The 922746-nt window shown below is 54.6% G+C and carries 860 protein-coding genes, 9 tRNA genes, 5 pseudogenes and 1 riboswitch (2 of these 875 only partly in view); of the genes and pseudogenes, 518 read left to right on the top strand and 356 right to left on the bottom strand.

Going from position 1 to position 922746, the window contains the following annotated elements; genetic code table 11:
- A protein-coding gene (locus ACR0L3_RS01125; protein WP_480742974.1) for an 8-oxoguanine deaminase crosses the window boundary here: on the top strand, positions 1–1208 show its 3' portion. It extends 127 nt beyond the left edge of the window; 1208 of the gene's 1335 nt are visible here — the last part of the coding sequence; its start codon lies off the left edge, out of view; its stop codon occupies positions 1206–1208.
- Here the strand turns inward: ACR0L3_RS01125 and guaD are convergent.
- Entirely contained in the window at positions 1205–2494 is a 1290-nt protein-coding gene (guaD, locus tag ACR0L3_RS01130; RefSeq protein ID WP_480742975.1) for a guanine deaminase, read from the bottom strand. The genes ACR0L3_RS01125 and guaD overlap by 4 nt on opposite strands.
- Before the next feature lie 139 nt (positions 2495–2633).
- Here guaD and mgtE point away from each other — a divergent pair, with 139 nt between their 5' ends.
- Both mgtE and ACR0L3_RS01140 read left to right on the top strand, forming a co-directional pair.
- Positions 2634–4028 carry a magnesium transporter gene (gene mgtE, locus ACR0L3_RS01135; protein ID WP_480742977.1) on the top strand — a complete coding sequence of 465 codons (1395 nt, stop codon included), beginning with the start codon at positions 2634–2636 and terminating at the stop codon, positions 4026–4028.
- Positions 4025–4588 carry a 5-formyltetrahydrofolate cyclo-ligase gene (locus ACR0L3_RS01140; protein ID WP_480742978.1) on the top strand — a complete coding sequence of 188 codons (564 nt, stop codon included), beginning with the start codon at positions 4025–4027 and terminating at the stop codon, positions 4586–4588. The genes mgtE and ACR0L3_RS01140 overlap by 4 nt, the downstream gene beginning before the upstream one ends.
- A gap of 5 nt (positions 4589–4593) precedes the next feature.
- Here the strand turns inward: ACR0L3_RS01140 and ACR0L3_RS01145 are convergent, their stop codons facing one another.
- Positions 4594–4827, bottom strand: coding sequence for a putative hemolysin (locus ACR0L3_RS01145; protein WP_480742980.1), 234 nt, complete (start codon positions 4825–4827; stop codon positions 4594–4596).
- An 89-nt stretch (positions 4828–4916) separates the two neighbouring features.
- Between ACR0L3_RS01145 and ACR0L3_RS01150 the strand changes: the two genes are divergently transcribed.
- The 3 genes from ACR0L3_RS01150 to ACR0L3_RS01160 all read left to right on the top strand — a co-directional run bounded on the left by ACR0L3_RS01150 (position 4917) and on the right by ACR0L3_RS01160 (position 8437).
- The gene (locus tag ACR0L3_RS01150) at positions 4917–5732 is read left to right on the top strand and encodes a TIGR00282 family metallophosphoesterase (RefSeq protein WP_480742981.1); all 816 of its coding nucleotides are present in this window, start codon (positions 4917–4919) and stop codon (positions 5730–5732) included.
- A gap of 90 nt (positions 5733–5822) precedes the next feature.
- The gene (locus ACR0L3_RS01155) at positions 5823–7601 is read left to right on the top strand and encodes an SLC13 family permease (protein WP_480742983.1); all 1779 of its coding nucleotides are present in this window, start codon (positions 5823–5825) and stop codon (positions 7599–7601) included.
- A gap of 95 nt (positions 7602–7696) precedes the next feature.
- A complete protein-coding gene (locus ACR0L3_RS01160) occupies positions 7697–8437 on the top strand; it encodes a YbaY family lipoprotein (RefSeq protein WP_480742984.1) in 741 nt (246 codons plus the stop codon).
- Between the two features lie 10 nt (positions 8438–8447).
- Here the strand turns inward: ACR0L3_RS01160 and ACR0L3_RS01165 are convergent, their stop codons facing one another.
- The 4 genes from ACR0L3_RS01165 to ACR0L3_RS01180 form a co-directional block, all read right to left on the bottom strand.
- Complete coding sequence (locus tag ACR0L3_RS01165; protein ID WP_480742986.1) at positions 8448–10109, bottom strand: FAD-binding dehydrogenase; 1662 nt, start codon at positions 10107–10109, stop codon at positions 8448–8450.
- An 11-nt stretch (positions 10110–10120) separates the two neighbouring features.
- Positions 10121–10978 carry a bile acid:sodium symporter family protein gene (locus ACR0L3_RS01170; RefSeq protein ID WP_480742988.1) on the bottom strand — a complete coding sequence of 286 codons (858 nt, stop codon included), beginning with the start codon at positions 10976–10978 and terminating at the stop codon, positions 10121–10123.
- Positions 10979–11050: 72 nt separating this feature from the next.
- Positions 11051–11785: a glutamine amidotransferase gene (locus ACR0L3_RS01175; RefSeq protein ID WP_480742990.1), complete on the bottom strand. Its 735-nt coding sequence runs from the start codon at positions 11783–11785 to the stop codon at positions 11051–11053.
- Between the two features lie 16 nt (positions 11786–11801).
- Positions 11802–13574, bottom strand: a complete 1773-nt coding sequence (locus ACR0L3_RS01180; RefSeq protein WP_480742991.1) for an SLC13 family permease — start codon at positions 13572–13574, stop codon at positions 11802–11804.
- 110 nt (positions 13575–13684) lie between these two features.
- Here ACR0L3_RS01180 and ACR0L3_RS01185 point away from each other — a divergent pair, with 110 nt between their 5' ends.
- Both ACR0L3_RS01185 and ACR0L3_RS01190 read left to right on the top strand, forming a co-directional pair.
- Positions 13685–14425 (top strand): YebC/PmpR family DNA-binding transcriptional regulator, encoded by a 741-nt coding sequence (locus ACR0L3_RS01185; protein WP_480742992.1) that lies wholly within the window; start codon positions 13685–13687, stop codon positions 14423–14425.
- 144 nt (positions 14426–14569) lie between these two features.
- On the top strand, positions 14570–15844 hold the full coding sequence (locus tag ACR0L3_RS01190; protein WP_480742994.1) for an MFS transporter: 1275 nt from the start codon (positions 14570–14572) through the stop codon (positions 15842–15844).
- A 10-nt stretch (positions 15845–15854) separates the two neighbouring features.
- Here the strand turns inward: ACR0L3_RS01190 and ACR0L3_RS01195 are convergent, their stop codons facing one another.
- Entirely contained in the window at positions 15855–16739 is an 885-nt protein-coding gene (locus ACR0L3_RS01195; protein WP_480742996.1) for a LysR family transcriptional regulator ArgP, read from the bottom strand.
- Positions 16740–16825: 86 nt separating this feature from the next.
- Here ACR0L3_RS01195 and lysE point away from each other — a divergent pair, with 86 nt between their 5' ends.
- The 6 genes from lysE (at position 16826) to ACR0L3_RS01225 (ending at position 22587) form a co-directional block, all read left to right on the top strand.
- On the top strand, positions 16826–17425 hold the full coding sequence (gene lysE, locus ACR0L3_RS01200) for an L-lysine exporter (protein WP_480742998.1): 600 nt from the start codon (positions 16826–16828) through the stop codon (positions 17423–17425).
- 40 nt (positions 17426–17465) lie between these two features.
- Positions 17466–18374, top strand: coding sequence for a DMT family transporter (locus ACR0L3_RS01205; RefSeq protein ID WP_480742999.1), 909 nt, complete (start codon positions 17466–17468; stop codon positions 18372–18374).
- Positions 18375–18463: 89 nt separating this feature from the next.
- Entirely contained in the window at positions 18464–19036 is a 573-nt protein-coding gene (gene betI / locus ACR0L3_RS01210) for a choline-binding transcriptional repressor BetI (protein ID WP_480743000.1), read from the top strand.
- Positions 19033–20541 carry a choline-sulfatase gene (gene betC / locus ACR0L3_RS01215; RefSeq protein ID WP_480743002.1) on the top strand — a complete coding sequence of 503 codons (1509 nt, stop codon included), beginning with the start codon at positions 19033–19035 and terminating at the stop codon, positions 20539–20541. Before betI ends, betC begins: the two co-directional genes overlap by 4 nt.
- Positions 20542–20611: 70 nt before the next feature.
- A complete protein-coding gene (betA, locus tag ACR0L3_RS01220; RefSeq protein WP_480743003.1) occupies positions 20612–22270 on the top strand; it encodes a choline dehydrogenase in 1659 nt (552 codons plus the stop codon).
- A 77-nt stretch (positions 22271–22347) separates the two neighbouring features.
- A complete protein-coding gene (locus ACR0L3_RS01225) occupies positions 22348–22587 on the top strand; it encodes an HP1242/YdcH family protein (RefSeq protein ID WP_480743005.1) in 240 nt (79 codons plus the stop codon).
- Positions 22588–22662: 75 nt separating this feature from the next.
- On the opposite strand, the gene ACR0L3_RS01230 is transcribed toward ACR0L3_RS01225, so the two are convergent.
- Both ACR0L3_RS01230 and ACR0L3_RS01235 read right to left on the bottom strand, forming a co-directional pair.
- A complete protein-coding gene (locus ACR0L3_RS01230; protein ID WP_480743006.1) occupies positions 22663–24063 on the bottom strand; it encodes a helix-turn-helix domain-containing protein in 1401 nt (466 codons plus the stop codon).
- Positions 24064–24128: 65 nt separating this feature from the next.
- Complete coding sequence (locus ACR0L3_RS01235; protein WP_480743007.1) at positions 24129–25334, bottom strand: multidrug effflux MFS transporter; 1206 nt, start codon at positions 25332–25334, stop codon at positions 24129–24131.
- 183 nt (positions 25335–25517) lie between these two features.
- Between ACR0L3_RS01235 and ACR0L3_RS01240 the strand changes: the two genes are divergently transcribed.
- The 5 genes from ACR0L3_RS01240 (at position 25518) to ACR0L3_RS01260 (ending at position 31077) form a co-directional block, all read left to right on the top strand.
- Complete coding sequence (locus ACR0L3_RS01240; protein WP_480743009.1) at positions 25518–27050, top strand: acyl-CoA carboxylase subunit beta; 1533 nt, start codon at positions 25518–25520, stop codon at positions 27048–27050.
- Positions 27051–27147: 97 nt separating this feature from the next.
- The gene (locus ACR0L3_RS01245) at positions 27148–27633 is read left to right on the top strand and encodes a DUF6497 family protein (RefSeq protein WP_480743010.1); all 486 of its coding nucleotides are present in this window, start codon (positions 27148–27150) and stop codon (positions 27631–27633) included.
- A 130-nt stretch (positions 27634–27763) separates the two neighbouring features.
- Entirely contained in the window at positions 27764–28117 is a 354-nt protein-coding gene (locus ACR0L3_RS01250) for a hypothetical protein (protein WP_480743012.1), read from the top strand.
- 596 nt (positions 28118–28713) lie between these two features.
- Complete coding sequence (locus ACR0L3_RS01255; RefSeq protein WP_480743013.1) at positions 28714–28917, top strand: hypothetical protein; 204 nt, start codon at positions 28714–28716, stop codon at positions 28915–28917.
- A gap of 114 nt (positions 28918–29031) precedes the next feature.
- Entirely contained in the window at positions 29032–31077 is a 2046-nt protein-coding gene (locus tag ACR0L3_RS01260) for an acetyl-CoA carboxylase biotin carboxylase subunit (protein WP_480743014.1), read from the top strand.
- A gap of 76 nt (positions 31078–31153) precedes the next feature.
- Here ACR0L3_RS01260 and ACR0L3_RS01265 read toward each other — a convergent pair whose 3' ends face one another.
- Positions 31154–31600: a DUF4174 domain-containing protein gene (locus ACR0L3_RS01265; RefSeq protein WP_480743016.1), complete on the bottom strand. Its 447-nt coding sequence runs from the start codon at positions 31598–31600 to the stop codon at positions 31154–31156.
- Positions 31601–31731: 131 nt separating this feature from the next.
- Between ACR0L3_RS01265 and ACR0L3_RS01270 the strand changes: the two genes are divergently transcribed.
- The 7 genes from ACR0L3_RS01270 (at position 31732) to ACR0L3_RS01300 (ending at position 37977) form a co-directional block, all read left to right on the top strand.
- Positions 31732–32547 (top strand): hypothetical protein, encoded by an 816-nt coding sequence (locus tag ACR0L3_RS01270; protein WP_480743017.1) that lies wholly within the window; start codon positions 31732–31734, stop codon positions 32545–32547.
- Complete coding sequence (gene scpA, locus ACR0L3_RS01275; protein WP_480743018.1) at positions 32544–34670, top strand: methylmalonyl-CoA mutase; 2127 nt, start codon at positions 32544–32546, stop codon at positions 34668–34670. Before ACR0L3_RS01270 ends, scpA begins: the two co-directional genes overlap by 4 nt.
- Before the next feature lie 102 nt (positions 34671–34772).
- Positions 34773–35375: a VOC family protein gene (locus tag ACR0L3_RS01280; protein WP_480744636.1), complete on the top strand. Its 603-nt coding sequence runs from the start codon at positions 34773–34775 to the stop codon at positions 35373–35375.
- Entirely contained in the window at positions 35372–35860 is a 489-nt protein-coding gene (locus ACR0L3_RS01285; protein WP_480743020.1) for an N-acetyltransferase family protein, read from the top strand. The genes ACR0L3_RS01280 and ACR0L3_RS01285 overlap by 4 nt, the downstream gene beginning before the upstream one ends.
- Positions 35861–35905: 45 nt before the next feature.
- Positions 35906–36586, top strand: coding sequence for a TerB family tellurite resistance protein (locus ACR0L3_RS01290; RefSeq protein WP_480743022.1), 681 nt, complete (start codon positions 35906–35908; stop codon positions 36584–36586).
- 4 nt (positions 36587–36590) lie between these two features.
- The gene (locus ACR0L3_RS01295; protein WP_480744638.1) at positions 36591–37565 is read left to right on the top strand and encodes an endonuclease/exonuclease/phosphatase family protein; all 975 of its coding nucleotides are present in this window, start codon (positions 36591–36593) and stop codon (positions 37563–37565) included.
- 37 nt (positions 37566–37602) lie between these two features.
- Complete coding sequence (locus ACR0L3_RS01300) at positions 37603–37977, top strand: hypothetical protein (protein ID WP_480743023.1); 375 nt, start codon at positions 37603–37605, stop codon at positions 37975–37977.
- A gap of 3 nt (positions 37978–37980) precedes the next feature.
- Here the strand turns inward: ACR0L3_RS01300 and ACR0L3_RS01305 are convergent, their stop codons facing one another.
- The 5 genes from ACR0L3_RS01305 to ACR0L3_RS01325 form a co-directional block, all read right to left on the bottom strand.
- The gene (locus ACR0L3_RS01305; RefSeq protein ID WP_480743025.1) at positions 37981–39525 is read right to left on the bottom strand and encodes a Ppx/GppA family phosphatase; all 1545 of its coding nucleotides are present in this window, start codon (positions 39523–39525) and stop codon (positions 37981–37983) included.
- Positions 39526–39574: 49 nt separating this feature from the next.
- Positions 39575–40264 (bottom strand): P-loop NTPase family protein, encoded by a 690-nt coding sequence (locus tag ACR0L3_RS01310; RefSeq protein WP_480743026.1) that lies wholly within the window; start codon positions 40262–40264, stop codon positions 39575–39577.
- A complete protein-coding gene (locus ACR0L3_RS01315) occupies positions 40265–41338 on the bottom strand; it encodes an AI-2E family transporter (RefSeq protein ID WP_480743027.1) in 1074 nt (357 codons plus the stop codon). It abuts the gene before it with no gap.
- A 91-nt stretch (positions 41339–41429) separates the two neighbouring features.
- Positions 41430–42404 carry an isopenicillin N synthase family dioxygenase gene (locus ACR0L3_RS01320; RefSeq protein WP_480743028.1) on the bottom strand — a complete coding sequence of 325 codons (975 nt, stop codon included), beginning with the start codon at positions 42402–42404 and terminating at the stop codon, positions 41430–41432.
- A complete protein-coding gene (locus ACR0L3_RS01325; RefSeq protein ID WP_480743030.1) occupies positions 42404–43768 on the bottom strand; it encodes an FAD-dependent oxidoreductase in 1365 nt (454 codons plus the stop codon). Before ACR0L3_RS01325 ends, ACR0L3_RS01320 begins: the two co-directional genes overlap by 1 nt.
- A gap of 167 nt (positions 43769–43935) precedes the next feature.
- On the opposite strand from ACR0L3_RS01325, the gene proS reads away from it, so the two are divergent.
- On the top strand, positions 43936–45276 hold the full coding sequence (gene proS, locus ACR0L3_RS01330; protein ID WP_480743031.1) for a proline--tRNA ligase: 1341 nt from the start codon (positions 43936–43938) through the stop codon (positions 45274–45276).
- 140 nt (positions 45277–45416) lie between these two features.
- On the opposite strand, the gene ACR0L3_RS01335 is transcribed toward proS, so the two are convergent.
- Complete coding sequence (locus ACR0L3_RS01335) at positions 45417–45767, bottom strand: hypothetical protein (protein WP_480743033.1); 351 nt, start codon at positions 45765–45767, stop codon at positions 45417–45419.
- A gap of 367 nt (positions 45768–46134) precedes the next feature.
- Here ACR0L3_RS01335 and ACR0L3_RS01340 point away from each other — a divergent pair, with 367 nt between their 5' ends.
- Both ACR0L3_RS01340 and ACR0L3_RS01345 read left to right on the top strand, forming a co-directional pair.
- Entirely contained in the window at positions 46135–47430 is a 1296-nt protein-coding gene (locus tag ACR0L3_RS01340) for a lipoprotein-releasing ABC transporter permease subunit (protein ID WP_480743035.1), read from the top strand.
- Positions 47423–48109: an ABC transporter ATP-binding protein gene (locus tag ACR0L3_RS01345; protein ID WP_480743037.1), complete on the top strand. Its 687-nt coding sequence runs from the start codon at positions 47423–47425 to the stop codon at positions 48107–48109. Before ACR0L3_RS01340 ends, ACR0L3_RS01345 begins: the two co-directional genes overlap by 8 nt.
- Here ACR0L3_RS01345 and ACR0L3_RS01350 read toward each other — a convergent pair.
- Entirely contained in the window at positions 48093–48530 is a 438-nt protein-coding gene (locus tag ACR0L3_RS01350) for a DMT family transporter (RefSeq protein WP_480743039.1), read from the bottom strand. The genes ACR0L3_RS01345 and ACR0L3_RS01350 overlap by 17 nt on opposite strands.
- Positions 48531–48624: 94 nt before the next feature.
- On the opposite strand from ACR0L3_RS01350, the gene ACR0L3_RS01355 reads away from it, so the two are divergent.
- Positions 48625–49029, top strand: a complete 405-nt coding sequence (locus ACR0L3_RS01355) for a c-type cytochrome (RefSeq protein ID WP_480743040.1) — start codon at positions 48625–48627, stop codon at positions 49027–49029.
- Between the two features lie 3 nt (positions 49030–49032).
- On the opposite strand, the gene ACR0L3_RS01360 is transcribed toward ACR0L3_RS01355, so the two are convergent.
- Complete coding sequence (locus ACR0L3_RS01360; RefSeq protein ID WP_480743042.1) at positions 49033–49719, bottom strand: hypothetical protein; 687 nt, start codon at positions 49717–49719, stop codon at positions 49033–49035.
- Positions 49720–49760: 41 nt separating this feature from the next.
- A complete protein-coding gene (locus tag ACR0L3_RS01365) occupies positions 49761–50423 on the bottom strand; it encodes a DNA-3-methyladenine glycosylase I (protein WP_480743043.1) in 663 nt (220 codons plus the stop codon).
- Positions 50424–50578: 155 nt separating this feature from the next.
- Between ACR0L3_RS01365 and ACR0L3_RS01370 the strand changes: the two genes are divergently transcribed.
- Together ACR0L3_RS01370 and ACR0L3_RS01375 are read left to right on the top strand one after the other, a co-directional pair.
- The gene (locus ACR0L3_RS01370; RefSeq protein WP_480743044.1) at positions 50579–51244 is read left to right on the top strand and encodes an NnrU family protein; all 666 of its coding nucleotides are present in this window, start codon (positions 50579–50581) and stop codon (positions 51242–51244) included.
- Positions 51245–51315: 71 nt separating this feature from the next.
- Entirely contained in the window at positions 51316–51837 is a 522-nt protein-coding gene (locus tag ACR0L3_RS01375) for a DUF2478 domain-containing protein (RefSeq protein ID WP_480743046.1), read from the top strand.
- A 309-nt stretch (positions 51838–52146) separates the two neighbouring features.
- Here the strand turns inward: ACR0L3_RS01375 and ACR0L3_RS01380 are convergent.
- Positions 52147–52230 (bottom strand) — tRNA-Tyr (locus tag ACR0L3_RS01380).
- Between the two features lie 116 nt (positions 52231–52346).
- Here ACR0L3_RS01380 and rlmB point away from each other — a divergent pair.
- From rlmB to ACR0L3_RS01400, 4 genes are all read left to right on the top strand, one after another.
- Complete coding sequence (rlmB, locus tag ACR0L3_RS01385; protein ID WP_480743047.1) at positions 52347–53120, top strand: 23S rRNA (guanosine(2251)-2'-O)-methyltransferase RlmB; 774 nt, start codon at positions 52347–52349, stop codon at positions 53118–53120.
- Positions 53101–53415 (top strand): hypothetical protein, encoded by a 315-nt coding sequence (locus ACR0L3_RS01390; protein ID WP_480744640.1) that lies wholly within the window; start codon positions 53101–53103, stop codon positions 53413–53415. The genes rlmB and ACR0L3_RS01390 overlap by 20 nt, the downstream gene beginning before the upstream one ends.
- Before the next feature lie 106 nt (positions 53416–53521).
- Entirely contained in the window at positions 53522–53974 is a 453-nt protein-coding gene (locus ACR0L3_RS01395; protein WP_480743049.1) for a YHS domain-containing (seleno)protein, read from the top strand.
- A 198-nt stretch (positions 53975–54172) separates the two neighbouring features.
- Positions 54173–54643, top strand: a complete 471-nt coding sequence (locus tag ACR0L3_RS01400) for a CoA-binding protein (RefSeq protein ID WP_480743050.1) — start codon at positions 54173–54175, stop codon at positions 54641–54643.
- 3 nt (positions 54644–54646) lie between these two features.
- Here ACR0L3_RS01400 and ACR0L3_RS01405 read toward each other — a convergent pair whose 3' ends face one another.
- The 3 genes from ACR0L3_RS01405 to hisF form a co-directional block, all read right to left on the bottom strand.
- Positions 54647–55213, bottom strand: a complete 567-nt coding sequence (locus ACR0L3_RS01405) for a hypothetical protein (protein ID WP_480743051.1) — start codon at positions 55211–55213, stop codon at positions 54647–54649.
- Between the two features lie 73 nt (positions 55214–55286).
- Entirely contained in the window at positions 55287–55604 is a 318-nt protein-coding gene (locus tag ACR0L3_RS01410; RefSeq protein WP_480743053.1) for a phosphoribosyl-ATP diphosphatase, read from the bottom strand.
- Complete coding sequence (gene hisF, locus ACR0L3_RS01415) at positions 55601–56362, bottom strand: imidazole glycerol phosphate synthase subunit HisF (protein WP_480743054.1); 762 nt, start codon at positions 56360–56362, stop codon at positions 55601–55603. Before hisF ends, ACR0L3_RS01410 begins: the two co-directional genes overlap by 4 nt.
- 117 nt (positions 56363–56479) lie before the next feature.
- On the opposite strand from hisF, the gene ACR0L3_RS01420 reads away from it, so the two are divergent.
- Positions 56480–56926, top strand: a complete 447-nt coding sequence (locus tag ACR0L3_RS01420) for a DUF302 domain-containing protein (protein WP_480743056.1) — start codon at positions 56480–56482, stop codon at positions 56924–56926.
- Position 56927: 1 nt separating this feature from the next.
- Here the strand turns inward: ACR0L3_RS01420 and hisA are convergent, their stop codons facing one another.
- Positions 56928–57647, bottom strand: coding sequence for a 1-(5-phosphoribosyl)-5-[(5-phosphoribosylamino)methylideneamino]imidazole-4-carboxamide isomerase (hisA, locus tag ACR0L3_RS01425; RefSeq protein ID WP_480743058.1), 720 nt, complete (start codon positions 57645–57647; stop codon positions 56928–56930).
- A 134-nt stretch (positions 57648–57781) separates the two neighbouring features.
- On the opposite strand from hisA, the gene ACR0L3_RS01430 reads away from it, so the two are divergent.
- Complete coding sequence (locus ACR0L3_RS01430; RefSeq protein ID WP_480743059.1) at positions 57782–58183, top strand: DUF2147 domain-containing protein; 402 nt, start codon at positions 57782–57784, stop codon at positions 58181–58183.
- A 3-nt stretch (positions 58184–58186) separates the two neighbouring features.
- Here ACR0L3_RS01430 and hisH read toward each other — a convergent pair whose 3' ends face one another.
- Entirely contained in the window at positions 58187–58825 is a 639-nt protein-coding gene (gene hisH, locus ACR0L3_RS01435; RefSeq protein WP_480743061.1) for an imidazole glycerol phosphate synthase subunit HisH, read from the bottom strand.
- Complete coding sequence (gene hisB, locus ACR0L3_RS01440; RefSeq protein WP_480743063.1) at positions 58826–59413, bottom strand: imidazoleglycerol-phosphate dehydratase HisB; 588 nt, start codon at positions 59411–59413, stop codon at positions 58826–58828.
- A gap of 154 nt (positions 59414–59567) precedes the next feature.
- Here hisB and ACR0L3_RS01445 point away from each other — a divergent pair, with 154 nt between their 5' ends.
- Positions 59568–59807, top strand: a complete 240-nt coding sequence (locus ACR0L3_RS01445) for an Lrp/AsnC family transcriptional regulator (RefSeq protein ID WP_170769191.1) — start codon at positions 59568–59570, stop codon at positions 59805–59807.
- On the opposite strand, the gene ACR0L3_RS01450 is transcribed toward ACR0L3_RS01445, so the two are convergent.
- The 3 genes from ACR0L3_RS01450 to ACR0L3_RS01460 form a co-directional block, all read right to left on the bottom strand.
- Complete coding sequence (locus ACR0L3_RS01450; protein WP_480743065.1) at positions 59804–60670, bottom strand: GNAT family N-acetyltransferase; 867 nt, start codon at positions 60668–60670, stop codon at positions 59804–59806. The two genes, ACR0L3_RS01445 and ACR0L3_RS01450, sit on opposite strands and share 4 nt — an antisense overlap.
- An 85-nt stretch (positions 60671–60755) precedes the next feature.
- Positions 60756–60830: transfer RNA gene (locus ACR0L3_RS01455), tRNA-Gly, on the bottom strand.
- 33 nt (positions 60831–60863) lie between these two features.
- Positions 60864–60938: transfer RNA gene (locus ACR0L3_RS01460), tRNA-Gly, on the bottom strand.
- A 148-nt stretch (positions 60939–61086) separates the two neighbouring features.
- On the opposite strand from ACR0L3_RS01460, the gene ACR0L3_RS01465 reads away from it, so the two are divergent.
- Entirely contained in the window at positions 61087–61239 is a 153-nt protein-coding gene (locus tag ACR0L3_RS01465) for a hypothetical protein (RefSeq protein ID WP_480743066.1), read from the top strand.
- 13 nt (positions 61240–61252) lie between these two features.
- On the opposite strand, the gene ACR0L3_RS01470 is transcribed toward ACR0L3_RS01465, so the two are convergent.
- The 4 genes from ACR0L3_RS01470 to ACR0L3_RS01485 all read right to left on the bottom strand — a co-directional run bounded on the left by ACR0L3_RS01470 (position 61253) and on the right by ACR0L3_RS01485 (position 68261).
- On the bottom strand, positions 61253–61636 hold the full coding sequence (locus ACR0L3_RS01470) for an MAPEG family protein (protein WP_480743068.1): 384 nt from the start codon (positions 61634–61636) through the stop codon (positions 61253–61255).
- A gap of 75 nt (positions 61637–61711) precedes the next feature.
- Positions 61712–65149, bottom strand: coding sequence for a pyruvate carboxylase (locus tag ACR0L3_RS01475; RefSeq protein WP_480743069.1), 3438 nt, complete (start codon positions 65147–65149; stop codon positions 61712–61714).
- Positions 65150–65273: 124 nt separating this feature from the next.
- Positions 65274–66431, bottom strand: coding sequence for an alpha-hydroxy acid oxidase (locus ACR0L3_RS01480; RefSeq protein ID WP_480743071.1), 1158 nt, complete (start codon positions 66429–66431; stop codon positions 65274–65276).
- 39 nt (positions 66432–66470) lie between these two features.
- Positions 66471–68261: a sensor domain-containing diguanylate cyclase gene (locus tag ACR0L3_RS01485; RefSeq protein WP_480743073.1), complete on the bottom strand. Its 1791-nt coding sequence runs from the start codon at positions 68259–68261 to the stop codon at positions 66471–66473.
- Between the two features lie 189 nt (positions 68262–68450).
- Here ACR0L3_RS01485 and ACR0L3_RS01490 point away from each other — a divergent pair, with 189 nt between their 5' ends.
- Both ACR0L3_RS01490 and ACR0L3_RS01495 read left to right on the top strand, forming a co-directional pair.
- The gene (locus tag ACR0L3_RS01490) at positions 68451–71069 is read left to right on the top strand and encodes an ATP-dependent helicase (RefSeq protein WP_480743074.1); all 2619 of its coding nucleotides are present in this window, start codon (positions 68451–68453) and stop codon (positions 71067–71069) included.
- A gap of 25 nt (positions 71070–71094) precedes the next feature.
- The gene (locus ACR0L3_RS01495; protein ID WP_480743075.1) at positions 71095–71532 is read left to right on the top strand and encodes a hypothetical protein; all 438 of its coding nucleotides are present in this window, start codon (positions 71095–71097) and stop codon (positions 71530–71532) included.
- A gap of 55 nt (positions 71533–71587) precedes the next feature.
- Here the strand turns inward: ACR0L3_RS01495 and ACR0L3_RS01500 are convergent, their stop codons facing one another.
- Positions 71588–71812: a DUF1127 domain-containing protein gene (locus ACR0L3_RS01500; RefSeq protein ID WP_480743076.1), complete on the bottom strand. Its 225-nt coding sequence runs from the start codon at positions 71810–71812 to the stop codon at positions 71588–71590.
- Positions 71813–72715: 903 nt separating this feature from the next.
- On the opposite strand from ACR0L3_RS01500, the gene mraZ reads away from it, so the two are divergent.
- The 9 genes from mraZ to ACR0L3_RS01545 all read left to right on the top strand — a co-directional run bounded on the left by mraZ (position 72716) and on the right by ACR0L3_RS01545 (position 82397).
- Positions 72716–73219 carry a division/cell wall cluster transcriptional repressor MraZ gene (gene mraZ, locus ACR0L3_RS01505; RefSeq protein ID WP_480743078.1) on the top strand — a complete coding sequence of 168 codons (504 nt, stop codon included), beginning with the start codon at positions 72716–72718 and terminating at the stop codon, positions 73217–73219.
- A gap of 4 nt (positions 73220–73223) precedes the next feature.
- On the top strand, positions 73224–74216 hold the full coding sequence (gene rsmH / locus ACR0L3_RS01510) for a 16S rRNA (cytosine(1402)-N(4))-methyltransferase RsmH (protein WP_480744642.1): 993 nt from the start codon (positions 73224–73226) through the stop codon (positions 74214–74216).
- Positions 74213–74581, top strand: a complete 369-nt coding sequence (ftsL, locus tag ACR0L3_RS01515) for a cell division protein FtsL (RefSeq protein ID WP_480743080.1) — start codon at positions 74213–74215, stop codon at positions 74579–74581. The genes rsmH and ftsL overlap by 4 nt, the downstream gene beginning before the upstream one ends.
- On the top strand, positions 74578–76365 hold the full coding sequence (locus ACR0L3_RS01520; protein WP_480743081.1) for a peptidoglycan D,D-transpeptidase FtsI family protein: 1788 nt from the start codon (positions 74578–74580) through the stop codon (positions 76363–76365). Before ftsL ends, ACR0L3_RS01520 begins: the two co-directional genes overlap by 4 nt.
- 21 nt (positions 76366–76386) lie before the next feature.
- Positions 76387–77868, top strand: a complete 1482-nt coding sequence (locus tag ACR0L3_RS01525; protein WP_480743083.1) for a UDP-N-acetylmuramoyl-L-alanyl-D-glutamate--2,6-diaminopimelate ligase — start codon at positions 76387–76389, stop codon at positions 77866–77868.
- Positions 77865–79259 carry a UDP-N-acetylmuramoyl-tripeptide--D-alanyl-D-alanine ligase gene (locus ACR0L3_RS01530; protein WP_480743084.1) on the top strand — a complete coding sequence of 465 codons (1395 nt, stop codon included), beginning with the start codon at positions 77865–77867 and terminating at the stop codon, positions 79257–79259. Before ACR0L3_RS01525 ends, ACR0L3_RS01530 begins: the two co-directional genes overlap by 4 nt.
- 24 nt (positions 79260–79283) lie before the next feature.
- A complete protein-coding gene (gene mraY / locus ACR0L3_RS01535) occupies positions 79284–80366 on the top strand; it encodes a phospho-N-acetylmuramoyl-pentapeptide-transferase (RefSeq protein ID WP_480743086.1) in 1083 nt (360 codons plus the stop codon).
- Between the two features lie 150 nt (positions 80367–80516).
- Positions 80517–81917 (top strand): UDP-N-acetylmuramoyl-L-alanine--D-glutamate ligase, encoded by a 1401-nt coding sequence (gene murD / locus ACR0L3_RS01540; protein WP_480743088.1) that lies wholly within the window; start codon positions 80517–80519, stop codon positions 81915–81917.
- A 105-nt stretch (positions 81918–82022) separates the two neighbouring features.
- Positions 82023–82397 carry a glycine zipper family protein gene (locus ACR0L3_RS01545; RefSeq protein ID WP_480743090.1) on the top strand — a complete coding sequence of 125 codons (375 nt, stop codon included), beginning with the start codon at positions 82023–82025 and terminating at the stop codon, positions 82395–82397.
- On the opposite strand, the gene ACR0L3_RS01550 is transcribed toward ACR0L3_RS01545, so the two are convergent.
- On the bottom strand, positions 82394–83572 hold the full coding sequence (locus ACR0L3_RS01550; RefSeq protein ID WP_480743092.1) for a BaiN/RdsA family NAD(P)/FAD-dependent oxidoreductase: 1179 nt from the start codon (positions 83570–83572) through the stop codon (positions 82394–82396). The genes ACR0L3_RS01545 and ACR0L3_RS01550 overlap by 4 nt on opposite strands.
- A gap of 146 nt (positions 83573–83718) precedes the next feature.
- On the opposite strand from ACR0L3_RS01550, the gene ACR0L3_RS01555 reads away from it, so the two are divergent.
- The 16 genes from ACR0L3_RS01555 (at position 83719) to ACR0L3_RS01630 (ending at position 100695) form a co-directional block, all read left to right on the top strand.
- Positions 83719–84012 carry a putative quinol monooxygenase gene (locus ACR0L3_RS01555; RefSeq protein ID WP_480743094.1) on the top strand — a complete coding sequence of 98 codons (294 nt, stop codon included), beginning with the start codon at positions 83719–83721 and terminating at the stop codon, positions 84010–84012.
- Between the two features lie 168 nt (positions 84013–84180).
- Positions 84181–85344 carry a putative lipid II flippase FtsW gene (gene ftsW, locus ACR0L3_RS01560; protein WP_480743096.1) on the top strand — a complete coding sequence of 388 codons (1164 nt, stop codon included), beginning with the start codon at positions 84181–84183 and terminating at the stop codon, positions 85342–85344.
- Positions 85344–86441: a UDP-N-acetylglucosamine--N-acetylmuramyl-(pentapeptide) pyrophosphoryl-undecaprenol N-acetylglucosamine transferase gene (locus ACR0L3_RS01565; protein WP_480743097.1), complete on the top strand. Its 1098-nt coding sequence runs from the start codon at positions 85344–85346 to the stop codon at positions 86439–86441. Before ftsW ends, ACR0L3_RS01565 begins: the two co-directional genes overlap by 1 nt.
- Complete coding sequence (gene murC / locus ACR0L3_RS01570) at positions 86438–87847, top strand: UDP-N-acetylmuramate--L-alanine ligase (protein WP_480743099.1); 1410 nt, start codon at positions 86438–86440, stop codon at positions 87845–87847. The genes ACR0L3_RS01565 and murC overlap by 4 nt, the downstream gene beginning before the upstream one ends.
- A gap of 78 nt (positions 87848–87925) precedes the next feature.
- Positions 87926–88171, top strand: a complete 246-nt coding sequence (locus ACR0L3_RS01575) for a DUF2484 family protein (protein ID WP_480743100.1) — start codon at positions 87926–87928, stop codon at positions 88169–88171.
- Positions 88168–88422, top strand: coding sequence for a DUF2484 family protein (locus ACR0L3_RS01580; RefSeq protein ID WP_480743101.1), 255 nt, complete (start codon positions 88168–88170; stop codon positions 88420–88422). Before ACR0L3_RS01575 ends, ACR0L3_RS01580 begins: the two co-directional genes overlap by 4 nt.
- 45 nt (positions 88423–88467) lie before the next feature.
- Positions 88468–89394 carry a UDP-N-acetylmuramate dehydrogenase gene (gene murB / locus ACR0L3_RS01585; RefSeq protein WP_480743103.1) on the top strand — a complete coding sequence of 309 codons (927 nt, stop codon included), beginning with the start codon at positions 88468–88470 and terminating at the stop codon, positions 89392–89394.
- Positions 89395–89501: 107 nt separating this feature from the next.
- A complete protein-coding gene (locus ACR0L3_RS01590) occupies positions 89502–90419 on the top strand; it encodes a D-alanine--D-alanine ligase (protein WP_480743104.1) in 918 nt (305 codons plus the stop codon).
- Positions 90407–91408: a cell division protein FtsQ/DivIB gene (locus ACR0L3_RS01595; protein WP_480743106.1), complete on the top strand. Its 1002-nt coding sequence runs from the start codon at positions 90407–90409 to the stop codon at positions 91406–91408. Before ACR0L3_RS01590 ends, ACR0L3_RS01595 begins: the two co-directional genes overlap by 13 nt.
- An 8-nt stretch (positions 91409–91416) precedes the next feature.
- On the top strand, positions 91417–92751 hold the full coding sequence (gene ftsA, locus ACR0L3_RS01600; RefSeq protein ID WP_480744643.1) for a cell division protein FtsA: 1335 nt from the start codon (positions 91417–91419) through the stop codon (positions 92749–92751).
- Positions 92738–93154 carry a hypothetical protein gene (locus tag ACR0L3_RS01605; RefSeq protein WP_480743108.1) on the top strand — a complete coding sequence of 139 codons (417 nt, stop codon included), beginning with the start codon at positions 92738–92740 and terminating at the stop codon, positions 93152–93154. Before ftsA ends, ACR0L3_RS01605 begins: the two co-directional genes overlap by 14 nt.
- Before the next feature lie 346 nt (positions 93155–93500).
- Positions 93501–95120, top strand: a complete 1620-nt coding sequence (ftsZ, locus tag ACR0L3_RS01610) for a cell division protein FtsZ (RefSeq protein ID WP_480743110.1) — start codon at positions 93501–93503, stop codon at positions 95118–95120.
- A 213-nt stretch (positions 95121–95333) separates the two neighbouring features.
- Entirely contained in the window at positions 95334–96254 is a 921-nt protein-coding gene (gene lpxC, locus ACR0L3_RS01615; RefSeq protein ID WP_480743112.1) for a UDP-3-O-acyl-N-acetylglucosamine deacetylase, read from the top strand.
- Positions 96255–96381: 127 nt separating this feature from the next.
- Positions 96382–97224: an outer membrane protein assembly factor BamD gene (locus ACR0L3_RS01620; RefSeq protein WP_480743114.1), complete on the top strand. Its 843-nt coding sequence runs from the start codon at positions 96382–96384 to the stop codon at positions 97222–97224.
- Positions 97225–97259: 35 nt separating this feature from the next.
- A complete protein-coding gene (gene recN / locus ACR0L3_RS01625) occupies positions 97260–98909 on the top strand; it encodes a DNA repair protein RecN (RefSeq protein WP_480743115.1) in 1650 nt (549 codons plus the stop codon).
- Positions 98910–99009: 100 nt separating this feature from the next.
- Positions 99010–100695, top strand: a complete 1686-nt coding sequence (locus ACR0L3_RS01630) for a chloride channel protein (protein ID WP_480743116.1) — start codon at positions 99010–99012, stop codon at positions 100693–100695.
- A 96-nt stretch (positions 100696–100791) separates the two neighbouring features.
- Here ACR0L3_RS01630 and ACR0L3_RS01635 read toward each other — a convergent pair whose 3' ends face one another.
- From ACR0L3_RS01635 to ACR0L3_RS01665, 7 genes are all read right to left on the bottom strand, one after another.
- On the bottom strand, positions 100792–101133 hold the full coding sequence (locus ACR0L3_RS01635) for a DUF427 domain-containing protein (RefSeq protein ID WP_480743118.1): 342 nt from the start codon (positions 101131–101133) through the stop codon (positions 100792–100794).
- Between the two features lie 59 nt (positions 101134–101192).
- Positions 101193–102974, bottom strand: a complete 1782-nt coding sequence (locus ACR0L3_RS01640; protein WP_480743120.1) for an aminopeptidase P family protein — start codon at positions 102972–102974, stop codon at positions 101193–101195.
- Positions 102975–103047: 73 nt separating this feature from the next.
- Positions 103048–104925 (bottom strand): cobaltochelatase subunit CobT, encoded by a 1878-nt coding sequence (gene cobT, locus ACR0L3_RS01645; protein ID WP_480743121.1) that lies wholly within the window; start codon positions 104923–104925, stop codon positions 103048–103050.
- 99 nt (positions 104926–105024) lie between these two features.
- A complete protein-coding gene (locus tag ACR0L3_RS01650; protein WP_480743123.1) occupies positions 105025–105429 on the bottom strand; it encodes a hypothetical protein in 405 nt (134 codons plus the stop codon).
- 211 nt (positions 105430–105640) lie between these two features.
- Complete coding sequence (locus ACR0L3_RS01655) at positions 105641–106342, bottom strand: aspartate/glutamate racemase family protein (protein WP_480743125.1); 702 nt, start codon at positions 106340–106342, stop codon at positions 105641–105643.
- A 15-nt stretch (positions 106343–106357) separates the two neighbouring features.
- Positions 106358–107344: a cobaltochelatase subunit CobS gene (gene cobS / locus ACR0L3_RS01660; protein WP_480743126.1), complete on the bottom strand. Its 987-nt coding sequence runs from the start codon at positions 107342–107344 to the stop codon at positions 106358–106360.
- A gap of 149 nt (positions 107345–107493) precedes the next feature.
- A complete protein-coding gene (locus ACR0L3_RS01665) occupies positions 107494–108099 on the bottom strand; it encodes a methyltransferase family protein (RefSeq protein ID WP_480743128.1) in 606 nt (201 codons plus the stop codon).
- Positions 108100–108455: 356 nt separating this feature from the next.
- Here ACR0L3_RS01665 and ACR0L3_RS01670 point away from each other — a divergent pair, with 356 nt between their 5' ends.
- Positions 108456–109343: a Hint domain-containing protein gene (locus ACR0L3_RS01670; protein ID WP_480743129.1), complete on the top strand. Its 888-nt coding sequence runs from the start codon at positions 108456–108458 to the stop codon at positions 109341–109343.
- 8 nt (positions 109344–109351) lie between these two features.
- On the opposite strand, the gene ACR0L3_RS01675 is transcribed toward ACR0L3_RS01670, so the two are convergent.
- Positions 109352–109978 (bottom strand): J domain-containing protein, encoded by a 627-nt coding sequence (locus ACR0L3_RS01675; RefSeq protein ID WP_480743131.1) that lies wholly within the window; start codon positions 109976–109978, stop codon positions 109352–109354.
- A gap of 107 nt (positions 109979–110085) precedes the next feature.
- Between ACR0L3_RS01675 and ACR0L3_RS01680 the strand changes: the two genes are divergently transcribed.
- Both ACR0L3_RS01680 and ACR0L3_RS01685 read left to right on the top strand, forming a co-directional pair.
- Positions 110086–110340 carry a BolA family protein gene (locus ACR0L3_RS01680; protein WP_480743133.1) on the top strand — a complete coding sequence of 85 codons (255 nt, stop codon included), beginning with the start codon at positions 110086–110088 and terminating at the stop codon, positions 110338–110340.
- A 68-nt stretch (positions 110341–110408) separates the two neighbouring features.
- The gene (locus ACR0L3_RS01685; protein WP_480743135.1) at positions 110409–110744 is read left to right on the top strand and encodes a hypothetical protein; all 336 of its coding nucleotides are present in this window, start codon (positions 110409–110411) and stop codon (positions 110742–110744) included.
- Positions 110745–110751: 7 nt separating this feature from the next.
- Here ACR0L3_RS01685 and ACR0L3_RS01690 read toward each other — a convergent pair whose 3' ends face one another.
- The 5 genes from ACR0L3_RS01690 to pepN all read right to left on the bottom strand — a co-directional run bounded on the left by ACR0L3_RS01690 (position 110752) and on the right by pepN (position 117234).
- The gene (locus ACR0L3_RS01690; RefSeq protein ID WP_480743136.1) at positions 110752–111162 is read right to left on the bottom strand and encodes a DUF4177 domain-containing protein; all 411 of its coding nucleotides are present in this window, start codon (positions 111160–111162) and stop codon (positions 110752–110754) included.
- A gap of 132 nt (positions 111163–111294) precedes the next feature.
- Entirely contained in the window at positions 111295–112806 is a 1512-nt protein-coding gene (gene gatB / locus ACR0L3_RS01695) for an Asp-tRNA(Asn)/Glu-tRNA(Gln) amidotransferase subunit GatB (RefSeq protein ID WP_480743137.1), read from the bottom strand.
- A 71-nt stretch (positions 112807–112877) separates the two neighbouring features.
- Complete coding sequence (locus ACR0L3_RS01700; protein ID WP_480743139.1) at positions 112878–114125, bottom strand: hypothetical protein; 1248 nt, start codon at positions 114123–114125, stop codon at positions 112878–112880.
- A gap of 131 nt (positions 114126–114256) precedes the next feature.
- On the bottom strand, positions 114257–114685 hold the full coding sequence (locus ACR0L3_RS01705) for a hypothetical protein (protein ID WP_480743141.1): 429 nt from the start codon (positions 114683–114685) through the stop codon (positions 114257–114259).
- Positions 114682–117234: an aminopeptidase N gene (gene pepN / locus ACR0L3_RS01710; RefSeq protein ID WP_480743142.1), complete on the bottom strand. Its 2553-nt coding sequence runs from the start codon at positions 117232–117234 to the stop codon at positions 114682–114684. The genes ACR0L3_RS01705 and pepN overlap by 4 nt, the downstream gene beginning before the upstream one ends.
- 224 nt (positions 117235–117458) lie before the next feature.
- Between pepN and ACR0L3_RS01715 the strand changes: the two genes are divergently transcribed.
- The 3 genes from ACR0L3_RS01715 (at position 117459) to ACR0L3_RS01725 (ending at position 121030) form a co-directional block, all read left to right on the top strand.
- Positions 117459–119591, top strand: a complete 2133-nt coding sequence (locus tag ACR0L3_RS01715; protein WP_480743144.1) for a malate synthase G — start codon at positions 117459–117461, stop codon at positions 119589–119591.
- Positions 119592–119615: 24 nt separating this feature from the next.
- Positions 119616–120041, top strand: coding sequence for a GlcG/HbpS family heme-binding protein (locus ACR0L3_RS01720; RefSeq protein ID WP_480743145.1), 426 nt, complete (start codon positions 119616–119618; stop codon positions 120039–120041).
- Between the two features lie 209 nt (positions 120042–120250).
- The gene (locus ACR0L3_RS01725; protein WP_480743146.1) at positions 120251–121030 is read left to right on the top strand and encodes a gamma-glutamyl-gamma-aminobutyrate hydrolase family protein; all 780 of its coding nucleotides are present in this window, start codon (positions 120251–120253) and stop codon (positions 121028–121030) included.
- 45 nt (positions 121031–121075) lie between these two features.
- On the opposite strand, the gene ACR0L3_RS01730 is transcribed toward ACR0L3_RS01725, so the two are convergent.
- Together ACR0L3_RS01730 and ACR0L3_RS01735 are read right to left on the bottom strand one after the other, a co-directional pair.
- Positions 121076–123316, bottom strand: coding sequence for a xanthine dehydrogenase family protein molybdopterin-binding subunit (locus tag ACR0L3_RS01730; protein WP_480743148.1), 2241 nt, complete (start codon positions 123314–123316; stop codon positions 121076–121078).
- Positions 123317–123319: 3 nt separating this feature from the next.
- Complete coding sequence (locus ACR0L3_RS01735; RefSeq protein WP_480743150.1) at positions 123320–123784, bottom strand: (2Fe-2S)-binding protein; 465 nt, start codon at positions 123782–123784, stop codon at positions 123320–123322.
- Positions 123785–123883: 99 nt separating this feature from the next.
- Here ACR0L3_RS01735 and ACR0L3_RS01740 point away from each other — a divergent pair, with 99 nt between their 5' ends.
- Complete coding sequence (locus ACR0L3_RS01740; protein ID WP_480743151.1) at positions 123884–124462, top strand: TetR/AcrR family transcriptional regulator; 579 nt, start codon at positions 123884–123886, stop codon at positions 124460–124462.
- Here ACR0L3_RS01740 and kynU read toward each other — a convergent pair.
- On the bottom strand, positions 124455–125648 hold the full coding sequence (kynU, locus tag ACR0L3_RS01745; RefSeq protein ID WP_480743153.1) for a kynureninase: 1194 nt from the start codon (positions 125646–125648) through the stop codon (positions 124455–124457). The genes ACR0L3_RS01740 and kynU overlap by 8 nt on opposite strands.
- A gap of 173 nt (positions 125649–125821) precedes the next feature.
- On the opposite strand from kynU, the gene ACR0L3_RS01750 reads away from it, so the two are divergent.
- The 7 genes from ACR0L3_RS01750 to ACR0L3_RS01780 all read left to right on the top strand — a co-directional run bounded on the left by ACR0L3_RS01750 (position 125822) and on the right by ACR0L3_RS01780 (position 133702).
- Entirely contained in the window at positions 125822–126271 is a 450-nt protein-coding gene (locus ACR0L3_RS01750) for a methyltransferase family protein (RefSeq protein WP_480743154.1), read from the top strand.
- Positions 126272–126399: 128 nt separating this feature from the next.
- Positions 126400–127971 (top strand): Re/Si-specific NAD(P)(+) transhydrogenase subunit alpha, encoded by a 1572-nt coding sequence (locus ACR0L3_RS01755; RefSeq protein WP_480743156.1) that lies wholly within the window; start codon positions 126400–126402, stop codon positions 127969–127971.
- 13 nt (positions 127972–127984) lie between these two features.
- Positions 127985–129439, top strand: coding sequence for an NAD(P)(+) transhydrogenase (Re/Si-specific) subunit beta (locus ACR0L3_RS01760; RefSeq protein ID WP_480743157.1), 1455 nt, complete (start codon positions 127985–127987; stop codon positions 129437–129439).
- A gap of 84 nt (positions 129440–129523) precedes the next feature.
- Entirely contained in the window at positions 129524–129880 is a 357-nt protein-coding gene (locus ACR0L3_RS01765) for a VOC family protein (RefSeq protein WP_480743159.1), read from the top strand.
- Positions 129881–129987: 107 nt separating this feature from the next.
- Positions 129988–131265 carry a DUF3422 family protein gene (locus ACR0L3_RS01770; RefSeq protein ID WP_480743161.1) on the top strand — a complete coding sequence of 426 codons (1278 nt, stop codon included), beginning with the start codon at positions 129988–129990 and terminating at the stop codon, positions 131263–131265.
- Between the two features lie 69 nt (positions 131266–131334).
- Positions 131335–132477 (top strand): MFS transporter, encoded by a 1143-nt coding sequence (locus tag ACR0L3_RS01775; RefSeq protein WP_480743163.1) that lies wholly within the window; start codon positions 131335–131337, stop codon positions 132475–132477.
- 61 nt (positions 132478–132538) lie between these two features.
- On the top strand, positions 132539–133702 hold the full coding sequence (locus ACR0L3_RS01780; RefSeq protein ID WP_480743165.1) for a M20 aminoacylase family protein: 1164 nt from the start codon (positions 132539–132541) through the stop codon (positions 133700–133702).
- A gap of 42 nt (positions 133703–133744) precedes the next feature.
- On the opposite strand, the gene ACR0L3_RS01785 is transcribed toward ACR0L3_RS01780, so the two are convergent.
- Complete coding sequence (locus ACR0L3_RS01785) at positions 133745–135067, bottom strand: 3-deoxy-D-manno-octulosonic acid transferase (RefSeq protein WP_480743166.1); 1323 nt, start codon at positions 135065–135067, stop codon at positions 133745–133747.
- A 1-nt stretch (position 135068) separates the two neighbouring features.
- Entirely contained in the window at positions 135069–136076 is a 1008-nt protein-coding gene (gene moaA, locus ACR0L3_RS01790; protein ID WP_480743167.1) for a GTP 3',8-cyclase MoaA, read from the bottom strand.
- Positions 136077–136166: 90 nt separating this feature from the next.
- Here moaA and ACR0L3_RS01795 point away from each other — a divergent pair, with 90 nt between their 5' ends.
- On the top strand, positions 136167–136583 hold the full coding sequence (locus ACR0L3_RS01795) for a hypothetical protein (RefSeq protein WP_480743169.1): 417 nt from the start codon (positions 136167–136169) through the stop codon (positions 136581–136583).
- Here ACR0L3_RS01795 and ACR0L3_RS01800 read toward each other — a convergent pair.
- From ACR0L3_RS01800 to glmU, 4 genes are read right to left on the bottom strand one after another with little or no spacing between them, the layout of a single operon-like run.
- The gene (locus ACR0L3_RS01800) at positions 136571–137257 is read right to left on the bottom strand and encodes a DNA alkylation repair protein (RefSeq protein ID WP_480743170.1); all 687 of its coding nucleotides are present in this window, start codon (positions 137255–137257) and stop codon (positions 136571–136573) included. The two genes, ACR0L3_RS01795 and ACR0L3_RS01800, sit on opposite strands and share 13 nt — an antisense overlap.
- 8 nt (positions 137258–137265) lie before the next feature.
- Positions 137266–137532 carry a hypothetical protein gene (locus ACR0L3_RS01805; RefSeq protein WP_480743171.1) on the bottom strand — a complete coding sequence of 89 codons (267 nt, stop codon included), beginning with the start codon at positions 137530–137532 and terminating at the stop codon, positions 137266–137268.
- A gap of 4 nt (positions 137533–137536) precedes the next feature.
- On the bottom strand, positions 137537–139357 hold the full coding sequence (gene glmS / locus ACR0L3_RS01810) for a glutamine--fructose-6-phosphate transaminase (isomerizing) (RefSeq protein ID WP_480743173.1): 1821 nt from the start codon (positions 139355–139357) through the stop codon (positions 137537–137539).
- 3 nt (positions 139358–139360) lie between these two features.
- Positions 139361–140713, bottom strand: coding sequence for a bifunctional UDP-N-acetylglucosamine diphosphorylase/glucosamine-1-phosphate N-acetyltransferase GlmU (gene glmU / locus ACR0L3_RS01815; RefSeq protein WP_480743174.1), 1353 nt, complete (start codon positions 140711–140713; stop codon positions 139361–139363).
- Positions 140714–140847: 134 nt separating this feature from the next.
- Between glmU and ACR0L3_RS01820 the strand changes: the two genes are divergently transcribed.
- The 3 genes from ACR0L3_RS01820 (at position 140848) to ACR0L3_RS01830 (ending at position 144072) form a co-directional block, all read left to right on the top strand.
- The gene (locus ACR0L3_RS01820) at positions 140848–141519 is read left to right on the top strand and encodes an HAD-IA family hydrolase (protein WP_480743176.1); all 672 of its coding nucleotides are present in this window, start codon (positions 140848–140850) and stop codon (positions 141517–141519) included.
- Between the two features lie 39 nt (positions 141520–141558).
- Positions 141559–142749 (top strand): DegT/DnrJ/EryC1/StrS family aminotransferase, encoded by a 1191-nt coding sequence (locus tag ACR0L3_RS01825; RefSeq protein ID WP_480743177.1) that lies wholly within the window; start codon positions 141559–141561, stop codon positions 142747–142749.
- Positions 142750–142908: 159 nt separating this feature from the next.
- Positions 142909–144072, top strand: coding sequence for an isovaleryl-CoA dehydrogenase (locus ACR0L3_RS01830; protein WP_480743178.1), 1164 nt, complete (start codon positions 142909–142911; stop codon positions 144070–144072).
- A 47-nt stretch (positions 144073–144119) separates the two neighbouring features.
- Here the strand turns inward: ACR0L3_RS01830 and ACR0L3_RS01835 are convergent, their stop codons facing one another.
- Positions 144120–144725, bottom strand: a complete 606-nt coding sequence (locus tag ACR0L3_RS01835) for an OmpW/AlkL family protein (protein WP_480744645.1) — start codon at positions 144723–144725, stop codon at positions 144120–144122.
- A 136-nt stretch (positions 144726–144861) separates the two neighbouring features.
- Here ACR0L3_RS01835 and ACR0L3_RS01840 point away from each other — a divergent pair, with 136 nt between their 5' ends.
- The 33 genes from ACR0L3_RS01840 to ACR0L3_RS02000 all read left to right on the top strand — a co-directional run bounded on the left by ACR0L3_RS01840 (position 144862) and on the right by ACR0L3_RS02000 (position 174038).
- Positions 144862–146388, top strand: a complete 1527-nt coding sequence (locus ACR0L3_RS01840; protein ID WP_480743179.1) for an AMP-binding protein — start codon at positions 144862–144864, stop codon at positions 146386–146388.
- Positions 146385–146963, top strand: coding sequence for a hypothetical protein (locus tag ACR0L3_RS01845; protein WP_480743181.1), 579 nt, complete (start codon positions 146385–146387; stop codon positions 146961–146963). Before ACR0L3_RS01840 ends, ACR0L3_RS01845 begins: the two co-directional genes overlap by 4 nt.
- Positions 146960–148564: a carboxyl transferase domain-containing protein gene (locus ACR0L3_RS01850; protein WP_480743182.1), complete on the top strand. Its 1605-nt coding sequence runs from the start codon at positions 146960–146962 to the stop codon at positions 148562–148564. Before ACR0L3_RS01845 ends, ACR0L3_RS01850 begins: the two co-directional genes overlap by 4 nt.
- Positions 148564–148989 carry an ASCH domain-containing protein gene (locus ACR0L3_RS01855; protein WP_480743183.1) on the top strand — a complete coding sequence of 142 codons (426 nt, stop codon included), beginning with the start codon at positions 148564–148566 and terminating at the stop codon, positions 148987–148989. Before ACR0L3_RS01850 ends, ACR0L3_RS01855 begins: the two co-directional genes overlap by 1 nt.
- Positions 148990–148992: 3 nt before the next feature.
- Entirely contained in the window at positions 148993–150921 is a 1929-nt protein-coding gene (locus tag ACR0L3_RS01860; RefSeq protein WP_480743185.1) for an acetyl/propionyl/methylcrotonyl-CoA carboxylase subunit alpha, read from the top strand.
- Positions 150922–150999: 78 nt separating this feature from the next.
- On the top strand, positions 151000–151854 hold the full coding sequence (locus ACR0L3_RS01865; protein ID WP_480743187.1) for a hydroxymethylglutaryl-CoA lyase: 855 nt from the start codon (positions 151000–151002) through the stop codon (positions 151852–151854).
- A 9-nt stretch (positions 151855–151863) separates the two neighbouring features.
- The gene (locus ACR0L3_RS01870) at positions 151864–152652 is read left to right on the top strand and encodes a crotonase/enoyl-CoA hydratase family protein (protein ID WP_480743189.1); all 789 of its coding nucleotides are present in this window, start codon (positions 151864–151866) and stop codon (positions 152650–152652) included.
- 187 nt (positions 152653–152839) lie between these two features.
- Entirely contained in the window at positions 152840–153205 is a 366-nt protein-coding gene (locus tag ACR0L3_RS01875; protein WP_050602775.1) for an NADH-quinone oxidoreductase subunit A, read from the top strand.
- Positions 153196–153729 carry a NuoB/complex I 20 kDa subunit family protein gene (locus tag ACR0L3_RS01880; protein WP_480743191.1) on the top strand — a complete coding sequence of 178 codons (534 nt, stop codon included), beginning with the start codon at positions 153196–153198 and terminating at the stop codon, positions 153727–153729. The genes ACR0L3_RS01875 and ACR0L3_RS01880 overlap by 10 nt, the downstream gene beginning before the upstream one ends.
- A gap of 11 nt (positions 153730–153740) precedes the next feature.
- Positions 153741–154340, top strand: coding sequence for an NADH-quinone oxidoreductase subunit C (locus tag ACR0L3_RS01885; RefSeq protein ID WP_480743192.1), 600 nt, complete (start codon positions 153741–153743; stop codon positions 154338–154340).
- Positions 154341–154345: 5 nt separating this feature from the next.
- Positions 154346–154522, top strand: a complete 177-nt coding sequence (locus tag ACR0L3_RS01890; RefSeq protein WP_050602773.1) for a hypothetical protein — start codon at positions 154346–154348, stop codon at positions 154520–154522.
- A gap of 1 nt (position 154523) precedes the next feature.
- The gene (locus tag ACR0L3_RS01895; protein ID WP_264187107.1) at positions 154524–154649 is read left to right on the top strand and encodes a hypothetical protein; all 126 of its coding nucleotides are present in this window, start codon (positions 154524–154526) and stop codon (positions 154647–154649) included.
- On the top strand, positions 154649–155872 hold the full coding sequence (locus ACR0L3_RS01900) for an NADH-quinone oxidoreductase subunit D (protein WP_480743193.1): 1224 nt from the start codon (positions 154649–154651) through the stop codon (positions 155870–155872). Before ACR0L3_RS01895 ends, ACR0L3_RS01900 begins: the two co-directional genes overlap by 1 nt.
- The gene (gene nuoE / locus ACR0L3_RS01905; RefSeq protein ID WP_480743195.1) at positions 155872–156981 is read left to right on the top strand and encodes an NADH-quinone oxidoreductase subunit NuoE; all 1110 of its coding nucleotides are present in this window, start codon (positions 155872–155874) and stop codon (positions 156979–156981) included. The genes ACR0L3_RS01900 and nuoE overlap by 1 nt, the downstream gene beginning before the upstream one ends.
- Before the next feature lie 33 nt (positions 156982–157014).
- On the top strand, positions 157015–157236 hold the full coding sequence (locus ACR0L3_RS01910) for a DUF5337 domain-containing protein (protein ID WP_480744647.1): 222 nt from the start codon (positions 157015–157017) through the stop codon (positions 157234–157236).
- A gap of 12 nt (positions 157237–157248) precedes the next feature.
- A complete protein-coding gene (nuoF, locus tag ACR0L3_RS01915) occupies positions 157249–158547 on the top strand; it encodes an NADH-quinone oxidoreductase subunit NuoF (protein WP_480743196.1) in 1299 nt (432 codons plus the stop codon).
- Positions 158544–159050, top strand: a complete 507-nt coding sequence (locus ACR0L3_RS01920) for a DUF3291 domain-containing protein (RefSeq protein WP_480743198.1) — start codon at positions 158544–158546, stop codon at positions 159048–159050. The genes nuoF and ACR0L3_RS01920 overlap by 4 nt, the downstream gene beginning before the upstream one ends.
- Positions 159051–159055: 5 nt before the next feature.
- Positions 159056–159478, top strand: a complete 423-nt coding sequence (locus tag ACR0L3_RS01925; protein WP_480743199.1) for a hypothetical protein — start codon at positions 159056–159058, stop codon at positions 159476–159478.
- 98 nt (positions 159479–159576) lie between these two features.
- Positions 159577–159981, top strand: a complete 405-nt coding sequence (locus tag ACR0L3_RS01930) for a DUF5333 domain-containing protein (RefSeq protein ID WP_480743200.1) — start codon at positions 159577–159579, stop codon at positions 159979–159981.
- A gap of 3 nt (positions 159982–159984) precedes the next feature.
- Complete coding sequence (gene nuoG, locus ACR0L3_RS01935) at positions 159985–162006, top strand: NADH-quinone oxidoreductase subunit NuoG (protein WP_480743201.1); 2022 nt, start codon at positions 159985–159987, stop codon at positions 162004–162006.
- Positions 162003–162218: a hypothetical protein gene (locus tag ACR0L3_RS01940; RefSeq protein ID WP_480743203.1), complete on the top strand. Its 216-nt coding sequence runs from the start codon at positions 162003–162005 to the stop codon at positions 162216–162218. Before nuoG ends, ACR0L3_RS01940 begins: the two co-directional genes overlap by 4 nt.
- The gene (nuoH, locus tag ACR0L3_RS01945; protein WP_480743205.1) at positions 162211–163248 is read left to right on the top strand and encodes an NADH-quinone oxidoreductase subunit NuoH; all 1038 of its coding nucleotides are present in this window, start codon (positions 162211–162213) and stop codon (positions 163246–163248) included. The genes ACR0L3_RS01940 and nuoH overlap by 8 nt, the downstream gene beginning before the upstream one ends.
- The gene (locus tag ACR0L3_RS01950; RefSeq protein ID WP_480743207.1) at positions 163241–163795 is read left to right on the top strand and encodes a hypothetical protein; all 555 of its coding nucleotides are present in this window, start codon (positions 163241–163243) and stop codon (positions 163793–163795) included. Before nuoH ends, ACR0L3_RS01950 begins: the two co-directional genes overlap by 8 nt.
- Positions 163792–164286 carry an NADH-quinone oxidoreductase subunit NuoI gene (nuoI, locus tag ACR0L3_RS01955; RefSeq protein WP_039524264.1) on the top strand — a complete coding sequence of 165 codons (495 nt, stop codon included), beginning with the start codon at positions 163792–163794 and terminating at the stop codon, positions 164284–164286. Before ACR0L3_RS01950 ends, nuoI begins: the two co-directional genes overlap by 4 nt.
- Positions 164283–164693: a carboxymuconolactone decarboxylase family protein gene (locus ACR0L3_RS01960; protein WP_480743209.1), complete on the top strand. Its 411-nt coding sequence runs from the start codon at positions 164283–164285 to the stop codon at positions 164691–164693. Before nuoI ends, ACR0L3_RS01960 begins: the two co-directional genes overlap by 4 nt.
- Positions 164690–165292 carry an NADH-quinone oxidoreductase subunit J gene (locus ACR0L3_RS01965; protein ID WP_480743211.1) on the top strand — a complete coding sequence of 201 codons (603 nt, stop codon included), beginning with the start codon at positions 164690–164692 and terminating at the stop codon, positions 165290–165292. The genes ACR0L3_RS01960 and ACR0L3_RS01965 overlap by 4 nt, the downstream gene beginning before the upstream one ends.
- Positions 165293–165296: 4 nt before the next feature.
- On the top strand, positions 165297–165602 hold the full coding sequence (gene nuoK / locus ACR0L3_RS01970; protein WP_005984024.1) for an NADH-quinone oxidoreductase subunit NuoK: 306 nt from the start codon (positions 165297–165299) through the stop codon (positions 165600–165602).
- A 6-nt stretch (positions 165603–165608) separates the two neighbouring features.
- On the top strand, positions 165609–167777 hold the full coding sequence (gene nuoL, locus ACR0L3_RS01975) for an NADH-quinone oxidoreductase subunit L (protein ID WP_480743213.1): 2169 nt from the start codon (positions 165609–165611) through the stop codon (positions 167775–167777).
- A complete protein-coding gene (locus ACR0L3_RS01980; protein ID WP_480743215.1) occupies positions 167777–169321 on the top strand; it encodes an NADH-quinone oxidoreductase subunit M in 1545 nt (514 codons plus the stop codon). Before nuoL ends, ACR0L3_RS01980 begins: the two co-directional genes overlap by 1 nt.
- A 15-nt stretch (positions 169322–169336) precedes the next feature.
- Entirely contained in the window at positions 169337–170779 is a 1443-nt protein-coding gene (gene nuoN, locus ACR0L3_RS01985; protein ID WP_480743216.1) for an NADH-quinone oxidoreductase subunit NuoN, read from the top strand.
- A 54-nt stretch (positions 170780–170833) separates the two neighbouring features.
- On the top strand, positions 170834–171583 hold the full coding sequence (locus ACR0L3_RS01990; RefSeq protein WP_480743218.1) for a biotin--[acetyl-CoA-carboxylase] ligase: 750 nt from the start codon (positions 170834–170836) through the stop codon (positions 171581–171583).
- Positions 171584–171594: 11 nt separating this feature from the next.
- A complete protein-coding gene (locus ACR0L3_RS01995) occupies positions 171595–172374 on the top strand; it encodes a type III pantothenate kinase (RefSeq protein WP_480743219.1) in 780 nt (259 codons plus the stop codon).
- Positions 172371–174038 carry a ribonuclease J gene (locus ACR0L3_RS02000; RefSeq protein WP_480743221.1) on the top strand — a complete coding sequence of 556 codons (1668 nt, stop codon included), beginning with the start codon at positions 172371–172373 and terminating at the stop codon, positions 174036–174038. The genes ACR0L3_RS01995 and ACR0L3_RS02000 overlap by 4 nt, the downstream gene beginning before the upstream one ends.
- A gap of 3 nt (positions 174039–174041) precedes the next feature.
- On the opposite strand, the gene ACR0L3_RS02005 is transcribed toward ACR0L3_RS02000, so the two are convergent.
- Positions 174042–174743, bottom strand: coding sequence for an NUDIX hydrolase (locus ACR0L3_RS02005; protein ID WP_480743222.1), 702 nt, complete (start codon positions 174741–174743; stop codon positions 174042–174044).
- Positions 174744–174768: 25 nt separating this feature from the next.
- The gene (locus tag ACR0L3_RS02010; RefSeq protein WP_480743224.1) at positions 174769–175167 is read right to left on the bottom strand and encodes a DUF983 domain-containing protein; all 399 of its coding nucleotides are present in this window, start codon (positions 175165–175167) and stop codon (positions 174769–174771) included.
- A gap of 198 nt (positions 175168–175365) precedes the next feature.
- Here ACR0L3_RS02010 and ACR0L3_RS02015 point away from each other — a divergent pair, with 198 nt between their 5' ends.
- The 4 genes from ACR0L3_RS02015 to ACR0L3_RS02030 are packed head-to-tail and all read left to right on the top strand — an operon-like array spanning position 175366 to position 177264.
- The gene (locus ACR0L3_RS02015) at positions 175366–175833 is read left to right on the top strand and encodes an EF-hand domain-containing protein (protein ID WP_480743226.1); all 468 of its coding nucleotides are present in this window, start codon (positions 175366–175368) and stop codon (positions 175831–175833) included.
- A 6-nt stretch (positions 175834–175839) separates the two neighbouring features.
- Positions 175840–176451 carry an RNA polymerase sigma factor gene (locus ACR0L3_RS02020; RefSeq protein WP_480743228.1) on the top strand — a complete coding sequence of 204 codons (612 nt, stop codon included), beginning with the start codon at positions 175840–175842 and terminating at the stop codon, positions 176449–176451.
- Positions 176444–176794 (top strand): hypothetical protein, encoded by a 351-nt coding sequence (locus ACR0L3_RS02025; protein ID WP_480743229.1) that lies wholly within the window; start codon positions 176444–176446, stop codon positions 176792–176794. Before ACR0L3_RS02020 ends, ACR0L3_RS02025 begins: the two co-directional genes overlap by 8 nt.
- On the top strand, positions 176791–177264 hold the full coding sequence (locus ACR0L3_RS02030; RefSeq protein ID WP_480743231.1) for a periplasmic heavy metal sensor: 474 nt from the start codon (positions 176791–176793) through the stop codon (positions 177262–177264). Before ACR0L3_RS02025 ends, ACR0L3_RS02030 begins: the two co-directional genes overlap by 4 nt.
- Positions 177265–177269: 5 nt before the next feature.
- Here ACR0L3_RS02030 and ACR0L3_RS02035 read toward each other — a convergent pair whose 3' ends face one another.
- On the bottom strand, positions 177270–178664 hold the full coding sequence (locus ACR0L3_RS02035; protein ID WP_480743232.1) for a diguanylate cyclase: 1395 nt from the start codon (positions 178662–178664) through the stop codon (positions 177270–177272).
- Between the two features lie 86 nt (positions 178665–178750).
- On the opposite strand from ACR0L3_RS02035, the gene ACR0L3_RS02040 reads away from it, so the two are divergent.
- The 5 genes from ACR0L3_RS02040 to ACR0L3_RS02060 all read left to right on the top strand — a co-directional run bounded on the left by ACR0L3_RS02040 (position 178751) and on the right by ACR0L3_RS02060 (position 183159).
- Entirely contained in the window at positions 178751–179035 is a 285-nt protein-coding gene (locus tag ACR0L3_RS02040) for a DUF3572 domain-containing protein (protein WP_480743234.1), read from the top strand.
- A gap of 25 nt (positions 179036–179060) precedes the next feature.
- Positions 179061–179786: an HAD family hydrolase gene (locus tag ACR0L3_RS02045; RefSeq protein ID WP_480743236.1), complete on the top strand. Its 726-nt coding sequence runs from the start codon at positions 179061–179063 to the stop codon at positions 179784–179786.
- Between the two features lie 86 nt (positions 179787–179872).
- The gene (locus ACR0L3_RS02050) at positions 179873–181432 is read left to right on the top strand and encodes a trimethylamine methyltransferase family protein (protein ID WP_480743237.1); all 1560 of its coding nucleotides are present in this window, start codon (positions 179873–179875) and stop codon (positions 181430–181432) included.
- Positions 181433–181552: 120 nt separating this feature from the next.
- Positions 181553–182140, top strand: coding sequence for a heme NO-binding domain-containing protein (locus tag ACR0L3_RS02055; protein ID WP_480743239.1), 588 nt, complete (start codon positions 181553–181555; stop codon positions 182138–182140).
- Positions 182137–183159, top strand: a complete 1023-nt coding sequence (locus ACR0L3_RS02060) for a GGDEF domain-containing protein (protein WP_480743241.1) — start codon at positions 182137–182139, stop codon at positions 183157–183159. Before ACR0L3_RS02055 ends, ACR0L3_RS02060 begins: the two co-directional genes overlap by 4 nt.
- Positions 183160–183185: 26 nt before the next feature.
- Here ACR0L3_RS02060 and ACR0L3_RS02065 read toward each other — a convergent pair whose 3' ends face one another.
- The 8 genes from ACR0L3_RS02065 to ACR0L3_RS02100 all read right to left on the bottom strand — a co-directional run bounded on the left by ACR0L3_RS02065 (position 183186) and on the right by ACR0L3_RS02100 (position 190837).
- Positions 183186–183884 carry a CbiX/SirB N-terminal domain-containing protein gene (locus ACR0L3_RS02065; RefSeq protein ID WP_480743243.1) on the bottom strand — a complete coding sequence of 233 codons (699 nt, stop codon included), beginning with the start codon at positions 183882–183884 and terminating at the stop codon, positions 183186–183188.
- Between the two features lie 71 nt (positions 183885–183955).
- Complete coding sequence (locus ACR0L3_RS02070) at positions 183956–184888, bottom strand: AEC family transporter (RefSeq protein ID WP_480743245.1); 933 nt, start codon at positions 184886–184888, stop codon at positions 183956–183958.
- A gap of 42 nt (positions 184889–184930) precedes the next feature.
- Positions 184931–185728, bottom strand: coding sequence for an MBL fold metallo-hydrolase (locus tag ACR0L3_RS02075; RefSeq protein WP_480743246.1), 798 nt, complete (start codon positions 185726–185728; stop codon positions 184931–184933).
- Positions 185725–186531, bottom strand: a complete 807-nt coding sequence (locus ACR0L3_RS02080) for a TatD family hydrolase (RefSeq protein ID WP_480743248.1) — start codon at positions 186529–186531, stop codon at positions 185725–185727. Before ACR0L3_RS02080 ends, ACR0L3_RS02075 begins: the two co-directional genes overlap by 4 nt.
- Positions 186528–187649, bottom strand: a complete 1122-nt coding sequence (locus ACR0L3_RS02085) for a DNA polymerase III subunit delta' (protein ID WP_480743249.1) — start codon at positions 187647–187649, stop codon at positions 186528–186530. Before ACR0L3_RS02085 ends, ACR0L3_RS02080 begins: the two co-directional genes overlap by 4 nt.
- Before the next feature lie 10 nt (positions 187650–187659).
- The gene (gene tmk, locus ACR0L3_RS02090) at positions 187660–188283 is read right to left on the bottom strand and encodes a dTMP kinase (RefSeq protein ID WP_480743251.1); all 624 of its coding nucleotides are present in this window, start codon (positions 188281–188283) and stop codon (positions 187660–187662) included.
- Positions 188280–189446 (bottom strand): D-alanyl-D-alanine carboxypeptidase family protein, encoded by a 1167-nt coding sequence (locus tag ACR0L3_RS02095; protein ID WP_480743253.1) that lies wholly within the window; start codon positions 189444–189446, stop codon positions 188280–188282. Before ACR0L3_RS02095 ends, tmk begins: the two co-directional genes overlap by 4 nt.
- 17 nt (positions 189447–189463) lie before the next feature.
- Complete coding sequence (locus ACR0L3_RS02100; protein WP_480743255.1) at positions 189464–190837, bottom strand: SPOR domain-containing protein; 1374 nt, start codon at positions 190835–190837, stop codon at positions 189464–189466.
- Positions 190838–191038: 201 nt separating this feature from the next.
- Here ACR0L3_RS02100 and ACR0L3_RS02105 point away from each other — a divergent pair.
- Positions 191039–191128, top strand: a tRNA-Ser gene (locus ACR0L3_RS02105).
- Positions 191129–191502: 374 nt separating this feature from the next.
- On the opposite strand, the gene ACR0L3_RS02110 is transcribed toward ACR0L3_RS02105, so the two are convergent.
- From ACR0L3_RS02110 to ACR0L3_RS02145, 8 genes are all read right to left on the bottom strand, one after another.
- On the bottom strand, positions 191503–191781 hold the full coding sequence (locus ACR0L3_RS02110) for a hypothetical protein (RefSeq protein ID WP_480743257.1): 279 nt from the start codon (positions 191779–191781) through the stop codon (positions 191503–191505).
- 421 nt (positions 191782–192202) lie between these two features.
- Positions 192203–192547, bottom strand: coding sequence for a RidA family protein (locus ACR0L3_RS02115; protein ID WP_480743258.1), 345 nt, complete (start codon positions 192545–192547; stop codon positions 192203–192205).
- Between the two features lie 48 nt (positions 192548–192595).
- Positions 192596–193612: a D-cysteine desulfhydrase family protein gene (locus tag ACR0L3_RS02120; RefSeq protein WP_480743259.1), complete on the bottom strand. Its 1017-nt coding sequence runs from the start codon at positions 193610–193612 to the stop codon at positions 192596–192598.
- A 16-nt stretch (positions 193613–193628) separates the two neighbouring features.
- A complete protein-coding gene (locus tag ACR0L3_RS02125; RefSeq protein WP_480743261.1) occupies positions 193629–194357 on the bottom strand; it encodes a TSUP family transporter in 729 nt (242 codons plus the stop codon).
- A 36-nt stretch (positions 194358–194393) separates the two neighbouring features.
- A complete protein-coding gene (locus tag ACR0L3_RS02130) occupies positions 194394–195134 on the bottom strand; it encodes an aspartate/glutamate racemase family protein (RefSeq protein ID WP_480743263.1) in 741 nt (246 codons plus the stop codon).
- 28 nt (positions 195135–195162) lie between these two features.
- Positions 195163–196401, bottom strand: coding sequence for an NAD(P)/FAD-dependent oxidoreductase (locus tag ACR0L3_RS02135; RefSeq protein ID WP_480743264.1), 1239 nt, complete (start codon positions 196399–196401; stop codon positions 195163–195165).
- A 4-nt stretch (positions 196402–196405) separates the two neighbouring features.
- A complete protein-coding gene (locus ACR0L3_RS02140) occupies positions 196406–198619 on the bottom strand; it encodes a TRAP transporter permease (RefSeq protein ID WP_480743265.1) in 2214 nt (737 codons plus the stop codon).
- Between the two features lie 80 nt (positions 198620–198699).
- Positions 198700–199707, bottom strand: coding sequence for a TAXI family TRAP transporter solute-binding subunit (locus ACR0L3_RS02145; RefSeq protein WP_480743267.1), 1008 nt, complete (start codon positions 199705–199707; stop codon positions 198700–198702).
- A 137-nt stretch (positions 199708–199844) separates the two neighbouring features.
- Here ACR0L3_RS02145 and ACR0L3_RS02150 point away from each other — a divergent pair, with 137 nt between their 5' ends.
- The 4 genes from ACR0L3_RS02150 (at position 199845) to ACR0L3_RS02165 (ending at position 204826) form a co-directional block, all read left to right on the top strand.
- Positions 199845–200804, top strand: coding sequence for a LysR family transcriptional regulator (locus ACR0L3_RS02150; protein WP_480743268.1), 960 nt, complete (start codon positions 199845–199847; stop codon positions 200802–200804).
- Positions 200805–201453: 649 nt separating this feature from the next.
- On the top strand, positions 201454–201729 hold the full coding sequence (locus ACR0L3_RS02155) for a hypothetical protein (RefSeq protein ID WP_480743269.1): 276 nt from the start codon (positions 201454–201456) through the stop codon (positions 201727–201729).
- A gap of 330 nt (positions 201730–202059) precedes the next feature.
- Complete coding sequence (locus ACR0L3_RS02160) at positions 202060–203355, top strand: hypothetical protein (RefSeq protein ID WP_480743270.1); 1296 nt, start codon at positions 202060–202062, stop codon at positions 203353–203355.
- Positions 203356–203806: 451 nt separating this feature from the next.
- Positions 203807–204826, top strand: coding sequence for a helix-turn-helix domain-containing protein (locus ACR0L3_RS02165; protein WP_480743271.1), 1020 nt, complete (start codon positions 203807–203809; stop codon positions 204824–204826).
- Between the two features lie 47 nt (positions 204827–204873).
- Here the strand turns inward: ACR0L3_RS02165 and ACR0L3_RS02170 are convergent, their stop codons facing one another.
- On the bottom strand, positions 204874–205389 hold the full coding sequence (locus ACR0L3_RS02170; RefSeq protein WP_480743272.1) for a hypothetical protein: 516 nt from the start codon (positions 205387–205389) through the stop codon (positions 204874–204876).
- Between the two features lie 233 nt (positions 205390–205622).
- On the bottom strand, positions 205623–206294 hold the full coding sequence (locus tag ACR0L3_RS02175; protein WP_480743273.1) for a hypothetical protein: 672 nt from the start codon (positions 206292–206294) through the stop codon (positions 205623–205625).
- Positions 206295–206367: 73 nt separating this feature from the next.
- Between ACR0L3_RS02175 and ACR0L3_RS02180 the strand changes: the two genes are divergently transcribed.
- A complete protein-coding gene (locus ACR0L3_RS02180; protein ID WP_480743274.1) occupies positions 206368–206850 on the top strand; it encodes a hypothetical protein in 483 nt (160 codons plus the stop codon).
- A gap of 705 nt (positions 206851–207555) precedes the next feature.
- Here the strand turns inward: ACR0L3_RS02180 and ACR0L3_RS02185 are convergent.
- Entirely contained in the window at positions 207556–208590 is a 1035-nt protein-coding gene (locus ACR0L3_RS02185; RefSeq protein ID WP_480743275.1) for a zinc-binding dehydrogenase, read from the bottom strand.
- A 54-nt stretch (positions 208591–208644) separates the two neighbouring features.
- Positions 208645–209493 carry a TauD/TfdA dioxygenase family protein gene (locus tag ACR0L3_RS02190; protein WP_480743276.1) on the bottom strand — a complete coding sequence of 283 codons (849 nt, stop codon included), beginning with the start codon at positions 209491–209493 and terminating at the stop codon, positions 208645–208647.
- Positions 209494–209636: 143 nt separating this feature from the next.
- Here ACR0L3_RS02190 and ACR0L3_RS02195 point away from each other — a divergent pair, with 143 nt between their 5' ends.
- On the top strand, positions 209637–210509 hold the full coding sequence (locus ACR0L3_RS02195) for a LysR family transcriptional regulator (protein WP_480743277.1): 873 nt from the start codon (positions 209637–209639) through the stop codon (positions 210507–210509).
- A gap of 438 nt (positions 210510–210947) precedes the next feature.
- Here the strand turns inward: ACR0L3_RS02195 and ACR0L3_RS02200 are convergent, their stop codons facing one another.
- Positions 210948–212282, bottom strand: coding sequence for a tetratricopeptide repeat protein (locus ACR0L3_RS02200; protein WP_480743278.1), 1335 nt, complete (start codon positions 212280–212282; stop codon positions 210948–210950).
- 78 nt (positions 212283–212360) lie between these two features.
- On the opposite strand from ACR0L3_RS02200, the gene ACR0L3_RS02205 reads away from it, so the two are divergent.
- The 4 genes from ACR0L3_RS02205 (at position 212361) to ACR0L3_RS02220 (ending at position 216106) form a co-directional block, all read left to right on the top strand.
- Positions 212361–212615 carry a hypothetical protein gene (locus tag ACR0L3_RS02205; protein WP_480743280.1) on the top strand — a complete coding sequence of 85 codons (255 nt, stop codon included), beginning with the start codon at positions 212361–212363 and terminating at the stop codon, positions 212613–212615.
- 10 nt (positions 212616–212625) lie between these two features.
- On the top strand, positions 212626–214098 hold the full coding sequence (gene gntH, locus ACR0L3_RS02210; protein WP_480743282.1) for a guanitoxin biosynthesis MBL fold metallo-hydrolase GntH: 1473 nt from the start codon (positions 212626–212628) through the stop codon (positions 214096–214098).
- A 4-nt stretch (positions 214099–214102) separates the two neighbouring features.
- Positions 214103–215083: a CobW family GTP-binding protein gene (locus ACR0L3_RS02215; protein ID WP_480743284.1), complete on the top strand. Its 981-nt coding sequence runs from the start codon at positions 214103–214105 to the stop codon at positions 215081–215083.
- A gap of 354 nt (positions 215084–215437) precedes the next feature.
- Positions 215438–216106: a hypothetical protein gene (locus ACR0L3_RS02220; protein WP_480743285.1), complete on the top strand. Its 669-nt coding sequence runs from the start codon at positions 215438–215440 to the stop codon at positions 216104–216106.
- Between the two features lie 470 nt (positions 216107–216576).
- On the opposite strand, the gene ACR0L3_RS02225 is transcribed toward ACR0L3_RS02220, so the two are convergent.
- Positions 216577–217881 carry a ferredoxin reductase family protein gene (locus ACR0L3_RS02225; RefSeq protein WP_480743286.1) on the bottom strand — a complete coding sequence of 435 codons (1305 nt, stop codon included), beginning with the start codon at positions 217879–217881 and terminating at the stop codon, positions 216577–216579.
- Positions 217882–218362: 481 nt separating this feature from the next.
- Between ACR0L3_RS02225 and ACR0L3_RS02230 the strand changes: the two genes are divergently transcribed.
- From ACR0L3_RS02230 to ACR0L3_RS02240, 3 genes are all read left to right on the top strand, one after another.
- Positions 218363–218635, top strand: coding sequence for an Hsp20/alpha crystallin family protein (locus tag ACR0L3_RS02230; protein ID WP_480743288.1), 273 nt, complete (start codon positions 218363–218365; stop codon positions 218633–218635).
- Between the two features lie 7 nt (positions 218636–218642).
- Positions 218643–219068 (top strand): serine protease family protein, encoded by a 426-nt coding sequence (locus tag ACR0L3_RS02235; RefSeq protein WP_480743289.1) that lies wholly within the window; start codon positions 218643–218645, stop codon positions 219066–219068.
- Positions 219069–219137: 69 nt separating this feature from the next.
- On the top strand, positions 219138–219545 hold the full coding sequence (locus ACR0L3_RS02240; protein ID WP_480743291.1) for a c-type cytochrome: 408 nt from the start codon (positions 219138–219140) through the stop codon (positions 219543–219545).
- Between the two features lie 15 nt (positions 219546–219560).
- Here ACR0L3_RS02240 and ACR0L3_RS02245 read toward each other — a convergent pair whose 3' ends face one another.
- The gene (locus ACR0L3_RS02245) at positions 219561–220748 is read right to left on the bottom strand and encodes a cation:proton antiporter (protein ID WP_480743293.1); all 1188 of its coding nucleotides are present in this window, start codon (positions 220746–220748) and stop codon (positions 219561–219563) included.
- A gap of 170 nt (positions 220749–220918) precedes the next feature.
- On the opposite strand from ACR0L3_RS02245, the gene ACR0L3_RS02250 reads away from it, so the two are divergent.
- From ACR0L3_RS02250 to ACR0L3_RS02260, 3 genes and pseudogenes are all read left to right on the top strand, one after another.
- On the top strand, positions 220919–221368 hold the full coding sequence (locus tag ACR0L3_RS02250) for a phasin family protein (protein ID WP_480743295.1): 450 nt from the start codon (positions 220919–220921) through the stop codon (positions 221366–221368).
- A gap of 56 nt (positions 221369–221424) precedes the next feature.
- Entirely contained in the window at positions 221425–221832 is a 408-nt protein-coding gene (locus ACR0L3_RS02255) for a universal stress protein (protein WP_480743297.1), read from the top strand.
- 87 nt (positions 221833–221919) lie between these two features.
- Positions 221920–222627: pseudogene (locus tag ACR0L3_RS02260) on the top strand (IS6 family transposase).
- Positions 222628–222837: 210 nt separating this feature from the next.
- On the opposite strand, the gene ACR0L3_RS02265 reads toward ACR0L3_RS02260, so the two are convergent.
- Positions 222838–223452, bottom strand: a complete 615-nt coding sequence (locus ACR0L3_RS02265) for a type VI secretion system-associated protein TagO (protein ID WP_480743298.1) — start codon at positions 223450–223452, stop codon at positions 222838–222840.
- Positions 223453–224103: 651 nt separating this feature from the next.
- Between ACR0L3_RS02265 and ACR0L3_RS02270 the strand changes: the two genes are divergently transcribed.
- The 4 genes and pseudogenes from ACR0L3_RS02270 to ACR0L3_RS02285 all read left to right on the top strand — a co-directional run.
- Entirely contained in the window at positions 224104–225030 is a 927-nt protein-coding gene (locus tag ACR0L3_RS02270) for a choline ABC transporter substrate-binding protein (protein ID WP_480743300.1), read from the top strand.
- Between the two features lie 95 nt (positions 225031–225125).
- Positions 225126–225956, top strand: a complete 831-nt coding sequence (gene choW / locus ACR0L3_RS02275; RefSeq protein WP_480743301.1) for a choline ABC transporter permease subunit — start codon at positions 225126–225128, stop codon at positions 225954–225956.
- A gap of 3 nt (positions 225957–225959) precedes the next feature.
- Positions 225960–226985, top strand: a complete 1026-nt coding sequence (gene choV, locus ACR0L3_RS02280; protein ID WP_480743303.1) for a choline ABC transporter ATP-binding protein — start codon at positions 225960–225962, stop codon at positions 226983–226985.
- A 127-nt stretch (positions 226986–227112) separates the two neighbouring features.
- Positions 227113–227238, top strand: a pseudogene (locus ACR0L3_RS02285) (IS6 family transposase); the annotation flags it as partial.
- 281 nt (positions 227239–227519) lie between these two features.
- Here ACR0L3_RS02285 and ACR0L3_RS02290 read toward each other — a convergent pair.
- A complete protein-coding gene (locus ACR0L3_RS02290) occupies positions 227520–229160 on the bottom strand; it encodes a GMC family oxidoreductase (RefSeq protein WP_480743304.1) in 1641 nt (546 codons plus the stop codon).
- 10 nt (positions 229161–229170) lie between these two features.
- Complete coding sequence (locus ACR0L3_RS02295; RefSeq protein ID WP_480743305.1) at positions 229171–230199, bottom strand: LacI family DNA-binding transcriptional regulator; 1029 nt, start codon at positions 230197–230199, stop codon at positions 229171–229173.
- Positions 230200–230437: 238 nt separating this feature from the next.
- Here ACR0L3_RS02295 and ACR0L3_RS02300 point away from each other — a divergent pair, with 238 nt between their 5' ends.
- The 8 genes from ACR0L3_RS02300 (at position 230438) to ACR0L3_RS02335 (ending at position 239401) form a co-directional block, all read left to right on the top strand.
- Positions 230438–231904, top strand: a complete 1467-nt coding sequence (locus tag ACR0L3_RS02300; RefSeq protein ID WP_480743307.1) for an aldehyde dehydrogenase family protein — start codon at positions 230438–230440, stop codon at positions 231902–231904.
- A gap of 54 nt (positions 231905–231958) precedes the next feature.
- Positions 231959–232933, top strand: a complete 975-nt coding sequence (locus tag ACR0L3_RS02305; protein ID WP_480743308.1) for an ABC transporter substrate-binding protein — start codon at positions 231959–231961, stop codon at positions 232931–232933.
- 67 nt (positions 232934–233000) lie between these two features.
- Complete coding sequence (locus tag ACR0L3_RS02310) at positions 233001–234536, top strand: sugar ABC transporter ATP-binding protein (RefSeq protein WP_480743309.1); 1536 nt, start codon at positions 233001–233003, stop codon at positions 234534–234536.
- On the top strand, positions 234521–235498 hold the full coding sequence (locus tag ACR0L3_RS02315) for an ABC transporter permease (protein WP_480743311.1): 978 nt from the start codon (positions 234521–234523) through the stop codon (positions 235496–235498). The genes ACR0L3_RS02310 and ACR0L3_RS02315 overlap by 16 nt, the downstream gene beginning before the upstream one ends.
- A 3-nt stretch (positions 235499–235501) precedes the next feature.
- Entirely contained in the window at positions 235502–236500 is a 999-nt protein-coding gene (locus tag ACR0L3_RS02320; protein WP_480743313.1) for an ABC transporter permease, read from the top strand.
- Positions 236497–237597, top strand: a complete 1101-nt coding sequence (locus ACR0L3_RS02325) for a mandelate racemase/muconate lactonizing enzyme family protein (RefSeq protein WP_480743314.1) — start codon at positions 236497–236499, stop codon at positions 237595–237597. Before ACR0L3_RS02320 ends, ACR0L3_RS02325 begins: the two co-directional genes overlap by 4 nt.
- Positions 237594–238634 (top strand): zinc-dependent alcohol dehydrogenase, encoded by a 1041-nt coding sequence (locus tag ACR0L3_RS02330; RefSeq protein WP_480743316.1) that lies wholly within the window; start codon positions 237594–237596, stop codon positions 238632–238634. Before ACR0L3_RS02325 ends, ACR0L3_RS02330 begins: the two co-directional genes overlap by 4 nt.
- Entirely contained in the window at positions 238631–239401 is a 771-nt protein-coding gene (locus tag ACR0L3_RS02335) for an SDR family oxidoreductase (RefSeq protein ID WP_480743318.1), read from the top strand. Before ACR0L3_RS02330 ends, ACR0L3_RS02335 begins: the two co-directional genes overlap by 4 nt.
- A 30-nt stretch (positions 239402–239431) precedes the next feature.
- On the opposite strand, the gene ACR0L3_RS02340 is transcribed toward ACR0L3_RS02335, so the two are convergent.
- From ACR0L3_RS02340 to ACR0L3_RS02370, 7 genes are all read right to left on the bottom strand, one after another.
- On the bottom strand, positions 239432–239851 hold the full coding sequence (locus tag ACR0L3_RS02340; RefSeq protein ID WP_480743320.1) for a secondary thiamine-phosphate synthase enzyme YjbQ: 420 nt from the start codon (positions 239849–239851) through the stop codon (positions 239432–239434).
- A gap of 112 nt (positions 239852–239963) precedes the next feature.
- Entirely contained in the window at positions 239964–240827 is an 864-nt protein-coding gene (locus tag ACR0L3_RS02345) for a sugar phosphate isomerase/epimerase family protein (protein ID WP_480743321.1), read from the bottom strand.
- Between the two features lie 11 nt (positions 240828–240838).
- Entirely contained in the window at positions 240839–241729 is an 891-nt protein-coding gene (locus tag ACR0L3_RS02350; protein ID WP_480743322.1) for an NAD(P)-dependent oxidoreductase, read from the bottom strand.
- 223 nt (positions 241730–241952) lie between these two features.
- On the bottom strand, positions 241953–243134 hold the full coding sequence (gene uxuA / locus ACR0L3_RS02355) for a mannonate dehydratase (RefSeq protein WP_480743323.1): 1182 nt from the start codon (positions 243132–243134) through the stop codon (positions 241953–241955).
- A complete protein-coding gene (locus tag ACR0L3_RS02360) occupies positions 243131–244183 on the bottom strand; it encodes a Gfo/Idh/MocA family protein (RefSeq protein WP_480743325.1) in 1053 nt (350 codons plus the stop codon). The genes uxuA and ACR0L3_RS02360 overlap by 4 nt, the downstream gene beginning before the upstream one ends.
- Positions 244180–245181: a Gfo/Idh/MocA family protein gene (locus ACR0L3_RS02365; RefSeq protein WP_480743326.1), complete on the bottom strand. Its 1002-nt coding sequence runs from the start codon at positions 245179–245181 to the stop codon at positions 244180–244182. Before ACR0L3_RS02365 ends, ACR0L3_RS02360 begins: the two co-directional genes overlap by 4 nt.
- The gene (locus tag ACR0L3_RS02370; protein ID WP_480743328.1) at positions 245178–246194 is read right to left on the bottom strand and encodes a Gfo/Idh/MocA family protein; all 1017 of its coding nucleotides are present in this window, start codon (positions 246192–246194) and stop codon (positions 245178–245180) included. Before ACR0L3_RS02370 ends, ACR0L3_RS02365 begins: the two co-directional genes overlap by 4 nt.
- Before the next feature lie 123 nt (positions 246195–246317).
- Between ACR0L3_RS02370 and uxaC the strand changes: the two genes are divergently transcribed.
- Both uxaC and ACR0L3_RS02380 read left to right on the top strand, forming a co-directional pair.
- Complete coding sequence (gene uxaC, locus ACR0L3_RS02375) at positions 246318–247661, top strand: glucuronate isomerase (RefSeq protein WP_480744648.1); 1344 nt, start codon at positions 246318–246320, stop codon at positions 247659–247661.
- Positions 247662–248858 carry a mannitol dehydrogenase family protein gene (locus ACR0L3_RS02380; protein WP_480743330.1) on the top strand — a complete coding sequence of 399 codons (1197 nt, stop codon included), beginning with the start codon at positions 247662–247664 and terminating at the stop codon, positions 248856–248858.
- Here the strand turns inward: ACR0L3_RS02380 and ACR0L3_RS02385 are convergent.
- The 10 genes from ACR0L3_RS02385 to ACR0L3_RS02430 form a co-directional block, all read right to left on the bottom strand.
- Positions 248845–249708 carry a sugar kinase gene (locus ACR0L3_RS02385; protein ID WP_480743331.1) on the bottom strand — a complete coding sequence of 288 codons (864 nt, stop codon included), beginning with the start codon at positions 249706–249708 and terminating at the stop codon, positions 248845–248847. The genes ACR0L3_RS02380 and ACR0L3_RS02385 overlap by 14 nt on opposite strands.
- On the bottom strand, positions 249705–250586 hold the full coding sequence (locus ACR0L3_RS02390; RefSeq protein ID WP_480743333.1) for a DMT family transporter: 882 nt from the start codon (positions 250584–250586) through the stop codon (positions 249705–249707). Before ACR0L3_RS02390 ends, ACR0L3_RS02385 begins: the two co-directional genes overlap by 4 nt.
- 3 nt (positions 250587–250589) lie before the next feature.
- On the bottom strand, positions 250590–251477 hold the full coding sequence (locus ACR0L3_RS02395; protein ID WP_480743334.1) for an NAD(P)-dependent oxidoreductase: 888 nt from the start codon (positions 251475–251477) through the stop codon (positions 250590–250592).
- A 124-nt stretch (positions 251478–251601) separates the two neighbouring features.
- A complete protein-coding gene (locus ACR0L3_RS02400; RefSeq protein ID WP_480743335.1) occupies positions 251602–252606 on the bottom strand; it encodes a Gfo/Idh/MocA family protein in 1005 nt (334 codons plus the stop codon).
- Positions 252603–254105: a UxaA family hydrolase gene (locus tag ACR0L3_RS02405; protein ID WP_480743337.1), complete on the bottom strand. Its 1503-nt coding sequence runs from the start codon at positions 254103–254105 to the stop codon at positions 252603–252605. Before ACR0L3_RS02405 ends, ACR0L3_RS02400 begins: the two co-directional genes overlap by 4 nt.
- Before the next feature lie 24 nt (positions 254106–254129).
- Positions 254130–255080 carry a phytanoyl-CoA dioxygenase family protein gene (locus ACR0L3_RS02410; RefSeq protein ID WP_480743338.1) on the bottom strand — a complete coding sequence of 317 codons (951 nt, stop codon included), beginning with the start codon at positions 255078–255080 and terminating at the stop codon, positions 254130–254132.
- 9 nt (positions 255081–255089) lie between these two features.
- Positions 255090–256712 (bottom strand): TRAP transporter large permease, encoded by a 1623-nt coding sequence (locus ACR0L3_RS02415; protein WP_480743339.1) that lies wholly within the window; start codon positions 256710–256712, stop codon positions 255090–255092.
- A complete protein-coding gene (locus tag ACR0L3_RS02420; RefSeq protein WP_480743340.1) occupies positions 256712–257554 on the bottom strand; it encodes a TRAP transporter small permease subunit in 843 nt (280 codons plus the stop codon). The genes ACR0L3_RS02415 and ACR0L3_RS02420 overlap by 1 nt, the downstream gene beginning before the upstream one ends.
- Positions 257555–257570: 16 nt before the next feature.
- On the bottom strand, positions 257571–258740 hold the full coding sequence (locus ACR0L3_RS02425) for a mandelate racemase/muconate lactonizing enzyme family protein (RefSeq protein ID WP_480743342.1): 1170 nt from the start codon (positions 258738–258740) through the stop codon (positions 257571–257573).
- A 79-nt stretch (positions 258741–258819) separates the two neighbouring features.
- Positions 258820–259833 (bottom strand): TRAP transporter substrate-binding protein, encoded by a 1014-nt coding sequence (locus tag ACR0L3_RS02430; RefSeq protein ID WP_480743343.1) that lies wholly within the window; start codon positions 259831–259833, stop codon positions 258820–258822.
- 198 nt (positions 259834–260031) lie between these two features.
- On the opposite strand from ACR0L3_RS02430, the gene ACR0L3_RS02435 reads away from it, so the two are divergent.
- Positions 260032–260682, top strand: a complete 651-nt coding sequence (locus ACR0L3_RS02435) for a GntR family transcriptional regulator (RefSeq protein WP_480743345.1) — start codon at positions 260032–260034, stop codon at positions 260680–260682.
- Here the strand turns inward: ACR0L3_RS02435 and denD are convergent.
- Together denD and ACR0L3_RS02445 are read right to left on the bottom strand one after the other, a co-directional pair.
- Positions 260679–261647 carry a D-erythronate dehydrogenase gene (gene denD / locus ACR0L3_RS02440; RefSeq protein ID WP_480743347.1) on the bottom strand — a complete coding sequence of 323 codons (969 nt, stop codon included), beginning with the start codon at positions 261645–261647 and terminating at the stop codon, positions 260679–260681. The genes ACR0L3_RS02435 and denD overlap by 4 nt on opposite strands.
- Complete coding sequence (locus tag ACR0L3_RS02445; RefSeq protein WP_480743349.1) at positions 261644–262528, bottom strand: NAD(P)-dependent oxidoreductase; 885 nt, start codon at positions 262526–262528, stop codon at positions 261644–261646. The genes denD and ACR0L3_RS02445 overlap by 4 nt, the downstream gene beginning before the upstream one ends.
- 189 nt (positions 262529–262717) lie before the next feature.
- Here ACR0L3_RS02445 and ACR0L3_RS02450 point away from each other — a divergent pair, with 189 nt between their 5' ends.
- The 5 genes from ACR0L3_RS02450 to ACR0L3_RS02470 are packed head-to-tail and all read left to right on the top strand — an operon-like array spanning position 262718 to position 267652.
- On the top strand, positions 262718–263476 hold the full coding sequence (locus ACR0L3_RS02450; RefSeq protein ID WP_480743351.1) for an SDR family oxidoreductase: 759 nt from the start codon (positions 262718–262720) through the stop codon (positions 263474–263476).
- A complete protein-coding gene (locus ACR0L3_RS02455; RefSeq protein ID WP_480743352.1) occupies positions 263473–265269 on the top strand; it encodes an IlvD/Edd family dehydratase in 1797 nt (598 codons plus the stop codon). The genes ACR0L3_RS02450 and ACR0L3_RS02455 overlap by 4 nt, the downstream gene beginning before the upstream one ends.
- An 11-nt stretch (positions 265270–265280) precedes the next feature.
- Positions 265281–266129 carry a fumarylacetoacetate hydrolase family protein gene (locus tag ACR0L3_RS02460; protein ID WP_480743354.1) on the top strand — a complete coding sequence of 283 codons (849 nt, stop codon included), beginning with the start codon at positions 265281–265283 and terminating at the stop codon, positions 266127–266129.
- On the top strand, positions 266122–267045 hold the full coding sequence (locus ACR0L3_RS02465) for a 2-hydroxyacid dehydrogenase (protein WP_480743356.1): 924 nt from the start codon (positions 266122–266124) through the stop codon (positions 267043–267045). The genes ACR0L3_RS02460 and ACR0L3_RS02465 overlap by 8 nt, the downstream gene beginning before the upstream one ends.
- Positions 267046–267061: 16 nt before the next feature.
- Complete coding sequence (locus tag ACR0L3_RS02470) at positions 267062–267652, top strand: LysE family translocator (RefSeq protein ID WP_480743358.1); 591 nt, start codon at positions 267062–267064, stop codon at positions 267650–267652.
- 48 nt (positions 267653–267700) lie between these two features.
- Here ACR0L3_RS02470 and ACR0L3_RS02475 read toward each other — a convergent pair whose 3' ends face one another.
- Positions 267701–268468: an SDR family oxidoreductase gene (locus ACR0L3_RS02475; protein WP_480743360.1), complete on the bottom strand. Its 768-nt coding sequence runs from the start codon at positions 268466–268468 to the stop codon at positions 267701–267703.
- 69 nt (positions 268469–268537) lie between these two features.
- Here ACR0L3_RS02475 and ACR0L3_RS02480 point away from each other — a divergent pair, with 69 nt between their 5' ends.
- Positions 268538–269596, top strand: a complete 1059-nt coding sequence (locus ACR0L3_RS02480; protein ID WP_480743361.1) for an L-idonate 5-dehydrogenase — start codon at positions 268538–268540, stop codon at positions 269594–269596.
- Between the two features lie 4 nt (positions 269597–269600).
- A complete protein-coding gene (locus ACR0L3_RS02485) occupies positions 269601–270407 on the top strand; it encodes a phytanoyl-CoA dioxygenase family protein (protein ID WP_480743363.1) in 807 nt (268 codons plus the stop codon).
- A 166-nt stretch (positions 270408–270573) separates the two neighbouring features.
- Here ACR0L3_RS02485 and ACR0L3_RS02490 read toward each other — a convergent pair whose 3' ends face one another.
- Positions 270574–273075, bottom strand: a complete 2502-nt coding sequence (locus tag ACR0L3_RS02490; RefSeq protein ID WP_480743364.1) for a cation:proton antiporter — start codon at positions 273073–273075, stop codon at positions 270574–270576.
- A 406-nt stretch (positions 273076–273481) separates the two neighbouring features.
- Between ACR0L3_RS02490 and ACR0L3_RS02495 the strand changes: the two genes are divergently transcribed.
- The gene (locus tag ACR0L3_RS02495) at positions 273482–274453 is read left to right on the top strand and encodes an adenylate/guanylate cyclase domain-containing protein (protein WP_480743366.1); all 972 of its coding nucleotides are present in this window, start codon (positions 273482–273484) and stop codon (positions 274451–274453) included.
- A 310-nt stretch (positions 274454–274763) separates the two neighbouring features.
- Here ACR0L3_RS02495 and ACR0L3_RS02500 read toward each other — a convergent pair whose 3' ends face one another.
- From ACR0L3_RS02500 to ACR0L3_RS02510, 3 genes are all read right to left on the bottom strand, one after another.
- A complete protein-coding gene (locus ACR0L3_RS02500; protein WP_480743367.1) occupies positions 274764–276701 on the bottom strand; it encodes a DUF3604 domain-containing protein in 1938 nt (645 codons plus the stop codon).
- Positions 276702–277344: 643 nt separating this feature from the next.
- Positions 277345–277809, bottom strand: coding sequence for a GNAT family N-acetyltransferase (locus ACR0L3_RS02505; RefSeq protein WP_480743369.1), 465 nt, complete (start codon positions 277807–277809; stop codon positions 277345–277347).
- 13 nt (positions 277810–277822) lie between these two features.
- On the bottom strand, positions 277823–278110 hold the full coding sequence (locus ACR0L3_RS02510) for a YjhX family toxin (protein ID WP_480743370.1): 288 nt from the start codon (positions 278108–278110) through the stop codon (positions 277823–277825).
- 542 nt (positions 278111–278652) lie between these two features.
- Between ACR0L3_RS02510 and ACR0L3_RS02515 the strand changes: the two genes are divergently transcribed.
- Positions 278653–279957, top strand: coding sequence for a CitMHS family transporter (locus tag ACR0L3_RS02515; protein WP_480743371.1), 1305 nt, complete (start codon positions 278653–278655; stop codon positions 279955–279957).
- 148 nt (positions 279958–280105) lie between these two features.
- Here ACR0L3_RS02515 and ACR0L3_RS02520 read toward each other — a convergent pair whose 3' ends face one another.
- On the bottom strand, positions 280106–280696 hold the full coding sequence (locus tag ACR0L3_RS02520) for an SH3 domain-containing protein (protein WP_480743373.1): 591 nt from the start codon (positions 280694–280696) through the stop codon (positions 280106–280108).
- A gap of 425 nt (positions 280697–281121) precedes the next feature.
- Here ACR0L3_RS02520 and ACR0L3_RS02525 point away from each other — a divergent pair, with 425 nt between their 5' ends.
- Positions 281122–282222: an adenylate/guanylate cyclase domain-containing protein gene (locus ACR0L3_RS02525; protein WP_480743374.1), complete on the top strand. Its 1101-nt coding sequence runs from the start codon at positions 281122–281124 to the stop codon at positions 282220–282222.
- Positions 282223–282544: 322 nt separating this feature from the next.
- On the opposite strand, the gene ACR0L3_RS02530 is transcribed toward ACR0L3_RS02525, so the two are convergent.
- The 3 genes from ACR0L3_RS02530 to ACR0L3_RS02540 all read right to left on the bottom strand — a co-directional run bounded on the left by ACR0L3_RS02530 (position 282545) and on the right by ACR0L3_RS02540 (position 286461).
- Complete coding sequence (locus ACR0L3_RS02530; protein WP_480743375.1) at positions 282545–283078, bottom strand: DUF3299 domain-containing protein; 534 nt, start codon at positions 283076–283078, stop codon at positions 282545–282547.
- Positions 283068–284336, bottom strand: coding sequence for an agmatinase family protein (locus ACR0L3_RS02535; RefSeq protein WP_480743376.1), 1269 nt, complete (start codon positions 284334–284336; stop codon positions 283068–283070). The genes ACR0L3_RS02530 and ACR0L3_RS02535 overlap by 11 nt, the downstream gene beginning before the upstream one ends.
- A 184-nt stretch (positions 284337–284520) precedes the next feature.
- Entirely contained in the window at positions 284521–286461 is a 1941-nt protein-coding gene (locus ACR0L3_RS02540) for a DUF3604 domain-containing protein (RefSeq protein ID WP_480743378.1), read from the bottom strand.
- Between the two features lie 253 nt (positions 286462–286714).
- On the opposite strand from ACR0L3_RS02540, the gene ACR0L3_RS02545 reads away from it, so the two are divergent.
- Both ACR0L3_RS02545 and ACR0L3_RS02550 read left to right on the top strand, forming a co-directional pair.
- Complete coding sequence (locus tag ACR0L3_RS02545; RefSeq protein ID WP_480743379.1) at positions 286715–288151, top strand: arylsulfatase; 1437 nt, start codon at positions 286715–286717, stop codon at positions 288149–288151.
- Positions 288152–288581: 430 nt separating this feature from the next.
- Positions 288582–289838: a glycosyltransferase family 4 protein gene (locus ACR0L3_RS02550; RefSeq protein ID WP_480743380.1), complete on the top strand. Its 1257-nt coding sequence runs from the start codon at positions 288582–288584 to the stop codon at positions 289836–289838.
- Between the two features lie 185 nt (positions 289839–290023).
- On the opposite strand, the gene ACR0L3_RS02555 is transcribed toward ACR0L3_RS02550, so the two are convergent.
- Entirely contained in the window at positions 290024–290896 is an 873-nt protein-coding gene (locus tag ACR0L3_RS02555) for an amidohydrolase family protein (protein WP_480743382.1), read from the bottom strand.
- A complete protein-coding gene (locus tag ACR0L3_RS02560; RefSeq protein WP_480743383.1) occupies positions 290893–291894 on the bottom strand; it encodes a nuclear transport factor 2 family protein in 1002 nt (333 codons plus the stop codon). The genes ACR0L3_RS02555 and ACR0L3_RS02560 overlap by 4 nt, the downstream gene beginning before the upstream one ends.
- A gap of 164 nt (positions 291895–292058) precedes the next feature.
- Here ACR0L3_RS02560 and ACR0L3_RS02565 point away from each other — a divergent pair, with 164 nt between their 5' ends.
- From ACR0L3_RS02565 to ACR0L3_RS02635, 15 genes are all read left to right on the top strand, one after another.
- Complete coding sequence (locus ACR0L3_RS02565) at positions 292059–293132, top strand: ABC transporter ATP-binding protein (RefSeq protein ID WP_480743385.1); 1074 nt, start codon at positions 292059–292061, stop codon at positions 293130–293132.
- Between the two features lie 48 nt (positions 293133–293180).
- Positions 293181–294392 (top strand): ABC transporter substrate-binding protein, encoded by a 1212-nt coding sequence (locus tag ACR0L3_RS02570; RefSeq protein ID WP_480743387.1) that lies wholly within the window; start codon positions 293181–293183, stop codon positions 294390–294392.
- A 64-nt stretch (positions 294393–294456) separates the two neighbouring features.
- Positions 294457–295479: a carbohydrate ABC transporter permease gene (locus ACR0L3_RS02575; protein WP_480743389.1), complete on the top strand. Its 1023-nt coding sequence runs from the start codon at positions 294457–294459 to the stop codon at positions 295477–295479.
- Between the two features lies 1 nt (position 295480).
- Positions 295481–296635, top strand: a complete 1155-nt coding sequence (locus ACR0L3_RS02580) for a carbohydrate ABC transporter permease (protein WP_480743390.1) — start codon at positions 295481–295483, stop codon at positions 296633–296635.
- Positions 296636–296762: 127 nt separating this feature from the next.
- Positions 296763–297293 carry an ester cyclase gene (locus ACR0L3_RS02585; protein WP_480743392.1) on the top strand — a complete coding sequence of 177 codons (531 nt, stop codon included), beginning with the start codon at positions 296763–296765 and terminating at the stop codon, positions 297291–297293.
- Between the two features lie 11 nt (positions 297294–297304).
- Positions 297305–298636, top strand: coding sequence for a histidinol dehydrogenase (hisD, locus tag ACR0L3_RS02590; RefSeq protein WP_480743394.1), 1332 nt, complete (start codon positions 297305–297307; stop codon positions 298634–298636).
- Entirely contained in the window at positions 298633–299688 is a 1056-nt protein-coding gene (locus ACR0L3_RS02595; RefSeq protein WP_480743396.1) for an ester cyclase, read from the top strand. Before hisD ends, ACR0L3_RS02595 begins: the two co-directional genes overlap by 4 nt.
- Complete coding sequence (locus ACR0L3_RS02600; RefSeq protein ID WP_480743397.1) at positions 299685–300449, top strand: SDR family NAD(P)-dependent oxidoreductase; 765 nt, start codon at positions 299685–299687, stop codon at positions 300447–300449. The genes ACR0L3_RS02595 and ACR0L3_RS02600 overlap by 4 nt, the downstream gene beginning before the upstream one ends.
- A complete protein-coding gene (locus tag ACR0L3_RS02605; protein ID WP_480743399.1) occupies positions 300449–301492 on the top strand; it encodes a LacI family DNA-binding transcriptional regulator in 1044 nt (347 codons plus the stop codon). Before ACR0L3_RS02600 ends, ACR0L3_RS02605 begins: the two co-directional genes overlap by 1 nt.
- On the top strand, positions 301489–302478 hold the full coding sequence (locus ACR0L3_RS02610; RefSeq protein WP_480743401.1) for a nuclear transport factor 2 family protein: 990 nt from the start codon (positions 301489–301491) through the stop codon (positions 302476–302478). The genes ACR0L3_RS02605 and ACR0L3_RS02610 overlap by 4 nt, the downstream gene beginning before the upstream one ends.
- Positions 302479–302633: 155 nt before the next feature.
- On the top strand, positions 302634–303593 hold the full coding sequence (locus tag ACR0L3_RS02615) for a cupin domain-containing protein (RefSeq protein WP_480743403.1): 960 nt from the start codon (positions 302634–302636) through the stop codon (positions 303591–303593).
- Positions 303590–304192, top strand: a complete 603-nt coding sequence (locus ACR0L3_RS02620; RefSeq protein WP_480743405.1) for a class I SAM-dependent methyltransferase — start codon at positions 303590–303592, stop codon at positions 304190–304192. The genes ACR0L3_RS02615 and ACR0L3_RS02620 overlap by 4 nt, the downstream gene beginning before the upstream one ends.
- 9 nt (positions 304193–304201) lie before the next feature.
- Positions 304202–305326 (top strand): cobalamin-independent methionine synthase II family protein, encoded by a 1125-nt coding sequence (locus ACR0L3_RS02625; RefSeq protein ID WP_480743406.1) that lies wholly within the window; start codon positions 304202–304204, stop codon positions 305324–305326.
- Entirely contained in the window at positions 305323–306018 is a 696-nt protein-coding gene (locus ACR0L3_RS02630; protein WP_480743407.1) for an alpha/beta fold hydrolase, read from the top strand. Before ACR0L3_RS02625 ends, ACR0L3_RS02630 begins: the two co-directional genes overlap by 4 nt.
- Positions 306015–306710, top strand: coding sequence for an RraA family protein (locus ACR0L3_RS02635; protein ID WP_480743408.1), 696 nt, complete (start codon positions 306015–306017; stop codon positions 306708–306710). Before ACR0L3_RS02630 ends, ACR0L3_RS02635 begins: the two co-directional genes overlap by 4 nt.
- Before the next feature lie 450 nt (positions 306711–307160).
- On the opposite strand, the gene ACR0L3_RS02640 is transcribed toward ACR0L3_RS02635, so the two are convergent.
- The 3 genes from ACR0L3_RS02640 to ACR0L3_RS02650 all read right to left on the bottom strand — a co-directional run bounded on the left by ACR0L3_RS02640 (position 307161) and on the right by ACR0L3_RS02650 (position 311132).
- Positions 307161–308747 carry an adenylate/guanylate cyclase domain-containing protein gene (locus ACR0L3_RS02640; RefSeq protein ID WP_480743409.1) on the bottom strand — a complete coding sequence of 529 codons (1587 nt, stop codon included), beginning with the start codon at positions 308745–308747 and terminating at the stop codon, positions 307161–307163.
- 591 nt (positions 308748–309338) lie between these two features.
- Entirely contained in the window at positions 309339–310178 is an 840-nt protein-coding gene (locus ACR0L3_RS02645; protein ID WP_480743411.1) for an SDR family NAD(P)-dependent oxidoreductase, read from the bottom strand.
- Positions 310179–310247: 69 nt separating this feature from the next.
- Positions 310248–311132: an SDR family oxidoreductase gene (locus ACR0L3_RS02650; RefSeq protein ID WP_480743412.1), complete on the bottom strand. Its 885-nt coding sequence runs from the start codon at positions 311130–311132 to the stop codon at positions 310248–310250.
- Between the two features lie 121 nt (positions 311133–311253).
- Between ACR0L3_RS02650 and ACR0L3_RS02655 the strand changes: the two genes are divergently transcribed.
- From ACR0L3_RS02655 to ACR0L3_RS02670, 4 genes are all read left to right on the top strand, one after another.
- Positions 311254–312147 carry a LysR family transcriptional regulator gene (locus tag ACR0L3_RS02655; RefSeq protein WP_480743414.1) on the top strand — a complete coding sequence of 298 codons (894 nt, stop codon included), beginning with the start codon at positions 311254–311256 and terminating at the stop codon, positions 312145–312147.
- Between the two features lie 260 nt (positions 312148–312407).
- Entirely contained in the window at positions 312408–313202 is a 795-nt protein-coding gene (locus ACR0L3_RS02660; RefSeq protein WP_480743415.1) for a thiamine pyrophosphate-binding protein, read from the top strand.
- A 183-nt stretch (positions 313203–313385) separates the two neighbouring features.
- Positions 313386–314099: a thiamine pyrophosphate-dependent enzyme gene (locus ACR0L3_RS02665; protein WP_480743417.1), complete on the top strand. Its 714-nt coding sequence runs from the start codon at positions 313386–313388 to the stop codon at positions 314097–314099.
- 82 nt (positions 314100–314181) lie between these two features.
- Positions 314182–315036 carry a DUF4396 domain-containing protein gene (locus ACR0L3_RS02670; RefSeq protein WP_480743418.1) on the top strand — a complete coding sequence of 285 codons (855 nt, stop codon included), beginning with the start codon at positions 314182–314184 and terminating at the stop codon, positions 315034–315036.
- 251 nt (positions 315037–315287) lie between these two features.
- On the opposite strand, the gene ACR0L3_RS02675 is transcribed toward ACR0L3_RS02670, so the two are convergent.
- Positions 315288–316034, bottom strand: a complete 747-nt coding sequence (locus tag ACR0L3_RS02675) for an IclR family transcriptional regulator (RefSeq protein ID WP_480743420.1) — start codon at positions 316032–316034, stop codon at positions 315288–315290.
- 215 nt (positions 316035–316249) lie between these two features.
- Between ACR0L3_RS02675 and ACR0L3_RS02680 the strand changes: the two genes are divergently transcribed.
- The 19 genes and pseudogenes from ACR0L3_RS02680 (at position 316250) to ACR0L3_RS02770 (ending at position 336026) form a co-directional block, all read left to right on the top strand.
- Positions 316250–317086 carry a cyclase family protein gene (locus ACR0L3_RS02680; protein ID WP_480743421.1) on the top strand — a complete coding sequence of 279 codons (837 nt, stop codon included), beginning with the start codon at positions 316250–316252 and terminating at the stop codon, positions 317084–317086.
- A 61-nt stretch (positions 317087–317147) separates the two neighbouring features.
- Positions 317148–317492 (top strand): cupin domain-containing protein, encoded by a 345-nt coding sequence (locus ACR0L3_RS02685; RefSeq protein ID WP_480743422.1) that lies wholly within the window; start codon positions 317148–317150, stop codon positions 317490–317492.
- Between the two features lie 11 nt (positions 317493–317503).
- On the top strand, positions 317504–318289 hold the full coding sequence (locus ACR0L3_RS02690) for an SDR family NAD(P)-dependent oxidoreductase (RefSeq protein ID WP_480743424.1): 786 nt from the start codon (positions 317504–317506) through the stop codon (positions 318287–318289).
- Positions 318290–318292: 3 nt separating this feature from the next.
- Positions 318293–319216 (top strand): 3-hydroxyacyl-CoA dehydrogenase family protein, encoded by a 924-nt coding sequence (locus tag ACR0L3_RS02695; RefSeq protein ID WP_480743425.1) that lies wholly within the window; start codon positions 318293–318295, stop codon positions 319214–319216.
- A gap of 43 nt (positions 319217–319259) precedes the next feature.
- Positions 319260–320540 carry an ABC transporter substrate-binding protein gene (locus tag ACR0L3_RS02700; RefSeq protein ID WP_480743426.1) on the top strand — a complete coding sequence of 427 codons (1281 nt, stop codon included), beginning with the start codon at positions 319260–319262 and terminating at the stop codon, positions 320538–320540.
- Between the two features lie 50 nt (positions 320541–320590).
- A complete protein-coding gene (locus tag ACR0L3_RS02705; protein WP_480743427.1) occupies positions 320591–321319 on the top strand; it encodes an ABC transporter ATP-binding protein in 729 nt (242 codons plus the stop codon).
- Positions 321312–322019, top strand: a complete 708-nt coding sequence (locus ACR0L3_RS02710; protein WP_480743428.1) for an ABC transporter ATP-binding protein — start codon at positions 321312–321314, stop codon at positions 322017–322019. The genes ACR0L3_RS02705 and ACR0L3_RS02710 overlap by 8 nt, the downstream gene beginning before the upstream one ends.
- A 1-nt stretch (position 322020) precedes the next feature.
- Positions 322021–322884 carry a branched-chain amino acid ABC transporter permease gene (locus ACR0L3_RS02715; RefSeq protein ID WP_480743430.1) on the top strand — a complete coding sequence of 288 codons (864 nt, stop codon included), beginning with the start codon at positions 322021–322023 and terminating at the stop codon, positions 322882–322884.
- On the top strand, positions 322881–323909 hold the full coding sequence (locus ACR0L3_RS02720) for a branched-chain amino acid ABC transporter permease (RefSeq protein ID WP_480743432.1): 1029 nt from the start codon (positions 322881–322883) through the stop codon (positions 323907–323909). Before ACR0L3_RS02715 ends, ACR0L3_RS02720 begins: the two co-directional genes overlap by 4 nt.
- A gap of 4 nt (positions 323910–323913) precedes the next feature.
- Positions 323914–324852, top strand: coding sequence for a 3,5-dioxohexanoate:acetyl-CoA acetone transferase (gene kce, locus ACR0L3_RS02725; protein WP_480743433.1), 939 nt, complete (start codon positions 323914–323916; stop codon positions 324850–324852).
- A 1067-nt stretch (positions 324853–325919) separates the two neighbouring features.
- Positions 325920–327101, top strand: a complete 1182-nt coding sequence (locus tag ACR0L3_RS02730) for a cytochrome c (RefSeq protein WP_480743435.1) — start codon at positions 325920–325922, stop codon at positions 327099–327101.
- A 37-nt stretch (positions 327102–327138) separates the two neighbouring features.
- Positions 327139–328470 carry a sulfite dehydrogenase gene (gene soxC / locus ACR0L3_RS02735; RefSeq protein ID WP_480743436.1) on the top strand — a complete coding sequence of 444 codons (1332 nt, stop codon included), beginning with the start codon at positions 327139–327141 and terminating at the stop codon, positions 328468–328470.
- Complete coding sequence (locus ACR0L3_RS02740) at positions 328457–329143, top strand: c-type cytochrome (protein ID WP_480743438.1); 687 nt, start codon at positions 328457–328459, stop codon at positions 329141–329143. Before soxC ends, ACR0L3_RS02740 begins: the two co-directional genes overlap by 14 nt.
- Before the next feature lie 807 nt (positions 329144–329950).
- The gene (locus ACR0L3_RS02745) at positions 329951–330742 is read left to right on the top strand and encodes a TIGR01458 family HAD-type hydrolase (RefSeq protein WP_480743440.1); all 792 of its coding nucleotides are present in this window, start codon (positions 329951–329953) and stop codon (positions 330740–330742) included.
- Between the two features lie 50 nt (positions 330743–330792).
- Positions 330793–331020: pseudogene (locus ACR0L3_RS02750) on the top strand (glutathione S-transferase N-terminal domain-containing protein); the annotation flags it as partial.
- Positions 331021–331065: 45 nt separating this feature from the next.
- The gene (locus ACR0L3_RS02755; protein ID WP_480744649.1) at positions 331066–331437 is read left to right on the top strand and encodes a glutathione S-transferase C-terminal domain-containing protein; all 372 of its coding nucleotides are present in this window, start codon (positions 331066–331068) and stop codon (positions 331435–331437) included.
- A gap of 355 nt (positions 331438–331792) precedes the next feature.
- Positions 331793–333352 carry a class I adenylate-forming enzyme family protein gene (locus ACR0L3_RS02760; RefSeq protein ID WP_480743442.1) on the top strand — a complete coding sequence of 520 codons (1560 nt, stop codon included), beginning with the start codon at positions 331793–331795 and terminating at the stop codon, positions 333350–333352.
- A gap of 358 nt (positions 333353–333710) precedes the next feature.
- Positions 333711–335024, top strand: coding sequence for an MFS transporter (locus ACR0L3_RS02765; protein WP_480743443.1), 1314 nt, complete (start codon positions 333711–333713; stop codon positions 335022–335024).
- A gap of 411 nt (positions 335025–335435) precedes the next feature.
- Positions 335436–336026 carry a DUF2165 family protein gene (locus ACR0L3_RS02770; RefSeq protein ID WP_480743444.1) on the top strand — a complete coding sequence of 197 codons (591 nt, stop codon included), beginning with the start codon at positions 335436–335438 and terminating at the stop codon, positions 336024–336026.
- A gap of 271 nt (positions 336027–336297) precedes the next feature.
- Here the strand turns inward: ACR0L3_RS02770 and ACR0L3_RS02775 are convergent, their stop codons facing one another.
- Complete coding sequence (locus ACR0L3_RS02775) at positions 336298–337389, bottom strand: aminomethyl transferase family protein (protein WP_480743445.1); 1092 nt, start codon at positions 337387–337389, stop codon at positions 336298–336300.
- Between the two features lie 11 nt (positions 337390–337400).
- Positions 337401–338924, bottom strand: a complete 1524-nt coding sequence (locus ACR0L3_RS02780) for a trimethylamine methyltransferase family protein (protein ID WP_480743447.1) — start codon at positions 338922–338924, stop codon at positions 337401–337403.
- A gap of 146 nt (positions 338925–339070) precedes the next feature.
- Between ACR0L3_RS02780 and ACR0L3_RS02785 the strand changes: the two genes are divergently transcribed.
- On the top strand, positions 339071–339943 hold the full coding sequence (locus tag ACR0L3_RS02785; RefSeq protein ID WP_480743449.1) for a LysR substrate-binding domain-containing protein: 873 nt from the start codon (positions 339071–339073) through the stop codon (positions 339941–339943).
- Positions 339944–340407: 464 nt separating this feature from the next.
- On the opposite strand, the gene ACR0L3_RS02790 is transcribed toward ACR0L3_RS02785, so the two are convergent.
- On the bottom strand, positions 340408–340674 hold the full coding sequence (locus tag ACR0L3_RS02790; protein ID WP_480743450.1) for a hypothetical protein: 267 nt from the start codon (positions 340672–340674) through the stop codon (positions 340408–340410).
- A gap of 354 nt (positions 340675–341028) precedes the next feature.
- Here ACR0L3_RS02790 and ACR0L3_RS02795 point away from each other — a divergent pair, with 354 nt between their 5' ends.
- Both ACR0L3_RS02795 and ACR0L3_RS02800 read left to right on the top strand, forming a co-directional pair.
- Positions 341029–341391, top strand: coding sequence for a hypothetical protein (locus tag ACR0L3_RS02795; protein ID WP_480743452.1), 363 nt, complete (start codon positions 341029–341031; stop codon positions 341389–341391).
- Between the two features lie 23 nt (positions 341392–341414).
- Complete coding sequence (locus ACR0L3_RS02800; RefSeq protein ID WP_480743454.1) at positions 341415–343742, top strand: caspase family protein; 2328 nt, start codon at positions 341415–341417, stop codon at positions 343740–343742.
- Positions 343743–343887: 145 nt separating this feature from the next.
- Here the strand turns inward: ACR0L3_RS02800 and ACR0L3_RS02805 are convergent, their stop codons facing one another.
- The 3 genes from ACR0L3_RS02805 to ACR0L3_RS02815 are packed head-to-tail and all read right to left on the bottom strand — an operon-like array spanning position 343888 to position 346678.
- The gene (locus tag ACR0L3_RS02805) at positions 343888–344565 is read right to left on the bottom strand and encodes a GntR family transcriptional regulator (RefSeq protein ID WP_480743456.1); all 678 of its coding nucleotides are present in this window, start codon (positions 344563–344565) and stop codon (positions 343888–343890) included.
- Positions 344562–345593, bottom strand: coding sequence for a Gfo/Idh/MocA family protein (locus ACR0L3_RS02810; protein WP_480743458.1), 1032 nt, complete (start codon positions 345591–345593; stop codon positions 344562–344564). Before ACR0L3_RS02810 ends, ACR0L3_RS02805 begins: the two co-directional genes overlap by 4 nt.
- Entirely contained in the window at positions 345590–346678 is a 1089-nt protein-coding gene (locus ACR0L3_RS02815) for an isocitrate/isopropylmalate dehydrogenase family protein (protein ID WP_480743460.1), read from the bottom strand. Before ACR0L3_RS02815 ends, ACR0L3_RS02810 begins: the two co-directional genes overlap by 4 nt.
- A 135-nt stretch (positions 346679–346813) precedes the next feature.
- Here ACR0L3_RS02815 and ACR0L3_RS02820 point away from each other — a divergent pair, with 135 nt between their 5' ends.
- Genes ACR0L3_RS02820 through otnC form a run of 7 tightly spaced genes read left to right on the top strand, consistent with a single transcriptional unit; the run spans position 346814 to position 353137 of the window.
- Positions 346814–347821, top strand: coding sequence for a Bug family tripartite tricarboxylate transporter substrate binding protein (locus tag ACR0L3_RS02820; RefSeq protein WP_480743461.1), 1008 nt, complete (start codon positions 346814–346816; stop codon positions 347819–347821).
- Between the two features lie 57 nt (positions 347822–347878).
- Positions 347879–348628 (top strand): hypothetical protein, encoded by a 750-nt coding sequence (locus tag ACR0L3_RS02825; RefSeq protein WP_480743463.1) that lies wholly within the window; start codon positions 347879–347881, stop codon positions 348626–348628.
- 4 nt (positions 348629–348632) lie between these two features.
- On the top strand, positions 348633–350144 hold the full coding sequence (locus ACR0L3_RS02830) for a tripartite tricarboxylate transporter permease (protein WP_480743465.1): 1512 nt from the start codon (positions 348633–348635) through the stop codon (positions 350142–350144).
- Positions 350144–350431: a putative quinol monooxygenase gene (locus ACR0L3_RS02835; RefSeq protein WP_480743467.1), complete on the top strand. Its 288-nt coding sequence runs from the start codon at positions 350144–350146 to the stop codon at positions 350429–350431. Before ACR0L3_RS02830 ends, ACR0L3_RS02835 begins: the two co-directional genes overlap by 1 nt.
- Positions 350428–351225: an N-acyl homoserine lactonase family protein gene (locus ACR0L3_RS02840; RefSeq protein ID WP_480743469.1), complete on the top strand. Its 798-nt coding sequence runs from the start codon at positions 350428–350430 to the stop codon at positions 351223–351225. Before ACR0L3_RS02835 ends, ACR0L3_RS02840 begins: the two co-directional genes overlap by 4 nt.
- Positions 351222–352499, top strand: a complete 1278-nt coding sequence (gene otnK / locus ACR0L3_RS02845) for a 3-oxo-tetronate kinase (RefSeq protein ID WP_480743471.1) — start codon at positions 351222–351224, stop codon at positions 352497–352499. The genes ACR0L3_RS02840 and otnK overlap by 4 nt, the downstream gene beginning before the upstream one ends.
- A complete protein-coding gene (gene otnC, locus ACR0L3_RS02850) occupies positions 352496–353137 on the top strand; it encodes a 3-oxo-tetronate 4-phosphate decarboxylase (RefSeq protein WP_480743472.1) in 642 nt (213 codons plus the stop codon). Before otnK ends, otnC begins: the two co-directional genes overlap by 4 nt.
- An 84-nt stretch (positions 353138–353221) precedes the next feature.
- On the opposite strand, the gene ACR0L3_RS02855 is transcribed toward otnC, so the two are convergent.
- Positions 353222–353551 carry a hypothetical protein gene (locus ACR0L3_RS02855; protein WP_480743474.1) on the bottom strand — a complete coding sequence of 110 codons (330 nt, stop codon included), beginning with the start codon at positions 353549–353551 and terminating at the stop codon, positions 353222–353224.
- Here ACR0L3_RS02855 and ACR0L3_RS02860 point away from each other — a divergent pair.
- The 6 genes and pseudogenes from ACR0L3_RS02860 to glnT form a co-directional block, all read left to right on the top strand.
- Positions 353498–353650 (top strand): annotated as a pseudogene (locus ACR0L3_RS02860) (DDE-type integrase/transposase/recombinase); the annotation flags it as partial. The gene ACR0L3_RS02855 and the pseudogene ACR0L3_RS02860 sit on opposite strands and share 54 nt — an antisense overlap.
- Before the next feature lie 102 nt (positions 353651–353752).
- Complete coding sequence (locus tag ACR0L3_RS02865) at positions 353753–354403, top strand: helix-turn-helix domain-containing protein (RefSeq protein ID WP_480743476.1); 651 nt, start codon at positions 353753–353755, stop codon at positions 354401–354403.
- 173 nt (positions 354404–354576) lie between these two features.
- Positions 354577–355473 (top strand): glutamine amidotransferase, encoded by an 897-nt coding sequence (locus ACR0L3_RS02870; protein ID WP_480743477.1) that lies wholly within the window; start codon positions 354577–354579, stop codon positions 355471–355473.
- Positions 355474–355476: 3 nt separating this feature from the next.
- Positions 355477–356160: a protein GlxC gene (locus ACR0L3_RS02875; RefSeq protein WP_480743479.1), complete on the top strand. Its 684-nt coding sequence runs from the start codon at positions 355477–355479 to the stop codon at positions 356158–356160.
- A 20-nt stretch (positions 356161–356180) separates the two neighbouring features.
- Positions 356181–357509 carry an FMN-binding glutamate synthase family protein gene (locus ACR0L3_RS02880; protein ID WP_480744651.1) on the top strand — a complete coding sequence of 443 codons (1329 nt, stop codon included), beginning with the start codon at positions 356181–356183 and terminating at the stop codon, positions 357507–357509.
- Positions 357510–357588: 79 nt separating this feature from the next.
- The gene (gene glnT, locus ACR0L3_RS02885) at positions 357589–358917 is read left to right on the top strand and encodes a type III glutamate--ammonia ligase (protein ID WP_480743481.1); all 1329 of its coding nucleotides are present in this window, start codon (positions 357589–357591) and stop codon (positions 358915–358917) included.
- Positions 358918–359056: 139 nt separating this feature from the next.
- On the opposite strand, the gene ACR0L3_RS02890 is transcribed toward glnT, so the two are convergent.
- From ACR0L3_RS02890 to ACR0L3_RS02905, 4 genes are all read right to left on the bottom strand, one after another.
- Positions 359057–360340, bottom strand: a complete 1284-nt coding sequence (locus ACR0L3_RS02890; RefSeq protein ID WP_480743482.1) for a TRAP transporter large permease — start codon at positions 360338–360340, stop codon at positions 359057–359059.
- Entirely contained in the window at positions 360340–360882 is a 543-nt protein-coding gene (locus ACR0L3_RS02895; protein WP_480743483.1) for a TRAP transporter small permease, read from the bottom strand. Before ACR0L3_RS02895 ends, ACR0L3_RS02890 begins: the two co-directional genes overlap by 1 nt.
- A 100-nt stretch (positions 360883–360982) precedes the next feature.
- Positions 360983–361963, bottom strand: coding sequence for a TRAP transporter substrate-binding protein (locus ACR0L3_RS02900; protein WP_480743485.1), 981 nt, complete (start codon positions 361961–361963; stop codon positions 360983–360985).
- A gap of 30 nt (positions 361964–361993) precedes the next feature.
- The gene (locus ACR0L3_RS02905; protein ID WP_480743486.1) at positions 361994–363181 is read right to left on the bottom strand and encodes a pyridoxal-phosphate-dependent aminotransferase family protein; all 1188 of its coding nucleotides are present in this window, start codon (positions 363179–363181) and stop codon (positions 361994–361996) included.
- A 140-nt stretch (positions 363182–363321) separates the two neighbouring features.
- Between ACR0L3_RS02905 and ACR0L3_RS02910 the strand changes: the two genes are divergently transcribed.
- Both ACR0L3_RS02910 and ACR0L3_RS02915 read left to right on the top strand, forming a co-directional pair.
- Positions 363322–366195, top strand: a complete 2874-nt coding sequence (locus ACR0L3_RS02910; RefSeq protein WP_480743487.1) for an FAD-binding and (Fe-S)-binding domain-containing protein — start codon at positions 363322–363324, stop codon at positions 366193–366195.
- A 13-nt stretch (positions 366196–366208) separates the two neighbouring features.
- Positions 366209–366889 carry a GntR family transcriptional regulator gene (locus ACR0L3_RS02915; RefSeq protein WP_480743489.1) on the top strand — a complete coding sequence of 227 codons (681 nt, stop codon included), beginning with the start codon at positions 366209–366211 and terminating at the stop codon, positions 366887–366889.
- Positions 366890–367212: 323 nt separating this feature from the next.
- Here the strand turns inward: ACR0L3_RS02915 and ACR0L3_RS02920 are convergent, their stop codons facing one another.
- From ACR0L3_RS02920 to ACR0L3_RS02930, 3 genes are read right to left on the bottom strand one after another with little or no spacing between them, the layout of a single operon-like run.
- On the bottom strand, positions 367213–367830 hold the full coding sequence (locus ACR0L3_RS02920) for a DUF1826 domain-containing protein (protein ID WP_480743490.1): 618 nt from the start codon (positions 367828–367830) through the stop codon (positions 367213–367215).
- Positions 367827–369041: a GTP-binding protein gene (locus ACR0L3_RS02925; protein ID WP_480743492.1), complete on the bottom strand. Its 1215-nt coding sequence runs from the start codon at positions 369039–369041 to the stop codon at positions 367827–367829. Before ACR0L3_RS02925 ends, ACR0L3_RS02920 begins: the two co-directional genes overlap by 4 nt.
- Entirely contained in the window at positions 369034–370110 is a 1077-nt protein-coding gene (locus ACR0L3_RS02930) for a CobW family GTP-binding protein (RefSeq protein WP_480743493.1), read from the bottom strand. Before ACR0L3_RS02930 ends, ACR0L3_RS02925 begins: the two co-directional genes overlap by 8 nt.
- Positions 370111–370568: 458 nt before the next feature.
- Here ACR0L3_RS02930 and ACR0L3_RS02935 point away from each other — a divergent pair, with 458 nt between their 5' ends.
- Together ACR0L3_RS02935 and ACR0L3_RS02940 are read left to right on the top strand one after the other, a co-directional pair.
- Complete coding sequence (locus ACR0L3_RS02935; RefSeq protein ID WP_480743495.1) at positions 370569–371219, top strand: sulfotransferase family 2 domain-containing protein; 651 nt, start codon at positions 370569–370571, stop codon at positions 371217–371219.
- Positions 371220–371744: 525 nt separating this feature from the next.
- A complete protein-coding gene (locus ACR0L3_RS02940; protein ID WP_480743496.1) occupies positions 371745–372476 on the top strand; it encodes an outer membrane protein in 732 nt (243 codons plus the stop codon).
- Between the two features lie 172 nt (positions 372477–372648).
- On the opposite strand, the gene ACR0L3_RS02945 is transcribed toward ACR0L3_RS02940, so the two are convergent.
- Positions 372649–373290: a TetR/AcrR family transcriptional regulator gene (locus ACR0L3_RS02945; RefSeq protein WP_480743498.1), complete on the bottom strand. Its 642-nt coding sequence runs from the start codon at positions 373288–373290 to the stop codon at positions 372649–372651.
- Between the two features lie 87 nt (positions 373291–373377).
- Here ACR0L3_RS02945 and ACR0L3_RS02950 point away from each other — a divergent pair, with 87 nt between their 5' ends.
- Together ACR0L3_RS02950 and ACR0L3_RS02955 are read left to right on the top strand one after the other, a co-directional pair.
- The gene (locus ACR0L3_RS02950) at positions 373378–374538 is read left to right on the top strand and encodes an efflux RND transporter periplasmic adaptor subunit (RefSeq protein WP_480743499.1); all 1161 of its coding nucleotides are present in this window, start codon (positions 373378–373380) and stop codon (positions 374536–374538) included.
- A 12-nt stretch (positions 374539–374550) separates the two neighbouring features.
- Positions 374551–377694: an efflux RND transporter permease subunit gene (locus ACR0L3_RS02955; RefSeq protein ID WP_480743500.1), complete on the top strand. Its 3144-nt coding sequence runs from the start codon at positions 374551–374553 to the stop codon at positions 377692–377694.
- 221 nt (positions 377695–377915) lie between these two features.
- Here ACR0L3_RS02955 and ACR0L3_RS02960 read toward each other — a convergent pair whose 3' ends face one another.
- Positions 377916–379238 carry a sensor histidine kinase gene (locus tag ACR0L3_RS02960; protein WP_480743502.1) on the bottom strand — a complete coding sequence of 441 codons (1323 nt, stop codon included), beginning with the start codon at positions 379236–379238 and terminating at the stop codon, positions 377916–377918.
- Between the two features lie 41 nt (positions 379239–379279).
- A complete protein-coding gene (locus tag ACR0L3_RS02965; RefSeq protein WP_480743503.1) occupies positions 379280–379948 on the bottom strand; it encodes a response regulator transcription factor in 669 nt (222 codons plus the stop codon).
- Positions 379949–380087: 139 nt separating this feature from the next.
- Here ACR0L3_RS02965 and ACR0L3_RS02970 point away from each other — a divergent pair, with 139 nt between their 5' ends.
- The 5 genes from ACR0L3_RS02970 to ACR0L3_RS02990 all read left to right on the top strand — a co-directional run bounded on the left by ACR0L3_RS02970 (position 380088) and on the right by ACR0L3_RS02990 (position 385726).
- A complete protein-coding gene (locus ACR0L3_RS02970; RefSeq protein WP_480743505.1) occupies positions 380088–381176 on the top strand; it encodes a tricarboxylate transporter in 1089 nt (362 codons plus the stop codon).
- A 77-nt stretch (positions 381177–381253) separates the two neighbouring features.
- The gene (locus ACR0L3_RS02975) at positions 381254–383284 is read left to right on the top strand and encodes a tripartite tricarboxylate transporter permease (protein WP_480743507.1); all 2031 of its coding nucleotides are present in this window, start codon (positions 381254–381256) and stop codon (positions 383282–383284) included.
- Positions 383285–383372: 88 nt separating this feature from the next.
- The gene (locus ACR0L3_RS02980) at positions 383373–384461 is read left to right on the top strand and encodes a 4-oxalomesaconate tautomerase (protein ID WP_480743508.1); all 1089 of its coding nucleotides are present in this window, start codon (positions 383373–383375) and stop codon (positions 384459–384461) included.
- Positions 384462–384512: 51 nt separating this feature from the next.
- Entirely contained in the window at positions 384513–384749 is a 237-nt protein-coding gene (locus ACR0L3_RS02985) for a hypothetical protein (RefSeq protein WP_480743510.1), read from the top strand.
- A complete protein-coding gene (locus ACR0L3_RS02990; protein WP_480743512.1) occupies positions 384746–385726 on the top strand; it encodes a D-2-hydroxyacid dehydrogenase family protein in 981 nt (326 codons plus the stop codon). Before ACR0L3_RS02985 ends, ACR0L3_RS02990 begins: the two co-directional genes overlap by 4 nt.
- A 68-nt stretch (positions 385727–385794) precedes the next feature.
- Here the strand turns inward: ACR0L3_RS02990 and ACR0L3_RS02995 are convergent, their stop codons facing one another.
- The 3 genes from ACR0L3_RS02995 to ACR0L3_RS03005 form a co-directional block, all read right to left on the bottom strand.
- Entirely contained in the window at positions 385795–387060 is a 1266-nt protein-coding gene (locus tag ACR0L3_RS02995; RefSeq protein ID WP_480743514.1) for a flavin monoamine oxidase family protein, read from the bottom strand.
- 123 nt (positions 387061–387183) lie between these two features.
- Positions 387184–387318 carry a hypothetical protein gene (locus tag ACR0L3_RS03000; protein ID WP_480743515.1) on the bottom strand — a complete coding sequence of 45 codons (135 nt, stop codon included), beginning with the start codon at positions 387316–387318 and terminating at the stop codon, positions 387184–387186.
- Positions 387319–387443: 125 nt separating this feature from the next.
- Positions 387444–388649 (bottom strand): aromatic ring-hydroxylating oxygenase subunit alpha, encoded by a 1206-nt coding sequence (locus tag ACR0L3_RS03005; RefSeq protein WP_480743516.1) that lies wholly within the window; start codon positions 388647–388649, stop codon positions 387444–387446.
- 472 nt (positions 388650–389121) lie between these two features.
- Between ACR0L3_RS03005 and ACR0L3_RS03010 the strand changes: the two genes are divergently transcribed.
- From ACR0L3_RS03010 to ACR0L3_RS03030, 5 genes are all read left to right on the top strand, one after another.
- Positions 389122–390231: an extracellular solute-binding protein gene (locus ACR0L3_RS03010; RefSeq protein ID WP_480743518.1), complete on the top strand. Its 1110-nt coding sequence runs from the start codon at positions 389122–389124 to the stop codon at positions 390229–390231.
- Positions 390232–390317: 86 nt separating this feature from the next.
- Positions 390318–391460: an ABC transporter ATP-binding protein gene (locus tag ACR0L3_RS03015; protein ID WP_480743520.1), complete on the top strand. Its 1143-nt coding sequence runs from the start codon at positions 390318–390320 to the stop codon at positions 391458–391460.
- Positions 391461–391510: 50 nt separating this feature from the next.
- Positions 391511–392419: an ABC transporter permease subunit gene (locus tag ACR0L3_RS03020; protein WP_480744653.1), complete on the top strand. Its 909-nt coding sequence runs from the start codon at positions 391511–391513 to the stop codon at positions 392417–392419.
- Positions 392420–393262 carry an ABC transporter permease subunit gene (locus tag ACR0L3_RS03025; RefSeq protein ID WP_480743522.1) on the top strand — a complete coding sequence of 281 codons (843 nt, stop codon included), beginning with the start codon at positions 392420–392422 and terminating at the stop codon, positions 393260–393262.
- Positions 393263–393332: 70 nt separating this feature from the next.
- Entirely contained in the window at positions 393333–393896 is a 564-nt protein-coding gene (locus tag ACR0L3_RS03030) for a TetR/AcrR family transcriptional regulator (RefSeq protein WP_480743524.1), read from the top strand.
- Between the two features lie 21 nt (positions 393897–393917).
- Here ACR0L3_RS03030 and ACR0L3_RS03035 read toward each other — a convergent pair whose 3' ends face one another.
- On the bottom strand, positions 393918–396377 hold the full coding sequence (locus ACR0L3_RS03035; protein ID WP_480743526.1) for a GcvT family protein: 2460 nt from the start codon (positions 396375–396377) through the stop codon (positions 393918–393920).
- Positions 396378–396563: 186 nt separating this feature from the next.
- Here ACR0L3_RS03035 and ACR0L3_RS03040 point away from each other — a divergent pair, with 186 nt between their 5' ends.
- Positions 396564–397343: a methyltransferase domain-containing protein gene (locus ACR0L3_RS03040; RefSeq protein WP_480743527.1), complete on the top strand. Its 780-nt coding sequence runs from the start codon at positions 396564–396566 to the stop codon at positions 397341–397343.
- A 31-nt stretch (positions 397344–397374) separates the two neighbouring features.
- Here ACR0L3_RS03040 and ACR0L3_RS03045 read toward each other — a convergent pair whose 3' ends face one another.
- Genes ACR0L3_RS03045 through ACR0L3_RS03060 form a run of 4 tightly spaced genes read right to left on the bottom strand, consistent with a single transcriptional unit; the run spans position 397375 to position 403109 of the window.
- A complete protein-coding gene (locus tag ACR0L3_RS03045) occupies positions 397375–398757 on the bottom strand; it encodes an aminotransferase (protein WP_480743529.1) in 1383 nt (460 codons plus the stop codon).
- A gap of 13 nt (positions 398758–398770) precedes the next feature.
- The gene (locus ACR0L3_RS03050) at positions 398771–399946 is read right to left on the bottom strand and encodes an aminomethyl transferase family protein (RefSeq protein WP_480743531.1); all 1176 of its coding nucleotides are present in this window, start codon (positions 399944–399946) and stop codon (positions 398771–398773) included.
- Positions 399943–401475 (bottom strand): phytoene desaturase family protein, encoded by a 1533-nt coding sequence (locus tag ACR0L3_RS03055; RefSeq protein ID WP_480743532.1) that lies wholly within the window; start codon positions 401473–401475, stop codon positions 399943–399945. The genes ACR0L3_RS03050 and ACR0L3_RS03055 overlap by 4 nt, the downstream gene beginning before the upstream one ends.
- On the bottom strand, positions 401472–403109 hold the full coding sequence (locus ACR0L3_RS03060; RefSeq protein ID WP_480743533.1) for a phytoene desaturase family protein: 1638 nt from the start codon (positions 403107–403109) through the stop codon (positions 401472–401474). The genes ACR0L3_RS03055 and ACR0L3_RS03060 overlap by 4 nt, the downstream gene beginning before the upstream one ends.
- Before the next feature lie 110 nt (positions 403110–403219).
- Here ACR0L3_RS03060 and ACR0L3_RS03065 point away from each other — a divergent pair, with 110 nt between their 5' ends.
- From ACR0L3_RS03065 to ACR0L3_RS03090, 6 genes are all read left to right on the top strand, one after another.
- On the top strand, positions 403220–403885 hold the full coding sequence (locus tag ACR0L3_RS03065) for a TetR family transcriptional regulator C-terminal domain-containing protein (RefSeq protein WP_480743535.1): 666 nt from the start codon (positions 403220–403222) through the stop codon (positions 403883–403885).
- Between the two features lie 42 nt (positions 403886–403927).
- On the top strand, positions 403928–405268 hold the full coding sequence (locus tag ACR0L3_RS03070) for an MATE family efflux transporter (protein WP_480743536.1): 1341 nt from the start codon (positions 403928–403930) through the stop codon (positions 405266–405268).
- 171 nt (positions 405269–405439) lie between these two features.
- Positions 405440–405769 (top strand): DUF6614 family protein, encoded by a 330-nt coding sequence (locus ACR0L3_RS03075; protein WP_480743538.1) that lies wholly within the window; start codon positions 405440–405442, stop codon positions 405767–405769.
- A 177-nt stretch (positions 405770–405946) separates the two neighbouring features.
- Complete coding sequence (locus tag ACR0L3_RS03080) at positions 405947–406615, top strand: TetR family transcriptional regulator C-terminal domain-containing protein (protein WP_480743540.1); 669 nt, start codon at positions 405947–405949, stop codon at positions 406613–406615.
- A gap of 73 nt (positions 406616–406688) precedes the next feature.
- Positions 406689–408755 (top strand): oxidoreductase, encoded by a 2067-nt coding sequence (locus ACR0L3_RS03085; protein WP_480743542.1) that lies wholly within the window; start codon positions 406689–406691, stop codon positions 408753–408755.
- 32 nt (positions 408756–408787) lie between these two features.
- Positions 408788–409240: an N-acetyltransferase family protein gene (locus ACR0L3_RS03090; protein ID WP_480743544.1), complete on the top strand. Its 453-nt coding sequence runs from the start codon at positions 408788–408790 to the stop codon at positions 409238–409240.
- Positions 409241–409666: 426 nt separating this feature from the next.
- Here ACR0L3_RS03090 and ACR0L3_RS03095 read toward each other — a convergent pair whose 3' ends face one another.
- Positions 409667–409903, bottom strand: a complete 237-nt coding sequence (locus tag ACR0L3_RS03095; protein ID WP_480743545.1) for a DUF1127 domain-containing protein — start codon at positions 409901–409903, stop codon at positions 409667–409669.
- Positions 409893–410117, bottom strand: a complete 225-nt coding sequence (locus tag ACR0L3_RS03100; protein WP_480743546.1) for a DUF1127 domain-containing protein — start codon at positions 410115–410117, stop codon at positions 409893–409895. The genes ACR0L3_RS03095 and ACR0L3_RS03100 overlap by 11 nt, the downstream gene beginning before the upstream one ends.
- A 130-nt stretch (positions 410118–410247) precedes the next feature.
- Here ACR0L3_RS03100 and ACR0L3_RS03105 point away from each other — a divergent pair, with 130 nt between their 5' ends.
- The 16 genes from ACR0L3_RS03105 (at position 410248) to ACR0L3_RS03180 (ending at position 432689) form a co-directional block, all read left to right on the top strand.
- Complete coding sequence (locus ACR0L3_RS03105; protein ID WP_480743548.1) at positions 410248–411177, top strand: LysR family transcriptional regulator; 930 nt, start codon at positions 410248–410250, stop codon at positions 411175–411177.
- Between the two features lie 534 nt (positions 411178–411711).
- Positions 411712–412740, top strand: a complete 1029-nt coding sequence (locus tag ACR0L3_RS03110; protein ID WP_480743550.1) for a LacI family DNA-binding transcriptional regulator — start codon at positions 411712–411714, stop codon at positions 412738–412740.
- A 114-nt stretch (positions 412741–412854) separates the two neighbouring features.
- Positions 412855–414162 carry an ABC transporter substrate-binding protein gene (locus ACR0L3_RS03115; protein WP_480743551.1) on the top strand — a complete coding sequence of 436 codons (1308 nt, stop codon included), beginning with the start codon at positions 412855–412857 and terminating at the stop codon, positions 414160–414162.
- Positions 414163–414282: 120 nt separating this feature from the next.
- Entirely contained in the window at positions 414283–415149 is an 867-nt protein-coding gene (locus ACR0L3_RS03120) for a carbohydrate ABC transporter permease (protein WP_480743553.1), read from the top strand.
- A gap of 10 nt (positions 415150–415159) precedes the next feature.
- Positions 415160–415990: a carbohydrate ABC transporter permease gene (locus tag ACR0L3_RS03125; RefSeq protein ID WP_480743555.1), complete on the top strand. Its 831-nt coding sequence runs from the start codon at positions 415160–415162 to the stop codon at positions 415988–415990.
- A 12-nt stretch (positions 415991–416002) separates the two neighbouring features.
- On the top strand, positions 416003–417007 hold the full coding sequence (locus ACR0L3_RS03130) for an ABC transporter ATP-binding protein (protein WP_480743556.1): 1005 nt from the start codon (positions 416003–416005) through the stop codon (positions 417005–417007).
- The gene (locus ACR0L3_RS03135) at positions 417004–417777 is read left to right on the top strand and encodes an L-iditol 2-dehydrogenase (RefSeq protein ID WP_480744654.1); all 774 of its coding nucleotides are present in this window, start codon (positions 417004–417006) and stop codon (positions 417775–417777) included. The genes ACR0L3_RS03130 and ACR0L3_RS03135 overlap by 4 nt, the downstream gene beginning before the upstream one ends.
- Positions 417765–419240, top strand: a complete 1476-nt coding sequence (locus ACR0L3_RS03140) for a mannitol dehydrogenase family protein (protein ID WP_480743558.1) — start codon at positions 417765–417767, stop codon at positions 419238–419240. Before ACR0L3_RS03135 ends, ACR0L3_RS03140 begins: the two co-directional genes overlap by 13 nt.
- A gap of 162 nt (positions 419241–419402) precedes the next feature.
- On the top strand, positions 419403–419666 hold the full coding sequence (locus tag ACR0L3_RS03145; RefSeq protein ID WP_480743560.1) for a helix-turn-helix domain-containing protein: 264 nt from the start codon (positions 419403–419405) through the stop codon (positions 419664–419666).
- Positions 419663–422041 (top strand): glycogen/starch/alpha-glucan phosphorylase, encoded by a 2379-nt coding sequence (locus ACR0L3_RS03150; protein WP_480743562.1) that lies wholly within the window; start codon positions 419663–419665, stop codon positions 422039–422041. The genes ACR0L3_RS03145 and ACR0L3_RS03150 overlap by 4 nt, the downstream gene beginning before the upstream one ends.
- Entirely contained in the window at positions 422038–424245 is a 2208-nt protein-coding gene (gene glgB, locus ACR0L3_RS03155; protein ID WP_480743563.1) for a 1,4-alpha-glucan branching protein GlgB, read from the top strand. The genes ACR0L3_RS03150 and glgB overlap by 4 nt, the downstream gene beginning before the upstream one ends.
- A 28-nt stretch (positions 424246–424273) precedes the next feature.
- Entirely contained in the window at positions 424274–425533 is a 1260-nt protein-coding gene (gene glgC, locus ACR0L3_RS03160; RefSeq protein ID WP_480743565.1) for a glucose-1-phosphate adenylyltransferase, read from the top strand.
- Between the two features lies 1 nt (position 425534).
- Entirely contained in the window at positions 425535–426971 is a 1437-nt protein-coding gene (glgA, locus tag ACR0L3_RS03165) for a glycogen synthase GlgA (RefSeq protein ID WP_480743567.1), read from the top strand.
- A complete protein-coding gene (glgX, locus tag ACR0L3_RS03170) occupies positions 426968–429073 on the top strand; it encodes a glycogen debranching protein GlgX (protein WP_480743568.1) in 2106 nt (701 codons plus the stop codon). The genes glgA and glgX overlap by 4 nt, the downstream gene beginning before the upstream one ends.
- The gene (gene malQ, locus ACR0L3_RS03175) at positions 429070–431070 is read left to right on the top strand and encodes a 4-alpha-glucanotransferase (RefSeq protein WP_480743569.1); all 2001 of its coding nucleotides are present in this window, start codon (positions 429070–429072) and stop codon (positions 431068–431070) included. The genes glgX and malQ overlap by 4 nt, the downstream gene beginning before the upstream one ends.
- A complete protein-coding gene (locus ACR0L3_RS03180) occupies positions 431058–432689 on the top strand; it encodes an alpha-D-glucose phosphate-specific phosphoglucomutase (protein ID WP_480743571.1) in 1632 nt (543 codons plus the stop codon). Before malQ ends, ACR0L3_RS03180 begins: the two co-directional genes overlap by 13 nt.
- A gap of 206 nt (positions 432690–432895) precedes the next feature.
- Here ACR0L3_RS03180 and ACR0L3_RS03185 read toward each other — a convergent pair whose 3' ends face one another.
- Entirely contained in the window at positions 432896–434164 is a 1269-nt protein-coding gene (locus ACR0L3_RS03185; protein WP_480743573.1) for a cytochrome-c peroxidase, read from the bottom strand.
- Between the two features lie 15 nt (positions 434165–434179).
- Here ACR0L3_RS03185 and ACR0L3_RS03190 point away from each other — a divergent pair, with 15 nt between their 5' ends.
- A complete protein-coding gene (locus tag ACR0L3_RS03190) occupies positions 434180–434650 on the top strand; it encodes a tetratricopeptide repeat protein (protein ID WP_480743575.1) in 471 nt (156 codons plus the stop codon).
- A 31-nt stretch (positions 434651–434681) separates the two neighbouring features.
- On the opposite strand, the gene ACR0L3_RS03195 is transcribed toward ACR0L3_RS03190, so the two are convergent.
- From ACR0L3_RS03195 to ACR0L3_RS03220, 6 genes are read right to left on the bottom strand one after another with little or no spacing between them, the layout of a single operon-like run.
- Positions 434682–435743, bottom strand: coding sequence for a TRAP transporter substrate-binding protein (locus ACR0L3_RS03195; RefSeq protein WP_480743577.1), 1062 nt, complete (start codon positions 435741–435743; stop codon positions 434682–434684).
- A 25-nt stretch (positions 435744–435768) separates the two neighbouring features.
- Positions 435769–437058: a TRAP transporter large permease gene (locus ACR0L3_RS03200; protein ID WP_480743579.1), complete on the bottom strand. Its 1290-nt coding sequence runs from the start codon at positions 437056–437058 to the stop codon at positions 435769–435771.
- Positions 437059–437646 carry a TRAP transporter small permease gene (locus ACR0L3_RS03205; RefSeq protein ID WP_480743581.1) on the bottom strand — a complete coding sequence of 196 codons (588 nt, stop codon included), beginning with the start codon at positions 437644–437646 and terminating at the stop codon, positions 437059–437061. It abuts the gene before it with no gap.
- A 53-nt stretch (positions 437647–437699) separates the two neighbouring features.
- Positions 437700–438215: a flavin reductase family protein gene (locus ACR0L3_RS03210; RefSeq protein WP_480744656.1), complete on the bottom strand. Its 516-nt coding sequence runs from the start codon at positions 438213–438215 to the stop codon at positions 437700–437702.
- Positions 438215–439105: an aldo/keto reductase gene (locus ACR0L3_RS03215; RefSeq protein WP_480743583.1), complete on the bottom strand. Its 891-nt coding sequence runs from the start codon at positions 439103–439105 to the stop codon at positions 438215–438217. Before ACR0L3_RS03215 ends, ACR0L3_RS03210 begins: the two co-directional genes overlap by 1 nt.
- A complete protein-coding gene (locus ACR0L3_RS03220) occupies positions 439105–440259 on the bottom strand; it encodes an LLM class flavin-dependent oxidoreductase (RefSeq protein WP_480743585.1) in 1155 nt (384 codons plus the stop codon). Before ACR0L3_RS03220 ends, ACR0L3_RS03215 begins: the two co-directional genes overlap by 1 nt.
- Positions 440260–440365: 106 nt before the next feature.
- On the opposite strand from ACR0L3_RS03220, the gene ACR0L3_RS03225 reads away from it, so the two are divergent.
- Positions 440366–441076: a GntR family transcriptional regulator gene (locus ACR0L3_RS03225; protein ID WP_480743587.1), complete on the top strand. Its 711-nt coding sequence runs from the start codon at positions 440366–440368 to the stop codon at positions 441074–441076.
- Positions 441077–441088: 12 nt separating this feature from the next.
- Positions 441089–442186, top strand: coding sequence for a Gfo/Idh/MocA family protein (locus ACR0L3_RS03230; protein WP_480743588.1), 1098 nt, complete (start codon positions 441089–441091; stop codon positions 442184–442186).
- Positions 442187–442326: 140 nt separating this feature from the next.
- Here ACR0L3_RS03230 and ACR0L3_RS03235 read toward each other — a convergent pair whose 3' ends face one another.
- The 6 genes from ACR0L3_RS03235 to ACR0L3_RS03260 all read right to left on the bottom strand — a co-directional run bounded on the left by ACR0L3_RS03235 (position 442327) and on the right by ACR0L3_RS03260 (position 447851).
- Entirely contained in the window at positions 442327–443193 is an 867-nt protein-coding gene (locus ACR0L3_RS03235; protein WP_480743590.1) for a dioxygenase family protein, read from the bottom strand.
- A gap of 10 nt (positions 443194–443203) precedes the next feature.
- Positions 443204–444508, bottom strand: a complete 1305-nt coding sequence (locus ACR0L3_RS03240) for a TRAP transporter large permease (protein ID WP_480743592.1) — start codon at positions 444506–444508, stop codon at positions 443204–443206.
- A complete protein-coding gene (locus tag ACR0L3_RS03245; RefSeq protein ID WP_480743594.1) occupies positions 444505–445056 on the bottom strand; it encodes a TRAP transporter small permease subunit in 552 nt (183 codons plus the stop codon). The genes ACR0L3_RS03240 and ACR0L3_RS03245 overlap by 4 nt, the downstream gene beginning before the upstream one ends.
- Positions 445057–445086: 30 nt before the next feature.
- The gene (locus ACR0L3_RS03250; protein ID WP_480743595.1) at positions 445087–446160 is read right to left on the bottom strand and encodes a C4-dicarboxylate TRAP transporter substrate-binding protein; all 1074 of its coding nucleotides are present in this window, start codon (positions 446158–446160) and stop codon (positions 445087–445089) included.
- A gap of 144 nt (positions 446161–446304) precedes the next feature.
- Complete coding sequence (locus ACR0L3_RS03255; protein WP_480743596.1) at positions 446305–446970, bottom strand: malonic semialdehyde reductase; 666 nt, start codon at positions 446968–446970, stop codon at positions 446305–446307.
- A complete protein-coding gene (locus tag ACR0L3_RS03260) occupies positions 446967–447851 on the bottom strand; it encodes a fumarylacetoacetate hydrolase family protein (RefSeq protein ID WP_480743597.1) in 885 nt (294 codons plus the stop codon). The genes ACR0L3_RS03255 and ACR0L3_RS03260 overlap by 4 nt, the downstream gene beginning before the upstream one ends.
- An 83-nt stretch (positions 447852–447934) precedes the next feature.
- Here ACR0L3_RS03260 and ACR0L3_RS03265 point away from each other — a divergent pair, with 83 nt between their 5' ends.
- From ACR0L3_RS03265 to ACR0L3_RS03295, 7 genes are all read left to right on the top strand, one after another.
- Positions 447935–448321, top strand: coding sequence for a YciI family protein (locus ACR0L3_RS03265; protein ID WP_480743599.1), 387 nt, complete (start codon positions 447935–447937; stop codon positions 448319–448321).
- Positions 448322–448362: 41 nt separating this feature from the next.
- Complete coding sequence (locus ACR0L3_RS03270) at positions 448363–449028, top strand: GntR family transcriptional regulator (RefSeq protein WP_480743601.1); 666 nt, start codon at positions 448363–448365, stop codon at positions 449026–449028.
- 2 nt (positions 449029–449030) lie between these two features.
- Positions 449031–450329 carry a malonyl-CoA decarboxylase domain-containing protein gene (locus tag ACR0L3_RS03275; protein WP_480743603.1) on the top strand — a complete coding sequence of 433 codons (1299 nt, stop codon included), beginning with the start codon at positions 449031–449033 and terminating at the stop codon, positions 450327–450329.
- Positions 450326–451834, top strand: coding sequence for a malonate--CoA ligase (locus ACR0L3_RS03280; protein WP_480743605.1), 1509 nt, complete (start codon positions 450326–450328; stop codon positions 451832–451834). The genes ACR0L3_RS03275 and ACR0L3_RS03280 overlap by 4 nt, the downstream gene beginning before the upstream one ends.
- A gap of 364 nt (positions 451835–452198) precedes the next feature.
- Positions 452199–453005 (top strand): amidohydrolase family protein, encoded by an 807-nt coding sequence (locus tag ACR0L3_RS03285; protein WP_480743607.1) that lies wholly within the window; start codon positions 452199–452201, stop codon positions 453003–453005.
- A 68-nt stretch (positions 453006–453073) separates the two neighbouring features.
- Positions 453074–453379, top strand: a complete 306-nt coding sequence (locus tag ACR0L3_RS03290; protein ID WP_480743608.1) for a hypothetical protein — start codon at positions 453074–453076, stop codon at positions 453377–453379.
- Positions 453376–454500 (top strand): cytochrome-c peroxidase, encoded by a 1125-nt coding sequence (locus ACR0L3_RS03295; RefSeq protein ID WP_480743610.1) that lies wholly within the window; start codon positions 453376–453378, stop codon positions 454498–454500. The genes ACR0L3_RS03290 and ACR0L3_RS03295 overlap by 4 nt, the downstream gene beginning before the upstream one ends.
- A gap of 263 nt (positions 454501–454763) precedes the next feature.
- Here the strand turns inward: ACR0L3_RS03295 and ACR0L3_RS03300 are convergent, their stop codons facing one another.
- The 5 genes from ACR0L3_RS03300 to ACR0L3_RS03320 are packed head-to-tail and all read right to left on the bottom strand — an operon-like array spanning position 454764 to position 459506.
- On the bottom strand, positions 454764–455840 hold the full coding sequence (locus ACR0L3_RS03300; protein ID WP_480743612.1) for an Ldh family oxidoreductase: 1077 nt from the start codon (positions 455838–455840) through the stop codon (positions 454764–454766).
- Entirely contained in the window at positions 455830–456702 is an 873-nt protein-coding gene (locus tag ACR0L3_RS03305; RefSeq protein WP_480743613.1) for an ABC transporter permease, read from the bottom strand. Before ACR0L3_RS03305 ends, ACR0L3_RS03300 begins: the two co-directional genes overlap by 11 nt.
- Positions 456699–457508 carry an ABC transporter ATP-binding protein gene (locus tag ACR0L3_RS03310; protein ID WP_480743615.1) on the bottom strand — a complete coding sequence of 270 codons (810 nt, stop codon included), beginning with the start codon at positions 457506–457508 and terminating at the stop codon, positions 456699–456701. Before ACR0L3_RS03310 ends, ACR0L3_RS03305 begins: the two co-directional genes overlap by 4 nt.
- Positions 457505–458533 carry an ABC transporter substrate-binding protein gene (locus ACR0L3_RS03315; protein WP_480743616.1) on the bottom strand — a complete coding sequence of 343 codons (1029 nt, stop codon included), beginning with the start codon at positions 458531–458533 and terminating at the stop codon, positions 457505–457507. Before ACR0L3_RS03315 ends, ACR0L3_RS03310 begins: the two co-directional genes overlap by 4 nt.
- A gap of 58 nt (positions 458534–458591) precedes the next feature.
- On the bottom strand, positions 458592–459506 hold the full coding sequence (locus ACR0L3_RS03320) for a fumarylacetoacetate hydrolase family protein (RefSeq protein WP_480743617.1): 915 nt from the start codon (positions 459504–459506) through the stop codon (positions 458592–458594).
- Positions 459507–459646: 140 nt separating this feature from the next.
- On the opposite strand from ACR0L3_RS03320, the gene ACR0L3_RS03325 reads away from it, so the two are divergent.
- The 8 genes from ACR0L3_RS03325 (at position 459647) to ACR0L3_RS03360 (ending at position 468061) form a co-directional block, all read left to right on the top strand.
- Entirely contained in the window at positions 459647–460327 is a 681-nt protein-coding gene (locus ACR0L3_RS03325) for a FadR/GntR family transcriptional regulator (protein WP_480743619.1), read from the top strand.
- Between the two features lie 193 nt (positions 460328–460520).
- The gene (locus ACR0L3_RS03330) at positions 460521–461204 is read left to right on the top strand and encodes a fumarylacetoacetate hydrolase family protein (protein ID WP_480743621.1); all 684 of its coding nucleotides are present in this window, start codon (positions 460521–460523) and stop codon (positions 461202–461204) included.
- 59 nt (positions 461205–461263) lie between these two features.
- Complete coding sequence (locus tag ACR0L3_RS03335) at positions 461264–462799, top strand: acyl--CoA ligase (protein WP_480743623.1); 1536 nt, start codon at positions 461264–461266, stop codon at positions 462797–462799.
- Positions 462800–462803: 4 nt separating this feature from the next.
- Entirely contained in the window at positions 462804–463781 is a 978-nt protein-coding gene (locus tag ACR0L3_RS03340; protein WP_480743625.1) for a 2-dehydropantoate 2-reductase, read from the top strand.
- A gap of 355 nt (positions 463782–464136) precedes the next feature.
- The gene (locus tag ACR0L3_RS03345) at positions 464137–465555 is read left to right on the top strand and encodes a circularly permuted type 2 ATP-grasp protein (protein WP_480743626.1); all 1419 of its coding nucleotides are present in this window, start codon (positions 464137–464139) and stop codon (positions 465553–465555) included.
- 2 nt (positions 465556–465557) lie between these two features.
- Positions 465558–466499 (top strand): alpha-E domain-containing protein, encoded by a 942-nt coding sequence (locus ACR0L3_RS03350; protein WP_480743628.1) that lies wholly within the window; start codon positions 465558–465560, stop codon positions 466497–466499.
- A gap of 3 nt (positions 466500–466502) precedes the next feature.
- The gene (locus tag ACR0L3_RS03355) at positions 466503–467300 is read left to right on the top strand and encodes a transglutaminase family protein (protein WP_480743630.1); all 798 of its coding nucleotides are present in this window, start codon (positions 466503–466505) and stop codon (positions 467298–467300) included.
- A gap of 11 nt (positions 467301–467311) precedes the next feature.
- Positions 467312–468061 carry a proteasome-type protease gene (locus tag ACR0L3_RS03360; RefSeq protein ID WP_480743632.1) on the top strand — a complete coding sequence of 250 codons (750 nt, stop codon included), beginning with the start codon at positions 467312–467314 and terminating at the stop codon, positions 468059–468061.
- 105 nt (positions 468062–468166) lie between these two features.
- On the opposite strand, the gene ACR0L3_RS03365 is transcribed toward ACR0L3_RS03360, so the two are convergent.
- Complete coding sequence (locus tag ACR0L3_RS03365) at positions 468167–468898, bottom strand: MOSC domain-containing protein (protein ID WP_480743634.1); 732 nt, start codon at positions 468896–468898, stop codon at positions 468167–468169.
- Between the two features lie 457 nt (positions 468899–469355).
- Here ACR0L3_RS03365 and ACR0L3_RS03370 point away from each other — a divergent pair, with 457 nt between their 5' ends.
- The 13 genes from ACR0L3_RS03370 (at position 469356) to ACR0L3_RS03430 (ending at position 483650) form a co-directional block, all read left to right on the top strand.
- Positions 469356–470675: an ABC transporter substrate-binding protein gene (locus ACR0L3_RS03370; RefSeq protein ID WP_480743636.1), complete on the top strand. Its 1320-nt coding sequence runs from the start codon at positions 469356–469358 to the stop codon at positions 470673–470675.
- 77 nt (positions 470676–470752) lie between these two features.
- Entirely contained in the window at positions 470753–471700 is a 948-nt protein-coding gene (locus ACR0L3_RS03375) for a carbohydrate ABC transporter permease (protein WP_480743637.1), read from the top strand.
- Entirely contained in the window at positions 471697–472635 is a 939-nt protein-coding gene (locus ACR0L3_RS03380; protein WP_480743638.1) for a carbohydrate ABC transporter permease, read from the top strand. The genes ACR0L3_RS03375 and ACR0L3_RS03380 overlap by 4 nt, the downstream gene beginning before the upstream one ends.
- Positions 472632–472820 (top strand): hypothetical protein, encoded by a 189-nt coding sequence (locus tag ACR0L3_RS03385; protein WP_039524935.1) that lies wholly within the window; start codon positions 472632–472634, stop codon positions 472818–472820. Before ACR0L3_RS03380 ends, ACR0L3_RS03385 begins: the two co-directional genes overlap by 4 nt.
- Positions 472821–472822: 2 nt before the next feature.
- On the top strand, positions 472823–473920 hold the full coding sequence (locus tag ACR0L3_RS03390) for an ABC transporter ATP-binding protein (protein ID WP_480743640.1): 1098 nt from the start codon (positions 472823–472825) through the stop codon (positions 473918–473920).
- Positions 473913–474905: an ABC transporter ATP-binding protein gene (locus ACR0L3_RS03395; RefSeq protein ID WP_480743642.1), complete on the top strand. Its 993-nt coding sequence runs from the start codon at positions 473913–473915 to the stop codon at positions 474903–474905. Before ACR0L3_RS03390 ends, ACR0L3_RS03395 begins: the two co-directional genes overlap by 8 nt.
- Positions 474906–474916: 11 nt before the next feature.
- Positions 474917–476539 carry a dihydroxyacetone kinase subunit DhaK gene (locus ACR0L3_RS03400; protein WP_480743643.1) on the top strand — a complete coding sequence of 541 codons (1623 nt, stop codon included), beginning with the start codon at positions 474917–474919 and terminating at the stop codon, positions 476537–476539.
- 7 nt (positions 476540–476546) lie between these two features.
- Positions 476547–477605 (top strand): LacI family DNA-binding transcriptional regulator, encoded by a 1059-nt coding sequence (locus ACR0L3_RS03405; RefSeq protein ID WP_480743645.1) that lies wholly within the window; start codon positions 476547–476549, stop codon positions 477603–477605.
- 27 nt (positions 477606–477632) lie between these two features.
- Positions 477633–478688: a sugar phosphate isomerase/epimerase family protein gene (locus tag ACR0L3_RS03410; protein WP_480743646.1), complete on the top strand. Its 1056-nt coding sequence runs from the start codon at positions 477633–477635 to the stop codon at positions 478686–478688.
- Positions 478688–479842, top strand: a complete 1155-nt coding sequence (locus tag ACR0L3_RS03415; protein ID WP_480743648.1) for a Gfo/Idh/MocA family protein — start codon at positions 478688–478690, stop codon at positions 479840–479842. Before ACR0L3_RS03410 ends, ACR0L3_RS03415 begins: the two co-directional genes overlap by 1 nt.
- Before the next feature lie 103 nt (positions 479843–479945).
- Positions 479946–481403 carry a xylulokinase gene (gene xylB / locus ACR0L3_RS03420; protein WP_480743650.1) on the top strand — a complete coding sequence of 486 codons (1458 nt, stop codon included), beginning with the start codon at positions 479946–479948 and terminating at the stop codon, positions 481401–481403.
- Positions 481400–482347, top strand: a complete 948-nt coding sequence (locus ACR0L3_RS03425) for an aldose epimerase family protein (RefSeq protein WP_480743652.1) — start codon at positions 481400–481402, stop codon at positions 482345–482347. The genes xylB and ACR0L3_RS03425 overlap by 4 nt, the downstream gene beginning before the upstream one ends.
- A 1-nt stretch (position 482348) precedes the next feature.
- The gene (locus ACR0L3_RS03430) at positions 482349–483650 is read left to right on the top strand and encodes a cytochrome-c peroxidase (RefSeq protein ID WP_480743654.1); all 1302 of its coding nucleotides are present in this window, start codon (positions 482349–482351) and stop codon (positions 483648–483650) included.
- Here the strand turns inward: ACR0L3_RS03430 and ACR0L3_RS03435 are convergent, their stop codons facing one another.
- Complete coding sequence (locus tag ACR0L3_RS03435; RefSeq protein ID WP_480743656.1) at positions 483651–485162, bottom strand: CRTAC1 family protein; 1512 nt, start codon at positions 485160–485162, stop codon at positions 483651–483653.
- Positions 485152–486369 (bottom strand): ROK family protein, encoded by a 1218-nt coding sequence (locus tag ACR0L3_RS03440; protein WP_480743658.1) that lies wholly within the window; start codon positions 486367–486369, stop codon positions 485152–485154. Before ACR0L3_RS03440 ends, ACR0L3_RS03435 begins: the two co-directional genes overlap by 11 nt.
- A 149-nt stretch (positions 486370–486518) precedes the next feature.
- On the opposite strand from ACR0L3_RS03440, the gene xylF reads away from it, so the two are divergent.
- The 4 genes from xylF to xylA all read left to right on the top strand — a co-directional run bounded on the left by xylF (position 486519) and on the right by xylA (position 491018).
- Positions 486519–487538 (top strand): D-xylose ABC transporter substrate-binding protein, encoded by a 1020-nt coding sequence (xylF, locus tag ACR0L3_RS03445; RefSeq protein ID WP_480743659.1) that lies wholly within the window; start codon positions 486519–486521, stop codon positions 487536–487538.
- A 61-nt stretch (positions 487539–487599) separates the two neighbouring features.
- On the top strand, positions 487600–488898 hold the full coding sequence (locus ACR0L3_RS03450) for a sugar ABC transporter permease (RefSeq protein ID WP_480743661.1): 1299 nt from the start codon (positions 487600–487602) through the stop codon (positions 488896–488898).
- Positions 488898–489701: an ATP-binding cassette domain-containing protein gene (locus tag ACR0L3_RS03455; RefSeq protein WP_480743662.1), complete on the top strand. Its 804-nt coding sequence runs from the start codon at positions 488898–488900 to the stop codon at positions 489699–489701. Before ACR0L3_RS03450 ends, ACR0L3_RS03455 begins: the two co-directional genes overlap by 1 nt.
- Positions 489702–489710: 9 nt before the next feature.
- Positions 489711–491018, top strand: coding sequence for a xylose isomerase (gene xylA, locus ACR0L3_RS03460; RefSeq protein WP_480743663.1), 1308 nt, complete (start codon positions 489711–489713; stop codon positions 491016–491018).
- A gap of 105 nt (positions 491019–491123) precedes the next feature.
- On the opposite strand, the gene ACR0L3_RS03465 is transcribed toward xylA, so the two are convergent.
- Positions 491124–491990 (bottom strand): LysR family transcriptional regulator, encoded by an 867-nt coding sequence (locus ACR0L3_RS03465; protein WP_480743665.1) that lies wholly within the window; start codon positions 491988–491990, stop codon positions 491124–491126.
- A gap of 45 nt (positions 491991–492035) precedes the next feature.
- On the opposite strand from ACR0L3_RS03465, the gene ACR0L3_RS03470 reads away from it, so the two are divergent.
- The 19 genes from ACR0L3_RS03470 (at position 492036) to ACR0L3_RS03560 (ending at position 513887) form a co-directional block, all read left to right on the top strand.
- Positions 492036–493535, top strand: coding sequence for an aldehyde dehydrogenase family protein (locus tag ACR0L3_RS03470; protein ID WP_480743667.1), 1500 nt, complete (start codon positions 492036–492038; stop codon positions 493533–493535).
- Positions 493535–494509: a membrane dipeptidase gene (locus tag ACR0L3_RS03475; RefSeq protein ID WP_480744658.1), complete on the top strand. Its 975-nt coding sequence runs from the start codon at positions 493535–493537 to the stop codon at positions 494507–494509. Before ACR0L3_RS03470 ends, ACR0L3_RS03475 begins: the two co-directional genes overlap by 1 nt.
- 4 nt (positions 494510–494513) lie before the next feature.
- Positions 494514–496202 carry a hypothetical protein gene (locus ACR0L3_RS03480; RefSeq protein ID WP_480743669.1) on the top strand — a complete coding sequence of 563 codons (1689 nt, stop codon included), beginning with the start codon at positions 494514–494516 and terminating at the stop codon, positions 496200–496202.
- Complete coding sequence (locus tag ACR0L3_RS03485; RefSeq protein ID WP_480743671.1) at positions 496199–496831, top strand: DUF3726 domain-containing protein; 633 nt, start codon at positions 496199–496201, stop codon at positions 496829–496831. The genes ACR0L3_RS03480 and ACR0L3_RS03485 overlap by 4 nt, the downstream gene beginning before the upstream one ends.
- A 12-nt stretch (positions 496832–496843) precedes the next feature.
- Complete coding sequence (locus tag ACR0L3_RS03490) at positions 496844–497851, top strand: Ldh family oxidoreductase (RefSeq protein WP_480743672.1); 1008 nt, start codon at positions 496844–496846, stop codon at positions 497849–497851.
- Positions 497852–498393: 542 nt separating this feature from the next.
- Positions 498394–499395: a Gfo/Idh/MocA family protein gene (locus ACR0L3_RS03495; protein ID WP_480743674.1), complete on the top strand. Its 1002-nt coding sequence runs from the start codon at positions 498394–498396 to the stop codon at positions 499393–499395.
- Complete coding sequence (locus tag ACR0L3_RS03500) at positions 499395–500966, top strand: acyl CoA:acetate/3-ketoacid CoA transferase (RefSeq protein WP_480743675.1); 1572 nt, start codon at positions 499395–499397, stop codon at positions 500964–500966. Before ACR0L3_RS03495 ends, ACR0L3_RS03500 begins: the two co-directional genes overlap by 1 nt.
- Positions 500963–501730 (top strand): enoyl-CoA hydratase/isomerase family protein, encoded by a 768-nt coding sequence (locus ACR0L3_RS03505; RefSeq protein ID WP_480743677.1) that lies wholly within the window; start codon positions 500963–500965, stop codon positions 501728–501730. Before ACR0L3_RS03500 ends, ACR0L3_RS03505 begins: the two co-directional genes overlap by 4 nt.
- A gap of 4 nt (positions 501731–501734) precedes the next feature.
- Positions 501735–503258 (top strand): aldehyde dehydrogenase family protein, encoded by a 1524-nt coding sequence (locus tag ACR0L3_RS03510; protein WP_480743679.1) that lies wholly within the window; start codon positions 501735–501737, stop codon positions 503256–503258.
- 56 nt (positions 503259–503314) lie between these two features.
- Positions 503315–504565 carry an ABC transporter substrate-binding protein gene (locus ACR0L3_RS03515; RefSeq protein ID WP_480743681.1) on the top strand — a complete coding sequence of 417 codons (1251 nt, stop codon included), beginning with the start codon at positions 503315–503317 and terminating at the stop codon, positions 504563–504565.
- A gap of 84 nt (positions 504566–504649) precedes the next feature.
- A complete protein-coding gene (locus ACR0L3_RS03520; protein ID WP_480743682.1) occupies positions 504650–505543 on the top strand; it encodes a carbohydrate ABC transporter permease in 894 nt (297 codons plus the stop codon).
- Positions 505543–506424 carry a carbohydrate ABC transporter permease gene (locus ACR0L3_RS03525; RefSeq protein WP_068340098.1) on the top strand — a complete coding sequence of 294 codons (882 nt, stop codon included), beginning with the start codon at positions 505543–505545 and terminating at the stop codon, positions 506422–506424. The genes ACR0L3_RS03520 and ACR0L3_RS03525 overlap by 1 nt, the downstream gene beginning before the upstream one ends.
- 6 nt (positions 506425–506430) lie before the next feature.
- Complete coding sequence (locus tag ACR0L3_RS03530; protein ID WP_480743684.1) at positions 506431–507543, top strand: ABC transporter ATP-binding protein; 1113 nt, start codon at positions 506431–506433, stop codon at positions 507541–507543.
- A complete protein-coding gene (locus ACR0L3_RS03535) occupies positions 507540–509030 on the top strand; it encodes a GMC oxidoreductase (protein WP_480743686.1) in 1491 nt (496 codons plus the stop codon). Before ACR0L3_RS03530 ends, ACR0L3_RS03535 begins: the two co-directional genes overlap by 4 nt.
- Positions 509027–509785: a 3-ketoacyl-ACP reductase gene (locus tag ACR0L3_RS03540; RefSeq protein ID WP_480743688.1), complete on the top strand. Its 759-nt coding sequence runs from the start codon at positions 509027–509029 to the stop codon at positions 509783–509785. Before ACR0L3_RS03535 ends, ACR0L3_RS03540 begins: the two co-directional genes overlap by 4 nt.
- A 16-nt stretch (positions 509786–509801) precedes the next feature.
- Positions 509802–511388: a GMC family oxidoreductase gene (locus ACR0L3_RS03545; protein ID WP_480743690.1), complete on the top strand. Its 1587-nt coding sequence runs from the start codon at positions 509802–509804 to the stop codon at positions 511386–511388.
- 3 nt (positions 511389–511391) lie between these two features.
- A complete protein-coding gene (locus ACR0L3_RS03550) occupies positions 511392–511700 on the top strand; it encodes a Dabb family protein (protein ID WP_480743692.1) in 309 nt (102 codons plus the stop codon).
- 1 nt (position 511701) lies between these two features.
- Complete coding sequence (locus ACR0L3_RS03555; protein ID WP_480743694.1) at positions 511702–512874, top strand: dihydrodipicolinate synthase family protein; 1173 nt, start codon at positions 511702–511704, stop codon at positions 512872–512874.
- Between the two features lie 5 nt (positions 512875–512879).
- Positions 512880–513887: a LacI family DNA-binding transcriptional regulator gene (locus ACR0L3_RS03560; protein ID WP_480743696.1), complete on the top strand. Its 1008-nt coding sequence runs from the start codon at positions 512880–512882 to the stop codon at positions 513885–513887.
- A 162-nt stretch (positions 513888–514049) separates the two neighbouring features.
- Here ACR0L3_RS03560 and ACR0L3_RS03565 read toward each other — a convergent pair whose 3' ends face one another.
- Both ACR0L3_RS03565 and ACR0L3_RS03570 read right to left on the bottom strand, forming a co-directional pair.
- Entirely contained in the window at positions 514050–515525 is a 1476-nt protein-coding gene (locus tag ACR0L3_RS03565; RefSeq protein ID WP_480743698.1) for a M81 family metallopeptidase, read from the bottom strand.
- 82 nt (positions 515526–515607) lie between these two features.
- Entirely contained in the window at positions 515608–517209 is a 1602-nt protein-coding gene (locus ACR0L3_RS03570; RefSeq protein ID WP_480743700.1) for an ABC transporter substrate-binding protein, read from the bottom strand.
- Between the two features lie 119 nt (positions 517210–517328).
- On the opposite strand from ACR0L3_RS03570, the gene ACR0L3_RS03575 reads away from it, so the two are divergent.
- Positions 517329–518096: a helix-turn-helix domain-containing protein gene (locus tag ACR0L3_RS03575; RefSeq protein ID WP_480743701.1), complete on the top strand. Its 768-nt coding sequence runs from the start codon at positions 517329–517331 to the stop codon at positions 518094–518096.
- A 59-nt stretch (positions 518097–518155) separates the two neighbouring features.
- Here ACR0L3_RS03575 and parA read toward each other — a convergent pair whose 3' ends face one another.
- Positions 518156–518794: a ParA family partition ATPase gene (gene parA / locus ACR0L3_RS03580; protein ID WP_480743703.1), complete on the bottom strand. Its 639-nt coding sequence runs from the start codon at positions 518792–518794 to the stop codon at positions 518156–518158.
- A gap of 275 nt (positions 518795–519069) precedes the next feature.
- On the opposite strand from parA, the gene ACR0L3_RS03585 reads away from it, so the two are divergent.
- From ACR0L3_RS03585 to ACR0L3_RS03600, 4 genes are all read left to right on the top strand, one after another.
- Entirely contained in the window at positions 519070–520860 is a 1791-nt protein-coding gene (locus ACR0L3_RS03585) for an adenylate/guanylate cyclase domain-containing protein (protein ID WP_480743705.1), read from the top strand.
- 387 nt (positions 520861–521247) lie between these two features.
- Positions 521248–522345, top strand: coding sequence for an efflux RND transporter periplasmic adaptor subunit (locus ACR0L3_RS03590; protein WP_480743707.1), 1098 nt, complete (start codon positions 521248–521250; stop codon positions 522343–522345).
- Positions 522345–525437: an efflux RND transporter permease subunit gene (locus tag ACR0L3_RS03595; RefSeq protein WP_480743708.1), complete on the top strand. Its 3093-nt coding sequence runs from the start codon at positions 522345–522347 to the stop codon at positions 525435–525437. The genes ACR0L3_RS03590 and ACR0L3_RS03595 overlap by 1 nt, the downstream gene beginning before the upstream one ends.
- A gap of 91 nt (positions 525438–525528) precedes the next feature.
- Entirely contained in the window at positions 525529–525699 is a 171-nt protein-coding gene (locus ACR0L3_RS03600) for a hypothetical protein (RefSeq protein WP_480743710.1), read from the top strand.
- A 181-nt stretch (positions 525700–525880) separates the two neighbouring features.
- On the opposite strand, the gene ACR0L3_RS03605 is transcribed toward ACR0L3_RS03600, so the two are convergent.
- Positions 525881–526126 (bottom strand): hypothetical protein, encoded by a 246-nt coding sequence (locus ACR0L3_RS03605; protein WP_480743712.1) that lies wholly within the window; start codon positions 526124–526126, stop codon positions 525881–525883.
- A 494-nt stretch (positions 526127–526620) separates the two neighbouring features.
- On the opposite strand from ACR0L3_RS03605, the gene rfbF reads away from it, so the two are divergent.
- The 5 genes from rfbF to ACR0L3_RS03630 are packed head-to-tail and all read left to right on the top strand — an operon-like array spanning position 526621 to position 531899.
- Positions 526621–527433: a glucose-1-phosphate cytidylyltransferase gene (gene rfbF / locus ACR0L3_RS03610; protein WP_480743713.1), complete on the top strand. Its 813-nt coding sequence runs from the start codon at positions 526621–526623 to the stop codon at positions 527431–527433.
- Positions 527397–528428, top strand: coding sequence for an NAD-dependent epimerase/dehydratase family protein (locus tag ACR0L3_RS03615; RefSeq protein WP_480743715.1), 1032 nt, complete (start codon positions 527397–527399; stop codon positions 528426–528428). Before rfbF ends, ACR0L3_RS03615 begins: the two co-directional genes overlap by 37 nt.
- Positions 528425–529693, top strand: a complete 1269-nt coding sequence (locus tag ACR0L3_RS03620; RefSeq protein ID WP_480743717.1) for a methyltransferase domain-containing protein — start codon at positions 528425–528427, stop codon at positions 529691–529693. The genes ACR0L3_RS03615 and ACR0L3_RS03620 overlap by 4 nt, the downstream gene beginning before the upstream one ends.
- Positions 529690–530922: a class I SAM-dependent methyltransferase gene (locus ACR0L3_RS03625; RefSeq protein ID WP_480743718.1), complete on the top strand. Its 1233-nt coding sequence runs from the start codon at positions 529690–529692 to the stop codon at positions 530920–530922. The genes ACR0L3_RS03620 and ACR0L3_RS03625 overlap by 4 nt, the downstream gene beginning before the upstream one ends.
- Positions 530923–530948: 26 nt before the next feature.
- Positions 530949–531899 (top strand): glycosyltransferase family 2 protein, encoded by a 951-nt coding sequence (locus ACR0L3_RS03630; RefSeq protein ID WP_480743720.1) that lies wholly within the window; start codon positions 530949–530951, stop codon positions 531897–531899.
- 91 nt (positions 531900–531990) lie between these two features.
- Here ACR0L3_RS03630 and ACR0L3_RS03635 read toward each other — a convergent pair whose 3' ends face one another.
- From ACR0L3_RS03635 to ACR0L3_RS03660, 6 genes are all read right to left on the bottom strand, one after another.
- The gene (locus ACR0L3_RS03635; RefSeq protein ID WP_480743722.1) at positions 531991–532770 is read right to left on the bottom strand and encodes a DUF2189 domain-containing protein; all 780 of its coding nucleotides are present in this window, start codon (positions 532768–532770) and stop codon (positions 531991–531993) included.
- Positions 532771–533137: 367 nt separating this feature from the next.
- Positions 533138–533824 (bottom strand): ABC transporter ATP-binding protein, encoded by a 687-nt coding sequence (locus tag ACR0L3_RS03640; protein WP_480743724.1) that lies wholly within the window; start codon positions 533822–533824, stop codon positions 533138–533140.
- On the bottom strand, positions 533821–534570 hold the full coding sequence (locus tag ACR0L3_RS03645; RefSeq protein ID WP_480743726.1) for an ABC transporter ATP-binding protein: 750 nt from the start codon (positions 534568–534570) through the stop codon (positions 533821–533823). Before ACR0L3_RS03645 ends, ACR0L3_RS03640 begins: the two co-directional genes overlap by 4 nt.
- Positions 534563–535549, bottom strand: a complete 987-nt coding sequence (locus tag ACR0L3_RS03650) for a branched-chain amino acid ABC transporter permease (RefSeq protein WP_480743727.1) — start codon at positions 535547–535549, stop codon at positions 534563–534565. The genes ACR0L3_RS03645 and ACR0L3_RS03650 overlap by 8 nt, the downstream gene beginning before the upstream one ends.
- Positions 535546–536466, bottom strand: coding sequence for a branched-chain amino acid ABC transporter permease (locus ACR0L3_RS03655; RefSeq protein WP_480743729.1), 921 nt, complete (start codon positions 536464–536466; stop codon positions 535546–535548). Before ACR0L3_RS03655 ends, ACR0L3_RS03650 begins: the two co-directional genes overlap by 4 nt.
- A gap of 51 nt (positions 536467–536517) precedes the next feature.
- On the bottom strand, positions 536518–537648 hold the full coding sequence (locus ACR0L3_RS03660; RefSeq protein ID WP_480743730.1) for an ABC transporter substrate-binding protein: 1131 nt from the start codon (positions 537646–537648) through the stop codon (positions 536518–536520).
- Between the two features lie 633 nt (positions 537649–538281).
- Here ACR0L3_RS03660 and ACR0L3_RS03665 point away from each other — a divergent pair.
- The 9 genes from ACR0L3_RS03665 to ACR0L3_RS03705 all read left to right on the top strand — a co-directional run bounded on the left by ACR0L3_RS03665 (position 538282) and on the right by ACR0L3_RS03705 (position 547344).
- Entirely contained in the window at positions 538282–539382 is a 1101-nt protein-coding gene (locus ACR0L3_RS03665) for an MHYT domain-containing protein (RefSeq protein ID WP_480743732.1), read from the top strand.
- A 139-nt stretch (positions 539383–539521) separates the two neighbouring features.
- Positions 539522–540355: an FAD binding domain-containing protein gene (locus ACR0L3_RS03670; protein ID WP_480743734.1), complete on the top strand. Its 834-nt coding sequence runs from the start codon at positions 539522–539524 to the stop codon at positions 540353–540355.
- A gap of 12 nt (positions 540356–540367) precedes the next feature.
- Positions 540368–540862 (top strand): (2Fe-2S)-binding protein, encoded by a 495-nt coding sequence (locus ACR0L3_RS03675; protein WP_480743736.1) that lies wholly within the window; start codon positions 540368–540370, stop codon positions 540860–540862.
- Entirely contained in the window at positions 540859–543276 is a 2418-nt protein-coding gene (locus tag ACR0L3_RS03680) for an aerobic carbon-monoxide dehydrogenase large subunit (RefSeq protein WP_480743737.1), read from the top strand. The genes ACR0L3_RS03675 and ACR0L3_RS03680 overlap by 4 nt, the downstream gene beginning before the upstream one ends.
- Before the next feature lie 53 nt (positions 543277–543329).
- Complete coding sequence (locus ACR0L3_RS03685; protein WP_480743739.1) at positions 543330–544196, top strand: AAA family ATPase; 867 nt, start codon at positions 543330–543332, stop codon at positions 544194–544196.
- Positions 544197–544198: 2 nt separating this feature from the next.
- Positions 544199–545386 (top strand): vWA domain-containing protein, encoded by a 1188-nt coding sequence (locus ACR0L3_RS03690; protein WP_480743741.1) that lies wholly within the window; start codon positions 544199–544201, stop codon positions 545384–545386.
- Between the two features lie 12 nt (positions 545387–545398).
- Entirely contained in the window at positions 545399–546211 is an 813-nt protein-coding gene (locus tag ACR0L3_RS03695; protein ID WP_480743742.1) for an XdhC family protein, read from the top strand.
- 106 nt (positions 546212–546317) lie between these two features.
- Positions 546318–546770 carry an SRPBCC family protein gene (locus ACR0L3_RS03700; protein ID WP_480743744.1) on the top strand — a complete coding sequence of 151 codons (453 nt, stop codon included), beginning with the start codon at positions 546318–546320 and terminating at the stop codon, positions 546768–546770.
- A gap of 196 nt (positions 546771–546966) precedes the next feature.
- Positions 546967–547344, top strand: a complete 378-nt coding sequence (locus ACR0L3_RS03705; RefSeq protein ID WP_480743745.1) for a SnoaL-like domain-containing protein — start codon at positions 546967–546969, stop codon at positions 547342–547344.
- Between the two features lie 208 nt (positions 547345–547552).
- Here ACR0L3_RS03705 and ACR0L3_RS03710 read toward each other — a convergent pair whose 3' ends face one another.
- Entirely contained in the window at positions 547553–548317 is a 765-nt protein-coding gene (locus tag ACR0L3_RS03710; RefSeq protein WP_480743746.1) for a hypothetical protein, read from the bottom strand.
- Positions 548314–549171 carry a hypothetical protein gene (locus ACR0L3_RS03715; protein WP_480743748.1) on the bottom strand — a complete coding sequence of 286 codons (858 nt, stop codon included), beginning with the start codon at positions 549169–549171 and terminating at the stop codon, positions 548314–548316. Before ACR0L3_RS03715 ends, ACR0L3_RS03710 begins: the two co-directional genes overlap by 4 nt.
- 390 nt (positions 549172–549561) lie before the next feature.
- Between ACR0L3_RS03715 and ACR0L3_RS03720 the strand changes: the two genes are divergently transcribed.
- From ACR0L3_RS03720 to ACR0L3_RS03730, 3 genes are all read left to right on the top strand, one after another.
- A complete protein-coding gene (locus ACR0L3_RS03720) occupies positions 549562–550602 on the top strand; it encodes an efflux RND transporter periplasmic adaptor subunit (RefSeq protein WP_480743750.1) in 1041 nt (346 codons plus the stop codon).
- Complete coding sequence (locus ACR0L3_RS03725) at positions 550603–553722, top strand: efflux RND transporter permease subunit (protein WP_480743752.1); 3120 nt, start codon at positions 550603–550605, stop codon at positions 553720–553722.
- A gap of 353 nt (positions 553723–554075) precedes the next feature.
- On the top strand, positions 554076–554318 hold the full coding sequence (locus ACR0L3_RS03730) for a glycine zipper 2TM domain-containing protein (protein ID WP_480743754.1): 243 nt from the start codon (positions 554076–554078) through the stop codon (positions 554316–554318).
- A 153-nt stretch (positions 554319–554471) separates the two neighbouring features.
- On the opposite strand, the gene ACR0L3_RS03735 is transcribed toward ACR0L3_RS03730, so the two are convergent.
- Positions 554472–555914, bottom strand: coding sequence for a sensor histidine kinase (locus ACR0L3_RS03735; RefSeq protein WP_480743755.1), 1443 nt, complete (start codon positions 555912–555914; stop codon positions 554472–554474).
- A 294-nt stretch (positions 555915–556208) separates the two neighbouring features.
- Here ACR0L3_RS03735 and ACR0L3_RS03740 point away from each other — a divergent pair, with 294 nt between their 5' ends.
- Positions 556209–557546, top strand: a complete 1338-nt coding sequence (locus ACR0L3_RS03740; protein WP_480743757.1) for a cytochrome P450 — start codon at positions 556209–556211, stop codon at positions 557544–557546.
- A 54-nt stretch (positions 557547–557600) separates the two neighbouring features.
- On the opposite strand, the gene ACR0L3_RS03745 is transcribed toward ACR0L3_RS03740, so the two are convergent.
- Together ACR0L3_RS03745 and ACR0L3_RS03750 are read right to left on the bottom strand one after the other, a co-directional pair.
- A complete protein-coding gene (locus ACR0L3_RS03745; RefSeq protein ID WP_480743759.1) occupies positions 557601–558734 on the bottom strand; it encodes a response regulator in 1134 nt (377 codons plus the stop codon).
- 414 nt (positions 558735–559148) lie between these two features.
- On the bottom strand, positions 559149–559889 hold the full coding sequence (locus tag ACR0L3_RS03750; protein ID WP_480743760.1) for an acyl-homoserine-lactone synthase: 741 nt from the start codon (positions 559887–559889) through the stop codon (positions 559149–559151).
- A gap of 552 nt (positions 559890–560441) precedes the next feature.
- Here ACR0L3_RS03750 and ACR0L3_RS03755 point away from each other — a divergent pair.
- Positions 560442–561371, top strand: a complete 930-nt coding sequence (locus ACR0L3_RS03755; RefSeq protein WP_480743762.1) for a response regulator — start codon at positions 560442–560444, stop codon at positions 561369–561371.
- Positions 561372–561692: 321 nt separating this feature from the next.
- On the opposite strand, the gene ACR0L3_RS03760 is transcribed toward ACR0L3_RS03755, so the two are convergent.
- The 9 genes from ACR0L3_RS03760 to ACR0L3_RS03800 form a co-directional block, all read right to left on the bottom strand.
- Positions 561693–562679 (bottom strand): type II secretion system F family protein, encoded by a 987-nt coding sequence (locus tag ACR0L3_RS03760; protein WP_480743764.1) that lies wholly within the window; start codon positions 562677–562679, stop codon positions 561693–561695.
- Positions 562680–562693: 14 nt separating this feature from the next.
- A complete protein-coding gene (locus ACR0L3_RS03765; RefSeq protein ID WP_480743766.1) occupies positions 562694–563662 on the bottom strand; it encodes a type II secretion system F family protein in 969 nt (322 codons plus the stop codon).
- Entirely contained in the window at positions 563659–565047 is a 1389-nt protein-coding gene (locus ACR0L3_RS03770; protein WP_480743767.1) for a TadA family conjugal transfer-associated ATPase, read from the bottom strand. The genes ACR0L3_RS03765 and ACR0L3_RS03770 overlap by 4 nt, the downstream gene beginning before the upstream one ends.
- Positions 565048–565059: 12 nt before the next feature.
- Positions 565060–566289 (bottom strand): CpaE/TadZ family protein, encoded by a 1230-nt coding sequence (locus tag ACR0L3_RS03775; protein WP_480743769.1) that lies wholly within the window; start codon positions 566287–566289, stop codon positions 565060–565062.
- A complete protein-coding gene (locus tag ACR0L3_RS03780) occupies positions 566286–566948 on the bottom strand; it encodes a TadE/TadG family type IV pilus assembly protein (RefSeq protein WP_480743770.1) in 663 nt (220 codons plus the stop codon). The genes ACR0L3_RS03775 and ACR0L3_RS03780 overlap by 4 nt, the downstream gene beginning before the upstream one ends.
- The gene (locus ACR0L3_RS03785) at positions 566945–567442 is read right to left on the bottom strand and encodes a TadE/TadG family type IV pilus assembly protein (protein WP_480743772.1); all 498 of its coding nucleotides are present in this window, start codon (positions 567440–567442) and stop codon (positions 566945–566947) included. The genes ACR0L3_RS03780 and ACR0L3_RS03785 overlap by 4 nt, the downstream gene beginning before the upstream one ends.
- A 15-nt stretch (positions 567443–567457) precedes the next feature.
- Entirely contained in the window at positions 567458–568987 is a 1530-nt protein-coding gene (locus ACR0L3_RS03790) for a pilus assembly protein TadG-related protein (RefSeq protein ID WP_480743773.1), read from the bottom strand.
- 9 nt (positions 568988–568996) lie between these two features.
- A complete protein-coding gene (gene cpaB, locus ACR0L3_RS03795) occupies positions 568997–569959 on the bottom strand; it encodes a Flp pilus assembly protein CpaB (protein ID WP_480743775.1) in 963 nt (320 codons plus the stop codon).
- A 139-nt stretch (positions 569960–570098) separates the two neighbouring features.
- Positions 570099–570293 (bottom strand): Flp family type IVb pilin, encoded by a 195-nt coding sequence (locus tag ACR0L3_RS03800; protein ID WP_480743777.1) that lies wholly within the window; start codon positions 570291–570293, stop codon positions 570099–570101.
- Between the two features lie 531 nt (positions 570294–570824).
- Here ACR0L3_RS03800 and ACR0L3_RS03805 point away from each other — a divergent pair.
- From ACR0L3_RS03805 to ACR0L3_RS03830, 6 genes are all read left to right on the top strand, one after another.
- Positions 570825–571664 (top strand): helix-turn-helix transcriptional regulator, encoded by an 840-nt coding sequence (locus ACR0L3_RS03805; RefSeq protein WP_480743778.1) that lies wholly within the window; start codon positions 570825–570827, stop codon positions 571662–571664.
- A gap of 568 nt (positions 571665–572232) precedes the next feature.
- Positions 572233–572883: a PepSY domain-containing protein gene (locus ACR0L3_RS03810; protein ID WP_480743779.1), complete on the top strand. Its 651-nt coding sequence runs from the start codon at positions 572233–572235 to the stop codon at positions 572881–572883.
- A gap of 38 nt (positions 572884–572921) precedes the next feature.
- Positions 572922–573581: a response regulator gene (locus tag ACR0L3_RS03815; RefSeq protein WP_480743781.1), complete on the top strand. Its 660-nt coding sequence runs from the start codon at positions 572922–572924 to the stop codon at positions 573579–573581.
- Positions 573581–574930 (top strand): ATP-binding protein, encoded by a 1350-nt coding sequence (locus tag ACR0L3_RS03820; RefSeq protein ID WP_480743782.1) that lies wholly within the window; start codon positions 573581–573583, stop codon positions 574928–574930. Before ACR0L3_RS03815 ends, ACR0L3_RS03820 begins: the two co-directional genes overlap by 1 nt.
- Before the next feature lie 297 nt (positions 574931–575227).
- A complete protein-coding gene (locus ACR0L3_RS03825; protein WP_480743784.1) occupies positions 575228–577702 on the top strand; it encodes a CoA transferase in 2475 nt (824 codons plus the stop codon).
- An 11-nt stretch (positions 577703–577713) separates the two neighbouring features.
- Positions 577714–579354, top strand: coding sequence for a N,N-dimethylformamidase beta subunit family domain-containing protein (locus ACR0L3_RS03830; protein WP_480743785.1), 1641 nt, complete (start codon positions 577714–577716; stop codon positions 579352–579354).
- Positions 579355–579557: 203 nt separating this feature from the next.
- Here ACR0L3_RS03830 and ACR0L3_RS03835 read toward each other — a convergent pair whose 3' ends face one another.
- Positions 579558–580022, bottom strand: a complete 465-nt coding sequence (locus ACR0L3_RS03835) for a putative molybdenum carrier protein (RefSeq protein WP_480743787.1) — start codon at positions 580020–580022, stop codon at positions 579558–579560.
- Positions 580023–580283: 261 nt separating this feature from the next.
- Between ACR0L3_RS03835 and ACR0L3_RS03840 the strand changes: the two genes are divergently transcribed.
- Positions 580284–581687 (top strand): MATE family efflux transporter, encoded by a 1404-nt coding sequence (locus ACR0L3_RS03840; RefSeq protein WP_480743789.1) that lies wholly within the window; start codon positions 580284–580286, stop codon positions 581685–581687.
- Here the strand turns inward: ACR0L3_RS03840 and ACR0L3_RS03845 are convergent, their stop codons facing one another.
- The 8 genes from ACR0L3_RS03845 to ACR0L3_RS03880 all read right to left on the bottom strand — a co-directional run bounded on the left by ACR0L3_RS03845 (position 581688) and on the right by ACR0L3_RS03880 (position 589246).
- Entirely contained in the window at positions 581688–582785 is a 1098-nt protein-coding gene (locus tag ACR0L3_RS03845) for a M56 family metallopeptidase (RefSeq protein ID WP_480743791.1), read from the bottom strand. It abuts the gene before it with no gap.
- On the bottom strand, positions 582772–583167 hold the full coding sequence (locus ACR0L3_RS03850) for a BlaI/MecI/CopY family transcriptional regulator (RefSeq protein ID WP_480426945.1): 396 nt from the start codon (positions 583165–583167) through the stop codon (positions 582772–582774). The genes ACR0L3_RS03845 and ACR0L3_RS03850 overlap by 14 nt, the downstream gene beginning before the upstream one ends.
- Positions 583168–583233: 66 nt before the next feature.
- Positions 583234–583635, bottom strand: a complete 402-nt coding sequence (locus ACR0L3_RS03855) for a DUF2160 domain-containing protein (protein WP_480743793.1) — start codon at positions 583633–583635, stop codon at positions 583234–583236.
- Between the two features lie 8 nt (positions 583636–583643).
- Complete coding sequence (locus ACR0L3_RS03860; protein ID WP_058280831.1) at positions 583644–584441, bottom strand: carbohydrate ABC transporter permease; 798 nt, start codon at positions 584439–584441, stop codon at positions 583644–583646.
- Positions 584438–585301, bottom strand: coding sequence for a carbohydrate ABC transporter permease (locus tag ACR0L3_RS03865; protein ID WP_480743794.1), 864 nt, complete (start codon positions 585299–585301; stop codon positions 584438–584440). The genes ACR0L3_RS03860 and ACR0L3_RS03865 overlap by 4 nt, the downstream gene beginning before the upstream one ends.
- Positions 585298–586374 (bottom strand): ABC transporter ATP-binding protein, encoded by a 1077-nt coding sequence (locus ACR0L3_RS03870; RefSeq protein ID WP_480743796.1) that lies wholly within the window; start codon positions 586372–586374, stop codon positions 585298–585300. The genes ACR0L3_RS03865 and ACR0L3_RS03870 overlap by 4 nt, the downstream gene beginning before the upstream one ends.
- Before the next feature lies 1 nt (position 586375).
- Complete coding sequence (locus ACR0L3_RS03875) at positions 586376–587425, bottom strand: ABC transporter ATP-binding protein (RefSeq protein ID WP_480743797.1); 1050 nt, start codon at positions 587423–587425, stop codon at positions 586376–586378.
- An 81-nt stretch (positions 587426–587506) separates the two neighbouring features.
- Positions 587507–589246 carry an ABC transporter substrate-binding protein gene (locus tag ACR0L3_RS03880; RefSeq protein WP_480743799.1) on the bottom strand — a complete coding sequence of 580 codons (1740 nt, stop codon included), beginning with the start codon at positions 589244–589246 and terminating at the stop codon, positions 587507–587509.
- A gap of 243 nt (positions 589247–589489) precedes the next feature.
- Between ACR0L3_RS03880 and ACR0L3_RS03885 the strand changes: the two genes are divergently transcribed.
- Genes ACR0L3_RS03885 through ACR0L3_RS03915 form a run of 7 tightly spaced genes read left to right on the top strand, consistent with a single transcriptional unit; the run spans position 589490 to position 596876 of the window.
- On the top strand, positions 589490–590851 hold the full coding sequence (locus tag ACR0L3_RS03885) for a V-type ATP synthase subunit B (protein WP_480743800.1): 1362 nt from the start codon (positions 589490–589492) through the stop codon (positions 590849–590851).
- Positions 590829–591434 carry a V-type ATP synthase subunit D gene (locus ACR0L3_RS03890; protein WP_480743801.1) on the top strand — a complete coding sequence of 202 codons (606 nt, stop codon included), beginning with the start codon at positions 590829–590831 and terminating at the stop codon, positions 591432–591434. Before ACR0L3_RS03885 ends, ACR0L3_RS03890 begins: the two co-directional genes overlap by 23 nt.
- Positions 591431–593227 (top strand): V-type ATP synthase subunit I, encoded by a 1797-nt coding sequence (locus ACR0L3_RS03895; protein ID WP_480743803.1) that lies wholly within the window; start codon positions 591431–591433, stop codon positions 593225–593227. The genes ACR0L3_RS03890 and ACR0L3_RS03895 overlap by 4 nt, the downstream gene beginning before the upstream one ends.
- Complete coding sequence (locus ACR0L3_RS03900) at positions 593224–593667, top strand: ATP synthase subunit C (RefSeq protein ID WP_170324458.1); 444 nt, start codon at positions 593224–593226, stop codon at positions 593665–593667. Before ACR0L3_RS03895 ends, ACR0L3_RS03900 begins: the two co-directional genes overlap by 4 nt.
- The gene (locus tag ACR0L3_RS03905; RefSeq protein WP_480743805.1) at positions 593667–594344 is read left to right on the top strand and encodes a hypothetical protein; all 678 of its coding nucleotides are present in this window, start codon (positions 593667–593669) and stop codon (positions 594342–594344) included. Before ACR0L3_RS03900 ends, ACR0L3_RS03905 begins: the two co-directional genes overlap by 1 nt.
- Before the next feature lies 1 nt (position 594345).
- Positions 594346–595038 (top strand): hypothetical protein, encoded by a 693-nt coding sequence (locus ACR0L3_RS03910; protein WP_480743806.1) that lies wholly within the window; start codon positions 594346–594348, stop codon positions 595036–595038.
- Entirely contained in the window at positions 595035–596876 is a 1842-nt protein-coding gene (locus ACR0L3_RS03915) for a V-type ATP synthase subunit A (protein WP_480743808.1), read from the top strand. Before ACR0L3_RS03910 ends, ACR0L3_RS03915 begins: the two co-directional genes overlap by 4 nt.
- A 121-nt stretch (positions 596877–596997) precedes the next feature.
- Here ACR0L3_RS03915 and ACR0L3_RS03920 read toward each other — a convergent pair.
- From ACR0L3_RS03920 to ACR0L3_RS03945, 6 genes are all read right to left on the bottom strand, one after another.
- Positions 596998–597072: transfer RNA gene (locus tag ACR0L3_RS03920), tRNA-Glu, on the bottom strand.
- Between the two features lie 22 nt (positions 597073–597094).
- Positions 597095–597169 (bottom strand) — tRNA-Glu (locus ACR0L3_RS03925).
- A gap of 98 nt (positions 597170–597267) precedes the next feature.
- A complete protein-coding gene (gene recJ, locus ACR0L3_RS03930; protein WP_480743809.1) occupies positions 597268–599010 on the bottom strand; it encodes a single-stranded-DNA-specific exonuclease RecJ in 1743 nt (580 codons plus the stop codon).
- A 96-nt stretch (positions 599011–599106) separates the two neighbouring features.
- Positions 599107–600090 carry a class II fructose-bisphosphatase gene (gene glpX / locus ACR0L3_RS03935; RefSeq protein ID WP_480743811.1) on the bottom strand — a complete coding sequence of 328 codons (984 nt, stop codon included), beginning with the start codon at positions 600088–600090 and terminating at the stop codon, positions 599107–599109.
- A gap of 70 nt (positions 600091–600160) precedes the next feature.
- Positions 600161–601447, bottom strand: coding sequence for a homoserine dehydrogenase (locus ACR0L3_RS03940; protein ID WP_480743813.1), 1287 nt, complete (start codon positions 601445–601447; stop codon positions 600161–600163).
- A 128-nt stretch (positions 601448–601575) separates the two neighbouring features.
- Positions 601576–601824, bottom strand: a complete 249-nt coding sequence (locus ACR0L3_RS03945) for a hypothetical protein (protein ID WP_480743815.1) — start codon at positions 601822–601824, stop codon at positions 601576–601578.
- A gap of 99 nt (positions 601825–601923) precedes the next feature.
- Between ACR0L3_RS03945 and ACR0L3_RS03950 the strand changes: the two genes are divergently transcribed.
- Positions 601924–602511: a TetR/AcrR family transcriptional regulator gene (locus tag ACR0L3_RS03950; protein ID WP_480743817.1), complete on the top strand. Its 588-nt coding sequence runs from the start codon at positions 601924–601926 to the stop codon at positions 602509–602511.
- A gap of 5 nt (positions 602512–602516) precedes the next feature.
- On the opposite strand, the gene ACR0L3_RS03955 is transcribed toward ACR0L3_RS03950, so the two are convergent.
- Positions 602517–603428 (bottom strand): pirin family protein, encoded by a 912-nt coding sequence (locus ACR0L3_RS03955; RefSeq protein WP_480743819.1) that lies wholly within the window; start codon positions 603426–603428, stop codon positions 602517–602519.
- Positions 603429–603575: 147 nt separating this feature from the next.
- Between ACR0L3_RS03955 and ACR0L3_RS03960 the strand changes: the two genes are divergently transcribed.
- Complete coding sequence (locus tag ACR0L3_RS03960; RefSeq protein WP_480743820.1) at positions 603576–604037, top strand: hypothetical protein; 462 nt, start codon at positions 603576–603578, stop codon at positions 604035–604037.
- A 1-nt stretch (position 604038) separates the two neighbouring features.
- Here the strand turns inward: ACR0L3_RS03960 and ACR0L3_RS03965 are convergent, their stop codons facing one another.
- Genes ACR0L3_RS03965 through ACR0L3_RS03975 form a run of 3 tightly spaced genes read right to left on the bottom strand, consistent with a single transcriptional unit; the run spans position 604039 to position 606924 of the window.
- Positions 604039–604638: a TadE/TadG family type IV pilus assembly protein gene (locus ACR0L3_RS03965; RefSeq protein ID WP_480743822.1), complete on the bottom strand. Its 600-nt coding sequence runs from the start codon at positions 604636–604638 to the stop codon at positions 604039–604041.
- Between the two features lies 1 nt (position 604639).
- Positions 604640–605116 carry a TadE/TadG family type IV pilus assembly protein gene (locus tag ACR0L3_RS03970; RefSeq protein WP_480743824.1) on the bottom strand — a complete coding sequence of 159 codons (477 nt, stop codon included), beginning with the start codon at positions 605114–605116 and terminating at the stop codon, positions 604640–604642.
- Between the two features lie 53 nt (positions 605117–605169).
- On the bottom strand, positions 605170–606924 hold the full coding sequence (locus ACR0L3_RS03975) for a TadE/TadG family type IV pilus assembly protein (RefSeq protein ID WP_480743825.1): 1755 nt from the start codon (positions 606922–606924) through the stop codon (positions 605170–605172).
- A gap of 324 nt (positions 606925–607248) precedes the next feature.
- Here ACR0L3_RS03975 and ACR0L3_RS03980 point away from each other — a divergent pair, with 324 nt between their 5' ends.
- The 4 genes from ACR0L3_RS03980 (at position 607249) to rpoD (ending at position 613254) form a co-directional block, all read left to right on the top strand.
- Entirely contained in the window at positions 607249–608679 is a 1431-nt protein-coding gene (locus ACR0L3_RS03980; RefSeq protein ID WP_480743827.1) for a Glu/Leu/Phe/Val family dehydrogenase, read from the top strand.
- Positions 608680–608821: 142 nt separating this feature from the next.
- Positions 608822–609121: a hypothetical protein gene (locus ACR0L3_RS03985; protein WP_480743829.1), complete on the top strand. Its 300-nt coding sequence runs from the start codon at positions 608822–608824 to the stop codon at positions 609119–609121.
- Positions 609122–609201: 80 nt separating this feature from the next.
- Positions 609202–611151, top strand: a complete 1950-nt coding sequence (dnaG, locus tag ACR0L3_RS03990; protein ID WP_480743831.1) for a DNA primase — start codon at positions 609202–609204, stop codon at positions 611149–611151.
- Positions 611152–611265: 114 nt separating this feature from the next.
- Positions 611266–613254, top strand: coding sequence for an RNA polymerase sigma factor RpoD (rpoD, locus tag ACR0L3_RS03995; RefSeq protein ID WP_480743832.1), 1989 nt, complete (start codon positions 611266–611268; stop codon positions 613252–613254).
- A gap of 192 nt (positions 613255–613446) precedes the next feature.
- Here the strand turns inward: rpoD and ACR0L3_RS04000 are convergent, their stop codons facing one another.
- Complete coding sequence (locus ACR0L3_RS04000; protein WP_480743834.1) at positions 613447–614460, bottom strand: helix-turn-helix domain-containing protein; 1014 nt, start codon at positions 614458–614460, stop codon at positions 613447–613449.
- Between the two features lie 300 nt (positions 614461–614760).
- On the opposite strand from ACR0L3_RS04000, the gene ACR0L3_RS04005 reads away from it, so the two are divergent.
- The 6 genes from ACR0L3_RS04005 to ribD all read left to right on the top strand — a co-directional run bounded on the left by ACR0L3_RS04005 (position 614761) and on the right by ribD (position 618367).
- Positions 614761–615222, top strand: coding sequence for a thiol-disulfide oxidoreductase DCC family protein (locus ACR0L3_RS04005; protein ID WP_480743835.1), 462 nt, complete (start codon positions 614761–614763; stop codon positions 615220–615222).
- Between the two features lie 57 nt (positions 615223–615279).
- Positions 615280–615771, top strand: coding sequence for a DUF4166 domain-containing protein (locus tag ACR0L3_RS04010; protein ID WP_480744659.1), 492 nt, complete (start codon positions 615280–615282; stop codon positions 615769–615771).
- A gap of 90 nt (positions 615772–615861) precedes the next feature.
- A complete protein-coding gene (locus tag ACR0L3_RS04015; protein WP_480743837.1) occupies positions 615862–616251 on the top strand; it encodes a hypothetical protein in 390 nt (129 codons plus the stop codon).
- A 14-nt stretch (positions 616252–616265) separates the two neighbouring features.
- A complete protein-coding gene (locus ACR0L3_RS04020) occupies positions 616266–616679 on the top strand; it encodes a secondary thiamine-phosphate synthase enzyme YjbQ (RefSeq protein ID WP_480743839.1) in 414 nt (137 codons plus the stop codon).
- Positions 616680–616799: 120 nt separating this feature from the next.
- Positions 616800–617270, top strand: coding sequence for a transcriptional regulator NrdR (gene nrdR / locus ACR0L3_RS04025; protein WP_005983889.1), 471 nt, complete (start codon positions 616800–616802; stop codon positions 617268–617270).
- Positions 617267–618367, top strand: a complete 1101-nt coding sequence (gene ribD / locus ACR0L3_RS04030; protein WP_480743840.1) for a bifunctional diaminohydroxyphosphoribosylaminopyrimidine deaminase/5-amino-6-(5-phosphoribosylamino)uracil reductase RibD — start codon at positions 617267–617269, stop codon at positions 618365–618367. The genes nrdR and ribD overlap by 4 nt, the downstream gene beginning before the upstream one ends.
- On the opposite strand, the gene ACR0L3_RS04035 is transcribed toward ribD, so the two are convergent.
- From ACR0L3_RS04035 to ACR0L3_RS04045, 3 genes are all read right to left on the bottom strand, one after another.
- The gene (locus ACR0L3_RS04035; RefSeq protein WP_480743842.1) at positions 618364–620361 is read right to left on the bottom strand and encodes a capsular polysaccharide biosynthesis protein; all 1998 of its coding nucleotides are present in this window, start codon (positions 620359–620361) and stop codon (positions 618364–618366) included. The two genes, ribD and ACR0L3_RS04035, sit on opposite strands and share 4 nt — an antisense overlap.
- Positions 620361–621491, bottom strand: a complete 1131-nt coding sequence (locus ACR0L3_RS04040; RefSeq protein WP_480743844.1) for a polysaccharide biosynthesis/export family protein — start codon at positions 621489–621491, stop codon at positions 620361–620363. Before ACR0L3_RS04040 ends, ACR0L3_RS04035 begins: the two co-directional genes overlap by 1 nt.
- Before the next feature lie 93 nt (positions 621492–621584).
- On the bottom strand, positions 621585–622883 hold the full coding sequence (locus ACR0L3_RS04045; RefSeq protein WP_480743846.1) for a capsule biosynthesis protein: 1299 nt from the start codon (positions 622881–622883) through the stop codon (positions 621585–621587).
- Between the two features lie 138 nt (positions 622884–623021).
- Between ACR0L3_RS04045 and ACR0L3_RS04050 the strand changes: the two genes are divergently transcribed.
- The gene (locus ACR0L3_RS04050) at positions 623022–623624 is read left to right on the top strand and encodes a riboflavin synthase (RefSeq protein WP_480743847.1); all 603 of its coding nucleotides are present in this window, start codon (positions 623022–623024) and stop codon (positions 623622–623624) included.
- Here ACR0L3_RS04050 and ACR0L3_RS04055 read toward each other — a convergent pair.
- Positions 623579–624691, bottom strand: coding sequence for a phosphatase PAP2 family protein (locus ACR0L3_RS04055; protein WP_480743849.1), 1113 nt, complete (start codon positions 624689–624691; stop codon positions 623579–623581). The two genes, ACR0L3_RS04050 and ACR0L3_RS04055, sit on opposite strands and share 46 nt — an antisense overlap.
- Before the next feature lie 265 nt (positions 624692–624956).
- On the opposite strand from ACR0L3_RS04055, the gene ribB reads away from it, so the two are divergent.
- From ribB to ACR0L3_RS04080, 5 genes are all read left to right on the top strand, one after another.
- The gene (gene ribB, locus ACR0L3_RS04060) at positions 624957–626078 is read left to right on the top strand and encodes a 3,4-dihydroxy-2-butanone-4-phosphate synthase (RefSeq protein ID WP_480743851.1); all 1122 of its coding nucleotides are present in this window, start codon (positions 624957–624959) and stop codon (positions 626076–626078) included.
- A gap of 2 nt (positions 626079–626080) precedes the next feature.
- Positions 626081–626632 (top strand): 6,7-dimethyl-8-ribityllumazine synthase, encoded by a 552-nt coding sequence (locus ACR0L3_RS04065; protein WP_480743852.1) that lies wholly within the window; start codon positions 626081–626083, stop codon positions 626630–626632.
- A complete protein-coding gene (gene nusB / locus ACR0L3_RS04070; protein ID WP_480743854.1) occupies positions 626629–627111 on the top strand; it encodes a transcription antitermination factor NusB in 483 nt (160 codons plus the stop codon). The genes ACR0L3_RS04065 and nusB overlap by 4 nt, the downstream gene beginning before the upstream one ends.
- A 59-nt stretch (positions 627112–627170) precedes the next feature.
- Positions 627171–627467, top strand: a complete 297-nt coding sequence (locus ACR0L3_RS04075) for a hypothetical protein (protein WP_480743855.1) — start codon at positions 627171–627173, stop codon at positions 627465–627467.
- Between the two features lie 144 nt (positions 627468–627611).
- Positions 627612–628997, top strand: coding sequence for a PIG-L deacetylase family protein (locus ACR0L3_RS04080; RefSeq protein ID WP_480743856.1), 1386 nt, complete (start codon positions 627612–627614; stop codon positions 628995–628997).
- A gap of 208 nt (positions 628998–629205) precedes the next feature.
- On the opposite strand, the gene ACR0L3_RS04085 is transcribed toward ACR0L3_RS04080, so the two are convergent.
- Together ACR0L3_RS04085 and ACR0L3_RS04090 are read right to left on the bottom strand one after the other, a co-directional pair.
- Complete coding sequence (locus ACR0L3_RS04085) at positions 629206–629631, bottom strand: SRPBCC family protein (protein WP_480743858.1); 426 nt, start codon at positions 629629–629631, stop codon at positions 629206–629208.
- Positions 629628–629948: an ArsR/SmtB family transcription factor gene (locus ACR0L3_RS04090; protein WP_480743860.1), complete on the bottom strand. Its 321-nt coding sequence runs from the start codon at positions 629946–629948 to the stop codon at positions 629628–629630. The genes ACR0L3_RS04085 and ACR0L3_RS04090 overlap by 4 nt, the downstream gene beginning before the upstream one ends.
- 114 nt (positions 629949–630062) lie before the next feature.
- Between ACR0L3_RS04090 and ACR0L3_RS04095 the strand changes: the two genes are divergently transcribed.
- Positions 630063–630494, top strand: coding sequence for an MmcB family DNA repair protein (locus ACR0L3_RS04095; RefSeq protein WP_480743862.1), 432 nt, complete (start codon positions 630063–630065; stop codon positions 630492–630494).
- A gap of 4 nt (positions 630495–630498) precedes the next feature.
- On the opposite strand, the gene ACR0L3_RS04100 is transcribed toward ACR0L3_RS04095, so the two are convergent.
- Entirely contained in the window at positions 630499–630687 is a 189-nt protein-coding gene (locus ACR0L3_RS04100) for a DUF6324 family protein (RefSeq protein ID WP_480743864.1), read from the bottom strand.
- Positions 630688–630764: 77 nt separating this feature from the next.
- On the opposite strand from ACR0L3_RS04100, the gene ACR0L3_RS04105 reads away from it, so the two are divergent.
- Positions 630765–631247, top strand: a complete 483-nt coding sequence (locus ACR0L3_RS04105) for a GNAT family N-acetyltransferase (RefSeq protein ID WP_480743866.1) — start codon at positions 630765–630767, stop codon at positions 631245–631247.
- 47 nt (positions 631248–631294) lie between these two features.
- Positions 631295–631371, top strand: a tRNA-His gene (locus tag ACR0L3_RS04110).
- Between the two features lie 92 nt (positions 631372–631463).
- On the opposite strand, the gene ACR0L3_RS04115 is transcribed toward ACR0L3_RS04110, so the two are convergent.
- From ACR0L3_RS04115 to secG, 10 genes are all read right to left on the bottom strand, one after another.
- Positions 631464–632270, bottom strand: a complete 807-nt coding sequence (locus tag ACR0L3_RS04115) for an ABC transporter permease (protein WP_480743868.1) — start codon at positions 632268–632270, stop codon at positions 631464–631466.
- A complete protein-coding gene (locus ACR0L3_RS04120; RefSeq protein WP_480744661.1) occupies positions 632267–633154 on the bottom strand; it encodes an ABC transporter permease in 888 nt (295 codons plus the stop codon). Before ACR0L3_RS04120 ends, ACR0L3_RS04115 begins: the two co-directional genes overlap by 4 nt.
- A 68-nt stretch (positions 633155–633222) precedes the next feature.
- On the bottom strand, positions 633223–633936 hold the full coding sequence (locus tag ACR0L3_RS04125) for a transporter substrate-binding domain-containing protein (RefSeq protein ID WP_480743869.1): 714 nt from the start codon (positions 633934–633936) through the stop codon (positions 633223–633225).
- 39 nt (positions 633937–633975) lie between these two features.
- On the bottom strand, positions 633976–634752 hold the full coding sequence (locus ACR0L3_RS04130) for an ABC transporter ATP-binding protein (protein WP_480743870.1): 777 nt from the start codon (positions 634750–634752) through the stop codon (positions 633976–633978).
- A gap of 145 nt (positions 634753–634897) precedes the next feature.
- Positions 634898–635602, bottom strand: coding sequence for a phosphate/phosphite/phosphonate ABC transporter substrate-binding protein (locus ACR0L3_RS04135; protein ID WP_480743872.1), 705 nt, complete (start codon positions 635600–635602; stop codon positions 634898–634900).
- Positions 635603–635625: 23 nt separating this feature from the next.
- Positions 635626–636063, bottom strand: a complete 438-nt coding sequence (locus ACR0L3_RS04140) for a tellurite resistance TerB family protein (protein WP_480743873.1) — start codon at positions 636061–636063, stop codon at positions 635626–635628.
- 20 nt (positions 636064–636083) lie between these two features.
- Entirely contained in the window at positions 636084–636533 is a 450-nt protein-coding gene (locus ACR0L3_RS04145) for a tellurite resistance TerB family protein (RefSeq protein ID WP_480743875.1), read from the bottom strand.
- 122 nt (positions 636534–636655) lie between these two features.
- Positions 636656–637429: an isocitrate lyase/PEP mutase family protein gene (locus ACR0L3_RS04150; RefSeq protein WP_480743876.1), complete on the bottom strand. Its 774-nt coding sequence runs from the start codon at positions 637427–637429 to the stop codon at positions 636656–636658.
- 101 nt (positions 637430–637530) lie between these two features.
- Positions 637531–639174, bottom strand: a complete 1644-nt coding sequence (locus tag ACR0L3_RS04155; protein ID WP_480743878.1) for a CTP synthase — start codon at positions 639172–639174, stop codon at positions 637531–637533.
- A 159-nt stretch (positions 639175–639333) separates the two neighbouring features.
- Positions 639334–639699: a preprotein translocase subunit SecG gene (secG, locus tag ACR0L3_RS04160; protein ID WP_480743880.1), complete on the bottom strand. Its 366-nt coding sequence runs from the start codon at positions 639697–639699 to the stop codon at positions 639334–639336.
- 151 nt (positions 639700–639850) lie between these two features.
- Between secG and nthA the strand changes: the two genes are divergently transcribed.
- The 6 genes from nthA (at position 639851) to ACR0L3_RS04190 (ending at position 644012) form a co-directional block, all read left to right on the top strand.
- Positions 639851–640465, top strand: a complete 615-nt coding sequence (gene nthA, locus ACR0L3_RS04165) for a nitrile hydratase subunit alpha (protein ID WP_480743882.1) — start codon at positions 639851–639853, stop codon at positions 640463–640465.
- Positions 640462–641139, top strand: coding sequence for a nitrile hydratase subunit beta (gene nthB / locus ACR0L3_RS04170; protein ID WP_480743884.1), 678 nt, complete (start codon positions 640462–640464; stop codon positions 641137–641139). The genes nthA and nthB overlap by 4 nt, the downstream gene beginning before the upstream one ends.
- On the top strand, positions 641136–641474 hold the full coding sequence (locus tag ACR0L3_RS04175) for a nitrile hydratase accessory protein (protein ID WP_480743886.1): 339 nt from the start codon (positions 641136–641138) through the stop codon (positions 641472–641474). The genes nthB and ACR0L3_RS04175 overlap by 4 nt, the downstream gene beginning before the upstream one ends.
- Positions 641475–641686: 212 nt before the next feature.
- Positions 641687–642982, top strand: coding sequence for an adenylosuccinate synthase (locus tag ACR0L3_RS04180; protein ID WP_480743888.1), 1296 nt, complete (start codon positions 641687–641689; stop codon positions 642980–642982).
- Entirely contained in the window at positions 642982–643221 is a 240-nt protein-coding gene (locus tag ACR0L3_RS04185; RefSeq protein WP_480743890.1) for a DUF2842 domain-containing protein, read from the top strand. The genes ACR0L3_RS04180 and ACR0L3_RS04185 overlap by 1 nt, the downstream gene beginning before the upstream one ends.
- 83 nt (positions 643222–643304) lie before the next feature.
- A complete protein-coding gene (locus ACR0L3_RS04190; protein ID WP_480743892.1) occupies positions 643305–644012 on the top strand; it encodes a porin family protein in 708 nt (235 codons plus the stop codon).
- Positions 644013–644014: 2 nt separating this feature from the next.
- On the opposite strand, the gene ACR0L3_RS04195 is transcribed toward ACR0L3_RS04190, so the two are convergent.
- On the bottom strand, positions 644015–644575 hold the full coding sequence (locus ACR0L3_RS04195; RefSeq protein ID WP_480743894.1) for an N-acetyltransferase family protein: 561 nt from the start codon (positions 644573–644575) through the stop codon (positions 644015–644017).
- A gap of 186 nt (positions 644576–644761) precedes the next feature.
- Positions 644762–646468, bottom strand: coding sequence for a hypothetical protein (locus ACR0L3_RS04200; RefSeq protein ID WP_480743896.1), 1707 nt, complete (start codon positions 646466–646468; stop codon positions 644762–644764).
- A gap of 123 nt (positions 646469–646591) precedes the next feature.
- Here ACR0L3_RS04200 and ACR0L3_RS04205 point away from each other — a divergent pair, with 123 nt between their 5' ends.
- Complete coding sequence (locus ACR0L3_RS04205; protein WP_480743897.1) at positions 646592–647293, top strand: thiamine diphosphokinase; 702 nt, start codon at positions 646592–646594, stop codon at positions 647291–647293.
- 45 nt (positions 647294–647338) lie between these two features.
- Here ACR0L3_RS04205 and ACR0L3_RS04210 read toward each other — a convergent pair whose 3' ends face one another.
- From ACR0L3_RS04210 to ACR0L3_RS04220, 3 genes are read right to left on the bottom strand one after another with little or no spacing between them, the layout of a single operon-like run.
- Positions 647339–647755, bottom strand: coding sequence for a GFA family protein (locus ACR0L3_RS04210; protein WP_480743898.1), 417 nt, complete (start codon positions 647753–647755; stop codon positions 647339–647341).
- A 20-nt stretch (positions 647756–647775) separates the two neighbouring features.
- The gene (locus tag ACR0L3_RS04215; protein ID WP_480743900.1) at positions 647776–649149 is read right to left on the bottom strand and encodes an L-serine ammonia-lyase; all 1374 of its coding nucleotides are present in this window, start codon (positions 649147–649149) and stop codon (positions 647776–647778) included.
- Between the two features lies 1 nt (position 649150).
- Complete coding sequence (locus ACR0L3_RS04220; RefSeq protein WP_480743902.1) at positions 649151–649852, bottom strand: glutathione S-transferase family protein; 702 nt, start codon at positions 649850–649852, stop codon at positions 649151–649153.
- A gap of 167 nt (positions 649853–650019) precedes the next feature.
- On the opposite strand from ACR0L3_RS04220, the gene rpiA reads away from it, so the two are divergent.
- From rpiA to ACR0L3_RS04250, 6 genes are all read left to right on the top strand, one after another.
- Entirely contained in the window at positions 650020–650805 is a 786-nt protein-coding gene (rpiA, locus tag ACR0L3_RS04225) for a ribose-5-phosphate isomerase RpiA (RefSeq protein WP_480743904.1), read from the top strand.
- Between the two features lie 178 nt (positions 650806–650983).
- Entirely contained in the window at positions 650984–652342 is a 1359-nt protein-coding gene (gor, locus tag ACR0L3_RS04230; RefSeq protein ID WP_480743905.1) for a glutathione-disulfide reductase, read from the top strand.
- 72 nt (positions 652343–652414) lie between these two features.
- Positions 652415–653560 carry an FtsH protease activity modulator HflK gene (hflK, locus tag ACR0L3_RS04235; protein WP_480743907.1) on the top strand — a complete coding sequence of 382 codons (1146 nt, stop codon included), beginning with the start codon at positions 652415–652417 and terminating at the stop codon, positions 653558–653560.
- The gene (gene hflC, locus ACR0L3_RS04240; protein WP_480743908.1) at positions 653560–654438 is read left to right on the top strand and encodes a protease modulator HflC; all 879 of its coding nucleotides are present in this window, start codon (positions 653560–653562) and stop codon (positions 654436–654438) included. Before hflK ends, hflC begins: the two co-directional genes overlap by 1 nt.
- Complete coding sequence (locus ACR0L3_RS04245) at positions 654438–654632, top strand: DUF2065 domain-containing protein (RefSeq protein ID WP_480743910.1); 195 nt, start codon at positions 654438–654440, stop codon at positions 654630–654632. The genes hflC and ACR0L3_RS04245 overlap by 1 nt, the downstream gene beginning before the upstream one ends.
- Before the next feature lie 184 nt (positions 654633–654816).
- Positions 654817–656253 (top strand): Do family serine endopeptidase, encoded by a 1437-nt coding sequence (locus ACR0L3_RS04250; protein WP_480744663.1) that lies wholly within the window; start codon positions 654817–654819, stop codon positions 656251–656253.
- A 211-nt stretch (positions 656254–656464) separates the two neighbouring features.
- Here ACR0L3_RS04250 and ACR0L3_RS04255 read toward each other — a convergent pair whose 3' ends face one another.
- The 5 genes from ACR0L3_RS04255 to ACR0L3_RS04275 form a co-directional block, all read right to left on the bottom strand.
- A complete protein-coding gene (locus tag ACR0L3_RS04255) occupies positions 656465–657133 on the bottom strand; it encodes a Crp/Fnr family transcriptional regulator (RefSeq protein ID WP_480743912.1) in 669 nt (222 codons plus the stop codon).
- Between the two features lie 158 nt (positions 657134–657291).
- The gene (locus ACR0L3_RS04260; protein WP_480743913.1) at positions 657292–657897 is read right to left on the bottom strand and encodes an inner membrane-spanning protein YciB; all 606 of its coding nucleotides are present in this window, start codon (positions 657895–657897) and stop codon (positions 657292–657294) included.
- Between the two features lie 16 nt (positions 657898–657913).
- Positions 657914–658816: an EamA family transporter gene (locus tag ACR0L3_RS04265; RefSeq protein WP_480743914.1), complete on the bottom strand. Its 903-nt coding sequence runs from the start codon at positions 658814–658816 to the stop codon at positions 657914–657916.
- 88 nt (positions 658817–658904) lie between these two features.
- Entirely contained in the window at positions 658905–660068 is a 1164-nt protein-coding gene (gene ftsY, locus ACR0L3_RS04270; RefSeq protein WP_480743915.1) for a signal recognition particle-docking protein FtsY, read from the bottom strand.
- 58 nt (positions 660069–660126) lie between these two features.
- Complete coding sequence (locus tag ACR0L3_RS04275) at positions 660127–660765, bottom strand: lysoplasmalogenase family protein (RefSeq protein ID WP_480743916.1); 639 nt, start codon at positions 660763–660765, stop codon at positions 660127–660129.
- A gap of 126 nt (positions 660766–660891) precedes the next feature.
- Between ACR0L3_RS04275 and ACR0L3_RS04280 the strand changes: the two genes are divergently transcribed.
- Positions 660892–661287 carry a hypothetical protein gene (locus tag ACR0L3_RS04280; protein ID WP_480743918.1) on the top strand — a complete coding sequence of 132 codons (396 nt, stop codon included), beginning with the start codon at positions 660892–660894 and terminating at the stop codon, positions 661285–661287.
- A 6-nt stretch (positions 661288–661293) separates the two neighbouring features.
- Here ACR0L3_RS04280 and xseA read toward each other — a convergent pair whose 3' ends face one another.
- Complete coding sequence (gene xseA, locus ACR0L3_RS04285) at positions 661294–662787, bottom strand: exodeoxyribonuclease VII large subunit (protein WP_480743919.1); 1494 nt, start codon at positions 662785–662787, stop codon at positions 661294–661296.
- 75 nt (positions 662788–662862) lie between these two features.
- Between xseA and purD the strand changes: the two genes are divergently transcribed.
- A complete protein-coding gene (gene purD, locus ACR0L3_RS04290) occupies positions 662863–664125 on the top strand; it encodes a phosphoribosylamine--glycine ligase (protein WP_480743920.1) in 1263 nt (420 codons plus the stop codon).
- Between the two features lie 89 nt (positions 664126–664214).
- On the opposite strand, the gene ACR0L3_RS04295 is transcribed toward purD, so the two are convergent.
- Positions 664215–664943, bottom strand: coding sequence for an FG-GAP repeat domain-containing protein (locus tag ACR0L3_RS04295; protein WP_480743922.1), 729 nt, complete (start codon positions 664941–664943; stop codon positions 664215–664217).
- Positions 664943–665266: a 2Fe-2S iron-sulfur cluster-binding protein gene (locus tag ACR0L3_RS04300; RefSeq protein WP_170412082.1), complete on the bottom strand. Its 324-nt coding sequence runs from the start codon at positions 665264–665266 to the stop codon at positions 664943–664945. Before ACR0L3_RS04300 ends, ACR0L3_RS04295 begins: the two co-directional genes overlap by 1 nt.
- A gap of 127 nt (positions 665267–665393) precedes the next feature.
- On the opposite strand from ACR0L3_RS04300, the gene ACR0L3_RS04305 reads away from it, so the two are divergent.
- Positions 665394–665768, top strand: a complete 375-nt coding sequence (locus ACR0L3_RS04305; protein WP_480743924.1) for an OB-fold nucleic acid binding domain-containing protein — start codon at positions 665394–665396, stop codon at positions 665766–665768.
- Between the two features lie 123 nt (positions 665769–665891).
- Positions 665892–666977, top strand: coding sequence for a Hint domain-containing protein (locus ACR0L3_RS04310; protein WP_480743926.1), 1086 nt, complete (start codon positions 665892–665894; stop codon positions 666975–666977).
- A 15-nt stretch (positions 666978–666992) separates the two neighbouring features.
- On the opposite strand, the gene ACR0L3_RS04315 is transcribed toward ACR0L3_RS04310, so the two are convergent.
- The 3 genes from ACR0L3_RS04315 to ACR0L3_RS04325 form a co-directional block, all read right to left on the bottom strand.
- A complete protein-coding gene (locus ACR0L3_RS04315) occupies positions 666993–667682 on the bottom strand; it encodes a glutathione S-transferase N-terminal domain-containing protein (RefSeq protein WP_480743927.1) in 690 nt (229 codons plus the stop codon).
- A 144-nt stretch (positions 667683–667826) separates the two neighbouring features.
- Positions 667827–668381, bottom strand: a complete 555-nt coding sequence (locus tag ACR0L3_RS04320) for a hypothetical protein (protein ID WP_480743930.1) — start codon at positions 668379–668381, stop codon at positions 667827–667829.
- Positions 668382–668574: 193 nt separating this feature from the next.
- Positions 668575–669510: an alpha/beta hydrolase gene (locus ACR0L3_RS04325; RefSeq protein ID WP_480743932.1), complete on the bottom strand. Its 936-nt coding sequence runs from the start codon at positions 669508–669510 to the stop codon at positions 668575–668577.
- Between the two features lie 133 nt (positions 669511–669643).
- A riboswitch (SAM riboswitch) is annotated at positions 669644–669721 on the top strand.
- A 65-nt stretch (positions 669722–669786) separates the two neighbouring features.
- Between ACR0L3_RS04325 and metZ the strand changes: the two genes are divergently transcribed.
- Both metZ and folE2 read left to right on the top strand, forming a co-directional pair.
- Positions 669787–670977, top strand: coding sequence for an O-succinylhomoserine sulfhydrylase (metZ, locus tag ACR0L3_RS04330; protein ID WP_480743934.1), 1191 nt, complete (start codon positions 669787–669789; stop codon positions 670975–670977).
- Between the two features lie 168 nt (positions 670978–671145).
- On the top strand, positions 671146–672249 hold the full coding sequence (gene folE2 / locus ACR0L3_RS04335) for a GTP cyclohydrolase FolE2 (protein WP_480743935.1): 1104 nt from the start codon (positions 671146–671148) through the stop codon (positions 672247–672249).
- A gap of 238 nt (positions 672250–672487) precedes the next feature.
- Here folE2 and ACR0L3_RS04340 read toward each other — a convergent pair whose 3' ends face one another.
- The gene (locus tag ACR0L3_RS04340) at positions 672488–672997 is read right to left on the bottom strand and encodes a hypothetical protein (protein ID WP_480743937.1); all 510 of its coding nucleotides are present in this window, start codon (positions 672995–672997) and stop codon (positions 672488–672490) included.
- A gap of 387 nt (positions 672998–673384) precedes the next feature.
- Between ACR0L3_RS04340 and ACR0L3_RS04345 the strand changes: the two genes are divergently transcribed.
- Both ACR0L3_RS04345 and ACR0L3_RS04350 read left to right on the top strand, forming a co-directional pair.
- Entirely contained in the window at positions 673385–674833 is a 1449-nt protein-coding gene (locus tag ACR0L3_RS04345) for a TrkH family potassium uptake protein (RefSeq protein ID WP_480743939.1), read from the top strand.
- On the top strand, positions 674833–676407 hold the full coding sequence (locus tag ACR0L3_RS04350) for a thiamine pyrophosphate-binding protein (RefSeq protein WP_480743940.1): 1575 nt from the start codon (positions 674833–674835) through the stop codon (positions 676405–676407). The genes ACR0L3_RS04345 and ACR0L3_RS04350 overlap by 1 nt, the downstream gene beginning before the upstream one ends.
- Before the next feature lie 49 nt (positions 676408–676456).
- Here the strand turns inward: ACR0L3_RS04350 and ACR0L3_RS04355 are convergent, their stop codons facing one another.
- Entirely contained in the window at positions 676457–678196 is a 1740-nt protein-coding gene (locus ACR0L3_RS04355; protein WP_480743942.1) for a serine protease, read from the bottom strand.
- A 205-nt stretch (positions 678197–678401) separates the two neighbouring features.
- Here ACR0L3_RS04355 and ACR0L3_RS04360 point away from each other — a divergent pair, with 205 nt between their 5' ends.
- Complete coding sequence (locus tag ACR0L3_RS04360) at positions 678402–679331, top strand: glycine--tRNA ligase subunit alpha (RefSeq protein ID WP_480743944.1); 930 nt, start codon at positions 678402–678404, stop codon at positions 679329–679331.
- Positions 679332–679339: 8 nt separating this feature from the next.
- Here ACR0L3_RS04360 and ACR0L3_RS04365 read toward each other — a convergent pair whose 3' ends face one another.
- Entirely contained in the window at positions 679340–679972 is a 633-nt protein-coding gene (locus tag ACR0L3_RS04365) for a MarC family protein (RefSeq protein ID WP_480743946.1), read from the bottom strand.
- 91 nt (positions 679973–680063) lie between these two features.
- Here ACR0L3_RS04365 and ACR0L3_RS04370 point away from each other — a divergent pair, with 91 nt between their 5' ends.
- From ACR0L3_RS04370 to glmM, 9 genes are all read left to right on the top strand, one after another.
- On the top strand, positions 680064–680585 hold the full coding sequence (locus ACR0L3_RS04370) for a DUF6446 family protein (RefSeq protein WP_480743947.1): 522 nt from the start codon (positions 680064–680066) through the stop codon (positions 680583–680585).
- 7 nt (positions 680586–680592) lie between these two features.
- Positions 680593–681807, top strand: a complete 1215-nt coding sequence (gene gltS / locus ACR0L3_RS04375; RefSeq protein WP_480743949.1) for a sodium/glutamate symporter — start codon at positions 680593–680595, stop codon at positions 681805–681807.
- Positions 681808–681816: 9 nt separating this feature from the next.
- Complete coding sequence (glyS, locus tag ACR0L3_RS04380) at positions 681817–684252, top strand: glycine--tRNA ligase subunit beta (protein ID WP_480743951.1); 2436 nt, start codon at positions 681817–681819, stop codon at positions 684250–684252.
- 64 nt (positions 684253–684316) lie between these two features.
- Positions 684317–686857: a putative PEP-binding protein gene (locus ACR0L3_RS04385; protein WP_480743952.1), complete on the top strand. Its 2541-nt coding sequence runs from the start codon at positions 684317–684319 to the stop codon at positions 686855–686857.
- 186 nt (positions 686858–687043) lie between these two features.
- Positions 687044–687685: a cell wall hydrolase gene (locus ACR0L3_RS04390; protein WP_480743953.1), complete on the top strand. Its 642-nt coding sequence runs from the start codon at positions 687044–687046 to the stop codon at positions 687683–687685.
- A 73-nt stretch (positions 687686–687758) separates the two neighbouring features.
- Positions 687759–689132, top strand: coding sequence for a multicopper oxidase family protein (locus ACR0L3_RS04395; protein ID WP_480743954.1), 1374 nt, complete (start codon positions 687759–687761; stop codon positions 689130–689132).
- A gap of 101 nt (positions 689133–689233) precedes the next feature.
- On the top strand, positions 689234–690154 hold the full coding sequence (locus tag ACR0L3_RS04400; RefSeq protein WP_480743956.1) for a dihydroneopterin aldolase: 921 nt from the start codon (positions 689234–689236) through the stop codon (positions 690152–690154).
- The gene (folP, locus tag ACR0L3_RS04405) at positions 690151–691149 is read left to right on the top strand and encodes a dihydropteroate synthase (RefSeq protein WP_480743958.1); all 999 of its coding nucleotides are present in this window, start codon (positions 690151–690153) and stop codon (positions 691147–691149) included. Before ACR0L3_RS04400 ends, folP begins: the two co-directional genes overlap by 4 nt.
- A 35-nt stretch (positions 691150–691184) precedes the next feature.
- Positions 691185–692528, top strand: coding sequence for a phosphoglucosamine mutase (glmM, locus tag ACR0L3_RS04410; RefSeq protein ID WP_480743959.1), 1344 nt, complete (start codon positions 691185–691187; stop codon positions 692526–692528).
- Here the strand turns inward: glmM and ACR0L3_RS04415 are convergent.
- Both ACR0L3_RS04415 and ilvC read right to left on the bottom strand, forming a co-directional pair.
- The gene (locus ACR0L3_RS04415) at positions 692525–693427 is read right to left on the bottom strand and encodes a DMT family transporter (RefSeq protein WP_480743960.1); all 903 of its coding nucleotides are present in this window, start codon (positions 693425–693427) and stop codon (positions 692525–692527) included. The genes glmM and ACR0L3_RS04415 overlap by 4 nt on opposite strands.
- Positions 693428–693557: 130 nt before the next feature.
- Positions 693558–694580, bottom strand: a complete 1023-nt coding sequence (ilvC, locus tag ACR0L3_RS04420) for a ketol-acid reductoisomerase (protein ID WP_480743961.1) — start codon at positions 694578–694580, stop codon at positions 693558–693560.
- A gap of 131 nt (positions 694581–694711) precedes the next feature.
- Between ilvC and ACR0L3_RS04425 the strand changes: the two genes are divergently transcribed.
- Together ACR0L3_RS04425 and ACR0L3_RS04430 are read left to right on the top strand one after the other, a co-directional pair.
- The gene (locus ACR0L3_RS04425; RefSeq protein ID WP_480743963.1) at positions 694712–695167 is read left to right on the top strand and encodes an Lrp/AsnC family transcriptional regulator; all 456 of its coding nucleotides are present in this window, start codon (positions 694712–694714) and stop codon (positions 695165–695167) included.
- A complete protein-coding gene (locus tag ACR0L3_RS04430) occupies positions 695164–695622 on the top strand; it encodes an Lrp/AsnC family transcriptional regulator (RefSeq protein WP_480743964.1) in 459 nt (152 codons plus the stop codon). Before ACR0L3_RS04425 ends, ACR0L3_RS04430 begins: the two co-directional genes overlap by 4 nt.
- 6 nt (positions 695623–695628) lie before the next feature.
- Here ACR0L3_RS04430 and ACR0L3_RS04435 read toward each other — a convergent pair whose 3' ends face one another.
- A complete protein-coding gene (locus tag ACR0L3_RS04435; RefSeq protein WP_480743966.1) occupies positions 695629–696330 on the bottom strand; it encodes a GntR family transcriptional regulator in 702 nt (233 codons plus the stop codon).
- Between the two features lie 232 nt (positions 696331–696562).
- Here ACR0L3_RS04435 and ACR0L3_RS04440 point away from each other — a divergent pair, with 232 nt between their 5' ends.
- Entirely contained in the window at positions 696563–697690 is a 1128-nt protein-coding gene (locus ACR0L3_RS04440; protein ID WP_480743968.1) for an aminotransferase class V-fold PLP-dependent enzyme, read from the top strand.
- A 10-nt stretch (positions 697691–697700) separates the two neighbouring features.
- Here ACR0L3_RS04440 and ACR0L3_RS04445 read toward each other — a convergent pair whose 3' ends face one another.
- The 3 genes from ACR0L3_RS04445 to ACR0L3_RS04455 form a co-directional block, all read right to left on the bottom strand.
- Entirely contained in the window at positions 697701–698897 is a 1197-nt protein-coding gene (locus tag ACR0L3_RS04445) for a UbiH/UbiF family hydroxylase (RefSeq protein ID WP_480743969.1), read from the bottom strand.
- A 77-nt stretch (positions 698898–698974) separates the two neighbouring features.
- Positions 698975–699223: a hypothetical protein gene (locus tag ACR0L3_RS04450; RefSeq protein WP_480743970.1), complete on the bottom strand. Its 249-nt coding sequence runs from the start codon at positions 699221–699223 to the stop codon at positions 698975–698977.
- Positions 699224–699309: 86 nt separating this feature from the next.
- A complete protein-coding gene (locus ACR0L3_RS04455; RefSeq protein WP_480743972.1) occupies positions 699310–699954 on the bottom strand; it encodes a pyrimidine 5'-nucleotidase in 645 nt (214 codons plus the stop codon).
- Positions 699955–700054: 100 nt separating this feature from the next.
- Here ACR0L3_RS04455 and ACR0L3_RS04460 point away from each other — a divergent pair, with 100 nt between their 5' ends.
- Positions 700055–700702 (top strand): GntR family transcriptional regulator, encoded by a 648-nt coding sequence (locus ACR0L3_RS04460; protein WP_480743974.1) that lies wholly within the window; start codon positions 700055–700057, stop codon positions 700700–700702.
- Here the strand turns inward: ACR0L3_RS04460 and ACR0L3_RS04465 are convergent, their stop codons facing one another.
- Both ACR0L3_RS04465 and carA read right to left on the bottom strand, forming a co-directional pair.
- The gene (locus ACR0L3_RS04465; RefSeq protein ID WP_480743975.1) at positions 700703–702580 is read right to left on the bottom strand and encodes a glycosyltransferase; all 1878 of its coding nucleotides are present in this window, start codon (positions 702578–702580) and stop codon (positions 700703–700705) included.
- A gap of 83 nt (positions 702581–702663) precedes the next feature.
- The gene (gene carA / locus ACR0L3_RS04470; protein WP_480743977.1) at positions 702664–703830 is read right to left on the bottom strand and encodes a glutamine-hydrolyzing carbamoyl-phosphate synthase small subunit; all 1167 of its coding nucleotides are present in this window, start codon (positions 703828–703830) and stop codon (positions 702664–702666) included.
- Between the two features lie 185 nt (positions 703831–704015).
- Between carA and ACR0L3_RS04475 the strand changes: the two genes are divergently transcribed.
- On the top strand, positions 704016–704495 hold the full coding sequence (locus ACR0L3_RS04475; protein WP_480743979.1) for a GatB/YqeY domain-containing protein: 480 nt from the start codon (positions 704016–704018) through the stop codon (positions 704493–704495).
- 25 nt (positions 704496–704520) lie between these two features.
- On the opposite strand, the gene ACR0L3_RS04480 is transcribed toward ACR0L3_RS04475, so the two are convergent.
- The 3 genes from ACR0L3_RS04480 to ctaD form a co-directional block, all read right to left on the bottom strand.
- Positions 704521–705012, bottom strand: coding sequence for a DUF2244 domain-containing protein (locus ACR0L3_RS04480; RefSeq protein ID WP_480743981.1), 492 nt, complete (start codon positions 705010–705012; stop codon positions 704521–704523).
- A 44-nt stretch (positions 705013–705056) separates the two neighbouring features.
- Complete coding sequence (locus tag ACR0L3_RS04485) at positions 705057–705656, bottom strand: DsbA family protein (RefSeq protein WP_480743982.1); 600 nt, start codon at positions 705654–705656, stop codon at positions 705057–705059.
- Positions 705657–705796: 140 nt separating this feature from the next.
- Positions 705797–707455 (bottom strand): cytochrome c oxidase subunit I, encoded by a 1659-nt coding sequence (gene ctaD / locus ACR0L3_RS04490; protein ID WP_480743984.1) that lies wholly within the window; start codon positions 707453–707455, stop codon positions 705797–705799.
- Positions 707456–707760: 305 nt separating this feature from the next.
- Between ctaD and ACR0L3_RS04495 the strand changes: the two genes are divergently transcribed.
- Entirely contained in the window at positions 707761–708180 is a 420-nt protein-coding gene (locus ACR0L3_RS04495) for an HIT family protein (protein ID WP_480743986.1), read from the top strand.
- Between the two features lie 578 nt (positions 708181–708758).
- Here the strand turns inward: ACR0L3_RS04495 and lipB are convergent.
- Positions 708759–709415: a lipoyl(octanoyl) transferase LipB gene (lipB, locus tag ACR0L3_RS04500; RefSeq protein ID WP_480743987.1), complete on the bottom strand. Its 657-nt coding sequence runs from the start codon at positions 709413–709415 to the stop codon at positions 708759–708761.
- A 39-nt stretch (positions 709416–709454) separates the two neighbouring features.
- On the bottom strand, positions 709455–710114 hold the full coding sequence (locus tag ACR0L3_RS04505) for a DsbA family oxidoreductase (protein ID WP_480743989.1): 660 nt from the start codon (positions 710112–710114) through the stop codon (positions 709455–709457).
- Positions 710115–710254: 140 nt separating this feature from the next.
- On the opposite strand from ACR0L3_RS04505, the gene ACR0L3_RS04510 reads away from it, so the two are divergent.
- The 6 genes from ACR0L3_RS04510 (at position 710255) to ACR0L3_RS04535 (ending at position 716552) form a co-directional block, all read left to right on the top strand.
- Positions 710255–710341: transfer RNA gene (locus tag ACR0L3_RS04510), tRNA-Leu, on the top strand.
- 144 nt (positions 710342–710485) lie between these two features.
- Positions 710486–711469 (top strand): glycosyltransferase family 2 protein, encoded by a 984-nt coding sequence (locus ACR0L3_RS04515; protein WP_480743990.1) that lies wholly within the window; start codon positions 710486–710488, stop codon positions 711467–711469.
- Positions 711470–711474: 5 nt separating this feature from the next.
- A complete protein-coding gene (locus tag ACR0L3_RS04520; protein WP_480743991.1) occupies positions 711475–712416 on the top strand; it encodes a hypothetical protein in 942 nt (313 codons plus the stop codon).
- On the top strand, positions 712413–714404 hold the full coding sequence (locus ACR0L3_RS04525; RefSeq protein WP_480743993.1) for a hypothetical protein: 1992 nt from the start codon (positions 712413–712415) through the stop codon (positions 714402–714404). The genes ACR0L3_RS04520 and ACR0L3_RS04525 overlap by 4 nt, the downstream gene beginning before the upstream one ends.
- Positions 714405–714577: 173 nt before the next feature.
- Positions 714578–715537: a glycosyltransferase family 2 protein gene (locus ACR0L3_RS04530; RefSeq protein ID WP_480743995.1), complete on the top strand. Its 960-nt coding sequence runs from the start codon at positions 714578–714580 to the stop codon at positions 715535–715537.
- A gap of 31 nt (positions 715538–715568) precedes the next feature.
- Positions 715569–716552, top strand: coding sequence for a hypothetical protein (locus tag ACR0L3_RS04535; protein WP_480743997.1), 984 nt, complete (start codon positions 715569–715571; stop codon positions 716550–716552).
- Between the two features lie 3 nt (positions 716553–716555).
- Here ACR0L3_RS04535 and ACR0L3_RS04540 read toward each other — a convergent pair whose 3' ends face one another.
- A complete protein-coding gene (locus ACR0L3_RS04540) occupies positions 716556–716861 on the bottom strand; it encodes a DUF6476 family protein (protein WP_480743998.1) in 306 nt (101 codons plus the stop codon).
- Here ACR0L3_RS04540 and ACR0L3_RS04545 point away from each other — a divergent pair.
- Together ACR0L3_RS04545 and rpoH are read left to right on the top strand one after the other, a co-directional pair.
- On the top strand, positions 716860–717894 hold the full coding sequence (locus ACR0L3_RS04545) for an RluA family pseudouridine synthase (protein ID WP_480744000.1): 1035 nt from the start codon (positions 716860–716862) through the stop codon (positions 717892–717894). The two genes, ACR0L3_RS04540 and ACR0L3_RS04545, sit on opposite strands and share 2 nt — an antisense overlap.
- A 145-nt stretch (positions 717895–718039) precedes the next feature.
- Positions 718040–718936, top strand: coding sequence for an RNA polymerase sigma factor RpoH (rpoH, locus tag ACR0L3_RS04550; protein ID WP_480744002.1), 897 nt, complete (start codon positions 718040–718042; stop codon positions 718934–718936).
- Between the two features lie 48 nt (positions 718937–718984).
- Here rpoH and ACR0L3_RS04555 read toward each other — a convergent pair whose 3' ends face one another.
- Positions 718985–720124, bottom strand: coding sequence for a fasciclin domain-containing protein (locus tag ACR0L3_RS04555; RefSeq protein WP_480744003.1), 1140 nt, complete (start codon positions 720122–720124; stop codon positions 718985–718987).
- A gap of 308 nt (positions 720125–720432) precedes the next feature.
- Here ACR0L3_RS04555 and ACR0L3_RS04560 point away from each other — a divergent pair, with 308 nt between their 5' ends.
- From ACR0L3_RS04560 to ACR0L3_RS04570, 3 genes are read left to right on the top strand one after another with little or no spacing between them, the layout of a single operon-like run.
- Positions 720433–721410: a Gfo/Idh/MocA family protein gene (locus ACR0L3_RS04560; protein ID WP_480744005.1), complete on the top strand. Its 978-nt coding sequence runs from the start codon at positions 720433–720435 to the stop codon at positions 721408–721410.
- A 58-nt stretch (positions 721411–721468) separates the two neighbouring features.
- Complete coding sequence (locus ACR0L3_RS04565; protein ID WP_480744007.1) at positions 721469–721738, top strand: DksA/TraR family C4-type zinc finger protein; 270 nt, start codon at positions 721469–721471, stop codon at positions 721736–721738.
- Between the two features lie 13 nt (positions 721739–721751).
- Positions 721752–722627 (top strand): DMT family transporter, encoded by an 876-nt coding sequence (locus tag ACR0L3_RS04570; RefSeq protein WP_480744009.1) that lies wholly within the window; start codon positions 721752–721754, stop codon positions 722625–722627.
- Here the strand turns inward: ACR0L3_RS04570 and ACR0L3_RS04575 are convergent, their stop codons facing one another.
- The 3 genes from ACR0L3_RS04575 to ACR0L3_RS04585 all read right to left on the bottom strand — a co-directional run bounded on the left by ACR0L3_RS04575 (position 722628) and on the right by ACR0L3_RS04585 (position 725798).
- Entirely contained in the window at positions 722628–724448 is a 1821-nt protein-coding gene (locus tag ACR0L3_RS04575) for a M3 family oligoendopeptidase (protein ID WP_480744011.1), read from the bottom strand.
- Between the two features lie 115 nt (positions 724449–724563).
- On the bottom strand, positions 724564–725508 hold the full coding sequence (locus ACR0L3_RS04580) for an alpha/beta fold hydrolase (protein WP_480744012.1): 945 nt from the start codon (positions 725506–725508) through the stop codon (positions 724564–724566).
- The gene (locus ACR0L3_RS04585; protein WP_480744014.1) at positions 725508–725798 is read right to left on the bottom strand and encodes an SCP2 sterol-binding domain-containing protein; all 291 of its coding nucleotides are present in this window, start codon (positions 725796–725798) and stop codon (positions 725508–725510) included. Before ACR0L3_RS04585 ends, ACR0L3_RS04580 begins: the two co-directional genes overlap by 1 nt.
- A gap of 30 nt (positions 725799–725828) precedes the next feature.
- Here ACR0L3_RS04585 and ACR0L3_RS04590 point away from each other — a divergent pair, with 30 nt between their 5' ends.
- The 6 genes from ACR0L3_RS04590 to ACR0L3_RS04615 all read left to right on the top strand — a co-directional run bounded on the left by ACR0L3_RS04590 (position 725829) and on the right by ACR0L3_RS04615 (position 731717).
- Entirely contained in the window at positions 725829–726437 is a 609-nt protein-coding gene (locus ACR0L3_RS04590; protein ID WP_480744016.1) for a tetratricopeptide repeat protein, read from the top strand.
- A gap of 21 nt (positions 726438–726458) precedes the next feature.
- Positions 726459–729266 carry a helicase-related protein gene (locus ACR0L3_RS04595; protein ID WP_480744018.1) on the top strand — a complete coding sequence of 936 codons (2808 nt, stop codon included), beginning with the start codon at positions 726459–726461 and terminating at the stop codon, positions 729264–729266.
- Positions 729267–729272: 6 nt separating this feature from the next.
- A complete protein-coding gene (locus tag ACR0L3_RS04600; RefSeq protein WP_480744019.1) occupies positions 729273–729638 on the top strand; it encodes an RNA-binding S4 domain-containing protein in 366 nt (121 codons plus the stop codon).
- A gap of 65 nt (positions 729639–729703) precedes the next feature.
- A complete protein-coding gene (gene fdxA / locus ACR0L3_RS04605; RefSeq protein WP_010439399.1) occupies positions 729704–730042 on the top strand; it encodes a ferredoxin FdxA in 339 nt (112 codons plus the stop codon).
- Between the two features lie 282 nt (positions 730043–730324).
- On the top strand, positions 730325–730834 hold the full coding sequence (locus ACR0L3_RS04610; protein WP_170381457.1) for a CarD family transcriptional regulator: 510 nt from the start codon (positions 730325–730327) through the stop codon (positions 730832–730834).
- Positions 730835–730946: 112 nt separating this feature from the next.
- Positions 730947–731717: a potassium channel family protein gene (locus ACR0L3_RS04615; RefSeq protein WP_480744021.1), complete on the top strand. Its 771-nt coding sequence runs from the start codon at positions 730947–730949 to the stop codon at positions 731715–731717.
- Here ACR0L3_RS04615 and cobS (ACR0L3_RS04620) read toward each other — a convergent pair.
- The gene (gene cobS / locus ACR0L3_RS04620) at positions 731714–732478 is read right to left on the bottom strand and encodes an adenosylcobinamide-GDP ribazoletransferase (protein ID WP_480744023.1); all 765 of its coding nucleotides are present in this window, start codon (positions 732476–732478) and stop codon (positions 731714–731716) included. The two genes, ACR0L3_RS04615 and cobS (ACR0L3_RS04620), sit on opposite strands and share 4 nt — an antisense overlap.
- Before the next feature lie 79 nt (positions 732479–732557).
- Between cobS (ACR0L3_RS04620) and cobT (ACR0L3_RS04625) the strand changes: the two genes are divergently transcribed.
- Entirely contained in the window at positions 732558–733571 is a 1014-nt protein-coding gene (gene cobT, locus ACR0L3_RS04625; RefSeq protein WP_480744025.1) for a nicotinate-nucleotide--dimethylbenzimidazole phosphoribosyltransferase, read from the top strand.
- Positions 733572–733598: 27 nt separating this feature from the next.
- On the opposite strand, the gene ACR0L3_RS04630 is transcribed toward cobT (ACR0L3_RS04625), so the two are convergent.
- Together ACR0L3_RS04630 and ACR0L3_RS04635 are read right to left on the bottom strand one after the other, a co-directional pair.
- Positions 733599–735479, bottom strand: coding sequence for a monovalent cation:proton antiporter-2 (CPA2) family protein (locus tag ACR0L3_RS04630; protein WP_480744027.1), 1881 nt, complete (start codon positions 735477–735479; stop codon positions 733599–733601).
- A gap of 19 nt (positions 735480–735498) precedes the next feature.
- A complete protein-coding gene (locus tag ACR0L3_RS04635; RefSeq protein WP_480744029.1) occupies positions 735499–735954 on the bottom strand; it encodes an Lrp/AsnC family transcriptional regulator in 456 nt (151 codons plus the stop codon).
- Between the two features lie 145 nt (positions 735955–736099).
- On the opposite strand from ACR0L3_RS04635, the gene hppD reads away from it, so the two are divergent.
- Positions 736100–737197 (top strand): 4-hydroxyphenylpyruvate dioxygenase, encoded by a 1098-nt coding sequence (gene hppD, locus ACR0L3_RS04640; protein WP_480744031.1) that lies wholly within the window; start codon positions 736100–736102, stop codon positions 737195–737197.
- A 44-nt stretch (positions 737198–737241) separates the two neighbouring features.
- On the opposite strand, the gene ACR0L3_RS04645 is transcribed toward hppD, so the two are convergent.
- Positions 737242–739095, bottom strand: a complete 1854-nt coding sequence (locus ACR0L3_RS04645) for a hypothetical protein (protein WP_480744032.1) — start codon at positions 739093–739095, stop codon at positions 737242–737244.
- Between the two features lie 209 nt (positions 739096–739304).
- Between ACR0L3_RS04645 and ACR0L3_RS04650 the strand changes: the two genes are divergently transcribed.
- Positions 739305–740000, top strand: a complete 696-nt coding sequence (locus tag ACR0L3_RS04650) for an SIMPL domain-containing protein (protein ID WP_480744033.1) — start codon at positions 739305–739307, stop codon at positions 739998–740000.
- On the opposite strand, the gene ACR0L3_RS04655 is transcribed toward ACR0L3_RS04650, so the two are convergent.
- The 3 genes from ACR0L3_RS04655 to ACR0L3_RS04665 all read right to left on the bottom strand — a co-directional run bounded on the left by ACR0L3_RS04655 (position 739997) and on the right by ACR0L3_RS04665 (position 743071).
- Entirely contained in the window at positions 739997–740707 is a 711-nt protein-coding gene (locus tag ACR0L3_RS04655; RefSeq protein WP_480744035.1) for a GNAT family N-acetyltransferase, read from the bottom strand. The two genes, ACR0L3_RS04650 and ACR0L3_RS04655, sit on opposite strands and share 4 nt — an antisense overlap.
- Positions 740708–740710: 3 nt before the next feature.
- Positions 740711–742003, bottom strand: coding sequence for an O-acetylhomoserine aminocarboxypropyltransferase/cysteine synthase family protein (locus ACR0L3_RS04660; RefSeq protein WP_480744037.1), 1293 nt, complete (start codon positions 742001–742003; stop codon positions 740711–740713).
- A 72-nt stretch (positions 742004–742075) separates the two neighbouring features.
- The gene (locus tag ACR0L3_RS04665; protein ID WP_480744039.1) at positions 742076–743071 is read right to left on the bottom strand and encodes a hypothetical protein; all 996 of its coding nucleotides are present in this window, start codon (positions 743069–743071) and stop codon (positions 742076–742078) included.
- A gap of 318 nt (positions 743072–743389) precedes the next feature.
- Between ACR0L3_RS04665 and ACR0L3_RS04670 the strand changes: the two genes are divergently transcribed.
- Complete coding sequence (locus tag ACR0L3_RS04670; protein WP_480744040.1) at positions 743390–744724, top strand: NAD(P)-dependent oxidoreductase; 1335 nt, start codon at positions 743390–743392, stop codon at positions 744722–744724.
- A 45-nt stretch (positions 744725–744769) separates the two neighbouring features.
- Positions 744770–746074, top strand: coding sequence for an NAD-dependent dihydropyrimidine dehydrogenase subunit PreA (gene preA, locus ACR0L3_RS04675; protein WP_480744041.1), 1305 nt, complete (start codon positions 744770–744772; stop codon positions 746072–746074).
- Between the two features lie 44 nt (positions 746075–746118).
- Here the strand turns inward: preA and ACR0L3_RS04680 are convergent, their stop codons facing one another.
- Both ACR0L3_RS04680 and ACR0L3_RS04685 read right to left on the bottom strand, forming a co-directional pair.
- Entirely contained in the window at positions 746119–746502 is a 384-nt protein-coding gene (locus ACR0L3_RS04680) for a TetR family transcriptional regulator C-terminal domain-containing protein (protein ID WP_480744665.1), read from the bottom strand.
- Positions 746503–746607: 105 nt separating this feature from the next.
- Positions 746608–746727: pseudogene (locus ACR0L3_RS04685) on the bottom strand (TetR family transcriptional regulator); the annotation flags it as partial.
- A gap of 171 nt (positions 746728–746898) precedes the next feature.
- On the opposite strand from ACR0L3_RS04685, the gene ACR0L3_RS04690 reads away from it, so the two are divergent.
- From ACR0L3_RS04690 to ACR0L3_RS04730, 9 genes are all read left to right on the top strand, one after another.
- Entirely contained in the window at positions 746899–748149 is a 1251-nt protein-coding gene (locus ACR0L3_RS04690) for a Zn-dependent hydrolase (protein WP_480744043.1), read from the top strand.
- A gap of 92 nt (positions 748150–748241) precedes the next feature.
- Positions 748242–749696 (top strand): dihydropyrimidinase, encoded by a 1455-nt coding sequence (gene hydA / locus ACR0L3_RS04695; RefSeq protein ID WP_480744045.1) that lies wholly within the window; start codon positions 748242–748244, stop codon positions 749694–749696.
- Positions 749697–749751: 55 nt separating this feature from the next.
- Entirely contained in the window at positions 749752–750546 is a 795-nt protein-coding gene (locus tag ACR0L3_RS04700) for an ABC transporter ATP-binding protein (RefSeq protein ID WP_480744047.1), read from the top strand.
- The gene (locus ACR0L3_RS04705) at positions 750539–751471 is read left to right on the top strand and encodes an ABC transporter permease (RefSeq protein WP_480744667.1); all 933 of its coding nucleotides are present in this window, start codon (positions 750539–750541) and stop codon (positions 751469–751471) included. The genes ACR0L3_RS04700 and ACR0L3_RS04705 overlap by 8 nt, the downstream gene beginning before the upstream one ends.
- On the top strand, positions 751468–752313 hold the full coding sequence (locus tag ACR0L3_RS04710) for an ABC transporter permease (protein WP_480744049.1): 846 nt from the start codon (positions 751468–751470) through the stop codon (positions 752311–752313). The genes ACR0L3_RS04705 and ACR0L3_RS04710 overlap by 4 nt, the downstream gene beginning before the upstream one ends.
- A gap of 59 nt (positions 752314–752372) precedes the next feature.
- Positions 752373–753368 carry an ABC transporter substrate-binding protein gene (locus ACR0L3_RS04715; protein WP_480744051.1) on the top strand — a complete coding sequence of 332 codons (996 nt, stop codon included), beginning with the start codon at positions 752373–752375 and terminating at the stop codon, positions 753366–753368.
- A 153-nt stretch (positions 753369–753521) separates the two neighbouring features.
- A complete protein-coding gene (locus tag ACR0L3_RS04720; protein WP_480744053.1) occupies positions 753522–754235 on the top strand; it encodes an ABC transporter permease in 714 nt (237 codons plus the stop codon).
- Positions 754228–754962, top strand: coding sequence for an ATP-binding cassette domain-containing protein (locus ACR0L3_RS04725; protein WP_480744055.1), 735 nt, complete (start codon positions 754228–754230; stop codon positions 754960–754962). The genes ACR0L3_RS04720 and ACR0L3_RS04725 overlap by 8 nt, the downstream gene beginning before the upstream one ends.
- A gap of 19 nt (positions 754963–754981) precedes the next feature.
- Positions 754982–755797, top strand: coding sequence for an ABC transporter substrate-binding protein (locus ACR0L3_RS04730; protein WP_480744056.1), 816 nt, complete (start codon positions 754982–754984; stop codon positions 755795–755797).
- A 4-nt stretch (positions 755798–755801) separates the two neighbouring features.
- Here the strand turns inward: ACR0L3_RS04730 and ACR0L3_RS04735 are convergent, their stop codons facing one another.
- The 10 genes from ACR0L3_RS04735 to ACR0L3_RS04780 all read right to left on the bottom strand — a co-directional run bounded on the left by ACR0L3_RS04735 (position 755802) and on the right by ACR0L3_RS04780 (position 764969).
- On the bottom strand, positions 755802–756674 hold the full coding sequence (locus ACR0L3_RS04735; RefSeq protein ID WP_480744057.1) for a substrate-binding domain-containing protein: 873 nt from the start codon (positions 756672–756674) through the stop codon (positions 755802–755804).
- On the bottom strand, positions 756675–756800 hold the full coding sequence (locus ACR0L3_RS04740) for a hypothetical protein (RefSeq protein WP_280636837.1): 126 nt from the start codon (positions 756798–756800) through the stop codon (positions 756675–756677).
- A complete protein-coding gene (locus ACR0L3_RS04745) occupies positions 756797–758074 on the bottom strand; it encodes a c-type cytochrome (RefSeq protein ID WP_480744059.1) in 1278 nt (425 codons plus the stop codon). The genes ACR0L3_RS04740 and ACR0L3_RS04745 overlap by 4 nt, the downstream gene beginning before the upstream one ends.
- Positions 758075–759283 carry a formate dehydrogenase subunit gamma gene (locus ACR0L3_RS04750; RefSeq protein ID WP_480744061.1) on the bottom strand — a complete coding sequence of 403 codons (1209 nt, stop codon included), beginning with the start codon at positions 759281–759283 and terminating at the stop codon, positions 758075–758077. It abuts the gene before it with no gap.
- Positions 759284–759356: 73 nt separating this feature from the next.
- A complete protein-coding gene (gene fdh3B / locus ACR0L3_RS04755; RefSeq protein WP_085821701.1) occupies positions 759357–759950 on the bottom strand; it encodes a formate dehydrogenase FDH3 subunit beta in 594 nt (197 codons plus the stop codon).
- An 11-nt stretch (positions 759951–759961) separates the two neighbouring features.
- Entirely contained in the window at positions 759962–762856 is a 2895-nt protein-coding gene (locus ACR0L3_RS04760) for a formate dehydrogenase subunit alpha (RefSeq protein WP_480744063.1), read from the bottom strand.
- Positions 762857–762988: 132 nt separating this feature from the next.
- Entirely contained in the window at positions 762989–763177 is a 189-nt protein-coding gene (locus ACR0L3_RS04765; RefSeq protein WP_480744065.1) for a ubiquinol-cytochrome c reductase iron-sulfur subunit N-terminal domain-containing protein, read from the bottom strand.
- Positions 763178–763235: 58 nt separating this feature from the next.
- Positions 763236–763847, bottom strand: a complete 612-nt coding sequence (locus ACR0L3_RS04770; RefSeq protein WP_480744067.1) for a TorD/DmsD family molecular chaperone — start codon at positions 763845–763847, stop codon at positions 763236–763238.
- 4 nt (positions 763848–763851) lie between these two features.
- A complete protein-coding gene (locus ACR0L3_RS04775; protein ID WP_480744069.1) occupies positions 763852–764418 on the bottom strand; it encodes a DUF3306 domain-containing protein in 567 nt (188 codons plus the stop codon).
- Positions 764415–764969 carry a DUF3305 domain-containing protein gene (locus ACR0L3_RS04780; RefSeq protein WP_480744070.1) on the bottom strand — a complete coding sequence of 185 codons (555 nt, stop codon included), beginning with the start codon at positions 764967–764969 and terminating at the stop codon, positions 764415–764417. The genes ACR0L3_RS04775 and ACR0L3_RS04780 overlap by 4 nt, the downstream gene beginning before the upstream one ends.
- 238 nt (positions 764970–765207) lie before the next feature.
- Here ACR0L3_RS04780 and ACR0L3_RS04785 point away from each other — a divergent pair, with 238 nt between their 5' ends.
- Entirely contained in the window at positions 765208–767163 is a 1956-nt protein-coding gene (locus ACR0L3_RS04785) for a 4Fe-4S binding protein (protein ID WP_480744071.1), read from the top strand.
- Here the strand turns inward: ACR0L3_RS04785 and ACR0L3_RS04790 are convergent.
- A complete protein-coding gene (locus tag ACR0L3_RS04790; protein WP_480744073.1) occupies positions 767157–767888 on the bottom strand; it encodes a c-type cytochrome in 732 nt (243 codons plus the stop codon). The genes ACR0L3_RS04785 and ACR0L3_RS04790 overlap by 7 nt on opposite strands.
- A 108-nt stretch (positions 767889–767996) precedes the next feature.
- On the opposite strand from ACR0L3_RS04790, the gene ACR0L3_RS04795 reads away from it, so the two are divergent.
- From ACR0L3_RS04795 to ACR0L3_RS04805, 3 genes are read left to right on the top strand one after another with little or no spacing between them, the layout of a single operon-like run.
- Positions 767997–769058: an Mrp/NBP35 family ATP-binding protein gene (locus tag ACR0L3_RS04795; RefSeq protein ID WP_480744075.1), complete on the top strand. Its 1062-nt coding sequence runs from the start codon at positions 767997–767999 to the stop codon at positions 769056–769058.
- Entirely contained in the window at positions 769055–769747 is a 693-nt protein-coding gene (locus tag ACR0L3_RS04800; RefSeq protein WP_480744076.1) for a biotin/lipoate--protein ligase family protein, read from the top strand. The genes ACR0L3_RS04795 and ACR0L3_RS04800 overlap by 4 nt, the downstream gene beginning before the upstream one ends.
- Positions 769747–770226, top strand: coding sequence for a DUF6505 family protein (locus tag ACR0L3_RS04805; RefSeq protein WP_480744078.1), 480 nt, complete (start codon positions 769747–769749; stop codon positions 770224–770226). The genes ACR0L3_RS04800 and ACR0L3_RS04805 overlap by 1 nt, the downstream gene beginning before the upstream one ends.
- On the opposite strand, the gene ACR0L3_RS04810 is transcribed toward ACR0L3_RS04805, so the two are convergent.
- The 8 genes from ACR0L3_RS04810 to acs form a co-directional block, all read right to left on the bottom strand.
- The gene (locus tag ACR0L3_RS04810; protein WP_480744080.1) at positions 770223–770723 is read right to left on the bottom strand and encodes a flavin reductase family protein; all 501 of its coding nucleotides are present in this window, start codon (positions 770721–770723) and stop codon (positions 770223–770225) included. The two genes, ACR0L3_RS04805 and ACR0L3_RS04810, sit on opposite strands and share 4 nt — an antisense overlap.
- 88 nt (positions 770724–770811) lie before the next feature.
- On the bottom strand, positions 770812–772224 hold the full coding sequence (locus ACR0L3_RS04815) for a 3'-5' exonuclease (protein WP_480744081.1): 1413 nt from the start codon (positions 772222–772224) through the stop codon (positions 770812–770814).
- A gap of 1 nt (position 772225) precedes the next feature.
- Entirely contained in the window at positions 772226–772744 is a 519-nt protein-coding gene (locus tag ACR0L3_RS04820; RefSeq protein ID WP_480744083.1) for a hypothetical protein, read from the bottom strand.
- Between the two features lie 44 nt (positions 772745–772788).
- Positions 772789–774612, bottom strand: coding sequence for a DUF294 nucleotidyltransferase-like domain-containing protein (locus ACR0L3_RS04825; RefSeq protein WP_480744085.1), 1824 nt, complete (start codon positions 774610–774612; stop codon positions 772789–772791).
- A gap of 109 nt (positions 774613–774721) precedes the next feature.
- Positions 774722–776506 carry a sodium:solute symporter family protein gene (locus ACR0L3_RS04830; protein WP_480744087.1) on the bottom strand — a complete coding sequence of 595 codons (1785 nt, stop codon included), beginning with the start codon at positions 776504–776506 and terminating at the stop codon, positions 774722–774724.
- A 5-nt stretch (positions 776507–776511) separates the two neighbouring features.
- Positions 776512–776796 carry a DUF4212 domain-containing protein gene (locus ACR0L3_RS04835; RefSeq protein ID WP_480532861.1) on the bottom strand — a complete coding sequence of 95 codons (285 nt, stop codon included), beginning with the start codon at positions 776794–776796 and terminating at the stop codon, positions 776512–776514.
- A 187-nt stretch (positions 776797–776983) separates the two neighbouring features.
- Entirely contained in the window at positions 776984–777667 is a 684-nt protein-coding gene (locus ACR0L3_RS04840) for an adenylate kinase (RefSeq protein WP_480744668.1), read from the bottom strand.
- A gap of 7 nt (positions 777668–777674) precedes the next feature.
- Positions 777675–779639 carry an acetate--CoA ligase gene (gene acs / locus ACR0L3_RS04845; protein ID WP_480744089.1) on the bottom strand — a complete coding sequence of 655 codons (1965 nt, stop codon included), beginning with the start codon at positions 779637–779639 and terminating at the stop codon, positions 777675–777677.
- Between the two features lie 407 nt (positions 779640–780046).
- On the opposite strand from acs, the gene dctP reads away from it, so the two are divergent.
- The 3 genes from dctP (at position 780047) to ACR0L3_RS04860 (ending at position 783165) form a co-directional block, all read left to right on the top strand.
- On the top strand, positions 780047–781063 hold the full coding sequence (gene dctP / locus ACR0L3_RS04850; RefSeq protein WP_480744091.1) for a TRAP transporter substrate-binding protein DctP: 1017 nt from the start codon (positions 780047–780049) through the stop codon (positions 781061–781063).
- A gap of 65 nt (positions 781064–781128) precedes the next feature.
- Positions 781129–781758: a TRAP transporter small permease subunit gene (locus ACR0L3_RS04855; RefSeq protein WP_480744093.1), complete on the top strand. Its 630-nt coding sequence runs from the start codon at positions 781129–781131 to the stop codon at positions 781756–781758.
- Positions 781759–781761: 3 nt separating this feature from the next.
- Positions 781762–783165: a TRAP transporter large permease gene (locus ACR0L3_RS04860; protein WP_480744094.1), complete on the top strand. Its 1404-nt coding sequence runs from the start codon at positions 781762–781764 to the stop codon at positions 783163–783165.
- A gap of 141 nt (positions 783166–783306) precedes the next feature.
- Here ACR0L3_RS04860 and ACR0L3_RS04865 read toward each other — a convergent pair whose 3' ends face one another.
- Genes ACR0L3_RS04865 through rocF form a run of 3 tightly spaced genes read right to left on the bottom strand, consistent with a single transcriptional unit; the run spans position 783307 to position 786197 of the window.
- On the bottom strand, positions 783307–784347 hold the full coding sequence (locus ACR0L3_RS04865; protein WP_480744096.1) for an ornithine cyclodeaminase: 1041 nt from the start codon (positions 784345–784347) through the stop codon (positions 783307–783309).
- A 9-nt stretch (positions 784348–784356) separates the two neighbouring features.
- Positions 784357–785277 (bottom strand): citrulline utilization hydrolase CtlX, encoded by a 921-nt coding sequence (gene ctlX, locus ACR0L3_RS04870; RefSeq protein ID WP_480744098.1) that lies wholly within the window; start codon positions 785275–785277, stop codon positions 784357–784359.
- Positions 785277–786197: an arginase gene (gene rocF, locus ACR0L3_RS04875; RefSeq protein ID WP_480744100.1), complete on the bottom strand. Its 921-nt coding sequence runs from the start codon at positions 786195–786197 to the stop codon at positions 785277–785279. The genes ctlX and rocF overlap by 1 nt, the downstream gene beginning before the upstream one ends.
- Positions 786198–786283: 86 nt before the next feature.
- Between rocF and ACR0L3_RS04880 the strand changes: the two genes are divergently transcribed.
- Both ACR0L3_RS04880 and mprF read left to right on the top strand, forming a co-directional pair.
- The gene (locus tag ACR0L3_RS04880) at positions 786284–786712 is read left to right on the top strand and encodes an Lrp/AsnC family transcriptional regulator (RefSeq protein WP_480744101.1); all 429 of its coding nucleotides are present in this window, start codon (positions 786284–786286) and stop codon (positions 786710–786712) included.
- Positions 786713–786813: 101 nt separating this feature from the next.
- Complete coding sequence (gene mprF, locus ACR0L3_RS04885; protein ID WP_480744103.1) at positions 786814–789423, top strand: bifunctional lysylphosphatidylglycerol flippase/synthetase MprF; 2610 nt, start codon at positions 786814–786816, stop codon at positions 789421–789423.
- A 3-nt stretch (positions 789424–789426) separates the two neighbouring features.
- Here mprF and ACR0L3_RS04890 read toward each other — a convergent pair whose 3' ends face one another.
- The 4 genes from ACR0L3_RS04890 to ACR0L3_RS04905 form a co-directional block, all read right to left on the bottom strand.
- Positions 789427–790989, bottom strand: coding sequence for an efflux transporter outer membrane subunit (locus ACR0L3_RS04890; protein ID WP_480744105.1), 1563 nt, complete (start codon positions 790987–790989; stop codon positions 789427–789429).
- A gap of 11 nt (positions 790990–791000) precedes the next feature.
- Positions 791001–792146 carry an HlyD family secretion protein gene (locus tag ACR0L3_RS04895; RefSeq protein WP_480744106.1) on the bottom strand — a complete coding sequence of 382 codons (1146 nt, stop codon included), beginning with the start codon at positions 792144–792146 and terminating at the stop codon, positions 791001–791003.
- Between the two features lie 21 nt (positions 792147–792167).
- Positions 792168–792530: a DUF3302 domain-containing protein gene (locus ACR0L3_RS04900; protein WP_480744107.1), complete on the bottom strand. Its 363-nt coding sequence runs from the start codon at positions 792528–792530 to the stop codon at positions 792168–792170.
- A gap of 311 nt (positions 792531–792841) precedes the next feature.
- Positions 792842–793603, bottom strand: a complete 762-nt coding sequence (locus tag ACR0L3_RS04905) for a DeoR/GlpR family DNA-binding transcription regulator (RefSeq protein ID WP_480744109.1) — start codon at positions 793601–793603, stop codon at positions 792842–792844.
- 186 nt (positions 793604–793789) lie between these two features.
- Here ACR0L3_RS04905 and glpD point away from each other — a divergent pair, with 186 nt between their 5' ends.
- A complete protein-coding gene (gene glpD, locus ACR0L3_RS04910) occupies positions 793790–795376 on the top strand; it encodes a glycerol-3-phosphate dehydrogenase (RefSeq protein WP_480744110.1) in 1587 nt (528 codons plus the stop codon).
- A gap of 38 nt (positions 795377–795414) precedes the next feature.
- On the opposite strand, the gene ACR0L3_RS04915 is transcribed toward glpD, so the two are convergent.
- The 3 genes from ACR0L3_RS04915 to metG all read right to left on the bottom strand — a co-directional run bounded on the left by ACR0L3_RS04915 (position 795415) and on the right by metG (position 801694).
- On the bottom strand, positions 795415–798552 hold the full coding sequence (locus tag ACR0L3_RS04915; RefSeq protein ID WP_480744112.1) for an efflux RND transporter permease subunit: 3138 nt from the start codon (positions 798550–798552) through the stop codon (positions 795415–795417).
- Positions 798553–798555: 3 nt separating this feature from the next.
- Positions 798556–799722, bottom strand: a complete 1167-nt coding sequence (locus ACR0L3_RS04920) for an efflux RND transporter periplasmic adaptor subunit (protein ID WP_480744113.1) — start codon at positions 799720–799722, stop codon at positions 798556–798558.
- Between the two features lie 253 nt (positions 799723–799975).
- Positions 799976–801694 (bottom strand): methionine--tRNA ligase, encoded by a 1719-nt coding sequence (gene metG / locus ACR0L3_RS04925; protein WP_480744115.1) that lies wholly within the window; start codon positions 801692–801694, stop codon positions 799976–799978.
- A 256-nt stretch (positions 801695–801950) separates the two neighbouring features.
- Between metG and ACR0L3_RS04930 the strand changes: the two genes are divergently transcribed.
- Together ACR0L3_RS04930 and ACR0L3_RS04935 are read left to right on the top strand one after the other, a co-directional pair.
- Positions 801951–802667 (top strand): OB-fold-containig protein, encoded by a 717-nt coding sequence (locus ACR0L3_RS04930; protein ID WP_480744116.1) that lies wholly within the window; start codon positions 801951–801953, stop codon positions 802665–802667.
- Between the two features lie 46 nt (positions 802668–802713).
- Entirely contained in the window at positions 802714–804387 is a 1674-nt protein-coding gene (locus tag ACR0L3_RS04935) for a flotillin family protein (RefSeq protein ID WP_480744118.1), read from the top strand.
- A 32-nt stretch (positions 804388–804419) separates the two neighbouring features.
- Here ACR0L3_RS04935 and ACR0L3_RS04940 read toward each other — a convergent pair whose 3' ends face one another.
- The 7 genes from ACR0L3_RS04940 to ACR0L3_RS04970 form a co-directional block, all read right to left on the bottom strand.
- Positions 804420–805640, bottom strand: coding sequence for an MFS transporter (locus ACR0L3_RS04940; protein ID WP_480744120.1), 1221 nt, complete (start codon positions 805638–805640; stop codon positions 804420–804422).
- 70 nt (positions 805641–805710) lie between these two features.
- Complete coding sequence (locus ACR0L3_RS04945; protein ID WP_480744121.1) at positions 805711–806307, bottom strand: YceI family protein; 597 nt, start codon at positions 806305–806307, stop codon at positions 805711–805713.
- 339 nt (positions 806308–806646) lie between these two features.
- Positions 806647–807267, bottom strand: a complete 621-nt coding sequence (locus ACR0L3_RS04950; RefSeq protein WP_480744123.1) for an ImuA family protein — start codon at positions 807265–807267, stop codon at positions 806647–806649.
- 57 nt (positions 807268–807324) lie between these two features.
- Positions 807325–807906, bottom strand: a complete 582-nt coding sequence (locus ACR0L3_RS04955; RefSeq protein WP_480744125.1) for a retropepsin-like aspartic protease family protein — start codon at positions 807904–807906, stop codon at positions 807325–807327.
- Between the two features lie 41 nt (positions 807907–807947).
- Entirely contained in the window at positions 807948–808568 is a 621-nt protein-coding gene (locus tag ACR0L3_RS04960) for a MarC family protein (RefSeq protein WP_480744127.1), read from the bottom strand.
- Entirely contained in the window at positions 808565–808957 is a 393-nt protein-coding gene (locus ACR0L3_RS04965; protein WP_480744128.1) for an ACT domain-containing protein, read from the bottom strand. The genes ACR0L3_RS04960 and ACR0L3_RS04965 overlap by 4 nt, the downstream gene beginning before the upstream one ends.
- On the bottom strand, positions 808954–810804 hold the full coding sequence (locus ACR0L3_RS04970) for an ABC-F family ATP-binding cassette domain-containing protein (protein ID WP_480744130.1): 1851 nt from the start codon (positions 810802–810804) through the stop codon (positions 808954–808956). The genes ACR0L3_RS04965 and ACR0L3_RS04970 overlap by 4 nt, the downstream gene beginning before the upstream one ends.
- 104 nt (positions 810805–810908) lie before the next feature.
- Here ACR0L3_RS04970 and ACR0L3_RS04975 point away from each other — a divergent pair, with 104 nt between their 5' ends.
- Positions 810909–812111, top strand: coding sequence for a multidrug effflux MFS transporter (locus ACR0L3_RS04975; RefSeq protein WP_480744132.1), 1203 nt, complete (start codon positions 810909–810911; stop codon positions 812109–812111).
- Between the two features lie 102 nt (positions 812112–812213).
- On the top strand, positions 812214–812636 hold the full coding sequence (gene ndk, locus ACR0L3_RS04980; RefSeq protein WP_008757405.1) for a nucleoside-diphosphate kinase: 423 nt from the start codon (positions 812214–812216) through the stop codon (positions 812634–812636).
- Positions 812637–812654: 18 nt separating this feature from the next.
- Here ndk and ACR0L3_RS04985 read toward each other — a convergent pair whose 3' ends face one another.
- Positions 812655–813035 carry a TfoX/Sxy family protein gene (locus ACR0L3_RS04985; protein WP_480744134.1) on the bottom strand — a complete coding sequence of 127 codons (381 nt, stop codon included), beginning with the start codon at positions 813033–813035 and terminating at the stop codon, positions 812655–812657.
- A gap of 304 nt (positions 813036–813339) precedes the next feature.
- On the opposite strand from ACR0L3_RS04985, the gene ACR0L3_RS04990 reads away from it, so the two are divergent.
- From ACR0L3_RS04990 to ACR0L3_RS05000, 3 genes are read left to right on the top strand one after another with little or no spacing between them, the layout of a single operon-like run.
- A complete protein-coding gene (locus ACR0L3_RS04990; RefSeq protein WP_480744135.1) occupies positions 813340–814857 on the top strand; it encodes a CHAD domain-containing protein in 1518 nt (505 codons plus the stop codon).
- A 3-nt stretch (positions 814858–814860) separates the two neighbouring features.
- Positions 814861–815616 carry a ParA family protein gene (locus tag ACR0L3_RS04995; RefSeq protein WP_480744137.1) on the top strand — a complete coding sequence of 252 codons (756 nt, stop codon included), beginning with the start codon at positions 814861–814863 and terminating at the stop codon, positions 815614–815616.
- Complete coding sequence (locus ACR0L3_RS05000) at positions 815613–816080, top strand: CYTH domain-containing protein (RefSeq protein ID WP_480744139.1); 468 nt, start codon at positions 815613–815615, stop codon at positions 816078–816080. Before ACR0L3_RS04995 ends, ACR0L3_RS05000 begins: the two co-directional genes overlap by 4 nt.
- Here ACR0L3_RS05000 and ACR0L3_RS05005 read toward each other — a convergent pair.
- From ACR0L3_RS05005 to ACR0L3_RS05040, 8 genes are all read right to left on the bottom strand, one after another.
- Positions 816077–817447, bottom strand: a complete 1371-nt coding sequence (locus ACR0L3_RS05005; protein ID WP_480744140.1) for a sensor histidine kinase — start codon at positions 817445–817447, stop codon at positions 816077–816079. The genes ACR0L3_RS05000 and ACR0L3_RS05005 overlap by 4 nt on opposite strands.
- Positions 817440–818120 (bottom strand): response regulator transcription factor, encoded by a 681-nt coding sequence (locus ACR0L3_RS05010; RefSeq protein ID WP_480744141.1) that lies wholly within the window; start codon positions 818118–818120, stop codon positions 817440–817442. The genes ACR0L3_RS05005 and ACR0L3_RS05010 overlap by 8 nt, the downstream gene beginning before the upstream one ends.
- Positions 818121–818301: 181 nt before the next feature.
- Positions 818302–819738, bottom strand: coding sequence for a Do family serine endopeptidase (locus tag ACR0L3_RS05015; RefSeq protein WP_480744142.1), 1437 nt, complete (start codon positions 819736–819738; stop codon positions 818302–818304).
- 752 nt (positions 819739–820490) lie between these two features.
- The gene (locus tag ACR0L3_RS05020) at positions 820491–821090 is read right to left on the bottom strand and encodes a nucleotidyltransferase family protein (RefSeq protein WP_480744144.1); all 600 of its coding nucleotides are present in this window, start codon (positions 821088–821090) and stop codon (positions 820491–820493) included.
- A gap of 31 nt (positions 821091–821121) precedes the next feature.
- Positions 821122–823539, bottom strand: coding sequence for a GcvT family protein (locus tag ACR0L3_RS05025; protein WP_480744145.1), 2418 nt, complete (start codon positions 823537–823539; stop codon positions 821122–821124).
- Between the two features lie 160 nt (positions 823540–823699).
- The gene (locus ACR0L3_RS05030) at positions 823700–825007 is read right to left on the bottom strand and encodes an HlyC/CorC family transporter (RefSeq protein ID WP_480744147.1); all 1308 of its coding nucleotides are present in this window, start codon (positions 825005–825007) and stop codon (positions 823700–823702) included.
- A 63-nt stretch (positions 825008–825070) separates the two neighbouring features.
- Positions 825071–826024 carry a site-specific tyrosine recombinase XerD gene (locus ACR0L3_RS05035; RefSeq protein ID WP_480744149.1) on the bottom strand — a complete coding sequence of 318 codons (954 nt, stop codon included), beginning with the start codon at positions 826022–826024 and terminating at the stop codon, positions 825071–825073.
- A gap of 2 nt (positions 826025–826026) precedes the next feature.
- A complete protein-coding gene (locus tag ACR0L3_RS05040; RefSeq protein ID WP_480744150.1) occupies positions 826027–827550 on the bottom strand; it encodes a hypothetical protein in 1524 nt (507 codons plus the stop codon).
- Positions 827551–827768: 218 nt separating this feature from the next.
- Here ACR0L3_RS05040 and ACR0L3_RS05045 point away from each other — a divergent pair, with 218 nt between their 5' ends.
- The gene (locus ACR0L3_RS05045) at positions 827769–828356 is read left to right on the top strand and encodes a shikimate kinase (protein ID WP_480744152.1); all 588 of its coding nucleotides are present in this window, start codon (positions 827769–827771) and stop codon (positions 828354–828356) included.
- Positions 828356–829468 (top strand): 3-dehydroquinate synthase, encoded by a 1113-nt coding sequence (gene aroB / locus ACR0L3_RS05050; protein ID WP_480744154.1) that lies wholly within the window; start codon positions 828356–828358, stop codon positions 829466–829468. The genes ACR0L3_RS05045 and aroB overlap by 1 nt, the downstream gene beginning before the upstream one ends.
- On the opposite strand, the gene ACR0L3_RS05055 is transcribed toward aroB, so the two are convergent.
- Both ACR0L3_RS05055 and ssb read right to left on the bottom strand, forming a co-directional pair.
- Positions 829469–830539 carry a site-2 protease family protein gene (locus ACR0L3_RS05055; RefSeq protein WP_480744156.1) on the bottom strand — a complete coding sequence of 357 codons (1071 nt, stop codon included), beginning with the start codon at positions 830537–830539 and terminating at the stop codon, positions 829469–829471.
- An 18-nt stretch (positions 830540–830557) separates the two neighbouring features.
- The gene (ssb, locus tag ACR0L3_RS05060) at positions 830558–831061 is read right to left on the bottom strand and encodes a single-stranded DNA-binding protein (protein ID WP_480744158.1); all 504 of its coding nucleotides are present in this window, start codon (positions 831059–831061) and stop codon (positions 830558–830560) included.
- A gap of 206 nt (positions 831062–831267) precedes the next feature.
- Here ssb and ACR0L3_RS05065 point away from each other — a divergent pair, with 206 nt between their 5' ends.
- A complete protein-coding gene (locus ACR0L3_RS05065) occupies positions 831268–831846 on the top strand; it encodes a lytic transglycosylase domain-containing protein (RefSeq protein ID WP_480744159.1) in 579 nt (192 codons plus the stop codon).
- A gap of 251 nt (positions 831847–832097) precedes the next feature.
- Here ACR0L3_RS05065 and ACR0L3_RS05070 read toward each other — a convergent pair whose 3' ends face one another.
- The 5 genes from ACR0L3_RS05070 to miaA form a co-directional block, all read right to left on the bottom strand.
- Positions 832098–834185: a dipeptide ABC transporter ATP-binding protein gene (locus ACR0L3_RS05070; RefSeq protein ID WP_480744161.1), complete on the bottom strand. Its 2088-nt coding sequence runs from the start codon at positions 834183–834185 to the stop codon at positions 832098–832100.
- A 128-nt stretch (positions 834186–834313) separates the two neighbouring features.
- Positions 834314–835777 carry an ABC transporter permease gene (locus tag ACR0L3_RS05075; RefSeq protein WP_480744163.1) on the bottom strand — a complete coding sequence of 488 codons (1464 nt, stop codon included), beginning with the start codon at positions 835775–835777 and terminating at the stop codon, positions 834314–834316.
- Positions 835778–835790: 13 nt separating this feature from the next.
- Positions 835791–836837 carry an ABC transporter permease gene (locus ACR0L3_RS05080; protein ID WP_480744164.1) on the bottom strand — a complete coding sequence of 349 codons (1047 nt, stop codon included), beginning with the start codon at positions 836835–836837 and terminating at the stop codon, positions 835791–835793.
- Between the two features lie 122 nt (positions 836838–836959).
- Entirely contained in the window at positions 836960–838630 is a 1671-nt protein-coding gene (locus ACR0L3_RS05085; RefSeq protein WP_480744166.1) for an ABC transporter substrate-binding protein, read from the bottom strand.
- 311 nt (positions 838631–838941) lie between these two features.
- Entirely contained in the window at positions 838942–839835 is an 894-nt protein-coding gene (gene miaA, locus ACR0L3_RS05090) for a tRNA (adenosine(37)-N6)-dimethylallyltransferase MiaA (RefSeq protein WP_480744167.1), read from the bottom strand.
- 96 nt (positions 839836–839931) lie between these two features.
- Between miaA and pyrH the strand changes: the two genes are divergently transcribed.
- The 11 genes from pyrH to ACR0L3_RS05145 all read left to right on the top strand — a co-directional run bounded on the left by pyrH (position 839932) and on the right by ACR0L3_RS05145 (position 853997).
- Positions 839932–840684, top strand: a complete 753-nt coding sequence (pyrH, locus tag ACR0L3_RS05095; RefSeq protein ID WP_480744168.1) for a UMP kinase — start codon at positions 839932–839934, stop codon at positions 840682–840684.
- 240 nt (positions 840685–840924) lie between these two features.
- Positions 840925–842151, top strand: coding sequence for an aminotransferase class V-fold PLP-dependent enzyme (locus ACR0L3_RS05100; protein WP_480744169.1), 1227 nt, complete (start codon positions 840925–840927; stop codon positions 842149–842151).
- Between the two features lie 48 nt (positions 842152–842199).
- Positions 842200–843624, top strand: a complete 1425-nt coding sequence (locus ACR0L3_RS05105) for a cryptochrome/photolyase family protein (protein ID WP_480744171.1) — start codon at positions 842200–842202, stop codon at positions 843622–843624.
- Between the two features lie 69 nt (positions 843625–843693).
- Positions 843694–844902 (top strand): class I SAM-dependent methyltransferase, encoded by a 1209-nt coding sequence (locus ACR0L3_RS05110; protein WP_480744172.1) that lies wholly within the window; start codon positions 843694–843696, stop codon positions 844900–844902.
- Positions 844903–844918: 16 nt separating this feature from the next.
- Positions 844919–845359 (top strand): TrgA family protein, encoded by a 441-nt coding sequence (locus ACR0L3_RS05115; RefSeq protein WP_480744174.1) that lies wholly within the window; start codon positions 844919–844921, stop codon positions 845357–845359.
- Positions 845360–845389: 30 nt separating this feature from the next.
- Positions 845390–846505 (top strand): NUDIX domain-containing protein, encoded by a 1116-nt coding sequence (locus tag ACR0L3_RS05120; protein WP_480744175.1) that lies wholly within the window; start codon positions 845390–845392, stop codon positions 846503–846505.
- A 69-nt stretch (positions 846506–846574) separates the two neighbouring features.
- The gene (locus tag ACR0L3_RS05125; protein WP_480744176.1) at positions 846575–847609 is read left to right on the top strand and encodes a cysteine synthase A; all 1035 of its coding nucleotides are present in this window, start codon (positions 846575–846577) and stop codon (positions 847607–847609) included.
- Positions 847609–850044 (top strand): DUF3772 domain-containing protein, encoded by a 2436-nt coding sequence (locus tag ACR0L3_RS05130; protein WP_480744177.1) that lies wholly within the window; start codon positions 847609–847611, stop codon positions 850042–850044. Before ACR0L3_RS05125 ends, ACR0L3_RS05130 begins: the two co-directional genes overlap by 1 nt.
- Positions 850045–850134: 90 nt before the next feature.
- Positions 850135–850224: transfer RNA gene (locus ACR0L3_RS05135), tRNA-Ser, on the top strand.
- Between the two features lie 438 nt (positions 850225–850662).
- On the top strand, positions 850663–852294 hold the full coding sequence (locus tag ACR0L3_RS05140) for a bifunctional aspartate transaminase/aspartate 4-decarboxylase (RefSeq protein ID WP_480744178.1): 1632 nt from the start codon (positions 850663–850665) through the stop codon (positions 852292–852294).
- Between the two features lie 29 nt (positions 852295–852323).
- The gene (locus tag ACR0L3_RS05145; protein WP_480744179.1) at positions 852324–853997 is read left to right on the top strand and encodes an aspartate:alanine exchanger family transporter; all 1674 of its coding nucleotides are present in this window, start codon (positions 852324–852326) and stop codon (positions 853995–853997) included.
- Positions 853998–854000: 3 nt separating this feature from the next.
- Here ACR0L3_RS05145 and aspT read toward each other — a convergent pair whose 3' ends face one another.
- Positions 854001–855701, bottom strand: a complete 1701-nt coding sequence (aspT, locus tag ACR0L3_RS05150; protein WP_480744181.1) for an aspartate-alanine antiporter — start codon at positions 855699–855701, stop codon at positions 854001–854003.
- Between the two features lie 295 nt (positions 855702–855996).
- Here aspT and ACR0L3_RS05155 point away from each other — a divergent pair, with 295 nt between their 5' ends.
- From ACR0L3_RS05155 to ACR0L3_RS05180, 6 genes are all read left to right on the top strand, one after another.
- On the top strand, positions 855997–856587 hold the full coding sequence (locus ACR0L3_RS05155) for a TetR/AcrR family transcriptional regulator (RefSeq protein ID WP_480744183.1): 591 nt from the start codon (positions 855997–855999) through the stop codon (positions 856585–856587).
- On the top strand, positions 856584–856847 hold the full coding sequence (locus tag ACR0L3_RS05160; protein ID WP_480744185.1) for a hypothetical protein: 264 nt from the start codon (positions 856584–856586) through the stop codon (positions 856845–856847). The genes ACR0L3_RS05155 and ACR0L3_RS05160 overlap by 4 nt, the downstream gene beginning before the upstream one ends.
- Positions 856848–856856: 9 nt before the next feature.
- On the top strand, positions 856857–858029 hold the full coding sequence (locus ACR0L3_RS05165) for an aromatic ring-hydroxylating oxygenase subunit alpha (protein WP_480744187.1): 1173 nt from the start codon (positions 856857–856859) through the stop codon (positions 858027–858029).
- Complete coding sequence (locus tag ACR0L3_RS05170; protein ID WP_480744188.1) at positions 858026–858499, top strand: hypothetical protein; 474 nt, start codon at positions 858026–858028, stop codon at positions 858497–858499. Before ACR0L3_RS05165 ends, ACR0L3_RS05170 begins: the two co-directional genes overlap by 4 nt.
- Positions 858500–858510: 11 nt before the next feature.
- Entirely contained in the window at positions 858511–859569 is a 1059-nt protein-coding gene (locus ACR0L3_RS05175) for a 2Fe-2S iron-sulfur cluster-binding protein (protein ID WP_480744190.1), read from the top strand.
- Positions 859570–859775: 206 nt separating this feature from the next.
- Positions 859776–860405 (top strand): YrbL family protein, encoded by a 630-nt coding sequence (locus ACR0L3_RS05180; protein WP_480744191.1) that lies wholly within the window; start codon positions 859776–859778, stop codon positions 860403–860405.
- A gap of 21 nt (positions 860406–860426) precedes the next feature.
- Here the strand turns inward: ACR0L3_RS05180 and ACR0L3_RS05185 are convergent, their stop codons facing one another.
- On the bottom strand, positions 860427–861338 hold the full coding sequence (locus tag ACR0L3_RS05185; protein WP_480744193.1) for a LysR family transcriptional regulator: 912 nt from the start codon (positions 861336–861338) through the stop codon (positions 860427–860429).
- 64 nt (positions 861339–861402) lie between these two features.
- Between ACR0L3_RS05185 and ACR0L3_RS05190 the strand changes: the two genes are divergently transcribed.
- From ACR0L3_RS05190 to ACR0L3_RS05200, 3 genes are read left to right on the top strand one after another with little or no spacing between them, the layout of a single operon-like run.
- A complete protein-coding gene (locus tag ACR0L3_RS05190; protein ID WP_480744194.1) occupies positions 861403–862245 on the top strand; it encodes an alpha/beta fold hydrolase in 843 nt (280 codons plus the stop codon).
- A gap of 3 nt (positions 862246–862248) precedes the next feature.
- Positions 862249–862497 carry a hypothetical protein gene (locus ACR0L3_RS05195; protein ID WP_480744196.1) on the top strand — a complete coding sequence of 83 codons (249 nt, stop codon included), beginning with the start codon at positions 862249–862251 and terminating at the stop codon, positions 862495–862497.
- 42 nt (positions 862498–862539) lie between these two features.
- Entirely contained in the window at positions 862540–863544 is a 1005-nt protein-coding gene (locus tag ACR0L3_RS05200; RefSeq protein WP_480744198.1) for a GlxA family transcriptional regulator, read from the top strand.
- An 8-nt stretch (positions 863545–863552) separates the two neighbouring features.
- Here the strand turns inward: ACR0L3_RS05200 and ACR0L3_RS05205 are convergent, their stop codons facing one another.
- The 5 genes from ACR0L3_RS05205 to ACR0L3_RS05225 form a co-directional block, all read right to left on the bottom strand.
- Positions 863553–864113 (bottom strand): sarcosine oxidase subunit gamma, encoded by a 561-nt coding sequence (locus ACR0L3_RS05205; protein ID WP_480744199.1) that lies wholly within the window; start codon positions 864111–864113, stop codon positions 863553–863555.
- Positions 864106–867051 carry a sarcosine oxidase subunit alpha family protein gene (locus ACR0L3_RS05210; RefSeq protein ID WP_480744200.1) on the bottom strand — a complete coding sequence of 982 codons (2946 nt, stop codon included), beginning with the start codon at positions 867049–867051 and terminating at the stop codon, positions 864106–864108. Before ACR0L3_RS05210 ends, ACR0L3_RS05205 begins: the two co-directional genes overlap by 8 nt.
- Positions 867048–867335, bottom strand: a complete 288-nt coding sequence (locus tag ACR0L3_RS05215) for a sarcosine oxidase subunit delta (protein WP_480744202.1) — start codon at positions 867333–867335, stop codon at positions 867048–867050. Before ACR0L3_RS05215 ends, ACR0L3_RS05210 begins: the two co-directional genes overlap by 4 nt.
- A gap of 12 nt (positions 867336–867347) precedes the next feature.
- On the bottom strand, positions 867348–868598 hold the full coding sequence (locus ACR0L3_RS05220; RefSeq protein WP_480744204.1) for a sarcosine oxidase subunit beta family protein: 1251 nt from the start codon (positions 868596–868598) through the stop codon (positions 867348–867350).
- Positions 868599–868682: 84 nt separating this feature from the next.
- A complete protein-coding gene (locus ACR0L3_RS05225) occupies positions 868683–869540 on the bottom strand; it encodes a LysR family transcriptional regulator (protein ID WP_480744206.1) in 858 nt (285 codons plus the stop codon).
- Between the two features lie 107 nt (positions 869541–869647).
- Between ACR0L3_RS05225 and ACR0L3_RS05230 the strand changes: the two genes are divergently transcribed.
- The 6 genes from ACR0L3_RS05230 to ACR0L3_RS05255 are packed head-to-tail and all read left to right on the top strand — an operon-like array spanning position 869648 to position 875332.
- Positions 869648–870247: an amino acid synthesis family protein gene (locus ACR0L3_RS05230; protein WP_480744207.1), complete on the top strand. Its 600-nt coding sequence runs from the start codon at positions 869648–869650 to the stop codon at positions 870245–870247.
- Positions 870219–870998, top strand: coding sequence for an alpha/beta fold hydrolase (locus tag ACR0L3_RS05235; RefSeq protein ID WP_480744208.1), 780 nt, complete (start codon positions 870219–870221; stop codon positions 870996–870998). The genes ACR0L3_RS05230 and ACR0L3_RS05235 overlap by 29 nt, the downstream gene beginning before the upstream one ends.
- Complete coding sequence (locus ACR0L3_RS05240; protein WP_480744210.1) at positions 870995–871903, top strand: flavin reductase family protein; 909 nt, start codon at positions 870995–870997, stop codon at positions 871901–871903. Before ACR0L3_RS05235 ends, ACR0L3_RS05240 begins: the two co-directional genes overlap by 4 nt.
- A gap of 12 nt (positions 871904–871915) precedes the next feature.
- Entirely contained in the window at positions 871916–872950 is a 1035-nt protein-coding gene (locus ACR0L3_RS05245) for an LLM class flavin-dependent oxidoreductase (protein ID WP_480744212.1), read from the top strand.
- An 8-nt stretch (positions 872951–872958) separates the two neighbouring features.
- Positions 872959–874437 carry an aldehyde dehydrogenase gene (locus tag ACR0L3_RS05250; RefSeq protein ID WP_480744213.1) on the top strand — a complete coding sequence of 493 codons (1479 nt, stop codon included), beginning with the start codon at positions 872959–872961 and terminating at the stop codon, positions 874435–874437.
- A gap of 28 nt (positions 874438–874465) precedes the next feature.
- A complete protein-coding gene (locus tag ACR0L3_RS05255; protein WP_480744215.1) occupies positions 874466–875332 on the top strand; it encodes an urea carboxylase-associated family protein in 867 nt (288 codons plus the stop codon).
- On the opposite strand, the gene argE is transcribed toward ACR0L3_RS05255, so the two are convergent.
- Complete coding sequence (gene argE, locus ACR0L3_RS05260) at positions 875329–876486, bottom strand: acetylornithine deacetylase (protein ID WP_480744216.1); 1158 nt, start codon at positions 876484–876486, stop codon at positions 875329–875331. The two genes, ACR0L3_RS05255 and argE, sit on opposite strands and share 4 nt — an antisense overlap.
- Complete coding sequence (gene doeA / locus ACR0L3_RS05265) at positions 876483–877667, bottom strand: ectoine hydrolase DoeA (protein WP_480744218.1); 1185 nt, start codon at positions 877665–877667, stop codon at positions 876483–876485. Before doeA ends, argE begins: the two co-directional genes overlap by 4 nt.
- Between doeA and ACR0L3_RS05270 the strand changes: the two genes are divergently transcribed.
- The 10 genes from ACR0L3_RS05270 to ACR0L3_RS05315 all read left to right on the top strand — a co-directional run bounded on the left by ACR0L3_RS05270 (position 877666) and on the right by ACR0L3_RS05315 (position 887670).
- Positions 877666–877863: a hypothetical protein gene (locus ACR0L3_RS05270; protein ID WP_480744220.1), complete on the top strand. Its 198-nt coding sequence runs from the start codon at positions 877666–877668 to the stop codon at positions 877861–877863. The two genes, doeA and ACR0L3_RS05270, sit on opposite strands and share 2 nt — an antisense overlap.
- Entirely contained in the window at positions 877860–879005 is a 1146-nt protein-coding gene (locus tag ACR0L3_RS05275; protein ID WP_480744222.1) for a M24 family metallopeptidase, read from the top strand. The genes ACR0L3_RS05270 and ACR0L3_RS05275 overlap by 4 nt, the downstream gene beginning before the upstream one ends.
- Complete coding sequence (locus tag ACR0L3_RS05280) at positions 879002–879709, top strand: maleate cis-trans isomerase family protein (RefSeq protein WP_480744223.1); 708 nt, start codon at positions 879002–879004, stop codon at positions 879707–879709. Before ACR0L3_RS05275 ends, ACR0L3_RS05280 begins: the two co-directional genes overlap by 4 nt.
- Positions 879710–879857: 148 nt before the next feature.
- Positions 879858–880949, top strand: a complete 1092-nt coding sequence (locus ACR0L3_RS05285; RefSeq protein ID WP_480744225.1) for an ABC transporter ATP-binding protein — start codon at positions 879858–879860, stop codon at positions 880947–880949.
- Positions 880950–881061: 112 nt separating this feature from the next.
- Complete coding sequence (locus tag ACR0L3_RS05290; RefSeq protein WP_480744227.1) at positions 881062–882153, top strand: extracellular solute-binding protein; 1092 nt, start codon at positions 881062–881064, stop codon at positions 882151–882153.
- 66 nt (positions 882154–882219) lie between these two features.
- A complete protein-coding gene (locus tag ACR0L3_RS05295; RefSeq protein WP_480744229.1) occupies positions 882220–883491 on the top strand; it encodes an ABC transporter permease in 1272 nt (423 codons plus the stop codon).
- 5 nt (positions 883492–883496) lie between these two features.
- Positions 883497–884708: an ABC transporter permease gene (locus tag ACR0L3_RS05300; protein WP_480744231.1), complete on the top strand. Its 1212-nt coding sequence runs from the start codon at positions 883497–883499 to the stop codon at positions 884706–884708.
- A gap of 160 nt (positions 884709–884868) precedes the next feature.
- Positions 884869–886089: an aminopeptidase P family protein gene (locus ACR0L3_RS05305; RefSeq protein ID WP_480744233.1), complete on the top strand. Its 1221-nt coding sequence runs from the start codon at positions 884869–884871 to the stop codon at positions 886087–886089.
- A 121-nt stretch (positions 886090–886210) separates the two neighbouring features.
- Complete coding sequence (locus tag ACR0L3_RS05310; protein ID WP_480744235.1) at positions 886211–886615, top strand: group I truncated hemoglobin; 405 nt, start codon at positions 886211–886213, stop codon at positions 886613–886615.
- A complete protein-coding gene (locus ACR0L3_RS05315) occupies positions 886612–887670 on the top strand; it encodes an adenylate/guanylate cyclase domain-containing protein (RefSeq protein WP_480744237.1) in 1059 nt (352 codons plus the stop codon). Before ACR0L3_RS05310 ends, ACR0L3_RS05315 begins: the two co-directional genes overlap by 4 nt.
- Before the next feature lie 3 nt (positions 887671–887673).
- Here the strand turns inward: ACR0L3_RS05315 and ACR0L3_RS05320 are convergent, their stop codons facing one another.
- From ACR0L3_RS05320 to guaA, 10 genes are all read right to left on the bottom strand, one after another.
- Positions 887674–888288 carry a TetR/AcrR family transcriptional regulator gene (locus tag ACR0L3_RS05320; RefSeq protein WP_480744239.1) on the bottom strand — a complete coding sequence of 205 codons (615 nt, stop codon included), beginning with the start codon at positions 888286–888288 and terminating at the stop codon, positions 887674–887676.
- Between the two features lie 79 nt (positions 888289–888367).
- Positions 888368–889237, bottom strand: a complete 870-nt coding sequence (ppk2, locus tag ACR0L3_RS05325; RefSeq protein WP_480744240.1) for a polyphosphate kinase 2 — start codon at positions 889235–889237, stop codon at positions 888368–888370.
- A 49-nt stretch (positions 889238–889286) separates the two neighbouring features.
- Positions 889287–890234: an alpha/beta fold hydrolase gene (locus ACR0L3_RS05330; protein ID WP_480744670.1), complete on the bottom strand. Its 948-nt coding sequence runs from the start codon at positions 890232–890234 to the stop codon at positions 889287–889289.
- 7 nt (positions 890235–890241) lie between these two features.
- On the bottom strand, positions 890242–891180 hold the full coding sequence (metA, locus tag ACR0L3_RS05335) for a homoserine O-acetyltransferase MetA (protein ID WP_480744241.1): 939 nt from the start codon (positions 891178–891180) through the stop codon (positions 890242–890244).
- Between the two features lie 39 nt (positions 891181–891219).
- Positions 891220–892092: an ATPase gene (locus ACR0L3_RS05340; RefSeq protein WP_480744243.1), complete on the bottom strand. Its 873-nt coding sequence runs from the start codon at positions 892090–892092 to the stop codon at positions 891220–891222.
- A 49-nt stretch (positions 892093–892141) separates the two neighbouring features.
- A complete protein-coding gene (locus tag ACR0L3_RS05345; protein WP_480744244.1) occupies positions 892142–893038 on the bottom strand; it encodes a DMT family transporter in 897 nt (298 codons plus the stop codon).
- Positions 893039–893144: 106 nt separating this feature from the next.
- Positions 893145–894065 (bottom strand): porin, encoded by a 921-nt coding sequence (locus tag ACR0L3_RS05350; RefSeq protein ID WP_480744246.1) that lies wholly within the window; start codon positions 894063–894065, stop codon positions 893145–893147.
- Positions 894066–894286: 221 nt separating this feature from the next.
- On the bottom strand, positions 894287–895504 hold the full coding sequence (locus tag ACR0L3_RS05355) for an OmpP1/FadL family transporter (RefSeq protein ID WP_480744247.1): 1218 nt from the start codon (positions 895502–895504) through the stop codon (positions 894287–894289).
- 123 nt (positions 895505–895627) lie between these two features.
- The gene (locus tag ACR0L3_RS05360) at positions 895628–896530 is read right to left on the bottom strand and encodes a DMT family transporter (RefSeq protein ID WP_480744248.1); all 903 of its coding nucleotides are present in this window, start codon (positions 896528–896530) and stop codon (positions 895628–895630) included.
- Positions 896531–896629: 99 nt separating this feature from the next.
- Entirely contained in the window at positions 896630–898189 is a 1560-nt protein-coding gene (gene guaA, locus ACR0L3_RS05365; RefSeq protein ID WP_480744249.1) for a glutamine-hydrolyzing GMP synthase, read from the bottom strand.
- An 80-nt stretch (positions 898190–898269) separates the two neighbouring features.
- Between guaA and ACR0L3_RS05370 the strand changes: the two genes are divergently transcribed.
- On the top strand, positions 898270–898707 hold the full coding sequence (locus ACR0L3_RS05370) for a GNAT family N-acetyltransferase (protein ID WP_480744251.1): 438 nt from the start codon (positions 898270–898272) through the stop codon (positions 898705–898707).
- An 8-nt stretch (positions 898708–898715) separates the two neighbouring features.
- On the opposite strand, the gene ACR0L3_RS05375 is transcribed toward ACR0L3_RS05370, so the two are convergent.
- Complete coding sequence (locus tag ACR0L3_RS05375; protein ID WP_480744252.1) at positions 898716–899417, bottom strand: DUF2270 domain-containing protein; 702 nt, start codon at positions 899415–899417, stop codon at positions 898716–898718.
- 155 nt (positions 899418–899572) lie between these two features.
- Between ACR0L3_RS05375 and ACR0L3_RS05380 the strand changes: the two genes are divergently transcribed.
- Positions 899573–901117 carry a trimethylamine methyltransferase family protein gene (locus tag ACR0L3_RS05380; RefSeq protein WP_480744253.1) on the top strand — a complete coding sequence of 515 codons (1545 nt, stop codon included), beginning with the start codon at positions 899573–899575 and terminating at the stop codon, positions 901115–901117.
- On the opposite strand, the gene ACR0L3_RS05385 is transcribed toward ACR0L3_RS05380, so the two are convergent.
- On the bottom strand, positions 901118–901417 hold the full coding sequence (locus ACR0L3_RS05385; RefSeq protein WP_480744255.1) for a DUF6477 family protein: 300 nt from the start codon (positions 901415–901417) through the stop codon (positions 901118–901120).
- Positions 901418–901656: 239 nt separating this feature from the next.
- Here ACR0L3_RS05385 and ACR0L3_RS05390 point away from each other — a divergent pair, with 239 nt between their 5' ends.
- Positions 901657–902766 (top strand): DUF6456 domain-containing protein, encoded by a 1110-nt coding sequence (locus ACR0L3_RS05390; protein WP_480744257.1) that lies wholly within the window; start codon positions 901657–901659, stop codon positions 902764–902766.
- A 44-nt stretch (positions 902767–902810) separates the two neighbouring features.
- Entirely contained in the window at positions 902811–903734 is a 924-nt protein-coding gene (locus ACR0L3_RS05395) for a LysR substrate-binding domain-containing protein (RefSeq protein WP_480744259.1), read from the top strand.
- A 47-nt stretch (positions 903735–903781) separates the two neighbouring features.
- Here ACR0L3_RS05395 and ACR0L3_RS05400 read toward each other — a convergent pair whose 3' ends face one another.
- Positions 903782–904330 (bottom strand): redoxin family protein, encoded by a 549-nt coding sequence (locus tag ACR0L3_RS05400; protein WP_480744261.1) that lies wholly within the window; start codon positions 904328–904330, stop codon positions 903782–903784.
- 262 nt (positions 904331–904592) lie between these two features.
- Here ACR0L3_RS05400 and lipA point away from each other — a divergent pair, with 262 nt between their 5' ends.
- Positions 904593–905543: a lipoyl synthase gene (lipA, locus tag ACR0L3_RS05405; protein WP_480744263.1), complete on the top strand. Its 951-nt coding sequence runs from the start codon at positions 904593–904595 to the stop codon at positions 905541–905543.
- Positions 905540–906697 carry an amidohydrolase gene (locus ACR0L3_RS05410; protein WP_480744265.1) on the top strand — a complete coding sequence of 386 codons (1158 nt, stop codon included), beginning with the start codon at positions 905540–905542 and terminating at the stop codon, positions 906695–906697. The genes lipA and ACR0L3_RS05410 overlap by 4 nt, the downstream gene beginning before the upstream one ends.
- On the opposite strand, the gene hpt is transcribed toward ACR0L3_RS05410, so the two are convergent.
- Complete coding sequence (gene hpt / locus ACR0L3_RS05415) at positions 906684–907226, bottom strand: hypoxanthine phosphoribosyltransferase (protein ID WP_480744266.1); 543 nt, start codon at positions 907224–907226, stop codon at positions 906684–906686. The genes ACR0L3_RS05410 and hpt overlap by 14 nt on opposite strands.
- A gap of 72 nt (positions 907227–907298) precedes the next feature.
- On the opposite strand from hpt, the gene ACR0L3_RS05420 reads away from it, so the two are divergent.
- Complete coding sequence (locus ACR0L3_RS05420; protein ID WP_480744671.1) at positions 907299–907745, top strand: type II toxin-antitoxin system RatA family toxin; 447 nt, start codon at positions 907299–907301, stop codon at positions 907743–907745.
- A 37-nt stretch (positions 907746–907782) separates the two neighbouring features.
- Positions 907783–909078, top strand: coding sequence for an MmgE/PrpD family protein (locus ACR0L3_RS05425; protein WP_480744267.1), 1296 nt, complete (start codon positions 907783–907785; stop codon positions 909076–909078).
- Here the strand turns inward: ACR0L3_RS05425 and pyrC are convergent.
- Positions 909075–910112: a dihydroorotase gene (gene pyrC / locus ACR0L3_RS05430; RefSeq protein WP_480744269.1), complete on the bottom strand. Its 1038-nt coding sequence runs from the start codon at positions 910110–910112 to the stop codon at positions 909075–909077. The genes ACR0L3_RS05425 and pyrC overlap by 4 nt on opposite strands.
- 136 nt (positions 910113–910248) lie before the next feature.
- Between pyrC and ACR0L3_RS05435 the strand changes: the two genes are divergently transcribed.
- Entirely contained in the window at positions 910249–911157 is a 909-nt protein-coding gene (locus tag ACR0L3_RS05435) for an AAA family ATPase (protein WP_480744270.1), read from the top strand.
- Positions 911157–912413, top strand: coding sequence for a vWA domain-containing protein (locus tag ACR0L3_RS05440; RefSeq protein WP_480744272.1), 1257 nt, complete (start codon positions 911157–911159; stop codon positions 912411–912413). Before ACR0L3_RS05435 ends, ACR0L3_RS05440 begins: the two co-directional genes overlap by 1 nt.
- Positions 912414–912416: 3 nt before the next feature.
- Here the strand turns inward: ACR0L3_RS05440 and ACR0L3_RS05445 are convergent, their stop codons facing one another.
- Positions 912417–912917: a hypothetical protein gene (locus ACR0L3_RS05445; protein ID WP_480744274.1), complete on the bottom strand. Its 501-nt coding sequence runs from the start codon at positions 912915–912917 to the stop codon at positions 912417–912419.
- Positions 912918–913150: 233 nt separating this feature from the next.
- On the opposite strand from ACR0L3_RS05445, the gene ACR0L3_RS05450 reads away from it, so the two are divergent.
- The 5 genes from ACR0L3_RS05450 to ACR0L3_RS05470 all read left to right on the top strand — a co-directional run bounded on the left by ACR0L3_RS05450 (position 913151) and on the right by ACR0L3_RS05470 (position 919066).
- Positions 913151–914119: an XdhC family protein gene (locus ACR0L3_RS05450; protein ID WP_480744275.1), complete on the top strand. Its 969-nt coding sequence runs from the start codon at positions 913151–913153 to the stop codon at positions 914117–914119.
- On the top strand, positions 914116–915114 hold the full coding sequence (locus ACR0L3_RS05455; RefSeq protein ID WP_480744276.1) for a molybdopterin-binding protein: 999 nt from the start codon (positions 914116–914118) through the stop codon (positions 915112–915114). Before ACR0L3_RS05450 ends, ACR0L3_RS05455 begins: the two co-directional genes overlap by 4 nt.
- A gap of 139 nt (positions 915115–915253) precedes the next feature.
- Complete coding sequence (locus tag ACR0L3_RS05460; protein WP_480744277.1) at positions 915254–915739, top strand: (2Fe-2S)-binding protein; 486 nt, start codon at positions 915254–915256, stop codon at positions 915737–915739.
- Between the two features lie 80 nt (positions 915740–915819).
- Positions 915820–918180 carry a xanthine dehydrogenase family protein molybdopterin-binding subunit gene (locus ACR0L3_RS05465; protein ID WP_480744279.1) on the top strand — a complete coding sequence of 787 codons (2361 nt, stop codon included), beginning with the start codon at positions 915820–915822 and terminating at the stop codon, positions 918178–918180.
- Between the two features lie 94 nt (positions 918181–918274).
- Entirely contained in the window at positions 918275–919066 is a 792-nt protein-coding gene (locus ACR0L3_RS05470) for an FAD binding domain-containing protein (protein ID WP_480744281.1), read from the top strand.
- A 52-nt stretch (positions 919067–919118) separates the two neighbouring features.
- On the opposite strand, the gene ACR0L3_RS05475 is transcribed toward ACR0L3_RS05470, so the two are convergent.
- The gene (locus ACR0L3_RS05475; RefSeq protein ID WP_480744283.1) at positions 919119–919964 is read right to left on the bottom strand and encodes a MurR/RpiR family transcriptional regulator; all 846 of its coding nucleotides are present in this window, start codon (positions 919962–919964) and stop codon (positions 919119–919121) included.
- A gap of 142 nt (positions 919965–920106) precedes the next feature.
- Here ACR0L3_RS05475 and ACR0L3_RS05480 point away from each other — a divergent pair, with 142 nt between their 5' ends.
- Both ACR0L3_RS05480 and ACR0L3_RS05485 read left to right on the top strand, forming a co-directional pair.
- Complete coding sequence (locus ACR0L3_RS05480) at positions 920107–920886, top strand: beta-keto acid cleavage family enzyme (RefSeq protein ID WP_480744284.1); 780 nt, start codon at positions 920107–920109, stop codon at positions 920884–920886.
- The gene (locus ACR0L3_RS05485; protein ID WP_480744285.1) at positions 920883–922199 is read left to right on the top strand and encodes an aspartate aminotransferase family protein; all 1317 of its coding nucleotides are present in this window, start codon (positions 920883–920885) and stop codon (positions 922197–922199) included. Before ACR0L3_RS05480 ends, ACR0L3_RS05485 begins: the two co-directional genes overlap by 4 nt.
- A gap of 53 nt (positions 922200–922252) precedes the next feature.
- Here ACR0L3_RS05485 and infC read toward each other — a convergent pair whose 3' ends face one another.
- Positions 922253–922746: the 3' portion of a translation initiation factor IF-3 gene (gene infC / locus ACR0L3_RS05490; RefSeq protein WP_480744672.1), read on the bottom strand. Its footprint extends 97 nt past the window's final position; the window shows 494 of its 591 coding nt (coding positions 98–591); the start codon falls outside the window, past its right edge — the gene reads right to left on this strand; its stop codon occupies positions 922253–922255.

Consider the following 922746-nt stretch of genomic DNA (forward strand, 5'->3'; position numbering starts at 1 on the left):
CAACCGGAGAGGTTCATGATGCATCCGGCTGTGTTGTAACGCCGGGCTTGGTGAACACTCATCATCACCTTTACCAAACTCTGACGCGCGCGGTGCCTGGCGGGCAGGATGCTTTGTTGTTCGGCTGGCTTAAGACACTCTATCCCATTTGGTCTCGGTTCGGGCCAGAGGAGATGTTTGTCTCGGCCCAGATCGGGTTGGCCGAATTGGCCTTGTCTGGTTGCACACTGAGTTCAGACCATCTGTATCTTTACCCTAACGGTGCCCGGTTGGACGACACGATCGCGGCCGCGGCAGAGATTGGTCTGCGATTTCACCCTACTCGGGGCGCAATGAGCATCGGGGAAAGCGACGGCGGTTTGCCGCCGGATGCTTTGGTAGAACGGGAAAGGGCGATTCTCGACGACATGATCCGTGTGGTCGATGCGTTCCATGATCCGTCCGAAGGGTCGATGTGCCGTGTCGGGTTGGCGCCCTGTTCGCCATTTTCGGTCAGCCGCGAATTGATGCGCGATACGGCTGTGCTGGCGCGGGACAAGGGCGTTATGTTGCACACCCATTTGGCGGAAAACGATGAGGATATCGCCTATTCACAGGCCCAGTTTGGCTGTCGCCCCGGTCAGTACGCCGAGGAATTGGGGTGGACGGGTTCAGACGTTTGGCACGCCCATTGCGTCAAGCTGGACGGGGCCGAGATTGACCTTTTTGCAAGAACCCAGACCGGGGTTGCGCATTGCCCCTGTTCCAATTGTCGCTTGGGGTCAGGCATTGCGCCCGTGCGGGCCATGCGGGATCAGGGCGTGCCAGTTGGGCTGGGTGCGGATGGGTCGGCTAGTAATGACAACGGCTCTTTGATCCTCGAAGCGCGTCAGGCGATGCTGCTGCAACGGGTGGTGAATGGGGCTGATGCAATGTCTTCTCGTGAAACACTAGAAATTGCGACCCGGGGCGGTGCCGATGTGCTTAACCGTCCTGATTGTGGTCGTCTTGAGCCCGGCAAACGCGCCGACATTGCCATCTGGGATACGCGTTGTATTGAAAGTGCGGGCAGTTGGGACCCAGCGGCGTTGCTGCTGGCCGGGCCGATGAAAGTTAAGCATTTGTTTGTGGAAGGCCGCCAGATCGTGCGGGACGGGCATGTCACTACGTTGGACATGCCCCGCGTGATCGAGCGGCAGAACCAATTGGCCCGCGCGTTGCAAGGCTAAGGATTGACGCGCTGACCGCCAATCCAAACTTCGGCAATCGCCCGGTCGTCGCCCATCATGATTGTCGGGAAGATGGCTTCCCAAAGGTCTTCGGCGCAGGCTTCGCGCTGGGCGATAGCCGGGGTTGAGGCGAGATCGAGCACGATCAGATCAGCCTCCATCCCCGGCGCGACATTGCCAATGCTGTCGTCCAAACGCAGCGAGCGTGCCGAGCCCACAGTTCCAAGCCACAACAATTGAGCGGCGTGCAAAGGTGATCCGCGCAGCTGCCCGACTTCATAAGCCGTGGCCATGGTGTGCAGCATCGAAAAGCTGGAGCCGCCGCCTGTGTCAGTAGCCAGCCCGACCCGATGACCGTTACGCATCAGCCCGTCCATGTCGAACAGGCCCGAGCCGATAAAGGTGTTGGAGGTCGGACAGTGAATAAGTGATGCGTCAACCTCTCGCAGGCGATCGCGCTCACGCGATTCCAGATGGATGACGTGGCCGTAAACGCCATTTGATCCCAGCAGGCCAAACTTCTCATAAGTATCTAGATAGTCCCGGGCGTCGGGGAAAAGCTCGCGGACCCAGGCGATCTCATCGGTTTGCTCGCTCAGGTGCGTTTGCATCAGGCAATGCGGATGCTCTGCCCATAGTGCGCCCATTGCTTCAAGCTGCTCAGGCGTAGAAGTGGGCGAAAACCTGGGGGTGATTGCATAGGACAGGCGATCGACGCCGTGCCATTTGTCCAACAGGGCCTCGGACTGATCATAGGCTGATTGCGCCGTATCGCGCAGCCCTTCCGGGGCATTGCGGTCCATACAGGTCTTTCCTGCGACCACACGTTGATTGCGCGTTTGCGCGGCGGTGAAGAACGCATCGACGCTTTCTGGGTGGATTGTACAGAAACTGCACATTGTCGTTGTGCCATGCGCCGTCGTCAGATCCAGATACCGGTTTGCAATCTCAGTGGCATAAGAAATGTCACCGAACTTCATCTCTTCGGGAAAGGTATAGGTGTTCAGCCAGTCGATCAGGCGCTTGCCCCAACTGGCGATCATTGCAGTCTGCGGATAGTGCACATGGGCATCTACGAACCCGGCCATAATGATGTGCTTACCGTGATCTACGACTCTTGCGTCCGGGTGGGTGGCGCGCAGGTTTTCGGCATCAGCCACGGCGGAAATACGACCGTCTTCGATAAGAACAGCCTCGCTGATTTTAACGGCTTCGGTCGGCTCACCCTCGAATGGCGAGCCTGTGAAACTCAGAACACGCCCTTTCAGCAGCGTTTTGTGCGCCATTTTCATTCATCTCCGCCTGTATGGGACTGTAAAACAGCATAGGCGGGTGAAACTTGTGGGTAAATCGGCGCATTGTCATTGTTTTCCGGTAGCTGCTTCTTCTAATTAGGGGTCAATGATCGAGCGACCGGGGGCAGACATGACGACAGGCTTTGATGAACCCGTAACCGACGCCACCAGTGACGAAGACGTCTATGCACTAGATCGCCGGACCGTGGCAGCGATCCTATATGCCGTTGATGTAGATGACCGCGACAAGCTGGTCGAGCTGATGGACCCGCTGCACCCGGCTGACATTGCAGACCTTCTGGAACAGATCAACCCGTACGACCGTGCGCGCCTGATCCGCCTTTTCGGTCAGGATTTCGACGGTGATATTCTGTCGGAACTGGATGAAGCCCTGCGCGAAGAGGTTATCCATGTTCTGCATCCGGATGTTCTGGCTGATGCCGTGCGCGACATGGAAAGCGACGACGTTGTTGACCTGCTGGAAGACCTTGAGGAACCGCAGCAGGAAGCCATCCTTGATGCGCTTGACGATTCCGAGCGGATCGCAGCCGAGCAGGCGTTGTCTTATCCGGAAAACTCTGCCGGTCGTCTTATGCAACGCGAGGTCGTCATGGCACCCGAGCATTGGACGGTGGGACAGGCCATCGACTTCATGCGCGCGAATGATGATCTGCCCGAGCAGTTCTATCATGTCGTTCTGGTTGACCCTCGGCTAAAGCCAGTGGCGCAAGTCACATTGGGTAAGCTCATGGCGACGCGGCGGGAAGTGCCGCTGCACGACATCATCGAAGAGGAGTTTCACACCATCCCCGTCGATCAGGACGAGGAAGACGTGGCCTACGCCTTTAATCAGTACCACCTTATTTCTGCTCCTGTCGTCGACGCAGATGGGCGGTTGGTCGGTGTGATCACTATCGATGACGCAATGGTGGTTCTGGATGAAGAGCACGAAGAAGATATCCTGCGCCTAGCAGGGGTTAGCGACGAAAGCTCGATTTCGGACAGCGTAGCCGCGACCAGCCGACGCCGTCTGCCTTGGCTGGCCGTGAACCTGTGTACGGCGATTTGTGCCTCGCTGGTAATCTCGCAGTTTGAGGCGGCGATTGATCAACTCGTGGCGCTGGCGATCCTGATGCCGATTGTGGCCTCGATGGGAGGTAACGCAGGGACGCAATCGTTGACGGTGGCAGTGCGAGCCCTGGCGACACGTGACCTGACCGGTGCGAACGTAATGCGCGTGATCCGACGGGAATTACTGGTTGGGATGTTAAACGGCCTGTGTTTTGCTATCGTTCTGGGCACGGTGGGGATGATGTGGTTCGACTCGGCGTTGCTGGGTGTCGTGATTGGCTGCGCCTTGGTCGTGAACATGATCATCGCAGGCTTCGTTGGTACAGTAGTACCGGTGGTGCTGGACCGTCTGGGCGCTGACCCGGCGCTTGCATCCGGTACCTTTGTGACGACCACAACGGATGTCATGGGGTTCTTCCTGTTCCTTGGCCTTGCCAGCGTGGTGCTACTGTGACCGACCTGACTGAAATCAAAGCCGCTGCGCGGAAGGCGGCGTTCGCGCGCCGCAAGGCCGCCTTTGATACCCGATTACCCGGATCTGCCGGGCGGTTGTCCGAAGTACTGGCTGGACACAGGGGCGTATCGCTGTCGGGCTACATGCCGATCCGAACTGAGATCGACCCGCTGGCGGCAATGGCTGAGGCGTCGGCCTATGGCCCGGTCGGGGTACCGGTGATTCAGGCTGCTGGCCAGCCGTTAAAGTTTTCGCTCTGGACGCCCGAAGGCAAACTGAAAGACGGACCTTTCGGGGCCAAAGTGCCCGAGGTTGATGACTACTTCGACCCAGAAATCTTGATCGTGCCGCTGGTTGCTTTCGATGCGAAAGGCGGGCGGCTTGGTTACGGGGGCGGGTTCTATGACCGCACGCTGGAAGGACTACGCGCCAAACGCGCCACACTAGCGATTGGCTTTGCCTTTGACGCGCAAGAGGCTGAAGGGCTGCCGTTGGAACCCACCGATCAACCGTTGGATATGGTGATTACCGAAAGCCGGGTGTTGACGTTTTCGAACTGACTGCCTCAGGTCGGACTGTTTTCGCGGAAGTACTCCCAGGCGTCCACTTCACGCCCGTCTGGCAAAATGCAGACGCCAGTCTGCCCGTTGTCGCCATCCCGGATTTCGTATTTTGCACCACTTTCAACGCAGAACGTGGCCGCCGGGTTTGCCAATTGAGTGGTTGAGTCAGCGGAGGGCGTTTCGTCACAAGCGGCGAGTGCAGTCAGACCGAAAGCGGCGATAAGGGTGCGAGTCATCAAGATTCTCCTGATTAAAGAGCTTTGGCGGTTTATGCAGGCAGCTTAACCGCTTGTACTCGGCCATTACCACACTTAGGACACAACGGATGAGGATACTTTTTCTGGGTGACGTCATGGGCCGCGCGGGACGCACGGCCATTCAGCAACATCTGCCGCGCCTGCGCGACGAATGGCGGCTGGATTTCGTGGTGGTCAATGGTGAGAACGGCTCGAATGGAATGGGGCTAACCGGAGATCACGCCAAGCTGTTGCTGGATGCCGGCGCGGATTGTTTGACGCTGGGTGATCATGCGTTCGACCAGAAGGATATGTTGCAATTCATCGAGAGCGAGCCGCGCATCGTGCGCCCGGTGAATTTCGCGAAGGGCGCGCCGGGGCGTGGTCATCGTCTGTATACTGCGCCGGGTGGACGCAAGGTGTTGGTCGTTCAGGTATTGGGGCAGGTCTTTATGAAACGGCCCTTCGATGATCCGTTCTCGGCCGTTGAGCCTATTTTGAAATCGCATCCGCGAGGCGGGCAGGCGCAGGCGATCATTGTCGACATGCACTGCGAAGCAACGTCCGAGAAAATGGCAATGGGCCACTATTGCGACAAGCGTGCCAGCCTTGTGGTTGGCACTCATACCCATGTTCCCACGGCGGACGCGCAAATCCTGCCGGGTGGTACCGCTTATCTGACTGATGCTGGTATGTGTGGGGATTATGACTCGGTGATCGGCATGGACAAGGTCGAGCCGATGCGCCGTTTCATCACTGGTATGCCCAAGGCCCGCTTTACTCCGGCCAACGGTGAGGCGACGTTAAGCGGGGTCTTCGTTGAGACTGACGATCGCGATGGGCAGGCGAAATCTGTGCAAATGGTACGCGTTGGTGGGCGATTGCAGCAGTCCGGACCGCAATAAGATCACGTCAGGCTTGCTCTGCAGCGCGCAATGCGTGAAACTGCCTGACGGGCGCGCAAGCCAGGACAGGGTTCGGACAGAATACCAAGAATGCAATTCCTTCAACTGACAGAGATGGGCAGCGCGATACTGGCGCTCTTGGTGGTCGCGGGCATGTTCATCATGTTCCTGCGCGAGGTGTACCCGACCGAAGTAGTCGCCATCGGCGGTGTCGCTATCATGCTCGTATCGGGCATTCTGCCGTATCAGAGCGCGCTTGCTGTGCTGTCCAACCCCGCTCCATGGACGATTGCGGCGATGTTCATCATCATGGGTGCCTTGGTAAGGACTGGGGCGCTGGATTCGTTTACGTCGACAGCGCAGAAACAAGCGCAAGTAAACCCGCGCTTTGCCATTGGGTTGCTGATGGCGTTTGTGGTTATCGCATCGGCCGTGGTGTCGAATACGCCTGTTGTGGTTGTGATGATCCCGGTTTTTGTTCAGATTGCCCGCACGTTGAACGTTCCAGCATCTAAGCTTCTGATCCCACTAAGTTACGCAGCCATTTTGGGCGGAACGCTTACTCTGATCGGGACTTCAACAAACCTGCTGGTGGATGGTGTGGCCCGGTCGCAGGGTATGGCCCCGTTCACGATTTTCGAGGTAACGCCTTTAGGCATAGCGCTGGTGATCTATGGCATGGTTTACCTGCGCTTTATCGCTCCGCGCCTTCTGCCCGAGCGCGACAGCATGGCATCCTTGCTGTCAGATCGGTCCAAGATGAAGTTCTTCACCGAGGCCGTCATTCCCCCAGAAAGCAACCTGATCGGGCGCGAGGTCACTGGGGTTCAACTGTTCAAGCGACCCGGAGTCCGTCTGATCGACGTGATCCGGGGTGATGAATCTCTGCGGCGGAACCTGAAGGGCGTCGAACTGAGGCTTGGCGACCGCGTGGTTCTACGGACTGAGATGACCGAGTTGCTGAGCCTGCAAAGCAACAAAGAATTGAAGCGCGTCGATCAGGTATCAGCAGTTGAGACTAAGACGGTTGAGGTTCTGATTACCCCTGGTTGCCGTATGGTTGGACGGACGCTGGGTACGCTACGGCTGCGTCGTCGGTATGGTGTTTATGTGCTGGCGGTGCATCGACGGAACCAGAATATTGGGCGCCAGTTGGACGATCTGGTGGTGCGGGTTGGGGATACGCTGCTGTTAGAAGGCGCTCCGGCGGATATTCAGAAGCTGGCGGCCGATATGGATATGGTTGATGTTTCGCAGCCTTCGGCGCGAGCGTTCCGGCGTAGTCATGCGCCAATTGCGATTGGTGCGCTTGTGGGCATCGTCGCGTTGGCTGCCCTGGGGGTGGCTCCTATCCTGCTGCTGTCGGTTCTTGCGGTGGCCGTGGTGCTGATCACGCGCTGCATCGACGCGGATGAGGCGTTTTCCTTTGTCGAAGGCCGCTTGCTGGCCCTTATCTTTTCCATGTTGGCCATCGGTGCGGCGTTGGATAAATCCGGGGCCGTTTCACTGATTGTAGAGGCGATTGCGCCGGGTCTAAGCGTTTTGCCGCCCTTCCTGATCATCTGGGCCGTGTATCTTTTGACCTCAGTGCTGACTGAGCTGGTGTCAAACAACGCGGTAGCTGTGGTGGTGACACCGATCGCCATAGGCTTGGCGCAGGCCGTGGGGATCGATCCGCGCCCACTGGTTGTGGCTGTGATGGTGGCGGCTTCGGCTTCGTTTGCGACGCCGATTGGGTATCAAACCAACATGATGGTGTATGGCCCGGGCGGTTACCGTTTCGTCGATTTCATGAAGGTCGGTATTCCTCTGAACTTAACTGTTGGCTTGCTGGCTTCGCTGCTGATCCCGCTGATTTGGCCCTTGTGAGTCCGGCGCGGAATCGCCGACACGAACTGGCAGGTCTTGTAAATACTGATCTGGACACGATCTTTTCACCAAAGCGGAAGTGAAAGGATTGCATCATGCCATTTCCAAAGCTGGGTCAAACCATTGTGGCCAGCGCTGTCGTGCTGGCTGTTCTGGGCGCGCAAAGCCATGCCGGAACCGTAACGGGAACCGCCACTTATCGTGAGCGGATCGCAGTGCCGCCCGAGGCAACGCTTTTTGTAGAGCTTCAAGACGTTTCACTTGCTGATGCGCCGGCAGTATCTCTTGCTGCAAAAAGATATGCAGTTGAGGGTGTCCCGGCACAGTTCGAGCTGACGTTTGATGATGCCTTGATCAAAGATGGGCACCGCTATGTTGTGCGCGCTTCAATCCAGCAAGGGCAGGACTTGCTTTTTACCACCGACACAGCCCACCCGGTTCTGACCGATGGGGCGGGAAATTCAGCAGACATAACGCTCGTACAGGTCCAGGGAGGAACGATGCTGGATAACACGGAATGGACGGCTGCTGTTCTGAACGGATCACCGATTGAAGCCGAGAGGCTTCCCTCACTCCAATTTGCTCAGGACGGCGCATTTTCCGGCAGCGGAGGCTGCAATCGTTTTTCGGGTCAGGCCGAGCTATCCGGTGCATCCATCTCATTTCCCGACAATATGGCTGCAACTTTGATGGCCTGCCCACCAGAATTGGAAGAGGTCGAACGGCAGTTCTTGGCGACGCTTCAAAACGTCACCACCTACGCAATGGAAGGCGACGCGCTCGCCTTTCTGGATGCGGCTGGGGAACCGGTGATGAAGTTTACCCGCGCCCAATAACGTTGGGCCGTCAAGCGACGGCCCTTGATCGCCCGGCATTGCGGCCCGAGAAGATGCAACCGCCAAGGAAAGACCCTTCAAGCGCGTTGTACCCGTGATAGCCGCCACCACCGAAACCGGCGACCTCTCCGGCTGCGAACAGTCCGGGAACGACTTGGCCGTCAGCTCCGATCATCTGACTATCCAGATTGGTCTGCAGTCCACCCAGTGTCTTGCGCGTTAGAACGTGCAGTTTAACCGCGATGAGTGGGCCATTCGCTGGATCCAGAAACTTGTGCGGCTTGGCCGTACGGATCAGCTTATCCCCACGGTAATTGCGCGCGGCCAGAATGGCAGCCATCTGCGCATCTTTGGTAAAGGGGTTATCGACCTGAGAGTCCCGCGCCTCAATTTGCGCGCGTAGGTGGGCCTCGTCGATCAGTCCTCCACCCAACTGGTTCATACCGCTAACCAGCTCGGTCAGGGTATTGGCAACGATGAAATCTTCACCGCGCTCCTTGAATGCTTCAACGGGCGCTGTCGCCTTTGATCCGGTCAGGATGCGCTGAAATAGCACCTCGCGCCAACCGCCGTCAGTCATATCCGGGTTTTGTTCAGAGCCTGACAGAGCAAATTCTTTTTTGATCACCTTCTGGGTCAGCACGAACCAGCTGTATTCGTGACCGGTTTTTAGAATTTCCTTCAGCGTGCCCAAGGTGTCGAAGCCCGGCAAACAAGGTGGCTTTAGCCGATTACCATTTGCGTCGAACCACATGGAACTGGGACCGGGCAGGATGCGTATACCGTGCGAGGGCCAGATAGGGTTCCAATTGCGCACGCCTTCGGTGTAATGCCACATCCGGTCGCCATTGATTACGTGACCTCCGGCCTTTTCGCTGATGCTGATCATGCGGCCATCGACATGGAAGGGCACGCCCGCCACCATGGTCTTTGGCGGCTCACCCAACCGATCGCGCGGCCAGCTTTTGCGCACCAATTCGAAATTGCCGCCGATGCCTCCTGAACTGACGATGACCGACGGGGCGTAGACCTCAAACTCGCCAACCTCATCGCGGTTGGTCTTTGCACCGTGGGGCGCAGTGTCATCGGCCAAAACTTCGCCTGATACACCCTTTGCGCAACCATTCTGCATTATGATATGACTGACTTGATGACGGTACTTCATTTCGATCAGACCAGCGCTGACATGTTCACGCACGCGGCGGACGAAGTTCTTCAACACTCCAGGTCCCGTACCCCAAGTTATGTGAAATCGTGGTACCGAGTTGCCGTGACCATCTGCGTATGATCCGCCACGTTCTGCCCAGCCGACGACTGGAAACCACCGTAGGCCCATTTCATATAGCCACGGGCGCATCTCACCTGCGGCGAATTCCACGTAGGCTTCGGCCCATTTGCGCGGCCAGGCGTCTTCGTCGCGGTCGAACTGTGCGCTGCCAATCCAATCACGCAGCGCTAGGTCTTGGCTGTCTTTGATCCCCATGCGTCGCTGTTCTGGGGTGTTGACCATGAATAGGCCGCCGAGGCTCCAGAACGCTTGCCCACCCAGAAAATGCTCGGGCTCCTGATCCAAAACGATTACCTTCTTGCCGCGATCCCCCAATTCGGCGGCAGCTGCCAGACCAGCCAGACCCGCGCCTACAACGATGGCGTCAGCAGTATTGTTGGTCATGTCTTGTCCTTTCAGCTGCTGCGAAGCCAGGCGATGTAGGGCAGGGCTACGACATACATCATGATGCCATACACGGCCGAGGGCAGGGCCAGCGGGCTGAACCCGCTCTCAGCGCCAGTGATTAGCGCCGCAAGGGTAATCCCAAGTGTTCCATTCTGGATGCCCGTTTCGATTGAGATCGTCTTACTTTCATCCCATGACAGTTTCGCGGCACGCGCGATCCCTAGCCCGATGGCCAATAGCGCGACGTTCAAAGTGACCAGCCCCACCCCCATTTTGCCCAAGTTTTCGACGAACACTTGCCAGTTCCCAGCCAAGGCGGCGAGGACGATCAGAACGAAAAGCGCCGTCGCAACTTTGGACAAGGGTGCGTCGATCCGGGCCGCAAAATCAGAGGCGAAATGGCGCACGCTTACGCCGATGGCGACTGGTAGGGTGGTGATCAGAAACATTGCGACAGCCAGCCCGGTGATCGAAACCTCGGGTGCAGCCTCACCCATGAAATGAGTGATTGACCAAGCAGCCAGAAACGGGACCGTAAGAATGGACAGCAAGCTGATAACAGCTGTCAGGCTGACCGACAACGCAACATCGCCGTTGGCCAGTTTGGACAGGATGTTGCTGGTCACACCACCGGGACAAAAGCTGAGCAGCATGAACCCCACTGCAATTTCGGGCGGCAATGCGAAAAGCTTAACGGTGATGAAGGCCACAATGGGTAGTATGATGACCTGACACAGCGCGCCTATGGCGAATGGATAGCCGCGGGTCAGAACACGGCGAAAATCAGCGACGTGCAGCCCTACACCCAGAGACAACATGATAATAGCCAGCGACAGCGGCAGGCCGACATTGATAAGCAGATCCAAGAACAACTCCTCCCAAAGCCATTCGGATCAGCGTAAGCGAGTGTTCAAGGTGCAGGCAACAGCGCCGTTGGGTCACATATAGCGCTGAGCGAAACGGCGCAGGATTTCGCCGGGCTTTGTAACCTCTGCCTCATGGCATATGTCTATAAGGCGCTGGGCGTCTTCGGGCGGGAAATATCCGAAATCCTTGTAGATATTGATGCGCTGTTCGAAGTCTTGCGCATCAGCCTCAGGGTGGAACTGAGTGGCATAAACATTCTGACCCCAGCGGATCATCTGGAATGGGCAGGGATCAGAGGCAAGCAGGTGCACGCAGCCGTCGGGCAGGGATTGAACGGCTTCCTTATGGCCGACGAAAGCGTCGAAACTTGTGCCTAGCCCGGCAGTCAGTGGATCGCGCGTGCCTTCATCGGTGACGTGACAAGTCGACGGACCAACCGGTTCCCCATAGTTCCTCTTGCTGACGTCGCCGCCAAGGTGTGCGGCCAGAATGCCAAGCCCATAGCAACAGCCCATGAAGGGGTGATCATTCGCGGTGATCTGCGGCATCAGGCCCATAATGGCAGTTTCTACCTTTGCGTCGATCTCGGATTTCGTTGCGGGATCATCGCTGACGCAGCCAGGGCCACCGCCGACGATTACGCCCGCGTATTCAGTCACGTCTAGTCTCTCGGGCAAATCCTCGCAGTCCAGCCGAATGCGATGGGTCTGGCTCGGGGACAAGCCGGTCTTGTCCAGAATTGAGGCGTATTCGGCGTCCGATGCTTCGGTTTCCGGGCGCAACTGTAGGATCAGAAATCGTTTCATGCGCCGCCCATACCCGTCAAAGTGGCCAGAAGACAAGGATGGCCGGAACGGAAACTGCAACGATGAGGATTTCCAGCGGCAGCCCCATTCGCCAGTAGTCGCCAAAGCGATAGCCGCCAGGGCCCAGCACCAGCGTGTTGTTCTTGTGCCCAATAGGAGTAAGGAAAGCGGCCGAGGCCGCCACGGCCACTGTCATCAGGAACGGGTCTGGCGAGACTTCGAGTGTACGCGCCATCTGGATGCCAACCGGGGCGGCGACGATAGCGGTGGCGGTGTTGTTCAGCACATCTGACAGTGTCATGGTGACCACCATAAGCACGGTCAGAATGGCCCAAGCGGGCATGCCATCGGTTAGTTGGACCAGCGCATTTGCGATCAGCTCGGTACCGCCCGACGTTTCCAACGCGCTGCCCAAAGGGATCATTGACCCCAGCAGCACAACCACCGGCCATTCGATGTGATTATATAAGTCGGCGATTGGCATGATCTTGGTCAGCACATAGGCCACTACGACCAACCCCAGAGCGATCGGCAAGTAGATCAATCCGACACTTGCGGCCAGCACTGCGGCGGCAAAAAGGCCTATGGCCAGCCACGCCTTGTCGTTTGCTGTAACGTTCAGGCCACGCTCGGCCAAAGGTAGACAACCGAGCCATTCGGTCACGTCGGCGCTTCGGTCGCGCGGACAAAGGAGCAGCAGGATATCGCCCGCCTCCACTTCAGTCTTGCGAACCTGTTCGGTAATGCGGCGGCCTTGGCGTGAGATGCCCATAAGCACGGTACTTTGCCGCCATGCCAAACCCAATCCCTGCGCCGTGCGCCCGGTGATACGAGCGCTTTCGGGGGCGACGACTTCGATCACCTCCAAGCCGTCGCCCTCGGCGGTAAGTAATTCCTGCCGCCGCGTGTCTGAAAAATCGAGGCTCAGCGCAGCGCGGAATTCGTCCAGCGCCTCGGGTCGGGCCTCTAAAACCAGCGCGTCACCCTCTTTCAAAGTTGCGTGGGCGGATCGGCCATAACGTCGCTTGCCATCGCGGATCAGGCCGATGATTGCGACGTCGGATTTCTCAGCGGCCTCGTAGAGCTCGCTGACCCGTTTGCCGATATGCGTGGATTCGGGCGGGATAGTGAGCTCGGCGATGTATTCGGCCAACGCCTCGGTGCTTTCCTCCTGCTGTCCTCGGTTTGGTATCAGTCGCCAGCCGATCAAAGAAACAAATGCTAAACCAGCAATTGCCGCCAACCCACCAACAGGGGCAAAGTCGAACATCTTGAACGGCTCGCCCAGTGTTTCCTGCCGGATCGACGCGATGATGATGTTGGGCGGAGTACCGATCAATGTCGCCATGCCACCCAGAATGGTGGCAAAGCTCAAGGGCATCAACGACAGCCCCACCGACCGCCCGGCCTTGCGCGCGGTTTGAATGTCGACCGGCATAAGCAAGGCCAACGCCGCTACATTGTTCATGAAGGCTGACAGGACGGCACCGATTCCACCCATCAACGCAATGTGCGCCCCCAAGCCGCGCGAGGCATCGACCAACGTGCGCGTGATCAGGAACACAGCTCCTGACCGGACCAACCCGGCGGAGACGACCAAAACGAGGGCCACAATTATGGTTGCTGGATGGCCGAACCCGGCAAAGGCATCATCCACGGGCACCACGCCTAAAATGACCCCAATCAGTAATGCGGAAAAAGCCACAAGATCATAGCGGAAGCGTCCCCACAGCAGCATTCCAAACACAGTGGCGAAAAGGGCAAAAAGAATAATTTGATCTGTCGTCATGGGGTCACCATACCCGCACGGGGTCTTCGGGCAAGCCGCTCTCTTGATCCTTAGCCCCGCAAACGTCTATATGAGCGCCGAATACGCAATCACTATCACGAGGACGCACCATGGCAGGCCACTCCAAATGGGCCAACATCCAGCACCGCAAGGGACGTCAGGACGCCGCGCGGTCCAAACTGTTTTCTAAACTGTCGAAAGAGATCACCGTGGCCGCCAAGATGGGCGACCCCGATCCCGACAAGAACCCGCGCCTGCGTCTGGCAGTGAAAGAGGCAAAGTCGAACTCGGTTCCTAAGGACGTGATCGACCGCGCAATCAAAAAGTCGGTTGCGGGGGAAGGCGATGAATACGAAGAAATCCGCTATGAGGGTTACGGCCCTAATGGTGTCGCCGTGATTGTTGAGACAATGACGGACAATCGCAACCGCACCGCCTCGACCGTGCGTTCAACGTTCTCAAAGAACGGTGGCAATTTGGGTGAAACCGGTTCGGTCGGGTTCATGTTCGACCGTAAGGGCGAGGTGGTCTATCAGGCGGACGCAGGCGACGCAGATACGATTTTCGAAGCGGCAATCGAGGCGGGTGCCGAAGATGTCGAAAGCTCGGAAGATGGCCACATCATCTGGTGCGCCGATACCGATTTGAACGAAGTATCAAACGCACTTGAAACCGCGCTGGGCGAGTCGGAATCAACTAAACTGATTTGGAAACCGACCACCACGACTGAGTTGGGTCTGGAAGACATGCAAAAGCTGATGAAGCTGGTTGATGCGCTGGAAGATGATGACGACGTGCAACGCGTCACTACTAACTTCGAAGCGACGGATGAGGTTATGGCGCAGCTCTGATTTGCGCCAAATTCAGCTATTGAAAACCCGGCCTCTGGTCGGGTTTTTCTATTGTAGTCAGAGAGTTCTTGGCCGGTTGGAAAGAAGTCGGTAAGTTTGAGAAGGCAACGCTGTACTAACTAGACCGAAAAACCCCTTGAGCAGATGACGGACAGTTCACCCAGCACCCCGAAACGAAATATCCCAGTCCTGACTGGCCAGAGCATCCTATCTCAAGTCGCATGGACGCTTGGCAGCCCTTCGATTGTTCTGCCGTTTCTGGCGGTATCGGTTGAACTGCCCATGTTCATTGCAGGAGCGTTGGTGTCCGTGAGAATGCTGGGTAGCATGATCTCAGATATCTTTCTGGCGCAGCCGATTTCGGCGCGGCAGCAAAAGAAACACGGTATCGCCTTGACCGAGGTTGGGATCGGTGCCTGCCTTGTGTTGGCGGTTCTCGTGGCTTCGACCGGCGTTGTGCCAGCAATTGCCGTGGCCTTTGTCGCAGCCTTTTTCATCATCGGATTGATCGAAGAGATTCAGTCGCTGATGTTTACCGATCTACTGGGTGATCACGTGCAATCCAAATCCCGAATGGTTATGCACTACCTTCAACTCGGCTTTGGTGGTCTAGGGGCCATTGGATTGGCGCTGTTGTTGCATGAGATTACTAAAGAAAATCCGCCTTTTTCCCGACACACCACAGTGATTGCAGCGTCTGTAACCTTCTTTGTGCTGTCAGCTCTGTCCATTTTGGCGCTTTCGGAAATTTCACGCGAAAATCAGGTCAAGGAAAAGCCGCACAAGGTACGGAAGCGGAAGCTTTCAGAGAATTTTACCGATATTGTCGACATGTTCGATGAAGCCTGGTTCCGTCGGTATTTGTTTATGCGGTTACCGTTAGTTGTGGTGTCCCTTTCGGTTCCGTTCTTTGCCCTGATCGCCGCCGAGGCGCATCACGCATCGGCCAAGGGGCTGACAGCAATGATCATCTCTTCTGCTTCGGGATATCTGGTGTCAGCGCCGCTATGGCAACTGATAAACATGAAATCACACCGCGCTGTGATGGTCACGGGTGATCTTATGGTCGCCGTAACCGGAGCTGTATTGGTGACAGTGCATTTTATGGGGATCGACCACGCGGTGCACTTGCACGCCATAGCCCTGTTCATCGTGACTGTGGCCGTAACAGGTGTAAGTGGAGCGCGACAGCTTTATTTTCTGGACGTTGCGCCAAAGGAGCAAAGGGTAAAGGGGGCGGCTGCGATAAAGAGTATCTGTCGCATCACAGCGGTGATCCTGTCAGCCGTGTTAGCTGGGGTAGCTCATTTGCATGAAGTTGCTTGGGCTATTGTGTTTATTGTTTTGGTTAGCTTTTTTGCGGCCATCATTTGTTACCGCGTGGTCTTACCAAGCGCACAAAAGGCGGAAAAGTCCTGATCTTGGGGTGTTACCTTGGGTGCAACGCTTCAACGGCGACGCGTTTGACCGCCTGAGTCAGCGGTGCCAAGGATGCACTCAGAATACGCCCAACCTGCCACGTTAGCGGCACGTCCAGTGGTGCGTTCGGCAACACTGGGCACAAGCGGCCATCTTTCAGAGCGTTTTGTGCCAGTCCAACAGGGTTCATTCCCCAGCCTATTCCCGCGATAGCTGCCTCAACAAAACCTTGCGAAGAAGGCAGAAAATGTAAGGGTGGAGATAATCGATGGCCTGTCTGTTCAAGTATCCAAGATTTCTGAAGTCCGTCCTTTCGATTGAATGTCAGGCAAGGCGCGCGCGACAGACTGTGCGTGTCCACGCCTTCGGCGAACCACTTGCCCATGAATGCCGGGCTGGCGGTGGCGATGTAGCGCAACACGCCCAAAGCCGTGCTGTCACAACCCACAACTGGCTGCCCGCCCACTGTTATTGCGGCGCTGACCTCTCCGCGCCGCAACCACTCAGCCGAATGGTCCTGATCGTCGACCACCAGATCGAACAACAACCCGTCCACCTGAGCCAAAGCGTCTATGAACCATGTTGCCAGAACGTCTGCGGGCACTGCTACACGCACACGCGCCGGGTTGTCGGTCTGATCCAGTGTCAGTTCGCGCGCCAATTTGGCTTCGAGCAGTCCAATGTCTTCGGCGTGTTGGGCGATACGTAGCCCCGCCGGAGTACCTGTGCAGGGTGTGCCACGACTGATCAACGCGACACCGACGCGATCCTCTAACGCTTTGATCCGCTGTGAAATAGCCGAGGGTGTAACCGCCAGCTCGGCAGCAGCAGCTTCGAAGCTGCCATGCCGCAGGATCAAGGACAGGGCCGAAAGGTGATTGGGATCAAGTAGCATTAGTTAAACTTAACTAAGGTCAACATCTTTTATTTGATAGAATGCCTCAATACCCGTAGTCAACGCCTCAGATTACAGGAGGCTCCATGTCCACATCCCTTGTCGCCGGTTTTGCTTTGGGCTTCAGCCTAATCCTTGCCATCGGGGCGCAGAACGCTTTCGTACTGCGTCAGGGACTGCGACGTGAGCATGTATTTCCGCTGTGCCTGACTTGCGCTGTGTCCGATGCCATCCTTATCGCAGCTGGTGTCGCGGGGTTCGGTGCTCTGGCCGAAGCGGCACCTTGGTTTGAAACGGTGATGCGCTACGGCGGAGCCATCTTTCTGACGTGGTATGGGTTGCGCAGCCTGCAATCGGCCTGGCGCGGCGGGGCTGCGATGGACGTGGAAAAAGGTCAGCGCGCCAGTCTGCGATCGGTTCTACTGACAGTTTTGGCCTTCACCTGGCTTAACCCGCATGTCTATCTGGATACCGTTGTTCTATTGGGTTCCATCTCTGCGCAGTATGATGACCGCATGGCTTTTGCCGCGGGCGCGATGATGTCCAGTTTCGTGTTTTTCTTTTCGCTTGGATACGGGTCAAGGGTACTGTCCCCCTTCTTTGCCCGGCCACGCGCCTGGCAAGTTCTGGACGTAGTGATCGGAGTGGTCATGCTGGGGATTGCTTCGAAACTTGTTGCACTGTGACGGGTTGCCCCAGCCGGGGTTTCGGTGTTCAACCGTTAACATGACAACTCATGCCCCGACTTACCGCCCATTGCTGGGTATGTTCTGGATGTTTGCTGCCGGGGTGTCATTTGTTGTCATGACGGCGCTGGTCAAGTCGCTAGGCTCGACCATGGACCCGATTCAAGCGGCTTTCTTTAGGTTTGTCTTTGGTTTGGTGTTTCTTTTGCCCGCCCTGAAATTGGTTCTGAAGACGCACCTGACCAGGCGACATCTGAAGCTGTTCGGAGTGCGGGGGATTGTGCATGCCGTAGCCGTAATGCTGTGGTTTTTCTCTATGACGCAGATCCCCTTGGCCGAAGTCACGGCGATGAACTATATGACGCCGGTTTACGTGACTTTGGGCGCGGCTTTGTTTCTGGGTGAAAAGCTTGCCTTTCGCCGAATTGCCGCGATCTTCGTTGCTGTGATCGGTGTCATCATTATTCTGCGGCCTGGATTTCGTGAAATCTCAGCAGGCCACTTGACGATGCTGGGTACATCCTTGGCACTTGGGGCGTCTTACTTGATCGCAAAGGCGCTTGTGAGAGACCTCCCACCTTCTGTTGTTGTGGCCCACATGTCGATCTGGGTGACGATTGCCCTGATTCCCTTTGCCGTGGCTGTTTGGACACCGCCCAGCCTTCGCGACTTGGGTATTCTGTTTCTGGTCGCTAGCTTTGCGACCGCTGGTCACTATTTCATGACGATTGCGCTAAAAGCCGCGCCCGTCGCAGTTACGCAACCGGTTACTTTCCTGCAATTGATCTGGGCCACGCTGTTGGGGGCATTGGTCTTCCACGAAAGAATTGACGTTTGGGTCGTTGCCGGAGGTACACTGATATTGACTGCCGTCAGTTTCATTGCCTGGCGCGAGGCCGTTCTGAACCGCAGCAGCCTGACCACACCAAGCATTGCGCCCAAGCTCTAGCGAATTCTAGCGCTCGGAATAGGTTGTTGATTGACGGGTCAATAAAAACCCCGTAGCGTTTTCCTGCCAACCGTTGGGAGGGGACAGCTATGCCGAAACTCGGAATGGAGCCAATCCGCCGTGACGCAATCGTTCGTGCGACGATTGCCGAGCTTGGGTCGAAAAAATCCCTTGATGTAACGGTCAGCCAGATCGCCAAACGGGCCGGGATGTCCAGCGCGTTGGCGCATCACTATTTCGGTGGCAAGGATCAGATATTTCTGGCCGCAATGCGCCGTATTCTTTCCGATTTCGGAAATGAAGCGCGGGGAGAGTTAAAGGCAGCCGCCCCGAATGAAAGGGCGCAGGCTATTATTAGGGCTTGCTTTGCTCCCTCGTGTTTTACGCCCGACGTAATTGCTGCTTGGATGACGTTTTACGTTTTGGCACAGACCAACGACGACGCACTACGTCTGTGGCAGATCTACCAAGCGCGTATCCGGTCCAACCTGATAGACGCGCTGCGCCCCTTGATGAATGACCCGGTCGAGGCGGCCGAAAACATGATCGCTCTGATTGACGGTCTTTACATCCGTGCGGCGCTTAGCGCTCCGGAAGAACCGCAACTGGCTGTTAACCACGCAATGCGTGTCCTCAATACACTTCTCGAGGCTGAAAAATGACAAAACCGAACATTCTGATCCTGATGGTGGATCAGCTTAACGGAACCCTCTTTCCCGACGGTCCCGCAGACTGGCTTCATGCTCCGAACCTGAAGAAGCTTGCTGAACGGTCGACCCGGTTTGCCAACGCCTATACGGCCTCGCCGCTTTGCGCGCCCGGTCGGGCAAGTTTTATGTCTGGTCAATTGCCTTCGCGGACCGGGGTCTATGACAATGCGGCTGAATTTCGAAGCGACATTCCGACATACGCTCATCACCTGCGCCGCGCGGGGTATTACACCTGCCTATCCGGCAAGATGCACTTTGTCGGTCCTGATCAGTTGCACGGGTTCGAGGATCGCCTGACCACAGATATCTACCCGGCTGATTTTGGTTGGACGCCGGATTATCGCAAGCCGGGCGAACGCATCGACTGGTGGTATCACAATATGGGTTCCGTTACCGGCGCGGGTGTGGCTGAGATTTCCAATCAGATGGAATATGATGACGAGGTCGCCTACAACGCTAAGACTAAGCTTTACGATTTGGCCCGAGGCAAGGATGACCGCCCTTGGTGCGTGACGGTCAGCTTCACTCATCCGCATGATCCTTACGTGGCGCGTCGGAAATACTGGGACCTTTATGAGGATTGCGAACATCTGCTACCCGAGGTCCCGGACCTCGGCTACGACAATCAGGACCCGCATTCGAAACGGATTTTCGATGCCAATGACTGGCGCAGCTTTGACATTACCGAGGAAGATATCCGCAATTCTCGCCGCGCTTACTTCGCCAACATCTCGTATCTGGACGATAAGATCGGTGAGATCTTAGAGGTGCTAGAATCCACGCGGCAAGAGGCCATTATCCTGTTTGTCTCAGACCACGGCGATATGCTTGGCGAGCGCGGTTTGTGGTTCAAGATGACATTCTTCGAAGGGTCGTCGCGTGTGCCGCTGATGATCTCGGCCCCGGATCTGCCTGCAGGCCGGATTGACACGCCCGTCTCGACCATCGACGTGACCCCAACATTAGGAGCGCTTGCAGGTGTAGACATGGCCGAAATCGCGCCATGGACCGACGGCGAAGATCTTATGCCTTTGGCAAAAGGCGGCGAACGCACTGCACCTGTGGCGATAGAATACGCGGCTGAGGCGTCTTACGCGCCGCTGGTTTCACTGCGCTACGGAAAGTGGAAATACAACAGATGCGCTCTGGACCCGGATCAGCTGTTCGATCTCGAGGCCGACCCGCATGAACAGGTCAACTTGGCCGACAACCCTGCGCATGCCGGAACGTTGGAAACGCTGCGCGCGAAATCCGAAGCTCGCTGGGACTTGGATCAGTTCGATGCAGATGTGCGTGCCAGCCAGGCCCGCCGGTGGGTCGTTTACGAAGCGTTGCGGCAGGGTGGGTACTACCCGTGGGACTACCAACCGCTTCAGAAGGCGTCTGAACGGTACATGCGCAATCACATGGATCTTAATGTCGTAGAGGAAAACGCCCGCTTCCCGCGCGGCGAGTAACCTTTTTACCAAATGAAAGTACTCCGCCGTAGACCACCTGAATTGGCGCGGCGGTTGCAGGAGTCATAAAATGGAAGCAGATTTCGTCATTGTGGGCGCCGGGTCCGCCGGTTGCGCGATGGCTTACCGCCTAAGTGAGGCCGGGGCCTCGGTTCTGGTGATCGAGCATGGTGGAACTGACGCCGGGCCGTTCATCCAGATGCCTGCGGCACTCAGCTATCCGATGAACATGCCTATGTATGACTGGGGCTACAAGTCCGAGCCTGAGCCGCATTTGAACAATCGTAAACTGGCCTGCCCACGCGGCAAGGTGATTGGTGGTTCTTCCTCGATCAACGGGATGGTTTACGTGCGTGGTCATGCGCGTGATTTTGATACCTGGGCCGATATGGGTGCCGATGGCTGGTCCTATGCGGACGTGTTGCCCTACTACAAGCGGATGGAGACCTGGCACGATGGCGGTCATGGTGGCGACGCAGAGTGGCGCGGCAAAAACGGCCCACTGCACGTGTCGCGCGGCCCGCGCGAGAACCCACTGTTTCAAGCCTTTGTCGATGCTGGTCAGCAGGCAGGTTATGAAGTAACCGGCGATTACAACGGCGAAAAGCAGGAAGGATTTGGCCCGATGGAGCAGACCGTCTGGAAAGGACGGCGCTGGTCGGCGGCCAACGCGTATTTGAAGCCTGCGCTAAAGCGCGACAACTGCGATATCGTGCGCGGTCTGGCATCACGTGTGGTCATGGAAAATGGCCGTGCGACCGGTGTTGAATTGTTTCGCGGCGGCAAAAAGGAAATTATTCGTGCCCGGCGCGAAGTGGTTCTGGCCGCGTCCTCGATTAACTCACCCAAACTGCTGATGCTGTCAGGGATCGGTCCGGCGGCTCATCTGGCCGAGCATGGCATTGAAGTTGTCGCAGATCGTCCCGGCGTGGGCGCAAACCTGCAGGATCATCTGGAGCTTTATATCCAGCAAGCTTCGCTGCAGCCAATCACACTGTACAAACACTGGAACCTTGTCAGCAAAGGCCTGATTGGGGCGCAATGGCTATTTACCAAAACTGGACTTGGAGCGTCGAACCAGTTCGAAAGCGCGGCCTTCATACGGTCAAATCCGGGTGTTGAGTATCCCGACATTCAGTATCACTTCCTGCCGATTGCCGTAAGGTATGATGGGCAGGCGGCTGCAGAGGGTCATGGATTCCAAGCGCATGTAGGACCCATGCGGTCTCCGTCGCGCGGTGCGGTGACGCTGCGCTCGGACAAGCCCGAGGACGCTCCGGTGATCCGGTTCAACTATATGAGCCACGAAAAAGACTGGGAGGATTTCCGCAAATGTATCCGCCTGACCCGCGAAATTTTTGGGCAGGATGCGTTCAAACCCTATGCGGGTAAGGAAATTCAACCTGGTGCGGACGTGCAGACTGATGAGGAACTAAATGAATTCATCGCTGAGCATGCCGAAAGCGCCTACCATCCCTGTGGCACCTGCCGCATGGGTCGAGCCGATGATAAAAACGCGGTTGTTGACCCGCAAGGACGGGTAATTGGCGTTGAGGGGCTGCGCGTAGCCGACAGTTCGATTTTCCCTCAGATCACCAATGGCAACCTGAACGCGCCTTCCATCATGGTGGGTGAGAAGGTTTCGGATCATCTTCTGGGCAGAGAGGCATTGCCAAAAGCCAATGATCGGCCATGGATACACCCAGCATGGGCAACAGCGCAGCGGTGATTTGATCCGCGTCAAAGCGGGGTGAAACGAAGACGCATAGGCCTAACTTACAACTGTACATTTAGGAGCGAACAGGAATGTCTCACACCCCGCACGAACTGGCCGAAGAGTTTCCAGACAAAGTCGAACTGATGAGCCAGCTCAAGCAATCGGACGCGCATTTTGCCCGGCTGGCAGATGAGTATCACGAGATCAACCGCACCGTTCACCGGGCCGAAACCAATGTCGAACCGATGGAAGAATTGGCGGAAGGTGAATTGCGTAAGAAACGAGCGGCTCTCAAGGATGAGATCTGGGCGATCTTATCTAAATCTTAAGGCCAAGAGGCGGGGGCGCTGCCCCCGTCGCAGCAAGCCGCGCGTCCTACGGAATAGTCTCAAGCCAAGTCAGGATCAGGTGACCTCATAGGGCAAGGTGCCACGGGTATGGGCGTCAATTGAAAGCCGCCGTTCCAATGGTGGGACCGATCTTTGGTGGCAGCTTTGCCGTTCGCAGATGCGGCACGAAATGCCGATTGGTTCGTATGCGCTGGCGTTGTTGATATCCAGGTTGTCGGCATAGACCAGAGCCTCGGCATGCCGAACCTCGCAACCCAGTGCAATGGCATAACGGCGCACAGGCGCACCGTACGAGCCGCCCGATTTCGACACATCCCGAGCTAACGAAATATAGCGCACACCATCCGGTGTTTCCGCCAGTTGTCTTAAGAAATGACCGGGGGTTTCGAAGGCGCGGTGAACGTTCCACAACGGGCAAGCACCGCCGAACCGCGCGAACTGCAGACGTGTGGCCGAGTGACGCTTGGTGATTGTGCCCGCCTGATCGACGCGGACAAAAAAGAACGGTATTCCCTTGGCTCCGGGTCGTTGCATTGTCGAGAGCCGGTGCGCGATTTGCTCAATCGACGCGCCGAACCGATTGCTAAGCAACTCCAGATCGTGGCGATAGTCCTGCGCCGCAGTCAGAAACGCATCGTAAGGCATCAAAGATGCCCCAGCAAAATAGTTGGCTAGCCCAATCTTGGCGATCGCGCGCGCCTCGTCGCTTTGAAACTTGGCGAAATCCAGTGTGGCCTCAAGCAGTTTGTCGTGGCTGATCAAGGCAACCTGAAGCAGCAGTTGGAACACTTGTGTTTGCGGCGCGATGCGGGACGAGAGTTGAAGCGTCTTGCTGTCAGTGTCGTATTTTCGGGTTTCAGGAATATCCACGAACTGCACCCGAATGCCCCTTTCTCCAAGGCTATTGATTGCGGCAGCGCGGATTCCACCGGAGTCTTCGGCGCGGGTCGAGAACCGTTCGGCTGCGCGGTCGACTGCATCGATATAGTTGTCGCAATAGTGGAAAAAATCCCGTACCTCTTCCCAAGGGCTGGCCTGTATCTGCGCGTCTTCGCGGCCAAGGGCTTCGTCCAGCGAGGCGAGCCGTTCATGCGTCTGGCGATAGGTCCGGTGCAGCGCGATGAACGCCCGAGCCAGCGCAGGCGCATTGGATGCTGTCAAGCGTAGGTCAGCCAGCGGTGGCATGGCGTCATCGAAGACTGGGTCTGCCAGTGCTTCGCGCATGTCTGAGACCAGACGCTCGCTGTCGCCGGTGCTCAACTCGGTCACGTCCATACCGAACTCTTGTGCCAGTGCCAGGACAACAGTGGTCGAGATCGGCCTGTTGTTGTTCTCCATCTGGTTCAGATAGGGCAGGGAGACACCCAGCTTGGTGGCGAATTCTTTTTGAGTCAGCGTTAGGCGCGTACGCATTTCGCGCAGCTTTGCACCGGCATAAAGCTTTTGGGTGGCCATGGCGTACCTTTGCAACTTAGCTTTCAGGGCAAGCTAACTTTGCAAACCCACTGTTGCAAGCCATGTCACAAGCCCAACTTTCGCTCGCGCCTGATTACGGACATTATGGCGCAGATCGCCAGCGCGGAGGTTGCCAGCATCAGCCACAGCAGCGGCATAGCGCCGGTTTCGTGGGTCAACAAGGCTCCGGCCAGCGCACTGAGACCCGCTCCGCCACCCAGCATGATCGCGCCGCTTAGGCCTGAGGCGGTGGCAGCCAGATGGGGGCGAACGGACAATGCGCCCGAGGTGGCGTTGGGAATTGTCATGCCGTTTCCGATCCCGACGAAGGTCATGAGCCCGAAAAAGCTGAGCGCCGTTCCAAAGCCTGCCAGAAACAGGGTTGCAGACAATGCGACACCTATCGCGTTCAACCAGCACCCCCAGTACACCATTCGGTTCACGCCAAACCTTACCGAGTATCTGCCGCTGAAGAAGTTTCCAAAGAAATACCCGACTGCGGGTGCGCCGAAATAGATACCGACCTGTGCAGCGCTAAGTCCGAATAGCTCGGTGCCAATAAAGGGCGCGCCGCCCAGATAGGCAAAGAAAGCCCCCGATGATAACGCAGACGATAGCGAATAGCCCCAGAAGCGGGGTGAGCGCAGCAATTCCGGATATTCGCGGAACTGTTGCACCAAAGTCTTGCCGCTTTTGGCCGAAGTTTCACCAAAGTCGAAGTAGATCAGTGCCAGTGTCATCGCGCCCAGTCCGAAAGGCAGCCAGAAATTTGCCTTCCAGCCATAGCTTTCTTCAAGCAGGCCGCCTATTGCCGGGCCGATCATCGGGACGACAGCCATGCCCATCGTGACATATCCGATCATAGATGCTGCCTGATCCTTGTCATACATATCCCGCACCGCCGCGCGGCTGAGTACCATGCCAACAACAACGATTGCCTGGCTCATGCGGAGGGCCAGGAATACTTCGACTGTGGGCGCATAGATGCAGCCCAACGTGGCGACAAGGAACAATGCCAGCCCCCATAGTAAGACGGGCCGACGTCCGGCTTTATCGGCAATCGGGCCGATCAATATCTGCAAGAACGCATTTACCAGCAAGTACAGCGCAATCGATAGCTGCATGATTTTGTAGTCGGCCTGAAAATGCAGGGCCATGTTCGGCAGGCTGGGCAGGAACAAATTCAGGCTGAGGGCCGAGAGACCTGAAAGTAAAACCAGCGTGTAAATTGTTGGGGGCGAACGATGCGCCCGAGAAGAACTGAACTGCATGGTTCACTGGTATACAGACCGTTTCGGCGAATACCATCCGTGACCGTGTTTCATTTTGAAACTTAGCAATTTTACAATTTACGCATCAAAAATTTTCAAAGGTTTGCAAATTTGCCGAAAGGTGCTTTGGCCCTGACGAGTCTGCGTATAGGGTCGCGCTAAATTTTACAGGGGACCAGCGCCATGAAAGACATCCTGACCGAGCTTGAAGATCGCCGCAACAACGCCCGGCTGGGTGGTGGGCAAAAGCGTATCGACGCGCAGCATGGGCGCGGCAAACTGACCGCACGCGAGCGGATCGAACTGTTGGTGGATGAGGGCAGTTTCGAAGAATTCGACATGTTCGTCAGCCACCGGTGCAGTGATTTCGGTATGCAGAATCAAAAGCCTGCGGGTGATGGCGTGGTCACTGGCTGGGGCACAATCAATGGCCGGATGGTCTATGTGTTTAGTCAGGATTTCACTGTGTTTGGCGGGTCCCTGTCGGAAACTCACGCGCAGAAGATATGCAAGGTCATGGATATGGCGATCCAAAACGGTGCGCCGGTGATTGGAATCAACGACTCGGGTGGGGCGCGAATCCAAGAAGGGGTCGCCTCGTTGGCGGGCTACGCCGAAGTGTTCCAACGCAACATCATGGCCTCAGGCGTTGTGCCGCAGATCAGCGTGATTATGGGGCCGTGCGCTGGTGGTGCTGTCTACAGTCCTGCGATGACCGACTTTATTTTTATGGTCAAAGACACCTCTTACATGTTCGTAACCGGCCCTGACGTCGTCAAAACTGTCACCAACGAAGTCGTCACTGCCGAAGAATTGGGGGGAGCGTCGACCCACACCAAAAAATCATCGGTTGCTGATGGGGCGTTCGAAAACGATGTCGAGGCTTTGGCGGAAGTGCGTCGCCTGGTTGATTTCCTGCCGTTGAATAACCGTGAGAAACCGCCGGTCCGTCCGTTCTTTGACAGCCCGGATAGGGTCGAATCCTCTCTGGATACGCTGATCCCAGACAATCCGAATACGCCCTATGACATGAAGGAACTCATCACCAAAGTGGCGGACGAGGGCGACTTCTACGAGATTCAAGAAGACTACGCCAAAAACATCATCATAGGCTTCATTCGCCTGGAAGGGCAGACCGTGGGTGTCGTTGCGAACCAACCGATGGTGCTGGCCGGATGTTTGGATATCGACAGCTCGCGCAAGGCGGCGCGGTTCGTGCGGTTCTGCGACTGTTTCGAGATTCCGATCCTGACACTGGTCGACGTGCCCGGGTTTCTACCGGGAACCTCTCAGGAATATGGCGGTGTTATTAAGCACGGGGCCAAATTGTTGTTTGCCTATGGCGAGGCGACAGTGCCGAAAGTCACCGTTATCACCCGCAAGGCTTACGGTGGTGCGTATGATGTTATGGCCTCCAAGCACCTGCGCGGAGATTTCAATTATGCGTGGCCCACCGCCGAGATTGCCGTGATGGGCGCGAAAGGTGCCACCGAGATCATCCACCGCGCTGATCTTGGGGATGCCGAAAAGATCGCGCAACATACTCAGGACTACGAAGATCGTTTCGCAAACCCCTTTGTCGCCGCCGAGCGTGGTTTCATTGATGAGGTGATCATGCCGCAGTCAACACGCCGCCGTGTATCACGTGCGTTCGCTAGCTTGCGCAACAAGCAGCTTAAGAACCCATGGAAAAAGCACGACAACATCCCTCTGTAAGAAAACGCGATACGCTTTTCCTGTTGGAATACTCACCGAGAGCGGGACATCGCCGGGTAATTTCCAGTGAGTTTGACTTTGAGACTAAAGCTGATAAATGACATGCCTTACGAGATATAGACAAGCGCGGGCCGAAAGCCATGCGCGCGCGACCTCAGAGAGAGGAGCCTGCGTCAAGCAGGTCTGGGGTCGCGCCTTTATCTTGGCCTTGCTGGCATTGTCATCCCCGGCCTTAGCTCAATCAGATAACCTGTTACCTGTGCCCTCGGGCCAACCCGTTCATCTGAGTGATGTACTGCTGGATGACAACCCAGGAGAGCTATGGGTTCGGTTCCGGTTTATAGCGCCCAAAATTGGCTACACCGCCGGGCGGATCGGGTACGATGTGGCTTCGGCAGATATGCAGCATCTGTGCCAAACCCTCGCTGTGGCCTATGTCGCGAAATACCAATTGGAACCGGCACGGGTGGTGATTTCGTTGTCTGACCGACCGGTTGAATTCGGGCGCTCGTCTCCCGATGCAACTCAGTTCTTTGAAGCCTACCGGCTGGAGCAATCCCAATGTATCTGGGAGGGGCTCTGACCATGAAAGACCTTCACAACCTCAGAGCATTTCTAAACACCAATGCGGCTTTGGAGGTGCGCTTTATGATCCCGAGTTTCTTTAAGGAGAAGTTTTCCTTTTGGCGCTCAACGAAGGAAGGGGTGCTGGGATGCTGAAGCACCGTGGATTTCCCGGACGTTTGCCCGGAACCGATTTTCAATTCACTATCCGTCGGGCCAATCCCAAGGGCGTAACGCCGATCACACGACGTGAGCGTTTCCGGGATCGCAAGCCAGCCGATCGCCGTGCGGATGCGGCCTTTATGGAGGCGCTGTGGCATCATTTTGGGGATCAACCTTTTGAGCGTGGCAATCTGGACGCTGGTAGACTGAGCTGGTTGTTCGAGCGTGAAGTCCTGCCTGCGGAAGATCCGTTTGATCCTTCCAGTTATGACGCGCTGCTTGTGATAGATCCGGATGCGGCGCGGCTATCATTTCCGGATATCTTCGACGGGGGACGCTGATCTGTGATGGTCGCTGACACACATTGTTATCCAAAGGAAACTTTGGAAAAACCCGTGCCCAAGGTGAGGCAGGGCAGGGATGGGTCGTCAGCAACTCAGTGCCGACTGTTTTGGAAGAACAAATTACAGACAGTCAGCGTTTCAGGTCGGGGTGTAGTATTCGCAGAATTCAGTGACACTCCAATTATTTGTAGTGGACCTGGGACACCCTTGGTGCCGAAGTCGGCCTTACTGACGGAGACTTTTTTAGGCACAAAATTGCGCGGGAATTTGCCAGATGGGCGGTTTCCAGCCGGAATTTTGGGGGAAAACAATACTTTGTTTGCGGCGTCGATTGCGCCGTGCAATCTGAATGGGCCGTGCGGCTCTACTTTGCCTGCGCCGCACAAGCACCTACTATTCCGTACCCCTTCCTTCCGCGGGCAGGTTTGTGAAACCCACAAAACCTTGCCCGCGTTTTTCTTTTTGCATTTACAGCACTTATTGCGGCAAAATTCTGCGCAATACGTAGATTTGCAGAGGCTGTTATTGAATAACAGTCGCTTGTTTCTACATGTGCGAGGCGACGCATCAAGAATCTATAAGGGGCAGAAAACATGCGAATCTCAAAATTCTTCCTGGTCGCAGCGACCTGTGCAGGGCTTACGGCCTGCGGTGACACGTTGGGTGAACAAGCGCTGCTTGGCGGCGGCGCAGGGGCCTTGGGCGCGGCGGTTCTCAGCGCGGACCCGTTCGTCGGTGCCGCAGTCGGTGCCGCGGGCAACGTTCTGTTCTGCAAGACACAGAGAAACTGTTACTAAAAAATACTCCGGGGCGTTCACCGCCTCGACCGTCATCATGCAAAAAGCCGCCGCTGGATTTAGGCCCAGCGGCGGCTTTTTGTGTTTCCAGAACACCAAGACAAAGGACGTTCCATGTTCAACAAGATCCTGATCGCCAACAGGGGCGAGATCGCCTGCCGGGTCATCAAGACCGCGCGCAAGATGGGTATCGGTACGGTCGCCATCTACTCGGATGCAGACAGACAGGCGTTGCATGTTTCGATGGCAGATGAAGCCGTGCATATCGGACCACCGCCCGCGAACCAGTCCTATATTGTGATCGACAAAGTGATGGACGCGATTCGTCAAAGCGGCGCGCAGGCGGTTCACCCCGGTTATGGCTTCCTGTCGGAAAACGCCAAGTTCGCCGAGGCGCTTGAGGCCGAAGGCGTTGCGTTTGTAGGTCCGCCGAAGGGTGCGATTGAGGCGATGGGCGACAAGATTACCTCGAAGAAAATCGCACAGGATGCGGGTGTTTCGACCGTTCCCGGTTACATGGGGTTGATCGAAGACGCCGACGAAGCCGTAAAGATTTCGAATGACATTGGCTATCCGGTCATGATCAAGGCCAGCGCCGGCGGCGGCGGTAAGGGTATGCGGATCGCCTGGAATGACGAAGAAGCACGCGAGGGTTTTCAATCTTCCAAGAACGAAGCAGCGAACTCTTTTGGCGACGATCGGATATTTATCGAAAAGTTCGTGACCCAGCCGCGCCATATTGAAATTCAGGTTCTGTGCGACAGCCATGGGCACGGGATTTATCTGGGTGAACGCGAATGCTCGATTCAGCGCCGAAACCAGAAAGTGGTGGAAGAAGCACCATCACCGTTCTTGGACCCCGAGACACGCAAGGCGATGGGCGAACAGGCTGTGGCTCTGGCCAAGGCCGTGGACTATGCCAGCGCCGGTACTGTGGAATTCATCGTCGATGGCGACAAGAATTTCTACTTCCTCGAAATGAACACCCGCCTGCAGGTGGAACACCCCGTCACCGAACTGATCACTGGCGTTGATCTGGTCGAACAGATGATCCGCGTAGCAGCAGGTGAAAAGCTGACGATCACTCAGGATGATGTGACATTGACCGGCTGGGCCATTGAAAACCGCCTGTATGCTGAGGACCCTTATCGCAACTTCCTGCCTTCGATTGGACGTCTGACCCGCTATCGCCCTCCGGAAGAAACGGCCGCTGGTCCGATGCTGGTGAATGGTAAATGGCAGGGTGACGCACCCGAGGATGATGCCGCCGTGCGCAATGATACGGGCGTGTACGAGGGCGGCGAAATCAGCATGTACTATGATCCGATGATCGCAAAGCTTTGTACTTGGGCCCCGACCCGTGATCAGGCGATTGAGGCGATGCGCGTCGCGCTGGACAGTTTCGAGGTTGAAGGGATCGGCCACAACCTGCCGTTCCTGTCTGCCGTAATGGACCATCCGAAATTCATCAGTGGCGACATGACCACCGCCTTTATTGCCGAGGAATACCCGGACGGTTTCGAAGGTGTTGAGTTGCCCGAGACCGACCTGCGCCGTATCGCAGCTTCTTGCGCTGCAATGTACCGGGTTGCCGAAATCCGCCGGACCCGAGTGTCTGGGCGGATGGACAACCATGAGCGCAAGGTCGGCAACCGTTGGGTCGTTTCCCTGCAAGGCAACGAATTTGCGGTGCGAGTGGGCGCCGACAAAGAGGGCGCAACAGTGCGCTTCGAAGACGGAACGACCCTGCGCGTTGCTTCTGAATGGACACCGGGTGATCAACTGGCTGTTCTGGACGTTGATGGAAGCCCGCTGGTCCTGAAGGTCGGCAAGATCTCGGGCGGGTTCCGCATCCGTAACCGCGGCGCGGATATGAAGGTGCATGTGCGCCGACCGCGTCAGGCAGAATTGGCCCGCCTGATGCCTGAAAAACTGCCGCCGGATACTTCGAAAATGCTGCTTTGCCCGATGCCGGGTCTGATCGTGAAGATCGACGTCGAAGTGGGACAGGAGGTGCAGGAAGGTCAGGCCCTGTGCACCGTCGAGGCGATGAAGATGGAAAACATCCTGCGCGCCGAGAAAAAAGGCGCGGTTGCCAAGATCAATGCAGGTCCTGGCGACAGCCTCGCCGTAGACGATGTGATCATCGAGTTCGAGTGATCATGAACGTGTTTTCGCCATACGCTCCCGAACTCCCGGCGTGCTGCGCCGGGCCTTCGAGGCGTGGTGAAAGCGTTCAGCTGCCTTCGCGCCGTTCGCGGATCTCGCGTTCGCGTAACGGCGTTTTGTCAATTGAGCGGCCGATTTCACGAACGCTCCAAGGGGACGGTTTACGCAGCTTAACCACTCCGTCCTTATCGACGAACACCATCTGGAAACCGCGTGGTCTTAACTGTGATCGAATCGGAGAACGCGCTGACGGGTCGGTGTCGGTCAGCACGATAACATCCCGGTCACGCATCGCTGCTTCACCCTCGACCAACATATCGATCTGCTGCTGGAACCGCGGATCTGCCGGCGTGTCGGCAAAGACGACAATGGGTCGATTAACCCAGAGAAACTCATTTAGGTCACTATCCCCAACGGGGCGGACAAATTCGTCTTCTGCAGGTGCAGACCCGTCAGCAGCCAAGGCAGCCAGCGGGAATAGTGCCGAGAAAACAAGGGCAAGCGTTCGTGTCATAGGGCCTCCTGTTGAATCGAATATAGCCTCTGAATCGGGTAATGCGACCATTGGAATGCAGCTAGCGGTCAAAAAAGTGTTCAAATCGGCTGTGCGTGGTCGAGCACCCGCACTTGTGATGGGCTAGGCGCATGGACATCATTATCCATTTCGGGGCGCATCGCTGTGCGACCACCAGTTTTCAGGAGTACTTGCACCACAACGCCCCGGCGCTTGCAAAGCATGGCATAGCGGTTTGGGGGCGCGAAAAAATGAAGGAAACGGGACTGCATGCGCTTCGGTCCATGACGCCAGAGTCCCATACCGCACTGCAGCAGGAATTAGACCGATGTCAGAAGCAGGGCGTTGAACATCTGCTTGTTACCGAAGAGAATTTTCTGGGAACGATGCGCGAGAACTTCAACAAGGGAGAGCTTTATCCCACTGTCGGATCACGCGCGCGACTGGTATCAGATGCCTTTGGCGGCCGTGTGACCAAGCTTGGTCTGAATATCCGAGCGCTGAATACCTATTGGACATCGGTCGCCAGCTACGCGGTTCGCAACAAAAGAAAGTTCGGCTGTGATATGCGCTGGCCAAAAGTCGCGCAGCACCCGCGCAGCTGGCAGGCGGTCATTACCGATTTAAAAGGCGCTTTCCCGAAAGTGCCACTGCTGGTGTTACCGTTCGAAGAATTCGCCGGTCGACCCGATCGGCAATTGGCCTGTTTGGTTGATATCCCTGTGCCGCCATTTGAGGCGTCGAACTTGTGGATCAACAAGGACGGAAATGAAGAAATCCAAGTACCGAAAAGTGCTCAGGAAATGAGCCTGATGATGAAGTTTGCAGATGATTTGTCCTGGCTGGAATCGGGTGCCGATGGGTTGGCCCGGTTGTGCCTTGGACAGGAATTAGAGCGCGGTTTGGAAATGCCCGCTGAAAAGGTTGACGAGAGGAATACGCAATGATGGACAAAAAGGACTGGCAGTCGCTGGCCGAGAAAGAGCTGCGCGGTCGCCCATTGGATGACCTGACCAAGGAAACGCTGGAAGGCATCGACGTCAAGCCGCTCTATACGCAGGACGACACTGCTGACCTTCCGCATATGGGGTCTTTGCCCGGGTTCGGTCCGTTTACCCGCGGGGTGAAGGCGACAATGTATGCCGGTCGACCATGGACAATCCGTCAATACGCGGGGTTTTCAACCGCCGAAGAATCCAACGCCTTTTACCGACGTAACCTAGCCGCCGGACAACAAGGTGTTTCGGTCGCCTTCGATCTGGCGACGCACCGCGGCTATGACAGCGATCATCCGCGTGTTGTCGGTGACGTAGGCAAGGCTGGTGTTGCCATCGACAGCGTTGAGGACATGAAAATCCTGTTCGACGGCATCCCGCTTGATAAAGTTTCGGTCTCGATGACCATGAACGGGGCGGTAGTCCCGATTTTGGCGAGTTTCATCGTAGCTGGCGAAGAGCAAGGCCACGATAAATCCGTCCTGTCCGGCACGATTCAGAATGACATTCTGAAAGAATTCATGGTGCGTAACACCTATATCTACCCGCCCGAACCGTCGATGAAGATCATCTCGGACATCATCGAATTCACTTCGAATGAAATGCCCAAGTTCAACTCGATCTCGATCTCGGGCTATCACATGCAAGAGGCCGGGGCGAACCTGGTGCAGGAACTGGCCTATACGCTGGCCGACGGGCGCGAATACGTGCGCGCCGCCACCGAGGCTGGGATGGACGTGGACAAGTTCGCAGGCCGTCTGTCGTTCTTCTTTGCTATCGGCATGAATTTCTTCATGGAGATTGCCAAACTGCGCGCTGCGCGAACCCTGTGGCATCGTGTGATGACCGACTTCGGGGCAACATCCGAACGGTCGAAAATGCTGCGCACTCACTGCCAGACCTCGGGCGTGTCCCTGCAAGAGCAGGACCCCTATAACAACGTGATCCGCACCGCTTATGAGGCGATGAGCGCGGTATTGGGCGGCACCCAGTCTCTGCATACCAACGCACTGGACGAGGCGATTGCGCTGCCGACCGATTTCTCGGCCCGCATTGCGCGAAACACGCAGTTGGTATTGCAGGAAGAGACAGGCGTGACCGACGTGGTCGATCCGCTGGCCGGATCCTACTACGTCGAGAGCTTGACCAATGAGCTGATCGAAAAAGCTTGGGCGCTTATGGAAGAAGTCGAGGAGATGGGCGGTATGACCAAGGCCGTCGCTTCGGGTATGCCCAAGCTGCGCATCGAGGAAAGCGCCGCGCGCCGTCAGGCCATGATCGACCGGGGTGACGAGGTGATCGTCGGCGTTAACAAGTACCGCAAGGAACAAGAAGACCCGATCGACATTCTGGATGTCGATAACGTAGCCGTACGCGAGGCTCAGGTTGCTCGGCTGGAACGCATCCGCGCAACCCGTGACGAGGCAGCCTGTCAGGCTGCGCTGGAAGCCCTAACCACTACCGCCAAAGAGGGTGGAAATCTGCTGGCTGCTGCGGTTGAGGCCGCCCGCGCCCGCGCATCCGTAGGAGAGATCAGCATGGCAATGGAGAAAGAGTTCGGTCGCCACCGCGCCGAGGTGAAAACGCTGGCCGGTGTCTACGGTGCCGCATACGAAGGGGACGAAGGGTTCGCCGCGATCCAGAAATCCATCGAGGAATTCGCCGAGGCCGAAGGTCGCCGCCCTCGCTTGCTGGTGGTTAAGATGGGACAAGACGGGCATGATCGTGGGGCAAAGGTAATTGCCACTGCTTTTGCTGACATTGGGTTTGACGTGGACGTGGGGCCTCTGTTCCAAACGCCAGCCGAAGCCGCGCAAGATGCAGTAGATAACGATGTGCACGTGGTCGGGATTTCCTCGCAAGCAGCAGGACACAAGACGCTGGCTCCGCAACTGGTTGAGGAGCTCAAGAAAGCCGGGGCCGAGGATATTATCGTCATTTGTGGTGGCGTGATTCCGCAGCAGGATTACCAGTTCCTCTACGACCATGGCGTCAAAGCAATTTTTGGTCCGGGTACTAACATCCCCGACGCGGCGCAGGACATTTTGCGCCTTATCCGTGAAGCAAAAAGCTAACCCCTGCGAGTATTTTTCTAAAAATTCTTGTGATCCCGAGCCTTTGGAGAAAACATGCGACCAGACCGATTGGGGTCTGGTCGTAAAGTTTGGAGGGAGCACGTGTTTCTGGATCACTTGGCTGTTGCTGGCGAGACATTGGAAGAAGCGTCTGCCCATATTGAGCAAGCGCTGGGGATGCCCTTGCAGGACGGTGGAAAACACGACGCTTTTGGCACGCACAACCGGCTCTTAGGGTTGCGAGATGGGCTGTACCTGGAAGCCATCGCTATAGACCCGCAAGCACCGAAAGTGGACCGCACGCGGTGGTTTGACCTCGACCAGTTCACAGGACAACCGCGCCTGACCAACTGGATTTGCCAGGTTTCAGACATTGAGGCCGCGCTGTCGATGTTCCCCGACGGTGCAGGGCAACCTCTCGAAATGGCCCGAGGCGCGCTGCGGTGGCAAATGGCAGTTCCTCCTGGTGGTAAGCTGCCTTTTGACAACCTATTCCCGGCGCTCATCCAATGGCACGGTGATCTGCACCCGGCAAGAATGTTGCAGGACAGCGGATGCCGCTTGCAACGTTTGGTGGTTTTTCACCCTGACGCGTTGGATTTGGCGCGGTTGCTTGGCGATCTTGAGCGCGTAGTTTTCGACACTGGGCCCGCCGCGTTGCGGGCTGAGTTTGAAACATCTCATGGCCCGCGCGTGCTTGAATGATCATCCGGCAGGCTGAATTGGGGGATGCATCAGAAATCGCTGCAATCACCAACAAGATCATTCGGGACACTCTGATCACGTTCACGACGAACGAGCGCAGTGTAGACAGCATCGCAACAGATATAGAAACCCGCGGCCCCAGTTTTCTTGTCGCTGAAAGAGACGGAAAGGTGCAGGGCTTTGCAACCTATGGCCCATTTCGTAATGGCCCGGGTTATGCGCACTGTCGCGAACACACAATTCAACTGACATCCACAGCGCGCGGGCAAGGCGCAGGGCGGGCTTTGATGGCCAGGCTCGAAGGTGCTGCGCGCGCAGATGGCGTCCACGTCTTGGTCGCCGGGATATCTTTGGCCAACCCTGACGCAATCGCCTTTCACGCGGCACTGGACTTTAAACAAGTGGGCCACATGCCCGAAGTCGGTTTCAAATGGGATAAATGGTTGGATCTTGTGCTGATGCAAAAAATTCTTTCTGCAGAGTGATCTGTCGCACCTGACAGTTGTGAATAACGGCGCTAGGGTGCCCTCATGTCGATCTGGACCCGTATATCCGATGCGCTTAGCGCGCTTACCCAGGGCGAAAGCCTGACGGCTGTATTTGAGAAGCTGCGCACGCCACCCGAACGCTCGGTCGCGTTTGCAATCGCGGTGATTGCGTTGGGTGCGAAGATGGCAAAGGCCGATGGTCAGGTGACGCGGGATGAGGTTACGGCCTTTCGCGACGTCTTCCAGATCGCGCGTGAAGACGAGGCAGGAGCAGCCCGTGTATTTGATATGGCCCGTACAGACGTCGCCGGCTATCAGGACTATGCGCGCAAGATCGCTCGGATGTTTGCCGACGACAGCACGACCCTCTGCGATTTGATGGAGGGGCTGTTTCACATTGCTATGGCGGACGGGTTCTATCACCCAAACGAGAATGAATTTCTCGAGGAAGTCAGCCGGATTTTCGGGCAGACCGAAGCGCAGTTCATGGCATTACGCGAACGTTTCGTTCCAGATGCGCCCAAGGATCCATACACGGTTCTGGGGGTGGCGCGCGACATGCCGTTGCCCGATATACGCAAGGTCTGGCGCCGGCTGGTGCGGGAAACCCACCCGGATGCAATGATGGCCCGTGGAGTGCCTGAAGAAGCCATTCGACTTGCTGAAAAGAAGATGATCGACATCAACCGCGCCTGGGATGAGATCAACGGCGCGCGGGCCTGATGGCATGCGGCTGGCGACCTATAATGTCGAATGGTTCGCCAATTTGTTTGACCGAAATGACAACCTGATCGTCGATGACAGCTGGTCAGGTCGCCACAACGTCACCAATGCCCAACAGGTTGAGGCCATTGCCAAGGTTTTGACTGCGATAGACGCGGATGCGATCCTGATAGTCGAGGCCCCTAATACCGGGAAATCCCAGAACACTATCCGCGCGTTGCAAACTTTTGCCGAGGTGTTCGATTTGCGCACCACGCACGCGGTGATGGGTTTCCCTAATGATACCCACCAGGAACTCGCCCTGCTTTACGACCCTGAGGCGTTGGTGGTGCGGCACGAGCCGGCCGAAGGTGATCAGGCGGCCCCACGGTTTGATGATGTGTTTCACCTTGATCTCGATATCGATGCGACAGAGGATCAAGTGCGCTTTTCCAAACCTCCGATGGAGCTGGTTGTACAGACCCAAGCAGGTAAGCAGTTCCGGCTTATAGGGGCGCATCTGAAATCCAAAGCGCCGCACGGGGCCGGATCGCGAGACGAAGCGATCCGCATTTCAATCGCCAACCGCCGTAAACAGCTGGCACAGGCGGTGTGGCTGTCGCGGCGGGTACGCGCGCATATCGATGCTGAAGAGGCGGTAATCTTACTGGGTGACCTGAACGACGGGCCGGGTTTGGACGAGTTCGAAAACCTGTTCGGGCGTTCCTCGGTTGAGATACTGCTGCAAGCGGGATTATTCGATCCGCATGCTGTCGAGGCCGACTTGACACACTCAACAGCCAGGTTTGCGCGCGAAGACGGATACCTCGAAGCTCTGTTGGATTACATCATGGTCAGTGACAATCTGCGTGCCCGACGGCCGGTCTGGCGTATCTGGCATCCCTTCAACGATTCCGGGTGCTTAAACGAACCAGACCTACACCGGGCTTTGCTAACGGCGTCAGACCATTTTCCAGTCACACTGGATATCGAGCTGTGACCTTTCATCGCCACGTTGCACGGGCTATATTCTATTCATGAAGCATCTTATTTCGATTTGCGTCCTGTCGGCCCTGTTGGCCGCTCCAGCCCATGCTGAAGAAGACACCGGAAAATCCCTGATGGAGCAGGGGGCCGAGTTGTTTTTTGAAGGCTTGCGGCAGGAAATGGAACCTGCGCTGGAGGATCTGCAGGGGTTGGTCAATCAGTTTGGCCCAGCCATGCAATCATTCTTTGAAGAGATGGGTCCTGCTTTGGCTGAACTTGCGGGTGAGATCGAGGATTGGAGCGCCTACGAAGCGCCCGAGATGCTGCCCAATGGCGACATCATCATCCGCAAAAAGCCGTCGCAGGAAGAACCTGAGACGCAGGAAGAAATTGAAGACAAAGACGACGGCGCGACGGAAATTTGACCGCTAATCCCTTACGATCACGCGGATTTCGGATTTCAGCGCGTTCGCCAGCGAGTTGAGACGGGACTCGGCGACTTCGTTAAACAAGGGACGACTGGCTGTAGGTAGCAGAAGTTCAAGCGCCCGCTTTTTGGGAAAGAAGCGCAGGGTGCCCATGTTTGCGTTGCTTTGCATCCTCAGCATGGCACCGAACCGCATAGCCTTACCCAAAATCTCGGCTTGTTGCTGGTCTTTTTCGTCCAGTAGTTCATATAGGGGCGCAAACCGATTGCCTTCGCGTTTGTTGCGGTATCGATGCTGAAGGGCGAGGCCGATAAATACCCGTTCGGAATGCTTCAATCCCCCCAAATTGGCGCGTGTGACGTAATCGAAACAGACCTCGGCTCTGTAGTCAGGATGGGCTCGCCAGCTGACATCGTGCAGAAGGCAGGCAGCTTTAATCAAGCGAATGCGCGATTCAGGGGCCGATTTGAAAATCGGCATAACAAAGTCATACAGGTGCTTACCAAAGCCGGGCAGGCGAGCGTCTTTTGCCTCAGAAAATCGGCTGCATTCGATCAGGGGATCGCGGTCGCGCAGGTTTTGCGGCATTTGTTCGTACAGCAAGCCCTCGCGAATGCCATAGCTTGAGATCGCGATATCCTTGGGTTTAAAGGTTCGGATCAGCCTTGCCAGAACATCCATTGCATAAGGGATCAGCGACATACGAGAGCTGGAAACACCAGCCAGACTGCGCAATTTGTCCGGGTCACCCTTTTCGATGAACTTGAGAGTTTCATGGACTTGTTTTCTAGTCATCCGATATTCATGCAGCACGTTCAGGGGGTAGCCCCGGCGCAACATGTCCAGACGTGCGAATGCGCGCCAGCTGCCGCCCACAAGGAAAAGTCTGTCGCGTTGTGGCCCCAACTGATCGCGCAATTCTTCCATCGTTGCCTTGATGTGCGCCTTGCGGGCGCGTCGTCCGCCTTTGATATCGCGCAGTTTCAGCGGTCCTAGTGCGGAAGTCAGGCGGTGCCCGACTTCTCCGTCGCCGATCTCGGCAAGTTCCATGGATGAACCGCCAATGTCGCATATCAGGCCGTAGGCACCGGGCCATCCCAACAGCACACCCTGTGCAGAAAGGCGGGCTTCTTCGCCGCCGTCGATGACCTGAACGGTAAGCCCGGTTTCCGCGTGAACCTCGTCGCAAAACTCAGGTCCGTCCGATGCTTCCCTCACGGCTGCTGTGGCAACGACATGCAGGCCCGGTAGGCCTAAATCGTCGGCAAGTTGGCGGAACCGGCGCAGGGCAGCCAGAGCCCGTTCGCGTCCGCGAGGGTTCAGCCGCCCCGTTTCCGAAAGGCCGGCACCCAGCTCACACATCACCTTTTCGTTGAAGAAATAGGCCGGTGACCGCGCCGCGCCGTCAAAGATCACCATCCGGACCGAGTTTGATCCTACATCAACCACACCCACGCGCGACAAGGCGCGCGCCTCGGGGTCGTCGAACAACGGTTTTCCGAAAGGCCCCCAGTCCGGGATGTCAGTTGATGTGGTCTGATCCATGTCTCTTCCAGATATTCCGGTGCCAGAATGCGAAATCGCCGGGTCTCGGTCAATTGTCGGATGCTATATCCGACATGTCCGAGTGTAGAACCCTGATGGCCAGCGCGCGGGTGATTTCGCGCTTTTCCAACAGGGCCAGGTTATCCAGGCGCTCGACCACTTCGGCCGCAGTCTCAAAGCGCCGATCCATGTGTTTGACCAAATACGCAATCACGTCAGGGCCGGGGTTTAGCTGGCGGTCAACGAAAAGCTTTGCCAGAACTGCGCCCAGTAGGGCGTCATCGGGCGGATCGAGCGCCACATGATGCGCGCCTTCGATCCGGCTTTGTAGGTCGGGTAGCGGCAGTTCCCACAGCTTCGGAGCAAGTCGCCCGGTCATCAACAACGCGTTGCCCTCGGCCAACACGAGGTTGTGGAGGTGAAACAGGGTTTTCTGCTGGTCAGGATCGTCCGCGATCATCGGGACGTCTTCAACCGCTATTGGAGAGCAAGCTAGTTGAGGCACGTCCTCGTAACGAACATCGCGGGCTTGAATAATGCGACCACCAGTTTCGGCCGCCCAGACATGGGCCAGGTGTGTTTTGCCCGACCCGGCTGGGCCACTTAGCACCAGTTTGTTGCCAGGCCATGAAGTGGCCGAAATCATGGCAACAGCCAACGCGTTGGCCGGAGAGACAAAGAAATCCTCACGTCCCAGCGCGGTTTTCGCTGGAAGATCAAAGCTTAGTTGTTGGGCCATTTACTCGTCTTCCTGCTTAAGCCCATCGAGGCCGGTATACAGGCGGCTGTCCAGATACATCGAGGTCAGGAATCGTGCGACAACACCCAGTGCAGCGGCAATGGGCACAGCAACCAGCATGCCGACAAAGCCGAACAGCGCACCGAATACAGAAAGCGCCAGCAGAAGCCAGACAGGATGCAGCCCCACCGAATGACCAACGAGCTTGGGCGTCAGGAAGTTGCCTTCGGTTACCTGACCCAAAGCAAAGATTCCGGCGACGAGACCGATATGCACCCAATCACCCCAAAATTGGAACAGCGCTAGGCCGATTGCCAGGGTGCCTCCTATGAGAGCGCCTAGATAAGGAATGAACGTCACCAGTCCAGCGATGAAGCCCACGATCAGTCCGAATTGAAGGCCAACAATCATCAGCGCCACAGCATAGTAGGTGCCCAGTATCAGACATACAGTTCCCATTCCGCGAACGAACGACGCCAATACATCGTCAATTTCGCCTGCTAGACGCTTGATCGTGGGGGCGTGGTCGCGGGGGAGAAGCTCGCCTATGCGGGCGATCATGCGATCCCAATCCAGCAGCAAATAAACTGCAACCACAGGTACGATCACCAGAAGCACCACAACGTTGATCGCTGAACCCAGTGAAGCCACGACCGATTGCAGGACATCCCCGGTTTTGGATTGCAAAGTTTCGCCCAGAGACACCAGGAACTGGTGCGAGCTGGATTCACTGTCCAATAGTGACGGGAACTGTTTTTCGATGAAGCCACGCAGTTCCTTGAAAAGGCTGGGCATCACCTCGATCAGATCAATCAACTGAGTGATCAGGGCGGGTACGACCATCAGGATGACCAGAACAAAGCTTAACACGCCGCCGATGGTTATGATCCCAGTTGCCGCCATACGCGACATACCCAGGTTTTCAAGCCGGTCGGCGATCGGATCGAGGAAATATGCAATGGCTCCGCCAATCACGAAGGGCAGAAGAACATCGCCAAGCGCCCACAGCAGCAGTACAAAGACCACTGCCGCAATCCCCCAGTATCTGAGTTGATCCTTCACCGGCAAAGCCATGGCTGTCCTCTTGGTTTCGGCCCTTGTTGGTGTTCTTGGCTTATGCGGCGTTGTGATGCAAGCGCTTCATGCTTGGGACGAAATCCCAAAGCTAGTCGCTGAGCGTGCCCAACTCAGGAGTGGTGTCGCCAGCTGTCTCATCTGGCCAATTCGTACGCCAGATTTCGGCTGACCAGTGCCCGCAGTGAACAGCAGGGCGATCAAAACCGGGCAGGGGAGGTAATAAAGGGGCGACTACTACGTCGTGGCGCGGCACAGCGAAGTAAGGAAACGAATAGCGTTCCTTACCCGAGCGGTTGACCACCCGATGCGGCGTGGATTTCAGGCGTCCGCCCGACCATAGTTCCAGCATGTCGCCAATATTGACTATGAACCCACCCGGCGGACAATCCGGTGTGATCCAGCCGCCGTCGCGTGTTTGCACCTCGAGCCCGCCAACCGGATCGGGAGAGATGATCGTAAGAGCATCGGTATCTTTGTGGGGGTGAATACCATAGCCGCCCTCGTCCGGTGCCTGAGGGGGATAGTGTAGCAGGGTCACATTGGTCATCGGGTCTTGGAATGCATGGCGCAATTGACCCTCGGGTAACTCTAGCCCGGATTCGAGCGCGCCCAAAATAGTGTCAGCCACGCGATCCAGTTGTGACCAATAATCAAGAATGGTGTCACGTGCGGTGGGCACCTGTGAAGGCCACACATTTGGGCCGTAAAGTGCGCAATCGCTGCGGATAGGCGCGTCTTCGGCCACTTCGTAATGCAGCTTATAACCTTCGTACTTGTCGGCATGGCCCGAGCCGTCATTCGGCGTAAAGAAACCCATCGGTATAAACCCGCGGTAGTTCTCACGAGTTATCGCTTGATCCCACTTGGCGTTTTCTTCAATGGCAAAAATATCCTGAACGCAGGATCGAACCTTTGCGACTGTTTCCTGAGAAATGCCAGTCCCAGTGATCGACAAAAATCCGATATCGGTACAGGCGTTCATTACGTCTTCGACAACCTGACCGTGTTCCGGGTGCGAGCGGTCGTATAGAGGAGTGATGTCAATCGTGGGAATGCGCTCCATCAGTGAATCCTCACGCCTTGACGACCGAGTTCTGCATGAACTGGGGTCAGATTCAGCTCATCCAACTCCTGATTGCTTTTCAGCGACAGGGTCGCCGCGATCCCGGCACCCTGACCCATGACGGCACAACAGGCCATGTTGCGGGTAGCGGCATGTGCAACCTTGTCGGCACCATGCGACCGTCCTGCAACCAGCAGGCCCTTGATCCCTTTGGGTAGCATCGAGCGATAAGGAACCTGCATGTAGCGCCCCGTGGTAGGCAGGATCAAAATACCGTACCCGTCTATGAATTCAGGGTAGATGCCGATCGTGTCTTCGAACCTGCCCTGATGGCGGGCGTCGTTTTCGGTCATGTTATAGACGGCGTCGATCTTGCGGGTGTCGCGGATGCCGATGGTCATGCCAAAATTCCGTAGGCGCGCATTCTCGCAACCGGGCATAAAGCGCCGCAGTGCCTCGATGGCGAGCATCGACTGACGGCGGCCTTCGATCTCGCCGCGGGTCAGACTGTCGGGATCGGTTCCATCGATCTCGGCCAGGTGGATGAGGTTCATGTAGGTCAGCTCACCCGTGTCGTGCATCGCGCCCCAGGTGCCCGCGATGGTGTTCAGATGCGGCGGGATCAGTCCCTCATCAATTGCCTGCTGGAATGGTTTGTGCACGAAGGGTGAGAACATGTCGTCTTCTTTACCGGAGGTCTCGATGTTCCATTCGCCACCGCCACCCCAGTCCTTGTAGGTTTGCGGATCGGCCTTGACGCCTTCCATAAAGGCGCGCTTGTCGACACCGGCAAGATGGAACATGACCGAGGCGGCCATCATGTCTTCACGCGCGGTTTTGTGCGTCGGTGCTCCGGCGCGATGGGCCACATCGGCGTCTCCGGTGGCGTCGATCACGACTTTTGCCAGAATGGCTTCGCGCCCGGCCTTGGATTCGGTGATGATGCCGGTGATCCGGTCGCCGTCCATGATGGGCGCAACGAACTGCCGGTGCAGCATCGGGTGGACACCTGCCTCTTCGACCAGTTTGTCGGCCACCAGCTTGAACCCTTCGCTGTCGAGCTCGTAGCTCAGCGATTGGCTTTCCGGTACAGCCGCGCCCATGTCCTTAGCGCGGGTTTCGAACTCCATGCCGATGCCACCAGCCTCGACCGTCTGTTCATGGCGATACCAGGCAAACCCTTCGACGCCTACTGCGGTGATGTTGCCGCCCATGCAGCCGAACCGGTCGACCAAGGACACCTCGGTCCCTGCGCGCGCCGCTGCGAGCGCAGCCGCAAGGCCGGCGGGGCCCGAGCCGACGACCAGAACATCTGTTTGATGAACGACTGGGATCTTGCGGGCGGGTTCCTGAATAGTCTGCATTGGGGCCTCGGCGATTTTACAATTTCGCTACATTTGAAATTCCTGATCGGCGGGTCAATCAAAAAACCGACTGACCTGAGGTCGTAAAATCGCCAATGGCCGATTGCTCCCAGCGGGGGTTTGGAATAATCACCTGAAAAGTGAAAACTCACCTTCAAGGTTAAATTATGCGCCTCAGCCGTTACTTTCTGCCCGTTCTCAAGGAAAACCCGTCCGAGGCTCAGATTGTCAGCCACCGGCTGATGCTGCGTGCCGGGATGATCAAACAGGCTGCCGCCGGGATCTATTCCTGGCTGCCGCTGGGCTTCAAAGTCCTGCGTAAGCTGGAAAACATTGTCCACGAGGAGCAGGCGCGGGCAGGTCACATCGCGATCCAGATGCCGATCCTGCAATCGGCGGATCTGTGGCGCGAGTCCGGCCGGTATGACGACTACGGTCAGGAAATGCTACGGATGCAGGACCGTCACGGCCGCGACATGCTGTATACCCCCACCGCCGAGGAACTGGTGACGGATATCTTCCGCGGTCACGTCAACAGCTATAAAGACCTGCCGCTGACGTTGTATCAGATTCAGTGGAAATTCCGCGACGAAATCCGCCCCCGTTTTGGCGTGATGCGAGGTCGCGAATTCTATATGAAAGACGGCTACAATTTCGATTTGACCAAAGAAGACGCGCTGCACGCCTATAACCGTCATTTGGTTAGCTATCTCCGCACCTACGAACGCATGGGCCTGCAAGCGATCCCGATGCGCGCCGATTCCGGCCCGATTGGCGGCGATGACACACATGAGTTTTTGGTTCTGGCCGATACAGGCGAGTCCGAGGTGTTCTATGACAGCGCCGTCACTGACCTGACCTTTGGTGATCGTCAGATCGACTACGACAACCGTGAACAATGTCAGGCGATCCTAGAGGAGTTCACTTCTAAGTACGCCCGTACTGACGAAACGCATGACGAAGCGCTGTTCAATCAGATTCCTGAAGAGCGTCGTCGCGTAGCACGTGGTATCGAAGTGGGGCAGATTTTCTACTTTGGTACAAAGTATTCCGAAGCTATGGGTGCCACGGTTCAAGGCCCTGACGGCAAGCCAGTTCCCGTCCATATGGGCAGCCACGGAATCGGTGTCAGCCGCCTGATCGGCGCAATCATCGAAGCCAGCCACGACGAAAAAGGCATTATTTGGCCCGAGGGTGTCACTCCGTTTCATTGCGGTATCGTGAACCTCAAGCAGGGCGACGCGGAAGCAGACGCCGCTTGTGACAAAATCTATGGCGCGCTGACTGCGCTGGGGCTTGAACCGCTCTACGATGATCGCAATGAACGGGCCGGTGGCAAGTTTGCGACCATGGACCTGATCGGTCTGCCGTGGCGCATCACTGTCGGCCCGCGCGGGCTAAAAAACGGTGTCGTTGAATTGACGTGTCGTCGTAATGGCGAAAGCGAAGAGTTGAGCCCCGAGGCCGCAGTTACAAAAGTTGCAGAAATCTATGAGCAAATTGCCTGAAAAGAAGGGCGACGCGGTTCTTGGTTCTCAGCCCAGTAACGAACTTAATATGAACGAGGCGCGGGGTTGAAACTCCGCGCAACAATGCCCGACGAAGTCTTAGCGACGCATGATCCGTCTCTGTCAGGGTTGAAACGTAATTATGGTCTTGGTCGTTCCGCCAGAATGTCGCCATCCGCGCTGTTGCCGCGTGCGACCACAATCGGGCGTCCCAAGCGTCTGACCAACTCCCTGAGTTCAAACCCTAGAAAACGTATCCCACAGACTCTTTCGTCTGTCGTGCGATCCGTGATGCACAAGCGCCCCTGACGGAACACCAGACGATATCCTTTGTCTTTTAGTATATCGGTTAAACTGGCCCAGCTTGCAGCTGTGTCGAACACGGGGCGAATTGTTGCACGCAAAAGCGCCGCAGTTTCACAATCCAGATCGGTTGATGCATTTCGGACCAAAATCGGGTCCAGCATTTCGGTATTACTCTTTACAAACATGAGCGTCTCCCGCTCTTAAAATGGTATCCCCCTAGCTTCAGGGTGACAAAGTTTCTCAAAATAATCAAAAGGCGAAACAAAGTTGCACGATGATTGTTGCATTTTGAATTCAGTTCTACACGCAACATGCCTATTAACTTCATAGTTGAAACAATAGCGGCTTGTCTGTGAAGCGCATCACAACTGCGGGTATAGTGAATGTAGATAGCTTCCCCAAAAGTAGAGGGAAGTAAGTGAATTTCAGGTGTGATTCGCGCACCGTTTGAAGCCAGGAGTTGCGCATTGCCGCGCAGGATGCCCATAACCAGCTTGACCATCCGGTGAAATGCCGAAAGGGTCGCGTCGAACTGAAAAAGCCGGAGCAGATATGGCCAAGACGCCCCCGCCCTTTGCCCCATTTGAATGGAAAATCGCTTGGCGATACCTGCGCGCGCGCCGGGCCGAAGGTGGCGTAAGCGTGATGACTTGGATCTCTCTGATTGGGATTACGCTGGCTGTTTTTGCCCTGATTGCAACCTTGGCTGTACGATCCGGCTTTCGGTCAGAGTTTGTGGGTACAATTCTGGGTGCCAATGCGCATGTTACGGTTTACTCGGCAGGCAACATTGATGCGCAGGGCCGGTTAGACCGGACGATCGAGGGCTACGACGACGTCGCTGATCGCATTGCTCAGGTTCCCGGCGTAGAACGGGCAGCGCCATTGGTAAAAGGACAGGTGCTGATCACCAATCGCGACCGCAGTAGCGGGGTCGAGGTATTCGGCATTCAGCCGGATGACCTGCTGGACCTGCCGGGCGTTGCCGAAAGCGAGCAGGTGGTTGGGGACTTATCGCTGTTTCAGAACGGCGAAGACGTCATCGCCATCGGTTCAGGCGTTGCGCGCAGTATCGGGGCGACTGTGGGGGATACGGTCAAATTGACTTCGCCCAATGGTGTAAAGACGGCCTTCGGTACTTCACCGCGCGTGAATGCGTATCGTGTGGTCTATGTATTCTCAGCCGGTCGCTATGATATCGACCGCACCCGGGTCTATATGCCGTTCGAGCAGGCGCAGAGCTTCTTCAACCGGGAAGGCGTTGCGGATGAGATCGAGGTGATGGTTGATCGCCCGGAAGAATTGACACCGATCCTGATCCCGATCCTTGAGGCGGCGGGCGAGCGCAGCCAGATATGGACGTGGCAGGATGCCTCGGGCGGGTTCCTGCGCGCGTTGGAAGTCGAAGACAACGTGATGTTCATCATCCTTTCGATCCTGGTCTTGATCGCAGCAATGAACATTGTCTCGGGTTTGATCATGTTGGTGAAGAACAAGGGGCGCGATATCGGTATTCTGCGTACCATTGGTCTGAGTGAAGGATCAGTCCTGCGTGTATTCTTTATCTGTGGCGCGTTTACGGGGATTATCGGCACGGCGATGGGCGTTGTATTGGGATGCCTGTTTGCAATCTATATAGACCCGATTTTCTCATTCGTGAACTTTGTCATGGGCGGCGGGGTTTGGGATCCGTCCATTCGTGGCATCTATGCCCTGCCGGCCGAGTTACACCTGTCGGATGTGCTGAAGGCGATTGGACTGTCGTTGGGTCTGTCCTTCTTTGTCACCTACTTCCCCGCTCGCCGCGCGGCGCGGCTGAACCCGGTTGAGGCGCTGCGCTATGAATGATGTGACGATGCGGCTGAATGGTCTGACAAAGACCTATCTGAAAGGCACTCCGGGTGAGGTTCAGGTGCTGCGCGGTGCTGATCTTGAACTGCGCGCTGGCGAGGCGGTGGCACTGGTTGCGCCTTCTGGGGCGGGCAAGTCGACCCTGCTGCATATTGCGGGATTGCTGGACACACCAGATGGCGGTTCGGTCGAGATTGCGGGGCACAGCGTTAAGGGTAAAGGGGATCGTACCCGTACGGCCCTGCGGCGGCAGGACGTAGGGTTCGTCTATCAGTTCCACCATTTGCTGCCCGAGTTCACGGCCTTGGAAAACATCACCCTGCCACAGCTGGCCAATGGTGTTTCCGAGAAAACCGCGCAAGAGAGGGCGATGTCTCTGCTGGATCGCGTGGGCGTTGCGCCACGTGCGGATCACCGCCCCGCGGCCTTGTCTGGCGGTGAACAGCAGCGTGTTGCTTTCTGTAGGGCCTTGGCGAACAAGCCCCGTATTCTGTTAGCCGATGAGCCGACAGGGAATCTGGACCCCGAAACCTCGGATCAGGTGTTCGATGCCCTGATGGCGCTGGTGCGGGACGAGGGGCTCTCGGCGCTGATTGCCACGCATAACATGGACCTAGCTGCGCGGATGGATCGCAAACTGCGTTTGGAAGGTGGAATGCTCAAGCCAGTTGAGTGATGGCGACCCCCGCTGCCATAACCGCAATACCGCCCGCACGGACCCAAGTTAAAGGTGTGATTTGGGCACCAAATAGCCCGAAGTGGTCAATGGCTGCGGTGCTGATAAGCTGACCCAGAAGCACGAAGAACACCGCGTTTCCAACACCGAAATGTGGCGCCACATGGGTGATGGATAGGACGTAGAAGGCAATCAACACGCCTGCCAGCAGCAGGTGTTTGGGTGCTTGTGCAACTTTAACCAGCGCCCCCAACCCTGGGAAAACCAACATCACCAGCGCGGAAGCTCCGAACGCGATGGCGAACAGGACAACGGCTGCCGTGGTCGGGGACCCAATAAGTTTCCCGAGAGCGGCGTTCAGCGCTGCAAGGATCGGAACGCCAATCCCCGCGGCCAGCATGATGGCTGCGTATTGTGTCATTGCCCATATCCTCCTGCTCTTCGTTGATCTGGATCATTGCGCCAAGACACCCGGCGGGCAAGCCTGCAAATGTCAAGCGTGACAGGAGGATGCAATGATCAGACCGCTTAAGACGGCAATTTCAGTTGGGGTGTTTGTGGTGGCCTCGCAGGTTGCAGCACAGGACGTGGATACCGGGGCTGAGCTGTACCGGCATTATTGCGCTACTTGCCACGGGATCGACGCAACTGGTCATGGCCCGATGGCGGGTGTGTTGGTTGTTCAGCCGGTCGACCTGACCAAATTGGTAGATGAGAACGGTGTTTTTCCGGTAGCCCGTGTTGTGGCGCGAATTGACGGTCGCGACCCGCTGGTGAGCCATGGTAGCCCGATGCCGGTCTATGGTCCGTATTTCGACGGGCAGGATACCTCGATGAAAACACCCGAGGGGCAGCCGATTTTGACCAGCCAGCCGATAGTGGATCTGGTTGCTTATCTCGAAACTCTTCAAGGGCAATAGACCCTAGCGACAAATGTCTTCAATTTCCGCACCGCCCCAAGGGATTACGATATCGCGTTCGCGTGGCTGGTCGGGCAGTTGGGACAAATCGAAATGCGCGCCAAGCATGTCATGTAGGCGCTGGGTGCGGGGGGCCTGCGGGTCTAACGCCCGACAACAGACATACTCTTCGACAATCGCGCCTTGCTGTTCAAAGCCGTAAGATAGAAAGTCAGGCGATGTTTCCAGATCGAATAAGTAGGGGTCTTTGCCGCCGCTGTGCTCTGCAGCGGCCCGTAACGGGTGATACCCGGTGACTTTTCGATTCTGCCATTGCCAGACATGGGTCAGTTCATGCGCCAGCAACATGGCCGCGATTAGATTCATCTGCTCGGGGAAGTCGGACATATAGTCTTCAAGATACCAGTCCTGCGTGAAATAGACTTTGTTGAACAACGCCACTGCCGCAGGTTTTCCAGTCACAACACCCTCTTCCGCAGGTGGTAGAATGCGTTCTCGGCAGGCAAGGCGGGGGCGGGATTGTCGATAATAGGTTATCGGCGCGACTGGTGCGCCTTCAACCAGGCGCACTCGGTCTAGGTCCAGCGTGTCACCCTGAACAGCACTCGCAAATTCGCGCTCCTGATCCGTAAGCGGACGACCGCAGGAGGCGAGCAGGAAAAATAACGTCATCAAAATGCGCCAAGCCATACTAAAAGCCTAATCTGATGCTTTCGCTCTGCAACTTGTTTTCAAAGACTCATAGCCAAAACGCGGCTTATTTCCGTCAGCGACCGCCCGGACTGATCCATCCATGTGTTGAAGGCGTCTTGCACGGCTGCCATCGCCTTTTTTGAGCTCGGAGCCTTGTCGACGACACCTTCGGCAATCAGGCGTGCAGTTACATCTTGCGATAGGATGAAACTGTCGCGCCCTGCAAACCGCATAGCGTATTGGGCCGAGGCCCCGCCAAGACGTGACCCGCGCTTGGCCAGCATTGCCAGCAGGCCAATGTAATCGGTCGAGGGCCAGCCTCCTAGAATTTTACCCACACCACCTTCCTGGCGCAGCTCCAACAAAAAGGCCGCATTGTCCCGAACAGTGGCGATCTTGGTGCCGTTACGCACGATGCGTTTGTCCTGCAATAGGGCGTCGAACTTCTCATCATCCATGAAGGCACAACGTCCAATATCGAACCCGTCAAAGGCGGTTTCGAACCCGTCCCACTTGTTTTCGATGACCTTCCAATTGAATCCGGCCTGAAAGATGCATTTTGTGATGATCGAAAGCCAACGATCGTCCGGCAGGGCGGCAAGTTCGACCGCGGTTTTGGGTTTGGTCAGTTTTGTCTCTAGGGCTTCAGGCCCACCGTGGCGATTGGCGGCCCAAGTGTAAATCTCGTCGAAATGGTGCATCGCTACCTCCGCAGTTAGGGTTGCCTGTTCCACGTTGGGTTGCAAGGTGCACTTGACGTTCCCGACAATTTTAAACGTGTCATCTCAGTTGATTTCGGACAAAGACCAAGCAGGCGGTGGGGCTTAAAGCGGGATCAGAACTGACGGAGGTTGCAATGCTGGGTTGGACCCTATTTCTTGCTGCATTGATCACTTTTCTTCTGACCCACGCCATCCCGGCGCAGCCCGCCGTGCGTGGCCGGCTGATCGAGATAATGGGGCGCAAGGGATATTTCGCAGCCTATTCCCTATTGTCCCTGCTGGTGCTGGGCTGGCTGATCGTAGCTGCAGCACAAGCGCCCTATGTCGAGGTCATTCCTCCGCTCACCGTCCTGCGCTGGGTTCCGCTGCTGGTCATGCCGGTGGTGTGCTGGCTCGCCGTGGCTGGACTGGCGACCCAGAACCCATTTTCTTTCGGTGGATTGGGGCATCGACCATTTGATCCGGATAAACCCGGTATCCTGAGGGTTACGCGCCACCCGCTTCTTGCGGCCTTGATGCTGTGGGCGCTCGCACATCTTTTGGGCAACGGAAGCTTATCGCATGTTCTTCTGTTCGGCCTGTTTGCTGGGTTCGCTGTTTGGGGTATGGCGTTGATCGACAAGCGAAAGGCGCGCGAAATGGGCATCGAGTGGACGCGCCTGTCACGAAACACGTCACGGTTTTCCTTGCGTATTCCATCTCCTTGGCCAAGTCTTTGGATCGGTATGGTTGCGCTTGCTGTCTTTGCCGTTCTGCTTCACCTGCACGCCTCTGTAATCGGCGTTTCGGCCTTGCCGTAACACGGGGAGTGGTCGGACCGGATTAAGCGTGCTATCTGCAATATCACACTTCAGACTATGAGGGTCTTTAAATGTATCTGGCCTATGTCACGACCACCGACCGCGGTGCGACCGATCGCTTGCTCAGCGCAGCTGCTGAACACCTTCTATCCAAGGGGGCCCGTCTGGCCGGGGTGGTGCAAACGAACACCGAATGCGTAGACAGCAGCAAGTGCGATATGGATGTTCGCGTTTTGCCTAACGTAGAAACCATTCGCATATCACAGTCGTTAGGTGAACATGCGCGGGGTTGTCGTCTGGATCCCGCAGCATTGGAGCAAGCTGTGGGCTTGGTTACCAAATCACTGGAAGATGCGCCGGAGCTTTTAATCATCAACAAGTTTGGCAAACATGAATCCGATGGTCGAGGTTTTCGCCCGGTAATTGCAGAGGCGCTTGCTCAGGACATCCCGGTACTGGTTGGTGTGAATGGCCTGAACGCCGAAAAGTTCCAGGCCTTCACTGATGGTGCAGCCGAGCAGATCGCGCCCGAACTAGAGGCTATTTCTGCATGGTTCGAGCGTGTCAATTCACAGCGCTCAGCCGCTGCGTGAAGAAACCTTCTGTCTCGTAAGTAACAGTAAGCCCCGGTCTTAGAAGAGTCGGGTGGGAGCAGCAAAAGCGGACTAGGTGTGCCAGGAAATCTCTCGTGCGCCCGAGTGTCAGGCGCCGCGTGATATATACCTGTCCATGTTCCTAAAAGGTTGCTCTAAGTGGTGCCTCATTGTTGCGCCTAAGTCAAAGTAACGCGGTTCTTACACTGCTCGTCGCGCCGCCGGTCTCGAGTCATTAGAAAATAGTTGATGAATCGGACATTTTACCGAATTAACTGCACATTGCGCATCGTAACCATCTTAGGAAGATGGTGGGCGACCCTGGAATCGAACCAGGCGTGCGTCTCCGCGAGGGAGTTACAGTCCCCTGCCACACCTTGCGGCCTGTCGCCCACTGTCAGGCGTTGCACCTGACGTGGAGGCGTGATTACTAGCGCCTTAAAGAAGCGTCAACAGGAAAATACTGCTTTGACGCAGGAAACCGAATTCCCGGCCCGGAGGCCCAAGAAATGAAGAAACCCAAGTGGGTCGTTGAAAAAGAACAGGCGCGTAAAGCAGCCGCTGCGGAAACCGTCTGGCTGTTCGGATTGCACGCTGTACGCGACGCGTTGATGAACCCGTACCGGCAAAAACTGCGCCTGATCGTGACGCGCAATGCGCGCGACAAACTGGTCGAAGCTATTGAATTTGCAGGGATTGAGGTCGAAATGGTTGATCCGCGTAAATTTACTGCGCCGATCGATCAGGGGTCAGTCCACCAAGGCGCGGCTCTTGAGGTTAAGCCGCTGGATTGGGGTGGTCTGGCTGAGAATTGCATTGGACGCGAACATCCCCGCGTGATTCTATTGGACCGCGTTACTGACCCACACAATGTCGGCGCGATTCTACGCTCGGCCGAGGTGCTGGGGGCCAGCGCCGTTATCGGTACACGGCATCACTCGGCGCCGGAGACGGGTGCGCTGGCTAAAACCGCGAGCGGCGCGTTGGAACGACAACCCTATCTGCGGGTTCGCAACTTGGCCGACGCAATCGTTGAAATGCAGGATATGGGATTCTTAGTTCTGGGGCTGGATGGCGAAGCTGATGAGACGATTGAAACAGCTCTGGACGGTAGACTGGATCGACCTGTGGCATTGGTGTTGGGGGCAGAGGGGCCGGGATTGCGGCAAAAAACCAAAGAAACAGTTGATCAGCTGGTGAAAATCGACGCAGCAGGCGGGTTTGGATCGCTTAACGTCTCAAATGCGGCTGCAATTGCCCTATATGCTTCCAGGCACAGATAGACAGGAGAGCGCCATTACCAGCCCGTCCAAAATCGCCACCTGCTGCTATTGCGGAACCCGCGCTGCGCTGGTTTTGAAAGGGCAGCAACGCCATGAGCTTAGCTGTTCCAGCTGCGGCGCACCGCTGCACGACCTTAAAATGGTTCCCAAGCGTAAATTGACTGAGAGCAAGTCCAAACGCGATTATTCAAAATCTCCGGCTGGTCATAAGAAAAAGAAGCAAAAAAAGAAAAAGAGTGTTTTCTCGCGCGTGATGGACGAGGCGTGGGATGTTATCGAAGACATCTTTGACTGACGTGGTATTCCCGCGACACAGGTGATCACAACCCCGTTAAATGGGGTTCAACTTGGGCTGAAAAATTGCATTTTGAGACCCTGATGTTTCTGAACCTGTATTCGCGATGCTGACTCGACGTTTTCTGCTGGGCCTATTGGCCGCCGCTCTGATCACTCCTGCTGTAAAAGCGCAGGAGAAAGCTATTTACTACGCGACCGACGGTGCCGCTATGGCCGGATTTGATGCGGTGTCCTACTTCAATGGTGGTGTACCGGTTCGAGGCCAAGCGGAATATGCTGTGGTTTGGAAAGGGGCGGAGTGGCACTTTGTAAATGCCGAAAATCGAGATGCCTTCGAACGCGATCCTCGTTCCTTTGCACCTCAATTCGGTGGTTATTGTGCGTATGCCATGGCGCAAGGTGTTCTTGTTAGTACTGATCCGATGGCCTGGCAGGTGATTGATGGCCGATTGTACCTGACCCATTCAGCCGAGGTTGAGCAGATGTGGCGCAAAGCGTCAGCCGAATACATTCGAATGGCCGAGGCACATTGGCCTGTTATCCTTTACGAAGAGTAGGCGATTTTCCGCTTTTTGTGACATGTCATCACAAAAGTGCGCGCGCCCTCTTTTTTTCTCTCAACTTATGCCTAAATGTCACAGTGACCGCGGAACGGAACTGCCGCGGGTCATTTCACTGTCCCTCGTTCCAACAACTGGCGCTCAGGTTCGACCTGGGCGCTTTTTTCTTTTGGGCGACCAGCATAGGGTGCAGGCATGACGAACTATTCTGATGCTTTCCTGAAAAACATTCTGCAGCGCACGAAAACTATCGCTGTGGTTGGCGTTTCAATGAATCCGGTCCGGCCCAGCTATTACGTGGCGCGTTATTTGTCGTTGAAAGGGTACACGGTTTTCCCAGTCAATCCAGGCCACACTGGGAAAAATCTATTTGGCCAAACAGTTCGGGCTTCTTTATCCGAAATATCCGAGCCAGTGGACATGGTCGACATCTTTCGCCGTTCCGAAGCCGTACCTCCGATTGTTGATGAAGCTCTGGCGGCCTTCCCGAATCTGCGCACGATCTGGATGCAGATCGGGGTCGAAAATGCGGATGCCGCCGCGACCGCGCAAGCAAAGGGGGTAGATGTCGTGATGAATCGGTGCCCCAAGATTGAATATCAGCGTCTGTTTGGGGAATTGCGTATGGGTGGGTTTGCTACGGGTGTTATATCGTCCAAGCTGTGAAAGCTAACCGCCAGCATATGGTAGCAATTCACCGTATTGTTCCACTCGGCGCTTTTCCAAGACAACCTCACGTGGCACCCATTCATATTTGGTGTCTTCCGTCAAAGGTGACCAGAACAGAACACCGCCGTAACGCCATGGGTCAAGCACCACTCCATCATACATCGTCTCGCCTCTGCGACTGATGATGGCGGTGCTGTGATCGATGCGAAACGGGTTATCTGCATTGGCGATAGCGCGGTGCAGTTCAAGCGTCTTGAAGTTCTCTTGTTGCAATCGACGTTCGATGTCTTCCGCCCAATGCCAGCAAAGTCCCCGTGGGCGTAGGCCCTTGTTGACCTTGGCATTGTGAATCAAGGGTGGGTCAGTGATCTCATACTCCTGCACCAGTTGCGCGGTATAGGAATAGGCAATACTGGCAGCGCGGTCGGCCTCTTCAGGGTCAATGTCAGGGCCCAGGCTGCGGATTTCAATGGCCAAGCGCTGTACTTCGTCCCCGGTTGATCGCGGTGCGGTTGCGCACGCTGACAGCGTGACAAGGGCCAGAACAATGGCCAAAGCTCTGATCATTCTTGCGCCCTTTGATCTGCGGACTGTGAAGCCTGATCATAGTGGCACACGCGAAAGGACGGAACCCCGTCGCTCACCCTTTGGGACGAGCGGCTTTTTCTGCGATACCGCTGATGCCTTGGCGGCGGACCAGTTCGGCCAGCACATCGTCCAGCGCCACGTCGCGCGCGGCAAGCATGACCAACAGGTGATACAATACATCTGCAGCCTCAGCCGTCAGACCTGCTTTGTCATCCTTGATGGCTTCGATAATGGCCTCTATGGCCTCTTCGCCAAATTTCTCGGCGCATTTTTCAGGACCTTTGGCAAGCAGCTTGGCGGTCCAGCTGGAGTCCGGGTCAGTTCCTTTGCGGGCCTCAATGGTTGCAGCCAAATCGTGGAGAATGCTCATGTCAACCTCATCGGGATGCCGGCAGCAGCCATGTGTTCCTTGGCCTCGCGGATACTGTATTCCCCGAAATGGAAGATCGAGGCGGCAAGGACCGCACTGGCCCCGCCTTCGGTGACGCCTTCGACAAGGTGGTCCAGATTTCCCACGCCACCCGAGGCGATCACCGGCACATCCACTGCGTCCGAAATTGCGCGCGTCAGAGGCAGGTTGAACCCCGCCTTGGTGCCGTCCCGATCCATCGATGTAAGCAGGATTTCCCCTGCGCCTTTGGCGACGACGGTTTTGGCAAACTCGACGGCATCGATGCCGGTCGGTTTGCGGCCACCGTGTGTGAAAATTTCCCACTTGCCAGGGCTCACGGTCTTGGCGTCAATGGCGCAGACGATGCATTGGCTGCCAAACTGATCGGCTGACTCAGCTATCACATCCGGATTTGCCACTGCGGCAGAGTTGAAGCTGACCTTGTCCGCGCCTGCCAGCAGCAGAGCGCGCACGTCATCCTTGGTGCGGACTCCGCCGCCGACGGTCAGCGGGACAAAGCACTGTTCTGCCGTGCGCTGCACCACATCGAACATTGTACCACGGTTTTCGTGAGTGGCGTGGATGTCCAAAAAACAAATCTCATCGGCACCAGCGGCATCATAGGCTTTGGCCGATTCCACCGGATCGCCTGCATCGCGCAAGCCGACAAAATTTACGCCCTTGACCACGCGGCCATCGGCGACGTCGAGACAGGGAATGATGCGGGTTTTCAGCATGGGTCATCCTTCGTTGCCGCACCTCTACCGGCAAACCCCCGCCGATGCCAGACTTGTGATTGTCACATCCCTCAATCACATGGAAACTGTCCCTAAATTCAACAGGAGATCAATAAGATGCGTAAACTCATTTTGACAACCGCTTTCGTAATTGGAGGAACTGTCGCAGCAATGGCCGACGATATCATTAAGGTGAACACCGACAAATCTGTGTCCGAGGCGCTTGATGCGCTGGAGACCGCAGTTGGCAATGCCGGTGCGACGGTTTTTGCCCGTATTGATCATGCGGCAGGGGCTGAAAAGGTTGGCCAGACCATCCCCGCCAATCAGGTGTTGATATTTGGCAACCCGGCGCTTGGCACGCCCGCCATGCAGATCGACCCACGCGCCGGGCTGTTCCTGCCGCTAAAGGTGCAGGCATACGAGGATGAGAACGGGCAGGTCTGGCTGGCCTATGAAGACCCAAAAGAGACCATGGACGAACTTGATGATGTTGAGAAATCGCCCGTCATCGAAAAGATGCGTGGCGCGCTGGCTAAGCTGACTTCGGTCGCGGCGCAGTAAGTTAACTCAGGGCGCGGATGGCCTCATTCAGGTCAATCGCGCCATCATAGAGCGCGCGGCCAGAGATTGCTCCGTTCAGTTCCACTCCGCAATCACGCAGGGCAATCAGGTCGTTCAGCGAGCTGACACCGCCAGAGGCAATCACCGGGATCGAAACTGCACGGGCCAAATCTGCAGTGGCCTCAATGTTTGGGCCCTGCATTGCTCCGTCACGATTGATATCTGTGTAAATGATCGCGGCGACGCCCGCGTCTTCAAAACTGCGGGCCAGGTCAGTGACCTGCACGTTGGTTTCCTCGGCCCAACCTTTCGTGGCGACCATGCCGTTACGCGCATCAATGCCGACAGCGACTTTGCCGGGGAAGGCTTTTGCGGCTTCGCGCACAAGATCGGGGTTCTCGACGGCCACGGTTCCGAGAATAACACGGGCAAGACCCTTTTCGATCCAAGTCTCAATCGTGGCCATATCGCGAATGCCACCGCCCAATTGGGCAGGTACGTCACAAGCCTCTAGTATCGCTTCGACCGGGGCAGCGTTGACCGGTTCGCCAGCGAAAGCGCCGTTCAAATCCACCAAGTGCAGCCATTCGCAACCAGCTTCGACAAAGGCACGGGCCTGCGCTGCCGGATCCTCGTTGAATACAGTGGCCTTGTCCATTTCACCACGCAGCAGGCGAACGGCGTTGCCGTCTTTGAGGTCGATGGCGGGGTAGAGGATCATCTTGGGCGGCCCTATATCAGTGTTACACGGGCGGCGTATCGCACAAGCGGGGCAGGGGATGCAACGCGACGCTAAGTCATTCTTGCCCGAAGCCGACCTCCGGGCCAAGGTGGGGGCAAAATAGGGAGAACATTATGAAGAAACTTCTACTTGCCGCAGGTTTCGCAAGTTTGGCGACAACGGCATTTGCGGATGACCCGGTTGATGGTCTGTGGAAGACACAACCCGGAGACACTGGGGGCTATCTGCACGTTTCCATTGCTGAATGCGGTAGCGCAATTTGCGGCACAATCGATAGTGCGTTTGACGGCAATGGCGACCAGCAGTTGGAATACGAAAATCTTGGGAAGCAGATCATCTGGGACATGGTGCCTGAGGGCGACGGCCAGTACGACAGCGGAAAGATTTGGGCACCGGATCGTGATAAAACCTACAATTCAAAAATGACGCTGGACAGCCAGAACCAATTGACCGTCAAGGGATGCGTTGCTGGTGGTCTGGTCTGCCGTGGGCAGACCTGGACACGCGTTCAGTAACGCTTAGGGCGTCCAGGTCAGGAAGTTCCCGATCATGCGCAGGCCCACATCCTGGCTTTTCTCGGGGTGGAACTGCATGCCAACCATCGTGTCACGGCCAATCACGGCCGTGACCTCTTGTCCATAATCCACGTACGCCAACCGCTGTGATGGGTCTTTTACCCGGAAATGGTAGGAATGGACGAAATACGTGTGATCGCCTGACTTAACACCTTCGAACACTGGGTGATCGCTTTCCAGCACCAGATCGTTCCAGCCCATATGCGGTACTTTCAGGGCGGACTCTGACGGCTCGATCCGAACCACGTCTCCAGCCACCCAATCCAAACCGTCAGTTTCGCTGTACTCATGGCCTTTTGAGGCCATCAGTTGCATGCCGACGCAGATACCCAGGAAGGGTCGCCCCTTTTGTTCCACCGCCTCGACCATTGCATCGTAGATTCCCTTGTGGCCGCGCAACTCGGTTGCACAAGCCGGAAATGCGCCATCACCGGGCAAAACCAGCCTGTCAGCCCGCGCGACAACGTCCGCATCCGAGGTCACGACGACTTGGCCTGCATCCATTTCACGCGCCATGCGTTGAAATGCCTTCTCGGCCGAATGCAGGTTGCCGCTCTCGTAGTCGATAATCGCGGTTAGCATTTACAGCGCGCCCTTGGTGGAAGGTATCGCGTCTGCCTTGCGAGGGTCAGTTTCCACCGCCAAACGCAAAGCACGGGCGACCGCCTTAAAAGCGGCCTCGGCAATGTGGTGGCTGTTGAAGCCGTGCAGCTGATCGATATGCAACGTGATGCCGCCATGGGTGCTGAGTGCCTGAAAGAACTCGCGCACCAATTCAGTATCAAAATTGCCGATCTTGGGTGTCGGCAGGTCCACGTTCCAGATCAGGAAGGAACGACCGGACAAGTCCAACGCGCAGCGCACCTGCGCGTCATCCATTGGCAGGTGGCACTCGCCATAGCGTCGAATGCCCTTCTTGTCGCCCAAGGCCTGCGTCAGCGCCTGACCCAGCGCGATACCGGTGTCTTCGACCGTGTGGTGATCGTCGATGTGGTAATCGCCCTTGGCGCGGATTGTCATATCGATCAGCGAATGACGTGCCAGTTGGTCAAGCATGTGGTCAAAGAACCCAACGCCGGTCTGGTTGTCATAAGTGCCGGAGCCATCCAGATTGACCTCGACCGAAATCTCGGTCTCGGCGGTCTGACGGCTGATCTTTGCGCTGCGCATGGGCGAATTCCTTTTGCTTCAGACGCGCTTATAGACGGGGTTGGGGCGGCTTATCCAGACCGCACATGGCATTCAGTGCAAACTGTTGCAGGGGATTGCACCCGAGCGCGGCCCATGCCAGCCTGCGGTCAATTCAACAATCAAGGCTCGGCCCATGTCCACCTGCGTATTCATTCAAATCCGCTGCAAACCCGGCACCACTTACAAGGTGGCCGAGGAGATCGCCCTACGTGAAATCCATTCCGAACTGTATTCGACCAGCGGGGAGTACGACCTGCTGCTAAAGCTCTACATTCCCGAAGCCGAGGATGTGGGACATTTCATCAATGAAAACCTGCTGGTGATCCCAGGTATTGAACGGTCGCTGACAACGATGACATTCAAGGCCTTCTAACCCAATTCAAACGTGGTCACGCCGAAGATGCGCTCTATGTCGATATCTGGTTGGTGATCCGAATACATCCGCGCCGTTTCAAACACTTTATCCAGCCCAAGTTCGCCGGCCAAAGCGAAGGCTGACGCGTTGGGCTGGGGCATATCCACGAAAATCTCGTGCTCGTTGTGGTCCTCTGGGATGGCGGTCAAAAGCGCCCCCAGCAAAGCCCGCGCAATTTCGGTTGTGTCCGCAAACAGGGGGCCAACCTTATACCCGGTGAGGCAGGGACGCAGTGTTGCGTAGCCTCTGATCCTGCCGTTTTCGGTATAAAGCTTCGACACATGGCTATAGGCGCTCAGCCAGCTTTCCAGAAACAGATCGCGTGGCGCGGGGAACAGCTCGCGGTCATAAGCTTTCAGTTCCTCCGACAGAATACTTAGATCAGTAATGTGTTCATTTGGTTTGCTGCTCAGCTTGTTCAGCATTCGAGTTTTCGTGCCGAAAAAGCGATAGTTGTTATAGGCAAATGTGAAGCCGGATTTGCGATAATTGTCCTGCTGCTCGACCACGCCATCCAGCCCCATGTTGCGTCCTTCGCAATGGGCCAGTGCATACTGCGAAATCTCGAGCCCATGACCGTGATGCCGGAACTCGGGTTTTACGATGTAGAAGCCGAGGAATGAGAACGCATCATCGTAGTTCACCGCCGAAACGGATGAGATCATCTCGCCATCCAGAAACCCGCCAAAAAAACCGTCAGGGTCTGTCGGGCGAAAGCATTTGGCGTCATGCACACCGGGGTTCCACCCCTCGCGACCCGCCCAATCCACGGCGTGTTCGACTTCGGCGGCGGTAAGGGGGCGAATGACACATTCCGACATGGGCGAATTCCGTGCATGATTGAAATCATGGCCAGAATGGCGCAACCGCCGCGAAAGAACCAGTGTGATTGGGAAGATCTGTATCTGGAGCGGGCGAGGCGATTCGAACGCCCGACCCTAACCTTGGCAAGGTTATGCTCTACCCCTGAGCTACGCCCGCATCAGATACATATGTGGTCCGAGGACCTCTCAATGGAGCGGGCGAGGCGATTCGAACGCCCGACCCTAACCTTGGCAAGGTTATGCTCTACCCCTGAGCTACGCCCGCGCCGTTGAGTGAGGAGGGATGTATAAATTCCCACGCGGCCCTGCAAGCGGAAAAGCACAAAAGGGTGCAAAAATATTTCGACGGAATTCGGCCCGCTGTGCGTTCAATACTCATAACGTCAGATAATAAGAGGGTTCGAGGAGGAGAAATGGCAAAATCTGCAGATATTAAGATGGCGGTGCTGGCCGTGCTAATTGTGCTGACTTCCGTGATCTGTGCACCCAAGGAAGAACGGCTGGGCGAAGTTGAACCCCAGCTGATGAAAGCTCCACTGATCGAGACGCGGGTCTTGGCGGGATAATCCCGCCAACTGCTTATAGCGCGAGGATGAGATTCGCGATCGCCGCCACCAGAATCGCTGCGAAGGTTAGCAACATCCCGACCTGGCGCAGAACAACAATCTGTGGGCTGCGGCCAAACCCATAGGCGTGCATCAGGCGCCCGACTAACAGGCACATTCCCAGCAGGTTCAGTAACAGCACGCCTGCGCCTTGCAATTCCACCATGGCGATCAGCAACAAAGCAAAGGGTGCATATTCGACAAAGTTGGAATGTGTCCGCATCACTTTGAGCATGTTTGAATTGCCGCCATCACCATAGGAAATCCTGTCGCTGCGGCGCTGGCTGATGACTTTGAAACTGAGCACAACATAAAGAATTGCCAGCAAAGCGGCGTAGATTGGGGTTACCGACAGCATCGTGTTCCTCCTTTGCGCAAAAAAGGCCGCTCGGTTCCCCGAGCGGCCCCCTTTAAGTCTTTAAGTTTATGCCGTTTATTCCAGTTCGACCAGCAGATCCTTTGCATCAATCTGACCGCCCGGCTGAACGTGGACGGCCTTAACCGTCGCGTCGCGCTCGGCGTGGATGCCGGTTTCCATTTTCATCGCTTCGATTGTCAGCAGCATGTCGCCTTCCTTGACCTGCTGTCCGGTGGTTACTGCAACAGTAGCCACCACGCCGGGCATTGGTGCGCCGACATGGTCTGGGTTACCCGCTTCGGCTTTTGGCCGCGCCTGAGTGGACGAGGTTACCATGCGGTTTGGTACCCGGATTACACGGGGCTGACCGTTAAGTTCGAAGAAGACTTTGACCTCGCCCTTCTCATCGGTCTCACCGATGGCCTGACAGCGGATTTCCAGCGTCTTGCCCGGGTCGATCTCGGCGGTGATTTCTTCCCCCGGCTCCATACCGTAAAAGAAGGTGCGTGTGGGCAGGGTGCGGACCGGACCGTAGACCCGGTGACGACCCATGTAGTCCAGGAATACCTTGGGGTACATGAGGTAGCCGTTCAGGTCTTCGTCATCGACCTCTTTGCCTTCCAACTGCAGCGAGAGCTCAGAGCGGGCGGCTTCCAGATCGACCGGAGCGACGTGTTTGCCGGGGCGCTCGGTATTTGGTACTTCGTCCTTCAGCACTTTTTTGATGAGTGTGTCGGGGAACCCGCCCGGAGGCTGTCCCAGATTCCCACGCATCATGTCTGCGACCGAGTCAGGGAAAGCCACATCGGTCGAAGGGCTCTCTACGTCCTCGCGCGTCAAGCCCTGGCTGACCATCATCAATGCCATGTCACCAACCACTTTGGACGACGGTGTCACTTTCACGATGTCACCGAACATCTGGTTCACGTCGGCATACATCTGAGCGACCTCGTGCCAACGTTCTTCAAGACCCAAACTCCGCGCCTGCGCCTTGAGGTTGGTGAACTGACCGCCGGGCATCTCATGCAGATAAACTTCTGACGCGGGGGCTTGAAGGCTGGATTCGAAGGCCGCGTATTGGCCGCGGACCGCTTCAAAATAGTCGCTGATTTCGCGGATCGCTTTGATGTCCAAACCGGTGTCGCGCTCAGTATGGCGCAGCGCCTCAACTACAGTGCCGAGGGTTGCTTGCGAGGTGTTGCCCGAGAAGCTGTCCATCGCGCAATCCACGGCGTCCACACCCGCCTCGGAGGCCGCCAGAATGGTCGCACTGGCGATGCCCGCGGTGTCGTGCGTATGGAAGTGGATCGGAAGTCCGACTTCTTCTTTCAGAGCGCGTATCAAGATCCTGGCAGAGGCCGGTTTCAGCAAACCTGCCATGTCTTTAAGGCCCAGAACGTGTGCACCGGCGTCGCGAAGCTCTTTCGCCATGCCCACATAGTATTTCAGGTCATACTTGGCACGGTCGGGGTCAAGGATGTCACCGGTATAACAAACGGTGCCTTCACAGATCTTGCCATTCTCAACGACTGCATCCATGGCAACGCGCATGTTCTCAACCCAGTTTAACGAGTCGAAAACGCGGAATACGTCGATTTTCTTGGACGCCTGTCGGACGAACTCCTGCACCACGTTGTCGGGGTAGTTGGTGTATCCGACCCCGTTTGCACCACGCAGCAGCATCTGGGTCATCAGGTTTGGCATCGCCTCGCGAAGATCGCGCAATCGCTGCCAAGGGCATTCCTGCAAAAAGCGATAGGCCACGTCGAATGTTGCACCGCCCCAGCACTCAACCGAGAACAACTGGGGGAGGTTCGCCGCGTAGCTGGGCGCCACCTTGATCATGTCGATTGACCGCATCCGGGTTGCCAGCAGCGACTGGTGGCCGTCGCGCATGGTGGTGTCGGTAATCAGCAACTGACGCTGCGCCTTCATCCAATCAGCAACCGCCTGCGGGCCTTTCTGCTCAAGCAGGTTTCTTGTGCCCATTTGCGGCTCGGCCTTAGACGCAGGGGGCTTGGCGTCTTTCAGGTCAGCACGAGGTTTCGGGCGGTCCTTGGTCTCGGGATGGCCGTTCACCGTGATGTCGGCAATGTAGGTCAGAACCTTGGTTCCTCGGTCGCGGCGACGTTTGAAGGCAAACAGGTCCGGCGTCGTGTCGATGAACTTGGTGGTGTATTCATTCGACAAGAAAGTCGGGTGTTTCAGCAGGTTGATGACAAAATCGATATTGGTGCTGACACCGCGAATTCGGAACTCGCGCAACGCCCGGTCCATTCGCGCGATTGCCATGTCCGGGGTCGGAGCCCATGCGGTGACCTTGGTCAGAAGCGAGTCGTAGTACCGAGTAATAACACCGCCGGAATAAGCCGTGCCGCCATCCAAGCGGATGCCCATACCCGTTGCTTCGCGATAGGCCGTGATGCGGCCGTAATCTGGAATAAAGTTGTTCTGCGGATCCTCGGTCGTGATCCGGGTCTGGAGGGCGTGGCCGTTCAGATGCACATCAGCTTGGCTTGCGGCACCAGTTGCCTCGGCCAGAGACTTGCCCTCGGCAATCAGGATCTGGGCCTGAACGATGTCAATGCCCGTGACTTCTTCGGTGACGGTGTGTTCCACTTGCACACGAGGGTTTACCTCGATGAAGTAGAAATTACCGGTTTCCATATCCATCAGGAACTCGACAGTTCCCGCGCATTCATAGTTCACATGGGCGCAGATTTTGCGGCCAAGTTCACAGATTTCAGCGCGCTGCTCATCCGACAAATACGGGGCAGGGGCGCGTTCGACAACTTTCTGGTTGCGGCGCTGGACCGAACAATCCCGTTCATAGAGGTGATAAATATCACCCTGTTTGTCGCCCAGAATCTGAACCTCTACGTGGCGGGCACGGGTGATCATCTTTTCCAGATAACCTTCGCCATTGCCAAAGGCGGCCTCGGCCTCGCGGCGGCCTTCCAGAACCTTTTCTTCCAGCTCACTTTCAGACTCGATCGGGCGCATCCCGCGCCCGCCGCCGCCCCAGCTGGCTTTCAACATCAGCGGATATCCGATTTCCGCGGCCTCTGCCCGGATGGCGTCCATGTCATCGCCAAGCACCTCGGTCGCCGGAATGACCGGCACTCCAGCTTCAATGGCAACACGCCGCGCGCTGGCCTTGTCGCCTAGGGCGCGCATGGTTTCAGCCCTGGGACCGATGAAGGTGATACCGTTCTGAACGCAGGCATCCACAAAGTCCGGGTTTTCGGACAGCAAGCCGTAACCGGGGTGGATGGCGTCCGCGCCGCTCTCTTTGGCGACGCGAATGATCTCGTCAATCGATAGGTAAGCGGCAACCGGGCCCATGCCTTCGCCGATGCGGTAAGCTTCGTCAGCCTTAAATCGGTGCAGGCCCAGCTTATCTTCCTCAGCGAAAACGGCGACGGTGCGTTTGCCCATCTCGTTTGCTGCGCGCATAACGCGAATGGCAATCTCGCCGCGATTGGCGATCAGGATCTTTTTGAAGTCGGTCATTTGCGGTCCCGGTCTTGGTGGTTTGGCCGTGTTCATCGGCGGACAATACGCGCTCGTATAACAGTCGTTCTGAGTAGAACCAGTATGTTAACGCTCGCAAACGCCGCCCTCTGACAGGATTTCTTTATACACGCTGCGTTGCAGCATCAATGTTTGAGATCGCAGATGGTATATTTTGTAGGTTTGAAATACCCAATTGCCCCATATTGGCGAGCATGTCTTGACGCAGGATGTCGATGACATGTGCCGGTCCTTTTTTCCCTAACGCCGCCAAACCATAGAGAAATCCGCGCCCCAGCATGACAAAATCCGCGCCAAGTGCCAGCGCTCGGATAATGTCAAGACCGCCTGCTACGCCGCTGTCGAAGATAAGAGGTAGGTCAGTGGCCGCGCGTATGGCTGGAAGCACGGAAATGCTGGATGGGGCACCATCAAACTGCCGTCCACCGTGATTCGAGACCCAAATCGCGTCAACACCGGCTTGTTGCAACTGCTCGGTGTCTTTAGCGCGCATCACACCTTTTACGATCAATGGTCCATCCCAAGCATCTCGCAACCATTTGACATAGTCCATGTCAGGCGAGGTGCGCAGCAAATAGCCAACATGAGCCGTTGGTGACAGGGCGCTGTGGTCGTCTATGTATTTGTCCAGAGTGCGCATTCGAGGCATCCCACTGCGTGCCATGGTCAAAGCCCAAGTGGGGCGCAGGGCGACCTGAGCCAAAAGGCGTGGGGTCAGTCTGGGAGGATTGGTTAGGCCAGACCGTACTTGCCGTTCGCGCCGCGAGGCTACTGGGACGTCAACGGTCAGGACAAGTGTCGAAAATCCTGCAGTTTTGGCACGGTTCAGAAGATCAGTGCGGATATCGGGATCTTTTGGCGGATACAGCTGGAACCAAGCGTTTTGCCCCAAATATGGCGCCAAATCCTCAGGGCTTTGACTGGCAACCGTCGAGAGCGTGTAAGGTAAACCCTCCTCCGCGGCGGCTTGGGCTAACAGCCTTTCAGCATTCGGCCAGATCAGCCCGGACATTCCAATCGGGGCAACGCCAAAGGGTAGGGGAAAGTCCTGACCCAAAAACTGAGTACGTAGGTTAAACTCTATCGGTCCGTGCAGGATCGATGGCAAGAACCCAACGTTGTCCAATCCGATCCGGTTGCGGTGCAGCGTATTTTCGGCACCTGTGCCGCTGTCTAGGTATTCCCAGACGAAATGCGGAACTCTGTGCCGCGCGCGGTGCTTGAGATCGGCCAAGCCGGGGTAAGAGCTGTGCAGGTCCATACGAATTGATCCGACCTGATGGATGATTCTGCAAGGTTTTCAGGCTGCTGAGATGGGTCGTGTACGTTTCCGGGGCTGTTCAATCCCATCTTTGTTTGCAGCAGTGGCCGAAGCCGTACCTTTGGCAACCTGCACTTGATTGCGCCCTTTGTCCTTGGCGATATACAGCGCGTCATCCGCCGCGCGCATCAAGTCCTGCGGCATGGTTCCGTGCATCGGATAGTGTGCAACACCCACGGAAATCGTGATACGGGGAAGAGATTTTTCGCCGTATCGCACAGTCACGGCTTCGACCGCCTGACGCAATTGTTCTGCGCGCCTCATTGCATCGTCTGGGGTGTTGTCTGGTAAGATCAGCATGAACTCCTCTCCACCGATCCGGCAGGCGACCTCATCTCGATCGCAACCTTGCTCAAGCGCGGAACCGACTGCGCGCAGAACCATATCTCCAGCATCATGACCGTGCGTGTCGTTGAACTTCTTGAAATGATCCACGTCTACCGCGATTAGACTGAGCGGGGTACCAGTCTGCTGGCTGCGGCTTATGGATTTGCGTAGCGTTTCCGTCATGTGGCGACGATTGAACAATCCGGTTAGCGGATCACGGACCGACTGGTCGTGCAGCTGGTCGCGCATGCGTACATTGGCAATCGCCATACTGATCTGTTCTGCGCAGAGCTGGGCCAGCTTCTTGCTGGTATGAAACGCTTCGTAACTACCCTCATGGGCCCGGAGATGCAGCAGACCAACCGTTTCCCCGTGCGCCAGAATCGGAAAACAGAAATAGGGTCGCCCATCGTGCGGTTCGGCATGTTCGCAAACAAAGTCGATCTCGGACGCACCGTATTCATAAGTCCGTCCTCGGCGCAGACCCCAACACCCCTCGGGGTGGATGTGCGCCTTATGGCTGCCGCCGTTCCAACTGGCACAGCCATCCAACACATCGCGCGAGTTGGAATAGACGTATACGCTACCTTCGGCCTCGGGCAGAATATAGGTCATAAAGCGTGAGACCATGTCGAACAGCTCATCCAAGGATCGGCTGGATTGAAGCCATTCGTTCAATTCGCCCAACAAGCGAACCTCACGCGCCAAACGCAGTTGGTCGTCCATCAACTCACGTTCCTTGGTTGCACGAGCGCGAAGGCTGCGCACCTGCCTTCGGTTGGTTCGGAAAATCACAAACGTAACCACGGTCAACGCCAGCAGAGCTACGCCGCTCAGCGCGGCCAAGGACAGCCGGACCCGATTGATGAACAGGTTTCGAACCATTGTGATGTCCGAGTAAAACTCGATCGCGCCCAGAAACTGACCCTCTTGAATGACTGGTGTAAAGATTTCAGCTACATGGCGGGTTTGTGGGCCAGTGACTTCAAGAAATTCCCCGTCGAAATCGCGTACCTCAGTCAGCGGTTTCTCTTCATGTTTGTAAAAGATATTGCCCCTGCCAAGGACGTCTTCGAAATATGCTTTGGTATTGACCGAACCAATTTCAGTGGGGCGCGTCGACCAAAGCACCCTGCCGTCAGCGTCAAAGAGTTTGAAGCGGTAAATGTCCGACGCGGCTGGCAGCAATTCCAGAAATTCCGTGTCATGTCCGCTCAGCCTGCCTGTGCGGAATGTGCTTTCAACGTTTTCGAGATGCGAAACCACCTGCCGATTCATTTGCGTTGAAGCGTGCCGCAGGTCGGATTCCAACATCTTGTCGACCACAGGTGCGGGAATCGCGTAAATGCCCCAGCCAGACAGGGCCGTTAGTGCCCCGATGGTAAGAATAGTAACCACCAGTTTCAGGCGGGACATCGTGCCCGTGCCGCTATTTCTTCTCATACTCCACGCTCCCACAGCTTTGGCTTCAGCATCAGAAGCAAGATTTGACAGGGGGTTAACAAAGGTAAATTACGGCCTGAGAATATCTGTCGAATTGATTAGATCGGGTGTGAGGCCCCTGAAAATTTTACGCGAACAAGCCGTGAACAAACTCTTTCCCTTGGCGCATATCCGGCGTAGTTTGGGGGTATGAGCAGTTTCGACGAAATGGACGCCTTTGAAGGCGCATCGCTGTCCGCGCGGGCTATGGCCACGCGCCCTACGCCTTATTTGGATGAGTTGAACCCAGCGCAACGCGAGGCGGTCGAACGATTGGACGGTCCAGTTCTGATGCTAGCCGGGGCTGGAACAGGGAAAACCAAGGCTCTGACCGCCCGGATCGCGCATCTGCTCAGCACTGGGCGCGCTCGCCCGAACGAGATTCTGTCCGTCACTTTTACGAATAAAGCGGCGCGCGAGATGAAAGAGCGGGTGGGTCGCTTGTTGGGGCAACCGGCCGAAGGGATGCCTTGGCTTGGAACTTTTCACTCGATTTGTGTCAAGCTGCTGCGTCGCCATGCGGAGCTCGTCGATCTGAAATCGAACTTCACGATTCTGGACACGGACGACCAGCTAAGGCTGCTGAAGCAATTGATTCAGGCCGCCAATATTGACGACAAACGCTGGCCCGCAAGAATGCTGGCCGGAATCATTGATGACTGGAAAAACCGAGCGCTTACGCCTGACAAGGTACCTGCGGCAGATGCCGGTGCCTATAACAACAAGGGCATTGAGCTTTATGCGCAGTACCAGACCCGTCTGCGCGAACTGAACGCAGTAGATTTCGGTGACCTGCTTCTGCATATGGTCACAATTTTCCAGACTCATCAGGACGTGCTGGAGCAGTACCAGCGGTGGTTCCGCTACATTTTGGTGGACGAATACCAAGATACCAACGTCGCCCAATACCTCTGGCTACGGTTGCTGGCCGGGGCACATAAGAACATCTGCTGTGTAGGGGATGATGACCAGTCGATCTATGGGTGGCGAGGGGCCGAGGTCGGCAACATCCTGCGGTTCGAAAAGGATTTCCCCGGAGCGTTCGTAGTTAGGCTAGAGCAGAACTACCGCTCCACGATGCATATTCTCGAAGCATCTTCAGGTGTTATTCGCGGGAACGCGGAACGGTTAGGAAAAGAACTTTGGACCAATGCGGAGAAGGACGGATGGAAGGTTCGCCTAATTGGCCATTGGGATGGTGACGAGGAAGCACGATGGGTAGGCGAGAAGATTGACGATCATATTTGCGGTAGATCGGTAGAGGCTAAGAACCGGTTTAATCCACGGTTGCAAAGCTTTGGGCAGGAACTGGACAGGCGTGCTAAGGCGGGCTTGGGGCCGATTGATCAGCACTCCTACATAAAAAATGCCTTTGAAACGGGTGAAGTCTACACGGACCTAAAGACCCAGAACCTAGTGCTGAATCTGCTTGAGGGGGATCCCGGAGCTGCCAATATGCTTCAATCGGTGGCGGCCAGCAGAGTGAACAAGTTCAGTCTCGATGAAATCGCGATTCTGGTCCGTGCCTCGCATCAAATGCGCGCGTTTGAGGATCGGTTCCTGACCATTGGCCTACCTTACAAAGTTATCGGTGGCCCGCGATTCTATGAGCGGATGGAGATCCGCGATGCCATGGCCTATTTCCGGCTGGTGGTCAGCCCTGGCGACGATCTGGCGTTCGAGCGGATCGTGAATACGCCCAAGCGCGGTCTTGGCGACAAGGCGCAGCAGACGATTCAGGTTACGGCACGCGAGAACGGTGTGTCGCTGGTGGATGGCGCGCGGATCGCGGTCGATAACGGGTTGATTAAAGGTAAAGGCGGCAAGGCACTGCGCGAGCTGATCGACGGGCTGGCGCGGTGGAACGCGATGACGCGTGGGCCTCGGATCGAGGTCGATGACGAGTCGGTGATTGATGACGGCGCCCCGATGCGGTTCGGTGAACCCGAAACGTCACATATAGAATTGGCGCAGATCATTCTGGACGAATCCGGCTATACCGCCCATTGGCAAAACGAAAAAACACCCGAGGCTCCGGGTCGGTTGGAAAACCTCAAGGAACTGGTCAACCAACTGGACAATTTTGAGAACCTTCAGGGGTTCTTGGAACACGTTAGTCTGGTCATGGATAATGAACAGGAGGGTGATGGGGCCAAGGTCTCAATCATGACTCTGCATGCGGCCAAAGGGCTGGAGTTTCCGGCCGTGTTTCTACCGGGGTGGGAGGATGGGCTGTTCCCCTCGCAGCGGTCTATGGACGAATCCGGGATCAAGGGCCTCGAAGAAGAGCGGCGTTTGGCCTATGTCGGTATTACGCGCGCGGAAGAGGTTTGCACGATTTCGTTTGCCGCCAACAGGCGCGTGTTCGGGCAGTGGCAGAACGCAATGCCGTCGCGGTTTATCGATGAATTGCCTGAGGATCATGTAGAGGTGCTGACGCCTCCCGGTCTTTACGGCGGCGGGCAGCCGACTGCGGGCATTGAAACCCGCGCGGCAGAGGCGAATGTCTACAATTCACCCGGCTGGAAACGGATGCAAGCGCGTCAGGGGCAATACGGAACGTCCCAGCCCCGCGAAAGCCGCAATACGGTGATCGATGCGACCGCCGTAGCCAGTTTCACGCTAGGTGAGCGGGTGTTTCACCAGAAATTCGGCTATGGCGCAGTGGTCGGCATAGAAGGTGACAAGATCGAAGTCGAATTTGACAAGGCGGGCACTAAAAAGGTGGTCTCGCGATTCCTGTCCGCAAAGGATGATGTCCCGTTTTAATCAAATAGAATGTGCCTAACGGCACATGTTCGATCTTTTGTTTGGCGCCCGGTTTCGACTGCGGCGCTTTTTTCTTGCGTTGGAAAACAAAAACGGCGGTTCCCAGGGAGGAGGAGGGAACCGCCGTTCTTTTCAACATCAGGGCAGGGAGGAGGAGAGCCCCGATGTATCCGAACCCGGGTTTGACCCCGGTATCTGTAAGTCGCGGCGACACCAGGGAGGAGGAGAGGTGTCGCCGCGCGCTTTCAACATCAAGGCAGGGAGGAGGAGAGCCCTGATGTATCTGTACCCGGGTTTGATCCCGGTATGGGTAAGACGCGGCGACGTCAGGGAGGAGGAGGACGTCGCCGCGCGCTTTCAACACCGGGAAAGGGAGGAGAAGTACCCGGTGTATCCGTGTCCGGCGTTCTGGGCCGGTATAATCTGCGGCGATATCAGGGAGGAGGAGAGATATCGCCGCTGAAATACAGGTCCTAAAGGGAGGAGGAAGGACCTGATCTCGGTATGTCGTTGCGCACTTACTGCGCTGTGTATTCTTCAGCCGCTTGCATCGCGAGGCGACGGATCATCGAGCGGTGCAGGCCCAGATCAGCCAGTTCGCGGTTCGAAAGCTCTGACAGTTCGTTCACCGTCTGGCGGTAGACGCGGTAGCGGACAAAGCGGGTCTTTACAGCCTCGATCAACGAAGCCAATCCAGTTGCCGGTGCACCTTTCAGCGCGATCTGATGTGTTACTGCAGCCATTTGCGTCTCTCGTCTTTTTCGTTGCTGCCGGTTTGTTGCGGCGTTTGCTTGAGAATGAAAATAGGCAAATGCTGCGTGTGCACAATGCCTGGAGACGTCAATGCCGCTATGCAGCAATTGCATAGATATCAACGCGTTGGGAATTTGCGCGCCTAAGCGCCTTAAAAACAAGGTATTTGGATGTATCTTTTCCGATTTGGCGGGCATTCGAAAAACTGAGGCTTGACGGTGATCGGTGTTTCTTTGTGCGATTGGTTCTGAAATTTGTGCGTTTTGAAAATATGGGATCGCATGACATTCAGGTTAGCTGTTCTGGTACGTGGGAAATCATGGGCCCAGAGTGGAAAGCGATCTGTGTGACTATCTGGAATCTTCCAGAAAGGGTGATTCGGAGCGTGGGTTAGCTGTTCTCGTCCTTTTTTTGCAAGATTTGATGGGCTATTTGAAATTTTTTGGGAAACTATGGGACAAAGCGGGCGATGATGTATGCATACTATATGTAGTGTGTGTATTTGCGTTATAGTCTAGTTAAGGTGCAAAGTAAGTGGTTTTGTCTTCTTTTGTCTTTGATTGTGCTACGAGTCTGCAGTCTATTGTGTGAAAATTTCTGTTGATTTCCATGATTTCCCATGGCATCCCTTATTCATCCGATGAGGACGAGGCACATGGGGCACCAAACGACCCCGAACCAATAAAATCAGGTTTCATACAGGCATCTCGCTTTCATCAATCAAGAGATCCGGCGCGCGGGCGAGCAGACATCCCCCCAGGTGGCGCGCGCAGCTGGACATCCCGCAAGGCGGGTCAATGCGGCGGGTTGATCAGTGGCAGCAGATCAACCCGCCGTTTTTCATCCGGGGGACGTGAAATTTAGGTGGGGCGCAAGCGAAAGGGACAGTCGTCTTGGCGCGCAGGTTTAGAGGTGAAAGCCACCACAAGGTGGATACGAAGGGCAGGGTGTCAATCCCGGCCTCATTTCGCCGTGTGCTTGAAGCATCTGACCCAAATTGGCAGCCCGGTGATACCCCGGAACTTGTAATCGTCTATGGCGATCACCGCCGCAAATTCCTGGAATGCTATACCATGCAGGCGATCGAAGAGGTCGATGACAAAATTGATGCGCTGCCGCGTGGCTCGATGCAGCGTAAAATGTTGCAGCGCATGTTCCATGGGCAGTCCTTCCCAACCACCGTTGACGAAACCGGTCGTTTGGTGCTGCCCGCCAAACTGCGCAACAAAATCGGGCTTGAGGGTGAGGCGTTCTTTATTGCTGCCGGCGACACGTTCCAGATCTGGAAACCCGAGACATATGATTCCGAAGAACTGGCTGCGGCCGAAGAATGGCTGGATGAGCAACCTGAGGATTTTGATCCTCTGGTGTTCTTAGATGGCGTCGGGGACGCGTGACGGCATGGCCGGCACCGACAGTCCTTCTGACAAACCTCATATCCCTGTACTACTACGTCCGCTGCTTGCCGCAGTCGCGCCAGTGTCGGGCGTTTGGCTCGATGGTACGTTTGGGGCAGGTGGGTACACCCGTGGTCTTTTGGAGGCCGGGGCCGACAAGGTCATCGGTGTGGATCGTGATCCATTGGCATTCGAAATGGCCTCAGAATGGGCCGGTGAATACGGTGACCGGCTGGTGATGCAGCCCGGCGTGTTCTCGCGCATGGACGAATACGCGCAGGAATTGGACGGTGTCGTTTTGGACCTTGGCGTGTCTTCGATGCAGCTGGATCAGGCCGAGAGAGGCTTTTCCTTCATGAAGGACGGTCCGCTGGATATGCGTATGAGCCAGGAAGGGGAAAGTGCTGCCGATCTGGTCAACACCGCGACCGAGGCGCAACTGGCCGATATCCTGTTTCACTATGGTGAGGAGCGGGCGAGCCGCCGTATTGCAAAAGCCATCGTGAAAGCGCGGGCAGAAGAGCCAATCACCACAACCCTGCGTTTGGTAAAAATCATCGAGTCCTGCCTGCCGCGCCCCAAGCCAGGGCAGTCGCATCCCGCGACGCGCAGTTTTCAGGGGCTGCGGATCGCGGTGAATGCGGAATATGAGGAACTGTTTCAGGGGCTTATGGCTGCCGAACGGGCGTTGAAGCCGGGCGGGCAACTGGCTGTGGTGACCTTTCATTCCATCGAAGACCGGATGGTCAAACGCTTCTTTCAGTCCCGCGCAGGCAAGACCGGGCGCGCAAACCGCTATGCGCCCGAGATGGAACAGGAACTGCCGCAATTCACGCTTAAAACTCGCAAGGCCGTGGGCCCTGACGAGCAAGAATTGCGGGAAAATCCACGTGCGCGATCGGCCAAACTGCGCGTGGCAATACGTACTGAGGCGCCGGCGGGGGAAATTGATGCCCGCGCTATCGGGATGCCGCAACTTGGGGGACGGGCAAAATGAAAAGTGTTTTGTATGTGTTGACCGCTCTGTCCGTGTTCGGGTTGGCGCTGTGGGCTTATCAAGAGAACTACCGCACCCAGCAGGTGGTGAAAGAAACTCAGAATCTGCAGCAAAAGATCGGCATGGCGCAAGTTCGGCTGGCTGTGCTGAACGCGGAATGGGCGTATCTGAACCGCCCGGATCGGTTGCGTGAATTGGCTGATCTGAACTTTGAGCGTCTGGGCCTGTTGCCGCTGCGCGCCGAACAGTTTGGACGCGCCGACCAAATCTCTTATGCCGAGGACCCGGATCTACCGATCGTCGATCCGATCGAGTTGCAATCCATCACCAACATTCAGGCTTTTGGTGAGGTGCAGATTCCATGACTCGCACGCCCCTGCGTCCGCTGGCCCGTGTCCTTGATGCCCGTGCGCGCGGCGAGAACCCAAAGGTGATCGAGCGGGAAAACATCCGTCAGCGCCACGAACACATGAAAGACCGGGCTCGTGCTCGTGCCGAAGGGCGCTTGCTGGTGCTGGGTTTGTTTTTCTTCTGTGCATTTACAGTGGTGGGCGTCCGTATGGGCATGCTGGCGACATCTGAGGCGCAAGAGCCGTTGGCCAGTGCCCCCGGTGCTGCGATTGCGATGCAGCGCGCCAACATAGTCGACCGCGAGGGTCGTATTCTGGCGACCAACCTGGATACTTATTCAGTCTATGCCCAACCGCCTTTGATGATCGACCCTGTGGCCGCTGCTGATCAGCTGGTGGCGATTTTTCCTGATTTGGAAAAAGAGCGTTTGGTCAAAGACTTTACCGGTAACCGCAAGTTCCTGTGGATCAAGAAACGCATCTCGCCTGAACAGAAGCAAGCGGTACACGACATCGGCGATCCCGGCATCCTGTTCGGCCCGCGCGAAATGCGACTGTACCCCAATGGCCGACTGGCTGCGCATATTCTGGGCGGGTCCGGCTTTGGTCGCGAAGGTGTCAGCGCCGCCGAAGTTATCGGAGTCGCGGGTGTTGAAAAGCAATTCGATGACTATCTGCGTGATCCAGCGAACGGCAACAAACCTCTGCAATTGTCGCTGGATTTGACTGTTCAAGCGGCGGTCGAGCAAGTGCTGTATGGTGGCATGAAGATCATGAACGCCAAGGGTGCGTCGGCCGTTCTGATGAACGCGCACACGGGTGAAATTGTCTCGGCTGCATCGCTGCCTTCCTTTGATCCGAATGACCGGCCGCGCCCGCCAACCTCGGGGTTTGATCCGTCAGACAGTCCTCTGTTCAACCGCTATGTGCAGGGCGTGTATGAGCTTGGCTCTGTGTTCAAAATATTTACTGCCGCTCAGGCGGTGCAGCTTGGGCTGGTGAATTCCGAGACGATCATCGACACCTCTGGCCCGATGAAAATCGGCCGCTTTCCGATTGGTGAATTCAACGGCAAGAACTACGGAAAGATCAGCGTAGCTGACGTGATAGTTCACAGCTCGAACCGGGGGACTGGGCGTTTGGCGCTTCAGATCGGTGCAAAGCGGCAGCAGGAATTCTTGAATGCGCTGGGTATGTTCGAACCAACTCCGTTCGAAATTGTCGAAGCTGCAGGCGGCGAACCGCTAAAGCCCAAGAAATGGGGCGAACTCAGCACTGTCACCATTTCCTACGGTCACGGGCTTTCGACCAGCCCCATGCATCTGGCCGCCGGTTATGCCGCGATTGCCAATGGCGGGCACTATGTCAGCCCAACCGTTTTGCGCAAAAATGGGCCACAATACGGTCCTCGGGTGATGTCAGACAATGCGGCGACCCAAGCACAGAAGATGCTGCGCAAAGTGGTAACGGATGGAACGGCCAGCTTCGGCGATGTGTCAGGCTATGACGTCGCCGGGAAAACGGGGACGGCGGACAAACCCAAACCACGCGGCGGCTACTACGATGACAAGGTCATCGCGACATTCGCAACGATCTTTCCGGCGTACGACCCGAAATACGTGTTGATCGTCACATTGGATGAACCGTCTATTGTCGCCTATGGCGAAAAGCGCCGAACGGCGGGCTGGACAGCTGTTCCGGTTACGGCTGAACTGATCGCTCGGATCGCACCGCTGCTGGGCTTGCGTCCACGGCTTGAGCCTGAGGCGGGCGCTGCTATAACCCTGACCGCGAATTAGGCTGTCCGAAAGAGGTGGGCCATGGGCACAAGGACGAAAACACTTAGCCAACTGGCCCTTACAGCGCGAGGTGGCGCGAATCCCAAGATCAACGGTCTGACTGTTGACAGCCGCGAGGTGCGAGACGGCTATCTCTTTGCGGCACTTCCCGGCACCCGCGTTCACGGCGGAGAGTTTATTCAATATGCCCTGCGCATGGGTGCAACGGCTATCTTGACAGACGCCGAAGGGGCCGAAATCGCCGCTACGGAATTGGCTGTATCGGACGCAGCGCTGGTCGTGGTCGAGGACCCGCGCCAAGCGCTCGCCGGTTGCGCCGCATTGTGGTTTGGCGCTCAGCCGCAGACCGTTGTAGCGGTTACCGGAACCAACGGTAAAACCTCTGTCGCGACATTCGTGCGTCAGATTTGGGTCGAGCTGGGCCATGCCGCTGTGAATCTAGGAACCACGGGCGTCGAAGGTGCTTGGACCGCGCCGCTGGCCCACACCACACCAGAACCGATCACCCTGCATCGTTGTCTGGTAGAAGCTGCCGAGAATGGCGTGACCCACGTGGCGATGGAAGCTTCTTCGCACGGGCTTGAACAACGCCGTCTGGACGGAGTGCATCTGACGGCCGCAGGGTTTTCGAATTTCACGCAAGACCATCTGGACTATCACGAAACCTTCGAGGCCTATTTCGCTGCCAAAGCCGGATTGTTCGATCGTGTTCTGCCACAGGACGGTACCGTCGTGGTTAATATGAGTGACCCCAAAGGTGCCGAGGTTCGTAAAATCGCGAAGTCGCGCGGGCAATCGGTTTTGACCGTCGGTTTGGGTGACGCCGACCTGTGCCTGATTAACCAGCGCTTTGATGCGACGGGTCAAGACTTGCGCTTTTCGTGGCAGGGTAAAGTATTCCAGACCCGCTTGAACCTGATCGGTGGGTTTCAGGCCGAGAATATCCTGCTCGCCTGCGGGTTGGTCATCGCTGCGGGCGAAGATCCTGAACGTGTATTCGAAACTCTCCCACATCTGACAACCGTCCGGGGCCGGATGCAGCTAGCCGCGACGCGTGAGAATGGCGCGGCGGTTTTTGTCGACTATGCTCATACGCCGGATGCAGTGGCGACCGCGCTAAAAGCGATGCGACCGCATGTGATGGGGCGCCTGATCGCGATTGTCGGAGCGGGTGGAGATCGGGACGCGACCAAACGTCCTTTGATGGGGAAAGCTGCGGCTGAAAATGCCGACGTTGTTTTTGTCACCGACGACAATCCCCGCAGCGAAGACCCGGCTGCTATACGTGCCGCCGTCCTGCTGGGTGCTCCGGAGGCAACTGAAGTGGGCGACCGGGCCGAAGCCATTCTTCGCGGAATTGATGCCTTGCAGCCAGGTGATGCATTGCTGATCGCAGGTAAAGGGCATGAAACTGGTCAGATTGTAGGTGATCAGGTCCTGCCATTTGACGACGTAGAGCAGGCCAGTATCAGCGTAGCCGCGCTGGATGGGAGGGTGGCATGACGCTCTGGACCGCGGCGGATGCCGCAGCAGCAACCGGTGGGCGTGCAACGACCGATTGGACGGCGAATGGCGTATCGATCGACACAAGAACTCTTCAACCCGGTGATCTGTTCGTTGCGCTAAAGGCCGCGCGGGACGGGCATGATTTTGTCGCGCAGGCGTTGGAAAAGGGTGCGGGCGCGGCTTTGGTGTCGCATATCCCCGAAGGGGTTGCGGAAGACGCACCTTTGTTGATTGTAGATTACGTTCAAACCGGGTTGGAAGCTTTGGGGAAAGCGGGCCGCGCACGCACTGAGGCGCGCGTGGTTGGCGTGACCGGCAGCGTTGGAAAGACGTCAACCAAGGAAATGTTGGCGACCATTCTGGAAAAGCAGGGAAAAACCCACGCCAGCGTGGCAAGCTACAACAATCATTGGGGCGTACCGCTGACATTGGCGCGGATGCCGCAAGACACCGAGTTTGCGGTGATCGAGATAGGTATGAACCACCCCGGAGAGATTGCTCCGCTGGCGCGGCTGGCGCGGCCGCATGTAGCGCTGGTGACGACAGTGGCAGCGGTGCACCTTGAGGCGTTCGACTCGGTCGCAGGTATTGCCCACGAAAAGGCCGCCATCTTCGAAGGGCTGGAAACCGGCGGAGCGGCCATCGTGAACGCCGATATCGAACACGCGGATATCTTACGCCAAACTGCCAAAGACCACGGGGCCGGGATCGTTGATTTCGGCAGCAAGGCTGTCGATTACAATTTGACCGAAGTGAAGCAGGGCGGCGACTCGGTCCAGGCAGGTGCCAGTGTTGGCGATACAACCTTCTCATACGACGTGCAGTCTGCGGGCACTCATTTTGCCATGAATGCACTGGGTGCTTTGGCGGCATGTGTCGAGATGGGTATTGATCTTGACGCGGCCATTGCTGGGTTACGCCAATGGTCGCCGGTCAAAGGGCGGGGCGTGCGAGAGTTGCTGCCGCTGGCGACAGGAGGGCAGATCGAATTACTGGACGACAGCTATAACGCCAATCCCACCTCGATGGAGGCGGCGCTGGATGTACTGGCTGCGTCGCAAGGAACACGTCGGATCGCCTTTCTGGGCGATATGAAAGAGCTGGGCGAACAAGAGATCCCAATGCACGCGGGTATGGCAGATGTCACCGCGATGGCGCAGGTCGATCAAGTCCACTGCATCGGCCCGCTGATGCAGGCATTGCACGAGGCGTTGCCTGAAGAAAAGCGTGGACTGTGGTCTGAGACTAGTGCCGAGATGGCCGAACACCTGCCTGACCTGGTCCGTTCGGGGGACACGGTGCTGGCCAAGGGGTCGCTGAGTATGGCGCTGGCACAGATTGTTGACGGTTTGCGGAAAATGGGGCAAGGGAGCGCGCTTGACCCATGATCGCCGCGTTAGAAAGGTTTTGACATGCTCTATTGGTTGACCGCCCTGTCGGACGGAGGGGATTTCTTTAACCTCTTCCGCTATATCACCTTTCGAGCGGGCGGAGCATTTCTGACGGCACTTATCTTCGGCTTTATCTTTGGGAAACCGCTGATCAACGTACTGCGCCGCAAGCAGGGCAAGGGTCAGCCGATCCGGGATGACGGTCCTGAGGGGCATTTTTCAAAAGCCGGAACGCCGACGATGGGCGGGTTACTGATTGTAGGTGCGCTCGTAACGTCAACCTTGATTTGGGCAAGGTGGGACAACCCTTATGTCTGGATGGTGCTGTTTGTGACGTTGGCCTATGCCGCGATCGGCTTTGCTGATGATTATGCCAAAGTGTCCAAGCAAAACACCAAGGGTGTTTCGGGTAGGATGCGGCTTGCATTGGGCGTCATTATTGCAGTGCTGGCATCGCTTTGGGCCACACTGCACCACCCGGAAGCTTTGCAAAACCAACTGGCTGTGCCGGTTTTCAAGGATACACTGGTCAATTTGGGTGTTTTCTATATTCCCTTTTCGATTGTCGTGATCGTTGGTGCTGCAAACGCGGTCAATTTGACAGACGGGTTGGATGGGTTGGCAATCATGCCGGCAATGATCGCGGCTACGACGCTTGGAATCATCGCTTATGCTGTGGGTCGGGTCGACTTTACCGAGTATTTGGACGTGCACTATGTGCCGGGAACCGGAGAAATCTTGATCTTTACTGCTGCGCTGTTCGGGGGTGGTTTAGGTTTCTTATGGTATAACGCGCCTCCGGCTGCGGTGTTTATGGGTGATACCGGGTCACTGGCATTGGGCGGAGCGTTGGGAGCAATTGCGGTGGCGACCAAGCACGAGCTTGTGTTGGCCGTTGTTGGTGGTTTGTTCGTGGTCGAGGCGCTGAGCGTGATCATTCAGGTTCTCTATTTCAAACGCACCGGGCGTCGCGTGTTTCTGATGGCGCCGATCCATCACCATTATGAGAAAAAAGGCTGGGCTGAACCTACTATCGTGATCCGGTTCTGGATCATATCGCTAATCCTGGCGATGATTGGTCTGGCCACTTTGAAAGTCCGGTAACTCTCCCGCCAGGTTCGGCGGACCTGTGGTCCGTCTGCCACCTGTTGGGCCCGGCTCGCGCTGAAGCGCGAGCCTTTTGTCGCCCTTGCGTTCGTGGATTTCTTCTGCGCAGTGTGGCGGCTAATTAGACGTCAGAAGAAGGTGGGTGGCATGATCCCGGTCAAAGGGTTTTCAGGACAGAAAGTAGCGGTTCTGGGCCTTGGTCGGTCGGGCTTGACGACGGCCCGTGCTTTGCGGGCGGGTAACGCCGAGCCGCTGTGCTGGGACGATAACCCTGCCGCGCGGGAAAAGGCCGAAGCCGAAGGATTCATCTGTACAGATTTGCGCCGTCACGGGGCGTTTGAGGAAGTCGCTTCGCTGATCGTGTCTCCGGGTATTCCGCATCTTTATCCCGAACCAAATCCGGTAGTGGCAGCAGCGTTGGACGCAGGTGTGCCAGTCGACAATGATATTGGACTGTTCTTCCGTTCCTTTGCTGGGCCAGAGTGGAGCAACTTCGACACTCCGCCGCGCGTGATTGCCGTGACTGGTTCGAACGGAAAATCGACTACGGCAGCTTTGATCCACCACATCCTTACTGAAGCCGGGCGAAAGGCTCAATTGGCCGGGAACATCGGGCGCGGTGTTTTGGATATAGACCCCGGCGAGGACGGTTCGGTTGTTGTGTTGGAGCTTTCAAGTTATCAGACAGAGCTGGCGCGATCCCTGACGCCGGATGTGGCAGTATTCACCAACCTCTCGCCTGATCATTTGGACCGGCATGGCGGTATGGGTGGGTATTTCGCTGCTAAACGCCGACTGTTTGCCGAAGGTGGGCCGGATCGTGCCGTGATTGGTGTGGATGAGAGCGAAGGTTTATTTCTAGCCGGGCAATTGGCCGAAGGACCTGCGGATGATCGGGTAATACGTGTTTCAGTAGCGCGCAAACTGACCGGGCCAGGCTGGCAGGTCTTTGCGCGCAAAGGTTTCCTGGCAGAGTATCGCAAGGGGCGTCAGGCCGGTTCCATTGACCTGCGCGAGATCAAGGGCCTGCCCGGCGCGCATAATCACCAGAATGCGTGCGCCGCCTATGCAGCTTGTCGGGCGTTAGGACTGGCGCCGCGTGTGATCGAAGATGCTTTGCAAAGTTATCCCGGCCTGCCGCACCGGAGCCAGATCATCGCAGAAGCGAATGGTGTTACCTACGTGAACGACTCGAAGGCTACCAATGTAGACAGCGCGGCAAAGGCGCTGAACGCGTTTAAAAAGATTAGGTGGATATGTGGTGGGCTTGAAAAAGAGGGCGGGTTGGCTGCGTTGAACGGCGCGACCGATCAGGTAATCAAAGCTTATGTCATCGGGCGCGAGGCGGCTGGCTTTGCGATGCAGCTTGAGGCAGAGGCCCAAGTTTGCACCACAATGGCAGAGGCCGTTTTGCATGCGGTTGGGGACGCACAGCCAGGTGAAACTGTGTTGCTTGCGCCAGCTGCCGCTAGTTTTGATCAATATGACAATTTCGAACAGCGTGGTGAGGATTTCATCAATCATGTTCGCGAACAGCTCGCGGAATAGGCATTTGCAATAGACCGCCGGTTGGGCCAAGCTGAAAAGCTATCAGCTTGACGCGCCATGATTATTGGTTTTGCCTGCCAGCAAATTCAACACGAGGTAATGAATATGCCATTTCGTAAGTTTTCTCTGATTCTGCCCGCCATTTTGGTAGCAGGTGCCTGCACAAACACCGGGGCCAATTACCAGCCGATCGTCGACGGCCCTGTTGGCCCCAACTACAATGTGGATTTGCAGCAGTGCCAGCAGTTGGCCGCATCGCAGGCCAGCGTTGATGGCACCACTGCCGGAAACGCGGCTATTGGTGCCGTTGGTGCCGCCGCCGTGACTGGTATTGTTCAAGACAGCAGTGATAATCTGGGTCGCGCTGCTGTGGCGGGTGCCCTCGTCGGTGCTGGTGCGGACGTGATCAACAAGAACCAGAACAAGGAAGTTCTGGTGCGTAACTGCATGCGCGGGCGTGGCTACAACGTCGTAGGCTAAGGGGCTGCGATTGCGATTCCGGCGGCGTAACCAGAGGACCACGCCCACTGGAAATTGTAGCCACCCAACCAGCCGGTGACATCCACCGCTTCACCAATTGCATAGAGGCCGGGGACATCCCTGGCCTCCATTGTTTTTGACGATAAACTGTCGGTATCGATCCCGCCAAGCGTAACTTCGGCTGTGCGATATCCTTCGGTGCCCGAAGGGGTCAGTCGCCATTCAGCCAAGGACGAAGTCAAAGCATTCAAAGCTGCGTCGGACTGGTCGGCCAAATTGCCCTGCATCGGGATGTATTGGCTGAGATATTCCACCAATCGCGTGGGAAGGTGGCGCGCCAACTCTGTTGTCAGCGCCTTGCGTCCCCCACTTTTTCTCTGATCACGTAGCAAATCGAACAGAGGTAAGTTCGGGATCAGATTGACCAGGATCGCTTCGCCCTCGCACCAGTACGACGACAGTTGCAGCACCGACGGTCCGCTGAGGCCGCGATGAGTGAACAGCAGCGCTTCGTCAAAGCTTATGCGGTCGTTAGACAGGCGTGCAGGCAAGGAAACACCAGACAGGTCCTTGAATTTCGCGTCCGAGAAGGTGAACGGTACCAACGCGGCGCGGGTTTCAGTTATGCGAAGCCCGTACTGCTGGGCTATTTCATAGGCTAATCCAGTCGCGCCCATCTTGGGAATCGACTTGCCGCCCGTTGCAAGAACCAGATTGGAGCATTTCAGGCTCAGGCGCTGGCCCTCTCGATCAACGTCCAACGCGAACCCAGCTTCGGTTTTGCGCAGGTCTTTAACCTCGGTTCTAACCCACAGCTCGGCCGCGACGCGCTCCATCTCAGCCAATAAAAGCTGAATGATTTGCTTCGAGGACCCGTCACAAAACAGCTGACCCAGAGTTTTCTCATGCCACGCGATGCCGTGGCGTCCGACCAGATCGATAAAATCCCATTGCGTATAGCGCGCTAACGCGGATTTACAGAAATGCGGGTTCTGCGACAGGAAATTGCCCGGTCCTGCATACATGTTGGTGAAATTGCAGCGCCCACCACCCGAGATGCGGATTTTCTCACCCGGAGCTTTCGCGTGGTCGAGCACCAAAACGCGTCCACCGCAATGGGCGGCGCACATCATGCCTGCCGCACCAGCTCCAAGAATGATTGTGTCAAATGTCATGAGGTGCGCATGGCGCGAATTTGCAAAGATAGCAAGAGGAGGTGAAATTCAGAACCCCGAGGTCAGTGCAATGTAAGAGCGTATAATGTGGTAATCTTGTGCTGCCAACGAACCTCAATTTAGCCCATGAAAGGGAGGGTGGTTCGATGATCATGCGAATTTTCCAAGTTACCGTGCGGCCCGGCAAAGAAGCGGAATTCTCGAAGTTCTTCCATGAAACTGCGATACCATTGATGCAAAACACGGATGGTATTGTTCAGGTTCTGCCGGGTGCTTCGCGTGCCGACACGCCGCGAGAGTTTAGTTTCGTAATGGTTTGGAGCAGCTTAGACGCACTGAAGGCCTTTGTAGGTGATGATTATAAAAGCCCTCATATTGACCCGGCCGAGGCTGAATTGGTCGAATCCAGAACCATCAAACACTACGATCTTGTCGATTAGTTGATCCGAAGGATTAGAAAGCAGGGTGCCAAATTCAGCCTGTTGTTCCAAAGGGCCAATTTCCGCGAACGCCCTGTCATTCTGCTAGCCGAAACACCAAAATCCCTGTAGACTCTCAATCAGATCCCGAAAACGGGACGTGAACGAGGCAGAGAGTGGCGGTATCTCATGACTGAGATGGTGTATGGCGCGGTCCAGGACCAGCGCGGAGAACCGATTCTACCGAAGTGGTGGCGCACGATTGATCGCTGGACCATGTCCTGTGTGCTGATCCTTTTTGTCATCGGGCTGTTGTTGGGGCTGGCCTCCTCCCCGCCACTGGCTGGACGCAACGGGTTTGATCCGTTCCATTACGTCGAGCGTCAGGCGCTGTTCGGCGGCTTGGCGCTGATTGCGATGCTGCTGACTTCGATGATGTCGCCGACATTGGTGCGCCGTCTGGCAGTATTGGGCTTTCTTGGTGCTTTCGTGGCATTGGCCTTTTTGCCGGTATTTGGCACCGACTTTGGAAAAGGCGCAGTACGCTGGTACTCGCTTGGGTTTGCGTCATTGCAACCATCCGAGTTTTTGAAACCGGGTTTCGTCGTCGTTGCGGCTTGGTTGCTGGCGGCTTCGCAAGAGATCAATGGCCCTCCGGGTCGGTTGTGGTCCTTTGCGCTGTGTATGGCCATTGTTGCTATGCTTGTGTTGCAACCTGATTTTGGTCAGGCCTGTCTGATCCTCTTTGGTTGGGGTGTCATGTATTTCGTTGCAGGTGCGCCGATGTTGTTGCTGGTTGGAATGGCCGGCGCGGTTGTGCTTGGGGGCATGCTGGCCTACTCAAACTCGGAACACTTTGCCCGCCGGATCGATGGCTTTCTAAATCAGGAAGTCGATCCGACCACTCAGATCGGCTATGCCACCAATGCAATCCGTGAGGGCGGGCTGTTCGGAGTTGGCGTCGGTGAGGGGCAGGTAAAGTGGTCGCTGCCCGATGCGCACACTGATTTCATAATCGCAGTTGCAGCCGAGGAATACGGCTTGATCTTGGTGCTGATTATCATCGCGCTCTATTCGATTATCGTCGTGCGTTCGCTGCTGCGCCTGATGCGAGAGCGTGACATGTTTATCCGCCTGGCGGGCACTGGTTTGGCCTGCATGTTCGGCGTTCAGGCGATGATCAACATGGGTGTTGCAGTGCGTCTGCTGCCCGCCAAGGGTATGACGTTGCCCTTTGTCAGCTATGGCGGCTCGTCCCTGATTGCGGGTGGCATTGCTGTTGGCATGTTGCTGGCCTTTACTCGAACCCGCCCACAGGGCGAGCTGGGCGATCTTCTGCGCGGACGAAGTTAATGAGCAAACCCTACCTTCTTATTGCGGCTGGCGGCACCGGGGGTCATATGTTTCCGGCGCAGGCGCTGGCCGAGGCTATGCTGCAAAAGGGCTGGCGTGTGCGCTTGTCCACGGATACGCGCGGTGCCCGCTACACTGGTGGCTTTCCGCATTCGACTGAGATTGTTGAGGCCTCCTCAGCCACATTCGCGCGCGGAGGTCTGGCGGCCAAAGTGATGGTCGGGCCTAAGATTGCAGGCGGTGTCACCAGCATGGTGATGCAGATGATGCGCGATCGTCCCGATGTGGTTGTGGGCTTTGGCGGCTACCCGTCGATCCCGGCGCTGGGCGCGGCGACAATGCTGAAAATCCCACGCATGATCCATGAACAGAACGGCATTCTGGGCCGGGTGAACCAACTGTTTGCGACCCGAGTGTCTCAGGTGGCCTGCGGTATCTGGCCTACGGACTTGCCCGAAGGGGCAAAGGGCATTCATACGGGTAATCCGGTTCGTGCCGCCGTTTTGGAGCGCGCTGCGGCTGGCTATATCCCTCCCGGCGATTATCCGATGTCGATCCTTGTAATGGGCGGCAGTCAGGGCGCGCGCATTCTCAGTGACATGGTGCCTGGCGCTATAGCGGCTTTGCCTGACACTCTGCGCACTCATATTCGCGTTGCCCATCAGGCACGCGATGAAGATGGCGAGCGTGTCACAGAGTTCTACGCTGATCACGGTATTCGGGCCGAGGTCAAACCGTTCTTTCAGGACGTGCCCCGCCGCATGTCCGACGCGCAATTGGTCATCTCGCGCTCGGGGGCGTCCAGTGTTGCCGATATCTCGGTTATAGGACGGCCTTCGATCCTGATCCCCTTTGCCGCCGCCGCCGGAGATCACCAGACCGCCAACGCACGCGGGTTGGTGCAGGCAGGTGGAGCGATCATGATTCCCGAACGCGCCCTTGACGTTTCTTCACTGACCGAGCAAGTCACCGCAGTTCTGACCAACCCCGAAGCCGCGCAAAAGATGGCCCATGCCGCCCTCTCGACCGGTGCCCCGGACGCTACCGAGCGTCTGGTCGCCCTTGTTGAGCAACTGGCGCAAAAGGAGACCGCATGAATCCTGCAACCAAACTCCCGCAAGACGTAGGGCCGATCCATTTTGTAGGGATTGGCGGTATCGGTATGTCTGGTATCGCCGAGGTTTTGTTGAACCTGGGCTACCGTGTGCAGGGGTCGGACCTGAAGGCATCCAAGATCACTGATCGCCTGGCAAGTTTGGGGGCTGAAATTTTTGTCGGCCAGCTCGCCGAAAACCTTGAAAACGCAGCCGTTGTTGTCGTGTCGACCGCGATCAAGCCGGGCAACCCCGAGTTGGACGAAGCCCGCGCACGCGGCCTGCCCGTTGTCCGCCGCGCCGATATGCTGGCGGAGCTGATGCGCCTCCGCTCTAACATCGCGATTGCCGGTACCCATGGTAAGACCACGACGACCACGATGATGGCCGAGCTGATGGTCGCGGGGGATTTTGACCCGACCGTCGTGAATGGTGGAATCATCCATGCCTATGGCTCAAATGCACGTATGGGGCAGGGCGAATGGATGGTGGTCGAAGCAGACGAATCCGACGGCTCGTTCAATCGCCTACCAGCTACTATTGCCATAGTTACCAATATCGACCCCGAACATATGGAGCACTGGGGCGATTTTGATACCTTGCGGGATGGTTTCTACGAGTTCGTCTCGAATCTGCCATTCTACGGCTTGGCTGTGTGCTGCACCGATCATGCCGAGGTGCAAACGCTGGTGGGTCGCATCACGGACCGCCGAGTGCGCACCTATGGTTTTAACGCGCAAGCGGACGTACGGGCGGTGAACCTGACATACAAAGGCGGCGTCGCGCATTTCGATATTCATTTGCAATACGAAGACACGGTCATTGAAGGCTGCACTCTGCCGATGCCGGGGGACCACAATGTGTCAAACGCCTTGTCTGCAGCTGCTGTGGCGCGCCATCTTGGAATGAAGGCTTCGGAAATCCGGGATGCGCTGGCGAATTTCGGGGGCGTCAACCGGCGTTTCACTAAGGTCGGAGAAGTAGATGGTGTTACTATCATTGACGATTACGGCCACCACCCGGTCGAAATCGCTGCCGTTCTGAAAGCCGCCCGGCAGGCGACCGAAGGTCGCGTGATTGCCGTACACCAGCCGCACCGGTACTCGCGCCTGTCCAACCTGTTCGATGATTTCTGCACCTGTTTCAACGATGCCGATGTTGTCGCCATCGCGGACATCTTCGCCGCCGGAGAAGACCCGATCGATGGTGCGTCCCGCGATGATCTGGTGCAGGGCCTGATCCGTCACGGTCACCGCCACGCCCGTGCTTTGCTGGACGAAAACGATCTGGAACGTCTGGTTCGGGAACAAGCCCGACCCGGTGACATGGTTGTTTGCCTTGGAGCGGGCACCATCAGCGCCTGGGCTAATGGTTTGCCCGAACGGCTGCAGCGCAAACAAGCCGTGTAACGCCATGGACTCCCAATTGATACAACTTTAGAGTGTCACGCTGCAGTCGCAGAAAAAATGGTCTCGGAGGAGCAGTTGGTGAATTCGGTAGTGTTCGCAGCCTTATGGGTCGTGGCCTCGACATTCGTGGCAATGCTGCCAATGCGTTTGCAGTTTCCGCCGGGCGTTGTTTTGTTCGTCTCTGCGCCGGCCTTGATCGTGTGGCTGGGCCATGATTTTGGTTGGTTCTTCTCAGTCCTGGCTTTTGCCGCCTTTGCGTCCATGTTCCGCAAACCCATCCGCTTTTATTGGCGTCGTTGGACCGGACAGGAGGTCGAGCAATGAACTGGTCGATCGCACTTGCCGCCCTGTGGGGTATTGCCGCGAATCTGTTGGCGATGATCCCCAGCAAAGACAATCACTGGACCCGCGCATATGTCCTGATTGCCGTGGGTATTCCAATACTTGGCTATGTGACCCTGCAGAATGGCCCATGGATCGGGTTGCTTGTTCTGGTAATGGGGATGTCGGTGCTGCGTTGGCCGGTGATATACTTGGGGCGGTGGGTGCGCAAATTAATCGGCACTACGTCCTGACCGTTACGGCTTGCCTTGCCAGTATAAATCCGCGATCTAGCCAGCATGACAAATCTTCCGATGCCACGAGGCAAACTTTCTGAAAATCGGTTTTTGAATGACCTCACTTGGCTGCGTGTTGGCGGCCCAGCAGACTATTTGTTCCAACCCGCCGATACCGAAGACCTACAGAATTTCCTGCGAAACCTGCCCACTGAAATTGCGGTCTTCCCTATGGGCGTGGGGTCGAACCTCATTGTTCGGGACGGAGGCTTGAGGGCCGTGGTGATCCGTTTGGGGCGTGGGTTCAATGAAATTTCGGTTGACGGCAATACTGTCACCGCAGGCGCGGCGGCGCTGGACGCTCATGTAGCACGCAAGGCCGCAGATGCAGGAGTCGACCTGACGTTCCTAAGAACGATCCCAGGATCAATTGGAGGCGCGGTGCGGATGAATGCAGGCTGCTATGGCAGTTATACGGCGGACGTTCTACGCAAGGCTACCATTGTCACTCGACAGGGTGAGGTGATCGAAGTGACGCCCCAAGACCTGAATTTCCGTTACCGTCAGTCCGATTTGCCCGAGGGTGCGGTGCTGGTTTCAGCGACATTCGAAGGCCCGTCTGGTGATCCAGAAGAACTGCACGCCCGTATGTCGGCGCAGCTGCAAAAGCGCGATGAAACTCAACCCACCAAAGACCGCAGCGCGGGCTCTACCTTTCGTAACCCGGCCGGATTTTCCTCGACTGGACGTGCTGATGATGTTCACGATCTGAAGGCTTGGAAGGTGATCGACAACGCGGGAATGCGTGGGGCGACACAGGGTGGTGCGCAGATGAGTCCCAAGCACTCGAACTTCCTGATCAACACCGGTGACGCGACCGCCGCAGACCTCGAAGGTCTGGGCGAAGAGGTGCGAAAAAAGGTTTACGAAACAAGCGGCATCACGCTAGAGTGGGAAATCATGCGGGTTGGTGACCCGCTGAAAGAATAAAGCCCTGACCGTCAAACCATAACAGGCAATTTAAGGCGACGGATCAAAGGCATAACGCAGTACGGACCACCACATAAGGTCCGGGGACATTGAGGCGCACATTGGGTATGTCGAGCAGGACAAACCCCAAAGTGGCGGTATTGATGGGCGGCCCCTCGGCGGAACGCGAGGTGTCTCTCAGCTCTGGGCGCGAATGCGCGGCCGCCCTTGTGGGAGAAGGCTTTGAAGTGGTCGAGCTGGACGCAGGTCCCGACCTCTATGCTCGCCTATTGGACATTAATCCCGACGTAGTTTTCAACGCCTTGCATGGCCGCTGGGGCGAAGATGGCTGTGTGCAAGGTCTGCTGGAATGGATGCGAATTCCCTACACGCATTCCGGAGTGCTGGCCTCGGCGCTGGCGATGGACAAGCAGCGCAGCAAAGAAGTTTATCAGGCCGAAGGCCTGCCCGTTGTACCCAGCGTAATCGTTCCAAAGATTGAGGTCGTTGAAGTCCATGTGATGGATCCCCCTTACGTGGCCAAGCCCAACAACGAAGGGTCCAGCGTCGGCATCTATATCGTGCATGAAGGGTCGAACGGACCTCCGCAATTGTCTGACGACATGCCTGAACACGTAATGGTCGAAAAATACGTAGCAGGTCGCGAGTTGACCACGACTGTGGTGGGCGATCGTGCGCTGACTGTAACAGAAATCATGACAGATGGGGGTTGGTACGACTATGACGCCAAGTACAAACCCGGCGGCTCTTGGCATGTGTTACCGGCCGATATCCCGCAAGATATCTTTGATCGCTGCATGGACTATTCGCTAACAGCCCATAATGCGCTGGGGTGCAAAGGGGTGTCTCGCACCGATTTTCGCTGGGATGACGGCATGGGTGCCGATGGCTTGTTCCTGCTTGAAACCAACACCCAGCCCGGTATGACCCCGACTTCGCTGGTGCCCGAACAAGCCGAACACTGTGGTATGAGCTTCGGTCAGCTCTGCGCGTGGATGGTGGAGGACGCCTCATGCGACCGCTAAGAGCCACCCGCGCGCCGGTGATACACCGGTCTAAGCCAATTGCCGGTCCGGACGCTGATTTCGCGTCGGGTGCTCGGCCAGACGCGGAACCCAAGCTTCGTCTGAGCGGGGTTAAGCTGTTCGGGCGCAAATCGCAGCGTTTCGACCCCGCGCCTTCGCGGTTGAGTTACCGAATGCAGCGTTGGATGCTAACGCCGGGTGTGCGCCGCGGGCTGAGAATCGGGTTGCCCGTGTTTGCTATCGTTGCCGCGACCGGCATCTATTTCGGATCAGAAGATCGGCGCGAGGCGGTGGTTGCTTACGTGGCAGACATCAAGACTTCGATCCAGCAGCGACCGGAATTCATGGTCAATCTTATGGCTATTGACGGCGCGGGCACCAACCTGTCCGAAGATATTCGTGAAGTAGTGCCATTGGATTTCCCGATCAGTTCCTGGGATCTGGACGTCGAAAACATTCGCGAAACGATCTCAAGCTTAAACCCGGTTAAATCCGCTACTGTGCGCGTGCGCCCAGGTGGCATTCTTCAAGTGGATGTGGTCGAACGTCAGCCGGTTGTCGTTTGGCGCACCCGCCGCGGGATCGAGTTGCTGGACGAAACTGGCGCACATGTTGAGCGGATTGCGTCTCGTAAGGATCATTCGAACTTACCTCTGATTGCGGGCAGAGGAGCGGATGCGCACGTGACGGAAGCGATTGCTTTGTTGTCTACCGCCCGCAGTTTGGGTTCACGGGTGCGCGGGTTGGTTCGCATTGGCGAACGCCGCTGGGATTTGGTTCTGGATCGCGGACAACGCATCATGCTGCCGACTGAACGTCCGGTTCGCGCGTTGGAGCGGGTGTTGGCGGTGAACGAAGTACAGGATCTTTTGGAGCGCGACGTAGCGGTGGTGGACATGCGCCTTGGTCAGCGACCAACCATTAGAATGACCAAAGCCGCCAGCGAAGACTGGTGGAATACAAAAGTGACAGTGGGCAGCGGGCAGTAGCGATTATGATGACCGATCTTTATCAGTCCCAACGGGCCATGCGGCAAATGCGCAGGCAGGCGATGCAACGTGGTGTTGTGGCCATTTTAGACGTGGGCAGTTCCAAAATTGCCTGCCTTGTGCTGCGGTTCGATGGAACAGGTCGGCTGAGCGAGGATAACAGCATCGGCTCGCTGGCTGGTCAAACCGGGTTTCGGGTCATCGGTGCGGCAACAACACGGTCACGCGGTGTGCAGTTTGGCGAAGTCACTGCCATGCAAGAAACCGAACGTGCCATTCGCACCGCTCTGCAAGCGGCACAGAAGATGGCTGATATCCGTGTGGACCACGTCATTGCCTGCTTTTCGGGGGCAAACCCTCGCTCTTACGGTTTGGATGCGCAGGTCGATCTCGATGGGCAGGAGGTTACAGAGGCCGAAGTCGGTCGCGTCCTTAATGCCTGTGATGTGCCTGACTATGGCGTTGGACGCGAAGTGTTGCACGCTCAGCCGGTGAACTTTGCCTTGGATAACCGCTCGGGCCTTATCGATCCACGCGGGCAGATGGGGCAGAGCCTGGCCGTGGACATGCATATGCTGACCGTTGATGCGGTGGCGATTCAGAACATCGTGCGCTGCATCAAGCGCTGCGATCTGGAATTGGCGGGTATTGCGAACTCGGCCTACGTTTCGGGCATTTCGGCTCTGGTTGAGGATGAGCAGGAATTGGGCGCCGCCTGTATCGACATGGGCGGCGGCACGACCAGCGTGTCAATCTTCATGAAGAAGCACATGATCTATGCCGATTGTGTTCGCATGGGCGGAGATCACGTGACCGCCGACATCTCGATGGGACTGGGCGTGCCAGCATCAGTGGCTGAACGGATCAAAACCTTCAACGGCGGTGTGCACGCTACAGGGGCCGATGACCGTGACCTGATCGACATTGGCGGTGATACTGGCGATTGGGAGCATGACCGCCGCACGGTTAGTCGTGCTGAGTTAATTGGAATCATGCGCCCTCGTGTCGAAGAGATTTTGGAAGAGGTTCGCGTTCGTCTTGACGCTGCCGGATTCGAACATATGCCCAGCCAGCAAATTGTGCTGACCGGCGGTGGCAGTCAGATCATGGGGCTGGATGGTCTTGCCACGCGAATTCTAGGTCAGCGTGTTCGTCTGGGTCGACCGTTGCGCGTCCATGGCCTGCCGCAATCCGCGACAGGGCCGAGTTTCTCTTCTTCGGTCGGGCTAAGCTTGTTTGCGGCGCATCCGCAGGATGAGTGGTGGGATTTCGAAATCCCGGTCGATACCTATGCCGCACGGCCTTTCAAACGCGCAATGCGTTGGTTCCGTGACAATTGGTAAGATGATTGGGGGCGCGGTATTGATCGCCGCGACTCCTCTTGCTGTGCACGCCCAAACGCGTATCACGCCCGAAGCCTTTCTGGCTGCTGTTCAGGGCAAGACAGTTACGTTTCATGACTATCCCAGCGGCATTCTTGTCGGGACCGAGGAGTTCTTGAGCCCCAATTTGTCCGTCTGGCGGATGGAAGGCCGGGGCTGTGTCTATGGGCAGATCACTACCCCCAACGGACAACTCTGCTTTTTGTATGATGATGATCCGGATGACGTGCCGGTGTGTTGGTGGACCTTCCAGCACGAAGGTCGACTTATGGTTCGGTTAGCCAATTTTAACCGAAGTGAAATTCAAGAAGTGCGCAGCATTACCGAAGACGGGCTGAATTGTCCAAGTGCCCCAATAAGCTAAAGAAACAGGTTGCAGACAAAGGCCAATTCCCGCAAGATATCCACAAGGCACGTCAGAGGCCCCGCGGCAGGACACGAGCAGTTTTCCGCGTAAGAACAGACCGGTTTACCCAAAGTGGCGAGCATGATGGCTGCGGCGCATGTGTTGTCTGTCTTGTGGTGGATTGAGTTCTTTCCGCAACATCTGGCAAAGAATGCGAAATACCGCTGATCGATGCCTTATTTCCTCCATATTTTGTGGGATTCGGCGATTTTTGGCGTGACCTTTGCGCTTTCGACCGGTAGGATTGTAATCGGATAGGTAAGAAAAACACCGCTTTGGCGGGTAAAAAACAGGCGGACAGAGCATGACATTGAATCTTTCGATGCCCGGGCACGACGAACTGAAGCCTCGGATTACAGTATTTGGCGTTGGCGGTGCGGGCGGTAACGCTGTCAACAACATGATTGAGAAAATGCTGGATGGCGTGGATTTTGTCGTCGCCAACACGGACGCGCAGGCGCTTCAGCAAAGCCAGTCCTCGGCTCGGGTGCAGCTTGGCGTTAAAGTGACAGAAGGTCTGGGGGCAGGTGCCCGACCAACCGTCGGCGCAGCGGCAGCCGAAGAAAGCATCGAACAAATTGTTGACCACCTTGCTGGTGCTCACATGTGTTTCATAACCGCCGGTATGGGCGGTGGCACCGGCACCGGGGCGGCTCCGATCATTGCTCAGGCCGCCCGCGAACTGGGTGTGCTGACCGTTGGTGTCGTCACCAAGCCCTTCCAATTCGAAGGTGCAAAGCGGATGCGTCAGGCCGAAGACGGTGTCGAGGCGCTGCAAAAGGTCGTTGATACACTGATCATCATTCCGAACCAAAATCTGTTCCGTCTGGCCAACGAAAAGACCACGTTTACCGAGGCATTTTCGATGGCGGATGACGTTCTGTATCAGGGTGTCAAAGGCGTAACTGACCTGATGGTCCGTCCTGGCTTGATCAACCTCGACTTTGCCGATGTCCGTGCAGTTATGGACGAGATGGGCAAGGCAATGATGGGCACCGGCGAGGCTACGGGCGAAGATCGCGCAGTTCAGGCTGCCGAGAAGGCCATTGCTAACCCGCTGCTGGACGAAATCAGCCTCAAAGGCGCGAAGGGTGTGCTGATCAACATCACTGGTTCGCATGACCTGACTCTGTTCGAACTGGATGAAGCCGCCAATCGCATTCGTGAAGAAGTGGACCCCGAAGCAAACATCATCGTCGGTTCGACCTTGGACACCGGTATGGAAGGCGGAATGCGTGTTTCGGTTGTGGCCACAGGCATCGACGCCAGCGAAAAGTCCGAGGATGTGCCAGTTGCACGCCGCACAATGTCGGCCCCGCTCACCCGCACCGTTACCGCAGAAGAGCCGCAGCAGGAAGAGACCCCCGCTGTTGCGGCTGAAGAGGTCGCACCGGCACCCCAAGCCGAGATAAACCGTGAACCCTCACTGTTTGAGACGACCGAAGAGCCATCACAGTTCCAGCCAAAAGTGGAACAGAGTGATGATGGTCTGCCGCCACCGGCCTATCAGCCACGCGTCGCGGAATTCGAGCCAACGCCTGAACCGGTCGATCCTGCCCCGGAAAGCTTTGTTGCGCCGCAGCCGCAACAAGCCTCTGCTGGCACGCCGTCGCCCGAGGCGCTGCAGCGTTTGCAGGCCGCTGTGCAGAATATCCCTGCGTCCGAACGCGCACATGCCGCACCGCGTGCCCAGGCTCCTCAACAAGACCCAGCACCGCAGCAGGATGCGCAGGATCGTCCTCGGTTTGGCTTTAACCGCCTGATCGATCGGATGACTGGCCACGCTGCAGACACGCCGTCTCAACCGGTGCGTCAACAGCCTCCAATGCGCCAAGCTGACGCTACGGCACCTGCCCATGAGGAGGCCGACCCCGAGCAGGATCGGATTGAAATTCCCGCCTTCCTGCGGCGTCAAGCCAACTAAACTTGGTAACAAAATCGAAAGTCGGGGCCGCCAGATGGTGGCCCTTTTCTTTTTTAATACATTGTATTAGCTCGTTCTAAGCAGGCTTTTGCCGATCTGTTACATTCATGTTTCAATCAGTTGCAAAGAGTGAGTTGAGCCTTGACGCTTGCTTCCTTAACTGAGTGTCCAACACGGACCTTACAGGCCGGACACCACTCAACGAGGGTCACCTTGCAACATACGCTCAAATCTCCGGTTACGTTTAAAGGCGTTGGGCTGCACAGCGGTAAGCCTGCGACCATGGTGCTGAAACCGGCGGCTGCCGGTCACGGCATCTGGTTTAAGCGGACGGATATTGAGCTGGGCAATGCGTTGATTCCTGCGATCTATGATGTGGTCGAGCGCACACCGCTGTGTACCCGTCTGGTGAACGATGCGCATGTATCGGTATCGACTGTCGAGCATATCATGGCTGCCCTTGCTGGGTGTGGCGTGCACAATGCGTTGATCGAGATCGACGGCCCCGAAGTTCCGATCATGGACGGATCTTCGATTGAATTTGTGCGTGGAATTATGGCCAAGGGTGTGCGTCGTCAGGCCAGCCCGGTGCTGGCGTTTGAGGTTCTCAAGCCCATCACGGCCTCACGCGAAGGTGCAAGCGCGACGATTGTACCGGCAGATGGTTTAATCATCGATTTCCACATTGACTTCGAAGATGGTGCGATCGGTAGCCAGACCAAAACACTGGACATGCGCAACGGTTCGTTTGCGCGTGAGCTTAGCGATTGCCGCACTTTCTGCCGTCGCACGGATGTCGAAGCGATGCGCGAAAGCGGCTTAGCATTGGGTGGCACGCTGGAAAACGCTGTCGTTGTTCAGGGTGACGAAGTGCTTACCCCAGGTGGCTTCCGCCATGCGGATGAAGCGGTACGCCATAAAATGCTGGATGCACTTGGCGACCTGTACTTGGCAGGGGGCCCGATTCTTGGCCACTTCACGGGTGACAAGTCAGGTCATGCTATGACCAATACTCTGCTGCGCAAGTTGTTCGAGACACCTGGCGCGGTGCGTCCGGTGCTTTGCACGCCGGAAATGGCAGCGCGCCTGCCGGGACAGGGTCTTGTCTGGGACGAAATCCCCGAAGTTGCTTGATTGGATCAAGCCTGCCGACAATTCCGTCAGCGAATGTACTAAGGCGTTTTGCCCCGGAATTTTATATGCTAGACCAAAGGCCAATCCGGGGGTTGCCCCACTAAGCAATACGACAAGGATAGGCGGAATGGTTGGCACCAAAGCGGCAGTCAGATTCGCAGGCGCGATTCTTCTGGCAGCAGTTTTGACGGCATGCGGCAACTCTGGCGCAGACCGCAATCAGAACCTGGAAGGGTTTACCCCAGAACAGATATTCACGCGCGGCGAATATGAGTTGTCGCAAAATCGCTCGGATGATGCGGCGTGGTACTTCTCGGAAGTTGAGCGACTTTACCCTTATTCCGACTGGGCGAAGCGCGCACTGATAATGCAGGCGTTCTCGTACCACTCGGACAAGAATTACGAAGAAAGCCGGGCTGCCGCGCAGCGCTATATAGATTTCTACCCAGCGGATGAAGATGCGGCCTATGCACAATATCTGTTGGCGCTTAGCTACTATGATCAGATTGATGAGGTTGGGCGCGATCAGGGCCTAACCTTTCAGGCGCTGCAATCGCTGCGCACAGTGATCGAGGTGTATCCCGATAGCGAGTATGCTACCTCGGCGGTCCTCAAATTCGATCTGGCCTTTGATCACCTTGCTGGCAAAGAGATGGAAATCGGCCGCTATTACCTTCGACAGGATCACTACACTGCGGCTATCAACCGTTTCCGAGTCGTGGTTGAGGATTTCCAGACCACTACTCACACTGCTGAAGCGCTTTATCGTTTGATTGAGGCTTATCTGTCGCTGGGGCTTGTGGATGAGGCGCAGTCGGCAGGTGCTATTCTTGGCTACAATTACCAATCGTCCGAGTGGTACGATGCGGGTTACAAGCTGCTGACCTCTCGTGGGTTGGACTTGAAGAGTCGTGGCAACAACTGGCTGAGCCAGATTTATCGTCAGACGATCAAAGGTGAGTGGTTGTAATCGCTATGGTTAAAGGCGTGGGACGCTAAGACCCGATGCTGCGCGCCCTTGATATCCGCGACATGCTGATCATTGACAGGTTGGAACTGACGTTCCAGCCTGGCCTGAATGCGTTGACCGGGGAAACCGGCGCGGGCAAGTCCATACTTCTGGATTCGCTGGGTTTCGTAATGGGCTGGCGCGGAAGGGCTGAACTCGTACGTCAGGGCGCTGCGCAGGGGGAAGTTGTGGCCGAGTTCGAATTGGGACCGGATCACCCTGCCCACGCAGTACTGGCCGAAGCCGGGTTGCCCGGTGGAGAAGAACTAATCCTTCGCCGCGTCAACACCACCGAGGGGCGGAAAACAGCATGGGTCAACGATCGCCGCTGTTCTGGTGAGGTCCTGCGCGCGTTGTCTGAGACGCTAATAGAATTACATGGTCAACACGATGACCGTGGGCTGTTGAACCCACGCGGACATCGAGCAATGTTGGACGATTTTGCCGGAGCGGCAGACCTCGTTACTGCCGTTCGTTCCGCGTGGGCTGAGATGTCTCGTGCTCGCAAGGCCTTTAATGAGATCGAGGCAACGCTTGCGGCAATGCGTGCCGAGGAAGAGTTCCTGCGCCACGCGGTAGCCGAACTAGACAAGTTGAACCCGCTGCCAGGTGAAGATGTGGATTTGGACGCCCGCCGTCGGATGATGCAGGGGGCTGAGCGTATCCGCGACGATGTAGCCCGCGCATTTGAGTTGCTTGGCGGGGAGGGGGCCGAAGGGGCCATGTCTGACGCTGTCCGCTGGTTGGAGGGCGTGTCCGAAAATGCAGGTGGGCAGCTTGAGGAGCCCATCGCGGCGCTTGGCCGTGCACTGATTGAGTTGGGCGAGGCACAGGATGGCGTCAACGCCTGCCTTCAGGCGTTGGACTTTAATCCGGCTGAGCTGGAGGCAGCAGAGGAACGCCTGTTTGCCATTCGTGCTCTGGCAAGAAAGCACGACATAGCGCCAGACGATCTTGGGGCGTTTGCCGAAACGTTGCGTGACCGACTGAACCGGCTTGATGCAGGGGACGCTGATCTGGCGGATCAACGTGCGGCGGTCGAGGCTGCGCAAGCCGAATATGACCAAGCAGCCGAAGCGCTTAGAGCCGCACGCCAGCAAGCTGTTGGACGGCTAGACGCGGCGGTAATGGCCGAACTCGCACCGTTGAAAATGGAGCGCGCGGTTTTTCAGACCGAAATCACCGACGCTGACCCCGGCCCAGAGGGCACAGACGCCGTGGCCTTCACGGTTGCCACTAACCCAGGTGCTCCGTCCGGGCCGCTGAACAAAATTGCTTCAGGCGGTGAACTCAGCCGTTTTCTTCTTGCGCTCAAGGTTTGCCTGACCGGCGATGATAGCGACCGAACCATGATCTTTGACGAAATTGACCGGGGCGTAGGGGGCGCAACTGCTGACGCGGTGGGTCGTCGTCTGGCATCTCTGGCTCAAGGCGGGCAAGTTCTGGTGGTCACGCACTCACCGCAAGTGGCAGCCCGTGCGGCGCATCACTGGCGGGTGCAGAAACAGGTGAGCGACGGGCAGACGTTGTCGACTGTTATTCATTTGGCTGATCCTGATCGGGTAGACGAAATCGCCCGCATGGTCGCAGGCGATACTATCACTGACGAGGCCCGTGCCGCCGCTCGTGCTTTGTTGGACGCTTAACGCCATTCTGCCGCTTTCCGGTTTTCAAACCGTCGCGATCCCACTTTTATCAGAGGGCTCCGTGGCTTACTAAGGGGGAATACATGATCCCCGAGGGCCAATGACCCAATCGACACGCACCGTTTTGCGCAACCAGCTTAATCAGGCTTTGGCCGCGATGAAGGATGCCTGGCGGGTGATGTTGAGGCGCGGGCCCAGCCAGATCCAATTCTGGTTCATCGCGCTGGCCATCGGGATTGCGGCAGGTTTCATGGCGCTGGGGTTCCGTAAAGCGATCCGCGCGCTACAGGCCTATGTCTACGATACGGACGACATCCTGCTGCTGCATTCACACGCCGAGAAACTTCCTTGGTTTCTGATCCTGATCACACCGATCATTGGTGGCCTGATCGTAGGGATAATTCTGCACAAGTTTACCGACGATGGGCGGGTACGCTCGGTCGCTGACGTGATCGAAGGCTCTGCGCTAACAGATGGCCGGGTCGAAGGCAAAGCGGGGGTTGCGTCCTTCTTTGCCTCGCTGATTACACTTAGTACCGGTGGCTCAACCGGACGAGAAGGGCCTGTAGTGCACATGGCCGGGGTGATCTCGACCTGGGTTAGCAATCGTATCCATGCCGATGGAATAACGGGGCGCGATTTGCTGGGATGCGCCGTGGCCGCGGCAGTGTCGGCCAGCTTCAACTCGCCCATCGCGGGCGCTTTATTCGCGCTTGAGGTCGTGTTGCGTCACTTTGCAGTCCACGCCTTCGCGCCCATCGTTATCGCTTCTGTCGCCGGTACTGTGATTAACCGCCTAGAATACGGTGACGTGACAGAGTTTGTTCTGGAAACCCCAGGTTCTTTGCAATTCTATGTAGAACTGCCCGCGTTTTTGATCCTTGGACTGATCTGCGGACTGGTATCCCTGCTGCTAATGCGCTCGATCTTTTTCGCCGAGGATATCGGCAACCACATCCAAAGCCGCCTTTCCCTTCCGCGTTGGCTACGGCCAGCCGTGTCCGGGGCGCTGTTAGGTTTGATGGCAATATGGTTCCCGCACATCATCGGTGTCGGGTATGAGACAACGATCCGCGCCTTAGCCGGGGATCTGACCCTGACCGTCGCGATCCTGTTTGCTGTAATCAAGACGGTTGCCTTGGCCGTTACCATGGGAGGGCGTATGGGCGGTGGGGTGTTCTCCCCCTCGCTGATGATCGGAGCGCTCACAGGGTTAGCCTTCGGCTTGATCGCCACGGGGCTACTTCCGGATGTATCCGGAACCCATACTCTATATGCCTTTGCAGGGATGGGGGCTGTGGCCGCTGCTGTGCTGGGAGCACCCATCTCGACCACTATGATTGTTTTCGAACTGACTGGAGACTGGCAGATCGGGATAGCCGTAATGGCCTCGGTTTCTATGTCTACCGCGTTAGCGTCGCGCCTTGTGGATCGGTCGTTCTTCCTGACCCAGTTGGAACGTCGCAACGTACATCTTGCAGCTGGCCCGCAGGCTTATCTACTGGCGATGCTGCGGGCCGGAGCGGTGATGCGCCCAATTGGTGATGCGCGTTCGATCACCAAGGAACAGGCGCAGGAGATGATCGAGCAAGGGCTGTGCGTGCAGGCCAATGCTACACTGGAAGCCGCGATGCCCTATTTCGAACATGATGAGATATCTTGCATTCCGGTCGTGGTGAGGGAAAGCGACGGCACAGAAGCTCCGGTTGGTGCCTTGTTTCACATCGATGCACTAAAGGCTTACAACCGCGCGCTGGCAGCAACGGCGGCTGAAGAGCACTCGTAGTTTTCACACCACCAGCCCTACGAAACGCTTTTTGCCAAAGATAAGAGTGTAGGCCAATCTACCGTCGCGCCCAATTCAATCCAGACGAAGCAGAGCTTATATTTGCTCAACTTTCACAGACTCCACCGGATAGAAGGCAACGTAGCCCTCTATCTCCGCCAGCTCTGCGTCCGGACTTTCATAGCTCCACGCGGCGTTTTCGGTCACAGAGGACTTATTGACGATCGAGAAATGTGTGGCGTTCCCTTTATGCGGGCAATGCGTAACCTTGTCGGTTGTGTCCAGAAATGCCATCGCGATGTCTGTGCGAGGAAAGTAGATCACCGGAGACAAATCCCCCTCTGACAATTCCAAGGCGTTTGTACTTTCACCCAGAATGGCTCCACCGGAACGGACGCTCCATTTGCCCGGAGCTTTGCGGATCGTGATTTCAACCATTTCTCTTCCCTCGTTGTCTTCGGGCCTCTCCTCTGCCCGGTATATGTAACAGTCCAGTGTCAGATTGGCGCGGTTGCGGCATCCAACCACAGTTGAGCGTCATCGCCCAGCCTCGGCCTGATCTTTTCCGCAACGTCGCGGTGGTACGTGTTCAACCAATTGCGTTCATCTGCAGTCAGCATCTCGAGAACGATTAACCGCCGATCAATAGGTACGTAGGTTAGTGTCCGCCAGTTCAGCATTGCGCGTTCGTCGTCACCACCGGGCAGGGCGGGAGCGTCTTGCACGACCACGAGGTTCTCAATGCGGATACCAAAGGCGCCTTCGCGGTAATAGCCCGGTTCGTTGGAAAGGATCATGCCCGGCTGCAATGGAACATGGCTTGCTTTGGACAAACGCTGAGGCCCTTCGTGGACGCTGAGATATGCACCAACGCCGTGCCCAACACCGTGGTTGAAGTCTTGCCCTGCAGCCCACAGCGGAGCCCGCGCAATGCCTTCGATATCGCGTCCGGCCAATCCCACGGGCCAGCGCAACATAGACAGGTTGATCATGCCTTTCAGCACGCGGGTAAAGCACATTTTTTCTTCTTCACCAACGTCACCGATGGCAATGGTGCGGGTGATATCAGTCGTGCCGTCCAGGTATTGCCCACCGCTGTCCAGGACAAGAATGTGCCCATTTTCCAAGGTGCTCTCGGTCTCTTCCGTCACGCGGTAATGCATGATTGCACCGTTCGGGCCGGTACCCGCGATGGTGTCGAATGATATATCTTGCAGTGCGTTGTCTTTGCGGCGATTTTCTTCAAGTTGAGTGACCACGTCAATCTCGGTCAAGGTGCCGGGGGTCTGTGCGTCCAACCAGCAGAGCGTTTCAACAACGGCCACGGCGTCACGCAAATGGGCATCGGCGCTGCCTGCGATTTCTGCCTGGTTTTTGCAAGCCTTGGGCAGTGCGCAAGGGTCCCCACCATCAACCATTCGGTCACCCAACACATCCGCTGCGGCCTGCGGTAGTGATCCCAGATCAACCTGCACTTTCCCTTCAATTTCTGATACCGCGTCCAGAAATCTTTCTGGTGGGTAAACAGAAACGTTATCCCCCAAAGCTACCGTCAGCTTTTCCTTAGCCATGAAAAGATCGACCTGACCATCGGCACGCAGGATGGCAAAGCCATGTGCCACAGGGTTGTACCCGATGTCCGAGCCTCGGATGTTCAGCAGCCACATGATCGAGTCTGGCAGGGTGATCACTGCTGCTGTGCAGCCAGCGTCTTGCAAGTTTTTGGCGAGACGTGCAATCTTGCTGTCTGCCGCCTCTCCGGCAAACTCAATCGGATGCCTCTTGACTGGGTTCGCCGGCGGCGCAGGTTGATCCTGCCATATCCGATCCACCAAATTGTCCACGCGAACCAATTCAACACCGCTGCCTGCCAATTCCTTTTGTGCACTGGCGATTTGGCCTGCAGAGTGCAGCCAAGGATCGAATCCGACCTTGCCGCCATTTGGCAACTGTTCCTTCAGCCATGCACTGAGGCTGACCTCGGGCCACGGTACCGGCGCAAATTCGGAAGCGACCTGTGCCTTGACCTGCGTCCGGTAACGACCATCGACGAACACCCCGACGGCATCTGCCAGAACAGCGCAAAAGCCCGCCGAGCCGGTAAACCCTGTCAACCAGGCCAACCGCTCATCCCGCGGTGCCACGTACTCACCCTGGTGTGCATCTGCGCGTGGGATAAGGAAACCATCCAACCCCTCGCTCGCAATTTCACTGCGCAAGGCAGTCAGCCTTGGTGGCCCCTGTTCCGGGCGTGCAGTTACCGCGAAAGACTGAAACATCACTTACCTCTCCCAATCAGGGTCCTACGCCTTCAATTTCTGGAAATTACTCTGGCCTGAGGCAAGACCAGCGTTAGCTGGCCCTTTTCATCCCCATTATCCGCGCTCGTGCACGCGGATCGCTATCGAACAACGCGGCAAGTTGTTCGGTCATCGCGCCTGCGAGTTGCTCAACATCGGTGATAGTTACCGCGCGATCATAATATCTGGTTACGTCATGGCCGATACCAATAGCCAGCAACTCAACCATCTTACGTTTTTCCACCATGGCAATCACGTCGCGCAGGTGTTTTTCCAAATAGTTCGCAGGGTTCACGCTGAGCGTTGAATCATCGACCGGAGCACCATCCGAGATCACCATCAGAATTTTACGCTGCTCACGCCGCGCCAGCATCCTGCGGTGTGCCCATTCCAGCGCCTCACCGTCGATGTTTTCTTTCAACAGGCCCTCTTTCATCATCAGACCCAGATTGGGTCGCGCACGGCGCCACGGTGCATCGGCGCCCTTGTAGATGATGTGGCGTAGGTCGTTCAGACGGCCGGGCTGCTGCGGGCGACCATCGTTCAGCCACGCCTCACGCGCCTGCCCACCTTTCCACGCGCGCGTGGTAAAGCCCAGAATCTCGACCTTCACATTGCAGCGTTCCAGCGTCCGCGCCAAAACATCCGCGCAGATGGCTGCAATGGAAATCGGACGTCCCCGCATCGAACCCGAGTTGTCCAGCAATAGAGTCACGACCGTATCACGGAATTCGGTATCCTTCTCGACTTTAAAGCTTAGCGGCGTGGTTGGGTTTGCCACTACACGCGCCAGTCGACCCGCGTCTAGAATGCCTTCTTCGCGGTCGAATTCCCAGCTGCGGTTTTGCTGGGCTTGCAGACGTCTCTGCAATTTGTTGGCCAGTCTGCTAACCGCACCTTTCAGAGGCTCCAGCTGCTGATCGAGATAGGCGCGCAGACGCTCCAATTCGGCAGGTTCGGCCAGATCCTCGGCGGCGATTTCTTCGTCATAGGTGTCTAGATAAACCTTGTAGTCCGGATCAGCTTCAGACGTCGGCTGCGGGGCAGGGGGTTCTAGCGGAGCTTCCCCTTCGGGCATTTCCGTCTCGTCGCCCATCTCATCTTCGGCCATCTCGTCCATCGAGACTTGGGCCTGTGACTGGTCCTGCTGCTCTTCCTGTGTCTGCTCGGGTGTCGCGTCGGCGTCCTGTTCGTCCTGATCGTCCTCACCCGTGCTATCGGGATCGGGCTGTTCCTCTGCGTCCTCTTCTGCCTGATCTTCCTGTTCATCGTCCAGCTCATCAGGGTCTTCGCCTAGCTGGTCGCCATAGCCCAGGTCCTTGATCATCTGGCGTGCAAATTTCGCAAATTCGGCTTGATCCGACAGAATTTCGTCGAGGTTCTCGAGCGTGCCGCCAGCTTGTTCCTCAATGAATCCGCGCCACAGATTCATGATGTTCTCAGCTGCAGGCGGTAGATCGCGTCCAGTTGCCAGATGGCGGATCAGGTAACCCGCGGCAACTGCTAAAGGTGCGTCAGCGGGTTGTTTGCACTGATCGTAACCACGCCGCAGCGCTTCGTGCCCAATCTTGACGTCGATATTCGATGCCGTGCCGGGCATATCCCGCGCGCCCATCGCTTCGCACCGGGCGGTCTCCATCGCTTCATACAAATCACGCGCCATATCTCCCGGAGGGGCATAACGGGCATGAGTCGCGTCATCGTGATACTTGCGCTGTAACGCCAAAGCATCTGCCGTGCCGCGCGCCAGCAATACCTCTTCGCGCGTCATCCGGCGGCTGACCTGGGGCAGGCGCATCGACTCGCCCGACATGCCCGACGGGTCGACCGTGTAGGTGACGTTCAGTTCAGGATCATCAGCCATGACCTTCGTGGCCTCGGCCAGAGCCTTCTTGAACGGATCGGCGGGGTTGTCGTTGGGTTTGCTCATCGGTGGCAGTCCGGTCTTGTTCTGTCTCGGCAACCTAGAACCATTCCGGGGTCTTGACCATAGGTCCAACCCTGTTTTCGCATGAAACCAGAGATGGGCTTACAGAAGAACCTCGCGGCATTCGGAAATCCGAAGGGCCAGTTGCTGCTTGGCGCCCGCCGCGATCCGGGCGTCAAAGCTGTAGTCCATATCGGCGAGTAGATAGGCGACCTCTACCCAGCCCCGCACACGCCATCGCTTGGGTTGATGTTCTTCGACGCCTTCGGACAGTGCCCACGGCATGATCGTTTCAAGTAGAACGTCGAATTCTTGTTGAAGATCCACAACTGACTGGGCCTCTTCGTGCAGACGGGCCCTTTGTCGAACTGCCAGCGCCTCAAAGCGTCCTGAACAGATGGCAAACAACTCGGCACGGTCTGAAGAGGCAACGGGCAAAGCATGCACGGACGAGCCAAGAAACAGCGCGAAGATGGGGACGAATAACAACTTTCGAAAATAAAACATGAATTGAATATATCATAGATATGCAAAGTATAAAGAATGCATATACATGTGTTGATGTGATCTGTGGCGCTAATACAACATTGGCAAGGGGGTTACCTAGAACACACAACATGTAGACAAAAGAGTAGGAGACGCTTTCTGTTTCCGGCGCGCACTAATACTGCGAGCGCTATTGAGGAACGCCAAGGTATTATATGTTTAGATCGGCCGCTCAAAAATCAGCGTTGGACGCATCCAGAGGGTGTTCATCGCTGGCAATCTGCGCCAGCACTTCGACATGCACGTCAAGTGCATCGACGACGGTGTAGCCTAGGTCCTGCCCGTCAAAGGCTAGGTTCAGGTCAGTTCCAGCTAGGACCACTGCGTCGGCACCGTGTTGCGCAACCATGCGCTGCCCCGCATCCAAAAACAGGGCGCGTTGCTGGTCTGCGCAGACTCCGGCAACTGCCATGTCCTGGTAGACTTGCCCCAAAGTATCGATCTCATCTTCCAAGGCTACGGCTTGTGTGCGCACAAGCTGTCCAAAAAGCTTGGTTCGCATCACGACGCGTGTCCCCAGCAGCCCAACGGTCCCAAAACCTTGTTGCGCAAAGTACGCGTCCAGTGGCTTGACCGCCGACACTAAAGGCAAGGATGAGATCGCCACGGTCTCATCGTAACAGTAATGACCACCGAGCGATGTTATGGCCGCACAATCTGCCCCTGCCGCTTTGAGGCGATCAATCAAACGGGCGTAAACCTCCGCCTGCGCGTCCCGTTCATCGGCAAGGTTGTTGCGGATCAATTCCTGCACATCAGCGTGCACAATCGTCAGTTCCAATCGTTTGCCACGCGCGGCCATCGCTGCGCTGAGACGCTGATAGTAAACAACCGTCGCTGCAACGCCGATCCCGCCAATCAGACCGATATGCATGATTGGACCTCTACACTATCCCAAGCTTGCGCTTGCGGCACTTTCCGGCAGTTCCTCGTCAAAACAACGCTGATAGAACTCGGCGACTGTCTGGCGTTCTAGCTCGTCACATTTGTTCAAGAAGGATAGGCGGAAAGCGTAGCCTACGTTGCGGAAGATCTCGGCGTTTTGGGCCCAGTTGATCACGGTCCGCGGGCTCATCACCGTGGAGAGATCACCGTTCATGAAGGCAGTCCGCGTCAAGTCGGCTACGGTGACCATCTGGCTGACGGTCTTGCGGCCTTTCTCGGTGTTGTAGTGCGGTGCTTTCGACAGGACAATCATCGTCTCGGCATCATGGCTGAGGTAGTTCAACGTCGAGACAAGCGACCAACGGTCCATCTGCGCTTGGTTGATCTGCTGAGTGCCGTGATACAGGCCAGTGGTATCACCCAAACCAACAGTGTTTGCAGTGGCAAACAGGCGGAAATTCGGGTTCGGCGTGATGATCTCGTTCTGGTCCAACAGGGTCAGCTTGCCGTCATGCTCCAACACGCGCTGGATCACGAACATTACGTCCGCGCGGCCTGCGTCGTATTCATCGAACACGATGGCGACGGGGTTGCGCAGGGCCCAGGGCAGGATGCCTTCGTGGAACTCTGTGACCTGTTTGCCGTCGCGCAGTTTGATCGCATCCTTACCAATCAGGTCGATCCGGCTGATATGGCTATCCAGGTTCACACGCACGGCAGGCCAGTTCAGCCGGGCCGCAACTTGCTCGATATGCGTTGATTTACCTGTGCCGTGATAACCCTGAATCATCACCCGGCGGTTGTGGGCAAAGCCCGCCAGAATGGCCAAGGTGGTTTCAGGATCGAACTTATAGGTCGGGTCGATGGATGGAACCCGGTCGCTGCGGTCAGCAAAGCCTTTGACAGCCATGTCGGTATCAATGCCGAACACGTCCCGGACCGAGATTTCTTCGGTTGGTTTTGCGTTGATATCAATCGATCCGTCAGCCATTTGCCTTGTCCTTATCTTTTGGCCCGCACTACCGGGTCTCAACCTGTGTGTGGTGCAACATATTGCGGACAAGGGCAAGGGAAAGCAGCGCGCGCCAGGAGGTCGGCAAACCTTTCTTTGAAACTGGCCTTATCAGTGCGCAGTTGGGATCAATCCAGAATGGCGTCACGCACCCGGATCAGGCTGCGTTCATCCACGAAACGCGGGGTGGATTTCATGTAGTCTTGAAACGCGCGGCCATAGCCTTGCAGCAGCCAACGTTCTTCGTTCAGAACAAACAAGAAATAGATCACGAACAGCGCGGCTGCCAAGCCCAGCGTCACCCAGGACCCGCTGGCAATACCCAATCCTACCGTTGCCAGCACAGAGGTGACATATTGTGGATTGCGCGAGTAGGCGTACATCCCGCTGGTCACCAGCCCATCGCTTTCGCAATAGGTGTTGTCGAGGCCAAGAAATCGATAGCCCCAAAGCGTGATCCCAAACGACAGCAACATCACAGGTACACCGATCAGATACCGTACCCAGTGACCCCAGCCGTTCACCCAGACCTCTGACAAGGCAAAAATCACCGTGGCACCACAAAACAAACGGAACAGGCCAAAAGCCGTGTGGTGACGCCAACCGTTGGCGCTGGGCCACAGGCCGAGCCGTGGCAGACGTAGGTTTAGTGCGAGATAGGCGCTAAGCAGCAGAGCTGTGCCAATCGCTGACAATAAAGCAACCGCATGCAGTAGGTATATGACATGTTCCACATCGGGTTCCATTCAGGACAGGTTACCTTCTGACATGGGGCGATGTCTCGGCCCATGTGTTTCGCCGTAAACGCTGATTGTAACGGTTTTTGAAAACCGCCAACGAAAGCGCCTGGATTGCGCATTCAAATTCAATAGTGGCGCGAACAGCACTTTGGGAGTTTTCAAGCTCGAAAAATGTGGGGTTAATTTTGGGTTAATCTGCTCTTTTGTAGGATGCAGCGATGGTTTCGGTGTGACAGTTTCGGTGCATGAGAGTTAAGTGAAAAGCAAAGCCAGCTTCAACAACATGTTTATCCCATGCCCGCAACGTGGTGCGCTGCCTATATATGCAGTTGTTGCACAGGGCGTAATCGATGGCGTTTGATGTTTTACTCCACACCGTAAACGTTACCGGCCCGGGTGACTTGGTCGTTCAAAACACGACTGAGCCTGCAATTATTGACGGGCTAATGATCTCGTTTGACGGAGGTCTAACGTTTCAGTCCTACGAATACCTTGGCCAAGGTAACAGGAATGGCACGGGCGAGTCGGGTGAGTTCATTCGGGTCAATGGACAAGTGTACGCTTGGGACACCAACAACCCAACTGGCCCGATGTCTACAGGCAATTGGAAGATTACCGAGGGCGACCTTAACCCGGATAATCCACCGTGTTTTGTAGCTGGTACGCTTATCGAAACTGAAACAGGCCCACGACCTGTCGAAGACTTGGTCGTTGGCGACCGGGTTCTCGTGTCCAACGGCGAAACTCTGCCTATTGTTTGGATCGGAAAACGAACACTCAGCGCGCAGACATTGCGCTTCCAGCCAAAGTTTCGGCCTGTCCTGATCAAGCGCAACGCGTTTGGCAATGGTTTTCCAGACAGCAACCTGTGCGTGTCGCCGCAGCATCGGATCGTCATCGAAGGATGGCGGGCAGAGCTACTTTTTGGAGAGCAGATGGTGTTCGCTGCCGCGATCCATCTCGTCAACGATGATACGATCCGTCAGATGCAGCCAGATGACTCCGTGACGTATTATCACATCGCGTGTGAGCGACACTCCATTCTGACGTCTCATGGGTTGCGCAGCGAAAGTCTTTATCTTGGGGACAGAGTATTAAACTCTTTTGGCCGGGAAGACGTGGAAGAACTCTGCGCGCTTTTCCCTGAACTGACCGAAAGCGCGGCTGCAGGGAAAACCAGATTGCGCTGCCTGAACCGCCCCGAAGCACAAGCGCTACGGGGCATGTTTTCGCATTAGTGCGGACGCTATTTGAAGTTCCGGCTGTCCTTAATCTGATCCCAGGCCCAAACGACTTCTTGCAACTGTTCTTCTTGGCTTCGATCCCCGCCGTTCATGTCGGGGTGCAGAACCTTGATCAGCTTTTTATACGCTTTGCGAACCTCTGCCTTGGTCCAGCTATCGTTGGCTTCCAGTATCTCGATCGCGCGACGCTCGGTGGGGGGTAGACGACGACCACCACCGCCCGAAGTGCGGCCTTTGTTTTGCGTACTGTTCGCTCCCAAAACCTGATGCGGGTCTTCGATGCCCAGACGTGCCCAAGCGCGCGCTTCAGGGTCGCCCATCGGCTTGGTCTCGCGCTCCCAAACTTTGTCTTTCGAGCGCTGGGCGTTCATCTCAGCCTCGGTCGTGCCGTCGAAGAAGTTCCATTTCTGGTTATACTCACGCACGTGTTGCTGGCAGAACCAGTAGAAATCATCCAGAACATCAGGTGCCTTGGGTGCACGGAATTTTCCCGGCTCTTCGCACCCAGGGTGATCGCAGATTCGCACTGAAGTTTCGGATGCGCCTGACATCCCCCGACGACCGCGCGGATTTTTCTTTTTGGCGCTGGAAACGGACATATCGAATCCGAAGGGGTCTGACTTCACCATGCTCTGATCCTCAAGAACGCATCTTTTCGACTCGGAGGCAGCAGTTTAATCTAAGCAGCCAAAAGTAGAAGAGGGGGGCGGTAAATTTTTTACTGCTGAGCGAAAAAATGACCGTGACAGACGAAATCCGAACACGCTTGCAGGCTGCCTTTGATCCGCGCGAGCTTGAGGTTGTTGATGACAGCGAAAGCCATCGTGGCCACGCCGGGTATCAGGAAGGTGGCGAAAGCCATTTCAACGTCCGAATCCGCGCAAGCGCGTTTGAGGGCCAGTCTCGCGTCGCCCGCCACCGCGCAGTGCACAAGGCACTAGGCGATATCGTCCCGCGCATCCATGCGCTGGCGCTGGATATTGGAACATAGGGACAAGTCGACCCGTCGCCGAAGTTGCGCTAAAAAAGGAATATTTTTAGCGATACCGGAGTTGGTTGATGGAGTCGAAAAACCTAAGCGTCCTTAGCGCGTTTCCCGTGATTTTCTGGGCCAAAAGTTTGGACGGGATTTATATTTATGGGAATGACACGATCAATGCCTTTGCCGGGTGCGATGTGGTTGGCAAAAAAGACAGCGACTTGCCGTGGGCTGATACGGCCGACGCACTAGTGACACATGACGCCAAGGTCTATGAGTCCGGAAAACCCGGTTACATGCATGAATTGGTGCATAAATCTGCCAAAGGCGAGGCGACGCTGAACGTCTGTAAATGGCCAGGCGAGTTGGACGGCGTCCCCTGCACTTTGGGCATTTCTTTTGTGATCGAAGAGTAGGGCCGGGCTAAGACTTTTCCGAATGACGAAAATCAACCTGAGGGTTTTTTAAGGTCAGCGGCGGTTCTTTAACCTTTTCAGCGATCGGCTCAGGCGCTTGCACCATCTCGGGTCCCGGAACCGGTTGGGCCACTGGTGCGGCCTCGGGCGTTTCCGTCGGAACGGGCTCTGGAGCGGCTGCTTCTTCAATCGCGCGACGAAACACCAGCACGTTGCGCCAATTCACAGTTGATCCGGTCAAGCCTGCGCGCTCCTCGCTGGGGAGTAGCTCAGCGCGTTGATACTCCCAACCGTCCTGGCCCATCTGATTCAACAGCTGCTCGACCGAGACCGCAAACCGGTCTTCGGCGTTTTTCGCCCCCTTGGCTTTGGTGCCTTTTTGCGGGGCGGGGACAACTTTGTATTCGTAGCGTTGCATCAGATCTTCCTGGTTGCCGATCCTTGGCAATCTAACATGTTGGGGATTTTGGAAAAGTCATCATCTGGCGAAAAGAAAAAAAGGCGGGATTTTGTGCCAATCCCGCCAACTGTATTCGGTATTAGGTTAGGGTTACGAACCCAGCTTTTTGCTGACGAGTTCGTTTACCGCTTTGGGGTTGGCCTTGCCACCGGTCGCCTTCATCACCTGACCAACAAACCAACCCGCCAGTTTCGGGTTAACTTTGGCCTTCTCGACCTGCGCCGGGTTTGCGGCGATGATCTCGTCCAAGGCGGTCTCGATAGCGCCGGTATCGGTGACCTGTTTCATGCCGCGCTCTTCGACAATCTGCGCCGGGTCACCGCCCTCAGTATAGACGATCTCGAACAGATCCTTGGCGATCTTACCCGAGATGGCGTCTGAGGCGATCAGATCGATAATACCGCCGAGCCGTGCCGGCGTAACCGGAGACTCGGTGATGTCGTGGTCTTCCTTCTTCAGACGGCCGAACAATTCATTGATCACCCAGTTCGCGGCCAGCTTACCGTTGCGGCCCTTGGCGACCTCTTCGAAATAAGCGGCGGATTCCACCTCGGCGGTCAGCACCGATGCGTCATAATCGGTCAGGCCGAATTCGCTGATGAAGCGCGCTTTCTTGTCATCCGGCAGTTCAGGCAGGCTGTTTGCGATGTCGTCGACCCAAGCCTGCTCAATCTCAAGCGGCAGGAGGTCCGGATCGGGGAAATAGCGATAGTCATGCGCTTCTTCCTTGGACCGCATCGAGCGGGTCTCACCCTTGTCTGGATCGTACAGACGGGTTTCTTGATCGACCGTGCCACCGCCTTCAACGATGGCGATCTGACGGCGGGCTTCGACCTCAATCGCCTGTTGGATAAAGCGCATCGAGTTCATGTTCTTGATTTCGCAGCGTGTGCCGAGATGTGAAAAGTCCTGCGTTTCCTGATACTTTTCATAAGCACCGGGCAAGCAAATCGAAACGTTCACGTCCGCCCGCAGGTTGCCGTTCTGCATGTTGCCGTCGCACGTACCCAAATAGCGCATGATCTGACGCAGTTTGGCGATATAGGCGGCGGCTTCTTCCGGGCCGCGGATGTCGGGGCGGCTGACGATCTCCATCAGGCAGACACCAGTTCGGTTCAGGTCGACGAAGGACATATGCGGGTCCATGTCGTGGATCGACTTGCCCGCGTCCTGTTCCATGTGAATGCGTTCGATGCGGACCATGCGCGCCGTGCCGTCACCCATTTCCACCAGCACTTCGCCTTCGCCCACGATGGGGTGGTACAGCTGAGAAATCTGATAACCCTGCGGCAGGTCAGGGTAGAAATAGTTCTTGCGGTCAAAAGCCGACTTCAGGTTGATATCTGCTTTCAGGCCCAGACCGGTGCGAACGGCCTGTTCCACGCAGAACTCGTTGATCACCGGAAGCATCCCAGGCATCGCCGCGTCCACGAAGGCCACATTCGAGTTCGGCTCGGCCCCGAATTGGGTCGATGCACCGGAAAAAAGCTTGGCATTGGACGAGACCTGAGCGTGCACCTCCATCCCGATCACCAATTCCCAATCGTGCTTGGCCCCGGCAATGGTTTTGGGTTTGGGCATTTCGTATGTCAGGTCGAGCATGGCGCGCCTCTATTTCCGCAGAAGTCTAAGCCTGCGTATTAGGCGTGCCGCGCCAAAGGGGCAAGGGGGAATCAGTGCTGGGACAGGCGCAGACCAGCTGGTGTAAATGTCACGTCGATGCCACTGCCCAATTCTTCGCGGAACAGATCGCCAATAGCACGCAGCGCGTCGCGGTGACCGCGGGCGGCAAATCGTTCGGCTGAGTTGATGCGGACGGAGTTGTTGAAGCCACTGGCAGCATGCGCCCAGATCATCGGGTGCAGTTCGGTCAGGTGATCGCGGATCAGCCAATTGGCGGCCTCGTGAATCTGGGTGCGCACCAGATCGGCCTCTTCGCTCAGGCCCATTCGGCTCTGGATTGTGGTCGCGCAATAGGCCGCCAACATGTTGACCGTCTGCTGGTCTGGGCGGCGTTTCAGAATGTCGTGCATGCCCTCCAGGAAATACTCGACATCCAGCCGCGCGCAGGCCTCGTCATCCAGCGCGATGGCATCAAACTGAACCCAAGTGTAACCACCAGCACCCCAGATATCATGGGTGCGGGCCGCGTTGCGCAGGGCCTGAACTTCTAGCTCTTCGTAGCTGCCAAACCAACGAGGCAAGAGATGCGTGCCCATTGCGCGCATGTGGCGTTGGTTGTGCGGGTCCAAAGTGATCAGACGTTCATATTCCTCAGCCACGCGCAGATTTGTTTTGCGCTGGCCAGCCAGAAGGGCGCAGCCTGCCGCAGCGACCAATGGGCTGTCAGGTGCGACTTCACGGCACTTCGGCAAAAGGGCTGAAGCTCTGTCGAAATGTGCCGCGCATCGTGAACGGTGTAGCGGCGGTAGTACCGCGTTGGTAGCTGTCCCCCGCCACGCCCAGGCCAGATCGATGTGCGCAAGAGTAACAACCAAAGTGATCATCGGGTCATCTGGATGTGCGCGCATTTCGTCTTCAAGCTCGGAAATGCCACTTAACAAATCATATTCGCGCAGAGCGTTGAAATCCGTCAGGGCGTGCTCGACCGCCAGCACAACATCAGAGCGAGCGCCAAAGGCCAGCAGGTCCGCTATCGGAGTACCATCAGGAGCCGTGGCGCGCGCCTCATCCGCTTCGCGCATTTGTCGGGACAGTTCTGACCAAAGATCCTGCCGGACCAGCCTGCGCCCTTTTTCGATAATTTCGTGCGCAGCCAGATCTTCGTCTCGGGAATCTGCAAGAGGAATGTTGAGCTGCCCGCTGTCTGGCAGTGCCGCTGCAACAGGGCAATCCAAGACACGCAATTCTTGCGCGGGTTGATGGGAGTGGGCGTGATGCGCCTTGAAAAACCGAAACATGGCAGAACTCGAAACCGTAACAAACTGATGGTCGTGACAAAAACTGTACTCGTACTCCCCTTAAACTCAAGCTTGGCATAGGGAATTGGGCGCGTGTTGGTGGTTAATGGGTCGTGGCAGGGTGGATTGTTTCAAAAGATGGTAAAATGGTGACGCTTTACCCGCAGCGCGGCTTGTTGGAAGGCGGCCTCTAACTCGCTGTGATGCGGTGTTGATTCATCTGGCAATCGTATCCTCTTGCCAGACTTCAACACCAATGAGGTACGCACTGAAAAATCCCAACGTGTGTCAAGCCGAACGTGGTCTATATCGGCCAAGGCAACCAAACCCTCGCGGTTGCCCGAGAACCAACGTATTCCATCGTGATCCAAGGTCATCCCGGCTTGGGTGCCCTTCGCGATATCCCAAAGCGCGGGAAGAGTGGTCAACCCCAGCAAACCCACCAACCACCAAGCAGCGTCAAACAAGATCAACAGCGCGATCAGAACCGCGTAGACAAATCCCAAAATCAGAATGGTGCGCGGCGTCCGATTGTGGCGTGTAAAACTGTATGGGGTCATGCGCCGAGAATGCGAGATACCATTTCCGTGGTGTCGCGCGACAAGTTCGCAGTGTCGGCGATCCTTTTCAGCTGATCACGGATAAGGCCTTGGCGGTTTGTGTCATATCGCTTCCATGTCTGGAATGCAGAACACATCCGCGCCGTGGTCTGCGGGTTCACCGGGTCAAGTTGGATCAGCCAATCAGCCAGCAATGAATAGCCAGCCCCGTCCGAGCGATGGAAGCCTGCATGGTTCATCGCAAGTGCCCCCATCACCGCACGGAACCGATTTGGATTTTTCCAATTGAAGTCAGCGTGTTCGGTAAGCGTTTGGGCGATGTCTGCCGTAGCTTCCGGGGCGGACATCGAAACTTGCAGAGCAAACCACTTGTCCATCACCAGACGATCATGCTGCCACTGATCATAGAAAGCGGACAGCTCAACCTGACCTTTCCCTGCGCGGAGCAGACAAGAAAGGGCGGTCAGTTGCAGGGTCATGTTGTCGGCGGCTAAGTACTCCTCGGCCGCTTTGGCACCGCCATCCAGGCGCGATGTCAGCGACAAGGCCGCGTTGCCAAGGGCGCGCTTACCAGCCTGTTCGGCGTCCGGATTGAAGGGTTCCTCGATCAGCGCTTCACTGTGTAGTCTTGGCAGCAAATCCTGGACGTGCTGTGCCGTGGCTTGACGCAGAGTTTCAACAGCGGCCCAGATAGCCATTGGATCGGGGGTGTCTCCTCCGTCAAACAAGGCCGCAGCAAGTTCGGATTGCGTGGGCAGGCCCAACATCAACGCACGGTATGCCGGGTCCAGTTGGTCATCTCGAAGAACCGACAGAACACCGTCCAGATAGTCAGCGCTGGGCGCTTTATCTTCGCGGATCATGCGCAACAGCGTATCTTGCGATAAAGACCGCCCCGCCTGCCATCGGTTGAAAGGATCGGTGTCGTGGGCCAACAGGAATGCACGTTCAGCGTCCGAGTGGTCGTGCTCTAATATGACCGGAGCGGAAAAATCGCGCAGGATAGAGGCAATGGGTTTCGCAGTCAGACCGGTGAATTGGAAACTTTGCTCAACCTCAGTCAATTCCAGCACCTCGGTCGCGCGCACCTCATCCCCGTTTGCCCCCAAAAGGCCGACCGCCACCGGGATCACCTGCGGCAGTTTCTTGGTCTGACAGGGTGTTGGCTCGGTGCGCTGCGAAAGCGTCAGTGTGTATGTACCGTCGTTCCAATCTTCTGTGACGGAAACACGTGGCGTCCCAGACTGGCTATACCAGCGTTTGAACTGTGTCAGATCGCGGCCCGTCGTATCCTCGAACACCTTGATCCAGTCTTCGATGGTGCAAGCTTGCCCGTCGTGGCGGTCGAAATATAAATTCAGTGCCTCTGCGTAAGCCTCATCACCGACCAGCCGCTTGAGCATGCCAATCACTTCGGCGCCTTTTTCATAGACAGTGGCGGTGTAGAAATTGTTGATTTCCTGAAAGCTTTCGGGTCGGACAGGGTGTGACAAAGGTCCGTTGTCTTCGGGGAACTGCCGTGCACGCAGGTCTATTGCATCGTGGATACGCTTTACCGGGGCCGAACGTATGTCCGACGTGAACTGCGCGTCGCGGAACACCGTCAAACCTTCTTTCAGACACAGCTGAAACCAGTCGCGACAGGTGATGCGATTGCCTGTCCAGTTGTGGAAATATTCGTGGGCAATGATCGCCTCGATACGCTCAAAATTGGCATCTGTAGAAGTTTCGGGGCTGGCCAGAACCGCTGAGGAGTTGAAAATGTTTAGCCCCTTGTTCTCCATTGCGCCCATATTGAAGTCATCAACGGCCACAATGTTGAACACATCCAGATCGTATTCGCGGCCATAGACGTCTTCGTCCCATTTCATCGATTTCTTCAAGGCTTCCATGCCAAAAGCACATTTGCCTTCGTCGCCCGGACGGACCCAAAGGTTCAACTCAACCTCACGCCCTGACTTGGTGGTGAATTCCCCTGGGTGAGCAATAAGATCACCAGCGACCAGCGCGAACAGATAGGCGGGTTTGGGCCACGGGTCGTTCCACTCGGCCCAGCCTTCGCCTTTGCCCGAAGGGTTGCCGTTGGACAGTAGGACAGGAAGGTCGCCGTTGATACGCACAGTGAAGGTAGACATCACGTCGGGGCGATCAGGGTAATAGGTGATTTTTCGAAAACCCTCAGCCTCGCATTGGGTGCAATACATGCCGTTCGACATATAAAGCCCTTCAAGGGCAGTGTTGTTACCGGGATCGATTTCGACGACCGCCTCCCAGACAAAAGGCGCGTCGGGCACGTTTGCGGTTAAGCCCTTGTCTGTAACGTCAGGGGTGATCTCGACCCCGTCGATAACGGCGCGGATCAGGGTCAAATCTTCTCCGTGCAGGAAAAAGGTGCGGTCTGTCGCATCAGGATTTGGGCGGAAGGCAATGCGCGAGGTGACGCGGGTTGCATGATCGGCCAGGTCAAAGGTCAGATGCACGCTGTCCACGAGGTAACCAAAGGGAGTGTAGTCTTTCAGGTAGATTGTGCTTGGGGCAGCGTCACGCATTGGGGGCCTCGTTCCGGTTCGTGTCTGGCGCGACGTTATGAGTTGCGGCGATGGGCTGCAAGTCAGGCAGTCGCACAAACCAATTCGGGCATTGGGTACATGAATTTTCCACATTGAAGCGCACTATTGCCAGATCAAATACCCAAGATGAGTTGCCTATCGGAAACAACCGCTCTAATTGGAGATTGCATACAGTGGCGTACAAAGCGCGGGGGAGGACCAGAATGAGCAGCAGAGAAACCCGGAACGGATTGCAGATCGCAGTTGAACTGGTGGATTTCATCGAAAACCGGGCGCTGCCGGGAACAGGCATTTCTTCAGTGGATTTTTGGTCGGGCATGTCGCGCATGGTCGAGGAGCTGGGGCCGAAGAACAAAGCATTGCTGGGTAAACGTACCGAGATCCAAGGTCGCCTCGATGGCTGGCATTTGGCCAACAAAGGGCAGGACCACGACGCCGCTGATTATCAGGCTTTCCTGCGCGAGATTGGCTATCTGGTCGGCGAGGGCGAGGCATTCCAAATCGAAACCGCAAATGTCGACCCTGAAATTGCGCTGATCCCCGGGCCACAATTGGTCGTACCAATCACCAACGCCCGTTTTGCCCTGAATGCAGCCAATGCGCGCTGGGGCAGCCTGTACGACGCGCTTTATGGCACAGACGCCATGGGCGATCTGCCCCCGGCCGGCGCATACGATACCCAGCGCGGTGAGCGTGTAATTGGGTGGGCTAAAGCTTTCCTTGATGATGCAGTGCCGCTGGCCCAAGGGTCTTGGGTGGACGTTACCGATCTGCACGTTGAAGGCGGTGCACTTGTTCCGGCCTTGGCCAACACTGATCAGTTCGTGGGTTTTGGTGGCGCTGCAGACAAGCCGGAGTTCGTGCTACTTAAAAATAACGGGCTTCACGTGCAAATTATGATCGATCCGAACAGCGATATCGGGTCCTCCGATCCGGCAGGTATTGCGGACGTCCGCTTGGAATCCGCGCTGTCTACGATCATGGATTGCGAGGATTCTGTTGCGTGCGTTGACGCAGAGGACAAGGTTGTCGCTTATGACAACTGGCTTGGCCTGATGAAAGGCGACCTGACCGAGGAAATCACCAAGGGCGGCAAAACCTTTACCCGCAAGCTGGCGGATGACGTAAAATACACCACCGCTGGCGGCGAAGAGGCTACCTTGAAAGGTCGCTCGCTGATGTTGGTGCGCAACGTGGGTCATCTGATGACCAACCCCGCTGTTTTGGATGGGGCCGGTAATGAGATCGGAGAGGGCTTGATGGACGCGCTCTGCACCACTCTGATCGCCATGCATGACCTTCAGCGCGAGGGCGGCAACTCGGTCGCAGGCTCGGTCTATGTGGTGAAACCCAAGATGCACGGTCCCGAGGAAGTTGCCTTTTCAGTCGAAATCTTTGACATGGTCGAAGACATCCTCGGCCTGCCACGCGACACCGTGAAGCTGGGCATCATGGATGAAGAGCGCCGTACGTCGGTTAACCTTAAGGAATGTATCCGCGCCGCGAAATCACGTGTTGCTTTCATCAATACTGGCTTTCTGGACCGCACTGGGGATGAGATTCATACCTCGATGGAAGCAGGCCCGATGCTGCCCAAGGGAGACATCAAGAACACGCCATGGATTGCGTCATACGAGGATCGCAATGTCGATATCGGTTTGGCTTGCGGCCTGAAGGGCAAGGCGCAGATCGGTAAAGGTATGTGGGCGATGCCGGATCGGATGGGCGAAATGCTAGAGGCCAAAATCGGCCACCCACAAGCGGGCGCAACCTGTGCTTGGGTGCCATCGCCGACCGCAGCGACCCTGCATGCCACGCACTATCACAAGGTCAATGTGCTGGATCGTCAGGACGAGATTGCCGCTGATGGCGCACGTGGCACGCTTGAAGACTTGCTAACCATTCCTTTGCTGGGTGGTCGCAATCTCAGCAGTAATGAGATCACGCGCGAGATCGAAAACAATGCCCAGGGAATCTTGGGTTATGTTGTGCGCTGGATCGATCAAGGTGTGGGGTGCTCGAAAGTACCGGACATCAACGATATTGGCCTGATGGAAGATCGGGCCACCTGTAGAATTTCCAGTCAAGCACTGGCCAACTGGCTGTACCACGATGTCGTCAGCGAAGAGCAGGTGATGTCGGCGATGCGCAAAATGGCCGGCGTGGTGGATCGCCAAAATGAAAACGATCCCGATTATAAGCCTATGGCGCCTGATTTCGACGGTATTGCGTTTCAAGCTGCTTGCGATCTAGTTTTCAAGGGCCGCATTCAACCCTCAGGCTATACCGAACCGGTTCTACACGCCCGCCGTTTGGAACTGAAAGCCAGCCTATAAACCCCAAAAACGAGAGTCTTCATCATGGCAGTTACGTTGCGCAAAGCCCGCACGATCATCCGTAAAACCCTTGAAAAAGCGCACGAGATGGAACTGAAACCCCTTTCGGTCGTTGTGCTGGACGCCGGGGGCCACGTCCTAGCGTTCGAGCGTGAAGACGGTGCCGCGCCGGGTCGGTTTTCGATTGCGCATGGCAAGGCCTATGGTTCGGTCATGCTGGGGCTGGCGGGGACTGCTCAGATGCAGCGGGCTGAAGCACAGGCCTATTTCATGGCCGCCGTGAATGGCGTCTATGGTGGTCAGGTCGTGCCGGTTCCGGGCGGTATTCTGTTGCGGGATCGCAAGGGCGCAGTGATCGGTGCAGTGGGTGTTACCGGGGATACATCAGATAATGACGCTGTTGCAGGAATGACCGGAATTGAGGCAGCGGGCCTGATTGGCGAAATCTGACGTTGATCAGCATTCCAGGGTGATTTTCGGAAGGTTTTCCCGTTTTTTGCCGGTGATCGTTACAGCGTTCTTCAATTTGGCCAAAATCCAGAACGATATGTGCATGATTGAACACGTCCTTGCGCTGTCACGCAGGGCGTGTTTTGTTGCACGTTCCTTTTGCTGCAGATACCTTTCTTGTTAAGCAAAGAAACCACAAGGAATATGGAATGTCTCGGCCTGTCGTCGGTATCATCGGCAACTCTTATCTTGTGAACGATGAATATCCGACTCATGCGGGTGGTACGATGAACTCTGAGGCCGTGGCGAACGTATCGCACTGCCTTCCATTGCTGATTCCCTCGGACCCTCGCTTCGTCGCGGTAGAGGAGTTGTTGAAAGTCTGTGACGGCTTTCTGCTGACAGGGGGGCGCCCGAACGTGCATCCCGAGGAATATGGCGAAGACGCCACTGAAGCCCATGGTGAGTTCGACCGGGCGCGGGATGCGATCACGCTGCCTTTGGTCCGTGCCTGTGTTGAGCGGGGCCAGCCATTCATGGGAATCTGTCGGGGATTTCAGGAAGTCAACGTGGCAATGGGTGGGACGCTCTATCCCGAGATCCGAGACCTGCCGGGCCGCATGAACCATCGCATGCCCCCAGACGGCACGCTGGAGGAAAAGTTCGCTCTGCGTCATGTAGTGACTTTGAACGAGGGCGGCGCTTTTCACCGACTGTTCGGCGCGCCTGAAGTGATGACCAACACACTGCACGGGCAGGGCATTAAGACGGTCGGTGATCGCGTAGTGATTGATGGGCATGCGCCTGACGGCACGCCCGAGGCTATTTACATAAAAGATACCCCCGGTTTCACTATGTCCGTGCAATGGCACCCTGAGTGGGACGCGATCAATGACCCGGTCTCACGTCCCTTGTTCGAGGCGTTTGGTGAAGCCGTTCGCGCTTGGGCGTCGGGGTCGAACGCAGGTCTGCTGCAACAAACCGCTTAAACTTCGCACCGGACCGCGAGAGGGGACGGGGCCGGTGCGGCACGATCATATCAGAAGATCGAACTGATTGATCAGCGGCAAATTGCGGGCGCGCTCTCCGGTCAGGTCGAACAGCGCATTGCCAAGTGCGGGCATCGATGGAGGCGTGCCGGGTTCCCCTGCGCCACCCATATGACGGTTGGTTTCCAACACACGAACCTCAACTTGCGGAGCAGTGTGCATGCGCAGCGCGTCGTAGTCGGGGAAGTTGTATTGTTCGACCTCGCCTTCGGAAAACGTGATCTCGCCGTAGCAGGCTGCGGAAAGGCCATACATCATGCCACCGAACATCTGTGCCTTGACGTTTTCAGGGTCCAATGCCAGCCCCATGTCGCAGGCAATCCATGCTTTATTGATGCGGATGGTGCCATCTTCGTCGACCACTTCGATTACCTGAGCGACAGGAGTGCCGAAGCTGTAGGTGAAGGCCACGCCGCGCCCGACACCATCGGGGGTCTGACCGGTCCAACCCGACATTTCTTTCACAGCCTCCAAGCACCCAGCCGAAGGGGCGTGTTCGGATTTCATCAGTTCCAGCCGGAATTCCAGAGGGTCCTGTCCAGCGGCGTGGGCCATTTCGTCCATGAACGTTTCATGGAAGAACCCGTTGTGGCTGTTGCCTACTGACCGCCAAAAGCCAACCGGGACGTCCAGTTTGGCAATATGGCCGCTCATCCTATAGTTCGGGATTGCATAAGGCTGGTTGAAAAAGCCTTCGACCAGCACCTTGTCTGGACCTGCGCCGGGCATTCCGGTGTACCGCGTCACTGCTTGTTGCGTGCAGGATTGCGCCGCCACCTTGCCGTCGATCAGTACCGCTTTGCCGTCTTTCACAGCGCCGCGCATCCGTGCGATTGCGCCGGGGCGATAGTAATCATGCCGCATGTCCTCTTCACGGCTCCACGTGGTTTGTACGGGGGTGCCTGGTACAGCCATCGCGACCTTGGTGGCGATCTCGCCGAAATCTAATTCTCCCCGACGCCCAAAGCCGCCGCCTAGGTAAGTCGTGTGGATCTGCACAGCTTCGGTGTCCAGGCCCGCCGTATTGGCGACACGGAACCGGATCAGGGTGGGGGCTTGATTGCCGCACCAGAGTTCCAACGCGTCCCCGGTATATAGAGCGGTGGCGTTCATCGGCTCCATTGTGGCGTGGGCCAGATAAGGTAGCTGATATTCAGCGGTGATTTCAGTAGCACCCTCAGGTGTCACGTCGACATCGCCGTCATCTCGCATGGTCGAGTTCGGAGCGTCGTCAAAGGCCTCGGCAATCTTTGCGAATATGCCATCCGTTTCAGGTGGGTAAGGCGCATCATCCCAATCCACCTCGATCGCTTCAACCGCCTGATTGGCGAGCCAAGTGTTATCGGCAATCACCGCAACGCCGGTGCCCAAATCGACGATCTTTTCGACCCCCGGCATGGATTTTGCCGCGCTGTCGTCAAAGCCGTTCATATCGCCGCCTAGCTTTGGGTTCATCCGAACGGCTGCGAACTTCATGCCGGGAAGGCGGACGTCGACGCCGAATTCGGCTGTGCCGGTTGCCTTTTCGACCATATCCAGGCGTGGTTGGGTCTGGCCAAGATAGCGCCACTCGGACGGATCGCGCAGGGGTACGTCGACCGGTTCAAGCGCTGCCGCATCCTCGGCAAGATCAGTGTAGGCGATTTTCTCTCCGTTCGGCGCGATGACATGGCCGGATGCGGTTTTCAGTTCGGTTGAATCAACGCCCAAACGGCTAGCTGCAGCACGTTTTAACGTCTCACGAGCCGAAGCTCCGGCCTGGCGCATCCGCTCGAACCCGTCTTTCATCGAGGTCGATCCACCGGTGACCTGAAGACTCAGCGCCTTGCCGAGAACCCCCAGCGCCTCACCTAGATTGTGCTGGAAATTCGAAATGTCATAGCCCTTGTTTGGCAACCCTTCACCCACCAGCGCCGAATTGTAGTAGGCCGCCGCGGCCGGACCATGCAGAACGGTTATCTGATCCAGATCCACGTCCAGTTCTTCGGCAATCAAAGCAGCCCACGTCGTGTGCACGCCCTGTCCCATCTCAGCCCTGGGGGCGAACAGGGTAACGCCATTCTGGTCGATCAAAACAAAGGGGTTTAGCGCTGCTTGGCCTTCGCCGGGTTTTAGAGGGTTCGCGGCTGGTCTGCTGACGTAGTAAGCGCCGAACGCCACGCCGCCAACAATTGCGGCAGAGCCGATCAAAAAAGTACGGCGGAGGATTTTCCCAACAGAAGCCATCGGTTACGCCTCCTTCAGTTTGCCAGCCGCGTCATGGATCGCGGCGCGGGTACGGGGGTAGGTGCCGCAACGACACAAGTTGCCTTGCATCGCGTCGTCAATGTCTTTGTCAGACGGCGCGGGGTTTTCCGCCAGCAGGGCCGCAGCTTGCATGATCTGACCCGACTGGCAGTAACCACACTGAGCAACTTGATGATCGACCCAAGCTTGCTGCAACGCGTTCATCGCATCCGGGGAACCAATCCCTTCAATCGTTGACACGTCGCCCCAGACATCCGACAACGCGACCTGACAGGACCGAACGGCCTCGCCATCAATGTGCACGGTGCAGGCCCCACAGGCGGCGACACCGCAGCCGAACTTGGTTCCAGTCAAGCCAACCTCATCCCGCAGTACCCAAAGCAGGGGCACGTCATCTGGCAGGTCAACCTTATGTTGCGTTCCGTTGATCTTAAGGGTGGTCGCCATGGCGCACCTCGTATAGCTGTGGCTAGTTTCTGACATAATTGTCGCAAAGTGTCAGCATGTCAATTGACAAAATAAACAAAAACTGTCACCAGTTCAGATATGACCGAAGCAATTGACGATTCACGGCAAAAGGCCATCCTGAACTCGGCTTTTCAGGCTTTTTCCGCTTATGGATACAAAAAGACCTCGATGGACGACATAGCGCGCGGGGCGGGCATGTCCCGACCAGCGGTTTATCTGCATTACAAGAATAAAGAGGCGATCGTCCGCAAACTGACCGAGATATACTACGCTGACAAAACCATCGCCGTGTCTCAGGCTTTGGTATCACAGGGGACGGTGCCCGAAGTTCTGGCCCGCGCGATTCAGGCGCAGACTGCGGGAATGGCGGCAATTCTGGCCTCTCCCCATGGGTTAGAAATGTTGGATAACACCAAGTCCATGGCGGCCGAGATCGTCGCGGACGGAGAGGCCAAGCTTGCCGGGTTGTATGCCGACTGGCTGTCACAGCAGGAACAGGTGGGACGGGTTCGTCTACCCGCTGAGGCTGCTGAAACTGGTCGGACAATCACGGCAACGCTGAAAGGGCTCAAGATGATCGGTGCCGGGGCTGAGGTCTACGAACATCAGGTCGCTCAGGTAGCTACTTTGATCGGTGCGGGGCTAGAGGTCAGGTAACCCGCTGCCGCACCTTGTATTCCGGTGTGTCCCACAGACGATTGCCTATGACATCGGCCAGAATATCAACTGCGCGTTCCACGTCCTGCTCGTCGATGTAAAGCGGAGTAAAGCCAAACCGCATAATATCGGGGGCACGAAAATCACCGATCACACCGCGAGCGATCAGGGCCTGCATGGCTGCGTACCCGTCGGCAAATCGGAAAGACACTTGGCTGCCGCGCTTGTTCGGGTCGCGTGGGCTGGCCAGCTCAAGCTCGGAACAGGTTGCTTCAACACGCGCAATGAAGAGCTCGGTCAGATCAATGGACTTGGCGCGAACATCGTTCATGTTGGTCATGTCCCAGATATCCATCGCCGCCGACAGCGCGGTCATTTGGATGATCGGAGGGGTTCCGACCCTCATTCTTTCGATCCCGTTGCCGGGGCGGTAATCCAAATCGAAGGCAAATGGCGCCTCGTGTCCCAGCCAGCCGGACAGCGCGGGCCGTGCACGATCTGCAAGATGCGGCGCTACGTAAATAAATGCAGGCGCGCCGGGGCCACCGTTTAGGTATTTGTAGGTGCAGCCCACGGCGAAATCAGCGTTGCAGCCTGATAGATCAACAGGAATGGCGCCTGCTGAGTGGGCCAGATCCCAAACAGTAACCACACCATTAGCATGAGCCAGCTCGGTCAATGCCCTCATGTCATGCATGCGGCCACTTCGATAGTCGACTTCTGTTAGCATTAATACGGCGACGTCCTCGGTGATGTTTTCAGCCACATCATCAGGCGCAACAACGCGGAGTTCGTATCCAGACCCTAACGAACGTAACAGGCCATCCACCATATAAAGGTCAGACGGGAAGTTGCCGCTGTCAGAAAGCACGACGTTGCGCTTTGGATTGATTTCCAAGGCCGATGCCACAGCCTGATATACTTTGATCGACAGGGTGTCGCCGGTCACGACTGTTCCGGGTTCCGCTCCTATCAGGCCTCCTATGCGGTCACCTAGTCCGGTTGGCAAACCCATCCACCCCGCCTTATTCCAGCCGGTGATCAGCATTTGCCCCCATTCTTTGACCATCATGTCATTCACCCGTTGCGCCGCTGCTTTAGGCAACGGGCCAAGCGAATTTCCATCTAGGTAAATCACGCCTTCAGGCAGGTCGAACATGGCTTTGGTCGCGGCAAAGTCTGTCATCTTGGGCTTAACACCTTGTCTTGTAAGTCATCGCCGTGGTTCGGCCTATCCCATCCATTTGTGCCTGTCCATCGATGCGACAACCTTAGCTTTTGCCAATCCGGTTTGAAAGCGGTAGGACAACGCATAGAAACGACACGTGCCTCACGTGACGTCAGTCTAAAGGACTATCTATGCGCTGGATCGATGTCCCGCCAGTTTGGCTTGCCGGTTTCGTGTTGCTGGCTTGGGTGCAGGGGCAATTCTTCGGGATGGGCTTGTCGCTTGAGAGTGGGTTTACCGATCTGCTGAGCGGTATTTTGATTGGGGGTGGAATTCTGATCGCGGTTCTGGCGATTTTCGAGTTTCGCCGTCACAAGACGACGGTTATTCCGCATGAAACCCCGTCGGCACTGGTGCAGTCGGGCATTTATTCTCGCAGCCGCAATCCGATCTATGTGGGCGACATTCTGATTCTTGCGGGTCTGATCCTGAGGTTCGACGCAGTGCTGTCACTGGTGTTGATTCCTGTCTTTGTCTGGGTTCTAGAACGCCGCTTTATCCTGCCCGAAGAAGATCGTATGCGCCGGACCTTTCGTGCAGATTTCGCCCGCTACGAACGCAAGACCCGTAGGTGGATTTAGCATGGAGCGATCAATGACACCACGTAATCCATGCTGCGCTTGCGAAATAAAGTTGCGCAAGATACATCTTTGCTTAACAAACATAACCGAACGGCGCTCGAAATGAGCGAGAACTAGGGGGACTTCCAGTGAAAATAGGCACACCGAAGGAGATATTGGACGGGGAGAACCGGGTCGCGATGACGCCCGAGTCCGCCGTGCAGTTGCAGAAACTGGGCTATGACTGCGCCATCGAAAAAGGAGCGGGAGTTGCCGCTGGTTTTTCGGATGCCGCGTACGAAGCAGTGGGCGTTGAGATCGTTAAGACCGCTGCATCGCTTTGGAAGAACTCGGATATCGTTGCCAAGGTTCGTATCCCGACCGAGACCGAGATGAAGCGTCTGACCAAGGGCAAGACGCTGATTTCCTTCTTCAACCCGGCGGGTAATGAAGAGGGGATGGATCTGGCCAAGTCCAAGGGTGCCAATGTCATCGCAATGGAGATGGTGCCGCGTATTTCGCGCGCGCAGAAGATGGACGCACTGTCGTCCATGGCCAACATCGCCGGTTACCGCGCAGTGATCGAGGCGGGCAATAACTTTGGCCGTTTCTTCACCGGTCAGGTGACCGCTGCAGGTAAGGTGCCACCCGCCAAGGTGCTGATCGTCGGTGCCGGAGTGGCTGGTCTGGCGGCGATCGGAACGTCGACCTCGTTGGGGGCAATCACGTACGCGTTTGACGTGCGCCCCGAGGTGGCTGAGCAGGTCGAATCCATGGGCGCTGAATTCGTCTATTTGGATTTTGAGGAAGAACAGCAGGACGGCGCGGCCACTGGCGGATATGCCTCGGTCCAGTCGGAAGAATTCCGCAATGCACAACTGGCCAAGTTCCGCGAGCTGGCACCCGAGATGGACATCGTGATCACCACTGCTCTGATCCCGAACCGCCCGGCGCCTAAGCTGTGGTTGGAAGATATGGTCAAGGCGATGAAGCCAGGCTCGGTCATTGTCGACCTGGCTGCTGAACGCGGTGGTAACGTCGAAGGTACGGTACCGGACGAAAAGGTCGTCACCGACAACGGCGTGACCATCATCGGCTATACCGACTTCCCCAGCCGAATGGCGGCGCAGTCTTCGTCGCTATATGCGACCAACATCCGCCACATGATGACCGACCTGACGCCTGAAAAGGACGGTCAGATCAATCATGACATGGAAGATGACGTGATCCGCGGCGCGACCGTGACCCATGAGGGTGAGATTACTTTCCCGCCACCGCCGCCCAAGGTGCAGGCGATCGCGGCGCAGAAAAAACCCGAGGTCAAGGAACTGACCCCAGAGGAGAAAAAGGCGCAGGAGATTGCGGCCTTCAAGGCGCAGACCAAGCAGCAGTTCACACTGCTGGGTGTCGGCGGCGCGCTGATGCTGCTGGTGGGGCTGATCGCTCCGGCCAGCTTTATGCAGCATTTCATCGTTTTCGTGCTGGCCATTTTTGTGGGTTTCCAGGTGATCTGGAACGTCTCGCACAGTTTGCACACTCCGCTCATGGCGATCACCAACGCGATCTCGTCGATTATCATCGTCGGTGCTTTGATGCAGATCGGATCGGGGTCATTCCTGGTCATTCTGCTGGCGGCGCTGTCGGTCTTCATGGCCGGGATCAACATTGTTGGCGGCTTCCTCGTAACCCGGCGCATGCTCGCCATGTTCCAGAAATCTTAAGGAGGCCGGGCACATGGAATTTGGCTTCACTACTGCCGCCTATGTCGTTGCGGCTGTCCTTTTCATTCTTTCGCTCGGCGGTCTGTCGAACCAGGAAAGCGCCAAGCGCGCGGTATGGTACGGTATCGTCGGTATGGCGCTGGCGGTCTTCGCGACGCTGGTTGGCCCCGGTTCGGGTCTGTGGCTTCTGTCGCTGCTGCTGATCGCTGGTGGCGGTTTCATCGGCCAGTACGTGGCGCAGCGCGTGCAGATGACCGAGATGCCGCAGCTTGTGGCCGCGATGCACTCGCTGGTGGGTTTGGCGGCTGTCTTCGTCGGTTTCAACGCGCATTTTGAGATTGGCAACGTGGCGCAAGTCATGGCTATTGCTGACAGTGCGGCGCAGGCGGACCTGTCCGATTTGGGCGCATTTGCCAAGCTGATCGCCAAGAAGACGGCGGCCGAGCTGGCGATCCTGCATGTCGAACTGTTCCTGGGCATCTTCATCGGTGCGATCACCTTTACCGGATCGGTCGTGGCCTATGGCAAGCTGGCAGGCAAAGTGACGTCTGCGGCAACCAAGTTACCGGGTGGTCATGCGCTGAACGCGGCTGCGGCAGGTCTCTCGCTGATTTGCCTGATCTGGTACACCAGCACTGGCGGTTTCTTCCCGCTGTTCCTGATGACGCTGGCCGCATTGTTTATCGGCTATCACTTGATCATGGGCATCGGCGGTGCCGACATGCCGGTGGTTGTGTCGATGCTGAACAGCTACTCGGGCTGGGCTGCAGCTGCGATTGGTTTCTCGCTGGGCAACGACCTGTTGATCGTGGTTGGTGCGCTGGTGGGTTCGTCAGGTGCGATCCTGTCCTACATCATGTGTAAGGCGATGAACCGTCACTTTGTCAGCGTGATCCTTGGCGGCTTTGGCGGCCCTCAGGGCGAGCAAATGGCGGTCGAAGGCGAGCAGGTGGCCATTGATGCCGACGGTGTGGCGGCTGCGTTGAATGACGCTGACAGCGTTATCATCATCCCCGGCTACGGCATGGCGGTGGCGCAGGCGCAGCAGTCTGTTTCCGAATTGGTTCGAAAGTTGCGCGCCAAGGGCAAAGAGGTGCGCTTTGCGATCCACCCAGTTGCGGGACGCTTGCCAGGCCACATGAACGTTCTGCTGGCCGAGGCGAAGGTGCCTTACGACATCGTTCTGGAAATGGACGAGATCAACGAGGACTTCCCGGATACGGATGTCGCCATCGTCATCGGCTCGAACGACATCGTAAACCCTGCGGCTCAGGAAGATCCCAACAGCCCCATCGCTGGAATGCCGGTGCTGGAATGCTGGAAGGCAAAGCAGGTTTTCGTGTCCAAGCGTGGTCAGGGCACAGGGTACTCGGGCATCGAAAACCCACTGTTCTTCAAAGAGAACACCCGCATGTTCTATGGCGACGCCAAACAGTCGCTTGATAAACTGCTGCCCATGATCGACTGAGAATTGTAAAACCCAACACAGAAGGCGCCCCAATCGGGCGCCTTTTTTCATTTTAAGGTACTCTGCCGGTATAGGAGGTGAACAATGGAAAAAGTAAACGGCATAGGCGGTATCTTCTTTCGGGCGCGTGATCCTGAGGCCCTAAGCGCGTGGTACGAGAAACATTTGGGTGTATCTCATTACGACCCTGTGCCCTGGAAGCAGCGCGAGGGATATACGGTCTTTGCACCCTTTGCCCAGGATACAGAGTACTTTGGGCGTGAGGACCAGCAGTGGATGATCAACTTCCGCGTCGATGATCTGGCAGCCATGATCGCACAGCTGGAAACGGCTGGGATTTCGGTTGAAACCCGCGCCGAATGGGACAGTGAGGTCGGAAAATTTGCCCGCATTCACGATCCCGAGGGTAATCCCATCGAGCTGTGGCAACCAAATCAATAAGATAGCAGGAATGTATACCGTTGTATCCTTGTAAGTATATGAAATAAAATGAGAATTGATGTATTTCTGACGTATCGTATAGTGCCTCTGGTGAAACGGAGCCTAGCATGACGCCCATCGATGACCACCCTTTGCGCTACGCACTGGCTAATGAATTGCACGCGCGTCCTTTCCCGGTGGCGGCAACGCCTTGCACTGTGGTCTTTCTGGCGATCAAAAAGCCTGTTGCCGCAGTGGCGCGGGATCGAGACGAGGATCTGGCGCATCTGATTGATCTGCTAGACCGCCATGGGGCACAGCATCCTCAGCCGAATGCAACTCATTACGCTGGTCAGATCGGGCGCCACTGGCTGAAATGGGAGCAGCATACCGAATTCGTCGCGTATACTGCGATCACGCAGAACGTCAGCGACCGTCCATTTAATCCTGCGGATTTTGAGGTTTTCCCACCCGATTGGTTGATGTCCAGTCCGGGGCAACGGATCACCTCGGCCATGATCCGTGTGGTCGAGCGCCAAGAGGATGATGCAATAAAAGCCTCTTTGCTAAACTGGTTCGAGCCTGAAAGCCTCGCGGTGGCCCGTGTGCTGGATGATTCTGCGGTTTGTGCCAGCGATTTCCGCATTGATCCGGCCGGACATATGCGGATTGCGCTGTTTGTCTCTGAGGGCACTGGTCGGCGCAGAACAGGGCGCATCATCCAACGTCTGTGCGAGATCGAGACATACAAGGCCATGTCGATGCTGGGCTTTGCCCGAGTCAAGCAACTGATGCCCAGAATTGGCGAATTGGACGGCAAACTGACCGAGCTGATGGGGCAGATGACTGATAATTCAGCCCACCCTGACGAGTTACTTCCCGATCTGCTGTCGACATCAACCGAGCTTGAGACACTTTCGGCCCAATGTTCTTTCCGCTTCGGAGCAACAGGGGCTTATGAGGCCATAGTAAACCAGCGGATCGAGGTCTTGCGCGAAGAACGGTTTCAAGGTGGTCAAAGCTTTGCCGATTTTATGATGCGCCGTTACGATCCGGCTATTCGTACCGTGAAATCGACCGAGCGTCGGCTGCAGGCGCTATCGGATCGGGCCATTCGCGCCGGGGAATTGCTGCGAACGCGCGTGGATGTGGAGCGCAGTGCCCAGAACCAAGCCTTGCTGGAAAGCATGGATCGACGTGCCGATCTGGCCCTGCGCTTGCAACATACGGTCGAGGGGCTTTCGGTGGTGGCAATCAGCTACTACGCCGTGTCTCTGGTCAGCTATCTTCTTTACCCGCTTACAAAGGCTGGGATTAGCAAAGGCATGTTGACCGCCGTTGTGACGATACCGGTTGTCCTGTCAGTTTGGTTCGCCATCCGACAAATCCGAAAACGGCTGGAATGATCAGCATTTGCCAATCCTTGCACAAGCGGTAGAACTGAGGCGTTTGACGCATTCTGCGAAGGATTCCCGGTGATTGGACTGTTGGCCGCTTGGCGGGCCGTTTCTGCCATGTTCATCCTGAATGGTGCGCTGTTCGGCATCTGGGCGTCGCGCATTCCAGCGGTGCGGGATAGACTGGATCTGTCGCACGAAGCTTTGGGCTACGGGCTGCTGTTCATGGCAGCGGGGGCAGTATGTTCTTTCCCGGTGACAGGGCGGCTGACTGACCATTTTGGAGCGGTGACAATTACGCGGGTCATCGCCGTGCTCTACACATTATCTCTGATCTTGTTGGCCATGGCGGACGGATTTTGGGTGCTTGCGGCCCTTTTGTTTGTCTTCGGTGCCTTTCACGGCTCGATGGACGTAGCAATGAACGCTTGGGCGGCTGAAGTCGAACAAGCTTATAATAAGCCGGTGATGTCATCGTTCCACGCAATGTGGAGCCTCGGGGCAGGGCTGGGGGCGCTCAGCGGGTACGGGGCGGTTCAGCTTGGGCTAACGGTAATGCAGCACTTTTTGCTGGCTGGCGGCTTCGTCGTGGTTTTGGCTCTGGTCTTGTCGTGGGTGCAATGGACCTCGCGCACGGCTGTTTCCAAAGGCGGTACCGTGTTTGCCTTGCCGTCCGGCGCGCTGGTCCTTGTCGGGTTTACAGCTTTGTGTGGCGCATTGGGGGAAGGCGCCGTGGCGGATTGGAGCGCGATTTTCCTGCGCGACGTGACCGGAGCCGCAGAAAGCATCGCCGCGCTGGGATATGCAGTGTTTTCAGTCACGATGGTGGGGTTTCGTCTGGCAGGTGGATTCGTCATCGTCCGGTTCGGCCCGGTCGCCACCGCGCGGTTTGGGGGCATCTGCGCTGCGTTGGGTGTTTTCACGGTCGTTTCGGCAGTACAAGCCGGATTGGCGCTTGTGGGTTTTGCCTTGATGGGCGTTGGGTATGCGGTGATCATGCCGCTTGCCTTCAGCCGGGCCGCGAATGATCCGAACGTGCCGCCGGGTCAGGCTATAGCCAGCGTGGCGACATTGGGGTACGGAGGGATGCTTATCGGTCCCCCGCTTATTGGGTTTCTAGCCGAGATGCTTACATTGCGATTGGCGTTCGCGGCTTTGTTGCCGTTGGCCGTCTTGATCGTCCTGCTGGCCGGCGCGCTGAGACCTGCGCCTTTGGACTGACAACTGAGATTTACGAACCGGGGATTGCGCCCCGGTAAATAGAATAAGATGGGAGCAAACTATGCCGATCAAAAACCGTTTTGCCGAATTGCAGGGTGAAATCACTGAATGGCGACGTGATATTCACGAAAATCCCGAAATTCTGTTTGAGACACACCGCACCAGTGCTCTGGTTGCTGAAAAACTGAAAGAATTCGGGTGTGATGAGGTTGTGACCGGAATTGGTCGCACTGGGGTTGTTGGGGTGATCAAGGGCAAAGTTGACACTGTTGGCAAAGTGATTGGTCTGCGGGCAGACATGGACGCTCTGCCGATCCACGAAGCGACTGGCTTGGACTATGCCTCGAAAACGGACGGCGCGATGCATGCCTGCGGACATGACGGTCACACGGCGATGCTGCTGGGGGCCGCGAAATACCTTTCGGAAACCCGGAATTTCGACGGTACGGCTATCGTGATCTTTCAGCCCGCAGAAGAAGGTGGCGGCGGCGGCCGCGAAATGTGTGAAGATGGTATGATGGACCGATGGGGCATCCAGGAGGTCTATGGCATGCACAACTGGCCCGGTCGTCCGGTGGGTAGCTTCGCCATCCGACCCGGCGCGTTCTTTGCGGCCACAGATCAGTTCGACATTACTTTTGAAGGTAAAGGGGGGCATGCGGCCAAACCGCATGAAACGGTCGACACCACTGTAATGGCAGCGCAGGCAGTCCTGGCGTTGCAAACAATCGCTGCGCGCAATGCTGATCCGGTGGACCAAGTTGTGGTATCGGTCACGTCATTTGAAACCTCGTCCACGGCTTTCAACGTCATTCCGCAATCGGTGCAACTCAAGGGTACCGTCCGTACCATGAGCGCCGAGATGCGGGACATGGCAGAAAAACGGATCAAGGAGATCTGTGAGGGCGTTGCAGCAACCTTTGGCGGCGCTGCCGAAGTAACCTATTATCGGGGTTACCCAGTTATGGTGAACAGCGACGAACAAACTGATTTCGCCGCGGATGTCGCGCGATCCGTATCGGGTAGCTGCGACGATGCTCCGCTGATCATGGGCGGTGAAGATTTTGCCTTTATGCTCGAAGAACGGCCCGGGGCATATATTTTGGTCGGCAATGGCGATACTGCGGCGGTGCATCATCCGGAATACAACTTCAACGATGAGGCAATTCCAGCCGGGTGCAGTTGGTGGGCCGAGATTGTCGAACAGCGGATGCCCGCGGCTTAGTGGACAGGGCGGGGGCTCTGCCCCCGCACCCCCGGGATATTTTTAGCCGGATGAAGATGGATCTTGGCGTGTCAGTCTGAGTTCGGTGCAAAGCGTTTCGACGATTATGTCCAGTGCAGATTTTTGTGTGTTCACACAGGATTTCGCCGCAGTGCGCGCGCGCTCTAACGTGGTTTGATCGGATAGCCAGGCTGCGACCGCTTCTGCCAGTTCGGGCGCAGTTTGGACTCGCAGTGCTCCTCCGGTTTCGATCAGCGGGGCGAAGGTTTCGGCGAAATTGAAATAGCCTGGGCCGGTTATGACAGCAGCACCGGCCTGGGCAGGCTCAAACGGGTTGTGGCCTCCGATTTCTTTCAGTGAACCCCCAAGGAATACGATCGGACAAAGGGCGTACCATGTGCCTGTTTCACCCAATGTGTCGGCCATGTAGACCTGCGTTTGATCAGTAATTTGATCATTGTTTGAACGGATTGCCGCATTTTGCCCAGCCTTTGCTATTAGCGCGGCGACGTCTTCACGTCTTTCTGGGTGCCGTGGGATCAATAGTAACAGCAAATCGGGCCAACGTTTGAGAAGTTCGGCGTGGGCTGCTAGAACAGTTTCCTCTTCTCCTGCATGGGTCGAACTGGCGATCCACATGGGACGGTTTCCGATTTGTGAACGGATGTTAGACAGCGCCGTCTGATCCGCCGGCAGAGGATCAGACATGGCTTTGAGGTTTGTGCCAGGCCGCACCCGGTCAGCGGGTGCGCCCATAGCTATCAGGTTTTTAGCTGTTTTTTCGTTTTGAGTTAGAAGCAGGCGAAACTGGTCGAAAATGAACTGCGCGGTCTTTGGGCGCTTCTTCCAGCCCTCGACGGATTTGTCTGACAGCCGGGCATTCAGCAGTGCTAAAGGCACCCCCCGCTTGGCGCTTTCAACGATTAGGCGCGGCCAGATCTCACTTTCGACAAAGATGCCAGCATCCGGTCTCCAGTGATCCAGAAACCGCCCGACAGGACCAGCAGTATCCAAGGGTGGGTATTGATGGCGAGCACGCGCCGGCATGCGTTTTTTGATCAACGCGGCTGAGGTCGGCGTGCCGGAGGTGATCAAAAATTCGGCATCGGGCAGGCGTTCACCAAGGCGTTTGATTAGGCTAATGACTGATAGGGTTTCACCTACACTGGCGGCGTGGAACCATACCAGTTGCCCGCTGGGACGGGGCAAGCTTGCATGACCCAGTCGCTCTTGTTGGCGTGGTTCCGAAACATCCGCAGCCTGTAGCTTGTTCCGCACCGTGCGCCAAACCAGGGGGGCGGCAACGGAGGTCAGGCCGCAATACAAATGGTAGAGCAGCGTCGGTCGGCCAGTTTGGTCCGGCATGTCAGCCGCCTGTATGGCTCATGTGACGGCTCATTTTGCCGTCGACCGCTTGGCGGGAATAGTCGAAGTCATGACCTTTGGGTTTGAGATTGATCGCCGCGCGGATCGCCTCTTCAAGAGGTTTTTCGGTGTCGGGATGATCGCGCAAGGGGGCACGCAAGTCGGCCATGTCCTCTTGACCCAGACACATATAAAGCTCGCCGGTGCAGGTCAGGCGCACGCGGTTGCAGCTTTCGCAGAAATTATGTGAAAGCGGTGTGATGAAACCGATTTTTTGCCCGGTTTCTTCTAGCCGCACGTACCGAGCAGGCCCGCCAGTGCGTTCGGCCAGATCGGTCACGGTATAGTGGTTTTCGTATTCTTTGCGGACGTCTTTCAGGGACCAATACTGATCCAGACGATCTTCGTTTCCGATATCTCCCATCGGCATAACTTCGATCCAAGTCAGGTCCATATCGCGCTCGGCGCACCATTTGGTGATAGTGGGCAGCTCTACCTCATTGAACCCTTTCAGGGCCACGGCGTTGATCTTGATCCGCAGCCCAGCTTTTTGCGCTGCATCGATACCGTTTAGCACCTGTTTCAGACGACCCCAGCGGGTGATCTGAGCAAACTTGTCTTCGTCCAGTGTATCCAGCGACACGTTCACCCGGCGCACGCCAGCGGCGTACAGATCGTCGGCAAAGCGATGCAGCTGCGATCCATTGGTTGTCAGCGTCAGCTCTTTCAGTGCACCGCTGTCCAGATGGCGGGTCATGCTGTTGAAAAACGTCATGATATTGCGGCGTACAAGTGGCTCGCCACCGGTAATACGAAGCTTTTCAACACCTAACTTCACGAAGGTCGAGCACATGCGGTCAAGCTCTTCCAACGTTAGCAGGTCTTTCTTAGGCAGAAACTTCATGTCTTCGGACATGCAATAGACACAGCGGAAATCGCAGCGGTCCGTTACGGAGACGCGGAGATATGTAATCGCACGCGCGAAAGGATCGATAAGTGGAGCGGTCATGCGACATAGGTAAAGCTGGGACATGCCGTCGGCAAGGGAGAACTTTCCTTTGCGCTGGTATAGCTGCGCACCGGTCGGTAAACTGCCCTTATGAGATACACGTTTATTGCTTTGTTCATTTTGGTTGCAGGGTGCGATTCTTTACGGTCGACGACCGATCGGGTTTTTGGGAATGACGACGTTGCCCCCGCGTCAGAAGAGGTTGTTACAGAAGAGGTGTTTGAGCCGGAACCTGTAGCAGCTACTGCTGCCAGCTGGGTCGGGGCAAAGACAACAATTGCCGCTTTGGGTGATCCAACTACACCCGGGCGCTGGCTGGAAACCCCGTTGGTTGAAACAGAATTCACCGGTCGTGTCGTGGTGCCAAGAACCGGGGCGCAGGCGTACATCACCTTGGTGCCCGCGCCCGGGCCGGAAAGTGGGGGCAGTCGTTTGTCGTTAGACGCGATGCGGGCGTTGTTGCTGCCTTTTGACGAACTGGTCGAACTTGAGGTCTATTCAAACTGACTTTTCAGGTATTTTCCGGCTTCTCGGCGGGCAAATGGTTTCATTGCGTCGCCATGCGCGTCCAGAAACACGATCACTCTGGGGGCGTCATGTTTTGACAATTCCCGCAGCCACCATGCAATCGCCTTCTGAATAAACCAGTCACGGTCGGGCACATAGCCCGCAGCCCAGCCGAGAATACGGTCTCGTCGTGCCAGGTCGTCGGGTTTGGGGTGGTTTTGTTTCGTCCAGGGAAGGGTCGCAACAAGCGCCGCGCGGCGGGTCCACATATGGTCTGAGGTTGTCCAACTTTCCACGTGATCCAGCCGCGTTGGATCGGCTGAGAGGCGCTTTTGCATCGCCATACAGGCATGGTCGGCCACGGCCCACGCATCAAAGTCGGGCAGCCAGCTTTGCAGTAACTCCCAAACCGCCTCATCGGGCCGAACACGTGCCTGAGTCAGCAGTTTCGCGGCGGCCACGCGGCCTTCGTGGATGTTGCTCTGCCACAAGGTGTCGGCCAGCGCTATCCGCGCGGGCACGTCCAGTTCCTGACGCCAAGCCTTGGTCAGGTCATTCAGGACAGGATTGGCGACGCCCAGATAAGTTCGGTCAACCTTGTGGTAAGCGGCCATTTGATCCGCGCGCTGGGCGTCTGCATGCGCCTTGATCTGGTCGATGTAGGTTGCTTGCATTGAACCGGTCAGCAGTACTGGTGGGCTTGCCGTGTGAAGGCACACCACATCAGCGTCATTCGATTGGTTTGCAGAAAAGGCCAAACTGCCTGATTGCTGCTGCCGCTCAGGTTCGTCCAACCAATCCGGTCAGTTTCCTGAACGCGTAGCGAAGCCATCCTGTTGGGCGAGATATTCTCGCGCCCATCAGGCCCTGCTGCGCCAACAAAGAGCATGCGCTGCTGCTCCATGGACCTTCGCACGATTTCAGCCCATTTCGGTAACAACTTGACCATTGGTTCACTCTACCGTGACAGACTTTGCCAAATTGCGTGGTTGGTCCACATCTGTACCCTTGGCAACTGCCGTATGGTACGCCAGCAGCTGCGCCGGTATCGAATATAGGATGGGTGCAAGGTTTGTATGGACATGCGGCATTCGAATAGTGTTCCAGACACCATCCTGCGCTTCCGCTATACCCGCGTCATCAGAGACCAGAATGACTTTACCTTTGCGCGCCATAACCTCTTGCATGTTTGAGATTGTCTTATCGAAGACCGCATCGCGCGGGGCCATTACAACAACCGGCATATGCTTGTCGATTAAGGCGATTGGACCGTGCTTCAGCTCTCCAGACGCATATCCTTCGGCGTGAATGTAGCTAATTTCCTTGAGCTTCAGGGCACCTTCCATGGCCAGCGGGTACATCAGACCCCGGCCAAGAAACAGAACGTCGCGTGCCTCGGACAGGCGCTGGGCAGATTTTTTGATAGCGCGGTTTTGGTCAAGCGCCGTATTCAGAATTGACGGCAACCCTCGCAATGCTGCGGCATGATCGGCCAGCTCTTCGTCTGACAGCGTTCCCCGGTCTGCAGCGGCCTTAAGCGCCAGCATCAGCAACACGCTTAGTTGGCAAGTGAAGGCCTTGGTCGAGGCTACGCCGATTTCGACACCCGCGTGGATTGGCAGGGCGATATCGCTCTCTCGTGCAATCGAGCTTTCGGGGACATTGATTACGGAAATGACCTTGTCCGCCTTACCTTCGCAGTATCGCAATGCTGCCAGAGTATCTGCCGTTTCACCCGACTGGCTGACAAACAGCGCCGCAGTGCGGCTTGGGATTGGAGGCTCGCGATAACGGAACTCGCTGGCGATATCGACTTCAACAGGCAATTTCGCCAGTTGTTCGAACCAGTATTTAGCGGTCAGGCAGGCATAAAAAGCAGTTCCACAAGCGACCATGGTCAGGCGGTCCAGCTTGGCGAAATCCAGCTCTTCGGGCAGGGCGACCCGATCGCTGCCTGTCGGCAGGTAAGACCGTATTGCTTCGGCAACGACCGTTGGCTGTTCAGCGATTTCCTTGGCCATGTAGTGTTTGTGGCCAGCTTTATCCGCGCGCGTTTGGTCCAGTTTGATGCGTCGAGTTTCGCGGTTGGCCAGCTCACCGGCCTCGTTGCGGATTTCCAGCGACGTGCGGGTTAGAACCGCCCGGTCGCCCTCTTCAAGATAAGTGATGCGGTCGGTCAAAGGAGCAAGCGCAATGGCGTCCGAGCCCACATACATCTCGCCGTCTCCATGACCAATCGCCAAAGGTGATCCCTTGCGAGCTGCCACGATCAAATCGTCCTGACCATCAAACAGAAAGGCCAGTGCAAATGCACCGTGCAATCTATCGATGGTTTTAAATGCCGCTTCAACAGGAGAAAGGCCGTCATTCAGATAGTGCTCGGCCAACAACGCGACGGTTTCGGTATCAGTTTCTGTTGAGAAATCGATACCGTACTGCGCCAGTTCAGTTCTTAACTCGCGATAGTTCTCGACGATGCCATTATGAACGACGGCCACAGGCCCAGCCTTGTGTGGGTGTGCATTGGTTACCGAGGGCGCGCCGTGGGTTGCCCAGCGCGTGTGGCCAATTCCGGACTTTCCGGGCAAAGGTTCGTGAACCAGCATATCACTAAGGTTCACCAGTTTTCCCACAGCCCGACGACGTCCCAACGTGCCGTTGTCTACTGTTGCGATACCGGCACTGTCATAGCCGCGGTATTCCAATCGCTTCAGGGCTTCGACCAAAATTGGCGCGGCCTCGTGCTGTCCCAATACACCGACAATACCACACATGATTTAACTTCCTTTATCGCGACGAGCCTTCTTCGCCTTCAACATATCAAACAATTTGCGCGCATAGCCCGGCTTATTATCTTGCTTCGCACGGGCCACGGCCAAGGCATCGGGCTCTACATCTCGCGTTACCACGGTCCCAGTTGCAGTCATTGCGCCATCGCCAATTGAAACGGGGGCCACCAGCATGGTGTTCGATCCAACAAAGACATTCTCACCTATCGTGGTGCGATGCTTCATCACGCCGTCGTAGTTACAGGTGATCGTGCCCGCACCTATATTAGTGGTGGCACCGACCGAAGCATCGCCGATATAGCTTAGGTGATTAACTTTGGCGCCTTCAGCAATCTCTGCGTTTTTGACCTCGACAAAGTTGCCAATGCGTGTGTTTTCGGCCAGTTCCGCGCCGGGACGAAGACGAGCATAGGGGCCGACAACTGCACCGCGGCTGACGTGGCAACCTTCCAGATGCGAAAATGCGCGGATCGTTGCGCCGCTTTCGACGGTTACCCCGGGGCCGAAGACGACATTGGGCTCAATCACAGTGTCCCGGCCAATGATCGTGTCAGCGGCCAGATAAACGGTTTCTGGGGCCATCAAAGTGACCCCAAGATCCAACAGTTCAGCGCGGGCGCGGGTTTGAAACACGGCATCGGCTGCGGCCAGATCGGCACGAGAGTTGACGCCTAGGGTCTGCGCCTCGTCACAGGAGACCGCAGTGACCTTCAGACCGCGATTGCGGGCAATCTCGACGACATCCGGCAGGTAGTATTCGCCCGCCGCATTGTCATTTGTGACCTTCTCAATCAGTGTAAACAAAGTTTGCGCATCACAGGCCAAAAGACCAGAATTACAAAGCGTTATTGCGCGCTCTTCAACTGAGGCATCCTTGAACTCGACGATTCGTTCCAGGCTGTCGCCCTTCATAACCAGTCGGCCATAGCGTGCGGGATCGGCTGCCTCGAAGCCCAGAATGACAAGATCGTTTTCAGCCCGTGCCGCGATCATGCGTTCCAGCGTGTCGGACTGCAAAAATGGCGTGTCGCCGTACAGAACCACTACGTCGCCCGAGAATCCGTCCAGCGCCTCGCGCGCCTGCGCGACGGCATGGGCTGTGCCGAGCTGCTCTTCCTGCACTGCGATCTGCGCGGCGTCATCTTCGGCTGTTGCGGCTTTTGCCACCGCTTCGGCACCGTGGCCAGTGACGATCACGGTGCGCTCGGGCGACAGCGCGGCACCGGCGCGCATGGCATGAACCAGCATCGGCACTTGGGCGATGGGATGCAGAACTTTGGGTATATCCGAATGCATCCTGGTGCCTTTTCCGGCGGCAAGGATGACAAGGGCAGTGCTCATGAAATCGATTTCTCTTTGTGTTTTGTTGCAGTCCGTTTTATCCGCTGAGGGCAAAGGCGCAAGCGGTTCGGGGATCAAACAAGATTGCCGTTTGCAACACGACACGGCAAAAACCCGCCGAAGCAGGAGGCGAAATGCGCACAGTTATCTTCGATCTGGACGGAACGCTGGCCGATACGTCGGGCGATCTTCTGGCCGCCGCCAACCATTGTTTTCGCCAGATGGGCCATGGGGATGTGTTGGTTCATGGGCAGGATGCCGCAGTCGCGCTACGTGGTGGGCGGATGATGCTCACTCATGGGTTAAAACGGGTTGGCGCTTATGATGAGGATACCGTGCATGCCTATTACCCGACGCTGCTTGAGGCATATTCACAAGCCATTGATACGCACACGCAGTTTTATCCTGGTGCTCTTGAAGCAGTCGAAGGGTTAAGGGCTGCGGGTTATGGCATTGGAATCTGTACCAACAAGCCAGAAGCACTGGCGCATCAACTGCTGACGCAGATGGGGGTGCGTGATCAGTTTGCTTCGTTGGTCGGGGCGGATACGCTGCCCGTACGCAAGCCAGACCCGGAACCGCTGCGCGAAGCCGCGCGCCGGGCGGGAGGACATCCCGAACTTTGCGTGTTGATCGGCGACTCTGATACCGACCGCAACACGGCGCGGGCGGCGGGTGTGCCTTCGGTGCTTGTAACCTTTGGCCCCTCGGGCAGCGATATGGCCGCGCTAGAGCCCGAAGCCTTGTTGCATCACTTCGATGATCTTCCTGAATTGGTCACCGGCCTTATTGGTGCGGCGGCGTGATCTCTTGACCTGAACACTATGCAGTACCAAAACGAGCTTATGACCGAGACATTTACTGGCAGCTTCACCCAGCAGGAACCAATTCCGGAAGAGGCAATTGACGCCGCCATGGCCGTTCTGCGCCATGGGCGCCTTCACCGCTACAATGTGGCACCCGGCGAATTGGGCGAAACCGCTTTGCTGGAACAGGAGTTTGCGGCGCAGATGGGTGCAAAATATTGTCTGGCTGTGTCTTCAGGCGGATATGCATTGGCGACTGCATTGCGGGCCGTGGGTGTGAAGCCCAGCAATCCGGTGCTGACAAATGCTTTCACATTGGCGCCCGTGCCGGGGTCGATTGCTTCGATTGGGGCGCGACCAGTTTTTGTGGGCGTAACCGAGAGCCTCACGATTGATCTGGATGACTTGGAAACCAAACTGGATCGTGCGCGTGTGCTCATGCTGAGCCATATGCGCGGGCATTTGTGCGACATGGATCGGTTGATGGCGATGTGCGATGCGGCGGGCGTTATTGTGATCGAAGACTGTGCGCACACGATGGGCGCAGCTTGGCGCGGTCAGTTGTCAGGGCGTCAAGGCGCGATCGGGTGTTACTCTTGCCAGACCTACAAACATGTAAATTCGGGTGAAGGTGGGTTGCTGATCACCGATGATGAGGAATTGGCGGCTAAAGCGACGATGCTGTCGGGTTCTTACATGCTTTACGAACGCCACCTCGCCGCACCAAGCCCAGAGGTTTTCGACAAGATCAAATATACAACACCCAATATTTCCGGACGAATGGACAACTTGCGCGCGGCTATCCTGCGCCCGCAGCTGCGTGACCTCGATCGGCAGGTACAGCGCTGGAATGAGCGCTATGATGAGATTGAGGCTGGCTTGAGAGATGCGCCCGGCTTGACCATCGTAGAGCGCCCAAAGGACGAAACCTACGTCGGTTCGTCGATCCAGTTTCTGCTGCTTGACTGGTCATCTGAACGCATCGCCGAGGTGATACGACGTTGTGCAGCGCGGGGTGTAGAGCTGAAGTGGTTCGGCGGCGCAGAGCCAACTGGGTTCACGTCGCGCTATGACAGCTGGCGCTATGCGGACAGTGAGCAATTGCCCTCTAGTGATCGCATTCTCGCGGGTGTGATGGATATGCGCGTACCCCTGACATTTTCTTTGGAGGATTGTCGTCTGATTGCGCGTATCATCCGGTCCGAGGTTGGGGCGGTTTTTCAATCGTGATTTAATTGAGTGCGCTTGGGCGCACGCTCTATCTTTGTGAAATGCCGCTCTGAACAGAGCGGCATTTTCTTTGTGCTTGCCTTCTCATTGACCAGCAAGGGATTCGCTGATACCTAGTTATTGAACAAGTGTTCATTAATTCGACGGGGAGGTCGCAATATGTTCACGGCTACCATGCAGTTCGATCTGGGTGAGGATGTGAATGCTCTGCGTGAGATGGTTCATCGCTGGGCGCAGGATCGGGTCAAACCAATGGCGGCCGAGGTCGACAAGTCCAACGCCTTTCCCAATGAATTGTGGAAAGAGATGGGAGATCTTGGGCTGCTTGGGATCACGGTGCCTGAGGAATATGGTGGGGCGGGGATGTCCTATCTGGCCCACACCGTCGCCGTGGAGGAAGTCGCCCGGGCTTCTGCTTCGGTCTCATTGTCCTATGGGGCGCATTCCAATCTGTGCGTCAACCAGATCAAGCTGAACGGTACGGATGAGCAGAAGGCCAAATACTTACCGCGCCTAGTCTCGGGTGAGCATGTGGGCGCATTGGCTATGTCCGAGGCTTCGGCGGGGTCAGATGTGGTGTCAATGAAGCTGCGCGCGGAAAAGCGTAACGATCACTACCGGTTGAACGGCAACAAGTATTGGATCACGAACGGGCCGGACGCGGACACTCTGGTCGTTTACGCCAAGACGGATCCAGAGGCGGGTTCGAAAGGGATCACTGCGTTTCTGATTGAGAAAGAGATGAAGGGGTTTTCCACCTCTCCGCATTTCGACAAGTTAGGCATGCGGGGATCGAATACCGCCGAGTTGATCTTCGAGGACGTTGAAGTGCCTTTCGACAACGTCTTGGGTGAAGAAGGCAGGGGTGTCGCTGTTCTGATGTCCGGTCTGGATTACGAACGCGTTGTGCTTGCTGGGATCGGCACTGGTATCATGGCCGCATGTCTGGATGAGATCATGCCTTATTTGGCCGAGCGCAAACAATTCGGCCAACCGATCGGCAACTTCCAACTAATGCAGGGGAAAATAGCGGACATGTACACCGCAATGAACTCCGCTCGGGCTTATGTCTACGAGGTTGCCAAAGCTTGCGACCGAGGCGACGTGACCCGTCAGGATGCGGCCGCATGCTGCCTCTACGCGTCCGAGCAGGCAATGACGCAGGCGCATCAGGCGGTGCAGGCGATGGGCGGAGCCGGGTTTCTATCGGATTCGGCGGTTAGCCGGATTTTCCGCGACGCCAAGCTGATGGAAATCGGCGCGGGCACCAGCGAAATACGCCGTATGCTCATTGGCCGGGAATTGATGAACGAAATGGTTTGAAAAGAAAACGCCCCGCCAATTCGTGGCGGGGCGTCGTCTACGAGGGATCAGAAGCGATGAACGTAGGATACACCGACCAGCCAAGGGTCGATTTCTGCGGTTCCGATATCGGCACCGTCCAATTTGACATCAGTGTCGATGTCGAACCAGCGCACGTTCAGACGTACTGCACCCTTTTCTGTGACCATGTAGTCCACGCCAGCCTGGAACGCGACGCCGACGGAATTGTCCAGTTCGAGATCGCCCAGATCGGACTGTTCGTCAAAGAAGATGGTATAGTTGATACCAGCGCCGACATAGGGCTTCCACGCGCTGTTGGTCGGGAAGTGATAGTTCAGCGACAGGGTGGGCGGCAGCTGCTTGACCGAGCCTGCATCGATGCTGCCACCCAAGGTGACATCGTGGCTGAACGGGGTCGCGGCCAACAATTCGATGCCCAGATTGTCGCGCACGAAATATTCGGCGGTAAAGATCGGGCGGGTGTCCGCGTCCACCTCGGCGTCGAGGCCGGCCAAGGTGCCGTTGTCGGACTTCGGATCAAGGTAGCCAATACCGATACCGAGGATCCAATCACCTTGGTTCTGGGCCATTGCAGGGGCGGCAAGCGCAACGAGCGCGGTGGAGAGCGTCAAAGCGGCGAGTTTTTTGGTCATTTTACGGCCTTTGGATTTGTTGATGATCCGGTTTTGCAACACCCGACCGTAGAGAACCCTGATCTGTATCAAGTTCCTGCCAGGGCTCGTGACATTTTGGCTGCGGCTAATAGCTTGAAAACAAGGGACTATCATCATGAATCCCGGTAGGCGCATACCCGGTATGCGGAAAGCCGGAGGCTGGGCGATCCCTGAAAGGCTCAACATGGCACGGCAGTGCCTTGAGCATTCCGACGACCGTGTAGCCATCATTGATCTGACCAATGAACAAAGCGAGGTTGTCACTTTTGGTCAGCTGGCACGCATGACGGATGGAATTGCGCGCGGGCTGAAGCCGCATGTGAAAACAGGCGACCGTGTGGGCGTATTGTTGAGCCAATCACCCTGGTGCGCGGCGGCGCATCTGGCCATCTGGAAGCTTGGGGCGATCTCGGTGCCTTTGTTCAAGCTGTTTAAGCGGGATGCTTTAGCCTCGCGCGTGGGGAATGCGGGCGCGCAGTTGGTGCTGACCGATGTTGAAGGGTCGGCGTTGCTGGGCGATCTGGCCAAGCCATTGCTAGTAGACCAGATTGCGCCGTCCAACGACCCGCTGCCTTTCGCGGACACCGGGCCAGAAGATCCCGCTGTTTTAATCTACACCTCGGGCACCACCGGTAGCCCGAAAGGCGCTTTGCACGGTCATAGGATTCTGACTGGACACCTGCCGGGCGTTTCGATCAGCCACAATCACTTGCGCGAGGGCGACTGCCTTTGGACGCCTGCCGATTGGGCATGGATTGGAGGGTTGTTCGATGTGCTAATGCCCGGCTTGGCGCTTGGCATACCGGTGGTTGCAGCGCGGTTAGAGAAATTCTCTCCAGAGGCATGCGCCAATGTGATCACGAGGGGCGGGGTGCGGAACGTGTTCTTCCCACCAACGGCTTTGCGCATGCTCAAGGCGGCAGATCAGACGATTTCCGGGCTTCGCTCAGTGGCGTCCGGTGGTGAACCGTTGGGGGCCGAGATGCTGGCATGGGGAGAACAAGCGTTTGGACTTACGATCAACGAATTCTACGGCCAGACCGAATGCAACATGGTCGTCTCTTCCTGCTCCAAGGATTTCCCGGTTCGGCCCGGATGTATTGGTAAACCAGTGCCGGGGCATGACGTGGCGGTGATCGACGAAGATGGCAACCCAACCGATGAGGAAGGCGACGTGGCCATCCGGCGCGGTTCGGCCTCCATGCTATTGGAATATTGGAACTGGCCCGAGGCGACAGCTGATAAGTTCCGGGGCGACTGGCTGATAACTGGCGACCGGGGCGTGTGGGAGGGTGATTATCTGCGCTTCGTAGGCCGCGATGATGATGTGATTACGTCCGCCGGATACCGCATCGGCCCGGCAGAGATCGAGGATTGCCTGCTGACCTACCCTGCAGTGGCGACGGTCGGCGTAGTCGGCAAGCCCGACCCACTGCGGACCGAGATTGTGAAAGCCTATGTGGTGCTGAAACCGGGGGCTGAGGCGTCGGGACAGGATTTACAGGATTGGGTCAAGGATCGTCTGGCGAACTATTCGTACCCGCGCGAAGTTGAATTTCTGGAGGCGCTGCCGATGACGGTGACGGGGAAGGTGATCCGCAAGGAATTGAAGGCGCGGGCGGCGAGAGAGGTTGCAAAATGACGTATTCCTTTGATTTTGCGCGCGATACGGCGAACTTCCCCAAGACCGTGATAATCGCATGCCCGAACTGCCAAAAACCTGCGCGGTTTGTACCAGCAGAGTTGGAGGTTATGACAAAGAAATCTTTTGGCGAAACGCTTGGTAAGGACGTCATGGTCGTGAGAGCTGATCGGCCCAATCGCAACTACGCGAACTGGCACCGCGAACACACCCTTACTTACATCGGCCTCGGCGGTTCGGACGTTCATTCGTCGAATTCTCTTTATCCGATAGGAATGTATCGGCATCTCCTCAATTCTCTGCTTGGAACGTCAATCTGCGACAGCTGCCATACGCCCAGAAAAACCAAGATCCGTTGGCCTCAGGACGCATATCATCAACTTAGTTATTCTGGTCGATTGCTGTGGTTTTATGACCGCGAACATGTCGCGGCGATGCTTGAGTTGCTGGGCGGAAAAACCCCAGCAACTCACCCTTGGCGCTATTGGTTCGACAGGAAGCTGCCAACGGTTTTTAAATCCGCCCGAGCACGTCGACAATTGCCCGCGAAATTGAAAAGGATTCTGCGCGCATGAAACTCGCATCCAAAGCTATACCCGCCTCCGAGGGCTTCAAAGCAAACCGCGCGGCCCATCTTGATGCGCTGGCGCAAATCTCCGCTGCAGCCGATGCCGCTCGCATGGGGGGCGGTGAGAAATCCCGCGCGCGGCATGAATCTCGGGGCAAGATGCTGCCCCGGCGCCGGGTGGCGAACCTGCTTGATCCGGGGTCTCCGTTTCTGGAAATTGGCGCAACGGCGGCGCATGGGATGTATGGTGACGCGGCACCCTGTGCCGGCGTGATCGCGGGCATTGGCCGGGTGCAAGGGCAAGAGGTCATGGTGGTCTGCAACGACGCCACCGTGAAGGGCGGCACCTATTATCCCATGACCGTTAAGAAACACCTCCGCGCGCAGGAGATTGCCGAGGAAAACCATCTGCCTTGCATCTATCTTGTCGATAGCGGCGGCGCGAACCTGCCCAATCAGGATGAGGTTTTTCCCGACCGCGACCACTTTGGCCGCATCTTCTATAATCAAGCGCGGATGAGCGCGAAGGGCATCCCTCAGATCGCCGTGGTGATGGGATCGTGTACGGCGGGCGGTGCCTATGTACCCGCGATGTCGGACGTGACGATTATCGTGAAAGAGCAGGGCACGATCTTTTTGGCCGGGCCACCTTTGGTCAAGGCTGCCACAGGTGAGGTCGTCAGCGCCGAAGACTTGGGCGGTGGCGACGTTCACACCCGTCTATCAGGCGTAGCCGATTACCTGGCCGAGGATGACGCCCACGCGCTGGCTCTGGCGCGCCGTGCTGTCGGGTCGCTGAACCTGCGCAAGCCGCAGACGGTGGACTGGGCCAGTCCGGAAGACCCTGCCTATGACCCGGAGGAAATTCTGGGCGTTGTCCCCGCCGACTTGCGCACGCCCTACGATATTCGCGAGGTGATCGTGCGGCTGGTCGATGGCTCGCGTTTCGATGAATTCAAGCCGCGCTTTGGTGAGACTCTGGTGACCGGCTTTGCCCACCTCAAGGGCTGTCCTATTGGGATCATCGCCAACAACGGTGTTTTGTTCTCTGAAGCTGCACAGAAGGGCGCGCACTTTGTGGAACTGTGTTCTCAGCGCAAAATCCCCTTGGTGTTTCTGCAAAACATCACGGGCTTCATGGTCGGTCGCAAATACGAAAACGAAGGTATTGCACGGCATGGGGCCAAGATGGTGACAGCTGTTGCTACGACTAACGTGCCGAAAGTTACCATGCTGGTTGGCGGTTCCTTCGGGGCCGGAAACTATGGCATGGCTGGGCGCGCTTACCAACCTCGTTTCCTGTGGACCTGGCCGAACTCTAGGATTTCGGTGATGGGTGGAGAACAGGCGGCAGGTGTGCTGGCTACCGTCAAACGCGACGGTATCGAACGGCAAGGTGGCACCTGGTCCGCCGAAGAAGAGGCCGATTTCAAACGCCCCACGCTTGAAATGTTTGAAGAACAGTCACACCCGCTCTATGCCGCGGCACGCCTGTGGGATGACGGCATTATAGACCCCCGCAAGAGCCGCGATGTGTTGGCCTTGTCGCTTAGCGCGGCGTTGAACGCCCCTATTGAGGAGACACGTTTCGGCGTGTTCAGGATGTAATGAGCATTACAGCGAACGACGTTTTGGCCCGCTACCCCGGAGCGCAAACATTAAAATTCGGTGACAGCGCCGAAATGAGTGCCGAACTGCTGGACCTAGTACGCACTGGTCGAAAAACGGCCACCTGTGGCGCTCGGAGGGATTATCCGGTCGGCAGCCCTGAAATGCCAATAGTTGGGCGTAGGGATATCGCTTTGAATTGGGATGATAGTCCGGCGCTAGTAATCGAAACGGTCGATGTTTCGATCCGCCGGTTTTGCGACATGACCGAAGAATTCGCTTTGGCGGAGGGTGAGAACGAAACGTTGGAAGGATGGCGAGAGGATCATCGCCGGTACTTCGAGCGAAACGGTGGGTTCGATCCCGAGATGGAATTAGTGTGCGAGCGATTCCGTCTTGTCGAGGATCTGGCGAGTGAGGATTAGAAAATGTTCGCTAAAATCCTGATTGCCAACCGGGGCGAAATAGCTTGTCGCGTCATCGAAACCGCTCAGCAGATGGGCGTTTCTTGTGTTGCTGTCCATTCTGATGTCGATGCAACATCTAAGCACGTGCAGATGGCGGACGAGGCGGTGCCTATCGGCGGCGCGGCACCGGGGGAAAGCTACCTGAAAGGCGACGTTATCATTCAGGCTGCTTTGGATACGGGCGCGCAAGCGATTCATCCGGGTTATGGGTTTCTTTCTGAAAACCCGGACTTTGTAGACGCGGTTGAGGCCGCCGGCCTGAGCTTTATCGGTCCTTCGGCGGATGCGATACGAAAGATGGGCCTCAAAGACGCCGCCAAGGTGCTGATGGAGCAAGCCGGAGTACCTGTTGTTCCCGGATACCACGGAGACAATCAAGACCCCGAACATCTGGCGGGTGCCGCAGACACAATCGGGTACCCGGTTTTGATCAAAGCGGTCGCTGGTGGTGGCGGAAAAGGCATGCGGTTGGTGGAGCGACCCGAGGATTTTGCTGCCGCGCTGGACAGTGCCCGTAGCGAGGCCCGTACGGCATTCGGCAACGACGCGGTTCTGGTCGAGAAATTCGTCGCCAAGCCCCGCCACATCGAAGTGCAGGTTTTCGGCGATGGCACCAATGCAGTGCATTTGTTCGAGCGCGATTGTTCTTTGCAAAGACGCCATCAAAAAGTGATTGAAGAAGCCCCAGCCCCTGACATGACACCCGAGATGCGCGAGGCGATGGGCCAAGCGGGTGTCCGCGCGGCTGAGGCTATCGGTTACAAGGGCGCAGGGACGGTAGAATTCATCGTTGATGCTTCGGACGGGCTGCGGCCGGACCGGTTCTGGTTTATGGAAATGAACACACGACTGCAGGTCGAGCACCCAGTGACCGAGGCGATCACCGGTGTTGACTTGGTGGAATGGCAATTGCGAGTGGCCTCGGGCGAAGCGCTGCCGAAGAAGCAGGGAGACTTGTCTATAAAAGGCCACGCGTTCGAGGCAAGACTGTACGCCGAAGATGTTCCCAAGGGGTTTTTGCCCGCGACTGGTACTCTGACGCACTTGCAATTTCCGCCCTTGTGTCGCGCGGACAGTGGTGTGCGTGCAGGCGATACGATCAGCCCTTGGTATGATCCAATGATCGCCAAAGTCATCGTTCACGGCGCCACCCGCTCGATTGCACTGGAACAGCTACACCGAGCACTCGAACAGACCGAGGTTGCGGGTACTGTTACCAACCTGGCTTTTCTTGGGGCGCTTACCCGGCACAAGGGCTTCGCCGCAGGAGACGTCGATACCGGGCTGATCGGGCGTGACATCGAAGATTTGACGCAGGTCGATACTGTGTCTTCTGAAACATGCGTTGCCGCTGCTATGACCGCGCTGAATATGGTCGATACTAATGACGAAACTGGGTTTTCCCTCTGGGCACCTTTGCACAGGGCAGTTCAGTTGATGGCTGGGGACGTGATTAACTTGGATGTGCAGGTCGAAGGGCTGGATCGCCAGATATGGCAGATCGGTGAAGATACGATCCTCGCCGAGCGAAAAGCAGGTGGATGGTCAATCGGCGGCTCTCCGATGCCGCGCGTTTGGATGAGCGGACCCCAGATTACCGTCTTCGAAGGTTACGGACAGGCGTTCGAAGTGATCGATCCGCTGGACCGCGCCGCAAGTGCTGCTGGAGATACCAACGTTATTGAGGCGCCAATGCCTGGCTTGGTCAAGGCTGTCTTTGCGCAAGTAGGCCAAGATGTGCGGGAAGGGGATAGGCTGGCGGTTCTTGAGGCTATGAAGATGGAACATTCTCTTTTAGCCGCTCGCGATGGCGTCGTCGCTGAGGTGTTGATCGAGGATGGGGAACAAGTCGAGGCTGGGGTCGCTCTGGTTCGGTTGGAGGAGGAGTGACCTATCCGTGCGGCGCATCGCGTGGCACAGTCGGGACATACATATAGAGAACGAGACAAGACCGGGAGGAACACTGGAATGGGTGATCGGGTTGAGATCTTCGAAGTGGGGCCGCGGGACGGTCTGCAGAATGAACAACGTGAAATTCCGGTAGCCGACAAAGTGGCTCTCGTTGATTGCCTCAGCCGCGCGGGGTTTAATCGTATCGAAGTTGCAAGTTTCGTTTCTCCCAAATGGGTACCGCAGATGGCGGGAAGCGCGGAGGTTCTTGCCAGCATCAAGCGAACCGACGGGGTACGCTATGCCGCACTGACACCGAATATGCGCGGATACGACGATGCTTTGGCAGCCAAGGCAGATGAGATTGCAGTGTTTGCTTCCGCGTCAGAAGGTTTTTCGAAAGCCAATATCAACGCTACGATTTCCGAGTCCATCGAACGTTTCACTCCGATCCTCGAGGCCGCGCGGCATATTGATCTGCCTGTGCGCGGCTACGTTTCTTGCGTGACCGATTGCCCGTATGACGGACCGACCCCGCCCGAGAAGGTTGCCGAAGTCGCAGACCGATTGTTTGCGCTGGGCTGTTATGAGGTGTCTCTGGGCGATACGATCGGACAGGGGACACCGGACACTATCGCACATATGCTTTTGGCAGTGCGCGAACGCGTTCCGGTAACCCGACTGGCAGGGCATTTCCACGACACGAATGGTCGAGCTATCGATAATATTGACGCTGCGCTGGCTCTGGGTGTTCGCAGCTTTGACACGTCAGTCGGAGGTCTTGGGGGGTGCCCTTATGCGCCAGAGGCGGCTGGGAATGTAGCGACCGAGGCTGTAGCAACCCATTTGGAACGACTAGGTTACGAAACCGGCTTGGATCAAGCAGTTTTGGAAGAGGCCTCGCAGTTGGCCCGGTCCATGCGGTCAGTGTGAGGGGCAGGTATGTTTGAAACGATTTCGGTCAGCGCCGATACACGCGGGGTGGCCAAGCTGACCTTGGATCGCGCTGAAAAGCACAACGCGATGTCGGCACAAATGATATTTGAACTGACACAAGCGGCCAAGCAGCTGGGTAGAGATAACTCAGTACGTGCGGTGGTGTTGACTGGCGCAGGCAAGAGTTTCTGCGCGGGCGGCGATTTGGGCTGGATGCAAGACCAGATGGCCGCTGACCCTGAGACCCGTTTCACCGAAGCGCGCAAACTGGCCGAGATGTTGCAAGCGCTGAACACGATGCCGAAACCCCTGATCGGCGCGATACAGGGTAATGCCTTCGGTGGAGGGGTCGGGTTGGCCGCAGTGTGTGATGTAGCCGTTGGTGTGGAAGGCGTGAAGATGGCCTTGACTGAAACCAAGCTAGGGCTGATCCCGGCAACAATTGGCCCCTATGTTGTCGCTCGCATGGGCGAAGCAAGGGCGCGGCGGGTTTTCATGTCTGCTAAAGTGTTTGAAGCTGCCGAAGCGGTCGCGCTTGGATTGTTGGCGAAAACCGTCCCTGCCGCGAGTTTCGACGATGCAATTGAGGCAGAAGTCTTACCTTATTTGTCCTGCGCGCCGGGTGCCGTGGCATCGGCGAAAGGTCTGGTGCAGGCGTTGGGGCCCACGATCGACGACTCGGTAATTGACCAAACGATCCGCGCGCTGGTCGAACGATGGGAAACCGAAGAAGCCAAGGAGGGAATCGGAGCGTTTTTTGACAAGCGAAAACCCGTCTGGAGCGGTCAAAGTTAGCGCATGACATTGTAGTTTTAGATTCGCGAAAACCCTTAGCCCTCCAATTGCCAAAGCAAGTGGAATATTAAGCCCCTGCGCGTTTGTGTTCGGTTGACCCTCTGACCCCGCACGGATAGAGAATGTCCAGTCGACACGCCAATTGACGGCGCCCTCCGATCAGGGGTGCGCAGGAAAGGAGCTTTTCGTGGAAGACCTGTTGCGGGAATATCTCCCGATCCTGGTGTTTCTGGCCGTTGCTGTAGGCCTTGGAATCGTCCTGATTCTGGCTGCTGTGGTTTTGGCAGTTCGCAACCCCGACCCCGAAAAAGTCAGCGCGTATGAATGTGGCTTCAACGCCTTTGACGATGCGCGCATGAAATTTGACGTCAGGTTTTATCTGGTCTCGATTCTTTTCATCATCTTCGATCTTGAGATTGCGTTTCTGTTCCCGTGGGCCGTTGGCTTTAAAGACATCAGCGACGTTGGGTTCTGGTCCATGATGGTGTTTCTGGGCGTTTTGACCATCGGCTTTGCCTACGAATGGAAGAAAGGGGCACTGGAATGGGAGTGATGACGGGTGCAAACACCGCCGGCGCCGACAAAGAAGTCGCCACCCAGGCCCTGAACGTCGAGTTGCAGGACAAAGGTTTCCTGCTGACCTCGTCTGAGGACATCATCAACTGGGCGCGAACTGGTTCATTGCACTGGATGACATTCGGTCTGGCCTGCTGCGCGGTCGAAATGATGCATACCTCGATGCCGCGGTATGACGCGGAACGGTTTGGCATTGCCCCACGTGCGTCCCCGCGTCAGTCCGACGTGATGATCGTAGCGGGAACACTTACCAATAAGATGGCCCCGGCACTGCGTAAGGTCTACGATCAGATGCCCGAGCCGCGCTATGTGATCTCTATGGGGTCCTGTGCGAATGGGGGTGGTTATTACCACTATTCTTATTCAGTTGTGCGCGGCTGTGACCGCATTGTTCCGGTGGATATCTACGTGCCGGGTTGCCCTCCAACCGCTGAGGCGCTGCTTTACGGTCTGATGCAGCTGCAACGCAAAATTCGCCGCACCGGCACTATAGTACGCTGAGGATAGGGTTGATGAGCGAAGCACTCAAAGAACTCGGCACACAGCTGGAACTGAAACGCGCAGATTGCGTTCTGTCTTGGGACGTGACCCATGGCGAGCTAAACGTCGATGTGGCTCCGTCGAGCATTGTGGAATTTGTAGAATTCCTGAAGTCCGACCAAAACTGCAAATTCTCGACACTCGTGGACATCACTGGCGTGGATTACCCCGAGCGGGCCAAACGGTTCGACGTGGTCTATCACTTCCTGTCGATGTACCAGAACCAGCGAATCCGTCTGCGGGTTTCGATCCGCGAGGAAGATATGGTGCCCTCGATCGTCGACGTTCACCCCTCGGCCAACTGGTTCGAGCGGGAAGTGTTCGACATGTTCGGCATTTTGTTCTCGGGTCACCCAGACTTACGGCGTATCCTGACAGACTATGGTTTCCGTGGTTATCCGCTGCGCAAGGATTTCCCGACGACTGGCTATACCGAAGTTCGGTATGACGAAGCGCAAAAGCGCGTCGTCTACGAACCGGTCAGCCTCGTGCAGGAATACCGCCAATTCGATTTCATGTCCCCTTGGGAAGGTGCGAATTACATTCTGCCAGGGGATGAAAAACAGGAGTAGCCATCATGTTTGAGTTCCTGATCTGGATTGTACTGGTGGTGGCAACGGTCGTACCGATGCTCAAGCTGCTGCCGCATTTCGGGATCAACAAGAACTGGGCGTTTGCATGCATCATCTCGCCGGTCGTGATTGTCCTTCTGTGGATGATGGCGATGAAGCTGCAAGAGATGGAGCGCCGCTGACATGATGGGTGAATTGATCATTTTGGGCGCATTGGGCGTCTTGCTTGCAGGGGCCGCTGCTAAAGCAGCCGAAGCTGAAAAGGTTCGGGTTCGGGCCGAAGCGAAGAAAAAGAAACGGGGGCGTTGATGGACGGCTCAAGATACGATGACGGCAGCACGGACGCGCTGAGCGGAGAACAGAAAATCCGCAACTTTAACATTAACTTCGGACCGCAACACCCTGCGGCACACGGTGTTTTGCGTCTTGTGCTTGAGCTGGACGGCGAGATCGTTGAACGCTGCGATCCGCATATTGGTCTGCTGCACCGCGGTACCGAAAAGCTGATGGAAAGCCGTACGTATCTGCAGAACCTGCCGTATTTCGACCGCCTTGATTATGTGGCGCCAATGAACCAGGAGCATGCCTGGTGCTTGGCCATCGAAAAGCTGACCGGTGTGGAAGTGCCGCGCCGTGGCTCGCTGATCCGGGTTCTGTATTCCGAGATCGGTCGCATCCTGAACCACTTGCTGAACGTGACAACGCAGGCGATGGATGTAGGTGCACTGACCCCGCCCTTATGGGGGTTCGAGGAACGCGAAAAGCTGATGGTGTTCTATGAGCGTGCATGTGGTGCGCGCCTGCACGCCGCCTATTTCCGCCCCGGTGGTGTGCATCAGGACCTGCCGCCGGAATTGCTGGATGATATTGAGGCGTGGAGCCACGAATTCCCCGCCATTCTGGATGACATCGACGGCCTGCTGACCGAGAACCGCATCTTCAAACAACGCAACGCCGATATTGGTGTCGTGACCGAGGATGACATTCAGAAATACGGCTTCTCGGGCGTGATGGTGCGCGGGTCGGGGCTGGCATGGGACCTGCGACGCGCGCAGCCCTACGAATGCTATGACGAGTTCGAGTTTCAGATTCCCGTCGGAAAAAACGGCGACTGCTACGACCGTTACCTTGTGCGCATGGAAGAAATGCGCCAGTCGTTGATGATCATCCGTCAGGCCATCGCCAAAATCCGTGACTGCCCCGGCGACGTTTTGGCACGGGGAAAGATCACCCCGCCGAAACGCTCGGACATGAAGACCTCGATGGAAAGCCTGATCCATCACTTCAAGCTTTATACCGAAGGCTTCCACGTGCCCGCCGGCGAGGTTTACGCGGCGGTCGAAGCCCCCAAGGGCGAATTCGGCGTCTATCTGGTCGCCGACGGCACCAACAAACCCTACCGCGCCAAACTCCGCGCGCCGGGATTCCTGCACCTGCAGGCGATGGATCATGTCGCGGGCGGGCACCAACTGGCTGACGTCGCCGCGATCATCGGGACGATGGACGTCGTATTTGGAGAGATTGACCGCTAATGCTCCGCCGTCTTCACCCCGAGCAACCCGAAAGCTTTGCCTTCACTGCTGCCAACCAGCAATGGGCCGAAGCGCAGATCACTAAATACCCCGAGGGCCGTCAGGCTAGCGCGGTCATTCCGCTGCTGTGGCGCGCGCAGGAACAAGAAGGCTGGCTTAGCCGTCCGGCGATTGAATCCGTCGCAGATATGCTGGGTATGGCCTATATTCGCGTTCTTGAAGTTGCCTCATTTTACTTCATGTTCCAGCTGCAGCCTGTTGGATCCGTGGCGCATATTCAGGTGTGCGGCACCACGTCCTGTATGATCTGCGGGGCTGAGGATTTGATCGCAGTCTGCAAGGAAAAGATTGCGGCCAAACCTCATGTCTTGTCCGCCGATGGCAAGTTGAGCTGGGAAGAGGTCGAGTGCCTCGGCTCCTGCACCAACGCCCCAATGGCGCAGATTGGCAAAGACTACTATGAGGATCTGACTGCCGAAAATTTTGGCAAGATCATTGACGATCTGGCCGCGGGCAAGGTGCCGACGCCGGGTCCGCAGAACGGGCGCTATGCCGCTGAACCGCTGAAAGGCTTGAGCAGCCTGACCGAATATGAAGCGGATAAGCCCGAGTACAATGCCAGTGTCGAATTGGCGACTGAGCTGAGCGATACGGTCAAGCGCATCGACGGAACCGAAGTTCCAATCCTGACCCCTTGGCTGGGCAAGGATGGCAAGGCGGCGGCGTCCAAATCGGCTCCGAAACCTCCGAAAGAACCGGCGCCTGCGAAGCCTGCTGTGAAGCAGGCAGAAGAGGCGAAGGAAACCAGTGGGGTTAAGGAAGACCAGCCGGAAACGCTGACTGCAGCGCGCGATGGCAAGGCGGATGACCTTAAGCTGCTTAAGGGCGTGGGACCCAAGTTAGAGCAGACGTTGAACGAGCTTGGTTTTTACCACTACGACCAAATCGCGAAATGGACACCAGAACAGGTAGCCTGGGTCGATGCGCGCTTGAAGTTCAAAGGCCGGATCGAACGGGACGGTTGGATCGAACAGGCCAGTAAATTGGCGGCTGGTGAAGAAACCGAATTCGCCAAACGCGCCAAGGAAGACGGCACTTACGAAGACTAAATGACGGTGCCCATCCGGGGCATTCTAGGTGAGATGGACAAGGACAAGGAACAAGCCATAGCCCGCAAGGGCCGACATATTGGCATCGTCATCGCCGTGACGATGGTGTTTTGGCTTGCCATGACAATGTTCATTGGCCCCGCGCTCGGAATGCCGGGGCGCTATGCGCTGCTTTTTGATTTAGCTGCTCTTGCAGGTTTCATTTATGCGGGCGTCAATATTTTTCAACTCTGGCGCATGCGTCAGGACAGCTGAAGGTAACACGCGATGCTGAAGGATCAGGACCGGATCTTTACCAACATCTACGGGATGCATGAGCGTACTTTGAAAGGTGCGCAGGCTCGCGGGCATTGGGACGGCACTGCTGGCCTGATCGAAAAGGGCCGAGACTGGATCATCCAGACGATGAAGGACTCGGGGCTTCGCGGTCGCGGCGGCGCAGGTTTCCCAACCGGGCTGAAATGGTCGTTCATGCCCAAGGAAAGCGATGGGCGTCCAGCTTATCTGGTGGTGAACGCAGACGAATCCGAGCCCGGTACCTGTAAAGACCGAGAGATCATGCGCCATGATCCGCACACGCTGATCGAGGGGTGCTTGATCGCGTCTTTCGCGATGAACGCAAATACTTGCTATGTTTACCTGCGTGGCGAGTATATCCGCGAGCGTGAAGCGCTTCAGGCCGCTATTGACGAAGCCTATGACGCGGGCCTTCTAGGAAAAAACGCTGCCGGATCTGGCTGGGATTTTGACTTGTTCTTGCATCACGGTGCGGGCGCATATATCTGCGGTGAAGAAACCGCCCTGATCGAAAGCCTCGAGGGCAAAAAGGGCATGCCGCGAATGAAGCCCCCTTTCCCGGCGGGTGCGGGTCTGTACGGCTGCCCGACAACGGTTAACAATGTGGAATCCATTGCTGTTGTGCCGACTATACTACGTCGAGGGGCCGACTGGTTTGCAGGCTTTGGTCGCCAGAACAACGCGGGTACCAAATTGTTTGCCATCTCGGGTCATGTGAACAACCCATGCGTGGTCGAAGAGGCGATGTCTATTCCCTTCGAGGAACTGATAGAAACCCATTGCGGCGGTATTCGCGGCGGATGGGACAACTTGTTGGCGGTGATCCCGGGTGGCTCTTCGGTTCCATGTGTGCGCGGTGAGAACATGCGCGATGCAATCATGGATTTCGACCATCTGCGCAATGATCTGGGCTCGGGTCTTGGCACGGCGGCGGTGATTGTGATGGATAAATCCACCGACATTATCAAGGCAATCTGGCGGCTGTCGAAGTTTTACAAGCACGAAAGCTGCGGCCAGTGCACACCCTGCCGTGAAGGCACCGGGTGGATGATGCGTGTTATGGACCGCCTAGTACGTGGTGAGGCGGAGTTGGAAGAAATCGATATGCTGTTCGACGTGACCAAACAAGTCGAGGGCCACACAATCTGCGCACTTGGTGATGCGGCCGCGTGGCCTATTCAGGGGTTGATCCGCAATTTCCGGGAAGAGATCGAAGATCGGATCAAAGCTCAGAAATCAGGTCGCATGGGGGCGATGGCAGCGGAATGATCAGACAGCCCGACGGATATCATCTGGCCGAACTGAACATTGGCCGCCTGCTGGCCCCGACGGATGACCCTCGGGTGGCTGAGTTTATGGCCAATCTCGACAAGGTTAACGGCTTGGGCAAGCGGATGCCGGGCTTTGTTTGGATGATGGAAGGCTCGGGCGAGCCGGGAACCGGGAATACAGAAAACGCAATTGGAGACGATCCTCAATTTGTCGCCAATCTGACCGTCTGGGAAGATGTCGCGAGCCTTGAGACATTTGTGTGGGGCACGATACACAAACAGTTTTACGACCGCCGTCAGGAGTGGTTTGAACTGCTGGGAGATCAGCATTTCGTCATGTGGTGGGTGCCCGCAGGGCATCAGCCGAATCTGGATGAAGCCATGGCACGGCTAGAGCGTCTGCGCCAGAATGGTCCAAGTGAACACGCCTTCGGATGGGCGGATTTGAAACAAGCAAGCAAGTGGCGTGACAATCGTTGCGCTCAGGTCGCGGCGGAGTGAACGGGATGACAAGACATTCTGATCGCCCGCAAGGCCGTCCAAACGCCAGCCATCTGACAGGAAGGCTGAAAGTGAAAACGACGAAACTCTCAATCTTAGCAGGCCTTTCGGGGCTTTTGCTGATTTCCGCGTGCGGCAGTATATCTTCGTCCAGTGATCGTGTGCAGTTTGATGGACAATTCTTCCGCGCCAAGGCAAAGCACGTCGACAAGAAAGCAATGCCCACTGACTTCACCGTCGTGGTGAACGGTGTCTCGGCCTCGCTGGACGGCGCGCGCGAAGCCGGACGGTACGAAGGTACGAAATTCTGCATCAGTAATTTTGGTTCTTCCAGCATTGAATGGAAAGTCGGACCTGATACCGAGCCTCAAAACCTGCGCATAAGCGACGACAAACTGACATTTGCAGGGGCTTGCCAGCGGCCATGATGCGTGTTTTTCCATATCATGCCGTGATGCGGGAGGTGTTATTGCATATCGCCCGGTCCGAATTTCGTCTTGGGATTCCCAAGACGAAAGGAGTCGTTATGTCTGGTGTGAAATTGCTCGCTGTTATGTCTGTGCTGGCCCTACCGGTAGCAGCTGAGGCGAAACCACCCTTACGCGAAGTCAAAGAGATCGATGATGAACTCTATTACATCGCCATCGCAAACGAGATTTCGGAGTACTGCCCTTCCATCAGCGGGCGGCGTCTAAAAGCGATTGGTGTAATGTGGGACCTGCGGTCCAAAGCAAACAAACTGGGGTACTCGGACAAGGAAATCCGGGCCTATGTGGATTCAGATGCCGAGAAAGACCGGATGCGCACCAAAGGTGAGGCATTTTTGGCCCAGAACGGTGTTTCCTACGACAACCCCAATTCCTTCTGTGCATTAGGACAGAAGGAAATCAAAAGAAACAGCGCAATCGGCGTGTATTTGAGGGCGAACTAGATCATGTCTGACCTCCGCAAAGTGAATATCGACGGGCAGGAAATCGAAGTCGACGGTGCGATGACCCTGATTCAGGCTTGTGAAGAAGCTGGGGTCGAGGTGCCGCGCTTCTGTTATCACGAGCGTCTGTCGATTGCCGGGAACTGCCGGATGTGTCTGGTCGAGGTCGTAGGGGGGCCGCCGAAACCGGCTGCTTCTTGCGCAATGCAGGTGCGCGATCTGCGTCCAGGGCCGGAAGGTCAGCCTCCGGTGGTCAAGACAAATTCGCCCATGGTCAAGAAAGCCCGCGAAGGGGTGATGGAGTTCTTGCTCATCAATCATCCGTTGGATTGCCCGATCTGCGACCAAGGGGGCGAGTGTGACCTTCAGGATCAGGCGATGGCCTATGGTGTCTCGGGTTCACGCTTTAAGGAAGCCAAGCGCGCGGTCGATGATCTGGACCTGGGTCCTCTGGTCGGCACCGCAATGACCCGCTGCATCAGTTGCACGCGATGTGTACGATTCACGACCGAGGTCGCTGGCATCACACAAATGGGTCAGACTGGGCGCGGTGAGGATGCCGAAATCACCTCGTATCTGAACCAGACGCTCGACTCGAACCTACAGGGCAACATTATCGACCTCTGTCCGGTTGGGGCGCTGACGTCCAAGCCTTACGCTTTCACGGCGCGTCCTTGGGAATTGACCAAGACGGAAAGCATCGACGTGATGGACGCTTTGGGTTCAAACGTGCGGGTGGACACCAAGGGGCGCGAAGTGATGCGTTTCCTACCGCGGAACCATGATGGCGTGAATGAAGAGTGGATCAGCGACAAGACCCGCTTTGTTTGGGACGGACTGCGCCGTCAGCGTCTGGACAAGCCTTTTGTGCGGGAAAACGGCAAACTACGCCCGGCTACGTGGTCTGAGGCGCTGACCAAAGCTGCTGAGGCTCTAAAGGGCGCTGAGAAGCCAGCTGGCATTGTGGGCGATCTTGCTCCGGTCGAGGCCGCGTTTGCACTGAAACAGATGATTGAAGGGCAGGGCGGTATTGTCGAATGCCGCACGGATGGTGCCAAGTTGCCTGCCGGCAACCGTGGGGCCTATGCCGGGACTGCAGCTATCCAAGATATCGACAGCGCTGAGCGTATTTTGCTGATCGGTACCAACCCACGTGAAGAAGCGCCTGTATTGAACGCGCGCATCCGCAAAGCATGGGCACATGGGGCCGAGGTGGCTTTGGTCGGTACAGCAGTCGATTTGACCTATGATTATCACCACATGGGCGATGACCGCGCAGCGCTGCAAAAGGTTGTGGACATGGGCGGCGATGATGAAATCAAGGGCAAGGCGTCGTTGATCATCATTGGCCAAGGTGCGTTGCAAGAAGCGGACGGTGCTGCCGTTCTTGCTGCCGCGCAAACCATTGCAAACAATACCGAAAGCGGCCTGATAGTTCTGCACACTGCTGCCTCGCGCGTGGGTGCGATGGATGTTGATGCGACCAACGAGGGTGGCATGGATGCCGTGAGCGCGGCCGACGTGATCTATAACCTCGGTGCGGATGAGGTTGAAATCGGTGACGGTGCCTTTGTGATCTATCAGGGCAGCCACGGCGACCGCGGTGCGCACCGCGCCGACGTGATCCTGCCGGGCGCAGCTTATACTGAAGAAAACGGCCTCTTCGTGAACACCGAAGGCCGTCCGCAACTGGCCATGCGGGCCGGATTTGCACCAGGTGAGGCGAAAGAAAACTGGGCGATCTTACGGGCTTTGTCTGCCGAGATGGGCGCGGCGCTGCCCTATGACTCGCTGGCGCAATTGCGCACCAAGTTGATTGAGGCGGTTCCACATCTGGCCCGCATTGATGAAGTAATCGAGAATGAGGTTCAGGCGCTGGAGGCTGGTCCTTTGGGCAAAGCTACCTTCCGTAACGCAGTCAAAGATTTCTACCTGACAAACCCGATTGCGCGCGCATCGCAACTGATGGCCGAGCTTTCGGCCCAGGCGCAAGCACGTAAAGCAGAGAAGATCGCAGCGGAATGAACCAAACTTATTTCATATCGCAGACTCTCGCGGCGGCCAGTTGGCCGCTTGCCGCGTCTGATTTGCGTTTGGAATTCAAGAAAAAGGGTGGCGCCGGGACAGCTTATGCTGTTTACACCAACGCGCCGACCCAGCCGCAGTTTGCGCAGGCACATGGCCTTAGCATCGCGCGCGAAAAACGGAATACCCACGGTGTGAGGACCAATGGCTGATTTCTTTAACACCCCAGGCGGAATAGCCATCATCATTCTGGCGCAAGTGCTTGCAGTTGTTGCCTTTGTGATGATCTCACTGTTGTTCCTCGTCTACGGCGACCGCAAGATCTGGGCGGCGGTCCAGATGCGTCGGGGTCCCAATGTGGTGGGCGTCTATGGTCTGCTTCAATCTGTGGCAGACGCGCTGAAATATGTGGTTAAAGAAGTGGTCATTCCCGCCGGGGCCGACCGCACGGTCTTTATGCTCGCCCCGCTAACCTCTTTTGTGTTGGCGATGATCGCCTGGGCCGTGATCCCGTTCAATGACGGTTGGGTTCTATCGGACATCAACGTCGCCATTCTGTATGTCTTCGCCGTGTCCTCGCTTGAGGTTTACGGAGTGATTATGGGTGGTTGGGCGTCGAACTCAAAGTACCCGTTCCTTGGTTCTTTGCGCTCCGCAGCCCAGATGATTTCCTACGAAGTCTCGATTGGCCTGATCATCATCGGGGTGATCATCTCGACCGGTTCAATGAACTTCGGCCATATCGTCGAGGCACAAGACGGGCGGTTCGGCTTCTTCAGCTGGTACTGGCTGCCGCACTTCCCAATGGTTTTCCTGTTCTTCATCTCGGCTCTGGCCGAAACCAACCGACCCCCGTTCGACCTGCCCGAGGCGGAATCAGAACTGGTTGCAGGCTATCAGGTCGAATACTCAGCCACACCCTTCCTGCTGTTTATGGCGGGCGAATACATCGCGATCTTCCTGATGTGTGCCCTGACCACGCTGCTGTTCTTCGGTGGTTGGCTGTCGCCGATCCCGGGCTTGCCCGATGGCGTGCTGTGGATGGTCGCCAAGATGGCGTTCTTCTTCTTCCTCTTCGCGATGGTCAAGGCGATCACGCCCCGCTACCGCTATGACCAGCTGATGCGGCTGGGCTGGAAAGTCTTCCTGCCATTCTCGCTGGCCTGGGTGGTGTTCGTGGCCTTTGCGGCGAAATTCGACTGGTTCTGGGGCGCGTTTGCCCGTTGGAGCGTGGGTGGCTAAGCTTATGAAGGTGCTCGTTATACTCCTATCATTGGTTTGCGTGCCGTTCGCTGTTTTCGCGGACACAACTTCCGTGTGGGTGCGTGCGAAGTCGTGCTTCAAGGCAGAAAACTTCGATTGTGCGTATGAAGCTGCATTTGGTCTTCTGGAGACAGGTGACATAGTGATTGGAAATGACCAGACGACAACAGAGTCGATGATGTTCTTCCAATTGGCTTTTGTGGAAAAGTCTGCCCGGGCAACTTATTCAGAAGTATTTAGCATGAACAAGTTATTGATCGAGCAGATCGGTCGCCAGCCAAATCGTCTTCCATTTGTGTTTGGGTTAACCTTTTTGACAGCAGAAAACGCTTGTCGGGGCGAGAGTGAGTGTGATTTCGGTGATCAGTTTTTGGAACTCTATTGCAAATTCGAGCACGAACTACCGCCGATATCAGTTCGGCCTCTCGAAGATGAAGATCATGCGTATCAATTGTCCGATAAGGGGAAGCAATATTTTGATCGCGTAATGCGCCTAGAGCCTGACTGCAAGGAAGCTATCTCGTGACCCAAATCGACTATACCCGCGCCGCCAAGTATTTCCTTCTGCAAGACTTCTGGGTCGGCATGAAGCTGGGCTTGAAATATTTCTTTGCGCCCAAGGCCACTGTGAACTACCCGCACGAAAAGGGCCCTCTGTCGCCGCGCTTCCGTGGCGAACACGCCTTACGCCGATATCCCAACGGCGAAGAACGCTGCATTGCTTGCAAACTCTGCGAGGCGATCTGCCCGGCGCAAGCCATCACCATCGATGCGGAACCGCGTGAAGACGGCAGTCGCCGCACCACGCGCTATGACATCGACATGACCAAGTGCATCTATTGCGGCTTCTGCCAAGAGGCCTGCCCGGTCGATGCCATTGTCGAAGGCCCGAACTTTGAATTCGCCACCGAGACCCGCGAAGAGCTGTTCTACGACAAGGAAAAACTGCTGGATAACGGCGAACGCTGGGAAGCCGAGATTGCTCGCAATCTGGAAATGGACGCGCCGTACCGATGAGTGACACGCCGACAAATCCGTTCGAGCTGATGATGAAGCAAGCTCAGGACATGGCCAAGGCGATGAACCCGGCGATGGAAAGCTTCTCGCCCAAAGGGTTCGAGGCGCTGTGGCCGACCATGCCCAAAGAGGTCATGGAGATGATGTTCGGCAACACCGTCAATCCAGATGGGCTGGATGCCAAGACGCGCCTGCTGCTAACGCTGGCTGGACTGACCTGTCAGGGTGCGCAAACGGACACCGCTGTGCGCCAGACCGTCCGTCATGCTCTGGAAGCAGGCGCGCGAAAACAAGAGATCGTGGAAACGATCGGTCAAATGTCGGTCTTTGCCGGCATCCCGGCCATGAGCCGCGCGCTGGAACTGGCGCAAGAGGTCATGGGCGATAACGAGGATGAGGATCAATGACCGTCTTTGCCTTCTATCTTTTTGCCATCAGCGCCATTGCCGGCGGGTTGTTCACGGTGATCAGCCGCCAGCCGGTGCACTCGGTGCTGTGGCTGATCCTGTCCTTCCTGTCCTCGGCGGGTCTGTTTGTGTTGCTGGGGGCTGAGTTCGTGGCGATGCTGCTGATCATCGTCTATGTCGGCGCGGTCGCGGTTCTTTTCCTGTTCGTGGTGATGATGCTGGACGTGGACTTTGCTGAGCTCAAGGCCGAAATGGCGCGGTATATGCCGCTGGCCCTTTTAATCGGTCTTGTCATCCTGATGCAGTTTGTCATGGCCTTTGGGGCCTGGGACAGCGCGCAGGGTGCTGCGGCCAATCTGGCGCAACCGGTTCCGGCAGACCGCCACAACACCGAGGCGCTGGGCGTCATTCTTTACGATCAATACTTCCTTCTGTTTCAACTGGCGGGCCTGATCCTGCTGGTGGCCATGATCGGCGCGATTGTGCTGACCCTGCGCCATCGTCAGGACATCAAACGTCAAGACATCGTCGGCCAGATGATGCGCGACCCGGCCCAGGCGATGGAGCTGAAGGACGTGAAACCGGGGCAGGGGCTTTAAGACGATGATCGGACTTGAACACTATCTTACGGTCGCGGCGACGCTGTTCGTCATCGGCATCTTCGGTCTCTTCCTGAACCGCAAGAACGTCATCATCCTGCTGATGAGCATCGAACTGATGTTGTTAGCGGTGAACATCAACCTCGTGGCGTTTTCCAGTTTCCTCGGCGATCTGGTCGGGCAGGTCTTTACGCTGTTCGTTCTGACCGTTGCGGCGGCCGAGGCGGCGATCGGGCTGGCCATTCTGGTCTGTTTCTTCCGTAACCGCGGCACCATCGCGGTTGAAGACGTCAATATGATGAAGGGGTAAGAGAACATGGAAACCACCATCCTCTTTGCCCCGCTGGTGGGCGCGCTGATCTGCGGGTTCGGCTGGAAGTTCATTGGTGAGAAAGCTGCCATGTGGACCGCCACAGGCCTGCTGTTCTTGGCCTGTCTGCTGTCGTGGATTGTGTTCTTCACCTTCGACGGAGTGACCCAGCAAGTCGAGATCATGCGCTGGATCGAGAGCGGATCACTGTCGACAAGCTGGGCGGTGCGTCTGGACCGACTTACTGCGATCATGCTGATCGTTGTCACGACCGTGTCGGCGCTCGTGCACCTCTATTCCTTCGGCTACATGGATCACGACCCGCAATGGCGCGAGGGCGAAAGCTATAAGCCGCGCTTCTTTGCATATCTGTCCTTCTTCACCTTTGCCATGCTGATGCTGGTGACGTCGGACAATCTGGTTCAGATGTTCTTTGGCTGGGAAGGCGTGGGCGTCGCGTCCTACCTGCTAATTGGCTTTTACTATCGTAAGCCATCTGCCAACGCCGCAGCGATGAAAGCGTTCATCGTCAACCGTGTCGGCGACTTTGGTTTTGCGTTAGGGATTTTCGCGCTGTTCTTCCTGACGGACAGCATAAACTTCTCGGACATTTTCGCCTCGGCACCAGAGCTGGCCGAAATGCAGTTGCACTTCCTGTGGGGCGAGTGGAACGCCATCGAGGTGATCTGTGTGCTGCTGTTCATCGGCGCGATGGGTAAATCGGCGCAGCTGATCCTGCACACCTGGTTGCCGGATGCGATGGAAGGTCCGACACCTGTGTCGGCGCTGATCCACGCCGCGACCATGGTAACGGCGGGTGTGTTCCTGGTGTGTCGCATGTCGCCGCTGATGGAGTTCGCGCCAGGCGCGACCGGGTTCATCACCGTGCTGGGTGCATCCACAGCGTTCTTTGCCGCAACCGTGGGTCTGGTTCAGACCGACATCAAACGCGTGATCGCTTATTCGACCTGTTCGCAGCTGGGTTACATGTTCGTTGCGGCTGGCGTTGGCATGTATTCGGCGGCAATGTTCCACTTGTTCACTCACGCCTTCTTCAAGGCTCTGCTGTTCCTTGGGGCCGGTTCGGTGATTAATGCAATGCATCACGAGCAGGAGATGACCGAATACGGCGGCCTGCGGAAGAAAATCCCCTATACGTTCTGGGCGATGATGATCGGAACGCTGGCCATCACCGGCGTTGGTATTCCGCTAACCACTATTGGTTTTGCTGGGTTCCTGTCGAAAGATGCGATCATTGAGAGTGCCTATGCTGGCGGGTCTGCCTATGGATTCTGGCTGCTGGTGATCGCGGCTGCGTTCACTGCGTTCTACAGCTGGCGTTTGATCTTCCTAACGTTCTACGGCGAGCCGCGCGGGGATCAGCACACGCATGACCATGCGCATGAAAGTCCAATGACCATGCTGGTGCCCTTGGGCGTGCTGTCCTTGGGCGCTGTCTTTGCCGGGATGATCTGGTACGGCAATTTCTTTGGCCACGCGGACAAGGTCGGCAAATTTTATGGCATTCCGGTTGCAGAAGCGTCAGAGCATGCCGAAGCGGACGATCATGGCGCTGCGGATACACATGCTGACGAAGCGCACGCGGACGATGGCCACGGTGATGAAGCTCATGCAGACGAAAGCCATGCTGATGCAGGCCATGCTGATGAGGAACATGATGCGCATGGTGGCGACCATCATTATGCCTTTGTGGGTGAGCCCGGCGAAGGTGCCATCTACATCGCGCCAGACAACCATGTTCTGGACGATGCGCATGCGGCTCCGAAGTGGGTCAAGGTTTCACCCTTCGTGGCGATGCTGCTGGGCTTTGTCATGGCTTACTGGTTCTACATCGTGAACCCGTCCTTGCCGGGACGCTTAGCGCAGAACCAACGCCCGCTTTACCTGTTCCTGTTGAACAAGTGGTACTTTGACGAAATCTACGATGCGATTTTCGTCAAACCCACTGTTGCCCTTGGCCGGTTCCTTTGGAAACGCGGTGATGGCAACACAATCGACGGCTTCCTGAACGGTGTGGCCATGGGTGTTGTTCCCTTCTTTACCCGCCTAGCAGGCAAGGCGCAGACGGGCTACATCTTTACTTACGCCTTCTGGATGGTTCTGGGTATCGCTGCCCTTGTAACCTGGATGTCGATCGGCGGAGGCGCACACTAATGGATAATATCCTCTCGATCGTCACCTTTATCCCCGCAGTGGCGGCAGGCATTCTAGCCCTGTTCCTGCATGGTGAGGATGCGGCTGCGCAGCGCAACGCAAAGTGGGTTGCGTTGGTGGCGACCACTGTAACCTTCTTTGTCTCGATCGGCATCTATACCGGCTTTGATCCGTCCAACACCGGCTTCCAGATGGTGGAAGAGGGCGAGTGGCTGCTGGGTCTGAAATACAAGATGGGTGTGGACGGCATCAGCGTTCTGTTCGTGTTGCTGACCACCTTCATCATGCCGCTGACCATTCTGGCCAGTTGGCAGGTCACCGACCGCGTTAAGGAATACATGATCGCGTTTCTGCTGCTGGAAACGCTGATGCTGGGCGTCTTCATGGCGCTGGATCTGGTGCTGTTCTATCTGTTCTTCGAGGCAGGCCTGATCCCGATGTTCCTGATCATCGGTATCTGGGGCGGCAAAGATCGGATCTACGCAAGCTTCAAGTTCTTCCTTTATACCTTCCTCGGTTCGGTGCTGATGTTGGTGGCGATGGTTGCGATGTATGCGGATGCTGGCACCACGGATATCGAAGCGCTGATGAGCCATCAGTTCTCCTCGGAAGGTTTCAGCGTACTGGGCATCTACATCGTCGGCGGTATGCAGACTCTGATGTTCCTGGCGTTCTTTGCTTCGTTTGCCGTGAAGATGCCGATGTGGCCGGTGCACACCTGGTTGCCCGACGCCCACGTGCAGGCGCCCACCGCGGGCTCTGTCGTGCTGGCGGCGATCCTTCTGAAAATGGGTGGCTACGGCTTCCTGCGGTTCAGCTTACCAATGTTCCCGGTGGGCTCGGCAGTGATGACTGATCTTGTGCTGTGGATGTCGGCAATTGCAGTCGTTTACACCTCGCTAGTCGCACTGGTGCAAGAGGACATGAAAAAGCTGATTGCCTATTCTTCGGTCGCGCATATGGGTTTCGTGACGATGGGCATCTTTGCTGCGAACCAGCAAGGCATCGACGGCGCAATCTTTCAGATGCTCAGTCACGGGTTCATCTCGGCGGCGTTGTTCTTGTGCGTTGGCGTTATCTATGACCGGATGCACACGCGCGATATCGACGCTTACGGCGGTCTTGTGATCCGCATGCCTGCCTATGCGCTTGTGTTCATGTTGTTCACCATGGCCAATGTCGGCCTGCCAGGAACAAGTGGATTCATCGGCGAATTCCTGACCCTGATGGGGGCCTTCCAGGTCAACACTTGGGTAACGGCTGTGGCCGCATCCGGCGTGATCTTCTCGGCGGCCTATGCGCTGTGGCTGTATCGCCGCGTCGTATTTGGCGATCTCATCAAGGAAAGCCTGAAGGCGATGACCGATATGAGCTCGCGCGAGCGGCTGATTTTCGCCCCATTGATCATCATGACCATCCTGCTCGGCGTGTACCCTTCGCTTGTAACCGACGTGATCGGCAACTCGACCGCTGCGCTGATTTCGAATTATGACACGGCTCTGGCCGCGGCTGAGGCCGCGACCCAGACGGCCGCCTCGCATTAAGGGAGCTTTGGAGACATGATCCAGGCTGATCTGACAATAATTCTGCCGGAAATCGTTCTGGCCGTGTATGCGATGGCCGCTTTGATCGGGGCTGTTTACACGACTAAAGACGCGCTGGCGCCAATTCTGGTGTGGACGACCGCTGGCCTGATGGCGCTGCTGTCCTTGTGGATCGCCACTAATGGCGATGGCGTGAATGTGGCGTTCAATGGCATGTTCGTTGATGACGGGTTCTCACGCTTTGCCAAGGTTGCGATTCTTTTGTCAGCTGCTGCTGTTTTGGTGATGAGCCAGGATTACATGGCCCGTCGCGATTTACTGCGTTTTGAATACCCATTGTTGGTCGCCTTGGCCGCTGTAGGTATGATGATGATGGTTAGCGCAGGCGATCTGATGTCGCTGTATATGGGGCTGGAACTGCAGTCGCTGTCGCTATACGTCGTGGCTGCTTTGCGCCGGGATAGCGCGAAATCAACCGAAGCCGGACTGAAATATTTTGTGTTAGGGGCGCTCTCTTCGGGTTTGCTGCTATATGGTGCGTCGCTGGTCTATGGCTTTACTGGCACCACGCTGTTCTCGGGCATAATTCAGACCGTCCATCACGGGGAAGTTTCAGTCGGGCTATTGTTCGGCCTCATCTTCCTGATCTCTGGTCTGGCATTCAAAGTTTCGGCTGTGCCTTTCCATATGTGGACACCGGACGTGTACGAAGGCTCGCCCACGCCAATAACAGCATTTTTTGCGACAGCACCAAAAGTGGCTGCGATGGCATTGTTTGCCCGGCTGCTGCATGACGCATTTGGCGGAGTGATCAAGGACTGGCAGCAGGTCATCGTACTGCTTTCTGTCCTGTCGATGCTGCTGGGGGCAGTCGCGGCGATTGGGCAACGTGACATCAAACGGCTGATGGCGTTTTCGTCGATTGCCCATATGGGGTACGCACTGATCGGTCTGGCCGCAGGTACGGAAATGGGCATCAAGGCGATGCTGATGTATCTGGCAATCTACGTAACAATGAACATAGGTACCTTCGCGTTCATCTTGATGATGGAACGCGATGGTAAGCCTGTGACTGATATTGACGCGTTGCGCCAGTATTCGAAACGCGATCCGGGTAAAGCTCTGGCCGTTCTGATCCTCATGTTCTCGCTTGCTGGCGTGCCGCCAATGCTGGGTTTCTTCGCCAAGTTCGGCGTCTGGCAAGCCGGTATTGATGCGGGGCTTATCGGGTTGGTTATAGTCTCGGCTATCGCCTCGGTTATCGGTGCGTTCTACTATCTGCGGATCGTTTTCTATATGTACTTCGGAGATGAGAACGAAGACCCGATCGAGACGCATTCCACTCCGGTTCTGTGGGTCGCTTTGATGGGATCAGCAGCACTGATGCTTGTTGGGGTGTTCTATCAGTTCGGCATTGAGGGCGCGGCGGCAGCTGCTGCGGCAACGCTTGTTAACTGACGTGGCTGACATTCAATTGCAGGAGGCTCGGTCGGCAGACCGGGCCTTTTTGACATGACCAGTTGGCCTCAAGGATATGGTCTGCACATCGTGCAAGAGGTCGACAGCACGTTAAACGAGGCGGCACGTCTAGCACAGACTGCGCCGGGTCCTGTTTGGATCATGGCACATCACCAGACTGCCGCGCGGGGGCGGCGGGGCCGAGCTTGGGCTAACCCTAAAGGCAATTTGGCCGCGACCCTTTTGATGCGGCCTCGGGGCAATCCCGAGGAGGCAGCGTTGCGCAGTTTCGTTGCGGCACTGGCGCTGTATGACGCTTGCGTCGCGGTGACAGGACGCGCGGCAGGGCTATCGCTAAAATGGCCAAATGATGTGCTGTTAAATGGCGGCAAGTTGGCGGGTATTCTGTTGGAGAGCACCGGGCAAGGCCGAGACCTTTCGCATCTTGCCATCGGTATTGGCGTAAATCTGTCTGAGGCACCGCCAGCTTATGCTTTGGAACCAAGTGCGGTTCGGCCTGTCTCGTTGCTGTCGGAAACGGGTTCTGCCGTCCTGCCCGAAGATTTCCTGACAGAACTTGCTGCGGCTTATGCGCGGCTTGAAACTCAGTTTGTGACCTTTGGGTTCGAGCCGATCCGAACGGCCTGGCTGTCTCGGGCCGCGCGGCTGGGTGAGGTTATCACGGCCCGCACTTCGACGTCCGAGACGGTAGGTACCTTTGAAACCGTGGACTCCAACGGAAACCTTGTCCTAATGACCGCTAAGGGTCGCGCCAGCATTCCTGCGGCGGATGTGTTTTTTTAAAGGAGGCTCAGATGCTTCTGGCAATTGACTGCGGCAACACCAATACCGTTTTCTCGATCTGGGATGGCGAACAGTTTCTGTGCACTCTCCGGACCTCGACCCACCATTCGCGTACGGCAGACGCTTATTTCACTTGGTATTCAACGCTGGTGAAGCACTATGGGATCGAAGCGGATATTACCGATGTCGTAATTGCTTCGACCGTGCCACGCGTGGTGTTCAACCTCCGCATCTTCGCGGACCGGTTCTTTGGCTGCAGACCGCTGGTTGTGGGCAAGCCTGAGTGCCTTTTGCCCGTGGCGCCACGCGTTGACGAAGGGACAGTTCCCGGCCCTGATCGGTTGGCAAATGCTGTGGGTGCGTTCGACCGGCACGGAGGCGACATTGTGGTCGTCGATTTCGGTACTGCTACGAATTTCGACGTTGTGGCGTCGGATGGGGCCTATGTTGGCGGCATCATTGCGCCGGGCGTAAATCTGAGCCTTGAGGCGCTACATCAGGGGGCGGCGGCGTTACCGCATATCGACATCACCCGTCCGGAAAAGGTGATCGGGACGAATACGGTTGGCTGCATCCAATCTGGCGTGTATTGGGGCTATTCCGGTTTGATCGAAGGTCTAATTGCTCGGATCAAAGCGGAATACGGTATGCAGATGAAAGTGGTCGGTACCGGTGGGCTTGCGCCTTTGTTCGATCAGGCAGATGTCGGGTTTGACGTGATTGAAGACGATCTGACGATGCACGGGCTGACCGTGATCCATCGCTATAACAAGGATAATGGCTCAACATGAGCAGTGAACGACTGATCTATCTGCCGCTGGGTGGCGCGGGCGAAATTGGGATGAACGCGTATGTCTATGGTTATGGTAAACCGGGGCAGGAACGTCTGATCCTTGTCGATCTTGGTGTGACTTTCCCCGACATGGATACAACGCCCGGCGTTGACTTGATCCATGCCGATATTTCGTGGTTGCAGGAAAGGGCCGATCGGCTTGATGCTGTTTTCGTCACCCACGCGCATGAGGATCACGTCGGAGCCGTAGCGCATTGTTACGAAGCATTGGGTGCCCCGATCTACGCGCGAGCCTTCACCGCCAACATCGCGCGTCGCAAGATGGAAGAGCATGGCCACCCCGAAGATGCAGTTCGTACGGTTTCGGCTTGGCCTGAGCAGACCAAAGTTGGGCCGTTCACGATTGGGTTCTTGCCGGTCTCGCACTCAATCCCGGAAAGCGCTGCTCTGGTGATTGATACGCCTGCTGGGCGTATTGTGCATACCGGCGACTTTAAACTCGACGCTAACCCAATTGTGGGCGAACCCTTTGATCCCGATCTGTGGACCGAGGTCGCAAAACCCGGCGTGAAAGCGTTGGTGTGCGACAGCACCAACGTTTTTTCTCCCCATGCCGGTCGCTCGGAATCGGAAGTGGGCCCTGAGATCACCAGCTTGGTTGAAAGGGCCGAAGGTATGGTCGTGGCGACCACCTTTGCGTCAAACGTTGCGCGGGTGAAAACGCTGGCCGAAGCAGGGCAACGCGCCGGGCGTTCAGTTGTGTTGTTGGGCCGCGCAATGCGGCGGATGATCGAAGCCGCGACCGAAACGGGAATTCTCTCAGATTTTCCTAAAGTCGTCAGCGCCGAAGAGGCAGTGGATCTGCCACGCCAGAACCTAATGCTGATCGTTACCGGAAGTCAGGGCGAGCGCCGCGCTGCCAGTGCGCAACTGGCTCGGGGTAAATATCGCGGTATAGAGCTTAAAGAAGGTGATCTTTTCTTATTCTCGTCCAAAACCATCCCTGGAAATGAACGCGGCGTGATCTTTATCATGAACCAGCTCAGTGAAAAGGGTGTGGATGTGGTGGACGACAGCTCGGGCCTGTACCACGTGTCGGGCCACGCTAACCGACCTGATCTTGAAAAAGTGCATGCGTTGATTGACCCTCAGTTGGTTGTTCCGATGCATGGTGAGCACCGGCATTTGCGCGAACATGTCAAGCTGGCCGAAGCAGGCGGGCGCACCGGTATTCTGGCGGTGAACGGAACAATGGTTGATCTGACGGGTGACGCGCCGCAGGTGGTGGATTACATCGAAACTGGCCGTACTTATCTTGATGGAACCGTCAAGATTGGCGCCTTGGACGGTATTGTGCGCGACCGCATTCGCATGGCGCTGAACGGGCACGTGACGGTAACAGTCATTCTGGACGAAGAGGACGAACCACTGGGCGAGCCATGGTGCGACACGATGGGTCTGCCCGAGATCGGAACGTCCCGCGCCGCACTGGTCGAGGTGCTGGAAGAGTACCTGAACCAGTTCCTTATGCGTGCTGAAGCCAAGACTTTGCGCGATGATGACAAGCTGGAAGAAGCCATGCGCCGCATCGTTCGCCAGACGGCAAAGGCCGAGATTGGCAAAAAGCCCGAGGTGACCACGGTGATCAGCCGGATGAAGTGAAGCCTAGTCTACGTCTGGCATCGGATAACCCTTGAGCTGCAGGAACATGCTTTGTTCCTCGGTATGCAGGTAAAGGGGCACATTTTCGGGCGGCTCGGGATCTGAAACTCGTGCCGCTATCTCAGCCAGAACGACCTCTGTGATGAAGGGCAAGTCCAACTCTCGGGCACGGTCGAGCGGCACCCATTGCAGGTGAGACAATTCATCAGATGCGCGGCTGAAATCGTCCAGGTCGCCCGTTATTGCGCTGGCATCGACCAGAAAGAACCTCGCATCAAACCGTCGTGGACGACCTGGCGGGGTTACTGCGCGGAACACGAATTGCAACGCGCTTGCAGCAGGGCGAAAACCGGAACCTGCAAAACCTTGCCAATCCTTGGGGATTTTTCCGCTCCAGCCGCCCGGTTCGCCCAATATTAGCCCGGTCTCTTCCCAAAGTTCACGGATCGCAGCAGCAGCCAATGCGTTCTGCAAACCTGGTTCAGACTTTTCATCCAGTCGCTTGGTGCACACCTCAGGTAGTGTCGAAGCCAGAGGTACAGTGCCGTCCTCTGGATCTACGGCACCGCCGGGAAATACGAATTTGTTCGGCATGAAAACGGCTTTCGCGCCCCGTTGACCCATCAGTATTGACGGTTCGGTCAGCCGGTTCCGTAGGACGATGACAGTTGCCGCATCCCGAATTGCCGTTTTGTCTTCACTCATGTGCAGTGTGGTCCCTTGACCTGGATCATCGGATTTCTTCAAATCCGTGCATACGACGCGCCCATTGATAAGCGACAACAGCACCTTTTAGACGAGGGAGCAAGAACAGCGACAGAGCCGTGCAGCCGATTGCAAAGATCATGAACATGGTCAGTGGTTCGGGGCGGAATTCCACATAGGTCACATGCAAGGCCGGGGCCAAAAGATGACCTACGAGTAGGATAGTCAGGTAGGCCGGACCGTCATCCGCCCGGTGGTGAAACAGCTCTTGTCCGCAACTGTCGCAGTTGTCTTTGACCTTCAGATAGCTTTTGAGAATCTTGCCCTCACCACATTTCGGGCAACGGCAACGGAAGCCTTTGACCAATGCGGGCCACGTCGGACGGTCGTTCTCAGCCGTTGTGTCGATGGTCTGATCAGTCATTTGAAACTCGCGCTTTCGTTTGAGCGAGATAATGCGCTTGTTTTATCGCGCAGAAAAGGGGGTGCGTCGCTTTGTGACGCCGGATGACAGCTGGTCGTTGTGAAGTTTTTTGCATTTTTTGCGACGGAACCGCCGTGGCCTTCCGTTTGAACCAATGTGAGCAGCGGCGATGGGGCCGCAAAGCAAAGGAAAAACGATATGCAAGTTGTCAAATTTATTCCGGTCATTCTTATCTCGGCCGTTGCAGTCACGGGAACTTCTGTTCTGGCTGCCGGACCAAAAGATCGCGAACCAGTAAGCTTTCAGGAACTGGATGCCAATAGTGATGGTCAACTGACACAAGAAGAATTGGAAAACCACCGGATGCAGCGATTCACTAAGGCTGATACCGATGGTGATGGTAAGTTGAGCGTCGAGGAAATGCAGGCCGCAGCTCAGCAAAATGCCAACGAACGTGCAACGAAGATGTTCGAAAGGCACGACGCAAACAAGGACGGTTTTCTAACTGACGACGAGTTGCCCAAGCCGCGCCGTGGTGGCAAGATGTTTGACCGTATCGACGCGGATAACAGCGGGACAATCTCGGAGCAGGAATATAGTGATGCGAAAGAGCGGATGGGCCGAAAGCACAAAAAGCACGGCAAGGCGGACTCTGACGACAGCTGATAAAGGATGGAGGATCTGACCTCCCCATTGCAAGACGTTCGCGGCACTGATTGCGCCGCGAACACGTCGGATGATGCCTTACTGCGGCAGTTCGCGGAAGGTGATGAATTGGCGGCGCGCGAGTTGACAGATCGGCTGGGACCTCGATGCTTTTCAGTGGCTCTTCGGATGTTGGGAAACCGGGCCGAGGCAGAAGATGTGACGCAGGACGCCATGATGCGCCTATGGCAGATGGCACCGAAATGGGAGACGGGGCAGGCCAAGGTGTCTACTTGGCTTTATCGCGTTACCTTGAACCTTTGCGTGGACGTGCAACGTAAGAAGCGACCGGACAGTCTTGATGACGTGCCCGAACCACAAAATGAAGAACTCAGCGCGGTAGATCGCTTACAAGAAGCGGCGCGCAAGGATGCATTGCAGATGGCGTTGTCGCAGTTGCCGGACCGTCAGAGACAAGCTGTTATCTTGCGGCATATCGAGGAATTGCCCAACCCCGAGATTGCCGGGATCATGGGTGTTTCGACGGAAGCAGTGGAAAGCCTTACCGCCCGTGGAAAACGTGCTTTGGCTGCGATATTGGCCAAACGGCAGGATGAATTGGGGTACGATGATGACTGAAGACGATATGGAACTAGATCAGTTGTTTGCCCAAGCCCGGCAGACCCGACCCACTTTGCCAGATGACCTGGCAGTGCGCATTCTGACAGACGCCGAGGCTGTACGTCTTGAACGGACGAAACTTGTTGTGCGGCAACGGGGTGTACTGGCGCGCATTTTGGATGGCATCGGGGGGTGGCAAAGCATGGGTGGTTTGGTTGCAGCCAGCGCTGCCGGTGTCTGGATTGGCTTTTCAGCACCTGACTTTTTGCCTGATGCAGCGCCCCTACTTTATCCGCAGGACACCAGCTTTGTAGTTGCTGATCTTGGATTTGATACAACATTCCTGGAGGACGCTGAATGACCGATAATGCCAAGCCCAAAAGACGGTGGGTAACGGTTTTGTTGACCGTATCACTGGCGCTAAACCTATTGGTCGCTGGGGTTGCCTTGGGCACGGTTTACAGGGTCAAAGGCAGTGATCATAGCAAGACACCACCGGGATTTGGGCCAGCGTTGTATCGTGCCTTGCCCAAAGAGGATCGCAAGTCACTGCGTGGGGAGCTATCAGAGCGGCATGTCAGGGGCGCTAAACTGCGGTCTCAGGATTTTGCCAAGTTAGAGGCAGCTTTGCGAGCGGACCCATTTGATCCGTCTGCTGTGCAGTCGCTATTGCAGCAACAGGCGCAGTCGATGGTCGAAATGCAAAGTGCGCTGCAGGAAAAATGGCTCGCACGGGTCACTGCAATGACAGATGCCGAACGTCAGGCCTATGCGGATCGGCTACAAGAGGTGGTGAAGCGCAAGCCACATGGGCGCAAACATAAGGACTAGGTCAATCAGGTCGTGTTTTGTTGAACCTGGTCACGACCACCGGTCTTAGCAGCATAAAGCGCGGTGTCGGCGGATTGGATCAGACTGTCCAACTGAGCGGGCTGATCTGATTGGGTTTGCCCTGCTGGTTGGGTGGCGGTCAATCCAATGCTGATTGTGACTGAAATCGGATCCGGGGTGCCTGGCACGTCGAATGGGTCTGCTCGAATACAGTCACACAGGTTTCGCGCCAGCTCTAAGGCCTTGACCTGCGTCGTGTTCGAAAGGCCGATCATGAACTCCTCGCCCCCAATCCGAGCAACAAAGCCGTCCGAGCCAACAGTTTGCGCCATGCGCGTAGCTGCCTCGGCCAAAACACTATCGCCGGCGGCGTGGCCAAACGTGTCGTTGACCGATTTAAAGTGGTCAATGTCGGCCAGCATCAGCGCCAAACTTTGGCCTTTCCGGGCGGATTGATGAGCCATCTGATCAATGGCACTCATCGCAAAACGTCGATTGTGTAACCCAGTCAATGGGTCGACCCAAGACTCGACAATCCCCCGTTGTAACGATGCACGCATATGATCCCTCAAGGTTTTGCGTGCAATCTGGTTCTCAAGTCTCAAAAGGATTTCGTCCGGGCAGAAGCCAGCCATGCATACTGCATCGATGCCACGATCCAGTGCTTCTGCTGCCAATTCTGCGTCCCCGTTTTCCAGAACGCCGATCAATACGGTGTGGCGCGTTATCCCGCGAGACTTCAAATCCGCCAGCAGCTGCAGTCCTGACGGGCAGCCGCTGACCTCAAGCAATATGGCATCAGGTATAGGTCCCGACAATATACTTCGAAGGTTTGACGCAGTATGCGCGGACAAGCTGTAATGAGTTTGTTTTGACAAAGCGTTTTGCCACAGGGCCCCAGTTCGAGACGACTGCGTTAGAATTGCAATACGGGCAGCTTTGGGAGGCATAATTGACGCGTTGCCAGGTTCGGCAAAACCGATCGGATTCGACGCGATGTTGATCTGCAGATCTTGTGTTTCGGCTTGCGTGCGCAAGAGACTGCGAACTCGGGCCAAAAGGAATGTATCTTTGAACGGGTAAGCTAGAACGTCATCTAACCCGTCAGATAGCGCCTTCAGCTGGGCAGCCTTGTCGTTTTGCAGCGCAATTGCAACGACCGGAACGTCGATCAGTTCCGGGTTGGCCAAAACCATTTTTTTAACGTCCGCTGCAGTACCATCCGGCAAGGTTTGAGAGGTCAGCACGAGGTCAGGTTTGCTGCGCCGCAAAAGGCTTGCCAAGCCCTGAAGCCGTTCGCCTTGTACGACGTGATACCACGCCGCGGTCAGCTGAACCTTCAGCATGATGCGATTGGTTGAAGTCCCATCGAGGACAAGGATTGTTCCTTGCGCGGACATATGAGTCACCATTGATTGCATGCGTTGCCAAAGTGTTTATGAGTCTGGTTAACAAACCCTTTCCAAGATCTGATGCGGGGCCATTAATGTCGATTTCCACCCAGTCTGCTGAAACCTTGGCTTTGAATGTTCTGGGGTGGCTCGTCAGCAATGATGAATTGTTGCCTGTGTTCTTGGGCTCGACCGGAGCATCGTCCCAGGATCTACGGGACCGAGCGGGTGAGCCTGAATTCCTTGGTTCTGTTCTGGAATTTCTGATGCTTGACGATTCCTGGGTGATCGATTTTTGTGATGCGAATTCCGTACCCTACGACCTGCCGGGTCAGGCTCGTGCGGTGCTGTCCGGTGCCGCCGACGTCCACTGGACCTAAATCAACCACTTTGCCGGAGCAAATAATGTCCATAGATGCGATCCTGTTCGACAAGGATGGAACCCTGTTTGACTTTGCGAACACATGGGGTGCTTTCGGACGAAACTTAGTGCTGCGCTTGGCAGATGGAGATCACAAGCAGGCGGCCGAATTGGGGCGTGCCATCGGTTTTGATCTTGAAACGGCCACCTATGCCGAAGACAGCATCGTCATCGCCGAAACAGTCGAGGAAATCGCCGAGGTTCTTGCGGAACATGTGCCAAACATGTCGCTTGAGGAAATGGTCGATGTACTGAACACCGAAGCAGCCGCGGCACCCCAAGCTCAAGCCGTTCCATTGGTTCCCTTTCTGGAAGGATTACGACAAGCAGGACTCAAGCTGGGTGTGGCGACCAATGACAGCGAGGCACCAGCGTTGCAGCACTTGGCTTCAGTAGGAATTCACGAACATTTCGATTTTGTGGCCGGGTATGACAGTGGCCATGGGTATAAACCGGGTCCGGGTCAGTTATTGGCATTTGCAACTCATGTCGGTGTAGCGCCAGAGAACGTAGCTATGGTCGGGGACAGCCTGCACGATCTGCAAGCAGGACGCGCCGCTGGAATGACCACTATCGGTGTTCTAACTGGGATTGCTGGGGCTGAAGCACTGGCACCGATGGCGGATGTAGTGCTGCCTGATATTGGGTGTATCCCTGATTGGTTGTCAAAAACTGGGCTTGGCCGAGTCAATTTCGGCGCTTCGGAATAAAAAACCGACAAAACCTGTCGCAGATAGAGCGGCCAGACACCCGGCTTCGGGGCTTGCATAGGGTCAAGCAAGTTCCGGAGGAAAAGATGGCTGACACAAAAACTCGTAGGCGTCGTGGAGGCGGACGGGCTGGGGCCGCCGAACGCAGGGGCAGCGCGGTGATCGATCAGATGCCCTTCAACCCTCCGGTCAATATCGATCGCCCGACCGAACCGCTGGATCAGGACGGGATTGAGGCGATCCACGAGGGGGCCATGCGCATTCTCGAAGAGATTGGGATCGAGTTTTATAACGAGGAAGCCAAGGACATTCTCCGCGAAGCGGGTTGTATTGTCGAAGGCGACAACGTGCGCATAGGCCGTGACTTTGTCATGGAGATGGTGGGTAAAGCGCCATCCAGCTTTACGATCACACCGCGAAATACCGACCGCACGATTGAGATTGGCGGCAAGAATATGGTGTTTGGCAACGTGTCTTCGCCGCCGAACTATTGGGATATGGAGATAGGTACAAAGGTTCCTGGAAACCGGGAAATGTGTCGCAACCTTCTGAAACTGACACAGTATTTCAATTGCATTCATTTCGCGGGAGGCTACCCGGTAGAGCCAGTGGACATCCATGCCAGCGTCCGACATTTGGATGTGCTCTATGACAAGCTGACTCTAACCGACAAAGCGATGCATGCCTATTCGCTTGGTAAAGAGCGGGTCGAGGATGTCATGGAAATGGTCCGCATCGCTGGCGGTCTGAGCCACGAAGAGTTCGAAGCCACGCCGCGAATGTATACCAACATAAACTCGACCTCACCGTTGAAACACGACCATCCGATGATCGACGGGTGTTTGCGTTTGGCGCGACGGGGACAGGCTATCGTGGTGACCCCGTTCACCTTGGCCGGGGCGATGGCGCCCGTGACGATGGCCGGAGCTGTGGCACAATCTTTGGCCGAGGCCCTTTGTGCAATTGCCCTGTTCCAATATGTTCGACCGGGTATTCCTTGCGTTATCGGAACGTTTACCTCGAATGTTGATATGAAGTCCGGTGCTCCGGCTTTTGGGACTCCGGAATATATGCGCTCAACCCAGATGACGGGGCAGATGGCGCGGTTCTATGGCCTGCCGATGCGTTCGTCAGGTGTTTGTGCTGCGAATGTGCCTGATGGGCAATCGGTTTGGGAGACATCGAACTCATTGTGGGCGGCCGTTCAGTCGGGCACCAACATGGTCTATCACGCGGCCGGGTGGCTTGAGGGCGGCCTGATCGCCAGCCCCGAGAAGTTCATCATGGATTGCGAGATTTTACAGCAAATTCAGCGGTATATGCAGCCCGAGATCACAGCAACGGGCCCGGATGAAATCGCGTTGGATGCGATCCGCGCGGTGGGCAATGACGGCCATTTCTTTGGTATCCAGCATACGCAGGACCGATACACGACGGCCTTCTATCAACCGTTCCTCAGCGATTGGAAAAACTTCGAAGGCTGGAATGTGGCAGGTGGCATATGGACAGCGGAACGCGCCCATCACATGTTCAAGGAAATTATCACCAGCTTCGAAGCGCCACCGATGGATGACGGAATTAGGGAAGAGCTGGCCGATTTCGTAGCACGCCGCAAGGCTGAGGGTGGGGCACCAACGGATTTCTAGTTTCGCACCAAGCGCTTCCACTGTGAAACTTGTTCAGATTATCGGTATCCGACACCCTATCTTGGCATTTTGTTAAGGAATCTCAGAACAGATTGAATGTAAATCTATCTGGGGTGTTTCATGCATGGTCTGATTAATCGGGCGGTTCAGTCGTTTGTATGCGCGACGTATGGGCAATCATGCTGGTTGCGAGTGACGGAAGCGGCCGAGCTGGGTTTGATAGAGTTCGAGGCCATGCTTGTTTACGACGACAACGTGACAGCAAAGGTTTTGGACTCGCTATGCGCTGACTTAGGTCGCACGAGCGCGGAAATCCTAGAAGACCTGGGTACCTACTTGGTCTCGCACCCAAATATGGAAGGTTTGCGCCGCCTGCTGCGGTTCGGTGGCGTAAACTACGTGGATTTTTTGCATTCTCTGGACGATTTGGCTGACCGTGTGCGGTTGGCCGTCTCTGACCTATACCTGCCGCCATTGGAGCTTATTGAAAACAGCCCGACTGACTACCAGTTGGTCTGCTATTCAGGTCTGCCCGGCTATTCCAGCGTGATGGTCGGGATTTTGCGCGCCATGGCCGACGACTACGGTGCTTTGGCCATGCTTTCTCATGATGGCCGAGAAGGTGAGACAGAAGTGATTTCAGTGGTGCTTGTTGAAAGTGCCTTTGCCGAGGGGCGCCATTTCGACCTTGGGGCAAGGAAATCATGATGGATACACGCGATTTGGCCGATCTACTGGAGACGCTTTGCCCTATGTTCGTTTTGGTGGACGAAGATGGCCAGATAACGCGCGTAGGCCCGACATTGCAAAAGTTGCGTCCCAACCTACTGATGGTAGGTAAAAAGTTTCTCGATGTTTTTGAGCTGGTTCGCCCGCGCTCGGTGACAGACCTTTCTGCACTGATGCCTTTGAACGGAGCCAAGGTGCATCTAAAATTCTATGACGCTCCACGCACTGCGTTGAAGGGTCTGATTGCACCACTGCCGCTGGGCAAAGGCGCGGTCATCAACCTGTCGTTCGGTATCTCAATTCTGGAAGCGGTGCGCGACTATTCTCTGACCAGCGCAGATTTTTCGGGTACTGATCTGGCCATCGAATTGTTGTATCTGGTCGAGGCGAAATCTGCCGCAATGGAAGCTTCGCGGTCGTTAAACCTGCGGTTGCAGGGTGCGATGCTTGCGGCCGAGGAACAAGCCTTTACCGACATGCTTACCGGGCTAAAAAACCGTAGGGCGATGGATGTAGTATTGGGACATTTGGTCTCGGGTAATTCGCCTTTTGCGATGATGCACCTGGATTTGGATTTCTTTAAGTCGGTCAATGATCAATACGGGCACGCTGCAGGTGATTTTGTGTTGCAGCAGGCTGCCAGTATAATGATTGAAGAAACCCGCACTGACGATACGGTTGCTCGTATTGGTGGGGATGAATTCGTGATTATTTTTAAGGGTCTGTCGGATGAAGATGTCCTGACAGCCATCGCGGAACGCCTTATTGAGCGGCTGCAAATGCCAATGGCCTTCGAAAGTAACACCTGTCGGATTTCAGCCAGCATTGGCACGGCTTTGTCCACGCAGTTTACACCTCCGAAAGCTGCCGAAATCCTGAATGCCGCCGATCTGGCTCTGTATGAAGCTAAGCGGAAGGGCAGATCTCGGCACTGTCTTTATTCAAAGCTTATGGACCTTCGCCAGGATGAAACTGCCCCTGGCGTGACTTTGGATTAACCGCGACTAAATTCTCGGCGAAACAATCAAGTGGAATAAAACGCACACGTCAGAGTGGCTGCTATATGCTCTTTGATCCGGGGCAACTCTCCGACAACAGGCATGACTTGGCCCTTGAAATTAGCCGCTTCAAGTTCTTGTGGAACGTCTTCCAGTACATGGCCGCCAGTGCATGCAAAATAGGGAAGGCAAACAGCCTGAGTTGATACACCCGATGCGGCCTCTGCGATTGACGGGGCTTCCTCGACAAATCCAGGGCGGATCGATCGAAACGTTATTTGCTGCTCCAATTCAACAGCAAATGCTCGCGCGACGGCGGACGGATTGCGGCTGCGGCCTGAGCCATGAGCCGCCAGAACCAAATCGGTCTCTTCTGGCGCCCATCGGTTTTGTCGCAACCTGTCTCGTAGCGCCTCGGCAACCAAAACGGGCAAATTTGGATCAATGCCAAGTGGATCAAGAATGCGTAAATCTCGCCCCGCCAGACGTTTAGGTAAGGCGCTGGTCACAAACCACCCTTTCGCCATGAAAAGTGGGTAAATCACGGCAGTATCCGGCAGTTCCGATATGCGCTGTTCGAACATCCCCGGCGCAGCAAGTGTCGCTGAGCCCACTGTGACGTCTTCACATAATGCGTCCACCTCAGCGGCATAGGCAGCTAGTTTCTGTTCTGCCGGAGCCGGGTCCGATGGTTGGCCGTGGGTGACGATGAGGGCGTGGGGCATTCGTAGAATCCTGTCTGGTTCTCCGATAGGTGTTTCCCCAAGCGCCAATGTCAATCCGAACTATGCCAAGGTCAGCCCAAAAGATTCAGCCAAAGCCAGACAGTTAAAATTGAGGCTGCCGTTCCAATAAGAACGGATGACGCTGCAACCCGTTTGGCTCGGCCGTACATATTGGCAAAGATATAGGCGTTGAATCCGGGTGCCATGGCCGAAGTCAGAACGCCAGAGCGGAGCAAGTCTTGTGGCAGTCCCGCCGAAGAGCCGAACAGCCACGTGAGGCTGGGGTGTAGTAACAATGAAATGCCGCACACATAGGCTATCGTGCGCAGGTCGCCTTCGGGCTTGTACTTGACCAGTGCCCCGCCCATTGCGAATAGGGCGCAGGGTAATGCAGCTTGGGTCACCAGACCAAGTGCGTCGTCCACGACCGCAGGTATCGTGATGCCGGACAGGTTCACGATAAATCCAAGTGCGATACCAAGAATCAGCGCATTGCGAAACATTGCGGTCAGCACTGACTGGACCGTTTGCTTGCCGCCATTTCCGCGGTTTCGCACAATCTCCATCACCGTGATACCGATGCAATAGCAAAACGGGGCATGGAAGGCGATGATCGCATAGTTCCCAGCCAAGTTCTCGGGCCCATATGCACGCTCGGTAATTGGCAGTCCCAGTAGGACCGAGTTCGAAAACAGGCAGCAAAACCCAATGGCGACGCAATCTTCCCATTCACGTCGAAAAATAAGGCGGGCACCAAACAGTCCGGCGGTGAAACTTAGTGCGGCTGCAGTGTAAAAGCTGGCCAGCAACCGAGGGTCAAAGCTGGTGCTCAAATCCAAATGGGAAATGGCAAAAAACAGAAGACAGGGGATTGCGAAGCTCTGGGTAAACTTCATCAATCCGTCGATATGGATTTCCTTGAAATACCCAAAAAACGTTGCCGAATAGCCGGCTCCGATCACCAGAAAAACTGGCAAGACAACGTCAATTAGGCTTTGCAGCATGTTGCTATCCCGGATGATCGCGAAGCCTGCATCAAACGAACTCTACAAAGCCTGGCGGATCACCATACCATCATAGGCAGGGGTGATATTTTCAGCGGTTTCAGCCTCGACTGTGGCGTAGTCGAGGTCGATATGCATGTTGGTCAACACCGCGCGATTTGGTTTTAACTGTTCGATCCACTCCAGCGTTTTTTCCAAATGCGCGTGAGTGGGGTGCGGTGACCGTCGCAAGGCATCAATGACCAGACAATCAAGCCCAACCATCATCTCCCACGCGTCTTCGTAAATTTCCGCCACATCCGGTAGGTAAACCAATTTGCCCATCCTGAATCCGAGCGAGTCGATTGAGCCGTGGTTGACCTTGAAGGGATGAAACGGGATCGGACCGCCGGGACCGTGAACCTCGAACGGTCCGTCGATAGACTTTAGGTCCAGAATTGGCGGGTAGGGCGAGCCTTCCGGCTGGATAAAGGCGTAACCAAACCTGCTAAGCAGCGCGTTCTGGGTGTCACCGTCGGCCCAAACCGGGACGCGTTCCTTCATATTGAACACAATCATTCGCAGATCGTCGATGCCGTGGACATGGTCGGCGTGCGAATGGGTGTAGACAACGCCATCCAGCCGCCCGGTTCCGCTGCTCAGCAACTGGGTGCGCATATCAGGTGTAGTGTCGATCAGGACGGATGTGGTGCCCTCGGGACCGTCGCGTTCAACCAGCATTGAACAGCGAAGCCGGATATTGCGCGGGTTTTGCGGGTCACAATCTCCCCAATGCCCACCCAATCGAGGTACGCCGCCGGATGATCCGCAGCCCAAAATGGTGCAGCGCAATTCGGTCATGCAGCTGCCTTGTAGGTCGCAACCTTGGTAAACAGGCTTTCGAAATTGGCCTGGGTTTGGGCTGCGAAATCGGCGTAAGTCATTCCAAAGACTTCGGCGCCTTTTCGGGCCGTATGAGCGGTGTAGGCCGGTTCGTTACGTTTTCCCCGATATGGTGGTGGGGCAAGGTAGGGTGCATCGGTTTCTACCAGAATGCGGTCGATTGGAGCGGCCGCAAAGATATCGCGCAGCTCCTGGCTTTTTGGAAAGGCGGCAATACCCGACATGGACAAGTAAAATCCAAGGTCCAACGCGGCTGCAGCCAGTTCGGCCGAGGAAGAAAAGCAGTGCATGACGCATGAGTAAGGTGCGTTGCGATGCTCCTCGGCAAGGATGCGAGCCATATCGTCGTCGGCCGCACGAGCGTGAATGATCAACGGTAGGCCGGTGCGCTGGGCGGCCTCTATGTGAATTCGCAAAGATTGCTTTTGCACTTCGGCGCTGTCGGCAGTGTAGTGGTAATCCAGTCCGGATTCACCAATGCCAACAAATTTGGGGTTTTGGGACAGTTCAACCAGCTCATCGACGGTGGCCATTGGCTCTTCAGCTGCGCTCATGGGATGGGTGCCCGCGGCATAGAAGACAGGTGCGTGTGCCTCGGCAATTGCGCGGACGGTGGGCTCGTTGCGTAGGCGTGTGCAGATCGTGACCATGCGTGTGACGCCCGCTTCGGCGGCGTTTGCGATGATCTGATCCAACTGCCCCTCAAAATCGGGGAAATCCAAATGGCAATGGCTATCGGTGATTTGGGGGGTGTCGCTCATCTGCTCTGACCGGCGGTTTCCTGTATCTTGAACACCGTATCTAGGACCAGAGCGGCAGGGTCAAGGTTCACCGCCTGACCATGGCGTGCGCGGGCTGTGATTGTCGCGGCAACTTCGGCCCATCGACGGGCCTGATGCGGCGAATTTGACAGGCGGGCGAGCGTTTCAGCTTCGTTCGGGGCAGCCTCGGGGGTGGGTGGCACACCGGTCGCACCGGTTAGGGCAAGGCGCGACAAGGCTAAATCAATCAAGTTGAGCAACAGCTCGAACCGGTCGGCAGCTCCGCGTTGGGCGGCGGCCTCAGCCAAGGCCAGCGCGCGTTGGCGATCCATCCGGGGCAGGGTGCCTAGAATGGCGATCAGTTCGGCGTAAATCTCTAACCCGCCCAAATTGATCAGACGCACCGCATCTCCTACGGATCCTGCTGCCAGTGCCGTCAGATGGTCGGTCTGGGCAACTAGTTCCGCACCGGTTTGAACAAGGGCGGCCTGCATGTCGTCAGTACCCAACGGTGACAAGCGCAATGTGCGGCAGCGGGATCGGATCGTTGGCAACAAACGCGAAGGCTGGTGTGAAACCAGCAATAAAGTGGTGCGCGCAGGCGGCTCTTCCAGCATTTTCAGCAGGGCATTGGCTGCGCTGACGTTCATTTCATCCGCTGAGTCCACTATAACCACCCGTCGACCGCCATCTGCGGAAGACAGACCGAAGAACTTTCCCAACTTGCGGATGTCATCGACGACGATTTCGTTGCGCAATCGCTCCTTATCGTTCAGGGACCGGGTGATGGGGGCAAGGCCTGGCTCGGCCCCTGCCAGAATACGACGCGCAACTGGGTGTTCGGGATCAATACTCAGGGATTCAGGCGGCGGAGGCGCGCCGAATAGCCCGTCATCCTCAGCAGGAGGAGTTGCTAGCAGAAACCGAGCGATCCGCCAGGCAAGCGTCGCTTTGCCGACCCCGCGCGGGCCGGTCAGCAACCAACCGTGATGCAACCTATCCGAGGTATAGGCACTCAGAAACGCTTGTTCAGCCTCGCTTTGACCGAACAAGTGCTGGGTTTCACGTGGGTGCGGCGCTCCAGGGGCCTGATCCGGGGAAGGAGTGTCGTCGCTCATCAATTGCCTGTCACAAAGTTTGCAGGACGATTTCTGTCACATCCTGTGCAACGCTGTCTATGTCCCGGTTGCCGTCAATCACCCGAAACCGGTTAGAGAATTCTTTGGCCAATGCCAGAAATCCAGCCCGCATCTTGTTTTGCAGCTCAATGCCGAAGTCTTCGAAGCGTTCTTCGGTGCCTTGTCTTCCCTTGGCGCGAGACAGGCCCATTTGAGGATCCATGTCGATCAGTAGCGTCAAGTCTGGCTCACGCCCAATCATGAGCGTGTGCAATTGATCAACCAGCCCGCGCAGATCGCCACGTGATAACCCTTGGTACATGCGAGTGCTGTCGGCGAAGCGATCGCAAATTACGATCTTGCCTGCGGCCAGCGCCGGCTCAATGGTGCGTTCCAGATGATCCCGCCGCGCAGCGGTAAACAGCAAAAGTTCCGTTTCGGCAGACCAGCGATCGGGGTCACCTTCCAAAACCAAACGGCGGATTTCTTCGGCCCCGGCAGAGCCACCGGGTTCTCGTGTCAGGACGACGTCATGACCCAATTCGCGTAATCGCTCGGCCAACATTCGCGCCTGCGAGGATTTGCCCGATCCGTCAATGCCTTCGAAGGTTAGAAACAACCCAGTTCTTGTCACAATGCATCCAGAGGGTTGCCGATTACATCAGTCAGAACGATTCCACCTACGGTCATCATGCGCACTACAAACCCTCCGGCCGGTACGCTTTCAGCAGCCACCAAAGGTCTGCGAATTTCCGGCAATCCTTCGGGTTTGATGACCAGCTCGGCCAATTGCTGACCCTTTTCAATCGGAGCGTTGATAGGACCGTCATAGACGACCTCGGCCTCGATATTCTTATCGCCCAACACAGGGAATAGCAGAGACAGATCCTCTTCAGGCACCAACCCAACGGTTTTCTGTGCGCCCATCCATACCTGCGCGTCGGCTATTGGCGTATCCGCGTTGGCAACTTCCCTCTCGACAAAATTTCGAAACGACCAGTTAACCACGGCCTCAGCCTCCTCTGCCCGTATACCGGTGCTGTCGAGGCCAGTGAGCACGAAGATCACGCGGCGGTCTCCTTGTTTGGCCGAGCCTACAAGGCCATACCCGGCCTCTTGAGTGTGGCCGGTTTTTAGACCGTCGGCACCGATTCCAAGTTTAAGAAGCGGGTTGCGGTTGCGCTTGTTGGATGGCGCGCGGCCATCGAATTCAAATTCTTCCTCGGCGAACAATGGGTAATATTCCGGAAAATCCGAAATCAGCCGGTTTGCTAGCACAGCCAGGTCATGAACGGACATCATGTGTCCTGCGGCAGGCCAGCCGTTGGAATTGGCAAAGTTTGAATGATCCATTCCCATCTGTTGGGCGCGCTGGGTCATGTAGCGGGCAAACCCGGCCTCGGTCCCGTCAGGGCTGAGTGCTTCGGCAATCACCACACAAGCGTCATTTCCAGACAGGACGATGATCCCGCGCAACAGATCTTCGACACGGACGCGATCCTGTGTATTCAGGAACATGGTCGAGCCACCGTAACTCATCGCGTGCTCTGAAACCGGAAGGGTTTCATCCAGCGTCAGGCGACCATCTCGCAACGCTTCGAACGCCACATAGAGAGTCATCAATTTGGACATCGATGCAGGCGGCAAGGGTTGATCGGCTTCTTTGGAAAGCAGAACGGTTCCAGTTGTCTGGTCAATAACATAAGCCGCGCGCGCGGTTGTATCAAAAGCATGGACGGGCAGGGCAAACAATGCCAACCCGAGAGTGAAAACGGATGATCTCAGTGAGGACAGCACTGGGGGCCTCCTTTGCTTCAGTTTTTGACGGTGAACGCGTCAGTAAATCCAAGGTCTTTGACGTCGCTTTGCATCGCGTTGCGTTCTGAGCGGCTGTTGGCGGGGCCAACAAGTACGCGCCAGACTGTTTTGTCGCCGGTCTTTAGTTCCCGAACACGCGCGGGTATTCCGTTCCGTTCTATCTTGGACGCAGCACTCTGGGCGTTTTCCTCAACATTGAAAGTTCCAACTTGCACAAACGGCTTGGTCAGAGATCGGGAAACCGGTTCTGCAGCGGCTGCGTTAGAACTGACCGGTGTTGGTGCAGACGCTTCAATTGCGGCAGCGGCCCCTTCAATGGGATCCAGAGGTGTCTCCGTAATTGCATCGGGGTCTTTCTTTTGCCACCATTTGCGTTTTTTGGCTGTGCCCTCAGGCGGTGTAACCTCAGGGTCTGACAGACTCGCGGTCGGGGTGGTCTCAGTAGGTGCTTCAACAGCTTCTTCAACCGGCGCTGGGGCCGCCTCGGTTGCGTCCTCAGCCGTCGCCGCCGCAGCAGCACCTGCCGTGCCTGTTGCAGCAACTGTTTCCTTCTTTTGCCACCATTTTCGTTTCGCGGGTTTTCCTTCAGCTTGGGTGGCTTCGGTCTCAGACAGCTCTTCCGTAGCAATACTATCAGATGAAGTATCGGCAGCCTTTTCGGATGTTGCTTCGGTTGCATCGGACGCCGTATCACTCGCCGCCGCGGCAGTCGCTCCGGCTGCGCCTGCTACTGCAACAGTTTCCTTCTTTTGCCACCATTTGCGCTTGGCAGGCTTTTCCCCTTCGGCGGATGCCGTTTCGACTGCGTTGTCTTCGTTTTTGGCGTCTTTGTCAGTAGATGCGTTTGTCGCGGTTTGAGTGGCAGATGCCTTTTCCGGCTCGGCCTCTTTTTTCTCAACTGGCTTGCGTCGGAGGGCGATGACCTCGACCTTAGTCGGAGATCCAGCAAGGATACCGAGCTGTTCTGCGGCAGCGGATGACAGTTGCAATGCCGGGCCGGGCAAGTTCCTCTCGCGCCGGAACAGAGCGCCGTTAATGGATTTGTTGTTTGCCGTGTTCTTGATAACAACGCGTTCAGGCTGTGTCACATCCGGGTGAGCCACCCAAATACCACCCAGAGAAGGGCGCCCATCCCACAATCCCGCTTCTGTCACGTTAAAGACTTCCGGGGCTTCTACCGTTTTTCCCGATCCTGCTGATGCATCCGGGAACAATTCAACAGGGTTGTTGTTCTGTGCGTCTGCTGTCGAAGCGTCAGACGAAACTGCATCCGGTGACAACGCTTCGTCACAACCGGCCAGAACTGCCAACGCTACGACCAGTACCGCAAACGATCGCGATTTTGCGCGTGTCTCAGTCGCTCGTTTCATTTTGTCATCCCTTGCCTGAAGGGGGCTCGTCTCCAAGACCCCGCCGCCACGTGCCGGTATTATTTTGCCGGTCTGTCACGGTCCTCAAGGAAATCATAACGCGCGCAACGGTTCATGGAAAGGCTGCTGAGCGTGCTTAGGCGATATTTCCCTATTTGCTCTTGCCACCGTTCCAAGTTGGCCTTAGACCCTGCCTTCGACGGGGAGGTGGCAGAGTGGTCGAATGCGGCGGTCTTGAAAACCGTTGGGCGTGAGAGCGTCCCCAGGGTTCGAATCCCTGTCTCCCCGCCACTCATACCCGTCTCACTTCAGTCGAATTTTCTGATCCAGAATTGTGCCGCAATTCCCGCGAGTTGGCGCATGCGCTTTCAATCAGAGACTGAGCAGACCGTACACTCAGAGTGCAATTCAGGCCCAAGTCTCAGTGCCGCATTTTGGCGGGGTCGCTTTGGGCTGGATTTCCCTGATAACCTGCAATTTACAGGAAATTTTCGTTAAACAGGTCTGAAACCCGGCATTCCAGATGTCACAACTCTATTTTTCCAATGGCTTATGTTGCAAATTCCCTAAAACGTGAAACAGGGAATTCTCTTGAGCGAACAGGGAAATGTTTTATCGGATCAGGGAGGGCGAACCCTGTATCAGGGACTCCGGATCTGGAGGTGTCAGAAGCCGAACTGGCTCTCCTGTTCAGCCCAATCAAGTGAATGTGTCACGCTGACCAGACGCTTGAGTGTGAGTTCGGGCGGCTGGGTCCCGTCGAGAATCGCGGCTTGAATCTTCGGTGAGAGAAACGCGAGCTGGGCGCGGGTGCGGAGGAAGGCGCCGGGGACGCTTTCGCGGCGCGCAATTTCCATCAGTTGAACTCCGGCTTTCAAATCACGGGCCCAACCATGAGCGCGGATCAGCATGGTCCGGAGGTGGGGATCGGGTTGGGGTGCCATGTCTCCGGCGATGACCTTGGCCTCAACGCCGCGGCGGCGCAGATCGAAAGATGTGGTGATGTGGGTGAGATCCGGGTGTAGATGATCGGCAGCAAAATATACTCCTGATCTTCAGAGTGGGCATCTAATGCTAAGAGTTTGTGGCTTGAAATTGGCTGCTCAAGGCTTAACCGTCTGCGGAATAGGCATTGCGCTTGGGCTGCCGCTTAAGATCGCGATTGCAGGTCTGGTGCGCAGAATAAAAAGCCGTTCTTTTTACAACGTGCAAACGAGAGATTCTCGCCCATCGGAAATGCCAATGGGACCGCAAGTTGGGAGCAAGTAGTACTTTTTCGCAAGAAACGGCGCGTTAACTGAGGACTTACGCCTGCTATACATAGAATGCCGCTTCGCCGATCATTCGAACACTCCCGGTAGCGGTTCAGTCACAGGCTGCCGTCACAATCATTTCAACCTTCAATACACTACGGGCAAGTTTGGCCTCTCCGCAGGCGCGGGCTGGAGCGTGGCCTTCGGGTACCCAGGCGTCCCAAACGGCATTCATCTCAGCAAAATCTGCCATGTCAGCGAGCCATATTTCGCATTTCAGAATACGGGTCTTATCGCTGCCGGCTTTTGTCAAAAGGTCTTCAACCTTTGCTAGGATATCACGTGTTTGTTCAGCTACGGTAGATGCGTCCGATGTCTGGCCGCAAAGGTAGGCAACGCCGTTGTGCTTGACGATCCGGCTCATGCGTTGGCCGGTTTCGATCCGGGTAATGGTCATGTTTCGAGTTATTCCTGTTAGTGAATTTTGTAGTAGTTTTGGGTGGAATTAGGATGGGTTGTTTACCAACTCGTTTTGGTACCCGAAGAGTGCAGGCAACCCGCCCGTGTGCAGCATGACAACTTTCTGACTGGGTTGAATGCGTCCTGTGCGCACCAAGTGCAACAACCCTGCGAAGGTTTTCGCGGTATAGACGGGGTCAAGGAATATTCCTTCGGTGCGCGCCATCTTTTCCAAGGCCGCCCGGGTCATTCCACTTAGCTTGCCGTAACCGGGGGAGAGTGCGTCATCCAGAACATTGATCCTGTCTTGCAAAGGCGCTGCGTCGATGTCCAGCAAGTCCGCCAGTTTCTGCAAGACAGTATCCATTCGAGCTTGTTGCTTGTCGCGATCCCGGCGCACGCAGACGCCAAATACAGAAGAGTAATTCTCTGCCAGCGCCAGTCCGGTCAACAAGCCTCCATGTGTGGCTCCACTACCTGAGGGCACGACAACCGCCTCGATATCAGGCATCTGATGACACAATTCTTGTCCAGCGACGACGTAGCCCAAAGCACCCAAAGGCGGATGGTTTAAACCTAGATGAATGACATAAGGTTTGCGCCCTTGCGCCTTCAGTTCGTCCGCACGCGCGTGCAACGCAGCGTCCGCACCGGCTTCGTCCTCGCCCTCTGGGTAGGTCATGTGTTCGGCACGCAGAATTTGTGCCAGCAACACATTCCCAGACCTGTAGTACTCCTCGCCCATATCCGACACACGCTCTTCCAGTTGCAGGACGGATTGCATGCCCAGTTTTGCTGCGGCGGCTGCAGCGGACCGAACAAAGTTTGACTGTACTGCGCCGGTGATCAGTATGGTGTCAGCACCTTGTTGGAGGGCATCGCCAAAGTAGAACTCAAGCTGCCGCGTTTTATTGCCACCGAACCCAAGCCCGGTCAGGTCATCGCGTTTGAGCCAGAGGTCGATGCCCAATTCCGAAGATAATCTGTCCAGCCGCTCCAAAGGGGTTGGACCTGACATGAGTTGGGCACGAGGAAATCTGTGTAGATTGTTGTCTTGTGTCATCGTCTGCCCTTCGAGTTTACGCGATTGCAAATGCGCGATGAAAGAGAACGCCGCAGGCTATCAGAGAAACCACACGGATAGCCGTTGTGACCAAGGTCTGCGGTAAATGGGGCCCAACGGCTCGGCCCAAAAAGCTGCCGAACAGTGTAAGCGCGACAAAGCCCCATAGCCGCGGGCCATAGGCAAGTGCTTGCGTCTCGGACAGACTGTGCAACAGGAATGCGATGCCGTACGCCACCAGTGCAATGGGTTGAACTAACTTTGCAACCTCTTTCGCTGGGCGGCCTTTAGCAATCAAACCGAAAACCATAAGAGGACCCGGAGTCGCTGCCCATACGGTCGCCAGCCCGGAAAATCCCGAGATAACTGAAAACCCCGCCGTTCCAATTGAGCGGCGCAAGGGCAGCAATGTCGTAAGAAACCCAACCAGCAACAGGCTGGCTGTCAAACCAAGGACAAAGGCTTCGCTCAACAAGGGGTAGATAGCGAGACCTGCAACCACGCCGATGAGGCATCCAATGATTGCCGTTCGAATTGTGTGTCTATCGGCCTTGAGCACGTGCTGGTCTGTTGCCACCGCTGAAACAACGGTGTTCAACAGCAGCAGTACGGGAACCGCCGTTGATGTCCCAAGCATGATCATCATCGGCGGCCCCGCAATTATGCTAAACCCAATACCAACGCCGACTTGCAGCATTGCGCCAAGGCTGATGGCAGCCATCAGGATGGCAAGGTCAACGGACACATAAACCCCCAAGTCCCGCGCGGTGCCGCTGTCCCATTATGTCCAAGGCATGATGCCGGCATAGGTTTTGCGTGTCGCAACGGTATGCGCCATCTGCGCCAGTGTCGTCAAATCGAAGACGGGAAGCTGCAACTCGTCCTGAAGGCAAGCGGCATAGGGCGGCAAGTCGGTGCACTCCAGAACCAGCGACCGAATTTCAGGTGCTTGGTGTTTTAGTCGACGAGCCGCCTCAAGCACTTCGGCCTCGATCAGTTCGGTGTCCATGCGCGTCCGAGTGTTCCGCAAAATCACTTCTGCAAATTCGCTGGTGTCCTCCAAGCCTTGTACCGCGACGGGAATACCAGCCGCTCCAACCCCTTCGAAATGTCTCGGCGTTAGTGCTGACGCATCTGCGGTCAGCACACCAACCGGGGCATTCGCGCCGGTCATGTGAAATGCCAGAGGCACCTGGATCAGGCTGGACGCGAAGACAGGCACGGAAACGGCTGCTGCCAGCTCCTTTTGAAACAAGGCCAGAAAACCGCAGCTTCCGGTGATGGCACGAACGCCCTCAGCCTCAAGCCGCCGCGCGCCCTCGATAAAAGGAGCGAGCAACTCAGGCGTTGGGTTGTTTAGCAGGGTAGGAACGGTGATACCGTCGATCATTTCGTAAAGTACCGGAAACGGAAGGCTGGACGGGTTCTTGATGTGTCCGGGTGGTTTTGGGAAATAGCTTTCAAGGCATAAAACCCCGATCGAAGCCCCACAAATGTTTTGGCCACCTTCGTAAATTGGCATGGTGCAAAAGTCCTTTCGAATTGAGGATTTAGAATCGGGCCAGCGAGAATGGGTCCAAACTGATATTTGGGCTGCGATCAGACACGAGATCTGCCACAAGCTCTCCGGTCTTCGGTGCCATCATCAAGCCATAGTGAGAATGCCCGAACGCAGTGTAGAGCCCCTCTTGGCCATTGAGCGGTCCGATCGCGGGCAGGCTGTCGGGAAAAGAGGGGCGCCGTCCCATCCAGAACTGTGCTTCGTCTGTATTAAGGTCCGGTACTAAAGACTTTGCCTGATCGGTCAGTATCTTTTCTTTTCGCGGATCGGCTGGGGCATCGACGCTGCCAAATTCGGCCGTGCCGGCAACCCTCAGACCGCCCTGCATCGAACTTGCGACGACCTTTGCATCCACATCCATGACCGAATTGTTCAGCACCGCTGAAGGGCTTGGAAACTCAACATGGTAACCTCGCTCGGCCACAAGCGGTACGGGTAGCCCCAAAGGTTTCAGCAGGTCGGCAGACCAAACACCTGCGGCAAGGACGACATGGCGCGCGTGCAGCACGTCTTGCGTAGTAGAAAGCTGCCAACCACTCTCGTTGTCCCTGCTCAGCCCGGTGACTTCGGTCCTCACAAATTCAGCACCTTGCGCACGTGCTTTTTCGGCCAATACAGCGCCCAAACGTCCTGGAGAGATTGCGCGCGCCTGGCCTTTGATCACTATCGCGGCCTTGAACTCCTCCGACAGTGCGGGTTCCAGGAGGCGCAACTCGGCGCCGTCGACACGCTCTAGTTCACCACCTTTTTCCCGACGGATCAGATAGCCAAGCCCGTCAAGGTCCGCATCTTCCGGGTTGCGGAACGCATGAATATAGTAGCTGTCGGTGATCAGGGTTTCGTGCCCGGTGCCGTCCAGGTGTCGACGGTACAAGTCGATGGACGGGCGGCATAAAACCTCCATCGCATCCGAGACTTCACGAACCGTCTTTTCGCCGGACTTACCCAGAAAGCGCAGCCCCCACGGGATCATCTTCGGCCAGAAGGACGCCCGGACTGAAAGCGCGCTTTTCGGGTCCAGCAGCATTTGCGGCAGCTTTTTCCAAATGCCCGGAACTGCCTGCGGAATAATCGACCAAGGCGACACCACTCCCGCATTGCCGAAGGAGGTTTCCTGTCCCGGGTCGCTCCGGTCGATTAGACGGACCGGTATGCCCCGTTCCTGCAAAGACAGCGCGCAACAGATGCCGACAATCCCTGCGCCGATGATGGTCACTTGTTCTGTCATCGCATCAGGCCGGGGAGTGGCTGCGATTGCGCGCGATCAGTTGGGATACAATGACCGGCGAGGCCACAGCCAGCGCGATCAGGTCAGCCGTTAGACTGGGCGCGACAAAGATCACGCCCGCGATGGCCATCAGGATACGCGACGCGATGTTCAGCGGTTTTAGCCAGTATCCGACCACGGCTGCGGAAAGGGCGATGACCCCAGCGATACAACTGGTGGCGGTATATGTGAACTCCCATAGGTTAAACCCGGTTGAGGACACGAACAGCAGGACCGGCGCATAGACAAAGGCCATTGGCGCGATCACCTTGCCCAACCCAAGGGTAAAGGCAGAGAGACCGGTTCGGAACGGGTTGGAGTTCGCAATGGCCGCTGCCGCATAGGCCGAAGTGCAGACTGGCGGCGTAATCTCGGACACCACTCCGTAGTAGAGCACGAACAGGTGGCTTGCGATCGGCGGGACACCCAGCTGCGCCAGCGCGGGCTGTGCGACAGAGACCAGCATGATGTATAGCGCAGTGGTTGGGATGCCTGCGCCCATCAGGATGCAAACGATCGCAATGAAGACCAGCGAGATGAACAGTTGCAGGTCTTCCATCGCAAACAACTGCCAGCTGCCGAACGAGATCATATTGTATAGATCTGCGGCCAGATTGCCTGCGCCTTGAGTGACCATGAACCCGATACGAAAGCCAATGCCGGTTGTGTTGATAACACCGACGACGATGCCGACGGCGGCAGCAGCAGCGCCCACGGCCAGCGAGTATTTCACCCCCAACTCAACCGCTTGCAGCATCTCAGGTACTTCGATGCGTTTCTGCGGGTTCAGCGTGGCGACCACCGACAAGGCACAGAGGATCGCAGTCATCGTCAGATCGAACCCGCCATCCGAGAATTTCCACAGCACAAAGGCCAGGAACGCCGCGGCATAAATCAGCGTGGGCGGCTGTTTGATGCGTGACATGCCTGCGATCACTGCCAGGGAAATGCCGCAAAAGGCGGACATAAACGGCGTATATCCTGTGAACAGCACGACCAGTAGACCAATCAGAGGCACGATGTTGGCCCAACCTTCGGCCCAGACAGCCTTGAGCTGGGGCAGTTGCTCTTTCGCCAAGCCTTGCAGGTTAAGTTTGCGTGCCATCAGGTGCACCACGGCAAAGACACCGACATAGTGCAGGATGGCCGGGAAGATCGCCGCGATCACGATAGTCGTGTACGGAACCTCAAGGAACTCAGCCATGATGAAGGCTGCAGCGCCCATGATCGGCGGCGTGATTTGTCCACCAGCCGAGGATGCGGCCTCAACCCCGCCCGCAAAATGGCCGGGGTATCCAAGGCGCTTCATGTTGGGAATTGTCAGCGCGCCGGTCGAAACGGTGTTGGCCACCGAAGAGCCCGAGATCGTGCCGAAGAACGCCGAGGATACCACCGACACTTTTGCTGGCCCACCGGTGTAGCGGCCCGCCAAAATCGTTGCGTTGTCGATGAAGAGTTGCCCCAACCCCGTGCGTTGCGCGATGACACCGAACAGGACGAAATGGAACACGATGGTCGAGACGACCCAGAGGGTGACGCCATAGATGCCTTCCTGCGGGAAATACATCGACGACACGAAGGTTTTGAAGTTCACACCGGGATGTTGCAGCAAGCCGGGGAAATACGGACCCAAAAGTGCGTATGAGATAAACACACAGATGATCAGTGGTAGCACCCAGCCCAACGTGCGGCGCGCGATGTCCAGAACCAGCAGGATAATAACCACGCCAAGGAAAACATCATAGTTGTTCGGGTTTCCCATTCGGAACGTCTGTTCCTCAATCCCCAGAAACGGAATTCCGCGCCATGCGACCCCAACATACAGCGCTGCGATGATCCCAAGCGCCATAAAGACTAAGTCGTACAGAGGGATGTTGCCGATACGGAACCGGCTTACCTTGAGCGCATAGAGGTTTTTGGAGCCGATAATCGGAATTGTCGCGTAGACCAGAATGAACAGCAGCGCCAGATAGATACCCATATGCCAATGGTCGGCGGGTAGGCCAAAACCGGCTGTGAAGAATTCGTAGAACGCTAGGATCAGGGCAACAACGCGCAGCACCTTGCCAGCGGCGGGCGTGACTTGTCGGACGGCGGCACCTTCGTCGAATTGTTCTTCGATGGCCGCCAGCTCTTCGGCCGTCAGTTCGTGGTCATCAAGTTTCTGGGTCTCGGACATGATGGCCCCCCGATTTCGCATAATTCCAGAGTACGGTGCCCCACGCAGGGGCACCGACGATAAGTGTCGGTGAAGTGTAGTTACTGAAGCAGACCGGCTTCTTTATAGAACTTCTCGGCCCCCGGATGCAGCGGCACACCCAGCGCCTCGACACCATCCAGCGCCGTATCAGGGGTGATCTGCTTACCCTTGGCGTGACCATTGTCCAGCAGCTTGCGGGTATTGTCGTTCCACAGCGCCGCGGTCAGTTGATAGACCAGATCATCTGACAGGTCCGAGGACACCACCAGCATTGCGCTAACTGCAGGTGTCTTGGTTTCGCCATCCACGCCTTCATAGACACCGCCGGGAATGGCCGAGGGGATATAGGCCGGAATGATCTCATTGATCTTGGCCAGATCTTCGTCGCTGAAGGAATGCAGGTTCATGCCCTTGGTCGAGGACAGCTGCACCATCGCGGCCACCGGCCAGCCTGCGGCGTAGAAGTAGGCATCCAGCTGACCGTCAGCCAGACGCTCGGCACTTTGGCTGTTGTTCAGTTCGGCCTCGTCCATGTTGTCGCGGTTTACGCCCCAAGCATCCAGCATCTGCAACACGGCAACCTGCGTGCCAGAACCCGCCTGCGCGATGCCGACGCGCTTGCCTTCCAAATCACCCAGATCGTTGATCGTCGATCCGGCTGGCAACACTAGGTGCAAGTCTTCGGGGAACAGGTTGGCCACAATACGAAGATTGGGGTGGGGTTTGCCCTCGAACTTGCCCTCACCCAGATACATCGAGCGGGTGACGTCGGCTGCGGCCAGACCGGCCTCAAGCTCTCCGTTTTGAACGGCGGCGTTGTTGAATACCGAAGCGGTGGTGGATTGCGCGATTGCGATCAGGCCGGGTACGCCGCACTGGCCGCCTTCATCGCATGGGCGCGAGCCCGGAGGGGCGGAGATTCCGTTGGCAATGGTGCCGCCAATGGGGAAATAGGTTCCGCCGGCACCGCCTGTGCCGATGCGGAAAAAGGTCGGGTCTTGCGCCAGTGCAGGGGCAGCAAGTGCGCCTGCCAAGGCGAGGCCGGTCAAGCATTTCACAAATTTCATCGTCGTCTCCGTTGTTGGTTCGTTGGATTCGGTTGGTCCGAATTTCGATCCCCCAAGCGTAAAGACAATTCTCATAAATACAAATTTGTTATATTTCACAAAACTAAGGTTTAACTTATATATTGATTATGAACCTTATGCAGTTGACCGTATTTCGCGAGGTGATGGAGACCGGCTCCATCTCTCAAACCGCCAAGAAACTGAACCGCACCCAGCCTGCGATCAGTCTGGCCTTGAAGAACCTTGAAAAGACCCTTGGCCTGACACTGTTCGAGCGTAAGGGACGGCGATTGGTTCCTGTTCCAGAAGCGCATTACCTTTTGGCTGAAACCACAGGTATTCTGGACCGTCTAGCGACGATTTCCAGTACAATGGAAGGGTTGATAAAAGGGCATTCCGGTAGCCTGAATATCGCTACAATGCCGGGCCCATCCGCTTTCTTGTTCCCGTGTTTCATCAGCCGATCAGTCGGCGAGAACCCCGAGATACGTATTACATTGTCTACACGCAGTTCGCCTCAGATCATGGAGCTTGCGGGTACGCAGAATATTGATTTCGGCTTCGCAGACTTCGAGCATTCAGCCGGGAAAGAGCCTCAGTATTCAACAGAACTGATCCGGGCAGATTGTTTTTGCGCCGTTGATCGTGACAGCCCGCTTGCTTCGCGCAAGACCATATCCATTTCCGATCTCGACGGGGCCCCCATGGGGGGATTGCATGCCACGCATCCGTTCCAGCGCAAAATTCGACAAGAGTTTCAAGATGTTTCAGCTAACTACAACCCAACAGTGACCTGTCAGTACTTTCTACCCTTGATACCATTTGTGAGCTCAGGTCAGTGTTATTCGATCATGGATCCGTTGACCGTGGCGACTGAACGAGAGCTAAATCTGTCCAACGGACAAGTCGCGTTCTTGCCCTTCGAAAAACCGCTCAGATATGAATATGCGCTTCTTGAGCCCGATCACCGACCACCGTCTCAACTGGCTTTAAAAATCAAAGCGGGCTGGAAAGCCGAAGTGTTAAAAATGTTGGAAGGGGTTAATGCCAACCCTCATGCAATTGGGATAGATGAATCAGGAAGCGAGCAATGCTGAATTGCATTGTTTTACGAACAGAAACTAATGGGAGGGTAAGTCTACTTGGATCGACTTGCGACAGGTAGATGAATGTCAGCTATGGGATCGGAACCTCCAGTTTCTTGGATCGGACCGAAGGTTGGCTTTCTTCCGCAAAGTGGTCACTAAGGTCGAGAACGGCGAGCGTCTGCTTTGAACCCCAATGCAGACCTCTCTTTTGATAGTATCTAGCAGCTACGTGACATCGAGTAAGGGTGGCGTCAAAATCCAAGGCGCGTAGCCACTGCAACTGAGTTTCGGCAGTGAACGTCGACTGAGAGCGAGAAGCAGACTCAAGGGTCACACTTCTACGACTCGTGTCCTGAAACTTCTTTCGTATTGTTTGATTGATCTTCTTTGATCGGTAGGGTGAGCTAACTTTCAAAGCAATTTTGGGGTTCCAAATGTACAGATATGTGCTGACAATATTGGCTTTGTGTTGTGCAAGCTTACTTAATGCTGCTGGTATGGAGCGGTGGGGTGACTCAGGGGACTGGACAATCCTCATTGATCCCGAAAAGGGCAATGGTTGTCTCGCGTGGAAGCCTTTTGAAAACGACATGACCGTGGAAATCGGAGCGGCACCAAATCAGGCCGGCGGTTTTTTGCGGCCTTTAATCCGGCCTGGGTGCAAATCGAGGACGGTGCGACGGGCATTGTAGAGTTCGACTTTGGTGATGCGAAATTCGAAGGCGAAGCGGTAGGTGTCTTTAAGAATGGAATCCCCGGAGGCTACGCATTTTTTGATAATCCGGCATTCGTGACCGAACTTGGAAAACGCCAAAGTGTCACGATTATTGGCGAAAGCGGGGCCGAGGTTGAACTCGATCTCACCGGGTCTACTAAAGCCATCGAAGCGGTTCTGACGTGCCAGGCAGAACAGCCAGAGCCGTTGAAGAATTAGGTTGCGACCGGCTACTGCAATTTATTGACGTCCGGCACACACGGTTGCCTGTCTGCGGCCATTTCATCGGCACCATCCGGAGCTTTGTTTCGGCGTCAAGCACCTCACGCGCTTGAAATTCGACAATGAAAGCTGGCCCGTCACATCAATAGGCCAACCCTATTTGCCTAACTGCACTGGTTCGAATTTGTCTTACAACAATTGCACAGAAAACAAATAAGAACTGACTGCCCATTTTTTTCTAACGAATGGCTACTAAAATTGTTTAATTTCTAAACAAATTGAATTTGCGCTCACAACTGTCCTTAATTTTACAATAGCGTGGTATCTATGACGGACGCGCTCTCAAAAACTGAACTAATTAAACTGACACAACAGGTACAGTTGGGAGAACGCGTCGCCGCAGAAAGAGCCCCGGCTTTTTTGGAGCATAAGTTTCCGGAAAATACTTCTTTTGGGAAATTCATGCTAAAGGTGGCCGGTTGGATTTCCCTGTTCTTTGCCTCCGTTCTGGTGATCTTTCCTGAAGTCGGCGAGAAAATGATAGAGATACTGCCAGATTTTTTCTTACTGCCAGAACGATTAGCGAAAGCTCTGGATTACTTGTGGGGGCTTGTTGGAAAGCCGGTTAAAAAACAGCATCTTATGTATCACCTGCCAAACATAATAGTCTATGCCTTTGGCGTCGCTGGGATCCGACTGCTTTGGAGAAAGCTTCACAGGAACAACTGGAAAGACAAGGTTGAGGACGCTCAGAAGAAGCTGAAGGCCCAAGTCGAAGAGGGTACAGGACGGTTTAGTTTTCAACCTGGTTTTTCACTTCTGTTTGTCGGAGATGGTGATCAAATTGCCAAAAGTCTCGTTTTAGACAATCAGTATATTGGCCCCACGATTTCTTCTAAACGACCTGACTTTTCTCCTCTTTGGGGCGCTTTCACTCCGGGAGACGGCGATGGTGGGTTAGAGCGTGTGTTGGAACAATATAATTCTCGCGAAGCCGGCGAGTACTTATTGTTTCCTGTTGTCGACACGCATCTGTTTTTGCCCGGACCGAACGAGTATGACGTGCCACCACATCGAATTGAAATAGCGGTTCGAAGAATTAGAGAATTCGAAAAGTCAAAAGGTTGGCTTCAGAAACGGATATTGATCGTCGGAGATCGAGAGCAAACGAGCCAATTCATGACAACCACTGGAGATGGGATATTTAATTCGGAACGGGACACCGTAACACTGCAAACAATCGCTGAAAATTATGAAAATGTATCCTTGGTCGACCCAACGGATGTTACTCTGCAGAAGATTATCGATGTAGCAGACGGACGCCAAATACTATTTCGAGCTTCGGCTGAAGGTGTAGAAAAGTATGGATCTGCTTTTTACCACAGATTATCGGGTCTTGGCTATGAGCCCAAGCGTGACGGATACTTGACGGTCGGCTATGACATTTCAGATCTTGAGACAGAGCATCAGATCATTGCCAAGGGAAGTTCAGATTATTTGCCTGTCATTCTCTCCAGAGAGATTTACGATCTACTATCTGAAGCTCACCTGACTTTGGGCGATTTCATTTTCGTTCCGCATCTCATCAAGCAAGAGCTACAGATTCTAGTGGAGGAAAACTAAGCCCCACAACCGTTCGATTGTTACGCTGAATTTAAATGGTGCGACTAATTCAATTTGTGAATGACAGCTCAGTCCATGGAACAGTCATTGGTCCGATTTCACTTAAGGTCTGGTCGCGGTCTAAGCGACCATTGCTTGTTATTGTTCCGATTGTGTCGGCTTGAGGGTCTGCTTGTGGCCTCGTCCGCTACAAGCCAATTTCCTCTGGCAAGACACTTCTAGAATCAGCGGTTTTTTAGCTTCATTAGGCTAGATTAACAGGCTCGAGTTCCACAAGAAAAGGAAGCGAAAATTCCGGCAATTTAAGGACGCCAAGGCTTGCTGACTTTCGCGGCAATGGGTTCAACAGCACTCATGATCTGTAGTACTTTATAAGGTGACTCTCGGCCCTTCGTTAGATATCGTTAAAGAAACATCTCGCACCAACACCAAACAAAATGGGAATAGCCAGATGGGTGTCGACAACACTTGGTTACGGCACTTTGCCCAGATGTTTCGGGAACGTGTACAAGATGCAAGTGTATTTGCGGAAGTTTTAAAAAATTCAGGTTTGACGCAGAGCGATTTGCAGGAATCCACCAAGCAGATTGACCCGCTCAAGGAAGGTCTTTTTGTTCGCTTGACTTGTGACCGGTTAGACGATTGGGCCTTCGCAACAATAGCAGGTTTGGCATTTAACGCGCCGCGCGATATAGTTTGGTACATTGCTAAGTATTCTAAAAATCTCAAAGAAGCTATTGAAAACGCATCATATTACAGCGCATTGGCTGATGAAACCACCGAACATAGGCTTGTTGTTTCAGAGAACCAAGCTTCGCTCCAGATGCGTATTGTTGACGGCGGGCTCACCAGAAATCATCGGCGTACCGAGTTTCTCTTATTTTCTACGATTTCATTGATGCGTATTGTTACAAATACTCGACTTCAGCCCCTGGAAGTTCGGTTCAGACATGCAGTTAAGTCTTCAGAGCCCGCAATGAAAAAGGCGGCGGGCTGCGCGATTTTCTTTGGATCCGAGGAAAATGAAATTCTCCTGTCGCGTGCATCGCTTGATCTGGCAATACCAAGCTTTGACCCCGCACTTAGAAACCATCTAACGGATTACGGGAGTAACCTTTTGAGAGAGCGAGCAAAACGCTCCCCAGGGATTCGCAATAAAGTTGAAGTCCAGATTTTAAACGGGCTCCCAGGGCGCATCTATAGCGCGCAGGAAGTTGCTTCAAACATTGGCTTCAGCACTCGTTCACTCTCGCGACGTCTCAGAGAGGAAGGCGTGAATTTTAGCAGTATTGTTAAAGATATCAGGTGTGATCTTGCGAAGGCTTACCTCAATGACGGGTTCAGCATCGGAGAAGTTGCGTTCTACTTGGATTTTGCTGACCAGCCAGCATTCTCCACTGCATTTAAGCGTTGGACAGGTTTAACGCCACGCCAATTTCAAAGACAAAACAATGCCGACTGGATACCCTAACTTCTGCGTCAACTGTTGATCCACACCTGAGATACTCTTTAATTTCGCTAATGCGCTACGGACGAAACCTGTGTGACTATGCAGTCTGAAATCTGCGGCGCCTTCCACAAAACAAGTTCATTTGTTCCACCTTCTTCAATAACCATTGCGACTGCACTTTTGGGGATCTTGGTTTCAAGGACGATCGGAGTTTTGGCAGTCAAATCATGACATCCGCTTGCATAGATCAATGCTAATTCAAAGTTTGTCGTCCAGGACAACCCAACTTCTTTTCCAAGGCTTTGACCACGAAAAACAGAGATTTCTCGGGGAAGCTGATGCCACTCGGTCGTTGGACACCAACATGACTTCCGCTTTTCTAAGTCCATTGCGTGAACAAACATAGTGTGGTCAATTTTTTCGAAACCACTCCACAACCCCTGCAACAAGGGCCAAAAATCTGCGCTCGAAATTTCGTTTTCTAGCAACATTTCAACAACGGCATCTGCACGCTGATCTGCTTCGTAGTGTCGGTTTAGATGCATGCTGATTACTTCGACGGCACTGACTGCTTCGGTCTTCATGACTTACGCTCCAATTCTATCTCTGCAACTTGCAAAGCACCTTGTGCGGCGCTGTCATCCAATATTGGTTTGGTGGGTCCATTCACTCATTTGAATTTCAGCCAAAAGTTTTCCTTATTCGGCCAAAACTAAGTGAAATTGTGCACGTAATTAAGTGGCCAACGATTGATTTCAGGCTTATTAACTTGCACCGGTGACCTTTGGCTTTGGTCAGAAAACTACTGGATGTAGCACTAGAATCTTAGGCCAAGACCTATGGAAAACCCATCAAAGCTTTCCGCCACAACACCGTTCAACATTATTCGCCCAGCTTCGACCGCCGGAACACCAATTCCGCTTGTGTCAAACTCGAACCCGACGCCCACCGTTGCCAACCAGTCCGTATCCAGAACTTCCGCCGCATCTCCGTGATAATACACCAACCCTGCATCCAACACGAGCTGGGTTGGCAGACTGAAAAGTTTCATAGTCCTCAATGGATAGCGATGGCGTGAAAACAGTGTTGTCTGGTTGGAATTTGCTTTGGCATCCCCAGCCTGTGGTTCATTTATTGGACGAAACTCTAGGAATGTTTGGCGAAAGCGGTATTCAGCCTGCCAGGGACCGTACCTGGTTTCTTTGTAGATTCCGACAGACGCACCTACACCCAGCGCGTTCAAATCACCATCTATTGGAGTTGTTGATCCTGAGCTGAGCGGTAGAATTGGCAAGTCTATTATCGAAGCATCAGCCGTAACGTGGCCAATCGAGAAATGCCCGATGGGATGAATGTGCCAGTCATTGGCCAAAGGAAGCTCCCAGCCTATTCCTATGGTGGCTGCCACACTCGCCCAAGTCACATCCACGTCAACGCCTGGTGCGATTTCGGGAAAGAAAACAACCGGATTATACACCTGGTAAGCCACAAGCCCTTCAACGTAGAGTCCGTTTTCAAGAGGTTGAAAGCCACCCCGAAGCTGAGTTGAACGCAAATTATTAGTGTCACCTGACGCTCTTAAAAAGGAAAACGAAGACAGCGTCTCATTTGGCGTTGCGGCAATACTCAAGACGGAAAGCGCCGCACGTGCGGCTGCCTCAGAAGCATCCGGATTAACGGTTTGCGCTGTCGATGCAGATGCTAACCCCACTATCGTTGCCACCGTACAAACACAGGCCAATTTCGGATTTGCTTTAGGCGGCATTTGGCGCATCGCGAAGTTACGTCTTCAACTGAAAAAAAGCGTATGCGAGCGACAGAAGAGGCGCAATGCTCTTGGTTGCGTTTCAACTGTCAAATCTTCCTCCGCACCTCAGAGCTATCTGAGCGCCGGGTCGACCTTTAGGTTTCCAGATGGGAATGTCAGGTTAACTGTCATCAGTTGCCATTTCCCGCCGCTCTTTAGTTTAAAAGGCCCCCAAAACTGTTCTACAAGAAAAGCAACCTCTCAGCGCGTTGGAAACAAGAGAACAGGAATCGGGTGAGCGTAACAAATCTGTTTATCCTGACAAAATCCTCGACGTGACTGTCTGCTTAGTGGTCAAAACCGCCGTTCGATTTCAAGCCCTCTACGGCTGCTGTGCGTGCTTGGCGCCGGAAGTGAAAGTCACTGAAGTTGGTCGGCGGTCATCCTCTGCCGAGCCGATGCAATAGTTCAACATCACCTGAAGCAGACGTTAAAATTGCGACCGGAACCATAGTAATGCCTCTCATCAAGCGCAATCAGTACATGGAAGGAACGGTTGTAGGATGATGCATCATAGACACTAGTCAAGAAACAAATCCACCCAGGTTACCTTAAGCCTTTTGTGACGCCGTTTAACATGGCGAGATCGCGCCGTTCATATAGCAAAGTTCCGCCACGTAAACTTAAACCACCTATGCGCTCAACATGATTTGTTCTAGATCGAGGCAGCCGTTTTGATGGGGGTCAAAATGAAGCTTAGCGTACTTGAAACTTGTTGCATTTTAATTGCCAGCGCAGTGGCAATGGCTGGGTTTGTCGAAGCTGCGAACGCAGTAATTTCTGCCTTCTGAATTGATTCAACACCAGTGCGCCTTTAGCCCAAAGCAGGCGTTCATTGCGTTACCCTGAACAGCCAGCTTGCGCGATTAACTTCAATTGCATCGGGGGGGCATAATCATAAAGAGAATGACTGTTTAAAAACCTATCAGGCTTTTTGCACCGATCACGACTGAAAGCTTGTGATAACGGCGGTTCCTGGGGGAGCCGGTCCATTCATTGCGCGAAGTTCATTGCTAGCCTCTTCCAATCGGATTTCTCTGGCGACCATTGGCTGGATATCCACTTCGCCACGTTCGATCATTCCAAGAAGGCGGGGGTATTTCCATGAAGGCATACCACGAGTGCCGAAAAACGAGAGTTGTTTGGAATAGATTGCCCGCATGTTCACCTGCATCTGGCCGTCGCCCGACGGCATACCAATTTGCACGTGTCGACCAAGGATGGCGAGACACTCTAAGGATGCGTTCGTCGTTGTTTCGATCCCCAGCGCTTCTATGGAAACCTGTGCTCCTCCATCCGTGATATCTCGGATCGCTGCTGCGGCGTCTTCTTTGGTGGCATTTACTGTGGCGTCCGCGCCGTTGAGCTTTGCATGCTCAAGTTTCTCATCTACGACATCCACCACAACAACTCGGCATCCAAGCATTTTTGCCAATAGAAGAACTGACAGGCCAATCCCTCCTGTGCCGTGGACAGCCACCCATTCACCAGCTGCAACATCTGCACGGTCTGTCAAAGCATGCCAAGCAGTGGTTACGCGACACCCAAGCCCTGCCGCCAAGGCAGGAGACAGCGTTTCTGGCAAGTGAACCAAGTTGTGGTCAAAAGGCACGGCAACGTATTCTGCGTAAGCACCTGGCGTTCCAAATCCAGGAACGATTTGGTTAGCACAAGTGTTTGATACGCCTGTTTGACAAGCGTTGCAGCTGCCGCACCCCAAGATGAATGGAGCTATGAGGCGGTCACCGACATTGTGCTTCGCTTGAGGTCCTGCCTCTACCACAGTTCCACAATATTCGTGCCCTAAGATGGAGCCGTTTTGAACTTTGGTGTGTGCACCAGACCATCCATGGTAATCCGAGCGGCATACGCCACAGGCAGCGACCTCCAGGACCACTCCATTGTCTGGGCAGGCCGGATCCGGGACCGTCTCAATCGAAAGGTCTTCACAAAACTCTCTTACGACTGCAGCTCGCACTTAGCGCTCCTAAAGATTTGGTTTCTTTGATCGAGCAATTCGGTTCGGTCGAGACTAAACCGGTCTATCGCCTTTCACGGTCACACGTCGCCCTTTACGCTCCGCGGGCCAATAGTCCCAGATAGCACGATGCATACAGCACCGGTTGTCCCAAAAGGCCATGTCGTTAAGCGACCACCTGAACCGGATTTGATAGTTGATTTGTTCCGCATGCTCGAAAAGCATGTCGAGGATCGCATCGCTTTCCTTATCCGACAAGCCCACAATCTTTGTAGTAAATGTTCGGTTCACAAACAGCGATTTCCGGCCCGTTTCCGGATGAGTTCTAACAATCGGATGAACTGCTTCGGGACAATCAATATCGCTGTCTTTTTGGCCCCGGTCGCTATAGCGACCTTTATAGATATGCTCTGAACTATGAAGTGCAGATAACCCGTTGATCATATCTTTTATCGGTTCAGAAAGATCGTCGTAGGCCGTGTACATATCACTAAACATGGTGTCCCCACCGCAGGGAGGGGCGATGTGGATTTGTAGCATAGTTCCAAGGGGCGGCGTCTCATCGCAAGAGACGTCAGAGTGCCAGAACTCACCGTTAGCTACTTTGGAATTCTTGGTTGCATGGATTTCGAAAATCTCCGGATACCCGTCCATCGTTGGGGCTGCAGGGTGCGCATGAAGCGGCCCAAAGCGTTTCCCAAATTCGATGTGCTGCGCAGGCGGAATTTCCTTCTGCTCTTTGAAGAACAGAACCTGGTAGGTGTGAAAGGCGTCGCAGATCTCCGCAAACTGATCGTCAGGCACAGGCCAGCTTAGATCGACTCCATAAATCTCAGCCCCAAGGTTTGGAGCGAAGGGTTTGGCAACGATGGAAGTATAGTCGTTGGATTTGGGAGCAACCATAAGCACCTCTGGGTTTGGTTTCGTGGGCATGCTATGCGCAGGGTACACATCAACAAAAATGAACAAAAACGAAAAATCTTTGACTAATCAGTGAAAAACTTTCACATATCGATTATGATTTAGGCGGTAGTGAGATTATCGAAATGAGCATTCGGTCACTGCGAACTCTGATCGCAGTTCATCGACATGGTAGCTTCCGCGCTGCGTCAGAGGCGGAGCATCTAACTCCGTCGGCGGTCAGTCACCAGATGCGGAATCTGGAGGTCACGTTGGGGCTCGATTTATTTGACCGATCAGCCAAATCGCCCAAACTTACTCATACCGGGTTAACGTTCGTTGGAGAGGCTGCTGCGGTGGTGGCCGCATATGACGGTTTGGCGGAAAGGGTGAAGTCAAACAACGAACTCTCTGGTGAAATAACTTTGGGTGCCGTTCCAACTACCCTGACTGGATTAGTGCCGATGGCGCTAGCGAGGCTAAAGTCCGTGCATCCGGATATCCATGTACGGATTGTGCCAGGTTTGACCAATCAGCTTTTGCTACAGTTAGACCGCGGGCAGATTCAAGCGGCGATCCTTTCCCGACCAGATGTTCTGCCAAACACGTTGGAATTCTCTGAAATTGTATCCGAAAAATTGGTCCTGCTTGTTTCGGAAAACACCCCAGATTTACCTCCGAAAGAACTGCTTGGCGCGTCACCGTTTATTCGTTTTACGCGTGATGCGGTTGTAGGAAGGCAAATCGAGACTTGGCTGCAAAGTAAGGGCATTAAAGTCAAAGACGCCATGGAACTAGAGAGCCTTGAAGCAATCTCAAGTATGGTGGCCGCTGAACTTGGCGTATCAATCATACCAGACAGCCGCTTAGCTGCATATGACCATTTGCGGCTTAAAAGGATCCCCCTTGAACAGAACGGACCTAAGCGCATTGTTGGCCTGGCAAGTATGTCAGCCTCACCTCGCGCCAAAATGATCGACGCAGTTAAGACTGCACTATCGGAAGCCGCGTATCATTAGCTATGTCATTTTTGAGGTGGCACTCCTTTAAATATCCACAGGAAGTCTATTGACTACTTACTTATGCTGCACAAAACGTGTGGCGATGGATAAAATTCCAAGCCATCAAAGCGCAGATATATAATGGAAATACCACATACCAACATGGTGGCGGAGACAAGGTCAGCACAACAAAGCTCGCAAGCTCTTGTTAAGTATTCAATAAAATGACCCATAGAGAGAAAATACCACGACACCTACCGCACACAGCTCGATGTCAAGCAAGATAAAGTGCAGGGTGTCATGCGATAGAACGTTGGTTAGACACGACAGCAGACACTCACTCGAATTGCAGCAAACGACCGCTCCGAGCCCAAGTTGACCGATACGGCGCGATGCCCCAATTACAGCAATGCGCAGAAAGCGGGCTTTGCGTCGACAAACATCCGACGCGTTTCATCAGTATCCATTCAGAGTATCCAGGATCGCTTGCCGCGTTGCATCATCATTATGGAAAATCCTGCCGGCAAGAAACTCCGATGGAAACTCCGGCCATGTCTTTCGCATTTCCATAACTAGTCTTTGTGCTTCTTCCGAATGCCCCAACTGGTCGTGCGCAACTGCTTGGAAGAGGAGAGAAGGAGCACTTACAGGTGCACCGGCAGCGGGTGCTCCTTTAAAAGCTTCGACAACTTTTTCGTAGTTCCCAAGCATCAGCTGCGATACACCCCAAATATTTCGTGCGCCAAAGCGGCCCGATCCTAACCTTGGTCTTTCTGGATCGCTAACCTCGGCCGCGAGATCTGGGGCCCCCGCCATGATGGCGGTGATGCCGACAAGATCCAGAATATGACCATCCTTAGGCGCAAGTTCAGCGGACATTCTTGCGTATTTCATAGCCTCAACCGGGTTATTTTGGGTGGCCAATACCCAACCATTTGCACCGTTTGCCCAGGCATCGGTGGGAGATAGATCAAGTGCTTTTCCCGACATCTCCGAAGCTTGGAAAAAGAGGTCATCTCTTTGTGCTTTATCAGGGGACAGCATGGCCAAAGTCGCCAGGACCTGTGCCGATCCGGCATAACCATCGGAGAGTGCGGGATCTAGCTCTGTTGCATGCTGAAACATTCCCAGTGCTATTTGCTGGCGCTTGACATCGAAAACAGGAAAAAACATGCCTCTGGCTTGATCCGCAAGGTTAGCCGCCTGAAGCCTTGTCAAAGACTGCTCACCAAGAGCAGTCCGCTCAGCCTGTTCAATGGATTGAGCTGTGGGCAAAACGTCCGTGTTTTCCCGGCTCAACCAGATGCCAAGCACAGCGATTACTGCAAGGACACCCAGACCAACTGGCAGAAGTTGCAGCAAAGGCCGACGCCCACCGGGCTCATTGCTGTTCCACACACTTGGTGTGAGGTCGTCAATTGTAGGTTCGTATGAAAACCGCGGCTTGTATCCGCCAGGGTCAACAAAAATACGAACACCTTCGCCGTCCCATTGATTTTCGTGAAACTCACGCAGCAGTCTACGCAGCCGCCTGGCTTCGACGCGAACGAGATTTTGGCCGCCAGTGCCATCAATGCGACGCCCATAGACTTCCACAGCGATAGCTTTGCCTCGAATTTGGGGACCGCGACCCGCGATAGTTTCCTCGACGACGTATGTAAGAAACTGCTGGAGACGGGGCGAAGCTTGAAACTCGTCGCTCGATACAACGCGCTCGAGCGCTTCCCGGACAAGATCCGGCGACGGCTGCTCAACATATTGATCTATCGGCAATTCATTGGCTTTGTTCAAGGCAAACTCACCCCCAACTCACGGTGACTCACTTGGCGTGCGCGGTCAACCGCACTCATATCGATATGAGAATAGATAGTGGGAGCCAGGATTTATCCAGTGGCGGTGGACCTGACAAAAGAAATTCCAGAACTGTCCGAGGCGTTGTCAGGGCGTATCGAAACGGATGCGTTGCTCAAAGAGGTTATCGAAGACCTGAAGAAAGCTTCCGAGCTGTTGGATGACGTTTCGACCCCAGCCCAAGAGCGCGCGGAATGGGCCCACATCAGATCTGAACTCGTGAACGAGCTTCGCCGGATGGTGAAGCGCAATCCTCGCAGCATTTCCAATTGAGGGCATAGCCATGAAAAAAGAAGACAAAGGCAAAGACTTAGAGAACGAACAGATCCAGAAATCTGAGGACATCGAAAACCCTTCCCGACGACACGTTATGCAGGGACTGGCAGCAGGTGCGGTCGCAACCGGCGCAGTTAGCTACGGTTCAGGAGCTGCACAGGCACACCCCAGCGATGGACCACTAGGCGAAAGCCTAAAGAACCCGTACGGCGGCAGGCCTGCCGGGGGCATCACTCTGCCGGAGTACTTCCGTCCTACCAAATACATGACAGGTTCGAATGCGAACTATTTCCCGCTTTCCGAGGACCTCGGGCCCGACGAAATGCGGATATCGTTCTGTGGTTCGACACCATTTCCGCCCCGCGAAGATCAGGCAGGGACTTGCATCATGGTCGAATTGGGTAATGGAAAGAGGTTCTTCTTCGACTTCGGCTCAGGCTGCGTCCGCAACATTATCGGGATGCAGGTTCCGGGGCAGTTGATCAACGACATCTTCATCACACACCTGCATGTCGATCACTATGCAGACATCCCTTACATTTACCCATTCCGGGCTTGGTCCGGAGGATACACACCGCTGCGCATTCACGGCCCCTCTGGTCGGACACCAGAGCTTGGTACAGCCGGAATGGTCAAGGGCATGCAGCAGATGCTCAAATGGCATCTGGAGGCTTTCGACGTCTTCCCAATCGGGGACGGCTACGAGATCGAAGTTAACGAATTCGATTTCCGCCAGGAAGGTGGCATTGTCTATGATGAAGATGGCGTGACTATACGTTCCTGGCCGCGCAGCCATGCCAAGGACGGCGCTGTCGGATATCGGCTGGATTGGAACGGGCTGAGCTTTGTTTGGACCGGCGATGGCCGCCCTGATGAATTGAGCCTTGAATATGGAAAAGGCGTCGATGTGTTTGTGACCGAAATGTCCGGACAGGATATCGGTCAGTTGATGACCTACAAATACGGTCTGCCACAAGAGCTGTTCAACTACACAATCGATACGCATCATACATCGCACTATGCGGTCGGTAAGATGATGGCTGAGGCGCGCCCACGGCTTGCAATGGTAACCCACTATACGCAAGACGAGGACATCGATGCCGAAATGCTGGCGGGAATCCGTGCCCACTATGATGGGCTGTTCGCCTGGGGTTTGGATGTAGCCGTCGTCAACGTAACCAAGGACGCAATCTGGTATCGGAAGGCGACGCTTCCAGGAAAATCCGGCTCAGTCGCACCATTCCGCGAATTGGGCAAGATGGAAGCAGAAGGCAAGATCACGTTGCCGGATGAAATCAAGCCGCCAGCACCGCGGTCATCACGTGCCGAACAGCAAGATCAGAAGTACCGAGACATGGAGATCGATCCCAAAGAATACTACCCAGCTGATGTATTCCGTGCTCCCGATCCCGAGTGGCCCAGCAATTTTGTAATCAAGGTGGATGACGTCATCCCGAACCGCAAAAAGAAGGCGGAGTAACGACATGATTGAATTTGGGTCATCATCCGCAATCCCTGTAACGATCCTTACCGGCTTTCTCGGAGCCGGCAAGACAACGCTTTTGAACCGCATCCTGACCGGCAATCACGGGTTGCGGGTTGCGGTTCTGGTGAATGACTTTGGATCAATAAACGTTGACGCCGACTTGGTAGTCGGTCTCGAAGATGATGTGATGAGTTTGGCAAATGGCTGCGTTTGCTGCTCGATCCGAGATGACCTGATCGAAACGGTAGAGGCCGTTCTCGCCCGGGCTGAGAAACCGGAATACATCGTCCTTGAAGCAAGCGGAGTGTCGGACCCGTCATCAATTGCAATGACATTCACCGATCAGAAGTTTCGGGACATGATCCGCTTGGACAGCCTCATGTGCCTGGTCGATGCGGAACAGCTATTTTCTGCGCCAGAACAAATGGAACTGAAGCTTCGACAAATCGCGTTCTCGGACATGGTTATTTTGAACAAGGTCGACCTCGTCGATAGGGCGGCTGTTCAAAGGGTGCACGATTGGCTTGGGTCTCGCTTCCGTCGATATCGTCTGGTCGAAGCCGTCAACGCAGACGTCCCACTGGACATACTTCTTTCCGTTGGTCGTTTTGCCGCCGAACAGCTAGAAACAGAAATACCCGATCATCACGAACATGGACCGGATTGTGGTTGCTACCACTCTGATCACTCTGACAGTTTCTCAACAACTATGATGAAAGCTGAACGCCCGATAAGCTTGTCTTCTCTTAGGCGTGCAATTCGAAAGCTTCCGGGCGACGTTTATCGCCTCAAGGGCTTTGTTTTTAGCGAGGAGGACCCAGATCATCGCATTCTTGTACAGGTTGTCGGAAAGCGCATGGACATCGCAAGGGATGGCGCATGGGGCCACCGAAAACCTGAAACAAGGCTTGTCGCAATAGGTGCACCAGGGGCCCTTTCGGAATACGAGCTTTCCGATGCGTTGTTGGCGACCGCATAGCGGCAAGTTCGATCAAACTTGTTTGCGTGTGTTTCTTGAATTCCTACACGCAACAGCTCGAAAGCCCGCAGCGCCGAGGACCAAATTTGGAGAAATACCCTATTGCTGAAGCAGTTTAGGAAATGGAGCCAAGCGATCAGATTGCTCGCACCTGCCACTGCGATTGTCTTGTCGGGAACGGCTTTATGCGCGCAGGACGTCTCAAGTCGAGAACTTGAAGACACAACCCCAAACCTCGGATTGCCGAGTTCAGCTGAAGGACAAGATGCCGAATTGCTTTCTGCTTTCCACGGGCTCGAGGCGTTGCCCCGTGTAGCAAATCTCATTTGTAGAGGTTCCAGGGGCAAAGACGGGATGCCCGTCATCTTTTCAACCGAGGTAGATCTGGAAACTTTGCAGGCTGGTGACTTCAGAGTCGTAACAAAGTCAGGCCAGATCGGAACAATGCATTGCGCGTCAGTGTTGCCTGCTACCGATCCCGGTGAATTGCGCACGGTGCTACTCATCGGGGATTTTGGGAACGCTTCCGAGGATCCACCGGTTCAAGTCGAGGTTATTGGACACCTCCATTCCATCGATGGAACGCTTGATTTTCGAGGTGCCACTGTGGCCGTGACCCCGCTGGAAGACGGACCGTCATTGATCTTTGCTGAGGTTGTTGAAGATTGGACTTTAGTCGGAAACTTGGGGCCACGCCGAACCAGAGGAAGCCTTTGTCCAAGTGACAACATCGTACAGGCCATTCGGGTAACTTGGGCGGGTGGCGTTACGCTGGCGAACGGCAAGGAACCTGGCGATGCGGAACGCGATCTTTACAGGATCATCGTAGAGGCCGAAGACGGATCTCAACGCATAATAACACCCGCCGCGCTTGCCGATCTGGGTGACGGGGACAATAACCACATGCTCTGCCTTGATACAAAGGACCGTCCCATCTCAGTTTCCTTTCCAGCAGGCGTTTTGACAGATCCGAATGATGATCTGAACCCAGAAACCAGCGTAATTGTCTCAAAACCAAACTAGAAAACCGCTTTTAATTTGTTCGATTGGACTCTTAGCCGAAAATGCTTGGCCGGGCTGGTTGCTTGCATTGCAGTGGTGAGTGCGAGTGAATGGATTTAATCGCAAAGTTGCCATTGGAAAGTTCGGTTTTGAAGGTCTGCTTGGGGCTGACTGCGGTCATTTGGAGTAAAAATGCGGATGGCAGCAATGTCCGCAAGGTGGTCGTTCATGCCCAGTGCAGCGGATAACCGCGTTGGGCCCGAAGTGGACATTCGCTGCGCCAGTCATGAATGATTGTTCTGCGGACAAAACGGCCGTTCGCGACATACGATGCAGCGGTTAAGGCGGATGCGAAGTTTGCAGAAGCTCGCCGCAGCTCACTCCTCCGTCTATACCTTAAGGAAAAAGCCAAGATAGCGATGAAGACTATGAAACTGATGCACCAAACTGCGAACTTCACCTGTTTGCGTGTGGGCAGGTTTCTGAGCAGTCTAATCATAGTCAAACCTTTCAGATAAAACCCGGTGGGACGCGGTGCCCTGTGCGATCAGATGATCTTCGACGGCGTCCATCATGGCAGGGGGGCCGCAGAGAACAAAAAGCCAGCTTTCAAATTGTTCAGAAGACAAATTGCGATTCAACAGGGGACCGTCGATCAAGCCTGTCTCTCCGGACCAATCCTTTGGCGGTTCGGATAGAACAAATACTGTTTCTTCTTTGGACAACTCCTGGCGAAAAACAATCTGCTCCTCCACCCGGTTGCCATAGATAAGCTTGAGATCGCGTTGTGTTCTACTCAGTCGAACTTGACGCATAATGCTCAACATGGGCGCGATCCCGACACCACCTGCGATTAAAACAATTCCTGTCTCAGGGCGGTGGCTGATCGACAGATTCCCATGTGGGGCATCCAGATAGACCCGGGTTTGCGGAGCGATCTGTCCGAGACCGCATGTGAAATCCCCAAGCTCCTTTATCACGAATGAAACTTCGGGTCCTTCGGCTGGTGCCGAACTAATCGAGAATGGGTTCTCGTGCAGCGAGAAAGCACTGTGGCCGACGTTTAGCCAGGCGAACTGCCCAGCTTCGAAGTTTAGTCCGTTGTGACCATCTGGCACGACGCGCAACTCCCATTGCTTTGGTGTTAGTCGAGACACAGAAGCAACGCGCCACGGCCTTTTCCTCTGACGTAAAGGGCGAACGAGATAGACATACAGCAAAGTTCCAACTGCAATACTGGTCAGGGCAAGCCACATATACATCAAAAGCGGATGCCCACCGTAGCGCCCAGCATAGACCGTGTGGTGCAACAGCAGGCACGCTATCACCAAGGCTCCCAGCCCGTGAAAGAGGCGCCATGTCTCGTACTTGTAATCAAGGGATTTACGGGCAATTGCCGAGGCGACCAGAATGAACAGTAAAAAATAAGCGCCGATGCCCGATACCAGCACAGAAAAGTCGGTCGAAATCGTAAGTTGGTTTGTTTCATCCCACGGGCGGCGTCCGCCTGAAGGCGTGCCCTGATATAGCAGCGGGTGTATCAGCGCAAAGCCGAGTGCTGTACGCGCCATCAACTGATGCACTCGCATGGTTACATCCATACCCAGACCGGAAGAGATGAACCTGAACCGCCCAGACAGCAGGAACTCGACTAAGATTATCGAAAATGCAAGCGTTCCAATCCCGGACGCGAGCTCTTGATGAAATGATCGTGGTGGCCATCCCAGGGACCAAGAAAAACCCAAGGGAGCCAATATCAGCAAAACGTAAATCAGCGCCAGATAAGGCCGTTTCATACGGTTTTGCTCCACTGTGCTAAAGCTGGGCAGCTCGGGCTCATTCTAAACAAACGCTAAGCTGACCTGGGATTCTGATCAAGACCACTGAGATTGGTGTTAATTTCGGCGCGACGAGGCAAGTTTGGTGGACGACGTTTCCCGTTTCTGTTCGTTCAGCCACTGCGTACGATCTGGCGAAAGATGAGGTTGCATGCTTGCGCAAGATCAAGGTCCTTGACCGTTTTTCCTGTCATAATGTTGCGCGCGCGAAAGCAGACCAAAGGATGAGGCTCAAAATGTTGGAAGACAAAAAGTCACCGCAACTTTTCACTGGAATGCATCCGCTCTATGACAACTTTCGGCGTGAAATGGAAACCTTGATGTCGCGTTTTTTGGGAGAGGATCACCCTTCCTGCCGATGGAAACGGCTGCGCAACGCACGGGTTCTCCGTCTCTTGACATGACAGGTGCGATTTCACCGGCAATCGATGTTCAAGAAATGGATTCTGCGATTGTCCTGACGGCTGAATTGCCAGGGCTCGAAGAGGATGATGTGGAAATTGAAATCAAGGATCGCAGGCTAATCCTGCGTGGTCAGAAGAAGACTGCGCATGATGAAACGCGCGATATGCGTGTCAGCGAAAGAAGCTATGGCAGCTTTTCCAGAGCTATGTCGCTGCCAGACACTGTGGAAATCGACAAGATTTCAGCAACATTCGACAAAGGCGTTCTGCATATCGAAATGTCGGAGACTGAGAGGCGCGGGTCTTGAGCCAGAGATGTTGAGGCTGCTGGCCTACTTGCCTGATCAGACGGAACCAATAGAGGCCCGTTTGGTCCGGTTCAGTGAATCCGCAGACTTGGCGATTTTGGCAGTTGAGCCAAGCCGCTTTCAGGACCTCGGAATTCCGTTGGCGGATGCCGCGTCGCGCGTAGGTGAAGAGCTATATCTGTTGGGATATCCAACGGGTTTGAAAGCTTTGATCGCGCAGGCCGGTCAGGGCTTTTTTGAGGAACTGGAAGCAGAAGGAACGTTGAACTTCTGGTGGATCGCGTCCCGGCTTTCATCTCAAAGCAAGATACACCCGCTAGCAAGCAGAGGGATTGGTGATGGCGCGCGTGAAGACGTATGTTTGGTTGAGGTATTCACTAACGCTGTTCGACAGAAACGCCAATCCTCGTACAGGAGCGCACAAAATGAGTAAGGTCAAAGTGCTTTCTTAAGGATGCCTTATAATAAGATCTTTTTCCGGGGCAGCAAATTGGAGGAGCATATGCAGATTTTTCGCTGGATTTTACTGGCACTATTCGTCACGGGACCCGCTCTGGCACAGGAGGTCAGCGTCAGTGAGGGAAGTGATTTGTACCGGACATACTGCTGGCAATGTCACGGTTTCGAAGCGACCGGAGACGGGCCAATGGCCGAAATGCTGGCTATTCGAACACCCGACCTTACCAGATTGGCGGACGAAAACGACGGTGTGTTTCCGATAGTTCGCATAGCTGAACAGATTGACGGTCGTTCACAATTGCTAGCCCATGGAGGCGAAATGCCAATCTTTGGCGCGGTGTTTGAGACAGACCAACAAATCGCAGTGGCTCTACCTAATGGGCAACCTATGATGGTAGGCCTGCCGTTGGCGAATTTGCTCGCCTTTCTTGAATCGATCCAGTCTGAATAGTCACTGACCAATCTGTTAGTCCGTGTCAGCCGCGCGTCTGATTGACATGAGAGTCAGTGGCGGCCCCAACACCTCGAAGACCACAGTACTGGCTAGAGTAAAGGCCATGATCGACGCGGCCCAATGCGGAAATTGTTCTCCAGCTACAAGGGCCATACCTACCGCGACACCAGCCTGTGGCAACAAAGCGGGACCGTACCAGCGGGTCTGACGGCGAGGCAGGCCGCCCAGTTTTGCTCCGCAGTAACCTCCGACAAGGCGGGCCACGGCACGCAAGAATAGGAAAAGAGCACCAGCCCAGCCCATCAAACCGAAGGCTTCAATTTCCAACGTGGCGCCAGCCAACAGAAAGAATAGGATCATGAATGGCCACTGAATGTGCTCGATCTCATGAAAAGCACGGTCGTGATGGCGGGCAAGATTCCCAATAACTGCGCCCGCAACCATGCCTGCTACCAAGAATGAAACCTCCAGCCAAAGCGCGAGGCCCGCTGTAAGAAAGACGATACCCATTGCTTCTGCCTGTATTGGCTCTCCCGGCTTCAAGCGACCGGTGAGGTAAGCGGATGGCACGCCTAGCGAGGAACCCAACAAAATAGCCCCTCCGAAATCCCACACCGCTGTGGTCGTGATGGTGGCCCAACCTTCCGAATGACCGGCCACAACCAATGCGACGCTGAAAACGATCAGACCCCAAGCGTCGTCAATTGCGACTATGCCCTTTAACGTCTCAGTGAAGCTGTTGGACACCCCAGATTGTTTGATCACGTCTGTCATGGCAGCCGGAGCAGTAGCCGTAGCAATTGCCGCCAGCACCAACGCCAACCCGAAGGGTACTCCAATTGCGGTCAGTCCAGCAGACACAATAACAAGGGTTGTAACTACGATTGAAATCGAAATCGTCAGAATGGCTCGGCCATGCCGAACCAGGTTCTCGCGGGTCAAAGATCCTCCAAGAAGAAATGCGACCATCGTCAAAGCCACAATGGACACCTCGTCGAACCACATGGCAACGTCGAGTGGGATCAACCCCAATCCGGTGTTCCCGGCGATCAGACCGAGGAAAAGTAAGGTTGTGACACGAGGCAGATGAGTCGCTCGGCCAAGTTGGTCGGCCGCCAATCCGGCAAGGAAGAGAACACCAAGGGTAATCAGAAAGCCGGCAACGTTCATAGGAAACCAAGCGTTAAGTTCTTGCTTCACCTACTCTAACTCCAATCCCGCCAGCTAGGAACCGATGTCGGTGCGAATGCGAGTTCCCTGTCACGGACTTGGCCGAGGATCATAAGAATAAGGGAAATTGATCTGTGTTAAGGCTAATGCCCACTGAAAGTGGTACAATAGATAATTCAGGGAGAGAGGAGGAATTTTCGATGTCGACAAAGAAATCTAGCTCGAATTACCCGGCCACACTTGTGGACGTTTTCAAGCAAATGCAGCCGCCCATGTCTGGCAATCCGGCCTTCGACGCTCAGATCGAACAATTTTGGGACGCACAAGAAAAAATGCTCGAGGAAACCGAGGCATTTGCGCAGCATTGGTTCGAACGGCGTCATGAGGCGGTGCGGACGGCTCTACAAGCTGCACGCAAAGTGTCTTCTGCGAACCCGTCCGATCCATCGAAAGCCCTTCAGAGTATGACGGAATGGCAGCGCCATTCGGCTGAGCGGTTGGTTGCTGACGCGCAGGAATGGTTCGAAACCGTGGCCCGTTGTGCATCTTATGTCACTGAAACCGAAGCTGAAGTTGTTGAGAAAACAGTTGATGATGTAGCGGCCGCTAAAAAGAGCGCAGGAAAATCTTCAAAGTCTGAGCCTGTGTAGGTTTCCTGCTGCCGAAAGCCAAATTGAAATCATCGGAGCAGTAGATAGGAGGTCAAATGTATAAGAACATCCTGATCCCGGTTGCTCTGGACCAAGAACACGACACACAAGCGTCCTTTGAAGCCGCGCGCCAATTGGCTGATGCGGACGCTGTTTTCACCGTGTTTCACGTCCAAGAGCCAATTCCCGCTTATGTGGGGTCTCAGATTCCCAGCGAAGTACTTGCCAACACGCGGCATGAAATCCTGGAGAATCTGCATCATACTGCCTCTGAAATTCCAGGTGCGAAGGCTCGGCTCATCTCTGGGCATGCGGGCAGGGCTATTGTTGACTTCGCAAATGAGAGCGACGCGGATTGCATAGTCTTGGCCTCGCACAAGCCTGGTTTCGAGGATATATTTCTAGGTTCCACTGCGAACAGAGTTGTGCATCACGCCAAGTGTTCGGTTCACGTAATTCGGTGATCCAAAGATAGCGATGCGAGATTTCTATGGGGTCTTGTCAGAAGAACTTTGCTTGAGCGCTGCAGCGCGGTTGCGTAACTTTTGTTCATGATCAAACCTGCCTCTTTCAAGTACTTTAAAACCAGCCCCGAGATCATTCACCTTGCGGTGATGCTGTACATCCGTTTCCCTCTGTCGCTTAAGAATTTCGAAGATCTGCTGCACGAGCGAGGAATCGATTTGAACCACGAAACCGTTCGATATTGCTGGAACAAGTTTGGCCCGATGTTTGCCTCTGAAATCAGGCGGAAGCGGGTGCAGCAATTGAGAGCATACTCCAAATCGATTTGGCACATGGACGAGGTTTTCGTGAAGGTGAATGGAAAGCGGCATTGTCTTTGGTGGGCTGTTGATCACGAAGGCGAGGTGCTGGAAGCCGTTGTCACCAATCGCCGAAACAAGGCTGCAGCACTGAAATTCCTCAAGAAGTTAATGAAGCGACACGGCAAAGCGGAAACCGTCGTCACGGATCGCTTCGCCTCATAAAGAGCCTCGCTTAGAGATCTGGGTGCACTCGAAAAACAAAGAACGGGCAGGTGGGTCAATAACCGCGTCGAGAATTCGCACCTTCCTTTCCGACGGTGTGAACGCGCCATGCAACGTTTCAGGCGGATGCGAAGTTTGCAGAAATTCGCCTCCGTCCATTCCTCCATAAACAACCACTTCAACCAGGAAGGATCGCTAGCCAGCCGAGACACCTTTAAGCTGATCCGGGCCGCCGCACGTAGCGAGTGGCGTCAACTTTGTTCCGGATAGGTTCGCGGTTTCTCCAGCAAACTGAGACTGGTTCGAATTAGTCTGACAGCACCTTCAGGCGGGAGGTTCTCGTTTAGAGGCAACGACGTAGGGCAATCCGACTGCCGTAGTTTTAGCTTAGTGGCGCTGGCCCACGAATTGAGAAAATGGGCCAACGCCGTATCACACCCTTGCTGATCGGGGTAAGTGAGGGTGTGAATTGGGAAGAGATTACCAGCTGCACGCCTCACGAAGAGGTGCGATTGCCTTCTCGAGTCCCGTGGTTTGGAACTCTACGGTAGTCTTGTTTTTATTAAATGGCGTGAAGCGCATCAACACTCGGTCAGAGCCGATTATCTTCTTGATAAATGGAATGGAATTACCGCCACTCCAAAGGCCAAGCGCGCGGTTGCTAGTGCTAGCCTTAAACTCACGTTTGCCAGCGGGCATGTCGTCTATCCTGTAATCAATGTAGCTATAACCGTCATGGCCTGACGTTAAGTGGCAATCTGTGACCAAAAAAAACGACGTGCTGTTTTCTTGGCATCGGATCATCAATGCGGCCTTCTCTGGCGTCCCAAACTGACCGCATTGGGCTGGTTCGTCTGACAAGACGGAAACATAAACATCCGTGGTGTCCTTAAACGCAGACTTATCTTGTCGGACAGTCCAGTTTTCTGTTGTATATTGGTCAACCTCTATTTGTGGAGTTCGTCCCGATGCCTGGTCATAACAAGACAGCCGGTCGAGGTCGTTGGCAATAGAAACGCAGTCTTCCAAAGAGAACGCTGCGGTGCAGGATAAAATGGTTGCCGCTGCTGAGGCACCAAGTATTCCGAGTTTCATATTTACCCTTTTGATTTATCGGTTCTGCCGCTGGGTTGTTCTTACTGGCGTTTCACCCTGATACAGCGGTTTGTTAACGCCAAAAACGTGCCGAGTGCGACGAGGCATGCGTTTTGGCGGCGAAATCTTGACTCAGATTCCCTGTATCACTGGCTTGGTCAGAATGATTTCTGCACTGGCTATTTGTGCAGCACCTGCCGCCGCTGGCTTTTCATAAGTAAGAGACGCCGACACTATCGTAGTCGATGGAACTCAGGTGCGATTGAACGGTGTAGATGCGGCTGAATTGGATACACGATCCGGCAGCAAGCTAAGCGATGGATGGTGAACTATCTACGCGGCAGAAGCGCAATGCAGAGTTTCAGTTGCATGCGATGTTTACAGAAACTTGCCGACCTTCACTCCTCCGTCTACAACCACTTCAATCAGGAAAGATCGTTGGCCAGCCGAGACACCTTCAAGCTGACGCGCACCGCCGCTCTGGCAGAGTGGCGTGACTATGTTCCGGTTACGTTCACGGTTTCCGCGGCAAACTGAGACTGGTTAGAATTTGTCTGACAACACCTTTAGCATAACGGCAATGTTTTTTCTTGACTGGCCAGTCAAATAACTTGTTATCTGACGCATCAATCATAAAACGGGGAAGTTACGATGAAACTTAGATCGACTATTTCGACACTTGCTGTCATCACTTGCGCAGGTGCAGCCTTTGCGGACTGTTCACAGGTTGTTTTTTCAGACGTGGGCTGGACGGACATTACCGCTACCACCGCGGCAACGACAGTTGTCCTTGACGCCCTTGGTTACGAAACAGACATCAAGATTCTGTCGGTGCCAGTGACATACACATCGATGGCCGAAGGTGACATTGACGTTTTCCTTGGAAACTGGATGCCGACAATGGAAGGCGATATCGCCCCATACCGCGAAGCAGGCACAGTCGACACCGTGCGTGAAAACCTTGAAGGTGCCAAATATACCTTGGCTGTAAACTCGGTAGCAAGCGAACTGGGCATCAAAGACTTTGCAGATATAGCGACCCACAAAGATGCGCTGGACGGAAAGATTTTCGGTATCGAACCTGGCAATGACGGCAACCGCCTGATTCAATCAATGATCGACGGCGACTCGTTCGGGCTGTCCGGTTTTGAAGTGGCCGAAAGTTCAGAACAAGGCATGTTGGCGCAAGTCGACCGTGCAAGCCGCAAGGGCGATCCGATCGTGTTCCTTGGCTGGGAACCGCACCCGATGAACGCCAACTTCGAAATGAGCTATCTGACGGGCGGCGACGACTTCTTTGGTCCTGATCTGGGCGGCGCGACCGTTTATACGAACACCCGCCAAGGGTATTCAGCAGAATGCCCCAATGTTGGCGCACTTCTCGGCAATCTTAAGTTTTCACTCGCGATGGAAAACGAGATCATGGCTTCCATTCTTGACGATGGTGAAGACCCGCAAGATGCCGCCAGCGCATGGCTGAAAGCCAATCCAGATGCGTTCACGGCCTGGCTGGATGGGGTAACCACGAAAGATGGTGGTGACGCTGTAGCTGCTGTAAAAGCGCAGCTCGGTCTGTAACGAAATTTTGCAAATCGAAGCTCCTCGCCTGCCTGGCGGGGAGCTTTTTACTACCGGCATAAATCCGAATTTCGGTGGCGGATTAGGGGATGCATATGGAATGGTTGACGGAAACTAAGATTCCCGTTGGAAAGACCGCCAAGTCGGTTTTCGACTGGCTGCAAGACGTAGGAGAGCCGTTTTTTGATTGGTTGTCCTGGGTACTGGAGCTTTTAATTGATTCAATTTTGTGGTTGATGCAAACGCCCCACCCGCTGGTCGTGATCGCGATATTTGTCGCAATTACATGGTTGCTTCAGCGAAACTGGAAAACATGCCTGTTTGTACTGCTCGGGTTCCTGTTCATCTTGAACCAGGGGTATTGGGAAGAAACCACTGAGAGTTTGACACTGGTCCTGTCATCTTGCGTTGTTTGTATGTTGGTTGGTGTCCCCATTGGCATTGCCGTGGCGCACCGCCCCCGACTTTATGTCTTCATGCGCCCGGTGCTGGATCTGATGCAAACCCTGCCAACCTTCGTCTATCTTATCCCTGCGATTGTATTCTTTGGTATTGGCATGGTTCCCGGTCTGATCGCGACGGTGATCTTTGTTCTGCCTGCACCAATTCGCCTCACTCATCTGGGCGTTTCGTCAACCCCAACCCCTTTGCTCGAAGCTGCGCAGGCCTTTGGAGCGACTGGTCGCCAAACACTGTGGAAGGTGGAACTGCCCTACGCCATGCCGCAGATCATGACCGGCCTCAACCAAACCATCATGCTGTCCCTTTCAATGGTTGTGATTGCCGCCCTTGTTGGCGCCGATGGTCTGGGCGTACCAGTTGTACGGGCACTCAATCAGGTGAACACGGCGCTGGGCTTTGAGTCGGGCTTCATCATTGTGGTCGTCGCGATCATGCTTGACCGTATTCTAAGAGTGGAGCGCTGATCCATGACCGCAGTTGAATTCGACAAAGTCTCCATCGTTTTCGGTGACAAACCAAAGCAAGCTCTGCCGCTTATGGATCAAGGTCTAGAACGCGCCGAGATCCAAGAAAAAACAGAACAAGTTCTAGGCGTGCATGATTGTTCGCTTACAGTTAAGGAGGGTGAAATCCTTGTCCTGATGGGGCTGTCCGGTTCCGGAAAGTCCACATTGCTTAGGGCGGTCAACGGATTGAATCCTGTTGTTCGCGGATCTGTACGCGTAAATGACGGCTCGCAAATGGTTGACGTTTCGAACGCGGACGATGCAACACTTCGCCGCATTCGGCAGAACCATATTGCCATGGTTTTTCAGCAATTCGGGCTTTTGCCGTGGCGTACTGTTCGGGAAAACGTCTGGCTAGGTCTAGAGCTTTCGGGCATGCGCAAATCCGAGCGCAATAAGCAGACCGAAGAACAACTGGAAATGGTGGGTCTCTCGGACTGGGCTGATCGGAAGGTTGGTGAGCTTTCGGGAGGCATGCAGCAACGTGTCGGGCTGGCGCGCGCCTTTGCGACGCAGGCGCCAATTCTGTTGATGGATGAACCTTTTTCGGCACTCGATCCGCTCATTCGCACAAAGCTTCAGGATGAGTTGCTTGAATTGCAGCGCAAGCTGAAACGCACGATCATTTTTGTGTCTCACGATCTTGATGAAGCTTTCAAAATCGGCAATCGCATCGCAATCATGGAGGGCGGGAGGATTGTACAATGTGGTACGCCTCACCAAATCTATTCCAGTCCGGCGAACGACTACGTTGGAGAATTCGTAACACACATGAACCCGCTTGGCGTTCTATGTGCCAGAGACGTTATGGAAGAAGTTACAAAGAACACAGAAGTTGTTGTTCACCCGAACGAGAGTATTCGAAAGGTGGTCAATGAAATTTTTGAATCCGACGCGCCGATAGGCGTCATCGAGAATGGAAAGATAGTTGGTCAAGTCACTAAAGACTTAGTCTTAAAAAGACTTCTCAATCCGACTGATCGCTGACCTTCAGATTTCTCGCACCGGAGTCACTTATCCAGCTTTCAATCAGAATTGTGTAAGGCGCAGGACACATAGCACATTAGGAGTAAGACAACTTTAGGCGGGCAGGGGGCTGATTTAACGTCCAGGCATTACCAAAGATGCCCCCTTTTCGTACTTCAAAACGAGCCACGAAATAGTCCTCTTGGAAGTAATTCTGTGTGTTCGGTTTCCCCTCACTTCGCGAAATGTCGAAGAACATTTGCTCGAACGCGGGTTCACCAGTATGAAATCCCGCTGTTGGCAGATACGCCGCACAAAGTTGCGGTGTCTCTATATTTGGTGGTCACTTTTGGTGTGAGGTCGATGGCACCCAACATGCGTCCGAAAGTGCTGGAAGCCATTTTAGAGAAACGCCAATTCCGTAGTCCGGAATCAAGTCGCTAGACAGTTGGTTGAGTATCGGTGCGCAGCTAACCTTGAAAGTAGTGTCGAGTGCAAACCCTTATGGCGTTTCAGTATTTGTCGCCTGGGCCAAAGCGAAACCGAAGCTGCAACCTAGGTTGTCCCAGTCACATGCGACTCTTTGCAAATTCCTAGGATCAGATCGGCGCATCTTTCTCCCAGCATCATGGCAGGGGCGTTTGTGTTGCCGGCATTTATGTCCGGCACGGCGGACATGTCGCACACCCGCAAGCACTCGATGCCGCGCACGCGCATTCTGGCGTCCAGCACGGCCATTTCGTCGCCGTCTCGGCCCATTTTGGCCGTTCCTGCTGGGTGATAGTTGGTTTTCACGAACCGCATGCAATGCGCTCGTAGCGTCTGGTCGTCGTCCGCTGTCGGAATGACGATTTCGCGGATCCTTTGCGCAAGCGGGCCCGACGTGAATGCCTGGCGAAAGAACCGCTGCCCTCGGATCATCTCCTGCATGTCGTCTTCATGCTTCAGAAGGTTGGGCGAAACCACCGGCATGGCGTGTGGATCAGCCGAACGCAGCCCGATCTCTCCGCGTGATTTAGGTTTGACCACGACTGTCGTAACGGTCAGGCCAAAGTCATCCTGCACCTCGTCCAGTGCGTCGCGATCCAGATAGACGATGGGCACGCAAAAGGCTTGGATGGTCGGTTCTCCATCAGGATTCGACGGATTGACGAAGGCGCCGGCTTCGACCCCGGCTGACGTCACCGGGCCGCTGCCGAACAGTTTGAACTGGATGCCGTTGCGAAGCATCCGCCAGCCCTCACCTTGTTTGAAGTATCCGTAGGGACCGTTTGCGAAGGCGGTGATGGGAACTTCGGGGTGGTCGATCAGGTTCTGGCCAACCCCGGGTAATGGGCAAACCACAGGAATACCGTGCTCCGCAAGATGTGCATCTGGTCCGATGCCTGACAGCATGAGGATTTTCGGCGTGACCAGAGCGCCCGCCGCAAGGACAACCTCACTATCGCACCGAACGATGTGGGACCCGCGCTTGTCGCGATACTGCACACCGACGGCCCTGTCGTTTTCGACAATGACTTTGCTGACCGTTGCACCAAGCCGGATTGTTAAGTTCGGGTTCGTCTCGAGAGGGGCGAGGAAGGCATAGGCCGACGAGCTGCGCTTTCCGGCACGATTGGTGAACTGATAGAACCCGACACCGCGCTGCGTTGCGCCGTTGAAGTCCGTGTTGAATGGTTCGCCAAGGGCCTGCACCGACTGAACGAACCAACGGGACATGTCATCGATATGTCCCGGATCCGAGACCTGCACCGGGCCGTCGCTGCCATGCAGGTCATTGTGAAGCCTGTTGTTGCCTTCCATCCTGCGGAAATAGGGCAGTACATCGTCCCATCCCCAACCGACCCCGTCGTTGGTCTGTCGCAGCAGGTCGTCCCACGCGTCATAGTCAGAAGGGCGGCCACGCATATAGACCTGCGCATTCACCGACGATCCGCCGCCCAACACATTGGCCTGGGGAATGTCATGCACGCGACCATCCAGGTGATCCTGCGGTTCAGTCTGGTGGTAGGTCATGAACTTGGACCCGTTGATCATCTTGAAGATGCCCGGAGGCATGTCCAGCAACGGATGGCGGTGCGAATGCCCGGCCTCCAGCACCAGAACCCTGCACTTGCCCTGGTTGACCAGACGCGCTGCTGCAGCGGCGCCGGCTGAACCGCCGCCGATGACGATGTGATCGAAGGTTTCCGTCATGATTTTGCCTTCAGGTCCGGCGCTTGGGTTCGCTGATCGAGTCGCGCTCGACCAATTCGCATTCAAGCTTCACGAGGGGGTGCCGCTGACTATCCGTCGGTCCGTGGAACAGCTGTTCAATCACCCAGCGCCCCATCGCCCGGGTCGGAAGAATCATCGAGGTCAGAGGCGGCGACAGGTGCCGCGCGGTTTCGTCATCGTCAAAACCGATCACTGAGATATCTTCGGGGATGGACAGCCCAAGCTCCTTGAGCGCCTCATAGCAACCGATGGCCATGCGGTCATTCTGACAAAAAATGGCGGTTGGCGGAGAGGGCAGGCCCATTAATTCGCGCGTGGCCGCATAGCCTGCGCTGGGCAGCCAGTTGCCCTCGATGACTAAATCCTCGTCAAATGGGATGTCGGCGGAAGCAAGGGCGTTTCTGTACCCGGTCGTACGCCCTGCGGCACATTCCATGAACGGCTCGCCGGTGATGGTGGCAATTCGCTTGTGTCCGGCCTTGATCAGGGCGTTGGTCGCCGTATGTCCTGCAGCGACTTCGCCGGGGATTACCGCAGGAAAGGAGAGGTCGTCGCAAAAGCAGTTCAGCAGCAGAACCGGGGTCGCCGTCTGACGTAGGATATCCGGAACGATCACCCGCCGGGTGAAAACGGTTGCGTAAATGATGCCTGCGACCTGTTGGTCGAGAAAATACCGGAGCGTTCTGGGCTCGACCTCGGGGTCGTTTTGGGTTTCTGCCAGCAATACAAGGTTTCCGGTGTCCCGAACGGCTTGTTTCACGCCGTTGAACGCATTTACCATTTCGGGGCTCGACGCCAGATCGTCCACGACGAAAGCGATGGTGCCGTCCAACGCCGCTGGACGACGCGCGCTGTCCTGAGGTTTCCTGAGCTGAGAGGGCATGGCGTATCCAAGCGTTTTCGCGGCATCCAGGACTCGTTGCTTGGTGTCCTCGGAAATCTTGACGGAATCGTTTTTGTTGAGAACCAGCGATACTGTCGTCTGCGAGCATCCGGCGACGCGCGCAATGTCGTGCATCGTTACGCGCTGCCGGCCTGCGACTCGTCCCACACCCCTGTGCTGCCCGGCTTTGTTCGCTTGATGATTCATCGCTCAACCTTTTTGTTCGCATCCTTTTTATCGACTATACGGAGGGCGTGCAACTAATATTAGTTACTGATAATTAATATTAGCATTGACGAGATAATATTATTAGTGTTTTGATTGGCGGTGCGGTCAGCATTGTGGTCTGGCCGAGCAAACGCGGGAGGCGATATTGCTGTCTGTAGTGGGGGAGTTGGGTCAAGTCGGTCGTCATTCGATGTTCATCGATGGCCGCTTTACTGATTTTGACGCGGCCGAGGTTGGTGTCGAGAACCCTGCAAATGAAGAGATCGTAGCGCAAGTTCCAGATGGCACCGCCGCTCATGCGGATGCGGCCGTCGAGGCTGCCAGTCGGGCCTTTGGTCCTTGGTCCTCGCGCCCTGCGATCGAGCGGGCGCGGCTGGTTCAACAGTTGGCCAATGCCATCCGGGGCGATGCTGGGCGTCTGGCTGCCCTGATCACGGTCGAGCAAGGTAAGCCGATCTCGCAAGCACGAGGTGAAGTGGATGCCGCCGTCACATTTCTTTGCCATGCGGCTGAAGAGGCCCGGAGGATTTCGGGTGACATAGTGGCATCGGATAACAAGTCCGAAGAAATCCAGATCCGACGTCATCCTTACGGCGTTGTCGTTGCGCTTACGGCTTGGAATTATCCCTTGGCATTGGCAGCCAGGAAAATCGGGCCCGCGCTGGTCGCGGGAAACACCGTTGTTCTGCTGGGGCACGAAATCACACCACTGTCCGGTCTTGCGGTTGCCGAACTTGCCGACAAGGTCGGGTTTCCGACTGGCGTTCTGAATATTCTGACAGGAAAAGGGCCGGTGGTAGGGCAGCGATTGGTCGAACACCCCGATACGTCACTGATCACGATGACCGGCAGCACGCGCGCCGGGAAAGAGATTTTCCGAACTGCCGCCGACCGGATCAAGGTTGTGCGGCTCGAGCTTGGCGGGAAGGCTCCGTTCATCGTTATGGAGGATGCGGATATTGATGCCGCTGTCTCGGCTGCGGTTGCCGCGAGGTTTGCCAATTGCGGTCAGATCTGCACCTGCAATGAGCGCATGTATCTGCATCGTGACATTGCGGATCAGTTCCTGGAAAAATTCGTGTCCGCGGCCCGCGCTTTGTCGATCGGGGATCCGATGGAAGACTGCGATCTGGGTCCTAAAGTCAGCAAGGCCGAGGTGTCCAAGGTCGCCGAGATCATCCAGCGCAGCATCGCAGAAGGCGCTACGGTTCATCTTGCAGGTGGGCCCCTGACGGACGGTGCGCACCAAAAGGGGCACTGGATGTCTCCGACGGTTCTTGAGGTCTCGGACAACGGCAATGCCGCGATGCAAGAGGAAGTCTTCGGCCCCGTGGCAACGGCCATGCGAGTAGATGATTTCGAACAGGCGATAGAATTTGCGAATGACACGTCATTCGGGTTGTCTGCCTATCTTTTTACAGGCTCGCATCGGCGATTGATGGAAGCCCCGACACGCCTGAAGTTCGGCGAACTTTACCTGAACCGCTCCAATGGCGAGGCCGTGCAGGGATTTCACACCGGGTGGGGTTTGTCAGGGGTTGGAGGCGAAGACGGCGCTTATGGCTTCGACGGCTATCTGAGGAAACAGACGACGTACATGAATTGGGCATGACCTGAAAACTCGCGGTCAAACGGAGGAGACCGCACCAATGGAGGAGGAATAACCATGAAACGCAGAACTCTTTTGATCTCAACGGTTGTCGCGGGTGCGCTGTTGGGCACTACGGCGATGGCGCAGGATCTACCGCCGCTTGAGCAGAAGGATCGCTACAAGGTCGGGTTTGCTCAGATGGAATCGAACAACCCCTGGCGTATTGCTGAAACTAAGTCGTTTCACGACACGGCTGAGGCATGTGGGTGGGATCTGATAGCGACCGACGCAGCCGGATCAGCAGCAAAGCAAGTGGCAGACGTGGATAGCATGATTGCCCAGGGCATCGACGTTTTGTTCCTGCCGCCTCGTGAAGAAAAGCCACTTATCCCTGCTGTTATGAAGGCACGCGCTGCGGGTATTCCGACCTTCCTTGTCGACCGCTCGGTTGATCCAGCAGTGGCAAAACCTGGTGAGCATTTCGTGGCTTTCCTCGGGTCCGATTTTATTGATCAAGGAGGTCGAGCCGCAGAGTGGCTCATGGAGAATTTTGATGGTGACAAAGGGGTCATCGTTCAGCTTGAGGGCACGACCGGGTCTTCGCCCGCGAATGATCGAAAGAAGGGATTTGACGACGCAATCGCAGCTGATGACCGTTTCGAAATTGTTGCATCGCAAACGGGCGATTTTGCGCGGGATCTGGGACGTCAAGTGATGGAGACTTTGTTGCAGGCGCATCCGGACGTAAATGTGGTCTACGCGCATAACGATGAGATGGCCATTGGTGCCATTCAGGCACTGGAACTGGCCGGTCGCAAGCCGGGCGAAGATGTAACCATCGTCTCGATTGATGGAACGCGCGATGCGCTTCAGGCAATTATCGATGGCAAGATGGGCGTGACCGTAGAAAGCTCACCCTTCTTTGGCCCATTGGCTTGTGATGTCATGAAGAAATATGCGGCGGGCGAGCAGATCCCTGAGTGGGTAAAGGTCGAAGACCGGATCTTTACGCAGGACAACGCCGCTGATCACATCGACGAAGCCTATTGATTCTCCCTGGTGGGTGGTGCTGGCTGAGTGTCAGCGCTGCCCGCAAACAATTGGAGTATGAGGTATCATGAACGCGCTCGTTTCGATGTCGGGGATCGACAAGTCTTTTGCTGGGGTTCCAGCGCTCAGCCAAGCCAGTCTGGAAATAGCACCCGGCGAAGTTCACGCACTCATCGGGCAGAACGGTGCCGGTAAATCGACGATGATCAAGGTTCTGACTGGGGTGTATCGTCGTGACGGGGGCAACGTCGTTGTGGGAGGCAGAGACAGCGATATTGCAACTCCGCGCGAAGCGCAGGAAACCGGAATAGCGACAATTTACCAAGAGCTTAATCTGGTTCCGCTACGGTCTGTCACCGAGAATATTATCATGGGTTACGAACCCAAACGACTAGGCATGTTCGTTGATTGGCGGGAAGGGAACAGGAGGGCCCGTGAGGTTCTGGCGCGTTTCGGAATTGAAATTGATGTGACTGAACCGCTGGGAAATTTCTCGACCGCTATTCAGCAACTGGTTGCGATTGCACGGGCGGTATCACTGGATGCGAAACTTGTCATCATGGACGAACCCACGTCGTCGCTGGATGCCAGCGAAGTCGAGGTTCTGTTCGGTGTGGTACGTGAGTTGAAGAAACAGGGCGTTTCTGTCCTGTATGTCTCGCATTTCCTCGATGAGCTGTTCCAGATCTGCGATCGGGTTACAACGATGCGCGACGGGCGCACCGTCAGCACGCGCAACGTACAGGACACGACCAAGCTGGAAATGATCGCGGACATGCTGGGTCGCAACAAGGACGAGATCGCGGCTGACGGTTTGACGGACTTTGCAGGTGCCAAGGCCAAGAAAGGAGATATCGTTCTGCGGGCCGACTCTGTTTCGACCGGCCCGCGGCTGACGCATTTCGACCTTTCGCTTCACCGCGGGGAAATCGTTGGGCTGGGCGGGCTGCTGGGCTCTGGCCGGACCGAGGCGGCGCGGGCCTTGTTCGGAGTGGACGGAGCACGCAGCGGCGCGATCGAGTTGCACGGCGCGGTCGGGCAACCGTCCGGACCAGGTGATGCAATCGCAAACGGGGTCGGCTTTCTGACCGAAGATCGCAAGGCCGAAGGGATTATTCCCGACATGTCCGTGCGTGAGAATATGACGTTGGCCCTGCTGCCGAAACTGGCCAGCCGTGGTCAGATCGATTTTGCCCGCGAGCGCGAGATCGTTCAGGCCTTCATCGACGATCTGGGGATCAAGGCGGCGCATATGGACCAACCCATTCGCGAATTGTCCGGCGGCAACCAGCAGAAGGTGCTGCTTGCCCGTTGGCTGGCGACGCAACCCGACATCCTGATACTCGACGAACCGACCCGAGGCGTGGATGTTGGCGCCAAGAGAGAGATCCAATCGTTCATTCGGTCTTATGTCGAGAAGGGGTTTGGCGTCGTTCTCATCAGTTCGGAATTCGAAGAACTGGTGGAAGGCGCCGACCGCATCGTGGTCATGCACGAGGGACGCTCGGTTAAGGAACTGACCAACCCCGGGGTTACCGAGAACATACTGGTGCGCGCGCTTGCGCATCATGAAGAAGGAACTGGTTCATGGACCGCGCAATGAAGTTGCCGCAACGGGTCGCATCGATGCCCTTACGCTTTCACGGCGGCATCGCCGCGTTGGTCGCCTTGCTGGTGTTCAACGCCTTTTTCACACCCAATTTCCTGCAACTGCAAACCCTGTTCGTAAATATCAGCCAGGTCGCTACGATCGCCATCGTGGCCATGGGCATGACGCTTGTGATCGCCACGGGTGGTATCGATCTGTCGGTCGGTGCAGTCATGGCACTGGCAGGGGCACTTGCTCCGTTAATCTTCCTGTCGGATTTGGGCGCTGCCAATCCGATGCTGGGCGTCACTCTGGCCATTGTCCTACCGCTGTTCATTGCAGGGCTATGCGGGGTATTCAACGGCGTGATGGTTGCCGTGTTGAATGTGCAACCCATTGTTGCGACGCTTATTCTCTTCATCTCTGGTCGTGGTATTGCCCAGGTTTTGACGAACGGGAACCTGCAGACGTTTTCCAACCCTTCATTCAGTTATCTTGGAACTGGCAAAGTGCTTGGCTTGCCGTTCCAAGGGTGGCTGGCGCTGGCCATTGCCTGTGTTCTGTTTTGGGTGATCACCAGAACCACATGGGGCCGTTACCTGCTGGCCATCGGCGGTAATGAACGCGCGGCTTATCTTTCGGGCGGTCCCGTCCGACGGGTCAAGATCGGGGCCTATGTCATCTGCGCGATGCTTGCGGGTCTGGCGGGACTGATCGTGGTTGCGATCAACTCGGCCTCGGACGCCGCCCGCAACGGCAACCTGATGGAGTTGGATGCCATCGCAGCCGCAGTTGTCGGCGGAGCCCTGTTGCAGGGCGGTCGGGCGCCGATCTTTGGTGCCATTCTGGGTGCCGTGATCATCCAATTAGTCAAATATACGTTGTTGGCCAACGGGGTAGAGGACGAAGTTGCACTAATCGCCAAAGCCGTCATCATTATCCTGGCCGTTTGGGTCCAGCAGTTCCGGAGGACTTGATCGATGTTGGATGAAACGGCTTTTGACCTGCGAAAATATTTTCGGCGCAATTCGGCTTCGGTGACGGTGTGGATCGCATTGCTGGCTTTGATCCTGTTCGGGCTGATGCGCTATGAAAACTTTGGCAGTGCCTACAATTTCTCGTCTTTCCTGAATTACAACGCGATGTTCATCGCGATTGCGCTGGGTATGTGTTTTGTGATCATGACTGGCGGGATTGATTTGTCGGTCGGATCCGTTGCGGCCTTTACGTCGGTTGTTGCAGCCTATCTCAGCCCATACGGGATTCAAGTTGCGCTACCAGGGGCCGTCCTTGCCGGGGTGGGCTTCGGGGCGATCAACGCCTTTTGCATAATCATCCTTCGGATCCCGCCCTTCATCGCCACACTGGCGACCATGTTGGCCGCCAAAGGCGGAGCATTGGTGATTTCGGGCGCGCAGACAATTTCGGTCGATTGGGGGTCGAACTTCACCAAGCTCGGCATGGGGCAGGCGTTCGGCCTGTTTCCTTGGGCAATCGTCATCGTGGCCGGACTGACTCTGGCACTTTGGCTGGTGTTGGAAAGAACAACCATCGGGCGGACCGTCCTGGCGATCGGCGGCAGCGAAGATGCCTCGAACCTCATGGGCCTGAAGGTCAATCGCGCCAAGGCTTTCGTCTATCTGCTGTCGGGTGGCTGTGCAGGGCTGGCCGGCGTTTTCCTGGCCTCGGGTTTTGGGGCCGGACAACCCCTTGAAGGCATCGGTTGGGAATTGTCGGCCATCGCGTCCGTAGTTGTGGGCGGCACCTTGTTGACGGGTGGAATGGGGTCAATCCCTGCGACGGTCGCCGGAGCGCTTTTGCTCGGTCTGGTCTTCAACGTTCTGAACTTTGAAAACGGTCAGGGTACGATTAGTTTCAGTGCGTATTGGCAGATGGTCATACGTGGAGGCTTTCTTTTTGCGGTCATCCTTTTACAGTCGCGGGTTATTGCCCGTCAGCAGAAGGTCTTTGGTTCGTGAACCGCATAGAAAGTGTTTCAGCGCAGCTGTTTAATGTGCCGCTTGCCGAAGTTTTGGTCGACGCCAAGCACGGAGATCACACATTCTTTCAATTGATCACTGTCACCATTCAAACGTCTGATGGGGTTGAGGGGGTCGGGTATACCTATACGGGCGGCAAGGGTGGTCATGCCGTCCTGGCGATGATCGAGAATGACTTGGCGCCGTTCCTGGTTGGACAAGACGCCGAACAGATCGAAAGCCTGTACGATGCCATGCAGTGGCACGTGCACTACGTCGCTCGGGGCGGGATCGCCTCGTTCGCAATCTCAGCCGTGGATATTGCACTGTGGGACATTCGCGGCAGAACACAGAATGCGCCACTGTGGCAAATAGCCGGCGGTACGTCCAAACGGTGCAAGGCCTACGCCGGTGGGATCGACCTAAACTTTCCGTTGGATAAACTGCTGAGGCAAACTGAAGGTTACCTTGAACGCGGGTTCAATGCTGTGAAAATCAAAGTGGGCCAACCCGATCTAGCCGATGATCTTGCACGCGCCCAGGCTGTGCGCGAGATGCTGGGGCCGGACCGGTTCTTTATGGTCGATGCGAATTACTCCATGACCGTCGAGCAGGCCATCGTGGCTGCCAGAGGGTTTGCCGACTACGATATCCTGTGGTTCGAGGAACCGACTATTCCGGACGACTACAAAGGTTATGGCCGAATTGTCGAAGCAACGGGCGTTCCCCTAGCAATGGGTGAAAACCTGCACACCATACACGAATTCGAATACGCTTTTGATGACGCGAAGCTGAGTTTCATCCAGCCCGATGCCTCAAACTGCGGCGGGATCACCGGCTGGCTGCGCGTGGCCGCGCTGAGCGCACAGCACGGCATTCCGGTTTGCAGCCATGGCATGCAGGAGCTGCACGTCAGCCTCGTTTCGGCGCAACCCAACGCGGGGTGGCTGGAAGTACACTCATTCCCGATAGACCAGTACACGACCCGTCCGCTGGTTGTGGAAGACTTCCTGGCTGTGGCCCCGGATACACCGGGAACCGGAGTGGAGTTCGACTGGGACAAACTGAATGCGGAACACAGGGAGATGCATACATGACGACCCAGACGATCTCTGCGGCATATTATCGGGGCAACAAGAGCTTTGCCGTAGAACAGGCCCAGGCGACAGCTCCGGGCCCCGGAGAGGCGGCCATTCGCGTTGCCTATTGTGGGATTTGCGGGACAGATATGCACGTCTACCACGGCAACATGGATGCCCGTGTCGGCCTGGACCGGGTGATTGGGCATGAGATGTCAGGCGTTGTCGAAGCCGTGGGTGAGGGCGTCGATACGGTCGAACCTGGCCAGAAGGTTGTTGTCCGACCGCTTGATCACTGCGGAAAATGCCCAGCCTGCAAGCGGGGGCATCAGCATATCTGCCAGAATCTCAAGTTTCTCGGCCTCGACACCGATGGCGCCATGCAAGAGATCTGGACCGTTCCGGCCCACACGTTGCACGTTCTGCCGGATGACTTGCGCATGGATCACGCGGCGCTAATCGAGCCGGTCGCTGTTGCTTGCCACGATGTGCGCCTGTCTGGCCTACAACGTGGTGAGGACGTTGTCGTCATCGGCGGCGGCCCGATCGGCATCCTGGTTGCCATGGTCGCGCGGGATGCGGGTGGAAACGTCGTGATTTCCGAAGTGAATCCGAACCGTCTTGCGATTGCTGACAAACTTGGTTTCGACACGATCAACCCAATCGAAACCGATTTGGTGGCCATTATAAATGCGCGTACAGACGACAAGGGTGCCGATGTGGTTTTTGAGGTGTCGGGAACGCAGCCCGGTGTTGATGCGATGACTGCCGTTGCCGCGACGCGAGCCCGGATCGTCATGATTGCGATTCATGCTCAAAAGCCACAGATCGACCTGTTTCAGTTCTTCTGGCGAGAGCTCCAACTGATCGGTGCTCGGGTCTATGAGCCAGAGGATTATGAGAAGGCCATCTCAGTTGTCGCCTCGGGCGGTGTGGACGCGGATGTTGTGATTACTGACGTCAGCCCTCTGGCAGACATTCAGGCCGCGTTCGAAGCACTGGATCGCAGTCCAACCGCAATGAAAAGCCTGATTGAAGTAGGACCGCGTTCATGAGTGTTTTGCAAAGTTTCGACCTGACGGGAAAGACGGCCCTTGTGACTGGGTGCAAACGCGGTATCGGGCGCGGAATGGCCGAGGCATTGGCATCGGCCGGAGCCGATATCATCGGAGTGTCCGCCTCGCTCGAGCTGTCCGGGTCGGATGTCGAAAAAGCTGTGACGGCGATGGGGCGCAATTTCCGGGCTTACCAATGCGACTTCTCGGATCGCGCCGCGCTGCATGGGTTCATTGATCAGTTGAGGGTCGACGGACAAACCCCTAATATCCTTGTCAACAATGCCGGCACGATCAAACGCAAACCCGCCGCCGAACACCCGGACGACTGGTGGGATGAAGTGATTGAGGTGAACCTGTCCTCGCAGTTCATTCTGTCTCGCGAGATTGGCAAAGACATGCTGGCGCGCGGCTCGGGAAAGATCATTTTCACCGCCTCGTTGCTGACATTTCAGGGCGGGATCACTGTGCCGGGCTATGCGGCCTCGAAAGGCGGGATTGGACAGCTGACCAAGGCCTTGGCCAACGAATGGGCGGGGCAGGGCGTAAACGTGAACGCGATCGCGCCTGGCTACATCGCGACCGACAACACCCAAGCCCTGCAGGACGATCCGGTCCGGTCGAAGTCGATCCTGGAACGAACACCCCAAGGCCGTTGGGGTAAACCCAGCGATTTTGCTGGACCGGTGGTCTTTCTTGCCTCTGCCGCGTCAGACTTCGTCAACGGTGAAATCCTTGTTGTCGACGGGGGCTGGATGGGGCGGTAGCACCATCAACGCTCCATGTGACCCAAAGTCTCAAGTCCCGATGTAGTGCACCTTCAATCGGCGTGTCTTGGGTGCTTCCCGATGTTCGAACAAGTACAGACTTTGTACGCGGCCCAGCGGAAGCTGACCCTGTTCGACCGGGATCGAAACCTGAGTTTGCGTCAACAGCGCCCGCAGATGCGACGGAGCGTTGTCGTCCTCGGTCGGGCGGTGATGATACTTTCCCGCTGACTTGGGAACGAGTTCCTCGAAAAACGTCTCGATATCCTTGAGCACCTCGGGGTCGGCATTGGCCTGTACCAACAGCGCGGCTCCCGTGTGGACGCACCAAAGGGTCAGCAGGCCCGAGCCAAGTTCATGTTCAGACACCGCACGCTGAACGATCCCGCTGATGTCAGTCAGGGATTTGCCGGGCGTCTCAATGGACAGGTCAAAAAACTCTTGCATCATCCATCAGACCCTTTCCTTGGTCTCGAGCGAAGGCGCCCAGCCTACTGCACCCCAATCCGCGTTCAACTATGCAGTTCAACCATTTGTTTTGTAACGTATTTCGCTGCGACGATCATGCAAACAGGCTTTTGAACCTGTCCACGCACAGACGAAAACCATCTTCGAAGTTTCCGTTGCCGGGGTGATAGACACTCTCGAACGAAATGACGCCATCATAATCGTCAGATCTGAGCGCGTCCGCGATGGGTTGGAACAGAGGCGCTAGCTGGCCTTCCCCCATGCGGCGCACTTCCAGCGTTGCCCGCGGCGTGTCGACCTTTACGTCCTTGATGTGAATGTGACCCAGATAGCCGCCGCGCAGTTCTTCATAACCGTCCGGATATGCCAGTTCATGGCACCAGCAGTTGTTTCCGGGGTCCCACAGCACTTTCAAAGTGTCTTTTGCGTCCAACTCGTCGATCAGCTTGCGGGCTGTATAGTTGGAATTGACCAGCGTGCCGTTTCCGGTTTCCACGACAAGCGTCACGCCCTCAGCTCTTGCCAGTTCAACCGCTGGCGCGATCAGCGGCGGCATCGAGTCCCATACCCCATGCGCCACGTTCCACTTCTCGGCGCCGTTTTTTCCCCAGAGTATCTGCTCTTTTCGTTGCGTCATGATCCGAACCAGCGGAGACCCAACAACATGCGCCATGTCGATTACGCGTTTCAAGGCGTCCATGTGCCGTGTGTGCAGGTCGTCTCCGGGCCTGTTGGCAGCTGTCATCCCCGCAAAGATATGGCGAGACAGACATGACACAGGCTTTCCCCGGTCGCGCAAGAGCGCGTCGATCTCGGCAATGTCCTGCGGTGAATGGTCTCCGACCTCCGTATCGCCAACGAACTGAAGCTCTGCATAGTCCAAGCCGAACTCGTCCATCACGTCCACGGCATGCCGCAGATTGCGGGAAATGCCGTCGCAAATCACACCTAGTTTCATGTTCAGCCCCCTCAGCGATGCAATTCTGCGCCAACGATCTCTTCGATGATGCGAGTACACACCCAGTTGTCGCCGTTCGGGTATTTGGTTTTTCCGGCGTGAAAGATCTGCATTGCGGATGAAGCCGTGTGCATGGGAACGCCCAACGCTCCGGCCAGTGCCAGAGAGATCGTCAGGTCCTTATGCATGGTTGCGATATGGCTACCGGTGGCTTCGAACTTGCGATCAATGATGTTTTCAAGGGCGGAATTCACGACGCCGCACCCCGCGCTGGATGAGGAGAACACATCAATCAATGCCTGACCGCTGACACCGGCTTTGGCGGCCAGGGCCGCAGCCTCGAATGTAGCAGAAAAGATCGATCCGATAAGGGATTGCAGGCAGGCTTTCACAGTTTGTCCGTCGCCGGCGTTTTCTCCGACGCGATGAATGGTTGCCGACACTGCCTGCATGACTTCTGCATCTCGGTCCAGCACATCCGCATCACCCGCAGCCATCATCGTCAGTGTGCCGTTCTGCGCACCGGGAAACCCACCCGAGACCGGAGTATCGATCAGGTGGATGCCCAAGCCCTCCATGTCTTGCCCGATAGCACGGGCTTCGGCCGGGGTAATGGTCGCCGACAGGATGACCGTTCCGCCTTTGGCCATGTTGGCAACCAGGCCGTTTTCACCCAGAATGACATCGCGGGCCTGATCTCCGTTCATCACCATGACAAACACACTGGCGGCGTGACGGCCGACCTGTCCAACGCTGTCCTTGGGCAGGCCGCCCATGTCGGCAAATGCCGTCATGCGCGTCTCGCTCAGGTCGAAACCGGATGTTTCAAAGCCATTCTTGATCAGGTTCTTGGCAAGGCCGCTACCCATGTCGCCAAGACCGATTACACCTGCTGTTTTCATTTGGAATCCTCCCGTTTTCCGCCATTTCCGTATGGCAGACGTTTCGAAAAATGATGCCCAATCGCATCGGTTTCCGCGGGAGTTTCACGCGTCTTGAACAGACGTCGGGCGAGTCCGGAAGACACCCCGCTGCCCGTTTACGTGCCGTAAGTAAACGAAGAATGCGGCGCCCAGGCAAGCAAAGAAGTGTTGCGGGCGGAAAGAAACTGCCCGATCTGGCGCGTCAGGAGAACGCGGCCATGATGCCGCGCAATTCCGCCAGCCCGCGCATGCGTCCGATCAGCGGATAGCCGGGAGTGCTGTGGCCGCCCAGATCGCTCAGCAGTTCCTGTCCATGGTCGGGCCGCATCGGAATCTGCCAATCGCTACGCCCTTGGGATTTGCGGCGGCGTTGTTCGTTCATCAACTCGCGAATGGTGCCGACCATGTCGGTGTCGCCCTCCAGATGCGGGGCCTCATAGAAGTCCGGCTTGTGGCGATCTGATCCGGCGATGCGTTGGGTATTCCGCAGATGGACAAAGTGAATCCGGCCACCATGTCTGCGCACGAAGTCCGGCCCATCGAATTCGGGGGACACTCCCAGCGATCCGGTACACAGCGTTGCGCCGTTCGCCGACAAATCAACGGCCTCCAGAACCGCGCCGTAGTCCTCGGTGCTGGACATGATCCGCGGCAGACCAAGCAACGAGAACGGCGGATCATCCGGATGGCAGCACAAGCGCAGCCCCAGCTCTTGGGCCATAGGGGCGACCTCGGACAGGAAATCGATGAGGTTCGCGCGCAAGCGGTCACGGTCTATATGGGCATATGTCTGCAACAAGGCGCGCACGTCCTGCACGCTCCAATGATCGTTGGCACCTGGCAGCCCTGCAGTGACATTGTGCTGCAACCGGGCCTTGGATTCATCCGACATTTGCAAGAAGCGATCCTTGGCAGTTTGCTGGATGGCGCCGGAATAGTCTTCGGACGCGCCCGGACGTTCGAGAATATGAATATCGAAAACAGCAAAATCGGTCAGATCGAACAGCATGGCCGTTCCGCCGTGCGGCTGCTGGGCGCGAAGGGCGGTGCGCGTCCAATCCAGGATAGGCATGAAATTGTAGCAGATGACCTTGATGCCACTGGCGGACAGTGCCCTGAGGCTAGACTTATACGCCTGCAGATGTTCGGCCATGTCTGCGGACTGCGTTTTGATCGCCTCGGAGACGGGCAGGCTTTCCACAACGTCCCAACTGTACCCGTCAGCAGCCAGAACGGCCTGCCGGTCTGCGATGCTCGGTTCGTCCCAGGGCTGTCCCGGAGGGATGTGGTGCAGCGCGGTGACGATGCCCTGAACCCCGACTTGATGGAGATCGGCCAGGGCGATCGGATCATCGGGTCCGAACCAACGCCAGCATTGTTTCATGGCAGCCATCCTTCATACAGTGGGTGATCGGGCCTGATGGGAAGGGCAACGCGCTGCCCGGTGCGCGCCGCGTGATAAATCGCCGTTACAAGGCCGATGGATGCAGCGCCGTCCTGCAGCGTAACGGCCGAATTTGCCTCGGACCGCAGCGCCTTGCCGACTTCGGTAAAGAACCCTTCAAACCCCGTTGGCTCGGTAGCGGAGGCTGCAAGGGCCTCGTCGATAGTGGCCTGATCCACCGGGTCTCGCGCGACGAATGTCCAGGGCGTTTGACCCGGGGCATAGGGTTCCGTGCCAGAGGTGGCGGTCAGCTTTTCGAAGACGAACCGCAGGCGGGTTTCGTCCGTGGCGGCGCCCAGAGTGATATTGCTTGTGCACAAAGCTCCGGACGTCATGCCAAAGCAGATCGCGGCGCAGTCCTCGGTCTCAATCGGGTTTACCCGCGTTGTGGTCATTGCAGACACCCAGGCGATATCACCCGCGATATGAGTCAGCAGATCATGATTGTGGATGGCATGACCCAGTACTGCGCCGCCGCGTTCACCGGCCCATGTTCCCCGCCACGGCACCGCGTAATAGTCCGCCCCTCGGGACCAATGGGTTTCAAGCGCGGCAGTTTGGACGGCCCCGGTCAGGCCTTCGCGCTGTAAATGGCGCAGTTGGGCCAACGACGGACCCCACCGGTATTGAAAAACCGGAAACACCTGCTTGCCCGCGCTGCTCGCGGCTTCGGTGATCCGATCCACATCCTGCATCGAAGTCGAAAGTGGCTTTTCGCAGACAACGTGCTTTCCTGCGGCCAGCGCCGCAAGGGTTGTCGGTACATGCAGATGGGGTGGCAGACAGATGTCGATGACATCGATCGCCGGATCATCCAGCGCGTCTTGAATGTTGGTCAGTGCTCGAAAATCCGAGTCCTTCCGGATCTGTTCGATCCGGTCTGCATTCTGGTCGACAACGGCGGCTACCTGGAAGGTGCAGCCAAGCCTTTCTAGTGCGCTCAGATGCTGCGCACCGATGCCTGCGCCAAGGATCGCAATTTTGATCATCTGTGTTCCGCCATTTCCTGCGCGTGCAAAGCCAGTTCCATGACCGTAAAGCAGTGGGCCTGGGTCATTGCGGTTTCGGTCCGATTGCGGATGTCATCGGCAAGACGTGCGAAGTAGGGAAGCCCTGCGTCGGTTGCATCGATCTTTTGGCACGTTTCACCATTGACGAGGATCAGATGGTCTGTACCAGAAGCCCCACCTACATCGACGTATTTTCGCAACTCAATATATCCTTCGGTTCCTAGGATCGTCAGACGACCATCCCCCCAGTTTGGCAGCGCATCCGGTGTAAACCAGTCAACCCGTATGTATCCGGTGCCGTTCTCGCTTCGTAGATTGACCTCGCCGAAATCCTGTAATCCGGGATCTTTCGGGTTTGCGTAGTTCGCCACATAGGCGTTTGTGATTTCCGCAGTTTCTGAACCCGTGTAGTGCAGGAACTGATCGATCTGATGAGAGGCGATGTCGGTTAGAATGCCGCCATAGCGGTCACGCTGAAAAAACCATTCCGGCCGGGTTGCCCGGTTCAATCGGTGCGGGCCAAGTCCGACCGTCTGGATCACGCGCCCGATGGCGCCGGCCTCGACCAACTCAGTCGCCCGGGTGCTGACGGGCGTTTCAAACCGTTCGGAAAAATTCACCGACCAAATCCGACCGGTGTCCGCAACCGTTCGCTTGATCTGGTCGAGTTGTTCGAACGTCGTGCAGCCCGGCTTGTCGCTCATGACATCCATGCCGTTCTGCATGGCTCGGATCGTCAACGCGGCCCTGTCTGCCGGTATTGCCGAAATCAGCGCCAGATCCGCCCCGCAGGTCAGGGCGTCTTCCAGTCGGGCCAGCCGCGGAATATCGGGAAACCTTTTGACATAGCCCGCCAACGTTTCCGGATCGCCTTGTGTCCAATAGCCAATGCAGTCCATGCCGATTTTTCGCATGTTTTCCGTCATGCCATAGATATGGCGGTGGTCCAGGCCAAGGGCGACGCAGGTCAGGCTCATGAGGCGACTCGTGTTTTCTGGCCGGTTCGACTTGCGATCTGCATCGCGTCTATGACGGAGTGGGTCAAAAGGGCACTGCGTCCGGTGGCCATGGGCTGCTTTCCACTGGCAACAGCCTTGGCGAAATCCTCGATGACCGCTTGGTGCCACGCATGAGTGAACGCCATGGGATCGGCCCCCCCGCCTGTGGCGGACGTTTCGCCAACCGTGGATTTCTGACCATCGAAAGTGGTCAAGGTCAGGACACCAGACTCCAGATGCGCCTTGGCGCGCGTACCTTGGATGGTTATGGACTCAGCAGCACCCGGAAATTCGGCAGTAGTCGCCATCAAGGTGCCCACTGCGCCGTTATACATTTCAAAGACTGCACCTGCCCAATCCTCAGCCTCGAGGTCGTGCAGCGGAGTTTTTCTCATCACGGCCTGAATGTCCGAGATTGGTCCCAGCAGACACATCGCAAGGTCAAGTGAGTGGATTGCCTGCGAGATCATGACACCGCCCCCGTCGCGAGCATAAGTGCCGCGACCCGGCTCGTCATAGTAGCTTTGATCGCGCCACCAAGGGACACGAATCTCCACCGTGGCGATCTCGCCCAGCTCACCCTGTTCAATGGCCGATTTCAGCGCTTGCGAGGCAGCGCGGGCGCGGTGCTGAAAGACGATGCCCAGCGGCACGCCAGACACCTCGCACTGCTCGACAATGGCTGTTGCGGCGTCCAGCGTTCTTTCGATAGGCTTTTCCATCAGGATAGGTTTCGAAGCGGTCGAAAGAACCCGAACCAACTCTGTGCGCTGATCAGGCGGGGTTGCGATGATCGCAAAGTCGACGTTTGGGTCGTTTGCGATTTCCTCGACCGAGCTGAATGCGCGGGTGTCGTTTCGCCGCGCGAACTCAACTGCTTTTTCAGGATTGCGCCCGAGGACGCCGGCAAGACTAAGGCCTCGATCCGATGCCTGTATGGCGGCAACATGCGTGCCCGAAACCATTCCCAAACCAATCAGCGCGATATTCATTCATTCCCCCGTATCACCCGGTCAGTCTGTGGGCTCGAACGGGAAAGATGCAACCATAAAAAACTGTGTTAACAATTGCGAGCAGCAGTATCGGAGGCAGAATTGATTTGTAACTTGAATGGGATGGCAGAAGACCTGTACCTGGGCATCAAGGACCTGCCAATCGTGTCTCCGCATGGTCACTGTGATCCGCGGTGGTTTGCAACCGATGCGCCGTTTCCCAACCCGGCAGAGCTGTTGGTGGTTCCGGATCACTACGTGTTCCGTATGCTCTATTCGCAGGGCGTTCCCTTGTCCGATCTTGGTGTTGGGGAAGAGGGGCGAAAGAAAGATCCTCGCGCCGTTTTTCGCACCTTTGCCGAGCATTGGCATCTGTTTCTGGGAACGCCATCCCGGATTTGGATGAACTACGTGCTGCACGAAACGCTTGGCGTGTCTGAGGAGTTGTCTTCGCGCACGGCAGACCTGATCTATGACGAGATATCAGCAAAACTGGCGCAACCCGAATTTCGCCCGAGGGCCTTGTTTGACAGGTTTGGGATCGAGGTTCTGGCCACCACGGATTCTGCTCTCGACGACCTCGCGGAACATCGGGAGATCCGCACAAGCGGTTGGGGCGGACGGGTTGTTCCGACGTTCCGCCCTGACGGGGTTTTGGATGGAGCGGACCCGGAATTCGTGCAGAACCTGAACAAGTTGGCTGAACTGACAGGCTGCGATCTGGGCAGCTATGGCGGCTACCTCGACGCGCTGCGGATGCGGCGGGCTCATTTCATCCAGCTGGGCTGTACGGCCACCGACCACGGCATCGAACGCGTACAGACCGAGTGGTTGGACGACCCAGATGTGCTGTACCAACGGCTGAGACGGCGGGAAGGTACGGAACAGGACGCCCGCCGCTTCTATGGGCATATGCTGATCGAAATGGCGCAGATGTCTGTCGATGATGGGCTGACCATGCAGATACATGCTGGCAGCAAGCGCAACACGAACCGCGGGGTGATGCGGGAATTCGGACGGGACAAGGGGGCTGACATTCCAATCGCGATGGATTGGGTAAACGGTCTTGATGCGCTTTTGAACCGCGTCGGCAACAACCCAGACCTACGCATTATCCTGTTCACTTTGGACGAAGGCACATATGCGCGCGAGTTGGCCCCGATGGCCGGGCATTGGCCGTGCCTTCGGATCGGGCCGCCTTGGTGGTTCCACGACAGCCCAGCCGGGATAGCGCGGTATTTCGATCAGGTTGTTGAAACGGCAGGATATTACAACCTCGCCGGATTCAACGACGACACGCGGGCCTTTCTGTCGATACCTGCACGTCACGACCTTTGGCGACGCGGCGTGGCGCTTCATCTGGCCGAGCAGGTGGCGCGCGGCTATTTCGGTCGTGACAGAGCCGAGCAACTGGCTCGGTTGCTGGCGGTCGATCTGGCGAAACAAGTTTACGGATTGCAAAATTAGATGGGTACTATTCTACACTTCGGCCTAGGAAACTTCGTCCGAGCGCATTTGCTCGACTACACCGATCAAGCGGGCGGATGGGACGTTATCGGCGTCAGCCTGCGTTCATCTTCAGTAAGGGATGGATTGGCCCGGCAGGCTTACGAATACGATCTGTGCGTACAGGGGCAGGGGGTGCGGCGCATCAAGACTCTGCGGAACATTCTGGTCGCGCCCGAGGATCGCGCTGCGATTTTCGATGCGATGGCGGATGCCGAGATCATCTCGGCAACCGTCACCGAAAAAGGCTATCACTTGGACGCTGCGGGCAAGCTGAACCTTCAGGACCCGGCGATTGCTGCCGATCTGGTGGGGCAGGGACCCACGACGCTGATCGGGTTTCTAGCTTTTGGTCTTGCGGAACGACGCAAGCCAGTGACGGTGCTGAGCTGCGACAACCGCATGGAAAACGGTAAAACGCTCGAAACAGCGGTTGTCGACTTTGCGAATGCAGCCGGTTTGGACGTGAATTGGGACGCTGTTCGCTTTCCCAACGCGATGGTCGACCGGATTACCCCGGCCACTACGGACGCCGTTCGCGCAATCAGCGGCGACCCTATGGCCGTTCCCACTGAGGCGTTCTCGGAATGGGTGATCGAAGACGATTTCGCCGGCCCGCGTCCGGATTGGCCAGGCGTGCAGCTAGTCGATGACGTGGCCCCGCATGAGATGCGGAAGCTGCGCATGTTGAACGGCGCGCATTCCCTGTTGGCTTATGCTGGATTGGAGCGAGGCCTGAACTACGTCCACGAAGCGGTTCGAGACCCGGATCTGCGTCCGCTAGTTTCCGAGTTGATGAAAGATGCGGGCGCAACGCTGCCTACTGCACTGCAAGAACAGGTTCCGGACTATGCCGAGGCTCTGTTACGCCGGTTTGAAAACCCCGAGCTGGCGCACCGTCTGGACCAAATCGCGATGGATGGCAGCCAGAAGCTGCCGTATCGGTTTGTTCCTACACTCCGTGAAACCGGCTCTCAGGCGGTGATTGCGGGGATGCGGGCCTGGATTTCCTATTGCGTGTCCGAGACGGCCGAAGGCAGGGCGCTGAACGATCCTTGCGCGTCGGAAATCGCCTTGGCCGCAAAGCAGCCAGACCCGGTGGTGCCGCTTTTGCACCTTGTCGGCGCCGAGGATCTCGCGCCACTTATCCGGAAATGATTGCGCCGCGGAATTGAACAACGGTGGATGCCAGATTGTGCCCGGCCATCAGCGCCTCTGCCTGCGATTTTCCGGTCAACAAGGCCGCGAGGTACCCACCATTGAAACTGTCGCCTGCGGCTGTGGTATCCAAAACTTTTTCTGCGGGGGCGTAGGTTTGCTGAACATTCGGCCCGATTGATAGCGGGCCATTTTCGCCACGTTTCAAAGCTCCGATACCGTGATGATAGGCAAAGCGTGACGCCACTTCCTCGGCGCTTTGTTCGAACAGAGCCATCTCATCATCGATTGACGGAAGTGCAATATCTGCGCGCCGCCAAAGCCGTTCGTTGACTTGCCTAGCATGCTCGACGCTACCCCAAAGTCGGGGGCGATAGTTGCTGTCGTAGATCACTTTTGCAGGGGCGTTTTCCAGCCAATCCAGTAAAGCCAGCCGAACCTCATGCGGTAGAATGGCCACCGAGATCCCAGACAAATACAAAGCATCATAGCCCATTAGCTGGTTAAAATTGTGGTCCGAAAAAAGTTGCCGCGCCGCAGATTCACTTCGCCAGTAGGTAAAGCTGCGTTCACCATCGCTAGATGTTGAAATCGCATATAGGCCAGGTGATGCACCTTCTACGGCCCTGATGGCCGACGTTCCAATCCCATGGCTGGCGATGAAATCCGATATCTGGCCCGAGAACGGATCGTCCCCAAGGCATGTTAAATAGTCGACGTCCAGTTCGGGTGCTGAACGGTGCATGTAGATGGCCGTATTCAGCGTATCTCCGGCAACGCTCACTTTTGCGCCGGTTTCCAGCATGGACAATTCGATCATTGCTTCACCGATGCAGGCTATTCGCGTCATTTCTTTTCTCTTTTCCAGATGATGAGTCCTGCGGCCATGATCAGTGCGGCGCCTGCCAGTGTGCTGCCGTCCGGTACAGTTCCAAAGAACAGATACCCCCACACCGCGACGTATATCAGGAATGAATACGTAAACGGCATCAACTGGTTAGCCGTCCCAAACCGATGGGCGTTTGTGAGCAGTTGGTGCCCGCCCCAACCGAAGACGCCCAGACCGATAAGAACAATCAGACTCCAAGTGTTTTCAGGCTGGATCCAAAACCAAATGGCGAAGGGTAGTAACACAAACGTCCCGGTTAACCCCAAATAAAACTGCATGGTGTCGACGGCTACAATGCCGGATAATTTGCGCGTCATGAGCGAATACAACGCCAACGCTGTGGCGTTGTAGATGATCAGCAACATGGTTGGATGGAACGCTGTGCCAAATGGCCGAACGATGACGAGAACACCCAAAAAACCAAGCAGGATTGCACTCAATCGCCATGGACCCACGGTTTCGTTCAAGACAATGACGGAAAGAAAGCAAACAATGACCGGACTCGAGAACATGATCGCTGAGACAACCGTCAGCGGTAGAAACTGAAGTGCGTAGAAGTTGAAAACGGTCGCCGAGATCAAAAGCAGGGCTCTGCTAATCACCTGCCAGGGGTGGTCCGTTTTAAAACGGCGCAGTTCCAGGCCACCCTTCGCAATAACACTGAGTGAGATAACAAAGTGCCCTGCATAACGCATGAAAGCCAATTGAAATGCAGGAATCCCCGCAACTGCTAACCACTTGGCCCCCAGATCAACAAACGAAAACAGCAACCAAGCCATCAGCATCAACAAGATACCTAGGCGTGGAAGATCCGCAGTTGAGCTGGCAGTGACGGTCATTGCTTACGGATTGAAGCGATTAACGTAGTAGTCGACCATTTGGCTGACCATATCATCTGCCTGACCGCTGTCCCGCGCGTCATTGAGTGCTGACAGTGCGCCTTGGGACATCACACTTGTGACGCCGACATCTTTGGCCATCTGGTCATAGTACCCAAGATCTTTTGCAGCATTCTTGATTGCAAAGGCCAGCTGGTTTGGGTCGTTTTCGATGCCATAGGCTTTGACGAAGTCCATCATTCCAGAATGTAACGGACCTGCAGCCATCACATCATAAAGCTGCTTGCGATCAACCCCAGCGACGTCGGCCATCGCAAAAGCCTCGGCCATCGCATTGGCCACAGTCATCCCAAAGAAGTTGTTTATAAGCTTTATTGTGTGTCCCGATCCCACAGCGCCAAGATAAAAAACGTTCTCGCCAAGGTCTTTCAATACAGGCTCTGCCTTCTCAAAGGCGGCCTGATTTCCGGACGTCATAATATTGAGCTTTCCTTCAAGCGCATGCGCCGGTGTCCGGCCCAGAGGAGCGTCTAAGAAGCTTCCGCCAACTTCCTCAACCTCTGATGAAAGCGCTCTGGTACTGCCCGGCAGCGAAGTACCAAAGTCTATGACGATTGCCCCGTTTTTTAATCCCGCAATCACCCCGTCCTCACCCCGCATTCGGCTTTCAACCTGATCTGAAGTACCCATGCACAGCATTATAATGTCGCAAACTTTCGCCAGTTCCCGAGCGTTCGCCGCCTCGATAGCGCCTCGTCCTATTGCTGCGTCAAGGTATGTGCGATCACGGTTCCCCAGCACCGTTACCCCGTAACCCTTGTCCAAAAGACGGTTTACCATGGCTCCGCCCATTAATCCGAGCCCGATAAACCCAATCGATGGTTTACTCATTGGTTTTCCTTTCAAAAAACTGGCCTTCATTCGTGTGACGGCGCCAAGCAGGTCTACAGTTCAAGGCTCTTGTTGCGGCACCGTTGATCTTCATTTGATTAAGCAAGGTCTGGCGTTTACCCCTTCACGCATGCAGTTGCTTTTGGCTGGGATCAGCCTTCAGTGTTTCTTCAATCCTGGTTGCAATCTCGAGCGTTCGGGCTGCGTCTGCGACGTCAATAAGGGGTGGGGCTCCATCCATCACATCTAGAAAGTGATCCAGTTGAGCTTCAAGCGGCGTCCGATCCTGAACGGGTATTTTCAACTCTTCCTTTTGCGCAGCTGTGCCCCAGTCTTGTCCCCGCCATAGGGTCATTGAAGGAAAGCTGACGGCGCCTAGAGTTCCCGTGATCCACATCATGTCTTGATGCGTGGTTCCTATGTTGGGGTTTTCACCTATTCCGGCCTCAAAGCCCCAAGGGCTGGGTGCCGTATCAGAAAAGCTGATGGTACCAGTCGCCCCGTTGTCGAACGCGATTGCTATGGCGCCACTTTCTATGCGATCGGATCTGCGGACCGATGCTCCGCGTAGGGCAGCGATTTCTGAAATTTCACCGACGACAAAGCGAAGCACGTCGATGTCGTGCACCAAATTGATCATGACCGGACTGCCGCCAGACGTTCGCCAATTTTGTTCAAAGTAACTGTCTGGCTTACGCATTGCCCACATCAAAGACACGTTAATGACCGTTCCAATTGCGCCTTCCGCAATCGTGGCCTTCAATTGTTGCAAGCTCCGGTGATAGCGTCGATGATGGCCAACCAAACTTTGAACACCAGCGGTGCTAAGCACCTCTTTTAGTCGTTTTGCTTCGCCGAAGGACGCAGCTACTGGTTTTTCGATCAGCAAGTGCCACCCACGCACGGCCGCCTCAGTGCCATGGTCAGCATGAAGATGCGTAGGCGTCGCTATTATCGCGCCATCAACTTCACTTTGAACCTCTTCCATTGACGAAAACCTTGGGGCGTCTAACTGGATCGAATTGTCGGGATCAGCCAATCCAACCAACGAGCACGCAGGGTGCTGCATAACGGCATGAACATGACGAATTCCTATCAACCCGCCGCCAACTACTAGGATGCGTTTCACATCACCGCTCCGATTTGCCACGGAACGAATTCGTAATCTCCCAGACCCTGAGCCTCGGACTTGGTTTGCTCACCCGATGCGACCCTGAGCATCAATTGATAGATTTCTCGGCCTTTTTCTTCGACGCTGACGCCTCTGGTCAGTACATCTCCTGCGTCCACATCCATGTCTTCCGCCATGCGATTTGCCATTTCCGAGTTGGTTGCAATTTTCAAGGTCGGGGCCGGTTTCGAACCAAAGGCCGATCCGCGCCCGGTCGTGAAACACACAAGGTTGCATCCCCCTGCGATCTGGCCCGTGACTGACGCGGGATCATATCCAGGGCTGTCCATAAAAGTGAATCCTCTGGCGGTTACGGGTTCCGCGTATTTAAAAACACCAGTTAACGGGCTGGTGCCGCCTTTCGCCGCTGCTCCAAGGGACTTTTCAAGGATTGTCGTAAGCCCACCTTTCTTGTTCCCCGGGCTTGGATTGTTGTCCATCGAGCCATGATTGCGTGCTGTATAGTCCTGCCACCAGTCTATAAGACCGATAAGTTTCTCGCCCATACCAATGTTTATGGCGCGGCGGGTTAGCAGATGTTCGGCACCATAAATCTCGGGTGTTTCTGCAAGGACGCCGGTCGCCCCCTGGGACACCAGTATGTCACATGCATGGCCCAGAGCCGGATTCGCGGTGACGCCTGACCATGCGTCAGACCCGCCGCATTGAAGGGCCACCATCAGTTCAGACGCTGGTGTTTCCGTTCTTACGGACATATTGGCAAGCGGCAGCATTTCTTCGACTTTTCGGATTCCCATCTCAACTGTACGGCGCAATCCGGCGACGTTTTGGATGTTCATCGTTTGAAAGGTCGGGCTTTGTTTCAGACCGTAAGCGTCCAGAAGCCAGTCAATCTGGTTCATTTCGCACCCCAATCCAACCATAAGAACGGCTGCGTGGTTGGGGTGCTTCGCATATCCCCACATAACACGTTGAAGCGCCTCAAAGCCCTCTCCGGAATCGGCCATGCCGCAGCCCGTTCCATGGACAAAGGCAACCACGCCGTCCACGTTTGGGAAATCAGCAAGTTTTTCAGGTGTAAAGTAGTCCGCAATCATGCGCGCTGCAGTTGCTGAACAGTTCACAGTAGTTACAACCGCGACATAGTTGCGAGTGCCGACTTTACCGTTTTCGCGCCTGAAACCCATGAAGGTATCCGAAGATCGCGTAGGGCTGACTGGCCGTAAGTCTGTTGAGAACTCGTAACTTACCTCGGTGTTGCGAAAAGCCATATTGTGAGTGTGAACGTGATCGCCAGGGCTTATCTGTTGCGTAGCGTATCCGATAATCTGGGCGTACTTTCTGACGGGGTCGCCTGCCTTTAAGATCGTTGTCGCCACTTTATGACCTGACGGTATACGCTCGTTGGTCGTGACATTTTCAACCACTTTGCCTGGTTCCAGGAACCGAGTGGCAATCACGACGCTATCCGTTTGGTCTAAGCGTACAAAAGTCATGGGCAGCTTTCTTTGCAGGCAGACTTAGGCACAGAAGGGCGAGTCTGATTTCCAGCGGTGAATGTCGATGTGTGGCTGAGCAGCGAGGCGAGCGCGTGCGGCTTCCCACTTCGATTTACAGACGCGCCAGTCGTGCAACTCGGTTTCAGGATGAGCTCGGGACCGTGCGACAAAATCCGGAAAGTGTTCGCGACCTGTTGGCTGACCCGTGGCACTATAGCGAATATCAAATGACCAGCGGAAGTGATCCGTATTGTTGATCAACGAAGCATGTGGGGTCAAAGGGTGAAACAGGATAACTCCGCCAGCTTTGACAGGAAGAGGCACCGCCATTCTTTCGTCGACAAAACCATCCGCAATTCCGGTTTGGGTCTTTGCACAATGGGGAAGGATGGATTGGTCAGGCGCTTTGGGCAGTACTTGCAAGCACCCGTTTTCAAGCGTTGCGTCGTTGACGGCAATCCAGACCGTTACCATCTCGGTCTGATCTGCATTTTCCAGCGCAACGGCTCGATCCTGATGCCAGTCGGTTGCAGTAATGTGAGCCCTGACCTCATCCTTGGCTAGCTTTTGGGCCGGCGGTTTCAGGCGAACGTGTTGGATCGGATTACTTGTCAATTCTGAACCGATAAGTTGCTCGACCACATCCAAAAGGGGCTTGGCCGTTAACAAATCGAACACCGCCGGGCCAATGTGAAAGGGCGTGTCGGCCATTATCCGGTCGCCGGGCAGGGATATGTCCATTGGTTGGAAATAGTCGCATCCTGCCTCATACGCGGACAACAGTTTGTCCCAAAAATTCAATCCGGATGGGTCATTGTGAACCAAGCCCTTTGAATGCCAACCGTCGTACAGCAGATCTAGAAGTTGAGAATACTCGGCCTTTACCCTGTCCATAGTATCCTCGGGGATCACGTTCTCGACGACGAGGTATCCCTCGGTCTGAAACTTGGCAATCTGATCCTGTGTCAACATGGGCTTTCCTCACAGCAGAAGCGCGATAATGCCGGGCCAAATCAGAAGGACGGAAAGTGCCAGCAACTGGATTCCGATAAATGGTAGGAACCCACGGAAGATGTCCGTCAGGCTGATGTGTGGCGGGGCTACGGATTTCAGATAGAACGCAGCAGGACCAAATGGTGGTGAGAGGAAGCTGACCTGCATGTTCATGCAGAAAACAACGCCAAACCAGATAGCTACATGGCTCGGATCAAGCTGGCCGAAAACTCCAATTTCTTCGATAGGCAGGCGCAGCACAATCGGCAGAAAGACCGGGATGATCAGCAGCACGATGCCGACCCAATCCATGAACGCGCCCATGAACAAAAGGATCAGCATCATGACAAGAATAACCAACATCGTTGGCAGATCTTGTCCCACAATCAAATCGGCTACGTATTGCGGTCCTCCGGCGATGGTGTAGGCACCTGCCAGTGAGGCCGCGCCAATAGTCACCCAGATGATAGTTCCTGTGGACTTGAGGGTTCGCATCAGGCTGTCCCAGACCAATTCGAATGACCCTTCACCCCTGAGAATGGCGATTATCAGAACGGCGAATGCACCCATGCCAGCGGCCTCGGTAATTCCGGTGATCCCACCATAAATCGACCCGAGCACAACTCCGATGACGACCAGAGGAGCAACAAGACCTTTGCCCATTTCCCATCCGATCTTTGCGCGTTCCCGACCAAACACGAAGAAAATTAACAGCAAGGCGACGATCGTGACGCCTGCGAACCAGGGCAGATAATCTGCCGTACCAAATCGTGCCGGTTCGCCTTGGCTGGCTGCATTAGAACCTGACAACTCGAAGAATGCTGCGCGGATGAACAGGACTGTCGAAAAACCGGCCACGACAATACACATGAAAGCAGCGAACAGCTTTCGTTTTTCCGCAGGTTCAGGATCATTGGGGTCCGGTTCGGGCAACGGCGCGTCGTCCGGGTTCAGTCTTGTGCGAATGACAATGTAAAGAATGATCATTGACGCCAGCATGAAGCCGGGAATGAAAGACGCCGTAAACAGTGACTTGATCGAGGTTTCCGTGATCAGGCCGAAGATAATCAGGACAATCGAAGGTGGGATCATTGTGCCCAATGAGCCCGAGGCGCAAATAACGCCAATTGCAAGGTTCTGATTATATCCTAGGCGTAGCATCTGGGGCAGGGCGATAAGGCCCAGAAGAACAACCTCCCCGCCGATAATGCCTGACATTGCAGCCATGATCACAGCCATGATCGACGTTACGATTGCAATGCCGCCACGTGTTCTGGATAGCCAGACATTGAGCGACGAATACATGTCGCGTGCAATCCCCGACCTTTCCAGAAGTGAGGCCATGAAGATAAACAGTGGCACGGATATGAGTACGTAATCCGTTAATAGCCCGTATATCTTTTGGGCCAGAATGTATAACGGCCCGGTTCCAGGTCTTCCGGTCAACATTCCATCGCCGAAGGAAAACGGGTTAAGTAGAAGCGTTGGCTCGAATTTAAGGACAAGAACGAGCACCGCAAGTGACGCGGATGCCAAACCCAAAGGCATACCGATCGCTAGAAGCACGATCAGGGCCACCATCAGGATGAGTGAAATTGTTCCAATGTCCATCAGTCTTGCCCCACCGCCCGTTTGATCATTTCAATTTCGTCGTCGTCCGGCTCATCCGTGTGGATTTCCGGTTCTTTGTTCCAATCCGCGATCAAGTTCAAAACCGACTGCATCGCGACGAGCGTAATCACGATGAGAACCATTGGCTGCAATGTCGCTGGGATTGGTGGATTGAAGGCCGAGCCGTAAAGCTCCCATTTATAGAGCTTGTTGACGAACACCTGTTGGTAGCTTCCGTAGACAAGAAAGAACGCAAACATCACGATCAGGACCGTCGAGATCGTATCAAATACGCGCTGAAGCCAACGGGGAACCGCGTCATAGAGCAAGAAAATCCGAATGTGGCTGCGCTGTTGCATGGCATAATAGCCCGACATCAGGAACACAAAGCTAGCGAACCAAAGCGTCATTTCATTGGCCCACTCGGTTGGTTTTTCCATGATGTACCGCATGAAAACTTCATACAGCATGACCACAGTCATGATAGCGATCATCATCATCGTCACTCGGCCTATGAACAAGGCGAAACGATCCATGACTGTTGAGCCTTCGAACTCCATTGTCGCCGGGCGCACCGTCTTTGTTCCGATCACTGCAATTATTGGCAATAGAATAAGCGCGCATATGTCCGTGATATCGACGAACCCACCGAATACCCCAGACATTTTCGGTGTGATATCACTGCGTAAATAAATTTCAGTAACCTGGCTTTTAAGGGACTCAGACGTGTAAGGCAGCCAGTCCAAAAGAAAAGCGGGCAGGTGCCAAACAAGCCAACTTGCCGTTGCAACGAAGGCCAAGGGAATGAGCCACTCGATTAGTCCGCCTGAGTTTTTATGCATTGCGTAACCCTCGTCCCTATCCGTCGATCCTGTAGTGATCGATAATGCTCCGGTCCGGCTCGACCCCTAGGCCAGGGCCAGTCGGAACAACAACACGACCGCCGTTGACCTTGACTTGGTTTTGAATTTCAAGCGGAACGGTCAGCAAGTCGTCTCGAAACTTGTTGTCCGTAGTGTCAAATTCCAGCATGGGTTCCCATGGGTGCAAACCGCCTGGAAGGGCCGGCATGGCAGCCAATAGATGAAGATTTGTTGCAACGGCAATTGCGCTGCCCCAGACATGATTGACGACGGGTGTGAAATGCGCGTGGCACAAGGCAAGTACCCTGACATACTCTGAAACACCGCCCAACGCGCAAACCTCTGGCTGCGCGATATCAATGCCTCGGTTTTCAAGAAGATTTCGCCACGCCCAGCGATTGAACACCGCTTCACCACCTGAAATGTTGACTTTCAATGCAGCGCGCAGTTCGCGGTATCCGTCCAAATCTTCTGGGGCAACGGGCTCTTCGAACCAATAGGCCCCCAGTTCTTCGAGAGCCCGGCCAACAAAAAATGCGTCAGGCGTTGTGTACGCGTGGTTTGCGTCGACCATGAATGGAAAGTCGTCGCCAATGCCGCGTCGAACCGCCTCACACAGTTTGACATCCGGTCTTGGGCCAAATCCGGTTTTCATTTTTGTGGCAGCAAACCCCATCGCCTTGATCTGTGCGGCTTCGTCCTCGAAACGCTTGGTAAGATCAGTGATCGATTCATCCCGCAGCATCATGCCGTAGCCGTAGCAGGGCACACTCGATCGATGTGCACCACCCAATAGCTTGTGGAGGGGTAGTCCCGCGATTTTTCCGGCAATGTCCCAAAGGGCGATATCTACCCCGGACAAGGCCTGTATCGGCATTCCACTTTGCCCATGATCTCGCAGAAGGTTGTACACCTTGTGCCAGATCACGTCTTTGTCCAATGGGTCCAGACCTAGCACCATAGGTTGGATTACTTTTTCGACGATGGACTTGTTTGCTACTGCTATGTTGCCCGGGCCAAAGCACTCTCCCCAGCCTGTCACTCCTTCGTCCGTTTGAACTTCAACGAGATGGGTTGTTCGCTTGTCGTAATACTGCTGTGAATAGCCCAAAACTGCTGGCATGTCGTACTGCAGTACGTGACTTATCAGTTTTGTAATTTTCATGAAGTTTGTGGTCCCGGCACCAATTCGGAGAGGCCGAAAAAACGGCCTTTCCGATCGTCATAAATCAACCGAAGCCCGACTATTCCATTGCGCCCATATTGCGCAAGAAATCGATATGGCTTGCCAAAAGCGCCTGTGCTTCAGGAGTCGTGGCGAATTCTGTCCAGCCGACCTGAACGGCTGCGCGATATGCTGCCAAGTCTTCAGGCGTCCATTCATAAAGTTGAACACCTTTTGCCTTCAGGTCTTTCGCAGTTTGAGCGTTCTGCACTTCGTTGATCGTCGCATTGTGCAGTGCGAGACTGTCCATCGCGACTTCCATGATTTTCTTGTGATGCGCAGGCATTGCTTCCCAAACGTCTTTGCGGCAAGCAAGGTGGTCAGCTGGCATTGAGTGGAAACCCGGATAGTTCGTGTGTCCTGCGATCTCATAAAGACCTAAGCCCACGTTGTTGGTAAGGTTTGCAGCGTCCGCACCGTCAATAATGCCGGTTTCCAAGGCCGTGAAGATTTCGTTGAAATCCATCACGATCGGAGAAGCGCCAAGCTCCGCAAACACTTTAGTTGCCAGGCCTGGAGGCGAGCGGAATTTCCAATCCTTGAAGTCTTCAACTTTGGCAATCGGCTTGGTCGAAGAAAGCGACTCGGGGCCAGGAATCCACCATCCAATGAACTCCATGTCGTACCCGTTATACAGATCGTTTACGGCTTCTCTGCCACCACCGTGCAGAAGCCAAGCCATTTGCTGATATGGGTTCTGGTATCCGCCGAGAAGATCGCCTGCAAACTGGAAGGCAGGGTTTTTGCCGGTCTGGTAACCGCCACCCGTCATGTCACAGTCCAGAATTCCTGTCGCTGCTGCATCGAAGGTTTCAACTGACTTGACCACCGAAGAGGAATAGAACATTTCAACTTCGATTTCACCGTTCGACATTTCTTGAATGTCTTCGACGAATTTTGCGGCCATCTGGCCAGACAAAGTCTCGGGCGAAAAATGGGTTTGAATTCTAAGCTTCGTTGTTTCAGCCATCGCGAAACCGGCTGCCATTGTCGTGGCTACGGCCGCCAAGGCGACTGTCTTGACTATTTTCATATTGTCCTCCCAGACGTTGAGCGTTGCGCGGAGTGGTAGATCTTGCCGCCTCCTTTGCCGTCACGCAGGTAAACGTTAAGCCGAAGAATCGAATGCAACAAGAAAAATTTGAAATTTCTAAAAATTTTGAGATTCTTGCGATAATTTAAAAATAGAGTTAGGACGCTATTTGGACAGAACTCGAAGGTGCATGTTGGAATGAACGAAGAGATCGATATTTATCAAGACCTTAAGATGCGCTTGATTTCGAATGGATTCGAGCATGGGGCCAAGGTTCGAGCCGAAGAATTGCGTAAAGAGTATGGCTGTTCGGCAAGCGCCGTTCGCGAAGTTCTGTTTAGGCTGGCGGCGGTAGGTCTAGTAGATTTTCAAGAGCAGAGAGGTTTTCGTGTTCCAGCGCGTTCGCCCCAGAAACTCATAGAACTGACCCACGTCCGTATTCTATTGGAGGCCGAAGGTACTGCGATGTCGATCCGCAATGGCGGAGTGGATTGGGAAGCAAGATTGACGGCGGCACATCACAAGCTCAGCCACATCGAAAAGCGTATCCACGCCACTGACGACCCCAGCGATCTGGTAGAGATCTGGTTCGCGTCGGAGAAGGAATTTCATCAAACGCTAATTTCTGCTTGTGGATCAGAAACTTTGAAGCAAATGCATAGCCGAATTTATTCTCAGTTCAGACAGCAGTTGATGGTGGCAGATCGCAACTTTGGGTTCATCTCGCAGAACATACGGCACCACGCTGACATACTTGAAGCCGCGCTGTCAGGGGATGAGCAATTAACCAGAACCAAAATTCACGATCATCTGAAACGCCACCTAACTGGAAAAACAATGGGCGACTAGCGCGCGTAGTCATCCTCCAAATACACGCGGATGATTTCGTCAAAACTCAATTCTGCACGGAAGCCTAATTCCAGCGCGCGGTCCGTTCGAAAGTCACGTGGCCAATTCTTGACTATACTCTCAATTGCCGCATCAGGAGCGCGTTTGATCAGGGCCACTGCTTCCTGACCGGCTGCATTGCGCAGCGCTTCAATCTGTTCAGCGACCGTGCAACTCACGCCTGGCATGTTCAATGCACGTCGATCGTTCAAAAGCTGGGTGTCTAGGGTCGCAGCGTGGGTCAAAAAGGTCGCCGCCGCGCGCGGACTGGCGTGCCAATGCCGAACCGTTTCAGCAACGGGCAATACGGCCTCCTCCCCGTTTAAAGGCTCTCGGATAATCCCAGAAAAGAAGGACGAAGCGGCAGCGTTGGCTTTTCCTGGGCGAACACACAAAGTCGGCAGCCGCAGCGAGATGCCATCGATGTATCCTTTTCTGCTAAAATCCGTGATCATCAATTCAGACGCCGCTTTCTGCGCCCCATAACTGGTCAAAGGCGCAGAGAGGAATTCATCGCCGATTTTGTCAGGAAACGGCGCCCCGAAAACTGCTATAGATGAAGCAAAAACCAGTCGTGGTCGGTATTCGCCATTAGATGCCTCGTGTTCATCTTTAAGCGCGTTAAGAAGCGCCCATGTCGACAGGAGGTTGACATCCCAACCCAGCGCAAAATCGGATTCAGCTTGGCCTGAAACTACAGCAGCAAGATGGAAAATGATGTCTGGGCGCTGCACTGCAACAGACTTAGCTGCTCCTGACTCCGCCAAGTTCCCCTCAATGTGGTGGCCTGGCGCACTGTTTGGCGGAAACGCGATATCGAACAATGAAACTTGGGCATTTGGGCCAAAAGTACATTTTGTCGAAATTCGGTGGGCCAGTTTCTGGCCCAACATTCCTCCACCACCTGTTACAAGTATCTGCTTCACTTCATTCCGTTCCGGTTCTTGAGTTCCAGATACAAAGCAGAATGATCCAGTTCCGCCCCACCCATTTCGTCAATAAGGTATTCAAAACGATCGCGCACAGATTGAGTATTAGGTAGCTCGATGCCGAGTCTCTGTGCCTCTTCCAACGTATTGTTCAAATCCTTTAATTGAAATTTTGACAAACCTCCGGGTACGAAATTGCTTTCAGACATTCGTTCCCCGTGTTGTTGCAGGATCACGCTGTCAGCAAATCCCCCCTTCAGTGCGGATCGTAGGGACACTGGATCCGCGCCCCCTTGCTGTGCCAGCAGTGTTGCTTCGGCGACGGCAGAAATTGTCACGGCGACGATGGTTTGATTGGCCAGTTTGCACAATTGGCCACTGCCACTGGGTCCAACATGAACAGGGTGGCCCATGGCGGAAAGTACGGGTTTAACTTGGTCCATTACGTCTTGTTGGCCGCCAACCATGATCGCAAGGGTTGCGGCCTCGGCGCCCTTGGTGCCACCGGAAACTGGGGCGTCCAAATGAGACAGCCCCATCGCAGCCAATTGCGCGGATTGTTCCCTGGCGTGTTCGGGTTTGGCGCTGGACATATCAATCCAGATCATTCCAGGTTTGAGTTGCGCACAGAACGTTGAATCGTCAAGCAGCGCACCCGTCGCGTGCCCGTCCGAAAGCATGGTCACAATTATATCTGCGTCTGCTATCGCTAGAGCGGCGGAGTCTGCTACTTTCGCGCCTTCATCTGCCAATGGTTTCGCCTTTTCCAGGCTACGGTTCCACACAGTCAGTGGGAAGCCAGCTTTGATAAGATTCCGCGCCATTGGTGCGCCCATCAGGCCGGTTCCTAAAAGAGTCACCTTTAACTGATTGCTCATATTTTCCTGTCCTCCTGAAGGTGTGCCACGCTTGGTTATGGCCAAACCAAAGTCTTTGTCATACGCTAACATCTATCGGTCCACATGCCACAAGTCCTTGTAAATCTGCTAAGGTTTCTTTGTGCTTGGGTTGACTTGTGGGTCGGATCCTACTGATGCGGCGACGTCTAAGAAAGTTGAAAGATCCAAATGACAGAAAGACTTAAGGGAAAACGCGTCTTGGTTACAGCCGCTGCGCAAGGGATCGGACTTGCCAGCGCAATGGCGATGGCGCGAGAAGGTGCACACGTCTTCGCGACGGATGTAAACACCAAAAACCTATCTTCGATTCGCGGCGAGAATCTCGAAAATTTGGATATTTTCGAAATGGACGTGACGTGTAATGATAGCGTTCAACAGGGCGTCTCAAGAGCGAAGCCAGACGTTTTGTTCAACTGCGCGGGGTTTGTACATCATGGCTCTATTTTAGATGCGACTGATGACGAGTGGGATTTTGCAATGGATCTCAACGTGCGCTCAATGGTACGCACGACCAAGGCTGTTTTGCCCGGAATGCTTGAGCGTGGCGGAGGCTCAATAATCAATATGTCGTCCGCACTGGGTTCCATAATTGGCGCGCCGAACCGCTTTGTGTACGGAACGACAAAGGCGGCTGTTGTCGGGCTGACAAAGTCAGTGGCCGTGGATTTCATAACGCAAGGAATTCGATGCAATTGCATATGCCCGGGAACGGTTGACAGTCCTAGCTGGCGGGACCGAGTGGATGCATTGGGCAAGCAATTGGGCAGCAGAGACGAGGCACTTGCACAATTCGTGGCGCGACAACCCATGGGCCGTGTCGCAAAAGCAGAAGAGATTGCTGCATTGGTCGTCTATCTGGCAAGTGATGAGAGCGCTTTCACTACAGGACACACACATATTATTGACGGGGGTTGGTCCGGCCAATGACAAATATATCAAAGGATGATCTGCGGTCTCGCAAATGGTTCATGAATTCTGAAAACTTGGAAATGACCGCGTTGTATCTTGAAAGATATCTCAACTACGGACTGACCCGAGAGGAACTACAGTCGGGCAAGCCAATAATTGGCATTGCCCAGACCGGCAGCGATTTAAGCCCCTGCAACCGGCACCATATAGAGTTGTCCAAACGCGTTCGCGACGGGATCATCGCGGCTGGGGGCACGTGCATTGAAATACCCGTGCACCCGATACAGGAGACAGGGAAACGGCCAACGGCCTCACTCGACCGCAATCTGGCTTATCTGTCTTTGGTCGAGAGTCTTTTCGGCTATCCGATTGATGGCGTTGTTCTGAACATCGGTTGCGACAAGACCACGCCTGCACTTCTTATGGCCGCAGCAACTGTCAACATCCCGGCGATTGCCCTGTCGGTTGGGCCAATGCTGAACGGTTGGTGGAAAGGCGAGCGCGCTGGATCTGGCACCGTCATTTGGAAAGCGCGCGAAGACCTTGCGGCTGATGAAATTGATACCGATGAGTTCATGGAAATCGCAGCCGCTGCAGCACCTTCGGTGGGTTATTGCAACACGATGGGAACAGCAACGACCATGAATTCGCTTGCTGAAGCCTTGGGTATGCAATTGCCCGGATCTGCAGCCATACCAGCCCCGTACAGAGAGCGGGGTCAAATTAGTTACGAAACCGGTAAACGCATTGTGGATATGGTTTGGGAGGATTTGCGACCAAGCGATATCATGACACGGCAGGCTTTTGAAAACGCGATTGTCATTAACTCAGCGATTGGCGGATCGACGAACGCGCCAATACACTTGAATGCAATCGCCCGGCATCTTGATGTTCCGCTGAACAACGATGACTGGCAGAAACATGGCCACGACGTACCGCTGTTGGTCAACATGCAACCAGCCGGTAAATACCTGGGTGAAGATTACCAACAAGCTGGCGGCGTTCCTGCAGTTGTTGGAGAGCTTCTTGACGCCGGATTACTCCCTCATCCCGATGCATTAACGGTGAACGGCAACTCGATGGGTCAAAACTGCTCGATGCGCCGGTCACTTAATGAGGATGTGATCAAGCCTGTCAGCAGCCCGGTTAAAGAACAAGCAGGTTTCATCAATCTCTCGGGCAACCTCTTCGAAAGCGCGATCATGAAGACATCTGTGATCTCACCAGCATTTCGAGAGGCTTACCTGTCAAACCCAGAAGACCCCGATGCATTTGAGGGCAGGGCGGTCGTGTTTGATGGGCCTGAAGATTTTCACCATCGGATCGACGATCCCGCAGAAAACATCGACGCAAACTGTATTTTGATCATGCGCGGAGCCGGACCAAAAGGGTATCCGGGTGCAGCAGAGGTCGTGAACATGCGACCGCCTGCATATTTGTTGAAGCAAGGTATCGAGGCTCTTCCGTGTATTGGTGATGGACGGCAATCCGGTACATCAGGAAGCCCATCTATCCTGAATGCGTCACCCGAAGCTGCGGAGGGTGGTGGATTGGCCTTGGTGCAAACTGGCGACCAACTGCGTATCGATCTGGGCAAAGGCACGGCTGATATACTGGTTTCTCTTGAAGAACTGCATGAACGCGCCCGCGATTTAGAGGCAAAAGGTGGGTATTCAATGCCACCCAACCAATCCCCGTGGCAGGAAATATTCCGCGAAAAAGTGGATCGGCTGGATCGCGGTATGACGCTCAAGGGTGCAGAAAACTACCGCGATATCGCACGAGGCTTCATGCCACGCGACAATCACTAAAAGGAACAGAAATGAAACTTGTTCGTTACGGAGCCGAGGGCTCGGAAAAGCCTGCCCTGGTCGACTCTGAGGGGCATTTGCGGGATCTGTCCGCTCACATCAATGATATCACGGGCGAGATGTTAGATGACGGAACGCTAGATAAACTACGCTCTTTGGATCCAAACACCCTGCCAATAGTGGAGGGTGATCCTCGTATAGCATCGTGTGTCGGTGACATCGGAAAATTTCTTTGCATCGGTCTGAACTACTCGGACCATGCTGCAGAAACGGGCGCAGATATTCCCGAGCATCCGATACTTTTTTTCAAGGCAAACTCAGCGGTCATTGGGGCATATGACGACGTTATCATGCCGCGTGGATCTACGCACACCGACTGGGAATGCGAGCTCGGAGTCGTAATTGGCAAAACGGCCAAATACGTTTCCAAGGCTGACGCGCTCGAATACGTTGCTGGCTATTGCATCGTAAACGATGTTTCAGAAAGGCACTTTCAAACTCAATTGACTGGTCAGTGGACGAAAGGAAAATCCTGCGACACTTTTGGCCCTACCGGCCCGTGGCTAGTAACGCGCGATGAAGTGCCGGACCCTCAGAACCTTGGTATGTCATTGGATGTAAATGGTCAGCGCATGCAAACCGGCAACACTGCTACGATGATCTTTTCCGTTGCCGAGATCATTGAGCATCTGAGTCAACTTTTCACGCTGCACCCCGGTGACGTCATTTCAACTGGAACACCGCCCGGTGTCGGCATGGGGATCAAACCGGAACCCGTTTACCTAAATAAAGGCGACGTCATGGAGCTTCGCATTGATGGACTCGGTGTTCAGCGGCAAGAGGTTGGCCAAGATGACTGACTTGTTACAAATCGGTGGGATCACTGAACGGATGCGAGAACGCTTATCTTCAGTGTTCAATATTCATCAATTGGACGATTTCAACGCGGAAAGTATTACGCATATCGTAACGAATGGGCATGACGGAGTCCCGCATGACCTAATGACATCACTCAGTAATCTGAAGATGATCAGTGTCTACGGGGTCGGCTACGACGCCGTCGACGCAAATGCTGCGGCTGAGCGCGGAATTGTTGTGACGCACACACCCAATGTCTTGAATAACGAAGTTGCCACCACTGCGGTTCTGCTGATGTTGTCATGTTACCGAGAACTCGTTCGCGACGATGAATACGTTCGGTCCGGGCGGTGGGAAGTTGAAGGTAATGCCCCTTTGACCCGTTCAGCGGACAATCAAAAAATAGGCATTCTTGGTCTTGGTCGCATTGGTCAGGCAATTGTTGATAAGTTAGAGCCGTGGGCGCCAGAAATCTCTTATCACACCCGCAATCAGAAGGATGTTCCTTACCGATATTTCGACAATTTGATTGAAATGGCAGAACATGTGGACGTTCTGATATGTATCACGCCTGGTGGCCCGTCGACCAATAAACTGGTCAACGCCGAGGTGTTGCGCGCGTTGGGGGCAGGCGGCACTTTGATAAACGTTAGTCGGGGTTCGGTCGTCGACGAAACTGCCCTTATCAAAGCATTGCAAAACGGTGAGCTCGGTTGGGCGGGGCTGGATGTTTTCGAGGACGAACCGCGCGTTCAAAAAGAATTACGAGACCTGTCAAATGTAGTCTTGCTCCCACATGCCGGTAGCGCGACTATTGAGACGCGTGCAGCTATGGGTGACCTAACTGTCGACAACCTGCTGCAACATCTTAAGGACGGATCGGTGATAACAGCTGTGCCGGAATGCAGAGATGTTTAAATGGCCGATCTGACAAGTGCTTGAGTTTGCTGTTGCAGTTTTCTTTCTGTTGATTACCCCGGGGCCAGGCGTTCTGACAACGGCCGGAATTGGATCAGCTTTTGGCTTTCGGGCAGGGCTGGCATTTGTGGCAGGTTTAATGCTGGGCGGGTTCATCAACATGATGTTGGTAGTCTCGGGAGTGGCCGCCGTGGCATTAGCAGTGCCGGTGCTAAGAAACTTGTTACTGTTTGCCTCGGTCGGATACTTGGTTTTTCTGGCCTGGCGCATTGCCAGCGCTGGCTCAAAAGTTGGGTTCTCTCCTGCGGTCTCCCCACTTGGATTTGCAAATGGACTGACGTTACAATTCATTAATCCAAAAGCTTATGTGGTTGGTACCGCATTGTTTTCAGGGTTTGCCTTCTTGCCCGAAGCGCCTATTTGGGAGGTCATCATAAAAGTCGTAGTTTTCAATATGATTTGGGTGCCAGTGCACATAATCTGGCTGAGCGCTGGCGCGATACTAGGAAGCCTTGATTTAAGCGAGAGATCGCACCAAAGGATAAACTTTGCGATGGCAGCTTCATTGTTGATCGTTGTGGCGATCGCCTTGGCGTCGGCGCTGTGACCGATATCTATGGTCAGCCGGACTATGCACACGATTGAAAGCTCCAGATCAGAGTGACGCCGTTATTCCACCATCGACATAAAGAGTGTGCCCATTGACGAAACTGGACGCAGGCGAAGCAAGGAATATCGCGGCACCGACGAGTTCTTCCACATTGCCCCAACGACCGGCTGGAGTACGTTTCTCAAGCCATGAACTGAATTCTGGATCGGCAACCAAGGCTGCATTCAAAGGCGTATCGAAATATCCAGGCGCAATGGCATTGCAGTTAAGACCATACTTGGCCCAATCAGTTGCCATTCCTTTTGTAAGGTTGGTCACGGCACCTTTTGTCGCCGTGTAAGGCGCAATACCTGGTCTGGCTAACGCGGATTGAACCGATGCAATGTTAATGATTTTGCCTGACTTTCGTTCGATCATGTGTCGGGCTACCGCCTGACCAACGTGAAAGACGGACGCTACGTTTGTTTGCAGCAGCCGTTCAAAAGCATCAGCGGGGAAATCCTGCAACTCGGTCCTGTGTTGCATTCCCGCGTTGTTGATCAAGATGTCTATCGGACCGACCTTTTCTTCAAAGTCGTCGACAGCGGATCGTACACCTTCGTGATCGGTCGCATCGAACGGCACTTCATAAACAGAAGCACCGGTCTCTTTCAACGCGGAAGCAGATGCGGATAGTTTTGCGGTGTCGCGTCCGTTTAAAACGATCTGCGCACCGGCGGCAGCCAAGCCTCGAGCCAACGCAAGTCCAATTCCTTGACTGGAGCCCGTAACAAGTGCCCGAGTTCCTTTTAAGTCAAATAATTCAAGTGCCATGCAATATCCCTTTGTTGTCGAGGCCGACTATCCGTATCTTTTGGCAATCTGTATAGAGGAGATCGTTCAATGTCGTCAGCCAATGTCGCGGTTGTTGTTCACGCCGCGAAGGATTTGAGGTTAGAAACTCGAGACGTGCGCGACATCGGCCCAGATGAAGTTTTGATTGAAATGAGAGCAGGTGGGATTTGTGGTTCCGACCTGCACTATTTTAACCATGGCGGCTTCGGAGCGATTAGGTTGCGTGAACCCATGGTACTTGGTCATGAAGTTGCCGGCGAAGTCCTGCAAACCGGAGAAAGTGTTGCCGGGCTGTCCATTGGCCAACTGGTTGCAGTTTCTCCGTCACGGGCTTGCGAGTCTTGTTTTTATTGTCTGAATGGGCAGCAAAATCACTGTGTCGATATGAAATTTTATGGCAGCGCGATGCCGTTCCCTCATATCCAAGGTGCTTTTCAGAGCAAGCTTTTGGTCAAGGCCAGTCAGTGCGTTCCAGCCGACGGGTTAAGCCCGGCGCAGGCCGCCATGGCGGAACCTTTGGCGGTCTGTCTACACGCGATCAAGCAAGCAGGAAGCTTAGTCGGAAAGACAGTTTTAGTCACTGGGTGTGGCCCGATCGGATGCCTTACTATCTTAGCCGCAAGGCGGTCTGGGGCGGCTAAAATAATAGCGACGGATATCTCTGATCGGACTTTGGGTTTTGCGTCAGACTGTGGGGCAGACCATGTAATCAATACCAAAGACGAACCGCAAAACCTGGAGCGGTATGAAAAAGGTAAGGGCCAAATTGACATACATTTTGAATGCTCCGGTGCCCAGACCGCTCTGGCATCCGGCATTGCATGTTTACGACCCGGCGGAACCTTGGTTCAGCTCGGTCTGGGCGGAGACATGACTGTCCCTATGCAGGCAATGACGGCAAAAGAAATAACAGTCCGCGGGTCTTTCCGTTTTCATTCTGAATTTTTAGTTGCGGTACAGATGATGCAAAGTGGACTAATCAACGTCGATCAGTTGGTGACGCATTCCTTTGATGTACAGGAGGCAGTAGCAGCGTTCGAGATCGCGTCTGACCGAAGTCGATCAATGAAAGTGCAGTTGAATTTCAAGGATAGTGAAAATGGATAGTCGCATGCCTGACATTGCGGAGGCCTATGAACGAGATGGTTTCGTAGCGCCGCTGGACATCCTAACAGACAACGAGACCCGGGCATTGCGCGATGATTTTGAGGAAGCGGAGCGTATTCTAAAAGACGACCCAGAGAAACTGAAGCTGCTATATTCTTATCCGGACAGGTTAATACCTTCATTCGATGCACTTCTTCGCAATCCAAAACTGATTGAGGTTGCTTCAACGGTATTGGGACCTGACCTAATGGTTTGGAGCGGAGCATTGTTCGTCAAAGAAGCTCGATCTACAAAGATCGTTTCCTGGCATCAGGACCTAACCTATTGGGGATTGGACGACGCAGAGGAAGTTACCTGCTGGGTTGCGATCTCGGAAGCTTCCGAGCAAAGCGGTTGTATGAAGTTCGTTCCCGGCAGCCATAAAAGCCGTATCGTACCACACGTGGATACTTTCAGCGAAAACAATCTGTTATCACGTGGGCAGGAAATCGCAGTTGATGTGAACGAACAAGATGTAGTCGCTGCGGAATTGCGTGCGGGGCAGGCTTCCATGCATCACGGACATCTCTTTCACGCATCAGGGCCCAATAACACAGACGACAGACGCATTGGTGCGGCGTTGCGTTTCATAAAGCCCTCAATGAAGCAGAAAAACGGCGTGAAAACTTTGGTTGCGCTCGTCGCAGGGCGTGATGATTTTGGACATTTTTTAGTTGCACCCTCCCCTGAGGGCTTTTTGCATGAGAACGATTTCGATTTGTGTCAAAGGGATGCAGACCGCAAAAAACAAATACTATTTGCCGGAGTGTAGACCCTGAGCATGGCTTTCTCGATCTGTGAAGGAGACCATTGGCTCGTTAGCTAAACAGGAATCAATATATTCCGGTTGCCAAGAAGTATTCGACGCCATCAGGGGTGATCTTGTGTTTCTATTTCAGTCAATCAACGGCGTTGTGGGTTACAGCAGAGATCGGAAATCATTTCGGTTCAAAAAGCCGTTCCAACTCAACACCTTGGTTTGCTGCGCTTGAAATCACCGCTTCACGCAACGATTTGCTGCGTCGCACAAGCCTGCGAAACTTTTCCTCGTCCAGCACCAAAAGCGTAGAGGGTACTATCGCGCGGACAGAGGCCCTGCGCCTTTGGCGCAATAACAATTCAGCCTGCCCAAATATGTCACCTCGGCCCAGTCGCCAGCTTTGACCGCCCATCTCTAGCTCAACTGCGCCAGAGGCAATGAAATACACGCTTCGAGCGGGCGCGTTCTTTTGGATGACGATCTCGCCTGCCTCTACGTAGCGTGTTTTCAAGGCGCGAACGAGCCTTTTAAGTCTGGCAGGATCGACGTCAGAGAATACTGGCAACTGTTTCACAAGCTCAGCGGCCCGGGGCGCAATGTCGATCATTGGACGCTCTTCCGCTTTTGAACGCTTCGCGGACACGTCATTGAGAAGAACTGAATACAGTTCGGCACCTATGAGACCTTCGTCGTACATCTCGGTGTATTCCCGCTCTTCAAGCCGCAATGCAATTCGTCGGATAAAACGACGCTGAACCTCTTCCGCGAAACCGGGATATTGTAGCTGAAGACCATCAAGGGCGGTGTCGACGTATTCCGTTCGCCGATCAATGAGCTCCCTTAAAATTCCCGCTACCCTGCGCCCATGTATCCGGCGAATTCGTTGATCAACGAAGCGGTAAACGTCTCTCAGCACAAGACGTTGGGCGAGTAATACTTCAAAACGGTGTGCTGTCACTCGGGCAAGAGGTGTTCGTAACCGAAGCCTGTCGTTCAAAAATGCGGCAATTCGAAAGAAGCGCCCATAGTCCACCGTTTGACGTGCCGCACGCAAATATCCTGTACGCCCTTTCAATCGTGTAGCTTCAATTAGGCGATCGATGTCCAATAGTGCCCGTTCGGCAAGCCGCGTTGAAAGGGATCTGTCGCGCATGTGGCTCAGGACAAAATTTCGTTCCGCACCAGCCAATGCAATGAGACCCAGAGTAACACGGTCTCGGTCGAGAATATCTTTACGTTCTTCGGCTGAGCGCACTTCTGCATCCAGCCTCTTTCCGAATTGAACCGCTTCAGATCGGATGATTTCTGGGTTTAGCTCGTAACTCGACGTTGTCTTTTTAACGTCTTCTCGAACCGTCTGCAGTGACACTGCGACAACCTGCCGAGATAGCGCTTCGTCTACTGATGACAGCTCATCAAGGCCAAGACGACGGATAAATGGCCGAAGGGTCGGTCCCTGGACGATCAAGGTGAATAGAGTGAAACCCGTTGCGAGTATGCCAACTGCGCGTTGTGTCTCTGCCGCGACCTGATTGTTTTCTGTTACTGCCAGCGCCAGTGCCAGTGTCACGGCACCGCGCATGCCGCCCCAAAGAATTGCATAGCGAAACGGACGCTCGACTGGCGGAGAAACACGTATGAGTGTCAAGAATGGTAAAAAGCCGAACAGAATGAAAACGCGTGCCGCAACCGCTGCGACTATCACGACAAGGATCAATCCAAAGTCCGTCCACTGAACACCACTTAGCAAACGGGGTATGAGAAGCGCCGCCAAGATAAAGATCAACGCCCCGGCCCAATGCGCAAGAACGCCCCACACATCCGACAGGCCGGCCCATGCTTGGGGTGTTAAACGTCCGGGTGCGGATAAATTCAAAGTTATCCCAGACACAACAACCGCGATTACGCCGGATGCGCCGATACTCTGCTCTGCGATGACATATGCCAAATACGGTAAGGCAATGGAGATTGAGATTTGTGCGAGTTCGAAACCTTCAATCAAGTTCATCAACCAAAGGCTTGCGCGTGCCAGTACCCAGCCTGTAACGGCACCTCCAACCAAAAGCACTGGAAACTGGATAAGGGCGTCCTGAGGCTTGGGATCCGGAGCGCCAACCATGACAAATCCGATAAAAAGCCCAAACAAGGCGATAGCAGCGGCATCGTTGAGAAGGCTTTCGCCTTCGATTATTCGCGCCAACCTTTGCGGAGCGGCAATCGACCGAAAGATACTGACGACGGCCGAAGGGTCGGTCGTCGAAATGATTGCGCCTAACAGGAGACAAGCTACGACAGGGAGCGAACTTACGGCGGCGAGAGCGAACCCAACAGTGAAAGTCGCTACAAAGACCGCGACGATAGCCAGGACGAGTATCGGAACCCAGTCATCCATCATACGCCGCAAGTTCATCCCCAGCGTTGCCTGAAAGAGCAGCGTGGGCAGAAATATGTAGAGAAACACGTTCGCACGGATTGGAAACCCGAGGATCGCTTCTGCTACCGGGTTCATCACCTCCGTGAGATCAGTTTGAAGGAAAAAGGTCGCGGCCACACCGATAACGATGCCAAGAACCGCGAGAACGACGCTGTATGGAATGCGAAGGCGCGCTGCAACCGGCTCAGCGAGGCCTATAACCACAAAGAGCGATGCCACTACTGTAGTTACTAGAACAATATCCATGGCACTTCTCTGAACAAACATGAGCTACGACATTTGAATAGTGTCGCAGCATGGCTACCAAATGGCCACGGTATGCACCTTATTCAAAACAAAAAAATCACATGGCAATGGGTTACACCATAAACATCTTGTTAAATCTGGGTGGCGCGAGACCGATTTGGTCGAACTTGACCTACGCCGATGCCCGCGCAGTTACTGAAACGCCGGTTTGTCCAAAATTTCATACTACAATCTGAATTCTTCAAAAAACCGACTATACTGCCAAGGTCGTGGATCCACCTCATTTGATGCAATGCGAAGGCTATTGATTGAATGAACAAGCGTTGGTCGAAAAGTGTCGATGCATGGAGATGAATTTGAAAAGTATTCGACAAAATGAGCGAAATACAGTTTCGGGCGCTTACCCATGATACGTTCTTCACCTGAACTGTTGTCTGTTTCACGACGTTGGTACGAGATCCTCAGAACCAAGGAGAATACTCAAGAACTGAAGGATTTTCTTTCGTTGGCCAATGAGCTGCGCTTTATCGGAACAGGTGATGACGAATATTGGAGCGGCGAGGCCGTTCGTGAAGGCATCAGTGGTTTTTTTGCGGAAATTCCAGCGCCATTAGTCTTTGAAGAACTTGAAGCAGAAGCCTTTGAAAACGGGGAAGCAGGCTGGTCGTCCTTTGTTCATAAAATTCAATTTGTTGGATTTGATGACGCAGTTATTTATCGCACGGTTCTGATTTTTGTTCTGGAAGGTGCGGCGTGGAAAATAGTCAACCGACACGCTTCGGTGCCGACGCCCAATACTGAAGTTGTGGGCAAAGAACAGTTGGCGATCCAAAAATTGGTTGATGCGGCGAGAGAAGACGGGCCGGACCTGATCCAAACGGAGGGTCTGGCGTCGGTCCTTTTTACCGATATTGAGGGCAGTACCGCATTGGCAGAGACATTAGGCGACCTTCGCTGGTCGAAAGTAATCGAAAGTCATTTCCAGACGTTAGCAGAAGTTATCCGAACGCATCATGGCCAATTCGTCAAATCTTTGGGGGACGGGACACTGTCTATTTTTTCTTCAGCAGGGGAGGCGCTTCACGCTGCCGTTGCGATGCAAAAGATGAATGCGTCTGCATCAAAAGAACCCCATTTGGGATTGCGAATAGGCATTCACACGGGAGATGTGGTTCAATCGCGCGGCGACTTCTTTGGCACAGTGGTCAACAAGGCTTCACGTATTACTGCTGCAAGTGCCGCAGCTGAAATACTGATATCAGAAGCAACAAAGTCGATGCTTGGCGGAAGGGCTGAGTTTCGTTTTACAGCCAAAGCGCCGAAGCAACTTAAAGGCCTTAAGGGTCACCATCAGCTTTATCGTCTTGATTGGCGCTAAGATGCATAAGGCGAGACTGGATAGAATCCTGTTAGGCTTGCCGCGGAAGGTTTCCTAACGCAGATGCAGTTTGTGACTTATCGTCAAATGTCTGATCCGAGTAGCGGTAAACTTCATCACCTTTGGGACTCGTTACGTGTTGCTTGCCCTGATTCAGCGTCTATGACGACTTTACGACTGCCTCAAACTGCTAGACATCGATGCGCAATGACTTTTCTTTCAACCTCTTTTGAAGATTGAAAATACTTAGAATGTTCGACGTAATGTGTGACCGCTTACGGAGCACAGCAGCACTGCTTTTAAAGCAGATTTATTGCTCAGGCGTGTACCAAATTGGGGAAGTGTAAGCGCGCTCCTGTGTTGTCATTTGAACGTCATCCGGCATTTCTATTCCAAACTTCGCAGCATCATAGGCCGTCCAGCGGGGTGTTGGAACTTCGATCACCCGGGCGTAGTAAAATGCGCTTTCCGACGGATCAAAATCAGGATCCTGCCACACTGTACCCAACTCAGAGGCGCCTATTGTGTTGGTCCATGAGGGGATCGAAAGGTCAACTGTGGTGCCTACGGATGGCAACCTACCAGAGGCATCTGGTTCACGTACTCCGGACCAAGCTACATTGTAAACCTTTTCCTGTTGCTGACCATCAGTATCCAGCCAACCTTTAATGATTTGAATGCGATCAAGGTTTGCTCCCATTGGATCACGGAGCGCATAAACTAGAAAGGAAGGTGCCACTTCTCCACGACCAAGATCACCACCCATCGGAACACCTTTGGTGTAACCTACTAGCGCCAAGTCCCGCCGCAAGGCATCCTCTTCGATGAAACCATAGCCCCCGAACATACGGACGCGCATACGGGGCCCTGTTGTTGCGTAGATTTCACGCCGATGCATTGCATCCCAGATGGCTTCGCGGGAATTCTCCTCGGCCCATACAGCTGTGAGACCGCCAGTAATGTATTGCGACGAACGCAGCGCAACAGTCCCGTCAACGTATGTTTTGCTGACATGTTGGCTGCGCTCTTCGCTGGGCTCGTAACCGGCAAATTTCCCGAAAAAATTGTCGTTGTCAGGAGCCGTCAAACCTGTGTGCGTGTCACTGGCTCCTCCCAGGCCAAACTTGAATGGGTTTACTCCCAAAGTCTTTTCTAAAGATAGGCCTCGCAGTAGCCCGGATCGCGCATATTCGCCGGGCAACATTTCCGGCTCTTTCGGAACCGAAGCATCCAGATTGCCGTAATCCCACGTTTCAAAGTCTGCAAACTCATCGTCTGGAGACAAAAACGGGTGGGCCTCGCCATCTCCCTTTATCTGTGTAGGTTCGTACAGTCTTTCCCATTTGTTCCGGGCTTCTGCATATGCGGGATCTAACGGTACCGCATCCGCGAAGTCGTCAACTAGCGGGAACATCCAGCCGTTCGATAAGTTTCCGTTGTGCGGGATCGCAAGCACACGCCCACCAGTGGTTACCTCGTAGTTCTCCAACCAAGCCCAAAGGTCACGAGGGTTAGGTGAGCCTACGGGTGGAGTCGTGGTGTAAGGCAGTACCTGTCGCGTGCGTTCAGGGCCGTCTCGAAAAATAACGTTTCGGTGCAAATTGTTCCCTGCAACGAGAGACGTCCATTCATAGGCGATAAAGGTGCTGAACACGCCGGGGTCATTGTACTGCTCTGCGGCGTCGATAATGTCGTCCCAAACGCGGGCGTACGCGGGATTGCCCGGTTGATAGTTCAGTGCAGGGGAAACCTGTCCTTGAGCAAATGCCGCGGTAAGCTCTAGCGCAGCAGCCAGAGCGGCTTCGCCGCCTTTGTTGAATTCTTCATGGAAATATCTACCTTGCTCATCCGCCAAGATATTTGGGGCTCCCCCAATGATGTCGGTGATAGCGCCCATCGCATCGGAGTGATCTGTGATCATGAAGAAGTCGAGAGGCCTTGACAGTTTTACAGGTTGACCCGTGTTAGAGATGACCTCCTCGCCACGCGCAAAACGATAGGCGTCATGCGGCATGAGGCGCGTGCCACCTCCACCGGCGTCACCGGACAGCCCAGTATGAACGTGGGTATCTCCAAAAAAGACTTGAGTTGGATACGCACGTTCAGCGTAAGGTGAATAGGGGCGACCAGAAGGCCCGGAAAGCTCAGAAGGGTTTATTGCGTCCTGAGCAAAGACTGGGCTCCCCATAATGAAAGCGACCAACACAACATAGTGAAACAACTTTTCCTCCATAATTGGAGATATCATACCACATTTCCGCAAATGAGTTTTTCATGCGGCTAAGATTGAATGTCTCGTAATTCCAAAAGGCAGACTTGGACGCTTTCTAACGTTGGGTTTGCTGTCCACCCCCAAACAGACTGACAACGACATTCAGATGACCGTGTTGAGCCCAGAGCAACGCGGTCGACGACCACCGCTGCACGGCAGGTTTATTCAATTTTTCTAAACCTGATGTCGGAAAAAAAGTGAACCTATCCGCAAAGCGACAAGCAAGAATAGTGAACCGGAAAAAACAACACTGATAGTTGGCATGACCAAAAGACGCACAACGTCATTTTCGAGAAAAGGTATAAAGCAAACGAAAACAATGAATGTTATGGCAACCGTTATTGCGAGTCGGTTTTTTAGTTTCCCGTCCTTTGTGTGCTGCCAAAGCGGATGCAAATCTGTCTTCCTCGCAGTGGATGATGTGTAAGGCGGATCAAATTGAGGTCAATTCATACCAATGGCATCCGAAGTCGGTCAACGGTTGCTATGTCCGCAAAGCGGTCGTTAACGCACGATGCAGAAAACGATCGCATTGAGCACATTCCACCAGATGGTGCGACGCATGCCAATGTCAGCTTTGGATGCCCTTTGCCATTAGAACGGCATAGGGCTTTTTATGTTAGAGAGCTTTTCGGAATATCACCTTGTCGTCGCCGTCTGCCCAAAAGTCGCGGATGCGCGCCTCTTCCATATAGCCATTTTTGACATAGAACTTTCGCACCAGCGCAAAGTCGTCGGTGCCTGAAGTGTCCGCGATTAAGATGCGCTGGCCATTGTCTATCAGGCACCGTTCGGCACAACTTATTAATGCCGTCCCAAAACGCTTGCCCTGCAAGTCCGGGCGCACGGCGAGCGCGAGCATGTTCCAGGTGCCATCTGCCAGTTCTTCGGGGACCGTATAACAAAAGCCGACAGGTTCCCCGGCGAGCAAACATGTGAGCCAGAAGGCTTCTGTTTTGCCCTCCAAGGCCGGTGCGAGCATTTCGGGAAGCAAATTGCTTGGAAACAGCTTTGTGCCATCCAATACAATCTGGAGACCCGGAATATCGTCTGAAGTCGTTGATTTGATGTTTGGGTTTGTCATTTTTTGGTGACCCTTACCGGTTGTCGTATTGCGGGTTCACGGAGCGAATGCCGAGCCGAGTGGCGCGATATGGGCGTCCATTTTCGGATTTGATGAACCGCCGCCTTTTTAGGCGCTCAAAAAGCTTCAGCGAGCACTCAGCCAAAACATGACCGTCGCGCGTGAAGCAGGAGATTTCGCGAATTTTGCCGTTAGTCATGCGCTCAAAGTGGATGGCTCCACCTTGCGCAAGCACGAGCAAAACACGCTGTTCGTGTCTTGAGATATTCAATGGATTTTCTCTTGATGTTATGTCAGCCAAAACCCCTCCCGGCATCACGCACGGGAGTCTCGTGGTTCAAGTTGGTCCGGTTTGAGGGACCTTAGCGGCGGGCCGCAATCGTAGACATAAAATCTCCATCGCTCTGCTTCAGTGCAGCGCGTGACCGCTTGCTAGTGCTAACTGTGGCAATTCGCAAGCAAACATTCAAAAAAGTTCATCAAACGGCTGCGAAGTCCACAGAGAATAAGCTTAAAGTGTTTCGTTGAGCGTCCGGTTTCGTCAGGAAGCAGTCGTTTCAGCCCAGTGTCGCGGCCGAAGGTCTAGCTTTGATCTGGTGGTTAACACGACTGGGCACTTGACGAAATGCGTCTGGTGAATGCAACAAGTCCAAAGTGAACGGATCAAGCTTGCTGCATTTTGCAATGCGACCGATCCCTTCACGTGGGCAATTGCAAAGCACCATGGATTGGTCTGAGCCGAAAACTCATCTTCTTCACTAAAATTTCAAAACGCGCGATGACTTGACCAAAAACCTACACCCGTTTTCTATGTCACCTCTTGAATTACAAGGTTGAGGCAAAATGGCATTTATAGGATTAGCGACAATTGTGCTGGTTGTGGTGTCCCTCCTTACTGGCCGAGTAACACCCGTCATTGCTCTGATATTATTTCCACTTGCTGGAGCGATATTGGCAGGTTTTGGTCCTGCGGATCTGTCTGAATTCTTCAATTCAGGTCTACTCCGCGTGGCGCCTGTCGCTACGATGTTTATCTTTGCGATCCTGTTCTTTGGAATTTTGCAAGACACAGGGCTGTTTCGTCCAATTATCAATTGGATCATTGGCGTGACCAAGGGCAACGCGGTTGCAATTACTGTTGCCACCGCGATGGTAGGAGCTCTGGCCCACCTTGACGGTGCTGGTGCAACAACATTTCTTCTTACTGTTCCAGCACTGCTACCACTTTACGTCGGACTGGGCATGAACCGGTATCTTATGTTGATGATGCTGTGCTTGGGTGCGGGTCTGGCGAACATGCTGCCATGGGCTGGTCCATTGGGTCGGGCGTCGGCTGTGTCGGGCATTGACCTGACCGCGCTGTGGCACCCGCTGATACCGATACAGATCATAGGACTGGGCCTTTTGGCCGGATTTGCGGTTTTAATGGGGGTCCGCGAAAAACGCTTAATGGCTCGGACAGCAGGAATGGCCGTTCCGACAGGAAGCATGGCGCAATACGCCTTGAAGGTGACAGACGAAGAATTGGCCCTGGAACGCCCTCAACTCATTCTTGTCAACGGCGGGCTGTTTTTAGCTACAGTAGTAGCGCTCGTTTTGGGTTTATTGCCGCCCGCGTTTCTTTTCATGATCTCGCTTTCGCTGTTGCTTTTGATCAATTACCGCGACGTGGACAGCCAAATAAACAGGATGAAGGCTCATGCGCCGTCGGCGCTTACTATGGCCACGATTATCTTTGCGGCCGGGGCGTTTTTGGGTCTGATGGACGGCACGGGAATGCTTCGCGTTATGGCCGAGCAGTTGGTCGAAATCCTCCCTGAAAGCGTCGTGCCACAATTGCATATTTGGGTTGGGCTGATCGGCGCCCCACTTGAGTTGGTGCTCAGCACAGATGCCTTTTATTTTGGTTTAATGCCTGTAATGCTGGAAGTTGTTGAGCCCACTGGTGTTCCGACCGAAAGCATTGTCTATGCCATGCTCATCGGTAATATCATTGGCACATTCATCAGCCCGTTTTCCCCCGCTCTTTGGTTAGCACTGGGATTGGCCGGTGCAAGCATGGGGCAGCATATTCGTTACTCGTTGCTTCCATTGTGGCTGTTCTCAATCGCAGTCTTTGGTGTCGGCTTTATAGTAGGCCTATATTGATGACGTGCCTTAGTCCCAAGCAAGGTTGGGTATCCGTTTGTCGGCAAAGTTTGACCTGAGGGACGATCCAAATCGCGAGCAAAATCTACTGCTTGTTGACCTTAGGGCTGTACTTGCGTCCCCCCCCTACGCCTCTGATCGGCGCAGCTCAGTGGTGATGGTAGTGATGATGCCCATGCCCTCCACCATGATTTTGATGGTGATGTGAGTGCCCGTGGGAATTCGGGTGGTAATGATTGTACGGGTCAGGCTGATAGAATCTGTTGGGGTAAGGGTACCCATAATGGCACGCAGGGTCCTGAGGTGCGTGGTAGCAGTATGGTCCTGGCGCGGGGTGGTATGGGTGGTAGTAGCGGTTCCAATAAGCAAACCAAGGATAGTCTTGGTAGTAGTTGTCCCAATAGGCTTGGCTGAATTCCACTATCGCGATGCCTAACGCAGCTGCGACCACAGGATTCATAACTTTCTTCTGCCCATTGTCTTCAGTCAGAATATAATTGCTGGAAATCCAACCACGAGCCGCATTCCAAGACGTATCACACCAACTGTAACCGACCTGACAGCCATATATCTCAATGGTCGCATCCTGCGGAAGGGTCGCGACCACCGGATAACCAGTTCCGGGTCCCGCTCGCATGTGCACGGTAGTCGTCGTAAACCCTTGGGTTTGCGCGTTGGCCAAGGTCACCAAAGAGAAGAGAGAAAACAGAGCCGCAATAGAGAGTGAAAAAAATCGCATTTGAAAATCCACGCCATTGTTATGGTTTCATTTTACTACAAATCTGCTTCAACAAACAGTCAATGCGTCGAGAATAGTTGGGTTGCCGGCTTCGCACGCTCAGGTGAATCGAACAAATGACTGCACCGAGCCCAAAGCCGACTTCGCTGTAAGAAACTGTTATTGCGCCTGCATGTGGTTGAACTCAGCCCATAAAGGACATTCTTAACAGCGTATTTTTGACGAATAGTGGGTACAAACCTCTTCTAGACCGCAACCTGAATGAACTGCCTTTGGCGCGTTGAGAAGCAGGTTGGAATTAGACAGCTCAAAATAGAGCCAAGGTTCTTTGATCATCTTGCTCAAGCGACTAGTTTTAGAACATGGCCTGCGTAGCGCAACTAACCGACTGGATGATTACTGAAGGGCGCCGCTCAGGCGACCCCGTGAAAGTAGTTTCTCATTTCTGCTCATCCTTAATTGACGAGGGTGTGCCGCTCTGGCGGGTCAACATAGGTCAGCGCTTCGCCAATCCACTACTCATTGCATGGGGTGTCGTTTGGACACCTGATGGGACCGATAGCTACGACGTAACTCATGAAACTATGTTAACAGAAGGGTATGTTGGCAGCTCATTTGAGTACATTCTGGAGCACAGAAAGCCGCTTCACAAAAGTCTGCGACAACTGGATCCAAAGACTGAGCATTCATCGTATCTTGAATTCGCTGGGTTAGGTGGCACAGATTACTATGCGACTCTGATGTATTATGGCGACGGATCTCTGCACGGCTGCACATTTGTCACGCAGGAACCAGAAGGCTTTTCACCACAACATCTGGAAATGATTGAGGCAGCGCTGCCTGCTCTGTCCTCCGCAATGGAACCTGTCACGATGCGCAAGTCAGCCAAGGGGCTACTACGCACATATCTTGGCGATGGGCCCTCCGACGCCGTATGGAACGGGCGGATCAAGCGAGGCGAGCGAACGACCCTTGACGCAGTCGTCATGTTTTCTGATTTACGAGGGTTTACGGCGCTTTCAGAAGTCGCACCCGAGGAAGATGTGTTTGACGCGCTGAGCGGTTACTTTGATCTGGTTGTTCAGTCTGTGGAAGATAATGACGGCGATGTTCTCAAGTTTATGGGGGATGGAATTCTCTCGATCTTCACGATCGCAACTCAGGCTGATCACGCCGACCGATGCCGAAAGGCTGCGCAAGCCGCACAAAGTGTATTGGCCGGTTTGACGGTCCTCAACCGTCGCCGCGTTGAAGCGAAAAAGCCGTCTTTGGACGTTGGGATCGGGATCAATGTTGGACAAGTCAGCTATGGCAACATCGGCAGCCCTGGTCGACTTGATTTCACAGTTCTCGGGGGCGCAGTGAATGTTGCCAGTCGAATTGAGGGTTTGACTAAATCTATTGGCCGTAGAGTGCTGGCGACATCAGCGATTGCTGACGCCTCCACTGATCTGTTTTCCCCTTGTGGGTTTCACGAAGTTCGGGGCCTTGCGCGTCCAATCGAATTGTTTTCTCTCGTCGAATGAGAGCTTTGAGTCAGTGTTGTGTTTATATTTGGTTTCATCGCAAAATGCAGGAACCTGACACCTCGTAACAACTTGTAAGTTTTAGTATTTTGATTGAGCTCATTGTGTATGCTCTAGGGCCCTTAGCAATGGCTGAGCCTCATACTGACGTTCATCCAACGGTCGAATTAACTAAATTGTCCATGTTTCGGATACCGGTGTGCATTTAGCAAATCTCAGACCTTACGACACTCGCGCATTCGCCAGTGAGAAGAACGACGCCGATGAATCCTCAACGGAAGCGAACGTTTGCATCCGGCTATGTGTCGGTTGGCGGATGATTCTATTCGGCAGCTGTGACATCAGGAATAGTTGCTATGCTTATTTCAGAGGCTTCAATTCTGTAGATGGAAGGCGCGAGTTCACTCTGGTTTTGGCGAATGAAAATTTGGCCTGTAACCCAAACCGGGTCCGCTGTTATGTCGAAGCCTTCTGGATACTCAACAGAAATAACCTGATCGGGAAGAGGTGCCGTTGGATGTCGGCATGTCTGAGATAGCGGAGGGATCAACAAAAAATTCTTTACGTCTTTGAACTCGAATTCAACAGGATGAGCGTAGCCTGCAATGAGTACGAAATTACCTTCCAAGCTGGAGTTCCCCGGTACGCACTCGGCTATCTCCATTGAGAGCATGCGATCACTCAAGTCTCTCGGCAAACAACTTGGGTTTGACAGGTAGCTATCTAAGAATTCAGAGCACTCTGCTAGGCGACCCTTTCGAAGATCAGACCACGAAATTTCCAGTGGCTCGGCATGTGCGGACAAAACGGCCACAGAAGCCAGAACCACTGAACAGACCAGAAGTCTAATTTTCATTTTGACCGTGAGAAACAGTAAGCGGGCTCTTGTAATCCGGTTCGGTCAAACCTTGTTTGCGCATCGCAATACCGGTCAGGCACTCCCTGATTGTTCGGTTGGCGTTCAAGGCTGACACGTAGGTTGGGTCCATTAACGGAGCGAGCTCAACTATTTCAAACCCAATGACATTTGACTCAGCGCAGAGGCGACGAATTATTGGGAAAATCTCGCGAGGCATCAGCCCACCAGGTTCAGGCGTCCCTGTCCCAGGTACAAACGCTGGGTCGAAAGTGTCGATGTCAAAAGAGATATAAATATACTCCGGCCCTTCGTTCGCCTCGGCAATCACGTCTTCCATAACCGCGTCCCAGCCGCGATCCTCGATCTCAGCCATGGTATGATACCGAAACCCGTTCATACGCATCCACTCGAATGCTTTTTCGTCTGGGTAGTATCCTCGCAATGCGACTTGAATGAAGTTTTTACCCTCGACCAAGTCTTCTTCGATCAACCTGTAGACGGGCATGCCATGGTTAATCAAATGCCCAAGGCCATATTTTCCGGCATCGTAGTGTGCATCGAAATGAACAACGCCCACATTACCCTTTCCGTAAACGTCCGTCATCGCAGCAACATTTGGATACATCAGGGAATGATCGCCTCCAACAATGAAGGGTATCACATGGCTGCCGTCAGCGTGTTGCACTGCTGCTGCCTGACCAACGAAGGAACGAACCGCATGTATTGTGCGCTCTGTGCTCAGCATATCGTTCGGGGCATTTCCGTAGTCGACGACTGTCATGTCCTGCAGCGGATCAACCATGACATGCATGTGCGGTTGCCGCGCTCCATAACCGAGGTAAATAGATGAGTTACGCACCGCGTTTGGCCCGCGTGAAGCACCCCGTGCGCCACCGCCCATATCTGTAAATGCGCCCATGATAGCGACGTCTACTTCAGCGGCTGCAAGATCGCCGGGCGTGAATGCTAATGGTTGGTGCAAAAATGTTGGGATCTGCATGAAGCCTTGACCATAGAAACGCTGAGGGTCAACAATTCCGGGTTCTCGTCCTTCACGCTCTCCTTCAAAACTTGGCAGCGGGATGCGCCAAGCGTTGTAAGTTGGATCTTCAGTGTCCAAAGGAATTACGGGTTGTTCCCCCTCACGGATCGGAGCCTGAGTACCTTCGAATTCGTGGCCATAATACTGGGCGTAGACTGAACCAGCAAAAGTAACGCACAGAATTGCAAGCGCGGTTTGGAGACTGTTATACACCGGATGTCCCTCCTCGAATTTTGGCTGTACCAAAACTGTTGCCGAAACTATGGCTGAAGCAAATTTTGGCTCAGCAGTGTTTTTTGCATTGAGTCATAGCGTGAGTTGTTTGCTCGGTTGTGTTCCTCCGTGTCCAAAGTTACTTTTCGAGCTGACAGTTTTGGATTTCTTGAAACTCTCAGCCCTAGGGTGTGTACCAAATTGGCGAAGTGTAAGCACGTTCCTGTGTCGACGTGGGCACGTCAGCGGGCAATTCATCCCCGAACCGAACGGCATCGTAAATTGTCCATCTTGGGGTGGGAATTTCCAAGACGCGAGCATAGTAGAAAGCAGGTGTCGAAGGATCGAATTCGGGGTCTGACCAAACAGTGATCAGTTCCGGGGAACCTATCGAATTGGTGAACGTACCCGAGGCGATGTCTACGGTATTTCCCACCGCTGGTAGTTTGCCGTCAGCGTCCGGTTCTCGGTCTCCTGACCAAGTTACGTCATAAACCCGCTCTTCAGTGTCGCCGTTGGCATTTAGCCAACCTTTCACAATCTGAATACGATCCAGATTGCCGGAAAACGGATCTTTGAGCGCAGCGATGAGGAACGTTGGGGCGTCCGCACCTGCAGGAGCTTTTGCGAGGTCCCCGCCCATCGGAACACCTTTTTCGTATCCAATTTGGGCGGGCAACCGAGATCTTGCATCGGCTTCGGTAAAGTCCCAGCCACCAAAGAAACGAACCGCAATTCGACTACCTGTTGTTCCGTACACCTCTTTGCGTTCCATGGCGTCGAATATGGCTTCGCGTGTGTTATTTTCGGCCCAGACCGCGGCGTAACCCGAGGCCGCCATTTCCCATCCAAGAATTCTTGTTGCATCAAACTCACCAACAACATGCTGCCAACGACCGGGCTCTGGTTCGACGCCAGAGTGTTTGCCAAAGAAATTGTCTTCTTCCGCCGTTGCCAAAGCCGTGTGGCTGTCGGTCGAACCTACCACTCCAAATTTGTATGGGTTGGTGCCTAGTTGAGCCTCTAGCTTGAGGCCGTTCTTCAAGGCCTCACGGGCATACTCGTATTGGAGCATCCAGTCTTCCTTGGGTGTCGGGCCGAGGTTGGATTTATCCCAGGTTTCGTAGTCTGCGAACTCATCATTTGGGCTTAAGAACGGATGAGTTTCTCCATCGCCCTTGATTTGCGTGATCTCATACATCGGCTCCCACTTGGCGCGCCGCTCTGCGTAATCTTCTGTCAAAGGCTCACCCGTTTCAGGGTTGGTCTCGACCGGAAACATCAGGCCGTTGGAGACGTTGCCGTTGTGGGCAAGGGCCAGCACACGACCGCCCGTTTCTTGTTCATACGTTTCCATCCAGTCCCACAACCGTTCCGGATTAAAGGTTTCTGCGGTTGTAAATGGCAGCATCTGCCGTGCACGAATGGCGTCATCCCGGTAGATCACGTTGCGGTGCAGGTTGTTGCCTCCTTCGGTGGACGTCCATTCGTATCCTATGAACGCAGTGAATGTGCCAGGGGCGTTGTGATGATCCGCGGTTTGCGTGAACTCGTCCCAAACGGATTGTACGAACCTGCGATCTGAAACAGCTTCGGGAAGCGCATCCCCGGTGATGCCAGCAAAGGTTTCGATGACTTCCATTGTTGCGCCAAGCGCAACGTCTCCACCGGCGTTGAGGCGTTCGTTCCAGTCTCGCAGTGTTGGATCGCGCATCAGCGTGGAGTTCCCTGCAACGATCTCATTCATGGCGCCCATGGCATCAGAGTGATCGGATACGACAAGCCAGTCGAGGGGGCGCGACAACTGAACACGGAGGCCGTGCGAAGTGGTGACTTCCTCACCACGTGCAAACCTATAAGCATCGTCTGGGCTCAGGATTACTCCAAAACCGCGAGCATCGAGCGAATTTGACGTGTGCAGGTGAGTGTCACCCCACAGCGGACGTGTAGGAAAATCTCGACCTGCATAAGGCGAAAAATCAGCAGGCGCGGGTTCACGCATATCATCAACCGATATGGTCATCTCCCCAACTTGCCCACCTTGAGCGGCCTCTTGAGCATTTGAAGAACTTGATATGAACGCTGAAGAAACTATTGCTGTCGATGTCGTCAGAAAAAACTTCATTTGAACCTCCCAGCCGCAATGAATGCCAACCTATGGCAACATCCGTGCCGGCCGTTCGTCAAGGAAAACAAAGGTTTTTCTTAGATAAGCTCAAAAGAACTAGGGGTAGGTTCAACTAGTCCTAGGCCACCGCTTCGCACGTAATGTTGACGCTGAGCCGCAGTGAAAAAGTACCGCAATGAGTGGACGTTCTTGACGACTGGTGACTTGGTTCGTCAGTCTTGAGCCCGTGTTCTTGATTGGAGGCGTTATTATGAAGTGGTTATCGCGAACACTCCTACTGACCTTAACCCTTCTTTTTTCCACGGTCGCTTCAGCCCAAGACAAACCCAACATCGTATTCATATTTATGGATAATTTTGGCTGGGGTGAACCAGGGTTTAACGGTGGCGGCATAATCCGCGGTACGGCGACTCCCGAGATGGACGCCCTGGCAGCGGAAGGACTGAGGCTTACGAACTTCAACGTGGAAAGCCAGTGCACGCCGTCCCGTGCAGCGACCATGACAGGACGGTATGGCATCCGAAGCGGCAATCACACAGTCCCACTGGGAGGAGGCGTCTACGGCTTAACCCAGTGGGAAATCACGATGGCCGAAATGCTAAAGGATGTGGGATACAACACGGCAATGTACGGCAAATGGCACCTCGGCTGGACCGAAGGGCGCTATCCAACGAATCAAGGATTCGACGAGTTCTATGGCGTCGAGACCACCGATGTCACGGTCTGGCGCACGCTTCCGGGATTTGCAGAAGCAAATATGGAAGACCCTGTGGTGATGCAGGGTGTTGCAGGCGAGCCAGCAACCATCGCACGAGACTACGATCTGGAGTATCGCGGCGAGATAGATGGCGACCTGACAAAGAAGGCCATCGATTTCATCGAAGCCAAGAGTGGGGACGACGCACCATTCTTCATCTATCTTGCATATACGCAGACCCACTATCCAAACATCGTGTCCGAAGAATTTGATGGCGCCACTGGAAACGGCGTATGGGCTGACATTCTACTTCAAACAGATAGCTATATCGGACGCATCGTTGATGCGATTGAAGCGGCAGGCGTTTCCGATGACACCGTGGTGATATTTACTGCTGACAACGGCCCCGAAGCTCTTCCGGTTGGGAACGCCAACGTCTCGCCAGTTCCTGCAGTACATGGTACAGCCGGGCCATGGCGCGGCACTTTGTTCACCAGCCTCGAAGGAAGCATGCGCGTGCCGTTCGCAATCAAATGGCCGGGGAAAATCCCCGCTGGTTCAGAAAGCAACGACGTTGTTCACTCGATGGACCTTTTTCCAACACTAGCGGCATTTGCAGGCGGCAAAGTGCCGGAAGACCGGGCGTTTGATGGCATCGACCAGTCCGAGTTCTTTCTGGGCGTCCAGCCAAGATCGAACCGAGAAGGCGTGATTGTCTACATGGGCGAGCAGATATTCGGCGTCAAATGGAAGGATTGGAAAGTTCTTTTCAAAGAGAACACAACGGCTTTTGGCGCGACGGAGTCTTTCGACACACCAAGGGTCTACAACCTTCTTAATGATCCACACGAGCGTGAAAGCGTACTTTTCCCACACACTTGGGCGGTCGAAAAGGCGTTGCCCCAATTGCAGGAACACATTGCAACGTTCGAGGAATACCCTCCAATCCCACCGGGAACGCCTGATCCCTACGAACCACCTAAATACTGAACGGTGGCTTTGTCCGTAAATTGGTCGTTCGTTCAAACGAAACGTGCCGCGCAGCAGCGAACGGCGGCTTAGTCCGCACTGCTGCCGTTTTTGCAACGCGCGGCGAATGGCCGGACAGAGCCCAAAAGCGGTCAATTGGCAGAACAGTATCCCATCCGAAAATCGACTGGACACAATCCTTCTGGCAGCACATTTCCCTTCGGCTTACGGCCCAAATCGGAACGGCTGCTTGGAGAAGGTTTAAAGGTCGCATGCTTGCAGGTGGGAATGAGAGGACCTGAAACAAATGGCGAGTACTGCAGAACAAAATCTGGTCAAACTGGTATTTGATATGCGCGTTCATCCAAATTGTCTTGCAATCTCATATAGCTTGCACGACCTTCACTACTGGTAAACCTGGTAGAACTAGAAATTTGATCTGAGAACCATTGTGACTGAACGACGTCGGATTGGCATTGTATCCCAGCACCTGGACAAGATCGGAGCGGACAACGCAACTTCTGTCGGTATCTGCTCACGTGGTCTTGCAGCGGTACTGGCCGACAGCTTTGATGTGGCCATCTATGGACGACAAAACGCGACCTCCGAGCAAGATTTGCCGGGCGTATCGTTGCGCTTTATTCCCGAAACGCGGGGAGACCACAGGTTACGGAAGGTCTTTCGGCGCACGAGACGCTTCCTGAAACTGCTGAACCGCGGCTATCCCATAACCACGTCGACGGCGCGTATAGCAAGCCCGTTTTGGGGTCGTGAGGTCGCGCGTGATCTCATGGATTGGAAGCCGGATCTTGTCCTAGTTCAACACAATGCCTGGCGGGTAGGCCCGATCAAAACGTTGCTTCCGAATGTGCCCGTTGTCTTGCACTTGCATCAAAGCATTTACCCGCAGGAACTCACGCAAGGCTACCGCAAAGCGGCGATGAAAGCAGATTATGTGACTGCTGTCAGCCCGTTTATCGCGGAAGCTGTCGAGGGGAGTCTTGGGCGGCCCGTGTCCGTCATAAGAAACGGCGTGAATTCTACGTTTTTCGACATTGAGAGAAAGCCGCAACAACGCGGGCCAAATATCGTTTTTTGTGGAGCAGTATCCCCGGAGAAAGGCGCGCACGTCCTTGTGCAAGCCTTTTCGCGTGTGCTTCACGATTTCCCGGACGCTAGGCTTACGCTCGTCGGTGGGGTCGGAGCACGCGTTGCCGCGAACATGCTCCCGAACAACAATGATCCTTTGCTCGAGAAGATTCGACCTCTTTATCAGTGCCACTATCGGCAAATGCTGCTCTCGGCGCTCCCGCCAAGTGCATTGGATCGGGTAACGTTTACAGGTCAAATTGGCCCTGCAGAAGTCCGCAAACAATTGGCGTCTGCTGATCTTTTAGTTCTGCCATCTATTGTCGACGAGTCTTTCGGGCTACCCGTTGTCGAAGCCATGGCGGCCGGTGTCCCCGTCATTGTAAGTGAAAGTGGCGCGATGCCATGGCTTGTTGACGAAGGTCGAGCAGGTGTCGTTGTGCCCAAGGATGATCCAGAAGCCATTGTAAGAGCAGTCGCCGATCTCTGGGCAAATGCGGATCGGCGCAAGGCGATTGCTGAAGCGGGTCGTGACAGGTGTCACACGAGTTTTACCTGGTCACGTGCTGCCGAAGATCTGCTCTCAATTCAGCCGGAATTGGCTTCGTCAGCAACATGATCCTTGTCGAGATTGTAGTCTCGCTTTCAACTCCAAAAGTACAATCTCGGTCTGTACAGCTTGCCTGGGCTAATGGCTCAAGGCCGGGGTGAAGTCTTGCTGGGGTCCTGTCAGACAGACTTTTCTTGAGGGGGGGAGGGAGGACTCTCGTTAGTTTTGGCGTATTGGCTTAATTGTCTCTCTACTTATTCGATACGATAAAAGCGTTTCGAGGAATTGCAGAACACGTCGTCTTGATCGGCAAAAGGGATGAGGGCTTGATAGCGAGAAACAAGATCCTTGTATGTCGAAGAAAGGCTGTCGACGGGAAAATTCGATCCGAACATGGTGCGATTAGCGCCGAATTGCGACAAGCAAGTTGAAACGATGGGTGCGACGCTTTCAGCACTCCAATTATGATCGAACATCCCTAAGCCGGAGAGCTTGCAATAAACCTGTGGCAGGCTCGACAATGTCTTTAAGGCGTCTGCCCATTTCTGTATCCCTAACGCGGACCGGTCGTGGGGCGAGCCTGCGTGACAAAGCGCGATCCGAGTTTCCGGTGCTTCCGCAAGCACATCTGCGGTTTGCTCCATCAGCTCGGGCAGAAGTTGAAGGTCAAAGGACAGACCGCGATGGCCCAATTCTTTTAAGCCCATTAGAAACCAAGGGTTTTCAAGCAGATTGTTTGTGCCCGTTTTTGCATCCTCTCCCGGGGCGCGGCCGATGATTTGACGAACACCGCGCACAGATGGCAGCGTTTCAAGACGGTCAAGCTGATCTTCGAAATCAGCAGCGGTCAGGTCGCAAAAGGCTACCTGTACCAACGACCAGTCCGGGAACTGGTCAGCAACGGATTGCACCCATTGCGCCTCAACCCAGGGATTGGCTGCGCCGACCTGAATATGGACAGAACTGGTGAAACCGTGTTCTTCGGCATCCTTGCGAAATTCGGGCAGCAGGTAATTGCGTTGAATTGATGTCGGGTCACCGAAGAAACGTTTGGCGCTTGTCTCCATTAACCAAGGATAGTGAACGGCGTTGAGGTCCCAAAGATGGTGGTGTGCGTCAATCCTCATGGTGTTTCGATCCCCGTGGTGCGGGTCAGAATGTCAACGCCTTGTCCCTTCCAGAAATGCAGCAGGTCGATGAAAATCCAGTTCTCAGCAAGTTTGTCCCCCGCGCGGCGATAGATATCGATGACCCTGAATTCACCGGGCTTGCCTGTGGCTGGCATCCCCATAAATCCGCCTGAGGGAACTGCTGTGAAATTGGGCCAGCCGAAGAAACCACCGAAATGCCCCTCGGCCAGTCGGCAGATATGGCTGGTTTTGGTTCGGTCTGTGAAAGCGGCGCGGAAGGGGCCCGAATGTTGCTTGGCATAGCGTTCGATAGTGTAGGTCGCGCCAATACCTTCGGGGCCCCACCAGATCATGTCATCATGCCAGGTTCGGGCCAGTTCATCCTCAATAGATAACCCGCTGTCCCATTGGCCGAGATCCGAAATCATTGCGTTGATAACCGCTAAAGTCTTTTCGCCCTCGTCGACAGGTTGTTCATTCAACAGCAGACCGTCATGGGTCATCGGCCCGGGCTGAACCAGATGCGCCGCCGTTTGCGGTGGAAAGGGGTTCTGTCCGGCCTGAACCATCAGGTGCGGTATGTCGAAATACATCGCAGTTTCGACGATCTTGTCACCGGCGACTTTGTAGAAGGCACAATAGCGCAGGAAGACCATCTTGCCAGTATGTCGAATGCCCAACCAAGTTCGATCGAACAACCCCATCAAATGCCCCATGGAAACAACCCATACATCCGCCTCGTCACGAAGTGAGTTTTGACCGGCAAAGAAAATATCCACTCGGTTCTGTAAATGAGTCAGGCTGCTTTTAAGCGGTTGCCAGAATTGCCGGGCAACGTGTTCAGCGCCGGTAATCTGGTTGAACGGATGAAAGCCGCGCCACGACAGATCAGGGGCGCAGAATTGGTTCAGCACATTGGCGGTTTCTTGCTCTGTCGCGGATTCCAGTGCGGAGTGAAACGCGGAGACAAGGCTTTTTTCGGTTTGAAAATTCACGGTATTTACCATTGTGATCAAGGTTTTGCGGGTGGTTGGCGGGTTTTGTGAATCAGGTGTTCGCGGTATTCTTGCATACGTATGCAAAAAAGTCTTGCCTGATTTGGTATATGCGAATTACAGTTTTGCAAACGTATGCAAAACGATTCCTTGCAGGGGGCACCATGGCGGAAATTCAATTGCGCAACGTCGGCAAGCGATGGGGGTCTTTTGTGGGGGTGCACAATTTCGACCTGACCATCGCCGACCGGGAATTTCTGGTGCTGCTGGGGCCGTCAGGATGCGGCAAGACAACTACGATGCGGATGATCGCCGGGCTTGAAGACGTGACCGAGGGCAACATTCTGATCGATGGCAAGGTCGTCAACGATCTGGAACCCAAGGATCGGGATGTGGCGATGGTGTTCCAAAGCTACGCCCTGTATCCGAACATGAATGTCTATGAAAACATCCGCTTCCCGCTGAAAGTGCGTGGCATCGACCCTGATACTCATGATGACAAGGTACGACGTGCCAGCGCCATGGTTGAGCTGGATGAGTTCCTGCACCGCAAGCCGGCTGAACTGTCGGGCGGTCAGCGCCAGCGCGTAGCCTTGGCCCGCGCCATTGTCCGCGAACCCAATGTGTTTTTGATGGATGAGCCCCTGTCAAATCTGGACGCCAAGCTGCGGGTTTCGACCCGGGCGCAGATCAAGAACCTCAGCCACGAGCTGGCGGTGACCACCATCTACGTTACCCATGATCAGATCGAAGCCATGACTCTGGCGGATCGCGTTGTTGTAATGAAGCAGGGCGTCGTGCAGCAGGTTGGCAGCCCAACCGAAATCTATGACCGACCCGCCAACACCTTTGTCGCCAGCTTCATTGGCTCACCCGCCATGAACCTGATGGACGGTGAGGTCAGCGGCGGAGTGTTCCGGGCCGAGCATGTCGAAATACCGGTGGATGCGCCTGATGGCGCGACCACACTGGGTTTCCGGGCCGAAGACGCCAGCCTGGCTGAAGGGCAGGGGCAGATCACTGCCCCAATCTACACGCTGGAACTGCTGGGCGACGCGACCATGATTTCGGTTCGAGTCGGCGGCGCTCTGGTCTCGGTTAAAGCCGACAAATCATTCCGCGCCGAGATTGGCGAGCCCGTCTCGTTCTCGGTGCCAAAAGAAATCTGTCATCTCTTCGAAGCTGGAAGCGGTGCGCGGATCGGGGAGCAATCCCACGAACAGCCCAAGCGGGCATAACACCGGTCCGGACGTCGACGACGGACCGATCCTGACAGGGAGAAACGCATGAAACTCAAGACGATCCTTATGGCAGGTGCCATGTCCATCGCCGCAAGTGGTGTATGGGCGGCCTGCTCGTATGAAAACGAAGTGCCGTTGAAGTCGCTGTCGGCTGGGTTCGAAGCCTGGAAAGCAGTTACCGACGCGATGGCTGAATGCGGCAATTTCAGTGCCTCGCTGGACCAAGAGTTCCGCGAGAAGCAGCCCGAGGCCTTTGCCGCGAACCCGTCGCTTTATCAGATTGGCGGCGTTGCAAATGAAACCATGATTCCGCTGTTGAACGCCGGTTCAATCCGTCCGCTGGACGATCTGGTCGCGAAATACGGGCAGGACCTTCTGCCGAACCAGTTGATCAAGGTGGACGGTCAGGTCATGGCGATTGCCATGATGGTAAACGCACAGCACCTGATGTATCGCAGCGACGTTCTGGCCGATCTGGGCATCGAAGAGCCGGAAACCTATGACGACGTTCTGGCCGCCGCCGCCAAGATCAAAGAGGCTGGCGTGATGGAATATCCGATCGGCGGGACGTTCAAAACCGGTTGGAACCTCGCGCAGGAATTCGTCAACATGTACATGGGCGAAGGTGGTGCGTTCTTTGGTGACGGCAATATGCCTGCGATCAACAATGAGCAGGGCGTAAAGGCGCTTGAGACCATGAAAGCCATGACGGAATTCATGGACCCGGAATACCTGGTGTCGGATTCCACGTATGTTCAGCAGCAATTCCAGCAGGGCAAGATTGCCATGGCGAACCTGTGGGCCAGCCGCGCCGCTGCGATGAACGACGAAGCCGAAAGCCAGGTTGTTGGCAAGGTGACTATGGCCTCTGCGCCGATGGGCGCCGCTGCTCCGTCGACCACGGTCTGGTGGGACGGTGTCGTTTTGGCGGCCAATATGAGCGATGAAGAGGCCGATGCCGCGTTCCGTCTGGTGATGGAAGGGATCGACGGCGATATGGTCAGCGCCAACAACGACACCGCCGTCTGGCTGAGCCCGGCTTACACACCCGGTGATCTGGCAGCTGGTGCCGCAGCCTCGGCCGAGAATGGTGCCAAGGCCTATCCGGCCAGTGCCGCGATGGGTGTGCTGCACAGCGCTTTGGGCAATGGTTTGGCCGACTATTTGACCGGCGCTAAGGATGCGCAGACCACGCTGGCCGATATCGAAGCCGAATACCTTACGGCTGCGAAAGAAGCGGGCCTGATCAACAACTGATCCTCCCGGTGGGAGGGGTTAAACCCTCCTGCCACTTCCCGAGAACCATGAGAAAGCCAGAGCCATGAATTTCAGGACATTTGCCGCCTTTGTTGGCCCCTCTGTCTTTATGATGCTTCTCTTTATCGCGTTCCCGCTTGTCAGCGTGTTTAAGCAAAGTTTTTACATTACTCAGCCGATCTATGAGACGGTCGAAGTCGAGACCTGCACCCCCGGATTTCTGACCCAGACCTGCGTGACCGAAGAGGTGTCGCAACCGAAGCTGGATGAAAATGGTGAGGTCATCACTCAGACCGAGTACGTCGGCCTGCAAAGCTATCGCAACGTGATTGAGCCCGAGCGCGCGTGGCGCGCGATCAACGAGGGCAGCTGGAGCGTGCTGTCTACCATCAACTTCTGGAAAGCTCTGAGATTCACGGTGACGTTCACGTTGATCACGCTGCCGCTGGTTATCGGATGTGGGCTGGGGATTGCGGTTCTTATCAATAACGCCGCCCGGTCAATCAAGGGACCCGTCATCTTTATCTCTCTCCTGCCGTTCATCATCACGCCGTTGATCGGGGTGTTGTCGATCAACTGGCTGTTCAAGGGGGACGGTATCCTGATCTCGATGATGGAGTGGTGGCTGCAACGCGACATCGCCCTGTTCGCGCAGGCTTGGACGATCGAGATTCTGATGATGCTGTATCGCGTTTGGCACGTGGCCCCGTTCGCGGCGATTGTCTTTTACGCCGGCTTGCAAACGGTCAATCAGGACAGTTTGGAAAGCGCTGTGATCGATGGGGCAACCCGTTGGCAGCGGATGAAATACATCGTCATTCCGCATCTGATGCCGCTGATCATCTTTGTATCGATGATACACCTGATGGATGCGTTCCGTACCTTTGAAGAGGTCGTCGGTTTCTCAAGCCAGGGTTATGTCATCTCGCTGCAATGGCTGACCTATGACTTCCTTGTGCCGGATCAGGCCGGAAACCGGTCGATCAGTCGGGCCTCGGCCAGTGCCATGCTGACCATGATCGGTATCGTCATCCTGCTTATCTTCCCGCTGCGCCGGACCTGGCGTGATCATAAAGGAGGTCACTGACATGTCCTCGCGCGCGCTTCGCCAACCGTTCAGCCTGCGGCTAACATCGAACATCTTCCTGGCATTCTGGTGCCTTGTGGCAGCCTTCCCGATCCTGTGGATCGTGGTGATGAGCTTCAAGTCACCGGTGGATGCTTATGACAGCAACGCGTTGAACGTGATCTTTGGCCCGGCGACGCTGGCCGCGGGGAACGGGTTGTCGATACTGGATATCCTTCTAGGTATCGCGGTGATCTGGGGCACTGTGATCGTGGCAACCAAAACTCTGCCGTCGATGGTGACATCTTACACGAAGCCTGGGCAACAGTGGTTTGGTTGGGTCATCGGCGTGCTGGCAACGCTGATCGCGTTCCTGCTGGTGTTTTTCGTCATATTGCCCGCTGTGTTGAATATTCTAAATCCGCTGTTCGGCCCCTTGGGTCGCGACGTTGTTGGACTGACGACCGAGCACTATAAAACCGTCTGGGTCGACCGGGGCTTTTCGAACAACTTCAAGAACTCGCTGATTGTGACGACCGGCGTTGTCACCGTGTCGCTGACCGTGGGCACGCTGGCGGGTTATGGCCTTGCGCGGTCGGGTTCGACGCTGGCCTTCTGGATTCTGATTGTCGCGCTGATCTTCCGCGCCTTGCCGCATTCGGTGTTGGTGGCGGGCTATCTGCCAGTCTTCATCAACTCGGCCGAGTGGCTGAGCCCGATCCTTGGCGAAAACGCCCCCACGCTCTATGGCAAACCCTTTGCCGTCATTGCGGTGCTGGTTGCCATCAACCAGCCTTTCACGATCTGGATGCTGCGGTCGTTCTTCCAGAACATCCCGGCTGAACTGGATGAGGCTGCGCGTGTCGATGGCTGCAACCATTTTCAGGCTTTCCGCCGTGTGATCATGCCGGTGATGTGGCCGGGGGTGATTACCACCGGTCTGTTCAGCTTCTTGTTGGCCTATAACGACCTGTTGGTCACCTCGCTGCTGCTGGACGCGCAGAACCAGACCATGGTTCCGGCCATCGTGGGTATGTTCAACCGCGAAACCACCACAACCGATCAAGTGGTTGCCGTTGCCGCGGCTGTGTCGATCACCGCGCCATTGTTCTTCCTGGTGATGATCTTCCAGCGCCAGATCGTCAGCGGCCTGACAGCAGGGGCGGTCAAAGGCTGATGAGCAGTCATTCGAGAAACACCGCCATGTCGCGCCACCCGGCGCTGAACAGGATGCCAAGGGACTTTCTGTGCATTGGGGAGCCGCTCCCCAATCATACACCAAGGCGACCCTGAAAGGATGTAAAATGAAAGGTTCCCGTCCAGAACAAGCGGTCCTGACCCGCGACACGGACCTCAGCAAAACCGAAGACACGCGCCGCGTGATCGAAACCATGGTCGATGGCCTGAACGACCACCGCATTGACGATATCGGAGAGTTTTTTGCCCAGGGCTTTCGCTGGATGGGTAATCAGGGCTGTGGCACAAAAACCGGCCTGAAAGAGTTTCAGGACAACTGGCAACGCCCGTTTCAGGCGGCGTTTTCGGACAAGACCTGTATCGATGAGGCGCGGCTATACATGGGTGAATGGGCTGCGGCTTTTGGCCGGCAAGAGGCCACCCATTCCGGTGAGTTTCTGGGCATCGCCCCCACCGGCAAGCGGGTTGAGATCCGGTACATGGACTTCTGGAAAGTGGTCGACGGCAAGATCGTCGACAATTGGGTGAATGTCGATTTCGCCCACGTGGCCGCTCAATTGGGTGTCGATCTGTTCAACGGCGAAGGCTGGGAAGCATTTGACCGAGGCGAGAAAACTCCGCCCCGACCCGAAAACTGAGGATTTGAAACATGGCAATCGAGTATCTAAAACGCGGAAAATCCGACGCTGACCGGGCTGAAGATGACGCTAAAACCCGCGCTGTGGTCGAGGCGACTCTGAAAGACATCGAAACCCGTGGCGATACGGCCGTGCGTGAGCTGAGCGAGAAGTTCGACAACTACTCGCCCGCATCCTTCCGCCTCAGCCAGCAGGACATTGACGACCTGATGGGCCAACTGACAGACAGGGAGCTGGCCGACATCAAATTCGCGCAGGAACAGGTGCGCAACTTCGCTCAGGCGCAACGGGATTCAATGCTGGATATTGAAGTCGAAACGCTGCCAGGCGTTATTCTCGGCCACAAGAACATCCCGGTGCAATCAGTTGGTTGCTACGTACCGGGCGGTAAGTTCCCGATGGTGGCCTCGGCCCATATGTCGGTGGCGACGGCTTCAGTGGCCGGAGTTCCGCGTATCATCGCCTGTACACCTCCGTTTCAAGGCAAACCCAATCCGGCTGTGATTGCAGCTATGCATCTGGGCGGCGCGCATGAGATTTACGTCATGGGCGGTATTCAGGCTATCGGAGCGATGGCGTTGGGAACTGAAACCATCGACCCCGTTCACATGCTGGTTGGCCCCGGCAATGCCTTTGTGGCTGAAGCCAAGCGCCAGTTGTTTGGCCGCGTGGGCATCGACCTGTTCGCGGGCCCAACCGAGACTATGGTCATCGCCGATGAGACGGCGGCAGACGCCGAACTCTGCGCGACCGACCTGCTTGGACAGGCAGAACATGGCTATAACAGCCCCTGCGTTCTGCTGACCAACTCGCGCAAGCTGGCCGAGGAGACGCTGGCTGAGGTGGATCGGCTACTGGGCATCCTGCCGACTGCCGACACAGCCAGAGTGTCCTGGGAAGAGTATGGCGAAGTTATCGTCTGCGACACTTATGACGAGATGCTGAAGGTGGCGGACGACATCGCATCAGAGCATGTGCAGGTGATGACGGACCGCGACGATTGGTTCCTTGAGAACATGACATGCTATGGGGCTCTGTTCCTCGGTCCACGCACCAACGTCTCGAACGGCGACAAGGTGATTGGCACTAACCACACGTTGCCCACCAAAAAGGCGGGTCGGTACACCGGTGGGCTTTGGGTTGGCAAGTATCTGAAAACGCACAGCTACCAGAAGGTTCTGACCGATGAGGCGGCAACGCTGATCGGCGAATATGGCTCGCGCCTGTGCATGTTGGAAGGTTTTGTGGGCCATGCCGAGCAGTGCAATGTTCGCGTGCGGCGTTATGGGGGGATCAACGTGCCCTACGGTGAAGCTGCGCCATACCGGGATGCCGCCGAATGAGCGACCGGCATACCCAGCATAAGGCCCTGATCGCGCCGCTCAGGGCCGCTATGTATGATTTCAACGAGGCAGGCGTGCGCCAAGCTATGGCCAATGTCAGCGCGTCGGATGCGGTGTTCCGGCTGTGCCACCCTTTGGGCGACAGCGTGGGCAGCGAATATTTTTACGACCGTGCGTATCGTGATCTGCTGACCGCCTGGCCCGATCTGGAACGCCGGGATTACATCGTCATGGCCGGGCCGGACGAGTTCGGGGCTGATTGGGTGGGTTGCGGCGGTTACTATACCGGCACCTTCACCGGGCCATGGCTGGACATTCCGCCGACCGGTCATCAAGTGACCATGCGGTTCCACGAATTCTACCGGTTCGAGAACGGCAAAATCGTTGAGATGCAGGCTCTTTGGGATATTCCCGAGGTGATGATGCAAGCAAATGCCTGGCCATTGGCTCCCAGTCTGGGGCGCGAATGGCATGTGCCCGGTCCGGCGACACAGGACGGGTTCGTGCCCGGACCGTATGACGAAGCCAAGGGTAAGGAAACCTGTCAGCACATCATCGACATGCTGGAATATCTCAAGAAACACCCGTCACAAGGCGGCCCCGAAGTGATGGAGATGGAACGCTTCTGGCATCCGCGCATGAACTGGTACGGTCCCTCTGGGATCGGCACAGGGCGCGGTATCTCAGGGTTTCGCAACTGGCATCAGATTCCCTTTCTCAGCGGTATGCCGGATCGCGGGCAATATGTGGACGACATCACCTACCACTTTTTTGGCGATGGAGAGTATGCAGCGGTTACCGGCTGGCCCAACATGATCCAGACTGTCACCAACGACGGCTGGCTGGGCATTGCGCCTTCGGGCAAAAAGATCACCATGCGCAGCCTCGATTTCTGGCGTCTGGAAAACGGCAAGATCCGTGAAAACTGGGTTCTGGTCGATCTGCTGGATGCCTATCGCCAGCTTGGCGTTGACGTTTTTGCTCGTCTGCGGGAATTCAATAAGGCCCGAAACATGGGCCGTATCGAAATACCTGACGGAATGAGCCAATGACCGATCTGCCCCGCACGCCCTCGTTTTCCCTGACCGGCAAAACAGCCCTTGTGACCGGAGCCTCTTCGGGCATCGGCCAAGGCTGCGCGGTTGCTCTGGCCGAGGCAGGGGCGCATGTGGTTTGTGCGGCGCGTGGGGCTTATCGTCTGGCCGAAACAGTCGATGCGCTGCAGGCGCAGGGCTGGTCGGCTGAAGCCCTGGTTCTGGATCAGAGCGATCTGGAGGCATTGCGCGCCGTGTTTGAAGCCCGGGTCTTTGACGTAGTGGTGAACTCGGCGGGTATGGCGCGGCACAGCCCGGCCATCGAAACAACGCCAGAAGACTTCGACGCCGTCACAAACGTCAATCTGCGTTCCGCCTATTTCCTTTCGGCCTATGCGGGCAAAGCGCTGATGGCGGCGGGCAAACGCGGGTCGATCATCCATATCTCCAGCCAGATGGGACATGTGGGGGGCGTCGACCGGGCGCTGTATTGCGCCACGAAACACGGGTTAGAGGGCATGGTGAAGTCCATGGCCGTCGAATGGGGCAAACAGGGCGTGCGTATCAACACGGTCTGCCCCACCTTTATCCGGACACCGCTGACGCAATCCACCTTTGACAATCCAGAACGCGCCGCTTGGATCATGGACAAGATCAAGCTTGATCGCGTGGGCGAGGTTGAGGACATCATGGGGGCTGTACGTTACCTCGCCTCGGACGCGTCGGCTCTTGTGACCGGCACATCGATGCTGATCGACGGAGGTTGGACGGCAGACTGATGGCGGAAAAGATCACATCCCTTCAGGTGGCCCAACTGGCCGGTGTCAGCCAATCTGCTGTCAGCCGGGTGTTCACACCCGGCGCATCGGTCAGCAAAAAGACCGAAGAAAAAGTACGCAAGGCCGCCGCTGAGTTGGGTTACCGTCCCAACGTTCTGGCCCGGGCCATGGTGTCCGGCAAAAGCCGCATCATCGGTTTGGTTGTGGGATATCTGGACAACTACTTCTATCCCGAAGCGTTAGAGAAACTATCCAACAGCTTGCAGGAACATGGCTATCACGTTCTGATTTTCATGGCGTCGCGTTCTGCTGGAAACATCGATGACGTCATGGAAGAAATCCTTGATTATCAGGTTGATGGCGTAGTTCTGGCATCGGTGCCAATGTCTTCGGATATTGCGACACGGTGCCAGCAGGCTGGCGTGCCGGTTGTTCTGTTCAACCGCAGCCAAGATATCGAAGGTATCACTACGGTCACTTCGGACAACTATGTCGGTGGACGTAAGGTTGCTGAATTTCTGCTGGCCGGCGGGCATCAGCGCATAGCCTATATCGCAGGGTGGCAAGGCGCCTCGACTCAACGGGATCGCGAGGCTGGATTTCGCGCCGTTTTAGCGGAAGGCGGTAAAAGCCTGTTTGCCCATGACGTGGGCGAGTTCCATACCGAACAAGCTCGCGCCGCCGCGCGCCGGATGTTCGACGTGGCCCCGCAAGACCGGCCTGATGCGGTATTTGTAGCCAATGACCATATGGCATTGGCAGTGATGGACGTTATCCGGTTTGAGCTTGGCTTGCGCATACCCGAGGATGTATCAGTCGTGGGATATGACGACGTGCCGCCGGCAGGCTGGCCAGCATACAACCTCACCACAATTCGGCAGCGAGCGAACCTGATGGTTTCGGAAACCGTCTCGACGTTGCTGGACCATATTGAAAACCCGCAGGCGATTGAGCCGCGCAAGGTGGCCATTGACGGGCCGCTGATCGTGCGCACTTCGGCCCGGTTGCCACGCGGTTGGACCCCACAGAGGACGGAAACATGAAGGGTTTTGATCCGAAATTTCGGGATTTCCCCGACTATATCATCGGCATCACCAAAGAGATCTGGGAAGATCGGGGTATCTCGACCCTGCACGAGTATTATGGCGAGGACATTGTTGTACGCTCGCCAGGTTCGGTGGTCGTTGGCAACCAGAATGTGATCGGCGCGACCATGGCGACGTTGGCTGAATTTCCCGATCGCGAGTTGTTGGGCGAAGATGTGATCTGGTCCGGCACACCGGAAGCGGGAATGCTCAGCTCTCACCGCATCCTGTCGACCGCGACCCATGTGGGTGAGGGGGTGTATGGCAAACCGACTGGGAAAAGGCTGCAATACCGGATTCTGGCGGACTGTCACGCCATAGACAACAAGATCGACGATGAATGGCTGATCCGCGATCAGGGTGCGATTGTTCGGCAGATGGGATGGACCCCCAAGGAATACGCCGCTGGTCTGATTGAACGCGAAGGTGGCCCCGAAAACTGCGTCAAACCCCTGACTCCGGCAAATGACATGGAGGGTCCCTATAAGGGGCGCGGCAATGACAATGAATGGGGGCAGCGCCATTCAGACCTGCTGACCCGGATCATGGGTGCGGATATGGGCGCGGTCGAGCGTGACTATGACCGCGCGGTTCAGTCCGAATATCCTGGCGGCGTCACCGGGCATGGGTGGGACCCGGTGGACCGGTTCTGGATGTCGTTGCGCGCGGCTATGCCCAGTGCCACATTCACCATCCACCACCAGATCGGACGCGACGATCCGAACATGCCGCCCCGCTCGGCCATCCGCTGGAGCCTGCATGGCAAGCACGATGGCTGGGGCGCGTTCGGGGTGCCAACCGGCGCCGAGCTGTATGTACTGGGCATCAGCCACGCCGAGTGGGGCGAGTTGATCGGCGGTGACATCAAGCTGCGCCGGGAATGGACCCTGTTCGATGAAACAGCGGTATGGAAACAGCTTGTTCTGGCCACAGGCGAAGTTTGATGCCCACGGTCCGTTCCACTTTGGATGCCAGCGAAAGAACCCGGCGGTACCACTGCCACCGGGCGGCGTTGCGGGCGAAGCGGCTAAATAACCGTCCTCCGGGTGCGAGGGGTTAAACACGTCTCAACGCACCAACAAACCGATCGGAGATTACCATGAGCACCATCCAGCAACGCATCGTTCGTTATGGCGAGCTGCAACCTTGCAAAACTGCCTTTATCGACGCCCATACGCCGGGGTCGGATCAGAAAGAGAATTTTACAATCATCGGCGGTGGCGTTTCGGAATCCCCCGATCAGCATGTTCACATCACTGACAAGATCGGGTTCAACATCGGTGCGGCGGGCCAGCCACCGAAATGCCGCAACTCGTTGCACAGCCATACCACCGCCGAGGTATTCTTTGTTGCCAAGGGCCGGTGGCGTTTTTTCTGGGGCCGCCATGGCACCGCTGGGGAGTTCATTGCCGAGGAAGGCGATATCTTCAATATCCCGACAGGTATCTTTCGTGGATTCGAAAATGTCGGTCAGGATTATGGGATGATCATGTCGATTCTTGGCGGTGACGATGCCGGGGGTGGTGTTACATGGGCGCCGCAGGTCATTCAGGACGCGCAGGCTCATGGCCTGATGCTGGGTGATAACGGTGTTCTGTATGACTCTAAGAAAGGGCAGGAACTGCCCCACAACGTGCTTCCAATGCCGTTGCTGACCGAAGAGCAGTTGCAAGACTACCCCGAGGTTCCGGTCGAAGATGTGGTTGGCAAATACGTTGCCCGTTACTGGGACCTGATGGCGCTGTCGGCCAACAAACCAGCCCAGGTGATCGGTGAAAACGGTCTGATCAAAGACAAACCGGGGTTCGAAGTCGACTTTCTTGGGCGTGGACCCGGTGTGACGGATCCGATTGCCGCCGAAAAACCGGTTGTTCTGATGCCAGCCAGCGGTCACTGGCGGATTTCGGTTGATGGCTTCGAGACCACGTTGTCCAATGGGGATACTGCCTTGGTTCTACCGGGGGAACGCTATAGCGTTGAGCCGTCGATGACCGGGCAGGCGGGCATGTACCGGATCACTGCAACAGATGACCCGGCAGGAGCGACCTGGACAGGATGACCGCGGATCCTGAAGATACCCACGCCGTCTATGAACGTCAGGCCACGGCTTATGACGAACAACGCTCGCGTGTGCTGTTCGAAGCGCGCTGGTTGGCGCGCTTCACCGCCAGCCTGAAACCCGGCGACCATGTGCTGGATTTAGGCTGCGGCACGGGTGACCCGATTGCGCGATGGTTCATGGCAGAAGGGTTCAATGTCACCGGTGTGGATTTCTCTGAGGCGATGCTGGCTATCGCGCGTGAACGATGGCCCGATGGGGACTGGCGTCAGGCCGACATGCGGACCTTCGAGCTGGATCAACGTTTCGACGGGATTATCGCCTGGAACAGTTTCTTCCACCTGACCGCGGACGAGCAAAAAGACTGTATCGCCCGTATGGCGCGCCACCTGCGCCCTGGTGGAATGCTGATGCTGACCGTTGGTCCCAAAGCGGGGGTGGAGCACGGCACGGTTGGAACGGAAAGCGTTTATCACGCCTCGCTGTCTCCGGCTGGCTATGCCGTGTGTCTTGAAGAAAACGGGCTGCGCATGACCGGGTTCTTGGCCAAGGACCCGGAAACCGAAAGCCACAGCGTGCTGATGGCGCGCAAGATTTAGGAGGCCGCAATGTCAGTCCAAACCACTCATGTCGGGTCATTGCCGCGTTCGCAGGACGTGGTGGATTTCATCTTTGCGCGGGAACGGGACGAACCCTATGACGCAGCCGCGTTTGATGCCTGCATGTCTGATGCCGTGTCTGAGACGGTGCGCAAGCAGGTTGAGGCCGGGGTTGATATTGTCAGCGACGGCGAGACCTCAAAGATCTCTTACGCGACCTACGTAAAGGACCGCTACACGGGCTTTTCCGGTGACAGCCCGCGCAATGCGCCTGCCGATCTGAAGATGTTCCCCAGCTTTTTGCAGCGGCTGGCCGATGATGGCGGCACACCGCAATACGCGCGGCCCATGTGTACCGGAGAGGTGCGCTCTAAAGGGCAGGGCGAGTTGGAAAAGGACATCACCAATCTCAAGGCCGCAATGACGCAGCATGGAGTGAAACGCGGGTTCATGAACGCCGCGTCGCCGGGCGTGATCTCGCTTTTCTTGCAGAATGATTTCTATTCGACGCGTGAGGCTTATCTGGCCGCCCTGGCCGATGCGATGAAAGAAGAATACGAAACCATCGTGGCCGCCGGTCTGGAACTGCAATTGGATTGCCCCGATCTGGCCCTGTCTCGCCACATGCTGTTTACCGACTTGTCTGATGAGGAGTTTGTCAGGATCGCAAACATGCATGTTGAGGCCCTGAACCATGCGCTGCAGAACGTGCCGCAGGATCGCGTGCGGGTTCATATTTGCTGGGGCAACTACGAAGGTCCGCATTGTTGCGATATTGCGATGGACAAGGTGTTCAGCACGCTGATGGCCACCAAGTCGCGTTATGTCCTGTTCGAAACATCCAACCCGCGCCACGCGCATGAATGGGCCGTATTCCGTGACCGCAAAGCAGAAATACCAGATGACAAGGTTCTGGTTCCCGGCGTCGTTGATACCACCACCAATTTTGTTGAACATCCGGAGCTTGTCGCCCAACGTGTTGACCGGTTCACCAGCATCGTCGGTGCGGATCGTGTGATCGCGGGCAGCGATTGCGGATTTGGCACCTTCGCGGGGTTCGGCGCGGTTGACCCGCAGATTGCCTACGCCAAGCTTGCCGCATTGTCCGACGGTGCAAAGTTAGCCCAAGCATGACGCCGCTTATCTTCTTACCGGGCATGATGTGCGATGCCCGCCTATTCGGTCCTCAGATCGAGGCTTTGTCGGGCAGGGTGCCCGTGATGACCTTCCCTTTGAACCAACACGACAGTGTTGAAGCCATGGCGACCGACATTCTGAAACATACCCCGCCTGCATTCGCGTTGGTTGGCCTGTCTATGGGCGGCATCGTAGCGATGGAGGTGTTGCGCCAGGCCCCAGAACGGGTCACGCAGTTGGCTCTGCTCGACACCAACCCACTGGCCGAAAAACCCGAAGTCAAAGCCCGCCGAGTCCCCCAAATGGCGGCAGTGCGCAAGGGGCGGCTATGGCACGTTATGCGGGATGAGATGAAGCCCAATTACCTTGCCGACGGTCCCCGGCAGGGCGCTATTTTGGACCTGTGCATGGCGATGGCCACTGATTTGGGACCGGATGTTTTCCTGCGCCAATCGCAGGCGCTTATGGATCGACCTGACCAGCGAATGAAGTTGTCGGCCTATCCCGGTAAAACACTGGTCTTGTGCGGGCGGGAAGACGGGCTATGCTCGGTAGAGCGACACCAACTGATGCACGATCTGTTGCCTGATAGCAGGCTAGTCATCGTCGAGGGGGCGGGACACCTGCCTACATTGGAAAAACCCGAGGAAACCAACGCGGCCCTGATCCGCTGGCTGGAGGACACATGACACCGTCCCTTTTATCTCTGCTTCGCAAGGTCGACACTCCAACCGTCTGCAACGCGATTGAAGTCGCGCAGGGCAAGCGCGGGTTCGACAGATTTACGCGCGGCACCATGCTGTGTTCGGCGCCAAATGACCCGGCAATCGTCGGCTATGCGCGCACTGCCAAAATCGCGGCCGTCAATCCGCCTTCCGAACCACCTGATGTAATCAAAACCCGCCGCATGGCCCACTACAAATACATGGCCGAGGCCCCCAGCCCGAGCGTCGCCGTCATCGAGGATTTGGATTATCCGCATTGCATCGGCGCTTATTGGGGTGAGATCAACACAACGGTCCACAAAGGTTTCGGTATGTCTGGTGTCGTAACCAACGGTGTCATGCGCGATCTCGGAGACTTGCCCGAAGACTTCCCTGTTGTTGCCGGTTCTGTTGGGCCAAGCCACGGTTTCGTCCACGTCCGCGAGATCGACACGCAGGTTTCGATCTTTGGTCTGGCGGTCAATCCCGGAGAGTTGATCCACGCCGACCGCCACGGCGCATTGGTGGTGCCTGAAGATGTCATCGACCTGTTAGAGGCCGCAATCCAAAAGCTTCTGAGTACAGAACGAATTGTCCTCGACGCAGCCCGCCAGCCGGGATTTGATTTTGAGGTATTTCAAAACGCTTGGGCGGCGTTTGAGAAAGCAAGGGTCTAATGATTGGTGGCAACGCCTGCATTGTCTAAGCATGGGTTTGCCGAAATTCTGATTGGTGAAGGTTCGTACTGCCTATGTCGGAAAGCCTAAATGGGACCAGAGCATACCGTGCCGAAGTAGGGTTTGTTTTTCAAAGTCGGCTCTGGACCGCAAACAGCACCGCAGAGAATTTCGCTACGAAACCCAAAGTAGACAACCCTTTTGGCTACGAGGTAGCCAATTCTTGCTACGAATTCTGCAAAATTAGCCGGTTAGTTGGCAGTGCCGGCGGGCGTTTGGATTGTTTTTCCAACTCTATTGGCTGCCGTCATTGTCGTGGAAAAATCCGGCGGCCCGTTCGATGACAGAAAGTCTGTTTTGTTGTCAGGAGTTAGTCAGTCAGATGCAATGAAGAATGTTTCATTGGTCGCACTAGGAGCGTTTAGACGAACCGCACTCTCAACCGACACTTCATTTCGTTGAGATATGCCAAACACTATCCCATTCGGCGTTCGGGGGCGAGGCACGCAATTGTGCAATCCTACTTATAAACAATTTAGATGGCGGATCATCTGCCCAGACGTTTAGACAGGCTTTGAACGCCTTTTCCGCCGTATCCCAGTCTTGCTTACGATAGGCCGCCAAGCCCGCTTCAAACGCAGTCCGAGCTTTGAAGTCTTCTTCGGACAATGTACCAGCTAATCCAAGAAGCTCGAAAACACGCAGAGGTTCCTTCTTGCCTTTGACGTAAATAGAGTCGATCTCTCGAACCTCAATCGCTTGATCCGCTGATTTCTTTGTTTGCTCGCAAATAAGAATCCTTGTTCCGTATACCTTGTTGGCACTTTCAAGCCGTGCGCCAAGGTTCACGGTGTCGCCCATGACAGTAAAGTTTTTTGCGTAATCCGAGCCAATCGACCCAACAACGGCATCGCCGGTCGCCAAACCTATACGGATATCGATTTTGGGAATGCCTTTGCGAAGCCCAGTAATATCCTGAAGCCGCCCACGCAAAACCTCAAGCTGGTCAAACTGCTGAATTGCGGCTTTACATGCAAGATTGGCCTGATTTCCTTCTGCCACAAAAGGAGGAGACCAAAACGCCATGATCATGTCTCCAATGTACTTGTCGATCACGCCATCGCATTCAGCAATCGGTTCACTCGCAAGCGTGAAATATTCGTTGATTAGCCGAACCAATCCGACTGGGGAAAGGCGTTCACCCATTTGCGTGAATCCGACAATGTCGGAGAACAATACGGTCACGACTTTTCTGTCACCTGACACCAAAGACGTCTCGGCCCCGTCTTCGTCCATCATTGCTTTAACCACTCGCGGGTCGACATACTGGCCAAACATCGATTGCATGCGCTCTTTAGCGCGCAGACCTTCAAGCATGTTATTGAAAGACCGAGAAAGGTCAGCGATCTCATCAGTCGACGTCACAGGAATGTCCTGGCTTAGATCACCAACTTCTACCGCTTTGGTTCTTTCTCTTAACACGCGAACCGGGCGCACAAGGCTTTTTGTGAGTTGAAATGCAAACAGAAGCCCCAGCACAAGCGCTAAAATGGTCAGGATCACACTAAAGCGCAAAACTACATGTTCCGCCTGGTCTGCTTTCTGAGCCGCAACCGTGCTGAGATCTAAAATTTCTGATGCAACGGCATCCACATTTTCGTCAAATTGAACCTGCGCAGTTGTGAAAGACGCCACAAGCTCTGTCGCCGCTTCGAACCTGCCTTCTCTTTGCGCGTCAATAGCCCTAAGTACCAAGTCTTGAATTTGCTGATGCTGGACTGAAATTTCCTGTATGCGCGAAATTAATTTTCCAAGGTCTACAGCTAAATCTCTCTCAAGGTGATCCAAAGCAGCATTTGCTATTTCAGTGGCGCTCTCGATATCTAAGTCGGCGGCGTCTCCTAAATCGTTGAACACTGCAAGGTGTTGTTCAATAACGCCCAGTTCGGCATTGTCTTCGATGTCATCTAGTATGCTTTGCAAAACAATTTCTTGCCGCAACAAGTTTGCTTGGACATCTAAAAGCTTTTTGTCCAAAGGCAGGAAATAATCCGCAACTGCATCAACCTGATCGGTCACAGTACGAATTTTCCAGGTTGTCCAGAACGCCGCCGCCGACATTACCAAAATTACGGCTCCGGAAACCGCAAAAATCTTGAGACCAATTGTGACACGCATGACACTTGCCCTTTGGAGCGAAATTCCGTCAATATTGATTGTTTATTGGCCTATGGAAAGGGACATCTTGGTCTTGCTTGCTTTTCACAGCCATTTCCGACCGTTGACAGGTTTTGAGACCAGAGTGCTAAAACGCAGGCAACTGCCAATTCTCGAAGAGTGAGATGATTGCTGTGGTCATCAAAAAGTAACCCGGCGCAAAGTCATCTTCTGTTCTGATCACTAGGTAGTTCGCAAAGAAAGGGGCAGTGACCCCAACAGCGCCAAAGAGCGGTTGTGCCCAATCGCGACTTTGCGGCATTTGAGTTCGCGCGCAGAGATTTTGGTTTGCATATTAATCGCCAGCGCCCAACTAGCGCTGTTGAATAGCGGCAGGCCCAGTTGGTCGAGAAAGATAAACGCAATGGCGCTTTGGTGCGTCAGTGCGCAAAGCGGTCGGGGGAACGAGCCTCAGCGTTCTTTTTGCATGAACTCCTCGAACGCGTTCTTGTAGTCGGGATGCCAGCGACTGAGGGGAGGGCGATTTTCTATCACATCCCCAACGCTCCAGGCGATGCGTTTTTCGTCGATATCGCGCGATACGTCGTTGTCTGGGCAGAGGATATAAAAGTCGCCGCGGTTCACGCTTTCGATAAAGAAGTCTGCCGTTTGCTCTGCGGTCCACGCGGATGCAGGTTTTTCTGATAGGTTGATCATGCCTGTATAGACGAAGCCTGGAACAAGAAGATGAGCTGTGATCTGGTGGCCTTCTCCTGTTCTCAGCTCATGCGCAAGCGCCTCAGTGAAGGCTTTCAAAGCCGCTTTTGAAACATTGTAGGCAGGGTTGCCGGGCGGGGTGGTAATACCCTGTTTTGACCCGGTGTTGATAATCGCGCCGGGTCTGCCGCGGGCGATCATGTTCGGTGCAAAAACCTGAGTGCCGTGGATCGGGCCCCACAGATTCACGCCCAGCATCCTCTCCCAAGGTTCCGCCGCCCCGAGGGTTGATGACTTGCCGCCCACCCCCGCGTTGTTCATCAAGATGTCTGTTCCGCCAAAGCTATCAGCCACCTGCCGCTCAAGCTTTTCCATCTGCGTCCGATCCACGACATCCAGTTCCGCCACCATTACGTCGGCGGCACCTGCTGCAGTGACGGTATCTGCAGCGGACAGCAGCTTCTCTGAATCTCGGTCAGCGATCACCACCCGCAGCCCCTGTTGCGCGAATTTCAAAGCGGTCGCGAGACCAATACCGGAAGCCCCACCCGTGATAACGGCCACAGAGTCGGGGTTGAATGCAGGATGGGTCATGGGCAGGGTTCCTCGAATTGCAAAATACGGGCAGCAAGCCCAAGCTTAAGCTCGGGCTCGGCGCACATGTCAGGCCGCTTCGGCGACGGCAGTATTCAACTTCATCATACCTTCCATACCATAAGCCGCGAAAAGTGCCTCCGTCGCTTTCTCGGCTTGCACATTCATTGGAATGACGGGATCGGACATGCCGCTCTTATCCACTTCATTGCGGAACTTGCGTTGGCCTGGTGGAGTATGGATCACCTCTAATACTGCGTCTGCAACGATCTGTGGCACTTGAAGCGGGTTACTTGCCAACGAGTCCCCCATGCTTTGAAGCATCGCGTCCGGTGCGCCCGCGAACTCGCCATAGCTTGCATCCCGATCACGAGACGAAGGAGTGATGAGGTTGGCAAAGAAGCTCGTCGGGAAGCCGCCGGGTTCGATGACAGCAACATCGACGCCGAACTGGCTCAACTCCCAACGGTAGTTTTCGCTCAGCGCTTCGACTGCCCATTTTGCTGCATTGTAAGGCCCGAGGAATGGAACAGTCACGCGACCAAGAAGGCTGGTGACATTCAGAATAAGGCCAGATTGCCGTTCCCGCATTTTGGGTAGAACCGCACGCGTCATACGCTGGACACCAAAGACGTTCACGTCAAAGATGCGGCGAAAGTCTTCCCCCGAGAAGTTCTCTTGTAGACCGTGTGCGCCAGTCCCGGCGTTATTGACCAGCACATCGATTCCGCCAAGCGCCACTTCAGCGGCCGCAACCCCAGCTTCGACAGAGGCATCATCGGTGACGTCGATATCTACAATCTCTACCCCGATGTCGCGCAACGCTTGCGCCGCGTCTTTGTTACGCCCTTCTGGGTCGCGAACTGTTCCGGCTACCCGGTGACCGGCCTTGATCAAATCTGCAACAATCAGATTTCCAAATCCGCTGCTGGCGCCTGTGACAAGAATGTTCATTTCCATATCTCCCGCTTTTGGCCCTGGATTGGGCCTCTGATAGCCGAAGTTAGTTGTTGCCAATAGAAAGCAACAGACGTATTGAAATGAACAAATGGTTGCAAAAATTAGAACAGTGGGAATGCCCGCCCTAATTAGCTTTCACACTGTCGCGCGCCTTGGTGGGATCAGCGTTGCCGCAGATCACTTGAGTATGGCGAAATCGGGGGTAAGCCGTCATATCTCGCGGCTAGAAGAACATATTGGCGTCAAGCTGTTCGAACGCAGCGGAAGACTGGTGAAACTAACACCTACAGGCGCTCGCCTGAACCAGCGCATCCAGTCTATTCTGGCGGAGATTGACCTGCTTGACGACATCGCTCGGGAGGAAAGCGGCGAGGTGTCGGGTCAAGTGAACATCGCGGCGACCCCTGAGTTTGGATCAATTATCGGTGCAACCCTGCTTCCTGCTGTTCGTGAAAGGTATCCTGATCTGAATTTGGTCATGCGTTCTGCCTATGACTTTGAGGACATGCAAGACCCCAGCACGGACCTTGCTTTTCGCATCGGCACTTTCGCCGATGACCGTCTCGTTGCCAAAGAATTGGGTAGCTTTCGTTTCTGGCTCGTCGCCGCTCCAGAGTTGGCTACGGCCGCAGCAATCGGTTCGCCGATCGACCTTCAAGGACAGCCCTGTTTAACCTTCCGAAATGACATTGCAGAAACGACCTGGACGTTCTTCTCTCCAGATGGTGAGTCCAGAGTAAAGGTCAGCGGCCCATTTGCAGCTAGAAGTTTCTCGGTGTTGCTTGATCTTGCGGTTGCCGGACAAGGATTTGCATTTCTACCGGAGTTAATGCTTGGTGACGCTTTAAAGGACGGCAAACTCGTTCGATGTCTTCCGGAATGCGTTTCGCGGCCATACTCCGTTTTTCTGACCTTCCGTCCGGGAACAAGGCGCATTGCACGCGTCGATGCGGTCGCGCGTCTGGCTGAAGACTTAATCCCTCAGCTTTTGTCGAAAGTCGAAAGCTAAAGGCACCCCAATTCAAGTGGCAAAACGTCCGTTCCTTGCGGGGAAGTAGTCGAGAGCGTTATCCGCTTAGCGGACCATCAGGTGATATAGTTGAATGTCTGCACCGAGCCCAAAGCGGAAACTTCAGTCTATTTCGAGATCGTATCCTACTTCCAGATCGTCAGTTTCGCGAACGCTCCTAATTCTATAAGTTTTGCAAATCCGGCTTTCGTAAATAGGATGTGCCCAGTTCATTTAATAACTTGCATTGGATTAGAGGCATGGCAACTGAACGCTGGACCGTCGGGTCATATCTGGCAAAAAGACTGCAAGAAGCTGGGATTAAAGACTATTTTGTGGTTCCTGGTGATTACAATTTGGTTTTGCTGGACGAGTTGCTTTGTAATCGGGATCTTCGAATGATCAGCTGCTGCAACGAGTTAAACGCAGGTTATGCTGCAGATGGATATGGCCGCGCCACCGGAGGGCCATCGGCGGCCGTTGTAACTTATTCGGTTGGTGGATTGAGCCTTTTGAACGCTGTCGCAGGTGCCTATGCCGAAGACCTTCCAATGATCGCGATTTCCGGTGGGCCGAACACAAACTCTGAGGCCGAGTGGGAATACTTGCATCACACGCTTGGAGAGGTCGACTACGACTATCAGCGTGAGATGTTTGATCGCGTCACCGCCGAAGCTGTGACCATCCATCACCCTTCGCTCGCACCTGTGGCAATCGACAGGGCAATAGATACAGCAATGCTTCGTCGCAAGCCGGTCTATATTGAAATCGCTTCGAACATAGCAGGTGCACTCACATCAGCGCCTGTACCACGAAGTTTCGCCAGGCGGCCAAACAGTGATCCGAACACGTTAGCGACCGCGGTGGCTCAAGTATCGGAGTTCCTGAATGCGGCAGAGCGGCCAGTCCTTGTTGCAGGAAGCAAAGTGCGCGCCGGTCAGGCAGAGCAAGCTTTGCGCAATCTAGCGACAGCATGCGAATACGCGCAGGCGTCGATGCCAAATGCCAAAAGTTTTTTGTCCGAAACAAGCAACGGTTTCATGGGGATTTATTGAGGGCCGGTCAGCACGCCGGGGTGTGGGGAAATTGTCGATGCTGCAGACGGGCTTTTATTTGTTGGCCCTGTTTTCACCGACTACACCACGACAGGTCACCAGCTTGGCTTTGATCCCGACAAAGCGGTTATGGTTCATCCGACGTCTATTCAATTGGGTGAAACACATTTCAGTAATGTCCGCATGGATGAATTTCTGGAGGCACTGGCTGACAAACTTACACCGAACAATGGCGCTATCACGGCCTTCGAGCGCGTCAAAACCGAGCAAAGCCCATTAGAACCCGGTGCATCGGACACATTAGTGACCGTTCGCCAGCTTTTTGCCCGCGTTCAGAAGATGCTGGATGAGGACAGCACGCTACTCGTCGAGACCGGGGATTCATGGTTCAACGGAATGGAGACCGACTTACCCAAGGGCACTCGGTTCGAGATACAGATGCAGTACGGGTCTATTGGTTGGTCTGTGGGTGCATCACTGGGATACGCGTTGGGGAATAGAAAGCGTCGTTTAATCTCATGTATAGGTGACGGTTCGTTTCAACTGACCGCTCAAGAGATTTCAACCATGATCCGGTACGATGCGAAGCCGATTATTTTCTTGATAAACAATGGTGGTTATACAATTGAAGTTGAAATCCACGACGGCCCCTACAACACAATTAAAAATTGGGACTACGCTGGCCTGATCGACGTGTTCAGCGCCGGGGAGGGCAAAGCTTGGGGGTGCAAAGTGACAACCGAAGGCGAGTTGGACGCAGCAATCAAAACGGCCACTGATCATGACGGTCTTTGTTTGATCGAAGTTCTGATCGACCGGGATGATTGCAATGTCAATTTGTTGCGGTGGGGTAATCAGGTCGCACGTAATAACGGTCGGCCTAATCGATGCAGATAAAGCTTTACTCGACGAATTTCTGACGAGCTCAGCTTAGTTAGCTCGACTGACGCGATCTTTCCGCGGAATAAAGGGTACTGACATGCTTAATGGTGCGATGCTGGTTTGGTTTCTGTTAACCGGTGCCAGTGTGGGCTTTGTCATATGGGACTCGATCAGTAACGGCGTGACAAGTTGGGTTCAAAGGACTGCGTGGATTCTCGTGACGCTCTACACTGGCCCGGTTGGCTTGTTTTTCTATCTGCTTGCGTGTCGCCGCCCTTTTCCGGGAGGTCATGATCAATATACGCGCGCCACTTGGAAACAAGGTATCAACAGCGAGATGCACTGCGTTGCAGGTGATGCAACGGGCATCATTTTTGCTGCCATGCTGGTCCACTTTCTGAGCCTTTCAAATGGATGGGATATCGTTGTCGAGTACACGTTCGGTTTTGTGTCGGGTTTGTTCGTGTTCCAAGCACTCATGATGAAGCCGATGTTTGGTAGCTACGGAAAGGCTGTTCGAAAGACGTTCTTTGCCGAAACCGTTTCTATGAACATGGTTATGACAGGAATGATCCCGACGATGGTTCTGCTTGCAGCGACGTGGCCAGAATCCGACGACCCACTTACTCTTCAATTCTGGTTTCGGATGAGTCTTGCGACTGTTGTAGGCGCTGTGGTCGCCTTTCCTATTAATCGGTGGTTGGTGGCGAACCACCTTAAGCACGGGTGCATGACTCTGCCGGGTGCCGATGGCCCGGCACCCGCACTTGGGCATGTTTCATCGGAACAAAATGAAATGGCGGATCATGACGGGCACCAAATGGCCGGGCATCGTAAAATGAAAATGAGGAACCTACCCATCGGAAAGGCCGCAGCTTGGATTTTCGCGACGTACACAGTTTTAATCGTGGCGCTGTGGCTTACATCAAAATTTGTGCCCATCAAATTCTGAACGGCCTTGTCAGAAAATTTTGAGCAAGACGGGCAGGGGACTTTCAAAGCTTCGGTTCACGAAAAAAAGGCCGCTATCCAAATTGTTTTAACCCGGTCCCGAGATTATCCTGATTTTTCGCGAAATGTGGAAGATCGGTTGTACGATCGCAGTATTGAGATAATTCATCAAATGGCCAACTACAGGTGGAACCGGCTAGGCCCAAAATTCACCGCTGATTTCCACGGAAACCGGGTCTGTCAATTGCTGGCTCACTGAAACGTTTGATGGATATTGGCGGCTGTCTCAAGCAGGGCTTGTTCGATTATCGCTCTTTGTCTTGGAAACCTGGTCGAAGGCACCGGAATGGAGATTGCGTGCAGATCGCCCAGCCAATTGATGAAAGAGAATCCGATGGCAGACACGCCAGCGGAATGTTCATCCAGATCGTACGCGAGGCCTTGTTTTCGGATCGTATCCAGTTCTGTCAGGAAATCATCAAGGTCTTTCTGAATCCCATTCCGGTCCCATTCGTTTTTTATCAACTTGATTGCGTCATTTGGGCCGAGTTGTGCCAGACACGCCTTGCCGTTCGCAGTGGTTGTTAGCGGGAAAACTTCCCCGACTTGGGAAACTGTGGTCAAACGGTAGATACCTGGGACCTGATCTAGGAAAACCATGCCGATACCGCGCATGACGGCGAGGTCTGTCGTTTCCCCGGTCTTTTGAGTCAGTTCCGTCAAAAGAAGTCGGCAATGTTCGACAATGCTGTATTGCGCTGCGCCGGCAAGAGCGCTGAGTTCCGGACCAAGCCTTAAACCGCCTCCGTTCGCATCCGCAATAACAAGCTTCTCTTCAGCCAGTGCGCTTGTGATTCTCTGTACCGTAGAGCGGGGCAGATCAACACGTTCGGCGATTTTCCCCAAGCTCATCCCGGATTGAGTTTCTTTTAGAACTCTGAGAATCGAGGCTGCTCGGGAAATGACTTGAATGCCACCTTTATCAACTTTTTCAGGCATTTAATCTTCCCTATGTTTTCCGGTTCCACCGTTCCGGGTGTCAAGCACTCTACTACTGTTGTATCACGATGCGATGCAAGTCAACCGTATTATGAGTTTTAAGTTGACCGCAATACGGTGCGTATGCATCATCATGCGGGACAGGTGGGGAGGCCACCCAGACAATCAAAACGCTACCAACGCCGTATCGCCGGCGAACAGAGGAGATGTGCCCAATGGTTGAAATCCGCGGCATCGAGTTCCAGGGCAACACCGAAAATGATATGGGGCTGGAGTTCTATAACCTGAGCCACAGGTACGGGTTTCAATGCCCCAATTGGCCTTATTTCAAGGACGTCCAGATCGACCGAAAGCACTATATGGCCAAGTCGGGTGTTCTGTCACAGACGATTACCACAACCATGCATGTGACCACTCATATCGATGCACCTGCGCACGTTGTTCAGGGAACGCCATTCATCGACGAGGTGCCGCTGCCGCATTTCTTCGGCTCTGGCTTGGTGGTTTCGGTTCCCAAAAAGAAGTGGGAGCAAATCACCGGTGACGACCTAGAAAAGGCTTGCGGACACGCGATCCGCAAGGGCGACGTTCTGATTATCAATACCGGTTGGCACAAGCAGTATGAAGATGGTGATTACTTCGCGTACTGCCCTGGCCTTGTTCCTTCTGCCGCCGAGTGGATGATCGAGAAAGGTGTGAAAGTCGTTGGCCACGATACCCAGGCGAACGATCACCCGTTAGCAACTGCCATTGGTCCGCAGCGAAACGGTCCGATCATGCCTCATCTCGAAAAAGAGTATCTTGAGTGGTCAGGCGGTACGCCGTGGGAGGTTGATTTCCCCGAGTGGGAGCCGGTGCACAACATGCTGTTCTCCAAAGGTATTCTGGGAATTGAAAATGTCGGCGGGGATCTGGATTCGGTGACTGGCAAGCGCTGCACCTTCGCGTTCTTTCCTTGGAATTGGGACCGTGGCGATGGTTGCATTATCCGACTGGTAGCGATGATCGACAAGAACCAGTCCTACCGCATCGAGGCTGGCGAAGATTTCTGAACACTCACGGACCGGTCGCCGGTTCACCGGCGGCCGCCATTAATCCTGAGCGGAGACGAACATGCATCTGAAGCGGTTTAAAGACGCCCAACCCTACGTAGCACCGAACCATTTTGGGTGTCATGGGCTGCGCTTACAAGGGTTCGAGGACGGTGGGCCGACAAATCAGTGGATTGGCTTCAGCCAGTTCCTACCAGGTGGTGGCGCAGGCCCCGACTCCACACCTTTTGAGAAAGTCTACGTCGTTCTGGAAGGCGAAATGACCGTCATCGTTGACGGCACCGAAACCACTCTTGGGCCCATGGATAGCTGCACGATCGCACCGGGCGAAATACGCAAAATTGAGAACCGCGCGAACCACACCTGCAAAATGCTGGTGGTCATTCCGTATCCGCCAGAAAGCTAAGGACGAAAAGAATGTCTGATCCACATAAGATGTTTGACGTAAAAAATGACGTCGCACTGATCACTGGAGCGTCGGGCGCGTTTGGAATGGTTGCTGCCCGCGTGTTGGCCGGAGCTGGTTGCAACCTTGTTTTGGCTGCGGGCAACCAAGTTGCGCTCGATGAGATTGCTAAAGAGTGCGAGGCACTTGGTGCCACCGTCGTCGCAATAAACACACGCCCGACTGATGAAGCGTCATGTGAGGCATTGGTCGAAGAAGCCGTTAACAACTTTGGTAAGCTCGACATTCTCGTTGTCGCGTCTGGTATGAACAAAGTTGCGCCGATCAACGAAATGGCGCCGGAAACCTTCGATGCAGTCATGGACGCCAACGTGAACCAGAGCTGGTTGTTGGCGCGTGCGGCGGCAGTGCAAATGAAGGCCAGCGAATATGGCAAGATCATTTTCGTCAGTTCTGCGCGCAGCATCCTGGGTCACCCGGCAGGCTATACGGCATATTGTGCGTCAAAGGCTGCCGTGAACGGGATAACCAAAGCCTTGGGATGTGAGCTGGGTCCAACAGGCATTACCGTCAACGCGATTGCGCCGACAGTATTCCGTTCGCCTTTGACAGCTTGGATGTTCGAAGAAACCGACGAAGCGAAGGCGGTGCGCGATGGCTTTCTAACCCGTGTTCCAAAGGGGCGGCTGGGTGAGCCGGAAGACCTGGCCGGTCCGCTCCTGTTTCTCGCGTCGCGCGCATCTGATTTTTACACCGGGCATATCCTTCATGCCGACGGTGGATATACGGCGGGTTAAAGAATGGTGCGCAAGAAGCAGCAAATTGTAGTGATTGGCGCGGGCCTGATGGGGCATGGTATTGCCCTGACTTTAGCGAAAGCGGGTCATAACGTTGCCATCACTGATCCTGTGCAGGAAGCCCGGGACACCGTGTCAGACCGCATTCGCGCCAGCATGGCCGCGATGGGGGATGACGAGGTCACTATCACAAAAACCCTCAAAATGATTGAGACCATTGCGACGACGGAAGGTGCGGTTCGAAACGCCGATGCTGTGTTCGAAGCGGCACCGGAGAAGCTAGAGGTCAAGCAAGCGATCTTTGCTGAGATTGAAGCGCATGCACCAGAGACCTGCATTCTCGCATCAAATACTTCGGTCATGCCAATCACTCAGATCATGTCTGGGTTGCGGTTAAAAAGCCGGGCGCTCGGAACCCATTGGTGGAACCCGCCGCACATGATCCCGCTGGTCGAGGTTATTAAGACAGAGTGGACAGACCCTGAGATCGCACGGACGATGTTCGATTTGTTAAAGGATGCTGGAAAGACTCCGGTGATGGTCGAAAAGGATGTGCCGGGTTTTATTGGCAACCGCCTTCAACATGCGCTGTGGCGCGAAGCAGTCAGTCTGGTCGAAAACGGTATTTGCGACGCGGAAGCTGTCGATACAGTGATCAAGTCCAGCTTCGGACGGCGCTTGGCAGTCCTCGGTCCGTTGGAAAACGCTGATCTGGTGGGCACCGACCTGACGCTCGATATCCACGAAAACGTGCTGCACGATCTTGAGGCGCGCAAAGGCCCTTCATCCTATCTCAAGTCGCTGGTTGATGCGGGCAAGCTGGGCATGAAATCCGGCGAAGGGTTCAGAAAATGGGCGGAAGGCGAAGCAGATCAGGTTCGCCAGCGTGTCGCGACCCATCTGAAAAATCTCGAGAAGACTTTGTAAGATCAATCAAACACTGGCGGGAGGCCGGTGAAGGGAGGACGCAATGACAAAGACTTTCAAAACGGCCACTAGGCGCAGTTTCATCGCCGGAGCTACGGCGGCAATTGCTGCTCCGGCCATCCTCCGGGCAACGCGCGCCTATGCGGCCAACCCAACGCTAAGGATTGGCAATGTTAGCCCACGCACCGGACCGCTGGCGGGTTTCGCCGAGGCTGATGAATATGTGCTTCAAGCCATTCAGCAGGTTTTCTCTGCAGGTTTGGACAACAACGGAAAGACTTGGAATGTCGAGATCATCTCGAAAGACAGCCAGTCCAATCCGAACCGCGCAGCGGAAGTCGCCGCCGACCTGATCTTGGGCGATGAGGTCGATATCATCGTTGCGGCCTCTACGCCGGACACGGTGAACCCGGTCGCGGACCAAGCTGAGATCAACGAGGTTCCCTGCATCACCACCGACTGTCCCTGGCAGCCTTATTTCTTTGGCCGCAACGGCGTTCCGGGTGAGGGGTTTGAAACGACCTATCACTTCTTCTGGGGCCTAGAGGATGTGATCGCAGCGTTCCTTGATATGTGGGACAAAACTGGCGTGACCAAGACAGTGGGCGGTCTTTTCCCCAACGATGCTGACGGCAATGCTTGGGGCGATGCGGAACTGGGCCTGCCTAAACCGCTCGCTGCCGCTGGATATACCCTGACCGATCCCGGTCGCTATCAACCTCTGTCCGACGACTTCTCAAACCAGATCGCCGCGTTCAAGGCTGCTGGCTGCGAAATAGTCACTGGCAATATGATCCCACCGGACTTCGCGACGTTCTGGAGCCAAGCCGCCCAACAAGGGTTCAACCCGAAAGTCGTGACAATAGGTAAAGCGTTGCTGTTCCCTTCGGTCATTGAATCGCTGGGCGACCGTGGCGACGGGTTGTCGACCGAGGTCTGGTGGTCCCCGCATCATCCGTTCTCGTCCTCACTCACCGGTATTACTTCGAAAGACCTTGCCGAAGGATATACGGCAGAGTCCGGCCGTCCTTGGACTCAACCCCTTGGCTTCAAACACGCTCTGTTCGAGGTCGTCGCGGATGTCATTAAACGGGCTGATGATCTGGAAGACCCGTCTTCGATCATTTCGGCAATCACTTCCACCAACCTGAACACAATTGTCGGGCCGGTGAACTGGGGTGATGGGCCGATGAACAACGTCACCAAAACACCGCTGGTCGGCGGTCAGTGGCAAAAATCCGGCGACGCGTACGAGTTGCAGATCGTTGCAAACAGCACCGCGCCCGAAGTTCCGGTGACGGCAGACATGAAGCTGCTGGGCTGACCAGACATTCGGCGCAGATCTTGGCGCCGAACCCTCCATCCGAGAGAAGCATGACGACAATCTTGAGACTCCAAGACCTGAGCAAGGCATTTGGCGCGGTCACCGTTGCCGAGGCTATGAGCTATGAGGTTCAACGAGGTGAAGCGCTTGGGGTCATAGGCCCCAATGGCGCTGGAAAAACCTCGATGTTCAACCTGATCACGGGAACGCTCAAATCGAATTCCGGGGTTATAGAATTCAATGGGCAGAACGTCACCAAATGGAGCGCGGCAAAGCGCAGCCATGCGGGTATCGCACGCTCCTTTCAGGTCCCGCAGCCGTTTTCGGGAATGACCGTTTTCGAAAACGCCATGATCGCCGCTACGCAGTCGGCCGGCCTGCATGGGCATCAGGCTGAGCGGTTTTGCCTGGAAATTCTGGACCAAACGGAGCTGCTGCCCAAGGCAAACGTTCTAGCGGGCAGCCTGACTTTGTTGGAACGCAAACGGCTGGAACTGACACGCGCACTTTGCGCCAAGCCCAAACTGCTGTTGCTGGATGAGATTGCCGGTGGTTTGACCGAAGCGGAGTGCAAGTCCCTGGTTCAGACCATCAAGGACATCCACGCCTCTGGCGTCACCATCATCTGGATCGAGCATGTCGTTCACGCGCTGCTGGCCGTTGTTGACCGCCTGATCGTTATCGACTTCGGAAAAAAGATCGCCGAGGGCGAGCCGCAAGCAATCATGGAAAGCGCCGAAGTCAAAGAGATCTATCTGGGGATCGAAGCCGATGCCTGACTCAATTCTTCAGACACGAGGTTTGAACTCCTACTACGGTGACTTCCAAGCGCTGTATGATGTTGAACTGGACGTCGGCGAGGGTGAAGTTCTGGCCATCATTGGTGCGAACGGGGCAGGCAAGACGACCCTGATGCGGTCTATCACCGGGTTACTGGCGAACGAACCAAACCAGATCCAATACAAGGGCAGGGATATCAGCCGCCTGCGTGCCGACGAGGTCGCAGAACTTGGCCTAGCGATGGTGCCAGAAGGCCGTCAATTGTTCCCCACTTTGTCAGTTAAAGAAAACCTGATGATCGGTGCCCAAGTTGGCCGCGTAGGTCCTTGGGATCTGAATGCTGTCTACGACCTATTCCCGATCCTGGAAGAGCGCAAAGATCAGGCCTCGACATCGCTTTCGGGCGGTCAGCAGCAGATGGTCGCCATCGGGCGTGCGTTGATGGCCAATCCAGATCTGATCCTCTTCGATGAAATCAGCCTCGGACTGGCACCGATCATCATCAAAGACATTTACGAAGCTCTGCCCGGCATCATCGGCGAGGGCATGAGCGCGATCATCGTCGAACAGGACATCACCAAGGCGCTGTCGGTCTCAAGCCGGGTCTACTGCCTGCAGGAGGGGCGCGTTTCGCTGGAAAGTGCGTCCGACACCGTTTCGCGCGAAGACATTTCGCGCGCGTATTTCGGGATCGAATAATATGGAATGGCTGAATGCTATCGTGCAGGGAACTTTGCTGGGTGGGCTATACGCGCTGTTTGCCGCAGGTCTGTCGTTGATCTTTGGGGTCATGCGGCTGGTCAATATCGCCCATGGTGATCTGATTGTGTTGGCCGCATATCTTGGGCTGACCGTGACGACAGCGACAGGGATGCATCCGGTCGCTGCGCTTGTGATCGTCGTACCCGCCATGGCGCTGATTGGGTATGCCCTACAACGCGGCCTACTGAACCAAACTCTGGGGGACGATATTCTTCCACCGCTGCTTGTGACATTCGGGCTGAGTGTAATGATCCAGAACGGATTGCTGGAGGTCTATACGGCCGATCCACAAACGCTGAATGCCGGTGCGCTGGAAACGGCGAGCGTCCCGGTCGGTGGTGTGACGCTTGGCATTCTACCCCTTCTGACCTTTGGCATCGCTATCGCCGTGATATGGGGGCTGCAATGGACCTTCTATCATACCGGCCTTGGTCGCGCGTTCCGTGCGGTGTCCGACAATCAGGACATCGCCCAGCTTATGGGGCTCAACCGTCGGCACATCTTTGGTCTGGCTATGGCTCTGGCCCTCGGCGTGACAGCGATTGCCGGTATCCTGCTTGGAATACGCACGAGCTTTGATCCTTCAATAGGAGGCGGTCGCCTGATCTTTGGTTTTGAGGCTGTGATCATCGGCGGGCTTGGCAACCTTTGGGGTACGCTGGCCGGTGGTGTCATCCTTGGCGTCGCGCAGACCATTGGAGCCAAGATCGATCCGGGCTGGCAACTGCTTGCTGGCCATATCGCCTTTCTCGTCATTCTTGCTGTTCGTCCGAACGGCCTCTTCCCGAGGGTTTCCGGATGAACCTGCAGGACTACTCTGTATCGCGATCGTCAAAAGCAGCGCGGGTTGCTGCAATCCTGGCCGCAATCGGTCTGCTCGTTTTGATCGCAGCGCCCTGGTGGGCGGGTCGCGCTGACATGCGTCTGATGGGCGAGCTGTTTCTCTATCTGTCTCTCGCCACCCTTTGGAACCTTATGGCAGGCTATGCGGGTCTCGTCTCGGTTGGTCAGCAGGCCTATGTTGGCTTTGGTGGCTATATGCTCTTCGCGCTTACCATGTTGGGCGGGCTGCACCCATTGGTTGCTATCGTAGCAGCGGGCGTGTTGGGAGCTTTGATCTCAATCCCGGTTGCAGTTTTGATCTTCAGGCTTCGGGGCGCCTATTTTGCCATAGGCACCTGGGTCATCGCAGAGGTCTTCCGGCTGAGCTTCGCGCAAATCTCTGCGCTTGGTGGAGGATCAGGATCTTCGCTACCCGTTGCCATCGTGAAATCACTCGCATCTGGTCGCGCGATGCGAGAAGCGCTGAGCTATTGGCTGGCGCTCGGGGCCGCCGTGTTGGTGGTGACTGCCGTCTATCTCTTCCTGCGCTCGCGGCAGGGCTTGGCATTGACGGCAATTCGCGACAACGAATTGGCTGCCGGAAGCTTGGGTATCGATATCTGGCGCACGAAGTTCATCGTTTACGTCGTAACGTCGGCGTTTACGGCAATGATCGGCGCGCTCATCTTTTTGCAAAAGCTGCGCATTTCGCCAGATGCGGCGTTCAGCGTGAATGACTGGACCGCCTTCGTAATCTTCATTGTGGTGATTGGGGGCATCGGCACGATTGAAGGGCCGATTATCGGCACGCTGGTCTTCTTTGCCCTGCGCGAAACGCTGGCCGATCTCGGAACGACCTATCTTATCGTCCTCGGGGTTGTCGCAATTGTTGTCATGCTCAAGGCACCAAAGGGCATCTGGGGTGTCGTCCGCAGCCGCTATGATCTGCAACTTTTCCCGTTGGGCTATCGCGTAAAGCACATCGGACAATCCAAGGAAAACTGAAGCCATGGCCCGTCAGAAAAAAACCATCATCACATGCGCCGTAACCGGCGCGATCCACACGCCAACAATGTCGGATGCCCTTCCGTATACTTATGATGACATCGCGCGGCAGGCGATCGAAGCCGCCGAAGCCGGTGCGTCGATCCTGCATCTTCATGCACGCAATCCCGATAATGCAGCGCCTTCTGTTGACCCAAAGGATTTTGCGCCATTCCTGCCGCGCATCAAACAAGCAACAGACGCAGTTGTGAACTTATCGACCGGCGGATCGCTGACATTGTCCATTCAGGACCGGATCAATCCGGCAAAGACTTTTAGCCCCGAGATGTGCTCCATGAATATGGGTTCGATGAACTTCTCGTTTCACCCATTGGCAAAGCGGTATGGCGATGACGATTGGAAATTTGATTGGGAGAAAGACTATGTCACGAACTCCGATCAGAACATTTTCCGCAACACGTTCCGGGACATTCGCGAAGCGGCAGAAACGCTCGCGCCGCATGACATCAAATTCGAACATGAATGCTACGATGTCGGCCACTTGTATAACTTAAAATTCTGCATGGATATCGGGTTGTTCAAAGCACCCATTTTTATTCAGTTCATCTTTGGCATCCTCGGCGGTATCGGACCCGAGGTCGACAACCTGATCTTCATGAAACGCACAGCTGACAGGCTGTTCGGTGACGATTATCGATGGTCGGTTTTAGGGGCCGGTGGAGCACAAATGTCGCTCGGTACCACAGCCAGCCAAATGGGCGGCAACCTTCGCGTTGGTCTTGAAGACAGCCTTTTCATTTCTCGCGGCCAATTGGCCGAGAGCAATGCCCAGCAGGTGTCTAAGATCCGACGCATCGTTGAGGATTTGGGCAGTCAAGTAGCAACACCCGATGAGGCAAGGGAAATTCTGGAGTTGAAAGGAGGAGATCGGGTGGCATTCTAATCGGATTCTAGCTGCCACCTGCGATAAGGTTTTGTCAGAAGAGTTTGTGTATAGGTTGCAGAGTAGCGTCATAGTCTTCGCACGTGACTAAACACCTCGATTCAAGTATCTCGAAACCTTTCCGTCGATCACTCGTTTTGCAATGAAACTATTTACGCCCGTTGTGACCGCTTCGGTCCGAACTTTACCTTTTCGTTTCAACTTCCGCGTTTGAACTGCGCGGAAAGTAAGTCCTGCAGTTGCGGGCTTACCGCAAAGCGATATCGCTTTTCGGCGTTGTCTTCGAAAATGTATATGGCTTGCGGCGCTTTACTGATCATGAAGTTGAGGTGGTTGCAACTGTAGTAGCCCAACGTTGAAGACAACAACAGCCACTGAATTATTGTGATAAACTGATGAAGCGTCACTGTGCTGTGGAGGGTATTGTCACTGATTTCACTGTGCCGTACTGAGGTACGTTCAGATATCAATTTGAGACAAAATGATAAAAGACAGTCGGGTGGCTCAATAACTCGGTTGAGAACTCACACCTCCTTTTCCGACGCGGTGAATGAACTATGTGGCGTTTCACGCGCCTTCTAGGTTTGCAGAAATTCTCTGCCGTTCAGTCCCCTGTCTACAACGACGTTAATCAGGACAGTTCTCTTGCCAATGGCTCAACCTGCAAGCTGACACGATGAACACTTTTGCCAAGCGCAGAGAGCTTCGGGTTTCACAAAGGACCAAGTTACAAACCCGACTGTAGCGCTTTGGAATTTATCTGACTGCACCCTCGTATCAGAGGCAACCGGCGCACGCCGCCATCGGTACTCTATACGCTAATCAGGTACGTGCAGAATATGTGGCTAGACACCTCGAATTTCACAAGGCTCCATCCGGAAAACGCCCACCTTAGCAACGCCCCCAAGACAGATATGTACTTATGTGATAACACTTTAGCATCGTCTTCTTTTTTATGAATTCAAACTATCAGTCGAAATACAGCTATGGCGCGCTTTTTCAGAGTTATTGTTCAAGCTTCCATCTGCACAATCATACTGATTGTTGTTTTCTTCTGGTTGTGGGCAGTGCCCAGCGTTGAGGACCACCCGATCGCGACAGACGCCGAAACCATCGCGCGGGGGAAATATCTGACCGCGGCCGGCGACTGCACGTCATGCCACACCACCGAAGGCGGAGCCGCGTTTGCGGGCGGACTGAAGTTAGATACCCCGTTCGGTGGAATTTACTCGGCCAACATCACGCCTTCTGAAATGGGTATTAAAGGGATGACCTCGGCTGAGTTCTATAAAGTCCTTGCGTATGGGTCATACAAGACATTTCAGCCGCTCTATCCTGCGATGCCCTATCCATCTTACCACTTGGTTACGCGCCAAGATTCTGATGCGATGCTTGCGTATCTGATGACCCAGACACCGGTTGACCAAAGTGTGCCAAAAAACGAATTGAAATTTCCCTTCAATATTCGACAGCTTGTGCTTTTTTGGAATGTTCTCTTTGCGAAGCGTGGGACATACGAACCCGATGCCTCCCGCGATGCCGTTTGGAACCGCGGCGCCTATCTGGTTGAGGGGCTGGGCCATTGTGGTGCCTGTCACACACCGCATAACATGTTTGGCGCTGCCGAGCATGACCGGGCGTTGGCCGGAGCACCGCTTGCAGACTACGAGGCACCCGATATTCGGCCCGAGTCACTGAAACAGCGAGGCTGGAACGCTGAATACCTGGCTGAGTTCTTCAAAACAGGCAGGGGACCCAAAGGTACTGCATTCAAGGAAATGTATCTGGTAGTGAAAAATTCTTTGTCGCAGTTGACCGATGAAGACCGGATTGCGATTGCCACCTATCTTCTGGATCTGCCATCCGCCCCAAGTTACGGCAGCAACGCTACGTTTGCGGCTGCAGATAGCGAGGCTTCGGAATCGTATCGAGAAGGGCGTGCACTGTTCTTGAACAATTGTTCGATGTGCCACGGCCCGCGCGGCAAGGGCGTCAAAGATGGGGCGCCACCATTGGCTGGAAACTCGACGCTGGCTCAGGTCGACGGTCGCAATATGATTTATGCAATCGTAAACGGATTTCCTGATCCCAAATCCGTACCTAATTCCAGCCCGATGCCTGCCTTTAAGGACCGTATGACCCCGACGCAGATCGCGGAATTGGCTAATTTTCTACGTCACACCTTTGCGGCTGAAACACCGGACCTGCCCAAATTTACCGAGGCCGACATCGAGGCAATAATAAAATAGTTGGCATCGGCCCAGAACGGGTAAAGTGGACTTTGATATGAGTGATGATCAAGACAAGCAGGGTAGACACGGCACCGATCTTACCCGGCGCAGTGTGTTGACCGGTGGCACCGGCATTGTCACAGGAACTGCAGCCAGTTTGGTAGCTGGGCTAGGGGTTGAGGGCGCAGCGGCCGGTCCTTTGCAACGCCCGTGGGCAACCGAATTGGGCGATCCGGTCGGAACAAATCCTTATGGCCACCCATCATCATTCGAAAAGGCAGTGATCCGTCGTCCGACCCCGTCCGAGTATGCACCAAAGGGTTATGTTCCGCCGATGAACGAATCCTCCTGGACCGGCACGCCGTTGCAGGACCTGCGTGGGATCATCACACCTAACGGGCTGTTCTATGAACGATCCCACGGCGGTTACGCCGACATGGACCCGGCCAAGCACAAAGTGGTCATTCACGGGCTTGTCGACCGGAATCTTGAACTCAGCATGGAGGATCTGCGCCGCTTTCCCACTGTCACCACGTTCAGATTTCTTGAATGTTCCGGCAACAGCGATCTGATCTGGGGCAAAGCAACCTATGGCGGGCAAGAAACGTCGCCATATTTAACCGCACAAGATATTCACGGTCTTCTCAGCTGTGCTGAATGGACTGGCGTCCGGTTGTCCGACCTGTTGCGTGAGGCTGGGGCTGATACAGTTAAGGGCAAGTGGCTCATCGTCGAAGGCGCGGATTCCGGCGCTTTGGCGCGTAGCTTGCCGATGGCGCGCGCGCTGGACGACTGCATTCTTGCCTTTGCGCAAAACGGGGAAATGCTGCGCCCGGAACAGGGGTATCCGGTACGGCTGTTGGTACCGGGCTGCGAGGGCAATCTGAACATCAAATGGGTGCAGCGGATAGAGGTAACCGACCGGCCACTTTTTGCGACGTTCGAAACGGGCCAGTACACCGATCTGCAAAAATCCGGCAAGGCGTGGATCTCCTCGCTGGTGATGGAAGCCAAGTCGCTCATCACCTTTCCATCAGGCGGTCAGTCCCTACCGGAAAAGGGCTTCTATCAGATTCGGGGTATCGCCTGGTCTGGTCGCGGGAAAATTTCGCATGTGGATGTATCGTTCGACGGCGGCCGCAACTGGACCCAAGCGCAACTGACGGAGCCGGTGATGTCGAAGTGCCTGACCGAATTCACCCTACCTTGGAGATGGGACGGGAGCGAGACACTGTTAATGAGCCGTGCCACTGACGAAACTGGATACACTCAGCCCTTCGTTCAGCAGATCGTCGACGCGCGCGGTAAATTCTCATCGTACCACAACAACGGCATCCAAACGTGGCGGGTTGAAAGCAATGGTGAGGTATACAATGCGCAGGTTTAACCTGATTCTCTGTGCCATGGCACTGATAGTGACCTCTGGGCTAGCTGCTGCACAAATTACCGACTGTGATGACCGCCCCTTGTGTCTCGGCAAGACAATCACCGAGGCAGAGTTGTCGGTCTGGTCGCTGAGTGTTTTCCCTGATGGCACCGGGCTTCCTGATGGAATGGGCAGCGCGGACGAGGGTGCTCGAGTCTATCGTGACAAGTGCTCGGCCTGCCATGGCGAAAAAGGCGTAGGGTTGAAGGTTCTGCTGGACCGCGGAGCGTTTCCAACCCTTGTCGGTTCGACGCCACCTTTGACCGATACCGAAAACTCGCCTGCAAAAACTGTGGGCAGCTACTGGCCGTACGCCACGACATTCCTTGACTATGTCCGCCGAGCAATGCCGTTCGCAATGGCCCATTCCCTTAGCGACAACGAAGTCTACGCGGTTACCGCGTATATTCTGGTGCTAAACGACATCCTACCTGCAGGAGCAACGCTGGATCGAAGCAGCATGATGCAGGTGACGATGCCTAACGTCGATGGGTTCATTTGCGATGCCCGTCCAGATGTGTTTGCCCCCCGATGCATGTCGAATTGCGTAATACCCGGCGATGCTGACGTTTTAAGCGGGGCGGGTGAGGATTATGGCAAACCGGTTCCCATAACGGATTGCATGGTTCGGTAGTGCCTTTCTTAGATTTGTTCGGGTTCTTGAAGATCGTTTGAAAATCGCAACTTCCCAACACCGCGTGGATTGTTCCTTAGGAATAAACTTTGGATCAATTCGAGTTTCTGACTGAGGATTTTTAGTTCCAAAATTGTACTGCGATTTTTAAAAGAAATCACTTTTTTGTCGGGCATGGGGCTCAGCGATCGAGATCAGAACTCACACATCCCGTTGCGACGAACAGAACGCGTGATGCTGCATTTCAACAGGATGAATACCAAGCAGTAGATCACCTTTGTTTAAGCTTTTGTAAACGAACACTTCAATCAGTAGTGATCTTTCATCAACCGAGTACCTGCAGGCTGACATGATCGGTGAAACCTGTCGAATGGCGCGATTTATGCGCGGCACAAAGGATCGCTTTATTGACCAAAATTATGCTGGTTCGAATTTGTCTGACAGCACCTTGGCCACGACCTGTTTTCTGTGCCTAACAACTTGGCTTCTTATTAAGGTGATTGAGGATGAACAGGCAAACTTTGTGATATCTGCAGGGCGGCCGAAGCGCCAAAGGTAGACGCTTACCCTCAGCGAAGCATTCTTGCATCCCGATATATATCTGCGCGCGTTCAAACACGTTCTAAAAGAAGTAACGGAGGTTCAGAAAGGGGAAATAGACTTTTGGAGGACATCAGTTCCGAGGCAGAAACGAGAATTACTGAATTTCGGCGAAGGCAATAGTGGTCCGTATACCATCGGGTTTGGGTGGCCTGGCGTTGCGGTGCCGAAGTTGACGCCCCGCGAAGGCTCGGGCACTGTTGGAAAATGATCCAAACAGTTCTGGTTGATGTCTCCGGAGTTCTCTACCAAGGAACCAAAGCGATCCCCGGCGCATCCGAGTCGCTTACGCGGTTGCGTTCCAGCGGGCGGTACGTGAGGTATCTCACTAACAGCACCCGGCAGCCAAAGAACCGCATCATGGAAAAGTTGCAGAACCTCGGGTTTGCAATTCAGCCGGAGGAGATATTTACGCCCGTTGCTGCCTGCCTTGATTGGCTATCGCGCACGGGGCATAGTCCGCATTTGCTCGTCCACCCTGCACTTGCGGAAGAGTTTTCAGGCTGTGACCGCAGTGGACCGCCCGCCGTCGTTGTTGGCGATGCTGCCCAGGAGTTTTCTTATGAAAATTTGAACCGGGCGCACCGATTGTTGCAGAAGGGGGCGCCTTTGATCGCCCTCGCGAACAACCGCATTTTCATGGATCAGGATGGACAGTTGAGCCTTGATGCCGGCTGCTTCGTCAAGGCGCTTGAATACGCGACCGGCGCCAGGGCTCGGTTGTTGGGCAAACCCGACCCCGGATTCTTCAAAGCCGCTATTGCCACCACCGGAGCCTCTACTGCGCAGTCAGCTATGATCGGTGACGATGCTGAAAGTGATATTGCCGGTGCCCTTGCTGCTGGACTGGCCGAGGCGTATTTGGTGCGCACCGGTAAATTTCGTGAAGGCGACGAGCGTCGGTTTACTCCTGAACCGACGGCTACGGTGGCCGATATTTGCGAAGCAGTGTCCCGCTTGACCGGACCTGGAAGTACTAGTGGAGCAGCTCAAACTTGACAGCCGAGGAAGGGTTTGACCGCTCTGGCGGATTGCAGATAAATCCTCATATGGCTCATCACCCAATCTTATGGACGTTCCGCCGCTGCCCTTATGCAATGAGGGCCCGCCTCGCCTTGGCGAGTTCGGGTGTCAAAATCGAGCTGCGCGAAATTCTTTTAAAGGACAAGCCCCACGCCTTCTTGCAGACATCTTCAACCGGTACGGTGCCAGCGCTTCGATTTAAAGATAAGGTCTTAGACGAAAGCTTGGATATTATGATTTGGGCCCTTGAACAAAATGATCCTCAGCGGCTTTTGGACATGCCTCAGAAAGGGTGGGACATGATCAAGGAAAATGATGGTCCCTTCAAGGCCGCATTGGATCACACAAATTACGCTACGCGCTATCTTGAATTTTACCATGCAGTAGAGCGCCGGAAAGCTGCAAGCTACTTGGTTAGCCTCGACAAACAGTTGAACGGTCGATTCTGGTTGTTTGGAGACCGCCCAACCCTTGCTGATCTGGCGCTTCTGCCCTTTGTCCGGCAATTCGCCTATATAGACAGGCAATGGTTTGACGCACAGGAATGGGCAAATTTGATTGCATGGCTGGATCGCTTCCTAGCAAGCAAAACCTTCTCGAACGTAATGTACAAGTACTCGCCGTGGGCAGAAGGCGACGAACCAATTTGGTTCAGGGGCCAGGTTCAATAAGGTTGTTCGGTCTGTTGCCGATACCTGCCATCTTCCATAAGGTTCCAATATACGTTTCCAGGGATGCAAGCATCTATTCGCTAACTGGATCGTAGCCCCGATGACGTTTCTGCCATTCGCGTTTTCGGAGCGCTTTCGCGCGCTTACAGTCGTTTTCATCGGTAATCATCATGGCTTGCCCATTCGCCCCGGGATACCCAATATATAAACTTCTGTCGACAGTATCGGTTACGACACTATTCCATAGAACTGCGCTATATTGACATCTGGGCGTACTTGGCGGGTTGGCTGAAGTCTTTTTAGAATAAGCGGCGTGGTGTAGACCTCCGAGCGGTTTGATTTTTAGGAGAAGGACATGCCGGTATCCGGACCGCTACTGGCCGCACCCGCGGATTTGACGGACTTGTTTCGGCGGGGATTGTCAGCAAATCCCGAGGCGACGGCCCTTTACGCCTTAGACGAGGCTTGGACCTGGCGAGAATTGGATGCCGCTTGTACACGGCTCGCGCTGAAATATCTGAGCCTTGGGTTGACCCCTGGAGATAGAGTAGCGTCGATCATGCCGAACCGGGCGGCACTTTTGATCCATTACCTGGCTTGTATGCGGGCGGGTCTGGTAGCGATGCCGCTCAATTATCGCTACGCAGCTGCGGATATCGACTATGCTTTGGGTTTGGCGACACCTGCAGCGCTGCTGGTTCATGCAGAGCGCGCCGAGGACGCGGTAGCAGTTCCTGGCACAGCGCAAATGCCTGTAGGCTTGATTTCCTATGCAGGCGAAATAAGCGGTGCGCTGGCCTTCGAGGATCTGCTTGCAGGGGAAAGCAGAGGGACTTTGCAGCCAGTTGGTGCCGAGGCTCCAGCGTTTATATTCTTCACCTCCGGGACCACTGGCAAGCCCAAAGGTGTGACCCATAGTCATGCCAGCATGGGGTTTATGGTGGCGAGCAATGCGAAGGGGCTGGGCCTAGGTTCCCGGGATGTCGTGCTACCAGCCTCGTGGATTTCGCATACCGCCGGATTACGGCTAACATTTGCAGGACTTTGGACAGGTGCCACGACGAATGTTGCACAACGGTTTACACCTGACGAGCTTTTAGCGCTGTTGCGGCAGACTCGGCCAACGGTGGCACAAATCTTACCTGCGCCTTTGGAGGCATTACTGTCGGGGCACGGGGCGACGCGCGAAGACTTTAGCTCTCTAAAAACGATGATGGCCGGTGCAGACAAACCCTCTCAGAAGTTGGTCGATGCGTTCGGCGCCCTAGCCGGTGTGCCGATTGGGGCGTTTTACGGGATGACGGAAATGGGGACGTCACACTCCAACACCCACGGGGGCGCTGAAAAGCTTGGAGCAGTTGGGCTGAACAACCCAGGTTTTGTTTCAGCGCTTCGCAACGAAGTTGATGAGGAGGTTCCCGTAGGTGTAGACGGTCGGCATTGGATAAAGAGCCCAACCATGATGACCGGGTATTGGGAGAATCCCGAGGCGACAGCAGCGGCATTTCGGGATGGCTGGCTCGACACTGGCGATTTAATGCGGCGGGATGAGGATGGCTATTTCTGGTTTCGGGGGCGACAGAAACAGATCATTGTTCATGACGGATCGAACATCAGCCCGGCAGAAGTGGAAGATGCGTTGACCGCACATCCAGCCGTTGCGGTAGCTGTTGTGGTTGGGGTGCGGGACGAAATGCACGGCGAAGATGTTTGGGGCTTCGTGAGCTTAGCCGAAGGGGCGGAACTGATACGTGCCAGTGAGATCATCGACTTTGCACGAGAGCAGATTGGATACAAGGCGCCGGATGTAGTGCGAATAGTAAGTGCACTGCCGTTGACTATGGGCGGCAAGTTGGATCGGATGGCGTTAAAACAATTGGCTGCGGAGGAGAGCGGTGCGGCGCATGTGCTGTGACGCCTTTGGTAGTCGGGCCACGCTTTGTGACACCTCTCAAAACAATAGGCGTTAACGTTTCCAGATAGTTTCCACCAGACAGATTAAGCGATCTCAGTTGAATCGCATAGCATCTTACAAAAGCACACTCTCGCGTATTTAAACCTTTGTTGAGGTTGGATTCGCCGGACATTGGTCGAATTTACCGATGTTTAAGGGCGGCTGTCTTGAAGCAGAATTTCGACCCCTATTCGCGACGCTGAGAGCCTCATCCGTCCAGCAGGGGACCGGCCCGAAGTACTAGAGGTTTTGCTTGGCAAAGCGCTACGGCACCGTCTAGGCTCATGAAACGTTAGACATTTTTTGGCTGAGCATCGTTATGACCAATGCGTTAGCACCTGCGACCCGGTTTCGCTGGACCATCATTGTTCTCTTGTTTTTGATCAACACGATTAACTACATTGACCGCTCGGCGATCTCTTACGCGGCCCACGCCATTCAAAGTGAGTTTGGCCTGTCGTCATCTCACTTGGGGTTGGTGCTGGGCGCATTTGGCATCGGTTATTTTCTTACAACCTTACCAGGAGGTTATCTTGCGGACCGTTTCGGAGCCCGCATAACTTTTGCGCTCGCGGTTTTACTGTGGTCCGTTGCGATCGGCTGGACCGGAGCCGCAACGGGGTTCGCGATGCTTTATTGTGCACGTATGGCGCTCGGGCTGGCTGAAGGGCCGTCCTTTCCCGCGCATTCACGCGTTTTGGAAAGGTGGTTGCCACCGCATGAACGATCCACAGCAATGGGCGCTGCTTTGGTGGCGATCCCGCTCGCGCTCGCCGTTGGCGCACCATTGGCAACATACGTCATCGTCGAGTTTGGATGGCGTATCATGTTCTTTGGCCTTGCGCTGTTGGGCATGATGTGGCTGCCCGCATGGCTCTGGCTTTCCAGCGATTCACCCGAACAATCACGGTTCGTAAATGATGAAGAACGGAATTACGTAAAGGAAGGCCGCGGGGACACAGATCAACCCGCCAACAGCGGCCGACTTTCGCGCGAAGACTTCAAGGTCTTGCTGCAGACGCCCACTCTTTTGGCCAGTTACTGGTCCTATTTTGTGTTCGGATACCTTATCTTTTTTGTGATGACTTGGTTGCCTGAGTTCCTGAGAACGACTTACCACTTGGACCTCAAACAGATTGGTTGGGCTGCTGCTATTCCCTGGGCCGCCGCTGCAATCACTTTGTATTCCGTGGGCCGCTTGTCGGACTGGTTACTAATCAGAACGGGGACCCTTCGGGTCGCTCGAACCTATCCTATGGCGGTGCTGCACGGGCTTGTCGCACTGGCTGTTTTGCCGCTCGCCTTTGTAGACAATTTCCCGATCGCGCTGATTTGCATCTCAATTGCCGTATCTGCGGGGCTTGGCGCAAACCCGATCTTTTATGCAGTCATTGCCGACATTGTGCCGCAACGCGCGGGAACTTGCATGGGCGTCATGAATAGTGGCTTTGCCTTAGCTGGTTTTCTGGCACCCGTCATCACTGGGTTCGCCCTAGATGCAACCGGTACTTTCGCTGTTGCGTTCGGTTTGATTGGCTTCTTCGCAGCTTCGTCTGTGATTGGCCTGTTGGTCTGGCACCACCCGGATGACAGCGCCAAGGCCACAAGTGTCTCGAGAGCTGGCAACACTTAACGCAGGGCGGAGCTTTTGTTTAATGTATTCAAAACACCGCTTGTTATTACACCCGCTCGAGTCTTGTCGTACATCCTTTGTCTGAGTGGGGTAGGGTGGTAGCCTAGCGTTTGTGAATAACCGGACTTGCGTTATTTAAACTTTTAACACCCGCCCAAGGGTATCTTTTGGGGACAAGTTGTCCGTTCGTTTCGCTGTTTTCAATCGGAACGTGGAATTTCTAGTGCAACACCGAGAGACACAATGAAGCGGGCCCACAAAACTGATTTGAAATCTGATCTCCCAAGCCATTGATATTATTGAGAAGTGAGTTTTATCTTTGTGATCGTTAACGCAATTCGGTTTGCTTGGTGTACGTTGAGTGCAGCGTCGAATGCTTAGTTTGGTCGTTCGCAGCTGTCTTTGAACTTCATGAACGCACTTGTCGACAATGTTGCGTTTCGATCAACGTTCGAATTTGGTTTTGCAGTGCGTTACCAATTTGGAGAAAAACGGGTGTTTTGGGTTCGAATTTCAAAAGCAGTTTTAGCTTTGAGTCTCGGTATTTGGCTGTTGCTGGTCGTCTTCGGCAACGTTACGGACTACGATACAAACTGGTCATTCGTGCAAAAAGTGATGTCGATGGAGGCGGTTCAGGGCGATCCCAATGTTAATTGGAGAGCCGTCAAAAATGCTGACCTTCAACATCTTGCTTACGCGGCAATAATTCTCGCAGAAGCAATTCAGGCACTCCTTTTCCTGTTTGCTGGAATTTTGATGGTTAAGCGCCTGAACGGTTCCGCTAAGGAATTCCACGCCGCAAAGACACCATTCACAATTGGCCTCGCTGTAGCAGTTATACTTTGGGTGTTTGGCTTTATGGCAATTGCGGGGGAATGGTTCCAAATGTGGCGATCATCCACATACAACGCTCAGCAGTCCGTTTTCATCTACTACATGACGATACTCCTGTCGGGCGTCTACATTTTGCAAATAGAGCATGACGAGAAGCACGCTCAGTGAGCCTAGTTCATACGAACACACTATTTTCGACCGCGCGACGACGTTCTGATGGATCGTGATGTACCCCATCCCGAACAAAACTTGCTGGTGAATGTGCACGGTTGGCTGCCACAGCCTACTTATGAACAAAGCGACGAGTGGAAACACTAGGTCTACTTTTCCTATTTCAGCGGTGGGGCTGCTTTGGTGCGAGTATTCTTTGGTTAAGCCTTGTTCCCAAGCTGCACAGGCGACTTGATTAATTGTATTATTGTCACGCATTTCCAACGCATTAACCATGCGTTCGTGACTTTTCAGGATCGTACACGGGGCTGGAAACGATTTTTGCCGTCATTTCCAAAGCACCGCCGGTCGCCGTCAAACTGGTTCCGACGGGTAATCCTTGTTTAACATGTGCCAAAGCCAGCGATTTTCCTATTCGATGCGAATAGCACGGGCTGTTGATCACGCCCACGTTTTCACCGTCCAGCAACAGGGTTTCACCGCCTTCGACCATGTGCGCGTGGTCGATATCAAGGCAGACATTTCTTACTTTTTCATGTCCTTTTGCCGCTATGACTGCCGCTTTGCCCCTGTAGTCAGCTTTGCTCGCACTGATTGTAAAGCCCAGACCGACCTCCCATGGGGTGTTATCTTCGGTCATGTCATAGCCATAGAACAAAAGGCCTGCCTCTATTCGAACTTTATCTAGCGCGGTGAACGAACAGGGCATCACACCAGCATCCACCAACTTGTCCCAGATGTCAGTAATGACGCTGCCGTCGGCAAATATTTCATAGCCGCGCTCGCCGGAATAGCCAGTGCGCGATATGCGACAGACATGGTTAAACAGAGTCGCTGGCGCATGGTCAAAATAGGCCAATTTTTCAAGGTCGATGTCGGTATGAGCGTTGAGGATATCTAGCGCAGCGGGGCCCTGCACAGACAGATCGTGGAGGTCATCAGTAAATTGCACCTCGACATCGCTGCCTGTAGCAGAGGCCTCAAGCAGGGTCATCGTATCGCCTGATCCATGCACGATCATCCACTCGTCGCCACCGTTGTTCGACACAATCGCATCGTCCGCAATTCCACCCTGATCTGTCAGCACACATAAATATGCCGCTTTGCCAGGTTTGACTTTGGTCAGATCGCGTGTGGTCAGATGATCTAAAACCGCCTGCGCATCTGGCCCTCGCACAAACACCTTCTTCAGCGGCGACATGTCGAACATACCCGCGCGTTCACGTACTGCGTCATGTTCTTCATTCGGGTCCGTGTTATAGGTCCAAGCAGTGCCCATACCGTTCCAATCTTCCAATCCTGATCCAAGGGCCGTGTGGTGCGATGCAAGCGCTGATGTGCGGCTGAGTTCTTCTGTCATGGTCATCCTTCCTAGTGCCATTCATCTGGCATTGCGGCCTTGCGTTCAGATACGAAATCCTCAAGCGCTGTCCGAATGCCGGGTTTCATTTCAGGGGGGGTGTAATCGTTGAGCATATTTTGCCATTGCACCGAGGCGCGTTGGTCCAAAGTCAGCGCCCCATTTTCAACCCAGCTCTCATAGGGGCCTGCATCAGAAATCTGTGGCTCAAAGTTGGCGGATGTGTAGTGGCGCAGCGTATGGCTGGTGGACAGAAAATTTTCACCCGGCGCAGTTTCTAGATAGGCATCACGGCCAAAGGCTTCGTCATCGGTTTCGAAACCTTGCAGCATTTTCAGCATCGCACCGGCGTGATCAAGGTCCATGATGAATTTCTCATAGGACATCACAAGCCCACCTTCGAGCCATCCCGCTGCGTGCCAGACTTGATGCGCGCCAGACAAAAGCGTGGACCACATTGCGCCGGTACTATCCTGCATCGCCTGCCCATCCGGCGCATTCGAAGACGTGATCTGTCCACCGCCCGAGCGCACTGGAACGCCCAGTCGACGACCCAACTGCGTGATTGCCATAGTGGTCATATTTGCCTCGGGCGAGCCAAAGGTTAGCCCACCGGTGCGCAGGTTCATCGTGGAATGAAACGAACCGAACACGACCGGGCAACCGGGCCGGACCAGTTGTGTCAACGCAATTCCCACCATAGCCTCGGCCAGGGTTTGCGCGGCAACTGCAGCAGGTGCCAGTGGCCCCATAGCCCCCGCAAAAATCGCCGGAGAAACACAAACGCACTGGTTCGCCTCGGCGTAGATACGCAAGGCGCTGGACATGGTGTGATCGTAAACCAACGGCGAATTCACATTGATATTGGCCTGCATCACCGCATTGCGTTCCAGTACGTCTGGCCCGAAAACCAGCCGCGCCATCTCGATGCTGTCCTTGGCACGCTCTAGCGCGGTGACCGATCCCATGAACGGTTTGGTCGACAAGGTAAGATGCGCCAATACCATATCCAGATGGCGTTTGTTCACGGGTACATCCGTTGGTTCGACCACGGTGCCGCCAGAGTGATGCAGTGCAGGCGCTAAATAGGTAAGTTTCACAAAATTCCAAAAATCTGTGAGCTTGGCATAGCGTCTGCCGTTTTGCAGATCACTTACAAAGGGCGATCCGTATCCTGGCATCAGTACCACGTTGCCACCCCCTAGTGTGACAGTGTTTTTCGGATCGCGGCTGCACAACTGAAACTTTGCTGGTGCCGTGGCGCAAAGGTCTCGCACATGGCCTGCATCAAAGCGTACGCGTTCGCCATCCAACCGCGCGCCCGATTGTGCAAAAAGGTCCAATGCAACTTGGTCGCTTCGGAATTCGATGCCGACGTGATCGAGAATCCAATCGGCTTGTTCTTCGATCCGAGCCAAGCTTGCCTCGTCTAAAAGGTCGTAAACTGGAACCCTGCGCCTCCGGATTTGCGGTGCGTCACAGGGTGTACTGCGACGAGACAATCTCCCTCGGCGCATCTTGGCATGCCGACCCATCTACGCCGTCGGAAATTGTTGTGAGTTCAAGCTGACCACTGCTATTACTCCGGTTTCTGAAAACCAGAGCAAAGCAGCATAAAAAATGACGACTGAAAATCGAAACCTTCTTTACTTGCCGTTCAAAAATTTTGTACGCATTGGGCATGTCTGTCCGTTTTCGACATCATGATCTGCTTCGACTATTTGTGGAAATCGCCCGCTACTCGAGTTTCTCGGAAGCGGCCGCAGCGTTGAACATGACCAAGGGTGCGATCAGCTATCAGATCAAGACGCTAGAAGCCGATTTGGGCATGATATTGTTCCGACGCACGACAAGAGGAGTAGCGCTAACCGGTGAAGGGCTTAAGTTGCTCGCATCCTGTCAGGCACAATACGAAGAAATCGAAACCGAGCTGCTGGCCCTTAAAGGGATTGCGTCTCGTTCTTTAAATATAGGCGTTTCGACGTACTTCGCCTCGCGGTGGCTTTCACCAAGACTGATGACTTTCATGCAGGCTCATCCAGGCGTACAGCTGCGCATCCAGCCCATGATCCAGTTTTCGGAACAGGAACTGCACGATGTCGATCTGACCATTCGTTGGGGAAGTGGAAACTGGGAAAATGGCGTTGTAACCCCCCTGTTGCCCGTTCGCTCCTTCCCTGTCGGCAATTCAGACGCTGCTAGGTTGGTTGAAGAAGTGGGAATGAAGCGCGCGATTTCTCAATTCACGCTGCTGAGGGATCGCGTTGATAGCAATGCATGGTCCAATTGGCTGAACGCAGCAGGGCTTCCTCGGCAGGCGCGACGTGATGTGCTGATCGTTCCGGACCCGAACGTTCGGGTGCAATCCGTGATCGATGGTCAGGGGATCGCGCTGATGGACGATCTCGTAGAAGAAGAGCTACGACGTTCCAAGCTTTTCCGCCTCTCGAAAGTTACGCTTTCCAATTACGGATACTTCCTCGTTAGACCGCACCGAATTGCCGAGACAGAAACCGTTCGGGACTTTTCCAATTGGCTTCAATTGCAGCGTTGAAAAGAAAAAATCCGGCTTCCAACTGTTGTCTTTATCCGTGGCGTTCAAACAAGGAAGGTAGATCTCAAGTAAAACCACTTCAAACTGACAGTTTGTTGTGAATGTCTGGTTTGGGTTTCGATCTGACGTCTACGGGCGACGGAATGGACGTCGGCTTGAAACCGTACGGACAAATTCTTGCGACCCTGTATTAGTTTTTAGTATGGCCATGCGCTCGACACGGTGGCGAATACTGCCACGTTGCGTCGTCGTTCCAGAAACCGGTCCCGAGTGGTTGGTGATGAACTTGTTCAGTTGTCCAGATCCCGCTCTCGGCCTTCTCAGTATCAGATTGTCTTTAGTAATCTCAACTCACCGCCCCTTTCGAAAGGTAAGATGAATCGCTGGTTGGTGGCTTGTTTTCGCTCGGTTCTTTACGTCCGCTCGGTCCTTTAGTGGTGTTTTTGCCGCTTACATCGCGAATTTTAAGCAGCATCGCGAATTGGCGCATTGCCGAAATCTCTTGCATCCGTGTCGGGGGTGACGCCCAGATCAAGTAACACTTCCACACTGATTGCGTGGTTGTTGCGCGCCGCAATTTGCAACGCCAAACCAATATCCGTTATCGCGCCAGGCGGCGCACGCAACTCCAATAAGTAGGCGACGACATTGGGATGACCAACACTGAGCGACAAAATAAGTTGGGTAGAACAAGGCTTCGGGCACAGCCAAACGCGGCGTTTAATATTCACCTGATTGGGCTAACTCGATAACGTTTCATGATAGCGCGACACGGGGGAGCAAACAAAGTAAAGACTAAGTACCAACGCGAACAGCGAGTGTACTGTCAACAGTCGAAGCAGACACGATCCGTTGCTCTCACCGAGATACGCGGTTTGTGCGCAGAGTAGTAGAAAAACCTACTGGCCCAGCCGAGACGGGTTCGAATTTGACTTACAGTAACCACCACAGGTCCGTGGATTTAGTCCACCCATATCATCTCTTTTGCCTGTGTAAACTAGTTCACTTGCGTTATAACTATATGCGCGTACTGTTCCGGCACAATTTAGTTTGACGGTTTCACTTTTTTGTTGAGGAGACATGAAATGCGTTTTTTAACCATTTCTATTTTTGTTTTTTGTTCTGTATCAGTCGTCGGATGTACCGTGCCGTGGTCGCAGTCTGAGGCGATTGAACCAACAGAAGCGCCTCCACAACAGACTGCTGCGGAAGACACGGCACCCGCAGGATCAACGACCTCTTCTTCAACAGCAAGTACTCCTCCTTCCGGCGAAGAGCGTGAAGGAGGAGGAGGGTCCGAAGGTCGCGGCGGTGGTGGAAACGGCGGTGGCTCAAGCGGTGGCGGCGGAAACGGCGGTGGCTCAAGCGGTGGAGGCGGAAACGGCGGTGGCTCAAGCGGCGGCGGTGGATCTGGTGGCGGCGGCGGCGGCGGGGGAAGCTGGGGCTGACATTGATCTGAAAGGATCGTTGAATGGTACTGCGTGAGTTGAAAGGTATACTCTGCCAAGTTTTGGCCGTGATGCCGGTTGTTTTTCTAACCACCCAATTGTTGTGGGCGCAAACCAACGCTGAGGACAATAGAGCAGAATCGCCTTCGAGCCGCGTAGCCATCGTGATCGGCAACCAAAACTATTCAAACGTTGCTGATCTGACAAACGCTCGAAAAGACGCGCAAGATATCGCCCAGATGCTACGCGGGTTCGAATTTCGGGTGTACGACGGTTACGATCTGGGCAAACGCGAGTTTGAAGAACTCATTAGAACCGCGGTATTGAATATTCCCGATTCTGCTGACGTCCTTTTTTACTACGCGGGTCACGGTATTCAGATAGGTCGCCGAAACTATTTGCTGCCTGTGGATGCAAAATTTGAGAGCATTTATGATGTTCCATTGGCCACCATGACATTGGATCGCGTGATTGACACGCTGTCAGCGCGTAGTTCTGCACACGTTGCGATACTCGATTCATGTCGTGATAATCCTTTTCAAGACCTGAGATTGGCTGCAGACTTGGACGCCAACCTGTTCGAAACCCGCGAAGGTTTCGACGTGTTCAAAACCCCTTTGAACTCGCTGGTCGCATATTCAACGTCCCCAGGCGCAGTAGCCAGTGATGGCGTCGAAGGTCAGAATAGCCCCTACACTGCGGCCGTTCTGAAAACTGCGCAATCCTCTCCTTTTGAAAACATACAGCAGCTGTTTCCGGTCATTCGGGAGCAGGTTCACAAGACGACAGCGGGCAAACAAATCCCGTGGGAGAGCTCGACGCTTGTGCGCCCTTTCTACCTGGCTCAACAACAGGCGGAGCCAGTTCAGGAACCAGTGGTCGACACTGAGCTCAAAACATTGAATCTAAGTCAACAATTCGACAAATCCGTTTCCTTTTCCGAAGACTTGGAAAGGAAGCTGGGAGATGAGGTTCTTAGCCTACGCCTTGTCGGAAATCCTCAGCGCGGCGTCGTTATCACTAACAGTCAATCCCCAAGTGGTAGTCTTACTTATGCTCCGGATATAACGGACACACGCGCCATCGAGCTTGTTGGTAATGATTTCAACGACACGTTCTCAGTGGAGGCAGTTACTGCAGATCAAAAGAAACATCTTGTAGAAGTCTCTTTTGAGTTGGAGTTGAATGCCTGCGATCTGCAGGCCGGAGACGCGCTGGATCTGAACGGGGTTGGCGTTTTCCGGCTTCCGAATGAGTTGGACATTGCTAAAGGTTTGGAGGCCTGCACACAGGCGGTAAAAGACTACCCCGGTAACGCAAGATTTTTGTATCAACTCGCGCGAGTCCAGCAGGCGGCAGGAGACTTTTCGAACGCGTTCGACAACATTTCAGCCGCAGTTGACGGTGGTCATATCCGCGCAAAATATGCTTTGGCAACTCTTTTGTGGTCTGATCGAATTGATCGTGCGGTAACCAAAACGCCCTATGATCCAGAGAAAGCACGTGAGCTGCTCGAGGAAGCCACGGCCGAACAGGACCCATACGCGATGCATAGTCTCGGCAAGCAGTTGCTTCGAAACGGGGAAACTGAAGGTGAACGGAATCGTGGGTTTGAACTTTTGGAGCGATCTGTCGAGCTCGGCCACACGTTTTCGATGAACGAACTTGGGCTCTACTTCCTGCGTGACAACTCTGATCACTACATCCCTGAGCGCGGACTGCGCTACCTGCGCGCATCTGAATTACGTAAGGACATCTATGGCTATGACAATCTTGCTTACGTATTTTTGCTCGGGCTTGGAGGAAATCCAATCAACTTCAATAAGGCCGAAGAGTATTTTCTGGCTGCGTCAGAGGGTGGACACCCGACCGCACCTGCCAGCATCGCCCGAATGATCCTCAACGAACAGTTGCAGGGCAGAACACGTGCCGAAGCGCTGAAATGGTACGACAAATCGCTAGAACGCGGCGATGCTTGGGGCGGCGCAAATGGAGCATACATTATTTTGGATGGGCAAGTGGCCAAACGCGGACCTGCCGATGCCGCGCTGCGTGCCGCCAAGGCTGCCCTTTTGTCCAATGAGGAACCCGCTGCTCAGGCTAGGGCGCAGCTGGATCAGATTTCTCCTGCGGATTTGAATCTTGCATTGCAGATGGCATTAAATGAGTTGGGAAAAAATGTAATTGTAGACGGTCAAGTCGGACCAGCGACGCAGCTTGCGCTGGAGAATGTTAGCGCAGAGTTTGGAGTGCCCGTTCCATTCTCCGCGACAACTGACCCGGCTGAAAGGCTGTTGTTGGCCGCCCGTGTCTACTGGGCGCAAAATCCGGTTCGCATTGACTTGTTCTGACAACACCAGTGAGAGTTTTAGCTCAAGGCAAATCCGAACAGTTGATCACCATATAACTTACCGTTTTCGCCAATTCATCCGAATGCCTAGCAGGTCGAACTAAGGTGGCTGTTTTTTTAACTTCTATAGAATGGGCAGAATCAAGTTATAGGCTGTTAAGCCGATGCTTCTCTAATATCCCGCAAAGCATGGCCTTGGCTTGCAGCCTGTGTTCTCGATGCCGTTCGCGGGCGACATCCGGTCGACCTTCGCTAATCGCTTGGAATACGACGCGGTGATCTTCATTGGATTTGACGGGCAGGGGTCTGATGAACAAAGTCGTTGCGCGCGCGCGGCGCACCTGGTCACTCATCATGGCCACAATCGCTTCGACTCGTTTATTGCCACCCAATCGCACGAGTTCCTGATGAAACAGCTCATCGGCCTCAGCCCAGGCCTCCAGGTCTTCGGTTTCGATAGCCTGATCCATTTGTTCGATTGATCCAGCCAGTAGCGCCAGTTCATCCTTCGAATAACCCGCTTCGGCGGCGCGTTGTGCGGCGAGACTCTCGAGTTCCGTTAGAATGTCGTAAATTTCGCGCATATCGTCCGACGAGACGGGCAGGATACGTACGCCTTTGCGGGGCCGCATTTCCAGCAACCCCTTACTTTCCAACATTAGTGCAGCTTCCCGTATCGGGGTGCGCGACATGCCCAGAGTTTCAGCGAGTTCCGACTCCAGGTGATCAGTCCCCGCGGCTAATTCGCCAGACAGGATCATCTGCCGTAGGTCCCTAACAGCACGTTGTGTATTGGAAAGAGTTTTGTTGTCCTGATCCTTCACGGCGTCTCCAGGTTGATTTTTCGTCCTTCCGCAGCCGAAAGATATATCTTCTCTTCGATGCGGATCACGTCCAAATAGTCTCGGGCCGAGTTCTCCAATGGCGTGCCACTTAGAAGGCCCGAAACGGCATGACTTTGCAAGGCGTGTACGCAGTCTCCTCCAAATCCATCATGATCGCTCGGAGGTAGAATCTGCTGTCGCTCTTGTTTTCCAAAAGCGCGGAGTTCTACTGAACCGTTGCCATTAAGAACCAGTGATCCTTCGGTTCCTTCGATGAGAGCCTCGCCCATGGTCTGACGCAGGTTTTCGGCGCTGTGGTCAAGGCACCTGTTCCCATCGAACAGAGCTTTCAAACCGTTTGGATGATCAAACAAGATGTAGCCTGCATCCTCGCCCGCGATAACGGGGTTAACTTGGCGCAAGTCTGCATAAACTGCGCTGGGCGCACCAAACAAAAATCTAAACGTGTCTACCCAATGAACCGCTGTTTCGTGAACAAGGAAACGTTGCATGTTCTGAAAGTACGGCTGCCGGTCTAGGTAGGCGCGTGGTCCCTGTCCGTCGCCGGGCCGAAGCCGGAAAGTCGCTTGTAAAGGTGTTCCAATTCGACCCTCGGTCATCGCTACCTTGATCGCACGATACCAGGGCTGGAAGCGAAAATTCTCATGGACAACAATAGTTGCGCCTACCGCTTCAGCCTCTGAAACGATCTTCTCCGCTTCGTCCAGAGACAGGCAAAATGGCTTTTGGCAGATCAGCCATTTGATGCCAGAATGCAGCGCAGTTCGAATGGCGTCGGCCTGCGCCACAGGTGGAAGGATGATGTCCACCAGATCCGGTTCTTCGACTTCCAGCATTTTCGACAGATCATCATAAGCCGTCAGTCCCGTTTCTTTCGCCTTGTTGATATCGCGATTGCAGGATGCAACGGGAATAGCTCCGGGCATTCGAGACCAGCTTTCGTAGTGGAATTTGCTGAAATACCCCGCACCCACACACGCGACCCTGATGGCTTGTTGAGTATTCATGCCCGCAATGCTTCCAATACCGATGTTGCTGCATCCTGCGTTCCGGCAGTTCCGCCTAGGTCACGCGTCAGATTTTGACCGTGCGCAGCAACCTCTTCCACGGCTTCGCGCAAGCGCGCACCGTCGTTGGACAGTTCCAGGTGATCATGGGTTAATCCCAGCCATTCAAGCATCATTGCCGCGGACAGGATCATCGCGAAAGGGTTGGCAATACCCTGTCCCGCAATATCCGGAGCGGAACCATGGCAGGGTTGGAACACGGCGTGGTTCAACCCGATATCCGCGGAGGGAGCCAGTCCAAGACCGCCCATCAGACCTGCGCCGAGGTCAGAGAGGATGTCTCCGAACATGTTCTCAGTGACCAAGACATCAAATTCCCAAGGTTTTTGAACCATCCAAAGAGCGGTAGCATCGACATAAGCATGGTCTGCCTGCAATTCGGGATGATGGGTGGCTTCTGCATCAAACATCGATCTGAAGAACGCAAAGGCCCTGAATACATTGGCTTTGTCGACACATGTAACTCTCCCCCGGCCGCGCCCGGTTCTCTTTCGGTTCTGGGCGAGATCAAACGCGAAACGGAACAGTTTTTCGGACACCTCTCGTGTGATCAGCAGAGTTTCACGTGCTTCGTGTTCGGTAACTTCGCCAGCGCCTTGGGTGAAGAACAATCCTTCTGTGCTTTCGCGTATCAAGACAAAGTCGATCTCTTTTCCGGGAGGCAGCGCCAAGGGCGTCATTTGTCCGTTGCTTACCTTTACCGGGCGCACACCAGCAAAAAGGCCGAGCTGTTTTCGCAGGTCTATCTGTGGTGAAATCTCGGTTCCGTCAGGGTATCGAACGTCCGGCAAGCCCATTGCAGACAGCAGAATCGCGTCAGCTTTGCGCGCAGTTTCGAGTGATCGTGTTGGAAACGATTCTCCAGTTCTGGCGTAGTGGCCCGCGCCTGCTGGTGCGTCTGTAAACGCCAGCTCGTAGGTGGGATTACTGAGCGAAAGCTGGTGCAGAATTTCAAGCGTAGGGGCCATAATTTCCGGGCCAATCCCGTCCCCGTGGAACACCACGATATCGTAAGTCTTTTTCATTTTGCCCCGCTTCCTTCCTGTTTCGCATTCATAGCGCGATCGCAGCTTTCACTACAGTCCGTTGACAACGCATTCTTTAATGTATACGCAAATAAATGCAATAATAAACGCAAAGTTGTTTGGGAGGACTTGGAAATGAAACTAAAGCTAGGGCGGTTGGCGGCCGCAGCCGCGATGGCGACCGGGATTGCAGGGGCAGCTGTTGCGCAGGATTATCCCTATCGTGATATCACCACAGCTGTTGTCTGGGGGGCCGGTGGCGGAACGGACACGATCAACCGGATGATCATGGCCGAGATGGAAAAACACCTTCCGGTCTCGATCAATGTGATCAATCAAACGGGTGGGGTCGCAGGCTCCAACGGCATGGTCTACGTCATGAACCAACCAGACGATGGCTATACACTGGTTGGTTTGTCTGAATCGAACGTCACCGCTGCCGTGCAGGGTGGTTGGGACAAGAAATTTGATTTTTGGTACCCGTTCATTGTCGGCGGATCACCTGATCTGATCTCGGTTCCGGCGGACAGCCCATACAATACGCTGGAAGAACTGGTCGACGCTGCGAAAGCTGCTCCGGGCACTATTCCGGCTGCGGCTTCCGGTGCAGGTTCGATTCACCACTTGAACCTTCTGGCCATCGAAAAAGGGTCGGGTGCAGAATTTAAGTTTGTTCCATACAAAGGCTCAGCGCCCGGGCAGGAGGCAGCGATAGCGGGTGAAGTTACGTTGGTTGTGACTTCGCTGGCTGAACAGGCTCCTTTGATCGAAGGCGGTCAACTGAAACCGCTCGCGATGTTGACGCCCGAAGATGCGCAGATTGCAGGGGCAACAGTGCCTTCTGCCTTTGGCATCTATGACGGTCTCGATCAGTATTTGCCACTCAAACAGGCCATTGGGTTTGCAGTTCACAGTTCGGCCGGGGACGACGTAAAGGCCGCGCTTGGTGATGCCTTCGAGCAAGCGATTGCCTCAGACACCGTCGCGGAATGGGCCGCGGCAAACAATTATGATGTTGGTGGTCAACACGGCGAAGAAGCTCAAGAACTGTTTGCGAACCTTGAGGCGACATTTGCCTACACCTTGCAAGATCTGGGTGCAGCGACCGTCGATCCGGCGTCGCTGGGTATCGAGAAGCCATAATCCGATCACTTTTGAAAGGGCGTGCCTGATCGCGCCCTTTCCGACGAGAGGCAGGCAATGGACAAACCTGACGATACACTGATCATGCGGGCGCGCGATTTCTGGGCATCGATTGGTCTGATAGCAATTTCTACCTTTTTCCTTTGGAAGACGTTGGACATCCCTCTTTGGGGTGAAAACCGCGCAGGTGTAAGTGGATCGGGTTGGTACAACTCGGCTGCAATTGTACCGCTGTTCATCTTCGGGGGATTGCTTGGCTTGTCCTTCGTTTTGCTGGCTATTTCAATCCGCTCAGGTGGAGCCCAACACGCGCTCAGTGCTTTGGGCATTGGGTGGGATAAGTCGGAAGCCTATCGAGCTTCAACAATAGGCCTGATTCTTCTTGCTTATGTCGTCGGGCTGGTTCCCAGAGTGGACTTCATTCTGTGTTCTGGCTTGCTGATTACAGCTTTGACTTACGGCTACTACGGCGGTCACGCGCGGCGTGCTTTGGTGGCCTGTGTCGCAGTTGTCTCTGCTGGGCTATTTGCGTTCTTCGTGTTTCCTGCGCAGGCGGATTGGAATGCACACGGTGATGATTGGTTTACATTGGCTGTTTGGGTCGCGTTGACACTTTTGGTGCTGACCAAAGCGGCTTCCGAACGCGTTTTGCGGGTCGTTCCATTGGTGGCAATACTTGCCCCGCTCATCCTCGTTTGCGCGATGGCCTTCGTTTTTCGGCAGAACGTACCCGCGCGCGGCGGGCTGATCTTCAAGCAAATCGAATACCACTACTACGTGACGCTTCGTCCGCTATGGAAAGACTGAGCGGATGGACTTTATCCTTTCGCAACTGGCTGGATTTGGGACTGCATTCGTGGGCCTGGCAGTGGACCCGCTGACCTATCTGTATTTGATTGCATCCGTGTTCCTGGGCATCACGTTCGGCGCATTGCCCGGCCTTACGGCAACCCTGGCCGTGACGATCTTGACGGGTTTCTTCGGCAACAAAATCCCGCTGGACTATTCGCTCATCGCTTTGCTCGGGGCCTATGTCGGCGCGATTTACGGCGGCTCTTACCCCTCAATTCTATTAAATATACCGGGCACGGCAGCCAGCGCGGCCACGGCCATGGATGGCTACCCTCTGGCCAAATCAGGTCGAGGGGGCGAAGCACTCGGGCTGACTACAACGGCCAGTTTCATTGGCACAGTCATCGGGACCATCACGCTTTTGATTTTTGTCTGGGCGCTGCTTTTGGTTTCAAAGAACATCGCAAGCCCGGAGAAAGCGCTACTGGCCCTGTTCGGCATTCTGCTTTCTGGCACTTTGATGAGCGAAGACCTGGTGATCAAGGGATGGATCGCCGGTCTGATCGGGCTTGCGATGTCCATGGTGGGTCTCGACCCTTTGTTGTCTGAACCGCGCTATACCTTCGGCTGGTCTTACCTAATGAGCGGGTTTCAGGTTGTGCCAGTATTGATGGGGGCATTTGCCATCCCCCAAATCATCGACGGTTTGAGGCACGTTGAGGCCGGGAAAGTTTTGGCCCTGAAAGGCCGCATTCTTCCGAACCTACGCTCCATCCGACGCTACCTGCCCACCATTGGCCGGTCAGGAGTGATTGGGACCGGGGTAGGAGCGCTTCCTGGCGTCGGCGAAGATGTCGCCGGTTGGGTCAGCTACGGTGTCGGTAAGACCGTATCTGCTGAGGGCGATAAGTTTGGAAAAGGGTCATTGGAAGGTCTGCTGTGCTCTGAAACAGCAAATAACGCCTGCATTGGGGGCGCGCTAATCCCGCTTTTGGTTTTGGGCATTCCCGGTTCACCACCCGCCGCGGCTTTGATGGGGGCTTTCAAGATCAACAACGTGATCCCAGGTCCGACGATAGACCCCGAGATCATTCTGCGCGTGGTTGCAATTTTAGTGCTGGCCTCCCTGACAATGTTCTTGATGGGGCTTTTCACGGCTCGGGTCTTTATCAAAATACTCGCCATCCCGCAGACCATCTTCTTGCCAGTTGTGATGGTTCTGACAACAATTGGGTCTTTCAGCGTTGGTGGCGGCATCAATGATCTTTACCTGATGCTTGGAGTAGGCGCCGTTGCCTATTTCATGAACTTGATGAAATACCCAATCGCGCCGTTGGTAATCGGGGTTATTCTAGGCAGCCTGTTTGACGAAACATTCCGCCGGTCGCTGTTCTTGTCGGACGGGGATCTTTCGGTCTTCTTTTCACGACCCGGTGCGGCCATTCTGCTGGTGCTCAACATTGGTCTGATCCTCAGCCAGCTGCCCGTTGCGAAGCGCGCTTTCTCACGCTTGAAAGGACTTTCCGCCTGATGTTTGCGATTACTGTCACCTTCACTCTCAAACCCGGTACGAGAGACATCTTTTTGCCGCTGATGGTCGAAAACGCTTCAACCTCTTTGCGTGAAGAACCCGGATGCCAGCATTTTGACGTTTGCCTCGGCGACGAACCCGAGACAGTTTTTCTTTATGAGGTTTATGATGACAACGAGGCGTTCTCTGCCCACCTAGAAAGCGCGCATTTTCAGTCCTTCGATACGGCAGTGGCTGATATGATCGCCACCAAAGTAGTTCACCAGTATTCCGAGGTTATCCGATGAACGATTGGGAAATCCACGCCGTGAAATACGCGGATCGAAATGCCCGCACGCGACGCGATAGCTTCATCATCGATGATAATCACAACGCGCCGCATGCGATGGATTATTTTGTTTGGGTGCTCAAACGCGGCGACAAGGTCATTCTGGTCGATACTGGCTACGACTCCGACGAGGCCGCCGCCCGTGGTCGTCCCATCGCGATGGATCCTCGCGAGGCTTTGCGGCCCCTAGGCATTGCGCCGGAAGTGGTGACTGAGGTCATCGTGACCCATCTTCATTACGACCACGCAGGGGGGGTGCATATGTTCCCTAACGCGAAGTTGCACATGCAGTCGGCGGAAATGGCCTTCGCCACAGGTCCCTGCATGTGCCATGACCACCTGCGTGCGCCTTTCACGGCTGGCCATGTTTGCGAGGTTGTAAAGCGCCTCTATTCAGGCAAGGTCGTGTTCTACGACGGAGAAGCCGAGATTGCAGATGGGGTCACGGTGCACTGCATCGGTGGGCATTCGCGCGGGTTGCAATGCGTTCGCGTAAGAACGGCAGCCGGGTGGATGGTGCTGGCCTCGGATGCCTCGCATTACTACGAGAATTTCATGGCGCGCAAAGCCTTTCCCATCGTCGTCGATTTGCAGGACATGATGGATGGTTTTAAGACGCTCGAGATGTTGGCTTCGCATCCTAGGCTTATCGTGCCCGGCCATGATCCACTTGTGCGTGAGGTATTTCCCGTAGGCGCGGCACCGCATATTCATAGGCTTGATCCCGGGCCGACGCGGGACATTGAACTATGAAAATCGGTGTCATAGCGGACGATTTTACCGGTGCGAGCGATATTGCGAACACCTTGGCGAAGGGCGTTGAGCCGGAAAGTGGATTACGAACCGCGCAGTTTCCGGGTATTCCAACGACCCCAGTCGACGAGGAGATCGAAGCAGGTGTCGTCTCACTCAAGAGCCGCACCGCACCGGTCGAGGAAGCTGTTGCAGAAAGCCTGCGGGCCCTGCGGTGGCTTAAAGATCAAGGATGCCAGCAGTTCATCTTCAAGTATTGCTCGACCTTTGATTCCACTAAAGAAGGGAACATCGGCCCCGTCGCGGAAGCACTGGCCCAAGAACTGGGTGCGCAAAAGGTGGTTTTCTGCCCGGCCTTTCCGACAACGGGACGTACTGTCTACCACGGCCATCTTTTTGTGCTCGGCAAGCTGTTGCACGAGTCCGGGATGGAAAATCACCCTCTTACGCCGATGACGGATGCGAACATCAAGCGCTGGTTGCAACATCAGACCGAAGAAGCGGTTGGATTGGTGTCAATTGACGCCGTGAAGCAAGGACCAGCGGCGGTTGCTGCTGCCTTGCAGAACGCAAACGAACGCTTTGTAATCGGTGATGCGATCTCGGACGAGGATTTGCTGGCCTGGGGCAAGGCTCTGAAGGATGCCCAGCTCATTACCGGGGGATCCGGGATAGCATTGGGTCTGCCCAGAAACTTCGTCAGAAAAGCTTCGTCCAAAAGAGGGGGCAGTGTGTTCACAGGTATCGCTGGGCCCGCAGCGATCCTTGCAGGGTCATGTTCCGGTGCGACACGCGGGCAGATCGATTTACATGCGGAATCCCATCCGACGTTCGCCATCGATGTTCCGGGTGTCATGTCCGGGGATGTAACCACGCAAACGCTTCTGGATTTCTTTAAAGCGCATCCGGGTCAGGCGCCGCTCGCATATTCATCGGGAAGCCCGGAGGATGTGCGGGCGATCCAAAATCAATTCGGTCAGGAATCTGTAGCAGAGAAGCTGGACAATCTCTTTGCAGATACCGCGCGAGAGCTTGTTCAGAAGAGCTACACGCGATTGTTGGTGGCCGGGGGAGAAACGTCGGGAGCTGTCGCCAAGGCCGTCTCTGAGGCACTGGGCTCTCCTGCCATGTCAATTGGTCCCGAGATCGACCCGGGCGTGCCAGTCCTGAGCGTTGGGAAATCTGAACCCATTGCGCTGGCTTTGAAGTCTGGAAACTTTGGCGCTCCGGACTTCTTCGCGAAAGCACTCAGAATGATGGAGGCAGGTAAATGAGTTCGGATGAAACGGCTTTGCGGCAGCAGATGTCGGAACTGTGTGCTTCGCTGTTTGCGCGTGGCTTTTCCGTCGGCACAGCGGGCAATGTCTCTGCCCGTCTGAACGACTGCATCCTTATGACGCCCACCAATTCGACATTGGGGAATATCGACCCCGAGCGTATCGCCAAGATTGATTTGGATGGCAATCACGTCTCCGGCGACAAGCCGACCAAGGAGGTTTTTCTACACCAAGCTTTCTATGAGACGCGGCCAGAGGCTGGCGCCGTGGTGCATCTGCACTCGACTTGGGCCACCGCACTGTCCTGTCTGGAAGACACCGATCCCAATGACTGTATTCCACCGCTGACGCCGTATGTGGTCATGCGCGTAGGCACAGTCAAACTGGTTCCATACGTTAAGCCGGGCGATCCAAAGTCCGGTGACCTGATCTGTGAACTGGGCGGCAATTATAGTGCTGTTCTGTTGGCCAACCATGGCCCTGTCGTCTCGGGAAAGGATCTCTTCTCAGCTGTCTGTGCAGCAGAAGAGTTGGAAGAGACTGCCAAGCTGCTAGTGGCCTTGCGGGGCATGCCAACCCGGATGTTGGATGCTGAAAAAGTCGCGGAACTTAAAGAGACTTTCGGAAGGATTTGATCCGGCACCGCAGTGGAGGGTGCGCATAGTTTTGGCTCTTGTGAGAAATATATAGCTCAAGAAAGGCTGAGGTCTTTGGGAGCCTCATCCCAAAAGTAAATGGTCGCCAATTAAATTCTTTGCAACCCGCCCTGAGACCACTCGCTTGTCGGAATTGCTTTGTATTCGATGTCCAATCTCACTACGCAATGCCGTAAACTTGCCGCATATGCCCTTCTTTTTGGCGTCGTAATCGTTACAGGCGGCAAGCTCGCTGATATGTTCGGGCGACGACGCATTTGTCTTGTCGGTGCAACGGCTGCGTTCTAAATTCGCGGAATGCATATCCAGCAGCTGCCAGCTTAGTCTAAAGCGAAATGACATGTCGGTGTCGTCTTCGTGAAGGTAAATGGGCGGAGGCATTATCTGCGGCATGCTTTCGACCATGAAGACGAGGTGGTTGCAGCTGTTGTCGCCAAACGTCGAAGCAAACAACCGGCATTGAATTATCTTAACAAACTGATGAAGAGCCACAGGACTGTGGGGGAAAATATTTTCCTGACAAGGTCAGCTACCTAAATTAGGGTGTCCTGTGCAATGATTGGAACATACATCCATTTGGATCAAGAGGACCTAATGAATCAGGCGGAAGCAACCGACCAAAAAGTGATCCTGTCACAGAATCCTCACAAAATACGGGACAGTGGCGAGAAGAACCTGGAAACCGCGATTGGGCGCGAAATCAAAGCGTTGCGCTTGCAGCAGGGTACAACAATTGCGGAACTTTCGGCACAGACCGGTCTGTCTATCAGCATGTTGTCCAAGATCGAAAACGGGGCAACTTCGCCTTCGCTAACCACTCTGCAGTCCCTTGCGGATGCGCTGAGCACGCCGATCACATCTTTTTTTCGCCGTTATGAGGAAACCCGAAACGCGGTGCATACAAAGGCGGGCGAAGGCGTTGAAACCGAGAGGGCAGGTACTCGGGCTGGGCATCAGTATAAGCTTTTGGGCCACTTGGGAGCCAATGCCAGCGGCGTCGTGGTCGAACCCTATCTAATTACGTTGAACGAAGAATCTGACAGGTTCCCGACGTTCCAACATGATGGGATCGAAATGCTGTTTATGCTCGAGGGCGAGGTTAACTACCGTCATGGGGACAGCATTTATGTGTTGAAGCCGGGGGATACACTTTTCTTTGATGCCGACGCACCCCATGGGCCAGAGGTTTTGGTGAAACTACCAGCCAAGTACTTGTCGGTCATCTCGTATCCGCAAACCAGCTAATCGTTAAGGCCTTGCGTGCCATCACACGGAGATGACCGCCGTTCCCGGCGGTTAGCGTAATGAGTTTGGCGAATTGGCTATTTTCCTCACATGAAAATTAATTTCTTTAAGTTGTTTTTCTGGGCTTAGACTGTTAGCGTCACCTTTGACGAAATCTCAGAGGGCAAAAGCTGATGTGTGGAATTGTCGGTCTGTTTCTAAAGGACAAGACTTTGGAACCCGACTTGGGCTCGATGTTGACAGACATGCTGGTAACGATGACCGACCGGGGCCCGGATAGTGCAGGCATTGCTATTTATGGCGCTGAATCGGTCGGGGCTGCAAAGCTCACGGTTCAGTCGGATACTCCTGACAAGGACTTTGCGACGCTAGCGGCAGATCTTGGCGCAGCGATTGGAGCCGAGGTCTCGTTGAGGGCCAACGACACACATGCCGTTCTGGAACTTGATGATGCTCTGGTTGAACAGGCCCGCCAGACCGTCCGAGAATTGCGCCCTGGTCTGCGCGTAATGTCAGATGGTGCAGCGATTGAAATCTACAAAGAGGTTGGCCTACCAAAGGACGTGGCTGATCGCTTTAACCTTTCGACCATGGGCGGTAGTCACGGTATCGGCCATACGAGGATGGCAACAGAGTCTGCGGTGACCACCGAAGGCGCGCACCCTTTCAACACAGGCTCGGATCAGTGTCTGGTCCATAACGGCTCATTGTCGAACCATAATGCACTGCGGCGTAAGCTGAAACGCGAAGGCGTGCGTGTGGAGTCGATGAATGACACCGAGGTCGGTGCAGCTTATCTGACATGGGAGATGCAGAAAGGCGCGACTCTTGGCGAAGCGCTGGAAAGTAGCCTTGAGGATCTGGACGGGTTCTTCACGTTTGTTGTCGGCACCAAGGATGGGTTCGGTGTCGTCCGTGACCCTATCGCCTGTAAACCAGCGGTTATGGCTGAAACAGATCAATATGTGGCTTTTGGCAGCGAATACCGCGCGCTGGTCAATTTGCCGGGTATCGAAGACGCCAAAGTCTGGGAACCTGAACCCGCAACTGTCTATTTCTGGAGCCATTAAAAAATGCAAACTTACGATGTTGCAGAAAATGGTCTGCGTGGTTTGAACTCAACCCTTCAGGCGCAGAGCGCCGAGTCAAACCTATCCAGTTGGGAAGTGCGAAACCCCAGGGGCAGCCATGCTATTGCCGTTGGTCTGGACTCGCCAATCGAGGTCACAATCAAAGGTTCTACCGGCTACTACTGCGCGGGTATGAACCAGCAGGCAACCATCACAGTCGAAGGTTCGGTGGGGCCGGGCGTGGCTGAGAATATGATGTCCGGCACCGTCATCGTCGAAGGCGATGCCAGTCAATATGCCGGGGCGACGGGGCATGGTGGGTTGCTGGTGATCAAAGGCAATGCCAGTTCGCGTTGCGGGATTTCTATGAAAGGCATTGATATCGTCGTTCATGGAAGTATCGGCCACATGTCCGCCTTTATGGCGCAAGCCGGTAATCTGGTCGTTTGCGGCGATGCTGGGGATGCGCTTGGCGACTCGCTGTACGAAGCGCGGCTTTTCGTCCGTGGTTCGGTCAAAAGCTTGGGCGCGGATTGCATCGAAAAAGAGATGCGGGCTGAACATCTGGAAACGCTGGCCGACCTGTTAGAGCGTGCCGGATCGGATGCGAAGCCGGAGGAATTCAAACGCTACGGCTCGGCACGTCAGCTTTACAATTTCGACGTCGACAACGCAGCTGCTTACTGAGGACGAAGGGTATGAAAGATATGGATCCGACCATCCCCCGCACCACACCAATTCAATCGGCGACGTTTACAAATCCGATCAACGCGGAAATCCGGCGGGCTGCGGCGACCGGAATCTATGATATTCGCGGTGGCGGTGCGAAAAGGAAAGTACCTCATTTCGATGATCTGCTTTTTCTCGGCGCATCAGTCTCTCGCTACCCGCTTGAGGGGTATCGTGAACGGTGTGAAACGTCGGTGAAGCTGGGCACTCGTTTTGCCAAGAAGCCCATCGAGTTGGATATTCCGATCACCATCGCAGGTATGAGCTTTGGCGCTCTGTCCGGCCCGGCGAAAGAGGCGTTGGGGCGCGGTGCGTCTATGGCGGGAACTTCGACCACAACGGGCGACGGTGGCATGACGCCGGAAGAACGCGGGCATTCTTCCAAACTGGTCTATCAATACCTGCCCTCGCGCTATGGCATGAACCCAAACGATCTGCGCAAGGCCGATGCGATTGAGATCGTCGTGGGGCAGGGTGCCAAGCCTGGCGGCGGCGGCATGCTGCTAGGTCAGAAAATTAGCGACCGCGTCGCCGAGATGCGAACCTTGCCTAAAGGCATTGACCAACGCTCGGCCTGTCGTCACCCGGACTGGACCGGGCCGGATGATCTGGAGATCAAGATTCTCGAACTGCGCGAAATCACTGACTGGCAGGTGCCGATCTATGTCAAAGTCGGAGCGACCCGGCCTTACTATGACACCGCTCTAGCGGTAAAAGCTGGGGCTGATGTTGTGGTGATGGACGGCATGCAGGGCGGTACTGCCGCAACGCAGGATGTGTTCATTGAACATGTCGGCATTCCGACGCTGGCCTGTATCCGGCCGGCGGTTCAGGCGCTGCAAGATCTGGGTGTACATCGCGAAGTTCAACTGGTGATCTCGGGCGGTATCCGCACCGGGGCAGATGTCGCCAAAGCGATGGCCTTGGGTGCAGATGCGGTTGCAATCGGCACGGCGGCCCTGATCGCTTTGGGCGACAATGACCCGAAATGGGAAGCCGAGTATCAAAAATTGGGCTCCACTACCGGAGCCTATGATGACTGGCACGAAGGGCTGGACCCGGCAGGTATCACCACGCAAGACCCCGAGTTGGCCGCGCGCCTTGATCCGATCGAGGCGGGCTGCCGGTTGCGCAACTACCTGAAGGTGATGACGCTTGAGGCACAGACCATCGCGCGTGCCTGTGGCCACAACCACCTACACAACCTTGAACCCGAAGACCTGTGTGCCCTGACTATGGAGGCCGCCGCTATGGCGCGCGTGCCGCTGGCGGGCACTGACTGGTACCCGGGCAAGGCGGGGTTCTAATCGAAACGCTAAACCAAGGCGCGGTTCAGACGGACGGCGCCTTTCTTCTTTTGAACCAACAGGGAAAGGAAAGCCGACCATGACGACAGATCTGGCAGCTTTCGCCAAGGAAAAAGGCGTCAAATACTTCATGATTTCGTTCACCGATCTGTTTGGTGGACAACGGGCGAAATTGGTCCCCGCACAAGCGATTGCCGACATGCAGGAAGAAGGCGCCGGTTTTGCTGGTTTTGCCACCTATCTTGATATGACCCCTGCACATCCCGACATGCTGGCGGTCCCGGACCCATCTTCGGTGATCCAATTGCCGTGGAAACCCGAGGTCGCTTGGGTTGCCGCAAATTGCGTGATGGAGGGCGAAGATGTCGCTCAAGCTCCGCGCAACGTGCTGCGCCGACTGATTGATGAGGCCGCCGCCGCAGGGATGCACGTCAAAACAGGGATTGAGGCCGAATTCTTCCTGTTGACCCCGGATGGCGAACAAATAAGCGATCCGTTCGATACCGCAGAAAAGCCCTGTTATGACCAGCAAGCGGTCATGCGTCGCTATGACGTTGTCCGCGAGATTTGCGACTACATGCTGGAACTGGGTTGGGGCCCGTATCAAAACGACCACGAAGACGCCAACGGTCAGTTTGAGATGAACTGGGAATTTGATGATGTTCTAAGGACCGCCGACAAGCATTCCTTTTTCAAGTTCATGACCAAATCGGTGGCTGAAAAACACGGCTTCCGCGCCACTTTCATGCCGAAGCCGGTCGAAGGGCTGACAGGAAATGGCTGCCATGCCCATATCTCGGTTTGGGATGCGCCGGGGGCGGATGCGAAAACCAACGTGTTTGCCGGTGAGGGCGACGGTCCGACCGGTGAAGCGGGCCTCAGCGAAAAGGGCAAGTACTTCCTCGGCGGGATCATGAAGCACGCCAGCGCGCTGGCAGCGATCACCAACCCAACCGTGAATTCCTACAAACGCATCAATGCACCACGCACCATGTCGGGCGCGACATGGGCCCCCAACACGGTCACATGGACGGGCAACAATCGCACGCATATGGTCCGCGTCCCCGGACCGGGCCGGTTTGAACTTCGCCTGGCCGATGGTGCGACAAACCCCTATCTGCTGCAGGCGGTGATCATCGCGGCGGGGCTGTCAGGCATCCGCTCGAAGGCCGATCCGGGGTCACGCTACGATATCGACATGTATGCCGAAGGCCACACCGTCAAAGATGCACCAAAACTGCCGCTGAACATGCTGGATGCGCTGCGTGGCTATGACAAGGATGCTGAGTTGAAAAAAGCCATGGGCGAGGAATTCTCGGCGGCGTATCTGAAGATGAAGCATCAGGAGTGGAACTCTTTTGTCAGCCACTTCTCGCGCTGGGAAAAAGAGCACACTCTGGATATCTGATCCACTTTGGCTTGCTGCAGTATTCAATTAAGCCATGCGAAATCAGCCGTTAACGTAGGCGGGATTTTGCAAAAATGAACGCGGTTTGACGCGGGCAGGGGTTAAGTTGTCTCGGTGCAGCAGAGAAACACAAGATGGGTCACTCGCCGTAGAAGTAGTCTACGAGGAATAGGGGAATGGACGGAATGTAAGTGCACATCAGCAAGACCGTCAGTAAGACGGCAATAAAGTAAACGTTTACTTTGGTCACGTCCCAGATATTCGCTCTTGCGACGGCACACGCGGTAATCAGCACGCTAGCAACCGGTGGCGTTTGCTGTCCGATAGCAAGGTTCAAAGTTACAACAAGCCCAAAATGGATTGGGTTGATACCAACCGCTTCGATCAGCGGAATGACGATCGGGACGACCAGAATGATCGCGGCTGCCGAGTGCAGGAAAAACCCAATAATCAGGAAAAAGAAGTTCAGGATCAACAAGATCAGCCACTTGTTTTCAGTTATGCTGAGAATGCCGGCAGCCAGTTCTTGGGGATACTGCGCGCGTGTAAGAAATCCACCCATCACAACGGATGCCGCGACCAGCAACATCACAACTGCGGTCTGCATTCCACCATCCAACATGGACTGCCGCAGATGCCTAAGATCCACCTGACGATACCAAAGGCTGATGGCAATGGCGGCGAGAACTGCGAGACCGGCTGCTTCAGTCGCGGTCACATACCCGCCGAAAATTCCGCCAAGAATGATGACCGGCAACGCAAAAGTAGGAAGCGCGTCAACGAAAGCCTCCCATAAGCGGCGACCGGAAAACGCATCTTCTCTTGGCAGGTCATACCTCCGCGCAAAGTAATAGGCGACACCCATCAAACCTGCAGCACCGAGGAGTCCCGGAACGACACCTGCCACGAACAGCTGTTCTACTGAAACGTTTGCCGATGTCGCATAAAGGATCATTGGGATTGAGGGCGGGATAATGATGGCGAGCGATGCAGAAGACGACGTAACCGCCGCAGAAAGCGCACCGGAATAACCGCGCTTTTTCATCTGCGGAATCATTACTGACCCCATGGCCGCAACATCTGCAACAGCTGAACCGGAAATTTCGGCAAAGAACAGTGAAACGCCGATGTTCACGTGGGCCAAACCGCCGCGAATAAACCCGATAAGTGCTGAAACGAAGTTGATAAGCCTGTCGGTGATACCACCAGCGTTCATGATCGCGCCAGCGAGGACGAACATCGGAATTGCGATGAGAGAGAACTTCGTAGCGCCCCCGTACATGTCCAAAGCCACGTTGACGAGTGAGCCAGACCCCTCAAGAACGAGAAGACCGCTGATTGCAGATACTGCCAACGCGACCGCAATTGGTACGTTTAGGCAGATCATTGCAACCATGCCCAAGAATATACCAAGCATCAGCATCAGGCGTTCCCCGCTTTACGCATTTCGGTTTCGACTTCTTCTTCGATTTCTGCGTGTTCCAGCGATACACCGTTAGCGCATTGACGCCAGTACTCCGGCAAGCTCAGCGCCTGACAGATTAAGAAGAGGACTGAGCCGACTGGAATGACGGACTGAGTGAAACTGACCGGTACCCAGGTAAGCGACACCAATGACATCCCTCCGAGGATTGTCATCACAGTATAGCCTGCCCATGCCAGGAGTATGAAGAAACCTGCCGTTATCGCCTCGGCCAGTGCCACCGCCCTCATTCGCAATGGCATTGGCAGCGATAAGAGCACCGAGTCAAAACCGATATGTCGCCGACGCAGTACCGCCAGCGATGAGCCGTAATAGGTTATCCAAGCCAATAGAATGGCCGCTACTTCATCATACCAGGCCAAGCTTGATCCCAGCAGGCGGTAAAGCACAGCAATCACGACGATTATGGTCAGAACGACCATTAGAAGTATCACGAAGTTTTCCAGCACAATCTCGAAAAATCTGCGTAATGAGTTGAGCATATAGAATCTCCGCCGAACGCTTGCCGGGTGATGTCATTAGAAGCGGTATTGAAGAGTTGAAGTGGCAGGGGCCGTATATGGCCCCAGCCGCGCCTTTAGGTCAGGACCCGGACGCAAGGTTTTGGATCTGCTCGATAAGTTCCGCACCGCCGTCTACCGTGGTCGAGAACTCTTCGTAGATCGGTGCAGACGCATCGATGAATGCCTGGTTATCGGCTTCATTGATTTCAACACCGGCGTCTCGGATCACTTCGAGCAGTTCTGTTTCAAGCTGTGCCGCATGCTCGTAAACAAATTCCTGCGTCTCGGCGCCGCAAGCTTCGAGATCAGCCCGTACATCTTCCGGCAGCTTTTGCCACTGGTTTTCAGCTACCAGAATGTAGCCAGGAGTGTAGACGTGGCCCGTGATGGACAGATATTTCTGCACCTCTTGGAATTTGGCAGAGGCGATTTGAGCGTACGGGTTTTCTTGACCGTCAATGACATTGGTCTGAAGTGCTGTGAAGACTTCTGAGAACGCCATCGGCGTTGGATTTGCGCCATAGAGCTGGAACATCTTCACACGCCATTCACCGTTCGGAGTGCGCAGTTTGATGCCTTGCAAATCCTCTGGCGTATTGATCGGGCGGGTGTTGTTTGTGATGTGACGGAATCCATTTTCGAAGTAACCGATTATGCGGTATCCTTCACGTTGAGCCGCCTCTTGGAACACGTCGCCCAATTCGTCCTGAATGCGCTTCATATGTTCACGGTCCTGAACGATATAGGGCATCTCGAATACCCCGAACTCTGGCGCCACAGACGACATCACCGAAGAGGGTAGTGAAAAATCGACTTGGCCAAGCTTTAATTTTTGCAGGAGTTCTCGGTCTTTGCCCAGTTGGCTGGCTCCGAAAGTTTGTACTTCGGCCCTGTCACCAAGTTTGCCATTCGCACATTCAGCGAATGCATCTGCGGACGCTTCAAAAAGCGACCCTGGATTTCCAACATGACCAAAGCGCAGTGTCAGGTCGGCTGCGGTTGCTGCGACAGGCATGGCCATCGCGGCGACTGTCGCCAAAATCTTGGATTTCAGTTTCATGGTTTCCTCCCTAAAAAACCTAAATCTGCATTATTCAGCGGCTATCCGCTTTGTTGTAGTCTCCTTGAGGTAATCCATCGCAGCCTGTGCTCCGCCTGACTGATGCGGGACGTTGGATGCAGCCAAGCCCATTTCGACACCAGAAAGTGTTGCCATGAGCATCAAATCGTTGAAGTCGCCGAGGTGCCCAATTCGGAAGACTTTGTCTGCAACTTTCGACAGTCCATTGCCCAGCGAGATGTCGTAGTTCTTCAAAGTCGTCGCGCGAAATGCATCGGCCGAATGCCCCTCGGGCATGATCACGGCAGTCAACACCCCGGACTCGTCTCCTTGACGCGCGCACAAAACTTCAAGGCCCCATGCTCGGACCGCAGCGCGAGTTGCGGCACCGTGTCTTGAGTGGCGTGCAAACACGTTTTCAAGACCTTCTTCGTGCAGCATATCGATAGCTTCATTCAGGCCGTAGAGAAGGTTCGTTCCCGGCGTATAGGGGAAGTAACCGGTCTGGTTCGGTCCGACCATGTCGTGCCAATCCCAGTAACTACGTGGCATGCTCACGCTTTTCGCGTGCTCCAATGCGCGCTCGCTTACGGCATTGAAACTGAGGCCCGGTGGGAGCATCAAACCCTTCTGAGATCCTGATACACAGACGTCCACACCCCATTCGTCAAATCGGAAGTCAATCGAAGCGAGACCAGATATCGAATCCACCATAAAAAGAGCGGGGTGGTTGGCTGCATCGATTGCTTTACGAACGTCAGCGATGGGTGAAACGGACCCTGTTGATGTTTCATTGTGCACAACGCACACCGCTTTGATTTCGTGGTTTTTGTCTTCTCGCAGGCGGGCTTCGATCCGGTCAGGCTCTGCCCCACCGCGCCAGTCTCCATCAATGAACTCAGGCTCAAGCCCGATTTTACGCGCCATTTTGCTCCACATCGTTGCGAAATGCCCGGTCTCGAACATCAGCACTTTGTCGCCCGGAGACAGCGTATTCACCAAAGCCGCTTCCCAGGCACCTGTGCCTGACGACGGATAGATGAAAACATTCTGTTCGGTTTTGAAAATTGTCTTCATACCATCGAGTGACTTCTTCCCAACAGCGGCGAAATCCGGTCCGCGGTGATCGATGGTTTGTTGTCCGATGGCTTTGAGAATTCGTTCCGGTACAGCGCTGGGCCCCGGTATTTGCAGAAAGTGCATGCCTGCCTGGCGCATCGGTTCAACCCTCCATTCGTCGTCATGTGTCGACGCGATTACTTGTTGCGAAAACGTAATTATGAATTCATAATTCAGTCAACTAAAAAATTTGAACCAAGCCATTGGCTCGCTTTTGGAAGGGGAGAATACCAAGCCTCATGCGTGAGAATTCCAGTCTTGTCAGGCAATTGAGTGCTTCTGTTGAAGGAGAAGTTCTGTCAGATCCCGCATCGCGTGGGCGTTACGCAACTGACGCGTCGATCTATCAGATGATTCCTCAAGCAGTAGTCGTACCGCGATCAATCGATGATATCGAGGCGGTGATGAGCGTGTCTCGGTCAGAGGAAGCGCCGGTTCTTCCGCGTGGTGGCGGCACATCGCAATGCGGTCAGACCGTAAATCGCGCTGTGGTGGTCGATAACTCAAAGCACATCAATCAGATTCTGGATATAGACACCGAGAATTTGACCGCGAAAGTTGAGCCGGGCCTTGTTTTGGATGAGTTGAATCGGGCCTTGAAACCACATGGGCTTTGGTTTCCTGTCGATCCCTCAACTGCGTCCAGGTGCACGCTGGGAGGTATGGCCGCGAACAACTCCTCGGGGGGGAAGTCCCTGCGCTATGGGATTATGCGTGACAACGTACGCTCGATTTCGGCCATTTTGCCGGACGGTACCAAAGCGCATTTCAATGGCGCGAACTCCGCGCCGGGGCCGTACGCTGATTTGGTGGCGGACATGCGCGCCTTGGGGCAGCGCGAGGCTGAGGAAATCGAAGCGCGATTTCCAAAGGTCCAACGTCGTGTCGGCGGATACAATATCGACGCCTTGACCGGAAATGATGTGAATATGGCCCACCTATTGGTTGGCTCTGAAGGCACGCTTGCTTATTTTACGGAACTTGAACTTAGCCTTGCACACCTTCCCGGTGAAAAAGTCACGGGTGTTTGCCATTTTCCAACCTTCTATGCGGCTATGGAGGCGACGCAGCATCTCGTTAAACTGCAACCGCAAGCAGTGGAACTTATCGATGACACGATGATCGCGCTTGGACGCGACATCCCGCTCTTTCGCAAAACCATCGACAGCTTTGTTGAAGGCAACCCTGCAGCTCTATTGTTAGTGGAATTCGCCGAAGGGAGCGCGAACGCAAATGCTGCGAAGCTTTCTGAGTTGTCGCAATTGATGGGCGATTTGGGTTTTGCGTTTTCCGAATCTAGAAATAGATGGGGTGGCGTGGTTCCCGTTTTGGACAACAGGCTGCAAACCGCAATAGCAGAGTACCGAAAATCCGGCCTTAACGTCATGATGTCGATGAAAGAGGAAGGTAAGCCTATATCTTTCGTCGAAGATTGCGCGGTCGCATTGCCTGATCTGGCGGATTACACGCAGGGTCTAACCGATATCTTCTCGCGTCACGGCACAAAAGGTACTTGGTACGCGCATGCCTCAGTCGGATGCCTGCACGTACGACCCGTGCTGAACATGCGGCAAGACACGGACGTCAAAACGATGCGTTCTATCGCAGAGGAAGCATTTGATCTGGTAAAGTCGTACAAGGGCTCGCACTCCGGCGAACATGGTGACGGGATTGTGCGATCAGAGTTTCACGAAAAGATGTTCGGCTCGCGTCTTGTCTCGGCCTTTGAAGAGGTGAAAGACCGCTTTGATCCCAACGGTCTGATGAACCCAGGTAAAATTGTGCGCCCGCCTGCCATGGATGATCGTCGACTGTTTCGGTACGGCCCTGACTATGGTGTACCCGAATTTGAAACTGCGCTTGATTGGTCCGCATGGCCTGGTGCCGCAGGTGGGTTTCAGGGTGCAGTGGAAATGTGCAACAACAATGGTGCATGTCGAAAGTTGAAGGGCGGCGTAATGTGCCCATCTTTTCGGGCCACTAGAAACGAACGGGACGTTACCCGTGGTCGTGCGAACACCCTGCGTTTTGCAATAAGTGGTCAGATACCTGGCGGTTTAGGCTCGGACGTCATGGCTGATACGATGAAATATTGCGTATCGTGTAAGGCTTGTCGCCGTGAATGTCCGACAGGTGTGGATATGGCACGTATGAAGATCGAAGTGTTGGCCGCACGAAGAAAAGACCACGGACTTTCGCTCGCTGACAAACTGGTTGCGTACTTGCCGCGATATGCGCCCAAAGCCGCCAAGTTTTCTTGGCTGTTAAACCTTAGGAATAAGATCGGGCCTATCCGCAAATGGACCGAAGGTTTAACCGGCGTTTCGCATCGTCGCGATACTCCAGTCTGGTCATCCAATCCGTTCAGAGATGACGAGGCGCAGGAAGCGAACCCAGATGTTTTGCTTTTTGCTGATGTCTTTAATCGGTACTTTGAGCCCGAAAATCTTCGTGCCGCCGTGCGCGTTCTACGGGCCGCGAACCTGCGCGCAGCTGTTGCAAAAGATGGTTCCGGCACCTCTTTGGATTGTGGGCGAACTTTGCTGGCCGTTGGATGCGTCGAAGAGGCAAGGACAGAAGCGCAACGCGTTATAAATGCGACAAAAGAAGCGGTATCGAAGGGCATATCGATTGTGGGCCTTGAACCTTCATCCATTCTGACGTTCCGTGACGAATTCCTTGCACTTTGCCCGGGGCCAGAGGCTCAGGCTCTGGCAGATGCCACATATACATTTGAGGAATTTCTAGCTAAGTGCGGAGAATTGCCGCTTAAAGCAGTTGGGCGTCCTATCTACGTTCACGGTCATTGTCACCAAAAGGCACATGACGCGGTGCCCCCGATGCTAGATTTGCTTAAGAAAATTCCCAGTTCGGAAGTAAACATGATCGAAAGCGGTTGCTGTGGTATGGCTGGCGCGTTCGGCTATGCGCCTGATACCATCGACATTTCACTCAATATGGCGAACATGGATCTGTTCCCCAAACTCAACAAAGCCCCTGAGGACGCAATCATCGTTGCGGATGGGACCTCTTGCCGTCATCAGATCAAGGATGGCACTGTACGAGGAGCAATTCATATGGCGCGCTTGCTGGATCAAGCCCTGGATCAATAATATGGAAACGGACATGAATCTGACGCAAACCATAAAACGCCCGACGCTTCACGAAGAGCTCGTCGAACGGTTGCGCAATTTGGTTGTAGAGGACGGGTTAAAGCCGGGCGAGAAAGTGCCAGAAAAAGACCTGTGCGAGTCTTTTGGAGTGTCCCGAACGCCGCTACGAGAAGCCCTAAAGGTGCTCGCCTCCGAGGGGTTGGTTGTATTGCAGGCCAATCGCGGCGCGCGCGTTGCGCAGGTGACCCGTGAGGAGATTGAGAACACTTTTCCAGTGTTGGCAGTGCTCGAACAACTTGCTGGTGAACTTGCATGCAAAGAACTGGACGACGCAGGGATTGCGAAGATCGAGAAGCGGCACGATGCGATGGTCAAAGCCTTTCAGGCCGGAGATCGGCCCGAGTATTTCCGGGCGAACCAAGACATCCACAACGCACTGATTGAAGGTGCGCGGAACGAGATACTGGAGGCGCAACATCGGGTGTTGGCGGTACGTGTCCGCCGTGCACGTTTTATGGCCAATTTGTCCGAAGAGCGCTGGGCGCAAGCGATAAAAGAACACGAAGAAATGATAGCAAAGCTTCGCGCACGCGACGGCAAGGGGCTTGGTCGTATCATGAAGAAACACATGATGAACAAGTTCGCAGCCCACGTGAAGGCAATGGATGCGGAAGCCATCGCAAAAAAAAGTTAGCGACATTGTGACTCTGCATCGCAGCGAAAAACACGAGCAGGGCGGTGCTATCGATTGATTGCCGTTCTCTTAAAGGTGAGTTGAAGAAGCGTAACGTGCTCTAAAAGAGAGGTAAGTCAAGTGCCCGGAGAGATAATTAGCGAAGTTCGCGATAAATCGCTTTGGATCAGGTTCAACCGACCCAACGCGCGGAATGCATTGACCTTCGAAATGTACAACGAGTTGGCTCGTCTATCCAAAGGCAGGGGAAGGGCCGTGCGAGGTGCTCGATCAGGATTTGAATGAAGCGTTTAGGAAATCCCAAAAGCGCACGATTCAGGTTACTAGTCGTCGAGGTCCAGCACCAGAACCAAACGCGTTTCCCCAGAGCCTTCAATGGGTGGCGATCTGTGCAGCAGGCCAGTGGCCGGTTTTTCCGGCCAGAGAGTACCTCGCATCACCATCGGAGATCCAGTGGCGATGGTGAACATCTTCTGCGGTTCGGTGCCGTCGGGCGAGATGCCGTATTGAGTGCCCGTGCCGCGATAAGTGCAGATCAGGCGCGCCAGGATCGCATCAATGTGGAATTTTCGGCATGCGTTCGTGTTGACGACACCAAGACGCAACCGCAGGTAAGGCGCCCGCATGATGTCGGCAAAGCGTATCGACAAATCTGCGATATCCTCTACAAGCCATGTACGCTCCGGGCATGCCTCCATTCCTGAGCTATCGCACAAATGTTGAACGGCCTCTCTGACCGCACCAGCGCGTAGGACCGCTCGGGTTGCGGGGAGCTGATCCGGGTGCAACCCATCGATCCATTCCTGAAACCCTTTGGGCGGTTGTCGCCGCCAGATCGTGGCAGCGCATCCGGCATTGTGGATTGCCACCAAATCGCCAGGCTTGTCAGCAATCCCAACCCCGATAGCCGGGTTCTCAACCTCAGTTTGCAACAAGGTCACGCCGCTTCTCCTTCACGCCGCCAGCCCGGGAACGGGTCGGGAAGGTCCAGCGGCAGCACGTCTGGGCCAGCAGCAACGCTCTCAGGAATCAAACAAGCGTCCAGTCGCCCTTTCAGTGTCGACCAGTCGATACCAGACCCGATAAAAACAATCTCTTGCCGCCGGTCGCCCCAGGGCTCAACCCAATGCGTCTGCATGTATTCCCGTGCGCTTTCGTGGTCCGGCCAGCGTTCCTTGGGCACCGAAGCCCACCATGTGCCCAATGGCTTGACGGAAGACAAAGCCCCGGCCATCGAGAATTCGGCAACCCAATTGGGGCGTGTGGCCAGCCAGAAATGCCCCTTTGCGCGGATAACACCGGGTAAATCCCCGTTCAGCACTTTTAGAATCTTCTCAGGCTCAAACGGCTGCCGCGCGCGGTAGACAAAACTGGCGACGCCATATTCCTCGGTTTCGGGCACATGGTCGGCAAAACCATAAAGCTCTTTCGCCCACATCGGATGTTCGTGGGCTTTCTCGAAGTCAAACATGCCTGTATCGAGGATTGCCTCGGCCGCAACATCGGAATGGTTGGTTTCAATGATGCGCGCATCCGCGTTCAGGCTGCGGATAATCTTACGGGCCGCATCTGTAAGCTCGGGACCTGCATCGGAAACTTTATTTAGGATCACTACGTCAGCGAATTCGATCTGTTCTACGAGCAAATTGACCAAGGCGCGGTCATCTTCTTCACCCAGAGTTTCACCCCGATCCTTAAGGAAATCGTGGCTGGAATAGTCTCGCAGTAAGTTCACGGCATCGACGACGGTCACCATCGTGTCCAATCGAGACACATCAGACAGGCTCTCGCCCAGCTCATCCCGAAAATCGAAGGTTGCAGCAACAGGAAGAGGTTCCGAGATGCCGGTGGACTCGATCAACAGATAGTCAAAGCGGCCATTCTCGGCCAAACGGCGTACCTCTTGCAATAGATCATCGCGCAGTGTGCAGCAGATACAGCCGTTTGACATTTCGACCAGGGTTTCATCGGTACGGGACAGCTCCGTATCCGCACGCACAAGATCGGCGTCGATGTTGACCTCAGACATGTCGTTGACGATGACGGCCACGCGTCGCCCTTCGCGGTTGTTCAGAACGCGGTTGAGCAATGTGGTTTTGCCGGCGCCGAGAAACCCCGAAAGTACGGTAACGGGTAGTCGGGTATCAGTCATTGCTTTGAAACTCCGTAGGATGTTGGATGTTTTTGGATTCAGTTTTGCGCAACAGATCAAGGCTGCGCTGAATTTCGAACCGGTCCAGGTTGCGACCGATCAAGACGATTCGGGTGCGCCTGTCTTCGATTGCCCAGTTCTTCAACGGAACCGGCGGATCAAAAATGCGCTGGACACCATGGAACGCAAACGGCGTGTCGATACCATCAAGAAACAAGATGCCTTTTACGCGCAGGATGTCCTGGCCCTTGTAGGCGATCAGGGTGTCGAACCACCTGTCGAACACGTTATCGTCCAGCGCCTCGTCCAAGATAATCGAAATAGATGCTATGTCAGTGTCATGACGACGAAACTCGGACGTCGTCACCGAGCTCATCGTCGAGCTTGGTTTTAGACCGGAGAAATTTCCCAAGGGATCGTCAGCAACCTTGGGCGTCGTCCACGAAAGGGCATCCTGTTGCCGCGCGTCGTCCCGCAAGCTCGTCAGGTTCCAAAGCCTTTTCGGTGCGAACTCACGATCTGAAGGGCGAATGATTTCGGCCGTCGGGTTCAGAGCGCGCAGTCTTTCGGTGACAGCTCTCATAGAGGCTTTTGAAACAAGGTCCGTTTTGCTCAATACAATCAGGTCCGCCATCGCAACCTGAGACACGGCCTCGAATTGGGCATCCAAAGTCGCAGGCCCATTTACCGCATCCACAACCGTGACAACACCGTCCATTCGGGTATTTCGGCCAAGATATGGATCTACCAGCAGTGTTTGAATAATCGGACCCGGATCAGCCAGCCCAGTGGTTTCAACCACCACGCGATCAAAATTGAGGATGCCTTCGTCTTTCCGCGCGAGCAGTTTGACGAAAGTGTCCGACAGATCACCACGGATGGAACAACAAAAGCAGCCCGAAGACATCAGCATCACATCGCCGTCCACCGTTTCGATCAGGTCATGATCCAGCCCTGCCTCACCAAATTCATTCACAATGACGACAATGGGTCCTGAAGATGAGTCCGAAAGCACCTGATTGAGCAACGTCGTTTTACCCGCACCCAGAAATCCAGTGAGCAAAGTCACGGGGACGCGCAATTCCTCAGTGGGGTTAGGCTGGGTTTTTGAGGCGTGAGACATGAACATCGGACAGCAAAATATGTGATAACATAACGCTGTTACTGAAAAATAGCAGCCCTGTCCAGATAGAACCAAGCAAGACCAAAACGGATCAACTCGATGAGCGCTTTCGACGGCGGCATAAGGCGTCTACCAAAAGATGAAGTGAATGTGCTTCAGGGTATCAGAATGATCTTGAGCTTCACTTAGGATATTGGCCTAAGTTTCACTGCGGTCATATCCATTCGTCATTCGCTTTGGGATTCGCCAGTGAAAATGCCGAATAAATGGACCTGGACCATGTCTCTCGGACAAAAATTCATAGTTCTTTTCGGGGGCGAAATTTCATGACCTGACTGTTCAGCTGAATTTGATTATGATATCAATGATATAGTTATGATCGCGTTACTGACTTTTGGTGACTCATGCCGATTTATCCCACGCATAAAGTGATCTTTGCCCATATCCCTAAAACGGGTGGTTCGACAGTAACGACGTTACTTAAGAACGATAAAGTTTTTACGCGTAGAAAAGCTGTTATGGATCAGCGTGGGGAAGGCGCTTCTAATATTTTTCAAATGAAAAAGGCCTTGGGTGACGAGTCAGACGATTACTTTTCTTTTGCGTTTGTCAGAAATCCTTGGGATCGGTTTGTTTCTGCTTATCACTATGTGTCGCAGCGGCGGCCTGAGATTACGGAGGTTTCTTGTCACAGGGACTTCAACAGCTTTCTGTCGGCGTTTTCCAACAACCACAAAGAAATACTCAGGATTAGGTACTTTCGCCCTCAGTGGAAGTATGTTTGTGATCAGGACGGAGAAATTTGCGCAGATTTTATAGGGCGCTTCGAGCAATTCACCGCCGATTTGACGTTCGTAGTTAATAAAATTGATCTGGAGCGGCAAGTCGTACGGAACAGAAAGCGATCTAAGAGGGATGACTATCGATCTTACTACGACAGTTTTGGATGCGAATTAGTTGGAAAGATTTATAGCCGAGATGTTTCCAAATTTGGTTATTCGTTTGAAGACGGGCAAATTAGAAGCCGAACCCCAACTTTTAATCGCCTGCGCTGAAGTCGTTAAATTTTTTATAGCTCGGGGCCTAAAAAATAGGACGCCTCAATATCTTCGACACAGGAAGTATCTGCTGCAGTGGTGTTGATCACGTCAGCAGGTTTCACTTGGAAGCCAAAGGGCGCTGTGTTTTCTGAATTAATCTAAATTAGGCCCCAAATAGGGGGAATTTCAGCTCCGAATTTGCATAACTCTACTAACACTATCAGAACACTCTCTCGGAGGAGCTTTCCGTGCTTATCTAATTCCCGCCAGGGTATTTCTGCTTCATCGATATCTGCTTTTATTATCTGACAATACTGTCAGGCCTTTATTTTTGAATTACTTAATTTTCTGGCCGAAGGGCGCGCCCTCGGACTTTTTGAAAATAGCCGAGTAACTTTTGCGCTAGGCGCGTTTCGACTTCACGATTGCTGATCGAGGTTATTGCCTCAAATTTTCAGCAGTGCCGTTCTTGTCCTAAGTTGCAAAAGTCTCACTTTTTGGCGGAATGCGCGTTATTTAGTTAAATTGCTTGCAGGAAAGGTGCTTTACGACCGAGGATTATCAAGAACAGGTCTAAATTTAGGCGGCAAGATTGTTGGAATGTTTCAATTAACCTTTGGAAGATCGAAAATGAAGAAGACCGCACTCGCACTAAGCATCCTGAGTCTCCAACTATGGTCCGTTGCAGCCATCGCTCAAGAGCGTGGCGAGCAAGTTTCTATTGTGCAGGGAACATACGTTGCGTTGGAACTCGCGGGGGCGAATGCAGACGGAACATCTGATGCTCCAATTCTGTCCGGAGGTACTGAAACCAGAAGCTTCGATGCGGGGTCTGGACGAGGTTTCAACGCGGTAATTGGTTACAACGTGCCGCGGGGGCAGTACTTTTATGGCGCAGAACTCCGGTATTCGAACCTAATTGATTTGTCTGAACGAAGCTCTTCGGGAAGGGAGAACAGAGAAGTTTTGGACCTTGCCGATATTCGTGGCCGGTTTGGTATCACGAGGGGCAACTTTCTATACTATGGAGCGGTAGGTTGGTCGTGGTCTAGATTTCGGGTTCATCCTAGCCGAAAATTTGAAAATAGAGAGAGCCAAACCACATTGGACGGGTTCAATGTTGGTGTCGGTTTGGAATACAACTTCTCGGAACGTTGGTTCGTGGGTGGTGAGTATTCATACCGTGATTTAAGTGGCAAATTTGATGAAGCGGGAGAAGATACAAGCGTTGACTTGGGAATGCTTTCCGCACGAATTGGGTTTCGGTTTTAGGTTTTTGCGCCCTGTCAGGAGCAATGCATTCAGGCGAACAGGTTAACTAATCGCCCCTGATGTTAATGTTCCGCCCCGATACGTGCACCCAGTGCCTGTATAAGCGAGACTAGCCTATAGACTGCGCCACTGATCTTAATGAGGTCGGGGGCGAATTTGCCTCACGACGCCATCAGTTCAGCATTCTTTTCGCAACATCTTCGAGGAGATCATGCAAATCGAACGTCTCGCCTTTTTCTGCGAGGCCCTTGTCTTGTAGAATGAACGACAAGCCGTGCACAAAGCTCCATAGCAGGAACCCTCGGCGGCGAACTTCTTCTGTGATTCCCGGCTCGCCTAGACATTTTGCCACTTCAGTCAAAAGAATCCCAAAGGTCTGCTGACCGCTATCCTCAAGACGAGGATCGGCAATTCGGTCAGTGAACCCGCCAAACTTAAGCCGAAAAATCCCTGGTTCGTTCAAGGCGAATGCAACGTATTCCATTCCAATGGCGGTAATGCGTTCTGGTGATCCTTCGGGAATACTTTCCAACGCAGCAAGCATTTTATTTCGATGCCGGCCCATCCCCTCAAGAACTGCAGCGACAAGCATTTCTGTCTTATCCTTGAAGTGTTTATAGGGCGCTGCGGTAGATACGCCAGCCAATCTGCATGCCTCGGAAACCGAAAAACTGTCCGGTCCTTTTTCTTCTACCAACTGCCGAGTTGCTTCTATCAAAGCAGCGCGAAGATCGCCATGATGGTAGGGCTTCTTCCCTACCTTTCTTGGGTCTGTCTGGTTGCCCGGCGTATGAATTTTTTCAGTGCTCGTCATGATCCAACATGTGGCAGATCGCGTATCCCTTGTCAAAGTGAGAGCTTCTAACATATGTTAGAGATACTAACTTGGCGAGGTCCCCGAATGCAAAATCCTTCGACGCCCCCCTCTGAAACCACCCGGGTCAGCCTGTTGATGCGCATGGTGCGTGGTACAGCGCGGCTTGGATTGACTGTAAGCGTTGTGGCTGCAGCAGCTGCCGCAGTTTACTTCGGAGCCTCCGAGCTTATGCGCAGGGCAAACGCAGTGCCTGCGCCGGATGCAGCCGCAGTAACTCCGGTTTCAGTGACACCGATTGTGTCTGAGAGCGCTTATACTGTTGATCGTGTCTTCATCGGTCAGGTCGAGCCTCAGCGAGCAGTGAATATATCGTTCGAACTCAATGGTACTTTGGACAAAATATTGGTGGATGAAGGCGATGAAGTAGCGAAGGGGCAGCTTCTCGCGACGTTGGATATCGCGTTGCTAGAAGTCGAGCGTGATCGTCTGACTGCATCACGCGATGCTATCGAGGCTCAGCTTGCTTTTGCTCAGAAAACGGTCGCTCGAAATGCGAAACTCATCGAGCAGGGTTTTACAAGTCAAGCGCGCCTAGATGAGGCTGTGGCCCAGCAGGATGAGCTGCTGTCCAGGATAGGGGAACTGGATGCGGCATTGCGTGACGTGACGGTCAGAATAGAAAAATCCAGCATCGAAGCACCATTCGCAGGCCAAATTACCGCCCGACAGGTGGATGGAGGAGAGTCGCTGCAACCTGGCGAACTGGTATTGGGCGTGGTCGAAGTTGTTTCGCCTCAGGTTCGTATTGGCATCCCATTGGACGTGGATCTGGCACTGCTGTCGGATGTTGAAATTGAGATTGCAAAGAAAAGCTATCGAGCGACTTTGGCCACACTGCGTCCCGATATCGATCCCGTCACCCGTACGCGGACAGCCTTGTTCGACCTGAAAAATGGTCCGGATGTGGCGTTCGGACAGACAGCTCGTGTGCACGTTCTTGATCCTGTGGAAAGTGCGGGGACCTGGGTGCCGACAACCTCGCTGAAAGAGGGGGCGAGGGGACAATGGACGTTGTTGGTAGCAGACGTTCAGAAAACCGTGCGGTTGGCCTCGGTTGAAGTGCTGCACGCCGAAAACGATCGCGTTTTTGTGCGCGGAGCATTTCCAGAGGGAACCGTTTTGATCGATCAAGGTCCTCAGCGTGTAACCGTTGGTCAACGCGTAGCATTTGACCAAGGCGAGTGACGGAGCGACGTGATGGAAACTCTAACCTTTCGACACCCTAGACTTGTCGCGCTGATCATCTTGGTTCTTGTATCTGCGGGGCTATCGTCATTTTTGTCTCTGGGTCGGCAGGAAGACCCCACAATCACAAACCTCTTTGCGACGGTGACGACGCAATTCCCCGGTGCTGACCCTGAGCGGGTCGAAGCATTGGTCACCTCTGAACTCGAGGAGGAGCTTCGGAAAATCGCCGAAGTGGACGAAATCAGCTCAGTTTCTCGTTCGGGCGTTTCGGTCGTCTCGGTTGAGTTACTTGAGACACTGGATGAAGCCACCATAGAACAGGTTTGGGCGGAGGCGAGGGACGCTGTTGATGATGCAAGTCAGAACTTTCCTGCAGGTGTTTTGCCTTCGGAATTCGATGCAGAAGGCATTTCTGCTTATTCCGCCGTCATCGCAATTGCTGCAGATACGCCGGATTTCTCAGTCGCTTTACTATCGCGTCATGCCGAAGCTTTGGGTGACAGGCTGCGCGCTATTCCAGCGACACGTTCCGTAGATTACTTTGGTCAGCCCGACGAAGAAGTCCTTGTCAGCGTCGATATGGACAAGGCGGCGGCGTTGGGGCTTAGCGCTGCTGAGATATCCCAACGGATAGCTGAAGCAGACGGTAAGGTTCAGTCTGGCCGACTTCAATCAGATGTGGATCTGACCATCAATATAAGCGGTGAAATCGAGACACTGGATCGCATCCGAAGCATTGTCCTCCGTGAAAGTGCTGAAGGTGCTGTCGTGCAATTGGGCGACATTGCCAGCGTGGATCGTGGCGCACGAGATCCGAAGTCCTCAATTGCTTTCGCCAACGGCAAGCCTGCTGTGCTAGTGGGCGTTCTCGCACAGGATGGCGTTCAAATCGACCGATGGACAGGTTTCTTGAAGGACGAACTAGAGGTAGGTGCTGCCTCGGTGCCTTTGGGGATTCAGGAAATACTGCTTTTTGATCAGAGCCAGTACACGACGGATCGCTTGACCGAAGTTGGGACCAACATGGCTATCGGCGTGGCTTTGGTGGTGGCTGTTTTGTTCATCACGCTTGGGGTTCGGGCAGCGGCAATTGTGGCCCTGGTGTTGCCGGTTGTCTCTTTGGCAACACTGGCCACTATGAACATGATAGGTTTGCCAATCCACCAGATGTCCGTCACCGGTCTGATTGTGGCTTTGGGGTTGTTGGTTGACGCGGCCATTGTGATGACCGACGAAATCCGACGCCGACTTCAGGATGGAATGGAGCGTCTTGCTGCTGTGCAGGATGCTGTACGCCGGTTGGCGGCCCCTTTGTTGGCATCGACCGTTACAACTGCTTTGGCATTCACGCCGATGATCCTGCTGCCTGGACCTGCCGGGGATTTTGTAGGCGCTATCGCCATAGCCGTGGTGCTTATGTTGGTATGGTCACTGGTTGTTGCGTTGACTGTAACGCCAGCGATTGCGGGCTGGGTTCTGTCCGACCGACCAGACGCCGGAATGCTAAGCCGAGGCATTAGCATTCCGCCGCTTGCGCGCCTTTTTGAAGCGTCCATTCGTCTGTCGGTCGCCAATCCGGTGCGGTCCATCGCGCTGGCATTGGTTCTGCCCGCGCTAGGCTTTGCAGCCTTTCCGACGCTGACCGCGCAATTCTTCCCCGGGGTTGATCGCAACCAGTTCTATATCGAGGTCGACATGCCAGGTGGTGCATCTATCGCAACCACAGAAGCGACCGCACGGCAAATTGACGAGATGCTGCTGGCCGACGAAGGTGTGAAAAGCATCTATTGGACAGTCGGCGAGTCCGGACCAGCATTTTATTACAATATTGTCGGTAACCGTTCTCGTGAACCCGGTTATGCGCAAGCCATGATCACAACCGATACTGCGGAAGACGCTGACCGTCTCGTGAGCACGTTGCAAAAACGCTTGGATAGCGATTTTCCTGATGCGCAAATTATCGTTCGCAATTTGGTGCAAGGACCGCCTGTTGCGGCACCGGTCGAGGTCAAAATTCAGGGTCAGGATATCTCGGTCCTTCGCACTATAGGGGATGAGGTGCGTTCGATTATGGCCAACCTTGATTTGGTTACGCAGGCTCGGGCCAGCGTTAACGGTGGGAACCCGCAAGTCCGGTTTGAGATTGACGAGGTTAAAGCCCGATTGTTGGGACTAGACGTGGCAGATATCGCTGGTCAGTTGGATACGGCACTGGTGGGCATCACCGGCGGGTCGCTGATAGAAGGAACAGAACAGTTGCCCGTTCGTGTGCGCTTGGGCGACGAAGTTCGCTCGGACCTGAGCGCGATTGTCAGTATGCCCATCCTGCTGCCAAATGCGGCCGCAGTTTCTGCCACCGGAGTTTTTCCAGCCGTGCCGTTGTCAGAACTGGCTCGACCAGTCATTGAGCCCGCGGAAAGCGTCATCACCAGAACCGACGGGGTTCGCGAAAACACTATTCAGGCATTCATCGTGCCGGGTGTATTGCCCGAAGAGGCTTTGCAGGATGTGTTACAGGCCCTTGATGCTTCCGGATTTACGCTACCACAAGGCTATACGATGTCCTTGGGCGGTGATAGCGACGCGCGTTCTAGCACAGTCGGCAACCTCATGGCGTCTGTTGGGCTAATCGTCACGCTATCCTTTGCGACTATTGTGCTGACCTTTAACTCATTCCGGCTGACATTTGTCACTCTCGTAGTCTGTGTGCTGTCAGCGGGCCTTTCAATGCTGTCATTAGCAATCATGCAGTTCCCATTTGGTATTCAAGCGATCATTGGTGTAATCGGCTCGATTGGTGTTTCCATCAATGCCGCGATCATTATTCTCACCGGACTGCAACAAGATCCTCAGGCCAGTCGCGGCGACCGAGCGGCCATGGCACGTGTAGTGACTGGTTCAAGCCGCCATATTATATCGACAACGGTTACGACCTTTGGTGGTTTCCTGCCCTTGATTTTAGGTGGAGGTGTTTTTTGGCCACCCTTCGCGGTTGCCATTGCAGGAGGTGTTTTGCTGTCGACAGTTGTGTCTTTCTACTTCACGCCCCCTGTTTTCGCTTTGGTATATCGCGGGAAAATTTCAAAACGGGGCGTGTTCAATCAAACGGGTTCAAAGTCCCGCAACCCAGTTTTCACACTCGCGGCGGAATGAAATTCATAGCTTTCTTTAGGCTTTACGAACCCCAGACTCTGGTATGAATCGTCGCTGCAATCGGTACCGTTTTCTCGACTGCAGATTTGGTCATGGAAACAGACTTTGGCCTTTTAAATTAAATGCTCGGCCAAGGTGGGGCCGAGCAGCCTGAACGCAAAAACACTAAAAGAAAGCTCTGCTGGCTTGACCAAAGCTGGTTCCAAAATGCCTGACGTCAATTAGCGATCCAGCGGAAGCTCAAGCGTAATGCTTGCGCCCTTTTCGACATGGTTGATTGAGACCTTTCCTCCGTGGCGTTGCGCCACGGCACGGACAATTGACAACCCCAAACCGCTGCCTTCGGAATATTCCAGTTGCGAAAACCGACTGAACGCCGCCTCGCTTTGGTCGGGCGAAAGACCCGCGCCATCATCGGCCACTGTTAATTTCGCGGAGCGTTCGCCACATTGGAGCACAACTGAGATATTGCTCAATTTAGCGCCACCGTGCTTTACCGCGTTGTCCAGCAAGTTCTTGAGAGCCTCAGTAAGAAACACACGATCACCAGACACGGTAATCGCTGTGTCGGGCATCGTGACATCAAACTCGATACCTTTCGCGAGGATGTGAACCCCCATCTCTGCGCAGGCCTCTTCTACGACAGACCGAAAATCAATCTCATCCATTTGATCTTGATGCGTCGGTTGCCTGAGCCTTTCTAAAGACAACAATTGTTCAGCCACCGTTGCCGAATTTTTTGCAGCCGCCACAAGCTCGATGATACGTTTTTCTCTGTCTGCCTCTGTTTTCGCATCCCGAAGCGCTTCGGCCATAGATTGGACCGCGGCCGCTGGATTTCGTAGCTGATGTGCAGCTTCGGAAATAAACACTTGGTGAGCGTTAAAACTGTTTTCTACCTGCCCAAAGAGCCGATTCAACGTTTTGACAACACCTTGCACTTCAACGGGTACAGGGCGCTTGATCTCACTGAGGTCATCCGGTGAACGCAGATCGATAGCGTCCTGCAAATCCAGCAAAGGCCTCAGCCCGCGCGCAACGCCAAACCATACCACAAAGGCTAGGGTAGCCAGCAGGATGCCCATGAGAACCGCTGCGCGAAACGATAATTCGTTGGCAAACGCATTGCGATCCGCAATTCGCTGCCAAACTGTGACCGTCGCATCACCAACAAGATTTTCCAGGGTGACCCGCTCTGTCATTTTCAGAACGCGTACCGGTTCGTCTCTATAGATCGCCTCGAAAAATTGTGGCTTGTAAGCGTCCTGATCGGACAAGGTTGTTGACGCTGGAGGGTAGGCATAGCCTGTCACGTAGATGCCCCCAGGACCCGTCACATGATAGAAAATCTCTCCGCCCGAAGCATCGCGGATCAGGCCGCGTGTGGTAGGCGACAGCGCATCACCCTCTGAAATCGCAACGTCCCGTGAAATTGCCAAGCCTGCAGATAACAGACTGTCGTCAAACAATTCCTGAGCCGTCTTCTGGGCAACTATAAAGCGCCAATACCCAAGTAGGACTGCAATCACTACCAAAGGTGTCAAAATTAGAATCCAGAGTCTTAGCCTGAGCGAGCTGTGCTTGATCACTTCTGTACCTCAAGCAGGTAACCCAGACCGCGTGCTGTCTTGATTCTAACGCCAAGATTCTGAAGGCGCTTTCGTAGCCGCGACACGTGAGGCTCGACGGCGGAGTCGTCGACATCGGCACCAACTCCGTAGACATAATCTGTTAACTGGCTTTTGGGCACGATCCTGCCCCGACGCTCCAGCAGGCACTCCAGCACCGCTATTTCGCGCCGCGGAATATCCATAACTTCACCCTGAACACTAACCTGGCGAGCGGTGCGGTCGAACTCTAGGCTGCCGATGCTTTCCCGCGCTCCGTAGTCAAGCTGTTTGCGACGCGAAAGTGCTCGGATGCGTGCTTCCAATTCATCCATTTCGAACGGTTTGACCAGGTAATCATCTGCTCCCATATCCAAACCAGATACCCGGTCGCTTGTTTCAGTGCGCGCTGTCAGCAGAATCACGGGTGCACTGTCGCCACGATTGCGCAGTGATTTCAGGATATCCAATCCGGATCGTCCTGGAAGATTGATATCCAAAACGATCAGATCCGCGCCTTCCTGCTCAAGGTAAACGTGTGCGGCGTCACCGTCAGTCAGTACATCAGCCGCATGACCACCGTCACGCAGGCGATAGGCAATTGCGTTAGCAAGAGTTTCATTGTCTTCGACGATGACGATCCGCATCGGGTCTCCTGCAAGTTTCGCGCAAGGTTGGCCCTCCATGATTGCCAGATGGGAGGGGGAATCAACCCCGCAGTTCTATTTGCAAACACGGTAGCGCGAGAAGCGCTGGCGTGGTTGTCTGGTCAACAGGGAGGATCCAATGACCATTTCCAACTTTACCCGTCGCGCTGTCGTGGGACTGATCGCCGCCGCTGGCATCGCCGCCCCAGCCGCAGCTGAGGTCGACTTCTCAGGCAAAACAGTCGAGTGGGTGATCCCGTTCTCGGAAACGGGTGGCTCGGCCAAATGGGCCAACTTCTTTGCTCCGCTTCTGTCCGAGGCACTGCCGGGTCAGCCCACAGTGGTCGTGAAATTCATGCCCGGCGCAGGTTCGACCAAAGGTGCCAACTGGTTCCAAGAGCAAAACCATGATGATGGAACACTGCTGTTTGGTACGTCGGGCTCGACTCAGTTCCCGTATCTGCTGAGCGACCCGCGCGTGCGTTATGAATACAATGACTGGATTCCGGTCATGGCTTCGGGAACCGGTGGCGTTGCCTACCTAAACGCTGAGGATGGCGCCAATTTTGATGGCTCGGCAAATGCACTGAAAGATACCAACTTTATCTATGGTTCGCAGGGTGCTACGCGCCTTGACCTCGTTCCGCTGCTGGCGTGGCAAATGCTTGGTATGAATGTTGAGCCTGTCTTCGGTATCAAAGGGCGTGGTGACGGCCGTTTGATGTTCGAGCGCGGTGAAGCCAATATCGACTACCAAACCTCGTCGGGCTACCTGGGTGGTTCAGCCCCGCTGGTTGAGGCGGGTCAGGCTGTTCCTATGATGACCTGGGGTGCTTTGGATGCAGATGGCAACATCGTCCGCGACCCCACATTCCCAGATATTCCGACGTTCAAAGAGGTTTGCGAAGCCACCGATGGCTGTGAGACCAGTGGCGAAGCGTGGGATGCATGGAAAGCGTTCTTTGTCGCTGGTTTCCCAGTGCAGAAACTTGCTTTCCTGCCAGGCGATACCCCTCAGGACGTGGTCGATACCTATACTGCTGCGTTTCAGGCTGTGACCGAAAGAGCCGACTTTGCTGATATTTCGTCCCAGAGCGTGGGCGAATACCCAGTGTTTGTCGGCGACGGTTCTAAATCGGCCCTGCAAACGGCAACCAGCGTTGACGACAACGCCAAGCAATATGTCTTGAATTGGCTTAAAGAAGCCTACGGCGTCGAGCTCAACTAGGTCGGCCACTTACGACGCGTGCCCTGATTGCAGGGCGCGCGTTTATCCAAATTCTTTGAAAATGAAAGGCGGCCGCTATGGAGGTTTTCGCGAACGCTCTTCCTGCGCTCGGTGATGCGTGGGGCCTGATCCTACAACCTATAGTGTTGGGCTATCTCGTGCTCGGTGTCGTCATGGGACTGGCCGTAGGCGTATTCCCGGGCCTTGGGGGGATCGCAGGTTTATCCTTGTTGCTGCCTTTCATGTTTGGCATGGATCCGATCCTTGGACTTGCGCTGATGATCGGAATGGTCGCTGTCGTTCCTACGTCGGACACCTTTGCCTCTGTACTTATGGGGATACCGGGTAGTTCCGCCTCGCAAGCAACCGTGTTGGACGGCTTCCCGATGGCGAAGAAGGGCGAAGCGGCCCGAGCTTTGTCAGCCGCATTTGCTTCTTCGCTTTTTGGTGGGCTTGTCGGGGCGACCTTTCTGACAGCTTTCATTCTCGTCGCGCGCCCAATCGTTCTGGCGTTTGGTTTGCCCGAGATGTTGATGATCACCATTTTGGGCCTGTCCATGGTCGCCATTCTTGCGGGTCGCATCCCCTTGAAAGGTGTTGCGGCCGCTGGGTTGGGCTTGATGGTAGGTACGATTGGCGAGGCGGATGCAGGCGGTTCGCTGCGTATGGCGACCTATGACATTCCGTATCTGACCGATGGTCTAAAACTCGTCATTGTAGGTCTCGGTATTTTCGCGGTCCCTGAAATCGTTTCTCTGCTGCGGCAGGACCGTTCTATTGCCAAAGGGGCCTCACTGGGCGCCGGTTGGCTGGACGGTGTTAAAGATTGGGCTGCGAACATTTGGCTGTCGGTTCGGTGCTCGATCATTGGGGTGGTCGTCGGCGTTATCCCCGGCCTAGGTGGTTCGGTCGTCGATTGGATCGCCTATGGCCATTCAGTCCAAACCACCAAGGACAAGAGTAACTTCGGCAAAGGCGAAGTGCGCGGGGTCATTGGTCCGGAAAGCTCGAACAACGCCAAGGAGGGTGGAGGTCTGGTGCCGACCCTCCTGTTTGGCATTCCTGGGTCCGGCTCGATGGCGATCTTCATCGGCGCTGTGGCATTGTTGGGATCGGGTAACATCGAAGTTGGCCCCAGCATGCTCAAGGACAATCTCGACATCACTTATTCCATCGTTTGGCTGCTGGCGCTTGCCAACGTCGTCGGGACTATTCTTTGTATCGCGGCCTCGGGCGGTATCGCCAAGCTAACCACTATACGCTTCACCTACCTTGCGCCGTTCCTGTTCATGCTGATCAGCTTTGCGGCCTTCCAATCCGGTCAGAACTTTGAAGACCTTTTGGCATTGTTTGTGATTGGTCTGATTGGCATTTTCCTGCGCCGCTTTGACTGGTCGCGCCCCGCTTTCCTTATCGGTTTCGTGCTGTCCAACCCGGTTGAGAAGTTCACCAATCAGGCGTTCCAGATTGCTTCGTTCCGCTTCCGCAAGAGCTTTGGCGAAGGCATGGAATATGTTTTCAGCCCGATTGTGATCATACTGATCGTGGTCACCGTGGTTTCGGTAATTCTGGGTGTTCGGCAGGCCAAGATGATCATGGCTGAAGGAGACGTCCAGTCCGGAAGCAAGCGCGCGCCGTTGGTGTTCCTGTTGGTGATCATGGCTTATCTGATTGTCGCTTTGGTCAACGCCAACATGATCCCCGATTATAACATGACCGATAAGATCATCCCGCTGGTCATCGGCAGCGTTTCACTGTTCTGCTGCGTGATCTTGTTGATCCAGATGATGCGGCGACCGGAAGGTGATCCAATCTTTGCCGACAAAGAAATTGCCGGAGAGGACGCCAGCGCACCTCATGGGCTTTGGTCAACGTTGGCTTGGTTCGCCGGTCTTATAGCGGCCACTTGGGTTGTGGGTTTCATACTCGCCTTGATTGGCTTCCTGATTACCTTCTTCCGCATTCGGGCCGGTTCAAGCTGGCAAATGACTCTGATCCTTACAGCCTGCGGTATTGGTTTCATGTGCTTCATGGCAGGCGCGCTGAACCGGGATTTCCCCCCGGGTCTTCTGCAGGACATGGTAAGCTTGCCATGGCCGCTAAAATAAACAGTCTTCTGATGCCCGGTCTGAAAGGCAGGCCGGGCAGGGCTAAAATCATCAAAAACCTTACACGGTTTGTACAGGAGGGTACGCAATGACCCAGACAGCAATCCCGTATATTTTCATGCGCGGAGGCACTTCGCGGGGACCGTATTTTCGCCGCTCTGATTTGCCCGAGGATCTCGACACTTTGGCTGACGTGCTGATCGCTGCTGTCGGGGCAGGGCAACCGCTCAACATCGACGGGATTGGTGGCGGCAACGCGGTAACGACCAAGGTCGCGATGCTTTCTGTCAGCGAGGATGAATGGGCCGATATCGACTACTTTTTCGCTCAAGTATCGGTCGAGGAAAAGCTGGTCGATTTCAAACCCACCTGTGGAAACATCCTGTCCGGTGTCGCTCCGGCTGCGATCGAAATGGGGTTGATCCAGTCGCAGGGCGATGAGACCGAAGTTCGCATTCGTGCCGTCAACACAGGTGCCCGTGTCGTGGCAAACGTGCAGACCCCGGGGGGTGAACTTACCTACGAAGGCGATGCAGAGATTGCCGGAGTCCCTGGCAAAGCTGCGCCGGTGCGGCTGAGTTTCATGGGCGTTGTGGGTTCAGCAACTGGCGCGTTTGTGCCTACAGGTAACCTGCGTGACACAGTGCAGGGGATCGAGCTGACGTGTATGGATGTCGCCATGCCGATGGCCATAGCACGGGCCACAGATTTTGGTCTTACGGGGTACGAAAGCGCCGAAGAACTGGATGCAAACCGGGCCTTCTTTGACCGAATGGAGGCAGTGCGGATCGAAGCCGGGAAGTTGATGGGTATGGGCGACGTATCGAAATCTGTAACGCCCAAATTCGGCCTTGTGGCGCCCGCCAAAGAAGGTGGAACTCTTGCGGTGCGGTATTTCATGCCGTGGAAGACACACCCGACAATGGCTGTCACTGGTGCGCAATGTATGGCGTCTTGCGCTTTAACACCCGGAACCGTCGCTGACGGGCTGTTGGAGCGTCCCAAAACAAGTCCGGCCGAAGTCGTGTTGGAACATGCCTCAGGCACAATCGACGTTCTGGTCGACTTTTCAAAAGACGAAGGCTTCAACGTGAATTCTGCGGGTCTTGTACGGACTGCGCGCAAGCTGGCGGATGGGCATGTCTACGTGCCGGGGTCCGTGTGGGAAGGGAGTTGAAAAGGCAATTATAGATTGGTATGCTATGGTATACATTAAAGGAATGCCACTATGGACGACTTTTCTGAATGCCTTGATATTGCACGTCAGGAGCTAAGGCTGGCGCAGGCAGCCTTGCGGCGGGACATGTCGGAATACCCGACACCGATCGCCGGATGCGATGAGCAATTCAATCATTTGCTGGATCAAAGCGAACGCGTCCGCAACGCGCTTGCGGCGCTAGACGAGCAGCATTTCGTGCCTACACCGCGAAAACTGAACACTGGGCAGGGTATTGAGAGCCGATGAAGGTTCATATTTTAGATGATTGGTTTGACACACTGCAGGGCCTGACCTGTTTTGAAAAGCTTGCAAACCATGAAGTGAAGGTCTGGACAGATCATGTCGAGGATACCGACGAACTGGCCAAACGGCTGCAAGAGGCGGAGGTGTTGGTGCTGTTTCGCGAGCGCACCAAAATCACCCGTGCTTTGATTGAAAAACTCCCTAATCTGAAGCTTATCAGCCAACGCAGCGTGTATCCGCATGTCGATGTGCAGGCTTGCACGGACCAAGGCGTGTTGCTGTGTTCGAACATGCATGGCGGAACGCCTTCATATGCCGCCGCGGAACTCACTTGGGCATTGATCATGGCCGGAATGCGCGATTTGCCTGCACAGATGGCCTCGGTCAAAGCGGGGCAGTGGCAGGCCGGCGTCGGCAAGACTCTGAGGGGGCGGCAACTCGGCCTTTACGGATATGGTCGTATCGCCCAGGCCGTCGCGGGCTATGCCGAAGCTTTCGGGATGAAGGTTGTCTGGTGGTCTTCGGATGAAGGTCGCGCGCGCGCGCAGTCAGATGGCGTTCAAGTCGCAGCCAATCGTGAAGCCTTCTTTGCTGACAGCGATGTTGTCTCGATCCATGTGCGCCTGAAACCAGACACCCGAGAAATCATAAGCGCAAGTGATTTTGCGCAGATGCAACCCGGGGCGATGTTTGTAAATACATCTCGTGCGGGGCTTATCGCCAAGGGCGCATTGCTTGAGGCGCTAAACGCTGGTCGCCCCGGCAAGGCCGCTATTGATGTCTTTGATAAAGAGCCGCTTACCGATCCGAAGGATCCGCTACTGTCGCACCCCAATCTCATCGCAACCCCACATATCGGTTTTGTCACCGAAGATGAATTTGACCTGCAATTTGCCGATATTTTTGATCAAGTGAATGCCTATGCCGAGGGTGCTCCGATCCACATGATCAATCCCAAAGTCTGGTCCAGCACGGAATAAGTGTGACCATAGCAGGCGTGCCGATGGTTAGTGAGCGATCCGCGCATTGCGGCAGATGACCAAGTCACCTAGCTCAGCTGTGCAATGACTTCTTCAGCTGCTCTGAGCCCCTCTAAGTGGGCTCCGCTTACAGAACACTGTTGGTTCGGATGCGTTGCCTCGCCAGCAAATAACACGCGTTCGGCATGAGATCGGCGTAACACGGCACGTTGGTTGTATCCGCCTGGCTTCGCGCCGGCATAAGATCCACGTACATAGGGCTCATGTCGCCAGGCGGTCGCGTGTCCCTTGATAAAGTCTTTTCTAATTGCTGAGCCGAAGAAACCAACAAGGGTTTCGAGCGCGTGATCGATTGCCACTTCAGGCCCCGCATCTTGCAAATCACGTGAAAAACTGCCCGAGCTTTCAAAGCTGGTAAGACCCGTGTTCGAAACATTGCAAAGAAACCCGCCACCACGGGCTACACCAGAATCGTCCGCTTCAAGGCGGTATGTAAGCCAAGTGTCAGGGCACACCGGCAATGCGCCGGGTCGGAACAGGAGACCGGCGTGATTGTAATCTCCCATGGTAATGAGATCGAGCGCTGAGCGACGCTCGGCTTCGAGCGGGGGATCAAAGCGGATGACGTCTTCTGCCAAGACGCCGACAGAGGCGGTCACGATCACTGCACCCGCCGATATTTTTCCGTCGTTGGTTGTAACACGTACCCCATCTGACAATGCTTCTATGTCGGTCACCGGAGTAGATAATTTGATAGGTAACCCTTCTGCTGTGCAGGCAATTAGGTGACCGAAACCTTCGCGACAAAACCAGTCGCTGCCACCTTCCCAGGCAACTATGTCTCGTAAGGATGTATCCGGTAAATCTCTTGCCAGCGACAATGCGTACGTCATTGCTGCCGTAAGGGACCAAGGTCCGTCGTTGTTCCAAATATCCGCAAGCGACCGATCTGTTGGGTTTCCTGATCTAACTTCTGTTTCAGCATCAATCTGCGCTGCCTTGGAAATAGTTTCATAGATTTTGTCTACTTCGCTCCAAAGAACCGCGTCATCTTTCAAGCCGTAGGTCATTGTATTGTCTGGGGCCGCATAGAGATCCAGGCCAAGCGCTAAACCTGGAGTTTTCAACGCGTTAACGTGTTCGGTGTGCATCCAATGGGCACCTATGTCGAACGGGACGCCAAAGATTTCTGTATCTGTGTGGGTGCGTCCTCCGACTCGGTTCGACGCTTCAACGCAGACAACCGAGAGGCCAGATGACATAAGTGCGCGTGTCGCGGCAATTCCTGCGGCCCCGGCACCCACGACCACTGCGTCGAAGTCATTAATTGTCACTTTGCATTCTCCGGTAATACTGTCGATTTTCTAATTGTTGACGAAACCTAGTGATCAATTCGACGTCGAAAAGCCACGCGACTTTTTGAAAGCCCAAAGGCTTAGTCTGCACCAAAGGCGCCGTCATGCTTCATTGGGTCCATTTGAAGCGCGTGCTAACTCTGGAACCGCAATGCCTTCGTACAAGGCCAGATCGATGGGGTCTTCGGTGTCGAACTTGCTACACATCCGGTAGATTTCCAGCATCTCCACGGACATCAGACCCTTCTGAAAGAAGTACATCGCTGCGGCATACCTTGCCGCGCCGGACCCAGGTGTTCCGACTTTCGTCAAAAGGAGTTGCCGTTGCCTTTCCTCTTCCGACATTGAGAGCAAGCCTGTCGTCAAGACCCGGACTTCACCGAAGCGGCGGCATTCAGCGAAACAAATTCCCCTTCATCCGGTTCGGTATCTGAATTGTAAATGGGAAGGACCGCCCGCAAATGGTCATGATGAGTGCGGACGCCGTATTCAAGGTCCGATAGGTAGAAGCCCTCGAAAGATTCCGATGCCATGGATTCGTTAGACCAGATCGTAAGCTGGATATCTTCTTCTACTGTTTCTCGATCAATCCGAGCAGCTAGATATCGCGCGGCCCTTTGTTGACGATCTTCATTCGGGTTCCGGTACGTTGCGCTTCGAAGGACAGACGTCCCAGTTGTGACCGGAAACTCTTGATAAAACAGTGTGGTTTCTGGCGTTAAGGCAAGCACAGCATTTGGGAAGATACCATAGTACAGCCAAGTCTTGTGCAAATGCTCGGGCAGGTGTGGTTGCGGTTTTGTGAACTTCTTGTAATTCCGCACAGCCCATCTGCGCCCCTTCGTTGGGGTGAAACGTCCGTCGGAACGAGAGACACCATCAACATAAGGTTCGTCCGCATAGGTCGAGCCGTACAAATCCTGAAGAGCTGGATGTGCGAGCGCAACGTGGTACCCTTCGTTGTCCACGTCTCTGATCGATTTCCAGTTTACCGGTGTTTCCTCTGTCCAAATTCCGTCTGTGGGAATGTGTTCAGCCATTCGGTACGCTGAAATTTCCTTTTCGATCGGAGACAAGAGTTCAGCCACGGATGGCTGTGGGCCGGGTTTGAAACGGACAAAAACAAAACCCTGCCAAACCTCCATTTCAAGTTCTTTTAAGCCAAACTCGTTCTTATCTAAATCAGGGAAGGACTCTGGACGAGCCGCGCCACGCAGTGTTCCATCCAGATTGTAAACCCAGCCATGAAATGGGCAGACTAGGGCGTTTGTACACGATCCTTTATCCGTGGCGACAAGGCGAGATCCGCGGTGGCGACAAGCGTTGAGAAAGGCGCGAATCTGGGAATTGTTGTCCTTAAGGATGAGCGCGCGTTCGCCGCACATATCGAAACACAGAAAGCTACCGGACTCCGGTAAATCCGAAATATGGCAAGCGATTTGCCAATGAGTTTTGAACAGTTCGCTCTGTTCTAACTCCAGTAGGGCGGGGCTATGGTAGCACCAGCCCGGTAGTCCTCGTCTGTCCCATTCGGATGGGACTTCGATGTTTCGGGTGTCATCACGCATCAGATTTATCCGCTAAACTCTGTTTTGGTCAGTCTGGTTGTCCGGCCGATTTGTCAGAACCGGCTCTAAAGGCGGTTCTGTTTCTCGGATCAACTTTCCTCCGACTGAGTGTAGGTGTCTCTCAAATTTGTGTAATCGTCAACACTATTTGACTGAATGACCATTCAATATGGCGGATTCAATAATAAGTTTGCTCCGCTTGGTTGTGGAAATTCCGTGGCTTTGTGCTCGCTTTATGAGCAAAATCATTGCTCGGGTGTGGTTTCGGAAAATTTGACTAGGTGCCGCTTGACACGCACAATTTCATCAGACTACCGTTCTGAATGACCAGTCAGACAAAAAAAGTGATCAAGGGGATGGGTCGGGGTACGAGCTGGGCGAACCTGCCGGGCAGGGCGCTCGCAAGAAATAAGTTCAACAGAAAAACAACTGAACTAGCTGCAGCCACCACTCAGGGAGAGGAAGCGTAATAATGAGCTTAACTAGAAAAACCGCCGGGATTTCCGCCATAGCGGTAACCGCGACCGCGATTTCAGGCGCGGTATTTGCGCAAGAACGTGTGTTAAAGGTGACGAATTGGGGGGAGTACATCGCCGAAGACACGATCGAAAACTTCGAGAAAGAGTACGGCATCGAGGTGATCTATGATCCGTACGATTCAGCCGAAGCAATCGATGCCAAGCTTTTGGCAGGCAATAGCGGTTATGACGTAGTTAGCCACGCTGGTAGCGACACTGCGCGACTTATTAAGGCCGGGATTGTTGCGCCGTTGGATATGTCAAAGCTGGACAACGTCCAACATATTGATCCGGCAATCATGGAGCAATTGGCTAGCGAGTGGGATCCCAACAATCAGCATTTCATTCCATACATGTGGGGAACGCATGGCGTGACTTACAACGAAGAGTTGGTGAAGGAGACATATCCCGACGCCCCCATTGGATCAATGGACATGGTTTTCGATCCTGTTCACATGAAAGAGCTGTCCAAGTGCGGCGTTTCATTCCTGGACTCTCCGGGTGATATCATCCCGATGGCACTAGCTCATATGGGGTTGGATCCGAATTCAACGAACGCTGAGGATTATGAAAAGGTCGGCGAGATGTTGGCTGAAATCCGTCCATACATCAAAACGTTCGATAACTATGCGTATCAAAGAATGCCTCAGAAAGAGTTCTGCGTATCAACCACTTGGGGTCCGGACGGTCTGCTGGCGATGTCCGGAGCCGCTGAGGCTGATACCGGCGTCGTGCTTGACTTTTTCTTGCCCGAAGGTGAACGCACAGCACAGCTTTGGATTGACGGTTGGATGATCCCAGCAGATGCCGCGAACATAGAAGACGCTCATCTTTTCCTGAACTACATGATGCGCCCAGAAGTTGCGGCTAACGACAGCAATTTCACTTGGTATGCCACAGCAAATCTGACAGCCAAACCTATGGTTGATGAGGCTGTAACGTCGAGCCCGGCTGCATTCCCGACTTCGGATCAGGTTGCCAAGATGTACACCACTGCGGTTCTTCCTCCGAAAGTTGAGCGTCTGCAGACGCGTACTTGGACCGACTTTAAGGCCGGCAATTAATCCGCTCACATCGACAACTGCAGTAGCGTTCTGCACCGGATCGCTACTGCATCTTGGAATTAGGCTGACAGATTGCGAGGCCCAAATTGACTGTTTCTTCAACTGTCAGTGCAGCACCTTGGCACGACCAAAGTGACAAGCAACCTTTAGTCCAAATTAAGGGTGTAACCAAAAAATACGGCGAAGTGACCGCCGTGGATAACGTGGACCTCGATATCTACAAAGGCGAATTGTTTTGCCTGTTGGGGGGATCAGGCTGCGGGAAGTCTACCCTATTGAGGATGCTGGCAGGGTTTGAGGATTTGAACTCCGGCACGATCAAAATCGACGGCGTCGATATGGCGAATGTTCCTGCCTACGAACGTCCAACCAACATGATGTTTCAGAGCTACGCACTGTTCCCACACATGACGGTGGAAAAGAACGTGGCATTTGGATTGGAACAGGACCATGTCCCAAAGTTTGATATAGCAGACAGAGTGCATGACATCCTTAAACTCGTCGAGCTGGAAGACTTTAAGACTAGAAAGCCTAAGCAATTGTCAGGGGGGCAGCGGCAACGCGTGGCTTTGGCACGCGCCCTTGTAAAACGCCCCAAGCTTCTGCTTCTGGATGAACCATTGGCGGCGTTGGACAAGAAACTGCGCAAGCAAACCCAATTCGAATTGGCCAACATTCAAGACAAAGTCGGAGTCACATTCATCGTTGTGACCCATGATCAGGAAGAAGCGATGACGCTTTCTTCAAGAATGGCGGTTATGGATGCAGGCCGGTTCAAGCAGATAGGAACGCCAACCGAGATATATGAATTCCCCGAATCCCGTTTCGTCGCGGACTTTATTGGTTCGGCAAACATTTTCGAGGGCAGGGTCACAGAAGACGGCGCTGATCATGTTCGGGTCGAGACTGAGTTTTGCGAGGTCTATATTGATCACGGTCACTCGGTAAAAGTTGGAAGTAAAATATGGTTGGCGTTGAGGCCTGAGAAAATCCACCTTGCGAAATCGGATGAAGTGGCGGCTGGGCCAAACCAGACTCAGGCCATTGTTGATGACGTTGGCTATCTGGGAGAGACGTCGATTTACAAAGTTCGTCTTCCCAACGGAGAGATTTTCGACGTTACAAGACCTAATCAGTCGCGCCCAACACACGACACACAGCGCATCACTTGGGAAGACAAGGTGAGCATCAGTTGGGATCCATCCAGCGCCATGTTGCTCCATTCATGACTGATTTTACGGAAGATATGTCCGAGCCACTTCAGGCAGAACAGCAGCCTATGCTTCGTTTGATAATGCGGAGGGTGCAGAACAGTTGGCGCCAGATTGTTACTGCTATTCCGTTTTTCTGGCTGCTCGTATTCTTTTTGGCACCATTCTTTATCGTCGCCAAAATTAGTCTTGCGGAACTTGCTATCGCAAGCCCGCCTTTCACAAGTTTGATTGAGTGGACCGACAGCGGAATCATGACAATCCGGCTGGTGTTCGACAATTTCATCTATATTTGGGAAGATAGCCTCTACTTCGACACGTATGTCAATTCGCTCAAGATTTCGGTTACTTCGACGTTTCTTTGTCTCTTGTTCGGCTACCCCATTGCCTATTCGATTGTTAGATCGGGCCCGGTCGCTAAACCCCTTCTCTTGTTCGCAATTATCCTGCCGTTCTGGACATCATTTTTGCTTCGGGTCTATTCGTGGATGGGTTTGCTCGCAGATCAGGGTACGGTTAACAACATATTGATAGCACTGGGTATAATCGATGAGCCGATCCGGATGCTGTATACGGAATTCGCGGTCTACATCGGCATCGTATACACGTACATGCCTTTCATGATCCTGCCGCTTTATGCGAATATGGAAAAACTGGACAACAGCTTGAATGAGGCTGCCGCGGATCTTGGGTCACGGCCCACCAATACGTTTTTCAAGATCACATTGCCTCTGACAATGCCCGGCATTGTTGCGGGTTCGTTGCTGGTTTTTATCCCCGCAACCGGGGAATACGTCATCCCCGATTTGTTGGGCGGCGGGAACGTCCAAATGATTGGCCGCGTTCTCTACAACGAGTTCTCTAGAAACAGCGACTGGCCGGTCGCGGCAGCGGTTGCGATTGTCCTGCTGTTAATTCTGGTGCTGCCAATAATGGTTTTCCAGCACTTCCAGGGTAAAGCGTCAGAGGAGCAGTAAATGTACGGTAAACGCTCGCGCTTTCTGACGATTATGCTGACATTGGGATTGGCGTTTTTCTACATCCCAATGATCCTATTGGTGATCTACTCATTCAATTACTCAAAACTCGTCCCTGTTTGGGGCGGTTGGTCTTTGCGTTGGTACAAAGAACTGTTTCAATCTACCGAAGTCTGGAGCGCAGTTTCCCTGAGTTTGAAAATTGCTGTTGTGAACGCCACGTTCGCAACAATACTCGGCACCCTTGCTGGGCTCGCCATGGTTAGGTTCGGGCGGTTCAAGGGGCGGACTTTGTTTGGCGGAATGCTGGTCGCACCTTTGGTGATGCCCGAAGTAATTACAGGCCTCTCCCTGCTGGTATTTTTCATATCTCTCAACCAGTTGATCGGTTGGCCAGCCGAGCGTGGCTTTGCAACGATAACAATTGCGCACATCACTTTTTCTATGGCCTACGTGGCTGTGACCATTCAGGCGCGTTTGACTGGTGTGGGGCAAACACTGGAAGAAGCGGCGGCCGACTTGGGGGCCAAACCGTTCAAGGTTCTTACAGCGATCACGATCCCACAGCTGACACCGGCCCTTATTTCGGGTTGGTTGTTGGCATTTACACTGTCCTTAGACGATCTTGTTATCGCTAGTTTTGTTACTGGCCCAGGCGCGAACACCTTGCCAATTTTGATCTTTTCGCGCATTCGACTGGGGTTGAGGCCGGACATAAACGCGTTGGCGACAATTATGATTCTTGTAATCGCAATTTGTGTCGCAATCGCTGCCATTGTTATGTTCCGGCAGCAAAGAGCTGACTTACTGGATCGGCAGATGGCCGAACGAGAGGAGAAATAAATTGGAGGCGAATGAGCTCCAGAAAAGACGACGCACTGAACCTCCTGAAGTTCGCCGTTTGCAGTTGATTATGGCTGCGATTGACTCAATCTCGAAACGTGGGTTTTCCGACACGACGCTTAAACACGTGACGGAAACTGCCAACCTGTCCCACGGGGTGGTGAATTATCACTTTGAAAGCAAAGAGGCTTTGTACGATGCCACCTTGGGGTTCCTTGCTCAGGAGCACTATGAAAACTGGCTAAGATATTATGATGAGGCGGAACCGACACCAGCGCATAGGCTGGCGGCCATCATAAGTGCAGACTTTGACAAAAGCACTTGCACTCACAAAAGGCTGGCGGTTTGGTTTGCGTTTTGGGGGCAAGCAAAGTACCGACCTAACTATCTAAAAATACACAATAAATACGACAATGAAAGATATGAGCGCATTCGCCAATTGTGTGGAGAGTTAATCGCTGATGGCGGCTACGATGAACTTGAGGTCGACCAAACAGCCCGCGCCGTAGAGGCATTATCGGATGGCGCCTGGCTCAGCCTGTTGTTGTATCCCAAAGCGGCTGATCGACGAGAGTTCAGGAAAGTTTGCCTGTTTTCATTGTCGCGGTTCTTTCCAAGACACTTTCCGCTCTGAACAGCAGATCCGTTAAACCGCTCAGCGCCGTATCTTTTGCATCTCGGGGTCATAAAGCGGTTTCAATGAGGCTGTCGCTTCGAATTTCTCGTCTGCGATTTCTATATGCCATTGCCCGGACGCAACGATGTCCGCGGTGAGGGGCTCTTGAATCTCGGCAAATCCAATGCCGACGGCTCCGCCTAATGTATGCCCGTAACCGCCGACTTGAATGTAACCAACTTCCGTGCCGTTCAAATGGATCAACTCATTGCCGTACATCAGGGGTTTTGGATCCTTGAGCAAAAATTGAAGCATGCGGTTTCTGGGTGTGCCATTGGCCTTTATCGAGGCCAGCGCGCCCTGGCCGATGAATCCACCGGGTTTGTCCAGCTTCACGGCAAAGCCAAGCCCAGCCTCAATCGGATTGTCCGTATTGTCTACGTCTATGCCAAAATCGCGATAAGCCTTCTCGAGCCGCAAGGAGTTCAGTGTTTGCATTCCCGCGTTTCGAACGCCCAGATCGCGACCGGCCTCCATTATTAGGTCGTATGTCTGTACCGCTTGAGTGGTCGGCACATGCAGTTCCCAGCCTAGTTCGCCGACAAAGGTTACACGATACGCCAGAACAACGGCGTAACCCACGTCGATTTCACGCGCAGTCATGAACGGGAACCCTTCGTTCGACAAATCGTCGCCAGACAGTCTGCTCAGCAGTTCGCGTGATTTTGGACCGTGAACGTTGATCTGGCAGCGTCCGGCAGTGACGTCCGTGATGACGACAGTTTCAGCGTCCAGGATGTGCCGCCGCATCCGCATTTCAGTGTGGCCAGCCGAGTTTTCCCCAACGATCACCCAAAACTTATCTTCTGATAGTCGGGTTACGGTGAGATCGGCCTCGAACCCGCCTTTTTCATTTACCCAAGCCGTATAGACCACCCGACCGGGTTCTACATTGACGTCATTGCAAGAAAGGCGAGAGAGAAGGGCGCATGCGTCCGGACCTTCAACGCTGAAACACGCCATAGACGTCATGTCCATCACAACGACATCTTCGCGGGCTGCCTTGTGTTCTTCGGCGTGCCATTCGAACCAATTCTGGCGATGCCAGCTGTATTTCTCGATTTTGGCTTGTTCAGGCGTTGGTGCGAACCAGTCAGGTTGCTCCCAACCATTGCCCTCTCCAAAAAAAGCGCCGGCATCCTTGAGGCGATCGTAGAGCACCGACCGCTTCACATTTCTAGCCGTTTTGAAGTTCTCGTTGTGGTAGTGCTGGCCAAACAGTTTGCCCAGCAGTTCCGGCGTTCGGTCTCGCCGGAAAGCAGGGGTGGCCACTTCACGCGAGAAGCGATTGACATTTATGCCTGTGACATCGATCGGAGGGACGCCATCTACCATCCAATGGGCCAGAACCATGCCTGTACCGGCGCCGTTCAAGATGCCCAATGAATTCATCCCACATGCAACCCAGAGATTGCGAAGTTCCGGCGTTGGGCCAACAAGAGGTGCAAGATCTGGCGTAAAACTTTCGGGACCACAGAACAGTTTCTTGACGCCGTAGTTCATAGTGTCCGGCACGCGAGAATATGCTTTTTCTAGATCGGGCCCGACGCGTTCCCAGTCTGGTTCAATCTCGCCGAACTGCCACTCATCCGGGATACCGTCCAGCTTCCATGCCGCCGCGCCGGGTTCAAATAGCCCAAGCATCATTCCTCCGACTTCTTCGCGATAGTAGGTATACGTGGAAGGATCTTCGAGAACCGGTAAATCACGAGGCAAGCCCGGGATGTTTTCGGTTATCAAGTAGTAATGCTCAGCTGCCTGAAGAGGTAAATTGACACCATGTTTCGCACCCAATTGACGAGACCACATGCCGCCGCAGATCACAACGTTTTCTGCGGAAATGACGTGACCGGTTGCAGTGCGTACTCCGGTTGCAGTGCTGTTCCTCGTCAATATCTCATCAACGCGAACACTTTCAAAGATACGCGCCCCTCTGTTGCGAGCCCCCTTCGCAAGTGACATTGTCACGTCAACAGGGTTAGCTCGTCCGTCTTCTGGAATAAGGAACGCTCCGACGACATCGGAAAGGTCGCCGATGGGGAACATGTCCTGAGCCTCTTTGACTGAGATTTCATGATTGTTGATCCCGAAACGACGCATGAAGGCAGCGGTACGGCGCATTTCGTGAAGGCGTTCGTCGTTGGTCGCAATTTGCAGATACCCGACATCACGGAAGCCGGTTGGAATGCCTGTTTCTTTTTCCAGGTTCGCGTAAAGGTCGCGCCCATGCGTGTAGATTGAGCATTCGGCTTCCGACTTCAAAAGCCCGGCTACGATCAGACCTGCGGCGTGCCAAGTGGTTCCAGAGGTCACTTGCCCTTGTTCCAGAACGACCACGTCTGTGTGGCCGAGTTTGGTCAGATGATAAGCCGTATTTACGCCAATTGAACCGCCACCAATAATGATGGTCTGAGCTTGCGTCGGCAGGTTTTCAGCCATGCGATGATTTCCTTCTGTGGCGGTTAACTATTCGCATACCAACCAAAATAGCTTCTGTCTACTGACTGAATGATCATTCAATAAATAGAGTGGAAAGTCGGCTCTCTAAGCGATCATGAGGCTTGTCAAAAAGCTTAGATCAGAGTTCACTAGAGTGATGAGCTGGCAACTTGAACCGGAGACCTTATGTCTGATGAAATCCTCTATGACCGTCAAGCAATCGACTTTTTAGAGGAGCTTTGGGGGGAGGGCTTCCTGTCGCCAGGGGGCCTGGATGAAGTGGCTCGGGTTGTCGACGGGATCGATCTAAAAGGCAATCATATCCTTGATATAGGCTGCGGTTCCGGTGCAATTGCTGTGTTGCTGGTCAGCGAATTTGGCGCGGAAAGAGTGACAGGTATTGATGTCGAGGCACCGGTCTGCGCTGCTGCAAGAGAACGTGCGCTACTGGCCGGGTTGGAAGAAAACGTCGAGATTGTCGAGGTTACTTCTGGTCCAATGCCCTTTGAAGATGGCACCTTCGACGTGGTTTTTTCAAAGGATTCTATCATTCACATTCCCGACAAAGCAGCGATGGCAGCCGAGGCATTTCGGGTGTTGAAGCCGGGTGGGAACTTTGCAGCATCTGACTGGCTGACCAATCATGATGGTGAAATGTCCCCTGAGATGGAGCACTACGTCAAGATGGAAGCCTTAGAGTTTCGAATGGCTTCACCGGAAAAATACCGCGCTGCGATGCAGGCGGCTGGGTTCGAAAACGTAGAATTGGTTAACCGCAACTCTTGGTACTCGGAAGTGTCCGCTGCAGAACTTAAAGAGTTAACAGGCCCCAACCGAGCAGGGTGGGAGGCAAGACATGGTGCCGATTTTATTGCGCACCAAATTGAAATCTGGGACGCAATGCAACCAGTGTTAAAAACCGGAGAACACTGCCCGCATCACATCCGAGGGCGCAAACCGTTTTGATGCAGCTTGAAGCAAGCTTCGAACTTATTGACTAGCTTGCGGCATAGTCTTTGCTGACACGCTCCATTCCAACCTCCATGATGTCAAACATTTCGTCTATTTGAGAAGAAGTTATGATCAGAGGTGGAGAGAACACGGCCATGTTTCCAAATGGGCGCAGTAACAGGCCCATTTCCTCGCAGGCGTCGTCCAATTTTTGCCCAAACTTAACGTGGGCTTCATAGCTTTCATTCTGCAGTCCAGGTCGGCATTCAATACACCCAAGCAAACCGTCGCCGCGCACGTCGCCGACTATGGGAAATTTCTCTTTGATGTGGTGCAGACGCTCCTGAAACTGCGGTGTTACACGACGCACATGTCCAAGAATGTCTTCCCGTTCCATTATCTCGATGTTCTTGATTGCTGCCGCACAACTGACTGGATGGCCCGAATAGGTGTAGCCGTTGTAGAAAACGTCATCGCCTGGTGCGTCTGCGATACGTTTCATGACGGCGTCTGAGATAATGCAAGCGCCAAGCGGAAGATATCCTGAGGTCAACCCTTTCGCGCTGGTGATAATGTCCGGAACGATTCCAAATACTTCTTCTGATGCGAACCAATGACCCAATCGTCCAAACCCGGTTACGACCTCATCCGAAATATATAGGATGTCATTTGCGCGACAGATTTCGAGCGTGCGTTTGTGGTACCCCGGAGGAGGGACAATCACGCCGCCTGAGCACAGGATCGGCTCGGCTATAAAGGCAGCGATCCGATTGGCACCGACCTCAGAGATCAGGTTCTCAAGATCGGCTACTTTGGCGTTACACCATTCATCGACGCCCATCCCCTCTGGCCGGTGGTATGGATTAACGTCGGGAAGAAAGCGTACTAGATCCTGAGCTTTTTCAAAGCTTGTCTCGAAGCGTTCTTTCCCCGTGACCGTCGCTGCCAGATACGTCGATCCGTGATACCCTTTTTCCCGGCCAATCACGATTTTCTTTTCCGGTCTGCCTAGCCTTGTGTTCAGGAAAAGTGCGGTGCGCAACGCGGTATCGACAGCTGTGGACCCGCCGGTTGTAAAGTGCACTGTATTCAAATCACCGGGAGTACGCTCAGCGATCATGCGGGCTAACACAGCTGCGGGCTCTGTCGTGAAGGACCATGGAGACGCGTAAGGCATCTTCATAACTTGCTCCGAGATGGTATTGGCCATCTCTTGGCGACCGTAGCCAATCTGCGTACACCACATGCCACCCGGGCCATCGATATAACGTTTTCCAGCCGCATCCCAAAGGTAGATACCGTCTGCGGTGTTAACACGCATGTATTCATCGGAACCAAAGCCTTCGGTCCCAGCCCAAGGATGCAAGTGGTGATCGCGATCCCATTTTATGAGATCTACATCAGTTGGTGTATTGCCAAAGTTGTTCACGTTCGTGCCTCCGTTACGTGCGGGCCGGCGGCGTTGCTCGTGCGCGCGGCGGTGCGAAAAAGGCGCCCTCTATGGGTGTAAGACGCGCCATTCTGGTGTCCCACTTGCCTTCTTCCAAAGTGTAGATTTCAGCCTTTAGACCGGATGACCGGTTTGCATCAGGCATCCGAACATGCGCCAGTGCGATGTTGCGTTTGGCAGTAGGAGACCAAATGCCTGATGTTACGTGCCCAACTTCTCGTTTGCGGCGGTTGTAGATCAACGAACCTTCTGCGGGTTTGAAGCCTTCAACGTCGAACCTCATAAGCAAGCTTCTCGGAGCATCCCGTTTGAGCAACAGCGCCCGGCGACCGTTGAAATGCCCTTTGTTGAAGTCAACCATTCTGCCCAGACCAAGTTCGAACGGCGTTTGGCCTCGGTGCAGGCGTTCGGTTGCGTGAACCGGTTGGAAATCGACACCTGCAGTCAAAAAGCCCGCTTCGATGCGAGCGATATTGACAGCGTCGTACCCGATGGCACGCAGTCCTTGGTGGGCGCCGCCTTTCCAGATTCTATTCCAGAGTTCTTCCGCATCGTTCCACTCGCACCAGAGTTCATAGCCTAAGTCACCGGTAAACCCTGTTCGTGAAATCAAAAGATTAGGCTCGATCTGAGTAAGATCGAATGGTTTCAGGGTGCCGACATCCATCCCCGCAGCTTCCAGCACCGCGTAGGATGTCGGCCCTTGCAGGGACAGACCAGCGACGTTGTGACTTTCATCCTGTACAGAAACGTCAAAGCCCCAGGCGGCATCCAACAACCATGTCAACATCGGCTCTTGGCAGCACAGCCGCCAATCGTTGTCGCCAAGACGGAACAAAGTTCCGTCATCGATAACCATACCTTCTTCGTCACACCAGACGGCATATCCGACACGCGCTTTTCCGATTTTTCGAACGTCGCGCGTGACAAGGCGATTAAGCATTGCAGTGGTGTCTGGACCAGTCAGTCGGTATTTTTGCATCGGTGAAATGTCGAACAGAGATGCCTGATTACGAAGCGCGAAGTACTCGAATTCGACGCTGTCCAGAATGGCTGGGGCGGCGTATCCGGCCCAGTCGTACCAGCTTTGGGCACGGTTCTGTTCTGCGAGATTCTTATGGAATGGTCCGGGTACCAGACCCAATTTCGGATCGGCGAAAATGCTCATTGGTTTTTCCCCAGTGCAGCCAATGCTGCATTGCGCCCCGCTAGGCCCATTACGTCACCTCCTGGGTGAGTGGACGCGCCGCACATGAACAAACCAGCAGGGCCCATCGCGTAGCGACACATCCCGTTCGCGGGTCTGAGTGTCAGGAGTTGATCCAAGGACATTTCGGCATGGTGCCAGTGCCCGCCGGGTGCCCCAGTCGCGCTTTCGATCTGATCAGGCGCAATGACCTGCACGCCTTCGATTTGATCCAGCAGGCCGGGTAAGGCTCGGTTTAGGGTGGCGGTGGTCAGTTGGGCAAGTTGGTCTTTTGCTGTGTCAGTCCATCCTCCATCAAGATCAGATGGGGCATATTGAACAATTGTGGATAGCCAATGCGAACCGTCATCTGAGCGCAGTCTGAAGGCTTCGATCACTGGAGCTTCGGACATTTTGCGGTACTTGGCGGGATTGAACGCAGCTTCAACGTATTCAGCGGATGGAGCATAGATTAGACGAGCGTCCGTCAATTCACCTGGTAAACCGGGTAGGGGGGATCCGTCCTTTAGCCTTAGGTTCACCTTGGCCGCTGTTCCTCTTGCTCTGATGTTTTTAATGCGGCGGCTGGCCTCGATATCGAAGGCAGATGGCCCGACCATTCGACTTGTAAGCTGCGGAGCGAGACTGCTGAGCACCATGGGCGCGTTCAGGGAAATCCCGTCTGAGGTGACAATGCCCGAGGCGGCGTCTTCCTCTATGACTATGCGGGACACTTCTGTGCCGGGCATCAACGTGCAACCTGCATTTTGCGCTGCGTCGACCAGCAGCTTTATTAAAGCAGACATTCCGCCCGAAGGCTGGGTGACCGCCCCTCCGTGTCCAAATCGATAAATCAGGTTGAATACTGTGCCCGGCGATCTTGGACCGGTGGCCGCACCCCTGATTGCATCCGCAGCAAGCATTCCGGCCACCGGTCCGTCTGGCAAGTCATCTAGAACAATATCGTAAACATTGGACAGAACGACTTGAAAGAAACGCCGCATTTCTGATTTATTAAGCTTTTTCAATATGATGCCGAGTTTTACCAAGCGCAGAAGCTCTGCCAGCGCGTCTCGCGAAACGATCGTCTTGTGACCGCCGGGTGGTGGAGCTTCGGCAAGTTGACGCAACAAGTCCCCATAGGAGGTGAGCTGTCGCGTTAACTTGGACCATGCCGCCGAGTCCGGGTGAGAGGTGCCGTCGCTCCAAAGGACACTTTCGTTCCTAAAAACAACGTGTCGCCCATCGTCATCTAAGGAAACTGTGGGGATTGGTTGTCCATTCAGCACCTCGTGCTGCGGGTCAATACCGATCTCAGCCATAGTGCGCGGGCTGAGGTTGTAGAGAGCATGCGCGAGCGTTGGACCGGCATCCACGGAATAAGAAGCCATCCCGCCGAACACATCCTCTTTTTCAACAATGCAGACCTTTTTGCCTTGTCGGCCAAGCAGGGCACCTGCAACCAATCCATTTATACCGCCGCCTAGGACAATCGCATCAAACTGGCTCATGCAGCGTAACCTTTCATGCGACCGAAGCGGGTTTCGTTTCTCAGAATGGCACGCGCTGCATTTGCGCCGGGTGCGCCCATGACACCACCACCCGGATGAGCCGATGAACCGCAAAGATACAAACCTTTAATTGGAAGATTGTACTGCGACCAACCGGGAACCGGGCGGTTGAAGAAGAGCTGGTCGAACGTTAGCTCACCTTGGAAGATGTTGCCTTCGGTCAAGCCAACCTCTCGTTCGATTTCAAGCGGTGACCGAACTTCCATGTGAACAACCCGTTCGCGGATGTCGGGGCAGGCTACGGACATCTGGTCGAGAACGGCTTCGGACATAGCCTTTCTTTGCTGGTCGTCCCAATTTTCTGCAGACCTAACGCCGCCAACATCCAGATCATAAGGCGCGTATTGAACGAAAACCGTCATCATATGCGCGCCAGTAGGAGCCATTGTTGGATCGATCTGGCTGGGGATCAACATGTCGATGTAGGGCTTTTCAGACCAGCGGCCGACTTTCCAGTCGTCGTAGGCCTTTTCCAACTCGCAAAGGCTTTCTGAAACGTGCATGTCGCCGCGGACAATGCTGGTTTGTTCCGGTGCTGCCGGAAAGTCTGGAAAGCGATCAAGGGCGATGTTCAGCTTTGCTGATGAGCCGCGTATTTTGAAGTTTTTAACTGCCTTCGTAAAATCATCAGGCAATTCTGCCGTGTCGACATGATGTAGAATGGTGCGCTTGATATCCATATTGGACGCGACCACCGGTGCAAAGAACTCTTTGCCGTCTTCAAGTGCAACGCCTGCAACCCGGCCATTCTTGATGAGGAATTTCTCGATGCCCGAACCAGTTTGAATTTTGCCGCCGTGGTCTTTGAACGCGGCGGCAATTGCGTTCGAGATTGAGCCCATGCCACCGCGCGCAAAACCCCAGGCTCCGATGCCGCCGTCGATATCTCCCATGTAATGGTGCAGCAAAACATAGGCCGTTCCCGGTGAGTACACGCCAAGACCAGTGCCGATGATTCCAGACCCGGCCATGTGCGCCTTGATCAAATCATTCTCGAAATACTGATCCAGAAAATCGCCAATGGACATCGTCCAAAATTTTAGGGTTTCTCCAAGTTCTCTGCTTCCCAGGCCGTGAGCTTTTTTGACGAGATAGGCTAATTCCCCCAAATCACGTGGGTGAAGTGAGGCTGGGTCTGGTGCGTCACGAAGTAAAAAGGGGCGAATAAAGCGGCACTGTCGCATAATTGCTTGCGAATAGCCGCGATAGGCGTCTGCATCCCGTGCAGAGTGGCGCGCCATTTCGCGCTTTAAGGCGTTGTGGTCGGAGTAATAGGCGAAGTAGTCACCGTCACGCGTAAAGCTTGCCCCGCCTTCATAAGGGATAACTTGAAGGCCGTATTTCGGCAGATCGAGGTCTCTGGATATTTCGCGTCTCAGCAATGAACAGACATACGAGCAATTCGAGTATGTCCAGCCTTCGTGCAACGACCGGCTTACAGCGGCTCCTCCTATCCAGTCGTTCTTTTCGACCACCAGAACACGCATGCCTGCGCGGGCAAGATAGGCTGCAGCGGTTAAACCATTGTGGCCAGCACCGGCCACGATCACGTCGTATTTATTCTCAGGCGCCACTTCTTCACCTCCCTTGTCTTCGGTTTACAGGGCAGATGTTGTTTCGTAAAGTTTATTTGAGCGGTCAAATAAATTTAAGTCCATTGACGCATGTTTTTTACGCGCTGTAGATGGCTGCATTGCAGGAGGAAGAGCCTTTGACAGAAGCCAAGCAGAGACGTCCCCGTAAAGAGCGGAAGGAGAACGCAGATCGACGCCGTCGGCAGCTTCTAGACGCAGCTTGCCGGTCGATTCTGGTTCATGGGTTATCAAAAACAACGCTCGCTACTGTTGCGTCTGAAGCCGGGTTATCACAGGGCGTTGCGGCGTTTTATTTTAAATCAAAAGGTGGGCTTCTAACTGAAACTCTACGTGATCTGTACCAACGTTACGAAGATCACTGGACTAAGTCCTTGGAACAAGCGGGAGACAAGCCAGCCGAAAAAATAAGGGCTCTTATAAAAGCGGATTTCCACCCTGATGCCTGTGGTCCCAACGTTTTGCCGCTCTGGTATGCGTTTTGGGGAGAGCTTCGGTCTCAGCAGCAATATGATGAAGTCGCTGAACATTTTGAAACCCGTAGGCGCGAGACTTTGCACTTGCTCTGGCAGGCTTTGTTGGCAAGCAAGGCCACGATCCAACCTGAGCAAATGGCTGAATGGATGGAAACTTTAACAGATGGGTATTGGCAGCGCCTGCATCTTGCGCCGGATAACCTGAGCCGAAAAGAGGCAGAAGCCGCCGCGTGGGGGTGTCTGGTTCGATTGGTGCCGGACCTTCTTGATGAGACAGCTTAATCAAAATGAAACAATGGGTCGGTTGCCGTGCCGAGAGTTCAGATGGCGCAAAAACCTCGACTGACGTGGGTCAGGATATTTCGAGAGGCGCGCTATTTGGTGCGCCTTGCCTTTCCTATTGTCATATCACTGGCTGCGGCCGCTTTGATTGGCGTTGTGGACACTGTAATGGTCGCTCCGCTTGGAACGCTTCCGCTGGCGGCAGTTTCGATTACGGCTTCCGTTCTAATCATATTCTATTCTGCGCTCTACGGGTTTGTGTCTGCGATTGGTGTTCGTATGGCGGAAGCCTTTGGCAAAACGAACGATGAAGACCTGGTTTCCGCCACGCGCGCAGGTCTTTTGGTTTCGCTGATTGTTGGTGTGTTGGGAGCTGCGCTGATGATCTGTATCAAGCCTGCCCTAGATTGGATTGGCCAGCCGCCTGAAGTCGTAAGTTTGCTCGGCGGCTACTGGATAGCAATGAGCCTTTTGCTGATCCCATTCACTGTTTTCTATACTTTGAAAGCACTGTTTGACGCCATAAACAGACCTTGGATTGGCGTCGGTCTTGCGTTTTTGGCCGTCGGTTTCAACATTCCGGCGAATTACGTGCTTATTCACGGTGTTGCGGGGTGGCCGGGATTGGGTCTCGTTGGGGCAGGGATTGCCAGCCTTTTATCCCAGATGGTGCCATTGATTGCAGCGGCAATGATTTTAGGCGCTTGGAAGAAAAAGTGGAACACATCTCAGCCAGCTGTTTTTGACTGGGCTGAATTGAGGGTGCAGTTCAGACAAGGAATTGTTATCGCCGTTGGGTATTTCGGCGAGGGGGCTGCCTACGCAGTTGCGGGCCTTATGCTTGGGTGGTTCAACGCCGCAGCTCTCGCAGCGCATCAGATTGTGTCTGCAGTAAGCGACGTCATTTACATGGTGCCGATGGGTATTTCGATTGCGATTTCCATAAGGGTGGCTCAAGCATTGGGCGCGGGTGAGAGCCAGCGTCTTAGACCAATTGTGCTTGCTTCTCTGTTTGTTGTGGTGAGTTGGATGAGCGTTGTGGTTGCTGGTATTATTTTGGGCCGGGCGCCATTCGCAAATACCCTTTCTAACGACCCGGAAGTCGTTTCACTTGCGATTTCGATGTTTCTTGTGATCGCCGCAATGCAAATCGCGGACGGGGTGCAAGGCACAATGCTTGGCGCTTTTCGCGGGATGATGGACAACCACATTCCAGTTGCCATCACTCTGGTAGCCTATTGGGTCTTCGCTTTGCCGGTAGGGTACGCAATGGGGTTTTTGTTTGGGTTCGGGCCGAACGGGGTTTGGATGGGGTACGGTACTGGTCTTGCCTTGGCCGCAATCGCGTTGACTTATCGCTTTTTTACCAAGGCCGTACCCTGAGTTGGTAAGTTCCGTGCTTTTAGGCCGGGTTTTCCAACAGTCAGAGTCGCATGCTTTCCGCATCGACCGTCGGGTTTTCATTTCGGATCATCTGCAACCCTCCCGCTATTGCTTTATTAGTGGAATTGCATAGTTTCGGTGGTGACAGTTTCTCTAGCCAATATATGAGCGATGCCAAGGCTTCTGAACCAATTTGATCTCAAACCTGCAGTCGAATTGGTAGCCTTTGAGCAAGCTTGGAGCGCGTATGTGAACTTCCTTGTAAAAAGCGAACTTGCTGTCGCCGGTACCCCTCTTTGCAAGCGCAAACCAGACAGTGGTTATGATACTGACGAAGAGCGTGTTCATCACCTGATGGCGGTCATTGAATTCAAAGATCAAAGGCAAGCCGATGCTGCTTGGGCGGCAATAGAAGACCGCGTTGAACCGCTTGGTGGGTTGCATCGCAGGGTCATTTCTATGGTGCATGATCCCGTTTTCACTTTCTGGGCCGAACTCTGAATTGATGAACTCGGTTGCCTCACTGAGTTTCCGGCACGGCTTAACTTTGCATTGAATGAGCATTCAATCAGTGACATAAACTTTGAAATTGTATGCGAAACCTGACGGCGTAGCACTTGGTCAAAGGAAAGGCGAAGTGCCGCCAGCGGAAAACTATGAGGTTCGGAGCGCAACCGAATGACACAGTCGCCTGTAGCTTCTCAAAACTCCACAGAACGTCGCCGCACTGAATCCAAAGAGGTCAGGCGGCAACAATTGATTAATGCCACAATCGACTCAATAGCCAAAAATGGAATTGGTGGAACGACTATGTCCACGGTGACCAAGATTGCTGGGATGTCACTTGGGATCGTTAACTTCCACTTCAAGAGCAAGCAGAACTTGCTGGAAGAAACGTTGGTTTTTCTTGCGAAAGAGCACCACGATCAGTGGCTGGAAGCATCCAACACCGCAGGGCTGACAGCGTCGGAGAAATTGCTAGCCATCGTCGACGCACATTTCCATCCACAGATTTTCTCGCAAAAGAAGCTGGCCGTATGGTTTGCCTTTTTCGGGGAGGCCGGTCGACGCAAAGTCTATCGTAAGCTGATCGAGGACATAGATCAGGAACGCTACAGCATTGCTTTGCGTCTGTGCAGCGAGATTGCCGAAGAGGGGGGGTATAACGACATTCCACCCCGGCAGGTCGCGAATATTCTGGAGGCACTCTACGACGGAATATGGTTGGGGTTTTTAACCTATCCAGAAAACTACCAGCGAACCGAAGCCCGAGATCAAATCGTTTCATTTCTGTCAAAGGTTTATTCTAGGCACTTTCAAATGCCTGAATTCCCGTCGCGTGATTGAAACACAAAGTGCCAAGGCGGTCGCATTTCCGATGGGATGAGCCTTCGCAAAACGAAGCTGAATAGGGGGTAAAATGAGCAGGGATTCTCGTTACGACATCCTTTTCGATCCGGTGAAAATAGGTCCCGTGACTGCACCTAACCGGTTCTACCAAGTTCCGCATTGTACGGGCATGGGGTGGCAGTATCCTCGCACCCTTGCCGCGATGCGCGAAGTCAAGGCGCAAGGCGGGTGGGGCGTCATTTGTACTGAATATAACTCAATCCACCCATCATCTGACGACCTTCCGCATCCATACGCGTCGCTTTGGGATGATGGTGACGTGCGAGCCCACTCTCTTATGACTGATGCTGTGCACGAATACGGCTGCCTTGCAGGTGCCGAGCTATGGTATGGCGGCAACAATGCGAACAACTTGTTCTCGCGACTGCCAGGAATGGACGTCGATAGCCTGCCAAATACAAAGGGGCATCCCTATCAGACCCGTGCGATGGACAAGCAGGACATACGCGATTTGCGGCGCTGGCATCGCATGGCTGCTTTGCGCGCGCGAGATGCGGGTTTTGATGTGATCTATGTCTACGCTACGCACGGCTACCTTGTTTCGAACTTTCTGAACCCACGCGTTAATACCCGTAGTGATGAATATGGCGGTAGCCTGGAAAACAGGGTGCGCCTGACCCGAGAGCTGATCGAGGACACCAAGGAAGCAGTCGGTGACCGGTGCGCGGTGGCGGTTCGGTTTTCGGCCGACGAAGTGATCGGTGAAGACGGAAAGCCGATCTTTGGTGAACGCCGGGAAATGTTCGAATTACTCGCTGACCTACCGGATTTATGGGATATCAACATCGCAGACTACTCGGTCGAGATGGGCGTTTCACGGTTTACTAAAGAGGCTGCTCTTGAACCTTACATGCATTGGGTAAAGTCAGTGACAGACAAGCCGGTGGTGACGGTCGGGCGATTTACATCACCGGATACAATGGTCAGCCAAGTGAGGCGCGGTATCACCGATTTTATCGGTGCAGCGCGGCCTTCGATTGCTGACCCCTATCTGCCAAAGAAAATAGAAGAGGGCCTGTTATCTGCCATTCGTGAATGCATCGGGTGCAATATTTGTTACGCCAGCGATACAATTGGCGTGCCAATCCGATGCACGCAAAACCCAACGATTGGTGAAGAATGGCGCAAGGGTTGGCATCCTGAAATCATCCAAAAAAAGACTTCGGATTCACGCATCTTGATAGTTGGTGCCGGAGCTGCCGGGCTTGAAGCCGCGCGAGCGCTTGGGGCGCGTGGATATGACGTCTTATTGGCAGAAGCTTCTCGGGAAATTGGCGGCAGGATTGTACGCGAAGCTGCCCTGCCTGGGATGAGTGAGTACATCCGCATCAAGGACTATCGCGAGCAGCAATTGGTAGAGATGCCAAATGTTGAAATCTACCGTGAAAGCCCGCTGAACGTTGACGATGTATTTGCGGTTGAGGCCGATCACGTAGCGATTGCAACAGGGGCGACATGGCGAAAAGAATACTTTGACGAAGAACGTTTTATCCCAGTTGCAGAAGGCAATACTCTAACTCGCGTTTTTACACCCGACGATGTTATGGACGGAAACCTGCCTAATGGGCCCACAATCGTTTTTGACAGTGAAGGATACTACATGGGTAGTATCATGGCCGAGAAGATCAGAGCGAATGGTCACCCAGTGACGTTCGTCACGCCGTCAGACAGCGTTTCTGATTGGGCCGGCAATACTTCCGAGCGTTGGCGCATCCGAACACATTTGCAGAAGTTGGGTGTCAACATTTTGCCATCTAAATTGTTGACGCACTTCAACGGAGAAGAAGCAGTCTTAGAGTGTGCCTACGGCGGACCTAATGCGGACGTGTCTTCTTCAAATATAGTGATGGTGACTGCACGGAAGCCGAACGATGGTTTGTACCGTGATTTGCTTGAACGACAGGCGCAAGAGAGTCTGCCGTTCAGCCTTACTCGCATCGGTGACTGTGATGCCCCGGCGATTATCGCGGCGGCAGTCTATGCAGGCCATCGATATGCTCAGGAACTGGATAGCGTCGTAAATGCGGACATCCCGCTCAAACATGATCGCATTGATGTCGGTCGGCAACTTATCTGACCGCACTCGAAAAAAATCAGGAGAACCAAGGCATGTCGGAAGATCTTGTTATTCGCCCACTTGTGGCAGAGGACAAAGAAGAATGGCGTCGCTTATGGACCGCTTATTTGGAGTTTTATGAGACCTCTGTCTCAGAGGAGGTTTACGAAGTTTCTTTCAGTAGGTTGTTGTCTATTGGTGAAGGCGAATACAGCTGCCTTATTGCAGAGCTAAACGGAAAACCTGTGGGATTAGCTCACTATCTGTACCACAGGTTTATGTGGTCCGTAGAAGACACGTGCTACCTTATGGATCTGTTTGCTGACCCGGACAATAGGGGAAAAGGTGTCGGTCGCGCCCTCATCGAAGCCGTTTTTGAAGTCGCAAAAAAAGACGGTATCCCAACAACCTACTGGACGACGCAGGAGTTCAACTACAAAGGACGGATGTTGTACGACAAAGTGGCTGAACGAACGCCGTTCATAGTATACGAAAAATCCGAATGATGTTTAGGCGCTTGCAAAGACTACAGAGGTTTGTTGCCGTTTCTTACCTTTGCCTAAAATGACTTCCAGCAAAATGAATACTTCACCGGTGTAGATGCTTTAACGCTGACGCGTATCGCAGTTTGGCGAGAACTTGGTGCAGAATCTAAGACGGTTTTAAGGACCTAACTGAGTTCGGTTCGAGTTCTCATGACTGCGCCAATTTGTTTAACAAATTGTATCAAAATGGTTTTTTCAGAGGGAGTGGGTCAGCATCCTCGGGAGGAGGTGAAGATGCTGACCCGGTGCGTTGGCGCTCCCCTTAGAACTATCGCCACCGCCAATACTGACTTACTCTGGGAGGAGTGAGAGCCAGTAATTCGTATGCAATTTTACAGGACCTTTTGAATTTCGAAGTGAATGCCACACTTGTTTCCAAACGTGGGTCTACTCATCCTGTAAAAGCTTAATTGCGTATTCTGGAATCTCAGAGCGGGAAATGCCCATCTGAAAAAGCTGATCGTCGCTCAGCTTGGCAAGCGCTGACATCATCCGGGCGGTTTGAAGTGTTTTCAAAGCAATCCGGATATGTTTGGAGATGCTGATCCCGATCGATGTCGCCAGATTGTACGCCGTAGTCGGCGCAGCCACCCAGATTGAGGTCGAATGAAGACTATTTGCCATACGCGGCCTCCTGAGCAAGCCTTCTGATGCTGCTGCGTGGTATGCCAAGATCAGCGAGTTCACGGTCTTTGAGCATCGACAGTTCTCGGCGGGTATTGCGATAGACCTTGTGGCACGCGAGTGCAGACCGCACTTGTTCCATTTTCTGCTGAAACAATGTGCGACCGGCATCCAGAACAGCCACTGGCCCAAGTGTAGAGCGTATAATTGCCATGTTTGCGCCTCGGTTATTGCTGCAATGCAGCGTTTATGCTGCAATGCAGAAGTAGGCGAATTTGATAGCGCTCACAACTAGTCTATTTGGAACAGCCCCCTTGCCGGGGTGGCACAGTTGGTAGGTGGATATGGATATCGCGGCACAGATGTTAATTTTTGCGACCGTGGTCGATCACGGGAGTATTTCTGCAGCGGCTCGATCCATGGGGCAGACTCCGTCGGCGGTGAGCAAGCAGATCGGTCTGCTAGAGGATCACGTAAATTACCGCTTACTGAATCGGATCAGAACCGGAGTTACACCGACACAAGAAGGCCAGGAGTTATACGACAAGTGCAAGGCAATGGCGGACAAATTCAAAGAGGCAGAAGAGTTAATATCGAATTTGGACGGCACTCCGCGTGGCAATCTTAAGATCGCGTCCACTGTTGCATTCGGTAAATCTCAATTGATCCCGGCTTTGCCAAAATTCATGGAACAGTTCCCTGATGTTCAAATTTCGTTGGATTTGACAGACCGAAACGTCGACATACAGGCTGAGGGGTTTGACGCGGTCGTTTGTTTTGCCGAACAGCAAAAAGATCCCGACACAGTGGTGCGCCGCATCATTCAAAGCCGCCGTATCTTGTGTGCTGCTCCTATTTATCTTGAGCGACACGGAACACCGACAACTTTCAACGATCTATCGTTTCACAACTGCCTCAGGATCTCAGGGGGCAGCCAGCGAAATGCATGGCAGAGTGAGCATCCACAAAACGACCACTTTTTTGAGGTGCAGGGTAGTTTTGAAGGCAACAACACAGATGTCGTTTTTCGCGCTGCGTTGGCTGGCATGGGGATTGCTCGCCTGCCTTGTTACATGGCCGAAGGGAAAATCGAATGCGGCGAACTGGTGCACATTTTGCCAGAATACGCCCCGCCAAGTACTGAAATCGTTGCGATGTTTGCGGACAGGCGAAACCTAGCGCCAAAAACACGAGCGTTCATCGAGTTTCTGGTGGAGCAGTTTAAGCGTGGGCTCAACGCGCCAGACAAAATGACTCACGCTTCAACGCAGTAAATTTTTGAGCGGTAGGCAAACGCAATGGTCCTTGCGCGCCGAAGAAGACCATGCGCCGATACTTCGTTAGGGCAAGCCGGGCTAGGGTCGCGCAACTTTATTGAGGGATTAGAATGGACGCACACTGTACTCTATGTCGAGTGATATTTTCGAAGACTGGCTGGGCTACGCCACTCAATATGGCGTTGTCTTGCGAGCTATTTGGCATTCAATTTGGAGGGCCCAATTGAAGGTCTGGCGCTCGGTTCCCCGCCATCACTGGAAGTAATATTAGTCGCCAATCACGACGTAAAGACATGACGGCGTGAACTTCTATTTTGCTGTTAACCTAACACCGCAACACCGCAGAAACCTTGTGTGAAATTCGATTCTGCGTCATTTCAATCCCGCATTTGGCGTACATGCTGGCAGCTGGGTTGTTTGAGGGCGGTCAACCTCCGAGACTTCAATGCCGACTTGACACCTCGGGTTTTCGATCATTAAATTTGACAATAATTGTCGCGCGACATGTTGCAATTTGGTGTGAGGAAATATTTGAAACGCAAAATTCGAAATATGGAAGAATTTGCGGCCATCAGTGGGATTTCTCGACCTACCGTCTCGAAATACTTCAATGATCCAGAAAGCGTGCGTGTTTCTACTAGGAAAAAAATCGAAGCAGCGCTGGAAGAGTACGATTATCATCCGAACGTATTTGCGGTGAACCAGAACCGGCGCACCACCAAGAATATCGGTGTTGTAGTGCCCAACTTGGCTGACCCGTTCTTTTCCGAGATCGGCAGGCGGGTGGAGCTTGCTTGCATTGAGGCTGGTTACAGCCCGATTTTGCTGAGTTCACACGGCAATCCGGACATGGAGCGAGAGAATCTAAACTCGCTAAAATCCCTTAAACCAGCTGGCGTGTTGCTGGCACCGTTTGGTCGGTTATCCGACAAAGACGCGGTTAAAGCATTCGATGAGGAAATTCCGGTTGTTTTGTTCGATGCCAACATGGATGACGTCGGGCGGGCCTTTGTTGGAACCGATCATTTCCAGAGCGTTGATCTGATGGTCGAGTATCTTTGCCGCAGCGGCGAGCCGCCGTGCTTCTTCGAAATGAAGAATCCTTTGAATCCGAATGCCAACAAGCACAGGCAAGCTTACATCGAAAGCATGGAACGGCACGGGCAAACGCCGAATATCTTTCAGGCCAGCGGAGAAGGCTGGGATTTCGAAGAAATTGGAAAAGTCGAAGGTGGTCGGCTCTTGTCTGAAGGCGCATTTAAGACCAACACGATCCTGTGCAGCAATGATCGTTTTGCCATCGGTCTTTTGTCGGCGGCCTACGGCCTAGGTTTCAAGGTCGGTCATGGTCCGGAATGCAACCTCAGAATAGCGGGCCACGACGATCACCCATTTTCTCGTTTCACTTGCCCTCCGTTGACGACAATCGCGCAGGATTACGAAGCGATCGCGAATCGGTCGGTCGCAACCCTGTTCGCATTGTTTGAGGAGCGAGAAAACGTGCCGGAAAGACAGGAAACGCTGTTTGAGGGACGTTTGATCATGCGGGATTCTGCCTAATGTGTTACTATTCGCGCAAACAATCATAAATTTACGCGCGTAAATTTTTAATTGACTTCGCGTTGTGATTTTGACTAGGGTCTAATTCATCATCCAACGAGGAGGAGAATTAGGATGTCATTCAAACAAGCTCTATATGCGGCGACGGCAATGACACTTGTCACCGCTAGTGGCGCACTGGCAGAGAATCTTGTCATCGCCACCGTGAACAATGGCGACATGATCCGTATGCAAGGCCTGACACAGGACTTTACTGATAAGACCGGTCACACGGTCGAGTGGGTCACGCTTGAAGAAAACGTGCTACGTCAGCGCGTAACCACTGATATCGCCGCAAAGGGCGGTTCTTTCGACATTATGACCATCGGCATGTATGAAACTCCGATCTGGGGTGCCAACGGTTGGCTTGTCCCGCTCGACGATCTTTCTGCTGAATATAACGCCGATGACATCCTGCCAGCCATGCGCGCCGGCCTAAGCCACGATGGCACAATGTATGCCGCACCGTTCTACGGTGAAAGCTCCATGATCATGTATCGTACTGACTTGATGGAAAAGGCGGGCTTGGAAATGCCCGATGCACCAACTTGGCAGTTCATTCGTGAAGCAGCTGCGGCCATGACTGACCGCGACAATGACATCAACGGGATTTGTCTGCGTGGTAAGGCAGGCTGGGGCGAAGGTGGTGCATTCATCACTGTGACTGCAAACTCCTTTGGCGCTCGCTGGTTCGATGAGGATTGGAATGCTCAATTTGATCAGCCTGAATGGGCTGATGCGCTGAATTTCTTCGTCGGCATGATGGAAGAGTCCGGCCCGACAGGGTATGCCACCAACGGTTTCAACGAGAACCTGAACCTGTTCCAGCAGGGCAAGTGCGGCATGTGGATCGACGCAACTGTTGCGGCTTCCTTCGTAACCAACCCCGAAGACTCGACCGTTGCTGACAAGGTGGGCTTTGCGCTTGCCCCAAACAGCGAAGGTATTGACAAGAAAGCAAATTGGCTCTGGGCTTGGGCACTGGCGGTGCCAGCCGGTACTCAGAAGGAAGAAGCGGCGAAGCAATTCATCGAATGGGCGACTTCGACCGACTACATCGAGCTGGTTGCTGAAAATGAAGGTTGGGCCAACGTGCCTCCGGGTGCGCGGACTTCTCTGTACGAAAACCCGAACTACAAGGAAGTTCCCTTCGCACAGAAGACGCTGGACTCGATCCTTGCGGCAGATCCAAACAATCCGTCCGTCAAGCCGGTGCCATATGTTGGCGTGCAGTTTGTGGCTATCCCGGAATTCGCGGGTATCGCAACTGAAGTCAGCCAGGAATTCTCGGCAGTCTACGCGGGCCAACAATCCGTAGAAGAGGCACTTGAGAAAGCTCAGGCGCTGACAAACGACGCTATGGAGGCAGCTGGCTACCGCTAAGCTCTCCATTGTCTCGGGGAGTGCACTTCTCCCCTGCGCTTCCCGAGACCCCACCTTTCTTTTACGATCGTAGCACTGTTTTAGATGGCCTTATGGCGATCAACAGAGGAGGTATGCACGATGGCAACCAAACATTCCCGATCAGCAGCGCGGATAATGATGGCCCCAGCGGTCGTATTACTCCTCGGCTGGATGCTCATTCCCCTAATCATGACCCTTATGTTTTCATTCAAGCAATACTTGCCTCTGCGCGGTGGCGATCTTGGATGGGTCGGCTTCGAAAACTATGTTCGTTTTGTGAGTTCAAGCGCCTTTTGGCCTTCGGTTGGGGCGACCCTGGCCATAGTTGGCGGCGTCCTGTTCATCACAATTATCTTTGGCGTACTCTTGGCAATCCTGCTGAACCAACCGATGTGGGGACAAGGCGTCGTACGCATTTTGGTCATTGCGCCATTCTTTGTCATGCCTACCGTGTCTGCGCTGGTGTGGAAAAACATGTTCATGGATCCGGTGAATGGTCTGTTCGCCCATCTTTGGCGGTTTTTTGGGGCAGAGCCGATATCTTGGCTGTCCGAGGCGTCTTTGCCTTCGATTGTCATGATCGTTTCCTGGCAGTGGCTTCCCTTCGCTACGTTGATCCTGCTGACAGCGATCCAATCTCTGGATGGAGAGCAGTTGGAAGCGGCTGAAATGGATGGGGCCCCCCCACTGAAACGGTTTGGATATATCACGCTTCCTCACCTCAGCCGTGCGATAACGATCGTGCTGCTTATCCAGACGATCTTCCTTCTGGCCATCTTCGCCGAGATTTTCGTCACAACCGGAGGCGCTTTTGGCACCCGCACGCTCACCTACCTGATTTTCCAACGTGTTCTTGAAAGTCAGAATGTCGGTCTCGGCTCTGCTGGTGGTGTCTACGCAATCATTCTCGCCAATATCGTTGCGATCTTCCTGATGCGCATCGTCGGCAAGAACCTGGACGCGTGAGGAGGAAAAAATGGCCCGCGCAGTTACTCAACAACGTAAGATCATCAATACAGCCGCCGCTTGGGGCATTGGGTTGCTGATCTTTTTCCCGATCCTTTGGACCATCCTTACCAGCTTCAAGACCGAAGCCACGGCTATTGCCGATCCTCCGGTGTTCCTTGCATTCGACTGGACGCTTGAAAACTATTCCGCAGTGATGGAGCGGTCGAACTATGCCCGCTTCCTTTGGAACTCAATCATCATCGCTGGTGGCTCGACAATTTTGGGTATCATCGTCGCCGTACCCGCGGCATGGTCGATGGCCTTTGTACCTTCCAAGCGCACCAAAGACATTCTTCTTTGGATGCTGTCCACGAAGATGCTCCCGGCGGTTGGGGTTCTGTATCCCATCTACCTGATCTGCATCAGACTGGGAGTTTTGGACAGCCGAGGCGCATTGGTCATCATCCTTATGCTGATGAACCTGCCTATCATCGTCTGGATGCTATACACGTACTTCAAGGAAATCCCTGGTGAGATCCTGGAAGCTGCCCGAATGGACGGTGCGACACTGAAGGAAGAAATCCTTTACGTGCTTACTCCAATGGCCGTTCCTGGCATTGCTTCAACCTTGCTGCTGAACTTCATTCTGGCATGGAACGAAGCGTTCTGGACACTGAACCTGACGGCAGCCAATGCGGCTCCTCTGACAGCCTTTATCGCAAGCTACTCCAGCCCCGAAGGCCTGTTCTTTGCCAAACTCAGTGCAGCATCAACCATGGCCATTGCGCCAATCCTCATTCTTGGCTGGTTCAGCCAGAAACAACTTGTCAGCGGCCTGACCTTCGGCGCCGTCAAATAAGGAACTTGACCAATGGGACAAATCAAACTCAACCAAGTGACTAAAAGTTTCGGAGACGTACAAGTAATTCCGCCTCTGGACCTAACGATTGAAGACGGCGAGTTCACAGTTTTTGTTGGACCTTCGGGCTGTGGCAAATCCACACTGCTGCGCCTGATCGCGGGGCTCGAGGACATCACTACGGGTCACATCGAAATCGACGGCTCGGATGCTACCGATGTACCTCCTGCCAAGCGTGGTTTGGCAATGGTTTTCCAATCGTACGCTCTGTATCCGCACATGTCGGTGCGCAAAAACATCGCGTTCCCGATGAAAATGGCGGGGATCGACGAAGATGAGCAAAACCGCCGGATTGAAGGTGCCGCAAAAGCGCTGAACCTATCTGACTACCTGGATCGTCGTCCGGGGCAATTGTCAGGCGGCCAGCGCCAGCGTGTCGCGATCGGCCGAGCAATTGTTCGAGAACCAGCGGCATTCCTTTTCGACGAACCGCTGTCCAACCTCGACGCGGCCTTGCGTGTCGGAATGCGGCTAGAAATCAGTGAACTGCACGAGCGTCTCAAGACGACAATGATCTACGTGACGCACGATCAGGTCGAAGCGATGACCATGGCTGACAAGATCGTTGTTTTGCGTGCAGGTGTGATTGAACAAGTGGGTTCACCGCTGGAACTCTATCACAGCCCGCGGAATGAATTTGTCGCTGGGTTCATCGGATCTCCGAAAATGAACCTGATCAAAGGCGCCGAGGCTGAGAAGCACGGAGCAGCCACAATCGGCATTCGCCCTGAGCACACGGATGTCAGTACCACTGATGGAACGTGGAAAGGTGTTGTAGGGGTGGCAGAGCACCTTGGTTCGGACACTTTCATTCACGTCCATGAGACGGGTCTTGGTGACATGGTTACCGTTCGGATCACCGGCGATATCCAGGCCAAGCACGGCGATACGATCTATCTGACGCCGCAAATGGACAAACTGCATAAGTTCGACGCTCAAGGTCTGAGGATCGAATAATGCAATTGGCTGGAAAAACAGCCCTGATTACAGGTTCCGCCCGAGGGATCGGGCGGGCCTTTGCGGAGGCCTACGTCAATGAAGGGGCCCGGGTTGCCATCGCTGACATCAATATTGATGGTGCCCGCGAAACCGCCGCCGCACTTGGCGGAAATGCAATCGCAGTGATTATGGATGTGACCGATCAGGCCAGCATCGACAATGCTGTGACAAATACAGTGGCAGAATTCGGTCACATCGACATTCTTGTGAATAACGCAGCGCTTTTCACGGCCGCCCCAATTATTGAAATTGAGCGTGCCGATTACCAGCGTGTTTTTGACATCAATGTCGCGGGTACGCTCTTCACAATGCAGGCCGTGGCCCGGCGCATGATTGAGCGCGGAAAAGGCGGCAAAATCATCAATATGGCAAGCCAAGCCGGAAGGCGTGGCGAACCGCTGGTTGCCGTCTATTGCGCAACTAAGGCGGCGGTTATCAGCCTGACTCAGTCTGCGGGACTGAACCTGATCAGACATGGCATAAACGTGAATGCTATTTCCCCAGGTGTTGTCGATGGCGAGCACTGGGATGGTGTAGACGCATTTTTTGCCAAGTACGAAGACAAAGCACCCGGACAAAAGAAGAAAGAAGTCGATGCCGCGGTTCCCTACGGACGCATGGGCACGCCGGACGATTTGACTGGCATGGCTGTATTTCTTGCAAGCGATGCGGCGAACTACATCGTCGCACAAACTTATAATGTGGATGGTGGGCAATGGATGAGCTGATCTCCCTTTCGAATGCGACACTCGATCAACTGGCCGTCGAACGCCCCAAATATGATCGTGCTTCCCTGACGCCTGGCATTGTTCACGTGGGCGTGGGCAATTTTCACCGCGCGCATCAGGCCTGGTATCTGCACCGCCTTATGCAGGCGGGCAAAGCTCAGGATTGGGCCATCATAGGCGCGGGCGTGCGCCCATATGATGCGGCTATGCGGGAGAAACTGCTTGCCCAGGATTGCCTTACGACTCTGATCGAACTCGACCCCGAAAAAATCTCGGCAGAAGTCATAGGATCCATGATCGATTACTTGCCGATCGAGGACGGCAATGGGGCGCTTATACGCAAAATGTCGGATCCTGCTATTCGCATCGTTTCCATGACCGTTACAGAAAGTGGATACTATATTGACCCGGTCAGCAAAGGGTTTGACGCCAACCATCCTGACATTCAACACGATGCCGCAAACCCTTTAACGCCGCACACGGTTTTTGGTGCCATCGTGGCCGCGCTTCGCGTACGACGCGACGCAGGGCATGCGCCCTTCACCGGGCTGAGCTGCGACAATCTGCAGGGCAACGGCGATGTTCTTCGGCAAACTGTCATTTCACTGGCGCGTATGTCCGACCCCGAACTCGCCGATTGGATCGACACCAACGCGACATTCCCAAACTCGATGGTGGATTGCATCGCCCCTTCTACCGGTCCAAGTGAACTGGCGCTCGCCATAGACTTTGGAATCGACGATGCCGCAGTCGTCACGCACGAAGCGTATCGCCAATGGGTAATCGAAGATAATTTCTGTGCTGGGCGCCCGAATTGGGACGAGGTTGGCGCAACATTCACTGATGACGTTCACGCGTTCGAAACAATGAAGATCCGCATCCTAAATGCCGGGCATCAAGTTCTTGCCAACGTTGGCGAGATCATGGGTCTCCAGACAATTTCCGAATGCATGAGGCACCCGTTGATTTCGCTGTTCTTTGGCAAAGTCCAAAGAACAGAGATAGCACCGACAGTTTCATCAGTTTCTGGGACAAGCCCGGAGGAGTATGTAAAACTCATCGAAAGCAGGTTCTCAAATCCACGGATTGTGGACACAACCCGTCGGGTGGCTTTCGATGGCTCGGCCCGACACACGGGTTTCGTTCTGCCGGTCCTACGAGACCAGTTGAAGGCTGGACGTTCCGTTACCGGTTTAGCTCTTGCCGAAGCACTATGGGCGCGCATGTGCGCTGGCACTCGTGAAGATGGTAGTGTGATTGAGGCGAATGACCCAATTTGGACTAAACTGAATGAGGTTGCTCTTGCCGCAAGATCTGATCCGGCTGCATGGCTTGAACAAAATGGAATATATGGCGACCTGAAGGACGCCAAGCCATTTTCAGATGCATTTGCGAAATGGCTGAATATGATTTGGCAAAACGGCAGCGAAGCTGCGCTGACCGCGTACGTGGATGAAGTTTGAATAGAATTGGTTGTTCTTTTGGTCTGCACCTTTGCAAAAATACCTGTCGATGGGGATAATTTTCCGGTCGCCTAAATTGTGAAAGAGTTGGAGCTAAAGTGAACACGTACACGCAAGGAACATGCTCGCAACGTGCAATTTCTAACGGGACGGGGAAGTAACGTGAAACCTGAGCAACTTAGAATGGCCCGCCACGCGCTTGGATTGTCTATGAAGGACTTTGCGGATTTGTCATGCGTCTCTCATATGACTGTGCATCGGTTTGAAAACGGCAAAAGCGGGGTAAAGCATACAGTTGTCGAAGCTATGCGTACGACGCTTGAAGCCGAAGGTGTCCAATTCCTGAAACATGGCAGTATGTCTGATGGTATAGGCGTTGCCATAAAGTCCAATCCTAAGAAAACTCCTGGTCCCGATCTGTCATGAAATCAGAAATCCTAAAACATCTTACCTACTCGCTCGGCAAGGATGCCGAACATGCCTCGACTTATGACTGGCGCATGGCGGTTTCTCTTACGCTTCGCGACCGGATCGTTGATCCGTGGTTTGAAAGCACGCGTGAGACATACCAGTCAGGCGCAAAACGCGTTTATTACCTGTCGATGGAGTTCCTGATTGGTCGACTTGTCGAAGACATGACCGCGAACCTTGGGTTGACGCAAGAAGTGCGTAAGGCCTTGGTCGAGCTTGGTCAGGATGCTTCGACCGTTTTCGATGATGAACCTGATGCTGCGTTGGGCAACGGGGGCCTCGGTCGGTTAGCGGCCTGCTTCATGGATTCCCTCGCCACCCTGGGTATTCCGGCGTACGGCTATGGTATTCGATATGAGCATGGGCTGTTCGAGCAAAGTTTTGTCGATGGCCGCCAAATCGAAAAGGCGGAAACCTGGTTGAACCAACGCTTCGCCTGGGAGTTCGAGCGCCCCGAGGTCCACTATCGCATCTCTTTCGGCGGCTACGTCGCCCATCATGACGGTAAGGCAGAATGGCATCCTGCGGACACGGTGCAGGCTCAGGCATTTGATACACCGGTGGTCGGGTGGAAAGGGACTTGGGGCAACACGCTAAGGCTTTGGTCAGCCCAGCCCGAAAGTGATTTCGATTTGGAAAGCTTTAACCGTGGCGACTATCTGGCCGCCAGCCGTTCAGAAGCGCTGGCGCGTACGATTTCTCGGGTTCTTTACCCGGATGACACGACCGACGCGGGTAAAGAGCTGCGACTGAAACAGGAATACTTCTTTACCGCCGCATCAATCATGGATCTATTGCGTCGTTTCCTAAGTGACCATGGTGATATTCGCGAACTGCAAAATGCCGTCGCTATTCAGCTTAACGACACGCATCCGGCGATCGCCGGGCCAGAGTTGATACGTCTTTTGACGGATGAGCATGGCCTGCCGTTGGACGAAGCCATTCAACTGGCGCGCCGTTGCCTTGGCTACACAAATCATACGTTGTTGCCCGAAGCGTTGGAGCGGTGGCACGAGGGCTTACTTGGCCGTGTTCTGCCGCGGCATCTGGAAATTATCCGAGCCATTGACGAAAAACAGCAACATGAGTTTCCAGGCAGTCCGCGCATTCTGAAGAATGGCGAAGTCCATATGGGCGAGCTGGCCTTTATCATGGCGCACAAGGTCAATGGCGTATCGGCGTTGCACACCGACTTGGTGAAAGAGACCGTCTTTGCCGATCTGAACCGAATTCACCCGGCACGGATCATCAACCAGACCAACGGTATAACCCCGCGCCGGTGGTTGCACACTTGTAACCCGGTTTTAAGCGATCTGATTACCCGCGAAATCGGCGATGGTTGGGTCTCTGATCTTGAACAATTGAAGCAGCTTAAATCCCGCGCCGGAGATCGCAGTTTCTTAAGCGAATTCAGTGCTGCAAAACGTCAGAACAAGGAAGCACTGTCGAACTGGATAGCAGCCAAATGCGGTGTTGCCGTTGACCCTGATGCTATCTTCGACGTTCAGATCAAGCGTATTCACGAATACAAACGACAGCTTATGAACATTCTGGAAACCGTCGCGCTGTGGAACGAGATGCGGGACAATCCAGGGGCTGAATGGACACCTCGGGTTAAGATATTTGGGGGCAAGGCCGCACCGGGCTATCATGTTGCAAAGCAAATTGTTCGACTTATCAACGATGTGGCTAAGGTTATTAATTCAGATCCTTTGACTAGTGATCTTCTGAAAGTTGTCTACCCCGCCAACTACAACGTCACGATGGCGGAACACTTGATCCCCGCCACTGATCTGTCCGAGCAAATTTCTACTGCGGGGAAAGAGGCGTCGGGAACCGGGAATATGAAATTCGCCCTAAATGGTGCGCTGACGATCGGCACATTGGATGGGGCCAATGTCGAAATTCGCGATCATGTGGGATCGGACAATTTTTTCCTGTTCGGTCTGACAGCACAGGAGGTTATGGAGCGACGCAAGGTGCACGAATATGCACGCGCCGCGATTGCCGCCAGTCCACGGCTAGAGCGTGTTTTGGGCCAGATTTTTGAAGGCTTGTTTTCGCCAGAAGAGCCGGGCCGCTACCATGCTCTGATCGGCACGCTTTATGATCACGACTACTTTCTGGTCACCTGCGATTTTGACAGCTATTTCGATACGCAGCGCCGCACCGATGTTGCATATCGCAACCGTCAAAACTGGGCTGCGATGGCGTTGCAGAACACCGCCAATATGGGCTGGTTCTCGTCCGACCGGACAATCAAGGGTTATGCCCGCGACATCTGGCAGGCGGATAGCGTTTTGACCAAACCGCTGGGTAAATCGGCATGAGCGGCGACCTGATCCAAGATGGTGATGCGGCCGCCATTGCTCGGGGTGAACATGGCGATCCGTTTTCGGTCCTTGGGTTGCACGAAGTCGACGGGCGTTTAGTCGTCCGCTGCTTTCACCCCGAGGCGGACTCGGTTGAGGTTCTGGATCAGAAATCCGGGCGGAAGCTCTGCGTTTTATCCCGTGTGGATGCAGAAAGCGGTGTTTTTGCCGGAGTCATTCCGCGCAGAAAAAAACGGTTCTCTTACTTGCTGCGGCTGACACGCCAAAGCGATACCTGGACCGAGCAGGACCCGTACGCATTTGGGCCGGTACTGGGCGAAATTGACGAGTATCTGCTAGGCGAAGGCACCCATGGGCAACTGTGGCGCGCGCTGGGTGCGCATGTAACGACGCATGAAGGCTGCGACGGCGTACATTTCGCAGTCTGGGCACCTAATGCGCAGCGGGTTTCGATCATCGGAGATTTCAATGGTTGGGACGGACGCCGGAATGTGATGAGGCGGCGGGGCGCAACCGGAGTGCACGAGATTTTCATGCCTAGCCTCGGCGAAGGCACAGTCTATAAATTCGAAATCGTAGGTTCTGACGGACATCTGGTACCGGAAAAGGCCGACCCGGTTGGGTTCGGTTCTGAATTGCCGCCCAAAACGGCTTCGGTCGTGCGCGATCTGGGGAACTACGACTGGGCTGACACAAAATGGATGGCCAATCGAGGTCCACGCCACAAAGTGGATCAGCCGATTTCAGTTTACGAGGTTCATCTGGAAAGCTGGCGGCATGTTCCCGAACAGGGAAACCGTTCGCTCAGCTATCGGGAATTGGCGAACGATTTGGTGGCCTACGCCAGCGATATGGGCTTCACCCATATCGAGCTTACTCCGATCTCGGAATACCCATTTGGTGGTTCGTGGGGTTATCAGCCAGTTGGGCTGTTCGCACCCACTGCGCGGTTCGGAACACCCGATGATTTCCGAGCACTTGTGGATGCCTGTCATCAGGCCGATATGGGTCTGATCATCGACTGGGTGCCAGGTCATTTTCCCACCGATCCACACGGGCTAGGAAGGTTCGACGGCTCTGCTCTGTACGAACACCTCGACCCGAAGGAGGGGTATCACCCGGATTGGAACACTCTGGTCTACAACTATGGCCGGGCCGAAGTTGCCAACTATTTGATTGCGAACGCTAAATTCTGGATGGATGAATACCACATTGACGGGCTGCGCGTCGATGCAGTGGCTTCAATGTTGTATCGCGACTATTCGCGGGAAGAGGGCGAATGGGTGCCTAACGTACACGGCGGGCGCGAAAATCTTGAAGCCATTGATTTCCTGAGGCAAATGAATGAAGCCGTATACGCAGCCCATCCCGACGGGATGACCATTGCCGAGGAATCCACAGCATTCCCGGGTGTCTGCGCAATGACGTCCGAAGGTGGGTTGGGCTTTGGTTTCAAATGGAACATGGGGTGGATGAACGACACCCTAAAGTACATGGCCGAAGATCCGGTCAACCGAAAGTATCACCACGACAAGATGACCTTCGGACTGCACTACGCGTTTTCTGAAAACTTCGTGCTTCCCCTAAGCCATGATGAGGTAGTTCATGGCAAAGGGTCTCTGCTGGGCAGAATGCCCGGTGATGACTGGCAACGCTTTGCTAACTTGCGGGCCTATTACGGGTTCATGTGGGGCCATCCGGGCAAAAAGCTGATGTTTATGGGGGGCGAATTCGCGCAGGGCGCCGAATGGAACCATGAACAAAGTCTAGACTGGCACCTGTTGGAACAACCTAACCACGCAGGCGTGCAACGGTTGGTGCGCGATTTGAATACGCTCTATCGTGAAACGCCGGCTCTGTATCAACAAGATACACGTCCGGAAGGGTTTGGTTGGATTGATGGCGGAAACGCCAGCGACTCGGTGTTTTCGTGGGTGCGGTATGGCACGGACAATACTGCACCGGTTTTGGTTGTCGCCAACTTCACCCCGGTGACCCGAACCAATTTCCGCGTTGGAGTACCTCTGTCAGGTCATTGGGCAGAACGCTTGAACACAGATTCCATGTATTATGGTGGCAGCAATCAGGGAAACGGGGATGGGTTGAACTCTGAACCCGTAGCAGCCCATGGCTGCGAACAGTCCGTTGTGATGACAGTTCCGCCGCTTGCCACAGTTTTCTTTGAATACCGGCCCAACTAGACCGGAACAATCATTGGGAGGACACCCGTTGAAACAAGATCGTCGCAGATTGGCCAGTCAGACTATGGCCTATGTTCTTGCAGGTGGCAGGGGGAGCCGCCTTAAGGAAATGACAGATATCCGTGCGAAGCCAGCGGTTTATTTTGGCGGCAAAACACGGATTATCGACTTTGCATTGTCCAACGCGGTGAATTCAGGCATCCGCCGAATTGGTGTTGCCACCCAATACAAAGCACACAGCCTGATCCGGCACCTGCAACGGGGCTGGAGTTTCTTTCGGGCAGAGCGCAACGAGTCCTTGGACATTCTGCCTGCATCCCAGCAGCTAAACGAAGATAACTGGTACAAGGGGACGGCGGATGCGGTCACCCAGAATATCAATATCCTTAAGGGCTACGGCCCAAAATACATCCTCGTTCTGGCAGGGGATCACATCTACAAGCAGGACTACTCGCTGATGATCGAGCAGCATGTGCAGTCCGGCGCGAAAGTGACGGTTGGCTGCATAGAGGTGCCGCGCGAAGAAGCCAAAGGCTTTGGCGTCATGGACGTCGATGAAAAAGACAAGATACTTAGTTTCGTTGAAAAACCTGCCGACCCACCGCCAATGCCGGGTGACCCGGACATGTCGTTGGCCAGCATGGGAATTTACGTTTTCGAGGCCGAGTACCTCTATGAAATTCTAGAGGCCGATGCCGCGTCGGAGACATCTAGCCACGACTTTGGCAAAGATATTATCCCTACAATCGTCGCTGAAGGCGGAGCGATGGCGCATCCGTTCAGCCGATCCTGTGTGATGTCTGGGCTTGAGGACAAACCGTATTGGCGCGACGTTGGAACTATTGACGCTTATTGGCAGGCCAACATTGATCTGACCGATTTCAAGCCGGGCCTTGATATTTATGCCACCGATTGGCCGATCTGGACCTATTCAGAGCTGACACCTCCGGCAAAATTCATTCACAACGAAGAAGGTCGCCGCGGTCAGGCGGTATCTTCGATGGTATCTGGCGGCTGCATAATTTCCGGCTCGTCGTTGTATCAATGCCTGCTGTTCACCGGTGTCAAAACCCATTCCTACTCGCAGCTGGAACGCGTTGTGGCGCTGCCGTACTGCGAGGTTGGACGCCGGGCCTATCTGAAGGACGTTGTCGTGGACCGTGGCGTTAAAATCCCTCCTGGCCTGATAGTAGGAGAAGATCCCAAGCTTGACGCCAAGCGATTCAGACGCACAGAAGGCGGGGTTTGCCTGATTACTCAAGCGATGATTGATCGACTGGACCTGTAATATGAACGTACTGATGGTTGCCTCGGAATGCGCGCCCTTCGTTAAGACCGGTGGGCTGGCGGATGTCGTTGGCGCACTGCCTGCCGCACTGTCCGACCATGGCGTCGACTGCCGCATTCTTTTACCGGCCTATCCCTCGTTGCAGCCGTTGCTCAGCGACGGGCACCAAGTCGCTAAATTCGACGATTTGCCAGGCGGGTATGGGCAGCTTGTGTTGGTTACGGCCGAGGGCGTTGAATTGCTTTTGCTGGATGCCCCGCAACTGTTTGATCGTCCGGGCTTGCCGTACACGGACCCCAATGGCGAAGATTGGCCGGACAATCATCTGCGCTTTGGAGCATTGGCACAAGCCGCAGCGCGAGTAGGTCTTGATGGTGTCGATGGCTGGAAACCTGATATTGTTCACGCACATGACTGGCAGGCAGCGCTTGCGCCCGTCTATCTAAAGCAGTCAGGTCAAAATGTACCCAAATCCATTCTGACCATCCACAATATCGCCTATCAGGGCCGTTTTGGCCCCCATGTTTTGTCCGAGCTGGGATTGCGAGGTGATTGGTTTCATTCTGAAGGGCTTGAGTTCCACGGCGATCTTGGGTTTCTGAAAGGCGGTTTGATGTTTGCCGATCGGATCACAACTGTCAGTCCGACCTATGCCCGTGAAATCCTGACGCCGCAGTATGGGATGGGCCTTGAGGGTGTTCTTCAATCCCGAGCGGGTATTCTCAGTGGCATTCTGAATGGCATTGACACCGATACGTGGGACCCTTCCTCCGACCCTGCATTGGCCCGGGGTTACAATGCTCGAAGCCTTGGACGGAAGGCTGATAACCGTGCCAAGATTGCTGAACGTGTTGGGCTTGATCCCGACAGCATAGGCCCGTTGTTTTGCGTCATCAGCCGTTTTACGGAACAAAAAGGGCTGGACGCCCTAGTGGATGTTCTACCGCATATCGCAGAGCGTGGTGGCCAACTGGCTGTACTTGGCTCAGGTGACGCGGCGCTGGAACAGGGTTTTACCAGCGCGAGCGAGCGTTTTCCCGGCACAGTGGGAACGGTGATTGGATATGACGAAGCGTTTGCCCACCTGTTGCAAGGCGGTTCCGACGCCATTCTTATACCATCGCGGTTCGAACCTTGTGGCCTTACCCAGCTTTATGGGCTGCGTTATGGCACCTTGCCAGTCGTCGCCCGCACTGGCGGGCTGGCCGACACGGTAATTGATGCCAATGTCGCGGCCATTAGCGCCGGGTGCGCCACTGGATTTGTCTTTGATGAGGTGTCCGAAAGCGGCATTTTGGCGGTGCTGGGCCGGGTATTTGAAACCTTTGCGGACGGGAACAAGTGGCAGACGATGCAGCGCGCAGCGATGCGGCAAGCAGTAGGTTGGGATCAGTCTGCGCAGGAATACGCTCAGCTGTATCAAGGGCTTGTTGAATGAAGGATATCGGGCCCGTGCAATTGACTATACAACCGGGCAATCCGTCGCGACTGGGGGCGCATTTCGATGGCGAAGGCGTAAACTTTGCCCTGTTTTCCGAGCACGCCTCGCGCGTTAGCGTGTGCTTGTTTTCGGACGACGGCACAACTGAAGTTACCCGGTTGGATCTTCCCGAGCGCTACGGTGCGGTCTGGCATGGCTATGTTCCCGGCCTGAAGCCCGGGGCATTGTATGGCTACCGGATCGATGGTCCCTTCGCACCGGAACGGGGGCACAGGTTTAACGCCAACAAGCTTTTGATTGACCCCTATACACGCGAGTTCCACGGTCGCGTGGCCCACGATCCGGCCATTTTGGGTTATTTGCCGAATTCCCCTTACGGGGATCTGTCATTCTCCGAGAGCGATAGTGCGCCGTACGTGCCTAAATCCGTCGTTTCGCATCCCGACAGCTTTTCACCAGATGGTGTCACGCTTGGGCGGTGCTGGAACGGGACGTTCATCTATGAGGCGCATGTCAGGGGCACTACGATGCTGCACCCTGATATTCCTGACGCCCTGAAGGGCACTTATGACGGGCTCGCGTCACAGCCTGTTTTGGATCACTTAACGCGACTGGGTGTCACGGCTGTGGAAATCATGCCTGTCCATGCGTTTATGTCCGAAGGTGCGCTGCGTGCACGTTCAATGCGCAATTACTGGGGCTACAACACGATGGGTTTCTTTGCGCCCGAGCCTCGCTATTTTGGACCGTCTGGTGTTTTCGGGTTTCGCGCAATGGTCGACCGGTTTCACGAAGCCGGTATCGAAGTCATTCTGGATGTGGTCTACAACCACTCCGCTGAGGGCGATCATCTTGGACCAACGCTGAGTTTTCGCGGGATCGACAATGCTTCGTACTACCTGCTGCCCGACGGTCAGCCTCGCTATTATGTGAATGATACCGGTACTGGAAACACCCTGAAAGTCAGGCATCCGTTTGTGCTGCGCATGATTATGGACAGCCTCAGGTTCTGGGTGCAGTGCATGGGTGTCGACGGCTTCCGCTTTGATCTGGCCACGACATTGGCACGTGAGGCGCACGGGTTCGAAATAGGCGGTGGTTTTCTGGACGCCTTGCGGCAAGACCCAGTTCTGGCAGGCGTCAAGCTGATCGCGGAACCTTGGGATGTTGGTCCCGGTGGTTATCAGTTGGGGCGTTTTCCGCCCGAGTTTTCAGAATGGAACGACCGCTATCGCGACACGGTTCGCAAGTTCTGGCGCGGCGACGGGCATTCTGCGCAGGATTTGGGCTCGGCTTTGTTGGGCTCGGCGGATTTGTTTGACACCAAGGGGCGGCCGGCCTCGTCTTCGATTAATTTTGCAGCCTCGCATGACGGTTTTACATTGGCCGACACCACCCGCTACGTTCAACGCCACAATGCCGCAAATGGCGAAGAAAACCGCGATGGGCATTACAGCAACTACAGCGATAATTTCGGCACAGAAGGTGAAAGCGACGACCCCGATGTGAACGCCGCGCGCCTGCAGAGGATGCGCAATATGCTGGCCACCGTTTTCCTGTCGCAGGGCACCCCAATGATGCTGTCCGGAGACGAAGGCGGTAATTCCCAAAACGGCAACAACAACGCCTATTGTCAGGACAACCCAGTCAGTTGGATCGATTGGAGCACGCTCGACGAAGAATTGGTCGAATACACCGCAGCGCTATCGAGTTTCCGGGCTAAACATCCCGTTCTGAACCAAAACCGGTTTCTGCACGGTGCCAAGCGGGCAGATGGACATCCAGATGTCGAGTGGCGCGCAATGGACGGATCACCGCTGAATTGGCGTGATCCCGGATTGTCCAACCTGTGTCTGATTTTGCGCGGGTGTGCCGAGTGTGTCGCGGGTGACGCTTTGTCCGACGTGGTCCTGTTGGCCTTCAACAGAGAAGAAGAGGCGCTAAATTTGCGCTTGCCGTCAGGCGGAGAAAGGGTTTGGCGCCAAGAAATTGACACTTCGGTTTTTCATCAGTCTTCCATTGAAATCATCACTTCGACGACAGAAATTCCTGCAAATTCGGTGGCTGCTTTTGTCTTGAAAGAACGGTTGGCGGAATGACGGGTAGCGATGACAAGCTACGTCAGCTGGCACGGGATTGCGGCATCCATCTGGGATATTACGCCTGGGACGGAGAGTATCAGACGGCGAACCCGCAGACCCTGAAAGCGATGCTACGCGGGCTGGGCATTGAAGTTGATACTGACAGCGCTGTCGCCGAAGCATTGCAGAGACGTGAAGCAGAACGGACAGCGCGAGCGATCCCGACTGAACGGGTCATCCCGGCAGAAGCGCCTTTTGAGTTTGAGCTTACCCAGCCGTGTGAATGGCATGTCTTGGATGACGAAGGCCACGAGGTTCAAGCGGGTCGTGGGGATACAAGCGTCACGGTTCAACCTTTGCCCGTAGGGTATTTTACCTTGGTTTTGCGTGGCGCGGATCGCTGTGACGAAGTGTTCCTACTTAGTCGCCCGATACATGCGCCAACGATCGCTAGCTTAACCGGACAGCAGAAGGGATGGGGTGTTTCGGGCTCAGTTTATGCGTTGCGTTCCAGTCCAAACGTTGGTTTGGGAAATTACGCTGACCTCGGTCGGGCGATGTCTGCTATTGGTCAATCAGGGGCAATGTACTTTGGGATTAACCCTGTCCACGCGCTCGGATGGGCGGCAAATGACACCATCAGTCCGTACTCGCCGTCTCACCGTGGCTTTTTGAACATCGATCACATTGCAACGGGCACTCAGCTTGAAGCAGTTTCAGGTGAAACGTTGATCGACTATCAGGCTTTCCGCGAAAAGCATCGCCCTGAATTGGAAGCGGACTATCAGCGATTTCAAAAAACCGCGACAACGGCCCAACGTTACGATTTTCAGGCCTTTCGTCAGGCTGAAGGACAGGAATTGGTTCAGTTCGCGGCATTCGAAAGAACCAGCGAAACGCATGGCGGCGACTTCCGCCACTGGCCTATGCATTTGCGCCAACCCGAAGGGGCCGCAGAAACTTCCCGAGATCTTTTCCACGCCTGGCTACAATGGCGGGCTCATTCTCAGATCAAGGAGGCGCAAGAGGTTGCGCTTCGGTCTGGCATGGCGCTGGGCCTTTACCTTGACCTTGCAGTTGGGGCGCGACCCGGCGGTGCTGAGGTCTGGATGCATCAGGACTTGATTGCGCAAGGCGTGTCGATTGGGGCGCCGCCTGATCAGCTCAGCCCGGCTGGGCAATCATGGACTTTGGCGGCCTTCGCTCCCAACAAACTTTCGGCAAACCGCTATGAACCCTTCCGAACATTGCTGAGGAAACTTATGGCGCAAGCCGGGATTATCCGGATCGACCATGTACTGGGCTTGATGCGCAGTTTCTGGGTGCCTGAGGATGGCAGCCCGGGTGGCTACATCTCACAACCTTTCGACGCATTACTGGCTGTGGTGGCCATCGAAGCCTGGCGCAATCATTGCTGTGTCGTGGGTGAGGACTTAGGGCTTGTGCCCGATGGGTTCCGCGAACGCCTAAACACATCTGGCCTTTACAGTTATTCGGTCTGGCAATTTGAAGGCACGCCGCAAGGCGCCTTACGGGCTGCGCAGGAATTGCGGCCGTTCAGTATGGCCTGTTTTGGCACTCACGACACACCTACAATCAGGGGGTTCTGGCGAGGGCGTGATATCGAGTGGTGGCGCACCATTGGCTGGTTGTCGAAAGAGCAGGCTGCTCGGCAGCACGGAGCGCGGGCAATTCAACGCACTTCGCTTCGTCAGCACTGCGGGATACCACCAGACGCCACATTGGATGGTGTCCGCCGCGCTGTGCACAGTGCATTGGGCAATAGCCCGGCAGAACTGGTGACGGTGCAACTGGACGACTTACTTGGTTGTGAGCAAGCCCAGAACCTGCCCGGTACGATTGACGAGCATCCAAATTGGAGCCGACCCTCGCCAGTGGCCGTTGAGGAGTTTGCCGCCGTGAAAGGTCTTAACGAAATACGCAATTCGATGGAGACGGCGAGGGGCGCCCCTGCCGCTATTCAACACAAGGAAACTGATCAATGCCTTCCGTGACGCATTCCTGCACACCGTTCTCAGGTCAGAAACCCGGGACATCCGGACTGCGAAAAAAGACGCGCGTCTTTATGGAACCCGGTTATCTTGAGAGCTTTGTCCAATCTATTTTCAACGGCATAGACGGAGCTGCGGGCAAAACTTTTGTTATTGGGGGCGACGGACGGTATTTTAACGCCGAGGCGATCCAGATCATTTTGCGCATGGCCGCCGCCAACGGCGCGAAGCGCGCGATTGTTGGCCAGAATGGTCTGCTGTCCACGCCCGCCGCGTCGAATTTGATACGTAAGCGTGCGGCAGATGGCGGTTTAATTCTGTCAGCCAGTCACAATCCGGGTGGAATTGATGAGGATTTCGGCCTGAAATTCAATAGTGCCAATGGCGGTCCGGCCGCTGAGAACCTGACAGAGAAGTTTTACACACAATCGCAGAGACTTACCGAATATCACACGCTCGAAACTGACGACATCAATCTCGGCCAGATCGGCGTATCAGAACTAGAAGGCATGACTGTAGAAATTGTGGACCCAGTCACCGATTACGCGGTGCTGATGCGCGAAATATTTGATTTTGACCGGATCAAAGCCCTTCTTTCCGACGGGTTCACTTTGCGATTTGACGCAATGCATGCGGTTACCGGACCGTATGCCACTGCCATACTTGAGGAAGAGCTGGGCGCCCCAAAGGGGTCGGTGATGAACGCAGTGCCATCGGTCGATTTTGGCAAAGGTCATCCTGACCCAAACCCGATTTGGGCGAAGCCTCTTGTGGATTTGGTAATGTCCGCAGATGGACCTGACTTTGCGGCTGCTTCGGATGGGGATGGCGACCGAAACATGATTTTGGGCAAAGGCGTTTACGTCACGCCGTCTGATAGTTTGGCTATTCTGGCGGCCAATGCTCATCTTGCGCCGGGGTATGCCAAAGGGTTGGCCGGGGTCGCACGTTCGATGCCCACCAGTGCGGCTGTCGATCGTGTGGCTGAAGACTTGGGATTGAACTGCTATGAAACTCCGACGGGCTGGAAGTTTTTCGGCAATCTTCTCGATGCGGGTCGCATCACGCTGTGCGGAGAGGAAAGTGCAGGCACCGGCTCGGATCATGTGCGCGAGAAAGACGGCTTGTGGGCCGTACTTCTGTGGTTGAATGTCCTGGCCGAGCGTCGGGTTTCCGTACGGAAAATCATGGAAGATCACTGGCAAACCTATGGCCGCAACTATTATTCGCGTCATGATTATGAGGCTGTGGACAGTGAAAAAGCCGCCAGAATGTTCTCTGAATTGACAGATCGGCTACCCGAACTTCCTAGAAGCACTGCAGGAGGTCTAGTCGTCGCGAAAGCGGATCAGTTCTCCTATGAGGATCCGATTGACGGTTCGGTCAGTAAAAACCAAGGCATTCGTATCTTCTTCAAAGAAGGCAGCCGCGGTGTGATCCGCCTGTCGGGTACGGGAACAGACGGTGCCACGATCCGCATCTATCTAGAGCAGTTCACACCCAGCGACGGAGATCTGCTGATGGAAACTCAGTCGGCATTGGAAGGCGTCGCCCTAGCAATGGCTCAAATAACCCGACTCCCCGAGATTTGCGACAGACAAGAACCAGACGTTAGGACATGACTAGGTTTACTAGGAAAGCTTGCGTTTAGCAGGGAAGGGGGCTTTTACACCCTTTGACTTAAAAAATTGCCTTTTAAGTTCTTCCTAACAAACCCCGAAACCACCCGTTTCAAGGTGATGTTGTGCGTACAATCTAAATGGCCGTGCTTAAGGCTTAGTAAGATTGCTTTGGGTTTGTGTGATAGCTCTGATGAAAATGGATTCTGTTAAGGAACAAAATCCTTGGGAACTCCAAAAACGGGTGAATTCACGCTTGTGCCTGTCAAAGAGTGTAGAAAAGCAATGAGGTTTTGAATTTCCAAATCCGACAGTTCGATCGGATGAATGTCGATCTTGTTGCGTTGACGGTCCATTTCAAGACGGTCTTCCCAAACCAGAAAATCAGCCTCTTTTAACCATGGAACGTCTGGCAATGCAGCCATCTGAGGTTGCCAAGTTTCCAAGCTCGCCTGAGGATTCAAATGATGGCGAATGATACTTTCAAGATCGGGGAAAGCGCCGTTGTGACCGTAAGGTGCAGTCAAGGCAACATTGCGCAACATCGGGGTGCGGAACCTATAGGCATCCTCTTGGCGGTTGCTTTCCCCCATGCGCCCGACATCACGGGCATAGGGATCCCATTGCCGGGTTCGACCCGGCCCAAATGGCGGCAGGCCCAGCGCATAGAATTTCTGATCCGACATTAAGGGACCTGAATGACAAGTGAAGCACTGCGCCCTCCCGTAAAACAGGGTCATACCTTCATTTTGTGCGGTCGACAGCGCATCGGTCTTGCCGGACAGATATTGATCAAACGGGCTGTCGGTACTGCGCCATTCAATGGCCATAAAAGCCGCCAGTGCGTTTGCAATTTGGGCGATTGTGATTTCATCAGTGCTTTCGATTTCATCAAAGGCAGCGACCATGGCAGGTCCATAGCGCGGATCGGTGCGAACCCGTTTCGCCAAAATCGGCCAACCCTTGTCGATGCGATCGTGGACCTCGCCTGTGACTTGGTTTTCGGCGACGTTTCCGGCCATCTCGAACTGCGAGGTCAGGGGGAACAGGGCTTGCGCAGCGAGCAGAGAGTTCAGCCCAGTAGGCAGCCACTCTTGAGCCGGAGAATTGAAACCATTGTCGTAGACGTCCGAGATGCTAAGGCGACCATCGTGGAAAACCGTGTGAATGTCCTTGGCCCCAAGGTTCCACAAACCCGGTGAGTTTCGGGGGATACGTTTGCGGATTTTGTCGGCTCTTGTGCCCGGTGTGCGATCCGGTCCAAGTCCTTTGCCACCTTCGCCAATACCCAGTGATAACCCATCCGAGGTGCCAAAGTCTGGATGGTGGCAATGGGCACAAGCGATGTTCTGATTGCCTGATAGGATTGCGTCGTAAAACAGTTGATGACCTATTGTTGCCTGATCCATATCAAAGGAAACAAAGTCATCATCGGTCAGAGGGCGCGGCAAATCCTGCGCTGCGGCCGAGCCGACCAAAAGGAAAAATAATCCATGCGCCAGTTTGTTTTTGCTCTTTGTTGCCTCGCGACCCCGGTGCTGGCCGAATTGGAGCAAGCCCGCGACATGATGGAGGATGGAGATTTTGAGGCTGCACGCGAGGAACTGCTTCCAGCAGCCCGGTCGGGGAACGCAGAAGCCGAGGAACTGATCGGTGTAATGTATGGCCTCGGGCTCGGAGTTGATCAGGACTACGAGAGGGCGTTTGAGTGGTATCTGCGAGCCTCGATGAAAGGGCATCCAGGGGCGCAATCGGGGGTTGGCTGGTATTACGAGCTGGGTCTGGGTATGCCTGCGCCCGATCTGGTGAGGGCTTACATGTGGTACACGCTCAGTGCCATTGGTGGCGATCCCGATGCGGCGATCAGCCTTGAGGAAGTGGTCAAGAAAATGTCGCCGGAGCAGATCGAAAAGGCGCATATTCTGGTCAACGACTACAAGGGGTGGATGTACCCGTTTCGGTGAAGGCCGGGCCAAAATGGCCCGACCAAACAACTTAGTTTAAATCAGCGTCGCGTGCGGCGTTCACGTCCGCCTCTGCCGCGGCAACTGCCTCGGTCAGAGCAATAAAAATCTCGTCACCGCGGGCTACGTTGGACTGGAACCAGTCGTAGACTGGTGTTGCGGCCTCTTTGAACGCAGCTTTCTGCTCTGGCGTTGGGACGTAAAGATCGCCACCGCCTTCAACGAAATCTTGATAAGCTTGAATAGATTTGCGTTTGGGCGACGCAAACGTGGCTTGTTGCAAGGCATAAAACCCGTCGACGACCACACGGCGCAGATCCTCGGGCATTTCCTGGAACTTGGCGTTGTTCATCCACCACATGGCTCCCATGTAGGCGTGCCCATCCAGCGTGAGGTATTGCAGGCCGGCGTCCGGGAACTTCATACCCATGATATCGGTGATACCGTTTTTCGAGCCTTCAACGACACCGGTCTGGAAGCTTGTGAACAATTCCGGCCAAGGGATCGGAGTGGGAGACGCGCCAAGTGCTTTGACCAGCTCCTGCGGAAGGTCGGCGACCACAGTACGTATCTTCAAGCCCTCCATATCGGCGGGCTCTGCGATGCGGCGCTGAGTGTTGGCGAAATTACGCCAACCACCGGTGTTGCCAATCGTCATCAGACGGATTGAGCCGCCAGAATCCTCCAGCGCCATTTCGCGCATTTTACGAGTGAAGTCGCCAGACAAAACATGCTCGGCCACACGGTCGTCGGCCATCAGGTACGGCAAGTCCAAAACCTGTACATACGGAAAGATACCAGAGGCTCCGCTGGACGTGGAAATGAAAATGTCGATCGTGCCGTCTGCTACACCCTGCAGACATTCCGCGCCATTCGAGCAGAGCTGTGTACCGATGAACAGCTCTACCTCGATGGCACCGTTTGAGGCCGCTTCGACATAGTTTTTGAAGACGATCAGGCCATCATAGTCCTCGTCGTTTTCGTTGGAGTTTGCGGTGGCGCGTAGCGTGAAATCTGCCGCTGTCGCCGCAATGGCGGACGCAGCCAGCAGCGATGTCGCCACCGCTGCGGTTTTGATGAAGTCTCTGAGCATGCGTTTCCTCCCTGTGACACTCAGTTCAGTTTGCAAATCCCGTTATCCTCGGGATCGTCATGGATATTGCGGGGACATAGGTGATCAAAAAGATCACTATGATTTCGACCGCCAGAAACGGCAGGATGGCCTTGGCGATGGTTTCCACTTTCTCGCGTGAAACGGCGGCGGCCACGAACAGAACCAGTCCCATGGGTGGTGTAGCAAGGCCAACGGTCAGGTTGACGCTCATAATGATGGCAAAGTGGATCGGATCGACGCCGAGGCTGGTGAAGATCGGGGCAAGGATCGGACCAAGGATAATGATCGCAGGGCCCGCATCTAGGAACATGCCGACGATAAACAGAAGCAGGTTAATCAGAAACAGAAGAATCAAAGGGTTCTCGGACAGATTCAGGATCAAAGACGCCAACTGCTCGGGTGCGTGGCTGAGGCTGACCACCGTTTTGAACGCCATCGCGGCGCCGACCAGTAAAAGGACCACGGCCGAAGTCAGACCGGCATTGCTGAGAATCTCGGGCACCTCTTTCAGCGTCAGTGTCCGCAGTACGAAGAAGCCAATGATGAAGGCATAGCCCACGGCAACTGCAGCAGCCTCCGTAGGGGTAAATATGCCACCCAGAATTCCGCCCAAAATGATGACTGGCGTTAAAAGGGGGAAGAAAGCCTTGAGGCTGGCCTGACGGCGCTCACCCCAAGTGTATTTCTGACTGGCGACTGGGAAGTCGTACTTGTCGGCCATGACCTTGATCATAAGCATGAGACCGACACCGACCATGACGCCCGGTACAATGCCTGCAAGGAACAAGGCCGCTACGCTTTCGCCCATTACGTAAGCATAGATGATCATGATGCCCGAGGGCGGAATGATCGGCCCGATTACCGAGCTGGCGGCTGTAATGGCGGCGGCAAAGCGGCGGGTATAGCCTTGTTTTTCCATTGCCGGGATCAGCATTGATCCCAGCGCAGATGTATCGGCCACCGCGGACCCAGATAAACCAGCGAAAAGGATCGAACTGAGCACGTTCACATGTGCTAGGCCACCTCGAAAATGCCCCATAAGCGCTTGGCTGAACTCGACCAGACGGATTGTAATGCCGCCTCGGTTCATCAGTTCTCCGGCCAGCATGAAGAAGGGGATAGCCATCAGCGGAAAGCTGTCCATACCATTGTAGACATTGCGATATAGCAAGGTGATATCGTTGGTCTGACCATTTAGCCAAAGTAGGATGCCGGGGGCTGCCAGCAGTGCAAAGAACACTGGCAGGCCGATCATCAGGAAGATCAGAAAGGTGGGCAGGAACCAGATCAGCATCTATTCAGCCCCCACCGGTCCGTCGGCAATCTCGGGCAGTAGGTCACCGCCGCCCATCAAAGTGATAACTGACCGAAGGATCAGCTCGATGTTCACCGCGATCAGCAGGATGACACCGACCAACAGCGAAGCCATCATCCAACTGCGCGGGATGCGGTACCATTCGTCAAACCCGAACGAGGTGGGTAAATACAGTGCGGCAGTCGCGAACTTGCCGCCGAAGCCTGTGACTTCGGACCAGCCGATATTCACAGCCACCAGAAGCACGGCCAGCGACACGATCAGCAGGAATAGGGTAAGTATTTGACCTAAAATCTGGGGCAGCATCATCGGCACCATGTCGATGGCAACAAAACCACCGCGCCGAAACGCCGTAGGGGCCATCAGGCCGGTCATCCAGAGCATGCAGAACCGGGCGGCTTCATCCGGCCAGGGTAGGGCGTTGCCTAGAACGTATCGGAAGAAGACTTGGATCAGGATTGCGATCACCATCAGGGCTATCGCAACGATTCCAACCGCGCGGCCCAGGCGCAGCGCGGCTTCATTCATGAACGCAATCGGTGCTAGCACCGATGTTAATCCGCCCATGCGGATCCTCCCTTGTTCAGCTGCAGGTTGGTCCTGCAGTCATCAGAACGCGCTTATTCTTGCGCGAATTGGCCGAGTCTTCCGGCGTAAAAGGTCAGCGCGTCTCCGTCCGCCATGCTGGCCTTGAGAACCTTACCCACCACAATAACGTGATCGCCTGCGTCGTGATACGCGTGCTTGTCGCATTCAAACCGCGCCAGACAGTCCGGCAGGATCGGCGTACCATTGTCGCAACGGTCGTGATTGATGTTTTTCAGGGCAAAGGCGTCTTTCGAGCAACCAAAGCAAAGCTCGGTTTGCTCGGATGACAGCACGTGAACGCTGAAATGGCGCGCTTTTTGGAAGTAGGGGAACCGACGAGAATTCCGGTCTCCAGCCCACATGATCAATGGTGGGTCTAGTGAAAGGGACGAGAAACTGTTTGCCGTGATGCAGACTGGGCCGTCTTCGCTGTCGCAGGTCACGATAGTTACGCCGGTAGCAAAGCGGCCAAAGGCGTCGCGCAGGGTGCGGGTGTCGTCCTTGTGCGGGACGAATGTGTGCGTCATGTCCTTTGAGATTGCATTCATCATGGTACCTCGTGTCCAAGCGCCGCCTCATAAAGGCGGAACCAGCTCTCGCGATCCAGCTTGACCTTCAAAGCGTCGGAAATGCTTTTGATGCGGTCTATGTTGTTGGTGCCCATCACCGGAAGAATGCCCGCCGGGTGCGCGAGCAGGAAGGCAATCGCCACGGCCGCGCGGTCCACACCAAACACTGCCGCGATCTCGTCCGCGACCACACCAACCGGAGGATTCCCAGCCATAAGAACACCGCCACCCAGCGGCGACCATGCCATCACTGGTTGGCCATGCTGCTGATGGAACGCCAGATCGCCGTTGGTGAAAGGGCTGATCTCGCCCAATGAGATTTCGATCTGGTTGGTAACCAGTTGTGTCTTCATTGCCGATTGCAGCAAGGACCAGTCCCAAGGGCGGAAGTTCGACACACCAACCGTGCGCACCTTTCCGCTGGCGACAACTTCGTCCAATGCCGCTCCGGTTTCATTGTGGTCCATAAATGGATCAGGGCGGTGGATCAGCAGCAAGTCGATATGATCAATTGCCATCTCGGTCAGAGACGTCTCAACCGATTTCAGAATGTGGGCGCGAGAGGTGTCATAATATTTGACTTTCGCGTGGGAATACCGTCCGCAGGGCGCGACGATATCGCACTTGGTAACGATCTCCATTTTCTGTCGCAGCGTTGGGTTGGCCCGCAGAGCCGCTCCCAGTACGGCTTCGGCATTGTAGTCGCCATAGATGTCGGCCTGATCGAATGTGGTAATACCCTGATCCAAACAAGCTTGTATCTTGGTCTCGACATGGCCAGCAGAAGTATCCGTGTCGTCGCCCAAGCGCCACATGCCATAGACAAGGCGACTTACTTCCAGCGAGTCCGACAGTTTCACACGTTGCATTAGTGGCGTACTCCGTTGCCCAGCGGTGTAGCAGGGGTCGTCTTGGGAACCCTTCCGTAAGCTTCTGGAAGAGAACAGGTTTTCAGGTTCGGCAACACGCGGGAGCCAAAATGTTTGGCCTCGTCCAAATGTGGGTAGCCTGAGAAGATAAAGGCGCGGATGCCTATCTTTTGGTACTCTTCGATCTTGGACATAACTTGATCGGTCGATCCGACCAGTGCCGCACCGCACCCTGACCGCGCGCGACCAACACCTGTCCAAAGACCAGGTTCCACATACCCATATTCGTCCGCCAGATCGCGGTTTTTGGCTTGGTGTGCGACCCCTAGTGAGGTTGAGTCAAGCGCGCGCTCTCGGATCGCGCGACCATATTCATCATCCAACTTCGAGACGATGAATTCTGCATATTCTTTCGCCTCGGCTTCCGTGTCTCTTACGATCATATGGACCCGAAGACCGTAATCCAATGTCCGGTTATAGTTCTTCGCCACGGCGTGTACGGCCTTCATTCTTTCCGCCAGTTGGTCCTTTGTTTCTGGCCACATGAGGTAGACATCGCAGTGCTCGCCACATAGTTCCAGAGCCGAGGGAGAATACCCACCGAAGTACAATAGTGGTCCGCCGGTCTGGTAAGGTTTAGCCGGATCAGCCGTCAGGCCCGAAAAGTTGTAGACTTCGCCGAAGTGGTTGATCTCGTCCTGTGTCCAAGCCTGCTTGAGGATTTCGACAACTTCGCGCGAGCGCTGATAGCGAAAAGCGCTGTCCGCCTTTTCACCGGGGAAATCCGACGAGATGATGTTGACGGTCAGTCGACCTTTCAGCATGTGATCCAGCGTGGCGATGGTGCGCGCCAGCATGATAGGTTGCATTTCACCGCAACGCACTGCAGCCAACATGTTGATTTTTTCCGTAACCGGCGCGCACCCTGCAACGAAGCTTAGCGTATCCTGCCCGACCTGATAGGAAGACGGGCACAGGATGTTGCGAAACCCTTGTGCCTCGGCCTCTTTTACTATGCCCGAGCAGTGTTCCCAACTGGACCGTAAATCACCGTCCGGTACGCCCAGAAACTGGTAGTCGTCCGAACACAATGCCGCGAACCATGAAACCTCTGCCGAGTCCAGATCAGGGGACGTGATAGGGACTATTGTCATCTGAATCGGGCTCCGCGTCGGTTTCGCTTTTCCTCTTGCGTAGCAATCGCTTTGATGTAGATCAATAGTGTATCAATTTTTCCTGCGACCGAGTGAAGCGTCCCGAATGACCGCAGCTAACAGAAATCCGAACGCTCTGCCGGTTTATATACAGATCGCAGAACTTTTGATCCGCGATATCGCTGCAGGCCGCCTTATTGACGGCGAACGTTTACCACCCGAGCGCGAGATGGCAGCTGAGTTGAGAGTTTCGGTTGGGACGTTGCGAAAATCGCTCGCCGAGCTTGAAAAAAAGGGGATGCTAGAGCGCATCCAAGGTTCGGGTAACTACATCCGTGAGACCGGAACACAAAACAGCGTCTATGCGATGTTCAGGCTTGAGCTACCAGAAGGGGGCGGTTTGCCGCGTGCGGATATCCTGTCAGTTGATCATCTGCAAAAACCATCTGATCTGCCAAAGTTCGGGACCTTCGACACCGGGTCGCGGGTACGTCGGATGCGCTACCTGAATGATACAATCATAGCCGTCGAAGAAATTTGGCTAGACGAATCAGTTGGTCTTATTGACCGAACACTCTTGTCTGACTCTCTCTATAGGTACTATCAGCGCCAGTTGGGTTTTTGGATTACACGAGCCGAAGACAGGGTTTCAGTTCGTCCGTTACCAGAATGGACGCCGCCAGAGTTTACCAAGCTTGCCGGCCAGGCTGCAGGATATATCGAACGGTTCAGCTGGTCAGAACACGCTGCACCCGTTGAATTCTCGAAAACATGGTTCGACCCAGATCGGGCCAACTACGTCCAACGACTGAAGTAGAAGGAAACGCGCATGACCCGGACCATCAATTACGGGCTGATTGGATGCGGTATGATGGGGCAAGAGCACTTGCACAATATCGGTTTGCTGGAAGGCACTCGTGTATCCGCGATCTTTGAGCCCGAACCCGAGATGGCAAGGGCGGCAAAAGCGATTGCTACGACCGCCGCCATGGTGGGTTCGGTGCAAGAGCTTTTGGCAGTTGAGGAACTGGACTGCATTGTGGTTGCTAGCCCGAACCATCTGCATGTGGACCAAATCTGCGAAGTTGCAGATACGCGTCCGCTGCCAATGTTGGTTGAAAAACCGCTATTCACAGATCCAAAGGATACAGCCCGGTTAGAACAGTTGCAGCGTGACTACCTATGCCCAATCTGGGTTGCGATGGAATACCGGTACATGCCCCCGATTGCAGCTCTGATAGAGAAAGCCGAGGCAACAGGTGGCGTAAAGATGCTATCGATACGGGAACACCGCTTTCCGTTTCTAGAAAAGGTTGGAAACTGGAACCGGTTCAATCAAAACACCGGCGGGACATTTGTTGAAAAGTGCTGTCACTTTTTCGATCTCATGCGCTTGATACTGCAATCCGACCCGGTGCGCATAACGGCAAGCGGTGGACAGGCCGTGAATCATCTGGACGAGAGTTACGACGGCGAAACGCCGGATATTCTGGACCATGGCTATGTCATTGTCGATTTTGCGTCGGGCGCGCGCGCAATGTTGGAGCTTTGCATGTTTGCTGAAGGCTCTCTCTATCAAGAAGAAATTTCCGCTGTTGGACCAGACGCTAAAATCGAGGCGCTGGTCCCTGGGCCCGGACGCTTTTGGCCGGAACATCTGGGGGAGCCCCCAACGCCGAAGGTGATTGTTAGCCCTCGCGATCCCAAAGGACCTGCCTCGATGGATATCCCAGTCGACGCCAGGCTTCTGGCGGCTGGGGACCACAATGGGTCTACCTACTATCAGCACGAGGGGTTTCTGGCCGTGCTTCGGGGTGAAAAGGCGAGCCCTGATGTTTCCTTGAGAGACGGCGTATGGGCCGTAAGGATGGGACAAGCGGCGCAACAGGCAATAATCACCGGCGAAACAGTACACCTTGTCGACTGAGCGGGCTTGGAAGCGGGGTTGTATTTTGCAACCCCACCCAAGAACACCTCAGGACTTGTGAATTTTCACTGCTTCGGTACTTGTCGCCAAAACCAGAAACGTAGACCTTGGCGCAAGTAAATGTGGGGTCTGCTAGACGTTCAATCCCTGGCTAGCGTCACATCAAATTTCACGTGCAAGAACGGTTCGGTGATCTTGCCAGAAAGTTCCATGCCATCAGGAAACTCTGAAGCGGGCCGTTCAACATAGGTCATCACTAGATCGTCTCGTACTCCAAACACTGTGTCCTGATCTAAATAGGGATCGTCGTCGGGAAAGATCTCAGTCACCAGAGGCCGGTAGCCGGGTGCCTTGACGATATAGTGCAAGTGCGACGGGCGCCACGGATGACGCCCGCATGCGCGTAAGATATCCCCAACAGGACCATCCGACGGAACGGTGTATTCAACCGGCTTCACGGTAGTGAAGGCATATTGACCGTCCTTGCCTACGGTCATCAGGCCGTGGAAGGAATATGTGTCCTGTTCTTCATCCTGGCTTGCGTACTTTCCATTGGGCGCGGTTTGCCAGATGTCGAGTTCTGCTCCGGCAATCGGGTTGCCTTCGATATCCTGAATAACGCCTTCGGCAAGAAGAACCGGCCCACCGTAGTGACGCTTCATGTCGCCACCGATTGGCAGCGGGGGGGCGCCTGAAACGTGAAATGGGCCAAGTACAGAAGAGTTTGTCGCGTCAGAACTGGAATGTAGCATATCAACCAGTGACGACAGGCCCAGCACGTCCGATGCCAGCACAAATTCATGCCGGTCCTCGGCTTCCACAGCCGCACATCCTTCGAGAAAAGCAATCCCCGCGCGCCATTCTTCATGCGTCAGATTGGTTTCTCGCGCGAAGTCATGAAGGTGCCTGACCAGAGACCCCATGATTTCACGCATCCTCGGATCGGTGTCCTTGGACAAGTATCCCATAAAGACGTCGGTGATATTGTCTTTGGTGACAGAGCGCATCTTAGTCTCCTTAAATCAGGGCAAGGCTGAGGATCGGGAACTCGATCAGAATGAACAGAACGATCAGCATCACGAACGCGAAGGGAAGGGCGCCCATGAACACGTCCTTGAGGGATATGCGGTCATCGTTGATCGTGGATTTGATTACAAAGCAGGATATGCCCAAAGGCGGTGTCAAAAGCCCGATTTCAGCTCCGACTACAGTGATGATCCCAAACCAAATCAACGACATATCAAGGGCTTCGGCCATGGGCAGAAACAACGGGACAACGATCAGAATGATGGACGCCGTGTCGAGCAATGTTCCCAGGAAAAGCATCAGCAAGACGTAGAGCAACATAATCGACCAGAAGGATGCGGAATTCCCAGCTAGCAGGTCTTGCAATTGATTTGGTAACCCAGCCAATCCCAGCATGCGGCTGTAGATCGAAGCCGCTGTGATTAGGAAAAGGATCGCTGCTGTGATGTGACCCGTTTCCAGCAACGCATCCCAGAAAGCCTTCGGAGACATAGACTTGCGCGCGATGGCGATGATCAGCGCAACCAGCGCACCGGCTGCACCCGCCTCGACTGCGGTTAACCACCCTGTGTATATTCCGCCGAGCACAACCGTGATGATGAACAATGTCGGCAGGGTCTTGGATGCGATTTCGCGCCCTGACATCCATTCAGTATCTTCAACGACCCGACCGCCAACGAATGCAGGTGTGAAGCGCCCCATAACCCAAATCGCACCAACATAAGCGATCGCCAGCATAATCCCCGGAATGACCCCCGCCAGAAACATGTCCCCTACGGATTGTTCGGCGACAAAGGAGTATATTATCAGCATGGCCGAAGGCGGGATAATCATGCCCAGCACCGAAGACCCGGCCACCACGCCAACGGCAAAGCGTGGGTTGTAGGCCTGCGCCATCATTTGCGGCACAGATACTTTGGTGAACACGGACGCTGACGCAATCGACGAGCCGGTTACTGCGGCAAATACCGCGTTGGCTCCAACCGTTGCCATTCCGATGCCGCCTTTGACCTTGCGGAACCGCATGGTCATGACTTCGTAGATGTCCCTGCCCAACCCAGCTTTTGAGACGATGAGCCCCATGAAAGTAAAAAGTGGAATAGTGGCGAAACTGTATTCCATCGCACTGTCGCCGACCGCAACTTTCAGCAGGTTTAGCGCAAGCGTGAAGTTGTCCCGCATCAGCCAGATCGACACAAACGAAACCACGCCCAGAGCAATCGGAATGTAGACGCCCGCGTAAATCAGAAAGACGATGGCGACGACCGAGATCAGGCCAATCTCAATCGGCGTCATTCTGCGGCCTCGTCATGCTCTGGGGTGCGAATAAGTTGCGGGCGGTCCTGCGCCGTGACCACCTTGAGCAGGAAGATCACGCAGGCAAGCGCAGTCCCGCACGCGATGACCAGTTTGACCGGCCACCATGGCAATGTGAAAAGACCGGGAACGCCGAAATAGTCTTGCGTCTGCCACATATGCAGGAACTCTGGAAAGGTTACGTAAGCGATCAAGGCCATGAAGATGGCGGAGATGGCGTTGATGATGCGCCTCAGATTTGCAGTTAGGCCAGGTCGACGATGGTTCAGCAGGTTTAAAAACCCATCCGAGCGCGTCAGCCGATCCACTCGGACCACGTCTGCCAGCTGCAGAAACACGATCATGACGACTGAAAACTGCACCATTTCGTAGGTGCCACGCAGTGGGGCTGAAAATAGGCCACGTGCTATGACATCGACGTTAAGAATGACCACCAACGCCAGAACGACGAGCGTACCCAAAGCGTTGGCGGCGATTGCAAGAGCATTGGCGACCCGCGACAGGCCAGCAACAGCAGTTTTCAGCATGTAAGGCCCCTTTCTTGGGTCGCAAACGTGTTATTCGGCTGTCCAGTCGCGAACCCCAGTGAATCCAGCGTCCTGAAGCTTGCCTAGATAGGCGGCCAGCATCTCGGTGCCTTGTTCGCCGTTTTCATTCAGTGTTGCAGCCCATTCCTGCGCCACGTTCGGCATCGCGTTTGCCCATGCGGCGCGGTCTTCGTCCGAGATCTCTACAATTGTTCCGCCAGCTTCGACAAAGGCATCTTGTGACGCTGCTGCCCGGTCCATCGCAATGCCTGCCACATGGTCGCGGTAATCAATGGCAACCGCTTGTAGAACCTCTTTGACTTCGTCAGGCAAGCCTGCCCAATAGTCAGAATTTACAGTGACTGTCTTGGTGTTCACAGCGCCAAGATCCGCCTTCAACATGTAAGGGGCTACTTCAACAATTTTGAAAGTCTTGGACGCTTCCGGCCAAATCATCACGCAGTCGACAAGGCCGGTTTGGACCATGTTGTAGAAGTCTGTAAGACCACCGCGAACGCCCGCTGCGTCTTTGATGCCTTCTAAATAGCGCAGATTCAAACCTGCACCAGCAATCTTGCGCCCTTCAAGGTCTGCAACCGTTTCGACAGGCTCCGAGCAGAACATCTGATATGTGTCGAGAACGACACCCGTCGCAAGGTAAACTTGGTTCTGCGCGCCGAATTCATTCTGCATCGCAGGGTATTCTCGCGCGATCTCGTCAACGGCTTTGGCTACTGCGCGGGCATCCGATGCGACGAAAGGCGTCGAGCCCGATATTCCCTGGCTGGGCAACTTGGACGAATGAAAGATCGTTGTGACTATGCCAATATCACCCAGACCCAGTTGGACGCCTTCAAGAACGCCCTTGGGTTTAACGATCGAACCGCCATAGTTCTCTTGCCAGTTCATCTTATAGTTGCCCGACTCGGCCAGCCGTTTATCCACTTCTGGAATGAAGAAGTTAGTGAATTCTTTCACCCACAACGCCCGGTCGGGATAGCCATCTATCACGACGGCTGAAATGGTCTCTTCTGCGGCAGCAGGTAGGGCCATCATGCCTGCCACGGCGGCGCCAATCAGGTTGCGTTTGGTCCAGTTTTTCATTTCTCTCCTCCCAGAAAGTTTGATCTTCTAGCCTGTTATCTGTTTGCCTCGATCCGGCTGGCGGTCAGGTGCGTACCTGCCGCTGTGCGTCGTATATCGCTATCTAAATGCTGGACTTTTTGTCCGACCATGCGTGCCAAATCTTCATGCATAAGAACAAACTTTTTCGAATGGAAAACGCGGTAACTTGTGGAACAAACCTGTTTCATCCGCGTAGCCCAGATTGCAAAGAAAGTTCGACTTAAGCGTTGTTCCCTTGAAAAATTCCTCGTCAACGATCTTGTTCGAAAACCCCGACATGGCGCCGACGTCCAACCCAACAGCGCGGGCTGCGATCATGAAATAAGCGCCTTGCAGGGTGCCATTTCGAAACGCAGTGTCGGCCACGTATTCGGGATTGTTTTCGAACAATGGTCGACGATCTTCGTGCGGGAAAAGAAAGGGCAGTTCCTTCCAGAAGCTCATGTCATAAGCAATGATCGCTGTGACAGGAGCGCCCATCATCTTTGGCACGTTCTTCGGCTTTAACGACTTTGCAAGCCGCTCTTTGCCTCCCGCGCTTTTCACGAACACAAAGCGCGCCGGAAGCGTGTTCATACTGGTCGCGCCGTTGATCGTGATGTCATAGATCTCTTCCAGCAGATCGTCAGAAACCGGCTTGTTGGTCCACGCATAGTGAGATCTGGACTCGCGCAGGATCAAAGCGATTGCGTCATCTGAAAGCCGAGGAATGCGTTCTCGCAGATCGCGATGATCTTGCTGCGCCTTGGCGCGTAGTGCTTCCAGCTCTGGCCCTGTTGGCGCTCTCATGCTGCGTCTAATTTTGACTTGGAGTCTTTTTCGTCAACAATCGGGCTGGCGCATACGCCGATGCCTTCAATCTCGACCTCGACAGTTTCACCTGGTTTCAACCAGCGGGGATTTGGCTTTTTGGCGTGGCCGACGCCCGGTGGCGTACCCAACGCAATCAAATCTCCGGGTTCAAGAGTGGTGTATTCAGAAATCGTGGCAATCACCTTGCGCACACCCCAGATCATGTTGGCTGTGTTGGAGCGCTGAAGAATCTCCGAGCCCACTCGGCTTTCGATCTTCAATCCGGACGCCCCTTCGGGCAGTTCGTCGGGCGTAACAGTAAACGGACCGATAGCCCCCGTATCATCGAAGTTCTTGCCCGGCGTCCACTGGTGCGTCTTGCGCTGGTAATTCCGCACGGAACCATCGTTGAAAACGGTGTATCCGAATACATGATCCAACGCGTCTTGCTCTGGGATATGGCGACCGCTCTTTCCGATGATCAGCATCAACTCTGCTTCGTAGTCCAGTTGGTCCGAGCAGGATGGGCGCACCATGGGCTGTCCCGCTGCCATGATCGAGTTTTTCCCGCGCATGAAAAGCGCAGGGTATTCCGGGATGTCGTAGCCGCCTTCCTTGATGTGGTCTGTGTAGTTCAGTCCAATACATATGATCGCGCCGGGTGCGGCTACGGGCAGCGCCGGCGTGATTGACGAAACTGGGTAACTTTCTGCGGCAGAGATTTTTTCGGCAAGTGAGTCGGCTAACCCCGGATTGGCGATCAAGCCCGTCAGATCAGAGCCGACGGCAGGGTGCAAAGCCGCTAAATTCACTGCATTTTCACCGTTCACGGCAAAAACTGCTGTGCCTTCAGAAGTCTCTCCCACCAAGTATTTCATTTTCACCATCCATTACAGTTCGCTTGCTTTTTGCCGATTATTTTGCCATATGTCAAATAATATCGATATTTTGAGGGATCCCCATGGTCGCTTGGGCAGACTATAAATCAGAAGCAAAAAGCCGGGGCGCACTGGCGTTGGAGCTTTACGTGGCGCACAGCACACCGGCCAAAGGGCCGGAAGACGTAAAAGCATCGCTTGCGGATCACTTGGCGTATCAGGCGCAGCTCGAGCGCTCGGGGCACTTGGCTTTTGCAGGCCCAATGTCGGATGAGACAGGAGAGCATATGCAGGGGATGGGTCTGATCATTTATCGCGCCGACAGTCTTGAGGTTGCCCAAAAACTGGCAGAGGAAGATCCCATGCACAAAAGCGGGGCACGCAGCTTTGTACTACGGCGTTGGATCATAAACGAAGGTTCGCTGAACCTCTCTGTTGGTCTGTCTACTGGAACGAGCACCCTTAGTTAAAAGCCCCTGAAGTTTGCGCACTCAACGAGGAACAGTCGAAGATGGACGTCATGCTTGATACCGAGAGTAAGGAAACATCGGCAACGCATAGTGCGTATCGAAGGCTTCGCGAAATGATCCTGACCGGTGAATTGCCGCCTGGGCAAAAACTTAAGATCGAGCAACTTCGCGGGCTTCTGGACACAGGCGCAAGCCCGGTGCGCGAGGCGCTAAGCCTTTTGACTTCGGACATGTTAGTCGAGCGGATTGACCAGCGCGGATTCAGGGCTGCACCAGTTAGCAAGTGTAACTTTGAAGAAATATTACTGTTGCGATGCAACCTTGAGGAAACGGCTTTGCGCGCCTCTATCGCCAACGCGGATGCGTCTTGGGAAGACAGGCTTGTTTTGCGTCATCACCATATGAAAAAGGCCAGTCAAAAAGGGGCACATGATTTTGAGGACGCTCATAAAGCGTTTCACATGGTTTTGTTGGACAATTCGAAACTGCCGTTGCTGCTTCGGTATTGTTCGCAGCTTTACGATCTCAACATTCGCTATCGCTATCTGGCGGCTGGTGGGCCGAGTTATAAAAAGCGAGATATCTCTGCCGAGCATCAGCAGATCCTAGACGCCGCATTGGATCACGACGCGGATAGTGCAACCAGGCATTTAATCGATCACTACCGTCGGACAGGCGAGTATTTGAGTAGTCAGATGGGATCCTGACAATGCAGCGGAATTGGTTTTTGGGCGATCTACTCAACCAATTGTTCGATCGTCCCAGATTCAGGCGTGGGAAAGAAGATAAAAGATCTATCGCAGAGCTATGTGAAGCACTTTTGTCCGCCGAAGGTGAGGTGTCGGGCTTTATGCTAGCGTCCACTGTCCTGGATCGTTACCAAACTTTGGACGACGACGATAAGCTGGCCTTTTTTGCCTATTTGAATGACCAACTTGAGCTAGACGCAATTCAACTCTCTGAAACTGCTCGCCTATACTCCGAAGATCGAAGCGTTGATTTATATCAAAAGCTTAGCGAGGTCGCAGAACCTAGACGGCAGGAGTTGCTACGCCGATTGAACCAGCCGGTAGGTGCGACACAAGAGCTTGTTGCAATGCGCGTTGACTTGCTGCGCTTTCTCAAGTCAAACCCTGAACTGAGACGAACAGATATCGATTTCGTCCATTTGCTCCGGAGTTGGTTTAACCGTGGTTTTCTTGTTCTGAAGCCGATCAGCTGGGATACTCCTGCGCGCGTTCTTGATAAGGTCGTTGCTTACGAGGCAGTTCACCAGATTGCTGATTTGGACGATCTGCGACGAAGGCTTTACCCGCCAGATCGTCGTTGCTTTGCTTTTTTTCACCCTTCGATGCCAGAAGAGCCGCTGATTTTTGTCGAGGTGGCATTAACGGCTGATATTCCTGACGCGATCGACGTGCTTTTGTCCGAAAGTCGAGCCCCGATTGAACCTGAACAAGCAAAAGTTGCAGTGTTCTATTCAATATCGAACTGCCAACGGGGACTAACGGGTATCAGCCTTGGTAACTTGTTGATCAAACAGGTTGTCACCGAGCTTTCGCGAGAGCTTCAGCGCCTTGAAACATTTGTGACCTTGTCGCCGATACCAGGCCTGAAACAATGGCTTGCTGGCGAAACTGCACATCCTGAGCATGGCCATGCCGCCGATGCCGTGCTTTCTGAAACAGCCCCGCCGCAGGATCTGCGTGCGATGGCCGCCCGATACTTAATGTTTGCCAAGCGTGAAGATGGGCTGCCGCTGGACCCCGTAGCTCGCTTTCACCTGGGTAATGGTGCTGAGCTTCATGAACTGCATGCTGAGGCAGATTTGTCACCGAATGGACGCTCGCAATCCGGTGGCGCAATGGTCAATTACCTTTACGATTTGAACAAAACAGAACGTCATCACGAAGAATTCGCGCAAAATGCCACGATCGAAGCGTCTCGTTCTGTTCGCGCGGCATCAACTGCAGCGTTTGTGGCAAAGCCAAGGGAAAATACCGCGTGACCAACACCCTATACGACAGCTTGTTTGCCCGCCACGAGGGGAGCAAGGCGCCTTTCCTGCAACTTGATGATGGCCAAGTGTTGTCCTATGGCGCGTTTTTGAAGCGGGCTGCGCAGATCGCGAACGTTTTGCAAAAGAGCGGAGTTTCACCCGGCGATCGCATTGTCGTACAAGCCCCCAAATTGGCCGATACGATTGCGCTCTACGCTGCTTCGATTCAGGCAGGCGCTGTGTACCTGCCGCTGAACACTGCTTACACAATGGCAGAGCTAGAGTATTTCATCTCTGACGCCCAACCGGCATTAATTGTCTGCGACAGCAACGATGAAGCTGAAATCGGAAGGTTGGCGGCGCAGTCTGGCGCAAGGCTTCTTACCCTCGGTGGGGCTTCCTCAAGTCTAAGCCAAGAGGCTGATGCGCAACCCAGCGTATTCAAAACCGTAGAGCGCGCACCGGACGACCTTGCAGCGTTGCTTTATACATCTGGCACAACGGGCCGTTCCAAGGGCGCGATGTTGAGTCATCGAAACCTTTTGTCCAACGCGCAATCTCTAATAGAGCTGTGGGGCATCACAAACGCCGACCGCTTGATCCACGCGTTGCCGATCTTTCACACGCACGGGCTTTTCGTGGCTATGAATACGTCACTACTTGCCGGTGCCAAAGTTCGACTGATGGAGAAGTTCGACGTTGGGGTAATTTTGGATGAATTGCCTCATTCGACCCTTCTAATGGGTGTCCCCACCTTCTATTCCAGACTGCTGTCAGATGATCGGTTTACCAAAAAGATTGCAGGAAACATGCGTCTCTTTATATCCGGCTCGGCCCCATTGCTGGCCGAAGTTCACAAAGAGTTCGAGGCTGTTACTGGTCACCGAATCCTAGAACGTTATGGGATGACGGAAACCAACATGATCACGTCTAACCCCCTGATTGGCGGGCGCTTGGCGGGAACCGTAGGATATGCGTTACCGGGCATCGAAGTGAAAATCACGAACCCGGACACAGGTGAAGAATTGCCTTCAGGTGAAATCGGCATGATCGAGGTTCGCGGGGAAAATGTGTTCAAGGGTTATTGGAAGATGCCTGAAAAGACAGCGGAAGAGCTAAAAACAAATGGATTCTTCCTTACTGGCGATCTTGCAACAATGGCAGAAGACGGGCGCGTCTCGATCGTTGGTCGAGCCAAGGACCTGATTATTGCCGGAGGTTACAATATCTATCCGAAAGAGATCGAAGACGTATTGAACGACATCGAAGGGATCGAAGAAAGCGCAGTTTTTGGGGTGCCGCACCCGGACTTTGGCGAAAGCGTTGTTGCAGCACTCGTGCTTGAGAAAGATCAACCGGTTGAGCTCAACGCCGTGGAGCAGATTGTTGAGGCACAACTTGCGCGGTTTAAACTTCCCCGTAGGTACGAACTGGTGGACGCTTTGCCGCGAAACACTATGGGCAAGGTTCAAAAAAATGTTCTTCGCGATCAATTTGGCAGCGGTATAGCCTGACCCGGAAATTTGTTGGTAATCCTCGCTTTTTTCGCCAGGCGCTAAGTGGATGCTGACGAAACAACTGCGTTGCTTGCCAAGCTGAATCTGGTTCGGTTTGAACCCATTCAAGGCTTCTGAAATCAGTAAAGGGTTCTCAATGATCTACTATCGGGTTTCAAAATGGGCACTTCATCTGCGGAACAAGCAACCAGGCCGTTGTCGGAAAGTGATCGAGGCTTACAAAGCTGCCAATTTTGCGTTCGGATCAGTGAAAACTAGCGCAAAACTATCGCCTATGTTCTACTCAATCGCAGTACACCATGGGCGTTTCGACGAGGTGTTCCACGACACGTTTGTAACTGCAAAATTAAGGACGGTTGATGTGCTGAAATATCTTTTCCCTTTGCTTGCGCTGTTGTTCACCAATACGGCGTTCGCAGATGATAGGCCGATCTTTGATGCCCATATTCACTACAGCCATGATGCCGTAAAACTTGTTCCACCCGAACAAGTGGTCAAAATTCTGAAGGACGCGGGTGTCCGGAAAGCGCTCGTTTCCAGTTCGGACGACAATGGCACTCAACTGCTAGTGGCAGCGGCGCCAGATATCGTTGTTCCCGCACTTCGGCCATATCGTCGCCGCGGTGAGATCAGTACCTGGATGCACGATGAAACCGTTATCGACTATCTGGAAGCCAATTTGGCGACAAACCAATATGAAGTCATAGGCGAGTTTCATGCTTATGGGGACGATATCAAGACACCGGTTATACAGCGTATGATTGCGCTGGCAAAGGAACGAAACCTTATTTTGCACCACCACGGAGACCGTGAGGCTGTGGACCAGATCTTCGAAACCTGGCCGGAAGCTCGGGTCTTGTGGGCCCACTCTGGCTTTGACGATCCAGACAGTGTGGTCGATGCACTAAATACCCATCCAAAGCTTTGGGCCGATCTGGCATTTCGCTCAGATATGGTCTCGAGGGGTCGTGTCGACCCGGATTGGAAGGCCGCGTTTGAAGCGCACCCGGACCGGTTCATGGTCGGCACAGATACATTCGCACCGGAACGTTGGTATTACGTGGGTCGCCATGCGGACTTTTCACGTGAATGGCTGGATTTGCTTCCGGACCAGATCGCAGACAACATCGCGTATGCCAACGCTGAACGTTTGCTGGCATCAAAATGATCCGCTGGGGTGTCTGTTGCCTGCTGTCATCAGGTGCTGCCGTTGCCTGTGAAGCAACTGGACAACGCATGGATTCCGAAATTCAAAACGCACCTGAAGTTTATTGGGCTGTTGATGAGCTCCCGTTGGCCCAACCGTTTTCCATTCTTGTTACAGTCTGCCGTGAAGCTTCGAGCGGCGAGGTGCAAGTAGATGCAATCATGCCCGCTCACCAACACGGTTTAAACTATACCCCCAAAGTTACCGCATTGAGCGACGGAGTATTCCGCGTCGATGATATGCTGCTTCACATGCCGGGTTTTTGGGAATTGCAAGTTGACCTAGATTTCAACGGACAATCAATTTCCTACACTTCTGAAATAGTTCTTAAATGAAGCTGTGGGTGGCAGCTGCGTTAGTAGTGCTGACGGGTGCTGCGCGTGCTGACGTCCTGTTGTCTGAAGACGAGATTCAACAAACTCTGTCCTTCGGTCCTTGGCCCACACCAATTCAGACAGATCCAAGCAACAGGGTTTCAAACAACGCAAGAGCAATTGCGCTCGGAGCGGCGTTGTTCAACGATCCGGTGTTGTCCGTCGACGGTGCATTTTCATGCGCAAGTTGTCACGACCCTGAACAGGCATTTACCACGTCCGAAGGGCGTGCATCCGGCCGCGTGTTGTTGGATCGAAATACGTCGTCACTGAGAAACCTGTCTGGTCTGCGATGGTATGGTTGGGGTGGCAAAAGTGACAGTCTGTGGGCCGCAAGCTTGCACCCGATCATTGAAGAACAAGAAATGGCGCACAGCAAGGCAAGCCTTAAAGCCGCTGTTTCTGAAAGTGTCTATGTTGATGATTTTGAAGAAATCTTTGGTGGCATCGAAAAGCAAGACCCGGAACTGGTGTTGGTGAATATTGCTAAAACTCTATCGGCCTACCTGGAAACGGTGGACACCGACCGGACGCCGTTTGACGATTTTCGGGACGCATTGGAGCGTCGCGATCTGGTAGAGGCTGCTATTTACCCCGAAGCCGCACAGCGGGGGCTTCAGCTTTTTCTAGGGCGCGGAAATTGTGTGTTTTGCCACAATGGCCCGAGGTTTTCCAACAATGAGTTCCACGACGCAGGAGTACCCTATTTTCTGAATGAAGCCGAAGTCGACGAAGGTCGGTTCGGCGGGTTGAACTTTTTACTTTCTAGTCCTTACACGTTGAACGGCGACTGGAATGATGACCCAGAGAAGCAAGGTGCATGGGCGGTTCGCAGTGTACGAAGAAGCCACACTGATTTTGGAACCTTTCGTACGCCCAGTCTGCGCGGTGTCGCTGAAACCGCCCCTTACATGCATGATGGCAGTTTGATCGACTTGAATGCAGTGATCAGACACTATAGCGAAATTGATACCGAGAGGCTGCACGCCGACGGAGAAGCCATACTCTCAGAATTGAATTTGACTGAGAGCGAGGTTGCTGACTTGGTTGCGTTTTTAGAGTCTCTTTCCAGCGTTCCGTAGTTTTTAACAGGGCCCCGTGATTTTAGTCTGAAACTTCGCATTTTTGAATGCCCGGATTGTCCCTTAGAGGTGGAGTGCAATGCGTAGCTTGAGTTGAAGCGGGCAGGGCGAGCTTTAACCAACAACGGAACGTTTTCGCTAACGCGTTCTGCCATTCACCGATTGGCGCCGAATGAGAACAGACTTTTTGGCCAACCAGCAGCTAGTGCCAGTTAGCCGGTTATATATACCCTTCAGTTGGTTTAAACCGCCTGAAAAGGAAGCTAGGCAGCGTCGAGGTTGGGAAACGGCAGTGTCAGCCCGCAATCCTTAGCAAGTTTGTTCAGATCCTGGCAAAGAGCCGGATTGAGCCTGATCCCGTCTTTGCGGCGGGCCTCAGCTGCGGCTGTTTTGCCGTCTCCTGGCAGACGGACCGGATCATGACCGGGTAGGGGGGAAGATGCACGCATTTCGGCAAAAACTCGGGCTACGTTAGTGGTAAAGTCCTTTCCCATCCCAAAAGCCGTCGGATCAAGCGCCATGACGAACTGGCCTGTGTTTGTTGACGATGTCGTGTCTGAGGTGAAGTTAACCACGTCAGAGCCGAAAGCTGCGCCGTTCAGAACCCCGGCCATCAACCCGATGGCTACAGACAACCCGAACCCTTTCGGACCGCCGATTGGTAACAGAAACCCTTCTGACTTCCGGGCGGGATCAGTCAACGGATTTCCATCGCGCCCGACCATCCAACCCTCGGGCATAGGCTGTCCTTGCTGCAAAAGGGTTTTGATCTTTCCCATCGCGGCAACAGTCGTCGCCATATCAAACACAAAAGGGTCTGGGCCTTCGGCAGGAGCGGAAAATGCGATAGGATTGGTGCCAAGAAGCAAGTCCGTTCCACCGTAAGGCGGGACATGGTTCGCGCTACCCACCGCCGCTGCCATGCCAAGCATCCCAACCTCGGTTTGCGGACGTACATATAGTGCCAATGGTCCTGCATGGTTGCCGCGCCGTACACCGACCCATCCGATACCTGCCTCTTTCGCCTTTTCTATTGCAAGATCACGTGCCGCCGACATTGCCAGATGCCCAAGACCGTCATCACCGTCAATCAAAGCGGTTGCGACAGTCTCATGCGCGACAGCGACCGTTGGCGTCGGGTTGCAGCCACCCCCTGCTAGTCGAGCCAAGTACTGGCGCAGCCGAAATACCCCATGTGTGCCATAGCCGTAAATGTCGGCCTCAACCATCACCGAGGCCACCTTATCCGCATCTGCTTTAGGCACACTTTGAGTTTCGAGTGCGCTTGCCACAAAATCTCGTAAGGCGTGGCAATCTGCGATCACGGGCTCAGAAGTCATCTCTGCCAACCTGCTCTTTGTGCCAGAACACCAGTTTGCGTTGTGTCCAAACCACTGACGCAAAGACGGCAAGGCCGACGAGGCTGAGGTACAGAATTAAGGAAAAAACGCGCGGTGTATTGAGCTGCGAGGCTGCAACACGGATTAGCTCGCCAAATCCCTTACCACCGCCTAGGAATTCTCCTGTGATTGCACCTGCCATAACACCGACTGCGCCGATCTTGAGGCCGGTGAATATCTGCGGAAGGCCGGTTGGCAGCTTCATCTTGATCAAAGTCTGCATTCGACTTGCACCCATCGTCTTGAAAAGCATACGTGAGTTTTCGTCAGCTGCATGAAGCCCCGCTGCCGTACCAACCACAATTGGGAAGGTCGCGATGAAGGCAGCAAGCGCCACTTTGGATTCAATGCCGAAACCCAGCCAAGCCACAAAGAGCGGTGCGAATGCTACTTTTGGCATGGTATCGATGGACACGAGATAAGGCATAACGGCTTTCTCGCCAAAGGCTGTTTCCCCGACAAGGACGCCGAGTGAAAATCCGATCGCGATTGCTAAAGCAAAACCATAGATAACCTCTTTAATGGTGATCCAGAGCGCCCCTAGCATATAGCCGCCTGTCAAAAGGTTTTGCCCCACAAAGATCATATCCATGAGGGTTTCCATAGGCGTTGGCAGAATGATCGGAGAAACCAGCTTAAGGCTCGTCACAATCTGCCAAGTGCCGACGAAAACCACGAAGACAAAGGTCATTGCCAACCATCTGGGGACAGAGTCGATGAAGTGAACTTTCTGCTCCCATACAGTGTCTTCTGAGATGTCAGTGTCTTTTACGGAAGGTGAGTAGTTTTGAACTTCGCTCACATTTCTTCTCCCTTGTCGAGGAGGCTGCGAATGTAGTCCACAATAGCGCCAAATTTAGGAGTCGTCATCATATCGAGCGTTCGTGGGCGCGGCAGGTCGACTTCAACAATTTCGGCAATCCTGCCAGGGCGTGGCTTCAGCACGACGATTTCGTCGGACAGTATCACAGCTTCCTGAATTGAGTGCGTTACGAGAAAAGCAGTCGCTTCCTGTTCTCGGCAAATGCGCTGCAATTCCATATTCATCATGTCGCGCGACAGTTCGTCGAGCGCACTGAACGGTTCGTCCATCAAAAGTACAGCTGGTTCCGTGATCAGCATACGGCAGATTGAGGCACGCTGTGCCATACCGCCGGACAATTCGTTCGGGTATACGTTTTCAAAGCCTTTCAAACCTACGATGTCCAAAAGCTCGTGGGCCTTGTCCATGGCTTTTTTCGCGGCAGCTTTGCCATCGCGGATTTCGATCGGCAAAACGATGTTTTCCACCGCGGTTTTCCAAGGGAAAAGTGTCGCCTGCTGGAACATCATACCAATGTCCCGGCGGGTTCCCGTCACTGGTTGCCCCTGAAGGATCACACGCCCCTTGGTGGGCGGGATTAGGCCCGCCATGATCTTGAGCAGAGTCGACTTGCCACAGCCGCTGGACCCGATAACAGACGTAAAGCTTCCTTTTCGAAGCGTCAGATTTATGTCATCAAGGGCGACTACAAGATTGCGTGCATAGGTCTTGCTTACGTGGGTCAACTCATAAACCGGCGAGCCCAAGGGCGCGCCGGAAAATTCGTGTGTTACAACAGCGTTCATTTGCTGACAGCCTCGTTTCCGATGGCGGCAAATTCATTGGTCCAGGCGGCACTCAAATCATCCAGTGGTCCTGGAATTTCACCCCCTGCGACAAGTGCATCTTGCCATTCTTCCCAAACTTCGGCGGGGTACCATCCCAGGCCATTGCTTGGATCAGCTGCAATGGTTTTTGACCGTACAGCATCAAACAGCGCCGACTGGAACTCCTTGTCCTCACCTTCTTGTGGATTGCCATCCGCCAGATGCTTTAGAACGGCCTCACGGTTGGCGTCATCGAGCGCAAAAGCATGGCCACGTGCGAATGCGCGGCTCCAAGCTTCGACCAGTTCCCGATCGTTGGCGATAGTGTCAGCCATAGTGGCGATGCCGTTTCCAAAGAAGCGCCCGAATTCCGCAGGTGTGATGTCACGCACGGCCATTCCACGCTGGTTGAGAATTGCGGTGTCAGCCGTAGATGCAGAGTATGCGTCGATTTCACCGTTCAGGAAAGCAGCAGTCGCCGGGCCGCCATCGCCGACGGTCAGGAAGGTGTAGTCTTCACCCTCTTTCATGCCCGCTCCGGTCATCACGTTGCGTGCAAAGCCCACTTCCGCGCCATCGGCAGTGCCGGTTCCGATGACCTTGCCGCGCAACTCTTCAACGTTTTGAATTTCAGAGTCTTCCGGCACGGCGATGCCGAAGTTGCTGCGGGCTGCAACGTTGTAGATGTGCACGGCATCCACGTCGCGCGATCTTGCCGCGATCAAGGGGCCGGGGCCGGGGCGTCCGAAATGTGCTTGCCCGGCGGATAGTGCCTGAAGAACCGCTCCTGAGCCGTTGATCGCCTCGACGGTCACGTTGAGACCTTCATCTGCGAAATAGCCTTCCCCAATAGCAACAAAAACTGGGAATGAGTTGATTGCCGAAGGGCTTGGTTGCACGAAGGTGATATCGCGTAAGTCTTGTGCGAAGCTTGCTGTTCCTAATGCTCCTGCTACCGGAACTGCCGACAGCAAGGATGCTGTGAAAATCCTTCTGTTCATCATTGTAGTCTTCCTCCCTTGCATGGTTGGCAACCCGCAGCCTCAGCTACGCAGGAGCCATTTACACAGCACGTACGGTATTCCTGAGCGTGCCGATTTCTGAGATTTCACAAACCACGACGTCTCCATCTTTCAGAAACTGTGGTGGTTCCATTGCGTATCCGACGCCGGATGGCGTGCCGGTCGCGATTATGTCGCCTGGTTCCAGGGTTAAGCCTTCTGACAAAGATGCGATCAGCGTTGGGATGTCGAAAATCATGTCCGAAGTAGTTCCGTTTTGGCGCTGTTCCCCGTTCACCGTCAATCCAATTGACAGGGCGTGTGGATCATCGATCGCATCGGCCGTTACGATACTCGGACCCAATGGGCACGACCCATCCAAACCCTTGCCCTTGAAATATTGGCCACCGTGGCGACGTTGGATATCTCGGGCGGTTATATCGTTGAGAATAGTATAGCCGAAAACGTGGTCGAATGCGTCTGCCTTGGCTATGTTGCGGCCCGGTTTTCCAATCACGACAGCCAATTCGACTTCATAATCGATTGCCTCTGAGACCGTTGGAAACATCAGAATGTCTGCTTCTGGCGACACGATGGAAGTCGGCGGTTTTGTGAAGAAAACAGGGTGTTCAGTCACACCAATTTTTTGTTTCTGCGCGCGCTCGCCCTCTGCGATATGTTCGGCGTAGTTGCGCCCAACACAGAACACATTTTTTCGCGGAGCGGGAATTGGAGCCAAAAAAGGAGCATCAGCGGGGGCCAATGCGTCTTCTAGCTCACCTGCTTCTGCCAACGAAACTAGTGAGTTTAACTCCTCAAGCGCATCTTCACCGCCTGCGATCAAGGATTGCATTGACTTAGCTTCGAGCGATTTGTTGCGAATTTGCGCTGCACGCGAAATGTCCAACTTGCTGCCGTTTGTAAGTATAGCCACGCAAACGGCGTCGCCCTCGACTGATACAGTTGCTAACCGCACTCGGCACTCCTCCCTCGTGCTGATTTCAAGCCCCGGTCGTGGATCCCGACCTGCGACTCGTTTTTCCTTCTCTCTTGCTCTTGAGTTTTTTCCGACTTGGCGTTTCAATCAATCAACCAATCACTAAATTGGGTGGGGGCATGAGCGAACCAACTGAACTTGCGCACCGCGTACGCGAACTGATTAACCACGCCGGATATCGGCACAACGACAGGCTTCCGCCTGAACGTGAGCTGTGTTCAAAGCTTGGGACGACGCGCAATCAATTACGCCGAGCTTTAGCTGAGCTTGAAGCGCAAGGGCTCATCTGGCGTCATGTCGGTCGCGGAACTTTCGTAGGTTCCCGACCGGTTCTTAACCTAACCGACGTAACTTATTTGGGTAATCAAATTAAACCTGATCAGCTCGTATCGGTGCGATTTACGATTGAGCCGCAGCTTTGTCGTCTTGCCGCGATGCATTCTACACGTTCAGATCGTGAGCAAATGAGGCTATGCGCAGATAAATGTCGCACTGCAGAGGATTGGCGCACTTACGAAGCCTGGGACAACAATTTGCATCACGCAATAGCTCGCTCCACTCGCAACCAGCTTTTTTTATACTTTTTTGAGACTTTGAACTCGGTTCGAAGATCTATTGTTTGGGGACAGCCACGCGCAACCCTAAAGCCCGCCGAGAATTACTCCAGCTTCAGTGAGCATGATGTTATTGTGTCTGCTATTTCGAAGGGCGACGGTGAACTTGCGGCCAATGCGATGCTGGAACACCTGAAATCGGTCTATTCGCGAGTACTACCATCAAGCATCCAATCCGACGGTTGAAGTATGACCAATGCTCAACCAATTCGTGAAATGGTCGGGCTGAAAGGCAGCTGCAACTCTTGCAAACCCGCCCCAATTTTGGCGATGACTTGGTGAGCGGTCGCGTTAGATCTTATCTGACGTGGCATTGATCGGAGGGCGTCTGACCGTCTTGAATCCGATCTTTGGCAACCAAACGTTCAGGAGGAAAACGATGCCCGACCATGTCATTCCCGCGCCGCAGGTGCATGTAATACCCGTAGCGGGGGGCGGCACGTTCCCGGTCCGTCGTGTCTATTGTATTGGGCGAAACTATGCGGCGCACGCAATTGAAATGGGCCATGATCCGAACCGGGAACCCCCGTTTTTCTTCCAAAAGAACCCGAACAATCTGGATTCGTCAGGAGAGTTCCCGTACCCCCCGCACAGTTCAGATGTGCATCACGAAGCTGAAATGCTGGTTGCGCTCAAGTCCGGTGGTTCAAATATTTCGGTAGACGATGCGTTGGACCATGTTTTTGGGTACGGTCTTTCGCTTGATATGACCCGTCGCGATCTTCAAGGGCAGATGAAGAAAATGGGTCGCCCTTGGGAAATAGGTAAAGCGTTTGAACGCTCAGCACCGTGCGGACCTATTCACAAGGTTTCCGAAGTTGGGCATCTCGACCATGGTTCAATTACTCTCACGGTGAACGGTGAAGTCCGGCAAGAAGGAGACTTGAACCAGATGATCTGGAAAGTGCCTGAGATGATTTCTTACCTGAGCGATTATTTCGAACTTGCAGCCGGTGATGTTATTCTTTCGGGAACTCCTTCGGGAGTTGGTCCCGTAGTCCGAGGCGACGAAATGGTGTTTACTGTCGACAAATTGGATAGCCTGACCGTCAAAGTGACTTAGTAACGACTATCCAACCCTTAGATGCGAACAAAACCAATGCCTCTACTAACGGAACTCAGATGCCCCATTTAGTCGCTGAATTGATTGCATCCCATTCAGGCACCGCAAATGCCATCGGCGCCCCTGGCCGATCTTGGTTGAGTTATCTTGGTCTGCGTGAACTGTGCGCACAGGTCAAAAAGGATTTGCATCAAATCGGAGTAGGTCGCGGTGACAGGGTGGCAATCGTCCTACCCAACGGGCCTGAAATGGCGACGGCGTTCATATCTGTCGCCCATGTGGCAACGACTGCACCTCTGAACCCTGCGTACACGCACGAGGAGTATGTTTTTTACCTCAAGGACCTGAAGGCCAAGGCTCTTCTTGTAAACGAAAACGAAGATGGTCCTGCCGTGCAAGCCGCAAAGGAACTCGGCATCGCTGTCTTGAGGGTGTCTCACGATAGCTTCAATAAGGCAGGACAGTTTTCCATTTTGCCCTGCGACCCGATTGGAACTGCTGACACATCGGCGCCGGGTGAAGATGATGTCGCTCTTATTCTCCATACCTCAGGAACAACATCGCGACCCAAAATCGTCCCTTTGACACAAGCCAATGTCTACGCATCGGCTCGAAATGTGGCTTCGTCTTTAAGACTGACAGTTGACGATCGTTGCCTGAGTATCATGCCACTGTTTCATATACATGGGCTTATCGCTGCGGTTGCCGCATCTTTGAGTGCGGGGTCTCAAATCAGTTGCGCCCCGGGGTTCAACGCTCTCAGCTTTTTTTCGCAGGTCGCGGAAGTAGACCCAACTTGGTACACGGCAGTTCCGACGATGCACCAAGCCATTCTTGCCCGGGCCGCGCGAAATCAATCGATTATCGAGCAATGCCGTTTGCGCTTTCTTCGATCATCCTCAGCTTCGTTGCCAGGGCCGGTCATGGAAGAATTGGTGGCGACATTTGATGCACCTGTCATCGAAGCGTACGGAATGACTGAGGCCACTCATCAAATGTGCTGCAACCCGCTTCCTCCTAAAACGCAAAAGCCGGGATCAGTTGGAATAGCGGCTGGTCCGGAAGTCAGAATCGCAGACGAGCAGGAAGGTGTTTTGATTTCTTCAGGGGAAGTCGGAGAAATCGTTATCAGTGGTCCGAACGTGACGCCGGGATACGAAGGCAACCCGCAGGCTAATGCGGATAACTTTTTTGAAACGGATGGAAAACGCTGGTTTCGCACAGGTGACCAAGGTTCATTCGATGAAGATGGTTATCTGCAACTGACAGGGCGGCTCAAAGAGCTTATCAATCGCGGCGGAGAGAAGATTAGCCCGCTTGAAGTTGACGCCGTACTTCTGAGTCACCCGGAAGTTGCTCAGGCTGTTTGCTTTGCTGTGCCCCATGAAAAACTGGGCGAAGACATCGCAGCGGCGGTGGTGCTGTCAGAAGGTGCCAACATCGCGGGTCAGGACGTTCGGGAATTTGTTGGTACGCGCCTCGCTAAATTTAAAGTGCCGGCCTCGGTCGTCGTACTTGAAGAAATACCAAAAGGCGCGACAGGCAAGATACAACGAATAGGACTAGCTGCTAAGCTGGGACTGGCAGAGGCTTAGACACATGAAAATCTGTATCTTTGGTGCTGGCGCCATCGGAGGGTACGTTGCCGCGAAATTGGCTCAGACCGACGTAGACGTTAGTGTCGTTGCGCGCGGCCCTCATCTGGCGGCAATGCAAAAAAACGGACTTACTCTGATTGAGGAGGGGCAGGATCCGGTAAACGTTTCAATTAGGGCGTCGGACAATGCAGCCGATCTTGGGCCGCAAGACTATGTGTTTATTACCTTAAAAGCGCATTCTGTGCCCTCAGTCGTAGCTTCAATGCAGCCGTTGATCGCGGATGAAACTACAATTGTGAGCGGCGTGAACGGTGTGCCCTGGTGGTATTTTCATAAACTGGGCGGCCCCTATGAGGGGACAAGATTGGCGTCCGTGGACCCGGGCGACGTGCAGTGGAATGGCTTCGGACCGGATCGAGTCCTGGGATGTGTCGTGTACCCAGCGGCAGAGGTTTTAGAACCGGGATCGATTAAACATGTCGAAGGCAATCGTTTTTCAATTGGAGAACCCGATGGCTCGAAGTCCGACCGAGCTACCAAGCTGTCAGCGGCCCTGTCCGCAGCAGGGCTTCGTGCGCCTGTAAGACCAAAACTTCGAGACGAAATCTGGCTGAAACTATGGGGAAATTTATCGTTCAATCCGATCTCAGCACTGACGCATTCGACGCTTGATGTTCTGTGCGAAGACCAGGGTACTCGTTCGGTGGCGCGTGGAATGATGCTTGAGGCTCAGGAAATCGGTGAAAAACTTGGGGTCAGGTTCCCGATTGACGTTGAAAAACGGCTCGATGGCGGGGCGGCTGTCGGCGCACACAAGACCTCTATGTGGCAGGATTTGGAATTGCGTCGACCAATGGAAATTGACGCTTTGGTCACGTCAGTGCAGGAACTGGGGCAACTGACCGGAACAGCGACGCCGACAATCGATACTGTGGCGTCACTGATAAAGCTTCGGGCAAAAGTAGCTGGGTTGTACTAATCAGCAACGATTGTGGTCGCGTCAAAAGAGTTTTGACTAGATATTTGAATTCACGGCAGCACTGGTGGCTGCCGTATCGCTCTAAAATTTCACGTTCACCATTTAACTACTTCGATATTTGTTGGGTAATCATCCAATCAGGGAAACTCGACTGCCAAATTTTTAAGCGACGGGAAAATTCAGGTAATCATTGCCAACAAACAAAGGCAGATTTGTATTTCACAGACGTCAAACAACACCGCGTCATTAAAGTTGCCGCATCATTTAGCCTGAAAAATAGGCGTTTTTCTAAAAAGCATCTATCGCTTAGGCGCTTACCGCTTGAAAACTCTAAATTGATCGTCAAAATTCTCGCATGAATGAATATTTTGATGAAATGTTCAACGGCGATGGATCCCTAAGAGGTCCATACGAAGAAATCGGCCGTTGGTTTAATGCAGAAGACGTGTCACGGTTAAAAGCCAAACAGCGCGAAGCTGAAGAAGTTTTCAGACTAACGGGCATAACTTTCAACGTGTACGGCAAAGCCGAGGCTGAAGAGCGTTTGATACCGTTTGACATCGTGCCGCGTGTAATTTCGGGTCGAGAATGGCAACGTCTCGAGCGTGGTATCGAACAACGGGTAAGGGCAATTAACGCCTTTCTCCACGATATTTATCATCGTCAGGAAATTGTTCGAGCTGGGCGCGTACCGGCAGAGATGATTGCAGGCAACGAAGCATTCTTACCGCAGATGCTCGGCGTTTCCCCTCCGGGTCAAGTCTATACTCATATTGTTGGTGTCGATCTTGTGCGTACGGGGCCGGATGAGTTTTTCGTGCTGGAGGATAATGCACGCACTCCGTCCGGGGTGAGCTATATGCTCGAGAACCGGGAAACGATGCTAAAGATGTTCCCCGAGCTGTTTAACGCCACAAATGTTCGCAATGTTTCCGACTATCCGCGTAACTTAAGACGCTCTCTTGCTGCCTGCGCCCCAAACTGCGCCGAGGGAGAGCCCACTGTCGCAGTGTTGACCCCGGGGATATTCAATTCGGCCTACTACGAACATGCCTTCCTTGCGGACCAGATGGCTGTGGAATTGGTCGAAGGACATGATTTGAGAGTTGTTGACGGGCGCGTTTGCATGCGCACCACCCGAGGTTACAAACCCATCGACGTTCTGTATCGCAGGGTGGATGATGAGTTCTTGGATCCACTGAATTTCAACCCTGATAGTGCACTAGGGGTTCCGGGTATTCTGGATGTCTATCGCGCAGGGGGTATCACGATCGCCAACGCACCGGGGACGGGTATTGCTGACGATAAGGCAATTTACTCTTATATGCCCGAAATCGTTGAATTCTATACAGGTGAAAAGCCCCTGCTTAAAAACGTTCCAACATGGCGTTGCAGCGATCCGGAGTCTCTATCATACGTACTTGATAACCTGTCCGAACTTGTGGTGAAGGAAGTTCATGGATCGGGTGGCTACGGGATGTTGATCGGTCCGACCGCCAGCAAGAAAGAAATCGCAGCGTTCCGCGACAAGCTCAAATCGCGGCCCGGAAATTATATAGCTCAGCCGACGTTGTCGCTTTCGACCGTTCCGATATTTGCGCGCTCGGGACTTGCGCCTAGGCATGTTGATCTTCGGCCGTTTGTTTTGGTGTCTCCCGAAGGAGTTAAAATCACGCCTGGCGGTTTGACCCGCGTCGCGTTGAAGAAAGGATCGCTGGTCGTGAATTCAAGTCAGGGCGGTGGAACCAAAGACACTTGGGTTCTGGAGGACTGACCATGCTGGGAAAAACTGCTGGTGGGTTGTTTTGGATGTCCCGTTATCTGGAACGTGCGGAAAACACCGCTAGGCTTCTGGAAACAGGTCAAAGGATGGCTTTGACACGGACTCAGAATTCGGCAGAGGAATGGGGTTCTGTTCTGAAAACAGCCGGTGTTCTAGATGGGTACCACGCCAAATACGAAGAAGTCGCAAAGGACAACGCGGTAGATTGGATGTTGCGTGATGCCGACAACCCATCCTCGATCAAGTCAGTCATAAAACAGGCACGCGACAACGCACGTCTTGTCCGAACAGCACTGACCCATGATGTGTGGAGTGCGGTAAACGCCACGTGGATGCAGATCGACCAGAAAATGAAGCGCCGTGTAAACGAGCGGGACTTGCCTGGTATGCTGGAACTCATTCGCCATCAGGCGGCTTTGGTCCGCGGCGCCACTTTGGGTACCATGCTGCGTAATGACATTTTTGATTTCACGCGCATTGGAACCTTTGTTGAAAGGGCAGACAACACTGGCCGCATTCTGGACGTTAAGTATTACGTCCTATTGCCCACCGCATTTTCTGTCGGTTCATCATTGGATAACATCCAGTGGGAAAGCATCCTTCGTTCAGTCGGGGCAGGCGGCGGATATCGGTTGATACATGGCCAAAGGACAACGCCATCTGATATTGCCCAGTTCCTGATCCTAGATCAGCGCATGCCCAGAAGCCTGCACTTTTGTTGCAGAAAAATTCAGGAAAACCTGTCTTACCTGCAGAAAGATTACAACTTTATTGGCCCCTCATGTGAGGCATCCAATGTGTTCTATGAGAAATACCTGAACCGGCATATCGCAGATATTTTTGAATTCGGACTGCATGAGTACATTCAGGAGTTTCTTGCGGATCTTGGCGACCTCAGTCGCCAGATCGAAATTGATTACCGGTTTTATGAGTAGCCTATGAGACTGCATATACGACACGAGACACGATACGATTTCGACGCACCTGTTCCCTTTGGGTTGCAACAATTGAGGAAAACGCCAAAGTCGTTTCGCAATCAGAGCATCGTCAGTTGGAGCACCACAGTCTTCGGCGGACGCAAAGAGCTGAGTTTCGAGGACTACCACCGCAACACGGTCGAATTGATTAGCTTTGAAGCAAACACCAAAAGCGTGTCTTTGACCTCTGAAGGCGTTGTAGTCGTTGAAGATACCAACGGTATTTTGGGGCGTCACGAAGGGTCGACACCTCTGTGGCTTTTCAAAAGAAGCACGCCACAGACCACTGCGGGGAAGGGCGTTTCAGATCTGATCAGCTCTTTACCTAAAGATGAGCCGCTTGAGCAGATGCATGCCTTATCTGAAGCAATTCGAGCACAAGTTAGCTACGAAGTCGGAAGCTCACACCCTGATTGGAGCGCGGAAGACGCGATTAAGGCGGGGAGTGGCGTGTGTCAGGACCATGCGCATGTTTTCATCACCTGTGCCCGGAAGATTGGGATGCCTGCTCGGTATGTCTCGGGGTATCTGATGATGAACGAAACCGAACTGCAGGACGCGACCCATGCTTGGGCCGAAGTGCATCTGGACGGGCTGGGATGGGTCGGCTTTGACGTGTCAAACGGGATTTCCCCAGACGATCGATATGTTCGTGTTGCGACCGGTCTGGACTATTCCCAAGCCGCCCCGGTAATAGGAAACAGAATAGGGACAGCGGGCGAGCAATTGACAGTACAGTTGCAAGTCGCACAGCAGTAACGGAGAACTTGATGACCTACGCTGTGGGCATGCGGCTGAATTGCGGGCTGGTTTTCATGTCTGATACGCGCACGAATGCGGGCGTCGACAACATTTCAACGTTCAATAAGATGTTCAACTGGACGTTGGAAGGTGACCGGTCCATCACTTTGCTGGCGGCTGGCAACCTGGCGACAACTCAGGCCACCATAAGCCTGCTGGAAGAGCGTACAAAAGCGCCGGAAGATCGTTCGCCATCAATCCTCGAAGCGCCTACCATGTTTCAAGTCGCGCAATTGGTCGCGGCCACTCTGAACGACGTCATCGAGCAGCACGCGCGTTCAGGTCAGCAAGCCGACAGTGCCTTTCACGCTACAGTTATTCTGGGTGGTCAGATCAAAGGCGGCCCGTCGCGTTTGTTTCTGATATATCCCGAAGGCAACTTCATCGAAGCTGGCGACGACACACCGTTCTTTCAAATCGGAGAAACGAAATACGGCCGCCCAATTTTGGTGCGCGCTTACGATCCGGAAATGAGCTTTGCGGAAACCGTGAAACTGCTGCTTGTGAGTTTCGATTCCACGATCAAGGCTAATCTATCCGTCGGAGCACCGCTCGACCTGATGCTTTATGATGAAGACAGCCTCGAAGCTGGGACGCGGTCCAGATTCGAAGCCGACGATCCGTACTTCCGTACAATTTCTGACGGGTGGGGCGATGCATTGAAATCCGCTTTATCCAAACTTCCGGACTATAAACCGGCGGAAAAACGAAACGGTTGAACCTCCGCGTTGCGCCCGAAGTAGCAGTGAGCAATGCAGTGAACTCTGGCCTTTGAACGAAGCCGGTCATGGCTTCGTAAATCTGCAGCACCATGGTCGTTGAATTTATAAGATTTTCTTGCCCTGCTGCCCAACGCTGAGCGTCCCGTCGCCTGTCACTTCCACATAGACGCCCATATCCATATGGCCCAAGTGTTTTCGAAGCAGGAACGGGATTTTTAAGTCTCGTTCAGCCGTTTCTGGGTTTACCTCGGTCGCAGCGCACCTTTTCGTCCGCGAAAGTATTCTTAGTGTCACGTCACCAAACACTAAGGTGGAACCGACGGATTCCAATTCAGAAAACGGTTCTAGCCCATCAATCTCAATATTCGCGCGAAACCGTGCTGGGTTTATATCTACGTTAAGCTTTCTACTGAGTGCGTTCACAGAAGCTAGGTTGAGAACGGAAATGGCGTTCATCATTTTTGGCGATACGACAGAAACATCGGTAAATCGATGTGGATAGGAAGAGACAAATTTTGGCGGCTCGGGGTCACGTAAACCAAGTTCACTGTAAAGGAAATTAGCCGCGTCCGATTGCCCTTTTTGTTCACGCATGTTGAAGCGATGCGGTCCCCTTTGCGTCTTAATCTCAAGAACCTGCTCTTGCGCGTCAAAGCTCGTCCGAAGACCCGCAAGGGCTGCTTCGTTCAATAGGACAACAAAGCGGTCTTTTTGCAGCGGTTTAGGGTCAAGCGGGTCGAAGCCAGAGTTGTAGCGCGCAAACCCAAAGAGACGATCACCAGGAATGCCTTCTTCCGCGTTAAGGCTTACGGTGCTCAGCGGTTCCGGGCTCAAACCCTTGATAGGGTATCGGTTCATTCGAGAAATTGTGACATCGGTCATTCTTTGGTTCCTGACTTTGGAGGTGCTCTCGCGCAGGGCTCAATCAGTGCCCTTCATACAATTTCAATCACACTTTTAAAGCGTCCTTAGGTGAACGGCACAAAATTAAAATAACCACGGCGTAGAGTTGTTTTGACTCGACAAGACTTGGCTACCGATACTTCAATTTGACGGCCCAGCTCTATGGAATTCGATATCTGCTACTTTTCGCTGAGCGGTATCATCAAAACTCAAGAAGATTGAAAGTTTAATAAAATCAATTTTCTAATGACCGATCCTCATGCGTGTTCAGTAATTTTGAGGTACGAACCTCAAAAATAACTAGACTTGAGGTGCGTACCTCAAATAGCCTTAGACATATGCCGCGATTCGCACATCCTCGATTGACGGCGCAAAAAGGGAGGAATGGATGACTTACTCAAAACTGGCCTCGGCCAGCGCAATAGTCCTTGCCGCTACTACTCTTTCAACCAAGGCAAATGCTGAAGATCTGACCTTGTGTTGGGCGGCCTGGGATCCGGCCAACGCGCTTGTCGAATTGTCCAAAGAATTCGAATCTGAATCGGGCCACACGATGAATTTCGAGTTCGTGCCATGGCCCAACTTTGCCGACAGGATGCTGAACGAACTGAACTCAGGTGGCAAACTTTGTGACCTTTTGATCGGTGACAGCCAGTGGATCGGCGGTGGCGCTGAAAACGGCCATTACGTGCAATTGAATGACTTCTTCGATGCTGAAGGCATCAGCATGGATGACTTTGCACCAGCTACTGTTTACGCGTATTCAACCTGGCCCAAGGGCACACCGAATTATTACGCGCTTCCAGCGATGGGCGATGCGAATGGTTGGTTCTACCGCAAGGACTGGTTTGAAGATCCGGAAATCCAAGCCGCTTACAAAGAGGCAACGGGTGAAGATCTACGTGAGCCTCAGTCCCAAAAAGAGCTGCTGCAAATCGCGCAATTCTTCCAAGGCCGCGAAATTGATGGCAAAACCGTTTATGGGGCGGCTATATTTACCGAGCGCGGTTCCGAAGGGATCACAATGGGTGTGACCGGTGCTCTGTACCCTTGGGGTTTCAAGTACGAAAACACGCCTGGTTCATACGACATGGAAGGTGCGGTGAACTCACCCGAGGCTGTTGAAGCGCTGGAATTCTACAAAGAGTTCTACAAAACAGCGACACCTCCTGGGTACACCAACTCTTACATGGGTGAGAGCCTGGATGCGTTTAAGTCTGGTCAGGTCGCCATGGCTATGAACTGGTTTGCGTTCTTCCCAGGTCTTTATGCTGATCCGAACACTGGCGGCGATAAGATTGACTTCTTCGTGAACCCGCCGCAAAACCAAGCCGGTTCTACGCTGGGCGGGCAGGGGATTTCGGTTGTCAGTTACTCTGACAAACAGGACGCCGCGCTTGAGTATATCAAGTGGTTCGCGCAGCCCGAGGTTCAGGCCAAGTGGTGGGAACTGGGCGGTTATTCAGCGCATAACTCAGTGCTGGAAGACCCCGGTTTTGTGGACAGTCAGCCTTTTGCAGGTGACTTCCTAGAGGCAATGGCCGGTGTGCAAGACTTCTGGCAGGAGCCTGCATATGCTGAACTTCTGTTGGCGATGCAAAAGCGTATCCACGACTACGTAGTTGCTGATCAGGGTACGGCGCAAGAAGCGCTTGATCTACTGATCGAAGACTGGACTGAAGTCTTCGAAGACGAAGGCAAGCTGTAGTCCGGAAATAGGACAGGAGCGGGCCATTGTCCGCTCCACCACCCGCAAGTCCGAAACCGACAAGAACTGGCAAAAACATGTCTGACAGGACCATAGATCGCGTTGCGCAGGCAACGCCCGTGCGAGTTGCGCGCAAAATCAGGGGATTATCGGATCGGGCGATTGCTTGGATTTTCATCTCCCCAACGATCTTCCTGCTACTTGCGATCAACATCTTTCCGTTGATCTGGACCATCCAGCTGAGCTTTACCAACTACAAAGCCAACCGGATCGGACGTGAGGTTCAGGATGTCGGGTTCAGAAATTATGAACGCATTCTGACCGACTCGGACACTTGGCTGAACATGCAAGCCACCGCGCACTTCCTGTTCTGGACGATTTTCTTTCAGGTGTTGATCGGCTTCACGCTGGCGTGGCTGCTCAACAAGAAATTCAAGGGTAACGATCTTTGGACGACGATTATTGTATTGCCAATGATGTTGTCACCGGCAGTCGTCGGGAACTTCTGGAAGTTCCTTTATCAGCCGCAGATCGGACTGTTCAACTACATCGTGTCGTGGTTCACCGGCAAAGACCCGTCAAGCTTTGAGATGCTCGGCTCGGTAACACTGGCCCCGTGGGCCATCGTAATTGTCGACACGTGGATGTGGACGCCGTTCGTGATGCTGATCTGTCTGGCCGGACTGCGCAGTATTCCAGATTACATCTACGAGGCGGCTGAGATCGACAGAGCCAGCAAGCTGCGCCAGTTTTTCACGATTACAATCCCGATGGTACTGCCGTTCTTGATGTTGGCAGTGTTGTTCCGGGGAATCGAGAATTTCAAGATGTTCGATTTGGTGGTTCAGTTGACTGGTGGCGGGCCAGGTTCGGTTACTGAACTGACCTCAATCAACCTCAAGCGTGAGGCGTTTGAGAAATGGCGAACGGGCTACGCATCGGCCTATGCGATCATCCTGTTCGTCACCGTGTTCGGCCTTGCGTCGATCTATGTAAAAGCTCTGAACAAGGTGAAGCAGAGATGAGCAGTTTTTCTGTCACCGAACCCTCTAATCGCTCGAAATGGGTCGCTGGTGTATCGGTCATCAGCTATGCGCTGATCACCATGATCCCATTGGTTTGGATTTTGATGACGGGTTTCAAATCCCCGGCGGATGCGATCAGCTACCCGCCCAAGGTAGTCTTTGACCCAACCCTTGAGGGCTACGTCAACCTGTTCACAACCCGCACGCGGCAAACGCAGGAGTTTCTGGAGGCGAACCCCCCGCAGAACTGGGCGGACGAGATCGTACGCCAGTATGACATGGTGATCGTCGGACCATCTAAGTTTGGCGAGCGTTTCATGAATTCGGTGATTATCGGGTTCGGCTCGACATTCTTAAGCATCTTTCTTGGGACTCTGGCCGCGTATGCTTTCAGCAGGTTCAAGGTTCCGCTCAAGGACGACCTTCTATTCTTCATCCTCAGTACAAGGATGATGCCACCTGTTGCCGTCGCTATTCCGATCTTCCTGATGTTCAGGAACCTCGGTCTGAGCGATACGCATCTGGGGATGATCCTGCTGTATACGGGCGTGAACATCTCGTTGGCGGTCTGGTTGTTGAAGGGGTTCATCGATGAAATCCCTCGCGAGTACGAAGAGGCAGCTCTCATTGACGGCTACACTCGGTTCCAGGCATTCTACAAAGTGGTTCTGCCACAGGCCGCCACGGGTATCGCATCGACGGCAATCTTCTGTCTGATCTTTGCTTGGAACGAATATGCGTTTGCCGTGTTGCTCACGTCTGCGAATGCGCAGACTGCGCCGCCGTTCATTCCAACCATCATCGGGATCGGTGGGCTGGATTGGCCCGCAGTTGCCGCTGGCGCCACGATCTTCCTGATCCCAGTCATGATATTCACCATCCTGATGCGCAAACACCTGCTGCGTGGGATCACATTTGGAGCTGTCCGCAAATGAGCGATTTTCTGACCGGATTAATGCGCTTGCGCCGAGGCCCATGGGAGATGGTCGCGACCATACTTATCGCGGTCGGGGTCTTTATGCTGATGCAGCCGTTTGTGCTTTGGGCGTTCACCTATTCCTTCATCGTCACGCTGATCGGAACCGTCATGTTCATCATCGTCAGCCATTTTCCGGAGTAGAAATGGCCCAGATCGTAGTCAAAAACGTTAAGAAGAAGTTTGGGGATTTCACGGCTGTCCGCGAAAGCTCATTCACTATCGAAGACGGTGAGTTTTTCATGCTGCTCGGGCCATCCGGTTGCGGAAAAACGACGACTTTGCGAATGATCGCTGGCTTGGAACTGCCGACATCCGGGGAAATATACCTCGACGGTGAAGAAATCAGCCAGCGGCCTCCGTCAGAGCGGGACATTGCCTTCGTTTTTCAGATGTTCGCGCTGTACCCACACATGAACGTTCGAAAGAACATAAGTTATCCGCTGATATCGCAGGGTATGCCGCGCGCTGATGTTAAAGCCAAAGTTGAGGAAGTTTCCAGAATTCTGGGAATAACTGATATCCTGGACAGCCCAGTGGGTGGACTGTCGGGCGGCGACAGACAACGAGTGGCGCTGGGTAGGGCGATTGTTCGCGAACCCAAAGCCTTCATGATGGATGAGCCGCTTGGTGCGCTGGATGCAGAGTTTCGTGAGCACATGGCCGAAGAACTGCGGGCTCTTCATGACCGAATGGGGGCGACCACGGTTTACGTCACGCACGATCAGCTGGAAGCCATGCAAATGGGCGACAAGATCGTCGTGATGAACAACGCGGTGATCGAGCAGTTTGGCACTCCCCAGGAAATCTACGACAAGCCAGCGACAATGTTCGTCGCGGATTTCATTGGGTCTCCGTCGATGAATTTCTTGCCGTTTCAAGGCAAGGTCGAACCCGGTACAGAATTGGTAAGACTAAATGGTCATGACGAAGCTGTTCCCAAGCTGAAAGAAGGTGCTGAAGGCGAGCTAGTCTTTGGTGTTCGCCCCGAGCACGTTTTCTTGTCTACCGACAGCAATTACCGCGCCAAGGTACTAGCCGCAGAATACTTGGGTACGACCCAGATCGTCACATTGCAAAGCCCCAATGGTGAACTGAAAGCTCGTATTGGCGCAGGTGAAACGGTGACGCCTGGCGAGACTGTGGGACTGGAATTCCGCTCTCCAACGATAACCCTTTTTGAGCAATCTACAGGCCGGGCGCTAAGGTCCGCTTTGAACGACGAGGTGTTGAGCAATGGCTGAAGTCGTTTTGGAAAGTATCTCAAAGTCGTTTGGAAATGTGAAAGCGGTTGACAATATCTCGATGACTATTCCTGACGGCGCTTTTGTCGTCCTTCTGGGGCCAACCGGCGCGGGCAAAACAACGACGTTGAGATTGATATCTGGGCTTGAAAAGCTGGATTCAGGATCGGTTCGCATTGCCGGTCGCGATGTCGGTTATGAAACACCGGCGCAGCGTGATGTAGCCATGGTTTTCCAGCAATACTCGCTATACCCGCACATGACGGTTCGTGAAAACCTGTCGTTTCCCCTTAGATCCCCGATCCTGCAGACACCTGAGGATGAGATCACCAGGAAGGTGAGCGAAGTTGCGGAAATTCTTCAGATTCCACACAAGCTGGAAAACAAAGCCACTGAACTGTCTGGTGGCGAAATGCAGCGGGTGTCGATTGGCCGAGCATTGGTGCGTGATCCTCAGATATTTCTCATGGACGAACCGCTCAGCTCGTTGGATGCCAAACTTCGCGCCGATTTGCGCGTGGAGCTGAAGAGAATTCAGGCAGATCTTGGGTCCACGCTTTTGTATGTAACCCACGATCAGGTCGAAGCCATGACAATGGCGACGCATATTGGCGTATTGGAAGAGGGTCGGTTGGTTCAATACGGTACGCCCCGCGACATCTATGAGAACCCCGGCAGCGTATATGTCGCCAGTCGGTTGGGTCTGCCGCGGATCAATATCCTGCCGTCAGAGTTGTTCGGTGGAGATCACAAAGGTCCGCAGATTGGTCTGCGTCCTGAAAACATTGTCGAGGGCGAGGGCAGCGACGCGCGCGTGATACGTGCTGAGCATCTTGGCGACCAAACGCGGCTGCACTTGGACTTAAATGGCCATCCAGTCGTGACCCTTATCGACTCTCATCAGGATTATCCTTCTGGAAAGACAGTAAAAATTCGTCCCCACAATCCGCTATATTTTGACGCGTCCGGTGCGCGTGTGAATTAAGGAGCACAAGCATGGCCCAGTTCCTCAACTCAAAAGAAACCCTTGTAACAGAGGCAATAGATGGCCTTCTGGCGTCATCCGGCGGGGCTCTGACCCGCTTGGATGGGTATCCACACATCAAGGTTGTGTATCGGTCGGATTGGGACAAGTCCAAAGTCGCATTGGTCTCTGGTGGCGGGTCCGGTCATGAGCCTGCCCATGCGGGTTTTGTAGGTGCTGGTATGCTTACTGCCGCTGTTTGCGGTGAAGTTTTTGCATCACCTTCGGTCGAAGCGGTTCTCGCAGGTATCCTTGCCGTTACCGGAGAGGCAGGGTGCTTGCTTATCGTTAAGAACTATACTGGCGACCGGTTGAATTTTGGGCTGGCGGCAGAACGTGCCCGCGCATTGGGGCGCAAAGTTGAAATGGTGGTGGTCGATGATGACATCGCCTTGCCTGACCTACCGCAACCGCGTGGTGTTGCGGGTACCTTGTTCGTGCATAAAATTGCGGGTGCTCTTGCAGAGCGTGGTGCTGACCTTGGCACAGTTACCAACGCCGCGAAAAACATCATCGAAAAAGTGGTTAGTATCGGCATGAGCCTCGATACCTGTACTGTACCGGGGTCCCCCAAGGAAAACAGGATTGCGCCGGGCAAAGCAGAGTTGGGGTTGGGAATCCACGGAGAACCAGGGGTCGAGCAAGTTGAGTTCGCAAATGCCATGACGGCAATGTCCACCGTTGTTGAAAAATTGAAGCAACGTGTTGGGTCTGGCGACTGCGTTGCGTTGGTGAACAATTTAGGATCAACGACGCCCCTGGAAATGTCTGTTCTTACGCATGCTTTGTCTGAAACTGGCATAGCGAGGCACATCATTGGTCCTGCACCAATGATGACTTCGCTGGATATGCACGGATTTTCCGTATCGGTACTGCCGGTAGACTCTGGTGACTTGTCGGCGCTTCAAACTCCGGTCGACCTGGCGGCATGGCCCGGTATCAATACAATTGAGCCCATCAAGGTGGCTCCTCTGCCAGATGGTTTGACTCCGATCGATCCAATTCCTTCCAACAACCCAGATACCAAAAAGACGATTGCTCGACTGTCTGAACTACTTATCCTTGCTGAAAAGGATCTTAATGAGCTGGATGCCAAGTCGGGTGATGGAGATACGGGTAGTACTTTGGCAACTGCCGCCCGGTCGTTGCAAGGTAGTCTGGACCGGATGCCTCTTGCAGATCTAACACAGCTGTTCCCTGCACTAGGCAATGAATTGAGCCAGACCATGGGCGGGTCATCAGGTGTAATCCTTGCAATCTTTTTTAATGCAGCCGGAGACGCCTGTGCCAGCGGGGCTTCGATATCAAAGTCACTGGTAGAAGGCCTGAACCGCGTTAGCCAGGTTGGTGGAGCCAAAGTTGGCGACAGGACAATGATCGACGCGCTTGCGCCTGCTCTGACAGCGCTGCCTTCAGGGTTAGCACAAGCTGCAAAGGCTGCGCGGGAAGGTGCTGACAATACAGCGAAAATTCACCGTGCGAAGGCCGGCCGAGCAGCCTATGTTCCCGAAGAAAACCTAAAAGGGCATAACGACCCGGGCGCTGAAGCTGTCGCGTTGTTGTTCGAGGGCTTGGCGCAGGAGATTGAGGGCTGAAAGACACGTGGAAGACCAAAAACAAAAGTTAGAATTGGTGAAAAAGCCAACTGTAAATGACATCGCGCGCGTTGCAGGTGTCAGCTTGGCGACTGTTGACCGGGTATTGAACAGGCGCCCCGGTGTCCGGGCGGTGACTGTACAAAAGGTACAAAAGGCGATCGATGATCTGGGGTACGTTCGCGACACGGCTGCCGCTAACCTTGCGCGAAACCGAGTTTACAATTTCCTATTTATCTTGCCGGACACGGATAACGAGTTTGTAGAGGCAATTAGTAAGCAGATCGCCGAGCAATCGCGCGATCAGTTTATTGAGAGAACGCGCATTACGATCACAAAGGTCGCTCCGTTTGAGCCTCAGGACATCGTCAATATATTGGATGGCGTCGATAGTTTGGAAGTAGATGGAGTGGCCGTTTTCGGGCCAGAAACTCCTTCGGTGCGTGACGCTGTTAAAAGGGTAAGGGATAAGGGTGTTCCGGTCGTTGCCTTGGTTTCCGATTTGCCAAGCTCGGACAGAGATCACTTTGTTGGAATTGACAACGTGTCGGCAGGACGCACAGCTGCACAGCTTATGGGCCGGTTTGCGCATCGCAAGGGGAAAGTATTGGTGCTGACCGGGTCACGTTTGGCGCGCGACCATCTGGAAAGGCGTCAGGGTTTCGATCTGGTTGTTGCCGAAGATTTTCCCCACCTCGAAGTCGTGGCCTCGGTAGAAGGTCGGGATGACCCGGACCTGATCTACAAGATGATGCCTGGTATCTTTGAAACCTATCCCGATTTGGTTGGAATTTACTCTTCCGCTGCAGGGAATGCAGGTTTGGTGCAATTTTTGTCCGAGAGCAACATTGGCAAGGATTTGGTAATCATCGCCCACGAGCTGACTCCGCTCAGTCGCGAGGCGCTTAGTCAAGGAACCTTTGACGCTTTGATCTCACAGGACTCTGGGCACCTTGTTCGCTCTGCGGTTCGACTTCTGCGTGCGACATCAGACAAAGTTCCATTCAACAAAGCGCAGGAGCGCATCCGTATCGACATCTACCTAAAGGAAAATTTACCGCCATAGAGGCATCGGTTTTCGGGAGGAAAATTAATGAAGACGATCAAAGGTCCAGCTCTATTTCTTGCACAATTTGCGGGCGATGAAGCACCGTTCAATTCATGGGACTCAATTACCAAGTGGGCTGCGGATTGCGGATACGAGGGCGTGCAAGTTCCCAGTTGGGATGGCCGATTGTTCGATTTGGAATTGGCTGCGTCAAGCAAAGATTATTGCGATGATTTTAAAGGTAAAGCCAGAGAAAATGGCGTTGAAGTTACCGAGTTGTCAACGCACCTTCAGGGGCAGCTTGTGGCCGTTCACCCGGCGTATGACACTGCTTTCGACGGTTTCGCAGCTGAAAGTGTAAGGGGAAATCCGAAAGCCCGGCAAGAATGGGCGGTAGATCAAGTCAAGAAGGCTTTGACCGCTTCACGAAACCTGGGAATTTCCGCCCATGCGACATTCTCTGGTGCGCTGGCTTGGCCTTACGTTTATCCTTGGCCACAGCGGCCTGCTGGTTTGATTGAAACGGCATTTGATGAGTTGGCACGCCGCTGGACGCCAATCCTTGACCACGCAGAAGACTGCGGCGTCGATGTCTGCTACGAAATACATCCCGGCGAAGACCTGCATGACGGTGTCACGTACGAAATGTTCCTGGAGCGTACGGGCAATCATGCGCGGGCGTGCATGCTATACGACCCGTCGCACTATGTTCTGCAGTGCCTGGATTATTTGGACAACATCGACATCTACAAAGATCGGATTCGGATGTTCCACGTCAAAGATGCCGAGTTTAACCCAACCGGTCGGCAGGGTGTATATTCCGGTTACCAAAATTGGGTTGATCGAGCAGGGCGGTTCCGGTCACTTGGTGATGGTCAGGTGGATTTTGTGGCAGTTTTCTCAAAGATGGCTGCAAACGACTTTGACGGCTGGGCTGTAGTTGAATGGGAATGTTGTCTGAAACACCCCGAGGACGGCGCGATAGAGGGAGCCGAATTCGTTGCCGATCATATCATTAGTGTGACCGAGAAAGCTTTTGATGACTTTGCTGACAGCGGTGCCGACGAAGCGGCCAATCGAAAAATGTTGGGGATCGACTGATGGTAACCGGACGAAGTGAAGAAACTTCTGCACGCATCCGCCTTGGTATGGTGGGCGGAGGAAATGACGCCTTCATAGGAGGTGTTCATCGCATAGCTGCGCGATTGGATGATAAGTTTGAGCTGGTTGCCGGGGCTTTGTCTTCAACGCCCGAGAAGTCGCGCGAAAGCGGCGAAGCTTTGGGTCTCGACCGGGTTTACGAAGATTTCAAGCAGATGGCGATCCGAGAAGCGCGGCTGAAGTCAGGAATTGAAGCGGTCTCAATTGTGACGCCCAATCATGTACATTACGCCGCCGCGCGAGAGTTCCTGAAGCGCGGCATTCACGTGATATGCGACAAGCCTCTTACCTCGACCCTTGGCGATGCGAAAAAATTGGTCAAAGCGGCGGAAAGTTCAAACGCTCTTTTCATACTGACACATAATTACACGGGCTATCCCATGGTTCGGCAGGCCCGTGAAATGATTGCCAGCGGGGAGATCGGAAATATCCGCGTTATTCAGGTCGAGTACCCGCAGGACTGGCTGACTGAGCAGCAAGATTTCAAACAGGCTGAGTGGCGGACAGATCCAGAACGCTCTGGGGCAGGTGGGTCAACTGGTGACATCGGAACACATGCTTATAACCTGGCGTGTTTTGTGACCGGATTGAAGGCCGAAAGCCTCGCAGCGGATCTGCAGGCTTTCGTTCCTGGGCGCAAAGTTGATGACAATGCGCATGTGTTGCTTCGGTTCGAAGGTGGAGCACGCGGAATGTTGTGGTCTTCCCAAGTAGCACCCGGTAACGAAAACGCCCTGCGACTGCGTATCTATGGCGAAAAGGGTGGGCTTGAATGGGCACAGGAAGATCCAAACTATCTTTGGTTTACGCCCTACGGTGAACCAAAGCGTTTGATTACCCGTAATGGCGCTGGCGCTATGGATTCTGCAAACCGACTAAGCAGAGTTCCTCCGGGTCATCCTGAGGGGTATCTGGAAGGGTTTGCTAACATTTACGGTGAAGCTGCAGAAGCCATTCTGGCTTTTAGAAGTGGGAACGCGCCTGAGCCGTCTGTCGTTTATCCAACGGTTCACGATGGTTTAAATGGTGTCAGGTTCGTCGCCGCATGTGTGCAAAGCTCTGCCAGAAATTCGGCTTGGGTGAAACTGGAGTAGAACCGTAGACTGCTCTGGTGGATTTGCTGGCCGGAGCGCCTTGACGCGGCTCACGTAACCATTAATTTTTCCAACTAAAATAAAATACCAAAGGTGAAGCCGAATGTATCTTGGATTGGATTTGGGCACGTCGGGTCTCAGAGGAATTCTGGTAGATGACAACGGCGATGTGCTGGGCGACGCTGAAGTCGGTATTACGACAGCAACACCAAAACCCGGATGGTCCGAGCAGAATCCATCGGATTGGATCGACGCATGTAACGAGGTTGTTGGGACGCTTCGCGCAGATAACGAACAGGCATTTGCTAAACTGCGAGGGGTCGGTCTGAGCGGGCATATGCATGGTGCAACCCTGCTTGATCACAACGGCGAAGTTCTGAGGCCGTGTATCCTTTGGAACGACACCCGGTCTGCTGAAGAGGCGAGACTGCTTGATGAGACGCCGCAGATGCGCACCATCTCGGGGAATATTGTATTCCCGGGGTTCACAGCGCCAAAACTGGAATGGGTGCGTTCGAATGAGCCGGACATGTTTAGAAAAACAGCCAAAGTCTTGCTGCCGAAGGATTTTTTGAGGTTTTGGCTGACAGGTGAATATGTTTCTGACATGTCAGACAGTGCCGGAACATCCTGGTTAGATGTCGGCAAACGAAAGTGGTCAGAAACAGCGCTGGCTTCGAGTCACATGCGCGCGGATCAGATGCCACGCTTGGTCGAGGGAAGCGAGCCGGGTGGTGAGCTAAGGAGCGAGCTAAAGCAGGCGTGGGGGCTTTCTGGCAAGGTTGTCGTGGCTGGTGGCGCGGGTGACAATGCAGCGGCGGCCTGTGGTATTGGCTGCATAGAAGACGGCGCGGGTTTTGTTTCCTTGGGAACTTCTGGCGTTATGCTTGTTGCAAGGGATGCATATGCGCCTGCGCCAGAAACTGCGGTGCACTGTTTTTGCCACGCTGTTCCTGAAAAATGGATACAAATGGGGGTTATACTCTCAGCTACAAATAGCATGAACTGGCTATCGCGAAACTTAGGTCAACCTGTTGAAAAACTTGCTGCGTTGCTACCAGAAAGCTTAACCGGCCCATCTTCGATTACGTTTCTGCCATATCTCTCAGGTGAGCGAACCCCTCATAATGACAGCTTGATCCGGGCAGCTTTCTTAGGCGTTGACGTCGCATCCGAACCCGCTGATCTGACCCAGTCTGTGATGGAGGGTGTCGCGTTTGCGATGAGAGATTGCATGGAGGCCTTAAAAAGCACAGGAACCTCACCGACGAGCCTGACGGCAGTCGGAGGAGGTGCGCGATCCAAATTCTGGTTGGAAACATTGGCAACAGTGCTGAAGGTGCCGCTGACCGTGCCCAAAGGCAGCGAATTCGGAGCGGCCATGGGGGCGGCACGTCTCGCTATTTGTGCGGCAAACAACGCAGAGCCAAGCGAAGTTATGACGCCGCCCGACATTGAGGCAAGCATAGAGCCACGAAGTGAACTGATCGATTCATACGAAAATGAATACGGGCGATACCGACAGTTCTACAAGGCATTAGCGCCGTTAGCAGAGAAATGACGCTCGAAACAGAAAAGCTCTCTCGGATCAAAACCGTCGTGTTGTTCGACGGAGATATGCGTGCTGCAGTATTAAATTATGGGGCCATCACACAAGGGTGGTGGTACAAGGACGTGCCATTTGTTCTCGGGTTTGATGATCCAACCGCGTATTTTACCGACACAAGTTACATGGGCGCAACTGTTGGACGCGTGGCAAACAGAATTGGCGGTGCGCAATTTTATTTGGAAGGCAGCCATTTCGAATTGAGCGCCAATGAGGGTGAAAACACCCTCCACGGCGGAGCGGATGGGCTTTCCAAGCAATTCTGGAACCTTGAGCAGATCGCGTCCAACGAGGCCGTATTAAGTTATCACTCACGGGAAGGTGAAAGCGGTTTTCCCGGGGAAGTCAGGTTCGAAGTCCGCATCACGCTGCGATCCACAAGATTGAGTTATACGTTCACGGCGCTTCCTAGCCAGCCTACACCCATTAGCCTCACCCAACATAACTACTACACTTTAGGTAGCTCAGAAGGCGTCGATGCGCACAAACTGAAACTTGCATCAAACCGGTATCTGGAGCTCGATGATCTGGGAGTTCCAACCGGTCGGCAGTGTGCGACCGCAGGTAGCCAATTGGATTTTTCAACACCAAAGTCGATCGGGCGCGTTCGAGAGGGGATCGATCACTACTTCTGCTTTGACCAAGATCGTGACCCGAACGCTCCAGTTGCGGTTTTTTCAGCGCCCTCTGGTCTTGCTCTGTTGGCATATTCTGACCAACCCGGAGCGCAAATCTATTCAGGTGCCAAGTTAGCCAAGCCACTTTGTGGTTCGTCTGGTTTGTGTATTGAGCCGTCTGGTTACCCTAACGCACCTAATATTCCGTCGTTTCCGTCGATTACAGTTACACCCGATGAACCGTATCGGCAGATGCTTACCTTAGAGGTCGCTGAGGGTTGATATGAGAGCAAGCACGCTACCCCTCGTTCTCGCATTCTGGGTCGCTGCTTTTGGAGGCGCTGGTGCTCAGGAACTCGGGCCGATACCAGAGTTTCTTGAACCGGATTTCGACCGTGTAGAGCTTGGGCAGCTGCTATTCTACGATCCGATTTTGTCTGGCAACAAGAATATCAGTTGCGCAACTTGCCATCACCCCGATCTTGGCACGTCAGACGGTCTGTCCCTTGGCATCGGAGAGGGGGGGCTTGGGCTGGGCACCAAACGCACGTTGGGTTCTGAAAACACTCCTGAACAACGCATTCCGCGCAACTCTCCAGGACTTTGGAACCTCGGGGCCGTTGAATTCACAACTTTTTTTCACGACGGGCGGCTGGAAGCAGACCCAACGCAACCAAACGGTATCAGGACGCCTTTGGGCACGCACATGCGACCTGGATTCCAATCGGCGTTGGCAGCGCAAGCCATGTTTCCGGTTCTGTCCGCCGACGAAATGGCGGGGCACTATTCCGAAAATGACGTGAGCAAAGCAGTCCGACTTGGACTTCTGACTCAGCAAGGTGGCGCTTGGGACTTGATTGCAGGGCGCGTCGCAGCGATCCCGGAATATAAACAACGGTTTGAAGAGATCGCGCCAGAAGATGAGATCACTCTTACCGCTATTGCCAATGTGGTTGCGGATTTCATTGCGTTCGAATGGCGCGCCGACAACAGCCCCTTTGATCGCGCGATGCGAGGCGAGGGCAAACTGTCAGAAGAAGCCCAGTTGGGCATGAATTTGTTTTATGGAAAAGCTGGGTGTAGCAGTTGCCACTCGGGCTGGTTCCAGACAGATCACAGCTTTCATTCGATTGCATTGCCACAGATCGGGCCTGGAAAAGCAGCGCGATTTGAGAACCACGTTCGAGACGACGGGCGCCTTCGGGTAACGGGTCGCGCAGAAGACGCATTTAATTTTCGCACGCCATCGCTCCGCAATGTGACTTTGACCGCGCCATATGGGCACAACGGTGCCTTTTCCCAGCTTGAAGACATAGTGCGCCACCATTTGGATCCCGTAGCGTCTTTGCAAAATTATTCGATCGAAATGGCCGATTTACCAGAATTCCCTGGTTCTGACGATCAAGGGGCGTTATTGGATCAACAACACTTGGAAGCCATTGCGCAAAGCAACGATGTGTTAAAGGTCGACCTGACGGATCGCGAAATCAACGCACTTCTTAGTTTTTTGGGCAGCCTCGAAGATCCAGCGCAGCGGTTAGGTGTTCCTGATCAAGTTCCAAGCGGGCTACCTGTAGATCGATGATCAACGAAGGAATTCAACAATTTGGTTAGAGGTGACTGACCGCCATTCGTCAGCTTCTCCGTTTGGCCAAGTCATCCGAATTTGTACTTCGCGTTCACTTCCCAAGCCAAAATGATGAAATCCGGCGATGCCACCAGCATGACCGCCCCCAACTGTTATTTCGCGGGTTTGCACACCTTTCGAGGTTCTGACTTCAATAAACCCACCGACGGCTGCCCGGTTGGATTGATCCTGAGAGACATCAACCAACAGCCAATTGCCCATCTGAGAAATGTTCTGACTAACCTCAAGCGCTGAACCCCGGTTGACAACCACCAGATCGAGCCACCCATCGTTGTTCAAATCTGCAAGAGCCGCGCCGCGTGATTTTGCCATCGAAGCAACGCCGGCCTTATCCGAGGCTTCGATGAACTGACCTTCATCTGTCTGTAATAGCAGGTTATTGGGGTCGTTTAGCGCGGCATCTGGCATTTGCTCTACGTTACCCTTTGCGATGAAAATATCGTCCAAGCCGTCGTTGTTGACGTCACCGAACTGCGCGTGCCACCCGGTCGATGGTCTTCCGTCATTGCCGACATGTGGTCTATGAGCCGTTGTGCCTTTTGCATAGGTTGCGTCGCGCCAAGTTGGGCCATCGGTGTCAGAGTCGAAAACCTGTAACTTCTGATCACCCATGGATGTCAGGTAAACTTCAGGAAAGCCGTCTCCCGTCAAATCTCGTGACGCGATCCCCATTCCCCATATTGAATAGGGTAACCATCCTTCTTGGGACGCATACAACCGTGGTTCCGGTTCCATGGCCCATAGCTGCTCTTGGCCGTTGCGAACATAATAGTGCCGGTCATTGCTGACACGAAGGTCTGCACGTCCGCTTCGCGCCCAGTCTGAAAACAGAATTGAAAGCGAACAATGGCCGGGCTCAAGATATCTTGGTGGCACGTAATTGTGCCCTTTCGGACGATATAGAAGTGTCGGCCCACAAGACTCAAACGGGCCTTCGGGGTCAAACCGGTCCACGTAGGTTCCGAATGCCAAAGTCGGTAGCAATTGATTGTCTTCCCAAGTGGCTGAGAAACCTGTTGTCCAGTGGTCTTCTGATCCAAAGCCAATGCCCTGGAAGGGGCGGAACTGGCAATTTGGCAGTCCTTGAAGCAATAGATCTTCGCCCACACGCAAAATCGCCAAATCCATCAAGCCATCGCTATCAATGTCCAATGGGTACGCGCCCGTCACTCCGGTCAGCGAGAGTTGATCAGGAGTATCCGCCCGAAAGGACACCGCGTCCTCCGAGGTGTTTGTGAACAGTTGAGATCGATTTGAACCGCCAGCAAAGAACAACTCAGGCAGAGTGTCCCCATTGCAATCGAAAACGGCTACTCCTCCGCCAACAAAATGTTCCCAACCACCATCATAGATATGCTGTGTTGTTTCGACACTTTTGAACGCTGGGGCAAGCGATTCAGCACTGGCGCTTGAGGCAAGAAACAAAAGTGCTGGAAGCTCAGGACGCATTCGCTTTTAGCTCCTTAACTTTAAGGATCGAGATTTGCTCAATCCCATAAGCTGCCGCGCCTTTGGCCCACATAAGGTCACCCCAATCATGAACCTTGATTTCAGGCAAAGGGGCGTCGACGCTAACAACACCCTGTCGGATACGCTTCATCACTTCGTCTGTGAAAAGATGTTCGAAGCCCATTTGCTTGCCTGAGACAATTATGCACTCAGGGTCATATAAATTGATCAGATTAGAAATCCCCAGGCCGAACATCTGACCAGCGCGGGCAAGTACCAACGAAGCTCGTTCATCCCCTGATTGTGAGCGAGCGTATATGTCAGCAACACTCTGCATTGGGCTGTTATGTCCGCTCACGGTCATCTCACGCATCAACGCGTAATCACCAACATAAGCTTCCAGGCACCCGCGTTGACCGCATTGGCACAAGGCGCCATCCAGTTGAACTTTGGTGTGTCCAAACTCTGCTCCGCAGCCTCGTTCGCCGCGATAGAGTTTTCTGTCCAGAACGATGCCAAGGCCGACGCCGTGTTCGATGGTGACAACCAGGAAATTCTTTAGACCTTTTCCAAGCCCGAACAACTGTTCCGCCTTCGCAACGAGGTTGGCGTCATTGTCTACGAATGCCGGGCAGGGAAGCTCGTTTGATAGCAGCTTATTGCAATCAATGTTTCGTTCGGTCAGCGACGATGACCAGTGAACGAAATTCCTTTTTGCATCGACAAGGCCCGCCACTCCTATTGATACGCCTGCTAAGTCATAGATTGAGATGTTAATTCTCTCGCAAGTGGCACCCAAGGCTTTGCGTATGGCCAGCACAAAATCCGCCGGTGACATTCTGGCGTGTTCCAGTGGGTACTTGTGCGATGTGACTTCGTTGCCTTCAAAATCGACCAGAATAACCGAGATTACTTGGCGCGCTACTTTCAGACCCGCGACCAGATGCGATTTACCGTCCAATTGTAGTAAAACCCTGGGTCTGCCTCTCTTGCCAGAATTGGGCTGCGCCTCGCCTTCAATTTCTTTTATCAGTCCGGCTGATATCAAATCGGCAGTTGCTGTTGTGACGGTTGCGGGGCTGGTTTGCAAAGCTGCCGCGATATCGATCCGCGAGACTGAGCCCCGAGCGCGTATGTGCTCCAATACCCGCAGACGGGTAGCGTTTCTTTGTTCCAAAGAAACCGAAGAGGCTTTGCTTTTCAGCATCTTTTCCTCGCGAATCTGACCTTTGGGTCAATCTATTTGAATTTGCGTGCATCTTGTAGGCCAAATATTTTACCGGCTGAAATAAATGTGATATTTAAAATTGAGGGCCGCGAATCAACAACAGATGGCTCTGCAAATGGGAGGAAATCATGAAAAGAATTCTCAGCTTCTCAGCTGTGGCTACGTTGCTGGCCTCGACCGCGTTCGCAGAGCCGGTGGTCGGTGTAAGCTGGTCCAACTTTCAGGAAGAACGTTGGAAGACGGACGAAGCAGCAATCAAGTCGGCACTAGAAGCCGGTGGGGCCGAATATATCTCGGCCGATGCGCAATCGTCTTCGGCTAAGCAGCTTTCGGACATTGAAAGCTTGATCGCTCAAGGTGTGGATGCGCTTATTATTCTGGCGCAGGACGCTCAGGCGATCGGGCCGGCCGTTCAGGCAGCTGCTGATGAAGGTATCCCGGTGATTGCGTATGATCGCCTGATTGAGGATGACCGTGCGTTCTACCTGACCTTCGACAATGTGGAAGTCGGTAGAATGCAGGCCCGCGCTGTTTTTGAGGCCATGCCCAAGGGCAACTACGTGATGATCAAGGGCTCTCCTACCGATCCAAACGCGGATTTCCTGCGTGGTGGTCAGCAAGAGATCATCGGGGCGGCGGTCGACAGCGGTGACATCGTCATCGTAGGCGAGGCCTATACAGATGGTTGGCTTCCGGCGAACGCGCAGCGGAACATGGAACAGATACTGACAGCAAATGAAAACAACGTGGATGCGGTCGTCGCCTCGAATGACGGTACAGCAGGTGGCGTTGTTGCGGCACTGACTGCACAGGGCATGGAAGGTATCCCGGTATCCGGCCAAGACGGTGACCACGCCGCACTGAATCGCGTCGCACTGGGAACTCAAACAGTTTCAGTTTGGAAAGATGCACGTGAGCTTGGTAAAGCAGCCGGCGAAATCGCGGTCGCGTTGAGCGGTGGAACAACCCCTGCGGATGTCGAAGGTGCAATTAGCTGGACGTCGCCAGGCGGGACCGAGATGAACTCGGTCTTCCTTGCGCCCGTACCAATCACCAAAGACAACCTGTCCGTCGTTGTGGACGCTGGTTGGATTCCATTGGAAGACTTGTGCCAAGGCGTTGAAAACGGCCCTGCGCCCTGCAACTAAACTCTAATGTCCCTGGCCCTTTCGGGGGCCGGGAACCATTGCTGACTATGAAAGATCGGATATGACCGAAACTTCGTCTCAGCCGGTACCTGAAAAAGCGAAACCCAACCTGTTCCAGCAACTGGAACTGGATATGCGGCTTTTGGGAATGATCGGCGCGTTTGTCATCCTGTGCATCGGGTTCAATATCGTCACAGATGGTCGATTCCTGACACCTCGCAACTTGTTCAACCTTTCGATCCAGACGGTTTCAGTCGCCATCATGGCATGCGGGATGGTGTTCATTATCGTTACTCGGCACATCGACTTATCGGTTGGAGCACTGCTGGCGACAACTTCGGCCGTGATGGCAATGACGCAAACCGAGCTTTTACCACAAGTACTGGGGATGGGTTTGAACAACCCGGCAACCTGGGCGATCACAATCGTCGTCGGTTTGTTTGTCGGAACGCTTATTGGTGCATTTCATGGCTGGATGGTCGGGTATTTAACGATACCAGCATTTATCGTGACACTTGGCGGGTTTCTGGTTTGGAGAAACGTGGCGTGGTATTTGACCAGCGGCCAGACGATTGGTCCACTGGATAGTACATTCCTGATGTTTGGCGGGACCAACGGAACCTTAGGGACAACGACAAGCTGGCTGTTTGGGTTGTTCGCTACTGCAATTGCAATCTGGGCTTTGTGGAGTGGCCGACGTGCAAAGGCGGCACATGGTTTCCCTGTAAAACCTGTTTGGGCCGAAGCTACGTTGGCCGGAATAATCGCGATTGCCATTCTTGGGTACGTCTACATTGTAAACAGTTACGCCATTCCGACACGCAGACTGCAACGCATGTTCGAAACGCGCGGAGAGACGATGCCCGAGGGGTTGGTCGTCGGGTACGGCATACCGATATCTGTCCTCATCTTAATCATGGTGGCTGTAACGCTGACTGTCGTGGCGCGGAAAACCCGATTTGGCCGCTACATTTTTGCCACCGGCGGCAACCCAGACGCGGCAGAGCTTTCCGGCATCAACACGCGGCTGCTGACCGTGAAAATCTTTGCGCTAATGGGGTTCCTGTGCGCGGTATCCGCAGTGGTCGCGTCGGCCCGTCTGGCAAACCACTCGAACGATATTGGTACGTTGGATGAGCTACGGGTCATTGCCGCCGCTGTTATCGGTGGGACCGCACTGTCCGGTGGCATCGGCACCATTTACGGCGCAATCCTGGGCGCACTGATCATGCAAGCGCTTCAATCAGGCATGGCTATGGTTGGCGTGGACGCACCGTTTCAGAACATCGTGGTCGGCAGCGTTCTTGTGCTGGCCGTTTACATCGACATCGTCTACCGCAAGCGACTGGGGGCAAAATAATGCAGGCTCAGGATACGCAGAAAACACCCTCCAACTCCGGACGTGGTTCCGGCGCACCGCCATTAGTCGAGATGCGCGATATCTCGATTTCCTTCGGTGGGATCAAAGCCGTCGACCATGTGTCGGTCGATCTTTATCCCGGTGAAGTCGTTGGCTTGCTGGGACATAACGGGGCAGGGAAGTCCACGTTGATCAAGGTGCTGTCAGGTGCCTATCAAATGGATAGTGGCGAGATATTGATTGATGGTAAGCCCGTCGAGATAGGAAACCCTCGAGACGCTCGGGCGAACAATATCGAGACAATCTACCAGACCCTCGCCTTGGCCGACAATCTGGATGCGACGTCGAACCTGTTCCTGGGGCGTGAGATGACAACGCCTTTTGGCTTGGTCAACGATGCAGCTATGGAAGCTGAGTGCCGCAAGATCATGGCGCAGCTGAACCCGAATTTTCAAAAGTTCAATGATCCTGTTTCTGCTTTGTCTGGTGGCCAAAGACAGTCTGTGGCGATTGCCCGCGCCGTCTATTTCAATGCTCGCATATTGATAATGGACGAGCCGACAGCAGCGCTCGGGCCGCATGAAACGCAGATGGTGGCGGATCTGATCCACCAGTTGAAGGCGCAAGGAATCGGGATCTTCCTGATCGACCACGACGTACATGCGGTCATGGAACTGTGCGATCGCGCTTCGGTCATGAAGAACGGGAAACTGGTTGGGACTGTCGATATTGCCGACGTCACTGATGACGACCTTTTGTCGATGATTATTCTCGGGAAACAGCCAGCACAAAAAGCAGAATAGGGGGCAGGTATGCCAAGCGGATTTTTTGATGGGATCGAACGGGTTCAATTTGAAGGTGAGAACACAAAGAACCCGCTGGCCTTTCGCCACTACAACCCGGACGAAATAGTTCTGGGTAAGCGTATGGAAGACCACCTGCGATTTGCAGTGGCATGGTGGCATTCTTTCGCGTGGGAGGGCGGAGATCCTTTTGGCGGACCCACGTTTGAACGGCCCTGGCACCCTCAGGACGATATGGGCAGAGCCCGCACGAAAGCGGATATTGCATTCGAAATGTTTGAAATTCTGGGTCAGCCTTACTTTTGTTGGCACGACGCGGACATACGCCCCGAACAGGGCAACTTTGCCGATAACCTCAGAACGCTGGAGCAAATCACCGACTACATAGGTGAAAAGATGCAGGTTTCTGGCACCAAATTGCTTTGGGGTACGGCCAACATGTTCAGCCATCGGCGATGGATGTCTGGCGCCAGCACCAACCCGGACCCTGACGTTTTTGCCTTTGCCGCAGCAACAGTGAAATCCTGTTTGGATGCTACTCACAAATTGGGGGGTGAGAATTACGTTCTGTGGGGTGGCCGTGAAGGGTACGAAACTCTGCTGAACACGGATATGAAAACCGAGTTGGACCACATGGGTCGGTTCCTGAACATGGTTGTGGAGTACAAACACAAGATCGGGTTCAAAGGCACCATTCTTGTGGAACCCAAACCCCAGGAACCGTCAAAGCACCAATACGACTATGACGCGGCAACTTGCATCGGGTTTTTAAGGAAATACGGTTTGGAGAACGAGGTTAAGCTGAACCTTGAGCAGGGTCACGCTATCCTTGCCGGACACAGCTTCGAGCATGAAATTGCGGTCGCCGCATCCGAAGGAATGCTTGGCTCGATTGATATGAACCGCAATGACTACCAATCCGGATGGGATACAGATCAGTTCCCCAACAATACTCCTGAAGTTGCCTTGGCTTACTACTACATACTCAAAGCAGGTGGTTTCACGAACGGAGGCACAAATTTCGATGCCAAAATACGTCGACAGTCAATTGACGCCAAAGATCTGGTGGCCGCTCATATTGGGGGTATGGATATCTGCGCACGGGGTTTGAAGGCCGCCGCGGCAATGATTGAAGATGGCGGTTTGGAAGACGCGCTGGCAGATAGGTATTCTGGCTGGAACACTCCATCGGCGGCATCGATGTTAGAAGGAACTTTGGAGCAGATATCCGCCCGGGTTTTGGAGGAAGGTATTAATCCAATCCCAAGGTCCGGACGTCAGGAGATTTTGGAAAATTACGTGAACAGGTTTGTTTAAACGCGGTTTGATCAAGCTAAAGACTGGTCTTTTGGCGGACGCTGGGATTGTAAAAATTCACCGTTGTTTTTGCTCGGCTTCAACCGTTCTACAGAGTTTGCGGGTCTATTTTGTACTCAGAATATAAGCACTGCATGCATCTGTAATGTCTTTGAACCGGGTCCTTTCGTTGACGTATAGATAGACCTGCCGCTTGTCAGGCAAGTCCGCAAGCTCTCGAAACGCGGTGTTGTCTGGAATGAAGCGTGCAATGGTTTTCGGCAAAATGGTCACCCATTTGCCAGTTCCAACCATGGCGATCAATGAGTGCGTGTTGTGGATGGTGACATCGGCATCTTTGATCGCAGTCACAAAACGCGGGGTCTGGATGAGATCACACAAAGTGTTTCGTACAAATGGGGCTGCAATTACTTCATCCAGGGTGGGGGGCTCGGCCCGTGTGTTGAGCGGATGATCGGACGCGCACACTAGCCCGAAACGGTCCTCGAAAAAGGGCGTCGCTTTGATGCCTTTCAAAGGATGAAACCCCGAGGCAATACCGATGTCTGCTTTACCATTTGCAAGGGCGTCCAGAACTTGCTGCGTATCTGCATCCCTAAGCTCGACCTTAAGCCCTGGAAACCGATTGGTCATGTGTTCTAGTACGTCAGGAAAGATCAAGGCCGCGACGGAAGGAACCGAGGCTATTCTTATCTGCCCGTTGGCGGCATCAGCGGCAGCTTGGATGGATTGCACTGTCTGATCAAACTGGCGGATTTGTTTCAGGGACATTTCGAATACCTGCTCTCCCAGCGCGGAGAGGTGGTTTTTGCGCTCGCCGACGAACAGTTTTTTTCCCAAGTGGTTTTCGAATTGCTTCAACATCATCGAGACTGCCGATTGCGTGCGCCCCAATCGATCAGCGGCTTCAGACAAGTTGCCGCTTTGCGCGACGGCGCAAAAGCAGCGCAGCATTTCAATCTTAATGGTCATATTTCAATCTAACTGAAGTTTTCTTCAATTGTTTGAGTTTGACTGATGTTGGGCGAGAAGTCCATTCTGTGCCAAAGCTTTTTTGTTTTGGGGCAAACTGTGACCAACCTTAATCTGATCGCTGGCGAATGGCTTGCCGGCGAAAGCGAGATCGAAAACCGCAACCCTTCTGATTTGAGCGATCTGATCGGCCATTTCGCCCAAGCGAATACGGATCAGTTAGAGGCGACATTGGATCAGGCGCGCATCGCGCAAATCGAGTGGGCGGCTTATGGGCTCGAACGTAAACAATCCGTGCTGATGAATATCGGCAACGAATTGATGTCCCGCGCCGAAGAGTTAGGTCGCTTACTCAGCCGCGAAGAAGGTAAACCGCTTGCAGAAGGCAAGGGCGAGGTCTATCGGGCCGGGCAGTTTTTCACCTACTACGCTGCCGAGTGTCTGCGCCAGATCGGCGAGAATGCGGACTCTGTGCGTCCTGATATCGAGATCGATGTGCGGCGTGAGGCTGTCGGTGTTGTCGCCGTCATCAGCCCTTGGAACTTCCCGACGGCCACAGCGTCTTGGAAGATCGCACCTGCGCTTTGCTACGGCAATGCAGTGGTCTGGAAACCTGCCAACATAACTCCGGCTTCAGCAGTTGCGCTTACTGAAATCATCAATCGTCAGGACATCCCTAAAGGCCTGTTCAGCCTAGTGATGGGCGCAGGCCGATCCATTGGACAGCAGCTGGTGGAAAGCCCCAAGGTCAATGCGATCTCGTTTACCGGGTCGGTTCCAGTCGGCAAGGGGATTGCTGCGGCCGCCATTCAGAACCTGACCAAAGTACAGATGGAAATGGGATCGAAAAACGCGTTGGCAGTAATGGACGACGCGGATCTCGACCTGGCTGTTTCGCTTGCGCTGGGCGGTGCTTTCGGTGGCACCGGTCAGAAGTGTACGGCATCTTCGCGGCTTGTGGTCCATTCCGCTGTGCATGATGCTTTTGTTGAAAAACTGGTGGCAGGGGCTGAGGCGATGAAAGTGGGTCACGCATTGGAAGATGGAACTCAGATGGGCCCCGTTGTCAGTGAACAGCAACTGGCTGAGAATTTAGCCTACGTTGAACTGGGTAAATCCGAAGGTGCCGAACTAGCCGGTGGCGGGCAGCGTTTGGACATGCCGCTCGACGGCTACTACATGAGTCCCGGAGTGTTTCTGAACACAACCAACGACATGCGCATCAATCGAGAAGAGATGTTTGCGCCCCTTACTTCGGTCATCAAGGTCGGCAGCTATGACGAGGCTTTGGCCACCGTAAACGATACTAATTTCGGCCTGACTTCGGGCATCGTCACGCAAAACCTTGCGCGCGCTACGCATTTCCGTCGCAACGCGCGGACCGGTGTTGTGACAGTGAATCTGCCGACGGCAGGTACGGATTATCATGTTCCTTTCGGAGGGCGAGGCGACAGCTCGTACGGTCCGCGTGAACAAGGTAAGGCTGCGGCCGAGTTCTACACGACGGTCAAGACTGCATACATCAGCGCTGGAAAGCCGACGTGATGCGGATTGATGGGCTGCAATACGCCAATTGGTCGGAAAAAGTTTTTCGGCAATTACGCGAAGGGGGTGTGGATGCAATCCATGTCACCATCGCTTACCACGAGAATTTTCGCGAATCCGTTCTGAACTTTGAAAAGTGGAACAGGTGGTTCGAACAGTACCCCGATCTGATCATGAAAGGGCTGTGGGCCAGCGATATCGATAAAGCTCGTGAAACCGGGCGTACAGCAGTGTTCTTTGGGTTTCAGAATCCGTCGCCTATCGAAGATGACATCGGTTTAGTCGAGATTGTTCACACGTTAGGTGCGCGGTTCATGCAACTGACCTACAACAATCAATCTTTGCTGGCCACAGGCTGCTATGAAGCCGAGGACACCGGCATAACGCGCATGGGCCGTCAGGTGATCAAAGAGATGAACCGGGTTGGGCTTGTGGTGGACATGAGCCATTCCGCTGACCGATCAACCATTGAAGCAGCTGAATTGTCCGAGCGTCCGATTGCGATCACCCATGCCAACCCGTTCGATTGGGCACCCGCCCTGCGCAACAAGCGCGATGCAGTAATCCGGGCCGTAACTGAAAACGGTGGGATGCTGGGATTTTCGATCTATCCTCATCACCTGAAGGGTAAGTCGGACTGCACATTGGACAGCTTTTGCGAGATGATCGCGCGGGCGGCAGAGAAATATGGCCCAAACCATCTCGGGATCGGCACGGATCTATGCCAGGATCAGCCCGATAGTGTTGTCGAATGGATGCGAGTTGGACGTTGGTCCAAGGAGATTGACTATGGAGAGGGATCGGCCAGCAATCCGGGCTTTCCCCCGATGCCGGGATGGTTCCGGGACAATCGGGACTTTGAAAATATCGAAGAAGGGCTTCGTGAGACCGGCCTTAGCCAAGAAGAAGTGGCCGGAATAATGGGGGGCAATTGGTATAGGTTCTTTGCAGAGAACTTCGGTGCTCAAGGGTAGTTGAATGGACGCACAAGAGCAGACAAGGATCGAAAGACGAGACCCGGAAACCGTGATGCGGTTGTCTCGACTGGGGTCTTTGCATCAGTGTAGGCTCAGCTTCATGCGACAGCTCACTCGCCGCATGGCCCGAGAGAAATGGTCGTTTTCACGCTCTGTATTCGATATCGATGCCAATGGCGTCGGCAGGGCCGTCTATACAGCCCACGGACCTGAACGGGCGTATTCCCTGGTCGCCTTTGCACATGATCTACCGCCAGAAAAACGGTCGGACCGTGTGATCGCCGAAGCTTGGGATGCTACCTTTGCATTGTTCGATGGCATCCCCACTGAAGCCGATATCGAGCGTCTTTCACAAAACGTGCCCTTGCAGGAGGCAGGGCGGATCAGTGAAAGCGAGCTCTCGTTGTCGCGTGCCAACCGCTCGGTTCGGCTGTGGGATCATGTCGTTGACGCGCTAGCCGCAGGACGGCAGCCGGATTTGGAGCAAATCTATCAGGTCGGCTATTTGATGCGTACGACGGCTGTTTACGGTTCGGGCAAGTTTGGGGCTGCAGATCGAGAGAAAGTTGCAAACCGCCCGGAAACCCATGCACCGTTTCAGGTCGAAATGCTGTCGGTTTTCCTAACCCGAACGTTCGTGCGAGACCTCGTACAACACATGGCCAATATCAAAGGTGCCGACCAAGCCGCTACGCTAGATCCGGATATTGCCCGTTGGTTGGGGATTGGCAATTCTACGGGTCTTGGAATGGCGCCATTCATAGTCAACCACCCCGTGCTGTTCAACAACTGGGTCATGGCGCGGGAAGAGGCCATTGCGCGTGTCCGGTCGGTAGAACGCGCCTCAGACGCCGAAGTGGAAAGTTTTAGAGATCTATTTCAGCGAAGCCAGTTGTCGATGTCTTGGTGGCGTTCTCAGCACCCCATACAGATAGAAAAACTGACATCGCTGAACAACGAACTGCGCGAGATTGAGGACTACGTGCACCAGGAGGATTTGAGCCGAAACTTCCCTTGGGACCGATTGATGGTATGGGCAGAAAATGCCCTGAGTGAAGAAGGGCAGGAGTTTGTCGCATCACTGATCCTGGAACCTTACCAAGGGCTCGTGGACGGGTTGGGCAGCTGTATGTCAGACAGTAATGCGCAGGCGCTTGTAATCGACGGAGCGATGCCTATCGGGCGAACACGCGATCTAATCAGGGAAACATATGGTTGGGCGTTAGATCTTAATTGGGAGAAACGCGAAAACTGCTCTCGGGCTTGGTATGTGTCGGAAGAAAAGCTGGAACCCCGGATGGGCGAACGGTTTGAAGAGCCGATATCAGAGTACGAACAGCCTTTGGCCCCGGCGCGGGACGCAGCCGCGGCGTATCTAGCTTTGGGCGAATGGGAAGATAATCGGCCTGTGGCCGAATTCTTGCTCAGCCATCCGGAACATCGCCATACGATCCGTCGTGTTCAGATGACCCGTTTCGCGCCCTATGGCGAAATCCGGGACAACACCATCGGGTCCGAGGTGCTACCCATCGACATGCTGCGGGCAAAGCTGTCTTTCTTTGGCGCGACCCATTTTGATCCACGCTCAGATCGCTGGGTGCGCATCTGTATGTATGCTGGCGCACCATACCCAGAGGAACTGACGTCTGAAAACGCAGACTTTTGGGTTTATCCTAGGGTGACGTCTTGAACTTTTCGATGAATGAAATCGAGGCGACTGCCAAACGGGCCACGCGTGGCGCAGGATATTCCTGGGGGCAGGCGGAGGAGGCGTCAAAGGCAACGCGTTGGTTATGCTCGCAAGGTTTGGATGGGACGGCGGCGTTGTCTCACTTATTGAATCTTGGGCTGGCCGCGAACCCGGCATCGCACCGTCCCCGCCAAGTGCAAGGGCGGCTGTGGCAGGGCGAGAGCGAACTTTGCCCGTTGTTTGTAGGGCCTCTTTTGTCCGACAGTGTTCATCTGCTGAAGACAGGTTTGATTGAAGCGCGGGGCGTCGTCGTGCCTGCCCTGTTACTGCCGTTTGTCTCCAATGCAGCATGTATGTTGAATGATGTGTTGACGGTTGAAATCGACGGGGCGCGAGTGGTGATCGACGCAAACTACCATGCAACCCGAGACGGTTTGCCCACCGTGGCCAAAATGGTCACCGTTTCGCTTGGTGGGGCGATCTCCGCTCCTTGCGAGCAGCACACGCGCGCGCGTCCTAATCAAGATGATTGGGATGCTCTGAACCGCTTAGCCCATCGCACCTATGCCCCTGCAACCGAGGAATCTCGCTTGTTGGGTGCAGGTGCTGGGATTTCTGATCATGATTGAAGAGACACCAATGTGACCGACACGCTAACCCTTACTCTTGCCGAAATCGAAGATCTGTCCTTTCGCGCGCTCGTCGCAGCGGGTACGTCTGAAGAAAACGCACGCCCCTTGGCGCGAGCGACCGCAGCGACCGAAGCAGACGGCGTTGCTAGTCACGGACTGGCCTATATCCCGATCTATTGCGAGCATGTGCAATGCGGTAAGGTTGACGGGGCGGCAATTCCTGTTCTGTCGCGTCCCAAACCCGGCGTAGTATCGGTGGACGCCGCAACAGGCTTTGCGCATTCAGCTATTGATGTAGGTTTTGAGGTTTTAGTTCCCAGCGCACGTGAACAAGGCGTCGCGGTTTTGGCCATCAAAAACAGCTACAATTGTGGTGTTCTAGGTTACCACACATATCGGTTGGCACAGGCTGGGCTGGTTGGTCTGGGATTTACCAACGCGCCGGCGTCAATTGCTCCGTCTGGCGGGGCGAAACCGGTTGTGGGTACTAATCCATTCTCTATCGCCGCTCCCAGTACTGATGGTGAGCCGGTCCTGCTGATTGACCAGAGCGCCAGTACCATCGCTAAAAGCGAAGTCATGAAACACGCCCGAGAAGGCAGGCCGATCCCTGTTGGGTGGGCGCTTGATGCAGAAGGTAATCCGACGACTGACCCAGAGGTCGGCTTAAAAGGATCCATGGCACCATCAGGTGGATACAAAGGTGTCGGCATCGCTTTGATGGTGGAGCTCATGGCGGCAGCTTTGACTGGTGCCACGTTGGGTATCAATGCCTCGCCGTTTTCCGGAACTGCAGGAGGTCCACCAAAAACCGGGCAATTCTTCATAGCGATTGACCCGAATGCGACGGCGTCGGGCGCGTTTGAGATTGGTGTTTCCAATTTGGTAAATGCGTTCAATTCTCAGGAAGGGGCTCATTTACCCGGAGATGGCCGCCGCGCCAAACGTCTGTTGGCACGAAATTCAGGTGTCGCAGTAAGTAGAACCACGCTCGCCAAAATCGATAGCTTTTTGTGACGCTGGATCGAAAGGGGCAAATAGGGTGACGGGAGGCGGAAGCCGTTACCTAGCGATCTCTGGCTCAATTCGATTAATGTGAACTTAAAGATCAGTTGACTTGGCGAGAGCTCAGATGGCATTTCCGCCGAGATCGACTTGTGGCAGCATTTAATTTCGTGGGTTTCTCGAACAGTTATCTCGTTCCAATCGTGCGCATCATTTGGCGAAAGAAAAGTAACGGAGCCAAACGACCAAGGACGCTCGACAGCGTTACAACTCGACCAACGGGAACTAAGTCTTTTCGTTTTTGCTGCCCTCGTAAGATAACCCGCGCTGCGTCTTCGGGCTTCACGTAGTCAACGCCGCCGTTAGTTGATCCCGGGCGAACAAACCCTTTTTGGTCTGTGTCCGGTTGCCCAATATTGGTGGCAAAAAAGAAGTCGCAGCAACGGTCACGCGAGCGCTATGAAGCGCGATTGCAGCGCCGCATTAAATTTTTCCTTGCCTAAATTGGAACGTTCCACTAAAGAAATGGAACGTTCCAAAAATAGGGTGGTATGATGAACTGGGTATTCGTTGGGGCAAGCACGATAGCTTCGCAGCATATGCTCAACGCGGTGCGCCAACAGGCGGTCAACGATGTGACCTGGATTGTCAGCAATTCTCCAGATCGCGTGAAGGCGTGGGCTGACGAACATGACATTAAGGGTGCAACCACCGAACTCAGTGTGGCTCTGTCGGACCCCGATGTTCACGCTGTTTATATTTCTTCTACGAATGAGAAACACCATGCTCAAGCCATGGCGGCAATATCCGCTGGCAAGCACGTCCTGTGCGAAAAACCTCTTGGGATGACGCAACAGGAAGCAATTGAAATGGTGCGTGCCGCCGATGACGCAGGAGTGGTTTTCGGCACGAACCATCATTTGCGGTGTTCGGGTAGCCATCGCGCAATTCGTGATCTCATCGCAAGCGGTCGCGTCGGAGAAGTTCTTTCGCTGCGGATTCACCACGCGGTGCACTTGCCGGGACACTTACAGGGTTGGAGAATAAATTCCGCAGATGCAGGTGGGGGCGTAATCCCGGATATTGTCGTGCACGACGCCGATGTTACCCGCTTCCTTTTGCAGGAAGACCCCAAGTCAGTCGTCGCGCAAATGACCAGCTCAGGAATGGGGCAGGGGGTTGAGGACTCGTGCATGTCTGTGTGGACTATGCCTTCTGGTGCGATGGTTGTGACGCATGAAAGCTTTACGCATCCCTTTGCAGGTTCGGGGTTGCAAGTGCACGGAACGAAAGGCTCAATTTTTGCAGACGGTGTGATGACGCAACTTCCAGTGGGAAGCATCACTTTGGTTACGGAATCAGGGCGTGAAGACATCCCGTTTTCCGATCACTCTCTCTATGTGCAGGGCGTGTCGGATTTCGTCGCCGCAGCCGAAGGGCAGGGGCGCCCGGCCGCAGATGGCCCGGACGGAGTAAAGTCGCTGTCCGTGGCGTTGAGCGTGAGAGAAGCCGCCGCATCCGGCGCGCGCGTTAATGTAGACTACGGTGGCTTCTGATGACCAAGCTTGTTTCAGTTTCAGAGGCGGTCGCACGCATCCCTGACAATGCTGTTGTTACTGTTTCTTCCTCTTCGGCACTAGGTTGTCCTGACCTTGTCCTCAAGGCGCTTGGAGAGAGGTTTCGTTCAGAAGGGCACCCGCGCAATATCACGACACTTCATCCGATCGCTGCGGGCGACATGTATGGTGTGAAAGGTATGGAGTATCTGGCGCAGGATGGGCTGTTGAGCCGCGTGCTTGCTGGGTCGTATCCTTCGGGACCTTCCAGCCTTGAAATGCCGGAAATCTGGAAAATGATCGTTGAAAACCGGGTGGCTGCCTACAACGTGCCGTCGGGTATTCTGTTTGACATGCATCGCGAATCCGCCGCGCATCGACCCGGCGTTCTGACGCAGGTCGGACTTGATACATTCGTGGACCCTGTACGCGAGGGATGCGCCATGAATGAACGTGGATCGGCCGCACCCATCGTGGATAGAAAAGAGTTTGACGGCCAGACTTGGCTACACTTCCCGAATATCAATCCCAACGTGTGTATACTGCGGGCGACGACAGCGGATGAATTCGGCAACCTGACCTATGAACATGAAGGGGCTTATCTAGGTGGTCTGGAACAGGCGATCTGCGTCCGTAACCATGGTGGGTTGGTCATCGCTCAGGTGCAGCGCGTCACAGCAGAGGGCAGCCTGCGTCCTCATGACGTTCGTGTGCCGGGGCATCTGATTGATCTGATCGTTGAAGACCCTGATCAAATGCAGACAACAGAAACCCCTTATGATCCAGCCATTTCCGGTCAGATCATGCGTCCGTGGGACAGCTTCTCGCTTGCTGAACATGGTGTTGAAAAGGTCATCGCGAGACGAGCCGCACAGGAACTTCGAACTGGAATGAGCGCCAATCTGGGCTTCGGTATAAGCGCTATGGTTCCACGCATTCTGCTGGAAGAGGGGCATGCGCAGGCCGTGACATGGGCGATTGAACAGGGCGCGGTTGGTGGCGTTCCGCTGACAGGCTTCGCCTTCGGATGCGCCTCAAACGCGCATGCTTTTGTTCCATCGCCACAGCAGTTCATCTATTTCCAGGGCGGTGGGTTCGACATGTCGTTCCTGTCGTTCCTTGAGGTCGACGTCGAAGGCAATGTGAACGTTTCGAAACTTGGCAAGAAACCATATCTAACAGCGGGTTGTGGTGGATTTGTCGATATCACCGCCCGGGCGAAAAAGATCGTCTTCTCCGGTTGGTTCGAAGCCGGTGCGAAGATCGAACTTGCGGAAGACGGCATACGAGTGAACGCCCCGGGCAAGTTTACCAAGATGGTGGACAAAGTCGAACACGTTACGTTCTCAGGTCGCCGAGCACGGGAAATCGGACAGGATGTTATCTATGTAACCGAACGGTGTGTGATCCGATTGACTGACGATGGGCTTGTAGCCACCGAGATCATGCCTGGTATCGACGCGCAGCGCGATATTGTTGCGGCATCTGAGGGGCGTGTCAGGGTTGCCGAGAACGCTACTCTGATGACCAACTCTTTGTTCAATGACGGCCCGATGGGGATGCGGTTATGAGCAGTATCGGCTTTCACATCGACGGTGCGACGGCAGTTCTGACCTTGGACAACGTAGCCAAACTGAATGCTCTGACGGTTGATATGCTCAACGCGCTGGAGGCACACGTGCAGGAGGTGGAGCGTCGTTCTGATACTCGCGCGCTAATCCTGACTGGCGCAGGGGAAAAAGCCTTCTGTTGCGGTGCCGACATTGGAGCGTGGGGCGGGCTGAGCCCGGCGGAATTCGCACGCCATTGGGTGCGGGACGGGCATCGGATTTTTGACCGGTTGACCAGGATTGGGAAACCCACCATTGCCGCGATCAACGGGCATGCCTTCGGCGGTGGGTTGGAGTTAGCCAGTTGCTGCGATTTGCGCCTGATGACACCGCGCGCCACGCTTGCCTTGCCCGAAGCAAGGGTCGGCATTGTTCCCGGATGGTCAGGTACACAACGTTTGACCCGGCTGATTTCGGAAAGTGCAGTAAAAGAGATGGCCTTGTTCGGTCGCCGCCTAAGTGCCGATCGGGCGGTTGCACTGGGATATGCCACCGAAATCGCTGACGACGTACTTTCGCGCGCACTCGAGATCGCTATGGAGGCCCAGGCTCTGTCCCCCCGTGCCACCGAAATTTCGAAAAACATGATCCATGCTGCAGTTGGCGAAGACACACAAGCGGTTGTCGAGGCACTGGGCAGTGCGGCAATCGCAGCCTCGGCTGATCGCGACGAAGGTGTCACAGCCTTCATGGAAAAACGAAACCCTCAATTCTCGGGCCTCTGACCACATGAACGACATGACTATCAATCCTGCCATTCCATTCGAAATGCCTGCATTGTTCGAAGGCCGGCATCTGATCAACGGTGAATGGCTGGATAGCGCGTCAGGAGAGACATTTGAACGCCGCTCGCCATCACACGGCCATATCGTCAGCCGGTCCGCTTTGGGTGGCGAGTCCGAAGCCAACGCCGCGATCGATGCAGCGCGCACGGCGTTCGACAGCGGCGTTTGGAGTCGCGCATCCGGCAAAGAACGCGCAACTGTGCTGCTAAGGGTCGCCGAGTTAATCGAACAGAATGTCGACCGGATCGCCCTGATCGAAACGTTGGAAAGCGGCAAGCCCATCAGCCAGTCCAAGGGCGAGGTTGGAGGCGCCGCAGACCTGTGGCGCTATGCAGCTTCGCTCGCGCGCAGTACGCATGGCGACAGCCACAACACGCTGGGTGCGGATATGATGGGTGTCGTGTTGAAAGAACCCATCGGCGTTGTGTCGATCATCACGCCTTGGAACTTCCCATTCTGGATTCTCAGTCAGAAACTTCCTTTCGCTCTAGCGGCTGGCTGTACTGTTGTGGTGAAACCGTCTGAGATGACCCCGTCGACAACGCTTATGTTGGGTGAGCTTCTGATCGAGGCCGGTTTGCCCGCTGGCGTGTGTAATATCGTGCTTGGCTATGGCGTGCCTGTGGGCAGCGTGCTGTCAAACCACAAAGACGTTGATATGATCAGCTTCACCGGATCGACGGCCGTTGGTAAGACGATCAGCAAGACGGCTTCGGATACGCTAAAGAAAGTCGCGTTGGAATTGGGCGGCAAGAACCCGCAGGTGATCTTTCCCGACGCAGATCTCGATGCGGCTGCAGATGCGGTCGTTTTTGGTGTTTATTTCAACGTCGGTCAGTGTTGCAACTCCGGTAGCCGGATCATCGTGCACGAAGATATCGCCGAAGAGTTCAGTGCCCGAGTCGTCGCGTTGTCCGGGAAAGTAAAATTCGGTGATCCGCTGGACCCGTCCACACAAGTCGGCGCCATTGTTACCCGCGAGCATAATGCCAAGATCGACACTTTCGTTAAACAAGCGCAGGCTGCCGGTGCTAAAGTCGCTTTAGGAGGGGATCGATTGGCGGTTGAGGGGTTGGGTGACCAATTCTATCAACCGACCGTAATCACCAATGTTAACTCTGACATGCCTATAGCACGGGATGAGGTGTTTGGACCGGTTCTGTCGGTACTTACGTTCAAAACGCTGGACGAGGCCGTCGCCCTAACCAATGATAGCGATTACGGTCTATCGGCAGGTGTCTGGAGTACAAACGTACACACCTGCCTTGAATTCGCCCGACGCGCAGAAGCGGGCACGGTCTGGACTAATACCTGGATGGATGGGTTCCCCGAGGTCGCCTTCGGGGGCTTCAAACAATCCGGGCAGGGGCGGGAAGTCGGACGCTACGGGTTCGAGGAATTTTTTGAAGTGAAATCGGTGGTCATGCGCATCGGCGACAGTCGATCACCATGGGTACCGCAAGACTGATCGGCGCACTGTAAGGTGCCCGAAACAAGAAGATCGCATTATGGGAGGAGACAACAATGCGTAAAATGCTGAGAACAAAGTCGGTGATTGTGGCCGGGCTGTTGTGCACGTCTAGCTTGGCGCAAGCCGAAGAGGTTGAGGTTCTGCACTGGTGGACATCAGGTGGTGAAGCCGCAGCGCTGAACGTACTGAAAGATGATCTTTCCGGACAGGGCGTCGGCTGGACCGACATGCCGGTCGCTGGCGGCGGCGGTGAACAAGCGATGACAGTTCTACGTGCCCGCGTAACAGCAGGCAACGCGCCGACCGCCGTGCAGGGCTTAGGCTTCGATATTCAGGATTGGGCCGCTCAGGGTGCATTGGCGGACTTGAACGAAGTGGCCGCACAAGAAGGTTGGGACGACGTGGTTCCGGACGCGTTGAAGGCGTTTGCCAAATACGATGGCAAGTGGGTCTCAGCACCCGTGAATGTGCACTCGACCAACTGGGTCTGGGCAAACAAGGCGGTGCTGGATGCCAACGGCATTGCACAACCCACCAACTGGGATGAGTTCGTCGCTGCCGTTGAAGCTCTGAAGGCGGCCGGAGTGACCCCGATTGCGCATGGTGGTCAAGCTTGGCAAGACGCAACCGTGTTTGATGCCATTGCAATGTCGACCCTTGGACCAGACGGCTACAAGGCGGCCTTTGTTGACCTGGACGAAGAAACGCTTGGCGGCGATGCGATGAAAGAAGCGTTCGATCGTATGGCTTTTATTCGCGACAATGTTGACGAGAACTTCTCGGGCCGTGACTGGAACTTGGCGACTGCAATGGTCATCAACGGTGAAGCCGGTTTCCAGATGATGGGTGACTGGGCCAAGGGCGAATTCCTGAACGCAGGCAAGGTTCCGGGTCAGGACTTCCTGTGTTTCCGCTTCCCAGGCACTCAGGATCAGGTCACCTTCAATGCTGACCAGTTCATGATGTTCGATCAGGGCGGTTCGGTGTCGGCTGAGCAGGCTGCACTGGCCAGCGCGATCCTGTCGCCGTCCTTCCAGATTGCTTTCAACAAGGTGAAGGGCTCGGTTCCCGCTCGGACGGATGTTGACGGTAGCGAGTTGGACGCATGTGGTCAGCAAGGCATGAAGGACCTGGCAGCTGCGGCATCGTCTGGCAACCTGTTCGGGTCCATGGCGCACGGCCACGCGGCGCCTGCCTCGGTCAAGAACGCGGTCTATGACGTCGTCACAGCGCATTTCAACGGTGAATACGACAGTGAAACTGCCGTGGTTGAACTGGTCGATGCGGTGTCAATCGCCAAGTGATCCTCCCGATGGGGCGACTTTAGGGTCGCCCTGTCCCAAGAGGGTGCTCAACGCCTAAAAACTCTACTCGCAGGAGGGCGCGCCATGGCTGTTTCAGCCGACGCGGATTTCAAGACACGCCTTCAGAACTGGATCCCCAAACTGGTCCTGTCCCCATCGATCGCGATGATGACGGTATTTGTCTACGGTTTCATTCTGTTCTCGGTCTACCTGTCCTTTACCGACAGCCGCATTCTGCCGACCTTTGGATGGGTTGGCTGGGAAAATTACGACAAGCTGTGGCGGCTAAGCCATTGGGAAACCTCACTGATCAATATGGGCATCTATGCAAGCCTGTATATTGTGATCTGCACCTGCCTCGGGCTGGGGCTGGCGATCTTCCTCGACCAGAAAATCCGTGGCGAGGGGCTTCTGCGCCCGATCTATCTGTATCCGATGGCGCTGAGCTTCATCGTTACCGGCACTGCTTGGAAGTGGTTTCTGGACCCAGGCATCGGGTTGGAAAACGTGGTGCAATCCTGGGGCTGGACCAGCTTTGAATTCGACTGGATCAAGAACCGCGACTACGCCATCTACACTGTCGTTCTGGCGGCGGTCTGGCAGACTAGTGGCTTCGTGATGGCGATGTTTCTGGCCGGTCTTCGCGGAATCGACAACGAAATCTTGCGCGCGGCGCAGATGGATGGGGCCTCGAACTGGAACCTGTATCGCCGGATCATTATACCGCAATTGCGACCAGCGTTCTTGTCGGCCTTCGTGATCCTCAGCCACCTTGCGATCAAAACCTTTGACCTTGTGATTGCCTTGACCGGTGGTGGGCCGGGACGCGCAACCGAATTGCCCGCGACCTTTATGTATTCCTACACGTTCACGCGGAACCAGATGGGGATCGGCGCGGCCTCGGCCACGATCATGCTGATGACCATCGCGGCGATCATGATCCCCTACCTGTACGCAGAATTGCGGGAGAAACGTTGATGTCTCAAGCAACTCAGGATACCGCAATCCGCACCGGCCGTGTCACTCGCACGCTGATCTATCTGGTGCTGCTACTGTTCGGCCTGTTCTACCTGCTGCCGCTCTATGTGATGCTGGTGAACTCGGTCAAACCGCTGGAAGAGATCACCGGCGGCGGCATGATGAACCTGCCACAGGTCTTTACGATTGAGCCCTGGCTGAAGGCATGGTCCTCGGCTCAGATTGGTGTCGATCCAACGGGTTTGAAGCCGTACTTCTGGAACTCGATCAAGATGGTGGTTCCGGCGGTGATCGTCTCGACCATTCTTGGCGCGCTGAACGGCTATGTGCTGACCAAATGGCGCTTCAAGTACGACACCATCCTGTTCGGTCTGATGCTGTTCGCCTGCTTCATCCCGTTTCAGATCGTGCTGATCCCGATGGCGCGGATGCTGGGGATCATTGGCTTGGCCGGTACAACTTGGGGGCTGGCGCTGGTGCATGTCGTCTACGGTATAGGCTTTACGACTCTTTATTTCCGCAACTACTATGCCGTCTTCCCGACCGAACTGATCCGGGCTGCGCAAATCGACGGGGCCGGATTCTTCCAGATTTTCTGGCGCATCCTGCTGCCCAGTTCCGGGCCAATCGCCGTGGTGTCGATTATCTGGCAGTTCACCAACATCTGGAATGACTTCCTGTTCGGTGCGTCTTTTGCCGACGCCAACAGCCAGCCGATGACGGTGGCGCTGAACAATCTGGTGCAGTCGTCAACCGGTGTGAAGGAATACAACGTTCATTTCGCAGGCGCCATTCTGGCCGCCATGCCAACTCTGCTCGTCTACATCGTGGCCGGTCGATACTTCGTCCGCGGCCTGATGGCGGGTTCCGTGAAAGGATAAGACCTCATGGGTTTTCTGGACATAGACAACGCGACCAAATCCTACGGGGCGGTCGAGGTACTGCATAAGGTCGATATCTCGGTGCAAGAGGGTGAATTCCTCGTTCTCGTCGGACCTTCGGGCTGCGGTAAGTCAACCCTTCTGAACATGATCGCGGGGCTTGAGGATATCACCAGCGGCGAGATCCGTATCAAAGACCAGGTGATGAACGGGGTGCACCCGTCGAACCGAAACATCGCCATGGTGTTCCAAAGCTATGCGCTCTACCCAAACATGACGGTAGGCCAGAATATTACGTTCGGGCTTGAGATGCACGGTGTGCCAAAGTCCGAACGAGAAAAGGCAATGACCGAGGTTGCCAAGCTGCTGCAGATTGAGCAGTTGCTCGATCGCAAGCCCGGTCAACTCTCGGGTGGTCAGCGTCAGCGCGTGGCGATGGGGCGCGCTTTGGTTCGTGAACCGGATGTGTTCTTGTTCGATGAACCGCTTTCCAACCTCGACGCTAAACTGCGTGTGGATATGCGGACCGAGATCAAGAAACTGCACCAAAACCTTGGCACCACAATCGTCTACGTGACCCACGACCAAATCGAAGCGATGACGCTGTCCAGCCGCATCGCCGTGATGAATGGCGGCTACGTGCAGCAGCTTGGGACACCGCAGGAAATTTATGACACTCCGGCCAATATTTTCGTGGCAACTTTCATGGGTTCACCTGCAATGAACGTAGTGCCCGCGAAAGTGGTTGTGCTGAACGGTCGTCCTCATGCGGAGGTCGCCGTTCATGACGGATCGATGGCGCAACTACAGTTCAGTCAGGACAACCTCGCAGAATGGGATGGGCGAGAGATTTTGCTGGGCATACGCCCGGAAACAATTACCGACATCGATGGAGCGGATAGGAAGTCGTCAAACATCGCGCAGATGACGAACCGGATTGTCGTAACAGAACCCGCCGGATCGGACACCTTCGTCTCGATGCAATTGGGTGGCCAAGATGTAATCGCGCGTATGCGTTCGGATGCTGAGGTCGCGCCCGGGCAGGATTTCCAATTCGCTGTGAACATGGAAAAGGCGGTGGCCTTTGACCCTGAAAGCGAGATGCGGATAACTCCGTGACCAGCCCGGACATCATAATTATCGGCTCTGGTGTCGGAGGGGCAACGCTGGCTGCGGCTCTTGCCCCTTCGGGTCGCCGTATTCTGATCCTGGAACGCGGAGAGCGTCTGGAACCGTCGCCACAGGATCGGGATCCAAAGGCGATCTTTGGCGACGGCCATTTCCGACCTAATGAGACTTGGCTGGATGGCGAAGGGCACCCTTTCAACCCCGGGAACTACTACTGCGTTGGCGGCAACTCCAAGTTTTATGGTGCGGCCTTAATCCGCTACCGGCGAGAAGATTTCGAACCGCGCGTACATATGGGTGGGCAATCTCCTGGATGGCCAATTGCTTATGATGACCTAGAGCAGGACTATACAGCGGCGGAAAAGCTTTACGCAGTGCGCGGAACTGCAGATGAGGACCCGACCGAACCGCCGCATAGTGCTGGATACGCGTTTCCACCGGTTGCGGATGAGCCGGACCTAGTGGAGCTGCGAAAGCGCCTGAGCAACGCCGGGCTAACTCCATCTTCGGTGCCGCTTGGTGTTGATATCGACAGATGGTTGGCGTCGGGCCAGACGACTTGGGATGCGTTCCCTAACACCTGCGGCGGCAAGATGGATGCTGAGACTTGCGCACTGGCCGAGGCTCTCTTGCACGAAAATGTCGAACTATTGACCAGTGCTCCAGCCGATAAGCTCTTAAGCGAAAAGGGTGGGCGGATCACCGGTGTCGAAGTTGCAGGGTATGGCACCTTGCGTGCGCCCGTGATCGTGCTGTCTGCTGGTGCCGTTCAATCCGCAGCACTGTTGCTAAAATCATCAAACGACAATTGCGCGATGGGGGTGGCAAATCGCTCTGATCAAGTCGGGCGGAACTTTATGAATCATAATTGTTCGGCTGTTCTGGCAGTGCATCCACTACGACGGAACCGCGCAGTCTATCAGAAGACGCTGATGTTCAACGACTATTACAATGATGATGGTCAGAGCGGAATGCCGTTAGGTAATATACAGATGTTGGGGAAAATAACTGGGCCAATCCTTGCGTCCCAAACCGGGCTACCTGGCCTTATTGCCGCAATGATCGCGGGTCGCAGCTTTGATTTCTATGCTATGTCAGAGGATCTGCCTAACCCTGACAGCCGGGTAACAGTCGCTGGAGATCAAATTCGGCTGGACTGGAAACGCTCGAATTGGCGCGCGCATGAGGAATTGGTAGCGCGGTTGAAATCACATCTTCGCCGAGCTGGCTTTCCGATCGTCCTGTCGCGCCCATTCGATCGGCGTACGCCGTCTCATCAATGCGGGACCGCGCGGATGGGTCGTGATCCAGAAACCAGCGTGGTCGATCCGTTCTGCCGCAGTCACGATCATCGGAACCTGTTTATCGTAGACGCGTCGGTTCTTCCGACTTCGGCCGCAGTCAATCCGGCCCTGACCATCGCGGCCCTGGCGTTGCGTACTGGTCGCCACATCCTAGAAACGGAGTTTGCAGCATGACCGGAATTGCCTTGGTTACAGGCGGGCAGCAGGGCATAGGGCTTGGTATATCTCGCGCTTTGATCGCGGCGGGTTACAAAGTTGCATTGGCTTCACGCTCCGCTCAGGACAAACAGGTTGTCCGGGACGCATTGGTCGAGCTTGGTCCAAACGCGATTTATGTGCAGCATGACGTGTCTGACATTGATCATGTTCCAACACTTTTGGATCAAGTGGAAGCGCGGCTAGGCCCGGTTTCAACCCTGATCAACAACGCGGGTGTAGGCGTGCCGGTCCGTGGTGACATGCTGAATATAACGCCCGAGAACTGGGATTTCGTGCAGAATATCAATCTGCGTGGGGCATTTTTTCTTGCGCAAGAAGTTGCGAAGCGCATGCTGAAACATCCGCAGCAAGCCTATCAATCGATTGTTTTTGTCACGTCTGTCAGCGCGACAATGGTCTCGATCGAACGAGCAGAATACTGCGTCTCAAAAGCGGCCGCAGCAATGATGGCGCAGCTTTTTTCAGTACGGCTGGCCCCTCATGACATAGGTGTTTTTGAACTGCGCCCTGGCATCATCGCGACGGAAATGACCGCTGGCGTTCGCGACAAATACACAGACCGTATTGAAGGCGGACTTGTCCCCGCCGCACGTTGGGGAGAGCCAGAGGACATCGGATCAATCGTCGTTCCGCTGGTTCGGGGCCAAATGCAATTTGCCACCGGTGCGGCCATCCCCGTTGACGGTGGTCTTTCAATTTCACGTCTTTGATACAGGGCACATCAGAATGTCTGAAGGATATGATTTCATTGTAATTGGCGGGGGTTCAGCAGGTTCAGTTATTGCTGCACGTTTGTCCGAGGAGCCGTCAGCCAAGGTTCTGTTGCTAGAGGCTGGTTCATCCGACCGTCATCCATTTTTTCATTTGCCAGCCGGTTTCGCAAAGATGACCAAGGGCATCGCCAGCTGGGGCTGGTCGACAATTCCGCAAAAGCACATGCAGAACAAAGTTTTCAACTACACCCAAGCCAAGGTGATCGGCGGCGGTTCTGCCATCAATGCACAGATTTACACGCGAGGCGCGGCACAGGATTACGATGATTGGCGGCAGATGGGTTGTGAGGGGTGGAGCTATGCTGATGTGCTGCCCTATTTCAAAAAATCCGAGGACAACGACACCTATGACGATGAGTTCCACAGCAGGGGTGGACCATTGGGAGTATCCATGCCAGCCGCGCCGCTGCCGATTTGCGACGCGTACATCAAGGCGGCTGGACAGCTTGGCATCCCAGAAACGCGCGATGTGAATGGCGCCAAACAGGACGGTGCAGGATATTATCAACTAACGCAGCGCAACGCGCGGCGTTCATCCGCGGCAATGGCTTTCATCTCACCCAATCGCCATCGCGCAAACTTGACGGTGCGCACCGGCGCTCAGGTTCGCCGTATCATGGTGGATAAGGGCAGGGCGACGGGTGTCGAAATGATGAACGGTGACAAAATCGTTGCATCAAATGAAGTCATCTTGTCTTCGGGGGCTATTGGGTCTCCGCGCCTGTTGCAGTTGTCGGGCATTGGTCCGGCGGATCATTTAAACAGCCTTGGCATCGACGCCGTTTGTGACCAGCCTCAGGTGGGCGCAAATTTACAAGATCATTTGGACCTGTATTCCATTTGCGAGGTGACCGGTCCGCACACCTATGACCGCTTTGCCAAGCTGCACCTGTCCGCATTCGCGGGCCTTCAATACCTATTCACCCGTAAGGGGCCAGTGGCGTCTAGCCTTTTTGAAACAGGTGGTTTTTGGTACGCGGACCCGGACGCGCGCTCACCAGACATTCAGATGCATCTTGGGCTAGGTACGGGCATAGAATCCGGCGTCGAAGTGATGCCGAACGGAGGCGTCACCCTAAATGCCTGTTTCTTGCGACCACGGTCGCGCGGCACCGTACGTTTGCAAAGTTCCGATCCCACGGTAATGCCGCTGATCGATCCCAACTATCTGGCAGATCCGTATGACCGAGAGATGTCTATTCGCGGCTTGAAACTGGTGCAGAACATCCTCGCGCAGGATGCATTGAAACCCTTCATTCTTGCCGAACGGCTGCCGGGCCCGGATGTGCGGACCGAGCAGGAGTATTTCGACTTTATCTGCGTGCACTCCAAAACTTCACACCATTGCGCCGGGACATGCCGGATGGGCAGCGATGCCGAGGCAGTGCTGGATCCACGCTTGCGTTTCAACGGGGTCGAGGGGCTGCGCGTCGCAGACGCCTCGATCATGCCGACTGTCAACTCCTCGAACACTAATGCTCCCACCATCATGATCGGCGAGAAAGCTGCTGACATGATCAAACAAGATCAAGGTATCTGAAAAATGATCCGCCATATAGTACTGACCAAATTCCGTCCCGATGTGACCGAAGAAACTATCACGGCCATCTATAAAGGCCTTGCCGACGTGTCGGAGGCCATTCCGGGGGCCAGCGGGTTCACCGGAGGCCGCAGTGAAAGCCCTGAGCAGATCGAACGTGGATATATGCATGGGTTCGTGATCGATTTCGTCGATTGGGCAGTGTTGGAAACCTACCAAAACAACGAAACGCATAAGGCACTGGGCGCTCAACTGGTCGAAAACGCCGTTGGCGGTGTCGATGGAATTCTGGTTCTGGATTTGGAGGTTTGAAATGATGAAACTGGTTTTGCCAAATCCCGAAGGTCAGCTTGAAACCTACGCATTGAGCGGTACGCCATTGGTGCCGCGCGCGCCAAAGGTGCCGCTGACGCGAACCGCTTTTGCGGCGGCGCATGTAGTCTCGGACCCACTAGCGGAACGAAATCCATGGGATGGGCGTCCGGCTGTTGATTGGGACGCGACCTTGCGATTTCGCCAAGGGCTGTGGGATCAAGGACTAGGCCTTGCCGAAGCAATGGACACCGCGCAACGTGGCATGGGCGTCGACTGGGAAACCGCACTAGAGTTAATCCAGCGAACGATGCAGGCTGCAAAGGCGCACCCATTGTCACCTCGGGTGGCCTGTGGGGCGGGGACCGACCATCTACCGCTAAGCGCGTTGAATACGGCGGGTGAAATCCTGTCAGCCTACGAGCATCAGGCCGAGGCAATCGAAGCTGCCGGAGGGCAACTGATCCTTATGGCATCGCGCGCATTCCCTGCGATCAACGCGGGGCCAGACACCTACCACGACGTTTATCGTACGTTGATCGACGGTGCGGCGGAACCCGTGATCTTACATTGGCTGGGTGACATGTTCGATCCGGCACTGACCGGATATTGGGGCAGCAAGGATGTCGAAGTGGCGAGCGACATTGTACTGTCCCTGATTAACGAAAACCCGGGCAAAGTGGACGGGATCAAGATATCTTTGTTGGATCAGGCGCATGAAGAGGCATTTCGTGCTCGGCTACCTGACGGCGTTCGTCTCTACACAGGTGACGACTTCAACTATGCCGATCTGATTGCCGGGGACGGGGATCGCTTTTCTCATGCTCTGCTGGGTATTTTTGCCGCCATCGCGCCTGCGGCTAGTCAAGCGCTTGAAGCGCTCGCATTGAACGATATGGATCGCTATCACGCGCTTTTTGCCCCCACGGTGCCTCTGAGCCGCGAAATCTTTTGCGCTCCGACTCGGTTTTATAAAGCAGGGATCGCTTATTTGGCGTGGCTGAACGGTTCTCAGTCGCATTTCATTATGCCTGGGGGTTTTCAATCCAGCCGTGATATTTGTCATTACGCTCAAGTCTTTAGATTGGCGGATCAAGCAGGTTTGCTCTCAGACCCGGAACTGGCTAAAGCACGAATGAGCACTCTCTTAAGTCTGCACGGAATTGAACAATAGCCTAGATGCGCCGACCCACGATCATAGATGTTGCCAGTAAGGCGGGTGTATCGAAATCGACGGTCAGCCTTGTGCTGCAAGGTAGTCCACAGGTGAAACCGGAGACCCGAACGCTTGTTCATGCTGCAATGAAAGAGATCGGATATGTGTACAACCGATCGGCGGCAAATCTACGATCTACTGGAACCTCTTTGATAGGGTTGGTTATCAACGATCTGACGAACCCATTTTTTACCGAGTTTGCGAGTTCGTTCCAAATGGCATTGGGGTCGCGCGGCTACGCCGTGGTGGTTGCGAATACTAACGAAGATCCCGAAATTCAGGACCAAGTCGTCGAAGCGATGTTAGAGCACGGCGTGTCGGCTTTAATCCTGTCTCCTGCTTATGGAGATGTTTCAAAGACGCTTTCGGCTGTCGAGCGGGCCGGGATACCGCTGATGCAGGTCTTGCGCCAAGTGGATGGCGAGACTGGCAAGTTTCCTTTCATCGCACCTGACTATGCAGAGGGTGGGCGCGCTGCTACGCAACACCTGGTCGAAACCGGTGCGCGCCGGATTGCATTTGTCGGAGGATTGGAAGGTGCTGAGGTCACGCAGGAAAGGCTTTCCGGTTACCTTGATGCAATGAAAAGGAACGGGCTGCAGCCGATTGTGAAAACAGGGAAATCCAGTCGGTCATTTGGTTATGCGGCAACTTCCGAACTGTTTGTCGAGCATCCGGACTGCGATGCTGCGGTTTGCTTCAATGATCTTGTCGCTTTCGGGATGATCAATGCCTGCCACGAATCCAGAACACAGATTGGCCAAGACTTTCAAATTATTGGAATCGACGACATAAAAGAAGCTTCCGAATGCTGGCCTGCTTTATCTACAGTGCATTGCGGAGTTGCAGATTTTGGAGAAAAAGTTGCTGACACTGTTTTGCAGTGGTTGGAGGAGGGAGAGAAGCCCGCGCGGTGCACGCGAACTTCCACGCAACTGGTGTTAAGACAAACTACCAAAAACAAAATTTAATATTTTCGTTCAATACCCTGCTGCACAAATTAAACTGTTTGCGTGTTTGACTGCTAAATCTGTGCCCCAGTTTTTCGCAAAGCCTATGCATAATCCGGGAATGGGTGGCGAATGCTTGGAACGAGGCGTGAAACTGCGGCAGCCGCGTGTATTAGCAAACCACTACCCGGCATCTACCATACATGAGTCCGCGAAAGGCTGATCGACAGCCGGCCAAAAAGGACGCTTTCGCTTAGTTAGTGGAAGGTTGCGAAACTCGGGCTGAGTTCCCCCAGGGGTTGCCACCTGAACGATGTGTTCCGAAATCTGGCTGAACGCACCATAAAAGTGAAACAGAGATTTCACCGCGACCGTCGATTTTTCCGCGAGTTTAATGCCCATTTTTTCGAAAGCTTCAGGGTGATAAACTTGAACGCGCAAGTCGTTGACAAGTAAGTCTATATCTTCATCTAAGCGCAGCCAAACAACTGTTCCCATAGGCTCCAGTCCAGCCCCCAGATGCTGGCCCAGCCCTGTTTCAATATTCATAACTTTGGCCTGTAAGTCGATTGGGTCTCCTGAGACCACTCCGGTTTTTCCGCCAAGCCGAACAGTAACCGTACTGCCGCTTCCCGCATCCTGACAGATACGTATTACGCCCGGATCCCAGAACATGCCGCTGGCGAAATTTGTCATTCCGCGCGATAGCATTGCGGCCAAGAGGTGAGTAGCGTCGCCAGGGGCCCCTCCGCCGGAGTTGTCGCCCATATCAGCCAAAACATAGAGACCAGATTTCGTTCCGACCTGATCAAGTGCTTCTTGCATTGGAACGTAGCGGGTGGTCACCGTATCACGCAGGTCGAAGAAACGACGCCCTAAAGTTTCGGCCAGCTGCTCGGCCAATTGCGGTTGGTTGTCCGAAATAACCAGCATCCGCGCGCCGACGTCTTCAACGTCGGCCCACGGAAAGCAATGGCTGAGCGAGACCGAAAGGATGCCTGACTGGGTTTGGGCCTCGGCCATCTCGGCCACAAAGTCCTTCATGGCTCCCGCTTTGGTGAGATAAAGGTTCACCATTTGCGTGTCAAAATAAGCCATCTGGGGCGTGATCTCACCCTTATGCGTACGTCTGGCCAGATCGAACAATTCGATCGCGCAGGCAGTGGCGTCATCATGAGGGTATTCCCTGAAATGCACGATCAAGTCGCTAGCCGTCAGCATCTTATCGGTCAGGTGGGAATGGAGGTCCAAAGACAACCCAATCGTCGCCGTCGGGCACAGTTCGCGAACGCGACCCAAAATGTCGCCCTCACAATCTTCAATATGCTCCGCGACCATCGCGCCGTGAAGTTGCAACAAGATGATATCCGCGCCGCCGCACTCTGCCAGATCGGACAAAATCTCACCGCTCAGCGCGTCATAGCAGCTGCGAGTGGTCAATCCTGCGGGTTCGGCAACGGCGGCCAGGCTTTCGATGACCTGCCATCCCAAAGTTTCGGCCTTTTCGCGCCACAGGTGCAGCGCCTCGGTCATCAGATTTGGAGGTTCCTGCGTAGCGGTTCCATGGCGCAAAAAATAATCTTCGAAACCCGACATCGCGGTCGGCATTGTGCAAAAAGTGTTCGTCTCAGTCGCTAATGTTGCAATGAATAGTTTCATGGTTTTCCAGTCCGCGACACGTTGAGGATGGCCTCAAGGACCATCCCCATTCCATTAAAGATGTTGTCATATTGCAGCAGCTTTATTCTGCTTTCCACCAACGTTCCATAAAACTACTTCCATCAAGATCCAGGTTGGAACCGAATGTTTCGGGTGTGCCGACACTTGGGCGTGTGGCAAAGACATAGGAGGCAAACATGGGGATCGCCACGCCGCCCTGATTTGCTACGATGTCCTGCATCTCAGCGTACATCTGGCGGCGCTTACCTGTGTCCAACTCGGCCCGTGCTTCGACTAAAATCTTGTCGAATTTTTCGTGCGACCAAAGAGATTCATTCCAAGCCACGCCGGACTGGAACGCCAGGGAAAACATCAAATCTTCTACCGGGCGTCCGGCCCAATAACTGGCGCACCATGGTTTTTTCGTCCAGACCTCGGACCAATAACCATCGTTAGGTTCACGTTTGACTGAAACGTTGATCCCGCATTTCGCTGCAGAGTTCGAAATCAGAGTTGCAGCGTCTACAGCGCCGGGGAATGCTGCGTCAGACGACGAGAGTTCGACATCCAAAGAGTCCAAACCAGCCTGTTTAAGGAAGTACTTTGCCTTGTCAGGGTCAAAGGACTTTTGTTCCAACTCAGAATTGAAATATTTCTGCCCCGACCCGATTGGATGGTCGTTTCCAACCTCGCCGTAACCCAGCAGGATTTTATCTACCAGCTCCTGCCGATCAATGCCACATTTGATCGCCTGACGGATGTTATTGTCGTCAAATGGCGCTGCATTGGTCAGCATCGGGAAGGAATAGTGCTGAGTGCCAGCGACGGAGTGCAGCGTGACATTAGGGTCGCGAGAGATAAACTTGGCTGTCTTGGGGTCGACCTTGTCTGCAATGTCGATAGTGCCTGCCGAAAGGGCAGCCATTCGGGCAGTTGTGTCCAATAGAACGAGCAGCTTCCACTCGTCCACGTGCGCTACATCCGGGTTCCAATGGTTCGCATGACGCACTAGATCCGCCGAAATACCCGGCTGAAAATCTTTCAGCTGGTAGGCCCCGCAGCCAACACCGGATTGCCAGTCGATGGTGTCGCCTTCGGAGGGTAGGATTGCGAAACGATAGTCACTTAGGATGGCCGGGAAATCCGCGTTGCCGCCCTTAAGTTCAAACACGATGGTTCGAGGGCCGTCTGCGCGCAGCGTTTTGACGCCAGCCAATAACGGCGCCCCAGTCGAAGTTGAGTTTTCGCCTCGGTGGTAATTGATTGACGCGATCACATCTTCGACCGTCACGCTGCGGCCATTGTGAAACTCGACCCCGTCGCGCATCTCGAATGTCCATACCGACGCATCTGGCGACGCTTCCCAGGACTGTGCCAACGAAGGCTGCACATTGCTGTCCGCATCGATTGCAGTCAGGAAACCGTTCATCCCAAGGCTTAAAGGGATCAGAAAGCCCGCTGAGATCTGACCCGGATCAAGCTGTTCAGTCGAGCCTCCGTGGCCAATGCCGGCCACCATGCTGCCGCCTTTTTTCGGCGCAGCAGCTATGGCTCGGTCTGCCAACAGTGTGGCCGCACTGACGGTCATCCCGGTTGCCAGCACTCCGCGCATAAATTGGCGTCGATCCACCTGATCAAACTGAAGGCGCCGTTCCAGTTGCCGCACATACTGAAATTTATCCATTGCTTGATCTCCATTGGCAAAGATGTGTTGATTGCAGATTTGCGCGCCAGATTGAGCTTAACAATAACGCAAGATTATGCTTTCTTTAGCGAGTTTAAGCTTGATGGGTTGATCGACCAATGACGAGTGATCTGGCTAGTAATCTTAGGCATCTCTGTGCCGACTACCCTTCTGTCGCTGCAATCTGCAGAGACATTGGGATCAATCACCAACAATTCGCTAAATATCTCAACGGTCGTAGTATGCCGTCACCCAACAATCTGCGCCGCATTGGGCAGTTTTTCGGCGTAGACGAACAAATTTTGCTAGGTGATACAGCAGAGTTGCGTCGTCACACCACGCAGCTGGCCAAAACCGAAGCGGACCGACGCCGAGATCCGCTAATCGACGTATTTCCGGGTGATCTGCAACGACTGCGGCCCTTCTTGGGGTCTTACCAAGTTTATTTCCGCGCGCCGAATGATCCGACCAAAGCAATTGTTAACGTTGCATTTCTGGATGAGCGGAACGGCATGGTTTACAGCCGGGTCGTCGAAGCTTTACGTGACGGGAAATCAACGACCCGCCGCTGGACAAGATGCGATGGCAAAGCTGCCTTTCGCGCAGGGCAGGTTTTTGTTGTTGATTCAGAACGCGGGCCGGACGCGCCGCTTTGCCTTTATATTTTGAATAAACCCCACCGAGACAAGTCCAGACTTTTGTTTGGAAGCATGGCTTACCTTGCCTCACTGCCCGGACGGTCACCGGCTTCCTCACCAGTTGTATGGAAGAAAGTTGAAAATTACCGTTCTGTTCGTGAACTATTTTCGAAATGCGGGATCGTCGATTTGCGAAGCACCAGAATCGAACTCAAGATCCAGCAGCATCTCATTGAAACACCCGAATAGGCGCGGTCGCATAGCCATTATTTGCTGGGAATGGGCGCATTTGAGGCAAATTCTTGGGGTTACAACCCTAAGATAGCAGACACTTCGCGTGCCAGTGCGTGGACTTCATCCGAGGCTACATTGTTCCTCTTTGCTTCCATCACACCCAGGCCACGACCCAGCGCTTCTGCATAAACTACTCGGTTTGCCAGTGACGATTGAAGTTGCGTCGCCTCCAGTTCAGACACTGACTGTGCCACGTGTTCGCCGACGCGGGTACCCGAACGTGTGCGGTTCATGACAATATGTGTTGGCTTCCCAGCTCGGCCCGCCAAATCCAAAATATCATCGGTCGCCCAGACATCTGCTTGACTGGCAGAGACAGGTACCAGAACCAAATCCGACTCGCGCAAAACCCAACGAACATCGCTGTCGGCTTTCGGTGGTGTATCAATCAAAATGACATCGGCCTCACTGCTAACACCACGGATTGCACGCGAAACCCCGTAGGCGGTTGCTGTCGAGAACTGGAGGCTCGTGTTTTCACCGAGAGTCTCTTCGCGAATATCCAGCCATTTTCCAAGGCTGCCTTGGGGATCGGTGTCTAGCAAGGCGACGCTTTTCCCTTCTGCCAGAAACGCGGTCGCTAAGTTGGTCACAAGAGTCGTCTTACCCGACCCTCCTTTTTGCTGCGCTACACAGATAATTCGACCACTCATATCCAGAGACTCCAAGAAATCTTCTGCAGTGCAGCATACGACGAGAATGGGCAAAATGCGATCTTCTTTTTTGGGGCAAAGGTAAGCGAACGCTCCAGCGCACCCTAAAGCTGGTGTTCCTACAAGGCGCTCTGGCACGGAGAACTTTAAAAAATTCAAAAAATTGTATATAATTGGCTGAATTACACAAATTTATGGTCTCGTTCACGGGGCAGGTTATGGGGGGGCGAAAGCCAAAAAATGACCAAGGGAATGGCGGCGAATGGCATGCCTCCATGTCAGTCGCCTTGGCGCTTGGTTTGGGTTTTTTTGTTCTGACGTCGGTCGCAGGTGTGCTGGGGGTGGGGTTAATCGTCGGCTACCGAAATACGTCCGAGTTGCTGACGCAGAAGGCGCAACTGATTATTGGAACTCAACGCCAACAGGTAGAGCGGTATCTGACTGCAGCTTCTGATCAAATCGATTTTATCGCGAGCAGGATCGCTGCGGGAGACGTCGAGCCAGACGGCTCAGAAGAGTTTGTAAGCTTATTGATCGGCGCAGTTTCGGCGACCCCCCAAATCCTTCGAATACAGTTTATTGACAGACAACAGATTCTGACTGGTGTCGAACGTGCCCATGACGAGACGCTCCCGATTTTTTTAAAACTCGGAGACGATGTCGATCTGCGCCAACTTATCGACGAGGCGATTGATACGGGAAAACCCCATTGGGGCAAAATTCTCTGGCGCGAAGAATACGGCCAATCCGTACTGAGTTACCAACGGCCGATCATTCAGCACGGAAGGATTATCGGCGTTCTGTCAGCATGGGTCTCGATTGTGAAATTGTCTGAGTTTTTAGCTGATCAAGAGATGGAGTTCGGCGCAAACGTTTTTATGCTTTACGGGCGGAATGCCGTTTTAGCCCACCCACTTATGGCGTTTGGTTATGCCGGATTGAACCGAGCATCGCCACTTCCTCAGCAAGACCGGTTTTCCGATCCTATAGTTTCCGCGATGTGGCAGCCGAATGATCGCTTTAGCGTCGCAAAATACTTTCTGACCGGCGAGAACACCCGCTTCGTCGCCTACGCGGATTGGGAATACGTCGTATTTTTTGAAGAACTTTCGAACTATGGCGTTCAGCCGCTAATGGTAGCTACCTATTTTGAAGCCCACGACATTATTGCAGAAGCAGCTCGACTGAGATGGGCGATAGTGTTTTGCCTGATCATGGCTGTCATTTCGGCAGGAACGGCGGCTTTAATCGGTCAGAAAATCGCCAGACCTGTGCGGCGACTATCCGACAGTGCGAAGCGTGTTCATGATCTTGATATTTCGAACATCGCGGAAATCGAAGGATCGTTCTTCCGCGAACTGGATGAGGCTGCACGTTCATATAATTTTATGCTCGAAGGTTTGCGTTGGTTTGAGTTGTACGTGCCCAAGCGATTGGTGCGCCAGCTCATGCGCCACCACGCCGGGAAACAGATTAACTCATCTCACCGAGATGTAGCTATAATGTTCACTGATATCGTTGAATTCACAACGCAGTCTGAACATCTGACGGCTCATCAAACAGCGTTGTTCCTGAATGATCACTTTGCTGGTTTAGCCGACTGCATCCAGAAAAACCGAGGCACAATTGACAAGTTCATCGGCGACTCGGTGATGGCTGTTTGGGGCGCTTTGGAACATCAAGATGACGCGGCGGACCTAGCGTGCCATGCAGCAATTGAGATCGCTCGCTGGTTCAAAGAATATAATCAACATGAACGAGAGAAAGCGGGCTTACCCTACTCAGTAAGACTGCGCATCGGGATTCACATCGGTCGTGTTGTCGTCGGCAACATCGGAAGCGAAGGCAGGCTCAGCTATACCGTGGTTGGAGATGCGGTGAATGTTGCGCAGCGTCTGGAAGAAGCTGGAAGAGTTCTAGGGAACACTCAGGCCGAAGCAAATATTCTTGTGTCGAGCTCGGTTCGAAGCGCCTTGGTCGAGCCAATGGAATTTGAGCGCATCGGCGCGCATAAGCTTCGTGGCAGAGAGGAACTGGTCGAAATTTATGCTCTGAAAGCCGACTAGTTGAATGGCTTGAATTTTCGTGAAGCCTAAAGCTTAGCCGCGAAGCGATAAACGAGTTTAGAACAAAATGAGTTTAGGTTTGTCTAAACCTGCGTCGGGTTGCGCCCAATCCTAATAAAAGCATGTTTTCCAGTAAGACTGATTTGCTGAACCGGCGCAAACAGCTTCGACGCAGAATAGATTATAGAAATCGCCTGTTTTTGATTGGGCACAGTGATGCTGTGATAAGGCGCTACCAAGTTTCTTTTTGATATTTTCGAAACAAATTCCAAATTTTGACTTTGTTCAATAAGCGCGTACAATTCAAACAGAATTTCAGTGAAATTTGCAGGTTGGGCCACCTTCAAGAACACAACTAAGATGAAATGGCCATCAGGGGAGGGGGGAATGAAGAGACTTTCTGTTTGTCTTTTTGTCTTCGTGGCACTCGTTGGATGTTGGGAAAAAGAAGAAGAAACATCTGAAACAGTTGTTCGACCAGTCAGAGCAACCGAGATTTCTGACCTATCCAGTTTGCATGATCGGTATTTTGTCGGAACAGCCAGAGCAGCTCGCGAAGTGTCATTGGCTTTTCGCGTGCCAGGCAATGTTGTGGGCGTAGACGTGCAAGTTGGTGACCTTGTCGCAAAAGGCGATGTTGTTGCTGCTCTGGATCCTGCACCTTACCAGGCCGAAGTAGACAGGCTGACGGCAGAACTTGAAAGCGCCCAGGCGACGTTTGACAATGCCAAGTTACAAACGGATCGGCAGCGTTCACTGGTGGAAAAAGATGTTGCGGCTCAGGCAACGCTTGATCGGTTTGTCGCAGGGGAAACATCGGCACAAGCGGCAATCAATTCCGTACAGGGCGCGTTGGACAGGGCCACGCTGGACTTGACCTATACAAGTTTGGCAGCGCCCTTTGATGGCCGTGTCGTGGCAAAGTACATTGAGGATTTTGAAGAAGTCGCAGCGCAAACACCAGTTCTTCGAATTCTGGATGCTGAGCACATCGAGGTCGTCATTGACATTCCCGAGCGGTACATCGCCCTTATCCCACATATCGAGGATATTACCGTCACCTTTGACGCGCTGGGTGATGTGGTTCTGCCAGCAGAAATCAGCGAGATCGGATCAGAGGCTTCGGCTACGACGCGAACCTTCCCTGTGACGTTGATTATGGACCAACCGGCCGATTCACTGGTTCTGCCTGGAATGGCAGGGCGTGTCCGTGGCCAACCAAAGGAAGGCCACGAGCCATTTGACGCGATTATGGTCCCAGCCAGTGCGGTTTTCGTCCCAGAAGGACAAACCGACCCGCATGTCTGGGTGTTCGATACCGGCTCGGAAACTGTAACCGCACGGAAGGTTGCGCTTGGTACACCCCGTTCGCAAGGCGTTGCTATCAGCGAAGGTTTGGACTTCGGCGACGTCGTGGTCACAGCAGGGGCAAATTCATTGCGAGAAGGCCAGAAGGTTTCGTTGCTTTCTGAGGATGAAGGGTAATGGGTCTCGCCGCATTCTCAATCCGCAACGCCAAGTTCATTTGGTTTACGGTTGTTATGCTCACGTTGGGCGGTGTTTCAGCGTTCTTTAGCCTTGGGCAGTTGGAAGACCCTGAATTCACTATCAAGACCGCGGTTGTAACTACCCCCTACCCAGGGGCCAGCCCCGAAGAAGTTGAGCAGGAGGTAACAGAGCGGATTGAACTTAAGCTTCAGGAAATAAAAGAGATTGATTACATCTCAAGTGAAAGCAGAGCAGGTTTGTCGACCATCAAGGTCGAGATCCGCCCGAATTATTGGTCTGAGGAACTGCCCCAAATCTGGGATACACTGCGCCGTAAGGTCAGAGATGTGGAAACCCAGCTACCTCCGGGGGCAGGGCGCCCAGCCATCAACGATGATTTTGGCGATGTTTTTGGCCTGTTATTGGCAATGACTTCTGACGGGTTCTCAGCTCAGGAGCTTGATGGGTTCGCCGAAGATTTCAAGCGAGAGCTTTCACTGATCGACGGCGTAGGCCGCGTCGATCTGTGGGGAGAGCGTGACAGGGTCATTTACTTGGAAACAAGGGAAGAAGCCTTGGCCGCGCTGGGCGTCTCGGCTCAGACTATCCTCAATACCCTGCAAACGCAGAATGCGATTGTGGATGCGGGAATGGTCAATATTGGCGACTATCGCATGCGGATTGCGCCAAGCGGTACCTTTACCAGCCCGGCTGACATAGCGGATCTGGTTGTTCGGCCCAGCGGTCTGGATCAGGTCCAAAGCGGTCAGGGACGAGGGCCCGAGTTGCTTCGTTTGGGTGAAATTGTGGAGGTCAAGGAAGGTTACGCCGATCCTCCTACGACCATGATGCGCTACAATGGCCTTCCCTCGATCGGGTTGGCGATATCTTTCCAGTCTGGTGTTAACGTCGTCAGCGTGGGGCAGGCGGTGGACGCGAAAGTTTCCGAACTGATTGCGGGTTTGCCAATTGGCGTCGAGGTTGAGCGGGTTCATTGGCAGTCCGACGACGTGAACCTTGCAGTTAGCAGTTTTCTGATAAGCCTTGGCCAAGCCGTTGCAATTGTCTTGGTTGTTTTGACCTTGGCGATGGGCGTGCGGATGGGGATCATCATCGGTAGCGGGCTGATCCTAACGATACTCACGACCTTCATTCCCTTGGCAGCACTAGGCATAGACCTGCAACGGATGTCCTTGGGTGCGTTGATCATTGCGCTTGGTATGATGGTCGACAATTCGATCGTTGTGGCAGATGGCGCAATGGTTCGTATGTCGCAAGGAATGGACCGTGCAAAGGCTGCGATCGAGGCGGCCACCCGTCCTGCGATGTCGTTGCTTGGGGCCACCTTCGTCGCAGTTATGGCCTTCTATCCCATTTTCGCGTCGGTTGAGAGCGCCGGGGAGTATTGTCGAACCCTCTTCTCGGTCGTTGGTATTGCACTACTGGTCAGCTGGCTGTTGTCTATGACCGTTACGCCGTTGCAATGCGTTGCTATGCTGCCAGAGCCAAAAGGGGACAGCAGCGAGACTTTCGATACAGGCTTCTATGCCGTCTATCGCCGCTTTTTGGCTGCTGCAATCCGGGTCCGCTACCTGACTATTGGCGTGGCCGTGGCCGCTCTGGTCATTGCGGCGGTTGCTTTTGGCTCTGTAACGCAGCTGTTTTTCCCAACGTCGTCCATGACCAAGTACATGATCGACTATTACGCGCCTGAGGGAACTCGGATCGAAGCTGTCTCTGAAGCCATCACTCGGATTGAAGAACAGGTGGCAATGGATGATCGTGTAACGGGCATCGCCAGTTTCATTGGCGCTGGTCCACCGCGCTTTTATCTGCCGGTCGACCCAGAAGGCACGAACCCGTCCTACGCGCAAGTCATAGTCAACGTTGAGGATTACCGTGACATTCCGGAAATGGCCAAAGCCATCTCGCTTTGGATGTCGGCCAATATGCCAGAAGCGACATCCTTTACGCGCCAGTTTGGCGTTGGCCCCAGTAACACATGGGCATTTGAAAATCGTATCATAGGCCCCGCGAACGCGGATCCAGAAACGCTGCGCGAAATCGGCGACAAGGCCGTTGCGATACTGGATCAGCATCAGTGGACCAAAGTGGCGCGCACCGATTGGCGCAACCGCGTTCTCAAAACCGTTCCTGATTATGATCAAGACAGGGCACGCTGGACAGGTATCACCTATGAAGACCTTGGAAACACGACAAAACGTGCTTTTGACGGTCGTTCGGTTGGCCTTTACCGGGAAGGTGACGAGTTGCTTCCCATTATCGTTCGTCCAGGTGCCGAAGATGTGGCCGCAGTGGACAATTTCGAACTGTTGCAACTTCAATCGCCGTTTTCCGTCGAACCTGTGCCGTTGGCTCAGGTCGTTCGCGGTGTGAATATTCGACCAGAAGACCCAACAATCAACCGTCGCGACCGGCGACGTGTTTTAACCGTTCAGGCCAATCCGATCGACAGCGTCACACTGCCAAGCTATCGCGCTGCCGTTCTCTCAGATTTTGAGGCATTGAAAGCAGATTTGCCTCCGGGTTACAGCATGGAATGGGGCGGAGAATACGAGGACACAGTCTCTGCACAAGCGTCACTGATCCCCGGAATGATCCCCGCATTTTCGATTATGGCCCTTATCGTGGTTGGACTTTTCAATTCGTATCGCAGACCGCTGGTAATTTTCCTAACGGTACCGTTCGTACTTATTGGAATTGTTCCTAGCTTGCTGCTTACCAATACCCCATTTGGATTTGTGGCGCTTCTAGGTGGCATGAGTCTAGCGGGTATGATGATCAAAAACGCAATCGTTTTGATTGATCAGATCAACGACAATTTGGCCGAAGGTCAGCCGGGTTATGACGCTGTGTTGAATGCCGGGGCTTCTAGGCTTCGTCCGGTCGTACTGGCAGCAGCAACGACTGTTTTAGGGGTCATTCCTTTGCTGCCGGATGTGTTTTGGGTGGGGTTAGCCGTTACTATCATGGGTGGTCTGACGGTCGGCACGATGCTCACGATGGTATTGGTTCCGGTGTTATACGCCACGCTGAACGGTATTCGGCAATCATCGAGCGCGGTTTGACTTAGGGTTTCAAAACATTTTGGGGCTGGTTTGTCGCATAAACGATAACAGCGGCTTTGTCTTGGAAACGACTTTTGGGAAGGGGCGTAAGTTGGACAATACAATACTGTTTTTTCTGGTTGGCATTTTTGTAGTTGGCCTTCTTTCTTTGGGCTATTTCGCAAAAGGCAGCGGAGCACTTTTGGTGATCGCAATTCTGATCGGTGTTCTATTAGCGATGATAGCATTCTTTGGAGGGTACTTTGGCGAAACTCCAAAGTGATATTGGGAGCATTTGGGGGAGTTCTAATTCGTTTCGAAAAGACTAGCGGCAGCTAACTTCTGCGTGAAAAACTAATAGCCAATTCAGCTACAAATGCCGTCAACCTGTATAGCTCGCATCGAGCTATACAGGTTGATCAACTTAATACTCGTGAACCACTAATTTCACGGTTCAAAATTATTTAATCACGGCCGGAAGGTACCTCGCCACGCTCCCCGTCGTATGGCGCGTTGCCGACGCATTTCGCGTTTCCAGGATTTTGGCGCGCGCATCCGCTTGCAGAAGACTTGGCAACCGCTTCGGGGGCGGACAGGGCTACTGTTGACGCGCCGCCGACAGCTATTGAATACTTCAACAAAGATGCCACGGCTTCCCTGCGATCTGCGCTTTCCAGTTTGTTATTTTCGGATGATTCAATTTTGGACATATCACTCATTTCCCTATCATCGAAACTAGAGCGCTAGCTTAACATAAAGTCACAATTTTGTCACATTTCGTTTCTTCTAGAAAAGCAAGGCTTTGGTGGATTCTTTCAATCTACTTTGGTCCCAAAATTTCGTTTTTCGCTCACAAGCCACCTTAATCATCCGGCTACCGGGACGAGTGACCTCTAAGCATCATTGATGAGCGGACCTGATCGCATAAGCGTTCGTGATTGAAAAAGAGGCTTGGGACATTATCGGAAGCTAGTTGGTCCTCCAGTATATTGTATTCATGCCATAAAGCTTTGCGCTTTAATGCCTGTTTCGGTGTTTTGGGATTTTAAATTTGTATCCCAATGAGAAACAATTAACCTGAAGTTTATAAAATTGAGCTTTTGGGAGTGCCAATTGACGACGGCAATTTCCGGATTCAGTGGAATCAGAATAACGTCCGTTCAGGTGAAACCTGACGGTGTGTGTGGTTTGTTAGGAGTATGTTGTGAAAGTAGCGATTCTTGCCGGGGGGTGGGGCACCCGTCTGTCTGAAGAGACTGATGTTCGACCAAAGCCAATGGTCGAAATCGGAGGCAGACCAATTCTATGGCACATAATGATGCACTTCTACGCGTTCGGTTACGACGCGTTTTCCATTGCTCTTGGGTACAAAGGCTCGGACATAAAGCGCTGGGCTAAAGACATGGCAAGTCTTGAGGGCGATCTCAGGATTTCGACGTCGGAACGCAAAGTAGATAGCCTTAATGGGGACCGGCCCGATTGGTTGATGGATTTGGTTGAAACCGGGCTCTACACAAATACGGGTGGCCGCGTGAAACGGCTTCGGCACAGTGTCGGCAAAGAGACGTTCTTTCTTGCGTGGGGCGATGGTGTGTCGAACGTTAATCTGTCTGAGATGTTGTCGTTCCATCGCAGTCACGGAAAGTTGGCAACGGCGATGATTGTGCGCCCGCCTGCGCGTTTCGGCCATGTGACACTAGACGGTGACATGATTTCTGCATTTGAAGAAAAACCACAGACTGCCGAAGGGTGGATCAATGGTGGCGTCTTCGTGCTAGAGCCTCAAGTTTTCGACTACATCGAAGGGGATGAGACAGCTTTCGAGAAAGCACCAATGGAAAACCTAGCGCGGGACAGTCAGCTGATGGCGTACCGGCACGATGGGTTCTGGCAGTGCATGGACACGCTGAGGGACAAGCGCACGCTGGAGAAAATCTGGCAGAGTGGCGACGCACCATGGGAAACCTGGAGGGACAACAAATGCGTGTCTTGGTCACCGGCCATCGTGGCTACATAGGGTCGCTTCTTACGAAACAGTTGCTGGATCAGGGGTTTGCAGTCACAGGTTTGGACTGTGACCTCTATCGGTCGTCGAGTTACGGTTCGCATCCTGTTTCTGTCTCTACAATCAATAAAGACATTCGCGACGTCACGGCCAATGATCTTGAGAGTCAGGATGTGGTTCTGCACCTTGCTGGGTTGTCAAATGACCCACTCGGAGACCTGGATCCGGCGTTGACGCGCGATATCAATCACCTTGCCACAGAACGGTTGGCTCAGGCCGCCAAGTCTGCAGGGGTTCAGCGCTTTGTCTTTTCGTCGAGCTGCTCAAGCTACGGTATTGGCGGTGATGACGTTTTAACCGAAGAGAGCCCCTTGCGCCCTGTGACGCCATACGCGGTGTCAAAAATTGAGGGTGAAGAAGCACTCGATAAGCTCGCAAGTGATGATTTTTGCACTGTTGCCCTGCGCAGCGGGACGGCCTACGGGCTTTCCCCGCGCATTCGCTTTGACCTTGTTGTGAACAACCTCACCGCTTGGGCAAAAGCAACGGGGCAAGTGCGACTAAAGTCGGATGGCTCTTCCTGGCGACCGCTTGTACACGCCGAAGACATGGCCAGCGCGTTTGTTGATGCCGCAAAAGCACCTCGGGTCCTAGTGCATCGGCAGGCTTTCAACGTCGGGCGCACCGAAGATTCGATACAGATAAAATCGGTGGCTCATATGGTGAAAGACGCTATTCCGGGCACCAAAATCACTTTCGCTGATGAAGCTTCACCAGATATACGCACCTATCGTGTAGACTGTTCCAAAATCCAACGTATCGGTTTTTCTCCGAAGTGGACTGTACCTGAGGGTATCGCCTCACTTTGCGATGCGTTTGATGAGAATTCAGTTCCGGTGTCGGAATTCGAAGGACCGCGATACCAGCGAGTTGCGCATATCAAAGCTTTGTTGTCGCAAGGTTTGATTGACCGGTCGTTGCGCTGGCAAAACCAGAATGTAGCATGAACGGGATTGCGCCTCATACTGTTCTTGAAACGTGCAGGTCCTGCGGTGGCGGACCTTACCATGTGGTGCACGACTTCGGCATGACTCCAATCGCCGACCGCCTAATTGATCCGGCGAACGAGGTCGACGATTTGCAGGCGCCTCTGTCTCTTGGACTTTGCCCGGATTGCGGATTGGTACAGATCCGGGAGACGGTCGAACCGCGCTATCTTTTTCACAAAGATTATCCGTATTATTCTTCGGTTTCCAAAGCATTGACAGCACATTTTCACAACAGCGCTGACACCCTGATCCAAAAGCTCGGCCTCGGTCCAGAGAACCTTGTTGTAGAAGCGGCGTCCAACGACGGCTACATGCTTCGCCGCTTTAAAGACGCGGGTATTCCGGTACTAGGTATCGATCCTTCGGATGGGCCGGTTCAAACGGCCAGAATGCATGGGGTCGAAACGGTTCATGGTTTTTTTGGGCTTGAGCAAGCTCGTGAACTGGTTGCATCGGGAAAACGCGCTGACCTATTCTTGGCCAACAATGTACTGGCTCATGTCGCAGACACGAACGATTTCGTTGCTGGTATCGCTGAGGTTCTTTCTGAAAATGGCGTCGCCGTTATTGAGTTCCCGTATCTTCTGGATCTAGTGGATAACTGCGCATTTGATACGATTTATCATCAGCACTTACTCTACATTTCTTTGACAAGCGTCGCTCCGATTTTTGAACGTCATGGGCTTTACCTGAACGACGTCGAACGTCTTGCCGTACATGGCGGTTCTGTTCGAATTACGGTGAGCCGTCAAACTTCGAAGACACCCCGATTGAACGCATTGCTTGCTGTGGAAAACGAACGGCGTGTGACTAAGCCAGAGTTTTTTGCGCCACTTTTGGAGCAAATGCAGGATTTGCGACAGGCGTTTAGCCTGATGCTCGAAAACTATCGGGACCGTGGGATCAAATTGGTTGGGTATGGGGCGGCGGCAAAGGCAACGACTTTGTTGCACCATTTTGGTGTATCGCGGTCCGACTTAGCCTTCATCGTCGACAAAAGCCTTTGGAAACAAGGGCTTGAGATGCCTGGGACGCGGATTCCGATCAAGGCACCTGATGCTATTCAGAGTGCCAACGCAGAGGCAGTCGTAATTTTAGCGTGGAATTTTGCAAACGAGATCATGGCTGAAAACACGGATTTTGCTGAAAGGGGCGGTGAGTTCATTGTGCCCATTCCCGAGCTGGTCGTCACGCGTGGTGAATATATGCGAGCCGCGCTATGAAGGCTGATTTGCATACTTGCAAAACCTGCGGTGGTCGGCTGGGACCGGTCTTTTACAAGGTTGATAATGTACCGGTCCACTCTTGTTTGCTTTTGAATAACCGGGATGAGGCGCATGATTTCGCGCGTGGCAATGTCCGACTTGCCCCGTGTCTCGACTGCGGAACGATTACAAACCTATCATTTGACAAGCGATGGTCAGCATACTCGCCCGAGTATGAAGACCAACAAGCGTTTTCGCCCACTTTCAACTCATTCGCAGGGCGCTTGGCACAGGACTTGGTCGAACGCCACGATCTAGTTGATGAAACGGTCATCGATATAGGGTGTTCGAAAGGGGATTTTCTTGCGCTGATGTGCGAGGCGGGGGCGAAGCACGGAATTGGCATTGATCCAAGTGTTGTAGAAGGACGCGTCGTACCGCCGACCCGAGGAAAGCTAGAATTAATTGAAGCGTACTACTCAGAAGACCACACTGAAATCAGCGCCAAACTGATCAGCAACCGCCACACGCTTGAGCATGTGCATGATGTGCATGACATGCTAACTCGAATGCATCGCCACGCCGTTAAATCCGGCGAGGCTGTGACGTTTATCGAGGTGCCGAGTATGACGCGGGTGCTCGAGGATTGCGCGTTTGAAGATATCTATTACGAGCACTGCTCTTATTTTACCCCAGGTGCTTTGGCACGCGCGCTGCGTAAAGCTGGGTTTGGCGTTGAACGGCTTTGGCTGGAATTCGACGACCAGTACCTTTTGGCAGAAGCGAGCACGGATCCGAAGCGCGATCATTCGTTTGATATCGAAGAGCCCGTATCTGGGGTTTTAAAAATGGTTGCTTCATTCGAGAGTAGTATCCCGGATGAGTTAGCCGTTTGGCGTGGTGTGTTAGACAGGGCCCATGCTGAAGGCAGGGATATCGCAATCTGGGGTTCAGGTTCGAAATGCATCGCTTTTTGGCATGCTATGGGAGGCCCAGAGTGTGTCTCTAGGATCGTCGACATTAACCCAAATCGCTGGACAAAGTATCCGCCAAGCCTGCCGCTGCCCATTTCAGAACCTGCGGACTTGCTCCGTTCACCTCCTGACATTGTGATCGCGATGAACGCAATTTACACCAAAGAGATTCAAAACGATCTTTCGTCCATGGGGATCAAAGCTCCGGTTTTAGCTTTAGGCGAGGCAGATAAGGTATCTATCGCTGTTCGAAGTAGAGAATTACAAAGCTAAGGATTGATCGTGAAAGGAGGGTTCAAGTGAATAAAAGCGCGTCCCCGTCGCGTCCGATCGTTTCACTCGGACTGCCCGTTTTCAACGGTGAGAACTATATCGTAGAGACACTGGATTCGATCCTTTCACAGACGTTCACTGACTTTGAACTTATCATCAGTGACAATGCGTCGACGGATGAAACGCAAAGAATATGTGAAGAGTATGCAAGGACTGATGATCGTATTCGGTACATTCGCCAACCAGAGAACCAAGGCGCCGCAGCAAATTATGATTTCGTGTTTTTGCAGTCCACTGGTGTCTATTTCAAATGGTGCCCGCACGACGATGTTCTCGGAGCCAATATGCTTGAAGATTGTGTTGCAGTCTTGGAAACCAGTTCGGACGCAGTCGGTGCTGTACCCAGTGTCACTTTCGTCGACGGGGATAGGAACAAAATTAAAGACTTGGTTTTGCCAATTGATCCGTCAGACCAAAATACGCTTTCACGATTCAAAAGAGCTCTGTGGATGGGTACAGATTGGCTGGTCTTTTTCGGTCTGTTTCGACGTGACTTGGTGGCCCGCACTGGATTGCACGGAAACTACGTTCGCAGCGATCATGTTTTTGTATCCGAGATGCTGCTGATGGGACCAATTCTGTACGTACCCAGCAGCAATTTACAGTTCCGTCGTCATAGTAGTTCGTTCACCGAAAGCGTGCTCAAATCACAAAGTGACGCGATTGCTTGGATGGACCCGCGCTTCAAAGGAACGAGAACGTTCAGAGAGACCCGATATTATTACGAAACTACCAAAGCGGTGCTTCGATCTGAAATTGGTTTAGGCGAGAAGGCATCATGTCTTCGAGAAGTGTTTTCCGTTGCCTGGAGGCGCAAACGCCGACACATTTTGCGAGAGCTTTCGTTGGTTTTCTATCGAAATGGACAGCAGACAGCGCTTCGTAAGTTCTTTCGCCAAATTACGAAAAAAACCTGATTGGGGACTGCCCATTTTTGGCATTTCGAGGGAGCCTCATTCCAAGATGCCTCCTTCTGAAACCGCATTTGAGCGAAATCAGGACACCTTCTTAAGGTGACGACGAGGCAGTTCCGCCGTCCGCCGGTGTCACGGCCCGCTGATAGAGATGCCATGTAGAGTGGCCAAGGATTGGCAGAGTAAAAATCAGGCCCAAAAAGGCAGGCACCATCGACAACAGCATTGTAACCGAAATGATCGCTGCCCAAGTCAACATGACCACTGGGTTTTCCGAAACGACGCGAATTGATGTTATCATGGCGGAAACAAAATTGGTTTCGCGATCAAGCAGCATGGGCATGGCGACCACGGTCACTGAGAAAAGCACAGCCGAAAGGAATGCGCCGACGCAGGTGCCAACAGCAAGAAAGGTCCAACCCTGCGGTGTAAAAAATACGGTGTTTAGAAAGCCTTCAAAATCCGAGAAGGATGCGTTTTGTAGGATGATCGCCAGCCAAAGCCGAATCTGATAAATCCATACCCAGAAAATGAATAAGGTGACAAAAGCCATCCAGCCCATTTCGCGTTTTCGTTGATTGGCCATGACGGTTAGGATTTCAGACCAACCGAAGCTCTCACCCTTCTGCAACCTACGGGACATTTCATATAGCCCGGCTGCGGCAAAAGGCGCGACCAACGGAAAGCCGATTATGGCGGGGATGATCATCCAGATTTTTCCGAGCCAGACCAGGCCCCAGACAAACAGAATTCCAAAAACCGCATAGAACAGCCCGAAAAAGCCGCTCATGAAGGGGCGTGCCAGAAAATCGGAAAACCCGGCTTTCAAAGATGCGGTGATATCTTCTGCGGTCACCTTGTTAATTTCGGGCATGGTTTGTTGCCGCGGCGCATGGTTCTCTGGTTGTTTGGGTCCTGCGGTCTTGGATGTCACAAAAACACTCCTCCGAAAGCAAGGCGTAGGGCTGACCCTTTTGGCGATAGGCCCAGCGGTTAAACCGGCACTCCTCATCGGGAAACAACTTTGCATCAGGTGTGTCGTAAGGGCAAGCTTTGAGTACGGCAACTGAGTTTCGAACGGCAGCGGGGCACCTTGCTAAGTTGTCGACCTGCAAAGTGCACAGGTTTAGCGCTGGATCGGAGTAGGGAGCGCGTTAACCGTTTGTTTTCTCAGGCCGTTTTTTAATGCTTGAATAGATTTTTGACTGAGCCGCAGAGCTTTCACAAAGAAACTAGAAACTTCAGATACCAATGTATTGTTCAGTGATCTCAGGCGTTAAACTCGTCATTGCACCCGTCCAAACGGTTCTACCCCGCTCGAGAATTGTAGCTTTATCTGCTATGGCCGCCAGTTCCTTAAGCGACTTATCGATAAGCAAAATTGCAACGTTGGTTTCGCGTTTCAGTTGCCGAATGGAAGCCCAAATTTCTTGCCGAACAATCGGCGCAAGACCTTCTGTCGCCTCATCCAATACCAACAGGCGCGGGTTTGTCATCAATGCTCGGCCTATGGCAAGCATCTGTTGCTCTCCTCCGGACAGTGAGGCTGCGCGCTGGTCTTTGCGTTCACCAAGTCTAGGGAACAGTTTGGTTACGCTGTTCATATTCCATTCGCCCGGACGCGCCGCCGAGATCAGGTTTTCGCGCACGGTCAGATCGGAAAAACAACGCCGCCCCTCGGGAACAAGGCCAATACCTTTGCGGGCGACTTTGTGGCTGGGAAGATTGTGCAAGTTAATCCCATCCAAGGTCATGATACCCTGGGATTGGATCATTCGGCAGATCGCCTTGACCGTTGTTGATTTTCCCATTCCGTTCCGTCCCAACAAGGCGGTTACTTCACCTTCCGCAACGGTCAGATCGACTCCAAAAAGAGCCTGACTCACCCCATATGAGGCAGTGAGGTTTTGGACGGTCAAAAAACTCATTCCATGTCCCCCAAGTAGGCTTCGCGAACGTTTTGACTACGGCGTATCTCGTCCGACGACCCAGTTGCGATGACTTTGCCATAGACCAAAACGGTGATCCGGTCCGCCAACGCAAAAACGGCATCCATGTCGTGTTCCACCAGTAAAATAGGGGCCTCTTCTCGTAACCCGTCCAGAAATGAAGTCATGCGCCTAGAACCTTCGGCCCCAAGTCCAGCCATCGGTTCATCCATGACGAAAACCCTAGGTGAAAGTGTAAGCGCAACGGCGACTTCCAATTGGCGGCGCTGCCCGTGACTGAGATTGGCACAACGCTTGTCGGCTTCGTCGATCAGGCCGACGCGCTCCAAGGCTTGCTCTGCTCGGTCGCGAAGGGCTTTTGTTTTTAAGGCGCTGTTCCAAAACCGCCAAGCTGAGCCTTCTTTGGCCAGGCTGCCAAGTACCGCGTTTTCCAATACAGTGTCTTCCATGCACAGGTCGGAAATCTGAAATGTCCGTCCTAACCCGGCACGAGCACGTGCAAACGTGGATAAATTGGATACGTCTTTACCGTCCAGTGTGACGTGTCCGCTGTCCGGGTGAATTTCGCCGCATATCTGCTTGATCAGAGTAGATTTTCCTGCACCATTCGGCCCTATGATAGCGTGGATTTCTCTGGGTTTAAGATCAATAGATACGTCGCGTGTGGCATTCAAAGCCCCAAAACTTTTGTTGAGCCCGAAGGTTGCCAGTACCGGGTCAGACATGCGCCCCCTCCTTACCGGTGATCAATCCGATAAGGCCGCCTCGGCCAAACAAAACGACGCACAAAAGGATAATCCCGAGAAACACATGCCAATAGTCCGTAAATTCACCAAGAAAATGTTCCAGCGCTACAAACACACATGCGCCTATCACCGGTCCCATCAAACGTCCGACACCGCCTATAACGATCAACACGATGAGTTCACCAGACAATTGCCAGCTGAACATAGTCGGAGAAACGAAGCGGTTTAGGTCGGCAAACAACGCGCCCGCCAACCCAGTGACCGCCCCTGAGACGACGAACGCCAATAGTTTGATGCTCGTTGGATTCACACCAACAGATTCAACTCTTGATTTCGTCTGACGGGCCGCGTTCAAGGCCAACCCGAACGGCGAAGACTGAATTCGGGCAAACAGAAATAGGGTAGTGCACAACAGTACGAAGCAGACGCCAAAGAACTGGATCGGAACAAGCGTGTTGAGGCCCGGAAATTCGTTACGAACGTAAATTGAGATCCCATCCTCTCCGCCGTACTGCGCCCACGAAATTGCGAAGTAAAAAAACATCTGACCGAATGCCAATGTGATCATGATGAAATACACGCCCGAGGTACGCAGCGACAAAAGGCCGATGAACAGCGCAACGATCGCTGAAAGGATCATTGCAAATACCCAAATTACTGGCATTGAGTTCGTGCCGCTTGTTTCGAACAGACCAAGATTCAATGATGTGTAGGTTTGCGCATGGTAGGCAAGAATGCCCATTGTATAGCCGCCGATACCAAAGAAAACGGCGTGGCCAAAGCTGACCATACCCCCGATCCCTAGTATGAGGTTCAGTCCGACCGCCGCCAGAGCAAGGATCACCGCCCTTGTCACCAATGTGATTGTAAACGGTTCGTCCGTTGCAAGCGCCCAAAGCGGCAGTGCCAGCAGCCCGATCAACACCACGGCATTGAGATACCATTCATTCAATTTCATGCGCGTGCTCCGAACAGGCCGGTCGGGCGCCAGATCAGAACAAGCCCCATCAGAATATAGATTCCCATGGATGCAATGGCAGAACCGCTTTTTTGTGCGGCTCCTGTGTCCATGAACATTTTGAACAGTTCAGGTAAGAGCACGCCACCAAGCGTGTCTGTGAGGCCTACCAGAAGCGCCCCAATAAACGCCCCTTGGATAGATCCGATACCTCCAATGACGATAACCACAAACGCCAGAATCAAGACGGGCTCACCCATACCGACCTGAACAGATTGGATCGCACCCACCAATGCGCCTGCAAATCCGGCAAGCGCAGCACCCAGCGCGAAAACGATTGTGTAAAGCTTTGATATATCGACGCCTAACGCGGCAATCATTTCGCGATCGTTTTCACCAGCACGTATTTGTATGCCAATGCGTGTACGATCGATCAGTAGCCAGAGCCCACCAGCCACCACCATCCCGATTAGAATAAGGGTCAGGCGATACAGCGGGTATTCTATCCCACCGGGCAACGTCACAGGGCCAGATAAGGCTTCGGGAATATCAAGAAAAAGTGGGAAGGACCCGAATACCCATCGCGTGCCCTCAGAAAAGATCAGGATCAGAGCGAAAGTCGCCAGAACCTGATCCAAATGCGGAGCGTTATAGAGCCGTCGAATGACTGCGATTTCTATGATGGCCCCTGCCAATGCGGCAGAGGTAAGCGCAGCAATGAGCCCCAAAAAGAATGACCCGGTGACGCCTGCTACAGCTGCTGCGGCAAATGCTCCGATCATGTAGAGTGAGCCATGGGCAAGATTGATCAACCCCATTACCCCAAAGATCAGCGTAAGGCCGGCTGCCATCAAAAAGAGCATGACGCCAAATTGCAGCCCGTTTAAGAACTGCTCGAATAGTAGGATCGATGACATGAAAACTCCGGTAACCTGCCTGCCCTCGGATTGAAGGCAGGCAGAAGAAGATCACATTTTGCAATCGGCCGCATAAGCGTCCGAGTGGCTTTCCAAAGCGGGCCCGATGATCTTGTTGGTAAACACGTCGCCTTCTTTCACGACTTCGCGCGCGTATATTGTCTGCACTGGGTGGTGGTTCGAACCAAATGCGAAATCTCCACGCGTGCTGTCGAAGTCAGCGGCGCGCAACGCTTCACGGAATGCGTCTGCATCGGACGGGTCGGCCTTTTCTAATGCGGACAAAAGCAAGTTTGCAGTGTCAAAACCTTGGCTTGCATAGAGTGACGGCAGGCGGCCGTATTCTGCTTGAAAGCTCTCAACAAAAGCCGCATTGGTCGGGTTTTCGATGTCCTTGTTCCACTGCGATGTGTTCACAACGCCTAGCGCGGCATCCCCAACAGCCTGCAAAATACCCTGATCAAAGCTGAAAGCCGGACCTACAACCGGCAGGTCGACACCGCTGTCCGCATATTGTTTCAGGAACGAAATACCCATCCCGCCCGGTAGAAAGAAAAAGACGCTATCCGCATCACTTGCCCTGATCTGGGCAATCTCGGCGGCGTAGTCTGTCTGACCAAGTTGGGTGTAAACCTCTCCGGCAAGATCGCCTTTGAAGAAACGTTTGAAGCCGGTCAGGGCGTCTGTTCCAGCGGGATAGTTTGGTGCCAAAATAAAGGTATTCTTGTACCCGGCATCATTGGCGTAAGCACCCGCAGCTTCGTGTAAATTGTCGTTCTGCCATGCAACGTTAAAGTAATTTTGGTGACATCCTTTGCCAGCCAAAGCTGAAGGCCCGGCATTAGGTGAAAGGTAGAACACGTTCTGGTTAACCGAAGCTGGTACAACTGCCATGGCAAGGTTAGACCAGATGATCCCGGTCATAACATCAACACGCTCGGATTGAATCATTTTGTCCGAAAGTTGCACGGCGATGTCCGGCTTGCGCTGATCATCTTCGATCACAACTTCTATGTCGTCGCGGCCGGATTGTTCAATCGCCAGCATAAACCCATCGCGCACGTCTATTCCCAAACCAGCTCCGCCGCCGGATAGAGTTGTGATCATACCGACTTTGACATCTGCCATTGCGCCCGTCGCAAAAAGTGCCGTAGCCGCTGCTGCCATAAAACGCGTTTTCATGTACCTCTCCCTACTTACTCTTCTTAGTTCAAACAGAATTCAAACCGTCTGAACAGCTAGGTGGAAAATTTTCGGTTGTAATGCAACCGGGAACATCGGCTTACACATACGTGTAGTGAACCAATCCTTACAAAGTAAACCGAACGGGGTGGGCTGTTTGGCATTCAAATCGAGAACCAAAGCCCTACGATCCGAAACCGAAACAGCGACTTGCTGAATCGTGCTTATGCCTAATTTGCAAGCGTTCGCCGTCGTTCGTTAAATTGCTATTTACCACTTCAATCAGGTCAGGCCTCGTGTTGGGCAGGATGCGTCCAAGCTGAGGAAGCGCGCCACTGTTGCCGATAAGCACGGACTTAGCACCAATGAAAACAGATCTAATTGCAATGCGCGCAATACTCTTGGGGTCGGCCATAGCTTATCCAGCGCGAAGCGCATTTTTAAATGAACGGATAAAGATTGCCGAGGTGACTTTCTAAGAATTTTCCGTGTCACAGATCTGCTAAAAACTATGTGCGCTTGGTATTACGGTCGAAGGATCATTCACTAAGGCACGTCAAATCTGAGAAGATTGTCCCGTGTACCGCAGTTTGGTAACGTCATTCACGCGCAGGGGAGGACGCGTTTATCTAAATGTTAGAATACACGTATAACCCGTGGCTTGTGGCGGCGTCATTGGCCGTGGCGCTGATGGCTGGATTTACAGGTCTCCATCTAACCCATGGTGCGTCTGAATTAGATAACCAAAAGCGGAAATTCGTTGTTGCGTTGGCTGCCGTCATTTTGGGCGGGGGCATATGGTCCATGCATTTTGTCGCCATGCTGGGCCTGCAGCTGCCAATTCTTTTTTATTACGACGCACTGGTCACCCTTATTTCGGCGCTGGTCGCCATTCTTATGGTGGGTTTGGCGCTATTGATTTTGCATTTCCGTCCCAGAACCCTCTCGACCATCGTGGCTGCCGGCGTGATCGTGGGGCTAGGCATAGTTGTCATGCATTATGTCGGAATGGCCGGGATGGAGCTTTGTCGTCCGGTTTACAATGCGCTGGATGTGGTGATCGCAACGCTTGGGTCCGTAGTGTTGTCAGTTCTGGCAATCTGGGTCGCCTACGATAAACGCAGCCAACGCAATATCCTTTTTGGGACAGTCTGTTTTGGACTGGCAGTGTTTATCATGCATTTTGTAGCAACGGGGCTGACCGATTTTGTTGCGAGTGACAACGCAAGTGGGGCAGGGCCCGCGTTGAACAATCAAGTACTGGCTATGGGTGTCACAGTCGCTGTTTTCCTGATCTGCGGTGCATTCCTTCTGACAGGGGTGACGTTCCTTGGGGTCGAGGCGCAGGGAGAAGAAGAACCGTCGACCCCCGAACCTGAACATACTGCGCCCGCACAGATGCGGGCGGGCGTTCCTTTCGAGCGTGAGGGGCAAACATTCTTTAGCGCGGCCAGTGACATCGCAGCCGTCAGGGCCGAAGGGCACTATACCGTTCTCTATATGGGAGCAGAGAAGTTGTTCTGCCCCTGGTCGATCACCGAGGCTGAAACGCGCTTGAAACCGTACGGTTTTTTGCGCGCACACCGTAGCTACTTGTTGAACCCAAAACATGTTTCAAGCTTTGAGCGCCACAAGGATAATGGCACATGCTATTTTGACGGTGTTGATGCGCTGAGCAAGGTTCCAGTCAGCCGATCCCGACTGAATGATGTCCGAGACGCCTTAGGCCTTTAATCGCAACTCGTGCTGCTTATTCGCATTTCGTGAAACAAGCTGCGCGACCTGTTTGCGCTGGCTGGAACCCTTCGTTCTTCGATCTTTTTCTGACTTCAGGTCCCCCAAGGCAATTTGTCCGGACCCAGGGAGGAAAAAAATGATACCAGCCGGTTTTGAGTATCACCGGCCAGGCGATATCGCCTCGGCTATTGGCATTCTGCAGGAACATGGAGACGAGGCGCGTGTTATCGCGGGTGGGCACAGCTTGATCCCGATGATGAAGCTGCGCATGGCTGAGATGGGCCACTTGGTCGATCTTCAAGCTATCGAGGAACTGAAAGGCATTGAGGTTGGCTCTGACACCGTGACGCTGGGCGCGATGGTGACCCAGCACGAATTGATCACCCACGATGGCTTGGCCTCGGCCGTTCCGTTGATCCGTGAGGCAGCGTTGCAAATCGCTGACCCACAAGTACGCTACGTGGGCACTGTTGGTGGCAACGTGGCCAATGGTGATCCGGGGAATGACATGCCGGGGCTGATGCAGTGCCTGAATGCTACGTTCGAACTGTCTGGTCCCGATGGCTCTCGCAGTGTTGCCGCGCGCGATTTCTATGAGGCCGCTTATTTCACCGCACGCGAGGATGAGGAAATCCTGACGCGTATCTTGATCCCGGTGCCGGGCTCGGGCGTCGGGCAAGCCTATGAAAAGCAAAAGCGTAAGATCGGGGATTACGCCACCGCCGCCGCTGCGGTGATGGTCGGCAATGGAACAGCGTCAGTTGCAATGACCAATCTGGCTGATACGCCCATCTGGTCCGAAACCGCAAGCACCGCCTTGGCAGGCGGGGATGTGGACGGCTGCGTGGCTGCGATGCTCGATGCGATAGATCCTGTGGCCGATAACCGCGGCCCTGTCGAATTCAAGAAACATGTGGCCGCCGTGATGCTGCGCCGCGCCATCGACCGTGCGCAAAGCCGCGCGGGTTGAGGGGAGGAAACAATGCCGAAAATGCACGTCAAACTCACCGTGAATGGCAAAGAGGTCGAAGGTCTGGCCGAGCCGCGCACGCTGCTGATCCACTTCTTGCGGGAAGACCTTAAAATCACTGGTCCTCATATTGGATGCGAGACCAGCCACTGCGGCGCTTGCACCGTCGATATCGACGGCAAGTCCGTCAAATCCTGCACAACTTTCGTGGCGCAAGTAAACGGGGCCGATATCACCACCGTCGAAGGCCTGACCAATGATGATGGCAGCCTTGGCGTCCTGCAAGAGATGTTCCGTGAACATCACGGGCTGCAATGTGGCTTCTGCACGCCGGGCATGATCACCCGGGCGCATCGCCTGCTGCAGGAAAACCCGAACCCGACAGAAGAGGAAATCCGCTTTGGCATGGCAGGCAACCTCTGCCGCTGCACAGGGTACCAGAACATTGTCAAAGCAATCTCGGCTTCGGCTGACATGCTGAACGCTCAGAAGGAGGCCGCGGAATGAACGATCAAACCATGACCCCCGAAGAACGCGCCGCCAATCTCAAAGGGATGGGCAGCTCGCGCAAACGCGTTGAGGATGTGCGTTTTACCCAAGGCAAAGGTAACTATGTCGATGACATCAAACTGGATGGGATGCTGTTCGGTGCCTTTGTTCGTTCGCCTTACGCGCACGCTCGCGTTGTCAGTGTGAACAAAGACGCCGCGATGGCCGTGCCTGGTGTGGTTGCCGTACTGACTGCCGAGGATCTGGCGCCGCTGGGCCTGCACTGGATGCCGACGCTGGCCGGTGACAAGCAAATGGTGCTGGCCGACGGCAAGGTTTTGTTTCAGGGCCAGGAAGTCGCTTATGTCGTCGCCGAAAATCGATACATCGCAGCAGATGCGGCAGAGCTGGTCGAGGTCGAGTACGAAGAACTTCCCGTCCTGACCGACCCGTTCGAGGCGCTGAAATCGGATGTTGTCCTGCGTGAAGACCTTGCGGGTCAGACCGAGGGTGCCCATGGCCCGCGCAAGCATCACAACCACATATTCACGTGGGAACAGGGCGACAAGGACGCCACCGAAGCAGTTCTGAGTGAGGCCGATGTCGTGGCCGAAGAGATGGTTTATTACCATCGGACTCACCCGTGCCCGCTGGAGACGTGCGGCTGTGTTGCCTCGATGGATAAGGTGACCGGCAAGTTGACGCTGTATGGCACGTTCCAGGCCCCCCACGCCATCAGGACTGTTGTGTCGCTGATTTCGGGTCTGGCCGAGCACAATATCCGGGTGATCAGCCCTGATATCGGTGGTGGCTTCGGAAACAAGGTCGGCGCCTATGCGGGCTATGTCTGCTCGGTCGTCGCCTCGATTGTCACCGGCCAGCCGGTGAAGTGGGTCGAGAACCGGATGGAAAACCTGATGTCCACTGCCTTTGCCCGCGACTACTGGATGCAGGGCAAGATCGCCGCAACCAAGGATGGCAAGATCACTGGTCTCTGGTGCCACACCACAGCGGATCATGGTGGATTTGACGCATGTGCCGACCCGACCAAGTTCCCGGCCGGTTTCATGAACATCTGCACGGGGTCGTACGATATCCCGACCGCCTATCTGGCAGTGGATGGTGTCTACACCAACAAGGCACCGGGTGGGGTGGCCTATCGTTGCTCGTTCCGAGTGACAGAGGCGGCTTACTTCATCGAACGGATGATAGAGGTTCTGGCCATAAAGCTGAACATGGACGCAGCCGAGCTACGCCGGATCAACTTCATCAAGGCCGATCAGTTCCCCTATCAGTCCGCGCTGGGATGGGAATATGACTCGGGCGATTACCACACCGCTTGGGACAAGGCGCTGAAAGCTGTCGACTATGAAGGTCTGCGGGCCGAACAGGCGCAGCGGGTAGAGGATTTCAAAGCCGGCAAGACTCGCAAATTGCTGGGGATTGGCTTGACGCATTTCACCGAAATCGTGGGTGCAGGACCGGTGAAGAACTGCGATATCCTCGGTCTGGGTATGTTCGATAGCTGCGAAATCCGCATACATCCGACCGGTTCCGCCATCGCTCGGTTGGGAACAATCAGTCAGGGTCAAGGCCATGCCACGACCTTTGCTCAGATCATCGCCAGTGAAATCGGTCTGCCAGCGGATGACATCACGCTGGAGGAAGGCGACACCGACACTGCTCCATACGGTCTCGGGACCTACGGTTCTCGGTCTACTCCAGTTGCCGGTGCGGCGACGGCAATGGCCGCGCGCAAAATCCGCGCCAAAGCGCAGATGATTGCGGCGTACTTGCTGGAAGTCCATGACGACGACGTCGAATGGGACGTCGACCGGTTCGCCGTTAAAGGCGCGCCCGAACGGTTCAAGACCATGAAGGAAATCGCTTTTGCCGCCTACAACCAAGCGATCCCAGGGCTAGAGCCCGGCCTAGAAGCTGTCAGCTACTACGACCCGCCGAACATGACTTACCCGTTCGGGGCCTATATCTGTGTCATGGAAATCGACGTTGATACCGGCGAATGGGACATCCGGAAGTTCTATGCGCTTGATGATTGTGGTACCCGGATCAACCCGATGATCATCGACGGGCAGGTACATGGTGGCGTGACCGAGGCATTGGCGATCGCAATGGGTCAGGAAATTGCTTATGATGAGATGGGCAATGTAAAGACCGGCACGCTAATGGATTTCTTCCTGCCGACCGCGTGGGAGACGCCGAATTATATCACTGACTACACGGTGACACCGTCTCCGCATCACCCAATCGGCGCCAAGGGTGTGGGTGAAAGCCCCAATGTCGGCGGCGTGCCTTGTTTCTCGAACGCGGTACACGACGCATTTCGCCCATTTGGTCTTGTACAAAGCCATATGCCGCATGACCACTGGCGCATCTGGAAGATCGCCAACGGTCTGGGAATGCATGGCTAAGAGGAAAAGCCGTCGCGCTGGCAATCGGCGCGGCGGCAATCCGGGAGAATAGCATGAGCTTGCAAGAAATTCAGCAGGGCCTTGCGCGGGTAGGGTATGTCGCCGATGACCGCCTGGCTATGGCGTTGCATCTGGCGCAAACACTGGGTCGCCCATTGCTGCTGGAAGGTCCGGCTGGCGTTGGCAAGACTGAAGTGGCCAAAGCGCTTGCAGCTCAGCATGACGCGCGCTTGATCCGTTTGCAGTGTTACGAAGGCCTGGACGCCAGTCACGCGATCTATGAGTGGAATTACCAGCGACAGCTGCTGGCGATACGAGCCAGCGAGGCGCAGGGCGGTACAAGCGAAGCGCAGCTGTTCACTGACGACTACCTGCTGAAACGACCGTTGCTTGAAGCAATCAGCCAAGCAGAACCGCCGGTTCTTCTGATTGATGAGATTGATAGGGCAGATGAGGAGTTTGAGGCTTATCTTCTTGAAATACTGTCCGACTTTCAAATCACTATCCCTGAACTTGGAACGATCAAAGCGCGATCCAAGCCCGTCGTGTTGCTGACTGCAAACGGGACCCGTGATCTATCAGACGCGTTGCGCCGCAGGTGTTTGTACAGTTTCCTAGACTATCCTTCGAGAGATACGGAAGTAGCCATTTTGAAGTCTCGTATGCCAGAGATCGAAGGTCTTCTTGCCCGACAGATCATTGATGTTGTGCAAGCGTTACGAAAGGAAGACTTGGAAAAAACGCCGGGTATCGCCGAAATGTTGGATTGGGCGGCTGCGTTATCGGGGCTTGGAGTCAACGACATGGCGCAATCTCGCGAGGAAGTACAGGCGACGCTTGTGTGCCTTTTGAAAACCGCTGCCGACTACGATGCTGTGCCATCCGAGGTGATGGACCGGTTGATTGGAAAGGTGGCTTAGCGATGCAAGTCACTCGGTTTCCTTCGCGCGCCGCCGGATTGGCTGATCGCATGTCTGGCTTCATCGCACATTTGCGCATGAATGGTCTGCGTGTCGGGCCCGGGGAAACTGCGGACGCCATGGCCGCCTTGGCAGCAACCGAAGCCACAGATGTCGAGCGGGCCCGGCAGGCCTTGTGTGTCCTTTTGGCAGGGGATGCTGACGATTGGCGCCGGTTTGACGAGTTATTCGACGCTTTTTGGTTCAACGCGGGGAAGCAGCGTGCCGGAAGCGCCCAGACCTCGTATGTGCGAGTGCAGTCCGCCAAGCCTGTGATCTGGCAGCAGCAAAACGCGGAACCCCAAGAGGCTGGTTCTGAAACGGATCAAGACGTCTCACCTGATACGAGCGACGGGGAAGCCGAGGGGAAAGACGGGCAGTTGATAGCAACTCGTACGGTCAACCTGTCGCGGCGGGACTTGCGCGAACTAATGGATGACGAAGCGCTGAGACAGGCTGAACGAACCGCAACTCAACTAGCGAAAGCTATTCGCGACCGCCGCTCGCGCAGACGAAAGCAAGCGCTGCGAGGTTCAGCTTTAGATATGCGCCGTATACAACGCGCCAGCCTCGCCCGAGGCGGTGAGCCAATGGATATCTATTTTCGTGCCCGTCCGCCTCGTCCAATGCGGATTGTGGCTTTGTGCGACGTCAGTGGTTCCATGACAGTTTATTCGCGCGTCTTTCTGGCCTTTCTTAAGGGTCTTATCGGCAGCGGGGCCGAAGCAGATGCGTATTTGTTCCACACACGCTTGATGCGCGTAACCGAAGCCTTGAGCGATCATGACTCGCTTCGTGCTGCTGGGCGACTGTCACTTATGGCCGAAGGATTTGGCGGCGGCACTGACATTTCGGGTAACCTTGAGCGTTTTGTGAACGGATACGGTGCCAGGGCTTTGAACGGGCGCACAATCGTACTGATCCTTTCGGATGGCTATTGCAGCTCTCCGCCTCAGGCCCTTGGGGACGTTCTGGCAAGGATCCGGCGTAAGGCTCGTCGGATCGTTTGGCTTAACCCGCTCAAAGGGTGGAAGGACTACCAACCTATCGCAGCCGCGATGCAGGTAGCAGAGCCTTTTCTTGATGCTCATTTGCCCGCCAATACGCTCGAAGCGTTGGCTGCGCTAGAAACCGAATTCCGAAAACTGTGAAAGGACACGGCCATGGCAGGTTTCGATATTTTCGACACGATTGAGGAGTTGCGCAAAAACGGTAGCGCCTTCTGCGTAGCAACGGTTCTTCGCACAGCCGATGCGACCTCAGCCAAAGCTGGCGGCAAAGCTGCTATCACTCAGGAAGGGCGAATAATTGGTCATCTGGGTGGAGCATGCGTGCAGAGTGCCGTTCGCAAATCCGCAAAAGAGGCGCTCGCGTCTGGTTCACCAAAAATGATCCGTGTGAAACCTTCGGATAAGGTAGTTTCCATGACAGACCCCGACGGTGTTCAGACCTTCAAAAGCGGATGCCCATCGGGCGGCACAGTGGATTTGTTGATCGAGCCCTACCAACATGTTCCCCGCCTGATCATTTTTGGCGATTCTCCGATAGCACATGCTCTTGCGTCTCATGCGGCCCTTGCAGGTTTACGTGTTTGCTTGCCTGAAGGTTCGGAATTCGCCGGGGATTTTATTGGATTTGACCCTGACGATTTGGGTGCATTGGACGTCGAGCCGCGCGATTTCGCCGTGGTCGCCTCGCAGGGGAAGGGTGACGGTGCTGCGTTGAAATCTGCTTTGGAGACACCAGCACGCCGAGTTTCCATGGTGGCAAGTCGTCGCAAAGCAAAGGTGTTGTGCGAAAGGCTTGAAGCGCAAGGAATGGACGCTGAACAAACCAAGCGGCTCAAGTCACCGGCCGGTTTGGACATCCACGCAATCGATCCGCACGAAATCGCGCTGTCGATTCTTGCCGAGATCGTGCTTTGGCGGAATTCAGATAAATCCGAGGAGACATCGCATGATGAAAAGATGGCGTAAATGGTTTAAGCCTTTCAAGGCCGCACGACCAGAACCGACCTCGGAAGAAGCGGCTGAGACTGCGCTTCGTGTATTTCCAAGGTGTTGTTGAGAAAAGGACTCTCAAATGGAACTAAGTGACGAAATCCGAATCTCCGCCCCGCGAGATGTAGTATATCGCGCGCTCAATGATCCGGATGTGCTGCGCGAGTGTATCCCGGGATGTGAGGAATTGATCCAGCATTCGCCCGAGCATCTTGAAGCCAAGGTTGTGCTGAAAGTCGGCCCGGTCAAAGCGCGCTTTAGCGGAGAGGTGACATTAGACAATTCCAACGCGCCAGATGCGTTTTCGTTGAGCGGTGAGGGAAAAGGTGGTGCTGCGGGATTTGCCAAGGGGGGCGCAGATGTTTCCCTGTCAGCGGAAGGCGACGAAACAGTTCTTTCATATACAGCCAAAGTCGAAATTGGTGGGAAAATAGCTCAGTTGGGAAGCCGATTGATTGCGGGGACCGCGAAAAAACTCTCGGCCAAGTTTTTTGACAAGTTTGGTGAAATCGTCACGCAGCAATTTGCGGGGTAGGCGGTTCAGGTGTTGCTCTGAACGGCTTGAAACCCGAGACCAAGATTTGCGGATTTATCCGCAAATCTTTTTTTTCTTGATTGAAGTGGTCAGGCGACGTTCTGCGGGTTGACTGAAAGCCGAAACCTTCAATTGATCCTAGTCAAGATTGCCAAGTGCAAGAAGTGTTATGGTTGGCCGCAAAGCGAGGTCAATCATGGAAGATTTAGTTGAGATTGGAAGAACATTCGTAACGGCAATGCGAAACCGTAGGGGCATTGCGAGTGTCGATGAAATGTATGCCGAAAACGCACAGTCGATTGAAGCTGTTGTGCCTCCGGTCCGCCATTTCCGTATCACTAAGGGTAGGGATGGTATCAAAGGGAAAAGAGAGGATTGGTCGGACGCGCACGAAATCAACGAGCTTGTTGTAGATGGACCATATGTCCATCCCCCAAACCGCTTCGGGGTACGATTTAAGGCTGAGGTGACGCAGAAGGCTACGGGTCGGCGCATGACACTGCGTGAGATCGCTATTTATTCGGTCGTAGACGGCAAAATTACATTAGAAGAGTTCTTCATGCTGCCGAAGTAAATGGTGCGACAGGTGAAACTGATGCCGTGTCGATTTCATGTGCAGTATCGGAATGCAAATTTTGTAACGGCTTTGGTGCGATAGTTGGACCGCAGGCCATTAACTTCGTTCACGGGTAGGCATAAAAGTTGGAAACGTGTGACTTAGCCTCGGCATAGTCCGCGTTAAACAACCTGGTTAGGCAATTAAGGTTTCGAAGGCTTTGTGTTTAAGGGCGACCGGGAATGAGCTCTTGCTGTTGAAGAACTGTCAGAATGTCTAATATCGTCGAAGGGCTGACGTCTACAGATCCGTCTAGAAATACACCCAGTCCACCCTCTCCGATTTCTCTTGGGCCACCTTCGTTATAAACGGGGTCAAGTGACGCAAGCTCTGCTGGTAGTTCGGGACACAGCGGGGTTTCGTTGAGCACAAGGTCTACGGCGCTCAGCATAAGTTCTTTTACGGATTCGAGAGTGTCGTCCTCCAAGAGCTGCTCGCGCTGTTCCTCGGGTGCTGAAAGTGTAAGATCGATGAGTTTGAAATAAGCGCAATTGTCACGCAATTCGACCGTTGCTTTGGTGGACATGTTTGCCAAGATGGCTCTCTTTTCTTCACCCCGTTGAAAGTTGCTTTCATCAGTTCGGCTGCATTCGAAGATAGTAATTGTCACATCGCCGTCCAAACCAATTGTGTCGCTTTTGGACTCTAGATTCAGATCATCAAGTCGGACTTGCAGGCCGCAATTATCAACAATGGCATTGTCAGCCAACCGTTCTGGCGCTTTTCTTTGTATTTCGCGTAGATCAAGAAGCGCGCCCACTCCGATCCGGGTAGGGGCGACCGCGGTGAGGTTCAGGTCAAGCGTATATGGTAGTTCCGTATCACGCACGGGCAGTTTAGCGTCGATGACAAAGTTGACTTGTTGTGCGCTGGGCGCTTTTGCGGTCAGAACCGCCGCCACTAAGACCGGGATCAAAAACCAAAGTCTCATTCAGCAAACTCCAATACACCAAGCTCTTTAAGCCCTCCAAGGACTTTGACGATTGTTTCTGCGCTGACATCAGCCGACCCAACGATGGCTGCTCCCATTCCTCCGGGCGCAATTTCACGAGTGCCGCCGGACTCGTAATTCGGCTCGAGGACAGAAAATTCTTGGGGCAAGGGCGGACAGACCGGATGGGCTGCCAAAAACTCTCCGCCTTTTTCCAGAACGGCGTTGTTGATGCGTTCGGTCAGGCCAAATAGGTTTGTGACTGCTCCGATGAATCCACGCGGATGAAGATCGACGCCTTCGATACTGAATGTAAGGCATTGGCCCTTGACCTCTGCCTTTGCGACCGCAACCGCATCTACCGTGGCGCCAAAGTAACGAATGCCCGGTTCTTCGCGCCTGTTGCAGGTGGTAAAGCGCGCACGGGTAGAACCTTCGATCTGTACAGTTTCACCTTTGGCTGTGACATCGCGGATCTCAAGGTAAATCTGACGTTTGCACGTTTCTTCAAGTGGCCCTGTCAGTATCTGAGGTGCCTTTTCCTGCAATCCGCGCAAATCCACGAAGGCCTTTAGGCGCAAGCGGGTTGGACTGGATTCTTCAAGGCCGCCATAAACCGTAAAGGGTACAGGTATGTCACGCACAGGCACTTCCTTATCCAATTTGATCTGGAAGCGACCAGCGTAGGTGTTTGGATCAATTCCGTTTGCTGTGAATAAAGAAGACTTGTTAGCCGGATCGGTTTCAGTTGCCTCAGATGCTGTGTCTTGATTTTCTGCCTTGCTGTCACAACCGGGAAGCATTGCGAAAAGTACGCAAAGCAACAGCCCCTTGTTCAACCGAGATGGTGCCATCCCAAACCAACCCTTTTTAACCACACCGCCTCAGGATAACGACCTGTGCTTGTTGCGCAACTTGGGTTTTCTATTAGATCAATAATTCGATCAATTCGTACCGGCATTAGCCACAAATGGACGCAAAATAGCTAATCACGAGCGCTCTGGCAGTCCCCGGTCGTTTCCCAACAGCAAGCTCCAAAACCAAGCGAGTGCACAAAACTGTTGTGGATTACACCTTGGGCAAAATAACCTACCCTAAGTTTATGGTGTTTTGTTTGGGAGGTTTCATTGCAGTTACACTGCTGGAAAACGGGTAAAATCCGGACAGTTCGCCATCTACTGCCGCTGTGCGCCTTAACTTTTGTTGCCGGCTGTTTCGAGGAAAACACGAAAGAGGCATCAACCATGGCACCTAAAGTTGTCGTCGCCCAAGCGACGACGGAAGAGGTGCCGCTATTTCTTGAACTGACTGGGCGTACCGAGTCGCCCAACACAGTATCTGTTCGGTCGCGGGTCGATGGTCACGTCGAGTCTCGTTCATTCATAGAAGGTGCCGACATCGTCAAAGGAGATACCCTGTTTGTGATTGATCAGCGCCCCTATGTAACTGAACTCAATCGTCTCAAGGGCGAGCTAGACAAAAATCAGGCCGGATTTGAGTTTGCTGTCAGGGAAAGGGAACGTTTTTCCGCACTGGCGAGCGACGGTACAGTCGCGCAAGAGCAATTGGACAGGTCGACCACCGACGCTGCCCAAGCGAAAGGTGATTTTGACAGTAGTCAAGGCGCAGTAGACTCGGCACAGGTCAACGTAGATTACACAACTGTATCTGCCCCGATTACCGGGCGCGTCGGACGCGTTTTTCAAGATGTAGGCAATGTCGTCTCAGCAAATGATACTGTTTTGACTGAACTGGTCCAATTGGACCCGCTGTTCATCTATGTAAGCCCAAGTGAAACGCAATTTCTGGAACTGGAAAAATACAGATCGACAAACCCGGACCTGAAGGTGGCGATAACGCTTGTTGACGGAAGCGTGCACCCACACTCGGGCGCTCTCGACTTTTCTGACCCGGGGATTGATCCCAATACTGGTACAATTGCTGTGCGGGCTGTGTTTCCCAACCCTGAAAAAACTCTGCGTCCTGGTCAGTATGCAAAAGTGAACATCCAACTGACCAAGCAGTCAGGGCAAATAACTGTTCCTTCCGAAGCTGTTGCCCAAGATCAAGCCGGGTTCTTTGTTTTTGTCGTCGATAAAGACAGCAAAGCCGAGAGGCGCCGGGTAACCGTGGGCCGGAACTATGAAGGTCGCCGTATCGTATCCAAAGGGCTCAAGGACAGTGAAACCGTGATTGTACAGGGTCAACAGCGCGTCCGATCTGGCATGCCTGTTGATGTCACAAAGCCTTCCTCCGGGGCGGGTGCTGATAAGGCTGATGGCTAAATGCTGAGCCGGTTTTTCATTTTCAGGCCCGTCTTCGCTTCGGTCATCGCGCTAGTCATCGTGATCGCAGGGTTGATTTCAATACCCTTGCTTCCCGTCGGTGAGTTTCCCGAAGTTGTACCCCCGACAGTTGTCGTCAGCGCGACGTATACCGGCGGCAGCGCCGAAGTTGTAGAAGAAGCGGTAACCATCCCCTTAGAGGAGCAGATAAACGGCGTTCAGGGTATGGTTTACATGGCGTCGACCAGTTCGAATGACGGTACCTCGAACATAACCATCACTTTCGAAGAAGGTTACGATCTCAGTATTGCCGCCGTGGACACGCAAAACAGGGTGTCCACAGCAATGGCCCAGCTTCCGGATGAAGTTGTGGCGTCGGGTGTGACAGTCACGAAAGAGTCCGTTGACCTGATTATGGGGGTCAACCTTATTTCACCAGACGGCACGTTCGATGAGTTGTTCATTTCAAACTACGCGGACATCCACATCACGGATCGGCTCAAACGTATTGCAGGCGTCGGCACCGTCATGGTTTGGGGAGAACGGGTTTATGCCATGCGGATATGGCTTGATCCCGAAAAAATGGCGAGCCTCGGCCTGACCACGTCTGACGTCTATGATGCGATCACCGAGCAAAACCAGCAGGTTGCGGCAGGTGCCTTGGGCGCCCCACCAATCGGAGACAACCAGAAATTCCAACTTACCCTGACTGCAAAGGGACGTCTTCAAAGCAAAGAAGAGTTCGAAAACATCGTTCTGGGAATTGGTGAAGATAGTGCAGTAATAAGGCTAAAGGACGTGGCGCGCGTAGAGTTGGGCGCCGAAGACTATTCGTTCAGTTCCACTCTGAATAGCGGTCCAACGGTGGGCCTAGGGATAATGCAGCTGCCAGGTGCGAACGCCCTGCAATTGGCATCGCAGGTGCGCGAGACCATGGCAGAACTGTCTCAGGATTTCCCTGACGGTTTGGAATATACGGTTATCTATGACACGACGAATTTTGATCGCGAAGCAATTCGAGATGTCCTTTTAACGCTTGGCCAAGCAATCCTGCTTGTTGTGTTCGTCATCGTCATTTTCCTGCCGAACCTGCGAGCGGCGCTTATTCCGGTGATTACGATTCCGGTCTGTTTGATTGGCACTTTTGCTTTGATGTTGGCTCTTGGGTTTTCAATTAACCTTCTGACGTTGTTCGGCCTCGTGCTGGCGGTTGGTCTGGTTGTCGATGACGCAATCGTCGTGGTTGAAAACGTATCGAGGCACATCGAGAACGGTGAAACTGACGCAAAAGAAGCGGCCCGCCGCGCCATGGATGAAGTTACCAGTCCAATTGTAGCCACATCGCTGGTTCTCATGGCGGTTTTCATACCTGTCGCATTGATGCCGGGCTTGACAGGGAAGCTTTACCAGCAATTCGCGCTGACAATTGCTTCGGCCGTTGCGATTTCAGCGATCAACGCCCTGACGCTCAGCCCAGCCTTGTGTGGTTTGCTGTTAGGCGGAGCGCGACCAAAAGCCAAGATTATCCAGAAATTCGATAAGGGGTTCGCGTGGTTCACGCGGCGCTATGAAGCGGTTGTTGGCTGGTTCATCCGGGTCTGGCAACCTGTGGCCTTGGGTTTCGCGGCATTATTGGCTGGAACTGTTTACATGTTTACGGTCGTGCCAGCGGGTTTCATTCCGAACGAAGATCAAGGCTATTTCATCATTAGCTTGGAAACCCCAGAAGGCACAGCGCTTGGTCAGACCCAAAAGGTCGTCGACGAGGCTTATGAAATTTTACATGATCTGCCGGGCGTAAAAGGCGTAATCACTTTCACCGGCTTCAGCATTTTAACCAACACGTCAGCCCCTAATCAGGGCAACCTGTTCGCTGTACTTGAACCTTGGGATCAAAGGAAAAGCTCTGGTGAAAGTGTTACTGCCCTTATCGCTCAAGCGCAGGCACAATTCGACGAGCTTCCAGGCGGGATACTCACCACATTCAATCCGCCACCTATTTTTGGCCTTTCGCCGACCGGAGGGTTCCAATTCGAGTTGCAGGATACGACTGGCGGTTCGCTTCAGGATCTAGAACAGCTAACCCGAGAAATGGTTACGGCTGGAAATGCCCGGCCAGAGCTATCTGGCCTCTACAGCCCATTTTCCGCGAGCACACCGCAATTGCACATCGAACTCGACCGCACCAAGGCGCTGACAGAGGGTATTTCGATCGGCGATGTTTTCGACGCGCTTCAGACCTTTTTAGGCGGTGTTTATGTTAATGATTTCAATGTGTACGGGCGGGTTTATAAAGTCTATTTACAGGCCGATGTAGATGCCAGACAGGCCGAAGAAGACATCGGGCGGATTTATGTACGAAATGACCAAGGCAGTATGGTTTCACTGAGCGCTTTGGTGAAGTTGCAGCCCCAAATTGGTGCGCGAACCATCAATCACTACAACTTGTTCCGCTCGACCAGCATCAGTGGCGCGGCAGGTCAGGGGCATAGTTCCAGCCAGGCAATCGCTGCAATGGACGCACTAGCAAAAGAAACACTTCCAAGGGGCTACACGTTCGAGTGGACAGGCAATGCCTATCAGGAAATCAAGGCCGGGAATGTGGCGCCGATCCTTTTCGCGCTGGCGGTTGTCTTTGCGTTTTTGTTTCTGGCTGCCCAGTACGAAAGCTTTGTCATGCCGCTGATGGTATTGCTGGCGGTTCCACTTGCGATCTTTGGGGCCTTGGTGGCGCAATGGCTGCGGGGTTACGATAACAACATCTATTGCCAGATAGGACTTGTCATGCTGATCGGTCTTGCCAGCAAAGGCGCCATCCTAATTGTGGAATTTGCCCGGCGAAGGCGTCAAGAAGGCCTATCGATCGAAGAATCGGCGATGGAGGCCGCGCGTATTCGAATAAGGCCTCTGTTAATGACTGCATTCGCCTTTATTTTGGGTGTCGTACCACTTGTTATTGCAAGCGGTGCGGGCTCTGCGGCGCGCCGTTCGCTTGGAACCGCCGTGTTTGGGGGCATGCTGGTGGCAACTCTTTTAAGCCTCGTGCTGGTGCCGGTATTGTATGTTGTCTTAGAGCGACTAAGAGAACGGGTCTTAGGACAGCAACCGACCTCTGGCTAAGATCATGGAACAGGATTGATCTAGTATTTAATTGAGTTTGCCACTTCATTTGCTTCTACGCGATCAACTGGCTGCAGTGGTCATTTCGTGTTTCCAAGACTTGCCGAAGCGTTTGCTTTGGGCGCGTCACCGCCTTCTGAGTGATGCTGCCAGAAATTGAGGTTAAGCCTAAAGCGGTAGCAACACGCGTGTCTTGCCCTTCCAAGTTTAGCGTCTGGTACGTGATCAACCGCAACCAAGACCATTGGACGATTAAAAGAAAGAGAATGGCCAATACTTGGAGTACGGGGTTGCCGATCCTACATGATTGGAAACTAGAGGCGGGAATGTTCTGTCCAGAAAAGGAAGCCGATATGAAGAAAGTGACAATAGCTTGCCTACTTGGCGGATCATTGCTTTTGGCCGCATGTGGAGCACCAACAACCGCGACTCAAGCGCAGGCGCAGTCTGATGCGCGATGTGCCGCAGGTATTATAGGTGGCGCTGCCCTTGGTGGTGTCATTGGCAACCGCTTCGGTGGTGGTACTGGTAAGGACCTCGCAACAGCAGCAGGTGCAGGCCTTGGCATGTACGCTGGTCAATCAGCTTGCCCGTGAAATCAAACCTAAGGAAAACCTGAGGCAATGCGCGCTTGGAGGTGCTCTGCCGAAAAGCACGTAGCCCAGTTTTTACGTACGACTTGACCAAGAGCTTGCGTTCGAAAGGCATCACTGACTGCAAGCTTCTTGGCAAGCTCCTGTTAGCTTAGACTAGTTGGCCGCCTTTGGCCTCGGTAACACTGCGTCGGCTTTCAACGAACTTGCACGGACATTTGACCCAGTCGATTTGCTTGCCAAGATGGGTAATTCAATAAAGAACACTGTGCCTTTGCCGAGCACACTTTGGTAATCAATATTACCACCAAAGTGCTCGACGATTTCTTTGGAAATATGCATTCCAAGCCCGGTTCCCCCAGCATGGCGTTCATCAGAGGAGTCAATTTGGGAGAAGCGATCAAAAACCTTATCTCGGCAACCTTTGGGAATGCCGACGCCCTGATCTTTGACAAATATACGCACCTGCTTTCCTCGTTTCCTACAGCCAACGATAACCTCGCCACCGTCAAACGAAAACTTAGCCGCGTTGGAAATCATGTTCGCTAGCACTTGAAGAAGTCGCGATGCGTCGCCCCTGATGTATACGTTTTCATTGCTTTGCATGTCTTGAACAATTTCAACATTGTGCGCGCTGACGTAGCCCAAATTGTGTGAAATCGCTTCTCGCACCAGCTCGTGAACGTCAATTTTTTCCTCTTGATACCTCATTTCACCGGCCTCCATCTTTTGAATGTCGAGCACGTCGTTAATCAAGGAAGCCAAGCGTTCACTGTTCTTACTTGCAAGGTGAATAATGTTTTGCATCGGTTCAGGAATATCACCCAAAGCACCGGTATTGATCAAATCCAGCGACCCTTTGATTGAGGTTAATGGTGTGCGCAGTTCATGACTGACTGTCGAGATGAACTGAGATTTAGCAATATAAGCGGCTTTGGTTCTTTCGTGTTCTGCTTTTAGTTTTTCGAGTTGTTCAAGATTTTTTCGGTAAAGCTTTAGGAATACCAATGAACAGTCGATCAAGAAGTACATCACAAAAACGACTGTAAAAAATTGTAACCACAGATCGGACGAAAGGTCGGGACGTTCGACCCAAATGTCCTTGACGACTATCACCATGAACGAAACACCATACATCGTCAGGCGAACAATCATCGCCCACACGAACTGATGGTTGTTCATAGCGGCGAACAATGCTGCGGCGAACAAGAAGAACAATGGGGTAAAGTGCCCCCCGGTCGGCTGTGAGAATGCCACCGAAATTGTGTATAAGCAGATTGCAATTGAGCTGAGGATAGTGTTCAGCAGAATCCAAGCGACCATCATCGCAATTGCTTTGTGCTGGTCCGGCCTGAGGCGTGGTACACGCCTGGCCAGCATCAAGTCTTGAGCTTCGCAGATGAGTATCGTTCCGTAGAACAACAACGCCTTGATTGGATCGAAAAAGAACCCGGTCAGTATGGTTGTCGCCAAGAAAATAGCTTGTCGCTGCCATAAAAGCGCAAAGCTCATGGCAGTGTAATCCTTGATGTTCTGCAGAAGCCGGTTTTCCGGTTCACCGGTGGACCGGTCCGGCTGCACTGGATCGCTGGCCGTCATCCCAAAGTCTTCATCTTACGCTTCCTTCGAACCGTTATTACGGAACAATGAGGACGTAGTTGGTCGGAATTGGGTTCACAGTTTGGCAATAATTTCGAAGATTAGCCCTAATTGTTCCGCTTTCACCGGTAGCAGCCATGGAGGTGAGGAGGTTTATTGTTGCGCAACTGCCTACATTGGCGCCAAAAGTCTATGATTTCATTGCTAATATGATGTTCTCCCACCTAGATTGAAATGTAGGCAGGCTGTGGCACTTGAAGGAACCGCGTTTTGACCGCGTTTGGAATGACGAAAATGAAGCAGTTCGACGTCACTCCGGTTGCGGCGAAACTTGCGGAAAAACCTGTGACTTTGCTGCAATTTGCAAGGTCGGCGGGTCGGAATATGTTAGAGGTAATTCCGGCAGAAACACTTCGCGAAACGTATGTTCGCGGCCCGTTAAACATACATTACTTTTGTGATCCCGAAATGATCACGGAATTGTTGGTCGGGCAGGGGCGCACTTTCCCGAAGGCTAAGTTCACAAAAGATATTATCGGCTCGGCCGTCGGAAACGGTTTGATCCTGTCCGAAGGCGAAAAATGGCGCCAACAAAGACGTAGGTATTCCCCCCTTTTTGCAGCCAGAAATTTGCCGGTGCTCGCGCGACATTTTGCAGAGACCGGTGCAGAAGTTGCAGAGTCGTTGGCTGAAAACGAAGGACCCGTTGACGTTGCTCAAGTCGCGCCTGCATCGACTTTGACGAACATTTCGCGCGTGATTTTTTCCGGCAACGAAGAAGTTAGTTCGGAACAAATTCGCGTGGGTTTGATCAAGTACTTCAAATATATCTCTGATATTTCCTTGTTTGACTTGATGGGCTTGCCGAAGTGGTTGCCTCGTAAGAAGTGGCTGAGCAGTAGGGCTCCGGTGACAACGATGCGTGATCTTGCGCGACAAGTTATTGAACAGCGCCGATCCGAAAATCGGAACGAACCCCTCGATTTTCTTGATTTTATGATTGACGCGTTGAAGACGGATTTCGAAGACGAAGAAACAACCGTTGATAACCTGCTGACCTTTGTCGTTGCGGGTCACGAAACCTCGGCCAATGCCTTGGCTTGGGGCTACTATCTGTTGGCGCTAAACCCGGAAATGCAGCAAGGAATACGAGAGGAAATTCGGGCAATTCGACCGGAAGGATTGGTAGAGTTTTCTGATCTTGAGGCGATGCCGTTGCTTCGTGCCCACGTCAAAGAAGCATTGCGCCTCTACCCGTCTGCCGCGTTTTTTGCCAGGGATGCATCCGAGACTGTCACAATCAAGGGTGTTACGGTCGAAAAGGGCGATGCACTGTTTTTCCCAGTTTACTCGTTACACAGGAACGAAAAACTTTGGGAAGCTCCTAACGAATATCGGCCTGAACGGTTCCTGGGCGCTTCGCTTCCTCGCGGTCAGTATATCCCATTCGGAGACGGCCCCAGAATTTGTATCGGCGCGCAGTATGCGGAAACAGAAATTATGGTTTTGATGGCTTCGGTACTTCGAAGCGTAAGTTTTTCTTTGGGCAAGGCACAGCTACCAGAGCCGGTTTTAACCTTTACCATGCGCACCAGTGGCCCTCTGATCCTGGAAACCGAAAGTGTTTCATAAGCCGATAGAGGGCATCAAACCTACAGGCGTTTGCAAAGTGGTATTGGATCTGGGTTACTTGCGATCAAGGTAAGTGTTCTCGCCATAGAGCTCACGTAATACCTTATCAAACAACCTACCTTTTACCTTTTCTTCAACCACTGGCGGGGTTTGTGATTGCATAGGTGTTCTTAGAGATGCGCCTTTTCCCAGCGCTTTGTCTCGGCTGTTTGCTTTTTCCCATGCTTGGTTCAAGGCGTTGAGCGCCCCTGATTTCGAGAATGAGCGCATGGACACCGGCGAACCTACCACAGTTTTTAGATGCGCCGATGCACAACGGCTGCTCAAGACCATCCTCAGTTTTCTGTTAAGAACTTCTTCGGTCGGTAACTGGTTTGTGTGGCCGTACCCATGAGTGATCATGAGAAAAACACCGCTTCCACGGTACGAGAAAACTCCTTGGGATTTTTTCGAAGCCTTTTCAAGGCAATTGCCAATGTCAGATATGACACGTCGAAACGACCCGAAATCATTCATGTCAAAATGGTATTCCGCACCTCGAAGTTTGACCGCCGTCACCCAAGAGTCAAAGCGGCGCCCTCTCGATAATTGATTGACATAGTTGTCGAACTCGACATATCGCAGACAACGGTCCAACCCTTCTATCGACAGTGGGTCTTCAAAGTTGAATTGCTTATTGAAATCCAATTCCTTGCGGAGATTTTCCACTGAAGCCGACGAAGACTGTGCTTTGATGCGCTCCATCATTAGAAGATGGGCTGCATTCATGCGGCTGCGCAGCTCAAAGAAATCAAACGGCTTTGTAATGTAGTCAAATGCACCCGCTAAAAAGGCTTCCTCGATGTGGCCGTGGTCTGTCATCGCTGTCAGCATAATCACCGGCGTGTCCAGATTTTCTGGCATTTTGCGAAGTTGCTTGAGCAATTCAATTCCACTGGTCTCGGGCATCTGAATATCTACAAGCAAGCAATCGAACGGAGTTTCCGCCGTTTTTACTTTCATGAGAGCCGCTTCAGCGGAGTCGGCGACAGATACTTTGCAGTTTTCAAGCTCAGGAAGGGCCGATTGAAGCAACTCAAGTATGCTCGGTTCGTCATCAACGACCAACACATTAAGTGTGACCTGTCTCAGCGACTGGATCTCCAGCTTTTTTTGGAATCGATCATGGCCGAGAGTAGAATGTCTCATAACTGATAAACCGCTGTTACTCTGTTTAACTTGGTCAGAATAGAAAGCGAGTGGGACGAAACAGCGGCAAAACAGCAGAAAACCTACGGGAAACGGGGTATTTTCTTGACCTTATTTTGGCATTTGTCACCTCAGCGCCCATTTTGGCGCCATAAAATGCAGTCTCTGTCGGGCCGGACTAAAGTAATGTGACTAGTCTAGCAGGTTAAATTAAAAGGGATTTGTCGGACCTAAATTTACTTTCAAATAGTGCTGCCGATAGGGTCAAAAGAGACATTTACGTTCAGACTAGATTTGAACATTGAACTTGATCTGCCAGATCCCGCAAAAGCCTATCGTAGAAAATGACTGTATTGTGGAAGGAGAAAACACGCTAGGTCTTCGTCCCTTTAAACAGCACCAATACTCTATGAGCTAATTGCCGATGTTGAACAGAACAGACTGGCTCGCGGTGCCATCAATAGAGAATTTAGCCCCTACAGGAGACGCGGAAACACCAAGCCGCCTTGACCAACGCGCCCAGACGGAAGGGACGATCCCTAAAATGCTGGTCGCCCCTCCATTTTTCGCCGCAACGGTCATTTGGTGAAACAGTTCCTGCTGAACCAGCAGTCTGCGCGAGGACGAGACACCCTCTGTTACAAAGAAACGTGTCGCTTCCCACACAGTCGGTTTTACAGGGGCTTCGAAGAACAAGATGTCAGTAGGAATATCCTTTAAGATACCTCTCTGCGCATCCCGCAACATGTAACTATACATCCCGCATTGTGCTGTGCTTGGCAAAAGGCGCACGCCACCAAGAACTTCACCAAACTCATGAAGCACGACCCATTGGCATGCCGGAGTGTCGTATTGGTCGAACTCCATTCCATCAGTCTCACCGACTTGCCAATTTAGCCTGTCAATAAAAATAGACTTACGTGTTTCCAAGTATTTTGACAGCAGCGTGCCGTGCTCATGAATGTTGCGAAAGCTCATAGTCGTCGAGCGAACGCCAGCAAGCTCGCCCTGCGTTGCGGCCGAGTTGCGTTTGAACGCAAACGGATTGCGCCGCGCCAAGGCCTTTGGCGCAGCCTGTGCGTCGTTAGCAGGGCTTAGCTCCGGAAAGACTTCCGAAGTGGTGTAAGCTTGCTCATACCTGAGTGGTCGGTCCATATTTTTCTCATAATTCCGGCACACTTATGACAAGATTCAGTTTTGCAAGTCTACAACCTAATGAAGTAATCTTCGGAATTATTGGTTAAGTGTGTCTAATTCACATCCCTCGGATCAATTGCTTAACGGGGTAGAAAGAGCCACTTTATTTGAAAGGATCTTTTTCTTTATGTTGCACGGTTTCTGTTTGACTGATTATCCGACAAGCTGCTGTTAAGGTTTACTTTCGTCTTCAGTTTTGAATGCGGACTTTAAAATATACATCTGGCGAAATCGCGCAGTCAGGCGCGCGCTACAAATTCATGTAAATTGAAGCACGACACGCATCTCAGGATTGAGTTGGGTTCAACTCAGAAAGCTGGATTCTTGTAACCAAGGCAAGAACGCAAAAAAAATGATGCGCAAACATAACTGAGCCCACCTTGGGTCAACCTTTTGCCGCGTTTCTTCTGCATCATGCCCTAGTCCTGAGAGTTTTATGTGCCAGCCAATCGCTGCTCTTAGTCTGCAATGCCCAGCGATTGGTTCGGTGCAAAAGGTTGGTGAAAAGTTATGCGTATACTTGCCGTAGATGACGACCCCAGTATCTTGGAGTTGCTGAGCAGCGTTCTCGTTGCATTCGGTTATAAAGACGTTGTTACCGCCCGAAGTGGTAAAGACGCTCTTGATATCCTGGAAAACCCCGCAGAAGTATTCGACTGTTTGCTTTTGGATGTACAGATGCCAAAGATGAACGGAATAACTCTTTGCGAGGAAGCCCGTAAACTTCCGGGGTATACGTACACTCCTATCATCATGGTGACCGCCATGGTGCAAAAACAATATATTGATGAAGCGTTCGAAGCCGGTGCCACGGACTATGTCACAAAACCGTTTGAGTTTTCTGATCTGAAGCAAAGGCTTTCGGATGCTTACAGGATGGCAGCAGAACGCAGGGCAGCAATTGAGGTGCTGGAAGCTGATGAAGACGCTTGGCAGGAATCCGAAGTGTATCCAGTTGTCCGTCTGAGCGAGCCGCAATATTTTGGGGATTTGCCCGGGTGTATTGGCTTGGCCGAATTTGAGAATTACGTCGTTCAGCTTTCAACTATGCATTCTGCGGCGGCAAAAATTATGGCCGTCAAAGTGACCGACGTGGATCAGATCTACAAGTCCAGTTCGACAAACGAGTTTAGAGAGTCCATGGCATCAGCGGGTGCTGCTCTGCTTCGAGCAACAAAAGAAGGGCGCAAAGTAGCGACGTATTGGGGAAATGGCGTCTTCCTGTTTGTTTTCGATAATCAAAGCGGAGTGAGTGCTGAACGTTTGCTTATGAAAGGGCCGGAAATTACCGATGGCGTTCTTTTGGGCAGTGCTTTGGTTTTCCAAGTTGGTGAAGAAGTTATTCTGGAAGCCAAAACCAAGATGGAAGCGTTGTTTTTGATAGACAAAGCCGTCGAAATGGCCGAGCTGACCAGCAATCAAGCAGCCAGCTTTGGTTGAAACTCATTACTTTTAGCCAGCGGTTAGTAAGGAGCCTGGGGCAGTAGAAACCCCGGCTTATTCTTGGATGATTGCCTTTCAGATATCAGTAACGAGAGGCCAATCTTCAGCCTTACGTAGACGCCGTTTGTTAGTTTTTTGAAGACCCGGCGTGTTTGGGTGGAATTGGCCAGCGACCGAGCTGGGGCGAAACAAAGAGAAAAAGCTTATTGGTTCGAGCTGTATCGCCGCTGACGGAGAGCTTGAAGCCACCACGGATTTTCGGTTTGTTCGTGCCGCTCCGGAGTGGTCAGGTGAACCTTGTGATCAATAGGTCAGGAATTAGCCAAACATATTGATCCAGCGTATCACCATTGGAGCCAAGCAAATCATCAACAAGACTGGCATCATGCACAAAGCCATAACTGCTGACATCTGCACGGGCAGGCGGTTAGCCCTTTCTTGTGCGCGAAGCTCGCGATCCAAACGCATATCTGTTGCAAACGTCTTGAGAGCTGTGGAGATACTGGTCCCGTACTGATTAGACTGCAAAAGCGTGTTAGCGAAGGAATGCATTTCATCAATACCAACGCGATCGGCCATATCTAGAAACGCTGTTTGGCGTTCTTTACCAGCCTGCAATTCTAACTGCAGGATAGCGAATTCTTGTGATATTTCCGGAGCAGCACGTGCCATTTCATGGGACACGCGAACCATCGCCGCATCAAAGCCCAAACCTGCTTCGATCGCTACCTGGAGTAGATCAAGTGCATTCGGAAGGCTGTGCTCAATCGCTTGACGACGTTTTCTAATCCGTCTGCGCAGCCAGAGTGCCGGTCCATAGAAGCCGATGACCATCAATGCGGTCACAATTTGCAATGCATTTACCCAAGTAACACTTTGCAAGAGGTTTTCGATGCCCAGTTGAACTTGTGCTTCAAGTGGCAAAGCCATTGCTACTACAAATGAAATGGGAAGAACGCAACCCATGATAACTCGGAATAAGTAGAAAGTGCGTACAGCGTTCTTGCGTTGCACACCGGCCTGCTTCAGAAGGCGACCTACTCGCGACCGTTCGCTTTTGGAAGATGGCACAAATGCCTTAAACAGCCCATGTGGGTCGCTATTGTCCCCCTGAAGGAGGTCAAAGTCCGCTCCGTGCCCGCGCGAGATGGCTCCGGCGCGTATACGTCGCGCAGCTGTATCGTCGCTGGTGGCCATACCCGAGACCCCTAGCACTACGAAGAATACACTTATGGCAATGCCAGCCAGCAAGAGATATTGCAGGGGAAGATTTGGATCGTTCAGGAATTCTTGAATATTTTCCATGTCTCTGCTCCCTCTTAAAACTTGAACTTAACGAGCCGTCTTAGAATAAGACCCTGAAGAACGATCAGTCCGACAATCGCGCCTGCGAAGTAGGGAAACAGCGGGTCGCTTCGGACGTCGCCATAGAATGAAGGCGTGGAAAGCTCGATCGAGAGATAGATAAGTACCGGCAGGAAGGTCAAAATAAAGCCGCTCAAACGCCCCTCGGCAGAGATGGCTTTGATTTTTTTCTGCATGGTTTGGCGGTCGCGGATGACTTGGGACAAGATTGCCAACACCCGCGCCAGATTACCACCGGTTCCGTGCTGAATACCGACGCTGACTGCAAGATAGTGGGCATCTTCTGTTCCAACGCGATTTGCAAAATCCTGAAAGGCGGTTGCAACATCGTCGCCGTAGTTAATCTGATCTTGGATAATGCCAAACTCCGAACCGATTGGATCCGGTAGGTCTCTTGCGACATTCCCAACGGTCACCGCAATCGGGTGGCCAACTTTGAGGCCGCGCGCCATTAGGTCCAAAGCGTCCGGCAACTGCTTGGTCATTTTTTGAGATCTTTCCTCTTTCAACGCGATCAGCGTGAACAGAGGCACGACAATGCCGCAAACGACACCAGCCAACAACGCCAGTTCTGAAGAAATATAGCGGGTCGCAAAAACAAAAACCCCGACTGCCAACACAAGTGAGGCAAAGGCGATCCAAATCGGATTGATCACAACGCCGGCTTGGACCAGCAGGCGCCGGAAGCGAACCCTCAAGCCAGGGTTCTCTCCTGGATTCATCATTGCGGGATCACGCAACAGCTGAAGAACCTCGTCGGAAGATGCTCCGCCCTGGAGCATTTTCATTCGCCGGTTACGCGCTTCTGTCAGGGTTTCCCTGCGAAGAAATAGTTGCTGCAAGCCTTCGTAAGCCAGCAAAATCCCTATGAAAATAGAGATGTAGATCAGAATGTTTATTGTGTCAGGCTGTAGATCGATCATGATGACACAGCCCCTCGAATAAACATGTTGGTGTCGACGTCTACGCCGGCAGCAACCAATTGGTCGAAGCATTTCGGGCGAATTCCAGTAGGAAGGAATTCTCCGAGAATTTCACCATTCTCTGATTTACCTCGACGCTTGAAGACAAAGATGTCCTGCATGGTTATCGTGTCGTCTTCCATTCCGGTTATCTCGGAAATGCTGACGACGCGGCGCGTACCATCACTAAGACGGCTGAGTTGCAGCACAACGTGAATAGCTGAAGCAATTTGCGACCGAATGGTTCTTACAGGCAGATCAGCCCCAAGCATTGTGACCATCTGCTCGACCCGGCTCAAAGCGTCGCGGGCCGAGTTCGCGTGCACGGTGGTCATCGAACCATCGTGTCCAGTGTTCATGGCCTGAAGCATGTCAAAGCACTCTGAACCACGCACTTCGCCGACAATGATGCGATCCGGACGCATCCTTAGAGCGTTGCGGACCAGATCACGCTGAGTGATCACACCTTGCCCCTCAGCGTTTGCGGGACGAGTTTCCAATCTTACGACGTGGCTTTGTTGAAGTTGTAGTTCGGCGGCATCTTCGATTGTCACGATACGCTGCTTACCATCGATATACGATGAGACGGCGTTCAACATGGTCGTTTTACCGGACCCGGTGCCTCCGGAAATAAGAATGTTCAATCTCGCTTCGACCAGCGCTTCGAGAAGTCGAGCGGCTTGATCGTTCATACTATTCTGATCAACCAGCTTTTTTATTGTCAGCGGGTTGCGCGAGAATTTCCTGATCGATAGGGCCGGACCATCCACGGAACAAGGTCGAATAATTGCATTCACACGACTGCCGTCTTCTAGACGCGCGTCGACCCAGGGTTGAGATTCATCGATGCGGCGGCCGACTTTACTGACGATCTTGTCAATAATACGCAGCAAGTGGCGCTCATCACGAAAACGCGTATTGGACTCTTCCAGCAGGCCAAATCGTTCGACGTAAACTTGGTCATAGGAGTTTACGAGAATGTCGTTGATGGTTGGGTCTGCAAGAAGCGGTTCCAGCGGCCCTAAGCCTAGAACCTCGTGAATAAGCTCATCTACAAGAACCGTAAAATCCTCAGCCCGCATATGCAGGCGTTCGGCTTCAACCATGCCGGTCACCAAAGTGGCGATCTGCCGTTTCAGTTCCGACCGTTCAACTTTGTCGATGACGGACAGATTGAGCCTGTCGAGCAATTCACTGTGCAAGCGGCTTTTTAGTTCCAGATGGGCTTGTAGGTCTACGTCTACAGGTTCGGAGACAGCCTGTGCAGGAGACACTTCGATTGGCCTTTCCAGCGTCAGAACATTCGACTTGGAGCTAGCCTTGCGTGATCTGAATTCATTGAACACGGTGATCTCCTTTTACAGACTTTTTACAGCGGCAGGTTGAACCTCAGTCGACACGGCAATGGCCAATTTTGATAAGGCTTTGCCAATATCCGATTGCGGTTTCATGTCCACGATCGGCCGTCCAAGATCCACGGAATTGCGAGCGACTTTCGGATTGTCCGGAAGCCAGTGTTTCAGCTTTGTTTCCAATAGACTCTCGGCTTCTCGGACGTGCGAGGGCCGGACAAGTGTATTGCGTTCGCGGCTGACAATGATTTCAACCGGCAGGGTTATGTTTGCCTCTCGATAGAAATCGATTAATCGCCGCGCCTGGCGCACGCATGGAACTGAGGTATCTGTGACGAGAGCCAGCTGAGCTGCCCGTTTCAATATGGGCTCGACCCATTCGACAACGGCACAGGGAAGGTCGATTACAATGTAATCGTATCGCTGTTGAAGCAGATCGAGCATACCTTCAATCACGTCAGGCCGTATCGATTGCAGCGGTACCATCGGAACCGGTGCGCATAAGACATCCACACCCGAAGAGTGTTCCTGAAGGATCGAAGAAAGAAAATGATCGTCAGGTTTTTCAGCGTTTTCAATTAGCTGCAGGAATCCACCGTTGTCTTCTAGATCCAGAAAAACATTAGAATTTCCAAACTGAAGATCAAAATCCAAAAGGACGACACGGCTTTTTGCTGACTTCCGGAAGAACGAACCTTTTCCGCCTACTAATGAGCAAGCAAGGTTAACGGCGACCGTCGACGCACCGACTCCACCACGAGTTTTGCCAACCGGTATAACTTTTCCCAACGTCAAAGCAGCACTTTGTAGGGCCGAACTTGGAACCGCGCGGGTGCTGATTGTCTCGCTGACCGCAGCTTTTAACTCTTCACCATCGATAGAAAGCGGTAACACTTCGTCGATACCGATCTTTCGCAACTCTCGTGCCTTGCTGATCGTGAGGTCGTTCTGCGTCAAAGCCACGAATACCGTGTTGTCTTCGCGATGCGCCAGAACGTCTTTTATAGCTTCCACTTCACCTGCATCATCCGGATCAATTTCAAAGATCACCAAATCATGCTTGAAGGCCAACTGAAGGGCAGTTCCATTCAGGGCTTGAAACGTGCACGCATTCTCAGTGACTTTGTTGTCTTCATCCGCCGGAAACACATCGGCCACAATCTGAGAGATTGCCTCGTTCTCGGATACAAGCATGACCGAGTGTGATTTCAGTGTGGAAACATTTTTTTCCGTCATCCTGACTCTCCTAATGCAAGGTCTTCAGCAGGCAGCGAGACGCTGAAACTGGAATAGCCGACCGCTTCTGGAATTGTGCTGTTTGACGCTCCTGCTGCGTTCGCCAAAGCGGCCAACGGAGACACGAATTCAAAGTCGCCCAGGTCCAATTCAACTGTGACCATCGGGGTGTAGGGGCCGCCTAGAAAACCCAAATCGGAGTCAAATTCGTAAACAATCCGCAGGCTATCTATGGTGGCGCCAGGTGGCAAAAGCGGGCTGATGCGTCCCCAAATTTCAGAAGCGGTTGGGTTGCTCGCGGCGCCCACACAAACTAGATCGCCGGGATCGATGCACACACCGGCCGCCTCGCTGCAAGCTGTACCGAAACGAGGCGAAGATGGCTCCCCACCACGGTCGTGTGTTGTCGGCAGTGGATCGCCGCTGACATAGGTGCAGGCGGGTGGTCGCACCACCGCAATTCTGGCAGCCATTTGTGAAGCTTTTTGCGCGTTCACGACACTGTAGGACAGGCGGCCAAAATCCAAAAGCGACATGAAAATAAACAAGAACAATGAAACGACAATAGCGAATTCGACAAGAACTCCGGCGTCCTGATCTGAAACCAGCCTGCGTCCAAACTTGCGCATTTGTGCACGGATATGATCGAAGCACTTCATTGTCCGAAAATCCGCGTTGTGTCAGAAATGTCCGTCGTCAACGAAGGTTCAATGCTGGTGAACAGGGACAGCATGCCTCTCATCGGGAAATCAATTGTGACATTGGCGCTGACCTGTCCAACAGGGGCCGGACTGATGCGATACGTGCCTGTAACGCAGGACAGACTGGGCGTTACCGAGTTTACGCGGACGCCTGGTTCGAAAAGGCCGCCGTCGTTTCTGTCTTTTTCGACGATGTCTTTTAGTGTTGTTGTAAGCCCGACGACAGATCCGCCCGAGCTACAGATATCTGCTGGTGTAACCCTGGACATATAGCGACTTGCATCCCGGACACCTGCAATCACCGCTTGGTATGACCACATCAAACGCGCCGTTTCCACCGTTGCTGCCAGTAGGAACAACATGAAAGGCAAGATCAGGCCGAACTCTACAAGGATTGCTCCTGCATCGTTCTTTACGAAGCGTTTGAAGCGGCGGGCCAAGCGACAAATCATATCCAAACGCCCCCCTTACCGGTACAGCTGAACAACGTCGCGGAAGATACCGCCGAACCCGTTGCCGCCACTGCCAACGCCCGAGACGTCTGGAAAACCAACAACCTCGCCGTGGATGTCAAAGCTGGGTGGAGACCCACCATCATCGCCTACAGGCTCGGTCAAAAATACCGCGACGAACTGTGTAACCGGAACACCAGAGGTTCTGCCGGAAACAGGGTTTTCCGTGCAGTTGATGCCGGCCGCAATCACGACGCGCCGCGCTGGATCATCGGACATTTCGCTTGAGCACATTGGGCGACCAGTTTCGGCAAGGCCCGAATTTAGTATGGATGGTGCATTGGGGTTGGAAGGAGAATTCCCATACTCGATTTCGCGTAGGTACATTCCATAGCGCGTGCCAGCGAACACGGTGTTGGTACCGCTAAGTGGGGGTAGATGAGCATCGCTTCCAACCCCGTCCTCTAACGCATCCAAGTGTGAAAGGTCATGGTTCGCGTTCAAATAACCTTGGCGATCCCAAGTACCGTCACCGAAGCGGCCACACGTACCTGCAATCAGACACGCATCACGGCCAAGGGCGACAGTATCCGGAGTGGCCTCTTCGCTACCTTGAATGCAAGCACCACCATTTTTCTTCTGGATGCCCTTAATAACGTTCGGCGCTGGCGCAAAGTCTGGGTCGTTCTTCTCGCTGTTAAGCGTGCTACGGAAGATGTCAAAGCGGACGTTGAACGCTGCATTCGTGATCCCGACTTTTTGTCCCGGTTCTGTAGTCAGACCATTGGTCAGGACGCATTGGGTAATTTGGTTCTGTGCGGCGATTAGGCAAGCCAGTTTGTTCCCGCCTTCATCGGCACACACGCCCGAGGTATCTTGAAACAGGTCAAGATCGATGAAGCCAAAGTTTCCTGGCCCCCAAGCGGTCCCATTGCCACCGCTGCGCAGCAGGATCTGATCACCGACGCCCATTGTTGTTTCCCAGTCCGAGGGCAGGCAGAACATAAGGGGCGAAATATCACAGGCCGCCTTGGAATAACCTGCAACGGCTTCAGCTGAGAGCGTCAGTGCCGTAATTCCGTCGCCACCGACGAGGCGGTTTAATGCGGACGCCAGATTCATTCTGAACGATTTTGGCGTCAGGACGACCTGAGCAAACTTGGCCTCGCGCGGGTCAGTTGTGGCATCCGCACCCAGCGGATCGAGATCCGAAGCGGGCAGGGCGGAATGAAATGTCAGAGTGAAATCGGTTGAGCCTGACAGTGATCTCGACCCATCCGCGAATGTCTGACTGCGGCTAATCAAAGTAACAGCTGCATTTGTCGAACGTGTCAGCGCATCGGGTTGCCCGTCCAATTCTGCTGCCGCGGCTAATGCAACATGGTCAGCGTAAGATTGGAGTTCCGCATGGGTTGAGCTTAACCGACCGACATCCATGGTGATCGCAAAGAAGCCAAGAAAAGCTACAAGCGCTGTCCCCCAAAGGAGAACAATCGTGCCGCGTTCGTCCTTTGCAATGCGAGATATGACTGCTTTGGGAAGCATGGCTCGACCTTATTGTCCGGCGCTCTGGCGAATTTCGATTTCACGAGTGCTGGCTTGCGTGTCAGGCGTCACGATTGCAGGTGTCACTTCGGCATCCGTCTGATTGCTGGACTCAGCTTCGCCAGCAGGTTCTGACTCAGTGGCAGCATCGTTATTCAGACGATTCCTCTGGATGGTCACGAGCTCGGATTTAGTACCCCGATTCAATCGAACAGTTGGTTGGACTTCCGCATTTTCAACCGGCCCTTCTTCCTGCAGAAGGTCGCGCAGGCGAACCATCTCCATCACTTCGTCTTCGACACCGTCCAGCGTTCTAAGCGTCAGGCTAAGAGTTCCCGCCCTTTGCGCCAGCGCAAGACGTTGACCTTGTTGGGGTGTAACTTCCACCGTAATGGTGCGGGCGACCCCGGGTTGATCGCTTAACTCTTCAGATTGCTGGTCTACGCCAATAACCCTGATTTTCTGTAAAATGGTTACGGCAGCTAGTTCACCACCCGAGCTTTGAGTCATGAGAATATCAACCCAGTCACCCGGTGTTACAAAACCGCCGACCGCCGTCTCCGCGTTGACCCTAATCGCCATTGCGCGGGTATTCTCGCCCAGTTTCTGAACCAGCGTTACTTTTTCGCCATAGCCCGAAACCTTAGACTGAATAATAATTTCGCCGGGGAAGAAGCTTCCCTTCGCGCGTCTTAACTTTTTGTTATTGCTAGGGACAAGCGTGTCTATATCAGTGAAGACACCCGGAAGCAGCGCGTCGCGCGGCCAAGGGTGAAGTGTGACGTGATGTCTTTCAATCGTCTGCCCAAAGGGGATTTCCGATTGTGCAATGTAAACTTCGACCAAGTCGGCATTTGATGCCGTTGGTTCAGCTGCTTGTGGATTAATCTGAATATAATCTTTCGCCAGGAACACGGACCCAGAAGCAATCGCGATTCCGAAAAGCGTGGTGAGAATGGGTCTAATACGCATCGCAGTCTCCAAAAGTTACGCTCAAAAAATTCGAAACATGTGATGATCTGTGGTTTTCGAAAATCCGGGCGGTGTATTCTGCGCCGAGACGATGAGCGACGGCGCAGAATTTTTTAGGTTTACGAATTTTGCTTCAAGCTTAAGCGTCCGGATCACACTCGGTGGTGTTCTCGACCAGCGCTTGGCAAGCTTGATCTACGTTGTCAGCGGTTGTGTCTCCCAGAAACGCAAACGCGCCTACTGCGATCGAACCAACAACCAAAAGTGCGAGGCCATATTCAACAATTGCCGCACCACTTTCTTCTTTTAGGAATTTATTCAGGAATTTAGTCATGTTTCCCCCGAAAGGTTAAATTTACACCGACGTTGCGCATTTTCACAACGCGAGCCACGCATTCGCCGTCAGCTCACGAATCAACGTAGCCGAGCAAAACTCGGTCGCCTTCCGACAAAGCTCGGAAAAATACACGCAATAGGAGAAAGTTTTCTGCTAAATAATTCTCATAGGAGATTTAGTTTAACCTTGAATTAACAGCTTATTTACTTTTCCCCGAATCACCACAGTTGGAAACAATCTGGCAAATTTATGTTGAATTGTGTGGGGATGGATGGTGTATCCTAGACAGACGGAATCAGTGATTGGAACGTGCTAAGAGGGGGCTTAGTTGTTCGATTATTCTGTAAAATAACAATAAAAACAACAGGATGATCTGGGTAAGACTTCCCGCACTTGTTTGGTAAAATAAAAAATAAGCCGTTTAAACCAGTTGCTGACTTGGCATGAACTGAACAAGTTTGTGTCAGTGGTGGGGGCTACTTAAAGGAGCCCGACTGTGTATGTTTTGGTCGGGTTGGTTAAATGGTAATGAGTGTAAGTTTTGCGAACAGCGCGCGCGCGCAAGAAAGTTTGAATTTCGTTTTAGAATGGACGCATGCCCTGACGGGAAGCAATCCCATCTCAGGAGTATTGGACCAGTTGCTTCAGTTGGTACATGCTGAAGCGGGGGTTGTCGTGCGGGCTTCGAAGTCTTCCGAAAAAATAAGCTACATAGCACGTTGCTGCGCTCAAAAGGGGAAAGCTTTTCCTACTCAACCTCAAACGCATGCTAAAAATGTGTTGGGTAGCTGGTTCGAAACTGCAAAAGCTGGGTCCGTTTGGAAATCGTCAGAGATTAGGCATGATGGACGCTCGGCTTTTTGGGCCGTGCGGTCCAAGCCGGTTGGTATTGACGAGGTTATTGTTGTTCCTCTGGAAGCGAATGCGGACCACCTAGATCTTTTGGAGCTGCACTTCTCAAAGAAACCCAGAGACTACGAACTGGATTTGTTAGGCATGTTAGCTTCTACATTGGCTAATGGTTGGAGCAGACGCGTTCCAGGCGCAATTTCGTCCCAGTGCAAGCAGGGGCGGGGGAATCATCTGAGAGCGGTTAAGAGCGATATTCACATACCAATCCTAGATCCGCGAAATCCGGCAGAACTAAGTCGGAGTGAGTTCCGGATCTGTGCCATGATGAAGGAAGGCATGACAGCGAAAAATATTTCTCAAACGCTGTCAGTTTGTCAGACTACGGTACGCTCGCACCTCAGTTCGATCTTTGCCAAGACGGGTGTTTCTAATCAAGTCGAGTTGTTGCATCTCTTGAACCGAAAAGCTGAAGCTCAGAGCAATTTCGATAGCATTGCCGTGGCGCGTTCTGGTTAAGTGCTATCGGAAACAACTTGAGTCACTGCTATAAAGGCAATGGGGATTTGGATAATTTCCATTGCCTTTATTTTTTAGATATTTCCTAAAAAAATCAGAATTTTGGACTGTAAAAGTAATCCTGAACTTTGTTGCTTTGTATTTGCGTGACGTAAAAGTTGTCGGTAGAGGGTTTTGCCTTGAATAACCCGTTTGAGGCAAAGCGGTTTTCTTAGGGCGTCCGAAATCAACGACCCCTCTAATCCACTAGGTTTCAGCTCTGACACCTTAACCCTAGTCGATTGCGCTTTGATAAGTTTTGAAACTTGCGATCAAGAAATCCTCAAAACGGAGAGGAGGATTTAATACAAGATTTCGCACACCAGGTTGTGACTTATTCCAACAGCCGCGCCCTAAAATTGCCTTATGATTTGCTTATCTGAGGGCGCAACATGTGTGTCGGAAATAGAAAGCTACGGCTAAGTTTGTAGCAATTGTCGTTGAACTTGTACTCAGTTTAGCGTTCACCTTAGGTTAACGCGGAATTTGGTAGATTTAAGTAGCTCTTAAGTTGTATTTGGTTCTGAGGATGAACAAGCTTTTAGTCATCACTCTCCTAGTCGCGGTCCTCCCACTTCTTTTGGCGGAAGAGGGGTACGCTGCCCCGCGCGAAATGAAACAGTCTGAGCTGCGTCATGCGACGACCTCAGGAGGCGTTATTCGGCTAAAAAGAGTAATTAGAGGCGTCGAAAAATACTTTGGCGGTACACCGGTAGATGCGCGTGCCTTTCAAACTGACAAAGTCTATTATCGAATTCTTGTCAAAAAACCTAACGGGACAATCGTAAGCGTAATTGTAAACGCTCAAACTGGGGTTGTTGTGCCCAACCGCTCGACAGTCGCTCGGCAAATATCCAATGCAGCTAAGTCCACACAAGCAACGTCAGCCAATGCCGCGTCTCAAGCGAAATCTGATAACAGCAATACTCAAGGCAATAGCAGTAATAGCAACAGCGGTGGGAACGGTAACGGCAACAGCGGTGGCAACGGCAACAGCGGTGGCAACGGTAACGGTGGCGGAAACAGCGGTGGTAACGGCGGCGGCAATGGCAACGGTAACGGCGGCGGAAACAGCGGTGGCAACGGTAACGGCGGCGGAAACAGCGGTGGCAACGGTAACGGCGGCGGCAATGGCAACGGTGGTGGTAATGGCAACAGTGGAGGCAAAGGCAAAAAATAATTCTTAAAATTCTTTTCAGGCACCTGTAGTAATTAGTTATGAGAATTTTACTCGCTGAAGATGAACCGCACCTCTGCGACCAGGTAAAAAAACTTCTGAACGCTGAGGGTCGCGTAGTGGACGTTGTTAATAACGGCGTAGACGCCCTGCATATGGGGGCGACTGAAGACTACGACATGATCATCCTTGACCTCGGCTTACCGCAGCGCGACGGTATCTCTGTCTTGCGCGAATGGCGTGGAGATGGGGTGAAAACGCCGGTTTTAATCCTGACAGCCCGAGACGGTTGGAGCGAACGCGTTGATGGTTTAGATGCCGGCGCGGATGATTACATAACCAAGCCATTCCATCTGCCCGAACTGGCCGCGCGAGTGCGCGCCATATTGCGCCGCCAGAGTGGGCAGTTGAACCCAAAAATCGAAATGGGAGGCATCGTTCTCGACACGCGCAATGGGCGAGTAACTGCGGATGGGCTTCCGGTGAGTCTGACCGCACAAGAAATTGCGGTGCTCACTTATCTTGCTCACAATGCCGGTCGCATGATCCCAAGAGCCGAGCTGTCGGAACACATTTACGAATACGACAGCGATCGGGATTCGAACACCATTGCGGTGTTCATTAACAGGCTGCGTAAGAAACTCGGACCGGACCTCATCACAACGATCCGAGGTCGCGGATATATGATCGATACAGCCTGATGCTGTCACTTCGACAACGTGCTTTGGTAGGTGGGATCGCCTCCGGGGCGTTGTCCGTCGGCGTCGGCACATTGGCTGTGTTTTCGTATATCGATTCCAGAGTCTCTGAGCGGTTCGACACCGCGCTCAGAGATCGTCACACTCAGCTTGTCGTCGGGCTGAGTGTCGCAACCCAAAACCCCGAAGCTTTGCGCGATCTAATGTTCGATCCGAATTATAGTACGCCGTTTTCTGGTCGGTACTGGCAAGTTACGAATGACGCTGGAGAAATTTTCACATCGGCCTCTCTCTTTGATGCAGTTATAGATGAACCGTCCGGCGACGACGAAGGCGCAACAATTTGGAATACGTCAGGCCCTGAAGGCGAGGCTTTGCGCAGCGTCTATCAAGAAATCACATATGAAGATGGAAGCGTTTGGGGCATCAGCGTTGCTGAAAGCCAGGCTCAGCTAATCAACGAAAGAAGGGCGGCTCAACGAAGTCTGTTGCCGGTATTCGCGGTCGTTGGCTTTATCTGTGTCATAAGTTCTTTGCTACTGACCTCGGCAATCCTCAGGCCACTTCGTAAACTGCGTACTGATGTTGCGCATCGCTGGGATTCGGACGACGATCTGACCCCAAATGATTACCCGGATGAAGTGGCGCCATTGGTCGGAGACCTGAACCAGCTGTTGCACCGAAACAGAGAAATCGTGTCCGGCTCTCGCAGGCAGGCCGCTGATTTGGCGCACGCATTAAAGACCCCGACAGCCATTTTGAGAAATGAGCTGATTACGCTGTCCGAAGACGGTGCCAAAACTGACATTGCGGAGGAGGCGTTGAGCCGGATTGACGCTCAATTGGGCCGCTCGCTTGCACGCATGAGGTCTATAAATACTGCGGAATTAACTCATTCACGAACGAACCTATCGAACTCGGTCAGCAGATTGACGCGTTTATTTACCAGAATGACCGCTGAACAAGGCAAGAGTCTTGTCCTCATGGACAACCCGGAAATCTGGGTTCGGATGGATGTGCAGGATGTCGAAGAAGTACTTGGGAACCTGCTGGACAACGCCGTGAAATGGTGTCGCAGCACTGTGCACTTAACCTTAGCCCGAAAGGAAAGCGGCATTGAAGTCAGGGTTGAAGATGACGGACCCGGAATTCCCGAAGTCGCCCAGCGTGAGGCGCTCCGCTCTGGCGGTCGATTGGATACTTCAGTCAGCGGCACTGGACTGGGACTGGCCATTGCCGTTGACTTACTAAATGCCTACGGCGCGCGTCTTGAATTGGGGAAATCAAAGTCCCTTGGTGGGTTGCAAAGCCGCGTGGTTATACCGACCGTATCTCGCGCAACCTCTGCATAAATGATCAAACCCGTACCGTGGCGATCCGTTAAGTTTTGGTGCCAATGAGCTGAAATCGTTCTGTTCAGCAGAGGGCGATTACTGAATTGACTCCTATCGTTATTTATTGTTTTGCGACATTGCCTTGTCGGTTTGTTGAATGCCTCGCAGCATTTTGCCCTCAAGATGGTTTGCAATATAGCGCGGGGGCAGGCGAACAGTGACCACGTTCGGAGAAGTGCCCAAAAACGAAGTGATCTAACTTTCTTTGACCTCTCCGCTGTTATGTGAACCACAGTGTGACAGGAGTTGACGAAAGTGACTTCCAGACCTCTTGACCATATTCGTGTTCTAGACTTCGGCCAGTATCTCGCCGGACCGCTGGTTGGGATGATGTTAGCTGATATGGGGGCTGACGTTATTAGGATCGATCCTCCGAACGGCCCTCGGTTGAAGGAACCGGCCACTGATATGTTGTCGCGCGGAAAGACGGCTCTCACATTAGACCTAAAGACATCCGAAGGCTTGAAGACGGTGAAAGAGCTGATCAAGCGTGCAGATGTCGTGATTGAAAATTTCCGCCCTGGAGTTATGAAGCGGCTGGGTTTGGGTCCTAAAGTGCTGCGCCAGGTTAACCCACGGATCGTTTCGTTGTCGCTGCCAGGTTTCGCGTCCAACGATCCCGCGTTGGCGGACATTCCCGCGTGGGAAGCTGTAATTGCCGCACGAACAGGTCAGTTCACGGATATGGGATTGAACAGGCGACTGATGGGCGTCAATCCGTCGTTTACCCCTTTGACGCTTGCGTCGGCTTATGGGGCTTCCTTCGGTGCAATGGCAGTGCAGTTTGCGCTGCTGGCCCGAGATAAACACGGTGGAGATCATATCGAGGTTCCACTGGCCTCGGCGCTTCTTGAAGGGCTTGTCTATAACTGCGAACAGATTGAGGACTATCCCGAACGTTACAAGTCGCCACGCGAAGCAGAGCTTGATCGTCGCTCTGCCGAAGGATTGCCGATGGACCTCAGCTTTGCCGAGCTAGAGGAGTTTCTGGACCCATTCTACCGCACTTATACCTGTGCCGATGGCCGCGGGTTTTATGTAGTTGCAGGCAGTGTGAAAACGCATCCGCGTCGCGTGTTGGAAACCCTAGGGTTGAAGGACTTAGCTGACCAGCTGCCTGATTTTGACGCTTACCTTGATAAGGCAGAATGGCCAGATGAATGGTCGATGCGGAATTACCCAGTTGGCGCCCGTGATCGCGCGCAGGTATCTGGCGCTATGAAGGCGGCGTTTTTGACCAAACCTTCGCATGAATGGGAAGCCTTGTTTGGGTCTGCGAAAGCTCCGGCGACGGCGCAACGTTTCAGCAAGGAATGGTTGACCGATCCGCACGCGCTGGCGTCGGGAATGGTCCTTGAAGTCAGCGACCCGCGTCATGGTCCCATGCGGCAGATAGGCAATGTAGCTTGGCTTGCCGACGACATGGCGTGTGTTGAAAAAGAACCGGGACCTAAACCGGATAGTGCGCAGGTTTCTCAAATTTTGGCCGAAAAACCGCGTACCGGCATTGCTGGTGCTCGCAAAGGTGGTTGGCTGGACGGGTTGAAGGTCGTTGATCTGACGAACGTGATCGCCGGACCTACCATCGGCTCAACGCTTGCTCGATTTGGCGCAAAGGTGACATCAGTTCAACCAGTCGAACCCTCGGTAGATCCCTGGAATACAATAGTTTTTGGTCTTCACGCGCATCGCGGCAAAAAAAGCGTTTTGTTGAATCTGAGTTCGGACGATGGCCGGGACGCTCTGAATAGGTTGATCGCGGACGCGGACATCGTCACGATGAACGGTACGGATGCACAGCGCGACGCCTTGGGGCTTAGCCCAGCGCGACTGGCCGAAATCAATGCTCGCCTCATTTTGGTGCAACTCGACGCATTTGGTGGCCCAAAGCGGGGGCCAAAGTCGGACCACCTGGGATATGACGATCTGGCACAGGCGGCGACTGGCGTAATGGTTCGATTTGGCGGTGGGATGGATACACCGGAAGAGCACGCACATTTCGGCACTATTGACGTTTTGACGGGATACTGCGCGTGCGTTGCACTAGGTGGAGCCCTTCTACGTTTGCAGAAAACTGGTAAGGGCGGCATTGCCCGCTCCGCGCTGGCCGGAGCGGGAAATCTGATTCAAGCGCAACTGATGTATGACTTCGAAGGTCGCGCTCCGTTCGATGAACCGGCTGGACGGAATGCCTTGGGCTGGGGACCGTTTTATCATTGCTACCGTGCGGCGGATTGCTGGATGTTTTTCGCAGCTCCTTCCGAACAACGGGACGCGTTTCGCAAAGTGCCCGAACTTGCAGATTTGGCCGACGTCGAGGACACTGAATTACACTCGCTTTTGTCGGATCGTTTTTCATCGCAACCAGTGTCGCATTGGGAGAAAGTTTTTTCCCAAGGTTCCAGCGCGGTAATGCCGCTTGGTTCGCTACACCAAACGCGCGACGCCGCGCTGCAACTGGAAAGCGCCGAAGGAATTGATCTTGATCGTGCAACATTTAGGGTCATTCGTCATGACCAGCACCCGATGGGCCGCTGGTGTGATCTGGTCGCGCCAAACGCCATACGTCCCGAGCGTGCGGAAATTCTTATTCCGGGGCCGATGCAGAAGTATGGCAATGATACGCGTAGCGTACTTAGTGAGCTTGGGTTTGTAGAAAGTCAGATTGACGCCATGATACAGGCAGGCGCAGCAGGTGAAGGCTGGTCTCGCAAATATCTTCCGGATTAAGGGGAGGCTCAATGAAGGCTTCGGAAACGCCAAAACCTGCGACGACACCAAGGACAAGGGCCAAGGCGCGTCATATTCTGGATAACTACTATATCGGTCCGTCTCGTGATGAAGCCGTTCTTGAGATTTGGGGTTATACGGAACACATGACCTATGCCCCGGGCGATGTACTGCAGTTCCGGGTTTCGACGACAGCAAAAACGTGGGACCTGGAAATCGGACGGGACGGCTTTCGCTATGAGCCTGTGTTTAAGAAAACCGGCTTGAAAGGGCGGCATCAACCCACACCAGAAGATTGTTCGGTCGTGGGTTGCGGTTGGGACGTGTCTTTCGAACTAACCATCCCCGATGACTGGCGCGAAGGTGGCTACCTTGTGACCTTTACCGCCGAGCGGGACGGGGATCGGGTCGAAGAGCATCACCTGTTTCTGCTTCGTCGGTCAGACAAAAAGCCTCCTGCGCCATATGTGCTGGTTGGCGCATCAGGCACATGGTTGGCCTACAACTGCTGGGGTGGGTCAAATCATTACGAAGGGATCACCGGCCCAAACCGTAATGAGTTTTCGCCGGTGGTATCAACTCAACGCCCTTGGACCCGAGGGTTTTGTAAACTGCCCCAAGGCGCGCCTCGTGCAGTTCCAGACACTCCGCATGTGCCGGGTACGATGGTACGCTATCCGTACATGGAGTGGGCCTACTCCTATGGGTATTCCAAGAAATACGCTTCGGCGGGATGGGCCAGCTACGAACGTCATTTTGCGATTTGGGCCGAAGCGCAAGGGTTCGAGTTCGACTTTGCCACGCAGCATGATCTGGAGGCTGATCCAGATCTTTTGGCTCGCTACAAATGCGCAGTGTTCGTAGGGCATGACGAGTATTGGTCGGCAAACATGCGGGATGCGGTGGATCGTTACATAGTCGGCGGCGGTCGAATTGCACGCTTCGGTGGGAATTTTCTATGGCAAACCCGCATCGCGGACGGTGGCACGACGCAGGTCTGCTATAAATATGCGGCAGATCAGGACCCGCTAAATGGTACGGATCAAGATCATCTTGTGACCACCGCGTGGGAGGCAGCCCCTGCAAACAGACCCGGCGCACAAACCTTCGGGCTGAACGGATTAAAAGGGGTTTACGCCGGATTGGGACGTAGCGTGGGGCAAGGTAGCGGAGGGTTCACAGTGTACCGACCCGACCATTGGGCACTTCAGAATACTCAGTTGGGATATGGCGATCAGTTGGGGGCGGGCTCGCGTATATTTGGTTACGAAGTGGACGGGGTCGACTATCAGATGAAGGATGGTCTGCCGTTTGCAACCGGTACCGATGGAGCTGACCAGAAGATGGAAATCTTGGCGCTAGGGCTTGCTACAAATGTTGAGCCTTCGCATGGGGATTGGGGAGAAACCGTCTACATCGGTGACGATGATGCAGCGTTCAAAGCCCGAGCAATTTTCGGTGACCTCACCCCCGAGAATCTGGATCGCAGCATACGAGGAAACGGAGCAATCATCCACTGGCAACGTGGGCAGGGCGAAGTCTTTAATGCGGGTACCTGCGAATGGGTGATGGGTTTAGCTCGGCGCGATTGGCAGGTCGAAAAAATAACGCGAAACGTACTTTGCAGGCTCGGCGACGTTGTTTCGGCTTAATTGCGCGCAGATATGAAATGTTGTCCACGAAGGGTCCGTAAAAGCAGCAAGACTCTTCGTTTATCAACGGTTTCTGGGTGGCCGAAGGGGCAACTCCGGCAAGCGACGCCGCAGCAACTAATTTAACTTCCAAGTCTGCGGCGCAAGTATGTCATCATACTACAATTTATAAAAATGAGCGTATTAAAGCGGACACGATCCACTCAGGTTCTGAGCTGATCCAAAACTTGCTTTAGTACCGCTTGTACCTTCGATCCGATCCCCGGCGCTTCCGACGCCCTGGGGCCTGCAATGTTCAGGACCGTTACCGGGGTGATTGACAACCAACCCTGTACTTGTTTCGCGCAGGTAACCGCGCCATCCCTGAGATCGACAACCAGGTATGGTTTATGAGCCTCTTTTGCGAAGACTATGGTTTGCTGCGTGCCCGGGCTGTTCGAGCCGTTTACAAAAATGAGAGTGGCGTCGCTGTTTTCTACATTCAACCGGGTTCGCACCACGACTTCGGTGGAATGCGTTTCCAATAGGCCGCTGAAGTGATCGGGAATAGGGCCCGCTTCGTTCATTCGCTCTTTGGGAACCCAGCCGCCGTAGTCCAAGCCATTGTCGCGTGCGAATTCAAGCGCCGCAATGTCCACGCCAGTTTGCCCACCTGAGACAATCTTCATAATCTGAGCCTTCTCAACCCCGAACGACGTTAGCCGTGATGCTGGTTCATCGCAAACGGCAAGGGCTTTCAAGAAAGTAGCGCCTCGTGGCTTATCCCGCGTGTCCTGCATCTCATGGTATGGATAATCTGTCGCTAGAAGGAAGGTGTGTTGCACTATACTCAGGTGCCATAAGGTACGTTTGGTTTCCAAAGTGAATTTCTGTTGCTGTACCAAAAGTAACAGAGGCAAATTGCCGAAAGGACAGGGGCAGAACAACGCATGGCGACACAATCCCAAGGTAAAGCTGTGTTTCTCTCGGGCAGTTTGATGGGTCACGTCACCCGCATGTCGCTGACCACGAGTATCGGCCTAATGGCGATTTTCGCCGTTGATTTCGTGGATATGATTTTCATTTCGATGCTCGGCAACGACGCACTGGCCGCAGCCGTTGGCTATGCTGGCACGTTGTTGTTTTTTACCAACTCTATCAATGTCGGTCTTTCGATCGCTGCCGGTGCATTAGTGGCGCGCGAACTTGGCGCGGGGCGGTCCACACAAGCACGCCAGTTCGGTACAAGTGTTGCGGTTCTGGGTGCGCTGGTCGGTACGGTCGTCTCTGCCTTTGTCATGTTTAATCTGACATTTTTCCTGTCTTTGCTGGGCGCGGAGGGAGAAGTGCTGCGTTTGGCTACCCGATATGTGTCGATCGTTTTGCCGACCATGTGGGTGATGGCGGTCGCTATGACAGGTATGGCCGTGCTTCGCGCGTATGGCGACGCACGACGATCAATGCAGGCGACAATTTACGGAGGGGTCGTGAATGCCGTTTTAGACCCCTTTTTGATCTTTGCCGTTGGGCTTGGTTTAGACGGGGCTGCTATCGCGTCGGTCATTGCGCGGATTTGCATGTTAATTGCTGCAGTTAGACCAGCTGTACGCGTACACAAGGGCTTTGCCCGACCTTCATTTAAGAACTTGGGGGCAGACATTCGACCGGTATGTTCAATTGCAGTGCCGGCCGTACTGACCAATGTTGCTACGCCCATCGGCAACGCCATTGTTATCCGCGAAGTTGCGCAATTTGGAACTGACGCCGTGGCGGGAATGGCCGTGATTGGGCGTTTGATGCCAGTCGCTTTTTCTGTCGTGTTCGCCTTGTCCGGGGCCATCGGACCGATCGTGGGACAGAACTTTGGAGCCGGTCTGTATGACCGCGTGCGTGAAACCTTCATCGCCGGTCTAAAGTTCACTGCAGTCTATGTCTGCTTAATGGCTGCCACACTGTTTTTGCTGCGCGCGCCAATTTCGGATTTGTTTCAGGCGCAGGGGGAAACAAGGGCGCTGATCTACCTGTTCTGCGGGCCACTGGCATTGGCCTCATTTTTTAACGGTGTGATCTTTGTGGCAAACGCCAGTTTCAATAACCTTGGCCACCCGGTGTATTCGACCTGGATCAACTGGGGGCGGCACACGTTGGGCACGTGGCCCTTTGCGGTTGCCGGTGCCTATATTGCGGGCGCACCTGGTGTACTGCTTGGTCAGGCTCTGGGTGGCGTTATCTTTGCTGTGATCTGCGTGATTTTGGTGCGCCGAGTCGTATCAAGCCTTGCCGAGCCACAGCCTGCCGATCCCTTTGCCGGTCAGACACGGTTGCAGGCATTGTTCGGGCGGCGTGGCTGGTAATCAGTTGCCCTGACTTCGGGCCTCCAACCGCTCAAGGTTGACCACCGTTGACAACATCAGGCGGTCATGGCTCCAGTCTTCGGTTTGTTGAACCGATGCGGCTGCCAAGCCCAGTAAAAGCGCAAACAGGATGCTGAGTCCGAGGAAAAGAAGTGGCATGGACCGGTGTATGGAAGGAGCATCAGCCAGTGCAATCACGCGTTGCCTCAACACGCGTTTTGCCTTTCCTTCGGTGACCAGAGCCACGTTCAAGACACGAGGGCTGCCGCGAACGACGGTGCGAGCACAATAGTCCAGCAGGCAAGAAGTATAGTCACTTGCGTCAACGCCCCGACGCGCCACGACCGATTGATCGCAGGCCAATTCGCGAAGGCGATCAAACTGGTATTTCAATACCAGATAGGCCGGATTCCAGAACAGCAACGGGCGCAGAAACTCAAATCCCAACTCCCATTCCACATCCCCAGCGCGCACATGCTGCAACTCATGAGCAAGAGCAAATCGCAACTCTCGGGGCGAATCCAGAAGATGGCTGGGCAGAACGACATGGCGACGACGCAGCCCACGTACGGCGAATGGCACGGCGATGCGGTCGGAAAGGCGAATGTCCACCTTGGCCGAGCGGCGCCACAGAAAGCTTGTGTTTACAGTTTCACGGATAGCCAGTGCATCACGAGTTACGCGCAGAGCGTAGGCTACAGAGATCAGCGCCAAAAGCGCAAGGATTGCCAACACAGCCGGATACTCTCGGCTGAACATCACTTCGATCCAGCGCTGACGGGTGTTCAGTAATGCCTCGAACTGTGTGGCGGGCATGGCGATGTCACCACGAAGATAAGCCGCTACGGCGATATCGCCGATGGCTACTGTGCCATTTGCAGGCCCATAAGAAGCCAGCGCGAACACACCCAACGCCAGAAGCGGGCTGAGGGCAACGCACAAACATAGCGCCTTGAGCGTACGCAACTGAGCCACAAATCCGTGCCTCATGGGCGTTCTGGACATAGCTCCACGTGCGATCAGCCAGACGATGGCGGCCAGGCCAAGCACCAAATTCCATTCCAAATATACGTCGAGAACCGGTTTAACCGCTGTCATTTTGCAGTCTCCTCTCTACCAGTGCCCGAATTTCCTCCAGATCGGCTTCGCTCAATCCCGCGTCGTCGACCAAACGTGCCACCAGCGAAGCCGGAGTATCGTCGAACAACGTGCGGGAAAGGTTCTGCAGCGACCGCGCCTGATACCTGTCCTTTTCCAGAAGCGGCTTATAGATCAGCGTCTTTCCGTCCTTGCGGCTTTCGACAAAGCCTTTCTCATCGAGAATACGAAGGATAGTTGCACCCGAAGTATAAGCCAGATTGCGTTCTGGCGGCAGGCGATCAAGCACGTCACGGACCGAGCCCTGACCAAGCGCCCAGAGCTCGTTCATGAACTCAAGTTCAACTTCGGTCAGAAGGTTAGTTGTTTTTTTCTTTCGCATCGGTCTTTCGTGTCGCATTTTTTAGTATGCCTGACAGACAAGCATCCTTTCGCTGTTTCGCAAAGCTCAAACTTTCCAGAAGACGAAAATACCCCACCCGATGGACAGGAAAAGTGGCGTCCAAACCGGTTGGCCCACCAGTCCAAGCCAGGCCAGGAAGATATAGGCCGATCCCAGAAGCGTGATGAACAGACGGTCACCCAGCGTGGTCGTCAGGCCCAGAACGCCGCGTCGTTCGATCCCATCGCGGTATTTGAAACCTTCGAGTACCCCGATCAGGGCGATTGCCGAGAAGATCCCGACGAACAGTGCCAGCGTTGCTGGGGTCCAGGCCATCCAGAAGTCGGGCCACAGAGGATCGGTCCAGGAAAACCCTTTTTCCTCTTGCTGGCCGACAGAGCCCCAACCGGCTTGTTGGGCAACAGCCATGGACGGAAAGAAAGGGAGGGTGAGAAGAATTTTACGCATATTGAACCTCACACACGTCCCATCGCGAAACCACGCGCGATGTAATTGCGAACAAACCAGATGACGATGGCGCCGGGGATGATGGTGAGCGTCCCGGCTGCGGCGAGCAGGCCCAGCTCATATCCCGCGCTGGATGCTGTGCGGGTCATCACGGCAGCGATGGGTTTAGCTTCGACTGCGGTCAGGGTCTTGGCAAGCAGCATCTCAACCCATGAGAACATGAAGCAGAAGAACGCCGCCACACCCACGCCCGCTTTGATGTTCGGCAAAAAGATCGTCACAAAGAAGCGGGGGAAAGAGTAGCCGTCAACATAGGCCGTCTCGTCCAGTTCCTTCGGGATGCCGCGCATGAAGCCTTCCAAAATCCACACCGCCAGCGGCACGTTGAACAGCGTGTGTGCCAGCGCCACGGCCAGATAAGTGTCGAACAGGTGGATCGACGAATAAAGCTGGAAGAACGGCAGCGCGAATACCGCAGCTGGGGCCATCCGGTTTGTCAGCAGCCAGAAGAACAGCTGCTTGTCGCCAAGGAATCTATAGCGTGAGAACGCATAAGCCGCAGGCAACGCGACACAAACCGAAAGCACCGTGTTAATTGTCACATAAATGATCGAGTTGATGTAGCCCCAATACCATGTTGGATCGGTAAAGATGGTGATGTAGTTTTCCAGCGTGAAGGTCTGGGGAAACAGGGAAAAGCCCGACAGGATCTCGTTCGTGGTCTTGAAGGACATCGCCACTAGCCAATAGATCGGCAGCATCAGGAACGCGATATAGAGGATCGGGATAAGAGACCGCTTCTTCATTGCGCGTCATCCTTTGTCATCAGAGTGTAGAAGACCCAGCTGACCAGCAGCGTGATGGCGAAGTAGATCAGGCTCATCGCGGCTGCAGGGCCGAGGTCGAACTGTCCCAGCGCGATCTTCACCAGGTCGATCGACAGCAAGGTGGTTGAGTTGCCGGGGCCGCCGCCGGTCAGAACGAAGGGCTCGGTATAGATGTTAAAACTGTCCATAAAGCGCAGCAGTACAGCGATGGTCAGGACGGTTTTCATCTTGGGCAACTGGATATAGCGGAACACCGACCAGGGGCTGGCACCGTCGATCTTGGCGGCCTGATAATAGGCATCGGGGATCGACACGAGACCCGCATAGCACAGCAAGACGACCAACGAAGTCCAGTGCCAGACATCCATTATGACGATGGTGATCCAGGCAGACAACGGCTGTTGCGTCATGTCATAGTTGATGCCCAGAAAGTCATTCAGGAAGTAACCCATCAGACCGATTTTCGGCAGTGTAAAGATGTTCCACATTGAACCGACGACGTTCCACGGGATCAGCATCGGAAGAGCCATCAGCACCAGACAGACGGGCACCCAGAACCCTTTGCGTGGCATCGACAAGGCCACGATAATCCCCAGTGGAACTTCGATCAGCAAGATCAAGAAAGTAAACAGGAATTGTCGTCCTAGAGCGGCCTGAAAACGGTCCGAGCGTAGGATTTGTTCGAACCAACCTAGCCCTTCCCAGAAGAACTGGTTGTTACCAAAGGTTTCCTGCACCGAGTAGTTGACCACCGTCATCATCGGCACCAGCGCGTTGAACGCTACCAGCGCCAACACCGGCAGGACAAAGAACCATGCCTTTTGGTTTTCCGTTCTCATTGCGCCCGCTCCTCGGTTGCGATCCAGCCGTCGCGGTAGACGCGGGATTGTTCTGGTTTGAATTGCAGGAAGACTTGCGATCCAGGCTCGGGAACCTCATGTTCCGTCACGGCCTTGAGGGCGGTATTGCCAACCATTGCGCTGACCACATAGTGGCGCCCAATGTCCGAAACCTTCGTTACATGTGCCGGGATGCCCGCGTCGCCAAAGCCCACGTATTCGGGGCGGATGCCCAGATGGGTGAGACCTCCGTCGCCTTGCGTCGGACCTTCAAGCATCACCTCGTGTCCTTCGAACACAGCTCGGTCGCCTTTGGTTTCGCAGGGCAGAACGTTCATGCCGGGAGAGCCGATGAAATGGCCAACAAAAGTATGCTGAGGGCGTTCGAACAGTTCCACCGGCGTACCGATCTGGACGACTTCACCTTCTTGCATCACCACGACTTCATCCGCGAAGGTCAACGCCTCGGTCTGGTCGTGGGTCACATAGATCATCGTAGCTTTGACGCGCTGATGCAGCTCTTTCAGCTTCGAGCGCAGCTTCCATTTCAAATGCGGGTCGATCACAGTCAGCGGTTCATCAAACATCACCGCGTTCACATCATCGCGCACCAGTCCGCGCCCCATTGAAATCTTTTGCTTGTTATCCGGGCTCAGACCGCTGGCGCGTGTGTTCAGCATATCCGTGACGTCCAGCATTTCGGCGATCTCATCAACGCGGCGCTTAATCTTTTCAGGATCGACGCCACGGTTTTTCAAAGGAAAGGCCAGGTTTTCGCCGACGGTCATCGTGTCGTAGATCACCGGGAACTGAAACACCTGCGCGATATTGCGCTGGTCCGGGGGCAGGGCGGTGACGTCACGTCCGTCGAACAGGATTTGCCCTTCGGACGGCGTCAACAGACCTGAAATGATATTCAGCAACGTAGACTTGCCGCAGCCCGAAGGGCCAAGCAGTGCATATGCGCCACCGTCGCGCCACGTTACGTCGATCTCCTTCAGGGCATAGTCTTCCGGGCTTTTTGGCGCGGGCATGTAGCTGTGCCGCAGGTTTGAAAGCTTGATCTGTGCCATGTCAGGCCACCCTTTGGCCGTCTTGGCCGAAATACCGACAATGGGCCGGGTTCATGTAAAAACTGTGGTTCTCGCCAACCTGATAGGGATGCACGCCAGCAGCCAACGATACCCAAGCATCTTCACCATGCTGGAAATGCGCACTCGAATCTGATCCGGACAGTTCTGTTACGATCACGCGCCCAGTCAGTTCCACATCAGTGTCAGAAGTGCGGAACGGTGTGACCCGGTGTGGGCGCACAGCAACCATGTACTCTCCATCGGCCATATCAGTAACAGACCAGCCACCGCCGCCTGCCAACTGCGCCTGAGCACCGGATACCGTGATGCGCGATACATTGATTGGAGGGTCCGAAAACACGCGCGCGGCAGCGAGGTTTTCGGGATTGCGATAGATATCGGCGGTAGGCCCAAATTGAGTGACGCGGCCGTCCTCCATCAGGGCTGTGTGACCGCCCAACAAAAGTGCCTCTTCGGGTTCCGAGGTTGCATAAACCACCACGGCACCACGCCCGGCAAACAAGTCAGGAAGCTGTTCTCGCAATTCTTCACGCAGCTTGTAGTCGAGGTTCGCCAGCGGCTCATCCAGGAACACTGCTCGGCTCTCTTTTGCGATTGCGCGGGCCAATGCGGTTCGTTGTTGTTGCCCGCCCGACAGCTCATGCGGGCGTCGGTGCAGCATTGGGCGAAGTTGCAGTAAGTCGGCTGCTTCTTCCACGCGACCTTCGATCTCGGACTTCGCCATACCTGCTACACGTAGGGGCGAAGCAATGTTGTCGAATACCGTCATATGTGGGTAGTTCACGAAGAACTGGTGTACGAGGCTGATCTGCCGCTTCTGCGTGTTCAGCTTTGTGACGTCCTGCCCATCCATGAAGACTTTGCCAGAGGCGATCGGGTCCAACCCAGCCATCAACTTGATCAAAGAGGTCTTGCCCGATCCGGTTGCGCCCAGCAGCACATTGAAATGGCCAGTCTGAAGCGTCAGAGTCGTGGGTTTGATATGGATGACATTGCCAACCCGTTTGGTGGCGTTTTGAATTTCGATCATGTCCGTGAGTTCCGATCCTTCAGTGCGTCGCACTGGTCTTGGGATGGGGATGCCGAAGTCGGCACCCCCGGTTTTCATGGCTTACTGAGACTGCCAGCGCGCCACCAGTTCGTCATAGTTGACGGTCTGGCCCTGCGGCTTTTCGTTCTCAAGCTTGGCCTTGGGCGAACCCGCTTTCTCCAGCCAGAACTCAGGGTCTTGCGGCTCGTTTAGGCGCGGGCCACAGCCACCGTAGACACCAGCGCTTTCGTCCGCAGCCTGCATACGGCCCATGGTGATGTCCATTTCTTCGGCCAGACGGTCCATCGCCTCTTGCGGGGTGAAAGCCCCCGAGTTCACGTCACCGATCTGCTGCCACCAGATCTGGGCCAGCTTCGGATAGTCCGGCACGTTGATGCCAGTCGGCGACCATGCCACACGGTCGGGCGAGCGGTAGAACTCGACCAGACCACCCAGCTTGGGTGCGCGTTCGGTGAACGACTCGTGGTTAACCGAGCTGTCGCGGATGAAGGTCAGACCCACGTGGGACTTTTTCACATCGACAGTCTTGGAGGTCACGAACTGAGCGTAGAGCCAAGCCGCCTGCGCACGATCCTCGGGGGTCGATTTCAGGAAGGTCCATGAACCCACGTCCTGATAGCCAACCTTCTGGCCTTCTTCCCAATAGGGGCCATGCGGGCTGGGCGCCATGCGCCATAGCGGCGTGCCTTCGTCATCCACGGTGTTGTTGCCTTCGGACTTCGGCTTCACCATGTCGGCGGTAAAGGCAGTGTACCAGAAGATCTGCTGGGCCACGTTGCCTTGGCTAAGAGCCGGTAGTGACTGGTAGAAGTCATAAGACGCTGCACCCGGAGGCGCGTAGGCCCGCAGCCATTCGTCCCATTTGCGGATCGCATAGACCGCAGCCGGACCGTTTGCGGCGCCACCGCGGGATACAGATGCACCAACGGGATTACAGGTGCCCGCTTCCATGCGGATGCCCCATTCGTCGACAGGAACGCCGTTCGGCTCGCCCACGTCGCCGGCACCTGCCATCGAAAGCCAGGCGTCCGTCATTCGCCAACCAAGGTCAGGCGCGCGTTTGCCATAGTCCATGTGGCCATAGATGGTCACACCATCGACTTCCTTCACATCATTGGTGAAGAACTCGGCGATGTCCTCATAGGCCGACCAGTTGACCGGAACGCCTAGATCGTAGCCGTACTTCTCTTTGAAGGCTGCCTTGTTGTCTTCGTCATCGAACCAGTCCTTGCGGAACCAGTAGAGGTTCGCGAATTGCTGGTCCGGCAGCTGGTACAGCTTGCCGTCAGGACCTGTGGTGAACTGAATGCCCATGAAGTCATCCAGATCCAGCGTCGGCGAGGTTGTCGCGGCCCAATCACCTTCCATCATGTCGGTCAGCGGGTAAGCCAGTTGCAGGCGCGAGTGCGTACCGATCAGGTCACTGTCGTTGACATAGCCGTCATACAGGTTCCGACCTGTCTGCATCTGGGTTTGTACGGCCTGAACCACTTCGCCCTCACCAAGGATCTGGTGGTTGACCTTGATGCCGGTGATTTCCTCGAAGGCCTTGGTTAGAACCTCGGACTCGTACGAGTGGGTCGGGATGCCTTCGGACAGGACGTTGATTTCCATACCAGCATAGGGTTGTGCAGCCTCGATGAACCACTTCATCTCGCTCATCTGTTCGTCTTTCGACAGGGTCGATGGCTGGAATTCGTCGTCAATCCAACGTTGTGCTGCGGCTTCGTCGGCCCAAGCAGGACCATGCCCCGCAATGACGGCAGCCGCCGCCACTGCGGAAAGTAGATGTCTCCGCATCTGTCTCCTCCCAAAGATTATGGTTTCCGGCGCGAACCGGATGGCGATAAGCATCAGCGATTTTTTGCGTATCTGTCAAACTAAATTTTTAGTAATTGAGATTTTTAGCGATTTCCAAGCGCGAACTTCTCCTCGGTTGCCAATTCCTGAATTCGTTGTAAGCTGCAACCAATACTGTAAAAAATGCCGCTAAACACCGTGGCAAAGACTAGCGAAATTCACTTAGACGGATGAGGATAGGTAATGTCCCAGAGTCTGTTGAAATACACGCGTGTACTAGAAATCGTAGGGGACACGATCAAGGTCAGGGTGCCGATGGACGGGGCCTTTGGCGCGGCGGTTCGTTTCAATGACCTGGCGGTAATTGAGACGGTCGATGGCCACAAAACCCTTGCGCAAGCGATATTCATTGACCGTGATGTCGTAACTTTGCAGGTGTTCTCGGGCACCAAGGGAATCTCGACCGAGGCGACCGCAACCTTTCTGGGTCACCCGATGCAGACGCCGTATTCTTCAAACATTTTGGGCCGTGTTTTCGATGGGGCAGGTGTGGCGATTGATGGCGGGCCGGACTTGGCGTCAGAACCTCGAATCGACATCGGCGGCCCGACAGTGAACCCGGCTGAACGCGCGGTTCCGAATAAGATGATCCGCACTGATGTACCTATGATCGACGTGTTCAACACGCTGGTTGAAAGCCAGAAAATTCCGATCTTTTCCGTCTCGGGCGAGCCGTTTAACGCCTTCCTCAGCCGAATCGGTATTCAAGCTGATGCCGACATTGTGGTTTTTGGCGGGTTGGGTCTGATCTTCGATGACTACCACACCTTCCGGACATCTTTTGAGGATGCGGGTGTGTTCTCCAGGACGGTAATGTTCGTCAATCAGGCCATGGACCCTCTTGTCGAGCGTCTGCTTGTTCCCGACATGGCACTGGCCGTCGCCGAAAAATTCGCGGTGGAGGAAGGTAAACGCGTACTGGTTTTGTTGACCGACATGACTGCCTTTGCGGACGCGATGAAAGAAGTTGGCATCAGTCAGGAACGCGTACCTTCACAGCGTGGCTATATGGGCGATCTCTATTCGCAGCTTGCGCGCCGTTATGAGAAAGCATGCGACTATGCCAAGGGCGGGTCGGTGACGGTGCTAACCGTTACGACAATGCCCGGCAACGACGTGACCCACCCTGTGCCGGACAATACTGGCTATATCACCGAGGGGCAGTTCTATCTGCATTCCGGCGTGATCGATCCGTTCGGCAGTCTTTCGCGCCTCAAGCAGAACGTAATCGGTAAAACCACCCGGGAAGATCACGGTCAGATCATGAACACTATGATCCGGTTTTATTCGGAAAGCCGTGATGCCGCGCAAAAACAGGCGATGGCATTTGATCTGTCAGACTACGATCATCAATTGCTGAAATTCGGCAGCCTTTTCCGCAAGCGGTTCATGGATATCAACGTTTCGATCCCGTTGGAGGAAGCACTGGATCTTGGTTGGAAAACGCTGGCCGAGTGTTTTGCGCCCGAGCAACTTTTGATGAAGCAGGCTCTGGTCGACAAGTATTTCCCAAAGGATGCTAATGGCGCGGTTGCAGCTGAATAAATCGTCGCTGGCCCGTCAGCAGACGCAGCTGAAAACCTATGAGCGGTTCTTGCCTTCGCTGGACCTCAAGCGTCAACAGTTGATGGCTGAACGCGCTAAAGCCCGCGCAGATGTAAAGCGTCTTGAGGATGAGGTGCAGGAACTGGCGCAACAGGTTGGGGCAAAGCTGCCTATGTTGGCGCAGCAGGGCATTGATCTGGACGGTTTGGTCCAGCTCAAGGACTACCATGTAAAAGAGGTCAACGTGGTTGGCGTCAAAATGCCGGCGCTGGATCGGATAGAGGTTGCGGTGCGGCCTTATTCGCTGCTGGCAAAACCCCATTGGGTCGATTCCGCCGCGAAGCTGCTGCATGACATGATCGAGGCGCGCTTACGGGTCAAAGTGGCCGAGGAGCGGGTGAAGATTTTCGATAAGGCCGTCGCCACTATCACGCAAAGGGTGAATCTGTTCGAAAAGGTTCTGATCCCGCGCGCCAAGGCCAATATCAAGAGAATTCGCATCTACCTGAGCGATGAGCAGATGCAGGCTGTCGTGCGCTCGAAAATCTCAAAGCGTAAACACGCGCAAGAGGCGGTGACATGAGTGTTGCGCGTCTGAAAAAACTTTCACTGGTTGGTCGCGCAGATCAGAAGACCGACACGCTTGAGGCGTTGCAGGAATTGGGGTGTATGCATGTGCTACCATTGGCCGCCCCGCCGGCCGAGCCGGAAAAGATCAGCGAACGCGGTGCAAGAAACGCTTACAAAGCATTGCGTTTCCTATCAGATGTGCCCGAGCCGCGCCGTCAGATTCAACGCGATCCCGACTTTGACATGGACCAGTTTGTCAAGGACGTGATGGATCTAATGCAACGTATCCGCGATACGTCCGACAGACGAGATTTTCTGGGCCATCGTATTGCTCAGGTTAGGCCGTGGGGTGATCTTGATTTCCCTCCTGACGACGTATTGGCGGGCAACCGGCTGTGGTTCTATCAACTGCCTGTAAAACATCGCGGAGCTTTAGATAATCTGGCGCTGCCTTGGGCCATTCTGGGCCAGGATAATCGTTTCGTCTATGCCGTCCTAATCGCGCCTGAAGAGCCTGCGGACGACATCCTGCCCGTACCGCGTACACATACGGGATCGCTGCCGGTTCATGAGCTTGAGGCGCAGTTCGAAGAAGCTGAGATCGCGATTGAAGCACTTGAGGCGGAGCGCGTCGCGCAAACCAGATATTTGACATTGATGCGGCGCAACCTCTCGGCGGCGGAAAGTGCGGCGGAACTGGCCCATGCGACACAAAAGGTTCGGGATGAAGAGGCGATGTTCGCCCTCCAGGGATGGGTGCCGGAGGATCGTATTGACGCCGTTTTGGACATGGCACAGGCCAAGGATGCGGCGGTTCTGATCGAAGACCCACGTCCCGAAGACGCCCCGCCGACGCTGCTTGAGCAACCGGAAAAACGTAGCGCTGCGGTAGACTTGGCGTTGTTTTATCAAGTGCCCGGATACAAGGATTGGGACCCAAGCGTCATAGTCGCGGCCTCATTTGCATTTTTTTTCGCAATGATCGTGGCTGATGCTGGTTACGGCGTGGTAATTCTGTTGGGCCTATTACTGTTCTGGAAACGTATGGACGCATCAGCCGGGCAACGCTCTTGGTGGCGGTACGGGTTGATCATTTCAGGCGCAACGATCCTGTACGGAGCCTTGGTCGGAAGTTACTTCGGTGTATCTCCACCCGACGGATCAATCCTGGCAAAAATCAAAATACTCGACCTCAATAACTTCGGAGCCATGATGATGGTTTCGATTGTCGTCGGCGTTCTGCATTTGGTACTGGCTAACGCTTTGGCCGCGCGTGCAGCTTGGGGGCAGCGTAAGGCGATTGCCAATCTGGGTTGGATTGCGGCTTTGATCGGCGGGTTCGTGCTGTGGCTCAGTTATATGAAAGGGAACTCTACGACGCCAGGTGCAGTGCTACTGGGCGTGGGCATTTTGGCTATTCTTCTGTTTTCAAGCGAACGCGAGATGAAAAAGCCAATCGACTGGCTGTGGCGCTTGATCGAAGGACTGCAGGGTTTGGCCGGGGCAATGGGAGCGTTTGGAGATGTGCTCAGCTATATGCGCCTGTTTGCGCTGGGATTGGCTTCGGCCTCGCTTGCGATCACCTTCAACGATCTCGCCGTGTCTGTGATGCATGCTTTGAAAGGGCCGGGTATTCTGTTCGCGCTGTTGATCCTGATCATCGGTCACATCCTGAACTTCGCCCTCGCAATGATGAGCGGCGTCGTCCACGGTTTACGTCTCAATTACATCGAATTCTTTAAATGGGGTTTGCTGGACGAAGGCATCGTCTTTCGTCCGTTCGCCCGCAAGGAGGTTCAGGAATGAATGAGCTTGTTTTGACATTGGGTTGGTTGGGGATTTACGCACCCATGGCGTTGGGCGCCGCAGCCAGCGCGATTGGCTGTTCCATTGCAGGAATGGCCAGTATCGGCGCGATGACCGAAACTGAGGGCGGCTATGGCCGGTTTGTAGGTGTCTCGGCCTTTCCGTCGACCATGGTGATTTACGGCATCGTGATCATGTTCACCCTGAACCGCGACGTAACACCTGAAAATGCGGGTGGCCTATTCGGGATTGGTATCCTGTCGGGTATCGCGTTGATGTACTGCGGCATCTGGCAGGGCCGAGCATGCGCCGCAGCGATCAACGCGACCAAGGAAAAACCAGAAATCTTCGGTCTATCGCTGGCACCTGCTGCGATTATCGAAGGTTTCGGCGTTTTCGCTTTTGTCTTTGCCTTGGTCATTAGCGCGGGGATTAGCTGATGGCACAGGATGGTATGATCTCGCACGGTGTGGACGCTCTGATCGACAAGCTACGAAACGACGGAGTGGCAGCGGGGCAGGCAGACGCAGATAAATTGCGGGCAGATGCAAAGGCTGAGGCTGCCAAAATTCTTGCTGATGCCAAGCACGAAGCGGATGAGTATCAGAAGAAAGCGCGCAGCGAGTCCGACAGTTATCGCGCGGCCGGAGAAGAAGCGCTGAATACGGCCATGCGAGACGCGGTTCTAACGATGAAGGCTGGGCTGACGGATCGGTTTCGCGAAGATGTTGAACGTCTTGTCACCAAGGAAATGGCTGACCCAGACCTTTTGAAACAGATGATCCTCGAGGTCGTGGGACGTGCCGCTGAAGGGGCCAACCTTGACGGCAAAGTGCAAGTCATACTGCCCACCAAGATCGCGACCCAAGAGGATATCAAACAGAACGCTGACGACATCCAATCCGGCAAGCTCACTAAATATGTGCTTGGCCTGACCGCCGAAATGTTGCGCGAACAGGTGGAATTGCACGCCTCGGACGATACGCAAGGAGGCATTCGGGTGCGGGCAGAAGATCAGGGTGTAGTGCTGGACTTGACGGACAAGGCCGTGGCCTCATTGCTTATGGAACATCTGCAGCCCCGTTTCCGCGCTGTGCTGGAAGGGGTGATCCGGTAAGATGTCGGATCCCGACGCATATATCGCGCTGATCAGCAGCCTGCCGGGGTCCGAGCGGTTGTTTGTTGCTAAACAACCGCCTCTTTCGCGCTTGCGGCTGGACCGACGTCTGAGCGCGCTGTCCGTTGAGGATGCTCAGGTTTTGAAAGTGTTGGAGAACGCTCTGAATTGGAGCGATTACGACATGGGTGTCAGCGACGCGCAGGTTGTCGCACGCTGTAAAAAAGCGTTACGGGACGTGCCGCAGCCGACATTGCGTAAAGTGCTTATAGAACGGATGGACCTTCGCACGGTCATCGCCGCGTTGCGTCTGCGCAGACAAGGAGGCAGCCCGCCTGCCGGATTGTTTGGCATGGGACGCTGGAGCCGCCATATACCCGCAAATTGGAGTGACTCGACCTTTCGATTGGAGGGGCCGATGCCGTGGATCAAAGAGGCCAAACAATTGCTGGAGGCAGAAGATCCATTGGGTTTGGAACGTTTGCTTCTGTCGATCAGTCATAAGCAACTTAAACGACACAGCGGGCGTCACTACTTCGATTTCGAAGCTGTGGCGATCTACGTGTTGACTTGGAACATTTTCGATCGCTGGGCGCAAAGCAACGCGCAGGACGCGGCTAAGAGATTTGAACATCTGGCGCAGCAGGCCATGGCCAGCGCCGCCAAGATCGACTTTGATGGAGCAAGCGTATGACAGCCCCAACCTCCGCCACACAAACCGCCACAGCCCGCGTCGTTTCGGTTCAAGAGGGGCTGGTGCAAATTCAGGCCAACCCCGACGCTTCGGGCCAGCCCGGGCAATTGGTCAAGAATGAGGTTGTGTTCATTCTTCCGACCCGTTCGGGTCCCAGTGGACGACAGGAGAGATTGAAAGCTGAAGTGCTACGTGTGCGCGGTGATACAGCAGATGTGCAGGTCTATGAAAGTACCGATGGGGTGGCCGTAGGCGACCCGGTAGAGCAATCGGGGCAATTGCTGTCAGTTGAGCTGGGGCCGGGTTTGCTGGGACAGGTGTTTGACGGGTTGCAATCTCCTTTGCCCAAAGTCGCTGCTGAGTTCGGCACATTCTTACCACGAGGGGCCGATGTGGCTCCGCTAGACGATCAGTCCAAGTGGTCGTTTACCCCAACAGTAAAAGTCGGTGACACGGTCACAGCAGGCGACAGCATTGGCACCGTGCCCGAGGGGCACTTTAGCCACAAGATCATGCTGCCGTTTAACTGGGTAGGGGATTACAAGGTGGTTTGGGTCCAAAAGGGCGCGGCAACGATCCACGACATCGTCGCACGTCTTGAGGATGAGCAGGGCGGCGAACACACCCTGACCTTGGCGCAGAAATGGCCGGTGCGGCGACCGTTAACAGAGGGCATTCTCAAGCGCGCGTTGTCTGAACGGCTGTATCCAACTGAACCGGTTTTGACATCACAGCGTCTTATCGACACTTTCTTCCCCATCGCGCGCGGGGGCACAGCCTGTATTCCGGGGCCTTTCGGTGCTGGCAAGACAGTGTTGCAGAACCTGATCGCGCGAAATGCCAAGGTGGATATTGTTATCGTCGTGGCTTGCGGAGAGCGTGCCGGTGAAGTCGTCGAGACGATCCACGAATTCCCCAAGATGACTGACCCGTCCACAGGCGGCAGCCTGATGGATCGAACGATCATCATCTGCAATACGTCCTCAATGCCCGTCGCCGCGCGTGAGGCGTCGATCTTCACCGGCATTACTCTGGGCGAGTATTACCGCCAGATGGGCTATGACGTTTTACTGATTGCGGATAGTACCAGTCGCTGGGCGCAAGCGATGCGCGAAACGTCCGGCAAGCTCGAAGAAATCCCCGGCGAGGAAGGTTTTCCCGCGTATTTGGAAAGCTCGATTAAGGGCCTGTACGAGCGCGCCGGGGCGGTTAAGACAAATGACGGCGATCTAGGAAGTTTAACCTTGATCGGTACTGTTTCACCTGCAGGTGGTAACTTTGACGAGCCGGTCACACAATCCACCCTCTCGACGGTTAAGTGTTTCCTCGGCCTTTCTTCGGAGCGTGCTTACAAACGGTTCTACCCTGCGGTTGACCCAATGCTCAGTTGGTCTCGTTACACGGACCAGCTTTCAGAGTGGTACGATAAAAATGCCGAACCCGGCTGGACCGGTAAGGTTCGTGATTTGCTGGCTTTGATCGAAAAAGGCGAACAGGTCGATCAGATGATGCAAGTGACGGGCGAAGAGGGCGTCACCATTGACGACTTCGTCACCCAACAAAAGGCGCTGTTCGTGGACATGGTCTATTTACAGCAGGATGCCTTCGACAAAGTCGACGCAACAGTGCCACTTGAGCGCCAGAAGATGACATTCAAGCTGGTCTATGATGTGACCCAATCAACAGCCGAATTCACGGATAAAGCTGATGTTCGGCAGGTGTTTACACAACTCACCGGATTGCTGAAAAACTTCCACTACGCGGCGGAAAACACACCAGAGTTCAAATCGATCTGGGGGCAAATTCAGGACCTCTGCAGCGACAAGTTCGGTATTTGAAACACAGCAGTTTTAGGCACCGATACGAAACGGTGGATTTAGGTTTTGGGAAATGACATCAAACTCTGCAGACAGCGTCTTTCTGCACAGCTAAATAATCCGATGTCCTGGACTTACGTAGTGGTAGCCCGTAGGGGAATCGAACCCCTCTTTCCAGGTTGAAAACCTGGCGTCCTAACCGATAGACGAACGGGCCAAATGGTCCAAACAAGCACAAGTGGTAGCCCGTAGGGGAATCGAACCCCTCTTTCCAGGTTGAAAACCTGGCGTCCTAACCGATAGACGAACGGGCCACGCTGGCTTGTGGAGGGCCTTTTACGGTTTACCTCACCCCCCCGCAAGCCGAAAAATGCAGGGATGTGAAAGTTTTTTACGAGGCCGGAATTCGGGGTTAATTTGCTTCTGCTGCATCCTCAAGCCGAAGCTGTACGCTTTGCCGTCCGCCCCAGGTATTGACTTCGAGTCGTCCGGCGAAATGGAAGCGTGCGCCGCCGTGATTGGACAGCTTTTCACCCATCGGACCGTCGAACGCTCCGAACGAGATTGCGTCCAGACCGCCTCCTACACCATCAGACAGAGACAGTTTTAGGTGGGATTCCCCTACGCGCTTGGCAAACCGAACCTGCAGATCAGGCAGCGCGTATCGCGGGGCAGGGGCGCTGGCACCGAAGGGACCGGCTTTTTCAATCTGTTCGATCAAATCAACCGTTGCTGCGCCGGGCATCAGGGCTCCGTCTAGTTTTAAATCTGCCAGGCCACCTTCGCCCGCACCCTGCTTGGCCAACAATTCACTGAGCCGCGCCATTGCTGATTCCAGCTGATCGCGCTTCACCGTCAGACCGGCAGCCATTTTATGGCCACCGCCTTTGACCAGAAGCCCCTCGGTGGCTAACCGTTGGATTGAGGCACCAAGATCAACGCCCGAAACGGAACGACCCGAGCCCTTACCCTCGTCGCCATCGAGGCCGATAACAATTGCAGGCCGGTTCGCAGACTCCTTAAGCCGAGAGGCCACGATTCCAACCACGCCGGGGTGCCAGCCTTCACCCGCAGCCCATACCAATGGCGCATCTAATCCACGTTCTTCGGCCTGTTCCAGCGCTGCAGCACGCACTGCGTTTTCAATGTCACGACGTTCGGTGTTTAGCTCATCCAGCCGTTGCGATAACGCTTCGGCCTCTGACATCGAGTCGGTGCTGAGCAGGCGCGCGCCCAAATCGGCCTGTCCGATCCGCCCGCCTGCATTGACACGCGGGCCAAGCAGGAAGCCCAGATGATAGCTGTTAGGGGCGGAGTCCATCCGCGCCACATCCGACAAAGCCACCAATCCCGGCCTTTGCCTCTGCGCCATAACCTTCAGTCCCTGACGAACCAATGCGCGGTTTGCTCCGACCAGCGGGGCCACGTCCGCTACAGTGGCCAGCGCTACAAGATCCAACAGACTGATAAGGTCCGGCCCCTTGACCCCAGATTCACGCAACTGACGCCCCGCTTCGACCAACATCAGGAACACGACGCCTGCAGCGCAGAGATAGCCCAGATCGCCGCTTTCATCTTGCCGGTTCGGGTTCACGACAGCTGTGCAGTCGGGCAGGGTTTCACCGCCCAGATGATGGTCCAACACGATCACATCGGCGCCTTTTGCCGCTGCTATCGGCTCGTGGCTGAGTGTTCCGCAGTCGACACAGATGATCAGGTCGTGAGAAGCCGCCAGTTCCTGCATGGCAGGGACATTGGGGCCGTACCCCTCGTCGATCCTGTCAGGTACATACAGAGTCGCATTTAACCCCATCTGGCGTAGCCAAACCAACAACAGGGCTGCCGAGCTCCCGCCATCCACGTCGTAATCCGCGAACACCGCAATCCGTTGTTTGTTTCGAACCGCAGACAGAAATCGCGTTGCTGCCTTTTCCATGTCTTTCATGGACCGCGGGTCGGGTAGCAGTTCTTTGAGTTTGGGCTCTAGAAACCCCGGAGCCTCCATCGCTGCAACGCCACGTCGCGCTAGAACCTGACACACTGCCCGGGGCAGACCCGCCTGTTGGATCAGCATCTCAGTGGCCCGTTCGGTTTCAGCCGACGGCCCCACCCAACGCCGCCCTGTCAAGGATTGCTCTACACTAAGAAAGCCCATGGCCCGCCTCTCATGCGTCAAGGCCGGACCCTTTCGGACCCGGCCTCTTTTTTCGATTCTACAACTACTCTAGCCGCAAATAGCGGCGCAAGCTGATCATTCTTCGGTGTGCGGCCACATCGGCGTGCGGTACGACATACGGCGGACCGAGCCGGTTTTAGAGCGCATCAGCAGCGTGGTGGTTTCAACCCAGCCGGGTTCGCGCTTGATGCGTGGCAGCAGCGATCCGCCTGTAACACCAGTTGCAGCAAAGATCACATCCGCTGTCACCATCTCATCCCGAGAATAAATACGATCCAAATCGGTGATGCCCGCTTTGGCCGCGCGGCCGCGTTCGTCATCGTTGCGGAACGTCAAACGGCCAAAGATCTGACCGCCCATGCATTTCAGCGCAGCTGCGGCCAGAACACCTTCGGGCGCGCCGCCCAGACCCATATACATGTCGATGCCGGTTACTTCGCTTTCGGCGCAGTGCATGACACCAGCCACGTCGCCATCCGTAATCAATCGGATAGACGCACCGGTTTCGCGCACTTCGGCGATCATCGCTTCGTGACGGGGGCGTTCCAGAATGCAAACGGTGATATCAGTGGGTTCACAACCTTTGGCCTTGGCCAGCGCTTCAACTCGCTCACGCGGCGTCATGTCCAGATTAACAACACCCTCGGCAAAGCCAGGCCCAATGGCCAGCTTATCCATGTACACGTCCGGTGCATGCAGCATCGAACCACGCGGTCCCATTGCAATGACGGTCAAGGCGTTTGGCATATCCTTGGCCGTCAGCGTGGTGCCTTCCAGCGGATCCAACGCGATGTCCACTCCTGGGCCCTGGCCAGTGCCAACCTCTTCACCGATGTAGAGCATTGGCGCTTCGTCACGTTCGCCTTCACCGATGACCACGACACCTGCGATGTCCAGCAGGTTCAACTGTTCACGCATCGCGTTTACGGCTGCCTGGTCGGCGGCTTTTTCATCGCCGCGGCCGACCAGAGAGGCCGAAGCCAATGCGGCCTGTTCCGCGACCCGTGCAAGGCCCAGCGACAGCAGTCGGTCGTTGAAATCTACTTTGGCAGCACTCATTTTTCACTATCCTCAGGTCAGTATCGGCGTTTTCTTCGGCATAACCTGCGTTTCATGCAGGCCGCAAGGGTCAAACCTCTTCAATACGCAATGCAACGGGCTCTCCGGCGACAACATCAGTTTCGCGGAGGCCGTTTAAGGCGACATCCAGCCCGGCGCGGGTGGTCTTGTGGGTGACGATCAGAACCGGGGCAGTGCTTTCGGCGTGCCCGTACTGACGCATACGGTCAATCGAAACGCCCGCGTCGCCCAGAATGGCGGCTACTTTGGCCAACGCACCGGGTTTGTCGAACAGAGCAAGGCGCAGATAGTAGGGGGCGGGCAGGCCGGTCACAGCCGGTTTCGCCTCCTGCAACGAGGTCGCCGGGCGTCCAAAGGTTGGAATTTGCATACCACGCGCCAGATCGCAGACATCGCCCATCACGGCGCTGGCGGTGGGGCCTTGACCCGCGCCGGGACCGCGCAGAACAACCTGCTCAACCGCGTCGCCTTCGATCACTACCATATTGGTGCCACCTTCTAGCTGACCCAGAGGCGAGCTGCTTGGTACTAGGCAAGGCTGCATGCGCTGTTCAAGGCCGCGCGCAGAACGTTGTGCCACGCCCAGCAGCTTGATGCGATAGCCCATGTCGTCGGCCTGATGAATGTCTTCCAGAGTGATCTGCTGAATGCCTTCGATCTGGATGCCATCGAAATTCGGCTTTGTTCCAAACGCGATCGAGGATAGCAGTGCTAGCTTATGCGCCGCATCGATGCCGCCCACATCAAGGTTCGGATCCGCTTCAAGATATCCCAGCTTGGCACATTCTTCGAACAGAGCGTTATAGCCTTGTCCCTGCGATTGCATGCGGGTCAGGATATAATTGCAAGTGCCGTTCATCACGCCCATGACACGGGTGATCTCATTCCCGGCCAACCCTTCGGTCAGGGATTTGATGACCGGGATACCGCCCGCGACCGCCGCTTCGAACCGGATCACGCGGCCCGCAGCCTCGGCCTTTTCAGCCAATTCCTGACCGTGGATCGCCAGCAAAGCTTTGTTCGCAGTGACCACGTCTTTGCCACTGGCTAGCGCAGCCTCGACCGAGGCTTTCGCCGCGCCGTTCTCGCCTCCGATAAGCTCGACGTAAACGTCGACATCATCGCGCTTGGCCAGCGCGACAGGATCGATTTCCCACGCATAATCCGAAAGGCTAACACCGCGATCCTTGTTTGCATCGCGCGCTGAGACTGCGACGATCTCAATCGGTCGGCCTGTACGCGCCTGCAACAGGTCAGCATGACGGCGGATGATCTTCACCACACCCACGCCAACTGTTCCCAAGCCCGCAATTCCCAGCCGCAGCGCCTGTGTCATCCCGTGGGTTCCTTTCCGCTCGAAAATTCTGTGGTATCGGGTCTGTCACCCGTTCAGCGCTGCCTTAACGGGTTCGGCGCTAGGGTGCAATGCGTCGCGGTTTCGGGCGCGCCCGGAATCACAGCAGGTCAGTTGATTTCCGCGTCCTGAAGCTCTTGTGACTTTTTTTCGAGCGCTTCGCGTCGCGCAATCAAATCCTCTTCGACTTCGGCGGCTTCGCTCACCGGATCTACTGGCGCACCAAGATTTTCCTGCAATGGGATGAGTTTAGGGTAGCGGGCTGATTTGAGTTCTGGCAGTTCGCGCCCCTCCAGCTCCGGAAAGTCAGCACACCCGGCGCAGATAAGGGGCAGGATCAGAAAAGGCAGAAGCTTCATGCGGAACCCTTTGAAGGTCGAATATTTCCGTGATGCACCTTTTACTGCGTTGTTTCAAGCGGGGTTCTATTTGAACATACGTTCAGATACTGTGGAACGATGGCACGTACACAAGGTTCACATTCTGACATAACCGGCCCGCGTATCCGTAAGGCTGCGCTGGGTTTGTTTGCGCGCCACGGCTATGCGGCGGTTTCGATGCGCCAGATTGCTGCCGATGTAGGGGTTCAGGCTGGTGCGCTTTACAACTACACGCCGGATAAGCAGAGCCTTTTATACCGATTGATGCATGAGCATATGCAGGACCTGCTGTCTGCTTATGAAGACTTGGAAGACGCAGTAAATGCGCCTGATGCATTGCGGCAGTTTGTCGGGTTTCACATTCGCTTTCATCTAAAGCGTCCTGATGAGGTATTCATCGCCTATATGGAGCTGCGAAACCTAACGCCTGAGAATTTTTCAGAAATCGAAGCCTTGCGGCGCACCTACGAAAATGCCCTAGAGGCCATCCTGCGCAGAGGGCAGGAGGCCGGGCAGTTTGATATAGCGGATACCAAAATCGCCACTTTAGCTGTAATCGCCATGCTGAACGGGGTGATGACGTGGTACCGTTCGGGCGGACGCCTATCGCTGGACGAGGTTGAGCAGATCTATTGGGACATGGTGCGCCGGTCAGTTTCGGTTTGAACGTATTAGTGCGCGGGCTGAATGAACGTGCCGTTTCGCAATTCCCGAAAAGCCTGTTCTAGTTCCGCCTGCGTGTTCATGACGATGGGGCCGTGCCAGGCGACGGGCTCTGCAATCGGTGCACCTGAGATCAATAAAAAGCGTACACCTTCAGGGCCGGCTTGCACTGTAACTTCGTCTCCGGTGCCAAAGCGAACAAGTGTTCGGTCACCTGACATGTCACGTATGTTCACTTCCTGTCCTGCAACTTCTTTTTCCAGAAGGACTCCGGTAGGTTGCGAGGCGTCGGCAAAGGCGGCCTGACCTTCAAACACATAAGCGAACGCGCGGCGGTAGGTGTCGATCCGAAAGGTCTTTTTGACCCCCGCTGGAATTTGGATATCAAGATATTGGGGATCGGCGGCTATACCGTCGACCGGGCCGGTCTTGCCCCAAAACTCGCCCACAATCACACGGACTATTGTGCCATCGTCATCGGTGACTTCTGGAATGTCCTTGCTTTGCACGTCTTGATACCGCGGTGCAGTCATCTTCTGCGCGGCAGGAAGATTGCCCCATAGCTGAAAACCGTGCATCTGACCGACTTGGTTACCTGTGGGCATTTCCTGATGCAGAATGCCTGATCCGGCAGTCATCCATTGGACATCTCCCGCCCCCAGCGCGCCACTGTTGCCCAAAGAGTCCGAGTGTTCGACCGATCCAGCCAGTACATAAGTGATCGTTTCGATCCCGCGATGGGGATGCCAAGGAAAACCAGCCTGATAATCTTGCGGACGATCATTGCGGAAGTCGTCAAATAGCAGGAAGGGGTCGAGTTCCGACGGATCCTGAAACCCAAAAGCGCGATGCAGTTTGACGCCTGCGCCTTCCATAGTGGGCACGGCTTTTCGGGTCTCTAAAGTTGGTCGCAAAGACATGTTGATCTCCTGAAGCTGTACGGAGCATGTATGCTGGCCGCACGGGGCGTCAATCAGCAGAAAAGAACGTTAACTGTGCGGAAATGCGTCCCTCTGTCATTTTTGGATCAAAGCCGCTACACCCATCGGAAAAGAGCAGGGGATCGCATGCAACAAGACGTACTGGCCATTATTCGACCGTCATCTTCCAGACGTTGGCTGGGTGTGGGGATGCTCAGCATCGTCGGCACGCTGGTTTTGTACGTTGCCTTGGCGCAGCCCCCAGAGCCCGTGTGGCAGATCTTTTTGCTGGTCGTCGGTGGGTCGGCCTTCTGGCTGGCGCAGCGAATGTGGAAAGCGACAAACGACACGATCGAGCTGACGCAGACCGAGCTTAGGACCGGGGCAGGGAGGCTGATTGCAAAGATCGAGGATATCGAATCCATCGATCAAGGGGTGTTTGCTTTCAAGCCCTCGAACGGGTTTCTGTTAAAGACCAAGAAAAGCGCTGAAAACAGTTGGGCACCGGGGTTGTGGTGGCGTCTGGGTCGACGGGTTGGCGTGGGCGGCATGACAACCGCCGCCGAAACCAAATTCATGCTTCAGGTACTACATCCAATGTTGCCGTAATCTATGGACAGAATACAGCAGCAATGTCGTCGTCTTCGATTTTGGGACTAAAACGCGGTCGTGTGAAAACCAAGTTATCAAATTGGTGGGTTCTGTTCAGCCAGCCCGTAGTAAGTAGCGGAACATAGTCTTTCGATGTTTCTACAATGATCAAACTGTCCAAGTCCGCCATCTCTGGAAGAAAGTCAGACAATTGTTCTACGTTGTCATTTGTCCAGATACCTTCATAACCACAACGCGTCGACCACTCTACGTTATGGCGTCCTTCTTCGCCCTCATCCCCCTCTTGGTATGTAACAAACGACAATCGCATGTTCAGAGTCGAGTTATCTCTGACCATACGATTGAATATCGAGTGCATGGATAGCGCGTAGGTTTCGGTGATTGGGACCTGACTTTCACGCGAGATTAAATCACTTACCGTGTATGCGGCTCTCAAGTTGGCGGTGCTTTCACGAAACCCGTCAAAATACGTATAAGTAAGCGTGACAGCCCATACCAGTACAGGGAAAATTATAACCGACTCTACGGTCAGGCTGCCGTTTTCTCGAGCTGTGAAGCTGCCAATGAGACGGTGGGTGCGTGAGAAAAGACGCGCCATTTTATGGCTCCTGAACAAAGGTTGTCGTCGCTGTCAGTGTAACCAAGCCATCATCGCCCGACAGAGCGCGCCCCATTGCTGTTGTCGGAAATATCGGATCAATCTTTGCGCAAGCGCGCAAAATCATAAGCTCGTTCGATCCACCGTTTGAAAAGTTTCGAACCGGTTTGGCCTCATCAGCCCTGTCTGTACAGTCTGGTACTTCTGGGAGATTTACACCGCTGTACGGATCTTGAATGATCATCTCCAGCTGCAAGTTGTCGGAACATTTTTGCATCACGACCATCCCATCGCAGATTGCATCCTTGATGGTGTCATGCTCGTTGTCTTCCAGATTTATCCCAAGACGAATGTCGCGCACCACCAAATCCATAGAGCGATCCAATATCGCTTGCTGAATTGTGACCAGCGAATATTCGATGACGCAAAGAATAAAGAACATGTAAAGTGGGAACCATATGGCAAACTCAACGGTCATATTCCCATCTTCTGACCGTTTTACACGAACCAGGTTTTTAAGCACTTTTGGGATCATTGCGTTAGTCTCAGCTGTTTGATCGACACAGCAATAGTTTGGAAGACTTGTTCGATAGTAAGTGATTCAGTTTCTTCAACCCCATCGTCCAGAGTTCCTCCACCTTCGACTTTATAGAAATATCCGGCGCCGCTGGAGCAATTGTCCATTGCCGTAACGCCTACGGTTGGGGCCTCAAAAGCGATGCTGTAGATATCAACATTCTTGGCTTTGAGGGCGTCGCAGATATTCTTCAAGCGAGTATCTTTTGTTGTTCTGTATGTCTCTGTAAACGCAGCGGAATACCAATTATAGTTATGGTCGGTCTGCCAAGCGTAGTTATAGGCTGCGTTCCAGTCCAGGTTCACGCGGCTCCACAATTCCGGATAGGTTAGACGAACTGCCTCGCCGTCCGCTTGGGTGGCAGCGTCGCCTCCATAGGGTTCAGGATTGTCTTCCGTCCCATGCCTGGTCCAGTAGTACAGCAGCGGGTCGTCGGACGTTTTAACGCTGTATTCTTCGGAGAAAGTATCTGTTCTACAGCGGAGTCTGCCCCTATTGTTGTACCAACACTCTTCTATTTCGAACTCTTCTTCGGTTACCCATACATCCGAATTTCCACCGCGCAGACTTTCGTCCAACTCCCAGTTCTCGGTGTTTTCGCCATCGGTCATGACAATCAAGATCTTTTGGACATTGGTGTCATATGTCTCGGGACGGTCGTCGAACGTTGACGGAACAACATTATCTTCTGACAATTGATTGATTACAGGCCGGAACTGGGGATCTAGCAGCGCAGCACCCCATTTGACTCCAATATCAATTGACGTGTTTCCGCCCGCGGTCATGGCATTGATCTGATCGTGAAGGTCGGAAATAACGTTTGTTACAGGCGTTATCGAGCTGCCAGCCCGGGTGGTGCAGACCGGGTTATAGAATCCGTCATCATCGTAGTCGTTTCTATAGTTTGTGCGGTCGAAATGCGCCGTTCGTTTAAGCGTGTGCGATGGATTGATCGCGTTGTCCTCAAAATCACTTGCCGTGAAGTTTACACAGTGCGAGTAACTGTGTTCGTTGGTAACCCCAGACATGTTATTCAGAATGTTCGGTCCAGCGTTGACCTGATTGTTATAGGGTATGATTGAGATCGAGATTTTTTCAGGATCCTCTTCAAGATACATCGTGTTAACGAATTTTACGGCGGCGTCCTGAAGTGCCGCAAGCTTTGAAATGGTCACCAGGTTGCCATCTTCATCTTCCACTTTCGTCGCTGAATCCCAGCCCATTGAGCCAGAGATATCGAGGACCAGAGAGATTTCGATCGAACCCAGAGACTCCTCTGCGACGCTCCCAACCTTAGCGGTCAGCGTTGGGTAACCGAAAAAGTGCATGAAGTGGGTTTTGACGTCGACTTCAGCATATGCGGTAACTTTTCTTGATCCGATGCCTGTTTCAACGACTGGATCTCCTGAAAGCTCACCCCGGACGTTGGACTTCTCAATATAGTCGATGACAACTTCTTTCGGAGGAAGTTCTTGTTTCACATTCGCCGCAGCAAGAACGGCCCGGTCCAGGGCACCCTGAAGGCTGGCTCTATCACGCTCAAAGTTCATTATATCTACGCCGACGCCTGCTGTCGCAAGTATAAGGATAAATCCGAGGGCCACAAAAATTGTGAACACCCCGCCATCTTCGTCTCGTGAAAAACGACGAGCCGATGAAGTTGCGTTTTCAAAACTCTTAGTGCTGCACCGTAATTTGCGCATTAACATATCTACGACCCCGCTGTGCAGACACCCAAGCTGCAAAGGAAAAGTTAACTGTAAATTAACGGCGAATCGTGGCGGGAATTGGGCAAAAAAGACATCAACTTGGCTGGTTTACCCGCAGAGGTGAAATAATTTTTTGACCTCGGTGGGTTCTGTTTTCGTATGGTCGACAATCCTGACGCCGGAGGTCCAAGTATGCGATTCGCTGGTGAACTGGACTTTTTCATCACCTTTTTCGAGTTTTATTTTTGCTTAATTATTGATCGTCGGAGGATTGGGTGCGACAAAACGTCAGAACGCAAGTCGTTCGCCGGCACGGAGGATTAAATGACGGCCATTAACGAACCCAGCTTTCGCGAGAGTGTGGACCTTATGTTCAACAGGGCGGCTTCCCTGATGGACTTGCCTCCGGGGCTAGAGGAAAAAATCCGGGTGTGTAACGCCACCTACACGGTAAGGTTCGGCGTACGTCTAAGAGGTGAGATTCACACCTTCACTGGCTACCGTTCGGTTCATTCCGAACATATGGAACCGGTCAAGGGCGGCATCCGCTACGCTCTGGCTGTGAACCAGGATGAAGTCGAGGCACTTGCGGCGCTTATGACTTACAAGTGTGCGCTTGTCGAAACGCCGTTTGGTGGCTCGAAAGGTGGGTTGTGCATTGATCCCCGGAAATATGAAGAGCATGAGTTGGAGCAGATCACACGGCGTTTCGCCTATGAGCTGGCCAAGCGTGACTTGATCAACCCATCTCAGAACGTGCCTGCACCGGACATGGGGACAGGCGAGCGTGAGATGGCTTGGATGGCCGACCAATATGCGCGAATGAACACAACCGACATCAACTCGCGGGCCTGTGTAACCGGCAAGCCGCTGAATGCAGGCGGGATCGCAGGGCGAGTCGAGGCCACCGGTCGGGGCATCCAATACGCGCTGCGCGAGTTTTTCCGGCACCCCGAGGATGTGCAAAAGGCTGGCCTGTCGGGCAAGCTGGACGGCAAACGGGTCGTGGTTCAGGGTCTTGGCAACGTGGGGTACCATGCTGCGAAGTTCCTGAGCGAGGAAGACGGCTCCAAAATCGTTGGAATTATTGAATGGGATGGCGCCCTTTATAATCCCGATGGGATTGACGTGGAATCCGTTCGTCAATGGATCGTTAAACATGGCGGCGTAAAAGACTATCCGGATGCCACTCATTCGGCTGAAGGGGCTGCAGTGCTTGAGGCCGATTGCGACATTCTGGTTCCGGCGGCGCTTGAGGGTGTCATCAACTTGTCCAACGCAGAACGGATAAAGGCGCCTCTGATCATCGAGGCGGCAAACGGTCCTGTAACAGCTGGCGCAGATGAGATCCTGCGCGATAGGGGCACTGTGATCATCCCAGATATGTATGCGAATGCTGGTGGTGTGACAGTGTCTTACTTTGAATGGGTCAAGAACCTCAGCCATATCCGCTTTGGCCGGATGCAGCGCCGTCAAGAAGAAGCACGCCATGAGCTTATCGTCAGCGAGTTGGAGCGTCTGGACCGCTATCTGGGCGATGCGTGGTCCATGTCTCCTGATTTCAAGGCCAAGTATCTCAGGGGGGCGGACGAGTTGGAGCTGGTACGTTCCGGTCTCGATGACACGATGCGCATCGCCTATCAGTCCATGCGCGAGGTATGGCATAGTCGCGATGATGTCGAGGATTTGCGGACCGCAGCCTACATCGTGGCCATTGACCGCGTTTCGAAAAGCTACCGCGCTAAGGGGCTTTGATTCTTTAGGGGCGGTCAGACGACTATCTGATCGCCCCTGTTGCTGTGCGACACTTATTAAGTGGCCTTGCGAAATGCGTGATAGCAGGCCTTGCTTCTGCCGGGTAAGCTGCTGCGAAAGAAACGAATCCGGGAGCCCCACCATGTTGCGATCCGCCTTTGCGGCCATTGTGCTTTTGGCCACACCTCTGGCAGCTCAAGAAACCAAGGAACAAAGCTGCCAGTATCAGGCGGATGTCGTCGCGGCGATTCAAAAGGCTCGGCTCGACAAAGTTAAGGAACGGGACGTGCCGCAGGCGGTGGCCGAAAGTGGGCCGACATGGCCTGAAAACTACAATAACGCTATCCCGTTGATCACCCCTTGGGTATACGAACAAAAGATGCGCGACGTGCGAAAAAAAGACCTGGGTGCCGCTTGGTTGGAGTTGTGCTTGCAGCAATAATCCACAGGTTCGCGAATTCTCTGTGGACAACCGCGCGTCATCCCCTTGGCGCGCGTTTTCATTTCTGGCAGGTTTGAACCATGTCATTGCCCCCCGGTTTTCTTGATGAACTACGTACACAGCTGAGCCTGTCTCAGGTTGTCGGGCGCAAAGTCACGTGGGATCAGCGCAAGTCGAACCAAGGCAAAGGCGATATGTGGGCGCCTTGCCCGTTTCACCACGAAAAGACCGCCTCGTTCCATGTCGATGATCAAAAGGGGTTTTACTACTGCTTTGGTTGCCACGCCAAAGGCGACGCGATCAACTTTGTGAAAGAGATCGAGAACGTTTCGTTCATGGAAGCGGTTGAGATTCTATCGCGCGAGGCGGGAATGCCAATGCCCGCACGTGATCCAAAGGCGCAAGAAAAACAGGATCGCCGGTCTCAATTGGCCGAGGTGATGGAGCAGGCGGTTCAATTCTTTCGCCTACAATTGAAGACCGGGGCTGGCGGTGCCGCACGTGATTACCTGACCCGTCGAGGCTTGGATGCGCAGGCTTTGGAACGGTGGGAGATCGGGTTTGCACCAGATGGCTGGCAAGCACTTTGGGATCATTTGCGCGGCAAGAACGTCTCAGAGGATTTGATACTCGGTGCTGGTCTGGCGAAGCCTTCGAATAAAGGCAAGAAACCCTATGACACCTTTCGCAACCGGATCATGTACCCGATCCGCGATCCGCGCGGGCGCTGCATTGCGTTTGGCGGACGGGCGATGGACCCCAATGATAACGCGAAATATCTGAACTCACCCGAGACCGAGTTATTCGACAAAGGCCGGAGCCTTTACAACCACGGTCCTGCACGGCAAGCGGCAGGAAAGGGTAAACCTTTGATCGTCGCCGAAGGGTATATGGACGTCATCGCGTTATCCGAGGCCGGTTTTGGAGCGGCGGTTGCCCCGCTGGGCACTGCGATAACCGAGCACCAGTTGCAATTGTTGTGGCGTATCTCGCACGAACCGATCATTGCCTTGGATGGCGACGCCGCCGGTTTGCGTGCAGCCATGCGCGCGGTCGATTTAGCACTTCCGTTGTTAGAAGCCGGAAAATCCTTACGATTTGCACTTATGCCTGAAGGCAAAGACCCCGATGACCTGCTGCGTGCCGAGGGGGCAGGGGCGGTACAAGCTGTGCTCGATGGGGCCATTCCGATGGTCAAGTTATTGTGGCAGCGGGAAATCGAAGGCAAGGTTTTTGATAGCCCGGAACGCAAGGCCGCGCTGGACAAAATATTGCGGGAAAAAATCAAATTGATCCGCGATCCATCGATCCGATCGCACTATGGCCAAGAGATTAAGGACCTGCGCTGGCAGTTGTTCCGTCCGCAGCGGCAATCCAATAGCCGCCAGTGGCAGCCTCGTGGAAAATGGCAAGCGCAAAAACAGCCCGCAACTGCGGGGGCTCGGGCCTCGTTTCTGGCCTCATCAGAAAATGCAGAGATCCAACTGCGTGAAGCCGCAATTTTGGCCATTGCAGCGCTGAACCCACAAGTGGTTGTTCAGTTCGAGCACGAGTTGGAAGAGATGGAATGTCGTGATCCCGAACACGCCGCCCTGCGCCATGCTATTCTGCGTCACGCGATTAATGATCCTGACAACCTGAAAGACCACATCGCCGAAACTTTGGGGCCTGATGCCCTTGAAAATCTATTGGCCCTTCGCCATGTCGCAGTAATCCCCTGCGTGCACAAACCAGGCGACGTTGAAAAGGCCGAGATGACACTGGTCGAGGAACTCGCAAAAATCAAAGCGCTCCGGGGGTTGGATGCTGAGATTGCTGAAGCTGCAGAGGAACTGTCTGATCTGGCTGATGAGGCGCTGACGTACCGGCTGGCGCAAGCCGCCGAAGAGCGCAATCGCACAAGCCGCAGCCAGAACGAAGACAAGGCCGTGTTTGACGTCGCTGACAACGGCGCGCGAATCAGCCGAGACGAGAAAGATGCGTTTCAGGCGATCATGTCAGGTATCAATTTTGAACGGAAACGCCGTTAAAGTGGTGTTTTCGTAAGGCACTGGAAAAGAAAAACGGGTAAACGGGTGGCCGAATCACTTCTACGCGCTAATGATTCGGTTCTAACGAATCACCCATCCCTGCAGGAGCATTGAATGGCCGCCAAAGACACGTCCGAAGATCGCAAATCAGACGAGCAGGAACAGGAAATCTCGCTGGACATGAGCCAAGCCCAGGTCAAAAAGATGATCGCCGAGGCTCGCGAGAAAGGTTACATCACTTACGACCAGCTTAATCAGGTGCTGCCGCCTGATCAGGTCAGCTCGGAACAGATCGAAGACGTTATGTCGATGCTGTCCGAGATGGGCATCAACATCATCGAAGATGAAGAGGCCGAAGAGGAAGAGAACAAGGGCTCGACCGAACTGACCACCACCGAAAGCAACCGTGAGGTTGCACTGGCCGGTGCCGCCACCGAAAAGCTCGACCGTACTGACGACCCTGTGCGCATGTATCTGCGCGAAATGGGCAGCGTCGAACTGCTGAGTCGTGAAGGCGAGATTGCCATCGCCAAGCGGATCGAAGCTGGCCGGAACACCATGATCGCTGGTTTGTGCGAAAGCCCGCTGACCTTCCAGGCGATCACCATCTGGCACGACGAATTGCTGTCGGAAGACATTTTGCTGCGTGACGTCATCGATCTGGAAGCCACTTTTGGCAATCAGATGGACGAAGACGGCGATGTCGAAGAACCGGTTGTCGACACCTCGGCAGTGCAGGCGGCCAAGCCCGCCAAGGATACTGGCCCCGAGTTGGATGCCGACGGGAACCCGTTGAACAACGACGACGATGATGACGACGACGATCAGGCCAACATGTCGCTGGCCGCGATGGAAGCCGCGCTGAAAGATCAGGTTCTGACCACGCTGGAGCGCATCTCGACCGACTTCGCGCAACTCAGCGAAATGCAGGACAGCCGTATCTCGGCAACGCTGAACGAAGACGGCACCTTTAGCGATCAGGATGAAGAGACCTATCAGAAGCTGCGCGCCGAGATTGTTGAGCTGGTGAATGGCCTTCACCTGCACAACAACCGCATCGAAGCTCTGATCGACCAGCTCTATGGTATCAACCGTCGTGTCATGTCTCTGGACAGTGCGATGGTGAAACTGGCTGACCAAGCGCGCATCAACCGTCGTGAGTTCATTGACGCCTATCGTGGGCGTGAGTTGGATCCGAACTGGCTGGCCGAGATGGCCGAAAAGCCCGGTCGTGGTTGGCAGATGTTTATCGAACGCTCGACTGCGAAGGTTGAGGAACTGCGCAATGACATGGCTCAGGTTGGTCAGTATGTCGGTCTGGATATCCCTGAATTCCGCCGCATCGTGCAGCAAGTTCAGAAGGGCGAGAAAGAAGCGCGGCAGGCCAAGAAGGAAATGGTCGAGGCCAACCTGCGTCTGGTGATTTCGATCGCCAAAAAATACACGAACCGCGGCCTGCAATTCCTTGATCTTATTCAGGAAGGTAACATTGGCTTGATGAAGGCAGTGGACAAGTTTGAATACCGCCGCGGCTACAAGTTCTCGACCTATGCGACCTGGTGGATCCGTCAGGCGATTACGCGCTCGATCGCTGATCAGGCGCGGACCATCCGTATTCCGGTTCACATGATCGAAACGATCAACAAGCTGGTCCGTACCGGTCGCCAGATGCTGCATGAAATCGGCCGCGAACCGACGCCGGAAGAACTGGCCGAAAAGCTGCAGATGCCGCTGGAAAAAGTGCGCAAGGTGATGAAAATCGCCAAGGAGCCAATCTCTCTGGAAACACCGATTGGCGATGAAGAAGACAGCCAACTGGGCGATTTCATCGAGGATAAGAATGCAGTGCTGCCGCTGGACAGCGCCATTCAGGAAAACCTTAAGGAAACGACCACTCGGGTTCTGGCTTCGCTCACACCACGTGAGGAGCGTGTGCTGCGTATGCGTTTCGGTATCGGTATGAACACCGACCACACGCTGGAAGAAGTTGGTCAGCAGTTTAGCGTGACCCGAGAGCGTATCCGTCAGATCGAAGCGAAGGCGCTGCGTAAGTTGAAGCACCCCAGCCGATCACGCAAATTGCGATCCTTCTTGGATCAATAGTGATAAAGGCGCCTCATGCGAGGCGCCTTTTTTCTTTCCTTCACGCATTTTCACGTTGTCCGGTGCAACAATCAAATTGGCGGCAACTCACAAGTCGTTAACTCTACGCCCCTTTATATGCTCGTTGTCCACTCATGGGACAGGCCGGGGCGAGGCCGCCTTGCTGATGACCCCCGGCCACACGTTTCAGGATCATTCCGAAAAGTCGATGCGGCTACGAAATGTGCTGGGGGCCTGACCTGTCCAGCGTTTGAAGGCCGTAGAAAAAGCGGGTTGGTCTGCATACCCGAGCGAATAGGCTATCTCGGATAGAGGCATCCCGTTGGTAATAAATGTTTGTGCCAAGTCGCATCTGAGGTCATCGACAATATCGCGATAGCTGACCCCTTCATCCTTCAGCCGCCTGGCAAAAGTGCGGGGACTCATTCCCAAATTAGCTGCAGCTTCGTCTGCATGGATGATTGTCCCTGGCATAGACCGAGTGATTAGTCCTTCGACCTGAGCACGTAGTTTTTGTTTTGCTGAGCGCTGCTCGGCCAGAACGCGTTCTCCGTATTCCAATAGATGCGCGCGCAAATTCGAGTCATAGGTCGGAACCGGCAGGTCCAATGCCGATAGGGCGAGTACAACTTCGAGTTTCTCAGCGCCAAACACGACTGGAAAACCGGCAAGCTTTTGAAATGTTGACTTGTTTTGCCCGACTTCGTGTTGAAATCGCAACTCAATTGGATAGAAATTCGATTGTGTTAGTTTCCGCATGCGAGCTAACCCGGCGAACATCAGAAATTCTGTTCTGCGGTGATAGCGAGCAAAACTTGCGTCCTTCCACTCGGCTTCAATGGTGGCGCAATTTCCGGCCAGACGCAGAGTGAAAGCGATAGCCGGATCAATAATTTTGTGAAAACGCGAAGTATTCTCGATTACCTGCCGCAGGTCACGCGAATACTTACTGATATATGCGGTCAGGCTAGAGGTCGATGAAAACTGCAATCCGGTTTGCGCGGCGAACGTGATATCCCCCACGGTATCACAGGCATAGCGCACGAACAGGGCTTCTTGGTGTGCGCTGTATACCGTGGCTGGCGGAGCGATTGCGTCACGGGTCAGATCGCATTTTTGTAGGATACGGTCTGACGCCTTGGGACAGTTTGTATGTTGATCAAGCGCTTTGGTCAAAAGTTGGATGCGAGCGATGTCAACTTCCATGGATTTCTCCACTGTGTTTAAGTGAATTCCACGCCTTTTTCGCGCGTCGGGAAAGGCCAGCTAGTTCTACTGTCTGGAATTCGAATGGTTTTGGCTGGCGAAAACAAGACCCAAGGGCTGACATATCTTAGCTTCCGGGCGTTGTCGGGTCAGCATCTTTTAGGGGATAAGATCAGAGCCCTGGATAAAAATTCACCAAAACCGGTGGCTCCCCGACACATTTTACAGTTCTTGGCGTCGAAACCGAACGGCCACTTGTCGCATTGCCGGACGCGAAGGTGCAGTGCAAGACTTGCCGCTATGGATATATCCGGGCAAGCATTTACGCAGAGCAATGTCACACCCGATCTGGCGGACGTGCAAGATGCTATTGTTTTCGATGGGGAATGTGTTCTGTGTTCCAGTTTCTTTGGGTTTATTGTGGCGAAAGACACCCCGCAGCGCTTTAAGTTTGCAACGGCACAATCACCGTTGGGTCAGCGCTGGTACAATGAACTTGGTTTGTCGACGCAGGATTTTGAGACCAATCTTGTTATTGTAAACGGTAAGGTCCATCAGCGATTGGACGCCTTTGCTGCTGCAATGAAAGCCCTGCCAGGAATTTGGCCGGTTTTGTCCGTGTGCAAATTCCTGCCTGAATGGGTCAAGGACCCTTTGTACTTTGCCATTGCGCGGAACCGATACAAAGTTTTTGGACGCTCGCAGACTTGCTTGGTCCCAGACTCAGAATTGAGGTCCAGATTTTTGCCTGGAGGGTTTTGAGTGCAGCCCGATCCTTTTCTTCAATCTCTGCCTGACGGGTCACCCGTACCCCCAGCCGTGCGTCAGCTACACAGCAGTTCCGGCCATTACGCGGGCCGATGCAGTGTCGTAAGGGGGCGAGGGTGGCTGATCAGGCTTGCCTTGCGGCTTGGAAGATTTCCACCTTCGGCAGATGACATACCGGTTCACTTCAGGATAAATCGTGGTGGAGGTGCATGGCAGTGGCTGCGGGATTTCAAAGGTCATTCCACTCGATCACAGTTAACGTTTGATCACGACGCCGAATGCGTTCGTGAGAAAATGGGCGCTTTGACCCTTTGGTTGAAGCCAGAAATCAACTCTGGCCGCCTTTTTGTTCACATCCGGCGATTGAGAATTTTTGGAATTCGTTGCCCCGATTTTTTGCTGCCAAGGTCGTCAACGGTAGAATGGCAAGGAGAAACCGGACATTTTTGCTTTGACGTGTCGGCAGAAATGCCAGGGCTTGGGTCTCTGATCAGATATCGTGGTTGGCTTGCTCTTGTTCACGAACAGAAGGGTCCTGATTGAATACATCGTGAACGGCCTTAGTTCGGTTTTCAAATAAACTAGTTCAATGCTTACCTCGAAACAGGAAAGAGTATGGTTATGAAAAAAGTTATGACTTACGCATTTTTTGCGGCCCTTGTGCTGACCACTTCGGCGTCGGCGGCATTCGCTCGATTTGGCTATCAGACTGTTGCTCTGAACAACTCAGTCTTTGAGGTAATCCCGCGCGGGCGTACCGATGTTGATGGGTATTGGTGTGCAGCATCCGACTTTGCGCGCAGAACGTTGGGCGCTGATTGGCAACAGCGGATCTACGTAAAACGCGGCTACGGTCCAAGCGAGGCGACGGGCCGCAGAACTGCAGTTCAGTTTTCTCTAACACCACCTGACGGCGTTCCGCAGCAAAGCAGCGGAGTTTTCACGGCAGGATTTCAACCTGGGTTCAGTATGTCCGTTTCCGCCGCTAACGGTCGGTGTAACACGCGACCCTTCATCAACTGAATTTAGATCACTGTATGCAGAACGAGTTCATCATTTCTACGCAAGGTCCGGGGCTTTACGAGTTTACCTCGGACCTGCGCCACTGGTTAAACCCGATCGGGAGCGATGGGTTGCTGACTTTGTTTGTGCGGCACACATCGTGTTCTTTGGTCATTCAGGAAAACGCTGATCCCGAAGTGCAAACGGACCTGCGCGCGTTCTTTGACCGGTTGGTGCCGCCATCGGATCATCCATCCATGTCCTACCTGCGGCATACATATGAAGGTCCGGATGATATGCCGGCGCACATCAAAGCGGCCCTTTTACCTGTGTCGCTTTCGATTCCGGTGATTTCCGGTCAGCCGGTGTTTGGCACATGGCAAGGTGTTTACCTGTTTGAACACCGCTCAGCACCGCATCAACGAAAAGTTGCAGCGCATTTCAAGTGACCCCTTTATGTTGCGGTGAGAAATTCCGACTACCCAAATCCTAGCGGCTGCCCTATAGTTGTGGATAAGTAAGCCGAAGCGCTTACAAAAGAGGCCGAACAAGGGACGAGGAGACGGCGGATGCGCTGCCCGTTTTGCGGAAATATCGACACTCAGGTGAAAGATTCACGCCCGGCAGAGGATCACGTCGCGATCCGTAGGCGCCGATTTTGTCCTGCTTGCGGGGGGCGATTTACCACTTATGAACGCGTGCAATTGCGGGATCTAGTCGTAATTAAAACCAACGGTAAGCGCGAAGATTTTGATCGAGATAAACTGGAACGCTCGATCCGCATTTCGATGCAGAAACGCCCGATTGATCCAGATCGCATCGACCAAATGATTTCCGGCATCGTCCGTCGTCTGGAAAGCATGGGCGAAACCGATATTCCGTCCAGTAAGATCGGTGAGATCGTCATGGAAGCTCTGGCGCGGATCGACACCGTGGCCTATGTTCGTTTTGCGAGCGTGTATAAGAATTTCCAGGCGGCCGATGACTTCGAGGAGTTTGTCCACGAACTGCGCCCGCCGCAGCCATCGACAGACGAGTGAGCGAAACAGATAAGCGATACATGGCGCTGGCTTTATCCTTGGGTCAGCGCGGGCAAGGTACGTGCTGGCCCAACCCGGCTGTGGGTTGCGTCATCGTGCGTGATGGTCGGATAGTCGGGCGCGGTTGGACACAACCCGGTGGCCGTCCACATGCTGAACCGCAGGCTTTGGCGCAGGCAGGTGAGGCTGCGCGCGGGGCGACCGCCTATGTCTCACTAGAGCCGTGTTCTCACTATGGTAAGACGCCACCTTGCGCGGAAGCACTGATTGAGGCGGGTGTGACCCGAGTGGTCTCAGCCATCGAGGACAGCGATCCACGTGTAGCCGGGCAGGGCTTTGCCATGCTGCGAGAGGCTGGGATCGAGGTAACTACCGGCGTTTTGGCTGAACAAGCCGCCCGTGATCACGCGGGGTTCTTCCTGAAAACGGAACAAGGGCGGCCTTTTGTTACGTTAAAACTGGCCAGCAGTTTTGATGGTCGAATAGCCACGGCCAACGGTCACAGCCAATGGATCACAGGGCCAAAAGCGCGGCGCGTCGTACATGCCATGCGTGCGCGCCATGATGCAGTTATGGTTGGGGCGGGCACTGCTAGGGCTGATGATCCGTCGCTAAACGTTCGCGATTTGGGGGTCGAGGCGCAGCCGATACGGGTTGTCGTCTCTCGGCACTTAGACATTCCCCTGATGGGTCAGCTGGCGCGTACAGCTTCTGAAATACCGGTTTGGCTTTGTCACGGTCCACACCCGGATACCGAACGCGCCCGCGCGTGGGAAGGACTGGGCGCGCGTCTTATCCCATGTGCGCTACAGGGCCACCACGTGGACGCTGCCGATCTGTTGCAGCAACTGGGGCAGGCTGGTCTGACGCGGGTATTCTGTGAGGGCGGTTCAGCGCTGGCCGCGTCCCTGCTGGAAGAAGACCTTGTGGATGAGTTGATTGGTTTCAGCGCGGGCTTGACAATTGGTGCCGAGGGTTTGCCCGCCGTTGGATCGCTAGGATTGGACAGCTTGAACTTTGCCCCTCGGTTCGAATTGATTGAAACACGGGCCATAGGACCGGATGTTTTGCACCGCTGGTCTCGGGCGTTGCGTTAGCGCCGCCACAAATGTGAATGGGTGGCAAACGCGCCTTGCAGCTTGGACAATACTCGTAATAGAGGGCTGCCTGCATGATCGTCTCCGTCGGCAAGGCGTTGTAACGCCACTTCGACGGGGCAGGGCTGACCTGTGATCGGATCAATGTATCGGGGGTAATCGATCAGGGCGGCATGGACCAATCCAAAAACTGTTGGCCGCGCCCCCCGCCGAGCAGGAACCGTTCCCAAATCTGTCGTCAATCCCCAACCCGCGTAGAAAGGTGCGCCGACTGTCGTAACGTTGACCCCACGAAGCAGCGCTTCGAACCCAAGCAGAGAAGTCATCGTCCAGACCTCATTCACTTGTGACAGCAATGCAGCAGGATTGGTGTTGGATGCGATCACGTCGGCAAGTTCCTCGTCTTCAATCGCCCCTTCGCGCAGCCCAGCCTCGACATCCGGATGGGGTTTGTAAATCAGGATCGCGTTTGGGTTGGCCTCACGGGTGGCGCGTAACAAGTCTTGATTCGTGCGCACCTTAGATGTGCCCAGCACGATCGAGGCGTCGTCTTCGACTTGCCCAGGTACCAAAATACGATGTCCTTCAGGAAGTTCCGGGGCGTCTTCCCCTATGTTGTATTTGCTGAGCTGGCTTGAAACGATTTCTCTGACCAGACGCTCGGCCCGCAATTCTTGGTCCGGGCGCAAGGTCTCTCGTGCGGCGATCAGTTCTTCCAATCGGCTTGGATGCGTCGGGTCGTAATAGATGCCCAGATCGTCTGTGGCCAGCGACAGCGGTGGAACAAGACGGGCGCCAAGCCCTCGTGAGCGTAAAAAACCGTCTTCGATCCTGATTACATTTTCCGCCCCGCGAGACTGACTGGCCCAAACCATATGGGGACGCTCGGACGTGTCCGAAGGACGATCGGTAAATCGAATTTTTTTTTCGCGCCCAAACATCTGTTGCAGGTGTTTACGTTTCCACACCCGCATACCGGAGGCTGTCCAGCCCTTGTGGTCTTGTCGCCACGCGCGAGTCTGGGCCTCAAGCGTGTCGAGAACAGTTTCCAGTTCGCACAATTGGTCCCGGTAGGGGTCGTACCACGTAGGATAGAGGATCAATGCCGCCGCAAACAATTGGGCTCGTGTCAGGCTGCGCTGGCGACGGGGTATGTATTCCTCATCCTGAGTTAGTCCCCAGCCAGCATAGAAGGGTTGGCCAAAAACCCGTGGTTTGTGACCGGCCATAATGGCCTCAAACCCCATTTGCGAGGATAAGGTGTAAACGCCAACCGCGCCCTCAAGCAGGGTCCACGGACTGATCGAAGAAGCGAGTAACGATACCCGGTCGGTTTCGTCTTGTTTTGAAAAATACCCGCCGCGGAGCCCCGCAAGGGTTTCCGGATGAGTCTTAATCAGTACACGGGCGCCCGGGTTTTCTTCTTGTGCGATGACAAGCATCTCACGGAATCTGGCATCGTTCCCCATGCTGGCGCGCACCGAAGCGTCTTCTCTTATCTGGTCGACAACCAGCACGTAGCCAGGTTCCGGAGGCGGTAGTGTGTCGTCAACGGCCGAGTATTTGCTGAGGTGCAGTTCACGCATCCTCTCTGCCCCATACCGAGCCCGGTTCAGCAACGCCGTGTCGTCCAGTGGATGTGTAGCCAACAGGGTTTCAAGGTCTGACGGCTGCTGAGGATCGAAATGAACCCCGGAACGATCGAGCAGCAAGCCCAATGGGTGATCGCCCATCCGCCCTGGATGTAAGGAACGTAAGAATGCGTCTTCAACCCGCAGGATCGGTGCACTGTGTTTGCTTGCGATATTTAATCCGCGATGCGCGGTTGGGCTGTTGCCCCAAACACCGACAACGTCGCCCGCCCTAGGTAAGCCCAGACGAATGTCATAGCCCTTCAATTGAAGAATACGCCGAATACGGCGCTGTGTCAGGAAACCACCGTTATAGACAAGCAGCCGGGTACGCTTTGGCCCGGCTGTCGGTTCACCCTGCATTAGCCGCCCGTCAATGTGGCAACGTTAGCAACCGGCGTTAGTCCGCCCGCGATGAGTGAGATCGACTTACTCCATTGTGCGTATGGTGCTTCGGTTACGTAGATCGTGTCGTCGTCACGTACAACAAAGTCGCGTGCGATAAACAGACCGTTGGGAGCGGTCAGGTTCAACAAGTAAATCATACGTTGATCCCCTTGCAGGTCTGAACGCCCCATGACGCTGCGTGCAATGTCCTGTCTCTCTTTACGCAGGATAAAGATACCGGTCGGGTCTGAGGACAAGGACTGCAATCCGCCAACTTGCGCCAAGGCTTCAAGCGCGGATAGGTCCTGCGTATCAAAGGCTACGCGCGATTGTCCAGTCGCCCCAAGTGCGATGTAGGACCGGCTGTCCGCTTCTACGAGGATGCGGTCGCCGCCTCGGAGAGCGACATCCAATTTTGGGTTCTGAAACAGGTCATCGTACCAGACCGTTCCCCGCTGATCACCCCTGATCAGTGTTACAAGCGCAATGTCCGAACCAACGGCGACACCGCCAGCCTGCGAAAGCATTCCCAGCAGGGTTCTACTAGGCCGCTCAATCGGATACACGCCTGGTACGCCAATCTCTCCTGACAGCGAAACGGTCGATCCATCGCCAGCCGTACGACGCACTTCAACCTGAGGGTCTGGCGTTTGATCTTGCAATTTGCTGGTAATTAGTTGGCGCAATTGCTCAGGTGTGTTTCCAGCAGCTCGGATGCGTCCTGCGTAGGGCACAAAAATGAACCCTTCGCTGTCAACCTGCATCTCATTCAGGCTTGTAGCGCCGCTAACTTCTCCAGACAGCAGGCCGTCATCTACGTTTTCCCAGATCGTCAGACCAAGAACGTCGCCTGGGCGAACTGTATCTGCGGCCAGATTAGGTGCTGTTCTGAAGGCCGAAGAAAAACCGTATTGAGGAATGGCGGAAGTGGCTTTTGAAACGCGGTCGTCAACCTCGACAACAAATGCGTTGCCGCCTTGCGTGGTCGACCCTGATAGAATTTCACTCTTATTGGGGCCCGCCTTGGGTAATTGGCAAGCTGCCAAAAGACCCATTGCCGCCACAAAAGAAATCCTCCGGATCCATCGGATTGGAAAGCGCGTCACTGCCTGTTTTCCTCAATCGTCTTTGTTTTTACTTTATTGTTTGGCGTAGGCTACTCGGTTCGTAAGGCAACATCTAGCGCCAACCGGTCTGTTTTACTTAACTAAACTTAACTGTGGCGTCCGCGCCTCTTTGTAGCTCAGAACGGATTGATAGGGATCTTCGGCGTTCAACATCATGTCTGCAACGCCGCGCAGTAACTGACGACGACCGCGGCGAGAGTAAAAACCTCCGGGTATTTGGCTCGTTTTTAGCAGGAATTGGCGATAGCTTTGGTAGGCATCTTGATCCGGAGGCATCGGCACAGCAAAGAATGAAGGTAGAGGCTGTTGTGACACGAATTCGGGCTTGTCGTAGACAGACCTGCCGAAGATTTTAAGGGGAATGCCTCGCCACAATACTTGTTGCCCAGCGGTCGAGTTAATTGTCACGGCCGATTTCGCTTCGTCGAGCAAATTAGCCAACTTGCCTCCGGGCACATAGTGGACCCGCCCGGTGATGTTATACTCCCGCGCAAGTTCGCGAACGCGACTGCGCAGGGGTTCGCGGTGGTTTTCCAACGGATGCTCTTTGATTACCAGTCGGTGATGTGCGGGCGCACCCTCGGCGAAACCTTTAATCACGTCGTGTATAAAGTCGGACATACAGGAATAATCCGAATGGGATTGAACCGAGCTATCGTGGGAAAGTTGGAGCAGCGCCAGATGATAAGGGTGACCGCCCCAACGCACAAAGGCCGTGGCCCAGTGGCGTTGCAACCTGTAAAGCGGCATCAGTGCCAGTCTTTTAAAATACAGCCGGAATTCTTTGGACACCGGCAGCTCGCGGTGCCGTCGAAAATTTCGGTAGCGCTGGTTTAGAAACATCACGAACCAATGATAAAGTGCTCCGTAATAGATGTGCTGCCGCATGTCGCCCCAGTGCGTCGGCGGGGGAGGGGTTTGCAACGCGGAATGATCTAAGGCAATTCGCATCTCATCCACACTCAACGACATCAGTCGTGAATTCCCGTTGGAACCGAACCGTTCATAGGTAACCCACCAAGGGCGCAGATAGCCTTCTTCGAATACATGGATGGTGAGGTTTTTGGTTTTCGCGACATGAACTGCACTGGCGTGAACTGGGCGGGTGTCGCCGTACAGCACGATATCGGTGATACCTCGGCTAGCAATTAGGTCGGACAGCGTTTCGGGCCATATATCAATCGTGTCGAGAAAGGGGATGTATGAAGACTTTTCAGACCAGAACGCCTGATCGCCGGCGTTAAACCCAACACGCCAAACTTCGGCGCCCGAGGCTCGCAGCATGCGCCCAAGCCCGCTAAAGAACGGACCATGTGGACCCTGTAGAAATAGGAAGACCCGGCGGTTCAGCCTCTTGGAGTCATGTGACATCTTTACTGCTCTTGCCCTTTGTGCCGCAAATTATGCCGGTTTGGACCTTTAGCGGCAAGGTGGGTCTTGCCCACCACGCATTCTGGGCTTACCTCGGCTTGGAACACTGAACCAAGTTATGAGCTAAGGGTTAGCAGAATGTTTACAGGGATCGTTACCGATATCGGTACTGTTACCGAGCTGGATCAACAAGGCGATCTTCGGGCCCGGATCAAAACGGATTACGACACCGCTGGCATCGATATCGGTGCCTCGATTGCCAGCGACGGTGTCTGCCTGACCGTGATCGCGCTGGGTGACGATTGGTACGATGTTCAAATTAGCGCCGAGACTGTTTCAAAAACAAATTTGGACAGGTGGCAGGTTGGTTCACGCGTCAATCTTGAGCGCGCTCTGAAGGTCGGGGATGAACTGGGTGGACACATCGTGTCAGGCCATGTTGATGGTGTCGCCGAAGTTGTTTCAGTTCAGGATGAAGGCGACAGCACTCGCGTTACATTGCGTGCGCCTAAGGAATTGGCTCGTTTTATCGCACCAAAAGGTTCCGTCGCGCTGAACGGAACCTCTCTGACTGTCAATGATGTGGACGGGTGCGACTTTGGGATCAACTTCATACCGCACACGAAAGAAGTGACGACGTGGGGTGATGTCTCTGTCGGCGATCGTGTCAACCTTGAGATCGACACGTTGGCTCGCTACGTGGCTAGGCTTGCGGATTGGAACCGGACCGAATCTGAGTAGAATACTCGGGTCAAGACTTGAGCGAGATACCAGCAGGCTAACGCGACGAGGGTTCCCAGATAACCATCTACTGCATAGTGCCAGGCCAGATGTACCGAACCGATTTGGATCACTATTGCGAAAATGGTGAACGCACATCCAAGCCAGCGCGAGAAACGGAAAGCGTAGAGCGCCATCAGGACACTGCTGGCCACATGCATGCTGGGCATCGCGGAAATGCCACGAATCCCGCCTTCGGTATTGAAGTTGTTCAAGAGTATTTCGTGAACGTTAAGTGACCAGACTGGGCTTATCTCATTCAGCTTTTCAAGGTTGCGTAGCTGTTCTAGATAAGTGTCGCCAAATCCGAACTCATTAAAATAGACAGGACCCACTGAAGAAAACAGGGTTGCCAGAACATTGCCACCGATGATGAACGTTAGGGCGAAGGCAACCAAAAATACCATACCCCTTTCAGGATCGCGCCGATCATATGCTGCAATGAAGGCCAGTAGATAGATTAGCACAAACCAAACATGGTACGCGACGTTGATCACGGTTGTCACAAAAGGGTATCCAAACACGGGCCAAAGAAGGGTCCAAACGTCGAACCCGCCGTGCAGCAACCTGTCGAGTTCGGCGAACATTGGATCCCAGGAAAACGGGACAAAAACGGAAATCGTGTTCTTGAGACTGGTGAAACTGTTAGCCAGTACTGCGATGGCAATAAAGCACAATGTGCCGTCAATTACCCTCACGTTGCTAGCCAGAAACTTTCGGATGTCGGAGATCATCCAGTGTATAGGCTTTTCGGGCTTTGCGCAGATTATGGCGTAAAAGAACCGCCACCCAACAAAAAATGCGGCGCATACTGCGGTGAATTTGAGGACCATCAATAGAGTCTTGCCCAAGCTATCCAATAGCGGCATCCAATACGAAATTCCGTACAGCGAACTAACAACGGCACCGGCACACATATGCAGTAGAACTATTGAAAGAAACAAACGTGTGCGCCAAAGTGCCGACCCGACAGAGTGACACGCGAAGGTGAGACCGGCATGAACAATGCCGTTAGTAAAATGTGCCATACACTGGAATCCGCTTGGCTAAGTTCCCTCCAATTTCCCGACATATTTTGGCGTGCGATAGACGGCATCTAGGCTTTTTTGTGGCCCCATAGCGTTCAATGAGGGAAGAATTGCGTTATTGGTTTCAAATTGGGGCTAAAAATGGCGGTTCTCAGATGCGAGTTTTCGGGACGTTTGATGGTGTATCAAAGCCGATTGCGGTCTGGCGTTTGCTATTCGGTTGGTCTATCCAGCCGTTTAGACTTGCTCTGTGAAAGGCTGCCTCATGAGCTTTGAAACCCCCGGACCTGTCGAGGCCCAACTGCGCGCTGCGATTAGCCCGATCGAAGAAATTATCGAAGAGGCCCGCAAGGGCAGAATGTATATTCTGGTGGATCATGAAGACCGCGAGAACGAAGGCGATCTTGTGATTGCCGCCGAGTTCGCTGACGCTGAGGCGATTAACTTTATGGCGACACACGGGCGTGGGCTGATCTGCCTACCGATGACGGCGGAGCGAGTGGATGCTTTGGGGCTGCCAATGATGGCGGTGAACAACTCGTCGCGTCACGAAACGGCGTTCACAGTCTCCATCGAAGCGCGCGAAGGTGTCAGCACTGGCATATCTGCCGCTGATCGGGCGCTGACGGTTGCGACGGCTATCAATGAACAAAACACAATGGCTCAAATCGCGACACCTGGCCATGTTTTCCCCCTGCGTGCAAAGCGGGGCGGGGTGCTGGTACGTGCAGGCCATACCGAGGCGGCCGTTGATATCTCGCGTCTAGCCGGGTTGAACCCGTCGGGTGTGATCTGCGAGATTATGAAAGCTGACGGCACCATGGCGCGTTTGCCGGATCTGGTGGAGTTCGCCAAAGAACACGACATGAAGATCGGCACGATCAGCGATCTGATTTCTTATCGTTCTCGCAATGACAATCTGGTGGTCGAGACCTCGCGCGAGGTTGTGACGTCGGAATATGGCGGAGAATGGGAGATGCGGTTGTTCACCGATCAGACGCATGGCATCGAACATGTCGTCATGATCAAAGGTGATATCACCACGCCTGAACCGGTGCTAACCCGTACCCACGCCTTGCACGAAGCGCCGGACATGCTTGGACTTGGTCCGAAGTCTTCGCGCGAATTACCGCGTGCGATGGAGAAAATTGCCGAAGAAGGCCGCGGCGTGGTTTGCCTGTTCCGTCAGCCCCGCAACTCGCTTTACGCGGTTGAAGACGAAGGCCCACGTACCATAAAGCAAACCGGTCTGGGCGCTCAGATTCTGTCCAAGATGGGCATTCAGGAGCTGGTACTGCTGACTGATTCACCGGAAACCGTATATCTGGGGCTCGACGCTTTTGGCCTGTCCATCGTCGGAACCCGCTCGATTCTCAAGGAAGACTGATCGTGGCTGAACAAGACAAACACGGCACGCTGCCAACACCAACCTTCGACAAGCCGGTAAAACTGCTGCTTGTCGTGGCACCATTCTACCGCGCTATTGCGGATAATCTGGTTGCCGGTGCGAAGGCCGAGATCGAAACCGCAGGCGGCACGTGTGAGGTGGTCGAAGTCCCCGGCGCGCTGGAAATCCCCACAGCCATCGCCATGGCTGATCGCCAGTGCGAATTTGACGGATACGTCGCGTTGGGCTGCGTCATTCGCGGTGAGACGACGCATTACGAAACGGTCTGCAACGACTCAAGCCGTGCCATTCAACTGATGGGCCTTCAGGGGCTTCTTATCGGCAACGGCATCCTGACCGTTGAAAATGACGATCAGGCCGAGGTGCGCGCAAACCCTGAAAAGATGAATAAAGGCGGCGGAGCAGCCGCTGCGGCCTTGCATCTGATCGCGCTCAGCCGTAAGTGGGGCGCTTCGAAAAAGGGCGTGGGTTTTAAACCACCGTCCGAGTCCATCCTTGTGGCGGGCGACAGCAACGGATCCACGACAGCATGACCCAGACAGACGCGCCAAAACCGGCCAACCAGAAACGCCTGATGAAATCCGCCGCCCGGCTGTATGCCGTGCAGGCGCTGTTCCAGATGGAGCAGTCGGGCCAGACAACCGAGCAGGTTGTGAATGAGTTTCTGGATCACCGGTTCGGCGCTGTCTATGAGGGCGAGGAAATGCTGGACGGCGATATCAGCGTCTTCCGCAAGCTGGTCGAAGACGCGGTGAACTATCAGGCGCCGATTGATCAGATGACGGACCGCGCCTTGGTCGCCAAGTGGCCTATCGGGCGCATCGACCCTACGTTGCGCGCCGCTTTCCGCGCTGCCGGGGCTGAACTGACACAGGGCGACACGCCGCCCAAGGTGGTTATCACTGAATTCGTCGACGTGGCGCGTGCCTTCTTCCCTGAGGGGAAGGAGGCGAAATTTGTCAACGCAGTGCTGGATCACATGGCGCGCGAGGCCAAGCCCGAGGCGTTCTGACACCTTTACCGTGGCCCGAGGCGCGCTACACTCTGATTGAGAGCGCAAGGAGGCCCAAAATGCCCAAACTGATCCGCCTATACATCACCCAAGTTGCGTGGGGATTTGTCATTTCGGCGATTTTCGTTGGGGTACTCTTGGCCTTAAACGTGGCCAATCTTCGCAATCTGATCACTGGATCTGATATTGGCCTGATCGCGCTGCTCATGATTTGGTTCATGAACGGCATCGTCTTTGCCGGGGTTCAATTCGCCTACGCGATCATGAGCATGGCCGAAAAGTCGGGTGGTCCGCGCCGTGGAAGCCCTGTGGCCGTCAGCTTCAAGCGTGCGACGGTCAAAGTTGAAGAGACCTGATAACTCACGGAAAACGTGACGGGTTAGGGGCATGGTCTGGAAACTGCCAAGTCACTTTTTGCGGCTTCTATGACTTGAATATCACTGCGCCTTGCCATCTGATGCCGGTCAAATAAAACGACTGGCATGAAAAGAGCAGTACCTGTGAACACTCCCACCTATGAAGAGGTCATCGCGTCTCAGGCCTTTCGCAAAGATCTTGAGGACCTGAACCGAGCCATAGCAGATAGCCTGACCCAAGCTGGTGAACCAGTCGCTATCAACGGAAATGTTTGCTACGGCCACATGCAGCAGGATTTCCATTTGGGCGATTTAGCACCTGGGATGGAACCAAAGCGGCGCGCACTGTTTCAGATGGCTCAGGCGAGTTCATGTTTCGCTGAACTGGGTGTTGCTGGAGGGCATGCAGCATTGCTCGCGTTGCATGCCAACGCTTACCTGAACTTTATCGGTGTCGATCTTGGCCAACGATTACGGCCATCCTGGCCGCCGGTGGACGTTTACGTTCCGGTTGTTTTTCAATGGTTCGAAAAGAGGTTTCCTACGCGCGTCAAATTTTACATGTCTGATGCAATTGACGGTTTGCGGCAAGCTGCATCAGAGCAGCCATTTGGCCCAATAGATCTGCTGCATCTGGACGCGATGAAAAATAACAGAATTGCTGAACTAGAAGCCGTATGGTCGGGTTTGGCCGACCGGTGTTATCTTTTGCAAGGGGACAATAAGAACGGCAACGTGAAAGCCAGTTCAGAGAAACTGGTCTCGGAAGGTCGAGCACGCAGAGTATCTTGTTCACGGTTTCAAGCCATTCAAAGCGCGAGTTATGATGTGCTGGAGACGGGGCCAGGTGTTGCCGCTGGTAGGGTTAGCCTGGCAAGCTTGAAGGATGATAGAATTCTGCTCTGTGTGTGCCATCAAGACGATGAAACTCTGTTTTGCGGATCGACTCTTTCTCATCTAAAAGACCATGCTGATGTGACAATCGCGAGCTTCTTCCGTCCCGCGCTCAACCGCCGTGATACAGATACACGCGAGGCGGCGATGCAGCGCGTGTGTGACGAGCTTGGGGCGAAAAGGGTGCAGTTTCCTTTTGCTGTTGAACGCGATCACCGAAGGTTACGACGCTTCATTCAGATGCCTTCTGCGCCTGAGAATCTTCATCCAGAAATACTACGCCCGCTGAACCGTCACCCATTGTTCGGTTTACTTAGCGGTTCAGCTTTCGCGCTTATGGAACAGGCAAGGCCCTCGACTGTCATCACACATAATTCTGTCGGAGAATACGGGCACATCGAACACGTATTATTGCATCACGCGGTGGCGCAGGCGGCCACCCGCTATAAGAACGCGCGGGTATTCAATTTCGGCATTGGATTGCGGGACGCTGACTTGGTGGTGCCTTCCTGGCCCGAGCGAAAGAATAGTCTTTTCGACGAATACTTGCCGCAATGGAATGGTCGCAAGATGTATGACTTTGCCCTGGCAGATGAGGCTTTTGTAGTACAGACTCTCTCGGAGAGCGAAAGCTAAGCTGGAAATGTGGCGGGACCACCAGTCAACCGTGTGGTGTGATTCCCGAGGACCTGTATGTACAGGTGGGCGCCGGGTAATCAGGCCAGGACCTGAACAGAGCCAGCCCCCTCGGAATTGCTTAAGGCCACCAGAATGCTACCTATCACAAGAAGGGCAGAACCCGCCAAGCGCCTAAGTAGGGGTTGCAGCGGGTTTGCACAAGGGGTCAGGCGGCAACAGTTTCGTGCAAGGCGCTGCGCATCTTACCGAAATGCTCGTCCCAGCCATTGTCCAACGCCAGGATCAGTCCAAAGGCTTCGACGCCTTGTGGCAATCCTTCATGTCGCAGTTCCAGTCTCGTGCCGCCCGCTACAGGTTCCAAAGCCCATTTGACTACGCTGACAGCGTTGCCCATGGGTTTTACCGTGAACGTATACTCAAGATATTCCGGTGGTCGGGCAACACGCACCTCGCCCCAGATCAGCAGATCACCACTGGTGGTACCGAACATCTCAAGCTTTTGCCCGTTGTCCAAGCGGTGTTCCGGTTTGTGAAACCATTCTGCCAGTCGGTCTGGCTCGGTCAGATAAGCCCAGACAGTTTCAGGTTCTGCCCGTAGAAAGATTGTTTTTTGAAGAACGGCATGAGTCATCTGTCTTTCCTTTCAATGGCTTCTTTCAGTTTCTTCAGACGTTCGTCCCAGAACTGGTCGAAATAACTGAGCCAGTCGAGAACAGGGGCCATACCTTGTGGTTCCAGTCGGTTGATACGTTCCCTCCCGCGCGTCTCTACCGTGATCAGGCCACCATCCGACAAGACGTTTAGATGCTTTTTGACGGCCGCGCGGGTCATGTCGAAGCGCTGGGTCAATTGGGCGATGGTCATGTCCTGAGCAGCGAGCATCTGCACGATGTCGCGTCGCGTTGGATCAGCCAGCGCACGAAATGCGTTTTGGGTCTGCGGCTGCATGTGCCTCACCATAAATAATACCATTTGGTATTACATTAATGGGATACCAAATGGTATCATGTCAAGTGCGAAGCGGTGCTTGATTTTTGTTCACTAATTGTTCACATTTATCGGATGACACTGGACTTGCAACCTGGGCAAAGACTGGCACGCGGTGTGTCCCGGCATTTGTCGGCACATGGCTTTGTTTCTGTTGAGGAATTTGTACCGGCCCGCGGCTTGCGGGTTGACGTCATGGGGTTAGGCCCAAAGGGTGAGCTTTGGGTGATCGAATGCAAATCCAGCCGTGCCGATTATCAGTCAGATTCTAAGTGGCAAGGTTATTTGGAGTGGTGCGATCGATTCTTCTGGGCTGTGGACATCGACTTTCCGACCGATTTGCTACCTGATGAAACTGGGCTGATCATAGCTGACGCCTATGATGCCGAGATCGTGCGCATGGCACCTGAAGAGAAGGTCGCTCCGGCTCGCCGAAAGAAGATGATACAGAAATTCGCAACCGACGCCGCCCGTAGGTTGCAGGCGCTGCGCGATCCTCGGATCTGAGCTGTTAGCGTTTGACGGCGCGTGCAGCTTGGGCAGCCGCACGGATTTCGTCAGCGATTTCCTCGGCTTCTTCAGGGTCGAAATCCATCGGAATCTCCATACCGTCGGCTTCGATGAACAGCCGTATCATACCATGGTCGGTGGGGCCGATTTGCAAATTGGCCTGAATGTCGCGTTCGGTGTTGATGCCCATGCTTGTCTCCGGAACTGAGCGTTTGTGCTAGCGTGCAAAGGGTTGAGAATCAAGCTGCCTTTGCGGTTTGGTGCAGTATGGAAAGTATTCAGGTTAGACCATTTCGCGCCACCGATGCGCCCTGGTTGGTAGAGCAACACGGCAAACACTACGCGCGTGATGAAGGGTTCGACGAAACGTTCGGCGCGTTGGTTCAGACGATTCTAGATGAGTTTATCACTGAGCATGACGCTACACGTGAACGTGGTTGGATTGCTGAGCATGAGGGCCGACGGCTAGGCAGTATCTTTTGTGTCGCGTTGAATGAACAAACTGCAAAGCTGCGTCTTTTCCTGTTGGTACCGGAAGCACGTGGGCAGGGGTTGGGACAGCGACTGTTAGACACCTGCACTGGCTTCGCACGCGGCGTAGGCTTCACAGAAATGAGGTTGTGGACCCATGAAAGCCACCGCGCTGCTTGTGCGCTGTACCGGCGTAACGGATGGGAATTGCTGGACAGCAAACCGGTGCATTCCTTTGGGGTCAATCTTGTTGAGCAAAGCTGGAAATTTCGGCTTTAATCCTCTTGCAATCCTTTGACGCGTTCGGTACATCGCCCCTCACGAGTGCCGCCTTAGCTCAGTTGGTTAGAGCGCTGGATTGTGGATCCAGAGGTCCCCTGTTCAAGCCAGGGAGGCGGTACCATATCCCCTCGATATGATAGCGAAAAAGTGCCCTTTGAGCGCTTATGGTCGTTGAACGATTTGTGTTAGCCAAGAGAATTGGCGCGCCCGTGATTAGCGCGCCAGGTTCAGTCTCAGCTTCATTTTGCTTCGCTTGGCTTCGGGCAAGTGCCGGTTTAACCGCTTGTTGACAATGCCGAATCCCCAGATGACGACCAGCGTCAAAATGATGAAGTAGAAGGCCAGAATCGGATATGGGATGAACGGGTTGAACGTTTTGTCCGCGAAGTAGCCAGCATAGTACAATGCATCGCCACGCTGCTGCCAAACCGGGAACGCTGAGAAGAAGACCAGCGTTGTGGCGTGGAACAGAAAGATTGCCTCGTTTGTATACGCGGGCCATGCGAGCCGCAGCATGGTAGGCCAGATGACGCGGCGAAACCGCGACCAGCCGGTCATGCCATAGGCATCAGCGGCTTCGATATCGCCTTTGGGGATTGATCGCAGCGCGCCATAAAAGATTTCACCAGAATAGGCGGCAGTATTGCAGAACAGCACAATCAGCGCACCAAGCCAAGCTGAGGTTAAAGTGTCGAGGAACGGATAACTTTGCTTCAGCGACAGGAAGAAGAAATAGGCAAAGAAGAACTGGATGAACAACGGCGAGCCCCGGAACAGGAAGATGAACCATTCCGAAGGTTTACGCAGCCATTTCTTAGTGGAAGCTTTGCCAACAGCGAGGGCAGTGGCCAGAAAGAAGCCGGTCACCAGAGCCATGATCCCGAAATAGATGTTCCAGATCATGCCCGAGCCGATCAGGGTGAACTGTTCGCACAGGGTAAAGTCATTTCTAGGAAGAAGACGCTCGCCGATACCGATTGAACGCAAGCCGTAGTCTTGGATCGTTTGCAAGCAGCTCATGCCGTGGTCTCCTTGCGCAGAAGTTCTCCGCCCGAAGTCGCCTGACCGTGCGACAGCCGACGCATCAGCCGTTCTAGGGTAATCTCGGAGACACGGGTCATGCCGAGATAGAACACAAGCAATGCCAAGAAGTACCACATGCGCCAGTCGCCATGCGGGTATTGGGTGAATTTAGGGTTCTTGAACGCTCCCAACTCGCGCGCCCAATAGACGATGTCCTCGATGCCCAGCAGGAACAGCAAAGGCGTGGCCTTGATCAAAACCATCCACAAGTTCGACAGGCCAGGCAGGGCGTAAACCCACATCTGAGGCACGAGAATGCGCCAGAAAGTCTGGCGGCGGGTCATGCCATAGGCCTCGGCCGTTTCCAGTTGTGCATGAGGTACTGCGCGCATACCGCCAAACAGGACGTTGGCGGCGAAGGCGCCAAAAACGATTGAGAATGTGATGACCGCCAGGAAGAAGCCGTAGGTTTCGTGCACCCATTCCGGGGCGCTCCCCAATGGGAGCTTGGCTGCTTGACAGACAATGAAGTCATTTCCCTGCCTCACAGGATCAGTCCATTCTGGGCACAGGATTTTATGGCGCGTCCATTCGAATGCCTGATCCAAGGCGATCACAAAGAACATGAAAAAGGCAATGTCCGGTACACCGCGCACAATGGCGATATAGCCCTTGCCCAACAGGCTGAGTGGCAGGACATGCGATCGGGCTGCCATAGCGCCCAAAAAGCCAAAGCCCAATGCAACCGGTGCAGTGATCGCAAGCAGTAGCATTACCTTGAAGAAGGATAGGTAGAACAGCCAATGCACACCGTTGGTCAAATAGCAGGAAAACCAACGGAACGTGCCGAGTGTATCGGGATCAGTGCAGAACGAGAAAATGGCGGGCCTCTTTGACTGGCAAGGGCTCTGAGGCGGCGCGCCCTAGGGGAGGCGCGCCGCAGAGTTTCTTAGAAGGTCGAGGACACTTCCCACTTGGTGATCAGCTCGTTCAGGCTGCCGTCGTCCTTCATGGACTGGATGGCCGTATTGAACGTTTCTTTCAGCTCACCATCGGATTCACGGATACCCATGCCGACGCCACCACCCAGCGGAACTTCGTCGCCAACGAAAACCAGACCCGAGCCGTCTTCGGTGAAGGGCACCAAGAAGGATTTGTCGGCCAGAACAGCATCTGCTTCGCCGTTACGAACGGCAGCAATGGTTTCTTCCGGGCTTGCGAATTCGACCAGAGTTGCGCCGGAATCGGCAACATAACCAGCTTGAATGGTGCCTGTTTGTGCTGCAATCACGCCGCTTGACAGGTCAACGCCATCGGACATGGCGACATAGGCAGACGGATCCGGCGGCGTGTAGTTTTGGGTGAAGTCGATGACTTCGTCACGCTCGTCGGTGATCGACATACCTGCGATGATCGCGTCGTAGTTGCCGGACACCAGGTTCGGGATGATCGAATCCCAGTCGTTCTTGACCCATTCGCATTCCAGATTGGCGCGTTTGCACAGCTCATCGCCCAGCTCACGCTCGAAACCGTCGATCTCGCCCGCGTCGTTGACAAAGTTCCACGGTGCATACGCCCCTTCAGTGCCTAGACGAACAGTGTCCGCCATGGCCATGCCGGCGCCTAGCGCCAGTGCCGCTGTGGTCAGAATCAGTTTTTTCATTGGATACTCCCCAGTTTTGTTTTCTGTCCTGAAGTTAGTTTAAGCCGCCTTGGTGGCGGAGAGAAAGCCCCGAAGTCTTTCGGACTCGGGGGACGTAAAGATATCTTCCGGCAAGCCTTCTTCTTCGATCAGGCCTTGATGCAGGAATACGACGTGGCTTGAGATATCCGCAGCCATTTTCATGTCGTGGGTCACAATGATCATGGTTCGACCCTCAGCCGCAAGGTCCTTGATAACCTTGATCACTTCCTGCTCCAGCTCTGGGTCCAGAGCGGATGTAGGTTCGTCGAACAGCAGCGCCTCGGGCTCCATGCACAAGCCGCGCGCAATCGCGGCGCGCTGTTGCTGACCGCCAGAAAGCTGAGCAGGATAGACGTCGCACTTGTCGCCAATTCCTACTTTTTCCAAATATTTGCGGGCGCTGTCTTCAACCTCATTGGGGTCGCGGCCCAGCACTGTGACTGGGGCTTCCATCACGTTTTGTAGGATGGTCATATGAGCCCAGAGGTTGAACTGCTGAAATACCATCGACAGGTTGGTTCGGATGCGCATGACCTGTTTCGGGTCGGCTGGGCGACGGTGATGCAGGTTACCGGCCCAGCGTACTGGCTCACCCTTGAACAGAATTTCACCCTGCTGGCTGTCTTCCAACAAGTTACAGCAGCGTAAAAGGGTAGATTTGCCCGAACCAGATGATCCAATCAGTGAAACCACATCCCCGCGTCTGGCCGTGATATCGACCCCCTTCAGCACTTCAAGTTGGCCGAAACTCTTGTGGAGGTTTGTGATTTCAATAACGGGAGTGGAATCTGTCACTGGTGACCCATGTGTTGTGGTGTTGATGCGGTAATAGGGCGTAAAATTCGGTGCAATGCAATGCGCAATTGACACTATCGGGTGCTGAAATCGTCAAATTGACCATACGTTTTGGCCAATTTGGTTATCGCATATGCCAACCAGCCTAATTTGAGGTCGGGTTGGGGACAGAGAGATAATCGTTAGCCGCGATGTCGATTAGGTCGCGAAGGTGCAACAAATGTTGATCGGTCGGGGAAAGGTCTTGGATTGCAGATCGAACTGCCAGAGCAATTGCACGGGCATCTTGGCCTTCGGCTGTGATGTACGGCAAGGCTGGAGTTGGGGTGGTATACTCGATTTCGCGCAGACGCTCGCCCAGATCAGAATGTTCCTTTAGCAATTCCCAAGTCAGAGCATCCAACGCAGCGTAATCGGCTTGTCCGTCTGCCACAGCGTTGGCTGACAGAGCGTGACCTCCGGTCTGTAAAGTGGTGTTAGAGCTTAGGTTGAGCGCCTCAAGGTGAACCATCGGGGCCGCCCAGCCGGACTGCGACAGCGCTTCGTTGAAAGCAAACGTGCCAGCAGAAAGTTGGGGCAGGTCGCGGGTATCATCCCTGCGAACCACGAAGACTGAGCGGTAATAACCGGGCGGACATCCGTCCAATCCATAATCCGGGGTGCCGACCAGTTGAACTTTGCCATGCAGGTGCAAGCGGTACGGCATGCCGCAGGTCTGTGCAAAAGTCAGTTCAGGACTTAGCCAGATACTCCAAAAATCGCTGTCGCGTGTCAGTTGATCGGGGCCGTATTTCAAATGTTCACGAATCAAATTCCAAAAGCGATCATTTGCAGCTTGAAGTGCTGGCATGTCGTACATGCCCAGCATTGCAATCAAGACTTGGCAGCCTTTTGACGGGCCAGGGCAGAGTCCACATCGCTGATACCAAGCAAGCTGACCACCAACCGCAATAGCGAATCCTCTTCGCCTGTGCGCTGGCCATCAGCTAAGGCAACTGACCACATCGCCTGTACCACGCCTAGGCGGTCGTCGTAGGCGATGGCCTCTTTAATTGCTCGGGTAAAACGGACGGTGTCTGGGGCCTCGGCTTCCAGATCTTCGGCGCGGGCACGTAAAGCTGCAGCCTCGAACGGAGACAGGCCATAGCGTTCAGCCGAAATTTTGTCGATTCGGGCCATTTCGGTATCGGCATAGTCGTTGTCGGACCGAGCTATGCGAACCAGCAGGGCCGTCAAGGCCAGGCGAGCATCATCATCGGCAAGAGGGTCGGGGGCGGGCTGCGTGAGCCGGGACAAGAAATCACTAAACATGGCTTAGATATAGATGGGGGTTATCGCTCTTCCAAGCGCCTTTGCACTCGTTCACGCGCGGTCTGGCTGTCATTGTAGCTGAGACCCATCGCTATGCGGGCCTCTTCCACGATTTTGATCTCGCCTTCGTCCGAGTTGCCATCGGCCAGAACCACCTCCCACAAAGCATCCATCGCGGCGAGGCGTTCATGCAGATCGGTGGTTTCGCGGATCAGCTTGCCGAACGTGTCGGTTTCTGGGGCGGCGGCGTGCAGCTTTTCACACGTTGCCCGTACTTTGGCGGCCTCGATAGCGTTGTGTTGGTAGAGGCGGGCAAGAATGCGGTCAATCAGGCTGATTTCCTCAAGCTTGTAATCCCGATCCGCCTGCGCCACACGCACCATAAGCGCGCCCAATGCAAGTTCGGCATCGGGATCGGGCAGGTTGTCGTGCTGCGGTGGGCGAAAAGCCTGCAAGAACTTCTTCAACATGCCCTAACGATATTCCATATTTTGTGGCCCGCCAAGCACCGACTACCCGTCATAGGCTGCAAAGACCGCAATGCAGCCGGATGTGGCAAGAACACGCTGAATGCGATTTGAATGGTTTTTGCTCAACTTTCCTGAAGAGCTTGTTTTGCTTGGTCCTGCAACCAACCCAGCATGTGCCGATACGGAACGGGGCCATAGCTGATCCGTGCGACACCTAAAGATGCCAACGTTGCCGTATCGGGTGTGCCGGGAAGCGCGATTATGTTGACCGGAAGTTCGGCCGATTCGCACAACCGAGCAATTAGGGCTTCATCTTTAAGTCCTGGCGCAAAGAATCCGCTGGCCCCTGCATCAGAATAGGCTTTGGCCCTCGCGATGGCCTCGTCCAGCATCGCATCGTCATGGGTATCTGGTTTGGCTTTTAGAAAAATATCTGTGCGGGCGTTAATAAAAGCAGGGACCCCAGCCACATCACAGCCTTCGCGCATGGCTCGAACTCGCGCTTCTTGGGTTTCGATGTCATATAGGCCACTGGTACCTACGATCTGATCTTCAAAGTTGAAGCCGATCACACCGGTCTGTAGAGCACGTTGAACATTTGCGGCTACGCCTAGAACGTCTTCGGCATAGGCGCCCTCGAAATCCAGCGTAACCGGAAGATCGACCGCTGCTACGATCCGGTGGGCGTTGTCCAGCGCGGCCTCGATTGAGATTTTCTGGCCGTCGCCAAACCCCTGCGCCATTGCGACCGGAGCACTGCCGGTGGCAATCGCCTTGGCGCCGGCATCACGCACGGCACCAGCGCTGCCAGGGTCCCAGATATTATACAGGATGACCGGATCGCCCTTTTTGTGCAGGGCGGCAAAGGTTTCTGCTTTGGTGATTTGGTTGGTCATAACCGGCCTCCTGTCGCTGCTATAGCGGCAGTTAACCGTGCAAACCGTCGGCGCGTAAAGGTTTTTGCGCCGACTGGTACAATACTGTTATCGGCCGGTGATCAAACCAGACGCGAACTGTCCTTCGCCGCGCGCACGAAGTCACGGAACAATGGATGCGGAGCGAACGGTTTGGACTTGAGTTCCGGGTGGTATTGCACACCGATAAACCACGGATGATCCGACCATTCGACAATCTCAGGCAGGCGGCCATCTGGTGACATGCCCGAGAATTTAAGACCCGCTTTTTCCAACTTTTCGCGGTACTTGATATCCACTTCATAGCGGTGACGATGGCGTTCTTCGATCTGAGTGGCGCCGTAGACCTCGGCCACTTTCGAACCCTCAGTCAGCACGGCATTGTAGGCGCCCAGACGCATGGTGCCGCCTTTGTCGTCACCGACTTTGCGCTCAACCTTGTGGTTGCCTTGAACCCATTCCTTTAGGTGGTAAACCACCGGCTCAAAACGCTTTTTACCAGATTCGTGGTCAAACTCTTCGGAACCCGCTTCGGTAATGCCCGCGACATTGCGGGCGGCTTCGATCACCGCCATCTGCATGCCCAAACAGATACCCAGATAAGGCACTTTGTGTTCGCGAGCATATTGCGCGGCCTTGATTTTACCTTCTGTCCCACGCTCGCCAAAGCCGCCCGGGACGAGGATCGCATGGAAGCCCTCTAGATGTGGTGCGGCATCTTCAGTGTCGAAGACCTCGGCATCAACCCACTCGACGCTGACTTTCACGCGGTTGGCCATGCCGCCATGGGTCAACGCTTCGGCGATTGACTTATAGGCGTCTTCCAACTGGGTATATTTGCCAACAATTGCGACCTTTACGTCGCCCTCAGCGTGGTGGATGCGGTCGCTGACATCGTCCCATTTGGCTAGGTCTGGTTTAGGTGCTGGGCTGATTTGGAACGCGTCAAGAACAGCCTGGTCCAGACCCTCGTTATGATAGGCCAGTGGCGCGTCGTAAATGGTCGACAAATCTTGTGCGGCGATCACGCTGTCGGGGCGCACGTTGCAGAACAGCGCTAGTTTCTCGCGCTCTTTGGTCGGGATTGGACCTTCGGAGCGGCAGACCAGAATGTCGGGAGCCAGACCGATGGATCGCAGTTCTTTCACCGAGTGTTGGGTCGGCTTGGTTTTCAGCTCGCCCGATGCCTTGATGTAGGGCAGCAGCGTCAGATGCATGAATATGCATTGACCGCGCGGCTTGTCCTGACTGAACTGGCGGATGGCTTCGAAAAACGGCAGGCCTTCAATATCACCCACTGTTCCGCCGATCTCGCACAACATGAAATCAACCTCGTCCTCGCCAATGGCGATGAAATCCTTGATCTCGTTAGTGACGTGCGGGATGACCTGAATGGTCTTGCCGAGATAGTCGCCGCGGCGCTCCTTCTCCAACACATTAGAATAAATACGACCGGAGCTGACCGAGTCGGTCTTGCGCGCAGCTACACCAGTGAACCGTTCATAGTGGCCAAGGTCCAAATCCGTCTCGGCACCATCATCGGTGACGAACACTTCGCCATGTTCAAACGGCGACATAGTTCCCGGATCGACGTTCAGGTAGGGGTCCAGTTTGCGCAAGCGCACCGAGTATCCCCGTGCCTGCAACAGCCCGCCTAAAGCCGCTGAAGCCAGTCCTTTACCCAAGGACGAAACCACACCACCAGTGATGAAAATAAAACGCGCCATGTTTTTCGGCTGCTCCCGTGAGACGTCATTATCAGCTGCCCGGCGGCTTCGAAAAACCGCTGCATCACGGGACTTCACGTATAAAGGATTCGCGCCAATAGCGCAAGAGAACCGCAAGATGCTGTTGCAGTTCTCATCCAGGTTTCTAAGTTTTGTGGATCAGTCGGCTTGCGGAATCAGCGGCGCGTTGTCGCCTTGTGCCGGAGGCAGAAGATCATTCACGGGCGGAACAGCCGGGGTGCTTTCCTCGGTCGGTGCCGGGGCAGGAACGCCCAAACGATCGATGACCGAGCTGCCTGAGGACTTTTGAGCCGCCAGAATCGTCAGCGTGATCGAGGTGACGATAAAGCACGCTGCCAGAATCCAGGTGACCTTGCCCAAAGCCGTCGCTGCCGCGCGGCCAGTCATTGCGCCGCCGCCGCCACCGCCCATGCCCAAGCCGCCGCCTTCGGACCGCTGCATCAGAACGACGGCGATCAGGCCCAGAGCCAAGAGAAGATGGATGATGAGAACGACGTTTTCCATGGTGGTCCTGTACAGCGTGGCGTGTATCGCGTGGTACTTATGCAAGTTTGCCATCGGGGGCAAGGGAGGAGTTCGCATCAGAGCGGGTTACGCGTGGTATCACACCAAAGAGACTGGACTCACAAGTGATGGCTGACGCAGGCTGCGTTACATGCCGCATGATGATCATGACCACCCGCACTCTCTGTTGCCACCCGAACCTTCGCTTCGCGTAAAAGCGTTGGAGACGATTCTGACGCGAAAGGGATTAATTGATCCCGCTGCGTTGGATGAAATCATCGACACATATCAAAATAAGATTGGCCCTCAAAACGGCGCGCGAGTCGTCGCTAAGGCATGGGCTGACCCAGCCTTTAAAACTGCTTTGCTTGAAGACGCCACGTCGGTCGTGTCCGACCTTGGCTACTATGGGCGGCAAGGCGAGCACATTGTAGTGGTTGAGAATATGCCTGAGCGACACAACATGGTCGTTTGCACCTTGTGCAGTTGTTATCCATGGCCGCTGCTGGGCATTCCACCGGGCTGGTACAAGTCCGACGCATACCGCGCACGCGCTGTACGTGAGCCGCGCAAGGTGCTTGCCGAGTTTGGGGTCGAGCTACCGCCCGAGACAGCCGTGCGGGTTTGGGACTCGACCGCTGAAATTCGATACCTCGTCCTGCCAATGTTTCCTAAAGGCGCCGAAGGTCTAAGTGAGGATGATCTCGCGGCGCTAGTCACCCGCGATAGTATGATCGGCACTGGTTTGCCCAAGATGCCATCATGACTCGTGTACATGATATGGGTGGTCGGTTCGGAGACGGTGCCGTTAGACCCGAGGCTGAAGACGCGGCGGTATTTGCCGAGGATTGGCATGGGAGAGCGCTGGCGGTAACTCTGGCTGCTGGCTTTTTGGGGCAATGGAACCTTGATGTTACCCGTCACGCACGTGAACGGTTATCGCCCAAAGATTACGCGCGGTTTTCATACTATGAGAAGTGGATTTCAGCTCTTGCGGATCTGCTTGTGGAAAAAGAGGTACTGACAACAGAGGATTTGTTGGGAAAAGGTAAGAACGACCCACATCCCCTGTCTGCTCTTGCTTTGAAGGCTGAGAGGGTCTCTGCGGCGCTTGCCAAAGGTGGACCCGCTGAACGGCCCTCGGAAGTGCCTGTGCAATTCTCAGTTGGGCAAGTTGTTCGCACTTCGCATCCGGCGGAAAATCGATTGGTCGACGGTGGGCATACTCGATTGCCAATATATGCCGCCGGAGCAAAAGGACGCGTTGTGAGACTGCACGGCACCCATGTTTTGCCCGACTCAAACGCCCACGGTTTGGGAGAAGCGCCTGAGCCGCTTTACACCGTAGCTTTTGCAGCATCCGAACTATGGGCGAACCCGGAACACCCAAAGGACGAGGTAGTTCTGGACCTTTGGCAAAGCTATTTGGAGCCCGCATGAATTCCTGCCTCACTCATACCGCGCCTGAACCTGCTTTTGCCGAACCCTGGCACGCTCAGGTTTTTGCGATGACCGTTGCTTTAAACGAAGCCGGTCGATTCGATTGGACGGATTGGGCTGCTCGATTTTCAGACACTCTGAAACGCCACGGTCTGGATCGAGACTTGGATGGTGGGGATGATTATTTCCTGGCGTGGTTGGAAACCCTCGAACAGCTTTTATCCGATCTAGGTGCGACCGAAGAGGAGGAAGTCACAAACCTCAGAAGAGCTTGGCACGATGCCTATTTGACGACGCCTCACGGCCAGCCGGTGCACTTGGCGAAAAGCGGGTAGGGGGCGCTGCCCCCGCCGCCCTTTACGGGCGTCTCCCCCGGGATATTTGGGGCCAGATGAACAAGGGGTCTGTTCTTCATCTAGCTCAAAATATCCCCGCCGGAGGCGCCGCGCATAGCGCGGTTCTGGTCTGCGGCGAATTACCGGTTTCCCTACCGCTTTGTCCTCGTTATACGAGCCGAGTTTGATAATTCAGCGCAAAAGGACCGGATATGGCCAATGTGGTTGTTGTCGGCGCCCAGTGGGGTGACGAAGGAAAAGGCAAGATCGTCGACTGGCTCAGCGAGCGGGCGGACGTCATCGCGCGTTTTCAGGGCGGGCATAATGCTGGTCATACACTGGTTATTGAAGGTGAGGTCTACAAGCTGAACGCACTGCCCTCGGGCGTTGTGCGCGGTGGTAAGCTGAGTGTCATCGGCAATGGTGTCGTCTTGGATCCGTGGCACTTGGTCAAGGAGATTGCATCGATCCGTGAGCAGGGGGTCGAGATTACTCCTGAAACGTTGATGATTGCAGAAAACACACCTTTGATCTTGCCGATCCACGGTGAGCTTGACCGGGCGCGCGAAGAGGCTGCGAACAAAGGCACCAAGATTGGTACTACAGGGCGCGGTATTGGGCCGGCTTATGAAGACAAAGTTGGCCGCCGCTCAGTCCGCGTTGCGGACTTGGCCGACGAAGCGACGCTAGAGGCCCGTGTAGACCGCGCTCTGCAACATCATGATCCGCTGCGTAAAGGTTTGGGAATCGAAGCCGTCGACCGGGACAAACTGCTTGACCAACTTAAAGAGATTGCGTCGGAAATCCTGCCGTTCGCGGCGCCAGTCTGGAAGGTGCTGAACGAAAAGCGCAAGGCAGGTAAGAGAATTTTGTTCGAAGGGGCACAAGGTGCTCTGTTGGATATTGATTTTGGCACCTATCCCTTTGTGACCTCGTCGAATGTAATTGCGGGTCAGGCGGCAACGGGAGTTGGGATTGGGCCGGGGTCTGTCGATTTCGTGCTGGGCATCGTCAAGGCATATACTACGCGTGTAGGTGAGGGGCCGTTTCCGACCGAACTGGATGATGACGACGGGATGCGCCTGGGGACTCGCGGGCATGAATTTGGCACCGTAACGGGACGCAAACGCCGGTGCGGTTGGTTTGATGCCTGCCTTGTTCGCCAAACTTGCGCGACCAGTGGGGTGAATGGCATTTCACTGACAAAGCTTGACGTCTTGGACGGGTTTGAAACGCTCAAGATCTGTGTGGGCTATGAACTGGATGGTGAACGTCTTGACTATCTGCCCACTGCTGCTGATCAGCAGGCCCGCTGTACGCCGATCTACGAAGAGATGCCGGGATGGAGCGAATCCACTGAAGGCGCGCGCAGCTGGGCGGATTTGCCCGCAAACGCGATCAAGTACGTACGCCGCGTGGAAGAGCTGATCGAGTGTCCCGTTGCCCTTCTGTCAACCAGCCCGGAGCGGGATGACACCATTTTGGTGACCGACCCGTTTGCTGACTGATGAGCGGCGAAGAAAAGCCGGGCCTTAGCTACAAGACGCGCCGCCGTTGGTCCTTGGTGCTGCTTTTGATTGGGCTGCCGATCTACATTGTGGCGGTTGTGACAGTAGTGAACTGGCTCGACCGCCCCCCGATTTGGTTGGAATTCCTGGTCTATGTCGGACTGGGTATCGTCTGGGCGTTGCCGTTCAAGTTTGTCTTCAAAGGGGTTGGCAAAGAAGACCCAGATCAAAACTCGTAATAGTCGCAATCCTTGCTGGGTTTTGAACAGCATGCCATCTTTGTTGGGAGCAGGGTTGTCCTGACAATGAGGCGCAGACAGTGATGAGAAAAACGTGTTTTAGCGCGGTGCTGGTTCTTACATCAGCAGTTGCTGCGCAGGCCGATAACTGGGAATATACGGTGGTCCCCTATATTTGGGGACCCGAGTTTCGAACCTCGCTTGATATCGGACCCAACCCCCCGGTCGACGGCAATGAATCTATCTTCGACATTTTGGACGGGCTGTTCCTGATTGCCGGAGAAGCGCGCAATGGACGCTGGGCAATAGGTGGAGAGTTCAATTACCTTGATCTGTCTGACACGGTTTCGTTTCGCTCGTTTCGGGACCTGGCCAGTTGGGAGCTTAACGGCACTATGGCGTCATTGGTCGGCAGTTACGCCGTTTATGAAGGTGATGTTTCTCGCTTGGATGCTTTTGGCGGATTGCGCCATTGGGACCTTGATCTGTCGACTACGGTGCGAAATTTCACCGCTGAAACTGACCGCAGTTGGACGGACCCAGTAATCGGCGCGCGCTACAGCCATGCGATAAACGAACGTTGGACGGCCACGGCGATGGGGAACATTGGTGGCTTCGATTATGGTTCAAAATTTCAATGGGAGGCGTTGATCCAGGCAAGTTGGAAATGGACTGATCGGGTGGATTTAGCGGGTGGTTACAGACACTTGAGCGTCGATTTTGAAGAAGATCGGGACGTTATTGATTTGATCCTGACCGGCCCGTACGTGGCGTTGGCTTTTGCGTTCTAGTCTTAGCCCGCGCTTTGATTCATTGAAGGCCAGCTAAGGATTGCGCGAGCCATTGCGTGGTATTCTCCGGAAATCTCTTCCGCAATGCTAAGCGGGGTAGGCCAAGGCGCTGTCAGGGTCGCTTCGATCTGCCCGGTAAGCAAACTTAGATCAGCGTCGTGCTTGGCCGCTAGCCGCCGCATTTTCTGGTTGGTCGCAAGGCATAGCATGTGAACTTCTCGAATTCCTCGATTGCGGGCCGCTGTGATGATCCGAGACAGTAGGGCATCACCGATTCCGCGGTCTTGCCATGCGGTTTCAACGGTTAATGCGGCTTCGGCTGTTTGGGTCCCATTGTCGGGTAACATGCGCAATTCACCCACGCCGCGCAGGCAAGAATCTGGAAACGCACCGAATATCAGTGTGGTGTTGTCGAATAAGTCGGATATGTAGCTTTGAACGTATGCGGGACGAATTGCAGCCCCGAACCGAGATGCCAAAGCTTCGCCGTCCAGATTATTGAAATGGCTTATTATTTTTGGTTTGTCGTAAATTCTGAGACGTCGAATTGGAAGTTCATACATGGCGTGGCCCTTGTTTGAACAGCAATTGGAAAAGGTGTCATCTTACATCTTATTTTATCGCAATTCTGCGGTGCAGCATAGAGTTTTGCTAAACCAAGTCGCTTAAATCCTGAAATACACTTCGCCCTCGAATGAAAAATGGGCCAGAGAAAACTCTGACCCACCGTTAACAGACTGCCTTAGGATTTAACCTGCGGCTCGCTCGTTGTCCGGGCGGAAGCCAATCTGAGTAGAGGCCGAGAAACGCCCCCCTCCAGCCTTTTCAATTTTACCGTCCCGCAAAAGCTGACCAAACGAACGCAGGCTTTCTTCGCGGTTGAAGTCGTCTTGCTTGAGCGAGCGAATCTTGTTCATCAACTGTGGCCGCGAGAACTGTTCCTGGCCCTCGATGAAGGAAAGGTACGCAGCGGCGGCCTCTAACAAGTCAGGCAGGGATTGCGCGCCTTGTTCCTGTGCGAACTGGGCAAAACCGCCTTCCTCCTCTTCGGGTGTTTCGTCTTCGGACACGCTCGTAACACGACGGGGTGAGATCGGTCCCAAGTCTTCGTCCCGATTGTCGATGCGTTGTTCTGCCACCAGCTTCAGCGGAGCGGAGTCATCGCTGCTAGGGCGCGCGCTGGTTACTTCGACTTCGGGTCGCCGTGGGCTAACGACCGAGGACAGGTCTCCGCGATAGCCTTCTTCATCTGCGCCTTTGTCTTCGAGCCGCTTTTCACTGCGTTCAGCCTCGGTCGCAGCAACGGCGGCACGCAAATGCGTGTAAGCTTCTCGCTGGTTGGTGGTGTTCGGATCATTCAATTGCTCACCGGCTTTGTCCATAAGACGCGAAACATCTTGGTCCAGATCCAGCTGATCCTCGTCTGCTTTTCTTGCACGGTTCGCCAGAATGGTCTCGACGCTGGATATTTCCTCCAGCAAATCGTTCTCATCCTCTTCTGTAAAAATGCCCTCTTCAGTCTCGGCGATCACTTCGTCGTCAGTGGTTATGTCGCTGAGGATGTTGCCTTCTTCCTCATCTTCTTCGAGATCCACGAACCAAGTTTCTGACGGGGTGGTGTCCTCAACTTGTTGATCTTCGAATGCCGCACCCGACACTTCAATTTCCTGAGGCTCAAGTTCGCTTTGCAGTTCCGAAAGCTCAGCTGCCTCTGCTTCTACTTCAGTGGATTCTATTTCTACTTCGGCAGTTTCAACTTCTGCTTCTACTTCTGCGATTTCAACTTCTGCTTCTACTTCTGCGGTTTCTACTTCTGCCTCTAGTTCGGCAATCAGTTCTGCTTCTTGCTCTACTGCGGACGGTGTTTCGTCGCTTGGGCTGGGGCCAACATCGTCATTCAAATCTGCTGGATCCAACGAGCCGGCGGCGAATGCCGCAGCGACGGCATCGGATGGCCCGGCGCTTTTCATAAGCGTCGTGTCTTCGTCTTCTGCATAGACGACCGAATTTTCCTCGGAATGAGAAACAACGGCCCGGATACGTTGAAGTTTAGCGGCGATACTGTCGGCCGCGGGCGCCGGTTCATCTTCGACAGATTCGACTTCTTCAAAAAACGATTGAGCGGCGGCTGACGCAGGAGGTGTTTGCATGACACCCATGTCAGATGCACTGGCAGCAGGTTGGGGCGGCGCAGGAACTTCTTCGGTGGCGCGGATTAACAACCCTGCTTCGTCCCGGCTGGCTTCTACTCGGCGCGACGCATCCCGCTGAGCGATCCGTGTCAGCATTTCCGTATCCGGTTGCGGAGGTTCTGAGCCAAAATAACGATCATCAGCAGCGAGATCCCGAAAGTATTCAGCTATCGCCTTCATCGTCTCAAAGGAGTCGTCAAACCCTTCCAGAGTGCAAGAGAAGGTTCCGTAGGAAACGGTCAATACTTTGTTATTCTGTACCATCAGACGTACGTCCTTTACAAACTACGAAAGCCACCCAACACGGCGACAGGCGCACCTGTGGCTCGAAACTTTCTACATGAACTTATCATTTTGTGGTCTCAATGTGTCCAAAACCGGGAAAAAATGATCAATCGTCAAAAAAGTAGACCAATTGTACGTTCTGAGGGTCCAATTGCATTGATAGGTGGCGGCCAAATTGGCCCAGATGACCTAAATGTGACGCTAAATGGCGTCAATGCGGTTGTGGCCGCAGATGGTGGTGCAGTTCCAGTGATGAATTTGGGTCGTATGCCAGACGCTGTAATCGGAGATTTTGATTCGCTGGACAGCAGCTATCGCGCCCGAATTCCTGACGATCGTTTATTCCCAATCCAAGAGCAGGACAGCACGGATTTTGACAAAGCGCTTAGAAGTGTCGAGGCGCCGTTAGTTTTGGGTATTGGGTTTCTTGGGGGGCGACTGGACCATCAGTTGGCGGTCCTTAATGCGTTAGTTCGTTTGCGTGATCGCCCGTGCCTATTGGTGGGAGAACGCGAGATTGTTTTCCATGCGCCACCTAGAATTGCGCTTAGCCTGACACCGGGTGATGTGGTTTCGCTGTTCCCGATGCAGCGAGCAACGGGTCGCAGTCGTGGGTTGGAGTGGCCGATTGATGGTCTTGTGCTGGAACCTGATGGCCGCGTTGGAACCTCCAATCGGGCTTTGGGGGATATAGAACTGTTAGTAGATGGGCCGGGTCTGTTAGCGCTGGTGCCACGTGAGGCTTTGGATCAGGTCATGCAAGCGTTTCTTTCGGAAAAGATTGGGCGCTGGCCTGCTGATTAAGAGTAAGCAGCAGCTCATCATGGAGCGTTTTTTGCCTTTCGCATATCACGTCTGGGGCAAAGGCCGTGCTTTGGTGTAATCCGGCCCAATACAGGTCGGCAAATCGTCGCCCAGCTTTACCCAACTTAGCTTTTCTTCATAAGCCACATGCAAAGTGGGTTCCAACATGTTTGGGTCTTCCAGTGTTGCAACGTAAAGATGCAGTACATCCGACATCGCTTGCGATCGAAATGAAATAGGCGTTCCGCAGTTTGGACAAAAACTGCGCTCGACACCGGGTGAGGAATTAAAGGTCTTCGGCGCTTCACCAGTCCAGCGCCATTGGCCATCACGAACCCCAAAATAGGTGGTCATAGGGGCGGCGCATTGCCGTCTGCAACTGTCGCAATGGCAGGTGACGCAAGAAAAGGCCGGAGGATCAACCTCATACCGGATAGTGCCGCACAAACAATGTCCCCGCATGTTTCCCTCCGGATTTGGCGTCAGCAGTTGGGTACGTTCACCGCCAGTCCGCCCAAAGATGTTTCCTTGTATTTCTCATGCATGTCGTGGCCGGTCTGGCGCATGGTCTCGATTACAGAGTCTAGCGGCACGAAATGTTTGCCGTCGCCACGCAGGGCCAGCGAGGCCGCTGAGACAGCCTTGATTGCGCCCAAACCGTTCCGCTCGATACATGGTACCTGAACCAATCCCGCGACAGGGTCGCAGGTCATGCCCAGGTGGTGTTCCAGCGCTATCTCGGCGGCGTTTTCGACCTGCTCGGGTGTGCCACCCATAACGGCGCACAGCCCCGCTGCAGCCATGGCCGAAGCACTGCCAACCTCGGCCTGACAGCCCGCTTCGGCACCTGAGATTGAAGCATTGTATTTGACCAGTCCGCCGATGGCTGCGGCGGTCAGCAGGAAATCCTCGATATGTCTCTCTGATGCGCCGGGCACATGGTCAAGATAATAGCGGAGCACTGCAGGTAATACCCCAGCCGCGCCATTGGTCGGCGCGGTCACAACCTGACCTCCTGCCGCGTTCTCTTCATTCACTGCCATGGCGTAAACGCTCATCCAGTCATTGATCGTATGCGGAGCCGTCAGGTTCATGCCGCGTTCCGCCATCAACGCATCGTAGATCCCCTTGGCACGGCGGCGCACCTTCAGGCCTCCGGGCAGAATTCCGTCAGTTGTTAATCCACGCTCGATGCAATCGTTCATCACTTGCCACAGACGAGCCGAGCCTTTGGCGAAACTATCAGCGCAGCCACGAGCGATTTCATTCGCGCGTTTCATTTCGGCAATGCTCTTGCCGCTGGACTTCGCCATTTCCAGCATCTCGACAGCGGACTTGAATGGATAGGGGACAGGATCGCCTTCTTCTGTCGCTTTGCCTTCAGCAAGCTCTTCTTCGGTCAGAACGAACCCGCCGCCGATCGAGTAAAAGACTTGACGCAGAATTACGTCGCCTTGCGCGTCAGTGGCCATCAGGATCATGCCGTTAGCGTGACCAGGCAGGTTGTGTTCATAATCAAAGACAAGGTCTGTCTTGGGGTCGAATTGTAACGTCGGCAAGCCTTCTGGCGTCACAGTATGCGTCGCTGCTATTTCGGCCAGCGCGGCTTCGGCTTTATCGTTGTCGTAAGTGTCGGGTACGAAACCTGCCAGTCCAAGGATGGTGGCGCGGTCGGTTGCGTGACCAACTCCGGTAAAAGCCAGTGATCCGTGCAGCGAACCGCGAAGCCCCGTGAATTCGAACGGGGAGGCGCGTAACATGTCCAAGAACCGTGCTGCCGCAACCATTGGCCCCATTGTATGAGATGAAGATGGGCCGATGCCCACTTTGAACATATCAAAAACAGATAAAAACATATCAGGTAGCTGAGCCTTCTTCAGGTGTAGCGTAACTTGGAGAGGTAAAGGGCGTAACCCCCAAGCCTTCGGTCGCGATGGCAACCTGGGTCGCCGGCCTCGATTCCAGTTGCGTCAGGATCATTTGCAGGTTGGGTGTGTCTGACAGATTAAACCAACTACGATCGGAACTTGCTGGGTAGAGTGCCATCCAGCGCATCTGGCAAGCCAAGTAGTAGGTTAAAACGGACGGTTGATCCGCATTTAGCCAGATCGGTGCATGCTGCGCTTCAGCATCCAGTATGCGCAGGTGTTTAAGCAGGCGCGGTTCGATACCGGTGCGCAACGTCTCGGCTTGAGCAGCGTCAATGTATTTGTCCGCATAAAACAATATGCGCAGATCTGCATGCAATGTATTTGACGCAAAGAACAGCCATTTTAGAAACGCAGCGCGATCCGGGCTGTCCGGAGCAGGCGCCAATTGTCCGTGCGAGTCCGCCAGCCACAGCAAAATTGCTGCGGTTTCAAACATCGGTCCTTGCGGAGTTTCCAGCACCGGGATTAATCCGTTTGGATTTAGCGTCAGGTAAGCCGCGCTGTCTTGTTCCTTCCGACGGCGATCCACCAGAACGTTTTCGTAGGGCAAGCCCATTTCTTCCAGCGCCAATCTGATCACCAGAGAGGCGTTATCGGGGGCATAGTGCAAGCGATAGGGTGTCGTCATGCGTGATACATATATCGGGTCTTGTGGGGTGGAAGTCTCGATTGCGACGTTTCCAATCGGAAACGCGTATTTTCCTCACATGTTTGCAAGAAAAGAGGCTGAATTGGCACTCGCAGTTGATGGGCGCATTTCGTATAAGCCCTGTAGTAATACAGGGAAACGCTGCCATGACCCCAGATCTTCCGCCGATAGAACAGGCCAAATTGGCTGCCGCGCATCGTGCTGCGGACATGGTCCAAGATGGGATGCGTGTTGGTTTGGGAACTGGATCGACCGCCGCTTGGATGGTGCGCCGTCTCGGTGAGCGTGTGCAGACCGAAGGCCTGCGGGTCAAAGGCGTGCCGACCTCGACACGCACGGCTCAATTGGCTCGTGAGGTCGGCATTGAAGTGGTTTCGCTTGATCAGGCCGGTTGGCTGGACGTGACAATCGACGGCGCGGATGAGTTCGACCGAGAGTTGAACCTGATTAAAGGCGGTGGAGGTGCGCTGCTTCAGGAAAAGATCGTTGCCACGGCCAGTGATGAAATGATCGTGATCGCCGACGCTGGAAAAGAGGTTGAAACGCTGGGGGTTTTTCCACTGCCTGTCGAAGTGATCCCCTTTGGTTGGCAGACGACACGGATGCTGATTGAAGAAGCGTTGGATACAATGGATGTTCTGGGCACCTCTACGATGTTGCGAATGAATGGCGAGGCGCCGTTCGTAACGGACGAAGGGAACCATATTCTGGATATGCATTTGCAGCGTATCGGCAATGCACGGCAACTGGCTCTGGTGTTAAATCAGGTGCCAGGTGTGGTCGAGAATGGGTTGTTTATAGACATCTGTGACAAAGTTTTGATCGGCCATGGAGATGGCCAAGTCGAACTGCGCGATATCAACGCGGGCATCACGGAACTGGACCAACTGATCGAGGGCGGGGACAACCTGTTCTCGGATTTGGCGGATTGAGGAGTGTTCCTGTTGCAAGGTGTCGGATGTCAAAAAATGGTAGCCAGTGATGGTGAAACGCAAGCCCGCCTTCAAAGTCTGGCCATCGACTGACACGAAATGAATTGCAACTCTGGAAGTAAACCTTATCTGGGGGTTGCTGAATTTCACCCCAATCAGGACAATGACGGGAAATACTATGAGCTTTGACTATGATCTGTTCGTCATCGGAGGCGGCTCGGGCGGGGTTCGCGCAGCACGCGTGGCGGCCGGGGAGAACGGTGCCAAGGTGGCACTGGCCGAAGAGGACCGTTACGGCGGTACCTGCGTCATTAGAGGCTGCGTTCCGAAAAAGCTGATGGTTTTTGCCAGTGAATTTTCGGGTATGGTTGGCGATGCGCAAGCCTATGGCTGGGACATTCGACCTGGCGCTCTGGAATGGGGAACGTTCCACGGTAAATTGGTGACGGAACTGGACCGGCTGGAAGGTATCTACCGCAATATCCTGAAAAACAACGGCGTAGAAAGCTTTGACCAGCGCGCCCATGTTGTTGATGCACATACGGTTGAGCTGGCTGATGGCACTAGAAAGACGGCCAAGCACATTTTAATCGCAACGGGTGGCCGCCCGGTTGTGCCCGAGTTTCCGGGGTCGGAATTGGCGATCACGTCGAATGAGATTTTCCACCTTGAGAAACTGCCTGAAAGCATCCTTATCGTCGGTGGTGGATACATTGCCAGTGAGTTCGCCGGGATCATGAACGGGATGGGTGTGAAGACCACTCAGTTCTATCGCGGCGCGCAAATCCTGCGTGGGTTCGACGAAGAGGCCCGTGGCCTGATCTGCGAAGAGATGCGACAGAACGGGATCGATGTGCGTTTGGGCACGAACGTAATTGAGATGACCAAAGAGGGCGACAAGATCCGCGTCAAAGCTACAGACGGCACCGAGGATCAGTTCGATGTTGTGATGTATGCAACCGGTCGTGTGCCCAATGCCGACAATCTGGGGCTTGAGGCGGTTGGGGTAGAACGTGGCCGCAAAGGTCAGATTATCGTAGACGAATACAGCCAGACCGGCGTGCCTTCGATCTACGCTATTGGTGATGTGACCGATCGTGTGAATCTGACACCAGTCGCAATCCGTGAAGGCATGGCTTTTGTGGAAACTGTCTTCAAAGGCAACCCAACACCGGTTGATCACGAGTTGATCCCGACCGCAATTTTCACGCAGCCTGAGTTCGGCACCGTGGGACTAAGTGAAGAAGACGCGGCGGCGCAGGAGCCGATTGAGGTTTACGCGACCTCGTTCAAACCGATGCAGAAGGCGTTTGCTGGCGGTACCCAGCGCGTACTTATGAAATTGATCGTTAGTCAGGCGACTCGCAAAGTCTTGGGTTGCCATATTGTGGCACCGGGCGCGGGCGAGATGATCCAGCTGGCCGGTATCGCCGTAAAGATGGGCGCAACCAAGGAAGATTTTGACCGAACCGTCGCAGTTCATCCGGTCATGGCCGAAGAACTGGTGACAATGCGGCAACCTGTGCGCACTGCTTGATTTGCAACCGCGCGCACACAAGTTACAAGGGAACCCGTGATCACACGGTCCAACACAAGGGAATAGATACATATGGCGGGCAACAGCGGCGGCCCCTGGGGGGGCGGAGGCTCTTCCGGCGGCGGAGGAAATCGGGGTAACAATGGGGACGGGCGCAAGCCCCCCGAAGGCGATAGCCCGCAGATCCCCGAGATCGACGAACTGATGAAGAAAGGCCAGGAACAGCTGCGCGTCCTGATGGGCGGTCGCGGCGGGTCCGGTCGAGGCGGCGGACAAGGTGCCGGTGGAGGTGGTCCCATCTTTACCAAGGGCACGGTATTAATCGGTGTTGTCGTTGCAGCGGTGCTTTGGGGCGCGGCCAGTTTCTACACCGTTAAACCTGAAGAACAGTCAGTTGAGTTGTTTCTGGGTGAGTTCTCGGCTGTTGGTAATCCAGGCCTGAACTTTGCCCCGTGGCCCTTCGTGACTGCCGAGGTCATTCCTGTTACCCGCGAACAGAACGAAGACATGGGCGGCGCCCGTGGCAGCGACGATGGTTTGATGCTGACGGGTGACGAAAACGTGGTTGATATCGATTATCAAGTCGTTTGGAACATCAACGATCCGGCAAAATATCTGTTCAACTTGCGCGATCCGCGTCAGACGATCCGCGCCGTGTCGGAATCAGCTATGCGTGAGATTATCGCGCAAAGCGAACTGGCACCGATCCTGAACCGGGATCGTGGTATCATTGCGGACCGTTTGCAAGAGCTGATTCAGGCGACAATGGACAGCTACGACTCAGGGATTAACATCGTTCGTGTGAACTTTGACAAGGCTGACCCGCCGCAGGATGTGATCGCAGCCTTCCGTGACGTGCAAGCCGCCGCGCAGGAACGTGACCGTTTGCAAAACGTGGCCGACGCCTATGCCAACCGCGTTCTGGCGGAAGCGCGTGGTGAAGCCGCGCAGGTTCTGGAAGAAGCCGAAGCCTATCGCGCACAACAGATCAACAGTGCACAAGGTGAGGCCAGCCGCTTTAGTGCGGTTCTGGAAGAATACTCCAAAGCGCCGGATGTGACCCGCAAACGCCTGTACCTGGAACGGATGGAACAGGTTCTGGGTGATGTCGACAAGATCATTCTGGACGAGAACTCGACGGGTCAGGGGCAGGGCGTTGTACCGTATCTGCCGTTGAACGAGCTGCGCCGTTCGAACACAGCCGAGGAGACCAACTGATGCGTAAATCACCCATTATTCTCATCCTCGTTGTAATTCTCGGCGTTGTTGGCCTGTCTTCGATCTTTATCGTAGACGAACGGGAACGCGCGCTGGTCTTGCAGTTCGGTCGCGTCGTCGCTGTCAAGGAAGAACCCGGTCTGGCTTTCAAAATCCCTCTGATTCAAGAGGTGGTCCGGTACGATGACCGCATTCTGTCGATTGATGTTCAGCCGCTGGAAGTCACTCCTTTGGACGACCGTCGACTGGTGGTCGATGCTTTTGCCCGCTACCGGATTTCCGATCTTGAGCGGTTCCGTCAAGCCGTTGGTGTCGGCGGTATTCCGGTGGCCGAGGACCGTCTGGACCGCATCCTGCGCGCTGAAACACGAGAGGTGCTGGGTTCGGTCTCGTCCCGCGATATTCTCAGTTCGGACCGGGCCGCGCTGATGCTGCGCATACGCAACAGCGCAATTGCCGAGGCACAGGCGCTGGGCGTGAACGTGATCGACGTCCGCTTGAAAGCCACCGATCTGCCTCAGGCTAACCTCGAAGCTACATTTGACCGGATGAAGGCTGAACGTGAACGCGAAGCCACTGACGAACGTGCACGTGGTAACGAGGCTGCGCAGCGTGTTCGCGCGCAGGCCGACCGTACTGTTGTGGAACTGGTCTCGGACGCCAATCGTGAGGCCGAGATCATTCGTGGTGAGGCTGATGCGGAACGCAACGCGATCTTCGCCCAGGCTTATGGTGCCGATCCTGAGTTCTTTGAATTCTACCGTTCGCTGTCCGCCTATGAGCAGGCGCTGGGTGGTGGCAACAGCTCGATGGTGCTAAGCCCGGATTCCGAGTTCTTCAATTACTTGAAATCACCAACCGGTCAGGGCGGTCGGTAATGGGACTGATCCTTCTGGCCTTCGGGCTGGTATTGATTGTCGAGGGGCTGGCCTATGCGCTGGCCCCTTCGCTTATAGAACGCATGCTCGAGGCATTGCGGTCCCTTCCTGAACAGGCGCGCCGATTGGCCGGGCTGCTGTGTGTGGTTAGTGGTCTTGTACTGCTGTGGGGTGCTTATCAGCTCGGGTTTTAGGGCGTTGATTTCAATTGCCGGTGAATTCCCCGCGATCACGAGTTGCTCGTTTGATCAAACTGACTACATTGGTCTTAAGAAAGGTCGCTGGTGGGCGACCGCAAAAGAATTGTCGACAAGGAGTTCCCAAGTGCAGGCTCAAGCACGCAGTATTTCCGTCCGGCGGGACGATGTTGTTGGTTTCATGCGGCTGATGTGGCTGGTTTTCGCTGGGGTATTGCTTGTTCTGGCCCAGACCGTCGCCGCACAGGCGCGCAGCGAAAGTTTAGCGCCGTTGGCCGAAAAAATCAGTCCGGCTGTGGTGAACATCACCACATCAACGCTGATCGAAGGGCAGACCGGTCCGCAAGGCATCGTGCCTGAGGGCTCTCCGTTTGAGGATTTCTTTCGCGAGTTTCAGGATCGCAATGGTGAGGATGGTAACCGCCCACGCCGAAGCAACGCTTTGGGTTCTGGCTTTGTGATTTCTGAGGATGGCTACATCGTCACCAACAATCACGTCATCGCGGAAGCGGATGAAATTCTTGTAGAATTCTTCCCAGGTGATGGACAGCCTAGCAAGGAACTGCCTGCCAAGGTAATTGGCACCGATGAGAAAACTGACATAGCACTGCTTAAGGTCGAGGCCTCTGGGCCGCTGCAATATGTGCAGTTTGGAGACAGCGACATTGCGCGTGTCGGTGATTGGGTGATCGCGATGGGCAACCCCTTAGGGCAGGGTTTCTCGGTGTCAGCGGGCATCGTATCGGCCCGGAACCGGGCGCTGAGCGGGTCCTACGACGACTACATCCAAACGGACGCAGCGATCAACCGGGGCAACTCTGGTGGCCCACTGTTCAACATGAATGGTGAGGTGATTGGCGTAAACACAGCGATCCTTTCGCCCAATGGTGGCTCAATAGGGATCGGATTTTCGATGGCCTCAAACGTTGTGGTGAAAGTCGTGGACCAACTGCGAGAGTTCGGCGAGACTCGTCGAGGCTGGTTGGGAGTGCGCATTCAGGACGTGACAGAAGATATGGCTGAGGCAATGGGCTTGGAAAAACCCGGCGGCGCGCTGATCAGCGATGTTCCTGACGGACCGGCCAAGGATGCCGGTTTGCTTGCTGGCGATGTCATCCTGAGCTTTGACGGTGTCGAAGTCGCGGATACGCGTGGTCTAGTACGTCAAGTCGGTGAGACCACGGTTGGCAAGTCGGTTCGTGTAGTGGTGCACCGCGACGGCGGCACCCAAACAGTATTGGTTACGTTGGGCCGTCGAGAGGACGCAGAGCGGTCCGAAGAGGGTGAAGAGGATGAGCCCGAAATGCCTACTGATGAGAACGCAGATATTCTGGGTTTGACGATATCGCCGCTGACGGACACGTTGCGTACGGATCTTGGTCTGGACGCGGATGCCGAAGGATTGGTGGTAACCGAGGTTGACGAAGCGTCCGAGGCGTTTTCCAAAGGTCTGCGCGCCGGTGACTTGATTACCGAGGCTGGGCAGCAAAAGGTGAGTTCGATTGAAGACCTGGAAGCGCGTATGGAAGAAGCGCGTGAAGCGGGTCGCAAGTCGTTGTTGCTTTTGGTGCGCCGTGGCGGCGAGCCACGATTTGTCGCTCTGAGTCTGGGTGAGTAGTCTACAAATTCAATAAAATGGAAAGGCCGGGACAAACGCCCGGCCTTTTTTGTGCTGCGAGGTAGTGAGCCACACGCCGGGGAGGCGCATGGCTCTGATACAGGGAGAGGTCAGTGGACAGATATCGGGGATGATTCTCTGACCTCCTACGGTAACACGTATGAGGGTAAGCCTGATGTTACTCACAGTCTGTGAAGCAGGTCACAGCGGTTCAGATAAGATCGGAATCAGCCAGCTCTTTCAGGGCTTCGAAATCTTGAATCATTATCCCGCCGCGAGAGGCTTCAACAACGTTGTCGCGTTTCCATACGGAAATGGTTTTGGACACCGCTTCACGTGTGGCACCGACGAATTCCGCCAGTTCGCTTTGCGACAGAGTAATCCGGGTAGAAGGGTCGTCCTGAAGTTCGGACAGATGCAGTAGCCAGCGCGCCAGCCGGATAGGCATTGGCAGAAATACCTGCTCGTTCAACTGCGATCCCATCCACCGCATCCGCAATCCAGCCAACCGGATCAGATCAACAGCCAGTTCAGGTTGCTGGCGTATTTGCGTCATCACATCGCGTTGTCGCACGCGCAACACGCGCGACGGCTCTGCTGCGGCGATGGTGGCAGTCCGTGGGCCGCTGTCAAACAGGGCGATTTCCCCAAAGACCTCTCCGGGGCGCATCAATGTCAGAGACAGTTTGCGGCCGCTCATGGCCAGAAAGGAAACCTCAAGCGTGCCTTCTAATATGGCGAACAAAGCGTCACCTTCGTCGCCTTGTTCGAACAGAACTTCGCCACGTTCCAAAGAGATTTCGGTTGCCTGCGCGGAAAGCATAGCTTTCAATCCGTCGGACGCATCGGACAGAAAGCCGCTGTCTGGGAAAGCCGTCATGGGTGTTCAGTTCTCCGGCTGTGAGTGGTGGGTGGTTATACTACTTTCCACAGCTTCGGCGTTTAGCCAAGGTTTTTGTCTGCTTTCGTGCGCAATCTTACCGAGAAACAGGGCAAAACCTTATAAACCGTGAGGGCAAATGCCCCCAGCTCGGTATTTTACTGACGGTCGGGATCATCCATGTAGTTCTGCAGCAGACTGAATTGCAGCATTAAGAACGCCATCAACGCGATGGGGAAGGCGAAAGTTTCGATTTTGACCCAAAGGTCTGTCGACATTGTGCGCCAGACGAACTCATTGGCGATGGCCAATACAGCAAAGCACCCACACAAGCGGCGGGTCAGGATCATCCATCCTTCGTGGCGCATCGGCAGCATCTCGTCCAATATATAGGCAAGGTAGGATTTACCTTGCAGCAGACCGATGCCCAGCATGATCGAGAAAAACCCGTAGACCAGTGTGGTTTTCATTTTGAAAAACCGCTCGTCATTGAACCAGGCGGTCAGGCCACCGAAGAAGATGACCATTATGGCGGTGAAAATCTGTATACGACTTAGCTTGCCCGTTAGAAACCAAAGAATTCCCATCGCACCCAGCATCAATGGCACGAACAGAATGGTGGCGACAATAAAACCAGAATACTCGATACCGCCGATCAAAAAGCTGTCGTCGCGCAGTCGCAGATAAATCAAGAAGAACGCCAGTGGGGGCCCAAGCTCCAGTACTTGCTTCAAGAATGGATTTATTTCTTTTTTGTCTGACATCGGCTGTTCCTGCTGCTTACCCGCCCATTTCAACTATTACAGCGCCGAGTGCAATCAATGCCATTAGCGCTATTCGTCTTGGTCCTACGGTTTCTTTTAGGACCAGCCACCCTATCAGCGCTGCAAAAACAGTTGACGTCTCGCGTAAAACGGCCGCTTCGCCAACCTTGTCCAGCCTAGTGGCCAGCATGATGGCTCCGAATGACATGGGGGCTATTATACCGCCTGCAAGACCGCGCAACATCAAAGGACCGAGGGTGGGGCGGTTGATCATCGCACGCCATCTAAGCGCCGCATAGAAGGGCATGGCCACTCCGTCGATCATGAAAAACCATGCCAGAAAGGTGAACGGGTCAGTGGTGGCACGAATGCCATAAGCGTCATAGGTGGTGTAGAGAGCAACAAATAGCCCCGTGCTAACGGCCAGAAAAAGCGCAATGCCCAACGTCTCGCGATTGGTTTCCAAAAACCGGAAGTTATAGCCAGCCAGCCCGAAGATACCAGCCAAAAGGACGGCCACGCCGAACCATTGCGTTCCGGAGAATGTTTCGCCGAACAGCAGGTAGGCTCCGATAACTGTGAACAACGGGCCGGTGCCGCGAACCACAGGGTAGACGACGGTGTATGACCCCTTGGTGTAGGCCATCGCCTGCAGGGTTTTGTAGGCAATGTGGATCAACCAGACCACGGCGAAGATCGGCCACATATAAGGTTCAGGCCAGGGCACCACGAAAAACGCGAATGGCGCGGCCATCAAGCAATAGCTGGCGTCGATGGCGCCGCGTGACAGCCAAGGATCGTGGCGCCCTTTTTGCAATGCACCGAAGACCGCGTGCAAGAAAGCAGCCATCAGGGCAAGCCCAAGGGCGAGCTGGTGGCCTGCTTCGGTGCCTTCGAGTGAGATCAGCCAGTCGCTCAAGTGTCAGATCTTTTTGCTGGGTGGAGAGGCTGGGGGTTTTCCACCCCCAGACCCCCGGAGGATATTTTGGGCCAGATGAAGAGGCAGATCAGCTTTGATCCAGGCCAGTGAGGGCAGCGGCGAATTCTTCCGGATCAAAGGGGGCGAGGTCGTCGATTTGCTCTCCAACGCCGATTGCGTGGATAGGAAGGCCAAACTTATCCGCTAAAGCGACCAGTACGCCGCCCTTGGCGGTACCGTCGAGTTTGGTCATAACAAGCCCTGATACGTCGGCCAAATTTCGGAAGGTTTGCACCTGACTCAACGCATTCTGGCCGGTGGTGGCGTCGAGCACAAGTAAGGTGTTGTGAGGCGCTGTTTCGTCTTTCTTACGGATAACGCGGACGATTTTAGCAAGTTCTTCCATCAGATCGGCGCGGTTTTGCAATCGGCCTGCAGTGTCGATCATCAGCAGGTCTGCCCCTTCTTCTTGCGCCTTGGTCAGCGCGTCGAAAGCAAGGCTGGCTGGGTCTGAACCTTCGGGGGCGGTTAGAACAGGAACGCCTGCGCGTTCGCCCCAGACTTGAAGTTGCTCAACAGCAGCGGCGCGGAAAGTATCTCCGGCGGCGATCACAACCTTTTTGCCAGCGGCTTTGAACTGGCTGGCCAGTTTGCCGATCGTTGTTGTTTTGCCCGACCCGTTTACACCAACCACCAAAACGACTTGCGGGCGTTTTGGGTAGATAGGCAGGGGCTTGGCGACGGGCTCCATCACACGGGCGACTTCTTGCGCCAGCAATTGCTTGATTTCCTGCGTCGAGAGTTTGCGACCAAAGCGACCTTCAGCCATGTTGGATGTGACGCGCAGGGCCGTATCAACGCCCATGTCCGATGCGATCAACAGCTCTTCGAGCTGTTCCAACATGTCATCATCCAACGTTCGGCGCACAGCGGTTTTGGTTTCCCCGCGGCTGAACAGGCGGCCCAACATGCCTTTTGATGGCGCCGCTTCGGGTGGCGGAGGCGCTGGGGTCGGATCAGCAGGCGCTGGGTCAGGTACCTCAACCGGTTGTGGCGCTGGTGCGGGTTCCGGAACTTCAGGAACCGGTTGCGGGACTTCTGGTACAGGTTCAGGCTGCGGGTCAGGCTCAGGGATGATAGGGTCTGGGGTCGTCGTTTCCTCACCACCGTCCTCGACGATGGCCTCAAGCCCCTGTTCGAGGCGGGACGAGGATTTGAACAGCTTGTCCTTGAGCTTTGAGAAAAACGCCATTTTTGGTCTCCGCAGGTGTTCCCCTCACCTAATGCGGATTTGCGGCAGTTGCAAAGGGTCAGAGAAACGCGAGCAGCAATCCAACTTGCGCGCCCCAGTAAAGAATCCAGACCAGATAAGGCGTGATCTTTTGGGTGCGGTGATCCGGGGGGAGTAGAAATTTTTCGGTCGCAAGGATCAGGTCAGAGGCGATGAAAGCCAAGGCTGCAGGTAAAGCCCACCGCAGGGCTTCGATTTCGGGTATGGCTAGAACGCTCACACCCATGCCGAGGATGATGGGTATGTAACCCAGCACCGGGATTTTGAGGTTTCCGGCCCTAGGGGCCAATAGGGTCGCAGATACAATTCCCAAGATGATAAGTGACCAGAAAATACTAGGCTTTTCAACGATTAGCGCCAAGTTGCTACTGGGATAGGACAGGAACAACGCAATATAGGCCAGATGTCCTGCGGCGAATGCGCCGATGCCAGCCATAAAGGTATTATCAGTCTCTCGCGATAGTAGCGCGTCGCCAATGGCGCAAAGGGTGAGGGCGAGGATCAGCAACAATGGTGTGGCTTCAAACACGGCAATGGCGACAAGAAAGGCGACGGATGCGGTCTTGAGCGCAGAACGCGCCGCGCTGGCTGGGCGTGGTGACAGGGGCAGGTAGGCGCAAGCGCATAAGACTGCGAGCCAGAATAAAGCTGTTGCCATAGAATCCTCCCGGTTTTCATCAGCTTGTGCCGAGAGATTGCTTTATCTCAACCGGTGACGTGGAGGCAGGATGCCCTGGGGAAATGGTGATTGGCACCGGGCAACTGCATCTGACACAATGCAGAGATGCGTAGGTTTCTTGCGATTCTCCTGTTGCTGCCCGTGTACACAGCGTCGGCTCAAACAGCGCTGACGGGCTCTGACTTTGACGAATACACGCGCGGTAAAACTCTGTTCTATGGGTTTCAGGGCCAAGTGTATGGAGTCGAGCGGTATCTGCCCAATCGCCGTGTGATCTGGTCCTTTCTGGATGGCGATTGCAAAGAAGGCCTTTGGTATGAGCAAGGAGGGCAGATTTGTTTCATCTACGAAGACCGGCTGGATCCGCAATGCTGGGTTTTCACGCGGTCAGGCAATGGCCTGATCGCTCAGTTTGAGGGTGATCCGGCCCAGACTGAACTCTACGAGGCTGAAGATATCGACGAAGAGATGGTTTGCTACGGGCCGGACATAGGGGTTTAGCCCGAATTAGAACAATGAACCCTGATCTGGCGCGTCTTTTGGGGCGGCTTTCTTCGGGGTTGCTCGTCCGGAACTGGCTTGACCGGTGGTTAGAACGCCATCAGCAAATTCGATTTGTAGCGAGGTGTGCTTTTCGGCTTGTTCTTTCGTTGTGACCACTTGATCTTCGGCGCGCACGACAGCATAGCCGCGATGCAACGTGGCTTTGTAGCTGAGAGTTTCGCGCAATCGATCGGTGGCATCCAAGCTTTGCCGCATCCGATCAAGCCGAGTTGATTGGGCCACGTTCATACGTTCGGCCAGCCGGGCCACGGTCTGTTGCTGCATTTCGATTTCACGTTGAATTGGGCGTAACGACAGGCGAGAGGACAAGTTGCGCACGGCTTCCTGACGGCTTGAGACGAGGTTGCGCAAAGTAGAAGGGCGCAAATGGGCGGACAGTTTCACAACCTGCAGGTGGCGGTTTTGTACTCCGCGCTCTAACGCTGGGGTTAGGCGATCAGCAATTAAATCAAGGCGTTGCCGCGGTGTGTTCAACAGGCTGTCCGGGCGGGGTAAGGCGCGCGACAAATCACGCAATCGCTGAGATCTTCGTTGCACCGCGTCGGTTGCGGCACGGGAAAGGCGTGCGCCTTGCTCACCGGTCCAGGCTAATAGCTCCATCCGTACTGGCACTGCAAGTTCCGCGGCAGCCGTGGGTGTTGGTGCGCGGCGGTCCGAAACGAAGTCGATCAGCGTTGTATCGGTCTCGTGTCCCACTGCTGAAATCAGCGGGATTTCCGATGCTGCTGCTGCACGGGCTACAACCTCTTCGTTAAAGCCCCACAGGTCTTCGATGGACCCGCCTCCGCGCGCGACGATGATAAGATCGGGGCGGGGTAGGGAGCCGCCGGGGGACAATTGGTTGAAGCCCTTAATTGCATTCGCGACCTCTGGCGCACAGTTTGCGCCTTGAACAGCTACGGGCCAGATCAGAACTTTACGTGGAAAACGGTCGCGCAGCCGATGCAGGACGTCACGGATCACGGCGCCCGACGGGGACGTTACCACCCCGATGATCTGCGGCAGGTAAGGCAGAGGCTTTTTGCGTTCAGGTGCGAACAGCCCTTCGGCCTCAAGCTGTTTCTTGCGTTTTTCCAGCAGCGCCATCAGCGCGCCTTGACCGGCAACGGCGACTTCATCGACGTTCAAGTTGTACTTCGATTGCGCTCCAAAAGCGGTCAGGCGGCCAGTGACGACAACCTCTAGCCCTTCTTCTGGTACCACGGACAGGCCGGATATCTGACCTTTCCACGTGGTGCAGGCCAGTACGTTCCGGTCGTCCTTGATGTCATAGTACAGATGCCCCGAGCGCGCCTTGAACACGCGCCCGACTTCACCGCGCACGCGGATTCGCCCAAACGTGCCTTCAAGCGTTCGCTTCACCTCGCCCGAGATGTCCGAAACAGTGTATTCTGGTGTGTTTTGACCGGGAATGGGGTCGTCAAGCAGGTCGGACATTTCAGCGCCTTGTGTCAAATGCTCGGTCAGCTTAGAACGCCCCGCAAGCGAGGCCAAGCAGATCGGAGTGCATTTATGAATATCCTTATTCTCGGCAGTGGTGGGCGGGAACACAGCCTGGCCTGGGCGGTGATGCAGAACCCCAAATGTGACCGTCTGATCGTGGCACCGGGCAACGCTGGGATCGCACAGATCGCGGATTGCGCTGCGTTGGATATCGAAAATGGCGGTGCTGTTGTCAGCTTTGCCGAAGAGAACGCGATTGATTTCGTGATCGTTGGTCCCGAGGCACCGCTGGCTGCAGGAGTGGCTGACCGTCTGCGTGAGGCTGGGGTGCTGGTGTTTGGTCCCTCTGCCGCTGCAGCGCAGTTGGAGGCATCAAAGAGCTTCACCAAAGAGATATGCGATGCGTCAGGTGCACCGACCGCAGCTTACGCTCGGTTCACAGAAGCCGAACCGGCCAAAGCCTACATCCGCGAACAGGGCGCGCCGATTGTCGTCAAAGCTGACGGTCTGGCGGCCGGTAAGGGCGTGATCGTTGCGATGGACGAGGAAACCGCTCTGGACGCTATTGACGACATGTTCGGGGGTGCCTTTGGTGGGGCGGGGGCCGAGGTCGTCATCGAAGAGTTCATGGAGGGCGAAGAGGCGTCACTGTTCGTGCTTTGCGATGGTGAAGACATCCTGTCCGTTGGAACCGCCCAAGACCACAAGCGCGTAGGTGAAGGCGATACCGGACTGAACACCGGTGGTATGGGCGCCTATTCACCGGCTCCGGTTCTGAGCGCCGAGATCGAAGAACGCGCGATGGAAGAGATTATCAAGCCCACCGTGGCTGAAATGAAGCGCCGTGGGATGCCGTTCCAGGGTGTTCTCTATGCCGGTTTGATGATCAAGGATGGCCAGCCTCGTCTAGTGGAATACAATGTACGCTTTGGTGATCCTGAATGTCAGGTTCTGATGATGCGCCTTGGGGCTCAAGCAATGGACCTCATGCATGCTGCCGCTGAAGGTCGGTTGGGTGACGCGCGCGTGAATTGGGCGGATGATCACGCCCTGACCGTCGTAATGGCAGCAAACGGTTATCCAGGCTCCTATGAAAAGGGTACTGCGATCAAAGGGCTGGATGATCTCCCCGAAGACAGCAGCAACATGGTGTTTCATGCTGGTACCAAGTCTTCCGACGGGCAGATTGTTGCTTCGGGCGGGCGTGTTCTGAACGTCACCGCGCGTGGCGGCACTTTGCAAGAGGCGCGGGATCGGGCCTATGAAATGGTGGATGGTGTCAACTGGCCTGATGGGTTCTTCCGCCGCGATATCGGCTGGCGGGCTCTCTGACCCGAGACGCTCCCGCGCCCTGCCGCCGCATCAAAGATGCATCGCCAAAGGCCTTGGGCCGGGCAGCCCGCTGGCGCGGGCTGCGGGTACTATTGAAGTGAACAGTCCAGAACTTGCGCCATTGCTGTGCGGTCAAAGGTCGACAAGTTTCGCGTCGCCCAGCCCTGATCGTAGGTGACACTGACAATATGTTGCCAGTCAGCGCTGACCATGATCAGCTCGGGGCCGTTGCCGCAATCCCTTATACCGCCCGTGATGAAGTCTTCGCCAATGCGATGGTTGGTCAGATCGGGAAGGGCTGCGATTTCGGTTAGGTCATTATCCTTGAAACGCCAAATACGCAGGGTTTTGGCCAGATGCGGACGGTCGATATATGCGACCTCTACATGGCCGTCGCCGTCCAGGTCAGCGGCGCCTATCGGGGCGAGCCAGCGGAAACGGGTACCGATGTAGGGTGTGGCCGTAATCAGGCCGCCGCCGTTATAGATAGCCAGGCGTGCGCCCTTGTCTCGGTGGCTTTCGACCACAAGCGCCTCGCGCCGACCATCGTTGTCAATATCAACAAGGCGCGGTTGGATATCTTCAAACACCCGTTCTTCGGGCAGTCGTATCGTATACTCTGCCCATCCGGGCGCGTATTGCAGGACAAGCGCGCCATATTCAATCTGATCGCCAAGAACCCCATGCGGGTACCGCGCTGTAGGTTCGGAGTATTCTGCCGAACCCAGTGGTTCGTACTGCCAGGGTTGTTGAGGCCGGACTTCGACCGGAAAAACGCTGAGTGCAAACGCAACAGCGGGAACCGGCCTGAATGGCATCAGATCTGTTTTTCGGGCATCTGTACGACCAGACCGTCCAGCTCATCCGTGACCTTGATCTGGCAGGTCAGGCGCGAACGGGCAGGGTCGGGCTCATAGGCAAAGTCCAGCATGTCTTCTTCCATATCGTCTTTGGCCGGAACTTTCTCGACCCAGTCGGGGTGGATATAGACATGGCAGGTCGAACAGGCGCAGGCGCCACCGCAATCGGCTTCAATGCCGGGGATGTTGTTGTCGCGGGCTCCTTCCATAACGGTCAGCCCGTTGGCGACTTCGACTGTGTGCTCGGTACCGCCATGCTCGACATAGGTGATCTTTGCCATTGCGTGCGTCTTCCTTTTTCGATTGTCGGTTTCTTCCTTAGTTGAGGCAATTACGTCTTTCCAGCCTCATTTGCGACTCCTCACGCCGCGTCTGGACTTTCCTATTAAATGTTCTATTTTTGTTCTTATGTTTGTTGTCCCCGTTCGCTCTGTTTCACAAACCAGGGATTGGCCGCGCCCACCCGCCTGTTTGCCGGCCAATCGGCTGAACGATCCACCCGAGGGTGCACGAGTGACCGTGGCCGGACTGGTAATCCTACGGCAGAGACCTGGGACAGCTAAGGGGGTGATCTTCGTTACGCTTGAGGACGAAACCGGCATCGTAAACGTGGTGGTCTGGCGCAAGATTTACGAGCGCTTCCGCCGGGCGGTGATTTCGGGGCGACTGCTGCGGGTCACGGGCCGGATGCAGCGCGCGCATTCAGTGACCCATGTGATCGCGGAAGAGATCGAGGATATTTCAGCCATGCTGGATGTGCTGGTACGGGGGAAAGCCGTGTAAAATGGTAGGAAAGATACAATAAAATGCAAATATTTACATTTTAAGGGTGCAGTGAAGAAACTTCTAGACATAAGGCATTCCGGTCGATGAAATTCAAACACCGTAATTGGTCCGAGGTTTCACGTGGCAAACTATTCCTACATAGGTTATTCGCCTGACGTCATAACGGTGACGGTGTTTGGTTTTGGTACAGTCACCCTGTCACCAACATACGATCCCGAGACGGACCGGCGCATATTCAATGTTGAGGACCTACCCGGGCCACCGCCGCTTATCAACGGCGACCCTGACAATGGTACGGATTTTAATGGTGACCGCTTCAACAACGAAATAGGCGATGACCTGACCCAACAAGGTCTTGTTACTGATTTAGACGGTAATCCAATTTCCGGTCTTACTGAAAATGGAAATATCTATCTTGAAGAATCCTATGCGCTTTCAGATCCCGGTGGCGGTACAATCACCGTATACAGGGTTGAAGTGGACGGTGAGCTTGCTGGGTACATAACCTCCGAACCGTTGGTGCCGGGCGTCAATTACGACTCTTTTCCATCGAATGTAACACCAGACAATGCGCCGGACACGACAGACCCGGATGCAATCGTCGACGTCCCTTGTTTCGTTCAGGGCACATTGATTGCGACGCCGTCGGGTGAAAAGGCTGTCGAAGCGCTTGAAGTCGGCGATCTGGTTATGACCGCTGAGAGTGAAGCTAAAGAGGTTCGGTGGATCGGGTCGCGGTCAATTGATGTTTCACATGCTAACAAATGCCACCTAAAGCCCGTTAGAATTACCAAAGGCGCGTTGGGCTCAGGATTGCCGTCATCCGACCTATTTGTGTCGCCCAACCATCGGATACTTATTTCTGCTGCCGGGCTAGAGTTACTTTTCGAGGATGCTAACGTTCTGGTGCCTGCGAAGTTCCTATTGGGCCTACCAGGGGTCGAGATTGCATCGGACTCTTGCAACATCGTCTATTACCACTTTATTTTCGACCAGCACGAGATTGTGGTGTCAAACGGCGCGTTTACGGAAAGCCTGTTTCCGGGGGATATCGCGGTGCAAGGGATGGCGCAGGAAGCGCGTAAAGAACTTGTTGAAATTTTCCCTGGCGTTTTTGAATCCTTGTCGTGGGAGTACGGACCAACTGCTGCTAAGGTCCTCAGGAAACACGAAGCTGAAACGCTGATTTCCCAATACATGAAGTAGTTGGTTCAAGTCATTTCAACGCTTGAACAAAACGTTCTGCGACTGCTTATCCCTATGGTCCCCACGCAACTCTGCATGCAGTGCTCGTCCGGCCTGAACAGCGGGGCGCGCGCTCACTGTCTCAAGCCAGCGGGCAAAGTGGGGTTTGTCATCAAGAACCTGTTGTTGTCCTTCCCACAGGCTCGCCCAACCCCAGATGGACATGTCGGCGATAGAATAAAAATCGCCCGCGACGTATTCGTTATTGGCTAGGCGACGATCCAGTACGCCATACAAGCGCCCGACCTCGGTACGGTAACGGTCTTTGGGATAGGGCAGATCCTGCGGGGGTTCCATGTTGGGCGCGTATTTCAGGAAGTGATGCGCTTGACCCGCCATCGGGCCGACACCGCCCATTTGCCACATCAGCCACTCTTCAACTGCGATCCGGTCGCGTTCGGTTTCGCCGTAGAACTTGCCGGTTTTGCGGGCCAGATACATAAGGATGGCACCGCTTTCGAATACGGAAACAGGCTCTCCATCTGGGCCGTCGGGGTCGACGATGGCAGGCATTCGGTTGTTGGGTGAAATCTTCAGGAATTCTGGGTCAAACTGATCACCTTTACCGATGTTGATCAGATGAGTGGTGTAGGGCAGTTCCATCTCTTCCAGCGCGATGGATACTTTCCAGCCATTTGGCGTGGGCCAGAAATACAGATCGATCATGATATCTCCTCAGATTGAGAAGATCATGAGGCTTTCGGACAGAGGCCACAAGACCTAAGCGGGGGCACTCTTGTTACATCACGCATCGGGCGAACACTGCGCAAAATCAAGAGAGCCGAGCAATGATATCAGCTACGATCGTGATCAGCTGCCTTTTGGCTTCTTTTTCAGGCCGGCTGCAATAGTTTCCCAAATCAGGAACAGCATGATCAGTGCGGGCAAAATGGACACGCCAGAGAATCCCGGCGCGTCCGGGCCAAAATCCTTCTCGATCTGTTTAACCAGCGTACCAAGGCCGGACGGCGGCTTGCGCAGCTGTTTGAAGCGCTTTTGAGTTGTGGGGATCAGTATTTTCAAATTCTTCGACGGGTCCTTGTTCGCCAACTTCGCCGCCTTATCAAATTCCAAAACTGTTTTCTGAAGACTGTTCATCACCGAGTCCATCCAGTCAACAAGCTGTTGGCTGTATGGGTCCAACTGCGCGTACACCGGCGACCCTTGTAGTTTTGTTATTGGCATGAATTTGCTCATGAACGCCGTAACTTTCTTTCGCGCGGCCATGATCTTGCCCTTGTCGAGCTTGTTCAGTTTTATATCGAAATTGGTGGGCCGGATCTCTTTGAAGAGTTTAAATAGGCCCTTTTCAGCCTCACCGACCGCTTTGCGAACCTTGTGGTCCGTTGCACTAAGCTCTGACACGGGAATTCCTTTTCTAAAATATGGCCGAATTATATCACAACGCTTAGTCTGCGATATAGTCTTGCCACTGGATAGGCAGTTCCACGTTGTATGGCTGGCTTGTTGAAACCCACCCAATGATCCTCGGCACACGCAATGTGCCCTGTGTATGAATAGTGCGGCCTAGGGTGTTTTCTGTCCGCGCCGCCGCCGGTCAGGAGGTTTTCTGGGCGAACGGCAGGGGGCCTTTCGGACGCGGCAACGCGAACAGCCGGGACCAGCGGCGGGTGGAGGTCTGGGGCAGACCGTGTTTCAAAAGCGACAGGCTCAGTCGCGCGTCGTTGCGCAGCAGAGCGTTATAGACACGCAGGACGCCGGGGCGCGTGTAGCTGGACCAGTGGCATATGCGGCGCTGAGGGTTTCCGATCGGGAAAATCAGGCGCGAAAGGTGGTCCAAGGTCTGCGCGCAGTCAATTTGCAGTGTGACGGCATTTGACGCGTGAAAGCCGATACCGATGCTGCGGTCGCCGCGTCGGGGCGGTTGGATTATCCGTTCATACAAAAAGTCGAAAAAGTCGTTTTCGCGGCTTGTCACGTTGATAAGCTCGGCTTGTAAACCTGCAGGTGTATCAAGCGCGGCTAGCGCGCGGCTTTGGTACACAGCCCCGGACATTGAGATGATACGATTCAGTGATCCCGGGGCGACGTGGTGCAACGCCTCCAGCGCCAGCTCGGTTCCCATGGAATGCCCAATGAAATGAATGGGACGTTCCGGATTCAGGTGGCGCAGTTCCGTGATCAAATTCGCCAATGCGCGTCCGGCCTCGACCGCGCGGCGGCGCGCGGCCCAAAGCGGTCCTTTTGCATTCCAGCCAAACGCAATCCCTAAACCTTCGTCGTTGAAACCGGACCCGAACCCAAGCTGTTGTGGCCAGCTTGGGCAGTGCCAAGGCATAGGTGTCGGGTGAATTGCCAGAATATGACGGTGGGGGCAGGCTTTGGCGTCATCGGGTCGGTATTTGTACCCGTGTGTCATGATGATGACCGGACCCTGTGTATGGTCCGATTGCCGCAAAACACTGCTCGGGGACCGAGTGCTGCGGTGAAGGGTGAGTGTATCGCCAATGGCGTTGATCCTGATTACTGGCATCTGCTCTGCCTCACACAAGATGTTGTGCCGCCGATGTGTCATAACGCTATGACGCTTTGGTGAAAGGTCGGTTACAGAACCGTGACAGTGCGCTTGTCAGGGTTGACGAGTTCGCATGTGCGGCGTAAGGGCAACATCACTACGTGGCGATTTGTTACCGGATTGCGGGCCACGCTAAATACATCCGCTAAAAGGTCAGGATGAAAGGCCCCTTTCGCTTGACCGCGTCTGGGGTTTTTTTGATGCCCTTGCCTGACAAGGGTCGAGAGGAATGACATGAGCGAGAGCTGGAACAAACGCACCCAAGCCGTCCATGGCGGCATCCGTCGCAGCCAATACAACGAAGTCAGCGAGTCGATATTTTTAACTCAGGGCTTTGTTTATGAAAACGCTGAGCAGGCCGAGGCGCGGTTTATCGAAGCCGGCCCAGACGAGTTCATTTATGCCCGCTATGGCAATCCAACAGTTTCGATGTTCGAGCAGCGTATCGCGGCGCTAGAAGGCGGCGAAGACGCTTTTGCCACCGCATCGGGCATGGCAGCCGTAAACGCGGCATTGACTTCGATGCTTGAAGCTGGCGACCACGTCGTTTCGGCCAAGGCTTTGTTCGGTTCGTGCCTCTATATTCTGGAAAATATACTGACTCGTTTTGGGGTTGAGGTAACTTTCGTCGACGGCACCGATCTAGAGGCGTGGCAAGCGGCGATCCGGCCGGACACGAAGGCAGTATTTTTTGAATCCATGTCAAACCCGACGCTTGAAGTGATCGACATTTCAGCAGTTGCCAAACTTGCCCATACCGTAGGCGCGCTGGTGATTGTGGACAATGTATTCTCGACCCCGGTTTTTTCACGCGCGATCGAGCAGGGTGCGGACGTGGTGGTTTATTCCGCGACCAAACATATTGACGGGCAGGGGCGTGCTCTTGGTGGCGTCATCATCGGTACGAAGGATTTTATCCGCGGTACCGTCGAGCCATACCTGAAGCACACAGGTGGTGCCCTGAGCCCGTTTAACGCATGGATCATGCTGAAAGGTCTTGAGACTATGGCCTTGCGCGTCAACGCACAGGCCGAAACGGCTCAGGCTTTGGCCGAGGCATTTGAAGGTCACGCTGCGCTGAAACGCACGCTGTATCCTGGTTTGAAAACTCACGCCCAGAACTCTTTGGTGCAGACGCAGCTGGGCGGTAAGGGTGGCACAGTTCTGTCGTTGGATATCAAGGGTGGGAAAGAGGCGGCGTTTGCCTTTCTGAACGCCCTTACGATTCCGGTGATCTCAAACAACCTTGGAGATTCCAAGTCGATTGCGACCCATCCGGCGACCACGACCCACCAACGACTGAGTGATGAACAGAAAGACGAACTGGGGATTACACCCGGCTTGATCCGCTTTTCAGTTGGCTTAGAGGACGCTGGCGATTTGCTTGCCGATATTGAGCACGCATTGGACGTTTCTCAGCGTTAATCTCACTCTGTTTCCTGCTAAGCCCGGGTTGAAACTGCATCAATGAGGCGTAAGTGACGTTTCGTTTGCGGAAATTCATCCGGGCTGTGCTTTGATGCGTATACGGTTAAACTGGAAAATGCGTCGAAGCTGTATATAGTCCGGCGACCAACCGAGGAGCCCCGTTCAATGAATGTGCACCCCCGTGACATTGACAACGCGCCTGATACCGATGAGGCCACAGCTGCGCTGAAAACCCTGCGCAAATGGGCCGAGAGCGCAACCGAAGCCGAGATTAGCCAACTCGATCCGGCTATAGCACGTTTGGTGCCGGGGTTGGTTCCTTCAAATTACCCCACGCTGTCGCGCGACTACCCTGAGGGGTTCAGTGTAGACGCGGCTTACCGTGCAACCCTGCCAGACCTTCAGAATGGCCCTTCAAGTCTGATCCGCGGAGCCAAGCAGCAGATTCAGCATGTTGGTATCTCGAACTTCCGCCTTCCAATCAGATTTCACCGCAAGCATGGCGAAGACCTGACGTTGCAAACATCCGTGACCGGAACGGTCAGCCTTGATGCCGAGAAAAAGGGCATCAACATGTCCCGCATTATGCGCTCTTTCTATAAACATGCAGAGCGCACGTTCAGTTTTGAGGTCATGGAGGCCGCTCTGGATGATTACATGACCGATCTGGACAGTTTTGATGCGCGCATCCAAATGCGGTTTTCGTATCCGGACCGCGTCCAGAGCCTGCGGTCGGGGCTGGAAGGGTATCAGTATTACGATATCGCGCTGGAGCTTGTAGAGCGAAACGGCGTACGCCAGAAGATTATGCATCTGGACTATGTTTACTCCTCGACCTGCCCATGTTCTCTGGAACTCAGCGAACACGCGCGTGCAACGCGTGGGCAGCTTGCAACACCACATTCGCAGCGCTCGGTCGCGCGGATTTCGGTCGTGGTGGATTGCGACGCGGATTGCCTTTGGTTCGAGGACTTGATCGAACTTTGCCGGCGTGCAGTGCCCACCGAAACACAGGTGATGGTCAAGCGTGAAGATGAACAGGCCTTTGCCGAGCTGAACGCAGCCAATCCAATCTTTGTGGAAGATGCTGCTCGTCTGTTCTGCGCCGAGCTTTTGGCCGACCATCACGTGGGTGACTTCCGTGTCGTTGCCAGCCATCAGGAAAGCCTGCACAGCCACGACGCCGTGTCGGTTCTGACCGAGGGACCGACCTTTGTCGCGGCCAGCCTCGACCCGCGCATGTTCTCGACCCTGTTCCATGTAGGGTGATCGAACTAAGTACTGGGAAGTATCAAAATAAGTCTACAGGCGAAATTTCGCCGCATCGCAGCAAAAATGCTGCGACAGCACTGTGTTTTGCGCTAGAATGGCGTGGAATGCAGCCGTGGCGCGTGTGCGTTTAACCACCCACGCCACTCTGAAAGGAAGCCGAGACGTGGTACGCCCCGGAACTTCAGGCCTTTGTAATCCGTCCGAGGGATCGGGACGGGGTAGGGTCGTTCTTTCCTTAGCAGGCTGCATCGCTTTCACAGGAGAAACGACTAATGAATCCGATTACCCAACCGCTGGAATTCCAGGCGGCGGCTATTCGTATGGCCGGATACGCGGTTACCAACCAACTGAAGATCATGAAAATTTTGGCTGACTCGGCTATGGAGTTGCCGTTCGTCCCGGTACACGCCTTGCACGCGTCGTCCTCGGTCCCCGCACCGGCAACGCCCAAGCAAAAAATCCTATCCAAGCCGGTCGCCGCTAAGCCCGCCGCTAAAGCTAAAGCAGCACCAGCGCCGAAAGCTAAACCTACGGTCCGGGCTAAGCCAGCACCTAAATCCAAGACCGAATCGCCAAAGCCTATTTCAGCCAAGACAACGGCAACCCCAGTGAAAGCAACGGTTGCAAAAGCAGTGGAAAAAGCAGCCAACACTACGAAACCGCAGGAGACGAAGCCTAAGGCCTCCCCCGCTAAGCCTGCATCTCGCAGTCGCCGATCAGTTTCCGCAGCTAAACCAGCTACCAAGCCAGCGACTGCCAAGGCTCCGTCAAAAGTTGCGGCAAAGCCGGAACCAAGAACTGCAGCTCGGACCGCCGTCGCAAACGCGCCTGCAAAACTAACGGAAACCAAGACGGCTACAGCGCCAGCTGCGCCTAAAGTGAAGCCATCGAAACCAGCAATACCGAAGCCGGCAAACGCAAAACCTGTGTCAGCAACAGCTAAGCCCGCTGCTCCGAAGGTGGCCGCGAAGCCAGCTGCGTCTAAAACAGAGCCTGCCCAGAGTGTTTCGCCTCAACGTCGAACACGTGCGCCTTCAAAGCCGCCAGCAATGCCCACACCTGCCAGCAAAACTGACGGGTAATCGGGACATCCGCTTGACACAGTCGTGCAGGCGCGCCAACGCTGCGCCTCATGACGGACATGCGCCCGGTTGGATATGTGATTGGCCTGTTGGTCGCCATTCTTGGGGCGACCATGATGCTGCCTATGCTTGCAGACCTCATCGAAGGTCGGGGTGAATGGCATGTATTTCTGGAAAGCGGAATCATCACCATTCTTACTGGCGTGGTGCTGTCCATCAGCTGTTCGAACGGGGTGGGCGAGGGCCTGACAATCCGTCAGACCTTTTTGTTGACCACTGGCGTCTGGGTCGCGCTGCCGTTTTTTGGAGCGATCCCCTTTTTATTCGGTGAGACCGAACTGCGTTTTGTCGATGCCTATTTCGAGGCGATGTCGGGCCTTACCACCACTGGCTCGACGGTGATATCCGGTCTCGACGATTTGCCCCAAGGACTGTTGTTGTGGCGCGGCCTGCTGCAATGGCTGGGTGGCATCGGTATCATCGTTGTCGCCATGGTTTTTCTGCCCGAACTTCGGGTCGGAGGTATGCAAATCTTCCGCTCGGAAGGTTTTGAAACCATGGGGAAAATCCTGCCACGCGCGCAAGAGATCGCTGGCCAGATATCTCTAATCTACGTCTTTCTTACTTTCGTCTGTGCGTTGATTTATGCCGGATTGGGGATGAGTTTCTTTGATGCCGTTGTGCACGCGATGACCACCATCGCGACCGGCGGATTCTCGAATTACGATTCGTCTTTTGCCAGTTTCTCTGGTCCGATCGAGTATGCAGCTGCGGTCTTCATGATTCTCGCGGCGCTGCCATTTGTGCGCTACGTGCAGTTCGCAAACGGCAATACGAATTCTTTGTGGCAGGACAGCCAGATACAGACCTTTCTTGCGACCATCCTTGTTCTGGTCGTGGTCATGGCGGTGTTTCTGATCTCGGTCTTTCCACACCAATGGGAACAGGCATTCCGCGAGTCTCTCTTCAATATCACCTCGATCATCTCGGGTACCGGCTACGCAAGTGTCGACTACATGGGTTGGGGCAACTTTCCGGTAATGTTGTTCTTTTTGATTGGTCTGATCGGAGGGTGCGCGGGATCGACCGCATGCTCAATTAAGATCTTCCGTTATCAATTGCTGTTCGCCTCGATCAAAACCCAGATCCGCCGAATCCGGTCGCCGCATGGTGTTTTCACCCCGCAATATGGCGGGCGCACAATTGGGACAGATGTACTGACTTCGGTCATGAGTTTCTTTATGTTTTTCGTGCTGTCGCTGGGGGCGTTAGCCTGGGCGCTCGCACTGACGGGGTTAGACTTTATCACTTCGGTTTCGGGTGCTGCCACCGCCCTTGCCAACGTTGGACCGGGGCTGGGCGATCAGATCGGACCTGCGGGCAATTTTGCGGCGCTCAACGACACGGCCAAGTGGCTACTTTCTATCGGCATGCTGGTCGGGCGGCTGGAGCTGCTGGCCGTCTACGCCTTGTTCACAGTTCAATTCTGGAGAAACTAATGAAGAGACCCTTGGGGGCCCAGATCTCGCATATGCTGAAGGATCGTGGGGTTGACGTGATCTTTGGTATCCCTGGTGTACATAATCAGGAAATGTATCGCGGGATCGAAGAGGCGGGCATTACCCATGTTCTGGCGCGTCACGAACAAGGGGCCGGGTTTATGGCGGATGGCTATGCCCGTGCCACTGGCAAGCCCGGCGTGGCTTATGTGATCACCGGGCCTGGTCTATGCAACATCATAACGCCAATGGGACAGGCCTTTACGGATTCGGTGCCGATGCTGGTGATGTCATCCTGTCTGGATGAAGCACAGGCGGCTCATGGGCAATTGCACCAGATGAAAGACCAACGCGGAGCCGCCGAAACGGTGACGGACTGGTCGCGTCAGGCCGACACTGCAGAGGCAGCCTATAGGTTAGTGGAGCAGGCATTCGAGGAATTCGAGCTGTCCCGCCCGCGTCCCAAGCACATTCAAGTGCCAATTGCTCAGCTTGAGGCCGATGCCGATGCGGCACCGTTTCCCCATCAACCGGCCTTGCGTACCCAGGTTCTACCTCCTGATGTCGCGCCGGTGATGTCATTGCTGAACATTGCCCAAAGGCCGTTGTTCATTTTGGGCGGTGGGGCGAAGTCCAATTTGTGGCGGCAAATTCTCACCCAACTGGGCGCGGCCTGTTTCACGACTTACGCTGGGCGCGGGATGGCTGGATTGGGTTATGCGTTGGACTTCGGTGCCACGCTACCGCGCCCCGGAAGCGCCAACGTGATTGGATCTGCCGATCTCGTGGTTGCGGTGGGCGCCGAGCTTGGTGAGGTTGATCTGTGGCGCGATACCTTGGGGCACAGCGCCCACCTGATACGGGTCGATCTTGATCCGAAGGTATTATCGGACCACCACCGCGCGGGTATAAAGCTGCAGGCAGATGGTGAAGGTTTTGCCAAGGCACTTTGGGCCGCGGTCGAGAACATCAAGCCCGCAACTGGCTGGAACCCAGAGGAAGTCTCTGAAGCCCGTCGTCGCTGGCGGGCCGAAGTAGATGCCGAACGTCCAGGAATCGTACCTATCCTTGCGGCCCTGCGCGATGCAATGCCTGCGGATACGATGATTTATTCTGATATGACCCAAATGGCGTACGTCGCGAAAGAAGTATGGGACATGGCTTACCCTTATCATTGGCACCACCCAACAGGGTTTGGCACCCTTGGTTATGGTTTGCCTGCCGGGATCGGTGGGGCGGTTGCCCGTCGCGGAAAACCGACAGCTGTTATCGCGGGAGATTATGGGTTTCACTACACGATGATGGAACTGGGTGCGGCGGTCGAGCTGGGCCTGTCTTTGCCAATCATCCTTTGGGACAACGGCAAGCTGCAAGAGATTGAAGACAGTATGGTTCGCGGACAGATCGCGCCTAATGCCGTGGTCGCCCGCAACCCCGATTTTTGCAAGCTAGCCGAGGCTTTCGGGGCATTGTCCGCCGCTCCTTCCAGTTTGGACGAAATGCAGGCTGCTGTACGAGGTGCCTTTGATGCACCGGTTCCAACCTTGATCCGGGTGACACCGGACATCGCCTAAATCAAAAACGCCGCCTGAAAAGGCGGCGTTCTTAAGTGTTCAGATCAATTTAATCCCAACAGTGGATCAGCACGGTCATGCCTTTGGCCCTGCGGCTTAATTCGTTGGGTGAGATGTCGGCTGTCGATTGGCCAGACTGCCCAGTAGCACCCGCTTTTTCAAGAACCGTGTTCAGCCGATCTACTGTAGCGGCCAGGCTAACTGATTCAGGAAGGGTGCGACCATTGGAAGGGGTAGGCAGCAACATACCAACCACCTGCCCAGCATCATTGAAGACTGGACCGCCTGCATCGCCGGGCTGTGCGACCAAAGCCAGCCGTTTGACACCGTCTTCCCCGTCTAAACCGCGCACATCGGCAATCTCGCCAAAGGTCAGGGTTGGGGCACCTAATGCGCCCTCATAAGAGAACCCTGAAACGGCGACCTCTGATTGAATGCGTGGTTTGTCAGCGTTGAATTCCGCGATGTTGATCGGAACAAGGTTACGACGGGGGCGCAGGACCGCCACACCCAAATCGACATCGGACCAAGCAACCTGAACCTCCTGATCGTCGTTTAGGGTAATCCGGGTGCAGCTGTCAGTTGCCTCGGTGACAGTCAAGACTGTGCCATTGGCATCTGTGAAGAATCCAGAGCGGGACAGGCGGGGTTTGCGAATCTGAAGGCCTGAAACAAGGTCGACCCGTTGTTCGGCATCCGCGCCTGCGCTGGCGTCCAGAACGGCGTCGTTTGTGCGGAAGCTGGCTTTGATCGCAGCCAGAACTCTGGCCCGACGGGCCTCATCCCCTTCGGGCCAAACAAGAGTAAAGCCCTTGATCTGGCCGCCGTCCAGTGCAGCTTGAGTATAGGACACAAGCCCGTTGCCACGACCTTCCAGCGTAAAGCGGTCACCGCGCAATTCTCGGGGGCCATCCAAAGGTACAACCTCCAGCGATTGCATGACCTCGTAAAGTGCACGCAGCGTAGCCTTGTTACCGTCCTGACTGATCAGCAGCGCCTGGGCGTTCAAATCGGTGGTGCTTTTGAAATGCACAAACGGAGCCTCGTAGCGGTCAAAGCCCAAGACACCAAGTGGCAGGTCCAGATCAATACCCGCTTGCGGGTCGGAATAGCGATCCATGCCGACACTGATCAACGGTTCGTTGTAGTCGTCCATCAGCGCCCTGCGCTGCGCAGACGTCAGAACGCCGGTTGCTTCAAATCCATTGAACCTCTGCCAGTCACCCATTGAACGGCGCGTTCCCTGACCAAAGGCACCGTCAATTGTGGCGTTGTAAAAGCCTGCGGCCTGAAGAGCGGTTTGCAAATCCCGGCGCTCTTGCGCGGTCAGAAGCCGTTCAGACTGCAGAGCCTGCGATCGGGTTTCATCCGAAGGCTCTGGGGTCAGCCCCGATATACTTGGTTCAGGCTGCGGCGTGTTTTCAACGGGCGGAGTCACTACGCCACGGTTCAGGATATTTGCGCCGACTGGCCAGAATTGTTGACCCAGAGAACTGGAAAAAGCGATGTAGCTGTCAGCAGGAATCTGCCCTTCCGCCTGGTAAACGCGCAGGACCTGCTCGGCGTCGCTGCGTAAATAAGGCCCAATAACAATTGCATACCATCCAGAATTTAAGCGAAAACCATTCACGTCTGGTAAAGAGTTCGAATAAGCTTGGGCGCGTTCCAGCGCCGCACTGAGTGTCGGGCGCGCTTCGACCTGCACCCAGACGCCGGTGTCTTGTTGTGCAAGTACGGCGCGCGCGCCGAAGAATATTAAAAACGTTATTGCAGTAAATATGCGTGTCATTGGCTGCCCGTGTTCGCAGTGTTTTAGCTTTGCTATAGGTTACGCGATTTGAGGGGTGGAACGCCATGCTTGGAATACGGGGAATTTCCAGTGTGGCGGCGCAGTGACAGCCAACGCCCATTGGCCCGTTGACGCCCCTTGGCCCCTTGCATAGGAAGGGCAAAACCGACCGGAACCGGGCGCGGATGTGCCCAAAGGGAATGTCATGACCGAACCGTCCAGTGCACCACGTTCATTTCAGGAAATTATCCTGCGGCTTCAGACTTATTGGGCCTCGAAAGGCTGCGCCATCTTGCAGCCTTACGACATGGAGGTGGGCGCAGGAACATTCCACCCCGCGACCACTCTGCGCGCTTTGGGGTCCAAGGCATGGGCCGCAGCCTACGTACAGCCTTCGCGCCGCCCAACAGATGGCCGGTATGGTGAAAACCCGAACCGGTTGCAGCACTATTATCAGTATCAGGTGCTGATCAAACCCAGCCCGCCGGACCTGCAAGAGCTGTATCTGGGCAGCCTTGAAGCCATCGGCATTGACATGAACCTGCATGACATTCGGTTCGTCGAGGATGACTGGGAAAGCCCTACCTTAGGCGCATGGGGTCTGGGCTGGGAAGTTTGGTGCGATGGTATGGAAGTCAGCCAATTCACCTATTTCCAGCAAGTCGGCGGTCATGATTGTGCGCCCGTGTCCGGCGAGTTGACTTACGGGTTAGAGCGTTTGGCCATGTATGTTCTTGGCATCGATCACGTAATGGACATGCCTTTCAACGACCCCCAATCACCCAGCCCGCTGACCTATGGCGACATCTTCAAACAAACCGAAGAAGAATATGCGCGCTGGAACTTTGACGTGGCCAACACTGAGGTTCTGCTGCGGCATTTCGAAGAGGCCGAGGCAGAATGTGCTGCGATTTTGGCAAAGGAGCATGATGATCCAAAAACCGGCAAGCGCATCATCATGGCGCATCCGGCTTACGACCAATGCATCAAAGCCAGCCACGTTTTCAACCTGTTGGATGCGCGCGGTGTGATCTCTGTGACCGAGCGACAAGCCTATATCGGGAGAGTTCGTGCGCTGGCCAAACAATGTGCCGATGCGTTCCTGTTGACCGAGGCTGCCGGATTCGAAGCCTAATGGAGTGCTTAGGCCAATCCGGGCAACAGCACTTTCAAGCCCGCTGCAATCATCCCGATTGCGATGGCCGACAGGATCATGCCCATAAACCGGCTCATGATCACGCGGGCGTTTTCGGACAATCGCTTGGACAGGGCCGAGGCATTCCAGAACGTGACAAACAACAAGAACAAGACGATCAGGAACACGCCAGAATAGATAATGGCGTCCACGGGCTTCGAGATATGGTGGGCATAAAGGATCAGCGTTGTAATCGTGCCTGGGCCGACCAGAATTGGAAACGCCAAAGGGTAAAACGCCACCGTTGCAGGTTCAGGGTAGGATTGCTTTTCCCCTTTGGTCCCGTGGTGCGAGGTGCTTTCGTTTCCGTTCAGCATATTCAAGCCGATCATCAGAACGACCAGGCCACCGGCGACACGCAGGTCATCCACGCTGATCCCGAACAATCCCAGTGTCTGGTTGCCTACAGCCGCGAATGCGCCGCCAAGGATCAGACAGTACGTAGCGGTTTTGGCCGCGACCTTGCGCTGGTCGGCGGGCGTCAGGCCGTCGGTGACGCTAAGAAAGACGGGCAGGTTGGTGATCGGGTTCATGATCGCAAACAATGCGCCGAAGAACCCGACGGCAAGGGTCATGTCCATTCTAGTTGCCTCGTTCTTACCTGTACCGGTTTGAAAACTGGCCTATTTCCTGTGAAGTTGAAAGAGGTCGCGTGATTATGATGGTGAATAAATGACTGGAAAACTGCTCGCACTTATTCTCCTTGTATCTGCGGCCTTGGCCGGAGCGGGTATGTATTACTTGCAGGTTTACGGGTTTTATTACGACGTAGATCCAAGTCCCGGTCAGGATGTGGCTTTGCTATCGGCGGAAGAGGACGTTTCGCAACCGATCCGTTACACAGCGTTTCAGGCGATTGATGCCGATAGTTCTCCGATCCGCTACAGGGCGTGTTTTGAGACCGACATGACAGCCGAAGAATTTTCCGCGTTTCGTCCCGTCGAAAATCCCGAGCCGTTGACGGCACCGGGATGGTTTGATTGCTACGATGCCGTTGCCATCGCCGAAGCACTGAGGTCCGGTGATGCGAAAGCGTTCTTCGGAGCAAAGAATATTCACTATGGCGTTGATCGAATTGTCGTCGTGACTTCGGATGGCAAAGGCTATGCTTGGCACGCGCTCAACAATTGCGGCGAAAAGGCCTATGACGGAACGGTTGTGGGCGAGGAATGCCCACCCCGGCCTGAAAATTGAGGGTGTCATGATAAACTCAGTGCTTGAGATTCCCAGCCTGCTAACTGCGACGCTTGGTATCGCGGTCTATCTGACCGGAGCCGAGATCAACGCGCGCGTCGCTGTTCTGCGCCAGTTCAATATCCCCGAACCGGTAACGGGCGGGTTGCTGGCTTCTTTCGTTTTGCTGTTTCTGTATCTAATCACAGGCATCGAGCTGAGTTTTGATTTGGCCTCTCGTGATTTCCTTTTGGTCGTATTCTTCGCTGGAATTGGCCTGAATGCCCGGTTGTCTGATTTAATCTCTGGCGGTAAGCCGCTGTTATTGCTTCTTATACTTACCTTGGTGACGATCATTGCGCAGAACGTGGTTGGTGCTGCGGGTGCGGTGGCTTTTGGATATCCAGCACAGGCTGGGGTTCTGTTCGGTTCGGCATCGCTGATCGGTGGTCATGGTACCGCTATTGCCTGGGCACCCGAGGTTGGCGCAGTCACCGGGCTGGCAGGGGCGACTGAACTGGGCGTGGCTGTCGCGACTCTGGGCCTTGTTCTGGCTGCTTTGGTCGGCGGCCCAATTGCTAGGTTTCTGATCGAAGGTAAGGGGCTGACACCAGATCGTCCCGACGAAGAACACACCGTCGGTCTACCAGACAATCCAAACGAAGCCGAAGCAAAGATTGATCATCTAACCATAATGCGTGTCCTGCTTCATCTGAATCTGGCGATCATCTTTGGCTATGCCTTGAATGAGGTAATTGAGGCCACCGGGCTGAGGTTGCCGTTATTTGTGCCTTGCTTGATCATGGGCATCGTTATCGCCAACTTGCGCTCAGCCTTGGCACCCAAAGCGCCGGCGGTATCGCGCACGCCTTCTCTGGCGTTGATCTCAGAGTTTTCGCTGGGCGCTTTCCTGGCTATGTCGCTGATGAGCTTGCAACTCTGGACTATTGCCGAGCTGGGTTTGGCCATCGTCGTCATCATGGGCGCGCAAACGCTGTTTGCTGTGGCTTTCGTAATCTGGGTTCTGTTCCCTGTAATGGGCGGTAACTACCGTGCGGCGGTGCTGTCTGCCGGGTTCGGCGGTTTCGCCTTGGGCGCGACACCTACTGCTATCGCCAATATGACCGCAGTTACTAAGCGATATGGCCCTTCGCCTATTGCCTTTATCGTGCTGCCCCTTGTATCCGCCTTTTTTGTGGATATCGCCAATGCCATCGTCATTCAGACGATCGTCAATTTCTAAGGACCGAAAATGCCCGACCTGCTGATCGAATTGTTTTCCGAGGAAATCCCCGCGCGTATGCAGACCCGCGCCGGTGAAGACCTGAAAAAGCGGATCACCGATGGTTTGGTCGAGGCCGGTTTGACGTATTCCGGTGCGGCCGCCCTGACCACGCCACGCCGCCTGACGCTGGCGGTCGAAGGGTTGCTGGCAGAAAGCCCGACGATCCGCGAAGAACGCAAGGGCCCCAAGGTCGGCGCGCCGGATAAGGCTATCGAAGGGTTTCTGCGCGGCGCGGGCCTGACCCGCGACCAGCTAGAGGAGCGTGACACGCCCAAGGGCGCGGTCTATTTCGCCACGATCGAAAAACCCGGTCGCCCGGCGGCTGAGATAGTGGCCGAAGTGCTTGAGGTCTCCATTCGCAACTTCCCGTGGCCCAAGTCGATGCGCTGGGGCAGTGGCCCGTTGCGCTGGGTGCGTCCGCTGCATTCGATCCTGTGCATCCTGTCTGATGAGGCTGGCACGCAGGTTGTACCGCTTGAGGTTGACGGCATCAAAGCCAGCGACACGACCGAGGGCCACCGATTCTTGGCTCCAGGACGGTTTTCCGTTTCCTCCTTTGAGGATTACGCAGCCAAGCTGAAAAGCGCATTTGTTGTACTGAACCCTGCTGACCGGGCCGAGCATATCTGGAACGACGCTCAGAACATGGCATTTGCTGCTGGTCTTGAGGTGGTCGACGACAAGGGTCTGCTGGCCGAAGTCGCCGGGCTGGTCGAATGGCCCGTCGTGCTGATGGGGCAGATTGACGATGAATTCCTCGAACTGCCGCCCGAGGTTTTGCAGACCTCGATGAAAGAGCATCAGAAGTTCTTCTCGGTCCGCAATCCTAAGACCGGTCGGATCGAACGATTTATCACCGTCGCCAACCGCGAAACCACCGACAATGGCGCGACCATTCTCGCGGGGAACCAAAAGGTGCTGTCGGCGCGTCTGGCCGATGCGAAGTTCTTTTGGGAGAACGATCTGCGCGTTGCCAAATCAGACATCACCCAATGGACTCACTCGCTCGAGAATGTGACCTTCCACAATAAGCTGGGCACACAGGCCGAGCGCATAGACCGCATCGCCGCACTGGCCCGCGAACTGGCGCCGGTGACCGGCGCGGATGCCGAACAGGCCGAGAAAGCTGCGCGTCTGGCCGAGGCCGATCTGAGTTCCGAGATGGTCTATGAGTTCCCCGAACTTCAGGGGCTTATGGGGCGGTACTACATCGAAGCCGCGGGCGAGGACGCCGCTGTGGCCGCCGTGGCGCAGGAACATTACTCGCCGCTGGGTCCCTCAGACGACGTACCGACCGCGCCGCTCTCGGTAACCGTGGCGCTGGCCGACAAGCTGGACACACTGACTGGGTTCTGGGCGATTGATGAGAAACCGACCGGTTCGAAAGATCCGTTTGCCCTTCGTCGCGCGGCGTTAGGGGTTATTCGGTTGGTGCTGGAGAACAATTTGAGGCTAAGCCTAACGGACAGTGTAAGCCTTACTTTTGTTTCTCACATTATCTCCTTCGGGCTAAGTGAGAGCCACTTCTATAAGAGTCTTATCTTGCACGCGGCACCGGAACGTGGAGAGCAGCTTGAGACACCATGGCAGGACCGTCCATTTTCCTTGGTATTGTCAGATGGGTTGCTTAGCGAAGAAGAAATCTCAGATATCGAAGTCAAATTGATGGGTCTCGAAGGCGAGATTTTTGACGAAGACGAGGAGCGTTACAAGGCTGCAAACGCAGCTCTAGAGCGATTGGAGCAGTTGGCTCATTCGGCGGATACAATGGCTGGCGCGCATATGTTTGTATCAGATGATGAGACGGACTCCATTCGCTACCTAATGACGCTGGACTGCTATTTCTCGGTTTGGCAGAATGGGGCACAAACAATCGCGTCTGAACTCCTTTCCTTCTTCCACGACCGCCTCAAGGTCTTCCTCCGCGACGAGGGCATTCGCCACGACATAATCGACGCCTGTATCGCGATGGAGGGGAATGACGACCTCAACCTGCTGGTCAAACGCGCCCGTGCTCTGAACGAGGTTATCGCGACCGAGGATGGTGAAAACCTCGTGCAGGGGTTCAAACGCGCCAACAACATCCTGACGCAGGCCGAGGAGAAGGACGGGGTCGAATACTCCTATGGTGCGGATGTGAAATTCGCCGAGACGGACAGTGAAAAGGCGCTGTTTGCCGCATTGGAGGCGGCGCAAGGTGACATCAACGCCGCATTGAAGGCCGAGGATTATCCCGCCGCCATGTCTTCGATGGCTGCGCTGCGTGGTCCGGTCGACGCTTTTTTTGAGGATGTGCAGGTCAATACAGACAACGCTGTCCTACGTCGTAACCGTTTGAACCTGCTGAGCCAGATCCGGCAAGTTTGCTCCAGCGTGGCGGACCTCAGCAAGATCGAGGGCTGATCCAAAACGCCCTTGCGCCAGTGGTGCAGGGGCTTATGCTGCGGGCAAATCAAAAGGTGCCGCAGTGCAGAATAACCCGCATACCACTCTGATAACGCCTTCGGCCCCCGTTGCCACCGAAACACATGGTGGCAGGGCGAAGTGTCTGCAACGTCTGGTCCGGCTGGAGCTTCCGGTTCCTCGGACGGTCGCGCTGTCATTTGATGCGATCCATCGGATTGCCGAAGGTCAGGTGCCGGACATCGCGGCCATCCTCGAACAGTTCGATCAGTCTGCACTGCTATGTGTTCGGCCCAGTTCTGAAGATCCTGATTGGGGTGGTCCGGGTGCGATCCTGAACATCGGTATGAACGACGCGCGCTATGTGGACTTGTCGGATTCGATGGGGGTCGAGGCCGCCGCCGCGCTGTATCTGCGTTTTGTCCAAAGCTATGCGATCCATGTGGCGCGTTTGGATGCGGATGTCTTCGATGATATCGACGCGGATGGAAGCGAAGGCCTTAGCATGTCATTGCGGGCCTACGAAGACGAAACGGATGAAGCGTTTCCACAGGATCGCGGAGAGCAACTGATCGCCGTTTTGCGGTCGATGGCCCGAGCGTGGGAGGGCACTTCGGCACGGTTGTTGCGCCAAGCAAAAGGCGCGCCCGCAGATGCCGGGCTGGGGTTGGTGATTCAAGAAATGATCCCGGGCGTGGGGCAAGGCGAATGCGGATCGGGTGTTCTGCAACTGATTGATCCTACTACAGGAATGCCGCAGATCACCGGTCGTTACCTGAGCCAAAGCCAAGGGCGTGACGCCCTGGGTGAAAACGTAGCCGCGCTCTATTTGGAAAAAGACCAGCGCGGCAAGTCCTTGGAAGAGGTCGCGCCAGAGGCGTTTGATGAACTCAAGGCCCATGCGGCATTGATGCGCTCAAAGTTGCGCGAAGAAATGCAGGTCGAATTTGTGATCCAGAATGGCAATGTGCATATTCTGGATGGGGTGCGGGTGCAACGCAGCGCAAGAGCTTCGATGCGGATTGCGGTTCGATTGGCTGAGGATGGGATCATTCCGCCGCAAGAGGCTGTGATGCGGGTCGATCCGCATTCCTTGAATGAAATGTTGCACCGGCAAGTTCACCCGGAAGCCCGCCGCGATGTTCTGACCACTGGTATTGCTGCCAGCCCGGGCGCTGCGACGGGTAAAATCGTGTTCACAGCAGCAGAGGCACAGGCCAGCGCCGCACGAGGAGAGCCTTGTATTCTGGTGCGTCGTGAAACTTCGCCAGAAGATGTGCGTGGAATGCATGCAGCGGTTGCCGTTCTAACGGAAAAGGGCGGCATGACCAGCCACGCTGCTGTAATCGGTCGCGGTTTAGGGCTGCCTTGCATTGTCGGTGCGTCCGAGATGCGATTCCAGACAAAGAAAAAGCTGCTTGGCGCGCCGGACGGGCGTGTGTTCAAAACTGGCGACACACTTACGATTGACGGAACTTCGGGGCAGGTGCTGGCAGGTCAGCCAGCGATGCTTGAGGCGGCGTTGGATGACTGTTTCCAAACCCTTATGGGCTGGGCCGATGATGAGCGCGACATTGCCATTCGTGCCAACGCCGACACGCCAGCCGATGCACAAACCGCCCGGAACTTTTTGGCGGAGGGGATCGGGTTGTGCCGGACCGAGCATATGTTCTTTGACCCCGGTCGCCTTATCGTGATGCGTGAGATGATTTTTGCGCAAACCTCGTCCGGGCGTGCGGCAGTACTGGAGAGGCTGCTGCCAATGCAGCGCGATGATTTCGTGCAACTGTTTCGGATCATGGAAGGGCAACCGGTTTGTATCCGTCTTTTCGATCCACCACTGCATGAGTTTCTTCCGACAACACGAAGCGGGCAGCGCGAATTGGCTGAGGCGCTGGACCTGCCGGTTTCGGATGTCGAACGACGTGTGGCGGCAATGTCCGAATACAATCCGATGCTCGGGATGCGCGGCGTCCGCCTTGGTGTGACCGTGCCAGAAATTTATGACATGCAGGCGCGCGCTATCTTTGAGGCAACGGTTGAGGCTAGCAAAGACGGCGCTGCAGTTGTTCCCGAAGTCATGATCCCGTTGGTTTCTGCCAAGCGCGAAGTTGAGCTGGTGAAATCTCGTATCGATTCCGTTGCTGCCGCAGTAGCAAGTGAACGTGGGCAAGAGTTTGAATATCGCTTGGGTGTGATGGTTGAAACTCCGCGCGCCTGCTTACGCGCGGACGAGATCGCACCGCAGACTTCGTTCCTGAGTTTCGGCACCAACGATCTGACCCAGATGACTTATGGGTTGTCGCGTGACGACGCAGGCCGGTTTATGTCAGCCTATGTGCGCCAGGGTGTTTTTGCCGAAGACCCGTTTCACGTGCTCGATCCAGACGGTGTCGGGGAATTGCTGAAACTCGGGGCGGAACGAGGGCGGCAGGCACAGCCGAATGTTACACTGTCTGTATGCGGTGAACATGGCGGGAATCCCGAATCAATCGCAATTTGCCGCGATCTGGGGTTTGACTATGTGTCATGCTCGCCGTTCCGGGTGCCGGTCGCTCGGCTGGCTTCCGCTCAACTGGCGATTTCGTCCAGACTTGGGGGTTGACACAGGCCTTTTCCCCTAGGATTAGTGGTTTTGAAGCAACCTTGTGGCAGAATTAAATTTCTCTACGGGCGATTTTCCACTTGCATATTCTTCTGATCTGGACGTCGTCGCCGGACTGCGCTAAACGCCTCGTCGCGCCCGCCGGGGGAGGGTTTGGCGCGACATGTGCCTGTGCGAGGTTATCTGATGCTACGATACATACTGGCTGTTGCCACAATGGCAGCAACCATGCTGCCGAGTGTGTCTTTCGCTGAAAGGGAAGCCACCGATACTGCCAAACGCGAACTGGTTACCCGGACAGAAGTGCCCGGGCAAAACTTTCGCGACTATTTGAATCTGTTCAAGCCAAGAAAAGAACTTGAGCAGGTAAAAATTTCGTACTCGAAAGACTGGTTGGACCAACAGCCCAAGGCGACCGGGGACGAAAACTTTAAATGCTTGGCCGAAGCGCTTTACTTTGAAGCGCGTGGTGAAAGTGTGCGCGGTCAGTTCGCCGTCGCCGAAGTTATCTTGAACCGTGTAGACAGCGGCCGTTTTCCAGACACGCTGTGCGGCGTGATCAAGCAGGGAACGGGCAAGAAATATCAGTGCCAGTTCACCTATACATGCGACGGCCACAAGGAAGTGATCCACGAGAAGAAGGCTTATGAGCGGGTAGCGAAAGTAGCCCGTGCCGCCATTGATGGAATTGCTAAAGAGCTGACAGAAGGTGCCACGCACTATCACACCACGGCGGTTCGTCCGTCTTGGTCGCGCGTGTATAAGGAAACGGCACGGATTGGCGTGCATGTTTTCTATCGCCACAACTATCGGACAGCGAGCAACTGATTGCCGCACCCGCGCTGGAACCTTGATGGCGCGGGTCCTTTTTTGACTTATGTTGCGGGCTAGGAGGCCCGCAATGAACTTTTCACGCAGACAGTTTCTGCAAACGGCAACCGCGCTCGCGGTTTTACCCAACGCAGTAAGGGCATCTAGCTCTGATCTGGTCGCGCATGAGGCGATGCAACAGATCGCGCCCGATGGGTACCCATCAACGCCAGTGTGGACCTATGGTGGTCGAGTTCCGGGTTCGGAAATTAGATTGCGTCAAGGGGAGAGGCTTCGGCGTAGGCTGGTGAATGAATTGCCTCAGCCAACGACGGTGCATTGGCATGGCATCCGGATTGATAATGCCATGGATGGTGTCCCGGGTTTCACTCAGAATGTAGTCGAACCGGGAGAAGACTTTTTCTATGACTTTGTAGTGCCTGACGCAGGGACCTATTGGTACCACGCGCACAATCGGTCGGTTGAACAGGTGGCGCGTGGTCTTTACGGACCACTTATTGTTGAAGAGGCCGAAGCCCCGGATATCGATCAGGATTTAACGTTGATGCTGGACGATTGGCGTCTTGATCCGGAAACGGCTCATATCGTTGATGATTTCGATAACGGTCACGACAAAAGCCACGCTGGACGTTTGGGTAATCTCGTCTCAGTCAATGGGCGTTTTGATCCCGGCTATCCAGTGCAAAGTGGGGAACGCCTGCGCCTGCGGCTGATCAATGCGTCGAACGCGCGGATTTTTGACCTTGCCTTGGACGGTATGGCGGGCTGGATTGCGGCGCTAGACGGTATGCCACTTGCAAGCCCCCTGCCTATTGAAGAGAGCTTTCCACTAGCTCCGGCGCAAAGGGCAGATTTGATCGTAGATATTCAGGCAGCGCCTGAAGGGGTTGCCAGCCTAGTCAGCCGTGAAAGGGACGGTGGTTTTGGGCTAGTTCGGTTTGTAGCGTCTGACCGTTCCGAACGCGCGGGGCGACAAGCGGTTTCACCGTTGCCTGCGAATCCTATGCCTGAGGTGTTGCTGGACAGCGCACCGCTGCACCAGATGGTATTGCAGGGTGGTGCTATGCGGTGGCTTGAATCCGCGCATCTGGGCGAAACTCAACTTTCAGGCCGTGAACTGGCGCAATTGGGCCGGTTCTGGGCCTTGAACGGTCATGCAGAGCGCCCGAACGACCCGTTTCTTGACGCACAGCTGGGAAGTGCGCATCGGATTGAATTCGTCAACGAAACTGCCTTTCCTCATGCCATGCACCTGCACGGCCACCATTTTCGGATTGTATTGCCGGATGGCGGCTTAGGACCATGGCGTGACACAGTGCTGGTCGAGCGCGGACAAACCCGTCAAATTGCGCTCGTGGCGGATAATCCAGGTGACTGGCTGCTGCATTGCCACATGCTGGGTCATGCCGCCTCTGGGATGATGAGCTGGTTTCGCGTAACCTGACGCCGCAATCGACGACTAGAATGGCGCTTGTTGCGGTGCTATACGCCCGCGCAACGTATAGTTTGGGCAGACCAGTCCAAAAGCCCGAAAAGGTCCGTCGCATGAGTTCTGAAATTCGCCTTGCCTTTGCGCATCCGTCCGAGCGGTCCGAAGCGACAGCCGCGCGCGGTCCGTTGGATCGTATCTCACTGCGTGATCATATCGTTGAGGTTGAGATCGGCGCCTTTCAAGCCGAACGCGGAACAACGCAACGCATCTGCTTTAACATCGTGGTCGAAGTGCGCCCATTGACCGACCCAATTGACGATGACGTGGATCGTATCCTGTCTTACGACCGCGTAACCGAGGCAATAGCCCACGAATTGGCGGCAGAAAGGCTGAATCTGCTTGAGACTTTAGCGGATCGAGTTGCTGAACGAATTTTACTTGAGCCTCAGGCTGTAAGGGCTTTTGTGCGCATTGAAAAACTTGACCGAGGCCCGGGTGCTTTGGGCGTGGAAATTGTCCGCGGCAAGGACAAAATTCATCACGATGTGATTGAAGAGGAACGCCCACACCCAAGGTTGGTGTTCCTGTCGAATGAGGCCATCGCGTCCCCCAATTTGACCGGATGGATCGATCAATTGGAGAACCGCCAACGCCCGTTGATCTTGTGTGTAGGTGCGGCGGATATGGCTGTGCCACAGACTGGTCATGCGATGACACAGCGCCGGATCGACCTATTGGCAATTGAACAGAACGCGTGGGTTCTGGCAGCCCGGGATCACCGCTGTGTGGTCGTTTCCACCCGGACCGAATTAGACTGGGCGATGAAAAACGGCCAGATCTGCGTTTGGGCGCCATCCAAAATCGTTTTGGATGCAGTGGATGGTCCCTCTGCGGCACCGTCGGATGCCGTTGCCTTAGCGGCTTGGTTTGCCGCCACCTTTGAAGCCAGCGAAATGATGGTGATTGGCGGTGCGTTGCCGACCGCGCCCAAAACGCCACTGCGCGCTGTTCCCTTGGATCAGGCGCAACTGTGACTGATTATTTTCGACCACTTGTCCAAAGTGGCTCAGCCCGTCCTGAAGGCTCTGAAACGCTGGCAGGGCAGCCGCTGTGGTTCACTCATGTGGAACGGTTGTCTCGCACTGCTGAGCCAGAGATTGTACCAGCGCAAGATATTCCAACAGGAGTATTGAAACGCCTGATCGATCCAAGACCGGCTGTCGCTGAGCTCGAGATGAACTGCCCGCAGATAATGGGCGTGCTTAACGCAACCCCAGACAGTTTCTCGGATGGTGGAAAGCACAATTCTGTTGAAACTGCTTTGGCCGCTGCAAAACAGATGGTTGCGCATGGTGCAAGTATTCTGGATATCGGCGGTGAGTCGACGCGCCCAGGGGCCAGTTCTGTACCTGAGGATGAGGAGATTGATCGAACTAAGCCATTGATCGACGCTATCCGCTCTGAAACGCGGACCCTAATTTCGATCGATACTCGAAAGGCCAGCGTTGCAAAGGCCGCCTGGGCCGCAGGTGCAGGTCTGATCAATGATGTGTCCGGGTTTACCTACGACCCCCATTTGGCACCATTTTGTGCCGAAGTTGGCGCACCCGTCTGCGTGATGCACATGCAGGGTGACCCGGCCACAATGCAGGATGATCCGCAATACGCCGATGTACTTCTGGATGTGTATGATTTTCTGGAAGGGCAGATCGAAAAGTTGGAACACTTGGGTCTCAACCGCAATCAGATTGTTGTTGATCCGGGGATCGGTTTCGGCAAAACACTGGCACACAATCTAACTCTTCTACAAAATCTCAGCCTATTTCATGGTTTGGGCTGTCCAATCTTGTTGGGCGTATCGCGCAAAGGATTCATCGGAGAAATCGGTCAAGAGCCCCGCAAAGATGCCCGCGCTCCGGGATCAATCGCCGTAGCTTTGGCCGGATTGTCCCAAGGTGTGCAGATTGTAAGGGTTCATGACGTGGCTGAAACCGCTCAGGCCTTGCGTCTGTGGGCTGCCGTCCGGTAATCCGGTCGCAGGCAAGAATTTAACGGAGAACCACCATGCGCAAGCTGTTCGGGACCGACGGGGTGCGGGGCACCGCCAATACCCATCCGATAACGGCTGAAATGGCCCTGCGCATTGGCGCGGCTGTCGGGCGGTATTTTCGCCGCGATCAGTCTGGAGTGCACCGCGTGGTGATTGGCAAGGACACGCGCCTGTCCGGATATATGCTGGAAAACGCGCTGACGGCGGGGCTGACTTCGACCGGGATGAACGTACTGTTGTTGGGGCCGGTTCCAACGCCGGCGGTGGGCCTGATGACCCGATCTATGCGCGCGGATTTGGGTGTAATGATTTCGGCCAGCCACAATCCAGCTGAAGACAACGGCATCAAATTCTTTGGCCCAGATGGTTACAAGCTTTCCGATCAAGCTGAGTTGGAAATCGAGCGCCTTATTGAAGAGGGCGTCAGACCAGCACAGGCCCAGAATATTGGGCGTGCCCGCCGCGTGGACGATGCGAGATTTCGCTACGGGGAGCGGGTAAAGTCATCGTTGTCCCGCGATTTGCGTCTTGATGGTCTCAAGGTGGTGGTCGATTGCGCCAACGGCGCTGCGCACCGCACTGCACCAGAGGTTCTGTGGGAATTGGGCGCCGAGGTGATTCCGGTCGGGGTCGCGCCAAACGGCAAAAATATTAATTTGAACTGCGGTTCTACCAAACCTCAGTTGGCCGCTGAAACGGTTGTGGCCCATGGGGCCGACGTGGGTATCTGCCTGGACGGTGACGCCGATCGAGTTGTCTTGGTTGATGAGCACGGGCAGGTGGCAGATGGCGATCAGCTTATGGCGCTTTTAGCGACAACCTGGGCCAAGGCGGATCGCCTAGAAGGGGGGGCTCTGGTAGCGACCGTTATGTCAAACCTGGGGTTAGAGCGGCACCTCGCAGCGGAGGGGCTGCGATTGGAGCGCACAGCCGTGGGCGACCGCTATGTCGTTGAAAAGATGCGGGAAGGCGGGTTCAATTTGGGTGGCGAGCAATCTGGCCACATCGTTATGAGCGACTATGCCACCACGGGTGACGGCCTAATGGCGGGTCTGCATTTCTTGGCCGAGATGGTGCATTCGGGCCGGAAAGCTTCCGAGCTGTCGGTTCAGTTCGAAACCGTTCCGCAATTGCTAAAGAACGTGCGGTATGTCGAAGGGCAAGCTCCGTTGGAATCCGCCAATGTGCAAGCTGCAATTGCCGATGCTGAGGCACGATTGAACGGGCAGGGGCGTTTGCTGATCCGTAAATCGGGGACGGAACCTTTGATCCGTGTGATGGCCGAATGCGAAGATGATGGTCTGCTGACGCAAGTTGTCGACGGCATTGTTGCCGAAGTCGAGGCCGTTGCAGGCTAACGCCCGATCAGCGTTTTGCGCAGACTGAACCACTGGCTGATCGCCAGTCCGGTCAAGATCATGGCCAACGCGATGTAAAACCGTAGTGGCAGGTTTTCGGACAGTATCCATGCGCCAAACACCATCGACCAGATTGGTACCTGATAGTTGACCAACGTCAGAAAGACAGACCCCGCGCTGCGAATAATCGACACGCGCAGGAGGGTGGCAAAGGCCGTCGGTACTAAACCCAGTGCGACAATGGCCAGACCGGGTCGTGTGCCTTCCCAGCGCGGAAGGCCTTCGGTCACCAACATAATCGGTAACAAAAGTACCGCACCTACCACCAGCGATAATGCGGCGAGCACCACTGGATCAATCGGTGGACAACGCCTTGTGAAGATCGATGCGCAGGAATAGCACAGCGCTGCGCCTATGCAGGCCAGCTGCGCCAAGGGTTCGTTACCTTGTCCGATCTGCGCCAGCCCCGGTCCGATCAAAACCAATGCTCCGCAAAATCCCAGTGAGACCCCAAAGAACCTGCGGGCATTCAACGGTTCGTCTGAAAAGAAATGCGCCAGCGGCAGCACCATTAGTGGGATTGCGGCCATCGACAGCCCCGCAAAGGCCGAAGCTACATATTGCTGCCCCCAACTGAGCAGCATGAAGGGTAAGGCTGTAGACAGCAGGCCGATGACGGCGATGTAGCCCCACAGATTCAAATCACCCGTCGGAAACTTGCGCCCAGTCAGCGCCATCATCGCGAGCAAGGTCACCGCACCCAAAGTGGTGCGCGCCGTTGCGACAGTGATCGGGCCATAGCCTTCAAGCGCGATGGCGACGACCATGAACGTGCCGCCCCAAATGAGGCCAAGGGAGACAACGCCGCCCCAGTCGCGCGATGTGGGCTGATCGACCATATCAGATTGTGACCTTTTAAACCGTTGCCAAGATTGATCGCGTGAAACGCGTGCTGTTTCAATATGTTGATTGAAGAGAAATGAAATAGGGCGGCCAAAGCGGCCGCCCCGATGCTGATGAAAATCAGACTTAGTTCTTTTCTTTGTCGACCATTTTTCCAGCCGAAATCCAAGGCATCATCGCGCGAAGTTTCGCACCGGTTTCCTCGATCATGTGCTCGTCGTTGGCGCGACGCGATGCTTTGATAGTTGGCTGGCCAACCGCGTTTTCCAGCATGAAGTCGCGAACGAATTTACCCTGCTGGATGTCGTTCAGAACCTCTTTCATACGCGCTTTGGTCTCGTCGTATTTCAGGATGCGCGGGCCGGTGACATACTGGCCGTACTCAGCCGTGTTCGAGATCGAGTAATCCATGTTGGCGATGCCGCCTTCGTATATCAGGTCAACGATCAGCTTCACTTCGTGCAGACACTCGAAATAGGCCATTTCTGGCGCGTATCCAGCTTCGACCAGAGTTTCGAAACCGCAACGGATCAGCTCGACCAGACCGCCGCACAGAACGGCTTGTTCACCGAACAGGTCGGTTTCGCATTCTTCACGGAAGTTGGTTTCGATGATGCCCGAGCGGCCGCCACCGATGGCCGAGCAGTAGGACAGGCCGATTTCCAGCGCTTTGCCGGTTGCGTCGTTGTTTACAGCGACCAAGCAAGGCACGCCGCCGCCCTTGACGTATTCGCCGCGTACAGTGTGGCCAGGGCCTTTCGGGGCCATCATGATGACGTCGACGCCTTCTTTCGGCTCGATCAGGCCAAAGTGAACGTTCAGGCCGTGGGCGAAGGCAATCGCGGCACCCGGCTTGATGTTGTCATGTACGTATTTCTTATAGGTCTCTGCCTGCAGTTCGTCGGGCATGGTGAACATGATGACGTCGCACCATGCCGCCGCTTCGGCGATACCCATGACCTGCAGACCTTCTGCTTCGGCTTTCTTGGCCGAAGGCGATCCTTCGCGCAGGGCGACAACCAAATTCTTGGCGCCCGAGTCACGCAGGTTCAACGCGTGGGCATGGCCTTGGCTGCCATAACCCAGGATGGCTACTTTTTTGTCTTTGATCAGGTTGATGTCGCAATCGCGATCGTAATAGACGCGCATGTTTCCGGTCCTTTCCGTTGCAGTTGACGTGCTTTTAGTCCGCTGCGGAGGTATTGGCGAGTGTCAAAGGATTGTGTACTTGTCAAAAAAGAGAAAAAATATTCGAGTAAACAGTCAATACTGGAAAAATCATGCTTGATGACATGGATCGACGCATTCTGCGCCATTTGCAGGCGGAACCAAGCCTTGGGATGGCGGAACTGGCCGAGCGGTGCGGTGCTAGTCAGGGGGTGTGTTGGCGCCGGGTTGAAAAAATGCAGGCGTCGGGTGTCATTCAGGGGCAAGAAGCAATAATCGACTGGTCCGCCCTTGGCTATGCCGTAGAGGTATCTCTACGCGTGACGTTAGACAAAACGCAACCGCGCGCTTTTGATGAGTTCACGGCGGCAGCTAGAGAAGTCGCTGAAGTGATTGAAATTCAGACCTTTCTGGGGAGAGTTGATGTCAGACTGTCGGTCATTGCGCGGGATATGTCCCATTATCAGCAACTGTACCGGGACCGTATTCTAAGCCTTCCGCACATAGCCGACATCGAAGCGCTGATGCATATCGCGCGGGTCAAAGCCAACGTGGTCCTACCGGTATGATAGAGCTTGACCAAACCGACCGCCAAATATTGCGAGCATTGGTGCAAGATGCCACGCAAAGCGCTGGTGCGCTGGGGCGCAAACTGGGTTTGTCTCAGCCTGCCACGTGGCGACGTATTCGGAGGTTGGAAACGGCCGGCGTTCTCAAGGGGCGTCGCTTGCGGTTGAATGCCGAAGCGTTGGGATTCGGTGTAACCGTGTTTCTAGGGGTCAAACTGGCGCGAAAAGGGCAAGTCAGTCTTGAAGATTTTGAACGCGCAGTCAGCGCCATCCCTGAGGTGCAAACCGTAGAACACGTGCTGGGCCTGTACGATTACCGTCTTAGGGTCGTTGCACGTGATCTCTCAGACTTTGAGCGCGTTCTGCGGCGGCGGATTATGACCCTGCCGGGTGCAGGCGACGTTGAAGCCAATGTGCTGCTCAGCGAAGAACGCCGGCCGGGACCAATTGGTTGACTGGGGTCAATACTTGGTGCGGATGCAATACCCAGGGTGATGCGTCATTCGCGCAAAAGCCATCGGTTCACCGTTTTTCCAGGTCGTGCGTTCAAGCTGTATCATCGAAGTGCCAGCGGTGGTTCCCATAAACTCGGCCAGTCTGCCGTCCGCCGAAACGGCGCAAAATGCAATCTCGGCCTCTGTAAAGGGTGCGACGTGCAGCAGCCACTCATGCGGGCCTTGCGCATTGAGGTCCGCATTTTCCACGTCTGGCACGGTGTCGATGTTTATCCATCGCTCTTCCAATTGAAAGGGACGGTTGTCCGCATAGTGCATACAGATCACATGTAAAACGCGCGCCTCGGATGAAACGCTGAGTTGCGATGCCAGCCAGCCCGGGCTTGGTACGACATTGCGTTCGACAAGGGCATAGCGATAGGTTGAATTCTGGTTTTCAACAGCTTGGCGGACGAGGGAAAATTCAAGCTTCGCGTGTTTGCTGGGCTCTTTTTTGACCCTTGTACCGCTTTTGCGCTTACGTTCGACAAACCCTTGTTCGGCAAGTTCCCGCAAAGCTCGATTCACTGTTGCACGGGCGCAATTAAATTCTTCTGCGAGCTGAGTCTCGGTCGGCAGCAGAGATCCTTGTGGCCAAATCCGGCTTTCAATACGTCGTTTAACTTCGTCACGTACGACTTGAAAACTGATCCGCTTTTGAGCAGTCACGGGTATAAATACCTTTCTTCTACAAAGTGTATGTATCTGTTCAGAAACATCCCTGGGTGTAAAGGGGTGGTGACACTATTTGGCGTCAAGGAGTTGTTCAATAGGCGACAAAAGTGGTTAATTTTTTGTTAGGATTTTGCGTTCCGTTAGGTCAATAGTCTGTGCGAGACAAGCGCACTAACATCGCGGAAACAGACTCAGCTTGCCCGAATACTCTTTGAAAGGACAAATCATGCCGGCGCTCTTGGAAACCATCGACCCGAACGGGCTCGAAGAATTTTCGGTTGTGTTTACGGATCGCTCTTTGAACCATATGTCCGCTCGGTTTCAGACCGTCATGCGTGATATCTCTTCAATGTTGCGGGATGTATATAACGCGGACGGAGTCGCTGTGATACCAGGAGGCGGCACCTATGGGATGGAGGCCGTGGCCCGTCAGTTTGCGCGCAACGCCAATGTCCTTGTCGTGCGCAATGGTTGGTTTTCTTACCGTTGGAGCCAAATCATCGAATCCGCAGATTTGACCGCGTCAGCGACGGTACTCAAGGCGCGGCAAACAGGAAACTCCAGCCCGTCGCCATTTGCGCCAGCTCCGATTGAAGAGGTCGTCGCAACAATTCGCGAGCAGCGCCCTGACATCGTGTTTGCGCCGCATGTAGAAACGTCGGCGGGGCTGGTTCTTCCGGAAGAGTACGTGACCGCTATGGCAGCGGCTGCGCATGAGGTCGGTGCGTTGATGGTACTGGATTGTATCGCTTCGGGCTGTGCCTGGATCGACATGAAGGCGACAGGCGTTGATGTTCTGATCTCGGCCCCCCAGAAGGGCTGGAGCGCTTCACCCTGCGCTGGACTGGTTATGTTGTCCGATCGTGCCGAGGCTCGGTTGGAGGAAACGACTTCGGACAGTTTCGCCGTGGATCTAAAAAAGTGGCGCCAGATCATGCAGGCTTATGAGAACGGCGGGCATGCTTATCACGCCACTATGCCGACTGATGCGCTGCAGGCGTTCCGGGATACCATGATCGAGACGCGCGACTACGGCTTTGAAAAACTGCGCGAGGCGCAATGGGCATTGGGTAATGGAGTTCGGGCTATGTTGAAGGAAAAAGGCGTGGTTTCGGTTGCAGCTGATGGCTTCGGCGCGCCGGGAGTTGTGGTTAGCTACACCTCAGACTCTGACATCCAGAACGGCAAGAAATTCGCGGCGCTGGGTATGCAGATCGCAGCCGGTGTACCTTTGCAGTGTGATGAACCCGAAGGGTTTAGCACGTTCCGCTTGGGTCTTTTTGGCTTGGACAAGTTGTATGACGTGGAAGGCACCATCGCACGATTGAAACGCGTGTTGGATCAGGTTCTTTGATCTTCCGGCCTCAGCGCACGCCGAGGCCCATTTGCATCAAAGTTTTGCGTACGGGCGGCAGGGAGTAGAGCGCGTTCAACCCCATCGCCCGTACGTCACGTAATGGGCGTGCTTCGATCATCGAGGCGCGGTTCAGCAGGTCGATACCTTTGACGCGCATTGTGACCTCGGCGTGGCGGGTCTTGTGATAGGCGTCCAGCATCTGCGCGTTTCCCAAGCCATCTTGATTGTCTTGAGCCAAATCCAAAAGGCTGCGCAGATCGCCAAGCGACATATTCAGTCCTTGCGCACCGATAGGGGGTACAACATGGGCAGCTTCGGCCATCAGAGCGATGCGTTCGCCTGACAAACGTTCTGCTGATTGACTTATGATCGGCCAGATCGTCCGGCGAGAGGCCAATTTCAGTGGCCCAAACAAGCCGCAGGATCGTTCGGTCATCAGTGCCTCGAAAACTTCGGGTTCGGTGTTCAGCAACTCAACTGCGCGCGGGCCACGTTCCATCCATACAATTGCCGAAGACGGTTGGCCTTTCCAGTCAGGCAGCGGAACTAAGGTGAAGGGTCCACCGGAACGGTGAATCTCGGTCGAGACGTTTTCATGCGCGATCGGATGCGTAACGGCAAAGGCCAAGGCTTTCTGACCATAGCGCGTGGTGTGGACCTTGATCCCAGCCGCCTCACGCATTGGGGAATTTCGTCCGTCCGCCGCAACTACAAGCTTGCAATGAATTTTGCTTCCATCGCTAAGTCCCACGCGCGCTTCGGCGGTTCGGGTGAAAAGGCTGGTGGTTCCAGTGCCGGGGCGAAAATCGACGTTGGGCAGTTCGGCAAGACGCGCCACCATCTCTCGCCGCAGCAGCCAGTTGGGCAAGTTCCAACCAAAGGGCTGGTCCGAGATATCGGTAGCGTTGAAGTCGCGCACGACGCGGGGTTCCGGCAAATCACCACCCGCATCCACGATACGCATGACTTGCAGAGGTGCAGCATGTTCATCAAGCCGTGCCCACAACCCGCATTGCTCCAAAAGCTGGCGCGCCGGTTGCAGAAAGGCCGTGGTCCGTAGGTCAGACCCACCCACGTCGCGTTCAGTGATCGGCGGGGTGGGGTCGACACAAATTACTTTGAATCCGGCAGTTCCAAAGGCTGCCGCAGCGGTCAGTCCGGCGATTCCTCCGCCAGAAATCAGGATGTCACAGCTTTCAGTCATGGCCTTGGTCTCCGAAGATTTGGGCAGAACCTAGTTCGGTTCCAAGCCTGGCGCCAAGTGACATCCTGTCCCGTGTGTCAGCCGCGTGAGATCAGGATAAGGAGGACAAAGATCATCGGCACCATCATGACAGCTGGGATGTATAACCCCGGCAATCCAAACAACAAGGCCGAGCATCCCCACATGCTGAAGATCGCGGCCGCCGTGTAGAACCAATCTTCCGGTTCACCGTTGGCGGCATCGCGGGCCAGCCAGCCAAAAACGGGGATTGCAAACAACAGGCGCTGCCAAATGGGCAGGCGTCCGGGCATCTCGATCGCGCTCATGGGGTCTCCGATTCTGTTCGTCGCTGAGGCGCATATAAGGACGATGCTGCAGGTGCAGAATGTGCAGATCGTCGCAGTGTGACAGCCTATCGCAGGCTACCCAGAAACCCAGTCAGATCATCGGTGTGATGGTGGATATGGTCAGCTTCATGAGGCTCGGGCGCGACGTGGACGGTACGCATACCCATAGCATGAGGGGCCGCCAGATTGCGGGGGTCGTCCTCGAACATGGCTGCCTTAGCGGCGTCTATTCCATCTCGCGTAAAGATCGCCTCGAACGCGGATTTTTGTGGCTTAGGTCGGTACCCGGCGTGCTCGATACCATAGATTGCATCGAACAATCCGCTAAGTCCTCGCGCCTCAAGAACACGCTCGGCATACGGCGCACTTCCGTTGGTATAAACAATGCGGCGACCGGGCAACGACTGGATATGGGCTGCCAATTCGGCGTCAGGGTCCATATGACTCATGTCCACCTGATGCACTGCGTGTAGATACGGGTCGGGGTCCAGATCATGTTCGGCCATCAGCCCCGCCAAGGTGGTGCCGTATTCCCGCCAATAGTGCGAGCGCAGCCGATCAGCCTCGGCCCGATCAACACCAATGGCCTGCACAACGTAATCCGTCATCAGCACTTCGATCTGATCGAACAGGCGCATATGCGGCGGGTAAAGCGTGTTGTCGAGATCGAACACCCATTGGGTGACGTGATTGAATGCAGGTTTAACCATGGTTTTGGTTTAGGGTGCGGGAGCGCTGTTTTCAATGCCGCTCTTGATCCGCAGGGCAAGTGACGGATAGACATGTCCGAACGAGGAGATAAACCACCCAATGCCCCATTCCAGACAGCCGGCCAAAGACGCCTACAGCCTTATTCTCGAAGCGATCGACGTAGGCGTTTACAAGCCTGGCGATCGTTTGGTCGAAAGCGAGCTTGCCGAGCGGTTTGGTGTATCGCGAACGCCGATACGCGAAGCATTACAGAGGTTGGAAACACAGTCCCTATTAGAAAGGGATGGAAGGTCGCTGATCGTGGCTTCGCTGGACCACAACCAGATGGCTGAGCTGTACGTCGTACGGCGCGAACTGGAAGGCTTGGCTGCGAAGTTGGCTGCCAAACATGCCACGGAAGAAGAGATCAAAGTATTGCAACAAATGGTTGCCGAGGATGATGCGCTGGTCGATGATCCGTCGGCTTTGTCGCGTGCGAACCGGCGGTTTCACGAACAGATTCATCTGGCATCGCACAATCGCTATTTGGTTCAGCAATTGGACCTTGTGCACCGCACCATGGCGCTGATGGCCACAACATCTCTGGCAGTGCAGGGGCGGGGTGAGATCGCCCAGAGCGAACATAAGGGCATTGTTGAGGCCATCGCAGCGCGTGATGAAGAAGCCGCAGAGCGTGCGCTCAAAGAGCATATCTCGGTCGCCTTCATGACCCGCTTGAAACAGGATGCAGTCTTGCGCGAGAACTGATTACAAGGGGGGTGTTCCTTCTTCAATGGCCTGACCATGTTGCGTCTTATCCCAAAAGAAAGGGTTCAGCACCAACTCCCAAAGGGCTTTGTATGCAGCTAGAACGCCAAGTGGAAAATACAGCGGCATTGTCAGGACCCACGGCAGTAGGAACCTCCTCTCCCGAGCAGAGACGGCGATGAATCCAACCACGGCATTTGTGATTTCAGCAGTTACAAACAGCCCAATTAACGCAGCCGTTACAGTGGTCGGAACAACAGGGTCCAACGGCCCGGGTATTCCGAAGCTCGTCAACCAGAATAACCAAAGGACAGGAGCGAGCAGGAATTGCCCAACCGTTCCCAAAAAGAAGGCTTGAACACCAACAAACCTTAATAGGCCGAGATCTCGCAAAAGGCGCATTGGAGCTCGCATGTGAACCAGATAAGTCACCATGAACCCTTTGAGCCAACGTGAGCGTTGCCGGACCCACGGCCAGGCACGAAAATTTGCTTCTTCAAAGGTCGCAGTGTTGACCATTTCAGTGCGATAGCCAGCACGGGCAAGGCGCACCCCCAGATCGGCGTCCTCGGTGACGTTGTGGGCATCCCATCCGCCCAATTCCAGAAGCTTGTCGCGGCGAAAAAAGAATGTGGTGCCGCCCAATGGAACAACAAGTCCAAGTTTAGCGATGCCCGGTAGGATGACCCGAAACCAACTGTTGTACTCGATAGTAAAGCAGCGTGATCGCCAATTGGTACGAGGGTTGTAGTAATCAAGAACCCCTTGCAGGCAAACGACATCCTCTTCTGCATGCGCAAAGTGCTGGACGACACGCTGAATCTGGTCGGGCTGCGGGGCGTCTTCCGCATCCCAAACACCTAAAATATCGCCGCGGCAGAAGTCCAACGCATAGTTCATCGCACGGGGCTTGGTGGTCAAACCATTAAGTTCGGGCACTTTGATGGCTCTGATCCAGCCGGGCAAATCAACTTTTGCCAGAGTGGTCCGCGTGACTTCGTCCGTTTCCTCAAGCACCAAAACGATCTCTAACAGCGACTTGGGATAGGTGAGACGCAGTAGCCGTTGAATTAAGGCATCTGCAATCTCTCGTTCCTTGTATAACGGAACCATGATGGACACGCGGGGTAGGGCACAAGGCAGACCATATTCTTTGGCCGCAGCTTGTTTGGAAGAGCCACGCCAAAGAAAGGCAAGCAGACCCGCGATGCGCAGAGACATGAATAGAAGCAGGCTGATAACAGCTGCAGAGATGAGAGCCGTAAGACCGATTATGGGATGGGCAACGAGCAGGCCCAAAATACAAGCAAGCATAAGCACTGTACTGGCTAGTGAGCGCTCTGACCAAGACCGGCAGCTTTGCTCAAGGTCCACCCGTCTTTCAGCAGCTATGGCAAGTGAGTTAGAAAACAATTTCCCAATTGCGTTTTGAATCTGAACGCTTCCGGCCAGCACAGGAATAATTGTGTGGCCGCACGGCTGTAATTCTTCGCGCACCTTCTGGAAACAGTCTGGACGCGCCGTGGCAATCAGCAGAATAGTACCCAGTCGTTTCCATGGAATAACATTGTGGGTAAGCCAAAATTCGGCGGGATTGATTTTACACAAGTCGGGACATGGAGGCTGATCAACAAGATCAACGATTTGCAGACCACTTTGGTCGGACAGGGCTGCCTGCACGTCCTGACGTGTGACACGGCCTTCGGAAACCAGAATTTCTCCCAGCCGAGCATGTTGCCAGGATTGCAGGCGCAGAGCCTCATTAAGTTGCGACGGAGTGATTAACCCTCGATCAATAAGGTAAGCCCCCAACGGCTTACGTTCCTTCGCATGGATCGGTGCGGCGTGCTCGAAATGTTGGAGGTTTAGTTCAACCATAAAGAAAAACCCTGACGCGGTTGCTGGGCGTCAGGGTTGTCAATTTTAAGTTAACAGCCAGTTAACTATGTTCGGCGGGGCTCTTAGGCCTGCGCTTTATGGTTTGCCATTGCATCCGCAAAGCGCTGGAACAGGTAAAAGCTGTCCTGCGGGCCGGGTGAAGCTTCGGGATGATATTGCACGGAATACACAGGGCGATCGGTCATACGGATACCGCAGTTGGAGCCGTCAAACAGCGAGCGGTGAGTTTCAACGACCCCCTCGGGCAGGGATTGCGCATCCACAGCAAAGCCGTGGTTCATAGAAGTGATCTCAACCTTGCCGGTTTCCATGTCTTTGACCGGATGGTTCGCGCCATGGTGGCCGTGGTTCATCTTAACTGTCTGACCGCCCAAGGCCAGCGCCAACATCTGGTGTCCCAGACAAATGCCAAAGACGGGAAGGTCGGTGGTGTTCAGAACCTCTTTAATCATTGGAACCGCATACTCGCCGGTCGCCGCCGGGTCGCCGGGGCCGTTGGACAGAAAAACACCGTCAGGATTATGGGCGAGCACTTCGGCGGCCGTAGCGGTCGCTGGCAGCACAGTTACGTCACAGCCAGCCGAGGCCAAGCAACGCAGGATATTGCGCTTTGCACCGTAATCGATGGCGACAACCTTGTGGGCCGGTGCTTCCTGGCGGGTATATCCGTCGGGCCATGCCCACCGCATCTCATCCCAGCGGTAGCTTTGGGCGCAGGTAACTTCTTTGGCTAGGTCCATTCCTTCTAGACCGGCAAAGCCACGAGCGGCGGCAACCAGAACCTCAATATCGAAGTTACCTTCGGGGTCGTGGGCTAGGGCTACATGTGGTGCACCTTGTTGACGTATGGCGCGGGTCAGGCGGCGTGTATCAACGCCGCCAATAGCGATGCGCCCGCGCCGCTCTAGCCACGTTTTCAATTCCTCAGCCGAGCGCCAGTTCGACGGCTCGGTTGGATCCCACTTTACCACCATTCCAGCAGCGACAGGATCGCTGGTCTCGTCGTCTTCCGGGTTCACGCCGACATTGCCGATATGGGGAAAGGTGAAAGTCACGATTTGCCCCGCATAAGAGGGGTCGGTCATGATTTCCTGATAACCAGTCATGGCGGTGTTAAAGCAAAGCTCGGCAACAGTTTGACCAGTAGCTCCGAAACCCATCCCGTAGAACAGTGTTCCGTCGGCCAATGCCAGACATGCGGTGGGCTTGGTCGGGGCGTTCTGGGCCATTGGGCGACTCTCCTGCTGGGTAAATCGGCGCATACCTAAGGGGGTTAGCGCGCTGGGTCAAGTCTGTTCAAATTTTGGGCTGTTGTGGAAAAACAATGACTTAGCTGTGTTCGCCCCCTGTTGTGTCGCGCTTTTTGTTTCGATATGTTCAGGGTTCCTTTTTTCCATGGGGATGGACAGATCATATGGATATGCGATCACGGGTGAACTCTGCCCTGAAGCAAGCAATGAAAGATAAGGATGCCGAGCGTTTGTCGACGCTGCGGTTGATCAATGCCGCAATCAAAGATCGTGACATAGCTTCACGCGCCTCGGATAATGAAGAGGCCAAAGGTTGCGGTGACGCTGAGGTACTTGAAATCCTTGGCAAAATGACAAAGCAGCGTAAAGAAAGCGCACGCGCTTACGAAGAGGGCGGACGCCTTGATTTGGCCGAACGTGAACTGCGCGAGGTCGAGGTCATCGAGGAATTCCTGCCTAAGCAGCTTGATGATGAGGAAGTCTCGGCGGCCATTGAAACGGCAATTACGGCTACGGGTGCCGGTTCGATCCGCGACATGGGCAAGGTTATGGGTGAGCTGAAAACCCGCTATACCGGCAGGATGGATTTCGGAAAAGTCGGGCCGATGGTCAAAGACCATCTCTGCGCCGCTTCAAATGGCTAAGACCTTAAATTAAGTGAAACGACATTTACTGCGCGGCTGGCTCGCGCAGTTTTTGTATCAAGTCGTCGTATAACGCGATGCGTTCCTCCTCGGACAGAAATGCTCCGATTTCCACCTCCCGCCCGTCTCCTATTAGCGTTACGTAGTTTGGAACGGGGCCACCTAACTTGTGCATCTCGGGTCGGGCCCAATAGCGGTTGCAAGTCCACTCTTGTTTGCCACTGCGCGGATCGTGGTGAACCAGATGCGCCTGCGTTCCGGTCAAAGTTAGAACTTCAAACGCACTACGCGCGCGATAGTTTGTTTGGATCGCCAACCATAAGCCCAAAACAGTTATAAGCAAGAAGGGGAGCAATCCCCACAAAACTACGGACCCCAGCATGGCTAGCAACGGAATCAAGCCAAACAGAAACACAGATAAGATCACAATCATCGCGCCGCGTGGCGGCAATGAGTTATGCGGCCAAAGGCGCAATTCCTGTTCAGTTTCGGACGTCTGATTCCATCGGTAAGGCATGCTTAAAACCTAACGCAATGTAGGTACCTGTCGAATAGAAATGATCAGGCGACGTGGCCAACACGCGACCATGACAACGCGTCGTCTAGCCTGTCATCTCCCCAGAAGACCTCACCGCGAACCACAAGGCTGGGTGCACCGAAAACGCCCAGCTTTGTGGCGTGTTCGGTTTCCGCCTCAAGCGCTGCAACTGTGTCAGGGCTGCGTGCGCGCGCCAGGATGAGCCGCGGATCCTGCTGGCATCTGTGTAGTGCTTCGGTGATTGCAGGCTCACTGCCGGCTTCGACACCCTCTTCAAACCAGATGCGGTAAAGTGTCTGGGTAAAGTCCTTGCCCCAGCCCTCTCCCATGCCCAACAAGGCGACCTGATTGGCAAGAGCGAGATCGGAAATCGGGTAGGGGGCGGGCAACTGAGCGTGAATGTGATACTTTGCCGCCCGACGTTCGATATCGCGCCACATATAGGCAGATTTCACAGGTTTGCCTATAAAGGGCACGTTCTGCTGAACAGTCATCACGGTGCGCACATTGAATGGCCGCCAGTTTACTGAGGCGTTGTGTTCCGCGCACCAATCGTCCAAGCGCATGACTGTCAGGAAGCTGTAGGTGCTGCCAATAGAATACCAAAAATCAATTTCGGGCATGTGAAACCCCCGGTTTGCGGGATGTTAATCCTTTATAGGATAACCGATTTTGGTGGGTCTGGCGACTTTTGGGGTTAGGCGGGCCGCATAAACGAAAAAACCCCGCCGGAATGGCGGGGTTTTCTTAGGGTCTAACTGGACTAATGCGCGTGGCCTTTATCCCAGTCTTCCTGCTTCGGCAGTTGCTCGAACGTGTGCTCGGGCGGTGGCGAGGGCAGGGTCCATTCCAGCGTATCGGCGTACTCGTTCCACGGGTTCGGACGGGTCTCTTTCGCGCCACGCAGCAGGGCGTAGATCACGATGCCGAAGAACAGTAGGAACGAAGCGAAGGACACGAAGGCACCGATCGACGACACGAAGTTCCACTGAGCGAACGCTTCGGGGTAGTCTATGTAACGGCGCGGCATGCCCTGACGGCCCAGGAAGTGCTGCGGGAAGAAGGTCAGGTTCGCACCGATGAAGAACATCCAGAAGTGAACCTTGCCCCAGAATTCCGAGTACTGACGGCCTGTCATTTTCGAGAAGTAGAAGTACACACCCGCGAAAATCGCGAAGACGGCACCCAAGCTCATCACATAGTGGAAGTGAGCAACCACATAGTAAGTATCGTGATAAGCACGGTCGATACCAGCTTGCGACAGTACCACACCGGTTACACCGCCGACGGTGAACAGGAACAGGAAGCCGAAGGCGAACAGCATCGGTGTCTTGAACTCGATCGAGCCACCCCACATCGTCGCGATCCAAGAGAAGACCTTAACGCCGGTTGGAACCGCGATGACCATCGTGGCAAGCATGAAATACGCCTGCTGACGCAGCGACATGCCAACAGTGTACATATGGTGTGCCCACACGACAAAGCCCAGAACACCGATCGCGATGATCGCCCAGACCATAGGCAGGTAACCGAAGATCGGCTTGCGCGAGAAGGTGGCGATCACATGGCTGATGATCCCGAAACCGGGCAGGATCACGATGTACACTTCCGGGTGGCCAAAGAACCACAGGATGTGCTGATACAGGATCGGGTCACCGCCACCGGCCGGATCAAAGAAGGTGAAACCGAAGTTGCGGTCCATCAGCAGCATGGTGATCGCGCCCGCCAGGACTGGCAGCGACAGAAGAATCAGCCACGAGGTGACGAAAATCGACCAGCTGAACAGCGGCACCTTGAACAGCGTCATGCCAGGGGCACGCATGTTCAGGAAGGTGGTGATCATGTTGATCGCACCGAGGATCGAGGAGGCGCCCGATACGTGCACGGCGAAGATCGCAAGGTCCATGGACATGCCGCCCTCGGTCGTCGACAGCGGCGGGTACAGAACCCATCCAACGCCAGAACCAAGTTGGTCGTTACCACCGGGGCTCAGCAGCGAGGCTACGCCAAGCGAGGTACCGGCGACGTACAACCAGAAGGACAGGTTGTTCATCCGTGGGAACGCCATATCCGGCGCGCCGATCTGCAACGGCATGAAATAGTTACCAAATCCGCCGAACAGGGCAGGGATGACAACGAAGAACATCATCAGAACACCGTGGTAGGTGATCATGACGTTCCATAGATGCCCGTTGGGGGTACATGGGTCGGCCATAAAGCCTTCCAAGCACATGTACTGAACGCCCGGGTGCATCAGCTCGAGCCGCATGTAGACGGTCATCGCTACCGAGATAAACCCGGCCAGCGCCGAGAATATCAGGTAGAGAATCCCGATGTCCTTGTGGTTGGTCGACATGAACCAGCGAGTGAAAAAGCCGCGCTGGTCTTCATGATCGTGACCATGAATGGCTGCGTCTGCCATTATAGGTGCCTCCTGTTGCAACTGCACCGCGCAGCCGGACCTCTCCAGCGCGCGGGATTCCTGCTGGTTTTAGATTGCGAAGGAGGCACCTTCAATGGTCGAGTTTGATCTGGATCAAGAATAATTGTCGCGGGTAGGAGGAAACCCAGCGATTTCTCGGCCTTGAATGTGCTCTATCTGGCGACGGTTGTGCCGATTTCAAGGCACCGCAATAGGGCCGGTGCACCACTCGGCAGAGTTTCGCCTTGACCCCCAGGATCGTGGGCAGCAGAACTGTGCGCAAGACACGAAACCGGAGTTTTATTATGGCCGACTACGATCCTGAAAACATCTTTGCCAAGATATTGAGAGGTGAAATTCCTTCGACCCGCGTTTATGAAGATGACCAAACGCTGGCCTTCATGGATATCATGCCGCGGTCTGACGGGCATTTGTTGGTTATCCCCAAGACACCCTGCCGGAACCTTCTGGATGCCACGCCCGAACAGCTGGCCGCCGTCATGTCGACAGTGCAGAAACTGGCGAAAGCGGTCGTCAAGGCTTTTGATGCAGACGGTGTCACGGTGCAGCAATTCAACGAAGCCGCCGGTGGGCAAGAGGTCTTCCATCTGCATTTTCATGTGTTGCCGCGTCAGGAAGGCGTCGCCATGCGTCCGCCAGGTAATATGGGTGACTTCGATTTGATCGCCCAGCATGCTGAAAAGATCAAAGCCGCGCTATCCTGATTTCGTCTTTGCCTTATGTCGACCAGCGGTGCGCTGCGATCGAAAAAACCGATGATAGAGATAGCGCCGACCAGGTCTGTTTTCGAGCTAGCGGTTTAACAGAGCTATCACAAAGCGGTCGTCCAAGGGTTGCCGCTTTTGATCGTGGCGAGGGGGAAACAACACCGTTTCCCGTCTAAGAAGCGTTGAGCGCATGGTTGGGGATCAGCCGGGTATTCGTGGAACTAAAGCGCATCTGACAAAGGCATTCATTAATGGGCAATGTAGGTGCACCCGTTCACCTAAAGGCAAAAATTAATTGCCGTTCCGATTTGGGGTCGGAACGGCAGACTCGTAACCAAACACTTGTCCGATACCTGAAAGATCCAGGGTCACCGGTTAACACACCACTCACTCTAGAACGGCAAATTCAGATTAACCTTTCATGAACGTTTTGTATTCCTTGGATTGGTTTTAAACGCAATTAGGCATAAAATTAGTAAACAGAATTGCCCATTGCTGCGAGCCTTGGAAACAAAGCGCATCTCAGGTGGCTGATTGTCAATTTTGATTCTGATGCTGCCCGATTCGTTTTAAGGTCACGCCTCGGTTGTCTGGAAACACTCTTCAAAGGTTTTTTGCAAAGCCGCGTCCACATCCGACAGTGTTACAGGCAAGCCTAAATCGACCAATGAGGTCACGCCATGCTCGGTAATTCCGCAAGGCACTATGCCCGAAAAATGCTCAAGCTCCGGTTCAACGTTTATCGATATACCATGGAAGCTGACCCACTTGCGCAAGCGCAATCCTATGGCAGCAATCTTGTCTTCAGCGGGTTGGCCCGTCACGGTCAACGGTTTGTCATCCCGCTGCACCCAAACACCAACACGTCCGTCGCGGATCTCACCAGTCACGTTGAATTCGGCCAGTGCGGCAATCACCCAATTTTCAAGTTTTTTGACAAAGCCCCGAACGTCCCTGCCACGCTTGTTGAGGTCTAGCATCACGTAAGCCACGCGCTGGCCGGGTCCGTGGTAGGTATATTCTCCACCGCGCTTGGCCTCGTACACAGGAAACCGGTCAGGGTCCGTCAGGTCTTGGATTCGGGCAGATGTACCCGCCGTGTAAAGGGGGGGGTGTTCCAGTAACCAAATACATTCATCTGCGTTGCCAGCAGCAATTGCAGCAACGCGTGCTTCCATGAAGGCAACGGCTTCGGTGTAATCGGTCAACCGGTCGGTGATCTTCCATTCCATGGCGGTTCCATATCTTGCGCGCGTGACAAGGGGAAGGGGTCAGGCAGCTTCGGTCAGACAGCGCTGCAGAACTTGGGCGTAGGTGTCGATGCCTTGCGCTCCGGTCAACAGGTATTTCCCGCCGAACACCATGGAAGGCACGCCCGATATCCCATGGTTCGTCCAGAAACTCTGTTTTTCGCGAACCGGCGCGACATGAGCGCCGGAATCAAGCGCTGCCTTGGCAGCTTCCGGGTCCAGCCCAGCGGTTCGAACAGCATCCATGAGTACCGCAATATTGGAAACGTCCTGTTGATGCGTGAAATAGGCTTCGAACAGAGCCAGTTTTAAAGGATGCTGGCGGCCTTCAACTTCTGCCCAATCCAACAACTGATGCGCTGCAAAAGTGTTTACGATTTTACTGTCGTCACTGAAATTGAACGTGAAGCCCAGTTCAGAACCGAGCCGGGTTAACTGGTCTCGCGCTTGTTGGCTCTGCTCGGGAGTCGAGCCGTATTTTTGATTGATATGCTCGCGCAGGTTCTGACCTTCTGGCGGCATGTTTGGGTTCAACTCGAACGGATGCCATCTGAGGCGGGCCAGCACATTGCCTTGATTCAAAGCCAAATCAAGCTGCCGAAATCCAACGATGCACCAAGGGCAAACCACGTCCGAGACGATGTCAATTTGAACGAATGGGCGAGGATCGGAAGTAGACATCTGCGGGCTCCTGACGGGGTAAGAAATGTCGTGGTGGTATAAATATGAGTGGCTATAGGGAATTCCAACCGTTGTGATTTTTGTCTCTTCACATCTCGAACTTCTGCGTCTATACGCCCCGGTACCAAGTCATTGGCAGTGCGGTCGTGGCGGAATTGGTAGACGCGCAGCGTTGAGGTCGCTGTGGGGTAACACCCGTGGAAGTTCGAGTCTTCTCGACCGCACCATTTTCAACAGAAAGTTCAGAAACACGCCCGTTATGAGGGGCGAATTGCACCAGTTTGTGCCGGATTGCCGGTATCGCTATTTCCTGTCTCGCCCACACTTGCCGGGTTGTGTATGACGAAGGTAACGCAAGTCGGGAAGTGTTTATGTCTCAGGCCATTACCATTTTCACAACGATGAAGAACGAAGGCCCCTATATGTTGGAGTGGGTCGCGTTTCATAAGACACTCGGTGTCGATCATTTTGTAATCTTCACCAACGATTGCGAAGACGGCACTGATGAGATCGCCCGCAGATTGCAGGAATTGGGGCTGGCGACCCATGTCTCAAACGAGGTGAAAGAAGGTGGGAACCCGCAGCATCAGATGCTTCGTCGTGCTCGGCGTCAGCCAAAAGTGAAAGAGGCCGATTGGCTATTGTGCCTCGATGTGGATGAGTTTTGGAATATTCGGCATGGAGATAACAGTTTTGGCGCTCTGATTGCCGAGGTCGAGCACCGTGCGGGTCAGCCGGTGGATGCGATTTCTTTTGCTTGGAAACTGTTTGGAAGTTCTGGGAATATCAGTTTCGAAGACAAGCCTGTAACTGATGTCTTCTCGATGGGCGATCAGGAATTCCCGTATCACTCGGGGCGGGCGTATGGGTTGAAAACGCTGTTTCGGAACAATGGCAAGTTCACACGCTTTGGTCCGCACCGCCCGAAAGGGATTAAAGAAGGCAAAGAGAACGAGATTATTTGGTCTGACGCCAGCGGCAAGTTGTTTCCTACTGAAAAAGTCGGGTGGCGGGCCTGGAGAGGATTTGACCATTCACTTGGGCGTTTGCACCACTATTCTGTTCGATCTTTGGACGGGTTTTTGATCAAGCGTGACCGGGGGCGGACGAACCACATCAGAGTGGATCAAGGGCAGTCGTATTGGCAGGACATGAACGCCAACAAGGAAAATGACCTATCCATTCAGCCCATCGCACGGCGCGCAGCACCGCTGTTGGCTGAACTTAAGGCAGACCCGGTACTGGGGGAATTGCACGCTGGGGCCTGCGACTGGCACAGGGCCAAGATAGCTGAGATAAAGATGCGTCCGGACTGGGTAGATTTTCGGATGTGGTTGGCAGATAATCTTATCTGAAGAACATGGCAGACGACCTTTCGAAAGAGCAGCTTAAACCCGATCACCCCGACCGCAAGACGGGGTATGAGCGTATTCTGACGGATCCTGCTCCTCCTTGGTTTGTCGAGCTGTACCCTGGCGGTGATGGTTCGGGGTTTTTGCAAAAGCTTGAGCGGCACTCGGTGCTGTTCCACCGGCGTTCACCGTCGCAGTTGGTTGTAAGCTTCGACAATATTGCCAACGCCAATGATTTGTCTTTCGCGCGTGAGCCGTGGGGATGGAAGTTCTTTCGTGACGAAGGCTGGTCCCACATGGGAGTTTTCGCGCGAACCAAGGCTTGGTACCGCGATCCAGAGATCATATCGTATTTTCAAAGTCGCGCGGACGAAGGTTTTTTCAAACAATTTGAGCAGGTTGTCTTTGCCGGCGCCTCTATGGGGGGATTCGGCGCGCTAACCTTTTCCGAACTGGTGCCTGGTGCGAACGTCGTTGCGTTTAACCCGCAAACTTCTCTGGATGAACGTCTGGTGCCTTGGGAAACCCGATATCGCTTTGGTAGAGTCCAAGACTGGGATTTACCCCTTAGCGATGGGGCGCAAACTGTAAAACAAGCGGCCAAGGCTTACGTGTTTTATGATCCTTTCTTTGCGCTGGACAAGCAGCAGGTGAGCAGGCTGCAAGGTAAGAACGTGGTATTGCTCAAGACTTGGTTCTCCAACCACTTCGCTGCTCCGATGCTTCGCAAGCTCGGTATATTGAAGCCGGTTATGCAAAACGCGATGAACGGCACGCTCAATGAGGATGAGTTCTATAAGATGATGCGGGCCAGACGCCGTTTACCAATGGTTATGCGCGCTATCGAAGCGCAGGCGGGTGAGCGCCACCCCGAACTTGTGCAACAGGCCCGCCAACGGTTTCGCGCGCTGCGCCGCGCAGCAACGGCCGAGGCTAAGGGGGACACATGAGTTCCGCAAAAGGCGTGTTTATCGGCCAGCGCAAAGACAGAATGGGCGCGCGCTTGCTGATGATGTTGACGTGCATCCGGCTGGCTGAGGATTTTGGCACAGGCTACAAGGTGAATTGGTTTCCTCAAGGCGCTGACGCACCGGAACTAGATCATCCGGAGGAGTTGTTTGCGCAAGATTGGATGGACGCGCATTTTCTTAGCAGCAAAGAGTTTGACGATCTCAACCGAAACGCTTTGCCGATCTGGGCCTTTCAGCGCGACCAGTCGCCGGATCGTTTGGTTGCGCATCTTGACGCGGGCCGCTCGGTACTTGTCGAGGAGGGGTTCGAAGTTCTGGCCTTCCCGTGGGAAGATATTGAGGCGATCCGCCCCAGATACAGAGATTTCATCCACCGTGTAGGGTTCACGAGTGAAATCCGCGGCGTCATGGAACGCGCAGACGCCAAGTTGTCGGGGCTGGGGGTGTCAGCCTATCACATCAGACGCGGCGACATTTTGAATGGGTTGCCGTGGAAACATACGACCTGGCCTGCCAAGATCGAACCCGAAGAACTGTACGAAGCGCATCTGGAGAAATCCGCTGGGAAAACGGCCATCATGTTTTCCGATCAGCCTGAATTGATTGCCCGATTCCAGAAAAAATATCCGCAACTTTTGCAGATGTCGGATATTGCGGACGTGTCAGGCATGACGAGGGCCAAACGCGATTTTCTCGAGCTTTATACGATGTCCCGGGCGGAGCAGGTGATTGCGCCTTACATTTCAGCTTTTTCGATGGCAGCTGCCCGGATATCGGGGCGGCAACGCTTGGCGTTTAAGGATGTCCTGACTGAATGCGAGATTTCGTCGGCAAACGCTTGTGTGATCGAACGTGTGGCAAAGGGGGCTGAGGCTTTTTTGAATGTCTCTGAAGCGGCGCATATTTATGCCAAAGCTGCGCAATATTTGTGCGCACAGGATCAGATTGAGCAAGCCTATGAATTGGGTCAGAAGGTCCTGAACGATAACGCAGACAATGCGTTTATGCCGCTATTGCAAGCATTGAATTGCTTTTACCTTTCAAAGTGGAAAGAAAGCGAGCGAATGGCGAAAATTGGGTTAGAAAATTCCAACCTTTGGCCCGAGGATTTCGCTGTTCTATTGGCCGTTCGGGCCGCTGCATTAGGGGCCCAAAAGAAACGCTGGTCGGCTACCCGGCTATTGGCGCGGGCGTTTTGGGGCAAACCGTTACGCCCTGATGTCGTGGTGCTTGGCTCACGCATGCTGTACCGCGATCAAATTTCTGCACGGTTGTTTCCGCCGACGGATTGGCGTTTGCAGAGAGAACTTAGGCGGCGACGCTTCCCTCCTTTTAACAACCTGTATTTGGTTCAGCACAAAGTATTGGCTCGGCAGCCCTGTAATTTTGACTTCGTGTTAATGGATTGGTCTGAATTGTCTTTAGATCAAAAGGCTCGCAGATTTTCCGATGACCGGTCCCGTTTGGAAGGGTTGCGTGATAGTTTTGGTCAGCTGACGAGCACTGAGCCTGATGATCCGGGGGTGGTGAATGCTGAAGCGATGTTGAACTGGAAATTGGACGCAATCAGCATTTCGCAGGCGATAGATATCATACGAAAATCCTTATCTGCCTGGCCGGAAAATCCTCTTTATCACAAACGGCTTGCCAAGCTGTATGAGGCGAACGGGGATCTGTCCCGAGCTCGGATGACGATGTCGGGGGCCTTGGCTTGTGACCCAGCAAACCCGTTTCTGATTTTTGCTATGGGGAAGTACCTGGAAAGGAACGGTGCGGTTGAACAAGGGCAGAACCAGATTATTCAGGCTGCCAACCTAGACGAGAATACGCCCGCAATACAGGGCGAGGCAGGTCAAATTTACCTTCGGCGCGGGAACAAAGCTAAAGCGAGGCCGTACCTTCAAAGAGCACATGACTTGTTTCCACCATTCAAGCGATTTGCAAACCAATTGGCGCGCGCGAGATGAGAACAGAGCCAGAATTCCAAACTACTGTGGATTGTTCTTGCGAGCAGGGGCTATTAATCCTGGTAGGTGTACCGAAACAAACCGCCAAGTTTCGGATGTAGAAAATAAAAGTGGTAAGTTACAAGGTTCAAAAAGTGTCCGATCAGGCTCCCCGTTTCATCAGCGTGACCCCCATGAAGAACGAAGGCCCTTTTGTTCTTGAATGGGTTGCTCATAATCGCGCGATTGGCGTGGACCAGATGGTTGTTATGACCAATGACTGCACGGACGGTACGCATGAATTGCTCCAAAGGCTCGACGCCAGGGGTGTTCTGACCCATGTCGACAACAATTCGCGCCGCCAGTCGAGTCCACAAAAACGTGCATACAAAAAGTTCCTGAAGATGGAGATCGCGCGCCCCAACGACTGGGTCGTCGTGATAGACGCAGACGAGCACATCAATATCAAAACTGGCGACAACACTCTGCGGGCGCTGACACAAGCTATTCCAGATGCGAAGACGATCTCGATGACGTGGCGCCTGTTTGGAAATGCCGGCGTTGTCCGGTATGAAGACAGGTTTTTGTCAGATCAGTTTCTCAGGGCTGCTCGGGAGAAAGCTCACCGCCCACCACAAGCGTGGGGATTCAAAACAATGTTCCAGCGCGAGTTGTGGGATAGGCTTGGTGTGCACAGACCTCATCGTGCTACCGTCGAAACCATGGAAGAGTGCCATTGGTACAACGGGTCAGGGCAATTGATGCCAGAGCGGTACTTCACCAAAAGCTGGCGTTCTGCTCGGGATTCCGTCGGCTATGACCTGGTACAGGTCAATCACTATGCGCTGAAATCTTGCGAAAGCTATCTGGTTAAAAAAATGCGCGGGCGGGCCCACCATTTGGGTGAAAGCCTTGGCATGGAATATTGGAATATGATGAACCAGAATGCAGAAGCAGACAGCTCGATCGACGCTGTATTAGATCGCAAGCGTGAACATTATTACGAGATGCTTTCAGACGCTGAAACGGCTCGGTTACACCACATTACATGCGACCTTCACCGACAAAAGATTGCTGAGTTACGCGAGCAGCCTGAGATGCAAGAGCTCATGGTGCAGATGACGGCAGAATTTGAGGCCAGCCAACAAGCATGAGTGAGTTCAAACCTCAATCGGGGAGCGTCTGATGCTTTGGTTGCACATTGGCATGCCCAAGACAGGAACGACTGCGTTACAGGGCTATGTACGTCAGAATAAAGCCCCTCTGTCTGACGTTGGGTTACACTACATGGAGGCCGGTCGTCGCCGATTGGAAGGCAGCGGACGGCCCGCAATTAGTCACAACATCATCGCTTTTCACATCAATCAAGGTAACGATCCGATGGATCCGTTCCGTATGTTGATGTCCGAAGAATATGAGGCGCACCGTGATCGGACCTGTCTTGTGTCCTCTGAGATGTTTTATTCCTGCAATTTAACAAAGCTGGCGCAAGTTTTTGCAGAAATCCCTTCGCGCGAGTTGCAGATCACTTTCTATTGTCGTCGGTATTCGGATTTTTTTGAGGCTGACTATAAGCAACGCGCCAAGAATGGACGGCTGGGCGTTGGTGCATCCGAATATGTCCGAGGCAGGTTGGCCAAGATCAAGGACGACCCCGCCATTCTTTCCTATGCGGCCAAGATGACTCGAATTCGCGAAGCTTTTCCGGGTGTCACGGTTGTTCCTTTTCTCTACGACCGCTCGAAAATGTTGAACGGGCACGTTGTTGAAGACTTCCTGTCGCGCATTGATGTTTCATTGCCTCAAGGCGAAGTGATCAACAGGCCTTCGAATCCATCACAATCACGCGCCGCCAGCGAAGCCTTTGGGATCGTTTCTCGTGCTATGGGGCGAAGAAATAGTAGGCGATTGCGTCGGCGTGTTTCTGATGACCCTGTAATGGTCAGGCGATACGACGTTCTGGAACCAGAGGAACGTGCATGGCTAGATGAATACATGGCAATGGAAGATGTCGCTTTTCAGAAGGAATTTTTCCCTGACCAATCGCAGCTTTTTCCACCGGTTGAGTTGAGCGAGGAAGACCAAAAATTTCGCCGAGACACCCCAGAAGAATATGACGCCTTGCGCCGAGCCTCAGAAGTCGTCTTTCGGATGGCTCTGGAAGGTTAAGCTTCAGGGATTGAGGTTGATTTCCTGGCGTTGGCGGCCAGTCGTCTTGTCAAAGATAAGAATGCGATTGTCGTTCGTCACCACGGCATACCAGTTGTTCCCGATGGTCACGGCCTGTGCTTTGGCACCATCGGGCAGCTCAACTTGATCGGGCAGGGTTGGTGTTCTATCCGATAGTCGGATGACAATCAGTGCGAATGTCACTAGAACCCCGCCAATCATCACCGCGGTCAACAGCATGACCATTCTCCGCAGCAGGCGAAGCTGTGGCGTTTCCTGCGGTTCTTGGGGTTCGGAAGGGACAGTCATGGGCACCCGGCAGATTGAGTTTCAGATTGCGGCCGATCCGCCGCCACGTCTTGATAAGGCGCTTTCGCGGGATGTACCAGCCGAGGAAAACCTGTCGCGCACACGTTTGGTAAAGCTGATCGAAGAAGGCGCCGTACAGGTCAATGGCGCCGAGACACGCGACCCCAAGGCCAAAGTGGCTGAGTTTGCGCTGGTTGCCATTACGGTAGCTGAGGCCGAGGAAAGTCACATTGGCCCCGAGGATATTCCTCTCGAGGTAGTCTTCGAAGATGCTGACTTGATTGTCGTTAACAAGCCCGCCGGGATGGTTGTGCATCCCGCGCCGGGGTCGCCGAACGGGACGCTGGTGAATGCGCTGCTGCATCACTGCGGTGCCGACTTGTCTGGGGTAGGCGGTGTTAAACGCCCCGGAATTGTCCACCGCATCGACAAAGAAACAAGCGGCCTGCTGGTTGCGGCCAAGTCGGATGCAGCGCATCACGGTCTGGCCGCTCAGTTCGAAGCGCATACGGTCGAGCGTTACTACCGCGCAATCTGTTACGGTGTGCCGGATGCAAATGACCCTCGCTTGCGCGGTGTGAAAGGGGTCAGCTTTGAGCCCGGCAACATTATGCGCCTGACCACGCAGTTGGCGCGGCACAAAGCCGACCGGCAAAAACAGGCGGTGTTGTTCCACGGTGGTCGTCATGCCGTAACCCGCGCCCGTGTGGTCGAGACCTTTGGAAACCCCGCAGGATTGGCTTTGATCGAATGCTGGTTGGAAACTGGTCGAACGCACCAAATTCGCGTTCATTTGGCGCATGCCGGGCACGGGTTGGTAGGTGATCCGGTTTATGGCGGGAAACGTAAACTTGCCGCCAAGGCGTTTAGCGCGACCACCGCTGAGGAGGTGCGCGCTTTTCCGCGTCAGGCGCTACACGCGGCTGTGTTGGGATTTGAGCACCCAGTTACAGGTGAAAACCTGAGATTTGAGGCCAATTTGCCGGAAGATATGGAAAAACTCATTGAACAGCTACGAGCGCCACTGACATAATGCGCAAAGTTGCGTGAGTAAGACTTTCTTAGGTTTCCTTTATCTGTCGTTAATTCCAAACTGTTAACGGTACCTCTTGAACGGATTGGGAAGACCTCCCATATCCATGTTAACGACTTAAACATTTGTCGGAGGGACATGAAACATGGCAAATTACGCAAATCTCCCCGCGCCGACGCCGGAAGGCGGTCTGAACCGCTATATGCAGGAAATTCGCAAGTTCCCGTTGTTGGAACCAGAAGAAGAGTACATGCTCGCCAAGCGTTGGGTGGAAGAGCAAGACACTGAAGCGGCTCATAAAATGGTCACCTCGCACCTGCGATTGGCTGCCAAGATTGCTATGGGTTATCGCGGTTACGGCCTACCGCAGGCTGAAGTTATTTCCGAGGCCAACGTGGGCTTGATGCAGGCGGTTAAACGGTTTGACCCGGAAAAAGGTTTCCGACTGGCGACTTACGCGATGTGGTGGATTCGTGCCTCGATTCAGGAATACATCCTTCGGTCGTGGTCGCTGGTGAAATTGGGCACGACGTCGGCACAGAAAAAGCTGTTCTTCAACTTGCGCAAGGCCAAGGCACGCATCGGTGCGCTGGAAGAGGGTGATCTGCGACCCGAGAACGTCAAACAGATCGCCAATGACCTGGGCGTAACTGAAGAAGAAGTCATCAGCATGAACCGCCGGATGTCCGGTGGCGATGCCTCGCTGAACGCGACCGTCGGGTCCGAAGGCGAAGGCACCATGCAGTGGCAGGATTGGCTTGAGGACGAAGACGCCGACCAAGCGGGTGATTACGAAGCCCGCGACGAGCTGGATGCTCGGCGCGAGCTTCTGGCGGCAGCATTGGACGTCCTGAATGATCGGGAAAAGGACATCCTCACTCAGCGCCGCCTGATGGATCAGCCAGTAACGCTGGAAGAGCTGAGCACGCAGTACAATGTCAGCCGCGAACGTATTCGTCAGATCGAAGTTCGTGCGTTTGAAAAGCTGCAGAAAAAAATGCGCGAACTGGCCCGCGAAAAGGGTATGCTTGGCGTAGCTTAAAGCCCAAATAAGAAAAAAAGCCCGCCGATCATGGCGGGCTTTTTGCATTTAAGCGAAAATGAAATCGCTTTCCGATAGGTTGTTCGCGTTGACACCAAGCAGAGTTATGCTGTCTCCATCGTCCAAATCGATTTTCGCTCGGAAGCGCGACCCAGAGATGTGGTCTTCGAGATCTCCGAAGTTTTCAATGCCGTCGTACCCGCTCAGATCGATCGTGTCTTTTCCGATTCTGAAATCAACGATCCTGTCTCGACCATCTCCGTCTTCGAAGAAAAAGGTGTCTTGTCCACGGCCGCCAAAGAGCTTGTCATTGTCGGCACCACCATCGATCAAGTCTTTTCCGCGACCGCCAAAAATCTTGTCGTTCCCGTCATCACCCCGCAGGGTATCTTTTCCGCGACCGCCAAACATCCTGTCGTTTCCGTCGTCACCCTCCAAGGTGTCGTGACCTCGACCGCCGAATATTACGTCGTTGCCATCGCCTCCCAAGGCTACGTCGTTTCCGCGGCCAACATTGATAACGTCTCTACCGCCGGCGCCTTGGACGAAGTCTTGCCCACGACCGGTGAACAGGAACTCACCCGAGTCATCCCCTATGATGAAGTCGGTGTTTTTCTGGGTAATAATGCTCGACACCGAAACTGGTAGCAGCACACCGTTCAGATCGTGAATGACCCCATTTGAGGCGATTGTGTCGAATTTTACAAGGCCGGGATCGTCGATGCCAGTGTCTTTGTCGGCAAGGCTTGGTGGATCGGTTTCCAGATTCAAGTTCAGCGTTTCGCCCAACAAAGTCGTAATCGGCGAGCCGTCGCCTGCTACATCAAGAACTTCTGATACGGTCAATCCGCCTTGGACGACATGATACAACAGGATATCCTGCAGAAGCGGAATTGGGTTTCCGCCGCCCAAAAGCGTGAGAGCTTCGACGATGTAATTCAGCGCGCCTGGTTCATCGGTGCCCTCAAAACCCAGCCCTTTAGCCAAATCAATGAACGCGGAATCTCGGGGCGCAAAAACGGTTAAATCTTGATGCGGGTCGTCTAAAACGTCGGCGAGTCCCGCAGCGATAACTGCTTCCCGCAAAATGTCGTAATCGTCACCCTTGTGATCGAACGTGCCAGGAAGGCCGCTCGCATCAATAACTGTTCCGGTAATGGTCAATTTATCTGGCATAGTATCTGTCATAACTTTGGTCTCCCACCCTGGTTTACGCCCTGAATTACGAACGGGCTGAGGCAGCCGCTCTCTGTTTTGGCGTTACAGGTCTTACGAGGCGAGAATGGAAACGGATCACGAAATTCGAATTCGAGGATAAAAAGCGTCTCGATTGGGTACTCGTTTCTGCGCATTCTTACCCCCTCGCAGCTAGAGCGCGTAGGTGACTGAGGGGTATTGTTCAGAAATGCTTAGCTTAACGCCGTTTGCCTGATAAAGATGCCTTGTTAGCGATAACGGATGGATTCGTTGCTAAATCACAGATATCGGAGGAGAATATGCACAAACCGGTTAAATGGGGTGTTCTGGGCGCAGCTAGGTTTGCGCGTCAGCACATGGCACCCGCCATTCACGCCGCCCATGGCGCGCAACTCGCCGGTTTGGCAACTTCCAGCGCGGCCAAAGCTGAACCGTTTCAATCTATCTGCCACGATCTGACAGTTTATGACAGCTATGAAGCGCTGCTGGTGGATCCTCAGATAGAGGCCGTTTACATCCCGCTGCCCAACCATATGCATGTAGAGTGGAGCCTTAAGGCGTTGGAAGCCGGAAAACATGTGTTGTGCGAAAAGCCGATGGCAATGACAGCAACCGAGTTTGCCCCGCTGATCCAAAAGCGTGACGAGACAGGACTGTTGGCGGCGGAGGCATATATGATCGTGCATCACCCGCAGTGGCAATTGGTACGGAAGCTGATCAACGACGGAGCCATCGGCAAACTGGCGCATGTGACGGGCGCGTTCAGCTTTGACAACCGCTCTGACACCACAAACATCCGCAATCGGGCCGAGACCGGTGGTGGCGGGCTGCGCGATATCGGCGTGTATGTGATCGGCGGCGCCCGGTTCGCGTCAGGTCAGGAGCCGGTCTTGGTGGAATCGTCGATCCGTTGGGAGGAGGGGATCGACACTTTCACGGAAATTCGCGCACAATTCCCGGATTTTACCTATTACAGCTATGTCTCGATTCGTATGCATCCACATCAGGAAATGGTGTTTCATGGCGAGGGGGGCGTTATTCGGCTGTCGGCTCCGTTCAATGCGCGAGTATTTGGCGAAGCGCGTGTGGAACTGCATCGTCCGGGGCTGGAGGTGCAAGTCACTCGCTTCCCGAGCGACGATCACTACAAGCTGCAGGTCGAGGCGTTTTGCCGATCGATCCGTGAGGGGGTGGAGTATCCATGCCCTCTGGAATTCTCGCGTGGGACACAAGAGATGATCGACCGAGTCTTTGATGGGGCAGCGCCATTGCCCTGACTTGCCACGCCTCTTGCAGGCGGTCTAATCTGATGGGCACCTGATCAGGAGGGAAACCATGGCAGGCGGTTGGGCGCGTGACGGCGCAGTGAGTGAGCAAATCGAAGCGTCTATTTCGGACGAACTTGCCCGCATGCAGGCGCAAAAACGCCCGGTGGGTGAAAGCTTGACCCATTGTGCCGAATGCGAAGAGCCGATCCCCGAAAAGCGGCGTCTAGCGCTGCCGGGCGTTAAGTTGTGCTTGGATTGTCAACAGGACCGGGACGGAGCTTTCAAGGCACGTGCAGGTATCAACCGGCGCGGATCCAAAGACAGTCAGTTGAAGTAAGCGGTGTAAAAGGATGCCCGGTGCCAAACTTCTGCAAAACGGAATGGTGCTGGGGTTTCTGGCGGCATTCCTTTGGGGAACGCACAGCGTCATTGTACGCTATTTGACCAGCGATTTGGGCGGGTTACAAATCGCGGTGACGCGCCTGTTTATCGCCGCGCTTGCGATCTGGTGTATGTTGCGCGTGATGCGGGTTTCCGTGTCGATCCGGTTGGGGGATTGGAATTTTCGGTTGGCCGTTCTGTCCACGGTGGTCAACTATATCCTGTTCCACATCGGGCTGGAATATACCGGTGCTGCAAACGCGATGGTTCTCGAAAACACCGCGCCGTTTTTTGTTCTGGTGTTCTTGTATTTCTTTGCTGATACCCCGATCACACGAACCGACGTTCTGGCCACCGCGTTAGCTATTATAGGCGTGTTTCTAACGGTCTATCAGGACTTCCAAGGGGGCGGAGAGCCTTTGTTCGGTGACTTGCTGGAAATCGGGGCTGGCTTGAGTTGGGCTGTGTTTCTGATCTCAAGCAGCCGGGCCATGCGTTACTCGGAATCCACCGGCGAGCGGCTCAATTTCCTGTTTGGCATCTTCCTGTGCTCTGGCGTTTTGCTGCTTCCGTTGGCAGCGTTTTCCTTGCAGGTGCCAACGGTGGATGACGTTGTATTCCTGATCCTGCTGGGCGTATTGCCAACCGCGCTGGCGTATTATCTGTGGTATGAGGCCGCCGCGCGGGTTTCCACACTTACGGCGACCTTGATGTTCGCGGCTTCCGTGGTTTTTACCTTTATCAACTCTGCTTTGTTTTTGGGGGCCGCAATCACACCGATTGCAGCCCTTGGCGCCGTCTTGATAGTGGCCGCCGTATTTCTGACGACCAAAAAACAGAAATGATCAGCCTTCCATCGCTTCCAGTTCGTCGATGAAGCCCGAGATCATCGACAGGCCCTTGTCCCAGAACTTTGGATCGCTTGCGTCCAATCCGAACGGAGCAAGCAGTTCCTTGTGATGCTTCGACCCACCGGCGCGTAGCATTTCGAAATACTTGTCCTCGAACCCTTCTGAACCGCTTTCGTAAACTGAGTAGAGCGCGTTCACCAAGCCGTCACCAAACGCATAGGCGTAGACGTAGAAGGGCGAGTGGACGAAGTGCGGGATGTAGGCCCAGAAGGTTTCATACCCTTCCATGAATTCAAACGCCGGGCCAAGGCTTTCGGCCTGAACGCTCATCCACAAGGCGTTGATGTCGTCCGGGGTAAGTTCGCCTTCGCGCCGTGCGGCGTGCAGCTTGCATTCGAAGTCGTAGAAAGCGATCTGGCGAACCACTGTATTGATCATGTCCTCGACTTTGCCAGCCAGCAGAACCTTGCGCTGTTCGGGGGTTTCAGCCTGATCCAGCATCTTGCGGAAGGTCAGCATTTCACCGAACACAGACGCTGTTTCGGCCAATGTCAGAGGGGTTGAGGACAGCATCTCTCCCTGACCCGCGGCCAGCACCTGATGCACACCGTGGCCCAGCTCATGAGCCAAAGTCATCACGTCACGCGGTTTGCCCAAATAGTTTAGCATCACGTAGGGGTGAACGTCAGTCACAGTCGGATGCGCAAAGGCGCCCGGCGCTTTGCCCGGTTTCACTGCCGCGTCGATCCAACCCTTCGAGAAGAAGGGCGAGGCGATTTCACCCATGCGGGGATCAAACGCGTTATAGGCATCCATCACCGTTTTTTCGGCTTCGTCCCAGCCGACGATCCGGGTGTCTTCCATGGGCAACGGAGCATTCCGGTCCCAAACCTGCATCACGTCCAGGCCTAGCCATTTTCGTTTCAGTTCATAATACCGGTGGCTGAGCTTGGGGTAGGCGGCCACAACCGCCTCGCGCAGGGCCTCGACAACCTCGGGTTCAACGTCATTCGACAAGTGGCGACCGGTCTGGGCGGTCGGCATATTGCGCCAGCGGTCGACGATTTCCTTTTCCTTGGCCTGCGTGTTGTGAACGCGGGCAAAAGTTTTGACATTGTCTTGAAACACGCTGGCCAGTTCGCGCGCGGCGGCTTCGCGTTTACTGCGGTCTTGTTCCGTCAAAAGGTTCAGGGTGCCTTCGATATTCAGTTCATCGCCATCTACGGTAAAGGTCAGCCCGGCAATTGTTTCGTCGAACAGACGTTCCCAAGCGTCCCCGACAACGCCCAGATCGTGCAGAAATTTTTCCAACTCATCAGACAGTTGGTACGGTTTCATTGCTCGGATTCGGCGGAATACCGGTTCATACCGGGCCAGATCGGCGTTCGCATCGAAATGCGCCTTGAGCGCGTCGTCGTCGATGCGGTTAATCTCAAGCGTGAAGAAAACTAGCGGTGTCGTGAAAACGGTGATCTTTTCCTGCATATCCGACAGGAATTTGGCGCGATCAGCGTCGGTGGTCAGCTGGTAGTAACGCAAACCAGCGAAAGACATAATGCGACCGGCAATCGAGTTGATTTTTTCGTTGCGTTGAACGCAGGTCAGCAGTCGGGCAGCATCCAGATCGGCCAGTTTGCCTTCGTAGTCGGAGGCAAAGGATGCGCATTCACCTTCTAGCCATTCCAGATCCCTATCCAGTTCGGACGCTTCTTCCGAGGAGTAAAGGTCGGTTAAATCCCATTCCGGTAGGTTACCAAGATCGCCGGTTCCTCCGGCTGCGTTTGCGTCTCGAACGGGAAAGGGAAGGTCGCGCATGGATCACCTCGGAAAATCTGCTTTGGCAAACATCTAGGCGCGGGCGGCCTAGATCACAAGCCGCCTTTGCATGAGGTTTTCTTCAGCTACTCTGTTCGGTCGTGGCAGAGGTGTCTCATTGCGCGGCCAGAAAATGCGCCGCTATTTGTTCGAAAGCAGGGCCGCGAACGTCGGGCGCTTCCATAAGCACTTCATGTTCACCGTCAGGGATTTCGACCAAAATCCCGCTGGGCCAGTTTGCCATTCGCGCTCGGATGGCCTTGCGGTCTACTATTTGTTCATGGCTTCCCAGAAAAGTCAGAGCGGGAATCGTGGGCGCAGTTTGATCCATGAGCCAAACGCATTCATCCAGCGCTTCTCTTAGCCATATTGTCGAAGGCGCGCCGAGAGCCAGTTCGGGATAAGCTTCAAGTTGATCTTTCATCATCTGAAACATCGCTGGATCGCGTGTCAGCATATTGCCCTCGAAAGGTTGCGAAGCAACATAACTTTCCAAAGATGTTGTCGGAGGAATTTTTTCCCCTAAACCAACCCGAGGGCCCCAATAGGCGGTCAAGCGGCTGAGCGGCTTCATCAATGTTGTAAAGAAAATGCCCCACATGGGGCCAGTAAAGGCACAGGCAGCAAAGCAATCGCGCTCTAATACCGCGCGCAAGCCAATCGCTCCGCCCATCGAATGGCCGATTACATACCACGGTTTTGGCAAGCCTAAGTGTTCCGCAAGCTCCAGCGTAGCATGCACATCTTTTTGATAATCGATGAACTGATCGACATGCCCGACGCGTGGATCTTCCAGCAGGCGATCCGCTAATCCCTGACCGCGCCAGTCGATTGCCAAAAACGCAAAGCCGCGACTGACAAATTCACTTGCCGCGTTTCCGTATTTCTCAATATATTCAGTACGGCCGGGAAACATCATAACCGTGCCGTTCGTCTCGTCCTCTGGGCGCCAGTGGCCGACGCGAATTCGGGTATCATCCGCTGTTGTTACCCAATGGGCCGCACCACCGGCCGGTCCGCCGGCCACGTCTTCATAGAAAGGGGCCGGCGAGAACTCCATCAGGCCAGCACCGAGGCGAGCTTCATGGCAATGCCCATGTCCCCGTCAACGCTCAGCTTGCCGGACATGAATGCTCCGGTGGGGTTCAAGTCGCCGCTTAGAATCTGCTCGAACGTATCGGCGTCTGCGGTCAGGGTAACTTCAGCGTCGTCATCGCTGACGCGCGCGCCATCCGCGTCCAGCACGATTGCACCCAGATCCGAGATGGCAAACTTGGCCGAAGCGTCGAAGTCGCCGCCGGCAAGCTTTTCGTTCAGCGCCGCCGCCGCTTTTTCAAGAATGTCGCTCATGGTATTCCTCATTTTGTTTATGCGCCAAGAATGGACATCCCCGGTCGCAACGCTACACTGAACATTGTTATGGGCATTGCAATCATCAATCTCAAACGTACCGTCGCGGCACTTTTTGTCACGGTCATGTTTTCCGCCAGTTCTACGGCGCAACAAGCGGATTCGCGGGATGAGTCGGCGCTGCTTATGCAATTGGCTCAATCCACACCTGAGCAGGCGGTTGGCATCGACAGGCAGCTCAAGGCGCTATGGGCGCAATCGGGTTCGGCTTCGGCCGATTTGCTGTTGGAGCGTGGGCGTGAGGCGTTGGATGACGGGGACGCGTTAGCCGCGATTGAGCACCTAACGGCCTTGACGGACCATGCACCTGGTTTTGCTGAAGGTTGGCATTTGCGCGCCTCTGCGTTTTTCGGAATGGACCGCTTTGGCATGGCCGCTGCCGATCTTGAACACGCACTGACGCTGAACCCAAATAATTACGAGGCCATCTATGGGCTGGGCCTGATTTTTGAGATTGTCGAACAGCCGGATAAAGCGCTTGAGGCCTATGAGCGCGCGCTGGCTATACATCCCCACCACGAAGAAGTAACCAATGCTGTGAATCGACTGAAGCCTCAGGTCGAGGGCGCGACCCTCTAAGAACCGGGGCAGGGGGCAAAGGTGAGCGGGTCATCCCGAATCGTGGCCGTACTTGGCCCAACAAACACAGGTAAAACTCATTACGCGATTGAGCGGATGCTGGGGTATCGGACCGGTGTCATCGGCCTACCGCTGCGTCTGCTGGCGCGTGAGGTTTATGATAAGATCGTCGCGGTTCGCGGCCCGTCCGTCGTTGCGCTGGTTACGGGTGAAGAGCGTATCGTGCCAGCGCGAACCCAATATTGGGTCTGTACGGTCGAGGCGATGCCCGAAGGAATGGGCGCGGATTTCGTGGCAATAGATGAAATACAACTCTGCGCGGATCCAGAACGTGGACACGTCTTTACCGACCGCCTATTGCGTGCTCGCGGCACAAGCGAAACGCTGTTTCTGGGTGCCGACACAATGCGCGGCCCGATTGCGGCGCTGGTGCCTGAGGCTCAATTTGTTCGGCGCGAACGCATGTCGCAGTTGGTCTATTCGGGGTCCAAAAAGATAAGTCGCATGCCCGCGCGCAGTGCCATCGTCGGATTTTCGGTGGATAGCGTCTATGCCATCGCCGAGTTGCTGCGCCGTCAAAAGGGCGGGGCCGCTGTAGTGATGGGCGCACTCAGCCCGCGCACGCGAAATGCGCAGGTTGAACTCTATCAGAATGGAGAAGTCGACTATCTCGTCGCCACTGATGCCATTGGCATGGGGCTGAACCTCGATGTGAACCATGTGGCGTTCTCATCACTCAGTAAATTCGACGGTCGCCGGATGCGCCCTCTTGCACCAAACGAACTGGCCCAGATCGCGGGCCGGGCTGGGCGCGGCATGTCCGACGGTACCTTTGGCGTGACTGGTGAAGCCCCGCCTTTGGACGAGGGTGCGGCGCAAGCGATCATGGACAGCCGTTTCACGCCGATGAAAAAGCTGAACTGGCGGAATGCCGCCCTTAAGTTCGGTTCGGTTGACGCACTGATCGACTCGCTTGAAGTCAGCCCAAATGACGAACACCTGATCAAGGCCCGGCCAGCCGATGACCTGAATGCGCTGAAATCCCTATCGCAAGTGACCGAGGTTGCAGCCCGCGCCAGCGACCCTCAATCTGTTCGTTTGCTGTGGGATGTGTGCCGAATCCCCGATTTTCGTGGTATCAGTCATGCTGAGCATGCCAGTTTGTTGGAAGTGATCTATGGTCACTTACATGAACGCGGTTCGATCCCCGATGATTTTATGGCGCGGCAAATCCGCCATATCGACAGAACTGATGGGGATATTGATGCACTGTCCAAAAGGTTGGCATATATTCGCACCTGGACATATGTTGCGCAGCGAAACGGATGGGTGCGTGACGAATCACATTGGCGTGACGAAACGCGCACTGTAGAAGACAGGCTGTCGGACGCATTACATGACCGACTGACGCAAAGATTTGTGGACCGGCGCACATCTGTGTTGCTGCGCCGGCTCAAACAGAAGGAGGCCCTTTTGGCCGAAGTAAATGACAAGGGTGAAGTGACCGTCGAAGGCGAATTCGTCGGTCGTCTGGAAGGGTTCCGGTTTAGCCCGGACAAAAGCGCGCAAGGAACCGAGGCGAAAGCTTTGAAATCGGCCTCTCTGCAAGCACTCGCGCCGCAATTCCATCTGCGCGCCGACCGCTTCTATAATGCGCCCGATACCGAAATTGATTTCACGGATCAGGGTGGCCTGATGTGGGGCGAATATGCCGTCGGCAAACTGGTTGCCGGGGCCGAGCCGCTCAAGCCGATGGTCGAAGTTTTTGTAGATGAGGCCGCAGGCCCAGATGTCGAACAGAAAGTTCAGCGTCGTCTACAGCATTTCATTGATCGCAAAATTGCTGCGCTTTTTGAACCGCTACTGAATCTGTCTCGGGACGAAGAGTTGAGCGGACTGGCCAAGGGCTTTGCCTTCCGCATGGTCGAGGCATTGGGTGTGCTTCCCCGAGCAGGCGTCGCGCAGGAGGTCAAGGATCTTGATCAGGACGCCCGCGGCGCTCTGCGCAAGCACGGCATCCGGTTCGGTCAGTTCACCATCTTTATGCCGCTGCTGTTGAAGCCCGCACCGACTCGCTTACGTCTGGTTTTGTGGGCACTCGCCAACGGACTGCAGGAATTTCCTGACGCACCGCCTCCGGGTCTGGTAACTGTACCGGTCGCCAAGGACGCGCCCGAAGGCTACGACACCATGTGCGGATACCGGGATGCGGGCGAACGCTCGATCCGTATCGATATGCTGGAACGTCTGGCGGACATGTTGCGTGCCGAAGATAGTCGTGGCGGTTTCGAAGCCAAACCCGACATGCTTTCGATCACCGGTATGACGCTGGAGCAATTCGCCGAGTTGATGCAGGGGCTTGGCTACAAAGCTGAACGTGGTGAGCGTGAGAAAGTAAAACCCGTACCGGTCGAACAGCCGGCTGTAGAGGCGACTGAGCAAACTTCAGTCGAAGATGCCACTGTACCAGAAGCGGTAGCGGAAGAGGTTGCCTCACCCGCCGAGGCGACAGCCGAGGCCACCGAAAGCACCGAGGCCGCAGCCGAGGCCCCGGCGTCCGATGAACCCGAAACCGAAGTTTTCTATACCTTCACTTGGGGTCGCCAACGTCAGCAGAACCGAGGCCCGCGCCGCGAACAGCGGCAAGGTCAGGGCAAAGGCAAACCTCGCGGCAAGCCTCAGGACGGTCGCAGCAAGCCGCAGGGTAAGAAGGGTGGTAAGCCGCAAGGGGCTAAATCCTTCTCGTCACGTCCGCCCAAGAAAGAAAAGGCTATCGATCCGGATAACCCGTTCGCAGCTGCGCTTATGGGTTTGAAGGACGGTAACTAAGCGCCGATGGCCGAGGCCAAGCTGCGGATCGACAAATGGCTGTGGCAGGCGCGGTTCTTTAAGACCCGCAGCCTGGCCGCCAAACAAGTCAGCGGTGGCCATGTCCGGCTGAACGGAAACAGGGTCCTGAAACCGGCACAGCCGGTGGGGCCTGGGGACGTTCTGACCTTTCCACAGGGGCGGGTTGTACGCGTTGTACGTGTCGAAAAACTGGGAGAACGCCGTGGTCCGGCGACCGAGGCCCAGACATTGTACTTCGATTTGACGGAAAAGAAGGACGCGCCGCCCAGAAACCCAGGATTCGAGGGAAAAGGTCGTCCGACTAAGAAAGATCGACGCGCGCTTGATCTTTCTCGTACTTCTGAGGGCTGATCAACCTTGAAGAGGTCGTAATACTGGATTAGCTAATCGCCCAAACCGCAAATGGGATTCCAACTATGACCTATGTCGTCACCGAAAACTGCATTGGCTGCAAATACACCGATTGCGTTGAAGTATGCCCGGTGGACTGTTTCTATGAAGGTGAGAACACGCTGGTCATTCACCCTGACGAATGCATCGACTGTGGCGTGTGTGAACCCGAATGCCCCGCTGACGCAATCCGCCCCGATACTGAGCCGGGTATGGAGCAGTGGGTCGAGTTCAATCGTAAGTATTCGGAAATGTGGCCGGTGATCGTGACCAAGAAAGATCCGCTGCCCGAGGCCGAAGAACGCGACGGCGAAGAGGGTAAAATGGAGAAGTATTTCTCGGAAGCGCCCGGCGAAGGTGGCTAAGCGATTCGCGCTCTGAACTTGTTAGTTCAGATGCAAAAACAACTTGCAGTGCTTTGAAAAACATACAGTTTTGCGTCCGGAAACGGGCGTGACCTTTCAAGTGCCGCAATTTTGTGATATAATTCTAAGCTGAACGATGAACGAGATGGGGATGTACTCCGTAAGTATGATTGCTTTGGAGTTCTGATTTTGTGACAAAATAGCCGCCTGACGGAGCCGAGAAAAGCTCCGGCAAGGTCTTTTGTCGTCCGCATCTTGCTCTGTAACTAAGGATGAACCTGTATGTCTAAGTCGAAAAAGCTTGAGTTCCGCCCGAATGACTATGTTGTCTACCCTGCGCATGGCGTGGGTCAGATCATCTCGATCGAAGAACAAGAAGTCGCGGGATACTCGCTTGAGCTGTTCGTCATCTCCTTTGAAAAAGACAAGATGACCCTGCGGGTGCCGACGAACAAGGTCACCGAATCCGGCCTGCGGTCGCTTAGCTCGCCTGATGTTATCAGCCAAGCGATGAAAACACTGAAGGGCAAGGCCAAGGTAAAACGCGCCATGTGGTCTCGTCGGGCGCAAGAATACGAACAAAAGATCAACTCAGGCGATCTCATCTCAATCGCTGAAGTGGTTCGTGACCTGCACCGTACCGACGACCAACGCGAGCAGAGCTATTCCGAGCGACAGCTATATGAAGCGGCACTGGAACGCCTGACCCGCGAAGTGGCCGCGGTGTCTGGTGCGGGAGAGGTTTCGGCAGCAAAACAAGTAGATGAGGTTCTGACCTCGCGCGCTGCCTGATCGTGTTGAAATTGGAAATTCTGGCCGCTCCTGAAAGGGAGCGGCTTTTTTGTGTCTGCTCTTGGTGAAATCCGCGTTTACCGTTAATTTTCCAACAGCTAGAGGCGGATGCATGGTCAGATTGAAGCAAGCCGTTAAGTTTCTGTACGTCGCGCACGATCCGATTTCGGTCTGGTTTCGTTATTGCCTGATTTTGTTTGATGCTGCCTCGATCGTGTTTTTCGTGGCTACGGCCAACGTACCGCATGGTCCGGGTATCACCATTGCCAGCATTTGTGTTGGTTTTGTTATTTTACTGGATTTTTTGGCACGCCTGTGGATTGCGAAGGACCGTTGGAAACTGCTGCGCAAAATATACACGCTGGCAGATATAGTCGTGATCGCATCATTGCTTCTTGACCCGTTCTTGCCCGGAAACTTGGCTTTTGTACGAATTCTTCGCGCTTTGCGGCTGATCCACTCCTATCACCTGCTAAGGGATTTGCGGCGTGACAGTCAGTTCTTTCGAACGCACGAGGATGCCGTCATTGCGGCCATTAATCTTCTTGTATTCGTATTTGCAACGTCCACCGCAGTGCTGGTGTTTTTCATACCCGACGATAGTCAACATGCCTATATCGACGCTCTGTACTTTACGATGGCGACCCTGACCACAACCGGATTTGGTGATATCACCTTGGCGACGCCCGGCGGTAAGTTGTTTTCCGTTTTTATAATGGTTGTTGGGGTGGCTTTGTTCGTTCGTTTGGCGCAGGCGATTTTCATGCCGCAGAAGGTACGTCACAAATGCCCCAACTGCGGTCTTTATCGCCATGATCCAGATGCGGTACACTGCAAGCACTGCGGGGACACAATTAAGATCGAAACAGGGGGGACATCTTAAAGCGCAGCTACTGCTGCGGAAAGAAATGCAAGCTCTGCCAGTTGTTGCGTTGCGCCCAGAATGTCACCTGTCTGACCACCAATCTTTGCGCGCGCTGTCGCGGCGAGCCCGGCTACAACCAGCGCAGCCATTATCGCAGCCCAAATAGAACTGGCTCCCATCAGAAGAACGGCGCAGATCAAGGCTAGTACTAAACCTGTCATTGTCGTCACAACTTTTGGCCCCCCGACTGAATGGCTGAGACCACTGTTTCGTGCATTCGGTAGGGCAGTCATCAAAATCGGCATAAACGCGCGGGACATGACGCAGGCAGCAAGGATTGCGGCATAGGCACCGGCCATTAACAGCGTCGTGATCAGCACGACCCGTGCAAGCTGCGAAAACATCAGTGCCAAAACGCCATAGGTGCCGATGTGACTGTCTTTCATGATCTCCAGCCGGCGCTCTGGGTTGAAGCCGCCCCACAGACCATCAACTGTGTCGGCCAAACCGTCTTCATGCATGGCGCCTGTGGTTATAACCAGAACTGAAACCAAAAGAACGGCACAAGCCATTGCGGGCAGATTGAAAGCCATCGCGCCCCAACCGACACTACAGGCCAGAAGGCCCACCACAAGTCCAGCCACCGGAAAAGCCCACGCGGCAGCAGCCTGCCGCGCAAAGACCCTGTCTGGCAGATGGGGGACGGGCAGGCGGGTTAACAGGACTAGCGCTAGGGGAATATCCCATACGGAAAACAGTTTGGTGTCGTTTTTGTGCACTCCCGCGCCTTTCGGGGTCTTGTTGGACTGGACACTTCGGTTAAACACACAGGACCACGCTGATGCAATGAGGCTTTGAATGCTGCCCGAACTTATTGATCTGAAATCCTTCCGCGACGCCCTTAGCCAAGCTCCGGGTCCGGATGGTGCCGCCCTGCAAGGGGCAGCTGAACGCAACGGGCAATTGACCAAACCGCCAGGTGCGTTGGGTCGGCTTGAGGATTTGGCGATCTGGTATGCGGGCTGGCGTGGGAATGCCCGCCCTCAGATTACCGCTTCGCAGGTAATTGTATTTGCAGGAAACCATGGCGTCACGGCACAGGGTGTATCGGCGTTTCCTCCGGAAGTGACTGTTCAGATGGTGATGAACTTTGAACACGGCGGCGCCGCGATAAATCAGTTGGCAAAATCTGCGGGTGCTTCGATGGATGTGCATGCTTTGGAGCTGGAGCGCCCAACCGCAGACTTTACGGTCGGTCCCGCCATGACCGAGGACGAGTTGCTGCAGGCTCTGCGCACTGGTTGGGATGCCGTCAATACCAAGGCAGACCTTTTGGTGGTTGGCGAGATGGGGATTGGCAACACAACCCCGGCCGCAGCAATTGCCTGCGCTTTGTTCGGCGGAGAAGCGGCAGATTGGACCGGGCGTGGCACAGGCGTGGATGATGCTGGATTGGCCAACAAAACCCGCGTTGTAGCCGACGGGGTCGCGCTGCATTCAGATGCAGGAGATGGGTTGGACATTCTGCGGTGTTTGGGAGGTCGTGAGATCGCGGCTATGGCCGGAGCCATCGCAGCCGCGCGCGTTCTTCGCATTCCAGTCATTTTGGACGGCTTCATATGCTCGGCGGCAGCAGCTTGTCTGGCAGATGTTTCCTCCGGAGCGTTGGACCACGCGGTTGCGGGTCACCAAAGCGCGGAAGGTGCGCACGGAGCAGTACTAGACAAGTTGGGCAAGCAACCTTTGTTGAACCTCGGTCTTCGACTGGGCGAGGGCTCGGGCGGAGCTTTGGCTATCAACATTCTGAAAAGCGCGGTTGCGTGCCATTCGGGTATGGCAACCTTTGCCGAGGCCGGAGTTTCGGACAGCTAACAAAATCTGACTGATCTGCATTCGTGATCAGGCAGATTTCTGGGCATGCTTTTCAGCCAGTTCCAGCAGCTCGGTTTCGAGCTGCTTTTCGAACTGCTGCGCACGTTCAATGTATTTTTTGTTCTCAGCCGTCGGCATGCCGGGTATCCAAAGCTCGGCCAAGTCCCGGATCGAGGCCCGGTCGTGGTGGTAGAAGGTCTGCTCGGCTTGCGCGGCCTCATATTCGCTGAGACCGATATTCTCGAGCACATAGCGTCCAGCGCGCAGTGAGCTGTCAAACATCTCGCGCACGATGTCATTGGCACCGGCTTGGTATAGCTCATACACGTGGGTGCGGTCATGCGCACGGGCGATGATGTGTAGGTCCGGGCGCTGGCGTCGTGCAAAGCTGACCAAACGGGTCACAGTCTTGCGGTCGTCCATCGCAGCAACCAGAACGGCGGCTTTATCAAGCCCCGCTGCGCGCAGCAATTCGGGCCTTGTCGGATCGCCCAGGAAGCCTTTCACGCCAAAGCGGCGCATCAGTTGGATAGTTTCGATATCATGATCTAGAACGATGGTTTTGAAACCGCTGGCGCGCACCAGCCGGTTCACGATTTGACCAAAACGTCCAATTCCAGCGATGATCACAGGGCCTTTCTCGTCGATCTCGTCTGGTTCCACCTGCGGGGCCCCTTCGCCGATCCGCCGTGACAGTAGGTCGTAAATTATGAACAAAAGAGGCGTGATCAGCATCGTAAGGGCGATGATCATAAGCAATTTCTGCGACAAGTCAGGCGGGATGACGTTCTGTTGCGTGGAGAAAGCCAGCAGGACAAAGCCAAACTCACCGGCCTGTGCGAGGCCGAGAGTAAACAACCAATGGTCCCGCCCGCGAAGCTTAAACGCACGTCCGACTAAGAACAGGATGATCCCTTTTGTAAGGATTACAAGAAGTGCTAGCCCAATCAGCTCCAACGGGTCATTGAAGAAATAAGCGATGTCGATTCCTGCGCCGACAGTAATGAAGAACAAACCCAGGAACAGCCCCTTAAAGGGCTCAAGATCGCTTTCCATTTCGTGCCGGAATTCCGAGCTGGCTAGAACAACGCCTGCCAGAAACGCGCCCAAAGCGGGCGAAAGGCCGACGAGGGTCATCAGGAAAGAAATTCCGACCACGATCATCAAAGCCAACGCGGTGTACATCTCGCGTAGGCGGGTTGCGTGGATGAAACGGAATAGTGGGCGAGTGAGGTAAACACCGGCAAGAATGACGAAGGCAATCGCGCCGATTGTAACAAGTGTGACGGCCCAACCGGGTAGCCCATCGACTAGGGACAGGCTGTGATGCGCGGTGTCATGCAGATCTTTCACGCCCCGGTCGATTGACCCGTCAGCTTCCAGATGTGGCAAGGCAGGTAACGCCAGCAGAGGAAGCAGCGCCAGAATTGGGATGACGGCAATATCCTGCGTCAGCAGCACCGAAAATGTCGCGCGACCACCATTCGTTTGCATCAACCCCTTTTCTGACAGGGTTTGAAGTACGATAGCCGTCGAGGACAGCGACAACGTCAATCCAACAGCTAGAGCAACCGACCAAGGATGATTGGCATACATCGCGACACAGGCGATCGCAACGGTCGATAACCCAACCTGCAAGCCGCCCAGACCTAAAAGTCTGTCGCGCATATCCCAAAGGGCACGTGGTTCCAGTTCTAGCCCGATAAGGAACAGCATCATGACCACGCCAAATTCGGCGACGTGTTGCAGGCTTTCCGTTTCTGCTCCGACAAGGCCGAACACTGGACCGATAATGATCCCTGCGGCCAGATAACCAAGCACGGACCCCAACCCCAGACGGGCCGACAACGGCACGGCGATCACGGCAGCAGCCAAATAGATCGAAGCCTGGTAGAGGAAATCGTCCATGTCGGTCCTTTCGATCAGGTCAGGTGGGCAAAGGGGCGTCGCGTTTCAGTTGATCCATCACGATCTGGCTTTGAACCCGTGCCACCGCAGGATGCGGCAGTATCACCTGATGAAGCAAGCGATTGAGTGCGGCTAGATCGTCGCAATAGACGTGCAGCAGATAGTCTGCCTCTCCGGTCATCGTCCAAGCGCTGGTGATCTCGGGCCTCGCATTTACCATCCGGGCAAATCCTTCGGATTGCTCTGGGCCGTGTGTCCCCAAATGCACCTGAACGAATCCTTGAACATGTAGCCCGAGTTTCAGTGGGTCCAACCGTGCGGCATATCCAGTGATGTAGCCCTCGGCCTCAAGCCGTTGCCGCCTACGGCCGGCTTGGCTGGGGGAAAGGTTCAACATCTCGCCCAGTTGATGCGCGGTTAAATGAGCGTCCACCTGCAGGGCAGACAGCAGGCGCATGTCGGTGGAATCCAGCATATGCGGAATTTCTCCATAAAATGTCGAAACGGTGCGGGGTTTGCGCGCTCAAGGGTAGTTTACAGCAAAACTATGCGCAGAAACAGCGTTAGATAAGGAGTATTTTTGAATCAGCAAAGAAATTCCTGTTTTTAGGAGAACCGCCATGGGCCCTTTCCCTCATAACGCACCGAAATCTGTGATTAGCAAAGAGAACCCCGTGGGCACGGACGGGTTTGAGTTTGTGGAGTTTGCCCATCCCGATCCGCAGGAATTGCGCGACCTGTTCGGCAAGATGGGTTTTGAAATAGTGGCGCACCATACAGACAAGCCAGCGATTGAGTTATGGCAGCAAGGGGACGTGACTTACATCCTCAATGCCGACCCTGAGAGTTTCGCTGCACGCTTTGCCGAAGAACATGGCCCCTGTGCATCGGCGATGGGCTGGCGTGTTGTGGACGCCCAGAAAGCTTATGAGCATGCCGTGTCCAATGGTGCTGAGCCATATGACGCGGGGGACAAGGTCATGGATGTTCCTGCGATCAAGGGGATTGGCGGCTCGTTGATCTACTTCGTCGATCAGTACCACGACGTGTCGCCCTATAACCAGGAATTCACCTGGACGACACAGTCCAAGCCGCGCGGCGATGGGTTTTACTACCTCGATCACCTGACCCACAACGTCTACCGCGGAAATATGGACAAATGGTTTGCGTTCTACGAACGGCTGTTCAATTTCCGTGAAATCCGCTTCTTTGACATTCAAGGCAAATATACTGGTCTTTATAGCCGCGCACTGACGTCTCCTTGCGGACGTATTCGCATCCCGATCAACGAGGATCGGGGGGAGACTGGGCAGATTGTATCCTACCTCAACAAATACAAGGGCGAGGGTATTCAGCACATCGCGGTGGGCAGTGAGGACATTTATGCCTCGACCGACGCGATTGCTGAGAAGGGGTTGAAATTTATGCCGGGTCCGAACCAGGCTTACTATGATATGTCCAAGGATCGTGTTGCTGATCACGAAGAACCGCTGGACCGGATGATGAAACACGGCATCCTTATCGATGGTGAAGGGGTTCTGGACGGCGGCGAGACCAGAATCCTGCTGCAGATATTCTCGAAAACCGTGATCGGGCCGATCTTTTTCGAATTCATCCAGCGCAAAGGCGATGATGGGTTCGGTGAGGGGAACTTTCAGGCGCTGTTCGAATCTATCGAGCGCGAACAGATTGAAAGCGGCGAAATTTCAGCAGCTTGATAGCGTGACATGAAGTTGTATGGGCGGGCAAGCCGCCCGTGCACTTATCCCCGCGGCATTTGCAGGGTCACGTTCCTACCTTTTTTCTGGTACCGCAACTCAGTATCGCCAATCGCGATGACCCTGCCGCCATCCAGCCTGTCTCCGACTTTCAGCTTTTTATAGCGGCCGCTGGGTAAACGTACCAAGGCCCGGCGATTGGCAGGTGTACCATAAACCCCGATCAAGTTGAGCTTGCGTAGGTTCAGCGCGTTGTCGATTGTCGCTTGCCGTGCAACTGACGCAGATGATGGGATTTTGGGCGAAACAGCCCTTGGCTGGAAGGACCCGGCTTCGTCCTGGGCAATTGCGGCTGTCGACCCCAGGTTGGCTGTTTGGGTTCCAGGAGATGGCGCTATCCCCGCCGGACGGGATTTCGGGCGCGGGACGCGGACCACGGCAAGAGCAGTTGGCGTGTAGTCGATTTCTTCTTGCTGCAGGGATGCGGGGCGCACCTTGGGGCGGAGAACCGCAAGTTCTTCACGTGTGCGACCACCCAGTTGTTGACGCTCGAACCGTTCGATCAGGTCTCTGGGGCGGAGTTTGGGGCGCAATTCAGCCAGCCTGTCCGAGGATCCCTCGGGTGTTGGTTCTTCTTCGAACCGCACGGGCGGTTCCGGCGGAACTTTCGACGGTCGCCCTAAAAACACCATGACCCCAGCTGGGTTAAGCGTACCTTCGACGCTGGGCGTGACTAGACCACGATCATCCAATTCGAACCGGGTGCCGGCAGCACTGGGCAGCGCGACCTGTTCAAATGGGGCGTCTGTGGCGAAACTCTCACTTGGTGGAAGCGCAATCGCGTCGTTCGACAGATCCGAGTTATCGACGGACGCAAGATAAGGTTCATCTTCGGGGGCAAGTGGCGGGGCGACCAATGGATCGGGCGTGAAAACGAAAACGTCAGTTCCCGATGAAGGCTCTTGTTGTTCAGAGTCGCCAGAAATCTCGTCAACCACTGTTGGCGCGATGTTCAACGCTTCGAGGATTGCAGCGTCTGTAGGCGATAAATCAGTTGGAGGCGCAACAGCTTCGTCTGTTTGGCTGGATGCAACCTCTGATGTGTCTTCAGGTGTTTTTGTCGTGGGAGTTTCAGTTTCTGGTGAAACCGCTGTTACTGTGTCGGTGTCAACTTCTGGTGCTGCGGTTTCGTCTTCGGTTTGAATCGTTTGTGGGATGGGTTGTTCAGCGGGGTCTGACCCAGTCAGCGCCCAGACGCCTAGTACTGCGGCAACGGCAAAAACAGCTGCCGCCGGAACTGCGTAGCGCTTGGCGTTTGGCTTTGCGGTCGCGTTGGCGGGTACGCCCGATTCTGGCGCAGATTTGAACGTCTCTACCGGTGAGATATCGGCAATAGGATGGGCACTAGGGGACGGATCCGTGGCCTCAGAAGGTGCTTTATCGGCAGCGGCTTCGACCACTAGCGTCGATTTTTCAGGCGCCAAAAACTGTGGCTCTGTTGGGAAAACGTCAGGATCAGCTTTTGCTGTTACCTGAACGGGAATAAACCCGTGCTCGGATGCAAAATCTTGGGCTTCGTCCAATGTCTGCTTGGTGACAGCGGCCACGTAAGCGGTGAATCCAATGGTAGCAGAATCAAAGACAAGCTCATCGATTGAATAAGGTGTGGCCTCGGCCAGCTCAGCCTGCACTTGTTGTACGCTTTCCCCGGGCAATTGCCCGTTCGTTTCCGAAGACAGGAAACGAACCTGATCAGAAGGGATAATAAGTTTACAGTTAAGGTTGTTTTCCAAGGCAAAGGCCTTGTCGCGCAAAGCATGTAGCTGTTCATTCAAATCTTGTGCGCCCAGAGCAACCTCACCAATGCAAAACCAATCGTCATCCGATTGATGGTGCACAGAAATTTCAGTTGCAGAAAAAGACAGCGCAAAGGCGGGTTTCATATTCCCGAGGAACCATAATTGTCAGCATCAATGCAAACGGGTTTCCGTCCGCAGACTGACATTAAAGCAGGATCCCGCCGAGGGAAAGAAAAAGCCGGGCGTTCCCCTTGTTCCTTAGGCCATGGCAGCCCCATGTTGAACGTGAAGAAACGGGAGGGAAGACGTTGAAGAAAATTGCTTTTTTGGCCGCTGCGATGGCTGTGATCGCAGCAGGTATAGCCCATGCGGAAGAACGTCGCATCACCGTGGACGCAGTCGGAACAGTTCAAGCTGCGCCAGACATGGCGACGATCACATTGGGTGTGACAAACGAAGATTCTCAGGCATCGAATGCGATGCAGGCAACATCCGATGCAGTGGCGCAGATTCTCAAACGGCTGGAAGATATGGGGATTGAGGCACGAGACGTTCAGACCCGCGATTTGTCGTTGTCTCCGGTCTGGTCCGGGCGCAACAATTCCAGCAGTGAGCGGCCCGAAATTTCCGGTTTCGTTGCCTCGAACAACGTTCAGGTCCGTGTGCGCGATCTGACTCAGCTTGGTTCAATTTTGGACGCGGTTATTCAGGATGGGGCCAACAACTTTGGCGGGCTGAGCTTTGGTGTTCAAGATCCAGCGCCGCTACAGGCGCAGGCGCGTGCCAAGGCTGTGGCCGAGGCGACCGTGAAGGCCGAGCAACTTGCGCAGGCGGCCAATGTGACCTTGGGCGGTGTTCAAAAGATCAACGAGCAGGTCGGCGGCGTGCATCCGGCACCGCAGATGCGTGCCATGGCAATGTCTGAAGCAGGCAATGTACCAGTCGCAGGAGGCGAGATTTCGGTTTCTGTTAACGTTTCGATGGAATTCGGAATTTCGGACTAACCCGCAGCACGGGCCTTCAGTGGTACTCGTTGCTGGCCCGTCTGATCGAAATTGTCCGGAGACAACCAAGCCTCGAACGCACTGCGAATACGGGGCCACTCACTGTCGAGAATTGAATACCACGCCGTATCCCGGTTGCGACCTTTATAGTGAGTGGCCTGACGAAAGATACCTTCGAAGGAAAAGCCCAACCGCTCAGCTGCACGACAGGACGCGGCGTTCAGTGCATCACATTTCCATTCATACCTACGATAGCCGAGCTCGTCGAAAACGCGGCGCATCATGAGGAACATTGTTTCAGTCGATTGCGGGCTGCGCTGTAACAGGGGTGAGAAGTGGATATGCCCGACCTCGATCACTCCCGCTGCGGGGTTGATCCGTAAAAACGAAGCCATACCGACTGGTGTGTCATTGCTATCAAGAACTGTATGGAACATCGGGTCGGCATCCATGCAGGTGGCGCGCGTCCAATCCTCAAATTCTTGTTCACTGCCGAATGGCCCATAAGGCAGGTAAGTCCAGTTGCGACCGTCCGTGTCGTTGGCAAACGCCCGGAACAATCCGGGCGAATGCCGGTTCACATCAAGTGGCACGACAGAGCAATACTGTCCTTCCATCGGCGTGTAAGGTGGAGTCGGGCGAGGGAACTCACCCGAAACCGGCAAGCCGATTGGTTGACCCAGATCGTTGGTGTCGTGCCCGCTCATGCCCTAGGCCGAAGCTTTGGCCAGCGCCTGATCCAGATCAGCGATCAGATCGTTGGCGTCTTCGATTCCGATGGAAACACGTACGACGCCCGGCCCTGCACCTGCCGCTTCTTGCTGTTCGGGTGAGAGCTGACGGTGCGTGGTAGACGCAGAGTGGATAATCAGCGACCGTGCATCGCCCAAGTTGGCGACGTGGCTGAAAATCTCCAAAGCGTTTACCAGCTTTATGCAAGCTTCATAGCCACCCTTGACGGCAAAGGTGAACAGCGCGCCGGCACCCTTCTTGTACTGCGCCTTGACCCGATCATGATAGGGTGACGATGGCAGACCTGCGTAGGTCACATATTCCACGCGATCATCCGCTTCGAGCCACGCAGCGATCTTCTGGGCGTTCTCGACATGGCGCTCCATCCGCAGGGACAGCGTCTCAATCCCCATCAGCGTGTAATGCGCGGCTTGCGGGTTCATCGTCATACCCAAGTCACGCAGGCCGATGGCTATACCGTGGAAGGTAAAGGCCAGCGGTCCAAACGTCTCATGGAATTTGAGACCGTGATAGGCCTGTTCCGGCTCGCTCAGCGATGGGAATTTTCCATTCGCCGACCAGTCGAACTTACCCGAATCCACGATGCAGCCACCGGTCACAGTACCGTTGCCGGTCAGATATTTTGTGGTGGAATGCACGACCAAAGTCGCGCCATGTTCGATGGGGCGGCACAGATACGGCGTAGCCGAAGTGTTGTCGACAATAAGCGGAATTCCAGCCTCGTCTGCTAAATCAGCCAAAGCGCGAATATCGGTAACGTATCCGCCGGGGTTGGCAATAGATTCACAGAACACTGCGCGGGTGTTTTCGTCGATCGCGTCCTTCACTGCGTCTAGATCGTCGGTATCCACAAATTTCGCCGACCAGCCAAAACGTTTGATCGTCTGGCTGAACTGCGTGACGGTACCACCATAAAGGCGGGTAGAGGCCACTACATTGCAACCTGGACCCATCAGCGGGAAAAGCGCCATGATTTGTGCGGCGTGACCCGATGAACAGCAAACAGCGCCGACGCCACCTTCCAATGTTGCGACGCGTTCCTGCAGAACGGCAACCGTCGGGTTGGTCAGGCGGGAATAGATGAAACCAACCTCTTGTAGATTGAACAACGCGGCCGCGTGATCGGCGTCGCGGAATACGTAAGCAGTCGTTTGATAGATCGGTGTCTGACGAGCACCTGTTGCCGGATCGGGCCGAGCCCCTGCGTGAATCTGCAGCGTGTCAAAACCGTAAGTAGGGCCGTCTGACATCGTCTCAATCTCCTGTTCGAATGTGAGTCGCGGAATCTCTAAGCGATTGAACGCGTTTGCACAACGACCCAGTCAGCGCATCCATAGGCCATTGTTTCGGATTGTATTGCGAATAGCCTGTTCGCGCTTAGGTAGATTGTTGCGGTCGAATAAATCGCGTACCTTGTGACCCTTTCGTTGAAGGACCAACTTTTTGATCGGATCGTACGTCTTAAGAACTTTCTTGACCCGGTTTGGGGCCACCACGGTTTCCAAAACCTCGACCACATGGTCGCTCTCACGTGCATAGAGCAGTGGAAACAGGCGATAATGACAACTGACAGTACCGTCCAGAAGACCAATGGGCAGCGCATCACGTCCGCCGCCAAAGGAATGTATGACCAAGGGCAGCGCTACTTGATCTAGCCAGGGATCTAGGTTCTGTCCGGCTAGTTCTGGTATTTCTTCATCTCGGATTGTTCGGGCGTATTCCAGAAAACGCTCTCCGAATTGCCGCGGGCAGGAATGGAAGAAATAACCTGCGTTGAAATACAAATACCGACGCCAGTAATCCAAGGGTTGAGAGGTGTCCAAAGAGCTTTCGAAATCCAGCCCAAATCTGCGATAAAGGGCGCTCCAAATAGTATCGAGTCCGGGGCCGTAGAGAGTGGGCTTCGGCCAAGTGCCTTCGACTTTTAACGAAGCACCGGGGCGGCCGAAGTCAAAAGGTACAGAGTCGAGGTCACCAGTGATCAGCGTATCACTGTCAAAAAAGACAAAGGGTTCATCTTCGGGCAGGGCGCGCAGTGCTTCAATCTTGTTCCCATACGGATAGCTCTGACCGAATACATGGTTTTCGAAGGGCAATACCTCTGCATCCAACTGTCGTAGAGCTTTCAGCAAATCCTCATTTCGGATGCTTGGGTCCTGCTGCCATCTAGGGCCGGGCTGCGGTACGGCCACAAACAATCGGCCCGCGAAATTCGGAGAGCTGTGGCGTAGAGACGCCGCGAACAATAGCGCCTCATATTGAAGCCGGTTGTTTTGTCCGATGATGACGATGTTGAACTTGGGATTGTTGGCCTGCATCGGATGACTTTCGGGTAGGGGGCCGCTGACCGGCACCGCTCGGGTTTCATTCGACCTACAGCACGACGCAGTGCCCGTCAAAACCGGATGCAGAAAATTTTGAATCCGCGGAAATGAAGACGGATTTGAACCGCGCCGCTGATGCTTGAACGCTTGGATTTCGTTAGATGCAAGAAAAACAGGCGATTTTTACCAAAATCCATGTGAAACGACGCTGTTTTTCAGATTTTTACCGATTTTAAGAATTTTACCAATTGATAAAAAATTAGATTGTGGCAAGCTGAGAGCATAACAAACATATCTACAGGGAGTAGAGCGATGGCACAGGGCCAGATGGTCTCCGGGATTGTCTCCGGGCGGCTTTCCAGCGATGAGCTGACATCGAATTTTACAGATCTGCATCCACCTTTGGCCGCGCACGAGGCAGCTGTGGCAGCGGATCGTTGCTATTTTTGCTATGACGCGCCATGCGTGACGGCCTGTCCGACAGACATCGATATTCCGTTGTTCATGCGACAGATTCAGGCCGGGCAACCCGAAGCTGCGGGTGAAACCATTTTGGCGCAGAACATTCTAGGTGGAATGTGTGCCCGTGTGTGTCCAACCGAGACGCTGTGCGAAGAAGCATGCGTGCGTGAGGCGGCGGAAGGCGCGCCAGTCGAGATTGGCCTTCTGCAGCGCTATGCGACGGACAGCGTCATGGTTGCTGGGGATCATCCCTTTGAGCGGGCTGCGCCGACTGGTAAGAACATTGCCGTGGTTGGGGCTGGGCCTGCGGGACTGGCCTGCGCACACCGTCTTGCAATGCTAGGGCATGAAGTCGTGATACACGAAAGCAAGCCCAAACCCGGCGGTCTGAACGAATATGGCATCGCTGCTTATAAATCGACTGACGATTTTGCGCAGGCCGAGGTTGACTGGCTTCTGAAGATCGGCGGCATCACAATCGAGACCGGCTCGGTGCTGGGCGAGGGGATTTCCTTGGAAGGCTTGGTCGAGAATTACGATGCAGTCTTTTTGTCCATTGGCCTAGCTGGCGTGAACGCTTTGCGGGCAGAAGGGGTCGAAAAAGAAGGCGTCCGGTTTGCCGTCAACTTCATCTCGGACGTGCGTCAGGCCTCTGACCTGGCGCACCTACCGGTCGGGCGCAATGTGGTCGTGATTGGTGGCGGTATGACTGCTGTGGACGCTGCGGTAAAGTCTAAACTGTTGGGCGCTGAGCATGTTACTATCGCTTATCGCCGCGATCGCGATGCCATGGGTGCAAGCCGTTACGAACAGGACTTGGCAGCCTCGCACGGAGTTAAGATCATGACCAATGTTCAGCCCGTCGCAGTTCATGGAAACGGGTCGGCGGCTGAGATTGAACTAGAGTATACGTCCAGCCACGATGGTCGGTTAACTGGCACAGGTGAGACCGTTCGGTTGGCAGCGGATCAGGTGCTCAAGGCGATCGGTCAGAAGCTGGAAGGCGCACCAGACGGTCTGGAACTGGATGGTAACAAGATTGCGGTGACCGGAGCCGGACGAACCTCGATGACCGGTGTCTGGGCCGGGGGCGATTGCGCGGCGGGTGGTGAAGACCTGACCGTGACTGCCGTGGCCGAGGGTCGTGACGCCGCGATGGATATCCACGCAAGCCTGACCGTGTGAAACCAACAGATAAAGATGCAGTTCTGCATCAGGGAGGCCGGATAAATGGCTGATTTAAAATCAAACTTTTTGGGAATCGAAAGTCCAAACCCGTACTGGCTGGCCTCGGCGCCGCCAACCGACAAAGAATACAACGTCCGCCGCGCCTTTGAGGCTGGATGGGGTGGCGTAGTGTGGAAAACGCTTGGGTCCGAAGGGCCTCCGGTCGTGAACGTAAACGGGCCACGCTATGGCGCGATCTATGGCGCGGATCGGCGGCTGCTGGGCTTGAACAACATCGAACTGATCACCGACCGCCCACTTGAGACGAACCTTGAAGAGATTGCGCGGGTCAAATCCGATTATCCGGATCGAGCGCTGATCGTCTCGCTTATGGTGCCATGTGAGGAGGAGGCGTGGAAAGCAATCCTGCCGCGCGTTGCGGAAACCGGGGCGGACGGTATTGAACTGAACTTCGGCTGTCCGCATGGGATGAGCGAGCGCGGCATGGGATCTGCCGTGGGGCAGGTACCCGAATACATCGAGATGGTCACGCGGTGGTGCAAAAAGTACTATGACCGCCCGGTCATCGTGAAGCTGACGCCGAACATCACAGATATTCGCAAACCTGCGGAAGCTGCAAGGAATGGCGGTGCGGATGCAGTGTCATTGATTAACACGATCAACTCGATCACCAGCGTCAACCTGGATACGTTCAGCCCCGAGCCGTCGATTGACGGCAAAGGCAGTCACGGCGGCTATTGTGGTCCTGCTGTTAAGCCCATCGCATTGTCGATGGTGTCCGAGATTTCGCGGGCGCAGGCAACGCACGGCTTGCCGATCTCTGGTATTGGCGGCGTGACCACATGGCGCGACGCGGCAGAGTTCATGGCGTTGGGATGTGGCAACGTTCAGGTTTGCACCGCGGCTATGACCTATGGTTTCAAAATCATCGACGAACTTACTGCTGGTCTGTCCAAATGGATGGATGAGAAAGGTTATACAGACGTGTCGCAGATCGTGGGTCTTGCGGTGCCGAATGTAACGGACTGGCAGTATCTGAACCTGAACTATGTGGCCAAGGCCAAGATTGATCAGGACCAGTGCATCAAGTGCGGCCGCTGCTATGCGGCGTGCGAAGATACCAGCCATCAGGCAATTTCCATGTCCGAAGATCGCGTGTTTGAAGTCATGGATGACGAATGCGTGGCTTGCAACCTTTGCGTCGATGTTTGCCCGGTCGAAGGGTGTATTTCGATGGAGCCGATGAAGGCCGGTGAAATCGATCCACGCACAGGGCTGGAAGTGCAGCCCGACTATGCCAACTGGACGACGCATCCAAATAACCCAATGGCTAAAGCCGCCGAATAATGCGTTGGGAAAGAACGAAAGGGGCCAATTGAAGGCCCCTTTTTCTATGGCGTCAGCAGTTTGCGATAAAGCGTGTCGATGAACGGTTCAGCACCATCGAAAGGATCTTCTTCACCCAAGATTGCGCGAACCTGAACGTCGAAGTCAGCATAGTGCTGCGTCAGTGCCCAGACCGAAAAAATCAAGTGGTAGGGATGCAGCCGCGCGATTTTGCCCTGATCCATCCACCGGGTTAGAATTGCGGTCTTTTCGTCCACTAAGTCTTTCAGGTCGCTCGACAAAGAGTCGTGAATACGGGGTGCGCCCTGCACCAGTTCATTTGCAAAAAGCCGGCTTTCGCGGGGTAAATCCCTGCTCATTTGGAGTTTTCTGCGAATGTAAGAAAGGATTTCTTCCATTGGGTCGCCGTCAGAATCCAGATCGTGCAAAGGAGCCAGCCACGTTTCCAGCAGACCAGACAGCAGGGCGGTGTGAATCGCTTCTTTCGACGGGAAATAATATAGAAGGTTTGGCTTGCTCAGCCCGGCTTCGGTTGCAATCTGATCTACAGTCGCACCACGAAAGCCGTGGGCAGAAAACACGTTTAAGGCAGCCTCAAGAATCGCGGCGCGGTTTTTTTTCTGAATTCGGGTCGGGGCGCGATCCTTGGGCATGTTTTCTGCGTGTCTCTTTTTTTGCCATGAGGGGGCTAATTATGCCGAAAATTGCGGCGGCACCATGCAATTTCTTGACTGATGTCTAACCCGTGATAGCGTGAGTTTGACCATATGGTCAAATCAAGACACCAAAAGCGAGCCAAATCGCAAGCAACAGGGAAAACTTCAATGGCAGCTCCGGCGCAGAACCTCAGGATCAATGGCGACAGGTTGTGGGACAGCCTGATGGAAATGGCCAAGATTGGACCGGGTGTCGCAGGGGGCAACAACCGCCAGACTTTAACTGACGAAGATGCCGAAGGCCGCGCTTTGTTCCAGAAATGGTGCGAGGACGCAGATTGCTCGATGGGCGTGGATCAAATGGGCAACATGTTTGCCCGCCGCGAAGGCACTGATCCCGACGCATTGCCGGTTTACGTGGGCTCGCATTTGGACACGCAACCGACGGGCGGGAAGTATGACGGCGTCCTGGGCGTATTGGGTGGGCTGGAGATCATTCGAACCCTCAACGATTTGGCTATCAAGACTAAGCATCCCATCGTAGCGACGAACTGGACCAATGAAGAAGGCACGCGCTATGCCCCTGCAATGCTGTCTTCGGGTGTGTTCGCGGGGATGCATACGCAGGATTGGGCTTACGATCGCGAGGACGCCGAAGGTAAGAAGTTTGGTGACGAACTCCAACGTATCGGCTGGCGCGGCGATGAAGAGGTTGGGGCGCGTAAAATGCATGCGTTCTTTGAACTACATATCGAACAAGGGCCGATTTTGGAGGCGCAGGGCAAGGATATTGGTGTTGTCACGCACGGTCAGGGCCTGAGTTGGACGCAGATCACGGTGACCGGTAAAGACGCCCATACAGGTTCAACGCCGATGCCGATGCGTAAGAATGCTGGTCTGGCGATGGCGCGTATACTTGAAAAGGTGGATGAGATTGCTTGGTCGCACGCGCCCCATGCCGTGGGTGCGGCCGGACATATCGATGTTTATCCGAACTCGCGTAATGTTATCCCTGGAAAGGTGGTATTCACCGTCGATTTCCGGTCTCCGGATTTGGATGTGATTACGGATATGGAGAACCGTCTTCGTATAGCTGCAGAGGCTATTGTTGAAGAAATGGGCTTGCAGATCGAGTTTGAGAAAGTTGGCGGATTTGATCCGGTGAAATTCGATGACGATTGCGTGGCTGCAGTTCGGGATGCGGCAGATAGGTTGGGGTATTCCCATACTGACATTATCTCGGGCGCAGGGCATGATGCGTGTTGGATCAATCGCGTGGCACCCACCGCAATGGTCATGTGCCCGTGCGTGGACGGGTTAAGCCATAACGAGGCTGAAGAGATCAGCAAGGAATGGGCCGCGGCCGGTGCGGATGTCCTGTTTCATGCGGTCGTCGAGACGGCGGAGATCGTGGAATAGGGGGCGCTGCCCCCGTCGCCCACTGGGCGACTCCCCCGGGATATTTTTAGCCAGATGAAGCAAGCGGCACAGACCGCGTCAGGGAGATTAAAATGAGCACTGTTATCAAAAACGGAACGGTTGTGACCGCCGATCTTTCCTACAAAGCGGATGTGTTGGTTGAAGGTGGCGAGATCACCGAAATCGGGATGGACTTGAAGGGTGACAAGGAACTGGATGCAACCGGCTGCTACGTTATGCCGGGCGGGATTGACCCGCACACGCATCTGGAGATGCCGTTTATGGGCACGTATTCAAGCGACGACTTCGAAAGTGGGACTCGGGCGGCCTTGGCTGGCGGTACCACGATGGTGGTGGACTTTGCATTGCCGAACCCTGGCGAAGGCCTGTTGGATGCGCTCAAACGCTGGGATAACAAGTCGACCCGCGCGAACTGTGACTACTCTTTCCACATGGCTGTAACCTGGTGGGGCGAGCAGGTGTTCGATGACATCAAAACGGTGATCGAGACGCGTGGGATCAACACATTCAAGCACTTTATGGCCTACAAGGGCGCGCTGATGGTGAATGACGATGAGCTTTTCGCGTCGTTCAAGCGTTTGGCCGAGCTGGGTGGCATCGCCATGGTGCATGCCGAGAATGGTGATGTGGTCGCCGAACTCAGTGCCAAACTGCTGGCCGAAGGAAACACAGGTCCTGAAGCCCATGCATATTCTCGTCCCCCGCAGGTAGAAGGCGAAGCGACAAACAGGGCCATCATGATTGCGGACATGGCCGGTGTTCCTCTTTATGTCGTGCATACATCTTGTGAAGAAGCGCATGAGGCCATTCGTCGGGCTAAAATGCAAGGCAAGCGGGTGTGGGGCGAGCCCTTGATCCAGCATCTTACGTTGGACGAAAGTGAGTATTTCCATCACGACTGGGATCATGCCGCACGGCGGGTCATGAGCCCTCCGTTCCGGAATAAGCAGCATCAGGACAGCCTTTGGAACGGTTTGCATTCAGGAACATTAAGCGTTGTGGCGACTGACCATTGCGCGTTCACGACCGAACAGAAACGCTATGGCGTCGGGGATTTCACCAAGATTCCGAATGGAACCGGCGGGCTGGAAGACCGGATGCCAATGCTGTGGACGCATGGTGTGAACACAGGGCGATTGACCATGAATGAATTCGTCGCGGTTACGTCAACAAATATCGCTAAGATATTGAATTGCTATCCAAAAAAGGGAGCGATTCTAGTGGGTGCTGACGCAGACATCGTTGTTTGGGATCCTGAAAAGACAAAAACGATTAGCGCAAACACACAGCAGTCTGCAATTGACTACAACGTTTTCGAGGGTAAAGAGGTCAAAGGTTTGCCGCGCTTTACGCTGACGCGGGGCCAGGTGGCCGTACATGACGGGGAAATCCGTACTCAGGAAGGTCATGGCGAGTTTGTAGCGCGCGAACCAAACGGTCACGTGAATAGGGCACTGAGTACGTGGAAAGAACTAACTGCACCACGACCGATCGAGCGGACAGGTATCCCGGCAACGGGGGTCTGAGGTGCGTCGGTTGTCCTTGGGGTGACCCAAAGCCAAACCTTTTCAAGGCAATGGAATGAATACTGAAAGCACTACCCAGTCCGTCATCGAGGCAAGAAATCTCGACCTAACCTTCCAAACCAACGACGGGCCGGTTCATGCCCTCAAGGATGTTAATCTAACGATCGATAAAGGTGATTTCGTCAGCTTCATCGGGCCCTCGGGCTGTGGAAAGACTACATTTTTGCGTTGCATTGCGGCGCTGGAAACACCGACCGGGGGTACATTGACCGTCAATGGAATGACCCCGGATGAGGCGCGTCGGAACAGGGCCTATGGGTATGTGTTCCAAGCAGCAGGGCTATACCCGTGGCGGACCATTGCCAAGAATATAAAACTGCCGCTTGAGATCATGGGGTACTCGGCGGCGGAACAAAACGATCGCGTTAAGAACGTACTTGAACTTGTTGATCTAGAAGGGTTTGGTGGAAAATTCCCTTGGCAGCTTTCTGGCGGTATGCAGCAACGGGCCAGCATCGCGCGGGCACTAGCATTTGATGCTGATATCCTACTGATGGACGAACCCTTTGGCGCCTTGGATGAGATCGTTCGCGATCACTTGAACGAGCAGCTTCTGGAACTGTGGGCGCGGACAGCGAAGACCATTGGCTTCGTGACGCACTCGATCCCCGAGGCGGTTTACCTGAGTACCAAGATCGTCGTGATGAGCCCGCGCCCAGGGCGGATTACCGATGTGATCGACAGCCCGCTGCCGAAGGAGCGTCCCCTGGATATCCGCGATACGCCGGAATTCATCGAAGTGGCCCATCGCGTGCGTGAGGGTCTGAGGGCAGGGCATGCCGATGACTAGTGCGGGGATCAGAGCTGTTTGGGCCGTCCTGACCGTAGTGGGCGTTATTATCCTATTCTGGTACGCCGCAAGCGTGCCGATGAACATCAAGGGCGTCCTGACCGAGTTTGAACGGGCTGGAGAGCAGGTCGATCCACCCAAAGCGGTCGACCGACGCGACATGAGCGAGTTCGAGCTGGTGATCGATAACCCCTACGCCATCGACGAAACCTGGGAGCAAGACCGTCCACGTCTGCCGGCTCCGCATCAGGTGGCCGAAGAGTTGTGGGAGACGACGGTTGAAAAGAAGATTACCTCGAAAAGATCGCTTATCTATCATGCGTGGGTAACACTTAGCGCTACTATGCTTGGGTTCGCGATTGGTACCGGTTTGGGTATTCTGTTGGCCATTGGCATTGTCCATAGCCGCGTGATGGATCTGTCGGTCATGCCCTGGGCTATCGTCAGCCAGACCATACCGATCATCGCTCTGGCGCCAATGATCATTGTGGTTCTGTATTCGGTGGGTATTCAGGGCATCATCCCAAAGGCCATCATCTCGGCTTATTTGAGCTTCTTCCCCGTGGTCGTAGGCATGGTCAAAGGCCTGCGCAGCCCGGATGCGATGCAGTTGGACTTGTTGCGCACCTACAATGCAAGCCGATCTCAAGGCTTCTGGAAACTGCGGTTGCCAGCGTCGATGCCATACCTGTTTACATCACTAAAAATTGGCATCGCGGCTTCGCTTGTCGGGGCCATCGTTGGCGAGTTGCCAACCGGGGCGGTTGCTGGTCTGGGCGCGCGGCTGTTGGCAGGCAGCTATTACGGGCAGACAGTGCAAATCTGGTCGGCTCTGTTTGCGGCGGCGATTCTGGCCGGATGCCTGGTTGGACTGCTGGGGCTGATCGAACGGGCCGTTCTCAGACGGATGGGGATGGCGCAATGACACTAGTTCTGTGTGCGATCCTTCTGTGGCTGTCCGGTTGGTGGTTGAACTCTCGTCTGGCCAGCGGGCCGTATGCGGATACTCAGGTGGTGCGGTTTTTGGCACCACTGATATTTGGCCTGACCATCGTTGGGATTTGGGAACTGGTGGTACGCGGACTGGACGTGCCGCTTGTCATTCTGCCTGCGCCCTCAGTAATCGCAGTGCGCTTTGCTGACAGCTTGCCAATTCTATGGGCAGACTTCGTGCAGACAATCATCAAAGGGGCGCTTAGCGGGTATATCATCGGTTGCGGGTCTGCTTTCCTTGTTGCGATTGCTGTAGACAGGTGGGATTTTCTGCGGCTCGGGTTGTTGCCGGTGGGGAACTTCGTTGCGGCTCTGCCGATTGTGGGGACTGCCCCCATTTTGGTGATGTGGTTCGGGTTTGATTGGCATTCGAAGGCCGCGGTTGTCGTTGTGATGGTGTTCTTCCCCATGCTGGTGAATACTGTGGCCGGTCTACGCGAGGCCACAGCCATGCAGCGCGACCTGATGGAGACCTACGCGGCGACCTATTGGCAAAGCTTTTTGAAGCTGCGCTTGCCTGCAGCGATGCCGTTTATTTTCAACGGGCTAAAGATTTCTACCACTCTGGCGTTAATCGGCGCTATCGTGGCCGAGTTCTTTGGTTCGCCCATCGTCGGCATGGGCTTTCGAATTTCAACCAGTGTTGGGCAACTTTCACTGGACATGGTCTGGGCCGAGATCGTTGTGGCTGCGCTGGCCGGGACGGCGTTCTATGGGGTGGTCGCTATGATCGAAAAGGCCGTGACCTTCTGGCACCCGTCGCAACGCGGATAACAAGACTTTAACAGACCCCAAAAAAAACGGGGCGATAACAGCAACTAGGAGAAATGAAGATGAATAAGTTATTCAGCGGGGCGATCACCGCTTTTACTATGGCAGCCAGCACAGCGCTGGCGGCGGACGAGGTGACTTTGCAGTTGAAATGGGTCGGTCAGGCGCAGTTCGCTGGGTACTTCGTGGCAGAGGCAAAAGGCTTCTATGATGAAGAGGGGCTGGATGTCACCATCAAGCCGGGCGGTCCGGACATCGCCCCGGAGCAAGTTATCGCGGGCGGTGGGGCCGACGTCATCACAACATGGATGGCGGCAGGGTTGGCGGCGCGCGAACGTGGCGTTCCTTTGGTCAATATAGCACAACCCTTTAAAACCGGCGGTTTGCAAGTCAATTGTCTTAAGTCAACTGGAGTGGAATCTCCCCAGGACTTTCCTGGGCGGACGATGGGTGTCTGGTTCTTCGGGAACGAGTATCCATTCTATGCCTGGATGGCCTCCCTTGGTATCGAAACGGATGGCGCGGACGACAACGGTGTCACAGTTTTGAAACAGGCATTTTCGGCTGACCCGTTGATCCAAGGACAGGCGGATTGCATCTCGACCATGACTTACAACGAGTACCGCCAAATCCTGCAGGCCGGGATCTCACCAGAAGAACTAGTGACTTTTAACTATCTGCAAATGGGCTTCGGTATGCTCGAAGACGGGTTGTACGTCATGGAAGAAAATTTGGATGACCCCGCATTTGTGGACAAGATGGAGCGGTTTGTCCGCGCGTCGATGAAAGGTTGGCAATACGCGGCTGAAAATCAGGAGGAGGCGGCCGAAATCGTTCTGGAATTCGATGAAACAGGGGCGCAGGAGTTGGACCATCAGGTCTACATGATGGGTGAAGTTGCAAAGTTGATCGAAGGCTCGGATGGATCGCTAGACCCTGCCGACTATGAACAAACAGTCAAAACGCTTCTCTCGGCAGTTTCTGCAGAGAATCCAGCAATCACCAAAGAACCCGATGGCGCCTGGACCCATCAGATCACAGATGCGGCACTGAACTGAATCCATTTCCAGTTGAGATTTTACGCGGCTCCGTTCGGGGCCGCGTTTTCTTTTGATTGTGTCGGAAACGTTTCTGTACTTGGCGCGCAGCTACGCTAGTATTATTATGAAATAACGCGCATTCTGTACGCATTATCGATCTGGCGGAGTAAAATGCAGGTATTTGCAGAAGAATTCAAGGCTGCGATCTTTCTGATCCTGAATGGGGATGCAGAGCTGTGGGCGATAGTGCTGTTGTCGCTTAAAGTTTCATTTTTTGCCGTGCTGATTTCATCGTTGATTGGTATGCCTGTCGGGGCCGCCTTGGCGGTAGCACGCTTTCCCGGACGAAGAGCACTGATCGTACTAATGAACGCGCTGATGGGTTTCCCACCTGTTGTTGTTGGATTGTTGGTTTATCTGATGCTGTCGCGCTCGGGTCCATTGGGTGTGCTGGAACTGCTTTACACGCCGACTGCCATGATCATCGCGCAGGTGGTTCTGGTTACTCCCATCATCGCGGCGTTGACCCGGCAAGTGGTCGAGATGTTGGCCGAGGAATACTCTGAGCAGCTCCGCTCGCTGGGCGTGTCTCGGTTGGCCTCAGTGCCGGTTTTGTTGTGGGATGCAAGACTTGCGTTGGTAACCGCACTGCTGGCCGGATTTGGACGCGCTATTGCTGAAGTTGGTGCAGTGATCATTGTCGGTGGCAACATCAACCACGTCACCCGCGTGATGACGACAACCATCGCGCTTGAAACATCCAAGGGTAATCTGGCGTTAGCACTGGCGCTTGGCGCAATCCTTATCGGTATCGCTGTCGCCGTGAATGCTATGGTCAGCACGCTAAGCCTGCGTGCTGAGCAAGAGGGGCTGCGCCATGCGTGATCTGATCTCTCACATGGCGAATTGCTTGTCGGTGGATGGGGTGAGAATTTCCCGTAAAGGCAAGACATTGCTGGATGTGGCACATCTGTCTTTGGATGGTCCTGGGCCAACCATGATTCTAGGGCCGAATGGGTCCGGGAAAAGCCTGCTGCTGCGTTGTCTGCATGGTCTGATCGTGCCTGATCGTGGGTTTGTGCGGCAGGATGGAGTGGTTCTAAATGCCGAACATAAAACTCGGCAAGGAATGGTGTTCCAACAACCTGTATTGCTGCGTCGATCGGTTGCGGCAAACCTGGACTTTGTTCTGAAACGGCAAGGCTTGCCCCGTGGCCTCCGTAAATCGCGCATAGATGAATTGTTGAGAGAAGGCGGGTTGGAAGGAAAAGCCCGGCAGTCTGCCAGATCGCTGTCGGGGGGAGAGGCACAGCGATTGGCCATACTTCGCGCCCTGGCACTGGACCCTGAGACGCTGTTTTTGGACGAACCCACCAGCGCGCTGGATCCCAGCGCCACTCAGATGATTGAACGCATGATACTGCGCGCATCGTCCCGTGGGGTTCGTATCGTCATGGTGACCCATGATATCGGGCAGGCTCGGCGGTTGGCCGCCGATATTGTGATGATGCAAGGTGGGCATGTGGTTGAACACGGGGCAGCGAAACAGGTACTGGATGCCCCCGAAAGCGACGCCTCGCGCCGTTATCTGGCAGGTGGGCTGGTCACTTAATCAAAAAACGGAGATCTAAATGATCCGGAATATCGTTCGAGCAGCTGTGGTGGCCGTTGGTCTGTCGGCAGGAGCGGCTAGCGGAGAAGAACCCTTTATCGTCGTGCAGTCGACGACGTCGACCCAAAACTCAGGGCTTCTGGATTACATATTGCCGGGGTTTGAGGCTGAAACTGGCATCGACGTGCGTATCGTTGCCGTTGGCACCGGCCAAGCGATCCGGAACGCTATCAATGGCGATGGCGATGTGTTGTTGGTGCACTCAAAGAATGCCGAGGAACAATTCGTAAGTGATGGCTGGGGCGTCGAGCGATTTGACGTGATGTATAACGACTTTGTCCTTGTTGGGCCGAAATCCGATCCGGCCAAGGTAAAGGGGGGCACAGATATCGTGGCCGCCTTGGAAACTGTGGCCGAGGCCGAGGCCCCATTTGCTTCACGCGGGGATGACAGCGGTACCCACAAGGCCGAAATGCGATATTGGGATGCGGTGGACGCCGATCCCACCGCGGCATCGGGGACGTGGTACCGCGAAACCGGCTCGGGTATGGGGGCGACGTTGAATGTTGCAAATGGGATGGGGGCCTATGTGCTGACAGATCGCGCCACATGGCAGTCTTTTGGGAACAAGGAAAACCTGGAGATATTGGTTGAAGGCGACCCGCGACTGTTCAATCAATACGGCATAATATTGGTGAACCCTGAAAAACACCCCCGCGTCCGAGCGGCCGCAGGGCAGAGATTTATAGACTGGCTTATCGGACCAGATGGGCAGGCGGCCATTGCTTCATACAAACTGGATAACCAGCAATTGTTCTTTCCAAACGCAAAATAATGCGTCAGCCGCTGGCACCGTTGTGATGAATTGTTCCCAAACCAGTCAAGTCATAACCACCAAACTCTGCGGCGCGCGTACTGAAACGCTCTGATTGCACGAACCCGAGAAGCTTCAGCATCGGGTCATCGAAATAGGCACGGCGCCAAATAGCCAGATCCAGACGCTCTGAATGTGTTGGCGCAAAACCCAGGTCGTACAGCCCGGCCAGTGCGCCTAAGCCAAACCCCACTTCAGCCTTGCTGTCGTGAAGTGCAATGGCAAGTTCTTCCTCGGTTCGGGCGCAGGCCGGCAGGGTGTTCAGATCGTCACGAGTCAATCCATGAGCTTCGAGTTGCGTGTCTAAAAGGCGCTGGCTGGCAGCGCTGTCTTGCCGCAGAATAACTCTTCGCCCTTTCAAATCGGCAAATCCTGTGATGCCAGTCGTTCCGGGTGCCAGCAGTAGACCGCGTTGTCGCATAGCAATTTCGTATAAAACCACTGGTGCTTCGCCAAGCTGGTCGCGCAAAGAGCGTGCATTAAAGCCGCCGTCTTCGTGAATATGTAAGACAGCAGCTTGCGCGCTTCGATCTTTCAGACGGCTTAACCCATCAAACGAACCGTCATAATAAGTGGCCAATCCAGAACCGCTTTCGCGCAGCGCCCAGTCCAGCAAAGGGTCGTGACTGCCAGCAACAATTGGCGGCAGCGAAGGTTCAGCGACTTGAGGGCCTGAGCGGGATGCATTTAGCCATGCAATAACCTCAGCCCGTGGAAAGAGAAGCTTACCCATGGCGCGCACGCAGGGAACCTCTCCTGATGAGGCAAGGTCATAAGCTTTCCGCTCGCCGATACGTAGCAGATCGGCCAGCTCTTTGGTGGTCAGGTATTCGGACATTCAGTCAAGACGAACTGCAGAACCAGAACCTGCATCAGCGGCGCTGAACCCGATCTGTTGCAACGCAAATGGCGCTGCTACGGTAATCACGACCATTGCGGCAACAGCAGCAAGAAAGGCTTTCATTGGTCTCCTCCGGTTGCGTTCCCAGGTGCCGTTGCGCGGCGCAAAAAGGCTATTAGATCGTCGCGATCCTGCGCCTGTGTTATCCGCTGCATTGGCATCTTTGATCCCGGAATGTAGTGGTCTGGCCCTTTGTCGAAAAGGGCATTTATCGTTTCGTCATTCCAAATGATATCAGAGTCTTGCAACGTATCCGAGAAGAAATATCCCGCTAGTGTTCCAGCCTCGCGTCCAAAGACCCCGTATAGGGTGGGCCCTGCGCGTCGCTTACCGTCGGGTGTCAGGCTATGGCAGATCGAGCATTTGCGCGCGAACTGCCGTTCTCCGTTGCTCATCTCGTCTGGATTTTTGAGAAAACTGGGTTCTGTTGCGACCATCTGATCCTGATCGCCAAGGGCCGAGACGGGCCAGCTATACATTGCCTCATCAATTCCACCCGCGTGAATGTTCTGACCGTCAGCAGAAAAAGCGAGCGCCCAGACTGGCCCCCGTAAGGTAGCGCGAAAATCCTGCGAAATACGCCAGTCCTGCGTATCGATGATCATGATGTAGCCTTCACCGTCACCGACAGCCAAAATGCTGCGATCTGGGCTGAGCGCCAGTGCTAATATCGGGCGGCGGTCGAGAGTAAAGTCACGCTCTTCGCCGGAAGTAAGGTCTAGAATTCGCGTGACCCCGTCGACGGCACCATAAGCGATCCAATTGTCTGAGGAGTTGAGAACAAGCTCATTAATACCAAAGCCATGCTCGACCAGTCGCAATGTTTCCTGGCCACTCGTCACGTCCCAAACTCGCAAGGATCCATCCATTCCCGCCGAGTAAAGTGTTGAGCCATCCGGCGAGAAAGTTACCGCGTTCACGCCACTGCCAACCATCAACGTTTGCGCAGGCGAACCATCCTCTGGCCATAATCCGATGGTGCCGTCCCAACTGGCCGTTGCGACATGGGTTTTCGACGCAGCCAACCCCACAATCTTTCCTTTGTGTCGTCCTACGACCTCTCCTCCGGGCCAGCGGCGTAATGTGAAGTCATCTCCGGCTGAATATATTGCGCGCCCATTGAACGCGACGGAGTTGACGGCTGCCTCGTGCCCCTCAAGCCATTCTGGCCTTCGATCCGACCATAACCCCACTGAGTTGTCGAAACTGGCTGTCGCGATCCGACCATCCGGTGCGGCCGCGATCCCCATGATCGGCCCACCGTGACCCTTAAGCGTAAAGAATTCGGCCATTGCGGGCAGGGGGACCAGCGTTAAGGCCAGAATCAGCCCACGCATCTATTCCGCAGGAGAGGCCGCTGCTTTATCGGCCTCTTTTTCCTGCACCTCTTCTAGCCAAAGCGAGTGGTGCTCGCGCGCCCACTGCTCCTCGACTTCGCCCGTGCCCATGGCGTCAAAGGCACCTTCCATGCCGACTGATCCAAGATAGATATGGGCGATGATAATGGCGATGAAAACATAGGCGACCATTACGTGCCAGACCTGAGCGTATTGCATTTCCTCCTGCGGAGACATCTGCGTTGGCAAGTTCAGGCCGAAAAATTGCGGGATGCCGGTGGCATTGGCAACCGAGAAGGTTTTGGCGAACATCGGAAGTTCGAAGGGGAACAGCAGTGACAGACCCGACAGGCTTATAGATACGCCCAATAGGATACAGGCCCAGAAAATCACCTTTTGGCCCGCGTTGAATTTCTTGGCAGGTGGATGGCTGCCTTTGGTGAACAGTCCCCCCCCGGCGGCTAACCATTTCAGGTCGACTCGGTTGGGGATGTTGTGGGCAATCCAGTTCACGGTGACGATGATCAGCCCCAGAATGAAGGCCCATGCCAAGTTGTTGTGCAGCCATTTGCAGCCTTGCGCGATGGTCGCAAAGCCGTCTTTCCCGAATATCGGGATCAAGAAATCTCGGCCGTAAAGCGTCAGAAGTCCGGTTATTGCAAGCACTATGAACGACCCAGCGAACAGCCAGTGACCAAAGCGCTCAAACCCATTGAACCGAAGGACTGTTCGGCCTGTCTTATCCCCGTCAATGCGGATTTTACCGCGAAGCAGGAAAAACAGAACAATGATGGCGACCATTCCGCCCAGGATATACGTTCCGTATTCGCGAAGCGGCCCAGTTCGGAAGTTTAACCACCACATGCCGCCATCTTGGATCAGAACACCCGCAGCGGGTCCTTTGGATGAAACAGTGGTGTTAGCTGACCCATAGCGTATTGCGCGGTATACATCGCTGTCAGACGCCACACCACGCGTACCCAATTGACCCAGCAAACCTTCGGCATTGCCTTGGCCGGTGTTTTCCGAGCGATAGCTATTGTCTAGTTTTTCCCCGCGCTGTCGCGCCAGTATGTCTTCCAGCGTTGTAGCGCCGCCAGTTTGGGCACGTTCATCTGAGACAGCAGGTGCGTCGGTCTCATCAGTTTGTGCAACTACGGCTTGGGTCAATCCAATGGTGAATAGCAATGCAATGGCTAAACGGAACATCTGAACCTCGGTCAAAATCCCTAATCAGACGACCCACGAACGTGGGTCGTCTGCTTGGCTCATGAAAACGGTTTTACCCGTCTTTCTGGTCGTAGGCTGTGCCCCAACCCCACGCGCCTGAGCCAAACCCGCGAGCCACAACGCGCTCGCGGTATATGGCCGAGACCACGTCGCCGTCACCGGCAAGAAGGGCCTTGGTGGAACACATTTCGGCGCAGATGGGCAGTTTGCCTTCGGCGATCCGATTGCGACCATATTTTGCGAACTCTGCGGTCGAGTGAGTTTCCTCGGGGCCGCCGGCGCAGAAGGTGCACTTGTCCATCTTGCCACGCGATCCGAAGTTGCCCGCCTGCGGGTATTGCGGCGCGCCGAACGGACACGCATAGAAGCAATAGCCGCAGCCAATGCACAGGTCTTTGGAGTGCAGGACGACGCCTTCTTCGTTCTGATAGAAGCAGTCGACCGGGCACACCGCCATGCAAGGCGCATCCGAGCAATGCATACAGGCCACCGAGATCGAGCGTTCGCCCGGGTCACCGTCATTGATCGTCACCACCCTGCGGCGGTTGATGCCCCACGGTACCTCGTGCTCGTTCTTACACGCGGTTACGCAGGCGTTGCACTCGATGCAGCGTTCAGCGTCGCAGAGAAACTTTGCTCTAGCCATTATCGTCCTCCTTACGCTGTCCAGATTTTACAGAGCGTCACTTTGGACTCCTGCATCTGGGTCACTGAATCATAGCCATAGGTCTGGGCGGTGTTGGCACTTTCACCCAGCACATAGGGGTCAGCTCCTGCGGGGTATTTCGCCCTTAGGTCTTCGCCCTGGAAATGGCCGCCAAAGTGGAATGGCATAAAGGCCACGCCGGCACCGACCCTATTGGTCAGCATCGCCATCACCTTGACCTTGCCGCCTTCAGGACCTTCGACCCAGACCTGACTACCGTCTCGAATGCCAAGGTTGTTGGCATCGCGCGGATTGATCTCGACAAACATGTCCTGTTGAAGCTCGGCCAACCATGGGTTTGACCGCGTTTCATCGCCGCCACCTTCATATTCGACCAGACGACCTGACGTGAGGATTATTGGATAATCCTTAGAAAAATCGTTCTTTTGGATCGAAGCGTAAAGGGTGGGCAGGCGATATGCTTGCCGGTCTTCGTAGGTCGGATAATCTTCCACCAGATCGCGCCGGTTCGTATAGAGCGGCTCGCGGTGCAGTGGGATCGGATCCGGGAAGGTCCAAACGACAGCGCGGGCTTTGGCGTTCCCGAAGGGCGCACAGCCATGCTTGATCGCGACCCGCTGAATACCGCCGGATAGGTCGGTCTTCCAGTTGGTCTCTGGTCCTGCAACGGCGTCGATTGCTGCGCGTTCTTCAGCAGTCAGGTCGCCGTCCCAGCCGAGGTCCATCAGCATCTGCATCGTAAATTCCGGATAGCCATCCTGAATTTCCGATCCAACGCTATAAACCCCTTCGGCCAATAGGTTGTCGCCATCGCGTTCCACGCCGAAACGAGCGCGGAAAGTCAGGCCACCTTCGGCCACCGGTTTGGACATGTCATAGAGGTTTGGAGTCCCCGTATGACCCATCTCAGCCGTTCCCCAGCAAGGCCAGGGCAGACCATAGTATTCGCCGTCGTTCGGACCACCAATGGCTTGCAGTGTCGTTCTATCGAACGTGTGCTGGTTGGCCATGTGGCTTTTGAGACGTTCTGGCGACTGACCGGTATAGCCGATGGTCCAAAGGCCCGAGTTGAACTCACGCGTGATGCTTTCAACATTCGGCGTTTCGGGATCGTCCATCTCGATGTTGCGGAAGAACCGATCTGCCCAGCCGAACTTGTTGGCGAACTTGGCCATGATGACCTCGTCCGGCAGGCTTTCGAACAGCGGTTCGACGATCTTGTCGCGCCATTGCAGCGAACGGTTCGAAGCCGTGGCAGAGCCGCGGGTTTCGAACTGTGTACAGGCTGGCAACAGGTAGACGCCATCAGTACGGTCATGCAGCACGGCAGAAACGGTCGGATATGGGTCGACAACGACCAACATGTCCAGTTTTTCCATCGCCGTCTTCATTTCCGTCATGCGGGTCTGCGAGTTGGGCGCGTGACCCCATAGAACCATGGCGCGGACGTTGTTGTCCTGATCCATGTTGGCCGGATCTTCCAGAACACCGTCGATCCAGCGGGAGACCGGGATGCCGCGCTCGTTCATCAGCGGCTTGTCCTTGCCTTCCTTATCCTTGATCGTGGCGAACTGACCTTTAAGCCAATCCAGATCTTCCCCCCAAACGCGGCTCCAATGGCCCCATGCTCCTGCGGAAAGGCCGTAGTAGCCGGGCAGGGTATGGGACAGAACACCAAGGTCGGTCGCGCCCTGCACATTGTCATGGCCGCGGAAGATATTGGTGCCACCGCCCGACGTACCCATGTTGCCCAAGGCAAGCTGAAGCACGCAATATGCGCGGGTGTTGTTGTTGCCGTTGGTATGTTGCGTACCACCCATGCACCAGACAACTGTTCCGGGTCGGTTGTTTACCATCGTCCGAGCGACGCGGCGCAGCTGCGAGCCGGGCGTGCCAGTTACGCGCTCAACCTCTTCGGGGTTCCACTTTGCAACCTCTTCACGGATCTGGTCCATGCCCCAGACACGGGTGCGAATGAACTCTTTGTCTTCCCATCCGTTGTCGAAGATGTGCCATAGGATACCCCAGACCAGTGCGACGTCGGTGCCGGGGCGGAAACGGACATATTCATCCGCATGGGCCGCGGTGCGCGTAAAGCGCGGGTCGCAGACGATTAAGGGTGCGTTGTTCTGCTCTTTCGCGCGCAGGATATGCAGCAATGAGACTGGATGCGCCTCGGCCGGGTTGCCACCAATGATGAAGATGGCCCGGCTGTTGTGCATGTCGTTGTACGAGTTGGTCATGGCGCCGTAGCCCCATGTGTTCGCAACGCCCGCAACAGTGGTCGAGTGGCAGATACGGGCCTGATGGTCCACGTTGTTCGTGCCCCAGTAGGCGGCGAACTTGCGGAACAGATAGGCCTGTTCGTTGTTGTGTTTGGCCGATCCCAGCCAGTACACGCTGTCCGGTCCGGATTCTTCGCGGATGCTCATCATGCCGTCGCCGATCTCGTTGATCGCCTCTTCCCAGCTAATGCGCTTCCACTCGCCGCCTTCCTTTTTCATTGGGTACTTCAGGCGGCGTTCGCCATGAGCGTGCTCACGGACCGAAGCCCCTTTGGCGCAATGCGCACCCAAGTTGAACGGGCTGTCCCATCCGGGTTCTTGCCCGATCCAGACGCCGTTCTGCACTTCGGCGACGACGGTACAGCCGACCGAGCAGTGCGTGCACACGGATTTGATGTTTTCAACGGCTTGGTTTGCCGCTGTTTGGGCACTGGCAGGCGTCACGGTTCCACCCGTGGCGCTGATCGCGGCGAGGCCGCCGATCGTCAGGCCCGAGCCACGCAGGAACGCGCGGCGATCGACGGTTTTCTCGCCGACTTGGGACAGGATACTTGTCCGCTGGGGGCGTCTCGCAACCCCGTTGGTCTTTTTCCTTAACATTGTCTTCCTCCCTTGCTCGCCATGTGCTGCATGGCTGGCTTGGTGCTTCTGATGCCGACGTCAGGGCCAATCGCAACCGTCAGTCGGGTGGTGACATCGTCCGGCTGGTGCACCGGGCGTAGTCGAGGCGGCTTAGAAGCGCGCGCTTTCCAGATACGCGCGGGTATGCGCGGTATCCTGCATGCGGGTCTCGTCCGTCGGCAGCTCGGCCGCTTCGGCTTGACCGCTCAGGCTGGCGGCGGCGACGGCAGCAGGCGCTGCAGTTCCGGCCAGTTTCAGGAAGTCGCGGCGGGTTGCGCCTTCTTCCTTTTTCTTGCTCATGGGCTTCTCCTCTCCCATTTGCGATCTAGCGCCTTTTCGGGCGCTGGCGAGTGGCGGGTTATGCCGCCGTCATCCGGAAAGCCTCGCGCTCAATCTCCATGAAAACTCGACCGGCACTGCCGATCGAGGCATAGAGAACCGAGGCTTCGGCTGCTTCCAAATCCGAATAGAAATGCGTGGCCCAAGGGCCGATATGTTTGTTCCAGAATGCTTTTTGATCTTCGAGCGAGGCGGGCGCACCGAAGCGACCCACGATCATGCCTGCCATCATTTCCATTAATGAGGCGATATTGTCCTCTGGCTCAAACACGTTTTGGGCGCGTGTAATGCCGCGCACGACCATGTCGTTCCGAAGCTGGGCCAGGGGTTTCTCGTTTAGGAAACCAGTCAGGTAAAAGCTGGCATAGGGCAGCAATTCACCTCGACCCAATCCAATGAACAGTGCGTTGAATTCGCGTTCTGCCGCAGCGGGCTTGGTGACCTTGGCAACGCGCGCCATAGCTTGAATAGCCTGCCCCAGATCGGTTTCGTCCCCGGTCAGACCCGCAACCTGACCCAACAACATCTGATCTGGTGGAGCCGACAACAAAAGTCCGAGGAAGTTGTAGAAATCCGCGCGCAGTCGATCTTCGGCCGAGACATCCAAGTTCTGCGCGTTACTTGCGTTCATAAGTTTATCCTTCAAACTCGAATTTCATGCGGCGAGGGGCAGGGGGCAACTCTGTCTCCTCAGGTTCAGCAATTGCGGCCACCTGCACGGGTTCCGGGTCAGGTTCCTCGGCTATTTCCAGATCGATTTGCGGTTCGTCCGCGTCTGTCTCAACTTTATTCTCTTCCGCAGCGTTTGCCAAAGCTTCGACATGGGCCAACATGCCCTTACCAACCTGGTAAGCAGTTTGGATGTTTTCGATCACACAGGCGGCATCGGTGTAGTCTTCACCGTAGTCCACCAGCCCGTCGACATTTGCCAGAACCGGGTTCAACCGCCACAGCCTCCGCAAAGCGCGGCGGCGCAGACGGTCAGGTATCGCTTTGGCCATGAAGCCCGAGACGTCATCGCCGGCCTGCAACTGATCAGGGTCGGGTAGGTTGAACTCAGCCAATATCTCGGCGTCGCTCTTTTCTTCCAGTTCAGCTTGCTGCGCGGTGATAGCTTGTTCTTCCGCCGCGATGACCTCGGCTTCGGCCTCAGCCAGAACGGCGGCCTTGCGGCGGGACCAGAAATCGTGTGCCTCAGTCATTGCACGATCCTCCGCGGCGCGCGGTAAACGTCGGAGGTTTGGCGGATACGTGCGTCTCCTTTGCCGTCCTCTACAAGGTCTGTCCGTTTCTTGTCGCGGCGGCGCTTAACGAAAACCTCATCGCGATGATGCTCAAGCGCGAAATCCCTGACCCAGGCAATCAGCCCTTCGGTCATCGGGATTTTCTCGACGATCTCTTCGCCCGTATCCGCATAGTCTTGCCCTTCGAACGGAGATGCCGTGACAAGCACAGCATCCATCGGGCGTTCGCCATCCAGCGATTCGCGTAGAACAAGGTAGATTGAAGGTTGACCGTCGGACAGGTTGACCATGTAGGCCTCGGTCTCATCTGCCCAAAGAGTTAGCGGAAGAGTGGCCGCGTGATACTCCACGGCTTCACCCTCACGGCGCAGCTCCTGCCAGTCGGCTGGTCCTGCACCGGGCAATACTGCAACAGCGCGCCAATTCCATTTCGCCCAGCAAGTTACACCAGGTGTTTTACGAACGACTACGCCTATTGGCATTTTATTCTGGCTTGCGGCCTTAGCCACTGGCTCCTCCTTGAAAGGCCTCCCCTGCCTTCCACGTGATGCATTATGGTACAGAAGATGTCTTTGTGCCAAGCCCGAATTCTGCTTGTTGGGGGCCAAATCACGTTAATTTAACCAAAAAATACCCAATAGAAATTGTCAGAAATTGCCAATAAATCCAAGGATTTCAACAACCGGATTGCCTGTCCCGATATACGGTCTAATGTGCCTAGCGTATGAAATGTATCCGGGGGAGGATATGGGTACCAAACTTTTGCTTTGCGATTGCGCAGGCAGCCAAACTGTAGACGGCGACAAAATTGGTGCCGCGTGTCAAATAGAATGCTCTAGAACACATACGGCGCTATGCACCGATCAATTGAGCACAGCAGCAGAGTTCATGACAGGCGGCGAGCAGGTTGTAATTGCCTGCGGACAGGAACAAGAAACGTTTCGAGCCCTTGCTGATGAATTGAATGTTGAAGCGCCGGGATTCGTGGATCTGCGTGACCGGGCTGGCTGGTCCGAGCAGGGCAGCGATGCATTGCCAAAGATGGCTGCCCTGGCTGCCGAAGCCGTTCTACCGCAACCAGTCACGCCCAGCGTAGACGTCTATAGCGAAGGTACATGTTTTATCGTCGGCCCGGGCGAGGTTGCGTTTGAAATGGCGGAACGGCTGTCGGGTGAACTGGCTGTAACGGTTTTGGTCACCGATGATTCCCAACCGATTTCTCGTGCATTCGACGCGGTTCGAGGGCGGGTTCGGTCGCTGACGGGTGCGCTCGGCGGATTTTCTTTGCGACTTGATGCCTTCCAACAATTAGAGCCGGGGGGACGCGGTGCCTTTACTTGGTCCGCATCGCGTGATGGGGCGCAATCCTCCTGCGATATTGTTGTTGACCTGACCGGAGGTGCATCTTTCGTGCAGGCTCCTGCCAAGCGCGAGGGATATTTACGCGCTGATCCTAAGGATGTGATTGCTGTCGAACGCTTGGCGTTTGAGGCGGCTCAATTGGTGGGTACGTTTGAAAAACCACTTTACGTGCGGATGGAAGAAACGCTTTGCGCCCATTCCCGCGCCGAGCAGGTCGCCTGTACTAATTGTCTGGATATCTGCCCCACGGGCGCGATTACACCAGCTGGCGAGCACGTCGCCATCGACCCGATGATTTGTGCCGGATGCGGCGAATGCGCGGCAGTTTGTCCATCGACCGCAATCACATATGAGGACCCACCTGTTTCGGCACTGCTGTCACGAATGCACATTCTGGCGCGCACTTACAGGCGCGCAGGTGGCGAAGCCCCCCGTTTGCTGGTTCATGACGCCCACGGGGCCGAGATGATCCGGCTTGCGGCCCGGTTCGGACGCGGCCTGCCGGCGGACGTCATTCCGTTGGAGTTGAACGTGATCTCTGGGTTCGGTCACGCCGAAATGCTGGCCGGGCTGGCCCATGGTTTTGCGCGGGTCGACATTTTGTTGGCTCCAACAACCGAGCGTGACGCGCTGGACCGCGAATTGGAACTAGCACAGGCAATCGCGGGGCCAAATGGGATAGGACTTATTGACGAAGCCGACCCGGACGTAATGGCCGATCTTCTTTATGGGCAGGGCGTTCCGACGCCGCTGCCTGATCCGGTGCTTCCACTGGGAAACCGCAGGCAAATTGCAAGATTGTCGGCGCAGGCGCTGAACCCGCAAGCGGATGGGCCTCTGCCGTTGCCAGAGAATGCCCCTTACGGCGCCGTCGTGGTGGACACAGATGCCTGCACGCTGTGCCTCAGCTGTGTGTCTCTCTGCCCGTCCGGAGCGTTGATTGATAACCCTGATAAACCACAGCTGAACTTTCAGCAGGATGCCTGCCTTCAGTGCGGGTTGTGCAAGGGGATTTGCCCCGAAGATGCTATATCTTTGGTCCCGCAACTGGATCTGAGCGACGCGGCCCTGTCGCAACAAGTGCTCAACGAAGAAGAACCCTTTGCCTGCGTGGAATGCGGTGCGTTGTTCGGCGTGAAATCTACAGTCGAGCGGATCATGGAGAAGCTCTCGGGGACACACCCGATGTTTGCGACGTCCGACAAGGCTCGGATGATCCAGATGTGCGACAATTGTCGTGTGAACGCACAGTTCCAGCAGCAAGACAACCCGTTCCAGTCGAAACCAAAGCCCAAGGTTATTACGACTGATGACTATTTCTCAAAACGAAAGGATCACTGAAGCTGTAGCGGCGCGCCCAAATCGGCTGCCTCGATCACCGAGACAAAGGCTAGGATCGCCTCTAGTTCGTCCAGGGTCATCTCAACAGGATGAATGGGAGAGGGGCGCTCTGGGTCGAAAGGCGGTGTCAGACCATCTATCTGGGTGAAAGCTGGATGGGGGTTCAAGGCAAAGAAAGCCTCGAACCGTTCAGACCAGTCAGGCATAGCGCGAAGTACCGCGAATGAAGGTGTTGAACCCAACCCGTTCAACCGATTTTTGGGGCCGATTACATGGCAGCGACCGCAATGTGTCATTGACAGCTCTTCGCCGCGTACGGCATCGCCGTCGATCACTGCGTCTTCAGTTGTGACCGCAACTTCGAAGCTGGCAGAGAAAGGAGCCCCTTGGGTCGGAGTAAAACTTTCCACCGTGTTCTTGCCTATGTCCGATAGCAACCAATCCCGAAACCTTTCGTGCCGGGGATCATTGTCCTCGATTCTCAGATGATAGATTGCCCCATCGCGCGCAAAGACAGGATCACCCGGTGGCGATGTTTCCAGCACCAAAACGCCTGCGTCGTCAGCAATAACCCGAATACCAGTCTTGAGAGAAAAGCGTGGAAGAATATGTTGCAACAGACCAGAGTCTGAAACCTCGGCTGGGGCAGCAAGCCCTAGCGCCTCTTGTGACCAAGAGGGGGTGGCGGAGAGCGTCAGGCTCAGGCACAAAAGGACAAAGCGCATAACTTAGCCTAACGGGCAGGTACCAAATGCGTCAAATGAACTGAATGAGACGGAGACACATGCAATGAAGATCAACCTCATGGTGGGGCAAATCAACGGGGTGAACGCATGAGTGTCCGCGACGCGGTTCTGGCGAACCTGAAAAAGATCACCGACCCGGTTTCTGGTCAGGATATCGTCAGCGCGGGAGTCGTGCGTGCGCTGAACGTTGAAGGCGACACTGTGCGTTTCGTGTTGGAGATTGACCCAAAACAGGCGGAACGAATGGAACCCGTTCGCGCAGCCGCCGAACAAGCCGCGCAGATGGTTGACGGTGTAGCCTCTGTTTCGGCCATGATGACAGCACACTCAGATAAGGCACCGCCAGACTTAAAGCCCAAACCGAAGCCTTCGCAGACCGGACCGCAGGCTGTTCCGGGCGTGGATCGGATTATCGCTATCGCTTCGGGCAAGGGCGGAGTGGGCAAGTCCACCGTATCTGCCAACCTTGCCTGTGCCTTGGCCGCTGAGGGTCGTCGCGTCGGCCTGTTGGATGCCGATGTGTATGGTCCATCTCAGCCCCGGATGCTGGGTGTGTCTGGTCGCCCGGCCAGCCCAGACGGCAAAACAATCTTGCCCTTGCGAAACCATGGCGTGACCATGATGTCGATGGGTCTGATGACCAATGAAGGGCAGGCGGTTGTCTGGCGTGGCCCGATGCTGATGGGCGCACTGCAACAGATGATGAACCAGGTGCAATGGGGCGCTTTGGACGTGCTGATTGTCGACTTGCCGCCAGGCACAGGTGACGTGCAGCTTACCCTGAGCCAAAAGTTTAAAGTGGATGGCGCCATTGTTGTATCCACTCCACAAGACGTGGCCCTTATCGACGCCCGCAAGGGGATTGATATGTTCAACCAGCTCAAAACACCGATCGTGGGCATGATCGAGAACATGTCGACCCACATCTGTTCCAATTGCGGGCATGAGGAACACGTCTTTGGCCATGGTGGGGTTGCGTCGGAAGCCGAAGCGCTTGGCGTTCCATTGTTAGGTGAAATACCGCTTCACTTGGATATTCGGGTCGCCGCCGACGGTGGCGCTCCGATAGTGGTAAGCAAACCGGAAAGCCCGCAAGCCGAGTCATTCCGCAAAATTGCCCGGGATATGATTGCCAAGGGCAAAGCATGAACCAAGCGGTATTTCCCCCTTTGCTGATGGGTCATCCGGTGCAGGGCGGGGAAGACCCGTTCGAGCGCGCGCAGGCCATGGCTGCACTTGGCTGTGATGCCGGGACAGTTGTCTACAACATTCAGGCCGACCGTCTACGTGTCGCGATTGTCTTTGCACCAGAAGTGCCGTTGCAAGAGGCCATGGCCATGTTGCCGCTATGCGCCGTTGGCTTTCAGAATGCTCTTGGTGCGTTGGCCCCGCCTGAGGTCGCTGTGCATCTTGGATGGGACGGTCTGATCTGTGTGAACGGGGCTAAATGCGGAAGGTTCCATGTTGCAGCTTCGACCGGTGAACCCGATGTTGAACCCGACTGGTTGGTCGTAGGTTGGGAACTGGCGCTGCTGCAAACCGGCGACGACCCCGGTAATACTCCGGATAAAACAGCGCTTTATGACGAAGGCTGCGCTGACGTCTCGCCAGTACGGTTGGTTGAAAGCTGGTCACGGCACATGCTGACGTGGCTTAACCGCTGGCAAGAGGACGGCAATGCGCCGCTGCATGGAGAGTGGATGGGTCTGTTGCGCGGCGTGGGAGAGCCTTGCGACAGTGGTGTGTTTCTGGGCACGGATGAGCGGTTCGGCATGCTGATCCGCGACGGCTCAGAGACACGACTGCGTCCAATGACCGAATTGTTGGAGAACGAATAATGAAATTGGCCCGAGCGATTCATTTTGATGAAAGCGATATGAACGTGTTCCACTCACCAGCCCGGACCGGAGAATGGTGCATCTCGGGCGGTTTCGAATTCTCAAACTGGGGGCAGGCCGATCTGGAAGGTAAGGCTCGACAGGCTTTCTCAAACGGCTGGTTGGGTGTGGAGACTTTCGGAAGAGTGACCTTCGTTGCCGTCACGCAAATCGAACAGGCGGAATTGGACCAAATCGCGCAAAACTTGGCCACGCATTTTGTGCAGCTGTACGGCGCACCTTCGGTTGATGCTGCATTGGGTGTCGCCCAGAGCGAAATCTCCCACATGGCCGAACTGTGCCAGGAACACGCGCCCAACACTCTGCTAACCGTGGCGCGCGAATTGTCTGATACTGGTGTGCACGAGGCGTTTCGCATCATCACCCCGCAAGAAACTCAGCTCGAAGCGCTGGCTGTTCACGGTTCGCTGGATGACTAAAGCAGGTCCGCGAAGCCGCCGAATTGTCCGCGCTTGAATATTAGGCCTTTGCCCGTTCGGTACATCACTTGTTCAACCTCACCCAACAGGATCAAGTGATCTCCGGCCTCGTGTTTGGCGTGCAGTTGACAATCAAACCGGGCAAGACAATCGACCAGCTGTGGACGGCCCTTGTGGTCCGGGTTCCAATCAGAATGTGAGAAATCAAGCCCGTCGCGGGCAAATTTCAGTGCTTGCTCTTGCTGTTCTTCCGCCATCACATGAATTGAATAATGCTCACAGGCGTTGAACGAGTTGAAGCGATGCGAATCTTTGGCCAAGCACCACAGCACCAGCGGTGGATCCAACGAAACTGATGAAAACGAATTCACAGTGATCGCACGCGGTCCGTTCTGAGTGTTCGTTGTGATGACGGTGACACCGGTCCCGAAACATCCTAACGCCTCACGGAAGGCCGTATGCTGGTCTGGTGTCGGGGTGAAGGTTTTTATCGTCATTTTCCGCTCGTGAAGTGGCTTGCATCAGGTGCCACGACCCGCAGGAATTGTCCATGAAAAGCTGACTCTTGCGTTAGCAATTAGACGGTTAGTTAAGATCTTCCAGAAGGCGCCCATGCTGGCGGGTAGCCTCAATTACCGCGCCAAACGTTACCATTCCACGCGCTTGTAGCATTGGCAGCATTTTTACCAGCGCACGGGCCGTGGCGACCGCATCTCCTAAAGCTGTATGTCGCAATTCGTGTGGAATGGTGATCTCCAGCCTGTCGCACAGGGCATCCAGCGTGTGTTTGTCGCTGGCACCGAACAGGACGGCGGACAGCAAAACCGTGTCCAAAATGGGATGATCCCAATCGACATTCATACGCTTGGCGTGACGCCGCAAAAAGGCCATGTCAAAGGGCGCGTTGTGGGCCACGATCACGGCGTCCCGCGCAAACTGGTGAAAGATGCGCCCGGCTTCGGCAATATCCGGGGCGCCCTGAACCATGTGATCGTTTACCTTGTGGACTTTGGTCGAAGCTGGCGGGATTGGTATGCCTGGATCGACGAGCATGTCCAATTGCTCACCGTCGACGATACGTCCGTTTACCACCCGAACAGCACCGATCTGAACGACTTCATCCTTGTGCGGTAGCAATCCCGTGGTTTCGGTGTCGAACACGACAAAGCACAGTTCGTTCAATGCTAAGGTTTCGAATTGTCCTCCAACCGCACTGTTCAACAGGTCGAAATCGTAGACTAGTGGCCGCGAAGCCTCGGGTGAAATATTAGCTGCGCTTTCGTCGAAGATCAGCAGATACCCCGGCGCATCACCCAAAGGCTTCATGCGGGCAGAATAAGATTGCGTACCGTCGATACTGGTCAGGGTACAATCGACTTCAAGCCCGGTTTTCGACAATTTTTCATGGGCTTGTTGCAGTGCGTTGGGTTGCAGGTACTCGAACAGCGAAGCGTTCAGGCGCGGGTGCGCGATCTGAGCCAGAACGCCTGCGGCCTGCCCATCGTAGAGCACGATCTTGTGCGTAGGGCTGGCCAGAACCATCGCCACTGGGATTTCGGTCAGCAATGCAGTCAGCCTTTGCTTTTCCGCCGACAGATGGGCAGTTTCTGCTGCGATCGCCTCAGCCACGTTCATTGTTTTGTCTGATAGTTGATCAGCCAACCCAGCAGCCGCCGGGGCCAAGTCGCCAAGGTACCGCGCGGCCTGCATGTCGACATCGGTGCTGACACCTGCGTGCGCGCGCGCTCGCAGTTGGGCTGATAAGCGTTCAATGGGCTTGGCGACATTGTCGTCAAACATCAACCAGATTGCGATGATCAGAGCTATAAATCCAAAGCCCATTATGATTTCAGCTAAGATGAAAGCGTTCACAAGATCGGGATCAGCGACACGCAAATAACTGATCCAGAGCGCTACGGAACTGACGGCCAACGCGCCCACTGCCAGCAGACAGAAGAACAAAAATATACGAACGCGCAAGCTTAGCCGGGTTAGCATTTTATACTCCGCAGGTGGCCTCGACGATTGGGTCTTGGGCGCTGACATTCAGCCAGTCGGCGTTCAGCAAACGGCCATCGTCCCCGAATTCGACCCCATCGGCCAGACTGGCACGGCTGTTTGCAGCGCAGTCGACGGCAATCGGAAGTTTCGAGATCGGTGACCACCGACCATAAAAGTACATGTCAGCAAGCCGTTGTTCCGGTACCTGTTCATTGGTGCGGACCGAGGCTGTATCTAAGGCGGCAAACCGATTAACGAACGGTACTGCGTAGGTCCACGGACGATAGAAGGCTTTACTTTCAACTTCCTGGACGATTTCCATCCCTTCGGGAAGTGTTTCAACAGTGCGGTCGTACCAGGAATATTCGCTGGCGATGGTCATGCCGATCATTCCCAGACCGGCGGCAACCGGAGCTGCCCAACGGGGCAGGCGGCCACCAGACAGTTTGTTGAACACCATCACCACACCGGCGAATGCAAACCCTGCAAAGATTGTGCCGATCAGTTCCAAAAACATGTATCTCTCCGCGTTTCAGACGACTGCGCCCATTTAGTTTTAGCCTAGCCCAGCATGCCTTTGCCGTGGCCAACAGCGGACTGCATTGTTTTTACAACGACGAAGGCATCGCGTAGATGACTTCGCTCAAAGTCGGACAAATCCGACGGTGGAAGATAGTTGTCGGGTTTTTTTTCGGATTTGACCAGTCTTACCTGATGCTCAAGCCGCGACTCTGCAATGAGGTCATAAGCGTCCAGCAAGTCCCGAGCACCTGATGCGCTTAGCACATTTGCCGCTTCGGCTGCTTTCAGGCGGGCGCGGGTGTTGGCTTCGGTCAGTTGTCCCTGCAGGCTGTAGATGCGGGCCAGATCAACTACCGGTACAACGCCGTTGTGCTTAAGGTCCAGAGTGTTGCGATGCTCGCCCGAACGGATGGTGGCAAATCCACGTAGCAGGCCCAGGGGCGGGGTGTGTTTCAATGAATTCGAAATCATATGCGCCACAAAGATCGAATTCGAATTGGCGGCAGCCAGCGTGTCGGCCTGGAGATCCTCGAACAGCTCGAAAGCACCGCCAATAGGACGCAGGTCGAACATGACAGAGGCTAGCATTTGCGCCTCGGGGCTCGGTTTAGAAATCCACCCTTTAAAATAGTCGCGCCAGATACGTACAGGCTGACACCACCGGGGATTGGTCGCCATCATGTCACCAGGGCAATAGAAGTATCCGCAGGTGTCCAGCCCGTCCGAAACATATTTCGCCAACTCCGCGAAATAGGTCATGTCGACCTCAGTCGCACTGTCTGCCAGCATCAGGCAATTGTCCTGATCAGATACGCCGGTTTGTTCCTGTCGCCCCTGAGAGCCGCAGGCCAGCCACAAATACGGCACGGGTGGCGGACCTAGTTTCTTTTCTGCCAGTGCCAGCAAACGACGAGTGGCGGTGTCGGCGATATCGGTAATTAAACGGGTGACAATTTCGTGCCGGTTGCCCCCGGCCACAAGCTGTACCAACAGCTGCGGAATCTCCGCAGTGGTCAACGCCATTTCAGTCGCGGAATTTGCGTTGGCGATGCGGCGCACCAACTCGGCTGAGTTCACAGCTTGATAGTGCGTCAAATCGGTCTGCGTGACGATGCCGACCAAGTTGCCGCCTTCACAAATCGGGATGTGGCCAATGCCACGTTCCATCATTACGTGCAGAACATCCGATCCAATGTCCGAAGGTGACAGGGTGACCGGATCAGAGGTCATGATTGCCGATACCGGGGTACTCTCAGGCATCCCATCTGCCACGTACTTTCCGGAAACATCTCTCAAGGTGGCGATGCCCAAAATACCGTCACCCTCGCTGATGCAGAGCGATGAGATATGGCGGTCTCGCATCATTTGAGCCGCTTCGCGCACCGGCATCGAAGGTGGGCAAACGGCTGGGTTACGGGCCATGAGCGTGTCAATCGAACTGGTGGCAAGGCTTTGCGGGCCTGTGCGCTCTCCACGCGATCTATTGAAGAATTTGGCGACGACATCGTGATCGTCGATCAAGTCGCGCACAACGTTCGGCGGCAAAACCATCAAGACTGACGGTGTGTGTGCATGGGCATGCGTTGCAGCCTTGCCGTCTTTCAACAGGCCGCGTTCGCCGAAAGAATTGCGCAGGCCTAGATGTGAAACGACGGAGTTGTTCTCATCCGTGATCTCAACTTGGCCTTCGTAAATCAAAAAGACGCCGGGCATGGTATTGCCCAGCTCGTAAACAGGGAACCCTTCTTCGACTTCCCACACTTCGATCTGCTTGGCGAGATCGTCCAGAGTTTCAGCTGGAAGGGCGTCATAGGGGTGTACGGATTTCAGAAACCTTGTGATCTGGTCATGGGATAAGGGCATCAGACACTCCTTGGTTTCTGGTTGAAAAAGCCCGCCCGGTGGAATGCCGGACGGGAACAGTTGATCGAAAAATGCGGCACATGGAAGTTAAACATGTGCCGCATCATGCTCATTTATTCTGAGCTGCGCCCGCGCCACGGGGAATGCGAACGCTTTCGACCAATTCAACGATCTCCTGCGGAGTCTCTTTGGTCATTCCGGCGACGACGTAAGCGACGCCGAAGTTGATCATTGCACCGATTGCGCCGAACGAGGTCGACTTGATCGGACCCAGAAGCGGGTCAGCGTCGGTGAACGAGTTTGTGCCCGGGATGAACAGCCAACCCTTGTGCAGGAAGATATAGACCAGGGTAACGATCAGGCCAGCCAGCATACCGCAGACTGCACCGGTGTTGTTGATGCGGGTCGAGAAGATCCCCATCATCAGCGCCGGGAAGATTGATGCCGCTGCCAGACCAAACGCCAGGGCCACAGTTTGCGCCGCAAAGCCCGGTGGGTTCAGACCCAGATAGGTTGCAACGACGATAGCGACAGCCATTGCGATCCGCGCCGCCATCAGTTCTCCTTTTTCAGAGATCTGCGGGTTGATCGCGCCTTTCACAAGGTCGTGGGACACGGCCGACGAAATCGCCAACAACAGACCCGCAGCGGTTGACAGAGCAGCCGCAAGACCACCGGCAGCGACCAGACCGATCACCCAGCCCGGCAGGTTGGCAATCTCGGGGTTGGCCAGAACCAGGATGTCGCGGTTGAACTTGGTAAGCTCGTTACCAACCCAACCTTTTTCTTCCGCGATGACCTGCATGTTTGCATTGGCGTCGTTGTAGTACTGGATTTTGCCGTCGCCGTTCTTGTCTTCCCAATCCAGAAGACCGGTCTTCTGCCACGTCTTCATCCAGTCATAGCGCGGATCGGTGTCGATTTCCTCGACCGAGACTGCGCCACCTTCGATGCCACCATTGGGCCACATCATGTCGGTGATGTTCAGACGAGCCATTGCGCCAACCGCAGGGGCGGTCAGGTACAGCAGCGCGATGAAGACCAGCGTCCAGCCAGCGGACCAGCGGGCGTCAGACACTTTCGGCACAGTGAAGAAGCGCATGATCACGTGCGGCAGACCGGCCGTACCGATCATCAGCGACAGGGTAAACAGCACCATGTTCAGCGTGTTCGAGTGGTGCGCCGTATAGTCAGCAAAGCCTAGCTCGGTCACGATTGCGTCCAGTTTGGTAAGCAGAGGTTCACCGCTGGCGGTGTCACTGAACAAACCCAGCGCCGGAACCGGCGTACCAGTCAGTTGCAGCGAGATGAAGATCGCTGGAATGGTATAGGCGGTGATCAGCACGCAGTACTGAGCGACCTGAGTATAGGTCACGCCTTTCATCCCACCGAACACCGCGTAGGCAAAGACCACACAGGCACCGATCAGCAGACCGGATGTGTTGGACACCTCAAGGAAGCGGCCAAAGGCCACGCCAACGCCGGTCATCTGACCGATCACGTAGGTCACGGATGCGACGATCAGACAGACCACGGCCACAATACGTGCGGTTTGGCTGTAGAAACGGTCGCCAATGAACTCTGATACGGTGTATTTGCCAAACTTACGCAGGTAAGGCGCAAGCAGCAGTGCCAGCAGCACATAGCCACCGGTCCAACCCATCAGGAAGGTCGAGTTGTCATAGCCGGTAAAGGCAATCAGGCCCGCCATCGAGATGAACGATGCCGCAGACATCCAGTCCGCTGCTGTCGCCATACCGTTGGTGACCGGGTGAACGCCGCGACCGGCGGCGTAGAATTCCGATGTGGAACCCGCGCGGGCCCAGATCGCGATGCCGATGTAGAGCGCAAAGGACGCGCCAACAAACAGCAGGTTGATGGTAAACTGGTCCATGGGGTTTACTCCTCATCCACGCCGTATTCGGCGTCCAGCTTGTTCATGCGCCAGGCGTAGTTGAAGATCAGCACCAGAAAGACCAGAATTGATCCCTGCTGAGCGAACCAAAAGCCCAAATCGGTGCCGCCTACAGCGATCCCCGACAGCAACGGACGCAGCAGAATGCCGAATCCAAACGACACCAGCGCCCAGATTGCGAGGCTGATGTAGATGAGACGCAGGTTGGCCTGCCAATAGCCCTTGTCGGCTTCGGCAGTCTGCGCGGAGTTTGTTGAATGATCCGCCATTGCGGGTTCCTCCTTCGCTAATGCGTTGGGCGGCCCTTTGCCCAACTCCTCCAGTGCGTCGGGCCGCTTCTCGAATGTGCCGAACGCCCCGTGACGTCAGGCAAAACTTCTCTGGTCCGCCAAGGCGGGTCCATCAAAGAATTCTGTTTTCGGATCAAAGCCCTTTAGGTGGGCTTCTCTCCTCCCCTTACTTCATTGCGTCGCCCACAACCCCTTGCAGGTCGCGAGCGATATCATCAATCTGGCCCATGGCATCGACGCCTTTCAGCACACCTTGGGCCTGGTAGTAATCAATCAGCGGCGCGGTCTGCGAGTGGTACGCGGTAAGACGCGAAGCCACAGTTTCCGCATTGTCATCGGCGCGGCGTTTGAATTCTGTGTGGCCGCACTTGTCACATTCGCCTTCTTTCAAAGGCTTTTTGAACGTGTCGTGGTAGCCTTCGCCGCATCCGGCGCAGGTGTAACGGCCCGAGATACGGATCACCATTTCTGCATCCTCAACCTCAAGGCTGATCGCAGCGTTGATCTTTTGATCTGACGAGGCCAGCAGACCGTCCAGCGCTTCGGCCTGAACCGTGGTGCGTGGAAAACCGTCGAGGATAACGCCCTTGGCACAATCCGGCTGTGCCATGCGGTCGCGCAGGATGGCGATGACGATCTCGTCGTTGACCAGGTCACCAGCTTCCATCACGGCCTTTGCAGCTTTACCAGCTTCGGTCCCGGCAGCAACGGCTTCTCGTAGCAGATCACCGGTGCTGAGTTGAACCAGCCCGAAGGTGTCCTCAAGCATCCGCGCCTGTGTTCCCTTCCCAGCACCCGGAGGGCCGAGAAGGATCAGAACTGCGGGAGATATGGTCGTGACAGCGTCCATCATACCCTCACTTGTTCGCACGGTTTTCAATCAGATCTTCGACCACCGACGGATCGGCAAGGGTCGAAGTGTCACCCAACGAACCAAAGTCGTTCTCGGCGATCTTGCGCAGGATACGGCGCATGATCTTTCCTGAACGGGTCTTGGGCAGACCTGGGGCCCACTGGATCACGTCAGGCGAAGCGATCGGACCGATCTCGGTCCGAACCCAAGTGCGCAGCTCTTTCAATAGGTCATCCGATGGCTCACAATCATTCATCAAGGTGACATAGCAATAGATGCCTTGTCCTTTGATTTCATGGGGATAGCCGACCACGGCGGCCTCGGCCACGGCAGCGTGCGCAACCAGAGCACTTTCGACTTCAGCGGTGCCCATACGGTGACCCGAGACGTTGATAACGTCATCAACACGGCCAGTGATCCAGTAATCACCATCTTCATCGCGACGACAACCGTCGCCGGTGAAGTAGTAGCCTTTGTAATCCGAGAAATACGTCTTCTCGAACCGCTCATGATCGCCCCAAACGGTGCGCATCTGACCGGGCCAACTGTCTTTGATGCACAGAACACCTTCGACGCCATTGCCTTCGATCTCAACACCGGACTGAGGGTCCAGAACCACGGGTTGAATACCAAAGAACGGTTTCATCGCCGAACCGGGTTTCATCGCGTGTGCGCCGGGCAGGGGTGTCATCAGATGACCACCAGTTTCGGTTTGCCACCAAGTGTCCACGATTGGGCAATTTCCCTTGCCAACAACCTCATTGTACCAGTTCCAAGCTTCTGGATTGATCGGTTCGCCGACGGTTCCCAGAACTTTTAGGTCGCTCAGGTCGCATTTCTCGACCCACTCATTGCCTTGCCCCATCAAGGCCCGCAGCGCAGTTGGGGCGGTGTAGAACTGGTTCACTTTGTGCTTTTCGCAAACTTGCCAGAAGCGCGAGGCATCCGGGTAGGTCGGAACACCTTCGAACATCAGTGTCGTCGCACCATTGGCTAGCGGGCCATAGACGATGTAGCTGTGGCCGGTGACCCAGCCCACATCCGCGGTACACCAGTAGATATCGCCCTCGTGGTAATCAAAGGTGATCTCTTGGGTCATGGCGGCATAAACCAAGTAACCGCCTGTCGTATGCACAACGCCCTTCGGTTGACCGGTCGAACCGGACGTATAGAGAATGAACAGCGGATCTTCGGCATTCATTTCGGCGGGCGCGCAATAGTCATCCGCCTCTAGCGCCATTTCGTTGTAGTCGTAATCGCGACCGTCAATCCATGTGGTTTGACCGCCGGTGCGTTTAACTACCAAACATTTAACGGTGTCCTTGCAGTGCAGCAGGGCGGCATCCGCATTGGATTTCAATGGTGTCTTACGACCTCCGCGTGGTGCCTCGTCTGCGGTGATAACCACCTTGGCATCACAACCATTGATCCGAGCGGCCAGCGCGTCGGGCGAGAAACCCGCGAAAACGATGGAATGGATTGCTCCGATACGCGCGCAGGCCAGCATTGCATAAGCCGCTTCGGGGATCATGGGCAGATAGATGACCACGCGGTCGCCCTTGCGTACACCCAACGACTCCAGAATATTTGCCATCCGGCAGGTGCGGCGGTGCAATTCAGCATAAGTTATGTGCTGCGCTTCGTCGTTCGGATCATCCGGTTCCCAGATGATTGCGGTTTGATCACCGCGTGTTTTCAGGTGGCGATCCAAACAGTTAGCGGATACATTTAACGTACCATCCGCGTACCAATTAATGCCGACCGAACCAAAGTCATAGCTGACATCCTTGACCTGAGTATACGGCTTAATCCAGTCAATCCGCTTGCCTTGTTCGTCCCAGAACGCGACTGGGTCTTGGATCGAAGCCTTGTACATTTCGTTATACTTGTTGGCATCAACATGTGCGCGTGCAACGGTTTCGGCGGACGGCGGATAAACGTTGGCATCTGCCTGGGCAGCGGTTGTCATACTGAGGCTCCTCCCTCTGGACTTTATTTCACCGGGCCGAATCTTGCCCGCAGAACGGGCGATGTCGACCCGTTTCCTCCCACGCTGAAATAATATGCGGTTTTGAAAACAACTAAATAAATTACCGAAACTTCGGACTTTATTTGTAAAGAAATTTCTCTCATTAGGTATCGTATGTAAAATAATGTTCATTAGATTCTATAAATCGTAATAAAAACAAATGGTAAGCTGTTATGATTTTTCTCGAGAATTTACAGGTAAAAATCTGCATCCGTTGTGCATCTTTTAGTTGTTAGCGCTGGCGGTCGATGTCGGCTTAGACAACCCGGGGTTGGCACATCTTAGTGTTGGCGCTAGCTTTGCTCGCAAGCGCTTTGACAAAGGGCGCAAAAATGGGAGGAACCAGAATGAAAAAGATGTTGAGTGGCGCTGCCGTCGCCGCGTTAACTGTTGCATTCGTGTCCGAAGCTGCAGCGACAGAATGGAATGCCTCGGTTTGGGGCAAACGTCGTGCGTTTACCGAACACGTTGAGAAACTGGCGGAATTGGTGAGTGAGAAAACCAATGGCGATTTCACCATTAACGTTAGCTACGGCGGTCTGTCGAAGCCGAGGGAAAATCTTGACGGGATCGAGATCGGCGCATTCGAGATGGCTCAGTTTTGCGCGGGTTATCACCGCGACAAAAACCGCGCGATTACGGTGCTTGAACTACCCTTCCTTGGCGTGAATACGCTGGAAGAAGAAGTGGCTGTCAGCCATGCGGTTTATGATCACCCTGCCGTCAAAGATGAGATGGCCCAGTGGAACGCGCGCATTCTTATGACCTCGCCCATGCCGCAGTACAATCTTGTGGGTACTGGTGATCCACGCGATGAACTCTCCGAATTCGACGGAATGCGTGTACGGGCCACTGGTGGACTTGGACAAGCGTTTGAAGCAGTCGGTGGTGTGCCGACCTCTGTCCCTGCGACAGAAGCGTTCAACGCGATGGAGTCCGGCGTTGTAGACACGGTCGCGTTCGCCCAACACGCACATCTGTCCTTTGGCACGATTAACGAAGCCGACTGGTGGACTGCGAACCTGAACCCCGGCACAGTCAATTGTCCGGTGGTGGTAAACATCGAAGCCTATGAGGCCCTGCCGGCTGAACATCGTGAAGCACTGAACAGTTCAATTGACGAGGCGATTGACCACTATTTGGCCAATTATGGTGGACTTTTGGAACAGTGGGACGGGGTTCTGGATGAAAAAGGTGTCCAGAAAGTCGAGATCGACGAAGCCGTTTTGGAGGAGTTCCGTACAAAGGCAGCCGATCCAATCCGCGAGCAATGGATCGCGGACATGACCGCCCAGGGCCTTCCTGCTCAAGACCTCTATGATCTGGTTCAAACCACGCTGAAACAGCAGCGCGGCGGTAACTGATCGACTGATCCGGGTGCCGGATCAGGCGCCCGGACTCCAATCGTAAAAAACAGGGGACCACCGGAATGGCAGGACAGGCCACGGTGCTTGAAGACGGCAGCAGCCTTAGTCGGCTGGATCGCCATCTATTGAAGTTAGAGCAGTTTTTGGCCTTGATCAGCGGCCTGGCCGTTTTTGGACTGATGGTTCTGGCCGTAGTCTCGGTAAGCGGACGCAATGCGATTAACGCGCCTCTGCCTGGTTATGTAGACTGGATTGAACAAGCCATGCCCTTGATTGCATTCTTGGGCGTTTCCTATGTGCAACGCAGTGGCGGGCACATCCGAATGGATATCGTGATCGCTCGGTTGCACGGGCGGGCGTTGTGGCTGTTCGAGTTGATCTCGGTGATCCTGATCCTCGTGCTGATGCTGGCGCTAGTCTGGGGCAGTTGGGCCCACTTCGATCGATCTTTCGACTTTGGCGCCCCCTTGTGGAGCCGCGATAGCTCGATCGACATTGGTATCCCGCTTTGGCCAGCAAAGCTGTTGGCCCCAGTGGCATTTTCAGTTTTGAGCGCACGGCTCGTTTTGCAAATCTGGGGTTACGGACGTGCCCTGTTGCTTGGGTTAGAGCATCCGGTGGCTGTACCATTGATCCAAGATGCCGCCGCACAGGCTGCCGCTGAGGCGGAGCAATTCGAAGGGCAGGACTAGCGCATGGACACGATTGACATTGGCCTGTGGGTCACTGGTGGTCTGCTACTCTTGGTTGTCACTGGCATGCGTGTGGCGTTCGCGGCGGGTCTTGCCGGGCTAGTCGGACTTGTTTGGATTTTCTGGGCCAAGTTCGGCTATGACCCTGACCGTTTTGGCAAGGCGCTGACGGTTGCTGTCAAAACGGCTGGGCAGGTGCCGCATTCAAAAGTGGCCGCCCATACGCTCAGCCTGATCCCGACGTTTATCCTGATTGGTTACTTGGCCTATTATGCAGGTCTTACCCGCGCATTGTTCGAGGCGGCTAAACGCTGGGTGGCCTGGGTTCCAGGCGGATTAGCCGTGTCGACTGTATTCGCAACCGCAGGGTTCGCAGCTGTCTCAGGCGCGTCCGTTGCAACGTCCGCTGTATTTGCGCGTATTGCCATCCCCGAAATGCTGAAAGTCGGCTACAACAAGCAATTCGCGGCTGGGGTGGTCGCAGCTGGCGGCACGCTGGCCTCGTTAATCCCACCTTCGGCCATCCTTGTGATCTATGCGATTATCGTTGAGCAGGATGTAGGTAAGCTATTGCTTGCGGGGTTCATTCCAGGTGCATTCTCGGCGCTGATCTATGGTCTGCTGATCGTAGGTATCGCGGTGGTTTTCAAAACCGTTGGGCCTCCAGTTACGGGCTTTACTTGGAAACAACGATTTGCTGCCTTGCCGGGCGCATTCCCAATTGTAGCCGTGATCCTGATCATTATTTGTTTTGTATACAACCCGTTCGGCGAAACGGCTTGGGGGACCCCTACCGAAGGGGGGGCTATCGGTGCCTTCATAGTATTCTGCTTTGCACTGTTCCACGGCATGCGCTGGACCGAACTGAAATCGGCACTGCTGGAAACTGCGAAACTGACAGCAATGATCTTTTCGATTATCTGGGGTGTGCTGATTTATGTGCGCTTTTTGGGTTTCGCGGACTTGCCAGGTGCGTTTTCGGATTGGATCACGTCGTTGGAAATGTCTCCGATGCTGATCCTGATCTGCATCCTGCTGGCCTATGCGGTGTTGGGCATGTTCATGGATGCCATCGGCATGCTTTTGCTGACTCTGCCTGTAGTCTATCCAGCCGTCATGGCCCTGAATGGTGGTGAAACCGTCAGCGCTGCCGAAAGCGCCTTTGGGATGTCCGGTCCAATGTGCGCAATCTGGTTCGGTATTTTGGTCGTTAAAATGGCCGAGTTTTGCCTAATCACGCCCCCCATCGGCTTGAACTGTTTTGTTGTTGCCGGAGTGCGCCCAGATTTGAGCGTTCAGGATGTCTTCAAAGGTGTCACACCGTTCTTCATTGCGGACGGCGTAACCATAGCCCTGCTTGTCGCGTTCCCGGCCATTGTACTCTACTTGCCCTCGCTTGCTGGGTAAGCGGGAGAGTTTTGCGAGGCTCTGCCTCGCGCTCCGGGATATTTGTAGCCAGATGAAGCCGGGATCCAGTACTTCATCTGGCCCAAAATATCCCGGGGGAGGCGCCGAAGGCGGCGGGGGCAGGGCCCCCTTCTACGGACTTTACCCAGCTCGCATCAGCATTCCGAAAAGGTCACGCGGATCATCAGGGTCGGCCAGCATGTCGAGGGGTTCGAAGAATTCGGTGCCCTCAATGGCCGATTTGACGTAACGCAGGGCCGAAAAATCCTCGATTGCGAAACCCACGCTATCGAACAACGTGATCTGACGATCGTCGCTGCGTCCTTCGGCTTTGCCGGTCATGACCTGCCACATCTCAGTTACAGGGTGATCATCATCCAGTGCCTGAATTTCACCCTCGACCCTCGTTTGTTCAGGGTATTCGACAAAGATGTCTGACCGCAGAAGGATATCTCGGTGCAATTCTGTCTTACCGGGGCAGTCCCCGCCGATAGCGTTAATATGTACACCGGGTCCAACCATATTGTCCGTCAGGATCGTGGCATATTTTTTGTCCGCCGTGCACGTTGTGATGATGTGCGCGCCTTCGATGGCCTCTTCAGGGGTTGTGCAGGGTATGACTGTCAGACCTTTGCCTTGAAGGTTGGCAGCGCATTTCTTGGTCGCGTTGCTGTCAGTGTCGTAAAGACGCACGGTGGTAATGCCACACATCGCCTTGAAGGCCAGACACTGAAATTCAGATTGAGCGCCGTTACCGATCATGGCCATCACCGAAGACGACTTTGGAGCCAGATAGCTGCCCACCAGCGCCGAAGTTGCTGCCGTGCGTAGTGCCGTTAGCATCGTCATTTCGGTCAGAAGGGTAGGATAACCGGTATAAACATCGGCCAGCAGACCGAAAGCTGTGACAGTCTGCAGGCCTTCGGATGTGTTCTTGGGGTGGCCGTTAACGTATTTGAACCCGTAGGCCTCACCGTCGGACGTCGGCATCAATTCGATCACACCGTGCGGCGAATGCGCCGGTATACGCGGGGTTTTGTCGAAGCTTTCCCATCGTTTGAAGTCGGCTTCGATTTGGGCTGCGATCTGGGTGATCATCTTTTCGACGCCGACGTGATGCACCAAACGCATCATGTTATCGACGGACACAAAGGGCACAAGCGCCTTGTCAGAAGGTTGCATCGGGGTCTCCTATCGGCGGGACAGGTGGATGCCCGCGATCATGCAGCGCACGGATCCACCGGCAGTTTCAATTGTGGGAACCGAAAGCGGCAATGGGGTCGCACTGGCTTCGATTGTTGCGATTTGTTCAGGCGTCAGTGCAGCTAGCGCGCGGCTGGATAGGGCCAGTACCAAACCATCGCGACCGCTGAGTTCGATGGCGTTGCCTGCAAACTCGGCGATTTGTTCGTGGGTCAGGTCAATGACCGTACGACCGGATTCTTCCAGCCGCGCTTTGACTGTCGCACGCCGTTCGGGATCGGTAATCATGGACAGACAGATCAGCGCGTATTCGGTGCCGATACCCATCAGAACATTAGTGTGATACACGTCGCGCCCGTCGACGTCCTGTGCCTCGAACACGATGGGTTCATAGTTGAAGTGGGTGCAGAAACGCTCCAACAAAACGGGATCGGCGCGATTGGATTTAACCGTGTAGGCCACGCGGCCGACATGGTCCAGCACCATTGCTCCGGTACCTTCCAGCGCCAGCTTATCCTGTTCCAGTCCAGAATAATCGATCACATCTTGGACCCGATATTCTTGCTTGAGCATCTCGATAACATCGGCGCGGCGCTCGCGCCGGCGGGATGGGACGAACATGGGATAGACTGCCACATGACCGCCGGGATGGGTGGAAAACCAATTGTTCGGAAAAACACTGTCTGGCGTGTCGTGTTCACCATGGTCGTCGAAAACATGAACTCTCACACCAGCATCGCGCAATTGAGCGACCGCTGTGTCATGTTCTTCCCGCGCGTCAACGGACGTGGTCGCGGCCGTGCGATTGGACAGCGTTTGAAACGCATTGTCGTCGCGCGTTTCGGGGTTCGAGGCAAACGCGTGGGGCCGGATCATCACTACGGCCGGTGGGGCTTGCAAGGATTGCATTAGAAACTCCGGGTTGGGCGGTCAAAGATGCGACGGCCTAGAAGTGAGGCAGCCAGATCGACCATTAACTTGGCGGTACGTCCGCGTTCGTCGAGGAATGGGTTCAACTCGACCAGATCCAGCGAACAGACGAGACCACTTTCATGAAGAAGCTCCATCACCAGATGTGCTTCGCGTTCGGTTGCGCCACCGGGGACAGTTGTGCCCACGGCCGGGGCGATGGAGGGATCGAGGAAATCGACGTCCAATGAGACATGCAGGATACCGTTGGCGTCCCGTACGCGTTCCAGAAAAGCAATGAGAGGGGCTTTTATACCGTGCTCGTCAATGCTTCGCATGTCAGCAAGCATAGCGTGGTCTTGCTCAAGCCTCGCGCGCTCCGCTGGGTCGACCGAGCGCAAACCTATCATGCCGACGCGGTCTGTCGGAACAGGCGCAGGCACCGGGGGAAAAGCGTCAAAGCCGCGCTGGCCGGTGAAATACGCAACGGGTGTTCCATGCAAGTTTCCGCTGTCGGTACTTTCGGGCGTATGAAAATCGCTATGGGCGTCCAGCCAGAGCACGAATAGCGGGCGTTCAGCCTGTTGGGCGTGGGCCGCCATTCCCGCAACGGTGCCCATCGATAACGCGTGGTCACCTCCCATGAAGATCGGCAACCCTTTTGGGGCAGTTCTCTGGGCGGTTCGGTTGAGTGCGCTGGTCCAGCCGACGCATTCAGGCAAGGCGTACAGGTGTTCGTGCGGGGGCACATCAGTGTTGTCCGGGTGAATATCGCCAAAGTCGCTGACCCGGTGCCCAAGATCTTTCAATGCCCGATCCAGACCTGCGACCCGATAGGCGTCAGGGCCCATTCGACAGCCCTGCCGGCGCTTGCCAGCATCCATTGGGACGCCGACCAATATAACGTGTTTGTTGTCCATATGACTATTTAGTTCGTCATGGTGGCTTGCGAGAAGAGATCAAAATGCTCAAAAAGGAACTTCAAGTTACAGTCTGAGAAAAAATAATGGACGATTTGGATAACCGGCTATTGAACGCACTTCATCGTGACGCGCGGGCCTCGCTTTCCGAGCTGGCCGAAACGCTAGGAGTGACTCGCACCACCGTTCGCAGCCGGTTGCAGCGATTGAAGCAATCTGGTGAAATTGTGGGCTTCACCGTTCTTACGCGGCTGGATGTGGCGGAAAGCCCGGTGCGGGGTCTGATGATGCTGGAAATCGAAGGCCGCGGAACTGAACGCACGATGGCAAGGATAGCTGCACTGCGTCAGGTGCGTGCCGTTCATACAACCAATGGAAGTTGGGACCTGATCGCAGAGATTGGCACTGAAACTCTTGCTGAACTTGATGAGGTTCTGTTCCAGATACGGCGGATGGAAGGGATCACTCGCTCTGAAACGAATTTGCTGCTGTCCACACGTAAAGGGCGCGTTTAGTTCCTTGTAGTGCTTTGAGCATCAAGGAAATTGTGCCAAGGTTGCCCTGCGTTGCTGCCCGCGCGCGGGATTGCTACAAAGCCTCAGAGCAGGGGGAAACCATGATCACGCAGGAGACTGACAAAGAACTCTGGGCTGTGCGTCTTGCCGAGCGTGTGACAGGGTTTCTTGAAAAGCCCGCTGTTCGGATTGCGGTCCCTATTCTGGTCACGCTGATTGCGCTGGTTGTTCTGCACGAACTATCCCAACATGTGAAATGGGCAGATGTTCAGACGGATGTCGCGAACGTGTCCTGGAAGCTCATGTTCTTCGCCTTTTGCTGGACGTGTTTCAGCTTTCTGTCCCTTTCCATGTACGATGTGCTTGCCGTGCAAAGCGTCGCTAAGGGCGAGGTGCCATTGACCGTAGCCGGGATGGCAGGGGCCAGCGGTTACGCGGTATCGAACTGTCTGGGCTTTTCCTACATCACCGGAACTGCGATCCGCTATCGTATCTACGCGTCGCTAGGGCTGGATCTGAGCCGGGTTGCCGGCGTTATTGCGACATCCTGGATCGCGTTCTGGTCAGGTCTGGTTTTTCTGCTGGGTATTTTATTCACGCTGCACCCAGATGGCATTTCAAAGCTTTTGCCGATCAGTGACACCACTGAAACCATCATCGGGCTTTGCTTGATTGCGGGTTTGGTCACTTTATTCTTCTGGCTTGCGAGAGGTGGGCGCAAGCTGACCTATGGCGGGTTTGGGTTTAACTTGCCCGGCGGAAAGCTGGCGGGTTTGCTGACGGTGGCCGCGGTCGGAGATTTGGTCGGCGCGTCGATGGTGCTGTATACGCTTTTGCCCAACGATCTTGGGGTGGGGTATCCCTATTTTTTCACGATTTTTATTGGTGCTATTGCAGTCGGCATACTCAGCCACGCACCAGGAGGCATCGGCGCCTTTGAAGCGACGCTGATCGCTGGCCTTGGGGCCTCTGGCCGGTCCGACGTGATCGCGGCGTTGCTTCTATATCGGTTGGTATATACCTTCCTGCCGTTTGTAATTGCCAGCTTGTCGATCGCGGTTGCCTCAGCGTTGACCCATCGCCATCACATCAGCGGCGCGGCCACGTGGGTCTATCGCGCGATCCGGCCAATCGTCCCGATGGTCGCAGCAGGTGTAACAGCGGTAGCCGGTATCATTTTGTTGGTCTCCGGTGCGTTACCGTCCAGCAGCCAGAGCCTTGGCGCTCTGCGGGATTTTCTACCTCTGTCCTTTGTTGAGGCGTCACATTTGGCCGGTAGCGCGGTTGGTGTGCTGTTGATTCTGGTCTCACGCGGTTTGTTCCGAAAACTCTACCGCGCGTGGATTGTGGCAATGCTACTGATGGTAGCCGGGTTCGTTGCGTCGCTGACCAAGGGTTTGGATACGCATGAGGCCATCGGCATGTTGGCGTCCATTGCTGTACTGGCCACCTTTCGAGGGGCGTTTTACCGTGTTAGCGGAGCGTCAATCTTTCGCCTGAATATTCCTTGGTTGGTGAGTGTCGTCGCTTTGCTGGCGGTGATCTTCTGGATTGGGCTGTTCGCTTATTCGCATGTGGAATATCAAAATGCGCTGTGGTGGGATTTTGCCTGGAACGGCGACGCATCGCGTTTCCTTCGGTCAAGCCTGGTGGTGGCGGTCATTCTTGGTGTCGTGGCCGTAAATTCTCTGTTCGGGCGAGAAATACCCGAGCCTGTGCGCACTGAAATCCCACCAGTTGTGGAACGTCTGGCATTGGAAAGCGAAGATACCGAGGCTCAGATTTCTTTGACCGGGGATAAGCAATTCCTGATCGCACCGGATGAAAGCGCATTTCTTGCCTATGCAGACACCGGAAATGCGTTGATCAGCAAAGGCGAACCTGTGGGTGATGAGAAATCTGGGCAGCAATTGATCTGGCAGCTGCGCGAAATGGCGGATCGTGAGGGCAAGCTCTGTGCGTTTTACAGCGTGTCCACTAAGTACTTGCCAACTTTTTTGGATTTGGGTCTGTCGATATTGAAGATCGGCGAGGTCGCACGCGTGCCGCTGAAAGACTTTTCTCTGGATGGCAAGTCCCGCAAACGGTTCCGACAAGCCAAGAACCGAGCTGAACGCGAGGGCTATGTTTTTGAGATCATCCCGAAAGAAGAACTGGCCCCAGTTTTGCCTGAACTGCGCAAAGTATCGGATGACTGGCTTGAGAATAAGGCGGGCGAGGAAAAGGGCTTTGCGCTGGGTGGGTTCGACGACGAGTACTTATCCTACTTCGATCACGCTGTGCTGCGGAAGGGCGACACAGGTAAGATCGTCGCCTTCGCTAACCTGCTCCAAGGCGGGCATAAATCCGAATTGTCATTGGACCTGATGCGGTATGAACCCGACAGCCCCAGCTTTGTCATGGACGCGCTGTTTGCCGAGATGATGTCCTGGGGGGCAGAGCAGGGGTTCCATTGGTTCTCTTTGGGTGCTGCGCCGTTTTCGGGGATCGAGAACCGGCAATTGGCCTCGTTCTGGAACCGCGTCGGTGGCTTTGTCTATGAGCACGGTGAGCAGTTCTATCACTTCGAAGGGTTGCGGTCGTTCAAGCAGAAATTCGATCCGGAATGGAGCCCGAACTATCTTGCCAGCCCTGGCGGGTTGGCGGCACCCAGGATTTTGTACGAGGTGAATGTTCTGGTGTCCGGTGGTTTGCGAGGACTAACGAAATAGGGGTTAGTTCAGGCTGGCCTGCGTCGGAGTTTCCTGCAGAAGGTCGCCCCAATCGGTGCGATATGCCATCTCGGCCAGAACGGTTTCGGGTAGGAACTCCTGAGTTTGACGGATCTGCCAGCCTCCACCAAGTCCCTTGTAAACCGCAACCAGATTGCTGGACACCTGTTGGCGCGCTTCAATCAGATTGGCCTGAGAGCTTAGCAGTGCAGTTTGCGTGTTGAGGATGCGAGAATAGTCGGCAATGCCATCGCGGTACTGATCCACTGCAATTTCGGCTGCTTTACGCGAAGCGGTAACGCTGTTTTCGTAGAACCCAACCTGCTTGCGTGATTGGGAATAGGCAACCATCGCGCTTTCAACCTCGGAATATGCGGTCAGGACGGTGTTCTGATAATTGGCGATCAGCGCCTGATATGCAGCGTCCTGTGCGCGTACGTTGTTCTTGATCCGGCCGTAATTCAATACGTTCCAGACGACGCCGGCACTGGCCAACCCTGTGTTGCTGTTCGAACTGAAAAGATCGCGCCCACCCGAGGCTTGCAACCCAATGGACCCAGACAGAATGAATTGAGGGTACAGGTCGGCCATCGCGATCCCGACCTCAGCCGATTGAGTGGCGGCTGCCAATTCGGCCGCACGTACATCTGGGCGGCGGCGCAGCAGTTCGGCGGGTACGCCCACCGCAACATTGGACCGCGCCGAAGGAATGCGTCCGGAGTTACCCAACAGGCTGGTCATGCGCGACGGAGTAGCGCCCAGTAGAACGGCCAGCGCATTCTTAGCCTGCTGTAGGTCACTTTCAATTTCCGGCACCAGAGCTTTAGTGTTGTTCAGCAGGGCGGTAGATTCCTGAACGTCCAGTTCGGTCGTCACGCCGTTGTTGAAGCGCAACTGCGTGAGATCGGCCGCTTCCTGCTGCAGTTGAATGTTCTCGCGCGCCACGGCCAACGATTCCTGTAGGGCGCGGATATTCACGTACAGTGCCGCAACATCGCCGGTCAGCGTCACCAACGCGTCGTCATAATTAGCTACTTGCAGCGCCAAGTTTGAGCGCGCCGCTTGCACACCGCGACGTTGCTGGCCCCAAACGTCAAGTTCCCATTGCGCGTCAAACCCGACTTGAGATGTGGAAAACTCTGTGTCCAATGGAATGATCCGCTGGATATCAGAAATCGGCCCCAGATTGTCGCTGATCTGCCGCCGTTGCAGCGACCCCCCAATGGCCTGCGACTGCGGATAAAGCTCTCCGAAAGCGATGCCAAGCTGCGCACGGGCCTGCAGCACCCGGGCACCGGCCACTTGGAGGTCGAGGTTTTGGGCATAAGCCTCGGCGACCAGCTTGTTCAAAGTGGGGTCGTTAAATGTCTCCCACCATTTAACCACCGGAGCACTGCGCGAGGTCAGCCCACTTGGACCAGCACTGGGGCTATTGATTTCGATCCATTCCTTAACAACCGGAGAGTTCGGTCGTACAAAATCCGGGCCAACCGGCGCGCATCCCACCAGCAGCGCCGTGCATAGGGCAGTGCCGATCAGTCTGCGATGAAGTCTGGCCCGGGTCATGTTGCGCGTCCTTAAATGTCCAGTGGTCGGATGAAGTTGGCGAAAGAATAGAGGCGGATATTGATGCGCCGCAGGAACTCAAAGCTTTTGCCCTGTCCCGTGTAAATCGCCACCGCAGCGTGGCCACCGGCTGGGAAGGTGTGCCCTTCAGGGATATCAACTGAAATTTGCACCGCGATGCGACCGGGCAGTTTCGGTAGCTCAAAACCAGGCAGGCGACCCGATGGCAGGTATTGGCCCTGACGGGTTGCCCACCAGATCGCCTCAACCTTGCCGGTCAAAATTTCACCAGGATAAAGGTCAAGCGCCACCTCAACTTCTTGTCCGGGTTCGACGAATTTTAGGTTTTGTTGACGGTAAGTGGCCAGAATGTAGGGGTTATCCTTCGTTACAAAGCTTGCAATTGCACCCAGCCGGATTTCACCCACAACCAGACCAGGACGCGCTTGTTGCGAGACAATCATTCCGTCTTCGGGCGCGTATATTGTTGTGTTATCTAGAAAATACTGGGCCTTTTCCAACTGCGCCTGTGCTTGAAGGATACCGGTATTCACACCGTCAATCTGAGAATCCAGCGCCAGTTGTGCCTTTTCTAGATTTGCCTCGGCTTCTTTGATCTGGGCCTGGTCTTCGGTGACTTGTTCGTTCCAGCGGTCAAGTTCATCCTGACGCGCACCGCCTGCTGGCACGAGGTTTTCGTAGCGCGCTTGCTGGGTCAATGCATATGCCAGTTGTGCATTGGCGCGTTCGATATTTTCGGCGGCGACAATCACGTCCTGTTCAAGGATTTTGGCGTTCTGCTCGGCGGCGACCAATTGCGCCGCAGCCTCTTCAACCTCAAGTGCGAATACGGTGTCGTCAAAGCGATAGAGGGGATCGCCCTTTTTGACCTCGGTATTGGGTTCAACCAGAACTTCGGTCAGTAGGGTCGGTTGCGTCAATCTAGGTACGATTTGGATGGTCGAGCGAACCACATGGCTGTCGATCGAAAAGGGCTGGAAAAACCGTAATGCCACCAAGAAGACCAACAGCAGATGCGCGCCAACCCAAAAGGTGACAATGCCCCAAGTTATACTGAATTTTAGCCATTTCGCTTTGAAGAAAATGAACCAGACGAAAATGATGTAGAACAGCGTAATGCCGAGGGCGACAAACATATTCTGTGACTTCCTTTGGCCTTAGCTTTTCTGAGTCTCGTCAGGATCAAGCGGGTCTTGGTATTCTTCATTTAGTGTTCCGCCTAACCGCTTAATTTCCTTGCGAACCGCGTCGCGCTCATCGTCCGGCATGCGGCGGATATCTACGGTGGCGCTGTCGTGGAACGCCCAAATAAAGGCGTGGACCCAAGGAACGATGGCCAGAAACCCCATCCATCCCATAATTTTAACGGATTCTGCATGGGGGTGATTGCGCTTTATTGCGATACGCCCCGGCAATCCCATAAGAAACAGAAAAAGCCCCATCACTGCGGCCAACAGCAAAATGAGCGCCAAAAATGTAAGGTAGTCGTAATAGCCTAGCGGCTGCCCCAGTAGTTTCATGCTCGTGCCCCCTGTTTGGAAGGTTGCTTCATCCTCAGTTGTTGGTGCCCTGTTCGTCAATCAATTTATGGTCGTTGGCCGGTTTCGTTAATTTTTCGCCAATACACACAATTATCCTGAGTCCCCGCTACAGTTGTCAGTCTGCAAGATTCCAGTCGCCGCTGTGGAATTTAGCGGTGTTTTCTAACGTGCTGTAGTTGCCCCAATCTCTTTGCACACATCACTAACTCTTTAGAATGAGTGTGTCAGGGGAATGCTCGTCTGGCAAGAACTTGGATCCAAGATTCCCGTTTGGTGCGAACTACTTGGTGTTAACTGGACAGATTCACCTGAGTATCCCATTCAGAACATTTACGAGCCAATTCTTCTGGCAGGGTGTGATCAGTATAAAACACGTCCACTTCGGCCAACGACGCAATCCGCGCTGGCGCGGTACGCTGGAACTTGGATTGGTCGGCAACTAGGAATGTCTGGCGCGCCTGAGCAATAATAGTCTGGCTGACGCGCACTTCTTGAAAATCAAAATCCAGAAGATCACCTTCGGTATCCAAAGCCGAGCAGCCGATGATGGCATAGTCAAACTTGAACTGTTCGATGGTCGAGATGGTCAGGTTTCCAACCAAGCCCCCATCTGAACGGCGCAGGACACCACCTGCCACAACGATCTGACAGTCAGTGTTTTCGACCAGAATGTTGGCGACGTTCATGTTGTTCGTCACCACCATTAGATCCTTGTGGTTCAACAATTGCCGGGCAACTGCTTCTGTCGAAGTGCCGATGTTCAGGAATATGAATGCGCCGTCAGGGATATCTTGCGCGCAGATCTGTGCGATGCGCATTTTTGCATCGGCGTTCAGGGCTCTGCGGTCCTCGTAGCCAATATTGGACACGCCAGAGCGTAGTACAGCGCCACCATGTACTCGGTCCAACTTGCCCATGTCCGCCAGCTCCGACAGGTCACGGCGAATGGTCTGAACAGTTACTTCAAACCGAGAAGCCAGATCTTCAACCATCACGCGGCCATCTTGTTTGGCGATGTTCAGAATATCGGATTGACGAAAGGAAAGGGACACGGCTCGCTCCAATTGAGTATGTTCGGTTTTGTTCTTTTTACGACCAAATGCAACCAACGGCTCTGTCTTTAGAATATTTTGAATAATAGTGCGGCAAAACGAATATAAACGAAAATCAACATTGACGAAACGAGGGTAAACTCGATTAATAAGCGCGCGTTTTCCACCACAGGGAATCATCCATACATGGAACAGACAAACGAACAGGTCTTGGACCTTTTCATCATCGGCGGTGGTATCAACGGATGCGGCATCGCGCGCGACGCCGCGGGACGCGGGCTTTCGGTGGCGTTGGCTGAAATGAACGATTTGGCTTCGGCGACTTCGTCAGCCTCGACCAAACTGTTCCACGGGGGGCTACGATATCTTGAGTTCTTTGAGTTTCGTCTTGTACGAGAGGCTTTGATCGAGCGCGAAACCTTATTGCGGGCAATGCCGCATATCAGCTGGCCCATGCGATTTGTGTTGCCATATCATGCTGACATGAGGTTTGACTCGGAGACGCCGACTTCGCGTTTGCTGAGCACGATAATGCCCTGGATGAAGGGTAGGCGTCCGGCTTGGCTTATCCGTTTAGGGTTGTTCATGTACGATCACTTGGGCGGACGAAAAATTCTGCCTGGTACATCTTCGTTGAACCTAAAGACGGCTCCCGAAGGGCGGCCTTTGCAGGATAAATTCGAAACCGCTTACGAGTATTCCGACTGCTGGATCGAGGATTCGCGTTTGGTAGTTCTGAACGCGCGCGACGCAGAGGCGCGGGGCGCACAGATCATGGTTCGAACCGAAGTTCTGACTGCCGAGCGTGTCGATGATCTGTGGGCAGTAACGGTTCGTGACCGCGATAGCGGTGCAACACGCGTGATCAAAGCAAAAATGCTGGTCAACGCTGGTGGCCCTTGGGTGGGGGACATTATCCAAACGAAAATTCGCGTGAACTCTCGCGAAGGTGTCCGATTGGTGCGCGGCAGCCATATCGTGACCCGCAGGCTGTTTGATCACGACAAATGCTATTTCTTCCAAGGCGAGGATGGGCGCATCATCTTTGCCATCCCGTATGAGCGGGATTTCACACTAATCGGCACCACGGATCAGGATCATCCAGATCCGTCTGAAACTCCGGTTTGTACCGAGGCAGAACAGGATTATCTGTGTGCGTTTGCGACAAAGTATTTCAAGTCGCCGGTGACGCGAGAAGACATCGTTTGGACTTATTCCGGTGTTCGACCGCTTTACGATGATGGGGCCAGCAGCGCGACTGCCGCGACGCGGGACTACACGTTGAAGGTGGACGCACAGGGTGGCGCACCGGTTCTGAACGTTTTTGGCGGAAAAATCACCACATACCGACGGCTGGCAGAAAGTGCTCTGGAGAAAATATCCGAGCATTTCTCAGACCTACCGGGACCTTGGACTGCGGGCGTCTACTTACCGGGCGGTGACTTCTCGGTCGATGGAGTGAAGGATTTGGTCGCTGGATTGGAAGCTGACTATGCCTTTCTCGATCACGTGTGGGCAGAACGCCTCGTCCGTGCCTATGGCACCGAAGCGCGCACGATTCTGGGCGAAGCCTCAACCGCCGAAGACTTGGGCGAAGACTTTGGCGCCACTTTGACCGCGCGGGAATTGGCGTGGCTGATGGACAAGGAATTTGCACGTAGTGCCGAGGATGCGGTTTGGCGGCGAAACAAACTGGGCCTGCGATTGAGCGCTGAACAAATTTCGCGAATCCAAGACTGGATGGATCAACGTCGCGCTCAAGCTGCTGCCTAAGAAAAAGCCCCGCCGCTCTGGCGGGGCTAACGTTTAAATTAAGCGGCTTCTTCGGGTGATCCGGGGTCGTTCTTTGTGCCTTTAATCCATTCCCGAAGGCTCTGCATCAGAGCGTAAAGGACTGGAACAAGGATCACACCAACCAGCGTTGCAGCAAGCATTCCGCCAAAGACTGCAACACCGATGGCCCTCTGGCTGGCTGCGCCTGCGCCACTGGCAGCCAACAACGGTACAACACCCAGCAGGAAGGATAAGGCTGTCATCATCACCGCGCGGAAACGTTGGAAGGCGGCCTCAGCAGCGGCGTCCTTGATCGACAGCCCCTTGGCCCTTTGTTCCATCGCAAACTCGACAATCAGAATGCCGTTCTTTGAAGCCAGACCCACAAGCATGATCATACCGATCTGGGTATAGAGGTTGATGTCACTACCCACGATTGCAACAGCGGCAACCGCACCGAACAGGGCGACAATCACCGAGAGCAGGATCGATACCGGCAGTGACCAGCTTTCGTATTGCCCGACAAGGAACAGATACCCAAACAGGATTGCCAGCCCGAGGATAACAATCACCAGACCGCCCGACGCCAATTGCTGTTGAGCAGTCCCGGTCCATTCGAACGCGTAGCCGGGGGGTAGGGCGGTAGCCGATTCCTCTGTCATCACAGTGATCGCATCACCGGTCGACAACCCGGTTGCCGGGACTGCGGTTACGGTGGCCGATCGGAACAGGTTGTGTCGTTTCAGCAGAACCGGGCCAAGTACGTTTTCGACGTCAATCAGCGTGCCCAGTGGCACCATCTCACCCTGTTGTGAGCGGACATAGAGGTTCGAGATATCGTCGACATTGTCGCGATAGCTACCATCCGCCTGAATCATCACGCGATAAACGCGACCGAATAGATTGAAGTCGTTGACGTAGTAGGACCCCAGTTGCGCTTGCATAGTCTGGAAAACTTCTGCCACGGAAACGTCCAGCGTCTTGGCCTTCTCGCGGTCTAAGTCAACGAATAACTGCGGAACGTTCGCTCGGAAGGTCGTATAGGCTTGTCCGATCTCCGGCCTCTGGTTGGCAGCATAGACAAACGATCCCACGGCTGAGGCCAGGTCTTGCGGCGTACCTCCGCCAGTTTGCTGAACTTCCATCTCGACGCCGGCCGAGTTGCCAAGACCCTGAATAGGCGGCGGGTTGAATGCCACGATCGAGGCTGCGGACTCGCCATACGCAATGGCCAGAACCTTTTGTAGAATGGCATCTGCGCTCAGATCATCTTCCTGACGCTCATCCCAATTGTCGAGGTTCACGAAGATCGCAGCGCCGTTTGTCGTGGTGCCATTCAGGATTGAAAAGCCGTTGATCAGAACGGTACTCGCCACACCGGGAATCTGTTGGATTTGCTCGTCGACACGTGCCGAGACAACCTCGGTGCGCTCCAGCGTCGCTGCATCGGGAAGTTGGATGTCAACAAACAGATACCCGTTATCTTCAAGCGGCAGGAACCCGCTGGACGTATTTGACATGATCGTGCCGGTGCCCATGGCCAACGCAACGATCATACCGAGGCCAACAACCGGCAGGATCAGCAGTTTGCGAACAATTGCCACATAACCGCTGCGCACTGTTCCGATGAACCGCTCGAAAACGGCCAGCAAACCCTTGGGCGGACCTGAGCGTGCTTTCAAAACAAGGCCGCACAACGCTGGCGACAAGGTCAACGCGTTGATGGATGAGATCACAACCGCGGTTGAGATCGTCACGGCGAACTGCGAATACAGTCGCCCAGAGATACCGGGCATGAAGGTCACCGGCACGAACACAGCCAGCAGAACCAGCGTAGTCGCAATAACAGGCCCGGTGATCTGCCCCATGGCTTTGCGGGTTGCTTCGGCAGGGGGCAGTCCTTCGTCTGCAATGATCCGTTCGACATTCTCGACCACAACGATGGCGTCATCCACCACGATCCCAATCGCCAGAACCAACGCGAAAAGCGAAATGGTGTTCAGCGACATGCCGAACAAAAGCAGGAAGGCAAATGTCCCAATCAGTGAAACTGGGATCGCTACCGCTGGAATGATCGTTGCGCGCCAACTTCCAAGGAAGACGAACACAACTGAAATCACCAGAATGAAGGTCAGGATAAGGGTTGTGACCACGTCATTGAGCGACTGTTGGACGAAATCAGTCGTGTTGAATGGAACTTGATATTCAACATCATTCGGGAATGTGCGTGACAGGCGATCCAACTCGGCCTGAACGCGCTCGGACACCGCCAGAGCGTTCGCACCGGGGGCTTGATAGATACCGATGACGGTCGCAGGAACGCTTTCGAAATAGCCTGAGGCTGCATAGTATTCAGCACCCAGTTCTACACGTGCAATATCCTTTACGCGTACGATCGAACCCGCGTCGCCTGTACGTATTACGATGTCGCCGAATTCCGCTGCCGAGGTCAAACGACCTTTGGTTTTGATTGTGTACTGAAAAGTCTGCCCTTCAGGAACAGGAGGTGCACCAATCGAGCCCGCGGATACTTCGACGTTCTGTTCGCGAATGGCTCCGATCACGTCACCCGGCGTGATGGACAAGGCGGCCATCTGGTCTGGGTCCATCCAGATCCTCATGGCGTATTCCAGATTGGTCAGAACGTCGGCTTTACCGACACCCTGAACGCGCGCAAGCGCATCTTTCAGGTTGATCGAGGCGTAGTTCGACAAAAACACACTATCGTAAGTGCCGTTGGGTGAAGTCAGCGTTACCAGCAGCAGCATATTGGTTGATGCCTTCTGCGTGACAACGCCAGAAGACGTCACCTCGGCTGGTAGCGAAGACATCGCTTGCGCCACTCGGTTCTGCACGTTTACCGAAGCGATATCGGGGTCGGTTCCGACTTCGAAGGTAACGTTTAATGAATAAGAGCCGTTATCCGATGAGGTGGACGTCATATAGATCATGTCGTCCACACCGTTTACTTGTGCCTCAATAGGAGCCGCTACGGTGTTTTCCACGGTTTCGGCATTCGCACCGGTGTAAGTGGTCGTTACGCTGACAACAGGTGGCGTTATGTCCGGGAATTGGGCCACTGGAAGAACCAGATAACCGATCCCGCCCATGATGGTCAGGACAAGCGAAATAACAAGCGCCAGCTTTGGCCGGCTGATGAACAGGGCTGAGAACATCGATTATTCTCCCGGCTGCTCAGTCGCCACAACGGCGTCGACAGCAACGCCAGGGCGGACCCTTTGCAGGCCCTCGACTATGACGCTTTCCCCTTCACGAAGACCGTCCTTGACGATCACTGCTGTGCCTTCGTTGTCACCGGTGGTGATATAGCGCTGCTCAACCATCTGCTGGTCGTTGACGACCAAGACAAACTCGCCGCGCTGATCGCGCTGCAACGCGGCCTGCGGGATCAGAACCTCGAGCGTGGGTTGCAGTGCTTCAATTTGAACGCTCAGGAAAGCTCCGTCGACGATCAGCCGATTAGCGTTTGGAAACTCGGCTCGCATCCGAATGGCGCCGGTCAAAGGGTCGATACGGTTGTCGACAAACACGATTTTACCGGTTTCATCCAGTTCCGAGCCATTCGGCAAAGTGATGTGCACGTTTGGACTTTTTTCGCTTTCGGCAAGGGATGAAGGATTTTCGCCAACTGCTTCAAGAACCGAGGTAAATTGCTTTTCGTTCACCGAGAAGTTCACATAGATGGGTGCTTCGCTGACGATATTGACCAGCGGAGGGTTGGTCGGCCCCACCACATCTCCGACGCTGATTGCAACCCGACCGATACGGCCATCAAAGGGTGCGTGAATTTCGGTATAGCTAAGGTCCAACTCAGCTTGTTGTATTGCGGCTTGGGCGGCTTTCACCTCAGCTTCCGCCACCAGTTCGTTGGCCCGCGCGATATCGCGCTCGGATTCCGGTGTGGCGTCGCGTCTGTAAAGTTCTTCTTTCCGCGCCAAGTCGACTTTTGCCAGTTCCAAATTGGCTTGAGCCCGGTCTAGGTCAGCGTTTCGGGATTGAAGCGTCGCCTCATACAAATCGGGTTCGATGGTAAACAGCACGTCACCCTGTTTAACCAGTGCACCGTCTTCTACATTTTGACTTTCAAGAAACCCGCTAACGCGCGCTACGATATCTGCCTTGTCCAAGGCCTCAGCGCGCCCGATAAAGACGGCCTCTTCGGTGATTTCTTCGGTATAAGCAGCAGCAATCGACACCTTTGGTGGTGGGGCTTCACTTTGGTCCTGCGCGGCCGCGGCATGTGCCATGCTCAGACAGACCAAACCGGCAAGCACTCGGGTTGATCTACCGAAGCGGAATAGAGAGTTCTTCAATTCAAGGGACATGGCGGGCGCCTCGTTAATACTAAAGATTTCGCGTTGGGGCAGGACGTTGCCCCGACGAGTCGACGGAATTCTTGATCAGGATGGCCGTTTTGAGAGTTCACCTCAAGCTTCTTGAGTGTGCTGGCTCTCCAAGAACCTCGGAAATTTGCTCGTTACTGGGCCGACTTAGACCAACACGCCTGCGAAAAAGTGTTGAGAAACGAAAACGGGGGCCAAGTGGCCCCCGTTTCCTGTTTCCAGTTTATTCGGCAGATCAATCGCGCAAACCTGCGAAACGCGTCTGCCAGTCCTCGCGCTGTTCGTCGGTAATTTTGGCGAACAATACATCAGGGACGGTAAACTCATGACCGGCTGATAGGGCGTCCAGCGCTGCTGCGACGTCGTCTGGCCAGCCGGTGTCCAAGGTGTTCATCGCGCTCAGCATCTTTGCCGAGGTTTCTGGGATGAAGGGGGCGCTGAGTACGGCATACAGACGGATCAGGTTCAGACCCAGACGCACCTGAGCAGCGGCTTTTTCGGGATCTTCCTTAAATGTCGACCACGGCGCAGCCGCCTGCAGGTACTCGTTGCCCGCAACCCAGATCGCGCGCAGTTCCTGAGCGGACTTGCGAACTTCCATCGCCTCCATATGCCCTTCGTAGGCGCGGACGCGTTTGGTGAGTTCTGAGATCAAGGTGAGTTCACGCTCGCCATAGCTGCCGCCTTCGGGAACAGCCTCGCCAAATTTTGAGCGGCAGAATTTGGTGATCCGGCTGACAAAGTTGCCCAATACGTCGGCGAGGTCCTTGTTCACCGATTGTTGGAAGTTCTCCCAGGTGAACTCGCTGTCGCTGCTTTCGGGGGCATGGCTCAGCAGCCACCAGCGCCAGTAATCGGCGGGCAGGATTTCCAACGCCTGATCCATGAAGACGCCACGACCCTGAGAGGTCGAGAACTGGCCGCCGTCATAGTTCAGATAATTGAATGATTTCAGGTGGTCGACCATCTTCCACGGCTCGCCCGAGCCCAGAATGGTGGCCGGGAAGCTGAGGGTGTGAAAGGGCACGTTGTCCTTGCCCATAAACTGAACATAGCGAACGTCGTCGGCGCCTTTATCGGTACGCCACCAACGCTCCCAATCGGCGTCAGTCTTGCCGTTCGCATCGGCCCACTCCTTAGCGCAGGCGATGTATTCAATCGGCGCGTCAAACCAGACGTAGAAGACTTTGCCCTCCATGCCGGGCCAATCTTGATCGCCTTTCTTGACTGGAACGCCCCAATCCAGATCGCGGGTGATACCGCGATCCTGTAGGCCATCGCCATCATGCAACCACTTCTTGGCGATGGACGTGGTTAGGATAGGCCAGTCGGTCTTGCTGTCGATCCACGCATCCAATTGATCTTTCATCGCCGACTGGCGCAGATACAGGTGCTTGGTTTCGCGCACCTCAAGATCGGTAGAACCCGAGATAGCCGAGCGTGGCTCGATCAGGTCGGTCGGGTCCAACTGCTTGGTGCAGTTTTCGCACTGGTCACCGCGCGCGCGTTCATAGCCGCAGTTGGGGCAGGTGCCCTCGATATAGCGGTCGGGAAGAAAGCGGCCATCGGCATTGGAATAAACCTGTTTTTCCGTGACCTCACGGATCAGCCCGGCCTCGTCCAATTTACCTGCAAAATGCTGGGTCAGCTTTTTGTTTTGTTCGCTTGAGGAACGGCCAAAGTGATCAAAGCTGAGGCCAAAGCGATTTGCTATACCCGCCTGAACGTCATACATCTCGGCGCAGTATTCAGCTACGGGCTTGCCTGCTTTGGCGGCAGCAAGCTCGGCTGGTGTGCCATGTTCATCCGTGGCGCACAAAAACATGACCTCGTTCCCCCGGCCACGCTGGTAGCGCGCGTACAGATCGGCAGGCAATTGCGAGCCGATCAGGTTGCCGAGGTGCTTGATCCCGTTAATGTAGGGGATCGCTGAGGTGATGAGAATCCGAGCCATGTTCCGTATCCGCGTGTCTGTCTGCGCGCCCGTCTACCTTATGTAACCGGCCAGCAAAAGCCCGGGTTTCGCGCGGATGTCATTTTAAGCACGTACGTTCGTCAAAATAGGGCGCGCGACATGTTGTGGATTGAACAAGTCTCGGATGTGGCACTACCCATAGGTTGTAAATCAGAATCATAACCTCTTGAATTTTCGTAATGCGTACCCATCTAATCAGTATACAAAAGTATACAATAACGAGGGCAATCTGCTGATGTTTGACTTTTTACTAGAGGGTGCATTTGTGCCCTTTACCTTGGCGCTTGCGCTTCTGTTCGGTCTTCTGGGCCTTGAACTGATCGCGCTGGTTCTGGGTGGAAGTCTGCTGGCAGGTGAGGCCGACGCCGATCTGGACATAGTTGATGCCCCGGATCTGGACATCGGCGATTTTGAACTGGATATCGACGCGGATGTGGATCTGGGCGAATTCGAACTGGCCGAGGTCGAGGTGGACGCGCCCGGTGCGGCCCCTGCGGGACCATTGGCGTGGCTTGGTATCGGCAAAGTGCCGTTCATGATCTGGATCGCGGTTCTGCTGGCAGGATTTGGCCTCAGTGGTATGGGTCTGCAACTGGCGCTGCGTGATCTTCTGGGTTTTGACCTGCCAAGTTGGATGGTAGCAATTCCGGCCGGAGCCTTTGGGATATGGTTCGCGCGCGGCTTTGGCACTGTATTCGCTCGCCTGTTACCTAAAACAGAAAGCGAAGCTATGTCCGAACGGATGCTGGCCCGCCGTCGGGGAGTGATCACGCAAGGCACTGCGTCACGAGGCCGTCCGGCCGAGGTTCGCGTGACTGATCGCTATGGAAACTCGCACTACCTGCGCGCTGAACCGCTGCAGGACAAGGATGCGCTAAAGCAAGGAACCGAGGTTCTGGTGCTGCGCGACCGACGACGAAACCAGTTCGTTCTGGTCGGACTGTCGGAATAACCGAAAACACTAACCAATTTTCAAACCCCAATCCGGAGGATTTTGCATGGAGCTTACATTCCTGGCCGTCACAGTTGTGACTATTCTAGCGGTACTACTCTTCATAGGTCTTGTGCTCGGCAGGCTTTACCGCCGCGCGACCCGAGAGATCAGTCTGGTGAAAACTGGAGCTGGCGGTAAAAAGGTCATTATGGATGGTGGCGTCATTATCGTACCGCTGTTGCACGAGGTCAGCCCCGTCAACATGAAGACCCTGCGCCTTGAAGTGCAGCGCAGCGGTGAGGCAGCTCTGATTACCAAAGACCGGATGCGCGTGGACGTGGGCGTCGAGTTCTATGTCTCGGTTATGGCTACCGAAGAGGGTATCGCTCGAGCAGCTCAAACGCTGGGTGATCGCACCTTCGATGTCGAGCAATTGCGCGAGATGATCGAAGGTAAACTGATCGACGGTCTGCGCGCCGTTGCCGCTCAGATGACGATGGACGGCCTGCATGAAAATCGCGCTGACTTTGTACAAGAGGTGCAGAACGCTGTGTCTGAAGATCTGCTAAAGAACGGCCTTTCGCTGGAATCCGTCTCGTTGACCGCGCTGGACCAGACGCCATTTGAAGCTCTGGACGAGAACAACGCGTTTAACGCTGTTGGTATGCGCAAGCTGGCTGAGGTTATTGCGACCTCAAAGAAAGAACGCGCGCAGATTGATGCGGACGCTGAGGTCGAGGTGCGTCGTGCTGCAATGGAAGCGCAGCGTCAGAAGCTGTTGATCGAAAAGGATGAAGAGCAAGCGCGCATCGAGCAGACGCAACAGGTCGAAACGTTGCGTGTGGCGCAAGAGGCAGAGATTGCTGCCCGGACCGAGGACTCGGTCCGTGAAACCGAACGCGCCCGTATCGCACGTGAGGAAGCCATCCGCGCCGCGGACATTGAGCGCGAACGGAAAATCCGCGAGGCCGAAATTTCGAAGGAGCGTGAACTGGAAGTTGCTGAACAGGAGCGTCAGATCATCATCGCGCAGAAATCCGAAGAGGAAAGCCGCGCCCGAGCGTCCGCTGACCTAGCTCGGGCTGAGGCGACAAAGGCGACCGAAGCCGTGGCAACCGCCCGTGAAGTGGCCGAGGCCGAGCGTCAGAAGCAAATCGCGCTGATCGAAGCCACCCGAGAGGCTGAGCGTCAGGCAACCGCGATCCGTCTGGCCGCACAGGCCGAGAAAGAGGCAGCTGCCGACCGTGCCGAAGCGCGTCGTGAAGAAGCCCAGGCAGAGGCGGATGCACTGAATATTCGGGCCGAGGCCAAGAAGAACGACATGCTGGCCGAAGCCGAAGGTAAGCGTGCGATTGTCGAGGCCGACAACGCCCTGTCTGCGGAACAGATCCGTATGAAGGTCGATATGGCGCGGATTGAAACCATGCCGTCGATCATCTCGGAAATGGTTAAGCCGGCCGAAAAGATCGACTCGATCAAAATCCACCAGGTTGGCGGGATCGGTGCTGCCAATGGCGGTGGTGTTGCCAATGGTGACAAGCCAGTGGTCAATCAGGCGCTGGATTCGATAATGGGCATGGCCGTTCAAATGCCCGCGCTGAAAAAGCTGGGCGAGGAACTGGGCCTGTCGATGGAGAATGGCGTTGGGGGTGTCGTCAACGGCGCGCTGGAACCGACGTCAGAGCCCGTGGGCACCGTTGAGGTGCTAGAGGAAGAAACATCTCCCACGCAGCAATAAATTAAAGGGCCGGGGTTTCCCGGCCCCTTTTTTTAGTCTTCGCGCGACCGTTTTAACAATCGGCCAATGGTAAACGAGGTCCGAGGCGCATACACATAGTTCGTACGCTCTTCGGGCGTTGGGCGCGACCGCATCCTGGCAAGGCCAAAGACGATCAGGCCGATATGCCCAACGGCCACAAAGGCGAACAGTGCGCCGGGGCCGAATTGCTGGATCAGTGTCGATGAAATGTAGGGCGAGGCAATCGCCCCAAGCGCGTACCAGAACATAAGCGCCGCAGACAGTTCAACTCGTTCCTCGGTGGTGGCAAAGTCATTTGCGTGTGCCGATGACAATGAAAAGATCGGGAACGTCGTCAGGCCGAAGAATCCGGCAGCCAGCATAACGCCCAACGTGCCAGACCCGCTTGCTGCCATCGTTACTCCGCAGCTTAGGACTGCAGCGGCGGACAGCCAGATCAGTACCCAGCGACGATCATATTTGTCGGCCAGCCAGCCTAACGGGTATTGCGCCAGTGCGCCGCCCAGAACGAATGAGGCCAGGAAGAAGGCGATCTGGTCCACACCCAGACCAACTTCTTGCCCGTAGACCGGGCCAACCATTCGAAACGAGGCCGAGCTAAGTGCTGCGACGATTACGCCAGCCACAGCCAAGGGGGAACTGCGCCAGGCCAATTTGGGGCGCAGACGCGGCGCTTCGGGTGTAACCGGTTGGCTGGCTCGGGTCAGGGTAAGTGGCAACAAAGAGGCGCAGCACAGAATTGCGAGCAAGTTGTATGACACGTACGAAGCGGGTGGTAAAACGGCGATAATCAATTGCGCGCAAAGGGATGCACCCATGTCGGCCAGCCGGTACGTGCCCATAGCGCGTCCGCGGGTTTCGTTTGTGACCTTTGCGTTCAGCCAAGCCTCAATCACCGTGTAGCATCCAGCGACACAGGTGCCCGACGCAATCCTGAGGGCGGCCCAGATGTAGGGGTTTTCGGTTAGCGTATGTCCGATTAATCCCATCGCGCCCAACGCAGTGCAAACGGCAAAGGCGCGGGAGTGACCAACGCTGCCCATCAGACGCGGAGCCCACCAGCACCCGATGAAGAACCCGATGAAGTGTGCCGATCCCAGCAAGCCGATCTGTTCGGTTGTAAAGTTGAGTGTCAGACCCGAAATGGCATCCAGAGGTCCTACACCGCCCGTGGACAGCTGCAGCAGAATGACTGAAAGGAATAGGGCGGCAAATGAAATGATCGTGCGCATGATGGGCCCAGATTGCCCAATTGCATCAAGGATGCGCACACCTAATCGACTCTGAGCCGTCGTTTTTTGCCTATTTGACCCTTTTGATTTCCGCTTGGATGTCCAACCCGACGGTATCCTGTACCAGATCGGCATAACCAGACGCGCCGAAATCATGGCGGTTGAGGGCACCGATCAGGTGGATTGAGAGCATGTCCAGATTGTCTGCTGAACTGCCGGATGGGCGAAAGAGGTCGGCCTGTAGGGTGATGGGGCGTGTTACGTCGCGCAGCGTGAGGTCCCCGGTGATTTTGGCTCCACGTGAGATTCGCCCGCCATCACCAAGTTCCACCTTGGTTGATACAAAGTGGATCGTTGGAAAATTCGCGACATCCAGAACCCCAGAACCCAGCATTGCATTTCTGGCGAATGGAAACTTTGTTCGAGCGTCGGCAGCGTTCAGCGTGACGCTCACGCTGCTTTTGGTCAGATCACTTAGGTCTATCTGAACATTTGCGGCCTGTATTGGCATAGTTCCAGTTTGGGTCAGTCCAGAAAGATTAAAGGTAAAATCAATTGAGGTGCCTTGGGGCACCAATTCATAAGGGACAATCGCAGCATGAACCGGAGGTGCAAGGGGCAGGGTTGCCAGACCTGCCAACAGGGCGCGTCGGGTCAGTTGCGGCATTCAAGAACCTCCGACCTATGTAGGTGCGAACAGCTCAAAAACACTGCAAGGAAATTCGACATCCTTTTCGTCAGGAGAGTGCTGATCCGATTTAGGAAGGTGATCCAGATCAGTGTTTTGGTCATATTGAGACAGCCGGCTAATTGAACCAACCACTTTCGAATTGGCGTAAGGCCGGTAATGGCCCATGTGCCCATATTTACCGTTGTGGCGATGGCGAACGCGATCGGCAGGTGAAACCAGCAATATCTGCTTTCTTGGATCGAGTGGTTCATACAGAAAGGCTAGGATGGGGGCCGGGCCTTTGCCAATCACAAGATTTCTTAACTCTGTGATGTGTCACACCAAAGCATCTTCGGTTTCGATCCGGGTCAGGTTCAGTCCAGCGCGTGGTTTGGTCTGGGTCGCTTGCCAACTGACCGTAGGCAGGGCGCGGGCGCGGCGGCGGGTCAGGGTCCAGCGGCGGGCCTCACCCTGATGATTTGCAGCCATGTGCCAGCGGGTTTCGACGCCCTGCGCGCCGCCATCTTCGGGCGTGAGTAGTAGACCCAGCGGAGCCCGCCCCATAGCGCCGCCCTGTTCGGCCGCCAAATGCATGCGTCGCACTGGCGTCAGCCCCGGCGCGCCGGGCAGATCGCCGATGATCAACGGAATGGCCCCACTGCGTAGCGCCTCTTCCATGCACCATAGAAGATCTTCGGCGCGGGTGGGGCGGACGAAGATGAACCGGGCGGGATCGGCAAAGGGCATCATCCCGTCGGGATTCAGTTGGCTGGCCTCCCAAGTAGGCGATATCCACAGGACCGGCCCCTGCGTCTGACCAGCCAACCACATGGCAAAGCTGCGCCGGGCAGGGCCGCAGGCTTCGTGTACGCGGCCCAGTTGCAGGGTGATCCCATCATGAAGTGTAATCCCCGGCGCGATGCGCGCGGGTTTGCGGCCAAGAAGGTGTGTGGACATGCTGTAAATTTAGCATGTTCTTATTTTGTTCTCAATACGCAAATGTAGCCAACAGCATTAGCGAGACAGGATCAGGCGGCCATCGGTGAACTGAATATTCGAGAACCGGTGCAAGTAGTCCATGCCCAACAGCGATTGACGCAACTCGCCTTCGTTGACCCAAGCCGCAATACCTCGGTCTGTGATTGGCCCAAGCTCAATGCTATCCAGCCGGACAGGTGCGGTGCGGACTTCGCCGTTCGCGGTGGCTGCTCGGCCGAAATAGTTCAATTGATCGGGATCGATGCCAATGCGCTCGGCGTCCTGTTCGCTGAGAACAATCTGGCTGGCGCCGGTGTCGACCAGGAAGGTAACCGGCTCTCCGTTCACCAGAACTGGCAAGTAGTAGTGCCCGTCGTAAGCGCGTGGCACCTCGACTGTTTCGCCGGTAACCGTCATTTGCGGAGCTGGCCCAACCGTCGAGCGGATGTCTTCCCACAACCCGACAACTGCAATGGCACCAACGAAAATGAACACCCAAGCCATCGCTTGCTGCATGGTTTTGTTCAGCGATTGGCGGTTTTGCGAGACGAACCAAAACACCACCGCCGCGCCAAGCACGACAAGATACACCAAACGTCCAATATCGTCGCCGACCATACTGTTACCCTTACCAGTTCGTTACAAAGGTATATGGGGATTTACGACGCAAAACCAAAGGCCTTGAGACCGTCCAATATGAATTGAACCGACAGCGCCGCCAGCAGCATTCCCAGCAGCCGTGTCAACACGTTTAGCCCGGTCTTGCCCAGAATGCGCGCGATCAGACCGCCAGACAGGAAGAAAATCAGGACCACAGCCATTACAGCGAACATCACCAAAATGGCCTCAGCAATACCCAGAATGCCGGGATGCTGACCAGCCAGCAGGATAATCGTAGCAATTGACCCCGGCCCGGCCACAAGGGGAATTGCCAACGGGAACACGGAAGGATCGGGGTGCTCCTCTTCCTCGGCTCGGTCCTCGCGCCTTTTGGTGCGACGTTCGAACAGCATGTCCAGCGCCGTGAGGAACAGCAACGCGCCACCGGCAACGCGGAATGCCTCCATCGAGATGCCGACGAAACCAAGTACAGCTTCACCAAAGGCCGCAAAGGCGATCAAGATGCCTGAAGCCACCGCGCAGGTGCGATAGGCCGTCATGCGGCGGGTGCGGGCATCCATATCCTGCGTCATCGCCACAAAGATCGGCGCAGTACCAAACGGGTCGATCACCACGAACAACGTGGTGAAGGCTGTGATGAAAAAGGCAAGATCCATCATTTAACGGCACTTTCCTGAAGCTGTACCAAAAGCTTGACTGCCTGTTCGGCCAATTCCGAGGGCACATATACATGATCGTGGAAAAAGCCCGCGACAATGTTTGCAGGGATGTTTGCTTTCGCAAGCGCGCCTGAAACGGCAGCCGTTAAACCAACACCTTCAAGCGAAGAATGCACGCGTAGGGTAATACAACGCATCGCAACCGCATCCGAAGGAGCTGAAGCTGTAGGCACAATAAGGGACACCCCTTCGGGTTCGACACAGCTGGCGCGTGCTCCTTCGGGCCACGGTTTGTCTTGTGGATGAACAATGAACGCGAATTCGCCGGGCTGAATCTCGGGTTGCATACCCGCGATCATCGCTTGGGTATCAACGACAGGGGTGTTCATGCCGTTTCCGCCTGTTCCAGGCGCTCGGCTGCGGCCACCCAAAGTGTTTCGGCCTTTTGCATCGCCTCAACAACCTCGGCGAATTTACGGTTCCAAGTTTCAAGATCGTTGACCTTGTCATCCTCATACAGCGCCGGGTCTGCCAGTTTGGCTGAGAGTTTCTCGTGCATGTCCGTCAACTTTTCGATCCGGTCCTCGCATTTGCGCAGATCTGCCCTCAGCGCCAGTACGATTTCCCGTGAGGCGCGTTTGGGCTTTGTCACCTTTGGTTTTTCTTTGATCGGCTTGTCACGGCCCAGCAATAGGGCTCGGTAGGATTCGAGATCGCCGTCAAACGGTTTGACTGTGCCGTCTGAAACCAACCATAGCCGGTCGGCAACCAGTGACAGCAGATGCATGTCATGGCTGACCAGAACCACCGCGCCGGAATAGGCAGTCAGCGCTTCGACCAGTGCTTCGCGACTTTCGATGTCCAAATGGTTGGTCGGCTCGTCAAGGATCAGCATATGCGGCGCATCAATTGTAGCAACTAACAGCGACAAGCGCGCCTTTTGCCCACCGGACAGACGGCCAACAAGCGTTTCCGCTTGGTCCGCATTCATCCCGAATCCGGCTAGGCGAGAGCGCCACTTGCCTGGCGCTTCTTCCGGACGTAGGCGGCGCAGATGGTCCAGAGGTGTTTCGTCCACATGCAGTTCGTCTACTTGATGCTGGGCGAAATAGCCGATGCGCAGCTTATTGCTGCGCGTCATTTTACCGGCCATCAAGGGCAGACGGTCGGATAACAGCTTGGACAAGGTCGATTTGCCCTGACCGTTCTTACCTAACAGCGCTATCCGGTCGTCCTGATCAATGCGCAGGTTTAGGCGGCGCAGCACCTCGACATCACCGTATCCGGTCACACCGCCTTCAATCTGGATGATAGGCGGTGAAAGTTCCTCCGGCTCGGGGAACGAAAATGCGCGCAAGGCAGCCTCTTGCGGGGTCGAGACGAGTTGAATGCGCTCGATCATCTTCAGGCGCGATTGGGCCTGAACGGCCTTGGATGCCTTATAGCGAAAACGGTCTACAAAACTCTGTAGGTGCGCGATACGTGCCTTCGCCTTGGCATTCTCAGACTCTGCCTGCGCCAAACGCTCGGCGCGGCGTTCCGCGAACTTGTCATAAGGCACAGCGTAGTAGGTCAGCTTGCGATCTTCCAAGTGCAGGATCGACCCCACCGCACGATTTAGAAGCCCCCGGTCGTGAGAGATGATGATGACCGTGTGCGGATACTTCGCAAGATAGCTTTCCAGCCACAGAGCGCCTTCAAGGTCCAGATAGTTGGTTGGTTCGTCCAACAGCAACAAATCGGGTTGCGAAAATAGCACCGCCGCCAACGCCACGCGCATCCGCCAGCCGCCCGAAAAATCCGAGCACGGACGCAATTGGTCTGTGTCATCAAACCCAAGGCCTTTTAGGATCGAAGCTGCGCGCGCTTCCGCTGACCATGCATCTATATCGGCTAGGCGCGTTTGAACCTCGGCAATCCGAGTGGGGTCGCTTGCGCTGTCAGCCTCGGCCATCAAGGCGTTACGCTCTGTGTCGGCAGCCAAAACAGTGTTGATCAGTGAGACATCCGACGAAGGCACCTCTTGTGCCACGCCTCCGATCCGCGCGCGTTTCGGCAACACGATGTTTCCCGTCTCCAACGCCAGTTCGCCTCGGATCAGGCGGAACAGAGTGGTCTTACCAGTGCCATTTCGTCCGACAAGACCAACCTTGTGGCCGTCTGGAATAGTGGCGCTGGCGCCATCAAAAAGTGGGCGGCCTTCAACTGCATAAGTGATGTCTTCGATCCGTAACATGAGCCGCTCATAACAGAGCATCTCAGGCGCCGCCAGCGGCTTAGCATGTTCAACACATAGTGTATGTGCTAGCGCTGGTCCGGTTGGATTTAGACGGTTTAAATATGCGCGCGGCTTCTTCACCTCCATCTTTGGTCACCTTGGTGTTTGCGACGGCTTTGTCGGTGTTGACGCTGAATATGTTCCTGCCGTCGATGGCGCGGATGGCAGTCGATTTTCAAGTCGACTATGCGGTGGTGAACCTCTCGATTGCAGGGTATCTGGCGGTGTCTGCCGTACTTCAACTGGTTATGGGGCCTTTGTCCGACAGGTTTGGCCGCAGACCGATTTTGCTGATATGTATGGTGATTTTCTTTGCCGCGTCTGTTGGATGCGTTTTGGCCGAGTCGATCTGGGCCTTTCTGGCTTTTCGCCTGCTTCAGGCTGCCGTGATTGGGGGGCCGGTTCTGTCCAGTGCCGCGATCCGGGACATGTACCCGGCGAACGAAGCGGCCAGCAAGTTGGGTTACGTGGCAATGGCCATGGCGCTGGCCCCAATGCTGGGGCCGATGCTGGGCGGTGCGCTCGACAGCCTGTTCGGTTGGCGCGCCGGTTTCGTCCTCTTTTCCATGATGGGGGGCGGGATGTTTCTGTTGCTCTGGGTCGATATGGGAGAGACGAACACCAACCGCTCGTCAATCTTTGCGGCGCAAATGCGCGAATACCCCCATTTGTTTCGCGCCCGCCGATTCTGGGGCTACGCCTTGTGCGCTGCCTTTTCAATCGGGGGGTTCTACAGCTTTATCACTGGGGCGCCCTTGGTTGCGGTTGCGTGGTTCGATCTAAGTCCAGCGATGCTGGGACTTGGTATCGGTATCATCACCGGCGGCTTCATGGTGGGTAACTTCATCACGGGGCGGATCGCGGCGCATACAAAGCTGATCACCATGATCCTGATCGGGCGCATCATCGCGTCAACAGGGCCTTTGGTGGGTTTGCTGCTATTTTTATTTGAGAGTGGCTCGGTATGGGTGTTCTTCGGTGCGGCTATCTTTGTTGGATTCGGTAATGGCTTGACCAATGCTAACGCCACCGCCGGATTGATGTCGGTCCGGCCAAAACTTGCAGGCAGCGCTGCAGGTTTGTCGGGTGCAATGATTGTTGCCCTAGGCGCTGTTTTGACCTCGCTGACAGGGCTTTGGGTCAGCCCTGAGAATGGGCCGTTTCTGGTGCTGAGTATGATGTGTGCTTGCAGTTTCGCCGGACTTCTGGCGGCGCTTTACGTACGCTGGGTCGACCAACAACACCCTTTGCCTGATACGATCTGATCCACACCGCATCATAGTGCTTTTCATAAGGCAAATACCATGATACGCGGCGCGCGATGGATTTCGGCGCGATCCCGCGCCTTATGTTAAGGAGAGGCCGATATGGCACTGGAACGCACATTCTCGATCATCAAACCCGATGCAACCCGCCGCAACCTGACTGGCAAAATCAACGCCAAGTTTGAAGAAGCTGGCCTGCGCATCGTTGCGCAAAAGCGCATCCACATGACCAAAGCTCAGGCTGGCAAGTTCTATGACGTACACGCCGAGCGTCCGTTCTATGACGAGCTGTGCGAGTTCATGTCGTCCGCTCCGGTTGTTGTTCAGGTTCTGGAAGGCGAAGGCGCCATTGCTAAGAACCGCGAAGTCATGGGTGCAACCAACCCCGCAGACGCAGCCCCCGGTACCATCCGCGCCGAGTTCGCTGAATCAGTTGGCGAAAACTCGGTCCACGGTTCGGACGCTCCGGAAACCGCTGCGGTTGAGATCGCTTACTTCTTCTCGGGTATCGAACTGGTCGGCTAAACCGCTGTCAGCTTGGATTTATGGGCCGCTCCTGCTATCGGGTGCGGCCTTTTTTACTGGCTTTAAGTCATTGGCCGACACGCGGACGCCGATCGCGTCGAGGTCAGAGATCAATTTGCTCTCGGGCGCGGCGCTCACCCGTGCTTTGATCTTGTCAAACCGCTGGCGTAGCGCCTTTTTCTCCTCGCCCTTGCAGTCGTTCCAAGGGCGACCTTGCAGGCCCATCACCAAAACATAGTAACCAATGAAATGTGGTCGAGTTCCAGCTTGCACCACACGGGCATAGGCCTCATCTGGGCCAATCTCGCGCAGTTGCTGTGCAGTAAAAATACCCGCACGTGCGCAGGCTTGCTCGAAGGCTGGTCCAAGGTTGCGGATCGAAGAGACAGGATCTGACATGGACAACCTTTAGCCTTGTGTTTCTGCAGTGTCGAATTGACTTTGGGTCAGCTGTAATTTTGCCTTGTCTCAAGGCAAAGTATGCAATTTCATGACGTCATGCTGTCATGAGGTCGCCTATGTCCACAAGCTTTGAGTCCGGTGAAAAAGCCGGCAAACTTAAAACGACCTCATCGCTTAGCGAAGGTAGCATGATGTTAGACACGCTCAATGTTCCCGCAAGTGCCAAGGGGGCCAGCGTTCAAAAGACCATCAGGACACTGATGACTGAGTGTTTTAAGCTTCCGAAAAAGGGGTGGCCTTGATGGGGCAGACGAGCGGTTTCTTTGTTGTTTCTGGCAAGCTAGATCAAGCTGCTCTCTCGGGTGCGTTGAAAGGACTGAAGGCGGTTTTTCAACCCAGTAAAACCGCTCGGAACTTTGATTTGCTGGATTGCCATGATCAGTCGTTGCGGGCGAAAGGTCAGGTACTGATCGCATCGGGCGGTACCTTGCGCCTGTTACAGGATGACGGGCCCATGGCTGTCCAAAGATGCAAAGGCAAGGGAGCCTTTGTGCACGACTTGCCGGACGGGCCAGTCCGCGCAGCGTTGTCAGATTTCCCTAAGTTGCGCGCCCTGATGGGTGTCGGGTCGGGTACCGTTGAAACCAGTACTTTCGTTGTGCTGGATAACCTGCAAAAGACACAAGTGCGTGGGAGCGTGCTGTCCTTGATCACGGCCGAGGGGCAGGTGGCACTTGTGACCGTTAATCCTATGCGTGGCTACGACCGTGCCTTTCATACAGTTTGTTCAACGTTAAGGGGTATGGCGGATGGCGCGGCAGGCATTGAGTTGGTTTTTGCAAGCCTGTTGACGGATGCGGTTCCGTATAACGCTAAACCTGAAGTCAAACTGGGTAAGCAGGAACCTTCAATCGAAGTGGCGACGGATATTATTCACACTTTTATTTCGGTCGCGCGGCAAAACGAGGCAGGGGTCATCGCCGATATCGACACTGAGTTTCTACACGATTACCGCGTTTCTCTGAGGCGTGTTCGGTCGGTATTGAGCCTTTTCAAAGGCGTGTTTTCTCCAGAGCAGACAGCGGTGCTCAAAGGTGAATTTTCGAGTTTGATGGAACCCACGGGGCGGGTACGGGATCTGGATGTCTATCTGTTGGAAAAAGACATCTATTTCAGTCTGGTACCAGCCAATCTTCATCAAGGCCTCGAAGCTATGTTCTTGGAGTTTGCCAAAGAGCGAACCCGCGCATTGGCAAGGCTGTCCCGGTGGTTTCGAAGCGCTGATTACAATCAAAAAATGAACGATCTGTCGGCACTTTTCGCGGATGCAAATGGGTTGGAACCCGGTCCAAACGCGGATCGAGGTGCATACAACTATGCCTGTGCGTTGATTTGGAAACGCTATCGTAAGGTGTGCAAACTGGCGCGCAGCATCACGCCTGAAACTTCAGATGAGGTTGTGCATGACCTGCGCATTGATTGCAAAAAACTGCGTTATTTGATGGAATTCTTTTCACCTCTGTTCGACAAATCTGATTTTAAGAAACTTATCAAGCCTTTAAAAAAGCTTCAGGATAACCTTGGGCTGTTCAACGATTATTCCGTGCAGCAAGAGGCATTGTTTGAATTCGTCGCGTCCCAAAGCAACATGCAAAACCATGCGAACCCTCAGCTTGCAATGTCGGTTGGTGGTTTAATCGCAGTGCTTGACCAACGTCAAAAGGCCGAGCGCGACCGAGTCATCGCCAATTTCCAACACTTCGACAGCCCGGACATTCAGCACTTGTTCAAAACCCTGTTTCACCAAAAGGAGGATTGAGGAGTGAACATAATTGCCTGCTACAGCAACAAGGGTGGTGTGGGTAAAACCGCGACCTCGGTGAATCTGGCTTATGCCTATGCGCAGGCGGGTAAAACAGTTCTGTTATGTGATCTCGATCCGCAGGGCGCATCGGGGTTTTATTTCCGGGTTAAGCCGTCCAAAAAACTAACTGACACGCGGTTCTTCGAGGATGTTGCAAGATTTACCAAGTCTATACGTGCGAGCGACTATGAAGGTTTGGACGTATTGCCCGCAAACCTAACGTTTCGTGACTTCGACATCTTTCTCTCGCGCATGCGGAATAAGCGTTCGCGGTTGAAAAAGGCTTTGGCCACAGTGGGCAGCGATTACGACGTCATCATCTTGGATTGCCCACCGAATTTTTCGACCTTGTCAGAGAACATCTTTAAAGCCGCGGATCAGATCCTCGTCCCTGTTATCCCAACTACCTTGTCCGAACGGACCTTTGACCAGCTTGTAAGTTTCTTTGACGAACACGGATTGCCTAAGAAAAAACTCAAGGCATTCTTCTCGATGGTGCAGCGGCGCAAAACACTGCATTTGGAAACGATGGAAAAGATGCGCAAACTTTACAAAAAACGGTTTCTGCAAACAGAAGTCCCGTTTGCTGCGGATATTGAGCGTATGGGGCAAAACCGATCACCGGTCAGCACCTATGCTGGCCGAAGCACGGCAAACGCCGCCTATCAGGCGCTTTTCAATGAATTGGAAAATGGAGTGATTTCAAGTAAATGAGCACGGAAATTGAACGCAAATTCCTAGTTGCAGAGTTGCCTGATCTGAGTGGCGCTGAGAAGGCTGTTGTGCGTCAGGGTTACCTAACGGCTCCTGACGACTCGACAGAATTGCGGTTGCGTCAGAAGAACGACAAATTCTTCCTGACCCTCAAGGGCAGTGGTGCGATGGTGCGGGTCGAGCGTGAGGCCGAGATAACGTCAGAGCAATTCGAAGTATTTTGGCCCGAAACCGACGGGCGCCGCGTTGAAAAGGAACGCTACACCGGGCGATTGCCAGACGGTCGTGTGTTTGAATTGGATTTGTTTTCGGGTGACTTAGCACCGTTACGCTTGGTTGAGGTAGAGTTTCAGAGTGAAGCCGAGGCGCAGGCTTATACGCCGCCTGCTTGGTTCGGACCTGATGTAACCGCCGATAAACGTTATAAAAACAAGACGATGGCGATCAACGGCGTGCCTGCTTAGGGCTTGCGTGCCAATTTAATCACCGCTTCCAGGCCCGGATCACAGTTGCGGGCCTCAAATCCGCCCCCGTGCATATGTGAGATCGCAGCCACTAGAGCTAAACCCAGCCCTGCATTGCGTTCGGTGCGGGCCGGGTCAAGCGTTACAAACGGCATTTGAAGCTGCGACAGGTCTTCTTGCGGAACTCCTGGACCCTGATCGCGCACGCTGAGGCTGGTATAGGGGCCGTCCTCGGACAAACTGATCGTGATCGTCGTGTCGTGCGGTGCATAACGCATCGCGTTTTCCAGCAGGTTTGAAAGCGCTTGAGACAACAGCGGGCGGTGCCCTGGAATAGGCGGCGCTGTGCCTTGAACCTCCAGCCGAATTCCCTGATCGATTGCAACTGGGTCATAAAGTTCGACCACGTCTGCCACCAGCTGTTGCAGGTCTACGGGTTCGAACTGATCCCGTCCTACGCCCGCTTCGGCGCGTGAAATTTCGGTTAGTTGTCCCAAAACCCGAAGCACGTGGTCGATCTCTGCACTCGCCCGCGCGATATCTATCTCGCGTTCCTGATCCGATTTCGAAGGGTCGGATAGTGTTTCAACCCTTTGTTTCAGGCGCGACAGTGGCGAGCGCAGATCATGCGCGATTGAGTTCGATGTGGTACGAAGATTGCTGACCAGTTCCTCTATTTTATCCAACATGGTGTTGAGCGTTCCAGATACCTGATCGAACTCGTCGCCAGTTCCACGCAGCGGCATGCGTCGCGACAGATCGCCCGAGACTATGTTTTCGGCTGTGCTGGCGATATCGGACAAGCGGGAAAAGACCAGACGCGTGAACAGCCAGCCGGTCAAAACGCTCAGCGCCAGTGCAATTCCCAGCGCGATGCCGACGGAACGCAACAGGACCCGGTCAAATTGTTGTCGCGCCAACGCATCGCGACCGACCAGAAGCCGTTCGCCGCCAGTCAGACGGATCGAGGCCGCAGAAATCGGTACAAGCTGGTCATTGTCAGCCCGGCGTAGTTCAAGATCGACCCAGCCGCTGCCCGCAGCAATATGCTCGGGCCATTGCTTGAGGTTTCCGGCTAGCTTTACGCCGAACCGGTCTGTCAGCAGATACAAGGCGTCGCGTTCCGAGGCAGTGGGGATACGCCGTTCAATAGCGCGCATCAGTCCTAACAGGCCGCGGCGCTCATATTCATCGGCGAGGCCTGTTAGTTCTGCCGACACAACCGAGCGGGTCTCGCCTTCGATACTGCGGTTTGCCGTCACATAGACTAACGCCAACACAGTGGCCGTCAGCAGCGTGCTGAGAACCATGCTGGCCAGTACGAGTCGTGTACGAGAATTGTTGAAGGAAAGCCGTATGTTATCCATCAGATATCATGTAGCCGGCACCCCGGACGGTTTCAATCAACGGCGGCTCACCACCTTCATCCAGTTGGCGACGCAACTTGGAAATATGCACATCCACCACATTTGTATTCGGGTCGAAATGATAGTCCCATACGCCCTCAAGCAACATGGTTCGTGAAACCACGCGGTTTTTCCGACGCAAGAAGAACTCAAGGATTTGGAATTCACGCGGGGTAAGGGTGATCTCACGCCCATCGCGAGTGACCTTACGGGTCAGCAAATCCATCTCGAGGTCACGGCAGGTCAAAGTCGGACTTTCTTCGGCTTCCTGTGGGCGGCGTAGCAGGGCTTCGATCCGTGCATGCAGTTCCTGAAACGAAAACGGCTTAACCAGATAGTCGTCTGCTCCGGCGCGCAGGCCTTTGACACGCTCGTCAACGGCACTCATCGCTGTAAGCATAAGAACCGGAGTTTTCACGCCAGCCGCACGCATGGACTTGATCAGTGACAACCCGTCTAGGCCGGGCAGCATCCGATCGAGAACCACGGCGTCAAATCCACCGTCAGTAGCATGGTAAAGTCCTTCGCGGCCATCCTCGGCCGCTTCGACGACATAACCTTCTTCACCAAATCCCTTGGCGATGAAATCCCGTGTGTCTTCGTCATCTTCGACGATCAATAGGCGACGGCTCATGATCCGAGTTCCTTTCTACCGGGATTTAAACACAAAATTGGGACAAAGCACATGGTTTGGCTAAACAATCTGCCGGGTGCGAAGTTTCGCACCCGGCAGTCCCAGCGGTTTGCGGACAATTCAAACCACCGAGGAGGCGCCCGCCAGATTTCCCCATCACGTGGCGCGCGCGGGTGTCAGATCAGGCGATTTCCACCGCAACGAAGATCTGGTTTCCACCGCGATTTATCAGAACAAGCGCAGGGTCGGTCTTTTCGCTGTCCAACGCGGCTTTTAGAGCATCGGGCGTTGTGGTTTCCTGACCACCGAGCTTCACGATCACATCGCCTCGCTGCAGGCCAGCCTTGGCTGCTGGGCTATCAGGCTGCAGGTCGGTTACAATCACGCCGTCGACATTGTTCCCCACACCCACTTCAGCGCGGGTCGTGTCGGTCAGCGGTGCAACTGTCACACCCAACGCGGTGCCCGATACGGCTTCGTCAACCGACTTATCGATCTGAGCCGAGGCACTTTGGTGTTGGCCAATCGTCAACTCCAGCTGTTGTTCTTTTCCGTCGCGCAGAACATTAAGAACGCTGTCGGTTCCTACTTTGGTTGTGCCGACTAAGATCGGAAGGTCGCTGCTGGAATCCACAGCTTCGTCGTTGAAGGTCAAAATGACGTCGCCTTGTTGCAGTATGCCTTCGGCTGGGCTGCCTTCGACTACGCCTGACACCAGTGCGCCAGTGTAGCTGTCTATGCCCATGGCCGCCGCAAGTTCAGGGCTAATATTCTGGATCGACACGCCCAGCCAACCACGGCTGACCTGACCATCGTCGCGCAAGTCGGATGCGATATGTTCAACGATGTTGGACGTCACAGCAAAACCCAGACCCACGGACCCTCCGGTGGGCGAGTAGATAGCCGAGTTCACGCCGACCACTTCACCGTCCATGTTGAACAACGGACCGCCCGAATTGCCTTTGTTGATGGCAGCGTCGGTCTGAATGAATTCGGCATACGGTCCTTCCGAGATGTTGCGTCCTTTGGCTGACACGATCCCGGTCGTAACGGTAGAATGCAGCCCAAATGGATTGCCAATGGCAACAACATCTTCGCCAACACGGATCTCGTCGCTGTCGCCCATTTGTACAGCCTGCAGATCCTCGCCCGCGTCAATTTTCAGCACGGCAATATCGGTTAGTGGATCAGTGCCAACGATTTCGGCCTCAAAGGTGCGATCATCTGACAGCCGCACGGTTACAGAGGATGTGTTATCGACGACATGGTGGTTGGTGACGATGTAGCCGTCGCCGTTCAGGACGAACCCAGATCCCAGTCCCTGCGCAGGTCCACGTTGCGGCGCATCGAAGCCTTCGGGTGTGCCAAAGCGTTTGAAGAACTCACCGAATGGATGCTGATCAAAATCAAAGTTCTGTCCCTGCGTTGGCATCGGCACGGCTTTTTGCTCGGCGATGATGGTCACGACCGACGGCGACACGTTTTCCACCAGATCGGCGAGGGCTTCATCGGCCAGAGAGGGCAGGGCAGTGGTCGCCAGCAGTGCAGCGCTTAGCGCGCCTGCACCAACCCAACTGTATGTCCCGGGCAAAAGAAGAGAGGATTTGCGGATGCTCATTTTTTTCTCCTGTTTATGTCACGCGGTTGCGGCCGCGCGTTGAGACAGGAGATGCGCCATCTCTCTGAGTGTTTCCTGAGTAATTCGTTAAGAAATCTTAATTTTGCCACAAAGAGGCGGTTCTTTCCGCTGGATATCGGTCGTGATCGGAGGAATCGCGCGAATCACTCGCTTCGAATCGGTGGATTGTTGCCGATATTTGGTCCAAATCGCGAAAAGGGTTGAATTGAATCAATTTTGTTAACAAATCACGCGTCAAATTTTTTGACTTCAAAACGATCGTCTTTTGGTTGTGAGACTTCTTGGTCTTGGGCGCGTTTATTGGAAACAATCAATAGCATATTAGCCAGATATGTTGATAGGTTTGCGGTTAATCTAAACTTGGTGTGAATTCGCCAGTTTTAGCGCTCAACTTAAGGTGGAAATGGTTTTCCTGGATGTTGCGGAAAAGCCATTCTGAAATCGGCAAAATTTCTCTTTCAATCGAATTTTACGTTGTTTGAAGCCATCGGATGAGTGACGATGAATGTGCCCAAGCGAGGGGGAGCCGATGGCACTAGGGGGTGCCTGAGGCTTGTCACAGTCACTGGAAACGCTAAGCGGCATGTTAACGAGGGGGTCTTGTTTAGGTTCGGCGGCATAATTGTCTAAAATGCCTTTGGGTGTTTTTGGCAGCGTTTTTAGGATTGATGAAAAGTGGTAGTCCTGTTTTGGGTACCGGCCCGGTCTTAAAAGACCGGGCCGTGTTACATTTAGGTGGTGCGTTTTTTACGCCACGCGGCCCACTCCTCAGGCGTGTCTAGGTCCAGCAGAGCATTTTGAGCGGGCAGCAGGTGCAAATGCACGTTGTCTGCACACGCGCGTACAACTGATTGGGCGCCTTGGTCGCCTTTCAGTCGTTTGAGTTTCTCAAACAGGCTGTGGTCAAAAATGACCGGATGACCAGGTTTGCCAGCATTCGTAGCACCGCGCCAAATCAGCTTATCCGGGTGGGATCGAACAGAGGACAATACAGCCTCTAGGTCCTTCGACGAGATGTCGGGTAAATCCGCCAGCAAAATCATAACGGCTGGGGCATCTGGGGATACATGTGCCATTGCACCACGCAGACTGGCATTCATGCCTTCGTTGGCGTCTAAAATTTCAACTCTGCACAATTCCAAACCATCCAGAGCCTCATATCGTGGGCTAGGTGCGGGAGGCAGCGCGACGATAACCGGCGCTGCCTGTTGTGCTATCTTGGCTGCGCGGCGCAACAAGGGTTGGCCGTCTACAATTTGCAGCAATTTGTCTGTACCGCCCATGCGGCTGGATTGCCCCGCTGCAAGCAGGATGATGGGTATCTGACTCATACACCCATCATGTATTTGCATTTAAGCAGTGTCATCCCCGCATACGTGCCCCATCGGCGTCAAATAACGGCTTCGAGATAACTTTGGCTTTTCGCATTTGGCCCAGGATTTCGATTTCGACTTCCAATCCATCCGCCACTCGATCCTTGGGTAAGAAACCCAATGCAATCGACTTTTGTGCGTGGTGTGAATAGCCACCCGATGTGCAGAAGCCTACAACGTTGTTATCCAACCAGATGGGTTCGTATGCGTTTACATCGGCATCCTCGGCGTCAACTTCGAACGCGACCAGTTTTCGCTTTGGCCCTAACGCTCGATCCTCTTCGGCCGAAGCTCGGCCAATAAAATCAGCAGTTTTCGAAAAAGCTATGAAACGATCCAAACCTGTTTCAGCTGCAGTGTAGTCTGGCGAAAATTCTCGCATCCAGGAGCCAAAGAACTTGTCCAAGCGCAGGCTCATCATTGCTCGCATGCCAAAAGGGACCATGTCATGTTGTTGTCCAGCGTTCCACAAAGTCCACCAAAGCTGCCGTTGCGCCATCGGATCGCAATAGATTTCGTATCCAAGGTCACCTGTATAGCTGACCCTTTGGACAATGCAGTCTGTCATTCCAATTGTCATGCGCCGCACGTCCAGAAACCGCAGATCCGAGATATCGTCTCGGGTGCAATCAGACAAAACCTCTGTGGCTTTGGGGCCTGCGATCTGAAAACCATTCAGCCGGTCGCTGATGTTTTCAATTTCTACGCCTTCCTGCCGTTGCTGTAGGAACCAGCGCATATGACACGCTTGACTGCCGTATGAGGCAGTCAGGTGGAATTCCCCTTCATCCAAGCAGGAAACGGTAAAATCGCCGATCAGCTTGCCTTTGGGGGATAACATTGGCGTCAAGGACACGCGGCCCGGTTTTGGCAAGCGTCCGGCCACGACGCGATCCAGCCATGCACGAGCTGAGCGGCCAGTGATACGGTATTTACCGAAGTTGTGCACTTCATTTATGCCAACTGAATTGCGAACCGCGCGCACTTCGCGGCCCGTTGCATCAAACGCGTCCGAGCGACGGAAAGACGGTGTCTCATATCCCGGCTCATCGCCTTGGGCGAAATAGTTCGGGACTTCGAGCCCGTACTGTTGACCCCACACCGCGCCCAGATCGCTGAAGATATCGTACATTGGTGTTGTGCGGTTTGGTCGAGCCGCAGGAAGTTCTTCGTTCGGATAGGCGACGCTAAACCGTTTTTGATAGTTCTCGATGACTTTTGGGCGAGTATAGCCAGGGCTGATCCAGTCGCCGAACCGAGCCACATCCATGGCGAACACGTCGCGCTCGGGTTCACCCTCAATCATCCATTGGGCCAGCGTTAGGCCAACTCCGCCGCCTTGGCTGAAGCCTGCCATTACGCCGCAAGCCGACCAGTAGTTACGCATTCCCGGCACCGGGCCTACCAAGGGATTACCGTCCGGTGCAAAGGTGAATGGTCCATGGATTACCGATTTAACGCCAGCCTCGGCTAACACAGGGAACCGTTTGTAGGCGAACTCGATACTTTCGGTAATCTTGTCGTAGTCGTCCGGCAAAAGCTCGTGCCCGAAATCCCAAGGCGTGCCATCGACTGCCCACGGCTTGCAAGGCTGTTCATAGAATCCGATGCACAGCCCGCGTCCTTCCTGCCTCAGATAGCTTTCACCTGCTGGGTCCATCACATGCGGGTGCTCACCTCCGGCGTCGATGATCGCCTCAATCTGAGGGATCGTGTCCGTTACCAGATACTGATGCTCCATTGGATGCAAAGGGAAGTAGGCGCCCGCCATAGCGCCGACTTCGCGCGCCCAGAGCCCACCGGCATTTACGATATGCTCGGCGTGGATAGTGCCCTTGTCGGTGACAACATCCCATGTCCCATCTGGGCGCTGGTTGGTTTCACGCACCATGCAATGGGTTTCTATCGTGGCTCCGCCCATCCGTGCCGCCTTGGCGTAAGCATGAGTTGTACCCGATGGATCAAGGTGCCCGTCTAAAGGATCGTAAAGTGCACCGATGATCCCGTCGGTGTTGGTGATAGGCGCAATCTTCTTGATTTCTTCGGGGCCGACGATTTCGGTTTCCAGTCCCATAAATCTATGTTTGGCGCGCTCAGCCAACAGCATGTCGAAACGGTCCTGATTGTCAGCCAACGTCACGCCGCCCACGTGGTGCAGGCCGCAAGACATGCCGGTGATCTCTTCCAGCTCTTTATACAATCGGATCGTATACCCCTGCAGCGCGGCCATGTTGGTGTCGCCGTTCAAAGTGTGAAACCCGCCCGCTGCGTGCCAAGTCGAACCACTGGTCAGTTCGGAACGCTCCAGCAACATGACGTCCGACCAGCCCAGCTTGGTTAGGTGATACAAAACGGAACAACCAACGACACCGCCGCCAATCACCGCCACGCGGGTTTGAAGTTTCATGAACGCCTCCGTTTGTGTTTTTGCCAGTCTGATCAGCGGGATTGCGGATGCAACGCCGAAAGCGACAAAACATGTCGCTACAGCAAGCTGATCTTATCAGTGGTCGCAGGCAAATCTGGCAAATTAGGTTGCAACCCGGCGCCAGATTGGGGGCTCTTTTCTAAAGAGGGCGGATTTTCAGTTCCGTGACACGGTTACCTTCCTTTGCGGTAACTTCAAATCGAAAGCCGTGGAATGAAAATACCTGACCAACAACCGGGATCATCTGTGCCTCGTGAATGACCAGCCCGGCGATTGTGTTCGCCTCTTCATCCGGCAGGGACCAATCCATCGCGCGGTTAGCGTCGCGGATTGTCATCGCGCCTTCGACAAGAAACTGCCCGTCTTCGGTACGGGTTACGGGAACATCTTCCTCGATATCGAATTCGTCGGCAATTTCGCCCACGATTTCTTCCAGAATATCCTCAAGTGTGATCAAGCCGCGTAAAGAGCCGTATTCGTCCACCACCAACGCAAAGTGGCTTCGGATGCGTAGGAACTCTCGCATCTGATCGTCCAACGTCGTGGTTTCGGGCACGAAATAAGGGTCGTTGGCGACCTTGGTGATGTCAAATCCGGCCAGAAGTTCTGAGTTTCCTTCGGACCCACCAGCCTGCGCGTACATGGCGCGGAAAAGGTCTTTGGCATGGACCACACCGATAATGTTTTCCGGTTCGTCTCGGAACACAGGTAGGCGAGTGTGCCGGCTTTGCAGACACTGTTCGAGAATGGCATCCGGCTCGTCATCGGCATCGATCATTTCGATATTTGAGCGGTGTAGCATGATCTCTTCCACCGCGCGGTCGCCCAGATCCAGCGCGCCAAGGATACGGTCGCGATCTTCCTTTTCGACCACGCCTTCTGAATGTCCCAGTTGCAGAGCGCCTGCGATTTCCTCGCGAACGGCAAGGATGTTGCTGTCCGGATCAATTTTAACCCCAAACAAACGCAGTACGCCACGCACCAGAAGGCGTACAGCTGCAACGATGGGCGAAAAGACAGTGACCACGATGCTTATGATCGGAGCGACGGCTGATGCCGCTTTTTCCGAATTGGTGATGGCGTAGGTCTTGGGCAGAACTTCGGCAAAGATCAGCACAAGCAGGGTCATTACTAGCGTTGCCAAAGCTACGCCGCTTTCGCCAAACAGTCTTGTGAACAGCGCCGTGGCCAGCGACGCAGCGAGGATATTCACCAGGTTGTTGCCCAGCAGAACCGAGCCGATCAGCCGTTCGTTGTCGTCGGTGATGTCCAGCGCCTTTTGCGCCCCGCGCGAGCCCTTGTCGGCCTGCGCCCGCAGCTTACCGCGTGACGATGCGGTCAATGCCGTTTCAGAACCTGAGAAAAAGCCCGACAGAACAAGCAACAACAAAATGGCGCCTGTGGTAAACCAGAATGCGCCGTCGATCAGAGAAGGTGAGGGTTCCATCGGTCCTTGTTTGTTGGTGTAGTTGCATCCGTTATGGGGGCGCTACCCCTGCGGATCAAGGGGTTAGCCCTTGTCTGCCGGGTCTTTAGCCAGTGGGTGATGCTCTAACACCAGCTCTGCCAAACGCTCATCCAGAACGTGGGTGTATATTTCAGTGGTCGCAACGTCGGCATGACCCAGTAAGGTCTGGATCGACCTTAGGTCGGCTCCGTTTGCCAAGAGGTGCGTTGCAAAGGCATGGCGCAACGTATGAGGTGTGACTTTCTCGGGTGAGACACCGCCCTGAACCGCTAGTTCTTTGACCAGCAGAAAGAACATGTGTCGCGTCAAGTGCCCAGACTTGCCGCGCGAGGGGAACAAAAATTTGGATCTTTGACCACCGTCAGCAACAAGCTGATCCTCGGTTTCGTCACGGACCATGAGCCACGTCGCCAATGCCTCACGAGCAGGCGGGGAAAGCGGCACCATTCGTTCCTTGCCGCCTTTTCCCAACACCAGCAGCATGCGTGGGTCGCCCCGGGCAGAGGAAACCGGTAGCGAAACCAGCTCTGTTACGCGCATGCCCGTGGCATAAAGAACCTCCATCAGGCAGGTGTTGCGCACACGGTCCGTCGCAGTGCGCCCGGTTTGACGGGCAGCTTGCAGCAACTTGTCGACCTCGGGCACGTCCAACGTTTTGGGCAGACGTTTCTGTCGCCCAGGGCCTTTAATTTGAATTGCCGGATTAGTGTCGCGCCAGCCTTCTTCGAAAGCAAAACGATAAATCTGTTTGATCGCTGAAAGCCGACGTGCGCGAGTGGACTGCGCCAGCCCCTGCGCGTCGCAGTCGATCAGATAAGCTTCGATCTGATCCCGTTCAGCTTCGGCAAATCCGAACTTGCGCCGCTGCAACCAAGCAGCAAAATCCTTAAGATCACGCCCATAGGCTAACAGGGTGTTGTTGGCTGCGCCCAACTCGGCAGCTTGCGCTTGTAGGAAAGTGGAAATCCACAGGTCCGAAGTCGCTGGTGACACCATGATCAGGTGCCCTGCAAAATCAGAAGGTTCAGGGCTGCACGGCGTGCAGTGTCCTCTAACCCAACGCGTCGTAGCGTTGCTATGGCGGCGGTCAGATCGACCAAGTTGCCGCGAGCGCCATGAGCAAACAATTCCATTGTTTCAAGTATAGCTTCGCCCAACTGATTGTTATTCAGCATTGCTTCGATATCCGACGGGATTGGGGCAGCCCAAGCAAACCCTTGAGCCACAGCGTCGGCTTGAGGGGACGGGGTGCGCGCGCGTCGTGGATCACCCTGTGCCAGGGCTGCTAAAAACAGCGTTTCCTCAGACTGATCAGGTGGCGATAACGCGGCGGTCTCATAAAGTTCGGAAAGCAAAAGGATACGCCAACGCAGGTCTTCGGCATTAGCGTCCGGAAGCGAGAGTTGCGCCAACCGTCCGGCAAACAGTTCGGCGAATGGAACCTCAAGTCCAACGCTGCGCATTTGGTCCCAGGCAAGGGGCAATGCTTTGGCTATCGCCCCGGGTTTGCCAGATTCAAGCGCGCTTTCGAATTTCTGAATCGCTGCGACCCGGTCCCAGACTGCGCCAGACGCGGCAGGATCACGTTCGGTGTAAAGACCCAGCAATTGGTTGGGAGTTAACGCACCAATCCGTGTCAATCGTTCAGCTGCTTCAATCTGTGCTTTCCAACCAGCCACATCCCGCAGGTCGGCATTGGCAAAAGCGCGCGGCAATGGGGCAGAGGGCAGGCGTTCACCGATCGCTTCGAACAAGCGAAATGACAGAGGATCAGGACTATCGGGTTGCGGTAGATACTCAGCGTCCTCAAAAAGTTCGGGGCTAAGGAACCGATCCAGCAAATCCAATTCCTCTGGCGGCAATACCTGTAGTGCATGGGCGGCTTCGAGCGTCAGGGCAGCGGAAGCCCAATCCCCGCGGCGAGCCTTGCAAAATATCTGCGCCGAATAGTCTTGGGAAAGATGCGGCTGCGCAATCAGAGCAGTGCAACTGCGGTCCTCGTCCCCTGTTAGAAGGGTCGCGTCAAACCAACGCTGAAACCGTTCGCGGCTGTCCGTGGGGCCGGCCAGTTGAACCAAAGATTGTACGGGGTCTGCGGCACCTAATTGCATCAGCCGGTCGAGCCGCGCAAGCAAGAGGGTTTCCTCGGCATTTTGTCCGGTTGGCGCCCGTGCTTCGGAAAGAAGCAGGGTGAATAGCAAGCGTTGCATCGCAGGGCTGTACCTAACGGGTACGCGACCAATCAGCTGCGCCAAACGATCCGGATCACTGTTCTGCCAAATGTCGACAGGCAATCCGGTCACGGACGAAGAAACCAGCCCGAGCGGCGGCGATAGTGCCTCTAACGGTGTGACTTCGACATCCGGTTGCATACCGGTTTTTGTCACCGGTGGTTCCAACAGAACCGTTCCCGGCAAGTTTTCTGGCGGGTTGCTCAACCACTCAATAACGGTGAGAGGTTCCTGTTGCGCCTGCGCCGATCCGGCAAGGAACAACGCGAACACGGCGGCTTTATTCGACATTCAGTATTACCGGTTCTCGTATCTCGTCTTGTGGTGCCGAGAAGTCTACACCAAAGAACGGTCCTAGATAGGCGTATGCCACCAGCCCGATAAAACACAGGCAAATTAGATATAACAGGAACTTTATCAGACGACCCATTGCTCAACGCTGCCCCAATTTTCTCTTTTGATATAGTTATAGCTAGCATTTTTCGTAAGATCACGTCATTCACGGTGAAATGAGCGAAATTAAGCATAACACCTCCCACTTGGACCCGGATGCGGGCTTTGCACTGCACAAAACAGTGGTTCTTGTGGGCATGATGGGCGCAGGTAAGACCGCTGTGGGCCGTGCACTGGCTGCGCGGCTGGGTGTTCCTTTCCTCGACAGCGATGCCGAGATCGAATCAGCGGCCAATATGACCATCCCAGAGATTTTCGAGCGCGACGGAGAGCCGTTTTTTCGCGCCAAGGAAAGTCAGGTCATCGGGCGCTTGCTGGACGAAGAAAAAGGCATCCTGTCGACCGGTGGTGGAGCGTTTCTTGCCGAAAAGAACCGTTTGATGATCACTGAACGCGGGGTGTCGGTCTGGCTTCGGGCCGATCTTGAGGTTCTGTGGAATCGCGTCAAACACAAGGACACGCGCCCCTTGCTGCGTACTGCGGACCCTTACGCAACGTTGCGAGGGTTGTATGAGCAGCGCGTTCCGGTCTATGCGCAGGCTGATCTGATCGCTGACTCCGATGGTGAAACCTCGATCGAGAATATGGTCAACCGGGTGGTGGATGCATTGGCGACACGCCCTGATGTTTTGGAACGGAAGTAATGCACCAAACCGTACATGTATCGCTCGGCGAACGCTCGTATGATGTGGAAATCGGACCGGATTTGCTCGCGCATGGTGGTTCAAAGATCATACCGTTGCTTTATCGACCCAAAGTCGCTGTGGTCACCGATGAAAACGTAGGGGCGCTGCACCTGGATGCGCTGCGTGACGGTTTGGCTTCAGCCGGGGTCGAGATGACGTCGCTGACTTTACCCGCTGGCGAAGCAACCAAAAGCTGGCCGCATTTCGAACGCACCGTTGAATGGCTGCTGGCCGAGAAGATCGAGCGTCGCGATGTCGTGATTGCTTTTGGTGGCGGTGTCATAGGCGATTTGGTCGGCTTTGCCGCGGCTGTGTTGCGGCGTGGAGTACGGTTCGTGCAAATTCCAACCTCGCTACTTGCACAGGTCGACAGTTCGGTGGGTGGTAAGACCGGGATCAACGCGCCGCAGGGTAAGAACCTGATCGGGGCGTTTCATCAGCCGTCTCTAGTGCTGGCCGATACTTCAGTGTTGGGGTCGATGACAAAGCGCGACTTCTTGTCTGGCTATGGCGAGGTGGTGAAATACGGCCTGTTAGGGGATTCAGCGTTCTTTGAGTGGCTTGAAACCAACGGACCGGCTGTTTCAGGTGGCGATATGGCCGCACGAGTGCATGCAGTGACACGTTCGGTGCAGATGAAGGCCGATATCGTGGCGCGAGATGAGACCGAGCAGGGCGATCGCGCACTGCTGAACTTGGGACATACTTTCTGCCATGCGCTTGAAGCCGCCACTGGTTATTCTGACCGACTACTGCATGGTGAGGGCGTGGCCATTGGCTGTGCGTTGGCGTTCGAGTTGTCTTCGCGCCTAGGTTTATGTTCGCAGGAAGACCCCAGTCGCGTACGAGCGCATTTGCGGGCGATGGGTATGAAGACAGATCTGGCTGACATCCCTGGTGATCTGCCGGGCGCCGAAGCTTTGGTTGATCTGATGGCACAAGATAAGAAAGTTATCGACGGTCAGCTACGGTTCATTCTGGCCCGAGGGATTGGTGACGCCTTTGTAACCTCGGACGTCCCGCGTGAGGCGGTGATTTCGATTTTGGAAGATGCGTTGGCGACTGTTTGATTAACGACTGCGGATCACCATCAGCTCACCGATGTTCTCTCGTGTAATATAGCCAACCATGTTTCCGGCCTGCGTGCACACGGCAACGGCTGGGGCACCTTTGTGCAATGCGTCCAAAACCCTTTCCAGGCCGCTGGTCAGTTGGACTTGTGGAATATTCGTTTCCATTATCGACGTAGCGAGGTCCGATCGAGGCTTGTCCCCGGCTAGTGCTGCGAAAAGTCGGTTTCGCGTTACAAAACCCAACAAATCGCCGCTGGAATTAAGCACCGGAAATTCGTGTTGCGTGGTGTGAATGACGGCCTGTGCAGCGCTGGCTAGAGTGTCGGACTGGGACAGAGCGTGGAATTCCGTGATCATTGCATCGCGGGCCAGAACCCGGCGCGCGACCGAACGCATTGCAACGTCCTGACTTTCTGAATTTGCGGCGACGAAGACAAAGACAGCGATTAGTACCAATATGGCGTTGCCAGTGCTTAATCCCCAAAAACCAAAAGCGACAGCAACAATTTGTCCACCCAAGGCGGCAACTTTAGTGGCTTTGACCCGATCCATCTTCAAACATAGCAAGGCCCTGAAAACCCGGCCGCCGTCCATCGGAAAGGCAGGGATCATGTTGAAGGCGGCCAGCAGTAGGTTCACGTAAGCCAACCGATTCAGCAGGCTCGGATCAGTTGAGTCAATTTGGGCCATTGTCTCTAATGGCATTCCGGCCCCAAAGGCGACCAACACGATCCAGATGACTATGTTTACGGCAGGTCCAGCCAGCGCGACCCACACCTCTTGCATTGGCTGTTCCGGCATCCGTTCCAGCCGGGCTAGACCTCCAATTGGCAATAGGGTGATATCTGGGGTTTTGATCCCGTATCGCCGGGCCATCAAAGCATGGCCGAATTCATGAGCAACGACACAAGCAAACAGTGCCAGTACGAAGATCAGGTTTTCAATAGCAGCCGGTAATCCACCATTGGAATAAGCAGCGAACCCAACCCAGGCCAGCAGCAGGAAAAAGGTGACATGGACCCTCAGTTCCGACCCTAGAAACCGGCCGAGTGAGAAGGACCATGTCATGCTATGTCTCCGTTTCGTTTAGAACGGAATCTCGTCGTCGTCGATTCCGCCGGACGCTGGAGCAGGGGCGCTTGACGGTGCGCCATAGGGGTCACCATAACCACCACCGGCTTGGCCGCCACCGTAGCCGCCCGATTGCCCACCACCGTAGCCACCGCCGCCACCTTCACCGCGCGCGTCGAGCATCACCAGAGTAGAGCCGAACCCCTGCAGAACGACCTCGGTCGAGTAACGATCCTGTCCCGACTGATCCTGCCACTTGCGGGTCTGTAGCTGCCCCTCAATGTAAACTTTAGATCCTTTTCGAAGGTATTGCTCGGCAACGCGAACCAGTCCCTCGTTAAAGATTGCAACCGAATGCCATTCGGTTCGCTCGCGACGCTCGCCTGTGTTGCGGTCTTTCCAGGTTTCGGATGTGGCGATGCGCAGATTGCAAACTTTGCCGCCGTTCTGGAATGTCCGGACCTCGGGATCGCGGCCTAAATTTCCGACCAGAATGACTTTGTTGACTGAACCCGCCATGTATTTCCCCGTTTTTAATTGACGTGAACGCGCCCGAATCTGGCGCTGTGTTTCCAAGCGACCCTATACGTCCTGTGGCTTGGTTGAAATACAGATGATAGACGCAACACTAGGCAAGAAATTGTTCAGGGTTGGTTTACCAACCTTTCATTATTGACTGGGATACCTATACTCCAACGAGTTCTAAACGGACGGGACAGGCGTTTATGCGTTTTCTGGTGAGCTGTTTTTCGGTTGTGTGCGTGGCACTGGTCGCGGCTCCGTTGTCGGCGGACACGTTGTCGACAAAAAGCCGTAAAGACATTTTCCTTAAGCAGTCTAAAGTCTTAGATAGCCGTGCCGCAACTCAATACCGGGACTCTGAGCGGCTAAAGCCGAAAACGTCCCAACCACAATTCAATAAGCGCTATACCGGGAAATATCGTGGTGAGTATATGACGCTGGCGCGTCAGGCCGCGCGCAAGCACAGTGTTCCAGAAGAGTTGTTTTTGCGTTTGGTACAGCAGGAAAGCGGCTGGAACCCTCATGCGAAGTCGCACAAGGGTGCGTTGGGGCTGGCGCAATTGATGCCTGGAACCGCACAGCTTTTGGGGGTTAACCCTCATGATCCAAAGCAGAATTTGGAGGGTGGCGCGCGATACCTTTCCTGGCAGTATCGCAAATTCAAATCCTGGCGCTTGGCATTGGCGGCTTATAATGCTGGTCCGGAAGCTGTCGAAAAACATGGCGGCGTACCGCCCTACAAGGAAACCCAGAATTACGTAAAGGTAATCTGGGGCGGTTAACCAGCACTGTCACCTATGTTGCACTGCGAGTGTCTCGTTTTCGCGAATGAGCATTGATCATCATCAACCAAGGCTCAGAACGTACCGGCAAGGTGCAGACCATAAACGGCCCGCGCGACCGCCCGTGACGGGTGTCGGAACGTACTAGCCGATAGTTTCGAGCCCGCCAAACACAGAGCGCCTAGCGCTGATTGGTCAATGTGACAGTGGGTGCCATTCAGTGCTGACACCCACTGCTTGCTTCTCCAGTGCTATTCGGCAGCGATCTTGATGACCGGCTCCATACGGGCAAGAACATCGTCGGCCAGATGGCATTTCACCTGATGCCCGTCAGCCAAGGTTTTAACCGGCGGCACATCACTTTCACACAGCCCGCCTGGAACTTCAGACTTCCAGCGGCATCGGGTTTGGAACGGGCATCCCGGAGGCGGGCTCATCGCCGATGGGATGTCACCTTCAAGAACGATATGCTGCTTTTCAATCGACGTGTCCGCAATTGGCACGGCGCTCAGCAGAGCTTCGGTGTAAGGATGGTAGGGCGGAGCAAAGACTTGATCGGTGGTGCCCAACTCAACGACATGGCCCAAATACATCACCATTACACGGTCGCTAAGGTAACGAACGATTGAAAGATCGTGGCTGATGAATAGCAGCGTAGTTTTGTGTTCGCGTTGAATTTCCATCAACAGATCGGTCACCGCGGCTTGCACCGATACGTCGAGGGCTGAAACCGGTTCGTCCGCAACAACGATCCGTGCGTCCCCAGCAAACGCGCGAGCGATGCCGACACGTTGCTTCTGCCCCCCCGACAGTTGTCTTGGCATGCGGTCAGCAAAGGCACGGGGCAGCTTCACCAGATCCAACAGTTCCAGCATGCGTTTTTTGCGCTCTGCCTCAGAATTACCAACGCCAAAGATTTCCAACGCGCGGATGATTTGTCGGCCAACGGTCATTGAGGGGTTCAATGTGTCGAACGGGTTCTGGAATACCATCTGAACTTCGCCGACGGTCTTGGCATCGCGCTCTTCGATGGGAACAGCCTCGATATTGCGGTTGTCCAGTAGGATTTGACCGTCCGTTGCAGTTTCAAGCCCCATCAGAACTTTGGCAAATGTAGACTTACCGCAGCCCGACTCGCCCACAATGGCGAGCGTTTCTGACTCGTGGGCTTCAAAGCTCAAAGTCTCGTTGGCCTTCACAACCTTCGTATCGCCACCGCCAAATAGCGCGTTCGCGGCCACTTCATAGTATTTCTTGAGGTTGTCCATCTTTAGAACAGTGCGGCCGATTTCGGCCTTTTCTTTTTGCTCAGCAACGGTGATCGGAGCGTTCCAATCGATCTCTTGGAATTTCAGACAGCGTGTGTGGTGGCGATCATTGCCTGGGACGGGCTCCATCAAAATGTTCTGAGCGTCGCAACGGCCTTCTTCGAAGTAATCGCAGCGCGGACCAAAATTACATCCCGGTGGGCGCTCATGTGGCAGAGGGAAGTTCCCCGGAATTGCCACCAGCGGTCTCGCGTTTTTGTCGGCGCCAGGCAGAGGGATAGACCGGAACAGCGCCTGCGTATACGGGTGCTGCATCTCGTCGAACACATCCTTGATCGAACCGCGTTCGACCGCTTCACCTGAATACATCACGCACAGGCGGTCACAGGTTTCCAAAACCAGCCCTAGATTGTGCGAAATGAACAGCATCGAAGTGCCGTATTTCTTACCCAAGTCTTTGACCAATTCTACCACTGCTGCCTCAACAGTTACGTCCAAAGCAGTTGTGGGTTCATCCAAAATCAGCAAAGCTGGTTTGGACATTAGCGCCATCGCGATAACGATCCGCTGCTGCTGTCCGCCTGAGAGCTGGTGAGGGAAAGAATTCAGCATCCGCTCTGGGTCGGGCAGGCGAACATCGGTAACCACTTCCAGCGCGCGCGCATAAGCTTCTTCAGTGCCCACTCCTTCGTGGATCATCGGCACTTCCATCAGCTGTTTGCCAATCTTCATCGCTGGATTCAACGAGGCCATCGGCTCCTGATAGATCATTGCGATCTCGTTGCCGCGAATGTCGCGCAACTCGTCCGAGGTCATCTCGGAAAGATCACGCCCTTTAAACTTGATCGATCCGCCAACGATCCGACCGTTCTTACCAAGGTCTTGCATGACACCCAGCGCCACGGTGGACTTGCCGCAGCCAGATTCACCCACCAGACCAACAGCTTCACCGGGTTGTACGCTGACTGAGAAATCCATAACGGCTGGGATTTCGCGAAGACGGGTGAAAAACGAAATCGACAATTTATCGATCTCTAGAATTGGCCCATCATAATCCGCCAGTTTGTTCATCTTACTTACTCCTCGCGAGAGTCAGGGGATCCCCTTCATCTGGCTTAAAATATCCCGGGGGGTGCCATTGGTGCGCCATTGGTTCGAGAAGCAATGGCGACGGGCAGAGCCCCCCAGCCTCGATCACATCAATCCTTCAGACTTTCCTCGCGCAGACCATCAGCCAGCAGGTTCAGACCCAGAACCAGCGACAACAGCGCCAGCGCAGGTGGCAGGGCAGGGTGCAGGTAAATCGAAAGAAGTTTGCGCCCTTCGTTGATGGTGGAACCCCAGTCCGGGCTTTCCGGCGGAAGACCCAGTCCGAAGAAACCCAAGGTTCCCAGAAGGATGGTGGTGTAACCAATGCGCAGACAGAAATCGACGATCAGCGGACCACGCGCGTTGGGCAGGATTTCCCACAGCATGATGTACCACGGACCTTCACCGCGGGTCTGTGCCGCCGCCACGTAGTCTCGGGTTTTAATGTCTAGCGCTAGCCCGCGCACGATACGGAAGACCGTGGGTGAGTTAACGAAGACAACCGAGACGAACACCACAAGGATGCCACCGGGGATGTCAAATAGATCCAGATAGGTGGGCAGGCCCCAAATACGGTAGCTGTCAGTATTGATGATATAACCCCCGGTCGAGATCAGCGACAGATACAACCAAATCGCGATGCCCAGAACCCCGATCAAAAGTGGCGTTCGGAAACTCGGTCGCGTGTAAAAGCGCGAGTTCAGCAAGACGCCCAAGAACAAGATCGGAAACACGAACAGAATAGCTGCCATATAGTTCGGCACGCCCGTTGCAACGATTTCAGGTGTCACCAGCAGGTAGAACAGCAGGATCACCGGAAATGCCAGGATCAGGTTCGCCAAGAACGACAGGAGTGTATCCAGGCGACCACCGTAGTAGCCGGCCGGTAGACCCAAAGTGATCCCAACCATGAATGCAAACATTGTTGCCAGCGGCGCGATCTGAACTACGATCCAGGCACCTTTAACCATTCGGCTAAAGACGTCTCGGGCAAGGTTGTCTCCACCCAAAAGGTACCAAGTGTACTCACCCTGTTCGGGGCTGGGCAGCGGCGTCCCAGGCACTTTGTTTTTCATACCAGACACTTGTGCCAATGGATCGTGCGTTACGATCAAATCCAATGCGCCGAAGATTCCGGTAAATACCCAGAACATCACAAGGCCGAAGCCGATCATGCCGATTGGGCTGTCAAACAGTTTGCCGTAAAGACCGAGGCGGCGTTTAAAGGCAATCGACATGGCATACAGAATGACCAGTGACAGCCATACAGGCAGGAACTGTTGCGATATCGCGCCGATTATCCCTGCGCTTGTTCCCATCAGGATACCCAGCACAATGTAGGCCAACAGCAGAAGGACGCAGGCTAAAAAGCTGTATTGCAGGGCTTTCTGGGTCAACCCGCGCAGGCCCGAGCCTGAGCTGAGAGTGCCGTCCAGATTCACGCTCATTGGCGCTTCTGGCAGGACGATGCTTCCGATGATCCATACAACGATTGAGATCAGCAGCGCCGCGATTGCTATTGCCAGCAGAGGGTTCAGAATTGCGATAGAGCCGGTCCAGGTAAGTGGTTCCATTATCTAACCCTCCTTAAGAAATGCGAATGCGCGGGTTGAGGTAAACATAGCCGATATCCGAGATCAGCTGCGTTACCAGCACCACAAAGACCGACACAACCGAAATCGCCAACAGAAGCTGAATGTCGTTGTTGCCTGCCGCCTGAACCAATGCCCAGCCAAAGCCCTTGTAGTTAAACAGGGTCTCAACGATCACCACGCCGTTCAGCAGCCATGGGAACTGCAGCATGATGACGGTGAAAGGCGCAATCAGCGCGTTTCGCAGCGCGTGTTTCATAACGATGTTTGGGAATGAAACACCTTTAAGCCGTGCGGTACGGATGTATTGCGCGGTCATCACCTCGGTCATCGAGGCGCGCGTCATCCGGGCGATATAGCCCATGCCATAAAGTGCGATGGTCAGCACTGGCAGGAAGAAATTCTCGAAGGTGGGGTTCTCCATCGCCTGCGTCGCCGTGCCCTTGAACCATTTAAGGCCCACAGCAGATGACGTGAAAATCGCGATGAAAATAACACCTGACACATATTCAGGCGTTGCCGTAGTGGTGATTGCAAAGGTCGAAAGCGTGCGGTCGGTTGCAGACCCTTCTTTCATCCCCGCGAGAATGCCCAAGATCAGCGCCGAAGGTACCATCAAAAGCATAACCCAGAGCATCAGCCGCCCCGTCAGAGCCAACCGGTTTCCGACAACGGTTGAGACTTCTTCTTTAAAGACGGTGGAATAACCCCAGTATCCTTGCAGAATGCCGCAGAACTTAGGCGCGTTTTCTGCGGATTCGCCCGGCAGTATGCATCGACCCTGAACTGTGCCGTCTTCGTTCGTGTGTCTAAAGGACGGCAGCACACCCAACCATTCGCCGTATTTGACTGGCGTTGGTTGAAGGTATCCATTCTTTTCTAAAAAGCTTTCAACCTGCTCATCCGACATGCGGAAGTTGCCTTGCGTTTTGGCTAGCTTTTCAAGGTTCGGATATAGGTTAGTAAGGAAAAAGACTAAGAATGTCAGACATAATGCTGTCATGAGCATGATGCCGACACGCTTGAGGATAAAAAGTCCCATATTGGCCCCTGTAGATAGGCTAGCGCGAAGACTACCTGATCCCACGCATTGCTGTTTTCCGGTGCCGCCGCGGTCTGGGCGAAAAGGCCGCGCCCTTGTGGCGCGGCCAGTTTAGTGCTGGCTTAGCTCAACAAGCCAAACTTGTAGAGTTGGGGTAGGTCCGCAATGTGCTTTTCGACACCAACCATGTTGTCGCGGTGGTGGCGCATCGCTGTCCGCCAATAGGGCTGAATCACCACGCCTTCGTCGATCATGATCGCCTGCAACTTGCCCATCACTTCGCGCCGCATATCGACGTCTGAGATAGAGTTTGCTTCGGCAAGCAGCTTGTCGAACTCTTCGTTCGAGAATCCTGACTCGTTCCACGCAACTCCTGACTTATAGGCCAGTGCAAGGATTTGCGTGCCAAGCGGGCGGTGGTTCCAGTTGGTCGAAGAGTAGGGGTACTTTGTCCAATCGTTCCAGAAAGTGGATCCCGGCAGAACCGTATGTTTCGCCTTGATGCCAGCGTCGTTGAGCTGGGCGACAACAGCCGCGGTGGTGTTCCGGCGCCAATCGTCGTCGATGGACTGAACTTCGTGCTCGAAATCACCCATGCCAGCTTCATCCATCAAAGCCTTGGCCCCGGCTGGGTCATAGGGAATACGGGTCACTTCCGAATCGTACTCAGGATGCATCGGACCAACATGGCTGTTTTCTGCAACAATACCGTAACCGGACATGCCAAGTTCCAGACAAACGGCGTTGTCTACAGCCATTGCAAGCGCCTGACGAACACGTTTGTCGCCGTAGATTTTGTTGCCGTTGGCGTCTTCGGCCAATTGGTTAGGCCGGATGACAATCGTAAAGCCTGACGGGATTTCCGAGCGGACCAAGCCGATGCTGTCAAAGATGTCGACGAATTCGCCAACCGACTCCCAGTTCATGTCGATCTCTTCGGCCTCATACGCGGCTAGGAAGGCAGCAGGGTCGGTGCCATAATCGATGAACTCGATCCGGTCGATATAGCCGCCTTTGCCAGCTTCGTATCCCCACCATTCAAAGTCTTCATTGCGGACCAGAACGCCTTTGACGCCAACTTCGTGGCTTTCGGGCAGCATGAAACCTGTGCCGATCGGGTTGTCCAGCATGGTGTTGGGGTCAAAGCTGCTGTGCACGATAGCACCTGGATAATCAGCCATACCTGGGATGATAGTGATATCCGGCGCGTTACACGTCAGCTTCACCGTGTGGCTATCGACAACGGTAATTGCCCCATCTGCAGCCTTTTGGGTGCTTTCGTCTATCAGCGATGCCATGCGTGACGCCATCGAGTTGCCTTCAAGCGTTGCATCACACCATCCGGTGATATTCCGAGCGACATCTTCGGCAGTGAAATCATCACCGTTGTTCCACTTTACGCCTTGGCGGACGTTCAGAGTGTACTCGGTCGCGTCGTCATTGGCCTCCCAGCTTTCCAACAGCATCGGTTTAAACGACCCGTCGTTGTTGTACTCAACTAGGTACTCCAGCCACCCCGCGGTGAAGGTTGCAATCTGGGTCCAGTCATAAGTACGCGGGTCTTTGAGTGCGCGCACTTCCATCTGGTAGCGGATGGTGCCGCCTCGTTGCGGTTCCTGTGCATGAGCAGGTGATTGCAGGCCAATCAAGCCATAAGCCGTAGGCACTGCAACACCCAGCGCAGTTGCGCGGGCCATAAATTCACGCCTGCTCAGTTTGCCGTCCCGGTACTCCTTGGCATGCATTTCTGCTGCCCAGTGGACGGGTGCTCCTTTGGCGTTTTGATTGTTCATTTAGGTCTCTCCCTGTGACACGTATTTTTTTTGAAAAAGATCGGAACCGCTCAGACCGAATGGTACCGGACAGCAGGTTCTCGGAATTCATGTTGGTTCTTCGTCATCCCCATTGAGACATTCGGCCCCAGAATTCAGATGACGTCAATGTACGAAATCGTCATTCATGATACAAAAGCGACATTGATGGGGGGTGTTTAACATCGCAATATCGCCGACTGCGGTGAATTCCGGTAATGTATACTATCGTGAACTGGCAATTTCGTCTTGGCGTGAGAATCGTCCGACAAATTTCTCAGAATTTTGACGTATCATTTTGAGAAATCTATCTGATTCCATTTTTTCATTCGCGCGCGAAACCAAGTGCGCTGGCGTTTGGCGAATTGACGAGTGGAGATCGTTGCGCGCTCTTTTGCGGCCTCAAGTGTCATATGACCATCCAGATAGGCCATGAGCTCGGGAACACCGATGGCTTTGAAGGCGGGCAATGTCGGATCATAAAGGTCGCGCATTGCTTCCACTTCTTGCAACGCTCCAGTCTCGAGCATCTGGTCAAACCGCCGGGTGATGCGGTCCAGAAGCCATTGTTTGTCCACGTCAAACACGATTGGCACGGCGTCGGCCAGTTCCAATACTGGGGGTGGAGTCTCTGACTGCCAGTCATGTAGGCTGCGCCCAGTGGCTTTCTCAACCTCCCAAGCGCGCTGAACGCGGGCGCGGTTTAGGGTGTCGATCCGGTCTAGTGTTCTTTTGTCTACACCCTCAATCAAAGTCGGCAGATCCAACTGGTCCGCTTCGGCCCGTATCTCTGATGGTGTAGCGGGAATATCGGCCATACCTTCGGTCAGAGCGGAAAAATACAGTCCGGTGCCGCCGACGATAATCGGGCGTTGATCACCCGAAAGAAGGGGCGTCACCTCGCGCAGCCAGTGACCCGTGGAATAGTCCTGATCGAAAGAGACGTGGCCATAAAGAATATGCGGCGCGCAAGCTTCTTCTTCGACCGAAGGTCGAGCTGAGATCACGCGCCAACAATCATAAACTTGACTGGCGTCTGCATTGACGATCACACCGCCAAAAGTCTCGGCAATCTGTAAGGCAAGTGCTGATTTCCCAGAGGCCGTCGGCCCAGCAATCAACACCGGTTTACCTTCTGGTATGGTTGGCAGGCTGTCCAATAATTGCGAACTGTCGTTGTTGACCATGCTGGTTGCCCCAATCCTCACCAACCGCATTGAACCTGCGGAGCTTTTGCTTCATTTTGCGCCGGAAAATAAACCCGTGCCAGCCCGGAGCGCAACATGAGCCTTTCCTCAACAGCCGAAGCCACCTTGACCCCTAAGACCAAATACAGCCGCGTGATGCTCAAAATCTCTGGCGAGGCATTGATGGGGGACCAGGGGTTTGGCCTGCATCCGCCAACCGTTCAGCGCATCGCGCAAGAGGTTAAATCGGTGCACGATCTTGGCGTTGAAATTTGTATGGTTATTGGTGGCGGAAATATCTTCCGTGGCCTAAGCGGCTCGGCGCAGGGGATGGAGCGGACAACGGCCGACTATATGGGAATGCTCGCTACGGTGATGAATGCGCTGGGAATGCAATCTGCGTTAGAGGAAATTGGCGTGTTCACCCGTGTAATCTCGGCCATTCGTATGGATGAGGTGTGTGAGCCTTACATCCGTCGACGTGCCGTGCGTCACCTTGAAAAGAAACGGGTTTGCATCTTTGCTGCAGGTACCGGAAACCCTTATTTTACGACTGACACTGCTGCGACTTTGCGCGCAAATGAAATGGCGTGTGAGGCCATATTCATGGGCAAAAACGGTGTCGATGGGGTTTATGACAAAGATCCGAAACAACATGCTGACGCGGTACGCTATGATACCGTTACCTACGACGATGTACTGGCCAAGCGGTTGCGGGTCATGGATGCGTCGGCCATCGCTTTGGCACGCGACAACAACCTGCCGCTGATCGTCTTTGGGCTGGACGAACCCGGTGGTTTCCGCGGCATTCTGGCGGGTGAGGGCACTTATACCAAAGTTCAAGGTTAAGCTACTTACCAAAATTTTGAAAAGCCGGGCTTCGCGCCTGGCTTTTTCCGTTTGGGCCAATGTTGAGTTCTTGACGAACCACAAGGCTCTGGGCAATTTGGCATCGTTCCTGCGTATCGTGGGGCTGCGGACATCTGCGGGTGTCGGCTGGGCTGGAAGACCTGCCATGGTTTCTGAGGTTTCCGAAATCATGCTCGGGCACCTCTTGGATTTACGAGCATGATCAAGGAGGCACGTGCCATGAGCACTCTGGATATCAATTTCGTTCGGTCGCAGTTCCCGGCCTTTTCCGAACCCACCCTTCAAGGGCAGGCGTTTTTCGAAAACGCTGGTGGTTCATATACTTGCCAGCCGGTGATCGACCGTCTGTCGCGCTATTACACTCAGCGCAAGGTGCAACCCTACGGTCCCTATGACGCCAGCCGATTGGCCGGTGAGGAAATGGATGAGGCGCGCGCCAAAATGGCCGCGATTCTGGGTGTGGATACGGATGAGCTCAGCTTTGGTCCATCTACCACGCAGAACACTTATGTTCTTGCCCAAGCGTTTCGCCAGTGGATGCAACCGGGGCAAGCGATCGTGGTTACTGACCAAGATCACGAAGCAAACTCCGGCCCTTGGCGGCGGCTGGCCGAAGATGGGATTGAAATTCGGGAATGGCAAATCAATCCAGAAACCGGGTCTCTTAATCCGCAAGATCTTGAGAACCTGTTGGATGAAAATGTGCGATTGGTTTGCTTTCCACACTGTTCGAACGTGATAGGAGAGATCAACCCTGTCACCGAAATCACCGCCATTGCTCATGCCGCGGGGGCGTTTGTTTGTGTCGACGGCGTCTCATACGCGCCTCATGGGTTCCCGAATGTCGGCGACCTTGGGCCAGATATTTACCTGTTCTCCGCCTACAAAACCTATGGACCGCATCAGGGCTGCATGGTGATCCGGCGTACGTTGGGTGAAATGCTGCCGAACCAAGCGCATTACTTTAACGGCGACGTCCTTTATAAGCGATTTACTCCAGCCGGACCCGACCACGCGCAGATTGCTGCCAGTGCCGGGATGGCGGATTACGTCGATCTGCTTTGCGATCACCACAACGGTCCGAAAGGGGACCCGAAAGCGCGTGGTGCCTATGTGCATGATCTGATGCGTAACCGAGAAGTCGCACTGTTGCAGCCCGTTTTGGATGCAGTGAAGGACCGTAACGCTGTCCGCCTGATCGGCACATCGGACGCTAACCGACGTGCGCCGACCGTGGCTCTAGCGCTGAATCAAAATGCCGAAGCAGTAGCCACTGACCTTGTCGAGTACGGCATTATGGCGGGTGGAGGAGATTTCTACGCGGTACGACCGTTAAAAGCGATGGGTATTGATCTAAAGCAGGGCGTGCTGCGGGTCAGCTTTACGCACTATACGTCTCAGCAAGAAATTGATCAGTTATTGAACGCACTTGACGCCGTTTTATGATCCGGTTTTCGCTGGGTTTCGTAATGCGAAGAAAACCAGCGGGCGGTCATGGATAACACGCAGTCACCGATCATCATGTGGTTTCGAAGGGACTTGCGCCTTTCGGACCATCCTGCGTTAAGCGCGGCTAGCCGAACCGGTCGTCCCGTTCTTCCGGTTTTTATATTGGACGACCTTGCGCAATCAATTGGAGCCGCGCCGAAGTGGCGGCTTGGCTTGGGATTGGATGCCTTTGCGCAATCTCTTGAGGAATCCGGCAGCAAGTTGATCCTGAGACGCGGAGATGCTCTGACTGTTCTGAAGCAACTTATTGCAGAGACCGGAGCAACAAGCGTTTTTTGGTCGCGCGCATACGATCCTGATGCCATCGCCCGCGATAAGCTCGTTAAGTCCGCGCTGAAAGAAAGTGGAATTGAGGCTAAATCCTACTCGGGGCACCTGTTATTCGAGCCCTGGACTGTGGCCACCAAGACAGGCCAGCCGTTTCGCGTTTTCACTCCGATGTGGCGGGCTGTGCAGGGACGAGATGTGCCAGCACCAAGTGTTCTACCTTCAGCGATAGCCGCACCGCGAAAATGGCCGGTTTCTGACAACTTGACCGATTGGAAATTAGGCGCTGCGATGAACCGTGGCGCTAAGATCGTCGCCCCATTCGTACGCCCCGGCGAACAGTCTGCGTTTGAAGAATTGCACCGTTTTTTGGATCGAATCTCAAACTATTCTGGCAATCGTGATCGTTTGGACCTTGAGGGCACGTCGGAGCTTTCGGAATATCTGTCGCTAGGTGAAATTGGCCCTCGCAGCGTGTGGCATGCGGTTCACAGCGCTTCGATGAATGGCGTCAAAGGGACCGAAGCCTACCTGCGGCAGCTGGCATGGCGCGAGTTTGCATATCACCTGATGTACCACTCGCCACACCTGCTGAGCGGAAACTGGAAACCGGAATGGGATAGTTTTCCATGGAATACGGATGCCAATCATCCTGAGGTGGTTGCGTGGCAACACGCTCGCACAGGCATTCCAGTCGTCGATGCAGGTTTGCGTGAGATGTATGTGACGGGCCGGATGCATAACCGCGCTCGTATGATCGTCGCCAGTTACTTGACCAAGCATTTGATGACGCATTGGAAAATAGGAATGGATTGGTTTGCGGATTGTCTTATTGATTGGGACCCGGCGGCAAATGCGATGGGTTGGCAATGGGTGGCAGGTTCAGGTCCCGATGCTTCACCATTCTTTCGTATATTCAACCCAGAGACGCAGCGTGAAAAATTCGACCCCGATGAAAATTATTTGAACCGTTGGATAGCCGAGGGGCAGGTGAGCCCGTCCGCCACGGCGCTGGCTTATTTCCGGGCTGTCCCGCGGTCATGGTCGCTTGATCCAACATCCACATATCCCAAACCCGTGGTTGAATTGGCTGTCGGCAGAGCCCGTGCATTGGCGGCATATGAAGGCCGAAAAACCGGGTAAGGAACTGAAAACTTGCCAGAAACACAAACTCAGCCTAGCTTTGAACTGCGGCCGCAAAGGGGAGAGCGGATGATCCTTACGACTACCGAAGGGCAAAAAGACCTGCCCAGATACTTTGCTCAAGTCTTCAAGATGCTGAACCGGATGGAGTCCGGTCGACTGGACATTGCTTTGCCGGATGGTCGCGTGTTCCGGTCTGAGGGTGCCAAGGCCGGACCGGTAGCGCGGGTAGATATTCACGATCCAGACGTTTTTTCGCGTTTGATCCGTGAAGGAGAGTTAGGTTTTTCTGACGCCTATTTGGAAGGTGATTGGAGTACCCCGGACCTGCGCTCATTCATGGATCTGGTGCATTTGGGCACCGAAACTGTCTACGACGATTTCACCGGTAAGTTTTTGGTTCAGGCGTACGAGCGCTTGCGTTTTTGGCTGCACCGTAACAATCGGCGTCAGGCCAAAAAAAATATCTCGTACCATTACGATCTGGGAAATGATTTCTACAGTTTGTGGCTGGACGAAACGATGACCTATTCAAGTGCTCTGTTCGAAACGGGGCAGGAAAGTCTGGAAAAAGCGCAAACGGCGAAATACGCAAGTCTTGTGGATGAGATGGGCGCGAAGCCCGGAGACCATATTTTAGAGATCGGCTGCGGCTGGGGTGGTTTCGCTGAATACGCCGCGAAAGAGCGTGGCCTTCGGGTCACAGGTTTAACCATCAGCCAGGAGCAGTTGAAGTTCGCCCAGCAGCGCATTGAAAACGCAGGTCTTTCCGATCTTGTTGAGTTTAAGCTGCAAGATTACCGTGATGAGCAGGGGCAGTATGACGGTATCGCATCGATTGAGATGTTCGAGGCAGTGGGACAGAAGTATTGGCCTGTCTACTTCGAAACTGTGCGGGATCGTTTGAAGCCTGGTGCACAGGCTACGTTGCAAATCATCACTGTCGCAGATCACAGATGGGAAATTTACAAAAACGGTGTTGATTTTATTCAAAAATATATTTTTCCGGGCGGAATGCTTCCAGCGCCAACAGTTCTAAAACAACAGGTGACTGAAGCGGGACTAAACGTTGTGAAATCCCGAGAATTCGGGAAAAGCTATGATCTAACCTTGCGTCGTTGGTATGATACCTTCAACGACAAATGGGACGAAATTTCCGAAATGGGCTTTGACGAGCGTTTCCGCCGCATGTGGAACTATTATTTGACCGCGTGCGGAGCAGCCTTTGACACTGGCAACTGCGATGTGACACAGATCACTATAGCAAAACCCAGTTAACAAACGGAAATTCCGAATGCCTACTGCTCCGCGTCTCGTTGCTTCTTTGTGCCTGATTGTTGTCGCGTTTATCGTTTCGTCGATGATTATCAGCAACGGGGAAGAGGGCAAGGACTACGGTTGGTTCACCTATGCCAACATGCTGATAGCATTTCTATGTGGCTGGAAGGTTATGGGTAAACGCGTCGGTCGCGGTTGGACAGCTGCTGTCAATAACGGTTTGACCGGCATGGCCGCGACAGTGTTCTGGTGTCTATTCGCTCAGGGCTGCAATGAAATGTTCCGGATGGCAATGCGCAACCGCTACGGTGGCCCATTCGAAGCTCTAATTTCTATTTTCGAGATCAGCGTTGAATACAGCAAACTTCTATTGAGCCCAGAAATCCTGTGGACTTTGGCGATCGGAGCACTTATCGCGGGGCTTGCAGCCGAAGAGGCTAACCGCCGCTGGCGGTAAATGACCTGAATTAGATCGAGTTTTGCTCTAGTGTCCGATTTGTTCTTTTACGGCACCCTCCGGCATTTACCGTTGCTGGAATGTGTGCTGGGCCGCCCCTTGTCGCAGGTAACAATCTCTGAGGCTACCCTTCCGGATCATGCGGTTTACGGCGTGGAGGGGCAGGCATTTCCGATGATAGTATCGGAATATGGCAGCTATGCCGAAGGCCTGTTGGTTCAGGGATTCAGTGAAGAGGACCTTAACCGGTTAGCTTACTACGAGGGTGGGTTTGACTACGACCTTAGCCCTCAGGACGTTGATTTAGTCAATGGTTTAAAGGCTAAAGCCAATGTGTTTTTCCCAGAGCCCGGCTTATGGTCACGTGATGCGCTCTGGTCTTTGCAAGATTGGGTCGACGAATGGGCCGAGGTGGTGGTTCTCGCCGCGCAGGAAGAGATGGCCTACTTTGGCTCAGTCGATGCAAGCAAAATTGCTAAAAACTTCGCGCCGATCCGAACAAGGGCTTGGGCCAAATTGGCCGCGCGCAAGCGTCAAACTGGTGATCCGCGCGACACGTCTAAGGATGTAATCGTCCAAAGCCACAGACATGCTTATATCAACTATTTCGGCGTAGAAGAGCTTGAAGTGAAGCATCGCCAGTACGATGGCTCGATGGGTTCAGTTCTGAACCGAAATGCGTTGATGCAAGGCGCTGCGGTTGTTGTTCTGCCATATGACCCTGTGCGGGATGTGGTGCTGCTGGTCGAGCAGTTTCGCGCTCCGGTGTATATGATTGAAGACCCTGAGCCGTGGATGTGGGAACCTGTGGCAGGCATGATCGATCACGGCGAAACTCCGGAACAAGCTGCCTATCGTGAAGCGCTGGAAGAGGCGCATGTAAGTTTGAACACATTGGAATATGCGGGTGGTGCGTATTCATCCAGTGGGTCTTCAACAGAGTATGTTTACCTCTACGTCGGTTTAGGTGATCTGACGCATACAATCGAAAATGGAGGATTGGCGTCTGAAGGTGAGGATATTCGAACCCAAATTCTTCCTTATGACACTTTCATACAGAAGGTTGATAATAACGAATTCAAGGATTTACCGCTTTTGTCGCTTGCCAATTGGTTAGCCAGACACCGTGATCGTTTACGCGGTTAAGGATCGCTGCTTGTGGTTGCCGCACCGCATCTGTAAATCTTCGATGACACGTAATGAAATGAGGGCGCCATGCGCATTGCACGAGACCTTGCCGACGCAGTCGGGAAAACACCGCTGATCAGGCTAAAGCGCATTAGTGAAGAGACTGGATGTGAGATTCTCGGCAAAGCCGAGTTCATGAATCCGGGTCAGTCGGTAAAGGATCGCGCCGCGCTCTACATCATCCGTGACGCAATTGCGCGCGGGGATCTAAAACCCGGTGGCACAATTGTGGAAGGCACTGCGGGTAACACCGGTATTGGCCTTGCTTTGGTCGGTGCGTCGATGGGTTTCAAAACGGTGATTGTGATCCCGGAAACCCAATCCGAAGAGAAAAAGGATATGCTGCGTTTGGCAGGGGCACAGTTGGTACAAGTACCGGCTGCGCCGTACCGCAATCCGAATAACTTTGTGCATTATTCCCGCCGACTGGCTGAAGAACTTGCAAAGACCGAACCAAACGGCGCTATCTGGGCCAACCAGTTCGACAATGTGGCCAACCGTCAAGCTCATGTGGAAACGACCGGCCCCGAGATTTGGGAACAGACCGACGGTAAGGTTGATGGTTTTGTTTGCGCTGTGGGTTCCGGCGGAACGTTGGCCGGAGTAGCGGACGCGCTGCAACCGAAAGGGGTGAAGATTGGTCTGGTCGATCCGATGGGGGCTGGACTGTACTCGTACTACACCACGGGTGAGTTCGCGATGGAGGGCAGCTCAATCGCTGAAGGTATTGGTCAAGTGCGCATCACCAAGAACCTCGAAGGGTTCAAGCCTGATTACGCCTATCAGATGACCGACAACGAAGCGCTGCCTTACATTTTTGACCTGCTGCGCGAAGAGGGGTTGGTCATGGGCGGTTCAACTGCAATCAATATGGCGGGCGCGGTGCGTTTAGCCAAAGACTTGGGGCCGGGCCATACTATCGTGACGATCCTTTGCGATTATGGCACACGCTATCAATCTAAGCTGTTTAATCCCGAATTCCTGCGCGAAAAAGAACTGCCGGTCCCGGATTGGATGACCGAAGCGCCGCGTAGCATTCCCGGCGTATTTGAGGACGTGTGATGCTGCGGCAGGTCCGCCTGTTTCTTGCACTATTTCTGGTTTGTTTAACCATGCTGGGCGGCCCTGCGGCCGCGCAGCTCACAGACCGACAAAGCGAATATTATCAAGGCTGGCTAAGTACGGCGACCCGCGCTGAGGCGGTTATTGAGGCGAACCGCGCCTCAAACGCTGCTTTGGAAAACCTGCGTTCAGAAATCAATGGTTACCGCGAAGACTTTAACAGGGCTCGTGGAGCAAACACTGATCGAATTCAAACTCTTGAAAGTCAGATAAAAGCCCTTGGTCCAAAGCCCGAGGGAGACGCAACTGAACCGGACGATATCGCCACAATCCGAACGCATCTGGAGGAGCAGCTGAACAGTCTGCGTGTTCCTCGGATAATATCGGAAGAGGCTTTCAGCCGTGCCAACGGCCTGATCAGTGAAATTGACCAAATTATTAGACACCGCCAAACAAAGGAGCTTATGGAACGCGGTCCGTCTCCGATTAATCCATCGTATTGGAGACCGGCTTGGGTCGACGTTAAGGAAGCTGTTCGCGCTCTTGTGAATGAGGTTACCGAAAACCTTCGCACTGATGTTGCGCGCGAGCAAATCCGCGAACGCGGTTTGGGAATCTTTGTTCTTGCGGTTGTTTCAGGCGTCCTTTTGGTGTTTGGCCGGAGTTGGTCTGAAAAAGGTGGAGATTACCTTCGAAGTCTGGGTGGGTCAGGGACCGGAGTCTGGACTTTTGTAATCTCACTACTGCGTATCATTTTACCTTGGCTTGGTGTTCTTGCGGCGGTCACTGCTATCAGCTTGACTGGGGTGTTAGGCTTACGCGGCGCACTTCTTTTGGACGAAGTTCCGTACTGGGCGGCAATTATCCTGTTTTACGATTGGATCGGACGTCAGATTTACCTGATGGGGCAATCGCAAGGATTTAAGCGGCTGTCCGCTGCCAAAATCAAGGAACTGCGTGTCTACATCGATTTGCTGGCGTTGATGCTGATTTTGCACGAGTTGGCGAACCTGTTTGAGCAAATTGAAAATATTTCGGATTCCACGCGCGCCGTAGTCAGTTTTCCTGTCGTGGTCTTCACGGCGCTGCTGCTGCTTAGGGTCCGGCATATCCGAACAAACGAAATTCAGCAGGACGCACCAGATTCAACAGGTACAACACGTGCGGCAGGTTTCAGTCAGCTCGTAGAATTCCTTCGTCGCGCCTTGTTCATTCTAGGTATGGCCACACCCGTTCTGGCGATATTCGGGTACACGAATGCGGCAGAGGCAATTGTTTTTCCAGCGGTTAAAACGCTCGTCCTGATTGGTGCTTTGGTGATTTTCCAACGCTTTATCACTCAGGTCTACGGTTGGATAACCGGGCAGGGCGAAGCTGTTTGGGACTCGTTGTTCTCTGTGCTTGTGGGCTTTGCTCTTGCGATTTTGGCGCTGCCGATCCTCGCGCTCTATTGGGGCGCGCGTGAGACGGATTTGCGCGAAGCCTGGTCACGGCTTCTGCTAGGCTTTGATATCGGTGGGGTCACGATCTCGCCCACCAACTTCTTCACTTTCGTGATTGTCTTCCTGATCGGCTACGGCCTAACTAGAATGCTGCAAAGTGGGTTGCGAAACTCACTACTGCCTAAAACCAGTATCGATCCGGGCGGGCAGAACGCGATTGCGGCAGGCACTGGCTATGTAGGGATTTTTCTGGCCGCGCTGATCGCCATCATGGTCGCGGGCTTTGACTTGTCGTCATTGGCAATTGTAGCGGGTGCCTTGTCAGTTGGTATCGGCTTTGGCCTTCAGACCATCGTTTCGAATTTCGTGTCGGGCATCATCCTGTTGGTTGAACGGCCGATATCGAAGGGCGACTGGATCGACGTAAATGGGATGATGGGCTACGTGCGCGACATTTCGGTTCGGTCCACTCGGATTGAAACATTCGACCGGACTGATGTGATCGTTCCCAACTCGGACCTGATAAGTGGCGTGGTAACAAATTACACCCGTGGCAATACTATTGGTCGGGTTATCGTTCCTGTGGGTGTGGCCTATGGTACGGATACCAAAAAAGTTGAAAAGATTTTGGGCGAGGTCGCCAATTCTCATCCTATGGTTTTAGCCCATCCCGCGCCTAGTGTGGTGTTCCAGGGATTTGGTGCGGATTCTCTTGATTTCGAAATCCGCGCGATCTTGCGGGATGTGAATTGGGTTTTGTCGGTGAAATCCGACATGAATCATGAAATCAACCGACGGTTTGTCGAAGAAGAAATCGAGATACCATTCGCGCAGCGCGATGTCTGGCTGCGGAATCCCGAGGCTTTGCACGGTCAGGAACCCGCGCAACAACCAGTGACCACAACAACCGACGCGCCTTCTGAGCAGCACTCTACCAAGCCTGTTGGCATGACCGAGACCGACTTGGCGGATGGCGAAGGGGATGAGGTTTAGCTAGGCAGGAGGGAGAACGACAGAAGGTTGAAATTTAGCCTTATTCGCCCCTTGCAAATCCCCCGACGATGGTCCAAATATCGCGCCCACGGAGAGGTGGCCGAGTGGTCGAAGGCGCACGCCTGGAAAGTGTGTAGGCGGGAAACCGTCTCCAGGGTTCGAATCCCTGTCTCTCCGCCACTTTTGCTTGCGGAAAACGTCAGTCGTGCAGGATCAGACTACCTGTTTTCATTGTGGCTTATTCTTCCACACCTTCAGCAAGCTGGACTAATCAATATTGATGCTATTGACGTTTCCACGTTGAGAATTGGTTGGGTGAAAGTAGATCCTGCCGGATTGCACCGCCAGCCTTCCCAGTTGCGAACCAAAGCTACTCAACCTTGGAAAGCTATTTGGTTCAATCTGCGGAGGTCTGAATGCGTGTTGCCAGATAAAATCCATCAATATCTTAGTCCCAACCCTAAGGTCATTGATCCTTTGGGCCGGTTCGACGGAGTGAAAAAGGTCATTCACGGGGACATGCCTACTGCACCGCACACTGTTGTTTACACAGACACATTTCCTTGCGTACGATCCGAGTAAATTGGTCCGATCTTTATAACGCAAGGGTTTAACATCATGCCAGAAACACTGAACCTGCATAAGTTTGAAAACCTAAGTCCTTTCCAGATCAAAGATGAATTAATCAAGCTGGCTCAGAAAGAGTCGCGCCAAATGGCTTTGCCATACCTGAATGCCGGTCGTGGCAATCCCAACTGGATCGCCACCAAGGCGCGAGAGGCGTTCTTTCTTCTTGGACAGTTCGCGATGACCGAAGCGCAACGCCATCGTGATGAACCGCAGGTTGGGTTGGCTGGGATGCCGCAGGGGCCGGGCTGCTACAACCGGCTCAAGGCTTATTGCGCGGACACGATTGAGAAGAAAGGCCCACCGGGCGCGGATACTTTGGTCTCTGTGGTCGACTATGCGATTGAGAAGTTCGGCTTTACACCAGACGATTTTGTACTGGAACTGACCGACGGTATCGTGGGTGACCATTACCCGATGCCGGATCGGTGCATGCAGCATAACGAAGCAATCGTCCATGAATACGTTATGTGGGCGATGTGCGCCGGCTATCGACCCGAAGCCAAGTTTGACATCTACGCGGTAGAGGGTGGTACCGCGGCCATGTGCTATATCTTCAAGGCGCTTAAAAACCAACGCCTGCTGAATGCCGGTGATACCATCGCTCTGGGGACACCGATTTTCACACCTTACTTGGAAATGCCCGTGCTGGAGGACTATGGGCTGAACGTGGTCGATGTGTCCTCGGAAGAGGAAGACCATTTCCAGCTTACCGATGACGATCTCGAACAGTTGGCTGATCCCAAGGTCAAAGCCCTGTTTCTGGTTAATCCGGGCAACCCATCCTCAGTCGCGATCAGCCCCGAGGTCATGACACGGTTGGTCGAATTCGTCAAAACCCGTCGTCCTGACCTGATTATCCTGACAGATGACGTCTATGGGACTTTTATTCCAAATTTCCAATCGGTGATGGGTCACTTGCCTGAGAATACGATCGGGGTCTATTCCTATTCCAAGTATTTTGGCTGCACGGGCTGGCGGCTTGGTGCGATTTTGGTAGCCGAGAACAACATCTTCGATCGGATGATCGCAGAAGCACCCGAGGAAACTAAGGCTGTCGTCAACGCGCGATATGAAGCGCTGACTCCAGATCCGTCGTCTTTCAAGTTTATCGACCGAATAGTCGCCGACAGCCGGGATGTCGCGTTGAATCACACGGCAGGCCTTTCGTTGCCGCAGCAGGTGATGATGACGCTGTTCTCACTGGTTGAGTTGATGGACGAAAAGAAAGCGTATCAGGCGTTCTGTTGGGGCATTCTGAAGCATCGCTTTGATGAACTGGTCGACGGGATGGGTATCGAAGTGCCGGACAACCCACTGTTCGACAAGTATTACGGCATCATCGATTTCGAATTCTGGCTACGCAAATACGTGGGGGAAGAAGTCGTCGAGTGGATCAAGGAGAATGTCCACCCGCTGGATATTTCGTTCAAGCTGGCCCAGGACCACGGGATAGTGCTGTTGAATGGCTCGGGATTTGACGCTCCGAACTGGTCAGCGCGGGTGTCGTTCGCCAATCTGGATGACAGTGCCTATCGTCAGATCGGCCGCGCGGTCCGAGCGGTGGCGGTTGGATACGTGCAGGCCTATCGCGCCTCGAAAGGTTTACCGTTGCACGGCTAGACGAGCGAGTGGGGGACGGGGAGATTTTCATGGAATGGATAGGGTCGATCTTTGGGCACCATCCCGCTCTGGCCCTGTTTTGCAGCCTTGCCCTTGGATACACGTTGGGTCAGATCTCCATCGGCTCGTTTACCGTTGGTTCGGTGGCTGGCTGCCTTTTGGCTGGGGTTTTGGTTGGTCAGACCGGTGTCGTCGTATCGGATGACGTAAAAGAAGCGTTTTTTATGTTGTTCCTGTTTTCCATCGGATATCGAACCGGACCACAGTTCTTTCGGTCTATGAACTTGCACGCGTTGCCGCAAATCGCTGTCACGGCGTTACTGTGTGTTGTGGCGTTGGGGGTTGCGCTTCTGCTTGCTCCGCTAATGGGGTTGTCAGTTGGGATTGCCGCCGGGCTTTTGGCTGGCGGCGTCACAGAAAGCGCAACGTTGGGCGTGGCTATCGACGCATTTGCCAAGTCCGGGGCTGACGAAGCAGCACAACAGATTTTCGACAGTGAAATCGCGACCGGGTTCGCGGTTGCTTATTTCGTTGGTGTCATCGCAACGATCTTTTTCCACACCCAGCTGGCCCCTCGGTTTTATGGCCGTTCGCTTAAAGAGGCTTGTGCGGAATACGAAGCGAAGATTGACGACAACGGCGCCCCAATGGCGTCTGAACATCGTGATTTCGAAGCCCGAGCTTATCGCATTAACCCTGAACTTGAAGGGCATACCATAGCCGAGATCGAAGCTCGGGTGCCCGAACATGTCCGCGCTTTCTTTGATCGCGTACGGCGAGGAGGCAAAATCCTACCCACGTCGCGTGATATGGTGCTGCAGCATGGTGATATCGCAGCCATTGCGGGGGTGCGTTCCTATTTAATAGACCACACCGCCATGCTGGGTGAAGAGGTGGAAGACCCTGAGCTTCTCGACCTTCCGGTTCAGACCAACGATATCGTTGTCACCAACACTGAGGTGGTCAACAAGACCTTGGCCGAGTTATCGGTCCGTCCAGAAGCACGCACCATATATCTGCGAGGTATTATGCGCAGCGGCGAACGACTTCCGATCTTTTCCGGAGTGACCTTACATAAGGGTGATGTGCTGACCCTGTCGGGCACCCGCAGCCACATTGAGGATGCCGCTGCACGATTGGGCTATTTGGACCGTGAATCCAGCAAGACGGACATGATTTTTGTCGCGTTTTTTATTCTACTGGGCGGGTTAGTTGGAATTCCGGCTTTGAAATATGGGGCAGTAGAGCTGGGATTGGGCACCTCGGTCGGGGTGTTGTTGGGCGGTCTGGTGGCGGGATGGTTGCGCTCGGTTCACCGAACATTTGGCTTTGTGCCCGAGGCAACGTTGTGGATTTTCGACTCGCTAGGCTTGTGCGTCTTCGTAGCGTGCGTAGGGATTACATCCGGAACCAGTTTCGTGGCCGGTGTGGTGGAAGATGGCCCGACACTGGTCTTAGGATCAGTAGCAATTGTGTTGCTGGCCCACGGAACTGCGGTGGTTGTGGGTCGCAAGATCTTTGGAATTAACGAGGGCGTATTGGCAGGTACTTGCTGCGGAGCAGGGACGTCGGCGCCCGGCCTTGCCGCTGTGCAGGAAGCGGCGCAGAGTCAGGTTCCTACGTTGGGTTATGGTCTTGGCTACGCAGTCGGCAACGTGCTGTTAGCGCTTTGGGGATCAGTTATCGTTATCCTGCTGATGTAGAGCTTATGGTACGAAGGCTACGACCAATGGCCCCCAAAGTGTCAGGAAAATGTTTGCAACCGCATAGGTCATGGTAAACGCAGGCGTTGGCGTAGAGTTTCCGGCCTTCTCTAGCAGTGTGGCAAAGCCAGGATTTCCGGATCGAGATCCCGTGACCACTGCACAAGCTTCGATCGGGTTTTTAATACGCAACGCAAAATAGTTGATTGGGAACTGAACAATCATTGGCATCAGCGTAACGACGACACCCAAAAGCAAAAGGATGATGCCGTATTGCTGGATTGCCTCTAGTGCAGGTTTACCTGCGTTCAGGCCAACGACCCCAACAAAAACTGCCAGTCCAAAGCTCTGCAGGAAATTCGCGGCACCGCGATTGATACCACCGATCTTGGGTCTTCGGATACGCAAGTATCCTATGATCAGTCCAGTGACGAGGCACCCGAGACCCGAGCCTAGCGCAACCTTCGTGCCTGCAATAACAAAGCTGATTTCACCGATCAGGTAACCGACCGCCACACCGATCCCCAATGCAATGAAATTGGTGACCGAAGCGGCGGGCGGCACATATCCCGCCATCTTTGAAACTCGGTTCAAATCGTCTTTATGGCCGACGATGCTAACCTCATCACCTGCGTGGATTTCGGTGTTATGCAGCACCGGAATATCGTGCCCCATGCGGGTAATTTTTGAGATGTGGACACCGCGCCGCTGATCGGCGGTCAACGCATCGCGTATCTCGGCCAGTGTCTTTCCAGTCAATTTGCGGTTGGTCACCACGACGTTGCGGCGTTCTTCAACTATGGTCAACTCGGGTGGGTACTCTCCGACTTCACCGCTGGCTGTCCTTTCGAATTGTGTCAGTGTGCCAACCAGTGCGGACACCACGATCACGTCGCCTGCGCTTATTTGCGTGTCGGGCTTGGGTTCGACTGGGGCACCGTCATGTAGCAATTTCTCGACGATGAGATCACCGTCATAGCTGCCTTCAATTGCCTTTACCGTCTGTCCTGCAATCGACGCATCTGCATTCACTTGATAGGCACGGGCATCGAACCGGTTCATTGGTAGAAACTCGCCTTCCTCGAGCTTGCGACCACCGCCGCTGAGCTTTTGGGCCAGCTTGATCGCCTCTTGCCGCAGGTCTACTCGCATAATGATCGGAATGATGCTGACCGCCAGAATTGGGCCGATAGAGCCAAAGATATACGTAACCGAATAGCCTACGGCGATATTGGTTTTTAGTTTTTCAGCTTCATCCGAAGCGAGGCCCAGCAAGTCGATGGCGTTACCGGCGGTGCCTATGATGGCCGATTGGGTCAACCCGCCAGCCGCTAGACCCGCAGCCAGACCTTTGTCCAGCCCGGCAAGTCTTGCGACGACAACAACAAAGAACAACCCCCACAGGGTCATCATGAAAGCAGCCAGCAGCTTGGTCAGTGCCGTTCGATTCAAGGCGGCAAAAAACTGCGGTCCGCCGTTGTAGCCGACCATAAATATGAACAACGAGAAAAAGATGTTCTGGACATCCGTGCTTAGGTTGATCCCACCAATTTGTCCCACGAACACGGCCACAAGCAGTGTTCCGGCAATTCCGCCAAGTTCAAACTTGCCAACCCGAAATTTGCCGACGCCGTACCCAAGGCCCAGGCACAAGAAAAGCGCCATGATTGGAAAGGTGCGGAGCTGTTCAGCGATCAATTCCATTTTGAAGTCTCCAGGGTTCCTGCACTGGTTGGTCTGGCGTCTTAGTGGTCTGATTAAAAAGAAGATTTGGACTTCTTTCGACGCTTTGGTGTTAGGTAAGCACCAAGATTGGATTCTGTCAAATTTGATCCATCTGAATGCCTGAAGGTGGTATTTGCATCCGTAATTCACTTTGAGATGCGGCGCGGTTGATGAGGCATTGTTTCGACTTTGAACACTTCATTATTTAAATCGTCAATGTTGACAAAAAACTTTTTTGCATTAATTGTCATCAATGACAGTAAAAGAGGTGCTGATGCCACGACCTTCGCTCAAAGACCAAAGGTCTAACGAGATACTCGACGCCTATTTAACGTGTGTGGCGCGGTTCGGACTGGATGGTGCGACGCAAGAACGGATCGCGGAAGAGGCCAGTGTAAAACGCCCTTTGCTGCGTCATTACCTTGGGAACAAGGATGAAATGATAACTGCGCTTGCAGGGTATGTGATCGAGGGGTTCGCAGAAGCGTTGAATGGGCTACGCAATGCTTTGCCCGACAATGCAACGCCTTCGGATCTCGTTGAAATATTGTTTTCCGACGACAGCGGAACCGACCCAAGACTGATGTTGGCGTATCAGGCGCTGGTGACGGCGGTTCCCGAACGACTGGACCTAAGACAAGGTCTGATGGAAAGTCTTACAGAGTTTTTGGACTTTGTTGAGGTGATCCTTCGTCGGGGGGTCAAATCGGCTTCGGACGCAAATATTCGCGCTGTAACACAAGGCGTCTCGGCGATCTTTGTCAGTATGGACGCTTTATCCCCATTAGATCCGCCCCAATCCTGGCGCGAAGATCTGAAGCGCGCGGCCGCTTTGCTGGTATCTACTCTTGAGGCAAAGAAATGAGTCTAACCAGAGCCGCAAATTACATCGCGCTGCCCATCCTGTTGGTTGCCGCAGTTCTTGAGTTTTATTGGGTATGGGGATTGCTTTTCGTCTGGTGGATCGTTCCTACAATTGTGAACAGGCAGGCTTTCCTAGTGTTTGAAATCAACCGCGAAGAAGACCCTGTTCTATATTGGAGTATCGTAAGTCTTTGGGCTGTTTTAGGGCTAACGATGATCGCCGCCAGCCTATTTCCTCAATATGCTCACTTGCTTGTCTGAGGTGTGTCGATGACGAAAATGTACCATCATCTTCCTGCGAAGGCCTACACCTCTCAAGACTGGTTTGATCAGGAACAACTGCTCATTTTTTCGCGAACATGGCGCTATGCTGGTTTGGTTGAAGACATCCCCGGACCTGGTCATTACCTGTCGGTGCAGGCAGGGTTAAACAACCTTTTCATTGTCATGGGCCGCGACCACCGGTTGCGCGCGTTCCACAACATCTGCCGTCATAGGGGCACACAGTTGATCCGCGCGGTTGGCAAGACGCAAAAGGCGCTGACCTGCCCGTATCATGACTGGACGTATGATCTTGAGGGCAATCTGATTTCTATTCCTGACGAGGAGGCGGAATTTCCTGAAGGCGTCGACAAATCCTGTCTTGGCCTCAAGCCCGCTAGTGTAGATATTTGGCGCGGAATGTTGTTCGTGCATCCCGAACCGAACGCGCCGACCCTTGCTGAATGGTTCGGTGAAGTAGACCCATTCTTGGGCCCGCATAAGCCCGAAAACCTAGTCGAATACCCGGATGCGCGTAAGTGTTATGAAGTTAAGGCTAACTGGAAGATCGTCGTTGAAAACTACATCGACGTATATCACCTGAGCCATCTGCATTCAAATACGCTGCACATGTATGACCATGCAAAGTCTGAATATGGCTGGAAGGGTCCACATTATCATTTTTGGGAACCCCCGTCGGCGGCATATGCGAAGGATCTTGAAGCCAACCTACCGATGCCGCGCGCGATCCCGGAACCGCATGTCGGTACGTGGGTTCCGATGTTGTTTCCGGGCATTGGCATAGGGGCCAGCGAGGAAAGCTGGAACCTGTTCATAATTACCCCATTGGCACCCGATCTGACACGGGTAGAGAACCGCTCGAAACTTGCCAACGCATCCGATTGGGCATTTCAGAAACAACAATGGAAAAGCTGGAACTTCTGGAAGAATTTCGGCGGCGCGAAATACCAAGAGGATGACGTTAGTGGCGAAGATGATCCAATGGCGTCCGGTGATTTTACAGCCGAAGATATCTATGCCTGCGAACAGCAGCAAAAATCCCTGAAAAGCCCTTATTTTGAGGTCGGTCCTGCTGGGGTTGGTGAAAGCCCGATTACACACCACCAAAAAGTGGTGTTGAACTTCCTGCATGAACTCGAAAGCCGCGGAGAAAAGCCATGAAGCCGGTACAAGCCACAATTATCGGCGTCATACTTGCGTCGACGCTCGTACTGGCAACACATGCAGATACGCCGGAAGATGTTGCGGCACGGATCGTGCAGGCTGAGGACGAGCAGAGCCTGTTAGCAACGTGGAACGATTGGCATCCCGATGCCGAGCACAAGATCATCATAAAATACGGTTTGGGCCAGAAAGATGAAATCTTCTCATACCGTGTGGCGGACGACCTTGCCTTTGATGAGTCCGAATTTGCAGAAGTGTTGCAGGGGTATGCAGAAACCAGTCGAACCGAGCCCGAGATAACGTCGCAAATAGAAAGCGGCGTTTCGCGCGTCACTACCGTGATCAACGTTGGCTATACTTGGGAAGGGTACCAAGGCACTATGCGGCAAACGGATGAGTTCGTATTTGCGCCCTATCTTGGTGGAACAGTTATCCGCTCGTTGACTACCACCTACGATTACCGGTGAAGCTAAGCGCCATGCAAAACGACTTCTATGCCCTGATTGTATCGAAAATTCGCAAAGAGATCGGCGGAGCTGCCACCACTGTGACTTTTGATGTACCAACAGTCCTTGCCAGTATTTTCCAATGGCGCGCCGGACAACACCTGACTGTCAGGTTCAAAATTGGCGGTGAGGAATACAGACGCAGTTACACAATATCGAATCCTCCGGGTTCGGAACTACGTATCACTGTTAAGCGCGTGAAGGACGGTGTTGTTTCCAATCACATAGGCGACACATTGACAAAGGGCGACAGCGTTGAGGTGATGCCTCCCTTCGGTCAATTTTTTCTGCTACCCGGACCTCTGAAACGCCGCACACATTACTTTTTCGGGGCGGGAAGCGGCATTACTCCTCTGTTTGCGATGATCAATTCGGTTCTCAAAGACGAGCCGCATTCCGCGGCGCACTTAGTCTATGCCAATACCAATGCCGATAGCATTATCTTCCGTGAAGAACTCGAACTATTGCGGGATCAATACTCACACAGGTTCACTGTCCGCCACATCCTGTCTCGACCCTCATTGCTGAGTTGGTTCAAGCCATGGCGGAGCGGGCACTTGGATGCCAATGCAATCCAAGAGGTTTTATCCCTCTCGCCACCAGTGGCGCAGGATACTCAGTATTGGGTCTGCGGTCCTGGCAGTATGAACGCGGATGTTCGTTCAACTTTGCTTGGCTTGGACGTTCCGGATGGTCGCATACATTCGGAAAATTTTGGTGGTGACGCAGAAAGCGACCTGAGCGTTCAGGGCGTTGCCGCAATCGCCAAAATTACGCTGGAAGGTGAAACTTCGGATGTTCCAATAGGAGCCGGTCAGACGATACTTGATGCCGCCAAGTCGGCGGGGTTGAATCCTCCATTTAGCTGTCAGTCAGGGTTTTGCGGCGCATGTATGGCCCACCTGATAGAAGGAACCGTGCACATGAGAAATCGTATGGCGTTAGAGGACGATGACATTTCCAATGGCTTGATCCTGTGCTGCCAAAGTGTGCCCACGAAAAACAAACTTGTCGTAAAGTTCGAGAACTGATCGTTCGCTTTGATTGGCATAAGAAATGCACAGCTCTTCATTCGCAAATTGGAAATTTTTCGAACGTTTTGGGGAGCTTAAATATTGGGTTTTGCTTTTGTGATGTGCGGTACTTTGCTTGTGAATAAGCACGGCCTTGTGGCCAATTGTAACGACAATAAGAACCAACTAAGAAAAGTCTCAGAATTCTGCAACCAGCGCCAATATTGACGCGGGTACTTCATGAATTGGACCTGACAGACATGATCGACCTTAGCGGCCAGACACCTTTGCGAAACAGCAACAACTATAAGATTTTCCAGCATCCCGAATTTGAAGGTGCATTGCTAAAAGTTCGTGTGGACGAACCTTCGAGCAGGCGTTTTTGGCTGAGATATGCAGAGCGGCGCTATGGCAATCTTCGGCAGTGGAACCGTGAAGCAAACGAATACCTTGCTGCCTTGAACCGCGGTTGCCCCGAGATCGAACGCTTGGCCAGGTTCATGGGATATGCGCCGACTTCTGAAGGGCCAGCATTGGTTGTTGAGAAACTGACTGGGCCAGACGGCGATCTTGCGCCAACCCTTAGGACCGAGAGGGCTGCATTGGCAGAAGATTCAGTGGCTCGCAAAGAGTTGCGTGAAGAGTTTTTGGAACTGTTGGATGATCTTGAACGCGGACGGATCATTGTTGGTGATATGGGCCCCGACAACATAGTTCGCGCGCAGGAGCGTGGCGGTAAGTTGGTTATCATTGATGGTTTGGGTGAACGGGTATTGTTGCCTGTAACCTTGTTCAGTGACTTAGCTTTCCGCAAATCAATTGAACGTCGTCGGCAACGTTTGTTTAAGGCGTAGATTGCTAACAGTGGTCTGGTTTTAACCCGCAATCCGCAAGGGGACAGCAGCTTCAACTTCTTTGCGGATTTCCTCTATCAGTGCCATCGCCGCTGGGTTTCGACGTTTCAGAGAAGTGCGTGCGACATAGGCAACATCGGGTGGGGCTGGGAATAGATCGTCAATCACCTCTATATCCGGTGTTACGTGCATTCCGTTCAGCAGCGCGACGCCAAGTCCAGAGCGTACTGCGGATTGGATGCCGGCTGCGCTGGGGCATTCCAGCACATTGTCAAAGCGATGTGGGCCATGACCCAAGCCCCATTGCTTGAAAAAGCACTGACTGTCGAAAGACAGAAATGGCACAGGTTTCGAGGCGTCCAAGCGAAACTCGGGCGATTTCACCCAGTGCAGGCTATCCTCGAATAGTTTCAGATCACCGGGTAACACGTCTTTTCGAAAGATTTGTATGACGGCGACGTCCAGTTCGCCAGCTTTCAACCAAGCCTGAACATTCAGGCTTTGACTTGTGCGCGTGCGGACTTGAACGTCTGGATATAAACGCGTGAAACGCCCCAAAATTCTTGCAATACCACTTGTCGTCGTATCTTCGGTCATACCCAGTCGGATGGCGCCGGTCAGTGGTTTCTTGCCCAAAGAACCTAACGCTTCGTCGTGCAGTTCCGTGATCCGGCGGGCATAGTCGCATAGCCTCTGACCAGCTTCGGTAAACATGGGGCCACCGGCGCGACGAGCTAACAGGTCGCAGTCCAAGGTTTGCTCCAATCGCCGAATCTTATGGCTCACGGCTGATTGCGATAGGGCCAGGTGTTCTGCTGCACGTGTTACGCCCCCATGCGTTGATATGGCGAGAAGAGCGCGTAGTGCATCTATTTCCAAACGTTCATTCATTTCGGCAGCCATGACAAAACTAGGTGGTGATATGACAATCATTCATTTGAGTCATAGTGTAGCGTTGGTTTAGTCACAAGGAAAGACAAAACCCAGGAGACCGGACATGTCGCACCTCGTCACGAAACACGTGTTAATCAACGACACTCGCATTGCGTACGGCACCTATGGCGCGGGAGAGCCCGTTGTGCTGATCCACGGCACTCCGTCATCGTCTTACATTTGGCGCGACGTAGTGCCGAACTTGGTGGGTGCTGGATACAAAGTTCACGTGTATGATCTGTTGGGGTTTGGTTTGTCCGAACGGCCTTGGGACCCATCGATTGACACATCTGTTACCGGTCAAGTGCCAATCCTTGAGGGTCTGCTGGACCTGTGGGGTCTAGACGACCTGCATGTCATCGCCCACGATATTGGCGGTGCCGTGGCTCCGCGATTTGCCGTTCAGTCACCAGAACGGGTCCGATCTTTGACCCTAATCGACGTTGTCAGCTTTGACAGCTGGCCGTCCAATCGCACCAAAGAACAGATGCAGACGGGCTTGCAGAATCTGGTTGATGCTCCGAACGCAGATCACAGGGCGCACTTTCAGCAGTGGCTGCTTTCAGCTGTGCAAAACAAAGAGCGCTTGGCTCAGACCTCACTGGATACTTATCTCGATTTCATCAGTGGCCCTATTGGACAAGGCAGCCTGTTCCAACATCAGGTTCAGCATTACGACGCTAAGCACACAGAGAGCATTGCTTATGAAAAACTTGGCGCCTTGCCAGTGCAATTGATTTGGGGTGCAGATGATGCGTGGCAGGTGCTGGATTGGGCACACAAACTGAATGAGGCCATTCCAACCTCGGAACTTCATATATTAGAGAACTGCGGGCATTTTGCGATGGAGGATCAACCCGATCAGATCGCCACCCTGTTGATTGATTTCCTCAAGCGGAATGGGTGAGTTATGGCAAAAATTGAAAACTCGCGCCGTGGTTTGACGACGGTTTTTGAGATTACAGGATCCGTGCTGGCGATGGCTTATGCGTTGTTGATCGCCTCGAATGTCGGTGCCGAGCTCCTGGGATTTACACTGCTGCTTTTGTCGTCGGCCTTGTTTGCTGCCTGGGCTTCCATTGACCGCCGTTGGACTTTTCTGTTGTTGCAGGGGTTCTATGCAACTTCTGCTATTATCGGATTGATCCGCTGGGCATAAACTACGCATGGGGCTGCGGCCTTTTTCTGCTAGGACAGCTATATGCGTATGGAAAATAAAATTAAGATCGGCTTTCTTCTGTTCGACGGTTTTCCGATGGCTTGCCTGACTTCGGTGATCGAACCGTTACGGGCGGCCAACGAAATTGCCGGGCAAGAGGCATTTAGCTGGTCTTTGATCTCGGAACAGGGTCAAAAGGTTCAGTCCAGCGCAGGTGTCGGTTTCGAAGCCGAGCGATCATTGGCCGATAGCAGGGACATTGACATATTGTTTCTGCTTAGCAGTCCAACTTCGGTTTTCGATAACCCAAGTTTTGGAAACGGCATTTTGCGCAGCCTTGGTCGGCACGGTACAGTTCTGGGTGGGATCAGCGCGGGTGTTTTCCCGCTGGTGCGTTCTGGCGTGATGCAAGGTCATCCGGTGTCCGTGCATTGGTGTTATGAGGCTGCATTCGAGGTTGAATTTCCCGACATGGATGCACGCAGCGAAGTGATCGTTCGGAACGCCAGTCGCACGACTGTTTCGGGTGCAGCGGCAGGGTTTGATTTGGCGCTTCACCTAATTGAGGATCGGCTTGGCAGTGATGTCGCACACGAGGTCGCCTGTTGGTTCCAACATCCGATGATGCGCGGGGCAGGGGTGCGTCAGCAGGTACCCAGTGCCAACGTGCCGGGAACGGGTGACAGCCTTCCGCCATTGGTGTCGCGATGTGTAAAGCTGTTTTCTGGTCATCTGAGCCAGCCGATTTCGATTGCAGTGGTTGCGCAGCGGATGGGTGTAACACCACGCCAAATCGAACGGGCATTCAAGCAGGCCACCGGCCAAAGCCCCAGTCACTATTACCGTTCAATTCGCATGAAGGCGGCACGGCAGATGGTTGTGTATACTAAGGACCCAATACCCGAGATAGCCTTGGCCGTAGGATATGGATCGGTCGCGCCGTTGGTTACACATTATCGTGCGGCTTTTGGTCTAAGTCCCAGTGAAGATCGGCGCAGAATCAACCGCTTCCGCGTCGAAGATAATGCACCGCTTCCATCGGTCTGAGTCGCTTTTTATAAAGCCGAGCGCATAGCCGTTAGTACGGCATGGTGCAGCGAACCAGCCGAGGATCGTGGGCCGTATATGCTGAAACTTTCATTTGTTCGACAAAGTACAAAGCAGCTGATGTGATGGATTGAACAGCGCGCGGCGCTGCCTTCCTTCAACTTGCGCAAATCGAGTTGGCATAGCAGTTCCAGAACGCCCGGAATGTTGCCTCCGTCCAGATCAAACCGAACCCAGCCGTCGGTCTGCTCGGTGACTGAGGCGGCGTCGCCCATAACTGCCCTCACTTGAGCGGCAAGGTCTTCGTGCGTTTCAAATGGGGCCTCAACCATCCATTGGTCTGGCCCGGCCCAAAAGGCGCTGATCGTTGTGCCGGCCCAATGACCTACACCCGGGGTAGGGGCGTCGATCAGCTCGGCTAGTGCTTTTTCAGTCTGAGTCTCTTGCCCCATCCGGGCTGCAACCGAAGCCAATGCGATGCCTGGTACTTCGGTGCACGTAACCCCAGACACCGAATCTACACGCGGTTCAGTTCCACCCAGGGCAGTTATCGCGACAAGATCATGCACGTAGACGTTCTCCTTCAGGGTCGACGAAATGCGCCGATACAAGCTCTACCTCGACGGTCAGATCGGTCAGCGGCGAAACCAGGCGCATTTTCTCGCCCAGCCTTTCGGCACCATTTTTCACGAGGCCCAGCCCAATGTTGCTATTGAGTATCGGTGAATAGACAGCCGAAGTGACATAGCCTTGATCATGGGCGGCATCCACGGGCCCGTCGAAATTCATCAGATGCCCTCCTGCCGTTACCTTGTCTTCAGGTTGCACAGGTTTAATCCCAACAAGACGCAGTACATCCGGTTCAACCAACGCACCACGTTCTGACAACACAAGGCCGACACTGTCCTTTTTCTTAGAAACCATCTTGCCCAGCCCAAGGTTCAGCGCTGTTGTTGTGCCGTTCAATTCATTGCCTGCTGCGTGGCCTTTTTCGACCCGCATCACGCCCAGTGCTTCGGTACCGTAAGGAACAACATCGAACTCTTCACCTTCGGTCATCAGACGCCGCATCAGCGCATCGCCATAGCGGGACGGAACGGCCACTTCATAGGCCAGCTCGCCCGAGAACGAAATCCGGAACAGCCGGGCTCGCAACCCGCCGCAGACGGTGATGTTGCCGCAAGCCATGAAGGGAAATGCCTCGTTCGACAGATCGAACTCGGCATCGACGATCTTCTGTAGTAGTTTGCGCGAGTTTGGTCCGGCCACCGCGTATTGCGCCCAGGATTCAGTGGTTGAGATCAACTGGACGTCCATATCGGGATACAAACACTGTCGGACAAATTCCATGTGGCGATAGACACTTACGGCGTTGGCTGTGGTCGTGGTGACAACGAAATGATCCTCGGCCATGCGCGCCGCGGTGCCGTCATCCATGACCATTCCGTCCTCGCGCAGCATCAGGCCATATCGGGTTTTGCCCACTGCCAGTTTGGCGAAGCCATTTGCGTAAACACGGTTCAGAAATTCCGCTGCGTCCGTGCCTTGCACATCTATTTTGCCCAGCGTGGTGCAATCGCAAACCCCGACCGAAGCGCGCGTCTGACGCACCTCGCGGTCGACCGATTGCCTCCAATGTGTCTCGCCGGGCAGTGGAAACCACTGCGCCCGCAACCAATTGCCAGCCTCTACAAAAACCGCGCCACGTTCCTTTGCCCAATGGTGCGAGGGTGTTAGGCGGGTCGGGTGGAACTCTGGCCCCTTCATTCGGCCTGCGAAGGTAGCAATCGGGACTGGCGTATAAGGCGGGCGGAAGATGGTCGTGCCAACCTCTGGGATCGACTTGCCCGCTACCTCAGCCATGATCGCCAAACCTGTGATGTTCGACGTTTTGCCCTGATCGGTTGCCATGCCCAGCGTTGTGTATCGTTTCAAATGTTCGACCGAACGGAACCCTTCTTGATAGCTGAGCTTCACGTCTTTCACGGTTACGTCGTTCTGCTGGTCCACCCAGGCACGTTTGCATCCCTCAACGTACCAAAAAGGTGTCTGTTCGACTGGCGCGTCCTCAGCCTCGGGTAGGGTCGGCATGGCACCTTTCAGGTCCAGCGCCTCGATTGCAGCTGCTGCTCCGGACTGCAGAGCTCCGTGAGTGGACATCACCCCATTGGCCGCGCCTGCGACCGTTAAACCCACAGGCAGATCAGCGCCGGGAACAAACGCAGCCAATGTGTCGTTCCACACGGGGCGTCCACGTTGGTGGCATGTAAGGTGTACGTTCGGATTCCAACCGCCGGAAACGCCCAGCGCACCGCAATCGAGCGTGCGAATTGAACCGTCGGGTAAGGCAACTTCGACAAACGTCAGCCCACGACGGCCTTTGGTGTCAACGACTTGCGCGCCTCGCAGGACTTCATAATCGTAACTGGTGGGCGCATCCTCTCGCACATCGACAACGCCGACAATTTTGACGCCCTTGGCGTGCAGATCAGCCGCTGTGCGGTGGCCATCATCGTTGTTGGTAAAGATCGCCACGCGTTGAGATGCTGTGGCGGCGAAGCGATTGGCATAGGTTCGCAGAGCGCTGGCCATCATGATGCCCGGCCGATCGTTGTTTTCAAACGAAATCGGGCGTTCTGTGGCCCCCGCGCAAAGCAGCGCCTTTTGGGTATATATGCGCCACAGGATTTGACGAGGTTTGCCAGCGGGCAAGGTGGGTAAATGGTCTCCGGTCCTCTCTACTGCACCATAAATGCCGTGGTCGAAGGCTCCGATTACTGTCGTGCGGGGCATCAACCGGACATTTGGCAGAGAAGATAGTTCAGCGACAGCGTTCGCTGCCCAGTCTGCTGCGCTGTGATCACCCAGCGAGAAAGTTTCGCTGTTCAAGCGTCCGCCGAGCGTAAAATCTTCGTCAGCTAGAATAACATCTGCACCGGCTCGTCCGGCCGTCAATGCCGCCATCAAACCTGTAGGCCCAGCGCCAATGATCAGCAAATCGCAGTGGCGGAAACCTTTGTCGTATTCGTCTGGGTCGGGCTCCATCGACAGGGAACCCAAACCAGCAGCTCGTCGGATAATTGGCTCATATAGTTTTTCCCAAAATGCGGCCGGCCACATAAAGGTCTTGTAGTAAAAACCCGCCGACAGAAAGTTCGAGAAAAGATCATTCACCGCCAGCGCATCAAAATTCAGGCTGGGCCATCGGTTTTGCGATTGCGCCTCGAGTCCTTCGAACATTTCAACCGTTGTGGCGCGGGTGTTGGGTTCTTTGCGATTACCCGTGCGCAGTTCGACGATGCCATTGGGCTCTTCCGAGCCGGCAGTCAGCAACCCACGCGGTCGGTGGTACTTAAAAGATCGTCCAATCAGGCGAACGTCGTTGGCCAGCAGGGCTGACGCCAGCGTATCGCCAGGATGGGCTGCATAGCTGCGCCCATCAAAGCGGAAAGAGAGTGAGGTGTTGCGGTCGATCTGACCACCATCAAGCCTGTTCGTTTGTGTCATTTGGAACGCCCCAATGTGCGGGCCACGTCGCGGGCCAATTCCACCTTTGAAATCTCATGCGTCAGTGTGTTGCGGGCGACGACTATCCAAGACCGATCTCCAGCCTCGTGATACCAAAGCTCCTGATGCTCTCCGGCGGGATTGTCTCGTAAGTACCCATATTCATAGAACTCCTCAGCCGCGTTTTCGGCCTGCCAGTCGGGGCGGTTGATCAAAGATGCATCGCCTAGATAGGTGAATTCCGATGCATCGCGCGGGCCCAGAAGGGGATGGTTGATAATCATGGCTATTTCCCCTCAGTGCAGGTTTGGTTGGTTGCCCGCGCCGCGTTCATCGATCATCCGGCCGGTCTGGAACCGGTCGAGGCGATAGGTCGTGGCAACCGGGTGCGGTTCATCCTTCGCCAGCAGATGTGCAAAGCAATGACCCGAGGCCGGAGTTGCCTTGAAGCCGCCGTAGCACCACCCGCCATTGAAATAGAGCCCTTCGACCGGCGTTCGGTCAATGATGGGTGAACCGTCCATCGACATGTCCATCACACCCCCCCACATCCTCAGCAGGCGCGCGCGGCCGATGATGGGCATAAGGGACATACCGCCCTCACACACATCCTCGACCACCGGGAGGTTTCCGCGTTGAGCGTAGGTGTTGTAGCCGTCGATATCGCCGCCAAAGACTAACCCGCCCTTGTCGGATTGGCTGATATAGAAATGACCAGCCCCATAGGTGATGACGCTGGGCAGAACCGGTTTCAGGCCCTCAGAGACAAAGGCCTGAAGCACGTGGCTTTCGATGGGCAACCTCATTCCGGCCATGCCCATTACGCGTCCGGAACTTCCTGCGACTGCGCAGCCAACTTTGTTTGCTCCAATGAAACCCTTGGTGGTTTCGACACCCAGGCACTTACCGTTTTCGACCCGCAGACCTGTGACCTCACAATTCTGGATGATGTCGACGCCGTGCAAATCGGCTGACCGTGCAAAACCCCAGGCTACTGCATCGTGGCGCGCTGTCCCTGCGCGGCGCTGCACCAAACCACCTTTGATCGGAAAACGCGCATCGTCGAAGTTGAGATAGGGATGCTCTTGCCGCACTTGTTCGGCATCCAGCAATTCTGCATCCGCGCCATGCAGGATCATTGCATTGCCGCGCCGAACAAACGCATCGCGCTGGCCGTCTGTGTGGAACAGATTTAGGATGCCACGTTGGCTCATCATGGCGTTGTAGTTCAGGTCCTGTTCTAACCCTTCCCAAAGCTTCATTGAGAATTCGTAAAACGGTTCATTCCCGTCCAGCATATAATTCGAGCGGACAATTGTTGTGTTCCGCCCCACATTGCCGCCGCCAATCCAGCCTTTTTCAACAACCGCGACATTGCGCTGACCATAGACCTTGGACAGGTAGTGCGCGGTAGCCAGCCCGTGACCGCCGCCGCCAATCACGACAATGTCGTAATGCGGCTTAGGTTCGGGTTCGCGCCAGACCGGTTTCCACCCTTTGTGGCCGGTAAGCGCTTCTTTGATGACACGGAAGCCTGAGTATCGCATGAATCGGACCTTTTTTTCCAGAATTCACTAATCTGAGGCGTTTGGATATCCTCAGATGCGACATCGACTGTTCTGAATCAGACTTTACGTCTGCGTCTTGCCACTCAGTGTTTCGGAAAACCATTCGACAAAAGCATCGACTTCGGGCGAACGGCGCTGGACCGCCAAAAAATACCCTTCGGTGGCCTGAGCGGCAGCCTCGGTAGCGCGTGTGACTTGACCGGTATTCAACGCGTGGTCTGCGATCAAAGCATTTACTAAAGCTACTCCATTTCCCGTAGTAGCAAGTTGCAAGGCAAGCCCATAGGAATCAACGTAGAAAGACGGCGTGTGAGTTGAACAACCCGTCGCTTCACCCCAGGAGGCCCAATTATCCGAGGTGCCTACAGCCTCGATCAGCGGAAGGTCATGAAGCTCATTGGTTAACTTCGGTGATTTCACCGCCACCAATTGGTTCGGTAAAAGAGGGGTGGCATCTCGGCCAACCTGTTTTGCTGACCCGAACCGGATCTCGATATCTGCGCGTGAGGCCGCGTATTCATCCGGCCAAATCGTGCTGACGAAGCGTATTGACGTGTCGGAATTTTCCGCTTGAAACTGAGGTAAGGCCGGTGAAATGACCCATTCTAGAACACTGACCGAGGCTGCGACTGTGATGTGCCGCGCCCGTTCTTCGGCCAAGTAAGGAGAAGCTGCCGAGTGCAGCATCTGAAGCGCGGCCTCAACTTGCGGTAGCAGTTTGCGCCCCTCGTCGGTTAGCGACAGGCCGCGCGCATGGCGATGAAATAGCACTACGCCCAGGCGTGTCTCCAGCGATCTAATCTGCTGACTGACGGCAGATTGCGTCAGACCAATTTCTTCGGCCGCTGCAGTTGAACTTAACCGTCGGGCGGCGGCTTCGAACGATCTGAACCACGTTAATGGGGGCAGGGTTTTCGCCATTGGTAACCTACATATTAAAGTCACTAATACCTAAGACCGAAGTTCTTTCGTTTGTCAAAGCAGCCCCTGGCCGAGGATAGTTTGCCAACCAATTACAGGGGGCGCTTGTGCAGCCAAATATTCGGAAAGTCGTGACCTACGACGAAGAGGTTCTGGTCGAAGGGTTTCGCAAGGCAGACCGCCCATGGCGAATGTTCGCAGTGGCGGCCGTGGTCACGAACCCATGGGCCGGACGCTATGTCGAGGATCTGAGGCCTGAGATTTTGAGCTTTGCCCCCGTTCTGGGTGAGGAACTGACCGGGCGAATGATTGCGCTGGCTGGCAGCGGCGATGCAATTGAAGCCTATGGTAAGGCCGCTGTTGTCGGGCTGGACGGAGAGGTCGAGCATGCCTCGGGCCTGATCCACACTCTGCATTTCGGTAATCACTTTCGGCAGGCGGTTGGAGCGAAATCCTACCTGTCATTTACCAACACCCGAGGGCCAGCCAATGCTCCGATTATGGTGCCGCTGATGGACAAGAACGATGCAGGTCGCCGGTCGCATTACCTGACGCTGCAATTCTCCATTCCCGACGCACCGCGCGCTGATGAGGTTGTGATCGTACTGGGTGGGGCGACGACGGGGCGGCCGCACCATCGGATTGGAGATCGCTATCAAGATTTGAAGGATCTGGGTCATGACTTGGACAACCCAGCCTCGGTCTGAGTTTGGCGATTTGGCCGCAATTGATGCGGGGTCAGGGCCTTTGGTTGTTCTATTGCACGGTGTTGGTCTGCGGGCCGAGGCGTGGGGCGGGCAAATCGATGCTCTGGTGTCTGGCGGGTACCGGGTCGTTTGCCCGGACATGATTGGGCATGGCGAAACTCCATTTTTCGAACCTGATGGATTGGCTGGCTATGCTGCGTCGGTCGCCACGCTCCTAAACGAACCGGCAGTCCTTATCGGGCATTCAATGGGCGCACTGATTGCGTTGGATATTGCGGCATCGAACAATTCACCTGTCAAAGGCGTAGCTGCCTTGAATGCTATTTTCAATCGGCCAGAGGCGGCTCGCCAAGCAGTTTTAGCCCGCGCGCACGGATTGGACGAACGACAATCGAATGATCCTTCAGCTACGCTCCAACGATGGTTCGCGGATCAAGATTCTGCGCAGCGCGACGCTTGCGCCCGCTGGCTAAGTCAGGTCGATCCGTGTGCTTATAAGGCCGCCTATAATGTTTTCGCCGAAAGCGATGGTCCAACCAAAGCGCAACTTGCGGCAATCACATGCCCGACCTTGTTTATGACCGGCGCGGATGAGCCCAATTCGACCCCCAGGATGTCGCAAGAGATGGCCAATCTTTCACTGAATGGACGGGCGGAGATCATACTCGGCGCGGCACATATGATGCCCATGACCCATGCCTCTCAGGTCAATGCTTTACTGCTAACCTTCCTACAGGAGTGCCTGCCATGACTGTGCTGGATTCACGTGCTCTTCGAGACGCCTTTGGCAGCTTTATGACCGGAGTGACAGTGGTAACCGCCCGCGATGCAACTGGCGCGCCGGTAGGGTTCACAGCGAATTCGTTTTCTTCGGTGTCGCTTGATCCACCGCTTTTGCTTGTGTGTCCGGGCAAATTTCTTTCCAGCTTCGACGTTTTTTCGAGATGCAGCCATTTCGCCGTCAACATTTTGGCGGAAGGCCAGCAAGAGGTTTCGAACACCTTCGCAGGGTACAAAGGGGATCGGTTTGCAAAAGTGCCTCACCGAAACGGATTGCATGATCTGCCGTTGATCGATGATTCGATTGCGCAGTTTAGTTGCGAAACACATCAGGCCATTTCGGCTGGCGACCATATGGTGCTTATAGGCCGTGTGCTGGAGTTCTCGCACATGGCTGGCGACGGTCTGGGGTATGTTGGCGGATCGTATTTCAGTCTGGGGCTTGAACGTGAGATGGACGCGAAGGACCCAACGGTTTGTGGTGCGATCATTACATATGACGACAAGGTGCTGTTGGAGCGAGAAGGAGATACTTTTCGCCCCATACTGGTTTCAGGAGCAGAGCGCGGCGGTCAGCGAAACCGCTTAGCGCAAGGGTTGGCAGATCGCGGTATCAATCCCCGTATTGAACAAGTCTACTCCTCGTTCAACGATGCCGATTCCAAGCTGCACTATACGTTTTTTCTGGCGCCGATGGATCAGGTCGTCCGGCCTGAAAACACAGAATGGGTTTCAGTCACGAACCTGCCCAATCTGACTTACGCCTCGAAAGGCATTCAACACATGATGACCCGCTTTGCGCGTGAGGCCGAGACCGGGGACTTCGCCCTGTATCTGGGCGATGCCGAGCGCGGCGACATTCACAGTTTTCGCTAAAGGAGCCGATTGATGGAGTTTTCGCTGTTTGCCCATATGGAGCGTCTGACGCCCGATCAGCCCCATGACGTCCTGTATGACGAATTTGTTGGACTGGTAAAGATGGCCGACGAGGGCGGAATGCGCGCAGTTTGGACAGGCGAGCATCACGGGATGGAGTTTACAATCGCGCCCAACCCATTCCTTTCCTTGGTCGACCTAGCGCATCACACGAAGAACGTTCGCTTGGGCACAGGTACCGTGGTGGCCCCGTTTTGGCATCCGATCAAACTGGCCGGTGAAGCGGCAGCGGCTGACCAGATCACCAAAGGTCGTATTGAGCTCGGAATTGCGCGGGGCGCATATTCCTTTGAATACGAGCGTCTGGCACCTGGTATGGATGCTTGGGAGGCGGGGCAAAAAATGCGCGAGTCTACTCCTTTGTTACCTAAAATATGGCAGGGAGATTGCGCGCATGAAGGCGAATTCTATTCGTTCCCTGCGACGACCTCGGCCCCAAAACCGCTGCAGGATGGTGGTCCACCGATCTGGATCGCGGCGCGTGATCCAAACAGTCACGAGTTCGGTGTTCACAACGGGTTCAACATTCAAGTCACTCCGTTGTGGCAGGGCATGGAAGAAATCGAAACGCTGATCGGCCGATTTAACGATGCCTGTGACAGCTACGCTGGTTCGCGGCCTAAGATCATGTTGCTGCATCATACCTATGTCGGCAGGGACGACGCGGATGTGGCACAAGGTGTCGAAGACTTGCGGCGCTATTACAACTACTTCGGTGCGTGGTTTTTGAATAAACGACCGATACAGCAGGGTCTCATAGAGCCGATTTCACAAGAAGAAATGGATGCCAATCCGATGTACAGCAGTGAGAAATTGGGTCGCGATCTAACGGTTGGGACAGCTCAGCAGGTGATCGACCGCATCAAACGATACGAGGATCTGGGCTATGACGAGTTTTCGTTCTGGGTCGATAGCGGCATGACAAATGACCGCAAACGCGCATCTCTTGCGCGGTTCATCGACGACGTCATGCCAGCTTTTCAGTGAGGACCAACATGGGAAATCTTCCACATTTTCAGCTGTTCATTGATGGTGAGTGGACCGAAGGGTCTGGTTCTCAGGTGATGACCTCGGAGAACCCGGCTACGGGGCAGGGATGGGCCACGTTTGCTTGCGCGTCTGTTTCGGACGTTGATCGCGCTGTTTCAGCGGCAAAACGCGTTTTGAATGATCCTACGTGGCGGGACATGACGCAAACAGCACGTGGTAAGCTATTGTATCGACTGGCTGACCTTGTAGCCGAACGTGCCACCGTGCTCGGAGAATTGGAAACTACAGACAGCGGAAAGCTGTTGGCAGAAACCTCGGCGCAGACCGGGTATGTCGCAGACTACTACCGCTATTTTGCGGGGCTTGCTGACAAGGTTGAGGGTACTGTTCTGCCCATCGACAAGCCGGATATGCACGTCTTCACCACGCGCGAGCCGATCGGCGTGGTCGCCGCCATTGTGCCGTGGAACGCGCAGATGTTTCTGACGGCAACAAAGCTGGGCCCGGCCTTGGCGGCAGGGTGTTCAGTGGTACTTAAAGCCTCGGAAATCGCACCTGCGCCGATGCTGGAATTTGCCCGCCTGATCGAACAAGCCGGGTTCCCGCCCGGTGTCGTCTCGGTCATCACCGGGGATGCCGAGAACTGTGCCATTCCGCTGACACGTCATCCTGACGTCGACCGGATCGCATTTACTGGGGGGCCGGAAACTGCGCGGCATGTGGTGCGTAACTCAGCTGAGAATTTCGCCGTTACTTCTTTGGAACTGGGCGGAAAGTCCCCGATATTGGTTTTTGAAGATGCCGATTTGGATGGCGCCGCAAATGGTTTGATTGCAGGAAACTTTGGGGCCTCAGGCCAAAGCTGTGTAGCGGGGACCCGCGGCTTAGTGCATCGGTCGATCATAGAACCATTGATAGAGTTGATTGAGCAGAAGGCGAGCGCCATCAGATTGGGCGACCCGTTGCAGGCGGATACCCATGTGGGTCCGCTGTGTACTGCAGCTCAGGTAGAACGGATTGAGGAAACGCTGGCCAAAGCTAAAGGGCAGGGTGCCACAATTCGGTTTGGTGGTTCTGCTGCGGATCGTCCAGGCAACTACATGACACCCACACTGGTTCAGTGTACGTCGCCTGAGACAGAAACCCTGAAAGTTGAGATGTTCGGGCCTGTGATGTCTATCTTGCCTTTCGACACCGAGGATGAGGCGATTGAACTGGCAAATAGCACGCCCTACGGTTTGGGTTCTGGCGTCTTCACGCAAAATTTGGCACGGGCACATCGGGTTTCGAAACGGATCAGAGCAGGGATTTGCTGGGTGAACACATATCGAGCGATCTCTCCGATTGCACCATTTGGTGGCTTCAATCAATCGGGCTATGGGCGTGAAGCCGGGGTTGAGGCGATCCTAGATTATACCCGCACCAAAACCACTTGGATCAGCACCGCGCAAGAGCCGATGGCGAACCCTTTCGTAATGCGCTAAGCCTGTGAAAAAGCAGGGGAGAGCGCTCATGAAACTTGAACATCCGAACTTCGCGGCACCCGTAGATGCGGATGAGCGTAAGGGCATTGCTCCGGTTATCTGCTATCCGCCTGAAACGCTGAAGCAACCAGATCTGACCTGTTTGACAGAGCTGAGGCAAAAAGCGATCAAAACGGCTGAGGCTACAGCGGCTCCTAGAGATGCCACATGTATCGACGTCCCTGCGGGGGCGTTCGTCCGTGTGGTGTCGGTCGATGGCCCGCAGGTCGGTGATCTGAACATGTGGAACAAACACGACCTGACTGAGCGGTTTTATTCTGGCAAAACACGCGCGCTTCATGGCACGCATCTGTCGACCGGAGACCGCATGTGGTCGAGCTTTCCCAATATGCGACCAATGGCGACCGTCGTGGACGACACGCTGGATTGGTACGGGTTCGACGATTTTGGCGGCTCGGTCCATGACGTCATAGGGACTCGCTGTGATCCCTATACAGGACGGCTGTTGACCGGTGATGACTACCACTATTGCTGCCACTCAAACCTGACCCGCGCGCTCGCCGACCATTGCGGCTTGCCTTTGCATGAAGCCGAGATGTTGGTTCATGACGTGCTGAACGTGTTTATGTGTACCGGTTTCACCCGGGACACGGGACAGTATTTCATGAAAGCCAGCCCAGTGCGCCCAGGCGACTTCCTAGAGTTCTATGCCGAAATTGACCTGATTGTTGGTCTCTCAGCCTGTCCCGGAGGGGATTGCTCGTCCGAGCATTCCTCGGATGCAGCAGCCTGCTATCCTCTGGTCATGGAAGTCTATGATCCGGGCGAAGCGGCGCGCGCTGCACATGTTCAGCCACCGCGCTCAGCTTATGACCGCACGCACGGGACTGGCTAAGCGATTAGCCGACGCCCCAGGCGGCTGAGCATTCGGCAGCACAGGTCGAGCTGTTCGATCTCGACATATTCATCCGCTTTGTGCGCTTGCGTGATCGAGCCCGGCCCGCAAACGATTGCATGCACACCCAATTGCTGAAACAGCCCGGCCTCAGTGGCAAAGGCGACAACGCCGGTGCCGTTGGCCCCTGTCAGTTCGGTCACAAGTGTGCGTGCCGCGTTTTCATCCATGGGTTCTAGGCCTTGAACCTCGGCCACGGCCTCTTGCGTGATGGTGGATTCGGGATGAACCGCCTGCATCTCGGGCAATAGGGTATGTTGCACATAGTCTGACAAGGTTTTCTGAACCAAATCGGCATCGCTTGATTGAACAGGGCGCATTTCCCAGGCAACCTCGGCCTTACTGGCGATGACGTTGTGTGCGACACCTCCTGATATGCGGCCAACATTAACCGTGGTCCAAGGCGGTTCAAACGGGCTACCCTTCGGCGCGCGAGACTTTAAGATGTGGCGCAATTCCAGTAGTTTGCCGATATAGCGTGCCGCGTATTCTGCAGCGTTCACGCCGTCATCGGGGGCTGAACTGTGACCTTCGAGACCCGTAAAGCTGGTGGTGTATTCAAAACAACCTTTGTGCCCTTCGATCACGCGCATTTCTGTGGGTTCACCGATGATGGCGATATCGGGGACGATTCCGCGTGAGGACAGGTCGTTCACAAGGTTCTGCGCGCCCAAACAGCCGGTTTCCTCGTCATAGGTAAACGCAAAGTGCAAAGGTTGGGTAAGCGTGTCGGGGTCCAGTGTTTCGGCGAATGCAAGGGCAGCTGCAATGAACCCCTTCATGTCGCAGGCACCACGGCCGTATAACTTACCGTCCCGTTCTATCATTTGAAACGGGTCTGTAGTCCAATCTTGATCAGCCACGGGCACTACATCTGTGTGACCGGACAGAAGAATGCCACCGGGCGTGTCCGGTCCCAATGTTGCAAAGACATTAGCCTTGGCGCCAGTTTCATCGCGTGTTTCGATGCAACGCGCGCCCAGCGCTTCAAGTCGCTCGGTTAAATAATGAATGATTTCAAGATTGCTGTCAGCGGATACCGTTTCAAACGAGATCAAGTCAGCAAGGATTTCAGTAGTTCTGAGTAGGGTCATGGCTTTACGAATAGTTTACGCGGCCGGTTGCAAAAACACTCGGCGGGTCCGGTTTCAGTAATCAATATTGACTCGGTGATCTCAAGGCCCCAATCGTCCATCCAAAGGCCGGGCATGAAATGGAAAGTCATGCCGGGTTCCAAGACGGTCTCATCCTCGGGGCGCAGGGAGATTGTGCGCTCTCCCCAATCCGGTGGGTAGCTCAGGCCCACAGGATACCCGCAGCGCGCGCCACGCTCAATTCCGGCGCGTTCCAGCGGGGCGGCCAGAGCAAGTGCAATGTCGCGCGCTTGGTTGCCTGCGCGGGCGGCTTCCAAACCGGCTTCGAGCCCCTCTACCAGCGCCGCTTCAGCCCTAAGTAAGTGATCGGGCGGTTGCCCCAAGAATACAGACCTGCAGAATGGTGTGTGGTAGCGACGATAACAGCCGGACAGTTCAAAGAATGTGCACTCGCCGGACTTGAAAGGAGCGCCATCCCAAGTCAGATGCGGGGCGGCTGCATCAGAACCCGAAGGTAGCAGCGGTACGATTGCAGCATAGTCGCCCCAATCGTCGTCTACTCCCAAAACCGCGTCGTGATAGATTTGCGCGACCAGTTCGTTTTTACGAAGGCCGGGTTCTATTCGCTCCAAAACACCGTCAATTACATGTTCAGAGATTTTGGCGGCTTTGCGCATCAAGGAAATTTCCTCGTCGGATTTAACTGCACGCTGCCAGTTTACCAGAGCATTTGCATCGACCAGTTCTGCCGCAGGTAATTCCCTAACCAAGGTCAGATGCGCCTTGGCCGAGTAATAGTAATTGTCGAGTTCAACTCCGATCCGGGCAGAAGCTAACCCGCAGTCGGAGATCAATTCAGCAAGGTCCTGCATCGGGTGGCGGATCGTTGATTGCACATAGTGATCTGCATAGCCGTAGACACGGTCATCTGACATCCATACCGTGCGCCGCGCGCCATTGGCGTCCTGTTTGCGGCCCCACCAAATGGGATCTTGGTTATGTAGGATTAATACGCCCTGATGCACATAGAAGGACCAGCCCTCATATCCTGTTAACCAAGCCATGTTTGATGGGTCTTCAACGAATAGCGCATCAAGCCCTGCTTCAGTCATAGCAGTGCGCGTCTTTGCCAGTCGGCGGTCGTATTCCGATTGGCTGAAGGCCGGATTGGCGTGTGCCATGGGCAACTCCTATGGTGACCGAGTTTTGTTGACAGAACTCGACGGATCGGATCACGTCAATGGGCAACACATGAAAGACACTCACTTGAAAATTACATCCAACCCCTATCGTGGTGGCAAGGAGCTGATTGAGGCCGTGCCATACCAGCCTGCTGCAACTCGCGTTCGTTGTTCGCGTTCCGAGGTGGCAGAATGAGAGGTTTTGACACTTCAGAATTCCAGTCTCGGACTACACTCGCGCAACGTCGCATGGAGCAGGCGGGTTTATCGGCGCTTCTGCTGACCACCGAACCTGAAATCCGCTATTTCACCGGTTACCTGACTCGCTTCTGGGAAAGCCCGACGCGCCCGTGGTTTTTGATTATTCCTGCAAGTGGGAAACCGATTGCCGTCATCCCATCGATCGGAGAAGCCTTAATGGCACAAACCTGGGTTGATGACATTCGTACTTGGAGCGCGCCGGATTTGACCGATGATGGCGTCAGTCTTTTGGCTGAGACCTTGCGCGAAATCTGCCCCTCGGGTGGCGACATAGGTCTACCGGACGGGCACGAAACCCATGTCCGCATGCCTATGGCCGATCTTCAGAGGCTACAACACGAACTTGGAAACCGCCGTCTTGGAAGTGACAACGGAACGCTCCGTGCGCTTCGGATGGTCAAGTCTTCCGCTGAGATTAGTAAGATAGAGACCGCGTGCACCATTGCCGGCCGGGCATTTGAACGCGTTCCCGAAATAGCCAAAAAAGGTGCTAGGCTAGATGAAATCTTTCGCCGCTTTCAGATGTTATGCCTGGAAGAGGGGGCGGACTGGGTTCCTTACCTTGCTGGTGGCGCAGAGCAGGGCGGTTATACGGATGTAATTTCTCCGGCACGCGCAACCGCGCTGAAACCGGCAGACGTTCTGATGCTGGATACCGGTCTGGTTTGGGATGGATATTTTTGTGACTATGATCGCAATTGGTCAGTCGGCCCCGCAAGCACTGAGGTCCGCGATGCCCATGCCACGTTGATCGAGGCCTCAGATGCTGCCTTTGATGCTGCGCGCCCAGGTAAAACAGCGGCCGATCTTTACAATGTCATGAACACCATTTTGTCTCGAAAAAGTGAGGACACCGGTGCAGGTCGTTTGGGGCATGGGTTGGGGATGTCGTTAACAGAATGGCCATCTCTGACCCCTACGGACCACACCGTTCTGGAGGTCGGAATGGTCTTGACGTTAGAGCCAGGCATCGCGGTCGGAGACAAAATTCTAGTTCACGAAGAAAACATCGTTATCACTGAAGGGGAACCGCGTTTTATCAGCCCCCGAATAGGAGCGGAGATACCTCAGATATGAGTTACCTGAAATACACGCTGGACGAAGATGATCCTAACGCTTCGCCAATGGGGCTGATCGTGTTGCAGACCGACGAAACCATTGAGCCCGAGTTTAACGCCTATTTTGCTGATAGAACTTGCCCGATCTATGTTTCGCGAATTCCGAGCGGCAAAGAGGTGACCACGGATTCGCTGGCAGAAATGGAAGAAGCCCTGCCTGCTGCTGCCGATCTTTTACCAAAAATCCGTCCTTACAAGGTTGTCGGGTATGGGTGTACATCAGCCAGTTCAGTAATCGGCTCAGCAAAAATTGAGAGAATGGTTCAAAAGACCTGCAAAGCAGAGGTGGTGACCAACCCGTTGCGTGCAGCCTCGGCCTGCGCAGCACAACTAGGAGTTTCAAAGTTCGCGCTGCTGTCGCCTTATATCGAAGAAGTGAACGAGCCCCTACGTCAGGCATTTGCAGAAAACGGTGTATCGATGGATGTTTTTGGCTCGTTCGGAGAAGCTGAAGAATCGAAAGTTGTGCGGATCTCCCAGCGTTCAGTTGTTGACGCAGCGCTTAAACTTGGAGCTGATCCTTTAGTTGAAGCTGTTTTTATAAGCTGCACAAATCTAAAGACTTTTGATGCAATCCCTGAGGTCGAGAAGCATCTGAAAAAGCCTGTTTTGTCAAGTAATCAAAGCCTTGCTTGGCATATGCGTCAGCTGAATTTTGCGTAAAGGTTGACCGTTTGCCTCAAAAATTGTCATGACACTGACATATTTTGGTTGCGCGCCGAGCCTCGCCTGTCCTTAAATGGCGCCGAATGGTCTTTGAGATCCGGATAACCGGGCAAGCAATAGGCCGCACAGGGAGCCAAGTCGGTATATGTCCAATGACGCTGCGTTCGTCGAATTTCAACGTGTGCAAAAATCTTACGATGGTGAGATTCTCGTTGTAAAAGATCTAAACCTCTCAATGCCAAAAGGTGAGTTTCTAACGATGCTGGGCCCGTCAGGGTCGGGCAAAACCACCTGCTTGATGATGTTGGCGGGGTTTGAAACTGCCACTCATGGCGAGATCATGCTGGACGGACGTCCGATCAATAACATTCCGCCGCACAAGCGCGGAATCGGAATGGTGTTTCAAAACTACGCGTTGTTTCCGCATATGACCGTGGCCGAAAACTTGTCCTTTCCTTTGGAAGTCAGGAAAATGGGCAAGGATCAGCGCGAGGAAAAGGTTAAGCGAGCCTTGGATATGGTTCAGATGGGTGCCTTTGGCAGCCGTCGTCCGGCGCAATTGTCCGGTGGGCAGCAACAGCGGATCGCTCTGGCGCGGGCGTTGGTGTTCGAACCTGAACTGGTGCTGATGGATGAACCTTTGGGTGCGCTGGATAAACAACTGCGTGAACATATGCAGTTTGAAATTACCCGACTTGCGCATGAACTGGGCATCACCACCGTATACGTTACCCACGACCAGACCGAAGCTCTGACGATGTCTGATCGGGTTGCGGTGTTTGATGATGGTCGAATTCAGCAACTGGCTCCTCCGGATCTTTTGTACGAAGAGCCGGAAAATAGTTTTGTTGCTCAATTTATCGGTGAAAACAATACTTTGGAAGGTGTTGTTAAATCACTGGATGGCGACTCGTGTGTTGTGGCGCTGGACGATGGGTCAGAGATCGATGCCAAGCCTGTCAATGTTCACAAAGCGGGCGAACGAACCAAAGTGTCGATCCGTCCGGAAAGGGTTGAGTTCAACAAAGACCGTCTGCACGCAGATGCACACACACTAAAGGCGACGGTGAAAGAGTTCATCTATATGGGTGATGTGTTCCGGTTCCGCCTCTCTGTGGCGGGCAATGATGACTTCATCATTAAAACTCGGAACGCGCCGGATGCGATCAAATTGCATCCAGGCCAGGAAGTCGAAATCGGCTGGCTGGCTCAAGACTGCCGGGCGCTGGACGCCTGAGCTGATAACTTCCCGCGCAATCCGCCCGGAGGCGCGGGACACTCAGATGATCGGGTTGCCCCGTGATCCGATCTTCAAAACTAAAATTAACGGGTATAACAGGGAGTTAACTATGAAAGTGACTAAATCCACTTTGCTGGCCAGTGCAGTTGCTGCAATTGCTGGCAGCGCAATGGCTGAAGAGATGACGATCGTCTCGTGGGGCGGTGCATACTCAAAGTCGCAGCTGAAAGCGTACCACGAGCCCTATTCCGAGAAGACGGGCGTCACCATCCTGAACGACGACAGCTCGGCCGAAGCTGTTGCTAAGCTGCGCGCGATGAACGAGGCGGGCAACATCACTTGGGATGTGGTTGATGTTGTCGCCGCAGATGCGATCCGTCTGTGTGACGAAGGTCTGGCGCTTGAGATCGACTTTGACACCCAACTGGCTCCGGCGCCCGATGGCACACCCGCATCCGAGGACTTTGGTGATCTGCTGGTCAGCGACTGCTTTATCCCGCAGATCGTATACTCGACAACTTTCGGCTATCGCACTGATTTGGTAGGTGACACACCGCCGACTGAAATATGCGCAGTGTTCGACCTTGAAAACTACCCAGGTAAGCGCTCGCTAGAAAAGCGTCCGATCAACAACATGGAATGGGCCCTGCTATGCGACGGCGTAGCCAAGGATGACGTTTATGATGTCCTGGCAACCCCTGAAGGGCAGGATCAGGCTCTGGCGAAACTGGATACCATCAAAGACAGCGTGGTCTGGTGGTCCGCAGGTGCAGACACGCCGCAACTGTTGGCCGACGGCGAAGTTGTCATGGGTTCAACCTACAACGGTCGTTTGTTCAGTGTGATCGAAGAGCAGGACCAGCCAGTAGCAATGCTTTGGGACGCACAAGTGTTCGATCTTGATGGCTGGATCATCCCAGCTGGTCTGAGCGAAGAGCGTCAGCAGCGCGCACTGGATTACATCATGTTCGCAACTGACACGCAGAGACTGGCGGATCAGGCCAAGTACATTTCGTATGGTCCTGCTCGTGCATCCTCGGCACCGTTGGTGGGGCAGCATGCTGAACTGGGAATCGACATGGCACCACACATGCCGACTGATCCGGAAAACGCCAAGAACACGTTCCTCTACAACTACGAGTTCTGGGCTGACTACCGCGATGATATCGACGCCAAATTCCAGGCGTGGCTGGCTCAATAAGCCTGTTTTGTAACGCTCGGTTGGGGCCGCCGCTGGCCCCGACCCACTAAAATCCAAGGGACGCAGATGACTGACGCTACTCAATCCGGTCCGATGCTGGCCGCAGATGGCACGCCTCTGAAAAAATCGCTGGCGCGTTCCTTGCGACGTCGCAAACTTCGGGCGCTGGCCCTTGTCGCGCCCTTGTTGCTATTTGTACTGCTCTCGTTTGTTATCCCGATCGTATCGATGTTGTTTAGGTCGGTTGAAAACGGCATCGTTGCTGAAACGCTGCCACTTACTGTGGTTGAGTTAAGGAATTGGGATGCCGAAAGCGGAGAGCTGCCGGACGAATCCTTATATGCCGCATTTACGAAAGACATGCTCGCCGCCATAGATTCGAAAACTCACACGAGGCTAGGTTCTCGTCTGAACTATGAACAGACCGGTATGTCCTCAATGTTCCGAAAGTCTGGTCGTAATATCAAGAAATTAGACCCCGAGGCCGACGCGCCGTTCAAGGAAAAGCTGATCGAGATTCACGATGGCTGGGGTGATGTTGAGACGTGGCGCACGATTAAGACACACGCGGTTCCAATAACAAATGGGTATTTTCTGAACGCGGTCGACATGCGCCGAACGCCAGAAGGCGCGCAGGCGCAGCCCGAAGACAAGCAAATCTTGATCAAATTGTTCGGGCGCACACTGTTTATGTCATTGGTAATCACCGGAGCCTGCATCCTGTTGGCTTATCCGGTTTCGTACCTTCTCGCGACTTTACCAATGCGGATATCAAACCTGTTGATGATCCTCGTTCTGTTGCCGTTTTGGACGTCGCTCTTGGTACGAACCTCCGCGTGGAAAGTGATGCTGCAACAGCAGGGCGTCATCAACGAAACTCTGGTCTGGTTGGGGCTTGTGGCGGATGATGCGCGCCTTGTAATCATTAATAACCAGTTTGGCACGATCATCGCGATGACTCACATTCTGCTGCCGTTCATGATCTTGCCGATGTATTCGGTTATGCAGACAATCCCGCCATCCTACACGCGCGCCGCCAAGTCTATGGGCGCGACCAATTGGACGACGTTCTGGCGGATTTACTTCCCGCAATCCATTCCCGGGATCGGGGCAGGGTCGATCCTCGTGTTCATTCTAGCGATCGGTTACTACATCACGCCCGAGATTGTGGGTGGCACCAAGGGTGTATTCATTTCAAACCGAATTGCATACCACATCTCATCCTCATTGAACTGGGGGTTGGCTGCGGCTCTTGGGACGATTTTGTTGGCGGTCGTTCTGCTTCTTTACTGGGTCTACGACAAGATCGTAGGCATCGATAACGTCAAGCTGGGATAAAGATCATGGCAGCACTTACACCAATATCCCGCAAGCCGTTGTCTGTTGTCCTGCCGGCGGTTGCAATCGCCGGAGGGTTCCTCGGTATGTTCGTTGGGGCAGGACAGGGCAGCGTCCTGCTTGGCATCATAGTTGGCGCAGCACTGATGGCGGGCCTTGCCTGGCTTTACATCACTGTGCTGGACAACGAACGCGTGGCGCGCTGGATCACCATTTTGGGCCTAGGCGCCATCGGTTTCTTCTTTGCTGGCTTAACCGGGCTAATCGTAGGTCTTTTGGCCGGCTGGTTTTTTGCGTTCTTTATCTTCTGGCTGTACGAAGGGCGTTATCGCCGAAAACTGTTGCCTTACCTAACGGGTCGTCAGGTTTTCGATCACTATCTGTTTCGGGTGATCTGCGGCGCAATCTTCGTTTTCCTGATCACGCCCATCCTTGTGGTCCTGCCACTGTCGTTCAACGCGCAGGACTTCTTTACGTTCACACCCGAGATGCTGCGACTGGACCCAGAAGGATATTCGCTGAAGCACTACCGCGATTTCTTTACGAACAATGAGTGGCAGCGTAGTTTTAAGAACTCACTCATCATCGCCCCGATTGCGACCTTCATTTCGGTGTCACTGGGAACACTGGCCGCGATCGGTCTGAGCCAGTCACATGTTCCGGGGCGTCGGGCGATCATGGGTATCCTGATCTCGCCGATGATCGTGCCCCTGATCATCTCGGCCACGGGTATGTTCTTTTTCTACAGCGACATCGGACGCTTCCTTGAAGGAACGCTGGGAATGGACAAGAACTTTGTTGGCTATGTCAAAGTTGTCCTCGCTCACGCTGTTCTGGGGATCCCCTTCGTAATCATCACGGTGACCGCAACGCTGGTCGGGTTTGACCAGTCGCTGACGCGCGCGGCGGCAAATATGGGCGCAGGACCGGTTCGGACGTTCTTCAAGATTCAGATGCCGCTGATCTTGCCGGGTGTGATCTCAGGTGGTTTGTTCGCATTCATCACGTCATTTGACGAGGTTGTGGTGGTGTTGTTTGTTGGGTCGGCCAGTCAAAAGACGCTGCCTTGGCAAATGTTCACCGGCCTTCGTGAACAGATCAGTCCAACCATTCTGGCAGTGGCGACCATCCTTGTGGTGATCTCGATAGCACTGCTAACTACGGTAGAACTGCTTCGGCGGCGGTCTGAACGGCTCAGGGGGCTCAGCCCGGCTTGACGCGACTCGAAAGCTGATTTAGCGATTTCACCATGCACCCCGGTCACGATGGCGTCGTGACAAAGCGCGGGGTGCATGGCTCTCGGTTCCCGAGGCCGCTCGTCCTGAACGCCGGGACTTGTGGCCGGGCGGTGCCTGTCCGGCATTGAGGAGAGACCAAATGAAAGACCTAAACAATCGCCCCGAGTTCTTCACCAGCCACAACGGTGAAAAAGCGGCTTTGCCGTTCAGCAAGGCCGAATACAACCGGCGGCTATCTAACCTGCGAGCGACAATGGCTGCACGCGATATCCCGGCAGTCTTGCTGACTTCAATGCACAATATCGCCTACTACTCAGGCTTTTTGTATTGCGCATTCGGTCGTCCTTATGGCTGCGTCGTGACGCAGGATGCCTGCACAACAGTTTCGGCAAACATTGACGCAGGACAACCCTGGCGGCGGTCTGTCGAAGAGAACGTAATCTACACTGACTGGAAGCGGAACAATTACTGGCGCGCGGTAGCCAAGCTGATTGGTTCGGTCCGCCGAATTGGTATTGAAGGCGATCACTTGACTTTGGCCATGCGCGACACCGCGCTGGACATGCTGGGCGGGCCTGAGCTTGTGGACATAGCCCCGGATACAATGGCTGCTCGGATGGTGAAGTCTGCGGAAGAGATTGAGTTGATCAAAGGTGGCGCGCGTACAGCGGATGTGGGCGGCGCTGCCATTCACTCTGCTATTCGAGAAGGCGCGACCGAGATTGAGATCGCTATGGCCGGACGCGACGCGATGGAGGCTGAGATTGCACGGGCTTATCCAGACGCCGAATATCGCGACACATGGGTTTGGTTCCAGTCCGGCCTGAACACCGATGGCGCGCATAACCCGGTTACCAAACGTGCATTGGAGAACGGCGATATCCTGTCGCTGAACACGTTTCCGATGATTTCCGGCTACTACACTGCTCTGGAACGGACGTTGTTCCTTGGTGAGCCAGACGCCGAAAGCCTGCGCATCTGGAAAGCCAACGTTGCCGCACATGAACTCGGCCTGAGCCTTATTAAACCCGGCGCGACATGCTCAGGCATCTGCGAAGAGATCAACCGCTTCTTCGCGGACGAAGGCCTGCTGCAATATCGCTCGTTTGGTTATGGTCATTCGTTCGGTGTTCTTAGTCATTACTACGGTCGCGAGGCCGGATTGGAATTGCGCGAAGATATCGACACGGTGCTAGAGCCCGGCATGGTTGTTTCTATCGAGCCGATGCTGTGGATTCCCGAGGGCCAAAAAGGAGCCGGCGGTTATCGAGAGCATGACATCCTGGTTGTCGAGGAAACCGGCGCGGAAAACATCACCGGTTTCCCGTATGGGCCCGAGCACAATACAATCAGTGCCTGATTTATCGGCAGGAGGGGTGCTCAGCCCTTCCTGCCACTTCTTTTAAGACCGCGTTCCTGTTGTAGGTGCCCTATGGAACCTTGCATTAGCGTTAACAAAACTGTCAGTATGATATAAACTTGTGGCGTTGTTTTTAGCTAATGTTTGGGTGTGTAGTTTGGGGCAGACAATCTACGAACGGTATGGCGGGTTCAAAACGATCAGTCGAATCGTAATGACTTTCTATGAAATGGCCTTGGATTCCGATCAGATTGGCGTTCATTTCGAAGAAATTGACATGCCGCGCCTGATCGATCATCAGACCAAATTCGTTTCTTCTTTGGTGGGCGGACCAGCTTCATTCAGTGATGAAAGAATAGAAGCTGTACATCGGAACCTTAACATCTCACACGAGGACTTTGATGAGATGGCCGAGTTGTTTGCCGAGGCACTTTCAATGCATGGGATGCGGGAAGATCATGTCAAGATAGCCTTACAAGCCATTGAATCGAAACGCGCAATTATTGTAACGCGTAGCGCGGCATGAGCATTCTAGCGATAAACGAACAGTTGCTGCGCGCAATCGGTGTGGGCGTGGCGGTGGTGCGGGCTTCTGACCTGACATTTGTGTTCCACAACGGGCCATTCGCTGAATGGTTTGGTGCTCCGGTCGAAGGACAAACATTGCTAGATATTCTACCTTCGCTGGACCCACGCGAAATAGACGATGTCAAGCAATCCGGGCTTCGTCATTCTGTTGAATTGCAAATTAAGCCAAAACGCAGAACGCTGATATTTGCCACGACAGTATCGCTGGCAAACGGATTGTCGGAACAGGTTTTGGTTGTTGAGTGCCAAAACATAACGCGCATTCGCGAGCTTGAAAGTATGATCGACAGTTATTCGACCATGGTCGAGCGCAATACGCGTGAATTGGAACGTGAGAAAGAGCGGGTCGAGAGACTGCTACTGAACCTGATGCCGAAGGCTGTATATGAAGAGTTCAAAACTTTCGGCGTTGTCACACCACAGCTCTATGACCAGGTGTCTGTGGTGATGCTGGATTTCGTAGGGTTCACGGATTTCGCGGCCAAGACTGACCCAACCGTTACGCTCAGCGAGTTGAATGACATCTTTACCGCCTTTGACCGCATCGTAGAACAATTCGGCTGCGAGCGGATTAAAACCATCGGCGATGCCTATCTGGCGGTGTCTGGTATGCCGGACCCAACCCCGGATCACGCGACCGCCGTTGCCCATTGTGCGGTCCGCTTTCTGCGGTATCTAGAACGACGCAACGAAAGCCATCCACACAAATGGCAAGCAAGGATTGGACTGGGTACCGGCGCGGCAGTCGGGTCTGTGGTTGGAATCCAGAAATACGTTTATGATGTGTTTGGTCCGGCGGTGAACATTGCTTCACGCCTGCAAGTATTTGCGAATCCAATGAAAATCGTTGCTCCAGAAGAAATGAAATATGCTTTGATCGACGAATTCCAGGTTTCGGATCTTGGTCCTGTGGATATCAAAGGCATGGGCACCATGGAACTTATCAACGTCACTTCGGGCCTGAGTGCCCCGCGGCCGTTGTCCAGATTCTGAGTATCAATCGTCCTGCGGAACCAGTCCGAGGCCGCGTAGGTAGATGCCTATACCACTTTCAAGCAAATCTTCCGGCGGGAAGGGTGAGCTTGCTCCGGTATTTCGAGCGAACAGTTCTACAACACCATGGCTCATGGCCCAAATATGGGCGCTAAACATTGACGCCGGTGGGCGCTTTTCCGGCGGGATGTGCTGCGAAAGATCAGCTGCAGCCTTTTCTAAAACACCCTTCGCTCGGTTCGCGGCCAGTGCCAATTCGGGTGTTCGATTGATAGAAATCCCACTTTCGAACATGGCGATGTAATGGCCGGGATGTTTTCTAGCAAAGGCCAAATAGGCTCGGCCTGTTGCCTCGAATGCAGCTAATGCAGAGGGCTGACCTTTGTCATAGGCGTATTGCATCAGGTCGGCGAACATCTCAAACCCTTGGCGGGCGGCCTCGGCGATAAGGTCCTCACGCCCTTGAAAATGCCGATAGACCGCAGCAGGAGTGACACCCGCTGTCTTTGCTGCTTCGGACAGGGTAAAGCCGGTCGGACCTTTTTCTTCAATCAAGGACAGCGCTGCCTCAATCAGCGCTTGCTTCAGGTTCCCGTGGTGATACCCGCGTTTCGTCATTCCTGTTTAAGCTGCCTTTGTTGTTTAAGTTAGAGGAATGAATGACATAAGTCGCGCGGGGGTGTTCGTCCACTCACGTTCAGGCATCCCAGACTTCAGGTCCGCCGCAGATCTTTGCATCATTGGGACCGATGGCGTCCTCGTCTTTTTCGTCATAGTCCAGCGCATGCAACACGGTGCGAATAGCCGCAAGACGTGCCCGCTTTTTGTCGTCTGACCGCACAATGGTCCAAGGGCAATGTTCGGAATGGGTGCGTGTCAGGGTCTCTGAAATCGACTCGCTGTATTCGTCCCATTTGTTCAGGCCGGCGACGTCGATCGGGCTGAGTTTCCATTGTTTGAGCGGATCGGTCTCTCGTGCTAGAAACCTATTCAACTGTTCGGCCCGGCCAACGTTCAGCCAGAACTTGAACAGTTTGATCCCATCATTCACAAGACCGGTTTCCAACGGCAGAACTTGCCGGAAAAACCGCTCGCGTTGCTCAGCCGTGCAGAACCCGAATACGTTTTCGACAACGCCCCGATTGTACCAGCTACGGTCGAAAAACACGATTTCGCCAGCAGCGGGCAGGTGGGTTACGTAACGTTGGAAATACCATTGGCTGCTTTCTGTATCCGACGGTTTGCTCAAGGCCACGTTACGCGCCCCGCGAGGGTTCAGATTTTCCCGGAACCGCTTGATTGTACCGCCTTTTCCAGCTGCGTCGCGACCTTCGAAGATCAAAGCGACGCGTTGGTCGGTTTCTTTTATCCATGACTGCGTTTTCACAAGTTCAATCTGCAGTCTTTCCATTTCTTTTTCATAATCCTTACGTTTCATGCGTTCGTCGTAAGGGTATGTCGGGTTCAGGATGTCGTCTTTCTTGGACTTTTCAATGGCAGACCGTACCTCTTTCGGCGCGTCTTTCTTGAAGTACTTTTCAATGGAGCCTTTTTCGGAACGGGCCATGTGTTACCTCGCCATAAAATCCATATCCTACTATGGATTAGCCGCGAGATTAACGCAAACCCGCACGTTGCGCTGCGCGGTCAATGGCGGCGGCGACCTCTGGGGCGGCAACGACCTGCGGCATATGACCAATACCCGGAAGTTCGATAAGTTCAGCGCCGGGAATTTGTTCGATCAACCGGTGAGAATGCCAGCCTAAACCCACAGTGTCATCAGCGGTACCGTGGACGATTTCGGTTGGAACATCGATTTCGCCATAGCGGGGCTGCAAAGCGCGAACCTCTTCCAGCAGGTTAGCGCGTTGTTTGGCGTTTGCACGCATTGATGCGCGACGCATAGTAAGGCCGGGACCGAAATGATCCGCATAACCATCAGGCGCTGTTTGTGGCGCGAACACTTGGTCCAGAGCCTTTTCTACGTACCATTCGGGAACAAACGATGTGACAAAGGGCAGGGCGGTCGCGCTGCCGGTCGTCGTCGACGCTAGTCTGTTAAACCCGTCCAGAGGCGTCTCCCATGGGATTGCAGCTGGTGCGATCAGGACAAGGCCAGCGATGTTTTCCGGCCGCGTCACGGCCCACGCAAGCGAGACAGACCCGCCATAGCTTTGCCCGGCGACGATAGGTTTATCAGCACCCAAAAGTGCAGCCGCTTTTTGCAGGATAGCCGCTTGTTCTTCAATAGTTTCCCCGTCGGGGTTGAAGCTGTCGCTATAGCCTAGGCCTGGGCGATCGAAAACGATTACGCGGAAGTTCTCGGCCAGGATCGGGGCCAGCGCAAACGTCATGTCACGTGTATTGCCGCTGGACCCGTGGATAAGCACGACGTCAGGCCCTTCGCCCATTACCTCTGCGTGCACCGAGACGCCGTCTACGTCAATGATCTGACCTTCAGGCGGGAAAGCTGCTTCGGCGCGGGCTTCGTTTCGCGCAGCGCGCCAAACAGCAACGGCCCACAACATGACCAGAAGGGTCAGAGTTATGAGGCCGAAGCGCATCATCCACTCAGGCCCTGAGATCGGTCATATCCATCCCGATCCGGCTTATGTCATAGGGCGTGGTGCCGTAAATCTCACTGATCCAGTTGCCATATAGAAGATGCGCGTGACTGCGCCACCGGTTTTGCGGTGTCTGGCTTGGGTCGTCATTCGGGTAGTAGTTCATCGGCACGTTGATCGGAGTACCATTCGCAACGTCGCGATCATACTCTTGCTTCAGAGTGTCACTGTCATATTCGAAGTGATTGAATATATAGAGCGCACGATGGGCCGGGTCTTCCACCAAACAAGGCCCGACATCTTCGCTGCCTATCAAAGTATTCAAACCGTCTGCCGCGTCGATTTCATGCTGTTTCATCTCGGTCCAACGACTGACAGGGATGACGCAATCATCTGAAAACCCCCGCAGAAACGGTGAAGCGGGACTTTGGTTTGCGTGACGAAAACAACCAAATGCCTTGGCGTCGAGCATGTGCTTTTTGACACCGTGGAAATGGTTGATCATGGCCATCCCACCCCAGCACACGCCAAAGGTGGAATGAACGTTGGTTTGCGTCCATTCAAACACTTCGCGCATTTCGTCCCAATAGGTGACGTCTTCGAATTCAAGATGCTCAATCGGAGCACCGGTGATGATCAGGCCGTCAAACTTTTCATTCTTTACATCTTGAAAGGGACGATAGAACTCAGCCATGTGTTCGGCGGCTGTATTCTTGGTGCGATGCTCGGTCATGCGGATCAAAGACAAATCGATCTGTAACGCAGTTGCTCCGATCAGGCGCGCGAACTGATTTTCCGTCTGAATCTTTTTGGGCATCAGATTAAGAAGGCCGATCCTCAGAGGACGGATGTCTTGGCGCATTGCCTGATCCTCGGCCATGACCGAGACGCCCTCTTTCGTGAGAACATCAAACGCGGGCAGGTCGGAGGGGATCTTGATCGGCATCAGGTACAAGCCTTTGGAGTTATTGTGTAGAGGCGGTAGTTAAGTGCGGTTTGCGCTAGTCTCAAGAGTTTGCTCGATCAACTCATCGAAATCACTGGCGTCGCGGACTTTGTGCATGTCATCAGCGGTGACGGTTACACCCCAGTTATCCGCCATCGCTTTATATCGCGGTTGGCGATGCGCCAGGGCCTGCGCATAGGTCCAGCGGATAAAGGCGTTCGGGTCTACGTCTTCGGCACTGCAACCATGCTGCTTAAGGTATTCATCCCAAACATTGGTAAGAAATTCTGGCTGATACGACATCGGTTTGGGCGCTTTGTCGAAGCGTTTAATCAGTTCAGCGGTATGGTCTTCATCCCCTTGAATCCAAATCATTAACGTTTGTTTGGACAGTTCGGACAACACATGATCCCTGGGGTTCGAGGGATCAACCCATTCACAGATTGACCCACCAGTGTCGCAAATGAAATGTGGGTACTGATACAGACGCTGTGCCCGGTCGATAAAGTATTCAGTGTCCAACAGAGCGTGGATTTCGGCTTGGCGAAACTGTTCCTGCCTGCGTCGATACTCGGGTAAGTCCAAGCCACCCAATTCAGCGTTACCAGGCTTGCCCAGGTAAGCGGCTACTGGGGTCAGGTTCTCGAAGGAAATGTTTGACCCGATAAAGATCGAATCCGATAGCAAAAGCTCGCGCAGAAAAGGGACACGCATCGCCTCTGCTTTCGCGTTGTCGGCGATGTATTCACCCATGTACCGGGTACCAATGCGGTAATCGATTGAATAGTGAAACCAATCGCCGGAATCCCTTAGAACGTTCGAAACATACGTTTTGCCCAGCCCCGACATGCCAAAGAATAGCACCTTCTTTCGCGCAGCATTGCGCCAGTCATTTGCTGAGCTGTAGATCATGAACGCTATCCCTCTTTTCCGACCTAGCTAAAACGCGTTTACGGCGGCGTCAATCGCGCGCGCCTGAGCGGTTGAGGATCAGAAGCCCGAGAGCGAGGATTGCGAAGCCTAAATAGGCCTGTGGGGGTAGGGCCTCATCCCGCAGGACAGCACCCAAAACAATGGCGACTGGAGGAATGACAAGGGTGACAAGCATAAGGTTTCCCGCCCCGGCCATGGCGAGAACCCGATAATACAGAAGATACGCACCAGCCGTTGCGATGAGAGCGTAATATCCAATTGCAAGCCATGTGGTTATCGGAAGGTCTAACCGCGGTGCGCCGTCGACCATCAGCATGACCGGCAGGATCAACACGGTTGAGCCGGTAAGCATACCAGCTGCAGCGACGACTGGCGGCAAGTCCGACAATGTCACACGCGCCCATGCACCAGCTAAGGCGTATGAAATTGTTCCAAGGATAATTGCCAACTGAGCGGCGCTTTGAAGGTCGAAACTAGCAAAATTCTTAACTCCAATTGCGATCGCGACGCCTAGAAACCCGAGGCCGACCCCAATTGCTCGTGACGGGGTCAGACGCTCATCCTGAAACAAAAGCGCGGCGGTGATGACGCCAAAAATGGCTGTCGCCGCATTCAGAATCGAGGTCAATCCCGTTTCGATGTAAAGTTGTCCCCAAGCCATTAAGGAGAATGGTATCGCGTTGTTTAACAAGCCCATAACGGCAAACGAAAGCCAGACACGAGGGCTGCGCGGGACCGGCAGCTTCTGGAACCAGACGACCAACCAAAGGGCCAGCATCGCCCAAAAGACGCGATGAAATACTGAGGTCATTACTGGGATCGTATCCAAAGCTATCCGGATCGACACAAAGGAAGCGCCCCAAATCAAGCCCAGTAAAAGAAGCTCGGCCCACGCTTTCGGAGACAGATGTTTTTGTTTTTCCATAAGTCCTTCTCGCAGTTGGGGAGGGTCCGTTCGACCCGGAACTTGCGCAAACAGAAACCCCGCCCTTAAGGACGGGGTTTCAACGGCTTTTAGCAGATTTTGGTATTTAGAAAATTGAGTCGCCCAATGTTGTAAGAGCGTTGTGGCGTGGTGCCATGGCTGCCCGGGCAACACTGTTAAGCGGAGTAGCCGCATTGCGATCACCCAGAGGGAAAGTCAGACCAAGGCGAATTGTGTCGATGTCGCCGCTAGCACTGCCAATATCGATGTCGGTTCTCGCCAATTCCAGTGAAACCTGAGCTGGAAATTCGCTGATCGCAAGCAGGTTGTAGTCAACGCCGATACCGAAAGTGGTGAAGTCCGTGTCAAGATCACTGAACGATTGATGCACGAGACCAGCATAGGTGCCCCAGCCGCTGGCAAACTGGTAATAACCACCAACGCCAATGCTGTACAAATCCAGATCAGCACCACCACCGGACACATCGCTGCGGACGTAATGACCGCCGAAAGAAGCGCTATCTGAAATTTGATAGCGGAACAGTGCACCGATGTCGGTCCAATCTGCTCCGCCCGGCAGGCTAGGTGAGGTCGTGGACTCACCGATCCAGGCCTCGAAACCAACACCTTCGACAACATAGCCACCTGAAATACCATAGGAAATTACGTCGCTCGACAGGCTGAAGCCCAAACCGGTGTCCAAATCTGAGTCCGCATAATCAAGATAGCCGCCCAAGACACCACCGCTGTTGAACTGATAGTTCAACGTGGTTCCAAAATCGAACACAGATGCGTCGCCTGAGACATCATCCAGATCGACGTTGTAGTACTTGGCGTCCAGGCCCCAATGTAAGCCGTTGTCAAAACTAAGAGTACCAGTTGCGTCCCCAGTGAAAGTGCTGAAGTCACCACCATCGTCTGACACGGATGACTGACCATATCCCAAAGTTGCTGCCCCGCGAAACTCCTGGGCGTTGGTTGCTCCTGCAGTCATGGAAATGAGTGCTAGAACTGAAATTTTGCTCATCTTCAACAATGTCGTTCCTCGTCTTTTTGTTGTTCGGCTCCCGTATATGACTTGTCTCTGAGCCGAAAGTTGAAATGTCACTGTGAGATGGGTTTGTTAGGAAACGTTTGTAAGTTTCAGTAAATATTAAAGAAAACGAATTAGTTTTTTGGAACATAGCCAGTGCACATAGAAAAACCCCGCCAAAAATGGCGGGGTTTGCTGGTTTTATCTTGTTCTGATTAGCTGAGCGAGTAAGTGATCTGGAAGCCAACGCTCCAAGCACTGTTACCAGTGAAGGTCGCGCGGTTGCCTTCACCTGCACCGTTCGCAGTGGCGTCTCCGATATCAGTGTATTGTACACCGCCCGAGATTTTAGCACGTTCCAGCGAATAAGTGCCGCCGAGCCCAATGCTCCAGAAGCCATCTGTCGGCCCAAGGTTGGACACCGGGTTACCCTGAGAGCTCTCGTAGCCCAAAGTGACCGCTCCCGAAAACTCTTCGGAGAATTGATATCCCATGCCGAGCGAGTACGTCCACGTGGCCTCTTCATAGTCGACCAGGTTGATACCTGTCAGACCGGTGTAGACTGGAGGAGCATAAACTGTCTGCGGCCAGTCCACCCAACGTACCGATCCGAACAGCAGAGTTTTCGGCGCAACACCAGTCTGGAAGTCGAGGTTTACGGATTGAGGGGTTACAACTTCGGTTGTGGAGTCCGCGCTTTCCCGACTTACAATAGGAATGCCGGGAGGAAAAATAACTCCGCTAATAAAGTCGTTTGCCTCGGTTTGCTTCAAATCATGCGTGATTTTCGAGTTGTAAGTCAAAGAAACGCGGGCCGCGATGTCGGGTCGCTCCCACGCAACACCAACAACATAGCCAAAATCGATTTCGGCATCTGTTTCAACGCGGTAACCACCCTCGGGCGAGGCCAAGCCGGCGCCTGCAAGTGGAACGGAGACGCTCGCTTTCAAGCGTTGGGCGCGGACACCACCAATGGCGCTGAACCCATTGTCGAACTTGTAGCGCAGAAGTGCAGTTATTGCGTCAGTGTCCGCCTTCGCACGAAGAATGTCTGTTGTACCGCCAAAAGGGGACAGTACGTTCTGCGAAATTGGGTATTCTTCCGAATACTCTACATCCGCCCCAAAAGGCTGATCATAGATCAGTGCAAGATCAAGGTTCTCGGTCAGAGCAGCTTTATACGCAAGGTGCGGTGTGAAAAAATCGTTCGCGACATTGCCCGAGTCAATTCTTTCGCCTTCAGTTGGGCTGCCAGGGATTTGGTCAACCATCGAACCGCTAACGTCCGGCGAAGTGTAGCCCAAACGGAATTGTGCCACCGATCCTTCTTCGAACAGGATGTTTACACCTTGTCCGCTGCGATCCAGGCCGCCTGCATAGGCACTGGTTGCCCCAACGCTTAGTGCGCACGCCTGTAATAGCGCTTTTTTCATTGTGTCCTCCCTAAAGGTGTCATTCAGGCGTGATCCCGTATCGAGTGGTTAAGATCAGCCTGCCTCGTGGTGCTGGATACTTTCTTAACCCTTGTTTAACCGTCAACTGGTGACGGTGCGTTACTACTGACCAGAGTGACGGGAATCTGTTGCTAAACTGTTACGATTTTCGGCTTGCACGTTCAGAAAAATGCCCGAAAAGATCACAGCAGCCCCCAGAAGGGTCCAGTGATCCAGCGGCTCGTGGTACAGAATCATGCCCACAACAGCGATTGTGGGTAGGCGGGCAAAATCGAAGGGAACTACCACTGTGGCTGGGGCGATTGCCAGCGCATTGGTTATACAATAATGCGCCAACAGACCCGCGAGACCCACAAGCAACAAAAAGGGTGCCGTAGAGAGTGTCGGGAGCGAGATTTGACCGTCAGCACCTGCGGCGATCAAACCTAGGACTGCCTGCATGACAGTCAGCCAAAACATTATGCAGCCGATGCTGGCGAACTGAGTTAGCTTTTTGGTGGAAATGGTTGTTAGTGCGAAGAAAACTGCGGCCAAAGCAGCGGCAAGAACGCCTGCATTCAATGGAACAGCACCAGGGCGGGCAACGATCAAAATACCCGTAAATCCAATTAGAGCGGACAGCACACGAACTGGTGTCAGCCGTTCACCTAGCAGCAATGGAGACAACAGAATGACCCAAATTGGCAGTGTGAATTCCAGTGCGAAAACCTGAGCCAAGGGGATTACCGTCAGCGCATAGAACCAAAGGTTCTGACCTATGAAATGCATCAAGTTTCGAATGCCTTGCAAACCAATCCGGTAGGTTGAAACCTGGTGCCATTTTCGCGTCAGCGTTAGAACTAGCGCCACAACGCAAATACCAACGAGGCTTCGGTAAAGCATGATTTCGAAGGTGTCATGGTTCACGCTTAACTCGCGCCCCGCGACGGCCATGGACGAAAATGACACGATTGCACCGGTCATCCAAAGCGCGGCCTTGCCGATTTGCGGTTTACTGCTGTCCATACAATTGCCTGCGAGAATCACGAATATCTGGATTGAAAATTATGGTTTTCTGTCTGGATTTAAACAAAAAAAGCCGGGACAGAGCCCGGCTAATTTTTGTCATTCCCACTCGATAGTTCCCGGTGGTTTCGATGTGATGTCATATGTACATCGGTTAATGCCTTTAACCTCATTGATTATGCGCGTGGCGGTTTCGCCGAGGAACTCATGGCTGAACGGGTAATAATCCGCCGTCATGCCGTCCACTGACGTTACGGCACGAAGCGCACAGGCATAGTCATAGGTCCGGCCATCGCCCATTACGCCCACGGTGCGAACCGGAAGAATCGCCACAAACGCCTGCCAAATGTCGTCATACAGACCATGTTTGCGAATCTGATCGATGTAGATCGCATCCGCCTCGCGCAGGATTTCCAGCTTTTCGCGGGTAATTTCACCGGGGCAGCGGATTGCCAGACCCGGTCCGGGGAAGGGGTGGCGACCGATAAAGCTGTCGGGCAGGCCAAGCTCGCGACCCAAGGCGCGCACTTCGTCTTTGAACAGCTCGCGAAGCGGTTCGACTAGTTTCAATCCCATTTTCTCAGGCAGGCCGCCGACATTGTGGTGCGACTTGATAGTGACCGAGGGTCCCCCCGAGAACGAAACCGATTCGATTACGTCGGGGTACAGCGTGCCCTGAGCAAGGAACTCAGCGCCTTCGATAGTGTCGGCGTGTTTCTGGAACACGTCGATGAACAGTTTGCCAATGATCTTGCGCTTGGTTTCTGGGTCGGACTGGCCGTCCAGTTCACCCAAGAACAATTCGCTTTCATCCGCGTGGATCAGCTGAATATTGTAGTTGTCGCGGAACATGCCGACGACTTCCTGGGCTTCGTTCTTGCGCAGCAGGCCGTGATCGACGAACACGCAAGTCAGCTGATCTCCGATCGCTTCATGGATCAGGATTGCAGCGACCGAGCTGTCTACTCCGCCGGACAAACCGCAGATGACCTTTTTATCTCCGACCTGCTCGCGGATTTTATCAATCATCTGCTCGCGATAGGCGCCCATAGTCCAGTCACCGCGGAACCCGGCCAGTTTCACGAAGTTCTCATACAACTTCGCGCCCTTGGGTGTGTGATGCACTTCGGGGTGGAATTGGACCGCATAGAAGTGCCGGTTGGTATCGGCGGTAATTGCAAAAGGCGCGTTGGGCGAGGTGCCGAACACTGCAAAGCCGGGAGCGATTTCGCTGACATGATCGCCGTGGCTCATCCAGACCTGCTCGTCACCGTCAGAGAACCAGCCATCCAGAATGTCCAACTGACTTTTCGGAGTGACGAAGGCGCGGCCGAATTCGGCGGTGCCATGGCCGCTTTCGACCTTGCCGCCCAGTTGCTGCATCATCACTTGTTGGCCATAGCAGATGCCAAGGATAGGCACGCCATAGCCAAAAATCTCTTGTGGGGCGCGGGGTGAACCTTCTCGTGTAACACTATCAGGCCCGCCCGAGAAAATCACAGCTTTGGGCGCCATCTCGCGCACAAAGTCCATTGTGACATTCTGATAGGGGTGGATTTCGCAATAGACGTTCAACTCGCGAAGGCGGCGTGCGATCAGCTGCGTCACCTGGCTGCCGAAGTCGATGATCAGAAGGCGGTCATGGGATGTCTGGCTCATGACTGGCTCTTAGGTCGCGCAGCGGTTATGTGCAAGCGTTATGAGGCGATTAAAGCCAGTTGTAGAGGGAGATCGGAGCAATGGCCGCAATTCGTTTCATTAAGGCGACCCAAAAAGACGTCGAACCAATTACCGATTGCATCGCGGCGGCATACGCTAAGGCGCGTGAAACTATAACCGATCTTCCAGACGTTACTGCGGGCGTTGAACAGGAAATTGCAGATCATGAAGTGGTTCTGGCATGGACCGATATCGGTCTGGGTGGAGTTATCATCTATTCCCAAACAAACAATGCAATGAAGCTAATCAATCTGGCAGTTGCGCCGCATGCTCAAGGGCAGGGCATCGCTGGGAGGTTGTTGAAAATCGCCGAAGACGCTGCCCGCCAGCATGGATGCACACACATGGTTTTGCGGACACACCTCCTGATGCAGGATACTCGCGCGATTTATGCCCATTTGGGGTGGCGCGAAACTGAGGTCATCGGAAATTCAGTTGCCATGACCAAAAGTCTGTAAACCGGCGTTTAACCCATTGATTCAGACTTTTTGCTTCCCCGACGCGATGCACGGTTTCCGTCCGCTCGGTAACTCCAGATGGCAATCAGCGTCCAGCATAGAATATAAAGTACTCCGGTTAAAATAAGGACTTCACCGGGGATGGGGCCCACATCGGCGCGGTCAATAGCCTGAGAGAAACTCTCAACCGGGGATGGGTGGACCGAAAGTTTAACGCCGAAGGCCAAGCTCTGAATCAACAGAATCCACAAGTAGTTCCTGCGAATTCTGCGCCCAATCGCGATCATTAAGCTGACGTGGTACCGCGGGTGCAGGTAATCATCGGCCAGTACCTTTTGCCAGTTCTCCTCCATATGAAGATCGCCGTCATAGAGCAGGGGCGCATAAAAGTGCGTTTCCAACCATCTCGCCCGAGCGCGCCATACGTTGAAATACCTATAGCGACGCGCCTCGAGCATCAGGAAAAGGATGATCAAAACGCCGACAAGCACCAATGGCAATGGTGAGGCATCAGGCGAGGAAAAGGAAATCGACAGCGCGACGCCCAAAGTGACAACGGCCCAGTTTGTGGTCGTGTCCAACCGTGTGCGCCAGATCGTGCTGCGGTAAACCTCGCCTCGGTAAAGGTGTGCGACAGCGCCAATTTCGGCCGCATCCAGGGTTTTACGTTCAAATTCGGGCGGCGGTGTCGCCTGATTTTCGGTCGTCATCGTGTTATCATGCCCCGACACGGCTAAACGGTCAAAGTTCTAGAGTGTACTTGAGTATGTCGCTTTTACCCCCAGAGCGCCGTAAACCATATGCTAGCACCCCAAGCGCTCCTGTAACAAAACGGTCAATCTAACCAACCACACGGGATTTTCTCATGGCAGAGGCAAACACCCGGCGCAGAGCAAGAGGTGGCGGTGGCGCTGCTCGCCGGGCCGAACGTACCGCAGTTCGAATTGAAACCGCGAAATACATTGAGCGGAATATTCCGAATTTCGAGGTTCTCAACGAAGAAGCGTTGGAAATCATTGAAACCAACGCGGAAACTATTCTGGCCGAAGTCGGCGCTAATTTCGTTGACAACCCAGCAGCGTTGAAGCGCTGGAAGGATGCCGGGGCTGACGTTGACGGTGAACGGGTTCGTATTCCCCGTGGTCTGGCACGCGAGCTTATCAAAACTGCACCCAGCCAGTTCACTCAGCATGCGCGCAACCCTGAAAAATCAGTCGTTGTTGGAGGGCGCAACTTGGTGTTGGCGCCGGTCTATGGCCCGCCCTTCGTGCGTGACATCAATGGTGGCCGTCGCTACGCGACCATGGACGATTTCAACAAGTTTGTGAAACTGGCTTATATGTCCAAGTGGCTGCACCACTCGGGCGGCACTGTGTGTGAACCTACCGACGTCCCAGTGAACAAACGTCACCTGGATATGCTGATGGCGCACATGACGCTTTCGGATAAGCCGTTCATGGGTTCTGTAACCGATCCCAGCCGCGCACAAGATTCGGTGGAAATGTGTGAAATTCTGTTCGGCAAAGAGTTCGTGCAGGAAAACACAGTCATGACTTCGCTGACCAACATCAACTCGCCGATGACCTTTGATGATGTGATGATGGGCTCGCTTGAGGTTTATGCGAAGAACAACCAGGCATGTATTATCTCACCCTTTATCGTGGGCGGTGCTATGGCCCCGGTTTCGGTGGCCGGGACGCTTACACAGGTTCTGGCCGAAGTTTTGGCGGGTATCTCGTATAGCCAGATCATACGCCCAGGTGCACCAGCGATCTTTGGCGCATTTGTAACGTCGATCGACATGAATTCGGGAGCGCCGACCTTCGGCACACCTGAAGCCGCGCACATCACCTATGGCGCTGGACAGTTGGCGCGCCGTCTGAACTTGCCTTACCGTTCGGCGGGCTCATTCTGTGGTTCGAAATTGCCTGATGCGCAGGCCGCTTATGAGACTGCAAACTCGCTCAACATGGGTTTGATGGCTGGTGTGAACTTCATGCTTCACTCGTGCGGTTGGCTCGAGGGTGGTCTGGTTGCAGACTTTGAAAAGTTCGTAATGGATGCTGATCAACTGGGCGTTCTGCACGGTCTTGCCAAAGGGGTAGCCTATGACGAGAACGCGCAGGCAATGGATGCAATTCGCGAAGTTGGTCCGGGCGGCCACTACTTGGGTTGCGAGCACACGCAGGCGAACTTCAAGGAAGCGTTCTGGAAATCGGACCTGTTGGACTACAAGCCTTATGAGACTTGGGAAGATGAAGGCGCACGCGATACACGCCAACTGGCCGCTGGTCGAGTCGAACATCTACTGGCCAATTACCAGCAGCCGCAACTCGACCCTGCGATCAACGCCGCTCTGAAAGAGTATGTTGAGAAAAAGAAAGCATCCATGCCGGATGCCTTCACCTAATCATTGATTTTGCGGGGCGCAGCTGGCCTGAAGCAGCTGCGCCTCGCCCAACAACGCGATCAGCAGGTCCAGATGTCGGACCAACGAATAGGCTGCGTCTTCTTCTATGCGTTGTGTATTAACGTCTCGCTCCATCTCCATCAGTCGAACCAGCGCCGCCCCAGTAGCGGGCAGTGTTCCATAGCCGAGAATGCGTTGAAGATGTCGTTGCCTGTTATAGTCCTGCGCCCCAAGTTTCGCGGCCCGGGCCAATAGGCGAGGGCGGCGGATAGTCATTATTGCGGTCATTAGATCCTGCATTCCCGGGGTCCTTAATTGTCGTGGTATCCCCGAATGTGTTGCACAACCTAAGCGGGCGTTGCCTTGATCGCATTCCCTCCGAACTCTGACTTCATTAGTGTTTATCAATTTGAATCAAATCTGGTCGTTGTCCTCGCGGGTTAACGAACGAGTAACGAAAGCGACTCTAGTAAGAATTGGTTAACAAAATACCGGGGGCGATTGGGAACAGATTGAACTGTCTACGAGGTCAAGGAAATATGGAAAATAACATGGCTTTCACCATCCCGGCGTGGGTGCCTGAGGGGGCGCAAAGATACCTTGCCCACACGGAGACCGGCCAGTCTATCCGCGACATCGCAAGGTCCGCCGGGTGCCATGCATCGACCATTCTCAGGCAAATTAGACGAATTGAGACACGCAGGGATGATCCATTGGTGGATGCTGCACTGCAATCTCTGGCCGAGACCCATTTTTCTGAACCGTCCAACGAAACAGGAAACAGTTATACCGCGTCGCAAGATGAAGCCTCAGATGCAAAGGATGAAGAGTTCAATCTTGAGGCACTGCGGGTTCTGCGCCGGTTATGCGAGACGAGCGCGGTGCTTGCAGTTGGCGAGGAAATGGACAAGGCGGTTGTGGTTCGCGATGCGGGCGGTGGGGCAACAACCAGAACCGCAGTTGTGGATTGCAAGATTGCACAAGCGCTGGCTTTGAACGATTGGATTTCCTGCGATAGTCACGGGCGTATTTCGCGATATCGTATTTCTTCGTCTGGCCGGTCAGCGCTTAGCCAGCTGGTCGCTGATGCAGAGAACAGGGCCAGGGTCCGCACTGAGTTCGGAATGTCCGAAGCGCAGTCACCATTTCAGGCTCGAATGATGCAGGGGCAGTGTGGGGCGAACAGAAACGATCGCCCAAAGCGTATTAGATACAGTGTAGCGGAAAGCCCGTTGATCGCATTGGCACGTAGGAGGGATCGAGATGGAAAACTGTTCCTGGACGAGACCTTAGTCGCAGCGGGTGAACGCTTGCGTGAGGATTTTGAGTTGGCACAAATTGGTCCTCAAGTCGCGCAAAACTGGGATCATTTTTTGACGGCAGGCGGGCGCGGCAATTTCGATTGCGAAGCACATGGTGGGCGTGGCTCATCGGATGCACGTGACCGTGTTGCACAGGCTTTGTCGGATCTGGGGCCAGGGTTGAGCGACGTGGCGTTGCGATGCTGTTGCTACCTAGAGGGGCTGGAAATTGCCGAAAAACGTATGGGGTGGTCGGCGCGCTCGGGCAAGATCGTGCTTCGGATCGCGTTGCAACGATTGAAGCGACACTATGAAAATCAATCAGAGAGAAACCGTTTGATCGGGTGATATGTTTTAGTTGCGGTAAAGCGGTGAAGTGATAATCAAGATTTATGAATTTCACGCTCAGACAACTGCAGTACTTCAACGCTGTTGCCGAACAGCGCAATTTTGGCAGGGCCGCACAAGTGTGCCACGTGTCTCAGCCTGCTTTATCCGTTCAGATCAAAGCACTGGAGGAGAGTCTGGGGGGCCCGCTATTCGAACGACAGGCAAGGGACATTCTTTTGACGCCACTTGGGCGAGACGCGCTGGAGCATGCGCGTAGGGTTCTTGGGGCGGCAGATCAGTTGGATCAGTTTGCGCGTGATCGATCGGGTGGGCATAGGTCTTTGGCTATTGGAATCATCCCTACGATCGCGCCTTATCTTCTGCCCGGCGTGTTAGCAGGACTGAGGACTTCGGATGTGTCATTGCGAGTCCAAGTGCGTGAAGCCAGAACTGAACGTTTGTTGGCTATGCTACGGGCTGGTGAAATTGACGCTGGTGTTGTGGCGTTACCCGCAGGTGGAAGCGAGCTATTCGAGCTGCCACTTTTTCAGGATCGTTTCTTGTTGGCCGGCAGCGACGCTCGACTAAAGGCTATGACGTCCACACCAGAAGCGCTACGACCTTTGGACCTTCAAACCGCACAGCTGATGTTGCTGGACGATGGCCATTGCTTGACGGACCAAGCGCTTGAAATCTGCGGTCAGGATCGGAGCAGCGGGTTGATCAATATGGGCGCCTCGTCGTTGGCTACTCTGTCCCGTCTCGTGGCGGAAGGTTTTGGCTTAACGCTGATGCCCGAACTGGCGGCGCGAGCGGAATCCGATGCTGTCCCGGGACTAAAATTGCTGCGTTTCAGTGCGCCTCAACCGTCGAGAACAATTGGGTTGGTGCGGCGTGTTTCAACCGGGGTCGAAGATTGGTTCGATGGGCTTGCTGAGGTCATTCAACAGGTCGGCGAGGGTATAGTTGCCGAAACCCGCGCTTAAAAAAGACCCGCCACTGGCGGGTCTTTTGCGTTAGATTGCTTAAAAGCTTAGGCCAGCGCTGGCTCTTTAGCTTCATCCAGGTGTTTCTTCAGGTTTTCAGGAGAGGAAACACCATACGGATCTTCCGGGCAGTTATCCATCAAACCGGGTTCTTCAAACCATGCTTCAACGACGCCGTTATCAACGATGGCTGCATACCGCCATGAGCGCATGCCAAAACCCAGATTGTCTTTGTCGACCAACATACCCATCTTGCGGGTGAATTCGCCTGAGCCATCCGGAATAACCTTTACGTTTTCCAGACCCTGATCCTGCGCCCACTTGTTCATGACAAAGCTGTCGTTGACGGACATGCAATAGATATCGTCGATACCTTTTTCCTTGAATTCGGCATATCCGTTTTCAAATCCGGGCAACTGGTAGGTCGAGCAAGTCGGAGTGAAAGCGCCGGGCAGCGAAAACAGAATCACGCGTTTGCCAGCAAAGTAATCTGCGGTGGTCTTGTCTTCCCAGCGGAACGGGTTGGAGCCTTCTACAGCCTCATCACGGACACGGGTGTGAAAGGTTACGTCAGGCAGTTTGGTACCGGATTTCATATTCATGTTCCTGTGATTCATTTATGAACGCTTGTGATTTAAAACAGTTCTAAAAATGCTTCAACGCAATTTCTGCCGCGAGCGCGAATTTGACTACTCAATATATAACCTTATATTTTTTATACGTTTTATTTCATTTTAGGCTCTCTTTTCTGCGAATGCATGGTGGGCTGTTATGGCTGGTATGCACGGGTGGTGTAGCTAAGGCCGACAGTGTATATTATATGTAAGCAAAATTGACCCAAAGTCAGGAAAGCCAACCGTGCGCGATCTGAAGATCCCCGAACAACGTCATCCCGAAAAAGCGCATCGTCAGGACAATGCGCAACCGAAAAAGCCGAAGTGGATTCGCGTAAAAGCGCCCGGCGGCAAAGGGTATGCTGAAACGCACAAGATCATGCGCGAAAACAACCTCGTCACAGTTTGCGAAGAAGCCGGGTGCCCGAATGTGGGCGAGTGTTGGAGCCAGGGTCACGCTACCATGATGATCATGGGTGAAATCTGTACCCGTGGTTGTACCTTCTGCAACATCGCTACCGGTCGCCCGGATGAGTTGGATGCGTTTGAACCCGGACGTGTTGCGCATGCGGTGCAGAAACTGGGTCTAAACCATGTTGTTATCACGTCGGTGGACCGGGATGATTTAAAGGACGGTGGTGCAGAACATTTTGCGCAGACCATTCGCGCAGTACGCCATCGCTCGCCGAAAACAACGATCGAAATTTTGACGCCGGACTTTCTGAAGTGTGACCCGTCAGTTTTGGAAACGGTGGTCGAGGCCAAACCTGACGTGTTCAACCACAACCTTGAAACCGTTCCGGGCCTTTATCCCGAAGTCCGTCCCGGCGCGCGTTATTTCCATTCTCTGCGGCTGCTCCAACGAGTGAAAGAACTAGACCCGTCAATTTTCACCAAATCTGGTATCATGGTGGGTCTGGGAGAACATGAACAGCAAGTTCGGCAGGTCATGGACGACATGCGCGCCGCCGACATTGATTTTCTGACCATCGGCCAGTATCTGCAGCCGACACCGAAACACCACGGTGTTGACCGTTTTGTCACGCCCGAAGAGTTCGCATCATACGAAAAGGCTGCCTATGGCAAAGGCTTCTTGATGGTCTCTGCAACGCCTTTAACCCGGTCGTCCTATCACGCCGGTGACGACTTTGCCCGTTTACGCGATGCTCGTCAGAAAAAGTTGGAGCAAGGGTGACCCCCGACGCAATCGCGCGGCTCACCCGCCTGCGCCACGAACTGCATCAGTTCCCAGAGCTTTCTGGTCAGGAGCAGGCGACGGCGGCGCGCGTAGCGGACGAACTGCAAGCGAGTGGAGCCACTCATGTTTTGACTGACATAGGTGGCTATGGCGTTGCCGGAATTTATGATAGCGGTAAGGCTGGTCCAACCGTCGCTATTCGATGCGAATTGGATGGTTTACCAATACAGGAAACTTCTAATGTCGCTTATAAATCTCGGATAGAGGGTAAGGGTCATCTGTGCGGTCACGATGGCCATATGGCTATGGTTTTGGGCGTGGCAGATCATTTGGAAAACAGCCGACCGCAATTTGGTCGCGTGGTGCTGATTTTCCAACCGGCCGAGGAAACAGGACAGGGTGCTATTGCCTATCGGGCAGACCCAAAATTTACCCAAATAGCGCCGGACTATGTGTTTTCGTTGCACAATCTGCCGGGGATGGCGTTGGGGGATGTTGAATTGTGCGTGGGTGCTGCCAATTGTGCCTCGCGCGGAATGAAAATTGTACTTTTGGGAAAGACTTCTCACGCGTCAGCTCCACAGGACGGTGTATCGCCAGCAGACGCGTTGGTGTCATTGATGCCAAAACTGAGCGCCTTGGCAGAAGTTGAATCTTTGGACGCAGATTTCGCGTTGACCACCGTCACGCATGCCAACCTGGGTGAGCCAACATTTGGTGTGGCTCCTGGTCGGGCCGAGCTGTGGGTCACGCTGAGGACAGTTGCAGATGCTCGTATGCAAAGCTTGATGGAGGACGCCGAGGCTTTGGTTGCGCAGGTCGCTTCAGATCAAGGCTTAGGGTTCAAGATCGCTTATGACGACATTTTTCTGGCCTGTGAAAATGCGCCTGAGGCCGTTGAAATCTTGACCCGATCCTGCGCTCAGGCGGGTGTGCCTTGTAAGACGACGTCGACTCCACAAAAATTCTCAGAAGATTTTGGTCAGTTTTCCAAGGGTGCCAAAGCCGGAATGTTCTGGTTGGGATCAGGTACAAACCATCCGCAACTTCACAATCCGGACTACGACTTTCCAGATGCGTTAATCCCGATTGGAACTAAGGTTTTCCTGGAAGCGATTCAGCAAGTTCTAGGTCCGATCAATCCTCAGTAAAGCGGACCTTGCCGATGAAAGGCAGGTTGCGATTGCGTTGAGCGTAGTCGATTCCGTAACCCACGACAAATTCATCCGGAATCTCGAACCCGATCCAGTCAGACCGGAAATCAACCTCGCGCCGACTGGGTTTATCCAACAAAGCGATGGATTTTAGACGCGCGGGTTTGCGGCTGCGCAGTAGCTTAGTGACGTGGTTCAGCGTGTGACCGGTATCGACGATATCCTCGACAACCAGAACGTCGCGCCCTTCAATAGCACCACGCAAGTCCTTGAGAATACGAACTTCCCGGCTGCTTTCCATCGAGTCGCCGTAAGAGGACGCTTCAAGGAAATCAACTTCGATGGGCAGGTCCAATTCACGCACCAGATCGGCGATGAAGACGAAACTGCCGCGCAGCAGCCCGACGACGACCAGCTTGTCGGTGTTGGCGAATTCAGCGGTGATCTCGCGGCAAAGTTCTTCAATTCGTGCGGCAATGGCCTTGGCCGAGATCATCTCATCTATCACATATGCACGGTCGCTCATCGCTGCCCCCTTGATCTTTGGCGCGCAACATACGACATGACGCGCCATTGTCACCTGCAAATACCGGACGCCATGCCTACTCATTCGGAAACCCGCCACCTGCCGTATACGGCTCAGCAGATGTACGATCTGATCGCGGATGTGGCCAAGTACCCCGAGTTTTTGCCGTGGTGCGCTGCTGCTCGTATCCGTCGAACCTATGCCGCGGGTGAGGCTCAGGTGATGGAGGCAGACCTCGTCATTTCCTTTAAGGTGTTCCGCGAGCGTTTTGGCAGCCGGGTAACGCTGTTCCCAGACCAGATGAAGATTGATACCGAATATTTGGACGGTCCGTTCAAATACATGAAATCGGATTGGCAGTTTGAGGATGCGGATGAAAGTGGGTGTAATGTGTCATTCCACGTTGATTTCGAATTCAAGAACGCCATCCTGCAGGGCATCATTGGCGTTGTTTTCAATGAGGCCATGCACAGGATTGTTCAGGCCTTTGAGACCCGCGCCAAGGATTTGTACGGCTAGCTCTTTACCCGCGATTGCCGGGCGTTAGACTGCGCCCATGAGTGAATTTTCCAAATCCCTAGCCGGGTTCGCGTCAGGAACCATTGAAACGACTATGCAGACGCGAGTCGTTACTTCACTGTCAGCACTGGACTGGATTGCGGTCGGGCGGGCAGGGGGTGCTGAGCCTGTTTCAATAGCTGTTCGTGACCTTGTTTTGGGTGAGCAAGGTGCCGCGCAGGCGCATCTGTTTGGCGGTGGCACTGCGCCTCTACGAGGGGCGGCTTTGGTCAACGGCACGGTTTCCCATGCTCTGGACTACGATGATACGCATTTTGCGCATATCGGGCATCCTTCGGTCGCAGTTCTGCCAGCTGCCTTGGCGCTGAGCGAATGGGATGATCGTATCTTGGTCGATTTTCTAGAAGCGGCTCTTGTAGGTATGGAGGTTTCGATCCGCGTAGGGTTGTGGTTGGGTCGCGACCATTACCAATCCGGGTTTCATCAGACCGCCACGTCTGGCGCGTTTGGCGCAGCGGTAGCAGCGGGTCGTATTCTGGGATTCGACGCGGACCAGATGCAGAAAGTCTTGGGTTTGACTGCAACCCGCGCGGCGGGGCTCAAGGCGCAGTTTGGCACAATGGGAAAACCATATAACGCGGGGCTTGCTGCGTCTGCTGGGGTTGAAACAGCATTACTGATCGCCAAAGGGTTTGAACCCAAAGTAGATGCGCTGGAGGGATCGTGCGGGTTCGGCGCAACACATAATGGAGAAGCCGACGCGACAAGTGCGCTGGATGGTTTAGGCGCTGAATGGCTGTTTGAGAACGTAAGCCACAAATTCCACGCCTGCTGCCATGGGCTGCATGCCGCGTTAGAGGCCGCGCGTGATCTGGATGTTGCTGAACCCGAAGTGGCCGAAATCAAAGTGAAAACCCATCCGCGCTGGATGAGTGTGTGTAACCAAATGTCTCCCGAAACTGGGCTAGGCGCTAAGTTTTCCTATCGCACTGTAATTGCCATGCAAGCGCTTGGGTACGATACGGCGCTGCCCGGCAGCTACTCGGAAAAGGTCTGTACCGATCCACGTTTGAAGTCGCTGCGAGACCGTGTTTCAGTTGAAGCGGATGATACTCTGACCGAAACGCAGGCGCATTTGACCCTAATGCGCAGGGATGGCGCTCGGCTTGAGGCAACACACGATCTGCTGGCTCCGATGTCATTGTCAGACCGAGAAGACCGCGTGCGCGGGAAGGCCACCAAGCTGATTGGCAAGGACGAGGCGGACGCGATTTGGTCGATGCTACGCACCGGAGGACGCGCCCGCTATCTGGCTGAAAAGCTTGGGGGTTAAACCACGCGCCAGTGCAACGGGAAGCCAGGCTCGAACACGGTTACAGGGCCATCGTCGCTTTCGATTTTACTGGGGTATTGCACCGGTTCGCCTTTGGTTAGGGTGATCGTCTCTTCGTTGACAGGAAGACGATAGAACGCAGGTCCGTTCAACGAAACAAAGCCCTCAAGCTTGTCCAAAGCGCCTTCTCGCTCAAACATCTCAGCCACCAGTGACATTGTGTTTGTCGCCGTAAAACAACCGGCGCAGCCACAGGCCATTTCTTTGTTGTCGTCAGTGTGCGGCGCGCTGTCGGTGCCCAGGAAAAAACGTGCATCGCCAGAGGTGGCAGCCTTTAGCAATTCCAAGCGGTGCTCTTCGCGTTTGGCGACCGGCAGACAATAGTAATGCGGTTTGATACCACCGACCAAAATGTGGTTCCGATTGATGATCAAGTGATGGGCGGTAATCGTCGCGCCCAAGTCGGCATCGTTGGATTTCACATAATCCACGCCGTCTTTGGTCGTGATGTGCTCCATCACCACGCGCAGGCCTGGGTTGGCGCGTCTGATCGGATCCAGAACGCGATCGATGAAAACGGCCTCACGGTCGAAAATGTCGATCTCGGGATCGGTGACCTCACCATGGACGCAAAGGGGCAGACCGATCTCGGCCATTTTCTCCAGAACCGGGCGTACGTTGTCGAAATTCTTCACGCCCGAATGTGAATTTGTAGTCGCACCTGCGGGATAGAGTTTTACCGCTTTGACCAAGCCGCTTGCATGAGCAGCGGCGACATCCTCGGCGTCGGTATCTTCGGTCAGATAAAGGGTCATGAGCGGCTCGAACGTCATGCCCTCTGGCAAGGCAGACATTATGCGGTCACGATAGGCGGCGGCTTGATCACTGCGAACAACGGGCGGCACTAAGTTCGGCATGATAATCGCGCGGGCAAAATGGCGCGCGGTTTCGGGCAGGACGGCTTGCAACATTGCGCCATCGCGCAGGTGCAGGTGCCAGTCGTCGGGGCGGCGGATCGTAATGCTATCGGTCATGGCGCATCCGCTAGCACACGGGCCGCGCGTGGGAAAGACCTTGTCAATTCCCCGGATCACCGTAAGTCACGAATATACGGCGGTCTTGACGCGCGCCCGCCACCGTGACCTGTTGGGCCAAGGGAGAGAATTGCATATGACACAGCCGGACACCATTGATGCCGTTCAGAAAATGCTGGGCGCGCAAGGTTATGTTTGCGGACGGGCGCTGGCCACCGTGGTCTTCTTGTCATTGAAACTTGGTCGCCCTTTGTTTCTGGAAGGTGAAGCAGGAGTCGGTAAAACCGAAATCGCCAAGGCCCTAGCCTTGGGGCTGAACCGACGCTTGATCCGGTTGCAGTGCTATGAGGGGCTGGACGCGTCCTCGGCGGTTTATGAGTGGAATTTTCCTGCTCAGATGGTTGCAATCCGTACTGCCGAAGCAGCCGGAGGAGCGGACCGCAACGCCTTGCAGAATGAATTGTTCTCGGACGAATACCTAGTCGAACGCCCACTTCTGCAAGCTATGCGTCCAGATGAAAACGGAGCACCTGTTCTGTTGATTGATGAATTGGACCGCACCGATGAACCGTTTGAGGCTTTTCTGCTGGAAGCTCTCAGCGATTTTCAGGTTACCATACCAGAATTGGGCACGGTTAAAGCGCCCGAACCACCAATCGTCATTGTCACCTCGAACCGCACGCGCGAAGTACACGACGCGTTAAAGCGCCGTTGCCTGTATCACTGGGTCGACTATCCTGATTTCGACCGTGAAATTGAAATTCTTCACGCTCGCGCGCCCGAAGCCGCCGAGGCGCTTAGCCGTGAAGTGGTTGCCTTTGTTCAACGTCTGCGAACCGAGGATTTGTTCAAGAAACCCGGCGTGGCCGAAACCATTGACTGGGCCAAGTGCCTGCTGGCACTGGACGTCATCAACCTCAGCCCCGAAGTTATCGGCGACACTCTGGGCGCAATCCTGAAATACCAGGACGACATTCAGAAACTGCAGGGGTCCGAAGCAAAGCGGATTCTGGATGATGTAAAGGCCGATCTGGAGCCAGCCTGATGGCGGAACAACTCCCGCTGCATATCCCAGATGACCCGAAATTAGCGCAGAACATCACACATTTTGCGCGCGCATTGCGCAAGGCCGGGCTTCCGATCGGAACGGGACGCGTTGTTGACGCAATCCGTGCCGTTCAAGCCGCAGGCTTTACTGAAAAGCAGGATTTCTACTGGACTTTGCATGCCTGTTTTGTGAGCCGACCAGAACATCGCACGGTGTTTACTCAGGTCTTTCGTCTGTATTGGCGCGACCCGCGATACCTAGAACATATGATGTCCATGATGTTGCCCGCCATTCGCGGTGTTCAGGAGGAACGCAAAGCTGACGCAGCCGAAAAACGCGCGGCTGAGGCTTTGTTGGACGGGATTGAACGCGATCTACCCAAGGTTGCAGAACAGGAAGATGAGACCGAGCTTGAGATTGATGCCTCGCAAACCGCGTCTTCCGAAGAAAGGTTGCGCAGTCTGGACTTTGAACAAATGAGCACGTCCGAGGTCGCCCAAGCCAAACGAATGCTGTCGCGATTATCCTTGCCTGTAAAACCCATCGAGTCCCGACGCGGCCAAGCCAGTCATTTAAGTCACAGGATCGATCGTGCCCGGACTTTGCGTGCAGCAATGCGCCAAGGCGGAGAACTGCGTGATATCGCGCGCCTCAAGCCCAAACCACGTTGGCCAAATCTTGTGGTGCTTTGCGATATCTCAGGATCGATGAGCCAGTACAGCAGAATTGTTTTACACTTTCTGCACACAGTCTCGAATGCGAAGGGGTTGGGGTGGGCCAAAGTTCATGCGTTCACTTTTGGAACGAGGCTGACCAATATCACCCGCCATCTGCAGCAACGTGACGTGGACGCGGCACTTAGTGCCGCAGGGGCTGAGGCTCAGGATTGGGAGGGGGGCACAAGGATCGGAGAATGCCTGCACGTCTTTAACCGAGATTGGTCGCGGCGTGTCATGGGGCAGGGGTCGGTGGTGCTGCTTATCACGGACGGACTAGACCGAGGCGATCCCGATGCACTTGCGAAAGAGATGGAGAGATTGCATCTGTCTACGCGTCGCCTGATTTGGCTAAATCCGCTGCTGCGCTGGGATGGGTTTGCGCCCAAGGCGCAGGGCGTTGCAGCTATGCTGCCTCATGTCGATAGCTTCCGCGCAGGGCACTCGATCGCATCATTGGAGGAGTTAGCCGCCGTCATCTCGAAACCAGACGACGTGGGCGAGAAAGCGCGGCTGATGTCCGCGCTTTCAAGTTGACGCTTAGCTCAACTGCTCTTCGTTACATTTTCGAGCCATTTCCATGGCCTTGTAAGTGCCGGTAAGATCGACAGTGAAGGCGAATTCCTTTTCAGGGAACACGACCATAACCTTCTGTTTTGCGATATCTTCCGCGAACTGGGGGTCATCGGACAGAACATAACCGCCTGAGTAGCCTTTTGTGATGTTGCCGCGCATACCAGTGGCTTCGCCGACGTATATGTTATCGCCCAACAGGATCGCTACAGCTTCTTTTTCGCCGCGTTTGATGTCTGTCTTGGCTTTGGTGAAAACACCCACATAGCCGACCGCGCGGTCTTCGGTCAGGCCCATCTGAACCACGTTTTCGGCGTCATCCACAGCTTCAATCAGGCACGATTTCTTATCCTGGTCTATGAAGACCTTCCAGCCTTCCACTTCACCATAACGCAGGAAACTGTCTGCGCTGACCGCTGTCGAAGCCAGCAGGCCAACTGCCGTTGCAAGTGTAAAAATGCGTTTCAAGTGTCTGTCTCCCATGTAAAAAAATCATATGCGCATGCTGGAATGCAGCAAGTGCGCGTGTAGGCTAGAATCAGGTCTGACGACAATCAATCCTTTGCTAGTACATCGATAATCCGGGCTAAATTGTGCCGAGAGCGTAAATTTTTCAAATTTGCTTGAGCGGTCTGTGCACCCCGTTCCTTTTCATCCCGGCAAACCTGCCTATGTTGGATCAGAACACGCCGGAGGGTTCCATGGACAGATTCGACAACAGCCCCGAAACGGCCTTGCGCTGGTATCGAAACGGTAGCCCGACAGCTTTGGCCACCGTCGTTGAAACTTGGGGCAGCGCTCCGCGTCGTGTTGGTGCGCAGTTGGTCATTGGCGGAGACGGTCGGATCGAAGGCTCGGTCTCGGGTGGGTGTGTCGAAGGAGCAGTTGTGGTCGAAGCGCTAGAAGCAATCGACGAAGGCGAAGCACGACTGCTGGAATTTGGCGTCAGCGACGAAGACGCCTTTGCTGTGGGCTTGGCATGTGGCGGAACCATTCGTGTCCTCGTCGAGCCGGTTGGGAATGTTCTGCCGGAATCGATGCTCAGCGAACTTGTCAAAGCCCGGGCGCGGCGTGAGCCTGTTGCGTACGAGGTGAACATTGAAACTGGTCATAGGGCCCTGCGCCGCAACGCCTATTCCGACCGTTTGCGTATGGACCGTTCGGGGTTCGAGGAAGATGGCCAAACCTTTGTTGCGGTTCATAATCCTCCGCTTAGGCTGATTGTCGTTGGTGCGGTCCATATCGCGCAGGCTCTGGTTCCAATGGCAAGGATTGCAGGGTATGACCCTGCCATCGTTGATCCCCGCGAGGCCTTCGCCTCAAGCGCGCGCTTTCCGGGTGAGTCAATCCTGACCGATTGGCCGGACGAAGCTGTCGCCAAACTGGGAATGGACACGCGTACGGCGGTTGTTCTTCTAACGCATGACCCCAAGCTGGACGATCCTGCACTGGAGTCCGCTTTGAAAGCTGGTGTTTTTTACATAGGTGCACTTGGGTCCACACGTACCCATGCCAAACGGGTCGAGCGAATGAAAGCGGCTGGTTTTACGGACGCTCAAATTGCGCGTATTCATGGCCCCATCGGGCTGGATATAGGTGCCGCTGACCCTTCTGAAATAGCCGTGGCCATTTTAGCTCAGATGACAGCTGTATTGCGAGGCAAAGCGTGAAATTTGGTCCTGTCCCTGTTGATCAGGCCGCTGGAGCCATTCTTGCCCATTCTGTGCAGGCCGGCGATACCAAGCTGCGAAAAGGACTAGTGCTAACATCCGAGCATCAGAGGCAACTAACTTCGGCCGGATACAGTTCCGTCACGGTTGCCCAATTGGAGCCGGGAGATTGCCACGAAGACAAAGCGGCAGGTATGTTGGCTGAAGCTCTGGTGCCAAATCCTGCAGCCGCAAATCTAAGAGTGACGCAACCTTTTACCGGTCGCGTTAACTTGCTCGCTGACGGTCCGGGTGTCGCGGTTCTGAATGTTCCCGCGCTTGAGGCCTTCAATCAGGTAAACCCGATGATCACCGTCGCCACTGTGCCGAAACATCAGCAGATGGGCAACGGAGGTATGGTCGCGACAATTAAAGTTATTTCCTATGCCGTGCCAGGTAACGATGTAGAAGAAGCATCTCGCCTCGCACAGGGCGCTATTCACCTCGCTGCGCCTGTTTATCAAAAAGCTGGGCTTGTCGTGACTGATATTCCCGGCGGCCCTCCGAATGAAAAAGGCATCGCAGCGATCGAAGGACGCGTTAAAGCGCTGGGTATGGAAATGAGCGACATACGCATCGTGCCGCATCAGACGGATGCGCTTTCTAAGACGCTTTCTGAAATGCAGGGTGAAGTGTTGATGATTCTGACTGGTTCAGCCACATCCGACGTTTCGGATGTAGCACCCGAAGCAGTGCGCGAGGCAGGGGGGCAGGTGGATCGGTTTGGGATGCCGGTCGATCCGGGGAATTTGTTGTTCCTGGGTTCGCTCGGGCAGCGACCGGTGATAGGTCTGCCAGGATGTGCACGATCTCCGGCGTTGAACGGTGCCGATTGGGTTTTGTCGCGCGTCGCTTGCGGTATCGACACAAACGGCGCGGATATTGCCGGGATGGGGGTCGGTGGGTTGCTAAAAGAAATCCCGACGCGTCCGCAGCCTCGGGCCTCGCGTCGATAAATTGCCTTTGTGAGATAACGCTATACATTTAGCTGTTAACCAATTGACCTGGCGTTTAGCTCGCTAAATATTTTTGTTCTCAAACAAAATTTCCCGTGTTTAACTCTGCTCAGGGAGAATTTCATTTTGGGAGGAGTTTATGACACAGGTCTCAATGACCGTGAACGGAAAATCCGTGAGCGGTGATGTCGAGGGCCGGACATTGCTGTCCAGCTTTCTGCGCGACCATCTGCACCTGACCGGCACACATGTGGGATGCGATACCGCGCAATGTGGCGCGTGTGTTGTTCATGTGAACGGTGAGGCAGTCAAATCCTGCAACATGCTGGCGCTTGAGGCCAACGGGGCCGACGTGGGCACCATCGAAGGTCAAGCCAATCCGGACGGCTCGTTGAACACGATACAGCAGGCGTTTCAGGATCACCACGGCTTGCAATGCGGCTTCTGCACGCCGGGCATGGTGATGAGCGCAGCGGCGCTGCTGAAGGACAATCCGCGTCCGACAGAGGCTGAAATCCGTAAGTACCTTGAAGGCAACCTGTGCCGCTGCACCGGATATCACAACATCGTCAAGGCGATCATGGCCGCATCAGGTCAGGACGTCAGCAGCATCGCTGCCGAATGATGCCACTGCGGGCGCAAGAGGAGACGCCCGTGGGATGACACCGGATGCGCTTGCATTCGTTTATGGGAGGAGAACAAGCAATGCCCAAAGACAGTGGCATCGGAGCCAGTTCCAAGCGGCGCGAGGACGTGCGCTTTCTGACCGGAGCGGGCAATTACACCGACGACATCAACGTTCATGGTCAGGCCTATGTACATTTTTTGCGGTCCGACATCGCACATGGGCGGATCAAATCCGTAGACACATCGGCAGCCGAAGGCATGCCCGGAGTGGTCAAAATATTCACCGGTAAAGACTTCGAAGGCGTGGGCGGTATGCCCTGCGGTTGGGAGGTTACTGACAAGCACGGCGCGCCGATGCAGGAACCGCCGCACCCGATTTTGGCGCAAGGCAAGGTTCGTCATGTGGGCGATCCGATCGCAGCTGTTGTTGCTGATAGCCTTGAGCAGGCCCGCGATGCGGCCGAGGCCATCGATGTCGATATCGAGGAACTGCCTGCGGTCATGGACATGAAAGCCGCCGCGCAGGATGGCTCAACACTGGTTCACAACGATCTGAAGAACAACATCTGCTATGACTGGCAACTGGGGGAAGCGGACGACGCCAAGGTTGACGAGGTCTTTGCCAATGCGGCGCACGTGACCACCTTGGACCTAGTGAACAATCGTTTGGTCGCTAATCCGATGGAGCCACGCGTTGCCGTAGCTGAATACGCCCGCGCGACTGAGGAATACACGCTCTACACGACGTCGCAAAACCCGCATGTGATCAGGCTGTTGATGTGCGCGTTTGTGCTGGGCCTGCCCGAGCATAAAGTCCGTGTGGTCGCCCCTGACGTAGGCGGAGGCTTTGGCACCAAGATTTTTCACTATGCAGAAGAGGCGTTTTGCACTTTTGCCGCCAAGGCTTGTGGCCGTCCGGTTAAATGGTCGTCCAGCCGAACCGAGGCGTTCATGTCAGATGCCCATGGCCGGGACCATGTCAGCAAGATCGAACTGGCGCTGGACGCGGACAATAACTTCATTGGCTTGCGCACCAACACCTATGCCAATCTGGGCGCGTACCTATCGACATTCTCCAGCTCTGTGCCGACCTGGCTGCATGGTACGTTGATGGCGGGCAACTACAAAACGCCGGTCATTCAAGTGAATGTGAAAGCGATGTTCACCAACACGGTGCCGGTGGATGCCTATCGCGGCGCGGGTCGGCCCGAGGCGACGTTCCAGTTGGAGCGTGTCGTGGACAAGGCTGCACGCGAATTGGGCGTCGATCCGATTGCCTTGCGTCGTCAGAACTTTGTCACCCAGTTCCCTTATGACACGCCGGTGGCGCTGACCTATGACACCGGGGATTACCATGGAACGATGGATAAGCTGGAGGCCGCTGCTGACCTTGCGGGCTTTGCCGCGCGTCGTTCGGCCAGTGAGGCAAACGGCAAGCTGCGCGGTCTGGGCATCAACTGCTATATCGAAGCTTGCGGAATTGCACCTTCGAACATCGTCGGCATGCTGGGGGCCCGTGCGGGTCTTTATGATGCTGCGACTGTGAGGGTGAACGCCACCGGTTCGATTAGCGTCATGGTTGGCGCGCATAGCCACGGGCAGGGGCATGAGACAGCTTTCCCGCAAGTGGTAGCCGATATGATCGGGATTGACGAGTCGATGGTCGAGATCGTGCATGGCGATACCTCGAAGATCCCGTTTGGCATGGGCACCTATGGCTCGCGTTCGTTGGCAGTCTGCGGATCCGCGATGGTCAAGGCGACCGAGAAGGTGATCGAAAAAGCCAAACGCATTGCGGCGCACCTGCTTGAGGCGTCTGAGGCGGATATCGAGCTGAAGGACGGTCAGTTCAGCGTAGCGGGCACCGACAAGTCGGTAGCTTGGGGGGATGTTACTCTCACGGCTTATGTCCCGCACAACTATCCGCTGGAGGTCGAGCCGGGGCTGGAGGAAACCGCGTTTTACGACCCGGCCAACTTCACTTTCCCGGCAGGTGCCTATGCCTGTGAGGTCGAAGTTGATCCCGAGACCGGTCAGGTCACTATTGAGGCGTTCACCGCCGCTGATGATTTTGGCAACATCATCAACCCGATGATTGTAGATGGTCAGGTCCATGGTGGAATCGGTCAGGGCATCGGTCAGGCGCTGCTTGAAAACTGCGCCTATGACGAGAATGGTCAGCTGCTGAGTGGCTCTTTCATGGATTACGCCATGCCACGCGCGGATGATGTGCCGTTCTATGGGGTCGACCATTCCAGCCAAACGCCGTGCACGCACAACCCGTTGGGCGTGAAAGGCTGTGGTGAGGCTGGCGCAATCGGTTCACCACCTGCGGTGGTCAACGCGGTGCTGGATGCGCTGAATTCGGGTGGTAAGGCGGTCGATCACATCGACATGCCGATGAGCCCGTCGCGTGTCTGGGCAGCGATGAATAGCTGAGAGGTTGGGGTGCGAGGGGCCAGCCCCTCGCGCTCCCCGGGATATTTATAGCCAGATGAAAGGCGGTTCCGCGCCTTTCGGAAAGGAAGACGAAATGTACAATTTCGAGTTTGAGAAACCCTCGACCATCGCTGATGCTGTTGCCGCGTTGGGTTCGGAAGATGCGCAGGCATTGGGCGGCGGGCAAACGTTGATACCCACGCTCAAACAACGTTTGGCGGCACCTTCCACCTTGGTGTCGCTGAGCGGGATTGCCGAGATGAAGGGGGTTTGTGTCAACGACGATGGGTCTGTTTCCGTCGGTGCTGCTACAACCCATGCAAACGTGGCCTCCGACGCGTCGGGAAGCTATCCCGCTTTGGCGGCCTTAGCTGGTCAGATCGGTGATCCGGCGGTGCGAAATCGGGGCACGCTTGGCGGGTCGATTGCCAACAATGATCCTGCGGCCTGCTATCCGGCAGGCGTTTTGGGGTCAGGTGCGACTGTAATCACCAACACCCGTCAGATCGCGGCAGATGACTTTTTCGACGGCATGTTCAGTACGGCACTGGATGAAGGGGAAATCATCACTTCGGTCCGTTTCCCAGTGCCACAAGCGGCTAGCTATCAAAAGTTCCTGCAACCTGCGTCTCGGTTCGCGTTGGTTGGTGTCTTTTTGGCGCGTTTCGCAGATGGTGTGCGTGTCGCGGTCACCGGTGCTAGTGAGGATGGTGTTTTTCGTTGGTCTGAGGCCGAGGAAGCTCTGAACAAAGAGTTCCGAGCGGACGCGCTGATGGGATTGCGGATCAATCCGGCCAACATGATTTCCGACTTGCACGGCAGCAAGGAATATCGCGCGCATCTTGTCGGGGTGATGACTAAAAGGGCGGTTGAAGCCTGCGTTTGAACAATAGCTAATAAAGCCTCTACCACGTGTCGGGGCTTTATTTTCCTGTGTCTTAACTGCGACGCAGTTTCGGAGGCTTTGAGGGTTGCCAATAGGCTCCGGTATCCTCGCGCGCTTTTTGGTAAGCCTCCGTCCGTTGACGTGCTTCGTCCCCTCCTGCATCGAAAAGGTGACCCAAAAGGCATTCAAGTACGGCCATGGCGCCGGCAAAGCAGGAAAATGGGTGTAGGGCACGGGTGCTGACTGTAAATGCGACGTCAGGCGTGACCCCCGGTGCAATCACATCGCTGTCTGAGATCAACACCAGGCGTAAGCCTTTTTGTTTCGCAAAACGCATAGATTGGATAGTGTCCGCGGAGTAGGGGTGAACCGTTATCGCGAGCAGACAATCCTGATGATCGGCGTCCAACAAGTCGTCTGTTGCAGATCCGAAATGGCGAGGTGCCAGATGGATCCCCGGATGGGCCATACGCCCTGCATAGGAAAAGTAGTAAGCAAGTGCATAACTGGCGCGCGTCGCCGTCACAAAACAGCGTTTTGACGAAGCTATGTGTTCGACCGCCTTTCGCGCATTTTCAGGCTTCATCAGTCGCAGAGAGCGGGCAACGACATTTTGTTCGTTCTGCGCCAGTTTGGCCTGCGTAATGCTAAAGGCATCTTCAGTCTGCAGTGAGGTCAGCCAGTCCTGACCTAAATCATTCTCTCTGTCTGTCACCAATGCGTTGCGAAATGGGGCGCGGAATGCTTCGAAGCTGTCAAACCCTAAGCGCTGCGCCAGTCTTACCAATACATTTGAACTGACACCGATTTTGGCAGCGCTAGTACGGATTGGGTCGAGGCCGAAATCTCCGGGATGGTCGATAATGTACTTAGCCGCCGCTTGTAGTGCGGAAGGCATCTGCCGGATGTCTTGACGCAATAGGTTGGTGAGCTGGTTTGGTGTGGTCTCCATCAATGTAAAAAAACAAATGTTTTGAAAATGACAAGTAAAAAACATTGATTGTCGTATTAAATGACGGCGACAGCCCAAAGGAAAGTCCATGACTGAAAAGCAATTAGAACCCGAGCATTCAAAACGACCTTACATACTGGTCGCTCCAACAGGCGCACGAAGGGGGCCTTCGGATCACCCGGAATTACCTGTTTTAATGGACCAGATTGTAAATACTACGCGCACCTGTTTTGAGGCAGGCGCGAACGGGTTGCATTTGCATGTGCGCGACACAAACGGGCTGCATTCGTTGGACGCAGGACATTACCTTGAGGCAATAGCCGAGCTTCGGCAGGCTGTTCCTGAAATGGACATTCAAATTACGACCGAGGCTGCAGGCGTGTTTGAAGTATCCGCGCAGTTTAAATGTCTGCAACAAGTTCGCCCTGAATGGGCGTCGATTTCCGTGCGAGAGATAGCGCGGTCGCCTGAGTTGGCAGATCGGGTCTATGGTTTGTGCGCAGATGAGGGCATCAGAGTGCAACATATTCTATATGACGCCGAGGACGCGGCACTGTTGACGCGATGGCAGAAGGAACGGATCGTACGTGAGGGGCAGTTGGAAAGGCTGTTTGTTCTGGGACGCTATACATCCGGCCAGCAATCAAGCCCCACGGATTTGGATCAGTTTCCTAAGGATAGCCCCTCTTGGATGATCTGCGCCTTTGGTGCGAAAGAGCACGCCTGTCTTGAATATGCTGCCCTTCAGGGCGGAGACGTTCGTGTTGGGTTTGAAAACAGTCTGACCGACGAGAATGAGAACTTGTGGAAGGATAACGCCGCGTCCGTACGGGCGCTTGTTGCCAAATTGGAAAGGGCAGTCGAATGAGTCACGTTTTTCCTCGGCACACGAAAGCAAACCTGCCTATCGCCGCAGGGGGCGACGGATGCTACCTGATCGATGATCGCGGAAATCGTTACCTGGATTGTGGGGATGCAGCTGTGTCCTGTTTGGGTCATTCCAACCAGAAGGTCATTCAAGCCGTTCAAGAGCAGGTCCAACAAATCGCTTTCGCGCACACGGGCTTCATGACATCGGAACCCGCCGAAGCGCTGGCAGATTTTCTGATCGAACGGGCTCCGGGCGACTTGGACCGAGTCTATTTCGTCTCGGGCGGGTCGGAAGCAACAGAAGCTGCGATCAAGCTGGCTCGACAGTATTTCCTTGAGATCGGTCAGCCGGATCGAAGACACGTAATCGCACGACGTCAAAGCTATCATGGCAACACGCTGGGCGCTTTATCTGCCGGCGGGAACGCATGGCGGCGTGAACAGTTCGCGCCAATGCTGATCGACATGACGCATATCGCGCCTTGCTATGAATATGCCGAGAAACCGGCTGGTGAGAGCAGTTTCGACTACGGTCAACTCGTTGCTAATGAGTTGGAGGCCGAGATTTTAACGCTCGGTCCCGAAACGGTTATGGCCTTCATAGCTGAACCGGTTGTTGGTGCGACTTTGGGTGCGGTTCCAGCTGTCGAAGGGTATTTCAAGCGCATTCGCGAAATCTGTGATCGTTACGGCGTGCTGTTGATTTTAGATGAGGTGATGTGCGGCATGGGTCGTACGGGACATCTGTTTGCCTGCGATCATGACGGCGTTGCTCCGGATATCTTATGCATCGCCAAAGGGCTGGGAGCCGGTTATCAACCAATCGGCGCGATGATGTGCACGGCGCAAATATACGATGCCATCCGCGACGGTTCGGGTTTCTTTCAACATGGCCACACCTATATCGGGCATCCGGTCGCCACAGCAGCAGCATTGGCCGTTGTCCGAGAATTGAGCGAGCGTGATCTACCAGCAAGGGCGGGCGTCATGGGAGAGAAGCTGCAATCGGGGCTTGAGGCCGCGTTGGGGCAGCATCCGAATGTTGGGGACATTCGGGGGCGTGGGTTGTTCCGGGGCATTGAGCTTGTTGCAAATCGGGAGACGAAAACGCCGTTCGATCCTGCGAGTGGGGTGGCTGGAAAGATCAAGAAGGCAGCACTTGCTGAAGGGCTGATTTGTTACCCGATGTCTGGCACCCGAGATGGGCGGTTGGGCGACCATATTCTTCTTGCCCCGCCATTTATTATCGAAGAGGCGCAGATCGATGAGTTGGTCGATAAGTTAAGCAAGGCAATATCGGCCGTAATCTAATCAAAAAAGCCCCCTCAAAGGAGGGGGCTTTGAATGTTGGATCAAGCTTGATCCTATTTCTGCGGCAGGGGGCCGATCATCATGATCATCTGACGGCCTTCCATCTTGGGCATGTTTTCAACCTTGCCCAGATCCTTGATGTCTTCGGCCACACGTTCCAGAAGTTCACGGCCCAAGTTTTGGTGTGCCATCTCACGGCCACGGAAACGCAGGGTGACTTTGACCTTGTCGCCCTTTTCCAGAAACTTGAAGACGTTCTTCATCTTCACGTCATAGTCATGGGTGTCGGTGTTGGGTCGAAACTTGACCTCTTTCACCTCGATGACTTTTTGCTTCTTGCGCGCTTCGCTCTCGCGCTTTTGCTGTTCGTACTTGAACTTGCCGAAGTCCATGATCTTGCAGACCGGAGGGTTCGCGTTTGGCGAAATCTCGACAAGGTCGAGACCAGCGTCAGCTGCAAGTTGCATGGCTTTGGCGGGATGAACCACCCCGACGTTTTCACCTTCTGCGCCAATTAGGCGGATTTCGGGGGCACGGATCTTTTCAT

This window comes from Ruegeria sp. CK1 (assembly GCF_056536545.1).

Excerpts from the sequence above, each read along its gene's own strand:
- ACR0L3_RS03670 (WP_480743734.1), top strand. The coding sequence starts at position 539,522 with ATGATACCAGCCGGTTTTGAGTATCACCGGCCAGGCGATATCGCCTCG.
- ACR0L3_RS01965 (WP_480743211.1), top strand. The coding sequence starts at position 164,690 with ATGACCGTCTTTGCCTTCTATCTTTTTGCCATCAGCGCCATTGCCGGC.
- ACR0L3_RS04210 (WP_480743898.1), bottom strand. The coding sequence starts at position 647,755 with ATGCGGGGACATTGTTTGTGCGGCACTATCCGGTATGAGGTTGATCCT.
- ACR0L3_RS04895 (WP_480744106.1), bottom strand. The coding sequence starts at position 792,146 with ATGTTTGTCGCCCTCGGCATTACGCTGTTCTACATCATTTTCGTCTGG.
- ACR0L3_RS05305 (WP_480744233.1), top strand. The coding sequence starts at position 884,869 with ATGAAAGACCTAAACAATCGCCCCGAGTTCTTCACCAGCCACAACGGT.
- ACR0L3_RS05275 (WP_480744222.1), top strand. The coding sequence starts at position 877,860 with ATGAGAGGTTTTGACACTTCAGAATTCCAGTCTCGGACTACACTCGCG.
- cobT (WP_480743121.1), bottom strand. The coding sequence starts at position 104,925 with ATGAGCAAACCCAACGACAACCCCGCCGATCCGTTCAAGAAGGCTCTG.
- ACR0L3_RS05110 (WP_480744172.1), top strand. The coding sequence starts at position 843,694 with ATGATCCTTACGACTACCGAAGGGCAAAAAGACCTGCCCAGATACTTT.
- ACR0L3_RS03270 (WP_480743601.1), top strand. The coding sequence starts at position 448,363 with ATGGACGTCATGCTTGATACCGAGAGTAAGGAAACATCGGCAACGCAT.
- mprF (WP_480744103.1), top strand. The coding sequence starts at position 786,814 with ATGATCACGCAGGAGACTGACAAAGAACTCTGGGCTGTGCGTCTTGCC.
- ACR0L3_RS04455 (WP_480743972.1), bottom strand. The coding sequence starts at position 699,954 with ATGGTTAAACCTGCATTCAATCACGTCACCCAATGGGTGTTCGATCTC.
- ACR0L3_RS03440 (WP_480743658.1), bottom strand. The coding sequence starts at position 486,369 with ATGCTGAAAAGCAAAGCCTCTTCGGTTTCTTTGGAACAAAGAAACGCT.
- ACR0L3_RS02145 (WP_480743267.1), bottom strand. The coding sequence starts at position 199,707 with ATGAAATTTGTGAAATGCTTGACCGGCCTCGCCTTGGCAGGCGCACTT.
- ACR0L3_RS03655 (WP_480743729.1), bottom strand. The coding sequence starts at position 536,466 with ATGTCATCGATCCTACTATTCGAGCAGTTCTTAAACGGGCTGCAATTT.
- ACR0L3_RS03225 (WP_480743587.1), top strand. The coding sequence starts at position 440,366 with ATGACCGCAGCTAACAGAAATCCGAACGCTCTGCCGGTTTATATACAG.
- ACR0L3_RS02415 (WP_480743339.1), bottom strand. The coding sequence starts at position 256,712 with ATGGACATTGGAACAATTTCACTCATCCTGATGGTGGCCCTGATCGTG.
- nuoF (WP_480743196.1), top strand. The coding sequence starts at position 157,249 with ATGCTGAAGGATCAGGACCGGATCTTTACCAACATCTACGGGATGCAT.
- hisA (WP_480743058.1), bottom strand. The coding sequence starts at position 57,647 with ATGATCCTCTACCCCGCCATCGACCTCAAAGACGGCAACGCCGTTCGC.
- ACR0L3_RS04305 (WP_480743924.1), top strand. The coding sequence starts at position 665,394 with ATGTTTGTTGTCCCCGTTCGCTCTGTTTCACAAACCAGGGATTGGCCG.
- ACR0L3_RS01300 (WP_480743023.1), top strand. The coding sequence starts at position 37,603 with ATGAAGCATCTTATTTCGATTTGCGTCCTGTCGGCCCTGTTGGCCGCT.
- ACR0L3_RS02665 (WP_480743417.1), top strand. The coding sequence starts at position 313,386 with ATGGATGAATTTCTGGAGGCACTGGCTGACAAACTTACACCGAACAAT.
- ACR0L3_RS02070 (WP_480743245.1), bottom strand. The coding sequence starts at position 184,888 with ATGCTGCAAAGCCTAATTGACGTTGTCTTGCCAGTTTTTCTGGTGATC.
- ACR0L3_RS01595 (WP_480743106.1), top strand. The coding sequence starts at position 90,407 with ATGCGACCGCTAAGAGCCACCCGCGCGCCGGTGATACACCGGTCTAAG.
- ACR0L3_RS03755 (WP_480743762.1), top strand. The coding sequence starts at position 560,442 with ATGCGTATACTTGCCGTAGATGACGACCCCAGTATCTTGGAGTTGCTG.
- pyrC (WP_480744269.1), bottom strand. The coding sequence starts at position 910,112 with ATGACCGATAGCATTACGATCCGCCGCCCCGACGACTGGCACCTGCAC.
- ACR0L3_RS03180 (WP_480743571.1), top strand. The coding sequence starts at position 431,058 with ATGCCTTCCGTGACGCATTCCTGCACACCGTTCTCAGGTCAGAAACCC.
- ACR0L3_RS03005 (WP_480743516.1), bottom strand. The coding sequence starts at position 388,649 with ATGCGTGATGACACCCGAAACATCGAAGTCCCATCCGAATGGGACAGA.
- ACR0L3_RS05105 (WP_480744171.1), top strand. The coding sequence starts at position 842,200 with ATGGATAACACGCAGTCACCGATCATCATGTGGTTTCGAAGGGACTTG.
- ACR0L3_RS03245 (WP_480743594.1), bottom strand. The coding sequence starts at position 445,056 with ATGCTGAAAACTGCTGTTGCTGGCCTGTCGCGGGTCGCCAATGCTCTT.
- ACR0L3_RS02490 (WP_480743364.1), bottom strand. The coding sequence starts at position 273,075 with ATGGATATTGTTCTAGTAACTACAGTAGTGGCATCGCTCTTTGTGGTT.
- ftsW (WP_480743096.1), top strand. The coding sequence starts at position 84,181 with ATGACTGAGATGGTGTATGGCGCGGTCCAGGACCAGCGCGGAGAACCG.
- nuoL (WP_480743213.1), top strand. The coding sequence starts at position 165,609 with ATGGAAACCACCATCCTCTTTGCCCCGCTGGTGGGCGCGCTGATCTGC.
- ACR0L3_RS03790 (WP_480743773.1), bottom strand. The coding sequence starts at position 568,987 with ATGCTTCCCAAAGCAGTCATATCTCGCATTGCAAAGGACGAACGCGGC.
- ACR0L3_RS02135 (WP_480743264.1), bottom strand. The coding sequence starts at position 196,401 with ATGACAGAACAAGTGACCATCATCGGCGCAGGGATTGTCGGCATCTGT.
- ACR0L3_RS04795 (WP_480744075.1), top strand. The coding sequence starts at position 767,997 with ATGAGTGTCCGCGACGCGGTTCTGGCGAACCTGAAAAAGATCACCGAC.
- ACR0L3_RS03550 (WP_480743692.1), top strand. The coding sequence starts at position 511,392 with ATGATCCGCCATATAGTACTGACCAAATTCCGTCCCGATGTGACCGAA.
- ACR0L3_RS01725 (WP_480743146.1), top strand. The coding sequence starts at position 120,251 with ATGTCTCGGCCTGTCGTCGGTATCATCGGCAACTCTTATCTTGTGAAC.
- ACR0L3_RS03510 (WP_480743679.1), top strand. The coding sequence starts at position 501,735 with ATGAACGACATGACTATCAATCCTGCCATTCCATTCGAAATGCCTGCA.
- ACR0L3_RS02335 (WP_480743318.1), top strand. The coding sequence starts at position 238,631 with ATGAGTGTTTTGCAAAGTTTCGACCTGACGGGAAAGACGGCCCTTGTG.
- ACR0L3_RS03760 (WP_480743764.1), bottom strand. The coding sequence starts at position 562,679 with ATGGAAAATATTCAAGAATTCCTGAACGATCCAAATCTTCCCCTGCAA.
- choW (WP_480743301.1), top strand. The coding sequence starts at position 225,126 with ATGGAATGGTTGACGGAAACTAAGATTCCCGTTGGAAAGACCGCCAAG.
- ACR0L3_RS03030 (WP_480743524.1), top strand. The coding sequence starts at position 393,333 with ATGGCTGCGATTGACTCAATCTCGAAACGTGGGTTTTCCGACACGACG.
- ACR0L3_RS01520 (WP_480743081.1), top strand. The coding sequence starts at position 74,578 with ATGACTCGCACGCCCCTGCGTCCGCTGGCCCGTGTCCTTGATGCCCGT.
- ACR0L3_RS04295 (WP_480743922.1), bottom strand. The coding sequence starts at position 664,943 with ATGCCATTCAGGCCGGTTCCCGCTGTTGCGTTTGCACTCAGCGTTTTT.
- ACR0L3_RS04430 (WP_480743964.1), top strand. The coding sequence starts at position 695,164 with ATGATAGAGCTTGACCAAACCGACCGCCAAATATTGCGAGCATTGGTG.
- ACR0L3_RS01495 (WP_480743075.1), top strand. The coding sequence starts at position 71,095 with ATGTTCGATCTTTTGTTTGGCGCCCGGTTTCGACTGCGGCGCTTTTTT.
- ACR0L3_RS01890 (WP_050602773.1), top strand. The coding sequence starts at position 154,346 with ATGTTTGAGTTCCTGATCTGGATTGTACTGGTGGTGGCAACGGTCGTA.
- ACR0L3_RS05440 (WP_480744272.1), top strand. The coding sequence starts at position 911,157 with ATGGCGGAACAACTCCCGCTGCATATCCCAGATGACCCGAAATTAGCG.
- ACR0L3_RS02815 (WP_480743460.1), bottom strand. The coding sequence starts at position 346,678 with ATGAAAAAGACTTACGATATCGTGGTGTTCCACGGGGACGGGATTGGC.
- ACR0L3_RS03985 (WP_480743829.1), top strand. The coding sequence starts at position 608,822 with ATGTTGCGATCCGCCTTTGCGGCCATTGTGCTTTTGGCCACACCTCTG.
- ACR0L3_RS04465 (WP_480743975.1), bottom strand. The coding sequence starts at position 702,580 with ATGGTTGAACTAAACCTCCAACATTTCGAGCACGCCGCACCGATCCAT.
- ACR0L3_RS03685 (WP_480743739.1), top strand. The coding sequence starts at position 543,330 with ATGAGCTTGCAAGAAATTCAGCAGGGCCTTGCGCGGGTAGGGTATGTC.
- ACR0L3_RS02755 (WP_480744649.1), top strand. The coding sequence starts at position 331,066 with ATGATCAAGGAAAATGATGGTCCCTTCAAGGCCGCATTGGATCACACA.
- ACR0L3_RS03575 (WP_480743701.1), top strand. The coding sequence starts at position 517,329 with ATGACGAGTGATCTGGCTAGTAATCTTAGGCATCTCTGTGCCGACTAC.
- ACR0L3_RS03505 (WP_480743677.1), top strand. The coding sequence starts at position 500,963 with ATGAGCAGTATCGGCTTTCACATCGACGGTGCGACGGCAGTTCTGACC.
- ACR0L3_RS02980 (WP_480743508.1), top strand. The coding sequence starts at position 383,373 with ATGACCCAGACAGCAATCCCGTATATTTTCATGCGCGGAGGCACTTCG.
- ACR0L3_RS01690 (WP_480743136.1), bottom strand. The coding sequence starts at position 111,162 with ATGCAACGCTACGAATACAAAGTTGTCCCCGCCCCGCAAAAAGGCACC.
- ACR0L3_RS02655 (WP_480743414.1), top strand. The coding sequence starts at position 311,254 with ATGCCCGCCCTAATTAGCTTTCACACTGTCGCGCGCCTTGGTGGGATC.
- ACR0L3_RS01445 (WP_170769191.1), top strand. The coding sequence starts at position 59,568 with ATGTCCACCTGCGTATTCATTCAAATCCGCTGCAAACCCGGCACCACT.
- ACR0L3_RS02170 (WP_480743272.1), bottom strand. The coding sequence starts at position 205,389 with ATGAAGACCGAAGCAGTCAGTGCCGTCGAAGTAATCAGCATGCATCTA.
- ACR0L3_RS03475 (WP_480744658.1), top strand. The coding sequence starts at position 493,535 with ATGCGGATTGATGGGCTGCAATACGCCAATTGGTCGGAAAAAGTTTTT.
- ACR0L3_RS05035 (WP_480744149.1), bottom strand. The coding sequence starts at position 826,024 with ATGGTGTCACCAGCGACTTCGGACCTGTGGATTTCCACTTTCCTACAA.
- ACR0L3_RS01500 (WP_480743076.1), bottom strand. The coding sequence starts at position 71,812 with ATGGCTGCAGTAACACATCAGATCGCGCTGAAAGGTGCACCGGCAACT.
- ACR0L3_RS04655 (WP_480744035.1), bottom strand. The coding sequence starts at position 740,707 with ATGAGCGGGCACGACACCAACGATCTGGGTCAACCAATCGGCTTGCCG.
- carA (WP_480743977.1), bottom strand. The coding sequence starts at position 703,830 with ATGGCCCAGAACGCCCCGACCAAGCCCACCGCATGTCTGGCATTGGCC.
- ACR0L3_RS02290 (WP_480743304.1), bottom strand. The coding sequence starts at position 229,160 with ATGACGGAAACCTTCGATCACATCGTCATCGGCGGCGGTTCAGCCGGC.
- ACR0L3_RS05250 (WP_480744213.1), top strand. The coding sequence starts at position 872,959 with ATGGGAAATCTTCCACATTTTCAGCTGTTCATTGATGGTGAGTGGACC.
- nrdR (WP_005983889.1), top strand. The coding sequence starts at position 616,800 with ATGCGCTGCCCGTTTTGCGGAAATATCGACACTCAGGTGAAAGATTCA.
- ACR0L3_RS03720 (WP_480743750.1), top strand. The coding sequence starts at position 549,562 with ATGGCACCTAAAGTTGTCGTCGCCCAAGCGACGACGGAAGAGGTGCCG.
- ACR0L3_RS03855 (WP_480743793.1), bottom strand. The coding sequence starts at position 583,635 with ATGCGTAAAATTCTTCTCACCCTCCCTTTCTTTCCGTCCATGGCTGTT.
- ACR0L3_RS01855 (WP_480743183.1), top strand. The coding sequence starts at position 148,564 with ATGAGCATTACAGCGAACGACGTTTTGGCCCGCTACCCCGGAGCGCAA.
- metG (WP_480744115.1), bottom strand. The coding sequence starts at position 801,694 with ATGGCTCGGATTCTCATCACCTCAGCGATCCCCTACATTAACGGGATC.
- ACR0L3_RS04955 (WP_480744125.1), bottom strand. The coding sequence starts at position 807,906 with ATGGTCGGCGACGATATTGGACGTTTGGTGTATCTTGTCGTGCTTGGC.
- ACR0L3_RS01225 (WP_480743005.1), top strand. The coding sequence starts at position 22,348 with ATGTCTCACACCCCGCACGAACTGGCCGAAGAGTTTCCAGACAAAGTC.
- ACR0L3_RS04250 (WP_480744663.1), top strand. The coding sequence starts at position 654,817 with ATGCGGCTGATGTGGCTGGTTTTCGCTGGGGTATTGCTTGTTCTGGCC.
- ACR0L3_RS03810 (WP_480743779.1), top strand. The coding sequence starts at position 572,233 with ATGAACAAGCTTTTAGTCATCACTCTCCTAGTCGCGGTCCTCCCACTT.
- ACR0L3_RS04690 (WP_480744043.1), top strand. The coding sequence starts at position 746,899 with ATGGCAGCTCCGGCGCAGAACCTCAGGATCAATGGCGACAGGTTGTGG.
- ACR0L3_RS03880 (WP_480743799.1), bottom strand. The coding sequence starts at position 589,246 with ATGCGGAGACATCTACTTTCCGCAGTGGCGGCGGCTGCCGTCATTGCG.
- ACR0L3_RS01175 (WP_480742990.1), bottom strand. The coding sequence starts at position 11,785 with ATGAAACGATTTCTGATCCTACAGTTGCGCCCGGAAACCGAAGCATCG.
- ACR0L3_RS03675 (WP_480743736.1), top strand. The coding sequence starts at position 540,368 with ATGCCGAAAATGCACGTCAAACTCACCGTGAATGGCAAAGAGGTCGAA.
- ACR0L3_RS01335 (WP_480743033.1), bottom strand. The coding sequence starts at position 45,767 with ATGTTTGTAAAGAGTAATACCGAAATGCTGGACCCGATTTTGGTCCGA.
- ACR0L3_RS04215 (WP_480743900.1), bottom strand. The coding sequence starts at position 649,149 with ATGTTTTTATCTGTTTTTGATATGTTCAAAGTGGGCATCGGCCCATCT.
- ACR0L3_RS03745 (WP_480743759.1), bottom strand. The coding sequence starts at position 558,734 with ATGAGACATTCTACTCTCGGCCATGATCGATTCCAAAAAAAGCTGGAG.
- ACR0L3_RS04725 (WP_480744055.1), top strand. The coding sequence starts at position 754,228 with ATGCGTGATCTGATCTCTCACATGGCGAATTGCTTGTCGGTGGATGGG.
- glgX (WP_480743568.1), top strand. The coding sequence starts at position 426,968 with ATGAAGGATATCGGGCCCGTGCAATTGACTATACAACCGGGCAATCCG.
- ACR0L3_RS04150 (WP_480743876.1), bottom strand. The coding sequence starts at position 637,429 with ATGACCAACCAAATCACCAAAGCAGAAACCTTTGCCGCCCTGCACAAA.
- ACR0L3_RS01680 (WP_480743133.1), top strand. The coding sequence starts at position 110,086 with ATGACCGTGACAGACGAAATCCGAACACGCTTGCAGGCTGCCTTTGAT.
- ACR0L3_RS02475 (WP_480743360.1), bottom strand. The coding sequence starts at position 268,468 with ATGGCACTTGAATTATTTGACTTAAAAGGAACTCGGGCACTTGTTACG.
- ndk (WP_008757405.1), top strand. The coding sequence starts at position 812,214 with ATGGCACTGGAACGCACATTCTCGATCATCAAACCCGATGCAACCCGC.
- ACR0L3_RS02445 (WP_480743349.1), bottom strand. The coding sequence starts at position 262,528 with ATGAGCAATCAGTTAAAGGTGACTCTTTTAGGAACCGGCCTGATGGGC.
- ACR0L3_RS05290 (WP_480744227.1), top strand. The coding sequence starts at position 881,062 with ATGAAAGTGACTAAATCCACTTTGCTGGCCAGTGCAGTTGCTGCAATT.
- ACR0L3_RS03395 (WP_480743642.1), top strand. The coding sequence starts at position 473,913 with ATGGCTGAAGTCGTTTTGGAAAGTATCTCAAAGTCGTTTGGAAATGTG.
- ACR0L3_RS02025 (WP_480743229.1), top strand. The coding sequence starts at position 176,444 with ATGACTGAAGACGATATGGAACTAGATCAGTTGTTTGCCCAAGCCCGG.
- moaA (WP_480743167.1), bottom strand. The coding sequence starts at position 136,076 with ATGACCGCTCCACTTATCGATCCTTTCGCGCGTGCGATTACATATCTC.
- ACR0L3_RS02315 (WP_480743311.1), top strand. The coding sequence starts at position 234,521 with ATGGACCGCGCAATGAAGTTGCCGCAACGGGTCGCATCGATGCCCTTA.
- cpaB (WP_480743775.1), bottom strand. The coding sequence starts at position 569,959 with ATGCGTATTAGACCCATTCTCACCACGCTTTTCGGAATCGCGATTGCT.
- ACR0L3_RS05015 (WP_480744142.1), bottom strand. The coding sequence starts at position 819,738 with ATGAGCATCCGCAAATCCTCTCTTCTTTTGCCCGGGACATACAGTTGG.
- ACR0L3_RS03570 (WP_480743700.1), bottom strand. The coding sequence starts at position 517,209 with ATGGATAAATTTCAGTATGTGCGGCAACTGGAACGGCGCCTTCAGTTT.
- ACR0L3_RS02060 (WP_480743241.1), top strand. The coding sequence starts at position 182,137 with ATGATGGATACACGCGATTTGGCCGATCTACTGGAGACGCTTTGCCCT.
- ACR0L3_RS01800 (WP_480743170.1), bottom strand. The coding sequence starts at position 137,257 with ATGCAAGCAACCTACATCGACCAGATCAAGGCGCATGCAGACGCCCAG.
- soxC (WP_480743436.1), top strand. The coding sequence starts at position 327,139 with ATGAGTGATGATCAAGACAAGCAGGGTAGACACGGCACCGATCTTACC.
- ACR0L3_RS01795 (WP_480743169.1), top strand. The coding sequence starts at position 136,167 with ATGAGATACACGTTTATTGCTTTGTTCATTTTGGTTGCAGGGTGCGAT.
- ACR0L3_RS03115 (WP_480743551.1), top strand. The coding sequence starts at position 412,855 with ATGTCATTCAAACAAGCTCTATATGCGGCGACGGCAATGACACTTGTC.
- ACR0L3_RS01365 (WP_480743043.1), bottom strand. The coding sequence starts at position 50,423 with ATGCACCATTTCGACGAGATTTACACTTGGGCCGCCAATCGCCACGGT.
- ACR0L3_RS04460 (WP_480743974.1), top strand. The coding sequence starts at position 700,055 with ATGCCCCATTCCAGACAGCCGGCCAAAGACGCCTACAGCCTTATTCTC.
- ACR0L3_RS03970 (WP_480743824.1), bottom strand. The coding sequence starts at position 605,116 with ATGACCGTTGAGTTTGCCATATGGTTCCCACTTTACATGTTCTTTATT.
- ACR0L3_RS03150 (WP_480743562.1), top strand. The coding sequence starts at position 419,663 with ATGAAATCAGAAATCCTAAAACATCTTACCTACTCGCTCGGCAAGGAT.
- ACR0L3_RS03690 (WP_480743741.1), top strand. The coding sequence starts at position 544,199 with ATGCAAGTCACTCGGTTTCCTTCGCGCGCCGCCGGATTGGCTGATCGC.
- ACR0L3_RS03885 (WP_480743800.1), top strand. The coding sequence starts at position 589,490 with ATGTCCCAGAGTCTGTTGAAATACACGCGTGTACTAGAAATCGTAGGG.
- ACR0L3_RS03695 (WP_480743742.1), top strand. The coding sequence starts at position 545,399 with ATGGCAGGTTTCGATATTTTCGACACGATTGAGGAGTTGCGCAAAAAC.
- ACR0L3_RS03650 (WP_480743727.1), bottom strand. The coding sequence starts at position 535,549 with ATGAAATTGAATGAATGGTATCTCAATGCCGTGGTGTTGATCGGGCTG.
- ACR0L3_RS02625 (WP_480743406.1), top strand. The coding sequence starts at position 304,202 with ATGTCAGTCCAAACCACTCATGTCGGGTCATTGCCGCGTTCGCAGGAC.
- ACR0L3_RS04450 (WP_480743970.1), bottom strand. The coding sequence starts at position 699,223 with ATGAGCGCGATCGAGATGCCCGGACGCCTGCCCATTTGGCAGCGCCTG.
- ACR0L3_RS01870 (WP_480743189.1), top strand. The coding sequence starts at position 151,864 with ATGTTTGAAACGATTTCGGTCAGCGCCGATACACGCGGGGTGGCCAAG.
- ACR0L3_RS04525 (WP_480743993.1), top strand. The coding sequence starts at position 712,413 with ATGAGTTCCGCAAAAGGCGTGTTTATCGGCCAGCGCAAAGACAGAATG.
- ACR0L3_RS05130 (WP_480744177.1), top strand. The coding sequence starts at position 847,609 with ATGCTGCGGCAGGTCCGCCTGTTTCTTGCACTATTTCTGGTTTGTTTA.
- ACR0L3_RS02690 (WP_480743424.1), top strand. The coding sequence starts at position 317,504 with ATGTCTGATCCACATAAGATGTTTGACGTAAAAAATGACGTCGCACTG.
- ACR0L3_RS02000 (WP_480743221.1), top strand. The coding sequence starts at position 172,371 with ATGAGCAGTGAACGACTGATCTATCTGCCGCTGGGTGGCGCGGGCGAA.
- ACR0L3_RS05220 (WP_480744204.1), bottom strand. The coding sequence starts at position 868,598 with ATGCGATACTCAGGCTTCCGTGTCATCAAAGAAGCGCTTACCGGCCAC.
- ACR0L3_RS02515 (WP_480743371.1), top strand. The coding sequence starts at position 278,653 with ATGGCATTTATAGGATTAGCGACAATTGTGCTGGTTGTGGTGTCCCTC.
- ACR0L3_RS03665 (WP_480743732.1), top strand. The coding sequence starts at position 538,282 with ATGTTAGAATACACGTATAACCCGTGGCTTGTGGCGGCGTCATTGGCC.
- ACR0L3_RS05270 (WP_480744220.1), top strand. The coding sequence starts at position 877,666 with ATGGGCAACTCCTATGGTGACCGAGTTTTGTTGACAGAACTCGACGGA.
- ACR0L3_RS04820 (WP_480744083.1), bottom strand. The coding sequence starts at position 772,744 with ATGTTTTTGGAACTGATCGGCACAATCTTTGCAGGGTTTGCATTCGCC.
- hflK (WP_480743907.1), top strand. The coding sequence starts at position 652,415 with ATGGCGGGCAACAGCGGCGGCCCCTGGGGGGGCGGAGGCTCTTCCGGC.
- ACR0L3_RS01180 (WP_480742991.1), bottom strand. The coding sequence starts at position 13,574 with ATGACGACAGATCAAATTATTCTTTTTGCCCTTTTCGCCACTGTGTTT.
- ACR0L3_RS02650 (WP_480743412.1), bottom strand. The coding sequence starts at position 311,132 with ATGAACATTCTTGTCACAGGCGCCAGCAGCGGATTTGGAAATCTGATT.
- ACR0L3_RS02585 (WP_480743392.1), top strand. The coding sequence starts at position 296,763 with ATGAAAGGTTCCCGTCCAGAACAAGCGGTCCTGACCCGCGACACGGAC.
- ACR0L3_RS01865 (WP_480743187.1), top strand. The coding sequence starts at position 151,000 with ATGGGTGATCGGGTTGAGATCTTCGAAGTGGGGCCGCGGGACGGTCTG.
- ACR0L3_RS02835 (WP_480743467.1), top strand. The coding sequence starts at position 350,144 with ATGTTTGCGATTACTGTCACCTTCACTCTCAAACCCGGTACGAGAGAC.
- ACR0L3_RS01310 (WP_480743026.1), bottom strand. The coding sequence starts at position 40,264 with ATGGCCCAACAACTAAGCTTTGATCTTCCAGCGAAAACCGCGCTGGGA.
- ACR0L3_RS02345 (WP_480743321.1), bottom strand. The coding sequence starts at position 240,827 with ATGAAACTAGGTGTGATTTGCGACGGCATTTCCCGCAATCTGCGGCAT.
- fdxA (WP_010439399.1), top strand. The coding sequence starts at position 729,704 with ATGACCTATGTCGTCACCGAAAACTGCATTGGCTGCAAATACACCGAT.
- ACR0L3_RS05080 (WP_480744164.1), bottom strand. The coding sequence starts at position 836,837 with ATGGGACTTTTTATCCTCAAGCGTGTCGGCATCATGCTCATGACAGCA.
- ACR0L3_RS03130 (WP_480743556.1), top strand. The coding sequence starts at position 416,003 with ATGGGACAAATCAAACTCAACCAAGTGACTAAAAGTTTCGGAGACGTA.
- ACR0L3_RS02715 (WP_480743430.1), top strand. The coding sequence starts at position 322,021 with ATGGAATGGCTGAATGCTATCGTGCAGGGAACTTTGCTGGGTGGGCTA.
- ACR0L3_RS02620 (WP_480743405.1), top strand. The coding sequence starts at position 303,590 with ATGACCGCGGATCCTGAAGATACCCACGCCGTCTATGAACGTCAGGCC.
- ACR0L3_RS05175 (WP_480744190.1), top strand. The coding sequence starts at position 858,511 with ATGCAAAACGACTTCTATGCCCTGATTGTATCGAAAATTCGCAAAGAG.
- ACR0L3_RS02085 (WP_480743249.1), bottom strand. The coding sequence starts at position 187,649 with ATGAGCGACGACACTCCTTCCCCGGATCAGGCCCCTGGAGCGCCGCAC.
- ACR0L3_RS05315 (WP_480744237.1), top strand. The coding sequence starts at position 886,612 with ATGAGCATTCTAGCGATAAACGAACAGTTGCTGCGCGCAATCGGTGTG.
- rlmB (WP_480743047.1), top strand. The coding sequence starts at position 52,347 with ATGAAGAAACCCAAGTGGGTCGTTGAAAAAGAACAGGCGCGTAAAGCA.
- ACR0L3_RS04445 (WP_480743969.1), bottom strand. The coding sequence starts at position 698,897 with ATGACTGAAAGCTGTGACATCCTGATTTCTGGCGGAGGAATCGCCGGA.
- ACR0L3_RS04085 (WP_480743858.1), bottom strand. The coding sequence starts at position 629,631 with ATGACTCATGCCGTTCTTCAAAAAACAATCTTTCTACGGGCAGAACCT.
- ACR0L3_RS03625 (WP_480743718.1), top strand. The coding sequence starts at position 529,690 with ATGAAGGCTGATTTGCATACTTGCAAAACCTGCGGTGGTCGGCTGGGA.
- ACR0L3_RS02685 (WP_480743422.1), top strand. The coding sequence starts at position 317,148 with ATGCATCTGAAGCGGTTTAAAGACGCCCAACCCTACGTAGCACCGAAC.
- ACR0L3_RS03980 (WP_480743827.1), top strand. The coding sequence starts at position 607,249 with ATGACGGCCATTAACGAACCCAGCTTTCGCGAGAGTGTGGACCTTATG.
- uxaC (WP_480744648.1), top strand. The coding sequence starts at position 246,318 with ATGGCAGAAGACCTGTACCTGGGCATCAAGGACCTGCCAATCGTGTCT.
- murD (WP_480743088.1), top strand. The coding sequence starts at position 80,517 with ATGATCCCGGTCAAAGGGTTTTCAGGACAGAAAGTAGCGGTTCTGGGC.
- ACR0L3_RS03075 (WP_480743538.1), top strand. The coding sequence starts at position 405,440 with ATGCCAAGGCTTCTGAACCAATTTGATCTCAAACCTGCAGTCGAATTG.
- doeA (WP_480744218.1), bottom strand. The coding sequence starts at position 877,667 with ATGGCACACGCCAATCCGGCCTTCAGCCAATCGGAATACGACCGCCGA.
- ACR0L3_RS02110 (WP_480743257.1), bottom strand. The coding sequence starts at position 191,781 with ATGGCACCCCAACCCGATCCCCACCTCCGGACCATGCTGATCCGCGCT.
- ACR0L3_RS03525 (WP_068340098.1), top strand. The coding sequence starts at position 505,543 with ATGTCTCAAGCAACTCAGGATACCGCAATCCGCACCGGCCGTGTCACT.
- glnT (WP_480743481.1), top strand. The coding sequence starts at position 357,589 with ATGACGACAGATCTGGCAGCTTTCGCCAAGGAAAAAGGCGTCAAATAC.
- ACR0L3_RS03210 (WP_480744656.1), bottom strand. The coding sequence starts at position 438,215 with ATGAATGCAATCTCAAAGGACATGACGCACACATTCGTCCCGCACAAG.
- ctlX (WP_480744098.1), bottom strand. The coding sequence starts at position 785,277 with ATGCAATCCTTGCAAGCCCCACCGGCCGTAGTGATGATCCGGCCCCAC.
- ACR0L3_RS05420 (WP_480744671.1), top strand. The coding sequence starts at position 907,299 with ATGCCTACTCATTCGGAAACCCGCCACCTGCCGTATACGGCTCAGCAG.
- ACR0L3_RS02895 (WP_480743483.1), bottom strand. The coding sequence starts at position 360,882 with ATGCTCAACTCATTACGCAGATTTTTCGAGATTGTGCTGGAAAACTTC.
- ACR0L3_RS02740 (WP_480743438.1), top strand. The coding sequence starts at position 328,457 with ATGCGCAGGTTTAACCTGATTCTCTGTGCCATGGCACTGATAGTGACC.
- ACR0L3_RS02635 (WP_480743408.1), top strand. The coding sequence starts at position 306,015 with ATGACACCGTCCCTTTTATCTCTGCTTCGCAAGGTCGACACTCCAACC.
- ACR0L3_RS03105 (WP_480743548.1), top strand. The coding sequence starts at position 410,248 with ATGGATATCGCGGCACAGATGTTAATTTTTGCGACCGTGGTCGATCAC.
- ACR0L3_RS05480 (WP_480744284.1), top strand. The coding sequence starts at position 920,107 with ATGACTGAAAAGCAATTAGAACCCGAGCATTCAAAACGACCTTACATA.
- ACR0L3_RS03595 (WP_480743708.1), top strand. The coding sequence starts at position 522,345 with ATGGGTCTCGCCGCATTCTCAATCCGCAACGCCAAGTTCATTTGGTTT.
- gltS (WP_480743949.1), top strand. The coding sequence starts at position 680,593 with ATGATAAACTCAGTGCTTGAGATTCCCAGCCTGCTAACTGCGACGCTT.
- ACR0L3_RS03915 (WP_480743808.1), top strand. The coding sequence starts at position 595,035 with ATGACAGCCCCAACCTCCGCCACACAAACCGCCACAGCCCGCGTCGTT.
- ACR0L3_RS02305 (WP_480743308.1), top strand. The coding sequence starts at position 231,959 with ATGAAACGCAGAACTCTTTTGATCTCAACGGTTGTCGCGGGTGCGCTG.
- ACR0L3_RS02645 (WP_480743411.1), bottom strand. The coding sequence starts at position 310,178 with ATGACCCATCCTGCATTCAACCCCGACTCTGTGGCCGTTATCACGGGT.
- ACR0L3_RS02970 (WP_480743505.1), top strand. The coding sequence starts at position 380,088 with ATGACCATTTCCAACTTTACCCGTCGCGCTGTCGTGGGACTGATCGCC.
- ACR0L3_RS03195 (WP_480743577.1), bottom strand. The coding sequence starts at position 435,743 with ATGCTCAGAGACTTCATCAAAACCGCAGCGGTGGCGACATCGCTGCTG.
- pepN (WP_480743142.1), bottom strand. The coding sequence starts at position 117,234 with ATGCGTGACGCTGCCCCAAGCACAATCTACCTGAAAGACTACACTCCC.
- ACR0L3_RS03450 (WP_480743661.1), top strand. The coding sequence starts at position 487,600 with ATGACCGAAACTTCGTCTCAGCCGGTACCTGAAAAAGCGAAACCCAAC.
- ACR0L3_RS02985 (WP_480743510.1), top strand. The coding sequence starts at position 384,513 with ATGGACGACTTTTCTGAATGCCTTGATATTGCACGTCAGGAGCTAAGG.
- ACR0L3_RS01785 (WP_480743166.1), bottom strand. The coding sequence starts at position 135,067 with ATGCCGGACCAAACTGGCCGACCGACGCTGCTCTACCATTTGTATTGC.
- ACR0L3_RS01410 (WP_480743053.1), bottom strand. The coding sequence starts at position 55,604 with ATGAGCATTCTCCACGATTTGGCTGCAACCATTGAGGCCCGCAAAGGA.
- ACR0L3_RS03190 (WP_480743575.1), top strand. The coding sequence starts at position 434,180 with ATGCGCCAGTTTGTTTTTGCTCTTTGTTGCCTCGCGACCCCGGTGCTG.
- ACR0L3_RS02010 (WP_480743224.1), bottom strand. The coding sequence starts at position 175,167 with ATGACTGATCAGACCATCGACACAACGGCTGAGAACGACCGTCCGACG.
- xseA (WP_480743919.1), bottom strand. The coding sequence starts at position 662,787 with ATGTCCGACCTGCTTGACGACCCCATTCCCGGTCAAAACACACCAGAA.
- nthB (WP_480743884.1), top strand. The coding sequence starts at position 640,462 with ATGACTCGTGTACATGATATGGGTGGTCGGTTCGGAGACGGTGCCGTT.
- ACR0L3_RS03840 (WP_480743789.1), top strand. The coding sequence starts at position 580,284 with ATGGCGACACAATCCCAAGGTAAAGCTGTGTTTCTCTCGGGCAGTTTG.
- ACR0L3_RS02855 (WP_480743474.1), bottom strand. The coding sequence starts at position 353,551 with ATGCCGCAGATAATGCCTCCGCCCATTTACCTTCACGAAGACGACACC.
- ACR0L3_RS02555 (WP_480743382.1), bottom strand. The coding sequence starts at position 290,896 with ATGAGGATTGACGCACACCACCATCTTTGGGACCTCAACGCCGTTCAC.
- ACR0L3_RS03645 (WP_480743726.1), bottom strand. The coding sequence starts at position 534,570 with ATGTCTGACCCGGTACTGGCAACCTTCGGGCTCAACAAAAGTTTTGGG.
- ACR0L3_RS02310 (WP_480743309.1), top strand. The coding sequence starts at position 233,001 with ATGAACGCGCTCGTTTCGATGTCGGGGATCGACAAGTCTTTTGCTGGG.
- ACR0L3_RS03435 (WP_480743656.1), bottom strand. The coding sequence starts at position 485,162 with ATGCGTCCTGAGCTTCCAGCACTTTTGTTTCTTGCCTCAAGCGCCAGT.
- ACR0L3_RS05245 (WP_480744212.1), top strand. The coding sequence starts at position 871,916 with ATGGAGTTTTCGCTGTTTGCCCATATGGAGCGTCTGACGCCCGATCAG.
- ACR0L3_RS03410 (WP_480743646.1), top strand. The coding sequence starts at position 477,633 with ATGAAGACGATCAAAGGTCCAGCTCTATTTCTTGCACAATTTGCGGGC.
- ACR0L3_RS02785 (WP_480743449.1), top strand. The coding sequence starts at position 339,071 with ATGTCTGTCCGTTTTCGACATCATGATCTGCTTCGACTATTTGTGGAA.
- ACR0L3_RS03730 (WP_480743754.1), top strand. The coding sequence starts at position 554,076 with ATGAAGAAAGTGACAATAGCTTGCCTACTTGGCGGATCATTGCTTTTG.
- ACR0L3_RS05000 (WP_480744139.1), top strand. The coding sequence starts at position 815,613 with ATGAGCACGGAAATTGAACGCAAATTCCTAGTTGCAGAGTTGCCTGAT.
- ACR0L3_RS02545 (WP_480743379.1), top strand. The coding sequence starts at position 286,715 with ATGAAGTGGTTATCGCGAACACTCCTACTGACCTTAACCCTTCTTTTT.
- ACR0L3_RS04660 (WP_480744037.1), bottom strand. The coding sequence starts at position 742,003 with ATGTCAGACGGCCCTACTTACGGTTTTGACACGCTGCAGATTCACGCA.
- ACR0L3_RS03465 (WP_480743665.1), bottom strand. The coding sequence starts at position 491,990 with ATGACCATTAAGATTGAAATGCTGCGCTGCTTTTGCGCCGTCGCGCAA.
- ACR0L3_RS02500 (WP_480743367.1), bottom strand. The coding sequence starts at position 276,701 with ATGATATCTCCAATTATGGAGGAAAAGTTGTTTCACTATGTTGTGTTG.
- nuoK (WP_005984024.1), top strand. The coding sequence starts at position 165,297 with ATGATCGGACTTGAACACTATCTTACGGTCGCGGCGACGCTGTTCGTC.
- hpt (WP_480744266.1), bottom strand. The coding sequence starts at position 907,226 with ATGAGCGACCGTGCATATGTGATAGATGAGATGATCTCGGCCAAGGCC.
- ACR0L3_RS03660 (WP_480743730.1), bottom strand. The coding sequence starts at position 537,648 with ATGAAAACGCGTTTTATGGCAGCAGCGGCTACGGCACTTTTTGCGACG.
- ACR0L3_RS05125 (WP_480744176.1), top strand. The coding sequence starts at position 846,575 with ATGCGCATTGCACGAGACCTTGCCGACGCAGTCGGGAAAACACCGCTG.
- ACR0L3_RS02330 (WP_480743316.1), top strand. The coding sequence starts at position 237,594 with ATGACGACCCAGACGATCTCTGCGGCATATTATCGGGGCAACAAGAGC.
- ACR0L3_RS01555 (WP_480743094.1), top strand. The coding sequence starts at position 83,719 with ATGATCATGCGAATTTTCCAAGTTACCGTGCGGCCCGGCAAAGAAGCG.
- ACR0L3_RS03735 (WP_480743755.1), bottom strand. The coding sequence starts at position 555,914 with ATGACGGCCAGCGATCCAGTGCAGCCGGACCGGTCCACCGGTGAACCG.
- ACR0L3_RS01835 (WP_480744645.1), bottom strand. The coding sequence starts at position 144,725 with ATGACCAAAAAACTCGCCGCTTTGACGCTCTCCACCGCGCTCGTTGCG.
- ACR0L3_RS02395 (WP_480743334.1), bottom strand. The coding sequence starts at position 251,477 with ATGAGTAAACCATCGATTGGGTTTATCGGGCTCGGATTAATGGGCGGA.
- ACR0L3_RS02230 (WP_480743288.1), top strand. The coding sequence starts at position 218,363 with ATGGATTCTGCGATTGTCCTGACGGCTGAATTGCCAGGGCTCGAAGAG.
- ACR0L3_RS04760 (WP_480744063.1), bottom strand. The coding sequence starts at position 762,856 with ATGTTAAGGAAAAAGACCAACGGGGTTGCGAGACGCCCCCAGCGGACA.
- ACR0L3_RS02370 (WP_480743328.1), bottom strand. The coding sequence starts at position 246,194 with ATGAATATCGCGCTGATTGGTTTGGGAATGGTTTCGGGCACGCATGTT.
- secG (WP_480743880.1), bottom strand. The coding sequence starts at position 639,699 with ATGGAAAACGTCGTTCTCATCATCCATCTTCTCTTGGCTCTGGGCCTG.
- preA (WP_480744041.1), top strand. The coding sequence starts at position 744,770 with ATGGCTGATTTAAAATCAAACTTTTTGGGAATCGAAAGTCCAAACCCG.
- glpD (WP_480744110.1), top strand. The coding sequence starts at position 793,790 with ATGGAACAGACAAACGAACAGGTCTTGGACCTTTTCATCATCGGCGGT.
- ACR0L3_RS01255 (WP_480743013.1), top strand. The coding sequence starts at position 28,714 with ATGCGAATCTCAAAATTCTTCCTGGTCGCAGCGACCTGTGCAGGGCTT.
- ACR0L3_RS03040 (WP_480743527.1), top strand. The coding sequence starts at position 396,564 with ATGTCTGATGAAATCCTCTATGACCGTCAAGCAATCGACTTTTTAGAG.
- ACR0L3_RS03950 (WP_480743817.1), top strand. The coding sequence starts at position 601,924 with ATGGCACGTACACAAGGTTCACATTCTGACATAACCGGCCCGCGTATC.
- ACR0L3_RS02160 (WP_480743270.1), top strand. The coding sequence starts at position 202,060 with ATGACGGACGCGCTCTCAAAAACTGAACTAATTAAACTGACACAACAG.
- ACR0L3_RS01320 (WP_480743028.1), bottom strand. The coding sequence starts at position 42,404 with ATGGAGCGCATTCCCACGATTGACATCACTCCTCTATACGACCGCTCG.
- ACR0L3_RS04530 (WP_480743995.1), top strand. The coding sequence starts at position 714,578 with ATGAAGAACGAAGGCCCTTTTGTTCTTGAATGGGTTGCTCATAATCGC.
- ACR0L3_RS03605 (WP_480743712.1), bottom strand. The coding sequence starts at position 526,126 with ATGTCCAAAATTGAATCATCCGAAAATAACAAACTGGAAAGCGCAGAT.
- ACR0L3_RS02020 (WP_480743228.1), top strand. The coding sequence starts at position 175,840 with ATGGAGGATCTGACCTCCCCATTGCAAGACGTTCGCGGCACTGATTGC.
- ACR0L3_RS01640 (WP_480743120.1), bottom strand. The coding sequence starts at position 102,974 with ATGTTTCAGTCTTTCGCGGTAACTGCACGCCCGGAACAGGGGCCACCA.
- ACR0L3_RS05295 (WP_480744229.1), top strand. The coding sequence starts at position 882,220 with ATGACTGACGCTACTCAATCCGGTCCGATGCTGGCCGCAGATGGCACG.
- ACR0L3_RS03215 (WP_480743583.1), bottom strand. The coding sequence starts at position 439,105 with ATGCAACGTGTGAAACTGTCGGACTCGCTGGAAGTAAGTCGCCTTGTC.
- ACR0L3_RS01805 (WP_480743171.1), bottom strand. The coding sequence starts at position 137,532 with ATGGTCAAGTTGTTACCGAAATGGGCTGAAATCGTGCGAAGGTCCATG.
- ACR0L3_RS04915 (WP_480744112.1), bottom strand. The coding sequence starts at position 798,552 with ATGTTCTCAGCCCTGTTCATCAGCCGGCCAAAGCTGGCGCTTGTTATT.
- ACR0L3_RS02320 (WP_480743313.1), top strand. The coding sequence starts at position 235,502 with ATGTTGGATGAAACGGCTTTTGACCTGCGAAAATATTTTCGGCGCAAT.
- ACR0L3_RS04195 (WP_480743894.1), bottom strand. The coding sequence starts at position 644,575 with ATGTATGAACTTCCAATTCGACGTCTCAGAATTTACGACAAACCAAAA.
- ACR0L3_RS04805 (WP_480744078.1), top strand. The coding sequence starts at position 769,747 with ATGAAATTGGCCCGAGCGATTCATTTTGATGAAAGCGATATGAACGTG.
- ACR0L3_RS05075 (WP_480744163.1), bottom strand. The coding sequence starts at position 835,777 with ATGGAACCACTTACCTGGACCGGCTCTATCGCAATTCTGAACCCTCTG.
- ACR0L3_RS04830 (WP_480744087.1), bottom strand. The coding sequence starts at position 776,506 with ATGGACCAGTTTACCATCAACCTGCTGTTTGTTGGCGCGTCCTTTGCG.
- ACR0L3_RS01820 (WP_480743176.1), top strand. The coding sequence starts at position 140,848 with ATGCGCACAGTTATCTTCGATCTGGACGGAACGCTGGCCGATACGTCG.
- ACR0L3_RS02830 (WP_480743465.1), top strand. The coding sequence starts at position 348,633 with ATGGACTTTATCCTTTCGCAACTGGCTGGATTTGGGACTGCATTCGTG.
- ACR0L3_RS02950 (WP_480743499.1), top strand. The coding sequence starts at position 373,378 with ATGCAAAATCCTTCGACGCCCCCCTCTGAAACCACCCGGGTCAGCCTG.
- ACR0L3_RS03555 (WP_480743694.1), top strand. The coding sequence starts at position 511,702 with ATGATGAAACTGGTTTTGCCAAATCCCGAAGGTCAGCTTGAAACCTAC.
- ssb (WP_480744158.1), bottom strand. The coding sequence starts at position 831,061 with ATGGCGGGTTCAGTCAACAAAGTCATTCTGGTCGGAAATTTAGGCCGC.
- kce (WP_480743433.1), top strand. The coding sequence starts at position 323,914 with ATGGCCCGTCAGAAAAAAACCATCATCACATGCGCCGTAACCGGCGCG.
- ACR0L3_RS02945 (WP_480743498.1), bottom strand. The coding sequence starts at position 373,290 with ATGACGAGCACTGAAAAAATTCATACGCCGGGCAACCAGACAGACCCA.
- ACR0L3_RS02235 (WP_480743289.1), top strand. The coding sequence starts at position 218,643 with ATGTTGAGGCTGCTGGCCTACTTGCCTGATCAGACGGAACCAATAGAG.
- ACR0L3_RS04790 (WP_480744073.1), bottom strand. The coding sequence starts at position 767,888 with ATGCGCTTTGTCCTTTTGTGCCTGAGCCTGACGCTCTCCGCCACCCCC.
- ACR0L3_RS01675 (WP_480743131.1), bottom strand. The coding sequence starts at position 109,978 with ATGGTGAAGTCAGACCCCTTCGGATTCGATATGTCCGTTTCCAGCGCC.
- ACR0L3_RS01720 (WP_480743145.1), top strand. The coding sequence starts at position 119,616 with ATGGCAGTTACGTTGCGCAAAGCCCGCACGATCATCCGTAAAACCCTT.
- ACR0L3_RS01305 (WP_480743025.1), bottom strand. The coding sequence starts at position 39,525 with ATGGATCAGACCACATCAACTGACATCCCGGACTGGGGGCCTTTCGGA.
- ACR0L3_RS03430 (WP_480743654.1), top strand. The coding sequence starts at position 482,349 with ATGAGAGCAAGCACGCTACCCCTCGTTCTCGCATTCTGGGTCGCTGCT.
- ACR0L3_RS01195 (WP_480742996.1), bottom strand. The coding sequence starts at position 16,739 with ATGCTACTTGATCCCAATCACCTTTCGGCCCTGTCCTTGATCCTGCGG.
- ACR0L3_RS01655 (WP_480743125.1), bottom strand. The coding sequence starts at position 106,342 with ATGCATATCGGTCTGATTGGCGGGATCGGCGTTGCAGCGACGGTTGTT.
- guaA (WP_480744249.1), bottom strand. The coding sequence starts at position 898,189 with ATGAGCCAGACATCCCATGACCGCCTTCTGATCATCGACTTCGGCAGC.
- ACR0L3_RS04930 (WP_480744116.1), top strand. The coding sequence starts at position 801,951 with ATGTTTGACTTTTTACTAGAGGGTGCATTTGTGCCCTTTACCTTGGCG.
- ACR0L3_RS03050 (WP_480743531.1), bottom strand. The coding sequence starts at position 399,946 with ATGAGCATTTTCGCCGATCCGAAATTGGGTCTGGTACCCGGACCATTC.
- ACR0L3_RS02965 (WP_480743503.1), bottom strand. The coding sequence starts at position 379,948 with ATGCGGATCGTCATCGTCGAAGACAATGAAACTCTTGCTAACGCAATT.
- cobS (WP_480743126.1), bottom strand. The coding sequence starts at position 107,344 with ATGGCTGACGGATCGATTGATATCAACGCAAAACCAACCGAAGAAATC.
- nuoE (WP_480743195.1), top strand. The coding sequence starts at position 155,872 with ATGCTCCGCCGTCTTCACCCCGAGCAACCCGAAAGCTTTGCCTTCACT.
- ACR0L3_RS04515 (WP_480743990.1), top strand. The coding sequence starts at position 710,486 with ATGTCTCAGGCCATTACCATTTTCACAACGATGAAGAACGAAGGCCCC.
- ACR0L3_RS01740 (WP_480743151.1), top strand. The coding sequence starts at position 123,884 with ATGACCGAAGCAATTGACGATTCACGGCAAAAGGCCATCCTGAACTCG.
- ACR0L3_RS03260 (WP_480743597.1), bottom strand. The coding sequence starts at position 447,851 with ATGAAATACTTGGTGGGAGAGACTTCTGAAGGCACAGCAGTTTTTGCC.
- ACR0L3_RS03820 (WP_480743782.1), top strand. The coding sequence starts at position 573,581 with ATGCTGTCACTTCGACAACGTGCTTTGGTAGGTGGGATCGCCTCCGGG.
- ACR0L3_RS03335 (WP_480743623.1), top strand. The coding sequence starts at position 461,264 with ATGCCCCATTTAGTCGCTGAATTGATTGCATCCCATTCAGGCACCGCA.
- ACR0L3_RS01490 (WP_480743074.1), top strand. The coding sequence starts at position 68,451 with ATGAGCAGTTTCGACGAAATGGACGCCTTTGAAGGCGCATCGCTGTCC.
- ACR0L3_RS02540 (WP_480743378.1), bottom strand. The coding sequence starts at position 286,461 with ATGAAGTTTTTTCTGACGACATCGACAGCAATAGTTTCTTCAGCGTTC.
- ACR0L3_RS05010 (WP_480744141.1), bottom strand. The coding sequence starts at position 818,120 with ATGAGCCGTCGCCTATTGATCGTCGAAGATGACGAAGACACACGGGAT.
- ACR0L3_RS02420 (WP_480743340.1), bottom strand. The coding sequence starts at position 257,554 with ATGCATAAAAACTCAGGCGGACTAATCGAGTGGCTCATTCCCTTGGCC.
- kynU (WP_480743153.1), bottom strand. The coding sequence starts at position 125,648 with ATGACAGACTTTGCCGCGACCAAAGCCATGTTCGACCTGCCTGAAGGC.
- ACR0L3_RS03545 (WP_480743690.1), top strand. The coding sequence starts at position 509,802 with ATGTCTGAAGGATATGATTTCATTGTAATTGGCGGGGGTTCAGCAGGT.
- ACR0L3_RS02190 (WP_480743276.1), bottom strand. The coding sequence starts at position 209,493 with ATGGTTGCTCCCAAATCCAACGACTATACTTCCATCGTTGCCAAACCC.
- ACR0L3_RS01245 (WP_480743010.1), top strand. The coding sequence starts at position 27,148 with ATGACATGCCTTACGAGATATAGACAAGCGCGGGCCGAAAGCCATGCG.
- ACR0L3_RS03635 (WP_480743722.1), bottom strand. The coding sequence starts at position 532,770 with ATGCCCGAAATTAACAAGGTGACCGCAGAAGATATCACCGCATCTTTG.
- ACR0L3_RS02050 (WP_480743237.1), top strand. The coding sequence starts at position 179,873 with ATGGCTGACACAAAAACTCGTAGGCGTCGTGGAGGCGGACGGGCTGGG.
- ACR0L3_RS02505 (WP_480743369.1), bottom strand. The coding sequence starts at position 277,809 with ATGACAAACCCAAACATCAAATCAACGACTTCAGACGATATTCCGGGT.
- ACR0L3_RS03290 (WP_480743608.1), top strand. The coding sequence starts at position 453,074 with ATGGATTCCGAAATTCAAAACGCACCTGAAGTTTATTGGGCTGTTGAT.
- ACR0L3_RS03495 (WP_480743674.1), top strand. The coding sequence starts at position 498,394 with ATGAACTGGGTATTCGTTGGGGCAAGCACGATAGCTTCGCAGCATATG.
- ACR0L3_RS02005 (WP_480743222.1), bottom strand. The coding sequence starts at position 174,743 with ATGAGTGAAGACAAAACGGCAATTCGGGATGCGGCAACTGTCATCGTC.
- ACR0L3_RS04765 (WP_480744065.1), bottom strand. The coding sequence starts at position 763,177 with ATGAGCAAGAAAAAGGAAGAAGGCGCAACCCGCCGCGACTTCCTGAAA.
- ACR0L3_RS01160 (WP_480742984.1), top strand. The coding sequence starts at position 7,697 with ATGCCATTTCCAAAGCTGGGTCAAACCATTGTGGCCAGCGCTGTCGTG.
- ACR0L3_RS03310 (WP_480743615.1), bottom strand. The coding sequence starts at position 457,508 with ATGAACGCTGTTGTAACACACGAATTTTCCGGCGCGCCCTTGGGCTCG.
- ACR0L3_RS01145 (WP_480742980.1), bottom strand. The coding sequence starts at position 4,827 with ATGACTCGCACCCTTATCGCCGCTTTCGGTCTGACTGCACTCGCCGCT.
- ACR0L3_RS02425 (WP_480743342.1), bottom strand. The coding sequence starts at position 258,740 with ATGAAAATTACAAAACTGATAAGTCACGTACTGCAGTACGACATGCCA.
- nusB (WP_480743854.1), top strand. The coding sequence starts at position 626,629 with ATGACCCAGACAGACGCGCCAAAACCGGCCAACCAGAAACGCCTGATG.
- ACR0L3_RS03400 (WP_480743643.1), top strand. The coding sequence starts at position 474,917 with ATGGCCCAGTTCCTCAACTCAAAAGAAACCCTTGTAACAGAGGCAATA.
- ACR0L3_RS05355 (WP_480744247.1), bottom strand. The coding sequence starts at position 895,504 with ATGAAAAAAGCGCTATTACAGGCGTGCGCACTAAGCGTTGGGGCAACC.
- ACR0L3_RS02810 (WP_480743458.1), bottom strand. The coding sequence starts at position 345,593 with ATGAATACTCAACAAGCCATCAGGGTCGCGTGTGTGGGTGCGGGGTAT.
- argE (WP_480744216.1), bottom strand. The coding sequence starts at position 876,486 with ATGACCCTACTCAGAACTACTGAAATCCTTGCTGACTTGATCTCGTTT.
- ACR0L3_RS01290 (WP_480743022.1), top strand. The coding sequence starts at position 35,906 with ATGTCGATCTGGACCCGTATATCCGATGCGCTTAGCGCGCTTACCCAG.
- ACR0L3_RS03100 (WP_480743546.1), bottom strand. The coding sequence starts at position 410,117 with ATGGCAATTATACGCTCTACACTTGGGCCAGTGGCTGTTCTGGATGCC.
- ACR0L3_RS01910 (WP_480744647.1), top strand. The coding sequence starts at position 157,015 with ATGGACAAGGACAAGGAACAAGCCATAGCCCGCAAGGGCCGACATATT.
- glgB (WP_480743563.1), top strand. The coding sequence starts at position 422,038 with ATGAGCGGCGACCTGATCCAAGATGGTGATGCGGCCGCCATTGCTCGG.
- hydA (WP_480744045.1), top strand. The coding sequence starts at position 748,242 with ATGAGCACTGTTATCAAAAACGGAACGGTTGTGACCGCCGATCTTTCC.
- ACR0L3_RS03300 (WP_480743612.1), bottom strand. The coding sequence starts at position 455,840 with ATGACTTCTGAGCCCGTGATCGCAGATTGCCACGCCTTACGAGATTTT.
- ACR0L3_RS04800 (WP_480744076.1), top strand. The coding sequence starts at position 769,055 with ATGAACCAAGCGGTATTTCCCCCTTTGCTGATGGGTCATCCGGTGCAG.
- ACR0L3_RS03255 (WP_480743596.1), bottom strand. The coding sequence starts at position 446,970 with ATGAGAGCGCCAACAGGGCCAGAGCTGGAAGCACTACGCGCCAAGGCG.
- ACR0L3_RS02865 (WP_480743476.1), top strand. The coding sequence starts at position 353,753 with ATGAATCAGGCGGAAGCAACCGACCAAAAAGTGATCCTGTCACAGAAT.
- ACR0L3_RS03850 (WP_480426945.1), bottom strand. The coding sequence starts at position 583,167 with ATGCGAAAGAAAAAAACAACTAACCTTCTGACCGAAGTTGAACTTGAG.
- ACR0L3_RS03830 (WP_480743785.1), top strand. The coding sequence starts at position 577,714 with ATGAAGGCTTCGGAAACGCCAAAACCTGCGACGACACCAAGGACAAGG.
- ACR0L3_RS05280 (WP_480744223.1), top strand. The coding sequence starts at position 879,002 with ATGAGTTACCTGAAATACACGCTGGACGAAGATGATCCTAACGCTTCG.
- gor (WP_480743905.1), top strand. The coding sequence starts at position 650,984 with ATGAGCTTTGACTATGATCTGTTCGTCATCGGAGGCGGCTCGGGCGGG.
- pyrH (WP_480744168.1), top strand. The coding sequence starts at position 839,932 with ATGAGCCTTTCCTCAACAGCCGAAGCCACCTTGACCCCTAAGACCAAA.
- ACR0L3_RS01670 (WP_480743129.1), top strand. The coding sequence starts at position 108,456 with ATGGCGTTTGATGTTTTACTCCACACCGTAAACGTTACCGGCCCGGGT.
- ACR0L3_RS03220 (WP_480743585.1), bottom strand. The coding sequence starts at position 440,259 with ATGACAATAGTCCCTATCACGTCCCCTGATCTGGACTCGGCAGAGGTT.
- ACR0L3_RS03815 (WP_480743781.1), top strand. The coding sequence starts at position 572,922 with ATGAGAATTTTACTCGCTGAAGATGAACCGCACCTCTGCGACCAGGTA.
- ACR0L3_RS01750 (WP_480743154.1), top strand. The coding sequence starts at position 125,822 with ATGCGCTGGATCGATGTCCCGCCAGTTTGGCTTGCCGGTTTCGTGTTG.
- ACR0L3_RS02295 (WP_480743305.1), bottom strand. The coding sequence starts at position 230,199 with ATGCACGACATTGCGCGCGTCGCCGGATGCTCGCAGACGACAGTATCG.
- ACR0L3_RS03715 (WP_480743748.1), bottom strand. The coding sequence starts at position 549,171 with ATGGCACCATCTCGGTTGAACAAGGGGCTGTTGCTTTGCGTACTTTTC.
- ACR0L3_RS05065 (WP_480744159.1), top strand. The coding sequence starts at position 831,268 with ATGCGTTTTCTGGTGAGCTGTTTTTCGGTTGTGTGCGTGGCACTGGTC.
- ACR0L3_RS02570 (WP_480743387.1), top strand. The coding sequence starts at position 293,181 with ATGAAACTCAAGACGATCCTTATGGCAGGTGCCATGTCCATCGCCGCA.
- ACR0L3_RS05225 (WP_480744206.1), bottom strand. The coding sequence starts at position 869,540 with ATGGCGAAAACCCTGCCCCCATTAACGTGGTTCAGATCGTTCGAAGCC.
- ACR0L3_RS03895 (WP_480743803.1), top strand. The coding sequence starts at position 591,431 with ATGAGTGTTGCGCGTCTGAAAAAACTTTCACTGGTTGGTCGCGCAGAT.
- ACR0L3_RS04260 (WP_480743913.1), bottom strand. The coding sequence starts at position 657,897 with ATGTCAGACAAAAAAGAAATAAATCCATTCTTGAAGCAAGTACTGGAG.
- ACR0L3_RS05170 (WP_480744188.1), top strand. The coding sequence starts at position 858,026 with ATGAAGCCGGTACAAGCCACAATTATCGGCGTCATACTTGCGTCGACG.
- ACR0L3_RS02495 (WP_480743366.1), top strand. The coding sequence starts at position 273,482 with ATGATACGTTCTTCACCTGAACTGTTGTCTGTTTCACGACGTTGGTAC.
- ACR0L3_RS02130 (WP_480743263.1), bottom strand. The coding sequence starts at position 195,134 with ATGCCAATTTACGAAGGTGGCCAAAACATTTGTGGGGCTTCGATCGGG.
- ACR0L3_RS02530 (WP_480743375.1), bottom strand. The coding sequence starts at position 283,078 with ATGAAAATTAGACTTCTGGTCTGTTCAGTGGTTCTGGCTTCTGTGGCC.
- ACR0L3_RS05285 (WP_480744225.1), top strand. The coding sequence starts at position 879,858 with ATGTCCAATGACGCTGCGTTCGTCGAATTTCAACGTGTGCAAAAATCT.
- ACR0L3_RS05395 (WP_480744259.1), top strand. The coding sequence starts at position 902,811 with ATGAATTTCACGCTCAGACAACTGCAGTACTTCAACGCTGTTGCCGAA.
- ACR0L3_RS03585 (WP_480743705.1), top strand. The coding sequence starts at position 519,070 with ATGTCAGTCGCCTTGGCGCTTGGTTTGGGTTTTTTTGTTCTGACGTCG.
- betI (WP_480743000.1), top strand. The coding sequence starts at position 18,464 with ATGCCGAAACTCGGAATGGAGCCAATCCGCCGTGACGCAATCGTTCGT.
- ACR0L3_RS03125 (WP_480743555.1), top strand. The coding sequence starts at position 415,160 with ATGGCCCGCGCAGTTACTCAACAACGTAAGATCATCAATACAGCCGCC.
- ACR0L3_RS01685 (WP_480743135.1), top strand. The coding sequence starts at position 110,409 with ATGGAGTCGAAAAACCTAAGCGTCCTTAGCGCGTTTCCCGTGATTTTC.
- ACR0L3_RS04185 (WP_480743890.1), top strand. The coding sequence starts at position 642,982 with ATGAGCGGCGAAGAAAAGCCGGGCCTTAGCTACAAGACGCGCCGCCGT.
- choV (WP_480743303.1), top strand. The coding sequence starts at position 225,960 with ATGACCGCAGTTGAATTCGACAAAGTCTCCATCGTTTTCGGTGACAAA.
- ACR0L3_RS01850 (WP_480743182.1), top strand. The coding sequence starts at position 146,960 with ATGAAACTCGCATCCAAAGCTATACCCGCCTCCGAGGGCTTCAAAGCA.
- ACR0L3_RS01565 (WP_480743097.1), top strand. The coding sequence starts at position 85,344 with ATGAGCAAACCCTACCTTCTTATTGCGGCTGGCGGCACCGGGGGTCAT.
- ACR0L3_RS03540 (WP_480743688.1), top strand. The coding sequence starts at position 509,027 with ATGACCGGAATTGCCTTGGTTACAGGCGGGCAGCAGGGCATAGGGCTT.
- metZ (WP_480743934.1), top strand. The coding sequence starts at position 669,787 with ATGAGCGAGAGCTGGAACAAACGCACCCAAGCCGTCCATGGCGGCATC.
- ACR0L3_RS04315 (WP_480743927.1), bottom strand. The coding sequence starts at position 667,682 with ATGATCGATCTGTATTTCTGGCCCACGCCAAATGGCTGGAAAGTATCC.
- ACR0L3_RS01880 (WP_480743191.1), top strand. The coding sequence starts at position 153,196 with ATGGGAGTGATGACGGGTGCAAACACCGCCGGCGCCGACAAAGAAGTC.
- betA (WP_480743003.1), top strand. The coding sequence starts at position 20,612 with ATGGAAGCAGATTTCGTCATTGTGGGCGCCGGGTCCGCCGGTTGCGCG.
- ACR0L3_RS02705 (WP_480743427.1), top strand. The coding sequence starts at position 320,591 with ATGACGACAATCTTGAGACTCCAAGACCTGAGCAAGGCATTTGGCGCG.
- miaA (WP_480744167.1), bottom strand. The coding sequence starts at position 839,835 with ATGGTCAACAACGACAGTTCGCAATTATTGGACAGCCTGCCAACCATA.
- ACR0L3_RS02890 (WP_480743482.1), bottom strand. The coding sequence starts at position 360,340 with ATGCTGATGCTTGGTATATTCTTGGGCATGGTTGCAATGATCTGCCTA.
- ACR0L3_RS04220 (WP_480743902.1), bottom strand. The coding sequence starts at position 649,852 with ATGACGACACCCTATCGCTTGCACTATGCCCCCGATAACGCCTCTCTG.
- ACR0L3_RS04275 (WP_480743916.1), bottom strand. The coding sequence starts at position 660,765 with ATGGCAACAGCTTTATTCTGGCTCGCAGTCTTATGCGCTTGCGCCTAC.
- mgtE (WP_480742977.1), top strand. The coding sequence starts at position 2,634 with ATGACGACAGGCTTTGATGAACCCGTAACCGACGCCACCAGTGACGAA.
- ACR0L3_RS02935 (WP_480743495.1), top strand. The coding sequence starts at position 370,569 with ATGCCGATTTATCCCACGCATAAAGTGATCTTTGCCCATATCCCTAAA.
- ACR0L3_RS04960 (WP_480744127.1), bottom strand. The coding sequence starts at position 808,568 with ATGATGGATCTTGCCTTTTTCATCACAGCCTTCACCACGTTGTTCGTG.
- hisF (WP_480743054.1), bottom strand. The coding sequence starts at position 56,362 with ATGCTGAAAACCCGCATCATTCCCTGTCTCGACGTCGCCGATGGCCGC.
- ACR0L3_RS04920 (WP_480744113.1), bottom strand. The coding sequence starts at position 799,722 with ATGTCCCTTGAATTGAAGAACTCTCTATTCCGCTTCGGTAGATCAACC.
- ACR0L3_RS04560 (WP_480744005.1), top strand. The coding sequence starts at position 720,433 with ATGCACAAACCGGTTAAATGGGGTGTTCTGGGCGCAGCTAGGTTTGCG.
- ACR0L3_RS03615 (WP_480743715.1), top strand. The coding sequence starts at position 527,397 with ATGCGTGTCTTGGTCACCGGCCATCGTGGCTACATAGGGTCGCTTCTT.
- ACR0L3_RS01705 (WP_480743141.1), bottom strand. The coding sequence starts at position 114,685 with ATGACCCCATACAGTTTTACACGCCACAATCGGACGCCGCGCACCATT.
- ACR0L3_RS04055 (WP_480743849.1), bottom strand. The coding sequence starts at position 624,691 with ATGGCACATTTTACTAACGGCATTGTTCATGCCGGTCTCACCTTCGCG.
- ACR0L3_RS01550 (WP_480743092.1), bottom strand. The coding sequence starts at position 83,572 with ATGACATTTGACACAATCATTCTTGGAGCTGGTGCGGCAGGCATGATG.
- ACR0L3_RS01715 (WP_480743144.1), top strand. The coding sequence starts at position 117,459 with ATGAGCAGCAGAGAAACCCGGAACGGATTGCAGATCGCAGTTGAACTG.
- ftsA (WP_480744643.1), top strand. The coding sequence starts at position 91,417 with ATGACCGATCTTTATCAGTCCCAACGGGCCATGCGGCAAATGCGCAGG.
- ACR0L3_RS04325 (WP_480743932.1), bottom strand. The coding sequence starts at position 669,510 with ATGCCAGTAATCAGGATCAACGCCATTGGCGATACACTCACCCTTCAC.
- ACR0L3_RS04400 (WP_480743956.1), top strand. The coding sequence starts at position 689,234 with ATGAGTTCTGAAATTCGCCTTGCCTTTGCGCATCCGTCCGAGCGGTCC.
- ACR0L3_RS03250 (WP_480743595.1), bottom strand. The coding sequence starts at position 446,160 with ATGAAAAACTGGACCAAACGCAACCTGATTGGCGCCGCCGTGGCAGGC.
- ACR0L3_RS05195 (WP_480744196.1), top strand. The coding sequence starts at position 862,249 with ATGGCAAAAATTGAAAACTCGCGCCGTGGTTTGACGACGGTTTTTGAG.
- ACR0L3_RS03530 (WP_480743684.1), top strand. The coding sequence starts at position 506,431 with ATGGGTTTTCTGGACATAGACAACGCGACCAAATCCTACGGGGCGGTC.
- ACR0L3_RS02215 (WP_480743284.1), top strand. The coding sequence starts at position 214,103 with ATGATTGAATTTGGGTCATCATCCGCAATCCCTGTAACGATCCTTACC.
- ACR0L3_RS01240 (WP_480743009.1), top strand. The coding sequence starts at position 25,518 with ATGAAAGACATCCTGACCGAGCTTGAAGATCGCCGCAACAACGCCCGG.
- ACR0L3_RS04175 (WP_480743886.1), top strand. The coding sequence starts at position 641,136 with ATGAATTCCTGCCTCACTCATACCGCGCCTGAACCTGCTTTTGCCGAA.
- ACR0L3_RS01205 (WP_480742999.1), top strand. The coding sequence starts at position 17,466 with ATGACAACTCATGCCCCGACTTACCGCCCATTGCTGGGTATGTTCTGG.
- ACR0L3_RS03905 (WP_480743805.1), top strand. The coding sequence starts at position 593,667 with ATGGCACAGGATGGTATGATCTCGCACGGTGTGGACGCTCTGATCGAC.
- ACR0L3_RS01920 (WP_480743198.1), top strand. The coding sequence starts at position 158,544 with ATGATCAGACAGCCCGACGGATATCATCTGGCCGAACTGAACATTGGC.
- ACR0L3_RS01780 (WP_480743165.1), top strand. The coding sequence starts at position 132,539 with ATGCCGATCAAAAACCGTTTTGCCGAATTGCAGGGTGAAATCACTGAA.
- ACR0L3_RS02410 (WP_480743338.1), bottom strand. The coding sequence starts at position 255,080 with ATGTTGACACAGGATCAGATTGCCAAGTTTCAGACCGAGGGATACCTC.
- ACR0L3_RS03875 (WP_480743797.1), bottom strand. The coding sequence starts at position 587,425 with ATGATCGAAATTCAAAACGCCACCAAACGGGTTGGCAATGTCATCCAT.
- ACR0L3_RS03865 (WP_480743794.1), bottom strand. The coding sequence starts at position 585,301 with ATGAGAACGGAAAACCAAAAGGCATGGTTCTTTGTCCTGCCGGTGTTG.
- ACR0L3_RS03385 (WP_039524935.1), top strand. The coding sequence starts at position 472,632 with ATGAGCGATTTTCTGACCGGATTAATGCGCTTGCGCCGAGGCCCATGG.
- ACR0L3_RS01900 (WP_480743193.1), top strand. The coding sequence starts at position 154,649 with ATGGACGGCTCAAGATACGATGACGGCAGCACGGACGCGCTGAGCGGA.
- ACR0L3_RS03480 (WP_480743669.1), top strand. The coding sequence starts at position 494,514 with ATGGACGCACAAGAGCAGACAAGGATCGAAAGACGAGACCCGGAAACC.
- ACR0L3_RS02140 (WP_480743265.1), bottom strand. The coding sequence starts at position 198,619 with ATGTCCGAGACCCAGAAACTTGATGACCACGAACTGACGGCCGAAGAG.
- nuoN (WP_480743216.1), top strand. The coding sequence starts at position 169,337 with ATGATCCAGGCTGATCTGACAATAATTCTGCCGGAAATCGTTCTGGCC.
- hisD (WP_480743394.1), top strand. The coding sequence starts at position 297,305 with ATGGCAATCGAGTATCTAAAACGCGGAAAATCCGACGCTGACCGGGCT.
- ACR0L3_RS04365 (WP_480743946.1), bottom strand. The coding sequence starts at position 679,972 with ATGGACATGACCCTTGCCGTCGGGTTCTTCGGCGCATTGTTTGCGATC.
- purD (WP_480743920.1), top strand. The coding sequence starts at position 662,863 with ATGAATATCCTTATTCTCGGCAGTGGTGGGCGGGAACACAGCCTGGCC.
- ACR0L3_RS02465 (WP_480743356.1), top strand. The coding sequence starts at position 266,122 with ATGACTGACTTGTTACAAATCGGTGGGATCACTGAACGGATGCGAGAA.
- ACR0L3_RS02405 (WP_480743337.1), bottom strand. The coding sequence starts at position 254,105 with ATGACTTTTGTACGCTTAGACCAAACGGATAGCGTCGTGATTGCCACT.
- ACR0L3_RS02480 (WP_480743361.1), top strand. The coding sequence starts at position 268,538 with ATGTCGTCAGCCAATGTCGCGGTTGTTGTTCACGCCGCGAAGGATTTG.
- ACR0L3_RS05155 (WP_480744183.1), top strand. The coding sequence starts at position 855,997 with ATGCCACGACCTTCGCTCAAAGACCAAAGGTCTAACGAGATACTCGAC.
- metA (WP_480744241.1), bottom strand. The coding sequence starts at position 891,180 with ATGCCGATCAAGATCCCCTCCGACCTGCCCGCGTTTGATGTTCTCACG.
- ACR0L3_RS04440 (WP_480743968.1), top strand. The coding sequence starts at position 696,563 with ATGCCGGCGCTCTTGGAAACCATCGACCCGAACGGGCTCGAAGAATTT.
- ACR0L3_RS01295 (WP_480744638.1), top strand. The coding sequence starts at position 36,591 with ATGCGGCTGGCGACCTATAATGTCGAATGGTTCGCCAATTTGTTTGAC.
- ACR0L3_RS03230 (WP_480743588.1), top strand. The coding sequence starts at position 441,089 with ATGACCCGGACCATCAATTACGGGCTGATTGGATGCGGTATGATGGGG.
- ACR0L3_RS03955 (WP_480743819.1), bottom strand. The coding sequence starts at position 603,428 with ATGTCTTTGCGACCAACTTTAGAGACCCGAAAAGCCGTGCCCACTATG.
- ACR0L3_RS01630 (WP_480743116.1), top strand. The coding sequence starts at position 99,010 with ATGACCCAATCGACACGCACCGTTTTGCGCAACCAGCTTAATCAGGCT.
- ACR0L3_RS04190 (WP_480743892.1), top strand. The coding sequence starts at position 643,305 with ATGAGAAAAACGTGTTTTAGCGCGGTGCTGGTTCTTACATCAGCAGTT.
- ACR0L3_RS02775 (WP_480743445.1), bottom strand. The coding sequence starts at position 337,389 with ATGACAGAAGAACTCAGCCGCACATCAGCGCTTGCATCGCACCACACG.
- ACR0L3_RS02800 (WP_480743454.1), top strand. The coding sequence starts at position 341,415 with ATGGTACTGCGTGAGTTGAAAGGTATACTCTGCCAAGTTTTGGCCGTG.
- ACR0L3_RS04180 (WP_480743888.1), top strand. The coding sequence starts at position 641,687 with ATGGCCAATGTGGTTGTTGTCGGCGCCCAGTGGGGTGACGAAGGAAAA.
- ACR0L3_RS03065 (WP_480743535.1), top strand. The coding sequence starts at position 403,220 with ATGGCTGCATTGCAGGAGGAAGAGCCTTTGACAGAAGCCAAGCAGAGA.
- ACR0L3_RS01370 (WP_480743044.1), top strand. The coding sequence starts at position 50,579 with ATGCTGGGTTGGACCCTATTTCTTGCTGCATTGATCACTTTTCTTCTG.
- ACR0L3_RS03725 (WP_480743752.1), top strand. The coding sequence starts at position 550,603 with ATGCTGAGCCGGTTTTTCATTTTCAGGCCCGTCTTCGCTTCGGTCATC.
- ACR0L3_RS03080 (WP_480743540.1), top strand. The coding sequence starts at position 405,947 with ATGACACAGTCGCCTGTAGCTTCTCAAAACTCCACAGAACGTCGCCGC.
- ACR0L3_RS05240 (WP_480744210.1), top strand. The coding sequence starts at position 870,995 with ATGACTGTGCTGGATTCACGTGCTCTTCGAGACGCCTTTGGCAGCTTT.
- ACR0L3_RS04075 (WP_480743855.1), top strand. The coding sequence starts at position 627,171 with ATGCCCAAACTGATCCGCCTATACATCACCCAAGTTGCGTGGGGATTT.
- ACR0L3_RS05390 (WP_480744257.1), top strand. The coding sequence starts at position 901,657 with ATGGAAAATAACATGGCTTTCACCATCCCGGCGTGGGTGCCTGAGGGG.
- ACR0L3_RS02390 (WP_480743333.1), bottom strand. The coding sequence starts at position 250,586 with ATGACCGTCACTGCCAGCTCAACTGCGGATCTTCCACGCCTAGGTATC.
- ACR0L3_RS02575 (WP_480743389.1), top strand. The coding sequence starts at position 294,457 with ATGAATTTCAGGACATTTGCCGCCTTTGTTGGCCCCTCTGTCTTTATG.
- ACR0L3_RS01530 (WP_480743084.1), top strand. The coding sequence starts at position 77,865 with ATGACGCTCTGGACCGCGGCGGATGCCGCAGCAGCAACCGGTGGGCGT.
- ACR0L3_RS02075 (WP_480743246.1), bottom strand. The coding sequence starts at position 185,728 with ATGACCGAATTGCGCTGCACCATTTTGGGCTGCGGATCATCCGGCGGC.
- ACR0L3_RS02720 (WP_480743432.1), top strand. The coding sequence starts at position 322,881 with ATGAACCTGCAGGACTACTCTGTATCGCGATCGTCAAAAGCAGCGCGG.
- ACR0L3_RS02630 (WP_480743407.1), top strand. The coding sequence starts at position 305,323 with ATGACGCCGCTTATCTTCTTACCGGGCATGATGTGCGATGCCCGCCTA.
- murC (WP_480743099.1), top strand. The coding sequence starts at position 86,438 with ATGAATCCTGCAACCAAACTCCCGCAAGACGTAGGGCCGATCCATTTT.
- ACR0L3_RS04045 (WP_480743846.1), bottom strand. The coding sequence starts at position 622,883 with ATGTCACATGACTCCAAGAGGCTGAACCGCCGGGTCTTCCTATTTCTA.
- ACR0L3_RS05045 (WP_480744152.1), top strand. The coding sequence starts at position 827,769 with ATGAGCGAAATTAAGCATAACACCTCCCACTTGGACCCGGATGCGGGC.
- xylA (WP_480743663.1), top strand. The coding sequence starts at position 489,711 with ATGCCAAGCGGATTTTTTGATGGGATCGAACGGGTTCAATTTGAAGGT.
- ACR0L3_RS02045 (WP_480743236.1), top strand. The coding sequence starts at position 179,061 with ATGTCCATAGATGCGATCCTGTTCGACAAGGATGGAACCCTGTTTGAC.
- ACR0L3_RS02710 (WP_480743428.1), top strand. The coding sequence starts at position 321,312 with ATGCCTGACTCAATTCTTCAGACACGAGGTTTGAACTCCTACTACGGT.
- ACR0L3_RS03345 (WP_480743626.1), top strand. The coding sequence starts at position 464,137 with ATGAATGAATATTTTGATGAAATGTTCAACGGCGATGGATCCCTAAGA.
- ACR0L3_RS05370 (WP_480744251.1), top strand. The coding sequence starts at position 898,270 with ATGGCCGCAATTCGTTTCATTAAGGCGACCCAAAAAGACGTCGAACCA.
- ACR0L3_RS01590 (WP_480743104.1), top strand. The coding sequence starts at position 89,502 with ATGTCGAGCAGGACAAACCCCAAAGTGGCGGTATTGATGGGCGGCCCC.
- ACR0L3_RS05340 (WP_480744243.1), bottom strand. The coding sequence starts at position 892,092 with ATGATCTACAGCTCAGCAAATGACTGGCGCAATGCTGCGCGAAAGAAG.
- aroB (WP_480744154.1), top strand. The coding sequence starts at position 828,356 with ATGCACCAAACCGTACATGTATCGCTCGGCGAACGCTCGTATGATGTG.
- ACR0L3_RS02610 (WP_480743401.1), top strand. The coding sequence starts at position 301,489 with ATGAAGGGTTTTGATCCGAAATTTCGGGATTTCCCCGACTATATCATC.
- ACR0L3_RS02520 (WP_480743373.1), bottom strand. The coding sequence starts at position 280,696 with ATGCGATTTTTTTCACTCTCTATTGCGGCTCTGTTTTCTCTCTTCTCT.
- ACR0L3_RS01960 (WP_480743209.1), top strand. The coding sequence starts at position 164,283 with ATGAGTGACACGCCGACAAATCCGTTCGAGCTGATGATGAAGCAAGCT.
- ACR0L3_RS03620 (WP_480743717.1), top strand. The coding sequence starts at position 528,425 with ATGAACGGGATTGCGCCTCATACTGTTCTTGAAACGTGCAGGTCCTGC.
- ACR0L3_RS01760 (WP_480743157.1), top strand. The coding sequence starts at position 127,985 with ATGGAATTTGGCTTCACTACTGCCGCCTATGTCGTTGCGGCTGTCCTT.
- ACR0L3_RS04670 (WP_480744040.1), top strand. The coding sequence starts at position 743,390 with ATGGCACAGGGCCAGATGGTCTCCGGGATTGTCTCCGGGCGGCTTTCC.
- ACR0L3_RS03275 (WP_480743603.1), top strand. The coding sequence starts at position 449,031 with ATGCAGCGGAATTGGTTTTTGGGCGATCTACTCAACCAATTGTTCGAT.
- ACR0L3_RS02115 (WP_480743258.1), bottom strand. The coding sequence starts at position 192,547 with ATGACCATTACCCGGATCGAAACCGGCCAACGCATGAGCCGGATCGTC.
- ACR0L3_RS01430 (WP_480743059.1), top strand. The coding sequence starts at position 57,782 with ATGAAGAAACTTCTACTTGCCGCAGGTTTCGCAAGTTTGGCGACAACG.
- ACR0L3_RS02150 (WP_480743268.1), top strand. The coding sequence starts at position 199,845 with ATGCAGTTGACCGTATTTCGCGAGGTGATGGAGACCGGCTCCATCTCT.
- recN (WP_480743115.1), top strand. The coding sequence starts at position 97,260 with ATGCTGCGCGCCCTTGATATCCGCGACATGCTGATCATTGACAGGTTG.
- ACR0L3_RS01895 (WP_264187107.1), top strand. The coding sequence starts at position 154,524 with ATGATGGGTGAATTGATCATTTTGGGCGCATTGGGCGTCTTGCTTGCA.
- ACR0L3_RS05160 (WP_480744185.1), top strand. The coding sequence starts at position 856,584 with ATGAGTCTAACCAGAGCCGCAAATTACATCGCGCTGCCCATCCTGTTG.
- ACR0L3_RS04665 (WP_480744039.1), bottom strand. The coding sequence starts at position 743,071 with ATGCAGGCCAACAATCCCAAGTTCAACATCGTCATCATCGGACAAAAC.
- ACR0L3_RS03020 (WP_480744653.1), top strand. The coding sequence starts at position 391,511 with ATGCTTCGTTTGATAATGCGGAGGGTGCAGAACAGTTGGCGCCAGATT.
- ACR0L3_RS01390 (WP_480744640.1), top strand. The coding sequence starts at position 53,101 with ATGCTTCCAGGCACAGATAGACAGGAGAGCGCCATTACCAGCCCGTCC.
- ACR0L3_RS02080 (WP_480743248.1), bottom strand. The coding sequence starts at position 186,531 with ATGAGCGACACCCCCCAAATCACCGATAGCCATTGCCATTTGGATTTC.
- ACR0L3_RS02615 (WP_480743403.1), top strand. The coding sequence starts at position 302,634 with ATGAGCACCATCCAGCAACGCATCGTTCGTTATGGCGAGCTGCAACCT.
- ACR0L3_RS04735 (WP_480744057.1), bottom strand. The coding sequence starts at position 756,674 with ATGTCCGAATACCTGACCACCAAAGAGCTGGCCGATCTGCTACGTATC.
- ACR0L3_RS03960 (WP_480743820.1), top strand. The coding sequence starts at position 603,576 with ATGCAACAAGACGTACTGGCCATTATTCGACCGTCATCTTCCAGACGT.
- ACR0L3_RS01395 (WP_480743049.1), top strand. The coding sequence starts at position 53,522 with ATGCTGACTCGACGTTTTCTGCTGGGCCTATTGGCCGCCGCTCTGATC.
- ACR0L3_RS04975 (WP_480744132.1), top strand. The coding sequence starts at position 810,909 with ATGCGCGCGGCTTCTTCACCTCCATCTTTGGTCACCTTGGTGTTTGCG.
- dctP (WP_480744091.1), top strand. The coding sequence starts at position 780,047 with ATGAAAAAGATGTTGAGTGGCGCTGCCGTCGCCGCGTTAACTGTTGCA.
- ACR0L3_RS01400 (WP_480743050.1), top strand. The coding sequence starts at position 54,173 with ATGACGAACTATTCTGATGCTTTCCTGAAAAACATTCTGCAGCGCACG.
- ACR0L3_RS04815 (WP_480744081.1), bottom strand. The coding sequence starts at position 772,224 with ATGCTAACCCGGCTAAGCTTGCGCGTTCGTATATTTTTGTTCTTCTGT.
- ACR0L3_RS05070 (WP_480744161.1), bottom strand. The coding sequence starts at position 834,185 with ATGAACAAACTGGCGGATTATGATGGGCCAATTCTAGAGATCGATAAA.
- ACR0L3_RS05435 (WP_480744270.1), top strand. The coding sequence starts at position 910,249 with ATGACACAGCCGGACACCATTGATGCCGTTCAGAAAATGCTGGGCGCG.
- ACR0L3_RS05485 (WP_480744285.1), top strand. The coding sequence starts at position 920,883 with ATGAGTCACGTTTTTCCTCGGCACACGAAAGCAAACCTGCCTATCGCC.
- ACR0L3_RS04390 (WP_480743953.1), top strand. The coding sequence starts at position 687,044 with ATGCTACGATACATACTGGCTGTTGCCACAATGGCAGCAACCATGCTG.
- ACR0L3_RS04245 (WP_480743910.1), top strand. The coding sequence starts at position 654,438 with ATGGGACTGATCCTTCTGGCCTTCGGGCTGGTATTGATTGTCGAGGGG.
- uxuA (WP_480743323.1), bottom strand. The coding sequence starts at position 243,134 with ATGAAACAATGCTGGCGTTGGTTCGGACCCGATGATCCGATCGCCCTG.
- ctaD (WP_480743984.1), bottom strand. The coding sequence starts at position 707,455 with ATGGCAGACGCAGCCATTCATGGTCACGATCATGAAGACCAGCGCGGC.
- folE2 (WP_480743935.1), top strand. The coding sequence starts at position 671,146 with ATGAATGTGCACCCCCGTGACATTGACAACGCGCCTGATACCGATGAG.
- ACR0L3_RS04835 (WP_480532861.1), bottom strand. The coding sequence starts at position 776,796 with ATGGCGGATCATTCAACAAACTCCGCGCAGACTGCCGAAGCCGACAAG.
- ACR0L3_RS04585 (WP_480744014.1), bottom strand. The coding sequence starts at position 725,798 with ATGAGCGACATTCTTGAAAAAGCGGCGGCGGCGCTGAACGAAAAGCTT.
- hflC (WP_480743908.1), top strand. The coding sequence starts at position 653,560 with ATGCGTAAATCACCCATTATTCTCATCCTCGTTGTAATTCTCGGCGTT.
- ACR0L3_RS04200 (WP_480743896.1), bottom strand. The coding sequence starts at position 646,468 with ATGGTACAGAATAACAAAGTATTGACCGTTTCCTACGGAACCTTCTCT.
- ACR0L3_RS01350 (WP_480743039.1), bottom strand. The coding sequence starts at position 48,530 with ATGACACAATACGCAGCCATCATGCTGGCCGCGGGGATTGGCGTTCCG.
- ACR0L3_RS02430 (WP_480743343.1), bottom strand. The coding sequence starts at position 259,833 with ATGAAAATAGTCAAGACAGTCGCCTTGGCGGCCGTAGCCACGACAATG.
- ACR0L3_RS02780 (WP_480743447.1), bottom strand. The coding sequence starts at position 338,924 with ATGGGTCGGCATGCCAAGATGCGCCGAGGGAGATTGTCTCGTCGCAGT.
- ACR0L3_RS01925 (WP_480743199.1), top strand. The coding sequence starts at position 159,056 with ATGACAAGACATTCTGATCGCCCGCAAGGCCGTCCAAACGCCAGCCAT.
- ACR0L3_RS02015 (WP_480743226.1), top strand. The coding sequence starts at position 175,366 with ATGCAAGTTGTCAAATTTATTCCGGTCATTCTTATCTCGGCCGTTGCA.
- malQ (WP_480743569.1), top strand. The coding sequence starts at position 429,070 with ATGACGGGTAGCGATGACAAGCTACGTCAGCTGGCACGGGATTGCGGC.
- ACR0L3_RS01270 (WP_480743017.1), top strand. The coding sequence starts at position 31,732 with ATGGACATCATTATCCATTTCGGGGCGCATCGCTGTGCGACCACCAGT.
- ACR0L3_RS02225 (WP_480743286.1), bottom strand. The coding sequence starts at position 217,881 with ATGAAACGGCCTTATCTGGCGCTGATTTACGTTTTGCTGATATTGGCT.
- ACR0L3_RS03425 (WP_480743652.1), top strand. The coding sequence starts at position 481,400 with ATGACGCTCGAAACAGAAAAGCTCTCTCGGATCAAAACCGTCGTGTTG.
- ACR0L3_RS03945 (WP_480743815.1), bottom strand. The coding sequence starts at position 601,824 with ATGAAGCTTCTGCCTTTTCTGATCCTGCCCCTTATCTGCGCCGGGTGT.
- ACR0L3_RS04880 (WP_480744101.1), top strand. The coding sequence starts at position 786,284 with ATGGACGATTTGGATAACCGGCTATTGAACGCACTTCATCGTGACGCG.
- ACR0L3_RS04350 (WP_480743940.1), top strand. The coding sequence starts at position 674,833 with ATGAAGAGACCCTTGGGGGCCCAGATCTCGCATATGCTGAAGGATCGT.
- ACR0L3_RS05460 (WP_480744277.1), top strand. The coding sequence starts at position 915,254 with ATGACACAGGTCTCAATGACCGTGAACGGAAAATCCGTGAGCGGTGAT.
- ACR0L3_RS01285 (WP_480743020.1), top strand. The coding sequence starts at position 35,372 with ATGATCATCCGGCAGGCTGAATTGGGGGATGCATCAGAAATCGCTGCA.
- ACR0L3_RS04105 (WP_480743866.1), top strand. The coding sequence starts at position 630,765 with ATGGAAAGTATTCAGGTTAGACCATTTCGCGCCACCGATGCGCCCTGG.
- ACR0L3_RS01375 (WP_480743046.1), top strand. The coding sequence starts at position 51,316 with ATGTATCTGGCCTATGTCACGACCACCGACCGCGGTGCGACCGATCGC.
- ACR0L3_RS04140 (WP_480743873.1), bottom strand. The coding sequence starts at position 636,063 with ATGTTTAGTGATTTCTTGTCCCGGCTCACGCAGCCCGCCCCCGACCCT.
- ACR0L3_RS02795 (WP_480743452.1), top strand. The coding sequence starts at position 341,029 with ATGCGTTTTTTAACCATTTCTATTTTTGTTTTTTGTTCTGTATCAGTC.
- ACR0L3_RS03325 (WP_480743619.1), top strand. The coding sequence starts at position 459,647 with ATGAGCGAACCAACTGAACTTGCGCACCGCGTACGCGAACTGATTAAC.
- ACR0L3_RS05400 (WP_480744261.1), bottom strand. The coding sequence starts at position 904,330 with ATGAAATCCGGTACCAAACTGCCTGACGTAACCTTTCACACCCGTGTC.
- ACR0L3_RS03775 (WP_480743769.1), bottom strand. The coding sequence starts at position 566,289 with ATGACGGAAAAAAATGTTTCCACACTGAAATCACACTCGGTCATGCTT.
- ACR0L3_RS03010 (WP_480743518.1), top strand. The coding sequence starts at position 389,122 with ATGAGCTTAACTAGAAAAACCGCCGGGATTTCCGCCATAGCGGTAACC.
- ACR0L3_RS04050 (WP_480743847.1), top strand. The coding sequence starts at position 623,022 with ATGTTTACAGGGATCGTTACCGATATCGGTACTGTTACCGAGCTGGAT.
- cobT (WP_480744025.1), top strand. The coding sequence starts at position 732,558 with ATGCTGCCCGAACTTATTGATCTGAAATCCTTCCGCGACGCCCTTAGC.
- ACR0L3_RS05115 (WP_480744174.1), top strand. The coding sequence starts at position 844,919 with ATGCCTACTGCTCCGCGTCTCGTTGCTTCTTTGTGCCTGATTGTTGTC.
- hisB (WP_480743063.1), bottom strand. The coding sequence starts at position 59,413 with ATGCGCAGCGCAAAGATCAGCCGTCAGACCGCCGAGACCGAGATTTCG.
- ACR0L3_RS03800 (WP_480743777.1), bottom strand. The coding sequence starts at position 570,293 with ATGACTAAATTCCTGAATAAATTCCTAAAAGAAGAAAGTGGTGCGGCA.
- ACR0L3_RS04020 (WP_480743839.1), top strand. The coding sequence starts at position 616,266 with ATGCAGAACGAGTTCATCATTTCTACGCAAGGTCCGGGGCTTTACGAG.
- ACR0L3_RS04570 (WP_480744009.1), top strand. The coding sequence starts at position 721,752 with ATGCCCGGTGCCAAACTTCTGCAAAACGGAATGGTGCTGGGGTTTCTG.
- ACR0L3_RS03340 (WP_480743625.1), top strand. The coding sequence starts at position 462,804 with ATGAAAATCTGTATCTTTGGTGCTGGCGCCATCGGAGGGTACGTTGCC.
- ACR0L3_RS04750 (WP_480744061.1), bottom strand. The coding sequence starts at position 759,283 with ATGTTCCGTTTAGCCATTGCATTGCTATTCACCATTGGATTGACCCAA.
- ACR0L3_RS05450 (WP_480744275.1), top strand. The coding sequence starts at position 913,151 with ATGGACAGATTCGACAACAGCCCCGAAACGGCCTTGCGCTGGTATCGA.
- ACR0L3_RS02485 (WP_480743363.1), top strand. The coding sequence starts at position 269,601 with ATGCCTGACATTGCGGAGGCCTATGAACGAGATGGTTTCGTAGCGCCG.
- ACR0L3_RS01635 (WP_480743118.1), bottom strand. The coding sequence starts at position 101,133 with ATGGTTGAAATCACGATCCGCAAAGCTCCGGGCAAATGGAGCGTCCGT.
- ACR0L3_RS01930 (WP_480743200.1), top strand. The coding sequence starts at position 159,577 with ATGTCTGGTGTGAAATTGCTCGCTGTTATGTCTGTGCTGGCCCTACCG.
- ACR0L3_RS01405 (WP_480743051.1), bottom strand. The coding sequence starts at position 55,213 with ATGATCAGAGCTTTGGCCATTGTTCTGGCCCTTGTCACGCTGTCAGCG.
- ACR0L3_RS04825 (WP_480744085.1), bottom strand. The coding sequence starts at position 774,612 with ATGCCCTTATCCCATGACCAGATCACAAGGTTTCTGAAATCCGTACAC.
- ACR0L3_RS02840 (WP_480743469.1), top strand. The coding sequence starts at position 350,428 with ATGAACGATTGGGAAATCCACGCCGTGAAATACGCGGATCGAAATGCC.
- ACR0L3_RS04565 (WP_480744007.1), top strand. The coding sequence starts at position 721,469 with ATGGCAGGCGGTTGGGCGCGTGACGGCGCAGTGAGTGAGCAAATCGAA.
- ACR0L3_RS02035 (WP_480743232.1), bottom strand. The coding sequence starts at position 178,664 with ATGTCCGCGCAAGGAACAATCCTTGTCCTCGATGGGACTTCAACCAAT.
- otnK (WP_480743471.1), top strand. The coding sequence starts at position 351,222 with ATGAAAATCGGTGTCATAGCGGACGATTTTACCGGTGCGAGCGATATT.
- ACR0L3_RS01190 (WP_480742994.1), top strand. The coding sequence starts at position 14,570 with ATGACGGACAGTTCACCCAGCACCCCGAAACGAAATATCCCAGTCCTG.
- ACR0L3_RS02905 (WP_480743486.1), bottom strand. The coding sequence starts at position 363,181 with ATGCGCCAGGCAGGCATGCACTTTCTGCAAATACCGGGGCCCAGCGCT.
- ACR0L3_RS01730 (WP_480743148.1), bottom strand. The coding sequence starts at position 123,316 with ATGGCTTCTGTTGGGAAAATCCTCCGCCGTACTTTTTTGATCGGCTCT.
- rpoH (WP_480744002.1), top strand. The coding sequence starts at position 718,040 with ATGGCAAATTACGCAAATCTCCCCGCGCCGACGCCGGAAGGCGGTCTG.
- ACR0L3_RS04545 (WP_480744000.1), top strand. The coding sequence starts at position 716,860 with ATGGGCACCCGGCAGATTGAGTTTCAGATTGCGGCCGATCCGCCGCCA.
- ACR0L3_RS02360 (WP_480743325.1), bottom strand. The coding sequence starts at position 244,183 with ATGATCAAAATTGCGATCCTTGGCGCAGGCATCGGTGCGCAGCATCTG.
- nthA (WP_480743882.1), top strand. The coding sequence starts at position 639,851 with ATGCCGCATGATGATCATGACCACCCGCACTCTCTGTTGCCACCCGAA.
- ACR0L3_RS04495 (WP_480743986.1), top strand. The coding sequence starts at position 707,761 with ATGGCCGACTACGATCCTGAAAACATCTTTGCCAAGATATTGAGAGGT.
- ACR0L3_RS04860 (WP_480744094.1), top strand. The coding sequence starts at position 781,762 with ATGGACACGATTGACATTGGCCTGTGGGTCACTGGTGGTCTGCTACTC.
- ACR0L3_RS02675 (WP_480743420.1), bottom strand. The coding sequence starts at position 316,034 with ATGCCTGAAAAAGTTGATAAAGGTGGCATTCAAGTCATTTCCCGAGCA.
- ACR0L3_RS02065 (WP_480743243.1), bottom strand. The coding sequence starts at position 183,884 with ATGCCCCACGCCCTCATCGTCACCCACGGCCAACCATCGGACCCGGCT.
- ACR0L3_RS02385 (WP_480743331.1), bottom strand. The coding sequence starts at position 249,708 with ATGACGCGAATAGCCTGCATCGGTGAAGCAATGATCGAATTGTCCATG.
- ACR0L3_RS03500 (WP_480743675.1), top strand. The coding sequence starts at position 499,395 with ATGACCAAGCTTGTTTCAGTTTCAGAGGCGGTCGCACGCATCCCTGAC.
- ACR0L3_RS03035 (WP_480743526.1), bottom strand. The coding sequence starts at position 396,377 with ATGGCTGAAAACCTGCCGACGCAAGCTCAGACCATCATTATTGGTGGC.
- ACR0L3_RS02925 (WP_480743492.1), bottom strand. The coding sequence starts at position 369,041 with ATGACTGATACCCGACTACCCGTTACCGTACTTTCGGGGTTTCTCGGC.
- ACR0L3_RS05140 (WP_480744178.1), top strand. The coding sequence starts at position 850,663 with ATGCCAGAAACACTGAACCTGCATAAGTTTGAAAACCTAAGTCCTTTC.
- ACR0L3_RS04745 (WP_480744059.1), bottom strand. The coding sequence starts at position 758,074 with ATGCGTGGGCTGATTCTGGCCTTAACGCTGGTCCCCCTGCCCGCAATG.
- ACR0L3_RS04135 (WP_480743872.1), bottom strand. The coding sequence starts at position 635,602 with ATGCCAGCACTTCAAGCTGCAAATGATCGCTTTTGGAATTTGATTCGT.
- glgA (WP_480743567.1), top strand. The coding sequence starts at position 425,535 with ATGAACGTACTGATGGTTGCCTCGGAATGCGCGCCCTTCGTTAAGACC.
- ACR0L3_RS04155 (WP_480743878.1), bottom strand. The coding sequence starts at position 639,174 with ATGGCGCGTTTTATTTTCATCACTGGTGGTGTGGTTTCGTCCTTGGGT.
- ACR0L3_RS04985 (WP_480744134.1), bottom strand. The coding sequence starts at position 813,035 with ATGTCAGATCCTGTCTCTTCGATCCGCAACCTTGGACCAGCCTTCGAG.
- glmU (WP_480743174.1), bottom strand. The coding sequence starts at position 140,713 with ATGAGCACTGCCCTTGTCATCCTTGCCGCCGGAAAAGGCACCAGGATG.
- ACR0L3_RS03560 (WP_480743696.1), top strand. The coding sequence starts at position 512,880 with ATGCGCCGACCCACGATCATAGATGTTGCCAGTAAGGCGGGTGTATCG.
- ACR0L3_RS01995 (WP_480743219.1), top strand. The coding sequence starts at position 171,595 with ATGCTTCTGGCAATTGACTGCGGCAACACCAATACCGTTTTCTCGATC.
- lysE (WP_480742998.1), top strand. The coding sequence starts at position 16,826 with ATGTCCACATCCCTTGTCGCCGGTTTTGCTTTGGGCTTCAGCCTAATC.
- glyS (WP_480743951.1), top strand. The coding sequence starts at position 681,817 with ATGCCCGACCTGCTGATCGAATTGTTTTCCGAGGAAATCCCCGCGCGT.
- ACR0L3_RS01155 (WP_480742983.1), top strand. The coding sequence starts at position 5,823 with ATGCAATTCCTTCAACTGACAGAGATGGGCAGCGCGATACTGGCGCTC.
- ACR0L3_RS02265 (WP_480743298.1), bottom strand. The coding sequence starts at position 223,452 with ATGAAACTCGGAATACTTGGTGCCTCAGCAGCGGCAACCATTTTATCC.
- ACR0L3_RS02365 (WP_480743326.1), bottom strand. The coding sequence starts at position 245,181 with ATGAGCCTGACCTGCGTCGCCCTTGGCCTGGACCACCGCCATATCTAT.
- ACR0L3_RS01260 (WP_480743014.1), top strand. The coding sequence starts at position 29,032 with ATGTTCAACAAGATCCTGATCGCCAACAGGGGCGAGATCGCCTGCCGG.
- ACR0L3_RS05385 (WP_480744255.1), bottom strand. The coding sequence starts at position 901,417 with ATGCAGGATCTAATGACCGCAATAATGACTATCCGCCGCCCTCGCCTA.
- ACR0L3_RS03785 (WP_480743772.1), bottom strand. The coding sequence starts at position 567,442 with ATGATTTGTCGCTTGGCCCGCCGCTTCAAACGCTTCGTAAAGAACGAT.
- ACR0L3_RS01840 (WP_480743179.1), top strand. The coding sequence starts at position 144,862 with ATGAATCCCGGTAGGCGCATACCCGGTATGCGGAAAGCCGGAGGCTGG.
- ACR0L3_RS03565 (WP_480743698.1), bottom strand. The coding sequence starts at position 515,525 with ATGAAACTATTCATTGCAACATTAGCGACTGAGACGAACACTTTTTGC.
- ACR0L3_RS01235 (WP_480743007.1), bottom strand. The coding sequence starts at position 25,334 with ATGCAGTTCAGTTCTTCTCGGGCGCATCGTTCGCCCCCAACAATTTAC.
- ACR0L3_RS02255 (WP_480743297.1), top strand. The coding sequence starts at position 221,425 with ATGTATAAGAACATCCTGATCCCGGTTGCTCTGGACCAAGAACACGAC.
- ACR0L3_RS01470 (WP_480743068.1), bottom strand. The coding sequence starts at position 61,636 with ATGCTGTCGGTAACCCCAATCTACGCCGCTTTGCTGGCAATTCTTTAT.
- ACR0L3_RS01150 (WP_480742981.1), top strand. The coding sequence starts at position 4,917 with ATGAGGATACTTTTTCTGGGTGACGTCATGGGCCGCGCGGGACGCACG.
- ACR0L3_RS05100 (WP_480744169.1), top strand. The coding sequence starts at position 840,925 with ATGAGCACTCTGGATATCAATTTCGTTCGGTCGCAGTTCCCGGCCTTT.
- ACR0L3_RS02595 (WP_480743396.1), top strand. The coding sequence starts at position 298,633 with ATGAGCGACCGGCATACCCAGCATAAGGCCCTGATCGCGCCGCTCAGG.
- ACR0L3_RS03370 (WP_480743636.1), top strand. The coding sequence starts at position 469,356 with ATGACTTACTCAAAACTGGCCTCGGCCAGCGCAATAGTCCTTGCCGCT.
- ACR0L3_RS02910 (WP_480743487.1), top strand. The coding sequence starts at position 363,322 with ATGCGTGAGAATTCCAGTCTTGTCAGGCAATTGAGTGCTTCTGTTGAA.
- ACR0L3_RS01360 (WP_480743042.1), bottom strand. The coding sequence starts at position 49,719 with ATGGCTTGGCGCATTTTGATGACGTTATTTTTCCTGCTCGCCTCCTGC.
- ACR0L3_RS03380 (WP_480743638.1), top strand. The coding sequence starts at position 471,697 with ATGAGCAGTTTTTCTGTCACCGAACCCTCTAATCGCTCGAAATGGGTC.
- ACR0L3_RS02820 (WP_480743461.1), top strand. The coding sequence starts at position 346,814 with ATGAAACTAAAGCTAGGGCGGTTGGCGGCCGCAGCCGCGATGGCGACC.
- ACR0L3_RS04630 (WP_480744027.1), bottom strand. The coding sequence starts at position 735,479 with ATGGACGATTTCCTCTACCAGGCTTCGATCTATTTGGCTGCTGCCGTG.
- ACR0L3_RS03070 (WP_480743536.1), top strand. The coding sequence starts at position 403,928 with ATGGCGCAAAAACCTCGACTGACGTGGGTCAGGATATTTCGAGAGGCG.
- ACR0L3_RS04940 (WP_480744120.1), bottom strand. The coding sequence starts at position 805,640 with ATGCGCACGATCATTTCATTTGCCGCCCTATTCCTTTCAGTCATTCTG.
- ACR0L3_RS02240 (WP_480743291.1), top strand. The coding sequence starts at position 219,138 with ATGCAGATTTTTCGCTGGATTTTACTGGCACTATTCGTCACGGGACCC.
- ACR0L3_RS01860 (WP_480743185.1), top strand. The coding sequence starts at position 148,993 with ATGTTCGCTAAAATCCTGATTGCCAACCGGGGCGAAATAGCTTGTCGC.
- ACR0L3_RS02220 (WP_480743285.1), top strand. The coding sequence starts at position 215,438 with ATGCCCGTCATCTTTTCAACCGAGGTAGATCTGGAAACTTTGCAGGCT.
- ACR0L3_RS02195 (WP_480743277.1), top strand. The coding sequence starts at position 209,637 with ATGAGCATTCGGTCACTGCGAACTCTGATCGCAGTTCATCGACATGGT.
- ACR0L3_RS02165 (WP_480743271.1), top strand. The coding sequence starts at position 203,807 with ATGGGTGTCGACAACACTTGGTTACGGCACTTTGCCCAGATGTTTCGG.
- ACR0L3_RS03900 (WP_170324458.1), top strand. The coding sequence starts at position 593,224 with ATGAATGAGCTTGTTTTGACATTGGGTTGGTTGGGGATTTACGCACCC.
- ACR0L3_RS03265 (WP_480743599.1), top strand. The coding sequence starts at position 447,935 with ATGGTCGCTTGGGCAGACTATAAATCAGAAGCAAAAAGCCGGGGCGCA.
- ACR0L3_RS04900 (WP_480744107.1), bottom strand. The coding sequence starts at position 792,530 with ATGAAACTACTGGGGCAGCCGCTAGGCTATTACGACTACCTTACATTT.
- ACR0L3_RS02700 (WP_480743426.1), top strand. The coding sequence starts at position 319,260 with ATGACAAAGACTTTCAAAACGGCCACTAGGCGCAGTTTCATCGCCGGA.
- ACR0L3_RS01450 (WP_480743065.1), bottom strand. The coding sequence starts at position 60,670 with ATGTCGGAATGTGTCATTCGCCCCCTTACCGCCGCCGAAGTCGAACAC.
- ACR0L3_RS05345 (WP_480744244.1), bottom strand. The coding sequence starts at position 893,038 with ATGGAAAAACAAAAACATCTGTCTCCGAAAGCGTGGGCCGAGCTTCTT.
- ACR0L3_RS04970 (WP_480744130.1), bottom strand. The coding sequence starts at position 810,804 with ATGTTACGGATCGAAGACATCACTTATGCAGTTGAAGGCCGCCCACTT.
- ACR0L3_RS01545 (WP_480743090.1), top strand. The coding sequence starts at position 82,023 with ATGCCATTTCGTAAGTTTTCTCTGATTCTGCCCGCCATTTTGGTAGCA.
- ACR0L3_RS03870 (WP_480743796.1), bottom strand. The coding sequence starts at position 586,374 with ATGGCACAGATCAAGCTTTCAAACCTGCGGCACAGCTACATGCCCGCG.
- ACR0L3_RS04475 (WP_480743979.1), top strand. The coding sequence starts at position 704,016 with ATGGATATGCGATCACGGGTGAACTCTGCCCTGAAGCAAGCAATGAAA.
- ACR0L3_RS01735 (WP_480743150.1), bottom strand. The coding sequence starts at position 123,784 with ATGGCGACCACCCTTAAGATCAACGGAACGCAACATAAGGTTGACCTG.
- ACR0L3_RS03835 (WP_480743787.1), bottom strand. The coding sequence starts at position 580,022 with ATGAAGATTGTCTCAGGTGGGCAAACTGGCGTGGACATTGCGGCGCTT.
- ACR0L3_RS03355 (WP_480743630.1), top strand. The coding sequence starts at position 466,503 with ATGAGACTGCATATACGACACGAGACACGATACGATTTCGACGCACCT.
- ACR0L3_RS04730 (WP_480744056.1), top strand. The coding sequence starts at position 754,982 with ATGATCCGGAATATCGTTCGAGCAGCTGTGGTGGCCGTTGGTCTGTCG.
- ACR0L3_RS05030 (WP_480744147.1), bottom strand. The coding sequence starts at position 825,007 with ATGGAACCCTCACCTTCTCTGATCGACGGCGCATTCTGGTTTACCACA.
- ACR0L3_RS05380 (WP_480744253.1), top strand. The coding sequence starts at position 899,573 with ATGGCAGAGGCAAACACCCGGCGCAGAGCAAGAGGTGGCGGTGGCGCT.
- ACR0L3_RS04775 (WP_480744069.1), bottom strand. The coding sequence starts at position 764,418 with ATGACTGAGGCACACGATTTCTGGTCCCGCCGCAAGGCCGCCGTTCTG.
- ACR0L3_RS03350 (WP_480743628.1), top strand. The coding sequence starts at position 465,558 with ATGCTGGGAAAAACTGCTGGTGGGTTGTTTTGGATGTCCCGTTATCTG.
- ACR0L3_RS02660 (WP_480743415.1), top strand. The coding sequence starts at position 312,408 with ATGGCAACTGAACGCTGGACCGTCGGGTCATATCTGGCAAAAAGACTG.
- murB (WP_480743103.1), top strand. The coding sequence starts at position 88,468 with ATGACAAATCTTCCGATGCCACGAGGCAAACTTTCTGAAAATCGGTTT.
- ACR0L3_RS01765 (WP_480743159.1), top strand. The coding sequence starts at position 129,524 with ATGGAAAAAGTAAACGGCATAGGCGGTATCTTCTTTCGGGCGCGTGAT.
- ACR0L3_RS02250 (WP_480743295.1), top strand. The coding sequence starts at position 220,919 with ATGTCGACAAAGAAATCTAGCTCGAATTACCCGGCCACACTTGTGGAC.
- ACR0L3_RS03120 (WP_480743553.1), top strand. The coding sequence starts at position 414,283 with ATGGCAACCAAACATTCCCGATCAGCAGCGCGGATAATGATGGCCCCA.
- ACR0L3_RS04100 (WP_480743864.1), bottom strand. The coding sequence starts at position 630,687 with ATGGGCATCAACACCGAACGCGACATTCAGGCCAATTTGCAAATCGGC.
- ACR0L3_RS04345 (WP_480743939.1), top strand. The coding sequence starts at position 673,385 with ATGACGGACATGCGCCCGGTTGGATATGTGATTGGCCTGTTGGTCGCC.
- ACR0L3_RS03390 (WP_480743640.1), top strand. The coding sequence starts at position 472,823 with ATGGCCCAGATCGTAGTCAAAAACGTTAAGAAGAAGTTTGGGGATTTC.
- ACR0L3_RS01345 (WP_480743037.1), top strand. The coding sequence starts at position 47,423 with ATGAATGATGTGACGATGCGGCTGAATGGTCTGACAAAGACCTATCTG.
- ACR0L3_RS01480 (WP_480743071.1), bottom strand. The coding sequence starts at position 66,431 with ATGGACCTGCACAGCTCTTACCCCGGCTTGGCCGATCTCAAGCACCGC.
- ACR0L3_RS03740 (WP_480743757.1), top strand. The coding sequence starts at position 556,209 with ATGAAGCAGTTCGACGTCACTCCGGTTGCGGCGAAACTTGCGGAAAAA.
- ACR0L3_RS05055 (WP_480744156.1), bottom strand. The coding sequence starts at position 830,539 with ATGACATGGTCCTTCTCACTCGGCCGGTTTCTAGGGTCGGAACTGAGG.
- ftsZ (WP_480743110.1), top strand. The coding sequence starts at position 93,501 with ATGACATTGAATCTTTCGATGCCCGGGCACGACGAACTGAAGCCTCGG.
- ACR0L3_RS01980 (WP_480743215.1), top strand. The coding sequence starts at position 167,777 with ATGGATAATATCCTCTCGATCGTCACCTTTATCCCCGCAGTGGCGGCA.
- ACR0L3_RS01770 (WP_480743161.1), top strand. The coding sequence starts at position 129,988 with ATGACGCCCATCGATGACCACCCTTTGCGCTACGCACTGGCTAATGAA.
- ACR0L3_RS04485 (WP_480743982.1), bottom strand. The coding sequence starts at position 705,656 with ATGCCCGAAATTGATTTTTGGTATTCTATTGGCAGCACCTACAGCTTC.
- scpA (WP_480743018.1), top strand. The coding sequence starts at position 32,544 with ATGATGGACAAAAAGGACTGGCAGTCGCTGGCCGAGAAAGAGCTGCGC.
- ACR0L3_RS03200 (WP_480743579.1), bottom strand. The coding sequence starts at position 437,058 with ATGCTGATCTGGTTCCTGCCCACCTTTCTGATCTTCCTGATGATCGGC.
- ACR0L3_RS02455 (WP_480743352.1), top strand. The coding sequence starts at position 263,473 with ATGACAAATATATCAAAGGATGATCTGCGGTCTCGCAAATGGTTCATG.
- ftsY (WP_480743915.1), bottom strand. The coding sequence starts at position 660,068 with ATGGCGTTTTTCTCAAAGCTCAAGGACAAGCTGTTCAAATCCTCGTCC.
- ACR0L3_RS04280 (WP_480743918.1), top strand. The coding sequence starts at position 660,892 with ATGCGTAGGTTTCTTGCGATTCTCCTGTTGCTGCCCGTGTACACAGCG.
- ACR0L3_RS02435 (WP_480743345.1), top strand. The coding sequence starts at position 260,032 with ATGAACGAAGAGATCGATATTTATCAAGACCTTAAGATGCGCTTGATT.
- glmS (WP_480743173.1), bottom strand. The coding sequence starts at position 139,357 with ATGTGTGGTATTGTCGGTGTATTGGGACAGCACGAGGCCGCGCCAATT.
- ACR0L3_RS04580 (WP_480744012.1), bottom strand. The coding sequence starts at position 725,508 with ATGGAGTTCTCGCCGGCCCCTTTCTATGAAGACGTGGCCGGCGGACCG.
- ACR0L3_RS03095 (WP_480743545.1), bottom strand. The coding sequence starts at position 409,903 with ATGGCAAATAGTCTTCATTCGACCTCAATCTGGGTGGCTGCGCCGACT.
- ACR0L3_RS05165 (WP_480744187.1), top strand. The coding sequence starts at position 856,857 with ATGACGAAAATGTACCATCATCTTCCTGCGAAGGCCTACACCTCTCAA.
- ACR0L3_RS02695 (WP_480743425.1), top strand. The coding sequence starts at position 318,293 with ATGGTGCGCAAGAAGCAGCAAATTGTAGTGATTGGCGCGGGCCTGATG.
- ACR0L3_RS05235 (WP_480744208.1), top strand. The coding sequence starts at position 870,219 with ATGACTTGGACAACCCAGCCTCGGTCTGAGTTTGGCGATTTGGCCGCA.
- ACR0L3_RS01940 (WP_480743203.1), top strand. The coding sequence starts at position 162,003 with ATGAACCAAACTTATTTCATATCGCAGACTCTCGCGGCGGCCAGTTGG.
- ACR0L3_RS03085 (WP_480743542.1), top strand. The coding sequence starts at position 406,689 with ATGAGCAGGGATTCTCGTTACGACATCCTTTTCGATCCGGTGAAAATA.
- ACR0L3_RS02680 (WP_480743421.1), top strand. The coding sequence starts at position 316,250 with ATGGTTGAAATCCGCGGCATCGAGTTCCAGGGCAACACCGAAAATGAT.
- ACR0L3_RS05200 (WP_480744198.1), top strand. The coding sequence starts at position 862,540 with ATGCGTATGGAAAATAAAATTAAGATCGGCTTTCTTCTGTTCGACGGT.
- ACR0L3_RS04635 (WP_480744029.1), bottom strand. The coding sequence starts at position 735,954 with ATGCTGGATTCCACCGACATGCGCCTGCTGTCTGCCCTGCAGGTGGAC.
- ACR0L3_RS01325 (WP_480743030.1), bottom strand. The coding sequence starts at position 43,768 with ATGCAGACTATTCAGGAACCCGCCCGCAAGATCCCAGTCGTTCATCAA.
- ACR0L3_RS01265 (WP_480743016.1), bottom strand. The coding sequence starts at position 31,600 with ATGACACGAACGCTTGCCCTTGTTTTCTCGGCACTATTCCCGCTGGCT.
- ACR0L3_RS04300 (WP_170412082.1), bottom strand. The coding sequence starts at position 665,266 with ATGGCAAAGATCACCTATGTCGAGCATGGCGGTACCGAGCACACAGTC.
- ACR0L3_RS03860 (WP_058280831.1), bottom strand. The coding sequence starts at position 584,441 with ATGAAGAAGCGGTCTCTTATCCCGATCCTCTATATCGCGTTCCTGATG.
- aspT (WP_480744181.1), bottom strand. The coding sequence starts at position 855,701 with ATGGAATTGATCGCTGAACAGCTCCGCACCTTTCCAATCATGGCGCTT.
- ACR0L3_RS04425 (WP_480743963.1), top strand. The coding sequence starts at position 694,712 with ATGCTTGATGACATGGATCGACGCATTCTGCGCCATTTGCAGGCGGAA.
- ACR0L3_RS01250 (WP_480743012.1), top strand. The coding sequence starts at position 27,764 with ATGCTGAAGCACCGTGGATTTCCCGGACGTTTGCCCGGAACCGATTTT.
- ACR0L3_RS05040 (WP_480744150.1), bottom strand. The coding sequence starts at position 827,550 with ATGTCGAATAAAGCCGCCGTGTTCGCGTTGTTCCTTGCCGGATCGGCG.
- rpoD (WP_480743832.1), top strand. The coding sequence starts at position 611,266 with ATGGCCGCCAAAGACACGTCCGAAGATCGCAAATCAGACGAGCAGGAA.
- ACR0L3_RS04005 (WP_480743835.1), top strand. The coding sequence starts at position 614,761 with ATGGATATATCCGGGCAAGCATTTACGCAGAGCAATGTCACACCCGAT.
- ACR0L3_RS02605 (WP_480743399.1), top strand. The coding sequence starts at position 300,449 with ATGGCGGAAAAGATCACATCCCTTCAGGTGGCCCAACTGGCCGGTGTC.
- ACR0L3_RS04115 (WP_480743868.1), bottom strand. The coding sequence starts at position 632,270 with ATGAGCTGCTTGCAAACGATCCAAGACTACGGCTTGCGTTCAATCGGT.
- betC (WP_480743002.1), top strand. The coding sequence starts at position 19,033 with ATGACAAAACCGAACATTCTGATCCTGATGGTGGATCAGCTTAACGGA.
- ACR0L3_RS02460 (WP_480743354.1), top strand. The coding sequence starts at position 265,281 with ATGAAACTTGTTCGTTACGGAGCCGAGGGCTCGGAAAAGCCTGCCCTG.
- ACR0L3_RS01580 (WP_480743101.1), top strand. The coding sequence starts at position 88,168 with ATGAACTGGTCGATCGCACTTGCCGCCCTGTGGGGTATTGCCGCGAAT.
- glpX (WP_480743811.1), bottom strand. The coding sequence starts at position 600,090 with ATGAGTGCTGCCAAAGTAGATTTCAACGACCGACTGCTGTCGCTGGGC.
- ACR0L3_RS04205 (WP_480743897.1), top strand. The coding sequence starts at position 646,592 with ATGATCAATCGTCAAAAAAGTAGACCAATTGTACGTTCTGAGGGTCCA.
- ACR0L3_RS05425 (WP_480744267.1), top strand. The coding sequence starts at position 907,783 with ATGAGTGAATTTTCCAAATCCCTAGCCGGGTTCGCGTCAGGAACCATT.
- ACR0L3_RS01230 (WP_480743006.1), bottom strand. The coding sequence starts at position 24,063 with ATGGCCACCCAAAAGCTTTATGCCGGTGCAAAGCTGCGCGAAATGCGT.
- ACR0L3_RS04945 (WP_480744121.1), bottom strand. The coding sequence starts at position 806,307 with ATGCCGCAACTGACCCGACGCGCCCTGTTGGCAGGTCTGGCAACCCTG.
- ACR0L3_RS03090 (WP_480743544.1), top strand. The coding sequence starts at position 408,788 with ATGTCGGAAGATCTTGTTATTCGCCCACTTGTGGCAGAGGACAAAGAA.
- ACR0L3_RS03975 (WP_480743825.1), bottom strand. The coding sequence starts at position 606,924 with ATGTTAATGCGCAAATTACGGTGCAGCACTAAGAGTTTTGAAAACGCA.
- ACR0L3_RS05360 (WP_480744248.1), bottom strand. The coding sequence starts at position 896,530 with ATGGACAGCAGTAAACCGCAAATCGGCAAGGCCGCGCTTTGGATGACC.
- ACR0L3_RS04505 (WP_480743989.1), bottom strand. The coding sequence starts at position 710,114 with ATGTCTACTTCCGATCCTCGCCCATTCGTTCAAATTGACATCGTCTCG.
- rpiA (WP_480743904.1), top strand. The coding sequence starts at position 650,020 with ATGACCCCAGATCTTCCGCCGATAGAACAGGCCAAATTGGCTGCCGCG.
- rocF (WP_480744100.1), bottom strand. The coding sequence starts at position 786,197 with ATGGACAACAAACACGTTATATTGGTCGGCGTCCCAATGGATGCTGGC.
- ftsL (WP_480743080.1), top strand. The coding sequence starts at position 74,213 with ATGAAAAGTGTTTTGTATGTGTTGACCGCTCTGTCCGTGTTCGGGTTG.
- ACR0L3_RS05470 (WP_480744281.1), top strand. The coding sequence starts at position 918,275 with ATGTACAATTTCGAGTTTGAGAAACCCTCGACCATCGCTGATGCTGTT.
- ACR0L3_RS03470 (WP_480743667.1), top strand. The coding sequence starts at position 492,036 with ATGTTGGGCGAGAAGTCCATTCTGTGCCAAAGCTTTTTTGTTTTGGGG.
- ACR0L3_RS01315 (WP_480743027.1), bottom strand. The coding sequence starts at position 41,338 with ATGGCTTTGCCGGTGAAGGATCAACTCAGATACTGGGGGATTGCGGCA.
- ACR0L3_RS03705 (WP_480743745.1), top strand. The coding sequence starts at position 546,967 with ATGGAAGATTTAGTTGAGATTGGAAGAACATTCGTAACGGCAATGCGA.
- ACR0L3_RS02120 (WP_480743259.1), bottom strand. The coding sequence starts at position 193,612 with ATGACACAAGACAACAATCTACACAGATTTCCTCGTGCCCAACTCATG.
- ACR0L3_RS01340 (WP_480743035.1), top strand. The coding sequence starts at position 46,135 with ATGGCCAAGACGCCCCCGCCCTTTGCCCCATTTGAATGGAAAATCGCT.
- ACR0L3_RS02900 (WP_480743485.1), bottom strand. The coding sequence starts at position 361,963 with ATGAAACTGAAATCCAAGATTTTGGCGACAGTCGCCGCGATGGCCATG.
- ACR0L3_RS03680 (WP_480743737.1), top strand. The coding sequence starts at position 540,859 with ATGAACGATCAAACCATGACCCCCGAAGAACGCGCCGCCAATCTCAAA.
- xylF (WP_480743659.1), top strand. The coding sequence starts at position 486,519 with ATGAAAAGAATTCTCAGCTTCTCAGCTGTGGCTACGTTGCTGGCCTCG.
- ACR0L3_RS04770 (WP_480744067.1), bottom strand. The coding sequence starts at position 763,847 with ATGAACGCAAGTAACGCGCAGAACTTGGATGTCTCGGCCGAAGATCGA.
- lipB (WP_480743987.1), bottom strand. The coding sequence starts at position 709,415 with ATGGAATGGAAGATCACCGACCGGTTGACCGATTACACCGAAGCCGTT.
- ACR0L3_RS03295 (WP_480743610.1), top strand. The coding sequence starts at position 453,376 with ATGAAGCTGTGGGTGGCAGCTGCGTTAGTAGTGCTGACGGGTGCTGCG.
- ACR0L3_RS04715 (WP_480744051.1), top strand. The coding sequence starts at position 752,373 with ATGAATAAGTTATTCAGCGGGGCGATCACCGCTTTTACTATGGCAGCC.
- ACR0L3_RS02600 (WP_480743397.1), top strand. The coding sequence starts at position 299,685 with ATGACCGATCTGCCCCGCACGCCCTCGTTTTCCCTGACCGGCAAAACA.
- ACR0L3_RS04125 (WP_480743869.1), bottom strand. The coding sequence starts at position 633,936 with ATGAAAAAACTGATTCTGACCACAGCGGCACTGGCGCTAGGCGCCGGC.
- ACR0L3_RS04990 (WP_480744135.1), top strand. The coding sequence starts at position 813,340 with ATGGGGCAGACGAGCGGTTTCTTTGTTGTTTCTGGCAAGCTAGATCAA.
- hppD (WP_480744031.1), top strand. The coding sequence starts at position 736,100 with ATGGGCCCTTTCCCTCATAACGCACCGAAATCTGTGATTAGCAAAGAG.
- ACR0L3_RS03780 (WP_480743770.1), bottom strand. The coding sequence starts at position 566,948 with ATGAAGTGCTTCGATCATATCCGTGCACAAATGCGCAAGTTTGGACGC.
- ACR0L3_RS03750 (WP_480743760.1), bottom strand. The coding sequence starts at position 559,889 with ATGGACCGACCACTCAGGTATGAGCAAGCTTACACCACTTCGGAAGTC.
- ACR0L3_RS04355 (WP_480743942.1), bottom strand. The coding sequence starts at position 678,196 with ATGACACGCATATTTACTGCAATAACGTTTTTAATATTCTTCGGCGCG.
- ACR0L3_RS01420 (WP_480743056.1), top strand. The coding sequence starts at position 56,480 with ATGCGTAAACTCATTTTGACAACCGCTTTCGTAATTGGAGGAACTGTC.
- ACR0L3_RS04890 (WP_480744105.1), bottom strand. The coding sequence starts at position 790,989 with ATGACCCGGGCCAGACTTCATCGCAGACTGATCGGCACTGCCCTATGC.
- ACR0L3_RS01885 (WP_480743192.1), top strand. The coding sequence starts at position 153,741 with ATGAGCGAAGCACTCAAAGAACTCGGCACACAGCTGGAACTGAAACGC.
- ACR0L3_RS04810 (WP_480744080.1), bottom strand. The coding sequence starts at position 770,723 with ATGACGATAAAAACCTTCACCCCGACACCAGACCAGCATACGGCCTTC.
- ilvC (WP_480743961.1), bottom strand. The coding sequence starts at position 694,580 with ATGCGCGTCTATTACGATCGCGATTGCGACATCAACCTGATCAAAGAC.
- ACR0L3_RS05375 (WP_480744252.1), bottom strand. The coding sequence starts at position 899,417 with ATGACGACCGAAAATCAGGCGACACCGCCGCCCGAATTTGAACGTAAA.
- ACR0L3_RS04035 (WP_480743842.1), bottom strand. The coding sequence starts at position 620,361 with ATGCAGGGTGAACCGACAGCCGGGCCAAAGCGTACCCGGCTGCTTGTC.
- ACR0L3_RS04415 (WP_480743960.1), bottom strand. The coding sequence starts at position 693,427 with ATGGTCGATCAGCCCACATCGCGCGACTGGGGCGGCGTTGTCTCCCTT.
- ACR0L3_RS04395 (WP_480743954.1), top strand. The coding sequence starts at position 687,759 with ATGAACTTTTCACGCAGACAGTTTCTGCAAACGGCAACCGCGCTCGCG.
- ACR0L3_RS05300 (WP_480744231.1), top strand. The coding sequence starts at position 883,497 with ATGGCAGCACTTACACCAATATCCCGCAAGCCGTTGTCTGTTGTCCTG.
- ACR0L3_RS04615 (WP_480744021.1), top strand. The coding sequence starts at position 730,947 with ATGGTCAGATTGAAGCAAGCCGTTAAGTTTCTGTACGTCGCGCACGAT.
- ACR0L3_RS04950 (WP_480744123.1), bottom strand. The coding sequence starts at position 807,267 with ATGTCCACACACCTTCTTGGCCGCAAACCCGCGCGCATCGCGCCGGGG.
- ACR0L3_RS02565 (WP_480743385.1), top strand. The coding sequence starts at position 292,059 with ATGGCGGAAATTCAATTGCGCAACGTCGGCAAGCGATGGGGGTCTTTT.
- ACR0L3_RS05025 (WP_480744145.1), bottom strand. The coding sequence starts at position 823,539 with ATGAAACTTCAAACCCGCGTGGCGGTGATTGGCGGCGGTGTCGTTGGT.
- nuoH (WP_480743205.1), top strand. The coding sequence starts at position 162,211 with ATGGCTGATTTCTTTAACACCCCAGGCGGAATAGCCATCATCATTCTG.
- ACR0L3_RS03590 (WP_480743707.1), top strand. The coding sequence starts at position 521,248 with ATGAAGAGACTTTCTGTTTGTCTTTTTGTCTTCGTGGCACTCGTTGGA.
- ACR0L3_RS04840 (WP_480744668.1), bottom strand. The coding sequence starts at position 777,667 with ATGGACGCTGTCACGACCATATCTCCCGCAGTTCTGATCCTTCTCGGC.
- ribB (WP_480743851.1), top strand. The coding sequence starts at position 624,957 with ATGAGCTTTGAAACCCCCGGACCTGTCGAGGCCCAACTGCGCGCTGCG.
- ACR0L3_RS03330 (WP_480743621.1), top strand. The coding sequence starts at position 460,521 with ATGCCCGACCATGTCATTCCCGCGCCGCAGGTGCATGTAATACCCGTA.
- ACR0L3_RS02955 (WP_480743500.1), top strand. The coding sequence starts at position 374,551 with ATGGAAACTCTAACCTTTCGACACCCTAGACTTGTCGCGCTGATCATC.
- ACR0L3_RS01525 (WP_480743083.1), top strand. The coding sequence starts at position 76,387 with ATGGGCACAAGGACGAAAACACTTAGCCAACTGGCCCTTACAGCGCGA.
- ACR0L3_RS04785 (WP_480744071.1), top strand. The coding sequence starts at position 765,208 with ATGGGTACCAAACTTTTGCTTTGCGATTGCGCAGGCAGCCAAACTGTA.
- ACR0L3_RS02870 (WP_480743477.1), top strand. The coding sequence starts at position 354,577 with ATGTGTGGAATTGTCGGTCTGTTTCTAAAGGACAAGACTTTGGAACCC.
- ACR0L3_RS02975 (WP_480743507.1), top strand. The coding sequence starts at position 381,254 with ATGGAGGTTTTCGCGAACGCTCTTCCTGCGCTCGGTGATGCGTGGGGC.
- ACR0L3_RS02580 (WP_480743390.1), top strand. The coding sequence starts at position 295,481 with ATGTCCTCGCGCGCGCTTCGCCAACCGTTCAGCCTGCGGCTAACATCG.
- ACR0L3_RS05215 (WP_480744202.1), bottom strand. The coding sequence starts at position 867,335 with ATGATTATCAACCATCCCCTTCTGGGCCCGCGCGATGCATCGGAATTC.
- ppk2 (WP_480744240.1), bottom strand. The coding sequence starts at position 889,237 with ATGGCCCGTTCCGAAAAAGGCTCCATTGAAAAGTACTTCAAGAAAGAC.
- ACR0L3_RS04000 (WP_480743834.1), bottom strand. The coding sequence starts at position 614,460 with ATGGAAGTTGACATCGCTCGCATCCAACTTTTGACCAAAGCGCTTGAT.
- ACR0L3_RS01825 (WP_480743177.1), top strand. The coding sequence starts at position 141,559 with ATGACCGAGACATTTACTGGCAGCTTCACCCAGCAGGAACCAATTCCG.
- ACR0L3_RS05085 (WP_480744166.1), bottom strand. The coding sequence starts at position 838,630 with ATGAACAATCAAAACGCCAAAGGAGCACCCGTCCACTGGGCAGCAGAA.
- ACR0L3_RS01650 (WP_480743123.1), bottom strand. The coding sequence starts at position 105,429 with ATGTTTTATTTTCGAAAGTTGTTATTCGTCCCCATCTTCGCGCTGTTT.
- otnC (WP_480743472.1), top strand. The coding sequence starts at position 352,496 with ATGAGTTCGGATGAAACGGCTTTGCGGCAGCAGATGTCGGAACTGTGT.
- ACR0L3_RS04610 (WP_170381457.1), top strand. The coding sequence starts at position 730,325 with ATGTCTAAGTCGAAAAAGCTTGAGTTCCGCCCGAATGACTATGTTGTC.
- ACR0L3_RS04600 (WP_480744019.1), top strand. The coding sequence starts at position 729,273 with ATGGCCGAGGCCAAGCTGCGGATCGACAAATGGCTGTGGCAGGCGCGG.
- parA (WP_480743703.1), bottom strand. The coding sequence starts at position 518,794 with ATGAGTGGTCGAATTATCTGTGTAGCGCAGCAAAAAGGAGGGTCGGGT.
- ACR0L3_RS02055 (WP_480743239.1), top strand. The coding sequence starts at position 181,553 with ATGCATGGTCTGATTAATCGGGCGGTTCAGTCGTTTGTATGCGCGACG.
- ACR0L3_RS04590 (WP_480744016.1), top strand. The coding sequence starts at position 725,829 with ATGGACATCCCCGGTCGCAACGCTACACTGAACATTGTTATGGGCATT.
- ACR0L3_RS03515 (WP_480743681.1), top strand. The coding sequence starts at position 503,315 with ATGCGTAAAATGCTGAGAACAAAGTCGGTGATTGTGGCCGGGCTGTTG.
- ACR0L3_RS02880 (WP_480744651.1), top strand. The coding sequence starts at position 356,181 with ATGGATCCGACCATCCCCCGCACCACACCAATTCAATCGGCGACGTTT.
- guaD (WP_480742975.1), bottom strand. The coding sequence starts at position 2,494 with ATGGCGCACAAAACGCTGCTGAAAGGGCGTGTTCTGAGTTTCACAGGC.
- ACR0L3_RS04855 (WP_480744093.1), top strand. The coding sequence starts at position 781,129 with ATGGCAGGACAGGCCACGGTGCTTGAAGACGGCAGCAGCCTTAGTCGG.
- ACR0L3_RS03025 (WP_480743522.1), top strand. The coding sequence starts at position 392,420 with ATGTACGGTAAACGCTCGCGCTTTCTGACGATTATGCTGACATTGGGA.
- ACR0L3_RS02765 (WP_480743443.1), top strand. The coding sequence starts at position 333,711 with ATGACCAATGCGTTAGCACCTGCGACCCGGTTTCGCTGGACCATCATT.
- ACR0L3_RS03640 (WP_480743724.1), bottom strand. The coding sequence starts at position 533,824 with ATGAGTTTTTTGACCGTCCAAAACCTCACTGCCTCATATGGGGTGAGT.
- ACR0L3_RS03940 (WP_480743813.1), bottom strand. The coding sequence starts at position 601,447 with ATGACACAGGCGCTGCGGCTGGGAATTGCGGGCTTGGGAACAGTTGGC.
- ACR0L3_RS04700 (WP_480744047.1), top strand. The coding sequence starts at position 749,752 with ATGAATACTGAAAGCACTACCCAGTCCGTCATCGAGGCAAGAAATCTC.
- ACR0L3_RS05190 (WP_480744194.1), top strand. The coding sequence starts at position 861,403 with ATGTCGCACCTCGTCACGAAACACGTGTTAATCAACGACACTCGCATT.
- ACR0L3_RS03965 (WP_480743822.1), bottom strand. The coding sequence starts at position 604,638 with ATGGCGCGTCTTTTCTCACGCACCCACCGTCTCATTGGCAGCTTCACA.
- ACR0L3_RS05350 (WP_480744246.1), bottom strand. The coding sequence starts at position 894,065 with ATGAGCAAAATTTCAGTTCTAGCACTCATTTCCATGACTGCAGGAGCA.
- ACR0L3_RS02380 (WP_480743330.1), top strand. The coding sequence starts at position 247,662 with ATGGGTACTATTCTACACTTCGGCCTAGGAAACTTCGTCCGAGCGCAT.
- ACR0L3_RS03765 (WP_480743766.1), bottom strand. The coding sequence starts at position 563,662 with ATGATCGATCTACAGCCTGACACAATAAACATTCTGATCTACATCTCT.
- ACR0L3_RS03710 (WP_480743746.1), bottom strand. The coding sequence starts at position 548,317 with ATGAGACTTTGGTTTTTGATCCCGGTCTTAGTGGCGGCGGTTCTGACC.
- ACR0L3_RS04935 (WP_480744118.1), top strand. The coding sequence starts at position 802,714 with ATGGAGCTTACATTCCTGGCCGTCACAGTTGTGACTATTCTAGCGGTA.
- ACR0L3_RS01185 (WP_480742992.1), top strand. The coding sequence starts at position 13,685 with ATGGCAGGCCACTCCAAATGGGCCAACATCCAGCACCGCAAGGGACGT.
- ACR0L3_RS04555 (WP_480744003.1), bottom strand. The coding sequence starts at position 720,124 with ATGACAGATACTATGCCAGATAAATTGACCATTACCGGAACAGTTATT.
- ACR0L3_RS05465 (WP_480744279.1), top strand. The coding sequence starts at position 915,820 with ATGCCCAAAGACAGTGGCATCGGAGCCAGTTCCAAGCGGCGCGAGGAC.
- ACR0L3_RS03375 (WP_480743637.1), top strand. The coding sequence starts at position 470,753 with ATGTCTGACAGGACCATAGATCGCGTTGCGCAGGCAACGCCCGTGCGA.
- ACR0L3_RS05320 (WP_480744239.1), bottom strand. The coding sequence starts at position 888,288 with ATGACGAAACGCGGGTATCACCACGGGAACCTGAAGCAAGCGCTGATT.
- ACR0L3_RS02040 (WP_480743234.1), top strand. The coding sequence starts at position 178,751 with ATGTCGATTTCCACCCAGTCTGCTGAAACCTTGGCTTTGAATGTTCTG.
- ACR0L3_RS03845 (WP_480743791.1), bottom strand. The coding sequence starts at position 582,785 with ATGACAGCGGTTAAACCGGTTCTCGACGTATATTTGGAATGGAATTTG.
- ACR0L3_RS04865 (WP_480744096.1), bottom strand. The coding sequence starts at position 784,347 with ATGCAACCTTCTGACAAGGCGCTTGTGCCCTTTGTGTCCGTCGATAAC.
- ACR0L3_RS03805 (WP_480743778.1), top strand. The coding sequence starts at position 570,825 with ATGAGTGTAAGTTTTGCGAACAGCGCGCGCGCGCAAGAAAGTTTGAAT.
- ACR0L3_RS05020 (WP_480744144.1), bottom strand. The coding sequence starts at position 821,090 with ATGAGTCAGATACCCATCATCCTGCTTGCAGCGGGGCAATCCAGCCGC.
- mraY (WP_480743086.1), top strand. The coding sequence starts at position 79,284 with ATGCTCTATTGGTTGACCGCCCTGTCGGACGGAGGGGATTTCTTTAAC.
- ACR0L3_RS03520 (WP_480743682.1), top strand. The coding sequence starts at position 504,650 with ATGGCTGTTTCAGCCGACGCGGATTTCAAGACACGCCTTCAGAACTGG.
- ACR0L3_RS04740 (WP_280636837.1), bottom strand. The coding sequence starts at position 756,800 with ATGAAAGCCTTTCTTGCTGCTGTTGCCGCAATGGTCGTGATTACCGTA.
- ACR0L3_RS04540 (WP_480743998.1), bottom strand. The coding sequence starts at position 716,861 with ATGACTGTCCCTTCCGAACCCCAAGAACCGCAGGAAACGCCACAGCTT.
- ACR0L3_RS02825 (WP_480743463.1), top strand. The coding sequence starts at position 347,879 with ATGGACAAACCTGACGATACACTGATCATGCGGGCGCGCGATTTCTGG.
- ACR0L3_RS03240 (WP_480743592.1), bottom strand. The coding sequence starts at position 444,508 with ATGACGCCGATTGAGATTGGCCTGATCTCGGTCGTCGCCATCGTCTTT.
- ACR0L3_RS02770 (WP_480743444.1), top strand. The coding sequence starts at position 335,436 with ATGAACGCACTTGTCGACAATGTTGCGTTTCGATCAACGTTCGAATTT.
- gatB (WP_480743137.1), bottom strand. The coding sequence starts at position 112,806 with ATGCTCGACCTGACATACGAAATGCCCAAACCCAAAACCATTGCCGGG.
- ACR0L3_RS01830 (WP_480743178.1), top strand. The coding sequence starts at position 142,909 with ATGTTCACGGCTACCATGCAGTTCGATCTGGGTGAGGATGTGAATGCT.
- acs (WP_480744089.1), bottom strand. The coding sequence starts at position 779,639 with ATGACAACCGCTGCCCAGGCAGATGCCAACGTTTATCCGCCGTCCGCC.
- ACR0L3_RS03235 (WP_480743590.1), bottom strand. The coding sequence starts at position 443,193 with ATGCGCTCTGTCACCAAAGACAATATCACCGACGTCTTTATGGGATAC.
- ACR0L3_RS02100 (WP_480743255.1), bottom strand. The coding sequence starts at position 190,837 with ATGAAACGAGCGACTGAGACACGCGCAAAATCGCGATCGTTTGCGGTA.
- ACR0L3_RS02760 (WP_480743442.1), top strand. The coding sequence starts at position 331,793 with ATGCCGGTATCCGGACCGCTACTGGCCGCACCCGCGGATTTGACGGAC.
- ACR0L3_RS02745 (WP_480743440.1), top strand. The coding sequence starts at position 329,951 with ATGATCCAAACAGTTCTGGTTGATGTCTCCGGAGTTCTCTACCAAGGA.
- ACR0L3_RS01620 (WP_480743114.1), top strand. The coding sequence starts at position 96,382 with ATGGTTGGCACCAAAGCGGCAGTCAGATTCGCAGGCGCGATTCTTCTG.
- ACR0L3_RS05210 (WP_480744200.1), bottom strand. The coding sequence starts at position 867,051 with ATGACACAAACGAACAGGCTTGATGGTGGTCAGATCGACCGCAACACC.
- ACR0L3_RS05330 (WP_480744670.1), bottom strand. The coding sequence starts at position 890,234 with ATGCGCTTCGGCCTCATAACTCTGACCCTTCTGGTCATGTTGTGGGCC.
- ACR0L3_RS04480 (WP_480743981.1), bottom strand. The coding sequence starts at position 705,012 with ATGCCTTACCGATGGAATCAGACGTCCGAAACTGAACAGGAATTGCGC.
- hisH (WP_480743061.1), bottom strand. The coding sequence starts at position 58,825 with ATGCTAACCGCGATTATCGACTACGAGAGCGGCAACCTGCATTCGGCC.
- ACR0L3_RS03205 (WP_480743581.1), bottom strand. The coding sequence starts at position 437,646 with ATGGGCGGATTAACATCGGTGCTAGCACCGATTGCGTTCATGAATGAA.
- ACR0L3_RS01845 (WP_480743181.1), top strand. The coding sequence starts at position 146,385 with ATGACGTATTCCTTTGATTTTGCGCGCGATACGGCGAACTTCCCCAAG.
- ACR0L3_RS04095 (WP_480743862.1), top strand. The coding sequence starts at position 630,063 with ATGACACTGGACTTGCAACCTGGGCAAAGACTGGCACGCGGTGTGTCC.
- ACR0L3_RS04705 (WP_480744667.1), top strand. The coding sequence starts at position 750,539 with ATGACTAGTGCGGGGATCAGAGCTGTTTGGGCCGTCCTGACCGTAGTG.
- ACR0L3_RS04090 (WP_480743860.1), bottom strand. The coding sequence starts at position 629,948 with ATGCAGCCGCAGACCCAAAACGCATTTCGTGCGCTGGCTGATCCAACG.
- ACR0L3_RS02270 (WP_480743300.1), top strand. The coding sequence starts at position 224,104 with ATGAAACTTAGATCGACTATTTCGACACTTGCTGTCATCACTTGCGCA.
- ACR0L3_RS03315 (WP_480743616.1), bottom strand. The coding sequence starts at position 458,533 with ATGATGAACAGAAGGATTTTCACAGCATCCTTGCTGTCGGCAGTTCCG.
- ACR0L3_RS04360 (WP_480743944.1), top strand. The coding sequence starts at position 678,402 with ATGACCGAACCGTCCAGTGCACCACGTTCATTTCAGGAAATTATCCTG.
- ACR0L3_RS03360 (WP_480743632.1), top strand. The coding sequence starts at position 467,312 with ATGACCTACGCTGTGGGCATGCGGCTGAATTGCGGGCTGGTTTTCATG.
- ACR0L3_RS02990 (WP_480743512.1), top strand. The coding sequence starts at position 384,746 with ATGAAGGTTCATATTTTAGATGATTGGTTTGACACACTGCAGGGCCTG.
- ACR0L3_RS04535 (WP_480743997.1), top strand. The coding sequence starts at position 715,569 with ATGCTTTGGTTGCACATTGGCATGCCCAAGACAGGAACGACTGCGTTA.
- ACR0L3_RS02670 (WP_480743418.1), top strand. The coding sequence starts at position 314,182 with ATGCTTAATGGTGCGATGCTGGTTTGGTTTCTGTTAACCGGTGCCAGT.
- glmM (WP_480743959.1), top strand. The coding sequence starts at position 691,185 with ATGCGCAAGCTGTTCGGGACCGACGGGGTGCGGGGCACCGCCAATACC.
- xylB (WP_480743650.1), top strand. The coding sequence starts at position 479,946 with ATGTATCTTGGATTGGATTTGGGCACGTCGGGTCTCAGAGGAATTCTG.
- ACR0L3_RS02030 (WP_480743231.1), top strand. The coding sequence starts at position 176,791 with ATGACCGATAATGCCAAGCCCAAAAGACGGTGGGTAACGGTTTTGTTG.
- ACR0L3_RS04520 (WP_480743991.1), top strand. The coding sequence starts at position 711,475 with ATGGCAGACGACCTTTCGAAAGAGCAGCTTAAACCCGATCACCCCGAC.
- ACR0L3_RS03910 (WP_480743806.1), top strand. The coding sequence starts at position 594,346 with ATGTCGGATCCCGACGCATATATCGCGCTGATCAGCAGCCTGCCGGGG.
- ACR0L3_RS04965 (WP_480744128.1), bottom strand. The coding sequence starts at position 808,957 with ATGAACACCCCTGTCGTTGATACCCAAGCGATGATCGCGGGTATGCAA.
- ACR0L3_RS02340 (WP_480743320.1), bottom strand. The coding sequence starts at position 239,851 with ATGATGCAAGAGTTTTTTGACCTGTCCATTGAGACGCCCGGCAAATCC.
- ACR0L3_RS04575 (WP_480744011.1), bottom strand. The coding sequence starts at position 724,448 with ATGCGCGACCTTCCCTTTCCCGTTCGAGACGCAAACGCAGCCGGAGGA.
- ACR0L3_RS01485 (WP_480743073.1), bottom strand. The coding sequence starts at position 68,261 with ATGAGAAGAAATAGCGGCACGGGCACGATGTCCCGCCTGAAACTGGTG.
- recJ (WP_480743809.1), bottom strand. The coding sequence starts at position 599,010 with ATGGGCTTTCTTAGTGTAGAGCAATCCTTGACAGGGCGGCGTTGGGTG.
- ACR0L3_RS01465 (WP_480743066.1), top strand. The coding sequence starts at position 61,087 with ATGGCAAAATCTGCAGATATTAAGATGGCGGTGCTGGCCGTGCTAATT.
- ACR0L3_RS05255 (WP_480744215.1), top strand. The coding sequence starts at position 874,466 with ATGAAACTTGAACATCCGAACTTCGCGGCACCCGTAGATGCGGATGAG.
- ACR0L3_RS03000 (WP_480743515.1), bottom strand. The coding sequence starts at position 387,318 with ATGTCCGTGGAGATGCTGGAAATCTACCGGATGTGTAGCAAGTTCGAC.
- ACR0L3_RS02450 (WP_480743351.1), top strand. The coding sequence starts at position 262,718 with ATGACAGAAAGACTTAAGGGAAAACGCGTCTTGGTTACAGCCGCTGCG.
- ACR0L3_RS03890 (WP_480743801.1), top strand. The coding sequence starts at position 590,829 with ATGGCGCGGTTGCAGCTGAATAAATCGTCGCTGGCCCGTCAGCAGACG.
- ACR0L3_RS01700 (WP_480743139.1), bottom strand. The coding sequence starts at position 114,125 with ATGTTTCGGTTTTTCAAGGCGCATCACGCCCACTCCCATCAACCCGCG.
- proS (WP_480743031.1), top strand. The coding sequence starts at position 43,936 with ATGCGCCTCAGCCGTTACTTTCTGCCCGTTCTCAAGGAAAACCCGTCC.
- ACR0L3_RS05145 (WP_480744179.1), top strand. The coding sequence starts at position 852,324 with ATGGAATGGATAGGGTCGATCTTTGGGCACCATCCCGCTCTGGCCCTG.
- nuoG (WP_480743201.1), top strand. The coding sequence starts at position 159,985 with ATGTCTGACCTCCGCAAAGTGAATATCGACGGGCAGGAAATCGAAGTC.
- gntH (WP_480743282.1), top strand. The coding sequence starts at position 212,626 with ATGAAAAAAGAAGACAAAGGCAAAGACTTAGAGAACGAACAGATCCAG.
- ACR0L3_RS01355 (WP_480743040.1), top strand. The coding sequence starts at position 48,625 with ATGATCAGACCGCTTAAGACGGCAATTTCAGTTGGGGTGTTTGTGGTG.
- ACR0L3_RS04370 (WP_480743947.1), top strand. The coding sequence starts at position 680,064 with ATGACTGGAAAACTGCTCGCACTTATTCTCCTTGTATCTGCGGCCTTG.
- ACR0L3_RS02875 (WP_480743479.1), top strand. The coding sequence starts at position 355,477 with ATGCAAACTTACGATGTTGCAGAAAATGGTCTGCGTGGTTTGAACTCA.
- ACR0L3_RS04710 (WP_480744049.1), top strand. The coding sequence starts at position 751,468 with ATGACACTAGTTCTGTGTGCGATCCTTCTGTGGCTGTCCGGTTGGTGG.
- ACR0L3_RS03140 (WP_480743558.1), top strand. The coding sequence starts at position 417,765 with ATGGATGAGCTGATCTCCCTTTCGAATGCGACACTCGATCAACTGGCC.
- ACR0L3_RS01475 (WP_480743069.1), bottom strand. The coding sequence starts at position 65,149 with ATGACCGACTTCAAAAAGATCCTGATCGCCAATCGCGGCGAGATTGCC.
- ACR0L3_RS03700 (WP_480743744.1), top strand. The coding sequence starts at position 546,318 with ATGGAACTAAGTGACGAAATCCGAATCTCCGCCCCGCGAGATGTAGTA.
- ACR0L3_RS02915 (WP_480743489.1), top strand. The coding sequence starts at position 366,209 with ATGAATCTGACGCAAACCATAAAACGCCCGACGCTTCACGAAGAGCTC.
- ACR0L3_RS04255 (WP_480743912.1), bottom strand. The coding sequence starts at position 657,133 with ATGACGGCTTTCCCAGACAGCGGCTTTCTGTCCGATGCGTCCGACGGA.
- ACR0L3_RS04145 (WP_480743875.1), bottom strand. The coding sequence starts at position 636,533 with ATGTTGAAGAAGTTCTTGCAGGCTTTTCGCCCACCGCAGCACGACAAC.
- ACR0L3_RS03455 (WP_480743662.1), top strand. The coding sequence starts at position 488,898 with ATGCAGGCTCAGGATACGCAGAAAACACCCTCCAACTCCGGACGTGGT.
- ACR0L3_RS03415 (WP_480743648.1), top strand. The coding sequence starts at position 478,688 with ATGGTAACCGGACGAAGTGAAGAAACTTCTGCACGCATCCGCCTTGGT.
- ACR0L3_RS02350 (WP_480743322.1), bottom strand. The coding sequence starts at position 241,729 with ATGAAAACAGCAGGTGTAATCGGTCTTGGCGACATGGGTAGCGGCCTT.
- ACR0L3_RS05475 (WP_480744283.1), bottom strand. The coding sequence starts at position 919,964 with ATGCCTTCCGCACTACAAGCGGCGGCTAAGTACATTATCGACCATCCC.
- ACR0L3_RS05005 (WP_480744140.1), bottom strand. The coding sequence starts at position 817,447 with ATGGATAACATACGGCTTTCCTTCAACAATTCTCGTACACGACTCGTA.
- fdh3B (WP_085821701.1), bottom strand. The coding sequence starts at position 759,950 with ATGGCTAGAGCAAAGTTTCTCTGCGACGCTGAACGCTGCATCGAGTGC.
- ACR0L3_RS04720 (WP_480744053.1), top strand. The coding sequence starts at position 753,522 with ATGCAGGTATTTGCAGAAGAATTCAAGGCTGCGATCTTTCTGATCCTG.
- ACR0L3_RS01990 (WP_480743218.1), top strand. The coding sequence starts at position 170,834 with ATGACCAGTTGGCCTCAAGGATATGGTCTGCACATCGTGCAAGAGGTC.
- ACR0L3_RS01165 (WP_480742986.1), bottom strand. The coding sequence starts at position 10,109 with ATGACCAACAATACTGCTGACGCCATCGTTGTAGGCGCGGGTCTGGCT.
- dnaG (WP_480743831.1), top strand. The coding sequence starts at position 609,202 with ATGTCATTGCCCCCCGGTTTTCTTGATGAACTACGTACACAGCTGAGC.
- ACR0L3_RS03055 (WP_480743532.1), bottom strand. The coding sequence starts at position 401,475 with ATGAGCCAGTTTGATGCGATTGTCCTAGGCGGCGGTATAAATGGATTG.
- rsmH (WP_480744642.1), top strand. The coding sequence starts at position 73,224 with ATGGCCGGCACCGACAGTCCTTCTGACAAACCTCATATCCCTGTACTA.
- ACR0L3_RS05185 (WP_480744193.1), bottom strand. The coding sequence starts at position 861,338 with ATGATTGTCATATCACCACCTAGTTTTGTCATGGCTGCCGAAATGAAT.
- ACR0L3_RS04015 (WP_480743837.1), top strand. The coding sequence starts at position 615,862 with ATGACTTACGCATTTTTTGCGGCCCTTGTGCTGACCACTTCGGCGTCG.